Below are 922,746 nucleotides of genomic sequence, written 5' to 3'. Positions count from 1 at the left end.
GAATAAGAACATCTAGCGTGTTACTGTCATGGTATTTACCGTCAGTGATGAGTATAAAAGCCGGAATACTACCTCTTAAATCTAGTAATGTATGGACTTTAATTGCCCCTCTAGAGTATTTTCCAGGAGCCCAACTAAACAATTTTAAACTTAGAGATATAGTTGTAGAATCTAATGCAAATACCTCGTTATCGATATCAATGTTCAGAATTGATTCATCTGAGTATTTTGGCCTAACTTGATTGATTAAGAAAAATCCAAAATCCTCAAATATTCTGTAATCTCTTCTTTCATTAGCTCTTGATAAAGTAGATTGATTTACATATTGCTTAATTCCAAGGTGGTACAGTTTGTTTCGATGAGCTTTTAAACAGGTACAAATATCTCTTAAAGAATTCCTAGAGGTTAATTGACCAAAGAACAATTGTAAAAATTGATTCCAACAATTAAAATCTCTAGTTCTGTAATCGCCATTGTATTTTATAACGGACTTTTCAAATTCATAACGATTAATAAAATTTAGAATTTGTGCAAAAACATATTTCCCTGAATTCATAGCTTAACAATAAGATTGCAAAGCTAACTTTCAATTCAAATCAAAAAATCAAAGAACGTATGTAATACGTTGGTATTAGTGTAATTATGAAATATTTTTAAAAATTAACGCATCACTAGTAATCTAAAATATTTCCTATAATTCTATAAATATGATAAATGTCACTATTTGCGAGATTTCATGAGTCTAATTTTGTAACTTTAATAGCAAGAATGAGTTTGTGTGATAACGTTTAATACAACTAATTTTTGTCGTAATAAAGGAAATATCATGAAAAAAAAAGGACTACTTTTTTTGCTTTTTATAAGCATTTTGTCTGTTTATAATTATGGGGCAAGTGCCCAAAACGACAATTTGTCTTCACTTCAAAAACTGCAGGAGGGAAATAAAAGATTTGCTTCGGGAAAACCGGTGCACCCCGATGAAACCCTAAAAAGATTAAGAGAACTTAAAGGAGGACAGCATCCATTTGCCGTTGTTGTGAGCTGTTCGGACTCAAGAGTTCCGGCAGAATTAGTGTTTGATCAAGGCCTTGGGGATATTTTCTCTATTAGAACCGCCGGAAACGTAATGGGCGATTATGAATTGGGAAGCATTGAGTATGCTGTTGAACATTTGGACTGCAAATTGATTGTTGTCATGGGACATAAAAGTTGTGGTGCCGTAAAAGCATTTGTCGATACAAAGGGAAATTACGATCAAGAGGATCATATCAAAAAAATAGTTGAATACATTGGTAACGAAAAAGAAGAAAACGACCTTGTTAAAGCCAATAAATTGTCAATGGACAATGCTGTGAATGCTAATGTTTTGCATGGTGTTAATTTTCTAAAAAATGCTGAACCAATTTTAAAAGAAAATTATGAGCAAAAGAAAATTACTATTATTGGAGCAGTTTATGATATTGAAACTGGAAAAGTAACTTTTGAAAAAATAAAATAGGTACAAATAGTAGATACTTTTTTAATGAAAAAATATATTATTTATTGGATATTTTTATTGCCAATTTTATCTTTTGGGCAAATAAAAACGCTTGAAGAAAATGCCGGACAGCAGCCATTGATTCCTACTCCTAAGTTAACGTTGTTAAAAGATGTAGATATTATTTTTAATACCCGAATGGCTTTCGATAATTATTTTGTTAATGGAGATCATACAAATTCTGCTTTCTCCATGAACCAATTACGATTGGAAGTGAAAGGGAAAATTCACGACAAAGTTTTCTTTAGATTTAGAAACAGGTATACCAAAATTGCCGATAACGGAACTGTAGATAATATTAATCGTGCCGTTGATATGGCTTATTTGGTGTTTGATGTAACGCCGCAGGCAAAATTTAGTTTTGGAAAAATGATTGGTGATTGGGGAGGTTATGAGCTTTTGACAAATCCAATAGAGATTTTATCATACAATACTATTAACAATACGGCGGATAATTTTTTGGTCGGAGCGGCTTTTTCGTTTGCATTAGAGGATCATAAAAATATTTTTAATTTCCAATTATTGAATTCAAGAACCAAAACTTTCCAAGAACAATACGCTACAAATTTGCCTCCTGGAATTGAAATATCCGAAATGCCACTTGCTGCTGTAGGAAATTGGAAAGGTCATTTGTTTGACAATAAATTGGAAACAACATATAGTTACAGTTTTTTTAATGATGCTAAAAATGCTAAAGGAAATTATGTGTCTTTGGGAAATAAATTTAAAGCAGGTAAATTGACACTGTTTTATGATTTTCAATATAGTAATGAAGGTTTGGATCGCAAATCTGTAGTTACCAATATAATCAAAAGTAAATATGTATATGCGGCGGAAGATGTGAGTTATATGGAAAATTGGGTTAGAGCTGAATATCAGATTCGTCCAAGGTTAAATCTCCTGCTTACGGTGATGAATAGTAACGCATCTTGGAATGGGAATCCTGATCCAAACAAAGAAAACAATTTATTGAAATCTTACGGTATAATTCCAACAGTTGAATATTTGCCATTTAAAGATTTTAATTTGAAGTTTTACGCAGGTTACATTGCTAAGAAAAATAACTATTCGTCTTATGCACAAAATACTTTTGGCGCAGTGGATGGGACAACAGGGCAAGTGAGTTTTGGTATAATTGCTCCTTTGTTGGTTTTATAATTACAAAAACATAAAGTGTTTTTTGTTGAGGCAAAAACACAAAGATTTTCACAATGTATGCTGAGCATTGTGGCGTTATATTTTAGGTTTAAAAATAATATATCAGCAAAAAAAGCAACTCTGAATGGGTTGCTTTTTTGTATTTATATGCGCTTTATTTTGTAAATTGATTCTTTGTAATAATTGAATTGATTTTGGCTTTTAAATCTTCGCCTGTATCATACACCATTTGTTCGCTAGTGGGGAAAGGAACCACTTTTTTATCAAAATAGCCATAATAATTATTATCAGCCGCACGACGATCCCCTTTGAATGTGGAATAGATATTCTCAAAAACAAACTCGCTTGTTACAGGAAAGGATTCCAATTGTTGGTTGTTTTTGTTGTTGATATAATCTATTTTGGCAGTGATTTGGCATGATTTGAATTGGCGAACTTCATAAATCTTTACTGTGGCATTAACCATATTGTCAACCATAATTGGGTTTCCTTGTCTGTCGACAACCACTTTTCCGTTGGCATCAATTTGTTTTTTTTGACCGTCAACAACTTGACGTTCCTTTATGAATTCTCTTTCTTTTATTTGTTCTGGTGAAATAAAAATTGACTTAAAGTTGATGAACATTCCATAATCATAGCTTATGTCTTTTTGCTTAACGCTGTGGTAAACGGTCCATTTATCATTCAATTTATAGCTTTTAAAATCCAATAAATCATTCTGAAGCTGTGCCGGAATAATCATATTGGTTTCGTTTTGGGTATTTACGATTACAAAATCGGTTCCTTTAAACTGAGCTTCAGACATGATTTTGGCAACGTCTTTATAATTGGGATTTATTCTATCCAAATAAGCCAAATCATCATAAACCTTGCGGTAATTCATTTTGTTTTTGGTGAGCATCAATGTTTTTGAATTGGTGTACAAATAATTGGATAAATCATTTTTGCTGCTTATGATTCCGTCGTTATAATTATCAAATGGGAAAATTGCATTTCTCCCTTCGTTGATTAATTTCAGCGGAAGCAATGGTTTTATTTTTTCCTGACGATCATTCAGTGCCATATACGTATTGTATATTTTTTCAAAATTGGCTGGGTTGTTTTCTTTGGTTAAGAAATTAATTGTGTTCAGGTCGCGTTCTTTGGCTTTGGCGAAAGCTTCTTCCAATAAATAAATATAATCCTGTTTTCCTTTTTTGTCTTTGTTGGAGCGTAAATTGGAAAGTGCGATATCTATGGCAGCATCGTAATTTCCCGATGATAGATTGTTTTTGGTTTGTTTTACACCACAAGAAGTTAGCAGTGTGATAAAGGTAATCAGTAAAGTAATTTTTTTCATTATAATAGGGGCAATGAATTGTGATGGTTTGTTTTGCAAACTTACTATGCTTTGTTGTTTTTTGTTTAAAATATTTCAAAAAAAAACCGACAAATTTCTTGCCGGTTTTTATATAATTTGTCTGTTTATTGTCTTACAAAAGGGGGTAATAATTTACTGGAGCATTCTCCAAAACCAATACGAACCTGTCCGTTTTGACTGTATCCATTGATAATTACCGTGTCTCCATCGTTGATAAATTTGCGTTGGGAACCATCATTTAGCTGGATAGGGTTTTTTCCTCCCCATGTCAGTTCAAGCATCGATCCGTAACTGTCTGGTGTAGGACCGGAAATAGTTCCTGATCCCATCATATCACCAGAATTTACACGACATCCGTTTGATGTGTGATGTGCCAATTGTTGGTTCATTGTCCAATATATATATTTAAAATTGGTTTTGGAAACAACGGTGGGTTTTGCATTTTCTGGAACTATGGATACTTCGAGATTGATGTCAAATGAGTGTTTCCCTTTTTGTTGTAAATAAGGGAAAGGAGTTGGTTCCTGTTTAGGTCCTTTGGTTCTGAAAGGTTCCAATGCATCCATCGTGATAATCCATGGCGAAATTGAAGTGGCAAAATTCTTGGATAAGAAAGGTCCAAGCGGAACATATTCCCATTTTTGGATATCTCGGGCACTCCAATCATTCAATAAAACCATTCCGAAAATAAAATCTTCGACTTCACTGATGGGGACAGTTTCTCCCATAATATTGCAATCCGTTGTGATAAAAGCCGTTTCCAATTCGAAATCAACTGAACGAGATGGGCCAAAAACTGGTGTAGTTTCCCCATGTGGCAGGATTTGTCCCATTGGTCTGTGTACCGGAATTCCGGATGGAATAATAGACGAACTTCTACCGTGGTATCCTATCGGGATGTGGAGCCAGTTTGGCAATAAAGCGTTTTCCGGATCACGGAACATTTTCCCAACATTAGTGGCGTGTTCCTTACTAGAATAAAAATCGGTATAATCACCAATTAATACAGGAAGTTGCATTTCAACATCTTCCATTCTGAAAATTACTATACTTCTGTGTTTGGGGTTGTCTCTTAATTCAGGGTTTGTTGCGTCAAAAATTTCAGCAATTCTGTTTCTCACCAATCTCCATGTTTTTTGACCGTCTGATATAAAATCATTGAGGGTATCCTGCATGAACATATCGTCTGTCAATTCAATCCCTTCAAAGTAATTCAATTGTTGTAAAGCACCCAAATCGATTGCAAAATCACCAATTCTTGAGCCTACCGTGACGATATTTTCTTTGGTAAGAAAAACCCCAAAAGGAATATTTTGGATAGGAAAATCACTGTCTGGCAAGACTTCTAACCATGATCTTCTACTAGTGTCGTTAGCTGTTATCGGCATGATGATGTTAATTGTTTGTTGAAAATTACTTGTCAAATATATTATAATCTAACAGTTTAACAAACGTTTTTTTGTATTTTTGCGGGAAATTAACGAAAATCAGTAAAATGCAACGCGACGAACAAATTTTTGACCTAATTCTTGAAGAACAAGACAGACAAATACACGGATTAGAACTTATTGCTTCTGAAAACTTTGTAAGTGATGAAGTAATGGAAGCTGCCGGATCAGTTTTAACTAATAAATATGCCGAGGGATATCCAGGTAAAAGATACTACGGAGGATGCGAAGTAGTAGATGTAGTTGAGCAAATCGCTATTGATAGAGCCAAAGAATTATTTGGTGCCGAATACGCAAACGTACAACCTCACTCAGGTTCACAAGCAAATGCTTCTGTATTTCACGCTTGTTTGAAGCCAGGAGACAAAATTTTAGGTTTCGATTTATCTCACGGAGGACACTTGACTCACGGTTCACCGGTAAACTTTTCGGGACGTTTATATAACCCTGTTTTTTACGGAGTAGATAAAGAAACAGGACGTTTGGATTATGATAAAATTCAAGAAATTGCAACTAACGAGCAACCAAAATTAATCATCGCAGGAGCTTCGGCTTATTCACGTGATATGGATTTTGAGCGTTTCAGAGTAATTGCTGACAGCGTAGGAGCTATTTTGATGGCTGATATTTCCCACCCTGCTGGACTAATTGCCAAAGGATTATTGAATGACCCAATTCCACATTGTCATATCGTTACTACAACAACTCACAAAACATTGCGTGGGCCACGTGGAGGTTTGATTATGATGGGTAAAGATTTCCCAAATCCAATGGGATTGACTACTCCAAAAGGAGAAATCAGAATGATGTCTAATTTACTGGATTTGGCAGTTTTCCCTGGAAATCAAGGAGGACCTTTAATGCATATTATCGCTGCCAAAGCAGTAGCTTTTGGTGAAGCATTACAAGACGAATTCTTTACGTATGCTATGCAATTGCAAAAAAATGCAAAAGCTATGGCTGATGCTTTTGTAAAAAGAGGATACAATATTATTTCTGGAGGAACAGACAACCACATGATGTTGATTGACCTTAGAAACAAAGGAATTTCTGGAAAAGAAGCCGAAAATGCATTGGTAAAAGCAGAAATCACTGTAAATAAAAATATGGTTCCATTTGATGATAAATCACCATTTGTTACTTCGGGTATTCGTGTGGGAACTGCTGCAGTTACTACTCGTGGCCTTGTTGAAGAAGATATGGAAACTATCGTTGATATGATCGACAGAGTTTTGGTAGATCACACTAACGAAGATGTTATCGAAGAAGTAGCCAGCGAAGTAAACGAAATGATGAGCGAAAGAGCAATCTTTGTGTTCTAAATTTTAGTTTAAAAGTTTAAAGTTTAAAAGTTTAAAGTTTAGTGTTTGCTAAGGCATTCCAAAACTTTAAACTTTTTTTATTTGTAACAACTTAAACCTTAAACAATTTAAACATTTAAATAAAAAAAATGGGTGTACTACGATTACAATTACCAACAGATCCCAGATGGGTGAATATTGTCGAGAAAAACATCGAGGAGATTCTTACTGATCATGCCTGGTGTGAGCAAAAAGCGGCAACCAATGCAATTACCATTATAGCCAATAATCCAGAGCATCAAGATTTGGTAAAAGATTTATTGGCTTTGGCCAAAGAAGAAATAGACCATTTTGAGCAAGTACACAATATCATCATCCAACGCGGATTGAAATTAGGTCGCGAACGCAAAGACGAGTACGTAAATGAATTGTATTTGTACATGAAAAGGAGTAGTGACGGTAGTCGTGTTTCGGGATTGGTGGAGCGTTTGTTGTTTTCGGCGATGATTGAAGCCAGAAGTTGTGAGCGTTTCAAAGTGCTTTCAGAAAATATTAAGGACGAAGAATTGGCTATTTTTTACAGAGAGTTAATGGAAAGCGAGGCGGGACATTATACTACTTTTATCACTTACGCCCGAAAATACGGAGTTGGAATAGATGTAGAAAAACGCTGGAGAGAATGGCTTGCATTTGAAGAATCCATTATAACCAATTACGGAAAAAATGAGACTATACACGGGTAGTTTTTTGTATTCAGTGTTCAGTTTTAAGCACTCAGTGATTTTTTAGTTTAAAGTAGTCGCTATACTCTATTTTCTTTTCTCTAATATTCTATTTCAAAATGATCAAAATAATTTCTGCTACAGCAAAAAATTATCCAACAATTCGAGATATTGCACATGAAACTTGGCCTATTGCCTATGGAGAAATCCTTTCGAAAGCGCAATTAGACTATATGTTGGGAGCTTTTTATAATGATGAAGCCCTAAATGACAGTGTTGTAAATAAGGGACATCATTTTGTGTTAGCCAAAGAAAGAGAGGAAATATTGGGATTTGCTTCCTATGAGCATCATTATGACCAAAATAATCAAACCAAAATCCATAAAATTTATGTTTTACCACAAACCCAAGGCAAAGGAATTGGTAAAAAGCTGATTGATTACGTCGAAAATGTTGCCAAAGAAAACGATTCAACGGAGTTGGTACTGAATGTTAACCGATTCAATAAAGCGTTATTCTTTTATCAAAAAATGGGTTTTGAGATTGCATCCGAAATTGACATCGAATTGGAACACGGTTATTTAATGGAAGATTTTGTGATGATTAAAAAGCTCTAATTTATTGTTTTTTGTTTGATTCAAGACGGATTTTACCCAATTCAAGAAGTACAGATTTCTTTGTAATAGTGCATTTACATTTACTTTATAAAAAATGTAATAGTAACTTAAAAATCTAATCATGAAAAAAATAGTTTACTTATTGATGTTTGCTTCTTTGCTGAGTTTTGCTCAATCAAAAGAGATAATTGAGAAACCTGCAAATAATCTTTATTTTGTTTTAAACAAAACAACTGTTCGATTTGAAAACAATTTTATCCTTAATAAATATATTTTACCTAATGAAGGTAGAGGGATTTATAATAATTTAACATCTTTTACTAATTTATCACATAGAGAATTTTATTTTACGGTATTAGGAGAAAAAATTAATCTTAAAATAAATGATCCAAAAGAGTTCAATAATTTATTTATATGTGGATATATATATACTGACAACCTCAAAGTAAATAAAGATTTATATAAGATTGAAAATCTGGAAATTCAGGTTTTTAAAAATAATAAAATCGTACAAAATTGGACTTTAGTAACACAAACAAAAAGGTATAGTGAAAGTAATGTTTATTATTCGAAAAAATATTTTGAAAGGGGCTATATTCCTTATTCAGATTCATTAGTCAACGGTGATAAACTGGTAATTTTATTTAGAAAAAAAGGTCAGGGTAATTTTTTAAAATTAAATTTTGAAAAGAAAGAAAGCGCTAGAAAACCTTTTGTTATTGCCTCAATGTGGGAAGATTTTAAAAAACCGAAAAGGTTTGAAAATTTTATTCAAGAAACTATTGATAAATTATATAAATATGCTTTATTAGTTAAATTAGATAAATCAAATTTTCAAAATGATTGGCCTGAAGATTATGGTTCAAAAATTATAGGAAATTCAAACAGACATTTTAAAAACGAAAAGTATTGTTTGGTTTTTAGAAAACCTAATGGAAAAAAACGGACTTATGATAGCTTTGAATATCGTACCAGCATAAATTCTAAAACTGGTGAATGGATAAAATCGAATGGTATCATTTTCCTAAATCTAAATGAATCAGGAACTCATTATAAGTTAGAAGTTCGTTATAAAAATGATCTGAAAAATGTTGCTGTTTACTATTATTCTACTGAGCCCGATTGGTATCAAACATTGTGGTTTAAGATTGTTATTGGAATATCTTCTCTCTTGATTTTTTCTCTCATTTACATTTTTTGGAAGAGGAAAATAGATGAAAGAAAGCGATTGGAACAAAAATCAAAAATCAAAATGTTGTACGCGCAACTTAACCCACATTTTGTATTCAATGCTTTAGGTTCTATCCAAGGCTTGCTTAACGATAATCAAATAGAAAAAGCAAATCAATATTTGGTTGGTTTTGGTTCATTGCTTAGAAATACGCTTACTTCTGGTGAAAGTGAGACGCAAAGTATTGAAACAGAAGTAAAAAGCATCAATAATTACATTGAGTTAGAACAGTTGCGAAATCCTTTTTTGTTTCGTTTAAATATTGATGAAAATATAGATGTTCACGAAATACAAATGATTCCTCTTTTGGTTCAGCCTTTGATAGAAAATGCCATAAAACACGGAATTTCAAATATGGAAAAAGGGGAAATAACGCTTACTATTTCAAAAAAAGCAAATGATTTAATTTTTGGATTGGTCGATAATGGAAAAGGATTTGATATTTTTGCGGAGCAAAAAGGTTTTGGTTTAAAACTGGTAAAAGACAGAATAATGCTTTTTAATCAATCTTCAAGAAAGATGAAAATTGACATGAAAATAAAAAGTAATTCATCTGGAACACAAATCACTATTTTATTTAAAGACTGGCTTAAAAATGATTAGAGGAATCATCATAGACGACGAACCAAACAATATTACCAATCTTCAACGATTGTTGGAAAAATACTGTCCAGAGGTAATTATTGTTGGTTCGTCTTCAGATCCTAATAATGGAATAAAGCTCATTAAAGACAGTCAGCCTGATTTGGTTTTTTTGGATATTCATATGCCCGAAAAAGATGGGTTTCAGGTTCTGAAAGATCTTGACTCATATGATTTTGAAGTGATATTTGTGACTGCTTTTAGCCAATATGGAATTCAGGCTATTAAATTTTCTGCAATTGATTATCTTTTGAAGCCTATTGATATTGAAGAGTTAAAAAAAGCAGTTGCTAAAACAAGCAATAGATTGAAACATAAAAATCAAAATTTGCAATTGCAAAATTTGCTTCATCACTTAAAAGAAAGTAATAATAATTCCGATCATAGAATAGCCATTTCATCGCTCAAAGAGACCCGTTTTGTATATGTGAAAAATATAGTTCGTTGCGAAAGTGAAAATAGCTATACATTATTTTTTACAGATGAAGGAGAAACCATAATTTCTACGGTGCCCCTTTATGAATATGATGAAATGTTAAGCATTTATGGATTTATTCGTTGTCATCAATCACATCTAGTAAATAAAAAATATGTAAGAAGCTTACTTAAAGAAGATGGTTATACTTTGTTGCTTTATAATCAAAATAGAATTCCTGTTTCACGGAATAAAAAAGATTTGGTAAAGAAAGCCTTAGTTTGATTTTAAGGTGTTTTGTCTATAAACTACCTTTTTTGTTAAAAAATCATTTAGTTTGTCTGCTTCCATTTTTTTCTTCTATTTTCGCTATCAAATCATCCAATTACTCTTGTATTTTTTTTTTGTTAAAAAGCGTCAAAGGCATTAGTCAATTTGTGTTTACAAATCCAAAATCTAGCAATTAATATAATTATTTCAAGCCCTGAAAATTATTTATGAATAAAACTATTACATTTAAACAACTTGCTAATATCAATAAACTTAGCATTTTGGTTATTATGTTCTTTTTTACTCTTTTTGCTAATGCCCAAGCCAAAATAATCATAAAGGGAAAACTGATTGATAAAGAAAATTCAACCCCAATTGAAGAAGCAACCGTTTATATTACGAGTGTAAAAGATTCAACAGTTATCGATTATACTATTTCGGATAAAAATGGAATTTTTAAGTTTGAAACAAAAAAAATCACGGTTCCTTTTTTCTTGAAAACATCAACTGTCGGTTACGAAAATTACAAAATCAAGGAAAACTCCTGTACCGAAAATAAAGATTTTGGTGTTTTATCGCTTTTAAAAAAGAAAATAATGCTTAATGAAGTGGTGGTTAAAAGCGAAGCACCTCCTATCAAAATCAAGAAAGACACTTTGGAGTTTAACGCTTCTTCGTTTAAGGTGCGTCCCGATGCGAATGTTGAAACTTTATTAAGGCAATTACCAGGTGTGAAAATTGATGCCAACAAGAAAATAACCATCAATGGGAAAGTCGTTAATAAAATACTGGTTGACGGAAAACCTTTTTTTGGTGAAGATGGACAAATTGCGCTTCAGAATTTACCAGCCGATATGATTAAAAAAGTGCAGGTTTCGGATACCAAGACCAAAGAAGAAGAAATGACAGGACAGCATTCGTCTTCAAATAGCTCGACTATCAATCTGACTTTACAGGAAGATAAAAGTAAGGGCTTTTTTGGAAAAATAATGAGCGGTTACGGAACGAATAATCGCTATGAGAGTAGTGGAATAGCCGGTTATTTCAAAGACAAGCGCCGAATCACAGCTATCTTTTCTTCCAACAATATCAATGCAACAGGATTCTCAATGGATGAGGTTTTTGACAATATGGGTGGTGGTCGTAACGGAGGTCCTGAAGTAGCAATGGGAGCTGGGATAAACCGTACTAATATGGCTGGGGTAAACTATGACGATCAAATTGCCAAGAAAGTCGATTCTCATTTAAGCTACAAATACGACAATTCAGATCAGGAAAATAATAACAAAACGTCACAGGTTTCTTTTTTAACTACGGGAAATATCCATAGTGAGTCCGAAAGTGTAATTAATGTTTTGACGGAAAATAATACTGCCTATACACAGTTTGGGTACAAAAATGACAAGAAATTCCAAGTGTCGATGGTTCCATTTTTTTTCAAACAAGTCTCAACGACAACAAATGGTTTGCAGTCGTCCTCGCGTGATGACAATAATCAATTGTTGAATGAAAGCAGTTCAAAGTCAAAAACTAAAAATGAAACGGATAGTTTTGGAAACCGCTTGACTGCAATGAAATCCTTTGATAAAAAAAATCGATATTTTTCAGGTACTTTTTTTAATTCCAATGAAAGAAGAGATGGGAATTCATTGATTAATTCGACTACCCAGTTTTATCAGGATGCCACTCCTAATGATCTTAGAAATCAAAATACCTTGAAAAATAATTTGAAAGACAAGTATACATTAAATCTTAGGTATAGTGAACCAGTAACTGACTCTACATCCGTCTCACTTGCAATAGAAGGACAGTATATAAAAGATAATTGGGGAAAATCAACATTCGATTTTAATGAAATGCATGGCGGTTATACCGACAAAAACGAATTAATGTCGTCGAATATTCGATCACTTGAAAAGCATTTTGAACCCTATGTAAATTATGATGTTTCTAAAAATAAATTTTATATTTCTGCGAGATTAGGAGCTAATATTGTTAAAAGTAATAGTGGTTCTGATTATTTGAATGCCACTACCAGTTTGGATAGGAATTATGTGTCTCCTGATATGAGTTTCAATATGCGTTACAATTTTGGAAAAAACAGTTGGGTGTATATGCGTTATTATAATCAAGTAGTTACCCCAACTGCCGACCAGCTTTTACCCGTTGCAAATCTTTCCAACCCATTAAATACAATAATTGGCAATCCAAATTTAGATTTGGTAACATCACATTTAGGCACCTTGTCTTATAGTAAATTTGATAACGCAAGTCGTTCAGAGTATAGTATCTATTCTAATGTTACCTATAATGACAGTGAGATTGTTACGACTTCTTTTTATGACGAAAATGGTAAACAAACCACAACTTATACCAATGTTTTTGGAACCTATTATGTTTATAGCGGAGCTAATTGGAATAAAACAGTTAAGAAGAATTTGCACAGCTTTACGTATGGTTTGGAATGCAATTTTGTTTATAATTTCAAAAAAGGGTTTACTAACAGTGAAATGTATTCAGCAAGTAGCAAGTCGATTATTCCAGAAGTTAATCTTTCCTATAATTATTCCGATTTACTAACTATTAATCCTTCGTATTCATTTAAGTACTTCGATACGGATTATGATAATTACACCATAAATGAGACTTCTAATAGCATACATGTTGCAAAAGTGGAAATAACAAATTACATTCTGAAGAAATGGGTTTTCGGGAATGATTTTAGCTACAATTACAATTCTGATATTTCAGGCGGTTTTCAAAAAGATTTTTATTTGTGGAATACTAGTTTATCTTACAAAAGTAAAGGTGACCAATGGATTTTCAAATTGAAAGTATACGATATTCTGAACCAAAACCAAAGTGACATGAGAACGATAACGGAAACATCGGTAGTTGATTCTAAAAACACTGTTTTGAAACGTTATGGAATGCTTTCATTAACCTATAAGTTTCAAAAATTCGGAAAAAAACTTGAGGTAATTGAGAGTAAATAGTATTATTGATTTCTTGAGTTTATAGATAGCCTCTTTTTGGGGTAGTGGTAAAAAATTGTTGGTCTGATTTTAAAGACTAAAATTTGGTTTCGTAATTATTGAAATTACAAATGTCAAATGTAAATATTTAAAAGCAAAAACCGAAGCTTATGTTTCGGTTTTTTTGTACGCTTTAGTAGTTTAAAATCCTTATTGTTGAAAAAAAAATAAAGCTTCACTCATCAATAATATTTATGATTTGTTTTTGATGAAAAATAAACTAATCAACGGCTCCATTTTTGTCCAACCACAATATAATAACCAAAACTACCAGGGCCAACTGCTAAATCGAGTCCCATTCGCAATCCGTAAGTTCTTGCTATTAAATATCGGAAACCTGTACCGGCATTGTAAACCCATTTTGCATCCGAGAAATTCTGATTTTTTTGTAATGTCATGGCAGTGCCCGCAAAGCCCAACACACTCCATCTAAGGTTGAGGTCGTAACGTTGCTCTGTCTCAAAAAGGCCTATTGTTGTCCCTTGATATCGGTAAGCCGGAATTCCGCGCAATTTTACTGTAGGCAGTTGATGAAAAGGCACATCGCCAAAAACAGATTGTCCTTCGAGCCTGAAGCCGCTTATCCAATTGCTTTTTATCGGAGTAAAATAATGGAAAAATCCTTCCAATCTCTGAAAATCATAATCGCTGCCTGTCCAATTATCGTTTACACTGTAATTGAAATTCAATCGATAGCCGTTGTCTGGAGTAAAAACAGTGTTTCGTTGATCCCAATCAATGAAGGTTGTAAATGCGGCAATGTGTTTTTTGAATTCATTTTCGGGGATAATAGGAGGGTCCTGTCTTTCAAAATTTGGAGTCAAGGTTAAAGGATATCGCATGTATTCAAAACCAAAATAGGATTTCTGATTCGGAATACGTTTCGACAGCGAAACCAAAACAGGCACAACAACATTATTGAAGCTGTATTTTACTTCGCCCACGTTTTCAATTTCTTTGTAATAGTTTAGGTTTAAGTCGATGTAACCGGCAAACAATTTGTATTTCATTTGCAGTTTATCAAGAGTTCCCCTGCGGTAAATACCCGTAAACCATGATTTGTTAGCCGTATAGGCAAAAAATCCAGATGTAATTGTAGGCGCAATATAATCTTCGTCACCAATTGGTTTTTTTTGGGGGGAAATATACAAAGGCAATAAACCAACCCCAATTCCGCCCAGAGCCGCCTCAGTAACCAATATAGGAACAGGAATAAAGCCTTTGGCGTTGTCAATCATTGTACTGGCGTCAAACTTACCATCAAGAGTGTCTTTGTATGATATTTTTGTTTGAGCTTTCGCCAAAAAACCAACAAATAGAATAATGATAACGGCTAATTTATAGGTGATTTTTTTCATACGAAGTTTGATTTTATATAAAAAAGTAATCCGCTCTTAACTAAGATTTCTATTTGTTTTTTTTAAAAAGAAATGTTATTTCATTCACAATTTAAGAAATTTTTGATTGCACAACAAATAAATGAGTTTAAAGGCATGATTATTCAATCAAAGTGAATTTGCTTGTTCATTTTGATTAACTGTCTCAACGAAATGGGTTGCAGTATTTTTTTTGCTTCATATTTATTAATGTGTTGTTTTTCAGTGTGATAACTTGAATTATTTGTGTAATTTTAAATCAATTTTTATTTATTACAAAATCTTAAAAACTAAGAAATCATGCAAACATCACACATTTATCCCGGAGCCTATACACTGAATGCCTACATTACAATAGGTGGATGCAGTAATGCCATAGAATTTTACAAAAAAGCTTTTGGTGCAACAGAAAAATGCAGATTATTGATGCCTGATGGTAAAATTTGTCATGCCGAAATCGAGATTGAAGGTTCTTTGCTGATGATGGTCGATGAGAATATTGAATGGGGAAACAAAGGTCCTTTAACTATTGGCGGAAACCCAATGACTTTTGGATTATATGTAAAAGATGTCGATTCCGTATACCAAAAAGTCATTGATGCGGGAGGAACTTCTGTAATGCCCATCGAAGATATGTTTTATGGTGATCGCATGGGGCAGGTAATGGATCCGTTTGGATACAAGTGGATGATTGCAACTCATAAAGAAGATATGAGTTATGAGGAAATGCAAAAACGCTTTGATAAAATGCTTTGCGAATAGAATCTGTAATTACTAGAAATCGTTTAGTTAAAATTTTGCCCCGAAACCCATTTTTTTATGGTTTATTAATTAAAAAAAATATGTATTTGTAATGTTAAATTACTGTTTATTAATAAGTTAAATTTGTAACTTTACTAGGAATAGTATGATGTTGTATTATTGTTTTTAACTTTAAAATTTAATGTTATGGAATCACAAATTGCAATTTACGACACCCATGAAAAAGCGGTAAATGCTATCAAGTTGTTAAGTCATCATGATTTCCCCATGGATAATGTTTCGCTATTGGGCAGAGCAGAAGTGATTGAAGATCATATTCATATAAAATCACTTGATACTGTAAAAAAAGCCACAGCTTTAATTGGAATGGGAGCGGGTACATTGGTCGGTTTATTATCCGGAGTTGGTGTGTTTGCGATTCCCGGTTTTGGGTTTCTGTATGGGGCAGGCGCACTTATAGGACTACTTGCAGGACTTGATTTGGGCTTAATTGCAGGTGGTTTTATCTCGCTTTTGACTTATGCAGGTATAAAAGAAGAAGAAGTGGTCAAATGTGAAGAACATTTGAAAGAAGGTAAATTTATGGTTATCGTAAAAGGTGCCCAAGATGAAATTGAAAAAGCAAAACATATTTTGCACACAGATGGAAACCAACTTGAATTTATCAGCTAAGAATTTTACTCCGAACTATTTTTTAAAATAAATAAAAAATAATGCTCTTTTGACAGTCTAAAGTTGGACTGCTGAAGGAGTTTTTTTGTTGAATGAATCAATTCACGATTAGGTCGTGTTTGTAAAGTAATCCTTTTAGGCCTTCTAAAGAGAAAACAGCTTTCTTCAATTTGGTTGTTTTAGGATCGATGGTGTAATTGCGACTAGACTTAAAATTGGCTTTATTGGCAATGGCTTGTCCAAATTCGGCACGGTATAAATCACAATTTTCAAATAAGACTTCGGTCAAATCGGTGGCCATAAAATCGACAGCAATCATACTGCAGTTTATAAATGGCGTTTTCTTTATTTTTAAGGCATAAAATTTGGAAAAATCCAATACACAATCTTCAAAACGAACCTCAAAAATGAGTTTGCTACACATCGCAAAATTAACATCCTTGATTTCACAACGGTTGAATGTTACTGTTCGCAAAGCAACATGATTGATTTTTCCTTGACTAAAAATACAATCATTAAAAACACAATCAATAAAAGTAACATCCATAAAGTTACAGGCCGAAAACGTACAGTTATTGAAAGTACAACACTCAAATTCCTTAAAACTCATTTCATCAAGTCCATAAATCTGGTTATTGTATTCGATATCTAAGAAGTATTCGGGCATTGAATAATTTTTGTTTTTGGCAAAGAAACGAATTTAATATTATTTAATTTTCGTTCTTAATTAACAACAAAGAAATTCGGTTTTGAATTAATATTTGTTAGTAATTTCCTGTATTTTGTTTTTTGAATATTGTTTTCAAATCTTTTTTACAAATTCAGTAGAAAAGAATTTTGAAATACTAAAAATGTAATCTTTTTGTGTCTTTTTTGTAAGCCATTTAGCATAAGAAATGATTGAATTTGTTTGTTTTGTAACTTTTTTATTATTAATGCAATAAGAAATTATTGTTAATATAGCATAAATTTTCAACGCATTTAAACGAAAGAAAACGTTTTCGTGGGTTTTTATAACTTTTGTTTGTAGAAAAAATATTTTTTTAATTCATTCTTTTATTATTTTCGCAGTCAAATGAGAGCAATTATTAACACTATATGGATTTGCCTTTTTCTGCTAGTTGGTGGTCAAGAGCTACATGCAGATACATCTTCTGTGGCCATAAAAGATTTCTCTTCATTTACTTTAATAAAAAAAGAGCAGATAAAACATAAAAAAGTTGAACCTGGAAGTCTTCTAATAGAGGAAGTTGGTGTAGATTTAGACGAAGAATTTCACCGAAGTGATGATGTCAATGGCGGCATCAACAAATTAATTCCCGTTAGACACAGTTTGCTTGACAACTGGTATCTTACTTTTTCAGATAAGTTTCTTTTTAAGAATTCAACCAAAGAATTTGAATTTTTCACACCCAATTGTGGATATTTTAGTCCTATTTACCTAAGAATAGGGGTTTTACGAATTTGATTTCATGACGCATCGGTTTCCGAAGGTGTGATCATGTTTACCCAAGTACGCATTTATCATTTTTTTCATCTTGTATGACGGTTCATATCCTGCACCGGAACTGATGGTTTTTATACCTAAAAGGAATTTTTCATTCCATACTTTTTTTAACTACCATTTTTATTTACAATGAAAAAAACACTCGTGTTGACGGGCTTATTTGCCTTGTTGTGCCTTGCAAGCTGTACAACTAAAAAAGAAGAAAAAGAAGAAGCTGCAAAGTTTACTGTTACCAACCCAGTACAAATTGATACTTCGTTTACCAAACAGTATGTTTCTCAGATTCGTTCCGTTAGAAATATCGAAATCCGTGCTCAGGAAAAAGGATTCTTGCAAAATATTTATGTTGATGAAGGGCAGTTTGTAAAAGCAGGTCAGGTTTTGTTCCGAATTATGCCAAAAATGTATGAGGCCGAATTACTGAAAGCTAAAGCAGAAGAAAAAGCGGCAGAAATTGAACTTCAAAATGCTAAAACCTTGGCAGATAAAAATATTGTTTCAAAAAATGAACAGGCTGTTGCTCAGGCAAAATTGGATCAAGCAAGAGCTGAAGTTTCATTAGCAAAACTACATTTGTCATTTACCGAAATCAGAGCACCATTTGATGGCACTATAGACCGTATCCCTAAAAAATTAGGAAGCCTTATTGACGAAGGGGAACTATTGACTAGCCTTTCAGATAACAGTAATATGTTTGCTTATTTCAACGTTTCCGAGCCAGAATATTTGGAATACGAAACCAATAAAAATGATAGAGCCAGCAATACAGTTACTTTACTTTTGGCCAACGGAGAACCGCTGAAATACAAAGGAAATGTTGAAGTTATTGAAAGTGAATTTGATAACGAAACCGGTAATATCGCTTTCAGAGCAAAATTCCCAAATTCTGAAAAATTATTGAGAAACGGAGAAACAGGTTCTGTACTTATGACTGTTCCGCTAAGAAACGCATTGGTAATTCCTCAAAAGGCTACTTACGAAATACAGGATAAAAAATATGTATTTGTGGTTGACAAAAACAATGTAATTAAATCCAGAGAGATAACGATAAAAGGTGAAATGCCTGATTTATATGTTATCAAATCAGGTATAACTGCTAATGATAAAATAGTTTTTGATGGTATTCAAAAAGCTAATGATAACGATAAAATTCAATACGAATATTTAAAACCAAATGTGGTCTTGTCTAGCTTGAAATTGAAAGCAGAGTAGTCATTTTAACTATTTAAAAAAAAAATAAAAATGTTTAATAAATTTATACAGAGACCAGTATTATCGATAGTAATATCGTTAGTCATTGTCTTTTTAGGGATATTGGCAATGGTTAGTTTGCCGGTAACGCAATTTCCTTCCATTTCCCCTCCAAAAGTGAACATTACTGCAGATTATCCAGGAGCCAATGGTGAATTGATGATTAAAGCGGTGGTAATCCCTTTGGAAAGAGCTTTGAACGGAGTTCCGGGAATGAAATACATCACATCTGATGCTGGAAATGACGGGGAAGCTAATGTTCAGGTAATATTCAATTTGGGTACAGACCCTAATCAAGCGGCTATTAATGTGCAAAACCGTGTGTCTTCTGTACTTAATAAGCTTCCACCATTAGTAGTTAGGGAGGGTTTGAAAATCACGCGTGAAGAACCTAACATGCTTTTGTATATCAACTTATTCAGTACTGATCCAAAAACAAGTCAAAAATTTCTTTTCAATTACGCAGACATTAATCTTCTTTCGGATATAAAACGTGTAAATGGGGTAGGTGTTGCAGATATTTTAGGAAATCGTGAATATGCGATGCGTATTTGGTTGAAACCAGACCGAATGTTGGCATATAAAATTTCGGCTGACGAAGTGATGGAAGCGTTGAGCAACCAAAGTTTGGAAGCTTCTCCTGGTAAAACAGGGGAAAGTTCCGGTAAAAGATCTCAGGCTTTTGAATATGTTTTGAAATACAAAGGACGATATTCTGATCCAAAAGGATATGAAAACATAGTTGTGCGTTCCAATGCCGCTGGTGAGATACTTCGATTAAAAGATGTTGCCGATGTAGAGTTTGGAAGTTCGATGTATGATATTTATTCCAGTATCAACGGTAAGCCTTCAGCTGCGATTACTATCAAACAATCGTATGGAAGTAATGCGAGTCAGGTAATCGAAGATGTTAAGGCTAGGATGGAAGAATTGAAAAAATCGTTTCCAAAAGGAATGGATTATGAAATCAGTTATGATGTTTCTAAATTCCTAGATGCGTCTATCGAAAAAGTAATTCATACGCTTGTCGAAGCCTTTATTTTGGTAGGTATTGTGGTATTCCTTTTCCTTGGAGACTGGCGTTCAACACTTATTCCTGCAATTGCGGTACCAGTATCATTAGTGGGAACTTTTGCTTTCATGCAGATGTTCGGAATCACGATAAACTTGATTACTTTATTTGCACTTGTATTGGCAATTGGAGTCGTCGTCGATGATGCGATTGTTGTGATTGAAGCCGTCCATGCCAAGATGGAAGAAGAACATCTCTCGGCACGAAAGGCGACTAGACAAGCGATGACTGAGATAGGAGGAGCGATTATAGCGATTACTTTCTTGATGGCTGCGGTATTTATTCCTGTTGCATTTATGTCTGGACCAGTAGGTATTTTTTACCGCCAGTTTTCAATCACGATGGCTACATCAATTATCCTTTCGGGTATTGTTGCATTGACATTGACTCCGGCATTGTGTGCTTTGATGTTGAAAAATGAACACGGGAAACCACGTCCTAAAAGTTTAGTGAATCGATTCCTAGATGGTTTTAACAATCAGTTCAATCATTTGTCTGATCGTTACCAAAAAATATTGGGAATGATTATCAATAGAAGATCGGTAACATTAGGAATTTTGTTAGCATTTTGTATCGGTATATTTTTTATAAACAACAGTCTTCCTTCCGGATTTATTCCAAGTGAGGATCAGGGAATGTTTTATGCCATTATCCAAACACCTCCGGGATCATCATTGGAAAGAACCAATCAGATAGCCGAAAAACTTCAAAAAGTGGCTGAAAAAGTAGATGGGGTAAAATCAGTATCTGCTCTTGCGGGTTATGAAATTCTTTCAGAAGGAACCGGATCGAATACAGGAACCTGTTTGATTAATCTAAAAGACTGGCATGAACGAAAACATAATGTTGAAGAGATTATCAAAGAACTGGAGGAAGAAACCAAAGATATTTCTGGTGCTACCATAGAATATTTTCAGCCGCCAGCCGTTCCCGGTTATGGTGCTGCGGGTGGTTTCGAGTTGCGATTACTTGATAAAGCAGGTTCTGGAGATTATAAAAAGATGGAAACCGTTGCAAAAGAATTTGTTGAGGAATTAAAAAAACGTCCAGAATTAACTTCAGTATTTACGTTCTACAGTGCGAGTTTCCCACAGTATATGTTGGATATTGATAATGATTTGGCTCAACAAAAAGGAGTAAGTATCGATAATGCAATGAATACTTTGTCGACATTGGTTGGAAGTAATTATGAAACCAATTTCATTAAGTATGATCGCCAATACAAGGTAATCGTTCAGGCCTCTCCTGAGTACAGAGCGCTTCCGGAAGACATTTTGAAATTGTATGTGAAAAATAACAGAGATGAAATGGTGCCTTTTTCTGCTTTTATGAAAATGAGAAAAGTATATGGACTTTCTGAAATCACAAGGCATAATATGTACAATGCTGCTGAAATCAGTGGAGCTCCCGCTATTGGTTATAGTAGTGGAACTGCGATTGAAGTAGTAAAAGAAGTTGCTGCAAAAACACTTCCAAGAGGTTTTGGAATTGATTGGGCGGGAATTTCTGCCGATGAGGTTGCTAGAGGAAACGAGGCAATTTACATATTCTTAATCTGTCTTGGTTTCGTGTATTTGGTTCTTGCCGCACAATATGAGAGTTTTATTTTACCGCTCGTAGTTATTCTGTCGTTGCCGGCGGGTATTTTTGGGGCCTTTTTATTCTTGAAATTATTTGGCTTATCTAATAATATCTACGCTCAGGTAGCTTTTGTAATGCTCATTGGTTTGCTCGGGAAAAATGCGGTATTGATTGTAGAATTCGCAGCCCAAAAACACAGTCAGGGCGCGTCTGTACTCGATGCCGCTATGCAAGGTGCTGCTGTGCGTTTCAGACCTATTTTGATGACATCATTCGCTTTTATCGCTGGTTTGATTCCTTTGGCTATTGCTTCAGATCCTGGTAAAATTGGAAACAGAACATTAGGTTCTGCTGCAGCAGGAGGAATGCTCGTTGGTACTCTTTGCGGGGTATTGATAATTCCTGGTCTGTATTACATTTTTGCAAAAATTTCAGAAAGACATCAGTTCTCCAAGAAAGATGATGAAAATCCATTTACCGAATATTTGAATGATAATGAATAAGATAAAGTCCTATAAATACATTGTCCCGCTAGGTATTTGCCTAGCGGTGGCAAGTTGTACTCCAGCTCTTGCGCCTATGGCCGAGACGAAAACCGTACCTGCTTCTTTCGATAAGAGTACCGATACAACAAATACATCAACCACTCCTTGGCGAACTTACTTTAAGGATCCAAATCTGGTAGGCCTGATTGAAACTGCCTTGAAAAACAATCAGGAATTGCAGATAACTTTACAGGAAATCGAAATTGCTAAAAACGATATTCGTGTAAAAAAAGGTGCTCTTTTACCAATTGTTGGTGTTGGTGCCGGAGCCGGAATCGAAAAAGTAGGGAAATATACCAGTCAGGGAGCAGGTGATGCTTCTGCAGAAATTACTCCTGGGCGTATTGTGCCTGAAGATTTGCAAGACTATAAATTGGGAGTCTATGCTCATTGGGAAGTAGATGTATGGAAAAAACTGCGTAATTCCAAGAAAGCTGCCGTTAGCCGTTATTTGTCAACTGTTGAAGGTAAAAACTTTGTAATTACCAATCTTATTGCCGAGGTAGCCGATTCGTATTACGAATTACTGGCTTTGGACAGTCAGTTGGAAATTGTCAGAAAGACTATCGAGTTGCAATCAAATGCTCTTGAAGTTGTAAAAATCCAAAAACAAGCCGCGAGAGCAACCGAATTGGCGGTTCAAAAGTTTCAGGCTGAGGTTTTGGGTTCAAAAAGTATGGAGTTTGACATTCTTCAAAACATCAAGGAAACCGAAAACAAAATCAACTTTTTGTTAGGACAATACCCTCAAGAGATAAAGAGAGAAAAAAGCAATTTCACAGACTTGGTGCCTACAATGGTTCAGTCTGGGGTTCCTTCTCAACTGTTGGCAAATCGTCCAGACATCAAGCAAGCCGAATTGGAACTCGAAGCTGCAAAACTGGATGTAAAAGTGGCTCGAGCCGAGTTTTATCCTTCGCTTGATATTACCGCAGCAATAGGGGTAAATGCTTTTAAACCGTCTTATTTGTTTACGCTTCCGGAGTCGTTGTTGTATTCATTGGCCGGTGATATTGCCGCTCCGTTGATTAATAGAAATGCGATAAAAGCCGAGTACAGTTCTGCCAATGCAAGACAGTTACAGGCTTTGTATAACTATGAGCGTACGATTTTAAATGCTTATTTGGAGGTGTCAAGCCAACTTTCTAAAATCAATAATTTGGAAAAAAGTTATGATTTAAAATCACAGGAAGTAACCGCGATGAACCGTTCGATTGATGTAGCAGGCGATTTATTTAAGTCAGCCAAAGCCGATTATTTTGAGGTTTTGATGACTCAACGCGATGCTCTGGAATCCAAGCTTGAACTGATTGATACCAAAAAAGAACAACTAACCGCTTCTGTCCATGTATACAGAGATCTAGGTGGAGGTTGGAAATAGAACCATTTATTTTAGTTTGCCAAAGTCCTAAACATTTCAACGTGTTTAGGGCTTTTTTTTATGTAGATTGACGATGAGTTATCACGTAAGTTTGTCATTTCGACGAAGGAGAAATCTCAGCAAGTAGCTCCACAATCCTTGTAATTTTTTTTTATTAAGTTACTGATGAGTTTCTCGTGTTAGCATGCAGTAGATAAAAAAAATACTTTTGATAAATTGTAACCTTTTTTTGTTATTTTTGATGATAATACCATTTATGTATTCAATATAGTCTAATTGAAAACAGAACTATTTACATGCTATAACGGCATTATACAATATTTCTTTAGACTATTCATATTCATAAATGGTATAAATAAAAAGAAAATAAACCTTCGTGTATACACCCAAAAAGGGTAGATTGTCACTGTTTTTAGCAAGTTTATGTAAGTTACCAGCAATGCCTAACGACACAGTATTTCCAAAATGGAACGTATAGCTAGTATAATGATTTTCGCTCTGTTTTTTACACAATCTTTTGTATTTGGTCAAAGTAAAAAAGAGCAACTCTCTATTGTTAATTCTGCAAAATTGACTTCAAAAAATTTCTACGATGAAATTCCGTTTAGTGATAAATTAGGGTATTTTACTATTCAAGTAAAAATAGATACTAGCTCGTACGAATTTATTTTCGACACCGGTGGTTATAATACAGTAACTTCTAAAATTATGGAAAACTCAAAGCTTCTGTCATTGATGGAAGTAGAGGTTGGAAGTTCTAATAAAATAAAATCAAAAATAAAACTTTCAAAAGTTCCTTTAATGCAAGTTGGCAAAGCACAATTTGAAGATGTTGGTGTCTTTAATTATGATTTTTCATTTTCACCAGCTATTAATTGTTATACAAATGGAGGATTAATTGGTAAAAGTGTAATTCGTGAAGTTGTATGGCAAATTGATTATAGAAAATCCGTAATTAGAGTAACCGATAATTTGGCTAACATGCCTAATCTTGACAAAAGCGAAAAAATAAAAATAGAACTTGATAAAACTTTAAATCCTTTTTTGAAACTTATGATTGATGGGAAGCAAGAAAGGTTTATGTTAGACTTTGGTTATGGAGGACTAATATCATTAACTGAAAAAACTGCTTCTTCCATAAAGCCAACCAATATATTAACAATTGAAGGAGAGGGAAGTATAAGTGCAAATGGCATTGTAAAAGAAAAGACTTATGCTGCTTCATTAAAAAACATAAAGATTGGAAAATCTGAACTAAAAAATAAAGTTGCTTATTATGCTAAATCAAATAACTACAATTTACTTGGTTCAGAATTGACAAAATATTTTATTGTAACACTCAATTTCAAAGACAAAGAATTAATATTAACACCTTATTCTGATACGGAAAATGATTTTGAAACTTTTGGTTTTAATATAAACTTAGACAGTAATAAAATCTATGTTAGCAAACTTTTTAAAGGGCTAAATGCTCAAAAAGTCGGGTTGTTATTGAATGATGAAATTATAAAAATTAATGATAAGCATTTAAGTGAATTTTCTCTCTGTGACAGTTATTTCACTCTGAATAATATTTTAAGTACAGAAAAAGAAATCTTACTTCAAATTAAAAGAGGCGAAGAGCAAAAGGAATTTCGAATAGCGAAACAAAAACTATTTTAGTTGTAGAGAAAATGGAATAGCTAGCAACAGCTACAACGGATTTGAATACCCCCCTTAATTGGAAAATAGTTTTGTATTTGGGTTGTTTGATAAATCCGAAAATAAAGCTTAATTTAGTGTGAAACTGGCAGTAGAACAGATTGTTATGTATTGTGTTAAACGACTGCTAAGTATGACACAAAATAACAACTTTAAAGAAAAAGTAATACCATGAAAAAGTTACAATTCAAAGTAAACATCAATGCATTGGTAAGTAAAATTTATGATATTATGCTTGGCATTAGCAATAAATCAACTTATGAGCAATGGACTTCTTTGTTTAACCCGACATCGACCTATGAAGGAAGTTGGGATAAGGGAAATAAAATTCTGTTTATTGGGGTTGATGATAAAGGAGAGAAGGGAGGTATGGTTTCCAGGATAGTTGAAAATATTCCTAACCGGTTTGTTTCAATTCAACATTATGGTCTTTATCAGGCGGGTAAAGAAATTACTGAAGGTCCAGAAGTAGAAAAATGGGCAAACGGATTTGAAAACTACACCTTCGAAGAAAATAATGGAATTACAACCGTTACTGTTGATTTAGACACCGCTGAAGATTTTCTAGATTATATGAACGAAACCTACCCAAAAGCACTCGCCAAGCTAAAGGAGCTTTGTGAAAAATAATAATTTCTGGAAAATCTTTAGAATACTTTTGCTTTACTATAATCGTTTTTCTTTTTTTGTATTCTCAAAAAAAGAAAAACATGAAATTATCGACAACCATCAAAGTTGCCGTTGTGGCGCTTATTACCCAACAATCAATATTTTCTCAGGAAGCAAAAAAAGAAGCAAATTCGACTACTCCAAATTACACTATCGAAAATTGTGTCAATCATTTTGAATTGGATAAAGCTGTAAAAACCAAAGTGGGATATCAATATTGGTTTGCCGATAAAAATTTTACTCTGGAAAATACGCTAAAAATGAGCATCGTTGAGCCTGGAAAATCAACACATGCACCGCACCACCATGTCGAAGAAGAATTCTTTTACATTCTTGAAGGAACTGCCGAGTTTTTTTTGGATGGAAAAAGAGTAATAGTAGGACCTAATACCAGTTTGTATTGCCCTTCGAATTCAGAACACGGAATCAGTAATCCCGGTAAGACAGAATTACGTTATTTGGTTATAAAGAAAGATTTGAAATAGTTTTTTTTGAGTGATTAGTGAGTAGTAATTAGCGATTTGTTGTTTAATAATGACTATTTACTACTCATTAATTACTAAGTTGTTACAACGAATTACGTTCAATATATTTGAAAGGATTTTTGTGGAATTTCTTTTCGTTTTTCAATACTAGTTTAGCGGCATGTTCGCCCATTTCTTTAAAATCGGTACTTACAACAGTGATTCCCAGTAAAGCTTTTAGTGGGGTTTCGTTGTAAGATATTACTCCAACATCTTCTCCAATAACTAAATTTTTCTCTCTGATTTGCTGAACCAGATTAACCAAGTCTTCTTCCATAATGGTTACAAAGGCTTCTTTTGATTCAAATTCAAGTCCAACATAGATTTTCTCTAAAATTTCAAACTTAAATTGGTGTTTTTCGCAAAATTGTTTGAAGCCCGCCAGGATGCCGTTAGGGTAGGGGAAAATTGATTTTGTGGAAAATACCAAATTTAATTTGGCGTATTTTTTTAGTTTATCAAAAGCTTGTTCCAAAGCCATCATTATATCATTCATGTAATCTTGATAAATGGAAACAAATTCTCCTGAAATTTCGGTATGCGAGTTGTCTAATATTACAAGTTTGTCTTTCGGAATAGTTTCAATAGCCTTAATTACTTTTGGTGTATAATTGACATGACTGTTCGCTTTGGTTTTGAAATGAGGCATGATTACAAAATAGTTGCAACTGTCCATGTTTCTTTTTAAAGCTTTAATAAAAAGATTTTCGTCGCAATAATAGACATACATATTGACATGGGCTTTGGAACCTATGCAATTGACAAAAGCATTATAAACTTCCATTTTATAAGAACTAGGCTTGTTTATCAGGAAAAAAATCTCAACATCGGATTTTGATTTGTTGGGGTTTACAAAATTCCCAACACCCATAACCGAAAAAACCAATTCTTGGTCTCTCAGGATTTTGTATGCTTTTTCGATTGTGTCACGGGATAATGAATTCCATTCACTAAGCTCATTAATAGAAGGGAGCTTTTGATCTATTTTTATTTTTCCGCTTTTTATATCATTGGTGATACTGTCTGCTACTTGAATATATTTGGGTACGCTGGAATCTTTCTTTATATTTATTAAAATACGTTCAGTTTCATGTGCCATTTGCAATTGTAATTAATTATAAATAGGTTCAAAAAAGAGGTGTTTTGGGTATAAAAAAAGAGATATAATCATTTGATAAATTATAATCTTATTTTTGTTATAATTATGTAAAAGTAATATTAAATATTAGCTTGACTGTCATGTGCTGTCCTGTTCTGAAGGTTGTTTTTAAGAGCTTATAAATCATTCTAAAATAGATGGATATGATTTTTGTTGATTATTTATTTAAAAAAAAATATTCAGTTTTTTGTTTTATGATGCAATCGAAATTGTTAAAATAAAGTAATGCGTCAGATTACTTTGTTGAGCATTTTTTTAAATATTTTAATTCAAATCAGGGTAATTTAAAAACTAAAAACTGAAGTTTTTTAATTTTGGTTTTCAAAATATTTAAGACTTAAAAAAAAAAACTCGGAATTCATTTGAACTCCGAGTTTTTTATATTTATTGAAAATTAAACAGGTTTAATATTCCCATCTCACAAAAGCTTCCATTGCGGCATAAGTCGCAAGGCCGAGCTGTTTGTAGAACTGGGCAGTTTCCTTGTTTCTGTCTTCGGCTCTTTGCCAGAATTCCCTTGAATCAGTTCCTTGGAATACTACACCGTCTTTTTGGGATTGGTGTTTGAAGATTCCGTGACGTTTTGCCAGCACTTGATCCGGACTCATCGGAACGGCCATTTCAATCTCGTCAATTCCCCATTCCTGCCAAGCACCTCGGTAGAGCCACAACCAGCAGTCTTTCATAAAATCTTTTGGTTTAAGTCGTTTGGTTGCCTCAAAAATGGCGTCCAGACACACTTTGTGAGTTCCGTGTGGATCGGCCAAATCTCCTGCGGCATAAATCTGGTGCGGTTTAATCTTTTCAATCAAATCCATCGTAATGAGAATATCTTCCTCGCCAATAGGATTTTTCTCAATCGCCCCTGTTTCGTAGAAAGGAAGTTCCATAAAGTGAATCTGACTGTCTGGCAAACCTACGAAATGGCTCGTGGCACGGGCTTCTCCTTTTCGGATTAAACCTTTAATATATCTTACTTCAGGAATATCAATTTCACTGGTTTTTTTGTTTCTAAGGAAAGTTTCCGCTTTTTTGTAAATAGTGTCTGCCTCGGCACTTTTGATACCGAATTTTTCATTATAATCAATCACAAAATTCGCAAAACGAAGCGCTTCATCATCGGCCACTGCTATGTTTCCAGAGGTTTGATACGCCACATGCACTTCATGTCCCTGTTCCTGTAATCTCATGAAAGTTCCTCCCATACTGATGATATCGTCATCGGGATGTGGACTGAAAAGGAGCACTCTTTTTTTCGCAGGTTCGGCTCTTTCGGGTCTGTTGGCATCATCGGCGTTGGGTTTTCCTCCCGGCCATCCGGTGATGGTATTTTGCAGTTTGTTGAATATTTTAATGTTGATATCATAAGCTGGACCCGAATCAGCCAATAAATCGCTCATTCCGTTTTCGATATAATCGGCATCGGTAAGCATCAAGATTGGTTTTTTCAAATGAAGTGCCAATCCCAAAACCGCTTTTCGGATTAATTTGTCGGTCCAAACCACTTTTTCCACTAACCAAGGCGTGTTGATTCTCGTTAATTTGGAAGAAGCTTCTTTGTCTAAAACAAAAACCGCATTTTTATGTTCTTGCAAAAACGAAGCCGGAACTAAATTGGTTACCTGCCCTTCGGCGGAAGCCTTAATAATATTGGATTTTCCAACTCCCCAAGCCATCAAAATGACTTGTTTGGCTTCCATAATTTTTTTAACTCCCAGCGTGATGGCCGTTCTTGGAGTATTGTTTAGTCCAAGGAAATCTCCGCTGGCAGCCACTCTTGTGATGTGGTCCAAAGCCACCAATCTTGTTTTGGAATTCTGCAAAGACCCCGATTCGTTGAATCCGATATGCCCGTTTCCTCCAATTCCGAGAATCTGCAAATCGATTCCGCCCAAAGCCTCAATCTTTGCTTCATAATTGGCACAAAATTCCGCAATCTCTTCTTTGGATAAAGTTCCATCGGGAATATGCACATTTTCTGGAAGGATATCCACTTGGTCAAACAGCAATTCCTTCATGAATCGAACATAACTGTTAATTGAATCCGGTTCCATCGGGTAATATTCGTCCAAATTGAAAGAAATCACGTTTTTAAAACTCAATCCTTCTTCTTTGTGCAAACGAACCAATTCGGCATACAAACCTTTTGGCGAAGATCCTGTTGCCAGTCCCAAAATACAAGCTTCGTTATTTTCCTGCTTTGATTTTATAAGTGACGCTATTTCCTGAGCAACGGCAGCCGAAGCTACTGTCGAGTTCTCAAAAACTACGGTGTTAATGTTCTCAAATCGTTTCTCAAATCCGGTGGATTTGTCAATACTGCTCTTTAACATTTTTGTTTATTTAAAGTTCAAATTTATTGTTTTAGGCTTTTGACCAGCTTCTGTATTTATGTCCTTTGATGGCAAAATAAAGAATCATTAGGTAAGAAGGCAATAGGATTAAATAGGCGAGTTGATTCCCGCTTTTTGCTGTTTTTGCAATGGCTAGAGTTTCGTTTGCCAAGTTAATAGAATCGGCAAGTGCCCCATACAGTAATGGAAATAGAGCCCCCCCTATAATTGCCATGATCAATAGGGCACCGCCAATTTTTGTGTAACCTCCTAAATCTTGAAGCGCCATCGGCCAAATTGCTGGCCAGCATAATGCATTGGAAAGTCCCATTAGTGCAACCAAAATGATTACAAGTGGCATTTCTGGAATTCCTGGTAAAGCAATCATTATATTAGGAGAAATAAGTACAATTAGAATAACTAAAGCAATCCCTAATAGACCTGAAATTTTTAAGGCGGTCACTTGCGAAACATATTTAGGAATTAAAGTGATTCCCAAAATGTAGCCTATTACCATTGCTGTCATTGTGAAAGAAGTCAGTTTTAGGTAAAAATCCCCATTTTCGCCATATACGCCCAGTTTTTTTCCGAAACCGCCAATAGAATCTCCGGCCAATACTTCAGCAGCAACATAAAGCATCAAAGTGATCACACCTAAAACCAATTGTGGACGTTGCAAAACATTTCTAATTTGTTTGAAAAGACTAAGATGTTCTACATTTCCATCTTCATCCAAATTGATTTCCGGAAGCGGAGAAAATTTCACCAATACGGCCAGAACAAGTATAATCATTCCCATATAAATATAAGGAGCTTGTAATTGTAAAGCAAGAGCATCTAGTGCAGCTGTTTTGGCAGCGGGGTCTAGAGCAGCAATTTTATCGGCAGTATAATCGGCCATATTTGACAAAACTAAGCTTGTCAAGGCTAGTGGTGCTATAAATCCGGCCAATTTATTGGCAGTACCCAAAATACTGATACGGGCAGCGGCGCTTTCGCGAGGTCCAATCACCACAACATACGGATTGGAAGCAGTTTGCAAAACAGCCAAACCTGTACCCATAACAAACAAAGCTCCCAAAAACAATCCGAAGGTTCTTGTTTCGGCGGCGGGATAGAACATAAATGCTCCACAAGCAATGATTATCAGTCCTAATGACAATCCGTTTTTGTAACCCACTCTTTCTATAAGTCCAGAAGAAGGAATTGCCATAACAAAATAAGCTATGTAAAAAGCGAATGTTACAAAATAAGCTTGCGATTCGGATAGCTCACAGGCTAATTTGAAAAAGGGAATTAAAGGGCCGTTTAGCCAGGTTACGAATCCAAAAATAAAAAACATAAAGGTTAAAATAGCCATTGGCATCAATGTGCTATTTTGTTTGGTTGCAAGGGAATTATTCATTTTGGTCATAGTATTTTGGTTATATGGTTTTTAAAATTTTATTTTTTTTGAAAAGCTTTCAATTAATTTGAATTGGTTTTTTGCACGATCAAAATTATGTTCAGGATATTTGGTTTTATAATATATATCATCATTTAAATAATCGGTTAAAAAACGCAATGCCATTATAAATATCATTGTTTTTGCACCCAGCGGAAGGTATTCCAGTTCTATCGGCGTCAAGGAAGATTTCATTTTTTTCAGAAAACCTTCGGTATAGGCATTGTAATAATCGATATTAAACTCAACGGAATCCAAATTAGTTTCATCCTCGGCAGCCGTATTACAAATTGTTCTTATCGCATCACCAAAGTCATAATGCACAATTCCGGGCATGACCGTATCGGTGTCAATAACACAAAGGCCTTTGTTTTTTTTATTAAAAAGAATATTTGATATTTTGGTATCGTTGTGGGTTACTCGTGTTTTTATGGCTCCAGACTCTTTTAGGTGCTGAATAATATGCATTTCTTCTTTGAAATCGGCAACTAGTTTAATCTGTTCTTTTGCATTGTTTAACCGTTCTTTTGAGGCAGTTTTCAAAGCGTCTTCAAATTGACTGTAGCGAAAGGACATATCATGAAACTTTGGAATCACTTCTGTTAATTTTGAAGCGTCAAAATCACTGGTGAGCGTTAGAAATTTGCCTAACAATCGGCCTCCTTCATAGGCTATTTCTTTTTCTTTTACTATTTCAAAAGTTACACTATCATCAATGAAATACATTATATTCCAATAATTGCCTTCTTCGTCTTGATAGTACGATTTTCCAGAAAGTGTATTTGCAAAAGTTAATACCTGTCGCTTTTGTTTTTTCTCGGATAAATTTTTTAATTTTTCCTGAATATGCCTACTTATGGCAACCTTATTCTCAATAAGTCCGGGTACATTCTTAAAAACGCCATGATTGATACGTTGCAAAACAAAAAAGGGTTTCTCTTTTGTTTTTATCAAATAAGTATCATTAATATGTCCCGATGCCAATTCCTGAAAAGAATCAAACTCGCCGTTATGGTTGAACTTATTAAAAATGTATTTTAGTTTTTGTTCTAACATCTTACCAAAGATTAGTAGGATAAAAATTCTGTTTTTTTAACTCATTTATCGCCTTTTGCACAATTTCTTTATCCTCTTTATAAGTAACTCCAAACCATTTGGAATCTGATTGTAAAACTTCTACGGTGGCTTTTCCCGATTTTAATATTTCATTCACAATAGACGGTAAATAGAATTCTGCCTTTAAATCGTCATGATTTTTTTCTAAAAATTCTTCAAACAGTTTTTCACCAAAGTCAAAACATTTTGGTGTAAAACCCCAAAAATTCATAGATACAACGGCATTCTCATCAATTGGGACAAAATCTTCGTTATCATCTTTTCGCATTAATTTACCGTCAATCTTTTCAATGTGTGTTCGTTCCGTAACCCCTGTCAAATAGCCATCCTCATTTATATCACATTCACCTCTGGAAACAAAACCATGATCGGATATTGTGTTTTTTAATAAATAAGCCATTGTGTTAAAATCGTAAGACGCTGTATTTTTTTCAGCCAAAGATTTAGCCATCACTTCGAAAGCTTCAGCTCCATAAAAATCATCGGCATTAATAATTGCAAAATTTTCTTTGACAGTATCTTTGGCCATTAAGAGTGCGTGTCCCGTACCCCAAGGTTTTGTTCTCTGCGGATTAAGGTATTTTGGAGGAACTTTATCCAGTTCTTGAAATACATATTCTACTTCTGCTTTTCCTTCCAATTTTTTATTGATTTTTTCCTTAAACTCTGCTTCAAAGCTCTTTCGTATTATGAACACAAATTTTCCAAAGCCGGCCTGAAGCGCATCATAAAGTGAAAAATCAATAATCGTATCGCCTTCAGGAGTAAACGTATCCATTTGCTTGAGTCCTCCATAACGGCTACCCATGCCCGCAGCTAAAATCACAAGAGTTGGTTTGTTTTTGTACATGATATCTATTTTTTATTCCCTGTAAATTAATTATTTAGAATGGTAAATATTCTAATTTTTTTGAAATTGTATCTTAAAACGCAACGAAAATATAGATTAACTTTTAATAAAACAAGCAAAAATCAATAAAATGTGCTCGAACACACTTAATTTGTGTTTTCGAGCACATTTTGTTGAAATAATTTATAAATTGCGTAATGATATTTTGATTTATGGCGAATAATTTTAGAAGCAAATTTGATTTATTTCGACATTTGTAAAGCATTTTTTGCGACACTTGCTTATCAGCTTTTAGTCTACTTGAAAAAGAGTCTGTATTTATATTAAAATAGTCAATTTAGTAGTGTTTTTTTGGTAATTCAACAGTAAAACTTAATTAAAAACATATATATTTGTGCATATGGATAAAAAATACACAATAAAGGATATTGCCCAGATGGCTGGTGTTTCTAAAGGGACAGTGGATAGAGTTCTTCATAAAAGGGGAAAAGTTTCTGAAGAAGCATTAAAAAAAATTAATGAAGTTTTAGACGTTATCAATTACGAACCTAATCTTATTGCCAGAAATTTAAAGAATAATAAGGTTTACCGTATTTGTATATTGTTGCCTGATCCTGAATTAGACCCATATTGGCAGCCTTGTATAAAAGGTATTGAAGATGCTGTGCAGGAATTTAGAGCCTACAATTTTGCAATTGAAACTTTGTTTTTTAATCCTGAAAGCAAAAAATCTTTTTTGAAAGTCAATGAAAAAGTTTTGGAAATAGCTCCAGATGCTGTTTTGTTGCCACCTTTATTCCATAAAGAAACGATTGAAGCTGTCAATAAATATGAAGAAAAAAATATTATTGTAAATACTTTTAATAACCAAGTTCAGTCCGATTCTGTTAAGGGTTTTGTGGGGCAGGATTTGATTAAAAGCGGAAGAGTAGCGGCCAAATTATTGGATTTACTTTTGAAAAAAGGACAGATTGTTGTTATCCATATTGACGAATCCATAAAGAATGCAATACACATGCAGGAGAAGGAGAGGGGATTCCGTGAGTATTTTGATGAAAAAGAAAATCAAGATTATACCGTCACTACCTTAAAATTAAAAAGTCCAAATGTTGAAATCAGTTTAGTAAATTTCCTTACTGAAAATCCTGATTTGTCAGGAATCTTTATTTCTACTTCCAAGGCTTACCAAATTGCTAAAGTAATCAGTGGAACAAGCAATAAAAAAATTGCTGTCATTGGTTATGACTTGGTTGATAATAATGTAAATTATTTGAATCAAGGAGTAATTGATTTTTTAATACATCAAAATCAAAAAAGGCAAGCTTATCTTGGAGTTGCATCGATTATCGAATATTTCCTTTTTGATAAACCAATTCAAAGCAGAACTTTTCTACCAATTGATATCGTTAATTCTGAAAACGTCTCTAATTATATCGAATAGTTTTATTTTAGAATTAATCTGCCAAATGAAGAAGTAATATGAAAATTGGGTGTTTCAGTATTTGGGTTTACCCAAGTTATCCATGTAGGTTCAAAAGTTCCATCTTCGTTTTCTGAATATTTTGCCCTGAAAATTCCGGTTTCGATTTTGTTGTCTTTGATTAAATTAAAGTCCTTTAGTGACTGAATAGAAATTGAACCTTCGACGATAAAAGTATCTTTATTTATGGATGACTTAATTAGGATATCTTTTTTTGGCCAATTCCAATCAAAATTCAAATTCTTATTTGGATAAGCAATAAAATCCATCAATCGCGCTTCGGTGTCCATTTCCAGGCAGTAATATGGATTTAAAGAATCGTCCGGTCTGAAAAAAAGTTCAACTCTGTCCGAATTATTAATACTGTCAATGCTGTCGTCTTTTTTTTCGATGTGAATTGATGAATCTGCAACCGTAAAATTGAAAAATAATTTTTCGGAACTCCAAAGCGCTTTGAAAGTAATTTTGGATGGTTTCTCCCTATCCCAAGGCGAACAAAAATCAGTCAGTTCTATTGCATGATTCCATAAAACGTCTTCACCTTTTCCGGTGATATTTATCTGCTTTTTTTCAATTGAATTTACGATGTATTCTTTCATTGTATTTACGCTGTATTATTCTTGATTAATTCAGTGGGATAGGTTACTTGTAAGTTTTTCTTTTACAAGTCGATCAAAATTTATTAAAACAAAAATAAACATGTTTTTTTGTTTTACACAAGGGATTTTAATTTTTTGTGCTCGAGAACATAAAATAAGTGTGTTCGAGAACATTTTGTTGTTTTTTTCTTGCTTGGTAAAAATGTTATGTATAGTTTAGCAGTTGAAAGCACTTAGAATATTGCTTGACTTAAAGGAAAGGATTTAGTTTGAAATCAAATTTTAACTTTTACAGCTTTTAAATTTGTTGAATAGGAATACTTTCTTTCTTTGTTAGTATTGTATTTTGGATATTATAAAAACGCGTTATTTTGAAAAAGGCGCATAGATATAACTATATTATGAATAGGAGAGAACTTTTAAAAAATTTAGGGTTAACTGTAGGAACAGCGGCATTGTGCGGAACAACCTCTGTCGTTTCTGCGACAGAAAGAAGTGATAAGCGTAAAAAAGTTTTGCGCATCGCTCATATTACCGATGTGCACATTCGACCAGAAGAAAATGCACCCGAAAGATTTGTAAAATGTTTGGAGGAAATAAAGAAACACAAAGTTGATTTCTTTTTGAATGGGGGAGATACGATATTTGCGGCAGATTACGGGAATATTACTCGTGAGAGAGTAAATGAATTATGGAAGGTGTGGAATGAAACTACAAAAACGATAAGTAACTTTGAAATGCATAGTTGTTTGGGAAACCATGATATGTGGTGGGCGGCTCCAAATAAAGAGGATTCAATGTATGGTAAACAATATGTTGTAAACCAATTGAAAATTCCAAACCGTTATTACAGTTTTGACAAAAAAGGGTGGCATTTTATTATTTTGGACAGCAATAATAAAGACGCTACATTAGATGATGAGCAGCGCAGATGGTTGGAAAAAGATTTACAGAGCATCGCTGTAGGAACACCTGTTATTTGTTTAAGCCATTACCCTATCCTTGGAGTATGCACACATATTGAAGGCGGGAATCATAGTGATTCAAAATATATTAGTGATTTGTTTTACAAAAATAAAGACAAAAAAATCAGTTGTTTTAGTGGTCATATCCATTTATTGGACAGTGCTGAGTATAATGGGGTACATTATTATTGTAACGGAGCAGTAAGTGGTTATTGGTGGGAGCCAGGCGATAAGGATTCTGCAGGGAAATCATATTATAAGCAGACACCCCCAGGATATGCAATCATTGATTTGTTTGATGACGGAACTGTTCATAATCAATATTTCCCTCATACTTATTAAATAATTGGTGTAATCAGGGAATGTTTTTTGACTTAAAATTTGTCCTGTTCTGAATTTATTTCAGGATGGGATTTTTTATTTATAAAAGGATATCTTTCCATTTTGTGTTTGATATCATAAATTTTATGTGTTCGAGCACAATTTTTGATATTTTTCCTTTTTTTATTAAAAAATAATATATAGTTTCGTCAAAGAATTTAAATCGTATTGTTGACTTGTAAATAATTTGCCATAATTTAGAAAGGTAATTTGTCTTTGTCAGATGAACAAAAGTTTGAATATTTTTTTAATAATTAATTTTGATATAATAATGAAAACAACTTTTTTTAAATCCATTTTGACTATTTGTTGCATGTTGGGATGGATAGGGGTTTCGGCACAAATGATAAAGACACCAACTCCAAAACGCCCGAAAGGACAAACTGATGTTTTACGCATGGCTTGTGCTCCAATACCAACGGTTCGTGTCGCATTCATCGGGTTGGGGATGAGAGGGCCAGGTGCTGTTGAGCGTATGACGCATATCCCAGGAGTTGAGATTGTTGCTCTTTGCGATATGCGTGAAGAAAAAACAAAATCGGCAAATAAAATATTAGAAAAAGCTGGGTTTCCAAAAGCTTTAGAATTTTTTGGTGATGAAAATGCTTGGCGCAAAGTAACCGCACTGCCAAATGTAGATCTTGTTTATATTGCTACCGACTGGAAACACCACGCTCAAATTGGCGTGCAGGCAATGAAAGACGGAAAGCATGTTGCTATCGAAGTGCCTTCTGCTATGACACTCGACGAGATTTGGGATTTGATCAATACTTCCGAAAAAACGAGAAAACATTGTATGCAATTAGAAAACTGTGTTTATGACTTTTTTGAGTTGACTACCTTGAATATGGCGCAACAAGGATTATTTGGCGAAATTCTTCATGGAGAAGGAGCTTATATTCACAACTTGGAACCTTATTGGAAAGACTATTGGAACAACTGGCGTTTGGATTATAACAAAGCGCATCGTGGAGATATTTATGCTACACACGGTTTGGGACCTGTTTGTTTAGCAATGAATATTCACCGTGGGGACAAACTGAATTATTTGGTTTCCATGGATACCAAAGTTGTTGGAATTCCTGCTTTTATAAAAGAAACAACAGGTGAGGATCTAAAAGATTTCAAAAATGGAGATCACACCATGACTATGATTCGCACTGAAAACGGAAAGACAATTCAAATTCAGCATGATGTTGCCAATCCGCGTCCGTACAACCGTATGTACCAACTTACTGGAACTAAAGGTTTTGCCAATAAATATCCTGTAGAAGGATATGCATTGGATTCAAAAGCGATTAGCTCTGATATTAAGGCAAATCACGAAAACTTGACAGCTCACAGTTTTGTTTCTGAAGATGTCAAAAAGGCTTTAATGGAAAAATATAAGCATCCAATAGCGGTTGGAATAGAGGAGCAAGCTAAGAAAGTAGGAGGTCACGGCGGTATGGATTTTATAATGGATTACCGTTTGATTCATTGTCTTCAAAATGGACTTCCATTGGATATGGATGTTTATGATTTGGCAGAATGGTGTTGTTTGGCTCAATTAACAGAAACTTCCCTTAACAATAATTCTGCTCCAGTAGAAATTCCAGATTTTACTCGTGGCGGTTGGAATAAATTAAAAACTGTAGAATTTTCCAAATAAGAAGATAAGTGAAAATATTTGATAAATTGTTTTTTTAATTCACTTTGAAATTAGTATAAAAAAAATGCCCATCGTTTTGGGCATTTTTATTTTCATAAAATTTAAAGTTATTTTGAAATAGATATTCAAGAGCAATGGCACTTGTAATCTCAAAAATATTTATTGCTGTAATTGAGTTATCCTATTCTTTTTGAAGAATTTCTTTTTAAAAGGGCGGTTTTCAAAACTATGGTTTCAGCTTCCTTAGGTTCATTTTTATTTTTAATTCGGGAAAGAAGTAAATTCATTGCAATTTTTCCCATTTCGAATCCCGGCTGATCAATTGTGGTCAATGACGGATCTATAACCGATGAAATAGGTTCGTTACTAAATCCTACAATGGCTATTTCTTGCGGAATTTTTATTCCTTTTTCTTTCAAATATTGTAAGGCACTGATGGCAGCGGTATCATTTGAAGAGAAAATCCCGTCTATTGGAACATTCAGGGAAAGCAACTTTTTGGCGTTTTCTATACCATCAGCTTCCATCAATTTGGAAGAAATAATCAATTCATTTTTTAAGGGAATATTATGTTTCTTCAAAGCGGCTTCATAACCTAGGAACCTGTTTTTGTAAATTTCCAGCCCTTGTGGACCCGAAAAATGAGCAATGTTTTTGCATCCTTGCAAAATTAAATGTTCTGTAGCGTCAAATCCTCCCTGAAAATCGTCAATAACGACACTGCTATATCCGGGAATATTCAAATGTCTGTCGAAGAGAACATGCGGCGTGTCTGTTTTTTTTAAAAACTGTAAAGATTCGTCATCTTTGGTTTCCATTGAAATCGACATCAAAATGCCGTCAACTCGGTTTGCAGATAGTGATTGAACTATTTTTTTTTCTCTCTCAAAATAATCCAGAGACTGACATATAATAACGCTATACCCTTCATCATAGGCAGTTTCTTCAATTCCGGCGATTGCCGAAGAAAAGAAATAACGTGAGATTCTAGGGACGATAACTCCAATTGTATTTGTTTTTTTGCTGCGAAGATTTGAGGCCAATAAATTTCTTTGGTATCCAAGTTCAATCGCTTTGGCATTTACAATGTCTTTTGTTTCCTGTTTGACTCTGCTATTATCGCTTAATGCCCTTGAAACGGTAGAACTGTCAATATTCAATTCCTTTGCAATATGGTGGATTGTAACTTTACTGTTCTTCATTTTGATATTTGTATTGCTGCTTTATATTTTGTTCAATCTTAAACAAAGTTTTTATTTCTAAAATTAAATTTTATACAGTTTTTTTGCCGCTTTTGGAATTAATCTGTTTTATTGATAACAAAGATATTGAATTTTGTACAATCGATTGTATTTTTTTGTACAATCGATTGTATTAATAAAAATAAATAGTACTTTTGACAAAAAATTAATGCTATTATCTATTTAATTGATTTAAAAAAAAGAATATAATATAGTTATTTAATGATATAATTATGATAAAATATAGTTCAAGATATGCTTCAAGCCCACAGGCAGTAAAACAATATGATACGAAACAATTAAGAGAAGAATTCTTAATTGATGATTTGATGCAAGAAGGGGAGATTACGCTTGTTTACTCTCACTATGACCGATATATTGCAGGATCAGCTACACCTGTAACTCCTTTGACACTTGAAACTATTGACCCTTTGAAATCTTCTTATTTTTTAGAAAGAAGAGAAATGGGAATTATCAACGTTGGAGGAAACGGTTCTGTTGTAGTTGATGGAACAGAATACCAATTAGGTTTCAAAGACGCTTTATACATCGGAAGTGGAAATAAAGAAGTTATCTTTAAAAGTGACGACTCAAAAAATCCAGCCAAATTTTATATAAATTCTGCACCAGCTCACAAAAGTTTTCCAAACCAAAAAGTAAGTTTGGCTGAAGCCAATAAACTGCAATTGGGAACAATGGAAACAGCTAATCACCGTACCGTAAATCAAATGATTATTGGTGGAATTGTTACAACCTGTCAATTGCAAATGGGAATGACGGAGTTAAAGCCGGGAAGCGTTTGGAATACAATGCCAGCGCACGTTCATGATCGAAGAATGGAGGTATATTTCTATTTGGATATTCCTGAAAATCAAGCTGTTTGTCACTTTATGGGCGAACCACAGGAGACAAGACACATTTGGATGAATAATCATCAAGCGGTTATTTCTCCACCATGGTCTATTCACTCGGGGGCAGGAACCAGTAATTATACTTTTATTTGGGGAATGGCCGGAGAAAATTTAGATTATGCCGATATGGATGTTTGCAAAATAACTGATTTAAAATAATTCTTAAAAAAATAATTATGTCAATAAATTTATTTGATTTAACAGGTAAAACAGCCTTAGTTACAGGAGGTGTTCATGGTTTAGGAATGTCAATGGCCAAAGGTCTTGGTCACGCTGGAGCAAAAATTGTAGTAAACGACCGTTCTTCGAATGAAGCAGTAGATAATGCAGTTGCAGAATACAAATCGGTGGGGATTGATGCCTACGGATATATTTTTGATGTAACCGATGAAGCTGCCGTAATTGCAAATATCAAAAAAATTGAAGCTGAAGTTGGTCCAATTGATATTTTAATAAACAACGCAGGAATTATCAAAAGAACTCCCATTATTGACATGGAAGTAGAAGATTTTGCTGCTGTAATCAATGTAGATTTAATCAGTCCATTTATCGTTTCAAAAAATGTTGCCAAAGGAATGATTGAAAGAGGAGGAGGAAAAATCATCAACATTTGTTCGATGATGAGTGAATTGGGACGACAAGATGTAAGTGCTTACGCTGCCGCAAAAGGTGGTTTGAAAATGTTGACCAAAAATATGGCGACAGAATGGGCAAAATTTAATATTCAAACAAATGGTATTGGTCCTGGTTACTTTGCAACGAGTCAAACGGCTCCAATTCGAGTAGATGGACATCCATTCAATGAATTTATCATAAGTAGAACTCCAGCAAACCGTTGGGGAGATCCAGAAGATTTACAAGGAGCTGCCATCTTCTTGTCTTCAAAAGCAAGTGATTTTGTAAATGGACATATTTTATATGTTGATGGAGGAATTCTTGCTACTATTGGAAAACCTTCTAACGAAAGTTAAAAAGGTAAATCGATAAAAAAAATTACATACCGAAAAAGGATTATTAGCGTTTGCCTTATTTGTTTGAAAATACCGGTATGTGATTTTAAAAAGAAATGATGGATAGTTGTTTTTTGAATTAGTTAACTGATAGCTTTTATATTTGATTTTTGGTTTTTTCACGTGGGGCGTGGATGTTGGTTTGGTAATCAAATGTTGGGCTTTAGGACATTAAAGCTATCTGTTGTTTCTTTTTTTTAATTTTTTCTAATAATATCATTTTTATAGAAGAGAAATATAGATTAAACTCATTATTTTTTATTTTAAGAGACAAGTCAGTAATTTACTGACTTGTCTCTTTTTTATTTTAATCTAATTCAGCAAAACCTTCATTTTAGGGATATATTAATCCTTTCAAGTTAATGGGTAGCTGACTCTTTTTTTTTACATTTTTGTTGAAATTTTTCCTTTTTTTTGAATTTTTAACTTTATAAGATGTTAAGGCTTCTCTTGTGGAAAAAACGGTCAAATTGACCACCTCTTTCCAGTATAAATTGACCACCAGTTCCAGAGCAAACTGACCACCCCATTCCAGTTCAAATTGACCACCTAATTTTGGGGTAAATTAATTATTAAAAACTACAGACTTTTTCATGTCGTTAGAACCATACATTCGCAAAAAAAAAGCGGATTATGGCAAACAAAATAACAGACATGAGTAAAATTAGAAAAGTAATTAAATTCTATTGTGATGGAAAAAGTAAGTTATTTATAAGTAGCTACTTATCCCTTTCTAGGAATACGGTAAAGAAGTATATTTCTTTATTTGAAGTTCTCGGATTAAACTTTGAATTTATTGATAAAAAAACAGATGCTGAACTAGAACTTTTGTTTTCACAGACTACTGTGGAATCAATTAGTCCCAAATTACAAACACTCCATAATTATTTTCCTAAAATGGAGCGTGAGCTAAAAAAAGTTGGCGTTACCATACAACATATGTGGGAACAATATGCTGCCATAAACCCTGATGGTTACAGGAGTTCTCAATTTGCTCATTATTACAAAGTATGGAGTAAACAAGTCAATCCAGTGATGCATATGAATCATAAATCCGGTGATAAAATGTATGTTGATTATGCTGGAAAAACACTATCCATTATTGATAGCGACACTGGAGAAATCAAAGAAGTACAATTCTTTGTGGCTATATTAGGGGCTAGTCAATACACCTATGCTGAAGCTTCTATGAGCCAGCAAAAGGAAGATTTTGTTACTTCTGTAGAAAATGCCATGCGCTTTTTTGAAGGCACTCCTGCAGCAATTGTTCCAGATAATTTAAAATCTGCAGTAATAAAAAGCAGTCGTTTTGAGCCAACAATTAATGAAACTTTAGCCGACTTAGCGGAACATTACGAAACTACAATCTTGCCAACTAGAGCTTATAAACCTAGAGATAAGTCATTAGTTGAAGGGGCTGTAAAGATATTATACAGAAGAATTTATGTAACACTAAAAGAAACCAAATTCTTTTCTCTAGAAGAATTAAACCAACAGATATGGGATTTATTAGACATTCATAATAATCGAAAACTAACAGGTCGTCCTTACTCACGAAAAGAATTGTTTGTAGAAGATGAGAAACAAAAACTGCGTCCACTACCACAAGAACGCTTTGAAATCAAATATCAATCCTTTGCAACGGTAATGCAAAATGGTCATGTCCAATTAAGTCAAGACAAAAATTATTACAGCGTTCCGTATCAATATGTAAAGAAAAAAACGAAACTCTTGTACACAAGATCAACCGTAGAGATCTATTATAAATACAATCGAATAGCGGTTCATCAGCGAAATTACAAACCTTATGTCTATACCACAACTCCAGAACATTTAGCCAGTTCACATCAGTTTGTAGCTCAGTGGAGTGCTGCTCGATTCATTGATTGGGCAGGTAGTATTGATGAGTCAGTAGGAGAATATATTATGCAGATAATCGAAAGCAGAAACCATCCTGAACAGGCTTATAAAAGTTGTTTAGGAATACTAAACTTTGAAAAAAAGGTTGGTAAGCAGCGATTAATAAATGCCTGTAAACGAGCGCTTGACTTTAGAATTTACAATTTTAAGACCATCCAAAATATTTTAGAAAACAACTTAGATCGTATTGATTTAGAACAGGAACCTGAGCATGAACTTCCGAACCACGGAAACATAAGAGGCAAACAGTATTATAATTAAATTAAATCTTAAAAACATGAATGAATCCACAGTAACAAAAATGAGACAAATGAAACTTTACGGAATGTTTAATGCTTTTAAAACAGCGATTGAAAGCGGAAGAACAGACCACTACACACTCGATCAATTTGTATCGATGATTATTGATGCTGAATGGGACGAAAGGCACAATCGTCGTATAGAACGCAGTATAAAGAATGCTAAATTCCATTACAAATCAAATATTGAAAATGTCAATTTTGATGTATCCCGCAATCTTGACCGGAATACAGTTCTTCGTCTGGCAGAATGCGAATTTGTTGAAAAAAATGAAAACATCTTAATCACAGGAAGTACAGGTGTAGGCAAAAGTTATTTAGGTACCGCATTGGGTTACCAAGCCTGTATTCATGGCTATAAAGTAAGCTATTTTAATACTTCGAAGCTGTTTGCTAAATTAAAAATGGCCAAAGCAGATGGTTCTTACCTAAGAGAACTTGCCAAAATTGAAAGGCAAGACGTTATCATACTTGACGATTTTGGACTCCAGGCATTAGATAGTCAAAACCGAATTACACTTTTGGAGATTATTGAAGACAGGCATAATAACGGTTCTATAATTGTTACATCGCAAATTCCTGTACAAGGTTGGTATGATATAATTGGCGAAAAAACTATAGCTGACGCAATTTTGGATAGACTTATACATCAAGCCCACAGACTCGAATTGCATGGGGAATCTATGAGAAAGAAAAGAGGAATAAACAAGGAATAATATTTTAAGTATATTTGAGTACTAATTAGCGCATGAAAAAAAGTAGTTTTTTATGAAAACGGGGTGGTCACTTTGCTCCGGAATTAGGTGGTCATTTTGAATTGGAATCAGGTGGTCACTTTAAATTGGAATTGGGTGGTCAATATCACTGGAATTTACATTCTCTTGTATTAAAATATCTTCGTTTCAACAAAGAGAAATTGTGCTACATTTTTTAAGGAGATTGTACTACAAATAATTTCTTTGGGAAGTACTATATTTAAAGCTTTAAGGTGTTTTTTGTTATGATTAACTCAATAAAAGAAGCATTCAAATCCATAAAGGACAATAAAAACCGGAGTATTCTTGCTGGTTTGGGTGTGATATGAGGCATTTTTATTTTGATTCTTTTTTAGGTATCGGGAAAGGTTTTCAAACAGGGATATTTCAATTATTCAACACTTTTGCCAAAAACAGTATTTGGATTTATGGCGGACAGATATATGAAACTGATTTAAACAAATCTGCAGAAGGAAAACTAATCGTTTTTGATATTAATGACATCAAAATATTAAAAGACAGATTTCAAACGATTGAATCCATATCTCCAGAGTTAAATTATACCGGAAATACATTAATAAGTTACCAGCAAAATATCGCATATCCACAAATTAAGGGGGGTACCCGATTATTTCAATGTAAAAAACCAATATAGAATGTTAAAAACAGAGGTCATATTAATAAATTTTTCAAAGGTTGGTTTACTAGTATTATTAGTTATGCTTTTTTTGCTCTTACCCCAGATTAGTATATCAGGATATGTCCAAGGAACAATCACTAGTAAGTGTATTTATTTTCTTTACACTTGTTCTGCGCTGTTAGCCTTTTATATTCTCTATGTTGTCTGTGGAAAAATGGTATTCTTTTCTTTTTCAAAATTAGATGTTTCCCTTTTTCTATTGGTCGGTTATATTATTTTAAATAGATATGTCATTCAAACTTATTTTGGATTTTCTATTCGATATTTGGAATTGGTTGGGTTAAGTTTTTTGTATGTTATTTTGAGAAATATTTCTCTTGCAAACAGCCTTTGGTTGCTATTGACTATTGTTATTTCCGGAATTTTTCAAGCAGTCTATGGTAATCTCCAATTATTGGGTTATTGCATCTCCAATCATTCAGGATTCAAAATGACGGGAAGCTTCTTTAACCCCGGACCTTATGCGGGTTTTTTAGTCAGTGTTTGGTCTGTCGCTTTAGGAATGTATCTTTTTAAAATCAAAATAATATCACAATTACAATCACAAACAAAAAATGACTCCTTTTTGTTCAACGAGTTCATAAAAAAGGCTTTTGAATATATTCCCTTGCTAGGACTTATCAGTATTGCGATAGTACTTCCTGCCACCCAATCTAGGGCAGCATGGATTGCGGCTATAGCAAGTAGTGTAATTTTAATGGAGTTAAGATACCGTTTTCTAAGTAATTTGTTTAGGAAAGCAACTATAAAATTTCAAAAGACAGCTATAGTTTTATTCTCAGTCGGAATTTTAAGTACAGGACTTTTTAGCATCTATCATTATAAAAAATCATCCTCAGACGGGCGTATTTTTATTTGGAAAGTAACTACCGAAATGATAGCAGACACTCCTGTTTTTGGTGTTGGATTTGACAGATTCAAAACCCATTACATGAATTACCAAGCAAATTATTTTGAAAAGAATAGAGAAACCCGTGAAACCATGGTCGCTGATAATACCTACTATGCTTTTAATGAATTTTTACAGTTTATTGTAGAAAATGGACTGATAGGGTTCATGTTTCTTATGGTTACTGCCTTCATTTTGTTTAAAGTAAAAGCAAAAGAAGATTATAAATATCTCTCTCTTGTAGCAAAAACAGGGCTTTTTGGGATTGCTGTTTTTGCCTGTTTTTCCTATCCCATGCAAATTCTTCCCATAAAATTAGTACTGGTTTTTTTAGTATCAACGCTGTCAAATATTGATGGAGATACCTACCAACTTAAATACAATCAAAGCAAGGAGAGATCATGGGCATTTAAAACAGTTATTTTGGTGTTAGGTGCCATTTGTATTTATCAAACCAATTTGTATGCAAGTAATCTCAATAAGGGATTCATAGTATGGGAAAATGCACTAAATAGCCATCAATATGGAGATTATAATGAGGCAATTTCAGCTTACAAATCAGTATATACCGTTTTTAATAGAGATGGTGATTTTTTAATGAATTATGGCAAAACTCTTGCTATAGTAGGAGAATATCATAAAGCAATTGAAGTTTTAAAACAGGCTAAGTGCTTCTTAAATACTTCAGTTATAGAAACTTCATTAGGTGATAGTTATAAAGCCATAAAACAATATAACAAGGCAGAAGCTGCCTACCAAAATGCTATTAATATGATTCCTAGCCATTTTTATCCCAATTATTTATTGGCAAAATTTTACGATGATTCCGGACAAGAGCAGAAGGCTGTTGTATTAGCACAAAAAATATTGAGTAAAAAGATAAAAATTCCCTCTACAGCCATTGATGAAATACATGAAGAAATGAGGGAAATACTTGTAAAAAACAAAAAACCTCTGGGTTTTAAAAATTAAATAAATCTCACAATGTTTAACTTAAAAAAATATAGTCTATGAAATAAACCACAATCCCAGAGGAAGATTTTATAAAAGAAAGCACTATAGTGCTCAGATTCATAATCTCGTACAATTGCTTACATGTAAGCAATTGTAATGTTCAGCAAAAGTAGCATTCCTATAGAACTTTGCAAAAAAAAATAATAATTATAAGAGGGTATAGATACCCTATTAATCAATAAATTTTATAAAAATGAAAAAAATAAATTTAAGCAAAATACATTTTTCAATTTTAATCATTGCCTTTGCATTGATTGCAGGCATTGTTGTTCAATCTTGTCAAGTTAATGATGATTCTCCAAAGGATATTTTATCATTTAAGGGACAAAATTATACTTTGGATGAGGTAAAAGAAGAAGCTGAAAAATTAACAGAAAAGGATTATTCTTATGTTTATGATAAATTAGGAATTTCAAAAGTCAGTTATGTTTCAGGGAATTCTAAAACCATGAAAACTTTAAAACTAAAAGGAAAATATAAAATAGTAAAATATCAATTTAAAAAAACTGATGAAATTTTATATATAGCGCAAGATATTGAAAATTCAAATATGTATAAAGCGTTTAAAGTTTTCGAAAAAAATGGAGAAGAAACTATTTTAGGAGAAAAACAAATAGACAACAGAAAACTACTCTCTGATAAAAAATATGATAAAAAAAATCAAGACATAATAAGTTTGTCATCTTTATTTACTCTAAACACAGCAAATGCTGAGTTGTGTAAAAGAAAAGCAGGTGAAACCCAAAGCTCTTGCGAAAGTAGATCTTATGATGAATTTGTTAAAGATTGTTTTGCATGTTGGGTTGCTTACTGGGGAAGTCCCGGAGTTGCTATATTACTTTCTGCACTTTGTCTTTGTCAAGAATAAAAAAAATACTTAAACCATATATTATGAAAATAAAACCATTAAACTTACTGTTAACAGGAATGTTAATTGTTATAATCGGAGCCTTTTTAAGAATCCAAAAGATAGATTATTCTCATTTAATAATTTCGTTAGGATTGTTATTTGAAGTTGGAGCTATTGTAGTTTATTTAGTTAACCGTTCAAAAAAGAGGTAAAATAATATAAAAAATAGCAGAAAGAGGTTATACTTTTTCTGCTGTTTTTATTTCTATAAATGATAAAAAAATAACAAAAAAAATTAATGCCCATCCTACTAGCACTATTTTTAATAGTCCTAGGTTATTGGAATTGCTAAAAAAAAAATATTATGATAGGATTCGAATTAAATATTAATGACGAGAAAGTTTCTGCTGCATTGGAAAATGGAGTTGTATCAATAATTTTAACAAAATTATCTGACGAATTTTTAAATTCTATTGATTTGGATTTTACCGGGCTTAATACATCTGAAAAAGGAAACGGAGAAACATTGGACTGGTATAAGTCTCAATTAAAAGTAGGTGATGAACTTACAATCAAAATTAAAGATATATTAGAAAATTCAGTACCTAAAGAGATAAGAAGAAAAAATTTTGATTTAGAAAATGAACAAAAGTTAAAATCGTATTACGGTCTAAAAAAAGAACTTGAAGAGAAAGGATTGATTTAAAAAGACCATAGCACGGTATTAAAAAATAGTAGTTAAAAGCTAAATTAAAAGGTTGTACTTTTTTTTATTTTGATGAGTAATGCGAATCAAGAGAAATAGATGAATTTACGAAAGATTGGGTTGGTTTTGTTGCATTCTATTCAACTCCAACTCCAACTCTTCTTATATTAATAGCGGCCGAATGTCAGTGTTAACAATTAAATATTATATCATGAAAATAAAACCATTAAACTTACTGTTAACAGGACTGTTAATTGTTATAATTGGAGCTTTTTTAAGAATCCAAAAGATAGATTATTCTCATTTAATAATTTCGTTAGGATTGTTATTTGAAGTTGGAGCTATTATAGTTTATTTAGTAAACCGTTCAAAAAAGAGGTAAAATAATGTAAAAAATGGCAGAAAGAGGTTATACTTTTTCTGCTGTTTTTCTTTCTATAAAATGATAAAAAAACAACAAATAAAATTATTGGTCATCCTATTAGTAATATTTTTGCTAGTACTAGGTTTGGTTTGGCTAGGCATTGTCATTATGCTATTTGTGTTGATTTACAGTGTCACATTGTACTTTATGCCTTTAATTCGATATGACTTTTTAAGAAAAACTACAAAGGGAATTTTTTTATTTGTATTTCTTTTATCAATGGTCATCAGTATAAAACTCTTGGTTTTTGATATATATAGAATACCAAGTTCCTCTATGGAAAACATGTTGTACCCTGGGGATGTTATTGTCGTAAATAAATTAAAATATGGCCCCAAACTGCCTAGTTCCCCTTTTGAAATTCCTTGGGTAAACTTAGCTTTTTACATGAATAAAATAGCAAGATCAAGAATAAAAGAAACGTGGTGGGATTATAAGAGGCTGGAAGGTATTACAAAAGTTAAGCAAGGGGATGTTTTTGTGTTTTCGTTAGACCAGTCACGGGATTTTTTTGTGGTAAAACGCTGCGTTGGGCTTCCTGGAGATGTACTTAGTATAAGAGATGGCGAAATATACAACAACAATAAATTATTTACAGCACCGGGTACTGTTAAAAACAATTATCAATTTAGGATAAAGGATCGAAAAAAACTGTATAAACTGACAGATTCTTTGGCTATTAACGGTGGAATAACACAAGATTACAAATCAGGTAATTTAGGTATTGCCACTTTTTCAAAAGATGAATTTGGCTTGCTCGAGAAAGCAAACTGTATCGATTCGATAAAAAAAAACAGGGATAGTCTTGATATTCCTAACGAAGAATTAATAAAAACGGTGCACAGTAAGTGGACTCTGAGTAATATGGGACCTATTGTCATACCCAAAAAGGATATGCAGATAACATTAAATCCAGATACTTTTATGTTGTACGAAAAAGTAATGCGTTTATTTGAAAAAAGCATCATCGTAGAAAAAAACGGGACTTATTTTATAAATGGAAAAAGCGCCACTACTTACAGATTCAAACTGAATTATTATTTTATGATGGGGGATAACAGAAGAGGAACTATAGATTCTAGATTTTGGGGATTTCTTCCGGAAACCAATATTGTGGGTAAAGTGCAATGTATCTTATTTTCTAATATAAATGATGAATTTCAATGGAGTAGACTGTTTAAACTAATATAAGAATTAAGTCTATTCTAATTTTCAATAAGATAACAACGTTTTATATGATTTTAAAAAAAAAATTTTGGTTGGCTTGTTTCTCACTATTGTTTGTATGTTGTAATCAAAAGGCCAAAAAGATTGAAGAAGCTTTGAAGCTAGCTGGTAATAATCGTACCGAACTTGAAAAGGTGATCAATCATTATCAATTGCCTAAAGACAGTCTGAAACTGAAGGCTGCTTATTTTTTAATTGAAAATATGCCGGGACATTATTCATTGGATACTACTTCCCTTCATTATTATCGACCGATTTTGCATAGTTATGATTCGCTAATCCAGTGTCAGAAACGTGATCCATCTTTTCAATATAACGAGATTATGCAAAATAAATGGAATGAATTAAAAAAAATCCATGATTTTGGACAGACGATTTATGGCAAACCTATTTTACCCGATATTACTAATATAAAAGCTGATTATTTAATTAATCATATCGAATATGCTTTTTCTGCTTGGCGTAAGGGTCAAAAAATGATGGACATTAATTTTGAAACTTTTTGCGAATATATCTTACCCTACCGTAAAAAAGATGGAATAAGTATAGAAAATTGGCTGCCTTATTTTAAAAACGATTCGATAAAACGAAGCTATGTTTTGCCGTCGCAAACTGTTGAGAACATGGTCGACTCAATCATGTATCAATATAACGAATTTAAGTCCCGTGGTATTAAGCATACCGGTACGATTTTGTCAGATTTTCAATACTTGAAACTGGGAGACTTACTTGTTTCAAAAAGAGGTACTTGCGAAACTAGGTGTTGGTTCAATACACTACTATTGTCATCCGTAGGTATACCTTCAAGTATTGATTACGTACCTGTATGGGGCAACGCGAGCAACGGACATTCCTGGAATAGCATCATCCTAAATAATAATAAATCCCTTGCTTTTGAATCATTCTGGGATCGGGATCGGTGGAAATACAAACGGATATATAACAATGTGAGCATAGATAAATTGTGGGGGGCTTTTAGGTTACCCAAAGTTTTTCGTTACTCATACGCTTCCCAGCCAGCTGGCCCCTTTGGAGATGAACGAATGAACATCGAAGACATTCCAACTTTTTTTAGGACCAATAAGCAAAAAGATGTATCATCCTCATATTTCGTTACTACTGACATAGAAGTTTCTCTTGGTAAGTCAATACCTGAAAATACTTTTTATCTCTGGATTTGCGTGTTTAACAATGGACAATGGTGCCCTGTTCAGTGGGCTGAAATTCAAAAAAATAAGGCTATATTTAGAGGTATGGGGAGAGATATCGTTTATATGACGGGTTTTTATAAAAATGGAGAATTACTATCTGCGAACAATCCTTTTCTCCTTAATCCCGATGGCACTGTGCAACCTCTTGGAAATACGAATAAAAGAGAAACGATTCAGATAACAAGGAAGTTTCCTCCTAATCCTCAACATATTGCCTTTTCAAAGGCGTTGATTGGTAGTGAGATACAGGTTGCAAACAATAAAGACTTTATCAAACACAAAACAATTTACAAAGTTTCCGAAGTGGCGAAAGCCTATATGAATGTAATTTTCACATCGCTGAAGCATAAATACAGGTACATACGGTTTCTTTTCCCAAAGGCAGATTTAAACATAGAGGAAATTCCTAAAGAAGAAGATGGGTTTCCCGCAATAGAACCAAGAAGACTTGCTGAGATTGTTTGTTTTGAGAAAACTAAGAAAGAGGGCAGTATTTTGGTACAGGGAAAGGTTCTTTTTTCAAAAGGTCTAGATATTGTCGAAGCGAACAAATGTTTTGACCAAAACACACTAACCTATGCTCTGCCAAAATTCGCCTCGTACAAAAACTCAGATCAATCGGATTGTTGGTTGGGACTAGATTTTAAGTCCCCTAAGACCATTGATTCGATTGGCTTTTGTCCTCAAAATGATGGAAATAATGTTTTACCTGAGTTAACCTACGAACTATATTATTGGAAGACTAATGGATGGTCGTCATTGGGAAAACAAAAGGCAAAAACTTATTCCTTGACCTTTCATAATGTACCAAAAAATGCAATATTGCTTCTACACTGCATAGATGAAGGAAAAGAGGAAAGAATTTTTACTTATGAAAAAGGAAAGCAAGTTTGGTGGTGATAAATACTTATAAAAAACAAAATGCTTATTATATAAAACTTAAAACAAATATTTATGAAACAAATTATTAAAGTAGCCTTTGGGTTATTGTTGTTGATTCCAGCAACTTTTTTTGCGCAGGAAATTGATTATTCGAAAGCTATCCCTTTTGATCCTAGCATAAAAACGGGAAAACTTAAAAACGGTTTAACTTATTACATCAAGAAAAACAGCAAACCAGAAAACAAAGTCGATTTACGACTGGTTGTCAATGCGGGATCAATTCTGGAAAATGAAGACCAACGTGGACTGGCTCACTTTATGGAGCACATGAACTTTAACGGAACTAAGCATTTCCCAAAAAACAAATTGGTCGATTATCTCCAGGGCATTGGTGTTAAGTTCGGTCAACATTTAAATGCTTATACCAGTTTTGACGAAACGGTTTACTTTTTGCCAATCCCGTCTGATAGCCCTGAAAAACTTGAAAATGGATTCAACATTATAGAAGATTGGGCTTTTAACGCTAATTTGACATCTGATGAAATCGATAAGGAAAGGGGAGTAGTCTTAGAAGAATACCGTTTGGGTTTGGGTGCAGGGAAAAGAATGCTTGATCGTTATCTGCCAAAAATGATGTATAAGTCTCGTTATGCAGACCGCTTGCCAATTGGTAAAAAAGAAGTTATAGAAAATTTTAAATACGACAAATTAGTTAGTTTTTATAAAGATTGGTATCGCCCCAATTTGATGAGTATTATCATTGTAGGGGATATTAACGTTGACGAAATGGAGAAGAAAGTGATTGCTCATTTTTCAAGCTATAAAAATCCTAAAAATGAAAAATTAAGAGAAATATATGACGTCCCTAATCACAAAGAAACTTTTGTTGCCGTTGAGAGTGACAAAGAAGCATCCAATGCTCAGGTACAATTAATTTATAAAGATTATAGTTCGCCTAAATCTAAAGTAACGCTTAAAGATTTTAAAGATCAACTGACAGAAGGTTTGTTTACTACGATGCTAAATACTCGTTTAAATGAGTTAACAAATTCTCCAACGCCGCCTTTTACTTACGGATATTCATTTCATGGAAAAACTTTGGCTAGAACAAAAGAGGGCTACCAATCTTTTGCTATGTCACAGGAGGGAAAACAATTGGAAGCATTGAAAGTTCTTGTAACCGAAAATGAACGAGTAAAGAAATATGGTTTTTCAGAAAATGAATTAGAGCGTGCAAAACATCAATTTTTGTCATACTATGAATCGTATTACAATGAAAGGGACAAAACCAATTCTTCAAATTATGTAGAAGAATTGCAATCAATTTTTCTTGAAAACAAACCGGTACCAGGGATTGAATGGAGATATAGCAGAATAAAAGAAATATTGCCCAGCATTGATTTGAACGATGTAAACTTACTTATTAAGAATTATATAAAAGACGATAACAGAGTTGTTATTTTGACTGGACCGGAAAAAGACAGTCTTAAAAAACCTTCGGAGGAAGAGGTTCTTAATGCAATGAAAGTAAATATTGATGAGATTAAACAATACGAGGATGGAACTCTTGCCAAAAGTTTACTGAGAAACGAAGTAAAACCGGGGAGTATTGTTAAGCGTGAAAGTAATGAAAAATTGGGAACCAAAACGTTATTCTTGTCAAATGGGGCTAAAGTAACTTATAAAAAAACAGATTTCAAAAATGATGAGATACAGTTTGAAGCCATAAGTTTAGGAGGAAGTAATTTATATTCAAATGAAGAAATGAAAAAAGTCCAGTTCGCCAATGCAGCTTTGACTCAAGCTGGTTTCTCAGGTTTAAAGCTGAATGACATCAACAAATTTATGACAGGGAAAATCGCCAACGCTTATCCATATATAGGAGAAAGTACTGAAGGTGTGAGAGGTCGTGCTACGCCAAAAGATTTGGAGTATTTATTTCAAATGACGTATGCTTATTTTACAGATTTAAATTTGGATTTAGAGGCATTTGAAGGTTACAAACAAAAACAATCTGCCTTTTATAAAAACATGGAATCTCAGCCAAATTTTTATTTCCAAAAAGAGCTATTTGGCTATTTAAATAAGGAAAACCCAAGATTCAACGGACTTATTCCAACAGAAAAAACATGGGCTGAAACTGATTATACATTGGCATACAACAAATACAAAGAGCGTTTTGCAAATGCCAGTGATTTCGAATTTTATTTTGTTGGAAATATTGATGATAAAATAATGGAAGGTTATGCAACTAAATATATTGGGTCATTGCCTTCAACGGAAAAGAAAGAAAAAGCAATCGATTTAGGTTATAGAATGTTGAAGGGAGATCTAAAAAAAATAGTTAATAAAGGGGCAGATCCCAAAAGCACTGTTGTAATAATGTATTATGGAGATGCTGTTTACACACCAAAAGAAGCCTTAGCTTTGCAGGCACTTGGTGATATTCTTACTATCAAATTAACCGAGCAATTGCGAGAAAATGAAAGTGGTGTATATGGCGTTAATGCATCAGGAAGAATGAGTAAAATACCAAATGGATCTTATAATTTTTCCATTTCATTTCCTTGTGGTTCTGACAATGCAGAAAAACTAACTGCATCCGCCCTAAACGAACTACAAAAAATTATTACTAATGGTCCCGAAGCAAAAGATTTGACAAAATTTAAAGAAGCTGAATTGTTAGATTTCAAGAAACAAAGCAAAGAAAATGAATTTTGGATGACCAACTTTACAAAATCATTTATTAACGGAAATTCCTCTGAAGATGTTTTAAAATTTGAGGAAAAAATAAATGCTTTATCTGCAAAAGAAATTCAGGTAGTTGCCAAAAAGTATTTGACAAATGACAAAGTTGTTGGAATTTTGATGCCTGAAAAATTATAGGTTAAGTATGACTTATAGTGTAAATGAATTCAATAAATGATTTAGTAAAGAGGTTTATAAGGACCTCCAAAATCAAAAACCTCCAAAATCAGATGATTTTGGAGGTTTTTTATATCAAAAAATCGAATCGTTATATCAATTTCATTGCGGCTTTCATATATCCCAGAGCATAAGCCATTCCAGCATACCAAGATCCCTCGCAAGTCATTTGTGGAGTATGATCGGGGATAAGAATTCCTTCGAATTTTTTTTCTTTCAAAATGCGAAGAATCTTAATCATATCAATATCGCCCTCATCGACAAAGACTTCTTTATAAAATGGCACTTTACCTTTTACATTTCTGAAATGAATATACGCAATAGTATCAGCGTATGTTTCGGTTGCCTCATAGACATCTCCCTCAGTCATTTCGGCAATGGAACCAAGACAAAATTCTAATGCATTATTTTTGCTAGGATTAATATCCAATAATTTTTTGTACATACTCGGCTGATAAACCAATCGGGGAGTGTTTCTAACTACTGGCATAGGTGGATCATCTGGATGTGCTGCCAAAACTACGCCCGCTTCTTCTGCAACGGGGATTATTTCGTTAAGAAAATATTCTAAACGTTGCCATAATATTTCATGCGAGACATTTGGAATTACGCCGTTTGGAGCGTTTTCGTCATAAACCATATTCCAAACCATTCCATTGGGAATAGGGCGTTCATCTACGCCGTCCATCCCAACAGAGTTGGCACCACCTCTGGCAAAAGGGCCAGTGGTTCTACTGCATACACCCGCTAAACTAAAATTGTATCCAATAACGGGAATACCAGCCTTTCCTACATTACGGATCAGCCTTTTAATTTCCTCTATTTGTTGTTTCTTTTTTGGGCCGTCTAATAGGATGTCATGCCAATCGGCGGGATCAAAGTTTTCTATGGCTCCCCATTCCAGACCCGCATCATTTATTTCTTTTTTTATTCGAAGCAATTCATCTACTTCCCATAGATTTTTTGATTTTCCGGCAATGCCCCAACCACTTCCGTCACCTATTGGTTGGTCATTTTTATTCCCCTGGTTTCCTTTATTAAAATAATCGACAAGATGTATTACTACATGTGTACAACCACATTGCTTTGCAAAAGCATAATGCTCTTTATTGAGCATATGGTGATATAGTCCCAATCCTAGTTTCATAGTAATTCTATTTTTTGATAGGCATAACTCTTTTTAAAGAATGCCATATTTACAAAATGCATCGGTACTCGACATACCATTTTCTATTTCTTTTCTAACTAATTTTTCGCCTCTGACTTTTTCTAGTGCTTTTAATATCACTTCTTCTTCAACTTTTTTTGGAATAACCAAAACACCGTCCATGTCTGCAAAAATCAAATCTCCGGGAGTTATCCATACGTTTCCGATTTCGATATTACATCGATAGTCCACAACTTGTGTACGCACACCTGAATCTTGAGCAAATCGTCCTCTGCTGAATACCGGCCAATTTTGTTCCAAAACCATCGGTGTATCTCTATGGAAACCATCAATTACAGCACCTACAGCTCCTCTTTTTTTGGCGGTAGCCGTAAGAATTTCTCCCCAGTACGCACAGCGCATTGTCCCTCCAGTGGCTACATATATTTCGTTTGGCAAAAGTTGATCTAAGGCTTCGGTGAGCTTTCCAAAAGGTTTTTTTTGTGGACCAAATACATCAATCATAAGCACTGGCATAGCACGACCTACAAGTTTATCTTCAAAACGCATCGGCTGTATTGGTTGCGGTAAAAACTGATGATAATATCCTAAATCGTCCAAGATATCCCCAACCACCGGTGTGTATAATTCGTTTTTAAATAATTCAAATAATTCCGAATCGTTTTCCCATTTCATAGTTTACTATTTTTATTTTTTGTCTGAATTTGACTCTTATTAGTTTTTCTTTATTTTTTCTATTTATTTTTTACAGAAGTTCTCGAATGGCTTTGTTGAGTTTTTCCTGTTCTGCGAGTGAAAGATTTTTATAGGTAACATCTTCTAAATGAGTATTACTTTTCTCTACAATTATTATTTCAGCATCCGTATCCAAAGCAATAGCATGCCAAACTTTCAAAGGAATATTATAAGTGACCCCAACCTTCATTTTTGTTAATTCAAAACTCAGTTCATCTTCTTCCTTACACTCTAGAATAAGTATTGCTGTTCCCTTTATAAGAATAAAAATTTCGTCGGTAGCTGCATGCATTTCTAATTTATTAATTGCTTGCATTCCTAATTCCGGTAAATAATTCAGTTGGGCAACCTGCCAATGATTGGTTATAAAAAAAGGATTATATCCATCACCATCGTGATAATATGTTTCAATTGCTGATTTGTTCATTTCTACTATTTTTTGGGGCGGGGATCGTATTGAACAGTACTTTCCTTGTAACCACCGTCGATATAAAATTCAGTTGCGGTCATATATGCGGCTTTTTCACTGGCTAGAAAAGCACATGTCCAAGCAACATCCTCTACCATGCCTATTTTTCCAGCCGGAATCCAAGTATTAAACTTTTCTCGGCCAAATTCATTGATTTCTTCTCTGTTCATCTCCGTTTCTATTGCTCCTGGAGAAACGGTCATTACCCTAATATTGTATTCTGCCAATTCTAGCGCCAAACACTTTGTCATCATATTCATTGCTGCTTTTGATGAACAGTAATGCACTAATCCTTTTCTTGGTACTTTATCATGTATGGAAGAAATATTGATAATTACGCCACTATTTTTTTCCATCATTCGCTGTCCTGCGAGTTGGGCACAATGAAAAGCTCCCCTCAGGTTGACATTAAATATGCGATCCCATTCTTTTAAATCCAAAGAAACAGCATGATCAATAGTCTCACATCCTGCATTATTGACAAGAATATCTACGGATCCCATATTTTCATCAATAAATAAAAACATTTTCTCTACATCTTCCTCTACAGAAACATCTGCACGAAATGTTAATGCCTTAATTTTATAGTCATTTTGCAATGATGCCGCCAGAGCTTCGGCACTTTCTTTACTTTTTAAATAATTAATCACAATATTAGCTCCGCAAGCTGCCATTGCCGAACAAATTCCGGCTCCAATTCCTTGGCTGCTTCCTGTTACCAATACCGTTTTCCCTTTTAGGTCAATAGTATTTTTCATGCTTTTAGTTCATTTTTTTTTTTTTTTTTTTATAATACACTGGGTTCGTTGAAAATCCAATAACTCATGACAAAATCAATAGTCTGACAACAATTCATAACCATCTTTGGTTACCAAAAGATTATCTTCAATTCGAACGCCAGATTTTAATTCTTCACCGTAAATCCCCGGTTCAACGGTCAAAACCATACCTTCCTTTAAAATTCCAGCGCTAAAAGGCGAGAATCCTTGTCCCGCATCATGATATCTAAAACCAACATGATGCCCTAAAGCGTGATTGAAAAACTTTCCATAACCTGCATTTTCTATGTAAGTTCTCGCAATGGTATCGATAGCTGCCATGGATATTCCTGGTCGTATCGTTTTTATTGCCAATTGTTGTGCTTCCTGTACGGTTTTAAAAATTTCTTTTTGGGTGTCGTTAGTTTCACCAACTGCGATAGTTCTTGTGATATCAACCCAATATCCATTCACACACGCAGCTAATTCGAGCATTACATGATCACCATTGCTGATAGTTTTTGCTGTACTGCGATTGAATCGGCCACCATAAACAAGATTTGTCCCCGATTGGACTTGAGGCCATCCTTTGGACGAAAAAATGGCACTGTCTTCCATCGCTGTTGCAATTTCAAATTCAATTAATGCAGCAAGTCGAGCTTCTGTCATTCCTGGAACTGCATTTTTTTCAAAAACGGCCACAGCTTTACCTACAACCTTATGTGCAATCTTGATTCCTTTTAAATCATCCTCGGTCTTGAACTCAAACAGACTTAATAATGGTCCATCACATTCTTTAAAATTCCCGTTGTTTATTTTCAGTAAACTGTTGATTAAATTCTCTGGAAGTAGGGGAGTCTCCCCAGACATTCTGCAAGGAGTTGTACCGCCTCTTTCTTGTATAAAAGATATTTTTTTTCCTGTAATGTTTTTCGAATCCAGTACTTTTTGAATTTCTTCAAATAGAACATTCCAAGGATTTATTGGGGATAATTCTCCCCACGGAAATTTTTTTATTTCAATTCCTGGCGGTAAAACATCATCGGGTTCTGCCTGAGGCACAAATAAAACGGGCTTTTCATCATTTGTATAAACCAAAAAAGACAATCCCCACAACGGATAGTAACCAAGCATCATGACTAACTCTTCGGGTCTCCAAAAAATTAAAGCGCCGAGTTCTTGTTCTTGCATTAGTTCATCAACTAATTTTTTTCTAGTATGATTCATAATTTATAACAACTTTTATTTTATTCTAATTGTATCAATCAAATAAGGTTACAGATTCAGAAACCTTATGTATCAAAAAGGGACTTTTCAACTTTAAGAAATTATGGCTTTTGGCTTACTTTCTTCTTTTGCATCTTCAATACTTTCGTCTTTCCAATAATGTTCTATTTCTTCCAAAGTTTTCCCTTTAGTTTCTGGAATGAATCTTTTAACGAAATAGGCTGCCGGAAGCATCGCAATACCATAAAGGAAGAAAGTTGGTCCGATACCTAATGATTCCCTAAATATAGGATAGGTTTGTGTAACAACGGTTGAACCAAAAAACAAAGAAAGTGTTGCCAGAGACATTGCACGTCCTCTTATATTTGTTGGGTATATTTCTGAAATTACCACCCAAACTCCTGGTCCTAGAGTTGCTGCAAAAACAGCTATGTAAAATACAAACCCTCCCATGAGTAGTTCACTTGTATTATTAGTATAAAACAACCAACCTATAAAAATTAATGCAATACTTAATCCAATAAAACCCCAGATTAGTAAAGGTTTTCTACCCCAAACATCAATTCGCCAAATAGCAATTACTGTAAATATCATATTAAAAAATCCGATGAGTACGGCGCCTCCCATAGCAGAACCAGACTGAAAACCAGCTTTTTCGAAAATTGCCGGTGCATAATACATAACCGTCGTAATCCCCGAAAGCTGACTTATGAAAGGTAATGCCAGCCCAATGATAAGAGCAAGTCTCATTTTTTTTGCAAACAAAAGTTTAATGCCACCTTCTTCCTCGGTTACGGTTTCCTTAATTTCGTTCAATTCAAAACTTGCTTTTTTATCACCATCAATTCTTTTTAATATTTTGTAAGCCTCATCAATATTTCCTTTTTTTATCAGCCACCTTGGACTTTCGGGAATTAATAATAATAACATTAAAAAAAGTAGTGATGGTAGCATATTAGATCCAAGCATGGCTCTCCATACTTCCTCTACAAAATAAAAATGCAATGGCCCTGAAATCGAATTTGAAGTCGAAATTTGTAGTATCCAAGCATTAGACAAATATGAAACTAAAATACCTAGCGTAATAGACAATTGATACACCGAAACCAGTCTGCCCCTAAGTTCGGCAGGAGATATTTCTGAAATAAACATTGGCGCCACCATTGCTGCAAATCCTACTCCAATTCCACCCAGAATACGTGCAATTACCAGAACTGTTGCTGTATCTGCAATAGCGCACCAGAATGCTGATATTATAAATAATAATGCGGATAACATTAAGATTTTTTTACGGCCATATTTATCTGAAAGCCAGCCGGAAATAGCTGCCCCTCCAATACAACCAAAAAGTGCAGAACTCATTAACCAACCTTCCATAGCTGGACTTAACTCAAATTGAGTTCTCAGTAAATTGATTGCTCCTGAGATAACCGCAGTGTCAAAACCAAATAAAAATCCTCCCAATCCAGCCGTAAAACATATTAGCACCAGATATATTGAACCACTTAATTTCATTACGTTTCTTTTTTAAAATTAATTCATTAAACTAAATTCTAGAACATCGATTATACTCGAGCTTTTTTCAAAGATAATTTTAATAACAACTCTTAAATACAATTCCGTTAATTAAAACTTGTACTATTTTAATCAGTTTGTGTTTCTTTTTTTAAAATTCAAGAAATATTTAATAAATTAATGCTGATAATTTCGATTAAACTTGAATTCAAGTATTGCTTTTTTTGTATTACACAATTTTTAAAATTGTACTTTAATCGTCATCATTCCGTAAGGTAGAATTGAAACCGAATTACTAACAGAAGCTCCTGCATTTTCCTCAATTTCACAAACGTTTACCGATTTTGGCGATATAGAAGGAAAACTAATGTTTGCTGTTTCGGTTTTGTCAGATAACGAGCGTAATCGCACAATCATTTCTCCTTCTTTTTCTCCTTGTTTCAAAATTGTTACAATAACTTTTTCATTATCTATTATCAATAATGGTTTTGTTTTTGGATCTTTTTCAGTCAAAACGTGTACCAGTGGTTGTGATTGTTCAAGCCCAAATCGATTTGCCTCCAAAGGATTGAATTCACCATGTGGCATTAATCGGTAACGAAACGAAACGGGACCATCCTGCGTTAATGGGAAATTGGTATGCCAGTGATTGTTCATCACCCATGAATAAATAGTAGAACTCGGTTCTAGTTTTTTCAACCATGGTCCTTTTGCTCCCCAACTCAAAGCAATATTTGCTGTCATACCACCGTACTCAAATAAAGGAGTATCAAGAGAACACCACGTAATTCCTTTTTTATTGTTCGACACGTCCAACCATCTTTGCATGGCAATCCAGTTTCGGTTTGCTTGCTTCCATTGGTCTTTTTCTACTTCCATGATTCCCCAAGGAATATCTACACGAGTTTTAGATTGTGGCACGTCAAATCCGAATCCAAAATGGATTCCGTCTTTTTCCATCAATGGTAATTTATCGACAACATTATTTATTTCGACCCATTTTACATCATTTATTAATCTAACGGAACGAGAAATAGATCGACAACCCTCTCCTTTTGAAGTAACAGTCAGTTCAGCAACTAGCGGTCCATTTTCGGTGATTTTTATCGAAATATCTGTATCTGATTTTGGTGCATCAACATTAGCAGGCAACCAACGAAAAGCATTCAAACCTCCGTTTACTTTTGCATCGGCTAAATTTTGTCCACTAGATAGGTCTATTAGTTGGGTAATATTTCCTGTTTTTCCGTCAACAACAACTTTTATTTTATTGTTTTCTAAAGTAGTTCCACTGATAACACATCCTTTTGTGAAAGATGAATTGCCCTTTTCTATCCGGTAGTGTTTCGATCCTAAGGCTGGTACATCCGAAGCCATAAATAATAATTCTCCGGTTGACAAACGTTGAGAAGGTACTTCGTTTCCTTTATCATCTAAAACTTTGTTACCCAAATCACTTTCAGCTTTAGAAAGCGTTACTATTCCGCTATGATTCCACGAATGGGTATTGAAAACCGCAATCCCCGATGGAATTTTTCCATTTGCCTGCAGTGTCGCCGGTGCCAATGCCTCATCCATCAAATCAGTTGAACGTTCATGAGCATCAATGAAATAGCCTTTCTTTACTTTAAAAATTGCATCTTGAAAATAGGTATCCTTTGGGTCTTCAAAACACCAAGTGTGTTCTGATCCTAAAATGATTTTTCTCCAAGCTTCTTCAAATTCATTTCTTGGTGCTGATTTTGCAGGATGAAGCATCGACCAAAGTGTTTCCGATTGAGTAAGAATTTCCTTTGATTTCCTGTTCATAGCCGCATATTTAGCCTCAGTTCCTTGACCATCAGTCCAAAATTCGGTAAAGTCACCTTTTACTGCAGGCAATTTATCGCCATATTTTTTGTCGATCATTTCCATAATCTGATGTCCTCCAGAAATAATAATTTGTGGGTATGCATGGGTTTCATTCCATTTTTTTACGGCATCCGGAATATCTGCATCCAAGGGATTATTGTCCCAAAGTGACCATGAAAGCACCAAGAAATCGTATGGATATTTCTCAGTTTCCATATCGGTCAATTTTTTCGTAAAATCCACATTTGCATCTCCAGTTTGAATATACAGAGGTACTTTTTGAGGATCACGTTGTCCGAACCAAGGTCTGCCTGTGGCTCCTCCTTTGTCCATACTTCCACTATTGGCATACTGCCCAGGTTGAAAAAACAAAACTTTTGATTTTCCGTCAGGACCATACCACCAAACGGGTTTTCTGTCCAAACCTTCATGTACAAATCCGGCTCTATCGGTATTTGGCCATGACATTATGTATTTTATTCCCTGTTGATTCAAAACAGGAACCATTCCCCACGAAATACCAGGAATATCTACTTGCTGAAAAACATCTATCGGTTTTCCGGAAAGACGTTGAATTTTTCTGCTAAAATTAAAGATATGAAACAACTCTTCATCGGAACATACACTTGTATCAATATTCAAATAACTGGCATCTATACTAATAAAACCACTTTTGATGGCATTCAAAACATTTGTTCGTTCTTCAGGTTGCGTTTCCCATAAACGCTCCAATGGCCAGGTTACTTCCGGATTCCATACAAATTGAGAGCCTTTAGGATAGGTTTTTGTTTTTTCTGCCAATTTGATTCCCTCCAAAATATTGTTTTTGTGCAATAATTCAACATTTTTATGGGTATTAGTATAACCAATATCTACGTGTGCATGATTATAGAGGTATACATTCCAATAGCGCATGGCAGGAACATCAACTGTTTTTTTGATAGTGTTTTTTCCTTGATGAATGGCAATTGTTACCGTCTCATTCGAATTGACTCCGATAGTATTGGGAAGTAATATACTCAATTCTGAATAACCCTCTTTTTTATCCAAAAACTCGGTTGTTTCCTTAGTTTTTCCTGCTGTAATATCAACAGCTATTTTTCCTTCTAATTTACCCTCTTTTAGCTTTATTATGATTTCACGGCCAGGCGTTTTGTCTTTTCGGAATCGATAAACGGGTTGTACTATACATTCTACTGTTTCGGTTGGCAAAATTGTCGCAAACATACTTGTAGAAACAAGAATAAATACCAAATGAATTAGTGTTTTTTTATTTATTTTATAAAAATTTACCATGTTTTTTCTAAATATTAAATTATAAACCAAATTTTACAAGATTACTTTTACTCGAGGTTTTTTCAAAGATAATTTTAATAACAACTCTTAAATACAATTCCGTTAATTAAAACTTGTACTATTTTAATCAGTTTGTGTTTATTTTTTGAAAATACAAGAAATATTTAATAAATTAACGCTGATAATTTCGATTAAACTTGAATTCAAGTATTGCTTTTTTTGTATTACACAATTTTTAAAATTGTACTTTAATCGTCATCATTCCGTAAGGTAGAATTGAAACCGAATTACTAACAGAAGCTCCAGCATTTTCCTCAATTTCACAAACGTTTACCGATTTTGGTGATATAGAAGGAAAACCAATTTTTGCTGTTTCGGTTTTGTCCGATAAAGAGCGTAAGCGTACAATCATTTCTCCTTCTTTTTCACTTTGTTTCAAAATTGTTACTATAACTTTTTCATTATCTATTGTCAATAATTGTTTTGTTTTTGGATCTTTTTCAGTCAAAACGTGTACCAGCGGTTGTGATTGTTCAAGCCCAAATCGATTTGCCTCCAAAGGATTGAATTCGCCGTGAGGCATTAATCGGTAGCGAAACGAAACGGGACCATCTTGCGTTAATGGAAAATTGGTAAACCAGTGATTGTTCATCACCCATGAATAAATAGTCGAACTTGGTTCTAGTTTTTTCACCCATGGTGCTTTTGAGCCCCATCCCCAGCCCAAAGCAATATTCGCTGTCATGGAACCGTACTCAAATAAAGGAGCATCCAGAGAACACCAAGTAATTCCTTTTTTATCGTTCGACACGTCCAGCCATCTTTGCATGGCAATCCAGTTTCGGTTTCCTTGCGCCCATTGATCTTTTTCCACTTCCATAATCCCCCAAGGGATATCAACACGTGTTTTGGATTGTGGCACATCAAATCCGAATCCAAAATGAATTCCGTCTTTTTCCATCAATGGTAATTTATCGACAACATTATTTATTTCAACCCATTTAGCATTATTTATTAATCTGACGGAACGCGAAATAGATCGACAACCTTCACCTTTTGAACTAATGGTCAATTCTACAACCAATGGTCCATTTTCGGTAATTTTTATCGAAATGTCTGTATCTGCTTTGGGAGCATCGACATTACCAGGTAACCAGCGGAAAGCATTCAAACCTCCGTTTACTTTTGTGTCAGCAAAATTTTGTCCAGTAGATAGGTCTATTAGTTGGGTAATATTTCCTGTTTTTTCATCAACTACTACTTTTACTTTACTATTTTCCAAAGTAGTTCCGTTGATGGTACATCCTTTTGTAGAAAATGAGTTTCCTTTTTCTATACGGTAGTGTTTCGATCCTAAAGCTTGTACATCCGAAGCTATAAATAATAATTCTCCGGTTGACAAACGTTGGGAAGGTATTGGGTTTCCTTTGTCGTCAACTACTTTGTCTCCCAAACCACTTTCTTCTTTAGAAAGTGTCACTGTTCCGCTTTGATTCCAAGAATGAGTATTGAATACAGCAATACCTGAAGGCACTGTTTTATTTGCCTGTTCAGTTGCCGGGGCCAATGCTTCATCCATTAAATCAATTGAACGTTCGTGTGCATCAATGAAATACCCTTTCTTTACTTTGAAAATTGCATCTTGAAAATAAGAGTCGTTTGGGTCTTCAAAACACCAAGTGTGTTCTGATCCTAAAATGATTTTTCTCCAAGCTTCTTCAAATTCATTTCTTGGTGCTGATTTTGCAGGATGAAGCATCGACCAAAGTGTTTCCGATTGAGTAAGAATCTCCTTTGATTTTCTATTCATTGCTGCAAGTTTGGCTGCAGTTCCCAGACCGTCTGTCCAAAATTCGGTATAGTCACCTTTTACTACAGGCAATTTATCACCATATTTTTTATCGATCATTTCCATAATCTGATGCCCTCCTGAAATTATAATTTGAGGGTACGCATGGGTTTCATTCCATTTTTTTACTGCATCCGGAATATCAGCATCCAAAGGATTGTTGTCCCAAAGGGACCATGAAAGCACCAAGAAATCGTATGGATATTTCTCGGCTTCCATATCGACCAATTTCTTCGTAAAATCCACATTTGCATCTCCAGTTTGAATATACAAAGGTACTTTTTGAGGATCGCGTTGTCCAAACCAAGGTCTGCCTGTGGCTCCTCCTTTGTCCATACTTCCGCTATTAGCATACTGTCCTGGTTGAAGAAATAAAACTTTTGATTTTCCGTCAGGACCAACCCACCATAATGGTTTTTTGTCCAAGCCTTCGTGTGAAAATCCAGCTCTATCGGTGTTTGGCCATGCCATAATGTATTTTATTCCCTGTTGATTCAAGACAGGTATTATTCCCCATGAAATACCAGGAACATCCATTTGTTGAAAAACATCTATCGGCTTTCCTGAAAGGCGTTGGATTTTTCTGCTAAAATTAAAAAGATGAAACAGCTCTTCATCGGAACAGACACTCGTGTCAGTGTTCGAATAGCTTGCATCAACACTAATAAAGCCACTTTTGATGGCATTCAAAACATTTGTTCGTTCTTCAGGCTGAGTTTCCCACAAACGCTCCAGCGGCCAGGTTACTTCCGGATTCCATACAAATTGGGAGCCTTTAGGATAGGTTTTCGTTTTTTCTGCCAATTTGATTCCCTCCAAAATATTGTTTTTGTGCAATAACTCAACATTTTTATGGGTATTAGTATAACCAATATCCACGTGTGCATGATTATAGAGGTATACATTCCAATGGCGCATGGTAGGGACATTGACTGTTTTTTTAATTATGTTCTTCCCTTGGCGAATGACAATCGTCACAGTAGCATCCGATTTGACTCCAATAGTATTGGGCAGTAATATACTCAATTCTGAATAACCCTCTTTTTTATCCAAAAACTCGGTAGTTTCCTTAGTTTTTCCTGCTGTAATATCAACAGCTATTTTTCCTTCTAATTTTCCCTCTTTTAGTTTTATTATGATTTCACGGCCAGGCGTTTTGTCTTTTCGGAATCGATAAACAGGTTGTACTAAACATTCTACTGCTTCGGTTGGCAAAATTGTCGCAAACATACTTGTAGAGGCAAGAATAAATACCAAATGAATTAGTGTTTTTTTATTTATTTTATAAAAATTTACCATATTTTTTTTAAAATTAAATTATAAACCAAATTTTACAAGATTGCTTTTACTCGAGGTTTTTTCAAAGATAATTTTAATAACAACTCTTAAATACAATTTTGTTAATTAAAACTTGTACTATTTTAATTAATTTTAGGACATTTTTTTTAAATATGGAAAATATATCATAAATTTAGCCACTACTCATAATTTAAGTTGAATAAATATGAAGGCCGTATTAATAGAATTAGCTTCTCAAAATTCTTCTCTATTGACAATCAAAAAGATCAATGGGAGTCATTTTACAACACCATTTCATTTTCATGATTATTGCGAACTTAATTATGTTCGAAAAAGTTATGGAAAAAGAGTTGTCGGGGATAGTATTAAAAATTTCTTCGAAAGAGATTTGGTTCTAATGAGCCCTAATCTTCCACATATGTGGTATAATGACTTCGAAATTTTAAACAATAATTCAAATACTTCGGCAGAAGCTATTGTTACTTATTTTTCTTTTGATATTATCGACAAACTTTGTGACAATAATATTGTTTTATCAAAAAAAGGAAATCTATTTGAAAAAGCCAAAAGGGGACTTTCTTTTACGGGAAAAACAAAGGAAATAATACTGAATCATCTGGACAAAATGATAGATTTAGAGGGATTCACACAAGTTATAGAATTCCTAAAAATAATTGATGTTATGCTTAATTCTGAGGAATATGAGTTACTTGCCAGCATTGGCTATAGCCATTCATATAATGAAAAAGATACTGAAAGGATGAACGAAGTGTATAAATATACCATAACAAATTTTACCAAACCTATTGCTTTGAAAGATATTGCACAAGTTGCTCACATGACACCGCCTGCATTTTGTACCTTTTTTAAGAAAAGAACACAAAAATCTTTTACCCAATTCTTGAATGAATTAAGAACAGGACACGCCTGCAAACTTTTACAAAACAAAAAATTGTCAATATCAGATGTATGCTATGAAAGTGGTTTTCAAAATTTTGCCAATTTCAATAGAACCTTCAAAGAAATTATTGGGAAAACTCCTAGTACCTACCGGAAAGAATATATGTTTTCTTATAACATATATTAAGCAAGACTCATTATTCTTGCTTATTAAGGAATAGATATTAAAAACATTGTTTTTCTTTTAAATTTTAGTTGATTATATAGATTCTAAACAGCTAAAGCGGTTATGAATTTTTTGAATTTTGAGTAAAGCCTTTATTTTGTATATACTCCTTATTTGTAGAACAAAATGGACAAATTACTCAGGGATTTGTTCTACAAACCAGATAGGTCAATAACAATAACTTTGCATCTTGAAATTTATAAACTATTCAACAATCACTTTGAATAAAGAAGAAACCAGACCGGATTGTAATATCATTTGTACTATATAAAGAGTCTGATTTTTTCCTTATATCATTGACATCATTAACCTTGGGTTTAATTGAAAATTATTAGTGTAAGCATATTAAAATGAATATTCTTTCCAGACTAAACCTAAATATTTGAATTAAAATTTTTAAACAAAATGGAAAATAGATTAAACTGTGTATTATTGGTCGATGACGACTTCCCAACTAGCTTTATTAATAAAAAAATAATACAAAAGGCTGATATTGCAGAATCTATTCAAGTGGTTTTAAACGGAAAAGAAGCCATTGATTATCTATGTAGTCAAGGAAAATTCGAATCGAAAGGGGACAAGTATCCACAACCTCAATTAATTTTATTGGATATTAACATGCCTGTTATGGATGGTTGGGAATTCATGAAAACTTTTAAAAGTTTAGATATAAAAAATAAAGAGGAGATTGTTATTGTAATGTTAAGCAGCTCGGGTAATCCGGATGATAAAATTAAATGCGCATTGATAAATGAAATTTCAGATTTCAAGCAAAAGCCTCTGAGTAGAGAGATTCTATTAGATATAATAGCAAATTATTTTTAGAACCTGTTGATGACAATGTCTTTATAATTGCGTTTTAATATCGATTATTTGATTCATTTTCTGTGTTTACTTTTTTTTGATTTACAAAATCAAGTAAAAGGAATTTGGATTTTTTTTTTGCGATAGTTGCAGTTTCAATAATTAATTCAAATAGTTTTGTTTATAATTCAATTTTTTTTTTGAATTGTAAATAATGGATTAAAAGTAATTGCGACTCTGGCAAACTTCTTCACTTTTTAAAAGAAACCTATAACTTTTAAAAATTGAGTACGAAATCATTCCCCAAATGATATATATTACGTACAAAGAATTCAGTTTGCCGGGAATCGCATATTACTAAATTTTATATTTATAGTTCTTCTACAAATACATATTTTATTGCTCAATTACAGCTTTTTTAATAGCTATCCTATATTCAAAGTGGTTTTTATATTTCTTTAATTTAATATTGATTAAAGTGAATCAAAATTCATAATACGACCTTTTCAACTTTTACTAAATAAATCAGTTTTGTCAATTATTAAAAAAATGCCCGCTGGTTAAACAATTATTGGAAAATCACGTTTAATAACAAAACACACCAGCGGGCAACCAATAAAAAATTTAAAACAATACTTTTATTTAATTATTTAATTTTGAAAGAAACGTGTCTCTTTTTTGCGGCATTATGAGATTTTAAATCTACTCCTTTTCCGTGCGCAGATAATCTAGTTGCTTTTACACCAGATTTAACTAGTATTTTTTTCACGGTATCAGCTCTTTTTTGAGAAAGAATCTTATTTCCTTTACTATTTCCCCCCTTGTTATCTGAATAACCGTTTATTTCAACTTTTGCATGTTGATTAGCCTTTAAGTAATCAGTTACAATGTCAATGTTTGAACGGGATTTATTGGTAGGGTTGTAGGAATTTGTGTTGAAGTAAACATTAATATCACTCAAATTTTGTGATGATTCATTTGTATTTGCTACAGTTTCCTTTTTTGATTTGTCAAAATCAATAGTGCGACCTTTTGTGTCTACTACAGCTCCAGGTTTTGAGTTAGGTTCTACATCCAAATAATCTGCCACACCGTCGTTATCAGAATCTTTTAGTTTGTTAACTGCGTTATCTAGCTTAGTTTCGGTGTTTTTTAGTTTGCTTTCGGTCTCATTTAGTTTATTTTCTAATTGGCCGATTTGAGACAATAGCTCATCATTTGCATTTGTAGATGTGTTAGAATTTTGAGAATACCAATCAGCATGAACCTTTTGCTTTCCAATATAATAAGAAAGACCCAAAGTGGCATTATACAACACTCCATCAAATGTTCTATCTGTTTGAGCTGTAACTCCATTGAAGTTGATGTCTTGTCTAACGTTAGTAATTCTGCTAAAATCTGCATTTAAAGCAAATCGATTAGACAATTTTACTTGACCGGTTAATCCCACGATTAAATTTACCATGTTGTCACGACCTTCAAAGTTTTTATTTGTCATCCATGAATAGCCTACTCCAGCATGGCCTTGTAAACCAAATACTCTTGTCCATGTTTCAAAATTGCAGATTCGGCCTAAGTTTATAATTCCTTGTAAATCTGTTCTGTAATATTTTGTATTGAAATCTAGGCTGTTATGACCATCTTTCATGTTGTCTAACCCAAAATCAGCCTTCAATCCAAATTTTGTGTTAAGCATATATCTTACACCTAAATCTCCATGATTAAAATTGAAATCATCTGAGTAATAGCCCTCATTAAAGGGTTCTGCCGGTTTGCTTGATCCTCCATTCAAATCAATCGACCAACGATTAAAATTGGTAGTTGTATTTTTCTCTTGAGCCATCAATACGGTCATTGAGAATGCAATAGTAAAAACAGAAAGAAATTTTCTTTTCATAAAGTTATTATTAAATTAAAAATAGTTTTGCTTACATTTTGAATAGGTACTTAATATTTTAAACATTGAGTATCTTAATTAATGTAACTAAGGCAAAAGTATATCCGTTGGAAATGACGAGTTGTAGTACGTTGTTTTGAATTATTGTAGTACTAAATTTACAGCAATGTTAAAAAAGTGCAAAAATCTGTACTTCAGTATAATAAGTATTGTTAAGAATGAGCTAGGAACGAATTTGGAAGTAAAAAAAAAATAGTAAATTAATAATTTGCTTACTTTTTTGAAAAAATCTGGTATAGTTGTCTGTTTTATTCAGCCAAATTTTTAATGTGCTATTTTGAATATTCTACAATTCGATATGTCTTTTTGAGAAGTTTTCTCTTAAAAACTGTGTAAAGGTCTCTGGCTTTTGCGCAGTTTTTTTGTTTTTGTAAATGGATGAAATTAAAAAAATAAGAGGTAAATAGTGTAAAAAGTGTTTTATATGAGTGTTTTAATGGTAGCTGTTCAGGTAGATAAGGAGGATTTTGTCCTAAAAAAGGAAGAACATCCCCTTTTATAATTCTTTATTAAAAGAAATTTGAAATCAGTTTATTTATGAAAACGATTTCGTAATCGTAAACAAACTTAATCGCTTTTAATTATTAAATAATCCAAAAACAAAAACCACAAAAAAAAAATGAAAAAGAAAATTACTCAGCTATTATTCTATCTGTTTTTGATTTCTGGTGCTGCAAGAGCACAAATCACTATAGATACAGGCCATTTTAATTGGTCAAAAATTGAAGATGCTAGTCCGATAAGTGTTGTGAATACTGATGCCGACAATGGAGATGGTCTTAATGATGGCGCAATGGTTCTTAAAAGTGCTGCGACAACGCCATCATTACAAGGATTGCAATATCAACTGGCAGGGAGTCCTGTTAGTGGTGAACAAATTAATCTTGAAGTAAATTATTATCAGATTGGGACGGCATATGTAAAATTTAAAATGCAGGTTTATAATGTAACCGATAACCTTGTTTTGGCAGAATCGCCTGTGATTTTAACTGCAACGGGAGGTGTTGGTACAACTCCATTATCTTATACATTTACAGCTTCGAGTGTAGGTGACCAAATTATAGTGCGATTTGTCCGTGCCGATGACTTAAATATAACTCGTCAGGCAGGTATAGATTATTTAAAGGTTAATGGGCAATTCATCAGCATGCAGGCACCACCGATTAACTTTGACGTAAGTGATTTTGCCTGGTCAAAAATTGAAGATGCAACTCCAGTATCTGTAATTAAAACGGATGCCGATAATGGAGATGGTCTTAATGATGGGGCAATAGCTCTTAAAGAAGCTGCTAATACGCCTGCGTTGCAAGGGGTGCAATATTTGTTGACTGGAAGCCCTTTTGCTAATGGACAAATCAATATTGAAACAAAATATTGGCAATTAGGCTTATCATTTTGTAAATTTAAAATACAGGTTTATGATGTAACAGATAATGTTGTTTTGGTCGAAAGTCCTATAGCTACCACTGGTTCGGGAGTTGTAGGAACACTTACATTTTCTTATGTTTTTACCGCTTCGAGTAATGGAGATCAAATTATGCTACGATTTGTTCGAGCCGATGATTTAAATCCTGTTCGACAAGCCGGTTTGGATTATGTGAAAGTAAATGGACAATTCATTGATATGCTTCCGGTATGCAAACCTGTATTTAATTTTGATTTACCGCTTACAACAGCCACTCCTTCAGAGATAAGTGATTTAGCGGCTATCCGGGCTAGTTTATCGGACCAGCTTCTTGGGACAACACCTCCTACGTCAGCTCAATTAGACACAGCTATTAATGATTATAACGCTTTAAATATTACGGTTAATGGAAATACTATAACCGGAAATCCTTTAACAACTAGTGCTCAGGTTAATTTCTTGAAGACGTTTGCCAGATATTTAAAATTCAATCCTAATGATACCAACATAAGTGATAAGGCTGTTAAAGCGGTGTGGTATTTATCCGACCTGTTTTGTAATAAGGGGACGAGTCCTTATGCAGCAATTGATTTTTATAGTTATCCTGTGTTTTCTCGCGCTGCCGTTTTTCTAAATAATTATCTTCCGGATAATGTGAAAAATTTATTTGGTAATTCGCTTGCTATAGAGACAAATAATTTCCAAAATCTTTTTGATCCTAATTACGACTTCAATACTACTCAAACTAATGGTGCAATAATTACAGATCATATTTACTTGCATTCAGATGTGTATATGGCGTATTCGGATTGGTTTAAAACCAATGATGAAAAAATACGCTTTTTAAAAACAGCCAAAAGATTTGTAGAACGTTTTACAATCTATACTGCTGGTACTGCTGATGGTTTAAAAAAAGACGGTTTAGGAAATCATCACAACAATAGTTATGATGGTTATATGTACGCCTATGGTACTGCTACTACGGTTTTAAAATCTATGATTGATACCAGATTTCAAATAGACCAGCCCTCATACCTTAGGTTTAGAGATGCCATTTATGCCCAAGTAATGTATAGCAATGATGCAGGAGTAAAACCTTTTTCCATGGCTGGAAGAAATCCGCAAACTAAGACTACTACGTTATCGTCTGGTACTTTGGGTAATCTTGCTATAGTAGGTGGTAAAATTTTAGGATTACCTGGTGCCGATCCCATTTTGGCAGGTGCTTATAACAGAAAATATGGTGTTAATCCGCTATTCAACAACAGTACAGTCACTCCGTTTGAAGAGGGGTTTGTTCAATTCAACTATGCCAATTTAGGAATTTACAGAAAAAACAATTGGATTGCCTCTATGAGAGGACAATCGAATGTACTATGGGGGTCTGAAATTTATATAGGTAATAATAGATTTGGAAGATACCAAGGCTACGGCGCATTGGATATTATTTATCCTGGAAATAGCACAACAGGGAACGGATACAGTGATATCGGTTGGGATTGGAATTACAATCCCGGAGCTACAACTATTGTATTGCCTTGGAGTAAATTAAATGCTGAAAAAGAGCGAATTGATGAATTCAATACTTATGGTTTTGCGGGTTCTTTGACACTAGGTCAGGCAAACAAAAGTGTTTTGTCTAAAACAATTGGACAATCGGGATTGTTTGGTATGAAATTTAAAGAGAAAGATAACCCGGGATTTGGTGCTGTGTATGGCCCAAATACTCATAATGGTACTTTTGAGTTTACCAAAGCTTATTTTACTATCGATGATATGATTATCTGTTTGGGTAACGGAATTAAAAATAACGATGCTACCAATCCTACTGTTACCACATTGTCTCAGAGGCTGAATAATAATTCAAATGATGTTTTGGTAAATGGAGAAGCGAAAACAAACCAAGCGACCGATTCGTTTGAAGGTACTTCGGCTAACTGGATTATTGATAATTACAGCACAGGATTTTACATTTTACCGAATTCGGGAACTTTAAAAATTAAAAATTCGACCCAAATCACTCCTTATCAAAATCAGCTTAATCCATCGGATGCGACTATTGCTAGTAATAATGGGAACAATTACCGTCTTGCTTACTTAGACCACGGAACGGCTCCAACAAATAGTTCGTACGAATATGTTTGTATTCCTTCGGCAGATGCAGGAAGAATGACACAATTTGCACAACAAATGCAATCAGATAGACCTTATACCGTTTATCAAAACAATGCCAATCAACAAATAATTGAGCACAAAGCTTCTAAAACTTGGGCCTATGCATTGCCTGCAGTCAATACTGCGATTACTGATGGTTTGCTTAAAGCAAACGATACACCTTGTTTGGTAATGTATAAATCATTGAATACTAATTACTCTGAAATTGTACTTTCTGTAAGCAATCCAGATATGGGAACTACACCTTCTACACCGAAAATGATTACCTTAACATTGAACAGTGAGTGGGCTATTTCACAAGGAAATACTAATGCCAATTTAGGGACAGCTACTGCAGCGGGAACAACAATTACATTCACCCTTGCTGACGGATTCCCTGTTGAAATAAAATTAAAGGCTGTTAATCCTTGTACTTTGCCTAATGCAACTCCTGTGGCACCAACTTTGGAAATTACACAACCTAATTGTACTAAAGCTACTGGAAATATTAAAGTAACAAGCGCTGTTGAAAATTTGAGCTTTGGTTTGGACGGAACTACATTTGAAAACACCACAGGTCTTTTTGAAAATGTAGCTCCAGGAACTTTCAATGTATATGCTAAAAACACAAACGGATGTATTTCTACAGCTAGCAATGCAGTAATCAATGTACAACCTGCAAAACCAGATGCACCAACGTTAGAAGTTACTCAACCAACTTGTACAACTGCTACGGGAAGTATTCAAGTAACTGGTGCAGTTGAAAACTTGAGTTTTGGTTTGGATGGAACCACATTTGGAAATACCACAGGTCTTTTCGAAAATTTAGCCTCTGGTGATTATACCGTGTATGTTAAAAATGCAGATGGATGTATTTCTGTTGCGACTAATGCAACGATAAATGTTCAACCAGCAACACCTGCAGCACCAACATTGGAAATTACTCAGCCTACTTGTACAACTGCTACGGGAACTATTCAAGTAACAGGAACAATTGAAAACTTGAGTTTCAGTTTGGATGGAACAACGTTTGAAAACACAACAGGTCTTTTCGGAAATTTGACTTCAGGGGATTATATCGTTTATGCTAAAAATGCAGCTGGATGTATTTCTGTTGCTGCCAATGCAACAATCAATGTACAACCTGCAACTCCTGTAGCGCCAACATTGCAATCTACTCAGCCAACATGTACTACTTCAACAGGAAGTATTGCTGTAACAAGCGCTGTAGAAAACTTAAGTTTTAGTTTAGACGGAACAACGTTTGAAAATACAACTGGTCTTTTCGATAATTTGACTTCTAGAGATTATACAGTGTATGCTAAAAACGCAGCTGGATGTATTTCTCTTGCTGCCAATGCAACTATAAATGCACAACCTGCAACTCCTGTAGCGCCAACATTGCAATCTATTCAGCCAACATGTACTACTTCAACAGGAAGTATTGCTGTAACAAGTGCTGTAGAAAACTTAAGTTTTAGTTTAGACGGAACAACGTTTGAAAATACAACTGGTCTTTTCGATAATTTGACTTCTAGAGATTATACAGTGTATGCTAAAAACGCAGCTGGATGTATTTCTCTTGCTGCCAATGCAACTATAAATGCACAACCTGCAACTCCTGCAGCGCCAACAGTTGAAACTATTCAGCCAACTTACACTGTCGCTACAGGAAGTATCAGTGTAACTAGTTCAACTCTAAACTTAAGTTTTGGTTTAGACGGCGTAACATTTGATAACACATCAGGGTCATTTGAAAATTTGAATTCGGGAACTTATACAGTGTATGCTAAAAATGCAAATGGATGTATTTCCGGAGGAACCACCGCTGTAATTAAGCCACAACCATTGGCTCCAACAGTATCATTTTCATCACCGGCCAATAATGCGAGCTATGAATCACTAGCAACTATTACAATCAATGCCAATGCAGCAGATGCAGATGGTAGCGTGAGTAAAGTTGAATTTTTTAATGGAACAACCAAGTTAGGTGAGGATCTAACCGCTCCATATAGTTTTAATTGGAATAACGTTCCTTCGGGTTCTTATTCATTAACTGCAAAAGCTACCGATAACAATGGTGCAGTAACCACTTCTACAAATGTAAATGTAAATGTAGTTTGTCCAACTGTGGCATTATCTATTCCTGATGTATATGCAATGAATCCTGCAATAGATGATAAAAACACCATTTATCTAGGATATGGGCCTACATCGCTTACTCTTAATTCATTGGTACAAGGAAATCAAGATGTTACTTATACTTGGAACACTGGAGCACATACACCATCAATTTCAGTTACACAAGCGGGTGTATATACAGTTACGGCTTCGTATGCGGGAGGATGTCAATCAACAGCTTCAATTACTATCAATACACTTGATGTTAGATGTGGTAACAACAATGATAAAGTGATGATTTGCCACAATAATACTGTTATTTGCGTAGCACAATCTGCTGTTCAAAATCATTTGAATCATGGAGATAACCTTGGTTCTTGCAATGGTACGTCAAAAATGGCAACTAAAGAAGAAGTTACAACTTCACCGAATTTTACTGTTTACCCAAACCCTGTTCAGGACAACTTTAATGTTAGTATATCGTCAAAACTAGACCCGAATGCAACAATTGGTATCTATAATATACTTGGAAACAAGATTCGTCAGGTTCGTTTTACCACCATACCGCAAAATACTTTCGTTGGAGATTTGCCTTCAGGAAATTACATTGTAGTTATTCAAAATGGTGTCGAAACTTTTAGAAGTACGATTGTTAAACAATAATTAATACAATGAGGAGGCTGTCCAAAAATAAAGACAGCCTCTTTTTTTTGTTGTAATATTTTGGTAATCAGATGATTTTATTTGTTGAATTTTCAAACAATACTAATATCTTTGATAGATATCATACAAAATAGTGTTTTACTATTGTTTTAAATAAAAGAATTTTACCCCCTAATCAATTAAAACCTTATTATTATGATGAAAAATTTTTTTACAGTACTTATCGCTTTTGGCCTTTTTACCGCTTGTAGTGATGACAGAGGATCTGGTGCTCAACAAGAAACAGTAAGTCCAAAAATTGTTTCTTTTGATACCGATCAAAATTCTACATTAATGTTTCAGGATAATGAACCCGTAGCAGTGATGACTTCGGAAGCGAGAACTTACAGTATTGCACAGGTTATACGTGTAAAAACTGTTGATGAAAAAACTATAGAAGTTTCAAATTTTGCTCCTTTCGATATTGAAAATGCTACAATATTGGCTACTATTGATGGTAAACTGCAGGTGCAACTTTTTAAAATAAAAAAAATAAGGGCACATGCTACACAAACCATGAAGTATCCTTTTGTAGAAGGAACCGATCTTTTTTTGGATACAGATAATAAAAAAGTAGACCTGTCACAATATAAAACAACCGGTGTGGATCCAACTAAAATTTCTTTTGATTTTACAGGTGATAACGAAATTATACTCAGACTTAAAAAACTGCAAGCACTCAAATGGATAATCAACTATCATGATTACGACCCTAATAATAATACAACAGATAATTGGGAACCTATAAATGCCAAAGATATTCGCCGTTTTTCAGGACTTATGATTAATATGGGAATCGTTTTTGTGTCGGATAAATTTAAGCAGGCTTTTTTAAACGAGACAATTATAGGTAATGATGGAACAACAGTTTTAACGATGGCTGAAAAGGAGAAAGTTTATAGCGACATACTTAGCCATCCTCGCTTTAACTGTGGTAAAGTTACCAATGTATCTGGTTTAGGAGGCGGAGCCGTTTTAGGTTATGCCGAACATATTTTGCATGACTATATAAAAATTGATGCTGGTGATCTTATGGCTCACGAAGTAGGACATTGTGTAGGTTTCAATCATAATTCCAATATGACGTACCCAAAAACAATAAATAATGTTAGTACAGGCATAAGTCCTGTAATGTCAAGAATTAATAAAGAATTTTTTAGTGGAGGTTTGTTTATTGTTACTCTTCAAAATTATTACAAGCCTGCAGATTTTCAATAATTGCATAACTAAAATAGCAAGCGTGTAAGTGTTGATTATTTTTATTTGATAAAATAGTATTACTTTTTAGTAAAGAGGTTATCCATTTTTTTGGGTAGCCTCTTTTTTTGTAAAAAAAAGGAAGTCTATTTTAATTGTAAGTTTAAAATACTCACAAGAAAGAGAGGTTTTTTTGTAATAAACAAAATTGACTAGTTTCTATTTTTTTTGTGCTCGATAACATAAAATTTTGTGTTCGAGCACATTTTTTACTGTTTTACTTTTTTATTTAAAAAATAATATATAGTTTAGTCTCAGAATAGTAAATATTATTGTTTGATTTTAATTTTTATAATATTAAAACAAGTTTTTAATGTGATTCATTGGTTTTTTTCTAAGAAAGAGACATGGATTTTATAAAAGGAATGTTACTGCAAGACGCCGTCACGGTGGAGTAGTGCTAAAAACTAGAATTGAACACAATTGAAATTTGCTTTTAAGAAAAAAAATACAAAATCGAGATATTTATAAAAATGGCGTATGGAAGAATTAATTAAAGCGGTCTTTAAAGATTTTTATAAAGACAAGCCAATCCTTAGTTTTACTGCTATACATAGCGGTTTAATCAATAATACTTATAAAATTGTAACAGCCGACGAGGATTACATTTTGCAGAAAATTAACCAAGTTGTATTTCCAAATATAAGGGCATTATTGAATAATAAGATAAAAATTACAGGTTATTTGGAACGGAATGGTTTTTCTACTTTGACTTTTATTCCTAATTGCGAAGGGCAGTTTTATTCAGAACAAGGAGTAGCAATTTGGCAACTTTCGAGGTTCATTCCATCAGTGGTTTTTGATCGAATTGATTCTAGTAGAGTAGCCAGTCAAGTGGGAGAATATTTGGCAAAGTTTCATTCGGCACTGCTTAATTTTCCGGTTTCGGAATTGGAATACACTATTCCGGATTTTCATAATACTATAAAAAGGTTCATTGATTTTGAAGAAAGCATAAAAAAAGCTTCACCGGAAAGGATTTCAGAAGCAAAAGAATCGATTGATTTTTTACAGGCTAATTTTAAAAATATTGAAGCCGTTGCAAATGCTATCAATTCGGGGAGAATTCCCTTGAGGGTGGTGCATAACGATACTAAAATTGGAAACATGCTTTTCGATGAAAATGGCAATATACTTTGTATTATTGATTTTGATACGATAATGCCAGGAAGTATATTTCATGATGTGGGTGATGCCTTGAGAACAGGTGCAAATACAGCTACTGAAGAAGAAAAGGATTTGTCAAAAGTACGTTTTGATACCAAAATTTATGAGGCTTTTATGCAGGCCTATGTTAATGAAGCCTCAAGTTTCATGTCTGATGAAGAAGCTAAAAACATTCATTTAAGTTTGCCATTGATTCTTTTTGAACAAGCTTGTCGTTTCTTGGGGGATTACTTGAATAACGACTGCTATTACACTACAACATACGAGAATCAAAATCTTGTAAGAGCCAAAACGCAGATTAAGCTTATGGATAGCGTACAATTGTATTTGAAATCAAAAGAAATAGCTTATTTTTGAGTCTAAGTATTTTAAAGTTTCTCCTGATAAAAAAACTTATTTTTTATTTGTGAATAATAACTACATAAGCAAAAAATAGTATAATTAAATTAAATAGTTCCAAATGAAAAAAATCCTTTTTACTTTGTTTGTTTTCACGCTGTTAGTTGTAAACGCGACAGGACAAACTAAACACACTTTTGCCATAACAGACGGTAATTTTGTTTTGGATGGAAAAAACATCCAGATTCATAGCGGCGAGATGCACTACGCCCGAATTCCGAAAGAATATTGGCGTCACCGATTGCAAATGATGAAAGCCATGGGACTGAATGCCGTGGCGACTTATGTTTTTTGGAATTACCATGAAATTGCACCGGGAGTTTGGGATTTTAAAACCGGAAACCGAAACATTGCCGAATACATCAAAACAGCTCAGGAAGAAGGATTATATGTCATTTTGCGTCCAGGGCCTTATGTTTGCGCCGAATGGGAATTTGGCGGTTATCCGTGGTTTTTGCAAAAAGTGCCAGGGATGGTGATTCGTGGCAATAATCCACAATATTTGGCTGCGACCAAATCGTATTTTACTGCGCTTTATGGACAGGTAAAAAATTTATTGGTAACCAATGGCGGGCCAATTATCATGGTTCAGGGTGAAAATGAATTTGGTTCCTATGTTGCCCAACGCAAAGACATTCCGGTAGAAGAACACAAAAAATACAGCGCAGCGGTTTTCCAACAATTAAAAGATGTAGGTTTTAACGTGCCTTTCTTTACTTCGGACGGAAGCTGGTTGTTTGCCGAAGGCGCACTTCCGGGGGCTTTGCCAACTGCCAACGGAGAAGACAATGTGGACAAACTGAAAGAAGTAGTGAATAAATTTAACAACGGAAAAGGCCCTTATATGGTAGCCGAATTCTATCCGGGTTGGTTGGATCACTGGGCAGAACCTTTCCCGAAAGTCAGTGCCCAAAAAGTAGCAACACAAACCAAAAAATATCTTGATGCGGGCGTTTCTTTCAATTATTATATGGTACACGGAGGAACGAATTTTGGTTTTACGTCAGGGGCCAATTATGACAACAAACACGACATTCAGCCTGATTTGACAACTTATGACTATGATGCTCCTATCAGCGAAGCCGGCTGGGCAACCGAAAAATATAATGCCTTACGAGAATTGTTGAAAACTGCAAAAACACCTGCTGTTCCTGCAAAAATCAATGTAATTTCTATTCCCGAAATCAAGTTGACCAAAGCGGTAACTTTGGAATCTTTGAAAAACAAAATCAAAGCGGTAGAAAACGAAAAGCCACTCACTTTTGAAGAATTAAATCAAGGGCACGGCTATGTTTGGTACAGCAGAAAATTCAATCAGCCTATAAGCGGGAAATTAGAATTAAAAGGTCTTCGTGATTATGCGATTGTGTATGTAAACGGCGAAAAAGTAGCCGAATTAAACAGCTATTACAAAAAATATGAATGTCAGATTGATGTTCCTTTTAACTCGACTTTGGATATTATTGTCGAGAATATGGGACGTATCAACTATGGGGCAAAAATAATAGAAAGTACCAAAGGTATTATTTCGCCAGTAATCATTAACGGTGAATCCATCACGGGTGACTGGAATATGTATCCGTTGCCAATGAACAAAATGCCAAATCTTGCTGAGGTCAAAAGCAATGCAAAAGCGGGGCAGCCAACTGTTTACCAAGGAACTTTTAATCTAACCAAAAAAGGCGACACTTTCCTTGATATGCGCGATTGGGGCAAAGGAATTGTGTTTGTAAACGGAATCAATATTGGTCGTTATTGGAGTGTTGGACCACAACAAACCTTATATCTTCCGGGTTGCTGGCTGAAAGAAGGAGCAAATGAAATCGTAATTTTTGAACAAAAAAACGACAAGCTTCAAACAAGCGTAAAATCCATTGAAACACCTATTTTAGAAAGTTTACAACCTGAAAAAGGGGAAGCCAAATAAAAAAAGGAGTTATTAAAAAAGGCTATCAGAAAATTTTTTTCTGATAGCCTTTTTTTTTGTTTTTATTTGTCTCTAAAATAGTTTAAAACTATGTATTTAGTGCATATCGCTTTCAGCTTCTCAAAAGTTTTTATGCCACAAATTGAACAAATTATATTTTCCAACCTTGCAGACTTTAAGTCTGCCAACCAAACCTATGGACTTGAAGTCCATAGTGGTTTAGTGCTTGAGTATTTTAGGAATTGAATTAATACCAACGTTTTTTATTCTGTTTTGATGTTGCCGATTTTCTTGATTTATGGGCACCACCGCTTCGATTGGAATTTTTTTGCGGTTTTTCGCTTTCCTCTGGACTTCCCGAATGCCAAGGATAAGGATGGTCATTTACGGTTTTAACATCTACTTTTATTAGTTTCTGAATGTCTTTCCAATACCCGTGTTCGTCTTTGCCACAAAACGAAATAGCAATTCCTCCATTTCCGGCACGACCGGTTCTTCCGATTCGGTGTACATAGGTTTCCGGAATGTTGGGTAAATCAAAATTGACAACAAAAGGCAATTGGTCGATATCGATACCACGAGCCGCAATATCTGTAGCTACAAGTACACCAACTTCTTTGTTCTTGAAAGCATCAAGGACACGTTGTCTGGCATTTTGAGATTTGTCTCCATGAATGGCTTCAGCAGGAATGTCTTTTTTTCTTAATGCTTTTACCACATTATCTGCTCCGTGTTTTGTTCTAGAAAAAACAAGGACATCGGACAAATTTTCATTTTTAATCAAATGGTATAATAGGTTTCTTTTTTCGCCTTTTTCTACAAAATAAATACGCTGCTCTACAGTTTCAGCGGTAGATGAAACAGGAGATACTGTTACAGTTTCGGGATCAGTCAGAAACATTTCTGCCAACTCTCTAATAGCGATTGGCATAGTTGCCGAAAAGAAAAGTGTTTGTCTGTTTTTTGGCGTTAGCTTTACTATTTTTTTTACATCGTTTACAAAACCCATATCCAGCATCTGATCCGCCTCATCAAGTACTAGTGTATGTAAATGATTCAAATCGATGAAACCTTGTTTGTGAAGGTCTAGCAAACGACCAGGTGTTGCAATCAATATATCGACCCCATTTTTTAAAGCATCCACTTGTGGATTTTGAGAAACACCACCAAAGATTGTTAATTGTACTAGGTTCGTATATTTACCGTAAGTATCAAAACTTTGTCCAATTTGAACGGCTAGTTCTCTGGTAGGCGTAACTACAAGAGCTCTAATTACTTTGGCTTTTTTTGATGATCCAACTATTCGATGTAGTTGATGTATGATTGGTATTGCAAATGCTCCTGTTTTTCCTGTTCCGGTTTGTGCGCAACCAACTAAATCTTTGCCCGCCAAAACAACCGGAATAGCTTGTTCTTGAATAGGTGTTGGTTCTGTATAGCCTTCTTCAAATACGGCTCTTTGTATACTTTTTGAAAGTGATAAATCTTCGAATAACATGTTTTTTGATATTAAATATCTAGTATTAAGTACATAGATAAGTCCGCAAAGATAGTGTTATTATTTTTGATGCCGATTAATTCTGGAAATTGACAGGTTTTATTTCCTAATTCTAAGGTACAATTGAATTTTGCGCTTTCATAAAATCGGTTAGTAAATAACCAATTAGTTTACCAATCAAGTGGTTGTTTTTGTCTTCTCCCAGGTCTGGTGCTCCTTCGCAGATATGCAAATAGGCTGCATTTCTGTTTTTTGCAAAAAAATAAACAAACTGACGAAGCTCTTCAATCGAGAAACCACTCAAAGTCATTGCACTGCTGGCAATATTTGGAATGGCATCTAAATCGATTTCTATTCCGTAAGGATCGTTTTTGATAAAATCATGTGCATTTATCATTTCCTGAGTGAAGTCTTTCTCTTTTCGGATTTTGACACTATCATAAGTGTTGAATCGAACTCTGTCTTCAATTTTTTTTATGATATCCAAGACATTTTTGGACGTGTAATTTTCATGGAGACCAAAAATGAAATATTTTTTTAAAAATCCTTCTTCGAATGCATACGAAAATGCATTTCCGCTATGGCGTCCTTCCAGAATTCTAAAATCAGAATGGGCATCAAAATTGATAGCATTTATGGCTTTTCCTTTAGCAAGTGCCGTTCCTTTGATATTTCCGTATGCGTTATTGTGTCCACCGCCAATAATAATTGGGATTTTACCACATTCTATAATTTTGAAAATGATATGGGAAACTTCTTTGTCAATTTTTGCTACCAATTGACTCAATTTGGAACGGTCATCAATATCATTAAAGTCGAGATTTTCGACTTCTTTCATTTCTTGTTTTACGTTGAGTTTGCCTAAAACAATAATCTGACTTCCCTTTGAAAAGCGATTATGCTGGATATTGGCTATACTTTTGATAGCACTTTCCCATGCAGACGCAGCTCCGGGTCTGCCGTAATTTGCTCTTACACCTATGTCTTCGGGGATACCAAATAAGACAAATTTAGCATCGCTTGATTTCATAAAATCAACAGGATCAATGCCTTTTGGGATTGTAAGCATTTTTTCGCCAAATTTAATTTCACCGCTTCGGTGATTGGTTATTTTGGCGAGATCATTAATAGTAAGTGTAATAATTTTTTCCATAAAAAAATATTTCCCAAAAATAATATAAATGTATGAAGTTGCGTTATAGATATTATTAAATTTGAAAAAATAAATATATTTAACATGGAAAATCAAAAAAATAATCAAAGTCTTAAAGCTGTAATTGCAGTTTTGGCTATTTTATTAGTAGGAAGCTTAGTTTATATTTTCAAAATGTCTTCGGATGTTGAAACTGTACAGGCAGAAGTTGTTAAAGTTGGGTCCGAGAAAGAATCTGTTATGAAAGATTTACAAGACTTGAAAACTACTTATGATGCCGCAATTGCAGAGAATACATCTATGTCTGAAGAATTGATTCAGGAAAGAGACAAAGTGGTTAATTTGATGGATGAACTTAAAAAATCCAACGGTGATTTGTCGAAATACAAAAGCCAGGTTAAGACCATGCAAAAACACATGAATGAATTAATGAAAGAGAATGAAAGTCTGAAGACACAAAATGCAACTTTGACTACACAGCGTGATAGTACGGTTGTTGTTTTGGGTCAGGCACAAAAATTCAATGAGGTTTTAGTAGGTCAAAATGAAGAGTTATCTAAAACGGTTGAAAAAGGAGCAAAATTGTCAATTTTGAACTTGCAGACATCCGCCTATAAGTTGAAAAGTTCCGGAAAAGAAATCGCAACAGACAAAGCAAGCAGAGCTGATGTTCTTAAAATTAGTTTTACCATTGCTGAAAATTCAATTGCAAAATCAGGTGACAAAGATTATTATGTGCAGGTAATTGACAGTAAAAACAACGTTTTGGGTGAAGCTAAAACAGTTAATTTTGGTGCCAAAGAATTGTCTTACAGCTTTATTTCCAGTGTAAAATATGAAAATAAAACAGTTCAGGTTTCTCAAGATTTACCTGGTAAAAATTTCGAAAAAGGATTGTACACTGTAAATGTATTTGATAAAGATCAATTGGTTTCTGCAACTAACTTTACTTTGAAATAAAATAATTTAAAAGTCAAAAAGGGCGGTATTCATGTGAATTCCGCCCTTTTTTTATGTTTAATTTTAGTGTTCAGCATAAGTTTTTTCTAAGTATAATTCTCGCAAAGATACCAAGGCGAAAAGAATTCTGTGTAAAACTTTGTGTCTTGGCACCTTTGCGGTAAAACACCCCGCCCTTTGGGCACCCCTCTTAAAAAGAGGGGAAGTTGAAGTGTATATTTTTTTATAATTGGTATTAAATGTTTAATCCAAAAGTATTCCGTCCAGAATTACGCTGTCAATTAAATTACTCCCAAAAGCATAAGGCAATTGGTAATAGGAATGGATTGGTTTTGTAATGATTAAATTGGCTTTTTTGCCTTTGGTTATGCTTCCATGTGTTTGAGAAATTCCCATTGCGTAAGCTCCATTTATGGTAGCTGCATTTATGGCTTCTTCGGGAGTCATTTTCATTTTGATACAGGCTGTGGCAACCACAAAATTCATATTTCCTGATGGGGTAGTCCCCGGATTGAAATCGGTTGCGAGTGCCAATGGAAGTCCCGCCGAAATCATCTCGCGAGCAGGTGTGTAAGGAATGCTCAAAAAATAAGAACAGGAAGGCAAAGCAACGGGCATGGTTACTGTTTCTTTTAAAGCTTCAATATCATCCGGTTTCATTATTTCAAGATGATCTACAGAAAGTGCATTGTATTTTATACCGGCTTGGATTCCGCCAATCGAATTGAATTGGTTGACATGGATTTTAGGCTTTAAGCCAAATTGAATTCCCGCCTGCATAATTTGTTCGGTTTCTTCGACAGAAAAATAGCCTGTTTCACAAAAAACATCGATAAAATCAGCCAATTTGTTTTTAGCAATTTCAGGAAGCATTTCGTTTATGATCAAATCAATATAGCCTTTTTTATTGTCTTTAAAAGCAGTAGGGAAGGCATGGGCGCCAAGGAAAGTCGCTTTTATGGTTATTGGATAGTTTTGGGCTAATTGTTTAATAACGCGAAGCATTTTCAATTCTCCTTCAACTGTGAGTCCGTAACCCGATTTAATTTCGACTGCGCCAGTTCCCAGTTGCATTATTTCTTCAAGACGTTCCTTAGATTGGTTATAAATCTCGTCCTCGGAGGTTTCGTTCAGTTTTTTTGCCGAATTTAAGATTCCTCCGCCACGATTGGCAATTTCCTCATAGGTCAGACCATTAATTCGGTCAACAAATTCCTGCTCGCGATTTCCTGCATACACAATATGAGTATGACTGTCGCACCAAGAGGGAAGCACCATTTTACCGGAAGCATCAATGGTTTTATCAACTTCGATTTTGGGTAAATTATTCATTGTTCCAAAATCGGAAATCAAATCGTCTTTTATTAGCAAAAAAGCATTTTTGATGGTTGGTAAAGCAGCCATTTCAGCTCCTGAAACTTTCGAAATTGGAGTTTCGCGAATCTGAAGCAATTCTTTGATATTGACGATTAATGTTGTCATTGTAAGTTGATGTTTTATAAAACACAAATTTCACGATTTTTCACTAACGAATTGTGAAAAATAGTGACCCGACCGAAGGGAATAGGCGAAGCAAATTTGTTTAGAAATATTGGAATTTGGAATTTAAAAACTTGAATATTATTTTGTTATTCAGAAACGGTTATTTCAAACATTTTATCCCAATATTTTCCAGTTATAAAAATGGTTTTTGTTTTAGGATTATAAGCGATTCCGTTTAGAACATCTGCATTTTTGTTTTTTATAAATTTTTTTAATCCAGACATGTTTAATATCCCTTCAACATCTCCTGTGGATGGGTTTACAACAGCAATGGCGTCTTTTTGCCAAACGTTACTGTAAATTTTTCCGTCAATCCATTCCAATTCGTTAATAGCTTTAATTTTGGAATCCCCAGAATATACATTAATATGGTCAATCATTTTTTGGGTTTTCGGATCCATTTTCCAAATTTTTTCGGTTCCGTCAGTTTGATAGATGTAAGTTCCGTCATTGGTCATTCCCCAACCTTCGATGTCTTTCTCAAAAGTGAAAGTTTTTTCCAGTTTCAAAGTTTTAGCATCATAAATAAAACCTGTTTTTTCCTGCCAGGTTAATTGGTATAACTTACCGTTTATAAAAGTAATTCCTTCACCAAAATATTTGGCATCCAAATCAATTTGTTTGTAAATTTTACCTGTTTTGTAGTCGTATTTTCTAAAATAAGAAGTTCCTTTTTGCCCGGTGCTTTCACATAATGTATCATTGTGGAATTCAAAACCTTCTGTAAAAGAGGCGGTGTCGTGAGGGAACGTATTGATGATTTTATATTTTAATAGCTTAGGAGTAATACTTGAAACCAATTCTATTCTTTTGGTTGCATCAGATGAATCTCCACCAAAATATGCGGTTGCTTTTAAATATTGATAGCCTAATTTTTGATCTTTCAGTTCAAATTTAAACTTTTCAGTTCCTTTTGTGCTACCTACTTTTTTGTCATTTACAAAGTAAGCAACACTGTCAACTTCTTTTGAATTTGGATTTAAAATACCTATCGAAACCGACTCTGTTGATGTAAAATGTGCTGGAAAAGCAGAATCATCGATAGTAAAAATAGAATTTTCACCATTTTTTGTGTTTCCGCAATTCACTAAAGAGATTCCTAATAAAATGGCAATTAAGATGTTATGTTTTTTCATGATTTGAAATTTAGTAGCCACCAATATACAACGTTATTTTTTTAGAGCAAAGTCCTTGCAAAAATATAAAAAGGTTGTACATTTGCACCGGCAAGTCCTACACGACCAGCTCCTGCAGACTCCCCCAGGATGGGAACATAGCAAGGGTACGTGGTTGAGCGGTGCGATGTAGATCGCTTGCCATTTTTTCTTTTTTTATTCCAAGAATTATTTAAATATAGTCTTCCTTCGGGAGGATTTTTTTATTTTTACCCAATACAGTTTTTAGAAAATAGAAAAAAGAAGAAAGAGAATAGAGTATAGAAACTGATAATTGTCCCACAAGTAACTCATAATTCATAACTCATAATTTATAATTCAAAATAGTGAACAAAGTTGTATTAATTACAGGAGCATCGTCAGGAATAGGGAAGTCTATTGGCGAATTTTTGCATCATAAAGGATTTGTGGTGTATGGAACGAGCCGTAATCCGGAACGTGTCCTTAATTCGGTTTTTCCTTTGATTACATTGGATGTAAGAAACGCAGATTCTATTCATTCGGCTGTCGCCAAAATTATTGCGACTTCCGGAAAGTTGGATGTTGTGATTAATAATGCCGGTGTTGGAATTACAGGGCCTTTGGAAGAAATTCCGATGGAGGAAATTAAAAATAACTTTGAAACCAATTTTTTTGGGCCAATCGAAGTAATGAAAGCTGTTTTGCCGCAAATGCGTTCCCAACAATCGGGTTTGATTATAAATATCACTTCCATTGCGGGTTATATGGGTTTGCCGTATCGCAGTGTTTATTCGGCTTCAAAAGGAGCTTTGGAACTTATAACCGAAGCTTTAAGAATGGAGGTAAAGCCATTTGGAGTTCAAATTACCAATATTGCGCCGGGTGATTTTGCAACCAATATTGCCGCTGGGCGTTTTCATGCTCCGTTGATAAAGGGTTCTGCTTATGAAGAGTCTTATGGGAATAACCTGAAAACGATGAATGAACACGTGGACAGTGGAAGCAATCCGAATGAAATGGCTGAGGCTGTTTATGCTGTAATCCAAAATTCAAATCCAAAAATTCATTACAAAGTAGGTGCTTTTATGCAAAAGTTTTCTATTGTTCTAAAAAGGGTACTTCCGGATAAGGTTTATGAAAAAATGCTGATGAATCATTATAAACTTTAGGAATTCAAAATGAAATTGCGATTGGGATTTGAGTTTTAATTTTTGAAATTGAAATTGTCGTTAAAATTGCAATTGTTATTGATAATGATTTCGTAATTTTGCGCCTAATTTTTTAAACACACAATTAAATTTAAATATATTATGAAATTTTTTATTGATACAGCTAATTTAGCTCAAATTAAAGAAGCACAAGCATTAGGCGTTTTGGACGGAGTTACTACAAACCCGTCTTTGATGGCTAAAGAAGGAATTACAGGAAAAAACAACATTTTGAAACATTATGTTGATATCTGTAATTTGGTTGATGGAGATGTTAGTGCCGAAGTTAATGCTTTGGATTATGAAGGAATGGTTAAAGAGGGTGAAGAATTGGCCGATTTGCACGAGCAAATCGTTGTTAAACTTCCTATGACAAAAGAAGGAGTAATGGCTGCGAAATATTTCTCTGATAAAGGAATTAAAACCAATGTTACTTTAGTATTCTCAGCAGGTCAGGCGTTATTGGCTGCAAAAGCGGGTGCTACTTATGTTTCTCCATTCATTGGTCGTTTGGATGATATCTCTACAGATGGATTGGCCTTGATTGAAGAAATCAGAGAAATCTATGATAATTACGGTTACGAAACACAAATTTTGGCGGCTTCTGTGCGTCATACAATGCATATCGTAAACTGTGCCAAAATTGGTGCCGATGTTATGACAGGGCCATTATCAGCAATTACAGGATTATTAAAACACCCGTTGACAGATATTGGTTTGGCTCAATTTGTTGCTGATTTCGAAAAAGGAAACAAGTAATTAAGATTTCAGACTGCAGATTTCAAATTTCAGAATTAAGGATTCAAATTTGGACATATAAAAGTAAAGTCCCATTTCGTACGAAATGGGACTTTTTTATGGATTAGATTATTTTTTTGAATCAAAAAAAATCCCATTTTGTCACTATGAACAAAATGGGATTTTTTATAATCTGCAGTCTGAAATCTTAATTCTGCAATCTGCAGTCTAAAATCTGCAATCTACTAGTGTCCTCCTGCAATCTTTTTGTCAAAATCGATTCCGTGCGCTTTTAATATGGCACTTACTTTCCATGCATAAAATACAAGATAAGCGAAACAAATTACACCAACAATATAACTGGATTGAATTCCAATGAATTCGGCAACTTTACCCTGGAACACACTTACAAATCCACCTCCCATAATCATCATGATAAGGAAGCTACTTCCTTGGCTGGTATGTTTACCAAGTCCGCTTACCGCCAATGTAAAGATACAAGGCCAAAGTGTACTACAGAATAAACCAACACTAGTAAAGGCGTAAACACTCACTATTCCTGTAGTTGTCATACCTATGGTTGTTGCCAAAATACCACAAGCTGAGAAAATCAAAAGCATTCGCGCAGGATTTCCTTTACTCGCCATGTCGGCAGCAATCAACACCAAAATTACCAATCCATAAACGTAGAAAGGAGTTAAGTCGTGATTAGCAATTGCATTTACAGCCAAAAACACTCCAAAAGCTAGATAAGGTGCGATAAAACGTAATATTTTTAGCAAACTCATGTTTTCGGTAAAGGCTTCTACAGCTCCAGTCCAACGACCAATCATTAAACTCGCCCAGTATAAAGAGATATAAGGTGCCACGTCTTTGGTTAGGAAACCTAATTTACTTTCCATATAAGCAGGTAAGTTACTTGCTGTAGATACTTCAACACCAACATATAAGAAAATGGCAATCATCCCCATTACTAATTGTGGGTATTGTAAAGCTGATGTTTTTACAGCTATTTTGTCATGAGAATCATCTTCTTCAATCAATTCTGGTTTGTCTGGAAGTGATGAGAATTTTAATAAAATACCCACTACCAAAAATGCGAATCCAAGAATTAAATAAGGTATTTTAACGCTTTCGATACTTGCTGTGGTGTTTCCTTCTGCGCTTGAACCGAAAATAGCAAAACTTACAATCAATGGTCCAATTGTAGTCCCAAAATTGTTGATACCTCCAGCCAGTGTCAAACGTTGTGATCCCGTTTTAATTGGACCTAAGGCAATAGATAACGGATTTGCAACGGTTTGCTGTAATGAAAATCCAAGTCCTACTATAAAAAGTCCTGCCAACATTAAGGTGAATGAGCCTGTATTTGCCGCAGGATAAAATAAAAGCGTTCCAAGTGCCGAAATGAATAATCCTACCGATAATCCATTTTTGTAACCTATTCTGTTTACCAAATCTTCTTTTATTGCAACTGAGATTCCCATATAAATAAGTGAACCTACGGTGTAAGCGATGTAGAATGCAAAAGCCACCAATTGACTTTCTCCCTGTGTAAGATTAAATGCTGTCTTAAAAACAGGAATTAAGATGTCATTACTTGCAGCTACAAATCCCCAAAAGAAGAAAACGCTAGCTAAGGGGATGAACTGCCCCCAGTTGGTTTTTGAATTTTCTGTACTCATAATTTTCTAAAATTTAATTTTTTTTGTGGTTAATTAATTAATTTTTTGATGCTGCAAGACTGTAAATATATTTCTTACCGATTTTAAAAAAAAATTTTCCGATGTAAAGTTTTTTACTTTTATATGAACAACATTATTTTCTCAACAAATGACAGTTTGTTGTAAGTGAATACGTAAATAAAATAGGATGTTTAGTCCAAAATTTTACTTTTGACTTCTTTAATGTAGTTTCTGCCAATTGGAATATTATGGGTCAGAATCTGTATTCTGTTTCCTTCTATGGATTTTACTTTATTGAGCGCAATTGTGAAGGATTTATGCGTGCGCATGAATCTTTCGGCTGGCAATTCTTCGGTTAGTGAGCTTAATGATTTGTGGGTGATATACGTTTTTTCGGGTGTAACCACTTTTATGTATTCTTTCATTCCTTCTATAAAAAGAATTTCATCAATATTGATTTTTACCATTTTCTTATCCACCTTGATAAAAATGTGTGGTTCTACACGATGGTTTTCAATTTTAATATTGTTTTTCAAATTGTATTCGGCCTCGATTTTTTGAATACATTTTATGAATCGAGGAAGCGGAATAGGTTTTACCAAATAATCCAATACTTCCAAATCATAACTTTCGGCAGCAAACTCCCTAAAAGCAGTGGTAATAATAACCCGGGTTTTGGTTTCGAGCAAACGGATTAATTCAAATCCTGTCATCATCGGCATATTAATGTCCAAAAAAACAGCATCAACAGTATTTGAATTAATAAATTCCAGTCCCTCTAATGAATTATTGAAAGTAGCGACAACTTCAAACTCAGAAAAATTTTCAAAATAATTGAGCAATACTTTTATTGCCAGTGGTTCATCATCAATTAATACGCACTTAATTTTCATTATATAAAGGGATTTGTATTTTGATAATAAAAAAATTGAATTTAACCATTTGTTGTATGACGAAATTGTTTTTGAAAATTAGTTTTATCCTTTTTTTTGTGTTCGACAATCCGATTCCTTTTTTTGATTTTGGAGGGGGTGAAATTACAAAATTATTTATTATTTCAAATTCAAGCTTTGAATTTACTACTCTGAAATTAATTTTTATTTTAAGGTTTTTGTTGTTTGCACCTCCGTGTTTGAAAGCGTTTTCGATCAGAGAAATAAATAACAAAGGAGGAATTGTTATATTATCAAGATCCGATTCCAGATTTATGTTGACTTCTACATTTTCAAATCGGAGCTTTTCGATTTCGATATAATTTTGAATATAATCGATTTCTTTCATCAACGGCACAAACTTCGTTCCCTCAATATCGTACAATACATATTCCATTAAATTGGAAAGTTTAATGATAACATTGGGCACTTTGTTTGATGATTCCAGCGACAATGCATATAAGTTATTTAAGGTATTAAAAAAAAAGTGTGGCTGAATCTGGTTTTTTAAATACTTTAATTTGATTTTATTCTGATTCTCCAAAATAGCTTTATTACGATCTCTTTCCCGTATCCACGTTAGCATCAAGTAGAAAGAAGACGCAATTGCAAGTACATAAATTTCTCCAATAGTTACGGCTACAATATGATTTAGTTCAAACGGTCTGTAATCTCTATTGGCCTCGGGCCAGATGTTTTTTGTGATTATATAATAGGTTAGCCCAGTTTTTAGTAAATAAATGACGGCAAGAGTTGCAAATAGAGAAATAGTGTATTTAATGTATTTTGATTTTAATACATACATAGGTATAAGTACCAATATGTTGAAATAAACAAAAGGGATGTGGAGTGCGTATTCTAACAAATTTGATTTGAAGGAATACTTATAATCATTGAAATAAGCACCCCAACGTAAATAATTAAAAAGAAACCAGATTAGCCAGAACCAGACATGATTACTAAGTTTTATCTCGAAGTTTGTTTTTTTCATAATAGCATTTCAGGTGTATGGGAAATAAAGCCACCGTATTTATTTTGCAACAATAATCATTTTGTCATTAAAAAAAGCATTTTGATGAAAAAAATGTTGAAAAACATAAATATGGGTTTCAATAATATTACTGAAAACGTTTTCGAAAAACGGATTATTGATTAAAAAATGTCGTTGGTTTAAAAAACGATGTTGTTGGTTTAAATTTTTTTTTTCAGAAAAGCCTTTCTTATACTTTTATCCCATAACTAACAAAAAATATCAAAAAATGAAAAAAATTCTATTAATCGTTATGGTTGTTTTTGCCACGCAGGTTACGCTTGCGCAAGTAAAAACAATCAAGGGTTTGGTTACAGATTCAAAAGGCATGCCTTTGCCCGCAGCAAATGTTGTGGTAAAAGGGGAGTCCAATGGTACATCAACAAATTTTGATGGAGGTTTTAGCATTGAAGCCAAAACAGGTGCTACTTTGGTGATTTCCTATTTAGGATATGAAACCAAAAATATTACTGTAGGAGAATCTAATACTGTTAAAATTCAAATGACCGAATCGGGTTCTACATCATTATCCGAAGTAGTTGTAACTTCATTGGGTGTGAAAAAAACCAAAAAATCTTTGACCTATGCTGCTCAAGAACTAAAAGGTGAGGAGTTGACAAGGGTAAAAGACGCTAACTTAATAAACACTGTTGCCGGAAAAATTGCGGGTGTTGCCGTGACAAAATCGGCTGGTGGTGTTGGTGGTTCAACCAAGGTTGTAATACGTGGTAATTCGTCAGTATCAAATAATCAACCACTTTATGTTATTGATGGTATGCCTTTGTTTAACGGTTCTTCAACACAACCAACAGATATTTCTGGGGACAAAAATGGTGGTAATCGAGATGGTGGAGATGTCGTGTCCTTGATTAACCCAGATGATTATGAAGGAATGACCGTTCTTAAAGGAGCTGCAGCATCTGTTTTATATGGTAGCCAAGGTGCAAATGGTGTTATTTTATTGTCTTCGAAAAAAGCTAAAGAAGGAAAAGCCAATTTGACAGCATCTTCTACAACTCTTTTTGAAACAGCTGCATATTTGCCTAAGTTTCAAACAGAATATAATAGTTCTGGTGCAAAAGAAAATACTGAAGACCATGTTAAGGATTTCTTTGAAACAGGTATCACTCAAATCACTTCTCTTGGATTTTCTACAGGTTCATCTGTAGCTACTACAAGTTTGACGTATTCAAATACTTCTGCAAGCGGCATTTTGCCAGAGAATGATTTAAACAAAAACAATTTTGGAATTCGTCAGACAGGAAAGTTTTTTGATAATAAATTAACTATTTCTGCCGATGGAAAATATACTTCTCAAGTCATTAATAACAGACCTTTGAATGGTCTTAATTTTAACCCAATTGCGGGAACTTACTTGATGCCAAGAGGTAATGGAAATGTTTTTGAAAATTACAAAAACAATTATGAAGTTTTTGATCCAATAAGAAATATTTATGCTCAAAATTATCCTGCAATTGATGAAGTGGTGCAAAATCCATATTGGTTATTAAACAGAGCAAAATCTGTAGACACCAATCATTTCTTTACAGGAACATTGGCATTGGATTATAAAGTTAATAATTGGTTGAACCTTTCGGGAAGATACAGTTATAATCGTATTGAGAGTGGTTTTGATAAAAAAATACACGCAACGACTTCAACAGTTTTGGCCAATATAAATGGTACTTATATTAATTCAAATACAATAAGTACTCAAAATTATGCTGATTTTATGGCAAAAATCAATACTAATTTTGGTTCTGATTTCAGTTTCAATGCTATTATTGGGACAAGTTTGAATAATACCAATGCAAACCAAATGACTATGTTAAATTCAGGAACTTCAAATGGAGGTTTGGAATATACTAACTGGTTTACTTTAGGGAATTTTACAAATAATAAAGCAAATCAACAAACTGCAGGATCAAATAGAGAGGTTCAATCTATTTTTGCTTCTACAACACTTGGTTATAAAGAAATGTTGTTTTTAGATGTTGCAGCAAGAAATGACTGGTCATCTACATTGGTAAATACAAATAATTCATCATTCTTTTATCCATCAGTGGGTATGACAGGTATCATTAGCCAAATGACAACCCTGCCAGATTGGATTAGTTTTGGTAAAGTACGTGCCACTTACGCACAAGTAGGTAACGATATTCCTCCTGGAGTTACTTCGCCTACATCTACAATTATTGGTGGTATTGTCGTCAATCCTCCGGTAGGACCAAGACCGGGTGAATCATTAAAACCAGAATTAAAATCTGAATTTGAAATTGGTACAGAATGGAGAATGTTTAATAACAGACTTGGATTTGAGATTTCTTATTATAATTCAGAAACTAAGAACCAGTACATTCAGGTTCCTGCTCCTACAACGAATCCTTTTGGATATACTTTCTACGCTATCAATGCAGGAAAAATTGCCAATGAAGGTTTAGAAGTTGTTTTGACAGGAAAAGTTATGGCTACTGAAAAATTCTCTTGGGATGTAACTTTAAACTATTCTAAAAATAAAAATACAGTTAAAGAAATTCCAGCAGAACTTGGAGGACAAATCAATTTGACAAAAGGTGATAACCAAGGATATCAGTATTCATTAGTTGAAGGTGAGCCGTTTGGGGTTCTTCAGGCACACACGCTTGTAAAAGATGGTCAAGGAAGACTTCTTTTGGATACTAATGGAGATGTTCAAGTTACAAAAACCTACGAAAATGTTGGAAATGCAAATCCTGATTACATGTTAGGTTTGGCAAATACTTTCAAATTTGGATCATTCTTTGCCAATGTGCTTATTGACGGAAGATTTGGAGGAGATGTAATGAGTATGACACAATCAATGAATGATCAATATGGTGTTTCTAAAGCTTATGGTGATGCCAAAAATGCAGGTGGTGTTTCTGTAAATGCCGTTTCTAGTACAGGTACCCCGGTTTCAAGCATTGCAGCAGATAAATATTATGCAAAAGTGGGAGGAAAAAATGGAGCTCTGTCTGAGTATGTTTACGATGCTACCAATGTTAGTTTAAGAGAGTTGTCTGTAGGTTATAATTTTAATGTAAAATCATTACCATTTTTACAATCAGCGAGTTTATCATTAGTGGGTAGAAATTTATTCTTCTTCTACAAAGATGCTCCATTTGATCCGAATATTGCGTTAAGTACAGGAGAAGCTCTTCAAGGAGTTGATATTTTTGGACTTCCATCTACAAGAAGTTTAGGGCTTAATTTAAATGTAACTTTTTAAGAATTAGAATTATGAAATTAAATACTATAAAAAAGACAGTTTATTGTCTGTCTTTGTTAGCCGTTATTGCGAGTTGTACTAGTGATTTTGAATCAATTAACAAAAACCAGCAGGGAGCTACAGATGAATTATTAGCACAAGATTTTGGCAATATACGAGGACCTCTTAAAGTTGTTTTCAATGGTGTTTTCAAACAGGATCCTGTATGGATGTATCAAGTGCAACAAAACCTTCAGGGAGATATCTGGTCTGGTTATATGGCAACTCCTACAGGTTTTGCAGGAGGATCAAACAATACACAATACAATCTTATCAATGGTTGGAATGGATTTGCTTGGGATATTGCATACGTAGATATAATGGCTAATTTGTTAAAAGTAGAACATCAAACCAAAACTAAAGGTTTGTATCCTGAAATTTATGCAATGTCATTGGTTTTAAAAGTTGAAGCTATGCACAGAATAGCCGATATTTATGGACCAATAGTATATTCTCAATACAGTTCTGAAGCGGCTGTTAAAAAGTACGACTCTCAGGAAGATGTTTATAATCAAATGTTTGCTGAGCTGGATGAAGCAGTTACTCAATTATCCAAAAGTGCTGATGCGGGAGGGAAATCCATTATTGCTTCTTCAGATTTGTCTAATTACAAAGGAGATTATGCGAAATGGGCTCGATTTGCAAATTCATTACGTCTTAGATTGGCAATGCGTATCGTAAAGAAAAACCCAACTTTGGCTAAAACTCAGGCCGAAAAAGCGGTTTCTCAAAAATATGGAGTTATGCAAGGTCAAGGAGATACGTTTACATTCCTTAGCGGATTTAAAAATCCTGTAAATGAGGTTAGTAGTGTTTGGGCTGATATTTGTATGTCTGCCGATATGGAATCCAATTTGGTTGGTTATGGAGACCCAAGGATTGCGGTTTACTTTAATACTTCAACGCAATTTCCTGGAAAATATAAAGGAATTAGAACCGGTATCGAAATTGCCGATAAACCTGAAGCAAAAGCGTTACGTTCTGATTTTTCAAGAGTTGGAAAAGTGGTTAATACAACAGAAACAGTTTGGATGAGTACTGCCGAAGTGTATTTCCTTAGAGCAGAAGGTGCATTGAGAGGATGGAATATGGGAGACACAGCTGGTAATTTATACAATGCCGGTATCACAGCTTCATTCGTTCAGCAGAACCTTGCCGGAGAAGCCGCTGCATATATTGCAAACAATACAAAAATGCCTGTAGATTATGTTGATCCTGTAGATGCAGCCAATAATGGAGTTGCAGTAAATAAAGTGACAATAGCTTGGGATAATGCTGCTTCTAATGAAGTTAAATTGCAAAAGATTATTACTCAAAAATGGATTGCTGGTTTCCCAGACGGACAAGAAGCTTGGTCTGAATGGAGAAGAACAGGTTATCCTAAATTGTTCCCTGTGGTAGTGAACAAAAGTAACGGTGTCATAGGTACTGCGACTGGTGTAAGAAGAACTGGTTTTGCCCCATCTGAATTGGCAGGAAATCCAGAAGGACTTAAAACAGGGCAAGCGCTATTGGGAGGTCCAGACAATGGAGCAACCAGACTTTGGTGGGATACTACAGGACCAAATTTTTAGGAATAGTTATTCTTAGTTAGTTTTATTCCAGACAGGTGAAAGCCTGTCTGGACATAAAAAGAAATGAAGTTTTGAATGATGCTGCAAGATTTTATTTATTGATTTTTTCAAAAGCTTATATAGCCAATTGCTCTGATTTGAGAAGTGATTTTTACTTTGTTTTAAGAGCCTATTATCATTGAAATTTCTTTTTTTATTTTTTATAAAAAAAATAACATATAGACAGGACTTTAGGGGTTTTGTTTCAAATAATTAGAATTAAATTTGAAGAAAGACCAAAAGGCATGAATATTGTGATTGAGGATTTGATCTTACAGTTATTTTACTCTTTTGGATTTAAATATAAATTAAAAAAACATGAGGACTACATCTACGATTGCCAATGACATTAGCTTCAAAAAAGCAGGTCAGTTTGAAGATACTCGTTTTGAAAAAATTCATAACGTAATTTTCAAAAACTCAACTGATGCTTCAATTATTGTTGCCAGAGAAATTGCCGATTTAATTCGTACCAAACAAGAAAAAAATAAAAAGTGTGTATTGGGATTAGCAACTGGTTCTTCACCAATTAAAGTGTATCAGGAATTGGTTCGTATGCACAAAGAAGAAGGGTTGAGCTTTGATAACGTTGTGACCTTCAATCTGGATGAATATTACCCGATGCCGAAGGAAAGCAATCATAGCTATCATTATTTTATGCACCTGCATCTTTTTGACCATGTGGACATCAGACCAGAAAATATCCATATTCCAGACGGAACAGTTGCATTAGAAGGCTTGAATCAGTTTTGTGTTGATTATGAAATGAACATCAAAAATGCGGGTGGACTTGATTTTCAGTTACTTGGAATTGGGCGCACTGGGCACGTGGGATTCAATGAGCCAGGCTCGCATATTAATTCTGGAACCCGAATTATAACTTTGGATCATATCACCAAAGTTGATGCTTCTGGAGATTTTAACGGAATAGGGAATGTCCCCAAAAAAGCCGTAACAATGGGAGTTTCGACCATTCTTCGTTCCAAAAGAATTGTTCTGTTGGCTTGGGGACAAAACAAAGCTTCTATTGTAAAAAGAACAATTCAGGGGGAAATCAGCTCTGAAATTCCGGCTACTTTTTTGCAAAATCATAATAATACCACTTTTGTTTTAGACGAAGGTGCTGCTTCAGAATTGACTCGTTTGGAAACACCTTGGTTAGTAGGGGAGTGTATCTGGACTGAGCAACTGAAAAATAAAGCCATTGTTTGGCTTTGCCAGCAAACTAATCAGTCCATTCTTAAATTGACCGACAGAGATTATAATAACAACGGAATGTCCGATTTACTGGCTGCAGGGAGTTCTGCTTATGATTTGAATATAAATATGTTCAATGTCCTACAGCACACCATTACAGGATGGCCGGGCGGAAAACCAAATACAGATGATTCCAATAGACCCGAAAGAGCAAATCCTGCAAAGAAAAGGGTGATTCTTTTCAGTCCACATCCAGATGACGATGTTATTTCGATGGGTGGAACATTTGCCAAATTGATTAAACAAGGACATGAGGTACATGTTGTTTACCAAACTTCGGGAAATATTGCTGTAACCGATGATGAGGCGTTGAAGTTTGCCGAAGTCTGTAATGATTTTGTTGGCGGAGATAATTCGGGGATTAATTTCCAATCGGTAATTGATTCTATTAATTCTAAGTCAATAGATCAAACCGATACCGATGAGGTCAGAAAATTAAAAGGCTTAATCAGAAGACGTGAATCTTATGCCGCAACGAGATACATTGGGCTGAAAGACGAAAATACTCATTTTCTGGATATGCCATTTTATGAAACAGGTATGGTTCAAAAGAAGCCTTTGGGAAAAGAAGACATTGAAATTGTGAAGGAAATCATCGAGCGAATTCAACCGCATCAGATTTTCGCGGCTGGTGATTTGGCTGATCCTCACGGTACTCATGAAGTGTGTTTGAACGCAATTTTTGCCGCGCTGAAAGAATTAAAACCAAAAGATTTTATGAAAGATTGTTGGTTGTGGTTGTACAGAGGGGCTTGGCACGAGTGGGATATTCATGAAATCGATATGGCGGTTCCGTTGAGTCCAGATGAGGTTATGTTGAAAAGACAAGCCATTTTATACCATCAATCTCAAAAAGACAGGGTTATGTTCCAAGGAAATGATTCGAGAGAATTTTGGGTTAGAGCCGAGGACAGAAATAAAAATACCGCGCGCTTATATGACAAATTAGGTCTTGCCGAATATGAAGCAATTGAGGCTTTTAAACGATTTGAATATTAGTAATTGATTTCGTTTCATGTGTTTGTTTATCAAGGTGCTGGTCCCCAAGTTTTTTGAATAAACTACAAATTCTGGGGGTTAGCCCTTATTTTTTAAACAACATTTTTTAAATTTTTTCTATAAAATGAAATACATTGTAATTTTTTTATTCGCATCTATTGTTTCATCTGCTCAAATTACCAAAGAGCAATTGAATATCATGCCTTGGCCTCAAAATATAACACTTTCTGAAGGTAGTTTTCTTTTGACCAAAAATTTTAAAGTGAATATAACGGGAGCACCAAATGAAAGAATATTTCAGGGAGCAACTAATTTCTTGAGGAGATTGGACGGAAGAACAGGTCAGTTTATTCAGCAGGGATTTATTACGGCGCTCAATGAGGTTCCCAATGCTCAGTTGCAAATCAATTGTGTGCGAGCAGGTAAAATTGATTTATATGAAGATGAAAGTTATATGTTGGATATAACTGCCAATAAAATTACAATAAATGCCACAACCGATGTAGGAGCTTTACACGCATTGGAAACTTTGCTGCAATTGGTGCAAAACAATAATAATTCCTTTTATTTTCCGGTTTCCAAAATTTCTGATTTTCCAAGATTTACATGGAGAGGATTGATGATTGACGGAGCAAGACATTTTATGCCAATTGATGTGATAAAACGTAATCTGGACGGTATGGCAGCAGTCAAGATGAACGTTTTTCACTGGCATTTAGTAGATGATCAAGGTTGGAGAATTGAAATGAAAAAACATCCGAAACTGATTCAAATGGCATCTGATGGGAATTATTACACTCAGGAAGAAATAAAAAGTGTGGTAAAATACGCCTCAGACAGAGGTATTTTGGTAGTACCCGAATTGGATGTGCCGGGTCACGGATCTGCAATATTAACCGCTTATCCCGAAATAGGAAGTAAAGTGGTGAACTTAAACCTGAATACAGGTGAAAAAGGACAACAGTTTACACAAGTGCTGTCGTATAGCGTCGAAAGAAATGCAGGGATTTTTACTCCTACATTAGATCCTTCAAATCCAAAAACGTATCAATTATTAAATGAATTTTTGGATGAAATCTGTCCGCTTTTTCCAGGAAAATATTTTCACATAGGGGGTGATGAAAATGAAGGAAAAGATTGGGACTCCAATCCTAAAATTCAGGAATTCAAAAAGAAGCATCAATTGGCAAACAACCATGAATTGCAAACGTATTTTACCATGCAATTAATTCCGATGCTAAAAAAACACGGAAAAGTATTGATGGGTTGGGAAGAAATAATGACCAAGAATATGTCTAAAGACGCAATTATTCATTCATGGAAGGGAGCTAATGAAGGAAAACCTGCAGGCAAATCGCTGGTAGATGCCGCCAAAGGAGGTTACAAAACGGTGTTATCCAATGGATATTATATTGATTTGGTTTTAGGAGTTGAAGAACATTACACGGTAGACCCAATGCCGAAAAACAGTTCATTGACAGATGAAGAAAAAAGAAGAATTTTGGGAGGTGAAGCTACAATGTGGTCCGAGTTGGTTTCGCCAGAAACCATTGATTCTAGAATTTGGCCAAGAACAGCTGCAATTGCCGAACGTTTTTGGTCTAATGAAAATGTTACCGATATCAAAAGTATGCGAAAAAGGCTGAACGTAATTTCATTTCGATTGGAAGAGCTTGGCTTGACGCACTTAAAAAACAAAGAAAGATTGTTGAGAAATATCAGTAATAATCAAAAAAGTGATGCATTACTTGATTTGTCAAATGTTTGCGAACCACTTAAAGGATATACTCGAAATAAAGGCGGAACAGAATATCAAATGTATTCTCCTTTAACATTATTTGCCGATGTATGTACTCCAGACGCTTCTGATGCTGTAGGATTCAATGAAGCTGTAACCAATTATCTGAACAGTAAAACAAATGAAAATCAAATTGCTGTAGCCAATTATTTGAACAAATGGGTTCGCATGGACAAGGATTTATTGGTTCTGAGTAATAATGCGCCTTTGGTTCAGCCACTTTTGCCTTTGTCGAAAAGTTTGAGTGATTTATCCGAACAACTTTTACTCAAAATTAGCAACAAGCAAGGTTTGGATGATTCTTCTTTATACGGACTACTCGAAAAATGTAATTCTAAAGATTACGCCGATGTCGAACTAGCGGTGTATAATAGTTTAAGAAAGTTAGTTCAAGCTAAATTATAATTATGATTCAAAAATAAAAGTTATAATCGTTTAAAATTGATTTGGTTATTAGTGTTTTAAGTTGATTTTTTATTTTGAATTACAGATGCTTTCTACAGGGAGCATTCTATTGAACCTGGTGATTTTTTCACCAGGTTTTTTTTGTTATAACAGTGTGGTTTTCTGCATAGTGAGTTCTGCAATGTTAATTCTTTGCTCATTGCTGATAAAAATAAGTATTTTGTTATAAAAACAAATGAAAGACTATTGGAATATGTAAATGTTTTTCTTTAGTGTAAGTTTTTTTCTACTGACGAATACTTATGAAATTATGATTTGTAGTAGATTACTAATCATGATTAATAAGGAGATTTTCTGAATTAGTCAAATAATAATATTGTCCATCATAATAATAAAATTATCTATTTTATTTCAGTAATTGATGAGATACGTTTGTTTAAAAATTAAGATTTTATTAACAACAAAATTGTCAATGAAATTTTTTTAAAAGCTCTACTAAAACGATATAGCTGATATACAGTTCTTTGAATGTTTTTTTTATTAAAAGCTTTACTAACTAAATTGATTTAAAAAAAGGGTAAAGATTATAAATCTTACTATAACGATATAGCTTAATACATCTTTTTTCTTGTATTAAATGAATTATTAACTAACAAAATTGATTAAAATAGTTGCCTATGATTAAAAATTGAAATTGGGATAATGATTTATCCTCCAAAAATTAAAGATTTTTAAAATTTTATTTCCAAAAAACAAGAACTAATTATTATTTGTATGAAAAAAAATTACACTAACCATTGTTGCACAATTCAGGATTCATCAGTCGTGATGGGTGGATTTGCAAATCTGGGGAAAAGAATGTTTTTGACAGCAATAATGTTTTTATTTACATTGTTGTCTTTTGCTCAAAACAAAATTGTAGTGTCCGGAAAAGTTTCGGATGCTAAGGGGTTGCCCATTCCCGGCGTTACTGTACGTGTTCAGGGAACCAAAGGGGGAACCACAACCGACTTTGATGGTAAATACTCTTTGAAGGATGTAGATTCAAATTCAACTTTAGAATTTGTTTACTTAGGAATGGAAACTTCTTCTGCCAAAATTGATGGCAGAAAAGTTATAAATTCTACAATGAAAGAAACTACATCAAACCTTAATGAGGTGGTTGTAGTGGGATTTGGTACCCAAAAGAAAGCCAACTTAACAGGTTCTGTAAGTCAAGTTAAAATGAGTGAAGTTTTAGGAGATCGTCCTATTACTACTGTAGGAGCAGCACTTCAAGGTGCGGTACCGGGGCTTACTGTTACTAACCCTTCTACGCCGGGTGCTGCAGCAACCTTTAATATACGTGGTGTTACCTCAATTAGTGGTACAATTAACAGTGACGGTAGTGTTACACCACCATCAGCACTTGTTTTGATTGACAATGCTGAGGGGGATATTAATATGTTGAATCCAGAGGATGTTGAGTCGGTTTCGGTACTTAAAGATGCCGCTTCTACTGCTATTTATGGTGCGCGAGCGGCTTTTGGAGTAGTACTAGTTACTACTAAGAGAGCTAAGAAAAACTCCAAAACAGTTTTTAACTATAATAATAACTTTGCTTTCACTTCACCAATCAATCAAGTGGAGCAGGCTCCAATTGCAGACATAGTGCATACTCTTGCAAATTGGAGTAATACTCCTCTAGTAGGAGGACCTACTAGACAGAATTATGTAGTGTGGGAAAAATACATCAGAGATTATAATGCTGATCCAGCTAATTTCTTAACCAATAATCCTGGTAAATTTCAGGCTGAAGGCAGATTTATGCCAGCGAGTGATTCTAATAATTACTATTATTTGAAAGATACAAATATTCAAAATGGAATATTTGATAATCATGGATTTCAACAAACTCATGATTTTTCTGCTTCTGGAGGATCGGAAACAATTACGTATCGCATGTCTTTAGGTACTGTTAATAATGACGGTCCGCTGATTACAAACAAGGATATGTATAAAAGATACAATTTAGGTTCTTATGTAAGTGCAGATTTAGCCAAATGGTTGAACACCTCTTTGGATTTCAAATACAACACTTCAGAGAGATCATTGGTAACTTTGGGACCAATCTACCGTCAGTTGCCTAATTTCACGCCAGTTGACACAGATGTTCCAAAATCAACTGATTTGAATGGTCCTACATTTATTTTCTCGGCTCCTCAAAATTATATTAAATATGGATATCCTGATCAAAACATTAGAAAGGAAACCAGAATTTTTTCCCGTACCGTTTTAACACCTTTCAAGGGATTTGAAGGTGTGGCAGAGTACACTATGGATGATTTTTTCACCGATGCCAAAACATTTACGAAGAGTACAGACTATATAGAGACCAATATGGTTGTAACTCCATCAACTGCATTTACTAATCCTCCGGTGCAGTCCTATAGCAATAACAAGGGGAATAATGAGTACCGCTCTTTAAATGCTTATGCTTCGTATAGCTTTAACAGCCCTAGTGGTGACCACAGATTTAAAATAATGCAAGGTTTTTCTCAGGAAAGAAGTTATAGTGAAATTTTGAATGTTAATCGTAAAGAAATAATCAATTCAGACTTGCCATCTATTAGTACTGCTGTAGGTGAGACGATCGCAAGTGATGGATTTATTGATACCAGTATTAGAAGTAGTTTTTACAGAGTAAATTACAATTATAAGGACAAATATCTTTTGGAAACCAATGGTCGTTATGATGGTTCTTCGAAGTTTCCAAAAGAAACAAGATTTGGTTTCTTCCCTTCAGTATCTGCTGGTTGGCAAGTAGCTAAAGAAAGTTTTATGGATTGGAGTGATAAATGGTTGGATGAATTTAAAATACGTGGATCTTGGGGACAAATTGGGAACCAAAATATTCCAGCTTATGGGTACTCTCCAAAAATGGATCCGAGCAGAGCGCCTTGGATTGTAGGGACTACGCAACCAGCTACACTCGGGATGCCTCCTTTAGTACGTCAGGATTATACTTGGGAAATGGTTGCAACTTCTGAAGTAGGTCTTGATATCGCTTTGTTCAATAGACGTTTGAATGGATCAGGAGCTTATTATATTCGTCAAACAACAGGGATGTTGGCTCCAGGTATGGAATTGCCTGCTGTAGTGGGGGCAACGGCTCCACTTCAAAATGCAGCCGATTTGGAAACCAAAGGATGGGAAGCTTCTTTGAGCTGGAGAGACAAAATAGGCCAAGTAGGGTATTATGTAGGGGTGAATCTATATGATTCGCAAACTGAAATTACCAAATATGATAATGCATCTCGTCTGTTATCAGCAGAATATACAAATACTTCTACTTATTATGTGGGTCAGAAATTAGGTGAAATCTGGGGGTACAAAAATGACGGGTATTATACTATAGAAGATTTTAAAGACGGGTGGCAAACAAATAATTGGGTACTTAAAGATGGAGTAACTTCAATCAAAGGAACAGCTGTACGTCCAGGAGATGTAAAATATAAAAACTTATCTGACAAAGGAACTTCAAAAGCGAATGAAATTGACGCTGGTATGAACACAGTAGATGATCCAGGAGATAGACAAGTTATTGGGAATACTACTGCCCGCTATTCTTATGGTATAAATGGAGGGGTGAATTATGCTGGCTTTGATTTGTCTTTTGCAATGAACGGAGTAGGAAAACGTGATGCTTGGGTTTCAGATATGTTGCATTTCCCTCTTCTTGATAGAAACTTTGCAACTGTGTATTCACACCAGTTAGATTACTGGCAACCGATTGATCCTGCTAATGGTAATTGGCAACCAATTAATCCTAATCCGGCCTATCCGCGTCTTTATAACGAAAATGCGAACGTTGGTAGTAATACCAAAATTCAAGATCGTTATTTAGTGAATGCTTCATACTTGCGTTTGAAAAACGTAACGTTTGGATACAATGTACCGTCAAAATTTGTAAAAAAGGCAGGTCTGAATTCCTTTAAAGTATTCTGCTCTGTTGAAAATCCATACACTTGGTCGCATCTTGAAAAAGGAAGAGATCCAGAGAGCTTAAGTTGGGGGTATCCTTTTTATAAGACTACATCATTTGGTCTAAATATGACATTTTAATACTGAAAAAAATTATGAAAATGAAAAAATATATATTAGGAATCACTGCAATGCTTGCTTTGGCGAGTTGCAATGATGATTTTTTGGAGAAATATCCAAAAGATGCCCTTTCGGAAAAAACGGCTTTTGTAACAGCAGAGAATTTCAAGACTTTTGCTTGGGGTTATTATGGAGTATTTACTGACACGAACAATTTTTACCGAGGTATGGATGCTAACCAAAGTAATTATAATGGAGATATGCTTGGGGGGTGGCTTACTTCGAAAAATAAAACGGTTGATGGTAATCAGATGCGTACACAATTAAAAGTGACTGGAGCAACTGGAAACGGTTGGACTTTTAGCGCTATTAAGCGTGCTAATCTAATGCTTCAAAATATTGATGGGAGTAAAATGTCCCAAGCCGACAAAGATCATTACCGTTCAGTAGGGTTGTTTTGGAGAGCTTATTCGTATTATGAGTTGATTTCTCGTTTTGGGGATGTGCCTTGGATTGATCAAGTTGTTCAAGAAGATGATACAGATATTATTTACGGTCCTCGTACTCCTCGTAAAGAAGTCGCAGATCATGTATTAGCCGATTTACAATGGGCCGAAACGCATATTAGACCTGCTGGAGATGGTGTAAACACAATCAATACCGCTTGTGTACAAGCTTTGATGTCTCGTTTCTTCCTGTTCGAAGGAACATGGAGAAAATACCATGGACTAGGGGATTCTGATAAATATTTGGATGAGTGTATTCGTGTGTCTAAATTATTAGCTGCCAAATATCCTAGTGTTGCCGCTAGTTATGATCAGTTGTTAAACTCTAATGATTTATCAACTTATCCAGGGATTATCTTGTACAAGCAATTTGAGCCAGGTGTTTTCACACATTTCAGTAGCCGTTATGAAAAAACTACTGCTTTGGCTTATGATATGCCAAAATGTACTGTTGAGAATTATCTTTGTAAAGATGGTAGACCAATTTCGACTTCGCCTCTTTATCAAGGAGATAGAACAATGTTTAAGGAATTTCGTAACCGTGATTTGCGTTTGATAGGAACAGTTGTTCCTCCTTATAGTAGAAAGCTTAGTATTGTTGGAGGGTCACCAAATCCAAGTTATAGCGATGGTTCAACTTACAATTCTGTAGGGTATTATGCGGGAGATCCTGATGTTACTGATAATATGGAATTTATTAATGTTGTGAAAACTGCTTTCCCTGGTACATCTAAGAATCTTCCTGTGCTTTGGTTTGGTGGAGCATCGACTAGTTTTAACTCTCCGAATATTGCCGATGTTGGGGCTCCTCAATTTGGTTCATGGACTGGTTATACTTTATGGAGAAATTACCATACATGGGATGATGATGTTAACGGAAACGTTGCTGATAAACCTGTTTTTTGGATTGAAGAAACATTGTTGAACTTGGCTGAAGCCAGTTATGAAAGAGGGCAGTTTACTCAGTCAATTGCTGATATAACTATTAATAAATTGCGTCCAAGAGTGGGTGTTGCCAATATGATAGTTGCCAATATTGATGCCGGATGGGATACAGCACGTGACCAAACGGTTGCTCCAGTATTGTGGGAAATCCGTCGTGAACGTATGTCTGAGTTGATGGGTATGGGATTTGGATTCCAAGATGTACGTCGTTGGAAAAAAGCTCCATATTATGTAAATCAGCCTAATTTGGGGGTTTATGTTATAAGAGCTAATTGGAGAAATCTTGATGCCAATGGTAACGTTCTTGCAACTCCAAGTGCTAAATGGAATGCTTCAATCCTTCCGTTGGTAAACAGAGACTTCACTGCCAATGCGAATGAGGGTTACGTAAAACGTTTTGACGATCCTACCAAAATTGGTAAAGGATGGTTGGATAAATACTATTTGGAATGGATTCCAACCAATCAAATTGTACTTAATCCAAACATAAAACAAAATCCAGGATGGTAATCTGATTATTTGATTACAATCAAAAAAATAATCTCCTGTTTGAGTCATTCATAGTAATGTCTCGGACAGGAGATTTTTTATTTGTTTAAAGAAAGTTAAAAAAAAACTACAATCTCTTACGACGATTTTGAAGCAGGCGAAAAACGATATTGTAATGGGGACATATTCATGTATTTTTTGAATAGTCTCGAAAAATAATAAGGGTCATCATATCCCAAATCAGAAGCAATTTTTTTTACCTTAATCTCAGATGTCAGTAATTGCAAACAGGCCTGTTGTAATTTCAAATGGATAAAATAATCCAACGGAGCCATTCCAGTGCTTTTTTTGAATAGTAATGAAAAGTGCGAAGGTGAGAGGTCGTTCATGAGAGCTAGATCTTCCAATGTGAGTTTTTCGGCCAATTTAGTTCTCATATATGCAATCGTGTTGCTGATGGAGTCTTTTTCGTCCTGTTTCTTTTCATTAATATTTACATCAGGAAACAGAAACGACGCGATAAAATGATATAAGCATAAATTAGCTTTGGTAATGTTCTCTTTACCATAACCTTTTTCTAGATTTTGGTACATTGATTCCCATAAATTTATTCCTTTTTCGTTGTAGGCAATTTGGTGAGGGCCATCCAATAAGCCTATGTTGAAACTTGAATTGAATGTATCCATGTCGTAACCGCTGAAGTGAATCCAGTAGATAGTCCACGGATCATTTTCATCGGCTCCGTAACTTAGAGGTTCATTGGTTGCCGGAATTATAAAAAATTGATTAGGGTTGACATCAAAACGTCTGTCATTAATCGTGTACCAACCTTTGCCTCGCAAACAATAAATAAAAATGTTATCAGTGCATCCGCTTTTTCGTTTTCTAAAATGATAAGCTGCCTTTGGGAAATAACCAATATGAGTTATGTATAAGTGACTTAGCACTGGATTTTCTTTTATGGCTTTTTGCCAAATAGTATCGGGTAACGATATTAATTTTTCACCTTGAAATCCATCTCGCTGTTTAAAAATTTTCATATTCTTTGGAATGTTGTAAAAAAGCAATTTGTGCTAAAATACAATTTTATTTTGTTTGATTAATTATTTTAATGAGCATTTATAAATCATTTTCCAAATGGTTTTTTTCAGGTTTTGTCTTTAGTAAGATAATAATTTATAAGGATAATAATCAAAACGTCTTTCTATGTATAATTGATGTTGAAACGGAATTATAATTGTTAAATAGTTAGTGGTATTTGATAAAATAAAGAATTACAGGTTCTGTTTTTTTATTAAAAAAGTTATAAATATGAGTTTTAGATACTCTGAGTCGTTTTTTTAACAAATAATAATAAGATTGTCCATTATAATAATTGAATACACTATTTAATTTGAAATAAGTTACCGATAAATTTGCTTACAATAGCTCATTAAAAAAAAAAATTAAGTGAAAAAGATTTTGATATATATAAAGAGACAGCAATTGTATGTGTTGAATTGCATGAATGCAAGAAGATACTGGTTGGACAAATTGGTTTTTTATGTTTTTTTTGTTTTGATAGGTTGTATGTCTGCAAATGCTCAACTGCCAAGTACGACAAGTACTCAGCAGTTGGGTGCAGATATTAAAACTTCAAAAGCGGTGATGGATGATTTTATGGATAAGCGTTTTGGAATGTTTATTCATTGGGGACCAGTTACTCTTCGTGGTACCGAAATTGGCTGGAGCCGAGGAAATGAAGTCAAAACGGAAGATTATGATAATCTATACAAAGAATTTAATCCCATATTGTTTGATGCCGATGCTTGGGTAAAAACGGCGAAAGATGCGGGTATGAAGTATATAACAATTACGGCAAAACATCATGATGGTTTTTGCCTTTGGCCAACTGCTTTTTCGGATTATAATATTATGAATTCGCCATTTAAAAAGGATATCGTTGGGGAATTAGCCAAAGCTTGTAAAAAGTACGACATTAAATTTTGTATCTACTTCACGGTTTTAGATTGGCATGACAAGAATTATCCCCTGCATGATAGAGCAAAAAAAATTGATCCAAATGCAAATATGGATAAATTTAGACAGACGATGAAAAATGAGTTGAAAGAGTTGGTTGTCAATTACGATCCTTATATGCTTTGGTTTGATGGTATGTGGGAAGACGCATGGACTAATGAAATGGGAGTTGATATATATCAATATCTGAAAAGTATTAAGAAAGATTTAATTATTAATAATCGCTTGGGTAAAGAAATATCTGGAATTGGTGATAATACAGTAGATCACAGTAAGATGGTGGGTGATTTTGATACACCAGAACAAAGGATTGGAAATATTGAAATGAACTTCCCATGGGAAAGTTGTATCACGATTTGCAATCAATGGGCTTGGAAATCCAACGACAAGATGAAAACCTTAAAGGAATGTATTCAAACTTTGGCAAAAACGGCGGGTGGTAACGGAAATTTACTGTTCAATGTCGGCCCAATGGCAGATGGTCGAATAGAAGCCAGACAAATCGAGCGATTGAAAGAAATGGGAGTTTGGCTTGGTAAATATGGAACTTCTATTTATGGAACCAAAGGAGGACCTTATAAACCGAACAGTACTTATGCTACAACTCGAAAAGGAAATGTTATTTACTTGCATATTTTTGAAAGAAATGCAGATAAACTTATTCTGCCGGTTTTGGCTGATGCCAAAATAAAATCGGCGAAGTTCATGAATGGTGATGTTGTTTCATTTGCCCAAAATAAAGATTTTGGAGTATTGATCAATTTACCAAAAGTTTTGCCAGATGCTATAAATTCAGTGATTGTTTTGGAACTGGATAAAAATGCCGAAAAATTACCTATTATAAATAATTAATTTACTATCAAATGATTTTCAAGATATCAACAGCTGATGCTCGCTATCCTTTGGGGAGCGGAGCGGGAAGTGATGCCATTCACAGAAACCCAATCTATTCGTATGCCGTTACAAATTTGCATGACGACAGCGGACATACAGGAACCGGATTTGCCTTTACCTTGGGAGAAGGAAATGATTTGGTTTGTAAGGCGGCACAATTTTTTGCCGATCAATTAAAAGGAAGAGACATAGAAGAATTAATGGCTGATTTTGGAAAAGTTTTCAATGAGCTTTCCAATGAGCAACAGTTTCGCTGGTTGGGTCCCCATAAAGGTGTGGCGCATCTGGGATTGGCTTCGGTGACCAATGCCTGTTATGATTTATGGGCAAAGAAAAGGGGAGTGCCTCTCTGGAAATTATTGATTGATTTGAAACCAGAGGAAATTGTAAATACTTTGGATTTTTCTTATTTGGAAGATGAAATGACCAAGGAGCAGGCAATCGAATTGTTGCAATCGAATATAGGAGGGAAAGAAGAGCGTTCTAAAATTATAGAAAAAGGATATCCGGGATATGATACTTCTATTGGCTGGTTTAATTACAGCGATGAAAAAGTAAGGGAAAATGTCCACAAAGCAATGGCCGAGGGATTTACCGCCATGAAATTGAAAGTAGGTTCCAAAGAATTTGAACGCGATATTCGTCGTTCGCACCTTGTAAGAGAGGCCGCAGGTGATAGTGCCACAATTATGTTGGATGCCAACCAACAATGGACATTGCCGCAGGCATTGGAGATTTGTCCTCAATTCCTATCGATGAACCCGTATTGGATTGAAGAACCAACGCATCCAGACGATGTATTAGCGCATAAAGTTTTGGCAGAAGCCATAGCTCCAACAAAATTAGCATTGGGTGAACACGTTCCGAACCGTATTATTTTTAAGAATTACCTTCAAACAAAAAGTGCTGGATTTATGCAGGTAGACGCAGTGAGAGTTGGTGGGGTGAGTGAATTTATTTCGGTGAGTTTATTGTGCAAAAAATATGGAATTCCAGTAGTTCCTCACGTAGGTGATATGGGACAATTGCACCAGCATTTGGTGTTATTCAATCATATTTCGATGGGACACGAAGCTTTGTTTTTGGAACATATTCCACATCTTCAAAAACATTTCGTGCATCCGGTGAATATTAAAGGCGGAGTGTATAAAACGCCTATGGAACCCGGTAGTAGTTGTGATTTGAAAGAATTTTAAATTAGCAATTAGTTAATTAGTCAATGTGATAATTAGTCAATTTACTAATTGTCACATTATCAAATTATCACATTATCTAAATTATTAAATTAACTAACCAATGATAGAAACCACAGATCTTATAATCAGTATTTGTTACGTTATAGGAATCCTAATAATAGGGTTGTCCTACGGAATTCACCATAAAAGGAAGAACAGGGAGAATGCCGCCAGAGAATATTTTTTGGCAGGCAAATCGCTAAAATGGCCTTCGATTGGGTTGGCTCTTTTTGCCACCAATATTTCTACGGTGCATTTGGTGAGTTTGGCTCAAAGCGGTTTTGATTCCGGTTTGCTTAATGGAAATTTTGAATGGATGGCGGCTTTTACACTGATATTGCTGGCGTTGTTTTTCACACCTTTTTATATAAAATCAGGAGTTGCTACATTGCCCGATTTTTTGGAACGTAGATATGACCGTTCCAGCCGTGACTGGTTGGTGGTTATTTCGATAGTGTCTGCCATTATTATTCATATCGCTTTTTCGATGCTGGCTGGAGGTATTGTTTTAAAAACATTATTCAATGTGGATTTGTATACCAGTGTCATTGTGATTTCTGTAATAACGGCTATTTATACGATCGTTGGCGGACTAAAAGCGGTTGTAATTACTGAGTCCATTCAGACTGTGGTACTAATAACTGGTGCTGCCATTATAAGTTTTGCCGCTTATTTCAAAATGGGAGGTTGGCAGCCTATGGTCGATGTATTGCAATCTACAGGCGAAATGAACAAACTCTCAATGCTTCGGCCTCATGGTGACCCTAGCGGAATGCCTTGGTATGCCGTTATGTTGGGTTATCCTGTACTCGGAATTTGGTATTGGTGCGCCGATCAGACAATTGTTCAGCGTGTTTTGGGAGCAAAGGATGAAAATCACGCGAGAGTTGGGCCTTTGTTTTGCGGATTTATCAAAATATTACCTGTCTTTATTTTTATCCTTCCGGGTTTGTTCGCATATACCTTGGCACAATCAGGAAAATTGGATATCAGTGCCTTGCAATCTATTGATGAAACAGGAAAAACAATCGTGAACAGTAAAGGAATTTATACTTTGATGATAACACAATTGTTGCCAACAGGCTTGGTTGGTATTTTGGTAGCGGCATTATTATCGGGATTAATGAGTCAGGTTTCAGGAGCTTTAAATTCGATTTCTACAATGTTTGGGTATGATATATATAAACGTTATCGCCCTAATACAAGTGATGTAAAATTGGTGCGCGTGGGCAAAATAGCTGCCGGAGTAGCATTGGTTTTTTCGTTGATGTTATTGCCTTTGCTTAACAGATACGAAAGTATTTTTAACGGATTGAATGACATTATCGCTCACATAGCGCCTCCAATTACTTGTGTATTTCTTCTTGGTGTATTTTGGAAAAAAGCATCAGCCCAGTCGGCAAAATTAACATTGTGGATTGGCTCGGCATTGGGAGCAATTGTTTTTACGGTAAATAAATTATATGTAGATACATCATTAGCCCAGATTCCTTTTATGATGATGGCTTTCTATCTTTTTATGGCTTGTTTCGTGATGCAGGTTGTTTTCTCCTATGTGTATCCAGTTCAACATACAGAACAAAGCGAAAAATTATATTGGAAATCTTTTCTTGAACCCTTGCAAAGCAAAGGTTGGAGCGGAATTGGAAATTATAAAACACTGTCGGCCTTATTATTGCTTTTGATGGCAGGATTATTTTGGATTTTTAGATAAAAAAAAGAATAAGTATGAAAAAAATAAATTTTATAATACTGATTGCCTTTCTGACTTTGATTAGCTGTAATGATGTAAAAAAGACAGAACCGATCAAAGTAGGCAAACGAGTTGGAATGGTAACTGGAATTAAGCCGGATAAAATAGAATATTATAAAAAATTGCATGCCAAAGTTTGGCCTGGTGTTTTGAATAAATTGAAGGATTGTAATATTCATAATTATTCGATATACATTCAAAAAATAGGTGACCAATATTTTTTGTTCAGTTATTTTGATTATACAGGCAATGATTTTGATAAGGATATGAAAAAAATGGCTGCCGACAGTATTACACAACGTTGGTGGAAAGAAACAGATCCAACACAAATTCCGTTACCAGAAGCAGCAAGCAAAAAACAAGTATGGACCAATATGGAAGAAGTTTTCCACACTAATTAAAAACACGAAATAGTTATGCAGCTATTAGATAATAAGATTATATTTCTTACAGGAGGATCAATGGGCATTGGTTTGGAATGTGCAAAAAAATATGCCGAAGCAGGAGCCAAAGTTATGATTATGGCCAATGACGAAGCTTCATTGATTGAATCCATGAAAATATTAGGAGAAGGACATAGTACTTTTTTTGGTGATATTTCTATTTCATCCAATGTGGAAAATGCAATCAAGTTTACTTTAAAGCAATATGGCAAAATTGATGTGATTCACAACAACGCCGGTATTGCAAGCCCTTCAAAATCATTAGATCAAACCGATGAATATGAGTGGGATAAACTATTTAATATTAATCTAAAAGGAGTTTTCTACACTACTCGTTATGGTTTAGAAGCTTTAAAACAAACGAAAGGTTGTATTTTAAACACCAGTAGTGTTGTTGCGGAAATAGGTCAAGAAAATCACGCCGCTTATTCGGCGACAAAAGGAGCTTTAAATGCACTGACGAAATCTATGGCTCTGGATTATGCCAAATATAAAATAAGGGTTAATGCTGTGGCACCTGCCGGAGTATGGACTCCCATGTTGCGGGAATGGGCAAAACAACAAAAAGATCCTAGCAAAATTGAAAAATATCTGGACGACATTCATGTTTTGGGACATTGTCCAGATGGTGATGTTATTGCAGATGCCTGTGTTTTTCTTGTTTCGGATAAAGCACGGTTTATAACCGGGAATATAATGCCGGTAAGTGGAGGTGCGGAGTTAGGCTATAGACGATTTGAATAAATCGTTTAAATTTTTTAATCAAAAAAACTTAATTTATTCATGTTTTTAAAATACAATTGGGTAAATTTGACTTTTTCACTAAATCGATTTAACAATTTGATTAAAAAAAATAGAATAGTTTAAAATTTAAGTTGTTTTATAAAGGATAAATTAATTATGCAAAAGCTAAAATTGGTCGCAATATTCTGTTTGATTCATTTCATTGCATCAGCCCAAGATAATTTGGATTTTCAAAAAATAATTGGACAGGTTGATACTTCAGAATTCTTTTCTTCACCAGATTATTATACTTGGTGTAGCAGTGTAATTAAAGGAGAAGACGGTAAATATTATATGTTTTATTCTCGATGGTCGCACGGAAATAGAACCGATACCGATGATCCTATGAATTATATTTTTAATGGATTTAGCGGATGGAACAAATATTCAGAAATTGCCTGCGCAGTAGCCGATAAGATTGATGGTCCTTATAAATATGTGGCCACAATTTTGAAATCCAAAGGAAACAATGATTGGGATAAATTTACATTCCATAATCCGCAAATAAGAAAATTCAAGAAGACGTATTACTTGTATTACATTTCCAATTCGTACGATCCAACTTTGTTTGAAAATGACACCAAAAAAACAAAAGACTGGAAACATTGGTTGCAATACAATTGTACCCAAAAAATAGGTGTTGTCAAGGCTAATCATATAGCCGATTTTATTAACGGAAAATACATAAAGCCAAAAGAACCTTTAATGCAGCCTGATAACGTAAAAACTTTTGAAGTAACAACCAATCCAACAGTTACTCAGGGACATGACGGGAGATATTACATGATGTTTAAATCGCGTAAACCCAATGTTGGAAACATGACTTTTTGGATGGCGGTCAGTGATACTCCAGATGGGAAATTTACCATTGTAAGCGATGTGTTTACCAATGCCGATATGGCTTGCGAAGATCCGTGTATGTGGTACGACAAAAAACGAAAAAGATATTACGCCGCAGTAAAATATTATTCCAATAGCAAAAAATTAGTCCCTCAGTTTGGTGCATTGGCGCTTATCACTTCCGAAGATGGGGTAAACTGGAAAGGTGCCCAAAATCCTTTGATTTCGCTACGTGAGTTAAAAACCAAAGACGGAATTATTCAATTGGCTCATCTTGAACGCCCTTTTGTTTATATAGACGAAAAAGGACAACCAGCAGCATTATTTGCAGCAGCGTCAATCAAAGAACCATCACAAGGAGGGGAGCACCCAACAGCAGACTATAATTCGTTTGTGGTTTGTTTTAAATTAAATGAAAATAAAAAATAGAATGAAAAAAAGAATTCTTTTTATCGGGTTGTTGTTTACTACTCTTATTCAGGCACAACAATCAGTGAATATTATACCGCAGCCGCTAAGTTTAAATGTGAAAAAAGGGAGTTTTGTAGTTGATGACAAAACAGCTATTGAATCTTCAAAATCAGATAAAGAGGTTCAGAAAGTAGCTTTGTTTTTTGAAAATTATCTCAATAAAGTTTCTAAGGTTAAAATAAAAAATAGTGCTGCCAAAGGTTCTAAAAAGATTTGTTTCCTTATTGAAAAAAACAATGAATTGGGTGAAGAAGGTTATACAATAAATGTTTCTCCTGCAAATATTACTGTAAAAGCCAATACATCAAAAGGGTTGTTTTACGGAATGCAGACATTGGTACAAACATTGCCTTTGGAACAAGGAAAAAATTGGGTACAGATTCCTGCTATGGAAATAAAAGATTATCCCCGTTTTCAATGGAGAGGGGTTATGCTTGATGTATGCCGTTATTTTTTTACTGTCGACATGATGAAGCAATACATCGATTTGATGGCTTCTTACAAAATGAATGTACTTCATTGGCATTTGACCGAAGACCAAGGCTGGAGAATCGAAATCAAGAAATACCCTCGATTGACAGAGATTGGTTCGGTTCGTAATGGAACAATCATTAGCAGGTATCCCGGAAAAGGAAATACGAATGTTCCTGTTGCCGGTTTTTATACTCAAGAACAGGTAAAGGAATTGGTTAAATATGCTTCAGACAGGGCAATTACCATTATCCCCGAAATTGAGATGCCCGGACACTCTAGTGCTGCCATTGCGGCTTATCCCGAGTTGAGTTGTTTTCCGAAGGAGAGAACTAAATTCAGAGATACTGTTTTTTCGTTAAAATCAAGAAAAGAATTGGCTGAGGGAAGAGTAAAATTTGTTCAGGAAACTTGGGGTGTTTTTGAAGATGTTTATGCTCCTACAGAGTATACTTTTAAGTTTTTGGAAGATGTATTAGACGAAGTTATGCCTTTATTTCCATCAAAATATATTCACATAGGAGGTGATGAATGTCCGAAAGAAGCTTGGAAAAGAAGTGAATTTTGTCAAAATTTGATAAAAGAAAAAGGATTGAAGGATGAACACGGGCTGCAAAGTTATTTCATCTCCAGAATGGAGAAATACATCAATTCTAAAGGGAAATCTATAATTGGGTGGGATGAAATTTTAGAAGGTGGCTTGGCGCCAAATGCAACCGTAATGAGTTGGAGAGGCGAAAAAGGAGGAATTGACGCAGCAAAATTAAATCATGATGTAATCATGACGCCTGGTGATCCTTGTTACCTTAATCGTCCTCAGGGTGATCCAGAAGTGGAACCAGTAGGAGGATGGGGTGTTAGTACATTGAAGAATGTGTATGCCTATGAACCTATTCCGTCTGAGTTGAATGCCGAAGAAGCCAAACATGTTTTGGGATCACAAGCCAATTTTTGGACAGAATATATACCTACATTCGAGCATTTGCAATACATGACATTGCCTCGTTTATTGGCTATTTCCGAAGTAATGTGGTCTCCAAAAGAAAAACGGGATTGGAAAGAATTTAGACAGCGCTTAAATCCCTATTTCAAAAGTTTTGAGGTTAAAGGACTGAAATATTCGAAGGGAGATTTTAGAACTCTGATTTCGACTGCCACAAAAAACAATGTTTTATCGATAGTGCTTGATACTGAAAATCCAGATGCTGTAATTTATTATACAACCGATGGTAGTATTCCCACAACTTCAAGTCTTAAATATGAAAAACCGATTAGCATTGATAAGTCAATGACAATTAAAGCAATTACGGTTTTGGATAATAAAGTGATGACTCCAAAACCAGCCGAACAGTCTTTTGTTTACAATAAGGCATTTGGAAAAAAATTAACTTATGAAAAAAAATACAGCAGTTCTTACAAGGCCAGCGGAGATAATGCCTTGATTGATGGTATAAAAGGAACAAAGGAAATTACCAAAAACTGGCATGGATTTCAGGAAAACGACATCGTTGCGACAATCGATTTTGGTGACGGAATTGTTGGAAATAGTATTTCGTTAGGTTGTTTGCAAAATTGGGCAAAGTGGATTTTTTTACCAAAATGGGTTAAATTTGAGATTTCAGAAGATGGTGTTAATTTTAAAGAAATCAAAACATTAACAAATACAGTGTTACCTACAGAAAAAGGAGATATTTTCAAGGAATTTAAAGTTGAAATGCCACAGCAAAAAATGATGAAATTGCGTATAACGGCCAAAAATTTAGGAGATACTCCAACAGGGCATAACGAGGAAAAACAAAAACCTTGGTTATTTGCCGATGAAATATTGATAAATTAGAATTAAAATACCACAAGATGAGAATTATTAAGTTTAGAAAAAATGTTTTCTTTTTAATTGCTTTATTAGGGATTATTACAGTTAATGCTCAAAAAAAGCAGACCAATCAAGGAAAACCCAATGTCATAGTTATTTTGATGGATGATATGGGTTATGCAGATACAAAGCCATATGGGAGTGTTGGTTACGAAACGCCTAATTTTGATAAATTAGCCAATGAGGGAATGCGTTTTACCCATTTTTATGCGGCTCAGGCTGTGTGTACTGCTTCTAGGGCTGCTTTGCTAACGGGTTGTTATCCCACCAGACTTGGAGTAGGATTTGCTCTTGCACCTTGGGATACGACGGCATTGAATCCCAAAGAGGAAACGATTGCTACTTTGCTGAAAAATAAAGGGTATGTAACCGGAATGTTGGGAAAATGGCATTTGGGATCAAAAGCGCCATTTCTTCCTATTCATTATGGTTTTGATACTTTTTACGGAATTCCGTATTCACATGATTATTGGCCTGTGGATTATAAAGGAAATCCAGTTCCGCCAGATACTCCAAATGATTGGAGAGGTAAATGCCCGCAGCTTCCTATTTATGAAGGAGATACGCAAGTGGGAACTATACCAAATTTGGAAGAAGCTTCAAAACTTACAACCACACTCACAGAAAAAGCCGAAGCATTTATTGAAAAAAATAAAAATAAACCTTTCTTTCTGTATTTAGCGCATCCCTTACCACATGTGCCTTTGGCAGTTTCATCCAAGTTTAAAGGCAAATCGGGAGGAGGTTTGTATGGCGATGTAGTCAGTGAAATTGACTGGTCAGTCGGAAAAATAATGGAAACTCTTAAGAAAAATGGTCTTGACAAAAATACATTGCTAATCGTAACAAGTGACAATGGTCCTTGGCTTTCTTATGGGAATCATGGCGGATCTACCGGTGGTTTGCGTGAAGGCAAAGGAACCGCTTGGGACGGAGGAACCAGAGTGCCTTGCTACATTAGTTGGCCGGGAAAAATTGCATCGGGAACGGTATCCAATCAATTGATGACCAATATGGATATTTTGCCAACCATTGTCGCTGCAACGAATGCCAATTTACCCAAAGAAAAAATAGATGGACTTAACTTTTTACCCTTATTAACAGGTAAAACTAACAAGTCTCCTCGTGATTTATTTTATGTGTATTATGATCTTAATAGTTTGAAGGTTATTCGTTATAAAACTTGGGAATTGGTTTTGCCACACAGTTCACAGGCTTATAGTCAGGCAATACCTGGAAAAGATGGAACTCCCGGAAAAGTACCTTATGTAAAAGTTCCATTGGCATTATACGATCTTATTCATGATCCCGGAACAATACAAGATGTGCAAAGTCAGTATCCCGAAGTGGTTGAAGAAATTTTGAAATACGCTGAATTGGCAAGAGAAGATATGGGTGATGCCATTACTAAGCGTGAAGGGAAAAATAACAGAACACCAGCCAAAATGCAATAAATATTTTTGAAAATTTAAAAAATAACATTCGTAGGCTCCTATTAAATAATCTTAAAATTTATGAAAACAATTTTTTTTGATTCGATTTTGAAGAAAAATAAATGGTTGTTTTTTATTTTTCCAATGATGCTGCAAGCGCAATTTAAACCAGCTACCTATTGTAATCCGATGAATATTTCCTATCGGTTTTCAATAGACCCTTTGGCGTATAAAGATTATAGTTGGGGTGCCAAAATGCCTGGTAGGGATATGAAAAAAGGAGAATATGATTCTTTTAGAGAAGCTGCCGATCCGACTATGGTTGTTTTTAAAAACGAATATTATTTGTTCGCCTCAAAGTCAGGAGGGTATTGGGTTTCAAAAGATTTGTTGAAATGGGATTTTATAACAACAAATGATTTGCCATTAGAAGCCTATGCGCCAACTGCGGTTGTGATCGGAGATAGTTTGTATTTTGCGACTACGGATTGTAAATGGATTTACAAAACAGATGATCCAAAAAAAGGAAAATGGACAATTGCTAATGAATCGAATCCTTTTCCTCTTGATATTTGGCCCAAAGGATTTCAGGATTTATGCTTGTTTCTAGATGATGATCAGCGATTGTATTTGTATTATGGGTGTGTTCGTCCAACAATGGGAGTAGAATTGGATGTTAAAAACGGTTTCAAAACAATTGGTGAGCTTAAAGAAATACATGCCCCAAGTACAAAATATGCTTGGAATAATATTGGATTGAAGAGTACAAATATGTTGGTTGAAGGACCTTGGATGACAAAACATAATGGAAAGTATTATTTGCAATATGCAACATTTGCTGATAGTTATGTAGATGGGGTTTGCGTTTCAGACAATCCGCTATCTGGTTTTGAAGTAGCTCAAAGTAATCCTTTTTCGGAAAAAGCGAAGGGATTTGTAACTGGAATTGGACATGGCAGCACTTTTTCGGATAATTTTTCAAATTATTGGCATGTTACCTGTGTTCATTCACCAATCATCAAACATAATTTTGAGCGCCGTTTAGGGATGTTTCCTGCGGGTTTTGATAAAGATGGAGTACTGTTTTGTGATTCTTATTTTGGAGATTATCCGCACATCATTCCGAAAAAAGAAGTTAAAAATTCAAAATCACTTTTCACAGGTTGGGTATTATTATCGTATAAAAAACCAACAGAAACTTCGTCCTCGATGGGGGATTTTAAATCAGAAAAAGCCGTCGATGAAAATTTAAGAACGTATTGGAGTGCCGAAACCGCCAATAAAGGGGAATGGTTTAGTGTTGATTTGCTTCAGCCTTTGACAATAAGAGCAGTACAAATTAATTTTGCCGAACATTTGGGCAAAGCCAAAGGGAGGGCTGATTTGGGAGGTTTTCAATATGTTGTTGAATATTCCAATGATAAATTAAAATGGGATACTTTGATTGATAAATCAAATAATAAAGAAGATTTATCACATGATTATGTTGAAATCGAAAAAGCCGTAAAAGCCCGTTACGTTCGAATAACCAATATCCATGTTCCTGATGGAATGTTTGCATTGTATGATTTTAGGGTCTTTGGTAACGGTGGCAAAAAGCTGAATCAGCAAGCGAAAGATTTTTCCATAGTAAGAGATGCTGCAAATGGAAATAAAGTGAAATTGAATTGGTCAAAAATTCCAACTGCGATTGGTTATAATATCCGTTATGGAGTTGCAAAAGATAAAATGTATATGAATCGAATGGTTTATTCGAATACGTCATTGGATATTAATGATTTGAATAGCAAGTCAAAATACTACTTTTCGATTGATGTTTTTAATGAAGCAGGTGTGGAAAGAGGAAAAGAAATTTATGAGTTGAAATAACAATGCGTTTTGATTGACAGCTTTTCTTATAATTCATTCAAAATCTACTAAATAAAAAACGGAATGGTTTAATTTATCAACGAATTAAATATAAAATAATTACAAATTACTATGAAAAAAGTAACCTATTTTCTTTATATAATTTTCCCAATGTTCATTTCGTTTGTAAGTTATGGACAAGGGGCAAAAAAACAACCAAACATAATCGTAATCATTTCAGATGATCATGCATATCAATCGATTGGAGCCTACGGAGCCCCTTATAAGGTCACTCCAAACATCGATAAGTTGGCCAGTCAGGGAATGCTTTTTACTAATGCCTGCGTGACCAATTCGATTTGTGGTCCCAGCCGCGCAACATTTCTTACGGGGAAATTCAGTCATGTAAACGGTTTCAAGGACAATACGAGTACATTTGATTCTTCTCAGGATTCTTTTGTAAAACAGCTAAAAGCAAATGGTTATGAGACGGCGTGGATTGGAAAATGGCATTTGGAAAGCGAGCCTCAAGGGTTTGATTTTTGGCAAATTTTAGAAGGACAGGGGTATTATTACAATCCCGATTTCTTTGTAAAAGGACAAGGCAAAAAACGTGTTCAGGGATATGTAACCGATATCATTACTCAGGTTTCTGAAGATTGGCTTAACAAAAGAGACAAGTCAAAACCTTTTTGTTTGGTGGTAGGACATAAAGCTACACATCGTATTTGGTTGCCGGATACTCATGTTTTGGACGATTATAAATTTCCATTACCAAAGAATTTTTATGATAATTATGAAAACAGGTATGCTGCTGCACATCAGGATATGAATATTGCCAATACAATGCGATTGGGATATGACTTGAAAGTTCAGCCTGATAAGGATATGGGAAGCGAAAATTTTTCTCGTATGACACCAGAGCAAAGGGCCAAAGTAGATGCTTATTACAAACCAATTGAAGAGGATTTTTTTAAAAGAAATCTTAGCGGAAAGGAGCTTATAGAGTGGAAATACCAACGCTATATGCATGATTATATGAGTACAGCTGTTTCATTGGATAGAAATATTGGCGAATTAATGGATTACCTAAAAGCAAATGGTCTGGAAGAAAACACGCTTGTTGTTTATACATCAGATCAAGGATTTTATTTGGGTGAACACGGTTTTTTTGATAAGCGTTTCATGTACGAGGAATCGTTTAAAACGCCGTTGATAATCAAATATCCGCCTATGATTAAGCCGAATTCTAAAAACAATGATATTGTTCAAAATGTTGATTTTGCGCCAACTCTTTTGGATTTTGCTAATGTTACCATTCCTTCAGATGTTCAGGGAGATTCTTTTTTGTCATTATTAAAAAAAGATGTAACAAAAAAATGGAGGGATTATTCCTATTACCATTATTACGAATGGGGGGAACATTCGGTAGTGCCGCACTTTGGAGTCAAAACAAAGCAGTATAAACTCATTCGTTTTTACAAAATTCATGATGCATGGGAATTATATGATTTGTCAAAAGATCCAAGCGAAATGAATAATATTTATGGTAAAAAAGGCTTAGAGAAAACTACGGTAATGTTGAAACAAAAACTTATCGATGCAATTAAAAAGTATGGTGACAAAGAAGCCGAAAAAATAGTTTTGGAAAATAAATAGCCTGTATAAACCCAGATTAAGCAATAAGAATAATTTTCACGAAGATACTCAGAGGTAACACAAAGATTCGCAAAGAAAAAGTGTCTTCTTGAAAATGGCTTTAGAAATTTCGCGAAACTTTGCGAATTCTTTGTGTTTCTTTGCGAAATATAATCTAATGCAGATTTTGAGATAAAAATACTTTTGGTTGAATTGTTCAATTTTAACTAAAAGACAATTGATGATTAAATAAAGATAATATAGAGCTAATAAATTCGGTTGAACAATTTTAACTTTATGATTTTAAAATATTAGCTAAGTAAGAATACCATGTGGTAATCGTAATTGTGTTGAATTCAAGTTTCTTATGTTGCTAAAAATTCATTAATTTAACTCCAAAAAAATGAAGATTGCCTTATTCATTCCCTGTTATATAGACCAGTTTTATCCAAATGTGGGAATTGCCACATTGCAGTTATTGGAAAAATTGGGATGCGACGTTACTTTTCCTTTAGAACAAACTTGTTGCGGACAGCCAATGGCAAACAGTGGCTTTGCAAGTTTGGGTAAAGGTTGCGATACTAATTTTGTCAAAAATTTTGCTGGATTTGATTATATCGTTGCTCCTTCAGGAAGTTGCGTTTTACACGTAAAAGAACATTTGCACGATGACAAAAATCCAGATGAGGCAACAAAAATTAGAAATACAGTTTATGAACTAACAGAGTTTCTTACTGATATTTTGAAAGTAGAAAATCTTAACGCCAGTTTTCCTTATAAAGTAGGATTGCACAACAGTTGCCACGGACAGCGAGGGCTAAATCTTTCCTCTATGACCGAAAGAATGTTACCCGAATTTTCCAAAGCCGAAACATTGTTGAAAATGGTCAAAGGAATTGAACTCAAAAGACCAAAACGCAATGACGAATGTTGTGGTTTTGGAGGAACATTTTGCGTTTTTGAAGAAGCCGTAAGCGTAAAAATGGGTAAAGACAGAATAAGTCAGCATGAAGCCAATGACGTTGATTATATCACAGGTGGAGACACAAGTTGCCTGATGCATTTGGAAGGAATTCTAAAACGTGATGGAAGCAAAGTGAAAACCATTCATATCGCCGAGATATTGAATAGTGTGCTATAAATCAATTATAATTTTAGGTATCAAAAGAAATTTTCAGACAAAATGACAAGCGAATTGATTTGAGGTGCTAATTATGGATTGTCATTTTTATTAATATATTCATTCAAAATAATGAAAAAAATAAAGAGTTTTTTACTTTTAATAGTAATGTTATTTGTTGGTCATATTTCTTTGGCTCAAAAGAATGAACCTGTAAAAATATGGTATCAAAAACCAGCAGTAAAATGGTTTGCTGAAGCTTTGCCTATTGGTAACGGTCGGTTGGGTGCGATGTTTTTTGGTGGTGTAGAACACGAAGTTATTCAGTTTAATGAGCAAAGTCTTTGGTCAGGAGACAACAATTGGGACGGCAAGTACGAAACTGGAGATCATGGCTTTGGTTCGTATCGCAACTTTGGTGAGATAACGATTGATTTTACTAATAAAGGTAATTTTTCAGATTATTCCCGTTCACTTGATATTTCATCTGGGATTCATCAAACCAACTTTACCATGAATGGGGCTATAATTAGCCGTGAAGGTTTTGCTAGTTATCCGGATCAAGTAATGGTTTTTGAGTATAAAGCTAATAAGAAAAGTGTTTTTTCGGGAAGTATTGCATTGGGTTCTGCTCAAGGCGCCTCAAGTAAAGCATCAGGAAACAGCATTAGTTTCGAAGGAGAAATGCCTAATAATTTGAAGTATGCCGCTAAACTTTCGGTACAAAACAAAGGCGGAAAAGTGTGGGTGGAGGGAACAAAATTGATTTTTGAAAAATGTAATTCTTTGGTGTTGATTTTGGATGCTCGTACCAACTATAAACCCGATTATAAATCCAATTGGAGAGGATCAGATCCGATGCCGCTAATTGAAAAAGAATTATTGGCAGCGGAAGCAAAAGGATACAAAAAGTTGCGAGAAGCACACGTCAAGGATTTGAATGGATTGCTGTCGCGTGTCAATATTAATATAGGAAGTTCTGATGCTGCAACTTCTATTTTGCCAACTAACGAACGATTAAAAAAATATGCAGCTGGTGGAGTTGACCCCGATTTGGAAGAAACGATGTTTCAATATGGTCGTTATTTATTAGCAAGCAGTTCTCGTCCGGGTGGTTTGCCTGCTAATTTACAAGGTTTGTGGAATGATAGCAATAAACCGGCTTGGGCAAGTGATTATCATAATAATATTAATATACAAATGAATTACTGGGCGGCTGAATCGACTAATTTATCAGAATGTCAATTGCCCTTGATTGATTTTATTGTTGCAGCTCAAGAACCTTGTCGCATTGCAACCCGCAAAGCTTTTGGAGAAAAAACACGCGGTTGGACGGCTCGTACCAGCCAAAACATATTTGGCGGAAATGGATGGGAATGGAATATACCTGCTAGTGCTTGGTATGCTCAACATGTGTATGAACATTGGGCATTTATTAAAGATAATAATTACTTGAGACAAACGGCTTATCCCATTATCAAAGAGATTTGTGAATATTGGGAAGATAATTTAAAAACAATGCCCGATGGTCAATTGATGGTCCCTAATGGTTGGTCGCCAGAACATGGACCAAGAGAAGATGGTGTTATGATGGATCAGCAGTTGGTTTGGGATTTGTTCCAAAACTATCTCGATGCATCCAAAGCATTGGGTATTGATGTTGATTATCAAAAGAAAGTGGCAGATATGCAAGCCCGTTTAGCTTCGAATAAAATTGGAAAATGGGGACAATTGCAGGAATGGCAAACAGATCGAGACGATCCAAACGATGAACACCGTCATACATCACATCTTTTTGCAGTATATCCAGGTCGCCAAATTAGTATTTCCACTACGCCAGAATTTGCCAAAGCAGCTATTATTTCATTGCGTAGCCGAAGTGGAAATTTTGGAAAAAATGAAAACACCCCTTTTACCGTTGAATCTACTGTTGGTGATAGTCGTCGTTCATGGACTTGGCCTTGGCGTTGTGCCCTTTGGGCTCGCTTGGGCGAAGGTGATCGTGCCGAAATCATGTTGCGTGGATTGCTAAAGTATAATACACTGCCCAATTTATTTTGTAATCATCCTCCATTTCAGTTAGATGGTAATTTTGGAATTAGTGCTGCTATGACAGAGATGCTTATTCAAAGTCAAACAGATAAAATTCAGTTACTTCCTGCTCTTCCAAAGGCATGGAAAAATGGTGAAGCAAATGGTTTGTGTGCCAGAGGAGGCTTTGAGGTGGATATGAAATGGAAAGATGGAAAATTGGAAAGTGTAAAATTATTTTCAAAAGTTGGAGGTGTTTGTAAGTTGCAAAACGGAAATAATGTTATTGAAATCAAGACTCAGCCGGGAGGAAGATATTTGTTAAATGCTGAATTAAAAGAAACTTTTAAGAAGTAAAATGAAAACAACACATTCTGATTTAGCGGAAAAATTTATAGCAGACGAGCCAAGAACAAATTGGCACGACGAAACTTTATGGTTTGTTCGTGAGAAACGAGACAAAGCAGCTCATGGTATACCAGAGTGGGAACAGTTAAGAGAATGGGGTTCTCAAATAAAGAATCATACACTCTCCAATCTTTCCAATTATCTAAAAGAGTTTGAAGAAAAAGCCATCGCCAATGGAGTAAAAATACATTGGGCAGCCGATGGTGACGAGCATAATAAAATCATTCACGAAATCATTCGAAAACACAATATTAAAAAGATTGTGAAAAGCAAAAGTATGCTTACCGAAGAATGTCATTTGAATGAATATTTGCAACATAATGGGATTGAGGTTGTTGATACGGATTTGGGCGAACGAATTGTTCAATTCCGAAATGAACCTCCAAGTCATATCGTATTGCCTGCAATTCACTTAAAAAAAGAAGATGTAAGTGCTACTTTTCATGAGCATTTGCAAACCGAAAAAGGAAATAACGATCCGCAATATCTTACCGAAGCAGCAAGACAACACTTACGTAATAAGTTTGTAGAATCGGATTTGGCAATTACAGGAGTTAATTTTGCCATTGCCGAAACAGGCGGATTTGTGGTTTGTACCAATGAAGGAAACGCCGATATGGGTGCACATACTGCACCGGTACATATTGCCTGTATGGGATTTGAAAAATTAATTCCAAAAGCAGAACATCTGTCAGTTTTCTTACGATTATTAGCCAGAAGTGCCACGGGACAACCCATAACTACTTATTCGAGTCATTTCCATAGACCTAGACCGGGACAGGAAATGCATATTGTAATCGTTGATAATGGACGTAGTAGACAACTTGGGCGCGAGGATTTTCGGAATTCTTTAAAATGTATTCGTTGTGCGGCTTGTTTCAATACCTGTCCGGTGTACCGCCGTAGTGGTGGACATAGTTATCATACCGCGGTAGCAGGGCCTATTGGCTCAATTTTGAACCCAAATTTGGATATGAAAGCCAATGCCGATTTGCCATTTGCATCGACTTTATGCGGTAGTTGTACCAATGTTTGTCCGGTGAAAATTAATATTCACGAACAGTTGTGGAAATGGAGACAGGTAATAGCGGCTGAAGGCTATGTCGCCGCCAGTAAAAAAATAAGTATGGAAGGGATGAATATTGTACTTTCTAATCCCAAATTGTATCGTTTTTCGGGTAAAATGGGAAGATGGATTATGAAGTTGTTCCCTTTTATGGTTAACAATGAATTGAATGTTTGGTTTAAGCAAAGAGAAATGCCTGAACCTCCAAAAGAGTCGTTCCGTGATTGGTATTTGAAAAATGGGAAAACCAAAAAATAAAAAGAACTCCTTAGAAGATAAGAGATGAGTGCAAAAGAAAATATATTGAATACCATAGCGAAGAATCAACCAAAATTGGTTCCGCTTCCTGAGATAGATTTGAATTCTGTTATTGATTATGAGGATTTATATACTCAGTTTAAAACGGTGCTGGAAGGTATTGGTGGAAAAGTAGAAATGATTTCGGATGTTTCATTTTTGAAAGAGGAATTGAAAACCGATAAAGAAAGTGGAAATTTCGTTGTAAATACGATTGCCGCACTTGGAGAAGTAGATAGTCATGTTGTTTCTTTATCGGCTTCCGAATTGGAAAAACTTGAAAAAGCCTATGTAGAAGGAACGGTTGGAGTTGCCGAAAATGGAGCTGTATGGATTTATGAAAGTCAAATGATAAACAGACTTGTACCGTTTATTTGCCAACATTTGGTTCTGGTAATAGAAAAAAAGAACCTTGTGGCAACGTTGCATCATGCATATAAAAAAATCGAAGCAGCTCGTGAAGGTTTTGGAGCTTTCATAGCTGGACCTTCAAAAACTGCAGATATTGAACAGTCTTTGGTGATAGGCGCACACGGAGCAAGAAGTGCCAGGATTTATGTCATTGGATAAGTGAACATTAAATTGAAGACAAATAATTGTTAGAAAAAGGTAATATTGGATTAAAAAAAGTTTTTTTGACATTATATCTTTCGTCATCCAAATCATTATGCCTATTTTTAGAAAAATTTGGACAGACTAGTAAATCGTTTTAATAAAAATAACGATTTAGATTGAAATTGTTGAAAAAATGGAGAATTAATTAAATAACAAAAAAGATTTAAAAAATGAAATTAATACGTTTTGGAGAAGTTGGAAAAGAGAAACCAGGGGTTTTAATTGGAGAGAAAAGATTTGATGTTTCGTCATTGGTGAATGATTATAATGAAGCATTTTTTGAAAATGATGGATTGGAAAAATTAAAAAAGGCATTAGAAAACAACCCTGTTTTACCAGAGGTTGATGCTTCTGTTCGTTTGGGATCTCCTGTTGCAAGACCTTCAAAAATCATTTGCATAGGATTAAATTATGTGGATCATTGCCATGAAACCAATGCGCCAATTCCAACCGAACCGATTATCTTTTTTAAATCGACTACAGCTTTGTGTGGACCTAACGATGATGTTGTTATACCAAAAAACAGTCAAAAAACAGATTGGGAAATCGAGTTGGCATTTGTGGTAGGCAAAAAAGCAAGCTATGTGGAAGAAGCCGATGCTTTGGATTACGTAGCAGGATATTGCCTACACAACGATTATAGCGAAAGAGCTTTTCAGATTGAAATGGGAGGACAATGGGCCAAAGGAAAAGGGTGCGACACATTTGCGCCACTTGGACCATTCTTGGCGACTCAGGATGAAATCGCCGATGTCAACAATTTATCAATGTGGTTGACTGTAAACGGGAAAACATTCCAAAATAGTAATACTTCAAATTTGGTTTTCAAAATACCATTTTTGGTTCACTATCTGAGCCAGTTTATGACTTTGCTCCCAGGTGATGTAATCAGTACAGGAACACCTCCGGGAGTTGGATTGGGGATTAAACCAGAACCTATTTACATCAAAGCAGGAGATGTTGTAGAATTAGGAATGGAAGGTTTAGGAAGCAGCAAACAATTGGCAGTAGCCTACACAAAATAAAAAAATTAAAAATTAATCAATTTTGAATTAGACTTGATAGATGGCTCAATTCTCAAAATGATAACCAAGTAGGGGGGTATGTTATAGAGAGGTTGAGTCAGAAATCAAGAAAGACTTTGAAGAATTTAATAATAATAAATTTTTTTGAATGTTTTTCAGTAGTATGGTCTGATTTATGGTACATTAAAAAATTGCCACTTATGAAAATAGATAGTCATCAGCATTTTTGGAATTATCATCCGGTAAAAGATTCTTGGATAAATGAAGACATGAAGATTTTGCAACGGGATTTTCTTCCTGCAGATTTGTTTCCATTGCTCCAAAAAAATGAAATTGATGGTTGTGTGGCGGTTCAAGCAGACCAAAGTGAAGCAGAAACTCATTTTCTATTGGAATTGGCTGAAGCCAATGACTGGATTAAAGGAGTTGTAGGTTGGGTTGATTTAAGGGCAGAAAATTTAGAAGAACGTTTACAGTATTTTTTTAAATTTAAATCACTAAAAGGATTTAGGCATATTGTTCAGGCTGAACCAGAAGACGATTTTTTGTTAAGAGATGATTTTTGTGCTGGAATAGCAAAATTAGCAAAGTATAATTTTACTTATGATTTGTTGGTTTTTCCAAAGCATTTGCAGTATGCTGCAGAAATTGTGAAACGTTTCCCCGAGCAGCCTTTTGTGATTGACCACATAGCAAAACCAGATTTTAAGGAAGCTGATTTTGCTCTTTGGGAAAAAGGAATTCGTGAGATTGCAAAATACCCGAATGTGTATTGTAAAATTTCTGGTTTGGTTACCGAAGCTGATTGGGCCAATTGGAAAGAGTCAGATTTTAGTTATTGCCTCGATGTCGTTACAGATGCTTTTGGGGTAAATCGTTTAATGTTTGGGAGTGACTGGCCTGTAAGTTTACTTGCAGCATCCTATGATCAATGTTGTGGGATTGTGGCAAATTATTTTTCAAAATTCAAAAAAGAAGAATTAGATAGATTTTGGGGAGGTAATGCCGTTGAATTTTATGGTTTGTAAAAAATTAATTGTATCTGGTAAAATGTTTTTTTAATTTGTAAAAAACACAATTATTAACCAGTTGCGAATAGAATTGATAAATGTTTAAAAATAAAAATAATGGAATCAAAAATGTTAAAGAGCAGTATTGACAAATCCACCGGATTTGAGAAACGATTTGAGAACATTAACACCGTAGTTTTTGAGAACTCGACAGTAGCTTCGGCTGCCGTTGCTCAGGAAATAGCGTCACTTATAAAATCAAAGCAGGAAAATAACGAAGCTTGTATTTTGGGACTGGCAACAGGATCTTCGCCAAAAGGTTTGTATGCCGAATTGGTTCGTTTGCACAAAGAAGAAGGATTGAGTTTTAAAAACGTGATTTCTTTCAATTTGGACGAATATTACCCGATGGAACCGGATTCAATTAACAGTTATGTTCGATTCATGAAGGAATTGCTGTTTGACCAAGTGGATATCCTTCCAGAAAATGTGCATATTCCCGATGGAACTTTATCCAAAGAAGAGATTGCGGAATTTTGTGCCAATTATGAAGCAAAGATTGAGGCTTTGGGCGGAATCGATTTGCAGATTCTCGGAATTGGAGGAAACGGGCATATCGGATTCAACGAATCGGGGTCTTTGCAGAATTCCAAAACAAGATTGGTGGCTTTGGACCACATCACAAGAGTGGCTGCCAGCGGAGATTTCCTTGGACTAAACAATACTCCAAGAACGGCCATCACGCTGGGAGTTAAAAAAATTATGGAAGCCAAACAAGTCATTTTGATGGCTTGGGGAGTTGGAAAATCCAATATTATTAAGGCTTCCGCCGAAGGGCAGGTAACCAATTTAGTTCCGGCTTCGTTTTTGCAAGAACATAAAAATGCGGTTTTTGTTTTAGACAAAGAAGCTTCTTCCAAATTAACGAGAATCAACACGCCTTGGTTAGTGGAAAAAGTGGTTTGGACCGACAAATTAATCCGAAAAGCGGTTTTGGGATTGGCACTTCATTTGAAAAAACCAATCTTGATGCTTACCGATGCCGATTATATCGAAAACGGAATGAGCGATTTATTGGCTGATTCGGGTCCAGCTTATGATATCAACATTAAAATATTCAACAAACTGCAAAATACCATCACCGGATGGCCGGGAGGAAAACCCAACGCCGATGATGCCAACAGACCCGAAAGAGCCGAACCTGCGAAAAAAAGAGTGCTCCTTTTCAGTCCACATCCCGATGACGATATCATCAGTATGGGAGGAACTTTCATGAGATTACAGGAACAGGGACATGAAGTGCATGTGGCGTATCAAACCTCTGGAAACATAGCAGTGGCCGATGATGAAGCGCTTCGTTTTGCGAATTTTGTGATTGATTATAATGAAAAATTCGGTATCAAAAGTGCCGAGGCAGACACTATTTACAAAAAAGCGGAAACTTTCCTTAGAAACAAAAAAACCAGTGAAATTGATATTCCTGAAGTAAGATATATTAAAGGTTTAATCCGAAAAGGAGAAGCCCGTGCCACGAGCCATTTCGTAGGTTTGCCAGACAGTCAGATTCACTTTATGGAACTTCCTTTCTACGAAACAGGGGCGATTGAGAAAAATCCTATTGGCGAGGAAGATATTCTCATTACGATGGATTTGATTGAAAAGATTAAACCGCACCAGATTTATGCCGCAGGAGATTTGGCCGATCCACACGGAACTCACAAAGTGTGTCTGGACGCCATTTTTGAGGCAACCAAACGACTTAAACCAAAAGATTTTATGAAAGACTGCTGGTTGTGGCTCTACCGAGGTGCTTGGCAGGAATGGGGAATTGACGAGATTGAAATGGCCGTTCCGATGAGTCCGGATCAAGTGCTGGCAAAACGTCACGGAATCTTCAAACACCAATCCCAAAAAGACGGTGTAGTATTCCAAGGAACTGATTCAAGGGAATTCTGGCAAAGAGCCGAAGACAGAAACAAGGAAACTGCCCAGTTCTACAAACAGCTCGGCCTTGCGACTTATGCCGCAATGGAAGCTTTTGTGAGATGGGAATATTAAAAGAAAAAAATAATTAATTAAAAATATTAAATTATGGTTAGATCATTTTTCTTTGCGCTGCTTTTGTGTAGCACATTATCTTTCGCTCAGGAAGTAAACATTATTCCTCAGCCGGTACAGCTTACAAGAAATGAAGGTAGCTTTGTGATTAACTCACAAACGAGTTTGGTTGTTTCAAGTGATAAGGACAAACAAACAGCCGACTATCTGAATAAATATTTATCCGATCATTACGGTTTTAAATTACCGATTGTAAAAAAAGCAAATAAAAATTTTGTCACGTTAAAAAGCGGTAAAAGTACTGATGGTATAAAAGCAGAAGCATATACATTAAAATCAAACGGAAAAGGAGTTGAAATTAATGGTAATTCTGAAATTGGAACTTTCTACGGAATGCAAACATTGATTCAGTTGTTACCTGTTGAAAAAAGTACTAGTCTGAAAATAGCATCGGTAGATATTAAAGACGAACCTCGTTTTGCTTACAGAGGAGCTATGCTTGATGTAGGGCGTCATTTTTTTCCAGTTGCTTTCGTTAAGAAATACATCGATTATTTGGCTTTGCATAAAATGAATTATTTCCATTGGCACTTAACCGAAGATCAAGGGTGGAGAATCGAAATTAAAAAATATCCTAAATTGACTGAGATTGGTTCTAAGAGAAACGGAACCATTATAGGCCATGCACCAGGTACAGGAAGTGATAATACTCCCGAAGGTGGTTTTTATACACAGGAAGAAGTCAAAGATATTGTTAAGTATGCCTCGGATCGTTTTATAACGGTAATCCCCGAAATCGAAATGCCTGGACATAGTAGTGCTGCAATTGCGGCTTATCCGGAGTTGAGTTGTTTCCCTCAGGAGAAAACACAACTTTCTGATAAAATAATTTCAGACAAAAGTAAAGAAGAATTAGCAAACGGGAGAACCAAATTAGTTCAGGAAACTTGGGGTGTTTTTACGGATGTATATGCTCCAACCGAATATACATTCAAATTTTTGCAGGACGTTATCGACGAAGTGGTAACTTTGTTTCCTTCAAAATACATTCATGTAGGTGGCGATGAATCTCCAAAAGACGCTTGGAAAAGAAGTGAATTTTGTCAAAATATGATAAAAGAAAAAGGCTTGAAAGATGAACATGAATTGCAAAGTTATTTTATCCAGCGTATGGAGAAATACATCAATTCAAAAGGAAAAACATTGATAGGATGGGATGAAATTCTCGAAGGAGGTTTGGCACCAAATGCGATTGTAATGAGTTGGAGGGGAGAAAAGGGAGGAATTACTGCAGCCAAAGACAAACACCAGGTGATTATGACACCAGGAAGTCATGTTTATTTGGATCACTCTCAAACTAAAAATGACAAAGAACTTACCATTGGGGGCTTTACAAACTTGGAAAAAATTTACAGTTATGAACCAGTTCCAAAAGAATTAACTGCCGATGAAGCCAAATATGTTATGGGAGCTCAAGGAAACGTTTGGACAGAATACATGCAAACTCCTGCGAAAGTAGAATACATGATTTTCCCACGTTTAAGCGCTTTAAGCGAAGTATTATGGTCTCCAAAAGAAAATAGAGACTGGTCACAATTCCAAACAAAAATTGAGACACAGAAAAAAAGATATACTTTGTGGGGAGCTAACTTCTTTATCGAATATCAAACTGTTTTGACAAAACCTATGAATAATTAATGATTTTTCGATTTTAATTTACCTTGATGCTTTTCAAAAAAGCGATTAAGTTTGAAAATAAGGGTAGACTTTTTAATTAAGTTAACCCTTATTTTTTTATCATTATATCATTTGAAATTTTACCTAGATTAAACGAAAAGAGACTATCAGATGGTAGTCTCTTTGGTTTTTAGTAAACGAATTAATTATTATTGCTGTAGGATCAACAATAGTTATTAAGTATTAATATCAAATTTTATATGATATTTTTGCATGATAATATTTAGGAAGAAAAGATGATAGAAATAAATAAAGAACAGTCATTTAAAATAGAAGATGTATTATTTTCTTTTGCTCTGGAATCTGAAGCTGCGAATGTTTTTGAAAACTGTAGTACACTTATAACAGGAATCGGAAAGGTGAATGCAGCCTATGAATTGACAAAAAAAATACAACAAAAGAGACCTTCATTGATTGTTAATCTGGGGTCGGCAGGAAGTAACTTTTTTCAAAAAGGCGATGTGATTTGCTGTACTAAATTCATACAAAGAGATATGGATGTGCGTGGTTTAGGTTTTCAGCAATATGAAACACCACTTTCCGGACTGCCTACGGTTTTGGAACATGGCTTAAAAATGGATGTACTTAAAGAAGGAATCTGTGGAACTGGTGACAGTTTTGAAATGGCGCATTCAGAAGTCTTGTACAATGTTGTAGATATGGAAGCTTATGCATTGGCAATGATTGCAATGAAAGAGAATATTCCGTTTTTATGCTTAAAATATATTTCAGATGGTGCCGATGATAATGCTGCCGAAGATTGGGCGGTTCAAGTTCATAAAGCCGCCGAAGCCTACGGAAAAATTTTAAAAATAAATCAGAAAGAATGATTTCTGAACTACCCATTTATCTGAAAACTGCGTAAATGTACCTGACTTTGCGCAGTTTTTTTTTTTTTCTAAGGTTTAATAGTCAAAAATAGTTGGTAAAATACTGTAAAGCGTTATAAAATATAACACTCCTAAGGAGCTTAGTGAACGTGACTGTAATTGCTATAATAAAGGCTAAATATTACTGCTTAATAAGAATTCGTTTTTAGGTTAGTAAATCAATAATCGTTTTCTGGAAATCAGAATTTTATGTTTTAAATAAAGCTCGACTCCAATGTTTAATTTTTTTCTTCAGTAAAAAAAAGCATTAATTTTTTTTAAAGTTTAATCCTCTAAAAAATTGTAATTTTTGTTTAAGTGTAATGATTATTTAATTGTAAATTAAACACTTATTTTAAATTTTCAAGTAATTCATCTTACTGTCTGATTTTGAATTAAGATAAATTTACTACAAAAAATATTTTTTTTAAATTTTTTTGTGCTCGAGAACATTTTTTTACTGTGTTCGAACACAATTTTTACTTTTTTTCTTGTTTAATAAAAATATTATATATAGTTTAGCTATGTAATCATAAAATTAATTTAAAGAAATCAAAAATTAGGGTTAAAAAAAGCTACATTTCATTATTTGTATTTCAGTAATAAATCATTGTTTATTTTATTAATACTGGAATTTTCTCTATAGAATTGTGAAGATGAAAAAATTTTTTGAATGATTTTTGATGTGTTTTTTTTCTTAAAAAACTAAAACGATTTAATAAAAACTAAAACGATTGAATATTTAAAAATGAAAAAAAATTAGGAGAGTTGTTTTCATTTCATTCTTTTGATTTTTTATATGCTTAATTAGGTTGTCGACAAAGAATTACATAAATAGAAATAAATAAATAAAATTTGAACAAACAATTAACATGGTAATAAGTGGGTGATAACCTAAGTCCGCTCTAAAATAAATTTCAAAAACTATAATACTAACCAAAAATCTAAATAAAGATGAGAAAACAAAGCGATTAACCTGATGATGTATATTTGGATTATACAAAAAAATCGAGAGATGTAGGATATCTCCCGATTTACAAGTCTTCCAAATGATCTAGCAGTGCGATTTCAGAAAGATGGGCAAATATTGCAAAACATCTTCTGAGAGTGGATTTTACTAAAGTTTAAATTTCTAAAAACAATATTTATGCATTATAATAAGAAAATCATTTTTATGATGGTGGCATTGCTTGCTCTAAACTCAAACGCTTTTTCTAACGATATGGCGATGAATGTAAAAAGAGCTGCAATTAAGAAAACCATCGATGAGCAGAAATTAAAAAAAGTGACTGGAGTTATTACCGATGAAAAAGGTGTGCCAGTTGCAGGTGCTACAGTCGCTGTACAAGGGACTACAAATGCAGTACTTACTGATATGGATGGGGGCTTCACTATAGAAGCACCGGAAGACAGTGTGTTAGTAATTTCGTATATTGGTTTTACAACACAAACGGTACCGGTTAAAGGTAAGACTTCAATAAATGTTAAACTGGCTCAAGGTATTAAAAATCTAGACGAAGTAATTGTTACTGGGTATGCTTCTCAAGCCAAGAAAAACATCACGGGTTCTGTAGTAACAATGAAAGTATCAGACGATTTGAGAATGGCTGCTACTACTTCTGCAGGTAACCTTCTTCAGGGGCGTCTTGCTGGGGTTGTTGTTGGTTCTACAAGTGGTGTTCCTGGTTCACAGCCATCAATTTCGATAAGAAAAAATTCATCTTCTACTAGTCAACCTGTTCTATACGTAATTGACGGTATTGTCAAAGGTAGTGGTGATTTTAACAATTTATCGCCAAATGAGATTGAAACAATGACGGTGTTGAAGGATGCGGCTGCAGCTTCAATCTATGGTGCTCGTTCTGCTGGAGGTGTAATACTTGTTACAACAAAAAGAGGAGAAGCAGGTAAAATGAGAATTGACTATTCTTATAGTTATGGTCAAGATTCTCGTACCAAATCTGCAGACCGAACTTCGGCTGTTGAATTAGGTTTACTTTCAAATAGAATGGTTCCTGTTGGCGATTGGAGATATCACACTCCTGAGGATTTAGCTTATCTTCAAACTATTAACAATGGTTGGGGATACGATCAATTGGATGAAATATGGACAAATCCAACGTTGAAAACACAAAACTTTAGCGTAAGTGGCGGAAGTGACAAAGTGAAATATTTTGCAGGTTTGTCTAATGTGAAGCAAACAACATTTGTTAAGGCTTATGGGTATAATAAAACAAATGCACGTTTTAATACTACTGCCAATATCACAAAGGATTTACAGTTTTTTGCAGGTATCGGATTTCAAGAGCAAGATACAGACACAGATACATTTGAAGGACCAGAAGCTGCTTATAGAAAACTAAACGTTTGGCAACCATGGCAACCGGTATATACCAAAGGCGGTCAATATATTGATTATGGTTGGATTGCAAACGTAGGTGCCGAATCTAATAGAGAAGGTGGTTATACTAAAACAAACAACTTTAAACCAGATGTAAATATTAATTTGAGTTACAAAATTCCCGGTGTTGAGGGATTAAAAGTAAAAGCATCATATGCAAAAAGTTGGGTAAACAATCATTACAGAGCCTATAGAAAATTCTATTCAATGGCTGTAATGCCGATGAATGCAACGGGACGTATCATATCAACAGATGATTCTCAAATTTTAAGATATAAAAATAACACTTCGATCAGTTTTCCATCTCTTAGAAAAAATGCAAGTTGGGCAGATGACCATCAAATAAATTTCCAAGCCAATTATGACCACAATTTTGGTAAACATTCCGTTCAAGGAGTATTAGGGTATGAGGCTGCCGAAGCTGAAAATGATGGAGTAAATGGATACAGAGAAAAAGTTCCTTTGTATCTTACGGACCAATGGTGGGCATTTAGTGGTTCGAGAGCTGATACGGATGCTGGTGGACCTAATAGTGCTAAAACGGGTCGTAAGTCGGTTTACGGACAAGCGAATTATAGTTATGATGGTAAATATTTGGCTACTTTCGTATTCCGTGAAGATGGATCGATGAATTTTGCAAAAACAGAACGTTGGGGATTCTTCCCTTCAGTTTCTGTGGGTTGGGTACTTTCTGAAGAAAATTTCTTTAGTAATTTAAAAGACCATGTTCAAAGAGTAAAATTGCGGGCTTCAGGAGGACTTACAGGTAATGACAGAGTAGGAACTGGTTTAGAATATCAATGGCAACAAACTTTTGCATTAGGTAGTACTGCCTATTTTGGAGAAACACCTGCTCCATCTCCAGGGGTGAGATACGGAAGTATTGTAAATCCAAACCTTACATGGGAGAAAACTAAGGATTATAATGTTGGTATCGATATAGATTTCCTTAAACATTGGAATACAACCTTTGAGTATTACTGGCGTGATACTTATGATATTTTGGCTCCAAGAATAGCGAGTGTTCCTACTTCTTTTAGTAGAACTCTTCCGCAAGAAAATTATGGTGAAATTAAAGCCCAAGGTTTTGATTTCAGCCTTGGATATAGAAACAGTTGGAATAAATTGAACTATTATGCAACGTTAACAGTAAACCGTGGTTCAAATAAAGTTATAACTCAAGATTATGCTACAAATGCATTACCAATTAATATACCAGTAGGAAAATCTTTAGATAGAATTGTAGGATTTGAAACAGAACCAATTATTCGTACACAAGCAGATTTGAATGCATTTAATGCGGCACACCCTGGTTATAAAGTAGACGGATGGGTGCCATTCTTGGGGATGTTGCCAATCAAAGATATTAGTGGTCCAACTGGTAAGCCTGATAATATCATTGATGATTATGATAAAGTAGATTTAGTTAAAGATAATACGCCAACAAACTATGGCCTGAATTTTGGAGGAGATTTTAAAGGATTTTCTCTTGATGTAGTATTCTCAGGTAGTACAGGGTCGGTAAAATCTTGGCAGGAGATCAATGGTGGAGTAGAATGGAACCGTATGTACAAAGGTTGGTATGATGATAGCTGGACTCCAGAAAACCCGAATGCTACATTGCCTAAAATTTGGGCTCAAGAAGGTGCAAATTCTACGACTAACAAACTTTCTAATTACTGGTTGAAAAAGAATGATTATATAAGATTATCATACTTAAACTTTGGATATGACTTTGCAGAATTATCTCATATTAAAGGAATAAACAACTTAAAATTATACGCTACCGGTTCAAATTTATTTGTATTGGGTAATTTTACTAAGTATTGGGATCCTCAAGGAAGTGCTTTTAGTTATCCAATCATGAAATCATTCAGTATAGGTTTAAACGTTGGGTTTTAATTAATGTAAAATGAAAAGTAATAATAAAAATATTATGAAAAAGACTAAGATAAATTACTTAAAGTTTCTATTGGCAGGCTTGACATTAGCTTTGTCTGTAGGTTCTTGTCAATTGGATTATGAAAACACAGCTGCTATTAATCCAGACAACGTATGGAAAGATCCGGTAATGATTAAAGCGTATGTGTCTGATATCCATGGGGGAATGATGCCGGGCTGGCCAATTAGTGGAAACAGTTCTGATGAAGCTAGCAATGGTCAGGGGCAAATGGGTAATTATTTGCGTGGTATTATTGATGTAAATTCAACTGCTGCAGGTACATTTAATTATTCCAATATCGATAAGATTAATTATTTCTTGTCTCAAATAACAACTGTTCCAGAATCTGTAATGACACAATCCGATAAAGATAAGCTAGTTGGACAGATGTTGTTCTGGAGAGCTTGGGATTATTTTGGTAAAGTTACACAAGTTGGAGGAGTACCTTTGATTACTAAAGTGCAAAATATTGAAGACAAAGCCTCTCTGTTTGTTCCTAGAAACAAAACATCAGAATGTATGGCTCAAATCATTGCCGATTTAGATGAAGCTATTGCAAAATTGCCTTCAACATGGTCCGGTGCTGATTATGGAAGAATTGATAAGTGCGCCGCCGCTGCCATGAAAGGAAAAGTATTGATGTGGTGGGCGAGTCCATTGTTCAACCCAACCAATGATCAAACACGTTGGGCAAATGCTTATACAGCTACCAAAACAGCTGTCGATATTTGTGTAGCTGCCGGTAAAGGATTACGTCCAAAATTTGCAGACATCTGGAATGTGGAGAGAAACCAAGAGGTAATCATGGTGAATCAATTTTATAATTCTGATCACACTTTTAATAATAATTCAGTGCGTCCTGGGTGTATTTCTAAAGATGCTGCAGATAATAATATGCCTTATTTACCACTAATTACTGCATTTTCTAAAAAAGATGGTACGCCACTTGTATTCGATCCTGCACAGGCTGGTAATGATACCTATAACCAACAGTTTTTGACTGATATGTACACGAATCTTGATGATCGTTTCTATGCAACTGTTTTTGCTCCAGGTACAGTATATCCAGGTATTGAAAGTACAGCAGGATTGTTGAAAGGCGGACAGCGTTTATGGACTTCTTGGGAAGATAATGGTCCAAATTATACAGTTTCCATGATTAATAAACAATTTAGTGGAACTGCTGGGAATACTTCTCCTATTGGATTTTATGCCAAAAAGGGTATTGATCCAAATGTTGATAGAAATACCTATAATTTAGCGGGTATGGACTGGGTTGAAATCCGTTTTGCCGAAGTATTGATGAATTATGGAGAATGTGCCAATGAAACTGGTAAAACAGCTGAAGCCATCACTGTATTGAAACAAATTAGAGCTAGAGCGGGTGTAACTGGAGTAAACAATGGTATTACGGCTACTACTCAGGCAGAAGTTAGAGCTAATTATATTACTGAACGTTTTGCTGAGTTTGCTCTTGAAAACAAACGTTTTGGAGATTTGAGAAGATGGAAACGTTTTGATATTTTAAATGCTCGTGGAGCAAGACAAGGAATAAAAATTGTTATCAAAGACAATTCATTGCTTACCGGTTTCGATTGGACACAAGATATGGCTACTGCAACAACTCGTGCAAAATTCAAAGCGGTTTATATTCCTAGTATTGATTTAGATGCCAATACCTATAAATTCAATTTGGACTTGAATCACTGGTTCTATCCAATCAATAAAACGGATATAGACAGAAACTCTAAAATTGAACAAAATAACGAGTGGGGAGGTACATTCGACCCATTGAAATAATGAATTTTAAACATATTAATAATTTACTAGATAAATTTATGAATATGTTGATCAGTAACTAAATTGGTTAGTTTTTTTTGTTTTGGACACTGAATCTGCTAAGTCTGCACTCCTGTGATAGGGGGGCAGATCACGCAGATTCGGTGTATTTTTCAGATAGAGAAAGTTAAATTTTAATAAAAATCAAGGCATTGTTTCGAAATGTTTTTTAGCTTTCAACACTTGAATTATTTGGAGTTTCTACCAAAGAAGTATTCAAAAAAGATACAATTGCTTAAGAGTAGTCATTGTATGTTTTTTGAAAAATCAGATTTTGAAATTTCAAGAGATTTCTATGTTAAAAGGTTATAAAAAAAACAATTAAGAATTACAAATAAAAAATAAAAGATGAATATAAAGCTTAAATTAGGTTCATTGTCCTTACTGTTGTTTACTGTTGTTGGACAATTAACAGCCCAAAATCAAACCAATGAAGTCAACGATTTTTTAAAAGATTTGAAAGGTTCATTCAAACCAGTTTTAAATGAATACAAAGGAACTGATTTGCAATCGTCCCAATCTATTGAAAAGGGGATTTTGAAACTGAATGGTAACGATTGGAAATGTAGCGTAACGACTTCAAATGCGAAACCCGAAGTGATTGATTTGAAAGTTGCTTTTCAATTGCAAAGTGAATCAGCCAAAGAAACAGCAGTTGTGGCAAATTTTGATTTCAGTCAATGGGACACCAAAAATTATGTAATGATTCCGTCGATTATTTACAATGGGAATCGCTATAGAACAATTGGGAATGGCTATATGCCAGAATATCCAAAAGATATGTACTACAATCCTGATGCTCCTTTGACTTTTTCGAATGACCCTCAATTGTCGCCAGATCCATCAAAACCATCATTGATTGATTTGCAAACAGGAAACATGGCAACACCGGCCGTTTGTTTTTATTCACCCACCTTGAAAAAAGGATTCATTTTACTTACCGAACAACAAACTCGCTTTGGAAATTCGGGGATTTCGATTCGTGAAAATGCGGATCGTTCGGTTGCTTCGATTCAGGTAAGTGCTCCTTCGGTAAGAAAATTGCGTACCGGATTTGGTGATTTTGCGCCAAGCGGAGACAAAGCGGCCGATTGGAAAAAGGGGGACGAAGTGACTTTGAATTTTAAATTGTATTCTTTTCCAGCAAATTCGATTCCGGATTTGTTGAAAAAATTCATGGAAGTTAGAAAAGCTTTGACAGGAGCAAACAATCCGAGAAATCTGGTGCCTATGAGTAAACAATTCGAATTGGGAACCGGAATTACATCAACACGTTGGGTTGAAGTTCCCGTTGGGAAATATTATGCTCCTGAAAATGGAAACGATTTTCAGTTGGGTTGGGTGAGCGGTATGATGAATACGTTCCCGATGCTGATGTTGAATGACGCAAAAGAAAGAGAAAGAGTAGGAATCGAATTTGATTTCATAATTGATAAACTGCAAGGAAAGAGTGGATATTTCTATGGAGGAATCACGGCCGCCGGAAAAATACGCCCAGAAAGACAACATGCAGATTTTCCAAAAGTGCAGGCTATGGTGCGCAAAAACTGTGATGCTTTGCTTTGGATGACTAAACATTTGATGTTGTACAAAGAATTGGGTTATGGGAAGGAAATTAAACCAAAATGGGAAGAAGCGACCAAAAAATTAGCTCAGGCTTTTGTAAACACTTGGAAAAAAGACGGTCAATTTGGTCAATATATTGTTCCGGAAACAGGAGAAGTTGCAGTTTTTAACTCAACCGCAGGGGCGATTGCGCCAGCTGGTTTAGCTGTAGCCTCGGTCTATTTTGGGAATAAAGAATTTTTGGAAGCGGCCAAAGCATCGGCAGCGTATTATTATAAAAGAGATGTTGAAAAGCAAGGGTTGACAACGGGACATTGTGGCGATATTTCGCAAGATGCCGACTCAGAATCTTGTTTCGGATTTTTGGAATCTTTGATGGCTTTGTACAATGTAACCAAAGATGGGCAATGGTTGGAGAGAGCCAAAGTTCAGGCTGCTTTGTGTTCTTCTTGGGCATTTTCATACGACCCAATTTTTCCGGCTCAAAGTCAAATAGGGAAAAACAAATCAAATATGGCAGGAGCTATTTGGGCTAGTACACAAAATAAACATGCCGCACCGGGGATTTGTACTGCTTCAGGCGATTATCTCTTCAAATTGTATCGTGCAACAGGAGATTCAAAATATGCTGAATTAATCAGAGATATTCAACACGCCAATGTTGAAGCCATGGATATGCCAGACCATAGAACTACAAATCATGGCATTGGAACAGAAATGGAACGTATCCAACTTTCGGATGCCGAAGGCAAAGGAACAATTGGGAATTTTTATAATACGCGAAACTCTTGGTGCGAAACCAACGGGGTTTTTATGGCATTAGAACTTCCTGGTGTTTATGTACAAACAGATACAAATAAATTATTTGTATTTGACCATGTTGAAGCTCAATGGCTGAAAGATAATAAAGTCATTATATTGGAAAATAAAACAACCCACGATGCCAAAGTGGCTGTTTTTGCCGAAACTTCAAAACAAGCCCAAACACCTATGAGTTATGTTGCTTTTGCAAAATGGCCAAAAGTAGAAGTAAAAGCAGGTCAAAAAGTAATCGTTAACCTCAATAGTGACGGAACTGTGAAGTCTGTTCTCAAGGGGGACATGGGAGGAAAAAAATAATAAATAATGTGAATCAAGGGTTAAAATATAATACTGTCATTCTTCTGATTAGACCTAACAGGTTTTTAAAACCTGTTAGGTCTCCACTGGAAATCAAAAAGTTGTATACCCAACCCTTGATTTATATAAGCAATAATAATCTTACATAAATGAAACGAATTTTAATACTAATAGCTTTTGTTCTATGTCAAAGTGGATATTCAAATGATATCACTTTGAAGAACAAATTTTCATCGATTTCCGTAAATGAAAAGGGATTTGTCACGAGTATAAAAGACATTAAAACAAATAAAGAGTATTGTGCCAAAACACAGAAATCTCCCTTAATGAGTCTTTATATTTGGTCAAAAAGACAACAGTTGGATCCAATTGCGGCAAAATACAACACAACAGCTGGACAATTTGTCTTGACCTACGATAACGGAACCATTGCAACAGTAAAGGCAAATTCAAAAGGAAATTATTTTCGTTTTGAACTCATCGATATAAAAAATCGTGGTGAAGTTGATAATATCATTTGGGGGCCTTATCGCACTACCATTTCTAAAACAATAGGTGAAATCATCGGAGTAGTTCGTGATGGGACTTTTGCTTTTGGTGCTTTTAGTTTAAATGATAATACGACTGCGGGAATTCCAGTGGATAATGATTTGTATGATATGTATTATTATATACATACGCCAGATGCTAAAAAATATCCTGTGCCTGAAAATTTGAAAGAAGGACAACGACTTTCACTTGGTGGTGCGGGTCACAGTGATATTGATTTTTATTCGAAACCAGAAGAATATTATCGAATTAATTATGGTAACGCAGCTGTTTACAAACCGGAATTCGGTGCCGAAATTGCATATCATGCTAGAGACAGAAGAAAAGAGCATACGATTTTTTATTCGTTAATGCCTTTGTTTCCAATTAATAAGAGACATCATCAAGTGGTTGAAGGTTTGAAAGATGTCGATTTGTTACATTCAGCAGTAGCATTGTATGCTTGTCCAGATAATTTAGGATTAACTGTTTTGGAAGATATTGTAAAACAGGAAAATATGCCTTATATAACAAATACAAAAGGAAAATGGATTAAAGATTTTTCTGCTTACAGTCCTGATATTGCTTGGAGTGGTGTGCATGATAGTTTGGTGAGTTATGCAAAGCAGATTGGATTTAAAGGTATTCAAGATGAAGGACAAGGAGGAGGATATGCCGAATATTATTATAATCCAGGCGACCGTTTTGGTGGAATGAAAGGGAAGTTTAAAGACGGAAAAACGATGGAAATCCGAAAATTTGGAGCTTCATTAAAAAAAGAAGGTTTGCAATATGGAGTTCATACTTTGTGCGAATTTACTCAAGGGCATAGTTCGATGGTGACTCCAGTTCCAAATAAAAATTTAGCCAAATTATTCAGCGTAAAATTAGATAAAGATATCACAGCAAAAGACACTATTATCACGGTAAAAGATACCATGTATTTGAACGAAAAAGGCGGATGGCATCACGAAAAATTTAACGTATTGATGATTGGTGATGAATTGATTACTTACAAAGGAGTTACAAAAAGTCGTCCTTTTACATTAACAGGTGTAGAACGCGGTGCATACAAAACTTTTATGTTGCAGCATAAACAAGGGGATGATATTTCAAAAATGCAACCAACTTGTTACGGCACATTTATTCCAAATATGGAACTTCAGGATGAATACGGGAAAGGGTATGCTAATTTGTTAGCCGAAACCTCTATGGATTATGTTGATTTTGACGGATTGGAAAGCTGTATGTATCAAGGGCATGGCGAATATTCATTCAAACGATTTTTTAGAAGTTTATTCGAGCAATCAAAGAAAAATGGCGTTGATTACCTGCGTGTTATGGGCTCTTGTGTGTTTGAAGGGAATTGGTTATACATGAGTACTTGCAATATTGGAGGAGGAAACCACATGTTTAATCCCGAGACCGGAAAATGGGGGATAGAAGGAAAAGACATGCGATATGTTTTTCATGGCAATTATATGCCTGCGACTTTTGGTATACAAAGCTTTCCAAAAAATGAGGAAGTAGCGCATAATTTGCAATGTAAAGCAATTGGATGGGATTCGCAATACATGCTTGGAATGAGTCAGGATGCCGTTGAGAAAAATGCTGATAAATACAAAATTTTCAAAGCCATCAAATCGTGGCAAACTGCTCGCGAGGCTAATGTATTCACAAATAAACATAAAGAAAATTTTCAAAGCACTAGCGATAAATTCAAAATTGAACAAACAAGCCCAACAACTTGGACGCTTTATACTCAAAAAGAAGGGAAAGGACAATGGATTGCTGAGAAATTATCGGCTAAAAAATAATTTAGATAACTAAAAGTTAATCAGCTCTATCATTCATTAGAAATGGATTTTTTTAAAATAATAAAAATGAAAAAAGTTTTAATCCTGTTGGTCTTTGTGTTACTTCAGAATGCGTATTCGAAAGACATTACTATGAAATCAATGTATGCATCCATTTCTATTAACGAAAAAGGGAATATTACCAGCATAAAAGATTTAACCCATAAAAAGGAATACCTTGCCAAAGGGCAGAATTCACCTTTGTTGTCAGTTTATATTTGGGAAAAAAAACAAACTTTCGAACCAGCATCCTGCTTGTATAATAAAGCAACGAATGAATTTACATTCAAATACGAAAACGGTACTGAAGCTATTGTGAAAGTAACTCCCAAAAAAGAGTATTTTCGTTTTGAATTAATAGCTTTAAAGAATAGAAATGGTGTAGATAATGTCATTTGGGGACCAGTTAAAACCTCGATTTCAAAAACTATTGGAGAATTGATAGGCGTAGTTCGCGATGATAATTTTGCTATAGGAATGTTTGGTTTGAATGATAACACAACCACAGGATTGCCGGCAAATGGAGATTCCCTCGAAATGATGCATTACTACATTCACTCGCCGGATCCTGTAAAATATCCTTTGCCAGCAAATTTGAAAGAGGGACAAAAATTTAGAATTGGTGGTGATGGTGTGAATGATGTCGCTTTCTATTCACATCCTGAGGAGTATTACCGAATGACTTGTGGAAATGGCGCAATTTTGGAACCTTCTTATGGATCATACATTGTCTATCATTCAAGGGACCGTCGTAAAGCTCACACAATCTCTAAAACAATTGATCCAGATATTCTTTTTCAAACAGATCCTCAACATATGGTAGTTGATGGCTTGGAAGGTGTCGATTTGTTGAATTCGGCTATTGCTTTGTATGCTTGTCCAGATAAAAAGGGACTTTCGGTTATTGAAACCATCGTAAAAAATGAAGGGTTACCTTATATTACTGATAAAGGGAAATGGATTAAATCACCTAAAAACAATCGTCCTGATGTGGCTTGGAGTGGTGTTCACGATAGTTTAATAAGTTATACTAAACAAATTGGTTTCAAAGGCGTTCAAGACGAAGGACAAGGTGGTGGTTATGCTGAATATTATTACAATCCAGGTAATCGTTTAGGTGGAATGAAAGGGAAATATTCGAAAGGGAAAATTGAAGATATCCGCATTTTTGGCGAACGCTTAAAGAAAGAAGGAATCGCTTATGGGGTGCATACTTTATGCGAATTTATCCAGACAAACAGTTCGGATGTGACTCCGGTTCCAAATAAAAATCTGTTGACATTATTCACGGTTCAATTGGACAAAGATGTGGCTCCAAAAGATACTATTATCGTGGTAAAAGATACCTTGTATCTGAACGAAAGAGGAGAAGCTAATGTGAACGTTTTGAAATTGGGCAATGAAATTATTCATTACAAAGGAGTGACAAAAACACGTCCTTATACTTTGATAGGAGTAGAAAGAGGTTACTATAAAACTTTTGCTTTAGCACACAAAAAAGGAGATAATGTCTCGAAACTGAAACCCAGTGCTTATTCTGGTTTGATGCCAGATATGATACTTCAGGACACTTATGCAAGAGCGTATGCCGATTTATTGAATGAATGTTCGATGGATTTTATCGATTTTGACGGAATGGAAAGTTGTTTGTATCAAGGTCATGGTTATTATTCGTACAAACGATTTTTCAGAAGCCTGTTTGATCAAGCCGCAAAACACGGAAATACATACATCCGAGTAATGGGGGCAGGACCGTCAGAGGGAAATTGGTTGTATATGAATACAATTAATCTTGGAGGAGGAAATCACATGTTTAATCAGGAAGCAGGGACATGGGGAATCGAAGGCAAAGACATGCGTTATATTTTTGAAAGCAGTTATATGCCAGGAACTTTTGGAATACAAAGTTTTCCAAAAACAGAAGAAATAGCTCATAATTTACAGTGTAAATCGATTGGATGGGGTGCACAATATATGCTTGGAATGAGTCAGGAAGCAGTGGAGAAAAACCCTGAGAAATTCAAGATTTTTAAAGCTTTAAAAGCTTGGGAAACTGCGCGTGAGGCAGATGTGTTTACTGAAAAACAAAAAGAGAACTTCAAAAGCACTAGCGATAAATTCAAAATTGAACAAACAAGCCCAGCAACTTGGATACTTTACACCCAAAAAGGAGGAAAAGGACAGTGGATTGCTGAGAAATTATCATCTAAATAAGTAGGCGATTTAGATAAAAAGGTTAAAAAATATACAATGAAAAGTAAATTAGTTTGCGGTAGAAATCTTTCAATTATAGTTTTTCTACTTTCTTTATTTGGCTTTAATGCCCACGCACAATGGGATTTTAAAAGTAATTATTTCAAAATTCATGTCGATAATAAGGGATTTATTACCAGTATGAAAAACACGACTGTAACTCCCAATCGCGAGTTTAGTCCAACAGATAAACCATCACCGTTGATGTGTTTGTACAATAGTTCTAAAAAGAAATATTACGAACCACAACAAGCAAAGTTTGATAATAAAACGAACACTTTTACTCTTAATTATTCAAATGGTTCGGTGGCAAAAGTGGTGCTTTCGCCAAAAGCGAAATATTTAAAATTAACACTTCAATCACTTTCAAAAAGAGAGAACATCGATGATATTCAGTGGGGGTCTTATCATACAAATATCACGAATTTGTTTGGAGAAGTGATTGGTGTAGCCAGAGATACGACCAAAGTGGTCAATTACGCAATTGGAGCAATGGCATTGAACGATCAGACTACGGGCGGAATTTCCAATACGGAAGGAGAAGCAGCTCCGTTTCAATACATGATTCATAGCCCAGATCCAAAACTTTTTCCTTTGCCAGCTGATTTACACGAAGGGCAAATTTTTTCAATTGGGGGAGATGGGAAAAATGATGTTGCTTTTTACAGTCATCCTGAGGAATATTATAGAATTCTTTACGGAAATTCGGCCTTGATCGACGAAAAAGGACGCGTTTATATCACTTATCATTCCCTGGATAGAACAAAGAGAAGAGAAATCTTTTTTTCACTAATTCCAATGAAGGAAACCAATATTCCAAATCATATTGATGTTCCGGCAATTCCAAAAGTTGATTATATAGGTTCTTCAATTGCACTATGGGGTAGTCCAGACAATATAGCTCTTATGGATGTATTGCAAAATATAGTGTTATCGGAAAAATTGCCTCATCCTACCGTAAATGGAAAATGGATAAAAGATCCGTCAAGATATATACCGGATGTCACAACTTCTGGAAATCTGTTTGATAGCATTCCTTCTTATACGAAACAATTAGGGTTTAAGGCAATTCACGTAAATGATTTTCCTTATTACAGACCGAATCGTGGTGTTAAGGGATATATTGACGGAAAAGAATTCGAGAAAAAACCTTTTAAATTCACATCTGGAAATAAGTCGCACAAAGAATTTTCTGAATTGTGTATTCCTTTAGGAATAACTTTCGGACGGCATACTGTTTGTACAGCTTTGCCTCAGGGATCCAAAGATGCTAGTCCTATTCCAAGTGACAGTTTGTGTTACCAGCAAAGACGTCTTTTGGCAAAAAACATTAGTCCTACAGATACAATTATTCAGGTGAATGATCCAAAACATTTGGAAGAAATAGGAAGTTGGGAAGGACATAGCAAAAGTTTAAACATGATTAAGATAGGAAAGGAATTGATTCATTATTTGGGGGTTACCACTACTTATCCTTATACTTTGAAAAAAGTAAAAAGAGGGTATTGGGGAACAACTGCAACAGATCACAAGGTCAACGATACCATATACAAAATGCAGGTGACTATTAATGCGGGTTACGATGGATTGATTCCTAATATCGATTTACAGGATAAGATAGCCGAAGATTATGCTGATGTGGCAAAAATTAACGGAATGTATTTTATGGATTTGGATGGACAAGAATTTCTTTTCAATACAGGTCAGGGATATTATGGCGTGAAAAGATTTTTTAGTAAAATGTTTGACAGAGCTGCTTCTTATAAAATACCTGATTTGAGAATTACAGGTGCCACACTTTCTGAAGGATCTTGGCATTATCAAAGCGTTTGGAACGTAGGCGGTGGTAAAAACATGTATGATGTAGAGAAAAGAGTTTGGGGAAGCACTACAAGTGAAGGAAAAGATCTTAGAGATGTTGCTTTTGCTAATTTCTTTCCTGCAACTTTTGGGGGGAACTTTAGTATAAACAAAAATTCTAAAGTAGAGGATTATGAGCATGTTCAAGCAATTTCAGTCGGAGTTGGAGCAACTTATATGTTAGGACTCAATCAAAAATCAGTTGAAAGTAGTCCTCAAAAATATCAAATCTTTAAGGCCATTAGAACTTGGGAAGATGCCAGAGCAGCCAATGCTTTCCCTGATGATTTAAAAAGAAAATTAGCTGACCCGAAAAGAAGTTGGACTTTGGAGAAAGGAAAAGACAACAATACTTGGATTTTGTATGAAAAAATAAATGGAGCAAAAACCAATCCTACAACTTTAACAAGAGCAAAGGGATATTAATTTTATGATTATGCGAATAGTTCACAGATTACATACTTAGCTATTCAGCAAATGAGAAGGAATTGATGGGATTGTCTTTTCAGATGGTTTTATTTTGAACTGAGTGGGATAAAATGTTAAAAAAATATATAAAAATGAAAAATAAATTTATTTGCAGTAGGAGTCTTTCAATGATTGTTCTTCTACTTTCTTTATTTGGTTTCAAAGCACAAGCGCAATGGGATTTTAAAAGTAATTATTTCAAAATTCATGTCGATAACAAGGGATTTATTACGAGTATGAAAAATACGACTGTAACTCCCAATCGCGAATTTAGTCCAACAGACAAACCATCACCGCTGATGTGTTTATACGACAGTTCTGCAAAAAAATATTACGAACCGCAACAAGCAAAGTTTGATAATAAAACGAACACTTTTACTCTTAATTATTCAAATGGTTCGGTGGCAAAAGTGGTACTTTCTCCAAAAGCGAAATATTTAAAATTAACCCTTAAATCACTTTCAAAAAGAGAGAACATCGATGATATTCAGTGGGGTTCTTATCACACAAATATTACGAACTTGTTTGGAGAAGTGATTGGCGTAGCGAGAGATACGACCAAAGTGGTTAATTACGCAATTGGAGCGATGGCATTGAATGATCAAACTACTGGCGGAATTTCAGACACGGAAGGCGAAGCGGCTCCGTTTCAATACATTATTCATAGTCCAGACAAAAAACAATTTCCGTTGCCTGCAAATTTGCACGAAGGACAAATTTTTTCGATTGGTGGAGACGGAATCAGCGATGTGGCTTTTTACAGCCATCCTGAAGAATATTATAGAATTCTTTATGGAAATGCAGCTTTGATTGACAGCAAAGGTCAGATTTATGTAACTTATCATTCAAAAGACAGAACAAAAAAAAGAGACATATTGTTTTCTTTGATTCCAATGTTGCAGACTAATATTCCTAACCATCAAGAGGTAATGCCGGTACCAGGTGTTGATTATATAGGTTCTTCAATTGCTCTTTGGGGAAGTCCAGACAACACGGCTCTTAAAGATGTTATTCAAAACATTGTCCAGTCTGAAGGTTTGCCTTATCCTAAAGTTAATGGTAAATGGATAAAAGATCCTGCAAGATATATTCCTGATGTAACTACTGATGGAAATTTGTTTGACAGTATTGTTTCTTATACAAAACAATTAGGGTTTAAGGCAATTCACGCAAATGAATTACCGTATTACAAAGTAAACCGTGGATATAAAGGCTTTATCGATGGAAAAAATTTTGAAACCAAACCTTTCAAATTTACTTCTGGAAACAAATCCCACAAAGAATTTACCGATATTTCAAATGCACAGGGGGTTTTCATGGGAAGACACACAATCGCTACAGCATTGGCACAAGGAACTAAAGATGCCAGTCCAATCCCGAGTGATAGTTTGTGTTACCAACAAAAACGTATTTTGATGAACAATCTTAGTGCTACCGATACTATTATTCAGGTAAATGATCCAAAATATTTGGAGGAAATTGCAAGCTGGGAAGGCCATTGCAAAAACTTGAATATGATTAAAATTGGTAAAGAACTTATTCATTATTTAGGCGTTTCAAAAACAGCTCCTTATCGATTATTAAATGTAAAAAGAGGGTATTGGAATACAAAAGCAACAAGTCATAAAGTAAATGATGATATCTATAAATTACAAGTAACAATCAATTATGGATATGACGGATTGATTCCAAATTTGGATTTGCAAGATGCCATTGCCGATGATTATATGGATGTCGCCAAAATCAACGGAATTTATTTTATGGATCTTGACGGACAAGAATTTCTTTTTAACACAGGACAAGGTTATTATGGTGTAAAACGATTTTTCAAAAAAATGTATGACCGCGCTGCTTATCACAAAATTGATTATATCCGTATAACCGGAGCTACACTTTCCGAAGGTTCTTGGCACTATCAGAGCGTATGGAACGTAGGTGGTGGAAAAAACATGTATGATGTAGAAAAACGTGTTTGGGGAAGTACCACCAGCGAAGGAAAAGATATTCGTGATGTGGCATATTCTAATTATTTCCCAGCGACTTTTGGAGGAAACTTTAATATAAACAAAAACTCTAAAGTTGAAGATTACGAACATGTTCAAGCCATGTCTGTTGGTGCTGGGGCAACTTATATGTTGGGAATAAACCAAAAATCAGTTGAAAGCTGTCCTCAAAAATATCAGATTTTCAAAGCCATCAGAACTTGGGAAGATGCTAGAGCCGCCAATGCTTTTCCTGATGATTTAAAAAGAAAATTAGCAAATCCAAAAAGAAGTTGGACTTTGGAAAAAGGAAAAGACAACAATACTTGGATTTTGTATGAAAAAATAAATGGAGCAAAAACCAATCCTACAACTTTGAGAAGAGCAGAGGGATATTAATTTGTGGTAATGCGAACAGCCAAGTAGTGCAATCTATTGGCTGTTCTGCAAATAAAAGGATAAACTGCTGTTTTTAGTTGGTTTTATTTTGGAATGAGTTCAAAAAAAGTTGAATAAGAATAAAAATAATGAAAAAAAGAATCTCAATTGTTTTACTGTTGGTTCAAATTTTTACGCTTTCAGCACAACAAATAAGCCTGAAGAGTGAGGGATTGAATTTTAATTTGTCTCCAAAAGGACAAATAACAACATTATCAAATCCTGTTTTGGGTAAAAATTATTTAGCAATGGGAGAAAAATCCCCTTTGTTACAAATTCGTGTTGGCAACGATTGGTATGAACCAACTGGAGCCACTTTGAAATCGGGAATTATTTCTCTTGTTTATCAACCTGTAAACATTACCGCTCAGGTAAAAGTATTTCAAAAGAAAACGCATTTAACTTTTGAATTGATTAAAATTGATGCAAATGATAAAGTAAACGCCGTTATTTGGGGACCTTATCCAACGATTATCAACAAAACTATTGGTGAAGTTGTAGGAGTCGTTCGTGATGGGGAATACGCTATCGGAATTCAAGCGTTAAATCCAAAAACCGTTGGAGGTGTTTTAAACAATTCCGAAGGGTCAAATGAATCTCGTGGATCTACAGCTATTCCACAAGCTTACGGAAGTAGTTTGCAGGCCTTTAGTCTTGATCGTTCAAAAGATAGAAAAATAACGGTTTGGGGACGCCCGGAAATGCCTGTAAAAGCAATTCCAAACGAAACAACATTAGGATCTAAGATTGCAATTTTTGGTTGTGCTGAGCCACAAGTTTTGTCTCGTATTGGGGCAATCGAATTGGCAGAAGGTCTTCCGCATGCTATGATTAATGGAGTTTGGTTCAAACAATCTCCAGAAACGGGAAGAGCATATCTGATTTCGGATTTTGATGAAAAAACCGTTGATGCAATGTTGGATTATACGCAACAAGCGGGATTGGTTTCGCTTTATCATGAAGGACCGTTTAAATCATGGGGACATTTTATTTTGAACCCTGTTGCCTTTCCTAATGGAAATGCAAGCATGAAAGCCTGTGTGGATAAGGCCACAAAAAAAGGAATCCGAATTGGGGTACACACGTTAAGTACGTTCATAAATACTAATGATCCTTATGTAACGCCAATTCCAGATAAACGCCTTTCGATGACGGGTTCATCAGTTTTGACGGAAAATATAAGTGCAACGGCAAATGAAATACCAGTCGCTTCGGATCAGTATTTTAAAAATATTAAATCGAGTACGTTGCACGCAGTAAAAATTGGAGACGAAATCATTCGTTTTAGAGAAGTTTCTGCCGAAGCTCCTTATAAATTATTAGATTGTCAACGTGGAATGTATGGTACAAAAGCGTCAGATCATCCAAAAGATGAAATGGCCGGAATGTTGTTTGATTACCCGTACAATACCTTGTTTCCAAACTTCGAGTTGCAACAAGAAATAGCTGGAAATCTTGGCCGTTTCTTTAATGAAACTGGTGTTTCTCATATGGATTTTGATGGGCATGAAGGTTGTTTGTCTGCAGGTGAAGGCGATTATGGAATGCAAATTTTTGCAGATAAAGTTATAAAAGATACAAAACAAACTTTGGTAAATGGAACTAGTCGTTCCTATCATTATTACTGGCATTTGTGTCATTATTGGAATTGGGGAGAGCCTTGGTACGGTGGATTTCGTGAATCTCAAGGTGATTATCGCTTAGAAAACCAACCTTTTTTGGAACGCAATTATATGCCCAATATGTTGGGGTGGTTCTTGCTCTCGTCAACAACAGGTGCCGAAGATATTGAATGGATGATGGCACGAGCTGCAGGATACAATGCTGGTTTTGCTTTGGTGGCTCGTTACAAAAGTTTGCAAACCAATCCAAATACAGCTCAATTGTTAGCCCTTGTAAAACTTTGGCAAGAGGCATATCGTTCAAAAATTTTCTCAGCTGACCAAATAGCTCGTTTGAAAAATCCCGAAAATGATTTTCATCTTGAAAAAGCAAATGGGACTTGGAAATTATTCCCCTTCAAAAAATTTAAATTCGAGCATGAGAAAAAGAATCTTCAACCGGGAGAACCCACTTTTTCGCAATGGGAATTTATAAACAAAGAAGCCGAGCAGCCACTTAATTTTACTTTGACTTTTGTAGGGAAAGAAGGAAGCATAAGTAATCCGTGGATTGAAATTGATGGTTATTTTAAAATGGAATTGCCGGGAGAATATGGAGCAGGAAATTCAGTTGTGTGCGATGGAACCACTATTAAATTGTACAACAAGAAAGGTGGTTTTGTGAAAGATATTGTTCTAAAACAAGGAATTCCAAGTCTAAAATCAGGAAAACATAGTATCAAATTTGATTGTCAATTTCCAGAAGAAAAGGAATTAACCAACCGATTCATCATTAAAACAATAAGCAGTCCTGAGATCATTACAAAATAATTGATTTTCTATTACAGCTAGCCAAAAAAAAATATAAAATGAAAAGTTGTTACGTATCCCTGTTGGGTTTATTATTTGCATTTACAAGTACCGCCCAAGTCAACAAGAATGATGAGAAACTCCAGATTGCAAAAGCGCAAAACGAGATTTATTTTCCATTTGTAAAAAGCAAAGCGTTGGAGGTAATGAAGTCCGGTTTCAATGCCGGTGATGGCTATAGCGAAGTCTGGATTCGTGATTATAATACTTTTATTGAACTTGCGGCACAAGTAAACCCAAAAGAAGTTTTAAAGGAAAACTTATTAGTTTTTTGCAGAATGCAAGGCGGTGACGGAAACATCATAGACGGATTTACTCCCAAAGAAAAAGCGGGTGAAGTTGCTTATAATTTTTCGTATTCAAAATTGGAGACACGTTACGCAGCCCATAAAAACACGGTTGAAACAGATCAGGAAAGTTCGTTGGTTCAAGCGGTTTACAAATACATTCAATTAACAGGTGATAAAACTATTTTGCTTGAAAAAGTTGGAGATAAAACTGTTGGAGAACGATTGGAATGGGCAATGGATTTTTTGATGAAAAACCGTTTCAATTCAAAATACGGATTATTCACAGGAGCCACCACCGCCGACTGGGGAGACATTCAGCCAGAAAAATCAGAAATTGGCTGGGGTGTGAATTTGGATAAAAATTCTCATATAGCTATTGATATTTATGACAATGCAATGTTCGTAATTGCACTGAATAATTTAATGGATATGATTCCTGCAACCCAAAAAAAATGGGCACCAATAAAGAATCAGGTGGCTCAAAATTGTAGAAAACATTTGTGGGATAAAAAAGCACAAAAGTTTATTCCTCATATTTATCTTAAGGATTCACCATTCCCTGCGAATTTTGACGAAAATACAATCTACTATTTCGGAGGTACCGCCATCGCCATTGAAGCTGGATTATTGACCAAAAACGAGATCAAAGTGTCTCTAGACGAAATGGTGAAAAGGGTAAAAAAGGCAGGAGCGGGATCAATTGGATTGACACTGTATCCTCCTTATCCAGACGGATATTTTGCAAGTAAAGAAATGAATCCTGTCTATACATATCAAAACGGGGGTGATTGGACTTGGTTTGGAGGGCGTATGATACAGCAGTTAATAAAATATGGTTTTGTTCAAGAAGCCTATGAACAAATGCTTCCTATGGTAAAAAGAGTAAAGGATAATAATGGTTTTTACGAATGGTATTCGGTAGATAACAAGCCAAGAGGTTCTGGAACTTTTAGAGGTGAAGCTGGGGTTTTGTTTACTGCAATTGCGATGTTTGAAAGAAATAAATAATAGTTTTAAAATAATATAAAAGTTTGTTTTTAAATAATTTACATACGGTTATTTAATCTAATAAATAGATTAATATATTTCGTTAATACAAGGAAGAATTCAAAACCACTTTTTTGATTTTATCGAAAATATTCTAAGTGTCATATTGGTTTCAATTATAATACTCTGTCCAAAGGCAGAATTAATTTTTTTACAATGAATTTTAATAAAAATCTTTTTTTAGCGGGATTTTTTTTCACGTTCGGAAGTCTGTTTGCACAAAGTAAAATGAGCAAATCAGATTCTTTGTTTGTCCATGAAAAAACAATTTTTACGACTTCACTTCTGAAAGGGCAAACAAAATATCAGATGCCAAAAAATCCAGATGGATTCACCTTGGAATTGATAGGTTCAGATAATCTTTCGGTTATTTCCAAGTCTGGGACTGTGTTTGTGCCATTGAATGAGATGAAGGTCAATTTGCTTTTTAAAGCCACAAAAGTTGCCGATGGTTCACAAATGGAAATCCCTATTCCTGTAAAAGTTCAAGGCGAACATTCGACTTCGGGAATAAATGAAAAACCGTTTGTGATTCCTTCTTTGAGAGAATGGTTTGGGTATGAAGGAAAGTTTAAATTGACTAATCAGTCAAGAATTGTTGTTGATGAAAAAAGTGCTTCTTCATTGATGAAATCTGCAAAAATCTTTCAATCAGATATTGAAAAAATAGCTTTGATAAAACCCAAAGTTCTGATTGGGAAACCCAAAAAAGGTGATATTTTTTTAACATTGAATGGAAATCTTGACGAATTAGGAAATGAAGGTTATTTGTTGACCATTCAGGATTTTGTTATGATTAATGCGGCACAATACAAAGGTGCTTTCTGGGGAACCCGAACAATCTTGCAGCTTTTGGAAAATGATAAATCGCACTCATTTTTACCTAAAGGAATTACGAGAGATTACCCCAAATATGAAGTTCGTGGATTTGTGATAGATCTTGGGCGAAAATATTTTACACTCGATTTCATACGCGATTATGTCAAGTTGATGTCCTATTACAAAATGGGGGATTTTCAGTTGCATCTCAGTGATAATGCATTTGCAAGACATTTTGATAATGATTGGGATAAGACTTACAGTGGTTTCCGATTGGAAAATGAAACTTTCCCAAATTTACCAACTCCAGGGGAATATTATTCCAAGAAAGATTTTATCGATTTACAAATCCTAGCCGAAAATTACGGAATCACAATTATTCCTGAGATTGATGTTCCGGCTCATTCTTTGGCTTTTACCAAGGCATTTCCTCAAATTGCGAGTGCTGCATACGGAAAAGACCATTTGGATATCAATAACCCCGAAACCTACACAATTATCGAAAAGGTATTCAAAGAATATCTCGAAGGTGATAATCCGGTTTTTCGAGGTAAAGAAATCCATATCGGGACGGATGAGTATAACAAAAAAGAGGCAGAATCTTTTCGGAAATTTACGGATCATTTTATAAAATATGTGCAAACTTTTGGTAAAGAAGTACGTGTTTGGGGAGCATTGACACATGCTGACGGGGTTACTCCCGTTACCAACAAGGGTGTTACAATGAATGCATGGTACAATGGTTATGCCGATCCAATCAAGATGAAAGCTTTGGGATATCCGTTAATCAGCACGCCTGACGGTTGGCTTTATATCGTTCCAGCGGCAGGTTATTATTACGATTATCTGAATTTGAAAAAAATCTATGAAAATTGGGAGCCTGTTAATATTGGGAAAATTACGTTCAAGATGGGGGATCCGTTTATTAGAGGCGGAATGTTTGCGGTTTGGAATGATGTTGCCAAAAATGGTATTACGGCTCAGGATGTCACCGATAGGGTTTTTCCTGCTCTTCAGGTTTTGAGTGAAAAAATGTGGAGTGGAAAAGACGAATCGGTTCCGTTTACTGTTTTTTCGGCCAAAGCCAAAATGATAAACGAAGATCCAAGTATCAATTTGAGAGGAAAGATTGAAAGTGAGAACAAATTGGTTTTGAATTATAAATTGGATGGTAAGGACAAGAGTTTAAAAGTGAATAGTAATGCTTCATTCAAAAAACAGGAAAATAGAAAAGTCCTTAATTTTGAAAATAAACAAAGTATTACCAATCTTCCCGTTAACGAAATAGGTTATAATTATACGGTTTGTTTCAAAATTAATCCGTCGCAAAACAATACTGCCAATTCGGTACTTTTTAAATCAAATCATGCTGTCGTAAAATTGAAACAAGGAAGTACTTCAAATATCGGTTTTTCGCACGAAGGGAAGGATTATGATTTTGGTGTTTCAATTCCGGAAAATCAGTGGACAGCCGTTGCGATTTCGGGAGATAACAATTCGACTTCCTTGTATTTGAATGGAAAATTAGCAAAAAAACTATCCAGACAAAGAGTTGCTACCGGTAATAAAACCGATTCGATTTATGTCATGAAAACCTTGTTTTTTCCTCTAAAAAGTATTGGTGATGGCGAAAATTCTTTTGTGGGAAAAATGAAAGATTTGAAAGTATTCAACCATATTTTGTCAGAGACTCAAATTCTAGGCATAAAGGAAGAAGATTAAAAGAAAGGATTAGGTTAATGATTATTCCAAGTTGCTAGTTGGATAACATAATAAACATAGGAGAAGTTAATTGTTTTGGAGTTAATGATTTATAAATATTTTAATCAAAAAAAGACGATTTCTACCCAAAAAAAGACGATTGTATTCATTTTGGAGTCAATATCAAGGTAGTTTTGGAATCTATGCAGTTACACTTGAAACCTTTCTAATAAAACTGACCTTATTTGTATTTGGACTGCAATTGAACAAATCAATTAACTAGCAACTTGAATTAATTAATTCGAATAATTGAAATTATATAAGTTAAAATGAATTTTATTATAGTAACAAAATGAGGAAACTATTATTTATTGGAATTGCATTAATTGTTTCAGGATCTGTTTTCAGCGCAAAATTGCGATTTGAAAATAATGAAACAAAGAATAAGTATGACGCGGTTTATGAAACCCAAAATAAAATTGATAATAGCTTTCTTGTTGTAAGCTATAATCCAAAATCAAAAAATTTGGAAGTAGCCTACAAGTCTAACGGAAAAACATTTTTGAAAAATGTCATTCCTAACGGAACAATCAAGACGGTTACAAATAAGAAAATGGTTAGTCCCATTTTTGGTAATGGAAACGCATTAGTTGTTAGCGCTATCGATGGTGGTGAATTCTCATTTTCGCTTTATCCTTCAGTGCCTTTTTTGTTTGTGACTCAAACTGTAAAAAACAATGGAAAAGATATTTTGGACATTCAAAAATTGAATCCTGTAGTTTTTTCGGTCGATTTGCAAAAACAAGCAACTCAATTAAAAACATTAGGAACAGGCGGGTTGCTTGAAGCCGATAAAAATCCGGGAAGTTATGTTTTTCTTACCACAGTAGATCCCTCTACCAGAAACGGTGTGGTTGCAGGGTGGTTAACCAATGAAAAAGGAAGTGGTGTTTTGTTTTCTGGAATTGATAAGAATTTGGTTGAAATAAAAGCTCAGATTGATTACGGTCATCTTAGAATACCGACCGGAAAAAGCGAAGTTGCAGAAACATTAGTAATCGGTTATTTTGATGATGCCCGATTGGGAGAAGAACAATTTGCAAATTTATTGGCAAAACAAAACAAAATTAAACTCCGTGAACGCAGTGCGGTATATTGCAGTTGGTATTCCGAAAAAAATGGGGGAGCGGGAAGTGAAGCCTCTACTATTGAATTGGCAAAATTTGCATCTTCAAAATTGAAACCTTATGGACTTGGAGTAATCCAGCTAGATGATGAATGGCAGGATGGAGGGCATTATAATGGACCTCGTCGTGGTTTTGATCGTGTCAATCCAAAAGGAGGATATCCCAATGGAATGTCGGCTACAGCCAAAGCAATTAAAGATTCAGGTTTTTCAGCAGGGATTTGGTGGATGCCATTTTCCAGAAATCATCAGGATCCAGAATACAAAGACAGACAAAATTGGTTTGCTTATCGCACCAATGGAAAACCTTATGAAACCAAATGGGGAGGAACTTCATTGGATTTAACCAATCCAGAGGTGCAGAATCATGTGTCCTATGTTGCAAAAACACTACAAGGTTGGGGGTATGATTATTTCAAAATGGATGGTTTATATACGGGAACGGTTACGGAGCAGGTTTATATCAATGATGGTTATAAAAACGACAGTATAGGTAATTATAAACTCTTGTATGATCCTTCTATAAGCCAAATACAGGCATTTCGTAACGGGTTGAAGTTAATTAGAAAAGCCACTGACGGTAAGGTGTTTTTATCGGGTTGTTGTGTAAGTCAAAATATGAGATCCTTTGGTGCTTCCATCGGATTGGTAGATGCCATGCGAATAGGTCCAGATTACAACCACGATGGGCAGAGTATTAGAACAGGACCAATTCGTGCTTCTAGACTTTATTTCTTGAACGGAAGAATTTGGTGGAATGATCCAGATCCATCAGTTTTGAGAGAGAAAGGAGCTTCTACCGCAGACGGTGGTTGTACTGGGATAGGAGCGCTTAGCAGAGCGAGATTACTTCCTTCATTTGTTGCTGTTTCTGGTCAATTTTTCCTAAGCAGTGACTGGCTTCCGGATTTACCTAATGACCGACTTGAAATTATGAAACGTTGTATGGAATCGCATACAGGAATCGCTCGTCCAGTAGATGGCTTTGAGAAAGCATTGCCTTCTGTTTGGCTTGCTTCCGATTCAAAATCGGGAACTGAAAGAAATGTAATTGGTTTATATAATTGGGATTTAACTCCTCAAAAAATAGAATGTAAAACAGCTTGGATAGGATTAAAAGATAAAACGGATTATTATGCTTTTGATTTTTGGGAAAATAAGCCAATAAATGATATTTCAAGCGTTGTTTCTGAAGAATTGCCGGCAGAATCCTGTAAGGTTATTGCTGTTCGAGCCAAAACGAATCATCCTATCGTAGTTTCGACTTCTCAGCATGTAACCCAAGGAATGATTGATTTGGTTGAAGAAGAATGGAAAGGGAACAGTCTTTCGGGATCTAGCAAGATTATAGGTGGAGATACTTATGAGCTGCGTATTGCGGGATTGAATGATGGTGCGAATTGGAAAGTTGATACCGCAAAATTAATTGGTAATCCAAAAAATACAAGCATTGAAGTTTTGCCACAAACAGAAAAAGGATGGTTAAGGGTTGTCATTAAAAGCAGTGAAAGTCAAGTGGTAAAATGGGAATTGAGGTTTAAAAAATAGTTTTTTAAAAAATAATCAGATAAAAATGAGAAAAAAGTTAGTGCTATTGTCAGTATTGTTGATTTTTTCAAAGTCGATTGGTCAACCTGCTCCAAAGTCGCCAATACCTGTTCCTGCACCGGCTTCGAATTTATTACCGGGAAAAAAAGCGCCTGGGGTCAAAGATATTTGGGTGGTTTTTAAAACTCACTGTGATTTAGGATACACCATGTCAGCTGAGGAGGTTTTCAAAAAATATCGAGAAGATATGATGGATAATGCCTTCAAATTGATAGATGCAGATAAATTGAAGCCAAAAGAGGAACGTTTTAAATGGACTATAGCGGGCTGGCCCATGTATGGTGCAATTTTAGGGCCAATGCAAACGCCTGAAAGAAGGGCTAGAATTGGAGAAGCACTACATGAAGGAACATTTGCAGTTCATGCATTGCCTGCTTCAATGCATACAGACGCTTTCGAGTTGGAAGATTATGTCAGAAGTTTATGGTTTTCATCAAAAATCGCCAGAGACTATAAGCTTCCTTTGGCTATTTCAGCAAAAATGACAGATGTACCAGCGCACAGTTGGTTGTTACCAACTCTTTTGCATCATGCAGGAGTCAAATTTCTTCAAATTGGCTGCAATTACTCCGATCGTCCGGTGTTATTGCCTCAATTGTTTTGGTGGGAAGGTCCAGATGGATCTCGTATATTGTGTAATTATACACCTCATTACGGTTCAGAAATTGTGCCACCTACTGGATGGCCAGCAAAAAATTATCTAGCGGTGCTCATGACTCATGATAATGAAGGTCCACCTTCAGCCAAAGAAGTGGCTAGAGTTCGTGCAGAAGTGGCAAAAGTATCTGGAGTCAAATTACATCTTGGTACGATGGATGAATTTACAAAAGCAGTTTTGGCTGAGAATCTTGAAATCCCTGTAATTCGTGGCGATATGGTAGATCCTTGGATTCAAGGTGTCATGGCAATGCCTGTAGAGACCAAAACAGCGAGAAACATTCGTCCGCTGGAATCTGCGTTTGAAATTTTAAATACAAGTGTAAAATTATGGGGTGTTTCGGCTCCAGATATTTCAAAAGATTTGGCTGTGGCTTATGAAAACAGCACTTTGTTTGGAGAGCATACTTGGGGAGGCATGACTCCGGGTTGGGGATTTTTCTCGATGGATGGGATAAATAGAGGAACGGAACGCTATTTGTATGGTCAAGACTTTGAAAAAGCAAGAAAAGAAGGTTATTACAAAAAGTTTGAATCGAGTTTTGAAGATCACCGAAATTACATCCGAAAAACAGAAGCGATTGTCAATAAAGGAATCAAAGAAAATTTGGAATTATTGGCAAAATCTATTCCATCAGACGGAAAAAGCATCGTGGTTTTTAATCCACTTCCTTGGGCAAGATCTGGTTTTGTGGAGTTGAATGGCGAAAAGTATTTTGCTGAAAATGTCCCTGCGTGTGGTTATAAAACTATAGGAGACGTGAAATCAGTTATGAAAGAATCGGAAAGGAAAACCGATTTTGAAACGGCATTTTTCAAAGTGAAATTTGATTTAGTAAAAGGTGGAATAACATCATTAATCGACAAATCGACAGGAAAAGAATTGGTTGAACAAAAGGGAAACTATGTTTTTGGGCAATTTATACATGAAAATTTCTCTGAAAATGAAGTGATGGATTACTACAATCGTTTTTGCCTGATGAACAATGCGGCCAATGCAACAATTAAGCCTAATATGCCTAAAGATGCCAAATATGGAGTAATTGTGGCTTCAGATTGGAGAATCAAACAAGAAAGCTCTATTTTGGAAGACAAAATTATATTGACTTCAACAAATGTTTCCGGTGTAGCCGAGGCAGTTTCTTTGACTTTTGTTTTTCCAAAAAATAAAAATTACATTGATGTAAAATGGGATATATTGAATAAAAAAGCCAATACGATTCCGGAAGGTGGTTGGCTATGTTTTCCTTTTAAAATTGAAAACCCAAAATTTATTGTAGGACGAATTGGTGGGGCAATCGATTTGGCAAAAGACCAAATTGTGGGAGGAAATCGCCATTTGTACGGTGTTAATACAGCAACTGATATGGTTTCCCCAGACGGTACCGGAATGGGAATTTGCGCTATTGATTCGCCTCTTTTGAGTTTTGGTGAACCGGGTTTGTGGAAATATTCATATGATTATTTTCCAAAACAAGCATCGGCTTTTGTGAATTTGTACAACAATATGTGGAATACCAATTTTCCGTATTGGACGGAAGGTTCGTTTAGCAATAGTGTGAGAGTTTGGACTGTAAATAAAAATGAAAAAATTACAGAGAATATTGCTGTGAATTCCTTTGAAACCCGTTATCCTTTGTTGGCAGTGGCCTCCGAAAAAAACAACGGAAAACTTCCTGCCGAAAAATCTGGAATTTCACTTTCAAGAAAAGGAGTTTTGGTTACTGCTTTTGGAAAAGATGAAGACGGTAACCAAGGTACTTTGTTGAGAGTTTGGGAACAAGCTGGAAATTCGGGAAAATTAAAAGTCACTTTGCCAAAAGAAATGAAAGTAACAAAAGCAATTGCAGTGAATTTAAGGGGTGAAAGACAAGGGAAAGAAATTAAAATTTCGGAAAATCAATTTGTAATTGATTTGAATGCTTTTGCTCCAGCAAGTTTTATTTTACGATAAAATAGCTATTTATGAAATACATTATTTTATTATTTTTAGGGATGTTGGTCTCTTTTGGAAACATAAATGCACAAAATAAAAAAACAAACAAGTTACCTGCGGCTAGAATTTTAAACCCAATATGTCCACCAGGGGTTTATATTGCTGATCCTGAAGCAAGACAAATGCCTGACGGACGTGTGTATGTGTATGGTTCTCGTGATGAATTGGGAAATGATTGGTGTTCAAATTCTTATAATGTGTTGTCATCTTCTGATTTGATTAATTGGGAATTGGATCAAAATTCGTTTGCTACAAAAGGGATTGGAAAACAGACGGATTATACAGATAATATTCTATATGCACCCGATTGTATTTACAAAGACGGAAAATACTATTTGTATTATTGTTTAAATGGTGACAAAAAAGAAGAAGTAGAAGGAGTGGCTACTTCAGATTCTCCTTTTGGTCCTTTTGTTGGAGGAAAAAAAATAAAAGGTGCTTTTGGAATTGATCCTTCAATTTTTGTTGATGATGATGGACAGGCTTATTTATTTTGGGGGCAAGGGAATGCAAAAGGGGCTAAATTAAGCAAAGATATGATGACTATCGAAGGGGAAATCCATGAAAAAATAATTACTTACGATAAACATTTTTTTAACGAAGGAAGTTCTGTCCGAAAACGTAACGGCATTTATTATTTTGTTTATCCAAGTCATCAGCGACATGGCGTGAGTTCTTGCCCAACGCTCTCTTATGCTACAAGTAAAAGTCCGTTGGGGCCATATGTTTATAGAGGGGTGATTATTGACAATTTTGGAAGCGGTAAAAATCTTGAGAACAATCACGGTTGCATTACTGAAATCAATGGGGAATGGTACGTGTTTTATCACCGTCCGACCCATGCAAGTTCAACTATGAGAAAGGCTTGTGTTGAACCAATTACTTTTAATCCAGATGGAACTATTAATGAAGTAGAAATGACCACACAAGGAATCGGGGTAGTAATTGATCCAACTCTACGAATGGATGCTGCCCGTGCTTGTTTGATGTCTGGAAATGTTTATGTTACTGATCGTCGACCCTCAAATGATATTGTTGTGGAGTACCTTTCTGATATTCATAACGGCGATACGGCAACGTGGAGATATTTTGATTTTTCGAATAAAAAAATTACTTCTTTTACCTGTAAAACCTGGGGAAATAATGCAGAAGGAATAATAGAGATTCATCTTGATAAAGCTGAAGGCGAGTTGATTGGAACTTGCGAGATGAAGAAAATGAAAGACAGTGTTGCTTACTCAATCCATTCGACAAAAATTAAAGCCGTAAGCGGAAAACATGCTCTTGTTCTGGTTTTTAAAAATAATAAAGAAGAAGAAAAAAATATGACGCTTTGTAATTTAGAGTGGTTTGTATTTAATAAATAGGGATTAATAAATGAATAAATGAAAAAAACAGTTTTAAAAATCGTTTTTGCTTTTTGCATAACAATAGCGGCAACAGCTCAAACAGAGTACCACGTTTCGGCGACCAATGGGAGCGATGCTAATATAGGTTTGAAAGAGAAACCCTTTAAGACCATTATGGCTGCCGCTAAAGTTGCAAAACCAGGTGATGTCATTACTGTGCATGCTGGTATATATCGCGAACAGATTACGCCTCCACGAGGAGGTACGTCCAAGGAAAAATGCATTACTTATCAGGCTGCTTCTGGGGAACACGTTGTCATTACAGGTTCTGAACTTGTTAAGGGATGGGAAAAAGTACAAGATAATACTTGGAAACTTACATTGCCAAATTCATTCTTTGGAACGACAAATCCCTTTGATGAACAGATTTATGGCAGTTGGTATCATGGGAAAGGAAAACCAAATCATACTGGGAGTGTTTATCTTAACGGGAAAAGAATAAGAGAAGCATTTTCTTTTGATGATGTTCTAAAGACGACAAACAGTCAGCAATATTGGTACGCAGAAGCAGAAGGAAATGGAGGGCAAATTTTGATGAATTTTGAATGGATTCGTCCTGTGGGCGGTAAATTAATGTCTTCGATGAATGCTTCAGTTGAAGGCGGTGATCAAGCTCTTTGTATTAGTATTACGGATCGCTGGCCTTTTGGTTATTTAAAAAATGGTTCTATCCTGCATTTTGATGGGGTAGATTTTGGTGATGGAACAGATAGTTTGGATTTTCAGGCAGCAACTCTGGCTAAGGGAGGAACAGTAGAAATGCATCTCGATACGCCTTCGGGGGAGTTATTGGGGACTTCTGTTGTTACAAATACAGGTGACTGGGAAACTTTTTCTGTTTTCAATTTGAAAATGTCTCGTAAACTTTCCGGAAAGAAAAATGTCTGTTTTGTTATTAGGGCACCAAAATTAGACCCGTCTGGGAAAACAACAATATGGGCAAAGTTCCCTGATGGTGTAAATCCTAATACGGCAACAGTAGAAGTTTCTGTTCGGTCACAGGTGTTTTATCCGAATAAAACAGGTATTAATTATATTACTGTTAGAGGTTTTGTACTTGAAAATGCGGCTACCAATTGGGCGTCTCCATCAGCAGAACAGCCTGGACTCATCGGACCACGTTGGGCCAAAGGATGGGTAATTGAAAATAATATTATCCGAAATTCAAGATGTTCAGGAATTTCGCTAGGACGACCAACATTTGGACATTCTCATCATTATCAAAAATTACCGCCACGTGTATATCCTGAGCCCAATGGAGGTCAGACAGAGAAGCAACTGCTGGATTATTTTCAAAATGCATCATGGACGAAAGATGAGGCTGGATTTCACACTATTCGAAATAACCAAATTTATGATTGTGGTCAAACAGGAATTGTAGGCTGTAGCGGAGGGGCATTTAGTCTTATTGAAGGAAATGATATTCATGATATATGTCTAGAAGAAACATTTACTGGAGAGGAAACAGCTGGTATCAAGTTGCATTTTGCCGTTGACGCTGTTTTAAAAGACAATCATATTTATAACACAAATCGCGGACTTTGGTTGGATTGGGGGTCTCAGGGAGCGCAGGTCGTAGGTAATCTTTTTCATGATAATCTTGAAACCGAGGATGTATTTGTTGAAGTATGTCATGGGCCAATACTTTTTGCTAATAATATTATGCTTTCAAAAAATGCTATCAATTTGGGTTCGCAAGGTGTAGCCAATGTTCATAATCTTATTGGCGGAAAAATAACGGGAGGTAGAGATCGTTGTGCCGGCGGTCGTTTTACCTACTTTTTTGAGCCCCACGGAACTGTATCTGTAGGTAAACCACTCAATGAGGGAGGTGACTGGCAATGGTACAATAATCTTTTGACAAAGGGTGCTTCACTTGGAAAATGGGACGAACCCAAACTTCCTATAAAATACGATGGTAATGTTTTTACCAAAGGATCAAACGCTGCTTCAACTGACGGTAGTGCTTTAAATGATTCAGATTTTGATACAGATCTTAAGCTTGTTCGAAAATCAGACGGATGGTATCTTTCTATGAATGTATCTTCGGATTGGGTGAAAAAATCTAACAGAAAGCTTGTTACTACCGAAATTTTGGGAAAAGCCATAATACCAAATCAATCATTTACTAATCCTGATGGTTCTTCTTTGAAGATAGATTATGATTATTTAAATCATAAGCGAAATGTTGCGAACCCTTTTCCAGGTCCGATTGAATTTAGCAATAGCGGAAGACAGGAGGTAAAAGTTTGGCCTAAATAAAAACTCTAGATGATTATATATAAATTACTTTTAATGTGTGATTTATAAAATTAAAAAATAGTTTATTTTCAAAAATAATGCGAATTTAAAGAAGGGAATTCTTGAGAGGATTTTGGAAAGTTGATACGTTAAAATTAATTGGTAATCCAAAAAATGCGAGCATTGAAGTTTTGTCTCAAACAAAAAAAGGATGGTTAAGGGGTGTTATTAGAAGCAATGAAAGTCAAGTGGTAAAATGGGAATTGAGGTTTAAAAAATAGTTTTTTGGAGCTTAATTAATTCAGGACTAGTTAAAGGTTTTAAGAATAAATATTTTGGGGTATATAATGAAAAAAACAGTTTTAAAAATCGTATTTGCTTTTTGCGTAACATCAGCGGCAACAGCTCAAACAGTGTACCACGTTTCAGCAACCAGTGGAAGTGATGTCAATAAAGGTTTGAAAGTGAAACCTTTTAAGACCATTATGGCTGCCGCCAAAGTTGCAAAACCAGGAGATGTGATTACTGTGCATTCCGGTATTTATCGCGAACAGATTACGCCTCCTCGAGGAGGGACGTCCAAAGAAAAATGTATTACCTATCAGGCAGCTCCCGGCGAACATGTTGTCATTACAGGTTCTGAATCTGTAAAAGGATGGGAAAAAGTGCAAAATGATACTTGGAAACTAACATTGCCAAATTCATTCTTTGGAACCACAAATCCCTTTGATGAACAGCTTTACGGTAGTTGGTATTATGGAAATGGTAAACCCAATCATACTGGCAGTGTTTATTTGAATGGGAAAAGAATCAGAGAAACATTTTCTCTTTATGAAGTTCTTAAACCTACAGAGAATAAACCCTATTTTTATGCCGAAGCAGATGGAAACGGCGGTCCAGTACTAATGAATTTTGAATGGGTACATCCAGCTGGAGGCAAACAAATGACTTCGAAAGAAGCTTCGGTTGAAGGTGGTGATCAGTCCGTTGATGTAGACAATCACTGGGGTTTTGGTTATTTGAAGGACGGCTCAATACTTCATTTTGATGGAGTGGACTTTGGTGCCGGAACAGATATGTTGTTTTTTCAGGCTGCTACATTGGCCAAAGGGGGAACAGTGGAGATGCACCTAGGAAATCCTTCGGGGGAGTTGTTAGGATATACCGATGTTACAAATACAGGCGATTGGTTAAAATATTCTGTTTTTAATATCAAGCTATTACGCAAACTTTCTGGGAAGCAAAATATTTGTTTTGTTATTAAAGCCCCTAAATTAAAGTCAGACGGCAAAACAACAATCTGGGCACAGTTTCCCAATGGGATAAACCCCAATACAGAATCGGTTGAGATCTCCGTTCGACCACAAGTATTCTATCCAGATAAAACAGGCATCAATTATATTACCGTTAGAGGATTTATTCTTGAAAATGCGGCTACTAATTGGGCTCCACCATCGGCGGAGCAGCCTGGACTTATAGGGACTCGTTGGGGAAAAGGATGGGTTATAGAAAACAATATCATTCGTAATTCAAGATGTTCAGGTATTTCGCTTGGTCGTTCAACATTCGGACATGCACACCATTATCAAAAATTACCTCCAAGGGTATATCCTGAACCAAATGCTGGACAAACAGAGAAGCAACTAATAGATTATTTTGAAAATGCCTCATGGACCAAAGAAGAAGCCGGCTTTCATACTATTAGAAACAATCAAATTTATGAATGTGGTCAGGCTGGTATCGTAGGTTGTAGTGGTGGATCCTTTAGTCTCATTGAAGGAAACGATATTCATGACATTTGCATAGACGAAACATTTACAGGATGGGAACAGGCAGGCATCAAACTACATTTTGCTATAGATGCGGTGATAAGGAATAACCATATTTACCGTACCATTCGTGGAATTTGGCTAGACTGGGGAGCTCAGGGAGTACAGGTTATTGGGAATTTGTTTCATGACAATGGTTCTGCGAAAGGGGCGATTGAGAATGATGTATTTTTAGAAGTTAATCATGGTCCACTGCTTATGGCCAACAATATTTTACTTTCTGAACAGGGTATTTATCAAAAATCACAGGGTATTGCCAATGTGCATAATCTTATCAGTGGTACTATAGGCGGAGGTAAAGATGAACGTAAAACGTACTATTATAAACCACATGAAACTGTTTCTTTGGGAAAAATACTTAATGAGGGAGGAAATTGGAGTTGGTATAATAACCTATTATTAAACAAAGCTTCCTTAAAAAAATGGAATGACCCTAAACTCCCGATAAAATATGATGGGAATGTTTTCACAAAAGGAACCGAAGCCGCATTAGACGATACTGGCGCATTATTAGACACGCAATTCTCGCCCGATGTTAAACTTATTCAGAAATCGGATGGCTGGTACTTATCGATGAATGTTTCTTCTGATTGGGTAAATAAATACAAGAGAAAACTAGTTTCAACACAGGTTTTGGATAAAGCGACAATTCCTAATCAATCATTTACTAATCCTGATGGTTCTTCTTTGAAGATAGATTACGATTATTTAAATCATAAGCGAAATGTTGCGAACCCATTTCCAGGACCGATTGAATTTAGCAATAGCGGCAGACAGGAGGTAAAAGTTTGGCCTAAATAATAATTTTAAATAATTATATGTAAAATTCTTTTAATGAGTAATTTATTAAGTTGAAAAACAGTTTATTTTCAAAAATAATGCGAATTTAAAGAAGGGGATTCTTGAGAGGATTTTTGAATTAGAAGTACAAAATAAATGGGGCAGATGGGCTCAAAAAATAGGATTAATTTATTATGAATAAATCATTTTTTAAAATAAAAGCAAGAAGAAGAAAAATCATTTTATCGATACTTGTTTTCATATTCTATACAGCAACTTTTTATGCACAAACAACTTATTGCAACCCAATCAATATCAGTTACCGATTTTGTATCAAGAAGGACAATTGGGGATGGATTTCGGGTACACAATCCTATCGTGAAGGTGCCGACCCTACAATGCTTGTGTTTAAAAAAGAATATTATTTGTTTGTTTCAAAATCAGGAGGCTATTGGCATTCAAAAGATATGATCGCTTGGGATTTTATTACAACCAATGATTTGCCTTGGGAAGAATATGCGCCTACTGTTGTAGAAATGAATGGTGAGGTTTATTTCATGGCTGCTGGTCAAAAACTGTACAAAACATCAGATCCAAAATCTGGAAAATGGACGTACATCAGGAATTATAAATTCAGTAGTTTCACAGATCCTTGTTTGTTTTTAGACGATGATAAAAGGCTTTATTTGTATTATGGAAGTGCTGATAATTTGCCATTATACGGAATCGAATTGGATGTAAAAAACAATTTTGAACCTATTGGAAAAATTCAACCGATGGTAAGTCTGCATCTCGATAAATACGGCTGGGAAAACAAAGGTGAGGATCAATTATTGAATATTCCAAAATCCTGGCTGGAAGGGGCGTGGCTCAACAAATATAGAGGGAAATACTATTTTCAGTATGCTTCTCCTTTGCAGGGAAAAGAATATAATGACGCGGTTTACATTGGCGATAATCCGCTAGGACCTTACACGATTGCCAAACAGAATCCCTATGCTTACAAACCAACAGGATTTGCTTTTGGAGCTGGGCATGGAAATACATTTCAGGATAATTATGGAAATTATTGGCATACAGGAACGGTTGGCGTAAACATTTATCATTTGTTTGAACGTCGGATCAACTTAATTCCAGCTGCTTTTGATAAAGAAGATAATTTGTATTCCAATTCGTATTTGGCTGATTATCCGCATTATATTCCGAATAAAAATCTAAAAGGGAATACTGATTTATTTACAGGTTGGATGTTGCTTTCGTATAACAAAAAAGTTGAAACCTCATCTGTTTTAGAAAATTTCAATCCTGAAAATGCGGTGGACGAAAACATTCGAACTTTTTGGAGTGCCAAAACAGGCAACAAAGGGGAATGGTTGAGTTTGGATTTAGAAAAAGAATATACAGTTCGTGCTATCCAAATCAATTTTACCGATAAAGATACTGAGCTACTGGGAAGAGCTGACTATAAGCCTTATCAATATGTAATTGAATATTCGAATGACAAGAAAAATTGGGAGGTTTTGATTGATAAAAGTAATAATGCAAATGATTATCCACACGATTATTTTGAATTGTCAAAATCGGTCAAAGGGCGTTATTTTAGAATAACAAATCATAATGTGCCTGATGGAAAATTTGCGATAAGCGGTTTCCGAATTTTCGGAAGAGGAAATGATAAATTGCCAAAATCTGTTGTAAACGTTAAAATTGAAAGAAATGATTCCGACAAGAAAAAAGCAACTTTGACTTGGGATAAAGTTTCAAATGCCACGGGTTACATTGTGAGGTATGGATTGGCAAAAGACAAATTGTATTTGAATCATCAAGTTTATTCTGATACTTCGGCTACAATTTTGAGTTTAGACAAAGATGCTGAGTATTTTTATGTAGTTGATGCTTTCAACGAAAGTGGAATTACGAAAGGGAAATAATCCAAAAGGTTTAAATTAATTTACCATTAAGAGATTAAGTTTATTAAGCTTAATGTTGCTTAATTTCTTAGTTGTTAAATGAGGACAAACCTTTTAATGGTTTGTTTTTAATACTGTTTGTTATTTAAGAATAGTACAAAGGAATAAGTTTATAAACCAATTATAAAATAAATATTGAGATGAAATTTTTAAAAATTAGTTCTTTAGTCTTAATCGCTTTTTGCGGTCTGGCATTTGTTGGCAATCCGACAAAATATCTATTTACAGAAACAGCCTTGAAGAAATATGAAACAACACTGAGAAACAAGGCTTTTGTGGTTTTTCCAGAATTACGGGAACAACCCATAAAGTGGTTTGATTCTATTCCCGAAGGCAAAATAAAAGACGAGAATTATACCAAGATATTCTCAATGACTGCACGACCTGGAGAATTTTATGTTTATCAGTTGGGAGTATGGGCTTTGAAAACTGATATTAATGATGTTCAGATTGAATTTACGGATCTAAAGGATAAATCCGGAAAAGTTGTTTTGGCTAAAAAAATGACTTGTTTCAATAAAGGAGGGGTTGATTTTAAAGGAAAACCTTTTTCAAAAAAAGTTAACGTAGCTGCAGGAAGAGTACAGGCACTTTGGATTGGAATTGATTTGAAGGGAGTTAAAGAAGGGAGTTATACCGGTTCTGTATCGGTATCTGGAAATGGTAAAAAACAAATTATCCCTATTTTGCTAACTGTTTCGGGAGAAATTGTTACTGATTATGGATATAATGAAGGTCGTCGCTTATCTCGACTTAATTGGTTAAACTCAACGGTAGGAATAGATGAAAAAATCGCCAAAGGCTATAATCCTGTTACGGTTGAAGGAAATACAATCAGCATATTAGGGCGTAAACTTGCAATTGCCGATAACGGACTTCCAGCTTCGATAATCAGTTATTTTGGAGCTTCAAACCAGTCTTTTGTTGAAAAAGGGGAACCAATTGTCAATACTCCTTTTCGATTTGTTGTAGAAAAAGAAAATGGGGAGATTGTCAAACTTGTTCCAGGGAAATTATCATTTATTAAACAAACCGCTTCAAAAGTGGCTTGGAAAGTGGTCAACACTTCAAAAGAATGTGATCTTGAATGTACTGGACAAATGGAATTTGATGGTTTTGTAGATTATAGTCTAAAACTTGTTTCAAAGTCTCCTTTGAAAGTAAAAGACATCCGACTCGAGATTCCTGTTGCAAAAGAAAAATCCGAATATATGATGGGATTGGGTCAAGAAGGAGGATTCCGCACTCCAGATTGGAAATGGAAATGGGATGTAACCAAAAATCAAGATATGCTTTGGGTTGGAGCAGTAAACGGAGGTCTTCGTGTAAAATGGAAGGCAGAAAATTACACACGTCCGTTGGTCAATATTTATTACGAATTTGATCCGTTGCACATGCCTCCGTCATGGAATAATGCAGGTAAAGGAGGAGTTAATGTTGGGGAACAAAACCAAGATGTGGTTATAAATGCCTATTCAGGAAGCCGTGAAATGAAGGCAGGGGAGCAACTCAACTACGACTTCGAATTACTGATTACACCTTTCAAATTAATTAACAGAAAAAATAAATTTGAAGATAGATATTATCATGGAGGAGGAACAAATACTTCGGTGAAAATTGAGAACGCCAAAAAAGCCGGTGCCAATATCATCAACATACACCATGCCGAAGATATTTACCCATTTATCAATTATCCTTATTTGGATGATAATGTTAGTGCGCTTACAAAACTGGTTGGCGATGCACACAAAGAGAATATGAGGATGAAATTCTATTATACTACTCGTGAATTAACAAAAAACCTTCCCGAATTTTGGGCTTTCAACAGTCTTAATGGCGAAGTGATTTATCCGGGTCCCGGTAATGCAAGTCGTACAGAAGCTTTACATCCGAAAGGGCCGAATGAATGGCTTATCAAAAATATGAGGGAAAAGTATATCCCAGCATGGTATAACCCGGTAAAAGAAGGAAAGTTTAAGGGAGAGACCGATCTTTCGGTTATTACCACACCAGATAGCCGTCTCAACAATTTTTATATCGCAGGATTAGACTGGATGGTTCAGCATATTGGGATTGACGGTGTATATATTGACGATTCGGCACTAGATCGTTTTACATTGTTGCGCGCAAGAAAAATAATCGATCAATACCGTCCCGAGGGAAGAATGGATTTGCACAGTTGGAATCACTTCCATAGATGGGCAGGATATGCAAGTTGTTTAAACCTTTACATGGATTTGCTTCCTTATTTTGATTTGGTGTGGATTGGCGAATCACGTAACTATGACCGATTGCCAGATCATTGGCTTATAGAAGTATCAGGAATTCCATTTGGGTTGCCTGGGCAAATGCTAGAAGGCGGCGGTAATCCATGGCGCGGAATGGTTTATGGAATAACAAATAGAGCAGGATGGACCGATAATAATTCGCCATCCGAATTGTGGAAATTTTGGGACAAATACCACATAGAAAATAAAATAATGGTGGGATATTGGGAAAAAGAATTTCCAGTGTCAATTGCTAATCCATCGGTGAAAGCTTCGATATATAAAGGTGGAGACGAGACAATTATTTCAGTAGCCAATTGGACAGATAAAGATCAGGATGCTTCACTAGTTGTTGATTGGTCAAAATTGGGAATAGATCCAACAAAATGCGAAATAATTATCCCCGAAATAAAAGATTTTCAGAATGAACAAAAACTAACTTCCTTAGATAAAATTAGCATTTCTGGGAAAAAAGGATATTTGATTCTGTTAAAAAATAAAAAATAAAAATTAACCAAAATGAGAAGTAAATCAACCGTATTATTAGCTTTTAGCTTAGTTTCCTTTTTAATTTCAAATGCACAGAATTATGATGGAAAATCAACGCTTACAGATGTTAAACAGGCTACCGAAAAAGAAAAGAAAAAGAATTCAAAGAAGCCAAATGTCAAAAATGTAATCATTGTCTACAAAACCCATTTTGATATTGGGTATTCAGAATTGGTGCAACAGGTTGTTCATGATTATCGAACTTCGATGGCAGATAAGGTACTTGCTGCGATAGATGTAAACAGCAGTCAGCCAAAAGACAAACAGTTTGTCTGGACCGTTTCGGGCTGGCCTATGAAGCAGATACTTTGGGATGGACAGGCACCTGAGCGTAAAAGGAAAATTGAAAAGGCGATTGCTGATGGTAACTTAGCAGTTCATGCCTTACCGTTTTCAATGCATTTAGAAACTTCAGATCCGGAAGATTTGGTACGTGGGTTAAATTATTCATCAACACTGGCACGAAAGTTTGGACAACCGCTTTCTATCAGTGCCAAAATGAGTGATGCACCTTCGTATTCATGGTTTATCCCGACACTTTTGACTAATGCAGGTGTTAAGTTTTATCACATGGGTGGGCCACAGGTAAATATGGATTATGGAATTCCGCCATTTTTTTGGTGGGAAGGACCTGATGGTTCTCGACTCTTAACACTTTATAATAACGGTTATGGCAATGATGAACTACCTCCTGCCAACTGGCCTTATAAAACATGGCTTCATATCAGTATGACCGGAGATAACCAAGGGCCTCCAAGTCCAGAAACGATTGCAAAAGACTTAGCTTATTATAAAAGTTTGGGTATAAATGCCAAAGTTGGTAAAATGGATGATTTTGCTGATATGATTATGAAGGAAGATTTGAGTAAACTTCCGGTTGTTCGTAGCGATATGGGTGATGTTTGGATTCAGGGTGTAATGAGTATGCCTGAGGCAACAAAGCTGGCTCAAAACATCAGGCCTTCAATAGCGGGGATGGATGAGCTAACAACAATAGAAAAAATATGGGGTATTTATCGTCCAGACTTGCACAATATTACTGCAGAAGCTTATGAAAACAGCTTGCTATATAGCGAACATACATGGGGGCTTGCAAACCAGCATTATATTAAAACTCCATATGGAAAGGCTTGGGAAGAGATGTGGAATAAGGGATTGCCTCCTCAATTTAAATTATTGGAACAATCATGGAAAGATAAAGCAGATTATATCAACAATGTTGAAAAACTAGTGACCAATCCGTACCGTGATGGAGTGGCATCTCTTGCTGATAATGTTAAGGTTGATGGTAACCGCATTGTGGTTTATAACCCACTGCCATGGAAACGTGATGCCGAAGTTATTGTTGACACTCGTTTGATTTTTGGAAATGATTTTGTTTCTCTAAAACCTCTTGATGGTGGTCCTGCTGCTGCAGTTTCACACGAATATTCCGCCATTGAAGACAAAGCCCCAATGTCACGATTTGTTGCCAAGGATATTCCGCCAATGGGTTATCGTACCTATGTAGCTTCTATGGACAAGGTGGATGCACCGGAGTTGAAATCCGATAAGAATTCGGGTGTAATCGAAAGTCCATTTTTCAAAGCAACTATCGATGCCAAACGAGGCAGAATTGTAAGTCTTATTGATAAAAGGTCAGGAAAAGAATTGGTCGATGCTAATGCTCCTCAAGGTTTTGGACAATATTTTTATCAAAGATTTGATTATAAAGATGTTTCTGGATGGCTTGACAAATCGCTGTATCCTAAGTATATAGCTCATAGATTTTGTTTTGCATCTTATGATATGCCACAGGATGTTCCATACAGTTCTGCACTTCCACAGGATATGACACTGGATGTAGAAAAATCAGAAATTGATGTCAAGGCTGTGATGACAGGTACTATTCCTGGACCGGGTTTGCCACAAAAGGTTTCTATTTCATTAACACTTTCTGGTATGACACCTACAGCAGACCTCGAAGTTAGCTGGCAGAAACAACCCGACTCTTGGCCTGAAACAGCATGGATAAGTCTTCCGTTTAAGTGTGAGAATACTAAGTTCCGTCTTGGTCGTATTGGAGCTGATGTTGACCCTGTAAAAGATATGGTTATTGATAATTCAAACCATCATCTTTCATGGGTAAATAGTGGAGTTGCTGTTTATGATGGAACAACTGGAGCGGGTGTAGGTATCTGTTCTCCAGATGCACCAATGGTAAGTTTGGGAGAACCGGGAGAGTACAAATTTGATAAACGTTATGAACCCAAAAAACCTTATGTGTATATCAATCTGTATAATAACCAATGGCGTACTAATTTCCCTGCTTGGATTGGTAACGGACAACGTATGAGTGCCAAAGTACGTATTTGGGCTTTTGATAAATTCTCTTCAGAAAGTTCACTTTATACGCCTAGTATGGAGACACGTGTGCCGATGCAAGTTGCTAGTTCCAAAGTGTCAAACGGAAAGTTGCCTGTTACCCAGCAAGGAATTGCTCTTTCAAGAAAAGGGGTGGCAGTTACTGCATTTGGCCCAAATCCTGACGGTGATGGAACTGTACTTAGAGTATGGGAGCAAGGAGGAATTTCGGATAAATTCGAAATTACATTGCCACAAGGGGCTAAGTTTGTTACTGCTCAACCTGTGAACCTGAGAGGAGAAAACAGCGGAGAACCAATTAAAATAACAAACGGTAAATTGACATTTGACATACATGCGTATGCTCCTGTAAGTTTTATTTTGAAAGAGTAGATCAATATTGATTCAATTTATACACAGACAAAAAAATGTTTTTGTCTGTGTATAATATAATATCTTAAATTGCGCTGCATGATTATTTTGATAAAAAAATCTTAGCTAAGGCAAGTTATAATTTTATAAAAAGTAAATATAATAAATGAAGAAAACGCTTCTATTCCTATTCCTTTGTAGTTTAACCGCTTTTTCACAGAAGAAACAAAAAGATCAGGATTTTCCAAAACAGGAAAATAATTTAGCACTACCTGCACCTATAAATTCTTGGGACGAGGCAATTCCGCTAGGAAATGGATTAACAGGAGGATTATTGTGGGGAGAGAAAAACCTCATCCGTCTTTCGCTTGATCGAGGCGATTTGTGGGATGAACGTACAAATGGGCCGAAAGAATGGTGGAAAACCCAAACTTGGGCCAAGGGCGGAAATATGTGGGAAGGAGCCTATCACGGATCAACCCCAACAAAATTACCTGCCGGTGCAGTAGAATTTACTTTGGCAAACGGCACTTCAATAAAATCATTCGAACTTAATAAAAGAACTGCTGAAGGAATTGTGCATTTTGAAAACGGACAAGACGCAAGGGTTTTCTTCAGTGCAGTAAAACCTGTTGCATTGATGCGTATTCCTGTTGCAAAATACGATGCGATTCAAGTCATGAGTTCGATGCAAGTTTCTGAAAAATACCGAGGAAAATCTGCTGGACCCGACAGTCATACAGTAAAATCACTAGGATATCCTGCAGCAACAAATGGAGCTGTTGGAAACGCAAAATGGTATGTTCAAGAAGCTTCTGAAGGATTGGTTTATTGTGTTTATACAGAAACCCGTCAGGTGAAAAATGAAATGCTGACAGCCATTGCCGTTACTACAAGTCGCGACGGTGGAGACCTAATTGAATTGGCAAAAAAACGTTGTTCCGAAATTTTAGATCAAGGAATTAATAAAAGTTTGACAGAACACATTGCTTGGTGGAAAAATTTTTGGGACCAATCGCAAATCAATTTGCCAGAAAAAAGAATGCAGGATTATTACACTTTTGCTCGTTATTTGTATGGATCGGGTTCAAGAGCAAATACTCCTCCAATGCCTTTGCAGGGAGTATGGACCTCGGCCACAGGAAGTCTTCCGCCATGGAAGGGAGATTACCACAGTGATTTGAATACACAAATGACTTATATAGCGTATCAGGAAGCGGGAAATTTCAGCGAGGGGAGTAGCTATATCAATTTTCTTTGGAACAAAAGAGATCAATGGCGTGCTTTTGCAAAAGATTTTTACGAAACATCTGGTTTATCGGTTCCTGGGGTAATGTCTTATGGAGGACAGCCTTTGGGCGGTTGGGGAGCTTACAGCTTGTCACCAACGATGACTTCTTGGAATGCTCATCTTTTTTATCTTCACTGGTTGTACACGGCAGATGATGTTTTCCTAAAAGAAAGGGCTTATCCTTGGTGTAAAGAAGCGGCAGAATGTTTGCGTGATTTATTAAAACCGGATGCAAACGGAAAATTGAAATTATTGCGATCGTCTTCTCCCGAAATTTTTGGAAATCATTGGCTGGAGCCAAATACCAATTACGATTTAATGAGTATCAAAATGCATTTTTTGGCTGTAGCCGAAATGGCAGATGCTCAAGGTTTGACTGCCGAAGCAAAATCATGGAACGATTTGGCTGACAAATTAGGTGATTTTCATGTGGCAGAAGACGGTGAACTGATGCTTGATTCAAAACTTCTTTTGAGGGAAAATCACCGTCATCTTTCGAACATTATTGGGATTTATCCATTTAACCTGATTACGGTTGAAGGTACAAATGAAGACCAACGCAGAATTACCACTACTTTGAAACGTCCAGAATGGAATGCCGAGAAACACAACGAATGGTGCGGTTATTCCTGGGCTTGGATGTCGTGCTTACAAGCCCGTACCGGAAATTCAGAAAGTGCTTATCACCATTTGGATGTTTTTGAAAAAGCGTATATTTTGCGAAATGGTTTTCATGTAAATCAAGACCAGACTCCTGATACTCGTTACGGGTTTGGAGGAGGAAAACCTTTCACATTAGAAGGAAATTTTATTGCTATGCAAGCCGTTCAGGAAATGCTGCTGCAAAGTTGGAGTCCTACTCCCGGAAAAGCCAATTCGGGTGTGATTCGAATTTTTTCGGCTACGCCAAAAGAATGGGCAAATGTTTCGTTCAACGATTTAAGAGCAGAAGGTGGATACAAAGTTTCGGCCATACGAAAAGCTGGGAAAACAGTTTGGTTCAGTATTAAATCCAAAAAAGAAGGAACAGTCAGAATAAAAGACAATTTTGAGGGACAAAAGCCAAAATGGAACGTGAAGGATGTGAAAAATAATAATGGCATTTATGAAGTTGAATTGAAAGCTGGGCAACAATTAGAAGCTAAGTTTTAAAAATAAGAATCAGTATAATTTGTTATTAAACAAAGATTAGTAATATATAAACAAGATGAATAAATTAAAGAAACAAGCAAGTTCTAGTAGCAAATGGATTGGTATGATTTTGCTAATGAGTATCTTTTCTATGGGATACAGCCAGTCTCAAAACAAAGATTTTCCTTTCCGTAATCCGGATTTGGATATGGAAATTAGGATAAAAGATTTAATTTCCAGATTGACACTCACGGAAAAAGTGAGCATGATGAAGCATCAGTCTCCAGCGATTGAACGTTTGGGAGTTCCTGCTTACAATTGGTGGAACGAAGCGTTGCACGGAGTTGCACGAACCAAAGAAAAAGTGACGGTTTTTCCGCAAGCTATCGGGATGGCAGCTACTTTTGACACAGAGGCGCTGCAAAAGATGGGGGACATAGCTTCTTCTGAAGGGCGTGCACTTTTTAATGAAGATTTACGTAATGGAAAAACAGGTTCTATTTATCGTGGGTTGACCTATTGGACTCCGAATATCAATATCTTTCGTGATCCACGTTGGGGCAGAGGACAGGAAACCTACGGCGAAGACCCTTACTTGACAGGAAAAATGGGATCGGCCATCGTTAGGGGATTAGAAGGAAATGATCCAAAATACTTGAAGGCCGTTGCCTGCGCCAAACATTATGCGGTACACAGCGGTCCGGAATATAACCGTCATTCATTTGATGTTCATCCTTCAACCTATGATTTGTGGGATACTTATTTACCGGCTTTTCGTGAACTTATCACCAAGGCAAAAGTTCATGGAGTGATGTGCGCTTACAACCGTTTGGATGGACAGCCTTGTTGCGGAAACAGTAAGCTGTTATCCGATATTTTACATAATCAATGGGCTTTTGATGGTTATGTGACCTCGGACTGTTGGGCCGTTACTGATTTTGCAAAGTTTCATAAAACCAGTGCCAATGATACCGATGCGGTAACGGAAGCCTTGTTGAACGGAACCGATTTGGAATGTGGTAATTTATATCAATTATTGGAACAAGGAGTTAAAAAAGGATTGCTTTCAGAAAGAGATATAAACGTTTCGCTGACTCGCCTTTTCAAAATTCTGTTTAAAATTGGAATGTTCGATCCAGCAGACAGAGTACCTTATGCTTCCATCGGAAAAGAAGTAATAGAAAGTGATGCCCATAAAAAACATGCTTACGAGATGGCTCAAAAGTCGATGGTATTGTTGGAAAATAAAAAAAATGTGCTTCCGCTTAATGAGTCAAAAATTAAAAGAATCGCTTTAATAGGTCCAAACGCAGATAATGGACATACTCAATTGGCTAATTATTTCGGAACACCAAGCCAGATTGTTACGCCTTATATGAGCTTGCAAAAACGTTTTGGAGGAAAAATAAAGATAGATTATATCAAAGGAGTTGGTATTGTCGATAAGGTGAAAGACGGGCCTTCATTTGCCCAAGTGGCAGAACAAGCTAAGAAATCTGATGTAATAATTTTTGTAGGAGGTATAAGTGCCGATTATGAAGGTGAAGCGGGAGATGCCGGTGCAGGAGGTTATTCAGGATTTGCCAGTGGAGACAGAACCACTATTGCATTGCCGCCTATACAGACTGAATTAATGAAAGCTTTGAAAAAAACAGGCCGCCCACTGATTGTTGTGAATATGTCGGGTTCCATAATGGATTTTCAATGGGAAAGCCAAAATGCCGATGCTATTTTGCAGGCATGGTATGGAGGACAAGCTGCAGGAGATGCTATAATTGATGTTCTTTTTGGGAACTATAATCCTGCAGGACGTATGCCTTTGACAACTTACATGAGCGATAAAGATTTGCCAGCATTTGAAGATTATTCAATGGAAAACCGTACGTATCGCTATTTTAAAGGCGCGGTTAGATATCCATTTGGTTATGGTTTGAGTTATACAAATTTTAGTTATAGTCCGTTGGAAAATAATTCGGTAGTGAAAACGGGTAGTAGCATTCAAGTGAGTACAACCGTAAAAAACATCGGGAACAAGGATGGCGACGAAGTGGTACAATTATACGTGACTCATTCTCAGGATAAAAATAAGAGAACTCCAATTCATTCCTTAAAAGGATTTAAACGAATTCATTTGAAGAAAGGAGAGTCGGTAAAAGTAAGTTTTAACCTTAGTCCAGAAGACCTTGCCTTCACGGACAGTGAAGGGAATGGGATAGAAAGTGCCAAAAAGGTAGAAATATATATAGGAGGAGGTCAGCCTAATAAATCGGCTGGTAGCTCAAACTCTCTGACTATCGAAGGGGAGTCTTATAAAGTGTTTTAAATTATTTTATCCAACTAATGAAAAGGAAAATAGTAAAATTAGTTATTTATGGTTTTTGCATTAGCTTACTAATTGCCTGTGATAAGAAAGAGCGAGTAAATGAAAATGTCAATATGTTTATGGGATCAGGCCTTAATGGCCGTGTAGCTCCAGTAGCATCTGTTCCGTTTGGGATGATGCAAATTGGGGCAGACACACGCGCCTATGAATCTGGATACCATTATGATGATAAAACAATTCTCGGATTCAGTCATCTCCATAAAAGTGGAGGTGGTTGTAATGACTTTTTGGATGTATTGTTTATGCCTTTGCGGTTGAACCAAAAAGCAGATACTATCAAAAAACTTAATTCACAGGAGTATCAGTCGTCATTTTCTCATAAAGAAGAAAAGGCCGAACCTGGATATTATTCGGTTAAATTATATGAAAAACAATTATCTGTAGAGCTTACGGCCTCGGCACATTGTGGTATTCAGCGTTATAAGTACAGTAAAGGGGGAGGATTCCAGTTATTGTAGATTTAAAATACGGATCTAAGAATGGATGTACTATAGAGCCCGAACATGATATGGATACTGTTTATGCGTCGGGTTTTGAACAGGTAGACAAATATACCATCAGAGGATATAGACTTTCAAATGGTTGGGTTACGGGGCAGCAGGTGTACTTCTATACCAAATTCTCAACTCCCATTAAGGAATGCTCTTTATTCGTAGACGATAATAGAAAAGTAAAGGCAACATTTGCTCAAGGCAGAAATATAAAAGCTATTCTTTTTTTTGAAGAAGACAAAGGTGTTTTGGAGGTAAAAACAGCGATATCAGCTGTGGATATGGAAGGGGCACGTAAAAATTTGGAAGCCGAAGTTCAAAACAAGGATTTTGATGAGATTAAAAAAGAGGCTTCAGGACAGTGGAATGATGTTCTTGGGCAGATTGAAATAGAAACTTCCGATCTCAAAAAGAAAAAATTATTTTACACATCCATGCGTAATGTGATGATGTATCCAATGTTATTTTCCGATGTGGATTTTCGTTTCAGAGGACCAGATAACAAAGTACATCAAACAAACGGATTTCCATATTATGGAGGTGTAGTTGGATTATGGGATACTTTTCGGGCGGCTTGCCCTTTGATGGCAGTTTTACAACCGAATGTGATGAAAGACTATGTAAAAACTGCCTTGGAGCATTACAAATATGCTGGACAGTTACCAATATGGACTCTGTCGGGTATGGAAACGTATCAAATGATAGGACTGCACAGTATGCCGATGATAACCAATTGCTATTTGAATGGAATTAAGGGGTTTGATACAAAGTTTGCCATGAATGCCATGACCCAGTCAAGTATGAAAGACACCTGCGGTTTCTCAATGGGGTATTTTGTGGGTTTGAAAAATTATAAAAAATATGGATATGTACCTTGCGACTTAGAAATGGAATCTGTGGCGCGTACTTTGGAGTATGCTTATGATGACTGGGCTGTTGCTCGATTCGCTCAAATGACAAATCATAAAAAAGAATACGATTATTTCAGTAAAAGAGCTTCTAATTATAAGAATGTGATAGATCCCAAAACTCTTTTTGCAAGAGGAAAAACACAGGCCAGAACTTGGAGAACACCTTTTAATCCTTTAAGTTCGGAGCATAGAAAGGATGATTATTGCGAAGGAAATGCTTGGCAATGGACTTTTTTTGTGCCACATGATGTAGATGGACTAGCCTCTTTGATGGGAGGAAAAAAAGTATTGGATTCACGGCTTGATTCACTGTTTCTGATGAGATCCAAGTTGCATGGCGCAAATGTTTCGGGTGACATATCAGGGTTGATAGGTCAATATGCCCATGGCAATGAGCCGGGACACCATACTATTTATATGTATAACAAAGTTGGCAAGCCAAAAAAGACTCAGAAATATATTAATCAGGTTCTCAATACATTGTATGATAATACTCCTGAGGGAATATGCGGAAACGAAGATACTGGACAAATGAGCGCTTGGTATGTTTTTAGTTCACTTGGATTTTATCCCATGGATCCCGTTTCGGGGCAATATGAGTTAGGGGCTCCTTTGTTTGACAAGGCAACAATAAAACTGCCTTCGGGTAAAAAATTCATTATAAAAGCAAATAATTTGTCAGATAAAAATATTTATGTCAAAAAAGTTTCTCTGAATGGAATTGAACTAAAACGTTCCTATATCACCTTTGATGAAGTTTTAAAAGGAGGAGAATTGGTATTTGAAATGACAAAAAGTATAAGTAAGTCGAAAGTTTAAAAGTCGTAAAGTCAAAAGGATTAAAATCAATCTAAACAACTTAAAATCAAATAAATTAAATGTTTTTTCCAAATTTTAAATTACGACATTATTCTATGATTATAACTTAGATCTAAATTAAAACCAAAAACTGAACCTAAAAAATTATTATATGAAGAAAATAGTTATTACCATATTGTTTTTTACGTTTTCCATTCCACTATTTTCGGCTGATTTTGAGCGAACAAAATTGGGAATAAAAGCAAACATTCAATCCATGGATGTTGAGGTTCAATTTTATAATCCACATATTGTAAGGATCGTAAAATCGCAAGAAGGTTTTGTATTCAAAAAAGAAAGTCTTTCGGTTATCAAAACCCCGCAAGTAGTAAATTTAATTGTAAATCAACAAGGAGATATTGTTTCATTGAAAAGTGAGTTTATACAAGTCACTTTGGATTTAAAGACAGGTAAAGTTTCATTTTATGATTTAAGCGGAAAAGCTTTGTTTACCGAAAAAGATTATGGCACTCAATTTACCCCGATAAAAGATGTTGATAAAAAAACTTTTACCGTAAGACAAGCCTTTTTATTGGATAAAGACGAAGCTATTTATGGTTTAGGGCAACAACAGGAAGGGAAAATGAACCAAAGGGGACAAAAATTACTTTTGCGTAATGAAAATACAAAAATTTGTATTCCTTTTATTCAATCGACAAAAGGTTATGGTGTGTTTTGGGATAATTATTCGCCTACAAAATTTGTTGATAATCCACAGGAAATGTCTTTGGAATCGGAGGTAGGTGATGGTTTGGATTATTATTTCCTTTATGGAAAAAATGCTGATGGGGTCATTGCCAAGATGCGTGACTTAACAGGACAATCTCCATTATTACCCTTGTGGACACTTGGGTTTTGGCAATCACGTGAGCGTTATACCAGTCAGGAAGAGATTGTTGGAGTGGTAGAAAAATTTCGTAAACTAGGTGTTCCTCTTGACGGAATTATTCAGGATTGGCAATATTGGGGAGGGAATGGGAATTGGAATTCCATGAATTTTGATAATCCTAAATTCTCAGAGCCACAAAAAATGATAGACAGAATTCATCAGTTAAATGCACATTATATGATTTCTGTTTGGGCTTCATTTGGACGAGATACCAAACAATTTTCAGAATTGAAAGAAAAAAAATCATTACTTAATTTTGAAACCTATCCAAAGGAAGCCACGCCTTATGATCCTTATAACCCTGAAGCGCGAAATCTTTATTGGGAATACTTAAGCAAGGGATTGTTTGCAAAAGGAGTAGACGCTTGGTGGATGGATTCTACGGAGCCAGATCGTACTTTTACAAGAGATAGCGATCTTGATGTGCCTACTCATTTAGGAACCTTCCGTAGTGTTTACAATGCATTTCCCTTGCAAACTGTGGGTGGAGTATATGATCATCAACGAAAAGCAGCTTCAAATAAAAGGGTTTTTATCTTAACTCGTTCCGCTTTTGCCGGACAACAACGCTATGGAGCCAATAGCTGGTCTGGAGATATTCATGGTCGTTGGGATGTCCTTCGCAAACAAATTCCGGCAGGACTTAATTTTTCACTCTGCGGTATTCCATACTGGAATACAGATATTGGCGGTTTTTCTGTAGATTATAAAGGAGGGATAAAAAATGTGGCTTATAGAGAACTCTATGTCCGTTGGTTGCAATTTGGAACATTTATGCCCATGATGAGGTCGCATGGAACAAGTACGCCTCGTGAGATTTATATGTTTGGTCAAAAAGGGGATTGGGCCTATGATGCACAGGAAAAATTCATCAACCTGCGTTACCGTTTATTGCCTTATAATTATTCGACAGCTTGGGATGTGACCAATCAATCTGGTTCGATGATGCGTGCTTTGGTTATGGATTTTAGCCAAGATAAAAAAGTATATGATATCAATGATGAATATATGTTCGGAAAATCTTTATTGATTGCACCCGTTACCGAATCCATGTACGTTAAGAATGAAAATGATAAAAGTGAGGAAGATTTTAGCCAAATAAAATCAAAGCAAGTTTACTTACCAGAGGGGACAAGTTGGTATGATTTCTGGACTGGAGCACAATTTTCGGGAGGACAAACCATCAGCAAAGAAGTTCCTGTCGATATCATGCCTATTTATGTAAAAGCAGGTACAATTCTGCCAGTTGGTCCAAAAGTGCAATATGCTACTGAGAAAAAATGGGACAATCTAGAATTATATGTTTATCCCGGAGCAGATGGAGAATTTACACTTTACGAAGATGAAAATGATAATTACAATTATGAAAAAGGTGCTTTTTCGACCATAAAGATAAATTGGAATGACAAAGAACAAACGCTGACAATTGAAAATCGTAAAGGCAGTTTTCCAGGAATGTTGAAAACCCGAAATTTTAATATTTCTCTAATTACCAAAGGGAAATCTACAGCTGATTTTTCTGCAAAAACAGATAAGGCGGTTACCTATAAAGGCAAAGAAATTGTAATAAAACTGAAATAAAAGAAAAAATAATTATGAAAATGAAATTTTATAATCTTATCGTTATACTTATTTGCGCGACAAACTATACTATGTTTGGCCAAGAAGTTTCATCACACAATTCGGCTGATTTTGTTTACAAAAGTGAAGAAATGTCGAGTAAAATAAGTGAGTTTACTTGGCCTGAAAGCAGTAAACCAGATTTGCCTTTTGAACATTCTAAGAAGATAAAGGGAATTCAATTCACTGGGCGATTCGCCAACTATACCAAAGCGGACACTTGGTATCCTTCCTGGGCCTCGGACGGGAATCTTTATTCTCCGTGGACGGATGGTTCGGTGGCTGAAATGAATTCTTTTTCTGGAGGAGCAAACGCCAAAACTGGTCAGGCAAGGATTGAAGGCGAAGATCCAATGAATTTGAGAGTGATTCCTTTGGGTATTGAGCAAGCTTCACCTGCACCTTATGGAGGCCGCTATCCTTGCGGAAGTTTGGTGTACAACAATATTTGGTACTACGGAACTTATACTCTTGGCAATGGTAATTATGGATTAAACTGGCCAATTATGGGGCCATTTGCAGGTTTCCGAATTTCGTATGATATGGGTAAAACTTGGACGGCTTCTCCAGCTTCTTGTGAGCCGGGCAAAAGCTTATTTACAGAACCCATTGAAAAAAACGGACCAGTAAAAATGGGTTCGCCACACTTTGTGGATTTTGGGAAAAACATGGAGCATTCCCCGGATGGCAAAGCTTATCTAGTCGCACATGGGGCAACACAAAAGGATCAAGAAGACCGTAAAGCCAATCTGAGTTGGATTTCAGGCGATCAGATTTATCTCGCACGTGTTATTCCTTCGCCTGAAAACATAAATAATAAAGCTGCTTACGAATATTTTGCAGGCTACGACAAAAAAGGGAATGCCATTTGGTCTAATGATTTTCAACAAATCAAACCATTGATTGACTGGAACAACAATACAGGATGTGTCACAATGACCTACAATGCTCCCCTTAAAAAATACATTATGTGTGTAACAGATGGATGGCCAACTGTTGAAAATATGAATACTTATTTGTTGGAGTCCGATAAGATTACAGGTCCTTGGAAGATAATCACTTATTTGAAAAATTTCGGGCCACAAGCTTATTTCGTTAACATTCCGTCTAAGTTCATCAGTGCTGATGGGCGAAAAATGTGGCTTTGTTATTCGGCAAATTTCACAAATGGAGAGAATAGAAACAATCCAGAATATCTAAAAAAGACTAATCCTCCAGGAAGTGCCTATTCGTTAAGCCTTCATGAAATAATCTTAAAAAAATAAATTGAGTTTTTTTGTTTTAGGGAATAATAAGCCTTTTTTTATTTAAATATAAAATATTTATATTCAATAAGTTAAGAATGTATATGATAATTGGTTACTGTAGTAAATAAAAATAAGATCAATTTTTTTTAATAATTTCTTTTCAAAAAATAAACGATGAAAAAAATATTTGGAATAGTTGTAGTTTCTTTGTTTTTTCTTAGTTCACAAGTCAATGCACAGCATAAAATTAGAATAGCTTGTATCGGAAATAGTATTACTTATGGGGCAACACTTCCGAATCCAGAGAAAGATTCTTACCCTGGTCAATTACAAAATATGCTTGGTGACGGCTATGAAGTGATGAACTTTGGAGTGTCTGGTAAGACAGTGATTCGTAATGGAGATAATTCCTATGTATCAACCAAAAAATATGAAGAAGCACTGCAAAGCAATCCAGATATAGTGACAATCAAGTTGGGAACAAACGATAGTCGTTTGCCTTATCGTTTGAAATTAGATAGCAATTTTATTGATGATTACAAAGCTTTAATACATTCCTTTCAGCAGTTGCCATCAAAACCTAAAGTTATTTTATTACTACCTGTAAGTTCGTTTCTTAAAGATTCTGAAAGGCAAACTGACGAAGTGATTGTAAATCAAGTGATTCCTAAAATACGTCAAGTGGCTTATGAAGAAAAATTAGAAATGATTGATTTGCATTCTATTACTGCAGACAAAGAATCTCTTTTTCCTGATAAATTGCATCCTTCTGTTTTAGGAGAAACTATTTTGGCAAAACGCATTTATGAATCCGTAGTTAGCAAAAAGAAAATGGACTTTGATATTTTTTCAAAAATAAAAGAAGAGAAAAAAAACAGTTCTTTTTATGGTTATGACTGTGTTGATTTTATCTTTAAAGGAAGGAATTGTAAAGTGGTAAAACCACGATTTTCAGCTTCAGGATTACCTTGGGTTTGGCGAGCCCGTTTTTTTGGAATAGAACCACAAGCTGATATAGCATTACTGGATAGAGGATTTCATTTGGTTTATTGTGATGTTGCCGAGTTGTTTGGAAATCAAGAGGCAATAGATTGTTGGAATGCTTTTTATGAGAAAATGCATGGTGCGGGTTTGTCCAAAAAAGTCTGCCTTGAAGGATTTAGCAGGGGCGGAATATATGTTTATCGATGGGCTGTGACAAACCCCAAAAAGGTAGCTTGTATTTATGCCGATGCCCCGGTACTTGATCTTAAGAGCTGGCCAGGCGGAAAGGGTAAAAGCAAAGGGAGTCAAGAGGTTTGGGAAATATTCAAAAAGGATTTTGGACTTTCATCTGAAGAAGCCGCAATGGATTTTAAAGGCAATCCAATTGATTTAGTGCCACAGATTGTGAAAGCTGGTTTTCCAATGTTGCATGTAGTAGGAGATGCAGATGATGTGGTTCCAGTAGATGAAAACACAAAGATTTTTGAAGAAAGGGTAAAAGCGTTAGGCGGAAATATTATGGTTATCCACAAACAGGATGTAAAACACCACCCACATAGTCTTAAAAATCCGCAACCTATAGTAGATTTTATCTTGCACTCAGTCAAGTTCTGATAATCTTAATTATTATGATATAAGTGATAACTTTAACCATTTCAAAATAAATGATTTGGATTGTCTTGTGAGAGGCTCTGCCAATATTAGTCTGGGGATTTTTAGTAATCAATCTGAAAGTTATTTTGAAGCCTCTGTAGGTGAAAGAACTTTTACTTTGCGTTTATATGTAGATAAAAAGTTAATGAATTATTTTATAGGAAGCAGATAAAATAATGACTATGAGAAACTTAAAAGAGGTTTTTCTGAAAAATTATGGTGTCTTCTTGATAATATCGACAGTAATAGTTTAGTGTTATTGATGTCTATAAACGAAAAATCAGTTTTTGATATTTCTTTTGATCCTTTTATAAAATAGGTTTCGCTTAATTTATTAGGGACTTTGTTGGAGCGATATTCTAAGTCAAATACTGCTGCGTGGAGTAAAATAGAAGATTTTGAAAACCAGGGAATCAATAAAGCTAAAAACTATCTTCTCAATAATTTATCTAAAAAATTTCCATCAATATCATTTTTATCGAAATTGGCAGGAATGTCTGCTTCCAAATTTAAACTGCTGTTTAAACAAAGATTTGGTAATTCTCCAAATAAAATTTTCATTAAAGAGAAAATGATTCTCGCCAAGAAACTTTTGGAAAGTTGAGATTATAATACTTTGACAGAAATAATCCAGCAATTGGATTATGAAAAATTAGATTATTTTTCTGCAAAATATTATGATATTTTTAAAAGGAAACCTTCTGAAGATTTTATAAAAAAACAATAAGTGATTTAATTTACTAAAAAAAAACCTCGCTAAAATTATTTTCAGCGGGGTTTTGTGTAATTCGGGAGGCTTTAATTTTTTTTGATTCTTCCAAAGTTGATTTACGTGCTCTTGTTCCAGCCGTTTTATTTCCTTTCTCAATATAATTGTTTCTTTGAAAATTGATCTATCAATTCTAAATGTAAATATGACTGACTTTGTCTTTTGTATCATAGGTTCTTCCTTGCTTACCACCTTCTTTTCCTCCAACTGCAAACTCATCAACATAAGCTATTTCTGGTAAAGTATATTTCTGGCTACTTAAATGCTTTTCAAATAATTGAAATTTATAAGATAGAAATCTTAATTATTTTTTTATAAAAACACTTTCAAATACAATAGTAGTCTTAATATTCTTTTTTGGCCATATTTTAATGTTTTCCGGCTCAATTCAAATATGTTGAGGATTGGTCTTGACTTAATTTTTCTTAATAAATTAAAAAACAAATGTCTATTTGAAATGTAAATAGTCCGACACCAATAGGACTATTTTTTGGGAAGAACGAATCCTAAAATAGAATATTAGCTACTTCCGACTAATAAGCTTTCGGTTTGGGATATCGATTTAATTGTAAATTCCAGTGATATTGACCACCCAATTCCAATTTAAAGTGACCACCTGATTCCAATTCAAAATGACCACCTAATTCCGGAGCAAAGTGACCACCCCGTTTTCATAAAAAACTACTTTTTTTCATGCGCTAATTAGTACTCAAATATACTTAAAATATTATTCCTTGTTTATTCCTCTTTTCTTTCTCATAGATTCCCCATGCAATTCGAGTCTGTGGGCTTGATGTATAAGTCTATCCAAAATTGCGTCAGCTATAGTTTTTTCGCCAATTATATCATACCAACCTTGTACAGGAATTTGCGATGTAACAATTATAGAACCGTTATTATGCCTGTCTTCAATAATCTCCAAAAGTGTAATTCGGTTTTGACTATCTAATGCCTGGAGTCCAAAATCGTCAAGTATGATAACGTCTTGCCTTTCAATTTTGGCAAGTTCTCTTAGGTAAGAACCATCTGCTTTGGCCATTTTTAATTTAGCAAACAGCTTCGAAGTATTAAAATAGCTTACTTTATAGCCATGAATACAGGCTTGGTAACCCAATGCGGTACCTAAATAACTTTTGCCTACACCTGTACTTCCTGTGATTAAGATGTTTTCATTTTTTTCAACAAATTCGCATTCTGCCAGACGAAGAACTGTATTCCGGTCAAGATTGCGGGATACATCAAAATTGACATTTTCAATATTTGATTTGTAATGGAATTTAGCATTCTTTATACTGCGTTCTATACGACGATTGTGCCTTTCGTCCCATTCAGCATCAATAATCATCGATACAAATTGATCGAGTGTGTAGTGGTCTGTTCTTCCGCTTTCAATCGCTGTTTTAAAAGCATTAAACATTCCGTAAAGTTTCATTTGTCTCATTTTTGTTACTGTGGATTCATTCATGTTTTTAAGATTTAATTTAATTATAATACTGTTTGCCTCTTATGTTTCCGTGGTTCGGAAGTTCATGCTCAGGTTCCTGTTCTAAATCAATACGATCTAAGTTGTTTTCTAAAATATTTTGGATGGTCTTAAAATTGTAAATTCTAAAGTCAAGCGCTCGTTTACAGGCATTTATTAATCGCTGCTTACCAACCTTTTTTTCAAAGTTTAGTATTCCTAAACAACTTTTATAAGCCTGTTCAGGATGGTTTCTGCTTTCGATTATCTGCATAATATATTCTCCTACTGACTCATCAATACTACCTGCCCAATCAATGAATCGAGCAGCACTCCACTGAGCTACAAACTGATGTGAACTGGCTAAATGTTCTGGAGTTGTGGTATAGACATAAGGTTTGTAATTTCGCTGATGAACCGCTATTCGATTGTATTTATAATAGATCTCTACGGTTGATCTTGTGTACAAGAGTTTCGTTTTTTTCTTTACATATTGATACGGAACGCTGTAATAATTTTTGTCTTGACTTAATTGGACATGACCATTTTGCATTACCGTTGCAAAGGATTGATATTTGATTTCAAAGCGTTCTTGTGGTAGTGGACGCAGTTTTTGTTTCTCATCTTCTACAAACAATTCTTTTCGTGAGTAAGGACGACCTGTTAGTTTTCGATTATTATGAATGTCTAATAAATCCCATATCTGTTGGTTTAATTCTTCTAGAGAAAAGAATTTGGTTTCTTTTAGTGTTACATAAATTCTTCTGTATAATATCTTTACAGCCCCTTCAACTAATGACTTATCTCTAGGTTTATAAGCTCTAGTTGGCAAGATTGTAGTTTCGTAATGTTCCGCTAAGTCGGCTAAAGTTTCATTAATTGTTGGCTCAAAACGACTGCTTTTTATTACTGCAGATTTTAAATTATCTGGAACAATTGCTGCAGGAGTGCCTTCAAAAAAGCGCATGGCATTTTCTACAGAAGTAACAAAATCTTCCTTTTGCTGGCTCATAGAAGCTTCAGCATAGGTGTATTGACTAGCCCCTAATATAGCCACAAAGAATTGTACTTCTTTGATTTCTCCAGTGTCGCTATCAATAATGGATAGTGTTTTTCCAGCATAATCAACATACATTTTATCACCGGATTTATGATTCATATGCATCACTGGATTGACTTGTTTACTCCATACTTTGTAATAATGAGCAAATTGAGAACTCCTGTAACCATCAGGGTTTATGGCAGCATATTGTTCCCACATATGTTGTATGGTAACGCCAACTTTTTTTAGCTCACGCTCCATTTTAGGAAAATAATTATGGAGTGTTTGTAATTTGGGACTAATTGATTCCACAGTAGTCTGTGAAAACAAAAGTTCTAGTTCAGCATCTGTTTTTTTATCAATAAATTCAAAGTTTAATCCGAGAACTTCAAATAAAGAAATATACTTCTTTACCGTATTCCTAGAAAGGGATAAGTAGCTACTTATAAATAACTTACTTTTTCCATCACAATAGAATTTAATTACTTTTCTAATTTTACTCATGTCTGTTATTTTGTTTGCCATAATCCGCTTTTTTTTTGCGAATGTATGGTTCTAACGACATGAAAAAGTCTGTAGTTTTTAATAATTAATTTACCCCAAAATTAGGTGGTCAATTTGAACTGGAATGGGGTGGTCAGTTTGCTCTGGAACTGGTGGTCAATTTATACTGGAAAGAGGTGGTCAATTTGACCGTTTTTTCCAGTAATAAGGGTTTAACATTTAAGTTAATATTTATTCTCTCATTATGATGCTCTCAATTTACTGGTGAGAGAAGCTGGTAGAGCGACTACCAGCAACCAGTCCATACATTTTAAATGAGTTAATGGAATCTCATATTATAAATACTGCGATAAATTAAAAAAAACACATTTTTATAGAGTATTTTTTTTCTTTATAAAAGATACTCAATATTTTCCAAATAGTCAAGTGTGAAAAAGTTAAATATCATATTAGATTTGTTCTAAATTAGAAATTTACAAAGAAACTATGAGTTTAGAATTAGGAAGTTTTAAGTTGAGGTGGGATAAAAAGTTAACTGAAAGGGTATAGTGGATTAAAATTAAAAACCAAATTAATTGGTCATTATTAATTATAGTCCTCTCCCTGCCATACAGTACCCCCTCTTTCATACGTCCTTCCTTATGTCCCTCTATATGATAAAGATTATTGTCTCCGAAAATTCCCAGATAATTTTTGAAATCAAATTTTCAGATGGGATTTAAAAAAAAATTTTTTTGGATTTTTCCAGCTCAAATTTTTGACTTTAAATAGAAGACTATGCCATTTCAAAAAAAATATTTTTTTCAAATTTTCAGGTTAAATATTAGCGATAATAAGTGATAAAAAGGTACTTAATACAGATACACTAGCACGTATCCATTTTGATTCCAAACATGATTTAAAGCTTGAAAGCAGGGGTTTATATGATTGCTCACTTAAAATTTAGCACGCAATCGCTGAAGAGATTCAAATTCACCACTCATAGTATATAAGCAAGTCTTATTTGATAGAGCAAATTTAAGTTAATTTTTGATGCAAAAAACATGTCAGCCCATGAAATACAAGTAATTGTTTGGAAATATGGGAAAATACATGGGATATTTGTAGAAGTGTTATAATTTAAGATTTACCTTTTTGTATAAGATTAAATGAATTAAAAAAGAAGCTTTGAGACCTTTAAAAAAAATCAAAATCCACTAATCTGCATAGATTAAACCGTATACAATTAATATACTTACTTATTACTTATTGAACATGAATAATTCAGTAACTATTAATTAAATTACACAATTTTTAGTGAGGCTCAAAATAAATAGAAATTTAATAGACTCATCAAAAAAATTAGAATGCTCTATTAACATTTACCAAATCGATTAAAGTATTAGATTTTATTAAGTCCTTAAAATATTGATTCGTTTCTTTATCAACACAATAAATATAACAGCCTTTCATTCCACGAGTCATTAAAGTCCTATATGTATTCTTTATAATATTTCTCATTAATTCTTTCGTGTATTCCTGATTCGATTTCATCATAGATTTATAACCTCGAATTGTACTGTCATTAGAATCTCTTTTTGAAGGGTCAACCATAACAATCCCATTTCTAACTGTTAAATCTTCACCTACTATAATTCCGATATAATCAACTTCCAATCCTTGACATGTGTGTATACAACCTATTTCGTTAACCGATTCGGGTTGAATAACCCATTTCATTCCATCTTCCGTTAGATTCCATTTCATTGCAAAATCAAACTCAGGAAAAATAATATCTTTAGCATTAAAATCCTTTTTACTTAACCATGGCCAACAATAACCTGCAACTAATCTAGCTTTATTATTGATAAGATTTTTTTCAAAAATTGAATCTCTTAATTCTGAAGGATTATCAAAAACTTTAAAATCATATTCTTCACTATCAAGTGAAGTATTTGCAGTTTCTCTAATTTGTAAAATATAATCTAGCCAAGCTAAATATCCATCAGAACCATTACATCTAAATTGAGAATTAAGTTCCAATTTTGTTACTTCTGCATTTTGTTCTTTTGCTAGTTTTATTATTTCATCTATTTCTCCAATATCGTGAATGGCTACTTTTTGGTTTTCATCAATAAAGAAAATAGAAAATTTAGACGAATGAATTATCTCTTTAATTTGGTTTTCGCCAAGATTCTTAAACATTCCAGATTTAGCATTTAATCTATGTGCTTCATCAACAATTAAAGCATCAAAAATATTGGGCATAGTATTAATAAAAGAACCCGAACTTGTAAAGAAATTAGTTATTTCAGACTTTCTAAAAGAACCTTTTAATTTAGTCTCATATACAGCTCTAGGAGCTGCGTTTTTAGTAACATACTGAGCTAAAAGCTTCTGACTAGTTAATTTTACAAGCAAGTTTATTGCAACAACTGATTTCCCAGTTCCAGGACCTCCTTGAACAATCAGTACCTGTTTATTATTAAAAGTAGCTTTTTTTGCCAATGCTAACGCATTTTCATAAACAACTTTTTGGTCGTCAATCATTAGAAATTCATTATTACCTTTGAGCATTGAGGATAGATTATCAGCTAAATTCTTCGATGGTCGTATTCTACCACCATCAATTTCAAACATAATGTTTTTCTTGTCACCAAATTTAACAAACTGCTTAATAAAATCCCTCAACTTATAAGTATCGTTTTTAAAAAACAAAGGGGCTTTATCTATGTATTCTTTATAAATTATATTGTCGATTTTATTATCAGATGTATAATTATGAAGATATGCACATGGTTTTAGGATTATATCTGAAGTATATACAGCTTCATTAAAACCTTCCAATAAAGAAGCATATGACCATACTTGGTATGATGGATGAGTGGCCTCACGATATCTTTTACCCACAAAAGTAGTAACTATAGCCTCTTTGTCCGTTATTTCAGCCTCAGACCATTGTTTTAACTCAATAAGAATAGCATAGGTTTTTTCATATTCATCTTGTCCTGTTAAAATAAAATCTATTCTTTTTGAAGTTTGAGGTATTTGATACTCTATTATCACACCTGCATCATTTGGTATTTCTGCATCATTTAAAACATTATTCATATATTGCATGGAATTTTTCCATGAACTGATTTCACCACTTGTAGTTTTTTGACCAAGTTTTTGTTGAAAAAAATCATGAATTACATTTTCTATATTATTTGAAATTACATCTTCAATAAATGATTTTTTTGAGTTCTGATAAACAATCATAATTCATTGTATTTTTTGGCTGTCCCTTTTGATTTGGCTACAGGATATTTGAGAGCATTTTGATTAATTTTATTTAGTACAATATCCTTAATATCCAAATTATATTTATCAGCTAATAGAAATGCAAATGAAAAAACATCTGCTAATTCGTCTTTGATTTTTTCAATATTTGCGTCTTCTGCTTTTTTCCATAAAAATAACTCAAGTAATTCAGAGGCTTCAATAGAAATTGCTAATGATAAATCTTTTGGATTATGAAATTGTTCCCAATCTCTTTCATCTCTAAACTTTTTTAAGGAATCGATTATTTCTTTAAAATCACTCATATTACTTAGTATTATACATGGTCGATGCTAATTTATACTCTTTGTCAAATGGAAGTTGTAACTGGGATAACATTTCTGGAATTGCAATAGCCCAACTAACATAGTAATATGCCAATATCTGATAGCCTGAAAACGATTTATTAGCTATAGAACTTAATTTATAATCCTTTATATTAGGGTCATATCCTTGTGTACCTTGCATAGCTATTTCGAAAGCAATTTTTTTAATTTCTTCATTAGATTTACCTTCAAAAAACTCAAAAGCACCGACCATAAACATAACAACAGCCATATTAAGTCCAATTTCTTCTTGATTTTCCAGAAAAGTTTTCATTTTCAGGTCTTTGACAGGGTCTTTTTCATCCTGCCCAAAAGGGTCTTTTTCTAATGAATCAATAAAATCATCAACATTGCTCCTTTTTCTATATTGGTCTTCACCAATAAGTTCAAAGTATTCGTTTAGTTTTAAATCTTCAGCCCAGTGCTGAACTAATTCATACTCTTCCGCAGGTTTTTTATCATCCCTATACTCAAGGTATTCATTGTAAAATTTATTTGCAATATCTAACTCTAATTTACTTGCATTATATTCGCTAATAAAATCTATAGCATATAAATCTCTTAATTGAAAAGCACCAACTAAATTGTATATTTTAGTTTTCGATACCACTTCCTTGGGTGTCAATTCTAGGACTTGTTTATCTATAACAGCTTTTAATCCATTTTGCACAAGATTTAATAACGAAACAAATTGAAAAGGTCTTAAATCTAGATATTCATTAAATAAATAGTTCTCAATAAAAAGGTCAATTGGTGCATTAAATATTTGAGAGTTAACTCCATCAAAAAGACTTGACCCATAAGTATTAATACCTTGGTCAGAAATCCCTCTTTGCTTTAATTTTTTAAGAGAAGGTTCTATGCTTTTTAAAAAAATATTTTTATGTTGTAATGTTGTGGTGTATAATAGATTTTTCTCTTCTTTCTTTGCATCTAAAACAAAATCTAAATGAACTAATTCATGCATTATTAAATGGTCATAAGCAGGAACGGATTCTTTAAACTTTATTATGTGTTTATCCCTGTTATAATTTTCGGCAAATTCAATTTTAGCTGGAGTTGAAATTGATTCATCTTTTTCAATTTCAATTTCAATACCTCCTTTTTGCTCAAGGAATACACGATAATTTCTGAAAATATTTTTGTCATTATTTTCTTCAAAAATTTTGTTTGAAATTAGGAGAGCTTCCTCTATTCCTTTTTTATAAAAAAAATCATTTTTCTTTGAATACTTAGCCGTTTGAATAAAATAATTGAAAGAGGAATTTAAATCACCTTCTTCATTTGAAATCAATGCTAGAGCATAATAAGTATTTGGATACTTATCATTTATACCCAAAGCCTTTTGGAAATATTTTTTTGCCTTTTCAAATTTATTTAGCTGTAGTAAATTTGCTCCGATATTATTTAAGGTAATATTATCATCGGGTTTTACAATTAATGCTTGGTCATAGTATTTTAATGCAGTATCAATATCGTTCTTGTATTTTGCAAATATATTTCCCATCATTACTAAAGCATAGGCATTTTTAGAATCCCATCTTAAAGAATCGATAAGAAAATTAATTGCTTCATCTTGGTCACCTTCATCTGAATAAATTTGACCAAGAATTCTATGATATTCGGAATTGGATGGGTTTTGCTCAATCAAATTTTGTAATAATGGTTTTGCTTCAACAAAATTTCCATTCTCACAATAAGATATAACTTTTCTAAAATCGTTTTCCTGAGTAGTAATTAAAATTATATCTATGTCAATAATAACAAATTCATTATCAATAACGACTTTTGGTTTAATCGTTCCATAGGAATAAAACTTCTCTAAAACATTAATAATATTGTTGTTATGTTGAATTTCTGGAAATATGGTATTTAAAAAATCGTCAATTCTATGGATTATTCTCATTATCAATTATTTTAACCTTTAAAGCTCATTATTGTATTTTCTACAAGTAACAAATGTAACCAAAAATAACCTTTACTTTAATCAAAAAGGACTCAATTTGACAAAAGTCGAAATTTACGAAAAAGATGTTTCTCCTAATAAATTATTGATTCTAATAAATGATATAAAAGTATCTCTTTGATTATTGCATTATTATTAACAGCCTTTACATTTTATGTTAACACTTATTTGCCCATTTTTCCTTTTACCTTTTGAATAGTACCAAGGCTAACATTAGCAATACTTGCTATTTTTCTTAAACTCAAATCAGGGTGCTGTCGTATCGCTTTAACAACACCCTTATATTTGGTCAACACTTCATCATCACTTGCACCAGAACCTTTAACACGCCCTTTGTATTTTCCCTGTGCAACAGCAATTGCAATACCTTGTGCTTGCCTTTCTTTTGAAGCTTCCCTTTCCATTTGTGAAAGATTGGCTAATACATCAGTAATCATTTTAAAGATTGAATTTTGCTTGCCATCAACGAATGATTCAATACCTAAGTTGTCAACCTTTAGTGTAACATCCATCGAGTTTAACCAATTGATTGTACTTTGTATATCAAACGCATTGCGCCCCACACGGTCTATTGCTTCAACTGATAAATAGGTGATTGTTCCAGCTTCAATTGCTTTTATTAATTCAATTGCTTGTGGTCTATTATCAAATGGTATAGCACCACTAATTACATCAATGAATACAAGTTCATCTTGATGTTGTTTAATTGTTTGTCTTATGGTATTTTGTGTTGATGATGAAACACGTATGTATCTTGCTTTCATTTCTTGATTTATTTTGATAATGCAAATGTGCAACATATAATTATTGTATGCAAATAAAGTACACTCTATTTGTATACGTAGTATGTTAAATTTTCCAATAGATTAATTGACTTACAAGTGTATATTTAAACACACTCTAAATACATACACTTTTTTATCTGGATGGGTTGACAAGGTGAACCTGCAGGTGAAAAATCAAAGAATATAGGAAAAAGGAGGATTTTCCAGATTTCAACTTTTTTACGTGGATTGACTATGTTTTTGAAGGAAAATTCAATTCTTTTTAATTAAGACAAAATAATAGAAATACGGAAATCCTTAATTAAATAAATCAAAAAAAATAATTAAAATAGTTTTTTTGACTAAATTTGTACTAGATTTGTACTATATTTGAAATGCAAAAAACCCACCATCACCAGCAATTGGTTCAAGTGGGTGTTAGATTTAAAGATTAGCGTTTGGTTCTAATCTCTGTGATTAGTTTCCTAATCTGTTTTAATATTGGTGCTAAGTGAGGCGAATCACATATGCACCAAATAATAAATAGAATTTTCATACACCTGAAAGTTATATTAATGTTAGTACTCTAAGAACGTTCTGGCATTCTAAACCGAATCTTGCAGGATTCGGTTTTTTGTTTTTAATGTCTTAGCTCTCATTAAAAACTACTCAACAAATTTACTTTATTCTTAGGAAATATCCCCAATGATTTACAAACATCGAAATATTAACAACTAATCTCCAAAATATGACAAATGTCATGGTTTGTGTCAAGAATATTCCGTATGTTGTACCTAAGTAAATTATTTAATCATTCTTCACTTGCAATCACAAAAAAATATTTGGGTATTAGACAAGAAGATTTGGATGATATTTATTTGATTTTGAAATTTATATAAAAGCTAGCTAAAATCATTAATGCTAGTTATATGACTATTTAAAATCATTTTTTATCTACTTTAGCTAAATCAAAAGGGATAACATTTATTAGCCCCATATATAAGTTATCCAATATTTTTAGACTCAAACAAAAAAATGAAATATTATTTATCAGACATCATTCCAAAATTACAAAGTTTCAGCCGACAACTTGACGAGTTGACATTGATACAGAATCACCATTGGGTTGCATTTGACAGTTCGACAGATACTAAAACAACCTATATATTTAGAGACAATAAAGATTTGTTGATTTCTCAAAGTGGAAACGTCAAAAAAAGCAATTGGGATTATTTAGGTAATCAGACAATCTTAATTGAAAACTCAGAAGAATCATTATTATTCAGAAACTCCTTTTTTGACGAAACTATTTTGGTTTTAAACCTTCACAACACTGACACTTATGCTTTTTTTCTCAACGAGACCAAAATAGGTAATTCTTTCAAGACAATTGAAAAGCTCAATGAATATCTAAATAAAAAGTATTCCGTAGATAGTAGAACAAATAAAGTGTTTAATAGCTTTACAAACCTTGAGTATAAGGAAGGCTTACCCGAAAACAAATTTGACATCTTCTTTGGTTCATACACCCAGATATTGATTACATTTTCAAATGACCAATATGGTTACATAATGCAAGGCAAATCAACTGGAAAATATTTTTACCTCCATAGTTTAAAAGGCAGGACTTACGCAAAAAGTAAAGAAGATTGTATATATCAGTTATATCTCCATCAAAATGGACAAGTATAAAAATTTACCCCAGTACTTCTGAACGAATTTTGGTAATAGGCTTAATAGGAAGTAGTTTTTTAATTTGGATGAATTGGAAAATCCCTAAATAAAACAGAAATATGGAGAACATTGAGAATGCATCTATCAAAACTAGAATAAATGCCCCTAAAATTGAGTTCAATAAGACTGAATTGGAAAATTGGTTTTCGAGAGTTGAAAATCATTTGCTTGACAAATCTCAAATCCATTTTATAAATTACGAGGACAAAAATTGTGAAACCAACTTTGACAATCTCAACAAAACATTCCTTAGTGATATTGATAAAAAATCAGTTGTATATTGTATTTGGATTGGAGAATCAAAAGATAATTTAAACCCATATTATGTTGGTCATGCCAAAGAAACAATTTCAAAATATAGAATGATAGCTCATTTTTCGAGAAAAAATAAAGCAACAGGTTCTCAGTTAGAAAAAATAAAAAAGGCTATTGAAGATGATTTTATTGTAGGAGCAACTTTTATTCAAATCGAACCAGCATATATGAGAACCTCCATTGAAGAATGGATGATTATTAAACATTCCGATAAATTATTTTGGAATAAGAATGGTAAAACAAAATAAAAATAAATCTTCAAGAGCTACAATAACGGATTTAGAAAATTAGTTTATTTTGAAGTTGAGGTTGTATTTGGTATGATTTGGCAAATCCGAAGAATGGGCTTAATTTAGTCCCAAACCCGCTGTAGTAGACGGGACGTTGGCGGTAAGCTAAAAACGTGAAAAGAGGATAAAAACTAAAATTGTAAAATGAATCTTGAACTAATTCAAAAATCTATTCAAAGACAAGAAATACAATTAGATTTTATTGAAAAGATATTACATTATAGACTTTCAATTATACTTTTTGTTATAGCTATGTTTAGCTTATTAATTTGTAATGAAAGTGCTTTAAATTTCGAAATTGATTTCGGAAATACTACCTTCAAAATTGGCACAACATTATTGCTTTTAAGTATGATTAGTTTTTTATATCAAAAGTCTAATCTAAAATTGAAATCAGTTACAGTTAAAGACACAAAAGAAAAAGTCTTTGAAAAAATCTTTGAAATTGCAGAAAATAATGATTGGAAAATTGAAAGTCAAAGTGATAACTCCATAATTTTTAAAACAAAACGCCCATTTTCTCCATCTCGCTATTTTATTTCAAAAAGTTATGGTGAGAAAATATTCATTTTTTTCAAACCAACGGAAATATTGCTACGAAGTATCTATGATTTTGACATAAGCTACAGTTTTGTTGTTTCAAGAGGAGAAAATACTAACAACGAAAATTATATAAGAAAGATAATATAGCCTACCGCTAACAGCTACAACGGATTTGGGCAATTGGCTTATTGGAAAGATGGTTTTGTAGTTAAATGATTTGGCAAATCCGAAAATAGGGTTTAATTTAATCCCAAATCCGATTTAGTACCAGACTTTATGTGGTATTTTAAATGACCAACGAAAAATCAATTAAAAAAAACATGAGAGCAATTTTAATATTTACACCTTACATTTTTAATGTCAAGTGACCATAAGTTAAAATGTTATATGGATTAAATCTAAATAATATTTTAACAAATCTAAATGAAATAGGGAAGTAAGGTGTTTGATAAGTAATTAATTAAAGGTAATTACTTACAATAATGTTAAAATTAAAAATAAGGTATCTAGTGTTGATTTTTAGGCACGATAAAGTAATTATGGTGCAGATTGTTTTCAAAAGAAGACAGGTTCTTAAATATGCCTTAAAATCGTTTGATAAAATATATTGAAAATTCACCACGGAATCTTTTTTTTATTCGTGGGAATGTTGTACTTATGCAAGTGTATAAGTATGCACGGGACAAAAGTAAATAATATAATTTGAAATAGTACTATAGAAATGAAGTTTTTTTTTAAAATATATATATGAAATTAAATAGTAAAATATTTATATGCATTGAAACCCTAGTATTTACTAGGGTTTCGTGATTTTTATGGTTATGTGATTTCAAATAATATTATTTAAAAATAGAGTATAACAGTAAATAAATAAAAAAATGAAACAAAATTCAAAAGAGAAAGTAGGAAAAATTTTAAAATCAAACAAAGGATTAAGAATCCAAAATGTTGATAAAAAGAATGGAAGCGCAACAACACTATTAATTAATCAACCAAAAGATGATATTGTTAAAAATAGATTCTTTCACTATACACGTGAAGATTTAATTCCAACAATCATAAATTCACAAGTTATTAAATTCGAAAAGTACCAATATGATGAATCAGAAAAACCAATAGCTTGGGCATCATCAAACCCCAATTGGGAAAACACAGCAACCAAAAGCATTTGTTTATCCGATGGAATACTTGAATCATTAACATTTGCTGAACAGGTTGATTGTTGCGGATGCGCAAGAATCCAAATAAAGCCAACTTTTAAATTGCATAATTGGAAAATTATAGCAAGACTGGCAAATATGCAAAAAGAATATATTAAACCATTTGAAAATGCTGGCAAAAAAATGGGTGGCAATCCAAATGAATGGTTTGGCTCACTTGTGCCGATTCCAATTGATGAATGGATGAGAATTGAAATATATCAAAACGGCAAATGGATTATAATAATCAATTTTGAAAATGGAATCCACGTAAACGATTTTAAAAGCAGATTTTTTATAATCCCAAACAATAATGTAGTTAACCAAAACTAAGTATTATGAAAGAAATAGTTGAAATTCTCACCCAAGCTGAGATATTAGTTGAACAAAAACCTGAAATTGAATTGTGTATTAAATACAGGGAAATTATTAGAAATGGAAGTTTTAAGTGTGATGAAGCTACTTTGAAACTTGCATCGGAAATAATTGAAACGTTTAAAAGAATTAAAAATTAAATATTTAACAATTATGAAAAAAAACACTTTAGAAGCTTACAAAGAAGCTTGTGATGCAAGAATAGCTATCGTTAATAAAATGGATGATGCATTATTTGGTAAGAATAAATATATGCGTATTGAATGGAATTATGATGATGATTATGATGATGAAAATGTTTCAAAAGATGATTCAATATACCGTGCTTGGACTACAAAATTTTCTGACAAGGAACAAACCTTATATTTGAATGCAGAATCAAAAGAAATCTATATTCAAAAACTTAAAGAAACATTTTTTAGATATGTTCAAGAATATATTAAAAGGGAAATTGAAATGTTGCAAAATCAAGTTCAATTTTATCTAAGATATTCGAGGGCTATAGATGACGATTATGATTCATTTGTAACTGATGATGAATATTCGGAAATTTTATCTGACATTGAAGATACCTTTTAATTTGAAACTGAAAGGTGATTGTGTTAAAGCAGTCACCTTTTTTGATTAAAAAAATCCATAGAGGTAAGAGGTAAGTCGCTTGGGTAGGAACTTATTAGATATTTTGGAAACATTACAATTTATCCACGATAACGGTGTAACTATCTATGTGCATAACATCGGTATGTATAGCCTTATTGATGGTAAAGAGAATCCAGCATTTAAGATGGTGGTGACCATCCTTGCAAATATCGCAGAGCAGGAGCTTTGCACCCTACGTGAAAGGCAAGCTGAGGGGATTAGGATTGGTCAATTGGTTGGAAAGTACAAGGGGCGTTTGAAAGGTACTACAATGTCCAATGAAGAGATATGCACCCAACAATTGATATATGCAAGATGTTCAATAAGAACAAACGTAAGGGCAATACCAATCCAATTAGCTACCGAGACATAGCAAAGATAACTGGTAAGAATCTAAGTACTGTTCAAAGGGTTGCCAATGCTATAAAAGAACTTGGTGGCAGACCAAGATATTCACCTGTTAGGGATATGTTTGCAGCCTCGAATAAAGCCATCGGTTAAACGATAATATAAAAGCAATATCAAGGTGTTGTATAAATATAATAAGCCCTGTATGGGGCTTATTTTGTTTGGGTCAATTTTCCGTGTTTTTGGTTTTTTTGAATCGAGATATATTAGAATCCCGCCAAAGGGGTAAAAACAATATTTGCATTATGAATTAAATCTTTTGTTTGAATTAAATGAACTTTAGAAACTTGTTTTTGTTGCTTGAAGTTGTCCTCCTATTATGGAAGTTGTATTGCTATAGTTTAAGTAAATCCAAAAAAACACCGCCCCGTTTTAATTGCTACTATTTGTTCATCAGTAAGGGTAAAAGTTTTTGTTGTTGTCTTGTCTCCAAGTGTGTCAAGAAAATATAACAATGATTCTCCGCCTCGTTCTTGACCTGCATTTCCAGGTCCAGCTAAAGTAATACTTGTAGGTGTAAAAGGCAGGGAACTACTGTAGTTTATAATAAATAGAATTGTTTTGTCAGTTTTGTTTAATTTGGCTACTGCTAATCCTCCCTGTCCTTGGACATCAAAACTGAGGTCTTGTAAGGTTGCTAAACCAGCCTGATAATAAGAAATTGTGGGTGATGGGGGTGGAGTCGGGTCATCATTATTGGAACAGGAATTTCCAGTAATGAACAATGTTAAAATCGATAATAATTTAAGTATATTTTTCATCATAATTTATTTTAAATGTTCATAATTGGTTTAAATTATTTTAAATAAATAATTTGATAAATTTACAGCTTAATTTTTTGTGATAATCAGTAATTTAATTGCTACAATAAGATGTAATATCTGTTTTTATGTAATTTATTTAACCTGTTAAAATAACTAGCTTTTGGGTTTTTTGCACAATGGTACACTAGAATCCCACCAAGCACCCAAAAAACATTTTGTACCCCAATAGTATAAAAACAAAAACCTAATTGATGATTTGTAATAAAAATATTATCTCTATATTTGACACAAAACCGCTACTCAATAGCGAGTATGTATAACGTTGTATGCAATAATAAAAAGATGAGTAGAGAACATATACCTGCAGAATTAAAAAGAACAATACTAGTAGAAGCTGGACACCGATGTGCAATTCCAACTTGTAGATTTCCTACGACTGAATTGGCTCATATTGTGCCCTATTCAACTGTGAAAAGTCACGATTATCATAATCTTATTGCACTTTGTCCTAACTGTCACACACGCTTTGATAAAGGCGAAATAGATAAGAAATCAATAGAAATTTATAAAAACAAGTTGGTATTCCTTTCCGACAGATATTCAAAATATGAGCTTGATGTCCTAGAATATTTGAGAAAAGAAAATAAGGTAATTGTGTATGGACATTTATCAATCAAAAATCTAATTGACAATGACTTGGTTAAAAATGAACATACAATATGCAATTTTACATACAATGACGGAACGGTTGAATTACAAGAATTTGTTGTAGTCCTTACACCAAAAGGAAAAGAATTTATTGATAAATGGATTGACCCTGCAAATACTGAATTGACGTACGAATAAATAATACTGCAAACAAATCGAAGTTTTTCAAAGACTGACGCTGTGCGCAATTTTGAAAAAAAAAGTAAATTCACAAGCCATAATAAACAAGTAAACTTTATTAAAATCAATGATTATTAAAACATTTATATTACTTATGGTTTTAAACAATATCTGGATTAATCCAATTCAAGAGTTTAGTTACTTCCTGTTTTCTGTGAAGGATAATCAAGTTCACCAAGGAACAGGTTTTTTTATTGAAAAAGACAACCAAACATATCTGGTTACGGCTTCACACAATTTTTTTCAAGATAAGTTTGCAACTCAAAAAACAGCAGATTTTTTTTATATTAGACTACATAATAATGTAACGAATAAATTAGAATTTTTGCAAATAAATAATAACCCAATTTCTAAATCCGAAAAATCCAAAAATCTTGATATTAACTTTTATAAAGTAGATATAGCTAAACAATATGATTTGAAAATTGTAAAAATTAAACCTAATTGTTTACCCACCAAAATTATATGTTATGGATTTGGTGTTGTAGACGGAAATGAAGATAACCCTGACTTGTATTTAGAAAGTTTAAAACCTACTGAATTTAAAGGTAACTTAAAATTCGAGTATAACAAACCGCTTAGATACTTTGAAACAAATGAATTAGATTTTGACAATTATGTAGTATCATATGAAAGCGGAACATTGACAAAAGGTACTTCTGGTTCTCCAGTTTTTACCAACTATTCCGAGAATGGTGTAATAAAATCAGAATTTGCAGGACTAATTCATCTTAGAAATGAACAAACAAAATTAGCTACAATTCTAAGACCTGAAATAATTGCGGAACTAATTGATGAGTTATAAAAACTGCACACAACTTTTGAGAGGGTTATATGTCGGTTATTTTTCGAGTATAGAATCCCACCAAGCACCCAAAAACCATTTTGTGGTAAGTGAAATAAAAGTTAACACTGTCTAATATGTTTTTCTAAGCAATTGCTTTTATTACCTTTGGTTTTTACTTTAAATTTCAAAGAAAATGAATGAGGGTCAAGCAAATGATATAATTGATTTGTTAGTGGAAATTAGCAGCCAATTAAAGTTTATTTCAAATAAATTAGCTTCTAAAGATGAGGTAAGCTCTGTTACTGATAAGTTAGATATTGTAGTAACGCAATTAGGATATATAGAAGCTAATACTTCCAATCTTTAATATTGAATCCAATGCATTAATGTTGTTATTGATTCTTTAAGAGGCTGTCCTTTATAGAACAGCCTTTTTTATATTACTTGTTTCAAAATGGTTATTAAAATTATTTTGGTTGAATAGGATAGGTATTTTCAATAAGTATTAAATTTTCCTGCTCAATTGTTTTCATATCAAATTCAATCTGATGCATATTATGAAATATCACTTCACTTGCATCAGTCATTAGAATATTGTTTTCATAGGCTGGTAAATGCGATTTTTGAAATACTGGAACATATTGGTATTTCATAGGTCTTCCAATTAATCCCCTGATGTTTAAGAATAGATTCATTGGTCGTTTTTGTTCCTGTCCTTTGATTTGAATAAATACGCTTGCAAGCACCGTTTTAGCATCCAATTTATTAATGATAACCCTTGTGATGAATTGATTGAATATTGTTTTTAATTCAGTTCTATTATCCCTTGCTTGAAGTATCATTTCACGTGTAGCTTGATTATCGTTTTGTCTTTCAATTGTTTTTTGAATCTGAAATATTTCTGATTTAATCAATTCAATCTTAGATAATAATTCACTTTCACTTTTATCAATTTCAGCTTTTTGTACAGTATATTCATTCTCGTTGATTGTTTCAGCCAAATATACTCTTAGCAGCCGCTTCTTTTCATTTTCTTTTTTATCAAAAGATGCTTGATTAATATCTAGGTCAATTTTAAGTGATTTTAGCTTAACATCTAAGTCTTCTTTGATATTGTTTTCTTGTAAGAATTTCAAGAGGCTATCCGTTAATAAGAACTCATTATAAATTGCTGATTCCAATAATGATATATTAATACCAATGTTACCACAATTACCACCTTTAATAAGTCTTGATGAACATATATAAACCTTGTCACCACCCTCAACTGGTTTGAATTTTGCAAAATAATTTCTACCACAACAACCACAATACAATAAGTCTTTAAGTAGGTAAGTATAAGTTGTTAGATAGTTTCTATGTGTTTTGGTGGTTCTGATTTCATTACATTCATTGAATAATTGTTCATCAATAATAGCTGGTGCATCTAGGTATATTGTTTTATATCTTACCCCTTTTTCTTTAGATTTTGTAATTTCACCATCATATACTTCATCATCTTTCAATTTTTCCCCTTTATATCTTCTTTTACCATAATAAATTGGATTCTTAATAATACAATCAATAGCAACATCAGTCCATTTAACACTTTCACCAAGCTTTTGGGTTTTATACTTAATTACTTGACCAGCAAATGCTTTATTTGTTCTTGTTGGTATTTCTCTATGATTCAATAATGTTGCAATTGATTTGAATCCATTACCTTGTTTATACAAGTTGAATATTTCATTTATGATAACAGCTTCTTCATCATCAACGATTAGCTTTTTGGTTTCATTTTTTGTATAACCATATGGTAGATTACGTGAACCACCAGCAATACCATTTCTAACAGAATCAAGCAAACCTGACTTTGACCTTTTTTTGAATGTTTTGGATTCAGAATCCGAAAATTCAATTAAAACTTGAATTATGATGTTCATTATGCTGTCACGTTCACCAGTATCTTCATCAATTGTTTGTCGATTGATTGAAGTAATGAAGATTGGGATTTTATAATCTGTTAAGTCATCTATTAGTTTTCTTGTAGCTTTAGGGTCTCTTCCAAGTCTCGAAATCTCTGTTACATATATTTTATCAAAGTATTTGTTATCCTTTTCAATTATATCAAGCATTTTGGTTAATTGAGGTCTAACCTCATTAGGTTTGTATCCTGATATTTGTTCAGCAAATATCTCAATGTTATTTTCTGTATATTTATCACCAATAGCGGTTTTACAATCATTTATTTGTCTATTATAGTCTTGTTTGTCAACCGTTGAAACCCTCGCATATATCGCAACTTTTCCCATAACCATTTGATTTTAATATACAAATATATTCCACACAATCTATATATGCAACAAATGTTGCTTTGGTGGGCGGAGGAAGTTATCCGCAACCGGGAGAAATTTCTATGGCGCACAATGGTGTTTTGTTTTTGGACGAATTGCCAGAATTCAAACGAGATGTTCTCGAAGTTATGCGTCAACCGCTTGAAGACAGGGAAGTAACCATTTCGAGGGCAAAATTTACGGTGACATATCCTTCGTCATTTATGTTGGTGGCGAGTATGAACCCGAGTCCGGGAGGTTTTTTTAATGATCCTGATGCTCCGCAAACATCTTCGCCACATGAAATGCAACGGTATTTGAGCAAGATTTCGGGACCTTTACTGGATAGAATCGATATTCATATTGAAGTGACTCCCGTTCCTTTTGAAAAATTGTCTGATGACCGCAAAGCCGAAAGCAGTGTTGATATTCGGAAAAGAGTTACCACAGCTCGTGAATTACAATCCAAACGATTCGAAGAAATGGAACATATTCATTACAATGCACAAATGAACACCAAACACATTCGGGAATATTGTATTCTTGACGATGTTTCCAAAAACTTACTGAAAACCGCTATGGAACGACTGAATCTTTCGGCTCGTGCCTACGACAGAATCCTGAAAGTGGCGCGAACAATTGCCGATTTGGATAATTCACCTCAAGTGGCTTCTGGACATATCGCCGAAGCAATTCAGTACAGAAGCTTGGATCGTGATGGGTGGCTGGGCTAAAGATTGCAGATTTAAGATTGCAGATTTCAGAAAATAGAATATAGAGAATAGATTTTGCTGTTGCAGTGAAATTATTTAATTTTGAAGCATTAAAATCTCTTTATAAAATAGCACCCCAGTTTACAAAAGTCAGAAAGCTTTTGTGATTTGATTTTTCGAAAGTAAAAATCGAACAATATGTTTATGTCTAAATATTTTATAAAGAATAAAATGAAACAAAAAATAAAAATCGCTGTAATAGGCGGTACCGGAAAATCAGGGAAATATCTTGTCAAACAATTAATAGAACAAGGTTTTCAAATCAAAATTCTTCTGAGGAATCCCGATAATTTTTCAATAGAAAGCAATTTAGTCGAAACCGTAGTTGGGAACGTAACCGATTATGATTCGGTTTATACGTTGCTCAAAGACTGTCAGGCAGTTGTAAGTACTTTGGGTTTAGGAATTACTGCAAGTGAACCTACAATTTTCAGTCAAGCCAGCACTAATGTTTTGCAAGCGATGAATGTGTTGCATATTACTCGCTATATCGTAACAACAGGTCTTAATGTTGATGCACCTTTGGATAAAAAAAGTCCTAAAGTTGTTTTTGCGACCAATTGGATGAAAGAAAACTATCCTCTTTCCACGGCAAATAAACAATCTGAGTACGAGTTGTTGGAAGCAAGCACGATTGATTGGACATTGGTTCGGCTGCCATTGATTGAGCAAACTGATGAAAGTTTTGAAACAAATGTAAGTCTGGAAGATTGTTTGGGAGATAAAATTAGTGCAACTGATTTGGCGCATTTCATTATAGCACAATTGTCTGACCGAACATTTGTTGGGAAGTCACCGTTTATTTCTAATATTTAAAATAAAAAAGTAATGGGTCTGAAAAGACCCATTGTTATTTTTGTTAGTGATATTACTGACGGAACTATTTTAATGTACTTCCGAGAAAGTATCTCCTTTTTTAATATCACCCGATTTAAAACCTCGGTTAAACCAATACATTCTTTGTTCGGAAGTACCGTGTGTAAAGGAATCTGGAACAACTTGGCCTTGCATTTTTTTCTGAATGGCATCATCTCCTACAGCATTTGCGGCACTCAAAGCTTCTTCAATATCACCATCTTCAAGCATGGCATTTTTATTTTCGTTATAATGCGTCCAAAGACCTGCATAAAAATCGGCTTGTAATTCTAATGCAACAGAAAGTTTATTAGCTTCAGCTTCGTTTCGATTAGCCTGCAATTGTCTTACTTTGGTAGAAGTTCCCAATAAAGTTTGAATGTGATGGCCAAATTCGTGAGCCATAACGTATGCTACAGCAAAATCACCTCCTTTGGCTCCAAATTTGGTTCTGAGCTCTTCAAAAAAAGACATATCCATATAAATGGTTTTGTCTCCCGGACAATAAAAAGGCCCTGATGCAGAGCTGGCACCACCGCAAGCTGTTTCAACTTGACCACTGAAAAGGACAAGTTTTGGTGCTTCAAAGGTTAGGTTATTTTCTTCAAATATTTGTGTCCACACATCTTCATTGAATGCCAGCAGGGTTCTTACAAATGCACCTTCTGTTTTTTCTTCTTCGGTCAAAGGTCTGCTTTCGGTTTGTGTGGTTTTTTGTTGGTTGAATTGTTCTAGGACAGGGGTAATCATTTGTGCATTTTCGCCCCCAAAAACATTTAAAAGTAAAATGATAATACCAATTATTCCCCCGCCTACAAGAGTTTTCCCACCAGATGACATTCCTCTGCGATCTTCTACATTATCGCTTTGTCTTTTTCCTATCCATTTCATGGTTGATGCTTTTTATTTGTTAATTAGTAAATTCAAATCTTTGTATAATATAAATTTACATTCTTTTGCCAAAATAAAAACACATTACATTACTTTTTGTTTCTGCCAAATTGCAGAATTTATTAGAATGTTTTTTTAATGATAGCCTTGTTATTGAATATCTTCGGGGACATCGATACCAACAATGCCAGAATAAATCGCATAATTCGTGGAAAACACAAAAGGGATGGTAAAAAAAAGTCCAATACAACACCCCATAATACCTACCAATCCACCAATTACAGAAACTACCACCAATCCAAGAATAACGACAGGTTGTTTGGAAACGACCACTATGCTGTATTTTATAGCATCGGAGATATTTAAATCTCCAAAAATGATGAGAGGAACGGTAAGTATCGTGATGAACGAGATTAAATAACTGATAACAGTTCCTAGAAATTCAAAATGGATGAAAGTAAATAATACTGCCTGTGCCAAACTTATTAACGAAATCAATAATGTTGAAATAATGATTTTTGAGGCGTAGGGAAGTTTGTAATAGGTGAATAAATCCGAAACATGAAAAGCTTCGTCACGGTCTCCGCAAAGCGCCATTTTAAAAAAAGAAGCTTGAAAGGGACTGAGTAAACTGGATGTTATGATTGATATAATGCTAATGATTAAAAATTTAGAATCGGATAGGTTTTCTAATTTCAATTTTTCTGGGGATAACTCACCAGTCAAAGTTTCAGCACCTACTGAGGTTATTAAGATTCCGGTAACAAGAACTATAAATAAAATGATAAAAATAATGAGAACTAATCCCGCATAGAAAGCAATTTTTTTATAATTCTCGAATGCATTATTAAATATATTTCCAAAATCTATTTGGTATCCATTTTTTTCAATTTCCTGAAGTCTTTGTAATGTTTTGTTCATTTTGATTTGGTTGGTTTGATTTTGTTTTAATTTTTTTTCCCTGCAAATGTTATTTTTCTTTTTATAGAAAAGCCCAAAAAAACATTTAGGATATTTAAACCAATTAGCAAATTTACTGTTTTTTTTATTCTTTGAGGAGTCAAATACTTGTAAAGGATAAAGTTGAGTTTTGAGTTGTTGTTTCTCTCGAAGTAGCAGGAGTTGTAAAGCTTTGAATTGTTTTTTTTGGGTCTTTGTGACTTTACGAAATCTATTATTTAGAAAAAAAAGATTATCAAGAATCATTTAATAATCAGAAGGATGTGATTTATTAAAACCATTTTAATATATGCTTCAAAGTTTCTATTTTTTTTGCATAGGGTGCATATCGAAAATGTAAATCCAACCAATTACCTTTTTTGACGATTCCTTTTTTGTGAGAAAAAGTATCAAAACTCAGTTGGCCATGGTAGGCGCCCATACCGCTGTGACCCACTCCCCCAAAAGGAAGTCTTTTGTTGGCAAAATGAATGACGGTATCATTGACGCAACCGCCACCAAATGAGAAAGTGGTAACTGTTTTTCGGGCAAATTTCCTGTCGTCTGTGAATACGTATAGCGCGAGTGGTTTCTCGTATTTGGAAAGAGTTTGAGCAATTTCTTTTTCGTCTTTATAAGTTATTATCGGTAAGATTGGCCCAAATATTTCTTCAGACATAAGCGAACTGTCCAAGGAGTCTTCTTCAATTAGGGTAGGAGCGATGTAACAATTGTCCATATCAGCCTCGCCACCAAAAATTACTTTTCGGGGTTCAATCAGGCTCATAAGTCGGTAGCAATGTTTTTCGTTTATAATTCGGGCAAAATCAGGAGATTCTTTTGGGTTTTTGCCATAAGCTTTTGTGATTTCTTTTTTCAAATAATCAACAAAATGGCTTTTCATTCTTTCCTGAATCAAAATGTAATCAGGCGCAATGCAGGTTTGTCCAGCATTCAAAAATTTTCCCCAGACAATTCTTCTGGCTGCCAATTTTAAATTGGCTGTTTCGTCAATAATACAGGGGTTTTTTCCGCCCAATTCTAGGGTTACAGGAGTGAGATGTTCCGCAGCGGCTTTGGCAACAATTTTTCCAACAGCTACACTTCCCGTAAAAAAGATATAATCCCAGCGATGTTTCAGTAATTTTTGAGCAATACCAGCATCTCCTTCAATTACTCTTACGTGCTGGTGATGGAATGTTTTTTCGACTATTTTGAGTACTATCGCCGAAGTTTTCGGAGCCAATTCCGAGGGTTTTAAAACAATCTGATTACCCGCCGCAACAGCCGAAATCATTGGGCAAACCGCTAATTGGAACGGATAATTCCAGGGAGAAATTATCAAAACTTTGCCGTAAGGCTCTTTCACTACATAATCTGTTGATGGGAAGTTAAGCAAGGAAGGGAATACCTGTCTTATTTTAGCCCATTTGTTTATGTTTTTTATAGTGTATTTTAACTCGGATACCACATAGCTTATTTCTGTGGCAATCGTCTCAAAAGGTGGTTTTTTGAAATCGTATTGTAAGGCCTCAATTATTTCGTCTTCGTGCTTTATGATTACATCCAATAATTTAACTAAAGCTTCTTTTCTTTCATTAATATTTAATTTGTAATTCATTGCAAAACAGATTGATTATGGTTACTGCAAGTTAAAATTTAAAATTAATATATATAGTTTTCTGTATTAAAAAAAATAGAATAAAGGCATATTTCTTTTAAACATATAAGTCATTTAAGTTTTTATATGAATAAACAAAGCTTTTAAATTTTTTAGCCTATATAAAAGGGCATAAAAGATCAAAAATGAGTAAGAGAAACATATTTGTGTTTAACATATAAGTCATTTAAGTTTTTATATGAATAAAAAAAAGCTTTAAAATTTTTTAGCCTATATAAAAGGGCATAAAAGATCAAAAATGAGTAAAAGAAACATATTTGTGTTTAACAGATAAGTCATTTAAGTTTTTTATACTGATAAACAAAAACTTTGAAGCACCGAAAAAAATATTTAGTCTTAAATGAACTTAAATGACTTATATGTTTAAAAAAAATCAAATGGCATTCCAAATTACCTCGTCAGGTGTTGGAGCAACGATAATGATTTTTTCTTTCGAAACAGGATGGATAAATTCCAGTTTTCGGGCGTGTAGATGTATGCCTCCATCGGGATTACTTCTGTCAAAACCGTATTTTAAATCGCCCTTAATTGGTGAACCGATTGCAGATAATTGCGCTCGAATCTGATGGTGTCTTCCAGTATGCAATAGAATTTCGAGTCCGAAATAATTATCCAGTTCTTTGATGATTTTGTACTCCAAACTAGCCATTTTGCTATCGGGAACTTCTTTTGTATGCGCCTTGGAAGTGTTGTTTTTTTCGTTTCTTTTTATGTAGTGAACAAGGGTGTCTTCGTTTTTGGATGGTCTGTTTTTTACCACAGCCCAATACGTTTTTTGAGTATCTCTATTACTGAATAATTCATTCATACGTACCAAAGCTTTGCTAGTACGTGCAAAAACGACAATCCCTGTGGTTGGTCTGTCTAATCGATGAACAACTCCAAGAAATACCTCGCCAGGCTTGTTGTATTTTTCTTTAATGTATTCTTTTACAACTTCGCTTAATGGTTTGTCTCCTGTTTTGTCTCCTTGCACAATATCGCCTACGCGTTTATTTACGACAATTAGATGATTGTCTTCGTGCAGAATTTGGAGATTGGATTTATTGGAAATTACTTTCATTGGTTTTTAAAGTTACAAAGATGCTAATACGCTAAGGTTCTAAGATTAGAAAATGAATTGCTAAGATACAAAGATGCTAAGTTTCTAAGAGAAAAAACTTAGAAACTTAGCATCTTAGAAACCTAGTATCTTAAATTAATACTGCTCTTTTTCGTTTGGAAAATCCTGTGACTTCACATCAGTTACGTATTTACTAATTGCCGAAGTCATTCCTTCATACAGATTCATATAACGTCTCAAGAAGCGTGGGCTGAACTCATTATTCATTCCCAACATATCGTGAATAACCAAAACCTGTCCGTCAACTCCGCCACCGGCTCCAATTCCAATTACGGGAATTGAAATACTTTCGGCTACTTGTTTTGCTAATTGAGCAGGAATTTTTTCGAGAACCAAAGCAAAACAACCCAATTGCTCCAGTAATTTGGCGTCTTCGATTAATTTTTCGGCTTCTTGTTCTTCTTTGGCACGAACAGTATAAGTCCCGAATTTATAAATAGATTGTGGTGTCAATCCCAAATGTCCCATAACAGGGATTCCGGCATTTAGGATTTTTTTGATAGATTCTTTTATTTCGCTTCCGCCTTCCAGTTTTACGGCATGGCCACCACTTTCCTTCATGATTCTGATAGAGGAACGCAATGCAGCTTTAGGATCAGATTGGTAACTACCAAAAGGTAAGTCGATAACAACCAAAGCTCTGTCAACCGCCCTTACTACCGATGAGGCATGATATATCATTTGATCCAAAGTAATAGGAAGTGTAGTCTCGTGACCGGCCATAACGTTTGAAGCCGAGTCACCAACCAGTATTACATCAACTCCGGCGGTATCCACAATTTTGGCCATTGTATAGTCATAAGCCGTAAGCATGGAGATTTTTTCGCCATTGGATTTCATATCGATTAAAGACTTGGTGGTAACTTTTTTGTAATCTTTTTTTATTGCTGACATCTTGTTTTTATTTTAATTCCGAAACCTCGGGATTGATTCTGTTTAGAGAGTGCAAAAATAATAAATAGAATTCTTCTAAATTGAATTTTCGTGAAGAATATGAAATCTAGGACAGGTCAAATTGTGATATTGGTAATTTGATGTATTGTTTTGAAGTATTTTTATAATGAAGCACAGAATTGAATTTGGTTTCCTACTTTGGGTTTGTGTGAGTTCAACATAATTGTAATCTTTATAAAATCTTTATATCCTGCTTGGTTATATTATAAAATACTTACATGATATGCTTTAACTTTGTCTTATCAAATAAATGCAAGGATTATGAATAGTATTTTGAATCAAATAAAGATTAAAAATCAATATTTAATTAGCGTTTTATCAGTCGGTACAGTTGCTTCACTGTGTTTGTTTATCCGAGACTATTTAGATTATAAAATTGTTGGCTATCTGCTATTAGTGGTCGTTTCGGTTTTATCTATGTTTTTAAATATTTTGCCATTATTGCTCAGTGCCGTTTTGAGCGCGTTAATATTGAATTTTTTGTTTATAAAGCCTTATTACACACTGCATATCAGTAGTGCCGAAGATTCATTGTTATTGTTTTTGTTTTTCATTATTGCACTGGTAAATGCTGTTCTGACACACAAAATCCGTAGAGCCGAAAAGGTATTGCAAGTAAAAGAAGTGAGAATAAATACCATGAAGCTGTATAATGCTTTGCTCGATTCCTTGTCCCATGAATTGAGAACGCCAATTTCGACAATTATGGGGGCTATCGATACGATTCAAAGCAAAACGATTTCTATTTCTGAAAAAAATAAAGAAAATCTATATGCCGAAATAGAAAAAGCTTCGTTGCGATTGAACCATCAAGTCGAGAATTTACTGAATATGTCCCGACTCGAATCGGGTGTTATTGAACCAAAAATGGATTGGTGTGATTTAGAAGAATTGGTTTATAATGTTTTGGATCACTTAAAAGACGATTTGCAGTTTCACAAAATAGTCGTGAAGACTGATGAAAATTTACCGCTTTTTAAATTAGACTACGGCTTGATGCAGCAGATAATTTATAATTTGGTTTTTAATGCATCTCAATACACGCCAAAAGGTGCTAAAATTGAAATTAAGGTTTCTTATAATGCTGATGTCGATTTTGAATACAATCCCGATAAATTATGTCCCTGCGTGATTACAATTACCGATGATGGTATTGGTTTTCCGGAAGATGAAATTGATAAAGTTTTTGATAAATTTTACCGTCTTCAAAATTCTAAAACTGGTGGAACAGGATTAGGATTGTCTATTGTAAAAGGATTTGTAGAAGCGCAACACGGAAAAGTAACACTAGAAAACAGGGAAGAAGGAGGTTCGGTTTTTACACTAAGTTTTCAAACCTTAACAATGAATACTAAAGAAATTTCAAATGAATAATAGTGCCCAAATTTTAGTTATTGATGATGAAATTCAAATTAGGAAACTACTTGAAATCACATTGGACTCTAATAATTACAGAACCATTTTTGCTGCAAATGCAAAAGAAGGTTTGTCGATGGTGGCCAATCATCAGCCCGATTTGGTTATTCTTGATTTGGGTTTGCCCGATGAGGATGGACAAGTTGTTTTGAAACGACTACGAGAATGGTATAAAAACCCAATTATTATTTTGACGGTAAAAAATACCGAAGATGAAATTGTAAAAGCACTCGATAACGGAGCAAATGATTATTTGACTAAACCTTTCCGCACGCAGGAATTACTTGCTAGGATTCGAACTGCTTTGCGAAATTTGGTAGCAATAGAAAAAGAACCAATAATTGAATTTGGCTCGGTTTCAATAGATTTGGCTTCCAGAATTGTAAGATTGAATAAAGAGATTTTAAAACTCACAACGACAGAATACAATTTGCTTTCAATATTTGTAAAAAACGAAGGACGAGTATTAACCCATCAATATTTACTGAAACAAGTTTGGGGAAACAGTTATGCTGACCAAACGCAATATTTAAGAGTTTTTGTGGCACAACTTCGAAAAAAAATAGAAGAAGATCCCAATCGCCCTAAATTCATCATCACAGAATCGGGTGTGGGATACCGGTTTAATACCAGTTAAAACTCAATAAAAGTTTAAATAAAAAGAATGTATATGGAGTGTTCTATACACCTCATATAGGACTTGCTATGTCCAAAAATTATTGAATTTAAGAATATAAATTAGAATACAATGAATAAATCAACGGTTCAAAAAGTAACAGCTGCATCGCTTTTGGTTGCACTCGGAATTATTTACGGAGATATAGGAACCAGTCCGTTATATGTTATGAAAGCCATTATTGGGCAAAGAGAAATATCAAAACTACTGGTTTATGGAGGGATTTCGTGTATTTTTTGGACACTTACTTTTCAAACAACTTTCAAATATGTTTTAATGACGCTTTCGGCAGACAATCATGGTGAAGGTGGCGTGTTTTCTCTTTATGCATTGGTCAAACGTTTTGGAAAAGGAAAACTGGTAATTCCAACTATTTTGGGAGCTACGACTCTTTTGGCAGACGGAATTATCACGCCGCCTATTTCTGTGGCTTCGGCGGTTGAGGGATTGGGAGATGTAGTTCCCAATATTCCAATTTTGCCAATTGTAATAGTGATTTTGTCTGGACTTTTCTTTTTTCAGCGTTTTGGAACTCAAAAAGTGGGATTCTTTTTTGGTCCTGCCATGGTGGTTTGGTTTTCAATGCTTTTAATATTGGGATTTGTCCAAATCTTGGAGCATCCTGCAATATTGACAGCTTTGAATCCCATTTATGCTTATGAGTTGTTAGTCGAATATCCTCACGGATTTTGGTTGTTGGGAGCTGTTTTCCTTTGTACCACTGGTGCCGAAGCTTTGTATTCGGATTTGGGACATTGCGGAAAAAGCAATATCAGAATGACATGGATTTTTGTGAAAATTGCGTTGGTTGTTAATTATCTAGGACAGGCAGCTTGGTTGATGAATCAAAGCAATCATTTTCTGGAAGGTAAAAATCCTTTTTATACCATTATGCCACAATGGTTTTTATTTTCGGGAGTTGTTATTTCGACTTTTGCGGCAATTATTGCTTCTCAGGCATTGATAAGTGGTTCGTTTACATTGATTAACGAAGCAGTTTCGCTTAATTTTTGGCCTCGTGTGACCATGAAAAATCCAACAAATTTGAAAGGCCAAATTTATATTCCATCGGTGAATACTATTTTATGGGCTGGGTGTATTTTGATGGTTTTGTACTTTAGAACTTCTTCCAATATGGAGGCGGCTTATGGTTTTTCGATAACTATAGCGATGTTGATGACCACCGTTCTTTTAAATTATTATTTGATTTATATCAAAAAAATGAACAGGGTCCTTATCACACTGATTATAACTGTTTTTGTAATTATCGAAATTGCATTTTTTGTTGCCAATATTGTAAAAATCAAAGAACGTTGGATGTTCTTGTTTTTCGAGCTATTTATATTTATGACCATGTATGTTTGGTATTTTTCCCGAAAAATCAATAATAAGTTTGTGAAATTTACCAATTTGACTGAACATACAGCTAAGTTTCTGGAATTGAGTAATGATGTTACTATTCCGAAGTATGCTACTCATTTGATTTATTTGTCAAAAGCGGACAGAAATTACGAAATTGAAGAGAAAATACTGAGCTCTATTTTTTCCAAAAAGCCAAAAAGAGCTGATGTGTACTGGTTTTTTCATATCAATAGAACCAATTCTCCTTTTGATTTGAATTATGAAGTTATTGAGTTATTGGATGATAAAGTGATTAAGATTGTTTTGAATATTGGTTTTAGAATCCAACCAAAAGTAGAATTGTATTTTAAAAAAATTGTTCAAAATCTTATTGATAATAAAGAACTGAATTTGCACATCCGCTCTGATGGTTCGACAAAATACAATCCAGAACCCGATTTTAAATTCGTTATAATCGAAAAGTTTTTGTCTGTCGAAAATGAATTTTCCGTAAAGGATGGCATTTTACTGAATTCTTATTATATGTTGAAAAACATATCATTATCGGATACAAAAGCTTTTGGACTTGACAAAAGTGATGTAATTATTGAAGAAATACCTATCGTCTATAATCCTATCACAAAATTAGAATTGGACAGGAAAGTTGTAAATTAGATAATTAGATAATTAGATAATTGGATAATTGGATAATTGGATAATTGGATAATTGGATTTTAAGACTAAACTTCATTTTTTTGAAGAAACTTAAGGGACATAAATAATAATTAAACGCAGGTTTAAAAAAAAGATTTCAGATTAGAATTGATAAACTTCTAATTTGAAATCTTTTTTTTTTTTAAGATATCGGAATTAAATTATCTAATTATCTAATTTTCAAATTATCTAATTAACAATCCGCCATATTCACGGCAATTGCAAGTCCGCCTTCGGAGGTTTCTTTGTATTTTGAGTTCATGTCTTTGGCGGTTTGCCACATCGTGTCGATTACTTTATCCAGAGAAACTTTGGCATTTTTGGCATCGGTTTCTAGTGCGAGTTCTGCGGCATTAATAGCTTTTATGGCACCCATGGTATTCCTTTCAATGCAAGGGATTTGAACCAAACCGCCAATAGGATCGCAGGTTAAACCTAAGTGATGTTCCATGGCAATTTCGGCTGCCATTAAAACCTGTTCCGGACTTCCTCCCATCAATTCACACAAAGCACCAGCAGCCATAGCACTCGAAACACCTATCTCGGCTTGACAGCCTCCCATTGCGGCAGAGATTGTTGATCCTTTTTTGAAAATGCTTCCTATTTCGCCGGCAACCATCAGGAATTTTTTGATTTCGGTTTCGCCGCCCTGGTGATTTTCAATAACCAGATAATACATTAAAACTGCAGGAATTACGCCGGCGCTTCCGTTGGTAGGAGCGGTGACTACTCGTCCCAAAGCCGCATTTACTTCGTTTACGGCTAATGCAAAACAGCTAACCCATTTTAGGATTTGTCTGAATTTAACTTCGGTTTTTCTAATTTCTTCCAGCCATTCTTGGGGATTGGAATAATTGGACAGACCAATCAAATTTTGGTGCATGTCAAAAGCCCGTCTCCGAACATGCAATCCGCCGGGAAGAATACCTTCGGAATGACAGCCGATATACATACATTCCAGCATGGTATTCCAAATGCGCATTAATTCATGATGAATGGATGCTTCGGGGCGCATCGATTTTTCGTTGTCATAAACGATTTCCGAAATGGTTTTGTTTTCTTTTGTGCAATAGGCCAAAAGTTCACTGGCTTTGTCAATCGGGTGGGGGAAAGCGCATTTTATAGCTTCTTTTGCTTGCGCATTTTGGCTACCTTCTTTGACTACAAAACCGCCTCCTATGGAGTAAAATGTTGAACTGTATTGGGTTTCGTTATTGAAGTAAGCAGTAAATGTCAATCCATTGGCATGAAAAGGAAGAAAATTTTTGTTGAAAATAATATCCTGAAGAATGAAAAACGGAATAGGAATTTGGTTCCCCAAATAAATTTCGTTTTTGGTTTCAATCGATTTGATGATTTTGTCAATATTTTGAATCGGAATGTATTCGGGATCTTGTCCGCTTAATCCCAGCATAACAGCTAAATCGGTTGCGTGTCCTTTTCCTGTTAAGGAGAGAGAACCATATAGATTGACTTTTACTCTCTCAACAGAATTGATGTCATACTCATCTCTCAGTTCTTTTAAAAATCGTTCTGCAGCACGCCACGGGCCAAGAGTGTGGGAACTGGATGGTCCGACACCAATTTTTAGCATATCAAAAACGGAGATGCATTCTTCCATAAATTTATAGTATTTGATGAACAAATATAAATACAAATTAAATTATAATGAAAGTTTTTGTGTTTTAAAATGATAATTTGATAATATAGTCTTGAAAAAACTTTGTTTGATTGAGATATTAATAATCAGGTGTGAAGCTGTTTGGTTTTGATTTTCGGTGTTGATAAATCTTTTAACAAATAATTGATAGTTTTTAATGATTTTATTGGCTTGAAAAGATTTTAATCATACATTTGTCGCTACATTCAAAAATTCCGGAAAACATGTTTGAATTTCACCAGTATTTAGGCTTTTTACTTTTCTTAACCATCCTTACAATGGGATTTTGGTTAATGTTTTTCTTGGTTGGTTTCGTATCTTATTGGGTAGGAGGAGCAACTTGGGAGGCTTACAAAGAAAAGAAAGCAAAACAAAGAGAAGAAGAAGAAGCATAGTTTCTTTTTCCTTACAAAATAAAAAAGGACTCGTGTTGCGAGTCCTTTTTTTATTGGCTAGATTTCCCGCATTAGAATTGGAGAAATCTAATGCAGGTGTTATATTTATTTATCCTGGAAAATCACCATCGTTACCGCTGTCATTTTTAGGAGCTTGATTCTTTTCTTTTTCGTTTTTAGCCTTGTTGAAACGGTAGGTAAATGACAAATTGAATTGACGTTTACGGAATTGCATTTCGCTATATGATGTCTGGTTGTCAAGATAAGTATAAGATCTCATAATTCTTGAGTTTAAAATATCACTGATATTGAATGCAAGTGTTGCTTTATCCTTGAACAAATCTTTGCTGAAAGCCGTGTTCATACTAAACTGATCTAAGTTTTTGCCTTGAGCTGTTTTTTGTTCACCATTGTACATTGCGCTCAGTTGCCAGTCAATTTTGTACGGTAAAGTTAGTTTTGAATTAATTCTCGCAAACCAAGTGTTGGCTTGGTTGTCTAGATTTTGTACAATAAGATTGCCTTTTGTGTCTGTGTAGCTGTGTTCTCCAGTTGTTTTTACATTGTAGAGATTGAAGTTACTGTTTACTCTCCATATTTTGAATGGGGTGTAATTTAAAGTAAACTCAAAACCGTATTTCTGTTCTTTTCCTAAGTTAATTGGTTGGCTTTTAATTACCGGAACTCCGTTTACTTCATCACCCGTAGGAGATCGTACAAAGCTGAAAACGTCTTTGGTGTCTTCAAAATAAGCAGAAGTATTAAATGTTACTTTGTCCCAACGTTTGATATATCCAACGTCAAATTTATTTGTTAATGACGGATCTAAGTCTGGATTTCCCTGAAAAATATTAACGTTACTGGAATAGTTTACAGCAGGGTTCATAAAACGGCCTCTAGGTCTTGTTAGACGCTTGCTGTAGCTTGTTGTAATGTTGCTTTGATCAGACAGTTCATAACTGATAAAAGCACTTGGGAAAAAGTTGTTGTACTTTTTGGTATTAAAATCGTTATTGTCCAACAAGTTTACATGTATGTTGGTGTCTTCCCAACGTAGTCCAAATAAATAGGAGAATTTATTTTTCTTGAAACCGTACTGAGAATAAAGTGCATTGATGTTTTCTTTGTATTCCAAAGTGTTTGATAAATTAGGAATTCGTGTTCCTTGTTCGTCAAGAACATAATATTGGTTGTTTAAGTCGCCAAAACTTCCTTTATATCCAGCTTCAAATTGGCTTCCTTCTCCTATTGGAAGCACGTAATCGGCTTGAATTTGTGCTTGTTTTTGAACTTGATTATTCAACGTGTTGTTGTAATTCTGAGAACCTGTAATAATACTTTGACTATCATCATTATCTCTTGAAAGAGTAGCGTCAACGGTAAGTTTATGCCCTTTGTCGTTGAAGTTTTTAATTAAATTTGAAGTATACGAGATGTTCTCACTGTTTGTATCTCCATTGTTTAAACGGTAAGTTGTACCAGTAAAATTATGGGTAGCATCATAGTTTTGATAGTTGATTACATCATTCGTATTTCCTGTATTGTTTTCGTAATTTAGGGCATTTGTCCAATAAGTATTTGGTGCTACGGTCCATTCAACACCGGCTCTTCCGTTGAAACCATCTCTTGTTCTTTGGGTTTCACGATCTTCATCTAGAAAATTTTTGGTTGATTTGTCTGGGTTGAAATACTCAGAATTTGTTTTACCACCGCCTTCATTTGTTCTTGAATTGTATCCTACGGTAGAAAAGTAGTTTAGTTTTTCTGTTTTGTAATTTACATTAGCACTTAAACCATACGTTTCGGGAATACCGCCAGAAGCGATTAATGTTCCGTTAAAACCTTTGTTTTTTCCTTTTTTAAGGATAATGTTGAGTATTCCAGAACCACCTTCGGCATCATATCGGGCAGATGGATTGGTGATAACTTCAACTTTATCAATTGCATCTGCAGGAAGTTGTCTTAATGCTTCGGCGATATTTACCGCATAAGAAGGTCTTCCGTCAATTAAAATTCGGATATTGTCGCTTCCTCTTAAACTTACATTTCCTTCGGTATCAACAGAGACTGAAGGAATGTTGTCTAAAACATCACTTACCGTTCCGCCTTTTACCATCATGTCCTGACCAACGTTATAAACTTTTTTGTCCAGTTTGATTTCAACAGTTGATTTTTCTGAACGAATAACGACTTCGTTCAACTGAGAAGCATCATCTTCGAGAGCAATTGTACCAAGTGAAGTCTTTTCGGTTATGTTTTTTCCTGTGATGTTGATTGATTTGAACGAAATAAAATCGATAGTTATATCATAAACACCAGGAATTACATCTGCATCAAATTCTCCTTTGCTATTGGTTATTCCACCAGAAATAGCTTTGGGGTTTTTTTGATTTTTTAAAGTGATTGTAGCGTCTTCAAGGGGTTGATTGTTTTTCTTTGCTATAATTTTACCCGTAACTTTTATTTTGGTAAAAGTTGGAGGTCCATTTTGGGCAAAATTTGATAGTCCTAAAAATAAAAATAACAGAACTATAATGCGGTTTAGATTTTTCATTAAATTGTATATATGTTTTCCTTTTGGATAGTTTAAGGCAGATAAGGTTTAAAGTTGATTTATTAAAATAATGTTAATGTCTATATAAAAGGAATTACTTTTTCGAGATCACGGCCAATAATCGCTTTATTTCCGTTGACTACAATGGGGCGTTCGATGAGAATTGGATTCTCGGCCATTGCCTGAATAATTTCATTTTCTGTCAATGTTTTTCCTTTGAAATTATCAATCCAGATTTGTTCTTTTTGCCGAACAAGTTCAATTGGAGATAAATTCAGTTTTTGGAGTAATGCGGTCAATTCATCAACAGTTGGTGGGGTGTTGAGGTAATTGATAATTTCGATTTTTTTGTTGGATTCCTGCAAAACGAGTAAACAATTTCTTGATTTTCCGCATCTTTGATTATGGTATATTTGTATCATTTTGTTTGTGTTACTTATAATGTTAAATTTTTTTTGGGCAAAAGTAAGATTTGGAATAGTATTTGAAGTATAATTTTTTAGAAAAATGATAAATGTTTATAGAGCAAGGAATCAATACCGGTAATAAATTTTGGAAGTACATATTAGGCTCCATTTTTGTAATTGGAGCTTCTTTTTTGGGGCAAATGCCTATGTTGGTGTTGATGCTTTTTGAAACAGCACTAAAGGGAAAAAAATATCCAACAACAGATGCTGAATTATTGCATTTTTTTGAACCCAACTTAAATTTATTTTTATTGCTGATTCCATTTGTGTTTGCATTGGGAGGAATCTATTTTGCTGTTCGCTTTCTGCATAGGCAAAAGTTTATTTCCATAATCACATCCAGAGAAAAAATGGATTGGAAAAGAGTGTTTTTTTCTTTTGGTATATGGTCTGTATTTACAATAATTTCGACATTATTGATGTGTTATGTGAGTCCAGATGATTTTAAATTTAATTTTCAGCTCGTTCCTTTTTCGATTTTGGTAGTGATAGCCTCGCTTTTGGTGCCAATTCAAACGAGTGTCGAAGAATTGGTTTTTCGTGGTTATCTGATGCAGGGATTTGCTAATTTATTCAAGAATAAATGGTTTCCCTTACTTATGACTTCCTGTGTTTTTGGTCTGATGCATTTTTCCAATCCAGAAGTTGCCAAGATGGGGAATATAATTATGATATATTACATAGGAACAGGACTCTTGTTGGGGATAATGACTCTGATGGACGAAGGGATGGAATTGGCTTTGGGTTTCCATGCCGCAAACAACCTGATTGGGGCTTTATTGGTAACTTCAGATTGGTCTGCTTTTCAAACATATTCTATTTTCAAAGATGTGTCAGAACCCGTAGCAGGGCTTGATATTATCTTGCCGGTTATTGTGGTTTATCCCTTGCTTTTGACTATATTTGGTATGAAATACAAGTGGTCTGGCTGGAGGGATAAACTAACAGGGGCTGTTGTGTAAATAGGCTTTCAGTTAATACTTTAAAAAATAAAATTTATAATATATGGATACAGTTACACACAAGAATGTACACAACCGTTTTAGGTTAAATGGCTATCATTTGACAAAAGAAGATTTGTGTAGAATAGCTTACAGTTTTGTTAAAGAAGGAGAAGATTTTGAGCAGACGGTAGGTGATTTTTTATTGGATTGGTTTGATGATAAACCCTACATTGATATGAATACTTCTGGCACGACAGGAACTCCAAAATCAATCAGAATTGAGAAAAGTGCCATGGTTAAATCTGCTTTGGCAACAGGAGACTTTTTCGGGCTTCAGCCAGGAGATAGAGTTCTTCATTGTTTGCCGGCCAATTATGTTGCCGGAAAAATGATGTTTGTGCGCTCTTTTATTTTAGGATTAGACATGGATTTTGTTCCGCCAAGTTCTCATCCTTTGGATCACAATGACGAGAAATATGACTTTTCGGCAATGGTTCCGTTACAGGCTAAGAATTCAATCGATAAATTATCAAATATTAAAAAGGTAATTATAGGAGGTGTTAAAGTTCATAAATCATTGGAAGATGAATTGGTAAAACTGCCAATTGATATTTATGAAACTTACGGTATGACCGAAACAATTACTCATATTGCTGCTAAGAAAGTTGGTGTTGAAGTTTTTACTACTTTGCCAAATGTTACGGTTTCTGTGAATGAAGATCAATGTCTTGAGATTGTTGCAAAAAATATTGGAAACGAAAAAATCGTTACCAATGATATTGTGAAATTAGTTTCAGATACTCAATTTGTTTGGTTAGGACGTCACGATAATGTAATTAACAGCGGAGGTGTAAAAATTATGCCAGAGCTAGTAGAAAATAAATTATCGGCACTAATTCCGAGACGTTATTTTGTAATCGGTGTGCCAGATGATATTTTGGGAGAAAAAGTGGCTCTTTATGTAGAAGGTTCTCCATTGGATATTAACCATTCTTTATTTGATGTTTTGGACAAATATGAAAAACCAAAAGAGATAGTGTTTATCCCTAAATTTAAGGAAACCGCTACCGGTAAAATAATGAGGGAAGAAAGTAAAGAATTGGTAGCAGTTAAGTAAGACTGCCTGAGATAACAAAAAAGAGAGAAGTTTATGTTTCTCTCTTTTTTGTTTCTGGTATTTTGTATTTCGGAGTTGTGTTATGTTATACCTGCATTTTGAAAAAATAATCTGCTGAATTTTTTCCGCTTCCATAGAATAGAAAAAAGAAACATACAGTAAGACAAATTAATGCCAATAATAAGTTCTGGTGGTGCATTTGTCCCATAAAATTGATTATAATGGCACTAATAAGGATAGGTAATTGTGATATAATGGCCCAACGGGTTAATAAACCACAAAAAATTAAAATTCCTCCAATTAAATGCGCCGGGGCTATATAGTGAATCGCAAACATCTCAAGACTTCCAAATCTGTCCAATCCTTCAATAGGCGATAACAGATCAACTAAATTCTGCGAGTTTGAAAAAAAATAAACCCCCTTCATAAATAAAAAAACACCAAGAGCCATTCTGAGTAAATCTATTGGTAAATAAGTGTGTGCATTGGCCCACTTATTCAAGGTTTTTACATTGTTCATATCTTTTCCGGTTTAAATTAGTAACACTAAGTTATTAATAATTAATGAGATATTGATAATTTTCAGGAATAATAATTGAGAATTGTGTTTTTTTTAAGCATCGTTTTTTATTGATTTTATTTTTGTTTTTTGATGAAAGAAAAAAGTTGCAATATTTAAGGTATCGTTACATTTCAAAATCTTCATGCAGTATCAATGTGTTGTACTGCATTTTGGCGGAGTCATACTTTTGGTGTTTCTGTAACACTGAGATTATGAGGTTTTTAAAATTATTTTCACTAAAGTTTTGTAGATTCAAATTATCATTATAATTTTGCGTACCGAATGGTCGGTTTTTGTATTCTGATAAAAGACGAAAAGACAATTATTATTAAAAGAAGAAAATTAATACCCAAATTTACTATCTGCTATGAAAGACACAAAACAATACATACTTGACACTAGTTTTAAATTGTTCTTGAATAAAACTTTCAAGGAAGTTTCAATGAAAGAACTGGTTGATGCTACTGGTTTGTCTAAAGGAGCATTTTATCACTATTTTTCTAGTAAAGAACAATTGTTCAGGGAGGTTATTGAAAAATTTCTTCTTGATAAAATGATGTTTTATTATGATGGTCTGGATAAAAGTTCGCTAAAGAATTTTTACAGTGCTTTTTTAGATTTTATAAAGAGAGAACGAACAGATAATGATTCGGCTTCTAAGGATGTAAATTTTGTGACACTTATTCTCGAGGCTATCAAATTATTTCCGGAATTGAGGCAGAATTTTTCTCAGGTCAATGAACTTGAATTGAACATTTGGGTAGCTGTTATTGCTAATGCCAAACTCAGCGGAGAAATCAATTCGAAGATGAGTAATGAGAATATAGCCCAAATTTTCATCTTTACAAAAGTTGCTGTAGGAATCCGCAAGAATTTTGGAATCGAAATCACCAGCGATAAAATGATGGCTGAAAAATTGAATACGCTATGGAGTGATTTTTATAATGAATTAAAATGCGATTCTTTTTCTAAAAATAGAGACAATCAATCGGCAGTTACTTCACTTTAAAAGTTTTCAAAGTCAAATCAATATATTAAAAATTTAAACATATTTCAGCATACCAACTGGTCGGAATAAAATTAGTAATGATTAAATAATAAACAGAAATAAAACAGAAATGGAAAAGAAATCAAAGTCAAAAAAAGCTGCAAAAAAAATAAAGATTATTGGAGGAGTTATTGCGTTAATCCTTCTTGTCTCTGTTATAATTCATTTTACAGGCGCTCAATATGAGAGTACAGACAATGCACAATTGGATGGTAATCTTTACTCAATACGTTCTGGTGTTACTGGATTTGTAAAAGAATTGCGTTTTCAGGATAACCAAAATGTAAAAAAAGGAGACACTCTTGTAATTTTTGACATCGATGAATTGGAGGCAAAAGTGCAACAGGCTCAAGCTGCTCTACAAAACTCAAAGGCAAATTTATCTGTGTCCAGAAGTACTGCTTCTGCCGGAACTGACAATGCAACCGCATCGCTGAAAACTGCAGAATCAAATCGACAAGCTTCTGGTGCTGCCAAAGCAAAACTAAATAAAGCTCAGTTGGATCTTGACAGAGTAAATAAATTATTAGCTGTTAAAGGAGCCACACAAGCCCAACTTGATGATGCCAAAGCCAACTTGCAGATAGCACAGTCTGAATACAAAAAATCACTAGATCAGGAACAATCTTCATTGGCTTCTTCTCAAGGGGCAAAATCGCAAGCCAAAGCTTATGTTGGGCAAATTGGACTTTCGAATGCAACGATAAGTCAACGTGAAGCAGAATTAAAATTGGCTTTGAAACAATTGTCCTATGCGTATGTAATTGCGCCGTGCGACGGAATCGTGACCAAACGTGCCTTCAACCAAGGGCAATACGTATCAGTGGGACAATCTTTATGTGTGGTAGTCGATGTCGAAAAACATTGGATTAGCGCCAATTTCAAAGAAACTCAAATTGAGAAAATGAAAATCGGAGACAAAGTGAAAATTCATTTGGATTCTCACTCAGACATCGAATTAAGTGGAAAAGTAGAATCTTTTGGTGGAGCAACAGGTGCAAAATTTTCGTTGCTTCCTCCAGATAACGCAACTGGTAATTTTATAAAAATCACGCAACGTGTTCCGGTTCGAATAGCCATCGATAATTTTCCTGCTGATAAAAAGTATGAGCTGTTTCCTGGTTTAAGTGCTTTTGTTAAAGTTAAAGTGAACTAATCATGGAAGACAATTTTTCTGAAAAGAATGAAATAAGTCCTCACGAATCCCCAAAAAAGATACCGGAGATTAAATATCCGCAGGGAATTGAAAAATGGTTGCTTGTAATTACAGCTATTTCTTGTGCCATGCTGGAACTTATTGATACGACTATCGTGAATGTCGCTTTACGCGAAATTAGCGGTAATATTGGAGCCACAACAACAGAAATTGCTTGGGTGGTTACCTCTTATGGTATTGCAAATGTTATTATTATTCCGCTATCGAGTATGTTGTCCAACTTGTTTGGGCGCAAGATTTACTTTACGAGTTCTGTAATCATATTTACCTTTGCTTCGCTAATGTGTGGTTTGTCCGATAGTTTGTGGGTGTTGGTGTTTTGGCGATTTATACAAGGTATTGGTGGTGGTGGATTGTTATCTACAGCACAGTCAATTATTCTAGGTGCCTTTCCTCCAAAAGAACAAGCAACAGGACAAGCTATCTTTGGATTGGGAGTAATTCTTGGTCCTACTTTTGGTCCTGTGATGGGCGGTTTTATTACCGATAATTTTTCGTGGCACTGGATATTTTTTGTAAATGTACCCATTGGCGCAATTGCTGCAATCCTTGCCTCAAGATACGTAACGGATCTTCCGGGAGTACAAAAACTAAAAAAAATCGATTGGTGGGGAATTATATTTCTGGTTATTGGTATTGGATCGCTTCAGTTTATTTTGGAAGAAGGTTCGTCTGAGGACTGGTTTGAAAGTGCCGAAATCGTATTTTTCTTTACCACCGCAGTTTTGGGTATTGTCGCTTTTATTGTTCGCGAATTGTCTATTGATTACCCGGCAGTGAATCTCCGTTTGTACAAGAGTTTCAACTTGGCAATGGGGAATATTATGAATTTTGTCATCGGAATGGTAATCAATGGTTCGGTTTTCATTTTTCCATTATTTACGCAGGTTGCTCTGGGATGGACAGCGACCAAACAAGGGGCTTTTATGATCCCCGGAGCCATTGCAACTTCTGTAGGTATGATCGTTGTGAGCCGTTTCCTTAACAAAGGATACAATCCAAAAAACATAATGATTATAGGTCTTTTAATGAATTCATGTTTTTTGTTTATGCTTTCGTTTTCGGGTCCAGATTCCAATGAAACCCATTTCTTCTGGCCGTTTATTCTGAGAGGATTCGGAACCGCCTTGATGATGATGCCAATTCTTGGATTGGCTGTGGCAGGATTACATGGTAAAGACTTGGCACAGGCAACAGGACTTTCAAATATGTTAAGACAAATGGGAGGAGCTGTTGGAATCGCCATTATCAACATTTACCTTAATCGTTCAACTGCCGATATCCGCGGAAATCTGATTGGTAATGTTTCGAATTATAATGATGCAACCAGCGAACGTCTCGGTGCTTTTACACAAATGTTTTCACAGGCAGGTTACTCCAGTGATCAAGCTACACAAGCAGCCTACAGTATGTTGGACGGAATTGTGACCAAACAACAAATGCTCGTGAGTTACAATCAGGGATTTGGTATGCTGGGATTTGCAGTTCTATTTTGTATTCCTATAATATTGTTAATCAGGTATAATAAGAAAGATAAGATACAGGTTGTGAATGAACATTAGGATAGTTTTAGTAAATTTATCTAACAAAAATAATTAACCATGATAAAAAGAATTTTATTAGCCGTATTAATCCTGAATTCGTTTTTAGGATTTTCCCAGGAACCCACCCAGGGATCAGTAGAATTAGGTCTGCAACAGGCAGTGGATTTAGGATTGAAAAACAGGTACGATGTACAATCTCATAAATACAATGTGGATTTAAGTCAAAGCGAAATTGCGAAATCCAAAAAAGAATGGATTCCTGAAGTTTCATCCACCGGAAGTGTAATCTACAATACCCAAATTCAGCAAGCATATATACCGCCGGGATTTTCACCAACTGGTCAACCGGCATTGTTTCCTTTTTCGCCAGACAATCACACTTCTTTTAGTTTGGAATTGAACCAACCTATTTTTAAACCCGGAATTGGCACTGATGTAAAAATTGCAAAGAACAATGCGGCTATTTCACAGGAAAAAATCAGAGCCGACGAAGACATTATAAAAGAACAAATTACGCTCGCTTATTTTAATGTTACCCTAAAAGAACTACAACATAAGATTGCGACCAATGAGGAAATGCGTTTCAAGGAATATGCTGATTTGGCTGAAGGAAAATTTAAAGCCGGTTCTTTAATCGAAACGGATAATATGAAAGCCAAATTGGATTATGAAAATGCAAAAGTAGAAACCCAAAAGGCAAAACAAAATTATGGTTTGGCTCTGGCCAAATTGAAATACCAAATGAACGTTTCGGATAATACTGAGGTTAAGTTGTCAGAATCATTGGATTCGTCAAGTTTTGGAAAACTTAATGAAAAAGCTTTGGCAGATGCCAATATCGAAAAACGTACCGAAATCAAGCAATTGATGTTAAAACAAGAAGGGATAAAACTTGAATTAGATAAAACCAAACAAGCGGCAATTCCTACTGTTTCATTGGTTGCCAATTTTACGGAGCATTTCCAATATTCAAATTTTGATTATAGTTTAGGCCAATGGTGGACTCCTTATAGCTTTGTGGGTATGCAGTTTAAAATTCCGATTACTTCCAATTTCAAAAATCAAGACAATATTCACGAGAAAAATATACAACTCACCCAGAACGAATTGGATTTAAAACAAAAAAAGGCTGATGTGAGTTATGAGATTCTGAAATCAAGCACAGAGGTTTCCAATGCACAGCAAAATATGCAGGTAACCAAAAACAATTATGAACTTTCTCAGAAAATTTATGGTTATCAAAAACAACAATTCGGTCTAGGAGGTCGTCAGTACGGTGATGTTCTTGAAACTGAGAGATCACTCAGACAATCAGAACAAAGTTATCTTCAGGCAGTTTATGATTACTTGGTTGCCAGTGTGAATTATCAAAAAGCGATAGGAAATTTTTAGTTTCCAAGATTTTGTCTTTATGAATAAAAAAGCCTGATACGTTTCTGAAACGTATCAGGCTTTTGTCATAAATTATGTAGCAAGATTTTGTGCAATTTTTTTAAAAAATAATTTGAGTCTTACTATACCTGAATTACCCCCAAATTAAATTTCTTTTCAATAGGTGAGTGGTTAGCGGCTTCAATACCCATAGAAATCCAAGTTCTGGTTTCCAGCGGGTCGATAATGGCATCTGTCCATAAATGTGCCGCAGCATAATAGGGAGAAACCTGGTCGTCATAGCGGGCCTTAATTTTGGCAAATAATTCGGCTTCTTTGGCTTCATCGATAATTTCTCCTTTTCCTTTTAGGGATGAAGCTTCAATTTGTGCCAATACTTTTGCGGCTTGAGTTCCTCCCATAACGGCCAATTCGGCACTTGGCCATGCAACTATCAATCTAGGGTCGAATGCTTTTCCGCACATGGCGTAGTTTCCTGCTCCGTAAGAATTACCGACTACGACAGTGAATTTTGGCACCACCGAATTTGAAACGGCGTTTACCATTTTGGCTCCGTCTTTAATTATTCCTCCATGTTCGGATTTGGAACCCACCATAAATCCGGTAACGTCTTGTATAAAAACCAACGGAATTTTCTTTTGGTTGCAATTGGCAATAAAACGGGTCGCTTTGTCTGCCGAATCGGAGTAGATTACGCCACCAAATTGCATTTCGCCTTTTGTTGTTTTAGCTACTTTTCTTTGGTTGGCAACAATTCCCACAGCCCAGCCGTCAATTCTTGCATATCCCGTAATCAGTGATTGTCCGTAGCCTTCTTTGTAAGCTTCAAATTCAGAATTGTCTACCAATCGCTTGATGATTTCCATCATATCATATTGTTCTGTTCGGGCTGTTGGCAAAATACCGTAGATTTCGTTTTCGTCAAGAGCAGGTTTTATCGTTTTGATTCGACTGAATCCCGCTTTGTCAAAATCACCTATTTTATCGACAATGTTTTTTATTTTCTCTAAGGCATCTTTGTCGTCTTTGGCTTTATAATCCGTCACACCCGATATTTCACAATGGGTTGTCGCTCCGCCTAGGGTTTCGTTGTCTATGTTTTCTCCAATTGCGGCTTTGACTAAATAACTTCCGGCAAGGAAAATACTTCCTGTTTTGTCCACAATCAACGCTTCGTCACTCATGATGGGAAGATACGCACCTCCCGCAACGCAACTGCCCATTACGGCTGCAATTTGGGTAATTCCCATACTACTCATGATGGCGTTGTTTCTAAAGATGCGTCCAAAATGTTCTTTATCAGGGAAAATTTCGTCTTGCAATGGCAAATAAACACCGGCGCTATCAACCAAGTAGATAATGGGCAAACGATTTTCCATTGCAATTTCCTGTGCTCTTAGGTTTTTCTTTGCTGTAATCGGAAACCAGGCACCTGCTTTTACGGTGGCGTCATTGGCAACCACTATGCATTGTTTTCCTTTGATATAACCAATTTTGACAATCACACCACCAGATGGACATCCTCCATGTTCCTTATACATTTTATCACCTGCAAAAGCACCAATTTCTATCGGTTTTGGACTTTCATCCAAAAGATAATTAATTCGTTCCCGGGCGGTCATTTTGCCTTCGGCATGAAGTTTTTCAATTCTTTTTTCGCCACCTCCAAGTTTTATTTTGGCTAATTTTTGTCGGAGTTCGGAGAGCAAAAGTTTATTGTGGTCTTCGTTTTTATTGAAGTTTAAATCCATAAGTGAAAAGTCTGTTTTTTGTGACGAATGCTAATTTACAAAAATGCCCGAAATAATGTTTTTTATGGGTGATGTTTTAAATTTTCAGCAATTTAATGTTCTTTAAAATTATATAAAAATAAAAACCTCGTCATTTTTCAGATAACGAGGTTTTGTTGTGTATAATAAAATAAACAGCATGAAATTTTTAAACATATAAGTAATTTAAGCTAAGAAAGAAAGTTGTCTTGTCACATGATTAAAAGTGAATATAAGTTAATAATTTTTTCTCTGTAACTCGTTTCTTTGCTTAAATGAACTATTATTTTACTTCATTTTATTCAAATTTAAAACATACATGACTTATATGTTTTACATTGAAATTTAATTGTACATTTTTGAATAATATTCGTCTGCCATTCGAGAAGAATCAAAGAAAGGAACGATTTGTTTCATGCTTGTTTCTACCAAATCCCACCATTTTTTTGGTTTGTCATAATAAAGGGGCAATATTTCTTTCTCAAGCGTTTCATGTATGTTTTCTAAATCCATTCGATCTTGCTCATGAGTTGGTATAGTATGATCGACTATAGGAAGAACAAATGAGTTTTGGGTTTTATTTAATTCTTTGAATTCACGAACCCATCCGTCATTGGTAGAGAAATTAAGAGCTCCGTTCATGGCAGCTGTCACTCCAGATGTTCCCGAAGCTTCACGGGTTACTCGTGGATTATTTAACCAAATATCGGCACCTTTTTTTAATTGTCGCGATAATTTTAATTCGTGTCCAATAAGAACTGCCATGTTTTTGAAATCCTTACTGATGTGCATAAGATTGTCAAAGTTTTGAATGGCTCCGTAATCAGTAGGGTATGGCTTACCAGCAAATATAATTTGGATTGGCCTTTCACTATTATTCATTAAACTTTTAAATTTTTCAAAATCACGCGTGATTAAGTCGGGTCTTTTGTATTCGGCAAAACGTCTTGCCCATACTATGGTTAGAATGTTTGGGTCAAATAATTTCCCTGTTTGATCGGCGACCACTTCGAATAATTTTTCTTTTAATCTCTTTTTTCTAGCGATTAATTTCTCTCGGTCTTTGGCAGTATGAGCCTCATCGAGCCAAGGATCTACCCAGTATTTTTTGTTTTGAGCATTGGTGATATGCGTTATCGGACAAATTCCTGAAAAGGCTTTCCACATATCTCTCGAAACTTCTCCGTGTAATTTGGACACACCATTGGCTTTGTGGCTCAATCGTAATGCAACAAGGGAATGGTTGAATGTGTTGTCTTGAATGCCTGTTATTTCTCTAACCGTCTCTAACGGAATGCCATCAAAAAAACTTAGGTTTTCTAGAAAATGAATATCATGTTTTTCGTTTCCGGCTTCTTCGGGAGTATGGGTTGTAAAAACCATTTTTTCTTTGATTTTTTCCACACTTTTGTATTTATTGTACAAATGAAATACAGATGAAACCGCATGAGCTTCGTTTAAATGATAAATATCCGGTTCATAATCCAGAGCGTCCAGCAATTTGGCTCCGCCCAATCCCAAAACCATTGTTTGTGCGACTTTGGCACTTGGATTGGAATCATATAATCTGAATGTAGTTGATTTTGCCAAATAATCATTTTCGGGTAAATCAGTTGATAGGAAAAACATCGGGACAGTTCCAAAGGTTTCTGGTTTCAGGAAATAGGCTTTGACCCAAACGTCGTGATTGTCTATTTTTATGGTGAATCGTATGTTGGTGTCTTCAAGGAAACTGTAATTTTTCTCTCTAAAAAGCGCACCCATCGAATGGTCTTCTCTCAGAAATTGATCATAATATCCTTTTTTCCATAAAATTCCGATTCCGATTAAATTCTGCTTTAAATCATATGCGCTTCGCATGTGCGATCCCGCCAAAAAGCCCAATCCTCCAGAATAAATTTTTAGAGATTGATCAATCGCAAATTCCATTGAAAAATAAACGGCTGATTTTTTATATTTTTTATCAAATGTGTAGGGATGTCTGTATTGTTCAGGTAAATTCTTGCCCATTTTTTTTATTTTTTATAATGATACAAAAACAAATGTAAAAAAAAGGCTTTAGAATTGTTTTCGAAAGACGTTAATTGTTTCTTTTTAAAATGTTATTTATCAGATTTTTAAGCTACAACGTTGTAGCGATTAAGACTCAGTAGGTTTTATTTTTTTTATTAAAAAATATCATAATGAAAATTGCTTTTAGGACTATTTTTTCAAAACTAAATACTTGTAAAATGTAAAAACGAAATAGGAGGAAAAAGTCTTTTATTTTGAGTAAATTTGATGAATTTCGAACCAAAAATAAAGTATGAGAAATGTCATGTTCTGTTAGTCTGGATAGTTATAGTTTTGTATGTTTTTTAATAGTTAATTGTATTGATTTTCAATAATATAAGGTTTTTATGGAGAAGATGAGCGTTGAGCTAAATGAATCGAATAGACTTGCAAAAGAAGTTTTGGATTATAAGTATGCTCTAGATCAGTCTGCTATCGTTGCGATTACTGATCAAAAAGGAATTATTACTCACGTGAATGATAATTTCTGTAAAATTTCAAAATATTCAAAAGAAGAGCTGATTGGGCAGGATCATCGAATAGTAAATTCGGGTTATCATACCAAAGATTTTATGAAAGATCTTTGGAGAACCATCGCTAATGGGAAGGTTTGGAATGGAGAAGTTAAAAATAGGGCAAAAGACGGTACTTGCTATTGGGTTGATACAACAATTGTTCCTTTTTTGAACGAACAAGGTAAACCATATCAATATGTGTCTATTCGTTGCGATATTTCTGATCGAAAAAAAGGGGAGGAAGAATTTCAGGAAATCATGAGGCAAATTGAGGATTACAAATATGCTTTGGATGAATCGTCAATCGTTGCAGTTACAAATCAAAAAGGAATTATTACTCATGTGAACGACAATTTTTGTAAAATTTCTCAATATTCAAGAGAGGAACTAATAGGCCAGGATCATAGAATTGTAAATTCCGGTCATCATTCCAAAGAATTTATTCGTGCTTTATGGGTTGCTATTGCCAATGGAAAAGTCTGGAAAGGCGAGCTGAAAAACAAGGCAAAAGATGGAAGCTTTTATTGGGTTGACACTATAATTGTTCCTTTTTTGAATGCTGATGGAAAGCCTTATCAGTACGTTGTTATTCGTTTGGATGTTACTGATCGCAAAAACAGAGAACTAGAACGACTGAAGACTGCACAGGCACTGGAGATGAAAAACAGACAATTGGTTGATTTCTGTAATATTGTTTCCCATAACCTGAGAGCACCAATGAGTAATATTACAATGTTGATTGATTTGATCAAAAATACCGAGAATGATGATGAAAAAGCGGAGTATTTTAACGTTGTAGAAAAGGTTTCAGAACATCTGAATGAGATTTTTGAAGAATTAATTGAGACCGTTCAGGTGAAACAAGATGCTGAAATAGCATTGGATGAGATTAATCTGCAGGAAATTGTAAACAAAACGGTTTTGGGATTTGAAGCGCAAATTAAACTATATGATGCTGTAATTGAGACCGATTTTGAAGAGGTTCCTATCGTATATTTTCCGCAAACGTATATGGATAGTATGATTCAGAATTTTATCAGTAATGCCTTTAAATATAAATCGGAGGACAGAAAACCAATCATTAAAATTAAATCCGAAATTAAAGAAGACCGTGTTATTTTATCTGTTTCTGATAATGGTCAGGGAATTGACATGGAAAAACATGGTGAAAATATGTTTAAAATTCGTAAGACTTTCCATAATCATCCCGATGCCAAAGGTTTTGGGTTGTTTATGACAAAAACTCAAATTGAAACTATGGGTGGCGAAATTTGGGTTGAAAGTTTACCAAATGAAGGAACGACATTTTTTGTTTCGATTCAAAAATAATTATTGGTTTGATCAGAATCAAAAAAAAGGAGGAAAATAAGTTTTCCTCCTTTTTTATTTATCTATGAAAATGATAAGCTATTGCTCTTCTCTTTGTCCTCTACTACAACCACACGAAATGATTCGTGCGGGAGCGGAGGTACTTAAAAAAAAGTATATCAAGGACAAAAATAATACTTGAGTTTAGACTAAACTCAAAAACCTTTAACAAGTTGTGGCTTTTTATTTATATATTCGTAAATATATCTTGAACCTACCACAATGAAAAGAGCTACAATTATCATCATTTTAGTATTACTAAATTCAATAGCATTTGCTCAGCGGATCATAGAAAATCCAGAATTTGAAGTTACCAATAGCGGGATAACCCATATATCAAAAATTGAACTAAGCAAAGAAGCAACAAGAATACATATCCATAATAAATTTATACCTAAATGGTGGATGTCGTTTGAAAAAGATATTTTTATTCAATTGGACAACAATGTAAAACTAAATGTTCTAGATATTGAAGGTGCGAAGTTCGATGAAAAGATAACGATGCCAGAATCTGGAGAAAAAACTATCGTACTGATATTTCCTCCTATAAATGAAGGTGTAAAAAAGATTGACTACAATAACGTTGTCTTTGGAATATCATTGGTAGAAGGAGCCAAAAAGTCTAAAAAATCTTCTGAAATACCGGGGTATGTTTCAAAATGGATTGATAATGAACTCAAAAAAGAAGCTAACAAACCATTGGCAAATTTGAGTTCTAAAGAATTCTTTAATGAATCAACAGGTAGACTTATTGGATATATAAAAGGTTACGATGTTCGATTGGGTTTTAAAACGGGAATAATGTACACCCACAATGACATTACAAGAGAAGATTATCCTGTAGTTGTTGAAATCCATCCTGATGGACGTTTCGAAGCTAATATTCCGTTGACAAATCCCTCTTATTCTTATATGGTTTTTAAAAAAAGCCCCGTTAAGTTTTACTTAGAACCAAAACAAACCTTGGCCATGGTTTTAGATTGGGATGAATTTTTGTATGTGGATAGAATGCGCAACACATACAATTATTTAAAGAACATAACGTTTATAGGGCCTTTGGCAAAAACAAATGAAGACTTGAATAAGTTTGATGATAAACCATTTGATTACAAAATATTTAGTAAAAAAATGAAAACAATATCTCCTCAAGCTTTTAAAGAAGAGGAAACTGTAGAATATAAAAAGAACTTGAAAAATTTAGAAATCTATCTAAAAAACAATTCTATATCCGATAAAGCAAAGATTTTATTAAAAAACAAGATTGATTTAGAACATGCCAATCATTTGTTCGATTTTGTTAGTGCTCGTGATTATTATGCCAAAGAAGATCCTGCTAATCCAATTTTAAAAATACCCGTTGAAAACGATTATTTTAATTTTTTGCAAAATTTGGATTTAAACGACCAAAGCCTTTTAGCCTTAAATGAATTTTCGACTTTTGTCAATCGGTTTGAGTTTGCTAAACCTATTTTGGTTTATCCAAAACCAAATGAAAAAAATACATCCAGATTTATACCTGAGAAAACTTTTGAGCAGTATTTGGAACTTGAGAAAATTGAAATTACGGAGAATGACAAAGCATTAAGAGAAAGTAATAAAAATAAGGCTTTTAAATCAGCTGCCGAGGTTATGGAGTTTCAAAAACAATTTAGCGAGACCTACAAAAATGCATCGAAAGCCTATTCCAAAAAATATGTTGAACCATTTATTAGTATTCCAAAACCTGAAAAAGTGACTATGGAAAAGTGGCAATTAAGAGATTCTATTGTTAAAAATGTATTTCATTTAGAAAAAAATCTTGTTTACGAAGTAATAAAGATAAGGGCTCTTGATTTTGATATAAAAAGAACCAATACAGAAAATGCACATGCTTATTGGAACGAATTAAAAAAGGATATTACACATCCATTTTTAAAAAAAGAAGGTGAAAGAATGGTAAATAAACAGTTTCCAATTAACACCTTTCAAAATAATTCTTTGGCTGACAATTTAAATAGTAAAGTAAATATTAGTGCCACTACCTTACAGAATAAATTGCCAGAGGGTAAAGCAACAGACATTTTTAAAAATATTATAGCAACACATAAAGGAAAAATATTATTTATTGACTTTTGGGCAACGACCTGTGGACCTTGTGTAGCTAATATAAAACAAATGAAAGAAAAAAGAAAGGAACACAAAGACAATAAAGATTTTGAGTTTGTATTCATTACCGATGAAAGCTTGTCTCCACTTGAACCGTATGATAAATTTGTAAAAGAACAGGAATTAGAAAATATTTACCGATTGGCTTCAGATGATTATAATTATTTACGTCAACTTTTTAAATTCAATGGCATACCACGTTATGTAGTCATTGACAAAAAAGGAGAAGTCATAAATGATAATTTTCCGATGCATAATTTTAGTTATTTATTGAATGGAATTCTTGAAAAATACAATTAGTCAATAAAAAAGATCTTCACGGAAGATATTTAGATTAAAAAAATAATGATTTATAAAAACAAACCCGACAAGTTTTTTGAAACTTGTCGGGTTTACTATTTAAGCTTAGACTGTAAACTGTCTGCAAACTGAAAATTATTCTTCCTCGCGTTGTCCCATCATCATCAGGTACGCTTTTAGGAAGCCGTCAATATTTCCGTTCATTACGCTGTCTACATCGCTGGTTTCTTGTCCGGTTCTTACATCTTTTACCAGTTTATAAGGCTGCATTACGTAATTACGTATTTGAGATCCCCATTCGATTTTCATCTTATTGGCTTCAATATCACTGCGTTGCTCTTGTTGTTTTTTGAGCTCAATTTCATATAATTGAGAACGCAACATTTGCATGGCTCGGGTTCTGTTGTCGTGCTGCGAACGAGTTTCTGAACATTGAATCTGAATTCCGGTAGGTTTGTGAACCAATTGTACTTTGGTTTCTACCTTGTTCACATTCTGACCTCCCGCACCACTGGAACGAGCCGTTGTGATTTCGATATCAGCAGGATTGATTTCAATTTCGATGGTGTCGTCAACCAAAGGATATACGTAAACCGAGGCAAATGAAGTATGTCTTTTGGCATTACTGTCAAAAGGGGAAATACGCACCAATCGGTGAACGCCATTTTCGCCTTTTAGATATCCAAAAGAATAATCGCCTTCAATTTCAAGAGTTACCGTTTTGATTCCTGCAACATCGCCTTCCTGATAATTCAGTTCCCGAATTTTGTAGCCTTCTTTTTCGGCCCACATCATGTACATTCGCATAAGCATCGAAGCCCAATCACAACTTTCGGTACCACCGGCACCAGCTGTAATTTGAAGCACAGCACTCAAACTATCGCCTTCTTCTGAAAGCATATTTTTGAATTCAATTGCTTCAATGTGAGCTTGAGTTAAGTTGTACTGATCGTCTAGTTCTTCGACGGTTAGCTCTCCTTCTTTGTAAAAATCATAGGCAAGTTGCAACTCGTCTGTCATTTCGACAGCTTTGTTGTAGTCTTCAATCCATTTCTTTTTTCCTCGAAGGTTCTTTACAACAATTTCGGCTTCTTTTGCGTTATTCCAAAAGTTGGGAGCAAAGGTTTTTTCTTCTTCGTTGGCAATTTCGATAAGCTTGGCATCAACGTCAAAGATACCTCCTCAACGCACCAAGGCGTTCTACAATACCTTTTATTTGTTCGGTAGTTGTCATAAATTTATAGTAATTTTGCGTTTGAAATTATTGAATTGGCTGTTTTAGCCCTGATAGCAGTGGAAATCCTTTTTTTGAAAAGGGCTGTTTTTTGTTAAAGAAAAAAAGCGACCAGCGGAAGCTCTTTTTTCTTTTTTACAAAAAAAGACGTTTTGAAAAAAGATTATAACGAATAGCAGGATTAGCTTCTAATAATTTTCTAGTTTTAAGTGCAAAAATAGGATTTAGTTTTTAGATTATGGAAATAAATTTGATTAGCGATACGATTACCAAACCATCGGTGGAGATGTTGCAATACATGTTTAATGCCCAAGTGGGGGACGATGTGTATAAACAGGATCCGACTGTTATTGCGCTTGAGACGAGATTGGCATCGATGTTTGGTATGGGAGCGGGACTTTTTTTTCCGTCGGGGACTATGGCCAATCAAACGGCGATTAAACTGCATACACAGCCCGGAGAGCAACTGATTGCCGACAAATATGCCCATGTTTATAATTATGAAGGAGGGGGTGTTTCGTTCAACAGCGGAGTTTCTTGTTGTTTGCTCGATGGTGACCGCGGAATGATTACGGCTGAGCAGGTCGCCGGAGCTATAAATGACCCGGAGTTTTACCACAGTCCGTTAACGAGTTTGGTTTGTGTCGAAAACACTACAAATAAGGGTGGCGGGGCTTGTTATGATGTGGAAGAATTGAAGAAAATAAAGGCTGTTTGTGATGCCAATAATTTAAAATTCCATTTGGATGGTGCTAGAATTTGGAATGCTGTTGTGGCCAAAAAACAGCACCCGAGAGAATTTGGAGTTTTGTTTGATACAATTTCGGTTTGTTTGTCCAAAGGGTTGGGAGCGCCAATCGGGTCGGTACTTTTGGGGAATAAGGAAACTATTCACAGGGCATTGCGCGTTCGTAAAATATTGGGTGGCGGTATGCGTCAGGTGGGATATCTTGCGGCTGCGGGGAATTTTGCCTTAGATCATAATATTGCCAAATTAATTGATGACCACAGGAGAGCCAAAGAAATTGCCAGTTTATTGTCAAAATTGCCTTGGATTGGTAAAATAGAACCTGTTGAAACCAATATTTTGATTTTTTCGGTTCGAGAAGGTTTGAGTGAAAAATTGCTTATCGAAAAACTGAAAGAAAAAAATATTTTAATAAGCTCTTTGGGACACGGAAAACTAAGAATTGTAACGCATCTGGATTACAAAGAAGTAATGCATACTTATGTTCTTGAAACCTTGCAAAAAATAGTTATTTAGAGGATTTGTAAGTTTAAGGTTGTTTAAAGGTTTAAATTGTTTAAGAGTTTAAAGTGGTTTAAAAGTTTGAAATTTGTTTAAATGATCTAAGGTTTAGCTTTTAGATTTTTCAATTTTTTCAATTTTTCGCATAAAATACGAAAATTCATTTTCATCATATATTTCAAAGCCCAGATTCTGATACAGTGTTTGGGCTTTGTTTACTTTTAGGACATTCAGTTTTACTGGGATTTTCTTTTTTGAAGCTTCTTTGAGAATGGATTGTATGATTTGGGTTCCAATTCCTTTGTTTTGATGGCTCGGTGCTATTTGTATTTGAAAGACTTCAATTTCGTTGTCTTGTTCGGCAACTTTTAAGAGTCCGATTTTTTCGTTTTCTAGCAGAATTATTTTGGCGTGTTCAAAATGGTAATTTATTCGGCTTAAAAGATTTTCTTCATTTACTTCTCTTCCGGCATTTATATAATGTTCAACCATTGTCTCTTTGCGAAGCCAAAGTAGGAATTCAATATCTTCTTCGGTTGCTTTTTTGAAAGTTAACACTAGTTGGTTCATAAAAAGAAAAAGTTTCAAGTTTAAGGTTTCAAGTTGGTTACTATTAAAACTTTAAACCTGAAACAAAAATTATTTAAACAAATTATCCATTCCCGGAATCATTGGCATATCCATTTTGGCAACAGCGTCTAATTCGGCTTGGTTTATTTTTGAGGCTTTTTCTATAGCTTTGTTTAATACCAAAATCAAATAATCTTCAAGTTGTTCCTTGTCTTCCAGCAATGAATCATCGATTGCAATTGACTTGATTTTGGAATTGGCGGTCAAAGTAACTTTCAATAAATTGTCGTTGCTTTGTTCGTCTACAAGTACGGTGTCTAAACGTTTTTTAGTATCTTCGATTTTTTGTTGGGTTTCTCTAAGTTTACCCATCATTCCCATTAAATCCATTTTGGTGATTTTTAAATTATTGAAAAACAAAATTACTGAATTTGATTTTTAATTAAGTTAAATAAGATAAAAAAGGAATTCGATTTGAAATTGCTTTGTGTTATTTTTGCATTTTAAATTTAAAAAAGACCTACTCACGATGCCAGAAAAAAATACTGCCCCGGTAGCCAAAATAATTCCTAAAAAATTAAAGAAATTTGGCGAAGTCAGAATCGATAATTATTTTTGGTTAAATGACAGAGAAAACCCCGAGGTTATTGATTATCTGAATCAGGAAAACACCTATTACCAAGAAAAAACGGCACATACCAAAGATTTTCAAATTGCACTTTTTGAAGAAATGAAAGCTCGTATTAAGGAAGATGATCAATCAGTTCCTTATTTGTACAATGGCTATTATTATATTACCCGTTACGAAAAAGGGCAGGATTACCCAATTTATTCCCGAAAAAAAGAAAGTCTCTCGGCTCCCGAAGAAATCTTGTTTGACTGCAACGAGATGGCCAAGGGGAAACCTTATTTTCAATTGGGAGCTTTGAGTGTGAGTCCTGATAATAAATTGGCACTTTTCAGCTATGATATCGTTGGAAGAAGAATTTATACCATTCAGATAAAAAATCTGGAAACCAAAGAAGTTTTAGAAGATAAAATTGAAAACGTTACCGGAAGCGCTGTTTGGGCCAATGACAATAAAACCATTTTTTATTCGGATCAGGACGATGTTACCTTGCGTTCGCATAAAATTTTTAAGCATAAATTGGGGTCAAAACAAACTGATGACGTATTAGTTTATTTTGAAGAAGACGAAACTTTTAATGTCGAAATTGCAAAATCCAAGTCACAAAAATATTTGGCTATCGAATCAGACAGTACTTTGACTACAGAATACCAAATTCTGGATGCCGATAATCCAGATGGAGAATTTAAGATTTTCCAGAAAAGAGTTCGGGGCATGGAATATAGCATCAGTCATTATGGGGATAGTTTTTATATTATTACCAATAAAGACAAGGCTGAGAATTTTAAACTGATGAAAACGCCTGTAAATGCTACTTCTAAAAGTAATTGGACAGAGGTTATTGCGCACAGAAAGGATGTTTTGTTGGAGGATGTTGAGATTTTTAAAGACTTTTTGGTTGTTGAAGAACGCGAAAATGGCTTGAATAAAATCCGAATCATGCCGTGGAGTGGAGAAGGGGAGTATTATCTTCCTTTTGAAAGCGAGACCTACACTGCTTATACAACTTCAAATGTTGATTTTGATACCGAAATTTTGCGTTTTGCTTATCAATCCATGAGGACACCTTCATCGGTTGTAGACTTCAATATGAGAACCAAGACTAAGGAAGTTAAAAAAGAACAAGAGGTTTTGGGTGGAAAATTTGATAAAGATAATTACATCGAAGAAAGGGTTTGGGCTACCGCAGATGATGGTGTGAAAATCCCAATTTCTATGGTGTATAAAAAAGGTTTGAAAAAAAATGGAAAGAATCCTTTGCTTCAATATGCTTATGGTTCCTACGGTCATTCTATGGATGCGACTTTCTCGACTACAAGACTGACATTGTTGGATCGTGGGTTTATCTTTGCCATTGCCCACATACGAGGTGGAGAGGATTTGGGAAGACAATGGTATGAAGATGGCAAGCTTTTGAAAAAGAAAAACACATTTACCGATTTTATTGATTGTTCCAAATTTTTAATTTCCGAAAAATATACTTCGGCACAACATTTGTATGCAGAAGGAGGTTCTGCAGGCGGTTTGTTGATGGGAGTTGTTGTTAACACTGCACCAGAATTATACAATGGAGTCATCGCTCAAGTAGCTTTTGTAGATGTTATTACAACAATGCTAGACGATAGTATTCCGCTTACGACAGGTGAATATGATGAATGGGGCAATCCAAATGTGAGAAAATACTATGACTATATGTTGTCTTATTCTCCATACGATAATGTAGTTGCTCAGAAATATCCTAATATGTATGTTTCGACAGGACTGCATGATTCTCAGGTACAGTATTGGGAACCAGCTAAATGGGTGGCGAAATTAAGGGCTTTGAAAACAGATGACAATCTCTTGTTTCTCGATACCAATATGGATGCCGGTCATGGAGGAGCGTCTGGTCGCTTTGAAGCAGTTAAGGAATTGGCAAAAGAGTATAGTTTTTTGTTAGATTTGGAGAAAATTAAAATCTAATTAGATTTTTTTTGTTAGATTTGCATCATATCGGGGTGAATTAAAAAAATGCTCTCAGATAAACTATTTTTTTATGAAAGAAGAAATAAATGCTTATAATAATGTTTTAGAGTTGATAGGTAATACTCCACTTATTAAACTAAACAATATAACCGAGAATTTAAAAGGTAATTTTTACGCTAAAGTAGAGTCCTTTAATCCGGGTCATTCTTCGAAAGATAGAATTGCTTTATACATTATTGAAGAAGCAGAAAAGAAAGGAATTTTGTCGCCAGGAGACACCATAATCGAAACTACATCAGGAAATACCGGTTTTAGTTTGGCAATGGTTAGTATCATAAAAGGATATAATTGTATTCTGGCTGTAAGTTCAAAATCTTCAAAAGATAAGATTGATATGTTAAGAAGTTTGGGGGCAAAGGTTTATGTTTGTCCTGCTCACGTTTCTGCAGATGACGATCGATCTTATTATAATGTGGCAAAACGCCTTCATGAAGAAACAAAAGGATCGGTTTATATTAATCAGTATTTTAATCAGTTGAATATTGATGCTCATTATATGTCGACAGGACCCGAAATTTGGAAACAAACCAGTGGGAAAATTACTCATCTTGTCGCTTGTAGCGGAACCGGAGGGACTATTTCTGGGACAGCAAAATACTTAAAAGAGCAAAATCCTAACGTTAAAATTCTTGGAGTAGACGCTTTTGGTTCGGTTTTGAAAAAATATCATGAAACCAAAGAGTTTGATACTGATGAAATTTATCCATATAGAATTGAAGGTTTAGGGAAAAATCTGATTCCTTCGGCAACTGATTTTGATATTATTGACAAGTTCATGAAAGTTTCTGACGAAGAAAGTGCTCATTCTGCAAGAGAAGTAACCCGAAAAGAAGGTTTGTTTGTAGGATATACTTCTGGAGCTGTAATGCAGGCAATTAAACAATATGCAGAAGAAGGAGAATTTGACGAAAATAGTAATGTTGTTGCTATTTTCCCGGATCATGGTTCTCGATATATGAGTAAAGTGTTTAGTGATGATTGGATGAATGATCAAGGTTTCTTTGATAGTATTAATGAAGAAGAGGCTCAAAAGATTGAATTTATAAAATAAAAATACTTTTTGTCGAATACAAGTAAGGCTGTCTTTTTTAGACAGCTTTTTTATTTAGGTCTCAGTTTGTAAGTTGTTTGCTTTGAGTTGATTAAACGACTATTTGTGCGCTTCAACGAAATATGTTGGTTCTTATAATTAAGTAGTTGTAACTTTAATATAGCAATAAGATTTGTTGTTTTATTCTTTATTACGAAAAATTTAAAACCTACAGCTTATGAAAAAAATTTTCCTCTCTACATTGTTGTTTGCGTTTTTAATTTCTGCAAATGCCCAAACACCAATACAAGAATTTAATTTTAACGGTTCACTTAATAATGTAAAAAAAGACGTTGCCTTTTCGGGTACGGTTTATTATGTTAAAGATAGAGCAGGAGTTGCCAATGGTGCAATACACGTTTGTAGCACTGTTTTAGAGACAACTATTCCTAATCTCCCAGTTTCTAATGCTGCTAGGACAGTTTCTGTTTGGGTTAAATATAAAGATGTTACGAAGGCTAATTATATTTGGGGGTATGGGAATACACTTAACGCGCAATATTTTGGTTTGTTGCAACAAAGTACGACCAACTCAAAATCAGATTTGAATCTTGCTGGTTGGGGGCCTACAAACGACGTTATTGTGACGACAGCTATAGCCTCTGATGTTTGGTATAACTATATTGTTACTTATGACGGACTTGTCTCCAAAATTTACAAAAATGGGGAACTGATAAAATCATCATTAGGCCCTAAAAAAAATACTTTTTCGTCAGCATTTTGGATGGGTAAAATAGGTTCAAATGTTAGTATTGATGCAGATATAGATGATTTAAAAATATTTGATATTGCTCTGACTACTGATGAAGTTGCAAGATTATATGCAAATAGTTTAATGCAGAATAGTAACTATGATAGTATTGCTGTCGCAAATGCAACTGAAAAAAAGGTGGTTTTGACAACTACTGCCAAAACGACTAAAACAGGCATCGAAAAATCAGATGTTGTTTTGTCTGTTCCTGAGGAAACATTGCCGGTTAAAACATCTGAAATCTATTCAGAAAAAGGATTGAAGGTTTATAGAACTGACAAGAATAAAATTGATATTAGTAATTTGCCTGAAGGGACTTATATGCTGAAAGTTACCAATTCACAGAATGGTAGTATGAATCAAAAGCTAACAGCAAATTAGTAGATTAAATTGTAAAGAAAAAGGGATGAAAAATCATCCCTTTTTTGTGTTGTATATGTTTTTTAATCAATAGAATTACTCTTCCATTGTGTGATAAACGTTCATAACGTCATCATCTTCTTCAAGTTTTTCAATCAATTTTTCTACATCGGCCACTTCGGCTTCGGATAATTTTTTTGTGATTTGTGGGATTCTTTCAAAACCAGAAGATAATATCTCAATTTTTCTGCTTTCCAGTTCTTTTTGAATTGTTCCAAAACTACCAAAAGGAGCATAAATTAAAATTCCGTCTTCGTCTTCAAAAACTTCCTCGGCACCAAAATCAATTAGTTCCAATTCTAATTCTTCCGGGTCAATACCGCCTTTTGGAATTCTGAAATTGCAAGTGTGGTCAAACATGAATTCTACAGAACCCTGAGTTCCCATCGTTCCATTGCATTTGTTGAAATAACTTCTAACGTTTGCAACCGTTCTGTTGTTATTGTCTGTAGCAGTCTCAATCAAAAGGGCAATTCCGTGAGGAGCATAACCTTCAAATAATACTTCTTTATAGTTTGCGGTGTCTTTTTCTGTTGCTTTTTTTATGGCGCGTTCAACATTTTCTTTAGGCATATTGGCAGCCTTGGCATTCTGAATTACAGCTCTTAATCTTGAATTGGCATCAGGATTTGGCCCACCTTCTTTTACCGCCATAACAATATCTTTACCAATTCTGGTAAATGCTTTGGCCATTGCCGACCAACGTTTCATTTTTCTACCTTTTCGAAACTCAAATGCTCTTCCCATTTCTTATTGTTTTTAGTGCTGCAAAAATACAGCTATTCCTTATTTTTCCAAAAGTCTATGGAAAAAATCTTTTGCAAAAAATAGTTCGTAATTAATTTATTTTATTTTTGTTTCAATACTTTGTAATCTGCTATTATGGATATAGCTTCATTTAGATAATGATTAGATTTTAAGTTGTCAAGTTGTATTTTGTTGTACTCGATAAGCGAAGGAAACATTGTTAGCAAAGTTTTGTTGTACTCTGAATTGGAAACGTTTAAGTTTAAATCATCTTCTTTGAAATTATTGATTTCTTCTGATAAATCATTGATTTTGGTTTGATTCGCAAAAACGTCATCCAATGTCATTGGGATTTCGAATTTTGATTTCTTTAAGATGGTGTCAATTTTTGTATTGAGTGCAATAATGGAATTAAAAAAAGGACTTTGCGCCACTCTTTCTCTACTTTTTTGAGCAAGAGATTCAATAAATTCATTGCTTACATATGGTGTGAATCGAATTTGGGTATTTAGACTTTCATTTTTTAAAGCTGTAGGGAAATCACTTTCTTTTTGATTCACATCCTGATAAATGGTAGGAATCTGAACATCGGGAATAACCCCTGTCGATTGATGGCTTTTTCCTGTGATTCTGTAAAATTTACTTATTGTCAGTTTTACAAAATGCTCTTCATCATCTTTTTCAAGAGGTACAATAGTTTGCATTGTCGCTTTTCCCAGAGAAGTGCTACCTATCAAAAGTGCTCTATTGTAATCCTGCATGATTGAAGCGCAAAATTCACTTGCTGAGGCAGAATTTCCGTTGATTATAATGACAATTGGCCCTTTGTAAATAACGCCTCTGTACGGGTCGTTTATTACTGATAATTGTCTTTTATTATCGGCAACTATAGATATTGGGCCGCTATCAATAAATAAACCAGCCAATTTTACAGCTTCTTCCATAGAACCGCCACCGTTGTCTGTCAAATCCAAAACCAGTCCTTTTATGTTGTCTTTCATTAATTTGATGGTTTCTTTGGCAACATCCTGAGCACAGCCTTTGTTGTTTCCGTCTTCAAAATTGGAATAGAAACTGGGTATTTTGATATACCCAACTTTGATTTCTTTGTCAACTATAAAGCTATATACTGTGTTTTCTTCATCTTTTAAAACCTGCTTTTCGATACTAACATTGAAACTTTTTCCTGAGTTTCGTTTGATTGTCAGGGTTATGTTTGTATTTAATTCAGAAGACATTAAAATTGCTATCGATTCAAGTGAGGAACAGGAAACTTCCAAAGTCTCCTTTTGGTTGGATACCGCAATGATTTGATCTCCTTTTTTGATTTTTCCTGTTTTGAAAGCAGGACCGTTGGGGTCGATTTCTTCTACGATAATTTCGTTTTTTTCATTAAGACTTACGTCTAATCCCAATGATAGTTTTTCTTTGGATAAAGTCGAAACAAAACTCGATTTGGTATCGTTGCTGAAATAATTGGTATGTGGGTCAAAATACCCGCAAAAAATATTGAAAATATTATCCTCAAATGATTTTTCATCTGAAAGCAGAAAATTGATTTTACAGAGTTCATTATTGATAATGTTCTTTTTGGATTCCAGACTCATTGAATCAAAATTGAGTTTTAAAGAGTCTAAATTTTTACTTCTTTCAGCTATCTCACTCAATATTTCAAATCGCACTTTTTTATTCATTGCTTTCTCGACATTGTTTTCTTTCAGCGTGAATTCAGTGTCGTTTTGCTTGAATCGAATAGTGTCTTTTATCTTGAAATTGATTGTTTCGTGATTGAGTTTTTCAAATATAGATTTGTTTCTCAATAATGATTTTCGGTATTCACTTTTTATATCTGTGATAAAAAAACAATTTTTTCTTAAAATGAGATCGTCTAGGTTAAGACGGTATTTTTTAGAAAGCGTATCCACTTGTGATTTTAGGAAAATAATTCTAGAGGGATCTAGTTTATTCATTAGTTCATCGAAAAGATAAACCGATAAACTGTCGTTTATCGGTTTTGGACTAAAATGCTCTCTTTGAAGTAAATTGTTTATTTTGAGTAAAACATCACAGCTTGCATCGCTATTTTGTGCAAATAGTGGTAATGCTGAAAACAGAAACACAAGTGTAATTTTTTTCATATAAACTTCTTATTTTCTTAATTAGTTACTAAGACTCTGTTACTCTAAGTTAAAAAATATATTTCTTTCTAGGTTATTATTTCCTTAGAAAAATTAGTAGGTTTTATTCTTAGGGTTTTGGGAACTTTAATCTTAGAAACTTTTTTTGTAAAAAGGAAGTTTTACCACTTTGGCAGGAACATCATTTTTTCTGATTCGGATATAAATATCGCTATCTATTGTGCTGTTTGCAGTTGTTACATAGCCCAGCCCAATTCCTTTATTCATAGAAGGCGACATAGTTCCAGAGGTCACAATTCCAATTACTGCCCCCGAACCGTCAACAATTTCGTAGTCGTGTCTTGGTACAGCTCTTTCCTGCATTTCAAAAGCCACTAATTTTTTGCTTACTCCTTCTTCTTTTTGCTTTTTCAGGCTAGTCGAATTGGTAAATTCCTTGTTGAATTTGGTAATCCACCCTAATCCTGCTTCAAGAGGAGAAGTTGTATCATTAATGTCATTGCCGTATAAGCAGAATCCCATTTCGAGACGCAAAGTGTCTCTTGCTGCCAAACCTATAGGTTTTATTCCAAAAGAAGCTCCAGCTTCAAATACTTTATTCCAAATAGCTTCTGCGTCAGAATTTTTGCAGTAAATTTCAAATCCTCCAGAACCTGTGTAACCTGTTGCAGAGATTATTACATTAGGAAAACCGGCAAAATCTGCAACTTCAAAATGATAATATGCAATCGCTGATAAATCTATAGATGATAATGACTGCATTGCTTCAACAGCTTTTGGTCCTTGAATGGCAAGTAAAGAATAGTCATCAGACAGGTTTTTCATTTCAACACCTAAATCATTGTGTGCCGAAATCCAATTCCAGTCTTTTTCGATATTTGAAGCATTTACAACCAGTAAATATTCTTCTTCTTTCATTTTATAAATGATTAAATCATCTACAATTCCGCCTTCATTATTTGGTAAACAAGAATATTGGGCTCTCCCGATTGTCAAAGTTGAAGCATCGTTCGAAGTTATTTTTTGAATCAAAGCCAAAGCATTTGGACCAGAAAGAAAAAATTCACCCATGTGAGACACATCAAAAACACCTACTGCATTCCGAACCGTTTCGTGTTCTGCATTTACGCCTTCGTAAGTAATAGGCATATTGTATCCAGCAAACGGTAGCATTTTTGCTCCCAAACCCTCATGTAAGTGCGTTAAAGCAGTATTTTTCATTTGTTCTTAATTATAAATATTTAAGGTGCTAATTTATAGCTTTTATTTGGCTTGACAAACCTTATAAACGCTGAAATTCATTTCAAAAGAATACTTCTCTGCAAAGCATTATTATTAATCGATAATAGGTAAACTTGGCACTTTAGTTATATCATTCATAAGGTCTGTATCAATTAGTTTTTGATTAAAAAATGATAAAAATTTTATTTTATATTGTTTAAAACAAAATATTTAAATTATTTTATATAAAGTATTTATTTAATATTTGATTGTTAAGGAGTTATATTTGGGTTGTATTTGGGTTTTTATTTAAATTTATACTTTCGGTAAAGTATTTTAAAATAGTATAATAATGAATATTATATTCTATAATTTATTTTTTTATAACAACGATTATAGATAAATTTGATAAAACTTCAGAAAAATGTAACTGTTTAATAATCTGTTTTGTCTGAGTTGAATTTATTATAAAAAACAAAGACGCAAAAAAATCAATTTTTTGCGTCTTTACTTTTTTACAGATAGAATCTAGAAATGTTTGCTAAGTTTTACCCGAAAAGTTGAATTTGGTCTATAAGGTTTATTTGTTGAGATTTTAGAAACTTTTTTTAAGTAACAATTTTGGTATTGCTTTTATTCAATCGGAATTCGGGAGGCATTGGCAGAAAGCCACATATCAAAATTTTGTAGTTCGGGGTTTAATTCTTTTGCAAAAATTTCATTTCTCGCATTGTTAAAATCATCATTGAAATCCCTTTTAAACTGAAACATGTTGCCTAAATCATCGGCACCCGGGAAACCAAAATTTCGATACGCTTCTGGGGTTACGCGATTAAAAAGTACTTTTTTGTTTAAGGCTTTAGATAGTTTTTCGGCCATTTCATCTCCACTGAGTTTTTCTCCGGCGATACCCACAGTTTTTCCAATAAGTTCGTTGCCTTTTTTGAAAACACCATAAGCACATTTACCAATGTCTTCGGCTGCTATTGCTGGCAATTTTTTATCATCCATCGGGAATGCAATATAATAGTTGCCGTCTTCTCCTTTTTGAGGCCCCATACCAAAATGTATAAAATTGTCCCAGTAAAAAGAAGTTCTTAAAAATGTGGTAGGCAACTCTGCTTCTCTAAAGTAGTGATCGGCTTCTCCCTTACCGTCAAAGTGAGGAACTTTGTATTTGCCGTGTAAGGTGGGCATTCTGTCATCGTCCAATCGCATCCAGTTTCTGGTGTCCTCAAGTGTTGACCAAATAATGTGTTTCAAATGGGATTCTCTTGCAGCTTCAATAAAGTTGTTTACTTCCTGCAATTCTTTGTCAACTGAGAAATGATCCCAAAAAAAAGTAACAAAATAAGCACCATAGGCACCTGTAATTGCATTTTTGATACTCTTAATATCGTCAATATTTGCTTCGACAACTTCGGCACCCAATTGCAAGAATGCTTTGGATTTATCAGAATTGGCATCTCGGGTTACAACTCTTACTGTAAATTCACTGTTTTTGTCAGTTAAAATTGCTCTGGCAAGTCCTCCGCCTTGTGCTCCTGTTGCACCAAAAACGGTGATTATCTTTTTGTTTTCCATTTTATATTTCAAGTTAAATTAATATTAATTACAAAATAAAAGGACTCATAAAGATAATGAAAAAATATGTAATTTATTGGTTTTTAGAATGTTGAATTTTGTGATTGTATTTATTTTTTTGAAAATATATTATGAACAACCCATGCAGGACCAATCAGTAAGAATTGAATGTCTTTTAGGAAAGAAGGTTTTTTGCCCTCAATTTTATGTCCGTAAAATTGTCCAATCCAAGCTATAACAAAGACGCTAAGGGAAAAAAACCAAAGTGTCAGCAATTGCCCGATGTAATAATTGATTGTTAAACATAAAATTGAAAAAACAGTTATTTTGGCAGCCATTGCAACAGAGAGCCGGAGGTAAAACAGCAACACGAAAATTAAAATTACGGCCGCCCAATTTTCTATTATTGGTTGGTTAAACCCTAGTAAATTATTCAAAAATCCACTTGGAATGCTCATTAACAACCCTACAATCGAAAAGAAAATTGCAGGTACACAGATATAATGTATGGCTTTGTTTTGTGGATTTTGATGACTTACAGCATATTCGTCAAACCATTGATTTAGTGTTTTCATATTTTTTTTAATCTAAAATATGAAATTTTTGTAGAACTCATTGTTTTAAAACATATAAGTTATATAGGATCTATGCATAAATTATGCTTAATCCCCAACTTTTGCTCCTGATCCCAGAAAAATTGATTTCTTCTTATTTAGATTATCCAATATTTTTGCTTAATCCCCAACTTTTGCTCTTGATCCACAAAAAAGCAACTAAACTGGCAACCATAAACAAAAAAGCCTCATAATCAATAGATTACAAGGCTTTTGTGAACGCAGAAGTATTAAGGCTAGTTATCATTCATTTACTTGTTAATAAACAACTTATGATAACTTTACGTCTTCCCGTTGGGAATGTTTATATTTGTTTATATAATGATTTTATAACGAATTATAACAAAAATGGCACCTAAAATGGCACCCGTTTTTTGCAGTTAAATTCCACATCTATGAAGTACACCTTTAAACTAAAAGAACCCAATTCCCAAAAAGAAACATTAATCTACTTTACTTGTTTCTTCAAAGACGAAGATAAAAAATTTATCTATTCAACTGGCGAAAAAATCCACCCTAAAAACTGGGATGCACAAAACAAATTCCCTTTTCTGAATGGAAAGAACAAAGCCGAATTTGTGGAATCAATCAAAATCCAATTAAATAGGTATTCCGATTTGATGCAAAAAACGGAAACCGAACGCAAAAAGATAAATGAGCCTTTCACAGCAGACACCCTCAAAAAGGTATTTGATGAAGAATTTAAAAGAACCCCGAAAGGAAAGAACGTATTTTTTGAGGCCTATGATACTTTTTTCAATGAGAAAGCAGGCAAACTTGAATGGACTGCTGGAACCAAAACAAGGTACCAGAATATAAAAAATATTCTCGAAAGGTTTGAGATTGCTAAAAATTACCCTCTTACATTCAATCGCATTGACGAGAAGTTTCATGCTGAATTTACAGATTATTCCCTAAATACCTTAAAGCACGTAAATAACACCTATTTGAGAAATGTTGTTTTCTTCAAAACCTTCATGAATTGGGCTATTGATAGGAAATATACCTATAACGAAAAGTTTAAGAAATTCAATAAAAATGAAAGTGGAAAAGACATAATTAAGGAAACCGCTACCAGTCAAATTGCTTTGACTATTGATGACTTAAACAAAATAATGAACCACACTTTCAAGTCAAAAAGTTTGGAGCGTGTGCGGGATGTTTTTGTGTTTGCTTGCGTTACCGGAATGAGATTTGGCGAACTCTCACTTATTTCAAAAAGCAATGTGACTGATACGCATATTGTATTGAAAGAAGAAAAAGGCGTTTTCAAAGAGCCCCGTAATATCCCATTAACCACACTATCAAAATATATTTTAACCAAGTACGATTACGAATTACCGTTAATTGCCAATCAAAAACAAAATCAATATTTGAAAAAAGCATTTGAGGAAATGGAATTTTCAAACAAAATAGAAAAAACAACCAATCGAGGTCGAGAAATAGAACGTTCTGAGGACTTTATCTATAACAGAATCACAACGCACACCGCCAGGAGAACCTTCATCACAATGATGAAAAGGAAAGGAGTTTCTGACAAATTAATTGCAAGAGCCACAGGACATAAGGACATGGCCACCTTAAATAAATATTACCAAGTGGATGATGAACAAACCAAAGAGGCAATGGATGATGTTTTTAGTATCGAAATTCCTTTAAAGAAAATAAATTAAAATAAATAAATAATTGTCCACAAGAAAGGCAAGAATGATTTGGCGCGTAAACGGTTATCATCAAAACATAATTTAAGTATTATATAAAAAATATTTATGGAAAACAACCAACCAAAAACCAAAGATTTTGAATTAATTGATATTGACAATAGAGATGAAAATTATTCTAATGAAGATATTTTTTATGGTCTAGTATGGTGTCTTGGGGGGTTCAATGGTGGGATAAATTTTAAAGATGAAAAAAATTTTTATGATGGAGAGGAAGTTACTGTACTCCAAAGAATTCAATGTTTATGCTACATTATAAGTTATATAACGGATATAGATTTTTTGAAACAAGCTCTTAGTTTTTTAAAAATGATTGGTTTGATTCATGAAAAGGATATAGACTTAGAAAAATATTTAATTAGTGCATATTCTCAGGGTTTCTATTCTGAAACTGATACAGTAAAAATAATGGCAATTTTTTACTCTTTGACTTCAAGGCACAATTTAAATAGCAAAACTCTAAGATTTCCAAAATCTGAAGCTCCAAAAGCATTAGAAATAAAGATAAAAAATAGAGTAATTGAGCATAATTTAACTGAAGTAGAAAGCTCTATACGAAGAAATAACTTGCTACAATTTGAAGATGTTATTTCAAAAGAGTCGATAATTGAGCAGAAAAAATCAATTGATAAATGGCTTAGGGCTTTGTTAAAATTTACTTTATTTAAAAATACAAATTTTTTAGATCTTGAAATAAATTATTTAGAAAAAATTAGTAATCATTTGATAGAGCCTGAAAAACTTAATAATGATTCGGATCAAACGTTTAGCATAATGGAGTGGGCAACTATCTTTTATTATGCAGACGAAACAGAATCACTTTCGGATGGAAAAACAAAAAAGGAAAGAATGAATTCATTTTTAGAGGATAATAACATTAATACGACTGTTAAAAGCTTTAAAAATAAATACCATATTGCAACGAAGAGAATAAATAATGTAAATGATTACCCTATAAAAAAACTTAAATTAATTATTCCATTTATGAAATCCAAATATTCTAAATCAATTACTAAAATTGAAAATGATATAGATTTTTTAACAAACGAACTATCTGATTAAGCGCCTCTTATTAAATATTTATGAGGCGCAACCATTACGCAACCAGTTACTGTTTGATTTAATAAGTCCATTGTTTAACCAAAAAAGAAACTATGGACTTTCAAGAACAATCGTTATTTAATACGTTACTATCCAAATTTGAGCCTATTGCTAAAAGATGGATGAAAGAGGTACTAATAGAACTAACCCATGAAACAAAACCCGAAAACATAAGGCATTCCGTAAAGGTAACGGCCAAGAGGAATAGCCTTTCAGAAGGAACTATTAGGAATTACATAAAAAGGGGAATTATTGATGCCGAAAAAATTGGGCGGAGAATCCTTATTGACGAATCCCAATTCGAAAAAGGACTTTCAGAAGTGAAATCTTTAAAATATAAAAGATAAAAGGCCATGGAAATTATTACCCCCCACGGCCTTGAAATTAATTTGTCAATTCAAGAGGACAAAAATACAAAAAGTAAAGTCCAAAAGAAAACAATATTTCACTATTTAAAGGTTCACAGTGTCACTACTTCAATGGTGACTGATGCTACTGCAGTATCTATATGCAGATACAAAAAAGATTTAGTAAAGCAAGGTTTGCTTTTTGAAGTCGAAAAGAAGATTTGCAAGTTAACAGGCTTCAAAGCTTGGTATTTAACCACAAACTCCGATTTGTTTCCACAGTTTAATCATAAAAAATTAGGCAATGGATAAGAAAATCGAAAAAGGGAGTTCCGATGTAATGAGTGCCTGGCAATTGGAGTTTACAAATAGAATCCAATTAGAGAGCAAAAGCCGAAAAGAACAATTTACTTTTCGCGATGCGTGTAATAGACCATCATTTCACACCAAGCGGGATAAAACATTTTTATCTGCTGTTGATTTTTTGGATAGCAATCCGTTACGAAATAATGACTACGTAAAATATGTTTCTTACTACAATATCACTGGCAAAAAATTAAATGCAAAATATTTTCGAAACGACCTTATCAAATTAGAAAATTATTATATAAAGGTTGATGAGGCAAAAGCAAAAGGAGAAACTTATTGTCCATTTAGTGTGAAAGCGTACGAAAGATATGTTTTGTATATGGTTTTGAAGTTTAACGGGGAATATACCAGCGATTTAGACGAAGCGTTTGGTGTAAATATAGTGGGTCATAGAGAATATAACCCGCTAACAAATATACCGTCTGTATTACGTGGGGAATTGCCTTTTGAAATAAAGGAGTATGATATTTATCGGGCATTCTATACATTTCTTTGTTTAGAATTAAGAATTGAACCGGACTCAGACATTTACGCCATTATTTCTAAAAAAACTTTAGCTTATTTACTTAATGCAAACCATACAGGAACAGAAAGTAGGGAATCTATATTGAAAAAATTAAAGCCTATTTTTGGAGAAAACGCTGAAAAGGTTTGTACACTGGAACGATTTAATGAAAAAGGAAAGCTTTTTAATGACCTTATAAAGTACGAAAAGGAATATATTGAAAGATGTGCAATCGAAAATAAATTAGTTGATTACGTGCGCTTACATGATGCTATTGTAGTTCGTAAAGATGCCGTGTTTCATAATACAGAGTTTGATATTGTAAAATTTTCGATAAAAGAATGTGTTAAGCCAGCGATTGAAAATGAAATCAAAAAATTTTACACCATTGACCAAAACGGTAAGGTTTATACTTCTCCTTCGTTGTATGCCAATTTTTTTATTCAAGAAAAGTTTTTGAGAATTTCGACACCAGATGACATACCACTTTTGTTGAGAGATACTAATAATGTTGTTATTTTTTTCCATCATAATACCAATACGGTTTCGTTTTTGAAAGAAAATATCAACGAGTTTGGGGTTTTATATGATACAGTTGCAGACACTATAGCACGGGATTTTTTGTACAAGATTAAACAAGGTTTTTTATTAATTCCACCTGTAGAATTGATTTACTATCAAGATACGAAAAATTCTTTCGGACTACCTTTTAAAAATGGTTTTTTCTATTTTGATAGCTTCCTCGATATTGAACCGAAAAGAAAAAATTACACTGAAGTAAAAGGTTTTTTTTCGCCTCACGACATCCAGAGCCGCGAATTTCAGTATACCAATGAGGTCGGAATGTTTGAGCATTTTGTAACAAGGGTAGCGATAGGACAAAAAGAAGCGGTTATACAAGACCAAAAAAACATTGTGGAGAGTTTTTGTACCATGATTGGCTTTATGTGCCACAACTATAAGAATATGACCAAAAATCCTTGTCCCGTCCTTTCTGATATGTTTGCAGATGATGAAGCAAGAAATGGACGACGAGGAAAAACTTTGCTCTTAAAAGGCATACAAGAGGTTCAAATGGCTCTGATTAAGGGTGGCAAAGAGTTTGATAGCGGATATACTTTTGTATTTAATGACCTTGATAAAAAACACAATGTTTATATCATAGATGACGTACCACCCGGATTTAAGTATGATGATTTATACACCGCTATTTCAGGCGATATTTCAGCGCAAAAAAAAGGATTGAAAGCCGAATCAATCAAGTTTAAAGATACACCAAAATTTGCGGTTACAACAAATTGGATTGTATCTTATGATGAGAAAAACGCTTCCACCAATTGGAGATTTATTGAATATAAGTTTACGAATTACTATAACATTGATCACACACCGAACATAGAATTTAATTGTACTTTTTTTGAAGAATGGGATTCCGAAGAATGGAACCGGTTTTATTCTTTCGTGTTCCGATGCGTTAGACTTTATTTGCAAAAGGGGATTATAAAAACAGATTACAACAAGACAAATGATAATTACAAAGCAAAATTTAGTAGTGATGCTATATTAGAGGAATTTGAAAGAATTATGTCAATTTTAATAGAAAATGACAGTTTTAAAGTTTCTGATTTTTTAAAGCTGTATAACGATCCTTCAAATTCTATGCGACATGAAAAAATATTTACAATTAAGAACACCAAAAAATTTATTGATGTGTGGATGGATAAATTTAATAGCGAAAGACATGAATTTGGTTTTGAATACATTCAAAGGTCAAGAAACTGGATTAAAAAACAGTAATCGCTACAGTTGTTACGAATTCGTTACACTTTTCGTTACGGTTTAAACTCTAATGATTATTGGGTTGTTACGGTTGTTACACTTTTTTATAATTAGTACGCGGGAGCATTAAAGAAATGTACCTAAAAAAAATCAAATTATATTACTGCTTGGTTTTATCCGTAACAACCGTAACATCATTTTAATTCAATAGTTTATGTGTAACAACAAGCGTAACACATTTGTAACCGTTACACGTAGAATCAGCCAATTATTGAAAATATAGATTACTCAGGCAAAACATGATTTGACAGAAATCTATTAGCAGCAATTAACAAGATGTGATAACCAAAATTGTTAACATATAAGGATCAAGCTAGAGAAATAAAATGATAACTAATTAAGAACAACTAAGTTATCTATTATTTGTATTCTATTTTTACTAAATATTATAAATCATGAAAAAAGAAACTATTCAAGAAGCTATCGGTAAATTCATTTACAACGAGCGTAAAAAACAAAAGTTAAGCTTAACTGCATTATCTATAAAAGTGTATAAAAACAAATGCTCGGCAACACGTATAGGAAATATAGAAAAAGGAAAAACAAAAAATTATTCCATAAATACTGTATTCGAAATATTTTATGCATTAAATTATGACTTGAGAGAAATTTTCAAGGAATAATCTAATAAACATCCTAAATGAATTTAATCGTATTGAATTTAAGCTGGTTATTTTTAACACAATGAAAATTAAACAAAAGTTGTTGGATTTTAAATTGAACTGTATTCCTATTTGAGTGTAGTTTAATTTTGATACAGTACCGCTTGAAATTCGGAAAACTTTTTTAGAGGTGTAAAGATGTTTTCTTATTGCTAGTTCAGGATCTCAAAGGCTTTTGTTAAAAATAACATCAAAATTAAGCAGTCAAAGATATTCTGTAAGGCAAAATTGAAATATTTTTCCATTAGAAACCCTTATAAAAAATAGTAAACATAACAAGTAAATAACTTTACACCTCTAAACTTTTTTTATATTAACGAAAAAGCTTATCGTAATAATTGTAAACCAGATCAGAATGATATCTATAGAAAACACATTAAATCCCGTCCACTACAGCGGGTCTTCGACTATTTTGGATTAGCATAATTTTCCAAATACAAAACCAACTTTCCATTAAGCCTATTACCCAAATCCGTTCTAATATCTATGTTACAATCTGTGTTTCTTCAGTTTACAAGTTTGTTGTGTCAAAATATTTTTTAGCAAAGTCAGAAATTCGTTGATGTCTGTCAGCTATTTCTATTTCAGTCCAAACAGTTTTTTCTCTAATTTCTGTATAGCTCGATAGAGCAGTATCTTGGAAAAGTTCGCTTTTCTTTTCAAAAGATTTATTACCAAATTTACTGTTTTGACTTTGTGTTAATAAAGCTAAATTACCTGCAAGCTGTAGAAAATTCTTTTTAAAATCTTCACTATATACTTCGTCAGTTGGATTTTGCGGTTTAATGTGTTCAATTGTGTATTTGTTGTAAAGTTCTTTGTCTAACAACGCACCTGAACGGTTTATTTGTCTTAAATGATTTTCATATTGCCATAATACAAAGCGAATTGTATTACGATCATAATGCCATTTTTCATTGTCAAAATAATTGATAATTATATTTTTGAATCTGTCTCCATCATTCCAATACCACTTAAAACCTGTTTCTGTTACGTTCTTGATGTCTTGATATAAGCTGTCAAGATTGTAAATGTCAGTTGGGTTAAAATAACGATTAGCATAATGTGGTAAATAATCTGTTCGATAGTCGCCCAATTTTAATTTGAAACAAAGAATTTCAAGTAGTTTTAAAATTCGCTTGAACGTATCGCCTGAAACTTCTCCTTTGTTGAATAATGTAAGTAAAACCAATTTCCAATTTGCTTCGTTGCCAACAAAAAACAAGTTTGTAATTTCAGAAATGTTTTTATTACTAACAATGCTTTTCGCACTATGTGTTAATTCTACAAAATTTTCAAAGAATGATTTTATCCATTTGATTTTATTTCCTTCTTGGTTTAGTTTATCTTTAATTGCTTCAATGTTACCGTTCATGTTAAAGAACAAATTGCAATAGTTGTCTAAAAGTTCGCTTTCTGTGAAATAACTTTCAACAGCTTCAATGTGACGATACGTTTGAGAAATTTCTCTTTGAATGTCGGCAATATCATTATTTGCTTGTACGTCATTTGTACTATGTATATGAATTTGGTGCATCAAATAAGCTTTGATAACCTCAAATCTTGATAATTCTTTTCCTCGGTTGTTTTGGTATTCAAAAACTTGTATAGCTTCTATTTTGTTTGTTATGTAGAAAGTACTTATGACTGCATTTTCTAAAGTCTGTTGAACTAAATACAAGCTGTCGCTGTCAAGTTTTGTTAATTCGGTTTCAAAAAAATTAAAGGCATCAATAATTCTTTTTTGAGAAATTGTTTCAGTATCGTCAATTGCAGAAACTAAATGCTTTTGGCTTACTTTTTTGAAAATGATTTGGTCGTCTTCAATTGTTCTGAAAATATCAGTTAAATATGTTTCTTTTATTCCGTCAATATTTATTCCGTGTTTTTCTTGATTTTTTGCAATTGCAGAAAGAAATAAAATTGTTGTTGTTAAGCGTTGTTGCCCATCAATAATGAAAAGTGTTTCGCCATCTTTTTCAAATAGAAAATTACCTAAATAATATCGTTTACTTTTTTGTTCTAAAAGGTCTTCAAGAAATTGCGAACATTGTTTGCTTTCCCAACTATATGCTCTTTGATAAGCCGGAATTCTAATATTTTCAGACGCTTCAAAAAGTGATTTTATATTTTCTGCAGTTTTGTATTCAATTTGTGATTCGATTTCCATTCAATTTTGTTTTTAGTAATATTATGTTTTTTTACAATACAGTTGATCATTTTTTTGTTGGACTTTTTGAATAAGAATTTGAAGTTAAACTTGAAAACACTTGAATGTTTTATTCCACATCATTTGCAATAAAAATTAGCCGTATCTTTTTTGTTTATGCATACTGTTTTCGGTTTTCCCGTTTCTGCAAAGTTAAAATGTCAACAAGCCAAACTGTGTCGTTGTTTTTAACAGTTACGTCCTTTTAACATAGCAGGTAACGTCCCGCCTTTACAGCGGGTTTGGAACTAAATTAAGTCCTTTCTTTGGATTTACCAAATCATCTCAAACACAAACTAATTTTACATAAAGCCAATTCCAAAAATCCGTTGTAGTAGCTAAGTCCTGTTGTTATTTTGTTTTACAAAACTTCAAAACTATTCTGGTAAATAAGCAATGTTTCCTTTTTTCTAAATCGGAAATTTTTATTTTGATAACTTGGTTGTTGCAATAATAGTTTATCGTTGAATTGCAACAAATTGAATTGCAAATGCTCAATATCAAAGCTGTCCAATTTTATTTCATAGCTGGAAATAAATCCAATTGCTTTTTGTTCTACATATATTCCAGGACTGCAATCTTTAATAATCTCAGTTTTATGGATATTGTACAATGGAAAAAGCAAAAGTTCTTGTTGTAAATCTTTAATATATAGCTTTTTGATTTTTTTGCCATCTATTAATATTTCGATTTGGTTTTTTGGAGAGTTTAATAAGCCCGTAATTTTACTGCCCGGTAAATGCTCAACTGATGGAATGGAATTTATTTTAAGATTATAATAGAAAAATGGATCCAATAAGGCTTCTGCTAATGGAACTTTCATTCTAGTTGCTACTTTTAAGCACTCGTTTAAATCTGCCTCACTGCACTCAAATTTTTTCAGTGTCCAACTTTCCCCATGATGATTAATTTTAAGGTTATGCATAAAACTATAGGTTGAAATAAAAAAAGCTTCATAAAAATTAAATACAATAGTACTGCTGTTTTAATGATGGACAAATTCCACAATGTGTCTAAGATTTTTTTAATTATTTTATTTTTCTAAAAAACTGATAATCCACTTTGATCTCCATCCAAACTTCGTCGATATTATAAATATCAAACCAAGTTAATTCATGACAATGATCATATAAATTATGAAAAGAATAACAATGATTGATTTCTGGAAAAGGAGCTTTATCATGATGTTCATTATGAGGTTCTTGATTGTATTCTATCTCACCTCTTTGCATATCCATAAAGTTGTTTACAGTTTCAAAAAAAGGATTTCCTTCAATTGAAGGTTCATATTTTTTGTAATGTTTCTCGTTCCAATAACTCAAAACAACAGTAATATTAAAATCATCAATCTCTTTATTAACAACCATCAAATTACTTTGCTTTTCAATTAATCTATATTGATAAAAAACTCGCTTTTCTTCTTGTTTAAGCTTTTCATTTAGTAGTACTATTTTCTCATTTACTTTTGGAGTAAATCTAAACTGACTTTCTATATTTTTGCATCTTTTATGGATTCTTCCTCCTTCTCTATATGTCCTTTCACTATTTGATTTTTGAATGGCTCTAATAAAATCTATCTCAAGTTCTTTATCTATTTTCATGTTGTTATTGTTATTATTTTAATAAAAACAAAGATATTTTTTGATAACGCCAAAGGATGACGTGAATGAAATTTGTTTTATTATCGTTTTGGAAAATAAAAAAACCACAATCTTATTAGGGATTGCTGTTTGACTTTTCAATTTTCAATCTCACTTCGACATAGATTATTAGCCTCTTTTGTGCCAACTCATTCCATCGGTAGTAGAATAAAAAAGCCCTTTTGAAGTGTTTGCCAATAATTCCTTTCCATTATCTGTTAAATCATAAAAGTCCCCACAAGAAGAACTGGAATATCGGGTATGCCAAGATCTTCCTGCTGTTGTTGAGTATTCAATTTGGGTACTTTTTTTTAGGGTTAATTCGAATTAATTCATCCCCAGTGTTAATCATTTGTGACATAAATGTAAATTTAAATAATGCTTACTCTAGTTTGGTTTTCAGCTTCGCCAGATAACAAAATTACTCGACTGCTAAGACAAAATATGACAGACAAATATTTTATTAAAACAGATTTTTATTTGAATTTTCGCAATCCCAAATTAATTAGCCCAAAATAGAATACTCGATTTGTACTTCGGTATTGTTAACTGAATTATCAAATTGAATGTTTTTATTCTTTCTATTTGAAATTTTCAAAAGTTTTAGTTTTTTATTTATAACTATTTTTTCTATTTTATTATCAGATACATTTAGTTCTTCTAGTTTCTCATTTAAGGTTATTGTTTTTAAGTCATTAAATGCTACATCAAGGATTTTTAAATTTTCAGTTAATTCCATTTTACTTAAATTATTGCCAAAACAGATAAGTTTTTTTAAATTTTTATTGAGTTTTAAACTTGAAATATTATTATCAAAACAATTTAATTCCTCTAAATTCTCGTTGAGTTCTAGCTCTCTTAAATTGTTAACTCCACAATGGAGTCTTTTCAGATTTTTACTGAGTTTTAAATTTGAAATCGCATTAACAGAACAATCTAATTCCTTTAAATTTTCGTTCATATCAAGATCTCTTATTTTATTAAATCCACAATCAAGCTTTTTTAAATTATTATTGAGTCTTAAATTTGAAATATTATTATCAAAACAATTTAATTCCTCTAAATTCTCGTTGAGTTCTAGCTCTTTTATTTTGTTAATTTCACAATTGAGCTTTTTTAAATTATTATTGAGTTTTAAACTTGAAATCATATTATGAGAACAATCCAATTCCTCTAAATTTTCGTTTAACTCCAGTTTTCTTAATTTACTATCATGACATTTGAGTTTTTTTAGGTTTGTGTTGAGTTTTAAACTTGAAATTTTAGTAAAATCACATTCTAATTCTTCTAATTTTTCGTTTAACTCTAGTTTACGTAAATTGGTATCACTACAATTAAGTTTTTTAAGATTTTTATTAAGCTTTAAACCTGAAATTTTAGTATTATTAATTTTCAATTCTTCTAAATTTTCATTTAACTCCAGCTTGCTAAAATGACAACTAATACAGTTGAATTTCTTGATGTTTTCATTCAATTTCAAAGTAGAACCCTCAATAATATAACATTCTAATTCTTCTAATTTTTCGTTGAGATTTAAAGACTGAATATCAATTCTTAACAATGATAAAGACTTCAAATTTTCATTCAATTCAATATCAATATTACTTAATTGGTTCAAATGTCCATTACTCAGTTTTAATTTTTTTAAATTGCTATTGCATTTTATGGCCGTTATAATATTTGATTGGTCAATACTTAGATCTAATTTTTCTAAATTCGGAGCCAATATAATTTTCTTATTATTCGAAATAAAATATCCTTCTTCCATAATTATTAATCAAAGACATTTTGTATGACTCTTGAAATTGGGTTTATTTCTTGCTGAATGTATTTAATTATATATTCCGCTTCCGTTTTGATGGTTCCGTGTTCGCCATGGGTAACAATTCCATTTCCTGTAATTTTTAACTGAATGATTCCATTGTTCAATTTTTTCATTTCAATTTTTTCGGCTTCCAAAACATGCGTGTTTGTAGATGGTTCTAGAATTAATGTTTCTTTTTTCATGATTATTAAGTTTTAAGATTAAGTTTCAATGGTTAAAAGTCTAAAATACTGTTCTGCGGTTAATGGAATGATTTTTCCTTTGGGAATAATTTCTTGATTCAGTTCAACCAACATTATATCTCCTTGTCTTTTCAATTCTTTTATATGTGGAATCACATTTTCATGGAAACGAAAAGTACTGGCAATTGCCTCCAGAGGTTGATCTTTATAAGAGTCTTCAATCCAAATCCAATGTTCTTTATTGGTAGAAGTACACCAACATTTTACAGCGTATGCAAAGTTTTCTTGGTTATCAAACTCTGATCCTATAACTAGTCTTGAACAGTCAATTTGATAGGTCTCATAAACAGCATGGTAGTTTTTGTTAGGAAGTGTATTTCCTTGCTTGTCAAAACATTTTCGGTTTACTTCTATGCCATCTGTTTTGATTCTTGTGGCTCCCAAATTTTGAATCAAATCTGAAATATCAATAGCATTAAAGACCATTCTTCTGAAATTTTCATCTTCAATTTCAAAAGCTTCTTTATAAGTAAAAGGAACTGTTTTTTCATAATTTTCCAGAAAGTAATTGTAAATCGGTTTCAGTAATTCTATGTTATCATAAATGGAAAGATAGCGGTCTATAAATCTAGGTTTGTTGGTATAAATCCCTTTCAAAAGGCGCAAGGCATTTTTATTTCCAATGGATTTTATTTTATCTGAAGACACTTGATACGTTAGGTCATGTAAGATGCTAATTTCTATTTTCATTGTTTAATTTTTTATTTATCGCTAGATAAAACTATGGTAAGAGCAAGTGCTTCGCTAAGATTTTCATCTTCGGCTACATGTAAAATTATGTTAGTATTTCCCATTTTTTTCTGAATATAATCAACTATAATCGCAATTTCATCTATTGTGATTTCGTTAGTATGGGATGAAATAATTACCAAAATAGATTTGGTGTTTTGAATGAATTGAGAATTTTGTAAAAGAAGTGGCAAAAGTGTGAGTTTCGTAGCTTTTTTAGCTCTGTTATTACCAGATGCAATTGCAAAACCAACTAACAAAGGTTTGACTTTGTCTAAATCTGTTTTTGGTTCATTTTTTGCTAAAAGTTCTTTGTTTTTTACATATTCTTGAATGAAAGAAGAATTAATGTTTTTTAAATTTTCTTCATTGTCAGCTTCCATAATACTATTTATAGCCATTGAAGAAGTAAAATTTTCTTTGATCTTATTACTGGACAAATCTTTCTTTTGCTTGTGAAAGATTAAAGAAAATAAGTCATGGTTCCAAACTACTTTTTTAAGAATATACTCTTTTCTTAAATGAAGCACCGTTTGATGTGCATATAGATTTTTAAGATGTAAAAAATCTTTTATTGTCTCATCATTTGTTCTGCCTAAGGACATAAAGAACAAAGCCATATAATCGAGGTATTTTATGGGTATCGATTCAAATTCGTGCATTGTTTGCAGTATTTTATGAAAAGAAACGATATGATAATGCCTTTTGGTTTTTAAAACTTCATATTCTTCCCCTACAAAACCAACAAAAAAGATAACAGCGATACAAATGTCAGGATTGGAGATTTCGATTGAATATGGTTTCTGAACAGTTACAAGATTTTCGTGTTCTTTAAAATCAACCATATAAGCAAGTGTTTTTCTTATGACTTCATTTTTTAGATTTTCAAGCAAAATTTGATTTTCCTTTTGTAAATATTCAAATTCCATATATTCAGTTTTTTATGTTTCTGCCAAAATTAAAACGACACACTGCCAGAGTGTGTCGTTTTCAGAATTATAACCTATATTTTTCATAATGATTCACAGAATATAATCGATGTTTTTTGATTGTTGGATTTTAATTTCTAACAATTCTCTTTTTATTTCCATTATTTCATCATTAATGTTTTTGCCTAATTCATAGCTAAATGGTTTATAATTTCCACATGCTGGTTTTCTTCCTTTTAGTGCTTTTTCAAGCAGTTCTAAGCGAATTTCTAATTCAAGTCGTCTTTTATCCAAAACTTTTTTCTTTTCAACAAAGCCCCAATGATGCAACAATGCATTGAATTGCTGTTTCGTTTCTTTGTCGATGCTAGTAGGAAATTTATTATTTTTTTCAAAAAATTCGTAAAGTAAATCTTGGGATTGCATTTCGATCATTTGCAATTCATTTTCACATATTATGGATTCTCGATCTTTACCTATTCTTGAAAAGAAAGTCTTATCCTTTTTTATGATACTATGCTTTTCTTTAAGGATATTTAAACAAAATAAGTTTGCGTTCATAATTCTAGGCTGTAATTCAAATTTTTTCTCTAACACAATTAATATGTTAGCATATAACCGTGCTTCCAAATAATTGTTTTTTATTTTTTCTTTAAACTCTTGAATATGACATTCAATTTGTTTTTTAAGTACATTTTTCTTCTCCTCCAATCTTTTCAGCTCATCATAATTCTGATGAAAACAATCTTGTTTTATTTCATATTGCTTGATTTTTATTTCGCAATCATTAATCACATAAATTAATTCTACAATAGTATGGATCATAACATTAGTTTATACCAAAAATAAAACGACACACTGCCGGAGTGTGTCGTTTGAAATAAAATTTTGCTTTTTCAATATTATTATAAGATAATTAACTGCCCAATCTCATATTTGCAAAACAATTGGAGCATTGACCAATTGATAATTACTATTGACCGAAGAAGCATTAACAAAAATGGTTTTGTCTTTTTCAAGCATTCCATAAGCTTCATGAATATGACCAAAAACATGAACTTTAGGTTTGATTTGCTTTACTTTTTTCAATAACATTTCACAACCCGCATTGTAATTTCTATTGGTTTGGTCTAAAATACAAAATGGCGGACCATGTGTAATTAAAATATCGGTATTTTTAGGGATTAATTTCCAATGTTTGTTGATTTCAGCACCTTTTTTTCGGTTAAAAGCCCAATCACAAAATTCGGGCTGTATAGGAGAACCCCAAATTTTGAATCCATCAATTTCTATTCCTGAATCATTTAAGTAATAGATCGAAGGAGGTAGTATCTTATCAATATAAGTTTTGTCATATATCTCAAAAAACCAATCGTGATTGCCCGCAATAAATATTTTGTGAGTGTATGCCTGCTTTTCAAACCATTCTAAAAAAACAACAACCTCGTCTTCTGTGCCATATTTGCATAAATCACCGCTATGAATAAGCATATCACCACCTGGTAAATATAGTTTTTCGTGTTGAAAATGGGTATCGGAAATGAGGGTGAGATTCATTATTTTGAATTAAATGGAGTAAAATAAAACGACACTCGGCTGGAGTGTCGTTTTAAAATACACATATGATTATATTAGCTTTATGACAGAAATATGTTTTTTTTTGATTTTTATTTTACACAAAGCTATTTCAATTTTGTAAATAGATGGGAATGGCTATTGATGTACCAATTCTAAAGGGGGATCCAGTTTCATTTTTAAAGACACTAAATCACTTAAGTTTTCTATTGTAACAGAAGCTTCTCCATAGCGAACTTCATTTTCTTCACCCCTCCAATTCCAAATGTATTCTTTTTTCTTGTATGTAAAATATATATCCCACCCCCAGAAAATATCTATATCTCCTAATTTTTGTTCGCTACTACATTCATTGTTTTTATCGTTAATCATTTGAGATAAAACTTTATTCCTTTTAGAATCAAGGATATATACTTTATGAGCAGCACTAGCACCTTTTGGCGCCAAAATATGCCTGTTATATGCCCACCTTAATGAACATTTTTTAAATGCAACATTTAGTAATTTTGATTTGTATAAATTTTCATGAACTACTTTTTGGACTTCATTAATGTTTGTGATTTTGGAATCTTCTATGATCCATTTTTCATATTGCTGAGTATCTTCTTTTATGATTTTTGTTAACAAAGGTCTTAAATATTCATTTTTAAGTATTTTACTCCAAGTTTCTTTTTCTGAATCATAGGTAATTTTCCAAAGCTGCCCCCATTCATCCATTTGACTAATAAAAGCTCTCAGAAAAATCGAATTCTCTTTGTATTTCTTTGATATACCATCAATGGCAAAAATTTCCTTAGATCTTTCAAATAGACATTTAAAGTTTTCTAATTGATTATCGTTAATCTGGTCATTTAATAAAAAACCAACATTGCCTCTAAATAGGAGATGATTCTCAGCTTCTTTGAATTTAGTTTCCCATGCAAAATTCTCATCAATCAATCTAGCCTTAATTTGTTCTTCTTTGACTTGATTCCCGTTAAATCCAATTAATGAATTATCATTCACCATAAATGTCAAAATATCTGATGCCTCTGTCATTTTAGCAATAGATGTTAAAATATTTTTCAGAGTAGATGCATTAACCTCTGAATTCTCAATAAGATTTCTCAAAATCCTGAAAAATCTTTCAGCTTCAGTTCTATCCTCTGTTAAATCAGAATGTTTTAACACGTATTTAAATAATCCGAAAAACAAAGCTCTGTCTGAATACGTTGGATTTTGAATGAATTTACGAAATAGATTTTGGTTGTCATCACCCCAAAAATTAACTTCTTTCAAAAGCCCTAAAATTGTTTCTTCCTTTTGCGAGTAAGTATCCAAAAATTTACTTATATCTGAAAAAATATCCGTTTGTATTCCTACATTAAATAAAATATCCCCATACTCATTATTTGATAAATATACTTTGTCAATATCATTTAATTCTCCTATTCTTTTTTCAAAAATATTTTTATTTTCATCTGAAACTTCTATCTTTTGCACATAGTTACTCATCGCAATTCCTCTGAAGAAATTCATCATTTCATTATCTATAGAATAATCATCATTGTCGTTATTCCAAAATAAATCTGTCCAAGTCGTATCTAATTTAAGCGACCAATCAGAATTATCAAAACCGTTTAATTGAGTTAATTTTTCATCCAACCATGATTTAAAATTTTCGAAATCAGACAAAGGTTTCCCTCTCGAATTCATTTTGACGTACAATTCATCGGTTAATTTGAATTTGTCCAATGGGAGAAAATAGAATGTTATTTTTTGCTCTCCAATCAATTTTATCCATAATTCTTTTTCTCCTTTAAATTTATCATGGATTGCATTTAGCATCACTAACATTCCTTTTACTGTGGGGTCTTTCTTCCAAGAATTAAAGAACCAAGGCTGATTTTCAATGTCCGTAGCAAATTCATTTTCAATCAATGCATTGATGAATTTTTGGGTACTGGAACGAATCTCATATTTGAATTTTTTAAAGATGTCCTTATTTTTTTGATCATAATTTCCAGATATCTTTACCAAGTAGATATGTAGTAAAAATAGTGTTGTCAAACGCTGTTGCCCATCAAGTGGGATTATCGTATCATTCTCATTAGAGCCATACACAAAATCTAAATTCAATTGCTCTTTTTCACCTAGAAGTATTTTTTCAAAATCATCTAAAATGTTATTTCTAATAATTTCTACTTTTTTATCGTCACGACCTTGAGCATAGTCGCGCTGAATTTTAGGAATAATAATTTCATATTCTTCCAATAAACTCCAAAACGTATATAATTTATTTTCTTCTGACATAGTAGTTTTATGCTTTAATTTGAGATTCTTTAATATCCAATATTTTTTTAATGGCTTCAAGGTAATTTTCCCTATCATTTTTACTCCAAAAATAAAATTGCTTAGGGTCTTTGGTATAATATTTCAAAAACACATTTTTAGTACAAACTGGTATAAAGGTTTTATTTTTTTCTGCATCTAGAATCATTTGTCGCTTTGAAGCAAAAATTCCGTTGCTGATAGAACTGTTTGTACTGCCATCCAATAATGCTAGATTGCCAATGTCGTGGATTTCGTTTTCATGATCTTCGGAAGTATTTTTTATAACCTCGTCAAACAATTTTTGAAATTCTTCACGTTTTAAATCGTCTCTACTGTTGATTGTTTCGTTAATTTTTAGAATTAGATTTTCAATAGTACCATTAGCTTCAAATTTCTTCATTCCCAGAACAGCATCATTTAACCATGTTATCCATTGTTCTTTTGAAATCAATCCTTCTGAATTTTGGGCATGAATATGCTCAATCGACCATTTATTGATTTTATAAGACTTAAATGGGAATCGATTAAAATTATTTTCTGAGGAAGTTTTGATATGAGTTTTTATATTGAACAACAATAAAGCATTTGTAACCAAACCCGAACCATACCCATATTCACCAAATTTAGCTATGGTTTCAGATTCTTGTATTGTATTTTTTAGCCATTCTTTAAATGTAGTTTTTGATTTTTCTTTTTGTTCGTTGCATAAATCTTTTAATTTATTTTTCCCAGAAACTGAAATAAGATAACCTACTAAATGATATAATTCTAAATCATGATACCAATCTTGTAGAGTGTAAAACAATTCAGCTATCCTACTCCATTCCTGCTTTAAATCACTCTTTTTCGTAAAGTAATGAAATGAATAAAGTGAGTCTTGTTTTTTATTTTCAAAATCTCTATTTGAAACAATATCCAGTAACAAATCGATTCGGGTAAATCTGTTTTCCCTTTCATCTGAAATAAAATACCAAAATTCATCGTTCTGCAACTCTTTTTCGATAAAGTCCCATTCTAGAGCAATTTCATTTTTTAGATCGTTATTTAGCTTATTGATCTTATCAAATCCTGAAATACTTACCGCTGAACTTCCTGAATCCCATTTTACTTCAATTTGATTCTTTATTGTTTCTTCATTTTTATTGCTTGATAAAAACAATGCTTTAATCAATTCAGAATTGGTCAATGGAATTTTACCAATATTAATCCTTCCAAAAATCTCTTGTGATTTTACATTTTCATTAACCTGATACCAAATTATTTTTGTATCATTAACTAATTTATTATAAAATTTATCCGTGTCGATTTTCGAAGAGAACCATTTCTTTATTATATGATAAGCATTGAAAAAATGATAATTATCGATATTGTTAACCGTTCTCTCATTTTCAAAATCTATTTTTTTAAAATCATCCCATGAATCGGTTCTAATTTCATTTTTAGCTACAATACTTGACAAAAACCAAGCACTATCGTTTCTTGTTTGATAATCAATATTGTACTTTTCCTTTTTTAAAAATGATAAAATAATAAAGATGGTCGTCATACGCTGTTGTCCATCAATTAATTCTACTTTATCCTTTTCTTTTACTACGACGGGTTGTAAACAATAGAAATCCCCGTTTTTCCCCGGTTCAAATTCATTAATGTCATTCAATAAATCTTCTACTTGCTGTTTATCCCATTTATATCCTCTCTGGTAGGAATCAACAAAAAAAAATGTCCGTTCATTAATAATAGTTCCAATACTTTTTAATTCAATACTATTGCTCATATTATATTATTTTTAATTTCTTTAAATATCTAAAAAACAACTCTCCACATGCCCTAGCATCACTCAACGCATTGTGATGATTGAGAGAAATGTTATGTTCCCGACACAAGTTAGCTAAATTAGATCTGTAAATCTTATAGGTGCAAAACTTATTGTAATCAGGAATTGGTAAGTTATAATGGTTCAATGTTTTATCTAAAACAGGAAAATCAAAACCAAAACCATTGTGGGCGACTACATTCTGATTTTCGATATAAGGAACGATTTGATACCAAACTTGATCGAAAGCGGGAGCATTGGCAGTGTTGTTCGAAGAAATTCCGTGTATGTCCGTAAAACGGCTCCAATAATAATTATCGGGTGGCTGAACTAATATATTTGCTTCTTTGACAATGATTCCGTTTTCAATTCTTACCAATCCAATCTGACAAATGCTATTTCGATAACCTGTTGCCGTTTCGAAATCTATTGCCGTAAATGTATTTGTCATTAGCTGTATATTTTTTTTGTATTTTTTTTCAGTCAATGTCAGTATCTCTTACGACAGCTAAATGATTCTAAATTTTGAGGCTAAAATTCCTATTTACAGAATTAGCAAGGCACTACCTGTTAAACAGTTGATTATTCTCTTTTAATTCAATATCAAACATTGTAATATTTTTATCTTTAAGCATATCATCCATATCAGAGGTTCTATAGAAAATTTTACCATCTTCCTCTTCTCTGAATAATACTATTGTAATTTTAGTAAAATGCAATCGTTTCCCTTCACTTATAATTCGATTGACATCTTGATAGCTTAAACCCTCAATTTCTAACATTTTTAATATCGTATTCAATTCCAGAAAAACTCTAATCTCTTCATTATCCCATCTTATGAGGTACATCCCATCATAAACTAAATTAAAATTGGTTATTTCAAATTCTTTCATAATTGTTCTTATAAATTGTTCATACTCTTTTCAGTTTTCGACCACACTATTATTTTTATTTATTCAAATCCTATTGGATAGCTTTTCTAGATGTAAGGAGCGATTTGATAACTATTTGATCGAAAGTCGGAGCATTGGCAGTGTTGTTCGAAGAAATTCCGTGTATGTCCGTAAAACGGCTCCAATAATAATTATCGGGTGGCTGAATTAATATATTTGTTTCTTTGACAATGATTCCGTTTTAAATTCTTACCAATCCAATCTGACAAATACTATTTCGATAACCTGTTGCCGTTTCGAAATCTATTGCTGTAAAGGTATTTGTCATTAGCTGTATATTTTCATCATTTGGGATATTCGATTTTTTATTTCTTTTTTTAATTTTTGAGGTTCGATTACTTCAACCTCTGAACCGTATTTCAATAATTCCATAACTATATCGTTAGTGGTATGGATAAATAATTCAATCACAAGAGCATCTTCAGAATCTGATATTACTTTTTGCGAAGAATGTAATGGAAATGATTTGATATAATTACCTTGTTGCCACGAAAATTCCAATACTACTTTCTGTGCCGGATGATAGGTTTCTACACCAAAAGCATGTTGGTAGTTTTTTTGAACATTAAAAATAATTGGCTTGAATTTGAGGTCTGAAATTTTTAAATTGGTAATTCGGTCAAAGCCAAAATTTTTAATTTGACCATCTTTGTTATCCTCAGCTATAAGATACCAACGATGTTGGGACTCTTTTATAGCAATGGGCTTTACTGTTCTTTGAGTAATTTCCATCTCCCAAAATTTGGTGTGGGTAAATGATATCTGCCAATTGTTTTGAATAGCATACAATAAGCCATTAAGATGATGGATTCCAGTTGCTTTTCTGTTTTCTAAATAAATGCTAGGTGATATCTTGTTGCTTTCTTTGATTGCCTGATGGATAGAAAAAGCCTCGACCATGCGCGAAACTGATGTATCCTCTATCTCTTCGTCAATATAATACACCTTATCTTTGCGATTATACTGAATAAGTATGCCGAATAAATCGAAAATATCTTTTTTATCTCTGTCGAAAGTTCGCGCAGAGTAGTCGAAATTGTCGCCTAAATCATCGTTTTCAAGTTTTACCATGACATATTTTCGTAAGTCCTGAAAATTGCTTGGAACTGACTTCAATCTGTCAACGATGTATAAATAGCGTTTGTAAAATCCTACTTTAGCCATAATGAGTCATATATTTTTTGACTAAAGTAGCGGTTTATCCCGACAAAGTATGTCAGTTTGTTTTGTTTTTTTGTCAAATTTGAAAAAAAGCAAGAAGCAAAAAAAGAAATTCAGTAAAATTGATTTCTTCTTATTTCGATAGTCTAATCTTGATGTACTATCGTCAAAATTTTAAATTTGAATTGAAAATTATACCAATAAAACAAGAATAAAACTACATACAAGGAATATATAGGCATGGCAAGCCTCCTGTTTTGTGTTAAAAAAAACAGAAAACTCTTGAATATTGAGGAAGGAGGACTCTCTAATAAGTTTAATATTTTTACGTTTTTTTAATTTCCAATTTAAATTTACAAGAAGTAGATTGCATATGTCGGAATACAATTTTACTTTTTAATATCAAAATTTACTAACTCACTCATTGAAATTTCCAAAGCTTCACTTAATCTATAAAGGCTATAAACTGTTGGATTTGTCCTGCCTGCTTCAATGCGTGAAATGTTTGTAGTATCTATATTTCCTTGCATTTTTGCAACTAAATCAACTTGAGACATTCCTCTTTCTAATCGTAGTTCCTTTATCCTTTTTCCTAATAATTCCAATAAATCTGATTTTTCCATTCTTGACATATTTGACAAGCCAAGGAATTGTTTATATTCGCTTCTTGTAATGTCATATATGGCAACATTTGAAAATTTTTAAATAATTGAAATGAAATATTTTGAAATATACATTGACGAAGATTTAGATATTAAATCAAAAACAATACTTAATGATTACTGGATAATTGATGAGGGTAATTTCCTGAATAAACCCGCAAAAATTGTCCAAACATATGATATTACATTGGGAGAACTTACTAAACTTGTTAAAAAACATTCCTGTTGTGAAATTACCCATGGTAATTGTCGGGAATGCAAAGAAGTAATGATGGAAAAAGTCGCAGCACAAACTGTGTACATGTCCTCTATGAGAAATAAAATCCATACATGTTCAAAATGTCAAATTGAATTACGTAAAAAAGCTGAAAAGCAGTATCAAGATAGACTGGAAGAAATAAGAAAAATGCAGCGCCTGAATTTCGAAATTGCCTTAATTGACAAAAAATGGACTGAATTGCCGGCAAATGAATTATCTATGCTTTACAGTTTGATTCAAAATAAAACAAAAAAGAATATTTATGCGAATGTTTTTAAAGGGAATTGTTTTGATAAAACAATGTGGAACTATGTTAAAAAATTTGAAAATCTAGGTTTTTTAAATGTAATCAGAGATGGTAATTCAGTTGTTGAATTTGAATTTGACGAAAGAATAAATGAAGTGATTAAAAATTTATTCCTTAAAAAAACAGATGCAGATTTGTATAGTGATTCATCTGTATCGAATATATTAAGGTTTTCACTTACTAAAAAGGAATATAAAAAAACTGATAGAGATCCAGATTATGGAGGAATATTTACATTGCCGGGGGATATAATATTAAAAGCCAATACAAGGTATATTTTTGGTGGCTGGACTCTAACAGATGGTTCAATAAATTTAAGCTTTACACCATTAGCCGATTTGCAAAAAAGTAATGTAACTCAAGAAAATATAGAAAATGAGCCTCAATTAATCGGTGATATTGTGAAAAATATGTTTAATGAAATTCGTGATGATACTCGTGAACTTCCGACCTATGATCAAGCTTTTGGGTCATTGGACTCGAATTTTTATGAAAATGAAGATGAAGATGAGGATGACGATTGGGATGTTCCGTTCTAATTACCAAATGCTACCTCGCTTAATGATTTTTAAGCGAGTTTTTTTTATTTTTATAAAACATATTTGTTTATTAAGGAGGCTTCAAAAAACTTTTTCTACTCAATTAATAACTATTGCTGTTTTTTCATTGGTAATAAAAAAAGGGCCAACATTAATTAAAAAGTCACCCCCTGTTTTTTTACTACCACGTATTTTTTAAATTCTGTTAAAACCAAAATTTAAGAACAGTAAAATTATATAGTAGATACGCCTTACTTTCGCATAATATATTTTGTTTTCTTATACCCATTAGTAGTTTTAACTATCTGGTGAACCTCTGTAAGACTTATGTATCTAAAAATCGTTGAATTATCTTTATTGTGGCAAATTATGTCCCCATTTTTGACTGAATCCACGTCAAATTGTTCGGATAATACCAACACACTATCTCCATTAAGTGTGCTAACCAATACCTTTTTTTCAGCTCCTTTGTATTCAATAACATATACCGCATGCCAATCTTGTTGTTGAGCAGGTTCAATAAAATTTTCTATACCATCATCTGTGTTATCATATTCGAATCTTAAAACATTGCTTGAGTTCTTAAAATTTGCTAATTGATTAGTGTTTTCTGAGTCTTCGCTTTTAGAGCAAGAAATAAAAAACATACCGATTAATAATGCCAATAACAATTCTTTTTTCATAAGTGCTGATTTTTTTTTTAGATTATGTTTTAATAAATCAAATAAGTAGGTTACAAACACCATGCCATATATGACAACCTAATCATTTTAGAAGATTAAATGGTAATTATGTACTATTGAAAGTTTTAATCTTTAATTAAAGAGTAAAATTTTTTTTTTAGAATAGCACACTTGCAATAAAGTATAACTGACTTGCCAAATTGTATGCAATGTCATCGACCCATTTATAGTGAGAAATATTTAGATACAGTATTATACCCCCGCATGGGTAGCAAAAAACAAAAAAGAAAAGTTGATTTTATTTAGGGAGGGGGGCTTTTTAATGAGATTGTTTTTTCAAAACTTTTGACTTTTTTTGCTGGCCTGTTTTAACTGGAAAAAGACAACAAGATCACTACGTACTCTAGGCAGGAGTACGTTTTTAAAAACTAACTAATTGATAACATGGCCAATACCATTCTATCTATAGAATTTACCCGACTATTACCCGACTAGCCATAATGTCAGTTATTATGTGTAGCATTTTACTTATAAGTGTATTCATAGTAAGTTGTACTATTAGAAGCAAAAATACATTCAAAAGTGTTAACTCAACTTAAACGAATTGCAGTAGCTGATATGTAGCCCAATACTTCACAGCAGATAAAAAAAACAGATAGAAGTTTGGACTTAACATAACCCCATACAGCCCTTTTTTAAAGGTTTTTATATTTTGGACTTTATTGTATTTATTTAATTTACTTAAAGCATAACTTTAAGTGAATAACTATAAAACTATATTAATCAATAATTATCACACGTTTAAATTGTTTTAATTTATTTTTTTATTTATGAATTAACATTAAGATCATTATTTTGAATAATTTATTATCGTCTGTGTTGGAATTTAAATTTTGAGTTCCTCAAACGCTCTTTATTAAAACATAGTTTTTCTTGGGCATGCAATTCAAAATAAATTAAAGGAAAAATAAATTTTAATATAGGTATTATTATCTATTCTAACTTTCGGTTGTTTATATGACTTTTCATGTTTTTTTTGCTTAGATAGGCAATGATTGAATTAGTCTTTTATATAAAAAACACAAAAGCCAACAATTATAATGGACTATATTTTTTAAAAGCCTGTGCAATCAAAGCTAAAAAATGGTTTTTATCTTTAAAAAAAATTAAGTCAATTTTTCCCAATACAGCATTATGTCTGATGAAATGAAATCGGTGGTAAATATTACTGTATTTTGTTCTTAGTATATTTTTTTTTCAAACACAGATTGCCTTCTAATATACACTACAGCGCTATAAATAGAGCCTGTTTTATTTGTTGATAAAAAAGATATCAACAGTAAAAAAAAGCACCTAAAATGATACCTAAAAACAAAAAAGCCTCATAATCAGCTGATTACAAGGCTTTTTGTGAACGCAGAAGGATTCGAACCTTCGACCGCCTGCTTAGAAGGCAGGTGCTCTATCCAGCTGAGCTATGCGTCCATTATTTCAATTTGTCGGGGTGGCAGGATTCGAACCTGCGGCCTCCTGCTCCCAAAGCAGGCGCGATAACCGGGCTACGCTACACCCCGAAAAACATTCTTTTAATTTATTTGCTAAAATAATAAATAAATTGCGGAGAGACAGGGACTCGAACCCTGGCGACGATTGCTCGTCGACAGATTAGCAATCTGCTCCATTACCACTCTGGCACCTCTCCAAAACCAAGGAAACGTGTCCTGTTTTGCGGTTGCAAACTTAAGACATGTTTAAGTTTCTCACAACTATTTCAGCACTTTTTTTTCATATTTCTCAACTAAACTTTTAAATCACTTCACTATCAAATAAATAGCCATCACTCAAAAAAGCATTTTACAGCAATAAAAAAGGAAGATTTCTTTATCATCAACAAAAAGTCAAAATTAAACAGCAATTTCTAGATTAACATTCCTCTGACACCCAAAATAACTTCACGCTTTTCATTAACAATACAAACAAAAAACAAAGCCAAAACAAAGATTCGTTAAATATATCCCAATTCAAAACAATGAAAAATTTGAATTTTACAAAATAAGCTTAAATTTGCTATACAAACCAACATACATTAAACATGAGTAAAAGAGTTGTTATCGTTTCTGCCGTTAGAACCCCAATAGGTAGTTTTATGGGAGGATTATCTACAGTTAGTGCACCAAAATTAGGCGCAATAGCCATAAAAGGCGCTTTAGAAAAAATACAATTGGACCCAAACTTAGTCGACGAAGTTTTCATGGGAAATGTTGTTCAGGCCGGAATAGGACAGGCTCCTGCACGCCAAGCTGCAATTTATGCAGGTCTTTCAAACAATGTTGCCTGTACGACTGTTAATAAAGTTTGTGCTTCAGGAATGAAAGCGTTAATGTTGGGATCGCAAGCGATTCAATGTGGTGATGCCGAAATTGTAGTTGCCGGAGGAATGGAAAACATGAGTTTGATTCCGCATTATATGCATTTGAGAGCCGGAACAAAATTTGGCCCAAACACAATGGTTGACGGATTGCAAAAAGATGGATTGACAGACGCTTATGACAACAATGCCATGGGAGTTGCTGCCGATTTATGCGCTTCCGAATACAAGATATCAAGAGAAGAACAAGATAATTTTGCGATACAGTCGTATGAGCGTTCTGCCAAGGCTTGGAGCGAAGGAAAATTTGACAACGAAGTAGTGCCTGTAGCTGTTCCTCAAAGAAAAGGCGACCCAATTGTTATTTCTAAAGACGAAGAATACACCAATGTATCATTAGAAAAAATCCCTTCCTTAAACGCTGTTTTCACCAAAGACGGAACCGTTACCGCAGCAAACGCATCAACCATAAACGATGGTGCTGCAGCTGTTGTATTGATGAGCGAAGAAAAAGCAATTTCATTAGGAATAAAACCATTGGCTTACATAAAAGGATATGCCGATGCCGCGCAAGAACCAAAATGGTTTACAACAAGTCCCGCAAAAGCACTTCCGAAAGCATTGGCAAAAGCCAACTTAACATTGGACGAAATCGATTATTTCGAATTCAACGAAGCTTTTTCGGTGGTGGGACTAGCCAATTCTAAAATACTTGGATTGGATAATCAAAAAGTAAACGTCAATGGTGGAGCTGTTTCTTTAGGACACCCTCTTGGCTGTTCCGGTACTAGAATAATAGTTACCTTGCTAAATGTTTTGGAACAAAATAATGCAAAATACGGCGCAGCAGCAATCTGCAATGGTGGTGGTGGCGCATCAGCTTTTGTTATAGAAAGATATATTTCATAATTTCCCTACCAAATAAAAACATCTTTATTAAATAATACGAATCGAAAATTACTATTTTTACAGCTATTTTTTATTCGTATTATTTTTTTCTAATTTCTAATTGATATAAATGTTTGGAATTTGTAATCTAGCCATGATTCCACTTCGTGCTGAAGCCAGCGATAAAAGTGAAATTGTTTCCCAAGTATTATTTGGAGAACATTTTAAAGTTTTGGAACAACACAAACAATGGTCTCATATAAAATTGCAATATGATGACTATGAAGGCTGGATAGACACTAAACAATTTCAACCTATCACCGAATCATGCTACAACCAACTATCATCAGACGCCATTATTCTTAATGCCGATTTGATTGAATACATTGTAGCTCCTGCCAATTTATTAATTCCGATTCCGCTTGGATCTTCTTTGTCTTTTTTAAATAACCCCGAAATTAACACGGCAAATTTTAATTTTGAAGGAACAAAAACAAGTGGTGTAAAACCTCGAAAAAACATAATAAATTCGGCTTTCATGTATCTAAACGCTCCTTATTTGTGGGGCGGAAAAACACCTTTTGGAATCGACTGTTCCGGTTTCACACAAATGGTTTATAAACTTAACGGTTACAAATTATTGCGAGACGCCTCACAACAGGCAACGCAGGGTGAGGCATTAAGTTTTATTGAAGAAAGCGAGCCTGGCGATTTGGCTTTTTTTGACAATGATGAAGGAAATATAATCCACGTGGGAATTATAATGGAAAACAACTATATCATCCATGCCAGCGGAAAAGTACGAATTGACCGTCTGGACCATCTTGGAATTTATAACGCCGAAACCAATAAACATACCCACAAATTAAGGGTTATTAAAAAAATAATATCTTAATCAATTGTTTTTTTAGGAGCAGAAACATTTGTAATTTCTATCAACATTGTTCCTGCTATCCGTTTCAATCTTGTTTGCCGAACCCCGGCAAACAAGGATTTCCACTGCTATCAGGGCTAAAGAGAAAGATTTGCTACGCCTGTTCGCTATCGCTCGGGTTGCTTTTTTATAATCATTCTAAAAAAAAAAAAAAAACAGCAATAATCGAACTCCGGTTTTAAAATACTCTTTATTTACAATCTCTCCACCAATTCTCCGGCATTAATTTCACTGTGCGAGGCATCATAAACCGATTGTCCATTTTTAATCAGCAATAATTGTGGAGATTGGTGCATTACCTGAAAACGATTGGCAATTTCATTAGAAATATCTCTGTATTCCAATAAATCCAGAAAATATGCTGAGACGTTGCAATTCAACGTCTCTACGTCAAACTCGTTTTCAAACTGTTTCAAAGCAAATCGGCTTATACTGCAACGGGTACTATGCTTAAAAATCAGAGCCGGTTTTTGCTCCGAAAAAGCTATCATTTCATCCAGCTGTCCTAAATGTTGAAGCGGAATCCAATTGATTTTACTTTGCGTCTCTTTCTTTTCTTCTGAACTACCGAATAAGGAATTAAATAGGCTCATTTTGTCTTATTTTATGTCTTTTTGTCTTTATAAATTGACTAAAATCATCGGAAAAACGCCAAATTGTCCGTAAATTTAGGCTGGAATATCATTTGATGATTATTTTGCAAAGCTAGTGAATTTTAGTGATTAGTCCTTAGTGATTAGTCCTTAGTGATTAGTCGTTTATGATTATTACATTTTGATCATAACAAATCAAAAGTGAAGTAGATTCTCGGTTTTTTATAGAGACTGATTTCGAAACAGTAAAAACTAAAGTCTTTGGACTAAGGACTAATGATTAACCACTAACAACTAATCACCAAACCATAAACTAAAAACAACAAACGTAAAAACAATTAAGCCATGAACATAAACAAATTTACGATCAAATCGCAGGAAGCCATACAGCTTTCACAACAATTGGTTCAGAGTTTAGGGCAGCAGCAAATAGAAAACGAACATATTTTCAAAGCAATTTTTGAAGTCGATGAAAATGTGGCTCCGTTTATTTTGAAAAAACTAAACGTCAATGTTCCATTGTTTAAACAAATTTTAGACAGTACCATTCAGAGTTTTCCAAAAGTTTCTGGAGGCGAAATACAGCTTTCCAGAAGCGCCAACACAACCCTGAATGAAGCCGAAATCATCGCACAAAAAATGAATGACGAATACGTTTCCGTCGAGCATTTGATTCTGGCAATATTTGATTCCAAAAGCAAAGTTTCTCAAATCCTAAAAGATCAAGGCGTAACCGGAAAAGGACTCAAAGCCGCTATTGAAGAATTGCGCAAAGGTGAACGTGTAACTTCAGCCTCTGCCGAAGAGAATTACAATTCATTGAACAAATACGCCAAAAATCTCAACGAAATGGCAAGAACCGGAAAACTAGACCCCGTAATTGGCCGCGATGAGGAAATACGACGCGTACTGCAAATCCTTACCCGAAGAACCAAAAACAACCCAATGCTGGTTGGGGAACCCGGAGTAGGTAAAACCGCCATTGCTGAAGGTCTAGCACACCGTATTGTAGCCGGCGACGTCCCCGAAAACCTGAAAGAAAAAATCGTATTCTCACTCGATATGGGAGCCTTGATTGCTGGTGCCAAATACAAAGGGGAATTTGAGGAACGATTAAAATCGGTTGTCAAAGAAGTGATCGCTGCCGAAGGAGATATTGTTCTTTTTATTGACGAAATCCACACGCTTGTTGGTGCTGGTGGTGGCGAAGGCGCTATGGATGCCGCCAATATCCTGAAACCAGCTTTGGCTCGTGGTGAATTGCGCGCCATCGGTGCTACGACTTTGGACGAATACCAAAAATATTTTGAAAAAGACAAAGCTCTCGAACGCCGTTTCCAAAAAATCACAATTGAGGAACCGGATACCGAAAGCGCCATTTCGATCTTGAGAGGTATCAAAGAAAAATACGAAACACATCATAAAGTACAAATTAAGGACGATGCAATTATTGCGGCCGTAACGCTTTCGCAACGCTATATCACCAATCGTTTCCTTCCAGACAAAGCCATCGACTTAATGGACGAAGCGGCTTCGAAACTGCGTATGGAAATCAACTCCAAACCAGAGGAACTCGATGTTTTGGATCGAAAAATCATGCAGTTGGAAATCGAGATTGAAGCTATCAAACGTGAAAAAGACGAAGCTAAACTCAAAACCTTAGGATTGGAATTGGGTAATCTCAAAGAAGAACGAAACGTGATTTTTGCCAAATGGAAATCCGAGAAAGAAGTCGCTGACAACATTCAGGAAGTAAAAACCGAAATCGAAAATTTCAAATACGAAGCCGAACGTGCCGAACGTGATGGCGATTATGGTAAAGTAGCCGAAATTCGTTACGGAAAAATCAAGGAAGCTCAAGACCGATTGGCTGATTTTCAGAAACAATTGATCGAAAATAAATCAGGAAGTTCTTTAATAAAAGAAGAAGTAACGAGAGAAGACATAGCTGAAGTAGTAGCCAAATGGACTGGGATTCCTGTAATGAAAATGCTTCAGGGAGATCGAGAAAAACTATTGCATCTAGAAGAAGAACTACACCATCGTGTTGTGGGCCAGGAAGAAGCTATACTAGCCGTGAGTGATGCCGTAAGACGAAGCCGTGCGGGACTTCAGGACGTAAAAAAACCGGTGGGAACTTTCCTTTTCCTTGGAACAACAGGAGTTGGGAAAACCGAATTGGCAAAAGCGCTGGCCGAATATCTTTTTGACGACGAAAGCGCCATGACCCGAATCGACATGAGCGAGTATCAGGAACGCCACAGTGTGAGCCGATTGGTAGGTGCGCCTCCCGGTTACGTGGGTTATGACGAGGGCGGACAATTGACCGAAGCCGTGCGTAGAAAACCGTATTCGGTGATTCTATTGGACGAAATCGAAAAAGCCCATCCAGACACTTTCAACATCTTGTTGCAGGTACTCGACGAAGGACGCTTAACCGACAACAAAGGGCGTTTGGCCGATTTTAAAAATACCATTATCATCATGACTTCCAATATGGGAAGCGAAATTATACAGGAAAAATTCGAGAATCTGAAAGGAAGTGTTGAAGCGGCAACTGAAATTGCCAAAATCGAAGTCCTCGGATTATTGAAACAAACCGTGCGCCCCGAGTTCATCAATCGTATTGACGAAATTATAATGTTTACACCGCTAACCGCCAAAAACATTGCAAAAATCGTAGGATTACAGTTAAAAAATGTTACCGAAATGCTTGCACAACAAGGGATCACAATGAACGCAACCCCTGAAGCAGTTGAGTATTTGTCGGAGAAAGGTTTTGATCCACAATTTGGTGCCCGCCCCGTAAAACGTGTTATCCAAAAAGAAGTTCTCAATAAACTTTCCAGAGAAATTCTTGCTGGCAAAATACATCCGGACAGCATCATTCTGCTTGATGCTTTCGACAACGAACTCGTTTTTAGAAATCAAACAGAATTAGTACACGAATAAAAAAATAGAATTATATTTTAAACTGCATTGTGGTGACACTTTGCAGTTTTTTTGTTTTTAGGAGCAGAAATTTTGTGCTTTTCATCAACTTTACTCCCGCTGTCCACAATATCTTTTATGCCGAACCCCGGCATAAAAGGATATTTGCTACCATCGGGGCTAGGCGACATATTTTGTTTTTCAGTACATGTGATATCTTTAGGCTTTATTTTAAACAGATTTGCAATAGCTCAGGCTTGCAAATCATAAGTGTACCCCAACTTTGTTACTGTTGCTTTGCCTCCAGCTTTAGCTGGAGGATTAGGATATTGGTAAAATAATTGGCTTTAGCCAAATAAAATTGTTGATTTTTTTTGGCTAAAGCCAATTTGTTTTTGAACTTAACTTAACTAACTCCAGCTAAAGCTGGAGGCAATTGAATTTTATGTTTCAAACACTTATGATTATAAATCCACCCTACCTAGTCATAATCGAATCACTGGATATTTTTGAATCTTGATTAACAAAACACCTATTCAAAACCCATTCTTTTTAAATATTTTTCATAACTTTATAAAGCATTTACAAACAACGCATTACTCTTGTAAATCAGTGCTTTTCCTCCCCAATTTCCACCAATAATATACTAACTAATTTTGGTTGATTTTATTTTTTTGACTTCATTTAATTGACTAATTAGACAGAATAAATACAAAACAGAAGAGTACATTTTACTCTCTTAAAATCCTTTAGTTGTGTCCAGTTAAAAACTAATTATAATTTTAAAACTTAATCAAAATGGAAAACGATGCAAAACAAACAAGTCTTTATGAACGTCTTGGCGGTACAGATGGAATAACTACCATTGCTGAAGAAGTTATAGATGCACATATGGTGAACCCCTCCATTAAAGCAAGATTTCTTCCTTTGAAAGACAACCCTGAACACTTAGCGGAAGTTAGGAAGCATGTGATTGAATTTTTTATCATGGGCAGTGGAGGTCCTCAACAATATTCGGGTAAAGATATGCATTCAGCTCATATTGGAATGAATATCAACCAAGGAGAATACATGAGTGTGATAGACGATGTCATGTCTGTTCTTGATAAAAATAACATTGATGAGCAATCCAAAAAAGATGTACTTGCTATTCTATATTCATTAAAAGACCAAATGATAGGAGTATAAGTCTTCACTCTACTAGATCACTTGATTTTTTATCGCAAACAGTATCAAATCTAACGTTTCAGCAGAATCTTTTATGCCACTTTTATAATGAGGTGGCATGAAGGAATATTGCTATGATTGCGGCACATTTACACCTTTTTAGTCATAATATAGATTTATTTTCATTACCTCATTTGCAAGTCCTCCAAAAAATTTCTAAATTGTAGAAATTTTATTGCCTATGAAAATCTCCAGAATAAATTTTGTGTGTATCTTCCTAATTTTTGGATTTGCTTATCTTTTAGGAAGCATTTTGATTTTGGATCAAATGCCCGAAGCTTTATTTGCTTCTGAACTACAAGAAAGCTGGCAGGCAACAGTTTCTACAATTTTGTGCCCTATCAAAATAATTTTGATTGGTCCATTGATACCTGTCATCAATTTTTTGCACAAAGATCCAGATACACCACCTCTTTTTTTTATTGTCTGTTTTATTGTTTACTGGACAATTCTTGCCTTAGCGATTTATTATTTTTTCAATAAAGAAAAACGCACAAAACAAACTTGATTGTTACGATAAAGCAGGAAAACTTTCGGCTATGAACAAACAGAAACTCAATTGTATTAATCTAATATTGATTTACCTTTGTATCTTCAATAAAGACAATTAAAAAATTAAATCATGAATATTTTAGAGTTAATACAAAAAAGATATACAGCAAAAAAATACAATCCACACAAAGAAATTCCACAGGAAAAAGTTGAGGCTCTTAAAGAGATTCTACGACTCACACCATCCTCAATAAATATTCAACCTTGGAAATTTACATTTGTCCAAAATCCAGAAATTAAGGAAAAATTGGCTGCTGTTTCCATGCACAATAAGGAAAAAATAAATCAAGCAAAATTATTGGTTATCTTTAGTGCTGCAGATGATTTGGATGCTTTTCAAAAAGTTGTCGATACCGAATTACCACAAGCAAGAAGAGATTGGTACAATCAAATCAAAGCCAGTATGCCAGAAGCTGATTTAAAAATATGGCTTTCCAAGCAAGTCTATATTGCCCTGGGAGTAGGTTTGACAGCCAGTGCATCGATGGGGCTGGATTCGACCGCAATGGAGGGTATCGAATCAGATAAGTATATGGAAATTCTTGACATGTCTGCCTACAGGCCTTTATTTGCAATGGCTGTTGGTTACGGCTCCGAAGATGATGTTAATCAAATTCATTTTACACCAAAATCAAGAAGGTCAATCGAAAATATAATTGAAACTATATAACCATCTCATTTTTAAAACTAAAAAAAAAGCAACTCTTACGAAGCTATCGTGTGGACACCAATATACTACACAATAAAATGGGACACAGATGACACAGATTTAACGGATCAATCCTAAAACCCGTGGAGGAGTAAAATTTATGCATAGATATTGGTTAGTCTGAAAAATAAGAATCCAATGTTTCTAACCCCTCTAAATTGTATTCTAAACGCTTTTATTTTTGCAATAAAAGATTCAGTAGAAGCATTATCCTCATAGACATCCGCAAAATTCTTTCCGAAAAGATCAGAATTTTGCGGATTTTTAAAGTATATTATTTGAAAGAGTACGCTTCCTTTTTCTGTTATTTTCTCATTTAATTTCGAGAAGTATTCCCTTTTAAAAGACATTATAGAAGATTCTCTAAGCTTATTCTAAATTTAAATTCTCCCAGCAAAGGAAAAAAAATCAGCTAAGGTATTGGATATCGGCAACTACATGCATATAATACTAGACTAGTTCTCAGTCTAAATGGTAATAAATTTTGCTGAAATTATGACTGTTCCTATTGGTTAAACTATTAGTTAATTCTGAAAAAATCGTATTCTTAAGTTGTTGAGATTTTTAGGGGCTGTTTCATAATTATCTTGAAAATCAATTTGTATTAAGAATTTTGAATTCGTTGTTAGTTTGTAGCTGAGCTTAGATTTTATTTGAATATCCAAGCAATAAATTCTAGTACTACTTTTTTTGAGGATATTGTACTACATTTTGTAAAATGTAAAAAACTTACTTTTGATTGTGATTTTCCTAAATTAATGAATTTCGAGTTCACACTTCCGAAAAAGTTAATTGTAATTTTAATGATGGAAGAGGCCTTGTAATGGTGTTGAAAGGTTTATGGTAAGATTTTTATCAAAAAAGTTTGTCAACAATTAACCGAGTATAAGATAGATGAAATTGGTATCAATAAATTTCCAAGCATAATAATAAAACTAGCAAATATCAATATCACAACTGTTAGTTTGGGTTCGAATAGATTTCAGGCAATTGAAGTTTAGGAGTTGCAATGCCTCTAAATAAAGGCAAAAAATAAATATTTTTTATGAAGCAAATTGTTTTATCAATACTAATTGTGATGTCATGTATAGGATGTAGTAGCAAGAAGTATATTTCTCAGATTCCTTTTAAATATGACTTTTCTTTAGCTCTATTAAAAAAGCAATCTGAAATGGAAGAAAAAGCATTAAAGAACAAAACAGTTGTAAATGATAATTCAGAAAATTTAAGTGATGCCATTTTGTCTTTAAAGGAAAAATATTCGATTGTACTGGCTGTTATGCCCAATAAAATTACGAATTACAAATTGTATTCTTATATAGATCCTTGGATTAATACACCCTATAAAGAAAAAAGTTTTTCTAAAAATGGAATTGATTGCTCCTATTTTTTGCAGTCTTTGTATAGCGATGTGTATAAGGTGACCCTTCCTAAAGACCCTGCGGGGATGTGGAAATCGAAATCGATCCAGGTTTTCACGGGACGAAGTTTTTTGGCAGAAGGCGATTTGGTTTTTTTTAGATACGATAAAGATCATCCTATCTCCGATGTTGGCTTATATCTGCATAATGACAGAATACTTGCTTGTACGGATAAAGGATTGGCAATTTATAATTTCAATGACGAATATTTTCAGTTACGATACATAGGAGCAGGACGAATTAATGAAGATGCAAAGAAAAAATAAGAAGAACCTTGAAGACTTGGTAAAAGAAATAGAAAATATTTCATATGATATCAGAGCTGAGATTATTGCCAATGAACTCATTGAGAGCAATTCTATTATTTCGGATGAAATCGTAATTTCTAACCAAGGACAATTCACAAGAGCGTATAGGAGTGATGTTTTAGGAGCCTCAATTGAGGATAATAATTATGATAATCGGGAATATCTTAAAATATTGTTGTCCAGAGACAGTATCTATGATGCGTTACCTGAAGGGGTTGTTCATAGCCTAAATGAGAATAATGCTGATAAGTCAGTTCATCAGATGATTAAAGAGCATAAGCATCAGAAAAGGCAAGAGACAGAGTCACGTAAATTTTTTATGCCGTTCGAGAATGAGATTTTTCATTATCGGACAAAAATAGAAAGTGTTGAGAGGGATTTTTTATATAAACTAAATGGACATAAGCCATTAGATTTTTTTTATGATTTCTGGGGTTTATCACAAGATTATCCGGCAGTTTTGGTATCAAAGTTTATTCAACTTTTGCCTTATGCGTATAAAATTGTTGGAGATATAGATTTGGCATGTCGTTGTTTATCAAGTATTATAGAGGAAAAAATAGACTATAAAACAACTACTTATAAAGAATGCAGTGATGAAAGTGAGCAAATTAATTTAGGAGAAAACAGATTGGGAGTCGATTTTATCTGCGGAAATAATTATATGGACTATTCCATGAATGTAACTTTAGAGATAGGCCCAATAATCAATAACCCTTTTGAAAATTATATTCATAAAGGAAGAATAAAAAAGTTTATAGATTGTTTTTACGAGCATTTTTTCCCGATGGAAGTCGAGCTCAAAACAGTCTTATTAATGAATAGAGAAATTGAAGAGTTTAATTTCAGCAAACAGCCTGTATTGGGTTATACAACAAGAATTTAGTAATGGCAAAAAAGTATTTAGGAGCACTTATAGATATCAAGTTAATTGTGCTTCTGGTGATAATTATAGCAGTTAGTGCTATACTTACTATGGTATTTAGCGACAAGGTAAAAGAATTTTCGGTGATACATAAAAAGAAATTTTTTATTTATCTTTTTTCCTTTGTCGTTATTTATGCCTTGGTCGCTTTCTTGGGATACAATAAATTATTTACTGAGCTGTCAAATGAGTTTCTTTTTTATCAGATAGCTTCTTTGTTATTCGGAATTCTGAACGTTTATTTGGAAAAAACGGTCAAATTGACCACCTCTTTCCAGTATAAATTGACCACCAGTTCCAGAGCAAACTGACCACCCCATTCCAGTTCAAATTGACCACCTAATTTTGGGGTAAATTAATTATTAAAAACTACAGACTTTTTCATGTCGTTAGAACCATACATTCGCAAAAAAAAAGCGGATTATGGCAAACAAAATAACAGACATGAGTAAAATTAGAAAAGTAATTAAATTCTATTGTGATGGAAAAAGTAAGTTATTTATAAGTAGCTACTTATCCCTTTCTAGGAATACGGTAAAGAAGTATATTTCTTTATTTGAAGTTCTCGGATTAAACTTTGAATTTATTGATAAAAAAACAGATGCTGAACTAGAACTTTTGTTTTCACAGACTACTGTGGAATCAATTAGTCCCAAATTACAAACACTCCATAATTATTTTCCTAAAATGGAGCGTGAGCTAAAAAAAGTTGGCGTTACCATACAACATATGTGGGAACAATATGCTGCCATAAACCCTGATGGTTACAGGAGTTCTCAATTTGCTCATTATTACAAAGTATGGAGTAAACAAGTCAATCCAGTGATGCATATGAATCATAAATCCGGTGATAAAATGTATGTTGATTATGCTGGAAAAACACTATCCATTATTGATAGCGACACTGGAGAAATCAAAGAAGTACAATTCTTTGTGGCTATATTAGGGGCTAGTCAATACACCTATGCTGAAGCTTCTATGAGCCAGCAAAAGGAAGATTTTGTTACTTCTGTAGAAAATGCCATGCGCTTTTTTGAAGGCACTCCTGCAGCAATTGTTCCAGATAATTTAAAATCTGCAGTAATAAAAAGCAGTCGTTTTGAGCCAACAATTAATGAAACTTTAGCCGACTTAGCGGAACATTACGAAACTACAATCTTGCCAACTAGAGCTTATAAACCTAGAGATAAGTCATTAGTTGAAGGGGCTGTAAAGATATTATACAGAAGAATTTATGTAACACTAAAAGAAACCAAATTCTTTTCTCTAGAAGAATTAAACCAACAGATATGGGATTTATTAGACATTCATAATAATCGAAAACTAACAGGTCGTCCTTACTCACGAAAAGAATTGTTTGTAGAAGATGAGAAACAAAAACTGCGTCCACTACCACAAGAACGCTTTGAAATCAAATATCAATCCTTTGCAACGGTAATGCAAAATGGTCATGTCCAATTAAGTCAAGACAAAAATTATTACAGCGTTCCGTATCAATATGTAAAGAAAAAAACGAAACTCTTGTACACAAGATCAACCGTAGAGATCTATTATAAATACAATCGAATAGCGGTTCATCAGCGAAATTACAAACCTTATGTCTATACCACAACTCCAGAACATTTAGCCAGTTCACATCAGTTTGTAGCTCAGTGGAGTGCTGCTCGATTCATTGATTGGGCAGGTAGTATTGATGAGTCAGTAGGAGAATATATTATGCAGATAATCGAAAGCAGAAACCATCCTGAACAGGCTTATAAAAGTTGTTTAGGAATACTAAACTTTGAAAAAAAGGTTGGTAAGCAGCGATTAATAAATGCCTGTAAACGAGCGCTTGACTTTAGAATTTACAATTTTAAGACCATCCAAAATATTTTAGAAAACAACTTAGATCGTATTGATTTAGAACAGGAACCTGAGCATGAACTTCCGAACCACGGAAACATAAGAGGCAAACAGTATTATAATTAAATTAAATCTTAAAAACATGAATGAATCCACAGTAACAAAAATGAGACAAATGAAACTTTACGGAATGTTTAATGCTTTTAAAACAGCGATTGAAAGCGGAAGAACAGGCCACTACACACTCGATCAATTTGTATCGATGATTATTGATGCTGAATGGGACGAAAGGCACAATCGTCGTATAGAACGCAGTATAAAGAATGCTAAATTCCATTACAAATCAAATATTGAAAATGTCAATTTTGATGTATCCCGCAATCTTGACCGGAATACAGTTCTTCGTCTGGCAGAATGCGAATTTGTTGAAAAAAATGAAAACATCTTAATCACAGGAAGTACAGGTGTAGGCAAAAGTTATTTAGGTACCGCATTGGGTTACCAAGCCTGTATTCATGGCTATAAAGTAAGCTATTTTAATACTTCGAAGCTGTTTGCTAAATTAAAAATGGCCAAAGCAGATGGTTCTTACCTAAGAGAACTTGCCAAAATTGAAAGGCAAGACGTTATCATACTTGACGATTTTGGACTCCAGGCATTAGATAGTCAAAACCGAATTACACTTTTGGAGATTATTGAAGACAGGCATAATAACGGTTCTATAATTGTTACATCGCAAATTCCTGTACAAGGTTGGTATGATATAATTGGCGAAAAAACTATAGCTGACGCAATTTTGGATAGACTTATACATCAAGCCCACAGACTCGAATTGCATGGGGAATCTATGAGAAAGAAAAGAGGAATAAACAAGGAATAATATTTTAAGTATATTTGAGTACTAATTAGCGCATGAAAAAAAGTAGTTTTTTATGAAAACGGGGTGGTCACTTTGCTCCGGAATTAGGTGGTCATTTTGAATTGGAATCAGGTGGTCACTTTAAATTGGAATTGGGTGGTCAATATCACTGGAATTTACAGTTATGCAGGAAGTTAACGAATTTTATTTTGATAACTTTTACACACTAAATGGGGTATTGAAACATAAACCTATTAAGGAATACAATGCCGAGTATAAATATTTTGAAGAAATAACCGAAAATAGCGGGAAGAGTATTATTTGGGTAAAATTGGTTTTTCCGGAATCACTTATTCCTCAAATAATTGACAATGTTTCTTTTACTGCTAACTGTTTTCCAGTAATCAATAAAAAAAAGCATGTCCTAAATAAAACAATCGGAAACTTTTTGTCATATGTAGCACTTGAAACTGACAATGATATTTATCTAGATTTAGATTCTGTTGTTGATGGATTCAATAATCATTATGAAATAAAGGAATTTAAGGATGGTGTTGTAGAAGAAGGAAATGCGGTTTTAAGGACGGGAGGGGTTTCTAGATTTGATTCAAGAAGTGCTTCTGAATTGCTCCAAAACGTATTGGATTTATTAAAAGATGAAAGTTCTTCATTTGCCGGTTTAGGAAAAGATTTTATGAGTAGTTCTCTAATCGAAATCAACCAGTTATTGGCTTCTGTAGAACAACAGGCTAAAGAGAGTAGTTTTTCTAAAAATAACGCCCCTTATCTTATGATTAAACCTAAAATCGATGAATCGACGGGAAAATCATTTTCCATAAAATACTGGTCTACATGTGCCGAGGAAGGAAATGATATTAAAGCAGGTACAGCTTTGGAGTCTAAAGATGATTTATATTTTGTGAGTCAGGAAGCAATATTAGTTACAAATACAGTTGGAGGTACCAATAAACAAAATAACAAAGACCGCATTTTGGCTTATCGAAATGCTTTATTAACACGTGGTCGAATTGTGACTTTTGCGGACATTAAAGCTTTTGCATGTAATCATTTTAAGAATTGCATTACAGACGTTAAAATTGAAAAAGGGACGCGAAAAGAAATTTCTGCAAAAGCAGGATTTAGCCGAACAGTAGATATTTATTTAAAAATTAATGCAATCGAAAAAGAATATTTATCAGCAACAGAATGGGATTATCTGTGCGAGAGTTTTATGAAACATTTAAAAAGCAGGTCGTCAAACGTTTTTCCTTACAGATTATTTATTGAGAATTAGGTCATAAATGAAATTTCCGATTGACCTGAAACTGCAACAGCTATTGCGCTAAGACTATGCCTTACTTAATACTTTAATAATTAAAAATGAATAAAAAAAATATCGATATCAGGGTTGTATTCTTCTTTGCAATCTTATTATTAATTGGAATTATTGCATCTATAGTTCAGTTTTTCAACCATGTTGATTGCGAAGATGTGAAGTTCTATATTTTCTCGGATCACTCGCAAAGCGATGAATCTATTGAGTTTTATGACCGAACACAAAATGCAAAATCATGGAAGTGGGATTTTGGAGATGGATCGGTACCTGATGTAAGAAGACATACATTTCATGTGTATAAAAAACCTGGAAAATTTATGGTAACACTAACTATAAATGGAGACTGCACCCATACACAAGAACTTATTCTTAATGATAAATATGCCGCTGATAAATTGGGAACTCCTAAAATTATTGCTCCAAAAGTTATTACAGTAGGACAGCCCGCTTACTTTAAATCGATATCCAATAAGGCCAAAACATGGGAATGGGCATTTGGAGAAAACAGAGGTATCGATGAAACTTCTGCTAATCCGGTGTACACTTTTTCAACACCGGGAGAAAAAACAATCACACTGGTTATAAATGGGGATTTTAGCACTGTTGCAAAAAAAATCATCTACGTTCATCCAAAAGTTATAAAAAAAACAAACCCACTGGATGTTACTTCTTATGAATATGAAAAAAAGGCAGAAGCGTTTTCATTGCCAAGAGGTTCTGTAAAAAAAGACCCTTTAGAAGATATGCTACAATATGTACCTGTTGCTCCAAAAACTAAAACCGTAAAGGATAGTATAAACATAGCTAAAAAAGCTCCAAAAATATCTGAAGATCAATTTGAAATCCTATTAAATAAAGTTGCCGAAGGCAGTAAAATCAAAGACGATTTCTCCGAGTATTTGTGCGATGATTTGGATATTCCGGTTGTGAAAAATGATACAGATTTATTGACTTTTTCTCAATTGTGTGCAGCTATTAAAGGGAAAAAAATAAAAATTGAATCAATACGATTAAACAAAGACAAGCAAAATAACTATGTTAAAGGGTTGAATATTAGCTATAAAGTAAAAAAATACCTGATCTGGTCTAAAGATTAAAATAGTATTATGGAAGAAGAAAAAAATATTTTCAGCTCAGAATTGATCAGTGCATTAGAAATAGCTAAAAAAATTGCAAAAACCAATTTTAATAAACATTATTCTGCGTCACATTTATTAAAGGCTATCTTAAACAGGGATTTATCACTTTTGAAACGTCTTGAAACAATGGGTAAGGACGTTTATTATCTTGATGAGTGGGCAGAGGTTCGTATGGAAGATGAACCCAAAACAACTCAGGTTCTTGACGCAGAACCTAGTGATATAATTGATGAAATTATCAAAGAAGCTGAATCAGTACGCATAGCTTTAAATGAAGATGAAATTAGCCTTTACGCCATTATAGTAGCCATTAGTTCACCTGGTGTAGGTTTTAATTTCGACCAAATGAAAACTTACCCAATTTCAAGAAATGAATTACTGGAAAATCAAACTATTATCGAACAACCGATTAATGGTGCGAAGCAAGAGGTTAAAAAAGGGTTTTTATCGAAATATGCTATTCACAAAAATCTTGAAAAAAAGAATAAAAATATTGCTGCAGTTGGTCGTGAGATTGAATTGAATACTATAAAAGAAATTCTTTGCCGATTCTCCAAACCTAATGTTTTACTTATTGGCGATCGTGGAATTGGTAAGTCAATATTAATTGATACGCTTGTTCAGAATGTAATCGCTAATCAGGTTCCGGATGTTTTAAACAAAGTACAACTTTTCGAACTGGATTTATCATCGTTAATTGCCGGCGCATCATACAAAGGAGAAATTGAAGATCGATTAAAAAACTGTATTCAGGAATTAAAACAATATCCAAAAGCAATTCTTATTATTGAAGAAATACATACATTATTGGATAAAAATGGTGGAGATTCTGGTGTTTCTAATGTTTTAAAAGGCGAATTAGCTAAAGGATTAAACATTATTGCCACTTCTACAATCGACGAATACACCAAAAGGATTGAAAAAGAACAGGGCCTATCAGGTATGTTTGAAATCATAAAATTAAAAGAGTCTGATGATGATACTTTGTTTCGAATGATTAGGGAATCAATTAAAAAGTATCAGGAACATCATAAAATACAAATCGATGATCAAACAATTACAGAGTCTATCCGATTATCCAGAAGATACTTAAAAGAAAAAAGCTTACCGGAGTCTGCCATTAATCTTATAGATCACACGATGTCGGTTTTAAAGACATCCGGGGAAACCTTTCTAAAAGAGAAACATGTCATTCTTGATAAATTGGCACTTTTAAAACAGAATGAAAGCAACTTATCTGAAGAGCAATTAATAAAAGAATGTAACTGGTTTTTGACTGATTTAATCAATAAGACAACATTTTTAATGCTTGTTGAAGAACAAAATGACCGCAAAACATTTGAAACTTCGGAAGCTATTATTAAATATATTGAAAACCTTGTAAGCACACTTGAAGAAAGGGCACTAGACAAACGTGTTCATATTGAAGCTTTTGATCTTTCGCTTATAATTGCTCAAAAAACAGGTATTCCCGCCGGAAAATTAAAAGAGGAAGAAAAACAAAAACTAAACAATATCGAAGAGGTTTTAGGCCGAAGAGTAATTGGTCAGGATCATTGTATTGGAACAGTTGCAGGTTCTATTCTGGAATCAAGATCGGGATTAAGTAAAGCGGGACAGCCTATTGCTTCATTCTTTTTTTTAGGACCAACCGGAACTGGAAAAACAGAATTGGCAAAGAGTTTGGCCGAATTTCTTTTTCAGGATGAAAACGCTATAATCCGATTTGATATGTCCGAATTTAAAGAAGAGCATTCGGCAGCATTACTTTATGGAGCACCTCCAGGATATGTTGGTTATGAAGAAGGTGGATTATTGGTTAACAAAATAAGACAAAAACCGTATTCAATCGTATTATTTGATGAAATTGAAAAAGCACATGCTTCGGTTTATGATGTATTCCTCCAAATTATGGACGAAGGAAAATTACACGATCGATTAGGTAAAGAAGGAGATTTTTCGAATGCAATCATCCTTTTTACCTCGAATATTGGAGCAGACCATATTGTAGAAACATTCAATAAAAATCAAATTCCTACTTCTTCATCTTTAATGGAAATTATGGGGAATCATTTTAGACCTGAATTCTTAGGAAGATTAACGGAAATTGTTCCTTTTGCTCCGATTAGTAAAGAAAATGCATTAAAAATATTTGAAATACATCTTAAAAAAGAGTTCATGGATTTGCTAAAAAATAGTAATATAACGGTTGACATTCCGATGGAAGCCAAACTCTATCTTGCCGAAAATGGATATAATGCCAAATATGGTGCAAGACCTATAAAAAGTATTATCCGAAGTCATTTAAGAAGACCATTGGCTAAGAAAATAATTTCCGGTGAAGTAAAAGATGGTGATAAAATGATTGTTGTTATTGAAAATGAAGAAGTAAAATGGATAAAGGAAGAGACTAGTCGATATTTAGTTTAAAATGAATACTGAGGGAAAAGAGTATTTATCAGTAGCCGAATGGGATTATTTGTGAGATAGTTTTTTGAAGCATTAAAAAAAAGCAGATCATCGAATGTGTTTCCCTATAGGCTTTTTCAAGAGAAATAATTAAAAAAGATAAAAAAAATAAATACAAAAAACAGTTTATTCAGTTTCAATCTTAATGAGTATTTATCCTTATACTCTTTCTTCGTCCATGGATGGTAAATTAATTGCACTTGAAGGATTTTATTCTGATAAAAAGGTAAAATTTATAAAGACTGTAACTATGATGAAATTAGGTTAAATCCTATTTCTTCAAACTCAAATATGCTTTTCCAATATTGGCAATAATATCCGAAGCGATGAAAGACTGATAACCCGTTTCAGGCAAAGCAATGTCTGCTGTCAAACCATGAAGATAAACGCCCAATATTGCCGCATCAATCGTTTTGTAGGACTGCGCCAAAAGACTAGTAATCATGCCTGTAAGAACATCTCCGCTTCCGGCTGTTGCCAAGGCTGCGTTTCCTGTTGTATTTACATAAATTGTTTGCCCGTCGACAATGTAAGTTGGCGCTCCTTTCATAACTACAACAACCTGATTAACAAGAGAGAAAACTATGGTTTTACCCAATTTATCCTCATCAGAATGCCATTTTCCTATTAAGCGCTCCAATTCTTTGTAGTGTGGTGTCAAAATTGTTTTTGGAGGAAGTAAGGCAATCCAGGAAGGATTATGCGAGAGGATATTCAATGCATCGGCATCGATAACTAAAGGCAAACTATTATTCGATAAGAAATCATGAAGTGCTTTTTGAGTTGCCATTTTCTGTCCCATTCCGGGGCCAATTCCTATTGCATCTACATCTAGATTCAACGCAATCTCCGAGATGTATTTTTCATGGTCATCTGTCACAACCATCACTTCGGGAACCGATATTTGGAGAATTTCATACCCGCATTGGGGAACAAAAACGGTTGTCAATCCACAACCTGTTCTTAATGCTGCTTTGGCCGAAAGACTAACAGCTCCAACCTTACCATAGCTCCCGCCTATAATTAACGCATGCCCTTGTATGCCTTTGTGGGTATATTTATCAATCGTTTTGTAACGTTTTAAAATCTCATTTCTATCAATAGCAATAGGACTATTCATGAGTTTAAATTTTCTGTTAAATGTACGAAATTCTGAAAAGAAAATTCTCAAATAAAAATCAAATTCAGATAACACAACAGAGTCGGAAAACTCAAATAATAATTTTACTCTTTTATGATTATTATACTCGCTTTATATCCCGTTCCCACATTCCACTGATCATTCATAACAGCGACACCTTTATCATCATAAACCTCAAACTGAGCAGTATTTGGCGAAGCAAAACCTTCATTCAAAGCCTCAATATCAACCCTGTTTATGCCTTTCTCCAATTTAATTTCAAATCCTTTGAAATCTCCTTCTAGGACAACTTCTGGTACAATTACTTTATCATTTAGATAAACCTTTACTTTATCACCATCCAAAAAAGCTGCATCGCGATAACGTATTTTGGCAGTCAAAGCCTGTGTTTTAAAACTGCCTAAAAACTGATTTTGTCTATAATAAATTCCTTCCGTATTTGCAGGTTTCTTATACAAATATGGATTGTCAAAAAGTTTCTTAGGATCAAATGGTAAAGAATCTTTCTTTTTAATGACATCGGGCGGAGTAACTTTTGGAGAAATTTCTTTTGGCGGAATATCTTTTTCTTCTTCAGGATGCTTCGGCGGAATTGGCTTGAATGTATTATTAAACTCATCCTGGGCGTAACCACTCAATGACACTCCAAGCAAAAAAACAAAAAACAATATCCTTTTCATATCAATTACTTTTTTTAAAATATATCTTTTTAAAAATCAAACTCGTAAAAACAAAAAACGTCCTATTACATAACATTCGATAATTAAATTTATTGTATTTTTTTGTAAAAAAGCACTCCTAAAAAAATAAATTCAGTTTTCAAAACCTTACTTTTCAGGCTCTAATTCAAAAAAAATCATTTTGAGTTAGAAATCTCGGATTATTTATAAGAACTTTGCACGTTTTTTGCGCAAGCAAACAGCTTTTTAGAAATTATAAATCGATCATCCCCTGATGAAAAAGAAAATAGAAATTTTAGCGCCAGCAAAAGATTTAATTGGAGGTATTGCCGCAATAAATAGTGGTGCAGATGCCGTATACGTTGGAGCTCCACAATTTGGTGCCCGTTCCAACGCCACCAACTCTATCGAAGATGTTGCTGCCTTGGTACAATATGCACATTTATACAACGTTCCCGTTTTTGTGGTTATCAATACCATTCTTTACGATAACGAATTGGAAACTTGTCGCCAGATGATTTGGCAATTGTATGATATTGGTGTTGATGCGTTAATCATTCAGGATATGGCGATTATGGAAATGGATTTGCCGCCTATCGTATTGCATGCTAGTACACAAGCTAACAATAGAGATGCTGATAAAATAAAGTTTTTGGCCGATGCAGGAATCAAACGTGTCGTTTTGGCTCGTGAATTGAATTTACATCAAATAAAAGAAATTAGTACAACTACCGATGTTGAGTTGGAATTCTTTGTTACCGGAGCTTTGTGCGTTTCTTTCAGTGGGAATTGTTATATGAGCGTTGCCAATGGAGAACGCTCTGCCAATCGTGGTTCGTGTGCCCAAAACTGCCGCTTGCCTTACAATCTGATTGACGGTCACGGAGAAACATTAATTAAAAGCACGCACTTACTTTCTATCAAGGATTTTGATGTTTCCAATGAAATACCAAATTTGGTCGAAGCCGGTGTTTGTTCTTTCAAAATCGAAGGTCGTTTAAAAGACATTGTTTATGTAAAAAACAACGTTTCTTACCTTAGAAAAAAACTGGATTCGTTCCTTGAAAACAACGATAAATATACCAAAGCTTCTTCCGGAAAATGCACCTACACATTTGATTCAGAATTGAGTCGTACTTTCAACCGAGGTTATACCGATTATTTTGTAAATGAACGCCACGCCACAATTGGTTCCTGGGAAAGTCCAAAATCAAAAGGACAATACATTGGTAAATTAATCAAAACTGTTGGAAATGCTTATGAAATTGAAAACGGTCATTTACTGAACAACGGCGACGGTTTGTGCTACATCAATGAAAACAATGAAGCCGACGGTATTTATGTGAATAAAGTCGAAAATGGACTGGCGTATCCAAATGTACTGAAAGAACTGAAAGATGGTACTTTCATTTACAGAAACAATGATGCCGCTTTTATCAAAATTGTAGAACGTGAAGACAGTGCGGTTCGTAAAATAAGCACTTCATTATTATTATTCGAAAACGAAACTGGTTTTGAATTGCTTGCCACAGATGAAGATGGGAACACAAGTTCTGTTCAATTGGCACATCCAAAAGAACAAACCAAAAACAATCAATCCATCGAGGAAAACATCAAAACGCAATTGGCTAAAACTGGATTTACGCCTTACACGGCCGATGAAATAACGATTCAGTTTACCGATAATTGGTTTTTGCCTATTTCAAAAATCAACGAAATGCGAAGAACTGTTTATGAGCAATTGACAAAAATTCGTTTGAAAAATTACAAACGCATAGAACGCAAAATAGAAAAAACAAGTCATCCTTATCCGGAAACCAAATTGGATTTTATGTATAATGTTTCCAATAAAATGGCTCGAAAATTCTATGAGCGACACGGAGTAACCGAAATCGAAAAAGCATTTGAATTGCAATGGGATCCAGGAAAATCACGCGTGATGACCACCAAATATTGCATTAAATATGAGTTGGCCAAATGTCCAAAATACCATAAAGACACAATGGAAGGCAAACTTAAAGAGCCTTTGGTACTAAAACAGGGTGAATTGGAATACAAACTGAAATTCAATTGCAAGCCTTGCGAAATGGAAATTTGGGAAAAAGACGCCGAATTTGAAATTGAAGAAGATTAAATAATGCTTGTCCGCTATGTCGCATAAAAGCTGAAGATGGACCACGGATTGAACAGATAAAAACTGATTGGCACAGATTTCTTTGACTGTTTAAATTTCACCATATAAGTCATTTAAGGTCATATAAGCTGATATTATGTATGTAAAAATTTGTGAGAATTTGTGTAGTTTGTGGCTAAAAACTCAATTAGGTTAAATTACGGATAAGCATAGATTAAATAAAATCAAACACGAATTTCAAAAATTTTCGCAATTTTTTTTAACAATTATATAAATTCAAAAAACACAAAGTGATGTATTTTTTACTTTGTGTTTTTTTTATCTTTGAAAAAAAGTACCAAATTTCCATTTCATGATTACAACTGCAGTGCTGGACGATGTTTCGGCTTTAGAAAAACTAGTCAATTCTGCTTACCGGGGCGAAACGTCAAAACAAGGATGGACTACAGAGGCCAACTTATTACAAGGCAAAAGAATAGATACACACGAACTGTCTGCACTTTTTCAAAATAAAGAAAATACCATCCTGAAATTCACAAAAGACAATACAATTGTTGGCTGTGTTTTGCTTGTCAATAAAGGAGATAAAATCTATTTGGGAATGCTTACTGTTTCTCCAAATTTACAAAACAGCGGCATTGGCAAACAACTTTTGAAAGCAGCTGAAACTCATGCCTTGGAACTGAATATCAACAAAATAGTTATGACTGTGATTTCTATTCGGGAAGAACTGATTGCTTGGTACAATCGCCACGGTTTTGCTGACACCGGAGATAGAGAACCTTTCCCCTTGAATGACACAGATGCTATTATTGCTGAAAAACCATTGGAATTTGTCGTTTTAGAAAAAATAGTTTAGAACCTGTTTTTTAAATATAAAAGTCATTTAAGTTTATTACTTTACACAATAACATAAAGCAAAAAGAATCCAAAAAAAGTTTTCTTCGAAAATGTTGAGATTTTGCTCAAATGAACTTTTGCTTTTTAAACCTAATTAATTAGTCTAATTTCAATAAAAAAGAACCTGAACTAAATCAGTCTGTTTTATAAGATCAAATGGTATTATTAATTTTTTAAGCTTTTTATTAAAAACATTTTTTTCTTACATATAAATAAATTTTATGTGTTTTGTCGATTTTTTAATGAAATTCAGCTATTTTTATAACAGATTTAAAATCTTAAATCTTGCTAAGAAGGAATAAAAATTAACCCCCATTACCATGAAACTGAAAACCAACACATTAGCTACAATCAACTTCTTAATTGATTTTTTTGCAACTGTTTATGACTTGGCAGATGATTTTATTAAATTTTTAATTGCCTTTTTTGCTTATCAGTATGACTTGGCTTACAATTTCATAATTTTTTTAGGAGAATATTTAAAATGGATTACCGATATCCGATCAATCGAACCTACAAATTTTAGCAAACCCGCTGAGGAACCAATCAAAATAAACAACCAGAATCCTTTCGATTTGAGGTAATTACTCTATAAATAAAATCACATAATTCTATTATTGAAAAAGCCAAAATCAGTAAAAAACACCCGAATGAAGTGAACGGAGCGTAGCTAATATCCTTATCTTTGCAGACATTCTAAAACAACAATTGAAAAAAATATATTCTTTCAATTGATTTAAAAAACAGAAAATGAAGTTCAAAGGTGTTATTTTTGATTTAGACGGAACATTGGTTAATTCACTCGAAGATATTTCAGATGCGATGAATATCGTACTAAAAAATCTCGACTATCCTATTCACAGTTACGAAACCTATCAATATTTTATTGGCAGTGGTCTGCGAAATTTGGTAAGTAAAGCATTGCCGTCAACTCATAATGACGACGAACATATCGATTATTGTTACCAATTGATGATTGAAGAATATAGCGGTAATTGCACCCGTAAAACAAAAGCATACAACGGGATTGCCGAATTATTGGAATTCTTAGTTTCACAAAACATTAAAATGAGTGTATTCTCCAATAAATCAGATGCTTTGACCAAAAAAATCGCAGCCGATTTATTTCCCGGATATTTTGAACCTGTCGTTGGTTTGACTACCGAAGCATTAAAAAAACCAAATCCATCCGAAGCCATTGAAATAAGTAAAAAACTTGGATTAAAAACAAATGAAATCATTTTTGTAGGAGATTCTGGTATCGATATGCAAACAGCTACCAATGCCGAAATGTTTGCTGTAGGTGTAACATGGGGATACCGTCCGGAAGAAGAATTAATTGTAAACGGAGCCAAAAAAACACTGAATACTCCTTTGGATTTAATCCCTCTTTTTCAATCTGATGAAGTAAATGTTTTGATATAAACACAATCAGAACAGCTGTTTATAAACCAAATTCTGCCCAAAATTAGTTTTTAAAACGAAAAATTTCCTATCTAATTTTCGTAAATTTGATATAGTAATCCAAAAACTATAATCATGACTGGAAATATTTTCAAAAACGGAATTTTGGGAGGGCTGATTGCTGCAACTGTAATGTCTTCGATGGTTTTCTACATGAAAGCCAATCCGGGAGTGCAGCTCAATGCGGCTATTGGTTTTATCAGTATGCTTTTGGCATTCACTTTTCTAGTATTTGGTATCAAACAAAACCGTGAAAATAATAATGATAAAATCTCATTTGGAAAGGCATTCCTGATTGGATTGGGAATTTCTTTTATCATTTCGACCATTTACGTTTTGGCTTGGCTAGTTATTTTCTATAATTTTTTCCCTGATTTCATAGAAAAATACAGCGATATGGTCTTAAAAAATACCAATCCCGAAGACCTTGCCGCCAAAACCACCGAAATGAACCAAATGAAAGAATGGTACAAAAGTCCGCTGATGGTAATATTGCTCACTTTTATGGAAATTTTTCCTTTAGGAATTCTAGTTTCCTTGATTGCGGGATTCTTTTTAAAGAAAAAATAATCGATTAGTTCTTCTCAAAATTTAGGTAATCGATTTGTGTATCACCCTTACTATCGTCTTTTAGTTTTAAGGAAGTTCCGGTATTTTCAATCACTTTCCAATCACCTGTCAACTGCGCAAAAATATCAGGAGAAGCAAATGTAATTTTAAAAATAGTACTGTAAATATCAGCATCATTGGTGCTTTTTGCTACAGACCAAATTCCCGTATTAATAATAATTCCTTTTATAGCTGTCAATGTTGTATTTTCGCCAAAAGTAAAATTATATCCTTCATAACTTTTAGTTTTCTCCACACCGGAATCGTAAAAATAACCAACCCGCCATGTTCCGTCTTTAACAGTATCTGCCACATCTTTGGCTCCAGTTTTGTAATCATCAGAACCACAGGAAACAAAGGTTGTGATTACAATCATTATCAAAAAGACTAATCGGGAAAAATTTCTTAATTTCATACTATCATTTTTTGTAAAAATAGGAATTAAAAATCCTACTCCAAATAAATTAATAAAAGTTTAATTGTTTAAAATCTTTAATCGTTCAAATAGTTTTCAATACTAAATCATATTTCATAAATATCAAAAGGCAAACTCATAATTTATAATTCATTAACTCATAACTCATTTTTTAACTCCATTTTAAATATTGCTTAGTTTTTAAAACCATAAATTTGCAGGTAACCACATTTTAAGCATCATGAGAATAGAAACAGAACTTAAATTAGGATTTAAGGATGTAATGATTAGACCCAAACGCTCCACATTGAAGAGCCGGTCGCAAGTTTCGTTAGAACGAGAATACAAGTTTTTACACAGTACCGCCACTTGGTCGGGAATACCAATAATGGGTGCCAATATGGATACCGTAGGAACTTTTGAAATGGCATTAGAATTGTCCAAAGAAAAACTTTTTACCGCCATACACAAACATTATTCCTTGGAAGAATGGGCAGAATTCATGAAAACAGCTCCCGAAAATATTCAGGATTATATCGCTGTGAGTTCTGGAACAGGAAAAGAAGATTTCAAGAAAATAGGCGAGATATTTGAACAAAGTCCTCAATTAAAATTCATCTGCATCGATGTCGCCAATGGCTATTCGGAGCATTTTGTGAGTTTTGTAAAAAAAGCGCGCAATCAATATCCTGACAAAGTAATTATGGCAGGTAACGTGGTGACTGGGGAAATGGTCGAAGAATTACTTCTCGCAGGTGCCGATATCATCAAAGTAGGAATCGGTCCCGGATCTGTTTGTACAACGAGGGTAAAAACAGGCGTGGGGTATCCTCAACTTTCGGCCATAATAGAATGTGCCGATGCCGCACACGGTTTGGGCGGACATATCATTAGCGACGGCGGTTGTGCCATTCCTGGTGATGTAGCCAAAGCCTTTGGTGCAGGTGCCGACTTTGTAATGCTCGGCGGAATGCTTGCTGGACACAACGAAAGCGGTGGCGAAATGGTCGAAATAGGCGGCGAAAAATACAAGAAATTCTACGGAATGAGTTCAGAAACTGCCATGAATAAACACGTTGGCGGTGTTGCAGAATACAGAGCAAGCGAGGGAAAAACCGTTCAGGTTCCTTTCAAAGGCGCCGTAGCTGATACCTTAAAGGATATTCTCGGCGGAATACGGAGCACTTGTACCTATGTAGGTGCTTCCAAATTAAAAGAACTCACCAAAAGAACCACCTTTATTAGGGTTCTGGAACAGGAAAATGTTATTTTCAACAAATAATCAATGAAAGATACCGGTTGTAAAGCCGGTATTTTTTTTTAGGAGCACAGCAAAAGTTTTTCAGTTCAAGTGTACTCCCGCTGTCCGCTACAATCTTTTTATTTACCCTGACGGGATAAATAAAAAGGATTTTCACTTCCATCGGGGCTAGCTTAGAAATTCAGTTTTTCAGAAAAAAATCATCCAAAAAAGTAGTAGCTTAGCCTAAAGAAACAATCAAAACAAATCGATTGATTTTTTCCTGATAATACCAAAATCAAAACAACTTTAAAAGCAAAAAAACAATGACATCAGGCTTCTTCGCACTATTGGATGATATCGCAGCCATCATGGACGATGTTGCTGCAATGAGTAAAATAGCAACAAAAAAAACGGCCGGTATTCTAGGCGACGATTTAGCCGTAAATGCCGAAAAAGCTTCTGGTTTTGCTTCTTCGAGAGAACTTCCTGTTTTGTGGGCAATCAGCAAAGGTTCCTTTGTCAATAAATTAATCATTTTGCCTATTGCTTTCGTACTGAGTGCATTTTTTCCTTTGGCAATAATTATTATCCTAGTTCTTGGCGGACTATATCTGGCCTACGAAGGCGCCGAAAAAATATACGAATACTTTTTTCCGCATCATCATCCCAAAAAAGTAGATATACACCAAACGGTGTCCGAAGCCGAAATTTTATCCCTCGAAAAAGAAAAAATAAAATCAGCCATATTCACCGATTTTATTTTGTCTGTCGAAATTGTAATAATAGCACTCGGAACCGTAATAGGTAAACCCATTCAAAGTCAAATCATAGTTGTTTCATTAGTCGCAATAATTGCAACAATAGGCGTTTATGGCATCGTGGCTCTTATTGTAAGGATGGACGAAATGGGGCTCAAACTTATCGAACTGAGTAAAAACGAAAAGAGTTTTTCAAGAACAATCGGAAACATTCTCGTTCAGGCCTTACCAAAAGTCATCAAAAGTTTGGCTGTAATCGGAACAATCGCTTTACTCTTGGTTGCTGGTGGAATATTTGTTCATAATATTGATTTTTTACATCATCTTTTTCCTCAATTACCTTCCTTTCTGAAAGATTTTCTCATCGGACTTACAATTGGATTTATTGTTTTGGGAATTGTAACTTTTATCAAAAAAATGATAAAAAAATAGATTTAAATCGAGATGAAAACCAATAAAGATTGGCATTTAGAAAACAGAATGCCCAAAAATCCAACTTTCGAACAAAGAGTCAAATGGCATTTGGAACACCAAAAAAATTGCCAATGCAGACCCATTCCGGAGAAACTCTTGGAGGAAATGGCGAAAAGGAAAAATTCGTGATTTTTTATCATTCCGAGGCATGCGGAATCACATAAACTTAAGCTATCTCGAACGCAATATCTTTGAAATAAAATTTTTAATAAGTTTTTCAATAATTTACTTCTATTAGCGTTCTCGCAGTATGTGATTCCTCCTCCGTCGGAATGGCAAAAAGCGAGAATTAATTAAGTATGCGTGTCATTCCGACGGAGGAGGAATCACATAAAGTTTATCCCATAATATGTGATTATAAGTACTAGAACACCTTTCAAGAAAAACCCTAAATTATGATTGAATTTACTGAAGGCTATCACAGCTATTATGTTTATATCATCACGAATAAATATAGAACAAGCTATTACATTGGTATGACAAATAATTTAGGAATAAGGTTGCAACAGCATAAAGAAAACATCGAAAAAGGGATTAAAACTTTTGCTTCAAAATATAATATCGAGTTTTTGGTTTATTACGAAAAGTATACTTGGGTACAGCAGGCCATAGCTAGAGAAAAAGAAATTAAAGGTTGGAGAAGAGACAAAAAAAAAGAATTAATTCGTTCATTTAATGATAATTTTGAATTTTTAAACCATCATTTTGTCAATAGCAATGTGATTCCTCCTCCGTCGGAATGACAAAACTGGACGATTTATATCACCTAAATTTGTCATTCCGACGGAGGAGGAATCACATAAAGTTGTTTCTATCTATTCTTGAACGAATAATCTACACCAACTTCCGTTCCCCAATCTGCTGTCTCCACATGGCGTAATACAACCCTTTTTCATCAAGTAAATCATGATGTCTTCCTTGCTCGATAATAGCACCTTGCTCCAAAACATAGATTCGGTCAGCATGCATAATAGTAGACAAACGATGTGCGATTAACACAGTGATCTGGTCTTGCTTGGAAGAAATACTCTTGATTGTTTTGGTAATTTCCTCTTCGGTAATAGAATCCAAAGCAGATGTTGCTTCATCAAACAATAATAATCTTGGATTTCTCAACAAAGCTCTTGCTATGGATAATCGCTGTTTTTCACCTCCAGATACTTTGATACCGCCTTCACCAATAGTGGTATCCAAACCTTTTTCGGCGCGAGCCAATAAATTTTGACAGGCTGATTTTTGCAAAACATCATTTATTTCTTCATCAGTCGCATTGGGTTTTACAAACAACAAATTGTCTTTTATCGTTCCAGAAAACAGTTGTGCATCCTGAGTCACAAAACCCAATTGTTGTCGAAGTTCGGTCAAATCGATGTCTTTGGCATTTTTGCCATTATAAAAAATATCACCTTCTTCGGGCGTGTACAGACCCACCAACATTTTGACCAAAGTAGTTTTGCCACTTCCCGAAGGCCCAACAAAAGCAATGGTTTCCCCAGCTTTTGCTTCAAATGAAATATCTTTGACGGCATGCGAAGTGGCTGTTTGATGCTTGAACGAAATATTCGAAAATTTTAAATTATCAATAAAACCGATTGTTTTTGGGTGCAGCGGTTTTTCTTCACTTTTGGCATTCATCAAATTACCAAAATTATCCATCGAAGCTTTCGTTTCATTATAAGTGGCAATCACGTTTCCAAGCTCCTGCAACGGATTAAACAAGAAGAAAGAGAAAAACATTAGCGTTATCATATCTCCCGGCTTAATAATTCCTTGGAAAATGAACATATATAATGCAAAAACCAAAGTCGTTCTCATGAAATGAACCGTTGTCCCCTGAATAAAACTCAACGAACGGATAAAGCGCACTTTTTTTAACTCCAATCCTAATATTTTTATCGTGGTACTATTGAGACGATTCACTTCCTGATCTGTTAATCCCAAACTTTTTACCAATTCAATATTGCGTAAAGACTCGGTTGTAGCTCCAGCCAATGCTGTGGTTTCGCCTAGAATTTCTCTTGAAACTTTTTTTATTTTTTTGCCCAAAAAGGAACTGACAAATGCAACTACCGGAACTGTTGCCAAAAAAATAGGTCCGAGCATCCAATGGATGTTTATCGCATAAGCCATCACAAACACAATCCCGATAAGTGTTTGAAAAACCAATGAAATAGCCAAAGTGATAAACTTTTCGCAATCAATTTTTACCTTTTGAAGTTTACCCAATGTTTCACCGCTTCGCTGATCCTCAAAATCCTGAAAGGGTAGTTCCAATGCCTTTTGAATTCCATCGGTGTACATTTTGGCACCGGTCCGCTGAATAATAATATTGGTGAAATAATCCTGAAAATTCTTGGCGATTCTAGACATCATTGCAGCACCCAGAGAAAGTGCCAACCAGCCCAAAACTGCTTTTGTGAAAAGTCCAAAATTATGATTGAAACCGGCAACACCAACACCACATTGATTGAGTAGTTTACCAATAATAATTGAATCGCATAATGAAAAACACTGATTAATAGCAGCCAAAAATAATGCTAAAAACAATAATGGCTTATGTTCTTTGATGTAGGTATATAATATTTTCATTTTTTTTCTATAGTTGAAATGCAAAACTACAACTATTGAATGCAGTTTTGTAGAATTTTATACCGTTTCCGGCTCATTTATGGCATCAATAACCGACTTGGTTATCTGTAAACTCTTTAATTTATCATGATGATTAAAAATTGGACAGGCAATCATTAGTTCATCCACACGGGAATATTCTATGAACTCTTTTAGATCGTTAATCAGTTTTTCTTTGCTTCCCGCAAAAGTGCAGGCGGTCATTTGATTCACATGATAACGCTCAGCCTCATTCATAATTACATTCAAAGATTCTATAGGCGGTTGCAAAGGCTTACGGTCATTCCGAACCAAATTCAGAAACATTAGGTACAAACTGGTGGATAAAACCCGGGCTTCATTGTCTGTATCGGCAGCAATTACATTTACGCAAGCCAGCGTTTTTGGCTTATCCAAATATGCCGAAGGTTTAAAGTTTTCCCGATAATATTCAAAAGCCTGAATCATTTGCCTTGGCGCAAAATGTCCAGCAAAAGCATACGGGAGTCCATAAGCCGCTGCCAATGTTGCGCTGTCCATGCTCGAACCTAAAATCCAAACGGGGACATTTACTCCTTCTGCTGGAAAAGCCCGCACTTTGGACACGGCATTTTCTTCCGAAAAATAATCTTGTAAGGTCTTTACATTCATAGGAAACCGCTGAGATTCTTCTAAAAAATCGGGTCTGATGGCTTGTGCGGTCAGCGAATCGGTTCCGGGAGCTCTTCCTAAACCAAGATCGATTCTTTCTGGATACAGAATTCCTAATGTTCCAAATTGTTCGGCAATAATCAAAGGCGAATGATTGGGCAGCATGATTCCGCCCGAACCAACTCTTATTTTTTTGGTTTGACTCGCAACATAGCCAATTAAAACAACTGTTGCCGTACTCGCAACATGAGCCATATTGTGGTGTTCAGCTAACCAAATTCGTTTATAGCCCAAATCATCGGCCAATTGCGCCAGTTCTTTGGTTTTTTGCATTGTTTCTGCAGCATCACTTTCCTGTGTGATTATGGCTAACTCTAATAAGGATATCGGGATTGGGGGTTTTTGCATCATGATACTTTTGCACAAAATTAATCATTAACCCTCAGTTATTTATTCTGATATGTTAATTCAATTATAAAATTTAAACCGAATTCTTTTATATTTATAAAAAGAATAATCAAAAGTTAACTTAAAAAATATTAAATTAACTTGGAAAATATTAATTTTAACTATCTAAAAAACAACAATATGGCAAATAATAAGGTTACCCTTCATAGAGTTTTTTCGGCACCTCCCGAAAAAGTCTACAGAGCATTTACAGATGCAGACGCAATGGCTTCCTGGTTACCTCCTTATGGTTTTGTTTGTAAAGTTCATAGTATGGACGTACAAATTGGCGGAAAATACAAAATGTCGTTTACCAATTTTACCACGGGTAATAGTCATTCATTTGGTGGTGAATATTTGGAAATTATACCAAATGAAAGATTAAAATACACCGACCATTTTGATGACCCAAATTTACCGGGACAAATGATTACGACCATAGAATTACGAAAAGTACTATGTGGTACCGAACTTTTTGCTACACAGGAAGGAATCCCCGATGCCATACCAACAGAAATGTGTTATCTGGGTTGGCAGGAATCATTAGACAAATTAAAACGTTTGGTAGAACCAAATATCCCAGATGCTTAATTTGGTATTAAAACAAACATAGAAATAAATCACCCTATGTTTGTCATTCCGACGTAGGAGGAATCCCAACAGTTGCTCAAGCTATGTGATTTCTCCTTCGTCGAAATGACAAAACCACTGAACTTTGTTCATAAAACATAGCTTACTACAAATAACAAACAGTCTTTTTAAAAAACTAAAAAATGGCGAAACAAATTTTTATCAATTTAGCAGTAACCGATTTGCAAAAATCGTTGGACTTTTATACTGCATTGGGCTTTACAAACAATCCTCAATTTTCGGATGACAGCGGAAAGTGTATGGTTTGGAGTGATAGTATTTTTGTAATGTTGCTGACACACGAAAAATTTTCTGGCTTTGCAACCAAACCTATCGCAGACACCAAATCAAAAGTAGCGGGTCTTTTTTCGTTATCGACAGAAAGCGTTGATGAAGTAAACAGCATTGTGGCAAATGGACTAAAAGCTGGCGGAATAGAACCGAGCGAAATGAAAGATTATGGTTTTATGCAGCAACGTACTATTGAAGATTTTGACGGACATACGTGGGAAATTTTCTATATGGATATGTCTAAATTCCCAGCAACGTAGTAGGGCAGAAAAAAATGAGCCCGATGCAATATCGAGCTCATTATTATTTATAGACCTTTCTTATAAGCCTGTGTTAATTTGTACATCCTTGTAAGGAATAGGCAACCAATATTTAATTGGGCCTACTGGTTTTAGATCATCTGGTGCTTTATTAGCATTAGCCTGTTCTACCTTTTGTAGGCGTTGTAAATCGAACCAACGGGTATATTCACCAGCCAATTCCCAAGCTCTTTCCTGAACAACAGCATCGGCAAATGCAGCCGAAGACAATCCTGCCGCTAAATTTGGCAATCCTGCACGTGTTCTTATACGGTTAACAGCGGCATAGGCATCTGTAGATGGCGCTGCACTAGATCTTGCCTGAGCCTCGGCGTAAGTAAGCAATACTTGAGCATAACGCAATAATTTAACCGATTGATCGGTACTGGATGTAGCAAAGTTAGGAGTTGGAGTATTCACTCTAAATTTTTTAAAGAACGGGTGTCTGATAGTACTATTCTGCCAAGTAACAGTCGTACCATTAGGCTTGGTGAATACAGATTGAAAAGTCAAGTCTTTACGTATGCCATCCGGGAAATTATTATAGAACGTTACTTCTGCACAATAATCGGCCCAACCTGATTCTTCTGGATCAGCCATAGATGATTTTCCGTTTAAAGTACTTGGATTACCACAGCTTGAACAAAATTGCAACGTAAATACATCTTCAACCGTGTTGTTGCTGGTAGTAGTGCCCGACCAGAGCGTAGCCAAATTTGGAACAAGGTCAAAACCGTACTTTGCACTATTATCAATCACCTCTTTTGCTTTAGCAGCAGCCAATTGATATTTGGATGCATCTTTAAGAGGCCATCCCGCTTCAGTTAAATAAACTTCGGCAAGCACTGCTTTTGCTGCTCCAGCATTTACTCTCCCTGCAGCAGGTTTAGTGTTCCCCATCAAGGTTTCAGCATTTTTTAAATCAGATTCAATTAATTTATATATCGTTGCAGGGTCGGATTTCGAAACGCTTAACAAACTGCTTGTATAAGTTGAACTTGAAATAATAGGAACGTTACCCCAAAGTCTGGTAAGCCAAAAATAAGAATACGCTCTTATGAAATAAGCTTCGCCTCCAATTTGCTTAATTTCGGCAGTATTACCTACCTTTTCATAATTATCAATAATCGCATTGGCGTTTTGTATGGCTTTATAGCAACCGAGCCAGATAACATAAATTCTACTATTGGTTGAATTTACAGCAAATTGATCCATTTCTCTCAGTTCTTGTTTATTACTGGAAGGATGGGTGGTAAGATCATCAGACCCCATTACTACTGCATCTAATGCTGCACTACCAAAACCAGAATTATAACCATCTTTTAAAGGTTTATAGGCTCCAACAATAGCGGTTTGCAAGCCAGGCAATGTATTAAGTGCTGTATTACTTGCTAACAACCCTTTAGGGTCTTCGGTAAGCTCTTTAGTGCAGCTCACTGCAGCGAAACCGAGCAAAAGTGAATAAATAAGTTTTTTCATTTCGATTTATTTTAAACCAGTATTGCTATTGGTTGTAATGAATAATATTTTTATTGATTTTAATTAAATCCCTATTAGTTAAAGTTCCAACTTAACACCAAGTGTAACTAATTTTGCGTTTGGATATGAAGCATTATCAAGACTTTGGTTCACATCACTTCCTGCACCTGTTGTTAAGCTATTGGTTTCTGGATCAAATCCTTTATACTTTGTTATGGTAATTAAATTGGTTCCACGCAAGAATACCGTTGCACCAAAACCTTTAAAGTATTCTTTAGGAATTTGGTAGCTAAGGCTTATATTTTTTAATCTGATATAAGTTGCATCTTCCAAAAATCTTGTTGATGGTGAGTAATTTTTATCGGTTAAGCTAAAAGCTGGAATATCAGATGTCTCGTTTACCCCTGGAATGTATCGGTCTGCAATACCGGCTGCAGTTGCCTGACGAAGCCCCGCGTAAATTGTTCCAATTGAACCATCCAGTTTATCAAATCCACCAGCACTTTGTATAAATACATTCAATGTTAATCCTTTCCATACAAAATCGTTGTTCCAACCCCAAGTGTATTTTGGCAAGCCGTGACCAATTGCGTGGTAATCACTTCCGTCTATGATATGATCACCATTTAAATCTAAATATTTAGAATCACCTGGTTTATTGTTATAGGCTGCAGCTGCAGCTGCTTCGCTCGGTTTCCATGTTCCTAGATAAGTCAATCCCCAAAAAGTACCCATAGGTTGGCCGGGTATTAACATAAATTCTGCTGTACTACTTGGAATATTGCTTGGAGAATACAATGATTCAATTTTGTTTCTCAAGAAAGAAAGATTAGCACTACTTGACCAATGAACCTGTGCATCTTTTGAATTACGATACGTTAATGAAAATTCGAGTCCTTTGTTACTAACCGCTCCCACATTAGATAACACACTTCCACCACCCATGTATGCTGGCACTGGAACATTAAGCAATAGATTATCCGTAAGTTTGTCATAATAATCAGCAGTAAAAGAAACTCTGTTGTCGAACATATCGGCATCAAGACCCAAATCCCACTGTCTTGTAGTTTCCCATTTAAGATCAGGATTTCCTGGATTACCTAGAACAATACCTGGATTTGCTTTACCTGGATCAATCGTAGTTGTTGCTGTATTATAAAGACTTAAGGTTTGGTATGGATTGATAGCTTGATTACCTGTAAGGCCATAACCACCTCTAAATTTTAACGAATTGAAAAAGGTTTTGTTTTTCATAAAATCCATTTCCGAAATTTTCCATGCTGCACCAGCAGAAGGGAAAGTACTGTATTGGTTGTCCTTTTGGAATTTCGATGAACCATCACGTCTCACAGAAGCACTTACATAATAAATACCTTTGTAGTCATAAGTAGCTCTTCCTAAGTAGGATAATAATGTAGATTCAGTATAACCTGAGCCTATACCATACGTCCCCGATAAGCCAATATTGTAATACTTTGTCTCTGGATACGTTAAGTTGTTTCCGCTTGCATTAAAGTAATTAGATGTATAGGATTGATATTCAATAACTCCAGTAAGTACTAAATTATGTGCATTGTTAAAAGTATGTGCATAAGTTAAATTGTTAGTACTCTGTACACCTATATTCTCAGTAGAAGATCGTCCAGCATTCGCCTGAAACAAAGAATTGATTGTTGCATCAGAGAAGTTTAAGTTTTGAATATTATTATAATTCAAACCACCCGTTGCATCAAAAGTAAGACCAGGAATGAATTCATATTTCAAACCGACAACAGAGGTAAACAAAGAATTATTAGAAACATTGCTTTGATCAGTTGCATAGGCTACTGGATTAAAATCGATTGAATTGTAAGGGTCAACTCGGGTATATTTGCCATTAGCATCTCTTACAGGTTCTGTTGGAGACCATGTGATAGCCTGATTAATAGATGAAAAGCGACCACCTGACCCAGCAGCACCATTGAGAACTTCATTTCTTGTTGCAGAAGAATTTAAATGAAGCGACAATTTATCGGTTAGTTTTGAATTTAAACCAATTCTTAGTGCATACCTTTTCAGACCAGTATTAAGAAGAATACCTGATTGATTTAAATAGTTTCCGCTGGTGAAATAATTGGTTTTTTCATTACCTCCCGAAATATTTAATTGATATTCCTGAGACAACATTGATCTAAAAATTTCATTCTGCCAGTCGGTACCACCGTTAGCCGCATAATTATTAATTTGCTGCTGCGTAAATACTGGAGGAAGACCTGTAGCAGCTGCACGTTCGTTTAGTGTTCTTGCATAATCAGCTGCACCTAAAAGATCTAATTTTTTAACTACATTTCCTCCGCCTAACTGAGTCATAAAGCTAATATTGCTTTTCCCAGCCTTTCCTTTTTTTGTAGTAATAACAATTACACCATTTGCTCCCCTGCTTCCGTAAATAGCAGTTGATGGAGCGTCTTTCAATATGTCCATGGTCTCAATGTCATTCGGGTTTATAGACGAGGGGTCTGTACCCACAAAGCCATCAACAACATATAATGGGCTATTATCTCCTACAATGGAATTGTTTCCACGAATACGTACCGAAACGGCTCCTCCTGGCGCCCCAGAATTTGATATAACTTGCACACCCGAAGCACGTCCCTGCAATATTTGTGATATATTGGTAACCGCTTGCTCTTTGAAATCTTTTGATGAAACAGATGCTACCGATCCAACTAAATCCTTTTTCTTTTGAGTACCATAACCTACCACAACTACTTCATCCAGTTTTTGGCCTGTTTCTTTCAAAACAATGGTAAGTGTAGAGTTTCCGATAGCAACTTCTTGAGAATCAAACCCAATGAAAGAGACTATAAGTTTTGCTCCGTTTTCAGGAACACTGATAGAGAATTTACCATCGGCATCTGCCTGAGTACCAATATTGGTACCTTTAACCGTTATATTGGCTCCAGGGATGGGAATTCCTTTTTCATCAACAACTTTTCCTTTAATTTGCTTTTGGACTGATGTCAAATTAATAGACTCCTTCTTTCGTGATAAAGTAACTGTTTTTGAAGATACTGCTGCCGATACTTGTAATGTAAGAGCAATAACCAATGTGGATGCTAATTTCATGGTTTTCCATGGTTTTAACGTAAGCCTGTGTGTTTTTGGCTTCATTTTTGGTAATAGTTTCATAGATTCGTAATGGTTTTGTTAATTGCAGCAAATATTAATATTAACTCATGGGGGAAGGGATAAAAATTTCCTTATTAAGGTGAAAAATCTCCTTTTGTAAGTGCCAAATATTTGTTATTCTCAAAATAGTAAAGGGAAAAAGGGAATATGATTATTTTTAGATTAATAAAATTGCTATTATTCTTGGGTCATATTGATTAGGAAAACGGTTTTGAATTAAGTGGAGATTTGTAAAAGTGATGATTTTGATCGAAAATCGTCATTTTATTTTTTTGTTCCAAATGATTTAAGAGGCTAATTTTCAGTCTTTTTTAAACCATCAAAAAAGATTCTTGTGTTTACCTGTAAGCCTTATGATTTTATGGGTTTTGTGTTTTATACTTTTCGTATTTTTTATTTTTCTACATTTACTTCAATAAAAAATGATTTTTCACACATGGCTTTTCCTATCAAATCTTTGTTGGTTTTTCTTTTTCTTCTTAATCAGTTGAATTGTTTTTCACAAATAAATCAAAATGATTTGACCCAGAATGTAAATGATACCACTTTTGTAAACTTAAAAGAGTACAGTCAGGATTTTGTTTATGATATGAAATATGCCACTGCTGACAATTTTTTGAAATCCAAAGTATATGATTGTGCCGAATGTTATTTGCGCTATAAAACCGTAAAAGCACTTATTTTGGCCAATGAAAGATTTATGAAAAAAGGGCTCAAAATAAAGATTTTTGATTGTTACCGGCCTTTGGATATTCAGAAAAAAATGTGGGCAATTGTTCCAAATCCAGAATATGTTGCCAATCCGAGTAAAGGTTCAATCCATAATAGAGGAGGGGCGGTCGATATTACGTTGGTAGATTTTGATGGAAAAGAATTGGATATGGGCACTTCTTTTGATTTTTTTGGAAAAGAAGCCAGCCACGATTTTCCAGATTTTTCTAAAGAAATTAAAAATAATCGAAATTTATTGAGAAAGATTATGGCGAAGGAGCATTTTAATTCCTTTGATTCCGAGTGGTGGCATTATAATTTGAAAGCCGGTTTGAAAGATACTGTTTCCAATTTTAAATGGGAATGTAAATAGCTTAAAAATAGAAAACCATTTTCAATTAAGTTAAAGTCTAATTGAAAATGGCTTTTTTTTTATTCTGAAAACAAAAAGAATTACTCCACGCAACGTAAGTTTTCAATGAAATAAGTCTCTGGATAATACATTTTTCCGTCCAGTTCGGCTGTAAATTCTTTTCTGATTATTACGTCTTCAACATCAGTCAGGTATTTGATTCGCATTAAGGAGACTGGAGATTTTTTCAGGTCTTCGTAGTTTTCTTTTAAAAATACAAAAACTCCAGATTTTACTCTATTATCAAATCCTTTGTCGTCTCGTACCATACTGCCACAATTTTCTTGATCAATATGGTTAAGCGTAACAATTTTTCCGTTTTGCAGCTGTAAATAAATTTTGGAATCTTTATCAAAGCAGTTGGCTTTCATGAAATCTTTGCTTTTTTGAATTAATTGCACTGTCAGTGTAGGTATTCCGTCTGTTAAAGCCAAAGAATAAAAAATGTAACTGGAATTTCCCCCAAAGACCTTTTCGCTTACCAGATATTCTTTGGTGATTTTATAGGTTCCAAGAGAATCTGTGACATTGGTCGCGTATTCACAAGGTTTTTGGGCAAAAAGAGAAAAATTAATAAGGCACAAAGCCGTAACAAGTAAGTATTTCATTTATGTAAAAATTATTTTTTATTTCATTTTGGTGCAAATTAAAACAATTTTGGTGTTATTTTCATCAGTTGTAAAAAAACAATACAAATCGCCCCCTTCTTTGATTTTCCATTTTTTTCGGATGCTTTCGACCGAATCAGGAAAATTTCTTGTAGTGACGTTGGCTTTCATGTTTTCTAGATAGCTTTTCATCTCACTTTTGTTATAAGCAAAACTGTTTTTTATTTCAAAAACTCTTCCCGGAAAATTTTTATTTTCGTTTGATGTATACAAATGCGAGTGTTTGTGAAGCTTGTTTAATCCGTAACATAAACCAACTTGATCAAAGCCTCCAGATTTCATTATAGAACTATTGGGCTCATACAAATATTTTTGTGGTAAACTAAAGATGGGCTGACCATTAATTTTATTGAATGTAAAATCAAATATTTCTGTTTTCTCTTTTAAAAGATTTACGGTTTTGATACTAATATCACCTTGATAATTTTTGCTTAATTCCCACAACAGCTCTTTTACTTCATTATCGACGGCAACGATATGGATGGATTTGATATTATTTAATTCACTGATTCCAGCTGTGATATCCAATATTGGAGCTGTTTTTATTAAGATTGAATTGGATTTTTCAAAATAAAAATCAAGATTTTCCGGGACATTGGGTAAGCAGTCTTTTAGCATGAAGACTTTGCCTTTACTGTCGTTTCTTCTGGAAGGATCAATGTAGATCCAATCCCATTGTGTTTTTAATTTTGATAAAGTTTCAAAGCTATCTTCTGCATAACAAGTAATGTTGTCTTGACCCAATTGTTTGCAATTGTGTTGTACAATTTGAGACAATTCGGAATTGATTTCGCAATGGGTTACGTTTTTTATTTTTTTTGAAAAATAATAATCATCGATGCCAAATCCACCCGTTAAGTCGATTAAATTTTCACCCGAAATAAGTGTGCTTTTGTATAAAGCCGTTTTTTCCGAAGATGTTTGTTCTACTGAAATTTTGCTTGGATAAATGATGTTTTTGGTCGAAAACCATGTCGGCAGTTTTTCTTTTGCTTTAGATTTTGCCGCAATTTGATTTAAAACAGAAATCCATTCTACAATAGGAAACGGATTTTTTTGAAGTGCCAATTTTGAAACGGAGACTCCAATATTTGAATCAATAAAATCTTGTATTTTGGAATCTAAGATGTCTAGGTTCAATTTAATTTTTTTTTATTACGTATTGACTAATTTTTAGACCACGAAAACCCGTGGTTGTATTTTGATATAAATATAAAAAAACTCGCTAACAAGAGCGAGTTTTAAAAATATAAATTTTAGAAGCACTATTGACTAAAGCCTGCTCTCACACCCCCGGAAACAAATAATGCCAACATTCTCGATTTCTGACCAGTGGTAAACATAAACATTCCTCTGTCATCTGTGTAATCCATATAGTTCATCGTCATTTCGTTGTGAGTGGGCAAACATAAACTTACATGAGGATAAGTTGGAACACCAAAATTGGCAGTTTTTGCAACAGGAGTGTCTGTTACCAAATCATTTCCGCAAGAAGTATCACCCCAAATATGTCTTAGGTTCATCCAGTGTCCAATTTCATGTGTTGCTGTTCGTCCAAGGTTGTAGGGATAATTGGCATTACCTGAAAGTCCAAAATATTTAGAATCTATAACTACACCATCGGTCGCAGATGAACCACCTGGAAATTGGGCATAACCTAAAATTCCTCCACCAATAGTACAAACCCACAGGTTTAAGTTTGTTGCGGGTGATGTTGGATCCAATCCGCCTTGTTTTGTTTTTTTCATGGCATCTTTGGTGCCCCATGAAGTTTTTGTTGTTGCTTTTCTATTGGTTTTGACCAATTCAAAAGTGATTCCAACATTTCCTGCTACAGTTGCAAATTCAGACGGAGTTGTTTTAAAATCAGGATTTGAAGCAGTAAAATCTTTGTTTAGTACATCTATTTGGGTTTGTATTTGACTATCAGAGATATTTTCTGCGGCAGTCCTATAGAGTAGATTGACAACCACAGGAATCACGATTTTACTGTCTGCGATGCGTTTGGATAGTACCGCGTTTTGGGTAAAAGCTTCAATTTGATTCATTCTAATGGCCAAAGTGGGATCAGCTTTTAATTGTTCTTCTAGAACTTCCTGTGTTGCACACTTGCGTTGAATAACCGATTCTGTCGATGAAATTGCTGAATTTTGATCATCATTTTGACATGAAAAAAGCATTATCAGTGCTGCGAAGGGTAAAAATATTTTTTTCATAATGTATTTGATTATCAGTTAATTGTATGCAATTTACGATTTATTACTATTGAAAATCTAAATATGTAATTGTTTTTTATCTGATTGCCCACGGATATGCTTAGCTTGTTCACTATTGTCTTAAGAATTTCTTGAAAATTTTTTCAAAATATAGCTCTCGCAAAGTCGCAAAGAATTCGCTGACGAACTTTGTGTCTTCTCATCTTTCCGAGAAAACACAAAGCTTAACTTAATGACATTTCTATCGCTGGAGTCATAGATAAACGGATTAATACGGATTTTTAATTGTTTTTAAAGTATAGAATCTGCGATAGTCCGCGTAGTTCGCGTGAAAAAAGATAATAGAATAGTAGATTTTAGCTTATAAATAAACACTAAAGCTTAGTGACCATTGTGGAATGTGCACAAAGAAATGAAAATATTTGCGCTCTCTTGCGGTAAATTTATGAGTTCAGATACAAATTAATTGGTGAAGATGTAAGTCATAATATTAGCACCCATTTTTAATGCTTTTTCGCGAATTTCCCAAGGGTCATTGTGAACTTCGGCATCTTCCCATCCGTCGCCAAGGTCGCATTCGTAGGTGTAGAGCAAAACCAATTTATTGTCGATAAATATTCCGAAAGCTTGAGGTCTTTTTCCGTCGTGTTCATGGATTTTTGGCAATCCATTTGGAAAAGCGAATGGTTTTTGAAATATAGGATGGCTTGAAGGAATTTCGACTAAATCATTATTTGGAAATAATTTTTTGATTTCTTTACGAATGTATTGATCCATACCATAATTATCATCAATATGCAGAAAACCGCCTCCCAAAAGATATTTCCTTAAGTTTATGGCATCGCTTTCGCTAAAAACCACATTTCCGTGACCGGTCATATGGACAAACGGATAGGAAAAAAGATCTGGACTGCTGGGTTCAACAGTTCTGGTTTTTGTTTTTATTCTTGTGTTTGTATTGGCATTGCAGTATTTTATCAAATTGGGCAGCGAAGTTGGATTTGCATACCAATCACCACCTCCGTTGTACTTTAACAAAGCTATTTCTTGAGAAAAACCCTCTGTAGAAATGGAAAGTAAAAACAAAAAGAGGAAAACTACTTTTTTCATTGATCGGAAATTAAACTTTAATCTAGTTTTCATTGGTAAAAACAACGCTATGACAGGCAACAATGGCAGCAGTTTCTGTACGTAATCTTGTTTCGCCCAATGAAACAGGGATATAATTGTTCTCTAATGCCAATTCTATTTCTTTGTTCGAAAAATCACCTTCGGGACCTATTAATATAGTGTAATCGGTATTGGGTTTAAGTATTGATTTTAAGGATTTTTTGTTTGTTTCTTCGCAATGGGCGATGATTTTCTGACCCGATTTTTCTTTTTTTATAAATGCTGTAAGCGAAATGGCAGCATTCAATTTTGGAAGATACATCTGATTGCATTGCTTCATGGCCGAAAGAATAATTTTTTCAAATCGTTCTGGATTTATTACTTTTCTTTCGGAACGATCACATATAACAGGGGTTATTTCGTGTATTCCAATTTCTGTAGCTTTTTCAAGAAACCATTCGTAGCGGTCATTCATCTTTGTTGGGGCAACCGCCAAGTGCAATTTGTATTTTGAGGCTTTAGCTTTCTCTATTTCCAAAACCTGAACCGTACATTTATTGTCAGACGCTAATGTGATTTCAGTTTTAAATAAAAGACCAGAACCGTTGGTTACATATAATATATCGGTATCTTTTTTGCGTAAAACCTTAATGATGTGCTTACTTTCTTCCTTGTCAAAAGAAAAAGTTTCTGTTGTTTCGTCTATTGCGGGGTTGTAAAATAACTGCATAATTAAAACGCTATTCGGGCTTTAGAAACAACATCTGCTGTTTCAAATTTTTGAAATAAAAACTTTTGGTACCCTACAATTCCTATCATTGCGGCATTGTCTGTTGTATATTCAAATTTTGGGATGTAGGTTTTCCATCCGTATTTTGTTTCGGTTTCTTTCAACGTATTTCGGATTCCGGAATTGGCCGAAACCCCACCGCCAATTGCAATCTGCTTGATTCCGGTTTCTTTTACGGCCAGTTTAATTTTATCCATTAATATTTCGATAATTGTGTGTTGGATCGAAGCGCAGATATCGTTAATGTTTTCTTCTACGAAAGCAGGATTTTCTGCTTTTTTCTTTTGAATAAAATATAAAATGGCTGTTTTCAATCCCGAGAAACTGAAATCTAGCCCAGGAACTTTTGGCTTTGTAAATGGGAATGCTTTTGGATTACCCAATTGTGCATTTTTGTCAACCAATGGTCCTCCCGGATAAGGAAGTCCAAGGATTTTGGCACTTTTGTCAAAGGCTTCACCCACAGCGTCATCTGTAGTTTCTCCAATTATTGTTAAATCAAAAAAATCATCAACACGAACAATTTGTGTATGGCCGCCACTTATTGTTAAGGCCAAAAAAGGAAAAGTGGGTTTGTCATAACCTTCTTCGTCTATAAAATGTGCCAAAATATGGGCGTGCATGTGATTTACTGCGATAAGCGGAATTCCAAGTGCCAAAGCCATTGATTTTGCAAAGGAACTTCCCACCAAAAGAGATCCCATAAGACCGGGACCTTGCGTAAAAGCAATCGCAGAAAGCTGTTCCTTTTGGATATTGGCTTTTTTTAATGCGGCTTCAATCACCGGAACTATATTTTGCTGATGGGCACGAGATGCAAGTTCTGGGACAACGCCCCCGTATTGGTTATGAATTAACTGGTTTGCCACAACATTTGACAGTACTTTATCGTTACATAATACGGCTGCTGCGGTATCATCGCAGGAACTTTCTATTGCAAGTATATAAACGTTTGGAATTTGCATATAAACGGGTGAATTTTGAAGTATATTTGATGGTTAACTATAAAAATAGTAATTTTACAGCTGTGCCAAAATTAAATATTTTTTAGTTAAGGCGCTGATATTTCTAAAGGCAAATTATTTATTTGTACTAAAAACAATAAATCTATTCTCATCAAAAAGGTTAAAAAAATAGTATTCCGTACACTCCTTGGACTAATATTATTATTGTTGGTACTTTTTATTGCCCTTACTTTACCTTCGGTTCAGACCAGAATTGCTCAATATTTTGTAAAAAGCATCAATCAGGATTATGGACTTAATATGAATATCGATGAGGTTCAGCTTACTCTTTTTGGCGGGGTGAAACTTAAAAAAGTTTTGATTATTGACCATCACAAAGATACTCTGATTTATGTAAAAAGGTTGAATACTTCTTTTCTTGGTGCTAAAAAGATTCTGGATGGGGATTTGATTTTTGGAGATATCGCTCTTGATGGTGTTCTTTTTAATATGAAAACCTATAAAAAAGAAAATAAATCCAATCTGGATTATTTTGTAGACGCTTTTGGCACGAGCAAAACACCTTCGAAAAAACATTTCTTATTGACCGCGACTAAAATAGATTTGACAAACGGAAGGTATGTTTTGATTAATGAAAATAATGAAACCAAAAAACCTGTCGATTTTACCAAATTAAATTTATCGGTAACCAATTTTAAAGTTTACGGTCCCGAAATTTATGCTAATATCCAAAAATTGTCTTTTTTGGATCACAGAGGTTTGTTTGTCAAAAAGCTGAAGGGAAATTACAGTTTTACCCAGCAGCACATGATTTTGGATAAAATGGAAATTGAAACCAAAGAGTCCAGTATTAAAGGGTATGCTTCGCTGAATTATGAGATTGATGATTTCTCCGATTTTGTAAATAAAGTAGAGTTTGACTTTAAATTAAAAACCTCAAATATTGCTTCTAATGATATTCGTCATTTTTATAATGAATTGGGTAAATATCAATATTTCAAAATTAGATCACATATTATTGGTCCTTTGAATAATTTAAAATTTCTAGATTTATATCTAAAAGATAATAGGGGTACAAAAATTGTAGGTTTTATAAATTTCAAAAACCTTTTGGGCGAAAAGAATCAAAAATTCTATATGAATGGAAAATTTGATCAATTAAACTCAAATTATGACGATTTAGTTAGCATACTGCCAAATGTTTTAGGAAAAAGTCTTCCGGTTGTTTTAAAGAAATTTGGCGATGTATCTTTGGTAGGAAATACACAGGTAACAACCACTTCTATTCATGCAAACTTGGCTGCAAATACAGCGTTGGGTGCTGTCAAATCAAAATTCATTATAAACAATATGAGTCAAAGCGACAAAGCGGATTATAAAGGTTATGTTGTTTTGAATGATTTTAACATTGGTAATTTGCTTGACAATAAAGAACTATCCAAAATAAGTTTAAATGTTGATGTTGACGGTCACGGTTTTTCCGAAAAATATTTGGATACTTCAGTAAAAGGAATGGTTTCGAATGTTGCCTATAATGGATATAATTATAAAAATGTAGCTGTAAACGGGAATTTTAAATTACCTATATATAAAGGATCGATTGTTGTAAATGACCCTAATTTGAAAATGAATTTTGACGGATTGGTCGATTTAAGTAAAAAAGAAAATCAATACGATTTTCAGATTCAGATTGATAAGGCCGAATTGAATAAATTGAATTTTGTAAAAGATAGTGTTGCCAAGTTTAATGGAGATATTCTTGTCAATTGTCAGGGAAATACACTGGATGATATTCATGGGAATATTTATGTGGCTTCAGCGACTTATACCAATCCTAAGAATACTTATCAGTTCAATGATTTTAGCCTAAATTCTAGTTTTGATGATAAACGGGTCCGAACCATAAATATTTCGGCTCCGGATATTACTAATGGGACTGTTGTAGGGAAATATAAATTTTCTCAATTAAAGAGTTTGGTTTCTAATTCATTGGGAAGTCTTTATACTAATTACAAGCCTGTACCGGTTAAAAAAGGTCAGTTTCTTAAATTCAATTTTGAAGTTTATAATAAGATTGTCGAATTGTTTTTTCCTGAAATAACGGTAAGTGAAAACACTGTTGTAAAAGGGAATATTAATTCGGATAACAATGAATTCAAATTCAATTTTAATTCCCCAAATATAAAAGCGGCCAATAATTCTTTTGACAATATCAGAATTTCCATTGATAATAAAAATCCGCTGTACAATGCTTATGTTGAGTTGGATAGCATTAAAACCAAAATGTATAAAATACGTGATTTTAGTTTGATTAATGTGACTTCAAAAGATACTTTGTTTTTTAGAACTGAGTTTAAAGGCGGTTCAAAAGGTGATGATTATTTCAATTTGGATTTATACCATACTATAAACAAAGAGAATAAAAACGTAATAGGCTTCAGTAAATCTGAAATTAAATTAAAAAACAGTTTGTGGTTTTTGAATGAGGCAAACAAATCCAATAACCGTTTGATTTTTGATAAAAATTTGAAAGAATTTAAACTCGATGATTTTATACTGTCCAATAAAGAGCAGGAAGTAAAACTTGATGGCGAGTTCAAAGGAGATTATTACAAAGATATTAATGTCGTATTTAATAATTTTGATATCAATGCTTTGACTTCGGCTCAGCAGAGTTTTGATGTTCATGGAAATTTAAGTGGCAAAGTTAATTTCAATCAAAATAAACAGGTTTATAAGCCTACAGCTTCTTTGAAAATAGATGGATTGAAGGTTAATAATTATGATTTAGGAGTCCTTAATTTTGATATTACGGGTGATGAAAGCTTTAAAAAATTCACACTTTATTCTACTATCGAGAATAAAGATTTTGAATCGTTTAATGCCGATGGAAGTTTTGAGGTTGTAAATAAAGAAACACTGTTCGATTTGAATTTAAAATTTGACCGATTTAATTTGGCAACCTTAAGTTCGTTGGGTGGTGATGTTATCTCGAATATAAGAGGTCTGGTGTCTGGAAATGCTACAATTGGAGGGACTTTGAAAAAACCGGATATTAATGGACGTCTCTACATCAATGGTGGAGGATTGACAATACCATATCTTAATGTTGATTATGCTCTGAAAGATAAAACTATTGTAGATCTCACCGACGAAAAATTTCTTTTCAGGAATAATACTTTAATTGATACAAAATTCAACACTACTGGGATTTTGAACGGAGTAGTGGAGCATAAAAACTTTTCAGATTGGAAGCTGGATTTGGGTATTAGTTCAAAGAGACTTCTTGTGTTGGATACAAAAGATAGTGAAGATGCCGCTTATTTTGGAACAGCATTTATCAACGGAAATGCTTCTATAAAAGGGCCTGCAGATGGTTTGTTTATAAAAGTTGATGCAAAATCCGAAAAAGGTTCAGCTCTTAAAATACCTATTAATAGTGCCGAAAGTGTAGGCGAAAATAGTTTTATTCATTTTATAACTCCAAAAGAAAAATTCAATTTAGAAAAAGGAATTGTAGACAACAGTAAAAAGTACAATGGACTCGAATTGGAGTTTGATCTCGAAATTAATCCGAATGCCGAAGTAGAAGTTATTTTGGACAGGAATTCCGGACACGGAATGAAAGGTCGCGGAAACGGAACACTTTTGTTTAAAATAAATACCCTTGGTGCTTTTAATATGTGGGGAGATTTCTTGCCTTATGACGGAACCTACAATTTCAAATATGGAGGATTAATTGATAAAAAATTTAAAGTCAAAAAAGGAGGTTCCATTATTTGGGAAGGCGATCCAATGAAAGCGCAATTAAATCTGGAGGCCGTATATAAAACATCTGCAAATCCGGCAGTATTATTGGATAATTCAAATGTCAATAAAAAAGTAGATGTTGAGGTAGTTATTGGTATTCGAGGAGATTTGGCACATCCAGAGCCCGATTTCATGATTAATTTCCCAACCATTACAAGTGTTTTGGAATCAGAACTACAATCCGAATTGGCAGATAAAGATGTAAGACAAACCCAAGCTTTGTACTTGTTATCAACAGGTAGTTTCCTGAGCAGGGACGGATCCAGTCAGGCAGTTGCTTCGAGTATGTATGAAACAGCTTCGAGTATGCTGGGAAGTATCGTTCAATCTAATAATGAGAAATTTGAAATGAATTTTAATGTTGTTTCTCCAGATAATAGACCAAGTACGCAAACAGACGGTAGGGTAGAGGCGATAGTTTCTTCCAAAGTGAATGAAAGAATTACGATAAACGGAAAAATAGGTGTTCCGTTTGGCGGAGTAAACGAGTCTGCTATTGTAGGAGCGGTTGATATTAAATACAGGGTAAATGAAGATGGATCATTTAATTTTCATGTTTTCAATAAAGAAAATGATATAAATTATATAGGTCAGGATATCGGATATACCCAAGGAGCCGGTATTATGTATGAGGTCGATTTTGATACTTTTAAGGAGTTGGTGGATAAAATGTTTAAAGGCAATAATAAGCTACCTAAAGTGAAGAATACCAAAGTGAAAGTTGATGAATCGGACTCTAATTTGAATCCCAATATTATAAATTTCACAAAGCCCAAAGAACCTAATAAAGAAAAACCTAAAGTAAATCAGGACGCAGCACTTCCTGAAGATGATTAATTGTAAATAACTGTAAAACTGTTGTTTATCTTTTTGTTGTTTTTGAATAAATTTGTGTTTCCCAATCTTTTTTTTAGTACCTTCAATTGTTAATTTTTTTTATAAATTTTATTTGTTTTTTATTTTTTGGGATAAGTGGCCTAATATTTGTTAAAAAGAATAAGTCAAATGATACTGATTTTTATAAAAACGGAATGTTTTTTGTAATTTGTGAAAACTTATCAACGAAAACGTTTGAATTTCAGTTATTTTATTAAAATGTTAGAAAGGTGCCCTAAAATATATTCGATATTTGCTAAATTTACACTTTAATACTTAAAAAAATGTCAAAAACAATAAAAAAGATAGGTGTGCTTACCTCCGGAGGAGACTCTCCGGGAATGAATGCTGCTATTCGTTCTGTTGTACGAACATGTGCTTTTCATAACATTGGATGTGTTGGTATTTATAGAGGATATCAAGGAATGATAGAAGGGGATTTTGAGGAAATGGGGCCCCGTAGTGTTAATAATATTGTGAACAAAGGTGGGACTATTTTGAAATCAGCCCGCTCAATGGAATTTAAAACCCCAGAAGGGCGTAAAAAAGCCCACGAAAATTTAGTGAAAGCAGGAGTTGATGCTCTTGTAGTTATAGGTGGAGACGGTTCTTTTACCGGAGCATTATTATTCAATACAGAATTTAATTTTCCAGTAATGGGGATTCCAGGTACTATTGATAATGATATATTTGGTACCAGTCATACACTAGGATATGATACTGCTTTGAATACTGTTGTAGAGGTAATTGACAAAATTCGTGATACGGCAAGTTCCCATAACAGGTTATTTCTTGTTGAGGTAATGGGACGTGACGCCGGTCATATCGCTTTGAATGCAGGAATTGGTGCAGGAGCAGAGGAAATTCTTATTCCGGAAGAAGATTTAGGTTTGGACCGTTTATTGGATTCTTTGAGAAAAAGTAAAGCTGCAGGAAAAACTTCAAGTATTGTGGTAATTGCCGAAGGTGACAAAATAGGTAAAACTGTTTTTGAACTAAAAGATTATATAGAATCAAATTTTCCAGAATATGATGTTCGTGTATCCGTTCTAGGACACATGCAACGTGGTGGAGCTCCATCTTGTTTTGATAGAGTTTTGGCAAGTCGTTTGGGAGTAAAAGCTGTTGAAAGTATATTGGAAGGACAGTCCAATTTTATGGTTGGTTTATTGTCGGACAAAATTGTGTTGACACCATTAGAACTGGCAATAAAAGGACACAGCGAAATTGATTTGGAATTACTGAGGGTATCAGATATCATGACAATTTAATATAAAAGAGAAAAAAAATAATAGTAACAAGAACAAATAATTTAAATTTAATACAATGTCAAAAGTAAAATTAGGAATTAACGGATTTGGTAGAATTGGAAGAATTGTTTTCAGAGAAACTTTCAATAGAGATAATGTAGAAGTTGTTGCAATCAACGACTTATTAGATGTAGATCACTTAGCTTACTTATTAAAATATGATTCAGTTCATGGTCGTTTTGACGGAACAGTTGAAGTAAAAGAAGGAAAATTATACGTAAACGGAAGAAATATTCGTATCACTGCTGAAAGAAATCCAGCTGATTTGAAATGGAATGAAGTTGACGTTGATGTAGTTGCTGAATGTACAGGTATCTTTACTACAATTGAAACAGCTAACGAACACATCAAAGGTGGTGCAAAAAAAGTAATTATTTCTGCTCCTTCTGCTGATGCTCCAATGTTTGTAATGGGAGTAAACCACGAAACTGCAAAAGCTTCTGATGTAGTTGTTTCTAACGCTTCTTGTACTACAAACTGTTTGGCTCCATTGGCTAAAGTTATCAATGATAATTTCGGAATCGTTGAAGGTTTGATGACAACTGTTCACGCTACAACTTCAACTCAAATGACTGCTGACGGTCCTTCTAGAAAAGACTGGAGAGGTGGACGTGCTGCTGCAATCAACATCATTCCATCATCAACAGGAGCTGCTAAAGCTGTTGGAAAAGTTATCCCTTCTTTGAATGGAAAATTAACTGGTATGGCTTTCCGTGTTCCTACTGCAGACGTTTCTACAGTAGATTTAACTGTGAAATTAGCCAAAGAAACTTCTTATGAAGAAATTATGGCTGTTTTGAAAAATGCTTCTGAAACAAACATGAAAGGTATCTTAGGTTATACTGAAGATGCAGTTGTTTCTCAAGATTTCATTTCAGATAAGAGAACTTCAATCGTTGATGCTACTGCAGGAATCGGTTTGAATTCAACTTTCTTCAAACTAGTTTCTTGGTATGATAATGAGTATGGATATTCAAGTAAATTAATTGACTTGGCCGTACATATTTCTTCTTTGAAATAATAAATTTATAAATATAAATCCCATTAATTTAATTTAATGGGATTTGTTTTTTGTTCAATTTAATATTCCCTGCAGATTGGATTGTATTTAAAATGAGGAACAAATTCACCAATTAAACAAATAATATGAAATGAGCATGAGAGTAAATTGGCAATTAGAACCAATGAAGATATGCGAATTACATATGACCGATAAAAAATAATAAATATCTACATATGAAATTAATAGTTGATAGTGGTTCTACTAAAGCAGATTGGATTGCGATAGATGATAATGGAAAAGTTATGTTTACAACACAAACATTAGGCTTAAATCCAGAAATTCTTGATAAGCATGAAATTATCGATCGCCTCAATGATCGATTTGATATATTACAAAATAAAAAAAATGCAACCCATTTGTTTTTCTATGGTGCAGGTTGCGGAACTGATAGAATGAAGCTTTTTCTTTCTCAGGTTTTTAAGGAATATTTTCCAAATGCCATTGTGGTTGTTGAAGAAGATACCTATGCAGCAGTTTTTGCTACTACTCCAAAAGGAGAAAAAGCAATTGTGAGCATATTAGGAACTGGGTCAAACTGTAGTTATTTTGATGGTAAAATTTTGGAACAAAGGGTACAGTCATTGGGTTATATTATAATGGATGATTGTAGCGGAAATGTTTTCGGAAAAAGATTAATCAGAAAATATTATTTTAATAAAATGCCAAAAGAATTGGCTAGCGTTCTTGAGAAGGAATATGATGTAGATCCTGATTATATCAAGAATAAATTGTACAAAGAGCCTAATCCAAACGCATATCTTGCGACTTTTGCCAAATTTTTAATTCAGAATAAGGATCATGAATTTTGTAAAAAGATAATTTTTAAGGAAATGAAATCTTTCATTAAAAATTATATCTTGCAATTTGAAAACTGCAGAGAAGTTCCAGTTCATTTTGTTGGGTCTATCGCGTTTTATTTGAAAGATGAGTTGGCTGAAATTTTTGAAAAATACGAGCTTAAATTGGGTACAGTGTTAAGAAGGCCAATTGATGGTTTAATTGCTTACCACGTAGCTAATAATAACTAATATTCATATATGGAAATAGCAATTATTGCGCATGACGGTAAAAAGGAAGATATTGTAAAATTCCTGATTAAAAACCGAGAGCTGTTTCAGCAGAAAGATATACAACTCATTGCTACAGGAACAACTGGAGGAAGAGCAGAAGCTGTTGGGTTCAAAGCCAAACGAATGCTTTCTGGTCCGCTGGGAGGTGATGCACAAATAGCTGGAAGAGTTGCCGAAGGAAAAACTCAAATGGTTTTGTTTTTCAAAGATCCTCTTTCAAGTCATCCACACGAATCCGATGTAAATATGCTTATACGAGTTTGTGATGTGCATAATGTGCCGTTGGCTACAAATGAAGCAACAGCTCAATTATTGATTGACGCTATAGCGAAGCAATCATAGATATTTCTACATTTACATTTTTTGGCAAACAAGCCACTTGAACCGTTTCACGAGCTGGAGCGGTTTTTTCATTAAAATAAGATCCGTAAACCGTGTTGATTTTTCCAAAATCATTCATATCCATAATGAAAATGGAAGTTTTTAATACGTTTTCAAAGGTCATTCCGGCTGCTTCGAGTACTGCTTTTAAATTCTCCATAACTTGTTTTGTTTCAGATTCAATATTTTCTGTAACCAATTCCATAGTGGCAGGATTTAGTGCTATCTGTCCGGAAATGTATAAAGTGTCCCCTTTTAAAACAGCTTGATTATAAGGGCCAATAGGTGCTGGAGCTTTTTCGGTATAAATAATTGTTTTCATAATTTATTGAGTATCTAGTGGTTAGTAAGATTTCTTTTTTCCCATTTGATATCGCTGAGTATTCCGGATTTGATTCCAATATAAAAATTCCAACTGGCATTGTCTCCAAATGGAGTCCAGTTAAAATCCATTCTCCAGCTCAACAAATCTCTTTCAAAACGAAATTGTGTGAAAGTTACGCCTTTTTGTACAAAATCATATCCTGTAGAAACCCCTGCTTTCCATTTTGGAGTCAAATCAGTATTCATGGAAACCATGACTGAATTTCCGGTGATTTTTTTCTCGCGGTTATTGTTTCCATAAGTTAGGGAATAGGCGAAGGTCATGTCCCACGGTAATTTTGCTCTAAAGAATTCGGAAACGACGTCTTTCCCTTCATCCTCATCCGTGAACTGGCTTTTTCTTTGGCTTCCTACATTGATATCCGAACCAAATAAATCATCTTCACGGCCACCATTTCTTTTTCCTTGGGAATCTTTATCTTTTTTATTTTCTTTGGAGCTTGACAATGAATAATTCATGGTTAAATTGGCACTTGTCATTCTGAAAAGACTTCCTCCATTGTCGATATTGAAAGTGTTAATTCTGTTTCCAGAGTTGTCAATTGCGTATGGATCTAAGGTCATACCAAAATTGGCACTTAATTTATTGTCAAAAAACTGGGTTCCGCCACTAACCCTAACAGGTGCCCAATTCAGTTCTGTGGCATCAAAATTATAACTTGTGGAGAGGTTTAAGTTGTTAAGAAGCATAATCTTCTTTGGCTCTGTTTTGGTGCTGTCTTTGTCTGTAACTTTTGCTTCAAATGTATTACTAAGGTTGAAACCGACAAAATTGGAGCTGTTCTTTCCGGGGGCGCCGTACATACCACCTTCAAATCGGGTGTAATCATTTTGCATTCGCCCGCTGGCGTCAGTAGCGTAAGTGTTGTAATATTTTTCAAAACTTGGTGTGTAACTGTGTGAAATCGATGGCCTCATCACATGTCGAATGGATTTTATTTTTTTGTCATCTCCAAAATTAAATGTTCCATAAATGGTGGTTCCTACGCTGGTAGAAGAAGAATAGGTTCTAAAAGCATCAAAACCGGGAACTTCGGTAGTGACTACGGTGCTTAAATTGTTGTCGTACTCTTTATGTATGGTTTTAAAATACCAAACTTCCTCGTAATTCATCGAAGTGGAAACACTGAAATGTTTGAAAACTTTGAAGTTGGTGCTTAACGGAATTGAATGCTGGAATCCGATTTCGGAATCTTTAAACATTTCGGGTTTAAAAAACAAAGAATCCGTTGTAACAAAACTATTTCTTCCGTTTAGATTGTATTGTAAATTGATGTTCTTAAAAAAACCTTTTTTTGCAGCATCATTTGAAGCAAAAGGATAAATACGATCCAAACTAAATTGCAGTGTTGGTAGCGTCATATTGATCTCTTTGGTATTCGTATTTTGGGAATGTGTTGCTGTTAGCGATAATCGGCCTTCTGGAATGGTGTGAAATACCGTGCTATATGAAACGGAAGAACTTAACGAGTTGTTTAGTGAGGAACCGACATTAACCTGATTAATGGTTTGTTTGAAATATTCACTACTTCCTAAATTCACCGATGCCGAAAAGGTGGAATTCGGACTGGACTTTGAATCCTGTGAATGTGACCATTGAATGTTGTAAATTTTTGTTTTGGAATAATCGGGGTATCCTCTTTCACTAATAATATTGTTCTCAAATCGAAGATTAAAACTTCCCTGGTAATGATATCGATTGGCGTAGGACGATTGTGCACTTATACCATAACTTCCGTTGGTGTAGTAATCTCCAAGGAGTGTTAAATTATAATGGTCGCTCAGAGCAAAATAATATCCACCATTTTGAAGGGAAAATCCTTTGTCATTAGAATCGTTATAAGATGGCAATATAACTCCCGATGTGCTTGTTTCTTTTGAAAGCGGAAAATAGGCAAAAGGAAGAAATAAAGGAGTTGGTACATCGGCGATTACCATATTGGTGAAACCTGTAACAATTTTTTTTCCGGGAATAAATTTTATTTTATTGGTTTGGAAATAATATTCGGGATTGTCTACATCTTTTGAAGTGGTGAATCGTGCACCCTTTAGAAAATAAACCGAGTCATTTTCTTTTTTTGTGATGGCAGCCTTTACGTTAAATTCTCCCTGAGTAGATCTCGAATTCCAGATTAATGCCTTTTTTGTTTTAAAATTAAAGCGTATTGAGTCGGGTTCTACCGTATTGTCGCCTTGTTTGAAACTGGGAAATTGAGTGTAATTACCAAGAGAATCTTTTATTCTTCCTGCATAAACCTCATTTTTTTCGTAATCAAGAACAATGATTCCAGATTTTAGTTCTACATCCTGATAATATAATTCGGCCTTATCATACAAAGTGATGAGTTTCTTTTTTTGCTCAATCTTGGCATATTTTTGTGCAGAGTACTTCACCTTTCCATTAAGGAAGTTTTTTTTAACGTTGATCGTATCTAATTTGATAGTATCAGCAGGTGTTTCTGCCACAGTTTGTTTTGTAGTATCTTCCTTAATAGGTTTTTTAACTTCCTGAGTTTTAGCAGGAATATTGCTTTGTTTCTTTTTTATATCTTGCGAGTATAGATTACTGTAACCTAATGAAAGGAAAAATGATAGTAAAACGATATTAAATAAGTTTGTATGCAAAGGTTTAAATGCTATTTTTGTATATTGAAGAACTGAGTATTTATGTGTCAAAATTACTATAATTTTTTGGCAAAAATAATCAAAACATAAATTTATAACGGAAGACTTAGTAATTAAATTAACGATTAGATGTTTATATCAAAAATAAAAATAGCTTTCACATTATTAATAACGATATTGGCTATAGATTCGTATGGTCAGTCAAATGATTTCAAGGTTACATTGGATGCGGGGCACGGAGACCATGATTTTGGTGCCGTTTACAGCGGAAGAATCGAAAAAAATATTGCTTTGGCAATTGTATTGAAAGTGGGTAAAATATTGGAGGCTCAACCCAAATTTGATGTTATTTATACTAGAAAAACGGATGTTTTTGTTGATTTGGTAGAACGTGCTAATATTGCAAATAGAGCCAACTCCCATATTTTTGTGTCAATTCACTGCAACGCAAATAGAAATACTGCTGCAGATGGTACCGAAACCTATGTGATGGGTATGAATAAAATTGCTTCCAATCTGGAAGCTGCAAAAAAAGAGAACTCCGTAATTACTCTTGAGAAAGATTATAAACGCAAATACGAAGGTTTTGATCCCAATTCTCCCGAAACCATGATTGGTATGACTTTAATGCAAGAAGAATATCTGGAAAACAGTATTTCCTTGGCTAGTAAAGTCGAAGAGAAGTTTGCTCTTTTGGGTAAAAAACTGAGACACGGTGGAGTGAAACAAGCTCCTTTTATGGTTCTTCATAAAGCATATATGCCAAGAGTATTGATAGAAACAGGATTCGTTTCTAATCCTACAGAAGGTGATTTGTTAAACTCTGAAGAGGGACAAAATGATATAGCCAAGGCAATTGCTGATGCTATTATTAGTTATAAATTAGAATTTTTTGGAGATGGTGAAGTAGAAAACGTTGGCGAAAAACCTTCTCAGATCCTCAAAGAAAATACTGAAAAAGTCAATGATGCTCCTGTAAATGATAATAAAGTTGGTGTCAAAGATGCTGCTGCCGAATCGATTTTTAAAATTCAGTTTTTGGCAAGCCAAAAAAAAATAGCATTGGAGCCTAGAAATTTTAAAGGTTTGCAAAACGTTTCAATCGTTTATGAAGATAATATCTATAAATATCTATATGGCGAAACCTCTGATTATGAAAAAGCAAAGAACCAATTGAGCGAAGTTAAATCAAAAGGTTATGATTCTGCATTTATGATTGCTTTCAAAAACGGAAAAAAAATAAGTATTCAGGAAGCAACCAAATAATAAGTTAGGATATTTTATATTAAATTTGCCCAATTAAAAAACGAAAATTTTGAAAATTACAAGAGAAATAAAGACCGCTATTTTAGTTATTACGTCAATTTTATTATTCATTTGGGGATATAGTTTTTTAAAAGGGAAAGACCTTTTTAACAAATACAAAACTTTTTACGTTGAATACGCGAATGTAGAAGGGCTTGCTCCTTCGGCTCCGGTTACAATCAACGGGCTTAATATAGGTATTGTAAAAACTATTTCGATTAAAGAAAATGGAACCTTATTGGCCGAATTGCAGATAAATACTGAATTTCCAATATCAAAATCAAGTGTAGCCACTATTTATGATGCCAGTCTTATAGGTGGAAAACAAGTAGCTATTCATCCCAATTTTGAGGACAAAAATGTAGCAGAAAGTGGTGATTACCTAAAAGGGGACATTGATGCCGGTCTTATGGCTTCATTGGGAGATAAAATGTCTCCGGTAATGGTAAAGGTGGAAAAATTAATGGCTAGTGCTGATAAATTGATTACCAGTTTCAATAATGTTATGGACGAAAAAGGACAGGCAGATTTAAAAAAGACTTTGTCTGAACTTAGTGCAACAATGGAACAATTTCACAAAGTTGCAGCCAACGCCAATGGGATTTTGGATGAAAACAAAGGACAATTGAAAAATGTGGTTTCTAATTTTAATAAAGTTTCGGATAATTTTGTTAAGATTTCAGATTCGTTGAATAAAGCTGATTTAGGCAAAACGGTTAAGAACTTAAATTCGACATTAAGTAAGGTAGATGGTTTAATGAAAGATATGGAAGCCGGAAAAGGAACTATGGGCAAACTGATGAAAGACGAAGCTTTGTATAAAAACTTGTCTCAAACTTCCAAAGAACTGGAATTGCTTCTTGAAGATGTACGATTGAATCCAACACGTTATGTGAATGTATCTTTGTTTGGAAAGAAAAACAAACCGTATGTTGCCCCAAAAGACTCAATAACAAAATAAAACCTGCTATCTATGAGTTACCTTAGTAATGTGTTATTTGCCATAATTTTGATTATTGGATTTGGATATTTTTATTCGAATGTAAAAAAAATTATCAGAAATATTAAGCTTGGAGTTGCCATAGATCGTAACGATAATCCATCGGCTCGCTGGAAAAACATGGTGATGATTGCTTTGGGACAATCCAAAATGGTAAAAAGACCCGTTGCGGGAATACTGCATATCATAGTTTATGTTGGTTTTGTCATCATCAATATTGAACTTTTAGAAATTATTATTGATGGTTTGTTTGGAACGCATCGTGTTTTTGCTCCAATAGGAGTGGCTTATGACATTTTAATAGCTTCTTTTGAAATTTTAGCATTATTGGTGCTGGTTTCTGTTAGTGTTTTTTTGATAAGAAGAAATTTTATCAGGTTAAGAAGATTTATTCACTCTGATTTAAAAGGATGGCCAAAAAGTGATGCCAACTACATTTTGTATTTCGAAATTACTTTAATGACTTTGTTTTTCTTAATGAACGCCACCGATTTGCATTTGCAAAATGTACCCGGAGGATTTTCTCATTTTATAAAAGCAGGTTCTTTTCCGATAAGTCAGTTTATTGCTCCGATTTTCAACGGAATGTCCAATGAGTTGGTAATGTTGTTAAACGAAGCTTTTTGGTGGTTGCACATCGTGGGGATTTTGGTCTTTATGAACTACTTATATTTTTCAAAACACCTTCATATTTTATTGGCTTTTCCAAATACTTATTTTGCCAACTTAAAACCGCAAGGGCAATTTGATAATTTGGCTTCGGTAACTGCAGAAGTGAAATTAATGATGGATCCTAACGCCGACCCATTTGCGGCAGTACCAGTTTCAGAAAATGAAGTTCCTGCCAAATTTGGTGCGAGCGATGTTCAGGATTTGAATTGGGTTCAGTTAATGAACGCTTATACTTGTACAGAATGTGGACGTTGTACTTCTTCGTGTCCGGCAAATCAAACCGGAAAAAAATTGTCTCCACGTAAAATTATGATGGATACCAGGGACAGGCTGGAAGAAGTTGGGAAAAACATCGATGCCAATAAAGGTGTCTTTATACCAGACAACAAATCCTTATTAAATGATTATATAACTCCAGAAGAATTGTGGGCTTGTACTTCCTGCAACGCTTGTGTTGAAGAATGTCCTGTAAATATCAGTCCGCTTTCTATTATTATGGAGATGAGACGTTATCTTGTGATGGAACAAAGTGCAGCGCCAATGCCGTTAAATTCCATGATGACAAATATTGAGAATAATGGTGCTCCATGGCAGTACAGCCAGCAGGATCGATTAAACTGGAAGAATGACTAATTAGGTTATGGTTTGTTGTTTATAGTTTATAGTTTCACTAAGTGAAAAAGATATAAATTATTGATTAACAACAAACAATAAACAACAAACAACAAACAAAATAGTATGTCAGAAAATTTAGTAGTGCCAACAATGGCCGAAATGCTAGCCCAGGGAAAACAGCCAGAAGTTTTATTTTGGGTAGGTTGTGCAGGAAGTTTTGACGATAGAGCAAAGAAAATAACCAAAGCCTTTGTGCGAATTCTAAATCGTGCCAATGTTTCTTTTGCCGTTTTGGGCACCGAAGAAAGTTGTACGGGCGATCCGGCAAAAAGAGCTGGTAATGAGTTTTTGTTTCAAATGCAGGCCATGATGAACATCGAAGTCCTGAATGCTTATGAAATAAAAAAAATTGTAACAGCTTGTCCGCATTGTTTTAACACTTTAAAAAATGAGTATCCAGAATTAGGTGGTGTTTACGAAGTGGTTCATCATACAGAATTTCTTAAATCATTGCTTGATACCGGACGATTGACGATAGAAGGAGGACAATTTAGAGGAAAACGGATAACTTTTCACGATCCTTGTTATTTGGGCAGAGCCAATAATGTTTATGAAGCACCAAGGGATTTAATTCAAAAATTGGATGCCGAATTAGTCGAAATGAAGCGTTCCAAAGCCAATGGATTGTGTTGCGGTGCGGGTGGTGCCCAAATGTTTAAAGACGCCGAGCCCGGAAATAAAGAAATCAATGTAGAAAGAACAGAAGATGCTCTTGAGACCAAACCAGATATCATAGCTGCAGGTTGTCCTTTCTGCAACACTATGATGACCGATGGGGTAAAACACAAAGACAGAGAAGGGAATGTCAAAGTGATGGATGTGGCGGAATTGATTGCTAATGCTCAAGATTTATAAACCATGGCTAAGCGAAAATTTATTTTAGTATTGTTAATGCCAATTTGGAGTTCTTTATTAGCTCAAAATATAACTAAAGTAAATTTTCAAGATTCAATACCTCATGATTCAAGTACTGTTAAGCAATTAAAGTTTAACGTTAAACAATTAATTATTCCTGCTGCCTTTATCGGATTTGGTGTAATTGGGATTAATAGTGACCAATTAAAAGATCTTAATTCCGATATCAGCGAAGAAGTAGTTGAACACATTGACAAGCAAATCTCTATTGATGATTTTTTGCAATATGCTCCGGCTGCCTCTGTCTATGCTTTGGGAGCTTTGGGAGTAAAAGGAAAGAATAATATGAAGGATAAATCAATTATTTTGGGGACTTCTTTTTTATTAATGACCGCAACAGTTACAGGATTGAAATCAATTACCAAAGTCGAAAGACCAGACCATACAGGAAATAATTCTTTCCCTTCTGGGCATACGGCAACAGCTTTTATGGGAGCCGAATTTTTATATCAGGAATATAAGGATGTTTCTATTTGGTACGGCATTTCAGGATATGCTGTAGCTACTTTTACAGGAGCATTTAGAATGTATAATAACCGTCATTGGCTTACCGATGTAGTGGCAGGTGCAGGAATTGGAATATTAAGTACGAAAGCAGGATATTGGTTGTTTCCAACAGTAAATAAATTATTTGCATCAAAAAGTAATCCAAACAAGAAATCTGCGTTTATTCCTTATTACGATGGGAAACAAGCAGGATTTGGTTATATTTCCTCTTTTTAAATTGTTCAAAGTTTAAAGTTTAAGGTTTGTTGAAAGTTTCAATTCATAATTTATAATTAAAAAATAATAATACCATGTACGTTCCTTTTGAAAATTTACCCGGAGAATCTCGAATTTGGATTTACCAATCGAACAGAAAATTTTCGGATGCAGAGATGTCTGAAATTGAAACTGATTTGCAATCATTTCTTAGCGAATGGGCAGCACACGGAACCAGTCTTGAATCATCCTATTTGTTGAAATACAATCGTTTCATAATAATTGCCATAAATCAGGAAGTTCAGGCGGCAACGGGCTGTTCTATTGATTCCTCAGTTGAATTTATTCAAGGGTTGGAAAAAAAATACGATGTAGATTTGTTGGACAAAATGAATGTGACGTTCAAGCAAGGTGACCACATCGCACATAAAACATTGATGGATTTTAAAAAAATGGTGAAAGACAAATCAGTTAACGAAAACACAATTGTCTTTAATAATTTGGTTAACAATATCGAAGAGTTCAATGAATCATGGGAAGTTCCTGCTATAGACAGTTGGCACAGCCGATTTTTTTAAACAAATTTTACAGCCAATATGTCCAAAATCTTTTCCCTTTTTCTGTGTTTTTTCTGTTTTTCTATTTCTAATGCTCAAAATTTGGATATAGACATCTTAAAAGACATAAATATTAATAGGAATACCAATTTAGATCCTTTTATGAAAGGAGTTTCAAGTAGCGTTGTTCCTATTAGTGTTGGAGCTCCAATTGTTATGTACGCCGTTGGATTAATCGAAAAAGACAGTGTGACTAAACAAAAAGCGATTTTTCTAGGGGAAACTTTGGGCGCTTCAGTATTTATTTCTTTGGCCTTGAAAAGTATTGTCAAAAGAGATAGGCCCTATGAAACCTATCCAGAAATTGATAATGTAACTGAGGAATCCAGTTATTCTTTTCCTTCTGCACATACTTCATCGGCTTTTGCGACAGCGACATCATTGAGCATGGAGTACCCAAAATGGTATGTTATTGCTCCTTCATTTTTATGGGCAGGAACGGTTGGTTATTCCCGCATGCATCTTGGGGTTCATTACCCGTCTGATGTTTTGGCTGGGGCAATTGTCGGTAGTGGATCTGCTTATTTGTGCTACAAACTGAATCAGTGGATTAACAAAAAGAAAATCCGTAAAGTTCCTGTGCTTTGGGAATAATTAATTTTGTTTTTAGGGTTTAATTATTATTATTAACCGGAGTCTGATTATTAAATAATTTATTTGTTTATTTGATACCCGGCAAGGTTTTTTTAAACGCTTGTAGGTATTGGTAATGATGAGATGCATACAAGTTCTTAAAAAAGACTTTGAAAGAACATCAAGTAACATAATTTTGCTTTAGCAGAACATCTTTGGGCGATAATTTAGATAGATTAGATAACTTCGATTTTATTTACAATCATGTAAAAAATCTGCGAAAAAAGTTATTGAAAAACAAGTGCGAAGATTATCTTCAAACGATATATGGAATCGGTTATATTTCTGGGTTTCAAAAACATAGAGGAAACCGTTTTACAGTACTGTTGAAAATCTGAAAAAATTTAGAGCAAGCAATGATTAAGTTCTTGATTTTGAATAAACAAGCATCAATGGATTCGGATTATTGAACAACTCACTGAATCAAATGATGAATTAAATGATTGTAGATTTTAACAGTCAAAAAAAAATCACTGAGAATGCTTCGCATGAAATCCTAACGCCATTGGGAGTAATTGAAATAAAACAAAGTGTGAACTTCCCGTTGCCGTCTTAGAGTATTTGAAAAAAAAATACTCTTCGAATAAAATTACTGAAGTCACAAAAATCATAGATAAAAAAAAACGGTAACCTATGAGACTGAAATAAGCCAAAAATCTAAAAAACAGGATGTTATTTTTGATGCGTTGGGAAAATTTATTAAAATTAATGATGCCGAATAATGCTTTTTGGATTAATTTTTGTAATAAGCAAAATTCAATTTTTAAAATTAGATTGTTTAATCAACTATCTAAATTTTATTCTTTAGAAAACTAATAGATTAGATAGGTTAAAATAATGTTTTTTTGACAGAGAAAGCATTAGTAATAAATTTAAAAAAATGAATTTCTCTAAAAAAATTAATGTGTTCAGAAGGTATTTGATGAATCAAATAACCAAAAATATTGGTAATTCTTATTCTGTTACTAAAAATGAAAAAATTGAAATACAAAGAGTTTTAATTTGTAGACCCAATAAACGGTTAGGAAATCTTTTATTGATTACTCCATTATTGGAAGATGTAAGTACAAGATTTCCTGACTGTAAAATTGATTTATTTGTAAAAGGATTTTTGGCTCCAATATTGTTTGAAAATTATAAAAATGTAGATTTGATTTTCAAATTGCCTAAAAAGCCTTTTAGTAATTTGATACAATATTTTATGGTCTGGTTTTCCATAAGAAAGCATAAATATGATATTGTTATTAATGTTGATGTCGATTCTTCATCAGGAAGACTTGCAACAAAATTTTCCAGGTCTAAATTCAGATTTTTTGGAGAAACTGCTGAACTTTCTGAAAAACATGATGATGATGCACATATAGCAAAATATCCGGTGTATAATTTTCGTAATTATTTGAATCAATTTGGATTCGAACCAAACAACAATCCTGTAGCGTCATTGAATCTAAAATTGGATCAAAATGAAATTGAGGAGGGCAAGAAAACGGTAAGAAATCTTGTTAGAAATGAGAATAAGACTATTTGTTTGTTTACTCATGCAACGGGAAGTAAATGCTATTCTGAAGAGTGGTGGGATAATTTTTATCAGAGATTAAAAAAAGAATATTCAGGTTATAATTTTATTGAAATTCTGCCTGTTGAAAACATATCAAAAATATCATTCAAAGAACCAACTTTTTATAGCAAAAATGTTCGAGAAATCGGAGCTGTTATTGCCAATACCGAATTGTTTATTGGAGCTGACAGTGGTATTATGCATTTGGCGAGTTCAACCCAAATTCCAATATTCGGATTGTTTTCAGTTACAAATTTAGATAAATATAGACCTTATGACAATAGGAGTGTAGGGGTAAATACTAATGTAACTAATATTGACGAGTGCATTAAGTTAATAAACAATATTCTTCTGAAAAAAGTGGAGTGTTAATGTGAATTCTATTTGTTTTTAGTTGTTTTTCAGTTAATTGTGTTTAGGCGAGTTTGATTCGGCTTTAAGTTTTTTTTAAGATATTTACTTACTTTTTAATTTTAAACCTTAAATTTGCTTTTGTGAAATGGACTAGCACTATATTATCAATTCTTTTTCTGATACTTTCCTGTTTGCCTTGTGCGGATAAGGAAGGAAATAGTTCGTCACAAACTTTAATCGAAAAAAGCAGTTCCGATCATAATCAGGATATTGATTTTTGTTCTCCTTTTTGTATTTGTAACTGTTGCAGTTCTCAGGTTTTTGCTTTCGATAGTTCTATTTGTACTCTTGATTTTGTTGTTGTCAAAAAAATGGTTGAAAACAAAATTCCAGAATACAAATCAATTTTTTCTTCCAATTTCTACGGAAGTATTTGGCAACCGCCTCAAATAGTATAATGAAACCTGATTCCAATAATTTTGGATATCAGGATGAAGGGTTGTGTCTTTTCCACAAATTTAATAGGCCTTAGTGTCTAAAGTTTTTCATTCATTATATAAAAAAAAATGATACACAGAATCATTAATTTTTCAGTAAATAACAAGCTGATTACGGGTGTTTTATTGGCGTTTTTTATTGTGTTTGGCATCTATTCGTTTACACAATTAAGTGTCGATGCATTGCCGGATGTAACCAATAATCAGGTTCAGGTAATAACCACGGCACCCAATTTGGCTACTCAGGAAGTAGAGCAATTTATCACTTATCCATTAGAAACCGAATTCAAATCATTGACAGATATGGTAGAATTGCGCAGTACGAGCCGTTCCGGTTTGTCTGTAATTACTATTGTTTTCAAGGACGATGTGCCGGTTAGTATTGCCAGACAGCGTGTTGATGAAAAGATAAAAATGGCAACGGATAATATTCCAAAGCAATATGGGATGCCCGAATTACTGCCACCGACTACCGGACTTGGAGAAATTTTTCAATACGTTTTGGTTCCCGAAAAAGGATACGAAGCCAAATACGATTTAACAGAATTGAGAACGATTCAGGATTGGATTGTAAGACGTCAATTGTTGGGGACTATTGGTGTTGTCGATGTAAGCAGCTTTGGAGGGAAATTAAAACAATACGAGGTTTCGGTAAAGCCCGATAGACTGGCGGCCAATAATCTTACGCTCATAGATGTTTTTGATGCGTTGCAGAATAACAACGAAAACACCGGAGGGAGTTATATAGACAAAGGACCCAATATTTATTTTATTCGGGGCGAAGGAATAATTCAAAATATTGATGACATTAATAACATTGTAGTCAAGAATAATTCTGGTGTTCCAATTTTGATAAAAGACATAGCCGAAGTTAAATTCGGGTTTGCTCCCCGTTACGGAGCAATGACCCGAAACGGAAGCGGTGAAACAGTAGGAGGTGTTGTCTTGATGCAAAAAGGAGAAAATGCCGTAAGGGTAATCGAACGCGTAAAAGAAAGGATGCAATCCATTGGAAAATCCTTGCCGAAAGGGGTAAAGATTGATTATTTTGTTGATAGAACCAAGCTTATTGAGAAAACAGTCAGCACCGTTTCGACTAACTTATTGGAAGGAGCGTTAATCGTAATATTAGTTTTGGTTTTGTTTTTGGGCAGTTTGCGTGCAGGTCTCATTGTGGCTTCTGTTATTCCCTTGGCGATGCTTTTTGCCATAATCATAATGAATCTTTTTGGACTGAGTGCCAATTTGATGAGTATGGGAGCATTGGATTTTGGGCTAATAGTCGATGGAGCTGTGATTGTCGTCGAGGCCACTTTGCATATTTTTTCCAAACATTATAAGAACAATGTGCTTTCTCAAAATAAGATGGACCATGAGGTAATAAAAAGTTCATCAAAAATTATGAGCAGTGCTATTTTTGGACAAATAATAATCCTGATTGTTTACATTCCCTTGTTTGTATTAAGTGGAGTTGAGGGAAAAATGTTTATGCCAATGGCTCAAACGGTAAGTTTTGCAATCTTTGGAGCATTATTACTTTCAATAACCTATGTTCCTTGGGCGAGCAGTATTTTTTTAAGCAAAAAAGTTAGTGATGCGCCAAATTTTACAGATCGGTTTATCAATAAATTAAACAATTTGTACCAACCGATTTTGGTTATTGCGCTAAAAAGAAAATTTGAAGTTATAGGTATTGCAGTTTTTTTATTCATTGCCTCATTATTTATTTTTAATTCATTGGGAGGTGAATTCATACCAGAATTGGACGAAGGTGATTTTGCGATGAATTACTCCATCAGGCAAGGAAGCAGTTTGTCGCAAAGTATCGAGGTTGGTACTCAATTGGAGAAATTGGCACTCACATTTCCAGAGGTGAAAGAAGTCGTGAGTAAAATAGGCACCAGCGAAATTCCCACCGATCCAATGCCGATAGAAAGCGCCGACATTATTATGGTTTTGAAAGATAAAAAGGATTGGACAACTGCCGATAATAAAGAAGAATTGGCCGAAAAAATGAATGAAAAATTAAGTCAGATTCCTGGTTGTAATTTGTCGTTTGAACAACCTATTCAGATGCGTTTCAATGAATTGATTGCAGGTGTAAAGTCAGACATTGCGATAAAAATTTATGGAGATGATTTGGATAAATTATTTTCCGAAGCCAATAAAGCGGTTCCAATTATTAGAGGAATTGAAGGTTTGGCAGATATCAAAGTAGAACAGGTTACCGGAATGCCTCAATTGGTCGTAAAATACAACCGTAACAAGATTGCTCAATACGGTTTGAACATTGCCGAAGTTAACCGGATTTTGAATACCGCATACGCCGGCGGAACGACAGGAGTAGTGTATGAAGGTGAGCGTAAATTTGATTTGGTTGTTCGTATTCCTAAAAACAGTGATACCGACATTGATGCTTTAAAATCATTATTGATTCCGATACCAAGTGGAAATCAAATTCCGCTGAACGAAGTGGCCGAAATTACTTTTAAAACGGCGCCTTCGCAAATAAGCCGAGAAGACGCGCAACGAAGAATTGTTATTGAGGCAAATGTGCGAGGGAGAGATGTTGAAAGTGTGGTTTTGGAAGTTCAAAAGAAACTCGAAGCCAAATTAAAATTACCAGAGGGTTATTTTATAAAATATGGTGGACAATTTCAAAACCTTCAGGAAGCCAAAGGAAGATTACAATTGGCTGTTCCTGTGGCGCTTTTGCTCATATTCTTTTTGCTCTTTGTGTCGTTTGGTTCGCTCAAGGAAGCCACGATAATTTTCTCGGCAATTCCTTTGGCTTCAATAGGGGGAGTTTTTGCTTTATGGACTCGGGGAATGAATTTCAGTATTTCGGCAGGAGTTGGTTTTATTGCACTTTTTGGTGTTGCAGTTCTTAACGGAATCGTGCTTATCAGTTATTATAATCAATTAAGAGACGAAGGCGAAGATAATTTACTGGAACGTATTTACAAAGGAAGCAGTGCTCGATTAAGACCTATTTTGGCGACTGCCACCGTAGCTTCATTGGGTTTCCTGCCCATGGCTTTGAGTACAAGTGCAGGTTCTGAGGTTCAAAAACCTTTGGCAACTGTAGTAATTGGCGGTTTGCTGACTTCAACCTTGCTAACTTTATTTGTATTACCCATTTTATATTATTTAGTGATGTCCTCGGGAAAAATAAAAATAAACCCGAAAATCACATCGATTGCTGTGTTGTTATTTAGTTGTTATTCTTTTAATGCAAAAGCCCAAAACAGCCCTTTGCAATTAAACGATGCTTTGCAATTTGCTCTGAAAAATTACCCAACAATGCAACAGGCGACTTTGCAAACAGAGCAACAACAAGTATTAACCAAAACAGCAACTATTCTCGATCCATTCAATATCAACAGTAATTTGGGGCAAATGAACAGTAAATTGTTTGATTATAATGTTGGAGTTGCTCAGGGCTTTAAATTGTCAAATAAAGCCGATCGGAATCTTTTGAATCAAAATGTAAATGTGGCCAAATCTTATGAAGCGGTTACCAAAAACGGATTGATTAAAAACGTTTCGAGTGCCTATTTTCTTTGGATTTACAATGTGCAGCAGTATAATTTGTTGCTTGAAATGGATACAGTTTTTTTAGAATATGAAAAATATGCCGATAAAAAATTTCAGGTTGGCGAAAGCAATAAACTTGAAAAAATAAACGCCACATTGCAACATAAAGATTTAAAAATGCAATTGACAGAGGTCAATACCCAAGTGTCTTTTTATTTGGCAGAATTGCAAAAATGGACAAAAAACAACTCCGATTATGTTGCTCCTGCAAAATACGAATTGTTGTCGGAAGTTAATTTGAAAGACAGTACATTGGTAAAGAGTCATCCTGTTTTACAGCTTTTGCAACAGCAAATAATTGCGAAAGAATTAGTAATAAAATCAGAAAAGGCGAAGAGAAATCCTTCATTTAATTTGGGGGTAAATGCACAAAGTTTAGACAAAGAAAGCCCTTTTTACTTTGGAAGTGTCGGCATTAATATTCCGTTGTTCCGAAACGGAATTGAAGCCAAAACGCAAGTAGCCAAATTAGAAACCGAAATAGCCAAAAAAGAATTAGAGAAGTCGCAACAAGAATTGTTAACCATTTATTTGCAACAATACCAATTGCAAAAGCAGTATGAAGAACAACTCAATTATTATAAAACGGAAGGACTTCCTATGGCAGAAACAATTATCAATTCGGCTCAGCGGCTTTATAAATCAGGGGATATTGGTTATATTGAATATACTCAAAACCTGAAAGACGCCAACAAAATCAAGAACGATTATTTGACTGCAATGAACAATTTCAATCAAACGATAATCAATATTCAATATTTATTAAATAAATAAAATACATCAATGAAAAATAACATAGTAATCATAATTTTTTCATTTCTAGGTTTAGTCTCTTGCAAAAAAAATGCGATTGAAGATACGGTTAAAAAGGACTCAAAGGAAGCAGTATCAGAAAAATCAGTTGTGACTTTTACGAACGAACAGATAAAAGCAATCGATTTGCAGTTAGGAAATTTTGAAAACAAAAACCTGACTACAACATTAAAAATTAACGGAAAATTATCATTGCCGCCACAGTACCAGGCACAGGTGAGTATTTTGACGGGAGGTGTTGTGAAGAATATTTTTGTACAGGAAGGTGAATTTGTAACGGCAGGGAAAACCTTGGCAACTATTGTAAACACAGAGGTTATACAACTACAACAGGATTATTTGGAAAATAATGCCAATCTTGTTTATTTGGAAAAAGAGTATCAGCGCCAAAAGGAATTGAGAGATGATAATATCAATGCGGGCAAAACCTACCAACAGGCGCAAAGAGAACTGCAAATCGCTCAGGCAAAGAAAGTGACATTGGGTTCAAAATTGAATCAGTTAGGAGTTAATGTCAGTAAGTTGTCATCAAAAAATATTGCGTCGAGTATTGCTATTTCAGCACCAATAAGTGGTTATATTCAACACATAAATTTGAGTATGGGTAAATATGCCGATGCTAATGCTGACTTGTTTGAAATTATTGACAATCGTTTCTTGCACTTGGATTTAAAAGTATTTGAGAAAGACATTCACAAAATAAAAATAGGGCAATCTATTACATTTAGCGATGCAAATGATGTGTCACATACTCATCCAGCCAAAATTTATGCGATAAACAAAGCATTCGAACCAAATGAACAAGCGGTCTTGGTTCATGCCAAGATAAACGAAATCACCGAAACCCTTTTGCCAGGAATGTATGTGGAGGCACGTGTCAAAATTGATAATACTAACACCATTGCATTGCCATCGGACGCTATTGTCAACAACGGCAGCGAACATTTTATTTTTATAACGATTGGAAAAAATAGGTTTCAGCAGATAAAGGTAAGAACAGGTGCCAGTGATTTAGGTTTTACTGAAGTTAAAACAATTGATCAGGTACCGGCTGATGCCAAAGTGGTTGTCAAAGGAGCTTATTATTTGTTATCAGAATTAACAAAAGGAAGCGGAGAAGAATAAAATATAACGCCAAGTTCACAAGGCTACCAAAAGGGCTTAGAGCTTTACGAACTTAGCGTAATTCTTTGTGAACTTTGTGGTAAAACAACTTTCTCTAAGTCAGGTGTGAGCTCTGAATAGTTAAATTTTAACTTTTATTTTATAATAATCCTTAGCATTCTCCTTAATTTCGTTTCACTTAAAAATTATACATGAAAATTGCAATTGTTTGTTATCCAACATTCGGAGGAAGTGGCGTTGTTGCTACAGAATTAGGTCTTGAATTGGCAAGAAGAGGACACGAAATCCATTTTATAACTTATAGCCAGCCAGTACGTTTAGCTTTGTTAAATCCCAATGTGCATTACCACGAAGTAATCGTTCCGGAGTATCCTTTGTTTCATTTTCAACCTTATGAATTGGCGCTTTCCAGCAAATTAGTTGATATGGTTAAGTTGCATAAAATTGAGGTTTTACACGTGCATTACGCAATTCCTCACGCTTATGCAGGTTATATGGCCAAGCAAATGCTCAAAGATGAAGGAATCGATATCCCGATGGTGACTACGCTTCACGGGACCGATATTACTTTGGTAGGTAGTCATCCTTTTTATAAACCGGCGGTAACTTTCAGTATCAATAAATCAGATTATGTGACTTCTGTTTCCCAAAGTTTGAAAGATGACACTCTGAAATTATTCAATATAAAAAATGAAATTCAGGTGATTCCGAATTTCATTGAATTAGACAAAAGTCAATATGACCCTAAAATTCCCTGTCAGCGCTCAGTTATGGCAAATGATAATGAAAGGATAATTACACACATCAGTAATTTCAGAAAAGTAAAGCGAATTCCAGATATTGTTAAAATATTTTATAAAATTCAGAAAGAAATTCCGGCGAAGTTAATGATGGTAGGTGATGGTCCCGAAAAGGAAAAAGCGGAGAAAATGTGTCGCAAATATGGTATACAGGACAAAGTGATATTTTTTGGGAACAGTAATGAAATTGACCGTATTTTATGCCTGACAGATTTGTTTCTTTTACCATCAGAGACCGAAAGTTTTGGATTGGCAGCATTAGAAGCTATGGCTTGTGGAGTTCCTGTAATATCAAGTAATTCTGGTGGTTTACCTGAAGTAAATATTGATGGTGTTTCGGGCTATTTGAGTGACGTTGGTGAAGTGGAGGAAATGGCACAAAACGCCTTGAAAATAATAAGGGAAGATAAAGTTCTTGCCGAGTTTAAAAAGAACGCTTTCCATGTTGCCGAAAGTTTCGACATAAAAAATATATTACCAATTTATGAGGATTTGTATCGAAAGGCGATTAATAAATACAAATAAGGGAGCAGTATTCGGCTGATTTTTTACACAATATTGTCATTTCGAGGAACGAGGAATCACAGTAAGTAACTCCGCAATCAAAATCACCAATCTTTGTCGAGCTTCTGTTGGAGATTCCTGCTCCGTCGGAATGACAAAACAGGTTGATATAACAAAAAAATCCATTCGTGCGAATGGATTTTTTGTTTGTTTTTAAATCGGAATAATGGGTACTATTATATTTTAGGCATTTGTATCCTTTCCATCCAAAAGATTTCTGATACCTGATAGCGCGGATTTTCAATCCGTGCCCGTAACGATTGGACACAAAAAAACTTTACCTGCTATACTTTGCGGGCACGGATTGCAAATCCGCGCTATCGGGTGTTCGTGCTACTTTACTCTCAAGGATATTCTTTTTCTAATAAGGATGTAAGGTTAACTGCTTCTTTTTTAAGGTGTTCCATGTTTTGTTCACAGTACATTTTATAAGAGAGTTCCAAATTATATAGATTATTGCTATATTCTTTAAGTAGAGCAACATCATTAGTTATTAACGGAACTGTTGTATTGGCTTTATTATCAAAAGCATACTGGTCAAAAATTTTATATGAAATATTATAAGTAAGTTGAAGATTACTCTGTATTTCAGTGGCGAATGCTTTTGCCATTGAAATGTGCTGATAGTATTTTGCGATGCTGTTCCGTACCTGCTCATTTTTTATGAAACGATAATCACCAGAACTATTAAGCTGGTCAAAAGTTTTAGAATCGTTAATTTGGGGATAAAAATTTTTCGAATTCTCATTTAATTGAAAAAGCTTATGCAGTGTTTGAGAATCTTTAGTCGGGGCATTCAAAAGAGTCAAAAGCAATGAATCTGCTCTACAAATACCTTTATTAAATTTTATTGATTGGGTCATCAAAGCCGTATCAGCTTTTAAATCCTGTATCAGTGAATGCATATACTCCACCTCTTTTTTATTTTCAACTAAATGCTCTCGATAGCTTTCTGCAAAAAAGCCAAGCGTTACAGCAAGAAAAATCATTACGAATTCAAGAAAATATTCTTTCCACTTTTTTGGTTTATGATGAAGGTCGGGATGATGATGTACTTCCATGTTTTCAGTTTCTTGGTTTGTATTGATGGCTACTGTTTCTAATGTTGCAATGGTTTCACCAGTACTATTTTCTGGTTGTGCATTCATGGAATTGTCTAAATGTTCTTCGTCTGTATTGTCTGGCATTTATTTTTGTTTGATTAAGTTATTAAACTGTTCGTTTTGCATGACCTGATAGCGCGGATTTGCAATCCGTGCCCGCAAAGTATAGCAGGTAAAGTTTTTTTTGTGTCCAATCGTTGTGGGCACGGATTGCAAATCCGCGCTATCGGGTTTGGTGGCTGGCAAATTATTTAGTTTTGATTATTCATTGTTTCTCTAATTTTGTCAATATATATAGATCTCACAATTACTGTTCCTGCTATAAAATCATGAATGGCTCTTTTTCTTTTGTTTGTTAAAAGAACTATGAATTCACTATAAATCCAAATATTAGAAACCCAAGTATAAATTAAAAAAAACGTTGGAGATAATGACATTAGATATTGTGAGCGTTTTAGCCAGCCTAAATTGTTAAATATAGTTTCATCGGCAGATAAAAGACATGAAGTCATCATTATAACACTTAATAAAGTTAGAACTAACAATACAGAATGTCTTAAAATTGCTTCTTTCCAATCAATAGATTCTCCGTTCAATTTAATTATTTTTATACCAGCTATTAATTTTCCGGGTGTACCTCCATACTTTTTAGTTAAATAAATATAATACCAAAGTCCAAAAACAAAATTTGGTATAAGCGTGTAGAAATAGATATCTTTTCCTAGTCCATTTAGATATAATATCAGCAGTATTACTGGCATCATAATGATTGTGTCTAAAAGAAGTGAGGCTAATCTAGCCCAAAATCCTGCATATAAGCTTCCGCTTATTCCGTCAATTTCTATTGGAGTTTGGTTTTCATTCATTTTAATTCTGTTTTTTTAGGTTTGTTTTAGGTTTAGTTTTTTCGAATGCTTGCCACCAACTTGTGAGTAATTTTGATAAAATAAGACTTATCTAATCAAAATTAAGGGCTTTGTCTGATAATTATCACGTTTTTACTTTATCAAATATAGAAAATAATAATCGCACTCAAATAAGATTTAAACTATACATTTTCAGTTTCAATAAAAGTTACTTTACATCGTCAAACCCAAATCAAAAAATAGTAATAATTTTAAGACTTAATCATTTATTTAGACAAATAATAATCGCATTTCCATTGATTTTGAACTCAATTATTGTGAAATATTAGTTGTTTATAATTTTTAGTTTAATTCATAAAACTTACATTTGCGTAAAATTTTATAAAATGGCAGGAAATAGTTACGGAACACTATATAGAATAACTACTTTTGGAGAATCACACGGAGAAGCATTGGGCGGAATCATAGACGGTTGCCCTTCCGGAATTCAATTAGATTTTGATGCTATTCAACTGGAAATGACCAGAAGAAAGCCAGGTCAATCCGCAATAGTTACCCAAAGAAAAGAACCGGACGAGGTTCAGTTTCTATCAGGAATTTTTGAAGGAAAAACTACGGGAACGCCTATCGGTTTCATTATCCCGAATACCAATCAAAAATCTGACGATTACTCCCATATCAAAGATAATTACAGACCTAGTCACGCCGATTATGTATATGAAAAGAAATATGGTGTGAGGGATTATAGAGGTGGAGGACGCAGTTCTGCACGCGAAACGGCCAGTAGAGTAGTGGCAGGTGCGATTGCAAAACAAATGCTTCCCGAAATCAAAATAAATGCATACGTTTCTTCGGTTGGACCAATATTTCTTGAAAAGCCTTATCAGGAATTGGATTTTTCGAAAATCGAAAGCAATCCTGTTCGTTGCCCTGACGAAAATTCAGCTGCTGAAATGGAAGAATACATTCGTCAAATTCGTAAAGATGGAGATACTGTCGGTGGAACCGTTACCTGCGTAATTCAAAACGTGCCTATCGGATTGGGAGAACCTGTATTTGACAAGCTACACGCCGAATTGGGAAAAGCGATGTTGTCTATCAATGCCGTAAAGGGTTTTGAATTCGGAAGTGGATTTGAAGGTGTAAAAATGAAAGGAAGCGAGCATAACGATTTATACAATCCTGACGGAACTACCCGAACCAATCGTTCTGGCGGAATACAAGGAGGTATAAGCAACGGAATGGATATTTATTTTCGTGTAGCTTTCAAACCGGTGGCTACTTTGATGCAAAAACAAGAGTCTTTGGATAATCAGGGAAATATTACAGAAATGACTGGAAAAGGACGTCATGATCCTTGTGTTGTTCCTCGTGCAGTGCCTATCGTTGAAGCGATGGCTGCAATTGTTTTGGCTGATTTTTATCTTTTGAATAAAACCTATTTATAACAACAAAACAGAATATTCCCTCGTATTTTGATAATTTAAAATTCAAATTAATTAAATGAATACAACTACAACCAAAAAGCCATCATTTTTGAGTGGCCTTACAGGTCAGATTCTTATAGCAATGGTTTTAGGCGCCATTTTGGGCGTGATCATTCATAATTCTGTTGCTGCCGAAAGTGCTCAGGGATTCAGCACTAAAATAAAAATGCTAGCCACTATTTTTATTAGGTTGGTTCAAATGATTATTGCACCATTGGTTTTTACAACTTTGGTGGTTGGAATAGCCAAATTGGGAGACATAAAAGCAGTAGGAAGAATTGGAGGGAGAGCTTTGATTTGGTTTTTTACAGCTTCTTTCATTTCATTGTTGATAGGAATGTTTTATGTGAATATTTTGGAGCCTGGAGTTGGCTTGAATCTATCGCATGTAGATATGGCATCCGTTTCGGATGTAACGGGAAAAACCCAAAGTTTGTCTTTCGAGAATTTTGTTGAACACATTGTACCCAAAAGTCTTTTTGAAGCAATGGCAACCAATGAGATTTTACAGATTGTTATATTTTCCATATTCTTTGGATTGGCCGCTGCATCATTGGGGGATCATTCAAAACCTATAATTGATTTTTTAGACAGAACTTCACATGTTGTTCTAAAAATGGTGAATTTTGTTATGAAATTTGCGCCAATAGGAGTTTTTGGGGCAATTGCAGGTGTGTTTTCTGTTCGTGATTTTCAGGATTTGGCTCTTACTTATTTCAAATATTTTGGTTCATTTTTAGTTGGTATTACTTCGCTATGGGGGATATTAATTCTGATTGGTTATATTTTTCTTGGCAAAAGAATAAAAACATTACTGAATCATATTATGAGCCCGCTGATTATTGCTTTTGGTACCACTAGTTCTGAGGCTGTTTTTCCAAAACTTACCGAAGAATTGGAGAAATTTGGTGTAAAAGACAAAATCGTTTCTTTTATGTTGCCGTTGGGTTATTCTTTTAATTTGGATGGGAGCATGATGTACATGACTTTTGCTGCAATTTTTATCGCACAAGCCTATGGAGTACATTTGGATTATCTTACACAATTTACAATGCTTTTCGTATTAATGCTTACCAGCAAAGGAATAGCTGGAGTTCCAAGAGCCAGTTTGGTGGTTGTGGCGGCTACTTGCGGTATGTTTAAGATCCCTGTAGAAGGAATTGCATTAATATTGCCAATAGACCATTTTTGTGATATGTTTAGAACCGCAACAAATGTTTTGGGTAATGCCTTGGCCACTTCAGTAGTTGGTCAATGGGAAGACAATAAAGAAATAGAAAATGAGTAAAAAAGAAGGGTAAAATTCTTTTTTTTAAATTTTTAAATATAATAAAAGCAGTTACAGGTCTAATGTAGCTGCTTTTTTAATTTATTGATACCAATGTTGTATTTATCTAAAATATTCTTAGTTTTTTGTGATATGTCTGTGGATTATAATGTATATTTGGTAAATATAATTACTATTTATGCCCCCAATGAGAGTAGTGTTATTTGTTCTTTTATGGTTTAATTTTTTTGGCTTTGCCTTGATTGGTCAGACACAATTGCCCAAAAAAAATGAAATTAATAAATTAACTTCACAAGCAGCCAAACTAAGGCAATCTGGTGATTTCGAGAAATCATTGTTGATTTCTAGATTGGCCTTGCAGAAATCTATCACCATTCATGACAATGTCCTTATTGCCAAAAATTACAATAATGTTGCGGCTAATTACAATGATTTAGTCGAATTTGACAAGGCTATTTTTTACTACAATAAAGGCTTAAATTATGCCAACTTCACCCAAAACGATTCGATAAAACAAAAAATCAACAACAATCTTGGAAATGTTTTTTGTTTTGAAAAAAAGAAATACGAAAAAGGAATCTATTATTTTAAAAAAGCACTTGAATACAGTGAGAAAATAAAGGATTCAGCTCAAATGGCATTTACTAATCTGAATATGACCTGGGCTTTTTTTGACATTGGTAAATTCAGAGAAGGTGAAAATAATTTAAAATTTATTAATTCCTATTATCAAAAATATCATAATGATGTGACAATTGTGGTGCTCAATATGCTAAATGGGATGTACTACAATTATAAAAATGAGAATGAAAAAGCTGAATTGTATTTTGAGGAAGCAATTCGTTTAGGCAAAAAAATGAATGAGAAATCAGATCTTTCTTTTTGTCATTTAGAGTTTTCTAAATTTTTATTAAAGCAAAAGGATTACAAAAGGGCTTATGAAAACCTGGAATTGTACACAAAACTCAATGAAGAAATTTATGCTGAAGAAAAGTTAGAAAAAGCCAATATTGAAGGTGTTAATCTTGAACTAGACGAATACAAACGTACTATTGATAAAATTGAAAACGAAAGGAATTTGCAATATCAAAGTCTGAAAAAATCAAGAATTATTGTGCTGCTTTTCATTCTTGCCATTTTTGTTCTGTTGCTTTTTCTGAATTCTTTGATTAAAAATAATAAGTTTAGGGTAAAATCGAATGCCGATTTGATGCTTGCCAATAAGAAATTAATCAAAGCCAATAAAAAAGCAGAAGAGTCGTCTAAATTGAAAACCCAGTTTGTTTCTACAATTAGCCATGAATTACGAACGCCATTGTACGGAGTTGTGGGGATTACTGATTTGCTATTGGAAGAACACAAAGAGCTCGCTTCTAGTCCGCATTTGAATTCCCTGAAATTTTCTGCTCGCTATTTGTTGTCTCTGGTTAATGATATTTTGCAGATAAATAAAATTGAAGAAAACAAAATTGTCTTAGAAGAATTTACTTTTAATCTGACAGATGAATTTTATATGATAAAAAATTCATTGTCTTTTATCGCCCAAAACAATAACAATAAGGTTTATATTGATGTTGATCCATCTATTCCCGAAAGTTTAATTGGAGATAAACTTCGATTTGCCCAAATCCTTATGAATTTGGTAAGTAATGCTCTGAAATTCACCAAAAATGGTGAAGTTAGATTAATAGCCAGACTTATTGAAATAAACAAAAATATGCATTGCATAGAGGTTAAAATTGCCGATACCGGAATAGGAATTGCTCCTCTGGATCAGGAAATAATATTCGATAAATTTGTTCAGGTAGGAAGAAAAGAAGTCGATTATCAAGGAACAGGATTGGGATTGCCGATAGTAAAAAGGCTATTGGAACTTTTTGGAAGCAAGATAACTGTTGAAAGTGAATTGGGCAGGGGAACAACCTTTACTTTTTGCATTAGCTTTGAGTGTAATCCTGTCAAGACTATTGAAATCATAAATAATATTCAGGTCGATTTGACTTCCAGTCAAGTCTTTAAAGTACTCGTTGTCGAGGATAACAGAATCAATCAGTTAATAACCAGAAAAATTATTGAAAAAAATAATTATTCCTGTATAGTGGTCGATGATGGATTTAAGGCCTTGGAAATTTTGGATAATGAGGAATTTGATGTCATTTTGATGGATATTAACATGCCTTTGATGAATGGTTTTGAAACCTCTAGAAGAATACGACAAAAGGGAATCGAAACTCCAATAATTGCATTGACAGCTTTTGATAAAAACGAAATAACTGAAGAGGCAATAGGGGTAGGAATAAATGATATTATAGTCAAACCTTTTGAAGCGATTCAGCTTTTTAAAATTATTAATTGTCTGATTTTGAAAACAAAAAAACTTGTTTAAATAATGCTTTTGTTTTTTTACCAATATAAATAAAGTAGTTTAAAATTGAAGTCCTAAGGAATATTTTGACCTTAAACAGAAAAAATCTGCTTATTATCTTTCATTTAATTATATTTGGAATTGATTTACATAAACGATTTAGTAAATCAAGCTGCCTCAAAATAGTAACCAATAACCAACAAACCATGAAAATTAAAAACACCTCATTTCTGTGTTGCTGATTATTTCAGTTTCTTTCCCAAAGTTTTCTCAGTTGATTATTAAACCGCTGTGGCAACAACTCATTTTCATTCATTATATTGATTTTAATAAAAGTTATGAAACGAATACTAAGACACATTTTTATTTTCTTACTGATCTGTTCCAGCCAGTTTGTACAAGCTGGGCCGGGCAGTATCGCCAATAAAGCAACTGTAACAGCCTCCTCCGAAAACTTTGGGGAGGGAAAAGCCGTCAACGTAATTGACGGAATTATTCGCACCGATGGTAAAGGAGAATGGATATCAAAAAGTACGGTTACTTTTTGGGGACAGATTGATTATCCTTGGATACAGTTGACCTGGCAACAGCCTCAATCCATCAATAAAATTATTTTGTATGATAGGGTTGCGACAGCTTCACACAATGCCGGAGGTACACTTATATTTAGTAATGGTACACGAGTTCCTGTTTTTGCTATACCCAATAATGGAGCGCCCAAAGTGGTTGATTTTCCAGAACAGACCATAACTTGGGTGAAATTTGAAACAACGGATGGAGATGGTTCGGCAATTGGTTTGTCTGAAATGGAAGTATTTCCGTCACCAACACAAATATCTGAACCAGTTTCGTGGGTAGATCCTTATATTGAGTCAAACCGAGGTCGTTATTTCTTTTTTGTTACTGGTAGTCAGCCTTTTGGAATGATTAGCGCTGCGCCATTAACCCGTAACAAAAATCAATATGGAGGAGGATACAATTACAATTCGACTGAAATATTGGGATTTCCTCAAATACATTGCTGGATGCTGTCAGGTATAACTCTGATGCCAACCACTGGTACCATTAATCCAAACAAAGGGGAACAGGAATGGAAATCTAATTTTTCGCATGATGGTGAAATTGTGCAACCGGGTTATCATCGACTTTATCTTGAAAAATACAATACTTGGGTAGAACAAACTGCGGCAGATCGCATCAGTTTTTATCGCTTTACATATACCAAAGATGCTTTGACTAATGTATTGATTAATTTGGGAGGCTATGTTGGTGAAGCGACAATGAATGATGCCCGAATCAAAAAAGTAAGTAATACTCGCATTGAAGGTTCTGTAAATACAACCGGACGTTTATGGGGCGGGCCCGAAAATGTACGTATTTATTTTGCGATTGATTTTGAAAAACCATTTGAAAAACTAAATGGCTGGGATGGAAAACAGGAATTGAACGACATAACAACCTTGAATGGAACCCCTGAGAAAACAGCTAAGAACACGGGGAGAATGAGTTATTATGATGCAGCGACTACTGGAGTTGCGGCTCAGTATCATGTAAAAGCCGGTGAAACAGTTCAAATGAAAGTGGCGGTTTCTTTTACCAGTGTTGACAACGCAAGACGTAATTTGGAATCGGAAAACAGAGGCTGGAATTTTGATAGTCAACGAACCGAATCGCAAAACGAATGGAATGAAATGCTGGGACGTATTGCTGTAAAAGGCGGTAGCAACAACCAAAAAATTAAATTTTATACGGATTTATGGCATGCGTTGCTGGGGCGTCATAAGTTAGATGATGTGTCCGGAGATTATCCTGATAACACCGAAGGGGAGCGACGAGGAAATGCTACCGTTAACACCAAATTTAAAATAAGAACATTACCGAAAGATCAAAACGGTAAAGCAAAATTCCACATGTATAATTCAGATGCATTTTGGTTAACGCAATGGAATTTGAATATTCTATGGGGATTAGCCTGGCCCGAAGTCTTGGATGATTTTGCAGGGTCATTGATTCAATATGCCGAAAATGGAAAGCTATTGCCACGTGGGCCTTGTGCTGGTGGTTATTCGTATATCATGACGGGTTGTCCTGCCACTAACCTTATTACCAGTGCTTATCAAAAGGGCATTCTTACAAAGAAACCTGCTGCTTTGGCTTACGAAGTAATGAAACAAAATCATGCACCTGGGGGAATGATGGGGGAAAAAGAAGAAATGGAATTTTATATAAAAAATGGTTATTATCCGTCGAATGCAGGTATTACTACAGAAATTACTTTTCAAGACTGGGCATTGGGACAAATGGCTAAAAAATTAGGGAAGAAGAAAGATTACGAGAATTTTAATAATCGCTCGCAAGGATGGACTAAATTATTTGACTCAGATCAAAAATTAATTTTTCCAAAAACCAAAGAGGGAGATTGGTTGCATAAAGAAGCATTAAGCGGAAATGGCTGGGTAGAAGCCAATGCATGGCAGGCAACATGGTCTGTTTCGCATGGTATTCATCAATTGGCTAATATGATGGGAGGAAATGACACCCTTTGCAAAAAGTTGAATTACGCCTTTGAACAATCCAAAGATCAGGATTTTGTTTTTGGCTACAATGATGGATATGTCAGTTATGCCAATCAACCAGGCTGCTCTAATGCACATGTTTTTAATTATGCAGGACGACCTGATTTAACTCAATATTGGGTACGCAGGGTAAATGAGCAGGCTTATGGTGCTGTTACTCCAGACAAAGGTTATGGTGGTCACGATGAGGATCAAGGTCAGATGAGTGGTGTAAGCGCTTTGACGTCTATCGGATTGTTTAGTTTAACGGGTACCAGCGCCATCAATCCAGAGTATGATATTACAAGCCCAGTATTTGATGAAGTCGTAATTAAACTTAACAGTAAGTATTATAAAGGAAAAGAGTTTGTTATTAAAACCTATAATAATTCTAAAACCAATTGTTACATTCAAAAAGCGGCTTTGAATGGAAAAGAACATAATCACTTTTCATTTTCGCATGCTGATTTCAGTAAAGGAGGGACTTTAGAATTATGGTTGGGTGCAAATCCAAATTTGACGTGGGGTAAGTAGTAATAAAATATTTTAATCATCACTGTGTGCTCGAATACATTTTATTGTTATATTTAAAAAAATCTTTAATATGTCAGACAATAATTATTCAAGAGGAAAGTTTTTAACACAAGCCTTATTGGCTTCTGCAGCTGTTGCAACCCCCAGTTTTTTATTTTCCAAAGAGCTAAACCTGTCTGGTTTTGGGTCTGCTGATAAGGTAAACCTTGCCTGTGTAGGAATAGGTAACCGCGGGGGCGAAATTATTCGTGAACTTTACAATACAGGATTGGCTAATATTGTGGCACTCTGTGATGTAGATATGGAAGCGCCTCATACATTGGATATATTAAAACAGTTTCCAAATGTACCCCGATTTAAAGATTTTAGAGAAATGTTTGATAAAATGGGCAATCAGATAGAAGCTGTTTCTATTGGAACCCCTGATTTTTCTCATTTTCCGATTACAATGATGGCGATTGGTCTTGGTAAACACGTGTATGTGGAAAAACCGATGGCACGTACATTTAATGAAGTAGAATTGATGATGAAGGCCGCAAGGAGGCATCCGAAAGTAGTAACTCAGATGGGAAACCAAGGACATTCTGAAGCCAATTATTTTCAGTTTAAATCATGGGTGGATGCCGGTATTATTAAAGACGTAACAGCTATCACTGCTCACATGAACGCCCCAAGGCGTTGGCATGGTTGGAACCCAAATATTACTTCATTTCCGCCTGCTGAGCCTATCCCGAGTACACTCGACTGGGATATTTGGCAAATGCAAACCCAAGGGCATCAGTTCAACAAAGATTTTGTAAATGGTCAATGGCGTTGTTGGTTCGATTTTGGAATGGGAGCTTTGGGTGATTGGGGAGCACACCTTCTCGATACGGCTCATCAGTTTTTGGATCTTGGACTTCCTTATGAAGTTGATCCTATTAAATTGGAAGGACATAATAAGTTTTTCTATCCAATGTCAACAACGCTTTCATTTAAGTTTCCGAAACGTGGTAGTATGCCACCAGTTGAAGTAAAATGGTACGATGGAATTAATAATCTTCCTCCAATTCCTGCAGGATATGGGGTACAGGGACTTGATCCCAATATTCCGCCACCAAGCAATGGAGCTATTGCACCAGCAAAACTGAATCCTGGAAAAATTATTTACAGTAAAGATTTAACATTCAAAGGTGCTTCCCATGGCAGTACTTTATCGATCATTCCAGAGGAAAAAGCAAAAGAGATGGCTTCTCGTTTACCAATTGTACCAGCAAGCACATCAAATCACTTTGCTAATTTTTTAAAAGCTTGCAAAGGCGAGGAGAAAACACGTTCCCCTTTTGAAATTGCAGGCCCGTTAAGTCAGGTATTTTGTCTTGGCGTATTGGCGCAATGGACTGGTGAAAAAATTGTGTTTGATAGAACCAAAAAAATAATTACCAGCAGCAAAAATGCCAATGAGTTATTGGTAGGCCCACCACCTAGAAAAGGATGGGAGCAATATTACAAAGTATAATTTTTAATATAAAAAGAAAAGCATTCGCCAAAAACGAATGCTTTTTTTATGGATAAGGAAGTTTCAGATTTATTTCAACACTCTAATTTTAATATTCTTATAATCCACTTCGTTGCCGTGGTCTTGAAGTAAGATATGTCCTTTTAGAGCTTCGCCAAAGTTTGGCCACTCTTTGTATTTACTAATGGCAACCAAATCACGGAAAGCTTGTGAGCCACGATCATATTCCAGTACTTTTAGACCATTAAGATAATGTTCGACATGATTATTAGGATAAACAATAATGCGCCCTGTATTCCAGTTGCCAGGTTGAGCAAATTTCCCTTCCGTTTTTTTGGCAGTGATTAGGTCATATAGAGAGGCAAGTGTACGGTTGCCGTCTCTTCCCAATTTTGCATCAGGATGTAATGTGTCATCTAGCAATTGGTATTCGAGACCAATGGCAGATTTACCTTGTACCTGTTCTTTTAATGTTACAAAATATTTTACGCCACTATTTGCTCCTTTTGTCAGTTTAAAATCCCACGAAAGTTCAAATGCACCATATTCATCTTTGGTTACAATATCACCACCATTTGTTGATTCTCCTCCGTTTGATGATAATACTGTTAAAATACCATCTTTTATCGTCCATCCTTTTTGCGGGAAAGCATCTTTGTGCGCACCAATCCATCCACTATTGGTTTTGCCATCAAATAGCAACTTCCATCCGCTTTCTTTTTCGTAATCTGTCAGGTTGTTCGGGGTTTTGTTAACAACATAAATTCCTTTAGGAAAAGCAAGTGGTTTTATGTTTTTTGTTTGAATGCGAATGTTTTTCCAAGATATTTTATACCCTTCTTCTTCCTTTTTGCCAATGCCGTGTACTTGTAATCCTATAAGTCCTTCATTGGTAATTTGTTCGTCAACTAAGTAGGAAGCAGGTAATCCGTCTAACCAAGTTTTTACCGTGTTGCCGATACATTCGATACGTACTTTATGAAATTTATTTATTGTTAAAAGTTGTTGTTGTTTAGGGTTGTATGAACCTGGATATAGCCAGCCTCTTCGGGATTCGTCATAAATGCCAGCAGTCCATTTGCGATCAGTGGGGTCTAATTCATATTGATAACCATTGATTACGCCTTTGCCCTTATTTCCTTTTGAATCAAAATTACTTTTGAATTGTATCCCAGAATTGATGTTTGCATTATTCAGCATTACTTCCATTTCTAATACAAAATCACCAGTAAATTTTTGGTCACATACTAAAAATGAGTTTGGGGAATTTACGATAGATGTGCCTACTATACAACCATTTTCTACTGTATAAGGCGCAGAACCGGTCATTTGTTTCCATCCATTAAGTGTTTTTCCGTCAAATAATGATTGCCAGTTGTTTGATTGTGCACCCGAATTAAGTGCAATAAATAAAAAAAAGATTGTTGAAATTTGTTTCATTGGTTGTTTGGGTTAAGTTATGTTAATATTAAATTCTGGTTTCCATGTTTCCAAGGAATGGTTATAAATGGATTTATTCATGAGGTGTACACAAAAAGCTGTAGTAGCTCCTGTGATAACGTTAGACACGGGTTTCTTTTGTTCGATAATCGTTTTGTAAAATTCCTGAAGCGCATACCAACTACCATCTTTAGATTTTTCATTCAGGATTGGAATTCCGCCATCTTTTGTCCACTCAATTTTTGTGGCTCCCGTAACACCATCAACGGTTTCCATATCTTTTTTTGTTTCTTTTTCTGGAAAAAAAATACCATCGTTCATCAATAATTGCACGGTACCTTTTGTTCCTTTTAATTTAAAGAGATAACCATCTTTTTCGTTACTGCAGGTTGCTCCAAAATTCCCAATCATTCCCTCTTTATTATATCGCAAAATAGTTTGTACGTTGTCAAAAGTTTCTCTTCCATCTTTATAATAGTCAATACCGCCGGTTCCAATTATTTCATCGGGATGCGTGTTGAAAGCCCAGTTAATAAAATCTACTTGGTGAGATAATAACTCAGCAGGTAAACCACCAGAATATTCTTTGTACATACGCCAGTTTATCTGTCTGTCTGTGTAGCCTGCAGGAACAGGTCTGCGCCAGTTCCAGTTGCGATCCCAGCGGCAGTCAATTTGAGTTACTTTACCCAGATAGCCTTTGTCAATCATTTCTTTTACTTTAAAATAAAGCGGCGTATAACGGTATTGGTGACCAACCTGTAATACTTGTTTGGGATATTGTTTTACTAATTTTACCAATGCAAGAGCCTGTTCAGCATTATAAGTCATTGTTTTTTCGAGATAGACATGTTTTCCAGCACGAATCGCCTCGGCCGCAATTTCATAATGCATATTTAGTGGCGTAGCAACAATCACGGCATCAATTGTTTTATCGTCTAGAATTTTTCGATAATCATTTTCGTAACGAAGCGAATTAAGTTTATCGAGTTGTTTTGCTCGTTCCAGACGGAAGGGTAATACATCACAAACCGTAGTCAGTTTGAATTGAACGGGCATATTATTTAAAACACTTCCCAACCCGCTACCTCTGTCACCACAGCCGATAATACCAACCGAAATGATTCTGTCATCTTCATTTACAGTTGCGGCCTGTAACATTTGCTGATGAAATAAAACCCCTGCGGTAAACAATCCTGTTTGACGGATAAAATCTCTACGTTTCATTGTTAACTAATATATTATTGATTTTTTAATTTTAAAAAAGCAGTGCTTGATGTATCGGCAATAGTTCCGTCTTTTTTTCTGTAAATAAAATAGGCAGCCAGATTTTTTTTGTTTTCAACAAATGCCAAAGCCTGTTTAAGTCCCATCAACATTAGTGCATTGTCGTATGCATCGGCGGTTATGGCATCGTTTGCAAAAACAGTTACACTGATGAGTTCATTATTGTGCGGATAACCTGTTTTTGGATTGATAAGATGCGTTATTTTTTTGCCTTTACTTTCATAAAATTTCCGGTAGCTGCCAGATGTTGTGATAGCTCCTTTGTCTAATGTAATTATTTTTTGCAAGGGATTTTGTCCAAATGTATCTTCTGCAGGTGATTCAATGCCTATCTTGAATTTTTCTCCGTCGGGCTGTTTTCTTCCTTGAACTCTTATTTCGCCACCTAGTTCCACGACATAATTCTCAACACCATGTTTTTCAAGTAAATCTGCAAGTTCATCAACCGAATAACCTTGGGCAATTCCATCGAGATCAATTTTTACGCAGGGTTTTTTCTTATACAAATAATTTCCTTTGAGTTCAATCAAATTGTTGCCAATACAATCTTGCAATAAACTGATAGTTGAGGAATCAGGTTCAGATGCTGTTTTCTTTACACCAAAACCCCATGCTTCTACCAATGGATAAACGGTAATATCAAACAGCCCATTAGTTTCTTTAAAAGTCTCAATTGATTTTTTGATAACAGGAAATAAGGAATTATCCAGAATAATACCTTTTTCCGAATTATTGAATTGATTTATGTGTGAATACGTTTTGTATAAAGAAAGGGAACTATCAAGTTTTATTAACTTCTGAGCTATCATTTCTTTGGTAATCACACTGTCTTTTTCATAATAAACAATAGAATAGGTTGTGCCTTGTGCTTTGCTAGCAATACTGTATCGCTTCCATTCTTTCGGGCGATGTGATGTTAAACCAATAAGAATCAAAATGATGATAAATGGTACGAATAAAAAAGTCCTAAATATGTTATTTTTCAACAAGCGTCGAAAGCTATTTGAAAAGAAAACAATGGACTTCAATTTTTTATTCATTAGTGTTAGGTTATTTTATTCTTTTGAGAACTTTTTCATTCTAGGTTTGGCTCTCTCCTTATTTTGTTGTCAAATATTTTTTTGCAAAACAGCAAGTTAAGAATATAAAATAGATAATGACAATTTTCAATCAGAAATAGTGTTCGAACACAGTTTGCAGCTAATCCTCATCGCAAATAACTTACTTTTATTCGTGTAGAATTGTGAGAGAGATACTTTGATGCAAATCAGTAAAAAAAGATTTGGTTTGCCACATCAAAAAAGCCTGATAAGGTAATTTAAGGAAGATTTTTATCCATTTACGGAAAATCATACCCTTTATTATCAGTAAGATGAAATAATTTTGGTCTACCAAATCTCTTAACCCCCATTAAGTAGTTGTATGAAATATTTTTCTTCAATCTTATTCTTTTACTTGAATCCAAGACTTAATTATAGCCTGTGTAAATGCAATGCGTTTTATATTTTAGGTATTTGTTCAATATTGTTTTGTGTTTTTTCTTATGATGCAGTTGCTCAGAATAGTTCTGATATTATTCATCAAAATGATATTGAGAGAGCACATGAATTAAAAGCCTTGGTTTTGTCACATAATGCAGATTATGGGGTTGATAAAAAGGACGTTCAAAACGCTGTGGGAGAAACGAATACTCAAGATTCATTTTTTTTGGAACAACAAGTATCTTTTATTTCTGTATCTATAATTATTTTCGTACTGGCAATTGTTCTGAAATTTTTATTGCTCCCCGAAATGAATTTTGTAGAAGATCAAAGTAAGATTAATCTAAGTTTTTTTCAGAAGATTAAAAATATGTTGATGCAGCCTCAGTTTGTTTTGGCTTTGATTGTTTTGATATTATATTTCTATACTGCTTCCGAAATTTTGGCTGGGAATTCTCTTGGCGATTTTCTAAAAAGATTAGAGGTTTATGTAGTACAGCTTGATTTTTATCAAAAATTAATCTTGTTTACAATGACTTCTATAGTTATAGGCTGTGTTTTGGGAATAGCGTTAATTCCAAAATATGTTTCTCTAACTTCTTTTTTAAAATTATCTTGTACCCTCGGAGTTCTTTTGGCTGTTACTATTTTATTCATTTCACCTTGCACAATGATTACATTATTACCAGGAATTCCGGAATTACCGGTTGTCATTGTATTGGTAGCGGTTTTGGGATTTGTTAATGCGTTGTTTTGGCCTGTAATTTGGTCAATAGTATTTAGAGACTTTAAGGATTTATTATAAAAATTGGCGGTGCCCTGTTAATTATGGCGATTAGCGTGGGGCTATAATTCCATTACCATACTTGGGCACTGACCAATTTTTTTTTGAAAATATTTACACGATTCGAGTCAAGAGATCTGAAAAAATAGGTGAATGATACTCATTTCAATGTTTTTCTAGATCTAAATCTACACTTTTGAAAACCTAAACATCTGCCTGTCCTTTGTTTTTAATATAATCGTTTGGGGTAATGCCGTACATTTTCTTGAATTCACGGCTAAAGTACTTGGCATCATTAAACCCAACCTGTAAAGCAACTGATAGGATGTTGGTTTCCCCTTTTTGAAAAAATGTAACGGCGTGTTTTAAACGTTGCGTTTTAATAAATTCATTTAAGGACAAGTTGGTAAGAGCACTAAATTTTTTGTACAAAACAGATTTACTCATGCCAATTTCAGCAGTGATAAAGCCGAGATCCAGATTGGTATTGGCAATATTTTCTTCGATAATTTGCTGTAGTTTTTGGAGGAATACCTCTTCCTGAGATGATTCTTCGGTTGTTATAATCGGTAATTGTAATAGCTGTTCACTATATTTCTTTTGCAAAGAACCTTTTAAAGATAGAAGATTACGGATGTTAAGCTGTAAAATCTGATCGCTGAAAGGTTTGGTAATATAAGCATCGGCGCCGTGTTGCAAACCATGAATTTGGTGTATGGAAGCAGATTTTGCCGTTAACATAATTACAGGAATATGCGAAGTACGTACATCAGTTTTAAGTTTTTTGCAAAGTTCCAATCCATCCATAATAGGCATCATGACATCGCTAATGATTAAATCAGGAAGTGTCTGAATCGCATTTTTCCAACCTTCCAATCCGTTTTCACTTTCATAAACATGGTATTGATTTTCCAAAGATTGTCTGATGAACTCTCTTACTTCATCATTGTCTTCCACAATTAGAATATTAGCAGTTTTGGTTTTATCCTCTATTACGGCATCATCAATAATGTCTTCGGGTGTGTACTCGTTAATTTCTTTATAATCATGGTTTTCAATGATTGGAGTAGGGGCAATATCAATCTCGCTTAAATGATTTTTGCCTAGCTGTAACACTACCGTAAAAGTAGTTTTGCCTGTTTCGGTTTCTGTAGACGGTTTACTAGCCACCGTTATTTTTCCTTTATGGAGTTCTACCAGACTTTTTGATAATGTCAAGCCAATACCCGTTCCTATATTTTGCCCTGCCTGATAAAAACTTTTGAAAATATCGTCGATATTATCAATATCGATACCTTTACCATTATCAGTTACCATAATTTCAACCTGTTGGTCGTTTAAGGAAATTTCTAGGCTTATACTGCCTTCATTTTGTGTGAACTTGAAAGCGTTTGCTAATAAATTAAAAAACACTTTTTCCATTTGGTCTCTATCAAAATAAACCAAAATGGAGTCATGACTACTTTTGAAGGTATACTGAATGTTTTTTGCCTCGGCAAGCGTTTGAAAATGGTTGAAAATTTCTTTTGCGGCGCTTACAATGTCTTCTTCAAAAAAGTACAGGCGCAGGTTACCGGAATCTGCTTTTCTGAAATCCAATAATTCGTTTACTAGACGATACAGTCGTTCTGTGTTGTTTTTAATGCTAAGAGCATATTTATTGGCTTGTGTGTTTTCGGCAGTTAATTGCTCTAATTTTTCTATAGGTCCCAAAATAAGAGTCAATGGTGTTCGGATTTCATGCGAAACATTGGTAAAGAAATCCAGCTTCATCTGATAGTCCTGCTTTTGATGCTCTGCTCTTAAATTTTCAAAATAAAGCTCTCGTTTCAGGTCGGCTCTTGCTTTTAAAAATTTTAAGACATAATAGGCTATTGAAGAAATTATGATAAAATAAATAAGATAGGCCCACCAGGTTTTCCATATTGGAGGAAGTACAACTATGTTTATTTTTTTGACATTTTTGTTCCAAATACCATCATTATTGGCTGATTTTACTAAAAAATCATAGTTTCCAGCAGGCAAATTAGTATAAGTAGCCGATGGTATATCTACATAGTTCCATTCTTTTTCAAAACTATCAAGTTTGTATGCATACTTGTTTTTATTTGATTTTATAAAATTTAATGACGAAAACTCGATTGTAAAATTGTTTTGATCATGATCAAAAGTCAAAGAGTTGCTGTAATTTATGTCTTTATTCAGAAGTTCGTTTTCATCGTTGACTTTTACACCTTTATTAAACAATTTGAGGTTCGAGAGTACAACATCAGGCGGTATCGTATTTCTTTGAATATTGTGGGGAATAAAGCTTACCAATCCGTTGTAAGTGCCGAAAAACATTCGCCCCTGACTATCATGAAAAACAGAATTGGTATTAAATTGATTATCAGGAAGACCATCCTGAATATTAAAACTTCTAAATATATTTAATTGGCGGTTGTATTTTACCAAACCATTATCGGTTCCCATCCATAAATTGGTATCATTATCTTCTGTGATAGACAATATATTATCACTTGGTAAACCAAAATCGGTATTAAAAATTTTGTAAGTATTATTTTTTAAGTTCAATAATGCCAGTCCGTTATGATAGGTTCCTACCCACATATTTCCATGGCTGTCTTCAATAAAACAGTTGATATTGTATTTGAATGGCTTGTTCGATTTATCTTTAAAACTTTTATGCTGCAGTTTTGAATCTTGGTAAACGTAAATTCCGAGAGGTGTACCCACCCAAATACGACCTTTTTTATCTTCAAAGAGCGTATTTATCCACTTTTCTATATATGTTTTCCCGCCGGTGGCAATATGGCTGAATTTTTGGTGAGCAATGTCATAAATACTAAGACCGTTATCTGTTCCTACAAATAATTTATTTTCTTTGCTAACAACGAGGCAATTAACGTTATCCGAAGCAATGCAATTGCTGTTACTGGCATTTCGTTTGAAAACTGTAAAACTTGAAGTCTTGGGGTTAAAAAGATTTACACCTCCCAAACCTGTTCCTATCCAAATATTTTGATTTTTATCAATAGCAATGGCTTTAACCAGATTGGAACTCAAGCTGTTTTTATCATTAATATTATTTTTGTAATTAATGAACTGTTGATTGATTTTATTAAAATAATTAAGACCTCCGGCTTCGGTACCAATCCATAAATTGTGTTTGTTGTCTTCAACTATTGCGCTGATAATATTGCTACTAATACTATTTTTATTGATGTTGTTTTGATAAAAGGTAAAAGGCGTATTTACAGAATATACAATATTGACTCCTCCAAAATAAGTTCCTATCCAAACAGATCCACTTTTGTCCTGAAAAATGTCATAAATAGAGTTTTGACTTAAACTGTTTGGATTTGTAGGATCGTGTTGATAATTAATAAACTGGTGAGTGTAGGGGTTCAAAATCGATAATCCGTCTTGTGTTCCAATCCAAAGCGAACCATTTTTATGAACTAAAATTTTTCGGATATTATTGTTTACCAATGAGTTTTTATCATTGTTGTTTTTTACAAAATGAGTTAGTTGCAATGTTTTTTTATCAAAAAGATAAAGACCGCTTTTTTTTGTTCCTATCCAATATCTTAAATTTTGATCTTGTATAATGCTTGTGATTAAATCAACATTCTCACTGTTTTTGAATTCGGAACTGAAATGTCTTCTTGTAATTAGTTTTTTATTTGCAAAAAACAATTCATATAATCCCGCCGATGTTCCTACCCAGATATGATGGTTGTTGTCTTCAAAAATTTCTGAAACCTGCAGATTTTCTTTTGCTATTTTAATGGGGATAATTTTATTGCTTTTGGCAGCTTTAAATTTTAGTTGTGTCAAAGAACCAATCCATAAATTACCATTAGAATCCTGCAAAACTTTCAAAAGACTTTCAGTTTGCGGTAGAACAGTGACAAAAGAATTGTCTTCAGAATGGTATAAATCCAATCCGTCAGTGACAATCCACATTTTTTTATTTGAAGCAAATGCGAGTTTTTTTATAAAATCGTTGGAAGAAATACTGTTTTTGTTTTCAGGATCATTTTTAAAAACTTTAAATGTACGGCCGTCAAAACGATTTAAGCCATACTTTGTCCCAAACCACATGAAACCGGTAGAGTCTTGGCTGATTGATAAAACAGAGTTGTTTGAAAGACCATTAGTAACATTTAAATGGTTGAATGATAATGAACTATTTTGGGAAAAGCTTTTTGAAGGAGAAAAAAGTAAGCTCCAGAAGCAAATTCCCCAAAAAAGAATTCTCAAATTGTGATTTTTAAAAATCATTAAATAGGTTTAAGTTTTACAAAATTAAGCAGTTTTTGAAACTGTTAAAAATAGTTAATTTTATATTAATAAAATGTAAAGGTGGGGAAAAATATATCATCAATCACGATTGTAGATATGGGTCAAAATTAATAGAAATTTTATTAGTCTGAAAATAATAATCCTTTAAAATAAGATAAATTTAGTTATTTTATCTTGTTACTCTCCAAATATGTAATGTTAAGAACGCTACTAAAAAGGAAGTTTTTACTCTTATTAAGGATAAATTTACCCCTTTTATTTTGTTATAAATAGCAATTTTGGAGTAATAACTTAGCATGGAATACAGCTAAGGAAAATTAACCTATTAATCTAAAAGTATAGCCCTAAAAAAATTAAAAAAAATGTTATGAAAAAAAAAGTATTGAGATTTTTTGTTTTATGTTTTTTGACAGTTATGTCTGCGAATGCTCAAAGTGAAAAAATTATAGCAACTGAATGCGCTTTTATACAAGGAGGCGAAACATCCCTTGAAGCATTAGGAGTAACAAAACCAGATGCGTTATTGGTTTTTAATTCTAAAGGAAATACCAAATACTCAAGAATTACTTTTATGAAATTTAAACTTCCTCAAGGTTTTGAGAGTGCAAAATCAGTTGAGTTTGATATTAGAATAAAAGTTTTTAAAGATAAAGTGTTTCCGGATTCAAAATTTGATTTGGATATACAAGGTGTTCCCAATAGTAAATGGAGTTCTCAAAGTATTACATTTAATAATGCTCCAAAATTGGGTAATGTTTTAGGTTCTGCTCAACTCAATCAATCAATAGATGATAAAACATTTGAATGGGTAAAAATAAAATTAGATGTCGATGGTATAAATGAATTGATAAAAGATTCGAAAAAGAGAACTATTTCACTTGCTTTGGCCAATAATATTTCGGTTTCAACCGGTGCTTCTATTGGAAAAGATTGCTTTTTAATTATAGAATAGATAAGTCAATTAATTTTTAGTTTTAGTTTAGTCAATTAAATCTGAAATCGCCTGTAAAATGAAAAAGTATTTTGCAGGCTTTTTTTTGTTTTTTTTCAACGGTAACCTTACAATATTGTTTTTTTTTAATGGAATATAAAATAGTGTAGTGATATTTTTTTTGCAAAAATAAAACAGATGTAGAAGCTAAGTTTTTCTTGTTTAATACTTTGAATGATGTATGGAAAATCAAAAAAATAAATAAAAGGAAAAATTTACACTTATTAAGGAAAAATTTAATCTGTTTAAAATAATAATAACCGCAATTTTGAAAACAGTAACAGCAGGGTTTTGAGTGTTGGCTGTTTTTTAAATACAGTTTTTACCCACGTAAAAAAAAGATTTTCCTGTGGTAAAAATAAAATAGTTCTATCAGTAAAAGATTTACAATATAAATAATAAAAAAATATGAGTGTTTTAAGAAAGATCATACCCTGTGCTTTTTTACTTCTGGCTTTTACTAGTACAGATAATTCGGCCGATTTATTAATCAAAGAAAGTTTCAAACGTGCCGAAATCATGTACACTGATATGATTAATGATCAATCAAATTATGACCTTTATCCACGCACATCGGCCAATGACGGAAGCTTAAAAAGCACCGATTTGAAAGATTGGACTTGTGGTTTTTGGGCAGGTGATTTATGGTATGTTTATGAATATACCAAAGATCCAAAATGGAAAGATGTTGCGACTAAATGGACAGAATCTTTAAAGGATAACCAATTTAATAAAGGTACTCATGATTTGGGTTTTATGATGTATTGCAGTTATGGTAATGGATACCGTTTGACAGGTAATAAAGCTTACCGTGATATCTTGATACAATCTGCAAAATCATTGGCAAGCAGATATAGTCCTGTTACAAAATGTATAGAATCATGGGATCAACGCATGTCCTGGGATGGAAAGACGCTTTGGAAATACCCTGTAATTATTGATAATATGATGAATCTGGAATTGCTTTTCTGGGCTTCCAAAGAAACAGGTGATCCTACTTATTATAATATAGCGGTATCGCATGCGAATGCTACTATGAAAAATCACATAAGACCTGATTATAGCACTTATCACGTTGTGAATTATGATGAAAAAACTGGAGCAGTTTTAAATAGAGAAACTTGTCAGGGGTTTTCTAATAATTCTACTTGGGCAAGAGGACAGGCTTGGGCAATTTATGGTTTTACCATAATGTACAGAGAAACAAAAGACAAAAAATATCTGGATACGGCTACCAAATTGGCTGATTTCTTTTTGAATAACAAAAGACTGCCAAATGACAAAATTCCGTTGTGGGATTTTAATGTTAATCAGGAAGGTTACACACCGCTGTGGAATTACAATAAAGAAAAATACAGTAATCCTATTCCGCGAGATGCTTCGGCAGCAGCAGTTGTTGCATCGGCACTTTTAGAAATAAGTACTTATTTGCCAAAAGAAACAGGAAAAAAATATAAAGCAGATGCGATTGAAATAATTGAGTCATTGAGCAGTAGTGCTTATTTGGCGATTCCAAAAACAAATAATAATTTTCTAATAAAGCACTCAGTAGGCAGTTTGCCTCATAATAACGAGATTGACGTACCATTGAACTATGCCGATTATTATTATTTGGAAGCATTGTTGCGATATAAAAAAATAGAAAATGAAATTTCCTTATGAAAGTGAAAAAAGAAAATATAAATAAGATGTTGGTTTGTATGTTTCTTGTTGTGATAAGCTTTCAATGCTTTTCGCAACAAGAAGCTGCCATTTATACAGCCTTTAAAAAAGACAGTAAGAAATGTGATTTACCTGATTTTTCGTATGCAGGATATCGGTATGGGGAACAACCAGTTCCTAATATTACTAAAAACGTAATAGACGTAACCAAGTTTGGTATTAAAACAAATACCATGAAAGACCAAACCAAAGAAGTGCAACAACTTATAGATAAAGTTGGCGCTGATGGTGGAGGTGTTTTGTATTTTCCAAAAGGGGTTTATTATTTTAATATGAACCCAAGAGAAAAGCAATTTTTGCAAATAAATCATAGTAACGTAGTGTTGCGAGGTGAGGAAAACAGTAGCAATGGAACTGTTTTTTTTGATGGTTATCCATTAACACAAGATGATGTAAGCCCTTGGTTATCTCCGGCTTTAATTCAAACTGCCACCAAATTGCAGCGTACAGAAAGTTTTTGGGGTATAGATTATCCTAAAAATGCAACGAACAATTCAGAAGTTATTTCGACCAATGCTGGGGTAGTAAATGGAGAAATTCAAGAAGCAAAGATTTTGACTCAATTCATTAAAAACGCCAAAAAAGGAGATAGAACGTTGTGGTTAAAAAGTTCAGAACATTTATCTGCTAATGATTATGTTTTGTTGGGCTTATACAATAGCGACGAAACAGGAACATTGATTAAAAGTATCATCAGTCCTATTACAGCATTTTATGATTTTGAAGCATCTGCAAAAAGTGCAGGTCCAAGTAGCGCGCCTTCTTACCAATGGCTGGTTCAAATTGAGAGCATAAATAAAAATAAAATTACATTAAAACAGCCTCTGAGAAGAGATTTTGATCTAAAATATAAACCTGTCGTGGCAAAGGCTGAAATGCTTAGCGAAATTGGTATCGAAAATATTTACTTAAAATCGGGTTGGGCTGGTTATTATTGCCATCACGGTTGTGAAGGAGGAGGAAAATACCAAGGCCAAGAGATGGATTACGGCTGGAATGCCATAAATTTTTGCAGAGTGGCAAATGGTTGGATTAAGAATGTGACTTTGGAAAATTTTACTAGTCCGATTTATTTGTTAGACAGCAGGAATGTTACTGTTGATGGAGCGGAATTTTTAGGTTTTGATGGTCATAGTGGAGTTAAAATTTACAGCCATGCCTGCGACAATTTAATTCAAAACCTGAATTTCAAAAACAATTTTACACATGTATTAAGCGGAGAGGGAAATGCTTATGGCAATGTTTTTAGGAATGTTGATTATAAGGCTGTCAGCGGAAAACCAGGTTTGTTTGATTTTCATGGCTTCAGTGACAGAAGATTTTCGCCACCCGCAGAAAATTTATTTGAAAATATCAAAGGACTAAATAAAATCAGTGGAGGCGGGGCGCCAAATAATTTGCCTCATACTGCAAATTTTAATACTTGGTGGAATGTAGAGCTAGCCGATTTTAATGATAAAGATTCGGAGATGTTTTATAGCTGGCAGTCTCCAGTAAAAGGTTTGGTTAAAGATAATTTAAGCCATCAAATGTATCCCAAAAGTATTTTGGCAGGAGTTTACCAACCTCAATTTGAGGTAACCATTAATGGAAACCAAGCAGATACTAATGACGAGTGGATTTATACTGAAAATTTTAATAAAGGAAAAGTTTATCCACTGTCTTTATATGATGCCCAATTGAAAATGAGGCTGAATAAAGTAACTAAATAACTTTTGGTTTATTACCTGAATATGAGTTAGGCTTTATTTCGCAAAGAAACCCGAAGTATTCACAAGGATTCACGAAGTATTTTTTCTTTGGGAATCTTTGTGTTTACTCTGAACATCTTCGTGAAATTTTTTCCTGTTTACGGAATCTCGGTTTAAGCATTAAAATTTAATTTTTATAGGCAAATGGAAGCCTTTTTTATAACAAAATACCAACTATCATGAAGACAACATCGTTTTTTTATTATTCATTTTTCATACTTCTGTTGGTGTCTTGTTCTCCAAAAAAAGTAAATGAAGCTGCAAAAAAGCCCAATGTAATATTTATTTATGTTGATGATTTGGGTTACGGAGATTTAAGTTGTTACGGAGCCACAGCTGTTAAGACACCAAATGTTGATTCATTGGCCACCGCGGGAATTCAATTTACAGATGCACATTGTACAGCAGCAACCTGTACACCATCAAGGTATTCTTTGCTTACGGGTAATTATGCCTTTAGAAATAATGCGGCCATTTTGCCTGGAGACGCTCTTTTAATTATCAATCCAAAACAAGAAACCATTGCCGATATGTTTAAAAAAGGGGGGTATGCTACAGCTGTAGTGGGTAAGTGGCATTTGGGGTTAGGGGATGGTAGTCCAAATTGGAACGGAATTATTAAGCCAGGCCCATTAGAGATAGGATTTGATTACAGTTACCTAATACCCGCAACACCAGACAGGGTTCCTACAGTATTTGTTGAAAATCACAATGTAGTCAATCTAGATCCAAATGATCCGATAAAAGTGAGTTATAATGAGCGAATAGGAACAGATCCTATTGGCTTGGAAGATGGAGAGATTTTAAAAATGACTGCCGATGCCCAGCACAGCGGAACAATAGTGGATGGAATAAGCCGAATAGGGTTTATGAGTGGTGGTCATAAGGCTTACTGGAAAGATGAAGAATTTCCTAATATATTGACTAAAAAGGCCACTGATTTTATTACAATCCACAAAGACAAACCGTTTTTCCTGTATTTTGCTTTGCCAGATATTCATGTTCCCAGAGCGCCAAACCAAAAATTTGTAGGCGCTACAAAGATGGGACCACGTGGCGATGCTATTGTTCAAATGGATTGGGTTACAGGTCAGATTGTCAAAAAACTGAAGGAACTTAACCTGACGGATAATACTATAATCGTTTTTAGTAGTGACAATGGACCTATTTTGGATGATGGGTATGCTGATAAGTCGATTGCAAATGCTGGTTCACACCATCCTGGAGGAAGTTTCAAAGGCGGAAAGTATAGCGCTTATGAAGCAGGAACCCGCGTACCGACAATTGTTTATTGGCCAGGTAAAATAAAGCCAGCCAAAAGTCAGGCATTACTTAGTCAGGTAGATTTTTTTGCTTCATTTGCTAAATTAATTGGTGTAAAAATCAAAAATAAGGAAACCGCCGTCGATAGTTTTGATATGCTTGACGTTCTATTGGGTAAAAATAAAAAAGGCCGTACAAATATGCTTGAGGAAGCTTTTACGATGGCTATCAGAGATGGGAATTGGAAATACATTGCACCTCAAACCAGACCAACTCCCGATTGGTTGGTCAATAAAGATGTAAAATCTGGATTACAGCAAACTCCACAACTTTACGATTTAAGTAAAGACCCAAAAGAAGAAAATAATTTGGCAGAAAAAAATCCTGAAAAAGTTAAAGCTATGGCTGCCCAATTGGCACAAATAATAGAAACTCCTACAAATAAATAAACATTCGGCTGATTTATTGTAATCCTATGTCGAAAAGACAAATAGGAATAGCAAATTATTACTTCAAAAATAATTTGGGCGTGCCACCATTAGGAAAAGGGGGCATCACATAGTAACGTATACTCGCCCCCTTTCCCTAATGCTGTCGTGCTGTACGCGTTACTTTGGTAACTTGCTCCCATCACTCACGCGCAATGTCATTAAGTTAAGCTTTTTTTATGTCATTTCGACGGAGGAGACTCGAGCGACAGCGAACAGGCGAAGCAAATCACATAACGTGAGTCTCTAGTGAGATTCCTCGTGCCTCGGAATGACAAAACGATGGTTTTTATCCTTAACTTAATGACATTGCACTCACGCGTATGCAATACTTAAGAAAACAGCAATAAAAATTTCATCTAATACCTTTTGGGCACAATTCTTTTTACATGATCCTCACTTATAACCTGAGTTCGATTATTTAATAGTTTATTATTTAGTGGATACCTTGCAGGAACATCAAGTGACATGATTTATTTGTAAATAAGTTTTATGGCGTATTAATCGAACTTAGGTTTATACACATATTTGGTTAAAGAAAGACAAAATCCCTATTGTATTTTCCGAACACCTACGATTGGAAAATATGAATTGTATATTCTTTTGGTTTTCAATTTAAGAAAAGACCCAAAAGAGAAGAAAAAATTAGCAGAAATAAAAATATGGAAAAATAAATTCATGACTACTCAATTATTAAAAACATTGAAAGTTCCTACTAGAAAACAGATCATAGTAAATTAATCTTACTAAATGGTTACGGCTAGATTAAAAAAAAGCTCGATACATTGTAGAATAAGAGAAAAAGGAATATTTTCCCCTTCAAAAGGAAGAATTTAACCTTTTAACCAGATACTCCAAAGTACATTTGAAATTATCTTTTGAAGAAAACGTTTTCGGTTGAAATAAATTATTAATAACATAAAAAAAGAGGTTTAAAAAAACATCTTATTCAAAAAAAGGTTTTCTCAATTAGAAAAAATAAAAAATAAAAAATGAATCAAAAATTAATTTATGTAAAAACAACCAACTATTTTCCAAAAACAGATTTAAAGCATTAACTAAGAACTAAAATAAATGATTATGAAAAATTTGAACTCGAAATACCAACTTTTTACTAAGGTCTTCAGACTTTTCCTTGTTGGTATTTTTATGACAATTGTACCAACTTTTGCGCAGGCACAGGGCAAAATGATTTCTGGTACTGTACATGATGAAAAGAAAGAGCCATTACCGGGTGTTACAGTATCGGTAAAAGGAACGAAGGAAGCAACAATGACTGATTTTACAGGTCAATATAAAATTAAAGCCACTTCAAAAGATCAGTTGGTTTTTTCTTATATTAGTTATGAAACAGCTACAATTACAGTAGGAGACAGAAGTAGCATTGATGTAGGGTTACATTCTACAACAAGTAACTTGGAAGAGATTGTTGTAATTGGATACGGAACAGTTAAAAGAAAAGATTTGACAGGTTCTGTTGGAAGTGTATCAATGGCAGATATCAACAAAGCTCCGATTCGTTCTTTTGACGATGCTTTGGCTGGTCGTGTTGCCGGGGTTCAGGTAACTTCGTCAGACGGTAGACCAGGATCTGGTGTTGATATCGTAATTCGTGGTAATAACTCGCTTACACAAGCTAACAGTCCATTATATGTTATTGATGGTTTCTTGATTGAAGACCCTAACAATAACGTAATCAACCCTGCGGATATTGAGTCTATCGATATCTTGAAAGATGCTTCGGCTACGGCCATTTACGGAGCTCGTGGAGCCAATGGGGTTATCGTAATCCAGACTAAAAGAGGTAAAAAGGGTAAACCAGTATTTACTTTTAACTCTACTACAGGAGTTCAAAATTCAATATCCAGAGTAGAGGTGATGGATCCTTACAACTATGTGAAATATCAAATAGAAGTTGATCCTACACTTGCTGCTCCAGTTGGATCGCCAAAAACACCGACTGAGCTTTATCTTACTGGACCAGGAAGAACATTAGACTATTACAAGACAGTTAAGCCAGTTGATTGGCAGGATTTAATTACTCGTACTGCAATGTATAAAAACAATGATTTTGCAGTGAGAGGTGGAACAGATAAGTTTAAATATGCTGTTTCTCTTTCTATGGTAGATCAGGATGGTGTTGTGTTGAATTCCAATTATAAAAGATATCAAGGGCGCTTAAATCTTGATTATAGTATTACTGATAAGTTAAAAGTAGGTATTAATACCAATTATAGCTTCTTGAAACAAACCGGATTAGATCCAACAAAAGGAGATTTTGCCGGAGCGACAACTTCCAATGTTTTTGCATCTGTTTGGGGAACACGACCAGTGCCTTCTGAAACTTATAATATTGAAGAAGAATTTGTTGATCCTAGTATAACCAACGCTTCTGATTACAGAGTTAATCCGATTGCTGCTCTTGAAAATACTTACGACGTAACCGAAGTAAAAAACTTTGGATTTAATGGTTATGTAGAGTATTTATTGGCTAAAAATCTGAAATTGAGATCTACTTTTGGAATCAATGAAAATAGATCTGAAAGAGATGAATTCTATAATTCCCAAACGTCTAGAGGACGTAAAGGAAGTGTTAATGGGGTTCAGGGAATCATTGGTAATACCAATTACAGTAACTGGTTGAATGAAAACACTATTACTTGGGATAAAACCTATGGTAAATCAAAAATTGTTGCTTTAGGAGGGTTTACTGCCCAACAAAGAAAAGACTGGTTCAATGGTTATTCTGAGTATCAATTGAAAGATGAGAGTTTGATGTTTGACGGTATGGGAATTGGACTAGGGGTACCTCAAAGAGTAATTCCTACCAATACTGAGTGGACAATGGCTTCATTTCTGGCTAGGGTTAATTATAACTATGGTTCAAAGTACATGATTACAGCTTCGATGAGAGCGGATGGATCTTCTAAATTTCCTACTGAAAATCATTGGGGATATTTCCCATCGGGAGCGATTGCCTGGAAATTCAAAGAAGAAAATTTCTTGAAAAACAATAAAGTTTTATCTGATGGTAAATTGCGTGCGAGTTACGGACAAACCGGTAACAACCGTGTAGGACCTTATGATTATCTTACTACTTACTTCAATCCAATATCAAATTCCTATGCTTTCAATGGTGTATATATGGATGGAGTTATTCCTAATACACTTGGAAATTCTGAGTTGAAATGGGAAACTACAGAGGCAATGGATATTGGACTTGATTTAGGTTTCTTTGACCAAAGAATTTCTTTTGCTGCAGATGTTTATAAAAAAACGACGAACGATTTGTTATTGAAAACACAAATTCCAAATTCTTCTGGATTTACTACAGCATTTAAAAACGTTGGTAGTATAGAAAATAAAGGATTGGAATTGACATTGAACACTAGAAACATTGTTACCAAGGATTTTACATGGAGTACCAGCGCCAATATTGCGTTCAATAAAAATAAATTATTGGCTTTAAATGAGGGACAGGATTATATGGAAAGTACTATTAATAACTTTGATGTAAATACCTCTGGTTATATTGCAAGAGTAGGAGAGCCTATAGGACTAATGTATGGTTTACAGTCTTTAGGGACTTACAAAAATGAAGATTTTACAGGTAGTGGTACTACAGCTGATCCTTACGTGTTAAAAACTGGTATCGCTGGTAATGGAAATACAAGGGCAAGTATCAGACCTGGGGATGTTAAATATCAAGATCAAAACGGGGATTTAACTATAGACAAATTAGATTATACCGTAATTGGAAATGGTCAGCCAAAACATACTGGAGGTTTCAGTAACAATTTCACTTACAAAAACTTTGATTTGAACGTTTTCTTCCAATGGTCTTATGGTAATGACATTCTAAATGGTAACCGTGTAATCTTTGATGCTGCAGGAGCTGGAATAAATAAAAACCTTTTCGCCAATTTCGCAGACCGTTGGAGTCCTGAAAATCCAAATTCAGATATTCCACGTGTTAGAGGTTATATTGGATCTGCTGGTGGATATTCAAGTTACACTGTGGAGGATGGTTCTTATTTAAGATTCAAAACGCTTGCTTTAGGATACAATGTAGATCAAAAATTGGTTACCAAATGGCACCTAAAATCAATGAGATTCTTTGTTTCGGGACAAAATTTATATACCTGGACAAAATATACTGGGCCTGATCCAGAGGTTAATACTAACAGAACAGCTCTAACACCGGGATTTGATTATTCGCCTTATCCTCGTGCACGTACAATTGCTTTTGGAACGAATATTACATTTTAATAACCTTAAATTACATTCATAATGAAAAAGATATATATAATATTGGGCTTGATTGCTATGAGCACAAGTTCATGTGAGAGTTTTTTGGATGAAAAGCCGATTGATAAAGTTGGATTGGAGCAGTATTATACAGATGAAGCCGGTTTGACTCAGGTTTTAGCAGGGGTTTATGATATACTGGGTTCAAGTAATGTTTATGGTAACTTAATAAACACTACCTATGAAGTACAATCAGATGAGAGTTTTTACGGTCGTAATACTGCAACAGGTTTAGTTGTAAATCTTTATAATTTCACGGATCCAAATATTGCCAATTATTGGACCGACCTTTACAAAGGAATTGAAAGAGCCAATGATTTGATTGCCAATATTAATGTGGCAACAATTGATGAAACAAAACGCCAACAAATATTGGGAGAAGCTAAGTTCTTAAGAGGTTATTATTATTTCCTTTTGGTAACTCATTTTGGTGATGTGCCTTTGAGATTGACTCCAACGACAAGTCCTGTTGGAATTAGCATGGCTAGAACTCCAAAAGCTCAGGTTTACGAGCAAATATTGAATGACATGAAGGAGGCCGAAGGCAAAGTGGCTACTTCATCGGCTATTGGATTTCCGGGCCGTGTTTCAAAAACGGTAGTTGATGGGATTTTGGCAAGAGTATGTTTGTACATGGCGGGTTATCCTCTAAATGATACTTCAAAATATGCTGAATCTTTAGTTTGGTCTAAAAAAGTAATCGATTCTGGTGAGCATGCTTTGAATGTAACTTTCGATACTAATCCTGCTTTTAACAGTTTTAATCAGACTATTCCAACTGTTCCTGCAAATTCTAATAATGCTTACCGTCAAATATTTATTAATCCAGCACTAGATAAATATGACACAAAAGAGTGTATGTGGGAAGTTGAATTTAAAGGGAATCGTGCTGATGGGTACTTTGAACTTGGAGGCTTAGGAAGTCAGATTGGAATTACTTTTACGCCTGCAAATGGTTCGCCTCTTATGAATACTATTGGATATTGTTATGGATTCGTAAAAGCAACACATAGATTATTCAATAGCTATGATGCTGCTGGTAGAGATTTGCGTCGTGATTGGAATTTGGCCACTTACACATGGGCTATCAACAATACTACTAATGTCGCAACCAAAACTGCCATTGGCAAGAATGTTCAATATGGTAGAGATGCTGCGAAATGGAAAAGAGAATACGAAGCCATTAATCCTAAAGATAAAAACCAAAGCGGTATTAATTTCCCTGTATTGAGATATGCTGATGTACTCTTGATGTATGCTGAAGCACAAAATCAGGTGAATAATGGTCCAACTGCAACTGCTCTTGAATATGTGAACCAAGTACGAAGAAGAGGATATGGCTTGCCAATTGGTACACCAAGTTTGGTTGCTGATTTGCCATCAGGTTTAAGTAAAGCTGCTTTTCAGCAACAAGCTATTGAAGACGAGCGTATGCGTGAATTGTGTTTTGAAGGATTAAGAAGATTGGATTTGATTCGTTGGAAAGGTTTAGGTTATGTTACTGTTATGAATGCTGTAGGGAATGAAATAGCAGCAAGTCCTGCAGCTAACCCACCTGCACCTGCGCCACCTGTGATAGTTTCTGATACCCGATACGGTAGAGTCGGAGGGCAAAGTACTACCCAAAAGAACTTATTGTTCCCTATTCCTTCAGTAGAAATGTTGTCTAATAAGTTGATAACTCCAGCTGACCAAAACCCGGGTTGGTAAAATCTAGTTTAATACTAAAAAAGTTGGTAAAATGGTACAAAGTATTTTTACCAACTTTTTTATCACATTTTAATATTCATGAAAACAATTCAGTACTATTTGGTACTATTGTCCTTTTGCAGCTTAACTGTTTCTGCCCAAAAAGACAATAGCAAGGATCATTTTGCTATGCAAAAACTGATTCATGACAATTTCGCATTTGCCGAAAAGCAATACCAATATCTAGAAAAAGCAACACCGGCAAATGAAATGCCAAAAACATTCGAGCATAACAAAAATGTTAGTTCCGATGTTTGGTGGTGGTGCAGCGGTTTTTATCCCGGAACACTTTTGTATATTTATGAATATACCAAAAAACCTTTAATCCTTGATGAAGCCAAAAAGAGACTTGCTATATTGGATACGGTAAAGTATTACACCAAAAACCATGATTTGGGTTTTATGATGTATTGCAGTTTTGGGAATGCTTATCGATTAACGAAAAACGAAGAATACAAAAAAGTGATTCTTCAGTCTTCAAAATCATTAGCAACCCGATACCGCCCCGATGCCAAAGTGATTCAGTCATGGGAGGTTAGCGATGATGGATTGCGAAACGGAAAAGGTTTTGTAGGCCCGGTTATCATTGACAATATGATGAATCTCGAAATGCTGGAATGGGCGAGTCATAATAGTAATGATCCAACTTTTGCAGACATTGCAGAAAATCATGCCAATACAACGATCAAAAATCATTTCAGACCGGATTACAGCAGTTATCACGTACTGGATTATGATTTGAAAACAGGACAAGTTCTTAAAAAAGTTACGGCTCAGGGATATGCAGATTCCAGCGCATGGAGTAGAGGACAGGGATGGGCATTGTATGGTTACACCATGATGTACCGATTTACAAAAAATCCTGATTACTTAAAACAAGCACAAGGAATTGCCAAATTCATTTTGAACAATCCTAAATTACCTGCAGATAAGGTTCCGTATTGGGATTTTGATGCTCCAATAACTCCTAGTACTTTACGCGATGTTTCGGCGGCAACCATTTATGCATCTGCATTATTGGAATTGGGTCAATACACTTCAGGGAAAGAGAAACAGAATTATGTTGATGTTGCCAAAACCATTTTGAAGTCATTATCAACTCCAAAATACAGAGCAAAATTAGGTTCAAATGGAGGTTATCTGTTAATGCATAGTGTGGGCTCGATCCCGCATAATGGGGAAATTGATGTACCGCTTACCTATGCCGACTATTATTTCCTGGAAGCATTATTGCGTTATAAAAAATGGTATTTATAATCTGTGGAGGATTATAAATCCAGCACATAGCAACACAGTTTTTTAATTAATCAGCAATCATATTAAACTGTGATAGGATTAATTAAAAAATTGTGTTCTATGTGTTTTATATTTTTATTCACATTTGAAAAAAGTTTATACAAAAGTCTTTATGATGACTATTTGAAATCAATTTTCAGAACAAACAATTAAAAGATTAGCTACGAAAAGTTTATTTTGCATAAAGTGGAATATTGGAACATAAAATTGGACGATTTTCCGCCTAAAAATGAATACAACTAGGTAAATTTGAAAATATTTATAGCTATTTTTTTAGGTCATTAATGAAACAAGGAATTTGATTAATGCATTTGAAACCAAAATAGCTAAAACTAATTACATAATTTTTTTTAAAGCATTGTTTATTATCATGTTTGAATCTATTAGGGAATACAACGACAGTAGCAAAAAGATTCAAAAGGGAATAATTTTCCTTTTGAATCTTTTTGTTATTACTACGGTTGCTGCTCAGCAGAACGCCAAGATATTTGAAGATTATAAGAAAGATAAAAATGTGTTGCCTGATTTCTCTTATGTGGGTTACCATCAGGGTGAAAAAAATATTCCGAATATCACTAATTATAAAGTTTTTGATGTGACTGAATTTGGCGCAAAGCCAAATGATGACATTTCAGATAAACAAGCGATTCAACTAGCTATTGATGCCGCCAATAAAAACGGTTCCGGAATTGTTTTTTTTCCAAAAGGACGATTTTTGGTCAATGAAGATGGTGATGCGAACAATTCCATTATTTCCAAAAATGGACATATCATTTTCAGAGGAAGTGGCTCGGGTTCTGGAGGAACGGAGTTGTTTATGAAAAATAACCTTCCGCCGGCAAATCCTTCTCAAATGTGGACTGTGCCGCCATTATTCATTTTTACAAGTTCCGGTTCTGATAAAAAAATTGGACAAGTTACTGCAGCAGCTTCTGTTGGTGATTTGACCATCCAAGTAAACACGACTGAAGGTTTGGAATCAGGAGATTGGATTGCGCTAAAATTATTAGATAATAATAAAGATTTAATTGCATCAGAATTAAAAAACAATAAAGTAGAACCAGAGTGGACTAGTCTTATAAATAAAGGAATTAGTGTCAACGTTTTTTATCAGATAAAAAAAATTAAGAATGGAAAGCTGACCTTGATGGCTCCCATTTCCTATGCAATTGATCCAAAATACCAATGGGGTGTTTATAAATTTGCCCATAATGAGGAGATTGGGATAGAAGATATTGCCTTTGTGGGTAATTGGAAAGAAAAATTTGTGCACCATCGCTCATGGAAAGACGATAGTGGTTATACTATGCTTCGAATTCAGAAAACGACGAATTCATGGATAAAAAATTGCCGTTTTACAGATTGCAGTGTAGCAGCTACAATTTCTCAAAGTGCCAATGTCACCGTTTTGAATTGTTTAGTAAATGGAAATGCGGGACATGAAGCGATTAGTGCCGGAGGTTCTACCAATGTATTGATTGCCAAATGTGTTGATGAAGCTTCACAATGGCATTCTTTTGGGACTACAGGGGGAACCATGAATACCGTGATTTGGAAATGTACTTATCCTGCTACTACTTGTTTTGAATCGCATTCGAGTCAACCCAGAAACACATTGCTTGATGGTGTAGAAGGCGGTTTGATGAATGGTCGTGCAGGCGGTGCAAAGGAAAATATGCCTAACCACATGCAGGGTTTGGTTTTATGGAATTATAAACAAACCAATGAACCGGTAAAAGATTTTGAATTTTGGCCGCCTACAGTGGTCTCTGAATGGTGGAGAATTCCTAATCCTGTAATTGTAGGTTTTACAAGCAAGGGATCTACTTTTAAAAAGGAACAATTAGGACAATCAGAATCCATTGGTACAGCTGTTGAACCCGCTTCTTTGTATGAAGCCCAATTAAAATTGAGATTGGGAAAATTACCCGAATGGATTAAAGAGACAAATAAAGCAAGTACATTTTAAAAGACTCTGAATTAGCTTTTAGAACGCTTTTAAAATTTTTAAATTAACTAAACAAAACCCAAATAACCAAAATGATGAAATTTCAGAAACAAGTTATTATTTATTTAATTTGCTTTACTTTCTTTGGAAGTACAGCTTTTAGTGCAATCAAACTTCCGTATTTATTTTCGGATAATATGGTATTGCAGCAACAATCAAATCCCTTGATTTGGGGCTGGAGTACGGCAGGAGCCCAAGTTAGTCTTGTTACATCCTGGAATAAAAAGAAGATTATTGTTACTGCTGATTCAAAAGGTAAATGGAAAGCAAATGTTGCAACTCCAACAGCAGGCGGTCCTTTTGAAATAAAAATAAGTGAAGCAAACAATAGCATTACTATTAAAAATGTTTTGATAGGCGAAGTTTGGCTTTGCAGTGGGCAAAGTAATATGGAAATGCCAATGAAAGGCTTCAAAGATCAGCCTATTCTTGGTGCTAGCGATGCCATTTTTAATTCGGACAATGACAAAATCAGGTTGTACACCGTACCAAAAGCGGTTCAGAGAGAGGCTCAGGATGACTCTGGTAAGGCAACGTGGAATGAAGCTGAACCCGAATCGGTTACCAACTTCAGCGCGACAGCTTATTTCTTCGGAAGATTATTGTATGCGAAGTTAAAAGTGCCAATTGGACTAGTGTGCAATAGCTATGGAGGCACTCCCGTGGAAGGCTTTATGGATGAAGAAGCATTGAAACCATTTCCGGAGATTACCTCCTTTCCATCAAAAACGGACACTTCACAAAAAATAAATAATAAAAATGCTTCTGCGGTTTATAATGCCATGTTGTATCCTTTTTTGGGTTATACCATCAAAGGTTGTATTTGGTATCAGGGAGAAAGTAATTATGACCGTCCGAAACAATACGAAACCTTGTTTCCTGCTTTTGTAAAAATGCTGAGAACAAAATCGAATAATGAGAATCTTCCGTTTTACTATGTGCAGATTGCACCTTATAAAAATAAACCTATTGAATCAGATCCTAAGTTGCATTCGGCTTATTTGCGAGATGCCCAAAGAAAAGCATTGGCAGTAATTCCCAACAGCGGTATGGCTGTTACATTGGATATTGGTGATGAAATTTTCATTCATCCCCGGGATAAGGAAACTGTGGGTAAACGTTTAGCGTATATGGCACTGGCCAAAACCTACGGCTTAAAAGGATTTCCATATGCTTCTCCAATGTATGAATCCGTAAGTTTTGCCGGTAATGTAGCTACAGTTCAATTCAGCAATACGGCAAACGGTTTGACTTCTTACGGTAAGCCTTTGAGTAATTTTGAAATTGCCGGCGCCGATAAAGTTTTTTATCCGGCAAAAGCAGTAGTTTCTCAAGGAAAATTGCAGGTATCGGCTCCAGAGGTTGCTAACCCGGTAGCTGTGAGGTATGCTTTTAAAGATTTTGTTGCGGGCGACTTGTTTAACACTGAAGGATTTCCTGCGAGCAGTTTTAGAACAGATGATTGGTAGGAATATGGGAGCCCTTAACCTGAGATAAAAGGTAGGAGATAATTCGTTTTGGAGTGTCCTACTTTTTTATTTTATATTTTGAAAGCCACATTTATTAGCTAGATAGTTAAAATTAGAATTATGAAAAAGAAATTTTTGTTGCTGTTGATGGCATGCATTTCATTTTTGGAAATAAATGCACAGAATCGTTTGCAATATGACATAAAAATCAAAAGCACTAATGCAACAGTAGTAACACCGGATATTAAAAGAGGAACTAGTGTTGGGCCAAACGGTGCAAGTTTTGGCTATACAGGAAATTATTTGTTGCGTAATGGAAAACCTTGGTTTCCCGTTATGGGAGAATTTCATTATGAAAGGTACAATGCCAATCAATGGGAACAGGAAATTATTGCCATGAAGGCAGGTGGTGTTGCCATAATCAGTACCTATGTTATTTGGATTTTACATGAAATGAGGGAAGGTGTTTTTGATTGGAGTGGAGATAATAACCTTAACCGATTTCTAGCACTTTGTAAAAAACACGGAATGTTTGTGTGGGTAAGGCCTGGTCCTTGGGCGCACGCTGAAATCAAAAATGGTGGTTTTCCTGACTGGTTGATGGCTAAAAAGATAAAATTGCGTACAGATGACCCTGTATACCTGCGTTATGCTGATTTGTTTTTTAAACAAGTTGCTGAACAATGTGAGGGATATTATTTCAAAGAAGGTGGACCGATTATTGGGGTTCAAGTGGAAAATGAATTGAATTTTAAGAATGCTCCGGACTATGAACACATGAAGACCTTGAAAAAAATAGCTATTCAGAATGGAATGGATGTTCCTTATTACAGTGCTTTTGCTCCAGGACCGGATAATCAGGATGAGTTTTTCTTTACTCTAGGCAGTTATCCCGATAGTCCATGGAATACTTCCACTAAAAAGTTAATTAAACCCGTGTTCTTTATTAAACCCTTGAAAGCAGATGATGACATAGGAAGTGATTTGTTGGGCAAAGTTGATAATAAGGTTCGAAGCAATTACCCATTGATTTCTGCCGAATTGGGTGGAGGGATGCAAAATACGTATCACAGGCGTGTTGACGTTTCTGCTTCAGATGTGGCAGCCAATATTTTTGTGAAATTAGCAGCAGGCTTAAATGGATTCGGATATTATATGTATCACGGATGTATGAATCCTCTGGATTGGACAAACGACTACGGGTTTCATGAGACAAGAATTTCTAATTATCCGAACGATTTGTCCATGGTTAATTACGATTTTCAGGCTCCATTAGGTGCTATGGGAATACCAGCACAATCTTTTTCTGAATTAAAATTGATGAACCTTTTTGCGCAGGATTATGGTGATAGATTAGTAGAAACACGCCCTTATTTTCCATCAAAATTTAAAGTATCGATGGTTTCAAAAGATACGGTGCAGTCTTCTATTCGTACCAAAAATGGTGCGGGCTTTATTTTCCTTTCGAATTACCAAAGATTGGTTTCATTACCCGAAATTAAGGATTTTCAACTTAGTTTAAACAATGGTTCAACAACGGAAGCGGTTCCGGCAAAGCCTATTACTTTTCCTGCTAATCATTATGTAATCTGGCCTTATAAATTAGAAATGCAAAGCGTATTATTGAAATATGCTACCGTACAACCACTTTCTATTCTAAATAATGGAGGTACAAAAACGTTTGTTTTCTTCAGAGATGCCATTGCTCCGGAAATGGTTTTCGACAATTCTACCATTAAAAAAGTAAGCGCTTTAAAAGGTTGCCTGTGGAATGAAAAAGAAGGAACTATAACCAGCGATAAGCAAGAAGGTAGTTTTTATTTTGAAATAACAAGTAAAAATGGCGAACAGGTAAAAGTACTTGTTGTTACCAGAGAGCTGGCGCTACAGACCTATAAAATTAATTACGGTGATAAACAGGAAGCGTTGGTTTTTACTGATGCCTTGTTAAGACAGGAAACAACGAACCAATACAGTTTGGAAATTGCCAACAAAGATGGTAAGATTGCCGTGAAAACCTATCCAAGTTCTGATTTGGTGGTCAAATCAGTTTCAAATGGCATAAACTGTAAGCCGGTTACTACAGATAATTTTTTGGGCTCATTTGTGCTGAATCCTTCTGTTGTAAATAAACCTTCGGTAAATTTTACACCAATCGTTGATAACGATGTTGAAGCGGCTCAAAAATTTAAAGACTCAATGTTAACTGAATTTAAGAAATCTACAGCATTCAAACCGTTGCAGCCAGGACCTTTATACAAAGCAACATTTCACTCTTTGCCAAATCAGCAATTGTATCAATCGACTTATAATTGCAAGCCATCAACAGGCGTAGTTGACTGGGAAGTATCAGTAAATTATGATGGCGATTATATGACAATGTATCAAAAGAATAAGTTAGTTTACGACCAGTTTAACTATAATAATATTTGTAAGTTTAGATTGAATTATGTATCCAAGAATACAGCCGATCCTATAGTAATTCAGGTATTGCCTGTAGAGAAGCAGTATGAAATTTACTGGGAAAGTTTGGAAAAAACATTGGACGATCAGTTAAAGGCGAAAGTGAAGAAAATCGACATCGTTCCGGTTTACCGATACAAAGTATCGATTGAAAAGCAGATGAAAAAATAAAGGATATTTTAAGAACGATAATGTTTAAGGGGTCAACTAACTTAATAGTAGATCATAGTTTTATGAAGAGAATAAGAAATTTGACACTAATTTTATTGTTGGCATCAGTATTTATGTTTTATGGGCAGAATGCTGGTATAAAATCTAATGTCGGTGAGAAAATCGATAGAAATCGATAGCAAATCTATAGGTAGATTTTTAAGAATCAACTTTTTTGACTCCGCCAAAGAAATTTCTATGAGCGAAGTAGAAGTTTTCGGAAAAACATCAAATTAAGGGATGAGTATTGATAGATTAAAAGGGGTATTTTTTACGACTTTATATAAAAAAGTGAATTACGAAATTATTTGTATTTAATATCCTTATTAAATAAATGAACTAACTTATAAAATAAATGAAATCACTATTAAAGATAATTTTTCTTTTTGGAGCGGTGACAGCTGTTGCTTCGCTTTCCGCACAAGTAAAGAAAACAGCTGATAAGTCAGGCCATCCTCCTCGACAATGGATTGTTTGGTCCGATAAACCAGCACTTAAATGGGAAGATGCATTTGTAACAGGTAATGGTCGTCACGGAACGATGTTTACAGGTAATGTGGGTGAGGAGCGGATTATTTGTGTACATGAAAAACTTTTTGTTCGCGCTTGGGATCGACACAAAGTAGCGGTGGCCAACCTTGCCAACCTGCTTCCAGAGATGAGAAAGTTGAGTGATTCAGCTAAGTTTGGCGAGGCCGCACGTCTTAGCACAGGTGAGGCTCGTAAACAGCTCGATGCTATGGGAGCTACAAATATGTGGCCGCTATTCCCGCATCCTGCGTTTGATGTGCAAATGAATGTAAAAAAGGTTGGAGTTGTTTCTGCTTATAGACGTGAGCTGAATTTGGAAACCGGGGAAGCAAAAGCCCAATGGAAAGATGAACAGGGTACCGTAGAGGAAAGTGTATTTTCATCTAGGATTGATAATGTTAATGTAATCAGGATTAAATCATCAGCAGGAAAAAAACTGGAATTAACACTCAATCTTGCCGAAACTCCCGGCCGCACAGGAAAGGCTAATGGTTTTGAATTGGACAAGGTTTTTCTTAACACAAGCAGTAAGGCCGATGCATCAGGGTGGTTGAGCTATCATGCACAATATTCATCAGATCCAGGTGGTTATGATGGTTTGGCTAAGGTAGTTGCAAATGGTGGACAAATGCGAGTGGAGAATAATCAACTTAAGATAGAAAACACCAATGAAGTTACTATATTAGTACGTATAACACCATTGGAATTTGGTTGCACTTCACAGGAAGTAGCCGTTCGTAATGAACTTTCTTTGCTTCCGACTGATTATGATAAGCTGTTGCTGCCACATGCTGCTCAACATGGCGAGATGTTTCGTCGTGTAGTGCTTGATCTGGGTTGTGCAGACCTTTGGAAAAGCACGCCAACAGAGAAAATGTTGGATGAAGCTCACGAAAAAGGAGTAACACCTCTATTTCTTGAACAGATTCATGCCATGGGACGATATTTACTTATATCTTCATCTGGAGATTTTCCGCCACCACTGCAAGGCATTTGGGGAGGTGGATGGACACCTTCATGGATTGGTGGCTTTGTGATGGATACTAATGTGAATCTTGCTATTTCTGGGATTTCTACAGGTGATTTGGCCGAATGTGCAGAATCGTATTTTGGTTATGTAGAAAGATTATTGCCCGCCTGGAGACTTAATGCCAGTAGTTATTTGGGCTGTCGTGGCTTCTTGGTACCTCATTACAGCGATCCGGAAAAAGGATATCTCAATCATTTTACTCCTGGTCTTCCATGGATGTATTGGCCAGGTGGTGCTGGATGGAATTTGATGCCTTTTTATGAGCACGGAATGCTTTATGGAGATACAGCTTTTCTTCGCAAACGTGTTTTACCTTTATATCAGGAAATGGCACAGTTTTATGAAGACTATCTTACCAAAGATAAAGATGGGTACTATCATATTTCCCCAGGGATTTCCCCCGAAAATGGTGTCAAAGGACAAGGTAGTACACTTTCAAAAGATGCTACTTTCGAAATAGCAGTGGCTCGTGAAGTATTTGACCATTTATTGAAATTGGGAAAAATGTTTAATCTTAATCAGTCAGATATGGCAAAGTGGAAACAGTACCACGATAAGTTGGTTCCTTATCGTATTAATGCTGATGGCGCTTTGGCCGAATGGATAACTTTACCTTTTGAAGACAATTACAAACACCGACACAATTCGCATCTCTATCCGGTTTTCCCAGGTAGAGAGTTTTTTGAACCCGGTGCTGATCCAGCTCTAGTAGAGGCTGCAAGAGTGGCTTTGGGTAAGCGTTTTGAATCAGATACTGAATCGGCTCATGGTCTGATTCATTTAGCATTGATGGCTACTAGGTTGCACGAAAAGGAAAAAGTGTTGGCTAATCTTAATCGTTTTGCCCAACGTAATTATGTATACAACGGTCTTGTTACTTCTCATAATCCAGAGCATGCTATTTACAATCTTGATTCGGTGTTGAGTTTGCAGCGATTGCTGGCCGATATGATGGTGTTTTCACAACCTGGTCGTGTTGAATTTTTGCCAGCCTGTGCAGCAACTTTCCCGCAAGGGCAGTTATTGGGGACACGTATTCACGGCGGCCATAAGCTAGATATACAATGGAAAGACGGAAAATTGGTGTCAGCTACTATTCATGCCGGCAAAACAAATCGATGTGCATTTGTATATAATGGAAAGCAAAAAGAGGTGGACTTAATTGCCGGAAAGAAATACAAGTTTGACAGCCAATTTAATTTGATTAGAGGGAAATAAAGAAAAAAAATGAAAAAACATTTCGCAATTGTTTTGATTGTACTATTACAATTGATAAACGTTCAAGAATGTGAGGCACAAAAAGCAGAAACAGCCAATCAAATTTATTCTCAGTTAGGTGAAGCCTATAGAACGCCAGCCTTTTCAATGAAAGGATATTGGGTATGGTGTAGTTCTGTTGTAAAAGGTGATGATAAAAAATATCACATGTTTGCTTCCCGCTGGCCAGACAGTATATTGTTTCATCCGGGTTGGATGGTGGCATCAGAAGTGGTACATGCGATATCAGATAAACCAGAAGGCCCATACACATTTTCGGATGTAGCCTTGCCTGCCCGTGGCGCACAATATTGGGATGGTCGTTCTACTCACAATCCTCGTATATTGCGATACAAAAACAAGTATATATTGTATTATATGGGATCTACGCATCCCTTTGAAGAGCCTAATAAACAAGATTTCAACCTAGCCAGCAAATGGTGTATTGTAGGCCGTAGTAACAAGCGAGTTGGTGTTGCCATTGCCGATTCGCCTTACGGCCCTTGGAAACGTTTTGATAGACCGGTATTGGAAACAAAACCAGATAGTTTTTACAGTTTTCTGACTTCCAATCCAAGTCCGATTATCGAAGAGGACGGTTCTGTTTTACTGATGTTTAAAGCCCGTAGTTATGTGGGAAATGATAAGTATTCGGGTATGTGTTTTGGAATGGCTCGTGCCAAAAGTATCTACGATAAGTTTGAAGTACTGAATAACGGACAACCCGTACTAGGAGGTCCGGGGCAACCGGAAATTGAAGATCCTTTCTTTTGGAAGGACGAAAAAGGGTATCATGTGGTTTTTAAAGATCATGTTGCGAAATATACTGGAGAGAATGGCGCAGGAGTATTAGCCAATTCAAAAGATGCTATTCAATGGACTGTTGCAGATTCACCTAAAGCCTATTCCCGAACACTTCGTTACAATGATGGGAAAACAGAAACGATGGGACAACTGGAAAGACCTTTTATCTATTTTGAAAATGGTAAACCGGTTTATTTCTTTTTTGCCACGATGGATGGCCCGGGTGGTTTTGAATATGGTACGCACTCATGGAATGTTGTGGTGCCTTTTAAGAAATAGACAATTGTCACAAGAGCTAATGAATAAATAAAAAATAAAAGTCATATAAAATAATAACTATAAAATGAAAAAGGCTAATTTAAGAAATTTTATTTCCATTTTAACTTGTATTCTGTGTACTAGTTTATTTGCACAGAATGGTTTTAAGAATGATATAAAAACTAAAAGCAATAATACAGAGGCTCTTGGTAAAGAATTTCATGTGTCTGTAAATGGTAACGATGGGGGTGATGGCTCTTCGTCTAAACCCTTTAAAACCATTATGGCTGCGGCCAACAAAGCAATGCCTGGGGATATTATTACGGTACATGGAGGAACTTATCGGGAGAGAGTAACTCCTCCTAGAGGTGGAGAATCGAATACAAAACGTATTGTGTATAGAGCTGCATCGGGCGAAAAGGTGATCATTACAGGTTCTGAAATCGTAAAAGGATGGACGCTTGTAAGCAACAACGTTTGGAAAGTAACCCTGCCTAATTCCTTCTTTGATAAATTCAATCCTTATGAAGATTTGATTCATGGCGACTGGTTTACACCAGATGGTCGAGATAGCAAGAACAAAGCCATTGTGCTTCCTGCAACGATGACCCGGAAACACCATACAGGTGCAGTTTATCTAAATGGGCATTGGTTAAATGAGGCAGCACATTGGTCTGATTTGTTTTCGGATACAAACAGTAAGCCAGTATGGAGCTGCAATGTAACGCTAGATAATACCACCATTTGGGCACAATTTCCGGGCATAAATCCAAATGAACAAAATGTAGAAATCAATGTGCGTCAAACTGTGTTTACACCCGAAAAAACTGGAATGAATTATATTACCGTTAGTGGCTTTGATATGCGTAACGCAGCCACACCTTGGGCACCACCTAGTGCTGGACAGATTGGAATAATCTCAGCGTATTGGAACAAAGGTTGGATTATTGAGAATAATGAAGTTAGTTATTCGAAATGCGCAGGAATTGCACTTGGAAAGTATGGTGATAAGTTTGATAATACCAACGATGGTGGCGCTGCAGATCCTTATACAGATTGTGTGCTTAGGGCTATAAAAGATGGCTGGAGCAAAGATAAGGTGGGTAGTCATATTGTTCGTAACAATCATATCCATCATTGTGAGCAGGTTGGTATTGTTGGTAGTCTTGGTTGTGCATTCAGCACCATAACAGGTAATGAGATTCATGATATACATGTGGAGAGGTTGTATTCTGGTTGGGAACAGGCCGGTATTAAGTTTCATGGTGCAGTAGATGTAACCATCAGCAACAATCACATTTATCGATGCGGATTTCTTGGTCTTTGGTTGGACTGGATGTGTCAGGGGGTACAGGTAACAGGAAACCTGCTACATGATAATAGAGGGGATGGTTCTCTAGAAATGCAACACGGGCCTATGCTTTTGGCAAATAATTTATTCTTGTCAGCAAAAGGGTTCGATGTAGCTTCACAAGGAATCGCATTTGTCCACAACATTATTGCTGGTAATATTTCGTACTATGTTAATGATGGACGACGTGTAACACCTGTTCTGGTACCGCATTCTACAGCAATAGCCAGCTTTTATCCTTCGGATAGTGACGATAATGGAGATAGTGGTGACGGCCGATTTTACAATAATTTATTTATAGGTGGAGGCAATCTTAATCGAGTAGATAAAATGGGTGCGGTTTCATTTTTAGGAGGGAATGTATATACCAAGGGCACATTAGCTTGTAAATTAGAAGTGAACCCCTTGTTGGATACTGGTTTTGATACCAATATGAAAATAGTAGAGAAAAAAGACGGTTGGTATCTTTCTTTATCAGAAAAAGAAAACTGGAAAAATAAAGAGAACCGAAAAGTAATTACCACAGCATTTCTTGGGAAAGCAAAAGTTTCAGGTTGTGCTTACGAAAATGCTGATGGCTCGCCTTTAATAGTAAATAAAGATTATCTTGGCAAAAAGAGAAATGAGAAAGATCCATTTCCAGGACCTTTTGAAACGCCAGTTAATGGAGAGATTAAAGTATGGTCAAAATAAAGAAAAAGATTTCCTTTCAGTGCACAGCTTCAGTGTGACGACTGCAAAGAAGGGGAGGTAAAATAATTAGAAGTAAAAACTATTAATAATTAATTCAATACTAAAAAACAATAAAATGAAATTTTCATCACCAATTGCATTGTCAGCAGTTATTGTTTCTTTGCTTTTTAGCGGAGTGGTTACTGCACAAACAAAGTCTGAAGGTAAAATTTTACCTTATAAGAACCCTGCTCTTCCAGTTGAGAAGCGAGTAAACGATCTAATTGCCCGAATGACTCTCGAAGAAAAAGTATACCAAATGTGTGCTTTGCGTTTGGGAGATGGAGACGAAATATTCAAAAGCAGTGGGGTATACTCCATCGATTATATCCGTCAGCAAATGAAATCCCACGGTACGGGTCATATTAGTTGTCCTACAACCGATATGGATGCTGCGAAAGGAGTTAAAACGGTCAATGAAATTCAAAAAGTTGCCGTTGAAGAAACAAGATTAGGTATTCCTACTCTTATAAATGATGAGGCTTTGCATGGAGTAAAAGGTTTTGGTGCTACTACTTACCCTCAGTCTATTGCACTTTCTTGTACATGGGACTTACCACTCATGAAAAAAATAACAGATGCCATCGGAAAAGAAGCTTATAGTCGAGGTATAAGACAGGCATTGAGCCCGGTACTTGATTTGGCAAGGGATCCACGTCATGGGAGAATGGAAGAAACGTATGGGGAAGATCCTTATTTGGCTTCCCGTTTTGCTGTTGAATTTATCAAGAATGTACAACAAAATGGAGTTATCTGCACGCCAAAACACTTTGCTGCAAATTTTGTGCCTTCCAATGGGTTGGATGCAGCTAATGTTTCATTGAGCGAAAGAGAACTAAGAGAAATTCATTTGGTTCCTTATAAAGCTGCTGTAACCGAAGCCCATGCAAAATCGTTAATGGCTGCCTACAACGCTATAGATGGAGTACCCTGCCATGCCAATAAATGGCTGCTTACCGATATATTGAGGAAAGAATGGGGGTTTACAGGCTATACAGTGTCGGATTGGAGTGGAGTAGTTCATACCATGGGCATGCACAAAATAGCGGAATCAAAGGGAGAGGCAGCTGTGATATGTGCCAAGGCAGGTTTGGATGTTGATTTACCTAGATACAAAGCTTATGTAGAATTAGTAGATGAGGTTAAAAAAGGAAATATTGACCAATCGGTAATTGATGAAAGCGTAAAACGAATTCTGCGTGTAAAATTTGAGATGGGACTGTTCGAACATCCGTATATTGAGGATACCACTCAGGCTACCAAATTATGTAATGCTCCTGAGTTTAGAGCATTGGCAAAAAAAGCAGCAGAAGAAAGTATTGTATTGTTGAAAAATAAAAACAATGTATTGCCAATCGCAGCGACAGCTAAGAGTATAGCTGTTATCGGACCCAATGCCAATGTGGCTCAATTAGGAGGATATTCATCAGCCGGAGTGCCTAGTGTAAGTCCTGTAGATGGAATAAAAAATATTTTTGGTTCAACAGCCACTATTCGTTATGCGAAAGGTTGTACACTTACCGGTACTGATAAAACTGGTTTTGATGAGGCTGTCAATATTGCAAAACAATCAGATATAACCGTATTGGTGATGGGAGGACAATATAGTGTGACTGGTGGTGAATCGCAAGACCGAATCGATTTAAACTTGATGGGTGTTCAAGAAGAACTTATAAAAACAATCAGCAGTTTGGGCAAACCTGTTATTGTTGTGTTGGATGATAGCCGACCTGTAACTATGTTAAACTGGATTGATAAAGTGGATGCCGTTTTGCAAATGTTTCCTGCTGGAGAAGAAGGAGGTAATGCTCTTGCCGAAATATTGGCGGGGAAAGTGAACCCATCGGGTAAGACTACCGTAACTATACCAAGACATACAGGGCAGATTCCATTGACACAAATTACTCGTCCTTATGGAAGGGAAGGAAGTGTTGCGGAGTATCCAGAAACTAAAGTCAATGGAATTGTTTCTAAAGATAGATATTACTGTTTATATCCTTTCGGTTTCGGATTGTCTTATACCACGTTTCAATATGGAGGAATCAAATTTGCAAAAGATAAATTTTCAATAGATGAAAAGATAGAATTGTCTGTAAATATTACCAATACAGGCAGTAGAGATGGAGACGAAATAGTACAATTATATTTTACGAATTTGCATACTAAGCATATTACCCAAGCACCTAGACAGTTGAGGGCGTTTCAACGTGTAAGTATTCCAGCTGGAGGGACACAAACTGTAACTTTTACATTAAATTCATCTGATTTGAGCTATTTGGATGAAAATCTAAAACCAAAAGTAGATGCCGGTGATTTTGAAATATTTGTTGGAGGAAATAGTGTGGATGGTGTTACCAATAAATTTACATTGGTATCAAAAAAATAGATTAAAAGAATTGTAACCCATTAAATATAATTCATGATTTTTTTTTAAACACATAGAAACATAGATTTCATTAAAAAAAGGAATCCTAAAAAAGAAAAACATTTCTTTCACATAGTGAGCTATGTGTATTTTAAATAAGTGAAACGCCTACTTTTGAGCGTACCGAATCTATGTTTTTATGTGTTGAAATAATTACACCCAATGGGTTAGATTAAAAGAATTGTAATAAGTAAATTAATATGAAAAAACTGTTTTTTGTTTTATGCGCAATGAATGTTGTCCTTAGTGGCCAAGCACAAGAAGCAGAGCGTAAAGTGGCTTATGACAATTATGTAAAATATTCGACGCTAGCCACGACGGTTAAGGATGCGGAAAAAGAAGTCTCTATAAAAAAGTATCGAGAGGGTTTCAATAAGTCTCCTTATCGTTATGCTCAACTGGCGAATGAAATGAAAAAAAGCAGTCAGGAATGTCTTGCCTTGCTTGGCGAAGATGGTCAATTTACCGATTTGGCATCGCAGGAAAAGAGGATTGTAGATGAAAAAATATTGCTTAACAAAGGGGAACTGCAAAGGGAAGTGATTGCTCCTGTGGTATCAGAAGCAATTGACCGCCTTTGGAAAATTGCTGATGCATATCGTCTTGGTCAAATGAAAGAAAAAGAGGCGTTGGCTGATAAATTTTACAAAGCCATTATTCGCTATGGTAATCTGGAAACAGGCCGTAATAATACAGCTCCGAGGTTTCACGCCTCTTGTTTTCTTATTCCTACGGCGGCAGTGAATATTTATTTTTCGTTGCTGAAGCAAATGGATGAGGTAGAAGCTGGTAAGAGCAAGAATCCATTACAGAAAGATGCCTGTGTATTATTGAAAGAACTGGCCTTGCAGAGCTGGACACAGCCTTTCCGCAACGATGCAACTGATAACAACGTGGCGCAGATTGAGCGTTTCCGCAACCATGTTTGGTGGGTAGGAGGGAATGCGCTGGCATATCGTTCATTATTGCCTACAGCATTTATGTACAAGTCAATTCCCATGATTGATTTGTTGTCCGAAGTCTGTCAAAGAGGTATCAGTCAGACTTCCCAAGCAACTTATAATGAATCGTTTTGGATAGAAGGATTTACTGCCGATGGCGCCGGATGGGGACATGGTAAGCAGAGTTTGGTCTGGGGTTATCCCATCGATGGGGGAAACAATGCTTTGAAGATGTTGGTGATGTTGAAAGGTTCTCCTTGGGAAAAGAAATTAATACCCGAAAATAAAGAAACCTTAATCAATTTTTTCAGGGGAGGTAGTTGGTATCACTACAAAGGGTATGAATTGCCTTGTTTGGGCAGGGGTTCGTTCTATATGAAAGGAGGAAGTGGTACTATTCCTTCTTTGGGCTTGGCAGAAAGTTTGATGAATGACTGGAAAACTTCCTTTACAGATTCCGAACAAAAAGAAATAGAACAATTCATACAGGAAGCTAAAACAAAAGTTATTAATATGCCACAATTTGAAGGTGGTGCTTATAGCGGTACTCGATGGTTTTTTAATAACGACGACCTGATGAAGAAGAACCCCGATTATCACATTATGGTAAACATGGCTTCTAGCAGGTGCGATGGAATTGAAAGTGCCCCGGATTTTGCAGATGCTTACAATTTCTTCGACTGCGACGGGATGACTTTTTTCCAGCGCAATGGTTCAGAATATAAAAGTGTTTATGGAGGTTGGGATATTACTGCTTCTCCCGGCGTTACCGCCCGTGAAGGAATGGACAAAATCAAACCGGTTACCAACTGGAGAGGGTATAACAGCAAATTTAATTTTGCTGGAGCTGCTACTTCTGGAGGAGAAAATGCGGTGGCTGGTTTTGTTTTTGAAAAAGAGAACGCTTCAGACAAAGAGGGTGTGAACGATAAAGGGAATAATAAAAATGCAAACGAATGTATTTATGGAGTACAGGCGCATAAAGCCTATTTTATGCAGGGCGATTATCTGATTGCTTTGGGAGCTGGCGTCAATAATCTTCGTCCTGAAATGGAAGGAACAATTCGCACCACCATTGATCAAACGGCCAGAGAGAATGATGTACTAGTATTCGAAAATGATTCATGGCAAAAAGTGAAACCAGGTGTTCAATCCTTTTTTGATAAAGGTCAGCCTGTTTGGGTAAAGCAACAGGATAAATTTGCTTATACTGTTTTGCCACAATATAGCAAGAGTGCCTATTATACTTGCGAAACAAAAAAAGCTGATTGGATAAAAATGAATGTTACTAATAAATCAGTAAAAGATTTACCCTCCAGTGTAGATATTTTTAGACTTTGGATAGATCATGGTCGTGAGGTTAAAAATGATACTTACGGTTATGTAGTATATTGCGGAAAAGAGAACCCGACTGCAACATTGCCATTTGTTGTATTGCAAAACGATACGTCAATACAGGCAGTAAAATCATTGGATAACAAATTGTATCAGGCTGTTTTTTATGATGGGAACGCTGTGTTTAATCAACAAGGGGTTAATGTTTCTGTTTCCAATCCCTGTATTGTACAAATAGAATTGAAAGGCAATGAATATGTAGCTACGGTTCAGGATCCGCAAATGAACAAAGACCTGAAACAAATTACGGTTACCATCAACAATAAATCACTTGTGTTCGAATTGCCACAGGGAAAATTGTCGGGAAAACCGGTGGTGCAAAAACTAAGTTTCTAATGTAATTAGATTCTTCTTTGATGGTGAATTCGGAAATGCTTTAAATTGTTGTAAAATATTAATTTAACAATATCAAAATGAACAAACAAATAATCGCTTTCTTATTCTCCTTCCTTTTTTTAGGTGGGATATTTAATTATAATGCAAATGCCCAAAAGAGCAAAGTGTCTAAAACGGCGGTAATAACTGGACAGCAGGATCGAGAATATTGGAGTAATTTGTTGTATAAAATGGCTTCGCCAGTAATACTCAATTTGGCGAATAGTACGTTAAAGAAAAATATGCCAATAGAAAAGAATTCTGATTATGGATTGAATGCTGAAAAAGTAACATACCTAGAAGCCGTTGGCCGTACTATGGCCGGAGTGGCTCCATGGTTGGCTTTGCCAGATGATAATACTAAGGAAGGAAAGATGCGTAAAGAGTTGCGTACCGCTTTGTTGAAAGGTATTGCTAATGGAGTAGATCCTTCTAATCCCGATTATTTGAATTTTAGAACAGAAAATCAACCCATTGTTGATGCTGCTTATATGGCTCAAGCATTTTTAAGAGCACCAAAAGCATTATGGGAACCTTTGGATTCTGTAACCAAGAAAAGAGTGGCCGAAGAGTTTAAAGCGCTTCGTACCAGAACAGGTGCTTACAATAATTGGCTGCTGTTTGCAGGTATCAACGAAGCTTTTTTAATGAGTATTGGCGAACAAGCTGATCCAGTACGTCTTCAATACGCACAAAAGAAAATTACGGAATGGTATGTAGGAGATGGATGGTATAGTGATGGGCCTAGCTTTAGCCTCGATTATTACAATAGTTATGTTATTCACCCAATGCTTGTTGATTTTTATAAAGTATTGGCAACAAAAGACAAGGTTAAAGAGGAGGATTATGCGCTCGCTTTGAAACGCATGATTCGTTATTCTGAATTTACAGAGCGTTTTATTAGTCCCGAAGGAACTTATCCGGCATTTGGTCGTTCCAGCACCTACCGTACTGCTGCATTTCAGGCGTTGGGACAAGTGGCATTAATGGAAAAACTGCCTGAATACATTAAGCCCGCACAGGTTCGTTGCGCTATAAGCGCAGTGATGCATCGTATGTATGATCAATGCAATAATTTTGACAGCAATGGTTGGTTGGTATTAGGTTTTTGTGGTTCGCAACCTTTGATTGCAGATGTATATACTTCAACCGGAAGTTTATACATGGCTACATTAGGATTTTTACCGCTGGGCTTGCCGGCCGATAATCAATTCTGGACGGATCCAGCTTCTGACTGGACTTCAAAAAAAGCATGGAGCAGCCAACCGTTTAAGAAGGATTATCACGTTGAATATTAAAAACTATTGATACTAATTTTTGTGTTTTTTGGATCAAAAAGTAGATGCTCTCCGTCTAATTTATTCATAATAAAAAAACTAAACTTCTAATAATATGAAACGTTTCTTTTTAATGATAATTCTTTTTTTAGGAATTCAAAATCAATGTTTGGCTCAGCCTTATGCTATTCCGGCCAATGTAAAGAAAATCGTTGTTTTAGGAAATAGTATTACTTATGCAGGTTATTATGTATCCTGTATAGACGCTTACCTTCGTCTACAATATCCCGAAAGGCATTTCGAAATAATTAATGTGGGTTTGCCTAGTGAAACAGTTTCTGGTTTATCTGAACCTGATCATGCTGGAGGGAAATTTCCTCGCCCTGATTTACACGAACGTCTGGATCGTGTTTTAAATAAATTAAAACCCGATTTAGTATTTGCATGTTATGGAATGAATGATGGTATTTATCTCCCTTTTGACAATGAGAGATTTCAAAAATACCAAGAAGGAATAAATTGGTTACATGAACAGGTAGTACAATCTGGTGCTGCCATAATACACGTTACACCTCCTGTCTATGATGAGCGAAAAGGGAAAGCCTATGCCAATGTGTTGGATATTTATTCAGATTGGGTAATTAGTAATCGCTATACCAATAATTGGAACGTGATTGATATTCATTGGCCAATGAAAAAATATTTAGAAGATCAACGTATTAAGGATGCAACGTTTAAGTTTGCTGCAGATGGTATACATCCAGACAATCTTGGACATTTTATTATAGCAAAACAGATTCTTTTAAATTTGGGTGAAACAAAGGTTGCAACTGCTTCAGATATGAAAGAGGTTTTATCAGGATATAAAAACGGGGATTCCATTTTTCAATTAATAGAGAAAGAACAGGCCATCAGGAAAGATGCTTATTTAACATTTACGGGACACAAACGACCAGGCATGAATGTCGGTCTTCCATTACCTGAAGCTGAAAAACAAGTTACGGATATTGAAAAACAAATACAAAATCTTGTCAAAAATTAAATTAGGAGATTATTGAGCAAACCGTATATTTGTCTTTCCCGGATGGTATTATAAAGTATCAAAGTGAAAATTTCTGGGAATTATCGCTAAAAGATTATATTATGAAGTTAAATGTTTTTACAGTTTTTTTCTTTTTGTTTGTTGTAAAAGGTTATTCGCAAAATGTGCTTTGGCAAATTGGTAAACAAGACAATAGTGCTACAGAATTTGCATTGGCTCCAGCCGGAAAAGACAATTATTTGGCAAGTTTCGGTGGAGAGAAAAGTATTTACTCAGTAGGATATTCAACTCCCGAAAAGAATTGGGCTTATGTTCTGCCAGGACCTTTGGATGGTTGGGCAGGAGGTGGTTATTGGGCTGGATTTTACCCACGTCATTTCCCTAGAATTACTTTTAATGCCAAACAATTGGATACGAAATCAGTTTATAAATTGGTTTTGGATTTTGTCGATGTAAACAAAAATAATTCGCCAACTCTGAGAGTTGAGGTAAACGGTCACCGTCAGGAAATTAAGTTGCCTTCCGGAAATGGAAAAGCCCTGACAGAAAAGGAATCAGATGGAAAAAGAGCAAGTGTTACTTTTGAAATAAAAGGGGAATGGCTGAAAAAAGGCTTGAACATAATCCAAATGGGAATTGTCGAAGGTAATTGGGCTGTTTTTGATGACATCCGAATGGAAGGAAAAAAAATCGATTTGGAAACAGCAACTTCGTCATTAATTCTTTCGGCAAAAGCGGCTCCTTTTGAAATAAATAAAGAAAAAAAGCGTATCCAGCCACTTTTGGTTGATATTGTCCAAATGGATAAAGATGCCACAATTGAAGTGTCAATAAATGGACTGCCTTCGGTTTCGAAAAAAATTGAAACAGGAAACAGCATCATCGAAATTCCGATGCCGGCAATTGTTGGGAACCAAAAAGTTCCAGCTTCTGTTGTGATAAAATCTGAAAACAAAACAGTTTATTCGGGTACTATTATTCGTTCTAAACAGCCATTGCAAACTGTATCCGACTATGTTGACGGATTAATAGGAACCGGAAATTCACGCTGGATGTTTAAACCCGGCCCCTCTCTGCCTTTGTCAATGGTGCAAATAGCTCCCGACAATCAGGATGAAACATGGAAATCAGGTTACGAATATACGGTTGAAAATATCATGGGTTTCAGTCATTTTTCGGATTGGACAATGTGCGGATTACTGACCATGCCAACAACGGGAAAATTACAGGTGAATACTGGAACGGAGAAAAATCCCGATTCGGGTTACCGTTCTCGTATTGATAAAAAATTGGAATCGGCGAAAATTGGAAAATACAGCGTTTTTATGACCGATACGAAAATTAAAGCCGAAATTACGGCTACCCGTCGCGCTTCTTTGCAGCGCTATACTTTTCCACAGTCTGATTCGGCACGAATTATAGTGGACATGTTTACGCCAAATGAATATCCTCATAATTTGAAAGAAGCAAAAATTACTAAAGTTTCCAATAATCAAATCGAAGGTTATGCTACTTATTTTAACGCTTTCACAGGTTATTCATTGGAACAACTTTATACAATTCATTTTGTGATGCAATTTAGCAAACCATTCGATTCTATGGGAAGCTGGACCAATAACGAAATCCCTCCCGTGACAGGATACATAGGTGAATGGAAAAGAACTCATGAATTTGCAACTGAGCCCAAAATTCAAATGAATACCGCTTCGGTGGAAGGGAAAGGAGATTTGGGTGTTTTTCTGAATTTCAAAACAAAAAAAGGAGAGACAATTGAAGTGCGTACTGGAGTTTCTTTGGTTGATTTGGCTGGCGCCAAAAACAATCTTCAAAAAGAAATTACTGAACCTTTTGGTTGGGATTTTGAAAAAGTAGTTCAAAATGCAAGAACAATTTGGAATGATTATTTGGGACGTGTTCAGATTGAAACGGACGATTATTTGCAAAAAGTAAAATTCTATACCAATATGTACAGAGCCTTGTCTGCAAAAGCAATTTGGTCTGATATTGATGGGCGATTTGTAGATGAAAATGAAAAAATTTGTCAGCTCAAAAACCCAGATGATTGTATAGTGAGTGGCGAATATTGGAATACCTTTTGGAACAATCAACAGTTGTTTAATTTGGTTACTCCCGAAATTTCTTCAAAATGGGCGCGCTCCGCAATCGAATTGTATAAAAACAGTGGTTGGATGAATACCGATCCAGCAGGTGTAGAACACACAGGAGTGATGGTGGCAACTCATGGCGTTTCGCAGGTGATGGGTGCTTGGCAAAGCGGTATTCGTGATTTTGATTTAAATATTGCTTTTGAAGGATTTAAAAAAATGCTTACCACCAAACCGCAAAAATACGAAGGAGGCGGAACAGTTGGCGTCGAAGATATCGAAGCCTATATGAAGTATGGGTATGTCCCTTTGAAGATAGGTTCGGCATCCAATACAATGGAATATGCGTATGATGATTATTGCTTGTCGCAAATGGCATTGGCATTGAACAAAAAAGAGGACTGTGATTATTTTTTGAAACGCTCCGAAAATTGGAAAAATATATTTGACGCAGCAACGGGGTTTGCAAGGCCAAAAGACAAAGATGGAAATTGGTTAACGCCATTTGACCCCTATCATACTCCGGGCTTTGTCGAAGGAAATTCGTTTAATTACACTTGGTTTGTTCCGCATAATCCAACAGAATTGGTAAACGAAATGGGGAAAGATCGTTTTGTTTCCCGATTGAATGAGGCAATGGAAAAATCGGCATTGGCTAATTTTAATGCTTCCGGTGACAACTTCTCGGCCTTCCCAATCAATCATGGAAATGAACCTGCTATGGAAGTTTCGTATTTATTTAATTGGGCAGGTCAACCTTGGCTAACTCAAAAATGGGCACGTGCCATTCAGGAGCAATATTATGGAACAACTCCTTATGATGCCTATCCCGGAGACGAAGATTTAGGGCAAATGAGCAGTTGGTATGTAATGAGTGCCATTGGACTGTTTCAAATGGATGGTGGTTGTTCTGCAACACCAATTTATGAAATAGGAAGCCCAAGATTCGAAAACACAACTGTTTATTTTGGAGGGAAATACAACCGCGGAGATAAATTAATTATTGAAGCCAAAAATGCTTCCAAAGAAAATAAATACATTCAATGGGCAAAATGGAACGGACAATCAATATCTGATTTCAGGATTTTGCAATCAGATATTCTAAAAGGTGGAAAATTAGAGTTGGAAATGGGAAGGGAACCCAATAAAAGTTGGGGAACAAAACCGTAATATTTTTGTAGTATAAGTGCAAAAGAGATTGTAAACAACCCGATTTTGTCATTCCGAGGCACGAGGAATCACACTTGCTGAATCACTTTATGCGATTCCTCGTGCCTCGGAATGACAAGAAAACAGTAAGTTAAAAGATTTAAGGTCAAAAAAAAGGAGATTATGAAAAATAGTAAGTATAATGTTTACACTAAGTTTATTTTTTTGCTTTCCATACTATTTGGAGTTTCATGTCTTGCCCAAAATAATACTAAATCCAAAACACCTACCAACTTACTGATTATTTTGGCCGATCAATGGAGAGGACAGGCTCTGGGCTTTGAAGGAAAAGAGCCAGTTATGACTCCAAGTTTAGACAAATTTGCCAAAGAAAGTTTGGTGCTTACGCAAATGGTAAGTAACTATCCGGTTTGTTCTCCAGCAAGAGCAATGCTTATGACGGGGCAATATCCGATAAAAAACCATGTTTACAGTAATGTCAATTCCAATTCGGCTCCTTTTGGAGTTGAATTATCAAAAGATGCTGTTTGTTGGTCGGATATCTTGAAGCAAAACGGATATTTTAATGGGTATATAGGAAAATGGCATTTGGATTCTCCGTACAAACCGTACGTACCTACTTCCAATAATACCGAAAAAGTGGCTTGGAACGAATGGACTTCTCCAGATAGAAGACACGGTTTTGATTATTGGTATGCGTATGGAACCTATGATGAACATGATAAACCAATGTATTGGGATACCAACGATAAAAGAGATGATTTTAAATATGTGAATCAATGGGGACCAATTCATGAAGCCGATAAAGCTTTGGCTTTCTTCAAAAATGAAAATGGTAAAATCCGTAAAAGCGGCGTCCCTTTTTCATTAGTAGTTTCCATGAATCCGCCACATTCGGAATACAAAACTGTTCCCGAAAAATATTATAATTTATACAAAAATATTCCTTTGAAAGATTTGGTAAAAGACCCGAATATTCCTGCCGAAGGAACGGAACAGGGTGATCAATATAGAAAAGATATTCGTTATTATTATGCCAACATTACTGGAGTTGATGAGCAAATTGGAAGAATATTGCAAGGTATGAAAGATCAAAAACTGGATGAAAACACGATTGTAATAGTAATGGCTGATCATGGAAACTGTTTAGGAAAACATTCAGAAGTTTCAAAAAATAATATCTTTGAGGAGTCGTTGCGTATTCCGTTTATCGTTTATTGGAAAGGTTATATTCAGCCAAGAATAGACAATACTTTCTTAGGAAGTCTCCCAGATATTTATCCTACACTATTGGAATTAATGGGAATGAAAGACAAAGCACCAAAAGATTTAGACGGAAAGAGTTATGCCCAATATTACCTTAATGGTAAAGGTGAAAAACCAACAGAGCAATATATTTTAGGAGCTATTATCAGTAACAATGTTAATATGAATACAGGTTTTAGAGGTATCCGTACTACCGATTACAAATTGGCTTATGTCAAGAAAAAAGGGCAAGGCGAATATGTATTATATGATTTAAAAGCAGACCCTTTTGAGCTTACCAATATTTACAATCCCGATTTGCCGATTGTAAAAAAATTACGACCTTCTTTAATGCAATGGATTGATAAAACCAAAGATGGTTTTGTTTTAGATAAATAATAAATAATTACTAACTATAAAATTTAAAAAATGTCAATTAACTTATTTGATTTAACAGGGAAAACAGCTCTTATTACAGGTGGTGTACATGGTTTGGGAATGTCTATGGCTAAAGGACTTGGTCACGCTGGAGCAAAAATTGTAGTAAATGATCTTTCACAAGAAAACATAGATAAAGCTGTAGCAGAGTACAAATCTGTTGGAATAGAAGCTTACGGATATGTATTTAATGTATGCGATGAAAAAGCAGTAATCGCCAACATAAAACAGATAGAAGCTGAAGTTGGCCCTATCGATATTTTAGTGAACAATGCTGGAATCATCAAAAGAACTCCAATCATCGATATGGAAGTTGAAGATTTTACAGCGGTGATCAATGTAGATTTAATCAGTCCTTTTATCGTTTCCAAAAATGTTGCCAAAGGAATGATTCAACGCGGTGGGGGAAAAATCATCAACATTTGTTCAATGATGAGCGAATTGGGAAGACAAGATGTAAGTGCTTACGCTGCCGCAAAAGGAGGTTTGAAAATGTTAACCAAAAACATGGCAACAGAATGGGCTAAATTTAACATCCAGACAAATGGTATTGGACCAGGTTATTTTGCTACTAGCCAAACTGCTCCAATTAGAGTTGACGGACACCCATTTAACGAGTTTATCATCAGCAGAACACCGGCAAATCGTTGGGGAGATCCTGAAGATTTACAAGGTGCTGCCATCTTCTTGTCATCAAAAGCGAGTGATTTTGTGAATGGTCACATTCTTTATGTTGATGGTGGAATACTTGCAACTATTGGAAAACCATCAAACGAATAATAAATAATTAAAATTTCTGCTGATATTGTTTTGAAAACAGTGTCGGCAGATTTTTTTTTAGAATTAAACCTAACTATTATATTATGAAATACACCAAATACCTTTGTTTATCTTTTCTTTTTTTGCCATTGTTGCTTTTGTCTCAGACAAAAAAAAATATTGAAATAAAAAATAATTCTAATTTAGAAAGAAAAGAAGCCGTTGTGGCTATCAAATGGGAAACAATCCTTTCTCAATATCCACAAATTGATACTACAAATTTTGTTGTGATCAATTCATCGACCAATAAACAAATTCCTTATCAGTTGGAGCATAAAGGACTTCCTGCTATTCAAAATTTATTAGTACAGGTAAGTGTCAAAGCCAAAGGGACACTTCTTTTATCCATACAAAAAGGGAAACCAATGGCATTCCAAACTAAAACTTACGGACGTTACGTGCCTGAAAGATTTGAAGATTTCGCTTGGGAAAATGACAAAATCGCATTTAGAGCTTACGGCAAAGCATTAGAAAAACAAAAAGATAACGCTTACGGTATTGACGTTTGGGTAAAACGTACTGATAGAATGGTAATAAATGAGCGTTACAAGCGAAATGAATATCATACGGATCACGGAGACGGTATGGACTATTATAAAGTTGGATTTACCATGGGAGCAGGGGATATGGCACCTTATGTGAATGATAATATTGTCTATTTAGGAAACTATCACCATTGGAAAGTATTGGATAACGGCCCGTTACGTTCTACTTTTAGATTGGAATATGATGATGCAGATGCAGCCGGAATTAAAGTTTCGCATACCAAAATCATTTCTTTGGATGCCGGTTCACAGCTTAATCGAATCGAAAATGTTTACTCGTTTTCAGACAACAAAGCATTGCCTGTTGCGGTTGGAATTGCTAAAAGACCTGAACAAGGTACTTTGTTATTAAACGAGCAACAAGGAATTATGGGTTATTGGGAGCCTACTGTTGCAGAAGATGGTACAACTGGTGTAGGAAGTATTTTGAACATTCCTGTTAAAAATATTTTAGTTGGAAAAGATCAGATTTTAGCGATTACTGAGGTGAAAAATAATGAACCAATCGTTTATTATACTGGTGCCGCTTGGGACAGAGCCGGAAAAATTACGAATGCATCGCAATGGTTTGACTATTTGAATAATTTCTCCCAAGAATTAAAACAGCCGTTGTTGGTAAATGTGAAATAAAAGTAAATCTAGATTTTCAGCTTTTTAGCGATTGTAAAAATTGACTAATTTGCAGAAATTGTATAAAGAGACAAGTCGGTATATTCTGGCTTGTCTCTTTTTTATTTAAAAATAGTATAGTGTTTTGATCAAATTTCTATAAAAAACGCAACGAAACACATCTATTATGCCATGGTAAGGACAAAAAATATTTTTTCAATTTAGATTTGAAAGAGTATGACTTAAGACTTTTACCTAAAAGTTAGACGAATTTTTAAATCTATTTTTTTCTTCTCATTGCAAATTCTTCTTCTGCGATATTTTTTAGAATAAAATATTGTAGGAGTTATTTTGTTTATAACGAGGATAAAATTAACAAATATATTCTTCAAAAGTATTAGGTAAACCTTGATTTTAATTAAATAAAATGTTAAAATAACAGCTAATATGTTTTTGTAAGTTGCTGTTTGTTAGGTATTTTTTGTGGTGTATATCTGATGTTTTTACTTTTATTTCACAACACTCAGGTAGAATTTGTACTACAACAATTGAGGATTTGCAACTACACTTCATTGTTTATTAGCGCTCTAAATTTGCAAAAAGAATTACAGAACATTTTTAAGTATTTATGATTTAAAAAATGCGTTGGTTCTTATTATGGTTTTTTTATCAATCATTTTTTTAAAAAGTTTGATTATAAAAAAGGAGTATTAGATATTTTATTTTTTAGAAAGCTAATTTTTATTGTAAAAGTCGATATATGATTCATTGTTTTTGAAATATAAAAATAATCATATCGTTTTGAAGAATTTTAAAATTATAAATAAATGATTTCAATGAAAGTTTTTAGGATTTTTAAATGTATTTGTTTATTGAGTTTGCTTTTTCCTATGACAATGCATGCACAAGTAAAAATAGGCAGTAATCCTACAATGATAGGTACTAATGCCAATTTGGAAGTAGAGGGGGCTAATGGAAGTAAAATTTCTGTTAGTAAGGATTCAGGTAAATTGACAATAAAGGATGGTTCAGAAGGAGTTGGTAAAGTGCTTACTTCTGATGCTAATGGAGTAGCCACTTGGGTTGTACCAGGTGCGACAATAGAAAGTTTGCCTGGAACAACGGGGGTTCCAGGAGTTCCAGGTTCAGATACACCAGGAGCACCAGCCACGGGTATAACTATAGTAGTTAATGATTCGGGTACATGGATCTATAATCCAACCACAGCTTCATGGACGAGTATAAACAGTCAGACTGGTCGTGTAAATATAGATGCTTCTAATGGTGTGATGCTTGATGGTCAAACGATTAAGTTGGGTGGGAATCTTACAGAGCCCACAGCCATAAAATCCTCGGCTGTTAATACTTTGGCAATTAGTGGATTGCAAGATGGAAAAGTTACTGACGATTTGCTAACTATGGATCCAACAACTGGAGTACTAAGAAAAATTAGTGCCGTAGAATTTAGTATGGGCACTAATATGGCGAAGCAAAAAATGGTTGCTACGGCCGGAGAGAAAGTGTTTCCTACGGTATGGCCTATTGATTCTTTGGATAAAATACAGGTTTATAGAAATGGTGCCGAAATAGATTTTTCTGCAACCGAGGGAACTTCTCAAATAACACTTCAATTGCTTGCTGATACTAATGGAGGTTGTTTGGATGGTGACGAAATAAAAATTTATCAATGGAAGTAAAGTACATTGAAAAACAAGTGAATAATAATAACAATAGTAATTTTAAATTAAGAACAATGAAAAAAAATGTTACATTCAAAAATGGAGGTTATAAAGCGGTTTTAATCTTGTCATTAGCTTTGGCGGGACTTAGTACTCAGGCACAGGAAAAAACGGCTACAATAGCCAAGCAAGCTCCTACAACGATGGGGCAAATAGGAGATGGTACAGCTGCTACTCAAGGATCCGTAAGGGTAATTGACAATAAGGGAACCATTAAATATTTGCAAGTAAAAAATGGAATTACCCAAATAACAAATACTACAGCAGATAAAGGTATTGTTACCACTTGGCAATTGGGAGGTACATTAACAGATGACACCTATATCGATGCAACAGGAAAAGTATTTGGTTTAGATGGAATTAAATTGGTTGATCCTGCAGCACCTGGTATGGCGGCTTCTGCTGATGCAACAGATAAATCTAAACATGGTACAGGAACAGGTTTAACACTTTTGGTACGTAATGAAGCCACAGGTGAAACTATGAAAATGAAATTTGCAGATTTGGTAAATGGAGGTCAGACATTACAAACTGCTACCGCTGCAGCCGATGTCACTTTTACCGATGCTACTCTTCCAGCAAATGTGCAAAAAGTATGGGTATATCGTAATGGTGCAAAATTAGTGGCAGGTGTAGATTATACTTTGACAGGGACTACTGTAAAGGTTAATAAAGCAGGTGGAACTGATCCTGACGATTATGCTTTTGTGGACGGTGATAAGATAGAAATCCAGTGGGTTAAATAATTTAAGAACAAGGAATAGAATTTCTAAACTAAGATTGGATGGTTTGCAGATTTTTCTCTGTAAATCATTCGATCTTACTAATAAGTCCTCAAATTTTAATTATTTAAGACAAGCCGTTTCGTTTTTTTTGGATTATTTACGGATAATCAAATTCAACAATAATTAAATTACTTTACTAATGATGAACAAAATTATAATCATTTTATTATTATTCTCACTTTCTTTTAGCTCTTTTGCCCAAAAGAAAGTGAGAGTGATTAATAATAAGGGAACTGTAACATATGTAGATCCGAGTAAATGGTTTGAAGTTGCAGGGAATTTATATAATAAAAATGGAAACGTAGCTATAGGCTTGGATACATTAACAACTCCCACTGCCCGTTTGGTTATCAGTAATGGTGGAAGTACAACATTGCCTCCATTGAAATTGCAAAATCCTTTTGCAGGGAGTTTTACTGATAGTTTGCTTACCTGGAATGCTGCAGATGGAGAAGTGAGGAGGATGCATATAAATAAGCTGTTGAATAATACTTGGAAAGTTACAGGTAATGCAGGAACCAATCCAGGAAATAATTTTTTAGGCACTACAGACGCTAATGATTTGGTAATAAAAACCAATAATACTGAGAAAATGCGTGTCACCTCAGTTGGAAACATAGGTGTTGGAACTGCTACACCTTCTACAAAACTGGAAGTTAATAGTGGAACTACTGATGTATCGGGGTTAAGGTTTTCACAACTTAAAAGCACAAGCCCTGCCCCTGTTACTTATAACAGCAAAGTACTTACTGTGAATGCAACGGGAGATGTAGGGTTAACAACTGTTCCAGGGACGGAATCTATTGTTGATTTCTCGGTTAATGTAGATCCTAATGTTGCTGGAACTACTTTTTCTCCCGATATTCAAAAGGATAGAGACATTGTATATCTATCAACTATCGACTATAGTTCATGGACATGGAATGGGGTAGCTTACGTTGCATATTCACCAACTTCTACAGCATGGCTGCAGGGTGGAAACATTGTGTCATTTATGAAACCATTGGGAACAAAAAATGACTACGATTTACCAATTGTGACTAATAGCATGGAGCGTATGCGTATCACTTCCACAGGTAAGGTAGGTATAGGCAACACATATCCTTATGCGGCATTAGATGTCAACGGAAATATATACACCTCATTACATCTCAGTCTGAATGAGCACGATGCAGCCGAAAAAGGCAGCCGCTTTATTGGGCATAAATCTGGTAATTCAGGAGATGGTTTTGCAGGCATGGAGATGCAGGTATTAGGCACAGCAGAAGGGGCATCAGGTAATAACGTATCAAGGATACATTTTAATACATGGGGAAATTCAATATCTGCCAGCCGTAGGGTAATGACAATAAACGAATATGGTAATGTAGGTATGGGAACAACAACTCCGGCTGCTAAACTAGAAGTTAATAGTGGTACTACTGATGTATCGGGGTTAAGAATCACCAATTTGAAGAATACAACTGTAGTTACCGCTGACGCAAAAGCTATTGGTGTTAATGCCAATGGAGATGTTGTAACTGTTGATGCTGCTGCTAATGCCTGGAGCCTTACAGGTAATGCCGGTACTACAACTGGTACTAATTTTATTGGCACTACCGATGCAAATGAATTAATGGTAAAAACCAATAATGTTGAGCGTATGAAGGTTTTATCGGGAACCACAGTAAACACAACACAGATAGGTGTAGCAACAGCCAATCCCGCTTTTACAACGCCAGCTAATACAGGTGCAACAATACCCACTTTGGGAGTTGATGGTACAGTAAATGCCACCAATTATACCTCTCCGGTGCAAATCGTAATAGGAGGAGCGTGGGACTTAAGCAAGGGAGGAAATGCTAAATGGACATTGGCTGCCGGAGCAAATACTCTTACTCTGACCAATATGAAACCGGGTATGTACGGTACCATCATAGTTACAAACACAGGAACCAGTACTATAGCTTTTGGCGGAGGAACTAATAAAGTAATCAATGGTGGAAGTGGCGTTGTTACTCTTACCCCTTTAGCCGGTGCGGTTGATCTTCTTTCCTTTTTTTACGATGGGACAACTTTTTGGTGGACAATAGGAAATAATTATAACTAATGGTAACTTACCAATGAAAAAGTTATTGCAAAATTGTAAGCAGTTTATAATCTTTTGCACATTATTAATGTGTAGAAATTATACTTATGGTCAAGTTCCTGTGCAACAATTCTGGATGTTGAATAGGTCAACTGTTTCGGATACATTAGTTTGGGATGTTGGACCATGGAACAGGCAGATTAATAATGGCTCCGGAACTTTATTGGTTACTAATCCTGTTTGGACAGCGAATAAAGGAAATACTAATACCAAATGGAACGTTTGTAAAAATGCAGTATTCGGAGGCAATTTGGGAACAGGTGCAGCTGGTACGGTAACATTGGGAGCAGCTGTAAATAGTGTTAAGTCTATTTCTTTTTTTCCTGCAGCAAGTGGAAATTTTACTATAAATAGTCAATCAATTACGACTACCTGTGCTACAGATTTGCCTGTTTTTGTATCTGCCGGACTTCAGCCAACAATAGCTTCAATCCTTACAGGAACAAATTCACTTATTAAAAATGGTGCAGGAGCCTTGGTTTTAACAGGCACAAATACTTACTCTGGAATTACCAATATCAATGGTGGTATTTTGCAAATAGGAGCTGGTGGGAGTGCAGGAAGTATTCCTTCCGCTTCACAAGTAAATATTGCAAATAATGCCATTTTGTTTTGGGATATAATAAACGGGTCACAGGTATTGCCAAATCCTATATCCGGTGCAGGAAGTGTACAAGTGAAAGTAGCAGGTAATATGTCTAATACAGGTGGCGGAGATGGTACGCTGTCGCAGATTACAAACACAACAAATAATTATACTGGAGGAACGAATATTTTAGGAGGTTTTGTACGTGCAAACAATGCTTATTTGGGTACAGGAACTGTTAGTTTGCAAGGAGGTGGTTTGTGTGGTACCGGGACTTCAATGACATGGAGTAGTAATCCTATAAATGTGCCGACAGGCTCTACCGGTTATCTTCGCTCTTTTTCAAACGTAACGACTACTTTCGCAACACCAATATCAGGAATCGGAACACTCCAATTGGCAGATTCGGGGGCAATAATTTTAACAGGCAACAATCCGTTTAATGGAAATATTATAATGAGTGGCAACGGCGATTTTAGTATTAATGGTACTGGTACATTGGGTTCGGGAAATTTTTACGGTAATATTGATAATCCGAGCGGACGCACATTAAGTTGGAATGGAACCGTTTCACAAACTTTTAATGGGATTATTAGCAGTACTAATGGAAATTTTTGGTTTAATTCAGGGAATACAACGCTTGCTGGGGGGGCAAATGTACCGGGAAGCAATTGGTATTTAAATACGCCTACTACTGGAGGTATTGTTACTCAAAACATCACTGGCGGGACTTATCTTTTTAATAGTTATCAAATTTTCCAAAATAACGTAAATAACAATAATTTAACCTTAAATATTTCTGGTGGCAATCTTACATTTACCACTCTTGGAATGGGAGGCTCTACTGCGGGTGGTGCTAGTAATAATAAAAACACTCTAAATCTAACAGGAGGGACTGTGAATGTTACAGGAACTTTTTTTCCGTATAAATGGGCAACTAATTATGTTAATATAGCTAACGCCACAATGATAGCTAATACTTATCATGTAGGTTGGGTAGATACTGGACCCATCTGCTACATTACTATCAATAGTGGGGGGCTTTTTGGTTTCAACAATTTGCAGGTTGAAGGATGGCGAAACAATTACATTTATTTAAATGGAGGTACATTAAGACCATGTAATATCCCTGCGACAACTTTTGTCTCATTTACTGTACAGTCCAATGGCGGAACTATTGATAACAATGGTTCAAATATTTCCATAGCTCAAGTGGTGACGGGCTCAGGCGGATTGACATTTGTGGGGTCAGGAACCACAACTATTTCTGGTAGCAATGCTTATAGCGGAGGGACTACCATCAGCGGGGGTACGCTTACTGCAAGCAATGTGAATGCCTTTGGAACAGGAGTCATAATCGTAAAAGCTGGGGCTACATTAAATAAAAATGGATTTGCAATTTCCAATACTGTTATTAATAACGGAGGAACAATAAATCCGTAATCTGTATGATGGTTCCTCTTTTTGGTGGACGGTAGTGAATGACTTTGGAACGAGAGCCACAACTGTAAATGGCATGGCATTTTTTTGATTTTAAACATAAATATCTCTGGCTTAAAAAACCATTATGTTAGGTATTAGTTGCAATACTTTTTGAAACGAATTATTATAAAATTCTTTTCAAATGTTATTTAAATCAGCAGAATTTTACTATTAAAAACATATCTATTTATATTTTTTTGTTACTAATTTATTGAAGATATAATTAGTTTCTTTTAAAAAAAATATTTAATTTAGTATTGTAATGTGTTGATTATCTTTGGTAATTGAGAATAAATTAACTCAGTTCCTTTTTTTATATTATTGTTTTTTATGCCATTCAAATGGAAAAAACGGTCAAATTGACCACCTCTTTCCAGTATAAATTGACCACCAGTTCCAGAGCAAACTGACCACCCCATTCCAGTTCAAATTGACCACCTAATTTTGGGGTAAATTAATTATTAAAAACTACAGACTTTTTCATGTCGTTAGAACCATACATTCGCAAAAAAAAAGCGGATTATGGCAAACAAAATAACAGACATGAGTAAAATTAGAAAAGTAATTAAATTCTATTGTGATGGAAAAAGTAAGTTATTTATAAGTAGCTACTTATCCCTTTCTAGGAATACGGTAAAGAAGTATATTTCTTTATTTGAAGTTCTCGGATTAAACTTTGAATTTATTGATAAAAAAACAGATGCTGAACTAGAACTTTTGTTTTCACAGACTACTGTGGAATCAATTAGTCCCAAATTACAAACACTCCATAATTATTTTCCTAAAATGGAGCGTGAGCTAAAAAAAGTTGGCGTTACCATACAACATATGTGGGAACAATATGCTGCCATAAACCCTGATGGTTACAGGAGTTCTCAATTTGCTCATTATTACAAAGTATGGAGTAAACAAGTCAATCCAGTGATGCATATGAATCATAAATCCGGTGATAAAATGTATGTTGATTATGCTGGAAAAACACTATCCATTATTGATAGCGACACTGGAGAAATCAAAGAAGTACAATTCTTTGTGGCTATATTAGGGGCTAGTCAATACACCTATGCTGAAGCTTCTATGAGCCAGCAAAAGGAAGATTTTGTTACTTCTGTAGAAAATGCCATGCGCTTTTTTGAAGGCACTCCTGCAGCAATTGTTCCAGATAATTTAAAATCTGCAGTAATAAAAAGCAGTCGTTTTGAGCCAACAATTAATGAAACTTTAGCCGACTTAGCGGAACATTACGAAACTACAATCTTGCCAACTAGAGCTTATAAACCTAGAGATAAGTCATTAGTTGAAGGGGCTGTAAAGATATTATACAGAAGAATTTATGTAACACTAAAAGAAACCAAATTCTTTTCTCTAGAAGAATTAAACCAACAGATATGGGATTTATTAGACATTCATAATAATCGAAAACTAACAGGTCGTCCTTACTCACGAAAAGAATTGTTTGTAGAAGATGAGAAACAAAAACTGCGTCCACTACCACAAGAACGCTTTGAAATCAAATATCAATCCTTTGCAACGGTAATGCAAAATGGTCATGTCCAATTAAGTCAAGACAAAAATTATTACAGCGTTCCGTATCAATATGTAAAGAAAAAAACGAAACTCTTGTACACAAGATCAACCGTAGAGATCTATTATAAATACAATCGAATAGCGGTTCATCAGCGAAATTACAAACCTTATGTCTATACCACAACTCCAGAACATTTAGCCAGTTCACATCAGTTTGTAGCTCAGTGGAGTGCTGCTCGATTCATTGATTGGGCAGGTAGTATTGATGAGTCAGTAGGAGAATATATTATGCAGATAATCGAAAGCAGAAACCATCCTGAACAGGCTTATAAAAGTTGTTTAGGAATACTAAACTTTGAAAAAAAGGTTGGTAAGCAGCGATTAATAAATGCCTGTAAACGAGCGCTTGACTTTAGAATTTACAATTTTAAGACCATCCAAAATATTTTAGAAAACAACTTAGATCGTATTGATTTAGAACAGGAACCTGAGCATGAACTTCCGAACCACGGAAACATAAGAGGCAAACAGTATTATAATTAAATTAAATCTTAAAAACATGAATGAATCCACAGTAACAAAAATGAGACAAATGAAACTTTACGGAATGTTTAATGCTTTTAAAACAGCGATTGAAAGCGGAAGAACAGACCACTACACACTCGATCAATTTGTATCGATGATTATTGATGCTGAATGGGACGAAAGGCACAATCGTCGTATAGAACGCAGTATAAAGAATGCTAAATTCCATTACAAATCAAATATTGAAAATGTCAATTTTGATGTATCCCGCAATCTTGACCGGAATACAGTTCTTCGTCTGGCAGAATGCGAATTTGTTGAAAAAAATGAAAACATCTTAATCACAGGAAGTACAGGTGTAGGCAAAAGTTATTTAGGTACCGCATTGGGTTACCAAGCCTGTATTCATGGCTATAAAGTAAGCTATTTTAATACTTCGAAGCTGTTTGCTAAATTAAAAATGGCCAAAGCAGATGGTTCTTACCTAAGAGAACTTGCCAAAATTGAAAGGCAAGACGTTATCATACTTGACGATTTTGGACTCCAGGCATTAGATAGTCAAAACCGAATTACACTTTTGGAGATTATTGAAGACAGGCATAATAACGGTTCTATAATTGTTACATCGCAAATTCCTGTACAAGGTTGGTATGATATAATTGGCGAAAAAACTATAGCTGACGCAATTTTGGATAGACTTATACATCAAGCCCACAGACTCGAATTGCATGGGGAATCTATGAGAAAGAAAAGAGGAATAAACAAGGAATAATATTTTAAGTATATTTGAGTACTAATTAGCGCATGAAAAAAAGTAGTTTTTTATGAAAACGGGGTGGTCACTTTGCTCCGGAATTAGGTGGTCATTTTGAATTGGAATCAGGTGGTCACTTTAAATTGGAATTGGGTGGTCAATATCACTGGAATTTACAGTAGTTAACAACAAATATAAATTTAAAGGTGATTTTGGATATTTTGAAACAAACGAGAATTGGAAGGAATGGCTTTTACTGGGAGATAAATCGTATAATGAGTTTTTGGAAAGGATTAAAAGAGAAACTATCGACCCTCTAGAATTTATTAAGAATCTAAATGGAGAGCCAAGTTGGATAGGTAATGATCAGACACCTTTGAATTCAAAAGGAATAAAAATGAAATTTATTTGTCAAATGAATTCGGAAACAATTATTGATGATTTTTGTGGAAGGGAAATATATTTGTTTTATGATGTGGTGGATAAAGTAGCTGTTCAAATTCATCAGTTTAATTAGTCGGAATAGAATTTTTACTTTTATACTAATTAATAGCAAGAAAAATTATAAAAAGGTTGTCTCATTTTTTTTTTTGAGACAGCCTTTTTCTTTTTGTGATATCAGCGTTACAAATTTCAAACTATTTAAAGCAAATGTCATGCTTTAACGTTAATTACGTATGATGAATCTTAGGGGAGTTAGGGACTTTTATCACCTCCACGACTTTTAAGTTCTTTTATAAAAGCAGAGTCATGAGACTTTGAATAGTTGTTTTTTTTAATTTTTGACTTGTTTTACTTGATCATCTTTGTGGACACAGATTGTAAATCTGTGCTAGCCGTTCACAAAATACTTACTTCATTTCCGAGTGATTGGGGATTCATTACGATTTTAGCAAAGCTATATTATATTTTAATAAGCAAGAAGTTATCTTTTTTCGAGGGAGTAATAGTTGTACTGTTAAAAAAATAAAAGTTTTTTATTGGTGTTTAAAATACATTTTATGTAAAAAATAGAAATAGTGTAATAAGTTTGTTAAATTTTATGTAATTTTAAATTTTGTAATTGATTGACATAGTTTTAGTTAAGTTTTTTATTTGTTTTACCCCAATCTACCTAATTAAGTTTTCGGTTTCCAAATGCCTTGTGTTATTTAAAAGATATAGGCATTTAAAAGTAGATATTTAAGAAGATTTAGTAAGTGAGGTAGTCCTCAAACAGATTAATAAAATTAGCTGAAATATGAAAAAGTGCCTTTTTATAATCTTATTATTCAGTTTTCAGGTATTTTATTCCTCAGTTTTCGCACAAATTAATTCTAAAAATTTTACGACATATCCTGAATTGGGTGGCACTACCATAAATGATATTATTACTGATAGACAGGGTGTAGTTTGGATTGCTACCAGTAATGGACTCGTGCAATATGATGGATATGAATACAAGCATTATGACGTAGATCCCAAAGATCCCAAAAAAATGGGTAGTATATTAACCCAAAAACTTTATGAAGCCCATGATGGCCATATTTGGATTGGCTGTACAGATTTACTCAGTGAATACGATCCCGTAACTCAAACATTCAAAAACTATAATTTTTTAAAGCTAACAGATTTTAAATTGGGTTCCCAAGTTGTCATATCCACTATAAATGAGGATTCTAGGGGAAGAATTTATTTTGGAACCTATTCTGTATATGGTTTTATAGCCACTCACGCTCTTTTTTTTAAAGATGAAAAAAGTAATGAATTCAGGCGTTTTGATTCTTCCATTAAAGAAGGAATAAAAAACGTTTTTAGCTCTGCAATAGACCACTCGGACAATATATGGATTGTTGCTGTTAATGGTTTTTTTAGGATTGATAAAAATAGAAATATCCATAAAGAGAAACGGTTAATAGCTGAATTTCCTATTGAAAAGTACATAAGCACTATTAAATGCGATGCCAAAGGCAATCTATGGATTGCTTCCAGTAGCAGAACGCATGCAGTTCTAAGTGTTTGGAATCCAAATACCGGAAAATTAAAATCCTATCCTATTAGAGAATCAAGCAGTAAAATCAATACTGTTTTTTTGATTTATGAAATGGAGTTGGATTCAAGAGGTAATATCTGGCTTGCTACTTCATATGGTTTAATGTATTTTGATTTGAAAAAAGAGCAATTTGAGATGTTGAATGAAAATCCAAATGAAAGATTGATGAGAAATATTCTTTTTTGTCTTCATTTGGATTCTTTCGATAATCTTTGGATAGGAACTGAATCAAAAGGATTGCTTAGATACAGTAATCGGGTTGTTTTGAAATCCTACGTTTATAATAAAGAAGATAAAAATTCCATTACTTCGGGCTGGATCAATAGATTTTTAGAAAGTGCTGATGGTAAAATTTGGATGGCTAATGAAACAGGTCTTAATGTGTTTGATCCGGTTAAGAATACGCTAACACCTTATCCGATTTCAAAATCACTGCCTAATCTATCACAGTTCTTTGGAATTGGTTTGTATTCCCCCGATGAAATTCTTATTGAAACGAATATTGGTTTTTTTCTTTTTGATATTAATAACAAGACTTATTCAAAAATCCAGCTTGGTCCTCCACTTGATAAACTTTTTATTTACAGCCTAATTACAGATAGTAATGGAAATCAATGGTATTGTACAGTTAAAGGTGCTTTTTTAAAAACCAAAAATAAAGGAATATTACGTCATTTTGATTTGAAGAAGATTTTCGGTTCAGATGCTAGTAGTAATGAAGTAGTTAGTGTTTGCGAGGATGCTAAACACGGAATATGGTTGCTTACCAATAACGGTTTGTTTCTCTATAATTATAAAACTGATAAAGTTGAACGATATTGGTTTGATAAGAAAAAAGGAGATGTTTTAGAATCACAAGACATTAATTCCTTATATGTTGACAAAGAAGGAATGGTCTGGGTTGGGACTTGGGGTGGAGGTCTTAGCAAATGCAATGTCGAAACAGGAAAAATTATTAGCTATTCAACTAAAGACGGTTTACTTTCTATGGGAATTCAAGGTATTTTGCCAGACGAAAAAAACAAAGCGCTTTGGCTTAGCACTTTTGATGGGCTCAGCAGATTTAGTATTGAAGATGGGCAATTTAATAATTTTTCGATGGAAGAAGGTATCCAAGGACGTCTGTTTGCAGATGGAGGCTACCTTAAATCATCGGGAGGTCTTCTTTTTTTTGGAGGAAGCAACGGTATCACTGTCTTTAATCCGAATTATATATCTAAAAATTCAAAACCACCAAAAGTCTATATCACCGATTTTAAAATTGGTGATATCTCAATGTATTATGGCAACAATTCTTTTCAAAAAAATAAAAAAACAATACCGAAAGATTTTATATTAAAATACAATCAAAATAGTATTTCCATCAATTACACGGGAATACATTATTCGAATCCCTCAAAAAATGAATTTACCTATAAGCTTGAAAATTATGATAATAAATGGCGTGAGGTAGGGAATATCAGGACTGCTTATTATTACGATCTGCCTCCAGGGGATTATACGTTTAGAGTAAAAGCGGCTAATAGCAATGGCGTTTGGAACGAGAAAGGGGCATCGGTTGCTTTCAGTATAACTCCTCCTTGGTGGCGTACTTGGTGGGCTTATACACTATATGGTATTTTATTTCTAGTACTTTTGATTTTGTTTGATCGCTTCCAACGAAAAAGGCTTCTTGAAAAAGAATATGCATTGGCTAAGGAAAAAGAACTTGCCCATGCCCGTGAAATTGAGAAAGCTTTTAATGAACTTAAAACTACCCAACTTCAACTTATCCAATCCGAAAAAATGGCTTCACTCGGGGAACTTACAGCCGGGATTGCTCATGAAATACAGAATCCATTGAACTTTGTCAATAATTTTTCGGAAGTCAGTTTAGAACTGATTGATGAGATGAATGATGAAATGGATAAAGGCGAAACAGAAGAAGCGAAAATAATAGCAGTCGACATCAAACAAAATTTAGAAAAAATAATCTTTCATGGCAAACGCGCCGATGGAATTGTAAAAGGCATGTTACAGCATTCCCGAATTAGTTCTGGTCAAAAGGAACTAACGGATATTAACGCATTGGCCGATGAATATTTAAGGCTAGCTTATCATGGTTTACGGGCCAAAGACAAAAGCTTTAATGCAGTACTGGAAACACATTTTGACGAAAAACTTCCAAAGATTGATGTAGTTTCCCAAGATATTGGTCGTGTTTTACTCAATTTGTTTACCAATGCTTTTTATGCGATACAAAAACAACAACAAATAGCGACTCAAGGGTATAAACCCGTTTTAAGTGTGACAACGCTCCAAAAAGAAAATTGTATTGAAATTACGGTAAAAGATAATGGTACCGGAATTCCATCTGCAATTAGAGACAAAATAATGCAGCCTTTTTTTACTACGAAACCCGCCGGAGAAGGAACCGGTTTGGGATTGTCATTGAGTTATGACATTGTGGTCAAAGGGCATGGAGGAACTATTAATGTTGAGACCGAAGAAGACAATGGCGCCACGTTTATTATAACACTGCCCATATAATTTATTTACCATATAATTTTTGAAATATGAACTTTGACTATATTCTTTTACTAATCGTTTTTAGTCATTTGCGAAGAACTTTGCAAAGCAAAATTCTATTGCCTCAAATTGATAAATATTTGCGTATTGGGTTTTGGATCTCGATTGGGCTTTTAATCGCTGGACTTTTTCTAGATTCAAGCAGAGCAATAATTGCTTGGATAGCGCACGGAATATTATTTACCCTAATCTACTTTTGCCTTACTCAAAAGGAATTTAAATCAGTTAAAACTTTTATTTATTCGATATTGCCCTTTGTGGCAGTAAACTTTTTAGAAGATTTTACAAAACTCATCAATTCTTCTTTTCATAAAGAGTGGAATAATTATTTTCACGCTGCAATTTCTTTTTCAATCATTTGGATTTTTGCCATGTTTTTCATTACTAGAAAACAACGAAAAGACATGGAAAGAGAACAATTAAAAGCCATAGAGCTGGAAAAAGAGTTTCAACAGTCCGAAATTTTAAAGGCAAAATTAGAAGAGCAGGTAGCTGAACGAACAGCTGAAATTCAAGGTCAAAAAGAAGAGCTGCAAAAAGCCTTTGAAGAACTAAAAACTACTCAGGCACAGCTTATTCAATCTGAAAAAATGGCTTCACTCGGGGAACTTACAGCCGGAATTGCACATGAAATTCAAAATCCATTAAACTTTGTCAATAATTTCAGTGAAGTCAGCAATGAACTATTGGACGAAATGAATGAGGAAATAGCAAAAGGAGATTTTGAAGAGGTAAAAAACATTGCAAACGACATCAAAAAAAACCTGGAAAAAATAAATCTTCATGGTAAACGTGCTGACAGTATTGTTAAGGGGATGCTTCAACATTCCCGTATCAGTTCCGGACAAAAAGAACCTACAGATATAAACAAACTTGCCGATGAATATTTGCGATTGGCTTACCATGGATTTCGAGCCAAAGACAAATCATTTAATGCAACTATAGTGACCGATTTTGATGAGACTATCGGTACTACTAATCTTATTCCCCAAGATATGGGAAGAGTGATTTTAAATTTGATTACCAATGCGTTTTATGCGGTCACCGAAAAAAAGAAATCTAGCATGGAAAATTTTGAACCAACAGTTACGATTAAAACCCAAAAAAGTGAAAATCATTTAGAGATTATTGTAAAGGATAATGGCAATGGAATTCCGAAAAATGTAGTTGACAAAATTTTTCAACCCTTTTTTACCACCAAACCTACTGGGCAAGGAACTGGATTGGGATTGTCATTGAGCTATGACATCGTAAAAGCACATCATGGAGATTTGAAAGTAAAAACGAAAGAAAAGGAAGGATCAGAATTTATTATTTGTTTAACCGATAATAAGCTATAAAGTGAAAAAATATCCTCTAATACTTCTTGTAATTGTCATTTCGGCTGGATCACTGCATGGGCAGGAAAGCATCAATAGATATAACTTCCAAGCAGATAGTGTGCAACGACTTCTTGTGAAACATAGAGGAAATGATGAACAAAAAATAATTTGGTTAAATGAATTTGCCAGGTTCTCTTTTCATGCATTGGAATTTAAACAGGGTCTCATTGCAACTAAACAGGCGAGAGAGCTTTCCAAAAAAGCACATTACAAAAATGGAGAAGTTCAGTATTTGCGTACAATGAGCGACTTGTATAGAAATGATATTTTTTCATTTTACTATCAGAAACAAGCAGATTGGCTTTCGACAGAGGAGGAAAAGAAGGAAAGTGCAGGAATTTTGAATTCCAAAAAGTTGATATGGCTGAAGAATCTGAATCATGAAAAAATTCTGGCTCAGTTGAAGACTGCACTTCCTTATTTTGAAAAAGAAAATGATAAGGAAATGCAAGCAAATATTGTTTTTTTAATTGCTGGGAGTTATTTTGAACAGGGTAAAGTAGAAGAAGGAAAAAAGACAGCAGCTAAGGCGCTTTCCCTTTTTAAAGAACAGAATCAGACTTTTTTTATTTTTCAAATATCAAGTTATATGATATCTGATTTAATAAATGAAGGAAAACGGGAAGAAGCCCAAAAGATAGAAATTGAATTGGTAAAGATGATTTCTACTATTAAGGATAAAAAGTTAATGGCACTTTTATCTATTCCTATGGGGGATTATTACGCTGCCACTGGTCGATTTAGTTTGGCAATTGAATATTATTTAAAAAGTACTTCTGTATTGGAGGAGGATTTAAATATAAATGATAAAGATATGCTTGTACAGGTATATCGTGAGATAGCATTTAGTTATGGAAGTATGAACAATCAATCTAAAACTTTGGAGTATTTTATCAAATCCGAAAACCTACTAAAAAAAATGAATGATACTGTTCAGATTTATGACGTTTACGGTAATATGGTATTTGCGTTAATTGGACTAAAAAGGTATGATGAAGCCAAGAAATTTTTGGCACTTACTTTACAAGACCCAAGAAAGGATCGCGCACCTTTGTTATTGGCCAGAAATTATGACGCAAAAGGCCAGATTGAAATGATGCAGAGTAATTATGCAGCTGCTATTCCCTTTTTTATTAAATCACTTGGTCTGTTTTTAAAACACTCTAAGAATAACTCACAATTTATCTATTGTCATTTGACGGAGTGCTATGAAAAATTGAACAATTTGCCAAAAGCTATTGAATATGGTCTTCTTGCCTATAGTGCGTCCAAAACGTATAACAGTATAGGTATTTCGTTAAATTCGAGTTTAATGCTGTCCCGTATTTATGAACAAATGGGACAGAAAGAAGAAGCTTTCAAATACCTTAAGATCTATCAGCAATTAAAAGATGGATCTGATGACTTAGATGCCATAAATCACCTTGCTAATTTTGAAACGCAATCAATTATTGAAAAAAGCAACAAGCAAATAGAAAAACTCGAAAAGCGAAGATTAGAAAAAGAAGCCGAAAACAAGAATCAGCGTTTATGGATTTTTAGTATAACGGGAGCTTTGATATCTGCTTTAGTAGTGATGCTGTTGCTCTACCGAAACAATCAGCATAAACAGAAAGCAAATGCTCTTTTGCTGAAACAAAAAAATGAGATTAACAAACAACGAAAAATAGCCGAAAAAGCACTCAATGAATTAAAAACGACACAAAACCAGCTTATTCAATCTGAAAAAATGGCTTCTCTTGGAGAGCTTACCGCCGGGATTGCTCATGAAATTCAGAACCCATTAAATTTTGTCAATAATTTTAGTGAAGTGAGCAACGAACTCATTAAAGAAATCCAAGAAGAAAGATCCAAGCGTAATGAGGAAAGAGATGAAGAATTGGTTGGTGAAATTTTAGAAGATATTAGCAAAAATTTAGATAAAATAAATCATCATGGCAAACGCGCTGACAGTATTGTAAAAGGGATGCTTCAACATTCTCGTATCAGTTCCAGACAAAAAGAACCTACAGATATAAACAAACTTGCCGATGAATACATGAGGCTTGCCTATTATGGACTTCGGGCAAAAGATAAAAGTTTTAATGCGGAACTAATTACCGATTTTGATGAGAATTTGCCAAAAGCAAATGTATTGACACAAGAAATTGGTCGTGTGTTATTGAATTTGTTCACTAATGCTTTCTATGCGACACATCAAATGCAGAAAAAATTAGGGGAAACATACAAACCAATGGTCAGCGTGAAGACTTTGTCAAAAGATAAAGCAATTGAAATAGCTGTAAAAGACAACGGTATAGGAATCCCAACAGCCATCAAGGATAAAATCATGCAGCCGTTTTTTACCACCAAACCAAGTGGTGAGGGAACTGGCTTAGGGTTATCGCTGAGTTATGACATTGTGGTCAAAGGTCATGGAGGTGATATTAAAATAGAAACAAAAGAAGGTGAAGGAAGTACATTTTTTATTTCGATACCACTAAATCAATCTATTAAACCGTAAATAAAACACTATGAAAATACTATCGATTTCTTTTTTCTTTTTGTTCGGATGTTTAGGTATTCCCGAAATTGGAAAGGCACAGCAACAACAAATGTATTTTGAAAAGTATGATGTGAAATCCGGTTTGCCCGAAAGTTTTGTAAGAGACATAGTTGAAGATCCAAAAGGTTACATTTGGATGGCAACCCAAAATGGATTGGTGCGTTATGATGGCTACCGATATAAAGTGTACCAATTGGGATCCAAAAAAAGAAATCTGGACCCTAGTACTAATGTGTCGGATCTTTACAAAGACCGGAACAATGATGTTTGGGTAAGTACTTATTCAAATGGACTATTCAAATATAATCGCAATAAAGATACTTTTATACAATTTGACTATCCTGAAAAAGATGAGGCAATTAGTTATCACATTTTTGCTGATGATAATGAAGGAAATTTGTGGGGAGCGATCGAAAAAGATGATGAGGAAAATTATATCTGGAAATTGGATAAAAATAATCGTTTTGAATTTTTTGGTAAAAAGTTTAAAAATGTGAATTATATCAATGCCTCTCGTATATATAGTGGTTTTATTTCTAAATCTGGAAAACTTTGGTTTGGAACCAATAATGGATTTTACAGTTATGAAGGAAAGAATATTCCTCTCAAAGGGTATAGTACTTCAACCCATCCTGAGCAATCCAGGGAAGTAGTCTATCTTTATGAAACGCCTTCTGAACCTAGTGTTTTTTGGATGGTAACTTTTCATGGGAAACTTAATGATTGTAAGATTGTTCGTTTTAATTCTAAATTAAATACATATAAAGAATTAAAAACAAACCCTGAATGTTTCGATTATTCAAGAACGAAAGTCTATACTATTGGCTCCTATAAACGTAAATTATATAATAGTATTTATGAAGACAAGAAAAAGCAATTATGGTTTGCTTGTTTTGATGGATTAGTTCGATTAAACAGGACAACAGATAAATTTGATTACTTTAAAACTGGTTTTAAATACGCTAAGCCTTCAGAAATCGAATGGATTGGTGATATTAAAGCAACCAAAGAGGATTCTTTTTGGTTGTCTTCTCCAAGCGGATTAGTAAAATTTGATCCCCAAAAGGCTCAATTTGAAAGATACCAACATGATCCTGAACGAGCAGGATCTGTAAGTGGGAAGTATTGGGTGGCCTCAAAAATGATTGACCATACCGATGCATTTTGGGTAGGTTTTGGTTGGGCTGGTGCAAACAAAAGTAATCGCCTAAAAAGTGCTTTTACGATCTATAAACACACCTCAGAACAATTAGATAGTTATCCTAAAGGAGAAGTTATTTGCGCTTTAGGCGAAAAAGGTTATCAATGGTTTGCCGACGAACATGCTATTTATAAATGGAAAGAGGGTACAAATAGTTTTGTCAAAATTTATAGTTCGGATCTTGATGATTCATTTATTTATCAAGGATGTTCAACCAAGGATGGTAATTTTTGTATAGCCACTACGAAAAGTTTAGTTTTTTACAATGTAAAAACAGGAAAGAAAGATAAATATGCAATAGATAAAATAATTCCTGGAGGTTTTTTGGCAAACCCTTTTGAAGATGGCAATGGAATAATATGGTTGTATACTTCTGACAAAGGAATATGTTCATTTAATCCGAAAACAAAAAAAATTAAAGCTTATCCTTATCGAAAAAATAAAGAAAAATTGACAGCTAAAAATGTTGGGGCATTAGATGATGGTATGGTAACATCCACTTATGTTGATCGCAAGGGGGATTTTTGGGTGGGGACTAACTATGGCAGTTTAAATCGCTATGATTCCAAAAAGGATTGCTTCATTTCGTATAGCAACATACAGAATAAAGGTATGACTTGTATAACGAGTATATATGAGGATGTATCAGGAAGGTTTTGGGTGGGTACGTATCAAAATGGTATTTTTGAATTTGATCGTAAAGAAGGAAGATGGATACGACAGCTAAATGAGACAAATGGGTTATTATTTAATGGGGTGTCAGGAATAAATGAAGATGCTTTAGGACAGCTATGGATAGCAACTGAAAGAGGGCTGTCGCGTATAAATCCAAAAAATATGTCGGTTAAAAATTTTCCGTTTAATACTATTTTGACCGGTTACACTCTAGGAACTAATAATCAAAATTTGTATAAATTAGATGATGGCCGTTTGATGACTCAGCTTTCAAATGCTGTCGCAGTTTTTAATCCAAAAAACCTAGACGCCAATCCGTTTCCACCAAAAGTAGTTTTGGAAGAAATAGCTATTAGTAATCCCAAAGTAACAAAAGAGGAATATACCAATATTTTGACTGAAGGCAAGAAAGAAATACAACTCTCTTACCTGCAAAATCGTATTCGTTTCAATTATATTGGTTTGCAATACGATGATCCGGCTGCAAATACTTATGCCTACAAACTAGATGGCTATGATAAGGATTGGGTGCAGGCCGGAACCCAAAGATCGGTAACCTATACGAATCTTTCTCCTGGTAGTTATACTTTTCATGTAAAAGCGGCCAACAGCGATGGTGTTTGGAGTACAAAAAATGATTCGATAGACCTTGTGATTTCACCACCCTGGTGGAAAACCTGGTGGGCTTATACACTTTACTTTCTTGTTTTTATTGTTTCAATACCTTCGTATGTCACTTATCGGGCCAGAACCCTGAAACGGGAGAATAGTATTCTTGAAGAAAAAGTTACTATTAGAACCAATCAGTTGACCAAATCGATTGAAGATTTGAAAATCACTCAGAACCAGTTAATTCAATCTGAAAAAATGGCTTCATTGGGTGAACTCACAGCAGGAATTGCGCATGAAATACAGAATCCACTGAATTTTGTCAATAATTTTTCGGAAGTCAGTATAGAACTCATTGAGGAAATGCAAGAGGAAATGACTAAAGGGGATACTTCTGAAGCAAGTGTAATAGCAAACGACATCAAAAAAAACTTAGAAAAAATAAATCATCATGGTAGACGCGCCGACAGTATCGTAAAAGGAATGTTGCAACACAGCCGAACTGGAAGCACTATTAAAGAATCTACCGATATAAACAAACTGGCCGATGAATACCTGCGTCTTGCTTATCATGGTCTTCGTGCCAAAGACAAAAGTTTTAATGCCGATTTAGTTACTGATTTTGATTCAACTCTACCAAAAATAAATGTGTTAACACAAGAAATTGGTCGTGTGTTACTGAATTTATTCACAAATGCTTTTTATGCCACACATCAAAGACAAAAAGAATCTGACAAAGGATATAAATCAATAGTCAGCGTGAAGACTGCAGTAAAAGATAAAGGAGTTGAAATAACTGTAAAGGACAATGGTTCTGGAATCCCGGATATCATTAAAGACAAAATTATGCAGCCTTTTTTTACCACCAAACCAAGTGGTGAGGGCACAGGTTTGGGATTGTCTTTAAGTTATGATATAGTGGTAAAAGGGCATGGTGGTACAATTGCTATTGATAGCAGGGAAAATGACTATACTATTTTTACAATTTTACTTCCAATAGGATAAAAAAGTAAATTATTCGAGTAATAAAATTCGTAAATTTAATATTTTGTAAGTAATTGTAAATTAATTGTTTGTGTGTGATTGTCTAAAATAAATAATTAAAAATGAAGATACTAGTAGTAGATGATGAACCCGATGTGCAACCGCTTTTTTTGCAACATTTTCGTAAAGAATTACGACATCATGATTTTGAATTTGACTTTTCCCTTTCTGGTGAAGAAGCTCTAGATTACCTTAAAGAGAAAGCTTCGGAAGTGGTGTTAATACTTTCTGATATCAATATGCCGGGAATGAGCGGTATTGAACTTTTGTCCAAAATCCGACAAGATTATCCAGAACCGCCACCAGTGGTCATGATGATTACTGCTTATGGAGACGAGGAAAATCATAGACAAGCCATACAAAATGGAGCCAATGATTTTTTGACAAAGCCATTGGATTTTAATGTGTTAAAAGAGAAACTAAAAAAAGTAGTGAACAATGGCTAAGATACTTGTAGTTGATGACGAAGCAGATTTAGAAATTTTGGTTAAGCAAAAGTTTAGAAAAAAGATTCGGGAAAATGTTTACCAATTCATTTTTGCCCAGAATGGGGAAGAGGCTTTGCAGAAGGTTTCGGAACATCCAGATTTGGATATTATTCTAAGTGATATTAATATGCCAATAATGGATGGGTTGACTTTGTTGAGTAGATTGCCCGAAGCCAATCCGATGTTGAAAGCCGTTATGGTTTCGGCGTATGGAGACATGCAAAATATACGGACTGCAATGAATCGGGGTGCCTTTGATTTTGTATGTAAGCCCGTAGATTTTGATGATCTGGATCTAACTATGGAGAAAACCATACAGCATGTTAAACAATTACAGGAAACCATAAAAGCAATAAAAGAGAATAATATTCTCAAAATGTACGTAGATGAAAATGTAATTAATTTTATGACTAACAAGGAGTTTGAGAGCAGTCTTCTTAAAAATGAAATGCTCGAAGCAACAGTGCTTTTTATAGATGTGTGCGGTTTTACGACAATTACAGAACAATTTCCGGCAAATACTGTTGTGAATCTGCTTAATGGATTATTTGATACAATCGTAAAAGAAATTATAGCTCAAGAAGGTCATGTCGATAAATTCATGGGCGATGCCGTTATGGCTGTTTTTAGGGGAGATTACCATCTGGACAGGGCTATTGATGCAGGACTTGCTCTAAAAAATCAAATCAAGAACATTGAAGAAATAACAGTTGGGGACAAAAAGTACAAACCAGAAATTTCGATTGGTATTAATTCCGGTGAGATGGTATCCGGGAACATTGGTTCGGCATCTTTAAAACGATTTGATTACACCGTTATCGGCGATGCCGTAAATACAGCTCAAAGACTGCAAAGTGTTGCCAAACCGGGTCAGATTCTTATTTCAGAAGCGGTTTTTAATATTGCAAAAGAATCTTTTAAGTGTGAACGGAATGGTGAATATGTTTTGAAAAATAAATCAGTGCCGGTAAACACCTATGAAGTAATTGAATGATAAGAAATCTTACTTTCTTATATTGCTTTCTTCATAAGTAATTCTAGATTTCTTTTTTTCATAGGTTCTCTGTATTGAATGCAATACGGAGTGTGGTAATGATGATTTTGGAGGAACTTAATTTGAATCTCGTTCCATTCAATTATGGTTAGGTTTGGGTTTGTATGTTTTATTTCAAGGTAGAGATTTGTTCCTATGCGTTCAAAATTATCGGTACCAAGATATTCTAAGTCGGCATCGGCAATTACACATTCTAATTTGGTTTTAGGTATTTGCGGAATAGCCGTTGCTTGTATCATTCCAATGATGATTTTAATTTCGTTTTTAGTGTAACCAAATTGGGGTAATTTTTCTTCCGCGAGTAGTATACTTTTTTCTTCATGCCCATCGGAAGTAGCGTTTATAAATCCGGCGTCATGAAACAACGAGGCTGTTTTTATTAATAAAATATCCTCTTCAGACATATTTTCTTTATGCCCAATATATTCAGCCATTTTAATGACGTGTTCAGTATGTTCCCAATCATGATAGGTTAAAAAAGGGGCAAGGTTCTCTTTTAATAAGTTTATGATGGTGTGGTACAATAAATCCCAGTTTTTTTTCATATCCTAATGCTTAGTCCTGTTTCTTAAAATACCACCTCTTGCTTCTTTAATGTATTGAATGTACATAAAGGCATGTGGATCCAACTGACTAACTTCATCTTTTATCCTTAGTAATTCCAAGCGGGTTACAACAGTTACAATGATATCACAATCTGTTTTTTCATGAAATGTATCTGGAAGATATCCTCGTTCACCTTTGATAACTGTAATTCCTTTTCCAAATTGCTGTACGATTAATGATTTGATTTCCTCACTTTTGGACGAAATGATATGCAAAGAGGTGTATTGTTCTATTCCTTGAGCAATATAATCCAGTGATTTTATAGCCGAAAAATAAGTAACTATTGAGTATAAAGCGGTACTTATGCCAAATGACCAAGCCGCACAAAGAAACAGTGTTGAGTTGATTCCAAAAATAACTTCAGATACATTTAGGCCAATTTTTCGGGTTGTAAATAAGGCAAGTATTTCAATTCCGTCAGCCGCTGCACCACTACGAATTACAAATCCCATTCCCATACCGATTAAGCATCCTCCAAATAGAGCAATTAGCAAATGATCGGATGTTACAGGTTGAATATCTACAAATGTCATACTACCTGCTATCATTAAAAAGGTAATTAAGCTTTGAATGGAAAAAGTTTTACCCAACACAGCTTTTCCGATAAATAAAAAAGGAATATTTAATACAAGCACTAAAATACCGAAGGAGATGTGTGTGATTTCATGGATTAATATCGAAGCTCCTATAACCCCACCATCCAAAAATTTATTTGGAATCATAAATCCTTTTAAGGCTAATGTGATCAAAGCCACTCCAACCAAATTAAGAATGATATTTTTTGGTTCAAATATTTCTTTCCAGTCAATAGGTTCTTGGTTGAATTTCATATTTTCTTCGGTTTAAAGAATAAAGGTAGTATAAAAATATTCTTATTTTACTAAATAACAATTAGTTATTATTGTAAATTTAAGAAAATCCTTCTTTTTAAACCTTGCTTTTTATTTGTTTTTTTAAATCATTAGTATGCAAAAGTGTTTATTGATGATTGTTTAATCGTTTGAATCCTGTTGAGGTAATATGTGATAACACTCAAAATGTATTCAAAAATGTTTATCGTCCTGTTGGGATTAAAGTTTTTAAAATCTATTGTTTAGTTGTTGGGTTCTTTTAATTTTTTTCTTTGATTGAAGGCTCCTTTTTTTAAAATAAAGATGAGTTAATATATCAATATAGAAATACGTGAAATCATTATAGGATTATTTTAAATGTTTTGTGCAGTATATCTGTGTTAAATTGCCTTTTGTATTTGTGGAAATATATCATTTTCTTGAAAATAATAGTGAATCCTTTTAAAAATTGGAAAAAAAATCATGATAATTAATAAAAAACACATGTTTTCGTGTTTTTATTAATTAGTTATTGATTTGTTGATTAATTAACAAAATGCTCTTCTTTATTCTTTAAACTAAGCTATTTTATCTTATTTGTTTGTAATGAATATATTTATTTATTGAAAGTAAAAACTTTATTTATTTATTTAAATATGCATTTTAACGATGAAATTTGCTTTTTATCTATTTTTTTAAATGTTTTTTATGTTAATTTTGGAAATAATTAACATGGGTAAATTTGAAATTTCAATCACATCTAGAAAATGAATTTGACTTTTGAAATTTATGAATATTAAAAATCCCTGTTTTCCAAAATCTAATATTATTTAGGAAGTAATTGCAAGCTTAGATTAAAATGTTGAGAAAATAATGAAAATACCAAGCGTGATATTGATTATCTAAAAAGTAAGTGTTTGATACTTGTCTGCACTATTTTTTTGAAGAAAAAATGAAGAAACACATACTTAGAATTGGCATTAATGTAAGAATCGATGAAACCCAACATTAAAGTCAATATTCACCGATGTTACTAAGATATTAAGGAATCGATATTTTAGAAATATAGTTGATTTTGTATTAAATAGAAGAAGACAGATGATGTAGTTAGCGTCTTTTATAACTAGGATAAATAACAATAGTTTAAATCAGAAATTAAGCAATCCAAATACCTTAACAATATTGTTGAACTGAACAATCATTTTATCAATTGTATGATTTTAATGCCTTTGAACTGATAGGTCAATGTTAAGTAGAATTGAATTCGTGAATATAGTAAAATTGGCAATTTTAATTAAGTTTTATTTGGTTAGATGTCTGATAATGAATACAGTATTGTATTTGTAAAAAAAATGTTTAAATCCTTTCGCATAATGAATAATAATTCCAAAAGAAGTATAATTAATGTTGCCAATGATAACTTCATTGTATCATCAAAGTACAAGGTTGTTAAAAAAGAACTATTTATTGTCTTATTGTGTATTAGTTTGCTTGTAAATTGTTTTAAAATCCGAGCACAAACAAGTCAGAATATTGAAATTCCTTCAGGTTCATTTATTATTAATATGGGTATTGTCCCTCAAACTCTCAATAATGGGTTAAAACCTTATGGCTTGGTTTATGCTTTATTGAATATAGAGTGTCCTGTATATTGGGTTATTAATAGTTCAAAAGCTAAAGATGGTACTGATTTTACTTACTACGCGATACAGGTTTAAGTAATCTTTGAAGCATCAGAATATGGTAAAACAAATTAGACTAAATATTTATTGTCACTCTAACCTTTGTATGTTTTACTGACAAACTCAAAATCATAATAATCCTTGGTCGGATTTCTTTGGTATGAATGCGATTGATACCCGCGTGAATGATGGAGACAATGTCTTCGATCAGTTTTTATAGTAAGTCAAATCTGGAACGTGAGGCCTTTGGATCCTTATTTTAGGATCGACAAGGGAATAACTTTCTAAAATAATTTTTATGAATCAAGTCTTTTTTTCCAAAATCAAATTTTTCTTGGGCAGTTATCAAATCTTCTTTGTACTGTTTTTTGTTTTCTCATTTGTAAAAATAGATGCTCAGGTTACGCCTGGATTGATTTATGAACCAGCTACTGGGGCAGGTAGAGCCGTACTTGATCCCGATGGAGATGGATATTCCTCCAAGAAAACAACTGGTTTTGTAGCAGATGATAGTGCAGAAAGCGAAATAGCTTATAAACCGCTTGTTTTTGTTTCGGTTGAGCCTAATAGCGATTTAGAATCGGGACCCAATTGTGGATTCACTGATTTTGTGGATAAAGGTGATAGGGATCCTGTTCAGTCGTATCTTGATGGTAATGGAAACTGGCTTTTTCGGATGAGGATGGGTAAAACTGCACCGAATGCTAAAAGTTATAGTATATTGATTGATACCGATGGATTGTTTGGAGGAACGGGACCTAATAAAGATCCACAGTATTCCAGTACAAATCCAGGTTTTGAAATTGAAATTGTATTAGCGACAAAATTCGGAGTATTCGTTTACGATGTGAACAATATGAATTGTACTCCGGTAATTTCATATTTAGGAACAACCAATTATCAAAAATCGGTTGCTTTGACAACTTCTTGTGGGGACCCGGATTATTTTTATGACTTTTTTGTAAAGTTCAGTGATTTAGCTTCAAAATTTAGCATTACGACATCTACACCAATGCGTATGGTAATTATAGATAATATGGCAGCCAAGGCATCTACGCTTTGTCATACAAGTTCAGCTTCAGATTTGGCGGGTATTGATGATGCTGCCTATGGAAGCCTTGAAAGAGCAATGACTGCTATTGTAAATAATTATACACCTTGTACTCCCGGATCAGTGTGTACAGCTCGATCATTTTGTCCAGGGATTAACAACATAAATAAGGGAGCGACTTCGGTTTCTGGAATTTCATCGGAAGCTAGCGGAACGCTAATAACTGTTTATAAAGACGGTACATCTATTGGTAGTACTGTGGTAATTTCTGGTGTTTGGGAACTTACAAATATAAGCCCGGCGCTTGATTCAGGTAATGTGATAACAGCAACGGCCACTGCTCCCGGCAAATCGGTATCCATAGACAATTGTAATCCGGTTACTGTTGTGAGTTGTGCGACGGTGACATCAAAACCAGCGACGAGTGACATTGTTAAGGTCTCAGGAAGTAAAGGATATGCGTTAACCGTGAACGGTCATCCGGCAGGAACAATTGTAAGATGGTACGATGCTAGTGGAAATCTTGTGCCTACAACAAATTTAATTGCTCCGTACAATCAGAATCCTGCAACTTCATCGGGAAGTCCCGTAACCGCTTCATTTCAATGCAAGACAGGACAGTGTTTTACTTCTGCAGCATATTCATTTACTTATCAGGAACCGGGCAAGTGTGAATCGGCTAAAACGTATGATTGCCAATATGCTTCTTCACAAACAGCGACCGGTACTCCAACAATTACGGTACCTGTATTGACCACTTCTACTTCTGTGTCTGGAACAGTTGCTTCTCCTGATAATGTATCTGGAGTTATAGTAAATTTATATGTCAATGGAGTACCGTTGGGAACGACAAAAACAGGTTCAGGAGGTGCCTGGACAGTCAATGATGTATCACTTTCAGGAAATCAATGTCAAACATTGTCAGTGGAAGCAATTGCTTCCACTAAGTGTGTTTCACCAACGGCAACAACGACCGTAACCAGAACAGCACTTGCTCCTATAGTAAATGTTCCGCTTTGTTCATCATCTGCAATTACAACTGTCTCAGGAACTTCAGCAGAAGCAGCCGGAACGGTAATTCAAGTATATGATAATGGAACTGTAGCAGGTTCTACCACTACTGTTTCAGCAACAGGCACTTGGAAGGCCACGGGTCTTAGTATAGCTTTAGGACATACGATAACAGCTAAAGTACTGAACAGTTTATGTCTTAATACCAGTGTGACTTCAAATGCGGTTGTAGTAGGGACAAAATCGTCTAATGTACCGGTCATCAATGCGGATGACATTTTGGAATGTTCGGATGTTGTAAGTGGAACAGGGACTAACGGTGATGTTATCAGACTGTATATAGATGGTTTTCAAATAGGTTCAACAGCTACAGTTACAGGAGGAACCTGGGCGATTTCAGGACTTTCGTCCACTTGCGATTTGTATTGTGGAGGTGTTGTGACTGCAACAGCTTCTACCGGAACTAATTGCGAAGGAAATGCATCGGTAGGGAAAACAGTTGTTTGCGTAAACCCTTCAAATAGTCCAACTTATACAGTTTCGTCAAATGCAGTTCCTTCGGGATCAAACATTATTATGACAGTAAATAATTCCGAAAATGGCGTAATTTATCAAATTTATAACGGAGCTTCCACTAGTGGCTCATCCAAATTAGGAACAGGTGGTACAATAACGTTGACTTCATCTCCATTAACTTCCACAGCGACACTTTCTGTTAGAGCAATAAGATTGGGAACCAATTGTATTGATACCTTGGAACAAACAGCCGACATTACTGTAACTTCAGGCCCGACGGCTTCGGTTTTATCAGGTGAAGCTACGATTTGTAGCGGAGTTGGAGCCAATCTTTCTATAGCCATAACGGGGGGTGTTTCTCCTTATACAGTTACAATTGATAATGGAGTAGGAACGATTTCGAATTATATATCAGGGACTAATATTTTAGTTAATCCAAGTGCAACAACAACATATGCTATTGTGTCTGTTAAAGATGCTAATTCTGATTTGTCTACAGGAATAAGTGGTGCTCCAACAGTTACTGTGGTGACTTCGTCTACATCTCCTGTAATTGCAAGTGCCAATAGAGAAAATCTTTGTTCTGGAGATTCTGGAAATATTGATTTAAGTGTAACGGGTGGGTCTGGTACAGACGTAAAATGGTATACAACAAGTTGTGGAGAAACCCTCGTAGGAACTGGAAATCCATTGAATATTACGGCACCTGAGGCAACAACAACATATTATGCAAGATGGGAAAACGGTTCTTGTTATTCATCTTGTGAAAGTGTGATGGTGACAGTAAATTCTATTCCTTCTGCTCCTGTGGTATCGGCAGTTGATAATTGCAATGGGACATCGACTTTGTCAACAAATGCAACAGGTAGTTTGCTTTGGAGTACCAGCGAGACGACATCAAGCGTTACGGTTAATACTTCTGGAACCTATACGGTAACACAAACGGTGAATGGTTGTACCAGTGCCTTTTCAACAACTTTTGCTCAACCAAATTGTATTGCTCCGGTTGCTATTGCCCCAGTTGCTATAGACGATAATTTCATTTCTCGCTCAGCTGCAGTGGTATCCGGATCAGTTGCGACTAATGATTCGGATGGTAATAACACATTATCTGAGCTCGAATTTTTACCGTTGGAAGAACCAACTATTGATCAAGGTACTATCGAATGGGATCCTACCTATAATGGTTCATTTATTTTTACTCCTACACCTGGCTATAACGGTACTGTAACTATAAGATATCGAGTTGAAGACCCTACTGGTCTTAGCGATGAAGGAGTATTGACTATTTATGTATCCAAGAATGATTCACCATCGGCAGTAAATGATACAGCTACCACGGCAGAAGATACTCCGCTCAGCGGAAGCGTTTCGGGCAACGACAGCGCGAGCAATGACGGCGGAAACGTATGGTCATTGGTCGGAGTAAACGGTGGCGCCTTACACGGCACCGTGAGTATGCAAAGCGACGGCTCTTATACCTACACTCCCGATGCCAATTGGTACGGCACGGAAACAATTTACTACCAAGTCTGTGATGTGGATGGCGATTGCTCAAATGCCACCATCACCATCACGGTGAATTCGGTGAATGAATTACCATCGGCGGTAAACGATACAGCCACCACCGCAGAAGATACTCCGCTCAACGGAAGCGTTTCGGGCAACGACAGTTTGAGTAATGACGGCGGGAACGTATGGTCATTGGTTGGAGAAAACGGTGGAGCCTCGCACGGCACGATAATCATGACTCCTGACGGCTCTTATACCTACACACCCGATGCGAATTGGCACGGGATAGAAACAATTGACTACCAGGTTTGTGCTGCGGATGGTGATTGCTCAAATGCCACCATCACCATCACGGTAAGTTCGGTGAATGAATTCCCATCGGCGGTAAACGATACGGCCACTACAAATGAAGACAGTCCTATAAGTGGAAACCTGGCAACTAACGACAGCCCAAGCAAGGACGGAGGCAACGTATGGTCATTGGTTGGAGACAACGGCGGCGCTTTGCACGGCACGATAGCTATGACTCCTGACGGTTCTTATACCTACACGCCAGATGCCAACTGGTACGGCACGGAAACCATTAACTACCAAGTCTGTGATGCGGATGGCGATTGCTCAAAAGCTACGCTCACCATCACGGTAAACCCTGTAGATGAGTTCCCATCGGCGGTCAACGATACCGCCACTACAAATGAAGACAGTCCTATAAGTGGAAACGTGTCAACTAACGACAGCCCGAGCAATGACGCAGGCAATATATGGTCATTGGTTGGAGACAACGGCGGCGCTTTAAATGGCACGATAACCATGACTTCTGACGGCTCTTATACCTACACGCCAGATGCAAACTGGTACGGCACGGAAACCATTAACTACCAAATCTGTGATGTTGATGGTGATTGCTCAAAAGCAACGCTTACCATCACGGTGAATTCGGTGAATGAATTACCATCGGCAGTAAACGATACCGCTACCACGGAAGAAGATACTCCGTTTAGTGGAAAAGTTTCAGACAACGACAGCCCAAGCAATGACGGAGAAAACGTATGGTCATTGGTTGGAGAAAACGGCGGCGCTTTACACGGCACGATAACCATGACTGCTGATGGCATTTATACCTACACGCCCGATGCCAACTGGTACGGCACGGAAACCATTAATTACCAAGTCTGTGATGGGGATGGTGATTGCTCAAAAGCTACCCTTACCATCACAGTAAACCCTGTAGATGAGTTCCCATCGGCGGTCAACGATACCGCCACTACAAATGAAGACAGTCCTATAAGTGGAAACGTGTCAACTAACGACAGTCCGAGCAATGACGCAGGCAACATATGGTCATTGGTCGGAGAAAATGGAGGAGCCACGCACGGTACGATAACTATGACTGCTGACGGTTCTTATACCTACACGCCCGATGCGAACTGGAACGGCACGGAAACAATTGACTACCAAGTCTGTGCTGCGGATGGCGATTGCTCAAAAGCCACGCTCATCATCACGATAAACACTGTAGATGAATTCCCATCGGCAGTAAACGATACGGCCACTACGGAAGAAGATACTCCGTTTAGTGGAAAAGTTTCGGGCAACGACAGCCCGAGCAATGACAGCGGAAACATATGGTCATTGATCGGAGAAAACGGCGGCGCTTTGCAAGGCACGATAACCATGACTTCTGATGGCTCTTATACCTACACACCCGATGCGAATTGGTACGGTACGGAAACCATCAACTACCAAGTCTGTGATGTGGATGGAGATTGCTCAAAAGCTACCATCACCATCACGGTGAGTTCTGTGAATGAATTCCCAACAGCGGTCAACGATACAGCTACTACAAATGAAGACAGTCCTATAAGCGGAACCGTTTCGAGCAACGACAGCCCGAGCAATGACGGGGAAAACGTATGGTCATTGGTTGGAGACAACGGCGGTGCTTTGCACGGTACAATAACCATGACCCCTGACGGCACTTATACCTACACTCCCGATACGAATTGGTACGGCACGGAAACAATTAACTACCAAATCTGTGATGCGGATGGTGATTGCGCAAAAGCAACGCTTACCATCACGGTGAATTCGGTGAATGAATTCCCAACAGCGGTCAGCGATACGGCCACTACAAATGAAGACAGTCCTATAAGTGGAAACGTGGCAACTAACGACAGCCCGAGCAATGACTCAGGCAATGTATGGTCATTGGTTGGAGACAACGGCGGTGCTTTACACGGCACGGTAACCATGACTCCTGACGGCTCTTATACCTACACGGCCGATGCGAATTGGTACGGCACGGAAACCATTAACTACCAAGTTTGTGCTGCGGATGGCGATTGCTCAAATGCCACCATCACCATCACGGTGAATTCGGTGAATGAATTACCATCGGCGGTAAACGATACGGCCAGCACGGCAGAAGATACTCCGTTAAGCGGAAACGTAACAACTAACGACAGTTCGAGTAATGACGGCGGGAACGAATGGTCATTGGTTGGAGACAACGGCGGCGCTTTGCACGGTACAATAACCATGACTCCTGACGGCTCTTATACCTACACGCCAGATGCCAATTGGTACGGCACGGAAACCATTAATTACCAAGTCTGTGATGGGGATGGCGATTGCGCAAAAGCTACGCTTACCATCACGGTAAGTTCGGTGAATGAATTCCCAACAGCGGTCAATGATACGGCTACTACAAATGAAGACAGTCAGTTAAGCGGAAAAGTTTCGGACAACGATAGCCCGAGCAATGACGGCGGAAACGTATGGTCATTGGTTGGAAACAACGGCGGCGCTTTACACGGTACGATAACCATGACTCCTGACGGTTCTTATACCTATACGCCCGATGCAAACTGGTACGGCACTGAAACCATTAATTACCAAGTCTGTGATGCGGATGGTGATTGCGCAAAAGCCACTATCACCATCACGATAAACCCTGTAGATGAGTTCCCATCGGCAGTAAACGATACGGCAACTACAAATGAAGACAGTCCTATAAGAGGAAGCGTTTCGGGCAACGACAGTCCGAGCAATGACGCAGGCAACATATGGTCATTGGTCGGAGAAAATGGAGGTGCCTCGCACGGTACGATAACTATGACTCCTGATGGTTCTTATATCTACACGCCCGATGCGAACTGGTACGGCACGGAAGCCATTAACTACCAAGTCTGTGATGTGGATGGTGATTGCGCAAAAGCCACCATCACCATCACCGTAAACCCTGTAGATGAATTCCCATTGGCAGTAAACGATACAGCCACCACCGCAGAAGATACTCCGCTCAGCGGAAGCGTTTCGGGCAACGACAGCGCGAGCAATGCCGCAGGCAACATATGGTCATTGGTTGGAGACAACGGCGGCGCTTTAAATGGCACGATAACCATGACTCCTGACGGCTCTTATACCTACACGCCAGATGCAAACTGGTACGGCACGGAAACCATTAACTACCAAGTCTGTGATGCGGATGGTGATTGCACAAAAGCCATGCTTACCATCACGGTGAGTTCGGTGAATGAATTCCCATCGGCAGTAAACGATACGGCCACTACAAATGAAGACAGTCCTATAAGCGGAAAAGTTTCGGGCAACGACAGCCCGAGCAATGACGGCGGAAACGTATGGTCATTGGTTGGAAACAACGGCGGCGCTTTGCACGGTACAGTAACCATGACTCCTGACGGATCTTATACCTACACATCCGATGCAAATTGGTACGGCACGGAAACCATTAACTACCAAGTTTGTGATGTGGATGGTGATTGCGCAAAAGCTACGCTGACCATCACAGTAAACCCTGTGAATGAATTCCCATCGGCAGTAAACGATACGGCCACTACGGAAGAAGATGCTCCGTTTAGTGGAAAAGTTTCAGACAACGACAGCCCGAGCAATGACGCAGGCAATGTATGGTCATTGGTTGGAGAAAATGGAGGAGCCTCGTACGGCACGATAGCTATGACTGCTGACGGTTCTTATACCTACACACCCGATGCTAACTGGTACGGCACGGAAACCATTAACTACCAAGTCTGTGATGGGGATGGTGATTGCTCAAAAGCTACCCTTACCATCACAGTAAGCCCTGTAGATGAGTTCCCATCGGCGGTCAACGATACCGCCACTACAAATGAAGACAGTCCTATAAGTGGAAACGTGTCAACTAACGACAGCCCGAGCAATGACGCAGGCAACGTATGGTCATTGGTCGGGGGCAATGGTGGTGCTTTACACGGCATGATAGCCATGACCGCTGACGGCTCTTATACCTACACGCCGGATGCGAATTGGCACGGCACGGAAACCATTAACTACCAAGTCTGTGATGCGGATGGTGATTGCTCAAAAGCCATGCTTACTATCACAGTGAATTCGGTGGAGAAATTTGTCGAGAATCCATCAATTGCATTGATAAAAACAATTGCATCTTCAGATGAAAATGGAGATGGATTGATTGAATCTGGGGAGAAGGTTAAATATGCGTTTGTAATAACAAATACAGGAAATGTAACTCTGACTAATATAACAATATCTGATTTTTTGCCTGGAGTTGTTATAACAGGTGGTCCAATTTCACTTAAGCCAGGTGCAGTTGACAAAACTTCATTTGAAGGAACTTATACAATAACAGCTAATGATTTATTAGCAGGAAGAGTAATAAATACAGCAGAAGTTTATGGTACAACACCTAACGGTGAAATTGTTAAGGATTTATCGGATAATAATTCAAATAATGGTGATGAAAGTACTGTTCTAGACATTCAAAAATGTAAAATCGAAGTGTTTAATTCACTATCTCCAAATGGTGATGGATTAAATGATTTGTTTAGAGTAGATGGTTTAGAATGTTATCCAGAGAATTCGGTTGAAATTTATAATCGCTGGGGAGTTCTGGTATTTGAGAGAGACAATTATAATAACAACGACAGGGCATTCAAAGGAATTTCTGAAGGAAGAGTAACTGTTAAACAATCTGAAGAATTACCCGTTGGAGTTTATTTTTATGTTGTTAAATATAAAGAAGTTGACTCTAAAATTTATAAAAAATCGGGTTACCTATATCTAAATAGGAAATAAAAAAATATAAAATATTTCGGAATTTTTAAATACAGACAAGTGAAAAAGAAAATAATAATATTGATTCTAATTGTTGTAACAGGTGTAAGTAATGCCCAACAAGACGCACAGTATACTCAATATATGTATAATACAATTGTTGTTAATCCTGCTTATGCGGGATCACGAGAAACGTTGAGTTTATTTGCTTTACATCGTAACCAATGGGTGGGACTTGATGGAGCGCCTGTAACAAATAATTTTTCCGTTCATAGTCCAATCAATAATACTAATGTTGGTTTGGGATTATCTATTGTTAATGATAAAATAGGTCCATCAGATGAAAATAATATTTCTGCAGATTTTTCGTATTCAATTAATACTTCGTATAGATATAAAATATCTTTTGGAGTTAAGGCATCTGCCAATTTGTTGAATGTTGATTTTACGAAGTTAAATTATTATGATCAGAATGATTATGTTTTTGATACCAACATCGATAATAAATTTTCACCAAATATCGGAGCTGGAGTTTATTTTCATTCGGACAATACTTACATAGGATTATCAGCACCTTATTTATTAGAAACAATTCATTTTGATCGCTATGCAGATACTGGAGGAAATAGTCATGTTGCTAAAGAAAAAATCCACTATTACCTTATCTCGGGTCATGTTTTTGATCTAAGCAGCAGTGTTAAATTTAAACCATCATTACTGACTAAGATGGTTGAAGGAGCTCCACTTCAAGTAGATTTATCAGGAAATTTTATGATAAATGAAAAATTTGTAGCAGGATTAGCATATAGATGGAGTGCTGCATTTAGTGGTATGGTAGGTTTTCAAGTAAATAATTCTTGGTTCATAGGGTATGGATATGATTTGGAAAACACAACATTAGCTAATTATAATTATGGTTCCCATGAGATTTTTTTACGATATGAATTGTTTAAAAAAATCGACAGAATTATATCACCAAGATTCTTTTAATACTTTCATCATGAAATCAAAGCTAAAATTTATTCTGGTATTTTTAAGTCTAAACGTAATAAGCAATGTTTACTCTCAAAAAGTTAAACAAGCAGATGAACTGTATAATCGTTTTGCATATATCGACGCAATTAAAATATATGAAGGTGTTGCAGAAAAAGGGTATGAAGACGAGAAAATATTTCAGAAACTAGGAAATGCTTATTATTTTAATGCTGAATTTGAAAAAGCAGCAAAATGGTATGACAAACTTTTTTTACTGAATCCGGAACAGGAATCTGAGTATTATTATCGTTATTCTCAATGTTTGAAATCTGTTGGGGACTATGCCAAAGCAGATAAACTGTTATTAGTATTTTATGAAAAATCAGGATTTGACCAAAGAGCAAAATTATTTGAAAAAAATAAAAATTACTTAGAAACAATAAAATCTAATTCAGGTAGATTCATTATTTGGGATGCCGGAATAAATTCTGAATATTCTGATTATGGCAGTACTTTGTTTGATAACAAACTAATTTTTACTTCGACAAGAGATACAGGAGGTATATCTAAAAAAGTATTTAGATGGGATAATCAATACTTTTCAAATTTATATGCATCCGAAGTGAAATCGGATGGAACTATGGGGGAATCAATTAAGTTTCAGCGAAATAAGATTAACTCTAAGTTTCATGAATCGACACCTGTTTTTACCAAGGATGGAAAAACAATGTATTTTACAAGAAATAATTATTTGGATGGAAAAATCGGAAAGGATGGAAACAGAATTATTTTATTAAAGATATATAAAGCCACTTTGGTGAATAATAATTGGAGTAATGTACACGAATTGCCTTTTGACAGTAATAACTATAGTGTTGCTCACCCAATGCTAAGTAATGATGATAAAACATTATTTTTTGTTTCAGATATGCCCGGCACAATCGGACAATCTGATATTTTTAAAGTTGCAATAAATTCAGATGGGACTTTTGGAATTCCTGAAAATCTAGGAACCACCATAAACACACAAGGAAGAGAAACTTTTCCTTTTATTACAGAGGATAATGAACTGTATTATGCTTCAGATGGTCATCCCGGATTGGGAGGATTAGATGTTTTTGTTTCTAAAATTGAAAAAGATGGTTCTATATCAGAATCTCAGAATATTGGAGAACCTATAAATAGTGGTTTTGATGATTTTGCTTTTATCATAGATAACAAAACTAGGAGAGGTTTTTTTACTTCAAATAGAGTAGGAGGTCATGGATTTGATGACATTTATAAATTTACTGAAATAAAAAAACTTAATTGTGAACAAATCTTGGCAGGTATAATCACAGACAAGGAATCGGGAGAAATTATTGCAGGTGCAAAAGTTATTCTTTTTGATGAAAATCACCAACAACTTAAGGAGGGCGTCTCAGATCAGTTTGGAAATTATCATTTTGATGTGATTTGTGGTAAAAAATATTACGTAAGAGTTTCAAAAGAAAATTATGAATCAAATGAAGGAAACAGTGTCATTGGCAATACGTCAGGAAAGACCGACTTACCTTTAAAAATAGAAAAGCGTATTAAAGCAATCGGGGTAGATTCAGATTTAGCAAAAGTATTAAGCATTCCGATGATATTTTTTGATTTAGACAAATCTTTTATCAGAAAAGATGCAGCTATTGAACTAGAGAAAATAATAGTAACTATGACCCAATATCCATCAATGAAAATTGATGTACGTTCCCATACCGATTGCAGACAATCAGCAAAATATAATCAGGAACTTTCAGATAGAAGAGTTAAATCAACTATCGCTTGGTTAATTAAAAACGGTATTAATCCTAGTAGATTAGCAGGAAGGGGATATGGAGAATCACGATTGCTTAATAATTGTGGGTGCGAACCTTCAAATAAATCTAACTGTACAGAAGAAGAACATCAACTCAATAGGAGAAGTGAATTTATTATTGTTTCTATGTAGGTTTAAGTTTATCTGTTATTTGTAAATATAAGAGCAGTTAATTTCCTCCTCAATATTGAAATAATATGGTCAGTTTGATATGCTTTTGATTTGGTTTGAATCCAGTCGAGCTAACTCTAAAGGATATTCAAATCGAATTATATTTGAGTGTATATGCTGGTTCAATTCTTAAAAAAAACCATGAAAAAAGCCCATTTCGTTAGAAATGGGCTTTTACGTTTTGTAACTGTCTAGTCCTGAAATAGCGATACACAATAAAAGTATTCTATGGAGGCATTTCAAAAAACGCGCTATGTAAAGCGTATACAAAAAGACTACACTCTGTCTTTTAGTAACCGTTTAATTTAAAAATGACATGATTATCCGTAATTAAATTAAGATTATTTCTTAACCTTCAGTGATGAACAAGTTAGCGGTTTAATGTTTTGCAGTAATTTTTTAAAATAATTTACACTAAAATAATATTTTAACATAAATTTAAGTAAATTAGTAGACAAATCATTTTTTTTATGAATGAATTCCCAGTTGTTCCCGGAAGAGGTCTTGTTACCAAAGTTTCTACACAGTTGAGGCACGAATTTATGGAGAAGAATAATTTTAATGTTAATAAAATTGCTAAAACAGATCTTGAATTTGACGATATTAACAACAATATTGAGTCTTTTGTTGGAAGTACCGAAATTCCTTTAGGCATCGTAGGGCCGATTTTGTTTAATGAAAACGAAGAATTGGTTTATTGTCTTGCAGGAACTTTGGAAGGTGCTTTAGTTGCAAGCATGAACAGAGGCGCAAAGGCTATAACCAATAGCGGAGGATTTTCGGCGAATGTTGTTTGGCAAAAAATGTGCAGAGTTCCAATGTTTATTTTTAACCAAGTAAATGAAGCTTTGGAATTTAAAAAATATGCAATTGCCAATTTTCAAGATATCAAGAAAGTTGCTGAGCAATATTCTAACCACGCCAAACTGAATGAAATTGAAGTAATTCAGATGGATTCGGTAGTCCATGTCAAATTCGTTTACACTACTGGCGATGCCTCGGGTCAGAACATGACGACTTCCTGCACTTGGCACGCCATGCTTTACATTGTTGACAAATTCAAATTGGATACCCAAATAAATCCAATCGATTTTATCATTGAAGGTAACGGATCTTCTGATAAGAAAGTTTCAAAATCCAATATCGAAAATGGCAGGGGAATAAATGTTACTGCTGAATGTAAGCTAACCGAAAAAGTAATTAATCAGATTTTAAGAACCACCAGCGAAAAACTGTACCAATGTTTTTTGCCTTCAAAAAAAATGACCGCTTCCAACGGAATGGTTGGTTACAATATCAATGTGGCCAATACGATTGCTGCAATTTTTGTGGCAACGGGTCAGGATTTGGCTTCCATACACGAGTCGAGTGTCGGTTTTTTAAACTTAAAAAAAACAGATGACGGATTAATGTTACAATTAAATCTTACAAATCTTGTGATTGGAACTGTCGGTGGAGGAACACAATTGCCCAAACAATCTGAAGCGTTGGAATTAATGGGTTGTTTGGGAAACGGGAAAGTGGAGCGTTTGGCCAAATTAATCTGCGGTTTTGCATTGGGATTGGAAATCTCGACTTATTCTGCAATTGTAAGTGGTGAATTTGCGAAAGCGCACGAAAAAATGGGAAGAAACAAACCTAAAAATTGGCTGACCCGTTCTGAATTAACTTCCGATTTTTTAGTTTCTACTTTAAACGAAAACCATCAAAAGGACATTTTTGAAATCAATATTGCAGACGATTATTTGATCGAAAACGGAATTATTACAAATATTGCTTCGCGAATCAATAAGAAATTGATTGGTTTTGTTCCTTTAAATAGCAAACATCAAAACAATGGTGAAAATATTTCAAAGACCAAATTATTGCTGAAATCCAAAGCTTTAGATGAGGAAGTTATTAAAGGATTACACTTGATTTCGGCTTCTATTGACCCAAAACTTTCCGATTTATTCAAATCTTCAAAGGAAAATCTGGAATTTATCAATTCACACATTAAGGAAATAGAAATTTATAAATATCTGGTTTCCGTAAAATTTCATTTCATTCCTAAATATTACGGTTCTAAAATAGATGCCAAAAGAGAAATTTACTTTTTTATTCAAGAGTTTTTGGATTATTCCAAATTTAGAATCGTTAACTCCGAAAATCATCCCGAAAAATGGAAAAAAGACGATATTTTTAGAGTAATCAGCGTTATAAATAAATTTCACAATACTGCTGAAATAAGCAAACTTGAAATCGTTCAGGAATTTACGCCTTGGAAATCGAAGGATTTGTACAAAAAACTTCTTAACCTTTTGATTAACGAAAATGAGGAACATCCGAATCACGAACAATTGAAAAATTTGCTTGGAAATATTGATTTATTTGAGGAAGAAGCCGAAGCGATTAATCTTAAAAAATCAATTATTCACAACGATTTTAATTCCAGAAATATTTTTATGGACTACTCAGGAAATCCCGTGTTTTATGACTGGGAATTGGCGGTTATAGACTTTAAGCACCGTGATATCGTTGAGTTTTTGAGTTTTGTATTGAATGACAATTTTACAAACGAAGACCTTTTTCATTATTTGAAATTTCATCACAACTTAAACGAAAATGAATGTTGGCTTGAATATTTAAAGGCTTATAAATATTCATTAAAAGTGTATCTGGCTTGTCGGGTTTCGTTTTACGAAGTTTCGGGAATTTTGGTAAAATATGATTTTTCCAAAAGAGTCATGAATAATGCGTTCAAAATGCTTGAAATGCTTGAAACTTATGAATGATTTTTCGAGACATATTTTGATAATTCTGCCATCGTTGATTTTGGCAAATGTAATTCACATGCTGATTGTGAAATACAATTTTGTTCCAGTTTTGAATAAATGCATATCTGTGAAATATTTCGGAGAAAACAAAAAATGGCGCGGATTTATAATTGTTCCCTTTTTGAATTCCATTTTTTTGGTCGGTTTAAATTCCTTTTTAAACTTGGAAAATCCAATATTCTTAGGATTCATTTTGGGTTTGGCTTACATGGCATTTGAACTTCCAAACTCTTTCTTTAAGAGGAAATTAGGAATAAAACCCGGAGAATCGGCATTAAATAAAAAATATTTTTTCGTGATGCTCGATAAGATAGATTCAGCTTTTGGAGTAGCACTTGTCTATTATTTACTCGGTTGCGTAAATTTTTCAACAGCAATTTTACTGCTTTTTGTAAATAGTCTAACACATATTTTAATGTCTCTGGTTTTAGTTTCTTTAAAAATAAAATCTTCTTTCTGATGTATATTCTTAATTTAAACCATAAAATTTCTGAAAATCTGTCGGGAGCAAAGGCTTTTCATCTTTCCAAAATGATGCGAGCCGGATATCCCGTTCCGAAAGGATTTGTGATTTTGGCAAATGCTTTTAAAGATTTTTCGGGAGATAAAACGACTTTGTCTCCTGAATTTAAGGATAAATTAAAGGGCGAATTAAACGCAATTGGAGCTGATAAATACATGGTTCGGAGTTCTGCCATAGGCGAAGATTCCGTTGATAATTCCTTTGCGGGGCAGTTGTCTTCGTTTATCAGTTCGTTTGAACAAGACGAAATAATTGAAAATATTTATAAATGTTGGAATTCATATTCCAATGAAAATGTAAAAACCTATCAGGACAAAACTGGAAAAAAATTAAACGGGATGGCCGTGATAGTTCAAACTTTGATTGAACCCGATTATGCCGGAGTGACTTTTACTAGAAATCCGTCCAACGAAGCTGAAATGCTGATTGAATTTGTTGAAGGTCATGCTGAAAAACTTGTTTCTGGAGAAGTAATTCCAGAGAGTTTTACGATTTTGGCAGATTTTAAAAACACTTCTTCAAAAACAAAAATTCCGTTTGAAGACGGGTTAAAACATGCCAAAACGCTCGAAAATTTCTATGGATTTCCGCTAGATATTGAATGGGCGATTAAAGATGAAACGTTTCATATTGTTCAGGCACGACCGATTACCACGAATGCCAAAAGCAAAAAAATGTATTGGTCGAACACCAATGTCAACGAGAATTATCCGGATGCTTTGACTCCGTTATTGTATTCGATTGCAAGGGATTCATACTATAATTATTTTAAAAATTTATCTAAACTTTTTTTAATTCCCGAAGTTAAAATTTCGGAATTGGAATCGTCTTATGCCAATGTTATTGGAGCTTTTGGATGCAAAATGTACTATAATATGAGTAGCATTCACGAAATTATTTCGGCATCGCCTTTTTCGGAAACTTTATCAAAATCGTTCAACAATTTTGTGGGTTATGCTGAATCGAATAAAAATGAAAATAATGTCGGAATCGTTAACAAATTAAAATTCATCAGAGAAGTTTACAGGTTTAATTCGCAACTCGAAAAAACAGTTTCCGAATTTGAAACTCTAGTTTTGAATTATTCCAAAAAGGCTGATTTTGCCATTTCATTCAACGATTTGAGATTGTGTTTTCACGGTTTTATCGAAATCAGAATGCACAGTTGGTACAAGGCTTCGTTGGCTGATTTTTTTGCAATGCTTTATCACGGCGTTTTGGGAAAATATTGCAGGAAATTTTACGGTGATGAAGCCGATGGAATTCACAATAAATTAATCCAGGCAATTCCGGAATTAATCAGCAGTATTCCGATTGTTTTGATTTATAAAATTAAAATTTCCTTGAGAAATAATCCGGTTGTTTACGAAAAATTCAAAAATTTAAATCCGCTTGATTTTCTTGATTGGTTGAACGAATCTTCCAATGAATCCGAAATTAAATATTTAATCAATGATTATATTCAAAATTGGGGTTACCGTTGCTCGGGAGAGTTGATGCTTACGACCAAAAATTACAGCGAAGAACCAGAAAAATTCATAGAACTTCTAAAACAATACGACACGCTTCCAGACAGCGATCCCGAAAAATTGATTGCGTCAAAACTGGAGGAACGGAATTCGATTATAAAAGATTTCAAAAATAAAATTTATTCCAAAAACGGAATCTTTTTTCTATTGTCATTTGTTCAAATAGGGGTTTTAAATTTACTGATAAAATTGGCTTCTAAAGGGATTTCTGCAAGAGAAAGAGTTCGTTTGAAACAGGCTTTGGTTTATTTTAAATTCAAACAAATAATCAACAAAACCGGAGTTGAATTCCAGAAAAGAAATTTTCTGAATATGGCAGACGATATTTTGTATTTGCGCTATCAGGAAATCGCCGAACTTTTTAGTTCCTCGGATATGCTTTCTGGAAATATTGATGAACGAATTAAAAATGTGAAATTAGAATTTGAAAAAAACAGAAGTGTTGTATTTCCGGACGATTTTTCTAGCAATCTTGGCGAATATCCTGATGCTGAAAAATTACGAAAACAGAACAAAACAGCTACAGATTCAGGAAATTCGATACAAGGATTATCAGTTTGTGGCGGAATAATCAAAGGGCGAGCTAAAGTTTTGGCCTCTGTTATGGAAGCTTCCAAATTGCAAATGGGCGATATTCTCGTTACGCGACAAACCGACCCAGGCTGGGTTGTTGTTTTTCCGTTAATCTCTGGATTGATTGTGGAACGTGGCGGAATGCTGTCGCACGGCGCAATTGTTTCCAGAGAATTTGGAATTCCTGCAATTGTGGGAGTTGAAAACGCCACAGTAAAAATTAAAGATAACGATTTGATTCTTTTGAATGCCGATACCGGTGAAATTACTTTTATAAATGAGTGAATTTGTTCTATATATAAGACAACGATTTAGCCTCAGTATTTTTTTATCACTGACAGTCTTTCTCCTTCTTTTTTCTAAAACCAAACTCGTTTTTGGAATTGAAGATGCTTATAATTTTGGCTTAATTATGTTTTTTCTGTTAATTATGCGATTGTATGATGATTTACAAAACTCAGTTATCGACAGCAAAAAAATTGACAGAATTTATACAAACGCTGAAGCAAAAAAAAGGCTGACTTTTGTTTTAATGATTCTGATTTTTGGTTTTCTCTGGGTATTATTTTTTTACAAAACCGTATTAATTAAGGGAATAATTTTGTTTTTCTGTCTGAATCATATTCTTTATTTGTTGTTATTCAAAAGCAGAAATTTCAAAAGTTATTTGCCTTTGCTAAAATATCCTTTGGCTTTTATTGCGCTTCAAGGTCAATTTAGTTTAGTTTCAATTTCATTGTTTCTTTCTATGATTGTGTTTGAAATTTTGGATGATTTTCAATTTCCAATTCAAAAAAAATACTGTATTATTTTTGCTGTTTTGTCAATGCTAATTTTGATTCCGAATTTAAAAATTATCAATTTAGTAACTTTGTTAATCGTTTTTCCAATTGTTGTTTTTATAGTTTTAAAAAACATTAAAACAGCACCTTACCTGTTTTTGTTGTTGTTTTTATTAACCCGATTAATTTTTATATCCAATGAAATTTAACCCCGAAGAAGAAATTTTAAAGCTAGGAAATCCTTCAAGATTTAATTTTGAAGTTATTAGCTGTTATCATTGTGGTTCGGATGAATCTGAAAAGTTTCTTGTAGGAGAAGATGATTTAACCGGAAAAGAGGGTAAATTTTTATACGTTCAATGCAAAAAATGCGAATTGGTTTATCAAAAACCGCGTTTGCCAATTACCGAAATTAAAGAGTTTTATGACTCGGAATATATTGCGCATCGCAAGAAAAAAGACTGGGGATTTTTGACTCCGCTTTATGAAAGGGCGATGAACAAGCACGATAGGGAGAAGGATAAATTGGTTTCAAAATATGTTGAAATAAATTCCCAAACCGAAATTTTAGACGTGGGTTGCGCCGTTGGTACTTTTTTGCTCCATCTTAATAAAAAATACGATTGCAAAATAAGTGGTGTCGATTTCAAGGAAGATTTGTCTTATCCTGATTTTGACAAGATAAATTTTTACGAAGGCCTTTTTTACGAACAGCCTATTGAAGAAAATAAATACGATTTGGTAACGATGTGGCATTTTTTTGAACACGATTACGACCCAAATAAATCGCTCGAAATGGCAAAAAAAGTCTTGAAACCGGGAGGAAAATTGATAATCGAAGTTCCGCGACTGGATTCATTGACATTTAAACTTTTCAAAAACAAATGGCCGGGAGTTCAAGCACCACAACACACGGCTTTATATACAAAAAAGGCGATTTTGAATATGTTGAAAAAACATAATTTGATGGTTGAAGAATACCTGCCTTACGGAGCATTTCCGCCCTATTTTTACATTTTTACAGGAACATATTTTAAAATGTTTGGAAAAGGTTTGAAACTGGATAAAATCATTTTTCCTTACTTTTTATTCCAGCTTTTGTTGAGTCCGGTTTTATTATTTCAGAGAAAGTTGAACCTATCCATGCAAACCATTATATGCAAAATAGAATAAAAACTAAATTAAGAATTACGATAGCATCTGTTTTGCTAATCATTTCCGGTTCAATGGGTATAATTTTACGAATTATATCCGTTGATTATTTGTTGAATTTCAATAGGAAATACTTGGTTTCGTTTTCTTCAAAATTAGTATTGAAAATAATCGGAATTAAAATTCAGTTGCCAAACGAAATCCCATTTAATTCCGAAAACCAATACTTTATAACTTTCAATCACAATTCCGATTTAGACATTTTTGCATTGACTGCTTTGGGATATACCAATACAGTTTTTCTTTTGTCGGATAGAACTTTAAAGATTGTTCCGCTCACTTTGTCGGCAATAAGCATTGGTGTTTTATACATTCCGGAGCAACATAAAACGGAAAAGCGTTTGGATTTTTTTAAAAAACTGGAAAAAATTGCAAAAACTAAAAAAATAAATATCGCAGGTTCGTCGGAGGGCGTTCACGACCAACTTCACGGAATTGGGAATTTCAACAAGGGAGTTTATCATTTAACGACTGTTTGCAAGCTTGATATTATTCCTGTTTTTATTGGAATTCCGGAAGAAATAAATTTGATAAAAGGGCATGAGCACCTTAAAAGCGGAAATATTAAAGTTGAAATATTAGAAACCATCGATACCCAAAACTGGATTCTTAATGATTTAGAAAAAAACAAAGACGAGGTGCGAAATATTTATGTCAAAAAATTTAATGAAGTTCATAAAACTGCAATAGTATGAAATCACCCAAAACGGATTTTAAACCCAATGATTCAAAAGCAATTTTATTCCTGATTACTCCAGTAATTTTAATGAGTTTCGGAATTTATTTGTCGTATTTTCCCGTTTGGTCTTTTGGTTATATTTCGGGACAAATACTTTTGGGGTTTTTCTTTTTTCAGTGTTTTATTTTGCTGCATGAAACCGGACATTTTAGTTATTTTAGAAGTAGGTTTGTAAATAAATTCTTTGGGAATATTTTTGCTTTTATCTCTTTCATTCCATTTATAAGTTGGATAAATATTCACAACCTGCATCACAAATGGACGGGTTTTCGCGACAAAGATCCAACCACAGAAGGGACGGTTGCTCCAAAGTTCAATCTTTTGACTAAAACATTAGTAAATATTTCATGGCTTATTTGGTTTCCGCTGTTTACAATTGGTTACAGGATTGGGAATTATTGGAATATCGGAAAATTGAGAAGACACGTTTTAAAAGTTCATTTGAAGGGAATTTATCGTAATATATTTTTGCAAATTACTTTATATATTCCGCTATTTTATTTTGAAGGGAATTGGATAATTTCTCATTTAGGGATTGGCTATTTCATCAGTCTTGTGATTAGTGATGTTTTTATTCTGAGCCAACATTCTCACATAAAAATTCCAATTGCTGGGGAACATGAAGTAAAACCAATTCGATATTCAGAACAGATACAATACACCCGAAGTGTTGGTTTTTCAAATTTAGTGGCACGATTTCTTTATCTTAATTTCAATTTACACGAATCACACCATTCCTTTCCTGGTTTACCGGCGTATCATTTAGATAAAATAGGAACAGAAACACCGAATAAAGTGCGGTTTTTCAATTATCTTTTTGATGCAAAGTCGATGTCTGGAATGAACTTTATTTTTAATACTTCGGATAAAAATATTGGAGCTAAAGATGAATCTCAAAAAGGCAGTAATTTAGATTAAAAGGGCCTTGTTTAATGCTAGGGCACTGAAAAAGTCCGATCAATCCCAAAACCTGAGGAGGAAATGTCAAAATAAAATAAGAAATCCTTAAACTTCTGATTTACAGTATGTTTAAGGATTTGTTTTGTGACCTCGACTGGGTCGAAACTTAATTAATTTACCCCTTTATTTACTTGGGTTTATAGCTATCTTATTTTGTTAGGGGTAATGAGAGGGGTAATCTATAAATAAATTTATGATTTAGTAAATGCTCGTTCTGGGTTAGCAGGATTGTAATAAGCAACCTCTTCGGATTTACTAAATCTACCCAAATATAAAACCATTTTCAAATTAAGCCAAATACTCAAATTAGTTGTAGCTGTTAGTTAACGTTTTTTAATTCATTAAGTTTTTCTACTAAATCTATCGGAAACATATTTATTTTTTTTAATGCCTTAAATAAAGTGTTAAAATTGATATTTGTACTTTTGAATTTTTCATTGTACACTTCGTGTAATATTGTTTTTCCTCTTCTATTTAATAACCATTTCGGATATAATAGCTTTGTTCCATTAACGAAATTAACTTCAATTCTTTCATTTTCAATTTCAGAATTAAAATCCGTAAAATATTTTGGTAATTCAGTTTCTATTAAATTTATTATTGAATCAGCAATTTTTTGTAATTCAATATTTGACATCAGTTTGAGTTTGTATTCTTCTCCTAATTCTAATTTTATTCCATCTATTTTTTCATTTTTTTCTTTATCTAATAATGCACCATAAACAATTATTGGGTCAATTAAATAATTTTCAATACTGTATCTATTTATTTTATAAACACCATTAGAAATTTCATTTCCATAATCTGCATCTATCAATCCTTGGACTATATTTTCCAATCCTGAACTTTGTAATTTTTTAACCCAATTCTGAACTGCATCTTTACCGCCAGATTTGTCTTTTGTTGATGCAGGAATGAAAACCAAAGGAACATCTGCATCAATATGTTTTTCTGTTGTCAATTGATTGTAAATAAAAGAATAGAATATTACATCATCATTATCTTCAACTAAAAAATATTTTGTTCCTTCTCCTACATAAATTAATCCAGAAGTTAAGAGGGAGACTGAATTGTTTTTTGATGTAGATTTTTTTATTCTTGGTTGCGTTCTTGACATTTCGAAAATTGATTCAATTGGAGCAAGAATAACAGTTGATGGAGAATGAGTTGTCATTATTACTTGAACTCCAAATCTATCTACTAGAACATTTTTAATTACATTCAGAAATTGTTGAGACATTGAAGGATGTAAATGCGCATCTGGTTCATCTAATAGTAATATTTTTGGGAAAATGTTTTTTTCTTGAGAATTGTATAAATAGAAAACTAAAGATAATAAAACTTTTTCTCCAGAAGACAAATCATTAAAATCAACGTTTTCATTAGTGAAATTGTGTGATAACTTTAATTGAAAACCGTCTCTAAAGCCATTTTCTGATGGATCATTTATATCAAAAGGAAGTTTCGCTTCTTTTATAATATCTCTTAATACACACCAAGGTTTGATTCCAATTTCAGAAATTATTTCTTCATTACTTTTTTGCTTTGCTAAAAGTTCTATTTCTGACAGTCTATAATTATAGAAAATTTCACTTATTTTTTGACTTATTTGACTTTCACGTTCAATCAATATTTCAGGAAAATGTTCAAAAAACTCTTCTTTTGTTACTTGACTAGAATTATGTTTTCCAACTTTTTGAAGGATTTCCTTAAACGTTGAAAATAATTTTAAGTTATGTTCTGAATTTTGATTACCGTTATATTGATAATGATTTTGTTGAAACTGTTGAAAATGATTAGAAAATTGAGATTGTATAGTTGATAAATCTGTATAAGCAGTGTTTTCTAATTGCCATTCTCCTTTTAAAAAGACTACTTCATTTGGTTTTATATCTTTATTAATTATATGTAGTCGTTCTGTCGTTCCTTGCTTATCGATTATGGTATTAAAAATTAATTCTAACAATTGAGATTTTCCAGTTCCATTTGGTCCAGTAATAACTACAAATTTCGGTATGTTAGACCAATCAAAAGATGTTATTGATTTATACTTACCAGTAAATTTTATTTCCATAATTGCAAATATTTTTTATTTTATATTAGGATTGTTTTATTAAGTTTTAAAAATTTATTTTCGTTGATATGTTTGTAAAATGAGGATATTTCTCCTTGTTTTCCAGTAATGAATAATAAACATGAGTTGTCATAAGTTATAATCTTTACAATGTAATCTGAAAATTTTCTATATGGTGTTTCTAAATTATTAAAGTAATCAGTAACGTCATAGCTATCGCTTAAAACACTTATGTCAAGCATTATGTTTTTAAGCTCTTTGTTAAATTCCTTAGTTCCATTATAATAAATTGGTTTTCTATTTATTTCTGGAAATTTGAGTAACAATGCTTTATTAATTGATGTCGCAAATTGAGATAATTTTTCTAATGCGAATAACAAGTATTCATGAGTAAGTTTTAGTTGCTGAGAAGCTTTTAAATTATACTCTGGATATTTGTTTACATAATCATTGTCAATGATTCCGTTTCTATGGACAAAAAGGTGTCTTCGGGTGTGTATTTCTTCTATTTCATTAAAATTAATTCCTAAATTCTTTATGTCAATGTCAAAGTTTTTCAGATAATATTTAACTATTTGTGCTAAACCTCCACTTGTCAAGTTTCTGAAATCTTTTACAATAATTTCCTCTTTTAAATTATCAATTGAACTTAAGCTTAAAAGATAATTTCTTTGAAAGGTAATCGGTTCATTTATTTTGAAAGGTCTAATATCTCTTTTAAAAATTTCAAGAATTACATCAGTCAAGAAAACTTCTAAAGCAGTTATAGTATTGATTAATATCAATTGTCTAAGCTTAAAAGGGTATAGAGAAATTAATCTATCGTGTAAAGCTTTATGGCTATGTTCAATTAGCCCTACAGAAGTTTTAAATGATATATTTCTATTGCCGAGTTCTTCTAATTCAGGCTTTAAACGTAACTCTTCAGCTTGATAAAGATGAAAAGTAATGTCGTATATCTGTTTAGAATCTCTAATATTATTTTTTAGTACTGTGTATGACTCAAAACCTCTCATCTTAATTTATTGCAGATTGTTAAAAAATGTTTGCTACTTGAATATAAGCACGACAATTATTCTATTAGATATACTAATTCAGGTAGATTGAAGATTGCTTATTTGTACTCTTTGTTTCTCAAATATAAGAATTTTAAAGTAAGAAATCTGCTTGGAATAAATTTGCTTATTCCAGACTTTTTTTCTGTAAAAGGTAAATAGGGGTGAAAAAAACAAACGAGTTTCAGTCAGAACATTATCTATTTGTTTCATTAAAAATGGCTCATTTATCTGTTTTTCCTGTCCTAATAATTAAACCATAAAAACAAGGTGCTTTTTAAGCATCGAATTTTTATTTGGATATATTCGGGTTCAATTGTATTAATAAGCCAATACAGAGCAGATTTAGTACTTAATTTTTTATTTAAAGGAATGATTTGGATTCTATATTTACTTTTTTCTTTTTTTAGATTATGTTGTGCGAAGTAGTTCTACTAGTTCTACTTTGGTTTATAATTTTTTGCAAAATGTTCTTTCCCTTTTATCCATAAATATTTGTCAATCTTTTTTAAATCATAATCATCCAAACCATAATAGTTACTGAATTTTTGGATAATATATTTATAGGTTTCATAATCTTTCAAATCATATTTTTTGAAATTATGGAATTTGTCAATTTTTTGAAAATAGCAAAGCATTTTCTCCGCAAAAGAATCATAAATTGGATAAATATTTGGTTTATGATGACTACAATATTTTGATGCGAAGGAATAAAAATTTCTTTTTTTATCTCCAGGCATTTTTACATTAGCAATCTTATTAACGATTGTTAAATCTTCCATTTTAAGTTTGTCATCTATCCTTAATTCGACAATATGTTTAGCAACAGAGAAAGGCGAGAAAATATTTGTGCTATAAAAATCATTAAGAGAGCAAACTTTTATTAACACATCATCTATGTCGATATTTTCAGGATATGTTTGAGTAAATAATTTTTTTAAACTACTTTCCTGTAAAACATAATTTTCTAAATTATCCCATTTTTTTAAACTAGCTTCTATTTCAAATGGACACGGTTTTACAATTGTCATATTTTAGATTTTGGTGGTTGGGCATTATTTGTCATATTTTTCTTTGAGTTGTAGTTTTTCAATTCTTGCGTTAATACCGCCTAAATTTCGTCCGAATATTGCTGAAAGCTCATTTGGATTCTTCCCTTGACAAAAAAGAAATTCAAGCTTTTCGTCATCTTCCTTTGTCCAAGGTTGATATGCTTGTGTATGGGTTTTTCTGATTTCGTCAACAGAGTATGCTTTCTCATTTTTAATATTTTCTTCTATGTTGTCCATTACTTTTTGTCCGCAATATGGGCAATAAACGTGAAGTTTTTCTAATTGACTGAAACAACTGTCACACATAATTACTTTGTCAACTACCTGTTTAATTGCATTTGTTGTCCTAACAGTAAATGCTGATGGAATTTCTTTTAAGAAACTTGATTCGTTCCCTTTTTGAGTGATTAAAAAAAGTTTGTCTTTTGCTCTAGTGATAGCAACGTAAAACAAGCGTCTTTCTTCTTCCATTAGCAAGTCGTGATTTGCTTTTTTAATTATCTGAAAAATCCTGTCCTCAAGCCAAATATCAGGAAAGCCACCATTTCCTTCTGTCAAACCAATTATAAAAACAACTTTTGCTTCAAGTCCTTTTGAAGCGTGTATTGTCTTGCCTTGAACACGAATGTTTTCATTTTTGAATTTGTAGAAATATGGACTAAACATTTTACTTCTCCTATACAAAAACAAAATTTCGTCATTACTTATTCCATCTTCCAAAAGTTCTTTTACTTTGTCAAAACAGAATTGTAAATTTTCATCTTCGGTGTTACCTGAATAAACAACAATTTTATGTTCAGATTTTTTTGATGCCTGAACATCTTTATCAACTTTGAATTTGTTGTGTTTAATAACTTCGTTGCTTGCACCAACTATGTTTTGAGTACTACGGTAATTTAGGTTGAGTTTTATCGTTTTTGCATTTGTAAAGTGTTTTTCAAATTCAACAATATAGCTGACGTTTGAACCTCTGAATCCATAAATACTTTGCCAATCATCACCAACGCAAAAAAGCTGTGTGTTGTTGGTTAGCAATAGTTTAATGAGTTCAACCTGTAAGTTGTTTACGTCTTGAAACTCGTCAACTAGGATATATTGGAATTTTCCTTTGTATTTGTTTGCAATATCTTCGTGATTTTGAAATAAAGAAGTACTTCTTGAAATCAAATCGTTAAAATCAAGATAGGATTTATCAGTGCAATAGTGAATATATTTTTTTACAATTGGAATTGCCAAATCGTAAAAATTACGAACTCGTTCGTGTTGGTCTTGTCTTGCATTTTGTAAAACGATGTCAAGGCTGATATTTTCAACTTTAATCATATCCGTAATACGCATGATTTGTTGAACAAAATCTTTCACGTCCTCGTGATAGCCGTTAAACTCTTCTTTGAAGTTGATAGAAATTGTTTTGTGATAGTCTGCTGGTAGCCTATTTTTTACAATTTTATCAAGCGTGTGATTGAACAAGGCAGAGTCTTTTGTCATACTCTCAAAAGTTTTCACTAACAAAAGATTTCCTTTTTTAAACTGTTCTTCTTTGTCTTTAGTTGGAAAACTTATATCGCTTATGTGTTCAATGTAAAGATTTGCTTCAGGAATATAAAAATCAGGACTAAACGAAAAATCTTTTACGTTTAGCAAAGGCTCATACTCAAATTTGATACTATGACGATAAAACCAATCTGCAATAAATTGTTCCGATTTGGAACGAACTTTTGTTCCGTTAAGCGTTGTGAAATACTTGCCATCTTTTGGTAAATATTTTGGGTCAATTTGTTTTAAATGAATTTTGTCAATGATATAATCGAGTATGTATCGTTTGAGATGTAAAAGGTATTCTGTGTTATCGCATTCTTCTATCAAAAGTTTGTGCATTACTTCAAACGCAGTTACAGGGGCAATGTGCTTTGATAGTTCATCATCTTCACTTCGTTTTTCGTCTCCAATAATCTTAAATTTATTATCAAATTCGTTTACGCCATAATTACGCAAAACGCTGTAACAGAAGCTGTGAAATGTTTTAACTGTAAGCCCGTCAATCCAAGTGTGTTTTTTTTGTTGAAAAAATCTTTCCTTGTCTTTGTCTGCTAAACTTTTACGTTTATCAAAAAGTTGTTTTTCATATTCGCCACTTACATCTGCCGAAATGATAAGTCGGTCAAGCATTTCATTTGTTGCATTTTTGGTAAATGTAATAGCAAGGATGCTTGAAGGACTTACACCTTTTTCTTCAATGAGGTAAATAAGTTTTTGCAAAAGAGTTTTTGTTTTGCCCGAGCCTGCACCTGCAAGAACCAAAAGGCGTTTGTCTTCGCTGATAACAGCATCTAGTTGTTTATCGTTTAATGCGCTTAAATCTATTTTTGTGTTCGTTTCCAAAATTCAATTAGTATTTTATAGCAAAAAAATCTTTTATTTTCTTCCAAAGTCAGCTGGATTTTCACCCCACGCCCGTGTTTCCCATTTCAGAATTTCATTGTCATATTCGTTTTCAATTAGCCATTTAATTGCTCTGTCTATAAGTTCAAACAGTTTTTTGTTTTTATCGCTCTTGTCGTGGTTGGTTCGTGCTTGTTTATCTCTTACCCAACTAATAGCAGTTTTACTATCAGAATAAATTGGTAATTTCAAATTATGCTGTTTGCAATAAGCCAATGCGTGAACAATTGCTAGGAACTCAACAATGTTATTTGTTCCGTCCTCATGCGGACCAACTTTAAAAATGTTTTTGCCTGTTTTCGTATAAACGCCTTGATATTCCACAATGCCTGTGGTGGTATTCCAAGCTCCGTCAACAGAAATACTATCTTTAATTGGTTCGCCAATTAATGCAATTTGTTCGGGTGTCAATTCCGTTTCAAAAATATCTTTTCCTATAAAGTCCTTGCTTGAACTCTTAAAAGCTTGTTCAGCTAATTCTTTTGTCATGAAAGATTTGAAGACAGCTTTAGGAAAACCAAATATTTGTTCATTACATTCGTCCCAAGTTTCAAAGATACCTGTTTGTCGTCCAACCCAAACTACATAATATTTTTTCTTTGCCATTTCTGTTCTGTCTTTGTTTGTGTGCTTTTGTCTTTGCATGTAAGTCAATTGCTCAAATCCGTTCTAGCTGTTACCAACCGTATTTTTATTCGATTTTAAATTTTGTAATTATATTTTCCAAAGCCATTTTTTGTTTTTCAGATAGCTTCCCATTCCTTTCGCAATTTTTTTTCAAAGACAATATGAAATCTTTGTCAAACGAAGAATTATTTTCTGCCCATTTCAGAACAAGATTTATTCGGTTAAAATGTGAGTTAGTTTCATAACTTGTAAATGCTAGAAATTTATCATTTATACTTACTTTTATTGCAAGTTGTTTCGGTGTTAAATTTCTTTTTCGATATATATCTACGTAGAACTTATACTCAAAATCTGAAATTCCATTTTTATTATAAATGTAATCAATTACTTCAGCGCTCATACTTTTAGAATTATCATCTTTAAGTTTCTTTATCGAAGTAAATATTTTATTTCCATCCTCAATTCCTAAAAATTTATTTATGCAACAATTTCCAACTTCGGTTTGGTTTGAATTTTTCTTATTTCGTATTACACAAATATTTCTAATTGGGTAATGACCACATAAGCACGTCTGTAAATCCTCAGAATAGTATGCAAAATTAAAATCCCATTCCAGTTTGGCAAAATTCCACGCTTGGGAATCGCTAAGGGCAATAATTTCTTCTGTTAATTTGTAATGCATATTTCTGGTTTTAAGAATATGGATGATACGAAATAAACATTCTGATATATGTCTAATTGGGTTTGTTGACGAATGTTTGTTTCGTGTTCTTCATTTCTCAAATATATGAATTTAATGCAATAAATCTGCTTCGAATAAATTGTGTATTCCAACTGTTTTTGTGCTACACAGTAAATAGGGGTAAGAAAAAATATTAAATGAGTTTCAGTCAGACCATTGTCTTTTTTTTCATTAAAAATGCCTCGTTTAACTGTTTTTCCAGTTGTATAATTAATCCAGAAAAATAAGGTGCTTTTTAAGCATTTAATTTTGATCTAGGTATATTCGTGGCTCAATTGTATTAATAAGTCAATACAGGGCAGATTTAGTCCTCTATTTTTGATTAAAGAAATGATTTGATTTCGATAATTACTTTATCTCGTTTTTTAGGATTAAAACTTAGTTTGTTCTCAAATACTTCATGATTTTTTTTGTTTTGGATTTTTTTTTACTCTTGTTTGATTATCCTTTGGAAAAAGTTGATTAATTGTTTGTATTCTGAAAGCATCGTTTTATTTCTCTTTTTGTCTTTTATCAATTTTTGCCCGAACGATGATTTTGCTTTTACAGCTTTTCATACTCTCATACTCTCATACTCTCATACTCTCATACTCTCATACTCTCATACTCTCATACTTTCATACTTTCATACTTTCATACTTTCATACTTTCATACTCTCATACTTTCATAGAAATATTAGATAATACACTATCGAATCTTACTGTTGTTATATAATCTATCCAATTTCTTCCTTAATTCCTTTTTTAATTCGCCAATTAAATCTATCTCATTCGTTATATTCGATTTATACCTATTTAATAAATCTTTAAAATTTTTACTTTTATTGTTTGGGTGTACTAATTTGTCAAATAAATTTATAGTGTTAAGAAGTCCTTTATTTTCGATTTCATCAAAAATCAAACGATTTATAAAATCTGTATAATTTAGAAGACCTGTATGAGTATTTTTTTTATTGTTTTTTTCTTTAGAAATTACATCTACAAAAGTTATATCGTTCAAATATTTTTCAAGCATTGTAGGTAATGAATTCCAATTGTCTCTTAATAATTCAAGGGTGTCATATTTATCTTTAAACTTAGTGCCAGATACCGTAGTGGCGCTTATTTCGAATCTTAAAAAATGAAATTTATTAAATACGTTTTGTTGATTTTTAGTCCATGTCTTTTTTTCATCCACTTTTAAATCATACATTTCTAAAAATTTATCATAGAAAAGAATTTCATAATTCTGAAACTTAAAATAAACTGTACTTTCGTATTGGTTATCTCTTATGGAATTTCTATATCTTACAAAACAATTTATTACATTATGGAAATATGATTTTAGTAACAATGTAATCCCAATTTCTAATTGTGTTATTTCGAATAATTTCCAGATTTTTCCTTTTTTTAGACCTAATTTGTACTCAATCTTTTCTATACAATCAATAAATTCGTCATAAGTTAAATCACTTCTTGAATTTTCCTTGAAATACCATTTTCTAATGCTTCCTGTTATAGACAACGAATATAAACCCGTAATAATGTTTTCTGAAAGCAAGAGTTTTAATCCGAATTTTTTTTTATTATCTGTAAAATCGTTAAATAATGTTGTTTTCTTTAAAATTTTATTGGGTACATCGTCATCACTTACGTCTTTCCAACACATATTTTTTAATTCTGACGTAAGAGTTATATTTTTAGCATTGTAAATTGCGTTATCGACCATATCTATCTTTTTTTATAAAATTTTCCAAATCTTTTCTAATAATCCATACAGTACCTCTGGGTGAGGACTGAGAGGTTTTTAAACCTCTCTCTCTCATTCTATCAATAGTTTTTCTACTTAAACCATATTCTCTAATAATATCATCAATTTTAAGTAAGTCTGTTTCTAATTTAGGCTTGATGGTATTTTTTTTGTATTCTAGGCTCTTATTTTTTTCAGCTTCTAATTCTCTTTTGGTGTAAACTAATTCAAGAATTTTTCTTTTAAATAGTTTGGGATTTATTGTATTACTTATTTCTTTATTCATGATTAATTGAAGTTTACGGTTTTTATAGCATTGGTTAAAATTTCTTCATCTGAGTTTACATATCGCTGAGTCATCCTGATATCTGTATGTCCCATTAGTTTCATCATTAAGTAGGGTTGTATTCCGTTTTTAGCTAACATTGAGCCGAAAGAGTGTCTGGCAACATGAAAAGTCAATCTTTTTTTTATTTTCGCAATTCTTGCAATAAGCTTTAAGTCTCTGTTGACTGATACATTTTCTCTTCCTTCGAATATCAGTTCTTTTGGTTTTTTTGATTTTATATTTAAACTGATTAAAAGTTTAATTGCCCATGAATTTAAAGGAACATCTAATACTCGTTTTGTTTTTTTCATCACTAGAACCAACTTTTTGTTGTCAACAATGTTTTCTTTTTTTAAATTCATTACATCAGAAAATCTTAACCCTGTATAGCAACTGAATAGGAATAATTTGCGAGTTAGATTTAAACCATTGGTTAGGTTCCCCATTTTTAAATCTGCATTCTTAATATTTTCAATTTCTTTTGAAGTTAAAAAGTCATTTCGTTCCTTTTCTTTTTGTAATTTGATATGCTTACATGGATTCTCTTTTATCAGTTTGTCAATTACGAATTTGTTTAAAACAGCAGAAAAGGTTTTTCTTCGAGTTGCAATTCCACTTACACCTACTTTTTTTTCAGTAGCCAAGTAGTATAGAAAATCTTCAATAAACTTTAAGTCTATTTCTTCAAGGTCAATATTTGTTCTGTATTCCTTCAATTGTTTTCTGAATAACTCATAGTGATATTGGGTTCCTTCTTCAATCATTCTAAATTTCTTTTTACAATATTCATCAAAGTGATAAAAGAAATCTTTTTTGGTATTACCGCCTGAGTATTTTTCTTTAATCAATTCTTTTGTAAGGGGCTTTCCAGAAAGTTCCAATTCCAATAGATGGTTATAAATTGTTTTTTCTTCATTTTGGAGTTTCTTCTTTAGTATAGAATTACCAATACCTTTTGGGGAGTTCTTTTCAAAATCCCATTCATTAAGGGGTAAATAATGTTTAGCGGACAATTTCAAATTCTGAGAATTAAAAATTATCAAATAATTCAAAGGATAAGTTCCATCATTTCTTTTTTTATCCTTTCTCATAATGGTTTTAACAGAGTAATAATTTTTCATTTATTTTATGTTTAATATTTCATACTTATATAAACTCTCGGGAGATTTTTTTTTAGTCGGTTTTCAGGGTGTTTTTGAAATATTTAACAAAAACTTAATGTTTAGGTAACATTAAATTAACATTGGAAAAAAATTTAATTAACACAATAGTAAAATAAAGTGAAATTTCTTACATATTAAAATTTAGCAATAAAAAAAACGACCCTTTTGAGGTCGTTTCTGTACAAAATAAATTAATTTTTAATTCGGGTTATAGACAAATTTGATTTCGTAGTACCATTTAGAACTATCGTCTTCTATATTTTTGATTTCAGATGTTATTAAAAATTTTTCTTCAAGAGAACCAGCAAACAATTTTCCTTTGGTAAGAGGTTTGAATTTATAACCTAATTTTTCAAGACCGTCTATAAGTTTGTCAAAATGACTACCATTATAAATAATTAATGTTGTCCATAATAGTATTACGCTTTTATTATCAGGATAGATTTTTTTTTCAATCAATAATCGAGATTCGTTTTTATTATCATAGTTTTTTGAATACATCGATTTAGATATTATTACCCCTCTATTATCTTCAATGTTGTTGTCTGATTTGATTAAACTCCATTTATTCTCGATTAGATTTTTATTCTTAATGTCATATTTATATTTAGCAAAATTTGAAAGTTCAGTAGCGTTGCTAATTTGTGAATGCCCTTTTACAAGAGGAAAAAGAATAATTGAGATTATAAAGATTATTCTATTCATGGTTGTTTTGTAATTTTTAGATTTGCGTGGAACATATAGTGTAAAAAATTATTTTGGAATTTTATTTGTAGCCTTTTGAGGTTTGTATTTTTCCTTAGTAATATAATCTGTAAGATATTTTGAGCTAGTAGCTGAAATACCAATTGATACAAGATTTTTGTATAAGTATTCTGGTTCGTTGCCTAGTCTATCATGGAATGCTTCTAAAAGCAAATTTCTATTTTTTTGGTTATACCCAATGGATTGTATTATGCCACCAATTTTATTCATTTCAATTCCTTTTTCACTCAGGATATTAATAATAAATATTTGTGTGTTCATATCTCCGTGTTTATAATTTTCTACTATCCAATAAGCAAACTCATCGTTTATTTTTTGCGGTATTTTAACTTGAGCATTTCCTTTTGCTGTTAAAATTAGGATAGTTATTAAGATAAGTGCTATCTGTTTCATAATCATGATTTTTCGGCTAAATTAGTAAAATACATAATATATGCAGTATAATTTATGCGGTAAATTTTATGCGGTTATTTTCCAAATTTCGTTTAATGGAAAATTTAGAAAAAGAAATAGAGCAAAAGATATTTCAGATTGCTGATAAGATTAAGAATCTACGCAAAGAAAAAGGTTATACAAGTCATGAAACATTTGCTTTCGAATACGATATTAATAGAGTTCAGTATTGGAGAATAGAAAACGGAAGAAATATTACATTGAAGACCCTTATGAAGGTCTTAGAAATTCATAAGATTACATTAGGGGAATTTTTCAAAGATTTATAAGAAATCGCCAATTTAATGATGAGGGGTAGTCTGAGGGGGAATAGATATGGCGAATATTGACCAACATTGACTAATAAAGTCCATAAAAAAACCCGCAAATAGCGGGTTTTGTTGGTGTTTAAGAATATTCATTCTTTAAGTTTGTGACCTCGACTGGATTCAAACCAGTAACCTTCTGAGCCGTAATCAGATGCGCTATTCAGTTGCGCCACGAGGCCTTTTTGAAACTTGTTTAACGTTCGCTAAACCTGTTTGCGGGTGCAAATATAGGAATAAATATGTATCTTGCAAGCCGAAATTTACATAAAAATTAAAAAAAATGGACTTAAAAAAATATATACGTGATATTCAGGGGTTTCCGAAAGAGGGAATCGTATTTAAAGATATTACTCCGTTGCTAATTGATGCCAATGCAAGAAAAGAATGTTTGGAAATCCTGGTTTCAGAATTGAAAAATAAAAAAATTGATAAAGTAATTGGAGTAGAAAGTCGTGGTTTTTTCTTTGGAATGCTTTTAGCCGAGGAATTGAATGCAGGTTTTGTTCCTGTTCGAAAACCCAATAAACTACCTTTTGATACCATTTCTGCTTCGTATGATTTGGAATATGGTACTGATACGCTTGAAATTCATACGGATGCCATTCAAAAAGGAGATAGGATATTGATTCACGATGATGTTTTGGCCACTGGCGGAACTGCAAAAGCGGTATGCGAATTGGTCGAAAAACTTGGTGGTGTAATTGTACAATGCAATTTCCTAATGGAAATCACTTTCTTGAACGGAAGAGAAAAAATTGCCGGTAATGAGATTTTTGCGGCAATAACCTATTAGTGTTCAGATAGCAGAATTAAGTTTGCAAATTACTGATTGCTGCCAACTGAGATCTTCAGACTGTATTTACTCAAGTGCTCTGGAAGTCACATAATAGCGATACCCAATAATTGCCAATTGCCACTTTTTGGCTTTTGAAATATCTAATCTTTGTTTGGTAAAGCTTGGTAAAATGAGCTTGTTGATTTTTGCTACTATTTTAAACATATTGTTTTTATTTTTAAAAATACAAAAAAGACGGTCTTGAACCGTCTTTTTTAATTTAGTGTTTTATCAATCCTTTTTAGGAGATTCTTTTAAAATAACAGCATTTTCTTTTGTTGTAATTTCAATTACCCCATTTTTCCCATCTTTTCCATATTTATCTTCAGCAGTTTTGCCTTTTAAAATATTCATGCTTTTTATGGCATCAGGATTAATTTCATTCACACTGGAAATACTGTTGATTTTGACTCCATTCATTATGATAACTGGAGGTAAGGTTACTGGTCCATTAATTTGAAAATATGTTTTGTTATTTTCTTCTTTATTTAAGCTATTGACTGTTGTTTTTGAATCTGCTTTTACTCCATCAATAATAATCATTGGTTCGTTGATTGAAACAGTTTTGTTGTTGCTATTTGAAGCTATTATTTGATTTTTTTCAGTAGGGTATGTGAATTTTATTGTCGAAACCTTTGGTGGGAGAGCAGGCGGAGTAGTGCTTTTTACAGTTGGTGGTAGTGCTGGTGGAGTAGCAGTACTTTCCGCTGGTGAAACTGATGGGGCAATTTTTATCGTTTTAACTTTTGGTGGAAGTGCTGGTGATGAAATAGTATTAGAAGTAGATTGTCTTCCTTTGTTGTTTTTTGAATTAGATATATCCATGTCAAAGCCCATTTCTTTATTAGTTGGATTATAATAGAATCTAAACGGTTTAATTGGGTTTTCAGATTGATTACAACTAGCACTGCCTGTTTGGTCTTCAAATTTTCCGTCAATATTTATAATTTCCCCTTTCGAATTTCTCTTGATATTAAAAAAAGTCAAATTAACATTAAATGTTTTATTCAGTTTTTCGCATTGCTCTTTGATTTCTTGGTTGCTGGTGTTTTTGGTAATAATAAAATCTATTATTGCTAACTTTTTTTCAATTGTCTGTTTTGGTTTTGTTTTCTCTTGTGCAATTACTTCTATTTGAAATAGGACCATAAAGGCAACTAATACTGGAAGCACTAAAGCATACTTCCATAAATTCCATTTTTTTGATTGATTTTTGTTTAACATAACGATTCGTTTTTTGATTAATGATTGATAAAAATGATTGGTAAGCACAACACAATTCTCTTGTGTTGTTATTTTTAAAAGCGTGAGTTGATATGCTTTTTTGTCGGATAAATTTTTGGTTGCTTCGCTATCGGCGATGAATTCCAAATTTTGCAAAATGGCATTTTTGTACAGCCAAATAAAGGGATTGAACCAAAAAAAGATACAGAAGAAACGTGTGATTAAGACGTCTACTGTGTGGTATTGCTCGCTGTGCACTTTTTCGTGTTCAAGTATGCTTTCCATTTCCGACTCGCTGTACAGTGATGAATTGTAAACGATGGTGTTGAAATAGGAGAAAGGCGCAATGTTTTCTGTCGTGTCTATGAATTTATAATCGGCTTGGTGCTGAATGGACTTTCCTTTAATGACACGGTTTAGATTATAAAAGTCGTAGATAAATTGTGTTATTAAAAGTACGCTTCCAATTGTGTAAGCAATTGCTAAAATGTAATACCAATTAATCTCAAAGCTTTCTTCCTGCACGGGTGTCATTGGGATTTTTGACCAATCTATGTTGGTTGGTGTGGGTTCTACCCAAACGATTGTAGTGAAAACTATCCATGGTAAAATCACGGAGGTCATCAAACCTGCCAAAAGAAACCAACGATTTGCTGTAAAAAATGTTTCTTTTCGCAAAAGCAAATAATAAGCAATATAGAACATTGCAATCAATCCGCTGGATTTTATGATATTTATGAATAGTGTTTCCATAGTAGGTTATTTTTTTTGTTCAATCATGGCTAGAATTTCCCTGAGTTCCTCGGCGGTTATTTCTTCTTCTTTGGCAAAGAAGGAAACCATATTTTTATAGGAACTATTGAAATAATTGTCAATTGCCCTGCTCATGAATTTTTTTCGGTATTCTTCGATACTTACCAGCGGGTAGTATTGGTGCGTGTTGCCAAAGGCATTATACGAAACATATCCTTTTTCCTCCAAATTCCGGATAATTGTGGATAGGGTGTTGTAATGTGGTTGGTCTTCGGTGATTTCGGCCATTACTTCTTTTACGAATGCTTTTTTGAGCTTCCATAAAATCTGCATGATTTCTTCTTCCTTGTTTGTTAACTTTTGCATTTTGTTTGTTTTTAAAATTTAGAATAAAATTTCAAATCAAACTTACAACTATATTTTTAGTTCACAAACTATTTTTATAGTTTATTAACTAATTTTTTAGTTTTGTAGCTATTTTACTCGTCTCAAGTATGTTAATGTTTTTAAAAGTAGTTATGTTTTTTGCGTGAGGGATAGGAGCAAGCTACCGAAGTAGCGCGGATAGCCCGACGCCGTTGAGGAAAGGGGCTGTATAAGCGCATTGCTGAGTAAGCCCCTTTTCTCAACGGGGGCACGCCCAAATAATTTTTAATGGTTCTGTGAAAAACATAAACTTTGAGGCTTTGGAACTTTAAACTATTTTTGCCTAAAATTTTATTTCGAAATAAAAACAGACATAAGGAACTTCACGATTAATGGAATATTTTAATTTACATACTCACAAATTCACCAATCAGGAAACAGTTTTGGAACTCGTTAATCAGTATCCTCGTGAGTTTGACGTCTCGATTCCGCATTATTCTATTGGGATTCATCCGTGGCGTATTGCCGAAAATTCACTTGAAGAAGAATTGCAGATAATAAATGATAAAATACTGGAAATAAATTGTTTGTCTATTGGTGAGTGTGGATTTGATAAGCGCATTGAAATTCCTTTTACTTTGCAGGAAATCGTTTTTGAAAGGCAATTGCTTTTGGCACAAAAACATAATAAACCTGTTGTGATTCATTGTGTGGCTGCTTTTCAGGAAGTAATTGCCATAAAGAAAAAATTAAAAATTACGGTTCCGATGATTATTCATGGTTTTTCGAAAAATAAGCAAATGGCAAAAGGACTCATTGATAACGGATTTTATCTTTCGTTTGGAAAATATTTATTGCAAAATCCAGAATTGAAAACTGTTTTTGAGAGTATTCCGAATGATCGTTTTTTTCTGGAAACGGATACAGCAGAAGTAGGAATCGAAGAAGTGTATGCCTTGGCAGCACAATATAAAAATTGGAGTTTGGATGAGCTGAAACAACAAATAAAGAGTAATTTTGCAACCGTTTTTAAAAATAGGTTGTAATTCACAGCAAACAATAAACAATAAACAAAAAACAAAAAAGAGGTATGGCAGAATGGACGGAAAGAGCCGAACTATTATTTAGAAAAGAAGGATTACAAAGATTAAAAGATTCCCATATAATGGTCGTTGGGCTTGGTGGAGTAGGGTCGTTTGCAGCCGAGTTTCTGGCAAGAGCTGGAGTGGGAACCATGACTATTGTAGATGGAGATGTGGTGGATATTACCAATATTAACAGACAGTTGCCTGCCTTACATTCTACTGTTGGAGAACCAAAAGTAGATATTGTGGGTGATAGATTGATGGATATTAATCCAGAATTGAATTTGATAAGAGTAAAAGAATTTCTTTCGCCAGAGCGTGCTTTTGAAATTGTGAGTACCGATTTTGATTACGTTTTAGATTGCATCGACAGTATTACTCCAAAATTGAATTTGATTGTTGGAGCTAAGAAAAAAGGTGTGAAAATCATTTCGAATATGGGTGCTGGCGGAAAAATGATTGCCAGTAAAGTGGTTGTAAAAGATATTTCTAAAACAACAGTGTGTCCGCTTGCAAAAGTGGTTCGAAAACGCCTTAAAAAAATGGGCGTTAGCAGAGGTGTAAAAGCCGTATTTTCTTTAGAAAAACCAGACGAAGGAAGTGTCAAAACGACTGATGGTTCTAATTATAAAAAATCATTCTACGGAACCAATAGTTATATGCCTGGATTGTTTGGTCTTCATGCCGCCGAAACAGTGATTAGATATTTGCTTAAAAAAGAATAGAAAGTTTAATCGTTTAAAGGTTTAATCGTTTTAAAAGTTTAAACAACATTAAACTTAATTAAACCAAAATATAATTAAGTTGTCTAAATAGCTTAGAAACTTAGCATCTCAGAATCTTAGAATCTCAAAGAAAAAAAAATGATAAAAACCGTAATTTTCGACATGGATGGTGTAATTGTAGATACAGAACTCGTACACCGTTATGCTTATTACAAACAATTTGGGGAACTGGCTATTGAGGTTCCTGAGGAAATGTACACTTCTTTTACAGGATTGTCAACCCGAAATACGTTTCAGAAATTGAAAGATCATTTTCAGTTACAACACGAAGTTGAAGATTTGATTTTGAGAAAAAGATCAATTTTTAATGAAGCATTCGACAGCAAAGAAGATTTGGCTTTGCTAGAAGGAGTAGAAAATTTAATAAAAGATTTTCATCAGAACGGAATGCAGCTAATTGTGGCTTCATCGGCTTCTAAAGAAACAATAAACCGTGTTTTCGGTCGTTTTGATTTACACCAGTATTTTTCACACATAGTGAGTGGTGAAGATTTTCCGCAATCAAAACCAAATCCTGCTATTTTTGAGCATGCAGCATCTTTGTCTGTTGCTCCAAAAAATAATTGTATCGTAATTGAAGACAGTACCAATGGGGTGAAAGCAGCGAAAGCCGCGAGTATATTTTGTGTTGGTTACAACAGTTTACATTCTAAAGATCAGGATTTGTCTTTGGCTGATCTGGTAATCAATCATTTTGATGAATTAAATTACGAGAAAGTATCACGTTTTTAATTTTGAATTATATAAAAATTAACATTTTAAGTTTTTTGAATTTGTAAATTTGAAGAAACCCTCGAAATCAATATAATAGTATGAAAAAGATTTTTTTAATTTTAACTTTAATAATTGCTCCTTTCATTGCAGAGGCGCAAGTAAAAGTTCCTTTAGCCAGCCCTAAGTCTACTGTGTTTCAAACCGTAGGATTGACAGATATAGAAATTGTTTATTGCAGACCGGCAGCGAGAGGAAGAGCTGTTTTTGGAAATTTGGTTCCTTTTGGGAAAGTATGGAGAACGGGAGCCAATGAAAATACAACTATTTCTTTTAGTGATGATGTAACAATTGACGGTAAAGTTTTGCCTAAGGGAAAATATGCATTGTACACAATTCCTAAAATAGAAAGTTGGGAAGTGATTTTTTACTCAACGACCAACAATTGGGGAACTCCAGAAGTATGGAATGAGGCAAATGTCGTATTGAGAACGACAGTAAAAGAGGAGGCCCTCGTAAAACCGGTTGAATCACTTACGATAGGAATCAGTAGTTTGGATGCTAATTTTGCTTATTTGGATATCGCTTGGGAAAATTCTTCTGTTTCGATGAAATTTGAAGTGCCTACTCAAAAGAATACAATGGAAAGTATAGAAAAAGTTCTGGCGGGTCCTACATCGGCGGATTACTTTACGGCAGCACAATATGTTTTTCAATCAAATGGAGATAACGCAAAAGCTTTGAACTACATTGACAAAGCAATGGATATGAGTACAGAAAAACCGTATTGGTACACTCGTTTGAAATCACAGATTCAGGCAAGATCAAGCGATTATAAAAATGCTATCGAAACAGCAAAAATTTCTCTTGCAGCGGCTGAAGCTGCCAAAAACCAGGATTACGTAAAAATGAATAAAGAAAGTATTGCTGAATGGAGTAAAAAAGAACAATAAATCTATAGCCATCTTTACGACAGAATTAAAAAAAAATCCCGATTCATGAAAAAATTTGAATCGGGATTTTTTTTATGTAATACTATTGTCTACTAATGTTGTTAGTTCTTCCTCGCTTTTGAAGACTGATATTTGGAGTAAATAGGATAAAATTATTGTGAGCAATGCCCCAATAAAATTAAGCCATAAATACCCCAATTTTTCGGCTCCGCTAGGGTAAATGAAATTCGTGAAATAATAAATGATAAAAATTGCAATTTGGCTGATGATGGCACTGTAGTAAATTGATTTTCCCTGTATTTTTTTGGTATAAAAACCAACAAGGAAAATACCAAGAACGGTTCCGTAAAATATAGATCCGATGATGTTTACCAATTGAATTAAATTTTCAAAAAGTGTTGCAATACAAGCAAAAGCAATAGCGATAATTCCCCACATAAGAGTGAAAAGTTTGGAAGCATTCAGATAATGTTTTTCGTCTTTTTCTTCTTTTATGTTACGTTTATAAATATCAATTGCTGTTGTCGATGCCAAAGCCGTTAGCCCCGAAGCCGTAGAAGACATCGCCGCAGAAATGATTACAGCAAGTAATAAACCGATTAAACCTTTGGGTAGGTAATGAAGTATGAAATAGAAAAACACATAATCTTTATCGTTTGTTTCTGCTTTGCTGTCTGCTTTGGTTATTATTTCTTTGGCCTTGGCTCTTAATTCTTTTTCTTTGATAGCCAAATCTACTAATCCTTTTCGAAGGGTAGGATTGTCGTAATCCTGATTGAGTTGGTCAATGTACAGTAGATTAATGACTTTTTCGTTTTCGGATAACTGATCCAGTTCTTTCTGTAGATTCTGGTATTCGGTTTTGTATTTAGAATTTTCTACGATTATTTTATTATTTGGGTTAAAATTCAAAGGTGTTACATTGAATTGAAAAAAGACAAAAACCATCACTCCGGTCAGTAAAATAAGGAATTGCATGGGAACTTTTAAAAATCCGTTCATAATTAATCCCATCTGACTTTCCTTTACTGATTTACCTGATAAATAACGTCCTACCTGCGATTGGTCTGTTCCAAAATAGGCTAAGGCAAGGAAGAACCCGCCCGTGATACCGCTCCAGAAAGTATATTTTTCATCTAAATCAAAAGAAAAATTTACGATGTTCATTTTTTGATTGGCTCCGGCGATATGCAGGGCGTTATCAAAGGTCATGTCATTGGGTAAATAATCAAAAATCAGAAAAAAAGTGATCATCATACCGGTCAATATGACAAACATTTGTTGTTTTTGCGTCACATTCACCGCTTTGGTTCCACCGGAAAAAGTGTAAATAATTACCAAAATACCAATAATAATATTCGTGTAGGTAAGATTCCATCCCAATAAAGCTGATAAAATAATGGAAGGTGCATAAATAGTAATTCCTGTTCCTAAACCTCTTTGTACCAAAAACAAAATAGCTGCGAGAGAACGGGTTTTTAAATCAAATCTTTTTTCCAGATACTCATAAGCGGTGTAAACTTTGTATTTGTGGTAAATAGGAATAAAGGTAAGGCAGATGACAACCATGGCTATTGGTAAACCAAAATAGAATTGCACAAACCCCATTCCGTCATGAAAAGCCTGACCCGGTGTCGACAAAAAGGTAATGGCACTGGCTTGCGTAGCCATTACAGAAAGTCCTACCGTAAACCAAGGAGTAGTGTTATTGTCAAGTATATAATCATCAACATTCTTGCTACCTCTAGTTTTCCAGGCACCGTAAATTACAATGAATAGTAGTGTTGCAATGAGTACAATCCAGTCAAATAATTGCATAGGTTAAGAATATAATTTCATAATTAAATAAAAAACAATTATAAAAAAGGCATTAGCAAGCAAAACCAAGGTATAGTTTTTTGACCACATTTTTTGATTTTTTTGATCCATGTTTATTTTTGTTTTATGGTTTCATTTTTTGATTCGGAATGGTTTCCGAAGATTTAATCGAAATCAGGTTCGACAATAATTTGTAAGCTCCCGGAACACCTTCAGGCAATTCCCTGAAAAGACTAAGTCCTGTGTAAATATAATTTCCTTTTCCGTAAGGAGCAATTAAGAGCGCACCTTCTTTGGCATTTTCTCCTTTATCATTTGAAGATAAAATAGGGGTAAAGGCTTTGTCAAAATCTTTTGGGTAATACAAACCTTGTTCCTGTTTCCATCCTTTAAAATCATTTTGGGAAATTGTGTTTGGGTAATTCAAAGCAGGATGATTCGGAGCTAGAAAGCGTACTTCAGCATCTTCTTCGGTTACTCTATCATTGGAAATTTTTAAAGGATAAGGCGCTATTTTTGAGGTGACCAAATCACTATTTGTATTATACTGAACAATCATTGTTTTTCCGTTTTTTACAAAATCAAACAAAATATTTTGTTTATTTGCCAATGCTTTAACGGTATTGTAAGCACGAATTCCAGTCATGACCACATCAAAAGAATCGAGTTTCTCAGGCGTTATTTCTTCGGGTTTTACAAGTGTTACTTTGTAGCCCATTTGTGCCAAACATTTTGGGACTTCATCGCCGGCTCCCATAATATAGGCGATTTTTTCTTCGTTGGTTTTCAAATCAAATCGGATGCATTTTACTTCAGATGTTATAAGAACTTGTTGTTTGGTGATATGATCGTAATTAATGTTTATTTGTTCCTTATCATAGTCGATACCATCTACAGTTGCAATGCTTTTCCCTGTTGTTTCACTGAGTTGAGCAGGTGGCGTAACTTCAAAATAGAAAGTTTGTTCTGCTCCTTTTTTTTCCAACTGAAACGGAATAGCTGATGGAGAAATTTTCCAGTTATTAGGCAAGTCCAGTTTTAGGTTTCCTTTAATGTTGTTTTTTCCTGCTTTTACGGTTACTCCCACGTATTTGGATTTTGTATTGGTGAAAAGCAAAACTTTGTCCTGAATAGTAGTGGTCACAACTGGAACAATATCAAGAAAATTATACATTTCTCCTTTTACATCATCATTATATTTGTAAACTACTGTTTTTTCAAATGGAATTTCGACACCATTTATTTTTATATTAAAAATTACTTTGGCTTCACGGATAATATCAGGAATACCAATGTTTTGTTGTTCTTTTACGGTGTACAATCCAATGGTTCCTTTTTCTTTAAGCCAATAAGGCTCTGTGTAATCGATTGATTGGGGTAATTGTAAATCAAGAGCGTTGTTTTGTGTAATATTATTTTTTAAGTTGATGTTGAACGTTGTTGTTTTTTGATCGGGAAGTGTTGTAACGCTAACCAATTCCATAGCTGTTGCACTTCGGTTTATAGTTTCCAAATTAAGTTTTACCACACTTCCAGGAGTTGCTTCTTGTGTGTTGGAAACTGCTTCGAGGTACAAACCGGAACAGGCTGCAATGATTTTTTTTATTTCCTCTGATTTTATTGTTTTCCAATGATTTTCATCCAATGCTTGAATCATCGTGTAAGCTTTAACCAAATTCGGAATACTCGCCGATGGTTTTTTAAAATCATAATCATTGGTAATATCAGTGATCAGTTCTCCTATTGGTTTGCCACCTTTTACACGGTTCCAGCTAGTGTCGATTCCTTCAAAAACAGATGATTTATCTTTAAATGGAACTCCTTTCAAAAATTCCAGATATTCCGTTTCTTCTCCTCGGGATCCTGTACTGCCAAACCCTTGCGATTTATGACTACTTCGGCTCAATGCAGCAATTTCCTGATTTGATTTCCCTAAAGTTGGGTAATACACTCCAGTTTGAATGGACAGCATATTGGTTTTATCGGCAGCGTCAAATTTTTCTTTGCTTCCGTAATACCACCACGAAGGATTAAAAAATATACGTTTGGGCTGCCAAGTCTGTACAAATGGTAATTGCTCTGGAAAAGAAGCAGGATTGTTAGCCAATTCAAATCCTTCTACACTCAGCATTGCAGAGGAAGTGTGATGCCCGTGTGTTGTCCCGGGTGAACGATGGTCAAAACGGTTGATAATGACATCGGGTTGGAATTTTCGGATAGTCCAGACCAAGTCTGCAAGCACTTTTTCTTTGTCCCAGATATGCAATGTTTCTTCCGGATTTTTGGAAAAACCAAAGTCATTTGCTCTAGAAAAAAATTGTTCACCACCATCAATTTTTCGGGCTTCAAGGAGTTCTTGGGTTCTTATAACTCCGAGTAATTCTCTTAATTGTGGGCCAATTAAATTTTGTCCGCCATCTCCTCGGGTCAGCGATAAATAACCAGTTTCGGCATGAACTTCATTAGCCATATAAGATATTAATCGGGTGTTTTCATCATCGGGATGTGCAGCAATATAAAGTACAGTTCCAAGAAAATTTAGTTTCTGGATTTGATTGTAGATTTCGGCAGAACTAGGTTTTAGAGGCTTTTGGGCATTTACGGTATGTGCCGAAATAAATAAGAGAAGAAAGAGTTTAAAAAAAAGCTTTCGCATAAATTGGGGGTTTTTATTCTTGAAAAAGGATTTTAGAGACTAATCCTGGTTCAAAAATACTAATTAAAAGCAGGTATATTTATGAATATCTCAAAAAAAATATGTTAATGTTTAGATGCTCATCGGATTTTTTTTGAAGATAAATTCTCCAAAAATTTGCAGGAGTGATAAAATAACAGAATTCAATGTCAATTATTTAAAATTAGAATGTTAAATTTGAGAAAGGCATGAATCGTAGTTTTATATTATTTGGATAAAATAAATAGCCTGACTATTTCAGAATTAGCTTTGTTTATAATTTTATTTTTTAACTAACCTAACCAAAATCGATATGCAATATGTTGAAGATATTTTGAAGAATGGTTTTGAACAAACTACCATTTTTCAGCCAGATGATTATGAGGGTAAAGTTACATCTACATTGATTCGGAAAAGAAATACAGTTTCTTCTGCAAAGGCTGTTTTATGTATTCATGGTTTTAATGATTATTTTTTTCAGGAAATTATTGCCGATGAGTTTCTCAAGAAAGGATTCCATTTTTATGCCTTGGATTTACGAAAATATGGCCGTTCAATTTTGAAAAACCATAAACAGAACAATGTCCGCGATTTGACTGAATACTACGAAGATATTGACAGTGCATTGGCAATAATCAATGAGGAAGAATGTCGAGAAATAGTTTTGTTCGGACATTCTACAGGTGGTCTTCTGATTACTTTATATGCTTCAGAAAGAAAAGGAAATGAATATTTTGACGCCTTGGTTTGCAACAGTCCTTTTTTTGATTTTAATGTGTCTTGGATTCAAAAGAAAGTGGGTATTTCTTTGCTTTCTTTTTTAGGCAGTATTAATCCAAATATCAGTTTACCGGTAAGTTTTTCAAAATTTTACGGAAAAAGTCTCCACAAGAGTGGTTTTGGTGAATGGGATTATAATTTGCAGTGGAAACCCCATGTAGCTCCTTCAATTAATGCGGGCTGGATACATGCTATTCATAAAGGACATTCAAAGATTTCACATGGTGTTTCAATCAATAAACCGATATTAATATTACACTCTTCTATTTCGGTTTATCCTTCAAAATGGAGTGAAGAAATGTTTGAAGGCGATGCTATTTTGAATGTAAATGATATTGTCGAAAAAGCTAAATGCATTAATTCTCCGAACCAAAAGATTATTGGCTTTAAGGGCGGAATGCACGATTTGGTTTTGTCCAGAAAACCGGTGAGGGACATGGTATTTGAATCCATTTTTGAATGGTTGGACAAAATTGAGAATAATTTTTTCGAAAAAAAAGAAACAAAAAAAGCTGTAACACTTTGATTTACTGAAGCTTGTTTTGATTTTATATTACAAAAAAAGAGCATTCATTTGAATGCTCTTTTTGTAATTGAAAAGAAATAGGTCATTAGTCGTTATCTCCACCTTTATGTCCTTTTTTTCCGTGGCCATTATGATTACCATTGTCATGGTGTTCTTTGCCATGATTTCCTTTGTCGTAGTGGTCGTTGTCGCGATCTTCGTAACGTACTTGGTACGGTCCTCTCATTCTTTGAGGCTCACCTTTATATCCTTTATAGTATTTTACTTTATGCTTGTCGTAATATGCATAAGGTGTATGACCATGATAATCAGCCAATACTACTTTGTATCCATGATATAAGTCATAGTCTCTGCAACGAGAAGGTAAATATCTGGAACGAATCCATCTGCCGTTTCCAAAATAGATGTATTGTGAAGCTCTAATGTCATAATAGACTTGGATATCTGGTAAATAGTAATAATCAACATCGTCATAGCCTACAGGTCCCCAAACTGGTGGAGTTCCCACATGTATATTTACATTTGGAGTTCCAATGTTTACATCTACTGCAACTTGTGCTTGAGTTGTGCTCGCTGTAAAAAACAGGAGTCCGATAATAATTGAATTAATAGTTTTCATGGTGTTTAAATTTAGGTTTTTTAAAAAAAATTAGGGTTTAAAGTGTTAGAGTTAATTGATTTATCGTTAGTGATAATTAATTTTACCTTCAGTCGGTAAATTCATTATTGTTGTTAGTCAGTTTTTTTATAATTGAAATTCCTTTTTGGAAAAACAAATTATTGGGATAAATAACCAGTTCACCTGTTTTAGATTTTAAGGTTACGTGCAAAGCGCCTATATCTTCAATTTCACCTTCTACGGGAAAATCTTTGTCATGTATCTGTATGCAATCTCCGATTTTAAACGGAAACGAAAAAAACAAAAGAATACCTGATGTGATATTGCTTAAAATTGACCATTGAGCAAACATTGCAACTCCAATGACCGTAGCAATTGATGAAAGTGTTACGAAAATATCTTTTGTTTGTACTCCCCAAATCAAGATTATGGTAATCGAGGCCAAAATCGTAATCAGAATATTGATGTATTTGATAACCAAATTGGTTCTTTTTTCTATAATATGACTGGCAGTGGCGTATCGCTTTACTAATTTTGAAACTACTCTCCGAACCAAAAAGACAATCAACAACAGCATTACTGTACTGATTTCCTGTAGGAGGTAGTATTCCAAAATTTCCATATTTTTTTATAAATTATTTAAATAGTTATACACTTTGTCTGTCGGCATTCCCATGACATTGGCATAAGAACCTTCTATTTTTGAAACTCCTATAAAACCAATCCATTCTTGGATTCCGTAGGCTCCAGCTTTATCATATGGCTTGTATTTTTCCAGATAATAAAGAATAGCTTCATCACTTAACGCAGTAAAGGTAACTTTTGTTGTCTCATGTATTAAATTTGAGGACAAATTTGTCTTAAAACAAACTGAAGTTATGACTTCATGCGTTGCATTTGACAATGATTTCAATATTTCAAAAGCATTTTGATGATCTCTTGGTTTACCTAAAGCACAATTATTGTGCCAAACTATAGTGTCGCTGGTGATTAATATATCGTTTTCGTTCAACTCTCCATCAAAAGCATCGGCTTTCAATTGAGCAAGGTAGTTGGTAATTTCTTCAGCTTTCAATTCTGGAGGAAAAATTTCTTCAATTTCTTTCAGTCGTATTTCAAATTCAAGATCTAGATCTTTGAAAAATTGATGTCTCCTGGGAGAACCCGAAGCCAATATGAGCTTGTAGTTTTTTAGTTTTTCTTTAAGCATGATGAAGAATATTATAGGTAACAACCGAAATGGATAATAATCCAAATAAAATTATAAGTTTTAAAACAGTACTCAGATGATTGAAATCTTTGCTTTTTTTGGCATCGGCCATTTTTACTGCAAAATAAATTAAAGGAGCAACGATGCAAATTAATGCATAAAGGGTTGCTATATATAAATTGAATTCAAAGAAATAATTTTTGATATATAATATTACCATAACGAGCGGAATCAAACTCAAAATCAGTACTAATTTTGATGTTCTGCTTATTCCAAAAGCAATAGGTAAAGTGTTCATTCCTTGATTATAATCGCCATTTACATCTTCTAAATCTTTAACTATTTCTCTAATGAAATTAATCACAAAAGCGAATAGAGCGTAATCCAAAAGAATCGAAAACAATTCGGCCATAACGACTTTATTTCCGGGATTGATAACCGGCAAAAGGTCAAAGATTCCAATAATAAGTACGCTGAAGCCCAATAAGAATGCCACAACAATATTTCCGATAAGCAACATTTGTTTCAGGCTTGTGGCGTAAAGATACAAAGTCGCCGAAATGATTATAAAAATCGAAGCAAAACCAGGCTTTTCAATCAGATTAGATAAATAAAATCCTGTACCAACCCCCAAAACAGTACAGGCGAAATATAAATTATAGGCATTGGTTTCGGAAATGCCTTTGCCTACAACTACTTTATTGGGTTTGTTGTCATTATCGGTAGCCTGATCCATTATATTATTAATGATGTATCCACCGGCGGCTATCATTATTGTTGCAAAAACCAATAAAAAATATTGCCAGTCTTTTAGAGCCAGAGGAATATTTTGATAATTCAAAAAACCATATCTGAAAATCAATTGCATCAAAGCGAGCATCAACAGATTTTGGTATCGAATTAATTTGAGGTATTTCATATTAAGTAATCAGTGTTCAGTTTTTTAGTGTTCAGAATGTTGAATTTAATATTCAGTGTTTAGTGGTCTGTTTTTTTAGTATTCAAATTAACTGATCACTAAAAAAAACTGAACACTGGATACTATTTAATCTAGTTTCCCGTCAAAATAAGTCATCCATTTTCCTTGTACTTTCATTACTTGTTCGATTACATCACGTGCAGCGCCTTTACCGCCGTTTATATGCGAAATGTATTTTGAAATCCCTTTGATTTCGGGACTTGCGTCTTGTGGACAAGTTGGTAATCCCACTAATTGCATCACGTGATAATCGGGAATATCGTCGCCCATATACAAAACCTGTTCTGGCTTAATGTTGTAAACATCGATGTATTCTTTGAAGGTTTTAACTTTATCAGGAGTGCCCAAATGAATATCGGTTATTCCAAGATTGCGCAATCTCACTCGCACGCCTTCGTTGCTCCCGCCCGAAATGATGCATACTTTGTAGCCGCTTTCCACGGCTGCTTTCATTGCATAACCATCGCGGATACTCATGGTTCTAAGCATTTCCCCTTCATTGGTAACAAAAACAGACCCGTCAGTAAGTACGCCGTCTACGTCAAAAACAAACGTAGTAATATCATTCATTATTTCTTTATAGCTTTTTGCCATGATTTTGTATAGATTGGGTTAATATTTTATAAATAGTGGATTGATTTTCATTCGACAAAAAAGATTCATGCGCTTGAATGGTTGTTATATCATTGCGTTTTGCAGGGCCGGTCTGTGCATCTTTTGGCGAAAGCATCAATAATTTCTCGGCAGTTTCCAGAATCAAAGGTTTTAAAATATCGAAGGAAACGTTGTTTTCCTGACAAATATCGTTCCCTAATTGATACAGATAATTGGTGAAATTATTCACAAAAACGGCGGCAACATGCAGTGCTTTTCTTTGATGGGAATCTATTGGCTGAACATTGTCGGAAATGGAACGGGCTACTTTTTCCAAAATTGTGTAATCACTTTCAAATTGTGTTTCCAAACAGAATGGAATGGTTTTGAAATCTATTGCTTTGCCTTTTGTAAAAGTCTGCAAAGGATAGAAAACGCCTTTTCGGTTTTTGTCGCTCAAAAAAGACAAAGGAGCACTTCCTGATGTGTGAACTACCAATCGATTTTCAAAAGGAAATTGAGACGAAACGCTTGCAATAGCGTCGTCGGAAACGGCGATGATATATAAATCCGATTCCACCAAATCTTTCAAATCGTGGATAATTTTGCTAGAATCGAGTAGGGGAGAAATCTCTTTTTTGGTTCTCGAAAAGACCTGAATGATTTCTGTCGCATTGCTTTTTGCGAAAGCGTCAATCAGATGTTGTGCTACATTTCCAGAACCTATAATCGTTATTTTAATCATTTGACAAAATTAGAAAAAAAAATGAAGAGTTAGTTTTCAATTTTTTCTACCAACCTCTTTTTGTAATTAACCGCAAATTACTTCGCCTATTCACTATCGTTCGTGTCGCAAATTTTTTTTAATAATTTAGTGTTTTTCGAGTAACAAATTTGCATTAATTTCATTGGAAGTAGTTTTTTAAAAGCTTGAAGGGTCATAAAAATAATTTGCGAATTTGCGGTTGTTTTTAAAAAATAATATCGTAATATTGCAATATAGAAATATTACTTATGGGAGCAACTAAAACAGATTTTTACACAGACAATCAAAACGAATTGGCGGTTTTGATAAAAGCATTGGGGCATCCTGCCCGGATTGCCATAATCGAATATCTCATAAAAGTTGATTCTTGTATTTGTGGTGATATTGTAAATGAATTGTCTTTGGCACAGCCTACAATTTCGCAACATTTAAAAGAGCTTAAAAATGCAGGATTAATCAAAGGAAGTATCGAGGGAAATGCAATTTGCTATTGTATTGACGAAAAAGGATTTGAAAAAATAAAAAGTTTTTTTCAAAATGTAAATGAGCACGTTGAAAAAAAGAAAACGAATTGTTGTTGAATATAAAGGAATTAAACTATGAAACTATCACAAATTAAAAAGTTGTTGGGCACAGTTGAAACTGTAGATTTTCAATTGCCTGACGGGACATTTGTTCCTGAGCATTTTCATGTCACAGAGGTTGGTTTGGTAACCAAAAATTTTATCGATTGTGGCGGAACTGTTCGCGAGGAAACGGTTGTGAATTTCCAACTTTGGGATGCAAACGATTTTGAACACCGACTAAAGCCCAAAAAGCTTTTGGATATCATTCAATTATCTGAAAAAGTTTTAGGTATTGGAGATTTCGAAATAGAAGTCGAATATCAAAATACGACTATTGGCAAATATGAATTAGAATTCAATGGAGAAAATTTTGAGTTAGTGAATAAACATACAGCCTGTTTGGCAAAAGAACAATGCGGAATTCCAGCCGAAAAACAGAAAGTGAGAATGTCGGATATTAATAATGAAGCTTGTTGTTCTCCCGAATCAAAATGTTGCTAATAAGCCAAAAGTAGAGCATAAACCGTGAAGTTGACCTAACAGGTTTTCAAAACCTGTTAGGTCTTACTTGTAAAATTTATTTCAACTCTTATTTTTGTTAATCATAATCAATTCAAAAAATAAATGACTACAAACCAATCAATTCTATTTCCAGAAATAGTAGCAGTAATTAAGAATTTAAACATTGAAAACATCACAGCGGAACGCAAAGAAATTCTGCAATCTCTGATTGATTTTATTCAAGTCAAAGTTACAAATCAGCAAGAAATCAGGCTCAATATGATTTGCACGCACAATTCGAGAAGAAGTCATTTGACACAAGTTTGGGCGCAAACGGCAGCGGCTTATTTTGATATTAAAAATGTTTTTTGTTATTCTGGTGGAACCGAAGCTACAGCAATGTTTCCGATGGTTGCAAAAACTTTGATAGAGCAGGGGTTCAAAATCAAAGCGATTTCCGAGGGGAATAATCCTATTTACAGCATTAAATATTCATCAATTGAGCATCCAATTATAGGTTTCTCCAAAACCTATGACGATGATTTTAATCCTGAAAGCGGTTTTGCAGCTATAATGACTTGTTCACATGCCGATGAAGGTTGTCCTTTTATTGCCGGAGCAGCAAAGCGTATTCCAATCACTTTTGAAGATCCAAAAGCATATGACAACACACCGCAACAGGCAGAGAAGTACACAGAACGAAGCCTGCAAATTGCAACCGAAATGTTTTATGTTTTTTCTCAAATTAAAAAATAATTATGTCGGCAAATAATTGCGTACCAATCGTAGAAAGAAAAAAGTTAAGTTTTCTCGATAGCTATTTAACAGTTTGGATATTCCTGGCGATGGCAATAGGGGTTTTAATTGGTTATTTTATACCGTCGAGCAGCAATTTTATCAACTCATTTTCGAGCGGAACGACCAATGTTCCGTTGGCAATTGGATTGATTTTAATGATGTATCCGCCTTTGGCAAAAGTGAAATACGAACAAATGGGAAAAGTGTTCCAAAATGTAAAAGTTCTAGGCGCATCATTGTTCTTGAATTGGATTGTTGGGCCAATACTAATGTTTTTATTGGCATTACTATTTCTAAAAGGCTATCCCGAATACATGATTGGGCTAATCCTAATCGGTTTGGCACGTTGCATTGCGATGGTCGTGGTTTGGAACGATTTAGCCGAAGGAAACAGAGAATACGGAGCCGGATTAATCGCCTTAAATAGTATTTTTCAAGTATTGCTTTACAGTGTTTATGCTTATTTTTTTATAACGATTTTACCGCCTTACTTTGGTTATGAAGGTTTTGAGGTAAATATCAGCATCGGGCAAATTGCTGAAAGCGTGGGTATTTATCTAGGGATTCCGTTCGCATTAGGAATAATCAGTCGGTATACTTTAATCAAAATGAAAGGCGAAGAATGGTTTCAAACAAAATATGTTCCAATAATTTCGCCAATAACGTTAGTAGCATTATTGTTTACGATTCTGATAATGTTTAGCCTAAAAGGTGAGCTGATTGTGCAAATCCCTTTGGATGTGATTCGTATTGGGATTCCTTTGGTCATATATTTTGTGGTTATGTTTGTTCTTAGTTTTTTTGTCGGAAAATATTTTGGAGCAGATTATTCGAAATCTACTGCAATCGCATTTACGGCAACCGGTAATAATTTTGAATTAGCAATAGCTGTAGCAATAGGTGTTTTTGGTGTTAATAGCGGACAGGCATTTGCCGGTGTAATTGGTCCTTTGGTCGAAGTACCTGCGCTAATTGCATTGGTAAACGTTGCTTTTTGGTTCCGAAAGAAATATTTTGAAAAAGAAATTTAAAGTAAATCAAATGAGACTTTCCCTTTTTTAGGAGGTCTCATTTTATTTTTTTGCAGTTAGAATTTTTTTGTAAAAAGGGATTTTTGGTTTTTGTTTTAATCAAAAAAAAGGCTCTTTTTTTGATTAAATTAACAATTAAGGTCTTAAAAAAGTGTGCAATTTTGAGTACTTTTGCGACACTTTATAAAAACGAAATCTACTTCCAAATGGATAAAAAATTATTCTCTGTCCTATTTTCTACCCGTTTAATGGCCTTATTATTCCTGACTTTTGCAATAGCAATGGGAACAGGAACTTTTATCGAAAGTAAATACAATACTGATACAGCACGAATTTTAGTGTATAATACTTGGTGGTTTGAAGCTATCATGGGATTTTTTATGATTAATTTCATAGGGAATATCAAGCGTTATCATTTACTTCGAAAAGAAAAATGGGCTTCGTTGATGCTACATTTGGCTTTTATTTTTATCATAGGTGGTGCATTCATTACCCGTTACATTAGTTTTGAGGGAATGATGCCCATTCGCGAAGGCGCAACCGAAAATCAATTTTATTCGGATAAAACATTCCTGACCCTTTTTGTTGATGGAGAATATAAAGGGGAAATGAAACGCAGGGTTTTTGAGAAACCGCTTTTGATGTCACCTGTCACTGACAATGATTTTAAGATGACTGGCGATTTTGCCGGAAATCCGTTTGAGGTACACTATAAAAACTTTATTATGGGTGCCAAAGAATATGTAAAACCTAATTCGAAAGGGAGTTTGTACTTGAAATTGGTTGAGGCTGGTGCCGGTGGTCGTGAAGAACATTTTTTGAAATCTGGCGAGGTGCAAAATATTCATAATGTTCTTTTTGCATTGAATAAATTTACCGAAGGTGCCATTAATATCAACACAACAGGAAGTAGTTATACGGTTCAAATGCCATTTGAAGGAAACTTTATGCGAATGGCCGATAAACTGCAGGGAAAAGTGGTGAAAGATATTGTGCAGCCGTTGATGATGCGCTCTTTGTACAGCATTGGCGATATTCGTTTTGTTTTTCCGGAGCCTGCTGTTACTGGTGTAATCGATTATGAAAGTAGTAATAATTTCAAAGAAAAGAATCATGAAGACGCTTTGACGGTTACGCTTTCAGCAAATGGAAAAGAGGAATCTGTAACATTAATAGGTTCCAAAGGGAAAGTTGGGGATTCTAAAACCGTTAAAATTGGAGAACATGAATATACTTTTTTCTTCGGAAGCAAAGCTTATATCTTGCCATTTAAGATTAAGCTGAATGATTTTATTGCCCAAAAATATCCCGGTACAGAGAAAAGTTATTCTTCATTTGAAAGCCAAGTAACCGTTCAGGATTCTGTAAAACCATTTGATGCCCGAATTTATATGAATCACGTTTTGGATCACGGAGGCTACCGTTTTTTCCAATCTTCATTTGACCCAGACGAAAAAGGAACTGTATTGTCTGTAAATCATGATTATTGGGGAACGAATATTACTTATTTGGGATATTTTTTACTGTTTTTTAGTATGATTTCTATTCTATTTACCAAACATTCCCGTTTTGCTGATTTGAAAAGAAAATTGGATGTGGTGAAAGAAAAGAAAGCAAAACTGCTGACGATTTTAATTTTATTATTCAGTTTGACTGGTTTTGCGCAGGAACATAATCACGACCATTCGGCTGAAAAAGCTGGAGAATCACATACTGAAAGTACAGGTCATGTAAGGGTAAAACCTACTCAGGCACAATTAGATTCGGTGTTGACGGCTTATACAGTTACGCCAGAACACGCAGCCAAATTTGGACGATTGATTATTCAGGATGCGGGAGGAAGGATGAAACCAATCAATACTTTTTCATCTGAATTGTTGCGAAAAGTAAGCCATTCGGATACGTATAACGGAATGAATTCGGATCAGGTATTTTTGTCCATGACGCAAAGCGCACAATTGTGGATTGAAATTCCGATTATCTATATCAAACCTGGAAATGACAGTATTCGTAAGATTATCGGAATTGACCCAAAAGATAAATTTGCTCCTTTTATTGCTTTTTTTGACGAAAAGGGGAATTATAAATTATCTCCATATCTTGATGATGCTTATAAAGCCGGAAATCCAAATCAGTTTGAGAAAGATTTTGTCGAAACCGATAAAAAGGTAAACTTGATGGAATCTGCTTTAAGCGGAAGTATTTTGCGAATTTTTCCAATTCCAAATGAACCAAATAATAAATGGATTTCCTATTTAGAACTGGAACACGCTGGCTTAAAAGGAATGGATTCTACTTATACCAAAAGCATTTTGCCGCTTTATTTTGGAACATTAGGACATGCTATTGAATCGAAAAATTATAAAACTGCCAATGAGTTATTGGAAAGCATTAACGGTTTTCAGAAGAAGTTTGGTAGCAGAGTGAGACCAAGCGAAGAAAAAATCAATCTTGAAATAGCTTACAATAAGTATGATTTACTGCAAAAACTGCCTTATGCCTATTTATTAGCAGCAATATTAATGTTGATATTTACTATTGTTAAAATATTCAAAGAGTCCAAAGTTTTAAATGTTTTGGTTAATTCAATGCATATTCTCATAGCCATTCTTTTTGTGTTGCATACTATTACTTTATGTGCCCGTTGGTATATTTCTGGTCATGCACCTTGGAGTAATGCTTATGAAGCTATTGTATATGTGGCGTGGGCGACCATGTTTTTTGGTTTGGTGTTTGATATTAAATCAAAATTGACGGTTGCTTCGGCCGCTTTTGTGACGGCAATGATATTAACGGCTGCATATGCCAATTGGATTGATCCGGAAATAGCCAATTTGCAACCTGTTCTTAATTCCTATTGGTTAATGATTCACGTGGCAGTAATTGTGGCTAGTTATGGACCTTTTGCTTTGGGAATGATATTAGGTTTTGTGTCGCTTGTTTTAATCTTTTTTACCAACGAAAAGAATAAAACTAAAATGGATTTGAACATCAAAGAAATCACTTATATCAACGAAATGGCATTGACCATTGGTTTGATTATGTTAACCATCGGGAACTTTCTTGGAGGACAATGGGCAAATGAAAGTTGGGGGCGTTACTGGGGATGGGATCCAAAAGAAACTTGGGCATTGATCAGTATTATGGTATATGCATTTGTTATTCACGCTAGATTTGTGCCTTCATTAAGAGGTAAATGGGTGTTTAACCTGATGAGTATGTTTGCTTTTATCTCCATTTTATTTACCTATTATGGAGTAAATTTCCACTTGGTAGGATTACATTCATACGCCAGCGGTGAGGCACATTCGTTAAGCTGGATTTGGTATTCTTTGGGTACAATCTCGTTAATCGGAGCTATAACGTATCCTAAGTACAGAAAGTTTTATAAGAAATAAATTTTTATAATAATACTATTTGAGTGAGTTTTGACAGTAAAGTTGAAGCTCACTTTTTAGTTTGAAATATTTTGATTTTTTTTAATAAAAAGCTGATTTTTAGTTAAATAAAATGTAATTTTGTCTTGTAGTATGCTTGTGATCAACTATTGGCATGGTGTTTGGAAAGTTGATAATAGATAATTTTATTACTCCAAATATATTGTAGATTAGGTTGGTAGGTTGGTTTATACACATATTCATAAAATTATCGATTACAGTTAGTTAGGAAGATGCTCCCTTATCGGAGCATCTTTTTTTATTTCATTTTCTAATGAATAATTTTGAAGTATTTGAAGCTTCTCTTGGTTTTACCACTTTACTGTTTTATCAATAAAGCGAATTAATTCATCAGCCATCATTTGTTGTTCTTTTCTGTTTGGATGATTAGGTCTTCCTTTGTAAGGAAAGAAAACAGTATGAATTTTTCCGTCTTTCAAACCTGCTACAGCTTGTTCTATATATCCCGGCCATTTTGAGCCCGCTTCTGTAGCGTCCATGTTTCCTAATGCGCAAATGATATACGCTTTTGGGTATTTAGCCCGAATGCTGGTAACGAAATCGCGATACGATTTTATTATAAAATCTTCTGAAGGCTTTGTTGTGCCAAACCGGTGTTTAAATTCCTGATGTTCGGGTCTGTTAATTAGCCAGGAATCATTTTGAAACAGATTTATCACAACCACATCAGGAGTATATTTCGCGAAATCCCATTTTTTTGAAGAATCAAAAGGATCCAGACGATCATAAACTTCAGGCATAATCTCAGGAAACCAACTTAACATGATTCCGATACCACTTCTGGCAATGATAGATGATTGTGCATTAAAGTGTCTAGCCGTTATGGCTGTATAGCTGTAATAGTTGTTGAAAAGTTCGGGTTGTCCAGCATCCTTCATTCCCGGCTGAACATCAACGCCATGACCTGCAGTAATAGAGTTTCCGTAAAATTCTATTTTTCGTTTAGGCAGCTGAGATGGTTTTTGCAGTTTTGCTTTTCCACCAATTTCGAAACCATATAAAACGTTGGCAGAGGTGTTGTTAGAAAGTTTATACAATTGTAATGTGTGTTTGCCTTCAGAAAGGTTTTCTACCAGGTTGATTTCTTTTTTTACGCTGTCTGTTTCAAATTTAAAAGCCTTTGCTGCATCGTTATCTACAATAGCATAAAAATATCCTTTTTCTCGGAACGATTTCATCGTAACTTTTACGTTTTTTCCTGTAAAATTAATTGTTGCAGAAGTTCCTGGCCAGTAAAAAGTCGCAGAGTTTTCGTTTATTGCTACCCTTCCCATATAGGAGATTTTTTTATTGTTGGGTTTAATTTGTAGCTGACAGAAACTGGTTAAGCTGCTTAATGATAAAACTAGAATAAGACCGTACTTGAAAAAAAAATGCATAGTTAGGAGGGGATATTTTTTATTAAAAATCAAAAATACACTTTTCAAATTAATATAAGTCTTCGTTGTTTAATGTTTTTGACACGTTTTCACGATGACTGATTCAAAATTATTGTCTCAAACTCGTGGTTTTTTCAAGATTTTTTTCAAAAAAAATATATGGAAGGTTATTGTTTGAAAAAAAAACAAAATATTTTTAAAATGTAATTAGTTGTAAATAAGAGTATTGGTTGTGTAGGTATGTAGGGAGTATTTATTTTTACTAAACCTAGATGCGTTTTGGCATCGTCTTTGCTAATATGTATTAGGTTTTATTAGGTTATGCAAGCATCATAAATAGTTATAGTAGGTTTGGTTTATAAAATTTGTTTGCATAGGGGGGCCTAATAATTATCAGTTATTATTTAGTTAAGAAGATGTCTCAAATGAGGCATCTTTTTTTTGTAAAAATGTAGTTCAGAATTTTGGCACAGTGTTTGTAAATACGGTACCAGATAATTTAATTGGGTTGTTTTTAATCTAAGTTTTGTAGGTTAGACTATTAAGTTAGTAAAAGCGGCGTATCTACAAGAGATTATCGATTTAAAGATGCTCCTTTTGGTGCATCTTTTTTTTGTAATTGAAGTGGGGTAATTGAATTTTTTTAAATCCCCTTAGGTTTTGTTTTTTAGTTGTTTTGTAATTAAATTGATTTTTTTAATGCTAAATAGGGTTATTATTTTGTTTATTAAGTATAATTTAACGTCATATTTTACATTCGGACGTTTTTTGGCATGGAGTTTGAAAAGTATATAAATAGATAATTTGGCTAGGTTTGGTTACTCTAAGGTTTTAAAGTTAGGTTAATAATAGGTTTGCATATACAGAGTGCCAAAAAAAATTATCGATTACAGTTAGTTATTGGGATGTCCCTTTTTAGGGGCATCTTTTTTTTGTCCAAAACCAAGTTTAAGTTTCAATTTATTGGTTTCAAAAATAGTTTAAAACTATGTACTTTAGTGCATTCCGCTTTCAGCTTCTAAAAAGTTTTTATGTCACAAATTGCACAAATTTTTACGGATTATTTTGTGGAAATTTGTGGTTTAAATTATGTCTTCCATCCTTGCGTACTTTAAGTCTGCCAACCAAACCTATGGACTTGAAGTGCATAGTGGTTTAGTTAAGATTGAATTGTGTAATACTATGGTTTATTTGTAGATTAAAACCTGTTTATATTGTTAAATAATGTATTTTATCTATGTAATTTACTTTTAATCTGTTTTTGGCATGGTGTTTGGTTGCTTTTATATGATTGGTTTATTTAGATTTTGTAAATTTTAATAGATTTATAAAATAGTTTACAAGGGGGGAATCTAAATTGAGTTAATTATTATTTAGTTAGTAAGTGGAAAGCCTCTTTTTGAGGCTTTTTTTGTTCTTTACCTTTTGCACTTTGGTTTGAATTCTTTCTTTTGTATTAGAATCTCTTTTTTCTCAAATATATTTTAAAGCGAACACTATTTGTTTTAATTTTATAAAAAAATTAAACCTATGAAAAAACTAGTTGTAGCGATATTCGCTATGTTCCTTTTTAGTATCCAAATTCAAGCACAAGTGAAACAGACAATATATCAATTTAAGGTTGAAGATTTATACGGTAAGACTTTTGACTTTGCAACGCTTAAAGGCAAAAAAGTTATGATTGTAAATACCGCTTCAAAATGCGGATTAACTCCTCAGTATAAGGATTTGGAAGCTTTGTATAAAGAATATTCATCCAAAGGGTTTGTGATTGTTGGTTTTCCTGCCAATAATTTTGCTTCGCAAGAACCGGGAACCAAAGAAGAAATTGCAACTTTTTGTCAGTTGAATTATGGTGTTACCTTCCCGATGATGGACAAGGTTTCGGTAAAAGGTGATGATATGTGCGCTGTTTATCAGTTTTTGACACAAAAATCTAAAAATGGATTAGAAGATTCTGAAGTTAAATGGAATTTTCAAAAATACCTTATTAATGAAAAAGGAGAATTGGTAAAAGTAATTGCCCCAAAAACATTACCAACAGACCCTGAAGTAGTGAATTGGATTAAGGGATAATTTTACAGTATACAGTAGTCCGATTTTTTGTAATCAGTCATTAGAAAAGAGTTTGTTAGTCAAGCTCTTTTTTTATGCGTTGTATTTTTAGGCAAAAGGTAAGAGTCAAAAGTCGTAAAGAGAGAAAAAACTCAAAACCTTATGTATCTCAATTCATAATTCATAACTCATAATTCTTTAGCTATTACTTCCTTAACGGTTGCTTCGTAATTTCGAATACTTTTGGATTTTTTAATGTTTTTATAGACTTTGTGCGGATTTGAGAAAATAACCGAAAAGTATTCCCATAAATGATGCATTTTTAAAAGAATATGAGCTTGTCCGGATAATGATTCGGTATAACCCGCGTAAAGTGTATCATGAAAAGCACTGAACAATTCCATTTTGTTTTTAGGATATTCCAAAGAATTGTTTTTTATCATGCTCGGCAAAAAAGGATCGGCAATCAATCCCCGGCCAATCATCCAATGGTCAATAGAGGGAAATCGCTCCTGCATTTCCTTGAATTTTGCAACCGAAGTAATGTCGCCATTGTAATATAATTTGTGTTTTGTATTATCAATGCATTGCTGAAAAGCATCGAGATGAACGCCACCTTTGTAAAGTTGTTTTCCAATACGGGCATGAATTGCTATGTTTTTTATGGGATAAGTGTCCAAAATAGGCAGTACATCAAGAATTTCTTCGGTAGTGTCGTATCCCAAACGCATTTTCATGGACACAATAATATCAGTTTCCGAGTGTGCTCGGTCAAGAATATGATTGATTTTTTCTGTATTACTGATAAGTCCTGAGCCCATGCCAGATTTCGTAACCATAGGATAGGGACAGCCCAAATTCCAGTTCAGTTCTTTGTAACCCAGTTCACGGACATATTTTGCTACAAATAAAAACTCATCGGCATCATTGGTGATAACTTGCGGAATTACTTCTAAAGTGTTATTGTTCTCAGGCAACAAATCCCTCTCGTAAGATGATTTTATAACTAATTTTCCGTTCAAACGAATATAAGGAGAATAGAAAGTGTCGATTCCTCCGAAAATTCTATTTTGAGCATTTCGAAAACGAAAATCGGTAAATCCTTGTAAAGGAGATGAGAGCAATGTAAAATCCATAATAATTATAAAGACGCAAAGATACTATTCTTTATTCGGTTGTGCTTTCAGTCTAAGTTTTATTATAGGATAAACATTTTTAGGGATTCCTTTTTTATTACTTTGCTTGCCAGTAGCAACGTTTTGGCGAAAAAATAGATTCTTCCTTTTTTAATTGATCCATTGCTTTGTCTACCACTTTGCGTTCAAGACCTGTTAATTCTACAATTTTACCGGCATTCAAAGGAGTACCGTCCTTTTTCATAGCATCCAAAACTTGTTCTTTAGCATCCATAATTATTTAAATTTTAGTTTATATTTTTTTTAATAAAAGACCAAATAGGTTTCTAAGAAATCTGTAGCAAATTTTATTCCAAAATTAATTGCATAAAAACCGAATGCAGCCAACGGTCAAATTTATAGGCTGAATCCTTGATGATTCCAACGGTTTTGAATCCAAATTTTTCATGAAAATCAATACTGCTTTGATTTTCTTGATCGATTACAGCAATCATGGTGTGGAGATTTTGTTTTTTTGCTAGTTGAATTAATTCTTCCAGCAACAATTTCCCGATTCCATTTCCGTGGTATTCATTAGCTACATATACGGAATGTTCTACAGTATATTTATAGGCTTCCCTAAACCGGAATTCGCCATACATCCCAAAACCAACAACTTTGCCATTTGTTTCGGCAACTATTACAGGAAAATTCTTTTTGATTTTATCTTCCAATAAAGCTTTTTGCTGTTCGTAACTCCGAATGTTGTAATCGTATATGGCTGTGGAATTTAGAATGTTATAATTAATAATATTCAATATCGCTTGCGTATCCTGAGTTTGGTATGGTCTTAAACTAATTTCCATGTTTGATTTATTTGTAGTCCAAAAGTATGAAAAATAGACTAAAATAGGCGAAAATGGATTGCCAACTTCGTACATTTGCATAACTGCTTTTAGGAGTTTTTTTGGCATAAAATTTGCCTCTCTTTTTTCAACTATTTAAATATTCTAAATGATTTATCCAAAAATACCTTTAGCACAAAGCCTGCTTCAGATTTTTTTAGCCAAAGGAATAACAAACATTATTATATCACCTGGTTCAAGAAACGCTCCACTTACAATTGGTTTTGCCAGTAATCCCGCTTTCCAGTGTTACAGTATTGCAGATGAACGTTCCGCTGCTTTTTTTGCTTTGGGAATTGCTCAGCAAACTCGTAAACCGACAGTTGTGGTTTGTACTTCGGGTTCAGCTTTATTGAATTATTATCCTGCTTTTTCCGAAGCTTTTTATAGTCAGATTCCGCTGATTGTGGTTTCTGCAGACAGACCGCAAAACAAGATTGATATTGGAGACGGACAAACCATTCGTCAGGTAAATGTGTTTGCCAATCACTCCTTGTACAATGCCAATTTACTAGAAGCTGCCTCCGAAGAAAATGACCGTAAAATAAACGAGGCCATCAACACAGCAATTGCCAAAAAAGGTCCAGTGCATATCAACGCTCCATTTGAAGAGCCTTTGTATGAAACGGTCTCAGAGTTGAGTGTTAATAGTACTATTATCGCTTCCGCAAAAGTAAACCGAACGGTAGATAACAAAGATTTACAGGATTCAGCGTCTATTTGGAACAAAGCTGACCGAAAGCTGATATTAATTGGAGTAAACGAACCTAATTCGATTACAGAAGAAGTTATTAAGGCTTTCGCCAAAGACGAATCGGTTGTGGTGATGACCGAAAACACTTCGAATGTGTGTCACGAAAGTTTTATCAGCAATATTGACACCATTATTACACCTTTTACGGATGAAGATTTTAAGAAATTTCGTCCCGAAATTCTCGTTACTTTTGGCGGAATGGTAGTTTCCAAACGTATTAAAGCTTATTTCAGAAAATACAAACCGGATCATCATTGGCATATCGATACCATAAGAGCCTATGATACTTTTGGTTGTTTGTCAGAACATTTTGAAGTTGAACCAAATACTTTTTTTGAGGAATTTTTGCCACTTACTTCAAAAGTAGAAAGTGATTATTTTTCTCAACTGAACGCTATTAAAGAATTACGTAAAGAAAAGCACAATAACTATTTGGCTAAAATACCTTTTACAGATTTTAAAGTTTTTGAAAAAGTGATTGGAAGCATTCCAAAAAATAGTCAATTGCAGATAAGCAACAGTTCGGCTATTCGTTATGCGCAATTAATTCCAATAGATTCATCTATTGAAGTGTATTGTAACAGAGGAACCAGCGGGATTGATGGCAGTACATCAACAGCTATTGGTGCGGCTGTTGCCAATTTTAAACCGACAGTTTTTATAACCGGAGATATAGGTTTTTTGTATGACAGTAATGCGCTTTGGAATAATTATATCCCGAAAAATTTCAAAATTATTTTGATTAATAACGGTGGAGGTGGGATATTTAGAATTTTGCCAGGACATTCGGAAACTCCAGTTTTTAATACTTTTTTTGAAACATCTCATAAATTGACAGCAGAACATTTGTCAAAAATGTTTGGATTGGATTATTTTACAGCCAATGATGAATTGAGTTTGTCCAAAGGATTGGATTTGTTGTATTCTCAAAACACAAAACCTGCTATTCTGGAAATTTTTACTCCAACAGAAGAAAATAATACGGTCTTGCTACAATATTTCAAGGAATTAATCTGATTTAATTCTTAAAAAAACTAGGTTTTTGTTATATTTCTAAAACAAAAATCTAGTTTTTTTTTGTAAGTATTTGGTAGTAAGAAAGTTACTTGTTTAAAAGTTTAGAAAAGAAACCTTTTGACTTTGTTTTTTCATTATTATCAGATATTACTACTTCTTTTTGAATATTTGAGATTCTAAGCTTTCTAAAGTCTTCTAATTTTTTATTTAATGTAGATTTTAACAGTTTCGTCTTCCTTGTGTCTTTCATATGTATAAATTTTTTAAAAAAAGTTTTTATTTTAAGACAAAAATACTTTTTTTTGTAAATGATAGATGTATTTTTGCTGGAAAAAAATAGTTAAATGAATTTAGGAAAATTAGAAAAAACAGGTTTAGAAACTGCTTTGCTTTTTGATAAAAATGGAGAAGTTATTGATTCTCTAAAAATAGAATACCCAATAAATATTGCCGCAATGTCCAATGTTATTTTTACCATGTGTAAAGAAATGTTGGAGGATATGAAATTTAACGATTTAAAACAATTAATATTAAAAACAGATACTGGATTAGTAATCGGAAATAAATTTGAAGATAATTTGTTTTTGATTACAACCACAAATGATATTTCTAAATTAGGCTTACTTCTTAAAGTAATAGATAATTTGGCCCCCAAATCTTAACCAATAATTATATATACTATGTCAGATTTTTTAAAAGAGTTCGGAGAGAACTTAAAAACTAACCTACCAGGTTTCATTGCAGTTGCCGTTGCAGAAATTAAAAGCGGAATTTCTTATTATTCGTTATCAGTTGTGGATTCTTTTGATCCCGAATTGGCTTCTGCGTTTAATTTAGAAGTAGTTAAACAAAAAATGAACGTTATTGCCTCTTTGGGATTAAAAGAGAAAATAGATGACGTTATTTTTACGCTTACTAATCAAATTCACATTGTTGATGTTTCTGATAACGGAGAATACTTGATTTATCTAGCTGTAGATTCTACAAAAGGAAATATTGGTATGACTAAAGCTATGCTTAGCCGTTACAAAAAAGACATCGAGTCTAAAATTTAATTTTTTTTTATGTAGCACAATTACATTTGTAAAAGAATTTTATTAAAAACAAATTACCCCATTTTCTTTTTATCATTATTTGGTAATTAGATGTTTTAATTCAGAGAATTTTAAATTCTCTATTAAGAAAAGGCCTTAAGCATTTATGTTTTAAGGCTTTTTTTGTGCTTTTTTGTCAAATAATTTGCGGTATGGGAAAGTAAGCTATTTTAAAAATTGTGATCTGGAAAAGCCATTTTTGAATTAAGATAACGAGTTGGGTGTAATTTTTTTTTTTTTTTTTTTTACCTCATAGAGACATATATAGTAGTCTATGAGAAATATAGAGCTATTTCTATTTGTTTTTTTGCAGATTAGCTATAAAATATATGTGTGGTTCATTTTTTATTTAAATAGAATTACAAAGGAGTTAAGATAATTTATTTGAAAAAATGAACTTCTCATTAGGATAATTGATTGCTTTTCGAAATGGTAATATTTTGATAAAATTGGACAATTTATATGATTCAGAATTGGTTTAATTAGGACAATAAAAAAAGGATAGTTTTTGCTATCCTTTATAATATTTATCATCAAATTTATTTATTATGAAGTAATTTGATTGGGTATGGAATCTTTTTTATGAAAAAAGTGACTCTTTAATTTTGAGTTCAATGTTTTGTCTTTCTTTCTTTAGGATTATTGATAAGCAATAACATAGTATTAATGCTATTGTACCGAGTGTTCCCATAAACAACCAGTTTGCTCGATAAGAGAAAGTTTCGATAATTGCCATACTTGTTTTTGCACTTAGAATATGGGCAAAACTGTAGCTCATTGTGAATATAGCTATGTATCTCCCTTTGAGATTCATGTGTACTCTGCTCATGGCAAACGAATTTGCAAAAGGTAAAGTAAGCATAATTCCAATTGACATGAAACATATCATAAGGATTATAACACCACTCCAATTGTCAATAAGTAATAATAATAGGCTTATTGACATAGAAAGGATTCCCAAAGAAATTACTTTGATCCTGTCTATATTTCTTTCTTCTACAAATCTCACGATTGGAAGTTCAAAAAGTATTGTTATCAAACCGCTAAAACTCAGTATTAAACCTGTTTCAAATTCTGTGAAATTAAATTGTTGCTTGTAGTATAAAGGCAATGTTGTGAACATTTGAAAAAACAGTATTCCTGTTATCATTGTAATGATTAAATGCAGTATAAAAGGCCTGTCTCCAAAAATGACTTTATTTGCTTTGGTTTCGCTTTTTACTTTTTTGACTTTAAAAGGTAATTTCTTTTCTTTTATTAGTAGAATAAAAATTAAAATAGCAAGAATACAGGTTGAGCCATCAATCCAAAATAAGCCGTTATAGCCAATGTTCATAATAATCAATCCCCCCAAAACAGGGCCAATTAAAAATCCCATGTTTATAGCCATTCTGGTTAATGTTAATGCTCGGGTTCTTGTTTCTTTGTTTCCATAGGTGTCTAATGCTAATAACATCGCTGGTCGATACATATCAGCAACCGATGTCAAAATTAAGATTCCGACACATAGGCTTTCGAATGAAGTTAAATATTGTAGGATGATAAAAATTACTCCACTTGTAAATAAACTGAAAACCATTACTTTATAAAATCCTATTTTGTCTGAAAGTTTGCCGCTTAGCCAGGATCCTATTATGGAGCCAACTCCAAAGAAAAACATTATCCATCCGATTTGATTATATGAAAAAGATAAATTTTCTTTCATGTATTTGGAAAGGAATGGAATTACCATTGTTCCGGCGCGGTTTAGAAAAGTAATAAAAGTTATAATCCATATTTCTTTGCTAAAGCCTTTAAAGTTGTCTGAGTAGTTTTTTATCATTTTTGTAGGTTGAGGGGGTTAATAATGCTTGTATTATTTAATACATTTTAATCAATGGTAAATTAAGAGTGTTTTTTAAAAGTTAATAATTGTTGATTTTCAGTGTTTTATGGGGCTTTTGTCAAATTGATTTTTTTGGTAAAATTTTAGAACAATAAAATAAAATTTCATCTAAAAAAAAAGTTTTTTGGGACAAATGATTTAACAATGTCATTCGGGCAAAAATTCTTTATCCAACTATCTAAAAAAATGGACTATTTTATTATTATGATGGATTATATTATTATTCGTAATGCATTTTTTAGTTTTTAGATGTTTTTTTGTGTAAACTATTATTGGAAACTTATAAAATTTAATTTTTCTAGAAAAGATTTTCCAATGTTATTTTAGACTCCAAGAAGCAAAATTTTGAACCATTTACTTGGAGTCTTAGTAACGAAAACAGAATTTAACTTAATGGCATGATGTTAATATGACTTCGAGGTAAAGGCTATTACAAGTTTTTATAAATAAAAAAAGGTCAATTTGTATTAAAAAAAAATCATTAAAAATTAATGTATAAAAATCGCACATGTTGATAATAAATTACTAAATTTGAAGTAGTTACGAAATTAAATATGTAAACTTAAAATATATTTTTATGAGTGCAAAAGATGTATTAATAGTGAAATACGCAGCCGATTTGAAAGAAAAATGCGGTATTACTGCTGATATGGATTTATTGACAAAAGTGACCATTGGATGCGGGCCATCAATATATAATCCGGATTCTTCGATCATAGCAGGAACTCAGCAGTCTGAAATAGCAACGGTGAAAAATAATTTTTTGATAAAAAAATTAGGTTTAAAAGACGGACCAGAGCTGTTAAAAGGAATCGAAGCTGTTTTGGAAAAATACGGACAATCAAATAAAAACAAGTACAGAGCGGTGGTTTATTATTTACTGGCGCTACATTTTGGAAGGGAAAGTGTTTTCGGTTAAGTTAATTTTAAGTCATTTTGGAAGCGCCTTTTTCAGGCGCTTTTTTTATTGGAAATGTTTTATAAATCCCATTTTCAAAGTTTGTACCTTTGCGCCTTAAACTTAGTTGGAATTTCAACTTAGAATCTGAATTAAAATGATTGAAATAGGAAAATACAATACGCTGACTATATTGCGTGATACCAAAGTGGGTTTGTTTTTGGGAGACCCAGAAAATGACCCAGAAGGAAAACACGATATATTGTTGCCAAATAAATATGTACCAAATGAATTTGAAATAGGAGAGGAGTTGGTGGTTTTTGTGTATCTGGATCACGAAGAACGCCCGATAGCAACAACTTTGGAACCATATATTTTATTGAATGAATTCGCTCTGTTGCGAGTGAATTATATTAATCAAATTGGCGCTTTCATGGACTGGGGCATGGAGAAGGATATTTTGGTTCCGTTCAAAGAGCAGGCGCGCCCAATGGAAAAAGGCAAACGTTATTTGGTTTATCTTTATATGGATAATAAAACCAATAGATTGGTTGCCTCCAGTAAATTGAATCAATTTTTGAAAAATGACCATCTTACCATAGAAAATGGAGAAGAAGTTGATCTTATAGTTTCCCATATTACTGAATTGGGTATTAATGTAATCATTAATGAACAACATAAAGGATTGCTGTATAAAGATGAAGTTTATGATGATTCGATTCGTACAGGTGACCGTTTGAGAGGGTATATCAAAAACATTAGGCCTGATAATAAGATTGATGTTGCGTTGCAGGTTCAGGGATATCAAAGTATTGAACCAAATGCTGAGAAAATTTTGGACGAATTAAGAGCCAGCAGAGGGTTTTTGCGCCTAAATGATAATTCACATCCCGAAGACATTAAAACGGTTTTGAAAATGAGCAAGAAAACCTTCAAGAAAGCCATCGGAGCTTTGTATAAGGAAAAATTGATTGAGATTAAGGAAGACGGAATTTATTTGGTTAAGGAATAAAAAAAAAAGGCTAGTCATTTTGATTAGCCTTTTTCTTTTATTTTTGTTTGTACCCTATAGATATAAACAAAAATAAAATTTTGTCTAGCATTTTCAAAAGTATATTTAAGCTCTTTATTATACTGTTAATTTTCAAGCGTAAAACTTACTTCCTTCAATGGATTGTCTATAAATCAAAACCTTTACTTCTAATACCAAAATCTAAATTTCGCAATAAAACCACTGGTTGACTATACATTTAAAGTTTATTTTCCTTACTCTTCTATAACAATTCGTCTTGTTATCTATTGAAGTTATTCGGATTGTAAATCTTTTACTTAACCTTTAGGTGCTACAATTTATTAATTAATATCTTGGCAAATGTTTCATTTATTTGCTTCTGTTTCGATATGGTTTTTGAAAAAATTATACAATTTAAAACCATGAAAACAGAAACGACAATAATTTCAAATTCACTCAAAAAAATCATTTTTTAAGTTTGTAAATCAGTGAACAACTCTATGCTAATCTGAATTAATAACTAACGTTGATTTTTACTATAGATTAACGATTAGCATGAGATAAAATTAATAATTATTTTTTCTCATGAATGTTAAAATTACTTTTTTTTTTCAAATTTTAACGCTTTTATCAGATTAAAATTTTTATTGAAAGTAATTGTGTAATAAAATGATTGTCAGTGTGTTGAAAATCTTATTTCTTAAAACTGAATATTAAGGTTGACTCCCCAAATAGCCTTGTTAGCCACTTTGTCAAAGCCCACAGGAGCCAGTCCTAATTGTGTTTGAGTTCTGTCTTTGTACCCAAAACTATCCAACAGCGTATTAAAAGGATCCATTAAAAATAATGAGGTGTATCCCAGGAATCGAGATTTTAATACTCTCTTGTCGTGTTTTAGAATGCTTTTTTTAGCATAAAAAAATCCTTCGCCCACAACAGATCCAAGAACAGGAGTTATAATAAGATCTTGTTTGGATGGAATTTCGGCAAAAGCTTCGATTCCGTATTCCCAAAAACAAGTTGACATTAATGCTGAATATAAAAAAGATTCGTACCAAGTAAAACCACTACTACGGGCTGTCATATAATAAACTCCTCCAGAATATGGATGTGTAATCCAGTTTAAAACCCAATCATCATTATCCCAAACGGGTCCCGCTTTTACATTCTGTTTCCATTTATATGCAATTCCGTTTTCTTTCATTGCTTCTTTGTCCCAATTGGTTACGCTTTCGGGCATGGCATAAAGTATTCCAAATGAAATAACAGCAGCTCCCAAATACATTGCTGAATCGTAGCCTAATCTTCTGAAATCTCTTTTGCTTGGAGGATAGGTTATTGTGTTTTGCTGTACCGTTGTGCTATCTGTTAACGAAAGCAAGTTATAAGGATTGCTGCTTTCTGGAGTATCAGAATAGGCAAGTGTGTTTTCTGAAAAAGAGGGTTGATGTAAACTTTGATAATTTATTGTCGGCTCTGTATATTGTGCAAAAACGCTGCTGCAGGACAATGAAATTAAAATGGTGTATAAAATAGTTTTGAGAGGGTTCATTTTTAGATTTAATACAGTTAGAAGATTTTCGGATAGATAGGACTTAAAATATGAATAGTATTTTGTTTTAAACGGTTATTTTTTTTCGGGGATAAGTCTCATTTTTAAACGGCGCAAATATAATTAATTAAATAAGAAGTAGGTAGTGTATTTTTATATCTTATGAGAAATTAAATAGATAAGGGGAAATCATAAAAAAAAACTCAAACAATCCCAAAAGACTGTTTGAGTTTAATATCTAACTCGTAAATGGTATTTTTATTGTTTGAACTCCAATTAAAAATATTTTCTAGTTGTTTAATTTTATAAATCCACCATCAATTGGATAATCACAACCGGTAATAAATCCGGCTTCATCACTGCACAGGAATAATGCCAAAGCTGCTACTTCTTCAGGTTTAGCCATACGTCCGATAGGTTGAGATTTTGAAAGTTTTTCAAACATTTCTGCTTGATTGTCAGGATAGTTTTTTGAAATAAAACCGTCTACGAAAGGAGTGTGTACCCTTGCTGGAGAAATAGAATTGCAACGAATGTTTTCGTTTATATAGTCCTTGGCTACAGACAATGTCATAGACATTACGGCACCTTTCGCAGTAGAATAAGCAAAACGGTCTGGAATTCCTACCCATGAAGCTATCGAAGCCATGTTTAGGATAACTCCACTACCAGCATTTCTAAGTTGTGGCACTGCAGCAAACAGACAATTGTAAACACCTTTAACATTTACACTCATAATACGGTCAAAATCAGCTTCGGGAGTGGTGTCTACTTTGCCCACGTGTGCAATACCGGCATTATTAACCAAAATATTAAAGGCACCAATCTTCTCGAATGTAGCGGTTACTTCTTGCTGATTGGATACATTGCAGGCGTGCGACACTACTTTTCCGCCCAAAGCATTTATTTCATCCACAGCAGATTGTGCGCTTTCCTGCGTTAGTTCAACAATATGTACTTCGGCTCCTTGCTTGGCGAATAAAAGAGAAATAGCTTTTCCTATTCCGCTACCACCTCCAGTAATTACAGCTTTTTTATTTTTTAATGAAAACATGATTTTATTTTTTAAATATTTAAAGGGATTTCTGCTTGATTGGTTTTATGCCCATTGAAAGCAAATAACAGTATAACCGAAAAGCAAACCAATGGTACAACATAACCATTTTGAATGTTTCCAGTGGCATCAGAAATTAATCCTAAAACCGGTGGCAACAATGCACCTCCTACAATTGACATTACAATTAATGATGAACCAATTTTGGTATTGTGACCAAGTCCGTCTATTCCCATCGAGAAAATTGTAGGGAACATAATACTCATGAAAAAGGCTATTGCAATAAGCGTGTAAACCACAACCATTCCCGTTCCTACGATTGCTAAAATTGATAATAAAATGCTGATTATTGCGTATATAATCAATAATTTTCGTGGTTGAATGTATTGCATGAAGAAGGTTCCTGCAAATCTTCCCAACATGAATGTCAAACCAAAAGCACCTAAGAATTTGGCAGCAGTATCTTCATCAAGACCAGCTGAAGTAGTAGCCATTTTTATAAAAAAACTAGCCACACAAACTTGTGCTCCCACATAAAAGAATTGTGCCAAAATTCCCCATCTTAATCGCATAGATTTTAAAGCACCAGCAAAACTTCCACCAGCATTTCCTTCTGCATCTTCATGATCTTCGTCTTTTACATCAGGCATATTAGTGAAATAAAATATCACTGCAACAGCCAAAATTATTAGCCCCAAAATCAAATAAGGCATTTTTACACTGGCAGCTTCTTCCAGAATATGGGCATGCATTTCTGTAGGATTCATGGCGTCCAATTGTTCTTTACTTATGCTTTTCCCTGATAAAATCATTGGACCGATATAAGCAGGAGCAACATAAGCAGCCAATCCGTTGAAGGATTGTGAAAAGTTTAATCTTTTGGTTGCTGTTTCTGAAGGTCCTAATATTGTAACGTAAGGATTGGCGGCTGTTTCCAAAAAGGTAAGTCCGCAAGCAATTACAAACAAAGCTCCCAGGAAGAAAATATATTGTAATGAATTAGCTGCCGGAACAAAAAGTAGACAACCTATTCCAAAAAGTAATAATCCTAAAATAATTCCCGACTTGTATCCGTATTTTCTCATGATGTAACCCGCCGGAAGTGCCATAACAAAATAGGCAATAAAGACCGAAGAATCAATTAAAGAAGATTGTAGATCGCTAAGATTAAATGCTTTTCTTAAATGCGGAATAAGTATTGGATCTAGATTGTGTACAAATCCCCAGAAAAAAAACAAACTGGTTACTAATATAAAAGGGAATAACCATTTTTTATTATCGTTTGATCCATTGCTGTTCTGCTTAACTGATTGTGGTGCTATTGCCATGCAAAAATTGTTAAAATTAATATTATTTTAGATTTCGAAAGATATAATACCTCAGGCAGGTATGCTAATCAAAAATTATCCTAGTTTAGTCGTTAATTATCCTTTCAAAGGGCAAACCAAAAATTAGTGAATAATCGTTATTTTTTTTAACAGTTATTTAGCTGCCAAAAGAATCTATCAATTAAATGTCGAAAATTAATTTTCGGTTTTTTTTCGGTATTCTTTTGGTGTGGTTCCCGTTAGTTTTTTGAAAAGTTTATTGAAATTCGATGCTGTTTTATAACCACATTCATAAGCTATTTCAGACATTCCCATGTCAGTTTCAATAAGGAATTTACAGGCGTTAGAAACCCTTATTTCGTTGAGATATTCAACAAAATGTTTTTGGGTTTTTGCTTTGAACATTCGACAAAATGATGTTGGGGTCAAATTTGCAATTTTAGCAATTTCATCAAGTGAGATATCTTGTTTGAAATTGACTTTTACATATTCGAAAACATCCGAAAGACGATCGTTTTTAGTTTGGTTATTGGCTGGAATATAGGCTTCATTATTTACAAATGAAATATCGTCACTCTCTGAGAGAATTGATAAAATTTCGAAAAGGCCAATAATGATTTCGAAGTTTTTTTTATGAACAAGCTTTTCTAATTTTTTTGCAATTATTTCGTTGGTTTTTCCTGTAATGGAAAGACCTCTCGTGGCTTGATTAAAAAGACTGCTTATTTTTTGTGTCTCTTTTAATTCATAAAAAATAGGGCCAAAAATATCTTTGTTAAAATAAACAACTATCGCCTCGGCTTTTAATGTATTAATGCCTTTATAATATATTTCATCGTTCAACCATACGTGGGGAATATCAGAACCAAGAAATACCATATCTCCCGATACAAATGGTTCTACAGAATTTCCCACAATTCTCTTTCCGTAGCTTTCTTTTATATAAACTAATTCTAGTTCTGGATGCGAATGAAATGGGGATTGAAAAAAAGGCTCTTCACGCGAAATAACAGAAATATAGCTATTTAGGTAAGATGTGATTTTTGTTTTTTCAATTTTCATTATTTTTTTTTTACAAATATAACTAATAATTAAAACGAGTTGTACTGTACAATTTTGATTTTAATGTAGTAATTCCTGCTTGTTTTTACTTTATGTTTAGAAAGATTATGTAATTTTTATACAATTGGTAATTACTGATTAATCTTTGATAAAATAAAGGTAATAAATGTTGTTTTGTCATTCTATCTTTCGAAAGAAATAAACTTTTTTAGAAAAATTTATTTGTTGCCGTAAATAATAGAAAAGATATTATAAAACGATTTAGATATAACTTATGAAAAGATTTGCCATTTGTATAAAAAAAGGATTATGTTTTGTTTTTTTATCAGGGATTACATTAATGAATAGTGCCTTGTTTGCCCAGTCGAAATCGGCAAAAGAAATTGTTGGTAAATATCAAAACGTATTTACAAAACCACCTTCAAGAATACCAAGTAATGTTTCTGTTGACGCTCCTTTGCTTGGAAATGGTTTTACTACTGTGGCTATTGCAGGCACACCCGAATTGCAAAATTATTATTTGGCAAGAAATGATTTTTGGCGATTGAAATCGGGTTACGATAACGCTTTCCCGACAGTATTGGGTAATCTCAAAATTAATATTCCAAAATTAGAAGGTGCAGCTTATAAAGTAACACAAAATCTATACAATGCAACTACAATTACTCAATTAAGTAAAGATGATTTATTTGTTGAAATTCAGTCAATTGTTGCTGAAAAGAATGATTGTATGATTATTGATATTATAAATAAAGGGAAATCAAATATAGAGGGAAAGGTATTGTTGGAAGTTTGTAAAACAAAAACGCATCAATTTCCAGATACTTTGGCTGAAGGTTCCCGTGATGGCTTGCAATGGATACAAAGAGGTTTTGTAAAAGATGTCGATATCAAAACCATAGCTGTTGCCGCTGTTAAAATATTGGGAAATCCTACCGGAACTTTTACTGTTTTGCCGGGACAAAAAGTAACTTTGGTATGTGCTTTTTCAAGCAATTTTAAATCTAACGATGGTTTAAAAACGGTTCAACAAGAAGTGAAAAAGATTTCAGAAAAAGTCATTTCAAAAATTCGTCAGGAACACGAAGCATGGTGGGATCATTTTTGGAATGAAAGTTATGTGACAATTGGGGATTCGATTATCGAAAGTCAGTATTATAAATCGCAATACAATATCGCTTCCTGCAGTCGAGACCCGAAATTTCCACCGGGAATTTTTGGTTGGGTGACCAAAGATATACCAGCGTGGAATGGAGACTATCACCTTAATTACAATTACAGTGCGCCGTTTTATGCGTTGTATTCCTCGAATCATCTTTTGCAGGCAAAGCCTTATGAAGCTCCTTTGCTTGATTTTATCCCAAGGGGAAAAGTATATTCCGAAAAGCTTACTTCGATACCCAACGGAATACTATATCCTGTTGGTATTGGACCTCTCGGAATAGAAACCGTTCGAACCAAACCTGATGATGCGCTGTTTCTTGGACAAAAAAGCAATACGGCTTATTGTGCAACAAATTTGGCGGCTATGTTTTATAGAACTTATGATAAAGAATATGCCAAAAGAGTGTATCCATTTGTAAAGGCAACGGCCATTTTTTGGCAGCATTATTTAAAGAAAGACGGGAATCGTTATATTATCGAAAACGATGCCATACATGAAGGAACTTATGGTACAGTAAATCCTATTCTTTCTTTGGGATTGGTGCCAATGGTGTTGAAAACTGCGATTGATATGAGTGTCTTGCTTGGAGTTGATGGAGATTTGCGAAGCGATTGGAAGGACAAAGCAGATCATATTTCAAAATACACTACACAAGTTCGTAACGGTAAAACCGTATTTAGATATAGTGAGAAAGGAACGGATTGGTGGAATGATAATACGCTTGGTATTCAGCAAATTTATCCGGCAGGTCAAATAGGGTTGGATAGTGATCCAAAACTCTTAGAAATTGCTCATAATACTATTGACGAAATGCATCGTTGGAAAGATTTTAACGGATCGAATAGCTTTTTTCCTGCGGCTGTCCGCATAGGTTACGATTCCGAAACTATTTTGAAAAACTTGCGCGAATACAGTTTGCATACTTATAGCAACGGTTTCCAATTGAATAATCCACATGGAATAGAAAACTGCAGCACGGTTCCTAATACAATTAATGAAATGTTGTGTATGTCTAACCAAAATGTGTTGCGAGTTTTCCCAGTTTGGCCAAAGGAAAAAGAGGCACTTTTTGCCAACATTAGAAGTGAAGGCGCTTTTTTGGTTTCTTCAGAGTTGAAAAATAAAGTAGTTGTTTATATCAAAATTCATAGTGATAAAGGTCGTGAATGTGTTTTACAAAACCCTTGGCCAGGACAAGAATTATTGATAAAAAGTAATAAAAAAGCTGATGTTACTAAAAAAGGAGATAGAGTAACCATCCCGACGGTAGAAGGTGAAGAATTGGTCATTACACCTTTAAATTAAAAGTTAAATATAAATTATGAAAAGAAATGTAGTACTGTTATTATGCTTAATCGTTTCTGGGTTATCAGGTGCACAAACTTCTGTGCATATTATTCCGCAACCGGTTAATTTAGAAATGAAATCGGGAAATTTTATCGTCGATGATAAAACGTCTATAAAAATTTCCAAAAAAGACAAAGAAACAGAAAGAGTTGTGCACTTTTTTACTGAATATGTAAAAAAAGTAACAGGCTTTGATTTGAAAGCGAATAGCAAAGGAAATAAAATCGTTTTTGGTATCGAAAAAATCGAAGGAATAGGAGAGGAAGGCTATCTGATTTCTGTGAATCCAAATGAAATTTTGGTAAAAGCCAATACTTCCAAAGGATTGTTTTACGGAATGCAGTCATTATTGCAGACTTTACCTTTTTCAAGAACCAACGATTTGGTTCAGATTCCAAGTATGGAAATAAAAGATTATCCGCGTTTTCAATGGAGAGGAATGATGCTCGATGTAAGCCGTCATTTTTTCGCCCCCGAATTGGTGAAAGAATTCATTGATTTGCTTGCAGCTTACAAAATGAATGTTTTTCATTGGCATTTGGTTGATGGAGCTGGATGGCGTCTAGAAATCAAAAAATATCCAAAACTGACTCAGCAAGCTGCTTGGCGTATTGATGATACTGCAAAACCTTGGAATTGGGCGGGGATAGAGTTTAATTCAGACAGAAGTAAATCTACTTACGGAGGCTATTACACTCAGGAACAGGCCAAAGATATTGTGGCTTACGCAAAAGAAAGAAACATTACAGTTGTTCCCGAAATTGAAATGCCGGGTCATTCAGAAGCGGCGATGGCAGCCTATCCCGAACTTTCTTGTAATTCTAAAGTTAATTTTGGGGTATCTGGAAATTTCTTTGCCAGTAAAGGCGAAAGTAATTACTGCGCGGGAAATGATCAGGCTTTTGCCTTTTTGGAGGATATACTTACTGAGGTCATGGCTATTTTTCCTTCTAAATATATTCATATTGGAGGTGATGAAGTAGATAAAACAAGTTGGAAAAATTGTGCCAAATGTCAGGCTAGAATGAAAGCAGAGCAATTGAAAGATGAAAAGGAATTGCAGAGTTATTTCATTCGCAGAATTGAAAAATTTGTTGTTTCTAAAAACCGAAAAATGATTGGTTGGGACGAAATTCTGGAAGGGGGTCTAGCTCCCGAAGCCACAGTTATGAGCTGGCAAGGTGAAGCCGGCGGAATTGAAGCCGCCAAGATGGGACACGATGTGATCATGACACCGGGTTCTCCTTGTTATTTTGACCATTATCAGGGTGATCCGGAAACAGAACCTGCTGCAATTGGCGGTTTTAATACATTGAAAAAAGTTTACAATTATGAACCTATTCCAACAGAATTAACTCAAGAAGAAGGCAAGAGAGTAATGGGCTCGCAGGCCAATTTGTGGACAGAATATATTCCAACTGCAGAACAAGCTGAATATATGATTCTTCCTCGTATGCCCGCTTTGGCTGAAGTATTATGGTCTACTAAAGAACAACGCAATTGGGAAGATTTCAACAAACGATTACAGCCTCATTTGGTTGGTTTTGATCAAAAAGGGCTTCACTATTCTAAGGGAAATTTCAAAGTAGATATTAAACCGATTGTAGAAAATGGCAAACTTTCTATTGCTTTGGAAACAGAAAATAGCGATGGTGTTATTTATTATACAACTGATGGAAGTACACCCACAACCGGAAGCATCAAATATGAAAAACCTTTTGATGTTAATTCGTTTATGACGGTAAAAGCAATTATGGTATTGAATAACAAGGTGATGAATACAAAACCGGCAGAACAATCTTTTACTTTCAATAAAGCTACAGGAAAAACGGTTGCCTATACAAATCCTAATAGTAAATATTATCCAGCCAATGGTGCCAACACATTAACAGATGGTATTAAAGGAACAAAAAACATCGGTAAACAATGGCACGCATTTAATGGAAAGGATTTGGTGGCTACAATCGATTTGGGTGCTACGACCAATGTTAGCAGTATTACGTTGGGCTGTATCCAAAATTGGGGACAATGGGTGTTCTTGCCACAATGGGTAAAGTTTGAAGTGTCAAATGACGGAATTAATTTTAAGGAAATAAAAACCGTAAACAATTCGGTTTCGGCTTCAGAAAAAGAAATGGTTATCAAAGATTTTGCCGTAAAATTTACTGAAGAAAAAGCAAAAGTTGTTCGTGTTACTGCCAAAAATTTAGGACTTTGTCCTCAAGGTCATCCTGGAGAAAATCAATCGGCTTGGTTGTTTGTGGATGAAATTACGGTGGAATAGTAAATTTTTTTTTATCAAAAGTTAATAGCTGTGATTTTAGTTTAAATCACAGCTATTTTTTTTCCTAAAATTTATTGAAAATTCTAAATGATAACATTTAGAAATATAAAATAATCCAATCTTTACTCACTCTCCTTTGGAGAGGGTTGGGGTGAGGTTAAACAAAAAAGACTATTTTATATTTCTAATTGGTATGACTTTACAGTTAATCAATTTTCACAGAAACATAATGAATGTTTTTTCTGTTGTCGGTATAGGAAATATGAATGTTTCCATCCTCGCTTTGAATTACCGCTGGATAACTATATTCTCCTTTTTCGTGGTTTTCCAAAGAGTAAATATCAGTCCAGTTTTTTCCGTCTTTAGAAATGGCTAATCTCAGTTCTGAGCGTCCCAACCACCAGTCTTTTCCAGAAACCATTGGGTTGTATGCCAAAATTTGACTGCCGCTTTTTAGCATAGCAGCATCAATTCCAGAATTGGGATTTGGGAGCGAAATAGCCGAAGGTTTCGACCAAGTCAATCCTTCATCTTTTGACCAAGTTTCTACGATTACATTTTGTCTGCTTCGGCACAGCATTTGGAGACTTCCATCAGGGTATTTCATAATTGTGGGCTGAATTAGTCCAAACTCACCATTGTCAATAGTTATTTTGTTCCATTTGGAAGCATTATTGTCACTAATTTCGAGATGAATTTTCCAAATATCATCCTTTACACTTTCAGTACTGGAAGGATGAATAATTTTGCCTGATTGGAGTTGAATTGGTTTGTTTTTAATTGGCCCCAAAATTCCATTTGGCAACTTTTTGGCTTTTCCCCACGTTTTTCCGTCGTTGTTGGAAACTTTCATTTCTCCCCACCATTCGCGAGGATTTGGTCCTACTTTATAAAATAAAAACAATTTTCCTTTTTTGTTTTTGAATAAAACTGGATTCCAACACGCAAAACGAAGCGAATCATTCTGAATTCCGTTTCCAATAGATTTAGGTTGACTCCATTTTCCATTTTCTAAAATTGAAGTCCAAATTGCAACGTCTTTTGCCCCTTCATGATCGCCTGCAAACCAAGACGCCATAATCCGATGATTGCTTAATTCGACCAAAGTCGAGGCATGACAGCTTTTGAAAGTGTTTTCGGGAAAAATAGTTGATTGAGTAATTAGTTTTACTTTTGATAAATTTTGTGCATTCACAACTGCTATTGATAAAATGAACAGTAGCATGAAACTATTTTGTTTTACAATATTCATGTTATAATTTTAGATTTTTTATGAAATCAATATGTTATAAATTTAAACTTTTGGAAGAAAAAAACAGCTTAAAAGCACTCCGATTATTTGGAATAACTTTTAAGCTGCTTTATTATAGAAAACCAAAAATTAATTTACTGTTTTCACTCCCAATTCAGCAACGCTAATATAATTTCCATCCACACTACTTTTTCCTATGAATTTAAAATATCGGGCTTTTACAGCTGTTTTTAAAACTATATTTTGTTCTACAGGATTACTTTTGATATTTGAAAATTCACCTTCGGAAACAGTTGTCCAAGTTACATTGTCTGTGCTTGTTTGCCATTCGTAGTTTTTAACAATTCCACCAGTTCCATTTTGTCGAGGTAAATACGAAAAGGAATTAATCGTGATTTCTTTGCCCATATCAATAGTGATTGATTGAGGTAAAGTCGTATTATCATTAGTATTCCAAAGTGTTCCGATGTTTTCATCAATGGCGTTTTGTGATTTTCCTCTTTCTTGATTTTCAAAAATAGCCGAAACCACTTTCCAGTCTTTTTTACTCACATTAAAAGATTGAATTACTGTTTCGCCGGATTTCATATTTGTATTAAATGATTTGGCTTTAATTATGCCCGAATTCGTAAACGAAAAACCATTTTGATAAAGCAGCGATTGAGATGTTGGTTCCTTGCCGTCAACAGTATAGCGGATTTCTTTTACTGGCATTTCGGTAGTTATTGAAACGATTCCAGTCTTGTCTCTTTTAATTTTTGGTAAAGGCAATTGCTCCGGTTCTTTAAAAACGCCAACATCACTTAGTGCGATACAAACAGGAGACTCCTCGATGCGAATTCTCAATTTTGAGGTCGTAACATAATTTTGCAAGCGTATTAATCGGTTTGCACCAATGCTTGTAGCTTCGGCAATTTTTTTCCAATTTCCATTAACAAAAGCATCAACTTCAACTTTCTCGATGCGTTGTCCAAGTTTAATGTTTTCTCTTAAACGAATAATATTAAATGTTTGTTCGTTTTTCCAATCCAGTGTCAAAGATGGTTTTTTAACATCGTCATTAGTAGCCCAATAAGAGTAACGGTCTTCATCGACTAAATTTTTTGTTCCAAATGATTTAGAATCACCTCCTCTAACATCAGAAGCCTTAATTACAGCCGATTTTGCAAGATTGTTTGCAAACAGTTGTTTTAAGTAATCACCAAAATCTTTTAATGCTTTTACGTCATTTTGATGCAGCAAACCGTCAGTATCTGGAGATATTCCTAAATCCAAACAACCACCTCTGCCAACTGATTTAGAATAAATCTCAAATAATTCTGAAACCGATTTTACGTGATTGTCGTCGGTGGTGTGATAAAACCAACCATTTCTAAGAGGTACATCACATTCAGCGGGTTTCCAGTATTTACCGTTTCGTGTTCCTTCAGGAGCTTTCTCAGATTTGGTTTCTCCTGGTGCAGCTACCTTTTTACCGTCTGTTGGTTCAGGAGTAAATGTTGCCCAAGAAGTCTCGGCGGCAAAACCGTGTTCATTTCCTACCCAACGAACATCACCGTTATCAGCAAAAATAACCGCTCCGGGCTGCAGATTTCGGGAAATTCCCCAAGTAGTATCCCAGCCATAATAGGTGGAACGATCAATATTTCTTTTTTCATTTTTCCCTCCATAATAACCATCGCCACCATTGGCACCATCAAACCAGGTAATGAATAATTTTCCGTAATTCGAATACAATTCTTTTAACTGTTCACGGTAAATGTCTACATATTGTGGTTTACCATAATTTTCATTATTTCTGTCCCAAGGCGAACAGTAAAGTCCAAATTTTATTCCCGCATTGCGCGCTGCAACTTCAAATTCTTTGACCATATCACCTTTACCATTACGGAAAGGGCTTTTGCTGATATTATAATCGGTTGTTTTGGTTGGCCACAAACAGAATCCGTCGTGATGTTTCGCTACGAGAATTACTCCTTTGAAACCTCCCGCTTTGGCAGCGTTTACAATTTGGCTTGCGTCAAATTTTGCCGGATTGAAAATTTTTGGGTCGGCGTCTCCATATCCCCATTCTTTATTTTGAAAAGTTGTTGGTGTAAAATGTACCAAAACATATTGTTCCATTTCATGCCATTGCAAATGTGGTTCTGTTGGCAAAACGCCATAAGGGGCAGGAGCATTGGCTTTTTGAGCAGCCATAGACAAAAATGCCAAACATCCAAAAATGGTTAGTAACTGTTTTTTCATTTTTTGTATTTAAATAGTTATAAAAAATAATCAGCCAATAAAGAAAATTATTGGCTGATTGTTTGTTTTTTCAAAAAATTATTTACTCACTTTAATGGCAACAGCTTCTTGACCAGCCAATGAATTTCTGAGTTCTTGAGGAATTGTGATTTGAATTCCACCATCCACTTTCTTAGAAGTCAATTTTTGTTTGTTGCTCAATAAAGTAGCTTTCAAACTGCCTTTCATGTCTGTTTTGATGGTTATTTGAGCAGGCAATTCCTTTTCGTCTTTTGCTGGCATATAAATAGCGTAAATTGCATTTCCTTTTTGCGTATAACCCACTTTTCCGTCCAAGTAGGGTGCTACAGGTTTTGTATCGTAAATAGCTTCACCATTTGCCGACAGCCATTTTCCAACGCTAGCCAAAGTTTTTTCGATTTTTGGATCAAATTCCCCTTTTGCATCAGGTCCAACTCCAAGTAAAAGATTTCCACCTTTTACTACGATATTCGTTAGTAATTGAATTACTTCTTTAGAAGATTTATAATGGTCATTTGGTACCCATCCCCAAGCTCCACCCAGAGTAATACAACTTTCCCATGGCACAGACAAAGGTTTTTCAGGTGTTTTTTGTTCGGGTGTTAAGTAGTTTTCATATTCGCTAGGAACCCAACGATCTACTACCAACATTCCTGGTTGTTTTTTACGGGCTGTTTCTGCAATCAGTTTCATGTTAATGTCCATATCATACGGATATTTGCAGAATTCTTCCACCTTTTTGTTAATGGTTGATAAAGGTCGAACCCAGCATCCGTCAAGCCAAAGAATATCAACTTTTCCGTAGTTTGTTGTCAACTCGTTCAACTGGTTTTGGGTGTATTTTACATAACTATCCCATCTTTCAGGAAATTTCTTGATGTCATAAGTGGGGTTTCTGTCTTTTGGCGGATAATAGGACCACCAAAAGTTTTCAGTTGTCCAGTCGGGTTTTGAAAAATATACTCCAACAGCCAATCCTTCTTTTCTTGATGCATCCAAAACGTCTTTTAACACATCAGCTTTTGGATTTTTAGCATAAGGTAATTCTGGGTTTGTGATTTTAAAATCAGTGTATTTTGAATCATACATACAAAACCCGTCGTGGTGTTTGGAAGTGAAAATCATATATTTTGCTCCCGCACCTTTGAACATTTTTGCCCATTTCTCTGAATTTAGATTAGTGGGGTTTAATTTGTATTTGGTATTTCGGTAGTCGGTTGCGTATTTGTAATAACTGTCATAGCCGTCTCTGGTTACCCAATCTTCTGGTGCCAATCCCCAAGATTCTACAGTTCCCAACTGGGTGTAAAGTCCCATGTGGATTAATACTCCAAATTTATAACCCTGCCATTTGTCAAGGTTCGCTTTTACCAATGGATCTTTTGTCCAAACGTAGCCTTCCTCTTCTGATTTGTCAGCTTTCATACTGAATTCGCCTTGTGCATGAAGGGAAATCGTATTAGAAAATACAAATGCCGCAAATAATAATTTAAATCTGTTTTTCATTTTTTGTCTTTTTTATTAAGTACTTGAAAACGATGGAAACCACACAAATAAAATGCTTGTTATTTTTTATTTTAAATTAGCCACTAAGTTTTCTACTTCTTTGCCATCAGCAGTTTCTGTTCCATCAGTAATGGCTGATGAATGATAGAAAGTCGTGTTCATTTTTTCTTTCAGCATGGCTACATTCGAAGAGCGAACACCTCCGCCAGGCATGATTACAATTCGGTCTCCAGCTTTTTTTGCCAATTGTTCTAAAACAGAAATTCCTTTGACCACATTGGGTTCTTGTCCCGAAGTCAAAATGGTTTTGAAGCCACATTCTATTACTGTTTCTAGGGAATTGTACACATCAGAAACAACATCAAAAGCACGGTGGAAAGTACAAGGCAAAGGCTTTGCGAGAGTAACTAACTCTTTATTTTGTCTTACGTTTATACTATTGTCTTTATTCAAAATTCCGAATACAAATCCGTCAACTTTCAACTCTTTGTATGCTTTTATTTCTTGCTTCATTTGTTCGAACTCGGCATCACTGTAAACGAAATTTCCGCCACGTGGACGAATCATCACATTCATGTCGATGGTCAATTTTTCTCGTGTAGCAATTACATCTTCATAAGATGGAGTTGTTCCTCCTTCGTTCATTTCAGCGCAAAGTTCTACTCGATTTGCACCGTTTTCTTGTGCTATAACTGCCGATTCCGGATTGAAACAGGCAATTTCAAGATTGTATTTTTTCATTGTTCTGAGTTAATGCTTTTTATGGTTTCAAATAAAAATCTGGGTCGATCAATCGGTTTCCGGTTTCGTCATAAACCGCATAATTGAAACCGCTTTGTACACAATAGGAACCATAATCACCTTTTTTGTTCAAGGCAATAAAACCAACCTGAATGTCTTTTAAATTCTTATTTCTTATTTTCATTAGTTTTACAACTCTCAAAACGGCTTCTTCACATGCTTTTTGAGGCGATTTTCCCTGACGCATCAATTCGACAACCAAGTGGCATCCAGAAATTCGGATTACTTCTTCACCGTGGCCAGTTGCAGTTGCAGCACCAATTTCGTTATCAACATATAATCCCGCACCAATAATTGGGGAGTCGCCCAAACGTCCATGCATTTTGAATGCCATTCCGCTGGTAGTACAAGCTCCCGAAAGATTACCAGCAGCATCAAGGGCAATCATCCCGATAGTATCATGATTTTCGATATTGGCAATGGGTTTGTATTCTGAGGTTTTCAGCCATTCTTTCCATTCTCTTTCAGAGTCGGGAACCAATAAATTTTCTTTTGGAAAACCTTGTGATAAAGCAAATTGAAGTGCTCCATCTCCAACCAACATAACGTGTGGTGTTTTTTCCATTACGGCACGAGCTACAGATATGGGGTGTTTGATGTATTCTAAGCAACCCACAGAACCGATATTGGACATTTCATCCATGATACAAGCATCCAACGTTACGCGTCCGTCTCTATCTGGACGCCCGCCATAACCCACACTTCTTTCTTTTGGGTCTGCTTCAGGTACTCTTACACCAGCTTCTACAGCGTCTAAGGCTCGTCCTCCTTTTTTCAAAACTTCCCAAGCGGCTTCATTGGCACCTAATCCAAATCGCCAAGTTGAAAGAACAATTGGTTTTCTTACTTTAGAAGAATCCAAAATGGTTTCTTCACTTTCTTCAACTGCACCTCTGAAGGAACTTAATGCAACGGCAGCCGATGCAATGGCTGTTGTTTTTAGAAAATTTCTACGATTAGTCATATCTTTTATTTTTAAATCCGATTGGCAACAATCAGCGTATTTTATTATATTAACTTAATAAAGTTGCTACTCCCAATAAAGCGGAAGTTTCATTGTCGGTAGAGATTGCTACTTCTATTTCAACACCAGCATTTTTGATTTTTTCCTTAAATGAATTTAAGAATAAATCCCCAGCATTGGCTAATTTCCCGCCAATAACAAACATATCGGCATTAAAATTTTTCAAACATGGAAGCACGACCTCGGCAAGATCTTCCCCAAATTTACTAAAAGCTTCGTTAGCTTTTTCATCTCCGCTATTGGCTAAATGATATAAATCTAAACCTTCATTAAGTTGTTTTCCAGTAAACTTTTTGTAATTGTCAAGTAATCCTCTCAATGACACAGCATCTTCGGCAATTCCGTTTTTGTATGGTAGATTCCATATTTCACCATTTTCAGGAACATCTTTTCTATTTTGGACTATTTTTCCGTTTTCGATAAAGCAACCGCCAAGTCCTGTGCCCAAAGTAACTGCCATCACTCTTTTGGTAAGGTTTTTTGTGTTTTTATATACTTCTCCTTTTCCAAAACTATTGGCATCATTATCAGAAACGATTGGGAAATTGTTATCAAAATTAAAACGTTCTCTTAATAGGTCTTTGATATTCAGGCCATAGAAATTTTCGTATTTGTTTTGATCTTTTATCCAAAAAGTTCCTTTTTCATAATCAAATGGCCCAGGAATAGCCATTGCAATTCCAGATAAATTTTCCAAATTTATCTTTTCACATAAAGAGCGAATCCCTTTTTCCCAATAATCCATTACTATTTGTACAGGTAAATTAGAATCGAAGGAAAGTTTCGAAACAGATCCTTCCACAATTTTCATCTCATTTACATCAATAATCGCGGCTGTAATATGCGAGCCGCCAACATCCATTCCTATTGCAAATCTTTTTTCCATTTTAAAGTAATTCTTCTTTATATGACTATGTTTTAAAATTATTCTACTATTATTTCATCGACGAAAAGCCAGGCCGGTTTTCCCGCACCAGGAGAACCTTCGGGACAAAGTCCAATATTTTTGGCTGTTACCCGGATTGATTTTGCTTTTTGCTTTGCAAAATTTGTTTTTAGATCATTCAGCATCACTTCAGTTACATTGGTTGGAACTGGATTTTGAACGGTTTCTATTTCTTTGAAATTTGTACCGTCAGCCGAAATTTCAAATTTGACCCATTTTGGCATGAACATCCAGTTATTAAAATACTGAATAGTTCCTATCGAAATGCTGCTGATTTCTGTTGGTGTTCCCAAATCGATGGTAGCGACAACATCATCTCCTTCAAAACCATGCCAATTTTGATAGTGATTTTTAGTGCCTTTGAATCCGTCGGTTAACGAGTTGTTGCCGTTTCCAGGATAATTCTTGCTGTATTGTTTTTCGTATTTTACTTCTTTTCCAGTAGCTTTATTGAAAGTGAAACGCTGTTCTGAAGGTCTTGAAACCATTGTTTTATTATCGATAACAAGAACAGCTCTTACGGTTGCTGTTGTAGTAATTTCAAATGGCCTCGTATATTTTTTAGAACCAACATTGGGCATACTTCCGTCAGTGCTGTAATAGATTGTCCCGTCCTCATTTTCGGATGAAAGGAATACGGTTATTACACCATTAATCCGTTCCGCTTTGATATCTACTTTAAAGTTTCCTTTGGAATATCGAAAACCTTTTTGATCAAAAGCCGTCAAATGTGGTTTTAATCTCAAGTTAAAACCATTCCAATCACGCTTTTCTTTAGGAGACCAAACCACTTCTGATAGCGCAAGCATGCGTGGTAAAATCATATATTCGACTTCTTCTCTTGATGTAATGTATTCCGTCCATAAGTTACCTTGTGAGCCTAAAATATGTTTTGCCTGTTCGGTAGTCAATTCTTTGGGAATTGGTTCGTAATTGTAAATACGTTTTAGCGTGTTAAATCCGCCGAAAGCCTGAGGTTCATTTTCGCTATCGCCTTGATAATAGTCTAAATAAAGAGGGGAGGCAGGACTCATGATTACATCGTGTCCCATTTTTGCGGCTTCGATTCCACCGGCTTCACTTCGCCAACTCATTACGGTAGCTTCGGGAGCCAATCCACCTTCCAGAATTTCGTCCCAACCAATCATTTTTCGGTTTTTAGAAACAACGATTTTTTCAATTCTTCTGATAAAATAGCTTTGCAATTCTTCTTCATTTTTCAAGCCTTCACTTTTCATTCTTGCCTGACATTTTGGACAAACTTTCCAGTTGTCTTTATTGACTTCATCACCACCAATGTGAATGTATTTTGAAGGGAATAGCGCCATTACTTCGCTCAATACGTCTTGCAAAAAATCAAAAGCTTTGTCATTTCCAGCGCAGAAACTGCCATCAACTTTACTCGCCAGAAAAACATCCTGATTCCCAAAATGTACTTTTCCGTTGCAAGAAAGTTCTGGATAAGCGGCCAATAAAGCTTCGGTATGTCCCGGCATTTCAATTTCGGGAACAACTGTAATATTTCGGGCTTTTGCGTAAGCCACAATATCTTTGACTTCTTCTTGGGTATAATAGCCTCCGTAAATCGATTTAGTATTGTCTGCAGAAAATTCTATACCTGACCAATTCCAAGGTTTGCCAGTATCGTCTATACGCCAAGCTGCCTGCTCAGTCAATTTAGGATATTTTTTGATTTCTAGACGCCAACCAGCTCCGTCAACCAAATGCCAATGAAAAACATTCATTTTGTACAATGAAAGTAAGTCGATAAATTCCTTGACCATATCAGCAGCGAAGAAATGACGACTTGTATCCAGCATCAATCCTCTCCATTGAAAACGAGGATAATCTTTAATTTGCATACAAGGAATTTCGGCCACGCTGTTGGTGCGGGATAGGGGAAGTGTCTGGATTAATGATTGTACACCATAGAAAAGCCCTTTTGGAGTATTCGCAGTTATAAGGATTTCGTTTGGATTGACATTCAGTAGATAACCTTCATCACCAATTTCGCTTAATTTTTTTATTTCAAAACGAATAATTTTATTTTTTTTAGTATTGATTTCCAATGTAGTTCCTGTAATTCTCTTAATATATTCCTTTAAGAAAAGAACTGTAGGCTCTACATCTTTGTTTTTGGTGTTGTAGGCGATGACAGTTGATGGATCAATGCGGAAACTTCCTTTTTGCAATTCGAGGCTCACTGGTTCTGGAATGATATGTAATGTCTGCTGAGCTTGCAAAGCAAAGGAGAGCAAGATTGACGCTAAAAAGACAAATTTTTTCATTTAAAAACCGGTGTTATTTATTTCTTAATTGTAATGATTTTTTGCTAAAGTAATTATTTTTTATTAAAATACTAAATCGTATTAGTAAATTGGTTTATTAGAATTAAATTTTAACATATTACTAAAAATTTTCTATTATTTAATTTTAATGATTTGGTTTGTTTAGTAAAAATAATCTTTCTTTTTTAAAAGTTAAAACGTTTCTAGTTAATAATTTGAAACTGGAGTGTTTTTTTAAAAATAAAAGTTTATTTTCATTATTCGACAACGTACCAAGTGTAACTTTCGGGTTCAATTGTGAATGTCAGATTGACTTCATAATTGCGGTTGATTTTGTAATTTTTGGCAACGGCTTCTTTCTCCCGAATTTTAGCATTTTCAGTCAAACCCGAATAGTATAACGGTACTTTGATGGTTTTAGTCATTTTTTCTTTGGTCGGATTGTACAACATAATAAATGCTTTTTGTTTTAAAGCGGGATTCACGTGTACAAAACCATCCCAGTCCCTTCCATCGGCACGACGTAATTGTATCATATCGGAATTTAGAATGTCACGGTATTTTTTGTACCAATTGATTGTTGTTTTGACTAATTCTTTTGTGACATCGGTGTCATACAAACGGGGGCCTCTATAGCAGGCTTGAACTCCCGCTCCATAATATTGTACCATTAATTGTTGGTAATCTTTTAAGTGTTCGCTCAAGGGTTCCAAAACCGCTGAAGCATCACCGCCTTGATATGCTGTCAAGGGAACAAAACCCCAGGACATTGAAGCTGTTTTTTCAATCGTGCCGTCATGAATATTCTGGCGATTCAAAATGCGTTGTTGTTCTCTTGATAGGGAAAAATTTCTTTCTCTATATCCCAAAGCGATTTTATGTGTTCCATCTAAAAAATACCAGTCTGGTGCATTGATATATACACCTTTTTCATTCAACCAGCGATACAATTCTTTCTGGATTTCCATTTGTTTCCATTGTGAGTCATCTAGGCCTTTGTGTCCTGGATGTGTTGTTGATGCACAAACATCACCAGGATATGGCCCGTCATTTTCCCAAATATCAAAACCAGTTTCTGTGTAAAATTTCTTGATTCGGTCTCTATATGACAATCCCCATTTGCTTCCAAAGCAAGGAGCGTGACCACCAAAAAAAGCACCGCCAGGTTTTCCTGTTTTGGGATCAACAACATCATCTTCGTCACTTATTCGTCGGCTGCTGAATAGCGAATAACCTCCAATTTTCACACCTTTGCTATGAGCGTAATCGGCTAATGCTTTCCATTTTTGATGATTTTCCGGCGTATCCAATTCCATATTTAAATGGCTTCCAAAACTTAATATCAATGCTTCGTAACCTGTAGCGGCACACTGGTCTATAGCTGTTCGAACCTGTTCGTCATTTTTGCTAACCAAGTGCATGAAAATTGGATTTTCGGTAATCCAAGGTGCTATTGTGCGGTACATTTTTTTGATCATCAATCCGCGACGTTGTCGATCATAAGTATCTATTAATAATTCATTGCTGCGAACAGAATTGTAAACATCATTTGGATTTAGGTCTATTCCCGGTGCTTTTTCGGGATAAACTTCAAGCAGGCAAGGCGTTTTGTAGTTATAATGCACCTGAGATGTATAAACGGAATCCATTTTCCAATGTGTCGTTTGATCGCTCAATTCATAACTCATTGAGTTATTGAAAGCATAATTGGTTTCGATATAAAAACCGTGTTGGCCTCTCATCTTTTCGGGATCGCCTTCTACAGCACTTTGTTCCTCAACCATGGCGATAGTTTCGCTTACGACTCTGTCTAGTTTGAATACTTTTTGGGTGGCATTTTCAATAGAAATCGACTTTGTAATCAAAGGTAATCCATCATACAATTCGTAATTAACCTTAACTTTCAACCCTTTCAATTCGGGTAGGGAAGAAGCATATTCAAAAGTCAATAATTTTCCGGTGGCTTGTTTTTTGTTCATTGCCCAATTGGTCGGTTTCCAATTGATGTATGGTTTAATATCTGAAATTGTATAATTCACAAAAGTAAAATCTTCTTTTCCAACTTCCATTTTATCCAACCATTCTGGCAACAAATAAGCATTCTCTTTTTGGCCTTTCAATCCGCCAATGGCGTATTCTTTTCCGTCAAGTGTAATTTTTGCTTCTGGTTTTACTGCTCTGATTAATTGCTGATTTGTAGTAAGATTGGTAAAATCGGTACAGGCGACATTGGGAGAAATTTGAAAAGTTCTCCTTACCAATCCGTTGTACAAAACAATCGATTTTTTGTCTTTACTCGCATACACATTTGCCTTGGCATCTATAGGAGTGACCAACCAATCTTTGGATACAGCAACTTCGTTTTTAATATCCAAAATAGGAAGTTTCGACAAGTCCTGAGCATTAATTGTAAAAGCAGGAACAGAAATAAGAAATGCCAGAATTATTTTTTTTACCATTTTTTTGAACTTTTTTTCGCCAAGGGTTAAAATTTTTAGTAAAAATTAGGATTAAAACAATGTTGTTAAATATTTTTATCGGCTAATATACTCGGATGATTTTTGCTGGTATTGACAATTAATTCGCCAAATAACGTATTAGCCCAAGCAAACCATTTTCGGGTGAATTTTTTTGCATCGTCTTTATGGAACGATTCGTGCATAAATCCAGTATCGGCGTGGGTTTTCTTTAGGATGCTGATGCAATATTTTATTTCGTTTTCATCAACACTTGTAATAGCTCTAAGGATGATACTCATAGGCCAAATCGTGTCGGCTCCTGTGTGTGGTCCGCCAATTCCTTCACCTGCTTTTCCTTTGTAAAAAAACGGATTATTATCTGAAAGAACCACTTTTCGGGTATTTAGATATAAAGGGCTGTCAGGTTTTACAGCACCCAAATAAGGCAATGATAATAGTGAAGGCACATTGGCATCATCCATAAAATGAAAACTGCCATAACCATTTACTTCAAAAGCAATAATTTCCCCGAATTTTGGGTGTGTTATGATTCCGTTTTCTTTTAGTCCTTGTTGTACTTGCGCTCTCAGTTCGCTTGCTTTTTTCACAATTTCATCATCTTTTAAAGCAGGAGTAGAACACATTTCGATCATGTATCCCAATATTTCGATGGCAAACATATTGCTCGGTATTAGATATCCAAACAAAGTACTGTCATCACTCGGACGGAAAGTAGAAACAATCAATCCGCAAGGTTTTACCGGATAACCGTAGCCAGATAAAGGAACACCGTCTGTTGCCCAAGCAGTTGTTCTTTGGAAAGTATAAGGACCTTTGCTTGTCCAACGTTGTTGCTCTTTGAAAGTTTGTAAAACCAAATGCATGGCTTTTTTCCAATTTTCGTCAAACATGGAAACATCTCCGGTTTCTTTCCAGTAACCATGTGCCAATCGAACGGGATAACAAAGGCTGTCTATTTCCCATTTGCGTTCGTGGATTCCGGGTTGCATTTTGGTGATATCACTTTTCCATTCACTCACCTGATTGAAATCTTTGTAAAAAGCATTGGCGTATGGATCGAGCAAAATACATTTTGTCTGGCGGTTGATAACCCCTTTTACCAATTCCTTCAATTTTTTGTCTTCTTTTACAAAAGGGATATAAGGCCAAATTTGTGCTGTAGAATCGCGAAGCCACATTGCATCGATATCGCCAGTAATGACATAAGTATCTGGTTTTCCGTCGATGATTTCAAAATCGACTGTGGTGTCCAAAGTGTTTGGGAAACAGTTCTCAAACAACCAAGCCAATTCTGGATTGGCAATTTGTTTTTTGATACGAACAATGGCATCTTCAACGGCTTTACTGGTGAATTTACGCTGTGCCAATGGCGGACGCTGGCTCACAAAATCGGGCGCAAAATTTAAAAATAAATTAGAGCTTGAAGCAAAAACTTCAGTGTTTAGGGCGAGCATTCCTGCAGATAAAATCCCTGTGTTTTTTATAAATTTTCTACGTGATTGCATATTTTTTTATTTTTTGACTCGAATTATGCCAATCTTCAGATATTTTATTGGTGAAAATTGGAGAAATTTGAGTGAGTTTATTTTTTCTGTGTTGAATACGAATATGGATAACTTGTTTTTGAAGTCCCACGTTTTTCGTTTGGAATGTTAACCATATTAAAGTCAAGTTCGGCTCCTTTTTGTAATTCGAAATGATTGATATAGTTTTTGTCATAGACTTTTTGATTCCATTTCAATTCCTGAACGTATTTGTTTTCGGCAGAATTTTTATCTGCATTAATGACTATTTGTTTACCGTTCTCTAAAGTAACGGTTATTTTTTTGAATAAAGGTGCACCCAAAACATATTCATCCGAAGCCGGGCAAACAGGGTAGAAGCCCATGGAAGAGAAAATATACCAAGCCGATGTTTGTCCGTTATCTTCGTCTCCGCAATAACCGTCTGGGGTTGGTTTGTACAAACGGTTCATGACTTCTCTTGACCAATATTGCGTTTTCCAAGGTTGTCCTGCATAATTGTACAGATAAATCATGTGTTGTATTGGTTGGTTTCCGTGTGCATATTGTCCCATATTCATAATCTGCATTTCGCGGATTTCATGAATCACGCCACCATAATAAGAGTCGTCAAATGTTGGTGGTAGCGAAAATACCTCGTCTAATTTTGCGGTAAAGGCTTTTTCGCCTCCCATCAGATTAATTAATCCCTGAATGTCGTGGAAAACACTCCAACTGTAATGCCAGCTGTTGCCTTCTGTAAAAGCATCGCCCCATTTAAACGGATTGAAATTTTTAGTAAAACTGCCGTCTTTGTCTCTTCCGCTCATTAAATTGAATTCCGGATTGAACAGGTTTTTATAATTCATCATTCGTTTTTCGTACTGCGCAATTTCAGATGCCGGACGGTTTAAGGCTTTCGCCAATTTCCAAATAGCAAAATCATCATAAGCATATTCCAACGTTCTGGCTGCATTCTCGTTGATTTTTACATCATAAGGAACATAACCCAAGGTGTTGTAATATTCAACTCCTTTACGTCCCGTTGCGTTTGGTCCTTCGTTGTTTGCACCATGCTGCAAAGCTTCGTACAAAGTGTTGATGTCATAACCTCTCAAACCTTTTAAATAAGCCTCTGCAACTACCGAAGCCGAGTTGTTGCCCACCATGCAATCCCTTAGACCGGGACTTGACCACTCTGGCAAAAAGCCGCCTTCTTTGTAATCATTAATCAAGGCTTCCTGCATTTCCTTGTTGATGGATGGATAAACTAAGTTCAACAAAGGGTACAATGCCCGAAAAGTGTCCCAAAATCCAGTTCCACCATACATATAACCGTCTTGAATTTTTCCGTTGTACGGACTGTAGTGCACAATTTTTCCGTTGGAATCGACTTCATATAATTTTTGCGGAAAACAAACCGTGCGATATAAACAAGAGTAAAAAGTGTTAATCTGTTCTTCGGTTCCGCCTTCAGCTTTTACTTTTCCAAGTGTTTTGTTCCAAACCGTTTTTGATTCGGCTAGTACATTTTCGAAAGGCCTATTTTTCAATTCGGCATTTAAGTTTTGTTCTGCTTGTTCAAAACTAATAAATGACGAAGCAACGCGAACGTTTATTTTCTCTCCCTTATTGGTTTTAAAGCCTACAACTGCACCGGAATGATTGGCTTTCATTTCGAGTTGGTCTTTTGCTAATCCATTCTCGTTCCATGTGTATTTGGTTTCAAAAGCTTTGTCGAAAACCAAAACAAAATAATTTTTGAAATTATCAGGAACACCACCACTGTTTCTTGTGGTGTAACCAATGATTTTATTTTCGGAAGGAATGATTTTGATGTACGAACCTTTGTCAAATGCATCAACCACGATTGAAGATTGATCGTTTTTTGGAAAAGTAATTTGAAAATGAGCCGCTCTTTCAGTCGCAGTCATTTCGGTAGTAATGTCAAAATCGGCAAGATATACACTGTAATAATGTGGTTTTGTAATTTCCGATTTATGACTGAACCAGCTTGCTCTATCGTCTTCTTTATAAACTAATTTTCCTGTAACGGGCATAATCGAAAATTGTCCGTAATCATTGATCCAAGGTGAAGGCTGATGCGTTTGTTTGAATCCACGTATTTTTTCGGCGGTGTAAGTGTACATCCATCCGTCACCCATTTTGCCTGTTTGTGGTGACCAAAAATTCATTCCCCAAGGACGCGCAATAGCTGGATACGTATTTCCGTTTGACAAGCTGTGAACTGATTGGGTTCCCATTAGAGTATTGACATAATCTACAGGATTATCGGTTTTGTTTTGAGCATTTGTAATGAATCCCCAAAAAAGAAGTGCCAAAAAGAAGTTACAGTTTTTCATTATAGAATTTTTTTGTTTGATAGGAGGGGAGATTTTAAAATGAAATATTGATGAAGACAGGAGCATGATCAGAAAGACAAAGTTCATTTAATGTTTCGGCAAAAACAGCATATTTTTTGATTGAAATTCCTTTGGTTACCAAAATATAATCGATAAGAGGGCGGTCATTGAAAGGTATTTTTCCAAAATCATAAAAAGACCAATTTGGACCGTAAACAATTGGTGCCAGTTTTTTGGAATCCAAAAGACTTAACGATTTATCCGGTGTCAATAATGCAGTCATCACCGATGAGTCTGGAGTAGCATTCAAATCTCCCATCATTATTTGAGGCATTCCTTCGCTGAGTTGAGCGATTTTTAATTTTATCAAAGTCACACTTTCACGTCTGGCAATTTCGCCGATGTGATCAAAATGAGTATTTATTACAAAAAGTTTTTTCCCGTTGGCTTTGTCTTTCAGTTGCACCCAAGTTGCAATGCGTTCGCAAGCGGCATCCCAACCTTTGGATGGTTTTTCCGGAGTTTGGCTCAGCCAGAAATAACCTGATTTTATTAGTGTAAATTTATTTTTATTGTAAAGAATTGGGCTGTATTCTCCTTTTGTTTTTCCATCTTCACGACCAACTCCAATAGCTTCGTATCCAGAAAGACCTGTAGTGAAATCTTTCAGTTGGTGCTCAAGAACTTCCTGCATTCCTAGAATATCCACTTCGTTGAAACGAATCATTTTCAAGACATTTTCTTTGCGATGCTGCCAACTGTTTAAGCCGTCTCCCGGATTGTCATAACGAATATTAAACGTCATTATATTCAGACTTGATAATGCTTTGGTTTGTGCATTTGTATTTGCGAAAGCAAAAAATATTTCTAAAACCAATATGAATTTTCTCATAATATTAGTTGTTATTCGGTGATTTTATTTTTTATAAAACTTTAAGGCATTAATATAATTTTAGTCATGCCAAATCTGAAATCGACAATCGTTAATCAAAAATCTCTTAACCTAACAGTATTAGGCTACAAAGGTCTGTCAGCTTTTGCAACACCAAAAGTCATAGAAGGCTGACTGCCCATATATAATTTAAGTTCACCACCTTTTACAATCATGTCATGGGTAATGTATGATTTTGTATAGGGTTTTCCGTTGTATTCCACTTTTTGAATATAAATATTTGTTTTACTGTTGTTTACAGCAGTTATTTTGAATGAAATATTTTCTTTGTAATGAATAACAGCTTCGTCAACAGCTGGGCTTCCAAAAACATAGATCCCTTTTGCAGGATTTACGGCATAAAAACCCATAGATGATAACACGTACCAAGCCGACATTTGACCAACATCCTCGTTTCCACAAATTCCGTCAATTTTGGTGGTATAAAATTGGTCAAAAACCTGACGAACTATTTTGGCTGTTTTCCAAGGTTGTCCCACATAAGCATACAAATACGGAATGTGGTGACTCGGTTCATTTCCTTGCGCATATTGGCCAATCAACCCACTGATATCTGGTGAAGCTTCTTCGCCGGCTACTTTTTCTGTCAGTGTAAACAGTTGATCAAATTTCTCGATAAATTTTTGGTCTCCGCCAAATAAATCAATCAAACCATAAGGATCTTGAGGTACCAACCAAGTGTATTGCCAAGCATTTCCTTCTACATAATCGTCTTTTCGGTGGGATGAAGCCAACGGATTGAAAGGTTCTCTCCATTGTCCATTTGCTAATTTTCCGCGCATGAAACCGGTATTTTTATCAAAATATTGTTTGTATAATTCGGCTCTTTTGGTGAAATAAGCATAATCGTCCATTTTGTTTAAATCCTTTGCCATTCGGGCAATACACCAATCATCGATGGCGTATTCCAAAGCATTGGCAACGGTTTCCAACTGACTGTCTGCCGGGATGTATTGTATTTTTTGTACATAATCCATACCCGCACGGTTTTGCATCGCTGTCTTTTTGATGGCTTCGTAAGCCAAATTCACATCGTAATTGCGATATCCTTTAAAATAAGCATCGACAATTACGGCAATGGAGTGGTTTCCGTTCATACAATCAGTTTCATTTCCCATCAAATGCCAAACGGGTAATCTCCCTTGTTGTTGGTAAATCGCCAAAAATGTTTTTACAATATCATTGATTTTATCCTCTTGGATAATTGTGTAAAGCGGGTGTAATGCACGATAGGTGTCCCATAAAGAGAAGGTGGTGTAGTTGGTAAAACCACTGTTTTTATAAACTTTTTTATCCGTTCCTCTATAATCTCCATTTGCATCATTAAAAATTGATGGGGCAAACATCGTATGATATAAGGAAGTGTAGAAAATTGTTTTAGTATCAGGATTGGCTTTAATGTCAATTTTGGCCAAAGCTTTGTTCCATTTTGCATCTGCGTTTTGAACAGCTTTTGAGAAATCCCAATTCGGAATTTCGACTTTGATATTGGCTAAAGCGTTTTCGGTACTTACTGGCGAAATTCCCACTTTAACCATGATGACATTTCCTTTTTTGTTTTTAAAATCCAAAATAGCTTTCATTTTTTTGCCCTCGCCTTGAAGTCCGCTTTTTATAGCGATACTGTCATACAAAGCAATATTTGAAATATCTTCCGAAAATTCCATTGCAAAAAACAAACGTTGGTCATCAGCCCAGCCTTTGGAGTGTCGATAACCAATAATGGTTTTGCTCCCTGTTTTTTGAATCATTGTTTGTTTTGGACTGTCCCAACCCAAACCATCAGTGAGGTCAAGTAAGACGTGCGCTTCTTCTTTTGAATTGAAAGTGTATTTATGAAAACCAACTCTTTCTGATGTAGTCAATTCTGCTTTTACGTTGTATTTGTCCAAAAGAACGCTGTAATAACCAGGTTTTACGACTTCATTTTGATGGGAGAAAGTAGAACCGTAACCATTCGGATCTTTTTTATCTGCTTTGTTTAGAGCTACTTTTCCAGTTGCCGGCAACAGAAGAATATCGTTCAAATCGCCAATTCCAGTTCCGCTCAAATGGGTGTGCGTGAACCCGAGAATAGTATTACTCGAATAATTATAACCACTGCACCAATCCCAACCTTCAAAAATAGTCGACGGCCCCAATTGAACAGCCCCAAAAGGAACATTGGCACCCAAAAAAACGTGTCCGTGACCACCAGAACCAATGTACGGATTTACATATTGGGTGTAATTGCTTTTCGATTCGTTTTTTGTTTTTTCCTGTGCAATAACGGGATTCGTCAAAAAGAAACTTGCCATTGCAAGGATGGTAATTTTAAATTTGTAAGATTGCATTATTCTTATTTTATTTATTTAAATATCTTCTGTTTCAATTGATTAAAACCTGTTAGGCCTTTGTTGAAAAGATTAATTTTTTTATTTATTTCTACTCAAAACATCAAATAACGAAGTAATTGTGATTTGTGGTTTTGATATTGGTGATTGAATGGCAATAGTTTTTTCTTCACCCGCTTTCAAATCAAAATAATTATCACTCAATCTTCCAGTGTAACCTTTGATGTCAATCCAAACAAATTTTGCTGCTTTTGTTGCTTTTAAAATAATATTGTTGCCATCCACTTTGAAAGTAACTTGTGGATTTTCCAATTTCATGTTTATTGGTCTCATCAAGTCTACTACTGGTTTTACATCATCTCTGTAGGCTTCTTTTACTGCATACCAAGCGGCTTTTGGCTGACGGTTGTAGTAATCGGTGATACTCCAGCTCGCTACTGGCCAACAATCGTTCAACTGCCACAACAATGTTCCCATATTGTATGGCTCTTTTGATCGGTGAATTCCGATGATGTTTTTAAAAGAATAATACTGTAAACACTGCGTTATATAGGTGTAATCTTTCACCGACCAGGTTTTTACATTCGTAGTGTCTTTGAAATATCGATGAATGTATGAATTCAGTTTATTAAATCCTTTGCCTGCTTTTTGGTGCGCTTTCAATACATCAGAGTACAAATGTCTGTCCTCTTCAGTAGTTATTCTTTCGGTGGTGGAATAATTTGGCATTGCTTGCATACCGTATTCACTAACAAAACGCCCCGTTTTTTTCAAAGTAACTTCAACATCCTCAAGTCCCCACCAAGTTCCCCAATAGTGACTGTCGCCTTGCTTGATGCTTTCTTTTTTGCCCCAGCCAAAAAGAGGTGAACTGCTTACATAAGGGCGACTTGGGTCAACTTCTTTTACCCATTTTGGGATACTGTCCTGAAAGAGCCTTTTGTAATCACTCCAAAGTCTGATAGAATCTTTCTTATTCATTTTGAATTGTTTTTGCCAACCCCAATTTTTGAAAGCTTCGTCTATTTCGTTATTTCCACACCAAACCACAATCGACGGATGATGGCGTAAACGTTTTACTTGGTATTTTACTTCTTCTTTCACATTGTCGAAAAAGTCTTTGTCACCAGGAACCATCGTTCCGGCAAACATGAAATCTTGCCAAACATAAATTCCATTTTTGTCGCATAAATCATAGAAATAATCACTTTCATAGATACCGCCACCCCAAATTCGGAGCATATTCATGTTTGCATCTTTGGCTGTGGCAATCACTTTGTCATATTCGGCATTTGTCATTCTGGATAAAAAAGCATCTGAGGGAATGTAATTTGCACCCTTCATGTACACGGCTTTGTCATCTATTTTGAAATAAAAAGAAGCTCCGGCAGTATCTTTTTCCTGAACCAATTCGTATTTATGAGGCGCTACATATTCTTTTTCTTCTTCTTTTTCGTCAAAAGCTTCCAAACGTACCGCTTTCCAAATTCCACAAGTGGTGAATTTTGGTCCCCAATCCCAACCAAAATGATATTGTGCTTTACGTACATAACATCTTGGATTATCTGGAATCACGTAAGGCAAATCTTTTTTGGCGAGTGAGTCCACTACATTTTGAGCCGACTGAAAAACAATTCTCAATTCGTTATTATCTGGTTTCAGATTTTGTTTTACATCGGCAGTCCATTGACGGAACATATTGTTGGTTTTCAATACTTCAATTCCGTTGATATATACTGTGGCGTAAGTGTCTAATCCGTCAAAAACCAACAGATTATTTTTCTTTTTGAAAAATTCGGGAGCGACATTAAAAGTAGTTTTGTATTCCCAGTCTTTTTTTTCAATCCAAACTAATTTTTTTTCGTTATCGCGGTAGAATGGATCCGGAATCATTTTGTTTTTCAACAAATCAGTATGTACTTCACCGGGTATGGTTGCCGGATGCCAATCATTTTTGGTCACTTCGCTGAATTGCCATCCTTTGTTGATTTCCATCGAAATTTTTTCTGTATTGCTAGAACAACTTGTACTTAAAAAAGTTATTCCTGCTAAGAGCAGTAATGCATACCAATTGTTTTTTCTGATTCTATTCATCTTTTTTGTTTTTTATTTAAACAAGATTTTCTCTTTATTTTTTTTTCCCTTTTTCAGGTTATAAACTTTCTAAAATAGTTGTTTCAATGGATTTTACGCTTGTTTGAAACATGTCGTTTTATAATGGTTATCAGCAAAAAATGTTCTTATGCCCACCGTAATCCGCTAATATCTTTCTTGCAGCATCAATTAGCGAATTAGTGGTGTAACATAATTTTATTTAATTAAAAAAATCCAAGATTTTAGTTGACCAGTTATTATCAAAGAAACCGCTTACTTTCATATCTGGCAAACCGTTCAAGAGCAAATCAGCCTTGAAAATCATCACATCAGGAAAACCTGTAATTCCAGAAATATAGTTGTTTGCCCATGTTGCTTTCATTCCCGCTTCCGAAGTTCCTGCCACAACGCCCACCAAGGCTGTTTTACTGTCTTTTCTTGGATACACGAAATAACTGGCTAAATCATCTCCTTTTAAGATTTTGTCACCCACTTTTATTTGATGATTATCAATTTGAATCGGTGCGTTTTTCAGTAACAAATACCATGCCTTGTTGTTTGATGCATTTCCGTAGATTACGACATTTCGGTCTTTGTATTTTTCCAATGAAAATTCGTTGTCCGGAATCACGTCGATACTTCCGTTTCCTCTGTAATAGAATGTTTCAGCATCAAAGCGGGCTCTGTTTTGATACCATTCTTTTTCGGAGTTTGAACCTCCTGTTGCATAAACAAAAACAACATTATTATTGAAGGCAAATTTGAATCCGCCTTGTCGATCGGCATATTTATCAGCAGTATTGATTTCGTTTATGAAAGTCCATTTACCATCTTTTAAAGCCAAAATAGCCTTTTTATCCGGTGTAGTTTTCAGAGATTGTTCGTTGATGTTTATTGTGATTTCTCCTTTTAATTCCAACGAAGCCAAGTCCAGTTCAAATATGGAAACATTTTCTGTTTTGATGTTAATTTCCTGTTTTACAATTTTGGCATTAATATTTGAAAAATCAAATGGACGAATTTGTTGTTGCAGTTTTATCCAGTAATCGGTTGATGAAACAGCAGGAGTAGCGGTGTGAAAATCAATTTCTTTGACATCCTTATTATTTGGAATCGATTGGCGTTTGAAAAATTCAAAAATAGGGAACCAATCCACAGAATGGTCTCCGTACCAATGTTCACCGCCTGGATATTCGTAATAACAAAAATTTGGGTGGAAAGTACTCAAAATCTGGCGCATTTCCCTAACTTGAGAAATAGGCACAGTAGAATCTGCATCGCCATGAAGAATATAAACACCCGTTTGTTTCAGGTTTTTTACAATGCTTTTCACACGACCAGAATTGGCTGAACGTTTAATGGGTTCAAATGCCTTAAATTGATCGTTCATTTCATCGCCTTTGTCAAATCCATAGGTTGCAATGTCAGGGTAGGAGGCACAAGGGGCAATAGCAGCAAATTTATCGGGATAGGTTGTTCCTAGAAACCAGGTTCCGTGACCGCCCATAGAATGTCCTGTCAAATAAGTTTGAGAAGGTATGGTGTTAAATACTTTTTTGGCTTCCGCCAAGACTTCCAAAGCATCGATTCGCCCCCAATCTTCCCAGTTGAAACCAAAAGGGCGGCGGTTCGTGGCCGCTACGATTTGTGCCCAATCTTTTTGTTTGTATGCACGTGCCTGATTGCGAGCTTCAACTGATGCCCCGTGAACAGAAAGCACCAAAGCTTTTGGTCCGCTTCCAAGTGCTGGTGCTACACTGTAATATTGCACGCTATTATCTACTTTGCTTACAAAAGTTCGTTCGTGGTGAATGGTTGCAGGACGTTGCTGAATTGGGATTTCGGTTTCGTCTATCACTTTTCCGCTTTTGTCAGAAAGGATAAGTTTCATTTTTAATTCACCCGTAAAATCAGCTTTGGCGGCAGGAACTTTGAATTTTACTTTTCTGACAAACAAAGGCATAATCGCATCGGTTGCATAAGTTGCAGTTTCTCCACTGGATAGTTTTGCAGTAATAACAAGGTTTTTAAGGTCTTTTTCGGTAGCATTGATTACACGTATGGCAGCCCACTTTTCGTCTTTTTCACCATTAATTACATCTGGAAGTGTCAAATCTCGTTTGGTAAATAGTATACTTTTTGAAGGAATAACAACATTTGATTTCACACGTCCGAAACGGCCTTTGGTGTACACAAATTCATTTACTCCTTTGCGTAATTTAAAAGGAATCAGCGTGTATCCAAAATCATAATGATCGCCTTCGTGTGGCATACCATTTATATAAGTTCGAGTTCCGCCTGTAGTTTCCAAAATGGCAATTTGCTCTTTTGGTGAATTATATTCGGTAAAAAGAAAAGCCGATTTCATATCTTTTTGACTGAAAACCCCAACAGAATCTTGTTTTATAGCCTGCCAATCTCCTTTTTGTTTATTAGGATTCGTGAACTTTCCCACAGCATATTGCCAAGCAACTGGGTCTTGTCCGTTAAAAAGGGTTCCGTTTTTTTTATCTGTTGGAAGAAAAAAACCTTCACCAAAATGATACAAGACATTTCCTTCGGCTGTTGTCACAATTTTTTCCTTGCCGAAATATTCGACCACATTTCCGGTAACTTTTGTTTGTGAAAACAAATTTGATCCCAAAAAGCATAAAGAGAGTAAAAGTCCTGTCTTCATTTTGTATCAGCTTTAGTTATTTTTTATTTGATAAAAATCTATTTTTTTTAAATAAGATTAAGTTCTAAATCGGTTTAGTAATAAGGGTGAAAAAAAAGGAAAGTATTTCATTTCCATTTTTTTTTAAACATCTGACAAAAAAAGCGATGCTATTATGACAAATATAATAATAAAAGGGTTATAAACTTATTTTATTTTTTAAAAAAAATAAGGATTAATTAAATTCAAAATCCTTGCAATAACTTTTTGTTTTCGAATAATTTATTTTACAAAGCACCTTTAATTTCAAAAACGGCAGCGTATTTTGAAGGACGATTTACAGGAACTTTTAAAGTCAGTTTTTCGTCTGTTTGTTCGAAAGTAACTTTTTTACCATTCAACATTTTTATCGATTTAATTTTCTTTGGTGCTTGTTTTGATTTCAATCCCAATGTTGGAAGTGCAATTTCGCCTTCGGTTGGATTCAGAACGAAAACATATAAAATATCGCCTTTGGTAGTAAATCGCACTTCGTCATTACCATAAGGTAAACTTTTGATGGTTCTTTGATTAAACTGCTCAGATTCGGCTTGTTTTTTTAGAGCATCCAAGTCGGCATTGGCGATATTACTGGCACGTTTTAAGGACGAATTTAGGTTGTCTCCATAGACTTTCCAGGGTTTACTAGCGTAAATGGCCGCACTATTTTGATTGACCCAAGCACCCACTTCGTCAAAAATCGCTTTTTCATCGGGAGAAATACTTCCATCCGGCAAAAGCTCCATATTGAGTAACAAATTCCCATTTTTGCTATTTATATCGGCAAGCATTTCTATAATAGTTCGAGCGTTGTGAACCATTTCTCTGTCTTTTTTGTAAAACCATCCACTGCTGGTTGTTATGATTCCCTGCCATGGTTTTAGGTTGATTCCGTTTGAAGTTCCACATTCAATATCTTTCACGATTGCATCATCTTCCGAAATTTTTCCGGCAGCAACAGCCATTATTTTTCCGTTTTTCTTTAAACTATTTTCAAACAATGTGCGACAAACTTCTTTACCTGGTTCTCCATACGGGAAACCGTAACCGTCAAACCAAATCATATCTACATCGTATTTGGTTACCAATTCTTTGTGACGCAACACCCATGTTTTTTTCATGTCGGCAATCCATTCTGGAGTTCTTTTGGCTGGAGGGAGTCCGTATAAATCGGCTGGATCCAGACCATCCCACCATAAACCTTTCCCATCTTCTTTGGTAAGATTTCCATCATAAGGAACGCCTTTTAATGGACCAGAACTATCCGAACCAAAAGCGGGAAGCCACCAATTCAAGTATCGATCATCGTGTGAACTCACCGCAAAAGGCATTTTGTATTTTCGTGCCGATTCTCTAAAATCGCCCACAATATCTCTTTTTGGACCTATATTTACCGAATTCCATTTTTGATAAGTCGAATTGAAATCATCAAAATGATCGTGATGAACAGCTAAAATCATAAAATATTTAGCTCCAATTTCTTTGAAATATTTCATCAAAGCATCTGTATTCAATTTTTCGGCTTTCCAAGATTGAAGAACTTCTTTGTAGCCCACTTTTGAAGGATGTCCGTATTGTTTAAGGTGGTTGGGATAAGCATTTTTCCCAAATGTTTGCGAACCTACATCCTGCATATACATATGACGGGCATACCAGCCACCACCCTCATCAGGCTGAGATTGTGCTCCCCAGTGCAGCCAGATTCCAAAACGGGCTTCGGTGTACCATGCGGGAAATTCATAGTTTTGTTTTAATTCTGCCCATGTTTTTTCCTTTTCCTGAGAATAAGAATGGCGAGGAAATAGAATGATAGAAATCAAAAGAAAAATAAATTTGATTTTGAGACTAACAATTGAGGAATTTCTTTTTTTCATATTATTAAGTATTTAAAAGATACGAAATCGATTTTTTTTGGTATTTAAAATAAAGGGTCAACTAAGAAAGTCAACCCTTTTGATATTTTTATTTTAATATTTTTTTTGAATTATTCCTTATAAAGTTTAAATAACTCCTCTTTGTCATTTACAGCAATTTCGGTTTGTTTTGCAATTCCTTTAGTGTCGGTAAAAATAACTTGGTATTTATTGTTTTTCTTTAACCTAAATTTTAAAAATTTATTTAAATCATCTGTGGGAGAGGGTGAAAAACCAAAATTAATTTCCTTGTCTTGTTGCTTGATAGTTATTCTCTCTGCAACACGCTGTGCGTTATTTCCGGAGTTTTTAGAATACAAAGTAAAATTTATATAAACTTCATCTGGTTGTAATGCTTCTGCGGCTTGTTGTTTTTCGTAAAGAGTTATATATCTTTTGGTGACATTTTCGGCATGAACATCTTTTGAAACTTTATCCCAAACCAATGGGAAATTAGTATTGGTTGGTTTATAGGAAGAAGCATAAATCCAAAACTTAGGGTTATTCACATCTGCCTTGCCAGCATCTGCCAAAAACCAGCTTTTGTTTAAAGCATCGGGATAATATTCTGTAAAAAACCATTCTCCGTCTATCCAAACTTCAACCCAATTGTGATTTCCCCTTAAATTTGTCCACATTGGTGTACCAGCTGCTCTCGCCGGAATTCCAACAGATCTAAAAGCATCAACCAACAATATGGAAAGTCCTGTACAGGTAGCCATTTTTTCTTTTATTGCCTGTAAAGGACTGATATTCGTTTTACTGCGCTTAACATTGTAATCAACCAATAAAATGTCTCTTATGTTCTTGTTTACGATATCAATAGCTTGACGAATGTCTTTACAATCTTTTACCAATGGCGAAAATTTGATGTAAAAATCATTTCTCCAATTGTCGCGGTTTTCGTCAAATGAATAATAGGGTAGGACTTCATTAAAAAATATGGAATCAGGTAATTTGGCACACCATGAATATTGATCTCTAACTTTGTACGCTCCGTCAATTTGATGCTTGATGAATTTTACCGAAAGGGATTTTAAATCCCGTTCCGGCATATAGGCTATAAGAAAAGAAGCTCCTTCCAATTGGTTTTTTGGTACAGAATTCAAAACATATCGAATAGAATCTTTTCTGTCTCCTGATTTTTCAAGAGCTTTTGTTAGCAAAGTTTCATATTTTGGTAAAAAAGGCCTGTTCTTCTTTTGGGAAATAACATTATGGCAACCTGCCACAAACATAAAAAAAGCAATAATAGCTATTCTGTTTGCAAAAAATTTCATAATTCTAGTGTTTGTTTTGGGTTAATATGTTTAATGCTAATGACAAAGGAAAAACATTCGTTTTCAAATTGTTTTATAATTTATAACGAAACTCCTCTTTTCCAAGGAATAAAGTCATCTTGGTTCAGTTGTACCGATTTAGGAAGTATTTCACCACTTGCCACTTTGATACAAAATTCCAAAATATCTTCACCCATTTCAGGAATTGTTTTTTCACCTCTAATTACTGAACCGCAATCAATATCGATAATATCTTTCATTTTGGTTGCCAAAACCGTGTTGGTAGCCACTTTAATAACTGGACAGATAGGGTTTCCGGTAGGAGTTCCCAAACCTGTGGTGAATAAAATTAAATTGGCTCCAGATGATGCCTGGCCCGTTGTAGCTTCTACGTCATTTCCAGGAGTACAAACCAAATTCAATCCCGGTTTTGTTGCCAATTCGGTGTAGTCCAAAACATCAACGACTGGTGATGTTCCACCTTTTTTTGCAGCACCAGCGCTTTTTATCGCATCGGTAATTAATCCGTCCTTGATATTTCCCGGAGAAGGATTCATGAAGAAACCAGAACCCACTCGGTGCGCCTGTTCATCGTATTCCTCCATCAAGCGGATGAATTTGTTCGCGGATTCCTCAGATTGGCAACGGTCGATCATATTTTGCTCGACTCCACACAGTTCTGGGAATTCAGCCAATAATACTTTTCCACCCAATGCCACCACTAAATCAGCGGTGTAGCCTACAGCAGGATTGGCAGATACACCGCTAAATCCGTCACTGCCGCCACATTTTACACCAACATTTAGGTAATGTAAAGGCTGTGGTGTTCTTTCTATATTATTCGCTTCAGATAAACCGATAAAAGTAGATTTGATTGCTTGAGCAATTAATTCTTCCTCGCTTACCATTTGCTGTTGCTCAAAAACATAAAGAGGTTTATCAAAATTCGGATTTTGAACCTTTAAATCGGCAACAAAATTCTTAATCTGTAAATGTTGACATCCTAAACTCAACAAGGTCACACCCACAACATTTGGGTGATTGGCGTATGAGGCCAATAATTTGCTCAACGTCTCAGAATCCTGACGATTTCCGCCACAGCCACCTTGATGGTTTAAGAATTTGATTCCGTCAATATTTTTGAAAACACGATTGCTTTTCGGATTTGGGTTCAAATGAATATTTGCAGAAGCTAAATCTTCTCCGTTTTTAAAAGCAGTCAACAAATCATGTGCAAATTGATTGTATTTACCCGAAACTGCATATCCCAGTTGGTTGTGTAAGGCTTCTTTTATTACATCTAGATTTCTGTTTTCACAAAAAACAGTTGGAATAAAAATCCAATAATTGGCAGTTCCAACACTTCCATCCTTACGTTTATACCCCATGAAAGTTCGATTTTCAAATTTTGAAACATCAGGTGATTTCCATTGATAATCTACTTTTCGATAGGCGTATGGATCGGCAGCATGTTTCAGATTGTCGGTCGTCATTAGGCTCCCTTGTGGAATATCATATTGAGCTTTTCCAACCAAGACTCCGTACATCATCACTTCATCACCTGTTTTTAGGTCGGTGGTGTAAAATTTATGCTTTGCTTTTACATTATCTTTAAGGATATAGTTTTGTCCTTCAAAAGTTACCTCTTTTCCTTTCTCCAAATCTACCAATGCCACAAGAGCATTGTCACTTGGATGCATTTTTACTACTAAACTTTTTGTTTCGTTTATTGACATCGTATCTATATTATACTTTTATAAATTTTAATTTGATTGATTTCGAAAATTTTAATTATTAAAAAACAACAATCCTTAGTTGATTTTGTTTGTTCAGAAATGTTTTGATTTTAATAATGTATTCACCTGACTTTCTTTCGAGTATCAAAAATACATCTAAATCAATTTAGCAATTGACTCAATTTTATCAATAATTAAGTGTTATTTATCTTTATTATTTTGGTCTGAATAGCTTTTAAAAAATAAAGAAAAATAGCTCAATATCATAGGTGTGCGATTTTATGGTTTTGCATTTTTTTTGGATTAATTTTTTTTTAACAATAAAAAAGAAGGTAAATGGCAAGGAATTTGCTATTTTTTTGGTCAAAAAATGTTAAGATAATAATTATCTATTTATTGATAATTTTGAGTTAGTTTATATCTTTTTATTACAATAATTTTATTTTTTGGAGATTTTTTGAAATCTTATCTTAGAGAATATAAAACGTTTTAGTTATTATTGTTGATTTCTCTAAAAAATATAACGTTTTCATGAATTACAAATAGGGAAATTTTAAAAAAAATCAAAAATAAAGCTAAGAGTACCTTCAAAACGAGTTTGTTTCGTCACTAAAAAAAAAAGAGGTTACCTAGTATATAGGTCTATTTATAAATAAATTTTATCGTATGAATAATAAATTAAAATTGGCTTTGGCTGTCTGTTGTTTTGTAACTGTTACTTTATCGCATGCACAAGGGGACATCATGGCCGAAAACGAGAAAACAACTTATGGTTCTTATGTTGGGCCAAAAGATAAACCTGCAAAAGAAAATCTTGTAAAATGGCAGGATTATAAATTTGGGGTTTTGATTCATATGGGATTGTACAGCCAATTGGGAATTTGCGAGTCGTGGGGTTTGGCTCCCGAAGACTGGGTGACGCGTAACGGTTATGAAGACTACGATTCTTTTGCTTCAGACTACCGCGGAGCTCGTTTTAGTTTGAATCCTACTCATTTGGATTCAGAAAAATGGGCAAAGATGTTCAAAAGTGCTGGAGTTAAATATTTAATTTTTACTTCAAAACATCATGATGGGTTTTGTATGTATGATTCGAAATTTACCGATTTCAAAATTACCAACCCGAATTTACCTTACGCCAAAAATCCAAAGGCTGACGTATTAAAAGACGTATTGGACGCTTCTAGAAAAGAAGGATTATCGGTTGGAATTTATTTCTCGAAACCAGACTGGACATCTCAGGATTTTTGGTGGAAGTATTATCCACCAAAAGACAGAAATCCAAATTACAGCATCAAGGATCATCCAGAAAGATGGCAAAGTTTTGTAAAATATACTCAAAATCAGTTGGATGAATTGACTAGTAATTATGGAAAAGTTGATATCCTATGGCTAGATGGTGGCTGGGTTCGTCCGTTGTCTAATGTGAAAGAAAATGAAGGGAAAAAAGGGCGTCAGAACTTAGACATTAACATGAAACTGATTGCCGAAACCGCACGCAAAAAACAACCGGGATTGATTGTGGTAGATCGTTGGGTTCCTGGTGATTACGAAGATTACTTAACCCCGGAACGAAAAGTACTTGAAAAACCTATTCCTGTGCCTTGGGAAAGTTGTGTAACCCTAGGGAATGACTGGGGATGGGTGCCGAATGATAAATACAAATCAGGTACAGAAGTGATTCAATTATTGACGGGGATTGTTGCCAAAGGAGGTAATTTACTGCTCGGCGTGGGGCCAGACGGAAAAGGGGAATTTGAACCAAAAATCAAACAAACATTGGCTGAAGTTGGAAAATGGCTTGATGTGAATGGAGAAGCCATTTATGCCACAAAACCAATAATTCCTTATTCTGAAGGCAATTTGTATTACACTTCAAAAGGTGAAAAAACTATTTTTGGAATTTACCTTCCTACTGCAACCGAAAAAGAAATTCCTTCGCAGATTATAATCAAAAACAGTTTGAAGGGAAAATTGAATGTTACGCTTTTGGCAAACAAACAAAAACTGAATTATAAAAACGTGAATGGAGGAATTAGCGTTACAATTCCAAATTCACTGCGAGCAGAATTGGCAAAACAATCTGGTGTAGTCATAAAAGTAAGTGCATCATAATCAACTCTTTTTTTGAATTGATTATTAATTATCTTTGAAAAATTGACAGAAAACAATTTACTATTAACAATAAAAAGAAATAAATGGTGACCCAAAAATATTGTCTTGCGTTAGACTTGATTGAAGACTCGACGCTTATGGAAGAATACAAAAAATATCATGAAAAAATTTGGCCAGAAATTACAAAAAGTATCACTGGTTCGGGGATTGAAAATCTTGATATTTATTGTGTTGGCAACAGAATGTTTATGATTATTGAGGCCAATGAGACTTTTTCATTTGAAAGAAAAGGAGAAATGGATGCTAATAATCCTAAAGTTCAGGAATGGGAAGAATTGATGTGGAAATATCAAAAAGCATTGCCTTGGGCAAAAGAAGGAGAAAAATGGATGATGATGGATAAAATATTTGATTTACATCAAAATGGGTAAATCATATTTGTAATTCATACCTAACCGAATTTTAAACCAAAAAAATAAAACAAAATGAATCTTAATTTAAAAGATAAAATAATAATTGTAACCGGTGGTGCAAAGGGAATTGGACTTGGAATCTGTAAAGTTCTGGCTTCGGAAGGAGCTGTTCCAGTAATTGTAGGAAGAGTAGATGCCGACAATCAAATTGCTATTAAAGAAATAGAGGCTGAAGGTGGAAAAGCATTGTCTGTCGTGGCCGAATTAACTAATCCAGACGATTGCAAAAGTGCCGTTGACCAAGTTATCGCTATGTGCGGCCGTATTGACGGCTTAGTAAATAATGCAGGGGTAAATGACGGTGTAGGTTTGGAAAGTGGCGATTACGAAAAATTTGTTGCTTCGGTTCACAAAAATCTTGTACATTATTATTTGATGGCACAACACGCTTTACCTGAGCTGAAAAAAACAAAAGGATCAATCGTGAACATTGGTTCAAAAACTGCCGATACCGGACAAGGAAACACATCGGCGTATGCGGCTTCAAATGGTGGGCGTAATGCTTTGACAAGAGAATGGGCTGTTGAATTATTGAAATACGGAATCCGCGTAAACGCAGTTATCGTAGCCGAATGCTACACGCCATTATATGAAAAATGGATAAAAACCCTTGAGAATCCAGAAGAAAAATTAAAAGAAATTACATCCAAAATTCCGTTCGAGCACAGAATGACGACTGCTGAGGAAATAGCGAATATGACTGTATTTTTATTGTCTGAAAAATCGAGCCATACCACTGGTCAGTTGATTTATGTAGATGGTGGTTATACGCATTTGGATCGCTCGCTGTAATTTATAACATCAAGGGTTAATTATATAACTTTTGGTTTCCGGCAGAAACCTAACAGGTTTTTAAAAGCTGTTAGGTCAAATCTTAAGAATATCAGTATTTGTTTTGAATCATACTTAAACATAATTTTTAATCAAAAATGAATTTATCCCAAACAAAAATTTTTCTGTTTTTATTTTGTCTAATAACATTCGGCGTTTTTGGACAGGTTGCCGACACCATCAAAGTGACGCAATTTGGTGTGAAATCCAATAGTTACAAGAATGCCAGCAAAGGGGTAAAACAAGCACTCGAAAAATGCAAAGGCAAACAAAATATTGTCATTCAGTTGCCTGGTGGCAGAATTGATTTATGGCCAGAAGATGCTGTTAAAAAGGAAATCTTTATTTCAAATACTACGGAAAGCGATACGCTGTCCAAAGTGAAAAACATTGGTTTTTACTTTGATCATCTGAAAAATGTCACTTTGGACGGAAATAATACTTTGGTGGTTCTGCACGGTAAAATGGTTTCGTTTGCTTTGTTCAATTGCGAAAACATTAAAATAAAAAACATCCGATTTGATTATGAACGTCCAACTATGTCGGAAGTGACAATCACTTCGGTTTCACCAACGGCCATTAGAATGAAAATCCATCCTGATTCTAGATATTTTATAGAAAAAGGAAAAATAGGTTTTTATGGTGAAGGATGGAAGAGCAATTCGTTTCATACCATTTCATTGGATAAAGAAAAAAATCTGATGCGTTACTCCTCATTCGGGCCATTTTTGAATTCAAAGGCGACTCAGGAAGAAAATCGAACTGTTTTGTTTGAAGGTAATTTTGCAAAGGCAAATTATAAAGTAGGCGATGTGCTTTCTATTCGTGATACCTACAGAGATAATTGTGGCGGATTTATTACTTTGAGCAAAGATATTGTTCTTTCGGATGTCAAAATGCATTTTATGCACGGATTGGGAATTGTTTCTCAATTTGCCGAAAACATTACACTTTCAAAAGTTGTTGTTGCGCCTCGTGAAGATTCCGGCCGAGTGATTGCGTCATTTGCAGATTGTTTTCATTTTTCGGGATGCAAAGGAAAAATTTTGGTTGACGGATGTAGTACATCGGGTGCGCATGACGACCCAATGAATGTACACGGAACACATTTGAAAATAACTGAAATTACTGCCGATAAAAAAATAAAAGTACAATTCATGCACCACCAAACGTATGGATTTGAAGCTTTTTTTGCAGGTGACAGTATCAGTTTTGTAAGTCCACAAACGCTGAAACCAATCGTTTTAGGGAAACTTAAATCGGCAAAATTGATTAGTAAAAAAGAAATGGAATTGGTATTGGATGGAGAAGTTTCGGATAAAGTTAGTGTTGGAAATGTTATTGAAAACTTAACTTGGACTCCAGAAGTAACTGTTCGAAATTCGAGATTCGAGCGCACCAATACAAGAGGATTGTTGTTGACCACACGAAGAAAAGTTTTGATAGAAAACAATGTTTTTTATCGCACAGGTATGCATGCCATCTTGATAGCAAACGATGCTTCGAGCTGGTTCGAGTCAGGAGCTGTAAATGATGTAACGATTCGCAACAATACTTTTGAGGAATGTGCTTACAATTCGGGTACTATCATCAATATTGCTCCCGAAAATCATGAGTTGGTTGAAGGTTATTATGTACACCGTAACATCCGTATTGAAAACAATACATTCAAGATTTTTGACAAACCCATTTTGTCTGCACGTTCGACTGATGGTTTATTTTTTAATAACAATACAATTAATCCATCTGATTTGCTGACTTCGGGTTCCAATGAAAATTCTTTTGCGCTTACTGCCTGCAAAAATGTAGTAATAAAGAAGAACCGATTTAACACAACTTGGAAACCGAAAATTATCACTTTCAAAATGACGAATAAACAGATTAAAACTGACATAAAAGATTTAAATACCAAATAAAATGGCTGATTGTAAAAGGTCTACCATTTTAGAAATAATACCAGAAAATAAAAAATAATTACAATGAATAGGAACAAAAAGATGTTTTCGCTGCACAATTGCCTTTCACTAGTTGTCTGTCTGATGATGGGGATTTCAATGTTTTCTCAAAACCCTGCTATAAAAAGAATGGGTTCGACAGAAACACAATCATTTGATGATAATTGGCTTTTTTCACGATTTGGGCTACAAGCTAATGGATTGATTAAAGAAGAACCAAAAGACTTGGAAGCTGTTACTACCAATGAATCTGATTGGGAAAAATTGAATTTGCCTCACGATTGGGCTATAAAAGGACCTTTTAGAATTGAATTGAGAGGAGAAACCGGAAAATTGCCTTGGAAAGGGATAGGCTGGTACCGCAAACATTTTACTGTTCCAGCTTCTGACTCGGGAAAAGAAATTTTTGTTGATTTTGACGGAGCTATGGCAAATGCAAAAATCTATTTGAACGGAAATTATGTTGGAACTTGGCCTTATGGTTATAATTCTTTCCGAATGAATTTGACGCCATTTTTGAAATTCGGTCAAGAGAATATTTTAGCGGTTCGTTTGGATACCGAAAATTGGGATTCGCGTTGGTATCCTGGAGCAGGAATTTATCGTCATGTTTGGTTGGTTAAAACTAATCCGGTGCATGTAGGTCATTGGGGAACTTACCTAACGACTCCGAATATTACCAAAGAAGCCGCCGATATTCGAATGATTGTAAAGGTTGATAATGTTACAGACAAAACTGTAAAAGCTCTCGTTACTACTGATTTATATGAAATAGACATTAATGATGTGCCTAAGATAAAAGTAGGTTCATTATTTCCTTCAACAATTGAAATTAAACCAAATGGTACAGCAAAATCTGATACTCATTCAGTTTTGAACAATCCAAAACTGTGGGATTTAAAAACGCCAAATCGTTACGTTGCACAAACAAAAGTAATTGTTGACGGAAAAGTAGTGGATACCTACAATACACCTTTTGGTATTCGTACTATCGAATTCACACCAAGGAACGGATTCCTTTTGAACGGAAAAAGAGTAGAAATTTTTGGTACCTGTAACCACCACGATTTAGGTGCTTTGGGCGCAGCAATTAATACATCGGCATTAAAAAGACAATTGAAGATGTTGAAAGAAATGGGATGTAATTCACTTCGTACTTCCCACAATCCACCTGCTCCAGAGTTGTTGGAATTAGCAGATAAAATGGGTTTCCTTGTTTGGGATGAAGCTTTTGATGCCTGGAAAAAAGGAAAGAAAAAGAAAGATTATAACGTGATTTTTGATGAATGGCACGAAAAAGATTTAGTGGCATTAGTTCACAGAGATAGAAACCATCCTTCGGTATTTATCTGGTCAATTGGGAATGAAGTACCAGACCAACAAAACGTTGCATTGACAAAACGTTTGGCAGATATAATGCGCAGAGAAGATCCTACACGTCCTGTTTCAAACGGTTATAACGATCCTGATGGAGGACGTAGTTCGGGCGCAGTAGTCGCATTGGATATTATGGGGGTAAATTATTTCTTCAGCCAACAACCAAAATGGGATGTCGATCCAAGATATGAGAAAAAACCAACCATTGGCAGTGAAACATCTTCAACGGTGAGTTCTCGTGGCGAATATTTCTTTGATGATAAATACAATAAAACTTCTTGGCAAATTTCATCTTATGATGATGCTTTCCCGGGATGGGGTTGTTCGCCAGACACTCAATTCCGTACCAATGCTCAATTCCCTCATTTATTGGGAGAATATGTTTGGACTGGATTTGACTATTTGGGAGAACCAACTCCTTATAATTCTGATGAAACCAATTTATTAAACTTTAGAACAGACCCTTCAAAACAAGCGGAATTGGAAGCGAAATTAGCAGAATTACAAAAAAGCAATCCACCTTCCAGAAGCAGTTATTTTGGAATAATCGATTTGGCTGGTTTCCCAAAAGATCGTTATTACATCTATAAATCACACTGGAGACCAGATGTTCCTACAGCACATATACTTCCGCACTGGAATTGGAGCGAACGTGTTGGTAAGGTAGTTCCTGTGCATGTTTATACTTCTGGGGATGAGGGTGAATTATTCCTTAACGGAAAAAGCCTTGGAAGAAAGAAAATGGAAGCCGGAAAAGATTTTCGTTTGATTTGGGAAAATGTGGTTTACGCTCCGGGAGAACTAAAAGTGGTATGTTACAAAAAAGGAAAAGTATGGGCTACCGATGTGGTAAAAACTACAGGTGAAGCCACAAAACTTAAAATGACAGCCGACAGAAACGAAGTACTTGCAGATGATGTTGATTTAGTTTTCGTTACTGTTGATGTCGCTGATAAAAATGGTTTGGTTGTACCGCGTTCCAATCAAATGGTTAAGTTTTCAGTAGAAGGAGCTGGAGAAATAGTAGCAACAGACAATGGAGACGCTACAAGTTTTGTTCCTTTTCAAAGTCATGAACGCCCAGCCTATAATGGAAAAGTTTTGGTTATTGTAAAAGCCAAAAAAGATCAGAAAGGACAATTTACTGTAAAAGCCGAAAGCAATGGATTACAATTGGCTTCAACAGTTATCAGAATAAAATAAACAGAATTTAAAAACACAAATAATGATAAAGAGATTAATATTGGCGGTTCTTTTAGCAGGAACTTCTATAGTGGGAAATGCCCAGAATAAAATTTCAGCAAAGGATATTGCTGATAAAATGAAATGGTTTGAAGATGCTAAATTAGGTATCTTCATTCATGCCGGAATTTATTCGGTGGCCGATGTTTCGGAATCTTGGAGTTTTCATAACGGAAACATTTCGGTTGAAGATTATATGAAACAACAAAAAGGTTATACTTTGAGTAAGTATGATCCGGCTGCCTGGGCAGAAATGATCAAAGATTGTGGTGCCAGATATTGTGTAATTACAACAAAACATCACGACGGTGTGGCGATGTATGACACGAAATTAGGGAAGTTGAGTTCCGTAAAAACTTGTGCTGCCAAAAAAGATATGATTAAACCTTTATTTGCAGAATTGCGTAAAAGAGATGTAAAATGTGGGGCTTATTTTTCTTTAATTGATTGGACTCATGATGATTATCCAGGTTTTTTGAAAGAAAAAGCACGTTATGATATCAAGAAAGAACCAGCTCGTTGGGAGCGTTTCCAAAAATTCTTCCAAGGACAAATCAAAGAAATCTCAGATTGGTATAATCCTGATTTGTGGTGGTTTGATGGTGACTGGGAGCACAGCGCCGAAGAATGGCAAGCCGAAAAAACGCGTAAAATGATGTTAGACAGAAACCCAAATACTATCATCAATGGTCGTTTGCAAGGATATGGTGATTATGATACACCAGAACAAAATTTCCCTGTGGTGCGCCCTGCATTCAAATGGTGGGAATTGTGTATGACGATGAACGAAAACTGGGGTTACCGTGTGAGCGATAACAACTGGAAAACACCTTACGAGATTATTACCATTTTTGTGGATGCCGTTTCAAATGGAGGGAATTTATTATTAGACATTGGACCAAAACCTGATGGAACTTATCCTGATACAGTTGTTTCTACTTTGAAAGAATTAGGTGATTGGAACAAAAGAAACGGAGAAGGAATTTTCGGAACTATTCCTGGAATTCCTCAAGGTCATTTCTATGGACCAACAACATTGTCCAAAGATTCAAAAACACTTTATTTATTTGTTCACGGAAAAACTTCTGGACAAGTAATGTTGAAAGGATTAGATAACAAAATTAAGGACATTACTGTTTTAGGTTCCAACGTAAAATTGACTCATAAAGTAGTTGGTAAAATTTCTTGGAGTGCCGTTCCTGGATTGGTTTACATAGATTTACCAGAAACTGCTGTCGATAAATATGTGACTTGTATCAAGGTGACATTAGATGCGCCAATTAAATTATACAGAGGCCAAGGTGGTTTCTTGACGAATTAATAATAAAAAAAAGGAAAATGTCATCTTCATGTTTGAGGATGGCATTTTTTTTTATCAAATTTATTTAAACGATTTAGTGAGAAATCTGAGGATTTTTTGAATAACAAATTTTATTGATGTTATCATGAAAAAAACGATTCTATTTTTAACGCTTTCACTTTTACCTTTCTTAGGGAATAGTCAGAAAAAAAGCAAATCCGATACTCCAAAAGTCAACGAAGTAATTGTGGTTTTCAAAACCCATTTTGATATTGGTTATACTGATTGGTCAGATAATGTGAGGTATAATTATGCCAATTCAATGGTAACCAGTGCGCTGAATACTATTGAACAGTCAAAAAACTTACCGAAAGACCAACAATTCAAATGGACGGTTTCTGGCTGGCCAATGAAAGAAATGCTTTTGAAGTCAAAGCCTGAAGTCAAAATTAGAATTGAAAAAGCGATAACTGATGGTAATCTTTTTGTTCATGCGTTGCCTTTTTCGATGGAGACAGAAGCTGCCGATTTGGAGCCTCTGGTACAATCGCTAGGTTATGCTTCAAAAATTCATAGAGATTTAGGATTGCCATTAGCCATTGATGCAAAAATGTCTGATGTGCCAAGTCATTCTTGGATTATGCCCACATTGTTGAGTAATGCAGGTGTGAAATTTTTGCACATTGGTTGTAATCCTGCTTCTATGTCGCCAAAAGTTCCTTTACTGTTTTGGTGGGAAGGCCCAGATAAATCAAAGCTGATGACTTTTTATTTTGGAGAATATTACGGAACAAGTCCTGCGCCACCAAAAGATTGGCCACACAAAACTTGGTTGGCAATTATTCAAACCAATGACAATTCTGGAGCTCAATCGTATGAAGAATTCCAGAAAGAAGTAAAAAATATAGAAAAACTTAATCCCGGTGCCAAAGTTAGGGTAGGAAGTCTTGCTGATTTTTACAATACTATTATAAAGGAAAATCCAAAATTGGAAACCATAAAAGGAGATATGCCAGACACTTGGATTCATGGCTATATGTCAATGCCGCGCGAAATGAAATCGAGTCGTGCTTTGAGTAAATCGTCTTTGAATTTGGAAGCATTTAGCACTTTGGCGTCTATTTGGGGACAAAAAGAAGAAGAGCCAATAAACAAAATCGTGAACGAATCTTTGGAAGGTATTCATTTATTTGATGAGCATACTTTTGGTTTGGCGATGAGTCACGGTCATTCTGGTTATTGGGCGTATGGCAATGAATTTGAAAAATTACGCGCCAAAGGAGATTATGACGCAATAGAATATTCTTGGAAAGAAAAAGGAAATCACATCAATGGTTCTGAAAAATTGATTTTACCAACATTCAGCAGGGAATTAAAACGTTTGGCAGCTTCGGTAAAAGCAGATGGAAACCGTATCGTAGTTTACAATCCGCTGCCATGGGAACGTAGCGATATGGTAACTGTGCAAACTGCTTCTGATTTTAAAAAATCATTAAAAAACGTTGTAACGGGAGAAATTATTCCAATTATCAAAAACAAAAATATCCTTCAGTTTCAGGCAAATGCCATTCCAGCAATGGGTTACAGCACTTTTATTGCTACAGATGAAGAGGCGCCTTTACAAAAATCTAGTTTATCATTTGATTCAGAAAAAGGAATAATGGAAAATTCATTTTTCAAAATTACTTTCGATAAACAAAACGGAACGATTAAATCTTTGATTGACAAAAAATCAAATAAAGAAATGGTAAACGCCAATTCGGAGTACAAATTTGGACAATATAGTAACGAACGTTTTGCCAAAACGCAAACCGATAAATACGCCAAGGATTATATCAAAGCGGGTTGGAATTGGGCGTATTCAGAATTGGGCAGAATCAATCTTGATGATGCTTCATACAAAAAAGCTTCTGGAAAAAATGCTGAAATTGAATTTTCTAAAGATGGATTATCGGTTTCAGCCATGATGCATTTCAAAGGTGATGCCGATTTGAATCACAATTATACAATGGTTTTTACTTTGTTTGAAAACAAACCCGTTGTTGAAGTGATTTGGAGCATTAACGGAAAACCTGCCGAAGCTTGGCCAGAAGGAGGCTGGATAAGTTTTCCTTTCAATATCGAAAACGCACAGTTTAAGTTGGGACGTTTAGGTGGAGTAATCGATCCTGCGAAAGATATTGTAAAAGGTTCCAATCTGGATTATGGCTTTATCAATACAGGTATTGGCGTTTTGGACAAAAATAATCAAGGATTTGGAGTTACCTCTCCAGATGTTCCGGGAGTAAGTTTGGATCGTCCGGGCTTGTGGAAATATTCTACTGATTTTGTTCCTCAAAAAGGAAATGTATTTTTCAATTTATACAATAACCAATGGAGTACCAATTTTACAGAATGGGTAGAAGGTTCATGGACGGCGAAATTTTATTTGTGGAGTATAGACAGTTATACCGACGGAAATTCGATTGTTGTTCCTTCAGAGGAAATCAGAAATCCGTTGATGGTATCGTATGCAGGTGGTGCAGCTGGTAAACTTGAGGCTTCCGCAAAAGGAATTTCTGTGTCCGAAAAAGGTGTTTTGGTAACTTTCTTTGGAAAAAACAGAGATGGGGAAGGAGATTTAATCCGACTTTGGGAACAAAACGGAAAAGACACAGATTGCTTAGTGACTTTGCCAGAAGGTAGTCCATATAAAACTGCTCAATTCTGTGATTTGAGAGGTGAAGAAAAAGGAGAAATCTTGACAATTTCGAATAATTCAGTTAAAGTAAAATTAAAAGTAAATAAGCCTATTTCTTTGATTTTAAAATAAATAAAATAAAAAAATATTTCGATTAGCGTCTAAATATTCAATATCAAAAAAATGAAAAAAAGAACACTTTTGCTTTGCTTGTTTTTGGGAACTCAATTGTTGTTTTCCCAAAAAACACCAAAATATAAAAACCCAAAATTACCCGTGGAAGAACGTGTTCAGGATTTATTGTCCCGAATGACGCCGGAAGAAAAGTTTTGGCAAATGTTTATGATTCCTGGCGATTTGTCTGATGGAGTTGATAATTACAAAAACGGAATTTTTGGCTTTCAGGTAAGTGCCAAAGGAAGCTCTGATGCCGCTAACCAAATCCTTGATTACAGTGCTGCGAGTAATGCGCAGGAAACGATAAAATTGGTTAATAAAATACAAAAACATTTTGTTGAAAATACACGTTTAGGTATTCCAATTATTGCTTTTGACGAAGCTTTGCACGGACTGGTAAGAGACGGCGCAACTGCTTTTCCTCAATCTATTTCCTTGGCAGCGACATTTGATACGGGCTTGATGAAACGGGTTTCGACCGCTATTGCATTGGAATCTAAAAGCCGTGGAATTCGTCAGATTTTATCGCCGGTGGTAAACCTTGCTTCGGATGTTCGCTGGGGGCGTGTAGAAGAAACCTACGGAGAAGACCCTTTCCTTTCTGCCAGAATGGGAGTTGCTTTTGTGTCTTCATTTGAGGAACGAGGAGTGATTACAACACCGAAACATTTCTTGGCAAACAGTGGAGATGGCGGACGCGACAGTTACCCGATAGATTATAATGAACGTTATTTGGAAGAATACCAGTTTCCGCCTTTTCGAGCCTGTTTTACCGAAGGCGGAAGTCGCAGTGTTATGACTTCGTATAATACTTTGAATGGAAGTCCTTGTACTGCCAATGATTGGTTATTGAATAAAAAATTGAAAGGAGAAATGAATTTTAAAGGATTCATTATTTCGGATGCAAATGCTGTGGGGGGTGGAAATGTTTTGCATTATACAGCAAAAGATTATGCAGAATCTGGTGCAAATGCTATCAATAACGGTTTGGATGTGATTTTTCAAACGGCTTATGATCATTACAAATTGTTTCAGCCACCTTTCCTTGACGGAAGAATCAATCAGAAAAATATTGATGAAGCGGTGGCAAGAGTGTTACGATTGAAATTTGAATTGGGATTGTTTGAAAATCCGTATGCCGATGAAAAGGAAACCAATAAATGGAACGGAAATCCTGCCCACAAATTATTGTCCAGAGAAGCTGCCGAAAAAGGGATGGTTTTGTTGAAAAATGACAATAAAATTTTGCCTTTGAAAAAAAATATAAACTCAATTGCATTAATCGGAAATGATATTACCGAAGCTCGATTGGGAGGTTACAGCGGACCCGGAAACGGAAAAGTGAGTATGCTTGACGGAATTAAAGCCAAATTGGGAAAATCGGTAGTGATTAATCTGGCTGAAGGTTGTGCTAGAAAAAGCACGGATTATGTTGTCGTTCCAACAGCAAATTTATTCGAAATAGCCAATGGTAAAAAAAGAAATGGTTTGACTGCCGAATATTTTAATAATGTGCAGTTGAGTGGAACTCCAATGGTTACAAGAATTGACAACTCAATCAATTTTGATTGGACTTTATATTCACCAGATCCGGCCAAAATTAACTATGATTTTTTCTCTGCAAAATGGACAGGAAAAATTAAATCGCCGGTGACAGGAACTCACAAAATTGGTTTTGAAGGCAACGACGGTTATCGTTTGTATCTCAATGGAAAATTGATTATCGACAATTGGAAAAGCCAATCGTATTCAACAAAACTAGTTGATTTCAATTTTGAAAAAGACAAAGAATACGATATCAAAGTGGAATTTTTTGAGTCACAAGGATATGCTAAATTCAAATTGGTTTGGAATATTGGTGTAAATAACGATTGGCAAAATAAAATTAATGACGCGGTGGCTGCTGCCAAAAAATCGAATGTGGCGGTTATTGCTGCCGGAATTGAAGAAGGTGAGTTCAACGATAGAGCTTATCTTGGTTTGTTAGGACATCAGGAAGAATTGATTAATGCCGTTGCGGCAACAGGAAAACCAGTCGTTGTGATTTTGGTCGGAGGAAGTGCCATCACGATGGACAAATGGATTAATAATGTGCCAGCTATTTTGGATGTTTGGTACCCGGGTGAAGACGGGGGGAATGCTGTGGCAAATATCCTTTTTGGAGACAAAAATCCTTCTGGACGTTTACCAATTACTTTTCCTGTTTTTGAGGGGCAATTGCCTTTGGTTTACAACCATAAACCAACAGGACGTTCGGATGATTATACCAATTTGAACGGCACACCTTTGTTTCCTTTTGGTTACGGATTGAGTTATTCGACTTTTGAGTACAGTAATATGCGATTTGACAAAAAACAAATTGGAAAGTCCGAAACAACTAAAGTGTATTGTACCATAAAAAACACCAGCAATGTTGATGGAGACGAAGTGGTTCAGTTGTATGTAAGAGATGTATTGGCGTCTATTGCACAACCAATCAAGCAATTGAAAGGCTTTCAGAGAATTTCGCTGAAAGCGGGAGAATCAAAAGAAGTTTCATTTGAGATCAACAAAGAAACCCTGCAAATGCTTAACGGTGATATGAAATGGGTGGTAGAACCGGGAGATTTCAGAATCATGATTGGAGCTTCTTCAAGAGACATTAAGTTGAGGGATATACTCATTGTTACGGAGTAAAAATAGAATTGGTTTCAAATAAATTGCTTGTTTAATTTTTAAAAATATAAAATGAATTTAAAGACTTTCCCTATTTTTCTGTTTTTGTTTACCAATTTGCTTATTGGACAAACCTCTAAAATTAAACCATTAGAATGGAATGTTTCTCAATATGATGTCACTTGGGATTCTCCGAGTAAAAACGCATTGGGTTCTATGCCCCTAGGTAACGGCGATATCGGTGTCAATGTTTGGGTAGAAAACAATGGTGATTTGATTTTATTATTAGGGAAATCAGATTCATTTGATGAATTTAACCGCTTATTAAAAATTGGACGCATTCGCATTAAAACCAATCCTTCTGTTTTTACCGAAGGACAGTCTTTTTCACAACGTTTAAATCTCTCTGATGGTTCTATCGAAATAAAAACAGCGACTTCGAAAATACGTATTTGGGTCGATGTAAATAATCCGTTAGTTCAAGTTAATTTTGAAAGTAATACTGCGATTGATGCTAAAGTTATAGTTGAAAATTGGAGAAATGAATCTCGTGAATTTAAGACAGTTGGGAATTTAAAAGAATCATTTTCTGCTTGGGGAAATTGGCCAGACAAAATGCGTGTAAATGCAGATACTTTTCTTCCTTCAAAAGAGGGACAATTGGCTTGGTGTCACCACAATATAGAATCGCAATGGAAAAGAAATCTCGAATTGACGGGATTGGGAAATGAAATTGTAAAAGGCAAAGATCCAGTTCTGAATCGAACTTTTGGTGCGCTTGTGAGAGGAACAAACTTCAAAGCTATTTCCGATACCGAAATCCAAACCAAAACCGGTTCTAAGGCTTTTTCTGTTCAAATTTTTTCATTGACGAATCAATCAGAAAATGCTCAAGATTGGTTGAAAGCGACTGAAAAATTGGCAAAAAATGTAAAATCATCTTCGGAGACGCGTTTTCTTGCACATAAAAACTGGTGGCATCAATTTTGGAACCGAAGCAAGATTGAAATAACATCTTCAAATGCTGGTGATTCGAATCCATTTATGGTTTCGAGAGCCTACAATTTACAGCGTTTTGTAACGGCTTGCGCAGGTCGTGGTAATCTACCAATAAAATTTAATGGTTCACTTTTTACGGTTGACGGAATTGACCCGGATTATCGTTCTTGGGGCGGGGGGTATTGGTGGCAAAATACCCGATTGCCTTATTGGTCGATGTTGGCTTGTGGCGATTATGATATGATGCTTCCAATATTTGACATGTATATGAAAGCACTTCCTTTGCGTAAAGCGGCAACTATAAAATACTATGGACATGAAGGCGCTTTTTTTCCTGAGACAATTTATTTCTGGGGAAATTACATGGATAATGAAAATTATGGAATTGACAGAAAAGATAAACCCGATGGATTGACAGATAATACTTATATCCGTTATTATTGGCAAAGCGGAATAGAAATGGTGGCGCTGATGCTTGATTATTATGATGCTACGCAAAGTCAAGAATTTCTTTCTAAAACATTGGTGCCTTTTGCAACCGAGATTATTAAATTCTATGATCAGCATTGGAAAAGAGGAACAGACGGTAAAATTCTGTTCGATCCTTCCCAGTCACTTGAAACTTGGCACACAGCTATAAACCCAACTCCAGAAATTGTTGGAATACGTTTTATAGGGAATCGTTTGATACATTTAACAAAAGATTCATCGTTGAAAGAACAATGGCAAAAAACAATAAATGATTTACCTAAAGTGCCAATGATAACCGAAAATGGAGCAACGCGATTGCTGCCCGCCGAAAAATTTTCAAATAAAATGAATATTGAGAATCCAGAACTCTATGCCGTTTTTCCTTATCGTGCTTACACCAGTCTTTCGGATGAGAAAACATTGGAAATTGGTCGTAATACATGGCAAAAACGTTTGCATCCCGAAGATTATGGTTGGCAACAAAATTGCATTCAGGCAGCTTTGCTCGGTTTGAAAGAGGAAGCTCAAAAAATGGTTGTATCAAGAGCAAACAAAACAGCAAAAGAATATCGTTTTCCAGGTTTTTTTGGTCCAAATTACGATTGGACTCCAGAGCAATGCCACGCTACAAATATGATGACCGCGTTACAATATATGATTATGCAGTGCGAAGGTGATAAAATTGTGTTGTTGCCGGCTTGGAGTAATAACTGGAATGTTAATTTTAAATTGAATGCCCCAAAAAATACAATTATCGAAGGCCGTGTCGAAAACGGAAAGATTAAAGAATTAAAAGTGTTCCCAGGATCCCGTAGAAAAGACATCGTGATTAAGGGATTATAACTAATTTATTCTATGTTTTAACTGTTTTTCAAAAAAAATAATCAATTAAATTTAAGATGAAAAAAATACTATTCATTTTCGTTTTTCAAACTGTTTTTACGCTTTCAGCACAAAAGAAACAATTTGTAGATTATGTGAATCCGTTGGTTGGTGCCAGTACTAATACTGATAAAGCTGGTGTTTTGCATGGATTGGGTAAGACTTTTCCGGGAGCAACCACACCTTTTGGTTTGACACAATTGAACCCAAATACAATTACGGGAGGAGATAACGGCCCGGGTTATAGTTACGAACACAAAACGATTGAAGGTTTTGCATTTACGCAAATGAGCGGAATTGGCTGGTATGGTGATTTGGGGAATTTCTTAGTGATGCCAACCACTGGAGCTATGAAAACCAATTCGGGAAAAGAAAAAACAGGAGTAAAAGGGTATCGTTCCGCTTATGACAAAAAATCAGAAGTTGCCAAAGCAGGTTATTATTCGGTGCAATTGACAGATTACAATGTAAAAGCAGAGATGACCGCAGCGCCTCATAGCGGAATAATGCGTTTTACTTTTCCTGAAAACAAACAATCGAGAATACAGATTGATTTGGCACGACGTGTTGGTGGTACATCAACTGAGCAATATGTGAGAGTTGTGAATGAAAATACTATCGAAGGCTGGATGAAATGCCCGCCAGAAGGTGGCGGTTGGGGAAATGGAGACGGTAAAGGTGATTATACCGTTTATTTCTATGCACAATTCAGTAAACCGTTGAAAAATTTCGGAGTTTGGAGTGTGGATATTCCAAATGGCATTAGCAGAAAAAGACAATTTGTAGAAAGTGGAGATTTTCAAAAATTGACAGCAAATGCTGAAATATTGAAAGGTTGTCGTGAAAAACAAGGCAAACATCTTGGGTTTTACACTGAATTTGAAACCAAACCAAATGAACAAGTTTTGCTTAAAGCGGGAATTTCATTTGTAAACTTGGAAGGTGCCAAACAGAATTTGGAAGCCGATATGAAGAATTGGGATTTTGATTCGGTCTTAAAAAATACGACAAACCTTTGGAACAATGCTTTAAGCAAAATAAAAACAGAAGGCGGTTCTGAAGAACAAAAAGCTGTTTTCTACACGGCACTTTATCACACTATGATAGATCCCCGTTCATTTGCAGATGTAAATGGGAATTATCCTGGAGGTGACGGTAAAATTCATCAATCAAAAAACTTTACAAAGCGAACTATTTTTAGCGGTTGGGATGTTTTTCGAAGCCAAATGCCTTTGCAAAATATCATAAATCCTGAAGTTGTAAATGATATGATTAATTCATTGGTTGAATTGGCTGATGAAAATGGCACCAAATACTTAGAACGTTGGGAATTTTTGAATGCTTATAGCGGCTGTATGATAGGAAATCCGGCTGTGAGCATGATAACAGATGCTTACAAAAAAGGCATCCGAAATTTTGATGTAAAAAAGGCATATACATTTTCTAAAAATAGTGTTGATAATGTTAAAACTGGATATATTGGCTTTTCCGATGATGTTTCTAGCACATTGGAAAATGCTTACTTTGATTGGTGTTTATCAGAATTTGCAAAAGAATTAGGGAATCCAGCAGATGCCAAAATATATGCTAAAAGAGGGCAGAATTATAAAAACAGATTTGACCCAACAGTTGGCTGGTTTCGACCAAAAGACAAAGACGGGACTTGGAGAGCATGGCCAAAAGATGGACGATTGGCTCAGGATTACGGTTGTGTCGAAAGCAATTTGTATCAGCAAGGCTGGTTTGTACCGCATGATACGGATGGTTTGGTTGGATTGTTGGGCGGAAAGGAAAAAACAATTGCAGAATTGGATACATTTTTCGAGAATGTTCCCGCAGATATGTCGTGGAATAATTATTACAATCATGCTAATGAGCCAGTTCATACTATTCCGTTTTTGTATAATAGATTGGGACAACCTTGGAAAACACAGTATTGGGTAAGAGAAATTTGTGCGAGAGCTTACCACAATTTACCCGAAGAAGGTCTTGTTGGAAATGAAGATGTAGGACAAATGTCGGCTTGGTATGTATTAGCAGCTTCTGGATTTCATCCGCTTTGTCCGGGGGATACGAGATATGAATTGTGCAGCCCGATTTTTGATAAAGTGACACTTCAATTGGATAAAAAATACGCCAAAGGAAATTCATTTACCATTACAACAAAAAACAATTCAGCAAAAAATAAATATATCCAATCAGCAAAACTCAATGGTAAAAACTATAATAAATGCTGGATTGATCACCGTGATATAGCCAATGGTGGAAGCCTCGAATTGACTATGGGCGAAAAGCCAAATAAAAACTGGGGGATTTAAAAAAGCGACAGTATGATTTTTCGTTTTTTGCTAAAAGAGAGGTAGTCAGGGCAAACACATGAGTTTTTAAAATAACCGCAAATTCGCAGATTTATTCCTTTCAAACTTGAATTTTGTAATTTTTGAAAAACTAAATCGCTTAAATTCCGCTGAAAGCGTTTAATTTATAATAAGATTTTTTATGAAAATTTGCGAATCTGCGGTAAAAACATCTCATGAGTTTGTCCTATAGAGGTATTATTTTATTTCTAAGAATTAAAAAAAAACTATAATGAAAAATAAATTTGTCAAGGTGATTTTGTTGGTCTTGGCTTTTGCCAATAATGTCACCGCTCAGAAAATAGAAATTTTTGATCAGGTACGAGTAAACTTTGAAGAAAGTCGTAAAGATTTTTCATCCGATAATAATGGATATATTTATTTTGGAGGAGGACAGTATGTGTTTAAAAAAGTGACTTTTCCAAAACAGAAATTGAACACCAAAGCAGAATTAAGTGTTACGGTAATTTCTGGAGGTGACCGTTACGATCGCGCCGGTTCGATTTATGTATTGCCTGTGGACAAAAATAATTCATTGGAAGATGTGGTGAAAAACAAAAAGTTTGCCTCTAATGAATTTACAAAAATTAAAACTGTTGTACCCGAAGGAAATTTTGGACCTACAGTAGAGTTAATGCGCTTTATGACAACTTTTGGTGTTGGATTTTTCAGCAATGATTCCTTGAAACGTAAACCGGTTTATATTCCATATTGGGAAAAAGAAGTGAAATGGAAAGAGGATATTTCGCAATTCTCGACTTTATTGCAAGGCGAAGTTTGGATTGGTGTTCACATCGGGAATTATACCAAAGGAGGTCATATCGTAAGTGCATCCGTAAATCTCACGCCAAGCGAGTTGAGTTGTGATGTTGCTAAAAATAAAGTGGTTGTGCCGATTTTAAACACAGATCCTTTTGGAACAAATCAAGGTAACGACGAACTTTTTGCCTACAAAGATTTTCAAGTAGAATTTAATTTGCCGAAAGGAGCAAAAAATGCAAAACTATATTATATAACGACTGGCCACGGAGGTCATAGTGAAGGTGATGAATTTGTCAAAAAACAAAATATTGCAAAAATTGATGATAAAAAAGTAATTGATTTTATACCATGGAGAGATGATTGCGCCAGTTTTCGCCGATTCAATCCAGGTACGGGTGTTTGGTTGAAAAAACGAGTAGCACCTTATATACAGGAAGAAACAGGAACTTATACCACCAAAGAAATCGAAGAACCTATTGCCAGTAGTGATCTCAGTCGTTCCAATTGGTGTCCGGGAAGTAATGTACAGCCAATGGTTGTTCCTTTAGATTTAAAAGCTGGAAAACACACAGCAGTTTTTAGTATTCCCGAAGCCCAAAAAAATGCAAACGGAACTTCAAATCATTGGATGGTGAGTTCGTATATTGTTTATGAACTTTAATTTTTTTTGAATACTCATACATAATTAAATAATTTTTAGATGAAAAAAGCATTCTTACTTTTATTGTTGCCATTTTTTTGTTTGGCACAAGCTCCATATCGAGTTTCTATTATTCCCAAACCGCAAAATATAACCTTTAATGAAGGTGGTTTTGTTTTGAAAAACGGTTCGACTGTTGGTGTTACCGATCCAAGTCTTGCGCCTTTGGCAAATTATCTTGTAGCAACAATTGCTAAAGAAAATGGTCTGGATTTGAAAGTTGAAAAAAGTGGCAAAACAGATATCACTCTTTCGTTGGGTTACAAAAGCGAAAAATCGGAAGCTTATAAAATGGATGTTTCCAGTAACGGAATCGCCATCAGTGGAGCTTCACCAGCCGGTATCCTGATGTCAGTTGCAACTTTACAACAACTGATTCCCGTTGGCGTAAGCCAAACAAAAATACAATTCCTGAAAATAGAAGATTATCCAAGATACAATTATCGAGGAGCTCATTTGGATGTAAGTCGTCATTTTTATAGTGAAGAGGAAGTCAAACATTTTTTGGATTTGATGGCAAGATATAAGCTGAATAAATTTCACTGGCATTTGACAGATGATCAAGGTTGGAGAATAGAAATCAAAAAATATCCTTTGTTGACTGAAAAAGGAGCTTGGCGTAAATTGAACAGTCAGGACAGAGATTGTATAAAATTGAGCAAAGAACAAGATAACAGCGATTTTAAATTACCAAAAGAGCATTTGAAAATTGTTGATAATGATACACTTTATGGTGGATTTTATACTCAAGAGCAAATTAAAAATGTGGTAAAATATGCCAAAGAAAGAGGAATTGATGTTTTGCCAGAAATTGATATGCCAGGGCATTTTATGGCAGCAATTATTGGTTATCCTTATCTTTCCTGCAAAGGGGCGGCGCACATGGGAACCATTTTTTCGGATCCATTGTGTGTAGGAAACAATGAATCTTTGAAATTGGCAAAAGGAATTTATACCGAAGTTGCCGGATTATTTCCTTATGAATACATGCATTTGGGAGCTGATGAAGTGGAGAGAACCAACTGGACAGCATGTCCAAAATGCCAGGCCAAAGTTAAGAAGGAACATTTAAAAGGGGTAGAGGAGCTGCAAGCTTGGTTTGTTCACGATATGGAAAAACATTTCAATAAATTAGGGAAGAAACTGATAGGCTGGGACGAAATTTTAGACGGTGGATTATCACCAACAGCGACAATTATGTGGTGGAGAAATTGGGCGCCAAAAGCAATTCCAACCGCAACAGAACAAGGAAATAAGGTTATCGCTAGTCCATGTTTCGAAATGTATTTTGATTTGCTGGAAGGACCAACTTCTTTAGAATCTGCTTATAAATATGATCCGCTGAAAGGGCTTACGCCAAAACAAGCCAAAAACGTGATTGGACTTCAGGGGAATCTTTGGGCAGAAACGGTTCCGACAGTTCGTCGTGCCGAACATCAATATTTTCCAAGGTATTTTGCACTTTCAGAAGGCGCCTGGAATGGTGGAAAAAACGGTTGGGAAGAATTCAGAAGCAGAGTGGCGAATGAAATCGAATATCTTGATGCCAAGAAAATAAATTATCGAGTTCCAAATCTGACAGGTTTCAACGATTTGAATGTTTTTACGGATAATGAAACCGTAACTGTAAACAATATTTTGCCAAATATTATCGTAAGATATACAACAGATGGTTCTATTCCGCAAGCTACTTCAACACGATATATTGCTCCTTTTACAGTGAATGAAACAACAAAGTTTAACTTTAGGTCATTTAGATCAGATGGTAGTGGGTCAGAAGTTTATAAAGCTGAATTCCGTAAGGAAAGTTATTCAAAAGCCTACGAAGGAGTTTTTGCAGGAGAGGGAATTATTGTAAAAGAATACGACTCTAAATCAAAAAAATGCGCTGACATCAAAAACAGCAAATTGGTAAAAGAATACAAATCAGAAAGCATGGAAATGCCAAAAGATTTTAAAGGATATGCTGGATTGATTTTTGAAGGTTATTTTGAAGTGAAATCAGATGGCGTTTACACTTTTGAATTAGCTTCTAATGATGGTTCGATGTTGTATGTGGATGGTGCAATGGTTATTGACAACGATGGGCCACATGGTAATAAAGCCAAAACAGGTCAAAAAGCTTTAGCAAAAGGTTGGCATAAAATGACAGCAGAGTATTTTGATTTGGATTCTGGAGGTAATTTCTCTGTCAAAATTAAATCAGTTGATGATAAGGGATTTATGATGATGAATCATTTTAAAAATTAATAAAAATTAGCATTTCAGTTTCAGCAAATGCTAATCAAAAAGTCTATTCTGTTTCAAATCACTAAAAAAATCAAAATGAAAAAAGTCATTATTACAGTCTTCTCGCTTTTACTTGTGGGCTATTTGCATGGACAAAAAAAAGTATCAAATCCTTCTTATGAAAAAGCAGTAAATGAATTGCTCGCCAAAATGACTTTGGCAGAAAAAGTTCATATTCTTCATGGGGATCATTTGTATAGTTTTCCGGGTGTAGAACGATTAGGGATTCCACCATTTTTCCCTTCAGATGGACCATGCTCTGTTCGTCCTGAATTATCGGATGGGGGAGATTATGTAAACACGAATAATAAGAAAGATTGTGCAACAGCATTTCCAACACTTTCGGCACTTGCAGCCACATGGGATGTTAATATGTGTTATCTCTTTGGAAATGCGCTATCGAGTGAGAATCGTGCACGTGGTAAAGATATGGTTCTCGGACCAGGAGTAAATATTATGCGTACGCCTCTTAATGGCCGTACTTTTGAATACATGGGCGAAGATCCTTTTTTGACTTCAAAACTTTGTGTACCCGTGATTAAAGGGATACAAAGTAACGATATAGGTGCTTGCGTGAAGCATTTTGCAATGAACAATCAGGAATTAAACCGTCAAAGTGTAAATGCCAAAGTAGATGAACGTACTATGCGCGAAATTTATTTGCCAAGTTTTGAAGCGGCAGTAAAGCAAGGTGATTCCTGGAGTATAATGGGAGCCTACAACAAGGTAAATGGTGATTGGAGCTGTGAAAATCCGTTTTTATTGCAGACGATCCTTAGAGATGAATGGGGTTTTAAAGGGCTTGTTGTTAGTGATTGGGGAGCAATTCACGACATGAAACGAGCTGCACTTGCTGGTTGTGATATAGAAACCGATAGAGGGCCTTATTATAAAAATTTAGAAAAGGCTGTAATAAATAAGGAACTTTCGGAAGAAGTGGTTGATGTGAAAGTAAGAAGATTGTTAACATATTTCTTCAAAACTAAAAAATTAGGACCTGATGCAGGAAATAGAAAATCCGGTTCAATCAATACAGAAGAACATAAAATGGTAGCAAAAAAAATAGCTGCAGAGTCTATTGTATTGTTGAAAAATTCAGAAAATATCCTTCCTCTAGATAAAAACAGTTTAAAAAAGATTTTGGTTATCGGTAGAAATGCCGATTTGAAATTGTGTGTTGGAATTCAAACCAGTGGTTACTGTAATTTGGATTTAGCCGGAGGAAGTGGGGAAGCAAAACCGCTTTATGAAATAACAGCTCTCGATGGATTGAAAAATGTATTGGGAACAAATACTGAAATTAAATATATTAATTCAAAAGAATATTCATTTGAAAAGGCATTATCATCTGCATCAAAGAATTTTTACAATCCAGGGTTTGTGAAAATGGTACAATCGATGGATGCTGTTTTGATTTTTACTGGGAATTCTCATGCTGAGGAGCAAGAAGGAGCAGATAGATTGACACTTAATCTTCCGGCTGGACAAGACGAAATGGTGAATGCTCTAGCAGGAATTAACCCCAAGACAATTGTAATTAATCAAAGTGGTGCTCCGGTGGCAATGCCTTGGATAGAAAAAACAAATACTGTGGTTCAATATTGGTTCTCTGGTCAGGAAGGTGGTAATGCACTTGCAGAGGTTCTTTTTGGGACAGTAAACCCTTCAGGAAAATTGCCGTGTACTTTCCCTCAAAAACTAGAAGATGTAGCTTGTCATGCCAACAAAAGTTATGTGGATAATGAAGAAAATTACAGTGAAGGTGTTTTAGTAGGATATCGCTGGTTTGATACCAAAAACATTCAACCATTATTTCCTTTTGGGCACGGATTGTCTTATACACAATTTGAATATGGTAAGTTGGAAATGAAAAAGGAAATGAAAAGCAATGAGGTTTTTGTTGTGAAAATACCTGTGACCAATGTAGGGAAACGTGAAGGGGCTGAAGTTGTGCAATTGTATATTCATGAAAAAAATCCTGTATTGCTAAGACCAGAACAAGAATTAAAAGGATTCTCTAAAGTAACATTAAAACCGGGAGAAACCAAAATGGTAGAAATTCAACTTTCAGCACGTGATTTTTCCTATTGGTCTGTTGAGCAAAAAGGCTGGAAGGCTTCTGAAGGTAATTTCGAATTGCGTGTAGGTTCTTCATCGCGTGATATACGTGCCAAAGGAGAGGTAAGGTTCATTTCTTCTAAAAAATAATAAGAATATTTAGTACTGAGATTTTTGAATTTTGGGAAGAAGAAAAACGACTTTCCTATTGATTCAGTCATCTATTATTTGATAATAACCTAAGTTCGATTATTAATATAGTGCCAATTGATTAGAATCTGGTACTTCAAACCTGAGTGAGATATTCAATAATATATTTATTGGATATCGCACTCAGGTTTTTTTATTGATGAAATTAGCATTATCAAGCTCCGTTAGGAGCCTACCCTCTGGACACAAATATATTACACTTAAAATGGGACACAGATTTAATAGATTAGACAGATTGTCGCTGATTTTTTTTTCATAATACTAAAAAAAGAGAAGTAAAAAATAAATAATTCTTATTGTTGAAAATAGATTATCAAATTTCATCTGTTTAAATCCGTTAAATCTGGGTCATCTGTATTCTATTTTTAGATGTGTCCACACGGTAGGTTAGGAGCGTCATGTTTGTAGAAAATAGGATTATCACCAATATAAAGCTCCATAGGAGCGACTCAGATTCATAATAAAACTCAAGAAAATTTATTTTTTTTAAATTTTAAATCGCTAATAAAAAGTTAAATATTTTAAAAAATCCTAAAAAATTATAAACTAATAAAATATTTTAAAAAATAAGAAAAATAAGCCAAAAAATATTTTTATTCAAATAAATCCTATGTTTTGTTGATTATAATTATGTTATAGTTTTAAGATTTAATTATTGATAATATATTAATACTATTAATTATTTGTTTTATTTTAAAATTATTAAGATTGTTATAGGAAAATGTTGTTGTATTGGTAAAAATGAGATTTGACTTCAAAAACAATGCTAAAACGTTTTTCTAAAACGTTTTATTGTATATATTTGTCAACGTAGTTTTAACATAATTTAAAGATATAATTAACTTTTATGGGTAAAATAATTACTATTAAGGATATCGCCAAAGTGGCTAACGTATCGGTTACAACAGTCTCTTTTGTTTTGAATGATAAAGGAGAGAAGATGGGGATAAGCAATGAGGTAATTAAAAAAGTTCTAAAACTTGCAGAAGAAATGAGCTACAGACCCAATATGATTGCCAGTAGTTTGAGAACGGGCAAAACCAGATCTATTGGACTTATTGTTGAGGATATTTCAAATCAGTTTTTCTCTGAATTTGCCAGAGTGATAGAAAGAGAGGCTGTGCAATTGAACTATAGAGTGTTTTACTGTAGTACAGGAGGAGACGATGCTCGTGCGATTGAATTGGTTGATAGTTTATTACAAGCAAATGTTGATGGTTTTATTATCACGCCTACAGTGGGTATGAAATCTACAATAGATAGATTGATTGATTTGCAGCGCCCGGTTGTATTAATTGACCGATATTTTGAAGATCAAAATGTTAGTCATGTAGTACTTGATAATTTAGATGGTGGTTATACTGCCACACGCCATTTTTTGGAAAAAGGATTTAAAAAAATTGGATTTGTAACTAATTTAAGAGAATTGGTTCAGATGCAATTGAGAAAACAAGGCTATATCAATGCGCTGAATGAAGTTGGATTGTATGATGAGTCAAGAACACTTTCCTTAGAATATCATATTACAGAAGAAGAACGAATCGAAAAAATTAGTGAATTTTTGAATACAGTAACCGATATTGATGCTGTTTTGTTTAGTACCAATTATTTGCTGTTGGCAGGTTTGCAGTCATTTAAAAAATTGGGATTAAAAATTCCAAAAGACAAAGCGGTAATCAGTTTTGATGATCATGATAGTTTTAGATTACATTCTCCTTCGATAACGGTATTGTCACAGCCAATTGAGGAAATGGGAAAAAAAACAGTTCGTTTATTGATGTTGCAAATGGAGGACAAAGCTAAGTTTAAGGAGCAGAAAGAAAAGGAAAAGGGGAGTTTAATTATAAGAGAATCAGTTTAAAAGTAAGGGAGTTTTTTTTGAAAATTGTTTAAACGATTTAGTAAGGGTTTTATTTATGAGTATATGATGAAATCCTTTTTTTTAAACAGAGATACTATAACGATATAGTTCGGTTTTGATAATTGGTAGATTGTTAAATAATGTGATGATTTTTCGTGAAAAGATATATGAAGTCTAAAAACAGTAAAATTAAATGTGAAACAAAAAACAATTGCTTATGATATAAAAATGGAAAAATGTTAATCTAGAAAAAATATTGCCAAATAGCTTATGAAGAAGATAGGCAATAGAAAATTAAAAGGCTACTAACCAAAAGTAAAATCCAAATCCTTTTAATATTAAAAAATCAAAAAAACTATAACCAAAAAATTATGAAAAAACTGTTACATAAGTTGCTGCTAGTTTGTCTGGTAGTGGTGTACTGCCAAGGCGTTAGTGCTCAAGAAAATAAAATGATTACTGGTACTGTCGTAGATTCTGATGGCGTTCCGGTAGCAATGGCCACCGTTAAAGAAAAAGGTACTTCTAATGGTGTTATTGCTGATGAAAAAGGAAAGTTTCAAATAAAAGTAAACGATAATGCTGTATTGGTCTTTACTTCTATTGGATTACAAGCTACCGAAGTTAAAATCAGCAAAAGTACTGTTCTAAATGTAGAGATGAAGTCTTCTGCAAATGATCTTAGTAATGTTGTAGTTACGGCTCTCGGTGTGAAACGAGATAAGAAATCTGTGGGTTATGCCGTGCAACAAATTAAGGGTGATGATGTGATCAAAGCGGCTCCTGCTGATCTTGCACAAGGTATGGCCGGAAAAATTGCCGGATTGAATGTTTCTACAGGTAACGGTTTGGGTAATGCTTCATCAAGAATAGTGATAAGAGGAAATAACAGTATTAAAGGAAATAACCAGCCTTTAATTGTTATTGATGGAGCTATTTTAGATAATAATCCTATTGAACAATCGACTACAAATGGTACAGATGGTATTCGTGATTGGGGGAATTACATGAGTTATGTAAATATGGAAAATGTTGAGTCAGTTTCTGTATTGAAAGGGCCGGGAGCTGCGGCTTTGTATGGTGCTAGAGGGGCAAATGGAGTAATTTTAATTACATCAAAAAAAGGTACTGCCCAAAAGGGGATTGGTGTTGAATACAATACTATTACGAATTTCACAGATGTTTATAGATTTGCAGATGTTCAGAATGAGTATGGAGGAGGTTTTGCCGCTGCTTTTTATACAGCAAACCCAAAATTACCAAAAACAAGTTCGGGAGAGCAATATTTGCCTACTTTATATGGTGGTAGTTCGTATGGAACAGGAGGATCAGGTATAGGTTATTATCACGGTGCTTTGCCAGGAGGAACTCCTACGTGGAATCTTTTTAGCTGGTTTGGAGCTGGTGCTTCTTGGGGACCAAAATTAGACGGATCTCCGGTAAGATGGTGGGATGGACAGGTTAGATCTTACTCTCCTCAACCAGATAATAGAGAGTCCTATTATAGAACAGGTCTTGAAACTACACACAACGTATCGTTTTCTGCTGCAAATGATTTTGGAAGTATTCGCCTTTCTATAAACAACAAAAAAGGTGATGCGGTAGTAGATAATACTAATTACAAAACCAGTAATTATGCTTTGGGGGCTAATGTGAAAATTTCAAAAGTATTAAGTGCAGAGGTTAATGCCTCTTATAATGAAAATTATAGACTGAATGCTCCAGAAATTGGAACTAATAATTCATGGTCTAAATTCTCTGTTTACGGAATGTCAAGAGAGTATCAACCTTTGGAAAAAGGTGTATATAAAAATCCTGATGGTTCAAAATATGCTTTCCCAAGTTCCTACCCTTATGCGGAATACGGACAAGATTTATATTGGTATTTTTATGAAAAAAATTCACATTTAGATAGAGACGAGTTTATTTCTACCATTAAATTAAATGCTGAAATTACTCCTTGGCTTAATGCATTTGTAAGAACATCAGCCAATTTAATAGCAACCGAGTTTGTTACTCAAAACAATACTACATCTATTGATCGCTTGTCTGGAGGAAGTTTTTATAAATCAGTTGGTAAAGACAATCTTTATAATACCGATTTTATGGTTACTGTTCATAAAGACAATTTGTTTACACCAGGGTTTAATGCTAAACTTTCTGGAATGTATAATGATGCTTCTTCCAAAAAAACCAGTGTGAATGGTAGCAATAACAGTAAATTTATCGTTCCAGGAGTGTATTCTTTATTGAATTTCACAGATAGAACTCAGGTGTCATTAGGAGAAACAAGATATGATGTACAATCTTACTCAGGAGTTGGAATATTAGATTTGAGTTATAAAGACTATTTGTTTTTCGAAGCAACAGGTAGAAAAGACGTGAATTCAACTTTGCCAAAAGATAGTAATTCAACTTTTTATCCATCAGCTAATGCCTCTTTTGTATTTACAGAAGCTTTTGATATGGGTAAAGTAGAAAATGTACTTTCTTATGGTAAAGTAAGATTTCTTTATGGAGAAGCGGCAAATGCTACAGATCCATATCAACTAGATGCAACGTACAATACAGGAACTTTTGGAAATCAGCCAACACATTCATTGCCGTCAACTGTTCCACCATTTACTTTAGGTTTTCAAACTTCGAAAACGGTTGAATTTGGTACTGCTTTAGGATTTTTCAAAGATAAATTAAATATCGATTTGTCAGTTTATGATATTTATTCAGACAATCAAATCATGAATTCGTCTATCTCAACAGCTTCAGGAGCTTCCGAAGTTAAATTTAATACAGGAGCTTTGAGAAATAGAGGATTTGATTTAACCATTAATGCGACAGCCGTACAAACAAATGATTTTTCTTGGAACATTACTTTTAATGGTGCAAAAAACACAAACAGAGTTGAGGAATTAGGACCAGGAGTAAAAGAAGAAGAGATAGGTTCTGTTTTTGGAAACTTAGGAGCCTTTATGAAAGTTTCGCCAGGAGAAAACTACGGAACTATTTATGGTACTGATTTTGAGTATGATGCTCAAGGAAGAAAACAAATTGAAAATATTTTAGACGGTACTGGAAAAGTAATTGGAACAAAATATAAAATTACGAGTACTCCAGTTGCAATTGGTAATGCTGCTCCAAAATTAACAGGAGGTTTATCTAATACATTTAGATATAAAAACTTAAGTTTAAATCTTTTGGTTGATTACAAATATGGAGGAGATATTTACTCTGTTGACCACGCTACAGCAATGGGTAATGGTTTGTTACCAGAAACATTGGTTGAAAGAAATGGGGGAGGATTACCTTATACTTACCCTGATGGAACAACATCAAATTCAGGTGTAATTTTAGATGGATTCAACGTTTCTGATAATAGACCAAATGATAGAGTTGTAAGTTATATGTACAAATATGCAGGTCAATATGCAGGATGGAGTGATTTGAATAAACCAAGAAGTTTATCTGTTTTCGAAAATTCTTGGGTAAAAATGAGAGAGGTTGTGTTAACTTATAGATTCAATCCTAGTTTATTGCATAAATCAAAAGTATTCCAAGATTTATCAATATCGGCAATTGGTAGAAATCTTTTCTATTTCTATACCACTTTACCTGATCACTTAAATCCAGAAGCTATAAACGGTACTGGAAACGGGCAAGGTTTGCAATGGTCTGCTTTTCCAAGCACACGTACATTGGGTGTAAGTTTGAAAGCTAAATTCTAACATTTAACATTTAAGAACATGAAATTTAATAATATAAAAATAAAAACGGTTCAATTATTCCTTTTAGGAGCAATAACTGTGGCTACAACATCTTCTTGTGAACAGGACTTTGGTGACATGAATAAGGCTTGGGAAAATAAAGTGTATGCTCCAACAATTCCCGCTTTGTTTAATAGTATATCAGCAAGTATGACAGATATTTCTGGTAATGGTAGAATGAAGGGGTCTTTTATTTATCAAGCGACTCAACTGGCTGCTCCTTATGCTTCTTCGGGGTATCGTATGGATGATCTTGCTATAGGTCATTGGACTAATTATTATACTGCCTTGGCAAATGCAAGAAAATTAGAATCGGTAATAGATGCTGATCCAAATGCCGCCAAAATGGTTAATTTGAAAGCGATGCTGAAAACAATGTTGGCATATAAGACAATTCATGCAACTTTGATGTTTGGTGATATGCCTTATAAAAATGCTGGGAAAGCTTACGATGGAGCAGATTATTACAGACCTTCTTATGATTCTCAATCAGAAATAATGACTTCAGCCTTGAATGATTTGAAATGGGCTGTTGATAACTTGGCTTCCAATGCAGGTCAAAATCCTGTTGGAGCTAGTGACGTGATTTTCGGCGGAGATATTGCAAAATGGCAAAAACTGGCAAATTCGTTACGTCTAAGATATGCATTGGTTATTAGAGGTAAAAACCAAACAGTTGCCGATGCTATTATTGCTGATGCTTTGACAAAACCATTGTTGGGAACAGGTGATAATTATGGTTTGTATCCTGGAACTATTGCTAGTTTTACAAATAAACGTATTACAGATTTTACTGGAAACTCCTATATCCGAATGGGATCTACCATGTTTAACGCTATGGCAAGTAATACAAATGATGATGGTTCTGGAATTTATGACTTAAGATGTAAAATTTTATTCGAACCTAACCGTGCGGGTAAATGGGTTGCCTATCCACAAGTACCTACTTCATCAACTCCTAATGAAGTAGATGGGAATTATTGCTACCAAGAGTCTAGGTTAACTGCTTGGGCTACACCTCTTCCTGCTCAAAATTATAATTATTCGCCGGTAAATTTCTATTATGCTGATGATGAAACTATGCCAGTATTGTTTATTACTAGTGCTGAAGTTAATTTTTTGAAAGCAGAAATATATGCTAGAGGTATTGGTGGTGTAGCTGTAAATCCTGTTGCAGCAAAACAATTTTATGAGGCTGGAATTACAGAATCTGTGAATTTCTGGTATAAAAGAGCAAATAGTGCAGCTATTTGGGTAGTAAATAAACCAGCGGCGGCTCCAACACCATTAGAAATGACAACAATGTTAAGCAATCCAGCAATTGCTTACAATGCTTCACCGGCTATTGCATTGGATCAAATTTATAAACAAAGTTGGATTGCTCTTTTTCACCAACCGTATGAGGCTTGGACATTGAAACGAAGAACAGCTGATGGCACACCGCATGTAACTATACTAAATGTACCTGTTCTAAATAAATTTACTTATCCAAACACAGAAAAAGCAACCAATTTTGAGAATTGGAATGCCGCTTCAAATGGAAATGATAACATATCAAATAAACCATGGTTTATGATGTAATTGAAAAGTCATAGTTTTTAGTTAGTTGTTTGAATTGCCCCTAAATAGTTTTAACTATTAGGGGCTTTTTTTATGTAAAAAAAGTGTTAGTTATTCTATTGAGTCGTGCTAAGAAATACTATACTATGAAAGATTTTAAGCGAAAAGAGATACCGGAAAGTTGAATAAGAGAAGGAAAAAAAAATTCAATTAATAGATTTCATGTTAAAAAAATATATTTCTTTTCTCTATTGCTATATAAGTTTTTTTGTTTCACTGAAAATAATTCCAGAATTAACATAAAATATTTGAGTTATTCTTAGAAATTTTAAATATTATTTTGAGACATTTCAGTTTATTGTTAAAGATTGATTTGTACTAAAAAAAAAATTACTAAATCGTTTTTGTAAAATGTTTTATTCAATATATTTGTTAATATAAAATTAACAGACTTTAAAGATTGAATTAACTTTTATGGGCAAAATGATTACTATTAAGGATATCGCCAAAGTAGCAAACGTATCGGTTACAACGGTCTCTTTTGTTTTAAATAACAAAGGAGAGAAGATGGGGATAAGTAGTGAGGTAATTAAAAAAGTTCTAAAAATAGCTGAAGAAATGAACTACAGACCCAATATGATTGCCAGTAGTTTAAGAACAGGCAAAACCAGATCTATTGGACTTATTGTCGAAGATATTTCAAATCAGTTTTTTTCTGATTTCGCTAAGGTTATTGAAAGAGAAGCAATTCGGTCAAATTATAGAGTGTTTTATTGCAGTACAAGTGGTGATGATGCCCGTGCAGTTGAATTAGTAGATAGTTTGTTGCAGGCAAATGTTGATGGCTATATTATCACGCCTACAGTGGGGATGAAATCTACCATTGATCGATTGATTGATTTGCAGCGTCCGGTTGTATTGATTGACCGCTATTTTGAAGATCAAAATGTTAGTCATGTAGTGCTTGATAATTTGGATGGAGCCTATACTGCCACACGTTATTTTTTGGAAAAAGGATTTAAAAAAATTGGATTTGTAACTAATTTAAGAGAATTGGTTCAGATGCAATTGAGAAAGCAGGGTTATATCGATGCGTTGAACGAGGTGGAATTGTATGATAAATCTAGAATTTTGGAATTAGATTATCATATTACAGAAGAAGAACGAATTGAAAAGATATGTGATTTTTTGAATACAGTAACCGATATTGATGCTGTTTTGTTTAGTACCAATTATTTGCTGTTGGCAGGTTTGCAGTCATTTAAAAAATTAGGATTAAAAATTCCAAAAGACAAAGCGGTAATCAGTTTTGATGATCATGATAGTTTTAGATTACATTCTCCTGCAATAACGGTTTTGTCACAACCAATTGAGGAAATGGGTAAAAAAACTGTTGAGCTATTGATGATGCAAATGGAGGACAAAGCTAAGTTTAAGGTGCAGAAAGAAAAGAATAAAGGAAACCTAATTATCAGAGAATCTGTTTGAAAATAAGGTTCAGTTTTAGGCAAGATATTGTTTTAAAACACAAATAGGATTTTTATTAGACCAATTAAAATCCTTTTTTTTAATAAAAAATACTATAACGATTTAGTAAATTTTTAGCAAAATGATTGTATTAAATGCAATTTTTTATCAAAGACACTAAAACGATGTAGTAAAATTCACAAAATTGAAATAGAATATTAAATAAAAACGATTGCTTATGATATAAATTTTAAAAAAAGAATTAAATGGTTAATAAATTATCGTTAAGTCCCGAAAGAGAAAAAGCGATAAAGATTAAAAGGCGCTGTATGAAAAAAATAGTATAGCCTCTTAATTTTAAGAATCAAAACAAAACAAACAAAACCAATAATAATATGAGAAAACTGTTATATGAATCACTGTTAGTTTTTCTAGTAGTGATGTGTTTTCAGAATGTGAATGCACAAAACAAAACGATTTCCGGAGTAATTACGGATAATGCAAACATGCCGGTTCCAGGTGTTACTGTTAAGGAAAAAGGCTCAAAAGAGGGCGCAATTACAGATGAGAGTGGAGCGTTTAAAATTTCTGCAAAAGAAGGAGCAACTCTAGTTGTAAGTTCGATAGGTTTTAAAACTGTAGAAGTAAAAGCAGCTGATGGTGTAAAAGTAAAAATGCAGGGAGCTACAAACGAATTGGAAGGAGTTACTGTAACTGCTTTGGGACAATCCAAAAAGAACAAAGCAATTGGTTATGCTACCAGTATTATTAAGTCGGATGCAATTGTGAAGACTGGTTCGCCTACAGTTGCCAACGCTTTGTACGGTAAAGCTCCGGGTGTTCGTATTAGTTCAACTCCAGGAGGTACTGGTGTAATCAATATTCAAATTCGTGGGGTGAACTCTATTACAGGGAAAAACCAACCGCTTATTGTGGTTGATGGGGTGCCAATCCGTGATGGCGAAGTAAATAATAATGATTACTGGGCTCAACAACGTGTAAAAAGTAATGGTTTTGCAGATCTAAACCCTGAGGATATTGAGAATATCTCTATTCTTAAAGGGGCGTCTGCAGCTGCATTATATGGTTCTGAGGCTGTAAATGGGGTTGTATTGGTAACTACAAAATCTGGTACAAGCAAAAAAGGCTTAGGAGTTGATTTTAATACCAGTTTTGCAAGTAACCCAATTGCTTATACTCCAAAATATCAAAACGTAAGAGGAGCAGGAGATACGGATTCTTACAGTGGTAATGATACTAGAAGTACAAACGGTTTCGTAATGTATGATACCAATGGTGACGGGATTAAAGATATGAGAGGGATTCAAAATGTTACTCGTAACTTTGGACCTAAATTTGACGGTCAGCCTATTATGAGCTGGGATGGAATAGTTAGACCTTATTCTTTCCAAAAAGATGGTTTCAAAAATCTTTTCCAAAACAGTTGGGATGCGACTACAAATATTTCTATCTCAAGCAAAGGTGAAAACAGCAACACTCGTTTTTCTTATACACACTATGATTCACAAGGCTTGAGTTTGGGACACAAAATTGCGAAAAACACTTTTAACTTGAATACATCATTTAAAGTGGGAACAAGATCAAAAACGGATATCGTTGTAAATTACATTAATCAGAATGTTAACAACCGTGCTAGAATCGTACACGAATTAGTAAATGGTTTTGGAGGTATGATTGGAACTTTTGATAATGGAGATTGGTACAAAGGAAAATACCAAACTAGTTTAGGTTACAAATATGTTGAGGGAGCAGGTACGCAAAGTTTGACTCCAAGTGAAAATATCATTTATAATGGTTTTAAAGGAGATATCGGAAACTTCATGTGGAATGTTAACGCAAATCAAGAATTGGAGAAAACAAACCGTTTGATGGCTTCTATTACTGAAACTTTTGATATTACGAAAGAGTTGAAAGTAAAAGGAAGAATTTCTACTGATTTAACATCTATTAATACAGAGGATGAGAATAGAGTTGATAAACCACTAGTTTATGGATTTGGCCCTGGAAGTTTTAGCATGAGATCGGACGATTATAATTTGACTTATGCTGATGTAATGTTGACTTATAACAAACAAATCAATGATGATTTTAATGTTAATGCTCTTGTTGGTTATTCAGGATCTCAAGAAACAGTTTCTTGGTTGTCAAGATCTACTAGCGGCGGTTTAAGTGTTGAAGGATGGTATGATATGAATGCTTCTGTAAATACGCCTTCAAGCGATTCTTATAGAAAAGAAGTAGTAAAAGATGCTCTTTTCGGAACTTTAAGTGGTAGTTTTAAAAATTATTTGTTCGTTGAAGCCACTTTGAGAAGAGACCGTACTTCTACAATGAACCCAAATAACAATTCGTTTATTTATCCTTCAATTAACACCTCTTTCATATTATCAGATGCTGTTAAATTGCCGGAAGTAATCAATTATGCAAAAATTCGTGGTTCTTGGGGTAAAGTGGGTAATTACCCTGATCCATACCGTGCTAACGTTGCTTTTAATCAATCTACACTTGGTACTCAAGGAACTACTAGCCCTATATTGATTACAAATTCATCGTCTAGTTATGGAAATGAGGGAATCAAACCAGAGATGAAAAATGAAATTGAGGTAGGTTTCGAAACTAAATTCTTAGACAGAAGATTAGGATTGGATTTCTCTTACTATAATGCAAAAATTAAAGATCAAATTTTAGATATGTCTTTGGCGCCAACTACAGGGGCAACATCTATCTTGGCCAACGTAGGGGAGTTGAGTAATCAAGGTTTTGAGATTGCTTTAACAGGTTCTCCTATTAGAACTCAGGATTTTTCTTGGGACGTTACTTTGAACTGGGCTAAAAACATTAACAAAATTGTGAAATTAGCCAATGGTGCCACTGAGTTATTGCATGCAGACTACGAGGATGGTGCACAGTTAAAATCTGTTGTAGGTGAATCAATGGGAGGTCTTTATGCTCACCCAATCAGAGTAGATGCTAACGGAAAACAAATCGTTGGTGATGACGGTACTTACCAATTGGATGGTGACAAATGGGAAAAATATGGTACTGCAATGCCTAGTGGAATTGGAGGGTTAATAAATTCATTTACTTATAAAGCTTTTACTTTAGACGTAAATATTGATTATTCTTATGGAGGTTATGTTATGCCATCTGGAATCAGTTGGTTAACAAGCCGTGGTTTGACTGAAAAGAGTTTAGGAGCTATGGATACTGAGCATGGAGGTCTGTCTTATTACCAAGATAAAAACCAAGTGGGGTATCAAGTACCTGTTGGAACTACTGCTGGTCCAAATGGAGAAAGAGTATTTAATGATGGTATGTTAATGGATGGAGTACTTGCTGATGGTTCAGTAAACAAAAATGTAATTCCACAAGAAAGATACTATAACTACTCTTACAACTGGGGAGGCCCTAAATACGGAAGTAACTCAATTTACAAAGATTATATCCAAAGAAATGATTACATCAAATTAAGAGAGTTGTCATTAGCGTATGCTTTACCTACTTCAATAGCTAATAGAATTGGAGCCTCTAAAATAAGTTTTTCAGTTTTCGGACGTAACTTGTTTTATTTCTACAGAACAGTTAAAGATATGGATGCTGAGGCAACTACGGCTGGATCAAGATGGTCTCAAAACGTAAACAATGCAGGATTGACTCCATCTACAAGAACTTTTGGAGGTATGTTGAGAGTTTCTTTCTAATTTAATAAAGCATAATTTAAAAAATTGAACATGAGAAAATTAATTTATATATCAATAGCGACTGTTGCAAGTTTATTTGCTTCTTGTTCGCAATCTGATTTTGAGGATGCCTACAAAAATCCGGCTACAGTTGAAACAACCACTGTTCCCAAACAGTTTGCTGGTTTTATGAAAAGAAACTGGGAAGATGTGATTCCGGCGTATTGGAACTATTTTACCGTAATTAGACAAACTTCCCTAAGCTATACTCAGGCGCACGGATTTACTAATATATCAGGTAGATATGTTGTAGGGGCTGCTTCTCTTGACAGATGGGGTAGATTTTATGGGTTCCTTGCACAATATAGAGAATTAGAAAGAGTGATGGCTGCTTTACCTGCTTCAGAGCAAACGGCAAACAGAATCTATACTATTGCTTCAACTATTTATTTGTATGAGCATGCTGAAAAAATGGTTGATAATTTTGGAGATATTCCTTTCTCTGAAGCTGGAAAAATTAGTATGACCGGTGGAAATTACGCTAGTGCAAATGCAAAATATGACAGCCAAGAGGCAATTTATACCAAAATGTTGGATGATTTGAAAGCGTTTTCAACTGAGTTGAACACTATTACGCTTACTCCTAAAGTTGATTTGGAATTTAAAAACCAAGATTTGATCAACAAAGGGAATTTAACAAAATGGAAAAAATACTGTAATTCTTTACGTTTAAGAATGTTGAACAGAGTTTCTGCAGTTCCAGCTTTCCAAGCAAGAGCAACCACTGAAATGGCTGAGATTATCTCTGGTGGAAATTATGTTGCCACTAATGCAGATAATATCGAATTCAAAGTTTACAATCAAGATACTAAGGATAGTGGTGGTGGAACAATATTGAGTTCTGAAGGGTTTAAAGATGGTTTAGAATCTTGGAACAATAATGCAGCTCCAAAATTGATGATTGACCACATGAATACTAACAACGACCCACGTAAACCTTGGTTGTTTGAACCAGGAACAAAAGCAAATGGAGTTTATATCGGTCTTGATCAAATGGATAATTCTGTTAACCAAGATAAATTGATGAATCAAGATGCTGTAATTGCAATATACAACCGTTCAGCTTTAAGCCGTAATAAATGGTTCCCTGGTACATTAATCAATGCTCCTGAAATGAACTTAATTGTTGCTGAATATTATGTGAGAACTGGTAATATAGCTGCTGCAAAAACAGCTTATGAAACAGCTATCAGACAATCGGTTGATTTTTATGTAGAAATTGCTAAACGATCAAATGATACAGGTTTCTTGCCTGCTACTGTTCCTACAGCTGCTGAAGTCGATGCTTATATTGCTATGCCTGCAGTAAACTTTGCGTTGGCTACAACACCTGCAGCGAGAATGGCTTTGATTGGTTTCCAAAGATATATTCACTTCAACGTTGTTCAACCTGAAGATAGCTGGACAGAACAAAGAAGAACAAACTTGCCAGTTATGAATTTCTTACCTGATAATGGTAATGCTCAAACAACTCCACCGGTAAGATGGACATATCCAGGTTCTGAAAAAACTTACAATGGCGACAACTATGCTAAAGTAAGTGCTAAAGATAATTTGAATACAAAAATCTTCTGGGATTTAAATTAATTGATTTTTTAGTTAATATTTTTAGTTAGTAATGGCAAACCCTGGCTCAAGAATTTTCTTGAAGTCGGGGTTTTCTTTATATTTACAGTTTATAAAAATATAAAATAAATCAGATGAGAAAAATTATATTAGGATTATTACTGATTCCTTTATTTGGATTGGCTCAATCCAAAAGTCAAAAGATAGAGACTCAAGTCATATTGAAAGATTCGGTGCTTGAGCTCGGAAACAACAAACTTTCGGTGTCTATTAATCTTAAAAAAGGTAATTACACTTTAACAGATAAAATTTCGAATCTTGTCATTTTTCAAAACGCACGTTTCTCCGTAGATAATTGGAATTCTCCTTTTGTTTATGGAAATAACCGCATTGGTAAACTAAAGATTCGTTATGAACAAAAAGAAGTTCAATTAGATAATAAGAAAGGAAAACGCCTGGAATTGTTTTTTACAGGTGGGACAAAAGTGCTTCCCGAATATCGTTTTGCGCTCACACTTTTGGATAACCAATCCGTTTTGGAATATCAGGTTGGAATGAAAAACACGATGACTTATGATTGTCGTTTGATGAAAGCAGAATTATTTTCGGATGCCAAAATATTCCCTAACTCGGAGATTACATCGTTACAAACATTAAATGGTGCTGCCGGTGTAACAATGCCAGAGGTGTTGGAAAATGTTGATAGAGAATCTACAAATAGTATGATGCTTACAGCCGTTGTAAACGGAAAGCGTCAAACATTGGTTTGGGGCGGCCTGAAATACCAAAACTTTTATGCTAATACCATTTATAAAAAAGAGAAATCAACAATTAACCTATTGATGAATGATCCAGTTGGGCGTTTGGTAAAAGTAAATGAAGAATATTGGGCACCAGATACTTATTGTTTGGAGGTAGGAGAGAGTAATCCTTTTATTGCATTGGAAAATTACGGATTGGCTTTACGCAAAGCGAATAATGCAAAACCCAATGTTTATGATTTCCCAACTTTATGTGGTTGGGCTGTTGGAAATTTGAGCGGGGGAAAAGATATTAATAATACAACGGCATTGATTGAAGAATTAGACAATGCCAACAAATGTGGTCTGGGCAAATATACCAAAGTTGCCGTTCGTGTGGAGCCCGATTCGTATTGTTATACTGATGGGAACACAGAACAAGGATGGTGGGATGATGAGCACTGGAGTAAATTTGGGCATTTGACAGCACCTTATGATACATTTGCAAAATGGTGCGCAGCGGTGAAAGAGCGCAACGGAGTTCCTTTAACTTATTTTCAATCGAGCATGCCATCAGATGATTTTGCTTTGGCTCATCCGGATTGGATGTTGAATAATGACATTAGCCAATTGCATTTGTATCATCGTCATCATCAACCAAATGTGCGTTATGATTATACTGATAAAGGTTTTCAGGATTATGTATTGACAATGTGGAAGCGCCTGAGAAAAGACGGCATGGTGGGAATCAAATTCGACTATCCAGAAACTGCTTGGAATCCACAAGGGGGATTTGAAGACAAACAGGCTACAACAACATCGGCTTACCGTCAATTGTTTCAATTGGCTCGTGAAGGCTTGGGTCCGGAAGGGCGTTTGCACGAACGCGCATTGGGTGAAAGTGAGCGTCCTACACTTGATGTAACAGCTGGGATTGTCGATATTCAACGTACCGCTTGGGATACCAATGCTTTTGAACCGCAGTATGTTACAACAGGAGGATTGAGATGGTATAAATTACGTTCTGTTTTTTATTATTATCCAGATAGTAAAGCTATTCATACACACAGTGAAGGGGTTAGGCAATCTTTGGTAACGATGTTGGCATTGACCAGCGGAAGACTTGAATTGGCTACACCTTTCAGTATGTTGACACCCGAAATGGTTCATGATATTTCAAGAATTTATCCAATGTATGATGGAATCAAGAGTCCAAGACCTGTTGATGCTTTTTTAGGGCAAAAACATCCAAGAGTCTATGATTTGGAATTAACACCGAATTGGCATGCCGTTACATTGTTCAACAGCGGAAACAATAAAGAAGTGATTTCTGTATCATTAAATAAATCAATGGTTGAAGGAGGGTTGCAATTAAATCCTGACACTGATTTTTACGTTTATGATTTCTGGAAAAATAAATTTATTGGAAAAGTAGAAGGAAATGCAACTTTGAGTTCAGAATTGAATAGTTTGGAATGTACCATGTATGCTATCAAAAAAGTGGAATCGGATCCGCAATTACTTTCGACCAATCGTCATATTTTACAAGGATGGATGGATGTAAAAGAATTGAATTGGAACAAAAACAACAAAATACTTTCTGGAAAAGTTACAGTTGTTGAGGGTGAGCCTTTCAAAATTGTTATTGCAACCAACAATTGGAAAAATGTAAAAATCGACACTGATGCTGCTTCATATAAATGGGAAAATCACCCTGATAGTGATGCTTTGAAAGTTTTGGTATTAAATAATCCAACAACCAAAGAAGTAAAATGGTCTGTTTTGTTTAAAAAATAAACTCATTTCTTGTTAAAAAAATCTGCGAATCTACGGTTATATTCACCGCTGATTCGCAGATTTTTTTTATAACAAGTCAACGATTAAACAGCAAAATTAAAGTACAGATTCCTCAATCTGGGATGCAATTATTAAATATTCGGTAGATTGTTCTGTTCCGTAATAAGTAGGTTTAAAAGCACATTAATTTTAAAAAAAGAAAAAAAAGAAGCTATTTTGTTTTTTTTAATAGTAAAATATGATTATTTTTGATGTAAGTAGCTTTATATTAATAATTTATTTCTTAAATCGTTGTTTTATTAATAGGCGGTTTAACTTAAATTTTGTAAAAAATATAATTGTTATTATTGTTTTTTTTAACAATTTAATTTGGTTCTAAGCTAGAAATTGGAGTTCGTTTTTAAGGAATGCCAATTGAGTAGATAGAAAATCAATAGGTGAGTTTATTGATTCTTTAGGCTAATAATAGTTGTGATTATTCAAATAAAGAGGAGCCTAATTATTAGGCAATCAGTTTAAGGATTATTCCCTTTTTTTAATAAAAATGACTATATCGATATAGTAATATTTATAAATAACTCAGGGATTTAAAAAAATAATCGCTTATGGTAAAAGAAATATAGAAATATTAATTTGGGAAATTAGTCACTACTAAAATTATGAAGAAAATCCCTAATGAAGTTGTTAATATAAATTAACTGACTTTGTGTTAATGTAATTTAAAATAACGCAATATGTAATTTAAAAACATAACAATAATAATTATGAGAAAACTTATGAATGAATTCCTGTTAGTTTTTCTAATAGTATTGTGCTTTCATGGTGCGAATGCACAAAATAAGACAATTTCCGGAGTGGTTTCGGATGAGAAAGGACGGCCTGTTTTGGGGGCAACCGTAAAAGTAAAGGGAGGGACATCGGGTTCAATTACAGATGAGAACGGAATGTTTAGATTATCTGTCAAACCTGGTGATACTGTTGTCTTCACTTCAGTAGGTTATAAATCGACAGAAGCAGCTGCAGCGGATAATTTACAAGTTCAAATGCAGACTTTAACTCAGGAATTGACAGAAGTGGTAGTAACATCTTTAGGCGTTAAAAAACAAAAAAGAAGTTTAGGTTACGCCGTTGGAGGTTTGAAAAATGAAGATATTAATAAGGATAAAGTGGTCAATCTAGGGAGTGCTCTTTCTGGCCGCGTTGCCGGTGTGAACGTTACTACTCCAGCAACAGGTGTTGGGGGATCTACCAGAGTGGTAATTAGAGGAAACACTTCGGCTTCTGGAAATAACCAACCTTTGTACGTAATCGACGGTATCCCCGTTGATAATAGCGGATTCAAAAGTCCAGGTAGTTCTACAGATATGGGTGATGGGATGAGTTCTTTGAATCCTGACGATATAGCCACTATGTCTGTGATGAAAGGTAGTTCTGCATCGGCATTATATGGATACAGAGGATCTAATGGGGTAATTTTGATTACAACCAAAAAAGGTACTGCTTCAAAAGGGCTTGGTGTTGAATTTAGTTCTGGTGTTTCTTTAGATATGGTTCAGAATGATTTAGAATGGCAATATCAATACGGGCAAGGTTCCAGAGGTCAAAAGTTTACTGATCTTGCAACATTGCGTGGTGATTATGTTTTGGCTTGGGGACCAAAATTTGATGGGCTTCCAACGCTTTCTATAGACGGTGAAATGCACGATTACGTAGCAAGACCAAATCAAATTCAAAAATTTTATCAAACTGGATTTACAAATTCGAACACAATTGCATTCAGTGGCGGAAGTGAGAAAGCTAATTTCCGTTTCTCAATCGGTAATGTTTATAATGATGGTATTACCCCTGAAAATACTTATAAGAGAAACAACTATGCATTGTCGCTGAGCGCAAAACCAAACGATAAAATTTCTATTGAGGCAAGTGGACAATACATTAGAGAAGATGGTAATAACAGACCACTTATTGGGGGAGGTTTTGGAAATGTCAATAAGGCTATGAACTTCTTATCAAATAGTATTGATATTTTATGGATGTCTGATCCTGTCGTTGATGAAAATGGAAATGAATATCCTTATACTCAAGGTTGGGGAGGCATTAACAATCCTTATTTTGTCACACAGTATTTTAAAAACTTTGATTCTAAAAATAGATTCATTTTGTCGGCTGCAACAACTTATAATATATCAGAAGATTTTTATGCTAAAGTAAAAATTGGTGAAGATTATACAGGATTTGATGCCACACGAATTGAACCAACTGGAGCAGTTGATGGCCCTAACGGAAGATTCGATAACCTTATTAATACAAGATCTGAATATAACTTGGAAGGTATTTTAGGATATAAAAAGACTTTTGGGGATTTTGACGTTAATGCATTTGTCGGAGCCAACCGTCAACACAATTACTATAAAGAAACAAGTTCTGGTGGATCTAATTTTATAATTCCTTACCAATATTTTTATGCTAATACTAAAGATAACCAGAAAACGACAATTTTTGAATCGAATACTGAAGTTAATTCTGTTTATTTTTCTGGTGACGTGGGATATAAAAACTTTCTTTTCTTATCGCTTACAGGGCGTAATGATTGGTTTTCTACTTTGAGTACTTCAAATAACCATATTTTTTACCCTTCCGTTAGTTCCAGTTTTGTAGTGTCTGAAGTAGTAAAGTTACCTGAATTTTGGAGCTATAGCAAATTAAGAGCTGCGATTGGTAATGTTGGTGGAGCTGCACCAGAACCATATGCATTGAGTTTAACGTATCGACCTATAGGGGATGGTTTTAATGGTTTGCCTATTACAGAGGTTGAGCAAGGTACAATTCCAAATCCGGCCTTAAAACCGTATAATGTGCAAACGATTGAGTTTGGTACCGAAAATACTTTCTTTAACAATAGATTAAATTTGGACTTTACTTGGTATAGTAAAACTACCACAAATGATATTGCCAATGCGAGTTTATCAACTACGTCTGGTTATGCAAACACTAAAATTAATGTTGGAGAAATTAGTAATAAAGGTATTGAATTACAAATAGGGGGTATTCCAATTAAAAAAGAAAATTTCAAATGGGATGTAAATTACAATTTGTCTTATAATATAAGTAAGGTAGTTAAAGTTTCTGATGAACTAAATTCTCAAATTTTGACAAATTTGGGAGGAGTAGGAGGTATTTATCTTGAAGAAGGTCAGCCTTTTGGAATTATTAAAGCTTACGAACCTTTAAAAGATGCAAAAGGAAACTTAGTATTGACTAATGATGGATATATGCAGAAAGGGGAATTAGTTCACGCAGGAGATGGAGTTGCACCATACAGAATGGGATTAACTAATGATTTTACATATAAAAATTGGAGACTTTCAACTCTAATTGATGCTCAGCTAGGAGGAGATATTTTTTCGGATACAAACTTTTTATCTGTGCGATATGGATTGCAAGCAATGACTTTGCAAGGAAGAGAAGGAGGTATCAATGTTAGTGGTGTTGATAATGCTGGGAATCCAATAAATAAAAACATTAGTGCATTTGATTATTGGAGATCTTCTTTCAAAGATGCAAATTCAAATGTATTTGTTTATTCTTCCGATTTTGTAAAATTGAGATCTGTTTCTTTAGAATATAAATTTGATAAAGAAAAATTAAGCAAATTTGGTATAGAAGGGCTGTCATTGGCACTTGTAGCACATAATTTATGGGTGATTTACAAAGACACACCCAATATTGATCCTGAATCAAACTCAAATAGTGGTAATGCTCAGGGATATGAGCAATCTACTTTGCCGAGAACGAAGAGCGTTGGGATAAATCTTAATATTAAGTTTTAATTAAAGAAAAGCAAAGATGAAAAACAAATTCAAAAAATATATTGGCATTGGTATAGGATGTGTTTTTTCACTGACTTCCTGTGATAGAGGATTTGAAGAAATGAATCAGAACCCAAATGCTTATACACAGGCAGATATCAATTCGATGTTTACTAACAATGAAGTGTTGATGAGAGGATTTCAGTATTCACATTATCAGGCAGATATTCAGTTTGTTAGTTTGGCTATGCAACATTTGGCATCACTTAGAACAAATCAATTTCATGGAGATAAATATCTGTATGAAGATAATACATCAGGTGGTTTTTTTCAGGAATATGAGAACGGAATTAAAGAAATTACACATTTACTATCAGTAATACCTAATACTCCTGAGAATGTTAATAAAATTAGTGCCGCTAGAGTAATTAAAGTGTATATGTTTCATCAAATCACCGATTTATATGGCGATATTCCTTATTCTCAGGCAGGAAAAGGATATCTTGATGGGATTTGGAGTCCGAAGTACGACAGACAGCAAGATATCTATATGGATATGTTGAAAGAGCTTGATGAATCGGCACTTGCTTTTAATGAAAGTAAACCTTTCTATGGTAATGCTGATGTGCTTTATGGCGGTAATGTTACAAATTGGAGGAAATTTACATATTCTTTAATGTTACGTTTAGGAATGCGTATTTCAAAAGCTGATGCTGTAAATGCAGAAAAATATGTTAAAAAAGCAATTGCTGGAGGTGTATTTGCATCAAATAGTGATAACATGGTTTGCTTGCATAAAAGCGGTTCTCAATTTACAGTTAATCCAGTTATTTATAATTTCCTAACGGATGGTACTGTTGATGATCCTCAAAAAGGAGAAAAAATCAGTAAAACATTTATAGATTTGTTAAAAAGCACCCAAGATCCAAGAATGAGAGTGCTTTCGAATATCGTAATTTCAAATAATAATTATGATGTCGATCCGACTCATCAAAAAGGAATGCCAAATGGATATACCGATGAAACAATCAAAACCTATCCAAATTTCACAGGCAAACAAGATTATTCTTTTCCAAATCGTTTGACTATCGCTCGTGAGGATGCTCCGGATATTAGAATAAGTTATGCAGAAACACAATTATTAAAAGCCGAAGCAGCTGTAAGAGGATGGGATTCAGGTAATGCTAAGACTTATTATGACAGTGGAGTTACGGCTGCAATGCAAATGTTAGCTGTATACGGGACTGGAAATGGTAAAGTGCCAATTATTACAAATGCTGAAATTTCAACATATCTATTGGCAAATCCATTCTCAATAGGAACAACAGCTCAAAAGATTCAGCAAATTATTACTCAAAAATGGATTGCGTTTTTCCTATTCAACGGACTTGAAGCTTATGCAGATTATAGAAGAACTGGTTATCCAAATTTAGTACCGGTTAATTATCCGGGAAATGTTTCAAATGGTCAAATTCCGAGACGTTTGATATATAAAGATTCTGAACGTACATTGAACACAGCCAATTATAACGCTGCAGTTGCACAACAGGGACCAGACCTTTTTGTAACTAGAATATGGTGGGATAAATAAAAAATTATATTCTTCATTTTACAAAAAATCGGCGAATCTGAGGTTAATTATACCGCAGATTTGCCGATTTCTTTATTAAATAAATATGGGCTAAAATTTAATTTTGATTGATAAAAATTAACGGTTGTTCATAGTTAGCAATAGCAGTCAAAGCATTGTAAATATATTGGCAAACCAAAACTGCTCCTTGGCTGTTTATCAAATCAGAATCGTCTTCGGGTGTGTGGTATTGCGGATGTCCGCCAGTGTGTAATCCAACAGCCGATATGTTATTTTTATAAAATGTAACGTGGTCAGAACCTCCCACATCTCCAGCAAACACAATCGGATTCAATCCGCTGCCTTCACCTAATTTTTTCATCAACTCAACACCGTTAGGAAAAGTTCCTGCACCTCCCATATAGAGTTCTTTTTTATCATTCAATCGCCCAACCATATCCATGTTAATCATTACTTTTACAGCGTTTTTATCAACTGGTAGGTGATGTACAAAATATTTTGAACCCAATAATCCTTCTTCTTCACCACTGAAAGAGATGAAAATAATGCTTCTCTTGGTTTTAATCTTTTTGCTCTGAAATTCTTCTAAAATAGACAACAATGCCGAAACCCCCGAAGCGTTATCATCGGCTCCGTTATGGATTGCCAACGTGTCTTTTTTCTTGCTTCCGGATCCTTTTCCTCCCCATCCCCAGTGATCGTAATGCGCACCAATCACGATGAATTCCTTTTTCAGGTTTTCATCAGAACCTTCGATATAGCCAACAACATTTTGCGTATTTACGCTATCCGATTTCATTTTGTTGATATTGGGTTTTATAAAAATTTTGAACGGCTGATAATAATCGTTGTTGAATTTTTTTAAACCGAATTTCTTGAAATGTTTTTTGATATAAGCTGCAGCTTCGTTGTTACCTTTTGTTCCGGCAAGACGACCTTCCAATTTATCTGAAGCCAAATAACGGTCGTGTTTCATGAATTTTTCGGAAGAAAATGTTGATTGTGCATTGCTATTTTCAGTAACTACCAAAGCTAAGGCACAGAGAAAAAAGATTTTTTTGAACATCTATTTTGAGAATTAATTTTAAAAAAAAAGTCCCATAAGTTTCTAAATCCTTATGGGACATCAAATTTATTGTATTTCCATTTGAATTATCGTATCGATAGGATCTATTTGTACGCCATCCAAATACACAAAAGTTCCTTCTGGCAGTTGTTTGAATTTCAGTTCCTTTTTATTTTCCATCAAATAACATTTTTTGATTTTTTGTTTCATTTCAGGAATAAAAATATAACCTGGCTGTTTTGGAGTGTTGATAATATGTGCAAACCAAGTTTTGTCTTTGGCAGTAAATACTCCCCAATCTTGGGTTTTCATTACGCCACCTCTGGTTCCGTAAATACTACTTCCGTTTTTATCCATCCAAGTTCCCATTTCTTTCAAAGTTTGTACAAACTCTGGTTGAATTGTTCCGTCAGCCATTGGGCCAACATTCAAAAGGAAATTGGCATTCAAACTCGCCGCATTGATTAAATAATGTAATAAATCTTTGGTCGATTTGTATTTTCTGTCATTGATGTTGAAACCCCATGAATTGTTCATTGTTTCGCAGGTTTCCAAAGGCAGTTGAGAAACGGATTGTCCACCAAAACCAGATGTGTTTCCGCCTGGTAAATCCTTTTCAAATGCTTGAAAATCTTCTCCTGGAAGTGGTGTAAGGTGGTGATTGTTTGAAATTAAACAATTGGGTTGAAGTGAGTGAATCAATTTGTAGATTTCATCATAATGCCAGTTTACTTTTGACTGTAATTTTTTGTCGGTGTCATTGTCCAATTGATCCCAATGTCCATCAAACCAGATTCCGCCAATTTCTCCATAATTGGTTAACAATTCGGTCAACTGACCTTTCATAAAACGGATGTAGCTTTCCCAATCGCTTTTTTGAGTTCTGCCTGTTCCTTTTCCTGTTTTACCGGTTTCGTATTGATAATCGGTTCTTGTCCAGTCCAAAAGTGAATAATAGCAGAATAATTTGATGCCTTGTTTATGACATTCGTCAGCCAATTCTTTTAATAAATCTCTTTTAAAATGGGTGTTTGTAATTTTCCAATCAGATAATTTGGTGTCAAAATTGCTAAATCCATCGTGGTGGCGTGTTGTGAAAGTGATGTATTTCATTCCTGCAGATTTGGCGATTCCAACCCATTTTTTGGCATCAAAATCCTGTGGGTTGAACACATTTATCAATCTCCCGTACTCGGTTACTTTGATGTTTTGATTGGTCATAATCCATTCGCCGTTACCCAAAACACTATATGGGCCAAAGTGAATAAACATACCAAATTTATCATTCTGGAATTCTGTTCTGTTTTTCAGGTTTCCCTCAGTTGGCGTATATGTTTGTGCCTGTATGCCTGTCGAAAGCATGGAACATAATAGTAGACTAAGTGCAATTTTTTTCATTTAAGTTAAAGTTTTATTTGTTATGAGTTTATATTAATTACTGATATTTAAGTTTTTATATCCTATTTTTCTCCAATCAAAAATCCAGAAACATTCCATGCACTGCTGCTGTTTCCTTCTTGTTTTCCTAGCGGAATAGAAATGCGAATGGTATGTTTTCCGGGTGAAAGATTACCAAGGTCAATCAGGTTGGGATTTGTTGTTGTTCCCGGACACCAGTTTGATCTGCTTTCGTCTGAGGAAGATAATCCGTTGCCAAAATTTCCCGAAGCAGGATTACTCAATCTATACGAACCACAATCGGTACGCCATGGCGTGAATCCAAAAATTTCTTTGTTGTCTATCAAAATGGTATTTTTTTTCTGCAAAAATTCATCACCATTTTCCCAACCGCCGTGTCCGGTTGTCGTGTAGCTTAATTTGAAATTCTTATATCCTTGCGGTACTTCAAATGTCATTTCGAGTCCTTTCTCGTTGTCAAACATCGTAGAGTATTCCTGTCCCGCCATCTCCATTACATTTAAAGTGTTGAAAAGTGGCAGAATAAAATCTGCTTTTGGATTATTGTCTTCACCTTGATGTATGGTTATGTTTAAACTCGCTTTGTGTCCGCCTGCATCATAATTACCTATAAACATTCCGATATAAACTTCCTGATTGCTTAATTTGGGTTGCAACAGCGAAATATCCTGACGATAGATTACACTATCTTGCCACACTTTATTTTTTAGTTGTAAATAATTGAATTGCTTTACTCCAAAAGGGGTAAAAAAGCGCATCATTTCCAGCAATGGAGTATATTCATCGGTTGAAACTACACCTTGGTATTTCTTGCCGTTCCCATTTTCGTAAGCAGGTAATGTTTTAACACCGTTTTTTAATCCGTCTAGAAATGACATTTTTTTATCTGTTGGGATCATAAAAACGGTACCGGTTCTGTCGTACGCATCACCGTTTGATTGTTCGGTTACATCGGCATAAATAGAACTTCCTCTTTTTATTTCGGGGAATTTTATTTTTCTAACAATTACAGTTCCGCTTGCAAATCGAAGAATACTGTCATTTGATTTGGCATCAGAAACAAAATGAATTTGTTCTTTACTGAAAACAGGAATATTAACAAAACGGCTTTTCCAGAGCAGGTCTTTATAAGTCAATTGGTCAACAGTTTGTATTGAAGGAATGGACAAAAGGGAAGGAGTAGCTTTTAAATTCTCAATTTTGGTGGCTGTGACAGTAGCGTTTCCGTTGCGGATGGTTTCGAGAACCAAACCTAAATTTTGTCCCAAAACGCTTGGACCACCTTTTAATCCTAATTCGGTGGTGTACCAAATTTCAATTTTATTGGAATTTACAGATGTGACTGCTTTTTTGCAGTTGTAATTCAGAATTTTTTTGGTCTCATTACTGAATTCAAATTTTTGTTTTCGCAAAGCTTCATTGTCATTGCTTAGAATTGATTTCCCATTTTTCATTTGTGCCCATTGGGAAATGGTTTGTGTATTAAAGTTTACAAAAGTTTGTTCGAATGGGAAATTTGCTTTTTGCTGCAGGATTTTATTGGTTGTTATCAAACTCAAATCCGAAGAAGCAAATAAAAACATGGGATCTTGATTTTCGGCAATTTTTCCGTTAGATGTCCTTTGGTAGGTTACTTTAATGGCTTTTGGCATTTTTTGGGCAAAGATCAAAGTGACCGTGCAAAATGTTAATAAGGTGATTAAATGTTTTTTCATTATAAAGTTTTATTAAAGTGGTTTTGGAAGGGGAATTGGTTAAAATTTGGATTTATTTGCTAAATCGTTTTATCGAAAAAACAAATATAATTATTTTTCAAATCTAAGTATGAACATATTAGTTTTATTTCATCAAAAAGATGTCTTTTATTTCTTATTTGCTGAAAATCAATTGATAATGCTATAACGTTTTAGTTTAAATTGAAATTTGTTAAATACTGTTAAAAATCAATTGGTTGTATTTTTGTTAAATATTTTTTTTCATTAGATAAAAAAACTATTTTTGTGATATGTATGAACATTTGAACAAATTACCGCTACTGGATCATGACAGCAAGATTCCATTGCATAAGCAAGTGGAAGAATTATTGCGTGAATTGATTAAACATCCCGACTTTAAAGATGGCGAATTGTTTCCAAAAGAAGTTGATTTGGCTAAGCGCTGGGGTATTTCCAGAAACACACTTCGTCAGGCAATTGCTATTTTGGTAAACGAAAATCTTTTGGTGCGAAAGAAAGGTTCTGGAACCCGTGTTTCTCAAAACAGGATTACAACCAATTTAAACAATTGGATGAGTTTTACTCATGAAATGGAAGATATGGGATTGGAATTCAAAAATCTTTCGTTGAAAGCCGAAATGGTTTTGGCGTCCGCCAAAGTAGCCAAACATTTGCAACTTAAAGAAGGTGATGAAGTGTTGCTCTTGCAAAGAACCCGAAGCATTGACGATAGCCCGATGGTGTATTTCGAATCGTATTTTCATCCTAGAATTGGTATCTCGGCTGATGAAAATTTTGAAATCCCTCTATACGAAATATTAGGTAACAAATTTAATGTGGTTCCCGTGTATTCTCAGGAAGAACTCAAAGCGATTGCAGCCAGTAAACGAATTGCGGGGCATTTGAAAATCGAAAAAGACCAACCCGTACTCGAAAGAAGGCGTGTGGTTCTCGACACAGCTAGAAAACCAATTGAATATAATATTTGTTATTACCGCAATGATTGGTTTACCTATACGATAGAAATTAAACGTACAATTTGAAGCGAAAAATAAAGACTTAAATTTTTATGATACGATATTTATTATTATTTGCTGTTTCGATAGGCTGTTTTGCACAAAAACCAGTCGTCAAACACGTAGTGACACACGACAAAACAACCATTATTTGTGATGTGACAACGGGCACAAAAACGTATAGTAAGATGGGTGTTTTTCCATCCGAAAAAGAGTCTATCCGAAAGGTTATGATGAATGTGACATTAGGACGTCCAGATAGTTTGTTTGCCGCACATTGGGATTATTTGGATCACATTAAATTACGAAAAAAAGATGCAAAAGGGAAATGGGTAGAATATGAGTTGGGTCGAATGCTTACTCCTTATGGAAGCATTTACAACAATGGCTGGAACTGGACTTGGAAAGTAGATGTTACGGATTTTTCTCCTTTTCTTAGAGACAGTGTTCAAGTCGATTATATCCATACAGGATATGAGAACAAAACAGTTGGTTGGGCATTGACTATTGATTTTGAAATTGTTTCTGGTCCACCAGTACAGAAATCTCTAGGCATTGTACCTCTCTGGAATGCAGCATATAAATACGGTGATCCTAAAGAAAAAATTGAGGATAATTTACTTCCCATCTCTTATGAATCTGTACCTGAAGCCAAGTATAATCGTATTCGAATTCAACATACGGGACACGGTGCTGATAGACCAAAAGGCTGCAGCGAATTTTGTTCACGTTGGCGAGAATTGAAATTTGACGGAAAAACGATTGATCATCGCAATATGTGGAAAGATTGTGGCGGAAATCCACTCTATCCACAGGGTGGAACTTGGGTTACTGATCGCGCTTATTGGTGTCCTGGAGAGTTGCAACTTCCTGATATTATTGATTTGAAAACTACTGCAGGAAAACATAGCATTTCGCTGGAAATGGAGCCTTATACAGCAACGGCAAATATTCAGGCAGTCGAAAATATTGCATCTTATTTGTTTCAATATTCTGCTCCTGTGCAAAAAAATGATGTTGCCATCGACAGGGTTATTGTCCCTAATAATGAGCAACAGTATAGTCGACTTAATCCGGCTAGCTTTAATCCTCATTTTGTTATTCGAAATTTGGGTTCCGAAAATCTTCGCTCTGTTGTTGTGACTTATGGTACTGATGGATTTCCAAAAGAAACTTATCGTTGGAAAGGAAATTTAGAATTTAATCAAACTGCAGAAATTATAATTCCGGGAGAAATAAAATCCAAAGAAGGAAAAAATAGTTATACGGTTTCACTCTCTAATCCAAATGGTACAAAAGACGGCTGGATGGGAGATAATGAAATTACGACGTCATTCGAATCTCCAAATGTATTGCCAACCCGTTTCATCCTTCAATATCTAACTAATAATAACCCTAAAGATAATACTGTCTTTTTAATTGATAAAAAAGGAGATACTATATTCCGCAAACTACCTTCTAATGTCGAAGCCAATAAGGTTTACAAAGATACCATTAACTTGAAAGAAGGAAAATATGAATTGGGTATTACTGATAAAGCTGGTGACGGATTGGAATTTTGGTCCAATAGAAGACAAGGTGATGGATATTTGAGATTGTTTGATTTAAAAGGCAACATAATCCATGCATTCGAAAGTGATTTTGGAAATAGCGAAAGATTGTGTTTCACTGCTTCTTCAAATTTTAAAGAAGATGGACTACCAGGAAAATATGCCTTTTCGGTTTTCCCTAGAGTCGTTTCAGATAAAACAGAATTGAGTGTTGTATCCAATAAAACCAGTAAAATGACAGTTTTGATTACTATTGATGGTGTAATTTATGAACAGCATGATTATTCCTCGGTTAAGAACGGTTTATTCCCTTTTTCTATGGACAGTATGCCTAGTGGTCGCATTATTTTTGAAGTTTTAATGGATGGTGTCAGTAAGTTTAAAGTCCGTTTAAATAAGGTTGCTAAACAATAATTTATTTGTAGAAAATAAAGCACAACTTAAAATATGAAAAAAATAGGTATTGATGTAGGTGGGAGTCATGTAACTGTTAGCGTTATCGACCATAATAACCTTAATGGAAAACCTCAAGCCGTATTGAGAAAAGAAATTAATGCGAATGCTAATCCAGTTGCAATTATTTCTTCGATTGGCAACTGCATAAAAGAAGTTTTAGACGAAAAAGATACTGTTGACGCTGTTGGAATAGCTTTTCCGGGACCTTTTAATTATGATAAAGGTGTGAGTGAAATTATTGGTGTGGGAGGAAAATTTGAACCGACTTTTGGTGTTCATATTCAACAGGCACTGAAAAATTTCACAGGTTTGAATGCGGTTCCATTTGTATTTGCAAATGATGCGCATTGCTTTGCCGAAGGGGCTTATTTTCGTCATCAACTGAAAAGTAAAAGAACTGTTTTTCTAACTCTTGGTACAGGTTTTGGTTCAGCTTTAATGGCTGATGGGGATTTGGTAGACAACCATCCTGATGCGCCTAAAAACGGAATGTTTTATGATCAACCTTTCTTGGGATCAATTGCCGATGATTGGTTTTCTACCCGATGGCTATTGGGTGAATATAAACGCCTTTCTGGAGAAAGCATAGAATCTGTAAAAGCCATTGCAGATTTAAATACTGATGTTTCCAATGCTGTTTTCAGAAATTTTGGAGCCAATATGGGAGATTTTCTTTTCCCTTGGTTTGAAAAGTTCGGTTGCGAAGAACTTGTCATAGGTGGCAATATCTCAAAAGCCAAAGATTTGTTCTTGCCAGCTTTGGAACAAAAATTAAATACATTAAAAATAAAAGTTAACATCGTTTTTTGTGAGGATGCTGAGCAAAGTATTCTGATAGGAGCGACAATTATTGCAGATAAGAAAAATAAATTACAAATGGAAAACACAATTCTGTCCAAAAGAAAAACGAGTCAAGCTTTATTGCCGGTAAATGCGGTTGTAAAAAACAATTCTGATTATAATATATTCCCATCTTTCCACACCAATTCTGATGTTTTTGTGGGATTTGATTCTCTGGCAAATGAAATTGCTAAACAAAAAACTGTTGTCATCGACGGTTTTGGTGGTGTGATTTGGGAAAACTTCAGAAATCATTTGAATTTGGCTTTAAGCCAAAAAAATATTAATGTGCTTTGGTACGATATTGATTCTTGTTTGAAACCGTCTAGTGAAATTGACGAAATGATCAAACCGAATATGAACGGTGATGATTTGGTTTTTGGAAAAAGATATTCGGGTGAACTTTCGGATTTCTTTGATAGTCAAAAATTGAATATGCTTCAGCCAGATACAGCCGCCGATGTCTGCATTGTTTACGGTACTGGAGCTTCTTTGGCCAATTGGGAAGGTCAATTGATTTATGTCGATGTTCCAAAAAACGAGATTCAATACCGAATGAGAGCCTGTGCTGTCAAAAATATTGGGTCTAAAGAAACTTTGGCGTATTCACAAATTTATAAACGACTTTTCTTTATCGATTGGTTGGTTTTGAATGCACACAAAGAGAATTTGCTGTCAAAAATTGATTTGATTGTAGATGAGCAGCGTATTGATGAGATTACCTGGATGCAGGGAAGTGATTTTAGAAAAGCATTGGATTTAATGTTGGAAAGTCCGTTACGTGCTCGTCCTTGGTTTGAGGCCGGTGTTTGGGGAGGAAATTGGATGAAAGAGCATTTCGAAGATTTGAATCAAGAAGAAGTGAATTATGCTTGGTCTTTTGAATTAATAACTCCAGAAAACGGAATTATTTTTGAAGGAAATAATAATTTATTGGAGGTGTCTTTTGACTTTTTGATGTTCCGTGATAACAAAAAAGTATTAGGAAAAGCGGCTGCACGTTTCGGGAATGATTTCCCAATTCGTTTTGACTATCTTGACACTTTTGATGGAGGAAATCTTTCGGTGCAATGTCATCCTCGTCCAGAATATATCAAAGAGAATTTTGGTGAACCATTTACACAGGACGAAACCTATTATATTTTGGATTGTGCAGATGATGCTAATGTGTATTTAGGTTTTCAAGAGGATATCAATCCAAAAGAATTTGAAAATGTTTTAAGAGAATCACAAGCGACTGGCGAGCCGATTGAAATTGAAAATTACGTACAAAAAATTGGAGCCAAAAAACACGATTTGTTTTTGATTCCAAATGGGACCATTCACGCTTCGGGAATCAATAATATGGTTTTGGAAATCAGTAGTACACCATATATTTTTACTTTCAAAATGTACGACTGGGTTCGTCCGGGATTGGATGGAAAACCACGTCCTATAAATGTTGAGCATGGATTGAACAATGTTTATTTTGATAGAAAAGGAGATAGAGTTCAAGATGAATTTATTTCTAAACAAACAGTAGCTCAAGAATTTTCAAACGGAAGAAAAATGAGTTTATCAACTCATGCAGAACATTTTTATGCCGTTGATCGTTATGAATTTACAGGAGAAATCGAAATCGAAACTCTTGGACAATGCCATATTTGTATGCTTGTTGAAGGTGAAATAGCCGATGTAACTGCAGGGGAAAACTCGCAAACATTCAAATATGCTGAAACTTTTGTGATTCCGGCAAACGTTCCAAAATACAAAATCAATCATAAAGGAGACAAAAAAGCCTTTGTTGTGGTTTCGTATGTCAAAGACAGCTGGTGTTAAACTTAAACCTAATTAATCTATTAAATAACTACCACATTTAACCAAAAAATTATTTTATGAAAACAAAAGAAAACAATTATTTTATTTCTCTCATAACGCTTATCGCAGCTTTGGGAGGCTTTTTATTCGGTTTTGATATGGCCGTAGTGAGCGGGATTATCGAACCATTGAAATTACAATATGCTTTATCATCTGCTCAGGAAGGATTATTTGTATCCTGCGCTTTATTGGGTTGTATTGTTGGTGTTGGTTTTTCTGGCTACCTTAGTGACAAAATAGGTCGAAGAAAAGTATTATTTATTTCAGCAATATTGTTTTTAATCAGTGCTGTTGGATTCTCATTTTCAGAGGTTTATTCGATGTTGATTTTTTACCGTGTGCTCGCAGGTATAGCTATAGGTGTGGCTTCAAATGTTTCGCCACTTTATATTTCTGAGATTGCGCCTTCAAATAGAAGAGGCCAATTGGTCGTTTTTTATCAACTTGCCATTACCGTAGGAATTTTGGTGGCTTATATCAGTAATTTATTTTTACAGAGATATGCTAGCGCAAATGCAGGAGAAGGTCAAGGTTTAGTACATTGGTTGTTTGTTGAAAATGTTTGGAGAGGAATGTTTATTGTGGGGGTTATTCCGGCAATGGCATTTTGTTTGTTATTGTTAATAGTTCCTGAAAGCCCACGCTGGTTAGTACAATATGGCAGAAATGAGGAAGCCTTAGATATTCTTACAAAAGTAAGTGGAGCAGAAACTGCTCGTTTGGAACTGAATTCTATTAAAGAAATGTCAGGCCAAAAATCGGGTGGTATTGGAGAACTTTTGCGTTTGCCTTTGCGTAAATTATTGACTTTGGCAGTGGTACTTACTGCATTGTCTCAATTCAGCGGAATTAACGGAGTGATTTATTACGGACCTACCATTTTAAAACAAGCTGGAATTGTTACAAGCGACGCCTTATTTTATCAGGTAATATTAGGGGGAGCAAATGTTCTCTTTACCTTTATTGCCATTTCAAAAGTAGATACTTGGGGTCGCAGACCATTGTATATTTATGGGTCAATATGTGCAGCATTTGCATTAGCCTTAACAGGTTATTGTTTTGTAGTAGGTATAACAGGTTATTTCATGCTATTTAGTATCATTTTGTTCCTTTTGTTCTTCGCTTTTTCTTTAGGACCATTAAAATTTGTGATTTCAACAGAAATATTTCCTACGCATATTAGAGGAACAGCGTTGTCAATGTGTATCATGACCATGTGGATTTCAGATTGGATTGTGGGTATGTTGTTTCCCTTAATGCGAGATGGATTGGGGATTGCAGCCACATTCTTCATTTTCGCTTTCTTTTGTATTCTTTCTTTTTTATATGCCAAAAAGAATTTATTTGAAACCAAAGGAAAAAGTTTGGAAGAAATTGAAAAAGAATGGAATACTGATTCGAATTCAGGAAAAGAATTGGCAGTTAAAATGGAAGTTTCAGAAGAAATTGAATAATCAAAAATTATGAAAATTCAATTTTATTATCCGAGATGGGGATCAGAAAATGTAGATTGGAATAATTTTTGCCAAAAAGTGCAGGAGGCGGGTTATGACGGTGTTGAAGCTCCGGTTCCAGAATCAAAAGAGGAACAAAAAGTGATTTTGGATGCGCTGCAAAATAATGGATTAAAGTTGATTGGTCAATACTATCAATCTTTTGAAAAAGATTTTGAAACGCATAAAGCCAATTACATTAAGGAGTTGAATATCCTCGCCTCAGCAAAGCCGGTAAAAATTAACGCGCAAACTGGGAAGGATTATTTCAGTTTTGAACAGAATGCCGAATTGTTTGCTGTTGCAAATGGAATTTCCCAAGAAACAGGTATTCCCATTTGTCATGAAACGCATCGCAATAAAGCGTTGTTTGCAGCACATATCGGTTATGACTTTTTGAAAAAGTTACCCGATTTAAAAATTACGGCCGATTTTTCACATTGGTGCAATGTATCCGAAAGTTTGCTAGAGGATCAAGAGGATGCGCTTGCTTTGGCTTGCAAAAAAGTCGGACATCTGCACTCAAGGGTTGGACATTCGCAAAGCGCACAGGTAATTGATCCGCGACTGCCAGAATTCAAAAACGAATTGGAAGCGCACTTGAAATGGTGGGATACGATTGTTAAAGATTATCAGGATAATAATAAAGAGGTATTGACGATCACTACAGAATTTGGACCAGCTCCATATATGATTCATCTGCCCTTTACAAATATGCCGATTGCCAGTCAATGGGACATCAACATATATATGTTACATTTACTGAAAGAAAGGTATTGTAAATAATGCCTACAAATAAATAAAATAATTCAATCTTTACTCCCTCTCCATTGGAGAGGGGTGAGGATGAATAAGAATGCTAGTTTATATATCTATTTGATATGAAAAATGTTTTAGTTCAAAAAATTAAATAATGGTAAATCGATTTAGTATATTGGCTTTTATCTCTCTGTTTTGCTCTTTTGGTTTATTGGCGCAAAGCCATTCACAAAAAGAGACAAAGACGGTGTTATTGCCTAATGGATGGTCAATTACAAATGTGGGAAGATCATTGCCATTAGGTGATTTACCTTTGAATATTGCTGTTAGTACATCCAAAAAGAGAATTGCCGTAACCAACAACGGATTAGGAAAACATTATATTCAACTTATAGACACAAAATCGGAACGACAAATCGACAGCATCATTATTCCGTCCAGTTGGTATGGACTGAAATTTAGTTCAAATGATAAAAAACTTTATGCTTCGGGAGGAAACGACAATGTTATTTTGCGCTACGATTTAATTGGGAACAAACTCAAACTTAACGATACGATTACTTTAGGCAAAAAATGGCCGAATAGAATTTCGCCTGCTGGCTTTGATATCGACGAGAAGAATCAGTTACTTTATGTGGTGACCAAGGATAATAACTCACTTTATGTGGTTGATCTCAAAACCAAAAAAATAAAAAAGCAACTTCCTTTGGGAGGAGAAGGTTTTACCTGCGTTTTGTCTCCTGATTTGAAAGAATTGTATGTGAGTTGTTGGGGATGCGAAAAATTATTGATTTATGATACCGCCAAAGAAGAATTTGCAGCTTCGATAGGAGTAGGTAGTCATCCAAATGAAATACTGCTTACAAAAAAAGGTGATTTTATTTTTGTAGCCAATTCCAATGATAATTCCGTTTCTGTCATCGAAAGAAAAACACGCAAGGTTGTTGAGACTCTTAATGCAGCTTTGTATCCCGATGCACCAGCCGGTTCAACCACAAATTCGCTTGCTTTTAGTGGTAACGAGAAACAACTTTACATCGCTAATGCCGACAATAATTGTCTCGCCGTTTTTGATGTTAGCCAACCCGGGAAAAGTAAATCACTAGGGTTTGTTCCCACGGGGTGGTATCCAACTAATGTGAAGATTGTAAACAAAAAGATATTTGTAACCAATGCAAAAGGGTTTGTTCCGTTGACAAACTTTCAGGCACCAACGCCTTATACACAAGGATATGACTTAAAATATAGACAAGAAGACGCATCAAAACCAAAATCAGTACATTCAATTGGAGAATTATTTAAAGGTGCATTAAGCATTATCGACCAGCCTTCAAAAGATTTATTGGCAGCTTATACAAAAATGGTCTACCAAAATTCTCCTTATTCTAAAGAAAAAGAATTAAAAGCACATAATGATGTAGGAAACCCTGTCCCAATGAAAGTTGGCGATGTAAGTCCTATTAAATATGTGTTTTATGTCATCAAAGAAAACCGCACTTATGACCAAGTTATGGGTGATGTAAAAGAAGGAAACGGCGATCCTTCCCTGGTAATGTTTGGAGAAAAAGTAACTCCAAATCAGCATAAATTGGCAAAAGATTTTGTGCTTTTGGATAATTTTTATGTTGATGCCGAAGTTAGTGCCGATGGTCATGCGTGGACACTTGGCGCTTATGCTACCGATTATCTGGAAAAAATGTGGCCTACCTGTTACGGCCGAGCTTGGGATTATCCAGGTGAAGGACGAAGAGCGATTGCAAACAACAAAGCAGGATATATCTGGGATGCTTGCAAACGAGCAAACATTTCGTATAGAAGTTATGGAGAATTTATAATTGCCAAAAAACCTACTATTTCAGTTTTGCAGAATAACTATTGCAAAACTTTTAATTCTTGGGATGAATTGGCCGAAAAAGATGTAAACCGATTCGAGCAATGGAAAAAAGATTTTGATTCGTTGGTAGCTATTAAAAAAGTTCCACAATTTAATACTGTTCGTTTTCCAAATGATCATACCGAAGGTTTACGAAAAGGGCGTCCGACTCCAAATGCGCATGTTGCCGACAATGATTTGGCAACCGGTCTTCTTGTTGAATATTTGAGCAAAAGTCCTATTTGGAACGAATGTCTGGTTTTGATTGTTGAAGATGATGCCCAAAGCGGAACCGACCACGTAGATGCTCATAGAAGCACTGCTTTTTTGGCTGGGCCGTATGTAAAACGAAATTTTGTAGATCATACCATGTATTCTTCGACTTCATTTTTGCGTACGATTGAGTTGATTCTAGGATTAGCTCCTTTGTCACAGCACGATGCAGGTTCGACTCCGTTGTGGAATAGCTTTACGCACGTTCCGGATTTTTCACCATTCAAATCGGTGCCTTCCAATATAGATTTAAAAGAAGTAAATGTTGCCATGAATAAATGGCAGCAAAAATCGGAAACTTTTGATTTTTCCAAAGTCGATGCTGTTCCCGATTTAGAATTTACAGAACTGCTTTGGCATGCAATAAAAGGAGATGCGGTTGCATTTCCCGGACCAAGACGTGCCGCTTTTGTTAGACTGAGTGAGAGAAAGGATGATGATGACTAATACCAAATAGTTAATACCATTTTTTTAATAATTAATTAGAATAAAAATAAAGATCATGAATTTAAAAAAACGAAGCACAAGCCAATTATCAATTGTCCTTTTGATTTTTTTGACAGCACAATCGGTTTTGGGGCAAAATGAAGTTCCTTTTTTTGGAAAAATTAATTGGATTAATGGCTTCTCCAAAGAAATCAGCGGAGAAAATATTACCTATAATTCGGCGTTTCAGGATTATGCGACAGTTGCTCTTTTGACAAGAAATACCGATGGAAATAAAACTATCGAATGGGAAACAGCGCCAGTGCCAAAAGATAGCAAAGGAGAATATGTTTATTTCGGATGGGTAGCAGGTCACTCTTCGGCAACAAGCGGTGGAGACAGAAATTATGATTTGTATGTTAATGACAAAAAGATTCTGACTTTTACAACTTTACCAAAAAATCAAAAACCAAACTGGATTTTTAAAGCAGATGATGGATCGGCTTTGGTGTTTGAACAAACTAAATTGGATGGGGCAAATGATTCACAGGGATATGCTTTCTTGCGTATTCCTTCCAGCAAAGTAAAAGCCGGGCAAACGGTACGTGTGAAAATTATTGGACAAAAACAAAACAGCAATGACTGGTTTATGACTTTCAAATTCCCATTCGTGGAAAATGTAAAAGTGCTTCCAATGCCTTTCCTTCTAAAAAATGGTACACAATCTATTGCTCTGACAGTTTTACATTTTGGAAAAGATGAAAACGTAAAAGTAAAAATCAATGACAAAGAAAATTATAGTTACAACATTAAAAACGGAATAAATTATTTTGATGTTCCAATTACCGCTGTTGCAAAAGAGGAAAAAGTAAAAGTACAAGCTTCGATTGCAAATAAAACTTATATCAACGATTATTTTGTTGTTAAGCCAGTTGTTTACAGAGAACTTCACTTAATTCATCATGCTCATACAGACATCGGTTATTCTCATATTCAGCCTGATGTTATAAAAATCCATAACAAAAATATTGTCGATGCACTCGAAATGATTGAGAAAACAAAATCATATCCAGCAGAAGCAAAATTTAAGTGGAATGTAGAATCACTCTGGGCTGTTGAAAATTTTCTGAAAGTTGCCACACCTGCCCAAAAAGAGAAGTTTGTTGCAGCTGTAAAAAACGGGGATATTTTCCTTTCGGCTTTGTATGCAAATTTGCTTACTGGTATGAGCGAGCCTGAGGAAATGTTTCATTATACAGAATATGCAAACAAATTGCGTAAAGAATTTGGTTTCAAAATAAATGGTGCAATGATTTCGGATATTCCTGGATTTGCATGGTCAACCGTAACGGCGCTTTCAAAAGGAGGTGTGAAATATTTCTCAATTGGCTCGAATTTCATGGGGTTAGATCATCCATATTTGGGTGATAGAGCAGGGCATTTTCTTAAAAATTGGGGAGATAAACCAGTTTGGTGGACATCACCTTCGGGGCAGGAAAAAGTGTTGTTTTGGGCTGGAGCCAAAGGGTATTCTTCTTGGCATGGTATGAAACCAGGTGATATATATGAAAGAGGTGCTAAAAAAATTGCAGATTATCTAAATGAACTCACTGCAAATAATTATCCTTATGATATGGTGCAGTGGCGTTTTAATATCGTTGCCGATAATGGACCGATTGAACCCAATATTTCTGATTTTGTCAAAAACTGGAATGAGAAATATGCTTCTCCAAAACTGGTTTTGAATACTACAGAAAACTTATTTGAAGCGTTCGAGAAAAAATACGGGGATAAAATTCCAACTGTAAAAGGTGATATGACACCTTATTGGGAAGACGGAGCCATTTCGTCTGCTGAAGAAGAAGGTATAACCAGAAAAAACAGTTTGAGACTTCAACAATTGACTACGCTTTATACAATGTTGGATTCTAAAAAATACGACCAACATAATTTTTACGAGGCATGGAGAAATATCCTATTGTTTCATGAGCATACTTGGGGAGCACACAATAGTACTACAGAGCCGGATGTTCCCTTTGTAACAGAACAATGGAGAATTAAAAGACAGTACATGCTCGATGGTGACGCACAGATAAATGCTCTGGAGAAAAATTTATTTGAAAGTCTAAGTAATTCACAATCTAAGAAAATTGCAGTATTCAATACTTGTTCGTGGAATAGAACTGGCTTGGTTATTGTAGAATCGGCAATTGAGGGGAAATCGGTGAAAGATGAAAAAGGAAATATTTTGCCGTTGCAAAAATTAAGTAACGGAAAATATGCATTTATTGCCAAAGATGTACCCGCTTTTGGAACTGCTACTTTTGAAATTACAAATAAAACAGCACCAGCTTTGACTAGTAAATTTGTTTTGGGAGAAAATTCATTGTCAAACGGGCAAATTGAATTCAGTTGGGACAAAAACAACGGAAGTATAACAAATCTTAAAACCGTTTCGGATTTTAACTATGCCGGTGATTTCAAAAAACAAGGATTGAACAGTTATTGGTATGTGGCCGGACTGAATCCAGAAGATGCACAAAGTAATGGAAATGTTCAAGTGAAATTTATTGAGAAAGGACCTGTAATGACGACAGTTTCTATCACTTCAGATGCTCCGGGTGCCAATAAATTGGAACGTATTATTTCGCTCTACAGTGGAAGCGATGAAGTGTTGATTCATAATGTTTTGGACAAAAAAGCTATTCGCGAAAAAGAAGGAGTTCATTTTGGGTATCCTTTTAATGGACAATTTACCAAAACCACTCTTGATGCCGGATACGGTTCTATTGAATTTTTGAAAGACCAATTGCCGGGATCTAATATGGATTATCTCTACGGAAAAAGATGGATGGATGTATCTGATGGGACTAAAGGTGTGCAATGGATGTTGTTAGAATCTCCTCTGGTAGAGCCAAATAGCATGATTGATGAAAGAAAAGTGGTTGCGCCAGGTCATAAAGAATGGAAACAAACATCAAATCCAACTTCGACTTGGTTCAGTTATGTGATGAATAATTATTGGCATACCAATTATAAAGCAGATCAAGAGGGTGTTGCAAACTTCAAATATGCGCTACGTCCATATTCAGCCGTAAATGATGCTTATAGAGAAAAAGAAGCTGCAGAATTCACTCAGCCTTTGATTGGGATTGTAATCAAGGAAGATGTAAAATTGCCATCAAATCTATTTGAACTGACCAATTCAAAAATTGTGGTAACAAGTTTGACACCAAACGAAGATGGCTCAATATTAATGCGTTTGTTCAATCCTGAAAAATCGGAACAACAAACCAAATTCATATGGAAATCTTTGCAACCAAAATCAATAATTGACGTGACGAGCGGAGCCGAAAAATCAAATTCATCCGAAATTAAAATGGTTGGAAGCGGAGTTTCGGAGTTTTTGTTGAAAAAATAATTAAAGTTATCTTTTAAATAGGAAAAACAAATATGAAACAAATATCAAAAAAACTGTTCCTGATGGCTATGGCCATTTCAATTTTATCCTGTTCAAAGAAAAAGGATGATTTCAATCCTGCTTCATGGGTCGATCCACAAATTGGTTCGGTACATGGACGTTGGTTTTTTTACACACCGGCCTCTGTTCCTTTTGGAATGGCAAAATTAGCTCCGCACACCAATGCTTACGGAAGCGTAGGGAGTTGGGAACCTTGCGGTTATGATGACCGTCATCTTTCTATTGAGGGTTTTGGACATTTTCATGAATTTCAAATTGGCGGTTTGGTGGCAATGCCGGTAACAGGAAAATTGCAGACTACGCCAGGAACTTTAGAAAAACCAGAAACCGGTTACCGTTCTACTTTTGATAAAAAAGACGAACATGCCGAACCAGGTTATTATTCTGTTTTTTTAAAAGAATATGGAATCAAAGCCGAGTTGACAGCTACCGAAAGAGTAGGTTTTCATCGTTACACTTTTCCAGAATCGAAGGAATCTCGTATTATTTTCGATATTGGGCACCGTCAAGGGGAAAGTAGTGGCGTGACTGAAGCTACGATGAAACTTTCGGGCAAAAATACTTTGGAAGGAACCATAGAAACTTATCCGGAATATCTAAAATTTTGTGATCCAGACAAACGCGTGAAAATGTATTTTGTTATTCAAATGAACAAAACACCAGAATCTTACGGTTCATTCGTTGAAGATAAAACATTTGATAATCAATCGGAAACCAAAGGAATCGGGAACGGAATGTACGTGAATTTTGCTACCAAAAAAGGAGAAGTTATCGAAATGCAGGTTGGGCTTTCTTATACAAGTATCGAAAACGCAAAACTGAATTTGAAAACCGAAGCAGAAGGTCAGAGTTTTGATGCTGTAAAAGTAGCAGCTCACGAACAATGGAACGAAAAATTAGGTCGAATCAAAGTTGAAACCAAAGACAGTATCAACAAAGTAAAATTCTATACCGGTTTGTATCACGCACTTTTGGGGCGCGGATTAGCGAGTGATGTCGATGGAAGTTATCCTAGACACGATGGGAAAATAGGTCACATTCCATTGGACGAAAATGGAAAACCGAAGTACAACCATTATAATACCGACGGAATTTGGGGAGGATTTTGGAATCTCGGACAACTTTGGGCATTGGCTTACCCAGATTATTTGAGCCAATACATTCAATCAAATCTTGATTTTGCAAAAGAAACAGGTTGGTTACATGATGGCGTGGCCGCAGGAGCACATTCTAACGGAGTTCAGACAAACTGTTTTGGTTTAATGATTGCGGCGACTTATAACTGCGGTATTCGTGATTTTAATGTAGAAGAGGCTTATAATATTGCTTATAAGAATGAAACCGGATACAGCAATCGTCCTTATGGTTCAGGAAAATATGATTTGTCTTACTTTGTAAAAGACGGATATATTCCATCAAGAGATACTATTATATCCAATGGTTGGAAGTTTAATTTTGGGTCATCACATACAGTTGAATTTGCCTATACTTCTTATGGAGTTTCTCAATTTGCAAAAGCTTTGGGCAAAAAAGCAGATTATGAAAAATTAATGAAACAGGCTGGAAATTGGAAAAATATTTTTGATCCAGAAACCAAATTCATCCGACCACGTTACCAAGATGGCAAATTTGTTGAGAATTTTAACCCAATGCAGGCTTGGAGAGGATTTCAGGAAGGTAATGCTTATCAATACACATGGTATGTGCCGCAAGATCCTGCTGGTTTGATTAAAGTTTTAGGTATAGATTTGTTTAATAAACGTTTAGAAAATACTTTTAACGAAAGTCAAAAATCAACTTTTGGCGGCGGAAAAAATATAGATAGTTTCTCTGGATTGGAAATGTTGTACAACCACGGGAATCAACCTTGTTTGCATCATTCTTTCTTGTTTAATTATTCTGGAAAACCTTGGCTGACGCAAAAATGGTCTCGCACGATTTGTGATGAATTCTATGGTACAGAACCACTTCACGGTTACGGTTTTGGACAAGACGAAGATCAAGGGCAATTGGGAGCCTGGTTTGTAATGGTTTCCATGGGATTGTTTGATGTACAAGGACATGCAGCCATGAATCCGACGTTTCAATTTGGAAGTCCATTATTTGATAAAGTAACCATTAAATTGGATAAAAAATATTATAAAGGCGATGAATTAGTAATAGAAACCAAAAACAATTCGAAGCAAAACATGTATATCCAATCGGCTTCTTTTAATGGAGAAAAAATAGAAAATGCTTGGATTGATCGTAAAAAATTAACCGACGGCGGAACTCTAATTTTTGATATGGGAGCAAATCCTAATACAAATTGGGGTGTAAAAACACCTCCACCATCAATGAGTACTAGCAAATAATTTAAATTAAATAAAATGAAAAAAATAGCATTGTCAATAGTAGCACTTACATTTGCCCTGACCGCTTCGGCTCAGCAAAAAGCTACTATTGATAAAAATTTAGCTGACAAAATTAAAAACGATTCCTATATGCCTTTTGTCAAAAACAAGGCTTTGGCGGTAATGAAAACAGGTGTAAATGCAGGTGACGGTTACCGTGAAGTTTGGATTCGAGATTATAATACCTTTATCGAATTGGCTGCACAAGTCACCAAAAAAGAAGAAATAAAAGAAAATCTTTTGGTGTTTTTCAGAATGCAGGGTGAGGATGGAAATATCATTGATGGCTATACGCCAAAAGAAAAAATTGGAAAAGGAGAAAAGGATTTTTCATATTCTAAATTAGAACCAAGATACGCTGCTCATAAAAATACGGTAGAAACCGATCAAGAAACTTCATTGGTTCAAGCGGTTTATAAATACATAAAACTGACAGGCGATAAATCAATTTTGAATGAAAAAGTTGGTGATAAAACTGTTTCACAAAGATTGGAATGGGCAATGGATTTCCTGATGGCTCATCGATTTACCAAAAAATACGGCTTGATAACCGGTGCAACTACCGCCGACTGGGGCGATGTGCAACCAGAACCTGGTTACGGAGTAGATGTTGATGGAAACACGCACATTGCCTGCGATATTTATGACAATGCAATGTTTATTATTGCGTTAGATAATATGATTGAAATGATTCCTTCAACTAAAAATAAATGGGGAAAAATCAGAAATGATGTTGCCAAAAATTGTCGAACCTATCTTTGGGATGCAAAGAAGCAAAAGTTTATTCCGCACTTGTATTTGAATGGTTCCCCTTTTCCATCTGATTTTGACGAAAATAATATTTTCTATTTCGGAGGAACAACCGTTGCTATGGAAGCTGGATTGTTGAGCAAAAAAGAGGTGAAAGCCTCATTGGACGAAATGGTAAAAAGGGTTAAAGAAGCTGGAGCGTCTTCTATTGGTTTAACTCTTTATCCTCCTTATCCAAACGGTTATTTCGTAAACAAAATTATGAATCCGGTCTATAGTTATCAAAACGGTGGAGATTGGACATGGTTTGGTGGAAGAACTATCCAACAGTTAATAAAATATGGTTATGTAGAAGAAGCCTACAGAGAAATACAGCCGATGCTGAAACGTGTAAAAGACAATAATGGTTTCTACGAATGGTATTCCATAAAAAATGAGCCTAGAGGTTCCGGAACTTTCAGAGGCGAAGCTGGCGTTTTGTACACAGCAATTGTAATGTTCGAAAATTTGAATAAATAGAATAAAATTAAGATGAAGCTAATTTATGTTGTAATTGGCTTCATCTTTATGTTTTTTTGCTAACCTAAACCAAATGAAAAATAGTAGTAACCAATTTAAGTCAGTAAATAGTTTGAAAGTATTATTCTGTTTGCTGTTGTTTCCTTTTCAGTTTAATTCTTATAGTAAAACTATTCCTCTTGTAACCAATGGGAAAAGCGATTATGTAATTGTAATTTCGTCAAAGGAAACCGAATCGGAAAAGAAAGCAGCTTTGCTTTTGCAAAAATACGTTTCTCAAATTTCGGGTTTTGGACTTCCGATTTCAAATCAATTGGTAAAAAGGAAAAAGGCAATTTATATCAATATTTCCAATGCCATACAAAATCCAGATGGATTTTCGATAAAGACAAAAAATGAATCGCTTTTTATTGAAGGCGGTTCCAAAAAAGGATGTATTTATGGTGTGGTAACTTTGCTGGAAAAGTACATGGGATGCCGTAATTACAGTGCAACTTACAAGGATATTCCTTTTAATAAAAACATTAATTTACCCGAAATTAATCTGACAGACGCACCCAAAAACGATTGCCGAATTGTTTACATCGTTGACAAAGTGGGGCAGGAATTTTATGATTGGAATCGACTTAATAGTGTTGACGAAATTTTTGCCGAAGGCTATTATGTGCATACTTTTGGGAAATTGGTTCCGTGGCAGGAATATTTCAAAACGCATCCAGAATATTTCTCAGAAATGAATGGCAAAAGAAATATCGATCAGTTGTGTTTGTCAAATCCCGATGTCTTGAAATTGACAATTGAAAAACTGAAAAAAGAAATGGCTCTTCAGTCAAATGAGAACTATTGGTCGGTAAGTCAGAATGATAATTTTTCGTATTGCCAATGCGAAAAATGCAGTAAAATTATCGCTGAAGAAGGAAGTCCGTCTGGGCCAATTATTCGTTTTGTAAATGAAGTAGCCAAACAATTTCCGGATAAAATTATCTCGACTTTGGCTTACGAATATTCGAGAAAAGCGCCTCTTATTACGAAACCTGCCAAAAATGTTCAGGTAATGCTTTGTACTATCGAATTGAATCGAAGCAAAGCTATTGAAGACGACAAAGGGAGCGAATCATTTAAGAATGATATAATTGAGTGGGGAAAAATCTGCAATCATATTTATTTGTGGGATTACGATATTGATTTTGCCAATTCTGTGAGTCCTTTTCCAAATTTACACGTGTTGCAGCCAAATATTCAATTTTTTGTAAAAAATAATGTTTCAGCTCATTTTCAACAGGCCAATGCTTCGGTGGGATCTGAATTCTCGGAACTGAAGGTGTATTTGCTTTCCCGTTTATTGTGGAATCCAAATGCCGATGTGAGTCAGATTACAAATGAATTTTTGGAGGGTTATTATGGTAAAGCATCTCCTTGGATAAAAAAATATATTGAAAAATTGGAAAGTGAATTAAAGAAAAGTGGGGATGGACTGGATATTTACGAACATCCAACAAGTCATCAGAATACGTTTCTTTCACAGAACAATATCAATGAATACAATACTTTTTTTGATAATGCCGAAAAAGCTGCCCAAAACGACGCAACGCAGTTACTACATGTAAAAGTGGCTCGATTACCATTGCAGTTTGCTATTATGGAAATAGGTAAAAATGATATGTTTGGTCCACGGGGTTGGTATACCGAAAAAAATGGTGATTACACAGTAATTCCCGAAAAAGTACAAATGATAGAAGATTTCTATTCGGTTTGTAATCAAGCTAATATTGATCATTTAAATGAATCGGGATTGACACCGAAGTCGTACTACGAAAGCACCAAAAGATTTATTGATGTTCAGGTAAAAGGAAATCTTTCATTTAAGAAAAAAGTAACTTCAAGTCAAACACCTTCTCCACAATACAGTAAAGGAGATTTGGCTTATTTGACAAATGGTGTAAGAGGTGACAGTAATTATAAAGTGCATTGGTTGGGCTGGGATGGAATTGATTTTGATTTAACTCTCGATTTAGAGAAAACTGTCAAAGCAAAAACAATAGAAATCAGCTCGCTTTGGGATGCCAAAAGTTGGATACTTCATCCGGCTGGTGTTCGTTGTCTGGTTTCGGAAAATGGTAAAGATTTTACCGAAGTTGGAAATATTCAGACCGAAGGTAATCAGGAAAAAGCAGATGTCAATAAAGTTTTTTTATTTAATGCTCCGCAAAAAAACATTCGTTATGTCAAATTTGAAGTAAAAGGAACAAAGCAATTACCGCAATGGCATCCTTCAGCAGGTTCAAAATCCTGGGTTTTTATCGATGAAATTGTAGTGAAATAAAAGATTAAGTAATCATTAGTAATTAATTGTAAATCAACTAAAATGATAAAAAAAATAGTAATGTTTTTTGCTTTAGCGACAGTAAGCCTTTCGGCAAAAGAAATACATGTGTCTGTTAAAGGGAATGATACAAATGAAGGAACAATATTAAAACCATTCAAGACAATTAACCATGCAGCTCAAATTGCTGTTGCGGGTGATATTGTGATTGTACATGCAGGGACGTATCGTGAAAGAATCAATCCAAAAAATGGAGGAGAGAGTGATTCTAAACGAATTATTTACAAAGCCGCTGATGGAGAAAAAGTCGAAATCAAAGGCTCTGAAGTTTTGACCGGCTGGAAAAAAGTGGATGATGAAGTTTGGACAATTGTGATTCCTAATTCTTTTTTCGGGGATTACAATCCTTTCAAAGATTATGTAGCCGGAGATTGGTGTAATAATAATGCTAAAATTCATACCTGCGATATCTTTATCGGGGGAAAATCACTTTTTGAAAGAAATAAAATAGAATTGGTAAAGTATCCCGTGGAAGACGAAAAGGTAAAAGACAAAGTTAGTACTCTTTATGGTTGGTATGCCGAAAGCAACGAACAAACAACAACGATTTGGGCCAATTTCCAGACACGCAACCCTAATAAAGAATTGACAGAAGTAAGCATCCGTAAAACCTGTTTTTACCCTGAAAGCGAAGGACTCAATTACATCACCATCAGCGGATTTGATTTTAGTCAGGCGGCAACTCAATGGGGAGCTCCAACGGCAGAGCAAGTAGGTATGGTGGCCACACATTGGAACAAAGGATGGATAATTGAAAACAATATTATTCACGATTCAAAATGCGTGGGGATTACACTTGGAAAAGAGCGAAAAACGGGTCATAACGTTTGGACTCAAGATTTGGGAAATGTTTTTAATGATGGTAATATTCATTATATAGAAGTTATTTTTAAAGTATTGAAAAATGGCTGGAACAAAGAAAATATTGGTTCACATATTGTAAGAAACAATAAAATTTATAACTGCGAACAGGCAGGAATTTGTGGGAGCATGGGAGCTGTTTTTAGCACAATTGAAAACAATCATGTTTTTAATATTCATCAAAAAAAGCAATTTGGTGGTGCCGAATTAGGCGGAATAAAACTCCATGCGCCAATCGATACGCAAATTATTCATAATCGTGTTAACTCGGTTGATGGTCCTGGAATTTGGTTGGATTGGATGACTCAAGGAACAAGAATTTCAAGAAACCTAATGTATGACAACACTTGGCAAGATATTTATGCCGAAGTTGATCATGGTCCATATTTGATTGATAATAATCTTTTACTTTCTGAAAATGCAATTAATCTTCAGTCTACTGGAGGCGCAGTTGTTCATAATTTGATTGCCGGAACATTTGAATTGGGGCTGAATCAAACGAGATCCACGCCTTATCATTTGGAACATTCTACGGAAATTAAAGGTTTATCGGAGATTGTTCCCGGAGACGACCGTTTTTACAATAATATTTTTTTAACTAAAAAAGAATTGAAGGGAGAAAGCTATCCGGCAGATCAAAAATTTGGATTGGACGATTACAAAAAAGCTAAATTACCGGCTTCGGTGGACGGGAATATTTATTATGGAGGAGCAATTCCTTATTTTAAAGAAGTTAATTTTATCGAAAACAAAACTCTGAATCCTAAGTTTTCTTTGACAGAGGAAGGAGATAAAGTTTTTATTTCTTATAATGTTGCTAGTGATTCGGGTTTGAATACAAAGATGGTTACTACTGATTTGTTAGGAAAAACAACTGTTTCCAAAGGGAAATTTGAAAACCCAGATGGTACGCCATTAAAAATTGATACAGATTATTTGGGAAATAAGCGTTCTGATTCCAATCCTTCCGCGGGAGCTTTTGAAAAGAAAGGAAATAGGATTGAGAAATTGCAAGTTTGGTAAAAGTTGTTTATTGATTTTCAAATTAAATTGTTATCAAGTAAAACGATTTAGTATTTTTGAAAAAAATAGAGTGAAGAATTCTTTGTGATTATAAATAATTCCAAAAAGAAAAATGAAAATAAATTTGAAAAAGATTTCAATTGTACTGTCAATTTGCTTTTATACAGTTATAACTGTTGCGCAACAGAAAGTACCAGCATACAAAAATCAGGATTTACCTGTTGACAAAAGAGTTGAAGATTTGTTGAAACAACTTACTGTTCAGGAAAAAATTTCGTTGATAGGTTTTCAAAGTCGACCTGTGGAGCGATTGGGAATTCCGGCCTATAATTGGTGGAATGAGGCTTTGCATGGTGTTGCCAGAGCTGGACGGGCAACTGTTTTCCCGCAGGCTATAGGAATGGCGGCTACTTTCAATGACGAATTGTTCCATGAAGTTGCAACGGTTATTTCGACCGAAGCTAGAGCCAAAAATAATATGGCTGTTGCCAAAGACCGTCGTTTGCAATATATGGGATTAAATTTTTGGTCACCAAATATCAATATTTTTCGGGATCCTCGCTGGGGAAGAGGTCAGGAAACCTATGGTGAAGATCCTTTCCTGACTGGGAAGATGGGAACTGCTTTTGTAAAGGGAATGCAAGGTGATAACTCAAAATACATGAAAACGGCTGCTTGTGCAAAACATTTTGCCGTACATAGTGGCCCCGAAAGCAGTCGTCACTCTTTTAATGCAATCGTCGATGAAAAGGACTTGAGAGAAACTTACTTGTATGCTTTCAAAAAACTGGTTGATGCCAATGTTGAATCTGTGATGTGTGCTTATAACCGCGTGAATTCGGAGCCTTGTTGTACAGGAAAAACGTTGCTGACAGATATTTTACACAAAGAATGGGGTTTCAAAGGTCATGTCGTAACCGATTGTTGGGCATTACAGGATATTTACGAAAGTCACAAAGCTTTACCAAACAGTGTAGCTGTTGCGGCGGCGGCAATCAAAGGCGGTGTGAATATGGATTGCAGTGATTTGTTGCAAAAAGACGCAATCAAAGCATTGGAACAAAAATTAATAACCACAAAAGATATTGACAACGCACTGGCGCCTTCTTTACGCACGCAATTCAAATTAGGATTCTATGATAAACCCGAAGACAATCCTTATAGAAAATATGGAGTGGACAGTATTGCCAATTCTTACCACATTGGACTAAGTAGAAAAATGGCGGAACAAAGTATGGTTTTGCTAAAAAATGGTCTTGTGAATGGCTCAAACATTTTGCCAGTAAACAAAGAAAAATGCAAATCGATTATGGTGGTTGGTCCTAATGCCGCATCAATTGATGCTTTGGTGGGAAATTATCACGGGATTAGTGATAAAGCAGTGAATTTTGTAGAGGGAATTGTTGGGGCAGTTTCACCAGATACACGAGTGGAATATGATATGGGCTGCGACTTTAACGATACGCAACGTTTCAATGGTATGTGGGGTTCATTAATGTCTGATTTAACCGTTGCCGTGATAGGATTCAATCCTGTTTATGAAGGTGAGGAAGGTGATGCTTTCTTGGCCGATGGAAAAGGTGATAGAAAAAACATGGAATTACCGGCTTCGCATATTGCCTACATGAAAGCACTGCGAAAAGGTTCGAAATCTCCAATAGTTGCAGTGATTACTGGCGGAGGAGCAGTAGATGTTTCTTCAATTGAACCGTATGTGGATGCGATAATTTTTGCTTGGTATCCAGGTGAACAAGGAGGAACTGCATTGGCCAATCTTATTTTTGGTAAAGTTTCTCCGTCTGGACACTTACCAATTACGTTCTACAAATCCTTCAGTGATTTGCCAGATTATAACAACTATGCGATGGGAGGCAGAACTTATCGTTATTTTAATAAAGAGGTGCAGTATCCTTTTGGTTTTGGGTTGAGTTACACTACTTTTGACTATAATTGGCTTCAAAAACCCGACAATGTAAAAAAGACTTCCAACAAAATTTCGATGCAAATAAAAATTCAAAACACAGGACAATATGATGCCGATGAAGTGGCACAGGTGTACATTGAATATCCAAAAATGGACAGAATGCCATTGAAAGAACTAAAAGCATTTAAACGAGTGTCTATTACCAAAAGGAATTCTCAAAATATTACTTTGGAAATTCCGTTGGAAGAGCTTCAAAAATGGGATGAAGTTCAAAAAAAGTTCCAAATTTATGAGGGAAAATATACTGTAAAAATAGGTTCGAATTCGAGAGATACACAATTGGAAGCGAGTTTCGAGATTGTGAAGTAGAGAAAAGAATAAAGAGAAAAGAATATAAAAATGAATAAAAATTTAAAATCCGCATTTATTACAATGGCAGCTTTTTGTTGTTTGCAAATGCACAGTCAGTCGGCCAAACAAAATTTAACACAATATGTAGATCCTTTCATTGGAACCGGATTCCACGGTCACGTTTTCATGGGGGCAAATGTGCCTTTTGGTGCCGTTCAGCTGGGTCCTGTGAATATTTCACAGGGTTGGGATTGGTGTTCTGGATATCATTATTCAGATCCTACAATTATTGGGTTTTCGCACACACATTTGAGCGGAACAGGAATTGGAGAGCTTGGAGATGTTCTATTTATGTCTGCTGTTGGTAAAATCAATTTGAAAAAAGGAACTGCCAAAGACATGGAGAATGGTTATATTTCTTCATTTGACCATAAGGACGAAGTTGCAAAACCAGGCTATTATTCGGTTATTTTGAAAAAGAACGGAATAAAAGCCGAAATGACGGCTTCTGAAAGAGTAGGATTCCAAAAATATACATTTCCGGCTTCGGATCAATCCCATATTATTTTGGATTTGGTTGAGGGAATCGGTTGGGACAGAGCTGCCAATACGTATATCCGTGTAAAAAATGACACTTTGATCGAAGGGTATCGTTTTTCAAAAGGCTGGGCTGTGGACCAACGTATTTATTTTACAGCAATTTTGTCAAAACCCGCAAAGAAAATCCAATTGTACAATAATACAAAAGAGATGATTAATAAAGTGGTTATGGGAGACAGCGCCAAAGCGGTAATTCAATTTTCTACTTCAAAAGACGAAGTCATCAAAATCAAAGTGGGGATTTCTGCGGTGAGTGCCGAAAATGCATTAATGAACATCAAGAAAGAAATTCCTGGCTGGAATTTTGAAAAAGTTGCCGCCACAGCAGATGAAAAATGGAACAAAGAATTGAACAAAATTGCGGTAAAAACAAATGATAATGCTAAAATGAAAACGTTCTATACCGCTTTCTATCATACGATGATTGCGCCCTCCATTTATAACGACAGCAATGGTGATTATTATGGAACGGACAAACAAGTACATAGATCGGCTGGTTTTACAAATTTGACGACTTTTTCTTTGTGGGATACTTATCGTGGTGCAAATCCATTGTTTACAATAACACAAGAGGAAAGAGTTTCGGATATTGTTAATTCGATGTTGGCGATTTACAAGGAATCTGGGCATCTTCCGGTTTGGCATTTGATGGGGAATGAAACCTATTGTATGCCGGGAAATAGTGCTATTCAAATTGTAGTCGATGCCTATTTGAAAGGAATAAAAGGAATTGACGGAGAATTAGCTTTTGAAGCGGTAAAAGCAACAGCAATGCAGGATGATCGCGGATTGAATTATGTAAAAACACTAGGGTATATTCCTGCAGATAAATTGAAGGAATCAGTAGCTATCGGAATGGAATATGCCATTGCAGACGGCGCAATTGCTATGATGGCTAAGAAGATGGGGAAAACCGAAGATTATAATTATTTCTTCAAACGTTCAAAAGCGTATCAAAAATATTATGATGCTTCAACAACTTTTGTCCGTGGGAAAGTGAGCGATACAGAATGGAGAACACCATTTGATCCGTTCAAATCGGCACATATGAAAGATGATTTTACCGAAGGAAATGCTTGGCAGTACACTTGGTTGGTACCTCATGATGTGGAAGGATTGATTGCTATGTTGGGAGGAGAAAAAAAGTTTACCAATAAACTGGATAATTTATTTACTGCAAAAGGAGATATGGGAGCCGAAGCTTCCAACGATATTACAGGGTTAATTGGTCAATACGCACACGGAAACGAGCCAAGCCACCACATCACGTATATGTACAATTTTGTGGGTCAGCCTTGGAAAACTGCTGAGAAAGTACGCTACATTATTGACAATTTATACAGTGATAAACCAGATGGACTTTGCGGAAATGAAGATGTTGGACAAATGTCGGCTTGGTATGTTTGGAGCGCGATGGGAATGTATTCTGTGAATCCTTTCAACGGGGTTTATGTCTTTGGAAGTCCATCAATGGATGAATCGGTGTTGAATTTGGCCAATGGCAAAAGTTTTTCTGTAAAAGCAGTAAACAATAGTCCGAAAAATATTTATATACAAAAAGCAACTTTGAACGGAAAAGACTATACTAAAAGTTATATCCTTCATTCGGATATTATGAAAGGTGGTGAATTGATTTTTACAATGGGTGCGACTCCTTCTAAAAGTTGGGGAACAAGTATAAAAGATAGACCTTATTCTATTGAAGTGAAAAAATAGTAAGTTATTATAAAGGTTAAAATTTTAAACCATTAAGAAATTAAGTTTCATTAAGTCTAAATGTTTCCTAATTTCTTAATGGTTACTTTTTTTGAGATACTTCTAAAAAAGCAAAATATTCGTTTTTTAGCCCCGATCGAAGTGAAAATCCTTGTAAACCGTCTCGTCCCTAAAGACGAGAGGTTTACAAGATTGCAACGGAGAGCGGGAGGAATGTTGATAAAAATGTCTAATGCTTCTGCTCCAAAAAAATAATAATGGAACTCGTTTTTTCAGTAAAAAAGAATTGACATTTTTTTGTACTTTTGCACAAAATTTTAATAAAGAAACATTCATGTTAACAGTCAATAATTTATCAGTTCAGTTTGGCAAAAGAATTTTGTTTGACGAAGTAAATACAACCTTCACTCACGGAAATGTTTATGGAGTTATTGGAGCCAACGGGGCTGGAAAATCTACTTTTCTAAAAATAATTTCAGGCGATATCGACCCAACTTCAGGTCATATTCATTTGGAACCAGGAAAACGTATGTCGGTTTTAAACCAAAACCACAATATGTTTGATGAACATACAGTGCTGGAAACCGTGCTGATGGGGAACAAAGTTTTGTATGCTGTAAAAACGGAAATGGATGCTCTTTATTTGGATTATAATGATGCAAATGCGGACAGAATAGGGGAGTTGCAGGTTCAATTTGAAGAAATGAACGGTTGGAATGCCGACTCGGATGCGGCTGCCATGTTGTCTAACTTAGGAATCACAGAAGAGAATCATTATACATTAATGGCGGATTTGGAAGGAAAAATGAAAGTGAGAGTACTTTTGGCTCAAGCCTTGTTTGGAAATCCTGATTTGTTAATTATGGATGAGCCTACCAACGATTTGGATTTTGAAACTATCGGTTGGTTGGAAAATTTCTTGGCAAACTATGAAAATACAGTAATTGTGGTTTCCCATGACCGTCACTTTTTGGATGCAGTTTGTACACATATTTCGGATATTGATTTTGGAAAAATAAACCACTATTCAGGAAATTACACTTTTTGGTACGAGTCAAGCCAATTAGCGGCAAAACAACGTGCGCAACAAAACAAAAAAGCTGAAGAAAAGAAACAGGAATTGGAAGAATTTATTCGTCGTTTTTCTGCGAATGTGGCCAAATCGAAACAAGCTACTTCTCGTAAAAAAATGATTTCCAAATTAAACATTTCCGAAATTAAACCTTCAAGCCGTCGTTATCCTGCCATTATTTTTGATCAGGATCGTGAAGCTGGGGACCAAATTTTGAATGTACAAAACTTAAGTGCTTCGATTGACGGTGAAACTTTGTTTAAAGGAGTAGATTTGAATATGGCCAAAGGCGATAAAATTGTTCTTTTCTCAAAAGATTCCCGTGCTACAACAGCATTTTATGAAATACTAAACGGAAACCAAAAACCAGATTCTGGTGAATTTGATTGGGGTATCACTACAAATCAAGCCTATTTGCCAGCAGAAAACCATTCGTATTTTGAAAATGATTTAACATTGGTTGATTGGTTACGTCAATGGGCGAAAACGGAAGAAGAGCGTGACGAAGTTTACATTAGAGGTTTCCTTGGAAAAATGATTTTCTCTGGAGAAGAAGCTTTAAAAACAAGCCGAGTTTTGTCAGGAGGAGAAAAAGTTCGTTGTATGTTGTCCCGAATGATGATGGAACGCGCCAATATCTTGATGCTGGACGAACCTACGAATCACTTGGATTTGGAATCGATTACGGCTTTTAACAACTCATTGAAAAATTATAAAGGTTCGGTTATTTTTACAACACATGACCACGAATTTGCTCAAACTGTTGGTAACCGCGTGGTTGAATTGACTCCAAATGGCGTTATCGACCGCTACATGACTTTTGATGAATACCTTGATGATGAAAAAATCCAAGAACAAAGAAAGAAAATGTATTCTTAATTGTTGATAAAGAAGATTATATAATAGAAACTCCCGTCGAAAAGCGGGAGTTTTTTTTGGTTTTAATAAGGGCGTTGTGTTAGGTTTTATTTCAAAAACCTGCGGCTAAAACTATTGATTATGGTATAATTTTTGTTTTGAAATAAAATCTGACATATAGTAATTAAAGTAAAACAATAAACTACTTTGGTTGTTTTTTAGGTATGTTGTTAATAGGTGTATTAAAAAGATATGAGTAAGATTGAAGTAATTAAAGGCGAGATTTTTAATGATTATCGTGGTAGAATTTGCTCCATGAACCATTTTAGGTTTGGTGAAGTGGAACGGTATTATTTTATCCATCATCTAGATACTGATGTGATTAGAGGCTGGCATGGACACCAATTCGAAAAGAAATGGTTTCAGTGTGTAAAAGGGGCTTTTACATTGGCTTTTGTTGAAATTGATGATTGGGATAATCCTTCGAAGGATTTGAAAGCTGAAATTTTTCATCTTTCCGAATCCGAAAGTCAAATTATTTGCTTACCAATGGGGTATGCCAATTGTATTAAAGCAACTCAAAAAGACAGTGTATTAATGGTGTTTTCCGGAAAAAGAGTTCCAGAGGCTTATGAGGATTCTTGGCGTTATGAGGCAGATAATTGGGTAGATTGGTCGAAATATTAAAAAGTTTTAGGCTATATTTTACCCAAAAAACATTTTTTTTGAAATATGAATTTATCTTTCAATTCAAAAAAAATATTTCCAACTTCAATTACCCAACAAATAAATTCATAATTCCTATATTTGTATTTCAAATACACAACACTTCATTATGAGTCAAAAAGTATTGCTCACTTCAAAAGAAGTCAATATCATTCTGCATCGTTTGGCCTGTCAGTTAATCGAGAAACACCTTGATTTTTCGGATACTGTTTTGATTGGGATTCAACCTAGAGGGACATTTTTGGCGGAGCGTTTAAAAGAGTTATTAGAAAAAGAATATCATATTTCGGATGTTTCTTTGGGGTATTTGGATATCACTTTTTTTAGAGATGATTTCCGCAGAACCAATAAACCTTTGGAAGCCAATAAAACCCAAATCGATTTTTTGGTAGAAGATAAAAAAGTAATTTTTATCGATGATGTACTGTACACCGGTCGTAGTATTCGTGCGGCTTTGACAGCTATTCAGTCTTTTGGGAGACCTTCGGGAATCGAATTACTGGCATTGATTGATCGCCGTTTTAGCAGAGATTTACCAATTCAGCCCGATTATCGTGGGCGTCAGGTTGATGCAATCAATGGCGAAAAAGTGAAAGTGTGCTGGGTTGAGCAAGATGGAGAAGATGGAGTTTACATGGTTACTAACTAAGTTATAAATGTTTATAGTTAATTGTTTATAGTTTGTTGTTCTCTCCCTTAACGATAAACAGCAAGCCATAAACCACAAACAAAAAAATAAAAAACAATGAGCGAATTAAGTGTAAATCATTTATTGGGGATTAAATATATTAATGAAAATGATATTAACCTGATTTTTGAAACCGCCGATCATTTTAAAGAAGTAATCAACCGCCCAATAAAGAAAGTTCCTTCGTTGCGGGATATTACGATTGCCAATATTTTCTTTGAAAACAGTACGCGTACAAAATTATCATTTGAACTTGCTCAAAAACGTTTATCTGCAGATGTTATCAGTTTTTCGGCTGCACAGTCTTCTGTGAAGAAGGGAGAAACTTTGATAGATACAGTCAATAATATACTTTCGATGAAAGTAGATATGGTGGTCATGCGACATTCAAATCCGGGTGCTGCTTATTTTTTATCAAAAAATGTAAAGGCAAGTATCGTAAATGCTGGAGATGGAGCTCATGAACATCCTACACAAGCTTTATTGGACAGTTATTCGATTAGAGAAAAACTAGGAGATGTTGCCGGAAAAAAAGTGGTTATTGTCGGTGATATTTTGCATTCAAGAGTAGCACTTTCCAATATTTATGCTTTGCAAATGCAAGGTGCCCAAGTTAAGGTTTGCGGACCAAAAACCTTGATTCCAAGATATATTGAATCACTTGGAGTAACAGTTGAATCGGATTTGCGTAAAGCGCTAGAATGGTGTGATGTAGCAAATATGTTGAGAGTACAAAATGAACGTATGGATGTGAATTTTTTTCCTTCAACAAGAGAATACGCTCAGCAATATGGAGTAGATAAAACTTTGTTGGATTCGCTCAATAAAGAGATTGTAATTATGCATCCCGGACCTATAAATCGTGGTGTAGAAATTACAAGTGATGTGGCCGATTCGCAGCAATCGGTGATTTTAAATCAGGTAGAAAATGGGGTTGCCATCAGAATGGCAGTTATCTATCTTTTGGCTTCAAAAATTCAGTAAATATTTGCATATGAAAGTTACGACAAAAGGACATACTACTATAATCAAAGATACTGAAGGGAATATTGTTGAATTTTTGGACAAAATTAATAGTCAGTATAACAGCTTCAAAGAGCATAATCTTATATTGGATATTTCACACGATAAATCGGTGGACGTAAAATCAATTAAAATTTTTTCGGATTTGGTAAAAAAACATAAAAAAGAAAAAAAGTCTTTGGTTTTTGTAGCACCGGATATTGATTATAATAAAGTTCCTGTTTCGATTACAGTTGTACCAACACAATTGGAAGCTCAGGATTTGATTGAAATGGACGAAATTGAAAGGGATTTGGGTTTTTAAAAGTTTAAAATTGTTTAATCGTTTAAAGATTTAATCTTTAATTTCTTTAATCGCCAAAATGGGTTAAACAACATTAAACCAACTTAAACAATTTAAACTTTAAACAAATATACAGATTGAAACTCACCATATTAGGCTGTTATGCCGCTACTCCGCGTACATTAACCAATCCCACTTCTCAGGTTTTAGAAATAAAAAACAGACTTTTTTTGATTGACTGTGGGGAAGGGACACAAGTGCAATTGCGAAAAATTAAACTGAAATTTTCAAAAATCAATAATGTCTTCATTTCTCATTTACATGGTGACCACTTTTTTGGATTGATTGGTTTGATTTCTACATTTGCCCTTTTGGGGCGCACTACCGATTTACATATTTATGCACCAAAAGGTGTGAAAGAAATAATTGATTTGCAATTGCGTTTGTCTAATTCGTGGACAAATTATCAATTGGTTTTTCATGAATTGGAATCAAAAGAGAGCGAAGTTATTTTTGAAGATGATAAAGTAATAGTAAAAACGATTCCGTTAAAACATCGCATTTACACCAATGGCTTTTTATTTCAGGAAAAAGTTGGTGAACGAAGACTTGATTTTAATGCGGTAAAGGATTATGAAATTGAGACTTGTTATTTTCAGAACATAAAAAACGGAAAAGATATAACTCTGGACGATGGTCGTATTATTGCAAACGATAAGTTGTCCTTAGACCCTGTTCCTGCTTTGAGTTATGCATTTTGTTCAGATACAAAATATCATGAAGGTATTATTCCTTTGATTGAAAATGTGAGCGTTTTGTATCACGAATCTACGTTTTTGCAATCTGAAGAAACATTGGCACAAAAAACAATGCATTCTACAGCCAAAGAAGCTGCCAGAATTGCCTTGAAAGCCAATGCAAAACAATTAATTTTGGGGCATTATTCAACTCGTTACGATAGTATTGATTTGTTTAAAAGTGAAGCCGAAACAATTTTTAAAGAAGTTTATTTGGCGGATGATGGTAAAAATTTTGAATTTAATTTTTAAAGTTACTTAGAATCTTAGTAACCAAATAATAAGTAATCAGAATAAAATGAGTGATTTAAGTAATTATAGAAAATCGTATGAAAAGAGTGAATTATTGGAATCTTCAATTCCTGATGATCCAATAAACCTTTTTAATAGATGGTTTCATGAAGTAGAAAATTTTGATGGAGCAGGTGAGGTGAATGCCATGACTGTTTCTACAATAGGTATTGATGGTTTTCCAAAGTCACGTGTTGTATTACTGAAAAAGTTTAACGAAGAAGGTTTTATTTTTTATACCAATTATAATTCTGAAAAGGGTAGGGCTATAGCCAATAACCCAAATGTATGTCTTTCTTTTTTTTGGGAAAGTTTGGAGCGCCAAGTGATTATTAAAGGAATTGCCCAAAAAACTTCTGAAAATATATCTGATGGTTATTTTGAGTCAAGACCGGACGGCAGCAAACTTGGAGCGGTTGTTTCTAACCAGAGTGAAGTTATTCCTTCTCGAAATTATCTTGAAGAAAATTTAAATCAATTGGAAAAAGATTTTGAAGGAAAAGAGATTCCGCGTCCAAAACATTGGGGAGGATTTTTGGTAACTCCCTTAGAAGTAGAGTTTTGGCAAGGAAGACCTAATCGTTTACATGATAGAATACGTTATAAACTTCAGGAAGATTATTCTTGGAGCATTTCTCGTCTTGCGCCATAATGTAAGAATATATCTTTTTATTTTGTAAAATACATGTAGTTCATCGATTTTTTTTGGTAGTTTATGGTTTAGTGAGTTTATTTGATATCAGATTAATAACCTAATCCATTAACATTAAAGCAGTTTGCCCCACATTCTACTTTAAACTTAAACTACTAATAGTATGAAATCGAATATACTTCGTTTGTCTTTCTTTGTGGCAATTTTGAGTTTTATGGTTTCGTGTACAGCTGATGATAGTTCATCTACAGATAACTCTCCTAGCTCAGCACTTGTTACGAACTATGAATATAGTCCCGTTGAATTGGAAACAATGGCTTTGATAAATGATTACCGAGCAAGTAAAGGCTTAAATCGTTTAGAAAAAATTAACTATATTTCTTATAAATCTGAAGAGCATGATAATTATATGATAGCCAATAACGTTGTAAACCATGACGATTTTGACGCTCGTTCCACAAATATCATAAAAGTTTTGAAAGCAAAACAGGTGAGTGAAAACATAGCTTATAATTACAATAGTGCGAAAGGTGCTTTTGATGCTTGGCTACTTAGCGAAAGCCACAGAAAAAACATTGAAGGCGATTATACTAATTTTGGTATCTCAGTTAGAGAGAATCCTACTACTGGTAAAAAATATTATACAAATATCTTCGTGAAGATATAAACTTTTGAAATAGCATTAAAAACAGAAAAACTACCATTTTACGGTAGTTTTTCTGTTTTTAATGCTGTTTCTAATTATAGAGCCATGATAATAAATTCGCTACGTCTATTTTGCTGGTGTTCATCTTCTGTACATTGTACTCCATCAGAACAGCGGTTAACTAATTTAGTTTCTCCATAACCTTTGCTGCTCAATCTATTTGGAGCAATACCATTTTTAATTAACCAATCTTTGGTAGATTTTGCTCTTCTCTCTGATAAAGCTTCATTGTATTTGTCTGAACCTCGACTATCGGTATGGGAACGGATGTCGATTTTCATATTTGGATATTGAGCCATTACATCTAATATTTTTGCTAAATCTAATTCTGCTACTTTTGTAATAATGGCTTTGTCAAAGTCAAAATAAATCCACTTAATACCGAAACATTTACCCAAATCATCACCAACAGCAACTTTACACAATGCTTTTTCGAAAGCAATATTCAATTCGTTTTTACATTCTTCTGTTGAAAGTGTTACTGTTTTTTCTGCTGTGCTATAATCTTCTTTTTCAGCTCTTACGCTATATGTTTTTTTGAATTCCAGATTTGTAAATGAGTAAAATCCTTTGTCGTCTGTATCCATATTTGCGATTGCTTTGTGCATTTCGTCAAAGAGAGTAACTTTAGAATTTGGCATAACCTGTCCGGTAGTCAATTCAGTTACAACTCCATATAATTCAGGTTTACATTTTGGTTTTAACCTTCTGGTTTCTAAAAATTGATAAATATCATCGAAACCTTTTCCGCCGCTTCTATTGGATGAGAAAAATCCAATTCTACTTTTTGTGTCAATCAGGTAGGCAAAATCATCTTTTGAAGAATTGACACCATCTCCCACATTTTCGACTTCATCAAAAGTTCCATCAGGATTTATTCTGGCAAGAAAAACGTCGAGACCCCCAAGTCCGGGATGTGTATCTGAAGAAAAATAAAGTTCATTTTCATTGGTTACAAATGGGAATGTTTCTTTTCCGGAAGTATTGATTACGTTTCCTAAATTTTGCGGGGTTCCAAAAGAGCCATCATCGTTGATAGCAACCTTGTAAAGGTCTGATTGGCCAATAGTCCCAGGCATATCTGATGCAAAATACAATGTTTTTTCATCTGAACTCAGCGCAGGGTGGGCACAGCTGTAATTGTTGCTATTAAAAGGCAATTCTGTAATATGATCCCAGGAATCATTCACTAGTTCAGCTTTGTAAATTTTTACCAAAGTAACTTTATTGCCGTCTTTGCCTTTTTTTCCTTCCAAATAATTATTTCTTGTGAAATACATTTTTTTGCCATCTTTTGAAAATATTGCGCTGGCTTCATGAAATCTTGATTTTACGCTTTTATCAAATTTGACTGGACTGGCAGGAATTAATGAATCTCCGGTTAAGTTTGATTCATACAGATTCGTAAAATATTGGTCGGTCCAACTGTGTCTTCTTTGTCCTAAGCTTCCGGTATCTCTTGCCGAAGTAAAAACTAATTTGTTTCCGTTGCGGAACGAACTTCCATAATCAGAATAAGGGGAATTAATTCCTGCATCTTTTACTTTATATCGACCAGAATTTGCTTTAATCTGATCCATATAATTTACTGTTTTGCCGGATTGTGGCTTAGCTGTATTTCCTGTTTTCTCATTATAAATTTTAAGCATTTCATCTGCTTTTTTGGTATCGCCAGCAGATCTAAGGCAGTAAGCATATCTATAATAGTACACAGGATCAACATCTGTTTTTAAAGCAAATAACTGATCATACCATTTTGCCGCCTGATCATATTCAGCGTTGAAGAAATATGCATTACCTAATTTTTGAAACATATCTGGTGACTGATATCCTTTTTCAGCCATTCTTTCATACGTTTTTATAGCGTCAATATAGGCGTAATTATCATATTTTTTGTCTGCTCTCGATACTTTTGCCTGTTGTGCATAAAAGCAAAACGAAAAAAGATTGAGTATCGTTAGGGATAGTACTGTAATGTTTTTCATAATAATTATTTTTAGATATCCTTAATTTCTTTTTTGATCATATTGGCTTCTATTTACCAGTTTGATTACTGGATAATTCATTGAATTTTTTAAAATATTCATCAGCCAGTTCTTTTTTACCTATTGCTCTTAATGAAATAGAGTAGCGATAGTAATATTCAGGGCCTAATTCTTTGGTCAAATTAAATAGTTTAGTATAAACACTTTCAGCTTTTTCAAATTCGTCATTAAAAAAATAAGAATCGCCTACTTTCTTCAACATGTCAACAGATTCAAATCCTTTGTCTGAAACTCTTTCATAAGTCTTAATAATATCAATATAAGCGTATGCATCTTTTCTTTTTGCCTTATCTGAAACTGTTATTGCTGCAGAAGGCACAATTTTTTTCAGCGTATCTGCTTTTAATGGTTGCACTTGTTCGGGTTGTACTTCATCTTCATATACCGGTGTTATAGTTCTTTTATTATTGGGTCCTAAATCATAAGTCCTGATTAACTTAGGATCTCGGACGTCATAAGTTGTCTTGAAACCGCCAAATTTTAAAGGAGTAATTTCTTCCACATGATAATATTTTATTTTTTTTCCGGCATTAGGATTATTTCCATTTGCAATAGACGATTGCATTTTTATTTCTGCTGGTTTCTTTTCATTAGTGGTACTGTTTTTTTTTTGTGCCCAACTACTGAAAGAAATGAAACTTAATATTATGGTATAAAGGAGGATTTTATTTGTCATGATATTTATTTTAAAAAAAGTGGCAACAATTTTTTGTTATAAATATAGATTTTATCCCTCAATATTCTTTAGAAAGAGTAGTATCCTTTTTGACGCATTAGAAAAATCTAGGTGTTGTCATTTTACTGTTTTTCTTGAATAGTTCATAGCGTAAGAATATCTCATGCGAACCAGAGTTATAATTTGCAAGCTCGGTAGTTTCAAAATCATAACCATAACCTACATAGAATGCATCAGATATTTGAAAACCTGCCATCGCACTCGCAGATGCGCTCCATCTATAAGCGAGACCAAGCACTAATTTGTCGCTAATCAAAAAATTTGTCGAAACATCTACCTGCAATGGAGATCCCTGAACAAGTTTGGTCATAAATGCGGGTTTGAATTTTACTGATTGACTTAAATCAAATACATAACCTCCAATTGCGTAAAAATTCATTTTTTCTTTATAAATAGCGACATCATTGTCGTTGTACTTATCAACTTCTAAAATATTTGGGACCGAAAATCCAAGATAAGCTTTATCAGAATGTAAATAGATACCGGCACCTATATTTGGAGAAAATTCGTTACTAAAATTCTGAAACTGAGGGTCTGTCTGATCACCCGGATTCAATTTAGTTATATCAATGTTGAGAATATTTGCTGTTCCTTTTACCCCAAAAGAGAGTTTGAAAGTTTCGGAAACCGGCAGGCTGTATGATAAATCAGCAGATATCGAATTGGAAGTTGATGGACCAATTTCATCATTTACTATGGAAACACCAAGTCCTAATCGACTATTGTTAAAAGGTGTGTTTACAGAAAATGTATTTGTAATTGGTGCACCGTCTAGGCCTACCCATTGCGTACGATGTAAAGCAAAGAAACTTAAAGCACCTCTGGAACCGGCATAAGCAGGGTTCACATTTATCGTGTTGTACATATATTGAGTATATTGAGCATCTTGTTGCGCATAACCTACAATGACTGTAAACATCATAACGATTGAAAATAATTTTGTTTTCATAGTTAGCTATTTGTGTTGGTTTAAATTGGCCATCTTTTAGATAGCGTAGTTTTGAGGATTTTTTTTATTGGCATTAATTATTATTAGATAGTTAGAAATACTCTGAGAAATAAACTTCAGAGTATTTCTAAATTTTATTTATTTTACTAAATAGAGGTAACCATCTTTTTTAACTTTAACACCATCTGTATCATAGCTTAATATATAGAAATAAGTTCCTGTTGGTAATCCTTCGTTTTTACTAATAGTAGTTCTTCCTTCAGATTTTCCTCTGAATCCATTTCCTTCATTATTATAATTGTCTCTCTCAAAAACTAATACTCCCCAACGATTATACACTTCGACTCTCACATTTTTGTAACAGGCGTTATCCTCTATATTGTCGATTTGGAAATAATCATTTTTACCATCTTCATTGGCAGATATAGCATTGTGTACAACAAGAGCCTTACAAGGAAGTACTTTACAATCATCGTTTACTGATATTTCTAAAAATATGCTTTTTGGACAATCACCGACTATTTTATATTCATATTTGTATTTGCCAATTGGTATTCCTATAGCATTTAGCATATTACCATTTAAACCTCCTGTGCTATTAGAGTCAATCCAAGTACCTGTTGGTGTTCCTTGTGGCAATGAAGTATTCAAATCAATAAGCGTAGTATCGGCATTACAGTAGGATGTGCCAGTCACTGTAACTGCGGCTAATGGCGTAACATTAATTGTAATAGTTGATGTAGTACAATTTGTTGGATTTGCTTTTTCACACACTTGATAGTTGAATATGTATTGTCCTGCTGGTATTCCGTTTTCAAATACTATGTTTCCAGTAGCATCGATATTAATATGTGACACTACAGGAGATAATAATTTGAAATTAAAATTAGTGATACTGGATGGTGAGCCATTTAATAAATCATTGCTTAATGCATTACGAACTTGAGTGTCGAGTGTACAATTTGTTATATTAAATACATCTGGAGTCGCTACGATGTCTGCATACATTTTACAGCTAATACCAAAATCCATAGTTAATTCAGTTGGATCACTAACTGTCAAAGTGGTCGCTAATGGATTACCGGATGTAGGTCCGCAAACTTCAAAACTTGTTGCTTTGCCAGTTTTGGCAGAATTTGCAATTTTGGTTGTACCAGGTAAAACCTTAACCAAACCTGTTGCACCCAATGCAGAAGATTGTGCTTCTAAGTTTGCATCCATTTTTAGTTCGACTTTATAGTCTCCAAATAATCCAGTATCAGGTCGATCTCTCCAAACACCTTCTAAACCAATAATAACTTGCTTGTTATATCCGTTTGGACCAGTTACAAATATATTTGGAGATTTAGCATTTCCAAAACCTACCTTATTTAATTCTCCAACGTTTAATGTTCCTTTATAGCTTCCATCTCCATTGAGGTCAATCCATTCCCATTTGCTATAATCTATATTTCCATTTGCATCAGGAATGTTTTGAGTAACCAATCCATCGTTATTGGCATCATACCATTCATCTTCAATACCATTGTTGTTTACATCATACCAAACATAACCTTGTAATACAGGTCTTTCTGATTTGCTATATGGATAATCATGTACTTGATATTTACAGTTTTCTAATTTGGTAAAGAATAAACTGGATGTATCAGGAAACAATCCAAAAACAATATTTAATTGAGCACCTTGCACTTGAACTAGGTAATCACCAGGAACCACTCCTGTAAAGTTGTACTGTCCTTGTGCATTGGTAATTTGCAAGAGAACTGGCCCAGGTGTTGTACCTTGAGGGATTAAATTTACTGGTACATTTGCCAAAGGAGTATTTGTATCAGAATTATAAACTACACCAGAGATTTTTGTTTTATCATTACAAATAACATTTATGGTTACGGTGGCTGTATCACAATTTCCAGTATCGGCGTTTTCACAAATTTGATATACTAAAGTATAAACACCTGCTGGAGTACCATCTTTTAAATTAATGGAACCATTTGGAGCCATTGTTATGTGTCCTGTTGGATCTGGTGTTACTAAGGTCAAAGTAATATCGGCAGGATTTACAGGATCTGTGTTCAAAGTATCGTTTTTGAGTACATTAAGCACATTTGTAGCTCCATTGATACCATCTATTGGTCCGGCAGTATCATCAACCGCATCAATTTTGAATGTTGGTCTTGAGGTACATAAAGGATCAGATGGTGGATAATTTACTATAACAGTTGTATCTGGATTTAATGTCATTGTTACAGATGCAGTTGGTCTTAGGTTTTCAAAACCATCAGCACCTTGAATCCATTTTCCATTTACCAATAACCAACCTGGCCAATCAATTCCGTTTCCGTTTTGGTCAACAACTGCTCCTGGCCACAATACTTTTCCATTCAATGGTAAATTAGTCATGGTGGCAACAACATTACCATTATTGTCTTTCCATGTTAATGTTAATCCGTTTAGCGGAGTGAAATTATTGGCAGTAGATGTATAACTGAAGTAAGGAACATCATTGATACAAATACTTTGTCCGGTTACAGTCATAGTAGGAGTCTCTATATTTACTGTTACAGTAGCAGTGTCACAGTTACCAGTATCAGCTTTTTCACAAATTTGATAAACCATTGTCTGAATACCCGCTGGAGCGTTAGGCAATACATCGACTGTACCATCTGCGTTCAATTGCAAGAACGGATTTGCTGTAACTGTTGTCAAGGTTACATCAGCTGGATTTACAGGGTCTGTGTTTAATGTATCATTTTTGAAAACATTAATAACATTTGGAGTAGTAACATTAACACCTACAATAGTTCCTGCATTATCATCAACAGCATCAATTCTAAATGTTGGTCTTGATGTACATAAAGGATCAGATGGAGGGTAATTTACCACTATAGTTTCACTTGGATTCATTGTTAAGGTTAATGAAGCAGTTGGTCTAAGATTTTCAAAACCATCAGCACCTTGAATCCATTTTCCATTCACAAGTAACCATCCTGGCCAATCTATTCCGTTACCTTTTTCGTCAACAACTGCACCAGGCCACAATACTTTTCCATTTAATGGTAAATTAGTCATAGTAGCAACAACATTACCATTATTGTCTTTCCATGTTATTGTCAATCCATTTAACGGAGTGAAGTTATTGGCTGAAGTTGTATAGCTGAAATAAGGTACATCATTGATACAGATACTTTCTCCGTTTACAGTCATACTTGGAGCTTCAATATTTACAGTTACTGTAGCAGAATCACAATTGGTGTTATTTAATTTTTCACAAATTTTATAAACCATTGTTTGTACACCTGCAGGAGCGTTTGGCAATACGTCGATAGAGCCATCATCATTCATTTTTAAGAACGGATTTGGTGTAACAGTTGTTAAATTTACATCGGCTGGATTTACAGCCAATCCATTTAGCGTGTCATTAGTAAATACGTTGATTACGTTTGGCGTAGTTACATTCACACCTACAACAGTTCCTGCATTGTCGTTAACAGCATCGATAGGATTTGCCTTTTCATTAACAATCTCATCATCTGTAGCGCTTATTGGAGTTTCATTTGGTTTAAATCCATCCGCTTTGGCAACATTGGTAACAGAACCTTTATTCAAATCATCCTGAGTTATAGTATAACTTTGAGTGTAATCTGAAGTTGCACCAGGAATCAAAATAGCAATAAGTGTATCTAATCCTGTAAGTGGGTCTTTTACTGTTATGTTATTTAATGTTACGTTACCTGAGTTTTTAACTGTTATAGTATAATTAATTATATCTCCAACTTTGCTAAAACTAGTTGTCGTTGCTGTTTTAATAACAGTTAATCCAGGTGTTTGATTAAGTTGGGTAATAGTACAATCTGGACATTCTGAATCTTTTGGACAAGAAGTACAAGGTGTAGGATCTGAAGAAGTGTCGGTTACAGTTTTTTCTTCGGGATCTTTGGCTGTAACATTAGCTAAATTATAAATTAGTCCGGCATTAATTTCTGCCTGAGTGATTACATGAGATCCTGTAAATGTGGTAGAATCAGTTGCTCCAACAGCAAGTGAAGCAATTGGCCCACCTGAGATTGTTGCATTGTTATCACTAATAGTTACGTTGGTAAGATCTACAGTTCCTGTATTTTTAACAACAAAATTGTAAGTTACTACATCTCCAAGATTGGTTATGCCATCTTGGTTGCTATCTACATAAGTACCGTCTTTAGTAACATTAATACTTGATTCGCTAATTACAAAAGGATAGCTTACTTTACAGCCTCTACTATCAGTAATTTCAACAGAATAAGAACCATTTGAAAGGTTAGAAATATCTTCTGTTATTGAGCCGTTAGACCATAAATAAGTGTATGGAGCTGTTCCTCCCATAACTGTTATATTAATGGTGCCATTATTACATGCTGTACAGTTATTGTTGTTAATTATTACTGCTGTTGCACTTAAAACGGCTTCAGGTTGTTCGATTGTTATGTTACAAGTTGTTTTATATCCTAATTGATCTGTAACCGTTACTGTATGTGAACCTACATTTAAAGCAATTGCTTTTGCAGTAGTTTCTCCATTGTCCCATAAATAAGTATAACCAAAATTACCTCCTTTAGGAGTAACAGTCGCTGTACCATTGCTGTCTCCAAAACATTTAACAGGAGAATCTTGTTTGACTTCACAGGATAACACTTCAGGTTGAGTGATAGTTTCACTACAAGTTGTGGTACATCCTTTGGAATCTGTTATAGTTACAGTGTGAAGCCCTTCATTAAGTTTTGTTGCTTTTGCTGTTGTTTCACCGTTATCCCATAAGTAAATATACCCCCCATTTCCACCAACAGGTGTAACAGTAGCTTCTCCATCACTTAAGCCATTAGATGATACCGCTTTGTTTTTTTCAATTGAGCAAGTTAAAGTAGCAGGTTCAGAAATTGTTTGGCTACCTAATGTTATTTCACAGGCTGTATTAGCAGCATCTCTAATTTGAACACTGTAGATTGCAGGAGCTAAGCCTGTAAAGTTTCCACTTTCTTGCCAATTTCCAGAATTAAGACGATATTCATAAGTTCCGTAGCCTCCAGTAGGGCTTGTTATTGTTATAGTTCCGTTGTTTTGACCATTACAAATAACATCTGTTTTTACAACAGTAGCTAATAAAACATTTGGCTCAACAATTGTAAAAGTCCCTGTCGCAGCCGCACAATTATTAGCATCTGTTACACTATAAGCCAAAGAAGTCCCCGCTTTATGGGGAAATATTCCTGTAGAGTTGGTCACACCGTCAAAAGTATAAGACAAAGCACCAGTTCCACCAGTGGCCGTAATTGTTACTGTGGCATCACCTCCTTTACAACCAATAGTAGATTGTGAAACGTTGCTTACCACTATAGCATTTGGCTCAACAATTGTAAAAGTCCCTGTTGCAGCCGCACAGTTATTAGCATCTGTTACGCTATAAGCTAAAGAAGTCCCCGCTTTATGGGTAAATATTCCTGTAGAGTTGGTCACGCCGTCAAAAGTATAAGACAAAGCACCAGTTCCACCAGTGGCAATAATTGTTACTGTGGCATCACCTCCTTTACAATCAATAGTTGATTGTGAAACGTTGCTTACTACTATAACATTTGGCTCAACAATTGTAAAAGTCCCTGTCGCAGCCGCACAATTATTAGCATCTGTTACACTATAAGCCAAAGAAGTCCCCGCTTTATGGGTAAATATTCCTGTAGAGTTGGTCACGCCGTCAAAAGTATAAGACAAAGCACCAGTTCCACCAGTGGCAGTAATTGTTACTGTGGCATCACCTCCTTTACAACCAATAGTAGATTGTGATACGTTGCTTACCACTATAGCATTTGGCTCAACAATTGTAAAAGTCCCTGTTGCAGCCGCACAGTTATTAGCATCTGTTACGCTATAAGCTAAAGAAGTCCCCGCTTTATGGGTAAATATTCCTGTAGAGTTGGTCACGCCGTCAAAAGTATAAGACAAAGCACCAGTTCCACCAGTGGCAGTAATTGTTACTGTGGCATCACCTCCTTTACAATCAATAGTTGATTGTGAAACGTTGCTTACTACTATAGCATTTGGTTCAACAATTGTAAAAGTCCCTGTTGCTGCCGCACAGTTATTAGCATCTGTTACGCTATAAGCTAAAGAAGTACCCGCTTTATGGGTAAATATTCCTGTAGAGTTGGTCACACCGTCAAAAGTATAAGACAAAGCACCAGTTCCACCAGTGGCCGTAATTGTTACTGTGGCATTACCTCCTTTACAACCAATAGTAGATTGTGAAACGTTGCTTACCACTATAGCATTTGGCTCAACAATTGTAAAATTCCCTGTCGCAGCCGCACAGTTATTAGCATCTGTTACGCTATAAGCTAAAGAAGTACCCGCTTTATGGGTAAATATTCCTGTAGAGTTGGTCACACCGTCAAAAGTATAAGACAAAGCACCAGTTCCACCAGTGGCCGTAATTGTTACTGTGGCATCACCTCCTTTACAACCAATAGTAGATTGTGAAACGTTGCTTACCACTATAGCATTTGGTTCAACAATTGTAAAAGTCCCTGTCGCAGCCGCACAGTTATTAGCATCTGTTACGCTATAAGTTAAAGAAGTACCCGCATTATGGGTAAATATTCCTGTAGAGTTGGTCACGCCGTCAAAAGTATAAGACAAAGCACCAGTTCCACCAGTGGCAGTAATTGTTACTGTGGCATTACCTCCTTTACAACCAATAGTAGATTGTGATACGTTGCTTACCACTATAGCATTTGGCTCAACAATTGTAAAAGTCCCTGTTGCTGCCGCACAGTTATTAGCATCTGTTACGCTATAAGTTAAAGAAGTACCCGCTTTATGGGTAAATATTCCTGTAGAGTTGGTCACACCATCAAAAGTATAAGACAAAGCACCAGTTCCACCAGTGGCCGTAATTGTTACTGTGGCATTACCTCCTTTACAACCAATAGCTGATTGTGATACGTTGCTTACTACTATAGCATTTGGCTCAACAATTGTAAAAGTCCCTGTCGCAGCCGCACAGTTATTAGCATCTGTTACGCTATAAGCTAAAGAAGTCCCCGCTTTATGGGTAAATATTCCTGTAGAGTTGGTCACACCGTCAAAAGTATAAGACAAAGCACCAGTTCCACCAGCGGCAGTAATTGTTACTGTGGCATTACCTCCTTTACAACCAATAGTAGATTGTGAAACGTTGCTTACCACTATAGCATTTGGTTCAACAATTGTAAAATTCCCTGTCGCAGCCGCACAGTTATTAGCATCTGTTACGCTATAAGCTAAAGAAGTACCCGCTTTATGGGTAAATATTCCTGTAGAGTTGGTCACGCCGTCAAAAGTATAAGACAAAGCACCAGTTCCACCAGCGGCAGTAATTGTTACTGTGGCATTACCTCCTTTACAACCAATAGTAGATTGTGAAACGTTGCTTACCACTATAGCATTTGGTTCAACAATAGTAAAAGTCCCTGTCGCAGCCGCACAGCTATTAGCATCTGTTACGCTATAAGCTAAAGAAGTACCCGCTTTATGGGTAAATATTCCTGTAGAGTTGGTCACACCGTCAAAAGTATAAGACAAAGCACCAGTTCCACCAGCGGCAGTAATTGTTACTGTGGCATTACCTCCTTTACAACCAATAGTAGATTGTGAAACGTTGCTTACCACTATAGCATTTGGCTCAACAATTGTAAAAGTCCCTGTCGCAGCCGCACAGCTATTAGCATCTGTTACGCTATAAGTTAAAGAAGTACCCGCTTTATGGGTAAATATTCCTGTAGAGTTGGTCACACCGTCAAAAGTATAAGACAAAGCACCAGTTCCACCAGTGGCAGTAATTGTTACTGTAGCATTACCTCCTTTACAACCAATAGTAGATTGTGATACGTTGCTTACCACTATAGCATTTGGCTGAGTAATTTGAACTTCACTACTTGTTTGATTACATCCGTTAGCTTCAGATACAATTACTTTATAAAATCCTACACCTAGACCCGTGTAAATTCCGGTTGAATCACCATTTGTTGGTAAACCGGTTGCAGAAAAAGTTCCTCCTGAAGTTGGTGAAAACAATAAATCATAAGAAAAAGTTCCAATTCCTCCCGTTTTAGTTGCTGTAACAGTACCATCGGAATTTCCATTACATGTTATATTGGTTTTTGATATAGAATTAATAGCGATTGTACAACAGGTTCCAACTGAGACGGTTCCTGATTGCATAGCTGTATCGCCATCTGCATCAGTAATTGTCAAAGTGATGTTTTTTGTCCCACCTGTTAAATAAGTTACTATAATTGGTGTTGATGAATTTCCACTTGCTGTCGAAGTTGATGGATTTGCTCCATCACCAAAATTCCATAAATAAGTTAAGGTGCCATCTCCACCAGTGGAAGTATTAGTGAATGTTACTTGTTGATAAGCACCACTTGTACATTCATTTACTGTTGAAAAACTAACAGCCAAAGGAGTATTAACAATTATCGTGTTGGGTAAATTTTCTGCGGAACATTTACTTGTAGTAGCACATTCTGGAGTTACAGTTGTAGCTTGACCACCCGGAGGGGTTTGCCATGACAAATAAATATTTTTTAATGTTAAAAAATCACCACAAGTATATGATGGTAATGGCATCATTCTGTAATTTCCAGCTATTATTTGGCGATTATCTCCAACTGTAATTTTATTTATATTTCCATCAGAAATTTGATTTCCATTTTGGTCAATCTCTTGAGTTCCTCTATACATATTGAATTGCATATAGAGACCATATTTTGAACTTGCATCTGTTATTCGTACCCATAAATATTGTCCCGAAATGGGATTTCCAGAAGTACAGGTAGTTAGTCTGTTGCCAGAAGCGTCCGCAATATAGACTTCCCCAATTTTTACATCGTTAGCTGTACAACCGGCAGGTGGACAAGCAGGAGAATTTGATGGGGTAAGATTTGCCATAATTGGTGACTGTGAATGGCCAATCGTTGTAGAAAACAGCAGTATTAAAAAAACTATAATTCGAATAGAAGTAATTTTTTTCATGATATTTATTATTAAATAAACTTGTAATGAACTCTTTAAAATGTGGGGTTTCACTTAATTTTCTCTTAAAGTTATTAGTGATTATATAGGTCTTTTTTACACAGTTACACAATCTAAAAATGTAAAAGTATTATTGACAATAATTCAATATTTAATTGCATGTTAAGGCACTTTACTTATAGTCTAGCTTTAGTTCTTTACAATAAAAAGTATTGAAGAATATTTACGGATTATGCTTTATACATTAGCTATGTGTAATGCATAATAATATTTCATCTCTGGAGGTGCACTTTTGATTTCTTCGAGCTGAATTGTTTTTGTGGTATTTATTTTAAAAACAGCTTTAGCAAAAATCATTGAAGGATTGGTTACTACTGGTAATAGACGAGAAGAGTTAGAAGTATCCAACCATGCTTTTTTTTCAAAAGAAGAAAGTAAGAACTGAATTGTCTTTTGAATATTATTTGAAAAAAAATATTTTAATAGGTTTAAAGTAGTTTTAGGCTCCATATTCTTATTGTTTTAATTTAACGATTTCTTATTGGAAGTGTTCCGCATATTATATTATTTTATTAAATGAATAATTAAAATAAAGGTTCATAAAATGTTATTTTACTTAATCTTAATGTATTTTTTAGTTTGATTCAGATTTTGGAATGAGATCAAAATAAAATTCTCTTTGTCTAAAATTATTTACTGAAATTAGGCTCAGTTAATAACTTATCTGAAGTAGGTTTTAATTTTAATTTGATTCAGATTTGGGAGTGAACTCAAATTAAAATTTTGTTTTGTCAAAATTGAAACTGCAATCAGTCAATAATAATCTTTGTAGTAGGTTTATTTTGATTATCATTTGGGAAATAATCAAAAAAATATTATAAAAACTTAAATTATGTAACTTAAGTGATAATTCGCTTTAGTATTTTGTCTAGGAAATAAAAAAGTTTGAATTATCTGTAAACCAAAATTATAAAGAATGTTTATAAATCAATCTGATTGTCTTTGAATAGCCTAAATACTCGTTGAAGAGCCAAAAACATAAGTAAAATACCTTGGAAAATTTATTTTTTGTGAAATGTGCTGTGTTTTTTTGGAATAAAAGGATTTATAAAATGAGCTACCAAATTTAATTGTCTTTAAGAAAAGACTCTTTATTGTATGAATAGTTCATTTTTTATTTTTTTTGATTTAAAAAAATGTGATACTGCTAAATATTAATAAAAAACAAGGTTGTTAAATATTTGTAAAACACTATTTGCAGACAAATTTTGAAGTTTAATGTCAATTATAAGATCTGTCAACACTATATTATCATGAACTGAATCCTGTATTATTTGAATTTTGGAATCGAAATTGAAAATATATTATCGCATCAATTTTAAAAAAGCAAAAAGTTCTAAACTTTTTTTGTAAATTGTATGTTCTTAAAAAGATTTTTTTATTCAATTATATAATACCTCCTAATCCTGTTTGAATAACTAATTAATTGGTTTTTAATTTGTTATTGTTTGTTATGGGATTTTTTTTGTTTTTTAAACTAAATAATTCTTATGTATGAAAAATTTAATTTTAATTCGACATGCAAAGTCTAGTTGGGAAGCGCCTTTGCATGATAAAGACAGACCATTGACTTCACAAGGCATGCAAAGTGCTCATCTTATTTCTTCTCATGCTATTAAATACTTGCCAAAAACGTTTTGCATTTGGAGTAGTACAGCCGAAAGAGCTATTGAAACTGCGATGATTTTTGCCCAAAATATTAATTTCCCTTTGGAAAGCATAATATATAAGGATGAGTTGTACACATTTGATGAAAGAAAGTTGGAAAAAGTTATTAAATCATATAGTAATGGTTATGATAGTATAATTATATTCGGACATAACGAGGCTATTACAAATTTTGTTAATAAATTTGGGGATGTTTACATAGATAATGTTCCAACGGCCGGGTTCGTTCACATAGAATTTGAAACTGAAAGTTGGGACGATATTAACAAAGGAAAAACAAAAAAAACACTATTCCCCAAAGACTTAAAATAAATAAACGTGTTTGAACAGAAATATATTGATAGAGAAAAAAGCTGGTTGGCTTTCAATGCTCGGGTATTGCAAGAGGCAGGCGATGATTCAGTGCCATTGTTAGACAGATTAAGGTTTTTAGGGATTTTTTCAAATAATTTAGACGAGTTTTTCAGAGTACGTTTTGCTGCTATCAGAAGGTTAAGTTTAAGCGGTATTTCGGGAGAAAAATATTTTGGTGGAGTTACAACTCAACAATTAATAAAGGATATTACGGAAATTGTTATTCAGCAACAGTCTGAAAGTTTACGAATTCTAAGTAATATTGAGAAAAAATTAAAGACAGAAAATATCTTTATTATTAATGAAAATAATGTAAGCAAAGAACAGGAGGCATTTTTAAAAGAATTTTTTATTCAAAAATTGAGTCCTGAATTGGTTACCATTATATTAAATGATTTAGCAGAATTTCCTGTTCTGAAAGATTCATTGGGATATTTGGCTGTAAAGCTAGTAATGAAGAAAAATAGCGAAGTTCGTTATGCCATCATTGAAATCCCAAAAACAGTCAATCGTTTTGTGGTTTTGCCATCCAATAATGAAAAACAATATGTGATGCTGATTGACGATGTAATCCGGATGAACTTGGGTAACATTTTCAATATTTTCAATTACGAAAGTGTTTCGGCACACATGATAAAAATAACTCGTGACGCACAGTTGGATATTGATAGCGACTTGAGTAAAAGTATGCTCGAAAAAATATCATCCAGTGTTAAGGATAGAAGAATAGGGGAGCCTGTTCGTTTTATTTATGATCAGGAATTGGGCAAGGATACATTGAAATTCTTTTTGGATAAAATGCATATCGATGCAACAGATAGTATAATTCCCGGAGGTAGATACCACAATAGGAGAGATTATATGGATTTCCCGAATCTAGGCAGATTTGATTTATTGTATAAAAAAAACGATCCTCTGCCAATACCCGGATTAAGCCTTGAAGGAAGTATTCTGGAAAAGATTTCAGATAGAGACTATTTGCTAAATGCCCCTTATCAGTCTTTTTCTTATTTAATAAAATTTTTGCGAGAAGCGGCTTTGGATCCAAAAGTGACTACTATAAAAATCACTTTATATCGATTGGCTAAAAATTCCCAAATCATAAGTTCGCTGATTAATGCAGCCAAAAACGGAAAAAAAGTAATTGTTCAGATTGAATTGCAGGCACGTTTTGATGAAGTGTCCAATATCTTATATTCTGAACAAATGAAAACAGAAGGAATTCAACTGATATTTGGAATAAAGGGATTGAAAGTTCACAGCAAAGTTTGTGTAATTGAAAGAATGGAGAAAAATAAAATAAAAAGATATGGTTTTATTTCGACCGGAAATTTCAATGAAGCAACTGCAAAAATTTATACAGACGTAACACTTTTTACGTGTCATCCTCAAATTTTAAAAGACATTACAAAGGTTTTTGAATTTTTTGACATTAATTATAAAGTTCAGCGATACAAACATCTTATTGTTTCGCCACAACATACAAGACAACGTTTTGTAAAAATGATTGACAGGGAAATTGCTCATGCTTTGGCTGGTCGAAAAACCTATATGAAGCTGAAAATGAATAGTTTGTCTGACTTTACAATGATTGATAAATTATATGAAGCAAGTTGTGCAGGTGTAAAAATTCAATTACAAATTAGAGGAATATGTTCGTTGATACCTGGAGTAAAAGGATTGAGCGAAAATATCCAAGCCATAAGTATCGTTGATAATTATTTGGAACATTCAAGGGTTTATATTTTTGGAAATGCTGGATTTACTGATGTTTATATTTCTTCGGCAGATTTTATGACTCGTAACTTAGACGCAAGGGTAGAAGTAACTTGTCCTATTTACGATCAGGATATTAAAAATGAATTGATAGAAAATTTTGATATAGCATGGAAAGGGAATGTAAAAGTCAGATTCCATTCCTATAAACTAGACAATAAATACAGAGTTCGTGGGGAAACCCCAGTTTTTAGAGCTCAAATGGAAACATATAAATATTACCTGAGTAAAGTAGAACCGGTAGGAGAACTGAAAGAAGATTAAATAATACTTAGAATAAATTATTCTAAACCATAAATCGTATCCTAGAGAAAATGATAAGAATTAAAAAATATGCTGCTATTGATATTGGATCGAATGCTATGCGTTTATTAATTGCCAATATTGTAGAAGAAGAAGGACAAGAAACACAATTCAATAAAAGTTCATTAGTGCGTGTGCCTATTCGTTTGGGACAAGACGCTTTCACAGTTGGGGAAATTTCTCCTGAAAATACCGAACGAATGGTTGATGCAATGAAAGCATTCAATTTATTGATGAAAGTACACAAAGTCGAAAGATATATGGCATTTGCGACATCGGCAATGCGTGAAGCTTATAATGCAAAAGAGGTCGTAGCATTAATTAAAAAGAAAGCCGATATAAAAATTGAAATCATTGATGGTAAAAAAGAGGCGGCAATAATTGCTTCTACCGATTTACATCATTTATTAAAAACAGACGAAACGTATTTATTTGTTGATGTAGGTGGTGGTAGTACTGAGTTTACCTTATTTTCAAATGGAAAAATGGTTAATTCCAGATCTTTCAAAGCAGGTACAGTTCGATTGTTGAACGACATGGTTCCAGACGTTGTTTGGAATGAAATTGAAAAATGGATTAAAACGAATACCGCCGATTATGATGAAGTTGCTTTAATAGGTTCTGGTGGAAACATTAATAAAATATTCAAAATGTCCGGAAAAATTCAAGAAAAACCACTTTCCTATATTTATTTGAATTCGCAATATACTTATTTTAATTCGCTGTCTTATGAACAAAGAATTTCGCAATTAGGTTTGAATCCCGACCGTGCCGACGTAATTGTCCCTGCAACTCGAATTTATCTTAATGCTATGAAATGGAGCGGAGCCCGACAAATTTTTGTTCCAAAAATTGGACTTTCAGATGGAATTGTAAAAGCAATGTACTACGGAAAAATTTAGTAACACATTCGCCCAAACTTGTCATTCCGTAAGAATCTCCGAGATGTGAGATTCCTGCAGAATGACAAGTTTTCGAATATATAAAAGAAAAAGCAGTCACAAATGGACTGCTTTTTCTTTTATAAAATATAATTTTTTAAGCAACTTTCAATAGTAAACTTTTTAGCCATAACCCGACAAGTAGGGCTAAGACAAGTAATATTGCAAACAGGTAAAAAATTGTAATTTCTGTGCTCAAGCCTAGTAACAATGGGCCAACAAATCCTGCTGCAGACCATGCTGTCAATGTGTAACCAAGAACCTGACCATATTTTTCGGCACCAAAGATACTTTTTACAAAAGATGGCATTGTAGCAAATCCGGCTCCATAACCCGCTATAATTATAAAGGTTAATGTTTGAAACGAAATTTGATTGGTTGAAAATGTTGGAATCATGGCAAAACAAGCCGCATTGATTCCGATGAAAATCATAAATGTACTCCAGCAACCAATTTTATCTGAAATACTAGACCAAAATAAACGCCCCAAACCATTAAATAAACCAATAATTGCAACAAACATTGTTGCTTCTCCGGCACTCATTCCTACCACTTCTTGACCCAAAACGGCAGCTTTTGAAATTATAGCAATACCGCCGCATACATTCAAAAACAATAGTAACCACAACGCAATGAAACGTTTGTCGGATAAGATTTCTTTTGGAGTTAAATCAACGTGCGCATGTTGAGCTACAGAAGCATCTGTTGGGTTTGCCAAATATGAAGCACTTAGTAACATACAAATTCCGTAGCAAATAGCGAGAGTTAAAAAGGCTCCGGAAAGTCCTAAAGAGGTATAAAGAGGACCAATTAAAAACGATGCCAATAACGATCCTAAAGCAAATGACATAATAATTATTCCCGAAGCCAATCCTGGTTTATCGGGAAACCATTTTACGACAGTATAAACAGGAACGATATATCCAAAACCTAAACCGATGCCCTGCAAAACTCCAAATGTTAGGTAAAATAAATAAATAGAATCTATTTTGACAGCCAGCGAACTGCCTAATAAACCTATAGTTAAAAATAAAGCGGCTATTATTCCTCCTTTTGTAGGGCCAACTTTTTGAGCAAATTTTCCCATGAACGCGGCAGTTAAGCCCAAAAAGCAAATGGCGAGACTGAAACCTGTTTTGGTATCATGAGCATCCCAGCTTAATTCTTTCGTTAACGGTTCAATCCATTTGCTGTATGCATAAATAGATCCAATTGACAGTTGCATAACCATTCCTGCCAATACAATCAGATATTTATTTTTTGACATAATTATTTTTTTCTGAGTAATTAGCTGTTAGTAATCAGTGATTAGCTATCAAAAATGCTAATTACTAATTACTAATCACTATTTACTAATTCAACTATTTAATTTTTACATTGTCGAAGTAAAGCCTGAAAATTTCAGCTGCTTTATTTACTTCTTCTTTTGTGTGTGGCACCGTATCTGCCAGTTGATATTCTAAACCTAACATTTCCCATTTGTGTTTTCCTAATTGGTGAAAAGGAATAATTTCGACTTTTTCCACAGTTTTATACGAAGTAAAATGTTGTCCCCATTCGTGCAAATATTCCTCCTGATCGCTCCAACCGGGTACTAATACATAGCGAAGCCACATTGGTTTTCCTGTACTTTCTCTGTATTCTGCAACTCGTAACGTTGTTTTGTTTTTAAGACCTGTTAATTTTTTATGCCATTCTTTGTTGATGTGCTTGACATCCAAAAGCAACAAATCTGTTCTGTCCAACAATTGTTCGGTTTTAGAATCCAATACTCTTCCATTGGAATCGAGACAGGTATTTATGCCATTTTCGTGTAAAAGATCAAAAAAGTGAATCAGTTTTTCGCGTTGTAGTAGAGGTTCTCCTCCCGAAACGGTTACACCACCTTTTTTACCGAAATAAGATTTTTGATGTAATGCTTTTTCGACTAATTCTTCAATTGGCACAAAATTTCCTCCATGAATATCCAAAGTATCCGGATTTTGACAATACAAGCATCTAAACTGACAACCCTGTGCAAAAACAACCATTCTTATTCCAGGTCCGTCATGTGTTCCTAGTGTTTCAATGGAGTGGATTCGCAATAAATCGGGATTATTTGAATCAATTGAGTCGTCAATATATTCTTGCTGTGGAAAATACATAGATTGTTAGGATTTAAAAAAAACCTGTCTAAAACAAAATTCTGAGAAATTTTTTAGACAGGTTATTAATTCAATTTAAAATTTATATTTTATTCCAAATTTACATTGTTTCATGGAAAGTTCTTGTAATAACTTCCAATTGATGCGCTTTGGACAATCTAACAAAGTTTACTGCATATCCAGAAACTCTGATAGTCAATTGAGGATAATTCTCTGGGTGTTCGTAAGCATCCATTAAAGTCTCTTTATCCAAAACATTAACGTTTAAGTGGTGTGCATTTCTTTCGAAATAACCATCCATGATACCAACTAAATTCGTGATTTGCTCTTCTTTGTCAGATCCTAAAGATTTTGGTACCATACTGAAAGTATTAGAAATACCATCCTGAGCATCTTCATAACTTAATTTACTTACAGAGTTCAATGAAGCAATAGCACCATTTACATCTCTACCGTGCATTGGGTTTGCACCCGGAGCAAAAGCTTCACCGGCTTTACGTCCGTCAGGAGTAGAACCAGTATTTGTTCCATACATCACATTTGAAGTAATAGTCAATAGAGATAATGTTGGAGTAGCATCTTTGTAGGCTCTGTGTTTTCTTAATTCGGCAATAAAGATTTTTGTTATTTCCTGAGCAATGCTGTCAACTCTGTCATCGTCATTACCATATTTAGGGAAATCACCTTCGATATTGAAATCTACAGTTAACCCAATATCGTTTCTTACCGGAGTTACTTTAGCATATTTAATTGCAGATAATGAATCAGCAATAATTGAAATACCAGCAGCACCATAAGCAATATCAATACCTGGATCACTATCAATCAAAGCCATTTGAGCTCTTTCATAATAGTATTTGTCATGCATATAATGAATAATGTACATTGATTTAGCATAAACTCTTGCTACTTCGGCCAAAGTTGTTTTGAAAATTTCCATTACAGAATCGTAGTCCAATACTCCATCTTTCATTTGAGGAATATTTTTAATAACTACTGATCCTTTATCTTCTTCACGACCTCCATTCAAAGCCATCAGTAAGGCTTTTGGCAAGTTGGCACGAGCTCCAAAATGTTGAATTCTTTTACCAATTTTTTGGTACGATACACAACAAGCAATTCCGTAATCATCAGAACCTCTGTTTGGACGCATCAAATCATCATTTTCATATTGAAGAGATGAAGTGTCAATAGATACTTGTGCACAGAAATCTTTAAATCCTTGTGGTAATTTTTTAGACCAAAGAATAGTCAAGTTTGGTTCTGGAGAAGCTCCTAAGTTATAAAGTGTCTGCAAGAAACGGAATGAAGTTCTAGTTACTTTAGTTCTTCCGTCATTGAATTGTCCTCCGATAGCTTCAGTTACCCAAGTTGGGTCTCCACCAAAAATTTCATCATAACTACCAGGACGCAAGTGACGTACCAAACGTAGTTTCATTACAAATTGGTCAATGAATTCCTGAGCTTCTTCTTCAGTAATAACACCTGCTTTTAAATCATTTTCGATATAAATATCTAAGAAAGAAGATACATTACCAAGTGACATAGCAGCACCATCTTGCTCTTTTACAGCACTTAAATAAGCTAAGTAAGTAAATTGAACTGCTTCATGAGCGTTGATTGCAGGAACAGAAATATCAATACCATAAGTATGAGCCATTAATTTCATATCCTCCAATGCACTTATTTGAGAAGTGATTTCTTCTCTAAGACGCACTTTGTGGTCTGTCATTTCAGCTCCAACAGCAGCAAAATCAGCTTTTTTTGCTTCAATCAAACGATCTACTCCATAAAGAGCAATTCTTCTGAAATCACCAATGATTCTTCCTCTTGCATAATTGTCAGGCAAACCTGTCAATAAGTGTTTTGAACGGAAAGCTCTAATTTCGCTATCGTAAGCACTGAATACAGCTTGGTTGTGATCTTTTGCATAATTAAAGATTTTAACAACTTCATCAGAAACTTTCAATCCTCTTTCTGCCAAAGCAGATTGAACCAATTTAATTCCTCCAAAAGGCTTCATCGCTCTTTTTAGAAGTTGGTCTGTCTGAAGACCTACAATTGTTTCATTTTCTTTATTAATGTATCCTGGTCCAAATGAAGTCAAATTTGAAATTACATTGGTGTCAATTGCTAAACAACCATTGTTTTTTCTTTCTTCAAGTAAATTTTCTTTACAAATATTCCAAAGTGTTTTTGTTCTCTCAGATGGTCCTGCTAAAAATTTGGAATCTCCTTCATAGGGGGTAACATTTTGTATTACAAAATCATAAACATCAATTGCATTGTTCCAATTTCCTGTTTTAAAATATAATGTTTCACTCGTACTTTTCATTTTGATAAATGTTTGTAGTTAATTTTTATGTGATTATAACAATCTGATTTACAATAGTAAAATTAACGATTTTACGAATTGATTAAACATCAATATTGATTTTTAAATAAATATTAAGGTATTGTAACAACTAGAGACTTTTGTACAAGTAATAGATTATTTTGATGATTATTTTTAAAAGCTATTACGTTATCGAGAAAATTTATTGTCAGTTTAAAATAGACGTTTTTTTGTGTTAAAATGATTAATATGTCCATTTTTCTTCTGAAAACAGGCTTTTGTCGATAAAAATTGATGCAAAAAACTCAAGTATATCAACTGTTGATTTAATTATTTTATCATTTCAATGAAAATATTTTGTTCAAATAATAGGCTAGGAGTGCTGTGTGGTGAATTAATGAAAAATCATTAGAAGTTTTAAATTCAAAGACAAAAAAGAACGCCAGTTTAAAATGAGTTCTTAGTAAATTTTCAATAGTAAGTTAGGATTAGGGCAATTCTCCAAGTAATACTTCAAATTGGTTTTACTGCAAACACCCGGATAATCTCCAAAAGAATCACCGATATTTTTGATGATTTGAAAATGCAAATGAGGAGCATAATCGCCATTCACGTTTGAATTTCCAAGAGTTGCCAGCTGCTGTCCTTTTTCAAAAAAATCACCAATTTTGATACAAGCAATACTTTCTAAAGACAAATGTCCATACAAAGTATAAAAAACATTTTCTTCTAGTTTGTGTTCCAAAATTATGGTTGGGCCATAATCTCCCAAATTATTATTGTATTGAAAGCTATGAACTTTTCCATCGAAAGCCGCCAAAACAGAAGTTCCTGCATCGATCCATAAATCCAAACCTATATGAATATTTCGTTCTTCGGTGTTTAAATTATTAAAAACGGTACTTCTTTTGTACAAACTACGTATTTCGCAATAACCACCATAGGCAACACAGGCTTTATTTTTGAACAAATAGTTTTTGAGGTAGATTTTAAATTGCGAAGAATCGGAGATGTTAAGTTGACTTAATTCCTGATTTGAAACCGATAAATCCAACGGAAAGTAATCTGAATAGGGGATTGAGCTGTCAATTACTTTTATCTCATTTAAATCTAAAAATAAAGTTTCTAAAGATTTCATTAAAAAATAGTTCTGATTTGTTTTTTGCTAAAGATAAAAAAAACCCATTTGCAGAAGCGAATGGGATTTGAATATTGTTTTTTAATTTTAATACAAACTCGGATATTTTGAAGGATTTACTTCATTCATCATTTCATAAACTTTCTCGAAAATATCTTCGGTAGAGGGTTTTGAAAAATAATCACCGTCTGTTCCATAAGCAGGTCTGTGTGCTTGCGCAGTAAGTGTTTGTGGTTGACTATCCAAGTAATTATAAGCTTTTTGCTGCTCAATAATTTGTTGTAAAATAAATGCTGAAGCACCACCGGGAACATCTTCGTCAATTATTAATAATCGGTTGGTTTTGGCAATACTTTTTGCAATATCATGATTTATATCAAAAGGCAGTAATGACTGAATGTCAATTATTTCACAATCGATACCAATTTCAAATAATTCTTTGGTAGCCTGTTCTACCAATCTCAAGGTAGATCCGTATGAAATAAGTGTAATATCTTTTCCATTTCTTAATGTTTCTACAACCCCGATTTGCGTTTTGAATTCACCGTAATTCAAAGGAGCTTTTTCTTTTAATCGGTAACCGTTCAAACATTCAATAACTAGTGCAGGTTCGTCACTTTCTAATAAGGTGTTGTAAAAACCTGCTGCTTTTGTCATATTTCTTGGAACCAAAACATGAATTCCGCGAACTGCATTGATTATCATTCCCATCGGAGAACCAGAATGCCAAATGCCTTCCAGACGATGTCCGCGGGTACGAATAATTAACGGTGCTTTTTGTCGTCCGACTGTTCTATATTGTAATGTTGCCAAATCATCACTCATTATCTGAATGGCGTATAAAAGGTAATCCAGATACTGAATTTCTGCAATTGGACGCAATCCTCTCAAAGCCATCCCGATTCCCTGACCAATAATGGTTGCTTCACGAATTCCGGTATCAGCAACACGCAATTCGCCGTATTTCTCCTGCATTCCTTCGAGTCCCTGGTTTACGTCACCAATATTTCCGGCATCTTCACCAAAAATAAGAGCTTCTGGATATTTGGAGAAAAGGGCATCAAAGTTATCTCTAAGGATCATTCTGCCGTCAGTATCTGCTGTGGCATGATTTGGATACTCGGGAGAAACTTCTTTAATAGAAAACACATTTTTATTAGATTCAGAGTGCAAATGACTACTGAATTTTACTTGTGTTCTCTTTATATAATCAGTAATCCAATTGGATAATTCGATCTTGTCTTCCTCATTAACGATTAGTCGCAACGTTTTTCGGGCGATTATCATTATTTCCTTTTTCAAAGGCGATTTGATGTTTTTTAATGTCGTAACATTTTTCAGAATTTCGTCTTTTTTTGGACTAGTGGTTGCTATTCTTTCTAAAATAGAAATTACCTGATTTTGTTCTTCAACAATTTCACCTATAAAAGAATTCCATGCGGTTTTTTTTCCTTCAAAAACTTCTTTTTTTGCTTCTAAATCTATCGCTTCAATTTCTTCTGGAGATGCAATATTGATGGCAATCATCCAAAGTTTCATTTGGCGAATACAATCAAAATCTTTTTCCCACGCCAATCGGGCTGCATTTTTATATCGCTCATGCGAACCGGAACTTGAATGTCCTTGTGGCTGCGTAAGTTGTTCTACATGAATGAGAACCGGAACATGTTTTTCTCGGGCTATTTCGGACGCTTTTTCATAAGTAGCAATCAAATCTACATAATCCCATCCTTTTACTTTAAGTATTTCAAAGCCATTCGAATTTTCATCTTTTTGATATCCTTTTAGAATTTCAGAAATACATTCTTTAGTTGTTTGATGTTTTGCATGAACCGAAATTCCATATTCATCATCCCAAATACTCATAACCATCGGAACTTGTAATACTCCGGCAGCATTGATGGTCTCAAAAAACAAACCTTCAGATGTACTCGCATTTCCTATAGTTCCCCAAGCTATTTCATTTCCATCAATAGAAAATTGTTCTGCATTGGGAATTCCTGGTACGTTTCGGTATATTTTAGAAGCTTGTGCTAATCCAAGTAGTCTGGGCATTTGCCCGGCTGTTGGAGAAATATCGGCACTTGAATTTTTTTGTTGTGTTAAGTTTTTCCAAGATCCGTCTTCGTTTAGACTATGGGTGACAAAATGCCCTCCCATTTGTCTTCCTGCAGACATTGGCTCCTGTTCAATATCGGTATGACCATATAAACCGGCAAAAAATTGTTCAATAGTCAATTCGCCTATAGCCATCATAAAGGTTTGGTCCCGATAATAGCCAGAACGGAAATCTCCGTTTCTAAAGCATTTGGCCATAGCAAGTTGTGGGACTTCTTTGCCATCTCCAAAAATACCGAATTTGGCTTTCCCAGTTAATACCTCTTTACGACCCAATAAACTGCATTCTCGGCTTATTACGGCAATTCTGTAATCATTTAAGACTTCGGTTTTAAAATCTTCAAATGTTAAACCAGTATCGACTTTCTCCTTTATCATAATTTAAAAGTATAGCTTTCACGGTGCAAAGCTAATCAAAAACTATATATATATCGTTATGTAATTATGTAATTATGTATTTTTTTACGGAATAATTTTCATTAAAATAAATATATTTTTGATTTATATATAATTTTAACTTAAAAAAACAAACTATAATTCAATAAATTAAAGTTTTTATTTTGAATTAAAACCATTTTCGGGTAAAAAGATTAATTAACGATTTTGGGTTGAAAACAAAAATAAATCTTATTTTTTCGTTGTAATTTTTTTGGGTAATTTCAAATCCATTTGAAGAATATACGGGAAAGAATAATTCAAAATAATCCTGAACCAAATTGAGTCTTATTCCGCTATCATATATAAAGGTGTTATGCATTGCTTTATTTTTTACCAAACCAAAATCGGCATAAGCATCTACCCAATTCCACAATAAACTGTAGCTCAAATTGGTTGTAGCCAGCCATTGATTGGATTGCGGTGGATTTACAAATGATTTGAATCCTCCTTGCGCAAAGAAATACTGCTGACTCAAAATTCCTTCGGTATCAGAGCGTGCATAAACCGCATAATCAAACAAATAATCGTTGACTCTTGAAACCCCAAAATTATAATTTTGAGTATTATTTGTATTGTATAAAAATGTTCCCAAAAACACCCTGGCGTTAAAATAGCGATTATCGTTGAATAATTTACGATATTCCATTTCTGCAGATACTTTTCCAAAATAGCCCGAAAACTGAACATCCGTTAAGAATTTTACGTGGCTTGTAACTTCCGTTTTTATATTGGAATATTTAAGGTTCAAAATAGAATAATTATCGGTACTGTCAATTACGGTAGCAGATGGTTGCTTGAAAATAATATTGTATTTGACAAAAATTGCTTGTTTTCGATTGTCTCTATAACTTGGTTCACGAAAGAAAAGCGATAAACTTGGATATAATTTAAAATAAGCCGCATCCGAGGCATAATGATAATAGGAACCATTCAAAGAATAGCGCATATTGTACAATCTTCTTTCTCTTAAATATCTATTGACAACCAATGCATAACTTCCGATTATAGATTTTGTATTGATAGAGTACATCGGATTCAAGGTAAACATAAACGGTTTGTCAAAAAAACTATAATTGTAAAAGCTGATTCCGGGTGCAAATCCGTCATATTTATTGTAAAATAATGTTGGGACATAAAATAACTGGGAACGATGAGGATCTTCTAAATCCTCAAAAAAAGTGAGTTTCAATGGGCGATTCAATGAAAAAGAATTCAGTGATTTCCAATTGTTTCTTAAATTGAATTCTGGCACTTCATTGTTATAATTTAATACCAGTTTGTCAACATTTTTTCTGTCAAAAGTAAGCGTAGTGTCTATTTCATTGGTTTCAAGCCATTTTTTAAAAATGATTTGCTTGTCTTTGATTCCATACACAGGGATAGGAACCAACGGTACTCCTTTGTTTTTTACGATAAAAGTAAGACTGTCTTTTGTTTTGGAAAAATCTCCAAATTTATAATCAATAGGTTCCCGGCTATCGATAATATATTTAAAAAACCAATCAATGTCTTTTGAAGCTTTGGTTTTTAATATCGATTCAAAATCTCCTCTCTCAGTTTGGCTCTCATTATTCAGTTTATAGAATTGTTGAATTCCAGACGAAACCAAATCATTGCCCAAATAATCATCCAAATATTTCAGGCTTAGCCCAGCTTTGTATTTGTTGGCAATTTGTACATTATATTTTATCAATGAATTTTTGGGAGCATTTAGCGACTGATCCAGATTTTTGCGCGCCATAAGCATATAATAATAACTGTATTGCTCATTAAAGTCGGTTTGAGCCATTTTGAATCCCTTTAGCAAAAAAGATTTAGAGGCCGATCCCATCATTTTACTCTCTGGATGGTATTTGTCAATATAATTCATCATCGTAAACACTTGGATGCCATCATAAATCCAATTGTCTTTTCTAGAATCCAAAGTCAAACTATTTTTGAGAAAATTATTCAAATACGTTTTCAAAAATTTTATTTCAAAAATAAAATCAGAATGAAACGGGCGCATGAATTTTGGCAATTGGTTCAGTCCATAAAATGGATTTTTCTCGTAATCTTCCTGCGAAATAATAATTTTATCATAAGGATATCGTCCTATTTGGGTATTGGCAAAATCAGCCACGCGATTAATAATTGTAGTCTTCAATGAGTCTTCAAACCTACTGGAGCCAATATTAGACATAATTTCCAAATCGCCAATTTTGTAGCTTCTGTAACTTGATTCTTTTTCTATAATAAGATCAAAATCAGTTCTGTTTTTACCCGAAAGTTTGACTGTTGTTCCTTTTTCAGTTTGTATTAAATCATCAACAACCAAATCGGTTGTTATTGCATTCTGATTCGGGATTTTCAAACCAATTTCAAAATCCGAAATTCCATTGGCACTATCGTCAAGGTTTTCATTACTGTATTTTATAAATTGATGATTTTCATAGCGGGCAGGAGTAAGAAACCAGTTTTTTAAATGCATTCCATATCTTCCCTCAAAATAGCCATATTTGGTAAATTTTTCGCTTGGAATCTTAGAAATATAAGTAAGATGTAACTTTAGCTTTTGTCCAGGAAGCAACACCCGATTGAGTAAAACTTTAATATAATCGGGATTTTTAGTAGTTCTTTCCCATGTAAAAACATTTTTATCCTGATCCTCGATATATAAATTGATAGTTCCTCCGCGCTCATGAGGTTGCGCCATATGGAATTTAGTATAAAATTCGTCTGAAAAACGTTTTCCTAAAGGACTGTTACGATCCGAGAAAGCATTATTCCAGTCATTAAGCACAATAGAGGTTAAAATATCCCCGGTTTGGTTGTAAAAAGTAATTTCCTGATCTACAGATAGGTATTTTGCACCCATATCCACAGTCGCAGTCATCTTGGAATGATGCTGTGCATATTGTTTGTTGAAAAACAACAATATCAGAAAAAAAATAATTTTACTGTGAGTTCTCAATTTGGGGAAATTATTAGGTTTCTAAAAATAGTATTCTAATACAATTTACAAAAAATTAAGAAAAGTACAGTATTAATTGGTCAAAATGCAACTATAAACGTTAAATGAAAAAAGCCGTCTATTCTTGTGGGATGAGACGGCTTTTTTTTATTAAAAGTTTGGACTTAAATCGTACTTTTTATAGAATTTATCAAGGACTTCAACTACTTCATCCTCTGTGTCTACAACTTTAAATAAATTCAAATCGTCCGGACTTATAGTGTGTTCCCTTTCTACCAACACAGTTTTAATCCATTCAATCAAACCGGACCAAAATGCAGTTCCGACTAATATTATTGGGAATTTGCCAATTTTTTTGGTCTGAATCAGGGTAATCGCCTCAAACAATTCATCCATTGTTCCAAATCCACCTGGCATCACAACAAAACCTTGTGAATATTTAACAAACATTACTTTTCGAACAAAGAAATAATCAAAATTCAGGTTTTTATCGTTGTCAATATAAGGGTTAAAGTGTTGCTCAAAAGGTAGCTCAATGTTCAACCCCACCGAAGGACCTCCTCCCAAATGTGCCCCTTTGTTACCGGCTTCCATGATTCCGGGGCCACCGCCTGTAATCACGCCATAACCGGCTTTACTTATTTTGTACGCAATTTTTTCAGCCAACATATAATATTTATTATCTGGCTTCAGCCTCGCCGAACCAAAAATAGTTACGCAAGGCCCAATTCGGCTCATAGTATCATATCCATTTACAAATTCGGACATGATTTTAAAAATCGCCCAACTGTCATTAGTTTTTATTTCATTCCAAGTTTTGCGTTTAAATTTATCTTGGATTACTCTTTCTTCGTCGTTGTCAAAATCTTCTAATCTCATTTTTTATTATTTTTTGAAGCTTTTTCCCGCTATACGCTACAATCTTTTTATTTTTAAAGAAAAAATAAAAAGGATTTCCACTTCTATCGGGGCTAGGGCATCTGTTTTCAGTTTAAACTCAATCTTTAATAAGATGTTTTACTAAGATAACTCTTTTTTCAAAAATTGTGCTGTATAGCTTTTTTTATTTTTCCATTTTTTTTACAAAAACTCTCCAGTTTCATTTCCCCTCCTCTGGAGGGGTGCCCATAGGGCGGGGTGGTTTTTTAGTCTGTTCAAATGATTTCACCCAAACTCCTCAATAATATATTTCTCCAATTCCATCATTACATTATTCAAATCGTGCTTTACTCTCAAATCTGAAATTTTGAAAATTTTCAAGCCTAAGGAAATAAAATAATTTTCTCTTTTGCTGTCGTATTCCTCTTTGTCATTATGGCTAGCTCCGTCAATTTCGATTATCAATCCTAAAGATTTTATATAAAAGTCAACTATATAATTACCTATGATTCTTTGTCTGTCAAAATCTATTTTCCAAAACATCCCTTTATGAACCTGTAACCAAAAAATAACTTCTGATAATACTCCTGCCTTACGCAAAGCTCTGGCTCTTGATTTTAGTTTTATATTATAAGGTAGGTTTTCGACAAAATTTCTATAAACGGGGAAGTTATTTATGTATGCAGTTATATCATTATTACTTTTCATGTATTTATTTTTAAGAATAAATTTACAAAAAAAATAACAATACTGCTTATTGAAAATACGATTTAGTTTACAGAAAAAACACCCCGCCCTATGGGCATCCCTCTAGGAGAGGGGAATTAAAGTAACTGAACCTTTTTTGAAAATGTGATGAATAATTATTTATATTTTATAAAATTTCTCTTAAATCACGTTTTAAAATTTTTTCTGATTCTTTTAGATGTTTTGATTCTGATACCCGGTCTCATTTCCCAACCTCTGGAGGGGTGTCCATAGGGCGGGGTGGTTTTTTAATTTATATCAATCATTTTCCTAATTCCCTAATTATATTATTTTGGAAATAAATTCACGAAAAAAAATTAATCAACAGACTAAACACCCCGCCCTACGGGCACCCCTCTAGGAGAGGGGAATTAAGATAACTCTTTTTTCAAAAATTGTGCTGTATAGCTTTTTTTATTTTTCACGATTTCTTCAGGAGTTCCTTTGGCGACAAGCTGTCCGCCGCCTTTTCCACCTTCAGGGCCAATATCGATGATATAATCGGCAAGTTTGATAACATCCATATTGTGTTCGATAATCAAAATGGTATTCCCTTTGTCTACCAATTTGTTAATCACGTCCATCAATACCCGAATATCTTCAAAATGCAAACCTGTTGTGGGTTCATCAAGAATATAAAAAGTGTTTCCGGTATCTTTTTTAGACAATTCTCCCGCCAGTTTAATACGTTGCGCTTCACCTCCCGAAAGAGTTGTACTTTGTTGTCCCAGCGTGATGTAACCCAAACCAACATCCTGAATCGTTTTTATTTTTCGGTATATTTTTGGAATGTTTTCAAAGAATGGAACGGCTTCGTCTACCGTCATATTCAACACATCCGAAATGGATTTTCCTTTATATCGAATTTCTAGCGTTTCTCTGTTAAAACGCTTCCCCTGACAGGTTTCGCATTCTACATAAACATCAGGCAAAAAGTTCATTTCGATCGTGCGCACTCCAGAGCCTTCGCAGGTTTCGCATCGACCACCTTTTACATTAAAACTAAAACGTCCCGCTTTGTATCCTCGAATCATACTTTCAGAAGTCATCGTAAACAAGTTTCTTATTTCGGTAAAAACTTCGGTGTATGTGGCAGGATTCGAACGAGGTGTTCTTCCAATCGGACTTTGATCGATATCAATCACTTTATCGATATGTTCCAAACCTTCTATTTTTTTATAAGGCATCGGAATTTTAACACCATTAAAATAATGCGCGTTCAAAATAGGGTATAGGGTCTCGTTAATCAATGTCGATTTACCGCTGCCGGAAACACCTGTAACGCACAACATTTTACCCAAAGGTAATTCAATCGAAACATTTTTCAGATTATTTCCTGTAGCACCGGTTAGTTTTAGGAATTTGCCATTTCCTTCACGACGTGTTGATGGAATTTCCAATTTCATTTTTCCATTCAAATATTGAGCAGTAATCGTATCGGATTCCAAAGTTTCTTTCGGAGTTCCAATACTTATGATTTCGCCTCCATATTTACCGGCTTTTGGACCGATGTCTATTACATAATCGGCACGTTCAATCATGTCTTTGTCGTGTTCAACCACAATAACCGAATTGCCTATATCCCGCAATTGCTCCAAAGAATGAATCAATTTTTCGTTATCCCTTTGGTGCAGACCAATACTCGGCTCGTCCAAAATATATAAAACACCCACTAGCTGCGAACCGATTTGTGTCGCCAATCGAATGCGTTGAGCTTCTCCACCCGAAAGCGATTTGGAACTTCGGCTCAAAGCCAAATAATCCAAACCTACATTCATTAGGAAAGCTAAACGATCTTTGATTTCCTTGATAACTTCAGTCGCTATTCTTTTTTGTTTATCAGATAAATGATGGTCTAAATCCAAAAACCAAGCTGTCAAATCCGAAATATCCATATCACACAACTCGGATATGCTTTTTTTATTTATTCTAAAATAATTTGCTTCTTTTTTTAATCTTGAACCTTCGCAGGTAGGACATTTTACTTCGTCCATAAATTCCTTGGCCCAACGCTTGATTGTGGTTGAGCCACTTTCATCATGCTGGGTTTTTATAAAATGAGCTATACCCTCGAAGTCGATTTTGTATTCTTTGGTAACACCTAAAACTTTAGATTCAATTGCAAATTTTTCTTTTCCTCCATTCAAAATCATTTCCATTGCTTCTGCAGAAATAGTTTCGATAGGGTCGGTTATTTTAAAGCCAAATTTCTCACCAATAATTTCCAACTGCTTAAAAATCCACGATGATCTGTATTCGCCCAAAGGCGCAAATCCACCATTTTTTATTGATAATTTAGGATTCGGAATGATTTTATCTAGATTGATTTGATTTATCGTTCCCAATCCGTTGCAACTATCACAGGCTCCTTTTGGGGAGTTGAAAGAAAACAAATTGGGTTCCGGATTTTGATAGGATATTCCGGTACTTGGACACATCAAATTTCTACTAAAATAACGTACTTCATTCGTATCCTGATCAAGAACCATCAATACATTTTCTCCGTGATGCATCGCCGTATTGATACTTTCGGATAAACGTTTTTCATTGTCAGGAGTGTTCTCAATGACCATTCTATCAACAACGATTTCAATATCATGAGTCTTGTAACGATCTAATTTCATACCCGAAACCAAGTCCAAAATATCGCTATTAACACGAACCTTCAGGAATCCTTGTTTGGTAATTTGCTGAAAAAGTTCGGCATAATGTCCTTTTCTGGCTCTGATAACCGGAGCAAGAATATTAATTCGCTTTCCAATGAAATCCTGAATAATTAGTTCTTTGATTTGGTCATCCGAGTAGGAAACCATTTTTTCGCCCGTATTATAACTGTAGGCATCTGCACCACGAGCATAAAGCAATCGCAGAAAATCATAAATTTCTGTAATGGTGCCTACTGTAGAACGAGGACTTTTGCTGGTCGTTTTTTGTTCGATTGCGATAACAGGGGAGAGTCCGTCAATTTTATCGACTTCCGGACGTTCCAATCCGCCAAGAAATTGTCTCGCGTAAGCCGAAAATGTTTCTACATATCGACGTTGTCCCTCGGCATAAATAGTATCAAATGCCAATGATGATTTGCCCGAACCCGAAAGCCCTGTAATAACTACCAGTTTTTCGCGAGGAATAGAAATATCTATATTTTTTAGATTGTGAACGCGTGCGCCCTGAACTTCAATCGTATTGTCTGTATCTAACATAATTTTTGCAAAAAAGCAAAGTTACCATTTTGATTGCTACTTTTGATAGAAGAGGATGGAAGATTGTGCCAAAAAAGAAATATATTTTACTCAATAATCATCGATTTCAGTTTGGCTCTGTAGGCATCGAGCGCAACGGCTTTGGAAATAAAACCATAATATTTATCATCACTAATTACGGGAAGGAAACTTTTTTGAGAAGATTCAAATTTGTCCATTACAATTTCCATACTGTTCGAAGGATGAACAATGGCTACAGGCTGAACCATTATTTCTTTGACTAAAGTATATTTAACTCGATACGAATTAAAAATAATTTCCCGAATATCATTAAAATGAACTATCCCCAAAAGACTATTATCAGGAGAAACCACAGGAAAAATAACCTGATTGGAATGCGAAATTAAATCCACTAATTTTTCAAGATTTTCATCAGGTGTAATCGTCAAATAATCTGTCTGAATAATCGAGTTTGTATCCAATGTAGAAAGCACATTCGAATCTTTGTTACTGGTAAAAGCATGACCTTTCTTCGCTAGATTTTTGACATCCAAGGAATGTTTTTCAAATCGTTTGGAAATAGCAAAGCTAATGGAAGCCACTATCATAAGCGGAACCATTAAGCCGTAACCTCCAGTAATCTCGGCAATTAAGAAAATTGCAGTTAATGGCGCGTGGAATAATCCGCTCAAAATACCTGCCATTCCCACCAGCGTAAAATTACCAACCGGTAAATTCGTTAAACCTATCAGATTAAGGAATTTTGAAAAGAAAAAACCAACATAAGACCCCAAAAAAAGTGAAGGGGCAAAATTTCCACCGTTACCGCCACTTCCTAAAGTTATTCCGGTCGCAAAAGCTTTGAGTAGTAAAGAACAACCAACAAAAGCCAATAATGCCCAATTGTTGTTCCTTAATCCTTTAAAAAAAGTATTTTCCATCAATTGCCCCGGATCACTTCCAGAGAGTGTTCGGATGCTTTCATAGCCTTCTCCAAAAAGTGTTGGAAAAATAAATATTAAAAAAGCTAAAATTGATGCCCCAAAAAAAGCTTTTTTGTAATCAGATGTTCGTAAACGACTGAAAAAATGTTCTGTTTTTTGAAATTTTCGCGCATAAAATACAGCTACAAATCCCGTAAAAACACCCAATAAGACATAATAGGGCGTGTTATGAAAATTAAACGTTTGCTTAGTTGTAAAATTTAATAAAATAGTTTCATCCAAAGCTATTGTCGACACTATTGCACCTGTAGCTGCAGCAATCATTATGGGCGTAAAAGCCGAGATACTTACATCTACCAACAGTACTTCAACAGCAAATAAAACTCCTGCTATCGGCGCATTAAAGGCCGCTCCAATTCCAGCTGCAACTCCGCAACCAATTAGTAATGTTCTATCTTTATAATGCAATTTATACCTTTGTGCATAATTAGAACCAAATGCAGCTCCTGTAACTACAATAGGACTTTCAAGACCTGCGGAACCTCCCAAACCTACAGTAAGCGAGCTGGTCATAATTTGTGCATACATCTGTTTTCTCGGGATGATACCAGCTTTTTTTGCAACTAAATATAAAATTTGAGAAGTTCCCTTTTCTATAGTTCCTCCCAAAAAACGTTTTACAACAAATACGGTTAACACGATACCTATAACCGGTAGCATTATTTTAAAAAGACCAATATTGAAAATATCAATACGAATCGTTAAATAAGTAGCAAATCTAAAAACCCAGTGAGCAAATGTTTTTAATATGATTACAGCAATTGCAACAGAAATTCCAACCAAAACACTCGATAAAAAGATAAATTGTTTTGGAGAGAAAAGAGATTGACATAATTCCAGAAGAAACTCTATTTTGGATAAAAACTTTTTAAACATTTCCTTAAATTAGTTTATCACAAAAATACTCTTTTTAATGTAAAAAGAGACAATTCCATCAAATAGAAATATCTTTCATAACCGTTTTAAATAATACTATTTGGTTTGAAAATTTTTATAGATTTTTCAAAGCTTCTTTCGTGCTCAAATTCTTCAAATTGGCAACTGATACATAACTTTTTACTGTTTCTGGATCTGTTTTTGTATATTCCCGTAACGACCAACCAATGGCTTTTTGAATAAAAAACTCTGTTGATGTTTTATGTTTTTCACAGATTAATTTCAACAAATCAAAGTTTGTTTTTTCTTTATAACCCAACTGAAAAAGAATGGCGCTTCGATTGAGCCACATATTATCTGAGTTTGAAAAACGATTTATGACAGTATCGGTTTCCGCAGAAAATTGCAACAGATATTCTCCCAGAATGAATTTAGCTATAACATCGACACTATCCCACCAAGAATTGGTAATTATGAGATTTTCTATTAACTGAATATCTTCTTTTAAATATTTTTTCTTTAGTTTTTTTATTAAAATTTCCAGGGCGCAATAATGAAATTCTCTTTCTTTTTTTGAAAATAAAATCAAAGCAATTTCTCTAGGATTGTCAGTTACTTCTTTTTGATTATCTGCCCAAATATTTTTAAAAATTTGTCTTCTTTGATCTGTTTTTATTCCAAAAAACAGAAACTTGTTTTTCATGTATTTTGACATAATATCAGCATTTTCAGAGTTATTGTTTTCTGCAAATGCTTTTTCTAGAGCGTTTATGAAATTCATAATTTAAAATTAGTTGTAATTCATTGTAAAATGGTCAATTTGAATCGATAAGTCAAAAATCTAACTGTTTAAAAAATCAAGTTTTTGTTTGGATTGAATTCTTATATCTTCAAAAAAAGTTGAGAATTCTAATTCAAAATCATCATAATATTCCAAAAGTTCATTGGATGCAAATCGCATATTTGATGCATTTTTTGTCCGACTATCCATTTGAGTCAAAATTCTGTTGATTCCTTCAACGGTTTGATAACTAATAAGCCAATTTCGTTCAATCATATAAGGCATTATCTCTTTGGCTCTTTCGGATAAAAAATCATAGTTATCCTTCAAAGATTCATAAAAACGATTGGTAAAATCCACTAAAGTTTCATCAGAATAATTACTCCAGTTTTTTGCCAAAAAATGATCGTAAAACACATCTATAATTACACCAGAATAATGATGATATTTTTCATGCAATCGTTTGGTGCTTTTTCTAAAAATAGAGTGAGAATCGGTATAACTATCAATAAAGCGATGCAGAATAATCCCTTTTTGAATTTCTGAGGAATAATTTTCAAACTGTTTTCCTTTGATTCCATCAGCCATAAAATTTCCGATTTTTATCAAATCATTTTCTCCGGATAAATAAATGTGAGCCAGAAAGTTCATTGAGGTTTTAGATTGAGGATTAGCGATTTCTGATTTTTGATTTTTAAACGATGTCTCACGCTAGCGGTCTAATTACAGTCTATAAAGATACAAAAAACAAAACTCTTTGTTAAAAGATATAGCACACCAAAATACAATTCCTTTTGTAATTCACTTCACAAACACATAAACTTTTTTATATTTGCCCTAATAAAAAAAACCAAAAATTAGATTGCAAAATAAAAATCTGCAATCAGAAATCGCTAATCAAAAATCATAATTCACAATGACTTTAATAAAATCAATATCCGGAATTCGAGGAACGATAGGAGGAAAAGTAGGGGATAATCTGACTCCGGTAGATGCCGTAAAATTTGCTTCAGCCTATGGAACTTGGCTTAAAACGTATTCAAAAAAAGAAAACCTAACAGTTGTTGTAGGTCGTGATGCCCGCATTTCTGGGCCCATGATTCACAATTTAGTAATTAACACCCTTATCGGATTAGGAATTGATGTGATCGATTTAGGATTATCTACAACGCCAACTGTCGAAGTAGCCGTACCGTTGGAAAAAGCTGACGGCGGAATCATTTTGACAGCTTCGCATAATCCAAAACAATGGAATGCTTTAAAATTACTTAATGAAAAAGGTGAGTTTTTAAGCGGTGCTGCAGGCGAAAAAATTCTTGAAATTGCCGAAGCCGAAGCTTTTGATTTTGCAGACGTAGACAGTTTAGGTCAAATCACTGTAAATGACGCTTATATGGATATTCATATCGACGAAGTCTTGAACTTGCCTTTGGTAGATATTGAAGCTGTAAAAGCCGCAAAATTCAAAGTTGTTGTAGATGGCGTGAACTCGTCAGGAGGAATTATTATTCCAAAATTATTAGAATTAATGGGCGTTGAAGTAGTAAAATTATACTGCGAACCCAACGGACATTTTCCTCACAATCCAGAGCCTTTAAAAGAGCACTTGACAGATATTTCAGAATTGGTGGTTAAAGAAAAAGCACATTTTGGAATCGTGGTTGACCCAGACGTGGATCGCTTGGCTTTCATTAGTGAAGACGGAGAAATGTTTGGCGAAGAATATACTTTAGTAGCTGTTGCCGATTATGTTTTGAGCAAGACTCCAGGAAATACAGTGTCAAATATGTCGTCTTCCCGTGCTTTGCGTGACGTGACAAACAAACACAACGGAAGCTACGAAGCCAGCGCAGTAGGCGAGGTAAACGTGGTGGAATTGATGAAAAAGAACAATGCAATCATCGGTGGAGAAGGTAATGGTGGAATCATTTATCCAGAGTCTCATTATGGCCGTGACAGTATGGTGGGCGTGGCTTTGTTCCTAACTCATTTGGCAAACAAAAAAATGTCAGTTTCGGCTTTACGTGCTTCCTATCCGGAATATTATATGAGCAAAAACAAAATTGAATTGACACCGCAAATCGATGTTGATGCAATTCTCGTAGCGATGACTGAGAAATATAAAAACGAGGATATTACCACAATTGATGGAGTAAAAATCGATTTTGCCGAAAACTGGGTACATTTAAGAAAATCAAATACAGAACCAATTATCCGTATCTATACCGAAGCAGCAACACAACAATTGGCAGATGATTTGGCTCTTCGAATTATTGATGAAATAAAAGCAGTAGCTGGAATTTAATTTTCAGGAGCGAAAGAATAGGCTTTATCAGTAAACAAAGTTCCTGCTCTCGCCTTTATCTCTTCTCTCGTCCCAAAAGACGAGATTCGAGGATATCGGCTCCATCAGGGCTAAAAAGTAAGCAAAGTCTATTTTTGGATTTATAATATAGAAAAAAAGAAAACCCGTTTTGTTTTAATAAACAAACGGGTTTTTCTATATTTAGTCGGGATGACTGGATTCGAACCAGCGACCCCTAGCACCCCATGCTAGTACGCTACCAGGCTGCGCTACATCCCGAATTTTCGATTGCAAATATATTTTTTTATAAATAATAAAGAAAATTATAAGAATCTTTTTTTTGAAATTTTAAAAACAATTTGTCGCAGACTCAACGAGGTTTTATTGAGAAGAAATGTAGCTAAGCAAAACTCGGTTGCTTAAAGTTTTAATAAAAATCACATTACAAATAGTGCAAAAAATAGCAATAGACATGTTTTTGTATTGATATATTGTCAAAAACGAAATCAACAGGATATGTTAGTTTGTCAAAAAGCAATATATTTGGCGACAAATTAAAATATAATGGCAGTTACAGAAGTTACAACAAAATTAGAAAACTATTTTCAGCAGTTCAGAAAAGATATTATCGGAATAGATCAAAGTTTTGAATCACCATTTGGCCTTCAAAAAATCACCTATACTGATTGGACAGCAAGCGGGCGTTTGTATCGCCCAATTGAAGAAAAACTGATGAATGAATTCGGACCGTTTGTTGCTAATACTCATACAGAAACTACCGTTTCCGGGACTGCCATGACCAAATCCTATCATCATGCGCGAGATATTATTAAAAAGCACGTAAATGCAAGTCCAGAAGATGTTTTGATAACAGATGGAACCGGTATGACTGGAGTTGTGAATAAATTTCAGCGAATTTTGGGATTGAAAGTTCCTGAAAATCTTACCAAATATTTTGATATTCCTGCCGAAAAAAAGCCAATTGTTTTTATTTCGCACATGGAACACCATTCCAATCAAACTTCCTGGTTGGAAACAATAGCCGATGTAGAAGTTATTCCTTCCTGTGAAGAAGGACTTTTTAGTTTGGATAACCTAGCTGTTTTATTAGAGAAATACAAAAACAGACCGTATAAAATTGCTTCCATAACTTCGTGTTCCAATGTAACGGGAATCAAGACGCCTTATCACCAGGTTGCCAAGTTGATGCATCAGAGCAATGGGGTTTGTTTTGTTGATTTTGCCTGTTCGGGACCTTACGTGAAAATTGATATGCATCCCGAAGATTCAGAATCCTATTTGGATGCCATTTTCTTTTCTCCTCATAAATTTTTGGGTGGCCCTGGAACTTCAGGTGTTTTAGTTTTCAATAAAAAACTATACCACAATATGGTGCCAGACTGTCCGGGCGGAGGAACCGTTTCCTGGACAAATCCTTGGGGTGAACACAAATATATTGATAATATCGAAGATAGGGAAGATGGTGGAACTCCAGGATTTCTTCAGGTAATTAAAACAGCTTTGGCCATTCAGCTGAAAGAACAAATGGGGATTGAAAACATTCTCAATCGAGAACATGAAATTGTAGACTATGTTTTTGATTCTCTGGAAAATATTCCAAATATTAAAATCCTTGCTGGACAACATCGCAATCGATTAGGGGTTATTTCCTTTTTTATTGAAGATTTGCACTTCAATTTGGGGGTAAAATTATTAAACGATAAATTCGGAATCCAAACGCGTGGTGGTTGCAGTTGTGCGGGAACGTATGGCCATTTTTTACTGCATGTGGATCAAGAAGCATCAAATAAACTGATTGACGAAATCACTTTGGGCGATTTAATCAAAAAACCGGGTTGGATTAGAATGTCTATTCATCCCACGACTACTACAGACGAAATTGAATTCGTTTGTAACAGCATTAAATCTTTGGCCGAAAATCATAAAAATTGGGCTTTGGGTTATAATTACGATAAAAACACAAATGAGTTTTTGCACAAAGAAGCAAGTTCAGTTGAAGACAAATTAGTTCATGATTGGTTTTCTTTATAAAATAAAAACTAAAATCTGAGTTACTTGGCAAAAGCAAAAAACACCTTTGAAATTCAATTCTCAAAGGTGTTTTTTTTGTTTTGAATAATTTTGAAATCTCAATTCATAAATCTGTAATCTTAATTCTAAAATCTGCATTCTAAAATCCCTATCTTCTATACTTCCATCTTTTGTGAGTCCACAAATAATATTCGGGAGCTTCATAAATTTGATTTTCCAAAAGTTTCAGATATTGGTCGGTAAGTTGGTAATTTGGAACTTCTTTTGGATTTTCAGAAAGGATTTCGAGTGTCGCTTCATAATGTCCTCGCTTGACTTTTTTGGTATTCAAATAGACCAAATTCATATCGTATCTTTTGGACAACATTTCAGCACCTATGTGAACAGGAACTTCAATTCCCATGAATTTTGCCCAATGAACGGCTGCTTTTGCTTTAGGGGATTGGTCACTGGCAAAACCATATAATGACAAAACCTTATTTTTATTATTGCTAATGATTGTTGGCACTGTTTGTCTGGTGGTAATCAATTTTGCATTGAATCTGGAACGTATTTTGTGAGCTAATTTGTCAAAATATGGATTCTTTATTTGTTTGTAAATTCCGTATCCTGCAAAATCTGAATAATAATTCATTGAAAAAATCCACTCATAACTTGCATAATGCGAACAGATAACGGCAACACTTTTCCCCTGTTTTTCAAGTTCTTTATAGATTTCAATGTTTTTAAAAACAAATCGTTTGCAAATTTCTTCTTTAGAAATGTTCATTGTTTTTATCATTTCAATAAACATATCACACATGTGGTGATAAAACTTTTTTTCGATTACTAAAAGTTCTTTTTGGGACAAATGGGGCAGAGCCAAATTTAGATTTTCGCGAACAGTTCTTTTTCGGTATCCAATAATTCGATAAACGATAATATAAACAAAATCAGAAAACAGATATAATATTCGAAAAGGAAGCATCGAAATTGCCCAAATTATCGGATATGCAAGTAAATATACGAGGTATTGCATTTATTAAAAATTTATGCAAATATATAATACTTTTTATGCGGTTCGTAATTTGTACCTAAATGATTTTTGATAAATAACATTTTCCCGGTAGACTCATCCCAAATCTATCAATTTATTTAAAATTAGATTTTCTTCTGTTTTTTTTTTGAAATTAAACAATAAATGAATTATCGGATAGTTTATGATTTCTTTATTAGTAGAAAATAGATTATTAATTTAGTTTTACACTAAAATTATAAACCTACTGTTTTATGAATATTCTTTTGATTTTAATAATTGCTGCTAATGTCATTGTAAGTTACAAAGGATTTAATGACTTTTCGTTCTTTAGAAAATATGAATTCCATGTGGGCAGCATTCGTGCCGGAGAACAAATCCGAATGATTTCGTCAGGATTTCTCCATGCCGATATGGGGCATTTATTATTTAATATGCTTACTCTTTATTTCTTTGCTCCGGTTGTTGCCAGCTATCTTGGGAATTTTTCATTTGTTTTGGTGTATTTTGGCAGTTTGATTTTTGGCAGTTTATTGACAATGTCATTTCATAAAAACGACTACAATTACAGAGCTGTTGGAGCATCTGGAGCTGTAACCGGAGTTTTATATTCGGCTATTTTATTACAACCCGATATGATGCTTGGGATATTTTTTGTTTTGCCTATTCCTGCATACTTATTCGGAATTCTGTATTTGTTGTATTCAATTTATGGAATGAAGGCCAAAAATGATAATATAGGTCACACAGCACATTTTGGAGGAGCTATGGGAGGCTATTTGATAACTCTTATCAAAAATCCCGCATTAATACAGGAACATACTTTAATGACTGTTTTATTAGCTATACCAATTATTATTCTATTTGGAATGGCAAAAACAGGAAAACTTTAAAATCAATTTTAATCTATAAACATCAATGTCATGAAAAAATCAATTTTCTTCCTTATCTGCCTTTTTACAGTTATGGCGCATAGCCAAGAAATCAAACCAATTCCTCAAATAAGCGTTACCGGAGAAGGGAAAGTAAAAATAGCTCCCGATCAGGTACTTATTTTGGCAACTGTTGAAACCAAAGGAACTAACGCCAAAGACGTAAAAAAACAAAATGACCAACAGATGGAAGCGGTTTTGAAATTAGTTAAAAGCATGGATTTAGCCCCAACGGATTACAAGACAAAAAGGGTTTCACTAAATCCTCAATATGATTATGAAAAAAAGAAAAGTAGTTATAATGCAACGCAAACCGTAGAAATCTTATTGAAGGATTTGTCAAAGTACGATGAGCTTATGGAGGGGTTGGTTGATAAAGGAATCAACAGAATTGATAATGTTACTTTCCAATCTTCTAAATTGGCACAATTTCAATCCGAAGCTCGTAAATTGGCGATGAAAGAAGCCAAAATAAAAGCGGAGGATTATGTATCTGTTCTTGGACAAAAAGTAGGAGCAGCGATAACAATAGCCGATAATTCGCAAACCTATTATCCCCAGCCTGTATATGCCATGAGGGCAATGAAAACTGAATCTATGAATGATGCTGCTCCTAGAGAAACGATGGCAGCAGGAGAAATTGAAATCACAGCCAACGTAAGTGTGAGCTTCAAGCTGGATTAAGCCTATATTTAACGTCAATATGTTACGATAGGGCAAAATATATAAATGGATCAAGACGAAAAGTTGTGGAGAAATTTAAAAATCTAGACATTTGTCATTTCATATTATATGCAATGCAAGATTCCTTTATCGACTTACTTAAATTGTTATTACCTGAAATAATTGTAGATTATTTTGAACTTACTTCTTATGAAAAAGGAGATGAGATACTTCATCTGTACCTTAGAGAGATTAATTCAGTTCCTAAAGAATACAGGGCGTCTAAATTAAGTTCAAAAGGATTCTTTGATGAGATAACGGTGCAGGATTTTCCTATCCGAGGACACCAAGTGTATTTGCATATCACTCGCAGAAGATGGCTTAACCAAGACACTGGAAAAGTGGCGTTTAGAGATTGGAGTTTAGTAGCGGACGGCACTCGAGTAACACAAGAGTTTGCGTCTTTTTTTTAAAAGAGATCAATAGATTCCAAACCAAATGATTGTAATGCCATTGCCTCTTTCTATGGAGTTTCAGGTAGAAATTTACAATATCAATACAAAGAGTTTTTAAGTAATTTCAAAGCTTGGGATCAACTCAAACATGCGGAAAAATGGCTTCTCTTTCCCCAAAATATAGGCAAACGCTTGTCAATAGATGAAACTTCCCTCTCCAATGGCGAACTATATACCGTTGTAACCAACAAAGCGGCTAAAGGAAGAAAAGGAACCATAGTTGCTATGATTGCTGGAACTAAAGCGGAAACGGTAATATCTTTCATTGAACAAATCCCAATCAAACAGCGCAAGCAAGTCAAAGAAATTACTTTGGATATGGCAGCAAATATGGGATTAATAGCCAAGAAATGTTTTCCAAATGCAATTCAAGTCACCGACCGTTTCCATGTTCAAAAACTAGCACTAGACGCTTTACAAGAAATCAGAATAAAATACCGTTGGCAAGCGATAGACCTAGAAAACGAAGCTATTGAGAAGGCTAAAAGCAGTAAAATTAAGTACGAATCTCAAATGTTATCAAATGGAGATACCAATAAGCAATTATTAGCCAGAAGCCGGCACTTTCTCAACAAAAACAAGTCTAAATGGTCAAAAAGCCAAATAATTAGAGCTATATTATTGTTCGATTTATATCCTGAAATCCAAAAAGCATATGAATTAGCTCAAGACTTAAGAAACATCTTCGAGAATACACAGAATAAAATTATTGGACTCTCAAGATTGGCTAAATGGCACGAGAAAGTAAATCAATCCGGATTTAAATCCTTTAACACAATCTCACGATCAATAGAGAATCACTATCAAACAATCTTGAATTATTTTGATAACAGAAGTACCAATGCTTCAGCTGAATCTTTTAATGCAAAAATAAAAGCGTTTAGATCTCAATTTAGAGGGGTTAGAAACATTGGATTCTTCCTTTTCAGGCTAACCAATATCTATGCATAAATTTTACTTCCCCACAGGTTTTAGGGGATCAAGACGAAAAGTTGTGGAGAAATTTAAAAATCTAGACATTTGTCATTTCATATTATATGCCAATGCAAGATTCCTTTATCGACTTACTTAAATTGTTATTACCTGAAATAATTGTAGATTATTTTGAACTTACTTCTTATGAAAAAGGAGATGAGATACTTCATCTGTACCTTAGAGAGATTAATTCAGTTCCTAAAGAATACAGGGCGTCTAAATTAAGTTCAAAAGGATTCTTTGATGAGATAACGGTGCAGGATTTTCCTATCCGAGGACACCAAGTGTATTTGCATATCACTCGCAGAAGATGGCTTAACCAAGACACTGGAAAAGTGGCGTTTAGAGATTGGAGTTTAGTAGCGGACGGCACTCGAGTAACACAAGAGTTTGCGTCTTTTTTAAAAGAGATCAATAGATTCCAAACCAAATGATTGTAATGCCATTGCCTCTTTCTATGGAGTTTCAGGTAGAAATTTACAATATCAATACAAAGAGTTTTTAAGTAATTTCAAAGCTTGGGATCAACTCAAACATGCGGAAAAATGGCTTCTCTTTCCCCAAAACATAGGCAAACGCTTGTCAATAGATGAAACTTCCCTTTCCAATGGCGAACTATATACCGTTGTAACCAACAAAGCGGCTAAAGGAAGAAAAGGAACCATAGTTGCTATGATTGCTGGAACTAAAGCGGAAACGGTAATATCTTTCATTGAACAAATCCCAATCAAACAGCGCAAGCAAGTCAAAGAAATTACTTTGGATATGGCAGCAAATATGGGATTAATAGCCAAGAAATGTTTTCCAAATGCAATTCAAGTCACCGACCGTTTCCATGTTCAAAAACTAGCACTAGACGCTTTACAAGAAATCAGAATAAAATACCGTTGGCAAGCGATAGACCTAGAAAACGAAGCTATTGAGAAGGCTAAAAGCAGTAAAATTAAGTACGAATCTCAAATGTTATCAAATGGAGATACCAATAAGTAATTATTAGCCAGAAGCCGGCACTTTCTCAACAAAAACAAGTCTAAATGGTCAAAAAGCCAAATAATTAGAGCTATATTATTGTTCGATTTATATCCTGAAATCCAAAAAGCATATGAATTAGCTCAAGACTTAAGAAACATCTTCGAGAATACACAGAATAAAATTATTGGACTCTCAAGATTGGCTAAATGGCACGAGAAAGTAAATCAATCCGGATTTAAATCCTTTAACACAATCTCACGATCAATAGAGAATCACTATCAAACAATCTTGAATTATTTTGATAACAGAAGTACCAATGCTTCAGCTGAATCTTTTAATGCAAAAATAAAAGCGTTTAGATCTCAATTTAGAGGGGTTAGAAACATTGGATTCTTCCTTTTCAGGCTAACCAATATCTATGCATAAATTTTACTTCCCCACAGGTTTTAGGATTGATCCGTTTTAGGATTGATCCCATATAAATCCCATCTTATTTGAAAAAATGAGATGGGATTTTTTTTAAACTAAAAGTAAAAAAAAACGCTCCAATTTCTTGAAGCGTTTTTGTGGGAAGAGCAGGATTCGAACCTGCGAAGTTTTCACAACGGATTTACAGTCCGTCCTCGTTGGCCGCTTGAGTATCTTCCCAAGCCTTGTATTTGGTAGCGCTTATTGCGTTAACCGGGTGCAAATATAGAGACTGTTTTTAGTTATACAAACTTTTTTTGCACTTTATTTTAATATAATTTTTAATACATTGGAATTGAATAAAATAAAAACTCTCCACGAGGGAGAGTTTTTTATTTTAAATACTAAAAAGGGTTATTTTCCTAGTAATTCAATGATTTTTGCTTTTAATTCATCGCCTCTCAATCCTTGTGCTACTACATTTCCTGACTGATCAAGAACAAAAGTGGCAGGAATTGATTCAACCATGTATTGCTTTGCAATTGGATCTTCCCAACCTTTTAGATTGGAAACCTGAGTCCAAATCAATTTATCTTTTGCAATAGCTTCTTTCCATTTTACAGGATCATCGTCAAGAGAAACACCTACTATGTTAAGGCCTTTTGAATGTAATTCATTATAAATAGCAACTACATTCGGATTTTCTCTTCGGCAAGGACCACACCAAGAAGCCCAAAAATCTACTATTGTAACTTTTCCCAGACTTTCCTTAAGAGAAACTGTTTTCCCTTGTGGATTAGGAGCCGAGAAATCTGTTCTTCATTTAGTAGCAGGGGCACCTGGAGCTGCTGAAGCACCTACAGTTGGGATTTTAAGCTGAGCAATTTTTAATTTGATTGCTTTACCTGGTTTAGAATTTTTCAAAGATTCGTCAAGTCCATTGTACATAGTTTCAATTTTTTTAGAATCTACAGATGGATCATTAGTCATTGATTGGATAATTAACGCACTGATTAACGCTTTTGGATGTGTATTTGCGTAATCTACATATTTTGTTTTTGAAGCGTTTCCAATTTCACTTTGGATTTTAGTGTACTCTTTCATCAAACCGTTGATAGTAGCTGTATCTTTTGCTTGTTGAGCCATTTGCATTTTTTGCATATTAGCAGTTTGAAAATCCATTAAAGGTTTTTGGATTTTGATCATCTCTTCGTTGAATTTTACATACTCATCATTATTGTATGAACCAGAAACTTTAGATTTTTGAATTGTATCTTTGTTTACAACGATTGTAATGTCTCCATTTTCTAAGATGAAAGGAATTTTTCCCTGAACACCTTCAATTTGCAAAGTATGGAAAGCAGGCTCTACGGCTTTTCCTTTAATTTCAAATTTACCATTTTCTATTTTTACAGTGTCCACAGCAATCAATCCGAAACCTTTCTCGTCTTGAGTTTCCATAATCACAGTTTTTCCGTTTTCAAATCCTGTGGCAACACCAGATACAGTGTACTTGTCTTTGCTACAAGAAGTAAGTAATGCTGTAGCAGTAAGAAATAAAATAATTTTTTTCATTTTTATTAGTTAATTGTTTTTAAGGTTACAAAAGTATTTAAATTTATAAATTAACAATAACTTTAGTGCCTAAATTTATGTTATAATTTATAGTTATTACAAGTAGTTTAAAAAACAGCTTTTAAATTTTTGTATTTTTTTAAAGCTTAGTTATTTAACACTTGTGGTATATTGAAAAAGTATTCATGAAATAAATTTATAGATGATTACTTTTCTGGGAAGTCGATTTGAAGATATGGGATTCAATATGTTCAATCTCATTTAAGGTGATTGTAATATCTAAATTTACGTCTCTTAAATCTTTGTGGAGATGGGAACAAACAGGATTTGATTCCAATTTAAGATCAATTTCTTCTTTTGTAGTTTTTAGCTTTTCGTAGGTTTTAAGGGCGTTTTTGTATTGCCTCTTGTACCAATTAATTTGGTCGTTCATTTTTATAGGGGTTAGGTTTGATTAATTTGGGCAAAACAAATTTAATAAAAAACTTATTAAATAAATAGCAATTACCTGTAATTTTGATATTTGGTCTTTTGAGCAAATTATTATTTTTTCGACCCCAAAAAAAAAGCACCCTTAGGAAAGAGTGCTTTTTGAAGAAAATATTTTTAATCTATTCTTGGTTTGTTGTTTTTCTCCAAGGATAAGAATTAAGGATATGTCTTTTTGCAAATCTGTTAGGAGAATCTGCATTTACCATTTTTACATAAGTAGCTTTTGGTACGCTAATATATTCGTAAACACTTCCGTTTGAGAAATTAACAATCAACCTTCCGTCTACAAATTTGTAATCTGTAATAGTTTGAGTTGAAGTTGTTTCAGTATATTCAGGCAAAAGTTGTTTGATTGTTTCTGGATTGATGCTAACCAAAAAGTGGTAGGCTTCAATTATTTTTTTACTGTTTTCTTCTGCTGCTTTTAAACCAGCATCATCACCTTGAAATTTATCAGGATGCGCATCTTTCATCGCGTTGCGATAGATGGTTTTCAATTCTTTAAGCTCTACTGTTTTCTCTACATTAAGTAGTTTTCGGTATTCAACTATTTTTTTCATAAATAAGGTTAACTGCTTGTCTTTTACAATAAAACCAAATTAATTTTGGTTGGATTTTGACAATTTTTTGCAAAGGTACACTTTTTTTTAACTTTTTAGTTTTGGGCTAAAAAAAAATCAAAAAAAGAGCTTTTTTGATTTTTGAATTATTTCAACTCTCTAAGAATCTGTTATTCAGGCTTATTATTTGCTTTGTCGAAGTTTTTGGATTTTTTTGGATATTTGTTATAACTGATATCACTTGGATTTTCGATGACACTTTTTATGGTAATCCAATCGCCAAGGTTGAATTTCTGAGCCATTTTGAAATCTAATAAATATTCACCACAAAAGAAGTTTTTGTTTTCATCCTGCTCCATTACTCCTGTAAAAACGCCTTTTTGTAACATTTTTGTTTCTGATGCTTTGGTCATAATCTGTTTATTTTAAATGTATTTCTGGGGACAAAGTTAGCTAATTTATTGGGATTTGGAGTTGAAATGTTTTTCGGGAAATGGAAATTTTCTTTTTAAACTAAAACACGATTGCGAGCTGGGTGAGGGATAGGAGCTAGCTACCGAAGTAGCGCGGATAGCCCGACCCCGTTGCAAGAATGGGCTGTATAAGCGGCACTGTCAGTAAGCCCATTTTTGCAACGGGGGCACCCCATAATAATTGGATAAGTATATATATTTGGTGGAAACTGTTGTTTGTGGTTACCTTTGCACTATGGAAAAAATATTTCGACCGAGTCCAAAATCATTCAAAAATACATTTTGTGTTTTTCATGAAGTGCTTCCAGAACGGATTGCGGGAATGCCGGTTCAATATGATAGTCAGTCTGGGAGTAAATATTATTATACAACCGAAGGAATGTATCGATTATCCAATCATTGGGGGCGTTTGGCCAATAGTAAATGGCGATTGGAGCCAATGGAGCAGGAAACAGAGTCGAAATTTAAAATTGGTTTTGCTCGCTGGAATGAGTTTTATCCCGATAATGCGGAAGAAGAATTATATTATTTGGAAGCCAATTATGAGAAGAAAACGGTTAATTATCAGCATCGAAACAACCCAAAGTACGATTCGAAAGCTATTTTGAGAACGAGTTTTGCCACCACTAAACGGATAAAACAGATTCGGAATTTATTTGAATTAACGTCGTGGGCCAAATATTTTGAGTATGAGGATATTGATGAATTACGCAGGAAAATCATAGAGGAACTAATTTTTACCAATAAGACATTGGAAGAAATAAAAAGAGAAATATAATGGGCAGAAACAACGAAAAAAACATAAAGAAACACAACGATAAATTGCATAAAGCCCAGGCAAAAGCAAAGCAAGCCGAAGTGGAACGCAAAGAAAAACTCAAGCAAATAACAAAGAAGTTCAACGAGAGTAAATCTTCTGATGATACTGAAAACCAATAGAATTATGGACAAAAATAAATTTAGCGCTCTAAGAGACGGCGTTCAGGAAATAATTGATCTTATCGCTTGCAAAAATGGAAAAGAAGCCAATAATAAATTGGTAGAAGTAAGCGAAGAACTGGACGAATTATTGGATCATGCAGAAGAGGATGAGGAACTTATCGAAATCAGTAAATATCAGGTATTGCTAAATCAATTGCATCAAAGAATTGTTCAGCTTGACGGACAGGTTTAATTCTGAATATTAATTTTTATAGAATTATGAGTTCACAAAAATGTTATTGTGGTTCTTCCAACTCTTTTGATTCTTGCTGTGGTCTTTATATCAGCGGAGCTCAGCAAGCACCAACGGCTTTGGCTTTGATGAAATCGAGATATTCGGCTTATGCTACACATCAGGCTGATTATCTATTGGCTACAACTCATCGCTCTGAAAGAAAATATTATTCTCGAGAAGAAATTTTGCATTGGGGAAAAGCCAACAAATGGCAAAAACTGGAAATTGTCTCTGCAACCGAAAATACAGTCGAATTTAAAGCTTATTTTATTGACGAAAACAATGCAAACCAAGTGCATCATGAGTTTTCTACTTTTAAGCAGGAAAACGGAAGTTGGTTTTATGTTGATGGAAAGTTTAAATGATTTTGAAGCTCAAAATTCAAATTGAAAATAATGAAGAAATTGATTCCGCTTTTACCTATTATTTTGCTAATTATTGGATGCAAAAGCACACTAACAACTTCAACAGATACTGGGAAATCCGAACCTACTTTTGCCTACAAACAGCAAATGGAAAACTTGGAGAAAGGAATTTATTTTAGAGGAAATGGCAATGAACCCGATTGGAATTTGAAAATATCGGAGAAAGCCATTGAATTCACTTCTTTGATTAAAGGTTTCGACACATTGACAACTAATCATGTTGAGCCCATTCACGCCATGGATGCAAATGTAAAAATGTATCGGGTTAATACTAATGTCGTTACACTGATTATCCAAATTATGCAACAGAAATGTAGTAATACAATGTCTGGCGATAAATCTGGATATTCTGTTCGAATAGAACTCATTAAAGACAATAAATCTACTTTTTTGAGCGGTTGCGGAAACTATGTAACCGATTCCCACTTGCACGATATTTGGGTTTTGGAACAAATAAATGGACAAAAAGTAAGTTTGACCGATTTTGCCAAAGAATTACCTAATCTTGAAATAAACACTTCAACCAATAAATTCTTGGGTTTTGCAGGCTGTAACCGAATGAACGGAACTATTTTCTTTGAGAGAGGATTACTCCGTTTTACTAACGTTATTACAACAAGAATGACTTGCGGTGCAAATAATAAAGAAAACGATTTTATAAAAATACTTCAAAGTACAACTAAATATAACGTAGAAAACAGGCGTTTGATTCTTATTAATAATTCAGATGAAGAATTAGTTTTCAAAAAGCTAGATTAATTATTTAAAGCTTTACTTTAGTATTTGTGAAAAATTATGAATTATTTCTCCTGCAGAATTATTAGAATTTTTAAAGGAGTAATTAATGAATCAATAATGCTATCATGATTTCCAGAAAAATCAATATTATAACAATCCATTCCAATCGGGAACTTTCGCGAACATTCAAAACATCTGTAAAAAGTTTTAGATTATCCTCAACAATGTCCAACCGATAATCAAGATCCCTAAAACGCGGATTGATGTCAAAATTTGTTTTCAAGTGGCGGTTTAACAGATTGAGTTCTTCATTGTCCCAAACCAAATTAGGATCATCAAGTATGTAGAGATTGTCTACAATACTATTTTTGACATTCAATACTTTACCAATATACTTGAGCAGATTTTTTTTGGAAATGCTCAATTTTCCTCGCTGTTCCAATTCTATTATGTATTCTTTGGAAGAAGTTATAAGTTCATCTGTAAGGACTTCATAATAATCAAGAGCTACAGATTGAGCGATATTTAGCATTACGATTTTCATAACAGAAGGATCAACGAAAGGAACAGAAACGTAGTCATTTTTGATAATCACTTTTGAAACATTCTCATCAATTTCAATTCGGTATTCTTCAAGCAAGTCCAAATTAACCATTGTTGAAGCATAATTTTTGACAAAATCAATGATTTTATTTTTCTCAGTTACAGTATAATTTGCAAATACAATCACACCATAATCGAATATATAGAGATACCTTTTTTTGTTTTTGATCGTATAAAAAATTTCCGAAGGTGAACTTGAATGAGGTTCAATACCAAATTCTGCCCTCAATTTTTTTATATTAAAAACTTCGGCTATCTGAATTGCTTCAATCTTAATGAAATCATCTTTTTCCATAGTAAAAGTTTTATTTTATCCTGAAAAGATAGATTAAAGTTAGCTATTTCTATTTTATTAAAATAAGAAGCCCATCAAAAAAACAAATTAATTGATTTATAGATTTAGTTAAAATTCGTAAATTAGTGTATTGAAAATCAGAAAAATGGAGATGAGATGAAAGCGATAGAAAAACAATTAAGAACAAATGGCATAAGTCTAGATAAAAAAGATAAAAACAAATTGCCAGATTCCCTTTTGTACCCTCCGGAAGAAGATATTTATAGAAAATTCCATAAGGAAAGTGACATCGACCCTGAAGATATTTCGAAAAAGAAAGCTCCGGTAGAAATCAACAACATTAGTGAATTAAATCAAAAGGAATTTGACGAGGCTATGTCTGGGTCTGATTTAGATATTCCAGGTTCGGAGTTTGATGATGAACTTGAAATTGCAGGAAACGAAGACGAGGAAAATGGCCTTTACAGCATTGGCGGAGACAGTCACACTAATTTAGAAGAAAACTCATAAAGAATAGTTGTTTTCCTTAGTACAAATACCAATACTATCTGCTATTTTCTATGTATAATTTTTCTAAAATCTGAGATGCTTCAGCATCAGAATTTGCCGAAAAACCAGCAACAAAAACTCCTTTTTTCCCTGTAATAGAAATTATGCCATAAACCACTGATTCCTCGTCGGGATCCGAATCGCCTTCATAACGATATATGTGCTCGACAGCATAATCATTTGGATTTGCCGTAATGGCTTCATGATTTAGATTGAAATCATAGTGAAAACCTTTTTCTTTCAAATCATTCAAGGCTTCCAAAACGGTGGTATAATGATAGGTTGGTTTCATAATTCAAAATTTTATTGGTCGTTTATTAAAGGTAACTATTTTATTTACAAAACATTGCAAACGACTTGTTAAAGTAAAAAAACTATCCTTGATAAACCTTTATTAATGTTGTAGATTTGCACCGCAGACCGCCTTATCGCTGTCAGGTCCTTTGGGACAAGAGAGAGGAAAGTCCGGACACCATAGAGAAGCATAGCGGGTAACACCCGTCATCTCGTCTTTTGGGACGAGATAGGACAAGTGCAACAGAAAGTATGTACAGGTAATGCTGTAGTGAAACCAGGTAAACTCTATGCGGTGAAATATCAAGTATATCAGCATTTAAGGGTTTCTCGTCCGTTGCTGAAGGGTAGATAGCTCGAGTCTTGGAGTAATTCAAGATCTAGATAAATGATAAGGTATTGTCTCGTTGCAAAACGAGACAAGAACAGAATCCGGCTTACAGGTCTGCATTTTTTATTTCAATTTCATTTTGGAGCAGAAAGATTTGTGATTTTAGCAAGCATGGTTCCCGCTATCCGTTACAATCTTTTCTTTTTTAAAGAAAAAAAGAAAAGGATTTTCACTTCTATCGGGGCTAAAGAGAAAGATTTGGCTTTTTTAGGATCATTCAAAAAATAAAATTATCGAACTCATATCTATTAAACACAAAGCCCCTGCAATTGCAAGGGCTTTGTGCTATTTATGTTTTAATCAATTAACCTTCGTCTTCTTCTGTTTCTTTTCGGTTAGACTCATCTTCAATTTCTTCCTCTTCGGTTGAATCCAATTCGAAGAAACTAAAAATAGAACCACCATAACTTTTTTGAAAAGAAAAATTAATCAAATGATTCAATTTAGTGTACTTGGAATGCTCAATAATCATCATGCCTTCGTCATTGAGTATTTCTTTTTCAAAAACCAACAAAACAATCCTTTCAAATGTTTTTTGATCCAAACCATAAGGAGGATCGGCAAAAATAATATCGTAAGTTGCTTTGTTTTTTTCCAAAAAAGAAAAAACATCACTCTTGATAGCCGCAATATCAAAATCATATTCTGATGCCACTTGTTTGATGAATTTTACACAACCAAAATCAGCATCAACAGAGGTAATAGGCTTACTTCCGCGTGAAGCAAACTCGTAGCTTATATTGCCAGTTCCCGCAAATAAATCCAAAACTTTTAAACCATCAAAATCAAAAGTATTATTCAAAACATTGAATAATGCCTCTTTGGACATATCGGTAGTAGGTCGAACGGGGAGTCCTTTTGGCGGAGAAATGCGTCTTCCTTTGTATTTTCCGGATATGATTCTCATGAGTTGAATAGTATAAAATGTTGTTGGTTTTGTGCTCTGGAAAAGGCATTGTTTTTTTGTAAATCAGATACATCAAAGAAAGAAATATTTCGAATGTATTTGAAAGCGATTTTATAAAAATCATCCTCTTCAGTTATAGCTCCCAATAATTCCAATTGGAAACTTTCTGGATTCATATTCAATTGTTCGGCTGTAAAAAGCAGGTAGTAAATAAAATCCTCAGGAGTTCTATATTCGAAGGAATTGAATAAAAGCAATTTTTGATTTTGAATCACAATAACTTCAAAATGTCCGGGATTAAAATGAACAATCATTTTTTTATTGTCATTGTTTTTGGATGCATCCAAAAGCTTTGTAACCAATATACTATTGGCGTGTCTGTAATCAAAAGATCCAAATTGGTCGATAAAAAAATTATTGATGTTTACATACGGAATGTAAACTGCATTCATATGATAATTGATGATTTCATCAAATGCAAAAAAGTCGGTTTCAAAAACTTTAGTGTTGTATTGCAAATAACTCCCCATAAAATTTTCGTCAAATAGGGCAGTGGGTACAAACGTTGAAAGATTGTTATTGTGAATAACCTGAATTTCATCATAACTTTCACTCAGTTCTGGATAATTGCGAAACGCATCCGAAAACAATTCCTCAATCTTGGTAGATTTATGAAAAGTGTTAAAATGAATTTCGTTAATGGATGTGATTTTGTTGTGAAGCGTGTCAAAACAACAAAAAGACAATCCGGTCAGTGAAACCTGAATGGAGAGTTTTTTGTATTTTTTATCGGTTATATTGATGTTCATAGTCTTTTTGCAATATTGCAAACTTACAAATTTAAATGGCAAAAATCAATTTCAATATCAATGATAATAACAATGGCAATGACAAAGGCAATGGCAATGGCAAAAATCAATATCAATTGCAAATATCAACATCAACAGGATTGCTAAAAATCAAGATTAAATAGAAATATCATTTTATGAATTTAGTTTTTAATTTTTTATTGTCATTAAAATTGATTTTTGCCATTGTCATTTCCATTGATATTTGCAATTGATTTTTGATATTGATATTGAAATAACCTTACTTTGCAAACAAAATCGACCCAATGAATTCCTCAGCATTTTACAGTTATTTACAGAAAAAATTTCCTTTCCAGCCGACATACAATCAGGATATTTTTTTTCAAAAAATAGCTATATTTCTGACCGATACTCATAACGAGACCATTTTTGTACTGAAAGGATATGCGGGAACGGGGAAAACAACGGTGATTTCGACTATCGTAAATAGTTTATTAGAAATTAATAAAAAGTATGTTTTGCTCGCACCAACGGGTCGTGCGGCCAAAGTAATTGCCAATTATTCGAATAAACCAGCTTTTACAATTCATAAAAAAATCTATTTTCCAAAAAAGAATTCAGGTGGTGGTGTTTCATTTACAATGCAACAGAACAAACACAAAAATACGATTTTCATAGTCGATGAAGCTTCCATGATTTCAGACATGAATTCGGATTCCAAAATGTATGAAAACGGATCTTTGCTCGATGATTTGATTTCGTATGTGTATTCGGGAACCAATTGCAAAATGATCCTGCTAGGGGACACGGCTCAATTACCACCTGTAAACCTTGACATAAGTCCGGCGCTCGACATTCATACTTTAGGAATTCATTATAATAAAGAAGTTGAGCATATCGAACTTGACGAAGTAATGCGTCAGGAAGAAAACTCTGGAATTTTGCATAATGCAACCGAATTACGTGAACTATTGAAAGACACTTTTATAACCGAATTCAAATTTAATGTTCGAAAATTCAAAGATATTGTTCGTTTGATTGACGGATATGATATTCAGGATGCAATTCACTCGGCTTACAGCAATTACAGCATCGAAGACACCGCTTTTATTGTTCGTTCCAATAAAAGGGCAAACCAATATAATGAGCAAATTCGTTCGAAAATCCTCGATAAAGAAAGCGAACTATCGACAGGTGATTTCTTGATGGTGGTCAAGAATAATTATTTTTGGCTAAAAGATTCGGATGAAGCCGGATTTATTGCCAATGGTGATATTATTGAAGTTTTGGAAATGTTTGGAATAAAGGAATTGTATGGTTTTAAATTCGCAAAAGTAAAAATCCGAATGATTGATTATCCCGACCAAAAACCCTTCGAAACTGTACTTTTGATGGACACCATAAAAAGTGAATCCCCTTCGTTAACTTTTGAAGAATCAAATCGTTTGTATCAGGAAGTGATGAAAGATTATGAAAGTGAAACGACCAAATACAAAAAGTTTCAGAAAGTAAAAGAAAACGAATATTTCAATGCGCTGCAAGTCAAATTCTCGTATGCAATTACCTGTCATAAATCACAAGGAGGGCAGTGGAATACGGTTTTTATCGAGCAACCCTATTTGCTAAATGGTATCGACAGAGATTATATTCGATGGTTATACACCGCTATGACCAGAGCAAAAAACAAGCTATATTTGATAGGATTTAAGGATGAAAATTTTGTGGAATGATTTTAAAATTGACCGCAAATTCGCAAATTATATCATTTAATGTTAAATTAAAAAATTTGCGAATTTGCGGTAAAAAAAAATAATTATGAACACTCTAAACGATTTACATAAAATTTCCGGTTCATTTTCAAATACCGAAAAAATGCCCGTTTTATTTTTGGGACATGGAAGTCCGATGAATGCTATTGAAGAAAACCAATTTGTGACGGGTTTTAGAAATTTAGCCAAAACATTACCCAAACCCGATGCTATTTTGTGTATTTCGGCGCATTGGTTTACCAATGGAACAAAAGTAACTGCAATGAAAATGCCAAGAACAATTCATGATTTTGGAGGTTTTCCGCAGGAATTATTCGAAGTACAATATCCTGCAAAAGGTAGCCCTGAATTAGCTATCGCCACAAAAGAATTATTGCTTCCGACTGATGTAGAATTGGACCATTATTGGGGATTGGATCACGGCGCCTGGAGTGTAATTAAACATTTATATCCCGATGCCGATATTCCTGTAATTCAGATGAGTATCGATTATACAAAATCAGGGCAATATCATTTTGAATTGGCACAAAAATTAAGCGAATTACGCACCAAAGGAATCCTGATAGTAGGCAGCGGAAACATTATTCATAATTTAAGATTGGTCGATTTCAGAAACATCAATACGGATAATTATGGCTATGATTGGGCTTTTGAAGCCAGAGAAAAAATCAATAATTATTTGATTGATAGCGACTTTCAACCGCTTATTGATTTTGAAAAACAGAGTAAAGCTTTTCAACTTTCGATACCAACTCCAGATCATTATTTGCCTTTGATTTACACTTTGGGGCTAAAAGGAAAATCAGAAGAATTGAGTTTGTTTAATGACAAATTAATTGGAGGATCATTGAGTATGACTTCGGTGAAGATTTCAAATTAGATTTAGATTATAAACCATATATTTGAAAAAAAAAAACCAGAAGATTTAATCAAAAATGAAAATAATAGCAGTCATTCCCGCGCGTTACGCCTCAACAAGATTTCACGCCAAACTGATGGAAGATTTGGGAGGGAAAACAGTGATTTTGAGAACGTATGAAGCCGCCAAAAAGTCGAATCTTTTTGATGATGTTTTTGTGGTCACCGATTCGGATTTGATTTTTAATGAAATCGCTTCGAATGGAGGCAAAGCCATTATGAGCATCAAAGAACATGAATCAGGAAGTGACCGAATTGCCGAAGCTGTTGAAAATATGGATGTGGATATTGTTGTGAATGTTCAAGGTGACGAACCTTTTATTGATACAACTGCCATGGAAAAACTAATCGAAGTGTACAAAAATGACACTGAAAAGAAAGTAGATTTGGCTTCCTTAATGTGTGAAATAAAAGAAGAAACTGAGATCAATAATCCGAATAACGTGAAAGTAGTGGTGAATCAAAATGGTTTTGCTTTATACTTTTCGCGCTCGGTGATTCCTTATCCTAGAGAAATGAATGTAGGCGTTTGTTATATGAAACACATTGGAATTTATGCTTTCAGAAAACAAGCTTTGATGGATTTCTACAATCTACCGATGAAATCATTGGAAGCTTCTGAAAAACTAGAACAATTACGTTACTTGGAATTCGGGAAAAGTATTAAAATGGTGGAAACAACACATATAGGAATCGGAATTGATACTGTGGAGGATTTAGAAAAAGCGAGAAAAATGCTTCTTTAAATTTGAATTAAGAAGCATTTTTTTAGACTTTATTTGGTCAAATAAATCAAATTTGAAAAAAAAATCAATCTAATTTTTCGATGATAATCAATTCATTGTGAACTTCAACCCTAGGAATGGATTGTATTTTGTAGCTATCATCATTGATTTCCTCAATTAAATTTTGGTTTCTTAAATTGTCTTTAGAACTTAAACACATTGTATTAAAAAGAACAACACCTTTGCTTTGAAGCAAAAAACAAATTCTATTGATGAAAAATTTTTCAAACAAAAAATTTGGCATAGTTGTGTCCTGAAATATATCGATAACAATCAAATCGTAACGTTCTTTCGTTTTTAGTACAAATTCAAATGCATCATCAATTACAATATTCAGATTTTTAATTTCATCGAGTTTAAAATAGTCATTTGCAATTTTTATAATATTTGGGTCAATATCGACACCTGTAATTTGGCCTTTAAAATTAATTTCGTCAACCAAAGTTTTAATCACGCTTCCGCCAGCAACTCCTAATATTAAAGCATTATTCATTTTTGAAATTTTTTCAAATCCTAAATGATTTAATCCTTTTCTTAATATACGTTGCAAACTCCCATACGAATAATTGGTGTTTTCGGAATCCATAACTAACTCGCCATTGACCCAAGTAATTTCGATAGTCTTGCTCAATTTAGACTTGGCTTGAAAAATTTTTACAGGAAGTATATAACTCAATAATTTGTACAGCATTAATTTCGGTTTTTATCAAAAATAAGATAATTATTATTTTATTTGTAAAAAATAATCATAAATGAAGAAACAAATCTATAAATGGATTTTTGAAAATCTAATGGGCTGGAAAATAGAGGGAAACTTCGACGAAGAAATAAAAAAATGTATCCTAATCGTAATGCCTCACACTAGCTGGCATGATTTTTACATAGCTATTATTTGCAGAGGAGCGCTGGGGGTCGACATCAATTGGGTTGGGAAGAAAGAATTATTTCGTTTTCCTTTTGGTTATTTTTTTAAATATTTTGGAGGGACACCTTTGGATCGTGCAGGAGGTTTAAACAAAGTAGAATCCATTGTAAATATATTTAATTCCAAAGAAATTTTTAGATTGGGAATCTCACCGGAAGGAACCCGAAAAAAAGTCGAACAATTAAAAACAGGTTTTTATTATATAGCTCTTCACGCAAATGTTCCAGTTATTCCTGTTTCCTTAAATTTTGAAAAAAAAATAGTTGAATTTGGAAAGCCTTTTTACACTACAGGCAATTTAGATTCCGATTTGCTTTCTTTAAATAAACATTTTGTAAATGCAAAAGGAAAAATTCCAGAAAACGACTATAAATTTCCTTGAACTTAACTCGCTGAGAATCGCGTAGATTTTTTTTTCCGAATCCTTGTGAGGAATATTCAATTCTCGCGCGTTACAAATCCTGTTAAATTATAATGGCAAACAATTGAGTTTTTGTTAAAAAAAACTGCTTACAAAATTAATTTTTTAAATTGATATTCCATTTACTAATGTAAAAATAAAGATGTTTACTTTTGTCATTCAAATATTATAAGATGAATTTAGAAGAACTATTTAGCCAAAATAAAGAAGAAACAATTAAAGGTCGTTATATTACTCTAGAGGATATTGAACCTTTATTAAAAAAAGAATCAATAAAGAATGATGTAAAGATAATTGGAGAATCCGTTTTGGGAAAACCCATTTATAGTTATCAAAAAGGGAATGGCAATTTTAAAATTTATCTTTGGTCACAAATGCACGGAAACGAAAGCACCACTACCAAAGCTTTGTTTGACTTTATAAACTTATTAAATAGTGGATCTGATTTGGCCAAGCAACTTTTGGATACATTTACATTTTATTGTATTCCGATGTTAAATCCTGATGGAGCCAAATTATACACCAGAGCCAATGCCAATGATATAGATTTGAATAGGGATTCTCAAAACTTAACTCAGCCTGAAAGCAAGGTGTTAAGAGCGGTTTTTGAAGAATTCAAACCAGATTTCTGTTTTAATCTTCACGATCAACGTACTATTTTTGGAGTTGCTGATACGGGAAAACCTGCAACTGTTTCTTTTTTGGCACCTTCGTATAACGAAGAAAGGGAAGTAAATGAATCCCGTCTGAAAGCAATTAATCTGATTGCTGGAATAAATGACGTTTTACAGGAATACATTCCGGGACAAATAGGGCGATTTGACGATTCATTTAATATTAATTGTATAGGAGATACATTTCAATACTTAGGAGTTCCTACTATTTTGTTTGAAGCCGGACATTTTCCAGACGACTACGACAGAGAAATAACGCGAAAATTTATATTCTTTGCCTTGGTGTCAAGTTTTACCATCCTTTGCGAAAACGATATAGTCGGCAATAGAAATGATAAATATTTAAATATTCCGCAGAATAATGTTGCTTTTTTTGATTTTATGTTCAAAAATGTCAAAATAAATTATGATGGTATTGAAATAATCACGAATTTTGTAGCTCAATATAAAGAAGAGTTAATTGATAATAAAATAATTTTTAATGCTTACATAGTTGAAGTAGGGGATTTGGAAGGGTATTTTGGTCATAGAGTTTATGATGCTAAAAAAGCTTTATACAAAGATGATTATAATAATTACCCAAATCAAAACCAAAAAGCTGACTTTAATTTGAACGGGGAAACTTTTTTTGTTAACGGAATGATAATAAAATAAATGTTTTACTGTTTATTTGATTTTTATTTATAATTTTAACTTTTCAGTATCAAATAACCATATAATAAGAGAATTATGAGTAAGTTTCGTTTAGATGAAGTAGATCACCAGATATTAGATATGTTGATAGACAACACAAGAGTACCGTTTACAGACATTGCAAAAAAATTATTGATTTCAGCTGGAACAGTTCATGTGAGAGTAAAAAAGATGGAAGATGCAGGTATCATAATGGGTTCCTCTTTGGTGCTTGATTATGACAAACTTGGCTATTCATTTATTGCTTATGTTGGTGTTTTTCTTAACAATACTTCACAAACAAAATTTGTTTTAGAGCGCATCAATGAAATTCCGTTTGTAACTGTTGCATCTGTTACTACCGGAAAGTTTAATATTTTTTGCAAAATCAGAGCAAAAGATACTAAACATGCAAAAGATGTTATTTTCATGATAGATGATATCGAAGGAGTTTACAGAACAGAAACAATGATTTCATTAGAAGAAAGTATAAACGATAAAAAGCGTTTGATGCATACTATTTTCAAGGAAATGTAAGAATATCTTGAATGCTATATTATTATAAATATAACCTCAAGCGAAATCTTGAGGTTTTTTTATGATGAATTAACTAACCCAATAATTAGTAATAATATATGTACACGTTGCCGAAAATAGAACGTTTTAATCAAAATGTTCTGTCTAAATACCATATTTATAACAGTGTTTTCATCACATTACCTTTTGATTCTGTAGATAATACGGGGGTTTTACTTCCTATTTTCACAGAGCTTTGCGATAGTGGTTTCAAAAAACAGGAGACCCCGAAGGAAATTTTTGATTTTTTCTCGGACAAGTATCTGCATAGCGCTACAGAAAAAGATAAAATTAATCTGATGTTTCATTTTATACAATATATTGAACGTCAAATTGTTTTGTTTGATGCTATCGAAGATGCAGCATTCCCGGTTGTAAACAATATGGAGGGAAGAGGTTCGCTGCGTGATATAAAAGAAAAATCAGATGTAAGAGGTAATCGAGAAGAACTTATTGATTTTCTTGAAAACTTCAATGTGAGAACTGTTTTGACAGCTCACCCAACTCAATTTTATCCTGGACCTGTATTAGGAATTATCAATGATCTTACCGAAGCCATCAGAAATAATGACCTTCTTGAAATCAAGCAATTACTTGCTCAATTAGGTAAAACTCCATTTATCCAAAATGAAAAACCTAACCCTTATGACGAAGCCGTAAGTTTGATTTGGTACCTTGAAAATGTTTTTTACAACACTTCGGGTGAGATGGTTCATTATTTGCAAAAAAATGTTTTTGAAGGTGATGCTATCAAAAATCCATTAATCAAATTAGGTTTTTGGCCTGGTGGTGACCGCGATGGAAATCCATTTGTTACAACAGAAATTACCCTGAAAGTTGCTGATCGTTTGAGAAGTTCTATTTTGAAATGTTATTATATCGAAATACGAAATCTAAAGCGAAAACTTACTTTCCCAGTTGTTGATGCTTTGGTAATGGAATTGGAGCAAAAATTATATCGTTCTGTTTTTTATTCAAAAGGAGAAATTTTCATTACTTATGAAGAACTAAAAACGCAATTAAATAAGATTAAAACGATAATAATTGAACAACATCAATCGCTTTATCTTGATCAAATTGATGCTTTGATTATTCGATTAAATTTATTTGGTTTCCATTTTGCAACTTTGGATATCAGACAAAACAGTAAAATTCACCAAAATGTTTTTTACGATATTGTTGATTATTATTCAAAATCCAAAACAAACATTTTTCCTGAGAATTATTTCCATTTAACGGAAGAGGAAAAAATAAATGTTCTTTCAACTTTGAAGGGAAATTTAGATTCAGCCGATTTTGAAAATGAAATGACAAGATCTACAATTGAATCTATTCAGGCAATCAAGACAATTCAAGAAAATAATGGAGAATTTGGTGCCAACCGTTATATTATTAGTAATAACGAGAGCGCGCTGAATGTAATGGAAACTTTTGCATTGTTCAAATTATGTAATTGGGAAAACCCAACGGTTGATATTATTCCACTTTTTGAATCTGTGGATGATTTACATAATGCGCACTTGGTGATGGAAAAATTATATACCAACCCTGAGTATGCACAACATTTAAAAAATAGAAACAACAAACAGACCATCATGCTTGGTTTCTCTGACGGAACAAAAGATGGTGGTTATTTGATGGCCAACTGGAGTATTTATAAAGCAAAAGAATCTTTGACAGAAATGTCAAGAAAATATGGAATTCACGCTATATTTTTTGACGGACGTGGTGGACCTCCAGCTCGTGGTGGTGGAAAAACCCATAAATTTTATGCCTCATTAGGTCCGAATATTGAAAACAATGAAATTCAAGTTACGATACAAGGACAAACAATTAGTTCTAATTTTGGAACTTTGGATTCTTGTCGCTATAATTTGGAAAATCTATTGAGTGCAGGTGTTGCAAACCAGGTTTTCAATCAAGGACAAAATGAATTATCTGCTGAAGAAAAAGAAATTTTGGATCAAATGGCCAATTTGGGATACAATAAATATTTGGATTTCAAAAACCATCCGAAATTCATTCCTTATTTGGAACAAATGAGTACTTTGAAATATTATGCAAAAACCAATATCGGAAGTAGACCTTCTAAAAGAAGCAAGTCCGAAACGCTTGATTTTGCTGATTTAAGAGCGATTCCATTTGTAGGATCTTGGAGTCAGTTGAAACAAAATGTTCCTGGATTTTTTGGTGTAGGAGCAGCTTTGAAACATTTTGAAGACACAAACCAATGGGAAAAAGCCCAAAATCTTTACAACAACTCGTTGTTTTTTAGAACATTGCTTGAAAACAGTATGATGTCATTGGCCAAATCATTCTTCCCTTTGACCGCCTATATGAGTAAGGATCCTGAATTTGGAGAATTCTGGAAAATCATTTACAATGAATTTTTGGAAACCAAACGATTATTGTTAAAAATTGCAGGCTTTACCGAATTGATGGAAAATTACCCTGACGGAATTGCATCTATTTTAATGAGAGAGCGAATTGTTCTGCCATTATTGACAATTCAACAGTATGCTTTGTTGAGAATCAATGAATTGAATAAAGAAGCGAATCCGGATACGAATTTGATAAATGTATACGAGAAAATTGTAACTCGTTCACTTTTCGGAAACACTAATGCGAGTAGAAACTCTGCTTAATTTGAAAAATTTAGTTTTTTAATTCTAAAAAATAAAATATGAATTCAAATCAATTGCCAGTAAATGAATACTCAAAATTCAACGCTACTTATATACAAGCTCTTGAAAATGTTGAATTGTTTGAAGAATTAGAAATAAGTTTACATGACTTCATCAGATTTGTCCAAAATATTCCGATGGACAAATTTGATTATAGTTATGCCGAAGGAAAATGGACCATAAAACAAATTATTCAGCATATCATTGATGCTGAAAGAATCTTTGCTTATCGGGCACTTCGAATTTCCAGAAATGACAAAACACCATTACCTGGGTTTGAGGAAGATGATTATGTAAACAACACCGATGCCAAAAGCAGAAGTATTCAGGATTTATTATCTGAGTTTTCAGCCGTAAGACACTCCAACTTATTGATGTTCAAAAGTTTTTCGGATGAACAATTAAGAAGAATTGGAATCGCCTCTGGGCATGAAATTTCTGCAAGAGCTTTAGGATTTTTAATAATAGGTCATCTTAAACACCACCAAAAAGTTTTTGCAGAAAGATATCTGTAATTTCTTTAAAATAATTTTATAAAAAACTTCTCGATTTCAAGAGAAGTTTTTTTTTGGCTATTGTTTTACATTAAAAAAAACTTAATTTGCAATAAGATTTTTGAAGGAAATAAAATGGATATAGTAAAATTTAAAATCACTCCCAAAACAATAAAAATAGAAGTACGAAACTCAAATAATTATATTTTTGATTTCAACACAGCTGTAGATATTGACAAAGAAGACAAGGATGTATTATTGAAACTGCATAATGCATTAATGCTGTTATTTAAAAAAGAAGAAACTCACGAAACAAAAAATTATATTTCACCAAATCAAACGAATATTCTTGACCAGATTAATGCGGCTGAAGATTTAATGCAGAATGGGAATTAACAATTGTCCTTAATGTAAGGATGGCTGCCTTAACTATATTTTGAGAAAACTACACCAAATTTTAAGTATATTTGTTGACCTAAAAATTACTTAATTGTGTCTCAAATTAATAAACTAAAAATATTTAATGATCCCATATATGGATTTATTACAATACCAAATCCATTAATTTACGACTTAATACAGCATCCCTATTTCCAGCGGCTAAGACGTATTACTCAAATGGGATTGTCGTATTTGGTCTATCCAGGAGCCAATCACACTCGTTTTCATCATGCATTAGGATGTATGCATTTGATGCAAAAAGCTGTTGAAGTACTACGATTTAAAGATGTTACCATCAGTCCCGAGGAAGAAAATGCACTATACATAGCCATTTTATTGCACGATGTTGGACATGGCCCTTTTTCGCATGCCATGGAAAGTAGCATTGTAGAAGATGTACATCACGAAGAAATCTCTTTATTGCTGATGAATCAGCTTAACGATGAATTTAATGGCCAATTGGAACTTGCGATCAAAGTTTTCAAAGGAGAGTACCACCGTAAATTCATGCTTCAGTTAATTTCCAGCCAACTCGATATGGACAGAATGGATTATTTAAAAAGAGATAGTTTTTATTCGGGGGTTTCAGAAGGAAATATCAATTCGGAAAGATTGATTCAGATGATGAATGTTGTTGATGATGTATTAGTAATCGAAGAAAAAGGAATCTATTCTGTTGAAAAATTCCTCATGTCTAGGCGCTTAATGTATTGGCAGGTGTATTTACACAAAACCAGTCTCACTGCCGAATTAATTTTGACCAAAGTTTTAAAACGAGCCAAAGAACTCACAGAAAAAGGTGTCATTCTAGCTTGTAGTGAACCCTTGCTTTTTTTTATGCAAAACAAAGTTACACTGGATACTTTTGACACTAAAACATTAAAATTATTTACCAAACTAGATGATTTTGACATTATAAGTGCGCTAAAAGCTTGGGAAAGTCATGAAGATTTCATACTTGCCTCATTGAGCAAAATGATTATCAATAGAGATCTTTTGAAAATAAAACTAACGAATGAAAAGGTTCAGTTGGAAGAATTACAGATTCAAAAAGAGCGTTTTTCAATTCAAAATAAAATATCTTTATACGAATCGGGTTATTTTATTTTCAAAGGAAAAATAAAAAGCCAGGCCTATAGTAAAGCAGCTGAACCGATACGGATTTTGAACAAAGACAAGACAATCGAAGATGTAGTAGATGTCTCTGACCAACTGAGTTTGAAATCATTATCCAAATTGGTGACTAAGTATTATATTTGTTTTCCAAAACAACTGCTTTAAAATTAACATTTAAAACCTATTTTTTATATTTTTGTCGCAAAAAACTAGCCAATCTATTTTTATTAAATATTGTGAGAACTTACATTAGCATGTTCCATCTTATACTTTCTAAAAATACAAATCAATAAGATGAAATTTAAAGCTGAACAAATAGCAGGAATATTAGAAGGAGAAATTGTTGGTGATCCAAACATCGAGGTTTCTCGCTTATCTAAAATTGAGGAGGGGGCAGAAGGCTCACTTACTTTTTTATCCAATCCAAAATATAACAACTACATATACACTACAAAAGCCTCGATAACTATTGTTAACAATACTTTTGTTCCTGAAGCACCAATAACCACAACTCTTATCAAAGTTGCCGATGCTTATAAGTCATTTTCAAAATTATTGGAATTTTATAACCAGGTTAAACTAAATAAGAATGGTATTGAAGCTCCTTCTTTCATTTCGGATAGCGCAAAGTATGGTGCAAATCTCTATTTAGGAAGCTTTGGTTATGTTGGTGATAATGTTGTTCTTGGTGATAATGTCAAAATATATCCCGGTAGTTTCATAGGTGATAATGTTACTATTGGAAATAATGTAATTATTTTTGCTGGTGCAAAAATTTACTCAGAAACTATTATTGGTAATAATTGTACAATTCATTCTGGTGCGATTATTGGTGCAGACGGTTTTGGTTATGCTCCAAATGAAGATGGTACTTATAATAAAATACCACAAATTGGGAATGTTGTAATAGAAGATAATGTTGATATCGGAGCCAATTCGACTATTGATAGAGCTACATTAGGTTCAACCGTTATCAGAGCTGGAGTAAAATTGGATAATCAAATCCAAGTTGCTCATAATGTTGAAATTGGAAAAAATACTGTTATTGCAGCACAAACCGGAATTGCAGGCTCGACAAAAATTGGAGAAAATTGTATGATTGGCGGTCAAGTTGGTATTGTTGGCCATTTAACAATAGGAAATAATGTACGTATTCAAGCCCAATCTGGTGTTGCAAGCAATATTAAAGACAATGAAGTATTGCAGGGTAGTCCAACTTTTGGATATTCTGATTACAGCAAATCATACGTGCACTTTAAGAATTTACCAAAACTGGTAAAAGAAATAGAAGAGTTAAAAAAAGAAATATTAAACCAAAAAAATGGAAACAATGGTTAAACAGAAGACCATCAAAACAGAAATTTCGCTAACTGGAGTTGGATTACATACTGGAAACGAAGTCAAAATGACTTTTAAACCTGCTCCGGTAAATAACGGTTTTACGTTTGTTCGTGCAGATCTTGAAGGTCAACCCGTTATTGAAGCTGACGCAAATTATGTAGTTAATACACAGCGCGGAACTAATTTGGAAAAATTAGGAGTTAAAATTCAGACTCCTGAACATGTTTTGGCTGCTTTAATGGGGTGTGATCTGGATAACATTATTATAGAGTTAAATGCATCCGAACTTCCTATTATGGATGGTTCTTCTAAGTTTTTCATGGAAGCCATTGAAGAAGCAGGTATAATCGAGCAGGAATTAAACAGAGAAGTATATGTTGTAAAAGAAGTTATTTCCTTTACAGATGAAGCTTCTGGAAGTGAAATCATGGTTATGCCAAGTGATCATTATAGTGTTACTACAATGGTTGATTTTGGAACAAAAATATTAGGCACTCAAAATGCCACTCTAAAATCTATCGGAGATTTCAAAACCGAAATTGCCAATGCTAGAACTTTTAGCTTTTTACACGAGTTGGAAGAATTATTGGAAAATGGTTTGATAAAAGGTGGCGATTTAAACAATGCTATTGTTTATGTTGACAAAGATATTTCGGACAGCACAATGGAAAGCTTGAAAATAGCTTTTGGAAAAGATGAAATTACAGTAAAACCAAATGGAATTCTGGATAATCTGACTTTGCATTATCCAAACGAAGCTGCAAGACATAAATTACTTGATGTTATTGGAGATTTAGCTCTAATTGGTTCAAAAATTCAAGGAAAGATTATTGCTAATAAACCAGGACATTATGTAAACACTCAGTTTGCAAAAAAAATGGCCAAAATCATCAAAAACGAACAAAGAAACTATGTTCCTACTTATGATTTGAACCAAGAGCCTTTGATGGACATAAATAAAATTATGTCAATGTTGCCTCACAGACCTCCATTCTTGTTGATTGACAGAATTATAGAAATGTCTGACAGTCATGTTGTTGGTATGAAAAATGTGACAATGAATGAAAACTTCTTTGTTGGACATTTCCCAAATGCACCAGTAATGCCAGGAGTTTTAATTGTTGAAGCAATGGCACAAACAGGAGGTATATTGGTATTGAGCACCGTTCCAGATCCAGAAAATTATTTGACATTTTTCATGAAAATTGATAATGTAAAATTCAAGCAGAAAGTGCTTCCTGGAGATACGTTAATCTTCAAATGTGATTTGATTACACCTATCCGAAGAGGTATATGTCATATGCAAGCCAATGCTTATGCCAACGGAAGATTGGTTGCGCAAGCAGAATTAATGGCTCAAATAGCAAGAAAACAATAATTTTTTTGTTGATTAATCGTTTAAGCGATGAATCAATTGAATTGTTAAACAATTAAACAAAAAAAAATGAATCAACCGTTAGCATACGTTCACCCAGGTGCAAAAATTGCCAAAAACGTTGTAATAGAACCTTTTACAACTATTCATAACAATGTGGTTATTGGCGATGGAACTTGGATAGGTTCTAATGTAACAATAATGGAGGGAGCAAGAATTGGTAAAAATTGCAATATTTTTCCAGGAGCTGTAATCGCAGCTGTACCTCAGGATTTAAAGTTTGGCGGAGAAGATTCTTTGGCAATCATTGGAGATAATTGCACAATTAGAGAATGTGTAACCATAAACAGAGGAACTATCGCTTCAGGACAGACAGTAATTGGCAATAATTGTCTAATTATGGCTGCCGCTCACATTGCACACGATTGTCATGTTGGTGACAATGCCATTATCGTTAATGGTGTACTTTTGGGAGGACACGTAACTGTTGGAAATTATGCCGTAATTGGAGGATTATCTGCTGTACATCAATTCATCAGTATTGGTGATCACGCAATGATTTCGGGTGGGTCATTACTAAGAAAAGATGTGCCACCTTATACAAAAGCCGCTAAAGAACCTTTATCTTACGTAGGCATCAATTCTGTTGGATTAAGAAGAAGAGGTTTTACTCTTGAAAAAATAAGAGAAATTCAAAATATCTACAGAATTCTGTACCAAAAAAATTACAATACAACACAAGCAATTGGAATAATTGAAGCCGAAATGGAGGCTACTCCTGAACGAGATGAAATTATTGATTTTATCAGAAACTCGTCTAGAGGGGTAATGAAAGGATATACCGGAAACTATTAATCCCCTCCCCAGCCCTCCCCGAAGGGGAGGGGTCAAAAAAGATAGATATAAAATAAATACAATTAATAAATAACAATTATCCGCTTCGTCTCCCTCTCTTTCGGGGAGGGTCGGGGTGGGGAAATAAAAACAAATACAATGGCATCTACATCAGATATTAGAAACGGATTATGTATTAAATACAACCACGATATTTATAAAATTATCGAATTTCTTCACGTAAAACCTGGAAAAGGACCAGCTTTCGTTAGAACAAAATTAAAAAGCTTAACAACAGGAAAAGTATTAGATAATACATTTTCTGCAGGACACAAAATCGAAGATGTTCGTGTTGAAACACATACTTTTCAATTTTTATACGCAGAGGGAGACCAATTTCATTTTATGAATGCGGAATCTTTTGAGCAAATTACTTTAGACAAAAATATCCTTGACGCTCCAGATTTATTAAAAGAAGGAACAAACGTAATGGTTCAGATTAATACAGAAACAGATTTACCTTTATCTGTAGATATGCCAGCATCTATAATACTCGAAGTTACTTATGCTGAACCAGGTGTAAAAGGAAATACCGCTACAAACGCTACAAAATCAGCTACTGTTGAAACTGGAGCTACAGTAAACGTTCCTTTATTTATTAATGAAGGAGACAAAATCAAAATCGATACTGCTTCAGGTTCCTATATGGAGCGTGTAAAAGAGTAGTTTATTAATTAGATAATTAGTCAATTTGATAATTGGATAATTATTCAGTGTGATAATAAGCGAATTAGAAAAATATTATTAAATCTAAATTGTATTTATTTGTCACATTGTCAAATTATAAAATTATCAAATTACACAATTATCAAATTGAATAATTATCTAATTCTCTAATTAAAAATATGAAATTTCCAAAAGACTATTCTCTACAAGAAATAGCAGATTTGCTTCAGTGCGAATTTGTTGGTGATGCTTTATTTCCGGTTTCCGGCATGAATGAAATTCACGTTGTCGAATCTGGAGATATTGTCTTTGTTGATCATCCAAAATATTACGATAAGGCTCTGCAATCTGCAGCAACAATTGTTTTAATCAATAAAAAAGTAGATTGTCCGGAAGGAAAAGCGTTGTTGATTTCAGATGACCCTTTTAGAGATTTTAATGTATTGACAAAACATTTCAAACCTTTTGTACAGTCAAATGTAGCTATTTCCGCTTCCGCAAAAATTGGAAATGGAACAACAATTCAGCCCAATACTTTCATTGGTAACAATGTCGTTATTGGTGAAAATTGCTTAATACATGCCAATGTTACTATTTATGACCACACAGTAATTGGCGATAATGTTATTATTCACTCTGGAACAATTCTTGGAGCCGATGCTTTTTATTATAAAAAAAGACCAGATGGTTTTGATCAATTAATTTCAGGAGGTAGAGTTGTTATAAAAGATAATGTCGGAATTGGTGCTCTTTGCACAATTGACAAGGGGGTAACTGGAGATACAACTATTGGAGAAGGAACCAAAATAGACAATCAGGTACACGTGGGACATGATACTGTAATTGGTAAAAAATGTCTAATCGCTTCGCAAACAGGTATTGCAGGATGTGTAATTATCGAAGACGAAGTTACAATTTGGGGACAAGTAGGAACTACAAGTGGTATTACGATAGGTGCAAATGCGGTAATTCTTGGACAAACCGGTGTTACAAAATCAGTGGAAGGTGGCAAAAGTTATTTTGGAACTCCAATTGAAGAATCAAGAGAAAAATTGAAGCAGTTAGCTAATATTAAAAAGATCCCCGAAATTTTAAAAAAATTAGAATAATATGTCTGCTAAAGAAATTGTAAAAAGTTTTTATAAATCAGATGCCTTCATTAATCCAACGATAATGAAAGAGTATTTGCACCCTGAATGCATTCTGGATTGGAATAGCAGTGAGGGTTATATACAAATGGACTATAAATCATTAATCAATTTGACTGCTGATATCAGTAGAGCGTATGTTCGTAGCAAAGCCAGAATCAGCCATATTGTTGAAGAAAATAATACGGTATCTGTTCGTTTTTCACATTATGTAAAAACGATTGAAAATCCGAGAGAAGAAATGTTTTTGGCTCATATTATGATTATTTGGGAATTAAAAGACAATAAATTATACCGAGGATATCAAATGAGTCAAGTGATGTAATTTTTTTATTCTAAAAAAGAATTAAAAATAACAACAAATGCCTTACTTTTGCTTCACAATTTTAAAAACTACATAAAAAATATATCATGAGTGTTTTAGTTAATAAAGATTCAAAAATAATTGTTCAGGGATTTACAGGTAGCGAAGGAACTTTCCATGCTTCACAAATGATTGAATACGGTACAAATGTTGTAGGTGGTGTTACTCCAGGAAAAGGAGGGACTACACATTTGGATCTTCCGGTTTTTAATACTGTTAAAGATGCAGTAGAGCAAGCGGGAGCCGATACAAGTATTATTTTTGTACCACCTGCTTTTGCTGCTGATGCAATTATGGAAGCTGCAGATGCTGGAATAAAAGTTATCATTGCTATTACAGAAGGTATTCCTGTTGCCGATATGATTAAAGCAAACAATTATGTTAAAACAAGAAATGCACGCTTAATAGGTCCAAACTGTCCAGGAGTTATTACTCCAGGTGAAGCCAAAGTTGGAATTATGCCAGGTTTCGTTTTCAAAAAAGGAACTGTAGGAATTGTTTCAAAATCAGGGACTTTAACTTATGAAGCTGCAGACCAAGTTGTTAAACAAGGATTAGGAATTACTACTGCCATTGGTATCGGAGGAGATCCAATTATTGGAACAACTACCAAAGAAGCTGTAGAATTATTGATGAACGATCCAGAAACTGAATGTATCATCATGATTGGTGAAATCGGTGGTCAATTAGAGGCTGATGCTGCAAGATGGGTTAAAGCTGATGGTAACCGTAAGCCAGTTGTAGGTTTCATTGCTGGAGAAACTGCTCCTGCCGGTAGAACAATGGGTCACGCTGGTGCAATTGTTGGAGGTTCTGACGATACTGCTGCTGCCAAAAAACAAATTATGAGAGATAACGGAATTCACGTTGTTGATTCTCCTGCAGAAATTGGTAAAAAAGTTAAAGAAATATTGGGATAATTTCCAATATCATAAATAATAAATTCCAAAATGCCTCACGATTTTGTGGGGCATTTTGATTAATAAATAGGATATGTACAAAGAATTAGAACAGTTTACAGTAAAAGGAAATTTTACGTTTTCACAAGAAGATAATTTAGAAGCAGTTTGTGACGCCTCACAAACAGGAAGTGGAGTTTTTGTTGTTTACGCTGTTGCAAATGATACTAAAGAATTAATAATGGTTGGTTCTACAGGAACGGTTCAAAATGACGGAACTCTAAAAAGTAAAAATGGAGGCCTATATGACAAAATTGTAAATGGTCATCAATTTGCAAAAACAGGCCGAAAATATTCATGGCCAACACAAATGAAAAAGGGAAATATTGATGCTTTGGAAGTGTTTTGGTTTGAAACTTTCAATGATACAATAAAAGCAATTCCAACAAGTGTTGAAGGGCAAATTTTGCAGAATTTTCTAAATGAAAATGGCAGATTACCAAGGTGGAATGTGGCTTTTTAAAACTTTTTCCTAAACAAAAAAGCTTTACAATTTAATATGTAAAGCTTTTTTGTTTAACGAAATTCAATTATTTTTCTTTAAAATCTACTGACAACGAATTTACGCAATAACGCTGTCCGGTTTTTGTAGGACCATCTTCAAAAACGTGTCCTAAATGACCTCCACAATTAGCACAAACAATTTCAGTTCGTTGCATTCCATGTGAATTATCGACAATATATTCTACTTTTCCTGGGATCGATTTATCAAAAGACGGCCATCCACAATGGGCATCAAACTTAGAATCACTTTCAAATAGGGAAGTGCCGCAGCCGCCACAGCAATATACTCCATTTTCAAAATGCAAATTATATTTACCGGTATGTGGGTATTCGGTTCCTTTTTGCCGAAGAATTCTGTAACGCTCGGCTCCTAATTCTTCTTCCCATTCTTTTTCTGATTTTAAAAAAGGATAGTTCATGATTATTATTTTTTAATAAAATTAGTTATTTTTTCAATCACCAGAAAATCAGCAAGAATCTTTCTATGACCTAATCTTTTGGTCAACATCAATTCTCCGTTTTTAAGATGATCATAAATATGTATTCCTGCTTTAACAGGAACTTCGGGATCATTTTCGTCATGAATTACCAAAGTTGGAATTAATGTTTTTTCTGCAGCTTTATACGCATCAAAATTTTCCATTCTTTCACCATATTTTTTTTCAAAATACTGACACAGTAGTTTACTGATTTTGGGTTTCAATCCTAACTTCGAAATAAAATCATCTGTAATATCCTGAACAATATCGCCGCTTCCTATAATGATTGCCTTATCTACACGGAAATCTTTTTTAATGGCATTTAGCACAGACATGCCTCCCAGAGAATGTCCAATAGCAATTTCAAAAGGCCCAAATAGTCTGTCTATTTCCAAAATTGAAGCAATAAAATCCACCATAATAGTTGAGTTTCCTGGCGATTTACCATGTGCTGGAGCATCAAAACTAACAGTTGCATATCCTAGTTTCAGCATTTCATCTGCAATTTTGCACAATTGTGTTCCTCTTCCTGACCATCCATGAACCAGCAACACTTTTTTCTCGCTTTTCCCGTATTGATAGATATTTACCTTTCTATTTATCTCGGGAATTACAATCATTTGTTGGATACTCTTTTGATCCATATCAATTTCTCGTTTCGGAACTTTATGTTTTATGGGAGTTGTAAATAATTTTGAAGCGTAAACAGTTACCCATTTGTCTGACAAAAACGCAATAACCTTACTAGAGAGTACTAAAATCTTAGGAATTTTCAAAGGCTTTATATGATTCGAAGTATTTTTTGTCATATCAATAAAATTGAACAATTGATTGAGTATTTAGTTTTTTTTAATTATATTTAAAAAAACATAAAAGTACTAATAAATTTAATGGTAAAATAACTTGAATAAACCCCACAAAAAAAGTTATTTTTTAATTTTTGTATTCAAATGATGGAGATTATTAAAGCCCTGTCATTAAAAATAAAGTAAAATTCATGGAGATATTTCACATTGGAGCAGAATGTTACCCAGTAGCAAAAGTGGGTGGCTTGGCCGATGTAATTGGAGCGTTGCCAAAATATCAAAGTAGCTTCAAAAATCAGGTTCGTGTAGTTATTCCGTCTTATGAAACAACGTTTAGAAAAGAAAATAATTTTGAGTGCGTTCATTGGGGAAAATTAAAACTTGGCACTTTTAATTTCCCTTTTACTGTACAAAAGGAAACATCCAATAAATTGGGTTTTGAATTGTATCTGATAGAAATACCAGAACTTTTTGACCGCCCTAACGTTTATAATTATAAAGACGATATAGAACGGTTTGTATCTTTTCAGATTGCAACATTAGACTGGATAATTGGAAGAAATTCAATGCCTGATATCATTCATTGCCATGATCATCATACAGGATTGATTCCTTTTATGAAAAAATTTTGTCCAAAATATGAGAAAATAAAAGACATAACAACCCTGATTACGATTCATAACAGTTTGTACCAAGGGATATTTACATTTAATAAATTATATTATTTGCCCGAATTTGATTTGGTTCATATAAAAGAGTTGGAATGGGAAAATTATATTAATTCTTTGGCCTCAGGAATAAAATGCGCCGATGCAATTACAACTGTTTCTCCAAGTTATCTCAACGAAATAAATTATACGGGTAGTGGATTGGAAACATTGTATCAGCGGGTTCGAGACAAATCAAAAGGTATTCTCAACGGAATTGACCTTACTATTTGGAATCCCGAAAAGGATTTTATGATTAATACAAATTATTCGAATTCTGATTTTTACGAAGGAAAACAACGAAATAAAGAAGAATTGTGTTTGCATTTTGGAATGAATCCAGCAAAACCACTTTTTAGCTTTATTGGAAGATTATATAATGAAAAAGGTGCTGATTTACTGTCAAAAGTAGTTCAATCAGCTATGGCAACTTTAAAAGAAGAAATTAATATACTGATTCTGGGATATGGAGATACGGAAATAGAAAATCAACTGACACAGTTGCTTCCCGTTTATAAAGGAAATTATTCCGTATATATAGGTTACAATGAAGAACTGGCGCATAAAACCTATGCAGGTTCAGATTTTATTATGATTCCGTCACGCGTTGAGCCTTGCGGATTGAATCAGATGTATGCTTTGCGATATGGAACAATACCAATTGTACGAAGAACTGGTGGCTTGAGAGATACAATTAGTGATTTTGAAGACAATGGAAATGGAATTTGCCATGAACAGCCTTCGGCAGAAGATGTTTGTGACGCCATAGATAGAGCGGTCAATTTATATAAAGATAAAGACCGCACCAATGCATTAAGAATAAAAGGAATGAATACAGATCATTCTTGGGAAAATGTTAGCCAAGAATATTTAGAATTATATAATTTAATTATTGCAAAGAAATATGAAAGCTAAAAAGAAAAATGTTATCGCAATTATTTTGGGAGGCGGCCAGGGTTCAAGATTATATCCATTAACAGCCAAAAGATCAAAACCTGCTGTCCCTATCGCAGGAAAATACAGGTTGGTTGATATTCCGATTTCTAATTGTATAAATTCTGATGTACGAAGAATGTTTGTGCTAACGCAATTCAATTCTGCATCTTTGAATGCGCACATTAAAAACACCTATAATTTCAGCATTTTCAGCCAGTCTTTTGTTGATATCCTGGCAGCAGAGCAAACACCAGACAACCCAACCTGGTTTCAGGGTACTGCAGATGCAGTTAGACAATGTATGTCTCATTTTTTAAACCATGAATTTGATTATGCCTTAATTCTATCTGGTGATCAATTGTATCAAATGGATTTTAATGAAATGATTGAAGCTCATATCGAGGCCGATGCTGATATTTCTATTGCAACTTTGCCTGTAAATGACAAAGATGCTCCTGAATTCGGTATATTAAAAACCAATTCAGAGAATGAGATTGTTTCTTTTATAGAAAAACCTGCCAAAGAATTATTGCCCGAATGGACATCAGAGGTAAGCGAAGAAATGAAAATCCTTGGAAAAAACTATTTGGCTTCTATGGGAATCTATATTTTCAACAGAAAATTATTGATTGATTTAATGTCTGATCCAAACACAAAAGATTTTGGAAAAGAAATTATTCCGCAAGCTGTTGGGAACAAAAAATTACTAAGCTATCAATACGAAGGATACTGGACTGATATTGGAAATATTGACTCCTTTTTTGAAGCGAATATTGGATTAACAGATGATCTGCCAAAATTCAATTTATTTGATAACAAAAATAAAATCTTCACAAGACCACGTTTGCTGTCTCCATCAAAATTTCATAAAACGATGGTTGAAAAGTCCGTAATCTCCGAAGGCTGTATTATTCGAGCCAAAGAAATTACCAAATCGATAATTGGAAACAGATCCCGAATAGGTGAAGAAACGGTGGTTAAAAACACTTATGTGATGGGTAATGATTTTTATCAGAATATCGATGACATCAAAGACGATATCGAAAAAGGAAAACCGGTAATTGGAATTGGAGAAAGATGTTATATTGATTATGCTATTGTGGATAAAAATTGCAGAATTGGTGACGATGTATATATTAAAGGCGGAAAACATTTACCCGATTCAAACAATGAATTATACTGTGTAAAAGATGGAATTATTGTTATTCGAAAAGAAGCCATAATTCCAAATAATTATAAAATCGAATAATAATTAACTTTAAAGAACTTTTGAAAAACAATACACCAAATATAAAAACCCATTTAATGTGGTTTTAATTTGGTGTAATTTTTATCTTTTTTGGATACTTATTTTTTAATAATTTAATTCCTTAAAAGAGTAATATTTACTAAATTACATGTTCTATTTAACTCATGCTATGCAGAATCAAACCCGTATTATTATAGAAAATGTTTTGCCCCAGCTTAATGGAGGCAACTTTGCCATTAAAAGAATTGTTGGCCAAAAAGTAGTTGTTACCGCTGAAGTTTTTTCAGATGGACATGATGTTGTGGAATCTTGTGTCAAATTTAAGCACGAATCCGAAAATGAATGGAGGGAAGTTCGAATGACTCCCACTCACAATGATGAATGGTTTGCCGAATTCCAAGTTGACAAACAAGGGAAATACACCTATTTTGTTGAAGGATGGGTCGATTATGCTTTGAACTGGCAACATGGTACCGAACGAAAAATCAATGACAATCAATACGTTAAATCCGAATTATTGGAAGGTGCAGAATATGTTCGAGCTATTTTGAATTTGGTCGACGGAGCTGATAATGAATATCTGAATCAGTTAATTTATTATTTTACGACTGAGCATGAATATGATAATGCCGTTAGAGAAACAAAATCAGAAAGACTATTTCATATTTTCAAAAAATACCCAATTCGCTTTTTAGAAAATAAATCAATTGAATTGGAAATATATGTTGATAGAAAAAAAGCCTTATTCAGTACCTGGTATGAATTTTTTCCACGTTCTGCATCTGCCGAAGATGGAAAACATGGTACTTTCAAAGACTGTGAACGATTACTTTCCAGAGTTGCCGATATGGGATTTGATACACTTTATTTTCCTCCTATTCATCCGATTGGTGAAGTAAACCGAAAAGGGAAAAATAACGCTACAAACGCAGAATGGGGTGATGTAGGTTCGCCTTGGGGAATTGGTTCTCAATATGGAGGACACAAATCTACACATCCCGAATTGGGAACTATTGAGGATTTTAAAGAATTGGTACAAAAAGCAAAAAATCTGGGAATCGAAGTCGCAATGGATTACGCATTGCAGGCGGCGCCAGATCATCCGTATGTGAAGGATTTTCCGCAGTGGTTTAAATGGAGACCAGACGGAACCGTTCAATACGCCGAAAATCCTCCAAAAAAATACCAAGACATTCAGCCAATCTATTTTGAGACCTCAGATTGGAAAAATCTTTGGAAGGAATTACTGGATGTTGCCTTATTTTGGATTGAAGAATGTGATATTCAAATTTTCAGAGTAGACAATCCTCATACCAAACCATTTTATTTTTGGGGTTGGCTTATCGCCGAAGTCAAAAAGAAACATCCAAATGTTTTGTTTTTGGCAGAAGCATTTACGCGTCCAAAAATAATGAATGAGTTGGCAAAACAAGGTTTTAGTCAATCTTACACTTATTTTACATGGAGAAATACCAAGAAAGAATTGACCGAATATGTGGAGGAATTGACTCAAACAGAACAAAAAGAATTTTACAGACCTAATTTTTGGCCCAATACACCAGACATAAATCCTTTTGCATTGCAAAATGGAAACGAGTCTATTCATTTGCAAAAATATTTTCTGGCAGCAACTTTAAGTTCCAATGTTGGGATTTATGGCCCTGTTTTCGAATACATGATTAGTACTCCAATGGCACAGGGAAAAGAAGAATATCTGCACTCTGAAAAGTATCAATGTTACAAATGGGACTGGAACATTCAAAATAAATTAATTGCTCTTATCAAAAAAATCAACATACTCCGTAAGGAACATTCTTCATTACAGCAAACTAATAATATTGCTTTTTGTGAGACAAACAATGAACAGATAATTGCCTATTATAAATTTGATGACGAAAAACAAGATGAGACTTTAATGGTTGTTAGTTTGGATGCACATCATACCGGAAGGGCAATGGTGAAACTTCCAATTGAAAAAATTGGTACTCAAAACATTCAAATTACCGATTTGATAACCGGAAACACCTATGCATGGGATAACGAATGGAATTATGTAGAACTTTCTCCTGAATTGCCTTTTCACTTATTTAAAATTCATAAATAATGGCTGAAAAAATTAACGAAGCCGAGTATAAAGACCCTCTTGTATTTCACACAAGTTGGGATAATGCGCTTGAAGACGAAAATTTTATTAAAATTTTTGCCACTGATATTTTAGAAAATTACATTATCAATAAAAGATGGTATGGAGGAAAAGCCAGCACCCTGAAATATATTGAAATTGTACATTCTTTTAAAATAAGTTCAAACGACAATACATATTACGGAGTTTTGTTAGAAGTAAATTTTAAAGAAGCTTTTTATCAGCATTATTTTATGCCATTGGCATTTATGTCTGAAGAAGATTTGGATACCAATACCGTTATTGCTCCGGTCATCATGGACGAAAAAGAGGGATACCTTGTGGATGCATTGCATCAGGAAGATTTTAGGAAATTACTTTTTGAGAAAATCATTCATTCCAAAAAACATGAAGAATCAAATGTGAAATTCCATAAAGGAAAAGTATTGCATGACAAAGAGTATATTTCTTCCCGTTTTATGGGCGTAGAACAAAGCAATACTTCGATTATTTACAATGAAAAATTGGTTCTGAAAATTTTCAGAAGGATTTACATCAACATGAATCCCGATTATGAAATAAGCCGTTTTTTAACAGAACGAATGAATTTTAAACATTCGCCGGCTTATACAGGAAGCATGAGCATTGAGTCTTCGGATGGGAATATTACACTAGGGTTAATGCAGGAATTAGTTCCAAATCAAGGTGATGCATGGAAGTATATGCTCGAAGAAGTGGATCGAATTTTTGACAATTTAAAAACAAAAAAAATCGCTATTAATAAACTTCCGGACATAGCACTTTTCCACAGATTACAATTAAACAATGTACCCCATGAAATTATTGATTGGGCAGGATTAAGCATTTTTTTAAGAATTCAAAAACTGGCAACCCGAACTGCCGAAATGCACATCGCATTGGGCAGCGACATCCATGAAACGGCTTTTACGCCGCTTACCTACAATGGTGATTATTCAGTTTGGCTAAAAAACAGATTAACGTATCAGTTTCAGAACCGTCTCAATATTCTGGAAAATAATTTACACAAGCTGGATGGATTAGAACTGGAGCTCGCCAATCAGTTTTTGGATCATAAAAAAGAAATTCGAAAAGCGTTTATTCAATTTGATTGGACACAGATGAAATCGGAGCGAATTCGTATTCATGGAGATTATCATTTGGGACAGGTTTTAGTCAATGGAGACGATTTTTGGATTCTTGATTTCGAAGGAGAACCAGAAAGTACCATTAGGGACAGAAAAGTAAAACAGCCTCCGCTAAAAGATGTAGCCGGAATGTTTCGTTCTTTTCATTATGCGATTTACGCAACAATCTTCAACAGCAACGATAAATATCCGTATTCACAAAATGAACTTTTTCACGCTGGAGAAATTTTATATAAATATTTCGTGGGTGTCTTTTTGAACACCTATACCGAAGTGGCACAATCTGGCAATCTGAATATTGGTTATCAAAAAGAAATTGACTTTTTATTAAAATATTGCCTTTTAGAAAAAGCTATTTACGAATTGGGTTATGAATTGAATTCCAGACCAAGGTGGTCCGTAATTCCCTTGACTGGAATTGCCAGTATAATGGGGTTTAACAAAGCTAACTAATTACATTTTAGAAGAAAATAAAAAACAAAAAATGAACAAAGTACAAACCTATTCGCTTTTTACGGATTTTGACATCGATTTATTCAAAGCAGGAAAACATTTTAGACTATACGAAAAACTAGGTGCACATCCCATAGAAGTTGATGGTGTAAAAGGAGTATATTTTGCCGTATGGGCACCATCAGCAAGAACGGTTTCTGTAGTTGGAGATTTTAATTACTGGATTCAGGGAGAACATCAATTGCAAGTAAGATGGGATTCATCTGGTATTTGGGAAGGATTTATTCCCGGAATCGAACAAGGAACAACTTATAAATACAAAATTCAATCCAACAACGGGGGAGTAATCACAGAAAAAGCTGATCCATTTGCCTTTTACTGCGAAAAGCCTCCACATACCGCTTCGGTTATTTGGGATCTGGATTACAATTGGAAAGACGAAAAATGGATGCAAAACCGAAAAGAACACAACGATTTGGACAAACCATATTCCGTTTATGAAGTTCATTTGGGTTCTTGGAAAAGACATGGAGAAGAAAATCGCTTTTTAACTTATCAAGAGTATGCCGAAGATCTTGTAAAATATGTAAAAGAAACAGGCTTTACACATGTCGAATTCATGCCAATTATGGAATATCCTTATGATCCTTCATGGGGTTATCAATTGGTAGGCTATTTTGCTCCAACTTCCCGTTTTGGAAATCCTCAGGATTTTATGCTGCTTGTCGATAAATTGCACCAAGCCGGCATCGGAGTTATTTTGGATTGGGTTCCTTCACATTTTCCTGAAGATGCACATGGTTTAGGATTTTTTGATGGTTCCAATTTATTTGAGCACCCAGATCGCCGCAAGGGATATCACCCAGATTGGAAAAGTTTGGTTTTCAATTATGGACGAAATGAAGTTCGCTCCTTTTTGATCAGTAATGCGCTTTTTTGGCTACATCATTATCACATTGATGGTCTTAGAGTAGATGCTGTTGCTTCAATGCTTTATCTAGATTATTCAAGAAATGATGGTGAGTGGGAACCAAATTTTTATGGAGGAAGAGAAAACCTGGATACGATAAGTTTTTTGAAAGATTTTAACGAAGCAGTATATTCAAATTATGAAGGTGTGCAAACAATCGCCGAAGAAAGCACTTCTTTTCCGATGGTATCCAGACCTACGTTTGCCGGTGGATTAGGTTTTGGAATGAAGTGGATGATGGGTTGGATGCACGATACATTAGAATATTTTCAAAAAGAGCCAGTCTATCGAAAATACCATCAAAATGACTTGACATTTTCAATGACATATACCTATACAGAGAACTTCATGCTTCCGCTTTCACATGATGAAGTGGTGTATGGCAAAAGATCGATTGCGGGAAGAATGCCTGGAGATGAGTGGCAAAAATTTGCAAATTTAAGATTGCTTTACAGCTATATGTTTGCCCATCCCGGAACAAAATTATTGTTTATGGGTTCTGAATTTGGTCAAAGTGGAGAATGGGATTTCCAAAACAGTTTGGATTGGCATTTATTGCAATATCCTTTTCACAATGGAATAAAATCAACAATTACCAAACTTAATTCATTATACAAAACAGAACCGGCTTTGTATGAAAAACAATTCAGCCCAGAAGGATTTGAATGGATTAACTACTCCGATCACGAACAGGCTGTGTTATCTTTCATCCGAAAAGGAAACGATTCCAAAGACGATTTGATAGTTGTTCTCAATTTTACTCCAGTAGTACGTGAAAATTATAGAATAGGATTGCCTAAATCAGGAAAACTTACAGAAATATTCAATAGTGACAGTACAGATTTTGGAGGTAGTGGAGTGAAAAACAATAAAAAAATTGTGATAGAAATTGATCCTTATGACGGAAAGGAATATTCTGCTCCTATAAAGCTTCCGCCTTTGAGTGCTGTAATTTTTAAAATATCTTAAAATTAATAAGGCAATGTTTATTGTTGAATATCAGAACAATAGAGTAGATTTGAATCTCTTTTTTAGAATAATAAACAGAAAAAATCGTAATTTTATGTCAAACAATTAAACCTAAAGATTATGAAAAAGTTTTTTTTCATTGGAATAGCAATAACATATTTAGTTTACTCTTGTGCATCCAATCCCATCACAGGTAAAAAAGAACTTAATTTTGTATCCAACGATAATTTATTTGCTACTTCTTTTCAGGAGTACGGTACTTTTTTGAAAGACAATAAAGTCATTACAGGAACACCAGATGCCAAAAGAGTAGAAAGTGTTGGATTAAGAATTAAAGCTGCAGCAGAAAAGTACGCGAATTACAAAGGAAAACCAGAATATTTGAAAGGGTATCAATGGGAATATAATTTGGTCGATAGCAAAGATGTAAATGCATGGTGTATGCCAGGAGGGAAAATCGTTGTGTATTCGGGGATTTTACCAATAACCAAAGACGACAATGGATTAGCAACAGTTATGGGGCATGAAGTTTCTCACGCTATAGCAAATCACGGTGCACAAAGGATGAGTGCAGCACAACTACAGCAAATTGGTGCCGTAGGTCTTGCAGTAGCTACAGGAGGCCAAAGTGCCGAAAAACAGCAAATGTGGCAACAATATTATGGTTTAGGAACCGAAGTAGGAGCAATGCTTCCTTTTAGCAGAAGCCATGAAAGCGAAGCCGACAGATTGGGGCTAATTTTGATGACTATTGCCGGATTTAATCCAGATGAGACTATTGCTTTTTGGCAAAGGATGGCTGCACAATCCGGTGGAGCTGCACAATCAGAATTCTTTAGCACACACCCTTCTGATGCTACTCGTATAGCCAATTTGCAAAAATTAATACCTGAAGCAAAAGAGATTGCTGCCAAGGTCAATGCTACTAAATAATTATCAGATTCAGAAAAATTACATTTTAAAATTCTTCAAGCTATTCTCAAAAGGAGTAGCTTTTTTAATATCTAATTTCAAGAATGGATTCAGTAATTTAAAATAAAAAATTAATCTGTGAAAAAACGTCATTTGTTATTGTTCCAATCAAAAAATAAATAAATTCGCAAATAAAAAACTAACATGGCAGATTTAGCAAAAGGAAGCAAAAAGTTATTGAACGCATGGGCATTTTACGATTGGGCCAATTCGGTATATCCGTTGGTTATTTCGTCAGCCATTTTCCCAATATTTTATGAGGCTTTATTTTCTGGAAGAGATCATTATATTGAGGTATTCGGAATGAATTTAAAAAACTCGGCATTGATAAGCTTTGTTACTGCAGCGGCATTCCTAATGGTTGCTTTTTTTTCGCCATTATTATCTGGAATTGCCGATTATGTTGGAAATAAAAAATCCTTCATGAAATTTTTCTGTTATATGGGAGCACTTTCATGCATTGGTCTCAATTGGTTTAGCCTAGAAAATATCTACGTTGGATTGTTTTTTTACTTTTTTGGTTTAATCGGTTTTTGGGGAAGTTTGGTTTTTTATAACTCTTACTTACCTGATATTGCTTTTACCGAACAACAGGATGCCGTAAGTGCCAAAGGGTATTCCCTTGGATACATTGGAAGTGTGATTCTACTAATTGTAAATCTAGCTATGGTAATGATGCCTGATACTTTTGGAATAACTGGAAGTACTAAAGGAGAAGCTGCAATGAAAGCCATGAAATATTCCTTTGTAATGGTAGGAATCTGGTGGATGTTATTCAGTCAATATACTTATTATTTTTTGCCAAAAGGAAACAAAAATGAAGCTAGAAAAGTGACAAAAGCTGTTGTATTCAATGGTTTTAAGGAATTGAAAAAAGTATGGGGATTATTAGAAAGCAACATACCGTTAAAAAGATATTTGGCTAGCTTTTTTGTCTACAGTATGGCTGTTCAAACCGTAATGCTCATTGCAACCTATTTTGGTTCTCAAGAAATCGCTTGGGAATCTCCGAGCCAAAGCCAAACCGGACTGATAATCTGTATTTTATTAATTCAGATTATCGCTATTTGTGGAGCTATTTTAACTTCAAAAGCATCTGCCAAATTCGGAAACATACCGACACTTATTGTCATCAATTGTTTTTGGGCAATACTTTGTTCGGCTGCTTTTTTTATAAAAACTCCTAATCAGTTTTATATAATGGCTGCATTGGTAGGACTTGTTATGGGAGGAATTCAGGCTTTGTCTCGTTCAACATATTCCAAACTTTTACCTGAGACGGAAGATACAGCATCTTTTTTCAGTTTTTATGATGTAACCGAAAAAATTGGAATTGTAATTGGAATGTGTGTTTATGGTGCCATTGACCAAATTACCGGAAGCCCAAGATTGGCAATTGTGTTCCTGACTGCATTTTTTATAATTGGAATCTTTCTTTTGAAAAGAGTTCCGAAGAAGGAAATTGGTGAATAGTGAATAGTCCTTAGTTTGTGTTATAATTTTCTAATTACTAAGGACTATTCACTAATTACTCTATTTATATTTTTGTAATATCACCGGAGCCACTCACTTTTGTGTCTTTTTGTTGAGGGTTTCCTTTGTATTCAATATCGCCTGAACCCGAAACTCTTGCATATAGGCTTTCACTGCAATTCAATTTCATATCTCCAGAACCAGAAACGGTTACATTTGCTTTTTTAGTTAATAAATTAACTGCATCTATATCCCCAGAACCTGATACTTTTGAAGTAAAATTATCCGAACTTCCTTTTAAAACAATATCTCCTGAACCGCTCAAATTAATTTCAAAATCGGTGTTTTTAACATCTAACGTCAAATCACCAGAACCAGATAATTTAGCCTTAAATACAGGGGAAACAATTGAAGTTTTCGTTGTAATATCACCAGATCCAGATAAACTTAGAGCATTTATTTGCTCAATAGGTACAGTCACAGTAACATCTTTTTTGGTATCGAAGCTTACTTTATCATTATAAATTTTCAATACATTACCGCTGACTTCTATTTTTACATGAGGAAGAATATTTTCCTCACCTTCAATTGTTATTGCTCCTTCGGTTCCAGAGACCAAAACCACATCGTAAAAACCAGAAACACTTATTTCATCATACCCCGCAGTTGTTCTTTTCTCGGTAATTACCTTTCCGTTTCCTTTTATTTTGGTTTGCGCAATTCCAGTTACTGAAAGAAACAGTACGCTTAAAAAAATTAATAGAGTTGATTTTTTCATTTTTTTTCTAAATTAAATTAATGTTTTATTAAATTCCTCATTGTCATTGATTATTGAAATTGCAATTGTTATTGATTTTCTTTTTTATTCAATTTCACGTTACCATAACTTGCCGAAATAGTAACCTTGTTTTCTCCTTTTTTCTTGTAAAAACCACCTATTTTCTTAGAAGTATTGGTTTCTTCTCTAGAATTAACAGTCATTTCATTATCCGACTTAAAATCTCCATATCGCAATGAAACATCAAAATCAAAAGCATAATTAGGATTAAAACCTACATTCACACCGGTATAAGCTGCTTCAATACTAACATTTCCAGCTTTGGACTGAATTGCATCAACTGAAATATTACTGTATCGGGCGCTCATTTTTAATTGATTAAATAAAGAGCCTACATAAATGGTCAAATAATTTCCGTTACCGTCCAAGGTATTTACTTTTTTGATTTTCACGCTACCATATCTGCTGGTATATTTTAGGTCATTTCCTTGTTCAATTTCAATTTCAGAATAGTCAGAAAGCAAATCGAGTTTGTTTACTTCATCCATTTTCAGACCCGAATATTTTGATGTAACAGCACCGCTTTTTATGAATTCCATCGTCGAATTAGAACAATAACTAATTTGTATTGTATTACTGTTTCCGTTCAGTTTTCCCAAATTAATTTTTCCATAACTGCAGTTAATATCAGTAGCAGCAAACAAATCCGAAGTTCCTATATTTCCGTACTTGTTATTCAGTTTTACGGATCCGTTTTTAGGAATTTTTACAGTATAATTAATTTCAAAATTATTGTTTTTACCATTGTTTTTTGAGCTGATATTATCAAAAACAGTTTTGGCCGTAACCAAACTCTTTAAAGCCGTAAAATCAACATTGATACCATCCAACTTTTGGTTAACCCATTTTTCATCATTACCGCTTACTTTAATAAGGACTTCAATTTCTATTTTATCCTCATTCCATGTGGCAACAAAAATATTTCCATAAGAATTATCAATATTCAACCCGGCATCGCTATTCACAACATAAGCTTTACTTATTGTTTTTTGTTTGGTATAATTAAAACCATCATTCGAAAATCCCAAAAAAGGAATTAACAAAAGGAATAATTGCAGTATGTTAAATTGTTTTTTCATCTTTCAATTTTTTTAATTTTTCGGTTTGTTCAATATTTTGCAAAACACTTTGCAAAAACGAAATTCGGGTTTGTAGGTTGCTTATCATCGCATAAATAATAGGTTTACATTCACCATTTACTTCCAATTCATGCTTAATTTTTTCATAATCACTATCAAGCGATTTCATTTGCTGCAAAGCATCACTTATAATTTTTTCATTTTCAGGTGATTTTTTTGCTTCAATTTGTTCCAATTGACGTTCAATCAAAACAGTAAAAATAGAATCTGTTTGTTTGGTTTCTTTCGAAGCAAATTTCAGTTCCTGACGATTATCCGCTTTCGGATAAAACATAGTAATTCCAAGCAGCACAACAACAGAAGCGGCTATAGCATAAATAAGCCCAAAATTCCTTTTTCTCTTTTTCAGATTCAATTTTTCCGAAAACCGATTAAAGTGTTGAGAATCCAACTCTTGGACATCCCATTGATTTTCAAAATTTTCAAATAATTGGTCTAATTTTTCATTTTCATTTTTCATGACTCACTCAATTTTTTTCTTAAACTTTCTTTGGCTCTGCTCAATGTCGTTCTGCAATTGGCGTAGCTTATTTTAAGAATTTCACTTATTTCTTCCTGGTCATAACCTTCTATATAAAATAGTGTCAAAACCATGCTGTAATTGTATTTTAAGGACTGAATCGCATCCAGAACTTGTTTAACTTTTAAATCATTAAAATTTAATTTTTCTTCCCAGTCAGTATCTGTTTCTTCTAATTTGTAAAGTGTTTTTTCAAAATCTTCTGTTTTAAATGGATTATTCTTTTTGTAAAAATCAATACTGTAATTCACAATTATCCGTTTGAGCCAGGCGCCAAAAGCCACTTCTTGTTTAAAATCATGTATTTTGGTAAAGGCTTTCAAAAAACCTTCCTGCATAACATCTTCGGCAAAATGCTCGTCTTTCACAATTCGATAGGCCACATTATACATCGCCTTGCAATAGCGATTATAAATCTCGAATTGTGCTTTCTGATTGTTCGCTTTGCATAACGAAACTAATTCCTCGATATTTTGACTGTTCAGACTCAATTAAATAATTATGATTTATACCAAAGACAGAAGATTTTTTGGTTTGTTACACTTTGATAAAAATAATTTATTTTAAACAGAAATTTGTTTCCATTAAATTTTTTATTTGGGCGTGCCCCAAGGGTCGGGCTATCCGTTCCCGCTTTTTTTCTTGATAAAAAAATCAAGGAAAAAGAGCTCCACTTCTATCCCTCACGCGAAATGTCATTAAGTTAAGGATATAAAACCATCGTTTTGTCATTCCGCGGTACGAGGAATCTCACTAGTGACTCACGTTATGTGATTTCTCCTTCGTCGAAATGACATAAAAAACGCTTAACTTAATGACATTGCCTTCACGCGGCATTCTGCGACTCAACATCATTTTTATTAAATAAAATAATTTCGTTTTCATAATTTCTTTCGATAGCGCGAGCGTCCCGCTCGCGCCCATTCCAATTTATACAACCATTAAACACTTTTTTCCAACCTTTATATGCAGGTACGAGCGGGACGCTCGCGCTAGCTTTGGAATTAACCAAGCGTGAGATTCCTTCGGATGACAAAACTGAACGTAATAACACTAAATATTCTAAAAAGAGCAATAATTATTTATTAAGAAAAATTATTATATAAAATTTTCTTTGGCACAATGATTGCCTTATTTTAAAGTTCAATATTTATGCACGCATATTAGGGTAAAATATTGTTGTGATACCTTATATTTGCGCTCCGATTTGTAACATTAATGACAAAAAGACTTAAATAACGTTATGTCAAACCATAAAACACTAACTATTGACAATCTGTCACTTCAGGAATTTGATTCTGAAGCCGAATTAATTCCATTATTGACTCCAGAAGACGAGGAAGAAATGAATAATGAAGAACTACCAGATTCTTTGCCAATTCTGCCTTTACGCAATACAGTTTTATTTCCGGGTGTAGTTATTCCTATTTCGGCAGGAAGAGATAAATCCATAAAATTAATCAATGATGCCAATGCAGGCGGTAAAATCATTGGTGTTGTGGCACAACTCAATGAGGAAGACGAAGATCCAACTATTGATGATATCAACAAAATTGGTACTGTTGCCCGTATTTTGCGCGTTTTAAAAATGCCCGATGGTAACGTAACTGTTATTCTGCAAGGAAAAAAACGTTTCGAAATATCCGAAATCAAATCAGAACAACCTTATCTTAAGGCAACTATAAAAGAAGTTCCTGAAAAAAGACCAACTAAAAAAGATTCTGAATTCAATGCCATAATTGAATCTGTAAAAGAATTGGCTGTTAAAATAATCAGCGAAAGCCCAAATATTCCAACAGAAGCCACATTTGCAATAAAAAATATTGGCAGTCCATCATTTTTAATCAATTTTGTTTCTTCTAACATGAATTTGTTGGTTAAGGAAAAACAAGAATTATTATCTATAAACGGATTGAAAGAGCGTGCTTTGGAAACATTGCGCTATATGAATGTCGAGTTGCAAAAACTGGAATTGAAAAATGATATTCAATCCAAAGTTCGTTTTGACCTTGACCAACAGCAAAGAGAATATTTCTTGCACCAGCAAATGAAAACCATCCAAGAGGAATTGGGGGGCGTTTCGCAGGAGGAAGAAATGGACGAAATGAGTCTGAAAGCCAAAACAAAGAAATGGGATGAAAAAACGCAAAACCATTTCGATAAGGAATTATCGAAAATGCGTAGAATGAATCCGCAAGCTCCTGATTTTGGTATTCAAAGAAATTACCTGGAATTATTTTTGGAATTGCCTTGGAACGAATTTTCAAAAGATAATTTCGATTTAAAACACGCTCAAAAAGTATTAGACAAAGATCATTTTGGTTTAGAAGATGTCAAGAAAAGAATGATTGAGCATTTAGCCGTGCTTAAACTAAGAAATGATATGAAATCCCCAATTATCTGTTTAGCAGGGCCTCCAGGAGTTGGTAAAACATCTATTGGTAGATCTGTAGCCGAGGCATTGGGGAGAGAATATGTTCGCATTTCTCTAGGTGGATTGCGTGACGAAGCCGAAATTCGTGGACACAGAAAAACATATATCGGTGCTATGCCTGGACGAATTATCCAAAGTTTGAAAAAAGCTGGAACATCCAACCCGGTGTTCGTTTTGGACGAAATTGACAAATTATCCTCCAGTCATAACGGAGATCCGTCTTCGGCATTATTGGAAGTTTTGGATCCAGAGCAAAACAACGCTTTTTATGATAATTTCCTAGAAATGGGTTATGATTTGTCCAAAGTGATGTTCATTGCTACTTCAAACAATATGGCCGCTATTCAGCCTGCTTTGGTGGATAGAATGGAAGTTATAAAAATGTCGGGGTATACAACTGAAGAAAAGATAGAAATAGCCAGAAAACATTTATTCCCTAAGCAATTGACAGCGCACGGGTTAACCGCCAAACATTTGAGTATTGGTAAAAAACAATTAGAAAAAATTGTCGAAGGTTATACACGTGAATCTGGTGTTCGTGGATTGGAAAATAAAATTGCGCAAATCGTTCGTAATGCTGCCAAATCAGTTGCGATGGAGGAGGAGTACAATAAAAAAATTACCGACGAAGATATTATAAAAGTCTTGGGAGTTCCTAGATTGGAAAGAGATAAATACGAGAATAATGAAGTAGCCGGTGTTGTTACCGGTTTGGCATGGACAAGTGTTGGTGGCGATATTCTTTTCATAGAATCATTACTTTCTCCTGGAAAAGGTTCAATGACCATTACCGGAAATTTAGGAAATGTCATGAAAGAATCGGCAACAATTGCTTTGGAATACATCAAAGCCAACGCCGAATTATTGGGATTAAATCCTGAAATACTTACCAAATACAATATTCACTTGCATGTTCCGGAAGGAGCAACTCCAAAAGATGGCCCAAGTGCCGGTATTGCTATGCTGACGTCATTGGTTTCTTTACTTACTCAAAAACGAGTGAAGAAAAATCTAGCCATGACAGGAGAAATAACCTTGAGAGGAAAAGTATTGCCTGTTGGTGGTATTAAAGAAAAAATATTGGCCGCCAAAAGAGCCAATATTAAAGAAATAATCCTGTGTCATGAAAACAAAAGCGATATTGACGAAATCAAAGCGGAGTACTTAGAAGGACTTACATTTCATTATGTAAAAGAGATGAGCGAAGTTTTGAATTTGGCTATAACAAAAGACAAGGTGAAAAACGCAAAAGACTTGAAATAAAATCGGTTACCGAATATTTCATTCCTAATAAAAGTCCAAAATCCACTCCTGAAGTAAACAGGAAGACGGAATTTGGACTTTGTTTTTTAAGGCTTTTCTCTTTAATTTTTGTATGTTTGATGCCGATAACTTCGGGGTGAATTTTTGACATTCCCTTTTCAAATATCGTATGTCCCAAAAACTTTCATTTTACTTTTTATCCTTAATTTGTTTTGCGACATACGGACAAATAGGAGGGAAGCATACTTATGAGTTTTTAAATCTTGTTACTTCGCCAAGACAGGCGGCTTTGGGCGGGAAGGTTATTACTATTTATGATGAAGATGTGAATCAGGCACTTTTCAATCCCGCAGCCATCAATCAGGAAATGGACAACCACTTATCCTTAAATTATGGCAATTATTACCAGGAAGTAACTTATGGTACTGCATCATACGCTTATACTTACGACCAACACATACAAACCTTTCAGGCCGGAATAAATTATATTAATTACGGAAAATTTGATGGTTATGATGAAAATGGTTTGCCAACTTCATCATTTACCGGTAGCGAAATAGCGCTTTCTTTGGGTTATGCTTACAATATTCCTTATACCGACATTCACTTGGGCGCCAACGCCAAATTAATCGAATCTACCCTGGAAACTTATAATTCTTTTGGTGCAGCCATAGATTTAGGAATGGTTTATATCGATGAAAAAAATGATGTAAACTGGGCGCTGACTTTGAAGAATATCGGAACCCAATTTACTACTTATGACGGCAATAGGGAAAGTTTGCCATTTGAAATAATCGCCGGAGTTTCACAGGAATTGGAACACGTTCCGATACGCTGGCATTTTACCCTCGAAAACTTGCAACAATGGAATCTGGCTTTTTCAAATCCTGTTCGCTCACAAACTTCAATTGATGGTACTGTTGAAGAAGAAAAAATCTCATTTTTCAATAATGCTTTGCGACATATGATTTTTGGAGCTGAATTTTTTCCAAAAAAAGCTTTTAATCTTAGATTGGGGTATAATTTTAGGAGAGCTGAAGAACTACGAATAGAAGAACAACGCAATTTCTCGGGACTTGCCGTTGGTTTTGGTCTCAAACTGAATAAATTAAAATTTAATTACTCTTATTCGAAATATACTTTGGCAGGAAATACCAGTTTATTTGGATTGATTGTTAATTTTGGGGAATGATTTTGATGACAGAAGAAAGAGTAAAGAATAAAGAGTAAAGAACTAAAAAATACTTAAAAATAAATAATGAAAAAAATAACCATAGCAATAGACGGATTTTCATCCACTGGGAAAAGTACTTTGGCGAAGCAACTTGCCAAACATTTGGGATATGTATATGTAGATACTGGTGCGATGTACCGAGCTGTGGCATTGTATGCAATGCAGAACAATTACATTGGAACTGATTTTTTTGATAAAGAAAAATTAATAAGCAGCTTGCCTTCGATAAAATTACATTTCAAATTCAATTCCGAATTGGGTTTTGCCGAAATGTACCTGAACGATATCAATGTTGAAACTGAAATTCGTACTTTGGAAGTTTCCAACTTTGTAAGTTCTGTAGCCGCAATTTCTGAAGTTCGCACCAAATTAGTAGAACAACAACAGGAAATGGGTAAGGAAAAAGGAATTGTTATGGATGGCCGAGATATAGGAACCGTCGTTTTTCCAAATGCCGAACTCAAAATATTCATGACCGCAGGGGCAGATACCCGTGCGCAAAGACGTTACGATGAATTAAAGGCAAAAGGTGATTCTGTTTCCTACGAAGAAGTATTAAAGAATGTGGTTGAACGTGACTATATTGATACTCATAGAGTTGACTCTCCTCTTGTAATGGCTGACGACGCAATTGAAGTGGATAATTCTTATCTGGATCGTAAAGAACAATTTGACGCCGTTTTAGAGTTGGTAAACGATGTTATTAATGCTGTATAATTTTTTGGAAATATCAATTTTAATGGTAGATTTACGCGCCACAAAATTCTACAAATAAAAAATACAGATCGTCTTATGGGAATTAAAAACAGGTTGATATTAATGAGTTTTCTCCAATTTTTTGTTTGGGGAGCTTGGTTAATTACAATTGCAAATTATTGGTTTGGAACCAAAAACTGGGAAGGTACTCAATTTGGTTTGGTCTTTGGAACAATGGGAATCGCTTCTCTTTTTATGCCAACTATATCCGGTATTATTGCTGACAGGTGGATTAATGCCGAAAAATTATATGGGATACTTCATATTTCCTATGGAGCAGTTTTATTTTATATTCCAAAAGTTACTACACCAGACACCTTTATATATATTATGCTTTTGGCGATGTGTTGTTACATGCCAACTATTGCTTTGAGTAATTCCATATCTTATAATGCACTGAAAACAAACAACAAAGATGTCGTTAAGGATTTTCCGCCTATTCGTGTTTTTGGAACTATCGGTTTTATTGTCGCGATGTGGATTACCAATCTGACCGGAAATAAAGCAACTGCCTATCAATTTTATATTGCTGGAATCGCCGCCGTTGCATTAGGATTGTATTCATTTACTTTGCCAAAATGCAAACCGCAACGATTACTAAAAGAGGATGCCTCACTGATGGAAACATTGGGATTGGGTTCTTTCAAGTTATTTGCCGATTACAAAATGGCTTTGTTTTTTATTTTTTCGATGTTTTTGGGAGGAGCTTTACAATTGACTAACGCTTATGGCGATGTCTTTTTAGATGAATTCAAACATTTCCCAATATACGCCGATTCATTTGTGGTGAAATATTCAACTATTATTATGTCTATTTCCCAAATTTCTGAGACTTTATTCATTCTTGCTATTCCATTTTTCTTGAAACGTTTTGGAATTAAACAAGTAATGCTTATCAGTATGCTAGCATGGGTATTGCGTTTTGGCCTATTTGCGTTTGGAGATCCTGTTCAAGGATTGTGGATGATTATATTGTCCTGTATCGTTTATGGAATGGCATTTGATTTCTTTAATATATCCGGGTCATTGTTTGTGGAAACTCATACCGATGCCAAAAATCGTTCTTCAGCACAAGGTTTATTTATGATGATGACCAATGGAGTTGGGGCAATTTTGGGAAGCTTTACCTCTGGCTGGGCAATTGATCGCTTTTTTACAAAATCTTTTAACACAACTTCAGAGTTAGCTTCTTTTTTACATACAGATAGCGCAAATCCAAAAATGCTTGAGTTTGTAAAAAGTCAAGGAAACGCTGTTTCTGCAGATGGATTATTTCAAAATGTTATTATGATGAAAGACTGGCATATGATTTGGCTGGCTTTTGCAGCTTATTCGCTAATCATTGCGATAGCATTTGCTGTTTTGTTCAAACACGAGCATAAACCGATTCCTTTGGAAAACTTAAGTCATTAATATAAACAAACCCGACAGAAAATTGAATTTGTCGGGTTTGTTGTTTTTTAACTAAATCAAAACAATATTATTGTCATTAATCTTATAAGTTTGGATTTAAGATTTTCGTCAAGTATGTATAAACTTGTAACCAAAAGCTATTTGCAAAGTTTGTCATTGCGAGGAAAAACTATGGGTTTGTTACTTCTTATGAAATACTAGACTTCTAACCTAACCCCGATTGAAGCGAAAATCCTTATAAGCCGGGGTTCGGCTTATAAGATTGTAGTGAAAAGCGGGACTACACTTCCTGAAAAAAACGAAATCCTGTGCTCCTTCAATAATAGATTGATAATCACTCGCATTTTGTTTTGCAGTTTCAGAAAAATGAATTAATTTTGCACACCTTTTGACGGATAAGAGTTTCCTTTAGGTATCAAATAATTAAAGTAAAACAACTTCTGTATTTTTCTTTCGCATGGAGAAACTCGAGAAAAAACAGAATACAAATTTTTTATCAGCATGTCTGAACAATTAAAATCACAAGAAGAGTTTTTAGCAAATTTCAACTGGCATAACTTCGAAGAAGGTATCGATGCTGTGGATGAGAAAAACTTGTTGGAATTCGAAGAACTAGTATCAAAAACTTTTATCGCTACTGACCAAGAAGAAGTAGTAGAAGGAGTAGTTGTGAGAATTACAGATAGAGACGTTATCGTTGATATCAACGCAAAATCGGAAGGTGTTATTTCATTAAATGAATTCCGTTACAATCCAAATTTAAAAGTAGGTGACAAAGTAGAGGTATTAATTGACATCCGTGAGGACAAAACTGGTCAACTAGTATTATCACACAGAAAAGCACGTACTATCAAATCATGGGATAGAGTTATTGCTGCAAACGAAACAGGTGAAATCGTTAATGGTTTTGTAAAATGCAGAACTAAAGGTGGTATGATCGTTGATGTTTTCGGAATTGAAGCATTCTTACCAGGATCTCAAATTGATGTTAAGCCAATTAGAGATTACGATGTATATGTAAACAAAATGATGGAATTCAAAGTGGTAAAAATCAACCACGAATTCAAAAACGTTGTTGTATCTCATAAAGCGCTTATTGAAGCTGATATCGAAGTACAGAAAAAAGAAATTATCGGTCAATTACAAAAAGGACAAGTATTGGAAGGTGTTGTTAAAAACATCACTTCATACGGTGTGTTTATTGACTTAGGTGGTGTTGATGGATTAATCCACATTACTGACCTTTCTTGGTCAAGAATCAACCACCCAAGTGAAGTTCTTGAATTAGACCAAAAATTGAACGTTGTAATCCTTGATTTCGATGATGAGAAAACAAGAATTCAATTAGGATTGAAACAATTGAACGCTCACCCTTGGGATGCTTTGAACGCTGATTTGAAAATTGGTGACAAAGTTTCTGGTAAAGTAGTTGTAATCGCTGATTACGGTGCATTTATCGAAGTTGCTGAAGGTGTTGAAGGTTTAATCCACGTTTCTGAAATGTCTTGGTCTACACACTTACGTTCTGCTCAAGATTTCGTAAAAGTAGGGGATGTTGTTGAAGCTGTTGTATTGACTCTTGACAGAGATGATCGTAAGATGTCTTTGGGTATCAAACAATTGACTCAAGATCCTTGGACTGATATCACTTCTAAATACCCAGTAGGTTCTAAACATACAGGTATCGTTAGAAACTTTACAAACTTTGGAATTTTCGTAGAATTAGAAGAAGGAATCGATGGATTAATTTACATCTCTGACCTTTCTTGGACTAAGAAAATCAAACACCCATCTGAATTTGTAAATGTTGGTGAAAAACTTGATGTAGTTGTATTAGAATTAGATGTTGATGGACGTAAATTATCTTTAGGTCACAAACAAACTACTGCTAATCCTTGGGATCAATACGAAGATTCTTTTGCTGTAGGAACTATCCACAATGGTGAAATTTCTGAAATCGTTGACAAAGGAGCTACTGTAGAATTCGGAGATGATATCGTTGCTTTCATTCCAACTCGTCACCTTGAAAAAGAAGACGGAAAAAAATTGAAAAAAGGTGATACTGCTGATTTCAAAGTAATCGAGTTCAATAAAGAATTCAAAAGAGTAGTTGCTTCTCACACTGCTATCTTCCGTGAAGAAGAAGAGAAAAATGTGAAAGCTGCAACTGAAAATACTTCATCTAACTCTACAACAAATGCACCAGCTGCAACTCTTGGAGATAACAATGATGTATTAGCTGCATTGAAAGCTAAAATGGAAAAATCAGAGAAAAAATAATTCTTAGATTTTTTGAATATAGAGAATCCCGACATAGTCGGGATTTTTTTTATATACTAATTAGCCATAACTCAACATATCTGTTTTCTATAAAATTAAATCTCGACTACTACTTTTAACACCGAATTAAATTAAAATCAAAAAGACTTTATTTTGTATGAAAATGTCTATTTTTGAATAAATAATATAATTTATGGTTAAAAAACTACACTTACCCGTTCCCTTTTTTGCCCTATTCATTCTCTTTTTTTGTCCAAAAAGTGTTCTTGCCCAATGTGCTGGAAATGATAACGTAATGCTTACCGTTTGTGATATCGCAAATACGTCTAGTAAAACAATTGATTTGTTCTCACAATTGGGAGGAAATCCAACTCTAGGCGGAACTTGGAGAGATGATGACAAATCTGGCGGATTAAACAAGATTACAGGAGTTTTAAATGCTCAACAAATTTTAAAAAGCGGCATCTATCATTATACCTATACAGTTACCAATGTTTCTGGCTGTGTTGACAATACCGCCACCGTGACTGTAACAATAGGTGGATATACTGGGGTTCCCGCGCCCAATTCCTCTATTTGTAGTTCTGAAACAAGCTATAATTTATTTCAGGTTTTTAATGGTAATTTTCCAGATCCACAAATTAGTGGAACATGGACAGACAATGATGGGTCGGGAGGATTGAGCCCTACAACAGGCGTTTTGAATGCTTCGGTTGCCATTCCAGATGACACTTATTCTTATACGTATACAATACCCGCAATAGGGTCATGTGTTGCACCGCCTCCTTCAACAATCTATGTGTCGATTTACCGTTCTCCAAAACCTGGGATTCCAACTAATTTACAATTGTGTTCCAATCAATTAGCTTCTTACACAAATCTTGATTTAAATAGCCAATTGGCAGATGAAGACGCTGATGGAATCTGGACTGAATTTGGAACTTCTGAAATAAATAATGATACAGATTCTTTTATCAACATTCAAAATATATACAATACTAGAGGTCCTGGAATATATGCTTTTACTTATACCGTAAAATCAAATAATACTGTTTGTAAAGATCTTTCATCAACTGTTAGTATCACTATTGAAAAACAACTTGATTTCACAGGGGCGACATTAACTGTAAACTCTGATAAATGTGAGAATGAAATTCCAACCGCCACTTACAATGCTATCTTAACACAAGGTACTCAAACCATTCCAAATGGCTCTTATGAAGTTACTTATAGTATATCTGGAATTGCTGCACCAATAAAAACTACACAGTTTTTTTCAGGAGGTGTGTTGAACTTCCCAATTCCTTCAGTAAATTTTCAGCAAGTTCAAGATTACACCATTAGTATCATAAACATAAAAGATGTAAACAGTCTAGGACTTTGCAATAATATTATTGGTACAATAGAAGACGTATTGCATATATATCCAATTCCTAAAATCAATAGCGCCACACTTACTATAGCTCCGATTTGTCAAACTTTTGACGCACAAGTAGATTTTTCAGGGACATCAAATCTTACTGATGGAAGTTATAATATCATTTATAATATAAGCGGAGGGAATACTGCCACCGCTATAAATGCAGTACTTAATATCAGCAGTGGATTAGGCACTTTTACAATTCCAAAGAATTTGATTCCAAATGCTGGTACAAGCACTGTAACAATTACCAAAATTACGAATGCAATCACTGGTTGTACCAATACAGCTGCACTTAGCAAATCCTTTACAATAAATCCGCTACCGGATGCTACCAATCTTACAGCAACAATCAAAAATATTTGCCAAGGACAAACTGCAAACGTAAAACTTTCTGGTTTGGGAACTTTAACGTCAATTTCGATTGATTATATACTTTCTGGCGCAAATGTTTCAGGTTTACAAACTATTCTTTTGACAGTAACGGGTGGAGAGGCTAATTTCATAATTCCAATAAATAATCTGCAAAATGTTGGACTAACTTCTTTTACGATAACTAACTTGGCTAATACAATAACAGGATGTTCATCGGCAATTAATAACAAGACTGATTTTACTGTAAACCCTATCCCTAGTATTCCTGTTGCTAATGATCAAAAGTTTTGTACTTCAGACAATGCAAAAGTTTCTAATTTAATTCCGCAAGGAAGTCAATACCAGTGGTTTGATTCTGCAACAAGTACAGTTCCTCTGAGTAATACAACTCCATTAATTTCTGGAAATTATTTTGTCAAAGAAGTAAATACAACAACAGGATGTGAATCGCCTTTGAAAACAATTACTGTCATTATCAATTCAACTCCACAAATTAACAATGCAACATTGGCTATTGCTTCCATTTGCCAAGGATATTCAGCAAATGTAAATTTCTCCGGCACTTCCAATCTTACCGATGGAAATTATAATATTCTTTATAATTTATCAGGAAACAATATAGCGACTGCAATTCCTGCAACTTTGAATATTACTGCAGGTCAAGCAACTTTTGCTATTGCTCCAAATTTAATTCCAAATTCAGGAAATACAACGATTACCATAACCAACATAACCAACAATTTGACCCTTTGCACTAACACATCAACATTATCAAAAAGTTTTGCTGTAAACGCTATTCCTGATACAAGTAATATGGCTGTTACTGTAAATAACGTTTGTTTGGGACAAGCTGCAAGTGTAACTATTACAGGATTAAGGACTTTGACAAATGTTTCTTTGACTTATGCAGTATCTGGAGCAAATACTATTGCTTCACAAACAATTCCTTTGGTAGTAAGTAATGGAAATACAAATTTTTCAATTCCAGCAACCAACCTTCAGAATACAGGAATCAATACTTTGGTTTTAACCAATATAATGAATGTCGGAAATGGCTGTTCATCTGTAATAAATTCTCTTTCTAAAAATTTTACTGTAAATGCCATACCTAATAGTCCAACAGCTAGTAATCAAAAATTTTGCGAAACTGATTTGGCAACTGTCGCTAATTTAGTTCCAAACGGAAATCAATACAAATGGTATGATACTGCGACAAGTACAACACCTTTGCCTGCAAATAAACCATTGACAACAAAAAATTATTTTGTCAAAGAATCTAATGCCTCCGGTTGCGAATCGTTGGCAACCACCATTAGTGTTCAGATAAACACTGTTCCAATACCAGTTTTAAAGTCGAATGGAAACCAATTCTGCGGAATAAACAAGCCTACCATTTTTAATTTGTCAAACAATACAACTGCTTCGTCAAATTTAACTTGGTTTGATACTCAGTCAAATGGAACAGCACTTCCAAATACACATTTACTCGAAGAAGGAGTTACTTATTATGGATTTGATTATGATACAACAACTAAATGTTATTCCAGTCCGCTATCAACAATCGTTACATTAACCAATTGCTCAGTAACTCCTGAAGGCTTAAAAATCCCTGATGGCTTTTCGCCAAATGGAGATGGAGTAAATGATACTTTTCAAATCACAGATATCGAATTTTCATTTCCAAATTATACATTAGAAATTTTCAACAGATACGGAAATGTGATGTTCAAGGGAGACAATAACAAACCAGCTTGGGATGGTAAAAATTCCAATTCAAGTTTCATTAGCGGTGATGCCCCAACAGGAGTTTACTTTTATATTATCAATTATAATAAAGATAATTTACCTCCAAAACAAGGTCAACTTTATTTAAACCGATAATTCATTTTTACCAATAAATTTATTCTGATGAAAAAAATAGTACTTCTTGTGTTTATATTCCTTTCCGCACTAAAGGCAACAGCACAGCAAGACCCACATTTTACACAATATATGAATAATATGAGTGTAATAAATCCTGCATATACGACAGCAACTCCTGCAATTCTTAATTTAGGAAGTTTGTACCGTTACCAATGGGCAGGAATAGAGGGAGCACCCAAAACCCTGACCTTATTTGCACATACACCTATAAACAAAAAAATAGAAACAGGCTTATCGCTAGTGTCTGACAATATTGGAAATGGAGCCAAAAAAGAAACTAATTTCTATGCCGATTTTGCCTATGTTCTTCAATTGAATGAAAAGCAAAAACTTTCATTTGGGCTAAAAGCTGGATTTTCGTCGATAAGTACCAATTTTAATGGTTTTCAATTGAATAGTGGTGATATTTCTACAGATAAAGCATTTGCAGAAAACATAAACGAAACAGTGCCCAATATTGGAGTAGGAGCTTACTATTTTGGAGATAATTATTATATAGGTGTTTCAGCTCCAAACCTGCTTTCGTCTGAACATATCAAATCAAGATCAACTTCAAATTCCTTTGGACCGCAGGAAATCCATACTTATTTGACAGGAGGATATGTTTTTGACATCAACCAAGCTTTTAAATTCAAACCGGCTGCAATGGCAATATTTGTAAAAGGAGCACCAGTTTCTGTCGATTTAACGGCTAATGTATTGTATAATGAAAAATTCGAATTTGGAGCTGCCTACCGTTTTGATGATTCTGTAAGTTTATTGATGAATGTGAATGTTACTCCAAGTTTGAGAATAGGCTATTCTTATGATTATATCACTTCCAATCTGAGTCAATTCAGTTCTGGTTCACATGAAATTGTCCTGCTGTATAACTTGGATTTATTAGGCAAAGGATACGATAAATCACCCAGATTTTTCTAAAAAAGAATAAAATATGAAACATATATATATACTCCTCATCGTATTTTCAATCCAATTCATACAAGCGCAACAGCAAGATTTGGAAAGAGCTAACCGTTTTTTTAATAAAACATATTATAGCGAAGCCATTCCTTTGTACGAAAAAATCAGTAACAAAATCCAAACACAGGAAGTGATTCAAAACTTAGGAGATTGTTATTTCTTTACAAATGATTTCGATAATGCTCAAAAACAATATGCAATTTTGGTTCATAGCAATAACAAAAACCTTTCCGAAGATGTTTATTTTCGATACACCCAAACATTGAAAGCCAAAGGAAAATACAACGAAGCCAATGATGTTATGCGAAAGTTTTATTCGGCTTCAAATAATAGTAGAGCAATCGAAAAGTTGGAAAGTGATATCAAAACCTTAAAAAATGTTAGTGCTATTGGCAACAGATATACTATTCAAAATTTGCCATTAAATACCGAGAATTCGGAGTTTGGAGCGGTTGTATTTGGTGATAAATTGGTTTTTGCAGCAGTCAAAAAGAAACCTAATTTATTCGACAAAACCTACAAATGGAATAATGAATTATATCTCAATTTGGTCAGTATTCCATTAAAAAATATAAATGTTAGTGATTCTTCGATTACTTATTTTTCAAAAGATTTAAAATCACCAATGCACGAATCAAATGCTATTTTTACTAAAGATGGGAAATTCATGTATTTTACCCGAAACAATTCTAACAATGGAAGTAGAGCGAAAAATGCTGACAAAATTTCAAACATTCAAATTTTCAGAGCTGAATTTGTAAAAGATAAATGGACGAATATTACGGCGTTACCTTTTAATAGTCCTAATTATTCTGTTGAGCATCCTGCTTTGAGTCCAGATGAAAAAACACTTTATTTTGCATCAGACATGCCGGGAACATTGGGTTCTTTTGATATTTATAAAGTTTCTATAGAAGGAACAACGTACGGAACTCCAATTAATTTGGGAGAGAACATTAATACTTCCAAAAGAGAACAATTTCCATTTGTTTCGAAAGACAATAAATTATATTTTTCTTCAAATGGTCGTGAAAGTTACGGAGCTTTGGATGTTTTTGTTTCTGATATTCAAAACAATTCGTATTCTAAAGCTTCAAATGTTGGACTTCCGTTGAATTCAGGTTATGATGATTTTGCCTTTACCATCAATTCTGATACCAAAGAAGGATATTTTTCGTCGGATAGACCGGGAGGAAAAGGAAAAGATGATATTTATTCTTTAAAAGAAACCAAAGAACTTATTATAGAAGACTGCAAACAATATATCGCAGGAATCATCACCGACACTGATTCGCATCTTGCGCTGAAAAATGCTACGGTAGTTTTAAAAAACAGTTCCAATCAAGAGCTTGAAAAAGGAATAACTGATGCCGATGGAAAATTTAATTTTACAATTGAATGTGAATCAAATTACTCAATAGTAGCAACCAAAGAAAATTATACCGAAAATTCAAAATCGTTCCATTCTTCGGCTGAAAGAAAAAAATCAAACGATGGTTCTATGGATATTCGATCTTTGGAAATTATCAAAAAAGAAGAGCAAATTGCATTTGAGAAAAAAAAGGCAGACGATTTACTCAAAGCACAGCAATTGAAAGCGGCTGAATTAGTGTCAATTCAACAAAAAAAGAAAGCAGATGCGATAGCACTTCAAGAAAAGAAAACTGCTGAAGCCAACGCTCTCAAACAAAAGAAAAAAGAAGATGCTATTGCTCTTGAGGAAAAAAGATTGGCAAACTTAGCTACTGCTGAACAATTAAAAAAAGAAAAATTAGAAGCCGATAAAAAGACAAAAGAAATAGCGGCAGCTAAGAAAAAAGAAAAAACAGAAGCGATTGTAGCCACCGAAAAAGATGTGGTAAAAGACAAAGACCGTTTAATCATCAAAACCGATCCTATTTATTTTGATTACAATATGTGGTACATTCGAAAAGAATCAAAAAAAATATTGAATCGGGTCGCTGAATTAATGAATAAATATCCTGAAATGGTTGTAGAAATTGGTTCACATACAGACAATCGTGGTAACGCAAAATTCAATGAAGACCTTTCTCAAAAAAGAGCTGATGCAACTCGAAATTACATTATAGAACAAGGGATTCCTAAAAACAGAATTTATGCCAAAGGTTATGGGGAATCTGTTCCAATTGTAAAATGTGTTCCCGAAGATTCTTGCGATGAAGAACAACACGAATTGAACAGAAGAAGTGAATTTGTGATTAAAAATTTATAAAAAATAGGCCACGGATTACACGGATTGTCACGGATTTTTTTTTAATCTGTGTGAAATCCGTTCAATCCGTGTAATCTGTGACCCATTTCGCAAAGATGTTTTGCAAAAAAAATCCCAATTCATTTCTGAACTAGGATTAAAAAATATTTTGGTTTGAAATTACCTCAAACTTGCTCCAAGCTCTGCTTCAAAATTCTTGATTAGTTTGCTCATAATTTTATCAATTTGAACATCTTCAAGAGTTTTCGCAGTATCCTGAATAGTAAAACTCAACGCATAGGATTTTTTCCCTTCGGGTAAATTTTTACCTTCGTAAACATCAAACAAATTAATGTCTTTTAACAACAATTTTTCTGTTTGTCTAGCTACAGAATAAATTGCATCGTAAGTCACATTTTGATTTACCATCAAAGCTAAATCCCTGCGAACTTCTGGATATTTTGGAATTTCAGTATATTTAATTTTATTTGACATTAATTTCAAAATCGTTGCCCAATTAAAATCAGCGAAGAACACTTCTTGTTTAATTCCAAAATGTTTTAAAATTGATTTTTTAACCACTCCAAACTCAACAATTGTTTCATTTCCTATACCGAAAGCAATTCCTTCTGAAAAGACATCAGTATTTACCGGAACACTTTTTGAATTTGAAATTCCTAGCCTTGACAATATTGCTTCAACATAACCTTTGAACAAAAAGAAATCCGATGGTTTTTGTGCATTTGTCCAAGTTTCCTGATTTCTGTTTCCTGTTTGGAATAAAGTCAAATGCTTGATTTCCTCATAACCGGATAAAAATTTATGGTAGGATTTACCAAACTCAAATAATTTTAAATCCGAATTTTTACGATTTATATTATAAGATATCGCTTCCAAACCAGAAAACAACAACGACTGACGCATAGCTGCTAAATCACTGCTCAATGGGTTAAGCATCGTTACGTTGTATTCTTCTTTTAACGCATCCGAAAGCTGAACATAAGAAGCTGTCGTCAATGAATTAGCCATCATTTCATGAAACCCTTGAGAATTCAATTGTGTAGCAATGATGTTTTGCACCTTATAATCCTCGTTTCTTGGAGAATTAGAAACGGTAGCATTTAATTTTTTAGAGAATACAATATTGTTATAGCCATACACTCTTAAAATTTCTTCGATAACATCAATTTCTCTTTGAACATCAACACGATAGGGAGGAATGGTCAATCCCAAACCGGCGTCTGAAACACTATTTACTTTTATCTCCAATGAAGCCAAAATCTGTTTAATAGTATCTTTTGGCAATTCCTGACCAATAATTCTCGCTACATTTTTGAAATTCAAAAAGACGCTGAAGCCTTCTATTTTCTTTGGGTAAATATCAATGATATCTGCCGTAATTTCACCACCAGAAACTTCCTGTATCAATAATGCGGCTCTTTTCAAAGCATATTCTGTGATACTTGGATCAATTCCTCTTTCAAATCGGAAAGAAGCATCAGTATTTAATTGATGTCTTTTTGCAGATTTTCGAATACTTACCGGGTTAAAATAAGCACTTTCAAGGAAAATAGAAGTAGTTGTCTCCGTCACACCTGATTTTTTTCCTCCAAAAACACCTGCAATACACATAGGCCCTTTTTCATCACAAATCATTAAATCCTCTTCATGCAACGTTCTTTCAATATCATCCAAAGTAGTGAATTTGGTCCCTGCCGGAAGTGTTTTCACGATAACTTTTCCGTTGATTTTTGAAGCATCAAAAGCATGTAGCGGCTGCCCCAAATCATGCAATACATAATTGGTTACATCCACTATATTATTTTTTGGATTGATTCCAATTGCTTTCAGTCTGTTTTTTAACCATTCTGGAGAATCTTTCACGGTAATCCCAGAAATTGTAACCCCGCAATATCTTGGCGCAAGGTGCGTATCTTTTACATCAACATCAATTTTCAGGATTCTTTTATCAACTCTAAAATTGCTTACTGATGGAGTAATTAATTCTACATGAGTACCTTTTTGAATTAAACCTGCTCTCAAGTCACGGGCAGTCCCAAAATGACTCATTGCATCGGCACGATTTGGTGTCAAACCTATCTCAAAAACTTCGTCATTTTCAATTTTAAAAACTGCCGAAGCCAATGTTCCCGCTGCAATTGAATTATCTAGAACCATAATTCCGTCGTGACTTTCACCAAGACCCAATTCATCTTCGGCACAAATCATTCCGTGACTTTCCTGTCCTCTGATTTTTCCTTTTTTAATGGTAAAAGAATTCCCCTCTTTATCATACAAAACGGTACCAATAGTTGCTACTGGAACTTTTTGTCCTGCATCGACATTACTGGCTCCACATACAATTTGAACAGGAACGCCATCGCCCAAATCTACAGTGGTCACTTTCAAACGATCAGCATCAGGATGAGGCACACAAGTAAGTACGTGACCTACAACGATACCTTCCAATCCGCCTTTTACCGATTGGTATTTCTCTACTACTTCTACTTCCAGACCTAAATCAGTCAATAATGCAGCCGTTTCTTCTGATTTCCAATCAATTTTTATGAATTGTTTTAACCAGTTATAAGATATTTTCATGTTTATTTTTTTTCAAGAATGCAAATATAATCAATGTTAAGCTAGGCACAAAGTTAGTCAATGCCAAAAATCGATTCAATTCCAACAAATTTTGAAACTCTTACTATAATATTTCCTCAATGTGCTTTTTGATATTTGTGGAAATTTTTGTAGTTGGCAAATCATTATCATCATAACCAAAAGGTTCTTCGATTTCTTCAGAAATTAATTCGATACTGGCCAATACATAAAAAATCAAACAAGCAAATGGTATTATGTAATATCCCAAAGTAAAAACATAAGCATAGGGCAGTGTCAATACAAAAATAAAAATGAATTTTTTGATAAAAGTACTGTACGAATAGGGGATAGGCGTGTTTTTTATTCTTTCACAAGAGCCACAAATATCTGTAAAAGATTGAATTTCACCATTCAAAATAATCAATTGATCTCCTGTTATTTTGTGGGAAACATACAAATCATTAATCTTTTGATACAACATTTTTGCAATTTGATTGGGCCTGTGTTTATGATGATCCAAATCCAAATCTACATGATCAAATAATTGCATACTGGTTTCCTCGTCTTTTAAATGCTTGTTTAACATGGAAGCATAACTCGGAATTAGTCTTCTAAAGTAAGCCAAATCCTTTTCGTCCTTTAGCATAACGGAAAGTTTCATAGCCAGATTCCGGCTATTATTGACCAAAGATCCCCATAATTTTCGACCTTCCCACCAGCGATCATAAGCTGAATTGATTCGGTAAGCCAACAACAAAGAGATTACAAAGCCCAAAGAAGTATGAATTACTGTCAGATTTTTGACATTACTGGACTCTTCGAGCTTAAAACATTCAATTTCTAAATAAGCGATAGCACCAGAATACAACCCAATTAAAATCATATACGGCAAAAGCTCTCTTAACGTATCTGATTTTTGAAAACGAAAAATATAAGCAATCCAAACTTTGGGATTATACGATATCATAAAATCTTTTTGATATCAAAAATAACTAAAAATTAAGATTTCCAGCTAATTCCCTCAAAGTAATTTCTGATAGTTTGGCTTGAAATTGAGCGCTACTCAAACGAATTTTTGAATTAATATGATTCAACTGAGCCGCTCTAAATTCGACAGAAGTAATCGTTCCAATTTTAAACTTTTCGGCCGTAATTTCTAAGTTCTGTTTTGCAATGGCTGTATTATTTTCTTCCAAGTCAATCAAGTCCAAATTGGTTAAATACACTTGGTAAGCAACCGTTAGATTACTTCTCAACTGAGTCAATTGCTGATCGATTGCCAGTTTAGAATTATCAATTTGCATTTTGGCAATTTTTTCATTTCTGTTTTGCGAATTTCCATCAAACAAATTCAAAGCCGCAGTAAATCCGTAATTTAAACCGTGAGCAGAGGATTGAGAAGTAAATCCCAAACTCGATTGTGTATCATTGAAATTATACCCAGTATTCAATCTGACTGTAGGATAACGCTCTCCTTTTATTTGTTTCAAATCCAGTTCAGATATCTTTTTATTGATAATTTGCATTTCTAATTCGGGGTTTTGCTTTTCGGCAAGAGCCAACAATTCATCAAGTTTTAATTGTCTGTCTACCTGGATACCTTCTGAAACTCTAAAATCAGTATTCAAATCTCTTGCTAAAATCTGATTCAAAAGTGTTTTTGCATTGGCGTAAGTTTGCTTTTCTTTTACCAAATTCCCAAGATCGGTATTCAAATCCACTTGTGCATTTAAGACATCAAGTTTTGAATTTTTACCAATAGTATAACGGTTTTTAGTAAACTCAAGTCTCTTTTTCGAAATAACAATAGTCGAATCCAAATCAGACAATTTTTGTTGTTCCTGAATTAAATCATGATAAACCGAATTGACACTGCTCACTTTGCTAATTATCGTCAATTTCATCTGAGCGTCGCTCATGTTTTTGAATTCTTTTAATTGATCATATTTGGCAAACATTTTCATTCCGTCAAAAATAGTCCAGCCAAGATTTACGCCATAATTCAGACTGTTATTTTTGGCATTATCCAATGAAGTAGTCGTTCCATCCTGACGCGTTTGTGATGAGTTTTTAACGCTATTGTCATCCGTCACCGAAGCTGTAATGCTTGGCAACATACCGGCATTTCCGTAAGCAACATTGGTTTCATTTATTTTTAAATTATTTTGTGCAATCTTTATTTCAAAATTATTTTCCAATGCTATTTTAATTGCATTTTCAAGAGTTAACACTTCCTGTGCATTTCCTGTCGAAAAGCAAAGGAAAAACAGAAGAAAGCTTTTAATAAACAATTTGGTATTCATTTTTTTAAGTATTTTTTATTTAAAGATGCTAAGATTCTAAGTTTTTTTCAGATTTGTAATTCCCTAAGAATCTCAGAAAAAAACTTAGCTTCTTAGTTTCTTAGCATCTCAGAATCTTAGAAACTATTTTTTCACCTCACGTTCATATTCATCAATATGGTCAAATTCCGGATAATGTTTACGGGCTTTGGACCACATTGAATACAAGGCAGGAATTACAAATAAAGTAAGAACCAATGAGAAAATTGTTCCTCCCACAATTACAACTCCCATACCAATTCTACTTGTGGCCGCAGCTCCCAGCGACAATGCAATTGGCAAAGCTCCCAACGAAATAGCCAAACTGGTCATCAAAATAGGACGCAACCTTGCTTCTGAAGCTTCAATAATTGCTTCCATTTTTGGTTTTCCTTGTTCCCTCAGCTGATTGGCAAATTCGACAATCAGGATTCCGTTCTTGGTTACCAATCCAATTAACATAATGGTTCCAATCTGACTAAAAATATTCCAGGTCTGATTGAACAACCAAAGTGAAAATAACGCTCCAGCAACCGCCATGGGTACTGTCAGGATAATAATGAAAGGATCTACAAAACTTTCAAATTGTGCTGCCAATATCAAGAAAATCAACAGTAAAGCCAATCCAAAGGCAAAAGAAGTATTCGAACTACTCTCCACAAAATCCCTAGATTCTCCCCCTAAATCGGTGGTAAATGAGTCATCAAGAACTTTGGCCTTAATTTCATTCATTGCGTCGATTCCATCGCTAAGACTTTTGCCTGGAGCTAGACTTGCCGAAACAGTTGCTGACATATATCGATTGTTGTGATACAACTGGGGTGGATTACTTTGTTCAACAATTTTTACAACATTATCCATTTGGATCAATTCGCCCTTATTGTTTTTGACATACATCGATGTTAAATCCAATGGCTTTGAACGATCTTCTTTTTCAAACTGACCAATTACCTGGTATTGTTTTCCGTTTCTGATAAAATAACCAAAACGCTGACCGCTCAATGAAAGTTGCAAAGTTTGCGCAACATCTTTTACAGAAATTCCCAAACTCTCTGCTTTTTCCCTGTCAATCGAAACATTAATTTCAGGCTTATTGAATTTTAAATTCACATCTGTCGTAGAGAAAACATCGCTTTTTGCCGCTTCGTCCATAAACAAAGGAATTTTTTCTCTTAGTTTTTCAAAATTTGGGGCCTGAATAATGTATTGAACCGGCATACCACCACGCCTGTTTACAGCAATTGTTGGCTGTTCCATCACTGAGGTTTTTGCTTCTGAATAATTATTAGTCCATTTAGTAAGCTTTTCAGCAATTTCTTTTTGTTTTAATTTTCTTTTATCAGAATCAACCAAAGCGATACGAACCCTTCCTGTATTAACTGCCGTTGAAATAAATCCTGGCGAGGTAATCACCAATGCAACTTTTTTCTCCGGAATAGAATCATCAATCAACCTTGAAATTTCCTGCATAAAACGATCCGTATATTCATAGGATGCTCCTTCAGGCATTGTTATAGTCATCCCTAAAGAACTACGGTCATCATAAGGTGCCGTTTCTTTTTTCAGAATATTAAAAAACAGATAAATCAATCCAAAACAAACAATAAGAATCGGGAAACTCAACCATCTTTTTTTCATAAAACGGGTTAGAGCATTGGCATAACCTGTATTTAGTTTCACAAAATAAGGTTCAGTAAGCTCATAAAATTTTGATTTTTTTTGATGGCCTCCTTTCATCAAGTAAGCATTCAACATTGGAGTAAGTGTCAGAGACACAAAAGCCGAAATCAATACTGCGGCTCCAATAACGACCCCAAATTCACGGAACAAGCGTCCCACAAATCCTTCGAGAAAAATTACCGGCAAAAATACCGCCGCCAAAGTAATGGATATCGATATTACAGCAAAGAAAATCTCGTTTGATCCTTTTATAGCAGCTTCAATAGGAGACATTCCTTCTTCCACTTTCTTGAAAATATTCTCGGTAACCACAATACCGTCATCTACAACCAATCCTGTGGCGAGAACAATTGCCAACAAGGTTAATACGTTTATCGAAAAGCCAAAAAGCCACATAATAAAAAACGTCGCTATCAACGATACAGGAATATCTATCAAAGGTCTAAAAGCAATTGCCCAATCCCTGAAAAACAAAAAGATAATTAAAATCACCAGTATAATTGAAATCCCAAGCGTTTCGGCAACTTCAATCACTGATTTTTTTACAAAAACAGTATTGTCAATTGCAATGTTTAATTTAATATCACTTGGCAAATCTTTTTTTAGGCGTTCGTATTGTTTATAAAATTCTTTTGCAATATCCAGATAATTAGCTCCCGGCTGGGGAACAATGGCCACACCAACAAGGGGAGTACCAGATTGTGTCATTTTGGTCTCTACATTTTCCGGTCCCAATTCGGCGATACCAATATCACTGAAACGTACTATTTTTTCTCCTTCTGAACGAATAATAATATTATTGAATTCATCTGGTTTTGAAAGATTTCCTATCGTTTTTACAGTTAGTTCTGTGTTATTTCCTGTGATTTTCCCCGAAGGCAATTCCACATTCTGACTGTTCAGAGCATCGCGAACTTCGGCGACAGTGCAACCGTAGGAAGCCAATTTTTCGGGATTAATCCACAATCGCATGGCATATCTTTTTTGTCCCCAAATTTGAACACCACTAACTCCAGGAATTGTTTCCAATCGCTGTCCAATTACATTTTCGGCGTAATCACTCAGGTCCAATGCGCTTCGAGTATCACTCTGTACGGTCATCGAGATAATGGCATCACTATTTGCATCTGCTTTGGAAACAACTGGTGGTGCATCAATATCCTGGGGCAGATTACGCATTGCCTGCGAAACTTTGTCACGAACATCATTGGCAGCTTCCTCGAGATTTTTGTCCAAATTAAATTCAACTGTAATATTACTGCTTCCTTGTGAACTCGACGAAGTAATGTTACGGATTCCGTCAATTGAATTGATTGCTTTTTCAAGAGGCTCAGTAATTTGGGATTCGATAATATCTGAATTGGCTCCTGTATAACTGGTACGGATGGAAACCTGGGCGGGATCTATCGAAGGAAATTCCCTAACGCCCAAATAAGTGTAACCGATAATACCAAATAATATAATCGCTAAGTTCATAACGATTGTCATTACAGGTCTTTTTATGCTTAAAGTGGATAAACTCATAGAGATTTATGATTTAAGAATGCTGATTTCAGATTTTAGATTTGTTCTAAAGTCAGCTATGTTTATTATCTAATAATATACTCGTTATTTATTCATGATTTCATCTTAAAATTTTTAAAGTTCAGTCTATAAAAATCTGAAATCAAAAATCGTTAATCATCAATCAAAAATCTATTTTTTAAGATTTAAAACCACCTTAACCTTAGTAGAATCCTTTAAAGCCATTACGCCACTGGTCAATATAGTGTCACCTGATTTTAAACCAGAAAGAATCAAAACAGATGCATCTGTTCTTGTAGCGGTTTCTACCTTAACTTCTTTGGCCATTCCATTTTTGGCAATAAATACTTTTTTTCCATCCTGTATTGGAATAATCGCTTCTGTAGGCACAACTATCGCGTCTTTGATAATACTTAGAGGCAATGCAACATTGGCAAAAGTTCCCGGCAATAATTTTCCTTTGCTGTTTTCTGTTATTGCTCTTACTTGTAAAGTACGGGTTGTAACTGACACTTCTGGTTCTATTGCATAAACTTTGGCAGTAAATTGCTCTGTTGAACCTTCGACCGTAAAAGTTAAAGTGGTATTTGTTTTTACTTGTGAAGCATATTTTTCTGGAATCGAAAAAGTGATTTTCAATTGACTTATGTTAACCAATTTGGCAACCAAAACAGTTGGTGTGATATAAGTTCCGGGAGAAATGGCTCTAAGTCCAATTTTTCCTGAAAAAGGAGCTCGAACCGATGTTTTAGAGATTTGGGCTTTGATTAACTGTGTTTGAGCCTGAGCCGATTTATAATCACTTCTTGCTATATCATATTCTTCTTGGCTGATGGCTTCTTTTTGCAAAAGCAATTTGGCTCTTCTTTCATTTTCGGCTGCCAATCCTTCTTTGGTGCTTGCTTGAGCCAACTGAGCCTTTAATTCAATATCATTTACTTTGAACAAAAGTTGCCCTTTGGTTACATTGCTGCCTTCCTGAAAATAAATGCCTTCGACAATTCCGGAAACCTCTGAATGAATTTCAATTTGCTCATTGGCCTCAAGAGAACCCGAAAGCGATAAATTATTGTCAAATGTTTTAGGATTAACAATAACACCTGTTACTGTAGTAGGTTTATTTTTGTCGTCTTTGTCTTTTCCTCCTTTGCCTTTTGAATTATTTGAAGAAATTCTGTAGGCTATAAATCCACCAAACCCTATTATTAATATGGCATATACAAGATTTTTTATTTTCATTTTTTTAATATAAAAGAAGTTTAACGTATCCTTTTGCAAGGTTTAAACAAAATTAGGTTTTAGAATTGTTAAAAATAGAATTGTTAATTTTTATTTAACGTTTGTACATACAAATATTAAAATTAAGCAAAATTCCATTTTCAAGTTATTTTGACATTTAAAAAAAGAAAAGGTTTAATTGAAAAGTTTCTAAGTTTCTAAGAAACTAAGATTCTAAGTTACTTTTTTTAGTTAGAAAGATTCTGAGTTGCTAAGATTCTAAGTTTATTCATCAGATTATTGAAAATTTAGCTCTTAAAAAAAAGCTTAGAATCTTAGCAACTCAGAATCTTAGAATCTTCAAAAAAAAAAAAAAAACTCAACTAATATAATTCCAGATATTTTTCTTTTTAGTTAATTCAATAAAAACCGCTTTCAGAATTGCATTCTCCGGTTTTTCGAGAGGTCCGTCATCTTTCAAAATCTTGATAGCATAGTTTCGTGCTAACATCAAAATATCTCGATCCCGAACAATATCAGCAATTTGAAGATTCAGCACACCGCTTTGTTGCGTTCCCATCAAGTCACCTGGGCCACGTAGTTTTAGGTCAACTTCTGCAATTTCAAAACCGTCATTGGTACTCACCATCGTTTCCATTCGGGTTTTGCTGTCGCTCGACAGTTTGAACGAAGTCAACAAAATACAATAGCTTTGTTCGGCTCCACGTCCCACGCGACCCCGCAATTGATGAAGCTGAGAGAGACCGAAACGTTCGGCACTTTCGATAATCATTACACTTGCATTGGGAACATTTACACCAACTTCGATAACCGTTGTGGCAACCATGATATTGGTTTTTCCTTCGGCGAAACGTTTCATTTCAGAATCTTTTTCGTCAGGTTTCATTTTTCCGTGAAGGATTGAAACAGAATATTGGGGCAATGGAAAATCACGAGAAATACTTTCGTAACCATCCATCAAATCTTTGTAATCCATTTTTTCCGACTCCTGAATGAGCGGATAAACGATGTAAATTTGACGTCCCAATGCAATTTCGTCTCGAATAAATTTCCAGACTTTCAGTCGGTTGGAATCATACCGATGCACTGTTTGTATCGGTTTTCTGCCCGGAGGCAACTCATCAATAACCGAAATATCCAAATCACCGTAGAGGCTCATCGCCAGAGTTCGTGGAATAGGAGTGGCCGTCATGACTAAAATATGTGGCGGAACCGGTTCGCCTTGATTGGTGGAATTAGGATTGGATTTCTTCCATAATTTGGAACGTTGTTCGACACCAAAGCGATGTTGCTCATCGATAACCGCCAAACCTAAATTTTGGAATTTTACTTTGTCTTCCAATAAAGCATGCGTACCAATAAGTATTTGCAAAGTACCGTTTTCTAGTTCTTCGTATATAATTCTTCGGGCGGCAATTTTGGTAGAACCGGTCAGGATTTTTATGTTGATATTCATCGAAGCTGCCAATTTTGACAATCCAATAAAATGCTGATTAGCCAAAATCTCTGTAGGCGCCATCAAACAGGCCTGATAGCCATTATCCAAAGCCAAAAGCATACTCATAAAAGCCACAATGGTTTTCCCAGAACCCACATCACCCTGCAATAATCGGTTCATTTGGGCATTGCTTCCCATGTCAATTCTTATTTCCTTGATTACTCTTTTTTGGGCATTTGTCAAATCAAATGGCAAATGATTTTGATAAAATTCATTGAAAAACTCACCCACTTTCGTAAACGGAAAACCTTTTATTTTGTGTTTCCGAATCAAATTTTTCGTAATCAATTGCAATTGAATGAAGAACAATTCTTCAAATTTTAATCTGAATTGGGCTTTCGCCAAAATATCGGCACTTTTGGGAAAATGTATATTGAATAAAGCCGCATTTTTTGGAATCAGCTTGAGTTCATTTATCAAATACACCGGCAACGTTTCGCTGAATAAAGCTTGTGTTTCCAGAAACAATTGCTGCATCATTTTGTTCACCACGCGATTCGTTATTCCTCGATTTGCCAAGGTTTCAGTCGAAGGATAAACAGGTTGCATCGCTGAACGCAGACTTTTTTCATGTTCGCTCAACAACTCAATTTCGGGATGCGCCATACTGTAATTATTCCCATATTGGGCGCATTTTCCAAAAATAACACAAACCACATTGAGTTTCAAACTCTCCTTTATCCATTTGAGCCCCTGAAACCAGTTAAGTTCCATTTGTCCTGTATCATCTACAAATGTGGCTACCAAACGCTTTTGGTTTCGACCAAATTCCACTGTTTTGATATTAATGATTTTGCCAATAATCTGCACTTCGGCAATATTATTCTGCAACTCATTAATCTTATAATACCGAGTGCGGTCAATATAGCGATTCGGGAAAAAATTGACCAAATCCCCGTATTTAAAAATCCCCAATTCCTTACGCAACAACGCTCCCCGAGTGGGGCCAACGCCTTTGAGATATTCTATGGGAGTTTCCAGGAGATTATTGGACATTTGATTTAGGATTGCAAATTTTAGATTTATGAATTTAGATTTATAAAGTCGATACGCTTTATTCTATGTTTCTTTATTCTTTTAAAAAGGCGAAGATAGTTTTTTGTTGGGAAATTTGGAAATCGAAACTTTTGTAATAGTATAGGAAAATTTTTATATTTGTAGAAATATATTATCATATAATTATATACTAACATTTAAAACTGAAACTAAATACACTCTCACAATGAAAAAAAGAATACTTTATTTGATAGCATTCCTTGCAATGTTTGGAATCAATTCAAAACTATTTGCGCAAAGGCAAATCATTGACATCACTTCAAAAGTAAATGACGATAAAAGCATAGATTTGTCTTACACAAAAGAAAAGCCTGGAACTTATACCGTAATCTTAGAATTTTCTAATGTCGAAAATTGTGATGTAACGAATTACAAAACAGAAATCTATGGAAATTCAGGTTATTTATACAAGTTAAAACCGACAAATACTGGAAGAGGAATTAGATATTCAATGAAATATTACACTATGATGGGAAAGCAAAATCCTAAGGTTGACAGTTTATTTCAATATACGCTCCCTTTCAAAAACGGAAAAAAAGTAAAAATTTATGAAGCAGGAAATATTGGCGAAAAATATTTAGGACAAGAAAAAAAATTTAATTGGAAGTCTTATGTGGTAAAACCAAAAGATCAAGATACCATTTGTAATATGAGAAAAGGGATTGTCGTAGACATAATAAATGATTATGCTGATAACTCAACATCAGATGACCCTTATTATACCAGTAAAAGAAACTCTGTAGTTGTCGAACATGCAGATGGTACTTTTGCCGTTTATAAAGGATTCAAAAAGAACGCAATTTTTGTAAAGTTAGGAGAAACAGTTTATCCACAAACAGAATTGGGTTTAATCGAAAAATATGATTTGAATGGGTATAGACTTGACTTTTCGGTTTACTTTTCAACAGATAAAAATATTGATGAAAATAAGAATCAAACCTTAAAAAGCTTCAAGAGTAGGTACAAATACATTACACCACATTTTGTTACACCAGAAGGAACTATTACAATTGAAAGTGGAAAAGAGTATACAGCATTATTGAATGAATCAGTTATTACACAAGAATTTTCACGTTCTGAAAAGAAAAAATATGCCAAAACACATTCATTGTCAAATTAAATTCATCTTTTAAATTTTTAAAATTTGATTTAAAATTTAGAAAAGATATTTTTGACCAATAAAATTTAAAAAAAATGACAACTCATCTCGCACTTCTCAGAGGAATAAATGTTTCCGGTCATAATATGATAAAAATGGATGCATTGAAAACAACTTTGGAAGCCATTGGTTTTCAAAATGTGCAAACGTACATTCAATCTGGAAATGTTTTTGTGGATTGCGAAGAAGAAAATGCAGCGGCAGTTGGCTTCAAAATAAAACAGGAAATTTTTAAGGTTTTCGGTCACGAAGTTCCAACGGTTGTTATTGGCAAAAAAGATTTGGAAAACTGTTTCAAAAACAATCCTTTTTTAAAAGAAAAAGAAGCTGATACCAAAAAATTGTATGTTGCTTTTCTTTCGATTCCACAGCGAAGCGAAAGCCTTAACGATTTAAAAATGAGTCAGGTAAAACCAGATGAAGCCAGTATTGACGAAAACCGAATTTACATTAAATATGCTGTTGGAGCCGGAAAAACACGATTTGACCAAAAATACATCGAGAAAAAACTCAACGTAATAGCCACCATCCGAAACTGGAATACCGTTACGCAATTGCTAAAAATGTATGAGGAGAGGTAAATTAAAAGTTATTTTTCATTAATAAATCACAATACCAAAACCCATAATCAAAAGCGTCAGAAGTTGAAGTATCACAAGCGGTATCGGATGAATCTTCTTCTTTTGGCTTTTCGTATTTGCGATAGACAACTTCGCCTATTTCATATTCAATCGGTTTAGAAAAAATTGGTCCATCAAAAGTAAAGGTGTGAAATTCTCCGTTTTCTCCGCATATATCAACATTTTCGGGTAAATCATTTATAAAATCCTGATCAATAATTCGTCCCACAAAACTTTTATCTAAAAATCGTTCGTTGACACAAACCACAATAGTTTTGAATCCTAATGTGATGAATTCCTGAATCAAATCACGGGTAGGAATTTTCCAAAGCGGAAAAATGCCTTCAAAACCCATTTCTGCTAATTTATCTTCTCTGTATTTTCGCAAATCTTCCAGAAAAATATCTCCAAAAACAGAATGGGTAATGCCTTGATCTTTTAATTTAGACAACGTGTTATTCATAACGGCTTCGTACACTTCCATGGTTGGCATTTCGGGAATTTGCATAATTTCAAGCGGTAATCCAATACTTTTAGCTTGTTGTTCTAATAATTCCACCCGAACGCCATGCATCGAAATACGCTGGAATTGTTGGTTTACACTCGTTAACAAACAACTGATTTCGTAATCCTTATTTTGTAGAATTTTGTACAATGCTAAAGCAGAATCTTTTCCGCTGCTCCAATTAAATAGGGCTTTCTTTTTCAATGGGTTTATTTTGAATTATTTGTTGCAGTAGAGACGTTGCACTGCAACGTCTCTACAACAGATACGAAAACAAATTTACCACGATTTGTTGATTAAACCTTTGTAACTTTGAATAACTTAGCTACAAATTCAATTTATAATGAAATTCCTTTTCCTATTTCTATCCACATTTGTATTTGCACAACAAACAAAATACGTTGATTTTAAAACTGTTAATGGATATATTACCATTAATCCCGTGAATAAAAGCGTTAACGGAAATGTTACATACAAATTTGAAGTTCTGAAACCTATTGATACTATCAAAATTGATGCACAAAATATGACTTTTTCGGAGGTTAAATTAAAAGGAAATACTATCCCATTTACAACAAACGGAAAAGAATTGCTATTGATTTATCCGTTCCAAAAAGGAAAAAATTCCATAGAGTTTTCGTACGCAGCTACTCCAAAACAAACCATGTATTTTGTAGGTTCCGAAGAAACAGATAATCTGGAAATTTGGACACAGGGACAAGGAAAATACACTAGTCATTGGTTTCCGAGTTTTGATGATGTCAACGAGAAAGTAATTTTTAATATGAATATTGCATTTGATTCCAAATATCAGGTTTTGGCTAATGGCATTTTAAAAAAGAAAATGGCTGATAAAAATAAAATCATTTGGAGTTATCAAATGAAAAAACCAATGAGTTCTTATTTACTGGCACTAGCTATCGGAAAATTTGATAAAAACACTCAAAAATCAAAATCAGACATCCAGATAGAAATGTATCTAAATTCAAAAAATATTGAAAAACAAGAACCTACCTATCGTTACTCAAAGGAAATATTTAATTTCCTGGAAAAAGAAATAGGAGTGAAGTACCCATGGAAAATCTATCGGCAGATTCCGGTTTCAGAGTTTTTGTATGCAGGCATGGAAAACACGAGTTCGACACTATTTTCTACTCGTTATGTCGTTGATTCTATTGGTTTTGAAGACAGAAGCTATACCAATGTCAATGCGCATGAGCTAGCACATCAGTGGTTTGGGGATTTGGTTACGGCACAAAGCGGAAAAGATCATTGGCTTCAGGAAGGATTTGCAACTTATTATGCTTTATTGGCCGAAAAGGAAATTTACGGCGAAGATTATTTTTATTCTAAATTATATGAATCGTCAATGCAACTTAAACAAGCCTCTAAAACAGATACCATTCCGGTACTGAATGCCAAAGCCAGTTCGTTGTCGTTTTATCAAAAAGGGGCGTGGGCATTACATGTTTTACGGGTAGGAATAGGGGAGGAAGCATTCAGAAAAGCAGTGAAAAATTATTTAAAAAAATATGCTTATCAAAATGTGACAACACAAAATTTCTTTGATGAAATCAAAAAAGTATCCAATTATGATTTGGATTCTTTTAGTAAAGTATGGCTTGAATCATCAGGTTTCAATAGTGAAATAGCCAATCAGTTACTATCCAAAAACAAATCAATGCAAATACAACTTGAAGTTAACAAACTTAGGAGTAAACCATTGGCTGAGAAATATGATTTTTTTGAAAAAACCCTTCAATCAGATGTCTATTTTACAGTAAAAGCTTCTATCGTCGGTCAATTGATGAAGGAGAAATTTGAAGACAAAAAACAATTATTACGATTAGCATTGCAAACTCAAAATCTTCAAGTTCGCCAAGCTGTTGCGAGCACTCTGCAGAAAATTCCAGAAGAATTCAGAACTGATTATGAAAATTTCCTTAATGACAAATCCTATCAAACACAAGAGTTGGCATTGTTTTATTTATGGAATAACTTTGAAAACAAAAGAGCTGGGTATATGGAAAGAACTAAAAATTGGGTAGGATTTAATGACTTTAATTTACGTATTTTGTGGTTATCGTTGGCCATTTCGACACCTGAATATTCTGCCAATAAAGAAACTTATCTTAACGAATTACTGAATTATTCTTCACCAAATTATGAAGCCACAACAAGACAAAACGCTTTGGAATACTTAATCAATTTTGACATTATCAACGAGACTGTTTTAAAGAATTTAGTTAATTCAACGACACATCATATGTGGCAATTTTCTAAATTTGGAAGAGATAACATTCGAATATTATTGAAGAATAAAGACATAAGAACTGTTTTTCAGTCAATATTACCTAGTTTAAATGAAAAAGAACAATTTCAATTGAATAGATTACTTAAAGAAGATTCTAAGTAGCTAAGTTTCTAAGAATCTAAGATTTCAACTTAGAGTAAGAAAACTCAGAATTAGTATCTTAGAAGCTAAAAAAAAAACTTAGAGTCTTAGAAACTTAGCCTCTTAGAAACTTAAAAAAAAATCATGCGAGCATTAGTCATTTCAGGAGGTGGAAGTAAAGGCGCTTTTGCGGGTGGTGTCGCCCAATATCTGTTGCAAAACAAAGGACATCACTATGACTTATTTTTGGGAACTTCAACAGGAAGCCTGCTGATTCCTCATTTGGCTTTGGGAAATATAGACAAACTCCACTCGATTTATACTAATGTCAATATGGATAAGATATTTGACATCAATCCATTTATAATCAAAAAGAAACAAAGACAGAATTACATAACAATCAATCACATCAATGTCCTCCGACAATTTTTGAGAGGAAAGCGAACCTTTGGCGAAAGCCGAAATCTTCAAAAATTAATCAGAGCCGATTTCTCTATTTCCGAATTTGAACACCTTAAATCATTACCTGTTGATGTAATCGTTACAGTTACTAATATTTCCAGAAACAAACCCGAATATAAATCGATAAAAGACTGTAGTTATGATGAATTTTGCGATTGGATTTGGATTTCAAGCAACTATCTTCCTTTCATGAGTCTCGTCAAAAAGAACGGTTGCGAGTACGGAGATGGTGGTTTCTCGAGTTTGATTCCAATTGGCGAAGCTATAAACAGAGGAGCTACAGAAATTGATGTTATTATTCTGGAAACCGAAATTAAAATTACCAAAACCATCTTGGGGAAAAATCCTTTTTCGCTGCTCATCAATTTGTTTTTATTCACGCTGGACCAAGTAGGAAAACTCGATTTGTCAAACGGAAAACTCGCAGCAAAAAATAAAAACGTAAAACTCAATTTATACTACACACCAACCAAACTAACCAACAACGCCTTAATTTTTGATCAGAAGAAAATGAAAAAATGGTGGAGTCTCGGTTACAGATATGCCCAAAATAAAAGCGAAATTATGAGTGATAATAAATAGTTGCTAAAATAGATTCTAAGATTCTAAGTTTCTGAGATACTAAGATTTTTACATTAGAAATTTTAAAAAAAACTTAGAATCTTAGCCTCTTAGAATCTTAGAAACTCAAACTACCACATCTGGCTCACTTCTTTTTTAATATAAGCCAATGCTGCATTGCTTGGTGCTTGTTTTTCGAGCAAATCATTTAATAAAACTTCTCTCAATTTATCGGCGCCATTTACATCAGGACTCAAAGCAACTTTTCGAATCATCTGAATGGTGGAATTCTTAGCTGTGGAAATGATTGTCCAGCACTCATCAGTCATATAGATTTGTTGTGCCAAATTGTGCTCGAATTCTTGATCGATTTGGGCAATAATAAAATTGGCATAATCATTTTTATCTGTCGAAATTGGAGAAATTCTAATCAATAAATTAGAAAGACTAATACGTTCCAAAAACAAAGCCATACGCTCATAAGCCTGCAAGCGCAAAGGCATAGCGTTTTTCTGTCCTTCTTTCATTAATAAATAACGACGTCTTCCTTCTTCATTTTTGGTGTGTAAATTAAAAAAGTAATAAGCAACCATCCCTGTGATAATGGCAGGCAGAGTATAACTCAGTAATTCAATCATTTTTGATAATTCCATTTGTTTTCAATTTTAAAAAAAAGCAAAAATAATGTTTTGGGACTAAATCTACGGCTATTTTACACATTAATAAAAAGCAGAATAGTATTTTTGTGGGCGCTCGCAAAGTCAATAAAAAAAAGAATTAATTAACTAATCTGACAGTATCCTTTTTTGGGAAAACATACTAGCCAAAATCAAAATATATGGAAACTTACATTATTATATTACTTTGTTTAGCAGCCTTTTTTGCGGGATTTATCGATGCTATAGTTGGCGGTGGCGGGCTTATTCAAACTCCAGTAGGATTAATACTTATGCCCAACCTTCCTGTATCGACAGTTATTGGATCCCTTAAAATACCAGCTTTCAGTGGCACCTCTTTTGCCGCTTATCAATATGTAAAAAAAGTAACTATTAATTGGAGAATCCTGATTATCATGATGCTATTAGCTTGTCCATCTGCATTTTTAGGATCAACAATATTGACCTATGTAAGCAACGATTTTATGAAACCTTTATTACTTGTAGTTTTATCATTATTAGCAATTTATACTTACGCCAAGAAAAATTTCGGGCAGCACCAAGAGAGAGATATTTCTGTTAGAACCCAAATTCTGAATGCTGTAGGAATCAGTTTTGTGGTTGGTTTCTACGATGGATTCATAGGTCCTGGAACGGGAAGCTTTCTTGTCGTTGCCTTTATCGCCATAATGGGATTTGATTTTCTGCACGCCTCTGCCAATGCCAAGATGGTCAATCTAGCGACCAATTTTGGTTCCATCTGCCTCTTTATGCTTAAAGGAAAAATCATTTGGACTATCGCCTTACCGATGGCTGCCAGCAATGCAATAGGAGGGTGGACAGGCGCGAAACTCGCTATCAACCGGGGAAATAAATTCATCCGAATCTTTTTCCTTGTTGTTGTAATAGGAACCTTGATTCGCTTTGCTTACGATGTGTTTTTTAAATAAAACCGCAATAAAAGTCCTTTATTCCTTCGAAATATTTTTTATCACAATATTTTTGAAATCAATTGGTGAACTCTCATAATTCAAAGAAATTTTACCTTCGATAGAAGTTGCTTCCACACATTCGTTTATCAATTTTCCGTTCAAATATTGGGTAATTTTACCATTGAATGATTTAATTACGCAAGTATTCCATTCTCCATAAGGTTGTTCATTTGCAAGAAATTTGGGAGAAACAACACTTGCTCCGGCTTCAATCAATTTTCCATTTACTTTTGCAGTTACGTTATCCAAAAAAATGAAATCACCAGTAGAATTTTCTTTTATCTGAAATTGAATTCCTTTTGGCCAAATCCTGTCTGATGCATCCAGCGGAATATTATACATCACGCCACTATTTTTAAGGCTTTTTCTTTTATTAAACTTTTCTTCAATATTCCATCGGTATTCTAATGTGAGTTCAAAATTTTTATAACTTTTTTTCGTCATCAAACAACTATTTTCATCACCATACATGCGTATCATGCCGTCAGAAAACTCATAGACTTTTGAAGGTTCCTGTCTTTCAGAATTTGATTTGGTAAAAGCATACCAATCATTCATTGTCAGGCTCGTTTGCTTTACAGCACATGAATTTAAAATAAAAAGAAGAGCAGTTACAATAGTTGTCTTTTTGAACATAAGTATAATTTTAAAACGAATTTTGTTCGTGTATTTGTAAATCTATTAAAAATCAGAAATCTTTTCTTGATAAAAAATTGGTTTCAAAAATAGCCTTTTTGCAAAGACAAAAACATTATTTATGAAGAAAAAATTTTAACTTTCTTCATTAAAAAAATTACATTTAAATTGCGAGACACAAAAAAAGGAGAACAACTTTCTCCTTTTTTTATCTTTATTTTTCTTCACATTTCACTTTAGAAAATTTAAACTTTACCTTTTCAAAATCTATTGGAGTGTCTTTGGAAAAAAACGAACGTCCCAAATACGTTTCAATTTTTCCGCTACCCAGTATGAGTTCTTCCCCTTTTTTTAGCATCGCCATTGGGTTCTTAAAAGTTGTTGCTTTATTCGTAACCATGGAAAATGTATAGTCGACAAACAATGTATCTCCATGGTATTTCCCCGAAATTTCACCAACTTTTGCAGGGTGACCAAAAAATTTCATCACCATATTCCCGCTAACGTTGCCGTTTTTTAAATTATTAATTTTCAAGTCTATTGTATCTTGTTCATACAAAGCCTTGTAACACTCAACACTTATTGGCTTTTCGGCCAGCTTTTTTTCAGTTTCAGCTTCTTTTGGGGCTTGATCTTTTTTACAACTCACAAATCCAATACAAGCAATCAATAAACAAAACATCCTCAGATTTTTCATAGAAATAAATATTTTAGTTAGAATTATAGTAATAGTACTGCTAATTTACGAATAAATTGTGCTTATTGATTCAGCTAAACCATTATATATTTAACAAAGAACAATTCAGAAACAAGCTTTGTATCCAAAATAGGAATCCATTTTTTATCAAAAATATCAAAATAATCAATGTTAATTTTAAACTAAATGTTCTATTGCCAGCAGTCAATATCCCAATATTGGCATCATACTTGCTTATAACAATCGTGTAGATTCAAATATATTGGCGAAATGTCTAGATAAATTTGAGACATCAGGCAAAAATATATTTAATAAATTAATGCAATCATGAAAAGCAAAACAGAATTTTTGAAGGAAGATATTATTCCGGAAAATCAATTTATAGACCAAAATAAAACTAGGTCAATGGCTCAGCAAAATAACTATTATAAAGTAAAACAAAAAGGAAATACTTTATCTTCCCTTAAAGTCTTTAAAGGAAAAGTTGAAGTGTTTTATCAAATTAAGGATAACAAACATCTTGACAATAAATCAGAATTACTTTTAGTTTCTCAAAGGATGCTGTCGTTTTTAAAATTTACTACCGTTTTTTTTATTTTAATTTTGATATTATTTGTTCTCAAAAATAAAGGTGTAGAAGTATAAAAACCAATCTAATTTAAGGTTTAAAAAACTTTTAGAATAAAAATTACTATTTAAGTACCACTTCAAAGAATAGGAGTTTTTTGTCTCCGGAAGCAATTCTGTTTTCTCAAAATTCACACTTCAAAATGAATATTTAACAAAATAACAGTGTTAAAATTCAGAATGTGATCAAAAAATTAAGTTTAATTATCAAAAATTCATCTCTGATTATTGTTTAAAAAAATACGTTTGTAAAAGTTAATTCTGAAACTGAAGAAAAAAACAGTGATTCACAATTATCATTCAACTTTTGTTTCTTACTCATATAAAATCAGATGAAAAATAAATCTTTTTTAGCATTTGACCTTGGAGCAACAAGCGGTCGCACAATTTTGGGAACAATTGAGCAAGGACGTCTTCAAATGAAAGAACTAACGCGTTTTTCTAACCAAACACTTCAAATTGGAAACCACAGTCATTGGAACATTTATTCCCTGTTTGAGCATTTAAAAACAGGACTGGCAGCCGCAAAACGAGAAGGGGTTCCTATCACCTCAATAGGTATCGATACTTGGGGAGTCGATTTTGCTTTGATTGCCGAAGACGGTTCTATCCTCGGAATTCCATATGCATACCGTGACCCACATACTATAGGAATGCCTGAAAAATATTTCCAATTAATATCACACGAAAAAGTATATGGCCTTACCGGAATTCAAATAATGAATTTCAATAGCTTGTATCAACTTTTTGCGTTAAGCCAAGCAAAAAATTCATTACTAAAGAGTGCAAAAGAAATATTATTCATACCCGATGCACTGGCCTATATGCTTACTGGCAACAAGGTTGTGGAGTATACCATAGCATCAACTTCGCAAATACTAAATCCAAAAACCAAAGAAATTGAGCCCGAATTACTAGTAAAAGCAGGTGTTTCTCCCTCAATTCTTGGTGATATTGTCATGCCCGGCCATTTAATAGGTCGTCTAAGAGATGATTTGGCTACAGAAAGTGAATTAGGTAAAGTCAAAGTGCTTGCTGTGGCGGGACACGATACCGCATCAGCAGTAGCTGCAGTGCCGGCATTAAACGAAAACTTCGCCTATTTAAGCTCAGGAACATGGTCATTGATGGGGATTGAAGTGAAAGATCCGATTATTAACGCAACTACTCTTGCATTAAACTTCACCAACGAAGGCGGGGTTGAAGGAACTACCCGTTTTTTGAAAAATATTACAGGTATGTGGTTATTAGAACAATGCCTTAAAGATTGGAAAAAAGAAGGTATCACATACGCCTACGAAAAATTAGTTCAAATGACGACTTCGGTTCCTGCTTTTCAATCAATCATTGATCCGGATTATGAGTCATTTGCAAACCCTTCTTGCATGCCTACAGCCATTGCTGAATATTGCTGGCAAACCAATCAAATAGTGCCTTCAACACATGCCGAATTTGTTCGCTGCATTTTTGAAAGCCTTTCGTTAAAATACAATTACGTATTAGAAAAACTAAAAGATTTGGCACCTTTCCCGATTGAAAAATTACATGTAATAGGGGGTGGGTCAAAAAATCCGTTGTTAAATCAATGGACAGCCAATGCAACAGGAATAACGGTATTGGCAGGACCTTCTGAAGCCACAGCTATCGGAAACATAATGATTCAGGCCAAAGCTGCTGGTTGTGTGAACTCGCTTCAGGAAATGCGTCAAATTATTTGTAACTCAATACAATTGGATGAATTTATTCCTGAAAATCAGACTATTTGGAACGAAGCTTACCAAAAATTCCTGACTATTACCAAATTAAATCAGGAAACTTCTGTGCAACATATTTAGAAAGAAAAAATAAACATTAAGAAAACAAATTATATACAAATGAAAAAGTTAGATATTAAGCTAATGCATCCGGTTGAACAGATTGATATGGTAATCGGGAGAATTTATCAAAAAGGAATGACCACTACATCGGGTGGAAACATTTCTATTCGAGATAAAAATGGGGATATTTGGATAACACCATCAGCTGTTGACAAAGGAGATTTGACTCCAAAAGATATCGTTTGTGTCAAACAAGACGGAAGCATTGTAGGTTTACACAAGCCATCATCAGAATTTCCTTTTCATAAAGCCATATATGCCGCACGTCCCGATATAAATGCCATCATTCATGCACATCCTCCGGGATTGGTAGCTTTTAGTATTACTCGTCAAGTTCCTAATACCAATATTACTCCCCATTTTCGCTCGGTTTGTGGCAAAATAGGTTATGCACCTTATGGTTGCCCTGGTAGTGAAGATTTGGGTGAAAAAATTGCCAATCAGTTTATTAATACTGATAGCAAAGCTGTTATTATGGAAAATCATGGCGTGGTTTTAGGAGGTTCGGATATGTTGGATGCTTACCAAAGATTTGAAACGCTGGAACTATGCTGTTGTATCATCGTAAATGCTGGAAAACTAGGAAAAGTGACCGCATTGACAGATGAGCAAATACAACAATACAGAGCACAAATTCCACAAAAAGCGACCCGTTTTTCAGATCCTGGATATCCTTCTGATGAACTTGCTATTCGTAGAGATATGGTAAAGATTATCCATCGTGCTTGCGAACAGGGATTAATGATTTCGACTTTTGGAACGGTTTCTGCCCGTTGGAACAAAAATGACTTTTTGATTACTCCACACAATGTTTCTCGCTGGAACATCACGGCCGATAATATTATTCAGGTAAAAGACGGAATGACCGAGGATAATAAAAACCCAAGTTATCAAGTGGCGTTGCACAAACGTATTTATGAGCAAAATCCACACATTAATTCTATTATCACCACTCAGGCTCCCAATTTGATGGCGCATGCGGTGAGCGGAACCAAATTTGATGTTCGCACCATTCCAGAAAGCTGGATTTTCCTTCAAGATGTACCTACAGTTCCTTTTGGTTCTTTGTTTGAAGACATTGATGAAATGGCTAATATGTTTGACAAAAACCGAGTTGTTTTAATCGAAAATGACTGTGTTGTGGTTACCGGAGATCAATTATTAAACACTTTTGATTATTTGGAAGTAGCTGAGTTTAGTGCCAATTCATTAGTCATGGCAGCTTCAGTTGGACCTTTGTGCCCAATGGGAGATGAAGAAATAGATGAATTGAGAGTTGCATTCAAAGCACTGATAAGAGAATAAATGAGTGAATAGTGAGTAGCTTAAATACTCGACTTTAATTGTTGGTTTTTGTCTCTAGTCTAGAATGCTTTGTTGACTATTTACTATTCACTAATCACTAAATCGCAAATAATAAAACAATAATATATAAAAAATTATGAGCAACATTAAGCGAGTCATTTTAAATAAAATGTCCTATTATGGGGCGGGAAGCCGTTCTGTTCTTGCAAGTGAAATCAAAAAAAGAGGTCTGAGAAAAATTTTTATTGTTACCGATAAAGATTTAATCAAATTTGGAGTGGTAGAAAAAGTTACCGCAATTTTGGATTCTGCAAAAATAAAATACTGCATTTTTTCAAATGTAAAACAAAATCCAACTGTCGCCCAAGTAAAAGAAGGTTTAGCTAGTTTTGGCTCTTGTGGAGCCGATACTATTGTAGCCATCGGAGGTGGATCGCCAATCGATACTGCCAAAGCGATTGCTATTATCTCAAATAACCCTGAATTTTCTGATGTGGTTTCTTTGGAAGGCGTGGCTGATACCAAAAACAAATGTGTGCCAATTATTGCATTACCAACAACCGCTGGGACTGCTGCCGAAGTGACTATCAATTACGTAATCACTGACGAACAAAATGTGAAGAAAATGGTTTGTGTAGATCCAAATGCGATACCGATTCTTTCTATTGTTGATGCAGAATTGATGCTGACTTTGCCTGCAAGCGTAACTGCTGCAACGGGGATGGACGCTTTGACTCACGCTATCGAAGGATATATTACCAAAGGCGCTTGGGAAATGTCGGATATGTTCGAATTGAAAGCGATTGAAATGATTACTAAACATTTGCCTACGGCAGTAAAAAATCCTTCTGATGTAACGGCTCGAGACGGTATGGCTGTTGCTCAATACATTGCCGGAATGGGATTCTCGAACGTTGGATTAGGTTTGGTTCACGGAATGGCGCACCCACTTGGCGCTTATTATGACATTCCTCACGGTGTTGCCAATGCGTTATTGTTGCCAATTGTTATGGAATTCAACACCAAATCGTCTATTGGGAAATATGCCGAAATTGCTCGTGCTATGGGAGTTTCTGTTGTAGGTTTATCAACTGAAGAAGCAGCTCAAGCAGCCGTAAAAGCTGTAAAAGATCTTGCCATAGAAGTAGGAATTCCCGAAAAATTGCGTCTGTTGAATGTAAAAGAAGAAGATTTGAAAAGTCTTTCCAAATCGGCTTTCGAAGACGTTTGTACCCCTGGAAACCCAACCGATGTTACGATTGAAGACATCTTGGAACTTTATAAAAAAGCATTTTAACTGAAATACTAACGAGTGTTATTATAAATATCTGATTTACACCTTTTTTAGAATAACAAAATTATCTATTTCGTAAAAAAACCGAAAATGAAAAAAGAACAAATTAACCAAGCATTTGAATATGCTAAAACTCGATACGCCAATTTTGGTATCGATGTTGAAAAAGCAATTGCCGATATGGATAAACTATCCATTTCGCTACATTGCTGGCAAGCCGATGATGTAACGGGATTTGAAACCGGCAACGATGAATTGACCGGTGGAATCCAAGTTACAGGTAATTATCCTGGAAAAGCAAGAACAATAGCCGAACTTCGTGCCGATATTGACAAAGCAATGTCTCTGATTCCGGGTGAACACCGTGTGAACATTCACGCTTTATATGGCGATTTTGGTGGTGAAGTGGTAGATCGTAACCAAATTGAGATTAAACATTTTCAAAGCTGGATTGACTGGGCCAAAGAAAAAGGATACAAACTCGACTTTAATGCGACTTGTTTCTCTCATGAAAAATCGGCTGACGGATTTACTTTGTCACATCCAGATCCAGCTATTCGTGAATTTTGGATTGAACACGTTATTCGTTGTCGTAAGATTGCCGAAGAAATGGGGCATCAGTTAGGTTCAAAATGTATTCACAACATTTGGGTTCCGGACGGTTCAAAAGATTTGGTGGCCAATCGTTTGCAATACCGTCAAAATTTAAAAGATTCATTGGATAAAATTTTTGAATATAAAACCAATGATGACTATATGCTGGACAGCGTCGAATGTAAATTGTTCGGAATTGGCAGCGAAAGTTTTGTTGTTGGTTCTCATGAATTTTACATGGGTTATGGAATTGCAAATAATAAATTAATCACACTTGATGCCGGACATTTCCACCCGACAGAAGTAATTTCGGATAAAATTTCGTCTTTATTATTATTTTCAAAAGAAGTTTTACTGCACGTAAGCCGAGGAGTTCGTTGGGATAGTGACCACGTGGTGATTTTAAACGATGAACTACAAGCCATTGCTCAGGAAATTATCCGTGCCAAAGCATTGGAACGCGTTCACGTAGGACTTGATTTCTTTGATGGTTCTATCAACAGAATTGGTGCCTATGTAATTGGAGTTCGTGCCACACAAAAAGCATTTTTACAAGCATTACTCGAACCAATTGAACAATTGCGTGACTATGAGAAAAAAGGTCAAAATTTCGAACGCCTAGCACTTTTGGAAGAAGCCAAATCGTTACCTTGGGCTGCCGTTTTTGATTATTATTGCGCCTCAAAAGGAATTCCTGCTGCCGAAGATTATATCGCCGACATTCAGGAATACGAGAAAAACGTAACATCAAAAAGATAAAACCTAGCTCCCTAGGGCAAACGCATGAGTTTTTTAAATAACCGCAAATTCGCAAATTTATTCCTTGCAAACTTGAATTTTGTAGTTTTAGAAAAACTAATTTGTGTAAATTCCACTGAAGGTGGCTAATTTATAATAAGAATTTTTATAAAAATTTGCGAATCTGCGGTAAAAATAACTCATACATTTACCCTGATCACTCCCCAACTTCTGACAAAATGAAGTTGGGGAGTTTTTTTTTAAAACATGATTAAAATCAGAATTCAGGGAGTACCTATTATTTAATTTTGTAAAAGGTTTGAAATTTTACTCTCATTATAATCGATACCCCCATGTTTTACAGTGACTTGAACAATAGTGTTAATTATCCGATAACATCACATGAAGATGAATTATGGGGACTAACCATCACAACTGTTGGTCATCAGAACATTAACGAAAAACAACAATATCCACCCGAAAAACATCCTCTAGATTACTATTTTAATGTTGGAAAAGGAAGAATTCTGAACGAATATCAATTACTGTATATCACAAATGGCAATGGTGTTTTTACGTATGGAAATTCCAAAGAATCCTATTTTATTACTGAAGGAAAAATGTTTTTCCTAATGCCTGGAGTTTGGCATACGTACAAACCCATGGAAAACACCGGATGGAATGAATATTGGATTGGTTTCAAAGGAAAAATGATTGAAAAGATTGTGAAAGAAGGTTTCTTTTTGAACAAACCACCAGTTTTTCATATCGGCATGAATGAAGAAATCATTGATTTGTATTACAAAGCCATTGAAATCGCACACGAGGAGCGAGCCGGATTTCAGCAAGCATTGTGCGGTATTGTCATGAATATTTTGGGTTTAATGTATTACCGTGATAGAACTAGGGATTTTGAAGACGAAGAACTCATCAACAAAATCAACAAAGCCAAAGTGATAATGCGCGAAGAGGTTTATAAAAACATTACGGCAGAGGATATTGCAAAAAACTTAGGAATCAGTTACTCTGGATTTCGTAGAGCTTTTAAAGAGTTAACAGGAACTTCTCCTTCAAAATATATGCTCGAATTAAAATTAAACGAAGCCAAACTTTTATTGTACAGCACCAATCAGCCAATAAAAGAAATATCCTATAGCTTAAACTTCGAAAACCCTGATTATTTCCCAATTTTCTTTAAAAAAAGAACTGGAAAAACGCCAAGCGAATATCGGAATTTGGTATGCGCAAATGGTGTTTAGTTTCGGATGATAGGAAATAGAGAAAAGAGTATAGATAGCAGAAAGCAGAAAGCTGAAAACAGAAAGCAGAAAGCTGAAAACAGAAAGCAGAAGGCAGAAGATAGGAAGCAGGAAATCTGTAATCTTTAATCTGCAATCTTTAATCTGCAATCTTTAATCTGCAATCTTTAATCTGCAATCTAAAATCTATACTCTATTTTCTATATTCTCCTTTTAAAAAAAACCAACTTATCAACTAAATATCTGACAATCAATTATTTTATGTAACTTTATTATGCCAAAAACATAAAAAAGATGCATCCAATAAAAATAATACTCGTTTTTTTGATTGTTCTCTTGAGTAGTGTATCCTGCAAACAGGAGAAAGATAAATCCGTTTTAATATCCAAAAAAGATACAACATGGTATAATTTTAATTCTGAGAACGAATTTCTTGGATTAGGGAAACAACAGTTTGGTGATCTTGACAGCATGGTTGCACGCCGAAGAATTCGCGCTTTGGTTCCCTATACTCATCTTTACTATTCCATTAATTTAGACAAAAGAAGCGGAATCGCCTTTGAAGCTTTGACACTTTTTGAAAATAAAATAAATGAACATTTACATCTAAAACCCCATCAAGTACGAATTATTTTCATACCGGTAAACCGCAGTCAGGTGATACCACTTTTAGAACAAGGCTACGGCGATATAGGTTATGCAGGCTTAGCCATTACAGAAGAACGAAAAAAAAAGGTCGATTTTTCAATTCCTTCAATTACAGGACTCAAAGAAATTATTGTTGGTGGAACAAAATCACCAAAACTTAACTCACTCGCAGACCTCTCGGGTAAAGAAGTTTATCTCCGTGAAGGCAGTAGTTATGAATCTGCAGTCGTGAAATTAAATGATTCACTAAAAAACAAAGGAATAAAACCAATCATTATCAAAAGTATTGATCCTTATTTGGAATCTGAAGATATTCTAGAAATGATTAATTCGGGTGTAATTCCTTTTTCGGCGATGGTCGATGATGTTGCACAACTTTGGGCTAAGGTGATGCCAAATTTAGTTTTATATGAGAAAATTCCATTAGCACGAAATATTTCTTATGGAATGGTTTTTAGAAAAAACTCACCAAAATTGAAAAAAGCTACCGATATTTTTTTAGAAAAAAATGCAAAGGGGACATTGATAGGAAATACTCTTTATAACAAATATGTAAAAAACACCGATCTTCTGCCCGAAATTTATACAAAAAAAACATTCTCACAAGTAAATGTTCTCAAAGCTCCATTCCTGAAATATGCAGACCGATACCAACTCGACTGGCTACTTTTGGTTGCACAAGGTTATCAGGAATCAGGTTTAAATCAGGCGTTGGTAAGTCACAAAGGAGCGGTAGGAATAATGCAAGTATTACCTAAAACAGCAGCAGGTAAGCCTTTCTATATAAGAAACATAAACAAAATTGACAATAATGTACACGCAGGCGTCAAATACATGAGATTCTTAATTGACCGGTATTTCAGTGATCCTAAAATCGATAAATTAAACCGTCATTTGCTCGCATTGGCAGCTTATAATGCTGGTCCTGCACGTGTAATACAATTACGAGCAATAGCTAAAACCAAAGGACTAAACCCGGACCTCTGGTTTGACAATGTTGAACTTATCGCCGCCAATGAAATAGGACAGGAAACCGTACAGTATGTAAGCAATATTTATAAATTTTATGCCTCGTATAGAGCGTTGAGTTATTACGCCGAACAACGTGGTAAAAAACTGAGACCTTAACAGTTTTGGATTTATTAATACTGTATAAATCCTGATTTTATTTTTAATTGTATTTAATAATTGATATTGTTGTTTGACATTGTCATTGATATTGAATTATTGATTCTAAAATTCTTATTTTTGCCTCAAACAGAATTTTTCTATGCAAAAATATATAGAACAGCTCAACGAGGCTCAACGTCAACCCGTACTGCAAAAAGATGGTCCTATGATTATTATTGCGGGTGCCGGATCGGGGAAAACTCGTGTACTTACCATCAGAATCGCTTATTTAATGCATCAAGGTGTTGATCCATTCAATATATTGGCGCTTACTTTTACCAACAAAGCAGCCCGGGAAATGAAAAAACGTATCTCGGATATTGTTGGCGCAAGCGAGGCCAAAAACCTATGGATGGGAACTTTTCACTCTGTTTTTGCCCGAATTTTACGTTCCGAAGCCGAACATTTGGGCTATCCATCAAACTTTACAATCTATGATTCGCAAGATTCTTTACGTGCCATTTCGGGTATTATCAAAGAAATGCAATTGGATAAAGATATTTACAAACCCAAACAGGTTTTGAGCAGAATTTCTAGTTTTAAGAATAGTTTGATTACCGTAAAAGCCTATTTCAACGACCCCGATTTACAAGAAGCTGATGCGATGAGCAAAAAACCTAGAATGGGAGAAATCTACAAAAACTATGTGGATCGATGCTTTAAGTCGGGTGCTATGGATTTTGATGATTTATTATTAAAAACCAATGAATTACTGACTCGTTTCCCCGAAGTTCTGGCAAAATATCAAAACCGTTTTCGATACCTTTTGGTAGATGAGTACCAAGATACCAATCATTCTCAGTACCTTATTGTTCGCGCTTTATCTGATAAATTTCAGAATATTTGCGTAGTAGGGGATGATGCTCAGAGTATTTACGCCTTCCGCGGAGCGAATATCAATAACATTCTGAACTTCCAAAAAGATTATGAAGGCGTAAAAACCTTTAGATTGGAACAAAATTACCGTTCGACCAAAAATATTGTGGAAGCTGCCAATACTATTATTGACAAAAACAAAGTAAAACTAGACAAGGTGGTTTGGACCGCCAATGAATTTGGTCCAAAAATAAAAGTACACCGCAGTATTACTGATAATGAAGAAGGCCGTTTTGTGGCGAGTACGATTTGGGAACAAAAAATGAATCACCAAATGAACAATGGTGAATTTGCTGTTTTATATCGTACCAATGCACAATCCCGAGCCATTGAAGACGCTTTGCGAAAAAGAGATATTCCGTACAGAATTTATGGTGGATTGTCTTTTTACCAAAGAAAAGAGGTCAAAGATGTGTTGTGCTACCTTAGATTGGTTGTAAACCCAAAAGATGAAGAAGCGTTGATTCGTGTTATAAACTATCCTGCGCGCGGTATCGGAAACACAACAATTGAAAAACTGACAATTGCTGCAAATCACTACAAACGTTCAATTTTTGAAGTGATGCAAAATATTGAACGAATTGACTTGAAACTAAATTCGTCGACCAAAAATAAATTGCTTGATTTTGTAACAATGGTTCAAAGTTTTCAGGTGATTAACGAAAATCAGGATGCGTTTTACCTTACTGATCATGTAGCCAAAAAAACAGGTTTGATTCAGGAACTAAAGAAAGATGCGACTCCCGAAGGAATGGCTCGTATTCAGAATATTGAAGAATTATTGAACGGGATAAAGGATTTTACTGAAGGTCAAAAAGAGGTTGACGGTGCTCGTGGTTCATTGGCAGAATTTCTGGAAGACGTAGCACTAGCCACCGATTTGGATAAAGATACGAGTGATGAAGATCGTGTTGCTTTGATGACTATCCATTTGGCCAAAGGACTTGAATTTCCTCATGTGTTCATTGTAGGAATGGAAGAAGATTTGTTCCCAAGCGCCATGAGTATGAGTACCCGAAGTGAGCTTGAAGAAGAGCGACGTTTATTCTATGTAGCCTTAACCCGTGCGGAGCATCAGGCGTATTTAACGTATGCGCAATCCCGTTACCGCTGGGGAAAACTGACTGATAGCGACCCCTCCCGTTTTATTGAGGAAATAAACGGACAGTATCTGGAATACCTTACGGCTCCCGAAAACAATTACCGCTACAAGCCAATGATTGACAGTGATATTTTTGGTGATGTGGATAAATCCAAATTGCGCTTGGCAAAACCGGTTGGAAGTACTCCTCCAAAACACATTACAGATAACGAACCAAAATCGGATATTAATTTACGTAAACTGAAACCTGTTTCGAGCGGTCCTGCAATTAATTCTGCAACTGGAAACGCTAATTTATTTGATAATAAACTGGTTGCTGGAAATGTAGTAATGCACGAACGATTTGGGAAGGGACAAGTCATCAATCTCGAGGGAATTGGAGCCGACAAAAAAGCCGAAATCAAATTTGAAGTTGGTGGCTTAAAAAAATTATTGTTACGCTTTGCAAAATTAGAAATCATAGGTTAGAAAAAATGTTTCAAGTTTAAGGTTTCAAGTTATGCATAACGTAAACTTGAAACCTTAAACTTGAAAGATTAAACTTTTAAAAACAAAACAAAAAAAATGGCACAGCTAGTAAAAATTTACCCCGACAAACCAAGTGAAGCAGCCGTTGCTAAAGTGGTAAAAGTACTTCGCGATGGAGGTTTGGTAATTTATCCAACCGATACTGTTTATGGATTGGGTTGCGATATTACCAATTCACGTGCTCTTGAAAAAATTGCCAAAATAAAAGGAGTAAAGCTGGAAAAAGCCAATTTCTCGTTTATTTGCCACGATTTAAGCAACTTATCAGATTATGTTAAGCAAATAGACACTTCAACATTCAAACTACTAAAAAGAGCTCTACCAGGACCTTATACTTTTATTCTTCCCGGCAACAATAGTCTTCCAAAAGAATTCAAAAAGAAAACAACTGTTGGTATTCGTATTCCTGATAATTCCATTGCTTTAGAAATAGTCCGTCAACTTGGAAATCCAATTGTTTCGACCTCCATTCGTGACGAAGACGAAGTTATTGAATATACCACCGACCCAGAATTAATTTTCGAAAAATGGCAAAATCTTGTCGATATTGTTATAGATGGCGGTTACGGAGACAACGTTGGTTCAACTATTATTGATGTCTCTGGACACGAACCTATAGTAGTGAGAGAAGGAAAAGGGAGTATTGATATTATTTAAAATTATTTACCATTCACTAGCCAATAAATGCATTTCACTATCTTTATTTTTTTATAAAATTCAAATCATACGACTTTTGATTTGAATTTTAAAAAACAATGATATGAAAGCATTTAAAAAGTTTTGTTTATTGACGATTATACCTTTACTAATAATCTCAATTGTTTCCATAATTCTTAGTGGATCGTTTGCTAATCTGAAGGTATGGAGAATTAATGCTGCTATTTTTGAAATTTTTGTTTCTATTTCTTTTGGATACGTTTATGTTTTTGAAAAGCGACAACAGAAAAAAGAAGATACTATTAGAAATTTATTAATTTCAGCTTTATTTATTTTTACTTCGGTATTTTGCTTTATTTCATTTTCTAACAAGCTATTTCTTAGCCAAAATAATTTTCAAGTTGTATTTCTCCAAACATTATTCGCTGTTTCTATTTTTTTTCTGGAATTCCTAATTTTCTTTATTTATTTATCAAAAACAAATGAATTAGTTCTTGATGAAAAACCAATGTTTTATTTAAAATTAGTTTTAGGAATAAGTTTGTTGGAATTTGTTGTGGTATTTATATTAACAGCGCTTCCAATACATCAAAATTTCAATGTTCATTTATTTTTTTTATCATTAAAAACACTTTCAACCTGTTTAATTCTTACCACAATAGCATTTCTAGTAATTTTCGGAATATGCAATTTTCCTTTTTTTAGACAACACTATTTAATAACAACCCTTACAGCATCGCTAATATCTTGTTATTTTAAGGGTATGATTATTAATTTTTATCCTATTTCATTATTTTCGTCATCGGCGATAGTCGTTGTAATGCTTTATAGTAACAAGTTGAAAAACGATTACTTCAAAATAAAAAGTTTAACCAATTCTTTTTCAAAAAAAGAAGCCGAATACCAGCAATTAAAAAATCAGGTGAATCCTCATTTTTTATTCAATAATTTGAACACTCTGATTTCTTTTATTGAAATAAACCCTAAAAAAGCTGTTGAATTTGGACATCATTTATCGAATACTTACCGTCATTATCTAAAGAATCAAAATGATGATTTTGTCTTGCTAAAAGAAGAATTGGAATTCATAAAAGAATATCTCGAAATTTATAAAGCAAAATTTGAAAATGCATTTACGTTTGAAATCAATGTCCTGCCAAAAGAAAACGAGTACATTTTATCTTTATCATTACAGGAAATTATCGACAATATTTTTAAGCATAATTCAATGGAAGAAGATAGTCCTTTGAAAATTAAAATATTAACATCATCTAACGGATTACTATTAGAGAATTCGGTCTCAAATAAGGTTACTGACCAATCGAATCAAGTTGGGTTGCAAAATATCAATAAGAGATATAAAATTTTGACAAATAAGGAAATTCAGATTGTGAGCGACCAAAGTATGTTTCAGGTAAATATTCCAATTTTAATACTAGAAGCCTAATGACAGCAGTAATTATAGAAGATGAAATTCCGGGAGGAAAACGATTGGAAAAACTATTAATTGATAAAAAATTCACCGTTTTAATCATTCTGACTTCGGTTGCAAATGCTTTAAAATGGCTTGAAGAAAACAATCATCCTGATTTAGTTTTTATGGACATCAAATTAAGAGATGGAAATTGCTTTCGAATATTGGACAAGATTCAGATAAAATCTAAAATTGTTTTCACAACAGCTTATGATGAATTTGCCTTAAAGGCATTCAATTATAACGCTATTGATTATCTGCTAAAACCAATTGACGAGTCTAAGCTAGACAAAATGATTCTAAAATACGAATCTTTTAAAATAGATTTCCAAAATGATTTGGACTGGACAACTTTGGAAAAAAATATCGAAAATAAATTTAAGTCCTCTTTTTTAGTTTCATCAGGTAATTATATCAAAAAAATAGAGACATTTGAAGTAATTTGTTTTTTTAGTGACGCCAACTCTACATTCATTTTAACCAATCAAAATAGACAATTTACAATCAATAATTCTTTGGACAACATTGAACAACAACTTCATTCTTATTCTTTTTTCAGAATCAGCCGAAAGTTCATTATCAATAAAAAGTATATCTCAGGCTTAGAAAATACTTCACAAATTAAACTTCTAATTCCCGAAGCAAATGATTTTGAATTTAAAGTCAGCCGTTTAAAATCAAAGTCTTTTTTAGAATGGTATAAAAAATAAAAAAAAACGCCCGGAAAAAATCCGAGGCGTTTTTCAGTGAATATATATAGAATAATTATTTTTGAACTGGCGCAGATGTCGTAGATCCTGGCTTTTTCATTTCTTTTTCTACCATATCATAGAACTGATCGATTTTTGGCATTACGTAGATACGAGTTCTTCTGTTTTTAGCTTTGTTCTCTGGAGAATCATTTGGCACCAAAGGAACGTATGAACTTCTACCAGCAGCGATTAACTGTTCTGGTTTCACACCTAAATCTTTAGACAAAATACGGATAATTGCAGTAGAACGTTTAACACTCAAATCCCAGTTATCAATTAAACAAGAGTTTCCTTTTAACACATCAGTATCAGTGTGTCCTTCAACCATACATTCAAAGTCTGGTTTATCATTAACAACTTTTGCAACTTTAGCCAAAACTCCTTTTGCTTTGTCATTTACTTCATAGCTACCGCTTTTGAATAACATTTTATCAGAGATAGAGATGAAAACAACTCCTTTATCAACGTTGATTTCGATATCTTTATCATCCATACCAACAACTGATTTTAAGCTGGTAACAACTGCAAGAGTAACGCTGTCTTTTTTGGTAAGAGCGTCTTGCATTCTGCTGATTTTTAAATCTTTTTCTTTGATAGATTCTAGGGCTTTTTCGATATTTTCTGCTCCTTTAGTAGACAAAACTGTCATATCTTTTGATGTACTTATCAAATGTTGATTCGTTTCTCTCAAACCAGCTACAGTAGCAGAAAGACCTGCTTTTTCTTCTAAACAAGAGTTAAGTTTTACAGTGGCAGTATTAAGCAAATCTTGTGTTTCTTTTTGTTTAGCCTCCAAAGCGGCATATTCTTTTTTGGACACACAAGATGTTAAAAGTGCCAAAACTGATAATGTAAGCATTATTTTTTTCATAATGTAAAATTTAATTAAACGTGAATTACAAAGTTAGTTTTTAATATTAATTTTTAAATGTAAATATTTGTTAAATATAGTCAGCAAAAACTGTGCCATTCTTGATATAATAACCATAAACAACACTTTTTATCTTAAAGTATGTTTCGATCTGATTTTTTTCTCTTTTTCTGTAATTTTTCAAAAACAAGCCATAAAAAGAAAAATGTCCACGAATAATTGCCAAGCAATGAACGAATTGACCTCCTGCAATAAATTTAACTCCTGCGACACCATCCAAAAACAATCTGGCGACAAGGATTTGAAACAGTTCATTTTTAGGTAAATTCTTAGTCAACATCAATAATGAATTTCTAAAATTAAGAAATGTTTTTTTAGGATTCGCCTGTTGCAAAGTGGCTCCGCCCACATGATAAACGATTGATTCTGGACAATATTTTATTTTATATCCTTTATTAATAGTTCGCCAGCATAAATCAATTTCTTCCTGGTGGGCAAAAAAGTCCTCATCAAACCCTTTCATTTCCCTATAAACATTCTTTCTGATGAAAAAACAAGCTCCAGAAGCCCAAAAAATTTCCATTGCATCGTTGTACTGCCCGTTATCTTTTTCCAAAGTATCAAAAATACGTCCGCGACAAAAAGGATAACCAAACTTATCTATAAAACCGCCGGCTGCACCAGCATATTCAAAATAGTTTTTCTTTTTAAAATCTAATATTTTGGGTTGAATTATTGCTGTTTCGATTTCATCCGAAAAAGTTTTTAATATTGGATTCAACCAATTTTCAGTAACTTCAATATCCGAATTCACCAGGGCATAAATTTCTTCTTCTACCTGTTGCAAGGCTTCATTATAACCACCCGCAAATCCTTTATTGCTATTGTTTTGAATAATTTTAATATCGGGAAAATTATTTTTTACAAATTGAATAGATTCATCAGTTGATGCGTTATCAGCAACATAAATCGTTGCTTCGGGCGAAAATTGGCTAACAGAAGGCAGAAACTGCTCCAAAAGTTTTACACCATTCCAATTCAATATTACTACTGCTATTTTTTTCAAACAAGGTTTTATTTAACCGCAAAGTTCGCAAAGTTCTTTATTTGCAAATTTCACAAAATTTATATTTTTAAGTTCGCAAAAACAGAATTAAAAAAGGATACAATAAAGCCTTATTTAGAACTGTGTAAAAGTCTTAACTCTTTACTCTTTTTTCTTTATTCTATTTTCTTTATTCTATTTTCTTTCCTCTATTTTATTCTCTCCATAAGTAGGCAACTCTCTCAAAAACTCATATTTTTCATTTTCGAAATCCATCTGGCAAAAATAATGATTTAGACCATTGGTGACCATTAAAAATTCTGCATCCAAAGTCATATTATATCGTGCGATTTGATCAAAAACAGCTTGTGAGATTTTAACTTCGGGCGCTTTACATTCTATTAAGACAAAAATAGTTCCGTTGGGATTAAAAACTACTACATCATAACGCTTTCTCAAACCATTGACCATTAAAACTTTCTCAACATTAATCAATGATTTTGGGTATTTTTTTTCTTCCAATAAAAAACTCACTACATGCTGACGAACCCATTCTTCGGGTGTCAGAATGATAAATTTTTTCCTGATAACATCAAAAATGGACAGTTTATTTTCGCTATTTTTGAAACGAAAACTATAGGAAGGAAAGTTGAGATTTTGCATGAAGCAAAAATAATAAATAGTTTAAAAGTTTAAGGTTTAAAGTTGTTTAAATAAAACCCAAAAGGGAATTTTACGTCAAAAACATTAAACTTTTTAAACCTTTAAACATTAAACAAAAATCAAATGGACGAAGTTATTAAGATTGTAAATGATATAAAAGGAGGCAATATCAAACCTATCTATTTTTTGATGGGGGAAGAGCCTTATTATATCGACAAATTATCAGAATATATAGAAACAAATGTTTTATCTGAAGAGGAAAAAGGCTTTAACCAAACCGTTTTATACGGAAGAGATGTCAGCATAGAAGATATTGTTTCTACAGCCAAACGCTACCCCATGATGGCTGATCGTCAGGTCGTAATTATAAAAGAAGCTCAGGAATTATCAAGAACAATAGACAAAATTGAAAGTTATGTCGAAAACCCAATGCCATCAACGGTTTTGGTTTTTTGCTATAAATATAAAACGCTAGACAAACGAAAGAAAGTCACTAAACTTTTGGCTAAAAACGGAATTGTATATGAAAGTAAAAAGCTGTACGAAAATCAAGTAGGAGACTGGATTAAGCGTGTATTGGCCGGAAAGAAATACACTATTGAACCCAAAGCATCTGCCATGTTGGTTGAATTTTTGGGAACTGATTTGAGTACCATCAACAAAGAGCTTGAAAAACTTCAAATCATACTACCCGCCGGAAGTACAATTTCGGCGAAAGACATCGAAGAAAATATTGGATTCAGTAAAGATTACAACGTTTTTGAATTACGAAAAGCCATTGGCGAACGCGACCAACTGAAGGCCTACAAAATTGCTGAGAATTTTGCCCAAAATCCAAAAGACAATCCAATTGTAATGACAGTCGGTTTGGTTTTTAGTTTTTTTGTACAATTATTGAAATACCATGGATTGAAGGACAAAAATCCAAAGAATGTAGCTTCAGTACTAGGAGTTAATCCTTTTTTCCTGAAAGATTATGATGTGGCCATCAAAAACTACCCAATGAAAAAAGTAAGCCAAATAGTGGCTTCATTGCGTGACACTGATGTAAAAAGCAAGGGTGTGGGTGCCAATAGCTTATCACAGGCCGATTTATTAAGAGAAATGCTCTACAAAATATTCAATTAAACATTTGCAAAATGTCTAGCTTCAAAATAAAAATCCATTTACTAATTGTTTTTCTTCTCACTATAAATTTTGCCATGAGCCAAAATTCAAAAATAAACACGATTCAATATGCTTCTTTTGAAGAGTATCCGGTTTATTTAAAAGACGATTTAGGCGTTGTTTATACCACAGATAAGACCACAATTAAGTTGTGGAGTCCTAATGTCTCTGAAGCAAAAATCAATCTCTATAAAGAAGGCAATGGAGGAGAAGCAATCGCAGTAAAAAACCTTGATTACGACACCAAAACAGGAGTTTGGCAAGTTGTTCTAAACGGCAATTATCACAATACCTATTATACATTACAGGCAAAATACAATAACGGAAATTGGTCCAAAGAAATGCCAGATCCGTATGCAAAAGGAGTTGGTGTAAACGGGAATCGCGGGTTAATTTTCGACCCAAAACTAACCAATCCGTCTAATTGGAATACAGACAAACAACCTCCTTTAAAATCGGTTTCAGACATTATATTGTATGAGGCTCATGTTCGGGATTTTTCAATCGACCCTTCATCAGGAATAAAAAACAAAGGAAAATTTCTTGGAATTGCAGAAAAAAATACCAGAAATTCTTTTGGTGAAACAACAGGATTAGATCATTTACAAGAAATGGGAATTACACATTTGCATTTACTTCCGGTGTTTGATTTCAAATCTGTTGATGAAACTGCATTGGAAAAAAACCAATATAATTGGGGATATGACCCACAGAATTACAATTCATTAGAAGGTTCTTATTCAACTAACCCTTTTGATGGTTTGGTGCGAATGAAAGAATACAAACAAATGATTTTGGCTTTGCATAAGGCGAATATCCGTTTAATAATGGATGTTGTTTATAATCATACGAGTTCGACCGATATTTTTGATCAATTGGTTCCCGGATATTACTATAGAAACTGGCCTGATGGAAAGCGTTCCGATGCATCGGCTTGCGGAAATGAATTTGCCTCAGACCGCATTATGGCTCGACAATTCATGTTGGAATCACTTAAATATTGGGTTAAAGAATATCATGTTGATGGCTTTCGATTTGATTTGATGGGGATTTATGACATCGAAACGATGAATAGTATTTCTGCCGAATTAAAGAAAATTGATCCGACTATTTTTCTGTATGGAGAAGGATGGACCGCCGGTGATTCACCTTTATCCATAGAAAAAAGAGCTATAAAAAACAATGTAAAAAAACTAAATGACATTGCCATTTTCTCAGATGACTTAAGGGATGCAGTAAAGGGACATTGGTCGAATGTCATCGAAAAAGGTTTTGTGAGCGGTAATCCAAACTACAAAGAAGTTATTCAATTTGGCATTGTAGCTTCTACCAATCATCCGCAGATAAAATATGATTCCAAAAGGGGATATGCCCAATTTTCTTATGCTGACAAACCTACAAAAGTAATTGGCTACGTGTCTTGTCACGACAACAACACGCTGTACGACAAACTAAAAATCGCTAATCCAAAAGCCTCTGAAAAAGAATTGGTTCAAATGGACAAACTAGCAAATACCATTGTTTTGACTTCACAAAGTATTCCGTTCCTACACATGGGAGCCGAAATGAAACGCACCAAAATGGGAGTGGAGAACTCCTATAAATCACCCGATAGCATCAACAAAATAGATTGGAACTGGAAGCACGAAAACAAAGACCTAGTTCAATATTATGAAAATCTGATAACGCTTAGAAAAAATCATCCTGCATTCAAAATGACTTCAGAAAAAATGATTCAGGAAAATTTAGAATTTTTGACGCTCGATTCTCCTTTATTGGTTGGATATACATTAAAAAACAATGCCAATGGGGATAACTGGAAAAATATCAGAGTGTATTTTAACGGTGATGAAGAAGAAACTAAACAGTATATTGACGGTACTTGGAAACTCATTTGCAATGGCGAGATAATCAACCAAAACGGAATAGAAACTATTAACGACCAATCGGTAACAATTCCCGGCAGAAGTGCAGTAATTTTGTATCAGGATTAACATTTAAAAATTTAAATATCCTAAAAAATACCGATATTTGCACCATTCAAAAACAAATACTACAATCATGGGAATGAATAAAAATACTATTTTAGGATGGGCTACTCTTATAATGATACTCATGGGAATATTACTTATAGCATTAGGCTTTTTTAAATACAGAGATGTTTCTGGTTGGGGGTTTGCTGCCGTTGGAATAGGGTTTTTCTCCATTGCCTGGGTATTTAGTTCATTAAAAGGCAGGTTGTAATTTTTATTCAAAAAACCCATGCTTATTCAAACATAATTATCGAAAAATTCAACAGAAGCCATTACAAAATTGTATTGGCTTTTCTTTTGCTTTTTACAATCGGATATTATACTCCTTTTTTTGTAAATCGAAATCATTTTAAAACATAACAAATGAAAACAATCAATACCCAAACAAAATTAATTTTAGGACTGCAACACGTTTTGGCGATGTTTGGAGCAACTGTATTAGTTCCTTTTTTGACAGGCCTTAATCCGTCGATAGCTTTACTTACCGCAGGTATTGGAACACTTTTATTCCACCTATGCACGAAGCGAATTGTTCCTGTATTCCTTGGATCATCATTTGCATTTATTGGTGCTTTAACATTAGTACTGAAAGAAGATGGAATTGCTCACGTAAAAGGCGGCGTAATTGCGGCAGGATTTGTGTACATCTTCATGGCAGGAATGGTCAAAGCTTTTGGCGTGGAGAAAATAAAATCTTATTTCCCTCCAGTGGTTGTAGGTCCCATAATTATGGTAATTGGTTTGCGGCTTAGCCCAGTTGCTTTATCTATGGCGGGTTATAAAAATGGGACTTTTGACATGAACAGTCTTATTATTGCCTCAGTTGTAATTGTTTCAATGATAAGCATTTCGATATTAGAAAAATCTTTTTTCCGGTTGGTTCCCATATTAATTTCTGTCGTTTTGGGATACATTACCGCTATAATGTTAGGAATGGTTGATTTTTCAGGTTTCGGTAAGGCAAGTTGGATTGGCTTTTCAGATGCTGCCATGAAAGATTTATTGACACTTCCTGTTTTTTCAACGGCTTCCATTATTGCTATTGCCCCCATAGCCTTGGTTGTTTTTATCGAACATATTGGTGATATTTCAACAAATGGAGCCGTTGTAGGAAAAGATTTCTTTGAAAACCCCGGAATTCCAAGAACATTATTAGGTGATGGAGTGGCAACTATCGTTGCCGGATTTTTGGGTGGTCCGGCAAACACCACGTATGGTGAAAACACAGGAGTTTTGGCCGTCACAAAAGTTTACGATCCAGCCATTCTGAGAATTGCGGCAGTCTATGCCATATTACTTGGTATAATTGGCAAATTCGGAATGGTCTTGCAGAGTATCCCAACCCCAGTCATGGGAGGAATCTCAATTATTTTGTTTGGAATGATTGCTTCAGTAGGCGTGAGAACTGTCGTAAATGCAGATATTGATTTTTCACACTCCAGAAATCTAATTATTGCATCATTGATTTTTGTATTGGGAATTGCAATTGACAATATAGTTGTTTCAGGTAGCTTTTCACTTTCGGGACTTACCATTGCGGCGATTATCGGAGTTGTGCTAAACAGAATCTTACCAAAAGATAAGTTAGATTCTGATTCAGATATAGAAACTGTGAGTGAGTAGTTTATAAGGATAACCAAAAGTTGATTTTTTTCTTACAAAACTTTTTTCAACATTTCAATAATCCATAAACTTGTCATTAAACAAATTACATGTCAGACGATAAAAAAATAATTTTTTCAATGCAATTAGTACTGCAGTGGGAATTGTCAGAAATGATTTCTTCTTAATTTTTTAGTTAAAATTTAATTTTTCTATTAGATTTTTCTCTATCATCCACTTCTACGCAAATATTAAAAACATAAATTTTTCTTTTTCTATAAAACAACATAACCACGTCATATAAATTAAAAACATAACACTCTTATGCATTACTGGAAAAAACGGTCAAATTGACCACCTCTTTCCAGTATAAATTGACCACCAGTTCCAGAGCAAACTGACCACCCCATTCCAGTTCAAATTGACCACCTAATTTTGGGGTAAATTAATTATTAAAAACTACAGACTTTTTCATGTCGTTAGAACCATACATTCGCAAAAAAAAAGCGGATTATGGCAAACAAAATAACAGACATGAGTAAAATTAGAAAAGTAATTAAATTCTATTGTGATGGAAAAAGTAAGTTATTTATAAGTAGCTACTTATCCCTTTCTAGGAATACGGTAAAGAAGTATATTTCTTTATTTGAAGTTCTCGGATTAAACTTTGAATTTATTGATAAAAAAACAGATGCTGAACTAGAACTTTTGTTTTCACAGACTACTGTGGAATCAATTAGTCCCAAATTACAAACACTCCATAATTATTTTCCTAAAATGGAGCGTGAGCTAAAAAAAGTTGGCGTTACCATACAACATATGTGGGAACAATATGCTGCCATAAACCCTGATGGTTACAGGAGTTCTCAATTTGCTCATTATTACAAAGTATGGAGTAAACAAGTCAATCCAGTGATGCATATGAATCATAAATCCGGTGATAAAATGTATGTTGATTATGCTGGAAAAACACTATCCATTATTGATAGCGACACTGGAGAAATCAAAGAAGTACAATTCTTTGTGGCTATATTAGGGGCTAGTCAATACACCTATGCTGAAGCTTCTATGAGCCAGCAAAAGGAAGATTTTGTTACTTCTGTAGAAAATGCCATGCGCTTTTTTGAAGGCACTCCTGCAGCAATTGTTCCAGATAATTTAAAATCTGCAGTAATAAAAAGCAGTCGTTTTGAGCCAACAATTAATGAAACTTTAGCCGACTTAGCGGAACATTACGAAACTACAATCTTGCCAACTAGAGCTTATAAACCTAGAGATAAGTCATTAGTTGAAGGGGCTGTAAAGATATTATACAGAAGAATTTATGTAACACTAAAAGAAACCAAATTCTTTTCTCTAGAAGAATTAAACCAACAGATATGGGATTTATTAGACATTCATAATAATCGAAAACTAACAGGTCGTCCTTACTCACGAAAAGAATTGTTTGTAGAAGATGAGAAACAAAAACTGCGTCCACTACCACAAGAACGCTTTGAAATCAAATATCAATCCTTTGCAACGGTAATGCAAAATGGTCATGTCCAATTAAGTCAAGACAAAAATTATTACAGCGTTCCGTATCAATATGTAAAGAAAAAAACGAAACTCTTGTACACAAGATCAACCGTAGAGATCTATTATAAATACAATCGAATAGCGGTTCATCAGCGAAATTACAAACCTTATGTCTATACCACAACTCCAGAACATTTAGCCAGTTCACATCAGTTTGTAGCTCAGTGGAGTGCTGCTCGATTCATTGATTGGGCAGGTAGTATTGATGAGTCAGTAGGAGAATATATTATGCAGATAATCGAAAGCAGAAACCATCCTGAACAGGCTTATAAAAGTTGTTTAGGAATACTAAACTTTGAAAAAAAGGTTGGTAAGCAGCGATTAATAAATGCCTGTAAACGAGCGCTTGACTTTAGAATTTACAATTTTAAGACCATCCAAAATATTTTAGAAAACAACTTAGATCGTATTGATTTAGAACAGGAACCTGAGCATGAACTTCCGAACCACGGAAACATAAGAGGCAAACAGTATTATAATTAAATTAAATCTTAAAAACATGAATGAATCCACAGTAACAAAAATGAGACAAATGAAACTTTACGGAATGTTTAATGCTTTTAAAACAGCGATTGAAAGCGGAAGAACAGACCACTACACACTCGATCAATTTGTATCGATGATTATTGATGCTGAATGGGACGAAAGGCACAATCGTCGTATAGAACGCAGTATAAAGAATGCTAAATTCCATTACAAATCAAATATTGAAAATGTCAATTTTGATGTATCCCGCAATCTTGACCGGAATACAGTTCTTCGTCTGGCAGAATGCGAATTTGTTGAAAAAAATGAAAACATCTTAATCACAGGAAGTACAGGTGTAGGCAAAAGTTATTTAGGTACCGCATTGGGTTACCAAGCCTGTATTCATGGCTATAAAGTAAGCTATTTTAATACTTCGAAGCTGTTTGCTAAATTAAAAATGGCCAAAGCAGATGGTTCTTACCTAAGAGAACTTGCCAAAATTGAAAGGCAAGACGTTATCATACTTGACGATTTTGGACTCCAGGCATTAGATAGTCAAAACCGAATTACACTTTTGGAGATTATTGAAGACAGGCATAATAACGGTTCTATAATTGTTACATCGCAAATTCCTGTACAAGGTTGGTATGATATAATTGGCGAAAAAACTATAGCTGACGCAATTTTGGATAGACTTATACATCAAGCCCACAGACTCGAATTGCATGGGGAATCTATGAGAAAGAAAAGAGGAATAAACAAGGAATAATATTTTAAGTATATTTGAGTACTAATTAGCGCATGAAAAAAAGTAGTTTTTTATGAAAACGGGGTGGTCACTTTGCTCCGGAATTAGGTGGTCATTTTGAATTGGAATCAGGTGGTCACTTTAAATTGGAATTGGGTGGTCAATATCACTGGAATTTACAGTATAGCCCATCATCGTTTATTAATAAACCATATCTATTTATTAACGCCACCACTACTTAAAGATTAAGATATTAACCTGCTGACTTACTACTCTGGTGATTAAATGTCATAGTTGCTTTTATATTCAGCGTGCCTCCCGTTAAAGCGATATAATGTAGTGCCCGGTGCAGATGTAAGGCGTCCTCACTACAAGAATTCTATTTTTATTTAATGCCGGTTATTTTTATTTAATTTTTCTTAATTGCTTTCTATTGGAAGAGCGAGAGTTTAACTCGCTCGTTCTAAACTTGTATATAAGTTTTTTATCTTCTTAAATTATATATAAAGAAATGAGTTGTTCCTTTTCGTTTTTTTTAATTTAATTTTTCAACTTTTATTTTCAATGTATCAATCTGAATTTTCAACCTCAACTTTTCTTTCTTTTTAATATCAGTTTCCTTGTTCAATCTTTCTTGATTTTTGGAAATAGCATCATTCCACTTTTTAATCTTTTCAAAGTCAATCATCTATTCTGTCTAATTTTTCTATTAGAATTAATTCCATCAAGTTGAATAAAGTTCTTTCAGGATAAAGATGTAAGTTTTTATATTTTACTATTTCAGCATCTTGCTTATTCAATAATCTTTGAACCTTTGATTTAGGAACCTTCAAAACATTTTTAATTGTTTGAATGTCATAGAGTTTTCTATTTCCTTTTATTACGAATATTACCATTTGTTTTTATTTTATATTTTTTTTGAAGTGAACGATATTCTTTGATTAAATCATCAATAGTTTCATCATTCTCCGTTGGTTCTTCATCGTCTTGAACTTCATCATTTTCTTCTTCGCCATAGCCCATAATTTTATCAAATTCTGCAATGACTTCTTTGTCGGATACATTCGTTTCTTCTTCAGGGAGTTCTTGAATTTTAGCATTATATTTCTCCTTGAGAAATTTTAAAAAGTTGGTATGAAGATGTTTGTATTTCATTTTTCTGTATTTATATTTTTTGAGTTGGTTGATTTGGTTTAGTTCAACAATAAATTATATATAAAACAGAAAATCCATTCTTTTAGAGAGAATGGATTTTTTATAGTTGATTAGAAAGTTCTATTATTGAAACCGCCAATTTTGTTTCTACAGGTTATGTCAAATAATCAGTTATAAATATTGATTTGTTAAATAACTTTTTGAATTACCAAACCAGCTTCATCGCTAGCATCCGTATCAACACCACTTTTAATGTAATTTTGAGTGGTTTTTAGCTCGGTATGGGCAAGCGCGTTGCTTATTTTATAGACATCAACATTTTCTTTCAGAAGAATAGAAACAAAAGTGTTTCTAGCAACGTGAGAACTTAATTTAATAACATATTTCCATCTGTCTTTTATTTTGATTGGAATATGATTATTATAAATTTCTGTTATTTTATAAAGACTTAGATTATAAGCATTTCTAATCGCCCTATATTTTTGAAATTGGGTATATGTCAAAACATCACCTTTTTTATAATCTTCAAAAAGAGGAACAGATTTATTATTCAACAGATTTAAAAACACAAATTCATTGTCATCTTTATTATTTATGACTTCCTGCATATGTTCTATAAAAATATTATTAATATCTTCAATCGTTTCAATCCTTAAGTCAATGATTTGTTTTATGTTAGAATCTGCAGTTTTAATAGTATAGCCTTTGTAACCTTCATATATGGAACTGTTTGAAGGAAAACCGATTTGAGGACAACTTTCAATTATTTTTTCTTCTAATTGTTTTACTGTAAATTGACCTTGTCCTAAAATACTTTTATCTGAAACTTTTATAGTCTCAATCATTTCCTTGTATTTACCAATCTCACCTAATGTTTCAGCTAGTATCAACATTATTTTTAAGCCTATAGCAATCTTTAATTGAGTATTAGTCTTCATCATTTTATAAGATAATCTCCCGTTTTTAAAATCACCATATCTAATAAAAACAACATCAGAGCATCGCATTCCATTACTCAAAATTTGAAAATAGAATATATTTCTTGCTATTTTCAATTTGTTATCTAATTCTAATTCCATTAATGCTTGAACTTGATTTATTGTTAATGGATTTTTTTCAGTTTTATTACCGGATTCATTTTTGATTAATGCAAAAGGATTTCTAGTAAAAGCATAATGTCCAGTATTATAGGCATCGTGATAAACTGATTTGATAACTTTAAAATAATTTCTCACTCCATTTTCTGTAAGTTTTCTGGGGTCAGAAACAGACAAACAGTAATTTTTAAACTTTACAAAAAACTCAGGTGTTAATTCATCAAAATATAAATCATCCTTTCCTAGTTTGGTGAGATATTTTTTTAATTTTCTCAATACATTTAATACTGAATATCTGTGTCCTTCTGTCTTTTTTAGAGCCATTCTTTCTTCAAAATATTCAATGAATGAAAGTCTATCGTTAATTATTTTTTCAGTTTTTAATATTTCGGGAATAGAAATAACAGGTTTGTCTTTTTGTTTAGGTTTCTCAATAGGAATATTGTTTTCAAACTTATAAACTCCTTCTTTGATTTGAGAATTTATAGTATCAACCTCAAATTCTTTATTTGGTTCAAAAAGTTGAAATTTTTTATTAAAATGATCTTCATAATATTTAGCTTTTACTTTAATTCCTAAACTCTTTTTTTTCTTCCCACCATCAAAAGATTGTATGCCAATTATTCCAAATTCGTCATTTGGATTCTTTTTATTTAAAACTATCTTTGTTGCCATATATTTAAATTTTTATTGGGTATAAACATACAACTATTTTATTGTTTTATTTATAAAAGTGGGAACAAAAAGTGGGAAGTTTTAACTTTAAAAGTTGAATATTTGAGTAGTGAATAATTTTTAAATCATTGAAAATTAATTAATTAACAAAAATAAAAAAATATTATGTCAGACGATAAGAAAGTAATTTTCTCAATGCAAAAATTGAGTAAAACCTATCAGGGAGCAGATAAACCTGTTCTTAAAAATATCTATTTGAGTTTCTTTTACGGAGCAAAAATTGGGATTTTAGGTTTAAATGGTTCCGGTAAATCTTCCCTTTTGAAGATTATTGCAGGTGTTGATAAAAACTATCAGGGAGATGTTGTTTTTCAACCTGGTTATAAAGTAGGTTATTTAGAGCAAGAACCAATTTTGGATGATTCTAAAACGGTTATCGAAATCGTTCGTGAAGGAGCTGCCGAAACAATGGCTGTTTTGGATGAATACAACAAAATCAATGATTTATTTGGTCTTGAAGAAAACTATTCTGATCCGGATAAAATGGACAAATTGATGGAGCGTCAGGCAGCTTTGCAGGACAAAATTGATGCTCTTGGTGCATGGGAAATAGATACAAAATTGGAAATTGCCATGGACGCTTTACGTACTCCGGATGGTGATACACCAATCAAAAACCTTTCGGGAGGTGAGCGTCGTCGTGTGGCCTTGTGTCGTTTATTATTGCAACAACCGGATGTTTTGCTTCTTGATGAGCCTACCAACCACCTAGATGCAGAGTCTGTACTTTGGTTAGAACAACACTTGGCACAATATGCAGGAACTGTAATCGCAGTTACTCACGACCGTTATTTCCTTGATAATGTTGCCGGTTGGATTTTGGAATTGGATAGAGGAGAAGGTATTCCTTGGAAAGGAAATTATTCTTCTTGGCTAGACCAAAAATCAAAACGTTTGGAGCAAGAAGAAAAAGTAGCTTCAAAACGCAGAAAAACTCTTGAACGCGAGTTGGAATGGGTTCGTCAGGGAGCCAAAGGTCGTCAGACGAAACAAAAAGCTCGTTTGCAGAACTACGATAAACTTTTGAATGAAGACCAAAAACAATTGGATGAAAAATTGGAAATCTATATTCCAAATGGTCCACGTTTGGGTACCAATGTTATCGAAGCCAAGAATGTAGCCAAAGCTTTTGGAGATAAATTATTATATGATAATTTGAATTTTACTTTGCCGCAAGCAGGAATTGTTGGAATTATTGGACCAAATGGTGCCGGTAAATCAACTATTTTCAAAATGATTATGGGTGAACAACAAACAGATAGCGGAGCGTTTTCGGTTGGTGATACAGTGAAAATTGCTTACGTAGATCAAGCGCATTCTAATATTGATCCAAATAAATCCATTTGGGAAAACTTTGCCGATGGTCAGGAATTGATTATGATGGGCGGAAAACAAGTAAATTCAAGAGCTTATTTATCTCGTTTTAACTTTGGAGGTGGAGAACAAAACAAAAAAGTTTCTATGCTTTCTGGTGGAGAAAGAAACCGTCTGCATTTGGCTATGACTTTAAAAGAAGAAGGAAACGTACTTTTACTGGATGAGCCTACGAATGATTTGGACGTAAATACACTTCGTGCACTCGAAGAAGGTTTAGAGAATTTTGCAGGTTGTGCTGTTGTGATTTCGCACGACAGATGGTTCCTAGACAGAATTTGTACGCACATTCTAGCTTTTGAAGGTGATTCTGAAGTATATTTCTTCGAAGGAAGTTTCACCGAATACGAAGAAAACAAAAAGAAACGTTTGGGCGGTGATTTAACTCCAAAACGTTTGAAATACAGAAAATTAATTAGATAATAATTAATTTAAAATAAATTAGAAAGCCTCAAATTTTTTATTGAATTTAGACTGCACCCAAAAGTTTGGACAAATTTATAATTAATTTTTATAATAGTGAGCTCGATATTTTATCGGGCTCATTTTGTTTAAATTTGATTTGATTCTATCGTTATTGTAATAGTTAATATACTGTTTAATTTCAGTTTTTAATTCTTCTATTGTTCTAAACTTTGTTATATAAAAAAGTTCAGATTTTAATGTTCCAAAGAAGTTTTCAATAATGGCATTATCTAAACAATTTCCTTTTCTTGACATGCTCTGTATAATTCCTTTTTCTTTTAATAAGTGTTGATATTGTTTCATTTGATATTGCCAACCTTGATCAGAATGAAGAGTTAAATTAGCGTTATTTGGTATTTTCTTAAATGCTTTTTTAAGCATAGTTACCACTTGATTAAACACTGGTCGTTCTGTTAGTTCATAACTAATTATTTCTTGATTAAATAAATCTATAATCGGTGATAAATACAATTTTTTTCCAAAGACATTGAACTCTGTTATATCGGTTGCCCATTTTTGATTGGGAGCTGTAGCTTTAAAATTACGATTTAACAGATTCGGTGCAATTTTACCATTTTCTCCTTTATAGGATTTGTATTTCTTTACCCTGATAATACTTTTTAACCCTAACAAATTCATTAATCGTAAAACGGTTTTGTGATTAATAACGATTCCTTTGTTTTGAAGTTCATCTGTTATTCGTCTATACCCATAACGCCCTTTATGTCTGTGATAAATAGATTTTATTAACTCTTTAATTACTTTGTATTTATCTGGTATTTCAGGTTGTTTTTGATGATAATAAAAAGTACTTCGTGCCATATTAGCATGATTTAAAAGTGGTTTTAAATCATATTTATGCCTTAATTCCATTATGACTTGCGCTTTTTGGCTTTCTCTTCTGCTTGAATTAAGGCTTGTAACTTTTTTAAATAATCAAGTTCACAACGTAATGCTTCGTTTTCTAAAAGTAGTTCTTCTTCTCTAGTTAATGGTTTATCTGATGTATGCTTTTTAGGTTTATTATTGCTCATAGATTTTGGTCTGCCTCTGGGTTTAGTATATAATCCTTTCAATCCAAAATTACTAAAATCTTTTTGCCATTTGATTATTATAGATGAATCGGAAATATTAAATCTTAAAGCAGTTTCTTTCAATGAAAGTGATTCTTTATAAATAGATTGCAATACTTTTAACTTAATATCTAAAGCGTATTTTTTGTTCTTATAACTAATCAACCCAGATTCACCATAGATCTTATAAAAACTAACCCATTTACGAATATTAGATTCATCTGGACCTTTCAATTTAGAAACATGTCTACTTGAATAGCCATTATTTAAAACTAACTCAACACATTCTTTCTTAAATGCATAATCATATTTTGATTTTCTTTCCATAAAAATACCCCCAAATAGTGTCTAACTTTTTGGGGGCAGTGCACTTTGAGGCTTTTTTTATATTTTACTCTTTTTAACTGGAAACGATATTTCTAAAAAACAAAAGAGGATGTTCACAGAAAAAACATCCTCTTTTTTTAGACAAAAAAAACTAATCATTTCATTTTACAGGTTTTCATCCTCATAGTGTCTTTTTTTAAACCAATAATTACTAATACGAAACAACTACCATATAAACGTATTAACTTCACTATGATTTGAACGATGAACTCCTTATAAAAACATAAATATTAAGATGTGTCAAAATTACACCATCAATACCTTGCAGCACATGACATTTATCATGTTATGAAAATTATTTCAAAAATTTTATTTCTAACTTTGGAGAAGGTATCATACAACTCTCTTTTTTACCGTACCACTTGTAGCGATTCCGGGCGATATAATCATATACTCTGTTTCTGATTCCGATTGGAATAATTCTAAAAACTGCTCCAAAACACCAAAGACCACCCAAATTTTTGGCAATTTCAATCACTGCCGCTGATTTGTAATAATATGCAATTCCTGGTTCGTACAAAACAATGCTGTCAATATCCTTAGAATTGATTCCTATGTCATTCAGGATTTTCTGCCCTAATTCTGATTGTAATGACACAAAACGAAAAATATCTTTCGAGTCGTGCCGAATCACAAATTGCACCGCAGAATTACAGAGATTACAAACGCCATCGAAGAGAATTATTTTTTTATTTTTAGGAAGATTGAGCATATTTAGTTATCAGAATTGATTATTTCTTAGCCGCTTCCACCAATTCCAATTCGTCCAAACTTACTTTCGAAGTAAAGATGCCATAATTGACAATCGCTTTGTTTTTCTCAATAGAATCAATACTTCCAACCGATTTTCCGTCTAGCATTCGCACGCGATCTCCTACTTTCAAAATAGGTTTTGGTTTTTCAATAACGGGTTTTAATTTCTTTTCTTTCTTTTCCTTTCGAATTTCTTCGACAACAACAGTAACTTCTTTTATGACCTCCTTTTTCTTTTCGATAATCGCTTTAGCCTCTTTCGGTGTGGCTTTTTTGCGTTTGGAATTCTCTATTTCAACAATTTTCAAAAATTCGCCAATAAGGTCTTTTTTATTTTTGTTATTGAAATATTTTTCGGCAATATCTTCTATTTTTTGGCCAATATAAATTGTCTTTTGGTTGCTATCATATAATTCTTGGTAGCTTTCAAGTTTTTGCTTGATTTTCACATTGATGTCTTCCATCTTTTTGCTTTCTTCACGTGCTTTGGTTTCTTCCTCCTTTAGATTTATGGAGGTTTTTTCAAGCTTAGAACGCTCTTTTTGCAAATTGGCGATCGTTTTATCGAATCGGACTTTTCCGATTTCAATTTTCTTTTTCGCCCGATTGATTAATCCAAAAGGAATTCCGTTTTTCTGAGCCACTTCAAAAGTAAAAGAACTACCGGCTTGTCCTAAAACCAATTTATACATCGGTTCTAATGATTTTTCATCAAATAACATATTGGCGTTGGTTGCATAAGGCAATTCATTAGCCAAAATTTTAAGGTTCGAATAATGCGTAGTGATTAATCCGAAAGCCTCTCTATGATAAAATTCTTCAAGGAAAATTTCGGCGAGAGCACCTCCTAATTCAGGATCAGAACCGGTACCAAATTCATCAATTAAGAACATGGTTTTCTTGTTGCATTTTTTCAAAAAATAGTTCATGTTCTTCAATCGGTAACTGTATGTACTTAAGTGATTTTCAATAGATTGATTATCACCAATATCCGTAAGTATTCGGTCAAAAAGAAAAGTTTCACTACGCTCATGAACAGGTATCAACATACCCGATTGCAACATCAATTGAAGCAAACCAACTGTTTTCATCGATATGGTTTTACCACCCGCATTGGGACCCGAAATAACAATTATTCGTTTTTCCTGACTCAATTCGATTGTTTGCGGATGCGTAATTTCCTTCTTTTGTTTATTGGTCAGATACAAAATAGGGTGATAGGCTTCCCTGAAATACAGACGCCGATTCTCTGTAATTGTTGGCAAAATTCCGTTGATTCTATTGGCGTATTTTGCCTTGGCTGCTATCACGTCAATATCGCTCAGGAAATCCTGATACTGAATCAGCAACGGTAAAAACGGGCGAATAGCATTTGTTAATTGTTTTAATATTTTTGTGATTTCTTCTTTTTCCTCATATTCCAAGTTGCTTAGTTCACGGGAATATTTAAGAGTATTTTCGGGTTCGATGTAGGCAATACTTCCTGTTTTGGAACTCCCCAAAATAGAACCTTTTACTTTTCGGCGGTACATCGCCAAAACAGCCAAAACACGCCTGTTTTGAACAAAACTTTCTTTGATATCGTCCAAATACCCCAAACTGTTGTATTGAGTAAGTGCTGAACCAAAACTCTGATTCACTTTTCCCCGAACTAAATTCATTTCCCTTCTTATTTCCAAAAGTCGGGGAGAAGCATTGTCTTTTATCTCACCGTATTTATCGACAACCACATCGACAGCAGTAACAATCTCTTTGGTAAGTTGTATCCCAGAACTTTTTGCGCAAAGGCTTGGGTAATAATCGTTGAATTTATTTAAAAAAGCCAAAAGAACATTAGTCGTTTCGGATATGGTGGCGATTTTTCTAAAACTTCCCACTTCAAGAAAACTGTCCTCTATCGCAAGAAATTTGATTTCGTAAGTAATCGCGTCAAAACCGTGATTGGGAATGGCATTGTTATTTTGAAAAGAGGAAACATACTCCGATGTCTGCAATAAGGCACTCATCAAAGTTTCTTTTTCTCTAAAAGGGGTAATTTCCAAAGCTTTTTGTTTTCCAATATCGGTGTTGCACATTTCGGAAATCGTTTCGAGAACCGTAGGAAATTGTAAGTCTTGTAATGTTTTTTCGGTAATGGAGATCATTTATTAAATTGGTTTTACTGTACAAAAATAAGCTTATTTAAGAAAGAAACATAGCCTTATTTTGCTTTGGCTTTTAATAACATCTTACCGCGAAGAGCGCAAAGATTTTTGTTACTTTGACCATATTACGTAATGTTCGCAAAGCTTTGCGAACATTACGTTTTCAAAAACACTAATATTACTTTGCGCTCTTTGCGGCTAAACTATAATAAATATCAAAATCATCTTGCTTAAAAATTAATCAATCTACTTTCAAATCATCCTGTATCTTTGTCAAATAACTTTTGAACATGAATCTCAATTTAAATCCTTCCTGGCAAACTATTTTATCTGATGAAATAGCAAAACCTTATTTTACCGAATTGATGAATATTGTTGATCAGGAATATCAAAATTCCGTTTGTTTTCCTCCAAAAGAATTGATTTTTTCGGCTTTTAATAATTGTCTTTTTGAAAATATAAAAGTCGTTATTATTGGTCAGGATCCGTATCACGGAGACGGAGAAGCCAATGGCTTGTCGTTCTCGGTAAATGATTCGGTTAAAATTCCGCCTTCGTTGCGCAATATTTTCAGGGAAATCACAACCGATTTGGATTCGATTTTTATGCCTGCTACGGGAAACTTGGAGTTTTGGGCAAAACAAGGCGTTTTGTTGCTCAATGCATCGCTGACCGTGCGAAAAGACAATCCGAACAGTCATAAACACCTCAATTGGAATATTTTTACAGATGCTGTTATTCAAAAAATATCAGAAGAAAAAGAGAATGTGGTTTTTATGTTATGGGGCGGTTTTGCCCAAAAAAAGGGTTCTAAAATAGACAGAAGCAAACACTTAGTTTTAGAATCGGGACATCCATCGCCTATGAGTGCTAATCAAGGGAAATGGTTCGGGAATAAACATTTTAGTAAGGCGAATGATTATTTGCTAAAGAATAATTTGAAGAAGATTGAATGGTTGTGATTTACAACAACAATTACTCTTTTTCAAACAGTTTGTCATCTCGACGAAGGAGAGATCGCATCACATTGTTCCAATATTCTTTTAAATTTCTTTGACGAATATCTTGATGAGATCTCTCCTTCGTCGAGATGACAAAAAAACGTAAAAACATCTTGATTTCACTAAACAACTTTATTTCGAGTGAGGGATAGGAGCAAGCTACCGAAGTAGCGCGGATAGCCCGACCGCGTTGAGGAAAGGGGCGTATGAGCGTTCCTATGATTTAGCCCCTTTTCTCAACGTGGGCACTCCCAAATTAACCTTAAATAGCATTAAGTAAACTTTATGATTTTCTCGCAGAGACGCAAAGTTTGGAACTTATTTCTTTGCGCCTCAGCATCTTTGCGAGAGTTATATTTCGAAAATTTTATTGAGAACTTACGAAGAATATTATCTTTAATTTACTCCAAAGTCAAAGCTCCCAATATTTCTTCGGAGAGAAAGGGTCCTCCTGGATATTTTGCCGTGTAATCGAGATTTAACCAAATTTGTCCATGCTCATCGATATGGTAGTTAAGTTGTTTGTCTCGGCTTTCTTCAGGAAACAAAACATTTTTTATCAAGTAATTTACATTTTCGAGATCATTCTTGCTTCCAATTAAAATTTCGGGGTAGATATGACCTTTTGTATGGATAAGTCTTGGTGTTCCGCCGATAGAACGTACGCAGGCTGCCATCAATATGGAATGATCGTCGCAATCGCCCGAAAAATATAGCAATGATTCGCGAGCTGAGGCAATATAATCACCGTTTTTCGGGTCGTTTACATAATTCCAACGACTGTTAATTTCTTTGAAAACAGCAAAACACTGAATTAAATTTCGATATTCCGAATAGCCCCGAATATGTTTAAAATGTCTTGTCGTAGCCATTATGGCAAAGTTTCGCACCTTCGGATTCTTGTACTCGATTGCTCGCAATATTTCATTTTTATTTGGAAAAGGCAATAATTTGGCTATAATTATATCCTCCGGAAAAGGATTATTATTCATTGAGTAAATCATTGAATTGTAATCATCGAAAACAGAATTGAAGTTAAAAGTACCAAATAAACTTCCGTAAATGAGCATCAATATATACAACCCCAAACAAATGATACTTATGGTTCTCAACGCATATATAACGCCATAAACTATTGCAAAAACGAAAATAAAAAGCAGTATTCTGTCTAAACCAAAAAGCCACTGAGGGTCAACTAAATTTTGGTGGAATACTATAAATAGAGGGATTGTAATGATAATACTTAAAAAAAAGACAACAAAGCTATCCCAAGGTTTTTTCAACCGAAACTTTTCCCTTATCAGATAAAAATTCTCTTTGTTAAACTGTATCATTTTTTAAAGTCACTGAGATGCTAAGATACTAAGTTTCTTAGACTCTTAGCATCTTAGAAACTCAGAATCTTAGCAACTTCTTATACATTGATATCCTTAAAATCATTGGATATGGCATAGCGAATCATATTGGTAAATGCTTCACTGTCCAATTTTGGAATTTCAAGAATTGAATTCAGCAAAGTAGTATCATATTCGTTGGGATTGGTAATGAAATACGGTTTTAAATGCTTGCCGATACTTTCATAATACAGCTTTTCGATGGTGTTTTTGTATTTGAAATCCAATGGGTTTTTGATTAAAGTAAAATTAGTATAACCTACTTCTTTCATAATCAGTTGCAAACCTTTTACTATATTAAAACTTTTGTCATTTACGATATTCAGTTGTTCGATATCGTCACGCTCGAAAGTATTGACAATCACTTTAGACACATAATCTACAGGAATGATGTTCAAACCCGTTTCTTCGTTAATGATAAAACGAACGTTTTCCTGTTCGCCTTTTCGTTGGGAAGTGAAATGAAAAAACTTAGCCAAAAGATAAAAAACCATGTATTTTGGAATAAAATAAGGACTTTCAGTTCCCAACATTTTGCCACCAATAACGCTTGGTCTCAGAATTTGGAATGGTAATCCCAATCTTTTACATTCTTTTGCGATGAAATTCTCCGAATGAAATTTGGCGTCTTCATACGCATTGCGGTGTTTTGGCTTGAAACCAAGATTATGAAAATCATTTTCAATCAGTCCGGCGCGAATTCCTGAAGAAAAAGCCGTCCCTATATAAACGAATTTCTTGATAAAAGGATGAAAAGTATTGAAAAGCGATTGGGTTATTTTGGCATTTTCGTCAAAAATTTTCTTCTTCAGTTTCTCGTCTGTAGATAAATTCACGTATCCGGCAGAATGGATAAAGTAAGCTCCTTTTATTTTTTCGGAAAAAGTATCTTGAAGATTTGCCAAATCCGAATCGATGATTTCGATATAGCGATGAAGATTTTCTAAACCACATTTTTTCAAAATCTCGGGAGTATAATCACTGGTTAAAAGTTCGTTAACACGTTCTATGGCGCTAACTTTTCCTTTATTTCTGGCAATAATAAAAAGCTTTCCGTTTTTATTTTGTTTTATAAAAAGCTCCAGTATGTCGTACATAATGTGAGATCCCAAAACCCCAGTTGCTCCAGTAAGAATTATTTTCATTGCTTGATTTTTCAAAAAAACAAAGATAGTTTTAAAAAGAGAATTTTGACATAATAAAAATCTGCAGAAATCTGCGTGCATTTTTATTCACGCAGATTTCCGCAGATTAAGTTATAATCTTTTAATTTTCTGCTAGTTTTTCCAACGCATAAATAATCAATTCGTCAACCGCTTTGTAAGGATCGCTACTAAAAGTTCCGTTGGCACGGTTGGCCACAATGGCATTCAAAGACAACGCTTGATGCCCCAAAAGAGTGGAAAGCCCATAAATTGCAGATGTTTCCATTTCGAAATTGGTAATTCGGGTATCGCCAAAATAGAAATTATCCATTTTGGAATTCAGTTCCCTGTCCTGAATATCCAAACGCAAAATACGTCCTTGAGGACCATAAAAACCTCCTGCAGTTGCTGTAATTCCTTTGTGGACAATATCACTGTCCATTTTTTTCTTCAAATCCGGAGAACAAGGAATAATAGCAGGTCTGCCTTTTCGTAAATCCCAATTGGTATGTTCTATAAATGCATTTTCCATTTCAGCATTTGATATGCTGTCAATCAAATAGGAGCGGAGCATATTGTCAAGTCCCAAGCCAAATTGCCCCATCACAAAACTATCCACGGGAATATCGGCGTGCAATGACCCCGAAGTTCCTATACGGATGATGTTTAACGATGTAAGCTTTTCTTTTGGCTTTCTGGTTTCCAAATCAATATTTACCAACGCATCCAATTCGTTGATTACAATATCAATATTATCTGGCCCAATTCCGGTAGACATCACCGTTAGGCGCTTACCTTTATAAGTTCCTGTTTGAGTTTTGAATTCCCTTTTTTGGATTGAAAATTCAATAGAATCAAAATGTTTCGTGATTTTTGCCACACGATCCTGATCGCCCACAAAAATAATATCATGGGCAATTTGTTCAGGTTTTAAGCTAAGATGATACACACTCCCGTCGGGATTGAGTATTAATTCGGATTGTTGTATAGCCATGTTTTTTTTGTTTAAGGTTTTATTTGTTTAAAGTTTAAAGATGTATAAGGCTTAAACAACTTTAAACCTTAAACTCCAAACTTTTTTTACCCTCCAACTCGTTTCACCTTAAATCCTTTTTCTTTTAAGATAACCATTATTTTATCACGGTAATCACCTTGAATGATAATAGAATCGTCTTTGAAACTTCCGCCAACACTCAGTTTAGTTTTTATTTCTTTTGCTAAGATTTTAAAATCTTCGTCAGTTCCTTCGTAGCCTTCTATGATAGTGGTCGCTTTTCCTTTTCTTTTTTCGAATTTGCAAATCATGGGTTCTTTCTGAACATACAATTCATGCGGTTCCTGTTCTATTGCTTCTTCGGGAGCCATTTCATGGTCTGGAAAAAGATTTTTCAGTTGGTCTTTTAAATCCATTTTTTTATTATTCTAAAAAATAAAACTCAAATTATAAATTCCAAATTCCAAAAGTGTATCATTGAAATTTGGGATTTAAAACTTGGCATTTTTAATTTGTTATTTATTTTTTAATTAACCCTAAATCAACAAGTCGTTCGTATAAAAACTCCCCGGCCGTGATATCCTCATACTTTTTAGGATTTTCGGTATCAATGCAGTTTTCCAAACAATTTAATTTCATGTCACTCACAGGGTGCATAAAAAACGGAATGGAATAACGAGAAGTACCCCATAATTCTCTTGGCGGATTAACCACTTGATGAATTGTAGATTTCAACTTGTTATTAGTATGACGCGATAACATATCGCCCACATTAATCACCAATTCATCTGGCTCTGCAACAGCATCAATCCAATCACCATTATGGTTTTGCACTTGTAAACCTTTGCCTTGAGCTCCCATCAACAAAGTGATCAAGTTGATATCACCGTGAGCCGCAGCTCTAATAGCATTTTCAGGTTCAGATGTAATAGGAGGGTAGTGAATAGGTCTTAGGATTGAGTTTCCGTCTTTAGCATATTGGTCAAAATAAAATTCATCCAATCCAAGGTGCAGTGCCAAAGCTCGCAATACATAAACACCTGTTTTTTCAAGCATTTGGTAAGCTTCTTTACCGACAGCATTAAAACGAGGTAATTCTTTTACTTCTACATTCTCAGGATATTCCGATCCGTATTTGGAATCTTTGTCAACATATTGTCCAAAATGCCAAAACTCTTTTAAATCTCCTTCTTTGCGGCCTTTGGCATGCTCTTTTCCAAAAGAGACATAACCTCTTTGTCCACCAATTTCAGGGATTTCATAGCTGTGTTTTGTTTCTAATGGCAACGAAAAGAAATTTCGAATTTCGCCATACAATTCATCAACCAATTGATCGTTTAAAAAATGTCCTTTGAGCGCTACGAAGCCTATATCTTCGAATGCACTTCCGATTTCATTTACAAATTTTTGTTTACGTTTCGGGTCGTCCGAAAGGAAATCACGCAAGTCAACACTAGGAATGTTTTGCATATTATGTCTGTATTTAATACTTTGAAGTTTAGAACTTCGCAAATGCAAATGTAAAAAATAAAACAAATAAGTTATTTTAAAAACATATTACATTTTAAAATAATATAACAAACCAAACCTAAACTGTTGTATTTTTATATCTTTGAAATATTCAATAAAGAGCCTAAAAATGAATTTTGACAAAAAAAAATTATCAAACGATACTTTATTAGATTTATATAAAAAAATTCTGAAACCGAGATTAGTAGAAGAAAAAATGCTAATTCTTATTCGTCAGGGAAAAGTTTCTAAATGGTTTTCAGGAATAGGACAGGAGGCTATTTCGGTAGGAATCACAGCGGCATTGGATTCAGATGAATACATTCTGCCCATGCATCGCAACTTGGGCGTTTTTACAGGAAGAAACATTCCGTTGTACAGATTGTTTTCTCAATGGCAGGGCAAAGCCAATGGTTTTACCAAAGGGAGAGACCGGAGTTTTCACTTTGGAACACAACAATATAAAATCATTGGAATGATTTCGCATCTTGGCCCACAAATGGGTGTGGCCGATGGAATAGCATTGGCCAACAAATTAGAGAAAAACGGAAAAGTAACCGCCGTTTTCACAGGCGAAGGCGCAACAAGTGAAGGCGATTTTCACGAAGCACTAAATATTGCCGCCGTTTGGGATTTGCCTGTTTTTTTCATTATTGAAAATAACGGATACGGTTTATCGACACCAACCAATGAACAATACCGCTGTAAAAATCTCGCCGACAAAGGAATTGGTTACGGAATCGAAAGCCATATCGTAGACGGAAACAATATATTGGAAGTTTTTAATTTATTGACCGAATTAAAAGCATCAATGATTGAAAATCCACGACCTATTTTATTAGAATTTAAAACATTCCGAATGCGCGGGCATGAAGAGGCGAGTGGTACAAAATATGTTCCTCAGGAATTAATGGATATGTGGGCAGAAAAAGATCCTGTCGACAATTATAGAAAATTTTTATACCAAAATAATATTCTTACCAAAGAGTATGATGACGAAATTCAGTTTGAAATAAAAAAAGAAATTGAAGAAAGTTGGACTATTGTTAATGCCGAAGTCGAAATAGTTCCCACCTACGAAGGAGAATTAAATGACGTTTACAAACCTTTTGATTTTGAATACTTTCCTCCAAATAAAGAAACTGAGAATATCCGCTTTATAGACGCTATTTCCAACGGTTTGAAACAATCAATGGAACGCCACGAAAAGTTGGTTATTATGGGACAAGATATAGCTGAGTACGGTGGCGCTTTCAAAATCACAGATGGTTTTGTGAGTCAATTTGGCAAAGAACGTGTTCGGAACACGCCTATTTGCGAAAGCGTCGTAATTTCTGCCGCTATGGGTTTATCCATTAACGGTTACAAATCTATTGTCGAAATGCAATTTGCCGACTTTGTTTCTACCGGTTTCAATCCAATCGTTAATTTACTGGCTAAATCACATTACCGCTGGATGGAAAAAGCCGATGTTGTGATCCGAATGCCTTGTGGAGCCGGAACTCAAGCCGGACCTTTTCATTCCCAAACAAATGAAGCTTGGTTTACAAAAACTCCAGGCTTAAAAGTGGTTTATCCTGCTTTTCCGCTTGACGCAAAAGGTTTACTGAACGCTTCAATCAACGACCCAAACCCTGTGCTATTCTTCGAACACAAACAATTGTATCGAAGCCTGTCACAAGAAGTACCTGTCGATTATTACACCATTCCGTTGGGGAAAGCCGCTTTACTAAGAGAAGGAAATGATATTACGATTATTTCTTTTGGCGCAGCTGTACATTGGGCTTTGGAAACATTGGATAAAAACCCCGAAATAAAAGCTGATGTACTGGATTTAAGAACATTACAGCCTTTGGATACAGAAGCGATTTATTCTTCGGTTAAAAAAACCGGAAAAGTGATTATTTATCAGGAAGATTCTATGTTTGGCGGAGTTGCTAGCGATATTTCGGCATTGATTATGGAAAATTGTTTTAAATACCTCGATGCGCCTGTAAAACGTGTGGCAAGTCTTGATTCTCCAATTCCTTTTACAAAAGCACTCGAAGATCAATATTTGCCGAAAGGCCGATTCGAAAAAGAATTAAAATCACTATTGGAGTATTAATAACTTACTTATTTTTAGGAGCAGAACCATTAGCTTTTCAGAGAAACAGTTGTCCCGCTCTCCGTTACAATCTTGCAAACCGAACCCCGGTTTACAAGGATTTTCACTGCGATCGGGGCTAAAGATGAACCTTTTTTGCTTTTCACAAGCATCCAAAAATATCTGCGAAAATCTGCGTGAAAAAATTAGCACACAGATTTTCACAGAATGTTTTTAATAATTAACTGGGAAGTTTCAATTATCTAATTACCACATTATCTAATTACCACATTATCTAATTATCTAATTACCACATTATCTAATTACCACATTATCTAATTATCTAATTATCTAATTATCTAATTATCTAATTATCTAATTATCTAATTATCTAATTATCAAACTCAACTCGCAAAAAGCAAAATAAGGAGCTGTGCCACCAATATTCTGCTAATGGTCACCAAAGGATAAACCGTTGCATAGGATTGATTAGGAATATCAGAATCTAGGTATTTGGTACTAAAAGCCAATGCTGCTGGATCAGTATAAGAACCGCTCATAATTCCCACCATTTGGTAAAAATTAAGTTTAAAGACAAAACGGCTGATAATTACTAATAGGGCTAACGGAATAAAAGTTATGTAACAGCCATAATAAATCCACATCCAACCATCGTTTGCCACAAAATTATCGTAGAAACCATGTCCCGCTTTTATTCCGACTGCGGCAAAGAATAAACAAATCCCGAAATCCTTCATAAAATGAATTGCCCCATTGTTGATATACGAATGAATAACCCCGACGCCACCGTACCTGCTGATAAATATTGCAGCCATCAGCGGTCCGGCAGCCAATCCTAATTTCAGAGGAACCGGGAGAGACGGAATCATTATGGGAATGGAACCGATAATAACCCCAAAAATCAATCCTCCGAAAAGTGATAAAAAATCTGGTTCCAAAAGTATTTTCTTAGAATTACCAATGATTTTTTCGGCTTCGGAGATGGCTTCTTTATTTCCTACCACCAGTAAAGTGTCTCCATAAAAAAGTTCCAATGTTGGCTGTGCCAAAATTTCTAAACCGGAGCGAACAACACGAGTCACTTTCAACCCAAATTGATTATATAAGTCCAATTGTGCCAATGTTTTATGTGTGGCTGTTTTCTTGGTTACACTAATAATTTTGGTTGTAATATCGTCTTCCGATTCGATAAACAAATCAGTTGAAATTTTTCCAATAATTTCAACAAACTTGGTGCTATTTTTTTGCTTGGCAACCACCATCAAAACATCCCTATCTTTTAAAATTGAATCTAATGAAGGTGAAAAGACCACTTTGGTTCCGCTTTGTTTTTGTCTTGAAACAATCACACCCTCAATATGATATTCTTTAAATAGCTGGCGGATTGTTTTTCCAACTACTTCGCTGTTTGTAACCCTGCATTTTTGTCGGACAATCTTATTTTCAGAATCTTTATTTTTTTCCTGAAGCAAGGTTACTTCTTTGGGTAAATCAATTTTCAAAAAGTTTTTGGCCAAAATTATAATGAGTATGATTCCAAAAACTCCAATAGGATAAGTAATCGCATAAGCAATGGTTGGGTCAGAAAAGTAATCCGAAGGGAGTTTTAATTGCTTTTGAATTTCAATCAAAGTAGATTTTGCAGCGCCCAAACCAGGTGTGTTTGTAACCGATCCCGACATTAAACCGACAGCATTTTCAATTTTTACATTAGCAATCAAATGAATTAAATAAGCAATAATTCCACCAAGAAGAACTGTTCCGACTCCCAAAGCATTAAAAATCAACCCTTCTCTTTTGAAAGAGGAAAAAAAGCTGGGGCCAACTTGGATTCCAATACCATAAACAAACAGGATTAAACCAAATTCCCGTACAAATTGGATTAATTCTGCATCCATACTAAAACCCAAATGACCCAAATACAATCCCACAAACATTACTGCGGATACTCCTAATGAAACATTGCCGATTTTGATTTTTCCTGCAAAAAAACCAACACTAATAGCTAAAAACAATACAAGCAAAGACTGATTCATTTCTGGTGTATCAGTCGGTGTAAACAATATTCTAAACCATTCAAACATAATACTACATTTTAGCGTGAATAATGATGTAAATGAATCATTATTTTTAGTAATTTTATATGACAAAAATCAGATTTCTGTGGTTTTACTTCATACAATTACAACGTTCCTAATAGTAATCAATTAAAAGACAAAAAAATCCTGTAAAGCCTTGAAAAACAAAGAAAAAGCACGAAATCGTTTGCGTAATTTTTCTTACAAACATGACAAAAATCATCTTATTTTTTTATCTGTTAAAGTATATTTGAAGAGAGATCAATACAAAAAACTTCTAAATAAAAAAATATGAAAAACATCAAAATTATTCAGGAATTGCACAATTTAGGAATCACTGGTTATCATGAAGTTGTATACAACCCTTCTTACGAAGAATTATACCAGGCAGAGGTTTCCCATAAAAGAAAAGGATACGAAAAAGGAGCTTTGACCGATACAGGTGCAGTAGCAGTAAAAACGGGAGTTTTTACAGGACGCTCCCCAAAAGACCGATACATTGTAAAAGATTCTGTTACCAGGGACACTATTTACTGGGATGATAAAGTAAACTTTCCAACAACGCAGGCCGTTTATGATGATTTGAAAGCTTTGGTCTTAAAACAACTTTCAACATCGCCAAAATTGTACGTAGTCGATGCTTTCTGTGGTACAAATCCCGACACAAGACTTAAAGTTCGTTTTGTAATGGAAGTAGCTTGGCAGGCACATTTTGTAACCAATATGTTCATCAGACCTTCAAACTACGAGCTGGAAAACTTTGGACAACCTGATTTCATTGTAATGAACGGTTCCAAAATAGTAAACCCGAATTGGAGAGAACAAGGATTGAACTCCGAAAATTTCGTCGTTTTCAACCTAACGGAAAGAATCCAGCTTATTGGCGGAACTTGGTATGGTGGCGAAATGAAAAAAGGAATGTTTTCCATGATGAATTACTACCTGCCTCTAAAAGGAATGGCATCTATGCACTGTTCTGCCAACGTGGGCGAAAAAGGAGATGTTGCCGTTTTCTTTGGGCTTTCGGGAACTGGAAAAACCACTCTTTCTGCCGATCCAAAAAGATACCTTATCGGGGATGATGAACACGGATGGGACGACCACGGAGTATTTAACTACGAAGGTGGCTGTTATGCAAAAGTTATTGATCTTTCCGAAGAAAACGAACCAGACATTTGGAGAGCTATCAAAAGAGATGCTTTGCTGGAAAATGTAATCGTAGACGAATACGGAGAAATCGATTATTATGACCACTCAATTACTGAAAATTCAAGAGTTTCTTACCCAATTTATCATATTAACAAAATTGTATTACCTTCTAAAGCTGGACACGCCAGCAAAATTATCTATCTTTCTGCTGATGCCTTTGGAGTATTGCCTCCGGTATCTATCTTAGACGATGATCAGGCTCAGTATCACTTTTTATGCGGATACACCTCAAAACTGGCAGGAACCGAAAGAGGAATTACAGAGCCCGTACCTTCTTTCTCACCGGCATTTGGGGAAGCATTCTTAACATTGCATCCAACCATGTATTCTAAAACATTGATTGGAAAAATGAAAGAACACGGAGCTAAAGCTTATTTGGTAAACACAGGTTGGAACGGAACCGGAAAAAGAATTTCACTAAAAAACACAAGAGCCATCATTGACGCCATCATCAGCGGTGAAATCGATTTGGCTGAAACAAAAACAATTCCATTCTTGAATTTGACAATCCCAACGGCATTACCACAAGTAAGTCCAGGAATTTTGGATCCAAGAGATACTTATAAAAATGACGACGAATGGGAACGTAAAGCAAAAGATTTGTCTGCACGTTACATTCAGAATTTTGAACAATATACAGATACAGAAGAAGGAAAACGTTTGGTTGCTGCCGGCCCCTCACTTGAAGCTGTATTAAATTAGTTAATTCATTATTAATTCCTTTTATGTTAATTAAACACCTGTTATTACAAAAAATCTGTAATGAACAGGTGTTTTAATTTTTATTTTAAATCAAAATCAAATTGACAGTACATTTTTTAATTTAACCCGTTGGGTGCAAATATTTTTTAACACATAGAAACATAGAATTTATAGTTTTTAAAAAAAGTTGCATAACCGTTTCACTTCTCACATAGATTGGCTATGTGGAAAATAGTGCTATTTCTATTCGGTGATTTATAAAATCTATGCTTCTATGTGTTTCATTTTTTATTTAAACATAATTACCACCAACAGATTTAATTTAACAAATAATTAGTGAAACGTTAAAATAAAAATTGGATTGTAATTGATTTATCTTCTATATTTGCACAAGAAACAAAGAGTTATCTATTTTATTAAAGTTATGTTATCAATCCAGTTACATCATCATCATTCTCATAATTGCTCTCAAGCGATGTGTTAATGGTATGCGTGTAATTCACAATAATCTAAACCCGTTTGAGTACATCAAGCGGGTTTTTTATTTCAAATCTGTAGTGCTCAAACAAAATAGCAAACAAACATTAAACAACTAACAACAAACTTAAAAATGAGTACACTTAAAATTGCAATTCAGAAATCTGGACGTTTAAACGAAGAAAGCATCCAAATCCTAAAAGATTGCGGAATTTCCATAGATAATGGAAACGACCAATTAAAAGCCGATGCAACCAATTTTCCTCTGGAAGTTTTGTATTTAAGAAATTCGGATATTCCTCAATATTTAATTGATGGAGTGGTTGATATTGCCATTGTTGGTGATAATCTTTTGATAGAAAAAGGGAAACATATCAAGGTAATTCAAAAATTAGGTTTTTCAAAATGCAAAGTTTCTGTAGCTGTTCCAAAGACTTTTGAATACAACTCAATAAAAGATTTAGAAGGAATGCGCATCGCAACTTCTTATCCTAATACGGTTATTGAATATTTTTCATCATTTGGAATGAATGTAGATATTCACCAAATCTCGGGTTCAGTCGAAATTGCTCCCAATATTGGTCTTGCAGATGCTATTGTCGATATTGTATCAAGTGGAAGTACTTTATTCAAAAATAATTTAAAAGAAGTTGAGGTAATTTTGAAAAGTGAAGCTGTTTTGGCGGTTTCTCCAAAAGTTACTCCCGAAGTTCAATCTATAATCGATACTTTAAAATTTAGAATCGAATCGGTTTTAAGAGCAAGAAAATCAAGATACATTTTGATGAATGTTCCCAATGAAAAAATTGAAGAAGTTGGAAAAATTCTGCCTGTATTACGAAGTTTAACTGTATTGCCTTTGGCACAAGAAGGATGGAGCAGCGTACACTCGGTGATTGACAAAGACACTTTCTGGGAAGTTATTGACAAATTGAAAGAAGTTGGAGCCGAAGGGATTTTGGTTTGTCCAATCGAGAAAATGGTACTATAATCCCCCTAACCCCCGAAGGGGGAACTCATAAGTAAAACAATAAAAATACAGGCTACCTCTCCTGTAACAATTCCCCCATTGGGGGCTAGGGGGATAAAATGAAAAAAATATACAATCCAAAACCGGAAACTTGGTCAGCCATTTTGGAAAGACCAACCAAAACAGTTGACGATATCGAAGCAACTGTAAAAGGAATTTTCAAGGAAGTACAAACCAAAGGAGATTTTGCTGTGGCAAAATATACATCTCTTTTTGATGGAGTTTCAGTTCCTGAATTGGAAGTTTCACAAACCGAAATAGCAACTGCAATTGCGACTATTTCCAATGAATTAAAAGAAGCGATTCAATTAGCCAAATCGAATATTAAGAAATTCCACGCTGCGCAAAAAACAAATCGCATTACCGTTGAAACCACCGAAGGCGTAAACTGCTGGCAGGAAAAAAGACCTATTCAAAAAATTGGTTTATACATTCCCGGCGGAACCGCTCCTTTGTTTTCGACTGTATTAATGCTTGCAGTTCCTGCTAATATTGCAGGCTGTAGCGAAATAGTTTTGTGTTCGCCTCCGGATAAAAACGGAAACATCAATCCCGCTATTTTGTATGCCGCTTATTTATGTGGTGTTACAAAAATCCTTAAAGTAGGAGGGATTCAAGCCATTGCCGGAATGACTTTCGGAACGGTTAGCATTCCAAAAGTGTATAAAATTTTCGGCCCAGGAAATCAATTTGTTACTGTTGCCAAGCAATTAGCTACGCAATTTGGTGTTGCAATCGATATGCCGGCAGGCCCATCAGAATTGTTAATTGTTGCCGACGATACTGCCAATGCTGCTTTTGTTGCTTCCGATTTACTTTCTCAAGCTGAACACGGAACAGACAGTCAGGTAATTTTAGTTTCGACTTCCAAGCAATTGATTGATGAAGTAGAAAAAGAAGTACAATCACAAATAGAAGTCCTCCCTAGAAAAGCAATTGCCGAAAAAGCCATTGCAAATTCAAAATTGATTTATGTTGAAAATGATAAAATTGCATTGGAATTAATCGACGAATACGGACCGGAACACTTTATTATTTGTACCAAAGACGAAGATTTTTATGTAAATAATATTGGTAACGCTGGTTCTGTTTTCATAGGAAACTATACTCCCGAAAGTGCAGGAGATTACGCATCTGGAACCAATCATACTTTACCGACGAATGGTTACGCCAAAAATTACAGTGGTGTAAACCTTGATAGTTTTACCAAATCGATGACTTTTCAAAAAATATCAGAAAAAGGAATCCAAAACATTGGTCCGGCCATCGAAATTATGGCTGAAGCTGAAGGATTACAAGCACATAAGAATGCAGTTACTTTGAGGTTAGAATCCTGCAAAGTTTCATAAAACTTGTAGGTATTTATAATAATATATTGCCCACAAAGTTTGTCATTCCGACGGAGGAGGAATCTCCGTTAGATACTCGACAAAGATTGAAGATTGTGATTGCAGAATTACTTACGGAGATTCCTCCTCCGTCGGAATGACAATGTTGTGTTAAAAATTAGTTGAATAATATCTTACTCAACTCTTCCAAACACTAATATTTATAAAATCTAAAGGAGTAAAAAATAAATAATAATGAAATTCGACATAAATACAATAACACGTGATAATGTAAAAGTTTTAAAGCCTTATTCGTCTGCAAGAGATGAATTTGAGGATTTTGACACCGCCGATATGGTTTTTTTGGATGCTAATGAAAATCCTTATAACAGCGGTGTAAATCGTTATCCTGACCCGCAACAGGCTTCGGTAAAAAGTATATTAGCAAAGCAACATAACAGGAGTCAAAACCAAATGCTCCTTGGAAACGGAAGTGATGAAGTTTTGGATTTGATTTTCAGGGCATTTTGTGAACCAAAAAAAGACAATGTAATCACATTGCCGCCAACTTACGGAATGTATGGCGTTTTGGCTAATATTAATGCGATAGAAAACAGAGAAGTATTGCTTTCAACGGATTTTCAGCCTCAAATTGATAAAATCTTCAAAGCGATTGATGACAATACCAAAATGATTTTTCTTTGTTCGCCAAATAACCCAACCGGAAATTCCTTTTCGGAAGAAAGCGTAGTTACTTTATTGGAAAAATTCAAAGGTTTAATTGTGATTGATGAAGCCTATATTGACTTTTCAGAAAAAGAAAGTTGGTTGAAAAAAATAGATCAATATCCAAATTTAATTATCACTCAGACGTTGTCAAAAGCCTATGGTTTGGCCGGAATTAGATTGGGAATTTGTTATGCATCGGCAGAAATAATTTCGGTTTTAAACAAAATAAAACCACCGTATAATGTAAACGAATTAACTCAAAAAAGAGCTTTGGAAAGGTTAAACGACACTAAAGCTATAAAACATGAAATAGAATCAATTATTGAGCAAAGAGAAAAGTTACTTAAAGTATTACTTGAGGTGTCTTTTGTGAAAAAAATCTATCCAACTGAGGCTAATTTTGTTTTAATAAAAGTGGATGATGCCAATAAGAGATACGATGATTTAATTGCCAAAGGAATTGTAATCCGAAACAGAACTACACAGCCGCTTTGTGAAAATACTTTGCGTTTGACTATCGGGACAGAAGAAGAAAATAAAAAATTAATTGAAGCATTAAAAGCTTAAAAAATGAAGAAAGTACTTTTTATAGATCGTGACGGAACGATAGTTTTAGAACCGGAAGGATATCAATTAGACAGTTTAGAAAAACTGGAATTTTACCCAAAAGCGTTTCAGTATTTGGCAAAAATCGCCAAAGAAATGGATTACGAATTGGTTATGGTAACCAATCAGGATGGGTTGGGAACTAATAGTTTTCCGGAAGATACATTTTGGCCAACGCAAAACTTTATTTTAAGAGCTTTTGAAAATGAAGGCGTTCTTTTTGATGATATTTTTATCGACCGTTCTTTTCCCGAAGACAATGCACCAACCCGCAAGCCAAGAACCGGAATGCTGACGAAATATATTGATAATCCTAATTACGATTTGACGAATTCTTTTGTTCTTGGTGATAGAATTACCGATGTAGAATTGGCTAAAAACTTGGGTGCAAAAGCCATTTTCCTAAAAGCTGAAGAAGATTTGGGAGTAGCCGAAATCTCAAGTAAAAAAGAAGAACTAGACGAAGTAATTGTATTGCAATCAACCGATTGGAAAACTATTTATGAGTTTTTAAAACTCGAAGCGCGTTCGGCATCGATTTCAAGAAAAACCAATGAAACCGATATTTACATCAACCTAAACCTTGACGGAACTGGAAAAAGTAAAATCGAAACCGGAATTGCATTTTTCGATCACATGCTTGACCAAATCGCGCGCCACGGACAAATGGATTTGGAAATTTTGGTAAAAGGTGATTTAGAAGTAGATGAACACCACACGATTGAAGATACAGCAATTGCTTTGGGAGAAGTTTTTGCCAAAGCATTAGGAAATAAATTAGGCATTGAGCGTTATGGTTTCTGTTTGCCAATGGACGATTGTTTGTCGCAAGTAGCCATTGATTTTGGAGGCAGAAACTGGTTGGTTTGGGAAACCGAATTCAAACGCGAAATGGTGGGCAAAATGCCAACGGAAATGTTCTATCATTTCTTTAAATCGTTCTCTGACGGAGCCAAAGCCAACATCAATATCAAAGCAGAAGGAACCAACGAACATCACAAAATCGAAGCTATCTTTAAAGCTTTTGCAAAAGCGATAAAAGTAGCCGTAAAACGTGACACAGAGAAGATGATTTTACCAAGTACGAAAGGGATGCTATAAAAATTTTGTTTCAGGTTTAAAGTTTCAAGTTCTATAGAGCAACTTGAAACTTTAAACCTGAAACCTGAAACAAACAAAAATGAAAATAGTAATCATAAATTACGGAGCAGGAAATATTCAAAGCATAATGTTTGCCATCGAAAGATTGGGATTTAAAGCAGTTTTGAGCAATAATCCTGAAGAAATTAAAGCGGCAGACAAAGTGATTTTTCCGGGAGTGGGAGAGGCAAGTTATGCGATGATGATGCTCAAAAAAAGTGGATTGGATACGTTGATTCCCACGTTGAAACAACCCGTTTTGGGAATCTGCTTGGGAATGCAGTTGATGTGCAACAAGTCGGAAGAAGGAAACACGGAAGGTTTGGGTATTTTTGATGTGAATGTTATCAAATTTTCTCCCAAAGTAAAAGTGCCTCAAATGGGTTGGAACACCATTTACAACTTAAAATCGGATTTATTCAAAGGAATTGCCGAAAACGAATACATGTATTTGGTACATAGTTTTTATGCACCAATTTGCAAAGAAACCATCGCTACAACTGATTATGAAAATGAATATTCATCAGCTTTAGAAAACGATAATTTCTACGGAACCCAATTTCACCCCGAGAAAAGCGGTGATGTGGGAGAAAAAATCCTTGGGAATTTTTTGAAGTTGTAAATATTTTAAATGGCAATGGCAATATCAAAAATCAATTTCAATGTCAAATCTGAAATAAGAAATCGTTAATCAAAAATCTAAAATCTCGATGAGAATAATACCCGCAATAGACATTATAGAAGGAAAATGTGTTCGTTTATCTAAAGGCGATTACAATACCAAAATCATATACAATAAAAATCCGCTTGAAGTGGCCAAATCATTCGAAGCACACGGAATTGAGTATTTGCATTTGGTTGATTTGGATGGCGCAAAATCGAGCAAAATTGTCAATTATAAAATATTGGAACAAATCGCCACACAAACCAAATTGAAAATTGATTTTGGTGGTGGTTTAAAAGCGGATTCCGACTTAAAAATTGCTTTTGAATCTGGTGCAAACCAAATCACAGGTGGAAGTATTGCCGTAAAAAACCGAGACATTTTTGAAAAATGGATTGCAGAATATGGTTCTGATAAAATTATTTTGGGTGCCGATGCCAACAATGAAAAAGTTGCTGTTTCGGGTTGGTTAGAAGACTCAAATGAAGATTTGGTTCCGTTTATTCAAGATTATCAAAATAAAGGTATTCAGTATGTAATTTGTACGGATATTGCCAAAGACGGAATGCTTGAAGGACCAAGTTTTGATTTGTATGCGAAGATTTTGACCGAAGCCGAAGAAATAAAATTAATAGCCTCTGGCGGAATTTCAACATTTGATGAATTACCTAAATTAGCTGAATTGGGTTGTGAAGGAACAATCATCGGAAAGGCCATTTACGAAGGCAGAATTTCGTTGAAACAATTAGAAGGATTTATAATTAGATAATGAGATAATTTGAAAATTAGATAATTTTTGTTTTGTTTTAAATAATTATCTAATTGACTAATTCTCAAATTGACACATTAAAAAGAATGTTAACAAAAAGAATAATCCCCTGTTTGGATATCAAAAACGGAAGAACGGTAAAAGGCGTTAATTTTGTAGATTTGCGTGATGCCGGCGATCCTGTGGAATTGGCCAAAATCTATTCGGATGAAGGAGCTGACGAATTGGTTTTTCTAGACATTTCGGCAACTGAGGAAAGAAGACGAACATTAGTCGATTTGGTTCGAAAAGTAGCCGCAACGATTAATATTCCGTTTACGGTAGGTGGCGGAATTTCTGCTGTGAGCGATGTCGAAGTGTTATTGCAAAATGGCGCCGACAAAGTTTCCATCAATTCATCGGCGGTAAAAAATCCGCAGTTGATTAATGATTTGGCACAAAAATTTGGAAGTCAATGCGTGGTAGTCGCAATCGATGCCAAACAAATAGACGGCGAATGGATTGTGCATTTGGTAGGTGGAAAAGTACCAACCGATATCAAATTGTTTGATTGGGCAAAAGAAGTCGAAGAAAGAGGCGCAGGAGAAATCCTTTTTACCTCGATGGATCACGACGGAACCAAAAATGGTTTTGCTAATGAAGCTTTGGCAAAATTATCCCAAATTGTCAATATTCCGATAATTGCTTCGGGAGGTGCCGGAAACATTCAGCATTTTACTGATACTTTTATTGATGGAAAAGCGGATGCCGCATTGGCAGCAAGTGTTTTTCATTTTAAGGAAATCGAAATTAAAACATTAAAAAAAGAATTAAAAAATAACAACATAGAAGTAAGAATATAGAGTATAGAACAAAGAGTCAAGAAAGTTTTAAACGATAATTTTCAATTATTAAATCTTTCAATCTTTTAATTTTTCCATCATTAAATTATAAAAATGAACATAGATATCAAAAGTGCACACGGATTAATTCCCACAATTATTCAGGATTCAGAGACCAAAAATGTCCTGATGTTGGGATATATGAATGAAGAATCGCTTCAAAAAACTTTAGAAACAAAAAAAGTGACTTTCTTCAGTCGTTCCAAACAAAGACTTTGGACAAAAGGCGAGGAGAGTGGTAACTTTTTACATTTGGTTTCTATCAAAAACGACTGCGACGGAGATACACTTTTAATTCAGGCAAAACCAGAAGGGCCTACTTGTCATACAGGCGCAGATACTTGTTGGCAAGAACCTAATATTCAGGAATTTGGTTTTATTTCAAACTTAGAAAAAACGATCAAAACCCGTAGAGAAAACGCCGATTCTGAGAAGAGTTATGTAGCTTCTTTATTTGAAAAAGGAATCAATAAAATTGCTCAAAAAGTAGGAGAAGAAGCGGTAGAAGTGGTAATTGAAGCCAAAGATAACAACGACCATTTATTCCTTGACGAAAGTGCCGATTTGCTTTTTCATTACCTCATTTTATTGCAGGCAAAAGGATTTCAATTGAATGATGTTGTGAATGTTTTGAAAGCGAGACAGAAATAAAAAACATATTTTTTATGTAAAAGAAACCCATTAGTAAAACACTTTACTTTTGGGTTTCTTTTTATTTATGACAGTTCGGCGCTACTAGCAAACGCATAAAATTTGCCACAGATTAAAAAGATTCACACAGATTTATTGAATACCCAAGTTTTAATCTGTGAAAATCTTTTTAATCTGTGGCTAAAACAACCTTGGTACACTTTATCTTTTACCATATTATTATTAGCAAAAACTAAAAAAAAGTATGTAGTTTTGATAAAAAATTACCAAATCCATGAAAAAACAGCTCAATCTTTTATTGTTTTCATTCCTAACTTTCAATGGAATTCAGGCACAAGGACTTCTGAATAAATCGGATGCTCATTTTACAAGACAAGATTCTCTAAGAGGAAGTATAACCAAAGAGCGTTCTTGGTGGGATCTAAAACAATATGACCTTAGCATAAAAGTTAATCCTGCAGACAGCACCATTACCGGATCAAACACTATTCAATATAAAGTCTTGCAACCCTATAAAACAATGCAGATAGACTTGCAAAAACCGATGGAAATAATCAAGGTTACACAAGATGGAGTTGCATTGAAATTCAATAGGGAAGGCAATGTTTTTTATATAACATTGGATTCTGAACAGAAAACAGGCACAACAAAAGAGATTAAAATATTTTATCACGGTAAACCAAAAATTGCAGTAAGACCACCATGGGACGGAGGAATTACCTGGAAAAAAGACAAAAACGGAAATGATTTCATAGCTTCATCTTGCCAAGGTTTGGGGGCAAGTGTTTGGTGGCCCAACAAAGACCATATGTATGATGAAGTTGACGGAATGAAAATCAGCGTGAATGTTCCTAGAAAATTAATTGATGTTTCCAATGGTCGTCTTCAAAATGTAAAAGAGCTGAAAGACGGAACCAAAACCTATACCTGGGCAGTAAAAAATCCAATCAACAATTATGGCGTGAATATCAACATTGGTGATTACGTTACCTTTTCGGAGAAATACAAAGGCGAAAAAGGCGATTTGGATTGCAAGTATTATGTTTTGAAAGACAATTTGGCAAAAGCCAAAGAACAATTCAAACAGGTTCCAAAAATGTTAAAAGCGTTCGAACATTGGTTTGGACCTTATCCTTTTTATGAAGACAGTTATAAATTAGTCGAAACTCCTTATTTGGGTATGGAACACCAAAGTTGCGTAACCTATGGAAACGGTTATCAAAACGGTTACCTCGGTCGCGATTTGAGCGGAACAGGATGGGGACTGAAATTTGACTTTATTATCATACATGAGTCTGGACACGAATGGTTTGCCAACAATATTACCTACAAAGACATTGCCGACATGTGGATTCACGAAAGTTTTACTTGTTATTCTGAAAGCTTATTTTTAGAATATTATTATGGAAAAGAAGCTGGTCTTGAATATGTTCGCGGAATTCGAAAAAACATTCAGAATGACAAACCTATCATTGGCTATTATGATGTAAACAATGAAGGCTCTGGCGATATGTATTACAAAGGCGCAAACATGCTCAACACATTGCGACAATTGGTTAACGACGATGAAAAATGGAGGAATATCCTGCGCGGACTAAACAGCACTTTTTATCATCAAACGGTAACGACGAAACAAATTGAAGATTATTTGAGTCAACAAGTTGGTATGGATTTGAATCCGTTTTTTAATCAATATTTAAGGGACATTCGAATTCCGATATTAGAATACACAATTCTAGACAACACTTTGAAATACCGTTGGACAAATACCGTTTCTGGTTTTGAGATGCCTATAAAAGTTGCGCTAAACGGAAAAGTAACTACCTTGAAACCAAAAGCGGATTGGACTGAGTTTACCAACGACTCAAAAATTGAAAAAGTTGAAGTGAACAAGGATTTTTATGTTATAAGCAAGAAAATTTAAATTTTAATCTTTCACTGCAAAAAAGCCTCTCAAAAATTTAAATTTGAGAGGCTTTTTTGTAGTTAATCTGAATCAAGGTGCATCAAACAATTGAACCTGATTTTTGAGTCTTTCAATAAGCAAATTCATCATTCTTTTGTTCAGGTTGGAGGAATTTTGGATATAAATCGAGTATTCATCTGTAGTAAATAAGGCAATAATCATCCCTTTTAAAGCATTTCGGAACTTGATGTCTTTTTGGATTGCATTCTCGATAATAGCCAATTTATTTTCCACCGATTTTGTATAAAAATCCCTTTTGTATTTACTGATGTAATTTTGGAAAGAAGCAATAAACAAATCGTTTTGCAACTTTAAAATTGGCCTAATGACCTCATTTTGAAACAACTCATCAGATAATGACTGAATATTTGATTCGCCCAATGATTCTCCGCGAAGTTCCTTGATTAATTTGTCTCTCTGTTCCATCTTTTTTTCTTTAAAAATATAAAAATTACTGTTAATAATGTATTATTTTAGCAATATTAAATCAAAAATAGCATGCGATTTCATACCAGAAAATGGGTAAAACCCGAAGACTTAAATCCAAATGGGTCATTGTTTGGAGGTAAATTATTAGCTTGGCTAGACGAAGAATTGGCCCTGTATTCCATTGTACAATTAGAAAACCCAAGGATTGTAACCAAACATATGTCGGAAATCAATTTCAGAAGTTCAGCCAGACAAGGTGATATCGTTGAAATAGGAATCGATGTTGTCAAATTTGGACATACTTCATTGACCTTAAAATGCGAAGCGCGAAATATGATGACCCGCGAAACAATTATCACAATTGACGAAACTGTCATGGTAAATTTGGGAGAAAACGGAAAACCAAAAGCCCATGGAAAAACCGAAATTGAGTTTGTGAAAGATAGGTTGGGGTGAAAAAAAGTTGTTAAGAGGTTAAGATTCTGAGATGCTAAGATTCTAAGAATATTAGCTACAATCAAATTTTATTGTTTTTTTCAAAATAATTTGCTTTTAAATCTAGAAACTAAAATCTAAATTCAATGCAGTTTGAACGCTTAAAGAAAAATTCAAAAATCATCATTGTCTCATTCATCGTTTCATTGCTGTTCTTATTTGTAGGAACAGGTTCAATTTTTTTTTCTTATTTAGGAATTCTGATTGAATTAATCTTGATTTCTTTTTCAATTGCAAATTTGTTTTTTCTCATTGTAACCAAAATTGAATGGAAAGTCAAAATTGGGTATTTGATATTAAGTGCGATTCCCGTTTTTACTTTATTATTCTTTCTCTTAAAAAGTTTTTCAATCGAGTGCTAAGAAATATTGTTCAATCAATCTACTGATAACTAAAGACTAATCGCTCTAACCCTTCACTACATTTTCCGAAGGCATTGCAAAAATTTCCAAATCAAAATATGGGACAGAAGCAATAATATGGTCAAAAATATCGGCCATAATGTACTCGTAATTCTCAAAACGTTTGTCTTTTGAAAAAGTATAAATTTCAAGAGGAACACCATAAGGTGTGGACTGTAGTTGCCTGCAAACCATCGTCATGTCTCTGTTCAGCCCAGGATATTGATGAAGGTATTGGATAATGTATTTTCGAAACAAACCCAAATTAGTTAAATTTCTACCGTTTATTGGCAGGCTTTTATCGATTTTATGACTGCGGTTATAATTATCAATTTCAGTTTTTCTTGTATCGATATAGGCGCTTATAAGTTCAATCTTCTTCAAATCAGCGAGTTCATCATCTTTCAAAAACCGGATACTATCCGCTTTAATGATAATATGACGTTTTATTCGTCTTCCATCAGAATTAAGCATTCCTCTCCAGTTCTGAAAAGAATCAGAACTTAAACTATAGGTTGGAATCGTAGTGGTCGTATTATCAAAATTCCGAACTTTTACCGTAGCCAAATTAATTTCGATAACATCACCATCGGCACCGTAACGATCCATAGTAATCCAGTCGCCAATACGTACCATATCGTTAATCGCAACCTGTACACTCGCCACAAAACCCAAAATAGTATCCCTAAAAACTAAGATGATCACTGCCGAAACAGCTCCCAAAATAGTCAATAATTCTGTTTTGTCAATATCAAACAGCTTTGAAATAATCACCGTAATCCCAAACATCCATAGGACAATCATGATAACCTGTATGAAACTATCGATAGGTTTGTCACTATACCTCGGAATCAATTTTAAATAATCGCGAAGCGAATTAAAAACGGTTCTGATAATCCATAAAATGAGCAAAACAATATAAGTCGCAACAGTTTTTCCAAAAAGGCTTTCCCAATATTCGAACTTATCCAAAATTACAGGAACCGCCTTATATACAAAAAACAACGGAACCAGATAAGAGATATACTTTGCGGTTTTATTACTCACCAGCAAATCATCAAATTTAGTTTTTGTCCGTTGGGCAACAAGAGCCATGATTGTTACCAGAATAAATCGGGAAACTGTGTAAAGCACATAAACCAAAAAGCAGAGCAAAATGGTATTGAAAAACAAACTCACATAAGTCGATAACGATCTGCTCATTCCCCAATCCCTAAAAATAGGATAGAGAAAGCTAAAAATAGTATGAATGAGTTTGTCCATTTTAATATATCTGATGAAATTAACTGCAAAGATGCAAAGTAAGCGCAAGGCAGACAAAGCTTTGCGAACTTAGCGCAATTCTTTGTGAACCTTGCGGTTAGAAATTTAAAAAACTACAAATTAAACCGCTTCTTTCAAATATTTTTTTTCTATATAAAAAGTTCCGAACGGCACCAAAGAAGCTCCCAAAATAATTCCAAAAACTTTAAAATTCCAATTTTGAGCATTCTTCAGAAAAATAGCCAATAAAACATATCCAATAAATAATACACCATGTCCAATTCCAAACGGACGTACTATTGTATGATAAAGTTCTGGGTTATTCGTTTTTATAACCAACATATTAATCATTAAAACCAAAAAAGAGATCCCCTCCAAAATGGCAGTAATTTTAAAAATTTTAAGCATTTGTAGTTGTTTTTCAATTATTGAGCCGCAAAATTAAGTAATATCATCCATTATTGCTGTATGCAATCACAAAGTAAATTACTTTTGTAGTCTTAAACTTTGAGTATGAGCAAGCGTGATTTAAAAAAATATTTGAACGAACTCACAAAAGAACAATTAGAAGAACAGGTTCTTGAATTGTATGAAAAATTCAGTCCGGTAAAAGTCTATTATAATTTTGTATTCAACCCAAAAGAGGAAACCTTATTACAGGAATGTAAACTCAAAATTTCACAAGAATATTTTCCAGTACAAACCAAAGGCAAGCGAAAAAAACCAAAAATGAGACGATCGGTTGCCCAAAAATACATCAAGCATTTTATTCTTTTGGGTGTAGATCCGTTCGTAATTTCCGATGTGATGCTGTATAATATCGAAATAGCCCAGACTTTTTCGTCCGAGAATCTCGTAAAACAGGAATTATTCTATAAAAGTATGTTTAATTCTTTTGAACAAGCTATGAATTTCATCATTTCAAACGGAATTATAAGCGAATTCAAAAATCGATTACTTAACATTTATAAAGAAGCTTCTGACCAAAAATGGATGAATATCAGTGATTTCAGTGCAACTATTGAGCTTTTGGAAGACTAAAAACAGATTTGCTCTTAATGTATTTAATCTTTTTTGAAAAAAATTACCCGAATAACTCTTTTTTAGGTGTATTTTTGCAAAAATCCAAAAATCAGCATGCATCAAGAAAGTTTAGAAATTGAAACCGAAGTCAGGAAAGAACTTTACGCCTATCAACAAGGAGATATTGACGCCATTTTTGAGCGTATTGACAATGCTTCAGCACAACATCATTTATTGTACCAATTGCCTACTGGAGGGGGAAAAACAGTAATTTTTTCCGAAATTGTTCGTCGCTATTTGTCAAAACACGACAAAAAAGTAGTGGTGCTTACACATCGTATCGAGTTGTGCAAACAAACTTCGAAAATGCTAAAAGGGTTTGATGTAAAAAACAAAATCATCAACAGCAAGGTAAAAGAACTCCCAGACCAAAACGATTATTCGTGCTTTGTGGCCATGGTTGAGACTTTGAAAAACCGTATCAATGACGAAAAACTGCATTTGGACAATATCGGTTTGGTAATCATCGATGAAGCGCATTACAATTCATTTCGAAAATTATTAAAATCATTCAAAAATGCCTTTATACTTGGGGTAACGGCAACTCCTTTGAGTTCAAACATAAAATTGCCAATGCACCAAAGCTATGATGAGCTAATCGTGGGTGACACTATTGCCTCATTGATAGACAACGGTTTCTTGGCTAGAGCAATTACCTATAGTTATGATGTTGGACTGACTTCTCTAAAAGTTGGTATCAACGGAGATTACACCGTAAAATCTTCAGACGATTTATATACAAATATGGCCATGCAGGAAAAATTATTGCATGCCTACACCGAAAAATCATTGGGCAAAAAAACCTTGATTTTTAATAACGGAATCAACACATCGCTGTATGTCTACGAAACGTTCAGGGAAGCCGGCTACGGTATTCGCCACTTAGACAACACCAGCAGCAACGAAGAACGCAAAGAAATCTTGCATTGGTTCAAGCACACACCAGATGCTATCTTGACCTCCGTTGGAATCCTAACAACCGGTTTTGATGAACCAACAGTAGAAACCATTATTTTGAACAGGGCAACAAAATCCCTGACATTATATTTCCAAATGATTGGTCGTGGTTCCAGAAAATTGCCTGGAAAAGATGAATTTGCGGTTATCGATTTAGGAAACAATGCCGCTCGTTTTGGATTGTGGAGCGATCCCGTAAACTGGCAGCACATCTTCAAATCACCCGAGTTTTATCTGGAAAACCTGCGTGATGACAGCGAAATAGAAATGCATTTCAAATACACAATGCCAGCAGAATTGCGTGCCAAATTCAGCAAAACTGCCGATGTTACTTTTGATGTCGATGAAGAACACAAACTGGCTATTAAGCAAAACTTAAGATCCAAAGTTGTTTTGGATAAATCCATCGATCAACATGCTGCCATGTGTGTGGACAATACCGAAGAATTGCAGGAAGCCAAAGCCCTTTCAAAAGAACTGGAAGCCGATATCGAAGACCGCGTAAAACGTTTTTCAAAATGCCTAAGCCAATGCAGTAAAAACTACAGGGAATGGCTATTGGACGATTATAAACTAAAATTGACTTTATTAATCGGAAAAAAATATCGGGAAAAAATAATGAACGAAGCCGATTAAAAGTACAGACGCGATTTATCGCGTCTCTATTTATCGCGTCACTATTTATCGCAACTTTTGCCGTATATTTTTAGAAAAATAATAATAATTTTTAGGAGCTATTTCCCGCTATACGTTACAATCTTTTATGTTTTTAAAGGAAAAACATAAAAGGATTTCCACTTCTATCGGGGCTAAAACAACATTCTGCAATCAACAGCATTTTACAATTTAAAGACCAAAAATCATGTCAAAACAATTCTCAGATTTAGGAGTTTCAAAAGAAATACTCAAAGCGATTACCGAAATGGGAATTGTAACTCCAACCGAAATTCAGCAAAAAACAATTCCATTATTGTTATCAAACAACACCGATATTGTTGGACTTGCCAAAACTGGAACTGGAAAGACCGCTGCTTTTGGATTACCATTATTACAATTAACAGACACTAAAATTGACGCTGTGCAAGCCGTAATTTTGGTGCCTACAAGAGAATTGGGACAACAAATTTTTAATAATCTGGAAAGTTTTGCCAAATATCTTCCCGAAGTTTCGATTGCTTCAGTTTGCGGCGGAACCCCAATTAAACCACAAATCGATCGATTAAAATCCCCCGCGCATATTGTTGTTGCAACACCGGGGCGTTTAATCGATTTATTACAACGTAAAGCTATCAGCCTAAAAGAAACCAAATTCCTCGTGCTCGACGAAGCCGATGAAATGGTGGCTATCCTAAAAGAAGCTTTAGATGAAATCATAACCGAATTGCCCAAAATATACAGAACCTTTTTGTTTTCGGCTACTTTGCCCGGAACGATTAAACAATTGGTTCAAAATTACTTGAACAAAAATGCTGTTCAAGTAAGCGCAAGCATGGAAACAGTAGGAAATCAAGGTATTGATCACAATTATATCGTGGTCGAACCGATAGAAAAACTGGATGTTTTGATGCATTTCTTGAATACTAAAGAAGGTGAACGCGGAATTATCTTTTGCAAAACAAAAGCCGCCGTAAATAAACTGGCAAAAAATCTCGCGATTAACCGATTTTCGTCTGGAGCTTTACACGGAAGCTTGACACAAGGAATTCGTGACCGAATTATGGAGCAATTTCGTGAAGGACATATTAATATTTTGGTCGCAACCGATTTGGCGGCGAGGGGAATTGATGTAAAAGAAATTTCTTACGTTGTGAATTATCATCTACCAGATGTTTATGAAGTTTATGTACATCGTAGCGGAAGAACCGCAAGGGCAGGGGCAAATGGACTTTCATTAACCGTTTTACAACCCGAGGAAGAAGTTGAAATTGCTGATTTTGAACGAGAATTAGGAATTCAATTTACCAAATACAAAAAACCATCAGCCCTGAGTATTGAGGAAAACAATATGCTTTTATGGGCAAAACAAATCTTTAAAACAAAACCCAATCACGAATTGGATTCCGAATTAAAAACAAAAATTAAAACCGTTTTTCATCATCTCACAAAAGACGAATTGATTGAAAAATTAATGGCCAATTATTTGTTGCAAAACAAAACTGAAATTACCGAAAAGGCTGTAAAAAAATTCAAGAAGTAATATATAAATTGTATTTTTGAGAGAAGTCTTAAGTCCTTAGTCCCTAGTTATTAGTCTCTAGTTTTAAATGGAATTTAATTCTGACTAGAATTACTAAGAATTAAAGACTAACTACTAAGTACTAATAAAAAACTCTCAAATCATGCATATCGTAATCATAGGCGGAGGTTTTGCCGGAATTAATTTAGCCAAAGATCTCGCCAACCAAAAAGGAATTGAAGTAACTCTTGTAGATAAAAACAATTACAATTTCTTTCCACCGCTTATTTATCAGGTCGCCACTGCTTTTTTGGAACCCTCAAGTATTAGTTACCCTTTTCGGAAGTTTTTTGCCGGAAAAAAAAATCTGAAGTTTCGTTTGGGCGAATTACTAAAAGTAATCCCAACCGAAAATAAAATCATACTCAACAACGGCGAATTACATTACGACTACTTAGTTTTTGCTACGGGTGCCGAAACGAGTTATTTTGGAATGGAAAATGTCAAGAAAAAGGCCATTCCGATGAAAACGCTCAACGATGCTATCGAAATGCGCAATGCCTTATTGAAAAATCTTGAAAAAGCAGCCATTTGCAAAGATATTCATGAACGAAGAAAATATTTAACCATCGTAGTCGTTGGTGGCGGGCCCACGGGAGTAGAAGTTTCCGGAATGTTTGCCGAAATGAGAAAAAATATTCTGCTCAAAGAATATCCTGAATTACAGACCTCCGCCAGCAATATTTATTTGATCGATGGAGGAGATGCCTTATTGTCACCTATGAGCGAGGATTCTCAAAAAGATACACTGAAAGCGGTAACACAACTTGGAGTAATCGTAAAACTACACACCCGAGTGGTCGATTTCAAAGACGATACTGTTTTTTTAGGTGACGGAAAAACCATTCAAACCAAAAATTTGATTTGGGCTGCAGGTGTTTCGGCGAAAGAATTTGAAGGAATTCCGGCAGAAAGTTATGGTCGTGGCAAACGAATGGCAACTAATGAATTCAACAAAGTAAACGCTACCGAAAACATCTACGCAATTGGTGATACAAGCATCCAACTCAACGATTCCAATTTCCCGGGTGGTCATCCGCAAGTCGCTCAGGTTGCCATTCAGCAAGGAGTGAATCTGGCAGAAAATTTCAAACGAATGGTTCAAAACAAACCATTGAAACCCTTCAAATACAAAAACAAAGGATCAATGGCCATCATTGGAAAAAACAAAGCCGTTGTCGATTTACCAACCCCAAAAATGCATTTCAGAGGCTTTATGGCTTGGATGATTTGGTTATTCGTTCACCTAATGTCATTGATAACCTACCGCAACCGAATCAATACTTTTTACCATTGGATGATTGCCTATTTCTCCAAAGATCAATCGTTACGCATGATTATAAGACCGGAGAAAAGAACGAAAGGGGATTTGTAAATAAGATAATACATTCCGCATACCAACCTACACCCAATTTTGTCATTTCGACGAAGGAGAAATCTCATTTACTCAATCGATAAAGATTGGAACTTATGATTGCGGAGCTACTTGTTTAGATTTCTCCTTCGTCGAAATAATAATTTTGAGCATAAAGCAATATTGAATTCTTAGATTAATTAGAATCAAACAAAATATAAATACTTAAAAATGAATTAATTAAAACTCATTTCATAAAAAATATCCGTAAATTGCTTAAGAAATAAAGTATTTCTTTTACTAATTTAAAAATCAACGTTATGAAAAAGTTCATTTTAATACTAGCACTTATGTTTTCGATTGTTGCATTTTCACAAAATATCACTTCTAAGATTGAGACTGCAAGTCCGGCACAATACGAATTGCTGAAAAAAGTTAATGAATATTATCCTGACATTAGCTTAAGCGAAAAAGTTGTCAATTTTTATGTGGATGAAAATATTATTGATACAAAACAAGAATTTGCCATAAAAGGCACGGAATTTTCCAAATATGAAGTAAGCATAAGCCCAGACAATAAAAGACTGATATTTAGTTTTGAATCAACTAAAAATGGAAAAGTTTACGGTGCAGTTGTTCTTTTTAAAGGAAAATATGTCAGAACGACTTTTAATGAAAATTCAGGACAAGTTGATATGATGGTAAATGGCAAATCCGTTTTTATAAAAAAGCCATGATTCTTTGTTGAAAATTAATATTTGAGGAAATTTCGATCAGTCAAACTTAAACTGTTATCAAAATGATTTTGATACTGCTGGAGAATGCAATAAATTAAAAATATTTGTTGTCAATAAAAACAACGAGAATTTTGATCACCTTAAAGTTGAAATACGTTTTGAATCATTTGCAATTTTTGCCAAGTACAAGAAAATATAATGATTTGGAATGTGGAATATTTTTTTTACCAGAATACGGATATTCAGCAAATCATGCTCTTTTTTGAGCAAAACACAAATATTTTAATTTGAACTATAATTTATATTATGTAAAATATAATTATTTAAAACCCTCTATTCATAATAATTTATTGCAATTCTTCTCAGGATTTGTCTAGATTTATTTTTTCAAAAAAAAATGAACACTACCCTTCTTTTTATTTAGTTAAAAAAAATCATCGCCAGTATGACGATGATTTTTATAGAATATCATTTAAAAATTATTTTACTTTAAAACCAATATCCCAATTGTCCCAACTTAAAACAACGTCTTTGGCATTTATTACGTAAACAAGTTGTTCAGCACTCGTTTTGGCAACTTTTGGTTTTACAGTTACACGCAACTGATCTTCTTTTTCATTGTATTTATAAGCGCCCCATTGTTTGGCTTCTTTATTAAATACAAGAATACATTGCTTTTCATTCGGAATTACAAAAAATGAATATTTTCCGGCGGGCAATTTAGAACCTTCAATTGTGAGATCTTTATCGGTTTCAAATGTAGTAGCTTCGTTGGCTCCAGCTCTCCAAACTTTGTCAAATGGCACTAATTCACCCCAAATTTTGCGTCCTTTTACAGAAGGACTGCAATAATTAATCTGAATTGTGGCACCATTAATTGTCCCTGTGGCTTTTTCTGGCGGGCTTTTAGGTTTTTCTTGAGCATTTACAAATGAAATTGCAAAAAACGAGAATAATACTAGTAAAGAGATTTTTAAAATTTTCATAGTTTGTTTGTTTATATAGCAATAAAATTAAATAATTACGTTTAATACTCTCCTAGGAACTAGTATTTTATGAAAATTTTAACTATCTTGTAATTAGTTAAAATTAGTTTTCGGAGAACTACTTTTAAAATCTATTTTTATTATTTTTACAAGCCTTACCTTACTAACAATCTATGAATACAATTGCTGAAAATATAGCAGATTTTTTGAAAGAATACCCGCCATTTGATAACTTGACTTTTCAGGAACTATCGGCTATTGCAACAAATATTCGAGTTTTGAATCTCGAAAAACACGAAATTTTATTTCAAATAGACGACAAACTACATGATTGTTTTTATGTGGTTGCATCTGGTATAATTCATTTATCGGTTATTGCAGATGCCGAAGAAACGCTCTTAAACAAATGTCATGCAGGTGATATATTGGGATTAAGACCTTTTTTTGCCAAAAACAATTACATGATGACGGCAAAAGCCCGTGAAGAAAGTATTGTTTATGCGATTCCTATTGCTACTTTCAGACCATTTGTTGCCAATAATCCGAATGTTTTAAATTTTCTTTTGGAAAGTTTTGCAACCAATACATGGAATCCAAAAGACAAAGAAAATCTAAAAGGTAAATTGGTTAGTGATAATATGGTTTATATTGATCAAAAGTCTGAAATGCAGTATTTTCAGTCGCTTTCCTACAATAGACAACCACTTATAGCAACAATTAATGACACTGCCAAAGATATCGCCCTGCGAATGACTGAAAATCTTAGTACAAGCGCAGTGATTTGTGATAATCAATTGCCTATCGGAATACTTACCCATACCGATTTGTGTTCTAAAATAGCCACTGGTTTGTTTCCGTTAACGGTTGCTGTTAAATCCATTATGTCGTCGCCTGTAGTAACCGTAATTGAAAATGTTTCTTTGGCCGAAGCACAGCTTTTGATGCTAAGAAACAGTGTAACTCATCTATGCGTAACTTCAGACGGGACGGATAAATCTCCTGTAAAAGGAATAATTTCAGAACATGACCTAATTATTGCCCAAGCAAATAATCCAGGCGTTTTAATCAAGGAAATCAAAAGATCATCGACTCCCAAAGACTTAAAACTTCTTAGAGATCGATTGACTGAATTAATCCAAAATTCTATTTACAAAAATATTCCGCTATCTAATATTAACAATATCGCAAGCGAAATAAATTCGGCTATTTTAAAACGTGCCGTTGAATTGTCTATTCTGGATTTGGGCTCTCCTCCTGTACGGTTTGCATGGTTAAGCATAGGAAGCCAAGGCAGAAAAGAACAACTATTATTGACCGATCAAGACAGCATATTAATATTTGAAGATGTATCTCCCGACAAATACAGGGACGTAAGGGATTATTTTCTAAAGTTGGGAAAAAGAACAACTGCAACATTAGAAAAAGTAGGTTATGAATTATGTCCAAACGGGCATATGGCCAGTAATATGCTTTGGTGTAAATCACTGACCGACTGGGTAAAACAATACGATAGTTGGATGAATACTCCAGGAGAAAACAGCAATGACCTTAGCAGTATTTTCTTTGATTTGGATCTCGTTTTTGGAGAAAAAAAGATATTTGAAGCTATTGAAAATGTCATTCAAAAAGACTTAGAAAACAACTCCTTATTTTTTGATTTTTTAGGTAATGATGCTTTAAGAAAAAATTCGCCACTTACCTTTTTCAAAAAATTTGCGTTAGAAGAAGAAGGTCCAAACAAGAATAAATTTGATATAAAAACGAGAGCTTTAATGCCTTTAATAGACGGGGCCAGATTGTTTGCTTTGCATTTCAAAATAAAAGGATTAAACAATACCTACCTACGTTTCAAACAATTAGCTATAATTGATTCCAAAAATTCTGACGTATATATAAATTGCGCTGAAGCATTTTTGGTCATTTCAAAATTCAGAGTAAACGAAGGCCTTAAAAATGAAAATTCAGGTCAGTACATAAATATGAGTGAACTAACCAAACTGGATAAAGAAAAGTTAAAAAATGCCTTGGCTCCAATGAAAGAACTGGAAGAATTGATTAAAACTAATTTTAAACTAACACAATTTTCATAATAATGCTGGATTGGCTCAAAAATATCAACAAAGAATATCCTGATTTCTGGAAAACTTACCTTTCTAAGTTTGAACAAAAATCAAACAGATATGTCGTGTTCACTACAGAAACCTCAGGACTAAATCCTGATCATGACATTATTTTATCTATTGGCTCTTTCGCCATAGTTGACAACAAAATACTTATTGGTGATAGCTTTGAATCTGTTTTATTGCAGTATAAATATTTTCATGACAACGGACTTTCAAATGAATTTATTTTGGAAAGCAAAATGAAAAAATTAAGTGAACCAGAAGCTATTCGTTTGTTTATAGAATATATCGGAAATGCTGTTTTAATTGGTCACCATGTAGATTTTGACGTTGACATGATCAACAGTGCTCTCGCCCGATTGGATTGCGGTCGATTGAAAAATGAAGCACTAGATATTGATGTAATGTACCGAAAACTTGTAGACATCAATGACAAGCAATTTTCTCTTGATGAATTATCTGATATTTTTAAACTACCCAAAACCTATAGAAATTCACCTTCTGAAGATGCTTACACTATCGCTTTATTATTTTTAAAATTAAAAAAACGACTAGGAATCAAATAAAAAATCATTATTCACAGGTTATCACTCTAAGAAAACGGCCGTGATGCGTAATAGAAACGGGATTAATTGTATTTGAAAAATTATTCAAAATATAAGGGATTCCGTTTTCTTTTTTTATACTTTCCAAAGAATTCAAAACTTTTATTTTATTCCAAATTGAAACTTCGGAAACCGCTATTGTATAAACGTAGTCTTTTTCAATTTGCGTTTTTGTATAAAAAACAAATCCTTCGATAGAAACAGTTCCCGATTGATTATTCTCATAATTACAACACAATCCCAACGGAAAATATTCCCTTATTCCTGTAATCCGATTGTAAATTTTATAAGCAGCCTCCTTCCTGCTCCATAAATTCCAAACCATGAGTTCAGGATTGGAATTAGTAAGAATGAGCCGTTTTTCATCTTGAGAAAAAATTTTATCTAGAAAACCTTTCCTTTGCCAATTACTCTCACTCTGAGCCAAATCAAGATCAACTATATCATTTCCTATCACAACTATATCATTTCCTATCATCTTTTTACCAATTCATCCTCAATGATTCCAATTGTTGATTTTACTGTAACCATTTTTTTCATTGCTTCATTATCAATTAAAATATCAAATTTTTCTTCTATATCCAATACAACATCAACCAAATTTGCCGAGTTTATCTTCAAATCATTCACGAGATCCGTCTCTTCAGAAATAGCATCAAAAGCCTCTTGATCTTGAATATAGGGCTTAACAATACTCTTTAGTAGTTCTAATGTATCCTCTCTGTCCATAAAACTTTTTTTTTAAATTAATAAAAATGCTCAATTACTATGCTTCCATTTTTTTAAAAACCACACAACCATTTACATCCCCAAATCCAAAACTGGCTTTCAAAATAATTTTCAAATCTTTTTCAATCATTTTAAGCGGAATTCTTGACACATCCACAATATCAGCAATTTCCGGATGAAGATCCTCGCAATTTCGATTCGGAAAAACAAATCCGTGATACAATTGCAAAACACTCGCCACACTTTCTACACTCCCGGCTGCCGACAAACAATGCCCGACAGTTGATTTTAACGAATTTATATAAGGAAAATCTTTTCCATTTCTATTTAATGCCAAACTCCAATTCAGAACCTCAAGACTATCCTTGGAAGTTGCTGTAAGATGCCCATTAATAGCATCAACATCTTCAGGAAGGATTCCAGCGTTTTTTATCGCATTTTGAATGCATTTTTGAACAGCCACAGGGTTTGGCGCAGTTAATGTACCTAACCCTCTTTGTCCTCCGGAGTTTAAATTACCTCCCAAAACTTCGGCATATATCTTTGCTCCTCTTGCCAATGCCGTTTCCAAATCTTCCAAAACCATAGCGCCGGCTCCACTCGCTGGCACAAAGCCAGAAGCCGTTGCAGACATTGGTCTTGACCCTAATTCTGGCGAAGCATTATAACTTGAAGTACAAACTCTCATAGCATCAAATCCTCCCCAAATATACGGCCCGGAATCACTGGTGCTTCCCGCCAAAACCCTCTTCGCCTGACCAGATTGTATTCGATCATAAGCCATAAGAATGCTTTCTGTTCCAGTTGTACAGGCTGAGGAATTGGTACTTACCTGATTTCCTAAACCTAATTTTCCCGCCAGATAAGCACTTACTCCGCTATTCATTGTTTGAATTACTGTGGAGCTACTTAAACTTCTGACTTTCATTTCGTCAATTTTATAAATGCTCTCCCGAAATTTATCAATCCCCGAAGTTCCTGAACCAAAAATAGTTCCGCTTTCCCAATCGGGTTCACCAGATTTTTCGATTGACAAACCAGCATCTTTCCACGCATCAATTCCCGCAATTACACCGTATAAAATACCTGTTGAATTAAAATTTTTAAGCTCTAATTCCGAAAAATAATTCAAAGCCAATTCCGATGAAACCTCAGACTTTCCGGCAATCTGACAGGAAAATTTCAATTTTTCCAATTCCTCAAAATGCCTAATTCCCGAAATTCCGTTTTTTACCGAATGTAAAAATGCATCAAGTCCAACCCCATTTGGAGCAACTATACCCATGCCAGTTATTACAACGCGGTTCTTCATTTATAATTACATTATTAAGCAATCATCCCAGAAATTGTTCCGCTACAAACAATTTCATTCTTTTGGTTTTTCATACTAACTTCACATTTTAGTTTTCCAAATCTGAAATATATTTTTTTAGAAACAACAACTACTTTTTCATTCGGGAATACGGGTTTTAAAAACTCAATATTAGTTGATGTTAAAGCAATTGAAATATTTGAATTAAAGTTTTCATTTAGTAAAAAAATCCCCAAACAAACTACTCCAATCTGAGCCATAACTTCTGTTAAAATCACACCTGGGGTAATCGGTTTTTCTTTAAAATGCCCTTTATAAAAATCCAGATTTTCATCAAAAGTGTACTCCCCTTCTACTCCATCTTCATCGATTTTAATGATTTCATCGACAAACAAAAAAGGTTTGCAATACGGTAATTTTGAAATTATTTCTTTTTTTTCCATTCAATTATTGTTCATATTCTAGTTCGCCACAAATTACACTAATTGTCACAAATTATATTTCGTTTTAATTACACGAATCACAAAAACTGATAAAATTCGCGTAATTCAATTTTTATTTATAAAAAAAATTAGTGACAATTAGTGTAATTTGTGGCTAACTTTTTAAAATCCTAAAACTGCAACAACACCCTTTGAGCCGAAAACCCAGGTCCAAAACTCAGCATTAACCCTTTAGTTCCTTTTTTTGGATTTTTATCCATAAAACGTTCCAAGACATACAGCACAGTTGCGCTTGACATATTTCCGTACAATTTCAAAACTTCCTTCGTATCGTTTATATCTTTTCCATAATCTGAAAAAAGATCTTCTACGATTTGAACAATTTTTTTCCCTCCAGGATGAAAAATTAAATGGTCAATATCCCCTATTTTTAAATTATTTTTTTTTAGAAATGGATGAATAATATCGCCAAAATGAGAAGCAATCGTTTCGGGCACATCAACATCCAAAATCATCTGTAAGCCAGAATTCGTAAGATTGAATCCCATCATGTGAATATTATCATAAAAATGATACATTTCTTCAGCTATTATTTCCGGTCCTTCCTCCTCTTCAACAGAAGAAAGCAAAACACAGGCCGCACCATCTCCAAAAATCGCCGCACTCACAATATTTGCCATCGAAAAATCATCTAATTGAAATGTTGCTGTAGGGCTTTCAACAGCAATAACGGCCGCCCTTTTACCCGGATTTGCTTGAAGAAATTTTTTAGCATAAATAATCCCTGAAATCCCGGCAGCACAACCCATTTCAGTAACCGGCAACCGAACAATATCCGGTCTCAATTTCAAACTGTTTATCAGATAAGCATCAAGCGAGGGAATCATTATCCCTGTACAGCTCACAGTGATGATATAATCCAAATCTTCAGGAAGCCATTGCGCTTTTTTCAAAGCTTTACTAAGGACTTTTTCTCCCAAATTGACAACCTCTTTACAATAAATGTTGTTTTTTTCTTCAAAAGAAGTTTTTTCAAAAACATCTATTGGACTCATTATAGAATACCGTTTATCGACTCCGGCTCCTTCAAATATTTTTTTTACTTTTCGAATAAAACGCTCTTCCTGACCTTTCAGCCAAATATCCAAAAAAGGAATAATTTCCTCTGTAGTTTTTGAAAACGAGGGTAATTCTTTGGCAACACATTTTATTTTTACGCTCATTAATTTAGATTTTGGGGTTTTATTCTAAAACTAAAAAACATTTTATTTTTGCACAATCCATTGGTAACGGAAAGCCCATTTCCAATGAATACTGTATTTCTTAAAATTAAGCCGTTCCGAAAAAGCAATCAATTCTTCCTTTTTGAATCCTCTCAATATCGAAATCAAACCATCTTTTCGCGACATTTCATTTAGCCTAAAAACAAAACAAAGCAACTGAAACAATCGATAAGCAACCGCATTTCGATGCAAATCATTTATCACAAAACCAAGTTTGGAATTCTTATCAAATAACGTCAATAATTTAATAATTTCTTGATTTTTAAAATGATGTAAAGTCAACGTACAAAGGATAATATCAAACTTTAATTCACAAAAAGATTGACTTAAAACATCTTCACAACGATAACTAATATTGGTATATTTTTTTGACAAATCAACAGCGTAATTTACAGTAAACGCATTGGCATCAATTCCGGTCAATTCTAGATTTAATTTATTTTGAAAACCAAAATCTGCCAATCTCCGCAACATATCTCCATTGCCACAGCCTACGTCCAAAATTGTAATTCGATTTGAAACAGGTTCCTTTTCGAGTAACTTTTCAACTCCTCTCCTAGTCAATCTATTTCCACCCAAAAACTGATTAATCTTCGCGATTTTATCCAATGCCTGTAACAGGACAACGCCTTTTAATTCAAAATCATCCATTATTTCAGGACTATCTATCCTATGTTTGGTATCTACAAGCACTTTTTGATTATTAAAAATTCAATTCTTTTTTTTTGAATAAAATCAAAATAACTATCCCTCTCTTAGGTTATTTCACAGAAATAGGCTTTCCATGTGTCTGCTTTATTATAATTGGTATTAAAAAGGGTAATTTAATCAAAATTTTTATAAAAAACACAGAAAACGTGTTTTTTTGCATTAAAAAAGCCAAAACACGACCAATTCTTATCCTTTTATCAAAATTAACTCTCCATTCTTCAATATACTTTTGTTCTAATTCTTCCAGGGACTTTATTTTTCCGACATAAAAATCACTTATCAATTCCGAAACAATTTTAGCACTGTGAATAGCCATCGCCATTCCGTTGCCACATAAAGGATGAATTAAACCTGCCGAATCACCAATCATCAGAATATGGTTTTCTACTGTTTCTTTTTTATCAAATGAAACCTGACTGATCGTCAACGGGGAATCAAAGACCATTTTTGCTTTCTCAAAAATTAATTTCAAATGTGGATTTTTGATTAAAACTTGATCTTGATATTCTTCAATGTTTTTATATTTTTTAAAAGTTTCATAATTCGCCAAATAACAAATATTCACACTGTTATTCTCAACTTTTGAGACTCCACAATATCCTCCTTCAAAATTATGCAAACCCACCACTTCATTAGAAAAATCGACCAAATAGTGTGCTTTTACAGCAAGCCAATGCGATTTTTTTCTGCTAAATCTCCTATTTAATTTTAAATCAATATTGGATCGTTTACCAAAAGCACCAATAACAATTTCGGAAGTAAAAATCCTGTTATTAGATGTTGAAACAGTAAAAATATTGTTTTCAAAAACAACATTATCGACTTGATCCTGAACGATTTCACAACCATTTTCGACAACTTTTTCAAACAAAAAAGCATCCAGAGCAAACCTACTCAAACCGAATCCGCCAAGTGGCAAATCACAACTTATCAATTCACCATCTGCATTCGAAAATTCTAATTTTGTAATCTGTGTGGGATTTAATTGAGACAAATCAACCGAAAGCCAATTGAGATATGGTAGTATTTCATTGGAGATATATTCACCACAAACCTTATGCTTTGGGTACTCATTTTTTTCAATTAAAACAACTTTCAACCCAATTTTAGACAAATGTATCGCCGAAGTTAAGCCGGCCAATCCTCCTCCAATAATGACAATCGCTTTAGTAGAATTCATTGAAGAAACTATTTTAAAGTATTGAATTTCAAATTCAAAGTGAAAATACACAAATATTCTCTTAAAATCGAATTCAAATCAATTTTTAAAGAAAACAAAACCTTGAAAAAATTAATTGCTTTTTGATTTTTCAAGTTCTATATTTGCTTTCGAATAAATAAATACATGGAACAATTTGTAGTATCGGCACGTAAATATCGTCCGCAAACATTTAAAGATGTTGTGGGACAAAAAGCGATTACCAACACGCTGCTCAACGCTATAGAAAACAACCACTTAGCTTCGGCACTTTTGTTTACAGGGCCACGTGGTGTAGGCAAAACAACCTGTGCCCGTATTTTGGCACGAAAAATAAATCAGCCAGGATATGATGATCCCAACGAAGATTTTGCATTCAATGTATTTGAACTAGATGCCGCTTCCAACAATTCTGTTGATGACATCCGAAATTTGATTGACCAAGTTCGTATTCCACCACAAACCGGGCAATATAAAGTATATATCATTGACGAGGTGCACATGTTGTCATCAGCCGCTTTCAATGCTTTTTTGAAAACATTGGAAGAACCGCCAAAACACGCCATTTTCATTTTGGCTACCACTGAAAAACACAAAATCATCCCAACGATTTTATCACGTTGTCAGATTTTTGATTTCAAAAGAATTACCGTAAAAGATGCAAAAGAACATCTTGCCGATGTAGCCTCAAGCCAGGGCGTTTCTTTTGAAGATGATGCTTTGCATATTATCGCTCAAAAAGCGGATGGTGCAATGCGTGATGCTTTATCTATTTTTGACCGAGTAGTTTCTTTCTGCGGAAACAACTTAACCCGTCAGGCCGTAACCGAAAATTTGAATGTTTTGGATTACGAAACCTATATTTCCGTTACGGATTTAATTTTGGAAAATAAAATCCCAGATTTATTATTGGCTTTCAATGATATTTTATCCAAAGGCTTTGATAGTCATCATTTTGTTTCGGGACTAGCCACTCATTTCAGAGATTTATTGGTTTGCAAAACTCCTGCGACACTCGTATTATTGGAAGTTGGTGAACAAGCACAAAAAATGTATGGCATTCAGGCGCAAAAATGCAATCAGGATTTTTTATTAAAAGGAATCGACATCACAAATGATTGTGATTTGAAATACAAATCCAGCCAAAACCAAAGATTACTTATCGAACTTTGCCTGATGCAACTTGCCTCTATCACTTTTGATGGAGAAAAAAAAAAGTTGACCAATTTATAATTCCTCCTACTTATTTCCGAAGAAACGATTATTCTATTGTTGAAGTAGCCAAAAAAGAAAACAACAATATTAATGTCAATGGCAATAGCAATGACAATGACAATGTAAATATTCAAAAGCCAGAAGTTTCCCAAACAAATGTAGTTCCTGAGGAAAAACCGCAAATCCAAAATTCTGTCCCTCCAAGTACTCCAAGCAACGAACCTAAATTTTCGGCTTTGTCACTTTCCAGTATTCGAGCCAAAAAATCTTTAGAAGAAAATATAAAAGGGTTCGTAAAAGAAGACAACAGCGTTTTGCCTACCGAAGCCTTTACGGAAACCGAAATGCTTTTGCAATGGACAAAATACGCCCAACGCCTGGGAAGCAAAGGATACAAAATAATGGAATCCTTACTCTTAATTAACGATCCAAAACTAAACGGTACAAAAATCTCTTTTGAATTACCCAATGAAGGATCCAAATTAGATTTTGAAAGTGAAATGATTGGTCTTTTGGGACATTTACGTGGACATTTGCACAATCACGATATCACCATTGAGGTAACCGTAAACGAAAGTATCGAAATCCGAAGAACTTTTACCGACCAAGATCGCTACAACCGTCTTTTGGAACTAAATCCAAATATTGAATTATTACGAACAACTTTTGGCTTGGATTTGAATGCCTAAAAAATCAATTATTCATGATAGTTATCATGTCAGAATAAATGTTATTTTTACAACTTTACCGCTTTAACCATGGTAAACTAAAAACATTTACTAACACTAACAAAAAAAGAAAAAAAATGGAAAACAAAACAGCAAATCCGGCACCTTTAGGGCTTTTGGGCTTTGGGATGACAACAATTTTATTAAACATTCACAATTTGGGATTTTTCCCCGTTAGCGGCGTTATTATATCAATGGGGATATTTTACGGAGGGATCGCACAAATTATAGCCGGAATATTATCATACAAAAACGGAAAAACTTTTGCTGGAACAGCTTTTACCTCTTATGGTTTCTTTTGGCTTACTTTAGTTGGAATCTGGCTTTTTCCAAATACCGGATTTGAAATGGCGGGAACTACTCCAGCTCCATTTTTCGGCTGTTACTTAATACTTTGGGGGATTTTTACCGCATTTATGTGGTGGGGAACCTGGGGTGGTAGCAAAGTACAGCAATTTGTATTTTTATCATTGACTGTTTTATTTTTCGTTCTTGCAATTGAAAAAATTTCTGGAATTGAAGCCTTAGCTCCAGTTGCAGGTGCAATTGGTGTTGTTTGCGGAAGTAGCGCATTTTACCTAGCTGTAGCAGAACTATTAGAAGAAGTGAAAAACGAAAAAGTTTTACCTTATTAATTCATATAATTATTTCCAAAAAAAGGCTCGAAACGATTGATGCGTTTCGAGCCTTTTTCATATTAGGTCAGAAAATCAAAAATTATCAATATCAAAATCCCATTTCAGCTCCTTGCTGTACCACAACTGCCCTTTTGAAACAAGCAAAGGGCAATCAAAATTATTGGTATATAAAGCACCAGTTCCTAATCCTTGAGGCATTGGATTATTGAGTGTAAAAGTCCACTGCGAAATCGCATTCAACCCGATATTACTTTCTAAGGCCGAAGTAATCCACCAACCAATATTGTGTTTTTCAGCTAAGGAAATCCACTCTTGAGTACCTCGAAATCCACCCACAAAACTTGGCTTCAAAATGACGTATTGTGGCTTGATTTTAAGCAACAATTCTTCTTTCTCTTTGAGTGTAAACACCCCTATCAATTCTTCATCCAAGGCAATAGGAAAAGGAGTCGTTTTACATAACTCTGACATACTGTCAGGTTGATTTTTTTTAATAGGCTGCTCAATGCTATGTAATTTAAATTCAGATAGTTGATGTAATTTATATAAAGCTTCATTTAAATCAAAAGCACCGTTTGCATCGACTCTTATTTCGACTTGTTCGGGAGTAAAATGTTGCCTAATAAAGCGCAATAATTGCAGTTCTTTATCAAAATCTATAGCGCCAATTTTGAGTTTTACGCATCGGAAACCACCCGCTAATTTCTCCTCAATTTGTTGCTTCATAAAAGCCTCATTTCCCATCCAAACCAATCCATTTATTTCGATTGATTTTGTTCCGTTTGTGAACTCGGAAGGAAAAAGCAAAAAAGGAGTTTTGCTAGCCAAAGACAAAAAAGCCATTTCGATTCCAAACTGAATTGAAGGAAATTCCAATAATTTTTCCCAAAGTTGATCTTTCCCAAGACGAATATTTGCGCAAACCCATTGTAATTTTTCTTCATAATCGAGACGGTCATCAATACTTAAACCTCTTAGGATTCCGCATTCGCCTATTCCCTTTTTACCGTTTTGTTCCAAAACGATAAACCAGGTTTCTTTTTCGGTCATAACACCACGGGAAGTACCGGATGGGCGTTTGAAGTTTAGGATATATTTGTGATAGGTTGCTTGCATACTATTTAGATTTAAAAAAGTCATCTAGTTTGTCATTCCGAGGAACGAGGAATCACATAATGAGAACAACTTGTGTGATTCCTCGTTCCTCGGAATGACAAAAATCACCAAATTGAAAACAATCAACTATTCTTTTAATAACTTCAAAACTCGCTGAAAATCTTCATTTTGAATTCCAACTTTTTGGAAATCTTTAAAATCCTGTTCGGTTTTTTGAACCCAACTTAAAGAATCCGTTACGTTTTGATTTTGATATTTTTTATAGATTTTTTTGGCTTCTTTATAATTATCGCTCAGTAAATAAGCGTGTGCTAAATTCAGTTGAACCAACAACTCCGTATTATCTAGTTTTTCGCCATCTTTCAAATACCTTAAGGCTTTACCATATTGTTTGGTCAATAAATAACTGCTCCCAATTGAGTTATAATCCGAAATAGTGGCTTTGCCGTCATTTATAATTACAGCCAATTTGCTAATTGCCTCACCGTATTTACCCTTTTTCATCAAAAGTGAGGCTTCTTTACGCAGGTCACTATAAACTGAGCTCGGAACGCTTGTTTCACCAAAACAACTATCACCAGCATCTTTAAAAACCTTGGAACGCTCTATCGCCAACAGCTTTTGAAATTCCTGGAATTTATATTTGGCTTGAATTTTTTCCAACACACATACACAAAAAATATCTGAGTTAGTCATTTTTTGAGCCATCGTAGATGTTTTGCATTGGTCAATAATCGCTTTTCTATTTTCGATGCTCCATCCACGACTTAATTTATTATCAACCCAGGGAACGACTTCCAAAACGATTTTTTGCTTCATAATCCAGTTTTTGCTTTCAAAACCAAACCATAAAGCAGACGAATTTCCATTAAGACAACTTGATTTGTCTACAGAAAGACGCTTGGCATCTTTACTAACAGGCTCATCCTGAACCACACAAGATCCTTTTGTTTCGCCAGAATCCTTGTACTCTGAAGCTAAATTTTCAGTTGAAAAAATTGCGTATTTACATTTGTCGTCACCGGATATTTTTGACAAAACAAAAACTGCTCCTGCAGACCCCTGACTGATTCCAGTTGGATCCGGAATTGATTTTAGAACCGAAACCAAACTGCTTGCAAGTTGTTGGTTTTCATCCAGCAGCGTAATTCTATATACTACTTCAGTAGTTCCTATTGGCAAATCTTCTGTTTTTACAACAATTCGATCTCTTGCTGAAACTATAATTTCTTTTGTTGTAGACCTGTTTTTGTCCCAATAACCATCTTGTTGTGAGAAAACGAGCGAAGTAAAAAGAAATGTAATAAATAAAAAAAGCCTTTTGGTCATTATTGAAAAATTAATATGATTTTAAAACAAATTGTCTTGAAACATGGAAAGCCCTAGCCCAGATGGAAACGGCATCCTGTTGTCCTGGGGTTCAGGACAACAGATATAGTGGACAGCTGGATTAAGCTCCAAATTATTATCGTTATAATTCGATGAAACTACCTATTTCAAGTAACATTAAATCTTTTCCTTTATCAAAAAATTTCTTTATGGCTTGTTCGTGATTGATTTCGATGTAACCAAATGTGTCGTAGTGACATCCTAAAATCTTATCGCATTCAACAAAATCAGAAGCGATTATAGCATCATCCACATCCATAGTAAAATTACCCCCGATTGGAAAAATAGCTAAATCCAACTTGGTTCGCATCGGGATGAGTTTCATATCCATTGTAAGAGCGGTATCTCCAGCAATGTAAATGTTTTTGTGTTCGCCTTCTATCACAAAACCACCGGGATTTCCTCCGTAAGTGCCGTCTGGAAAAGAACTCGAGTGAATGGAGCTTACATATTTCAATTTCCCAAAGTCAAAATCCCAACTACCTCCATGATTCATAGGATGCGATTGAAATCCTTTGTTTCCATAGTAAGTTGCAATTTCATAATTGGAAACAATTAAGGCTCCGGTACTTTTGGCAATGGTTTCAACATCGACAACATGATCGCCGTGAGCATGCGTCAACAGAATAAAATCGGCTTTAAGCGTATTAATATCAATGTGAGACGCTTTTGGATTGGCCGAAATATAGGGATCGACCAATATGCTTTTACCACTGACTTCTATTCCCAAAGAAGAATGGCCGTAGAATGTTATTTTCATTTTAGCTTAAGTTTTAAAAGTTATAAAAAAACAAAAAAAAATATTTCTATAGAACTTTGATATTTCAATTACGTTTGACTTTACCTTCCCCCAAGGAAAACATTCACAAAAATGTCTGAAATCAATGAAATCATGCATATAGACAATAATATCGAAAGTAAAAATGTGCTCAATGCCACTTTCTTTAATTCGGGATCAAGCAATTTGGGATCTTGATTTTTAGAAACCGTTACTAAATGTTTTGTCAACGGAATATATGCCAATAAAAACAAATATTGATCAAAACGAAAATCACTCAATATGGCAAAAACAATCACAGCAACCATAGCTGAAATAATTAGGAAATAATGATATTTTTTGGCTGCATCGGCGCCAATTTTTACCACGACTGTATTCTTCCCTGATTTGGCATCCGAAGCCTGATCACGCATGTTGTTCAAATTCAAAACTCCAACACTCAATAATCCAATGGCGATTGCTGGCAAAACAAGCACAAAATCCAATTGTTTTGAATACAAAAAATTAACTCCCAAAGTACTTACCAATCCGAAAAATCCGAAAACAAAAATATCGCCATATCCACGATACCCGTATGCAGAAGTTCCAACTGTATACCGAATTGCCGAAGCGATTGCCATAATTCCCAACGCCAAATAGAACAAGGAATACACAAGATTGCTTTCTCCAAAAGCTACATAAATAAGGAATATTGCAGAAGCCAGAGTTAATATTGAAGTAATTACCAGAGCTTTTTTCATGGCTTGTGGCGTAATTACTCCACTTTGAATGGCCCGTTTTGGTCCTACTCTATCTTCGTTATCCGTTCCTTTGATCCCATCGCCGTAATCATTTGCGAAATTTGAAAGTACCTGCAAGCCCAAAGTCGTTAATAACGCAAAAGCAAATATTTCCCAATTAAAAACGTCTGTTGGTGTCAATATTTCGTTGGTAGGGTTTGCCAATGCATACATACTTCCTACTATAATTCCCGAAACGGATAATGGTAATGTTCTTAATCTTGCTGCTTCAATCCAGTGTTTCATGTTTTTTTGTTTAAAGTTTAAAGTTTCATGTTTCAGGCTTTAAACTTGAAACCTGAGACTTGAAACAATTATTTACATCCAATTACTATCGGAAGTTTCCATTTCGTACAACCAAAGGTTGACATATTGTTTTATTGCTGTAAAATTACCCAATTGAAAGCTAATATCCCCACCTGCGGTATGCAAAGTTAAGGAGCCAATATTGATATTTTTGTGCCAAAACAATTGTGAAGTTGTAATCGCCTGAATTTTATTGGGTAAAATAATTTTGTTGGTTATGTCCCACGCGCCACTTTGCAGGATTATAAAGTCATTATTGATGTAAAGGCGGTTGTTTTTGAATATGAAAAATTGAATAATTCCTGCAAAAACAACATACAATAAAACCAAATAATCAATTGTAGGGAATTGTTCCAATATAAAATCCCTGACAAAATAAAATCCCAACAAAGGTAATCCAATGGTTAAAAAAACGGAAAATCCGAGTTTTCTGAAATTAGGTTTTAACATCACTCCTTTTTCGGGAATTTTTTGAAATAAAAGTTTCAGAATTGTGTCTTTTTCACATTTATTGCAACCCGGAATTTCAATATGCTGTTTTTGGTTTTCTTTTTCACCTCCGGTAGCCTGCTTTATTTTTAAATGCAAAACATCCATTTTCTTTTGAAAAAAATTCTGTGTGACACTTGTAATTTGGACTTTCTCTGGTTTTATAATAGTACTTTTAGTATTCAACAAACCATAAGACATTAATAAAGAACCCTTTTGCCTCGAAATTTTATAATCAAAATAAGTAAAAATTGTTTTGACCAAATTAATAATGATTACAGTCAAAAAGAAAACGATGAACAAAATCAATAATGCTATTGTAATTTGGCTTCCATCAACATAATCCTCAATTTTTTGATCATCTAAAACGTCTTTTCCTGTTATTTGTTTGATATGATCATAAACCGAAATAAAAAAAGCCAATAAGACAAAAAAGCTTTTTACATAATTGGACGTAATACCAATTTTGAGCAAGCTCAAAAAACTGATTTTCATAAACGGAACTTCTACATCGCTTTTTTCAATTGAAATAGCATTGGAAACATTGCTATCTTCATTAAAACCCAAAGCCATTTTATTTTCATTTTCCAATAAACGGGCTTTTAAATCCAAAGCCAAATCATGGGAAATCGCCTTGATGTTCCCCTCATTTTTATTGGAGCCAGCGGTATCTACAGCCAATTCGTAAACACCAACCAATTTTTGAATAAATGACTGATTGATATTTACCTGCTGAATTTTAAATAACTGAATAGCTGTTTTTGTTTTGTTAAAAACGCCTTCAGTTATAATAAACTCATTATTTTCTTTATCGATATAAAATGTAAAATTGAGATATTTCAAATAGGAAACTATTCCAATTATTAAAAAAACAACCAGAGTTCCCAGCAGTAAATAAACTTTATTAATCTCATTGAATTTAAAAATCCAAACAACCAAAATAGGCCATAAAGCCTTGGCATATACTTGAAGGGAATAAAAAAACATTACCAAAATCCCCACAATAGATTGTCGCTGTGGCTGATTAAAATCGGCACTCATTATAATTGTTTTTGAATTTTCCCCATCAACAATTGTTTGATTTTTTCAGCCTGTTCTTTTTCGATTCCAGGAATCATAATATCACTGGAACTCCCCCCGGCTGTAAAGATTTCAATTTTTGCCAACCCAAAAAAACGAGAAAGCAATCCTTCATGTAAAGACACATGCTGTACTCTGTTATAAGGAATTACGAGTGTATTTGTGGCGATAATTCCGTATCTAAATAATACATCATGATTGCGAAATGCAAATCCTTTTTTCTTAAAACTTAATCTCGAAAAGAAAATTACGAGTAACAATAAAACCACATAAAGAATACTGAGTTCCAAAATAAACGGATTTAGCTCTTTATTAAAATACAGTAAAGTGCACCCTCCTATTCCAATTATCAAAAAAAACACGGCAAGACTTATCAGAATCACTTTCCAATAATCAGGATGCAAAACAGAGAATTCAACTTCCTCGTATTTTGGCAGTTGATTAGTATCGATAGTCTCGTTTGTAAAATCTTCCATCATTTTTTTGTTTCAAGTTTCAGGTTTCAAGTTTAAAACTTAGAACCTGAAACTTTTAAACTGTTTTTATGGCAACCATTTTTTTTCAAAATTAGGCTTGCGTTTTTCTAGGAATGCATTTCTGCCTTCTTTGGCTTCTTCGGTCATATAAGCAAGTCTAGTTGCTTCGCCGGCAAACACTTGTTGTCCCACCATGCCGTCATCAGTAAGATTCATTGCAAATTTCAACATTTTGATAGATGTTGGCGATTTAGCCAAAATTTCCTGAGCCCATTGATAGGCCGTTTCTTCCAATTCTGCATGTGGAATAACCGCATTAACCATTCCCATCTCGTAAGCCTCCTGAGCCGAATAATTTCGCCCTAAAAAGAAAATTTCACGCGCTTTTTTCTGTCCAACCATTTTGGCTAAATATGCAGAACCGTATCCTCCATCAAAACTTGTTACATCGGCATCGGTTTGTTTAAAAATGGCGTGTTCTTTACTCGCCAAAGTCATATCACAAACAACATGTAAACTATGTCCTCCGCCAACGGCCCAACCCGGAACTACAGCAATAACAACTTTGGGCATGAAACGGATTAATCGTTGAACCTCAAGGATATTCAAACGATGTTGACCATCTTCACCAACATAACCTTGGTGTCCACGGGCATTTTGATCTCCGCCACTACAAAAAGAATACACTCCATCCTTAGAAGAAGGTCCTTCGGCAGAAAGCAAAACCACACCTATAGAAGTATCTTCTTGGGCATCATAGAAAGCCTGGTACAATTCGGAAGTCGTTTTTGGTCTAAAAGCGTTGCGAACATTAGGTCTGTTAAATGCAATTCGAGCAACACCATTGCATTTTTTATAGGTTATATCTTCAAATTCTTTGGCAACAATCCAATCCATTCTTTATACGTTTTAATTATTTTAGTGTAAAATTAAGCCATTTTTTTTACATTTCTAAAGCTTAATACAAGAGCCCACAAAAGAAACAAGCATATCCTGAATCAGCATTGGACTTTGGTAGATTTTTTTTCACGCAGACTACGCAGATTATCGCAGATTTTTTTAATTTAAAAAAAAAATCGTGCAATTTGTAGCAAATGCGTAATTTTTGAGTTTAATCAAAAAGTTATTGAAGAAATTATTAAAAAAATTATAAGTTCGATTATTTTTTTCTTTTGGGAATGATGAAAAAAATGCTAAATCTCTCTCTTTAGCCCCGATTGTAGTGGAAATCCTTGTTTGCCGGGGTTCGGCAAACAAGATTGCAACGTAAAGCGGGACCCATCTTCCTGAAAACACCTAATCTTTCTGCTCCAAAAAATTAATAATCGAGCTCCTTGCTTATAGTTTTATTCCCCATTCATTGGACATAGGTCGTCCCAATAAGGCATTGGCTTCTGAATCATTATCGAATTTTTCTTTTTCTGGGCTCCATTTTAATGGTCGTTTCAACTGATACGCAATATTACCAATATTACAAACAGTAGCTGTACGATGACCGGTTTCTACATCACAAATTGGTTTAACACGGGTGCGCATGGCATTCAAAAAATCTTTATAATGATTTTCACTTTTGTAAACATGCTTCTGATTATCACCAATTATTTGCGACTTTAACGATGCAGGAGTTGTTTCGAGTTTACCTCGACCTATGCGTATTTCACCTTCGGTACCTGTAAACAATACAGCATTGTTCCATTCCCATTTTTCATGAGTCATGATAACATTATTTTTATACTTATACGTAAGGAACGCATGATTCGCATCTGGTGCAAAAACTTCAGTCGGGCCACTGTTATCCATATCTAAAGCCCATTGGGCGATATCAAACATGTGAGCACCCCAATCTGTAACCATTCCGCCTCCAAATTCTTTGTAAAGTCTCCAATTTGGATAAACATCTTTTGTAATAGGTGGAGCTAGTTCAGAATTAAAAGGTTTAAATTCATTTGGTCCAAGCCACTTCTTCCAATCTAAACCGGCAGGCGTAACTTCCTCCGCTAAATTATATGCAATCGGTGGAGCACCAATATTTACTTTAATACTTTTTATTTCTCCGATATAACCATTACGCACTAATTCTACAGCCTGTCTGAATTCAGGCCACGAACGCTGCATGCTTCCTGTTTGAAAAATACGATTGTTTTTGCGAGTGGCATTGACCATTGCTCTTCCTTCTTTTACTGTAAGCGATAATGGTTTTTCGCAATAGATATCTTTTCCGGCTTCGGCTGCTCTCACCGCCATTGCTGCATGCCAATGATCGGGTGTTGCAATTACAACAGCATCAATATCTTTTCTGGAAAGTAATTCTCTGAAATCTGTATAAACACCAATATCATTCAAGTTACCACCTTGCTGGTACTTTTCCTGATTCTTTTTTATGATGTTAAGCATCTGTTCTGTTTTGTCTTTATAAACTTCACTCACCGCCCGAATCTTAATTTCGTTTGTCGATAAGAAAAAATTACTGAGTATTCCTCCCTGTTTACCACACCCAATAAATCCAAGCGAAATGATATCACTTGGAGCAATGTATCTAGAACCATCGGGACGGTTTCCTCCCAAAACATAGCGGGGTACAATAATAACCCCTGCGAGAGCTGTTGCTGATTGTTTTAAAAAATCTCTGCGGCTAGCGCCTAAATGGTTTTCCTTTTTATCGTTGCTCATTAATATTTGGTTTTTATTGGTAAGACTTTAATAGCCCGCCTAAAATACAAATATTATGTTAATTACAATAAATATAATTAAAAACCATGTTAAAATTCAAAACTATAATAAAACAATAATCCTCATTAAAAACCTATAGCTATTTTGAATATCAAAATTATCTTATCAAAAAATCAATCCATTAGCAATCATCCATTTTTCGCATGCATCTGCCCAATTTGTATTGGTTCCAGACGTGCCCAAACCATAACCATGCCCTCCATTTTCATAAAGGTGCATTTCGACCGGAATTTTATTTTGTTTTAACGCCAAATAATAATTTATACTATTCTCAACAGGAACATCTTTATCATCGGTTGAATGTACTAAAAAAGTTTTTGGAGTGATTTCATTGACCTGTTTTTCATTCGAATATTTCTCAATCAGTTCAACACTAGCATTCACTCCCAAAAGATTTTCTTTAGATCCTCTATGTGTAATCCCATCTTTCATTGAAATTACAGGATAAATTAGTATTGAAAAATCGGGACGAGCACTAATGTTATCTTTGGATTCATATACTTTGTCATCGTAATGTGTAGATAATGTAGCTGCTAAATGTCCCCCAGCGGAAAAACCAAAAATACCAATTCTTGATGTGTCAAGATTCCAATCTTCAGCGTTTCTTCTTAGAGTTCTTATCGCTTCTTGAGCATCTTGCAAAGGACCAATCGTTTTATCTTTCATAATAGCATCACTTGGCAATCTGTATTTTAAAACAAAAGCCGAGATGCCAATAGATTGGAGCCATTTGGCTACTTTATCACCCTCTTCTTCATGGGACAAATGAGAATAGGCTCCACCTGGGCAAATGATTACTCCAGCATTTTTAACTCCTTTATTATTTGTCAAAAAACATTTTAAGGTTGGTTCCTTCACTTTTTGAATTATCGAGACATTGTAATCCTCGTCAATTATTGTTCGTTCTATATATCCTTCGGCTTCAATAGAATTAGGAATTTTGCTCCATAATTTTAGTTCATTGTTCTCTAAAACACTAGAAATATTCTTTTCGATTTTGTTTGACACAGCTGTTCTTTCCATTTTGCGGAATAATAAAATAATTACTAAGAAAAAGTTTTAGTTAAAAATATAATTTCAAATATACTTTGAAATATTCTTTCTTTAGTTGATAATCTTCCCTTTGGAGAGTACAAATTTCCTTGATTTTGTTATTTAACAAATTCTGATGCAAATTCTGGTGTTTTCTTGTTAATTATCCTTCCGAAGTTTCAGTCTAATAATTCAATGGTTATACTAACAACGAGTGATATTTCGTTATATTTGAATGCTAATTGACGAATGAAAAAAAGTAGTTTTTTTTAAATAAAAAATCAAAATAATATCTTCATTCTAGAATTGAGTGGTCAATATCACCGGAATTTACAATTAGAATTCAAAACTGCTGATTTAAAATAAAAATAATTAAAATGTCTTACACTATGAAAAGAATTCTTATTTCAACTTTATTGATATTTTCATTTTGTGTATACGGACAAAGACTTAATGTTCTCCCAAAAGACGAGAATGGAAAAGTTCATTTTACCAAAACCATAGAGTCAAATAATTTGAGCCAAGAGCAAGCTTATAATAAATCAAAATCATTTTTCAGCAATAATTTTAATTCCGCCAAAGACGTAATTGAACTTGATGATAAGGAAAAAAGCACAATTATTGGTAAAGCACATACGATTCTTAATATTCAAAATGGCAAAATCACCACTCCGGTACCATTATCATTTTCAATAAAAATTGAATCTAAAAATAATAAATGCAACGTTGATATATACAATTTGATATATAATAACGGAACTTTTGCAGAAACATTCTTTAGCGAATACAACGAAGCCCGATATATTAAAGCAAATGTCAAAAATAAATTAATAATGGAAAGCTATCGAGACCAAACACTTGAAAAAATAGCATTTATTGAATCCAAAATTAAAGAGGAGCTTAATAAGAATTAACAATTCTAGTAAGGGACTTACAATAAATAAACAAACAAACGAAACAGATATAAAAATTTTTATTTGTGTACCCATGTTTCACTTTACTTGTAATCTAAAAGAGCTACATACCGTTTCACTTTTCACATAGATTGGGATCAAGACGAAAAGTTGTGGAGAAATTTAAAAATATAGACATTTGTCATTTCATATTATATGCCAATGCAAGATTCCTTTATCGACTTACTTAAATTGTTATTACCTGAAATAATTGTAGATTATTTTGAACTTACTTCTTATGAAAAAGGAGATGAGATACTTCATCTGTACCTTAGAGAGATTAATTCAGTTCCTAAAGAATACAGGGCGTCTAAATTAAGTTCAAAAGGATTCTTTGATGAGATAACGGTGCAGGATTTTCCTATCCGAGGACACCAAGTGTATTTGCATATCACTCGCAGAAGATGGCTTAACCAAGACACTGGAAAAGTGGTGTTTAGAGATTGGAATTTAGTAGCGGACGGCACTCGAGTAACACAAGAGTTTGCGTCTTTTTTAAAAGAGATCAATAGATTCCAAACCAAATGATTGTAATGCCATTGCCTCTTTCTATGGAGTTTCAGGTAGAAATTTACAATATCAATACAAAGAGTTTTTAAGTAATTTCAAAGCTTGGGATCAACTCAAACATGCGGAAAAATGGCTTCTCTTTCCCCAAAACATAGGCAAACGCTTGTCAATAGATGAAACTTCCCTTTCCAATGGCGAACTATATACCGTTGTAACCAACAAAGCGGCTAAAGGAAGAAAAGGAACCATAGTTGCTATGATTGCTGGAACTAAAGCGGAAACGGTAATATCTTTCATTGAACAAATCCCAATCAAACAGCGCAAGCAAGTCAAAGAAATTACTTTGGATATGGCAGCAAATATGGGATTAATAGCCAAGAAATGTTTTCCAAATGCAATTCAAGTCACCGACCGTTTCCATGTTCAAAAACTAGCACTAGACGCTTTACAAGAAATCAGAATAAAATACCGTTGGCAAGCGATAGACCTAGAAAACGAAGCTATTGAGAAGGCTAAAAGCAGTAAAATTAAGTACGAATCTCAAATGTTATCAAATGGAGATACCAATAAGTAATTATTAGCCAGAAGCCGGCACTTTCTCAACAAAAACAAGTCTAAATGGTCAAAAAGCCAAATAATTAGAGCTATATTATTGTTCGATTTATATCCTGAAATCCAAAAAGCATATGAATTAGCTCAAGACTTAAGAAACATCTTCGAGAATACACAGAATAAAATTATTGGACTCTCAAGATTGGCTAAATGGCACGAGAAAGTAAATCAATCCGGATATAAATCCTTTAACACAATCTCACGATCAATAGAGAATCACTATCAAACAATCTTGAATTATTTTGATAACAGAAGTACCAATGCTTCAGCTGAATCTTTTAATGCAAAAATAAAAGCGTTTAGATCTCAATTTAGAGGGGTTAGAAACATTGGATTCTTCCTTTTCAGGCTAACCAATATCTATGCATAAATTTTACTTCCCCACAGGTTTTAGGATTGATCCATAGATTGGCTATGTGGAAAATATGACACGCAATTTTCGAACAAAAAAAACCTCCAAAATCAAGTAATTTTGGAGGTTTGTGAATTTTGGTGGGCGATGAGGGGTTCGAACCCCCGACCCCCTCGGTGTAAACGAGGTGCTCTGAACCAGCTGAGCTAATCGCCCTATTGCGTGTGCAAATATACAACTAGAACTCGTAATTGCAAGCAAAATTACAGAAAAATAGAATAAATTTTATCCAGTTTTTATTTAATTACTCATAAACAGTGCTTTATTCGTAGTTGAAACTCTATCTTTTTTTTGGTTATCATCTTCTTATAGCCTTACATTTGTATTATAAAACAACTGTAATGGCACGATTCCAAGAAAATGATTTACCAAAATCGAAAATTACCGCAAGCTCCTTGCAAAAAGCAATCCTTATTTTCAAATATGCCGACAATCATAAATGGAAATTTTATCTCGGATTGATATTTCTACTCTTAACTAGTGTTACTGCCCTGGCCTTCCCAAAATTTATGGGAATGTTGGTTGACTGTGTTCACAAAAAAGATGGACACTTGGCAAATCAAATAGCACTTGGCTTAGGATTGGTCTTATTACTGCAATCATTATTCTCTTTTTTCAGACTTTCTTTATTTGTTAATTTTACCGAAAACACATTAGCAAATGTTCGTTTGGCCTTATATACCAATTTAGTCAAATTACCTATGTCGTTTTTCTCCCAAAAACGTGTTGGTGAATTGAACAGCCGAATAAGTAACGACATCACCCAGATTCAGGATACATTAACCACAACAATAGCCGAATTTTTAAGACAGTTTATACTAATTATCGGAAGTTTTGCAATGCTCGCCAGTATCAATATCAAATTGACTATTATGATGGTTTCGGTAGTGCCATTGGTTGGTGTTGCAGCTGTTATTTTTGGAAGATTTATTCGAAAATATTCCAAAAAGGTACAAGACCAGGTAGCCGAAAGTCAGGTGGTTGTAGAAGAAACAATGCAAGGAATTAGTATTGTTAAGGCTTTCGCCAATGAATGGTACGAAATTGCCCGTTACAAGGCAAAGATTAAAGAAGTCGTGAAAATGGGAATCAAAGGAGGCCAATTTAGAGGTTTCTTCGCTTCCTTTATTATTATTTGTTTGTTTGGAACCATTGTGGCCGTAGTTTGGTACGGAGTACAATTGAGTATCGCTGGAGAAATTACAGTTGGACAATTATTTACCTTTATATTATACTCAAGCTATGTTGGTGCATCATCAGGTGGAATTGCCGAGTTATATGCACAAATGCAAAAAGCAATTGGCGCTACCGAAAGAGTTTTTGAATTATTAGATGAAACACCAGAAGCAATCAATGCAAATTTGCATATTCCTTCGATAAATAAAATCAAAGGAGATGTAACTTTCAACAATGTTGCTTTTAGTTACCCAAGTCGAAAAGAAGTAAAAGTCCTGAAAGACATCAATTTTTCTGCAAGTTTTGGTCAAAAAATTGCTCTTGTAGGACCAAGCGGAATGGGAAAATCCACTATTGCTTCATTATTATTACGTTTCTACGATATTGATGGAGGTAAAATATTGATTGACGGAAAAAATATTTACGATTATGACCTAGAAAATCTTCGAGGAAATATGAGCATTGTTCCTCAGGATGTAATACTTTTTGGTGGAACCATAAAGGAAAACATAGCTTACGGAAAACCCAATGCCACCGATGAAGAAATTATTACGGCTGCCAAACAGGCCAATGCTTATCTATTTATAGAAAGTTTCCCTGAAAAATTTGATACAGTAGTTGGCGAGAGAGGGATCAAACTTTCGGGAGGACAAAGACAACGAATTGCCATTGCACGTGCTTTATTGAAAAACCCATCTATATTAATTTTGGACGAAGCAACTTCGTCTTTGGACAGCGAAAGCGAAAAACTGGTTCAGGAAGCACTAGAAGTCTTGATGGAAGGAAGAACAAGTATTATTATTGCCCATCGTCTTTCCACAATTCGTTCTGCCGACCAAATTTTGGTGCTTGATAACGGAAGAATCAGTGAACAAGGAACACACAATGAGTTGATTAATCTAGAAAACGGGTTGTACAAAAACCTAAGCAATTTACAGTTTAGCAATTCATAGGTTAAAAACATACTTTCAAAAAAAAAAAAAAAAAACCATCTGGAATTCGTTCCAAATGGTTTTTTTGCATTTAAATAAAACTTTAACTATTATAATTTTCTTCTGCTGCGTTCTGCTTTAATCATCGAAAGTTCACGACTGGTTTGTCCTGCTACTGATGTGTTTTCTTCGGCACGTCGAATCAAATACGGCATAACATCCTTTACTGGACCAAAAGGAAGGTATTTGGCAATATTGTATCCGCTGTTAGCCAAATTATAACTGATGTTATCACTCATTCCATACAATTGTCCAAACCAAATTCTATTATCGTTATTTGAAATTCCTTTGGCTTTCATCAATTCCATTAATTTGTAAGAACTCAATTCGTTATGAGTTCCTGCAAAAACAGTCATCGTGTCCAAATGCTCTGTCATATATTCAACGGCAGCATCAAAATTGATATCCGAAGCTTCTTTTGAAGAACATATTGGTGTCGGATACCCTTTTTCTATAGCACGCTCATTCTCTTTTTCCATGTAAGCCCCTCGAACCAATTTCATCCCGATGAAGAATCCTTCGGTTTTGGCCAATTCATGTATTTTTTTCAAATAATCCAGACGATCCCAACGGTACATCTGAAGTGTATTAAACACGATAGCTTTTTCCTTGTTGTATTTGCGCATCATTTCTGTAACTAAATCATCGGCGGCATTCTGCATCCAACTTTCTTCGGCATCAATTAACAACGCAACATCTTTTTTATAAGCTTCGTTACAAACCAAATCAAATCGGGTCACTACCCTATTCCACTCCGCTTGTTCATCTGGAGTCAAAATTTGTTTTTCTCCCACTTTTACATAAAGATCCAAACGACCTAAACCTGTTGGTTTAAAAACTGCAAAAGGAATGGCATTGCGTTCTTTGGCAAATTCAATAGTTTTAAGGGTCATCTGAAGAGCAGCGTCAAATTGGTCATCTTCTTCTTTACCTTCAACAGAATAATCCAAAACCGATGAAACTCCTTTGGTATACATTTTATCAACAACCGATAAACAATCATCTTCATTTACTCCACCACAAAAATGATCAAAAACGGTAGCACGAATAAGGTTTTCAACTGGTAAATTAGCCTTTATGGCAAAATTGGTCACAGCTGTTCCAATGCGCACAAGTGGTTGGCTGTTTATTAATTTAAATAAAAAATAGGCTCTTTCGAGTTCAGTGTCACTTTTTAATGCAAACGCAATTTGTGTGTTATTGAAAATATTATCCATATTTTGTTATATTTTTTATGCAAATATAAAGAGACTAAGCCATTAATATTATCAAAATTTGCCTTATTTTCGCCTAAAAATAAATTAAAATCATGCAATCGATTCAAGCCAATAATTATCCTGTTCATTTCAACGAAATAGGTTACGAAAAACTAAACCAACATCTGAAAGAGAATAAATATTCAAATCTGTTTATTATCACGGACACAAATACAAATGAACATTGCCTGCCTAAATTTCTTCCTTTACTGGAAACAGATTTAACCATTGAAATTATTGAGTTTGAAGCGGGAGAAATAAATAAGAATATCGAAACCTGCATCGAAATTTGGAATGTTTTGACTGAACTGGGTGCCGACAGAAAAACACTTATTATTAATGTAGGCGGCGGTGTTGTAACCGATTTAGGAGGTTTTGTAGCTTCTACTTTCAAAAGAGGTGTCGATTTTATTCACGTTCCCACAACCTTATTATCTATGGTGGATGCTTCTGTAGGTGGCAAAAATGGAGTGGATTTAGGAAATTTAAAAAATCAAATTGGAGTTATCAATACTCCAAAAATGCTATTAATTGACACTCAATACCTTCAAACTGTTCCTCAGAATGAAATGCGATCTGGTCTCGCCGAAATGCTAAAACACGGATTGATTTTTGACAAACCTTATTGGGAAGCTTTTTTAGATATAAAATCAATTGATTTTAGTGGTCTTGACGAACTGATTCATCGCTCTGTCGAAATCAAGAATATCATTGTGATGCAGGATCCAACCGAAAAAAACATTAGAAAATCATTGAATTTCGGACATACATTAGGACATGCTATTGAAAGCTATTTTTTGGAAAATGAAGAAAAAACGACTTTACTTCACGGTGAAGCCATAGCCGTTGGAATGATTTTGGAAAGTTATATTTCGTTGCAAAAAAACCTAATTTCATCTGAAGAATATCAACAAATAAAAACAACCCTAAAATCAATATATGATGATGTGGTTTTTGAGGAAAATGATATCGATCCTATTCTTGAATTGTTGATTCACGACAAAAAAAACGAGTACGGCATGATCCAATTTGCATTGATTGAAGGCATCGGAAAAATAAAAATCAATCAATCTGTTGAAAACGAGTTGATTTTAAAGGCTTTCGAGGATTACAAATCTTAGTTTTTTTTTAATAAAAGGATTGCTTTGCTTTTATTTTATTTTTTACATTTGCGCCAATGAACAAAAAACAAAATACTAAAAGATTTTCTACCAAAAAGAACAGTAACAATAGGTCTTTCCTAAGATTATTGAAACGCTTTTATGGCATAAAAGGTAATTTTAGTTTTGATGTTTTTCAATATTTCAGGGCCGACTACGAAAAGTTGCAAATTATTTATGCAAATATTAGAGTTTGAATTTATACTAATTCTGTTTTTTTTTAAATTTAATTATTATAAAACTCTATAGGACTAATGAATACAAAATATTCTGACTTAATAAATCAAACATATTACTTCCCTCAGGAAGAATTCAAATTAAACAAAGACAATCTTCAATTTCACAATATCGATTTGATGAAATTGGTAGAAACTTATGGTACTCCTTTAAAGTTTACCTATTTACCTCAAATTTCCAACAACATCAACAAAGCCAAAAGCTGGTTTCGTAAATCGATGGAAAAAAACAAATATGAGGCGAAATACTACTACTGTTATTGCACAAAAAGCTCTCATTTTGAATATATTATGAATGAAGCTTTCAAGAATAATATTCATATTGAAACATCTTCCGCTTTCGATATTAATATCGTTGAAAATTTGTTAGAAAACGGAAAAATAAACAAAAGCACATTTATCATTTGTAATGGTTTCAAAAGAGATCAATACATTGAAAATATTGCAAGATTGGTCAACAACGGCCATAAAAACACCATTCCAATTATTGATAATTACGAAGAATTGGATTTATTACAGGGAGAAATAAACGGAAAATTCAAAATTGGAATCCGTATTGCTGCCGAAGAGGAACCAAAATTTGAATTTTATACGTCGAGATTAGGTATTGGATACAAAAACATAGTTCCTTTTTATAAAAAAGAAATAAAAGAGAATAAAAATTTGGAACTGAAAATGTTGCACTTTTTTATCAATACAGGGATCAATGACAATGCTTATTACTGGAATGAACTTGTAAAATGTATCAAAGTTTATGTTGCTTTGAAAAAAGAATGCCCTACCCTTGATAGTTTAAATATTGGTGGTGGTTTCCCAATCAAAAATTCATTGGCTTTCGAATACGATTACCAATATATGATTGATGAAATTATCAATCAAATCAAAATTGCCTGTGACGAAGCAGAAGTAGACGTACCTCATATTTTTACTGAATTTGGTTCATTTACCGTTGGCGAAAGTGGAGGTGCAATTTATCAGGTTTTGTATCAAAAACAACAAAACGACAGAGAAAAGTGGAATATGATTGATTCTTCTTTTATCACCACTTTACCGGATACCTGGGCAATTAACAAACGTTTTATCATGCTGGCAATCAATAGATGGAATGACACTTATGAAAGAGTTTTATTGGGAGGAATGACCTGTGATAGTGATGATTACTACAATTCTGAACAAAACATGAATGCCATTTATTTGCCAAAATACAACAAAGAAAAACCATTGTATTTAGGGTTTTTTAATACAGGAGCTTATCAGGAAACTATCGGTGGTTTTGGAGGATTACAACACTGTTTAATTCCACAGCCAAGACACATTTTGATTGATCGTGATGAAAATGGAATATTAGCAACAGAAGTATTTTCGGAGCAACAAACCGCTGAAGACGTATTAAAAATATTAGGTTATAATAAATGATATTTTTTTTGGTTATAATAAATAATCATTAAAATTTGAGATTCTGAAAATTGATATTTATAAATTTCTTTTATTTGTATCACCAAATCTCTGATAACCTCTTTAAAATTTAAACAAAAAAAGAAAAGAAAAAGAAAATGAGTAAAGGACCAATAAGTCAATTTATCGAGAAACATTATTTACATTTTAATTCTGCCTCTTTAGTTGACGCTGCAAAAGCATACGAGCAGCAATTAGCCAATGGTGCAAAAATGATGGTAACTATGGCTGGTGCTATGAGTACTGCCGAAATTGGAAAAATTTTTTCCGAAATAATTCGTCAGGATAAAGTTCAGATTATTTCCTGTACAGGTGCCAACCTTGAAGAAGATATTATGAATTTGGTAGCACATTCACACTACGAAAGAGTACCACATTATCGTGATTTGACTCCGCAGGACGAATGGGATTTATTGGAAAGAGGATTGAATAGAGTTACAGATACTTGTATTCCTGAGCATGAAGCGTTTCGCCGTCTTCAAAAACACATTTACAAAATCTGGAAAGATGCTGATGACAAGGGAGAAAGATACTTTCCTCATGAATTTATGTACAAAATGTTACTTTCCGGAGTTTTGGAAGAATATTACGAAATTGACTTAAAAGACAGTTGGATGTATGCTGCTGCCGAGAAAAATTTACCTATTATTGTTCCTGGATGGGAAGACAGCACAATGGGGAATATTTTTGCATCTTATGTAATAAAAGGAGAATTGAAAGCTTCTACAATGAAATCAGGTATAGAATACATGACTTTCCTATCTGATTGGTACACAAAAAACAGTTCAAATGGAGTTGGATTTTTCCAAATTGGTGGCGGTATCGCTGGTGATTTCCCGATATGTGTAGTTCCTATGCTATATCAGGATATGGAAATGCATGATGTTCCGTTTTGGAGTTATTTTTGTCAAATTTCAGATTCAACGACTAGCTACGGTTCCTACTCCGGAGCAGTTCCTAATGAAAAAATTACTTGGGGTAAATTAGATATTAATACTCCTAAATTCATTATTGAGTCTGATGCTACTATTGTGGCTCCATTAATTTTTGCATATTTGTTAGATCTATAATAATTATTTATGAAAAGAATAATAGTTGATTACGCCAAATTGACCAACGAAATATTGAATCTTTTGGTCGAAAAATTCCCTGATGGTTATGATGATTCTGACATCATTAGATTCAGAAATGCCAAAAATGAATTAATTGAAGCAGTAGAAGTTAGAACTGAAGACACTATTTATTTGGTAAAAGTAAGTACTAAATTAGCAGACAGAATTGGGAATTTTGATGACGATGATGAAATTGATGATGTTGTAGAACCAATCAGCGGAATAGAATTGGATGTTGAAGATGCTGATGATGATGACGAAGATGAGAATCTAGACAAACCGGAAGTTGATGGTGATGATGAAGACGAAGACACCGATGAAGACAAAGATATTACTGATGATGATGACGAAGATGACGAAGATTAATTCGTTCAATTTCATAAAATTTAAAAGGAACTCAATATTGGGTTCCTTTTTTTATTAAATTTATGTTTTTAATATATACGCCAAAATGACATCAGAAACTTTACACGCCAAACTAAAAGAAAATTTTGGGTTTGAAAAATTTAGACCCAATCAGGAAAATGTTATCAATTCCATTTTATGTGGAAAAGATACGCTGGCAATTATGCCTACCGGAGGCGGAAAATCGATATGTTTTCAACTTCCTGCCTTACTCTTTCCGGGAATCACGATCGTTATTTCGCCATTAATCGCCTTGATGAAAGATCAGGTTGACAGTTTGAAAACCAATGGAATAGCCGCTTGTTACATCAACAGCAGTCAAACTTCAGATGAACAACAACTTCTCATCGAAAATTTAATCAACCAAAAACTCAAACTGGTTTATCTTGCTCCAGAAAGTTTACAATTTTTAGAAAATGTCATTAATCAGATAACTGTGAGCTTGATTGCTATTGACGAGGCACACTGTATTTCGGCTTGGGGTCACGACTTCCGACCGGCATATACCAATTTGGGATACCTGAAAAACCGCTACCCTTCTACTCCTATCCTCGCATTGACTGCGACTGCCGACAAAGCGACACGTACTGATATCTGTGAACAACTACAACTAAAAGATCCAAATATTTTTGTATCGTCATTTGACAGAAAAAATTTGAGTTTGGAAGTCAGACCTGCTTTGGATCGTGTCAAACAAATTATAGATTTTATAGAAAACAAACCAAATGAAGCGGGTATTGTTTATTGTTTAAGCAGAAAGACAACCGAAGAACTCTCAGAAAAATTACAAAAAAAGGGAATTAATGCCAAAGCATATCATGCGGGATTAGATAATAAAATTCGTTCCAAAACTCAGGATGGTTTTATCAATGATGATTTTCAAGTGGTTTGTGCCACAATTGCTTTCGGAATGGGAATCGACAAATCCAATGTTCGTTGGGTTATTCATTACAATTTACCAAAAAACATTGAAGGTTATTATCAAGAGATTGGCAGAGCAGGTCGTGATGGATTACCATCTGAGACAGTTTTGTTTGAAAGTTATGGTGATATGATACAGTTACAAAATTTTGCTTCGCAAGGTTTGAACTCCGAAGTACAACTAGCAAAGTTGGAAAGAATGAAACAATATGCTGATGCGTTGAGTTGTCGTAGAAAAATTTTACTTTCCTACTTTGGCGAACTGGTTTCCGATAATTGCGGAAACTGTGATATTTGCAAAAATCCGCCAGCATTTTTTGACGGAACCATTATTGCCCAAAAAGGACTTTCTGCGATAAGCCGTCTAAAAGAAACAGAGACATTACCAGTAATAATTGATTTTTTGAGAGGTTCTAAAAATGCTTCTATTTACGACAAAGCTTATCAAAATTTAAAAACTTACGGAGTTGGTGTGGATATTTCATGGTACGATTGGAATCAATATCTTATCCAACTAATAAACTTAGGATATTGCGAAATTGCTTTCCATCAGCAGAATAAAATAAAGTTAACCCCTTTTGCTAAAAAAGTACTATTTGATGGCGAAAAAGTTAAGCTAACTAGCATTCAAAAAATTAATAATCAACCAATTGAATCCAAAACTACTAAAACTAAATCATCTACAAACTCCCTTTTTGAATTTCTACGAAAATTACGAGCAGAAATTGCAAAAGAAGAAGAAGTTCCTGCTTATGTAATTTTTAATGACGCAACATTAAAACAGTTTGAAATTCACAGACCAATGAGTGATAACGAATTTCTAGCAATAGATGGAGTTGGAAAAGCTAAATTGGAAAAATATGGCGATGTTTTTATAAAAGCTATTATTGAATTTCAAAAAATTAAAAAAATAAGGGCAAAAAAAGAAAATACTACTTATAAAGAAACTCTGGAATTATTTAAACTTGGAATGTCCGTTGAAGAAATTGCTACCAAAAGAAAATTGGGTATTCCTACAATAATTTCACATTTAGCTAAATTATACGGTGATGGTCATCCTATAAATTTGAGAAATTTTATAAATGAAGAAGAAATATCAAAAATTGCAGAAGCAAAAATTAAACTAAAATCTCCAAATGCTTTAAAACCGTATTTTGATTTTTTTGAAGAACAAATTTCATATGACAAAATCAGAGTCGGTTTAACCATCCTCGAAAAAGAAAATCAAATATCTTAATTTTAGAACCAAAAAACTTCTGACTTATTCTATAAATTCAATAAAAACAGTTCTAATATTTTTTGGATCTATTCCTTAGAAACACCTTTTGTCAATAGGAAATATAATAATATTTATTTTCAAAAAATAATCACTTAAATCGGGATCATTTTCATCAAAAGTATTTGGGCGTGCCACCATTAGTAAAAGGGGGCAACATATTGTAACGCATATTCGCCCCCTTTCCCTAATGCTGTCGTGCTGTACGCGTTACTTCGGTAACTTGCTTCCATCACTCACGCGAGCACGGTCACTAAAAAAAGTATTCATTTCTGATCATCCCCAAACATCAATCTCTTCCCATTGAAAGTAAACCGGATTTCTATGCATAAATTTTACTTCCCCACAGGGTTTTAGGGGATTAAGACGAAAAGTTGTGGAGAAATTTAAAAATCTAGACATTTGTCATTTCATATTATATGCCAATGCAAGATTCCTTTATCGACTTACTTAAATTGTTATTACCTGAAATAATTGTAGATTATTTTGAACTTACTTCTTATGAAAAAGGAGATGAGATACTTCATCTGTACCTTAGAGAGATTAATTCAGTTCCTAAAGAATACAGGGCGTCTAAATTAAGTTCAAAAGGATTCTTTGATGAGATAACGGTGCAGGATTTTCCTATCCGAGGACACCAAGTGTATTTGCATATCACTCGCAGAAGATGGCTTAACCAAGACACTGGAAAAGTGGTGTTTAGAGATTGGAATTTAGTAGCGGACGGCACTCGAGTAACACAAGAGTTTGCGTCTTTTTTAAAAGAGATCAATAGATTCCAAACCAAATGATTGTAATGCCATTGCCTCTTTCTATGGAGTTTCAGGTAGAAATTTACAATATCAATACAAAGAGTTTTTAAGTAATTTCAAAGCTTGGGATCAACTCAAACATGCGGAAAAATGGCTTCTCTTTCCCCAAAACATAGGCAAACGCTTGTCAATAGATGAAACTTCCCTTTCCAATGGCGAACTATATACCGTTGTAACCAACAAAGCGGCTAAAGGAAGAAAAGGAACCATAGTTGCTATGATTGCTGGAACTAAAGCGGAAACGGTAATATCTTTCATTGAACAAATCCCAATCAAACAGCGCAAGCAAGTCAAAGAAATTACTTTGGATATGGCAGCAAATATGGGATTAATAGCCAAGAAATGTTTTCCAAATGCAATTCAAGTCACCGACCGTTTCCATGTTCAAAAACTAGCACTAGACGCTTTACAAGAAATCAGAGTAAAATACCGTTGGCAAGCGATAGACCTAGAAAACGAAGCTATTGAGAAGGCTAAAAGCAGTAAAATTAAGTACGAATCTCAAATGTTATCAAATGGAGATACCAATAAGCAATTATTAGCCAGAAGCCGGCACTTTCTCAACAAAAACAAGTCTAAATGGTCAAAAAGCCAAATAATTAGAGCTATATTATTGTTCGATTTATATCCTGAAATCCAAAAAGCATATGAATTAGCTCAAGACTTAAGAAACATCTTCGAGAATACACAGAATAAAATTATTGGACTCTCAAGATTGGCTAAATGGCACGAGAAAGTAAATCAATCCGGATTTAAATCCTTTAACACAATCTCACGATCAATAGAGAATCACTATCAAACAATCTTGAATTATTTTGATAACAGAAGTACCAATGCTTCAGCTGAATCTTTTAATGCAAAAATAAAAGCGTTTAGATCTCAATTTAGAGGGGTTAGAAACATTGGATTCTTCCTTTTCAGGCTAACCAATATCTATGCATAAATTTTACTTCCCCACAGGTTTTGGGATTGATCCATTTTCAGTCCATTGCTCTACCATCTGAGCTAAGGTACCAATATTATTTAACTATTTTATAAAAAATCCCGTCTCGAAATAAAAACGAGACGGGTTTTTTAAAAGAAAGGCAGCGACATACTCTCCCACAAAATTGCAGTACCATCTGCGCAGGCGGGCTTAACTACTCTGTTCGGGATGGGAAGAGGTGAGCCCCGCCGCAATAACCACCTTAAGGTTTTGCTTGAGGGTTTAAGGTTTAATTTTGTTTAAAGTTGTTTAACCAACAACCTCAAACTTTAAACGTTAAACTTTCAATACAGCTACGCTGTAAATATTTTAACATACTGAGATAAAGAACATAAAAAGTGTTTTAGAAAGTTTCTTCTCTCTCTCGTCTCGTTTAGAACGAGACCAGAGAGAGAAAAGGGTGTACATAAGCTTACGGGTTATTAGTACTACTCGGCTATGACATTACTGCCTTTACACCTATAGCCTATCAACGTGGTCATCTTCCACGACCCTTAAAAGAAATCTCATCTTGTGGTGGGTTTCGCGCTTATATGCTTTCAGCGCTTATCCCTTCCAAACGTAGCTACTCTGCGGTGCCCCTGGCGGGACAACAGATACACTAGAGGTTTGTCCAATTCGGTCCTCTCGTACTAGAATCAGATCCACTCAAATTTCTAACGCCCACAGTAGATAGAGACCGAACTGTCTCACGACGTTCTGAACCCAGCTCGCGTGCCACTTTAATGGGCGAACAGCCCAACCCTTGGGACCTTCTCCAGCCCCAGGATGTGACGAGCCGACATCGAGGTGCCAAACCCCCCCGTCGATATGAGCTCTTGGGGGAGATCAGCCTGTTATCCCCGGCGTACCTTTTATCCTTTGAGCGATGGCCCTTCCATGCGGAACCACCGGATCACTATGCTCTACTTTCGTACCTGATCGACCTGTATGTCTCTCAGTCAAGCTCCCTTATGCCATTGCACTCTTCGCACGGTTACCAAGCGTACTGAGGGAACCTTTAGAAGCCTCCGTTACTCTTTTGGAGGCGACCACCCCAGTCAAACTACCCACCAAGCAATGTCCCCCACAATATGGGGTTAGGCCTCAGATAAACAAAGGGTTGTATTTCAACAATGACTCCACAACGCCTGGCGACGCCACTTCACAGTCTCCAACCTATCCTACACATCATTTATCCAAGGTCAATACTAAGCTATAGTAAAGGTGCACAGGGTCTTTTCGTCCCACTGCGGGTAAACGGCATCTTCACCGTTACTACAATTTCACCGAGCTCATGGCTGAGACAGTGTCCAGATCGTTACACCATTCGTGCAGGTCGGAACTTACCCGACAAGGAATTTCGCTACCTTAGGACCGTTATAGTTACGGCCGCCGTTTACTGGGGCTTCAATTCAATGCTTCTCCGAAGATAACATCTCCTCTTAACCTTCCAGCACCGGGCAGGTGTCAGGCCCTATACTTCATCTTACGATTTTGCAGAGCCCTGTGTTTTTGATAAACAGTCGCCTGGACCTCTTCACTGCGGCCTCGTCTTACGACGAGGCGACCCTTCTCCCGAAGTTACGGGTCTATTTTGCCTAATTCCTTAGCCATGAATCTCTCGAGCACCTTAGGATTCTCTCCTCGACTACCTGTGTCGGTTTGCGGTACGGGTACTAATTACCTGAAGTTTAGAGGTTTTTCTTGGAAGCCCTTAGGCGCACTATCTCTTTGTCCGAAGACTCCGAGTACTATCGTATTTCACCAAAATCTACGGATTTGCCTATAGATCTTATAGCTAGGTACTTCAACGAACTATTCCGTCAGTTCGCGGCGCTTTCATCACTCCGTCACCCCATCACAGTAATCAGTAGTACGGGAATATTAACCCGTTGGCCATCGACTGTCCCTTTCGGGTTCGCCTTAGGTCCCGACTAACCCACAGCTGATTAGCATAGCTGTGGAAACCTTAGTCTTTCGGTGTGCGGGTTTCTCGCCCGCATTATCGTTACTTATGCCTACATTTTCTTTTCTGTCCAGTCCAGCTCTCCTTACGAAAAACCTTCAACCCTGACAGAATGCTCCCCTACCACTTGCAGTTGCCTGCAAATCCATAGCTTCGGTAATATGTTTATGCCCGATTATTATCCATGCTCGTCCGCTCGACTAGTGAGCTGTTACGCACTCTTTAAATGAATGGCTGCTTCCAAGCCAACATCCTAGCTGTCTGGGCAGACAAACCGCGTTCTTTCAACTTAACATATATTTGGGGACCTTAGCTGATGGTCTGGGTTCTTTCCCTCTCGGACTTGGACCTTAGCACCCAAGCCCTCACTGCATAAAAACATTATATAGCATTCGGAGTTTGTCAGGAATTGGTAGGCGGTGAAGCCCCCGCATCCAATCAGTAGCTCTACCTCTATATAACTTATAATATGCGCTGCACCTAAATGCATTTCGGGGAGTACGAGCTATTTCCGAGTTTGATTGGCCTTTCACCCCTACCCACAGGTCATCCGAAGACTTTTCAACGTCAACCGGTTCGGACCTCCACACTGTGTTACCAGCGCTTCATCCTGCCCATGGGTAGATCACACGGTTTCGCGTCTAACACTACTGACTAAAGCGCCCTATTCAGACTCGCTTTCGCTACGGATCCATGGCTTAACCACTTATCCTTGCCAGCAACGTTAACTCGTAGGCTCATTATGCAAAAGGCACGCCGTCACCCAACTAATGGGCTCCGACCGCTTGTAAGCGTATGGTTTCAGGATCTATTTCACTCCGTTATTCACGGTTCTTTTCACCTTTCCCTCACGGTACTGGTTCACTATCGGTCTCTCAGGAGTATTTAGCCTTAGCGGATGGTCCCGCCAAATTCAGACAGGGTTTCACGTGCCCCGCCCTACTCAGGATACCACTATCTATTACATTCATTACCCATACGGGGCTATCACCCTCTATGGCGTCACTTTCCAGTAACTTCCGGTTCTGTTTGCATAAAATATCGTGGTCCTACAACCCCAACATTGCCGTAACAACATTGGTTTGGGCTAATCCGCGTTCGCTCGCCACTACTTACGGAATCACTTTTGTTTTCTTCTCCTCCGCCTACTTAGATGTTTCAGTTCAGCGGGTTTGCCCACCTATCGGTGTACTATGTCTTCAACATAGTGGGTTGCCCCATTCGGATACCTGCGGATCAATCGGTGTGTGCCCGTCCCCGCAGCTTTTCGCAGCTTATCACGTCCTTCTTCGCCTCTGAGAGCCTAGGCATCCCCCATACGCCCTTATTTTGCTTATTGTACTTACGGTTTATTGTTTTTTGTTTATCGCTTATCGTTTTGTAACTACAAACTAAAAACTATCAACAACAAACGCATTTGTTCTTTCTACTTTTTATTATTTCTTATCTCAATATGTCAATGAACTTTAATATGTATTAAGATTCTTGTATTAAGTATTAAGATTTTGTCTTAATTCTTGATACTATCATCTTGATACTATCTGTGGAGAATAACGGAGTCGAACCGTTGACCTCCTGCGTGCAAGGCAGGCGCTCTAGCCAGCTGAGCTAATCCCCCAATCTAATTATGAATTGTGAATTATGAATTATGAATGATTATTCACAACCTCTCAACTCTAGAATTTCCTTTTTTTAAGCTTTCTACAGTCTTTTTTAATTTATAACTTATAATTCATAACTTATAACTCTAAAAAAGTAGTCCCGGGCAGACTCGAACTGCCGACCCCTACATTATCAGTGTAGTACTCTAACCAGCTGAGCTACGAGACTCTGTTTTTTACTTATTTTTAATTCTTTTTTTTAAATTAACAGCAAGAGTAATATAATCTTCGGTCTTGAAACCAATTGTCTCTTCGTCTTCTCTCTTTAGCGTGCCTTGCAGCTAACACTAAAGCTCTAGAAAGGAGGTGTTCCAGCCGCACCTTCCGGTACGGCTACCTTGTTACGACTTAGCCCTAGTTACCAGTTTTACCCTAGGCAGCTCCTTGCGGTCACCGACTTCAGGCACCCCCAGCTTCCATGGCTTGACGGGCGGTGTGTACAAGGCCCGGGAACGTATTCACCGGATCATGGCTGATATCCGATTACTAGCGATTCCAGCTTCACGGAGTCGAGTTGCAGACTCCGATCCGAACTGTGACCGGTTTTATAGATTCGCTCCTCCTCACGAAGTGGCTGCTCTCTGTACCGGCCATTGTAGCACGTGTGTAGCCCAAGGCGTAAGGGCCGTGATGATTTGACGTCATCCCCACCTTCCTCACAGTTTGCACTGGCAGTCTCGTTAGAGTTCCCGACATGACTCGCTGGCAACTAACAACAGGGGTTGCGCTCGTTATAGGACTTAACCTGACACCTCACGGCACGAGCTGACGACAACCATGCAGCACCTTGTAAATTGTCTTGCGAAAGATCTGTTTCCAAATCGGTCAATCTACATTTAAGCCTTGGTAAGGTTCCTCGCGTATCATCGAATTAAACCACATGCTCCACCGCTTGTGCGGGCCCCCGTCAATTCCTTTGAGTTTCAGGCTTGCGCCCGTACTCCCCAGGTGGGATACTTATCACTTTCGCTTAGCCACTGAAATTGCTCCCAACAGCTAGTATCCATCGTTTACGGCGTGGACTACCAGGGTATCTAATCCTGTTCGCTACCCACGCTTTCGTCCATCAGCGTCAATCCACTGGTAGTAACCTGCCTTCGCAATTGGTATTCCATGTAATCTCTAAGCATTTCACCGCTACACTACATATTCTAGTTACTTCCCAGTAATTCAAGTTCAGCAGTATCAATGGCCGTTCCACCGTTGAGCGATGGGCTTTCACCACTGACTTACTAAACCGCCTACGGACCCTTTAAACCCAATGATTCCGGATAACGCTTGGATCCTCCGTATTACCGCGGCTGCTGGCACGGAGTTAGCCGATCCTTATTCTTACGATACCGTCAAGCTCCTTCACGAAGGAGTGTTTCTTCTCGTACAAAAGCAGTTTACAATCCATAGGACCGTCATCCTGCACGCGGCATGGCTGGTTCAGGCTTGCGCCCATTGACCAATATTCCTCACTGCTGCCTCCCGTAGGAGTCTGGTCCGTGTCTCAGTACCAGTGTGGGGGATCTCCCTCTCAGGACCCCTACCCATCGTCGCCATGGTAAGCCGTTACCTTACCATCTAGCTAATGGGACGCATGCTCATCTTTTACCGTTGGAACTTTAATATAAACTTCATGCGAAGTCCATATACCATGGGGTATTAATCCAAATTTCTCTGGGCTATCCCCCTGTAAAAGGTAGATTGCATACGCGTTACGCACCCGTGCGCCGGTCTCTAGTTCCGAAAAACTATACCCCTCGACTTGCATGTGTTAAGCCTGCCGCTAGCGTTCATCCTGAGCCAGGATCAAACTCTTCATCGTATATTGTTAAGCATTACTGCTTGTCTTATTTTCGACTCCGATTCTAGTGGTTATTCTCAAATCTTCCGATTCTATTACTCTTATTTTATTTGTCTCGTCTTTCGGACGAGACGGCTGTCAATTCAATATGTCTAGGAACGTGTTCTTCTTTTGTTTTGCCCGAGACGCGATAAATCGCCGTCTCTACCAAAGCGGGTGCAAAAGTAACAATTCTTTTTTAACCAACAAGAAAATTTTGAAGTTTTTTTTGAAAATTTTATTTCCGTGTACTTCTCACTTTTCTTATTCAGTTTTTCAAGGAACGTTACGCATTTTGCGGGGTGCAAAAATAAGCTCTGTTTTCGAATCTCACAAGCTTTTTTGAATTTTTTTTGAAAAAAAATTTTTCTTTCTAATTCTATCAGCATGTCAGGATTTCTATGAACGTCTGCGTTGTTGCGGGTGCAAAAGTAGTGCGTTTATTCGTTTTGACAATGACTTTTTTAATCTTTTTTATATTTATTTTTTAAGTGGTTGATATGTTGATATTTATAAATACAAATGTTACAAGACTGCGAACTTATCAGCGCCGATGTCCGTGGTTGGGATACTTTTAACCTCTAAACAGAGTCGTTTTTTCTCGCAAAGACGCAAAGGCGCAAAGGCAAAACCGATTTCTTGGAGATCAGGAGACGCAAAACAAGAAAACGGGAGACGTATAACAAGGAGACATATTGTTATATATCTCTACGGCAGAATCCCTTCTATTGTATCATTGGAGATACACGCAAAAACGGATTTCATTTTGGATAATTCCCTCCTATATATATTATGGTGTCGATTATCTGCCTTCCCTCTTATGAAAACCCATCCCCTAGCCCTGATGGGAATGGAAAGCCTCGAGGAAATAAACCTATTTTTCCTGGACCGACAGAGCGACCAACGTAAGCTCCTGACGGGACGATAGGAAAAATGGTTTATGACCGAGAGCTTGTAATGAACAGCAGGAAATAGCTCCTTATTATTTGTCGTATATTAAAAACAAAAAAAAGAGGTAACTACCTAAATATATTACCTCTTCTTTTTTGAAATCTTATTTACTACTTGCCTTATTTAGCCAAGATTCTTCCAACTTATCATAATCTACAGGATGTGCCGCTTCCTGTTTTCGCAACCTCCCTGACTCAAATCCCCTGACTAATATAGTCTCTATCAAAAAATCCTCGTTGACTTCATAAGGCTGATACTTTAATTTCAAGTCTATATCAAACAAACTAGCTGTGGTGTTGGACCAAAATGCTTTCCACCCGCTTTTTAGACTCTTTATTAATTCATATGTACTTGACCCTGTTTGCCTGTCAATTAATTTAACCAATATCTGACCTTGTTTTCTTGAGAGTTTTTTTAATCTTGCTTCAAATTCATTACTCAAATAATCTTCCACGATTTTAAAATATCTCTTTTTATCCTTGTTATTGGTAAATTTTGACATCCCTCTATTCAACGAAGTAAGCCTTTCGGAGGCAACTCTTGCATAAGGATATGTTGCATAAACTCTTTTTTGAAGCAATAAAAATTGTTTTTTATCTTCATCACTCATCTTGTGCCTATCTATTACTAATTCCGGCAACACAATCGTATCGCCAAATATGGTATCTGATTCTGTCAAAACATAACCCATCGGGGCATTGCTATCCTTAATGTCTTGAGCGTAACCCGACAGCGATAATAAAAAGAAAAAAGCTATGATTTTATAAAGCTTCATAAAGAAATATTTTTAGCACAAAAATATACATTAAATACAGAACTGTGAATACAAATTTCTAATTTAGCGAAAAAATTATAATAATAAATTATGAGTACTGAATCTATACTAAAAGCATCGTCTATAACATTTTTGGAAAACTATTTGAATAATGCTTCACCTACCGGATTTGAAAGTGAAGGACAAAAAATATGGATGGAATACCTAAAACCATACGTTGACACCTTTATTACAGATACTTACGGAACAGCAGTTGGCGTTATAAATCCTGAATCTCCATACAAAGTAGTTATAGAAGGACATGCTGATGAAATTTCGTGGTATGTGAACTACATAACTGATGACGGAATGATTTATGTTATACGCAATGGGGGTTCTGACCACCAAATTGCACCATCGAAACGCGTTAACATTCATACCAAAAAAGGAATTATAAAAGGTGTTTTTGGGTGGCCAGCCATTCATACAAGAAACAGGGATAAAGAAGAAAATCCAAAAATCAGCAATATTTTTATCGATTTGGGTTGTGAAACCAAAGAAGAAGTTGAAAGATTAGGAGTTCATGTTGGTTGCGTGGTTACTTATCCTGATGAATTTATGATTATGAACGAAAATAAATTCATATGTCGCGCCATTGATAATCGTATGGGAGGATTTATGATTGCAGAAGTTGCCCGTTTGTTGCATGAAAACAATATAAAACTACCTTTTGGGTTATATATCACCAACGCGGTTCAGGAAGAAGTAGGTTTGCGCGGTGCTGAGATGATTACCCAAACCATCAAGCCGAATGTTGCTATCATTACAGACGTATGTCATGATTCTACCACCCCAATGATTGATAAGAAAATAGAAGGTGATACTAAAATTGGCAAAGGCCCTGTGATAACTTATGCTCCCGCGGTTCAAAACAATTTAAGAGAATTAATTCTTGATACGGCTGCAGAAAAAAATATTCCGTTCCAACGCCTGGCTTCTTCAAGAGTTACAGGAACAGATACCGATGCTTTTGCTTACAGCAATGGTGGTGTTGCTTCTGCATTGATTTCTTTACCGCTTCGATACATGCACACAACAGTTGAAATGGTTCATCGTGAAGATGTGGAAAATGTTATTAAATTGATTTATGAAACATTATTGAAGATTGAAAATAACGAAACTTTTTCTTATTTTAAATAATAAAAAAAAGCACCATTATGAGGACTATAATGGTGCTTTTTTTATACTACAGGAAATCCTTTTTAATCCATTCCGACAAATCGTTTTGGTAGCTCTTTAAACACAGAGTTGTTATTGATTTTTTTAAAATCCAATGGTCTTAGGTCGTTATTTTCCTTACTCTCGATAATCATTTCAAGCTCACATATTTCATCCTCCGGAGTTCTTTCATTAAACAAAGGATAAGTCTCATTTGAAACAGTGTTCTCGATAATCAAATCCGATTGTGCAATTATTTCCTTCATAGATTCTTCAAAAGCTATAAATTCAAAATCATCAGAAACTGAATTTTCAGTTATCTTATCGCCTTCAATGATAATTTCTTTGACTGTTTTACTTTTATAAGGGATAATTATTTCAGGATTAACCACATCTGTATCCTCATTTAAAGAAATATTTTCTACAATAACTTCTTCAGTTGGAAATTTTCCACCATTAGCGTCCGCAAAAAGATCATTTTGAAATGGACTTTTTGACTCACCAGCAAAACTTTTTGCATTACAAACATTAGCAAAAGACACTAATGCAATTCCTAAAATTAAAAATGAATTTTTCATGATTATTTTGTTTTGATTGATTGTTTTTAACTGAATTTTCTTTTTATCTAAGACAACCTTTCTGTCTCTTTAAAATTACATCTTAACTATTTTTCAAAAGCCCAATGGCTTCTTTTGCATTGGATAATTGAGCATATTTCAAAGCTGTAAATCCATGTTCGTCTTTTTCATTTAAGCGAGCTCCCTTTGACAGCAAGAATTTAATTATTTCCGTTTTATTATAACGGGCTGCAATCATTAATGGACTTAAACCTTCGGAAGTTTCGTTTACATCCACACCATATTCAACAAATTTCTTTACTGTTTCCAAATCGCCTTTTCTAATAGCAACATTCAAAGGTGTTACTGTTTGACTAAAGACTATTCTGTTTTTTATATCAGAAACTGGTCTTTCTTTTGAAGCAAATGAAACATTTGCAAAAGCTATTAAAGCTACTCCTAAATAAACAACTGATTTTTTCATAATGATTTGTTTTTTGATTAATGATTGATTTTAAACTTATTAAAAACTGATTTTTCTAATAATATCTTATACAAATTTATATCTTTTAAAAGGTATTATGTATCACATAGTACTATTTTTTAACTACATTTTAACTTTTGACTCGCATTTATTGGCAAAAATGTATTTTGATTTTTTAACAAGGCGATTATAAACTATATTTCAATAACAACCTGATAATCAATAGACTTGATTTTATGGATAATGTTACTTTATTTAGTAAAAAATTAACACAGCGACTACAACAACTGTCGAATTTGCTTTTACAGCAAAAAAAAACTGCTCCAAAATTTGAAGCAGTTTATTATGTAATTTAAATTTTAAAGAAGCTTATTCGACTTTACCTTTTATAATTTCTTCTACAATTTCAGGATTAAGTAATGTAGTAATATCACCAAAATTCGAATAATCACCTTCAGCAATTTTACGCAAAATTCGACGCATGATTTTTCCAGATCTTGTTTTTGGTAATCCTGTCACGTATTGAATTTTGTCCAATTTTGCAATTGGCCCAATGTGATCAGCAATCTGTTGATTTATCTCTTTGGTCAAATTATCTCTATCTCTGTACTCACCAGATTCTTTAAGTATAACATATCCGTACAATGCATTTCCTTTAATATCATGAGGGAAACCTACAATTGCTGATTCTGCAACAGCAGGGTGCTCATTTATAGCATCCTCAATCGGAGCAGTTCCTAAATTATGTCCAGAAACAATAACTACGTCATCAACACGTCCCGTAATTCTATAATACCCTACTTCGTCACGCAAAGCTCCGTCACCTGTAAAATATTTACCTGGAAAAGTTGAAAAATATGTGTCTTTATATCTTTGATGATCTCCCCAAATAGTACGAGCAATACCTGGCCAAGGGAATTTTATACAAAGACTTCCAACTACCTGATTTCCTTCAATTTCATTACGCTTATCATCCATCAAAACAGGTTGGATTCCCGGCAATGGCAATGTAGCATATGTTGGTTTTGTAGGTGTAATAAATGATAATGGTGCAATCATAATACCACCTGTTTCTGTTTGCCACCAAGTATCTACAACCGGACAGCGCTTCCCTCCTACGTGGTCATTGTACCAGTGCCAAGCTTCTTCATTAATAGGCTCTCCTACTGAACCAATTACTTTCAATGATTTTAGTGGAAATCTTTGAACATAAGACAAATTCTCTTTTGCTAAAGCTCGGATTGCAGTCGGAGCGGTATAAAATTGAGTTACTTTATGTTTTTCGATTGTTTCCCAAAAACGACTGAAATCAGGATAAGAAGGAATTCCTTCGTAAATTACAGTTGTAGCTCCATTTAACAACGGACCATACAAAATATAAGAATGACCAGTTATCCAACCGATATCGGCAGTACACCAAAAAATATCATTCTCTTCGTAATTGAAAACATTTTTGAAAGTATAAGCTGTATAAACCATATAACCGGCAGTGGTATGAACCATTCCTTTTGGTTTTCCTGTAGAACCAGAAGTATATAATATAAACAATGGATCTTCGGCATCCATAATTTCGGCAACACTATTGTTTACAGCGTTATCAAGAAGTGGTTGCAACCATTGATCACGACCAGGTTTCATCTTGATGTCTGCATTTGTTCTTTTTGCTACCAAAACAGTTTCTACTGACGGACAGGTTTCTAAAGCATCATCAATTATTCCTTTCAAATCAATAACTTTATTCCCTCTATATCCTCCGTCAGAAGTAATAACCATTTTACATTCACAATCATTTATTCTTGAAGCAACTGCAGAAGCAGAAAAACCAGCAAAAACAACGGAATGTATTGCACCAATTCTAGCACAAGCCAAAACAGCTACAGCTAATTCAGGAATCATTGGCAAATAAATACAAACACGGTCTCCCTTATTTATGCCTTGCTCTTTTAAAACATTGGCCATTTTGGAAACGCGTTCATATAATTCGTTATAACTTATGTGTAAAGCTTCTTCTGAAGGGTCGTTTGGTTCAAAAATGATAGCTGTTTTATCACCTTTTTTTGCCAAATGTCTATCAATACAGTTTTTTGTAATATTAACTTTTGCATCAACAAACCATTTAACTTCGGCATCTGCCATATTAAAATCCACAACTTTGTCCCAGTATTGATACCAAGTAAAATTTTCTTCGGCGATTTTACCCCAAAATTTTCGAGGTTCACGTATTGATTTATTATAATGTTTAAAGTATTGTTCTAAACTATCAATCTTAAAATAACTCATGTTTCTTAATTTTTTTATAAAAGTATTAAATCTGTTCGGTTTTCAAAACTATTAATTTATAAAATGCTATAAAAAAACAATAAAAAATAGTGCTTCTTCCAAAATCTTATGGGCTTTTCACAACGTTTTAGAATAAACTACTTATTTAAAACAAAAAAAAGAACATATTAGAAAACTAAAATGTTCTTTAATTAACAATTACTATTCTTTTTAAACCAAATGAATTTCAATATTAAATAATTTGGGATTACTTCACTTAACTTACAACACTACCGAAGTTAAGTGAAAGTAATAATGCAAAATATCATTATTTGTCTAATAAGTGCTTACTAATTCAAAATATTTAAACATAAACTGATACTATGCAAATCCCAGCACACTTTCATATGAAAATGCTTATTATATTTTTATCCAACAATTTTTTTCATTGCTGTCATCGATTCTCTCAACCAGGCTCCAACTTCTTCAACTGGGTGGTTTCTAATGATTGAATTAACTTCTATTAATTCTTTGTTATCAACTCCGTTATTTCCGTTATTGAATGGACGACCTACTAAGTTACTTGGTGCATTTTTTACGTAATCAGCGATTAATGGCTTACAAGCATGATCAAATAAATAACATCCGTACTCGGCAGTATCAGAAATTACACGGTTCATTTCGAATAATTTTTTTCTTGCAATTGTATTAGCAATAAGCGGAGTTTCGTGTAATGATTCGTAATAAGCAGATTCTTCAATAATTCCTGAATCAGTCATTGCTTCAAAAGCCAATTCTACACCAGCTCTTACCATTGCAACCATTAATACTCCATTGTCAAAATACTCTTGTTCAGAAATTTCAACATTACCTGCTGGAGTTTTTTCAAAATTAGTTTCTCCTGTTGCAGCTCTCCAAGACAACAAATTAACATCATCATTTGCCCAATCTTCCATCATTGTTTTAGAAAAGTGACCAGAAATAATATCATCCATGTGTTTTCTGAATAACGGACGCATAATGTCTTTTAATTCTTCAGAAGCATTAAATGCAGCTATTTTAGCTGGATTAGATAATCTATCCATCATGTTTGTGATACCACCATATTTCAATGCTTCTGTGATAGTTTCCCATCCGTATTGAATTAATTTAGATGCATATCCTGGTTCTACACCTTCGGCAACCATTTTGTCAAAACACAAGATAGAACCTGTTTGCAACAATCCACACAAGATTGTTTGCTCACCCATTAAATCTGATTTTACTTCGGCAACAAAAGAAGATCTCAAAACTCCCGCTCTGTGACCTCCAGTAGCAGCAGCATAAGCTTTTGCTTGATCCAATCCTACTCCATTAGGATCGTTTTCTGGGTGAACAGCGATAAGAGTTGGAACTCCAAAACCTCTTTTATATTCTTCACGCACTTCAGATCCTGGACACTTAGGTGCACACATAATAACAGTAATGTCTTTACGGATTTGCATTCCTTCTTCAACAATATTGAAACCGTGTGAATATGCCAATGTAGCTCCTTGTTTCATCAAAGGCATAATTGCAGTAACCACAGCAGTGTGTTGTTTATCTGGTGTAAGGTTACAAACTAAATCAGCTGTTGGGATTAGTTCTTCATAAGTTCCCACTTTGAAACCATTATCATTAGCATTTTTAAAAGAAGCTCTTTTTTCTGCAATAGCTTCAGCACGAAGTGCATAAGAAATATCCAAACCTGAATCTCTCATGTTCAAACCTTGGTTCAAACCTTGGGCTCCACAACCTACAATGACTACTTTTTTTCCTGCTAATGCATCTATTCCATTTGCAAATTCTGATTGATCCATGAATTCGCAAACTCCTAATTGTTCTAATTGTAATCTAAGTGGTAATGAATTGAAATAATTTGCCATTTTTTTAATATTTAATGAATGTAAAATTTATAATTGAATTGTAATCTGCTTTATTTTTGCAATGCTTTTGCAGATTGTATTTATTTAAATGCTTCTAATATTGCTGAAATTTCCATTTTTTGTTTTGAAATCGAAATTCTTCCTGAACGCGCAAACTGCATGATTCCAAAAGGTTTCAATTTCTCATATAAATCTTCAATTTCAGATCTTTTTCCAGATTTTGAAATCACAAAAAATTCTCTTGATACAGTAACAATCTCCGATTTACTGTCTTTTATAATATTTTGAATTTGTCTTTCATCAAAAAGTAAATTAGAAGCTATTTTGAAAATTGCACTTTCCAAAAAAATTGTCTCTTCATCTACATGATAAAAAGCCTTGATAACCTCAATTTGTTTTTCGATCTGACCAACAATATTCTGTACCCATTTTTCGGTTGTATTTACAACAATAATAAACCTTGAAACAGCTTCTATTTCAGATTCGGATACATTTAGACTCAATATATTAATGTGGCGCTTCAAGAATATACCAGATATCCTGTTGAGTAAGCCAACGTTGTTTTCTGAATAAACAGAAATAGTGAATGTTTTATTTTCCATTTTTTTAGTTTTTTTTGTTTCAAGTGCAAGGTTTCATATATCTGAAACTTAAGCCTTGAAACGAGAAACTTTTTTAACTTAATCGCATTTCCGAAACCGATGCTCCTGTCGGAATCATTGGGAATACGTTATTTTCTTTTTCAATCATAACTTCCAAGAAATAAGAATCTTTTGAAGCCAACATCTCGGCAACAGCACCTTCTAGTTCTTCTCTTTTGGTTACTTTTTTAGCTTGAATGTGATACCCCTCAGCAATTGCTATAAAGTTTGGGTTCGTCATTATAGTTGAAGCGTATCTGCTATCAAAGAATAATTCTTGCCATTGGCGTACCATTCCTAAAAATTCATTATTCAAAACGACTATTTTCACAGGAACTTTGGTTTGAAAAATAGTTCCTAATTCCTGAATATTCATTTGGAAACCACCATCACCAATAATTGCTACAACCTCACGATCTGGTTTTCCCATTTTGGCACCTATCGCAGCCGGCAAAGCAAATCCCATTGTTCCTAAACCTCCAGAAGTAACGTTACTTTTCGTTGAATTAAATTTAGCATAACGACAAGCAAACATTTGGTGTTGTCCTACATCCGAAACAATTATTGCATCTCCGTTAGAATATTTATTAATCATTTCAATAGTTTCACCCATTGAAATTCCATTTTTTGCAGGGTTTAATTCCTCTTTAATTACCGCGTCAAATTCAATTTTGTATTTTTCTTTGAATTCATTGTGCCAAGCATCATGTTTTTTGCTTTCGATAAGCGGAAGCAAAGCCGTCAATGATTCCTTAACATCTGCCCAAACAGCAACTTCTGTTTTTACATTTTTGTCAATTTCGGCATGATCAATTTCAAAATGAATTACTTTGGCTTGTTTGGCATAAGTAGCCAAATTTCCTGTAACACGATCATCAAAACGCATTCCCAGCGCAATTAACACATCACACTCGTTGGTCAACAAATTAGGTCCATAATTTCCGTGCATCCCAACCATTCCTACGTTCAAAGGATGATCTGTTGGCAATGCCGAAAGACCTAGAATTGTCCAAGCGGCAGGAATTCCTGATTTTTCAACAAAAGCTTTTAGTTCTGCTTCAGCCTGACCAAGAATAATTCCCTGACCAAAAACTATATAAGGTTTTTTGGCCTGATTGATTAAAGCTGCAGCTTCCTTAACTTTCTCTAAATTTAAAGTTGGTTTAGGAGTATAACTTCTAATGCTGTTACATTTTTTGTAACTAAAATCCATTAAGTCAAATTGTGCATTTTTCGTGATATCTATTAATACCGGTCCCGGTCTTCCAGATTTAGCAATGAAAAAAGCTTTTGCAATTACTTCCGGAATTTGAGACGCTTCGGTAATTTGAAAATTCCACTTAGTGATAGGAGTAGAAATTCCGATAATATCTGTTTCTTGAAATGCATCCGATCCCAACAAATGTCTTCCAACTTGCCCTGTAATACATACAATAGGAGTTGAATCAATTTGAGCATCGGCAATACCTGTAACCAAATTTGTTGCTCCGGGTCCAGAAGTTGCTATCGCAACACCTACTTTTCCTGTGGCTCTTGCAAAACCTTGGGCTGCATGTATTGCACCTTGTTCATGACGTACCAGAACATGATGTAATTCATCTTGAAATTTATACAATTCGTCATAAACAGGCATTATCGCCCCGCCAGGATAACCATAAACTAGGTCAACTCCTTCAGCCAATAAACATCTTATAACGGCTTCTGCTCCTGAAATTCTGTTATTTTCCATTTTATTTTTTTTTAGCATTTAGCAAATATTTATTTTGCTTTAGCTTTTTTTGTCTATTTAGTTCTTCCCTTTTGAGGTAGTATTAAGATTATTTATCGGTAACGCAACCTGTTGAAGCGCTTGAAACCGATTTTGCATATTTAAGCAAAACTCCTTTTGTAACTTTTAAAGGAGGCTGAACCCAACTCGCTTTTCGAGTCGCAAATTCCTCGTCGGATATTTTCAGGTTTATAGTATTTTTTACAGCATCGATAGCAATTAAATCACCATCTTTTACTAATGCAATACCACCACCATCATAAGCTTCAGGTGTAATGTGTCCAACCACAAATCCATGTGAACCACCAGAGAATCGACCATCAGTTATAAGAGCACAGCTACTTCCTAATCCTGCACCAATAATGGCAGAGGTAGGTTTTAACATTTCTGGCATTCCCGGGCCACCTTTTGGTCCACAATACCTGATGACGACTACATCTCCAGGTTTTACTTTTCCCGCCTGAACCCCAGGAATCACATCAAATTCACCTTCAAAAACCACAGCCGGTCCCTCAAAATATTCTCCTTCTTTACCGCTGATTTTTGCAACACAACCTTCGGAGGCAAGATTCCCATAAAGAATCTGAATATTCCCTGTTGGTTTCAACGCTTTTTGAATGTCATGAACTACTTGTTGTCCATCTTGCAAATCAGGAATTGAAGCCAAATTTTCAGCAACCGTTTTTCCGGTTACTGTCAAACAGTCTCCATGAATAAATCCTTCTTTCAATAGATATTTCATTACGGCAGGAACACCTCCAACAGCATGAATATCTTCCATCATATATTTACCGCTCGGTTTCAAATCTGCAAGAACTGGAGTTTTATCACTGATTCTTTGAAAATCGTCAATTGTGATTTCAACATCTACAGAATGTGCCATTGCGATTAAGTGCATAACTGCATTTGTAGAACCACCAAGAACAGCCACAAGAGTAATTGCATTTTCAAAAGCCTTACGAGTCATTATATCTCTAGGCTTTATATCTTTTTCCAATAATACTCTAATTGCTTTACCAGCGTTTAAACATTCATCTCTTTTTTCCTGACTTAATGCAGGATTTGAAGAACTGTATGGCAAACTCATTCCTAATGCTTCAATCGCAGAAGACATAGTGTTGGCAGTGTACATTCCCCCACAGGCACCAGGTCCCGGGCAAGAATTCTGAATTACACCTTTATAATCCTCATCACTTATTTCATTTTTGAACTTTTTACCTAAAGCTTCAAATGCAGAAACAATATTTAATGATTCTCCTTTCCATTTTCCGGAGTGAATTGAGCCACCGTAAACCATAAGAGCAGGACGATTTAATCTTCCCATTGCAATTAAAGCGCCAGGCATATTTTTGTCACAACCCGGAATTGCAATTAAACTGTCGTACCATTGTGCACCTACAACTGTTTCTATAGAATCAGCAATTACATCACGAGAAACCAACGAATAACGCATTCCTTCGGTTCCATTTGAAATTCCATCACTTACTCCAATAGTATTAAAAATAAGTCCGACTAAATCCGCATCCCAAACACCTTTTTTTACATCTTTGGCCAAATCATTTAAGTGCATGTTACAAGTATTACCTTCGTAACCCATACTCACTATTCCGACTTGTGCTTTTTTTAGATCATCCTCCGTTAAACCTATTCCGTACAACATTGCTTGTGCGGCTGGCTGAGTAACATCTTGCGTAATCGTCTTACTGTATTTGTTCAACTCCATTGTATTTTACAATTTGTCTGTTTTAACTTTTATCTATAAAAAAACCTCCCAAAATTATGGGAGGCTTTAAATATTTTTCTAATTATATTTATACCAATCCCTTCTCATATGTGATAACCACAATGACACTTAAAACTAAAAGGACGTTGGTAATGTGTTTCATTTTCTTTATTTTTTTAACACTGCAAAAGTATAAAAAACAAACCCAATAAAAAAATATTTTACCAACAATCTAAGAGTTTTTAGTGAAATAATGCAACGTTTTATGATTTTTACTAACTAAACGATAGTCGATTGCCCAATTTGAACATTATCGTTTTTAAAATATAAATCATCTTTACTCAATATAACATTCGAAATAAAATCCCCCACATCATTTGTACCAAATCTCGAATCTGGATTTAAATCCAATGTAACCACTTTATATTCAATCGCTTTTTCAACAGCTTCATACACCTTTCTAGCTTCTTTTTCCAATCCAAAATGCTGTAACAACATTGCTGCAGACAAAATAGAAGCAATGGGATTTGCTATATTTTTCCCTTTTGCCTGTGGATAAGAACCATGAATAGGTTCAAAAAGAGCCTTAGTATCACCTACCGAAGCCGAAGGCAATAAACCAATTGACCCCATAATCGCGCAAGCTTCATCTGAAAGTATATCTCCAAATAAATTTTCAGTCAAAATTACGTCGTACTGCTTAGGATCAGTGATTATCTGCATGGCAACATTATCAATATATTGACATTCCAATTTCACATCTGGATATTGAAGCGCAATTTTCTTAACTAATTTTCGCCACAATCTGGAAGTTTCAAGAACATTTGCTTTATCTACCAATGTTACTTTTTTCCTTCTTTTTTGAGCTTCTTTAAATGCTAAATGTGTAATTCTGGTAATTTCATTTTCGGAGTATTCGCAAATATCTGAAGCAAATGTACCCTCTTCGTTCAAAACCTTTTCTCCGTAATAGGATCCACCTGTAAGTTCTCTGAAAACAACAAAATCAACATTTTCAATAACCTCTTTTTTGATTGGAGATGCATCTAGCAAATTCTTAAACGGTTTTATTGGTCTAATGTTTGCATAAAGCCCTAATTCTTTTCTTAGCTTTAATAATCCTTGTTCTGGTCGAACTTTTGATTCAGGATTGTTATCAAATTTAGGATTACCAATAGCTCCAAACAAAACAGCATCGGTATTAAGACAAAGATTCAATGTTTGTTCTGGCAAAGGATTTCTCGTTTTTTCGATAGCTACTGCACCAATCAAAGCGTCTTCAAAAATAAACTCATGATCATAGGCAACGCTAATGGCATACAAAGCTTTTTTAGCCTGTAAAATAACCTCAGGTCCTACTCCATCTCCCGAAAGCACTGCTATTTTTAAGTTCATTTTATTTATTTTTTAAGTTATTACCAATAAATTAGCTAACACTTATTTTGGACGCTTCAACAATCTGATGAATATCCTCGTCCAAAACTTCTTTTTTGATATCTGCGAATTTCAAAAATTCTACATAAACGATATCCAATTGCGTTTTGGTAAGTTCGTAACCCACTTTTTTTGCTCTGTAAGCCAAAGCCGCTCTTCCGCTTCTTGCTGTCAAAATAATAGAAGACTCATTGACACCAACATCCAAAGGATCCATGATTTCATAAGTAGCTCTATTTTTAATCACACCATCTTGATGAATTCCTGAACTATGTGCAAAAGCATTTGCCCCAACAATAGCTTTATTTGGCTGTACCATCATTCCCATACTTTCAGAAACCAATCGACTCATTTCGTTCAATTGTTTACTGTCAATGTCAGTATACAAATTAAGATATGGATGTTGTTTAAAAATCATAACCACTTCTTCAAGCGCTGTATTTCCTGCTCTTTCCCCTATGCCATTAATAGTACATTCTATCTGACGAGCACCATTTATAGCTCCAGAAATTGAATTGGCAGTAGCCATACCCAAATCATTATGACAATGACAGGAAAGAATAACATTTTCAATTCCTTTTACATTTTCTCTAAGGTATTTTATTTTTGCACCATACTCTTCCGGCAAACAATAACCGGTAGTATCAGGTATATTAAGAACTGTCGCTCCAGATTTGATTACTTCTTCACAAACTTTAGCCAGGAATGCATTCTCGGTTCTACCAGCATCTTCAGCATAAAATTCTACATCTTCTACATAGGTTTTAGCATGAGCAACAGCGTGTTTCGCACGTGCAATAACATCTTCGGGGGTGGTTTGCAATTTGTGATAAATATGTGAGTCGGAAGTTCCGATACCTGTATGTATTCTGGGTCTTACCGCATTTTTCAAAGCGGCTGCTGCGACATCAATATCATTTTCTACAGCTCTTGTAAGCCCGCATACAGTTGCATTTTTAACAATTTTACATATTTCGGAAACAGATAAAAAATCACCAGGGCTAGAAACAGGGAAACCAGCTTCGATGATATCAACTCCCATTTCATCTAGTCGATTGGCTATCACGAGTTTTTGCTTGGTGTCTAATTTACATCCTGGGACTTGTTCTCCGTCTCTTAAAGTGGTGTCAAAAATTTGGACTTTGTCTCTATTCATTTTAATTTATTTAATGTAATTTCACATCTTAAAACAAAAATAGTTTTCATTTACTTAGAACTAAACCTGCTTTTAACTAAATATACTATTTATAAAGTAAAAAATAACAATCTAACAACCTGTAAATCAACACATTAAATACTTTTATAATACAATGGCTAACTATCAAAAAGATTTTTTATTTGTATTAATAAAATCCCTTTCCAAATCTGAAAAAAGACAATTCAAAATATTTGCAAGCCGATTGGAAACTAGTTCCAATACCAAGTTTATAGAGCTTTTTAATATTTTGGATAAATCCGAAGTGTATGATGAGAAACTGATTCTAAAAAGCGGTTTGATTAAAAAAGCTCAATTATCAAACCTAAAATCCTATTTGTACAAACAAATTTTGGTGAGTATTCGTTTGAATATTCCCAGTCAAAACATTCGATACCAACTAAGAGAACAAATTGATTTTGCTGCAATTCTCTACAACAAAGGGCTTTACAGGCAAAGCTTGAAAATATTGGATAAAACCAAACAACAAGCCATCGAAAATGATGAAAAATACATGGCTTTTGAAATTGTTGAATTTGAAAAATTAATCGAATCCCAATACATCACTAGAAGTATTCAAGGGCGCGCAGACGAATTGGTTATTCAAGCCAAAGAATTGAATTATCGCAACACGATTTCGAGTAAATTATCCAATTTGTCACTTCAATTGTACAGCATAATGCTCAAAACAGGTTATGTAAAAAGCGATGAAGAATACAAATATATAGATGATTATTTTAATAAACATATTTCCCACTTGGATCAATCCAAATTTGAGTTTAGGGAAAAATATTGGTTTTACAATGCCAATTTATGGAGAAGCTTCTTGGTTCAAGATTTTCTTTCCTGCTATAAGTACGCCTACAAATGGGTGACCTTATTTTATGATAATCCAAATATGATTTTTCTAAATCCTGTTTTTTTTCTTAAGGGAAATCATTACTTGCTAGAGTCATTATTTATGCTCAAATACAAAACCAATTTCAAAAAATATCTGGAATTGTTGGAAGAAACCATAAACGACCCTCGTTTTCCGGTAAATGACAATATTGCTTCGTTGTCATTCCTTTATTTGTATAACAACAAACTAAACTATCATATCCTGGAAGGTACTTTTGCGGAAAGCGAATACTTAATTCCTGAGATTTTAAACAAAATAAAAGTTCACAGCGAACATCTGGATGAGCACCACGAAATGATGTTTTATTACAAAATAGCTTGTATTTATTTTGGAAATGAAAAATATCAGGAATGTATCCTTTATTTGGAGAAAATCATCAACAACAAAAACCTCACAATGAGGGAAGATTTAATGTGTTTTTCCAGAATTTTATGTCTAATTGCGCATTATGAACTTGGCAAAGATTATTATTTGGAAAGTCAGCTCAAAAACACTTATAAGTTTTTGATAAAAATGAATGATTTACACGAAGTGCAAAAAGAAATTATTCGTTTTCTTAAGAATTTGAGCAATTTGTATCCAAGTGACATCAAAAAAGAATTCATAAAAATGAGAGCGCGTTTTATTGAATTGGAAGAAAAAACATATGAAAAAAGAGCTTTTCTTTATCTCGATATAATTTCATGGCTTGAAAGCAAAATCGAAAACAAAAAAATAAGTGACATTATTAAGGAAAAAGCTAAGTTGAGTAACCGATAATTTTCTATTCACATTACTAAAAGAAAAGCGATTCGTTTGGAATTGCTTTTCTTTTGGAATTCAATTCGACGATTAATTCCCCTACTCTTGGGATTGCTTTACAGAGCCATTAACCATTGCATTGGCATTTTCTCTAATTTCGGTATGACGAATTTCTCCTCCTGAAGTTCCCACTTTTTGCGCAAAAAACAACCCAATGACAGCAACAACCAATGCCAAAAAAGAAAACAATATTGCTTTGCCATTATTTTTAAAGTTCAAATACAATCCGACAAGAGAAATTACTCCCAAAACATACAGTAAAACACTAAATTTTTCGGCCAATTCTTCATGTTCGTGGATGATTTGTTTTCCAATGTCTGGCATATCTTCTACCAACTCCTCAGCACCTTCTCCCGTTCCCAAACTTATTGCTCCAAAAACAGCTGCAACCACAAACAAAGCATAAGCCGTATTAATAACAGTTTTATTTTTCAAAAACAGGCCAACAGTCAAAATTCCAAATCCAAAAAAAAGCCCTATAATTGGAAAATGGTTTACCACTAAATGTAAATGTGCTTCATTCATAATTTTATTAAATTATTAAAGGTTATAATTCTTTTACTATAAAGATAACTCAAAAAAAATAATCTTTTATACCACCATTTTAAGATAATTACAGATTCAATAAATCAGAACCCAAAACACATAACAAACTGATTTACAACACAAAAAAAAGAATAATTTTACATTTTCACAATAAGAATATACGCGATAATATTTTGAAAACTTAAAATGATGCTTTTTATCTTTTTCAATATTTACTGTGAATTATTTAATTTTATAATCAAAACAACTGAATTTTTCTACATTTGCCTTCTGTTTACTCAAAATAGTACAAAAATTATTCTAACATTTTTTTTAAAACAGGTAAAAATTAAAAGCTTTACTTTTGCCAAAAATTAATCTTTATGTCATTATTCAAAAAGTTCTCCCCTTTTTACAATCTTGCTCTTTTTTATATTGTTGTAAGTTTCGTTCTAAGAATCGTTTTAGCCTTACACCCTATTACACAAACCTCATTTTCTTTTATCGACAGTTTAAAAATCTTTTCACTGGGATTAATTTCAGATGCATTTGTGTTTGTAATAGCTTCAGGATTTTTATGGCTATACCTGATTTTCATATCCAATTCAAAATACTACAAACCCTACGGTAACATTATATTAGGATTGTTCGCAGCATTATTTATTTATGTTGCTTCAGGAAAAAGTGTCCTTTCTGAATACGGAGGAGCCCTGCCAAAAATCGGAATGATTTTTATAGGTATCAAAACCTTGCTTTTTGGACTTTTACTTTTTTTACCAAAATACAGAAGCAAAATCAGATTTTGGTTGTTCACTTTTGTGATGTTTCTATACGTTGTCCTCATCCTTCAAAACGGAATAAGTGAATATTTCTTTTGGAATGAATTTGGTGTTAAATACAATTTTATAGCCGTAAATTATTTGGTTTACACCAATGAGGTAATCGGGAACATCATGGAATCTTATCCTGTAATTCCGCTATTTTCAGCATTATTTCTAATAGCTGGAATTGTCACTTATTTTATTGTCAAAAGAACAAGAAACTACATTGACGCCATTCCAACTTTTGCTGAGAAATTAAAAATTTCCGGAATTTATCTTGCTTTATTTGCCATTTCTTTGGTAGCTGTTCCTTATTTAGCCAAAAAAGAAAACTCTCAAAATGTATTTACAAATGAGTTACAAGCCAACGGAATGTACCGTTTCTATCTGGCTTTTATGAACAGCGAATTGGATTATTTTAAATTTTATAAAACCATGCCCGAAAATGAAGCTTTTGCTTTGCTTGACAAACAAATCCCTTCGATTTCGGGAATATCGACTGTGAGAGAAATCAAAAGCGATTCGGCCGAAATCCCTAAAAACGTTGTTTTAATCACCATTGAAAGCTACAGTGCTGATTTTATGAAAATGTACGGAAACGAACAAAATATCACTCCGTTTCTAGACAATCTGGCTCAAAAAAGTTTGTTATTTACCAATTTATACGCAGTTGGAAACAGAACCGTTCGTGGTCTTGAAGCCGTAACGCTTTGTTTTCCTCCAACAGCCGGTGAAAGTGTGGTAAAAAGAGAAGACAATAAAAACAAATTTTCGACCGGAGCTCTTTTTAAACAAAAAGGATATAACGTAAAATTCCTATACGGAGGAGATGCTTTTTTTGATAATATGGAAGATTTCTTTGGTGGAAATGGTTATGACATAGTTGACAAAAAAACATTCACACCCGAAGAAATTACGTTTGCCAATATTTGGGGAGTTTGCGACGAAGATATGGCCAACAAAGCCATAAAAGTGATGAATGCAGAAGCAAAAGCCGGCAAACCTTTCTTTAATCACTGGATGACCGTGAGTAATCACCGTCCGTTTACGTATCCTAATGATAAAATTGATATTCCGGGCGATATAAAATCTCGTGAAGGTGGTGTAAAATACACTGATTATGCTATTAAAAAATTCTTTGAGATGGCAAGTAAACAACCTTGGTTCAAAAATACGGTATTCGTTATTCTTGCTGATCATTGTGCTTCGAGTGCAGGAAAAACAGAACTTCCTGTAGACAAATACAGAATCCCTGCCATGATTTACAGCCCCGGTTTCGTTCAGCCTCAAAAATATACAAACGTAATGTCTCAAATAGATGTTATGCCAACACTCTTTGGTTTATTGCATTTTAATTACCAAAGTAAATTTTACGGACAAGATGTTTTACAACCGGATTACAAACCAAGAGCTTTGATTGCTACATATCAAGATTTGGGATTGATAAAGGACAATGTTTTGACGATTCTTTCTCCAAAACAAACCGTAAAACAATTTCAGCTGACTTTAAAACCGGATCAAAAATTGCCGACGGATTTTCAAATCTATTACAATCAGGTGCCTTTAGCCAATGAAAGAACCGACTTAATAAACGAAACCATTTCGTATTACCAAACAGCTTCGGATATATTAAAGAAAAAGAAATACCAAATGATTGAATAAAGTTGCTGAGTTTCTAAGTCACTAAGACTCTAAGTTTTTTATTTAAACTTTAAAACAATTGCAAAGAAAAAGCCTGTAAAACTAAATTTTTACAGGCTTTTGTTTTTATTTATATCTAATGGAATTAAAATTCACTTTCGCTTTCCAAACCAAAAACTTTTCCGGTTTTCCAAAGCTTTAAATCATTTTGCAGATTCTTTTTATTGCGATTCGTCAACTCCTTTGAATCCAAATTATCAAGATTAGGTTTTCCTGCATTTACCCAAGCTGTGTACCAAAAATTAGCTGTGGCAACAATCGCTTTTCGCATTTGTTTTTCCACCATTCCATTCAGTGCTGAATGAAATTGAGTCACATACTCTTTGGAATATATCATTTCATTATATTTATTTTTGGCGATATTTCCTTTTTCATCCTTTTCATACATAGTTTCTGTTGTAAAGGTTGAACGCAGTTTTTTGTCAATAGCCAAAAGAGGCTCTACCTGACTGTGTGAATCTTTCAACATATCCCAAGTCGCTTTTTCAACATTATCAATATACTTGGCTTCACCGGTATAAAAATTGTAGTTTTTGCCAAACAATTCCGGAATACGGGATTCCCACATAGAATGTATCCCTTTTTGATTGCTAAGCTGTCCATCGTGATTTGCCGAAGTATGCAAAGGCATATTCGCATCGCCTATATAATGTGCCAAATCACCCGCCAAAAACAAAATTTCGTTCTTTCTTTTGTCCTTCATAGCCTTTGTTAATTTTGCCATCGTTTCCTGAATGTACCAAGGCAAAATACCATTATCTGCTAAGAATTTATCATCATACTTTTTCTTTACATCCTCAAATGCTAATGGAACAGCATCTATATCACCAAAATTCTCCATATCCATATAATGACGTGGATTTTCGGCTTTGTCATGCAAAACATATTTGCGCAAATCAGGAATAGATGACTCCTGGGTTATAAAATCAATATGATTGTAAAAAAAGGTTTGTATTGGCTTTGGCAAAGCCATAACTGCCGCATTATTAATATGCTCGTGGCCGAAAACTCCCCAAGACAACGTAATAAAAGCAATACTGATTGCGGAAAAAACAAGTACTGTTTGTTTGAATTTAAAATTTTTCATTATTTTTATTTTATTGAAATGCAAATGTATTTTTTTTAAAGATAATTTAAGCAATGAACTTTAAATTTATGTAAATCCAAAAAAAATAAATTCAAAATGTTTAGACATAAAGGCAAAAACAGAACTTCAAAACACAATTTACGACTTGCTGTATTATTGTCTTATGTTGCTGGAATAGTAAATATAACGGGAGTTTTATCAGTAAAAACGTTAACGACCAATGTGACCGGCCATTTTGCTTTTTTTGCTGAAGAAGTTACCAAACACAATTATCAGGCAGCTATCATCTTTTTAATATATACCTTGTTCTTTTTAGCTGGATCTTTTACTTCTAATTTTTTGGCTGAATTGATTTCAATAAAAAACTCAAATCTTTTTCATGTAGCACCAATTACAATCGAAATTGCGATTTTAATCTCCTTGGGACTCTTTGGGATGCGCCCTGATTTTAATTTATTTGATGAAAAATGGACTGCTTTTGGTTTACTTTTTGCCATGGGAATTCAAAATTCATTAGTAACCAAAATTTCACAATCTACCGTAAGAACAACACACTTAACAGGACTCTTTACCGATTTGGGCATCGAGTTATCTCAATTGTTTTTCTACAAAAAACCAGAAGAGAGGAACATTTTAAAAACGAGTATTTATCTGCGATTATCAATTATTTTTTTCTTCTTTTTGGGCTGTTTTTCAGGTGGTTTTATTTATGGTTTTCTAGTTCTAAAAACATTATTTGTAGCCGTGTTTTTTCTTTTTGCAGCCCTTTATTATGATTATATCAGATTTAATTTGATTGCTATAAAAAGAAAGAAAATCAATTTTAACTAAAAAACATTATTGCCAACAAAGTTCCAACCGCAATACTCACCCATAACAACACACCTTGTAACAAAGGAAATACCCCAACTGATTTTAAAACGCAACTATTCAAGCCTGCTCCTATCAAAAATAAAGTTACAGTAAGTCCAATTTTTGCAATTGAAACCAAATAAGGAGTTACACTTGCAAAAGGAGAAAAATACGTATTGCAAATCATTGCCAAAATAAACAATCCTATAAAATAAGGAATCTTCACTTTGCTCGCATTATTTTTAAAAACAACAGCAGTAACCAAAGCCACCGGAATAATCCACAAAGCTCTTGCTAATTTTACTGTCGTGGCTACCTGTAGTGCTTCCGGTCCGTATTTACTAGCCGCTCCAACAACAGAACTCGTATCGTGAATGGCAATCGCACACCACAAACCAAATTCATTTTGAGACATTTGTAACCAATGTCCAACAACAGGAAACACAAACAAAGCGATTGTATTCAGGATAAAAATTACTCCCAACGCCACCGAAGTCTGTTTTTCATCCGATTTTATCACAGGAGCAATGGCGGCGATGGCACTTCCTCCACAAATAGCAGTTCCGCAAGAAATCAAATGTGAGGTTTTCTTCTGAATTTTGAGCCATTTTCCCAACAAACTTCCCAAAGTTATTGTCACTGCGATAGAACCGACTGTAAAAAGAAAACCTTCTTTTCCAGCAGCAACAGCACTGTTAACATTCATTCCGAATCCCAATCCAATTACAGAAGCCTGCAGCAATATATTTGTTGCCTTGTGATTCAAATGCAAAAAAGGATGTCCTGAAAGATTAGCCACTATTAATCCCAACAACAATGCGATTGGTGGAGAAATTACAGGAAATAAGCAAACAAGTAACAATAAAACAAAAATAATCTGTTGTAACGTTACATTGATTCTGATAAAATTGGGTTTGGTAATACTATCGGTTTTCATTTCTATGGAGCATTTTAGTATGACAAAGGTCTCCATAAACCTAAAAGAAAGCCAATCGTTATAAATAATCCACTATAACTTCAGATTATAATAACTCGAGATGTTTTTTATAAATAACTCCGAAAGGGAATCTGATTTCCCTTGAAGAGTAATAATATAAAAGAAGCGTTCAATAATTAAATCGTCAACGTCAATAATTTGCAATTCTTTATTTTTCAATTCTTTAGAAACCGCATGTATCGACATAAAAGCAACACAATCTGAATTCATCAAATAGGATTTTATGCTTTCGGTACTTCCCAATTGCATTTCAATCTGTAATTGATCGATTTTGATATTGAAAGGTTTCAAAGCATATTCAATAACTTCAAGTGTTCCAGAACCTTGCTCTCGCACCAAAAACTTTAATAATTTAAGATCTTCCGGTGCAACTTCTCTTTTCTTAACCAATGGATTATTAGAATTGCACACCAAAACCAGTTCATCCCTAATGAATTGCGTGTACTTAATAGATTGATTTTTGGATTGTCCTTCCACAATGCCAATTTCGATTTCTTTCTTTATTAGGGCATTTTCAATTTGCTCCGTATTACCGTTGAGCAAATTCACCTTGACAGATTCCAGTTTTTGATGAAAACGAGCCAGAAGCGGCGGAATAATATATTGGGAAATTGTTGTACTCGCCCCCAATCGCAACAACCCTTTACGCTCGTTGCTAAATGTGCTCATATCAAAATCAATTTCTCTGTAAATTTCGAAGATATTTTTTGTGTGTTTCAATAGTACTTCTCCGGCATTGGTGAGCGCTATTTTAGAGCCGTTTCTTTCAAAAAGTTTTATTTTATATTCTTCTTCCAGCTCCTGAATATGCTTTGAAATAGCCGGTTGTGTAATAAACAATTCGGAAGCGGCCTTCGTAAAGCTCAATCGGGAAGCGACAGTAAAAAATACTTTTAGTCTGAAATCCATATTTTATTAGTCCAAAGTGATTCGTAAATAGTTATTAGCTTAAACCTCAAAACCCATAACTCAAAAACCTACAACATTCCATTGTATTTTCTAAAAAACCATTCTGTAGAAAGAAAAACTGCAATCAAAACCAACAGCCATTTCCAGTCAATCAAAGGCGATTTGGTTACAACATCTTTTTGAACGGCTTTATATTCATCGTTTTCCAACAAAGTTTTTATCAAAGTTTCGATTTGATTTGGATGAAAAGCCGTTCCTTTCGTTTGTGCCGCCAATTGCTTTAATTTTTGAACATCAGGATTCACAAATTGCTTTTCGATGTCAAAATCAAGAATCTCAAAATGTCCGGAATACGATGTTTTGGAGTTCAGTTCTTTTACAGAAAAATCATAACTTCCTGCTAAAAGTCCGTCAAGATTTACTTTGTAAGCATTATTCCCTTTCAAAAGATCATAATTCCTCGTTTGTCTGGTTTTAACATTGGTTACAGCAATTGTCAAACGCGCTTTCTCATCAAAATCATAATTTTTGTTGAAATATTGAGCTGTAATTTCGATTGCTTCACCAGTGTTGTAAAAACTTTCGTGATTTACAACCAATGATTTTTTGGCATTATTGGAAGCTAAATATTGTATAATTTTATTTATAAAAATATCATATTTTTCAAAAGACTGATTGTCTATATGGCTTTGCAAACGCCATTTCCAACTGTTTTCCCCAAATAAATAAGCGGATCTTTTCCCTTGATTTTCTGTAAAAGAAAGCAAAGGCGCCTTTGTCTCAATATTTCTGATTTTGGCAGAAAGCAACACATTTACTTCTCCGTTTGAAGTAATGGAACCATAATTATTCTGCAAAGGCGGTAAACTTTCAAAACCTAAATTATCCACAGCAAAAAGATTAAACTGCGAATCAAAGTCTGCCTGATAATCCTCTTCCTGACCGCTCATTTTGAAAACAAAATTGTTTTGTTCCTGGTTCAAAAATGAAAAATCCGTAGCGGTTCCCGTTATAGTAAATGTATTGAGATTGGCTTTTTTATTTGCTTCAAAAACCGACTTAAAAGCCGAAGTTGGCTGATACAAAACAAGAACATTAAAATCCTGTAATGAATTAATTTCGTTTGGCTTAACCAAAGTTACTTTATGTTGTAAATTAGATTCAATTGCTCTTTTTAAAGCACCAATATCCGGGTGATTTATTGCCGAAACTATTGCTATAGAAGTTTTCTGATCTATAACTTCAACGGCAAAATTCTTGATATTATTGAAGGTATTTTTTTCTTTTTCCCCCGATTCAATTTTTGCTTTATAAACTTGCAAACCAACTTTATTTGCAGGTAGCAGCACATTTACAACCGCTGTTTTCTTTGATGGAGAAAACGAAACATTTTGTTTATACAATACTTCGTTTCCTTGTGCAACACTAAAACTAGCTGTCACACTTTTATCTCCTGAGTATTGCAAAAACACTTCAACTGGAAATTTATTTTTCAAAAAAGCATATCTATTAACATTTAGTTGATTGATTTTTAAATCAAAAACCTTTGTGGTATCACCTAAAATTAAAGGATAAACTTTATTGTTTTCGGCAAAGCTATAAACATAATCATTTCCGGTAGTCTGGTTACCGTCTGTGATGATAACCGATGGATAAAATGCGTTTTTATAGATACTCTTGAGATTTTTAGCCACCAAATCCAAATTGGTTTGATTCCCCTTAAAAGTCAAACTATCCGATTGTTTAAAATCATTATCAAAAAGATAGGATTGCACGTCAAATTTTTCCTGAATCGCGCTGTTTGACGCCAATTTCCGTGCTAATTCAACTGCCTTTTCTTTGGCATTCAAAAAAGAAACAGAACTTGAATTATCGACAATAATTGGCAAAGGAGTTTTGATAATTTCCAATTTACTGGTCGTGACGATAGGATTTATCAAGAGCAACAAAATAGAAAAAATACTCAGAAAACGCAAAAAAGTCAAAAACAAATGCGCATTCGATTTGTTTTTGACTTTGTATAAATATTGAAAAAATGACAAGCAACCTGCTATTAATAATGAAAGTAGTAATAATAGAATAGTGCCTGTTGTCATGTTTAGTGATTAAAAGATTGAAAAATTAAAAGATTGAAAAATTGCAAATCTTTAAATCTTTTAATTATTAAATCATTAAATTATTAAGTAAGCATTCCTCCGCAAACGTTCAACACTTGTCCCGTAACATAAGAACTCATATCTGAAGCTAAGAATAAACAAGCATTGGCAACATCTTCGGCAGAACCTCCGCGTTTCAATGGAATTCCTTCTCTCCATCCTTTTACAACATCTTCACTCAATTTTGCTGTCATTTCAGTTTCGATAAAACCTGGAGCAATTGCGTTGCAACGAATATTACGAGAACCTAACTCCAATGCCACTGATTTTGTAAAACCAATTGCACCCGCTTTTGAAGCGGCATAATTCGTTTGTCCTGCATTTCCAGACACACCAACAACAGAACTAATATTAATAATTGAACCCGCACGTTGTTTCAAGAAAGTCTTTTGAATCGCTTTAGTCATATTAAAAACTGACTTTAAGTTAACATCGATAACTTGGTCAAAATCAGCTTCAGACATACGCATCAATAAATTATCTTTGGTAATTCCTGCATTGTTTATCAAGATGTCAACCGTTCCAAAATCGGCCAAAACAGCATCAACAAATTTTTGCGCTTCATTAAAATCAGCAGCATTTGATTGATATCCTTTGGCTTTTATACCCAAAGCATTTAGTTCGTTTTCCAAAGCCTGAGCAGATTCTACTGATGAACTATAAGTAAAGGCAACATTTGCACCGTTTTTTGCAAAAACTTCAGCAATTCCTTTTCCAATTCCACGACTTGCGCCAGTAATAATGGCTACTTTTCCTTCTAGTAATTTCATGTGTTAATTATATTATTTTTTTTATTGGTCACATGTAATTCGCATATAAACATTGGTGTAACAACCAATTTATGTTAATGCTCATTTCATATTCTGTTAAAATTATTTTTAGATATTCTTTGTAATTATGCCTATTATTTTTTTGTTTAAACAATAAAACCGAGAAAGAACAGGGATTAATTACATTCGTCAAATATATAATAAAAATGCGGAATGAAAAAAATTACATTTTCGCCACAAATTCACGAATTTTTATTTACAATCTTTACGTAATTCTCATACCGGTTTTTAATTTAAAACCAAACCCTACCAAATGTTTTGTTCCAAAAAACCAAACTAATTCAGCTGTGAAGCCACAATAAAAACGACTGCTAACAAAGCCAGCAAAAGACCAATTATATTCAGTTTTGTCACTTTCTCCTTGAAAACAAAAACCCCAACAAGACTTCCAATCATGATAACTCCCATATTCATTCCCGCAAAAACGGTAGATGGATTTTGGGCAAATACCTGATGCGCCTTGAGGTAAAACAATATATTGCCGAAATTAAAAATCCCAACCAATCCTCCGAAAATGATACTTTTGAAACCCATTTTGACTTTTCGGGAAAGCATTTCATAGCCATTGAAAAATATCATTATAAAAAATGAAATTAAAAAAAGAACAAATAATGAAGTTGTAAAAGGAAGCACCGAAGTCAAGGCAATTTGCTTAAAAAGAATATCAATCACTCCAAAACCAACCAACACAAGAGCCGGATAAATCCATTTATTTTCTTTATTACCAACAGGTTTGTCCAAAATGAGTATTATTGCCGGAAATCCAAACAAAAGCGCGGTTAATTTTAGACCGCTAAATTGCTCTCCAAAAAACAACCATGCGCCCAAAATGGAAATAATAAGCGATAATCGTTGAGCAACATCGGTTTTTGCAATTCCCATATGTTTAATGGAAGCAGCCAGAAGAAGAAACACTACAGGTAGCAAAATACCTAAAGGAATTAGCACTTCCCACGGTGAAGAAACATCTAAAGCCTTTAAATCCGGACTAAAGAATAGATAACACAACATCAAGGCAAACAAATAATTATACCCAACAATTTGCATCGAAGACGTTCCATAAATTCGGGCAATTTTAAAAATAACTCCCACCGTCACACTGCAAATCACACTCAGTAAAAGAAATAACATAGTACTTTTTTTTTGTTTTGGCAAAAATACTATTTAAAGACAAATCGAACATTAATTTCAACCGACAATAATAGCAATTAAGACCGGATACAATTTTTTTTTAATGAATTTTATACTATTTTTAATATTATTTGAGTTCTATAAAAGTAAATTGCACAAAAAACAAACTGAAATGGATAAAATAAAAATACTTTGGGTTGATGACGAAATCGATTTACTCAAACCACACATTTTATTTCTGGAGAAAAAAAATTACAGCGTTACTACTTGCAATAACGGTCGTGATGCTATTGATATTTTTGATGAAAACAATTTTGATATTGTTTTTCTTGATGAAAATATGCCTGGAATGAGCGGTTTGGATACTTTATCTGAAATGAAAGAGAAAAAATCTTCGGTTCCTATGATTATGATTACAAAAAGCGAAGAAGAATATATCATGGAAGAAGCCATTGGTTCTAAAATAGCCGATTATCTTATCAAACCTGTAAATCCAAATCAAATTTTGTTGAGTTTGAAAAAAAACCTAGATAATTCACGATTGATTTCCCAAAAAACAACTTTGGATTATCAAAAAGAATTTCGAAAAATAACTATGGAACTAGCAATGGTCAACTCTTATGAAGACTGGGTAGAACTGTATAAAAAACTATTATTTTGGGAACTTGAACTCGAAGATATTGATGACCAGGGAATGATTGAAATTCTGGAATCTCAAAAAGTAGAAGCCAATTCACAATTCGGGAAATACATTGAACGCAATTACGCCGATTGGTTTGAACCAAAAGCAGACAAACCGATTCAATCCCACAATTTATTCAAAGAATTGGTCGTTCCTGAAATTCTGAAAAAAGACAAACCTGTGCTTTTTATCGTAATTGACAATTTGCGCTACGATCAATGGAAAGCTTTTGAAAACGTTGTGGGTAACTATTACAAACTCGAAAAAGAAGTTCCTTATTTTTCGATACTACCTACTGCTACTCAATATGCAAGAAATGCCATTTTCTCTGGATTAACGCCTTTGGAAATGGAAAAACAATTCCCACAATATTGGAAAAATGACCCGGAAGAAGGTGGAAAAAACCTGTATGAAGCCGAATTTTTAACAGCGCAAATTAAGCGACTGAGATTGGACATCAAGGAGGATTATTTCAAAATCACCAATTTAGCAGGCGGAAAAAAACTAGTCGAAAGTTTTAAATCACTTAAGGACAATGACCTCATAACCGTTGTTTACAATTTTGTAGATATGCTTTCGCATGCTAAAACCGAAATGGATGTAGTTAAAGAACTAGCATCAGACGACAAAGCGTATCGCTCTCTTACATTGAGTTGGTTTAAAAATTCACCTTTACTGGAACTCATTCAACAAGCCCAAAAATTAGGATTCAAATTGATTTTGACTACAGACCATGGCACCATTAATGTAAAAAACCCATCAAAAGTGGTAGGTGATAAAAATACCAGTTTGAATTTACGTTATAAAACCGGTCGTAGTTTGACATACGAACAAAAAGATGTTTATTCGGTAAAAGAACCTAAAAACATCGGTTTGCCTGCCATAAACATGAGTAGTTCTTATATTTTTGCAAAAAATGATTTATTTTTGGCTTACGTAAACAACTACAATCATTATGTGAGTTATTATAAAAATACCTATCAGCACGGCGGAATCTCTTTGGAAGAAATGATTATTCCGTTCCTGGTTTTTAATCCGAAATAAAAAAGTTATCAGTTGTCAGTTTTGAGTTATCAGTAAGAAAGCAGATGAATAAACAAAAAAGCCATTTATTGATTACTGACAATTCAAAACTCATAACACAATACTAATAAAAACAAATGACTACTACATTTTCAATAGCACAACTAGAAGACGTTTCAAAACAAATTTTAAGTCAAAGCCCGAACAAAGTAATTCTTTTTAATGGAGAAATGGGAGTTGGCAAAACTACTTTAATCAAACAACTTTGTAAAACATTGGGAGTTAAAGAAACTACAAGCAGCCCCACTTTTTCATTGGTCAATGAATATCATACAGATAATAACCAAACGGTATATCATTTTGATTTTTATAGGCTAAACAAAGAAACCGAGGCTTTGGATATGGGTGTAGATGATTATTTTTATTCTGGAAACTGGTGTTTTGTAGAATGGCCCGAAAAAATTGAGAGTCTAATTCCTCATCAGCATACCTCTATTACAATTGAATTACTACCCAATGGAGAGCGTTCATTGGTTTTAAAGTAAAATAATGCAGCCAAAAAAGTTTATCAAGACTTTTTTTCTACAGATTATGCTAGATTTCAAACTCAATACTTAAAGAAATCTGTGTAACTCTTTTTAATTTATGGCAAATTTTAGCCATTTAGACACAGGCAAAGCTTAATATTTTCAATCTTTTTCGTAAATTGTACCACTAATTACTTGAAATCAATGTCTCTAAGTCCATTTACAAAAGAACAATTACTGCCTCAGGAAGAAAAATTGGAAATAGCCAAGCAAAAAAGTCAACTTTTTATAGGAATTCCCAAAGAGAACAGTTACCAAGAAAGACGCATTTGCCTTACCCCCGATGCCGTAAATTCGCTTACCTATCAAGGACACAGAGTAATGATTGAGTCCGGAGCCGGAGTAAGTTCCAGCTACAGCGACAAAGAATACAGTGATGCCGGTGCCGAAATCACACAAGACACAAAAAAAGTGTTTGGGTGTCCCATGATTTTAAAAGTAGAACCGCCCACAATTGCCGAAATTGAAATGATGAATCCAAAAGCCATTTTGATATCAGCCATTCAATTAAAAACCAGAAAAAAAACATACTTCGAAGCTTTATCCCGAAAAAAAATTACCTCTTTAGCTTTTGAATACCTTAAAGACACTGATGGCTCCTACCCTGCCGTGAGATCATTGAGCGAAATTGCAGGAACCGCATCCATTCTGATTGCCGCCGAGTTAATGACAACAAATAAATTTGGAAAAGGGTTATTGTTCGGTAATATTACAGGTGTTGCCCCTACAGATGTGGTGATACTTGGAGCCGGAACCGCAGGGGAATTTGCAGCCAGGACTGCCCTTGGACTTGGAGCAAGCGTAAAAGTTTTTGACAATTCAATTACAAAATTACGTCGTTTGCAAAACAATTTAAACCAACGCATTTTCACTTCGACCATTCAACAAAAATCGCTGTTAAAAGCACTAAGACGCTGTGATGTAGCCATTGGAGCAATGCGAGGATTGGAGCGATGTCCTATTATTGTGACCGAAACAATGGTCGAACACATGAAAAAAGGAGCTGTAATTGTCGATATTAGTATTGACACCGGAGGTTGTTTTGAAACATCTGAAGTGACAACCCACGAAAAACCTACTTACATCAAACACAATGTATTGCATTATTGTGTTCCCAATATTCCTTCCCGTTATTCCAAAACGGCCTCACTTTCTATAAGCAACATTATCACTCCTTATTTATTACAAATTGCTGAAGACGGTGGCATCGAAAGTTCTATTCGCTGCAATGCCGGACTTAAAAACGGCATTTATCTCTATCACGGAATCCTTACCAACAAAGCAATTGGCGACTGGTTTGATTTACCCGATAACGATATCAATTTAATTGTTTTTTAATTAAACTTTCCCATACCTTTGCCAAAAATTAAAAAATGAAATGAGCATAAATTTCTATTGTTTATAAACACTAGAAATGGCAATGTGAATTACATATTACCAATAAAAAACAATAAATATTAAATATGAATTTTATACAACGTTTTGCTTACTATTTGGTCGGTTTAGTTATGGGATTATTTGTAGTGGCAGCCATATTCAGCGGAAAAGACACCCGCTGCAATTATTTTCCAAACGCAAGAGTTTTGAATGACTTGAGCACCAAACCTTTTCACTATTCCGATAAAGCAACACTTATTTTATCACAAAAATGGATTGACACTACCGATATAAGAAACACGCTTAAATTTGGAGATGTCGATTTTGACAAAAGTAATGTCCCGTACAAAAAAGGAAAACTATATGTGATTGAAGGCAAAACTAGGAAAAATCAGGAAATAATTATCAAAGTGATTAATTATTCAAACAAAGCAGTTCTCGAAGACATCAACAAAAAATAATTTACTCAAACTCTTCCATTGCGAAGAGTTTTTTTTTCTTTTTAGGAGCAAGACAAAAGGAATTGTCAGGAAACATAATACCCGCTATCCGTTTCAAACGAAGTTCACTGAACTCCGCTTAAAATAAAAGTTAAGTGAAGTAATCTTTTTATTTTTAAAGAAAAAATAAAAAGGATTTCCACTTCTATCGGGGCTAAAATTAAACATAGTGCCTCTTTGTTATCATTTATAACCACAAAAAAAAAAGCCACAACTCAAAAACTGAGTTATGGCTGTATATAAACGCCAAATAGCGATTTAATATTAATTATCGTTTTGCTAAATAATCCAAAACGTTTTTCTCGATTCTTTCGTTGATATTCGAAATATCAGCTTTCACAAATTTTTCGCCGATAATATTTTCATACAATTCGATATAACGTTCAGAAACAGATTCGATATACTCATCGGTCATATCCGGAATTTGTTGTCCATCTTTTCCCTGGAATCCGTTTTGGATTAACCAACGACGAACAAATTCTTTGGACAATTGCTTTTGTTCCTCACCATTTGCTTGTCTTTCCTCATATCCTTCAGAATAAAAATAACGAGAAGAATCTGGAGTATGAATTTCGTCAATCAAAACAATTTTACCCTCTTTTGTTTTCCCGAATTCATATTTGGTGTCAACCAAAATCAAACCACGACTTGCGGCAATTTCAGTTCCTCTTTGAAACAAAGCACGAGTATATTTTTCTAAAACCAAATAATCTTCTTCGCTTACAATTCCTTTTGACAAAATAGCTTCGCGAGAAATATCTTCATCATGTTCACCGTTATCCGCTTTTGTGGTTGGCGTGATAATTGGTTCTGGAAATTTATCATTTTCTTTCAAACCTTCAGCCATTGTTACACCGCAAAGTTGTCTTTTTCCCGCAGCATATTCTCGGGCAGCATGACCCGAAAGATAGCCCCGAATAACCATTTCTACTTTGAAAGGATCACACAAATGACCTACAGCAACACTTGGATCTGGAGTAGCAACCAACCAATTTGGCACAATATCCTGAGTCAATTCCATGAATTTTGTAGCAATTTGATTCAAAATTTGTCCTTTGTACGGAATCCCTTTTGGCAGAACCACATCAAAAGCCGAAAGCCTGTCGGTGGCAATCATCACCAGTAAATCATCATTGATGTTGTAAACTTCCCTTACTTTTCCGCGATACACTGACTTTTGATTCGGAAAATTAAAATTGGTTGTGGTAATTGTGTTGCTCATTAGTTAAGTGTTGTGTTTTATTTTTATGATTGCAAATTTAAAACTATTTCACAGAGTTACACAATGAAAAAGAAGAGATTCACCAATAAAAACAAAAAATTTGTTTTTTAGAGAAATCTTTAAAACGGCAAGCTTCAATTTTAAAATTTAATTATTTAATATGACTGTCAAATAAGCAGACAAAAAAGTATTGTTTTTTTTTACCATTAAGGAATTAAGAAAATTAAGTTTTCAGGCTTAATGAACCTTAATTCCTTAATGGCAATATTAATGAATAGTCATTTTATCTCAGATTAAGCAATAAGAATAAATTTCACGAAGATACCCAGAGGATACACGAAGATTCGCAAAGAAAAAGTGTCTTCTTGAAAATGGCTTTAAAAATTTCGTGGAACTTTGCGAATTCTTTGCGTTTCTTTGCGAAATGAAATCTAATGCGGATTTTGGGTCTATTTAAAATCCAAAATTCCTTTACCTAAATCTTTTATAGCAGTATCAAAAGAATGAATTTTAGTTTCCTTTAATTTCTTGATTTCTTTGGTTGTAGCAACATATATTTGTCCGTTCTCTTTGGCCGGCGGAATAGGAACAAACACCACTACCCTTCCATCTTGATTTTCTTCGATTAAATAGGCGGGTTGCCAATATTCGCCAACTTTAAACAGGATTGGCATTGGTTCTTCAAGTGAATCTTTTTTTGCTTGCCCAATCAGTTTTTCTTCGGCAAGTTTTTTTTGCTGTTCGTAGCCAGGGACAAAAATCATCAGTTTTTCATCAATCCAATTACTGAAATTTCTAAAAAAAGATAAACTAACCAGGTAACCACTCAAATAAACAAGCAACAATAAAAAAATACCTCCCAAAAGATCTTTTGCAATATCTCCCAAAAGATCATCAAGACTCAACAACTTTGCAAATTTGTTACCATAATTTTCAAAAAAGCCCCAAAATTTTTTAAAAAGAACTAAAAAAACCAATATTGGCAATAACAATACAAGTCCTGAAACAATTTTTTTCTTGATTTGGTCTACTGTCTTTTCCATACGATTGAAATAATTAAAAATAAATAACGCTCTGTTCTTTATAAAGTTATAATTTATTTTCAAATCATCCAATTCAAAAAATCAACATTTAACCTTGCTATTCAATATATGGGTAGAAAGATACTTTGCCACTCCATCTTCAACATTATTGCTAATAACTTCCAAATGAGGCAATTTATTTTTTAAATTTTCGGGAGCATTCCCCATAATTAATCCAATTCCGGCAGCATCCAGCATTTTCTCATCATTAAAGCCATCTCCAAAAGAAATAGCTTCTGCAAAAGAATACCCTTCTTTTTCGAGAATCTTAGCAATGGCGACACTTTTATCGACCGATTTATCCATAAATTCCAAACAAATAGGCAAGCTAAACGCATGATGAAAAACATCGGAATTATTTTCGAGAATACGATTTTTAAGTTCTACCAATTTTTGATGGTCATCATGGGTGAAGAATATTTTTATTGCACTATAATCATCCAATTCTGCAAAATCGACCACTTCGGGAGGATAAGCCAAATCTTTCTGAAAGGCATTCAATTTTTTATTCGTTTTGGAAGTTTGCCAAACATTTTCCTTGAATATAACGGTGGTAATTTCTGGATCGATATCCAATGACAACATTGATTTGACGGCATCTGCTTCTAAATTAAAAGCATACAAAAGCTCTTTTTGAGGCGAATGAATCCTTGCCCCGTTTGAAGTCACTAAATAAATTGGGAGTTCCAAACTACTGATTATTGCCATCGCATCCATGTGATGGCGCCCGGTTGCTACGATAATAAGATAATCCTGGCGGTGTAATTCCTGAAAAACAGATTTAGTATAGGCTGATATGGTATGATCTGAATTGAGTAATGTACCGTCCAAATCACTTATTATTACTTTTATTTTTTTCTTCTTCGACATTTTATATTCCAATTTCATTTTTATAATATCCCCAAATTTATTGTTTTCAAAGAAGATACCCAAGAATTTATCCATATATACAACGTTTTTAACTTAATCGTATTGTTCCGCTAACTTTAACAATGAGTAAAACAAAAAACACAAACCCAGAATCCGAATTAGGATTTTTTTCACGCAGACTACGAAGATTATCGCAGATTTTTTAATTCTTTAAAGAAAAAATTTGTACCAATTAGTGTAATTCGAGTCTGATGCGTAATTTGGATAAACCAACAGTAATAACCATTTTTTATAAAAAAAAAGGAAAAGCTCTACAACTGAACTTTTCCTTTTTTTACTTGATTATATGACTAATCATTTATGCTAATTTCAATTTAATAATCATTGTTTTCAATTTGCTTGTAAGCATCGATTACTTTTTTCACTAATCGGTGGCGTACAATATCTTTATCATCCAAATAAATAATTCCAATTCCGTCAACATCCTTCAAGACCAGTATGGCCTCTTTTAATCCAGAAATTGTGCGTCGCGGCAAATCCACTTGTCCCGGATCTCCGGTAATCATAAACTTGGCGCTTTTTCCCATACGGGTCAAAAACATTTTCATTTGCGAATGCGTCGTATTTTGGGCTTCATCCAAAATCACAAAAGCATGATCCAATGTTCGTCCACGCATAAAAGCCAAAGGGGCGATTTGAATAATTCCTTTTGATATATAATCTTCCAATTTTTCATTGGGAAGCATATCTCGCAAAGCATCGTATAAAGGCTGCAAATATGGATCCAGCTTTTCTTTCATGTCCCCGGGAAGAAAACCAAGATTTTCACCGGCTTCAACTGCGGGACGGGTTAGAATAATACGCTTGACTTGTTTTTCTTTTAAAGCTTTTACAGCCATGGCAACACCTGTATAGGTTTTTCCGGTTCCAGCTGGACCAACGGCAAAAACCATATCGTTTTTATCCATTGTGTCAACCAGCAATTGCTGATTAGGCGTCATTGGTTTAATGATTTTCCCACCTACACCATGAACCAGAATTTTGTCATGTCCATATGCTTTTTTATCATCCTGATCGTCGCTCTGAATCACTCTTTCGATTACATTGTCGTCTATGGTGTTGTATCTTGTAAAATGCAACATCAAACGCTGAAATCGTTTTTCGAATTCGTCCAGGACTTCTTTGTCTCCAAAAGCTTTTAGAGTAGTTCCCCTCGCGACAATTTTAAGTTTAGGATAATATTTCTTGATGGACTCCAAATGTGAGTCCTGTGTGCCCCAAAAGTCTTTTGGAGCAATGTCGATGAGCTCGATGATTCTTTCGTTCAAAATAAGAAGTTTTTAAGTTAATTAATTGAGTCTAAATCAATTTTAATATTTACGGCTGCAAACTTCCATGCAGTTTTTAATTTATAATACAGTAAATAACACTAAAAAACATCTTTCTAGAATTTCATTTATTCTAGTTCTAAGTTAAACATTGGCTTTAAACTTTTTCAACAAAGATTCATTTAATAATTCAGAAGCTTTAATAGATAATATTTCACAAAGATTGTCCTTAAAAAGTAATTCAACCCTTGTTTCATTCAAATCTTTAATAGTTAAAACTTCTATTTTTTCTTTTTTAATTTTTACTGATTCACCCAAAAAATTCGATTTATCTGTTGTGGTATTTGACAAACCGCTTTGACTAAAAGAATGCAGACTGCTTAAGAAAAGAAATAAAATAAAAATAAACTTAGGCATAATTTTTGTTTTTAATTCTTACCAATTTCTGTCCAAATAAAGAACAAAATATTTTAAATTTGCTTTTTATCAAATTTACTAAAATTTTAGTTTCAGTCGCCACAAAAACCAATAGTTATAAACAAATTTATGTCAATAATTACCCTTACAACTGATTACGGACTGAAAGACCACTTTGTTGGCGCGCTTAAGGGAAAAATATTATCTGAGTATTCTGATGCTACAATTGTTGACATTTCACACTACATCGACCCATTTAATACCGCTGAGGCCAGCTACATTATTTCGGCCTGTTATGACAGTTTTCCTAAAGGAACCGTTCATATTATAGGCGTCGATTCTGAGTTCAACAAAGAAAATCAACATGTCGCCATGCAATGGAACGATCATTTCTTTATTGCAGCCGATAACGGAATATTGAGTATGCTTTCGCAAAAAATTATTCCTCAAAAAATAGTCGCTATTACCATTCATGACCGACTGCACAGCGATGCAACTGACTTGGATGTTTTTGTAAAAGTAGCCTGCCATATCGCAAGGGGTGGCGTTCTGAATGTCATCGGAAAGGAAATCAACAGCCTGAAACAAGTTACAGATATGCAGGTTATTCTTTCGGATGACGGAAATCAATTAAAAGGAAACGTAATTTATATTGATCATTTTGGAAATGTGGTTACCAATATTTCCAAAAAACAATTCATGGAATGTTCCAAAGGAAGAGATTATGAAGTTGTTTACAGAAATCAATCCATTAAGACTATCTTACCATTTTACTCTGCTATCGCAAGTTCAGATAAATATCCTGTAAAATATTACGAAGGACAAAAATTGGCTATTTTCAACGAAGCCGGTTTTCTCGAAATTGCAATATTCAGAAGCAATCCACTTACCGTAGGCTCTGCAAGTACTTTGCTCGGGCTTAATTACCGTGATGTGGTTTCTATTCAGTTTAAGAATTAAGGATTTATGATTTTAGATTGAAGATTAACGATTTTTGATTTTGAAAAAGAAATAAGAAAGTCGAGATTTTTGATTTAAAATTTTTAAAAATATCAGCAAAGCTTAGCGATCCTTGCGGAATATATGAACCAATAAAACTCTTTGCGATCCTTGCGGTTAAAATTATTATATAAAAAAGAAAATCTTTCGCTCCAAAAAAATCATCAAATAAAAATCAAGTTCTGAGATCAATCTAAAATCAAAAATCGTTAATCAAAAATCAGCAATCAAAATGTTTGTACGAATTGTAAAACTGAGTTTCCATGAGGAAAATATTCCTGCTTTTTTGGAAAACTTTGACGTAATGAAAAATCAAATTCGGAATGCTCCCGGAAATCGTTTCCTGGAATTGTATCAGGACAAAAACAATAAAAACATTTTCTTCACCTACAGTTATTGGGAAACCGAATCGGATTTGGAAAATTATCGAAATTCTGAACTTTTCGATACAGTATGGACATTTACCAAACAATTATTCAATGCCAAACCCGAGGCTTGGAGTGTCGATAAATTAGTTAGTCTACCGTAAATAAAATTATCCCAAGACAGATTAAAAAACTTACTATATTTGCACACTTCAGACGAAAAATAACCATAAATAGTAACGCCATAACGGCAACAAAACAAACATGAAGTCAATAGTATTTCGCGAAATAAAATCCTTTTTTGGTTCGCCAATCGGATATTTGGTAATTGCTCTTTTCCTGATTGGAAATGGTTTATTCCTTTGGGTTTTTGAAGGGGATTATAACATCCTGAACACCGGTTTTGCCGACTTAACACCTTTTTTTACTCTAGCTCCATGGATTTTGATTTTTCTGATTCCTGCCGTAACCATGCGTAGTTTCTCGGACGAAAAAAAACAGGGAACACTCGAGTTATTACTCACAAAACCCATCAGTATCTGGGAAATTGTAAACGGAAAATTTTTGGGTGCCTTTTTATTGATACTAATGGCAATCATCCCAACATTCATTTATGTTGAAGCAATTTGGAATTTAGGTGCACCCGAAGGAAACATCGATATGGGAAGTACACTAGGCTCCTATTTTGGATTACTTTTCTTAATGGCAGCATATTCTGCCATCGGGATATTTACTTCATCAATTTCTGAAAATCAAATAGTTTCGTTTATTATTGCGGTTTTTCTGTGCTTCTTATTTTATTTTGGTTTTCAGGGATTAGCTTCCGTTTCACCAAGTTTTTCTTCGATTATTGCCTATTTTGGAATGCAAGACCATTACAAAAGCATGAGCCGAGGAGTTATAGATACGAGAGATGTAATCTATTTTGCCAGTATAACTGTACTGTTTCTTTCCTTCACTGTTTATAATTTAAAATCTATCAAGTCGTAATGAATGCATTCAATACAAAAAAAACCAAATCGATATTGATTACTGTTGCGGTAGTTTTACTTTTAAACATTATTAGCAATTTCTTTTTTCATCGTTTTGATTTAACTCAAGATCATCGCTATACCCTATCTCCTACTACTTTAAAAATCCTTAAAGACGTAAAAAATCCATTGTCAATAAAGGTTTATTTACAAGGAGAATTGCCTGCCAAATTCAAGCGATTGCAATTGGAATCCAAACAGCTTTTGGAAGAATTTCAGGCCTACAATTCTAATATCATCATCGAATTTGTTGATCCTTTGGAAAACAAAGATGAAAGTATGGAAAACATCAAGGAATTGTATAGAAAAGGCTTAACACCAGTAAACATCACCGTTGACGACAAAGGAAAACAGTCACAATCGATGGTTTTTCCGTGGGCAATTGCAGTTTACAACAATAAGGAAGTCAATATTCCGCTGTTGAAAAACATCATGGGAGCATCAACAACCCAAAAAGTGATCGGCTCTGTTCAGCATCTTGAATATTCTATTTCGGATGGAATCAATAAAATTTCCAAAAACAAGCAAAAGAAAGTTGCCTTCATAAAAGGAAACGGAGAACTTCAGGAGCGTTACATTGCTAAATTTCTATTGCAAGTTCGCGAAAGTTATTTCATTGCCCCATTTACTTTGGATTCTGTAGCAAAAAATCCGGAAGGAACTTTAAAATCACTGCAAAACTATGATTTGGCAGTCATTGCCAAGCCAACCGAAGCTTTTACTGATGAAGAAAAACTGGTTTTGGACCAATACATTATTCATGGAGGAAAAACCCTTTGGCTTATCGACCAAGTAAATGCCGAAATGGACAGCCTTTACAACCCTTCGGGAGCAACTTTGGCTTTCCCAAAAGATTTGAATCTAAACGATATGTTCTTCAAATACGGAGTTCGAATTAATCCCGATTTAATAAAAGATGAACGAGGAAGCCCAATAAAACTGGCAAGCGGCGAACAAGGAAGTGCTACACAATACCAAGATTTTATCTGGAAATTTGCTCCTCAGGTATATCCTATCAGCAAACATCCTATTGTGAAAAACCTTGGCGGAATCAAATTTGATTTTGCTAATGCGATAGACACTTTGAAAAACGGAATCAAAAAAACGGTTTTACTGCAATCTTCCCCTTATTCCAAAAAAATAGGGACTCCGGTACCAATCAGCTTGAATATGGTCGCCGAACAAACCAATCCTGCGGAATATCTTAACAAAGGAAATATTCCGATGGCCGTTTTGCTCGAAGGCTCTTTTCACTCAGTTTTTGAAAATCGAATTTTGCCTTTTGAAGAAAAATCATTCGAAGCCAAAGGAAAAGAAAGCAAAATGATTGTGATTTCGGATGGAGATATTGTAAAAAATCAATTGGATAAAACCGGACAACCTGTAGAATTGGGTTACGACCAACGTTCTGGAAACTTATACGACAATAAAGATTTCATGATGAATTGTGTCAATTATCTGCTGGACGATACCGGACTTATTAACATTCGTAGCAAAGATGTTGATTTGCCTTTATTAGATAAAGAAAAAGTATATGAAAACTACACCTATACGCAATTCATAACTATCGGGCTTCCAATCTTAATTTTGCTCTTATTTGGACTCGGATTTACATTTTTGAGAAAAAGAATCTACAGCAAATAGATGTTAATAAAAAATTTGCAATACTCAAATAGTTTACAATATATTTGTAAAGTGTATTAAAAATTCTGATTCAGAAAAAGCACACCATTAAAAACAAAACCATACAGATGAAATTTATAGTATCGAGTTCGTACTTATTAAAACAATTACAAGTTTTAGGTAGCGTTATCAACAATAACAATACTTTGCCAATTCTGGATAACTTCTTATTTGAATTAAATAATAACGAATTAACTGTTTCGGCATCCGATTTGGAGACTACCATGTCTGCAACGTTGAATATCGACTCAACCAGTAAAGGAAGTGTTGCAGTACCTGCTAAATTATTATTGGAAATCCTTAAAACTTTTCCGGAACAGCCCTTAACTTTTACCGTTGAAGAAAACAGCACTATCGAAATAAGTTCCAACTCAGGAAAATATGCCTTGGCGTATGCACCAGGTGAAGAATTTCCAAAATCTGTAAACTTAGACGAACCATCCGTAACATTAGTACCTGCAGATGTTTTGGCGACAGCCGTAAGCAAAACTATTTTTGCAGCAGGAAACGATGATTTACGTCCAGTAATGTCTGGGGTTTTCTTCCAGTTTTCTCCAGAAGGTTTAATTTTTGTAGCAACAGATGCACACAAATTGGTAAAATATGCCCGCACAGATGTGAAAGCATCGCAAGTGGCTGAGTTTATTATGCCAAAGAAACCTTTGAATATTTTAAAAAGTATCCTTAGCAGCTCAGATGCTGAAGTAAAAATAGAATACAACGATTCGAACGCTACTTTCTCTTTTGATAATTACATTTTATTATGTCGTTTAATCGATGGAAAATACCCAAATTACGAAGCGGTTATCCCAAAAGAAAATCCAAACAAATTATTGATGGATCGTTCTCAATTTTTGAGTTCTGTACGTCGTGTTGCCATTTTCTCTAACAAAACAACTCACCAAATTCGTTTGAAAGTTGCCGGAGCCGAATTAAACATTTCTGCTGAAGATATTGATTACTCCAACAAAGCCGAAGAAAGATTGACTTGTGACTACCAAGGAGACGATATGCAAATAGGTTTCAACTCTCGTTTCTTGACCGAAATGCTGAACAACCTACAATCAGACATGATTATGCTTGAAATGTCATTACCAAACAGAGCCGGAATCCTTACTCCTGTTGACGGATTGGAAGATGGAGAAACCGTAACAATGCTTGTTATGCCGGTAATGCTAAACAGCTAGATTTTACAAAATACGAAACTAACCAAAACCATTTTTATACTTTGAAAAACCGAAACTCACTAACCAGAGTTTTGGTTTTTTTTATTTTAGAATTAAATTTAAAAAAGGGTTTAACTTAAATTTCAAGCTAAACCCTTTTTTTTTATTACAAATCAAATCCGACATAAAAGTGCCAAACCCTATTGTATGCTTTACTGCTATCATATAAATCACCCAAACCTAAATGATAACGCACCCCAAAACTCACTGCTGAATTTGTTTTGAATCCTGCTCCAAAATTCATTCCCCAATCAAAACTATTAGGATCATACTTTTGAGAACTGCTAATAAATCCATCATACTCTTCTTTATGACTAATTGCTAATCCAATTTGTGGACCGGCTTCCAAAAAGAAATTATTTGACGGATAAACTTTTAACATTACTGGAAAATTAATATAATCTAATTTTTGTTTAAATGTTCCTCCTGAATCTTTTATCTCATATCCTTGTTGTGAATACAATAATTCTGGTTGGATAGATATATTTTGGCTAACAAAAGATTCTCCATAAACCCCGATATGGAATCCATGACGCTGATCTGTTTCTGCATCGCCATCAAAACTAACAGCGGCTAAATTATACCCGCCTTTTATTCCTCCACTTGTTTTACGTCCTTGATTTTGTGAATGTGACACTGATAATACTCCAAAAAATAATGCTAATGCTAAGTAGGTTTTTTTCATTTTTCTAAATTCTATTTTCTATTTCAATTAATCTTTTGTCTTTTTTCTAATATCTATATAATCTTAAATAATTTCTATTTCCCTCCATTGGCTCTAAGATCGGCGATACATTGGGCATCTAATTTTGGAACTGTTCCTCCTGAAACCATATTACCAAAACTATTTCCAGATTCCGATAACCAATACATCAGACAGCTTTCTACATTGCAATGTTTCGGATGTGCGGTATCTTCATGGTTACTTTGCATCTTTGCACCTAAATTAGTCAGTCCGAGGATATGTCCGAATTCATGTTCGATAACCGTCGTTTCCAATAAACTTCTATTGGGCTCAAATGGACTGTTACTCAATCCCTGTATCGTTTTTTCAAAAATAACAAAAGACGTATTTCTGTAAGATACTCCTAAAACATAGGAATTACCCGAATTGCTAGACGAATCTCCATCAACAAAAAAAGCCCATACTGCAATTTGGTCGGAAGTATTGTATTTTGTCCTGTTAGCATTTTCAATCGCAACAATATCCTCATTGGTAAAGGTAGTTTTCCCCGGCGAAGCAATAGGCCTTTTTACAACATCTATTCCTAGAGGTTTATTGACTCTCTCATTCAAAAAAGCAACAAAATGATTGATTGCGGCAGCAGATGGTTCATACCCTTGAACATAAGCCACCTCAATAACTATACTTTTAAAAGTATCATCGGAAAGTAAATCATGAGAAGAAGTTCCTAGTGCTTTTTGATTATTCGCAACCGGATTCCCTCCTATAGTCATTCCGTCTTCATCATCTTTTGAACAGGAAATGATTAAGGCAAAAAATAGTATCAGAATTACAATTCTTCCTTTCATATTTTCACTATTAATTAAAAACTGTTGTTACAAAATCAATACTAATTACTCAAAAGTATTTAATAAGTACAAAAGCATCATAATACTTATCAATTGCTTAAAACTCAAATTATGCGCTAAAATTGTAATTGAAAAATAAAATTTAACAAATAAAAAAATCAAAAAACAGGTTTTATCTACATAAAATACTGTTTTTCAAAAATCTACATTAATTTTTTGAAAAGAATTTTGTTATAAAATAAAAGGCTCATGAAAGTTTATTTTTTTAAATAACTCCCATTTTTTTCATCAAGAAAGTAGCACTTTTGTTTTTGCAAATACCGTCTCGAAGTTGGTAGTCAAAATGCAGTTCGTTGTTGCTGATTTCAACTTCAAAACATTTATTTGTAAGAATATCGGGATATTCATTTGTAGTCAGACAAACTTCTATATCGTGTGTGGCGATGGCTCCAATTGCTTTTTTGACAATTACTTTCTTAATTACTTCAATAGTTCCGTTACGCTTGTCATCAGAATTGGTACCTCGCAAAATTTCGTCCAAAAGAACAAAAGCAGGATTCGTTTCCAATTCATCCATGATTTGTTTCAAACGTTTTATTTCGGCAAAGAAATAAGACTCACTGTCGGATAGCGAATCAGAAAGTCGCATAGATACCAAAACAGGCAACGGATGCACATTTGCCTTAGTGGCACAAACTGGAGCACCAGTTCCTGTAAGCACCATGTTGATCCCCAAACTCCTGAGAAAAGTACTTTTGCCAGACATATTAGAACCGGTCAAAATCATAAAGGACTGTGGGTAAAACTGTACCTCATTCCCTACTCTTGTTTTCGGATTTAACAGTGGGTGACTTAAATTGGAAAAATCTATTTTATAATCGGAATTTAACACTGGATATACAAAATCAGGGTTATTATACGAAAAATTGGCCAAACTGTTTAGCATTTCAAATTCACCTATCACTTCCAGCCATTCTTCTAATACGGTTGCATGTTCTTTTTTCCAATCCAATAATGCTTTCAACACATGCAGATTGAACAGAAACGTTCCGTTAAACAATATAGCAGTCACAAAATTCCCAATGGTATCCATTCTGGAAAACAACTCTGCCAACTGCGCTAAATGAATGCTCGCTTTTCGGTTTTGAAAGTTCAATTTTTGCTGTAAAGCAATTAATTTCTCCGATTGAAACGCTTCATTTTCAATTTTTTGAACCAATAAACTATATTGACTGATAATCACATTAATATTATCGGCCTGGGCAATTTCCATTTTGATTCGTTTCGTAAAAAAACCCAAAATCATCAAATTGCAAACAAACAAAAATGATAAATAGGAAAGAAAGACAATGTTTGAGGTCAATAAATACCCTAAAAAAACTCCTAAAAACAAAACCGGAAACAAATACGAAATAAATACAGCCCCTTTGGACAACGGTTTGCTATTGAAGACTCTCCATTGCAATAAGGTTTTATAAAGAGATTCATTGTCTTGTCCCACTTTGGCGAAAGCCAAAAATTCCTGACGCCAATCCAACTTTTCTTTTAATTCCTTTACCGCCAGCTGGTTCGAAATTATTTCATCATTTGATAAAAGTGTCAATAATTGCTTGGCCAATGTTTTTTTTCCAATAAAAGTGGCAGTTCTATTTAGGTTTTGAAACAAGGAATGTTCACCAAAAATATCCAAATCGTAGGCATAAGGATGGTGAAAATCAATGAATTCGGCACCATTTTCAAAAGGAATTGATTTGCGTTCCAAATAAGCAATTTCGTTATCATTGATTTTCACCAAAGCATTTTTAATCTTTTTTTGAAAAGACAATTTGGAATGGATTCGCATCAAAATAAGAAAACCGGAAAAAAGCACTGCTGCCAGGGTAACAAACACTAAATCTCCGGTTTTTATGTAATAAAATAAGCTTGCTAAAAAAAGTAAAATACTTAATAGCCTAAGCAAACTGATAGTATTGTATTTGGCGTTGATTTTTTTTAATTCCTCAGAATGACCTTGGCTATTGCTTTTGTATATTTCCATTTTTTCCTATAATGATACACAAATGTAGGCAATCAAAATTTTAATGGCAACGGCAAACAATATCAATATCAATGTCAATGTCAATGTCAATGTTAATGTCAATATCAATACGAAATGGCAATGGCAATGGTAATAGCAATAATGATGACAATTAAAAATCTAAAATCTGAATTCCAAAATCAAAATCTAAAATCTGAAATCTGCAATCTACCCTTCTTCATGCATTGCCAAAACAGGCACAATCGAAATATTAGCTATTTTTTGAGTAAGGCTTGGGCTGAATAATTCAGAAAAAAAGTTACGTTTATGGGTTATCATTGCCAAAATATCAATGTTTTTATGGGAAATGAAATCCAAAATAGTTTCTTTGACCAAATCACTGTTTACGATTGAAAAATTAACCGGTTCGTTTTCGAATTCTGTTTTCCATTCATTAATGGTTTCCTCCGAAACATCAGACTTACTGGTTTTTACATATAAACATTTCACCACTGCCGACGTTTTTTTGGCAATTTTAATAACATTTTTCAATGGCTTTTTATCTATATCTCTAAACCGGGTTGTAAAACCAATTGTTTTTACCTTATCATATTGAGCTTCAAAGGGTACACTAAGTACAGGAACACCAACTGCAGAAACCACGGAACCCGTATTGGAACCTACAAAAAATGATTCCCAACCTGTTGCCCCAGAAGTTCCCATTACAATAAAATCAATATTTTCGTCTTTGACAACTTGTTTTATCGCATAAATTAAATCGCCATCCATCAATTTGTGGGTCAATTTAATGTCTTCCAAGTTTCTTTTCCTGGCTAGTTCTCGAAGTTTGGGAATTTCTTCTTTGAACATGTCAAATTGTGCCAGTTGCAGGGAATCAAAAACATTGTAATAATTATCTGGAATAAATTGATTATCGACAATAGGCAGCTCAAAAGTATGCAACAACAACAGCTCTCCTTTTACAATTTTTGCAAATTCCAAAGCATGAACAAAAGCATTATTGGCAACTTCAGAAAAATCGGTGGGGAATAAAATCTTTTTCATTTTTATATGAATTATGGGTTGAACTTTGATTTAAGAAGTAAGATTTTAGATTTTTGATTAACGATTGTCGATTTCAGATTTGGTGTGACTAAATAGTAGATTCTCTTTTTTCTAGATCTTTTACTTCTTAAATCAAAAATCGTTAATCAAAAATCTAAAATTTCTTAACTCACTGGCGCTTTGCGTGAGGGATAGAAGCTAGCTACCGAAGTAGCGCGGATAGCCCGACCCAGTAAAGTAAAGGGGCGTATAAGCGGTACTCTACATAGGCCCCCTTTACTTTACTGGGGCACGCCCAAATTTATAAAATCAATAAATCTAATGAACGGATAAAATTGGGATATTGATATGAAATGACAACTTTTTGGAGAGGCTTACTTGAAAGAGTTTTTCAAAAAACCCTCTGTGTCGCTCATGAATCGCTACCATATTTATTTTATTTTTTTCGATAAAATCCAAAATAACGCCTTCTATATCGCTTGCCAAAACGGAATGAAACGCAATATCGGTATCTTTGAAAACATTCTGAAAATCGACCACAAAATCGTCATTATAAACAGTATGAGGCGGTTTTATATTTAAACAATCAACATGCGAATGAAACACATTGGCCAGATTTGTCACTTTTTTTAAAGGTTCGATATCACTCATGTTATATCTTGTGCTGAACAAAATTCTTTCGATAGGCATATAACTGCATTTTTCTGGGATTGCCAAAACGGTGACGTTGCATTCATTCATTATTTTTGCCGCCACTGTCCCCAAAAAAACTTCCCGCAAGTGGGTCACTCCTTTGGTTCCTATAACTATGAAATCTATGTTTTCCTTTTGGGAAAGTTTGACTACCTCTTTCACCAAATAGCCTTGTATGAGAACATTACTTATTTTTATATGCCCGAGATTATTGTCTTCGGCAATTTTTCGCAAAACTGGAACCTCATCTTTATAATTTTCAAAATCACTAAGCTCTTCATATTGATAAATATCTTCCAAATAGATTGAAACATCCAAATAGGCTGGTGAATCCAATTCATAAACGTGCAATGTAATAATTTCGGCTCCAATGGCATCCGCTAGTTTTAAAGCATAAATAAAAGCGTTTTTTGAAACTGCTGAAAAATCCGTTGGAAACAATATCTTTTTCATAATACATTTAATTTATTGAATATCAATCACCTATATAAAGTTACAAAACTTATAAAAACAAAGCATGATAATTGTCATTTAACTAAGTTTATTGTTTGTTGTTAATAGTTAATAGTTTGTCACTAAGGCATCTCAAATAATTACCCAGGACTAATTTCTAATCACTAAAGACTATTGAGTAATTTGCTTACTTTTGCATAAATTTCTTGTTATGATTCAAAACGACTCCATAGTTGCCTTAGCCACTCCTTCGGGAGCGGGCGCCATTGCTGTAATCCGAATTTCTGGCGAAGATGCCATCGCTATAGGACAGTCTGTTTTTCGATCTAAAAAAAACAAAGATTTAAGGGAACAAAAATCGCATACGCTTCATTTGGGGAATATTGTAGATAATCAAAAAACACTGGACGAGGTTTTGGTTTCTGTTTTCAAAGGACCAAACTCGTATACGGGAGAAAACACTATCGAAATTTCCTGTCACGGTTCTACTTATATTCAACAACAAATTATTCAGTTATTGTTGCGAAAAGGCTGTCGAATGGCCAATGCCGGTGAATTTACCCTTAGAGCTTTCCTG

General features: G+C 34.4%; 653 protein-coding genes, 9 tRNA genes, 3 rRNA genes, 2 other RNA genes and 5 pseudogenes (2 of these 672 only partly in view). 405 read left to right on the top strand and 267 right to left on the bottom strand.

From position 1 onward, the window contains the following. On the bottom strand, positions 1–556 hold the 5' portion of the coding sequence (locus EM308_RS14680; RefSeq protein ID WP_035633802.1) for an IS4 family transposase. 611 nt of this gene lie to the left of the window's left edge; the window shows 556 of its 1,167 coding nt (coding positions 1–556); its start codon is at positions 554–556; its stop codon lies beyond the left edge, outside the window. Between the two features lie 270 nt (positions 557–826). Between EM308_RS14680 and EM308_RS14675 the strand changes: the two genes are divergently transcribed. Together EM308_RS14675 and EM308_RS14670 are read left to right on the top strand one after the other, a co-directional pair. Next, entirely contained in the window at positions 827–1,498 is a 672-nt protein-coding gene (locus EM308_RS14675) for a carbonic anhydrase (RefSeq protein WP_051877803.1), read from the top strand. A gap of 24 nt (positions 1,499–1,522) precedes the next feature. Beyond that, a complete protein-coding gene (locus EM308_RS14670) occupies positions 1,523–2,695 on the top strand; it encodes a porin (RefSeq protein WP_035637802.1) in 1,173 nt (390 codons plus the stop codon). 154 nt (positions 2,696–2,849) lie between these two features. On the opposite strand, the gene EM308_RS14665 is transcribed toward EM308_RS14670, so the two are convergent. Both EM308_RS14665 and fahA read right to left on the bottom strand, forming a co-directional pair. Continuing rightward, on the bottom strand, positions 2,850–4,034 hold the full coding sequence (locus EM308_RS14665; RefSeq protein ID WP_035637800.1) for a hypothetical protein: 1,185 nt from the start codon (positions 4,032–4,034) through the stop codon (positions 2,850–2,852). A gap of 125 nt (positions 4,035–4,159) precedes the next feature. Further along, positions 4,160–5,443, bottom strand: coding sequence for a fumarylacetoacetase (gene fahA, locus EM308_RS14660; protein WP_035637798.1), 1,284 nt, complete (start codon positions 5,441–5,443; stop codon positions 4,160–4,162). Between the two features lie 107 nt (positions 5,444–5,550). Between fahA and glyA the strand changes: the two genes are divergently transcribed. From glyA to EM308_RS14630, 6 genes are all read left to right on the top strand, one after another. Further along, positions 5,551–6,825: a serine hydroxymethyltransferase gene (glyA, locus tag EM308_RS14655; protein ID WP_035637796.1), complete on the top strand. Its 1,275-nt coding sequence runs from the start codon at positions 5,551–5,553 to the stop codon at positions 6,823–6,825. Positions 6,826–6,953: 128 nt separating this feature from the next. After that, complete coding sequence (gene miaE / locus EM308_RS14650) at positions 6,954–7,547, top strand: tRNA-(ms[2]io[6]A)-hydroxylase (protein ID WP_035637794.1); 594 nt, start codon at positions 6,954–6,956, stop codon at positions 7,545–7,547. 98 nt (positions 7,548–7,645) lie between these two features. Further along, a complete protein-coding gene (locus EM308_RS14645) occupies positions 7,646–8,143 on the top strand; it encodes a GNAT family N-acetyltransferase (protein WP_035637793.1) in 498 nt (165 codons plus the stop codon). Positions 8,144–8,264: 121 nt separating this feature from the next. Next, positions 8,265–9,977 (top strand): sensor histidine kinase, encoded by a 1,713-nt coding sequence (locus EM308_RS14640; protein ID WP_035637791.1) that lies wholly within the window; start codon positions 8,265–8,267, stop codon positions 9,975–9,977. Further along, positions 9,970–10,716 carry a LytR/AlgR family response regulator transcription factor gene (locus EM308_RS14635; protein WP_035637789.1) on the top strand — a complete coding sequence of 249 codons (747 nt, stop codon included), beginning with the start codon at positions 9,970–9,972 and terminating at the stop codon, positions 10,714–10,716. The genes EM308_RS14640 and EM308_RS14635 overlap by 8 nt, the downstream gene beginning before the upstream one ends. A 212-nt stretch (positions 10,717–10,928) precedes the next feature. Then, complete coding sequence (locus EM308_RS14630; protein ID WP_051877802.1) at positions 10,929–13,697, top strand: TonB-dependent receptor; 2,769 nt, start codon at positions 10,929–10,931, stop codon at positions 13,695–13,697. Positions 13,698–13,960: 263 nt separating this feature from the next. Here EM308_RS14630 and EM308_RS14625 read toward each other — a convergent pair whose 3' ends face one another. Continuing rightward, positions 13,961–15,094, bottom strand: a complete 1,134-nt coding sequence (locus tag EM308_RS14625; RefSeq protein ID WP_051877801.1) for a BamA/TamA family outer membrane protein — start codon at positions 15,092–15,094, stop codon at positions 13,961–13,963. A 318-nt stretch (positions 15,095–15,412) separates the two neighbouring features. Here EM308_RS14625 and EM308_RS14620 point away from each other — a divergent pair, with 318 nt between their 5' ends. Both EM308_RS14620 and EM308_RS14615 read left to right on the top strand, forming a co-directional pair. After that, on the top strand, positions 15,413–15,874 hold the full coding sequence (locus EM308_RS14620) for a VOC family protein (protein WP_035637787.1): 462 nt from the start codon (positions 15,413–15,415) through the stop codon (positions 15,872–15,874). Positions 15,875–16,060: 186 nt separating this feature from the next. Continuing rightward, entirely contained in the window at positions 16,061–16,546 is a 486-nt protein-coding gene (locus EM308_RS14615) for a hypothetical protein (RefSeq protein WP_035637785.1), read from the top strand. 97 nt (positions 16,547–16,643) lie between these two features. Here the strand turns inward: EM308_RS14615 and EM308_RS14610 are convergent, their stop codons facing one another. Beyond that, entirely contained in the window at positions 16,644–17,213 is a 570-nt protein-coding gene (locus tag EM308_RS14610; RefSeq protein ID WP_035637783.1) for a pentapeptide repeat-containing protein, read from the bottom strand. Positions 17,214–17,621: 408 nt separating this feature from the next. Between EM308_RS14610 and EM308_RS14605 the strand changes: the two genes are divergently transcribed. The 7 genes from EM308_RS14605 (at position 17,622) to EM308_RS14575 (ending at position 26,738) form a co-directional block, all read left to right on the top strand. After that, the gene (locus EM308_RS14605; protein WP_051877800.1) at positions 17,622–18,014 is read left to right on the top strand and encodes a hypothetical protein; all 393 of its coding nucleotides are present in this window, start codon (positions 17,622–17,624) and stop codon (positions 18,012–18,014) included. A gap of 168 nt (positions 18,015–18,182) precedes the next feature. Then, positions 18,183–19,265 carry an efflux RND transporter periplasmic adaptor subunit gene (locus EM308_RS14600; RefSeq protein ID WP_035637781.1) on the top strand — a complete coding sequence of 361 codons (1,083 nt, stop codon included), beginning with the start codon at positions 18,183–18,185 and terminating at the stop codon, positions 19,263–19,265. 30 nt (positions 19,266–19,295) lie between these two features. Next, the gene (locus tag EM308_RS14595; RefSeq protein WP_035637780.1) at positions 19,296–22,460 is read left to right on the top strand and encodes an efflux RND transporter permease subunit; all 3,165 of its coding nucleotides are present in this window, start codon (positions 19,296–19,298) and stop codon (positions 22,458–22,460) included. Then, on the top strand, positions 22,453–23,883 hold the full coding sequence (locus tag EM308_RS14590; protein WP_035637778.1) for a TolC family protein: 1,431 nt from the start codon (positions 22,453–22,455) through the stop codon (positions 23,881–23,883). Before EM308_RS14595 ends, EM308_RS14590 begins: the two co-directional genes overlap by 8 nt. A gap of 465 nt (positions 23,884–24,348) precedes the next feature. Beyond that, positions 24,349–25,545, top strand: a complete 1,197-nt coding sequence (locus tag EM308_RS14585) for a site-2 protease family protein (RefSeq protein WP_156101352.1) — start codon at positions 24,349–24,351, stop codon at positions 25,543–25,545. A 210-nt stretch (positions 25,546–25,755) separates the two neighbouring features. Next, complete coding sequence (locus EM308_RS14580; RefSeq protein ID WP_035637774.1) at positions 25,756–26,214, top strand: SRPBCC family protein; 459 nt, start codon at positions 25,756–25,758, stop codon at positions 26,212–26,214. A gap of 80 nt (positions 26,215–26,294) precedes the next feature. Beyond that, positions 26,295–26,738, top strand: a complete 444-nt coding sequence (locus EM308_RS14575; RefSeq protein ID WP_035637772.1) for a cupin domain-containing protein — start codon at positions 26,295–26,297, stop codon at positions 26,736–26,738. Positions 26,739–26,820: 82 nt separating this feature from the next. Here the strand turns inward: EM308_RS14575 and EM308_RS14570 are convergent, their stop codons facing one another. The 5 genes from EM308_RS14570 to EM308_RS14550 all read right to left on the bottom strand — a co-directional run bounded on the left by EM308_RS14570 (position 26,821) and on the right by EM308_RS14550 (position 33,679). Beyond that, positions 26,821–27,876: a GntR family transcriptional regulator gene (locus EM308_RS14570; protein ID WP_035637770.1), complete on the bottom strand. Its 1,056-nt coding sequence runs from the start codon at positions 27,874–27,876 to the stop codon at positions 26,821–26,823. A gap of 464 nt (positions 27,877–28,340) precedes the next feature. Further along, positions 28,341–30,269 carry a glucosamine-6-phosphate deaminase gene (gene nagB, locus EM308_RS14565; protein ID WP_035639606.1) on the bottom strand — a complete coding sequence of 643 codons (1,929 nt, stop codon included), beginning with the start codon at positions 30,267–30,269 and terminating at the stop codon, positions 28,341–28,343. A gap of 31 nt (positions 30,270–30,300) precedes the next feature. Beyond that, positions 30,301–31,674 carry a sugar MFS transporter gene (locus EM308_RS14560; RefSeq protein ID WP_231560039.1) on the bottom strand — a complete coding sequence of 458 codons (1,374 nt, stop codon included), beginning with the start codon at positions 31,672–31,674 and terminating at the stop codon, positions 30,301–30,303. Positions 31,675–31,704: 30 nt separating this feature from the next. Continuing rightward, positions 31,705–32,769 (bottom strand): phosphotransferase enzyme family protein, encoded by a 1,065-nt coding sequence (locus tag EM308_RS14555; protein WP_035639977.1) that lies wholly within the window; start codon positions 32,767–32,769, stop codon positions 31,705–31,707. Position 32,770: 1 nt separating this feature from the next. After that, on the bottom strand, positions 32,771–33,679 hold the full coding sequence (locus EM308_RS14550) for a nucleotidyltransferase family protein (RefSeq protein ID WP_035639979.1): 909 nt from the start codon (positions 33,677–33,679) through the stop codon (positions 32,771–32,773). A 400-nt stretch (positions 33,680–34,079) separates the two neighbouring features. Between EM308_RS14550 and EM308_RS14545 the strand changes: the two genes are divergently transcribed. Then, positions 34,080–35,120 (top strand): substrate-binding domain-containing protein, encoded by a 1,041-nt coding sequence (locus EM308_RS14545; RefSeq protein ID WP_035639982.1) that lies wholly within the window; start codon positions 34,080–34,082, stop codon positions 35,118–35,120. Between the two features lie 2 nt (positions 35,121–35,122). Here the strand turns inward: EM308_RS14545 and EM308_RS14540 are convergent, their stop codons facing one another. Next, entirely contained in the window at positions 35,123–35,758 is a 636-nt protein-coding gene (locus tag EM308_RS14540; protein WP_035639984.1) for a sugar-binding protein, read from the bottom strand. Between the two features lie 401 nt (positions 35,759–36,159). On the opposite strand from EM308_RS14540, the gene EM308_RS14535 reads away from it, so the two are divergent. Both EM308_RS14535 and EM308_RS14530 read left to right on the top strand, forming a co-directional pair. Next, positions 36,160–37,065: a metallophosphoesterase family protein gene (locus EM308_RS14535; RefSeq protein WP_035639986.1), complete on the top strand. Its 906-nt coding sequence runs from the start codon at positions 36,160–36,162 to the stop codon at positions 37,063–37,065. A 352-nt stretch (positions 37,066–37,417) separates the two neighbouring features. Further along, positions 37,418–38,755: a Gfo/Idh/MocA family protein gene (locus tag EM308_RS14530; protein ID WP_051877932.1), complete on the top strand. Its 1,338-nt coding sequence runs from the start codon at positions 37,418–37,420 to the stop codon at positions 38,753–38,755. Positions 38,756–38,931: 176 nt separating this feature from the next. On the opposite strand, the gene EM308_RS14525 is transcribed toward EM308_RS14530, so the two are convergent. Then, entirely contained in the window at positions 38,932–39,957 is a 1,026-nt protein-coding gene (locus EM308_RS14525) for a LacI family DNA-binding transcriptional regulator (RefSeq protein WP_035641301.1), read from the bottom strand. 272 nt (positions 39,958–40,229) lie between these two features. Between EM308_RS14525 and kduI the strand changes: the two genes are divergently transcribed. From kduI to EM308_RS14470, 11 genes are all read left to right on the top strand, one after another. Beyond that, positions 40,230–41,066 carry a 5-dehydro-4-deoxy-D-glucuronate isomerase gene (gene kduI / locus EM308_RS14520; RefSeq protein WP_035641304.1) on the top strand — a complete coding sequence of 279 codons (837 nt, stop codon included), beginning with the start codon at positions 40,230–40,232 and terminating at the stop codon, positions 41,064–41,066. A 17-nt stretch (positions 41,067–41,083) separates the two neighbouring features. After that, positions 41,084–41,878, top strand: coding sequence for a gluconate 5-dehydrogenase (locus EM308_RS14515; RefSeq protein ID WP_070261871.1), 795 nt, complete (start codon positions 41,084–41,086; stop codon positions 41,876–41,878). Between the two features lie 672 nt (positions 41,879–42,550). Then, positions 42,551–44,098 carry an IS21 family transposase gene (gene istA / locus EM308_RS14510; protein ID WP_035634844.1) on the top strand — a complete coding sequence of 516 codons (1,548 nt, stop codon included), beginning with the start codon at positions 42,551–42,553 and terminating at the stop codon, positions 44,096–44,098. A 16-nt stretch (positions 44,099–44,114) separates the two neighbouring features. Beyond that, the gene (gene istB, locus EM308_RS14505) at positions 44,115–44,852 is read left to right on the top strand and encodes an IS21-like element helper ATPase IstB (RefSeq protein ID WP_035634847.1); all 738 of its coding nucleotides are present in this window, start codon (positions 44,115–44,117) and stop codon (positions 44,850–44,852) included. 364 nt (positions 44,853–45,216) lie between these two features. Beyond that, positions 45,217–45,546 carry a hypothetical protein gene (locus EM308_RS14500; RefSeq protein WP_035640642.1) on the top strand — a complete coding sequence of 110 codons (330 nt, stop codon included), beginning with the start codon at positions 45,217–45,219 and terminating at the stop codon, positions 45,544–45,546. A 1-nt stretch (position 45,547) separates the two neighbouring features. Then, entirely contained in the window at positions 45,548–47,452 is a 1,905-nt protein-coding gene (locus tag EM308_RS14495; RefSeq protein ID WP_081907376.1) for an O-antigen ligase family protein, read from the top strand. 235 nt (positions 47,453–47,687) lie between these two features. Further along, positions 47,688–48,362 carry a hypothetical protein gene (locus tag EM308_RS14490; RefSeq protein ID WP_035640647.1) on the top strand — a complete coding sequence of 225 codons (675 nt, stop codon included), beginning with the start codon at positions 47,688–47,690 and terminating at the stop codon, positions 48,360–48,362. 346 nt (positions 48,363–48,708) lie between these two features. Continuing rightward, on the top strand, positions 48,709–49,050 hold the full coding sequence (locus EM308_RS14485) for a hypothetical protein (RefSeq protein ID WP_035640650.1): 342 nt from the start codon (positions 48,709–48,711) through the stop codon (positions 49,048–49,050). A 442-nt stretch (positions 49,051–49,492) separates the two neighbouring features. Beyond that, positions 49,493–50,665 (top strand): signal peptidase I, encoded by a 1,173-nt coding sequence (lepB, locus tag EM308_RS14480; protein WP_035640653.1) that lies wholly within the window; start codon positions 49,493–49,495, stop codon positions 50,663–50,665. A gap of 44 nt (positions 50,666–50,709) precedes the next feature. Then, positions 50,710–52,812, top strand: coding sequence for a hypothetical protein (locus EM308_RS14475; RefSeq protein ID WP_035640656.1), 2,103 nt, complete (start codon positions 50,710–50,712; stop codon positions 52,810–52,812). Positions 52,813–52,866: 54 nt separating this feature from the next. Next, positions 52,867–55,680, top strand: a complete 2,814-nt coding sequence (locus EM308_RS14470; RefSeq protein WP_035640659.1) for a M16 family metallopeptidase — start codon at positions 52,867–52,869, stop codon at positions 55,678–55,680. A gap of 130 nt (positions 55,681–55,810) precedes the next feature. Here EM308_RS14470 and EM308_RS14465 read toward each other — a convergent pair whose 3' ends face one another. From EM308_RS14465 to EM308_RS14430, 8 genes are all read right to left on the bottom strand, one after another. Further along, positions 55,811–56,866, bottom strand: coding sequence for a mannonate dehydratase (locus EM308_RS14465; protein ID WP_035640661.1), 1,056 nt, complete (start codon positions 56,864–56,866; stop codon positions 55,811–55,813). Positions 56,867–56,899: 33 nt separating this feature from the next. After that, positions 56,900–57,562 carry an RraA family protein gene (locus EM308_RS14460; protein ID WP_035640663.1) on the bottom strand — a complete coding sequence of 221 codons (663 nt, stop codon included), beginning with the start codon at positions 57,560–57,562 and terminating at the stop codon, positions 56,900–56,902. Positions 57,563–57,632: 70 nt separating this feature from the next. Then, a complete protein-coding gene (locus EM308_RS14455; RefSeq protein ID WP_035640665.1) occupies positions 57,633–58,049 on the bottom strand; it encodes a cupin domain-containing protein in 417 nt (138 codons plus the stop codon). 5 nt (positions 58,050–58,054) lie between these two features. Next, entirely contained in the window at positions 58,055–58,849 is a 795-nt protein-coding gene (locus tag EM308_RS14450) for an SDR family NAD(P)-dependent oxidoreductase (protein ID WP_035640668.1), read from the bottom strand. 75 nt (positions 58,850–58,924) lie between these two features. Next, complete coding sequence (locus EM308_RS14445; protein WP_051877910.1) at positions 58,925–60,076, bottom strand: M24 family metallopeptidase; 1,152 nt, start codon at positions 60,074–60,076, stop codon at positions 58,925–58,927. A gap of 93 nt (positions 60,077–60,169) precedes the next feature. After that, the gene (locus tag EM308_RS14440) at positions 60,170–61,591 is read right to left on the bottom strand and encodes a sugar porter family MFS transporter (RefSeq protein WP_035640671.1); all 1,422 of its coding nucleotides are present in this window, start codon (positions 61,589–61,591) and stop codon (positions 60,170–60,172) included. 240 nt (positions 61,592–61,831) lie between these two features. After that, a complete protein-coding gene (locus tag EM308_RS14435; RefSeq protein ID WP_070261870.1) occupies positions 61,832–64,738 on the bottom strand; it encodes a glycoside hydrolase family 38 C-terminal domain-containing protein in 2,907 nt (968 codons plus the stop codon). A gap of 235 nt (positions 64,739–64,973) precedes the next feature. Then, positions 64,974–67,886 (bottom strand): glycoside hydrolase family 38 N-terminal domain-containing protein, encoded by a 2,913-nt coding sequence (locus EM308_RS14430; RefSeq protein ID WP_070261869.1) that lies wholly within the window; start codon positions 67,884–67,886, stop codon positions 64,974–64,976. Between the two features lie 205 nt (positions 67,887–68,091). Here EM308_RS14430 and EM308_RS14425 point away from each other — a divergent pair, with 205 nt between their 5' ends. Further along, the gene (locus EM308_RS14425) at positions 68,092–68,973 is read left to right on the top strand and encodes an AraC family transcriptional regulator (protein ID WP_035641393.1); all 882 of its coding nucleotides are present in this window, start codon (positions 68,092–68,094) and stop codon (positions 68,971–68,973) included. A gap of 444 nt (positions 68,974–69,417) precedes the next feature. After that, positions 69,418–69,837 (top strand): response regulator, encoded by a 420-nt coding sequence (locus tag EM308_RS14420; RefSeq protein ID WP_035641392.1) that lies wholly within the window; start codon positions 69,418–69,420, stop codon positions 69,835–69,837. Positions 69,838–70,462: 625 nt separating this feature from the next. Here the strand turns inward: EM308_RS14420 and EM308_RS14415 are convergent. After that, positions 70,463–71,713, bottom strand: a complete 1,251-nt coding sequence (locus EM308_RS14415) for an OmpA family protein (protein WP_035639291.1) — start codon at positions 71,711–71,713, stop codon at positions 70,463–70,465. Between the two features lie 679 nt (positions 71,714–72,392). Here EM308_RS14415 and EM308_RS14410 point away from each other — a divergent pair. From EM308_RS14410 to EM308_RS14395, 4 genes are all read left to right on the top strand, one after another. Continuing rightward, positions 72,393–78,116 carry a polysaccharide lyase family 8 super-sandwich domain-containing protein gene (locus EM308_RS14410; protein ID WP_035639288.1) on the top strand — a complete coding sequence of 1,908 codons (5,724 nt, stop codon included), beginning with the start codon at positions 72,393–72,395 and terminating at the stop codon, positions 78,114–78,116. Positions 78,117–78,311: 195 nt separating this feature from the next. Beyond that, positions 78,312–79,373, top strand: a complete 1,062-nt coding sequence (locus tag EM308_RS14405; protein WP_035639285.1) for a hypothetical protein — start codon at positions 78,312–78,314, stop codon at positions 79,371–79,373. A 519-nt stretch (positions 79,374–79,892) separates the two neighbouring features. Further along, positions 79,893–80,936 (top strand): phosphotransferase enzyme family protein, encoded by a 1,044-nt coding sequence (locus EM308_RS14400; RefSeq protein WP_035633361.1) that lies wholly within the window; start codon positions 79,893–79,895, stop codon positions 80,934–80,936. 103 nt (positions 80,937–81,039) lie between these two features. Beyond that, positions 81,040–82,905, top strand: a complete 1,866-nt coding sequence (locus tag EM308_RS14395; protein WP_035633359.1) for a glycoside hydrolase family 35 protein — start codon at positions 81,040–81,042, stop codon at positions 82,903–82,905. 247 nt (positions 82,906–83,152) lie between these two features. Here the strand turns inward: EM308_RS14395 and EM308_RS14390 are convergent, their stop codons facing one another. Next, entirely contained in the window at positions 83,153–84,403 is a 1,251-nt protein-coding gene (locus EM308_RS14390) for a DEAD/DEAH box helicase (RefSeq protein WP_035633356.1), read from the bottom strand. A 112-nt stretch (positions 84,404–84,515) separates the two neighbouring features. Beyond that, the gene (locus tag EM308_RS14385; protein ID WP_035633376.1) at positions 84,516–85,556 is read right to left on the bottom strand and encodes a formimidoylglutamase; all 1,041 of its coding nucleotides are present in this window, start codon (positions 85,554–85,556) and stop codon (positions 84,516–84,518) included. A gap of 84 nt (positions 85,557–85,640) precedes the next feature. On the opposite strand from EM308_RS14385, the gene EM308_RS14380 reads away from it, so the two are divergent. Further along, the gene (locus tag EM308_RS14380) at positions 85,641–86,516 is read left to right on the top strand and encodes a hypothetical protein (protein ID WP_035633354.1); all 876 of its coding nucleotides are present in this window, start codon (positions 85,641–85,643) and stop codon (positions 86,514–86,516) included. 243 nt (positions 86,517–86,759) lie between these two features. On the opposite strand, the gene hutI is transcribed toward EM308_RS14380, so the two are convergent. Beyond that, complete coding sequence (gene hutI / locus EM308_RS14375; RefSeq protein ID WP_035633352.1) at positions 86,760–87,998, bottom strand: imidazolonepropionase; 1,239 nt, start codon at positions 87,996–87,998, stop codon at positions 86,760–86,762. A 146-nt stretch (positions 87,999–88,144) separates the two neighbouring features. After that, the gene (locus EM308_RS14370) at positions 88,145–89,194 is read right to left on the bottom strand and encodes a glutaminyl-peptide cyclotransferase (protein WP_035633373.1); all 1,050 of its coding nucleotides are present in this window, start codon (positions 89,192–89,194) and stop codon (positions 88,145–88,147) included. An 88-nt stretch (positions 89,195–89,282) separates the two neighbouring features. On the opposite strand from EM308_RS14370, the gene ffs reads away from it, so the two are divergent. From ffs to fsa, 3 genes are all read left to right on the top strand, one after another. Beyond that, positions 89,283–89,380: signal recognition particle sRNA small type (gene ffs / locus EM308_RS14365), an RNA gene on the top strand. A 179-nt stretch (positions 89,381–89,559) separates the two neighbouring features. Then, the gene (locus tag EM308_RS14360; RefSeq protein ID WP_035633349.1) at positions 89,560–90,363 is read left to right on the top strand and encodes an SDR family oxidoreductase; all 804 of its coding nucleotides are present in this window, start codon (positions 89,560–89,562) and stop codon (positions 90,361–90,363) included. Positions 90,364–90,504: 141 nt separating this feature from the next. Continuing rightward, positions 90,505–91,161, top strand: coding sequence for a fructose-6-phosphate aldolase (gene fsa, locus EM308_RS14355; RefSeq protein ID WP_035633347.1), 657 nt, complete (start codon positions 90,505–90,507; stop codon positions 91,159–91,161). A gap of 224 nt (positions 91,162–91,385) precedes the next feature. Here fsa and EM308_RS14350 read toward each other — a convergent pair whose 3' ends face one another. From EM308_RS14350 to EM308_RS14340, 3 genes are all read right to left on the bottom strand, one after another. Next, entirely contained in the window at positions 91,386–92,825 is a 1,440-nt protein-coding gene (locus EM308_RS14350; RefSeq protein ID WP_035633345.1) for an MFS transporter, read from the bottom strand. A gap of 191 nt (positions 92,826–93,016) precedes the next feature. Beyond that, positions 93,017–93,718 (bottom strand): LytR/AlgR family response regulator transcription factor, encoded by a 702-nt coding sequence (locus EM308_RS14345; RefSeq protein ID WP_035633343.1) that lies wholly within the window; start codon positions 93,716–93,718, stop codon positions 93,017–93,019. Beyond that, the gene (locus EM308_RS14340; RefSeq protein WP_035633340.1) at positions 93,708–94,748 is read right to left on the bottom strand and encodes a sensor histidine kinase; all 1,041 of its coding nucleotides are present in this window, start codon (positions 94,746–94,748) and stop codon (positions 93,708–93,710) included. The genes EM308_RS14345 and EM308_RS14340 overlap by 11 nt, the downstream gene beginning before the upstream one ends. 268 nt (positions 94,749–95,016) lie before the next feature. Here EM308_RS14340 and EM308_RS14335 point away from each other — a divergent pair, with 268 nt between their 5' ends. From EM308_RS14335 to EM308_RS14310, 6 genes are all read left to right on the top strand, one after another. Continuing rightward, complete coding sequence (locus EM308_RS14335; protein WP_035633371.1) at positions 95,017–98,034, top strand: SusC/RagA family TonB-linked outer membrane protein; 3,018 nt, start codon at positions 95,017–95,019, stop codon at positions 98,032–98,034. A gap of 11 nt (positions 98,035–98,045) precedes the next feature. Then, positions 98,046–99,647, top strand: a complete 1,602-nt coding sequence (locus tag EM308_RS14330) for a RagB/SusD family nutrient uptake outer membrane protein (RefSeq protein WP_035633338.1) — start codon at positions 98,046–98,048, stop codon at positions 99,645–99,647. A gap of 357 nt (positions 99,648–100,004) precedes the next feature. After that, a complete protein-coding gene (gene nagB, locus EM308_RS14325; protein ID WP_035633336.1) occupies positions 100,005–101,942 on the top strand; it encodes a glucosamine-6-phosphate deaminase in 1,938 nt (645 codons plus the stop codon). 124 nt (positions 101,943–102,066) lie between these two features. After that, positions 102,067–104,145: a beta-N-acetylhexosaminidase gene (locus EM308_RS14320; protein WP_035633334.1), complete on the top strand. Its 2,079-nt coding sequence runs from the start codon at positions 102,067–102,069 to the stop codon at positions 104,143–104,145. A 774-nt stretch (positions 104,146–104,919) separates the two neighbouring features. Continuing rightward, positions 104,920–108,249, top strand: coding sequence for a SusC/RagA family TonB-linked outer membrane protein (locus tag EM308_RS14315; RefSeq protein WP_081907214.1), 3,330 nt, complete (start codon positions 104,920–104,922; stop codon positions 108,247–108,249). Between the two features lie 20 nt (positions 108,250–108,269). Further along, the gene (locus EM308_RS14310; protein WP_156101290.1) at positions 108,270–110,189 is read left to right on the top strand and encodes a RagB/SusD family nutrient uptake outer membrane protein; all 1,920 of its coding nucleotides are present in this window, start codon (positions 108,270–108,272) and stop codon (positions 110,187–110,189) included. A 116-nt stretch (positions 110,190–110,305) separates the two neighbouring features. Here EM308_RS14310 and EM308_RS14305 read toward each other — a convergent pair whose 3' ends face one another. After that, the gene (locus EM308_RS14305) at positions 110,306–111,208 is read right to left on the bottom strand and encodes an AraC family transcriptional regulator (protein ID WP_035633329.1); all 903 of its coding nucleotides are present in this window, start codon (positions 111,206–111,208) and stop codon (positions 110,306–110,308) included. Between the two features lie 409 nt (positions 111,209–111,617). On the opposite strand from EM308_RS14305, the gene EM308_RS14300 reads away from it, so the two are divergent. The 44 genes from EM308_RS14300 (at position 111,618) to EM308_RS14090 (ending at position 194,312) form a co-directional block, all read left to right on the top strand. Next, positions 111,618–113,039 carry an alpha-L-fucosidase gene (locus tag EM308_RS14300; protein ID WP_157503417.1) on the top strand — a complete coding sequence of 474 codons (1,422 nt, stop codon included), beginning with the start codon at positions 111,618–111,620 and terminating at the stop codon, positions 113,037–113,039. Between the two features lie 11 nt (positions 113,040–113,050). Further along, positions 113,051–114,277 carry an enolase C-terminal domain-like protein gene (locus tag EM308_RS14295; protein ID WP_035635240.1) on the top strand — a complete coding sequence of 409 codons (1,227 nt, stop codon included), beginning with the start codon at positions 113,051–113,053 and terminating at the stop codon, positions 114,275–114,277. 100 nt (positions 114,278–114,377) lie between these two features. After that, on the top strand, positions 114,378–116,030 hold the full coding sequence (locus EM308_RS14290) for a sodium:solute symporter (RefSeq protein ID WP_035635242.1): 1,653 nt from the start codon (positions 114,378–114,380) through the stop codon (positions 116,028–116,030). 14 nt (positions 116,031–116,044) lie between these two features. Beyond that, positions 116,045–116,470 (top strand): L-rhamnose mutarotase, encoded by a 426-nt coding sequence (locus tag EM308_RS14285; RefSeq protein WP_081907235.1) that lies wholly within the window; start codon positions 116,045–116,047, stop codon positions 116,468–116,470. Between the two features lie 15 nt (positions 116,471–116,485). Beyond that, entirely contained in the window at positions 116,486–117,256 is a 771-nt protein-coding gene (locus EM308_RS14280; protein WP_035635244.1) for an SDR family NAD(P)-dependent oxidoreductase, read from the top strand. A 156-nt stretch (positions 117,257–117,412) separates the two neighbouring features. After that, complete coding sequence (locus tag EM308_RS14275; RefSeq protein WP_035635246.1) at positions 117,413–118,564, top strand: glycoside hydrolase family protein; 1,152 nt, start codon at positions 117,413–117,415, stop codon at positions 118,562–118,564. 1 nt (position 118,565) lies between these two features. Continuing rightward, positions 118,566–120,914: a beta-N-acetylhexosaminidase gene (locus EM308_RS14270; RefSeq protein ID WP_051877680.1), complete on the top strand. Its 2,349-nt coding sequence runs from the start codon at positions 118,566–118,568 to the stop codon at positions 120,912–120,914. Positions 120,915–120,931: 17 nt separating this feature from the next. Beyond that, positions 120,932–122,404, top strand: a complete 1,473-nt coding sequence (locus tag EM308_RS14265) for a sulfatase family protein (protein WP_035635248.1) — start codon at positions 120,932–120,934, stop codon at positions 122,402–122,404. A gap of 60 nt (positions 122,405–122,464) precedes the next feature. After that, positions 122,465–124,252: a discoidin domain-containing protein gene (locus EM308_RS14260; RefSeq protein WP_051877678.1), complete on the top strand. Its 1,788-nt coding sequence runs from the start codon at positions 122,465–122,467 to the stop codon at positions 124,250–124,252. A gap of 111 nt (positions 124,253–124,363) precedes the next feature. After that, on the top strand, positions 124,364–125,890 hold the full coding sequence (locus tag EM308_RS14255; RefSeq protein ID WP_035635250.1) for a sulfatase family protein: 1,527 nt from the start codon (positions 124,364–124,366) through the stop codon (positions 125,888–125,890). Positions 125,891–126,272: 382 nt separating this feature from the next. After that, positions 126,273–127,010 (top strand): (Fe-S)-binding protein, encoded by a 738-nt coding sequence (locus EM308_RS14250; protein WP_035635252.1) that lies wholly within the window; start codon positions 126,273–126,275, stop codon positions 127,008–127,010. A gap of 111 nt (positions 127,011–127,121) precedes the next feature. Then, positions 127,122–129,377 carry a glycoside hydrolase family 95 protein gene (locus EM308_RS14245; RefSeq protein ID WP_051877679.1) on the top strand — a complete coding sequence of 752 codons (2,256 nt, stop codon included), beginning with the start codon at positions 127,122–127,124 and terminating at the stop codon, positions 129,375–129,377. 1 nt (position 129,378) lies between these two features. Then, on the top strand, positions 129,379–130,752 hold the full coding sequence (locus EM308_RS14240) for a lactate utilization protein B (protein ID WP_035635254.1): 1,374 nt from the start codon (positions 129,379–129,381) through the stop codon (positions 130,750–130,752). Positions 130,753–130,776: 24 nt separating this feature from the next. Next, on the top strand, positions 130,777–131,361 hold the full coding sequence (locus EM308_RS14235; RefSeq protein ID WP_035635256.1) for a LutC/YkgG family protein: 585 nt from the start codon (positions 130,777–130,779) through the stop codon (positions 131,359–131,361). A gap of 215 nt (positions 131,362–131,576) precedes the next feature. Next, positions 131,577–132,431: a fumarylacetoacetate hydrolase family protein gene (locus tag EM308_RS14230; RefSeq protein ID WP_035635257.1), complete on the top strand. Its 855-nt coding sequence runs from the start codon at positions 131,577–131,579 to the stop codon at positions 132,429–132,431. Positions 132,432–132,631: 200 nt separating this feature from the next. Further along, positions 132,632–133,459, top strand: a complete 828-nt coding sequence (locus tag EM308_RS14225; protein WP_035635259.1) for an amidohydrolase family protein — start codon at positions 132,632–132,634, stop codon at positions 133,457–133,459. Between the two features lie 111 nt (positions 133,460–133,570). Next, positions 133,571–135,499, top strand: coding sequence for a glucosamine-6-phosphate deaminase (gene nagB / locus EM308_RS14220; protein ID WP_035639606.1), 1,929 nt, complete (start codon positions 133,571–133,573; stop codon positions 135,497–135,499). Positions 135,500–135,532: 33 nt separating this feature from the next. Next, positions 135,533–137,197 carry a beta-N-acetylhexosaminidase gene (locus tag EM308_RS14215; protein WP_051877870.1) on the top strand — a complete coding sequence of 555 codons (1,665 nt, stop codon included), beginning with the start codon at positions 135,533–135,535 and terminating at the stop codon, positions 137,195–137,197. A gap of 275 nt (positions 137,198–137,472) precedes the next feature. Next, entirely contained in the window at positions 137,473–138,066 is a 594-nt protein-coding gene (locus EM308_RS14210) for a 5'-methylthioadenosine/S-adenosylhomocysteine nucleosidase family protein (RefSeq protein WP_156101377.1), read from the top strand. A gap of 1,186 nt (positions 138,067–139,252) precedes the next feature. Further along, positions 139,253–142,408 (top strand): SusC/RagA family TonB-linked outer membrane protein, encoded by a 3,156-nt coding sequence (locus EM308_RS14205; RefSeq protein WP_035636657.1) that lies wholly within the window; start codon positions 139,253–139,255, stop codon positions 142,406–142,408. Between the two features lie 34 nt (positions 142,409–142,442). Further along, entirely contained in the window at positions 142,443–144,248 is a 1,806-nt protein-coding gene (locus EM308_RS14200; RefSeq protein WP_035636695.1) for a RagB/SusD family nutrient uptake outer membrane protein, read from the top strand. Positions 144,249–144,635: 387 nt separating this feature from the next. Continuing rightward, positions 144,636–146,972 carry a hypothetical protein gene (locus EM308_RS14195; RefSeq protein WP_051877752.1) on the top strand — a complete coding sequence of 779 codons (2,337 nt, stop codon included), beginning with the start codon at positions 144,636–144,638 and terminating at the stop codon, positions 146,970–146,972. A 149-nt stretch (positions 146,973–147,121) separates the two neighbouring features. After that, a complete protein-coding gene (locus tag EM308_RS14190; protein ID WP_035636660.1) occupies positions 147,122–149,317 on the top strand; it encodes a hypothetical protein in 2,196 nt (731 codons plus the stop codon). A gap of 66 nt (positions 149,318–149,383) precedes the next feature. Then, a complete protein-coding gene (locus EM308_RS14185; protein ID WP_035636663.1) occupies positions 149,384–151,570 on the top strand; it encodes a hypothetical protein in 2,187 nt (728 codons plus the stop codon). A 36-nt stretch (positions 151,571–151,606) separates the two neighbouring features. Continuing rightward, positions 151,607–153,895 carry a hypothetical protein gene (locus EM308_RS14180; RefSeq protein WP_035636666.1) on the top strand — a complete coding sequence of 763 codons (2,289 nt, stop codon included), beginning with the start codon at positions 151,607–151,609 and terminating at the stop codon, positions 153,893–153,895. Positions 153,896–154,029: 134 nt separating this feature from the next. Further along, positions 154,030–156,318, top strand: a complete 2,289-nt coding sequence (locus tag EM308_RS14175; RefSeq protein ID WP_035636699.1) for a hypothetical protein — start codon at positions 154,030–154,032, stop codon at positions 156,316–156,318. A 128-nt stretch (positions 156,319–156,446) separates the two neighbouring features. Further along, positions 156,447–158,789, top strand: a complete 2,343-nt coding sequence (locus tag EM308_RS14170) for a hypothetical protein (protein WP_035636669.1) — start codon at positions 156,447–156,449, stop codon at positions 158,787–158,789. Positions 158,790–158,827: 38 nt separating this feature from the next. Further along, positions 158,828–160,126, top strand: coding sequence for a glucosidase family protein (locus EM308_RS14165; protein WP_035636672.1), 1,299 nt, complete (start codon positions 158,828–158,830; stop codon positions 160,124–160,126). Between the two features lie 267 nt (positions 160,127–160,393). Then, positions 160,394–162,706, top strand: coding sequence for a family 20 glycosylhydrolase (locus EM308_RS14160; protein ID WP_197056126.1), 2,313 nt, complete (start codon positions 160,394–160,396; stop codon positions 162,704–162,706). 331 nt (positions 162,707–163,037) lie between these two features. After that, positions 163,038–165,419 carry a glycoside hydrolase family 36 protein gene (locus EM308_RS14155; RefSeq protein ID WP_035636675.1) on the top strand — a complete coding sequence of 794 codons (2,382 nt, stop codon included), beginning with the start codon at positions 163,038–163,040 and terminating at the stop codon, positions 165,417–165,419. Positions 165,420–165,444: 25 nt separating this feature from the next. Beyond that, the gene (locus EM308_RS14150) at positions 165,445–168,090 is read left to right on the top strand and encodes a glycoside hydrolase family 38 N-terminal domain-containing protein (protein WP_035636678.1); all 2,646 of its coding nucleotides are present in this window, start codon (positions 165,445–165,447) and stop codon (positions 168,088–168,090) included. A gap of 11 nt (positions 168,091–168,101) precedes the next feature. Further along, a complete protein-coding gene (locus tag EM308_RS14145) occupies positions 168,102–169,499 on the top strand; it encodes a family 43 glycosylhydrolase (RefSeq protein ID WP_081907254.1) in 1,398 nt (465 codons plus the stop codon). An 18-nt stretch (positions 169,500–169,517) separates the two neighbouring features. After that, the gene (locus EM308_RS14140; protein ID WP_051877754.1) at positions 169,518–171,803 is read left to right on the top strand and encodes a carbohydrate-binding protein; all 2,286 of its coding nucleotides are present in this window, start codon (positions 169,518–169,520) and stop codon (positions 171,801–171,803) included. Between the two features lie 326 nt (positions 171,804–172,129). After that, positions 172,130–174,412, top strand: coding sequence for a carbohydrate-binding protein (locus EM308_RS14135; protein ID WP_051877755.1), 2,283 nt, complete (start codon positions 172,130–172,132; stop codon positions 174,410–174,412). 173 nt (positions 174,413–174,585) lie between these two features. Continuing rightward, positions 174,586–176,322 carry a discoidin domain-containing protein gene (locus tag EM308_RS14130; RefSeq protein ID WP_081907255.1) on the top strand — a complete coding sequence of 579 codons (1,737 nt, stop codon included), beginning with the start codon at positions 174,586–174,588 and terminating at the stop codon, positions 176,320–176,322. Positions 176,323–176,501: 179 nt separating this feature from the next. Beyond that, positions 176,502–179,135, top strand: a complete 2,634-nt coding sequence (locus tag EM308_RS14125; protein WP_051877756.1) for a glycoside hydrolase domain-containing protein — start codon at positions 176,502–176,504, stop codon at positions 179,133–179,135. Positions 179,136–179,147: 12 nt separating this feature from the next. Beyond that, positions 179,148–181,913, top strand: coding sequence for a glycoside hydrolase family 38 N-terminal domain-containing protein (locus tag EM308_RS14120; RefSeq protein ID WP_035636681.1), 2,766 nt, complete (start codon positions 179,148–179,150; stop codon positions 181,911–181,913). 145 nt (positions 181,914–182,058) lie between these two features. Next, positions 182,059–184,335, top strand: coding sequence for a glycosyl hydrolase family 95 catalytic domain-containing protein (locus tag EM308_RS14115; protein WP_035636684.1), 2,277 nt, complete (start codon positions 182,059–182,061; stop codon positions 184,333–184,335). Positions 184,336–184,390: 55 nt separating this feature from the next. Continuing rightward, on the top strand, positions 184,391–186,637 hold the full coding sequence (locus EM308_RS14110; RefSeq protein WP_051877757.1) for a glycoside hydrolase family 3 C-terminal domain-containing protein: 2,247 nt from the start codon (positions 184,391–184,393) through the stop codon (positions 186,635–186,637). A 17-nt stretch (positions 186,638–186,654) separates the two neighbouring features. Continuing rightward, entirely contained in the window at positions 186,655–187,155 is a 501-nt protein-coding gene (locus EM308_RS18340) for a hypothetical protein (protein ID WP_197516503.1), read from the top strand. After that, complete coding sequence (locus tag EM308_RS14105) at positions 187,140–188,918, top strand: GH92 family glycosyl hydrolase (RefSeq protein ID WP_317039280.1); 1,779 nt, start codon at positions 187,140–187,142, stop codon at positions 188,916–188,918. The genes EM308_RS18340 and EM308_RS14105 overlap by 16 nt, the downstream gene beginning before the upstream one ends. Positions 188,919–189,069: 151 nt before the next feature. Then, positions 189,070–191,427, top strand: a complete 2,358-nt coding sequence (locus EM308_RS14100) for a glycoside hydrolase family 31 protein (RefSeq protein WP_081907256.1) — start codon at positions 189,070–189,072, stop codon at positions 191,425–191,427. A gap of 20 nt (positions 191,428–191,447) precedes the next feature. Further along, the gene (locus EM308_RS14095) at positions 191,448–192,731 is read left to right on the top strand and encodes a hypothetical protein (protein ID WP_156101341.1); all 1,284 of its coding nucleotides are present in this window, start codon (positions 191,448–191,450) and stop codon (positions 192,729–192,731) included. Between the two features lie 156 nt (positions 192,732–192,887). Further along, a complete protein-coding gene (locus tag EM308_RS14090) occupies positions 192,888–194,312 on the top strand; it encodes a GDSL-type esterase/lipase family protein (RefSeq protein ID WP_035636693.1) in 1,425 nt (474 codons plus the stop codon). A gap of 779 nt (positions 194,313–195,091) precedes the next feature. On the opposite strand, the gene EM308_RS18420 is transcribed toward EM308_RS14090, so the two are convergent. From EM308_RS18420 to EM308_RS14055, 8 genes and pseudogenes are all read right to left on the bottom strand, one after another. Continuing rightward, on the bottom strand, positions 195,092–195,220 hold the full coding sequence (locus tag EM308_RS18420; RefSeq protein ID WP_394332834.1) for a hypothetical protein: 129 nt from the start codon (positions 195,218–195,220) through the stop codon (positions 195,092–195,094). A 36-nt stretch (positions 195,221–195,256) separates the two neighbouring features. Continuing rightward, positions 195,257–195,379 (bottom strand): annotated as a pseudogene (locus tag EM308_RS18415) (IS1595 family transposase); the annotation flags it as partial. Positions 195,380–195,847: 468 nt separating this feature from the next. After that, entirely contained in the window at positions 195,848–196,585 is a 738-nt protein-coding gene (gene istB / locus EM308_RS14080; protein WP_035634847.1) for an IS21-like element helper ATPase IstB, read from the bottom strand. 16 nt (positions 196,586–196,601) lie between these two features. Beyond that, positions 196,602–198,149, bottom strand: coding sequence for an IS21 family transposase (gene istA / locus EM308_RS14075; RefSeq protein WP_035634844.1), 1,548 nt, complete (start codon positions 198,147–198,149; stop codon positions 196,602–196,604). A 1,320-nt stretch (positions 198,150–199,469) separates the two neighbouring features. Beyond that, positions 199,470–201,368 (bottom strand): DUF2075 domain-containing protein, encoded by a 1,899-nt coding sequence (locus EM308_RS14070; RefSeq protein ID WP_051877837.1) that lies wholly within the window; start codon positions 201,366–201,368, stop codon positions 199,470–199,472. After that, the gene (locus tag EM308_RS14065) at positions 201,365–201,694 is read right to left on the bottom strand and encodes a nucleotide pyrophosphohydrolase (RefSeq protein ID WP_035638543.1); all 330 of its coding nucleotides are present in this window, start codon (positions 201,692–201,694) and stop codon (positions 201,365–201,367) included. Before EM308_RS14065 ends, EM308_RS14070 begins: the two co-directional genes overlap by 4 nt. 1 nt (position 201,695) lies before the next feature. Next, complete coding sequence (locus tag EM308_RS17920; RefSeq protein ID WP_081907319.1) at positions 201,696–203,660, bottom strand: tetratricopeptide repeat protein; 1,965 nt, start codon at positions 203,658–203,660, stop codon at positions 201,696–201,698. A gap of 224 nt (positions 203,661–203,884) precedes the next feature. Next, entirely contained in the window at positions 203,885–204,484 is a 600-nt protein-coding gene (locus EM308_RS14055) for a recombinase family protein (RefSeq protein ID WP_035638565.1), read from the bottom strand. Between the two features lie 1,035 nt (positions 204,485–205,519). Between EM308_RS14055 and EM308_RS14050 the strand changes: the two genes are divergently transcribed. The 7 genes from EM308_RS14050 (at position 205,520) to EM308_RS14025 (ending at position 209,952) form a co-directional block, all read left to right on the top strand. Further along, positions 205,520–206,176: a hypothetical protein gene (locus tag EM308_RS14050; RefSeq protein WP_035638539.1), complete on the top strand. Its 657-nt coding sequence runs from the start codon at positions 205,520–205,522 to the stop codon at positions 206,174–206,176. A gap of 101 nt (positions 206,177–206,277) precedes the next feature. Further along, positions 206,278–206,781: a hypothetical protein gene (locus tag EM308_RS14045; protein WP_035638536.1), complete on the top strand. Its 504-nt coding sequence runs from the start codon at positions 206,278–206,280 to the stop codon at positions 206,779–206,781. A gap of 186 nt (positions 206,782–206,967) precedes the next feature. Next, complete coding sequence (locus EM308_RS14040) at positions 206,968–207,513, top strand: hypothetical protein (protein ID WP_035638534.1); 546 nt, start codon at positions 206,968–206,970, stop codon at positions 207,511–207,513. Between the two features lie 731 nt (positions 207,514–208,244). Further along, positions 208,245–208,898: a hypothetical protein gene (locus tag EM308_RS14035; RefSeq protein WP_035640679.1), complete on the top strand. Its 654-nt coding sequence runs from the start codon at positions 208,245–208,247 to the stop codon at positions 208,896–208,898. 5 nt (positions 208,899–208,903) lie between these two features. Further along, positions 208,904–209,080: a hypothetical protein gene (locus EM308_RS18120; protein WP_156101385.1), complete on the top strand. Its 177-nt coding sequence runs from the start codon at positions 208,904–208,906 to the stop codon at positions 209,078–209,080. A gap of 13 nt (positions 209,081–209,093) precedes the next feature. Next, positions 209,094–209,519: a hypothetical protein gene (locus EM308_RS14030; RefSeq protein ID WP_156101386.1), complete on the top strand. Its 426-nt coding sequence runs from the start codon at positions 209,094–209,096 to the stop codon at positions 209,517–209,519. A gap of 79 nt (positions 209,520–209,598) precedes the next feature. Next, positions 209,599–209,952, top strand: a complete 354-nt coding sequence (locus tag EM308_RS14025; RefSeq protein WP_051877912.1) for a recombinase family protein — start codon at positions 209,599–209,601, stop codon at positions 209,950–209,952. 376 nt (positions 209,953–210,328) lie between these two features. Here EM308_RS14025 and EM308_RS14020 read toward each other — a convergent pair whose 3' ends face one another. Beyond that, positions 210,329–210,748, bottom strand: a complete 420-nt coding sequence (locus EM308_RS14020) for a hypothetical protein (protein WP_156101388.1) — start codon at positions 210,746–210,748, stop codon at positions 210,329–210,331. A 345-nt stretch (positions 210,749–211,093) separates the two neighbouring features. Between EM308_RS14020 and EM308_RS14015 the strand changes: the two genes are divergently transcribed. The 3 genes from EM308_RS14015 (at position 211,094) to EM308_RS18115 (ending at position 212,793) form a co-directional block, all read left to right on the top strand. After that, positions 211,094–211,597 (top strand): HNH endonuclease signature motif containing protein, encoded by a 504-nt coding sequence (locus tag EM308_RS14015; RefSeq protein ID WP_156101389.1) that lies wholly within the window; start codon positions 211,094–211,096, stop codon positions 211,595–211,597. A gap of 109 nt (positions 211,598–211,706) precedes the next feature. Next, complete coding sequence (locus EM308_RS14010) at positions 211,707–212,444, top strand: trypsin-like peptidase domain-containing protein (protein ID WP_156101390.1); 738 nt, start codon at positions 211,707–211,709, stop codon at positions 212,442–212,444. 175 nt (positions 212,445–212,619) lie between these two features. Further along, positions 212,620–212,793 (top strand): hypothetical protein, encoded by a 174-nt coding sequence (locus EM308_RS18115; protein WP_156101391.1) that lies wholly within the window; start codon positions 212,620–212,622, stop codon positions 212,791–212,793. Between the two features lie 100 nt (positions 212,794–212,893). Here the strand turns inward: EM308_RS18115 and EM308_RS14005 are convergent, their stop codons facing one another. Next, on the bottom strand, positions 212,894–214,717 hold the full coding sequence (locus EM308_RS14005) for a recombinase family protein (protein WP_197056153.1): 1,824 nt from the start codon (positions 214,715–214,717) through the stop codon (positions 212,894–212,896). A 50-nt stretch (positions 214,718–214,767) separates the two neighbouring features. Between EM308_RS14005 and EM308_RS14000 the strand changes: the two are divergent. Both EM308_RS14000 and EM308_RS13995 read left to right on the top strand, forming a co-directional pair. Beyond that, a pseudogene (locus EM308_RS14000) lies at positions 214,768–215,472 on the top strand (YifB family Mg chelatase-like AAA ATPase); the annotation flags it as partial. A 210-nt stretch (positions 215,473–215,682) separates the two neighbouring features. Then, entirely contained in the window at positions 215,683–216,327 is a 645-nt protein-coding gene (locus EM308_RS13995; protein ID WP_035640714.1) for an NAD(P)-dependent oxidoreductase, read from the top strand. Between the two features lie 69 nt (positions 216,328–216,396). Here EM308_RS13995 and ypfJ read toward each other — a convergent pair whose 3' ends face one another. The 5 genes from ypfJ to panB all read right to left on the bottom strand — a co-directional run bounded on the left by ypfJ (position 216,397) and on the right by panB (position 221,894). Continuing rightward, positions 216,397–217,257 carry a KPN_02809 family neutral zinc metallopeptidase gene (gene ypfJ, locus EM308_RS13990; RefSeq protein WP_035640692.1) on the bottom strand — a complete coding sequence of 287 codons (861 nt, stop codon included), beginning with the start codon at positions 217,255–217,257 and terminating at the stop codon, positions 216,397–216,399. Between the two features lie 150 nt (positions 217,258–217,407). Then, positions 217,408–218,178 (bottom strand): DUF2189 domain-containing protein, encoded by a 771-nt coding sequence (locus tag EM308_RS13985; protein WP_035640717.1) that lies wholly within the window; start codon positions 218,176–218,178, stop codon positions 217,408–217,410. A gap of 310 nt (positions 218,179–218,488) precedes the next feature. After that, entirely contained in the window at positions 218,489–219,817 is a 1,329-nt protein-coding gene (locus tag EM308_RS13980) for an aldehyde dehydrogenase (RefSeq protein WP_035640694.1), read from the bottom strand. Positions 219,818–220,250: 433 nt separating this feature from the next. Beyond that, positions 220,251–220,940 carry an RluA family pseudouridine synthase gene (locus EM308_RS13975; RefSeq protein ID WP_035640697.1) on the bottom strand — a complete coding sequence of 230 codons (690 nt, stop codon included), beginning with the start codon at positions 220,938–220,940 and terminating at the stop codon, positions 220,251–220,253. A gap of 135 nt (positions 220,941–221,075) precedes the next feature. Beyond that, a complete protein-coding gene (gene panB, locus EM308_RS13970; protein WP_035640701.1) occupies positions 221,076–221,894 on the bottom strand; it encodes a 3-methyl-2-oxobutanoate hydroxymethyltransferase in 819 nt (272 codons plus the stop codon). A gap of 321 nt (positions 221,895–222,215) precedes the next feature. Here panB and EM308_RS13965 point away from each other — a divergent pair, with 321 nt between their 5' ends. The 3 genes from EM308_RS13965 (at position 222,216) to EM308_RS13955 (ending at position 226,062) form a co-directional block, all read left to right on the top strand. Then, positions 222,216–223,328 carry a sensor histidine kinase gene (locus EM308_RS13965; RefSeq protein WP_051877915.1) on the top strand — a complete coding sequence of 371 codons (1,113 nt, stop codon included), beginning with the start codon at positions 222,216–222,218 and terminating at the stop codon, positions 223,326–223,328. After that, a complete protein-coding gene (locus EM308_RS13960) occupies positions 223,321–224,007 on the top strand; it encodes a response regulator (protein WP_035640704.1) in 687 nt (228 codons plus the stop codon). Before EM308_RS13965 ends, EM308_RS13960 begins: the two co-directional genes overlap by 8 nt. A gap of 111 nt (positions 224,008–224,118) precedes the next feature. Continuing rightward, the gene (locus EM308_RS13955; protein WP_035640707.1) at positions 224,119–226,062 is read left to right on the top strand and encodes a KUP/HAK/KT family potassium transporter; all 1,944 of its coding nucleotides are present in this window, start codon (positions 224,119–224,121) and stop codon (positions 226,060–226,062) included. Positions 226,063–226,294: 232 nt separating this feature from the next. Here EM308_RS13955 and EM308_RS13950 read toward each other — a convergent pair whose 3' ends face one another. After that, a complete protein-coding gene (locus tag EM308_RS13950) occupies positions 226,295–227,722 on the bottom strand; it encodes an L-serine ammonia-lyase (protein WP_035635707.1) in 1,428 nt (475 codons plus the stop codon). A gap of 263 nt (positions 227,723–227,985) precedes the next feature. Here EM308_RS13950 and EM308_RS18110 point away from each other — a divergent pair, with 263 nt between their 5' ends. After that, a complete protein-coding gene (locus EM308_RS18110) occupies positions 227,986–228,156 on the top strand; it encodes a hypothetical protein (RefSeq protein ID WP_035635705.1) in 171 nt (56 codons plus the stop codon). Between the two features lie 109 nt (positions 228,157–228,265). Here the strand turns inward: EM308_RS18110 and EM308_RS13945 are convergent, their stop codons facing one another. Both EM308_RS13945 and EM308_RS13940 read right to left on the bottom strand, forming a co-directional pair. Continuing rightward, complete coding sequence (locus EM308_RS13945) at positions 228,266–230,710, bottom strand: outer membrane beta-barrel family protein (protein ID WP_035635703.1); 2,445 nt, start codon at positions 230,708–230,710, stop codon at positions 228,266–228,268. Positions 230,711–230,790: 80 nt separating this feature from the next. After that, the gene (locus tag EM308_RS13940; protein ID WP_035635700.1) at positions 230,791–231,132 is read right to left on the bottom strand and encodes an arsenate reductase family protein; all 342 of its coding nucleotides are present in this window, start codon (positions 231,130–231,132) and stop codon (positions 230,791–230,793) included. A gap of 92 nt (positions 231,133–231,224) precedes the next feature. On the opposite strand from EM308_RS13940, the gene EM308_RS13935 reads away from it, so the two are divergent. Both EM308_RS13935 and EM308_RS13930 read left to right on the top strand, forming a co-directional pair. Further along, a complete protein-coding gene (locus EM308_RS13935) occupies positions 231,225–232,139 on the top strand; it encodes a CPBP family intramembrane glutamic endopeptidase (protein ID WP_035635697.1) in 915 nt (304 codons plus the stop codon). A 43-nt stretch (positions 232,140–232,182) separates the two neighbouring features. Beyond that, positions 232,183–233,238 (top strand): AMP-binding protein, encoded by a 1,056-nt coding sequence (locus EM308_RS13930; RefSeq protein ID WP_035635693.1) that lies wholly within the window; start codon positions 232,183–232,185, stop codon positions 233,236–233,238. Positions 233,239–233,323: 85 nt separating this feature from the next. On the opposite strand, the gene EM308_RS13925 is transcribed toward EM308_RS13930, so the two are convergent. Further along, positions 233,324–233,758, bottom strand: coding sequence for a DoxX family protein (locus EM308_RS13925; RefSeq protein ID WP_035635692.1), 435 nt, complete (start codon positions 233,756–233,758; stop codon positions 233,324–233,326). 409 nt (positions 233,759–234,167) lie between these two features. Between EM308_RS13925 and EM308_RS13920 the strand changes: the two genes are divergently transcribed. From EM308_RS13920 to EM308_RS13905, 4 genes are all read left to right on the top strand, one after another. Next, positions 234,168–234,809: a TetR/AcrR family transcriptional regulator gene (locus EM308_RS13920; RefSeq protein WP_051877698.1), complete on the top strand. Its 642-nt coding sequence runs from the start codon at positions 234,168–234,170 to the stop codon at positions 234,807–234,809. Positions 234,810–234,918: 109 nt separating this feature from the next. Then, positions 234,919–236,004 (top strand): HlyD family secretion protein, encoded by a 1,086-nt coding sequence (locus EM308_RS13915; protein ID WP_035635690.1) that lies wholly within the window; start codon positions 234,919–234,921, stop codon positions 236,002–236,004. A gap of 2 nt (positions 236,005–236,006) precedes the next feature. Next, positions 236,007–237,626, top strand: a complete 1,620-nt coding sequence (locus tag EM308_RS13910) for a DHA2 family efflux MFS transporter permease subunit (protein WP_051877697.1) — start codon at positions 236,007–236,009, stop codon at positions 237,624–237,626. Positions 237,627–237,665: 39 nt separating this feature from the next. Beyond that, a complete protein-coding gene (locus EM308_RS13905; RefSeq protein WP_035635688.1) occupies positions 237,666–239,000 on the top strand; it encodes a TolC family protein in 1,335 nt (444 codons plus the stop codon). A 122-nt stretch (positions 239,001–239,122) separates the two neighbouring features. Here the strand turns inward: EM308_RS13905 and EM308_RS13900 are convergent, their stop codons facing one another. Beyond that, positions 239,123–240,751, bottom strand: a complete 1,629-nt coding sequence (locus tag EM308_RS13900; protein WP_035635686.1) for an acyl-CoA carboxylase subunit beta — start codon at positions 240,749–240,751, stop codon at positions 239,123–239,125. 363 nt (positions 240,752–241,114) lie between these two features. Further along, the gene (gene glgP / locus EM308_RS13895; protein WP_035636516.1) at positions 241,115–242,779 is read right to left on the bottom strand and encodes an alpha-glucan family phosphorylase; all 1,665 of its coding nucleotides are present in this window, start codon (positions 242,777–242,779) and stop codon (positions 241,115–241,117) included. Between the two features lie 389 nt (positions 242,780–243,168). Between glgP and EM308_RS13890 the strand changes: the two genes are divergently transcribed. Continuing rightward, complete coding sequence (locus EM308_RS13890) at positions 243,169–244,665, top strand: PAS domain-containing sensor histidine kinase (protein ID WP_083273912.1); 1,497 nt, start codon at positions 243,169–243,171, stop codon at positions 244,663–244,665. Positions 244,666–244,926: 261 nt separating this feature from the next. Then, entirely contained in the window at positions 244,927–247,149 is a 2,223-nt protein-coding gene (locus tag EM308_RS13885) for a TlpA family protein disulfide reductase (protein ID WP_035636518.1), read from the top strand. Positions 247,150–247,284: 135 nt separating this feature from the next. Here the strand turns inward: EM308_RS13885 and prfB are convergent. Further along, a protein-coding gene (prfB, locus tag EM308_RS13880) for a peptide chain release factor 2 (protein ID WP_156101339.1) occupies positions 247,285–248,383 on the bottom strand; the annotation gives its coding sequence in 2 pieces (ribosomal slippage) (positions 247,285–248,319 and positions 248,321–248,383; 1,098 coding nt in all). 238 nt (positions 248,384–248,621) lie between these two features. Here prfB and EM308_RS13875 point away from each other — a divergent pair. Next, positions 248,622–249,647: a threonine aldolase family protein gene (locus tag EM308_RS13875; protein WP_035636522.1), complete on the top strand. Its 1,026-nt coding sequence runs from the start codon at positions 248,622–248,624 to the stop codon at positions 249,645–249,647. A 93-nt stretch (positions 249,648–249,740) separates the two neighbouring features. On the opposite strand, the gene EM308_RS13870 is transcribed toward EM308_RS13875, so the two are convergent. Together EM308_RS13870 and EM308_RS13865 are read right to left on the bottom strand one after the other, a co-directional pair. Next, positions 249,741–250,202, bottom strand: a complete 462-nt coding sequence (locus tag EM308_RS13870; protein ID WP_035636524.1) for a GNAT family N-acetyltransferase — start codon at positions 250,200–250,202, stop codon at positions 249,741–249,743. Positions 250,203–250,271: 69 nt separating this feature from the next. Then, a complete protein-coding gene (locus EM308_RS13865) occupies positions 250,272–250,592 on the bottom strand; it encodes a YbaB/EbfC family nucleoid-associated protein (protein ID WP_035636526.1) in 321 nt (106 codons plus the stop codon). 139 nt (positions 250,593–250,731) lie between these two features. Here EM308_RS13865 and EM308_RS13860 point away from each other — a divergent pair, with 139 nt between their 5' ends. From EM308_RS13860 to EM308_RS13850, 3 genes are all read left to right on the top strand, one after another. Then, positions 250,732–252,792 (top strand): S9 family peptidase, encoded by a 2,061-nt coding sequence (locus EM308_RS13860; RefSeq protein WP_035636528.1) that lies wholly within the window; start codon positions 250,732–250,734, stop codon positions 252,790–252,792. 73 nt (positions 252,793–252,865) lie between these two features. Continuing rightward, a complete protein-coding gene (locus EM308_RS13855) occupies positions 252,866–253,906 on the top strand; it encodes a PLP-dependent cysteine synthase family protein (protein ID WP_035636532.1) in 1,041 nt (346 codons plus the stop codon). Positions 253,907–254,123: 217 nt separating this feature from the next. Next, the gene (locus tag EM308_RS13850; RefSeq protein ID WP_035636534.1) at positions 254,124–255,077 is read left to right on the top strand and encodes a LamG domain-containing protein; all 954 of its coding nucleotides are present in this window, start codon (positions 254,124–254,126) and stop codon (positions 255,075–255,077) included. Between the two features lie 75 nt (positions 255,078–255,152). Here the strand turns inward: EM308_RS13850 and EM308_RS13845 are convergent, their stop codons facing one another. From EM308_RS13845 to EM308_RS13825, 5 genes are all read right to left on the bottom strand, one after another. Beyond that, on the bottom strand, positions 255,153–255,863 hold the full coding sequence (locus EM308_RS13845) for a YebC/PmpR family DNA-binding transcriptional regulator (RefSeq protein WP_035636535.1): 711 nt from the start codon (positions 255,861–255,863) through the stop codon (positions 255,153–255,155). A 101-nt stretch (positions 255,864–255,964) separates the two neighbouring features. Next, positions 255,965–258,001 (bottom strand): S41 family peptidase, encoded by a 2,037-nt coding sequence (locus EM308_RS13840; RefSeq protein ID WP_035636538.1) that lies wholly within the window; start codon positions 257,999–258,001, stop codon positions 255,965–255,967. 132 nt (positions 258,002–258,133) lie between these two features. Continuing rightward, positions 258,134–259,222 carry a glycine cleavage system aminomethyltransferase GcvT gene (gene gcvT, locus EM308_RS13835; protein ID WP_035636541.1) on the bottom strand — a complete coding sequence of 363 codons (1,089 nt, stop codon included), beginning with the start codon at positions 259,220–259,222 and terminating at the stop codon, positions 258,134–258,136. A gap of 633 nt (positions 259,223–259,855) precedes the next feature. Continuing rightward, positions 259,856–260,806, bottom strand: coding sequence for an NmrA/HSCARG family protein (locus tag EM308_RS13830; protein WP_035632907.1), 951 nt, complete (start codon positions 260,804–260,806; stop codon positions 259,856–259,858). A 110-nt stretch (positions 260,807–260,916) separates the two neighbouring features. Beyond that, the gene (locus EM308_RS13825; protein ID WP_035632910.1) at positions 260,917–261,381 is read right to left on the bottom strand and encodes an Mpo1 family 2-hydroxy fatty acid dioxygenase; all 465 of its coding nucleotides are present in this window, start codon (positions 261,379–261,381) and stop codon (positions 260,917–260,919) included. Between the two features lie 434 nt (positions 261,382–261,815). On the opposite strand from EM308_RS13825, the gene EM308_RS13820 reads away from it, so the two are divergent. The 6 genes from EM308_RS13820 to EM308_RS13795 all read left to right on the top strand — a co-directional run bounded on the left by EM308_RS13820 (position 261,816) and on the right by EM308_RS13795 (position 267,925). After that, positions 261,816–263,093 carry a tyrosine-type recombinase/integrase gene (locus tag EM308_RS13820; protein WP_035632913.1) on the top strand — a complete coding sequence of 426 codons (1,278 nt, stop codon included), beginning with the start codon at positions 261,816–261,818 and terminating at the stop codon, positions 263,091–263,093. Between the two features lie 96 nt (positions 263,094–263,189). Beyond that, positions 263,190–264,203: a hypothetical protein gene (locus EM308_RS13815; RefSeq protein WP_035632915.1), complete on the top strand. Its 1,014-nt coding sequence runs from the start codon at positions 263,190–263,192 to the stop codon at positions 264,201–264,203. A gap of 92 nt (positions 264,204–264,295) precedes the next feature. After that, positions 264,296–264,589 carry a helix-turn-helix domain-containing protein gene (locus tag EM308_RS13810; RefSeq protein ID WP_035632917.1) on the top strand — a complete coding sequence of 98 codons (294 nt, stop codon included), beginning with the start codon at positions 264,296–264,298 and terminating at the stop codon, positions 264,587–264,589. A 6-nt stretch (positions 264,590–264,595) separates the two neighbouring features. Further along, positions 264,596–264,901, top strand: coding sequence for a hypothetical protein (locus EM308_RS13805; protein ID WP_070261866.1), 306 nt, complete (start codon positions 264,596–264,598; stop codon positions 264,899–264,901). Next, positions 264,894–267,260, top strand: a complete 2,367-nt coding sequence (locus EM308_RS13800) for a hypothetical protein (protein ID WP_035632919.1) — start codon at positions 264,894–264,896, stop codon at positions 267,258–267,260. Before EM308_RS13805 ends, EM308_RS13800 begins: the two co-directional genes overlap by 8 nt. 437 nt (positions 267,261–267,697) lie before the next feature. Continuing rightward, entirely contained in the window at positions 267,698–267,925 is a 228-nt protein-coding gene (locus tag EM308_RS13795; RefSeq protein WP_035632920.1) for a helix-turn-helix domain-containing protein, read from the top strand. Between the two features lie 550 nt (positions 267,926–268,475). Here the strand turns inward: EM308_RS13795 and EM308_RS13790 are convergent. From EM308_RS13790 to EM308_RS13720, 15 genes are all read right to left on the bottom strand, one after another. Continuing rightward, positions 268,476–270,134, bottom strand: coding sequence for a DUF262 domain-containing protein (locus EM308_RS13790; RefSeq protein ID WP_051877598.1), 1,659 nt, complete (start codon positions 270,132–270,134; stop codon positions 268,476–268,478). Between the two features lie 400 nt (positions 270,135–270,534). Next, the gene (locus EM308_RS13785; RefSeq protein WP_156101284.1) at positions 270,535–270,996 is read right to left on the bottom strand and encodes a hypothetical protein; all 462 of its coding nucleotides are present in this window, start codon (positions 270,994–270,996) and stop codon (positions 270,535–270,537) included. A gap of 205 nt (positions 270,997–271,201) precedes the next feature. Further along, positions 271,202–271,774, bottom strand: a complete 573-nt coding sequence (locus tag EM308_RS13780) for a hypothetical protein (RefSeq protein WP_035632923.1) — start codon at positions 271,772–271,774, stop codon at positions 271,202–271,204. A gap of 544 nt (positions 271,775–272,318) precedes the next feature. Continuing rightward, positions 272,319–273,581: a hypothetical protein gene (locus EM308_RS13775; protein WP_035632927.1), complete on the bottom strand. Its 1,263-nt coding sequence runs from the start codon at positions 273,579–273,581 to the stop codon at positions 272,319–272,321. 5 nt (positions 273,582–273,586) lie between these two features. Then, entirely contained in the window at positions 273,587–273,820 is a 234-nt protein-coding gene (locus EM308_RS13770; RefSeq protein WP_035632930.1) for a hypothetical protein, read from the bottom strand. A gap of 18 nt (positions 273,821–273,838) precedes the next feature. Next, on the bottom strand, positions 273,839–274,570 hold the full coding sequence (locus EM308_RS13765) for a hypothetical protein (protein ID WP_035632932.1): 732 nt from the start codon (positions 274,568–274,570) through the stop codon (positions 273,839–273,841). Positions 274,571–274,581: 11 nt separating this feature from the next. After that, a complete protein-coding gene (locus tag EM308_RS13760; protein ID WP_035632934.1) occupies positions 274,582–275,538 on the bottom strand; it encodes an FtsZ/tubulin family protein in 957 nt (318 codons plus the stop codon). 93 nt (positions 275,539–275,631) lie between these two features. Then, on the bottom strand, positions 275,632–276,363 hold the full coding sequence (locus EM308_RS13755) for a hypothetical protein (RefSeq protein ID WP_035632936.1): 732 nt from the start codon (positions 276,361–276,363) through the stop codon (positions 275,632–275,634). A 105-nt stretch (positions 276,364–276,468) separates the two neighbouring features. Then, a complete protein-coding gene (locus tag EM308_RS13750; RefSeq protein ID WP_035632938.1) occupies positions 276,469–277,095 on the bottom strand; it encodes a metallophosphatase domain-containing protein in 627 nt (208 codons plus the stop codon). Positions 277,096–277,251: 156 nt separating this feature from the next. Continuing rightward, entirely contained in the window at positions 277,252–279,483 is a 2,232-nt protein-coding gene (locus tag EM308_RS13745) for a DUF262 domain-containing protein (RefSeq protein ID WP_051877599.1), read from the bottom strand. Then, complete coding sequence (locus tag EM308_RS13740; RefSeq protein ID WP_035632941.1) at positions 279,413–281,200, bottom strand: DUF262 domain-containing protein; 1,788 nt, start codon at positions 281,198–281,200, stop codon at positions 279,413–279,415. Before EM308_RS13740 ends, EM308_RS13745 begins: the two co-directional genes overlap by 71 nt. Position 281,201: 1 nt before the next feature. Further along, positions 281,202–281,690: a 3'-5' exonuclease gene (locus EM308_RS13735; RefSeq protein WP_035632985.1), complete on the bottom strand. Its 489-nt coding sequence runs from the start codon at positions 281,688–281,690 to the stop codon at positions 281,202–281,204. Positions 281,691–281,802: 112 nt separating this feature from the next. Next, positions 281,803–282,132 carry a hypothetical protein gene (locus EM308_RS13730; protein ID WP_035632942.1) on the bottom strand — a complete coding sequence of 110 codons (330 nt, stop codon included), beginning with the start codon at positions 282,130–282,132 and terminating at the stop codon, positions 281,803–281,805. Positions 282,133–282,459: 327 nt separating this feature from the next. Continuing rightward, a complete protein-coding gene (locus EM308_RS13725; protein WP_035632945.1) occupies positions 282,460–283,356 on the bottom strand; it encodes a helix-turn-helix transcriptional regulator in 897 nt (298 codons plus the stop codon). Between the two features lie 386 nt (positions 283,357–283,742). Beyond that, positions 283,743–283,976, bottom strand: a complete 234-nt coding sequence (locus EM308_RS13720) for a helix-turn-helix domain-containing protein (protein WP_035632988.1) — start codon at positions 283,974–283,976, stop codon at positions 283,743–283,745. Positions 283,977–284,067: 91 nt separating this feature from the next. Between EM308_RS13720 and EM308_RS13715 the strand changes: the two genes are divergently transcribed. Continuing rightward, positions 284,068–285,120, top strand: coding sequence for a hypothetical protein (locus tag EM308_RS13715; RefSeq protein ID WP_035632948.1), 1,053 nt, complete (start codon positions 284,068–284,070; stop codon positions 285,118–285,120). Between the two features lie 251 nt (positions 285,121–285,371). On the opposite strand, the gene EM308_RS13710 is transcribed toward EM308_RS13715, so the two are convergent. The 4 genes from EM308_RS13710 to EM308_RS13695 all read right to left on the bottom strand — a co-directional run bounded on the left by EM308_RS13710 (position 285,372) and on the right by EM308_RS13695 (position 287,505). After that, on the bottom strand, positions 285,372–285,803 hold the full coding sequence (locus EM308_RS13710; RefSeq protein ID WP_156101285.1) for a hypothetical protein: 432 nt from the start codon (positions 285,801–285,803) through the stop codon (positions 285,372–285,374). Between the two features lie 1,411 nt (positions 285,804–287,214). Continuing rightward, positions 287,215–287,288 (bottom strand) — tRNA-Arg (locus EM308_RS13705). 14 nt (positions 287,289–287,302) lie between these two features. Next, positions 287,303–287,377, bottom strand: a tRNA-Pro gene (locus EM308_RS13700). Positions 287,378–287,421: 44 nt separating this feature from the next. Beyond that, a tRNA-Ser gene (locus EM308_RS13695) sits at positions 287,422–287,505 on the bottom strand. Positions 287,506–287,895: 390 nt separating this feature from the next. Between EM308_RS13695 and EM308_RS13690 the strand changes: the two genes are divergently transcribed. Together EM308_RS13690 and EM308_RS13685 are read left to right on the top strand one after the other, a co-directional pair. Further along, positions 287,896–289,080, top strand: a complete 1,185-nt coding sequence (locus EM308_RS13690; protein ID WP_035632954.1) for an acetyl-CoA C-acyltransferase — start codon at positions 287,896–287,898, stop codon at positions 289,078–289,080. A gap of 109 nt (positions 289,081–289,189) precedes the next feature. Continuing rightward, positions 289,190–289,954, top strand: coding sequence for a C40 family peptidase (locus EM308_RS13685; protein ID WP_035632957.1), 765 nt, complete (start codon positions 289,190–289,192; stop codon positions 289,952–289,954). 233 nt (positions 289,955–290,187) lie between these two features. Here the strand turns inward: EM308_RS13685 and ytxJ are convergent, their stop codons facing one another. Continuing rightward, positions 290,188–290,586 carry a bacillithiol system redox-active protein YtxJ gene (gene ytxJ / locus EM308_RS13680; protein WP_035632959.1) on the bottom strand — a complete coding sequence of 133 codons (399 nt, stop codon included), beginning with the start codon at positions 290,584–290,586 and terminating at the stop codon, positions 290,188–290,190. A gap of 345 nt (positions 290,587–290,931) precedes the next feature. Here ytxJ and clpB point away from each other — a divergent pair, with 345 nt between their 5' ends. The 12 genes from clpB to EM308_RS13615 all read left to right on the top strand — a co-directional run bounded on the left by clpB (position 290,932) and on the right by EM308_RS13615 (position 306,268). Beyond that, positions 290,932–293,538, top strand: coding sequence for an ATP-dependent chaperone ClpB (gene clpB, locus EM308_RS13675; protein WP_035632961.1), 2,607 nt, complete (start codon positions 290,932–290,934; stop codon positions 293,536–293,538). 777 nt (positions 293,539–294,315) lie between these two features. Beyond that, positions 294,316–294,705, top strand: coding sequence for a group I truncated hemoglobin (locus EM308_RS13670; protein WP_035632963.1), 390 nt, complete (start codon positions 294,316–294,318; stop codon positions 294,703–294,705). Positions 294,706–294,925: 220 nt separating this feature from the next. Beyond that, on the top strand, positions 294,926–295,252 hold the full coding sequence (locus tag EM308_RS13665; protein WP_035632966.1) for a hypothetical protein: 327 nt from the start codon (positions 294,926–294,928) through the stop codon (positions 295,250–295,252). Positions 295,253–295,366: 114 nt separating this feature from the next. Continuing rightward, entirely contained in the window at positions 295,367–295,966 is a 600-nt protein-coding gene (locus tag EM308_RS13660; protein WP_035632968.1) for a nitroreductase family protein, read from the top strand. Between the two features lie 1,210 nt (positions 295,967–297,176). After that, entirely contained in the window at positions 297,177–297,692 is a 516-nt protein-coding gene (locus EM308_RS13650) for a C40 family peptidase (RefSeq protein WP_231559967.1), read from the top strand. Further along, a complete protein-coding gene (locus EM308_RS13645; RefSeq protein WP_231559968.1) occupies positions 297,676–298,620 on the top strand; it encodes a hypothetical protein in 945 nt (314 codons plus the stop codon). Before EM308_RS13650 ends, EM308_RS13645 begins: the two co-directional genes overlap by 17 nt. Before the next feature lie 2 nt (positions 298,621–298,622). Then, positions 298,623–298,970 (top strand): TssN family type VI secretion system protein, encoded by a 348-nt coding sequence (locus EM308_RS13640; protein ID WP_070261865.1) that lies wholly within the window; start codon positions 298,623–298,625, stop codon positions 298,968–298,970. 112 nt (positions 298,971–299,082) lie between these two features. Then, positions 299,083–300,630 carry an IS21 family transposase gene (gene istA, locus EM308_RS13635; RefSeq protein ID WP_035634844.1) on the top strand — a complete coding sequence of 516 codons (1,548 nt, stop codon included), beginning with the start codon at positions 299,083–299,085 and terminating at the stop codon, positions 300,628–300,630. A gap of 16 nt (positions 300,631–300,646) precedes the next feature. Further along, on the top strand, positions 300,647–301,384 hold the full coding sequence (gene istB, locus EM308_RS13630) for an IS21-like element helper ATPase IstB (protein ID WP_070261864.1): 738 nt from the start codon (positions 300,647–300,649) through the stop codon (positions 301,382–301,384). Between the two features lie 163 nt (positions 301,385–301,547). After that, a complete protein-coding gene (locus EM308_RS13625) occupies positions 301,548–302,657 on the top strand; it encodes a hypothetical protein (RefSeq protein ID WP_231926272.1) in 1,110 nt (369 codons plus the stop codon). An 86-nt stretch (positions 302,658–302,743) separates the two neighbouring features. Next, positions 302,744–303,796, top strand: a complete 1,053-nt coding sequence (locus EM308_RS13620; protein ID WP_035638117.1) for a PKD domain-containing protein — start codon at positions 302,744–302,746, stop codon at positions 303,794–303,796. A 9-nt stretch (positions 303,797–303,805) separates the two neighbouring features. Then, positions 303,806–306,268, top strand: a complete 2,463-nt coding sequence (locus EM308_RS13615) for an AAA family ATPase (RefSeq protein ID WP_035638119.1) — start codon at positions 303,806–303,808, stop codon at positions 306,266–306,268. Positions 306,269–306,578: 310 nt separating this feature from the next. Here the strand turns inward: EM308_RS13615 and EM308_RS13610 are convergent, their stop codons facing one another. Then, positions 306,579–307,427, bottom strand: coding sequence for an NAD(P)H-hydrate dehydratase (locus EM308_RS13610; protein WP_035638122.1), 849 nt, complete (start codon positions 307,425–307,427; stop codon positions 306,579–306,581). A 104-nt stretch (positions 307,428–307,531) separates the two neighbouring features. Then, positions 307,532–308,128: a hypothetical protein gene (locus EM308_RS13605; RefSeq protein WP_035638126.1), complete on the bottom strand. Its 597-nt coding sequence runs from the start codon at positions 308,126–308,128 to the stop codon at positions 307,532–307,534. A gap of 274 nt (positions 308,129–308,402) precedes the next feature. Between EM308_RS13605 and EM308_RS13600 the strand changes: the two genes are divergently transcribed. The 5 genes from EM308_RS13600 (at position 308,403) to EM308_RS13580 (ending at position 313,196) form a co-directional block, all read left to right on the top strand. Then, entirely contained in the window at positions 308,403–310,262 is a 1,860-nt protein-coding gene (locus EM308_RS13600) for a peptidase U32 family protein (RefSeq protein WP_035638129.1), read from the top strand. 352 nt (positions 310,263–310,614) lie between these two features. After that, positions 310,615–311,121 (top strand): GNAT family N-acetyltransferase, encoded by a 507-nt coding sequence (locus EM308_RS13595; RefSeq protein WP_035641209.1) that lies wholly within the window; start codon positions 310,615–310,617, stop codon positions 311,119–311,121. Between the two features lie 361 nt (positions 311,122–311,482). Further along, positions 311,483–311,746, top strand: a complete 264-nt coding sequence (locus EM308_RS13590; RefSeq protein WP_035640995.1) for a hypothetical protein — start codon at positions 311,483–311,485, stop codon at positions 311,744–311,746. Positions 311,747–311,912: 166 nt separating this feature from the next. Then, on the top strand, positions 311,913–312,587 hold the full coding sequence (locus EM308_RS13585) for an HAD family hydrolase (protein WP_035640993.1): 675 nt from the start codon (positions 311,913–311,915) through the stop codon (positions 312,585–312,587). A gap of 114 nt (positions 312,588–312,701) precedes the next feature. Further along, positions 312,702–313,196 (top strand): DUF4199 domain-containing protein, encoded by a 495-nt coding sequence (locus EM308_RS13580; protein ID WP_035640991.1) that lies wholly within the window; start codon positions 312,702–312,704, stop codon positions 313,194–313,196. A gap of 4 nt (positions 313,197–313,200) precedes the next feature. Here the strand turns inward: EM308_RS13580 and EM308_RS13575 are convergent, their stop codons facing one another. After that, the gene (locus tag EM308_RS13575; RefSeq protein WP_051877922.1) at positions 313,201–313,650 is read right to left on the bottom strand and encodes a hypothetical protein; all 450 of its coding nucleotides are present in this window, start codon (positions 313,648–313,650) and stop codon (positions 313,201–313,203) included. Positions 313,651–313,891: 241 nt separating this feature from the next. On the opposite strand from EM308_RS13575, the gene EM308_RS13570 reads away from it, so the two are divergent. The 4 genes from EM308_RS13570 to EM308_RS13560 all read left to right on the top strand — a co-directional run bounded on the left by EM308_RS13570 (position 313,892) and on the right by EM308_RS13560 (position 316,868). Continuing rightward, a complete protein-coding gene (locus tag EM308_RS13570) occupies positions 313,892–314,932 on the top strand; it encodes a GMP reductase (protein ID WP_035640988.1) in 1,041 nt (346 codons plus the stop codon). A gap of 284 nt (positions 314,933–315,216) precedes the next feature. Beyond that, on the top strand, positions 315,217–316,083 hold the full coding sequence (locus EM308_RS13565) for a DUF808 domain-containing protein (protein ID WP_035640986.1): 867 nt from the start codon (positions 315,217–315,219) through the stop codon (positions 316,081–316,083). Between the two features lie 83 nt (positions 316,084–316,166). Next, positions 316,167–316,289: a hypothetical protein gene (locus EM308_RS18330; protein ID WP_262488075.1), complete on the top strand. Its 123-nt coding sequence runs from the start codon at positions 316,167–316,169 to the stop codon at positions 316,287–316,289. Positions 316,290–316,520: 231 nt separating this feature from the next. Then, complete coding sequence (locus tag EM308_RS13560) at positions 316,521–316,868, top strand: GIY-YIG nuclease family protein (protein WP_035640983.1); 348 nt, start codon at positions 316,521–316,523, stop codon at positions 316,866–316,868. A 91-nt stretch (positions 316,869–316,959) separates the two neighbouring features. Here the strand turns inward: EM308_RS13560 and EM308_RS13555 are convergent, their stop codons facing one another. After that, positions 316,960–318,714 carry an ABC transporter ATP-binding protein gene (locus EM308_RS13555; protein ID WP_035640981.1) on the bottom strand — a complete coding sequence of 585 codons (1,755 nt, stop codon included), beginning with the start codon at positions 318,712–318,714 and terminating at the stop codon, positions 316,960–316,962. A gap of 57 nt (positions 318,715–318,771) precedes the next feature. Further along, entirely contained in the window at positions 318,772–319,791 is a 1,020-nt protein-coding gene (locus EM308_RS13550; RefSeq protein ID WP_035641007.1) for an LLM class flavin-dependent oxidoreductase, read from the bottom strand. A gap of 180 nt (positions 319,792–319,971) precedes the next feature. On the opposite strand from EM308_RS13550, the gene EM308_RS13545 reads away from it, so the two are divergent. After that, positions 319,972–320,421: an SRPBCC family protein gene (locus EM308_RS13545; RefSeq protein ID WP_035640978.1), complete on the top strand. Its 450-nt coding sequence runs from the start codon at positions 319,972–319,974 to the stop codon at positions 320,419–320,421. Positions 320,422–320,603: 182 nt separating this feature from the next. Then, positions 320,604–321,011 (top strand): VOC family protein, encoded by a 408-nt coding sequence (locus EM308_RS13540; RefSeq protein WP_035640975.1) that lies wholly within the window; start codon positions 320,604–320,606, stop codon positions 321,009–321,011. A gap of 60 nt (positions 321,012–321,071) precedes the next feature. Here EM308_RS13540 and EM308_RS13535 read toward each other — a convergent pair whose 3' ends face one another. Together EM308_RS13535 and EM308_RS13530 are read right to left on the bottom strand one after the other, a co-directional pair. After that, positions 321,072–322,529, bottom strand: a complete 1,458-nt coding sequence (locus tag EM308_RS13535) for a RagB/SusD family nutrient uptake outer membrane protein (RefSeq protein ID WP_035640973.1) — start codon at positions 322,527–322,529, stop codon at positions 321,072–321,074. A gap of 78 nt (positions 322,530–322,607) precedes the next feature. Further along, positions 322,608–325,682, bottom strand: a complete 3,075-nt coding sequence (locus EM308_RS13530; RefSeq protein WP_197056156.1) for a SusC/RagA family TonB-linked outer membrane protein — start codon at positions 325,680–325,682, stop codon at positions 322,608–322,610. A gap of 454 nt (positions 325,683–326,136) precedes the next feature. Between EM308_RS13530 and EM308_RS13525 the strand changes: the two genes are divergently transcribed. Further along, positions 326,137–326,784: a M15 family metallopeptidase gene (locus tag EM308_RS13525; RefSeq protein WP_035641000.1), complete on the top strand. Its 648-nt coding sequence runs from the start codon at positions 326,137–326,139 to the stop codon at positions 326,782–326,784. Positions 326,785–326,864: 80 nt separating this feature from the next. Here the strand turns inward: EM308_RS13525 and EM308_RS13520 are convergent, their stop codons facing one another. From EM308_RS13520 to tsaD, 6 genes are all read right to left on the bottom strand, one after another. Continuing rightward, positions 326,865–327,431: a hypothetical protein gene (locus tag EM308_RS13520; RefSeq protein WP_035640970.1), complete on the bottom strand. Its 567-nt coding sequence runs from the start codon at positions 327,429–327,431 to the stop codon at positions 326,865–326,867. A gap of 18 nt (positions 327,432–327,449) precedes the next feature. After that, on the bottom strand, positions 327,450–328,631 hold the full coding sequence (locus tag EM308_RS13515) for a THUMP-like domain-containing protein (protein WP_035640967.1): 1,182 nt from the start codon (positions 328,629–328,631) through the stop codon (positions 327,450–327,452). A 125-nt stretch (positions 328,632–328,756) separates the two neighbouring features. After that, positions 328,757–329,707, bottom strand: coding sequence for a zinc metalloprotease (locus EM308_RS13510; protein ID WP_035640964.1), 951 nt, complete (start codon positions 329,705–329,707; stop codon positions 328,757–328,759). 462 nt (positions 329,708–330,169) lie between these two features. Further along, on the bottom strand, positions 330,170–330,817 hold the full coding sequence (locus EM308_RS13505; RefSeq protein WP_035640998.1) for a DUF4159 domain-containing protein: 648 nt from the start codon (positions 330,815–330,817) through the stop codon (positions 330,170–330,172). Positions 330,818–330,839: 22 nt separating this feature from the next. Further along, on the bottom strand, positions 330,840–331,547 hold the full coding sequence (locus tag EM308_RS13500) for a 16S rRNA (uracil(1498)-N(3))-methyltransferase (protein ID WP_035640961.1): 708 nt from the start codon (positions 331,545–331,547) through the stop codon (positions 330,840–330,842). A 2-nt stretch (positions 331,548–331,549) separates the two neighbouring features. After that, positions 331,550–332,572 (bottom strand): tRNA (adenosine(37)-N6)-threonylcarbamoyltransferase complex transferase subunit TsaD, encoded by a 1,023-nt coding sequence (tsaD, locus tag EM308_RS13495; RefSeq protein WP_035640958.1) that lies wholly within the window; start codon positions 332,570–332,572, stop codon positions 331,550–331,552. 207 nt (positions 332,573–332,779) lie between these two features. On the opposite strand from tsaD, the gene EM308_RS13490 reads away from it, so the two are divergent. From EM308_RS13490 to EM308_RS13470, 5 genes are all read left to right on the top strand, one after another. Then, positions 332,780–337,219 (top strand): translocation/assembly module TamB domain-containing protein, encoded by a 4,440-nt coding sequence (locus EM308_RS13490; protein ID WP_231560051.1) that lies wholly within the window; start codon positions 332,780–332,782, stop codon positions 337,217–337,219. Between the two features lie 323 nt (positions 337,220–337,542). Beyond that, complete coding sequence (pfkA, locus tag EM308_RS13485) at positions 337,543–338,529, top strand: 6-phosphofructokinase (RefSeq protein ID WP_035637872.1); 987 nt, start codon at positions 337,543–337,545, stop codon at positions 338,527–338,529. Between the two features lie 55 nt (positions 338,530–338,584). Then, on the top strand, positions 338,585–339,589 hold the full coding sequence (gap, locus tag EM308_RS13480; RefSeq protein ID WP_035637870.1) for a type I glyceraldehyde-3-phosphate dehydrogenase: 1,005 nt from the start codon (positions 338,585–338,587) through the stop codon (positions 339,587–339,589). Between the two features lie 215 nt (positions 339,590–339,804). Beyond that, a complete protein-coding gene (locus tag EM308_RS13475) occupies positions 339,805–340,659 on the top strand; it encodes an N-acetylglucosamine kinase (protein WP_035637868.1) in 855 nt (284 codons plus the stop codon). A gap of 9 nt (positions 340,660–340,668) precedes the next feature. Then, positions 340,669–341,043 carry a methylglyoxal synthase gene (locus EM308_RS13470; protein WP_035637866.1) on the top strand — a complete coding sequence of 125 codons (375 nt, stop codon included), beginning with the start codon at positions 340,669–340,671 and terminating at the stop codon, positions 341,041–341,043. Here EM308_RS13470 and EM308_RS13465 read toward each other — a convergent pair. Both EM308_RS13465 and EM308_RS13460 read right to left on the bottom strand, forming a co-directional pair. Further along, positions 341,024–341,404, bottom strand: coding sequence for a RidA family protein (locus EM308_RS13465; RefSeq protein WP_035637863.1), 381 nt, complete (start codon positions 341,402–341,404; stop codon positions 341,024–341,026). The genes EM308_RS13470 and EM308_RS13465 overlap by 20 nt on opposite strands. Before the next feature lie 14 nt (positions 341,405–341,418). Next, on the bottom strand, positions 341,419–344,142 hold the full coding sequence (locus EM308_RS13460; protein WP_035637862.1) for a putative LPS assembly protein LptD: 2,724 nt from the start codon (positions 344,140–344,142) through the stop codon (positions 341,419–341,421). Between the two features lie 78 nt (positions 344,143–344,220). Here EM308_RS13460 and EM308_RS13455 point away from each other — a divergent pair, with 78 nt between their 5' ends. The 12 genes from EM308_RS13455 to bshA all read left to right on the top strand — a co-directional run bounded on the left by EM308_RS13455 (position 344,221) and on the right by bshA (position 359,879). Next, positions 344,221–345,357 (top strand): N-acetylmuramoyl-L-alanine amidase family protein, encoded by a 1,137-nt coding sequence (locus EM308_RS13455; protein ID WP_035637860.1) that lies wholly within the window; start codon positions 344,221–344,223, stop codon positions 345,355–345,357. A 49-nt stretch (positions 345,358–345,406) separates the two neighbouring features. After that, complete coding sequence (locus tag EM308_RS13450; protein ID WP_035637858.1) at positions 345,407–346,357, top strand: MlaD family protein; 951 nt, start codon at positions 345,407–345,409, stop codon at positions 346,355–346,357. A 12-nt stretch (positions 346,358–346,369) separates the two neighbouring features. Continuing rightward, positions 346,370–347,701, top strand: a complete 1,332-nt coding sequence (locus EM308_RS13445; RefSeq protein WP_035637856.1) for a (Fe-S)-binding protein — start codon at positions 346,370–346,372, stop codon at positions 347,699–347,701. Between the two features lie 105 nt (positions 347,702–347,806). Beyond that, entirely contained in the window at positions 347,807–348,598 is a 792-nt protein-coding gene (locus EM308_RS13440) for a (Fe-S)-binding protein (protein ID WP_035637854.1), read from the top strand. Between the two features lie 3 nt (positions 348,599–348,601). Beyond that, positions 348,602–349,381: a phosphatase PAP2 family protein gene (locus tag EM308_RS13435; RefSeq protein WP_035637852.1), complete on the top strand. Its 780-nt coding sequence runs from the start codon at positions 348,602–348,604 to the stop codon at positions 349,379–349,381. 74 nt (positions 349,382–349,455) lie between these two features. After that, positions 349,456–349,938, top strand: a complete 483-nt coding sequence (locus tag EM308_RS13430; protein WP_035637850.1) for a hypothetical protein — start codon at positions 349,456–349,458, stop codon at positions 349,936–349,938. Positions 349,939–350,019: 81 nt separating this feature from the next. Beyond that, positions 350,020–350,571 carry a phosphatase PAP2 family protein gene (locus tag EM308_RS13425; protein ID WP_197056133.1) on the top strand — a complete coding sequence of 184 codons (552 nt, stop codon included), beginning with the start codon at positions 350,020–350,022 and terminating at the stop codon, positions 350,569–350,571. Positions 350,572–351,490: 919 nt separating this feature from the next. Continuing rightward, complete coding sequence (locus EM308_RS13415; RefSeq protein WP_035637844.1) at positions 351,491–352,540, top strand: glycosyltransferase family 9 protein; 1,050 nt, start codon at positions 351,491–351,493, stop codon at positions 352,538–352,540. 122 nt (positions 352,541–352,662) lie between these two features. Next, on the top strand, positions 352,663–352,980 hold the full coding sequence (locus EM308_RS13410) for a DUF6660 family protein (protein WP_156101354.1): 318 nt from the start codon (positions 352,663–352,665) through the stop codon (positions 352,978–352,980). 108 nt (positions 352,981–353,088) lie between these two features. Then, positions 353,089–357,390, top strand: coding sequence for a CusA/CzcA family heavy metal efflux RND transporter (locus EM308_RS13405; RefSeq protein WP_035637840.1), 4,302 nt, complete (start codon positions 353,089–353,091; stop codon positions 357,388–357,390). Between the two features lie 9 nt (positions 357,391–357,399). Further along, positions 357,400–358,554, top strand: coding sequence for an efflux RND transporter periplasmic adaptor subunit (locus tag EM308_RS13400; protein ID WP_035637838.1), 1,155 nt, complete (start codon positions 357,400–357,402; stop codon positions 358,552–358,554). Positions 358,555–358,745: 191 nt separating this feature from the next. Next, a complete protein-coding gene (gene bshA / locus EM308_RS13395) occupies positions 358,746–359,879 on the top strand; it encodes an N-acetyl-alpha-D-glucosaminyl L-malate synthase BshA (RefSeq protein ID WP_035637836.1) in 1,134 nt (377 codons plus the stop codon). A gap of 383 nt (positions 359,880–360,262) precedes the next feature. Here bshA and EM308_RS13385 read toward each other — a convergent pair whose 3' ends face one another. Beyond that, positions 360,263–361,105 (bottom strand): hypothetical protein, encoded by an 843-nt coding sequence (locus tag EM308_RS13385; protein WP_035637833.1) that lies wholly within the window; start codon positions 361,103–361,105, stop codon positions 360,263–360,265. A gap of 167 nt (positions 361,106–361,272) precedes the next feature. After that, positions 361,273–361,887 (bottom strand): RDD family protein, encoded by a 615-nt coding sequence (locus EM308_RS13380; protein WP_051877804.1) that lies wholly within the window; start codon positions 361,885–361,887, stop codon positions 361,273–361,275. 386 nt (positions 361,888–362,273) lie between these two features. Between EM308_RS13380 and aroC the strand changes: the two genes are divergently transcribed. From aroC to EM308_RS13355, 5 genes are all read left to right on the top strand, one after another. Beyond that, positions 362,274–363,335 carry a chorismate synthase gene (aroC, locus tag EM308_RS13375; protein WP_035637831.1) on the top strand — a complete coding sequence of 354 codons (1,062 nt, stop codon included), beginning with the start codon at positions 362,274–362,276 and terminating at the stop codon, positions 363,333–363,335. A 55-nt stretch (positions 363,336–363,390) separates the two neighbouring features. Then, positions 363,391–364,662: a dicarboxylate/amino acid:cation symporter gene (locus EM308_RS13370; RefSeq protein WP_035637828.1), complete on the top strand. Its 1,272-nt coding sequence runs from the start codon at positions 363,391–363,393 to the stop codon at positions 364,660–364,662. 187 nt (positions 364,663–364,849) lie between these two features. Next, the gene (locus EM308_RS13365; protein WP_231560019.1) at positions 364,850–367,048 is read left to right on the top strand and encodes a response regulator; all 2,199 of its coding nucleotides are present in this window, start codon (positions 364,850–364,852) and stop codon (positions 367,046–367,048) included. Positions 367,049–367,365: 317 nt separating this feature from the next. Continuing rightward, a complete protein-coding gene (locus EM308_RS13360; RefSeq protein ID WP_035637824.1) occupies positions 367,366–370,116 on the top strand; it encodes a GH92 family glycosyl hydrolase in 2,751 nt (916 codons plus the stop codon). A gap of 70 nt (positions 370,117–370,186) precedes the next feature. Beyond that, positions 370,187–371,614: a Gfo/Idh/MocA family protein gene (locus EM308_RS13355; protein ID WP_035637822.1), complete on the top strand. Its 1,428-nt coding sequence runs from the start codon at positions 370,187–370,189 to the stop codon at positions 371,612–371,614. 69 nt (positions 371,615–371,683) lie between these two features. Here the strand turns inward: EM308_RS13355 and EM308_RS13350 are convergent, their stop codons facing one another. The 3 genes from EM308_RS13350 to EM308_RS13340 are packed head-to-tail and all read right to left on the bottom strand — an operon-like array spanning position 371,684 to position 375,381. Beyond that, a complete protein-coding gene (locus tag EM308_RS13350; RefSeq protein WP_035637821.1) occupies positions 371,684–373,054 on the bottom strand; it encodes a 3-keto-disaccharide hydrolase in 1,371 nt (456 codons plus the stop codon). 12 nt (positions 373,055–373,066) lie between these two features. Next, the gene (locus EM308_RS13345; RefSeq protein ID WP_035637819.1) at positions 373,067–374,281 is read right to left on the bottom strand and encodes a Gfo/Idh/MocA family protein; all 1,215 of its coding nucleotides are present in this window, start codon (positions 374,279–374,281) and stop codon (positions 373,067–373,069) included. Between the two features lie 14 nt (positions 374,282–374,295). Continuing rightward, positions 374,296–375,381 (bottom strand): FAD:protein FMN transferase, encoded by a 1,086-nt coding sequence (locus tag EM308_RS13340; RefSeq protein ID WP_081907300.1) that lies wholly within the window; start codon positions 375,379–375,381, stop codon positions 374,296–374,298. Positions 375,382–375,763: 382 nt separating this feature from the next. On the opposite strand from EM308_RS13340, the gene EM308_RS13335 reads away from it, so the two are divergent. Beyond that, a complete protein-coding gene (locus tag EM308_RS13335; protein ID WP_157503413.1) occupies positions 375,764–376,627 on the top strand; it encodes an MFS transporter in 864 nt (287 codons plus the stop codon). Positions 376,628–376,810: 183 nt separating this feature from the next. Here EM308_RS13335 and EM308_RS13330 read toward each other — a convergent pair whose 3' ends face one another. Next, positions 376,811–380,872, bottom strand: coding sequence for a hybrid sensor histidine kinase/response regulator transcription factor (locus EM308_RS13330; RefSeq protein ID WP_231926271.1), 4,062 nt, complete (start codon positions 380,870–380,872; stop codon positions 376,811–376,813). A gap of 409 nt (positions 380,873–381,281) precedes the next feature. Between EM308_RS13330 and EM308_RS13325 the strand changes: the two genes are divergently transcribed. From EM308_RS13325 to EM308_RS13150, 34 genes are all read left to right on the top strand, one after another. Beyond that, positions 381,282–381,866 carry a CBM96 family carbohydrate-binding protein gene (locus EM308_RS13325; RefSeq protein ID WP_157503411.1) on the top strand — a complete coding sequence of 195 codons (585 nt, stop codon included), beginning with the start codon at positions 381,282–381,284 and terminating at the stop codon, positions 381,864–381,866. A 447-nt stretch (positions 381,867–382,313) separates the two neighbouring features. Next, positions 382,314–383,567, top strand: coding sequence for a glycoside hydrolase family 88 protein (locus EM308_RS13315; RefSeq protein WP_070261859.1), 1,254 nt, complete (start codon positions 382,314–382,316; stop codon positions 383,565–383,567). After that, a complete protein-coding gene (locus EM308_RS13310) occupies positions 383,564–385,339 on the top strand; it encodes a DUF4955 domain-containing protein (RefSeq protein ID WP_035635054.1) in 1,776 nt (591 codons plus the stop codon). Before EM308_RS13315 ends, EM308_RS13310 begins: the two co-directional genes overlap by 4 nt. 218 nt (positions 385,340–385,557) lie before the next feature. Further along, complete coding sequence (locus tag EM308_RS13305; protein ID WP_035635051.1) at positions 385,558–387,090, top strand: sulfatase family protein; 1,533 nt, start codon at positions 385,558–385,560, stop codon at positions 387,088–387,090. A 1,119-nt stretch (positions 387,091–388,209) separates the two neighbouring features. After that, positions 388,210–391,398, top strand: a complete 3,189-nt coding sequence (locus EM308_RS13295; RefSeq protein WP_051877676.1) for a SusC/RagA family TonB-linked outer membrane protein — start codon at positions 388,210–388,212, stop codon at positions 391,396–391,398. 21 nt (positions 391,399–391,419) lie between these two features. Beyond that, on the top strand, positions 391,420–393,147 hold the full coding sequence (locus tag EM308_RS13290; RefSeq protein ID WP_035635049.1) for a RagB/SusD family nutrient uptake outer membrane protein: 1,728 nt from the start codon (positions 391,420–391,422) through the stop codon (positions 393,145–393,147). A 78-nt stretch (positions 393,148–393,225) separates the two neighbouring features. Beyond that, on the top strand, positions 393,226–394,443 hold the full coding sequence (locus EM308_RS13285) for a glycoside hydrolase family 88 protein (RefSeq protein ID WP_035635048.1): 1,218 nt from the start codon (positions 393,226–393,228) through the stop codon (positions 394,441–394,443). A gap of 409 nt (positions 394,444–394,852) precedes the next feature. Further along, on the top strand, positions 394,853–396,451 hold the full coding sequence (locus tag EM308_RS13280; RefSeq protein ID WP_156101311.1) for a DUF4955 domain-containing protein: 1,599 nt from the start codon (positions 394,853–394,855) through the stop codon (positions 396,449–396,451). 71 nt (positions 396,452–396,522) lie between these two features. Beyond that, complete coding sequence (locus EM308_RS13275; RefSeq protein WP_231559990.1) at positions 396,523–397,959, top strand: sialate O-acetylesterase; 1,437 nt, start codon at positions 396,523–396,525, stop codon at positions 397,957–397,959. 120 nt (positions 397,960–398,079) lie between these two features. Next, positions 398,080–400,593 (top strand): beta-galactosidase, encoded by a 2,514-nt coding sequence (locus EM308_RS13270; RefSeq protein ID WP_051877671.1) that lies wholly within the window; start codon positions 398,080–398,082, stop codon positions 400,591–400,593. A gap of 394 nt (positions 400,594–400,987) precedes the next feature. After that, entirely contained in the window at positions 400,988–403,411 is a 2,424-nt protein-coding gene (locus tag EM308_RS13265) for a glycosyl hydrolase family 95 catalytic domain-containing protein (protein WP_051877670.1), read from the top strand. A gap of 9 nt (positions 403,412–403,420) precedes the next feature. Further along, on the top strand, positions 403,421–404,533 hold the full coding sequence (locus EM308_RS13260; protein ID WP_070261858.1) for a glycoside hydrolase family protein: 1,113 nt from the start codon (positions 403,421–403,423) through the stop codon (positions 404,531–404,533). A 64-nt stretch (positions 404,534–404,597) separates the two neighbouring features. Beyond that, the gene (locus EM308_RS13255) at positions 404,598–406,556 is read left to right on the top strand and encodes a right-handed parallel beta-helix repeat-containing protein (protein WP_051877668.1); all 1,959 of its coding nucleotides are present in this window, start codon (positions 404,598–404,600) and stop codon (positions 406,554–406,556) included. Between the two features lie 115 nt (positions 406,557–406,671). Further along, positions 406,672–408,981: a glycoside hydrolase family 3 N-terminal domain-containing protein gene (locus tag EM308_RS13250; RefSeq protein WP_081907233.1), complete on the top strand. Its 2,310-nt coding sequence runs from the start codon at positions 406,672–406,674 to the stop codon at positions 408,979–408,981. Positions 408,982–409,220: 239 nt separating this feature from the next. Further along, positions 409,221–411,692 (top strand): polysaccharide lyase family 8 super-sandwich domain-containing protein, encoded by a 2,472-nt coding sequence (locus EM308_RS13245; protein WP_051877667.1) that lies wholly within the window; start codon positions 409,221–409,223, stop codon positions 411,690–411,692. Between the two features lie 77 nt (positions 411,693–411,769). Continuing rightward, the gene (locus EM308_RS13240) at positions 411,770–413,029 is read left to right on the top strand and encodes a DUF2264 domain-containing protein (RefSeq protein WP_035635044.1); all 1,260 of its coding nucleotides are present in this window, start codon (positions 411,770–411,772) and stop codon (positions 413,027–413,029) included. A gap of 94 nt (positions 413,030–413,123) precedes the next feature. After that, positions 413,124–414,050, top strand: a complete 927-nt coding sequence (locus EM308_RS13235) for an SGNH/GDSL hydrolase family protein (protein WP_035635041.1) — start codon at positions 413,124–413,126, stop codon at positions 414,048–414,050. 101 nt (positions 414,051–414,151) lie between these two features. Next, positions 414,152–417,325: a GH92 family glycosyl hydrolase gene (locus EM308_RS13230; protein ID WP_035635059.1), complete on the top strand. Its 3,174-nt coding sequence runs from the start codon at positions 414,152–414,154 to the stop codon at positions 417,323–417,325. Between the two features lie 162 nt (positions 417,326–417,487). Continuing rightward, on the top strand, positions 417,488–418,969 hold the full coding sequence (locus tag EM308_RS13225; protein ID WP_035635038.1) for a sulfatase family protein: 1,482 nt from the start codon (positions 417,488–417,490) through the stop codon (positions 418,967–418,969). 30 nt (positions 418,970–418,999) lie between these two features. Continuing rightward, the gene (locus EM308_RS13220) at positions 419,000–419,788 is read left to right on the top strand and encodes a gluconate 5-dehydrogenase (protein ID WP_035634778.1); all 789 of its coding nucleotides are present in this window, start codon (positions 419,000–419,002) and stop codon (positions 419,786–419,788) included. A gap of 83 nt (positions 419,789–419,871) precedes the next feature. Further along, entirely contained in the window at positions 419,872–421,002 is a 1,131-nt protein-coding gene (locus EM308_RS13215; protein ID WP_051877666.1) for a DUF4861 family protein, read from the top strand. A gap of 806 nt (positions 421,003–421,808) precedes the next feature. Next, positions 421,809–422,678, top strand: coding sequence for a hypothetical protein (locus EM308_RS13210; RefSeq protein WP_051877665.1), 870 nt, complete (start codon positions 421,809–421,811; stop codon positions 422,676–422,678). Then, positions 422,669–423,466, top strand: coding sequence for a hypothetical protein (locus EM308_RS13205; protein WP_035635035.1), 798 nt, complete (start codon positions 422,669–422,671; stop codon positions 423,464–423,466). Before EM308_RS13210 ends, EM308_RS13205 begins: the two co-directional genes overlap by 10 nt. 178 nt (positions 423,467–423,644) lie before the next feature. Continuing rightward, entirely contained in the window at positions 423,645–425,594 is a 1,950-nt protein-coding gene (locus EM308_RS13200; protein WP_070261857.1) for an autotransporter outer membrane beta-barrel domain-containing protein, read from the top strand. 13 nt (positions 425,595–425,607) lie between these two features. Further along, a complete protein-coding gene (locus tag EM308_RS13195; RefSeq protein WP_081907232.1) occupies positions 425,608–427,662 on the top strand; it encodes an autotransporter-associated beta strand repeat-containing protein in 2,055 nt (684 codons plus the stop codon). Between the two features lie 561 nt (positions 427,663–428,223). Continuing rightward, the gene (gene istA, locus EM308_RS13190) at positions 428,224–429,771 is read left to right on the top strand and encodes an IS21 family transposase (protein ID WP_035634844.1); all 1,548 of its coding nucleotides are present in this window, start codon (positions 428,224–428,226) and stop codon (positions 429,769–429,771) included. Positions 429,772–429,787: 16 nt separating this feature from the next. Continuing rightward, positions 429,788–430,525 (top strand): IS21-like element helper ATPase IstB, encoded by a 738-nt coding sequence (istB, locus tag EM308_RS13185; RefSeq protein WP_035634847.1) that lies wholly within the window; start codon positions 429,788–429,790, stop codon positions 430,523–430,525. A gap of 265 nt (positions 430,526–430,790) precedes the next feature. Then, positions 430,791–431,024, top strand: a complete 234-nt coding sequence (locus EM308_RS13180) for a hypothetical protein (protein ID WP_070261856.1) — start codon at positions 430,791–430,793, stop codon at positions 431,022–431,024. A gap of 723 nt (positions 431,025–431,747) precedes the next feature. Continuing rightward, the gene (locus EM308_RS18105; RefSeq protein ID WP_051877635.1) at positions 431,748–435,068 is read left to right on the top strand and encodes a sensor histidine kinase; all 3,321 of its coding nucleotides are present in this window, start codon (positions 431,748–431,750) and stop codon (positions 435,066–435,068) included. Between the two features lie 26 nt (positions 435,069–435,094). Then, positions 435,095–436,447 carry a sensor histidine kinase gene (locus tag EM308_RS13170; protein ID WP_035633970.1) on the top strand — a complete coding sequence of 451 codons (1,353 nt, stop codon included), beginning with the start codon at positions 435,095–435,097 and terminating at the stop codon, positions 436,445–436,447. A gap of 1 nt (position 436,448) precedes the next feature. Then, on the top strand, positions 436,449–438,992 hold the full coding sequence (locus EM308_RS18280; RefSeq protein ID WP_051877636.1) for an ATP-binding protein: 2,544 nt from the start codon (positions 436,449–436,451) through the stop codon (positions 438,990–438,992). Positions 438,993–439,002: 10 nt separating this feature from the next. Further along, entirely contained in the window at positions 439,003–442,524 is a 3,522-nt protein-coding gene (locus EM308_RS18095; RefSeq protein WP_051877637.1) for a sensor histidine kinase, read from the top strand. A 101-nt stretch (positions 442,525–442,625) separates the two neighbouring features. Further along, entirely contained in the window at positions 442,626–443,009 is a 384-nt protein-coding gene (locus EM308_RS13155; protein ID WP_035633972.1) for a response regulator, read from the top strand. Next, positions 443,002–444,045 carry an adenylate/guanylate cyclase domain-containing protein gene (locus tag EM308_RS13150; protein WP_035633975.1) on the top strand — a complete coding sequence of 348 codons (1,044 nt, stop codon included), beginning with the start codon at positions 443,002–443,004 and terminating at the stop codon, positions 444,043–444,045. Before EM308_RS13155 ends, EM308_RS13150 begins: the two co-directional genes overlap by 8 nt. Positions 444,046–444,062: 17 nt before the next feature. Here EM308_RS13150 and EM308_RS13145 read toward each other — a convergent pair whose 3' ends face one another. Next, on the bottom strand, positions 444,063–444,650 hold the full coding sequence (locus EM308_RS13145; RefSeq protein WP_035633978.1) for an HD domain-containing protein: 588 nt from the start codon (positions 444,648–444,650) through the stop codon (positions 444,063–444,065). Positions 444,651–444,653: 3 nt separating this feature from the next. Further along, positions 444,654–445,541 carry a YitT family protein gene (locus EM308_RS13140; RefSeq protein WP_035633979.1) on the bottom strand — a complete coding sequence of 296 codons (888 nt, stop codon included), beginning with the start codon at positions 445,539–445,541 and terminating at the stop codon, positions 444,654–444,656. A 1,373-nt stretch (positions 445,542–446,914) separates the two neighbouring features. On the opposite strand from EM308_RS13140, the gene EM308_RS13135 reads away from it, so the two are divergent. The 10 genes from EM308_RS13135 to EM308_RS13085 all read left to right on the top strand — a co-directional run bounded on the left by EM308_RS13135 (position 446,915) and on the right by EM308_RS13085 (position 468,470). Beyond that, complete coding sequence (locus tag EM308_RS13135) at positions 446,915–447,259, top strand: hypothetical protein (protein WP_156101295.1); 345 nt, start codon at positions 446,915–446,917, stop codon at positions 447,257–447,259. A 262-nt stretch (positions 447,260–447,521) separates the two neighbouring features. Then, complete coding sequence (locus tag EM308_RS13130; protein ID WP_035633985.1) at positions 447,522–456,410, top strand: Ig-like domain-containing protein; 8,889 nt, start codon at positions 447,522–447,524, stop codon at positions 456,408–456,410. A 39-nt stretch (positions 456,411–456,449) separates the two neighbouring features. Further along, positions 456,450–457,379 carry a PorP/SprF family type IX secretion system membrane protein gene (locus tag EM308_RS13125; protein WP_035633988.1) on the top strand — a complete coding sequence of 310 codons (930 nt, stop codon included), beginning with the start codon at positions 456,450–456,452 and terminating at the stop codon, positions 457,377–457,379. 10 nt (positions 457,380–457,389) lie between these two features. Then, complete coding sequence (locus EM308_RS13120) at positions 457,390–459,339, top strand: OmpA family protein (protein WP_035634023.1); 1,950 nt, start codon at positions 457,390–457,392, stop codon at positions 459,337–459,339. A 509-nt stretch (positions 459,340–459,848) separates the two neighbouring features. Beyond that, complete coding sequence (locus EM308_RS13115; RefSeq protein WP_051877638.1) at positions 459,849–462,152, top strand: phosphotransferase; 2,304 nt, start codon at positions 459,849–459,851, stop codon at positions 462,150–462,152. Positions 462,153–462,357: 205 nt separating this feature from the next. After that, positions 462,358–462,654, top strand: coding sequence for a CDP-archaeol synthase (locus EM308_RS18090; protein WP_156101296.1), 297 nt, complete (start codon positions 462,358–462,360; stop codon positions 462,652–462,654). Next, positions 462,654–465,104, top strand: a complete 2,451-nt coding sequence (locus EM308_RS13105; protein WP_035633990.1) for a PEP/pyruvate-binding domain-containing protein — start codon at positions 462,654–462,656, stop codon at positions 465,102–465,104. The genes EM308_RS18090 and EM308_RS13105 overlap by 1 nt, the downstream gene beginning before the upstream one ends. Positions 465,105–465,799: 695 nt before the next feature. Then, on the top strand, positions 465,800–466,774 hold the full coding sequence (locus EM308_RS13095) for a class I SAM-dependent methyltransferase (protein ID WP_035633997.1): 975 nt from the start codon (positions 465,800–465,802) through the stop codon (positions 466,772–466,774). Further along, positions 466,759–467,508, top strand: coding sequence for a 1-acyl-sn-glycerol-3-phosphate acyltransferase (locus EM308_RS13090; RefSeq protein ID WP_035633999.1), 750 nt, complete (start codon positions 466,759–466,761; stop codon positions 467,506–467,508). The genes EM308_RS13095 and EM308_RS13090 overlap by 16 nt, the downstream gene beginning before the upstream one ends. Next, entirely contained in the window at positions 467,505–468,470 is a 966-nt protein-coding gene (locus tag EM308_RS13085; protein WP_035634000.1) for a fatty acid desaturase family protein, read from the top strand. The genes EM308_RS13090 and EM308_RS13085 overlap by 4 nt, the downstream gene beginning before the upstream one ends. 361 nt (positions 468,471–468,831) lie before the next feature. On the opposite strand, the gene EM308_RS13080 is transcribed toward EM308_RS13085, so the two are convergent. From EM308_RS13080 to EM308_RS13030, 11 genes are all read right to left on the bottom strand, one after another. Then, positions 468,832–470,586: an ATP-dependent nuclease gene (locus EM308_RS13080; protein WP_035634002.1), complete on the bottom strand. Its 1,755-nt coding sequence runs from the start codon at positions 470,584–470,586 to the stop codon at positions 468,832–468,834. A 20-nt stretch (positions 470,587–470,606) separates the two neighbouring features. Then, the gene (locus EM308_RS13075; RefSeq protein ID WP_035634004.1) at positions 470,607–471,602 is read right to left on the bottom strand and encodes a hypothetical protein; all 996 of its coding nucleotides are present in this window, start codon (positions 471,600–471,602) and stop codon (positions 470,607–470,609) included. Positions 471,603–472,081: 479 nt separating this feature from the next. Further along, positions 472,082–472,672, bottom strand: a complete 591-nt coding sequence (locus EM308_RS13070) for a hypothetical protein (protein WP_035634006.1) — start codon at positions 472,670–472,672, stop codon at positions 472,082–472,084. Between the two features lie 24 nt (positions 472,673–472,696). Further along, positions 472,697–475,075, bottom strand: coding sequence for an ATP-dependent helicase (locus EM308_RS13065; protein WP_070261855.1), 2,379 nt, complete (start codon positions 475,073–475,075; stop codon positions 472,697–472,699). A gap of 33 nt (positions 475,076–475,108) precedes the next feature. Next, positions 475,109–475,741: a ribonuclease H1 domain-containing protein gene (locus EM308_RS13060; RefSeq protein ID WP_035634032.1), complete on the bottom strand. Its 633-nt coding sequence runs from the start codon at positions 475,739–475,741 to the stop codon at positions 475,109–475,111. 85 nt (positions 475,742–475,826) lie between these two features. Beyond that, complete coding sequence (locus EM308_RS13055) at positions 475,827–476,444, bottom strand: hypothetical protein (protein ID WP_070261854.1); 618 nt, start codon at positions 476,442–476,444, stop codon at positions 475,827–475,829. Between the two features lie 748 nt (positions 476,445–477,192). Next, positions 477,193–478,212: a hypothetical protein gene (locus tag EM308_RS13050; RefSeq protein ID WP_035634009.1), complete on the bottom strand. Its 1,020-nt coding sequence runs from the start codon at positions 478,210–478,212 to the stop codon at positions 477,193–477,195. After that, complete coding sequence (locus EM308_RS13045) at positions 478,202–478,519, bottom strand: hypothetical protein (RefSeq protein WP_035634011.1); 318 nt, start codon at positions 478,517–478,519, stop codon at positions 478,202–478,204. Before EM308_RS13045 ends, EM308_RS13050 begins: the two co-directional genes overlap by 11 nt. Before the next feature lie 2 nt (positions 478,520–478,521). Continuing rightward, complete coding sequence (locus tag EM308_RS13040) at positions 478,522–479,682, bottom strand: site-specific integrase (RefSeq protein ID WP_035634013.1); 1,161 nt, start codon at positions 479,680–479,682, stop codon at positions 478,522–478,524. Positions 479,683–479,922: 240 nt separating this feature from the next. Further along, on the bottom strand, positions 479,923–480,429 hold the full coding sequence (locus tag EM308_RS13035; RefSeq protein WP_035636137.1) for a hypothetical protein: 507 nt from the start codon (positions 480,427–480,429) through the stop codon (positions 479,923–479,925). Positions 480,430–480,477: 48 nt separating this feature from the next. Further along, complete coding sequence (locus EM308_RS13030) at positions 480,478–480,882, bottom strand: hypothetical protein (RefSeq protein WP_156101334.1); 405 nt, start codon at positions 480,880–480,882, stop codon at positions 480,478–480,480. 95 nt (positions 480,883–480,977) lie between these two features. On the opposite strand from EM308_RS13030, the gene EM308_RS13025 reads away from it, so the two are divergent. Continuing rightward, the gene (locus EM308_RS13025) at positions 480,978–481,211 is read left to right on the top strand and encodes a helix-turn-helix domain-containing protein (RefSeq protein ID WP_035636142.1); all 234 of its coding nucleotides are present in this window, start codon (positions 480,978–480,980) and stop codon (positions 481,209–481,211) included. 144 nt (positions 481,212–481,355) lie between these two features. Here EM308_RS13025 and EM308_RS13020 read toward each other — a convergent pair. Next, positions 481,356–481,429 (bottom strand) — tRNA-Arg (locus EM308_RS13020). A gap of 101 nt (positions 481,430–481,530) precedes the next feature. On the opposite strand from EM308_RS13020, the gene EM308_RS13015 reads away from it, so the two are divergent. Continuing rightward, on the top strand, positions 481,531–482,043 hold the full coding sequence (locus tag EM308_RS13015; RefSeq protein ID WP_035636144.1) for an adenine phosphoribosyltransferase: 513 nt from the start codon (positions 481,531–481,533) through the stop codon (positions 482,041–482,043). A gap of 66 nt (positions 482,044–482,109) precedes the next feature. On the opposite strand, the gene EM308_RS13010 is transcribed toward EM308_RS13015, so the two are convergent. The 3 genes from EM308_RS13010 to EM308_RS13000 form a co-directional block, all read right to left on the bottom strand. Further along, positions 482,110–482,250, bottom strand: coding sequence for a hypothetical protein (locus EM308_RS13010; RefSeq protein WP_035636147.1), 141 nt, complete (start codon positions 482,248–482,250; stop codon positions 482,110–482,112). Between the two features lie 66 nt (positions 482,251–482,316). Further along, complete coding sequence (locus EM308_RS13005) at positions 482,317–484,062, bottom strand: M56 family metallopeptidase (protein ID WP_051877732.1); 1,746 nt, start codon at positions 484,060–484,062, stop codon at positions 482,317–482,319. Positions 484,063–484,068: 6 nt separating this feature from the next. Further along, entirely contained in the window at positions 484,069–484,428 is a 360-nt protein-coding gene (locus EM308_RS13000) for a BlaI/MecI/CopY family transcriptional regulator (RefSeq protein ID WP_035636149.1), read from the bottom strand. A 392-nt stretch (positions 484,429–484,820) separates the two neighbouring features. Here EM308_RS13000 and EM308_RS12995 point away from each other — a divergent pair, with 392 nt between their 5' ends. The 4 genes from EM308_RS12995 (at position 484,821) to EM308_RS12980 (ending at position 487,962) form a co-directional block, all read left to right on the top strand. Next, the gene (locus EM308_RS12995) at positions 484,821–485,474 is read left to right on the top strand and encodes a TatD family hydrolase (RefSeq protein ID WP_035636152.1); all 654 of its coding nucleotides are present in this window, start codon (positions 484,821–484,823) and stop codon (positions 485,472–485,474) included. A gap of 44 nt (positions 485,475–485,518) precedes the next feature. Continuing rightward, on the top strand, positions 485,519–486,238 hold the full coding sequence (locus EM308_RS12990; protein WP_035636154.1) for a tRNA threonylcarbamoyladenosine dehydratase: 720 nt from the start codon (positions 485,519–485,521) through the stop codon (positions 486,236–486,238). 138 nt (positions 486,239–486,376) lie between these two features. Beyond that, positions 486,377–487,030: an HAD family hydrolase gene (locus tag EM308_RS12985; RefSeq protein WP_035636157.1), complete on the top strand. Its 654-nt coding sequence runs from the start codon at positions 486,377–486,379 to the stop codon at positions 487,028–487,030. A gap of 80 nt (positions 487,031–487,110) precedes the next feature. Then, complete coding sequence (locus EM308_RS12980) at positions 487,111–487,962, top strand: DUF2911 domain-containing protein (protein WP_035636160.1); 852 nt, start codon at positions 487,111–487,113, stop codon at positions 487,960–487,962. Between the two features lie 72 nt (positions 487,963–488,034). Here the strand turns inward: EM308_RS12980 and EM308_RS12975 are convergent, their stop codons facing one another. Further along, entirely contained in the window at positions 488,035–489,780 is a 1,746-nt protein-coding gene (locus EM308_RS12975) for a sodium:solute symporter (protein WP_035636162.1), read from the bottom strand. A 124-nt stretch (positions 489,781–489,904) separates the two neighbouring features. Further along, entirely contained in the window at positions 489,905–492,436 is a 2,532-nt protein-coding gene (locus EM308_RS12970) for a PIG-L family deacetylase (protein WP_035636164.1), read from the bottom strand. Positions 492,437–492,767: 331 nt separating this feature from the next. Between EM308_RS12970 and EM308_RS12965 the strand changes: the two genes are divergently transcribed. Beyond that, the gene (locus EM308_RS12965) at positions 492,768–493,760 is read left to right on the top strand and encodes an alpha/beta hydrolase (protein ID WP_051877733.1); all 993 of its coding nucleotides are present in this window, start codon (positions 492,768–492,770) and stop codon (positions 493,758–493,760) included. Between the two features lie 85 nt (positions 493,761–493,845). Here EM308_RS12965 and EM308_RS12960 read toward each other — a convergent pair whose 3' ends face one another. The 6 genes from EM308_RS12960 to EM308_RS12935 form a co-directional block, all read right to left on the bottom strand. Then, positions 493,846–494,379 carry a hypothetical protein gene (locus tag EM308_RS12960; protein ID WP_035636167.1) on the bottom strand — a complete coding sequence of 178 codons (534 nt, stop codon included), beginning with the start codon at positions 494,377–494,379 and terminating at the stop codon, positions 493,846–493,848. An 88-nt stretch (positions 494,380–494,467) separates the two neighbouring features. Beyond that, positions 494,468–495,001, bottom strand: a complete 534-nt coding sequence (locus tag EM308_RS12955) for a mechanosensitive ion channel family protein (protein WP_035636170.1) — start codon at positions 494,999–495,001, stop codon at positions 494,468–494,470. Between the two features lie 6 nt (positions 495,002–495,007). Next, complete coding sequence (locus tag EM308_RS12950) at positions 495,008–495,589, bottom strand: Maf-like protein (RefSeq protein ID WP_035636173.1); 582 nt, start codon at positions 495,587–495,589, stop codon at positions 495,008–495,010. After that, positions 495,582–496,508: a geranylgeranylglycerol-phosphate geranylgeranyltransferase gene (locus tag EM308_RS12945; RefSeq protein WP_081907244.1), complete on the bottom strand. Its 927-nt coding sequence runs from the start codon at positions 496,506–496,508 to the stop codon at positions 495,582–495,584. Before EM308_RS12945 ends, EM308_RS12950 begins: the two co-directional genes overlap by 8 nt. A 126-nt stretch (positions 496,509–496,634) precedes the next feature. After that, positions 496,635–497,162, bottom strand: a complete 528-nt coding sequence (locus EM308_RS12940) for a KdsC family phosphatase (RefSeq protein WP_035636175.1) — start codon at positions 497,160–497,162, stop codon at positions 496,635–496,637. Further along, complete coding sequence (locus tag EM308_RS12935; RefSeq protein WP_035636177.1) at positions 497,146–497,907, bottom strand: Rossmann-like and DUF2520 domain-containing protein; 762 nt, start codon at positions 497,905–497,907, stop codon at positions 497,146–497,148. The genes EM308_RS12940 and EM308_RS12935 overlap by 17 nt, the downstream gene beginning before the upstream one ends. A gap of 269 nt (positions 497,908–498,176) precedes the next feature. Here EM308_RS12935 and EM308_RS12930 point away from each other — a divergent pair, with 269 nt between their 5' ends. The 5 genes from EM308_RS12930 (at position 498,177) to ccsA (ending at position 504,222) form a co-directional block, all read left to right on the top strand. Next, entirely contained in the window at positions 498,177–498,509 is a 333-nt protein-coding gene (locus EM308_RS12930) for an ArsR/SmtB family transcription factor (RefSeq protein WP_035636180.1), read from the top strand. 18 nt (positions 498,510–498,527) lie between these two features. After that, the gene (locus EM308_RS12925) at positions 498,528–498,995 is read left to right on the top strand and encodes a DUF6428 family protein (protein ID WP_035636183.1); all 468 of its coding nucleotides are present in this window, start codon (positions 498,528–498,530) and stop codon (positions 498,993–498,995) included. A 123-nt stretch (positions 498,996–499,118) separates the two neighbouring features. After that, a complete protein-coding gene (locus tag EM308_RS12920) occupies positions 499,119–499,751 on the top strand; it encodes an arsenate-mycothiol transferase ArsC (RefSeq protein WP_197056123.1) in 633 nt (210 codons plus the stop codon). Between the two features lie 2 nt (positions 499,752–499,753). Next, on the top strand, positions 499,754–500,824 hold the full coding sequence (gene arsB / locus EM308_RS12915; RefSeq protein ID WP_035636186.1) for an ACR3 family arsenite efflux transporter: 1,071 nt from the start codon (positions 499,754–499,756) through the stop codon (positions 500,822–500,824). A gap of 206 nt (positions 500,825–501,030) precedes the next feature. After that, complete coding sequence (ccsA, locus tag EM308_RS12910) at positions 501,031–504,222, top strand: cytochrome c biogenesis protein CcsA (protein WP_035636262.1); 3,192 nt, start codon at positions 501,031–501,033, stop codon at positions 504,220–504,222. A gap of 350 nt (positions 504,223–504,572) precedes the next feature. On the opposite strand, the gene EM308_RS12905 is transcribed toward ccsA, so the two are convergent. Beyond that, positions 504,573–505,556 (bottom strand): SGNH/GDSL hydrolase family protein, encoded by a 984-nt coding sequence (locus EM308_RS12905; RefSeq protein ID WP_197056124.1) that lies wholly within the window; start codon positions 505,554–505,556, stop codon positions 504,573–504,575. 1,635 nt (positions 505,557–507,191) lie between these two features. On the opposite strand from EM308_RS12905, the gene EM308_RS12900 reads away from it, so the two are divergent. Further along, on the top strand, positions 507,192–507,737 hold the full coding sequence (locus EM308_RS12900) for a glutathione peroxidase (protein ID WP_035636192.1): 546 nt from the start codon (positions 507,192–507,194) through the stop codon (positions 507,735–507,737). Positions 507,738–507,904: 167 nt separating this feature from the next. Here the strand turns inward: EM308_RS12900 and EM308_RS12895 are convergent, their stop codons facing one another. The 3 genes from EM308_RS12895 to EM308_RS12885 all read right to left on the bottom strand — a co-directional run bounded on the left by EM308_RS12895 (position 507,905) and on the right by EM308_RS12885 (position 509,697). Continuing rightward, the gene (locus EM308_RS12895) at positions 507,905–508,852 is read right to left on the bottom strand and encodes a tRNA dihydrouridine synthase (RefSeq protein WP_035636195.1); all 948 of its coding nucleotides are present in this window, start codon (positions 508,850–508,852) and stop codon (positions 507,905–507,907) included. A 97-nt stretch (positions 508,853–508,949) separates the two neighbouring features. After that, positions 508,950–509,126, bottom strand: a complete 177-nt coding sequence (locus EM308_RS12890; protein WP_035636198.1) for a hypothetical protein — start codon at positions 509,124–509,126, stop codon at positions 508,950–508,952. A gap of 73 nt (positions 509,127–509,199) precedes the next feature. After that, positions 509,200–509,697, bottom strand: coding sequence for a GNAT family N-acetyltransferase (locus EM308_RS12885; protein ID WP_035636264.1), 498 nt, complete (start codon positions 509,695–509,697; stop codon positions 509,200–509,202). A gap of 148 nt (positions 509,698–509,845) precedes the next feature. Here EM308_RS12885 and menD point away from each other — a divergent pair, with 148 nt between their 5' ends. The 3 genes from menD to EM308_RS12870 all read left to right on the top strand — a co-directional run bounded on the left by menD (position 509,846) and on the right by EM308_RS12870 (position 512,562). Beyond that, a complete protein-coding gene (menD, locus tag EM308_RS12880; protein ID WP_035636201.1) occupies positions 509,846–511,507 on the top strand; it encodes a 2-succinyl-5-enolpyruvyl-6-hydroxy-3-cyclohexene-1-carboxylic-acid synthase in 1,662 nt (553 codons plus the stop codon). Between the two features lie 344 nt (positions 511,508–511,851). After that, positions 511,852–512,169, top strand: coding sequence for a roadblock/LC7 domain-containing protein (locus EM308_RS12875; protein ID WP_035636204.1), 318 nt, complete (start codon positions 511,852–511,854; stop codon positions 512,167–512,169). Between the two features lie 18 nt (positions 512,170–512,187). Further along, positions 512,188–512,562, top strand: a complete 375-nt coding sequence (locus EM308_RS12870) for a hypothetical protein (RefSeq protein WP_035636207.1) — start codon at positions 512,188–512,190, stop codon at positions 512,560–512,562. 619 nt (positions 512,563–513,181) lie between these two features. Here the strand turns inward: EM308_RS12870 and EM308_RS12865 are convergent. Next, on the bottom strand, positions 513,182–514,423 hold the full coding sequence (locus EM308_RS12865; protein ID WP_035636211.1) for an MFS transporter: 1,242 nt from the start codon (positions 514,421–514,423) through the stop codon (positions 513,182–513,184). 640 nt (positions 514,424–515,063) lie between these two features. On the opposite strand from EM308_RS12865, the gene EM308_RS12860 reads away from it, so the two are divergent. After that, the gene (locus EM308_RS12860) at positions 515,064–515,405 is read left to right on the top strand and encodes a DUF2853 family protein (RefSeq protein ID WP_035636214.1); all 342 of its coding nucleotides are present in this window, start codon (positions 515,064–515,066) and stop codon (positions 515,403–515,405) included. Positions 515,406–515,541: 136 nt separating this feature from the next. Continuing rightward, positions 515,542–516,396, top strand: coding sequence for a CvfB family protein (locus tag EM308_RS12855; RefSeq protein WP_035636218.1), 855 nt, complete (start codon positions 515,542–515,544; stop codon positions 516,394–516,396). Between the two features lie 700 nt (positions 516,397–517,096). Here EM308_RS12855 and EM308_RS12850 read toward each other — a convergent pair. The 4 genes from EM308_RS12850 to EM308_RS12835 all read right to left on the bottom strand — a co-directional run bounded on the left by EM308_RS12850 (position 517,097) and on the right by EM308_RS12835 (position 521,392). Then, positions 517,097–517,948, bottom strand: coding sequence for a DUF3943 domain-containing protein (locus tag EM308_RS12850; RefSeq protein ID WP_051877734.1), 852 nt, complete (start codon positions 517,946–517,948; stop codon positions 517,097–517,099). Positions 517,949–518,237: 289 nt separating this feature from the next. Beyond that, entirely contained in the window at positions 518,238–519,002 is a 765-nt protein-coding gene (locus EM308_RS12845; protein ID WP_035636221.1) for an SDR family NAD(P)-dependent oxidoreductase, read from the bottom strand. Positions 519,003–519,013: 11 nt separating this feature from the next. Beyond that, positions 519,014–520,330: an L-fucose:H+ symporter permease gene (gene fucP / locus EM308_RS12840; protein WP_081907245.1), complete on the bottom strand. Its 1,317-nt coding sequence runs from the start codon at positions 520,328–520,330 to the stop codon at positions 519,014–519,016. A 195-nt stretch (positions 520,331–520,525) separates the two neighbouring features. Next, the gene (locus EM308_RS12835; protein ID WP_035636224.1) at positions 520,526–521,392 is read right to left on the bottom strand and encodes an AraC family transcriptional regulator; all 867 of its coding nucleotides are present in this window, start codon (positions 521,390–521,392) and stop codon (positions 520,526–520,528) included. A gap of 274 nt (positions 521,393–521,666) precedes the next feature. Between EM308_RS12835 and EM308_RS12830 the strand changes: the two genes are divergently transcribed. Continuing rightward, a complete protein-coding gene (locus EM308_RS12830) occupies positions 521,667–523,862 on the top strand; it encodes a glycosyl hydrolase family 95 catalytic domain-containing protein (RefSeq protein ID WP_070261853.1) in 2,196 nt (731 codons plus the stop codon). A 16-nt stretch (positions 523,863–523,878) separates the two neighbouring features. After that, on the top strand, positions 523,879–526,188 hold the full coding sequence (locus EM308_RS12825) for a glycoside hydrolase family 20 protein (protein ID WP_035636227.1): 2,310 nt from the start codon (positions 523,879–523,881) through the stop codon (positions 526,186–526,188). Between the two features lie 205 nt (positions 526,189–526,393). Here EM308_RS12825 and EM308_RS12820 read toward each other — a convergent pair whose 3' ends face one another. From EM308_RS12820 to EM308_RS12740, 17 genes are all read right to left on the bottom strand, one after another. After that, complete coding sequence (locus EM308_RS12820) at positions 526,394–527,440, bottom strand: sialidase family protein (RefSeq protein ID WP_035636232.1); 1,047 nt, start codon at positions 527,438–527,440, stop codon at positions 526,394–526,396. Positions 527,441–527,569: 129 nt separating this feature from the next. Beyond that, complete coding sequence (locus EM308_RS12815) at positions 527,570–529,687, bottom strand: alpha-L-fucosidase (RefSeq protein ID WP_035636235.1); 2,118 nt, start codon at positions 529,685–529,687, stop codon at positions 527,570–527,572. Positions 529,688–529,765: 78 nt separating this feature from the next. Continuing rightward, a complete protein-coding gene (locus EM308_RS12810) occupies positions 529,766–531,214 on the bottom strand; it encodes an alpha-L-fucosidase (protein ID WP_035636239.1) in 1,449 nt (482 codons plus the stop codon). Positions 531,215–531,280: 66 nt separating this feature from the next. Further along, the gene (locus tag EM308_RS12805; protein ID WP_035636242.1) at positions 531,281–531,955 is read right to left on the bottom strand and encodes a copper homeostasis protein CutC; all 675 of its coding nucleotides are present in this window, start codon (positions 531,953–531,955) and stop codon (positions 531,281–531,283) included. A 19-nt stretch (positions 531,956–531,974) separates the two neighbouring features. Continuing rightward, the gene (locus tag EM308_RS12800) at positions 531,975–532,979 is read right to left on the bottom strand and encodes an isoaspartyl peptidase/L-asparaginase (RefSeq protein WP_035636245.1); all 1,005 of its coding nucleotides are present in this window, start codon (positions 532,977–532,979) and stop codon (positions 531,975–531,977) included. 49 nt (positions 532,980–533,028) lie between these two features. Continuing rightward, positions 533,029–533,925 carry an ROK family protein gene (locus tag EM308_RS12795; protein WP_035636248.1) on the bottom strand — a complete coding sequence of 299 codons (897 nt, stop codon included), beginning with the start codon at positions 533,923–533,925 and terminating at the stop codon, positions 533,029–533,031. 38 nt (positions 533,926–533,963) lie between these two features. Then, positions 533,964–536,273, bottom strand: coding sequence for a glycoside hydrolase family 20 protein (locus EM308_RS12790; RefSeq protein ID WP_070261852.1), 2,310 nt, complete (start codon positions 536,271–536,273; stop codon positions 533,964–533,966). 257 nt (positions 536,274–536,530) lie between these two features. Then, positions 536,531–538,732, bottom strand: coding sequence for an alpha-galactosidase (locus EM308_RS12785; RefSeq protein WP_197056115.1), 2,202 nt, complete (start codon positions 538,730–538,732; stop codon positions 536,531–536,533). A gap of 65 nt (positions 538,733–538,797) precedes the next feature. Next, entirely contained in the window at positions 538,798–540,258 is a 1,461-nt protein-coding gene (locus EM308_RS12780) for a glycoside hydrolase family 125 protein (RefSeq protein ID WP_035635274.1), read from the bottom strand. A gap of 77 nt (positions 540,259–540,335) precedes the next feature. Then, on the bottom strand, positions 540,336–542,618 hold the full coding sequence (locus tag EM308_RS12775) for a GH92 family glycosyl hydrolase (RefSeq protein ID WP_035635289.1): 2,283 nt from the start codon (positions 542,616–542,618) through the stop codon (positions 540,336–540,338). A 34-nt stretch (positions 542,619–542,652) separates the two neighbouring features. Further along, positions 542,653–543,510, bottom strand: a complete 858-nt coding sequence (locus tag EM308_RS12770) for an endonuclease/exonuclease/phosphatase family protein (RefSeq protein WP_035635276.1) — start codon at positions 543,508–543,510, stop codon at positions 542,653–542,655. A gap of 125 nt (positions 543,511–543,635) precedes the next feature. Continuing rightward, positions 543,636–545,903, bottom strand: a complete 2,268-nt coding sequence (locus EM308_RS12765; RefSeq protein WP_035635279.1) for a GH92 family glycosyl hydrolase — start codon at positions 545,901–545,903, stop codon at positions 543,636–543,638. A gap of 81 nt (positions 545,904–545,984) precedes the next feature. Next, complete coding sequence (locus tag EM308_RS12760) at positions 545,985–547,997, bottom strand: beta-mannosidase (RefSeq protein WP_035635282.1); 2,013 nt, start codon at positions 547,995–547,997, stop codon at positions 545,985–545,987. Between the two features lie 220 nt (positions 547,998–548,217). After that, positions 548,218–550,674: a carboxylesterase family protein gene (locus EM308_RS12755; RefSeq protein WP_035635284.1), complete on the bottom strand. Its 2,457-nt coding sequence runs from the start codon at positions 550,672–550,674 to the stop codon at positions 548,218–548,220. A 266-nt stretch (positions 550,675–550,940) separates the two neighbouring features. Further along, positions 550,941–552,566: an alpha-L-fucosidase gene (locus tag EM308_RS12750; RefSeq protein ID WP_070261851.1), complete on the bottom strand. Its 1,626-nt coding sequence runs from the start codon at positions 552,564–552,566 to the stop codon at positions 550,941–550,943. A 110-nt stretch (positions 552,567–552,676) separates the two neighbouring features. Then, positions 552,677–553,885 (bottom strand): transglutaminase-like domain-containing protein, encoded by a 1,209-nt coding sequence (locus tag EM308_RS12745; RefSeq protein WP_051877876.1) that lies wholly within the window; start codon positions 553,883–553,885, stop codon positions 552,677–552,679. A gap of 80 nt (positions 553,886–553,965) precedes the next feature. Further along, entirely contained in the window at positions 553,966–555,621 is a 1,656-nt protein-coding gene (locus EM308_RS12740) for a UxaA family hydrolase (RefSeq protein WP_035639942.1), read from the bottom strand. 666 nt (positions 555,622–556,287) lie between these two features. On the opposite strand from EM308_RS12740, the gene EM308_RS12735 reads away from it, so the two are divergent. From EM308_RS12735 to EM308_RS12630, 22 genes are all read left to right on the top strand, one after another. Further along, positions 556,288–557,736 (top strand): alpha-L-fucosidase, encoded by a 1,449-nt coding sequence (locus EM308_RS12735; protein ID WP_035639945.1) that lies wholly within the window; start codon positions 556,288–556,290, stop codon positions 557,734–557,736. 83 nt (positions 557,737–557,819) lie between these two features. After that, complete coding sequence (locus EM308_RS12730; protein ID WP_035639948.1) at positions 557,820–558,167, top strand: L-rhamnose mutarotase; 348 nt, start codon at positions 557,820–557,822, stop codon at positions 558,165–558,167. 54 nt (positions 558,168–558,221) lie between these two features. Next, positions 558,222–559,001, top strand: a complete 780-nt coding sequence (locus tag EM308_RS12725) for an L-fucose dehydrogenase (RefSeq protein ID WP_035639950.1) — start codon at positions 558,222–558,224, stop codon at positions 558,999–559,001. Between the two features lie 137 nt (positions 559,002–559,138). Beyond that, complete coding sequence (locus tag EM308_RS12720) at positions 559,139–560,956, top strand: right-handed parallel beta-helix repeat-containing protein (protein ID WP_035639951.1); 1,818 nt, start codon at positions 559,139–559,141, stop codon at positions 560,954–560,956. Between the two features lie 63 nt (positions 560,957–561,019). Then, positions 561,020–563,575 carry a beta-galactosidase GalB gene (gene galB / locus EM308_RS12715; protein WP_197056150.1) on the top strand — a complete coding sequence of 852 codons (2,556 nt, stop codon included), beginning with the start codon at positions 561,020–561,022 and terminating at the stop codon, positions 563,573–563,575. A 22-nt stretch (positions 563,576–563,597) separates the two neighbouring features. Then, positions 563,598–564,935: an alpha-L-fucosidase gene (locus EM308_RS12710; protein ID WP_035639953.1), complete on the top strand. Its 1,338-nt coding sequence runs from the start codon at positions 563,598–563,600 to the stop codon at positions 564,933–564,935. 124 nt (positions 564,936–565,059) lie between these two features. After that, entirely contained in the window at positions 565,060–567,726 is a 2,667-nt protein-coding gene (locus tag EM308_RS12705; protein ID WP_051877877.1) for a glycoside hydrolase family 38 N-terminal domain-containing protein, read from the top strand. A 51-nt stretch (positions 567,727–567,777) separates the two neighbouring features. Beyond that, positions 567,778–570,447 carry a glycoside hydrolase family 3 protein gene (locus EM308_RS12700; protein WP_035639955.1) on the top strand — a complete coding sequence of 890 codons (2,670 nt, stop codon included), beginning with the start codon at positions 567,778–567,780 and terminating at the stop codon, positions 570,445–570,447. A gap of 51 nt (positions 570,448–570,498) precedes the next feature. Then, on the top strand, positions 570,499–572,739 hold the full coding sequence (locus EM308_RS12695) for a DUF5703 domain-containing protein (protein ID WP_035639957.1): 2,241 nt from the start codon (positions 570,499–570,501) through the stop codon (positions 572,737–572,739). Positions 572,740–572,795: 56 nt separating this feature from the next. After that, positions 572,796–575,096: a GH92 family glycosyl hydrolase gene (locus tag EM308_RS12690; RefSeq protein WP_051877878.1), complete on the top strand. Its 2,301-nt coding sequence runs from the start codon at positions 572,796–572,798 to the stop codon at positions 575,094–575,096. A 271-nt stretch (positions 575,097–575,367) separates the two neighbouring features. Further along, on the top strand, positions 575,368–576,558 hold the full coding sequence (locus tag EM308_RS12685; protein WP_035639959.1) for a peptide-N-glycosidase F-related protein: 1,191 nt from the start codon (positions 575,368–575,370) through the stop codon (positions 576,556–576,558). 39 nt (positions 576,559–576,597) lie between these two features. Further along, the gene (locus EM308_RS12680) at positions 576,598–578,847 is read left to right on the top strand and encodes a family 20 glycosylhydrolase (RefSeq protein ID WP_051877879.1); all 2,250 of its coding nucleotides are present in this window, start codon (positions 576,598–576,600) and stop codon (positions 578,845–578,847) included. 75 nt (positions 578,848–578,922) lie between these two features. Then, the gene (locus EM308_RS12675; protein ID WP_035639969.1) at positions 578,923–581,094 is read left to right on the top strand and encodes a glycoside hydrolase family 3 C-terminal domain-containing protein; all 2,172 of its coding nucleotides are present in this window, start codon (positions 578,923–578,925) and stop codon (positions 581,092–581,094) included. A 907-nt stretch (positions 581,095–582,001) separates the two neighbouring features. Then, on the top strand, positions 582,002–583,015 hold the full coding sequence (locus EM308_RS12670) for a LacI family DNA-binding transcriptional regulator (RefSeq protein WP_070261850.1): 1,014 nt from the start codon (positions 582,002–582,004) through the stop codon (positions 583,013–583,015). Between the two features lie 371 nt (positions 583,016–583,386). Further along, the gene (locus tag EM308_RS12665) at positions 583,387–586,737 is read left to right on the top strand and encodes a SusC/RagA family TonB-linked outer membrane protein (protein ID WP_070261849.1); all 3,351 of its coding nucleotides are present in this window, start codon (positions 583,387–583,389) and stop codon (positions 586,735–586,737) included. Positions 586,738–586,755: 18 nt separating this feature from the next. After that, on the top strand, positions 586,756–588,357 hold the full coding sequence (locus EM308_RS12660; protein WP_051877825.1) for a SusD/RagB family nutrient-binding outer membrane lipoprotein: 1,602 nt from the start codon (positions 586,756–586,758) through the stop codon (positions 588,355–588,357). 462 nt (positions 588,358–588,819) lie between these two features. After that, positions 588,820–589,824: a LacI family DNA-binding transcriptional regulator gene (locus tag EM308_RS12655; RefSeq protein ID WP_231926270.1), complete on the top strand. Its 1,005-nt coding sequence runs from the start codon at positions 588,820–588,822 to the stop codon at positions 589,822–589,824. A 374-nt stretch (positions 589,825–590,198) separates the two neighbouring features. Next, complete coding sequence (locus EM308_RS12650) at positions 590,199–593,525, top strand: SusC/RagA family TonB-linked outer membrane protein (RefSeq protein WP_035638282.1); 3,327 nt, start codon at positions 590,199–590,201, stop codon at positions 593,523–593,525. A 30-nt stretch (positions 593,526–593,555) separates the two neighbouring features. After that, the gene (locus EM308_RS12645; RefSeq protein ID WP_035638281.1) at positions 593,556–595,151 is read left to right on the top strand and encodes a SusD/RagB family nutrient-binding outer membrane lipoprotein; all 1,596 of its coding nucleotides are present in this window, start codon (positions 593,556–593,558) and stop codon (positions 595,149–595,151) included. 113 nt (positions 595,152–595,264) lie between these two features. Further along, positions 595,265–597,667: an alpha-amylase family protein gene (locus EM308_RS12640; protein WP_070261847.1), complete on the top strand. Its 2,403-nt coding sequence runs from the start codon at positions 595,265–595,267 to the stop codon at positions 597,665–597,667. Positions 597,668–598,431: 764 nt separating this feature from the next. Then, entirely contained in the window at positions 598,432–601,497 is a 3,066-nt protein-coding gene (locus EM308_RS12635) for a SusC/RagA family TonB-linked outer membrane protein (protein WP_035637095.1), read from the top strand. A gap of 16 nt (positions 601,498–601,513) precedes the next feature. Continuing rightward, positions 601,514–603,067 (top strand): SusD/RagB family nutrient-binding outer membrane lipoprotein, encoded by a 1,554-nt coding sequence (locus EM308_RS12630; protein WP_035637097.1) that lies wholly within the window; start codon positions 601,514–601,516, stop codon positions 603,065–603,067. Between the two features lie 97 nt (positions 603,068–603,164). Here the strand turns inward: EM308_RS12630 and EM308_RS12625 are convergent, their stop codons facing one another. From EM308_RS12625 to EM308_RS12615, 3 genes are all read right to left on the bottom strand, one after another. Then, complete coding sequence (locus EM308_RS12625; protein WP_051877774.1) at positions 603,165–604,133, bottom strand: M20/M25/M40 family metallo-hydrolase; 969 nt, start codon at positions 604,131–604,133, stop codon at positions 603,165–603,167. Between the two features lie 66 nt (positions 604,134–604,199). Next, positions 604,200–605,531 (bottom strand): alpha-L-fucosidase, encoded by a 1,332-nt coding sequence (locus EM308_RS12620; protein ID WP_035637099.1) that lies wholly within the window; start codon positions 605,529–605,531, stop codon positions 604,200–604,202. A gap of 62 nt (positions 605,532–605,593) precedes the next feature. Continuing rightward, on the bottom strand, positions 605,594–607,204 hold the full coding sequence (locus tag EM308_RS12615) for a GLPGLI family protein (RefSeq protein WP_231560009.1): 1,611 nt from the start codon (positions 607,202–607,204) through the stop codon (positions 605,594–605,596). Between the two features lie 353 nt (positions 607,205–607,557). Between EM308_RS12615 and EM308_RS12610 the strand changes: the two genes are divergently transcribed. From EM308_RS12610 to EM308_RS12505, 21 genes are all read left to right on the top strand, one after another. After that, positions 607,558–608,310 (top strand): GntR family transcriptional regulator, encoded by a 753-nt coding sequence (locus EM308_RS12610; RefSeq protein WP_035636883.1) that lies wholly within the window; start codon positions 607,558–607,560, stop codon positions 608,308–608,310. A 26-nt stretch (positions 608,311–608,336) separates the two neighbouring features. Next, positions 608,337–610,247, top strand: coding sequence for a peptide-N-glycosidase F-related protein (locus EM308_RS12605; RefSeq protein ID WP_081907259.1), 1,911 nt, complete (start codon positions 608,337–608,339; stop codon positions 610,245–610,247). 33 nt (positions 610,248–610,280) lie between these two features. Then, complete coding sequence (locus EM308_RS12600; protein WP_035636885.1) at positions 610,281–612,947, top strand: ROK family protein; 2,667 nt, start codon at positions 610,281–610,283, stop codon at positions 612,945–612,947. 56 nt (positions 612,948–613,003) lie between these two features. Then, the gene (locus tag EM308_RS12595) at positions 613,004–614,440 is read left to right on the top strand and encodes a sugar porter family MFS transporter (protein WP_051877765.1); all 1,437 of its coding nucleotides are present in this window, start codon (positions 613,004–613,006) and stop codon (positions 614,438–614,440) included. Between the two features lie 9 nt (positions 614,441–614,449). Then, positions 614,450–615,265 carry a xylose isomerase gene (locus EM308_RS12590; protein ID WP_035636896.1) on the top strand — a complete coding sequence of 272 codons (816 nt, stop codon included), beginning with the start codon at positions 614,450–614,452 and terminating at the stop codon, positions 615,263–615,265. Between the two features lie 127 nt (positions 615,266–615,392). After that, positions 615,393–617,831, top strand: coding sequence for a bifunctional YncE family protein/alkaline phosphatase family protein (locus EM308_RS12585; protein ID WP_035636899.1), 2,439 nt, complete (start codon positions 615,393–615,395; stop codon positions 617,829–617,831). A gap of 55 nt (positions 617,832–617,886) precedes the next feature. Next, positions 617,887–621,231 (top strand): glycoside hydrolase family 38 N-terminal domain-containing protein, encoded by a 3,345-nt coding sequence (locus tag EM308_RS12580; protein ID WP_051877766.1) that lies wholly within the window; start codon positions 617,887–617,889, stop codon positions 621,229–621,231. 32 nt (positions 621,232–621,263) lie between these two features. Further along, positions 621,264–623,645: a GH92 family glycosyl hydrolase gene (locus EM308_RS12575; RefSeq protein WP_081907261.1), complete on the top strand. Its 2,382-nt coding sequence runs from the start codon at positions 621,264–621,266 to the stop codon at positions 623,643–623,645. 15 nt (positions 623,646–623,660) lie between these two features. Next, on the top strand, positions 623,661–624,953 hold the full coding sequence (locus EM308_RS12570; protein ID WP_035636902.1) for a GH36-type glycosyl hydrolase domain-containing protein: 1,293 nt from the start codon (positions 623,661–623,663) through the stop codon (positions 624,951–624,953). Between the two features lie 73 nt (positions 624,954–625,026). After that, positions 625,027–627,276 (top strand): DUF4838 domain-containing protein, encoded by a 2,250-nt coding sequence (locus EM308_RS12565; RefSeq protein WP_035636905.1) that lies wholly within the window; start codon positions 625,027–625,029, stop codon positions 627,274–627,276. A gap of 42 nt (positions 627,277–627,318) precedes the next feature. Continuing rightward, positions 627,319–629,220 (top strand): DUF1565 domain-containing protein, encoded by a 1,902-nt coding sequence (locus EM308_RS12560; RefSeq protein WP_197056128.1) that lies wholly within the window; start codon positions 627,319–627,321, stop codon positions 629,218–629,220. A gap of 112 nt (positions 629,221–629,332) precedes the next feature. Beyond that, the gene (locus EM308_RS12555) at positions 629,333–631,513 is read left to right on the top strand and encodes a glycoside hydrolase family 3 N-terminal domain-containing protein (RefSeq protein ID WP_035636907.1); all 2,181 of its coding nucleotides are present in this window, start codon (positions 629,333–629,335) and stop codon (positions 631,511–631,513) included. Between the two features lie 30 nt (positions 631,514–631,543). Then, positions 631,544–633,811 (top strand): GH92 family glycosyl hydrolase, encoded by a 2,268-nt coding sequence (locus EM308_RS12550; RefSeq protein WP_035636908.1) that lies wholly within the window; start codon positions 631,544–631,546, stop codon positions 633,809–633,811. A 334-nt stretch (positions 633,812–634,145) separates the two neighbouring features. Next, the gene (locus EM308_RS12540) at positions 634,146–635,762 is read left to right on the top strand and encodes an ABC-F family ATP-binding cassette domain-containing protein (protein ID WP_035636957.1); all 1,617 of its coding nucleotides are present in this window, start codon (positions 634,146–634,148) and stop codon (positions 635,760–635,762) included. A gap of 231 nt (positions 635,763–635,993) precedes the next feature. Beyond that, entirely contained in the window at positions 635,994–636,428 is a 435-nt protein-coding gene (locus EM308_RS12535) for a WxcM-like domain-containing protein (protein ID WP_035636911.1), read from the top strand. A gap of 148 nt (positions 636,429–636,576) precedes the next feature. Next, complete coding sequence (pyrR, locus tag EM308_RS12530; RefSeq protein ID WP_035636917.1) at positions 636,577–637,116, top strand: bifunctional pyr operon transcriptional regulator/uracil phosphoribosyltransferase PyrR; 540 nt, start codon at positions 636,577–636,579, stop codon at positions 637,114–637,116. A gap of 96 nt (positions 637,117–637,212) precedes the next feature. Continuing rightward, positions 637,213–638,139, top strand: coding sequence for an aspartate carbamoyltransferase catalytic subunit (locus EM308_RS12525; RefSeq protein ID WP_035636924.1), 927 nt, complete (start codon positions 637,213–637,215; stop codon positions 638,137–638,139). A 10-nt stretch (positions 638,140–638,149) separates the two neighbouring features. After that, positions 638,150–638,482, top strand: coding sequence for a hypothetical protein (locus EM308_RS12520; protein ID WP_035636926.1), 333 nt, complete (start codon positions 638,150–638,152; stop codon positions 638,480–638,482). A 116-nt stretch (positions 638,483–638,598) separates the two neighbouring features. Beyond that, positions 638,599–639,510 (top strand): ribonuclease Z, encoded by a 912-nt coding sequence (locus EM308_RS12515; protein ID WP_035636928.1) that lies wholly within the window; start codon positions 638,599–638,601, stop codon positions 639,508–639,510. A 46-nt stretch (positions 639,511–639,556) separates the two neighbouring features. Further along, the gene (gene pdxH / locus EM308_RS12510) at positions 639,557–640,201 is read left to right on the top strand and encodes a pyridoxamine 5'-phosphate oxidase (protein WP_035636929.1); all 645 of its coding nucleotides are present in this window, start codon (positions 639,557–639,559) and stop codon (positions 640,199–640,201) included. A gap of 163 nt (positions 640,202–640,364) precedes the next feature. Next, complete coding sequence (locus EM308_RS12505; RefSeq protein WP_035636930.1) at positions 640,365–640,868, top strand: CAP domain-containing protein; 504 nt, start codon at positions 640,365–640,367, stop codon at positions 640,866–640,868. Positions 640,869–640,942: 74 nt separating this feature from the next. On the opposite strand, the gene EM308_RS12500 is transcribed toward EM308_RS12505, so the two are convergent. The 5 genes from EM308_RS12500 to EM308_RS12480 form a co-directional block, all read right to left on the bottom strand. Then, positions 640,943–642,892 carry an OmpA family protein gene (locus EM308_RS12500; protein ID WP_035636931.1) on the bottom strand — a complete coding sequence of 650 codons (1,950 nt, stop codon included), beginning with the start codon at positions 642,890–642,892 and terminating at the stop codon, positions 640,943–640,945. Positions 642,893–642,941: 49 nt separating this feature from the next. Continuing rightward, the gene (locus EM308_RS12495; RefSeq protein ID WP_035636933.1) at positions 642,942–643,628 is read right to left on the bottom strand and encodes a tetratricopeptide repeat protein; all 687 of its coding nucleotides are present in this window, start codon (positions 643,626–643,628) and stop codon (positions 642,942–642,944) included. A 97-nt stretch (positions 643,629–643,725) separates the two neighbouring features. Beyond that, positions 643,726–644,637, bottom strand: coding sequence for a PorP/SprF family type IX secretion system membrane protein (locus tag EM308_RS12490; protein ID WP_035636936.1), 912 nt, complete (start codon positions 644,635–644,637; stop codon positions 643,726–643,728). Positions 644,638–644,775: 138 nt separating this feature from the next. Continuing rightward, complete coding sequence (locus EM308_RS12485) at positions 644,776–653,682, bottom strand: DUF7507 domain-containing protein (protein WP_083273910.1); 8,907 nt, start codon at positions 653,680–653,682, stop codon at positions 644,776–644,778. Positions 653,683–653,919: 237 nt separating this feature from the next. Continuing rightward, positions 653,920–654,192: a hypothetical protein gene (locus tag EM308_RS12480; RefSeq protein WP_035641014.1), complete on the bottom strand. Its 273-nt coding sequence runs from the start codon at positions 654,190–654,192 to the stop codon at positions 653,920–653,922. Positions 654,193–655,236: 1,044 nt separating this feature from the next. Here EM308_RS12480 and EM308_RS12475 point away from each other — a divergent pair. Genes EM308_RS12475 through EM308_RS12465 form a run of 3 tightly spaced genes read left to right on the top strand, consistent with a single transcriptional unit; the run spans position 655,237 to position 658,745 of the window. After that, the gene (locus EM308_RS12475) at positions 655,237–655,722 is read left to right on the top strand and encodes a SixA phosphatase family protein (RefSeq protein ID WP_035641272.1); all 486 of its coding nucleotides are present in this window, start codon (positions 655,237–655,239) and stop codon (positions 655,720–655,722) included. A gap of 6 nt (positions 655,723–655,728) precedes the next feature. Then, a complete protein-coding gene (gene ppk1 / locus EM308_RS12470; RefSeq protein ID WP_035641274.1) occupies positions 655,729–657,804 on the top strand; it encodes a polyphosphate kinase 1 in 2,076 nt (691 codons plus the stop codon). A 50-nt stretch (positions 657,805–657,854) separates the two neighbouring features. Beyond that, complete coding sequence (locus tag EM308_RS12465; protein WP_035641276.1) at positions 657,855–658,745, top strand: Ppx/GppA phosphatase family protein; 891 nt, start codon at positions 657,855–657,857, stop codon at positions 658,743–658,745. A gap of 136 nt (positions 658,746–658,881) precedes the next feature. Here the strand turns inward: EM308_RS12465 and EM308_RS12460 are convergent, their stop codons facing one another. From EM308_RS12460 to EM308_RS12405, 12 genes are all read right to left on the bottom strand, one after another. Further along, the gene (locus EM308_RS12460) at positions 658,882–660,051 is read right to left on the bottom strand and encodes an L-lactate MFS transporter (protein WP_035641278.1); all 1,170 of its coding nucleotides are present in this window, start codon (positions 660,049–660,051) and stop codon (positions 658,882–658,884) included. 94 nt (positions 660,052–660,145) lie between these two features. Further along, complete coding sequence (pflA, locus tag EM308_RS12455; RefSeq protein ID WP_051877930.1) at positions 660,146–660,928, bottom strand: pyruvate formate-lyase-activating protein; 783 nt, start codon at positions 660,926–660,928, stop codon at positions 660,146–660,148. 100 nt (positions 660,929–661,028) lie between these two features. Beyond that, on the bottom strand, positions 661,029–663,263 hold the full coding sequence (gene pflB / locus EM308_RS12450; RefSeq protein ID WP_035641280.1) for a formate C-acetyltransferase: 2,235 nt from the start codon (positions 663,261–663,263) through the stop codon (positions 661,029–661,031). Between the two features lie 460 nt (positions 663,264–663,723). Beyond that, entirely contained in the window at positions 663,724–664,401 is a 678-nt protein-coding gene (locus EM308_RS12445) for a peptidoglycan DD-metalloendopeptidase family protein (RefSeq protein WP_035641283.1), read from the bottom strand. An 87-nt stretch (positions 664,402–664,488) separates the two neighbouring features. After that, positions 664,489–666,897 carry an alpha-ketoacid dehydrogenase subunit alpha/beta gene (locus EM308_RS12440; protein WP_035641284.1) on the bottom strand — a complete coding sequence of 803 codons (2,409 nt, stop codon included), beginning with the start codon at positions 666,895–666,897 and terminating at the stop codon, positions 664,489–664,491. A gap of 187 nt (positions 666,898–667,084) precedes the next feature. Beyond that, positions 667,085–669,910, bottom strand: coding sequence for a gluzincin family metallopeptidase (locus EM308_RS12435; RefSeq protein ID WP_316930231.1), 2,826 nt, complete (start codon positions 669,908–669,910; stop codon positions 667,085–667,087). A 150-nt stretch (positions 669,911–670,060) separates the two neighbouring features. Continuing rightward, on the bottom strand, positions 670,061–670,789 hold the full coding sequence (locus EM308_RS12430) for an LOG family protein (RefSeq protein WP_035639447.1): 729 nt from the start codon (positions 670,787–670,789) through the stop codon (positions 670,061–670,063). 285 nt (positions 670,790–671,074) lie between these two features. Next, a complete protein-coding gene (locus EM308_RS12425) occupies positions 671,075–671,497 on the bottom strand; it encodes an endonuclease domain-containing protein (RefSeq protein WP_081907383.1) in 423 nt (140 codons plus the stop codon). Positions 671,498–671,907: 410 nt separating this feature from the next. After that, positions 671,908–674,739, bottom strand: coding sequence for an excinuclease ABC subunit UvrA (uvrA, locus tag EM308_RS12420; RefSeq protein ID WP_035639445.1), 2,832 nt, complete (start codon positions 674,737–674,739; stop codon positions 671,908–671,910). Between the two features lie 86 nt (positions 674,740–674,825). Continuing rightward, positions 674,826–676,619: a chloride channel protein gene (locus EM308_RS12415; protein ID WP_035639443.1), complete on the bottom strand. Its 1,794-nt coding sequence runs from the start codon at positions 676,617–676,619 to the stop codon at positions 674,826–674,828. Positions 676,620–676,734: 115 nt separating this feature from the next. After that, positions 676,735–677,400 carry a DNA alkylation repair protein gene (locus EM308_RS12410; protein WP_035639441.1) on the bottom strand — a complete coding sequence of 222 codons (666 nt, stop codon included), beginning with the start codon at positions 677,398–677,400 and terminating at the stop codon, positions 676,735–676,737. A gap of 60 nt (positions 677,401–677,460) precedes the next feature. Further along, complete coding sequence (locus EM308_RS12405; protein ID WP_035641499.1) at positions 677,461–678,051, bottom strand: acyl carrier protein phosphodiesterase; 591 nt, start codon at positions 678,049–678,051, stop codon at positions 677,461–677,463. Positions 678,052–678,316: 265 nt separating this feature from the next. Here EM308_RS12405 and glmM point away from each other — a divergent pair, with 265 nt between their 5' ends. Further along, positions 678,317–679,705: a phosphoglucosamine mutase gene (gene glmM / locus EM308_RS12400; protein WP_035641297.1), complete on the top strand. Its 1,389-nt coding sequence runs from the start codon at positions 678,317–678,319 to the stop codon at positions 679,703–679,705. Between the two features lie 205 nt (positions 679,706–679,910). Here glmM and EM308_RS12395 read toward each other — a convergent pair. Further along, positions 679,911–679,984: transfer RNA gene (locus tag EM308_RS12395), tRNA-Pro, on the bottom strand. A 285-nt stretch (positions 679,985–680,269) separates the two neighbouring features. On the opposite strand from EM308_RS12395, the gene EM308_RS12390 reads away from it, so the two are divergent. Further along, the gene (locus EM308_RS12390) at positions 680,270–681,757 is read left to right on the top strand and encodes an aminotransferase class V-fold PLP-dependent enzyme (RefSeq protein ID WP_035640728.1); all 1,488 of its coding nucleotides are present in this window, start codon (positions 680,270–680,272) and stop codon (positions 681,755–681,757) included. A 148-nt stretch (positions 681,758–681,905) separates the two neighbouring features. Here the strand turns inward: EM308_RS12390 and EM308_RS12385 are convergent, their stop codons facing one another. Further along, on the bottom strand, positions 681,906–682,775 hold the full coding sequence (locus EM308_RS12385; RefSeq protein ID WP_035640734.1) for a lysophospholipid acyltransferase family protein: 870 nt from the start codon (positions 682,773–682,775) through the stop codon (positions 681,906–681,908). A gap of 251 nt (positions 682,776–683,026) precedes the next feature. Here EM308_RS12385 and EM308_RS12380 point away from each other — a divergent pair, with 251 nt between their 5' ends. From EM308_RS12380 to EM308_RS12355, 6 genes and pseudogenes are all read left to right on the top strand, one after another. Next, positions 683,027–683,665 (top strand): rhomboid family intramembrane serine protease, encoded by a 639-nt coding sequence (locus tag EM308_RS12380; RefSeq protein ID WP_035640737.1) that lies wholly within the window; start codon positions 683,027–683,029, stop codon positions 683,663–683,665. A gap of 30 nt (positions 683,666–683,695) precedes the next feature. Next, entirely contained in the window at positions 683,696–684,388 is a 693-nt protein-coding gene (locus EM308_RS12375) for an SIMPL domain-containing protein (RefSeq protein WP_035640739.1), read from the top strand. A gap of 113 nt (positions 684,389–684,501) precedes the next feature. Further along, on the top strand, positions 684,502–684,840 hold the full coding sequence (locus EM308_RS12370) for an ISAon1 family transposase N-terminal region protein (RefSeq protein WP_070261845.1): 339 nt from the start codon (positions 684,502–684,504) through the stop codon (positions 684,838–684,840). A gap of 9 nt (positions 684,841–684,849) precedes the next feature. Further along, entirely contained in the window at positions 684,850–685,833 is a 984-nt protein-coding gene (locus EM308_RS12365) for an ISAon1 family transposase (protein WP_070261758.1), read from the top strand. 92 nt (positions 685,834–685,925) lie between these two features. Continuing rightward, complete coding sequence (locus EM308_RS12360) at positions 685,926–686,291, top strand: ISAon1 family transposase N-terminal region protein (protein ID WP_070261923.1); 366 nt, start codon at positions 685,926–685,928, stop codon at positions 686,289–686,291. Continuing rightward, positions 686,272–687,255, top strand: a pseudogene (locus tag EM308_RS12355) (ISAon1 family transposase). Before EM308_RS12360 ends, EM308_RS12355 begins: the two are co-directional and overlap by 20 nt. A 141-nt stretch (positions 687,256–687,396) precedes the next feature. Here the strand turns inward: EM308_RS12355 and EM308_RS12350 are convergent. From EM308_RS12350 to EM308_RS12325, 6 genes and pseudogenes are all read right to left on the bottom strand, one after another. Next, positions 687,397–687,477 (bottom strand) — tRNA-Tyr (locus tag EM308_RS12350). A 174-nt stretch (positions 687,478–687,651) separates the two neighbouring features. Further along, positions 687,652–688,038, bottom strand: a pseudogene (locus EM308_RS18185) (TlpA family protein disulfide reductase); the annotation flags it as partial. Positions 688,039–688,056: 18 nt separating this feature from the next. Next, complete coding sequence (locus tag EM308_RS12340) at positions 688,057–688,812, bottom strand: DUF4369 domain-containing protein (protein WP_035640448.1); 756 nt, start codon at positions 688,810–688,812, stop codon at positions 688,057–688,059. 196 nt (positions 688,813–689,008) lie between these two features. Next, a complete protein-coding gene (locus EM308_RS12335) occupies positions 689,009–689,245 on the bottom strand; it encodes a hypothetical protein (RefSeq protein ID WP_035640453.1) in 237 nt (78 codons plus the stop codon). 178 nt (positions 689,246–689,423) lie between these two features. Next, on the bottom strand, positions 689,424–689,864 hold the full coding sequence (locus EM308_RS12330; RefSeq protein WP_035638826.1) for a KTSC domain-containing protein: 441 nt from the start codon (positions 689,862–689,864) through the stop codon (positions 689,424–689,426). 170 nt (positions 689,865–690,034) lie between these two features. Then, a complete protein-coding gene (locus EM308_RS12325; protein WP_035638824.1) occupies positions 690,035–690,277 on the bottom strand; it encodes a hypothetical protein in 243 nt (80 codons plus the stop codon). Between the two features lie 295 nt (positions 690,278–690,572). On the opposite strand from EM308_RS12325, the gene EM308_RS12320 reads away from it, so the two are divergent. Genes EM308_RS12320 through EM308_RS12305 form a run of 5 tightly spaced genes read left to right on the top strand, consistent with a single transcriptional unit; the run spans position 690,573 to position 692,737 of the window. Next, positions 690,573–691,115: a hypothetical protein gene (locus EM308_RS12320; protein ID WP_035638822.1), complete on the top strand. Its 543-nt coding sequence runs from the start codon at positions 690,573–690,575 to the stop codon at positions 691,113–691,115. After that, positions 691,115–691,276 carry a hypothetical protein gene (locus tag EM308_RS18180; protein WP_197056141.1) on the top strand — a complete coding sequence of 54 codons (162 nt, stop codon included), beginning with the start codon at positions 691,115–691,117 and terminating at the stop codon, positions 691,274–691,276. The genes EM308_RS12320 and EM308_RS18180 overlap by 1 nt, the downstream gene beginning before the upstream one ends. Before the next feature lie 4 nt (positions 691,277–691,280). Then, positions 691,281–691,511 carry a hypothetical protein gene (locus tag EM308_RS12315; RefSeq protein WP_035638819.1) on the top strand — a complete coding sequence of 77 codons (231 nt, stop codon included), beginning with the start codon at positions 691,281–691,283 and terminating at the stop codon, positions 691,509–691,511. A 26-nt stretch (positions 691,512–691,537) separates the two neighbouring features. Beyond that, positions 691,538–691,918 (top strand): YchJ family protein, encoded by a 381-nt coding sequence (locus EM308_RS12310; RefSeq protein ID WP_035638816.1) that lies wholly within the window; start codon positions 691,538–691,540, stop codon positions 691,916–691,918. A gap of 30 nt (positions 691,919–691,948) precedes the next feature. Continuing rightward, positions 691,949–692,737: an META domain-containing protein gene (locus tag EM308_RS12305; RefSeq protein ID WP_035638813.1), complete on the top strand. Its 789-nt coding sequence runs from the start codon at positions 691,949–691,951 to the stop codon at positions 692,735–692,737. 82 nt (positions 692,738–692,819) lie between these two features. On the opposite strand, the gene EM308_RS17895 is transcribed toward EM308_RS12305, so the two are convergent. Continuing rightward, complete coding sequence (locus tag EM308_RS17895; protein ID WP_081907323.1) at positions 692,820–693,614, bottom strand: RMD1 family protein; 795 nt, start codon at positions 693,612–693,614, stop codon at positions 692,820–692,822. A 156-nt stretch (positions 693,615–693,770) separates the two neighbouring features. On the opposite strand from EM308_RS17895, the gene EM308_RS12295 reads away from it, so the two are divergent. After that, complete coding sequence (locus EM308_RS12295; protein ID WP_035638810.1) at positions 693,771–694,124, top strand: hypothetical protein; 354 nt, start codon at positions 693,771–693,773, stop codon at positions 694,122–694,124. 34 nt (positions 694,125–694,158) lie between these two features. On the opposite strand, the gene EM308_RS12290 is transcribed toward EM308_RS12295, so the two are convergent. Then, positions 694,159–694,455, bottom strand: coding sequence for a hypothetical protein (locus tag EM308_RS12290; protein ID WP_035638808.1), 297 nt, complete (start codon positions 694,453–694,455; stop codon positions 694,159–694,161). Positions 694,456–694,575: 120 nt separating this feature from the next. Between EM308_RS12290 and rnpB the strand changes: the two genes are divergently transcribed. Further along, positions 694,576–694,913, top strand: an RNA gene (rnpB, locus tag EM308_RS12285) — RNase P RNA component class A. A gap of 239 nt (positions 694,914–695,152) precedes the next feature. Here the strand turns inward: rnpB and EM308_RS12280 are convergent. Continuing rightward, complete coding sequence (locus tag EM308_RS12280; protein WP_035638804.1) at positions 695,153–695,755, bottom strand: RsmD family RNA methyltransferase; 603 nt, start codon at positions 695,753–695,755, stop codon at positions 695,153–695,155. Continuing rightward, positions 695,752–696,564 (bottom strand): DUF3822 family protein, encoded by an 813-nt coding sequence (locus tag EM308_RS12275; protein ID WP_035638801.1) that lies wholly within the window; start codon positions 696,562–696,564, stop codon positions 695,752–695,754. Before EM308_RS12275 ends, EM308_RS12280 begins: the two co-directional genes overlap by 4 nt. A gap of 35 nt (positions 696,565–696,599) precedes the next feature. Between EM308_RS12275 and EM308_RS18325 the strand changes: the two genes are divergently transcribed. The 4 genes from EM308_RS18325 (at position 696,600) to kdsB (ending at position 699,997) form a co-directional block, all read left to right on the top strand. After that, positions 696,600–696,728: a hypothetical protein gene (locus EM308_RS18325; protein WP_262488068.1), complete on the top strand. Its 129-nt coding sequence runs from the start codon at positions 696,600–696,602 to the stop codon at positions 696,726–696,728. Between the two features lie 141 nt (positions 696,729–696,869). Then, on the top strand, positions 696,870–698,294 hold the full coding sequence (locus tag EM308_RS12270) for an ATP-dependent DNA helicase (RefSeq protein WP_035638799.1): 1,425 nt from the start codon (positions 696,870–696,872) through the stop codon (positions 698,292–698,294). An 85-nt stretch (positions 698,295–698,379) separates the two neighbouring features. Beyond that, on the top strand, positions 698,380–699,213 hold the full coding sequence (ygiD, locus tag EM308_RS12265) for a 4,5-DOPA-extradiol-dioxygenase (protein ID WP_035638797.1): 834 nt from the start codon (positions 698,380–698,382) through the stop codon (positions 699,211–699,213). 55 nt (positions 699,214–699,268) lie between these two features. Then, entirely contained in the window at positions 699,269–699,997 is a 729-nt protein-coding gene (gene kdsB / locus EM308_RS12260) for a 3-deoxy-manno-octulosonate cytidylyltransferase (RefSeq protein ID WP_035638794.1), read from the top strand. 64 nt (positions 699,998–700,061) lie between these two features. Here kdsB and EM308_RS12255 read toward each other — a convergent pair whose 3' ends face one another. Next, entirely contained in the window at positions 700,062–700,727 is a 666-nt protein-coding gene (locus tag EM308_RS12255) for a spermidine synthase (protein ID WP_035638790.1), read from the bottom strand. A gap of 61 nt (positions 700,728–700,788) precedes the next feature. Between EM308_RS12255 and EM308_RS12250 the strand changes: the two genes are divergently transcribed. From EM308_RS12250 to EM308_RS12180, 15 genes are all read left to right on the top strand, one after another. Further along, a complete protein-coding gene (locus tag EM308_RS12250) occupies positions 700,789–701,343 on the top strand; it encodes a 1-acyl-sn-glycerol-3-phosphate acyltransferase (RefSeq protein ID WP_035638788.1) in 555 nt (184 codons plus the stop codon). A 212-nt stretch (positions 701,344–701,555) separates the two neighbouring features. Then, positions 701,556–702,710, top strand: coding sequence for a M14 family metallopeptidase (locus tag EM308_RS12245; RefSeq protein ID WP_035638786.1), 1,155 nt, complete (start codon positions 701,556–701,558; stop codon positions 702,708–702,710). 75 nt (positions 702,711–702,785) lie between these two features. Next, positions 702,786–703,265: an Lrp/AsnC family transcriptional regulator gene (locus EM308_RS12240; protein WP_024981770.1), complete on the top strand. Its 480-nt coding sequence runs from the start codon at positions 702,786–702,788 to the stop codon at positions 703,263–703,265. A 98-nt stretch (positions 703,266–703,363) separates the two neighbouring features. Continuing rightward, complete coding sequence (locus EM308_RS12235; protein ID WP_035638782.1) at positions 703,364–705,949, top strand: phosphoenolpyruvate carboxylase; 2,586 nt, start codon at positions 703,364–703,366, stop codon at positions 705,947–705,949. Between the two features lie 38 nt (positions 705,950–705,987). Further along, positions 705,988–706,503, top strand: a complete 516-nt coding sequence (locus EM308_RS12230) for a DinB family protein (protein WP_035638779.1) — start codon at positions 705,988–705,990, stop codon at positions 706,501–706,503. A gap of 114 nt (positions 706,504–706,617) precedes the next feature. Next, positions 706,618–706,878 (top strand): hypothetical protein, encoded by a 261-nt coding sequence (locus EM308_RS12225; RefSeq protein WP_035638776.1) that lies wholly within the window; start codon positions 706,618–706,620, stop codon positions 706,876–706,878. Positions 706,879–706,974: 96 nt separating this feature from the next. Next, positions 706,975–708,204, top strand: a complete 1,230-nt coding sequence (locus tag EM308_RS12220) for an HD domain-containing protein (protein ID WP_035638774.1) — start codon at positions 706,975–706,977, stop codon at positions 708,202–708,204. A 129-nt stretch (positions 708,205–708,333) separates the two neighbouring features. Beyond that, positions 708,334–709,377 (top strand): UDP-3-O-(3-hydroxymyristoyl)glucosamine N-acyltransferase, encoded by a 1,044-nt coding sequence (gene lpxD / locus EM308_RS12215; RefSeq protein WP_035638772.1) that lies wholly within the window; start codon positions 708,334–708,336, stop codon positions 709,375–709,377. Further along, positions 709,370–710,758 carry a bifunctional UDP-3-O-[3-hydroxymyristoyl] N-acetylglucosamine deacetylase/3-hydroxyacyl-ACP dehydratase gene (locus EM308_RS12210; RefSeq protein WP_035638831.1) on the top strand — a complete coding sequence of 463 codons (1,389 nt, stop codon included), beginning with the start codon at positions 709,370–709,372 and terminating at the stop codon, positions 710,756–710,758. The genes lpxD and EM308_RS12210 overlap by 8 nt, the downstream gene beginning before the upstream one ends. 66 nt (positions 710,759–710,824) lie before the next feature. Then, the gene (gene lpxA / locus EM308_RS12205) at positions 710,825–711,610 is read left to right on the top strand and encodes an acyl-ACP--UDP-N-acetylglucosamine O-acyltransferase (protein WP_035638770.1); all 786 of its coding nucleotides are present in this window, start codon (positions 710,825–710,827) and stop codon (positions 711,608–711,610) included. A gap of 138 nt (positions 711,611–711,748) precedes the next feature. Further along, positions 711,749–712,315 carry an elongation factor P gene (gene efp, locus EM308_RS12200; RefSeq protein ID WP_035638768.1) on the top strand — a complete coding sequence of 189 codons (567 nt, stop codon included), beginning with the start codon at positions 711,749–711,751 and terminating at the stop codon, positions 712,313–712,315. 179 nt (positions 712,316–712,494) lie between these two features. Next, positions 712,495–713,424: a UDP-3-O-(3-hydroxymyristoyl)glucosamine N-acyltransferase gene (locus EM308_RS12195; protein WP_035638767.1), complete on the top strand. Its 930-nt coding sequence runs from the start codon at positions 712,495–712,497 to the stop codon at positions 713,422–713,424. 1 nt (position 713,425) lies between these two features. Then, positions 713,426–713,788, top strand: coding sequence for a hypothetical protein (locus tag EM308_RS12190; RefSeq protein ID WP_035638764.1), 363 nt, complete (start codon positions 713,426–713,428; stop codon positions 713,786–713,788). 86 nt (positions 713,789–713,874) lie between these two features. Beyond that, positions 713,875–714,747, top strand: a complete 873-nt coding sequence (sucD, locus tag EM308_RS12185) for a succinate--CoA ligase subunit alpha (protein WP_035638762.1) — start codon at positions 713,875–713,877, stop codon at positions 714,745–714,747. A 73-nt stretch (positions 714,748–714,820) separates the two neighbouring features. After that, positions 714,821–715,249 carry a hypothetical protein gene (locus EM308_RS12180; RefSeq protein WP_035638759.1) on the top strand — a complete coding sequence of 143 codons (429 nt, stop codon included), beginning with the start codon at positions 714,821–714,823 and terminating at the stop codon, positions 715,247–715,249. 67 nt (positions 715,250–715,316) lie between these two features. Here EM308_RS12180 and msrB read toward each other — a convergent pair whose 3' ends face one another. Together msrB and EM308_RS12170 are read right to left on the bottom strand one after the other, a co-directional pair. Then, positions 715,317–715,709, bottom strand: a complete 393-nt coding sequence (gene msrB / locus EM308_RS12175) for a peptide-methionine (R)-S-oxide reductase MsrB (protein WP_035638757.1) — start codon at positions 715,707–715,709, stop codon at positions 715,317–715,319. Positions 715,710–715,714: 5 nt separating this feature from the next. After that, entirely contained in the window at positions 715,715–716,578 is an 864-nt protein-coding gene (locus tag EM308_RS12170) for an alpha/beta hydrolase family protein (RefSeq protein ID WP_035638828.1), read from the bottom strand. Between the two features lie 188 nt (positions 716,579–716,766). Between EM308_RS12170 and EM308_RS12165 the strand changes: the two genes are divergently transcribed. The 7 genes from EM308_RS12165 (at position 716,767) to EM308_RS12135 (ending at position 727,592) form a co-directional block, all read left to right on the top strand. Then, positions 716,767–718,197, top strand: coding sequence for a glycogen synthase (locus EM308_RS12165; RefSeq protein ID WP_035638755.1), 1,431 nt, complete (start codon positions 716,767–716,769; stop codon positions 718,195–718,197). After that, on the top strand, positions 718,187–719,467 hold the full coding sequence (locus EM308_RS12160; RefSeq protein WP_035638752.1) for a glucose-1-phosphate adenylyltransferase: 1,281 nt from the start codon (positions 718,187–718,189) through the stop codon (positions 719,465–719,467). The genes EM308_RS12165 and EM308_RS12160 overlap by 11 nt, the downstream gene beginning before the upstream one ends. Before the next feature lie 169 nt (positions 719,468–719,636). Further along, the gene (locus EM308_RS12155; RefSeq protein WP_035638749.1) at positions 719,637–721,571 is read left to right on the top strand and encodes an alpha-1,4-glucan--maltose-1-phosphate maltosyltransferase; all 1,935 of its coding nucleotides are present in this window, start codon (positions 719,637–719,639) and stop codon (positions 721,569–721,571) included. Continuing rightward, positions 721,571–723,208 carry a maltokinase N-terminal cap-like domain-containing protein gene (locus EM308_RS12150; protein ID WP_035638746.1) on the top strand — a complete coding sequence of 546 codons (1,638 nt, stop codon included), beginning with the start codon at positions 721,571–721,573 and terminating at the stop codon, positions 723,206–723,208. The genes EM308_RS12155 and EM308_RS12150 overlap by 1 nt, the downstream gene beginning before the upstream one ends. Before the next feature lie 31 nt (positions 723,209–723,239). After that, the gene (gene glgB, locus EM308_RS12145) at positions 723,240–725,147 is read left to right on the top strand and encodes a 1,4-alpha-glucan branching protein GlgB (RefSeq protein ID WP_035638742.1); all 1,908 of its coding nucleotides are present in this window, start codon (positions 723,240–723,242) and stop codon (positions 725,145–725,147) included. A 120-nt stretch (positions 725,148–725,267) separates the two neighbouring features. Further along, complete coding sequence (locus EM308_RS12140) at positions 725,268–726,080, top strand: M48 family metallopeptidase (protein ID WP_035638738.1); 813 nt, start codon at positions 725,268–725,270, stop codon at positions 726,078–726,080. Between the two features lie 183 nt (positions 726,081–726,263). Then, on the top strand, positions 726,264–727,592 hold the full coding sequence (locus EM308_RS12135) for an MFS transporter (protein ID WP_035638735.1): 1,329 nt from the start codon (positions 726,264–726,266) through the stop codon (positions 727,590–727,592). Between the two features lie 64 nt (positions 727,593–727,656). Here EM308_RS12135 and EM308_RS12130 read toward each other — a convergent pair whose 3' ends face one another. From EM308_RS12130 to EM308_RS12115, 4 genes are all read right to left on the bottom strand, one after another. Further along, positions 727,657–728,370, bottom strand: coding sequence for a head GIN domain-containing protein (locus EM308_RS12130; RefSeq protein ID WP_035638732.1), 714 nt, complete (start codon positions 728,368–728,370; stop codon positions 727,657–727,659). A gap of 68 nt (positions 728,371–728,438) precedes the next feature. Beyond that, positions 728,439–729,509 carry a DUF4097 family beta strand repeat-containing protein gene (locus EM308_RS12125; RefSeq protein WP_035638730.1) on the bottom strand — a complete coding sequence of 357 codons (1,071 nt, stop codon included), beginning with the start codon at positions 729,507–729,509 and terminating at the stop codon, positions 728,439–728,441. Beyond that, positions 729,493–730,029, bottom strand: a complete 537-nt coding sequence (locus tag EM308_RS12120) for a hypothetical protein (protein WP_035638726.1) — start codon at positions 730,027–730,029, stop codon at positions 729,493–729,495. Before EM308_RS12120 ends, EM308_RS12125 begins: the two co-directional genes overlap by 17 nt. Beyond that, the gene (locus tag EM308_RS12115) at positions 730,026–730,580 is read right to left on the bottom strand and encodes an RNA polymerase sigma factor (RefSeq protein WP_035638722.1); all 555 of its coding nucleotides are present in this window, start codon (positions 730,578–730,580) and stop codon (positions 730,026–730,028) included. The genes EM308_RS12120 and EM308_RS12115 overlap by 4 nt, the downstream gene beginning before the upstream one ends. Positions 730,581–731,332: 752 nt before the next feature. On the opposite strand from EM308_RS12115, the gene lon reads away from it, so the two are divergent. The 8 genes from lon to EM308_RS12065 all read left to right on the top strand — a co-directional run bounded on the left by lon (position 731,333) and on the right by EM308_RS12065 (position 746,383). Continuing rightward, positions 731,333–733,786, top strand: coding sequence for an endopeptidase La (gene lon, locus EM308_RS12105; RefSeq protein ID WP_035638949.1), 2,454 nt, complete (start codon positions 731,333–731,335; stop codon positions 733,784–733,786). 169 nt (positions 733,787–733,955) lie between these two features. Continuing rightward, the gene (gene porQ / locus EM308_RS12095; RefSeq protein WP_035638951.1) at positions 733,956–734,978 is read left to right on the top strand and encodes a type IX secretion system protein PorQ; all 1,023 of its coding nucleotides are present in this window, start codon (positions 733,956–733,958) and stop codon (positions 734,976–734,978) included. A 66-nt stretch (positions 734,979–735,044) separates the two neighbouring features. After that, on the top strand, positions 735,045–735,737 hold the full coding sequence (gene cmk / locus EM308_RS12090) for a (d)CMP kinase (protein WP_035638953.1): 693 nt from the start codon (positions 735,045–735,047) through the stop codon (positions 735,735–735,737). Positions 735,738–735,812: 75 nt separating this feature from the next. Continuing rightward, entirely contained in the window at positions 735,813–737,189 is a 1,377-nt protein-coding gene (locus EM308_RS12085) for a nucleoside permease (protein WP_035638955.1), read from the top strand. A gap of 501 nt (positions 737,190–737,690) precedes the next feature. Then, a complete protein-coding gene (rpsA, locus tag EM308_RS12080; RefSeq protein WP_035638957.1) occupies positions 737,691–739,469 on the top strand; it encodes a 30S ribosomal protein S1 in 1,779 nt (592 codons plus the stop codon). A 193-nt stretch (positions 739,470–739,662) separates the two neighbouring features. Beyond that, complete coding sequence (locus EM308_RS12075; RefSeq protein ID WP_051877848.1) at positions 739,663–743,145, top strand: gliding motility-associated C-terminal domain-containing protein; 3,483 nt, start codon at positions 739,663–739,665, stop codon at positions 743,143–743,145. A gap of 27 nt (positions 743,146–743,172) precedes the next feature. After that, positions 743,173–744,108 carry a PorP/SprF family type IX secretion system membrane protein gene (locus EM308_RS12070; protein WP_035638959.1) on the top strand — a complete coding sequence of 312 codons (936 nt, stop codon included), beginning with the start codon at positions 743,173–743,175 and terminating at the stop codon, positions 744,106–744,108. A gap of 13 nt (positions 744,109–744,121) precedes the next feature. Beyond that, complete coding sequence (locus EM308_RS12065; RefSeq protein ID WP_035638961.1) at positions 744,122–746,383, top strand: OmpA family protein; 2,262 nt, start codon at positions 744,122–744,124, stop codon at positions 746,381–746,383. Positions 746,384–746,542: 159 nt separating this feature from the next. On the opposite strand, the gene pheT is transcribed toward EM308_RS12065, so the two are convergent. The 6 genes from pheT to recG all read right to left on the bottom strand — a co-directional run bounded on the left by pheT (position 746,543) and on the right by recG (position 758,221). Next, positions 746,543–748,963: a phenylalanine--tRNA ligase subunit beta gene (gene pheT / locus EM308_RS12060; RefSeq protein ID WP_035638962.1), complete on the bottom strand. Its 2,421-nt coding sequence runs from the start codon at positions 748,961–748,963 to the stop codon at positions 746,543–746,545. 103 nt (positions 748,964–749,066) lie between these two features. Then, the gene (locus EM308_RS12055; protein WP_035638965.1) at positions 749,067–749,930 is read right to left on the bottom strand and encodes a bestrophin family protein; all 864 of its coding nucleotides are present in this window, start codon (positions 749,928–749,930) and stop codon (positions 749,067–749,069) included. Positions 749,931–749,955: 25 nt separating this feature from the next. Beyond that, the gene (locus EM308_RS12050) at positions 749,956–751,266 is read right to left on the bottom strand and encodes a TolC family protein (RefSeq protein WP_035638968.1); all 1,311 of its coding nucleotides are present in this window, start codon (positions 751,264–751,266) and stop codon (positions 749,956–749,958) included. A 123-nt stretch (positions 751,267–751,389) separates the two neighbouring features. Continuing rightward, entirely contained in the window at positions 751,390–754,488 is a 3,099-nt protein-coding gene (locus tag EM308_RS12045; protein ID WP_035638970.1) for an efflux RND transporter permease subunit, read from the bottom strand. A gap of 171 nt (positions 754,489–754,659) precedes the next feature. Further along, positions 754,660–755,727 (bottom strand): efflux RND transporter periplasmic adaptor subunit, encoded by a 1,068-nt coding sequence (locus tag EM308_RS12040; protein WP_035638972.1) that lies wholly within the window; start codon positions 755,725–755,727, stop codon positions 754,660–754,662. Positions 755,728–756,085: 358 nt separating this feature from the next. After that, positions 756,086–758,221, bottom strand: a complete 2,136-nt coding sequence (gene recG / locus EM308_RS12035) for an ATP-dependent DNA helicase RecG (protein ID WP_035641152.1) — start codon at positions 758,219–758,221, stop codon at positions 756,086–756,088. Between the two features lie 226 nt (positions 758,222–758,447). Here recG and EM308_RS12030 point away from each other — a divergent pair, with 226 nt between their 5' ends. Beyond that, complete coding sequence (locus tag EM308_RS12030; RefSeq protein WP_035641155.1) at positions 758,448–759,401, top strand: hypothetical protein; 954 nt, start codon at positions 758,448–758,450, stop codon at positions 759,399–759,401. Between the two features lie 74 nt (positions 759,402–759,475). After that, positions 759,476–760,021, top strand: a complete 546-nt coding sequence (locus EM308_RS12025; protein WP_035641157.1) for a DUF1697 domain-containing protein — start codon at positions 759,476–759,478, stop codon at positions 760,019–760,021. Between the two features lies 1 nt (position 760,022). Here the strand turns inward: EM308_RS12025 and EM308_RS12020 are convergent, their stop codons facing one another. Then, positions 760,023–760,769: a Dph6-related ATP pyrophosphatase gene (locus EM308_RS12020; RefSeq protein WP_035641160.1), complete on the bottom strand. Its 747-nt coding sequence runs from the start codon at positions 760,767–760,769 to the stop codon at positions 760,023–760,025. Between the two features lie 139 nt (positions 760,770–760,908). Here EM308_RS12020 and EM308_RS12015 point away from each other — a divergent pair, with 139 nt between their 5' ends. After that, a complete protein-coding gene (locus tag EM308_RS12015) occupies positions 760,909–762,981 on the top strand; it encodes a M1 family metallopeptidase (RefSeq protein WP_035641162.1) in 2,073 nt (690 codons plus the stop codon). Between the two features lie 123 nt (positions 762,982–763,104). Beyond that, positions 763,105–764,004 carry a patatin-like phospholipase family protein gene (locus tag EM308_RS12010; RefSeq protein WP_035641165.1) on the top strand — a complete coding sequence of 300 codons (900 nt, stop codon included), beginning with the start codon at positions 763,105–763,107 and terminating at the stop codon, positions 764,002–764,004. 110 nt (positions 764,005–764,114) lie between these two features. Here the strand turns inward: EM308_RS12010 and EM308_RS12005 are convergent, their stop codons facing one another. Next, positions 764,115–764,636, bottom strand: a complete 522-nt coding sequence (locus EM308_RS12005; RefSeq protein ID WP_035641168.1) for a DUF7935 family protein — start codon at positions 764,634–764,636, stop codon at positions 764,115–764,117. Positions 764,637–764,821: 185 nt separating this feature from the next. On the opposite strand from EM308_RS12005, the gene EM308_RS12000 reads away from it, so the two are divergent. Further along, positions 764,822–765,589 carry a sulfite exporter TauE/SafE family protein gene (locus tag EM308_RS12000; protein ID WP_035641170.1) on the top strand — a complete coding sequence of 256 codons (768 nt, stop codon included), beginning with the start codon at positions 764,822–764,824 and terminating at the stop codon, positions 765,587–765,589. Between the two features lie 18 nt (positions 765,590–765,607). On the opposite strand, the gene EM308_RS11995 is transcribed toward EM308_RS12000, so the two are convergent. Then, positions 765,608–766,267 carry a 3-keto-disaccharide hydrolase gene (locus tag EM308_RS11995; RefSeq protein ID WP_035641173.1) on the bottom strand — a complete coding sequence of 220 codons (660 nt, stop codon included), beginning with the start codon at positions 766,265–766,267 and terminating at the stop codon, positions 765,608–765,610. A 214-nt stretch (positions 766,268–766,481) separates the two neighbouring features. Continuing rightward, the gene (locus tag EM308_RS11990) at positions 766,482–766,964 is read right to left on the bottom strand and encodes a hypothetical protein (RefSeq protein ID WP_035641176.1); all 483 of its coding nucleotides are present in this window, start codon (positions 766,962–766,964) and stop codon (positions 766,482–766,484) included. A gap of 327 nt (positions 766,965–767,291) precedes the next feature. Here EM308_RS11990 and EM308_RS11985 point away from each other — a divergent pair, with 327 nt between their 5' ends. The 11 genes from EM308_RS11985 to EM308_RS11935 all read left to right on the top strand — a co-directional run bounded on the left by EM308_RS11985 (position 767,292) and on the right by EM308_RS11935 (position 781,823). Next, on the top strand, positions 767,292–767,609 hold the full coding sequence (locus tag EM308_RS11985; RefSeq protein WP_035641179.1) for a hypothetical protein: 318 nt from the start codon (positions 767,292–767,294) through the stop codon (positions 767,607–767,609). Positions 767,610–767,923: 314 nt separating this feature from the next. After that, on the top strand, positions 767,924–769,426 hold the full coding sequence (locus tag EM308_RS11980) for a rhamnulokinase (protein ID WP_035637024.1): 1,503 nt from the start codon (positions 767,924–767,926) through the stop codon (positions 769,424–769,426). Positions 769,427–769,465: 39 nt separating this feature from the next. Continuing rightward, positions 769,466–770,773 carry a class II aldolase/adducin family protein gene (locus tag EM308_RS11975; protein ID WP_035637022.1) on the top strand — a complete coding sequence of 436 codons (1,308 nt, stop codon included), beginning with the start codon at positions 769,466–769,468 and terminating at the stop codon, positions 770,771–770,773. Between the two features lie 136 nt (positions 770,774–770,909). Next, positions 770,910–772,070, top strand: a complete 1,161-nt coding sequence (gene fucO / locus EM308_RS11970) for a lactaldehyde reductase (RefSeq protein ID WP_081907267.1) — start codon at positions 770,910–770,912, stop codon at positions 772,068–772,070. Positions 772,071–772,157: 87 nt separating this feature from the next. Continuing rightward, positions 772,158–773,420, top strand: coding sequence for an L-rhamnose isomerase (locus EM308_RS11965; protein WP_035637021.1), 1,263 nt, complete (start codon positions 772,158–772,160; stop codon positions 773,418–773,420). A gap of 332 nt (positions 773,421–773,752) precedes the next feature. Beyond that, complete coding sequence (locus tag EM308_RS11960; protein WP_035637020.1) at positions 773,753–774,658, top strand: AraC family transcriptional regulator; 906 nt, start codon at positions 773,753–773,755, stop codon at positions 774,656–774,658. A 294-nt stretch (positions 774,659–774,952) separates the two neighbouring features. Then, complete coding sequence (locus tag EM308_RS11955) at positions 774,953–776,434, top strand: MltF family protein (protein WP_051877773.1); 1,482 nt, start codon at positions 774,953–774,955, stop codon at positions 776,432–776,434. Positions 776,435–776,576: 142 nt separating this feature from the next. Continuing rightward, positions 776,577–778,922, top strand: coding sequence for an ATP-dependent helicase (locus EM308_RS11950; RefSeq protein ID WP_035637019.1), 2,346 nt, complete (start codon positions 776,577–776,579; stop codon positions 778,920–778,922). Between the two features lie 96 nt (positions 778,923–779,018). Beyond that, positions 779,019–779,639, top strand: coding sequence for an L-threonylcarbamoyladenylate synthase (locus tag EM308_RS11945; RefSeq protein ID WP_035637018.1), 621 nt, complete (start codon positions 779,019–779,021; stop codon positions 779,637–779,639). A 763-nt stretch (positions 779,640–780,402) separates the two neighbouring features. Continuing rightward, a complete protein-coding gene (locus EM308_RS18175) occupies positions 780,403–781,086 on the top strand; it encodes a sensor histidine kinase (RefSeq protein ID WP_197056129.1) in 684 nt (227 codons plus the stop codon). Next, positions 781,086–781,823: a LytR/AlgR family response regulator transcription factor gene (locus EM308_RS11935; RefSeq protein WP_035637015.1), complete on the top strand. Its 738-nt coding sequence runs from the start codon at positions 781,086–781,088 to the stop codon at positions 781,821–781,823. The genes EM308_RS18175 and EM308_RS11935 overlap by 1 nt, the downstream gene beginning before the upstream one ends. Positions 781,824–781,878: 55 nt before the next feature. Here EM308_RS11935 and EM308_RS11930 read toward each other — a convergent pair whose 3' ends face one another. The 3 genes from EM308_RS11930 to EM308_RS11920 form a co-directional block, all read right to left on the bottom strand. Then, positions 781,879–782,736, bottom strand: a complete 858-nt coding sequence (locus EM308_RS11930; protein WP_051877772.1) for an OmpA/MotB family protein — start codon at positions 782,734–782,736, stop codon at positions 781,879–781,881. Positions 782,737–782,806: 70 nt separating this feature from the next. Continuing rightward, positions 782,807–783,802, bottom strand: a complete 996-nt coding sequence (locus EM308_RS11925) for a glycosyltransferase family 2 protein (protein ID WP_035637013.1) — start codon at positions 783,800–783,802, stop codon at positions 782,807–782,809. Positions 783,803–783,976: 174 nt separating this feature from the next. Beyond that, positions 783,977–784,444, bottom strand: coding sequence for a type I restriction enzyme HsdR N-terminal domain-containing protein (locus EM308_RS11920; RefSeq protein WP_035637010.1), 468 nt, complete (start codon positions 784,442–784,444; stop codon positions 783,977–783,979). 123 nt (positions 784,445–784,567) lie between these two features. Between EM308_RS11920 and holA the strand changes: the two genes are divergently transcribed. The 6 genes from holA (at position 784,568) to istB (EM308_RS11890) (ending at position 792,061) form a co-directional block, all read left to right on the top strand. Further along, on the top strand, positions 784,568–785,572 hold the full coding sequence (holA, locus tag EM308_RS11915; RefSeq protein WP_035637009.1) for a DNA polymerase III subunit delta: 1,005 nt from the start codon (positions 784,568–784,570) through the stop codon (positions 785,570–785,572). Positions 785,573–785,646: 74 nt separating this feature from the next. After that, the gene (gene pulA / locus EM308_RS11910) at positions 785,647–787,605 is read left to right on the top strand and encodes a type I pullulanase (protein WP_156101344.1); all 1,959 of its coding nucleotides are present in this window, start codon (positions 785,647–785,649) and stop codon (positions 787,603–787,605) included. 67 nt (positions 787,606–787,672) lie between these two features. Next, on the top strand, positions 787,673–787,855 hold the full coding sequence (locus EM308_RS11905) for a CAL67264 family membrane protein (protein WP_035637005.1): 183 nt from the start codon (positions 787,673–787,675) through the stop codon (positions 787,853–787,855). Positions 787,856–788,007: 152 nt separating this feature from the next. After that, positions 788,008–789,267 carry a uracil-xanthine permease family protein gene (locus EM308_RS11900; RefSeq protein WP_035637003.1) on the top strand — a complete coding sequence of 420 codons (1,260 nt, stop codon included), beginning with the start codon at positions 788,008–788,010 and terminating at the stop codon, positions 789,265–789,267. Between the two features lie 492 nt (positions 789,268–789,759). Then, a complete protein-coding gene (istA, locus tag EM308_RS11895; RefSeq protein ID WP_035634844.1) occupies positions 789,760–791,307 on the top strand; it encodes an IS21 family transposase in 1,548 nt (515 codons plus the stop codon). Between the two features lie 16 nt (positions 791,308–791,323). Further along, positions 791,324–792,061, top strand: coding sequence for an IS21-like element helper ATPase IstB (gene istB, locus EM308_RS11890; protein WP_035634847.1), 738 nt, complete (start codon positions 791,324–791,326; stop codon positions 792,059–792,061). Positions 792,062–792,907: 846 nt separating this feature from the next. Here the strand turns inward: istB (EM308_RS11890) and EM308_RS11880 are convergent. Both EM308_RS11880 and EM308_RS11875 read right to left on the bottom strand, forming a co-directional pair. Next, positions 792,908–793,195 carry a hypothetical protein gene (locus EM308_RS11880; RefSeq protein WP_035638843.1) on the bottom strand — a complete coding sequence of 96 codons (288 nt, stop codon included), beginning with the start codon at positions 793,193–793,195 and terminating at the stop codon, positions 792,908–792,910. A gap of 188 nt (positions 793,196–793,383) precedes the next feature. After that, a complete protein-coding gene (locus EM308_RS11875) occupies positions 793,384–794,967 on the bottom strand; it encodes a tyrosine-type recombinase/integrase (RefSeq protein WP_035638846.1) in 1,584 nt (527 codons plus the stop codon). Positions 794,968–795,132: 165 nt separating this feature from the next. Between EM308_RS11875 and ettA the strand changes: the two genes are divergently transcribed. Next, positions 795,133–796,824 (top strand): energy-dependent translational throttle protein EttA, encoded by a 1,692-nt coding sequence (ettA, locus tag EM308_RS11870; protein WP_035641361.1) that lies wholly within the window; start codon positions 795,133–795,135, stop codon positions 796,822–796,824. Between the two features lie 81 nt (positions 796,825–796,905). Here ettA and EM308_RS18410 read toward each other — a convergent pair. The 3 genes from EM308_RS18410 to EM308_RS11850 all read right to left on the bottom strand — a co-directional run bounded on the left by EM308_RS18410 (position 796,906) and on the right by EM308_RS11850 (position 801,223). Next, a protein-coding gene (locus EM308_RS18410) for an IS3 family transposase (RefSeq protein ID WP_394332816.1) occupies positions 796,906–798,266 on the bottom strand; the annotation gives its coding sequence in 2 pieces (ribosomal slippage) (positions 796,906–797,789 and positions 797,789–798,266; 1,362 coding nt in all). Positions 798,267–798,621: 355 nt separating this feature from the next. Next, the gene (locus EM308_RS11855) at positions 798,622–799,038 is read right to left on the bottom strand and encodes a thiol-disulfide oxidoreductase DCC family protein (protein WP_035635225.1); all 417 of its coding nucleotides are present in this window, start codon (positions 799,036–799,038) and stop codon (positions 798,622–798,624) included. Between the two features lie 19 nt (positions 799,039–799,057). Further along, positions 799,058–801,223 (bottom strand): endonuclease MutS2, encoded by a 2,166-nt coding sequence (locus EM308_RS11850; protein WP_035635222.1) that lies wholly within the window; start codon positions 801,221–801,223, stop codon positions 799,058–799,060. A 290-nt stretch (positions 801,224–801,513) separates the two neighbouring features. Here EM308_RS11850 and ung point away from each other — a divergent pair, with 290 nt between their 5' ends. After that, positions 801,514–802,185 carry a uracil-DNA glycosylase gene (ung, locus tag EM308_RS11845; protein WP_035635219.1) on the top strand — a complete coding sequence of 224 codons (672 nt, stop codon included), beginning with the start codon at positions 801,514–801,516 and terminating at the stop codon, positions 802,183–802,185. Between the two features lie 440 nt (positions 802,186–802,625). On the opposite strand, the gene EM308_RS11840 is transcribed toward ung, so the two are convergent. From EM308_RS11840 to EM308_RS11820, 5 genes are all read right to left on the bottom strand, one after another. Then, the gene (locus EM308_RS11840; RefSeq protein WP_035635216.1) at positions 802,626–803,558 is read right to left on the bottom strand and encodes a hypothetical protein; all 933 of its coding nucleotides are present in this window, start codon (positions 803,556–803,558) and stop codon (positions 802,626–802,628) included. Positions 803,559–803,638: 80 nt separating this feature from the next. Beyond that, on the bottom strand, positions 803,639–804,763 hold the full coding sequence (locus EM308_RS11835) for an SDR family oxidoreductase (protein WP_035635234.1): 1,125 nt from the start codon (positions 804,761–804,763) through the stop codon (positions 803,639–803,641). Positions 804,764–804,884: 121 nt separating this feature from the next. After that, positions 804,885–805,757, bottom strand: a complete 873-nt coding sequence (locus EM308_RS11830) for a nucleoside phosphorylase (RefSeq protein WP_035635214.1) — start codon at positions 805,755–805,757, stop codon at positions 804,885–804,887. Positions 805,758–805,843: 86 nt separating this feature from the next. Further along, positions 805,844–806,173 carry a translation initiation factor gene (locus EM308_RS11825; RefSeq protein WP_035635210.1) on the bottom strand — a complete coding sequence of 110 codons (330 nt, stop codon included), beginning with the start codon at positions 806,171–806,173 and terminating at the stop codon, positions 805,844–805,846. A gap of 103 nt (positions 806,174–806,276) precedes the next feature. Further along, a complete protein-coding gene (locus EM308_RS11820; RefSeq protein ID WP_035635208.1) occupies positions 806,277–807,227 on the bottom strand; it encodes an isopenicillin N synthase family dioxygenase in 951 nt (316 codons plus the stop codon). A gap of 169 nt (positions 807,228–807,396) precedes the next feature. On the opposite strand from EM308_RS11820, the gene EM308_RS11815 reads away from it, so the two are divergent. Beyond that, positions 807,397–809,373: an alpha-ketoacid dehydrogenase subunit alpha/beta gene (locus EM308_RS11815; RefSeq protein WP_035635207.1), complete on the top strand. Its 1,977-nt coding sequence runs from the start codon at positions 807,397–807,399 to the stop codon at positions 809,371–809,373. Positions 809,374–809,756: 383 nt separating this feature from the next. Here EM308_RS11815 and EM308_RS11810 read toward each other — a convergent pair whose 3' ends face one another. Beyond that, positions 809,757–811,457, bottom strand: coding sequence for a putative transporter (locus EM308_RS11810; protein ID WP_051877677.1), 1,701 nt, complete (start codon positions 811,455–811,457; stop codon positions 809,757–809,759). Between the two features lie 285 nt (positions 811,458–811,742). Between EM308_RS11810 and pckA the strand changes: the two genes are divergently transcribed. The 10 genes from pckA (at position 811,743) to EM308_RS11760 (ending at position 823,561) form a co-directional block, all read left to right on the top strand. Next, complete coding sequence (gene pckA, locus EM308_RS11805) at positions 811,743–813,362, top strand: phosphoenolpyruvate carboxykinase (ATP) (protein ID WP_035635205.1); 1,620 nt, start codon at positions 811,743–811,745, stop codon at positions 813,360–813,362. Positions 813,363–813,972: 610 nt separating this feature from the next. Further along, entirely contained in the window at positions 813,973–814,830 is an 858-nt protein-coding gene (hisG, locus tag EM308_RS11800; RefSeq protein ID WP_035635203.1) for an ATP phosphoribosyltransferase, read from the top strand. Positions 814,831–814,928: 98 nt separating this feature from the next. After that, a complete protein-coding gene (hisD, locus tag EM308_RS11795; RefSeq protein WP_035635201.1) occupies positions 814,929–816,218 on the top strand; it encodes a histidinol dehydrogenase in 1,290 nt (429 codons plus the stop codon). Between the two features lie 234 nt (positions 816,219–816,452). Continuing rightward, positions 816,453–817,493 (top strand): histidinol-phosphate transaminase, encoded by a 1,041-nt coding sequence (gene hisC / locus EM308_RS11790; protein WP_035635199.1) that lies wholly within the window; start codon positions 816,453–816,455, stop codon positions 817,491–817,493. Between the two features lie 3 nt (positions 817,494–817,496). Continuing rightward, complete coding sequence (hisB, locus tag EM308_RS11785; RefSeq protein ID WP_035635197.1) at positions 817,497–818,633, top strand: bifunctional histidinol-phosphatase/imidazoleglycerol-phosphate dehydratase HisB; 1,137 nt, start codon at positions 817,497–817,499, stop codon at positions 818,631–818,633. Positions 818,634–818,712: 79 nt separating this feature from the next. Next, complete coding sequence (hisH, locus tag EM308_RS11780; protein ID WP_035635196.1) at positions 818,713–819,294, top strand: imidazole glycerol phosphate synthase subunit HisH; 582 nt, start codon at positions 818,713–818,715, stop codon at positions 819,292–819,294. An 88-nt stretch (positions 819,295–819,382) separates the two neighbouring features. Beyond that, positions 819,383–820,105 carry a 1-(5-phosphoribosyl)-5-[(5-phosphoribosylamino)methylideneamino]imidazole-4-carboxamide isomerase gene (hisA, locus tag EM308_RS11775; protein ID WP_035635193.1) on the top strand — a complete coding sequence of 241 codons (723 nt, stop codon included), beginning with the start codon at positions 819,383–819,385 and terminating at the stop codon, positions 820,103–820,105. 86 nt (positions 820,106–820,191) lie between these two features. After that, positions 820,192–820,947, top strand: coding sequence for an imidazole glycerol phosphate synthase subunit HisF (gene hisF / locus EM308_RS11770; protein WP_035635231.1), 756 nt, complete (start codon positions 820,192–820,194; stop codon positions 820,945–820,947). 93 nt (positions 820,948–821,040) lie between these two features. Continuing rightward, entirely contained in the window at positions 821,041–821,637 is a 597-nt protein-coding gene (gene hisIE, locus EM308_RS11765; RefSeq protein ID WP_035635191.1) for a bifunctional phosphoribosyl-AMP cyclohydrolase/phosphoribosyl-ATP diphosphatase HisIE, read from the top strand. A gap of 274 nt (positions 821,638–821,911) precedes the next feature. Beyond that, positions 821,912–823,561, top strand: a complete 1,650-nt coding sequence (locus EM308_RS11760) for a M1 family metallopeptidase (protein WP_035635188.1) — start codon at positions 821,912–821,914, stop codon at positions 823,559–823,561. Between the two features lie 72 nt (positions 823,562–823,633). On the opposite strand, the gene EM308_RS11755 is transcribed toward EM308_RS11760, so the two are convergent. Next, the gene (locus EM308_RS11755; RefSeq protein WP_035635186.1) at positions 823,634–824,029 is read right to left on the bottom strand and encodes a hypothetical protein; all 396 of its coding nucleotides are present in this window, start codon (positions 824,027–824,029) and stop codon (positions 823,634–823,636) included. 72 nt (positions 824,030–824,101) lie between these two features. On the opposite strand from EM308_RS11755, the gene EM308_RS11750 reads away from it, so the two are divergent. Beyond that, on the top strand, positions 824,102–824,488 hold the full coding sequence (locus tag EM308_RS11750; protein ID WP_035635183.1) for an acyl-CoA thioesterase: 387 nt from the start codon (positions 824,102–824,104) through the stop codon (positions 824,486–824,488). Between the two features lie 446 nt (positions 824,489–824,934). Here EM308_RS11750 and EM308_RS11740 read toward each other — a convergent pair whose 3' ends face one another. Both EM308_RS11740 and EM308_RS11735 read right to left on the bottom strand, forming a co-directional pair. Beyond that, on the bottom strand, positions 824,935–826,191 hold the full coding sequence (locus EM308_RS11740) for a mechanosensitive ion channel family protein (RefSeq protein WP_035635179.1): 1,257 nt from the start codon (positions 826,189–826,191) through the stop codon (positions 824,935–824,937). Between the two features lie 120 nt (positions 826,192–826,311). Beyond that, a complete protein-coding gene (locus EM308_RS11735) occupies positions 826,312–826,599 on the bottom strand; it encodes a DUF3817 domain-containing protein (protein WP_035635176.1) in 288 nt (95 codons plus the stop codon). A 105-nt stretch (positions 826,600–826,704) separates the two neighbouring features. Between EM308_RS11735 and EM308_RS11730 the strand changes: the two genes are divergently transcribed. The 5 genes from EM308_RS11730 to EM308_RS11710 all read left to right on the top strand — a co-directional run bounded on the left by EM308_RS11730 (position 826,705) and on the right by EM308_RS11710 (position 832,558). Next, positions 826,705–827,232 (top strand): DUF6155 family protein, encoded by a 528-nt coding sequence (locus EM308_RS11730; protein WP_035635174.1) that lies wholly within the window; start codon positions 826,705–826,707, stop codon positions 827,230–827,232. A gap of 96 nt (positions 827,233–827,328) precedes the next feature. Beyond that, complete coding sequence (locus tag EM308_RS11725; RefSeq protein WP_035635173.1) at positions 827,329–828,867, top strand: DEAD/DEAH box helicase; 1,539 nt, start codon at positions 827,329–827,331, stop codon at positions 828,865–828,867. A 226-nt stretch (positions 828,868–829,093) separates the two neighbouring features. Continuing rightward, entirely contained in the window at positions 829,094–830,428 is a 1,335-nt protein-coding gene (locus tag EM308_RS11720; protein WP_035635171.1) for a DEAD/DEAH box helicase, read from the top strand. Positions 830,429–830,570: 142 nt separating this feature from the next. Then, positions 830,571–831,842, top strand: coding sequence for an NAD(P)/FAD-dependent oxidoreductase (locus EM308_RS11715; RefSeq protein ID WP_035635170.1), 1,272 nt, complete (start codon positions 830,571–830,573; stop codon positions 831,840–831,842). Positions 831,843–832,141: 299 nt separating this feature from the next. After that, positions 832,142–832,558: a hypothetical protein gene (locus EM308_RS11710; protein ID WP_035635167.1), complete on the top strand. Its 417-nt coding sequence runs from the start codon at positions 832,142–832,144 to the stop codon at positions 832,556–832,558. 479 nt (positions 832,559–833,037) lie between these two features. On the opposite strand, the gene EM308_RS11705 is transcribed toward EM308_RS11710, so the two are convergent. Then, positions 833,038–833,544: a DUF2911 domain-containing protein gene (locus tag EM308_RS11705; protein WP_035635165.1), complete on the bottom strand. Its 507-nt coding sequence runs from the start codon at positions 833,542–833,544 to the stop codon at positions 833,038–833,040. 173 nt (positions 833,545–833,717) lie between these two features. On the opposite strand from EM308_RS11705, the gene EM308_RS11700 reads away from it, so the two are divergent. Both EM308_RS11700 and EM308_RS11695 read left to right on the top strand, forming a co-directional pair. Continuing rightward, positions 833,718–835,634, top strand: a complete 1,917-nt coding sequence (locus tag EM308_RS11700; protein WP_035635163.1) for a DUF294 nucleotidyltransferase-like domain-containing protein — start codon at positions 833,718–833,720, stop codon at positions 835,632–835,634. 2 nt (positions 835,635–835,636) lie between these two features. Then, positions 835,637–836,233 carry a 3'-5' exonuclease gene (locus EM308_RS11695; RefSeq protein WP_070261843.1) on the top strand — a complete coding sequence of 199 codons (597 nt, stop codon included), beginning with the start codon at positions 835,637–835,639 and terminating at the stop codon, positions 836,231–836,233. Positions 836,234–836,240: 7 nt separating this feature from the next. On the opposite strand, the gene EM308_RS11690 is transcribed toward EM308_RS11695, so the two are convergent. The 7 genes from EM308_RS11690 to EM308_RS11660 all read right to left on the bottom strand — a co-directional run bounded on the left by EM308_RS11690 (position 836,241) and on the right by EM308_RS11660 (position 841,930). Further along, positions 836,241–836,750 carry a 4'-phosphopantetheinyl transferase family protein gene (locus EM308_RS11690; protein ID WP_231926269.1) on the bottom strand — a complete coding sequence of 170 codons (510 nt, stop codon included), beginning with the start codon at positions 836,748–836,750 and terminating at the stop codon, positions 836,241–836,243. Further along, positions 836,747–837,001, bottom strand: coding sequence for an acyl carrier protein (locus EM308_RS11685; RefSeq protein WP_035639450.1), 255 nt, complete (start codon positions 836,999–837,001; stop codon positions 836,747–836,749). The genes EM308_RS11690 and EM308_RS11685 overlap by 4 nt, the downstream gene beginning before the upstream one ends. Before the next feature lie 37 nt (positions 837,002–837,038). Beyond that, positions 837,039–838,313, bottom strand: coding sequence for a beta-ketoacyl-[acyl-carrier-protein] synthase family protein (locus tag EM308_RS11680; RefSeq protein ID WP_035639453.1), 1,275 nt, complete (start codon positions 838,311–838,313; stop codon positions 837,039–837,041). A gap of 14 nt (positions 838,314–838,327) precedes the next feature. Next, positions 838,328–838,756, bottom strand: a complete 429-nt coding sequence (locus EM308_RS11675; RefSeq protein ID WP_035639455.1) for a 3-hydroxyacyl-ACP dehydratase FabZ family protein — start codon at positions 838,754–838,756, stop codon at positions 838,328–838,330. 170 nt (positions 838,757–838,926) lie between these two features. After that, positions 838,927–839,979 carry a type III polyketide synthase gene (locus EM308_RS11670; protein WP_035639460.1) on the bottom strand — a complete coding sequence of 351 codons (1,053 nt, stop codon included), beginning with the start codon at positions 839,977–839,979 and terminating at the stop codon, positions 838,927–838,929. 42 nt (positions 839,980–840,021) lie between these two features. Next, positions 840,022–840,732, bottom strand: coding sequence for a methyltransferase domain-containing protein (locus EM308_RS11665; RefSeq protein WP_035639462.1), 711 nt, complete (start codon positions 840,730–840,732; stop codon positions 840,022–840,024). Between the two features lie 67 nt (positions 840,733–840,799). After that, positions 840,800–841,930 (bottom strand): NAD(P)/FAD-dependent oxidoreductase, encoded by a 1,131-nt coding sequence (locus EM308_RS11660; RefSeq protein ID WP_051877865.1) that lies wholly within the window; start codon positions 841,928–841,930, stop codon positions 840,800–840,802. A gap of 165 nt (positions 841,931–842,095) precedes the next feature. Between EM308_RS11660 and dnaX the strand changes: the two genes are divergently transcribed. The 3 genes from dnaX (at position 842,096) to EM308_RS11645 (ending at position 844,526) form a co-directional block, all read left to right on the top strand. After that, positions 842,096–843,181: a DNA polymerase III subunit gamma/tau gene (dnaX, locus tag EM308_RS11655; protein ID WP_035639465.1), complete on the top strand. Its 1,086-nt coding sequence runs from the start codon at positions 842,096–842,098 to the stop codon at positions 843,179–843,181. Between the two features lie 218 nt (positions 843,182–843,399). After that, a complete protein-coding gene (locus tag EM308_RS11650; protein ID WP_035639466.1) occupies positions 843,400–843,852 on the top strand; it encodes a hypothetical protein in 453 nt (150 codons plus the stop codon). 116 nt (positions 843,853–843,968) lie between these two features. Beyond that, positions 843,969–844,526: an acetate uptake transporter gene (locus EM308_RS11645; RefSeq protein WP_035639491.1), complete on the top strand. Its 558-nt coding sequence runs from the start codon at positions 843,969–843,971 to the stop codon at positions 844,524–844,526. Positions 844,527–844,601: 75 nt separating this feature from the next. On the opposite strand, the gene EM308_RS11640 is transcribed toward EM308_RS11645, so the two are convergent. From EM308_RS11640 to EM308_RS11595, 9 genes are all read right to left on the bottom strand, one after another. Next, on the bottom strand, positions 844,602–845,645 hold the full coding sequence (locus tag EM308_RS11640; protein WP_035639467.1) for an o-succinylbenzoate synthase: 1,044 nt from the start codon (positions 845,643–845,645) through the stop codon (positions 844,602–844,604). Between the two features lie 126 nt (positions 845,646–845,771). After that, a complete protein-coding gene (locus EM308_RS11635) occupies positions 845,772–846,974 on the bottom strand; it encodes a tetratricopeptide repeat protein (protein WP_035639470.1) in 1,203 nt (400 codons plus the stop codon). Between the two features lie 142 nt (positions 846,975–847,116). Continuing rightward, entirely contained in the window at positions 847,117–847,794 is a 678-nt protein-coding gene (locus EM308_RS11630; protein ID WP_035639473.1) for a metal-dependent hydrolase, read from the bottom strand. Between the two features lie 80 nt (positions 847,795–847,874). Beyond that, entirely contained in the window at positions 847,875–848,837 is a 963-nt protein-coding gene (gene menA / locus EM308_RS11625; RefSeq protein WP_035639476.1) for a 1,4-dihydroxy-2-naphthoate octaprenyltransferase, read from the bottom strand. A gap of 72 nt (positions 848,838–848,909) precedes the next feature. Then, a complete protein-coding gene (locus tag EM308_RS11620; RefSeq protein WP_035639477.1) occupies positions 848,910–850,427 on the bottom strand; it encodes a PH domain-containing protein in 1,518 nt (505 codons plus the stop codon). Next, a complete protein-coding gene (locus tag EM308_RS11615; RefSeq protein WP_231560035.1) occupies positions 850,427–850,945 on the bottom strand; it encodes a PH domain-containing protein in 519 nt (172 codons plus the stop codon). Before EM308_RS11615 ends, EM308_RS11620 begins: the two co-directional genes overlap by 1 nt. A gap of 63 nt (positions 850,946–851,008) precedes the next feature. Continuing rightward, on the bottom strand, positions 851,009–851,839 hold the full coding sequence (locus EM308_RS11610; RefSeq protein ID WP_035639480.1) for a 1,4-dihydroxy-2-naphthoyl-CoA synthase: 831 nt from the start codon (positions 851,837–851,839) through the stop codon (positions 851,009–851,011). A gap of 441 nt (positions 851,840–852,280) precedes the next feature. After that, positions 852,281–853,612, bottom strand: a complete 1,332-nt coding sequence (locus EM308_RS11600) for a Gfo/Idh/MocA family protein (RefSeq protein WP_035639483.1) — start codon at positions 853,610–853,612, stop codon at positions 852,281–852,283. Between the two features lie 165 nt (positions 853,613–853,777). After that, positions 853,778–854,695: an alpha/beta hydrolase gene (locus tag EM308_RS11595; protein WP_035639485.1), complete on the bottom strand. Its 918-nt coding sequence runs from the start codon at positions 854,693–854,695 to the stop codon at positions 853,778–853,780. Between the two features lie 398 nt (positions 854,696–855,093). Between EM308_RS11595 and EM308_RS11590 the strand changes: the two genes are divergently transcribed. The 3 genes and pseudogenes from EM308_RS11590 to EM308_RS11580 all read left to right on the top strand — a co-directional run bounded on the left by EM308_RS11590 (position 855,094) and on the right by EM308_RS11580 (position 857,149). Continuing rightward, a complete protein-coding gene (locus EM308_RS11590) occupies positions 855,094–855,618 on the top strand; it encodes a DUF4468 domain-containing protein (protein WP_035639486.1) in 525 nt (174 codons plus the stop codon). Positions 855,619–855,819: 201 nt separating this feature from the next. Further along, positions 855,820–856,185 (top strand): ISAon1 family transposase N-terminal region protein, encoded by a 366-nt coding sequence (locus EM308_RS11585; protein WP_035640510.1) that lies wholly within the window; start codon positions 855,820–855,822, stop codon positions 856,183–856,185. Beyond that, a pseudogene (locus EM308_RS11580) lies at positions 856,166–857,149 on the top strand (ISAon1 family transposase). The gene EM308_RS11585 and the pseudogene EM308_RS11580 overlap by 20 nt, the downstream one beginning before the upstream one ends. Before the next feature lie 120 nt (positions 857,150–857,269). Here EM308_RS11580 and EM308_RS11575 read toward each other — a convergent pair. Continuing rightward, a tRNA-Val gene (locus tag EM308_RS11575) sits at positions 857,270–857,347 on the bottom strand. Positions 857,348–857,532: 185 nt separating this feature from the next. Here EM308_RS11575 and EM308_RS11570 point away from each other — a divergent pair. Beyond that, positions 857,533–859,320, top strand: coding sequence for an ABC transporter ATP-binding protein (locus EM308_RS11570; RefSeq protein ID WP_035637753.1), 1,788 nt, complete (start codon positions 857,533–857,535; stop codon positions 859,318–859,320). 89 nt (positions 859,321–859,409) lie between these two features. Here the strand turns inward: EM308_RS11570 and EM308_RS11565 are convergent, their stop codons facing one another. Further along, positions 859,410–860,576 (bottom strand): proline dehydrogenase family protein, encoded by a 1,167-nt coding sequence (locus EM308_RS11565; protein ID WP_035637755.1) that lies wholly within the window; start codon positions 860,574–860,576, stop codon positions 859,410–859,412. Between the two features lie 92 nt (positions 860,577–860,668). Between EM308_RS11565 and aroB the strand changes: the two genes are divergently transcribed. The 7 genes from aroB to EM308_RS11525 all read left to right on the top strand — a co-directional run bounded on the left by aroB (position 860,669) and on the right by EM308_RS11525 (position 868,935). Further along, positions 860,669–861,736, top strand: a complete 1,068-nt coding sequence (gene aroB / locus EM308_RS11560) for a 3-dehydroquinate synthase (protein ID WP_035637757.1) — start codon at positions 860,669–860,671, stop codon at positions 861,734–861,736. Between the two features lie 293 nt (positions 861,737–862,029). After that, complete coding sequence (locus EM308_RS11550; RefSeq protein WP_035637761.1) at positions 862,030–863,427, top strand: type III PLP-dependent enzyme domain-containing protein; 1,398 nt, start codon at positions 862,030–862,032, stop codon at positions 863,425–863,427. Between the two features lie 137 nt (positions 863,428–863,564). Next, a complete protein-coding gene (locus tag EM308_RS11545; RefSeq protein WP_035637763.1) occupies positions 863,565–864,536 on the top strand; it encodes a deoxyhypusine synthase family protein in 972 nt (323 codons plus the stop codon). Between the two features lie 9 nt (positions 864,537–864,545). Further along, positions 864,546–864,944 (top strand): hypothetical protein, encoded by a 399-nt coding sequence (locus EM308_RS11540; RefSeq protein WP_035637764.1) that lies wholly within the window; start codon positions 864,546–864,548, stop codon positions 864,942–864,944. An 85-nt stretch (positions 864,945–865,029) separates the two neighbouring features. Continuing rightward, positions 865,030–867,141 carry a DNA helicase RecQ gene (gene recQ, locus EM308_RS11535; RefSeq protein WP_035637765.1) on the top strand — a complete coding sequence of 704 codons (2,112 nt, stop codon included), beginning with the start codon at positions 865,030–865,032 and terminating at the stop codon, positions 867,139–867,141. Between the two features lie 464 nt (positions 867,142–867,605). Continuing rightward, positions 867,606–867,971 carry an ISAon1 family transposase N-terminal region protein gene (locus EM308_RS11530; RefSeq protein ID WP_035640510.1) on the top strand — a complete coding sequence of 122 codons (366 nt, stop codon included), beginning with the start codon at positions 867,606–867,608 and terminating at the stop codon, positions 867,969–867,971. Next, a complete protein-coding gene (locus EM308_RS11525; protein ID WP_051877907.1) occupies positions 867,952–868,935 on the top strand; it encodes an ISAon1 family transposase in 984 nt (327 codons plus the stop codon). Before EM308_RS11530 ends, EM308_RS11525 begins: the two co-directional genes overlap by 20 nt. A 137-nt stretch (positions 868,936–869,072) precedes the next feature. Here EM308_RS11525 and rrf read toward each other — a convergent pair. From rrf to EM308_RS11485, 6 genes are all read right to left on the bottom strand, one after another. Continuing rightward, positions 869,073–869,182: ribosomal RNA gene (rrf, locus tag EM308_RS11520) — 5S ribosomal RNA — on the bottom strand. 197 nt (positions 869,183–869,379) lie between these two features. Continuing rightward, positions 869,380–872,264 (bottom strand): 23S ribosomal RNA (locus EM308_RS11515). A gap of 205 nt (positions 872,265–872,469) precedes the next feature. Then, positions 872,470–872,543 (bottom strand) — tRNA-Ala (locus EM308_RS11510). Positions 872,544–872,681: 138 nt separating this feature from the next. Further along, positions 872,682–872,755 (bottom strand) — tRNA-Ile (locus EM308_RS11505). Between the two features lie 130 nt (positions 872,756–872,885). Beyond that, positions 872,886–874,399: ribosomal RNA gene (locus EM308_RS11500) — 16S ribosomal RNA — on the bottom strand. Together the 16S, 23S and 5S rRNA genes with 2 tRNA genes alongside form the textbook arrangement of a ribosomal RNA operon. A gap of 1,072 nt (positions 874,400–875,471) precedes the next feature. Continuing rightward, positions 875,472–876,143: a DUF4294 domain-containing protein gene (locus EM308_RS11485; RefSeq protein ID WP_035641186.1), complete on the bottom strand. Its 672-nt coding sequence runs from the start codon at positions 876,141–876,143 to the stop codon at positions 875,472–875,474. Positions 876,144–876,233: 90 nt separating this feature from the next. On the opposite strand from EM308_RS11485, the gene EM308_RS11480 reads away from it, so the two are divergent. Then, positions 876,234–877,322, top strand: coding sequence for a M42 family metallopeptidase (locus EM308_RS11480; protein WP_035641189.1), 1,089 nt, complete (start codon positions 876,234–876,236; stop codon positions 877,320–877,322). A 62-nt stretch (positions 877,323–877,384) separates the two neighbouring features. Here EM308_RS11480 and EM308_RS11475 read toward each other — a convergent pair whose 3' ends face one another. The 9 genes from EM308_RS11475 to EM308_RS11435 form a co-directional block, all read right to left on the bottom strand. Beyond that, positions 877,385–877,918, bottom strand: a complete 534-nt coding sequence (locus tag EM308_RS11475) for a hypothetical protein (RefSeq protein WP_035641191.1) — start codon at positions 877,916–877,918, stop codon at positions 877,385–877,387. 82 nt (positions 877,919–878,000) lie between these two features. Further along, the gene (locus EM308_RS11470) at positions 878,001–878,381 is read right to left on the bottom strand and encodes an ankyrin repeat domain-containing protein (protein WP_035641193.1); all 381 of its coding nucleotides are present in this window, start codon (positions 878,379–878,381) and stop codon (positions 878,001–878,003) included. A 369-nt stretch (positions 878,382–878,750) separates the two neighbouring features. After that, positions 878,751–880,661: an acetate--CoA ligase gene (gene acs, locus EM308_RS11465; RefSeq protein WP_035641196.1), complete on the bottom strand. Its 1,911-nt coding sequence runs from the start codon at positions 880,659–880,661 to the stop codon at positions 878,751–878,753. Between the two features lie 407 nt (positions 880,662–881,068). Next, positions 881,069–882,544, bottom strand: a complete 1,476-nt coding sequence (ilvC, locus tag EM308_RS11460) for a ketol-acid reductoisomerase (RefSeq protein WP_035638707.1) — start codon at positions 882,542–882,544, stop codon at positions 881,069–881,071. Positions 882,545–882,624: 80 nt separating this feature from the next. Then, on the bottom strand, positions 882,625–883,146 hold the full coding sequence (ilvN, locus tag EM308_RS11455; RefSeq protein ID WP_035638704.1) for an acetolactate synthase small subunit: 522 nt from the start codon (positions 883,144–883,146) through the stop codon (positions 882,625–882,627). Between the two features lie 73 nt (positions 883,147–883,219). Beyond that, positions 883,220–884,914, bottom strand: a complete 1,695-nt coding sequence (ilvB, locus tag EM308_RS11450; protein ID WP_051877844.1) for a biosynthetic-type acetolactate synthase large subunit — start codon at positions 884,912–884,914, stop codon at positions 883,220–883,222. A gap of 88 nt (positions 884,915–885,002) precedes the next feature. Next, on the bottom strand, positions 885,003–886,676 hold the full coding sequence (gene ilvD, locus EM308_RS11445; protein WP_035638700.1) for a dihydroxy-acid dehydratase: 1,674 nt from the start codon (positions 886,674–886,676) through the stop codon (positions 885,003–885,005). A 279-nt stretch (positions 886,677–886,955) separates the two neighbouring features. Further along, entirely contained in the window at positions 886,956–888,071 is a 1,116-nt protein-coding gene (gene leuB, locus EM308_RS11440; RefSeq protein ID WP_035638697.1) for a 3-isopropylmalate dehydrogenase, read from the bottom strand. Positions 888,072–888,102: 31 nt separating this feature from the next. Then, positions 888,103–889,266, bottom strand: coding sequence for a 2-isopropylmalate synthase (locus EM308_RS11435; RefSeq protein ID WP_051877843.1), 1,164 nt, complete (start codon positions 889,264–889,266; stop codon positions 888,103–888,105). A gap of 154 nt (positions 889,267–889,420) precedes the next feature. On the opposite strand from EM308_RS11435, the gene EM308_RS11430 reads away from it, so the two are divergent. Next, positions 889,421–890,965, top strand: coding sequence for a hypothetical protein (locus EM308_RS11430; protein ID WP_035638694.1), 1,545 nt, complete (start codon positions 889,421–889,423; stop codon positions 890,963–890,965). Positions 890,966–891,046: 81 nt separating this feature from the next. Here EM308_RS11430 and EM308_RS11425 read toward each other — a convergent pair whose 3' ends face one another. Next, on the bottom strand, positions 891,047–891,532 hold the full coding sequence (locus EM308_RS11425; protein WP_035638692.1) for a hypothetical protein: 486 nt from the start codon (positions 891,530–891,532) through the stop codon (positions 891,047–891,049). 383 nt (positions 891,533–891,915) lie between these two features. On the opposite strand from EM308_RS11425, the gene EM308_RS11420 reads away from it, so the two are divergent. Then, the gene (locus EM308_RS11420) at positions 891,916–894,015 is read left to right on the top strand and encodes an LTA synthase family protein (RefSeq protein WP_035638690.1); all 2,100 of its coding nucleotides are present in this window, start codon (positions 891,916–891,918) and stop codon (positions 894,013–894,015) included. A 124-nt stretch (positions 894,016–894,139) separates the two neighbouring features. On the opposite strand, the gene EM308_RS11415 is transcribed toward EM308_RS11420, so the two are convergent. Then, positions 894,140–895,141 (bottom strand): zinc dependent phospholipase C family protein, encoded by a 1,002-nt coding sequence (locus EM308_RS11415; RefSeq protein WP_035638687.1) that lies wholly within the window; start codon positions 895,139–895,141, stop codon positions 894,140–894,142. A gap of 96 nt (positions 895,142–895,237) precedes the next feature. On the opposite strand from EM308_RS11415, the gene EM308_RS11410 reads away from it, so the two are divergent. Further along, entirely contained in the window at positions 895,238–895,972 is a 735-nt protein-coding gene (locus EM308_RS11410) for a YoaK family protein (RefSeq protein ID WP_035638684.1), read from the top strand. On the opposite strand, the gene EM308_RS11405 is transcribed toward EM308_RS11410, so the two are convergent. The 5 genes from EM308_RS11405 to EM308_RS11385 all read right to left on the bottom strand — a co-directional run bounded on the left by EM308_RS11405 (position 895,965) and on the right by EM308_RS11385 (position 902,016). Next, a complete protein-coding gene (locus EM308_RS11405; protein WP_035638681.1) occupies positions 895,965–896,930 on the bottom strand; it encodes a YeiH family protein in 966 nt (321 codons plus the stop codon). The two genes, EM308_RS11410 and EM308_RS11405, sit on opposite strands and share 8 nt — an antisense overlap. Positions 896,931–897,002: 72 nt before the next feature. Beyond that, positions 897,003–897,899 (bottom strand): LysR family transcriptional regulator, encoded by an 897-nt coding sequence (locus EM308_RS11400; RefSeq protein WP_035638679.1) that lies wholly within the window; start codon positions 897,897–897,899, stop codon positions 897,003–897,005. A gap of 68 nt (positions 897,900–897,967) precedes the next feature. Continuing rightward, entirely contained in the window at positions 897,968–899,995 is a 2,028-nt protein-coding gene (locus EM308_RS11395) for a hypothetical protein (RefSeq protein WP_035638677.1), read from the bottom strand. 83 nt (positions 899,996–900,078) lie between these two features. Next, the gene (fabG, locus tag EM308_RS11390) at positions 900,079–900,825 is read right to left on the bottom strand and encodes a 3-oxoacyl-[acyl-carrier-protein] reductase (protein ID WP_035638674.1); all 747 of its coding nucleotides are present in this window, start codon (positions 900,823–900,825) and stop codon (positions 900,079–900,081) included. 336 nt (positions 900,826–901,161) lie between these two features. Beyond that, entirely contained in the window at positions 901,162–902,016 is an 855-nt protein-coding gene (locus tag EM308_RS11385) for an EamA family transporter (protein WP_035638671.1), read from the bottom strand. A gap of 172 nt (positions 902,017–902,188) precedes the next feature. Between EM308_RS11385 and porX the strand changes: the two genes are divergently transcribed. From porX to EM308_RS11365, 4 genes are all read left to right on the top strand, one after another. Further along, positions 902,189–903,742: a T9SS response regulator signal transducer PorX gene (porX, locus tag EM308_RS11380; protein WP_035638712.1), complete on the top strand. Its 1,554-nt coding sequence runs from the start codon at positions 902,189–902,191 to the stop codon at positions 903,740–903,742. Between the two features lie 116 nt (positions 903,743–903,858). After that, on the top strand, positions 903,859–904,266 hold the full coding sequence (gene tsaE, locus EM308_RS11375) for a tRNA (adenosine(37)-N6)-threonylcarbamoyltransferase complex ATPase subunit type 1 TsaE (RefSeq protein WP_035638669.1): 408 nt from the start codon (positions 903,859–903,861) through the stop codon (positions 904,264–904,266). A gap of 186 nt (positions 904,267–904,452) precedes the next feature. Then, positions 904,453–905,646 carry an alanine dehydrogenase gene (locus tag EM308_RS11370; protein WP_035638667.1) on the top strand — a complete coding sequence of 398 codons (1,194 nt, stop codon included), beginning with the start codon at positions 904,453–904,455 and terminating at the stop codon, positions 905,644–905,646. A gap of 125 nt (positions 905,647–905,771) precedes the next feature. Next, entirely contained in the window at positions 905,772–906,146 is a 375-nt protein-coding gene (locus tag EM308_RS11365) for a DUF4258 domain-containing protein (protein WP_035638664.1), read from the top strand. A 307-nt stretch (positions 906,147–906,453) separates the two neighbouring features. Here the strand turns inward: EM308_RS11365 and EM308_RS11360 are convergent, their stop codons facing one another. From EM308_RS11360 to EM308_RS11340, 5 genes are all read right to left on the bottom strand, one after another. Next, positions 906,454–907,407 (bottom strand): phosphoribosylaminoimidazolesuccinocarboxamide synthase, encoded by a 954-nt coding sequence (locus EM308_RS11360; RefSeq protein ID WP_035638661.1) that lies wholly within the window; start codon positions 907,405–907,407, stop codon positions 906,454–906,456. A 449-nt stretch (positions 907,408–907,856) separates the two neighbouring features. Then, positions 907,857–908,450, bottom strand: a complete 594-nt coding sequence (locus EM308_RS11355; RefSeq protein WP_035638658.1) for a DUF502 domain-containing protein — start codon at positions 908,448–908,450, stop codon at positions 907,857–907,859. A gap of 81 nt (positions 908,451–908,531) precedes the next feature. Next, positions 908,532–909,434 carry a Cof-type HAD-IIB family hydrolase gene (locus EM308_RS11350; protein ID WP_316930229.1) on the bottom strand — a complete coding sequence of 301 codons (903 nt, stop codon included), beginning with the start codon at positions 909,432–909,434 and terminating at the stop codon, positions 908,532–908,534. A 299-nt stretch (positions 909,435–909,733) separates the two neighbouring features. Further along, a complete protein-coding gene (locus tag EM308_RS11345) occupies positions 909,734–910,687 on the bottom strand; it encodes a PhoH family protein (RefSeq protein ID WP_035638655.1) in 954 nt (317 codons plus the stop codon). Between the two features lie 144 nt (positions 910,688–910,831). Further along, complete coding sequence (locus EM308_RS11340; RefSeq protein WP_035638653.1) at positions 910,832–911,104, bottom strand: hypothetical protein; 273 nt, start codon at positions 911,102–911,104, stop codon at positions 910,832–910,834. Positions 911,105–911,233: 129 nt separating this feature from the next. Here EM308_RS11340 and EM308_RS11335 point away from each other — a divergent pair, with 129 nt between their 5' ends. The 5 genes from EM308_RS11335 to dnaN all read left to right on the top strand — a co-directional run bounded on the left by EM308_RS11335 (position 911,234) and on the right by dnaN (position 916,369). Then, entirely contained in the window at positions 911,234–912,064 is an 831-nt protein-coding gene (locus EM308_RS11335; RefSeq protein ID WP_035638652.1) for an SAM hydrolase/SAM-dependent halogenase family protein, read from the top strand. Between the two features lie 271 nt (positions 912,065–912,335). Then, entirely contained in the window at positions 912,336–912,632 is a 297-nt protein-coding gene (locus EM308_RS11330; protein ID WP_035638649.1) for a putative quinol monooxygenase, read from the top strand. A 100-nt stretch (positions 912,633–912,732) separates the two neighbouring features. Next, positions 912,733–913,458: a gliding motility-associated ABC transporter permease subunit GldF gene (gldF, locus tag EM308_RS11325; protein WP_035638646.1), complete on the top strand. Its 726-nt coding sequence runs from the start codon at positions 912,733–912,735 to the stop codon at positions 913,456–913,458. Then, on the top strand, positions 913,458–915,143 hold the full coding sequence (gene gldG, locus EM308_RS11320) for a gliding motility-associated ABC transporter substrate-binding protein GldG (RefSeq protein WP_035638643.1): 1,686 nt from the start codon (positions 913,458–913,460) through the stop codon (positions 915,141–915,143). The genes gldF and gldG overlap by 1 nt, the downstream gene beginning before the upstream one ends. 107 nt (positions 915,144–915,250) lie before the next feature. After that, entirely contained in the window at positions 915,251–916,369 is a 1,119-nt protein-coding gene (dnaN, locus tag EM308_RS11315) for a DNA polymerase III subunit beta (RefSeq protein WP_035638639.1), read from the top strand. Between the two features lie 145 nt (positions 916,370–916,514). On the opposite strand, the gene EM308_RS11310 is transcribed toward dnaN, so the two are convergent. From EM308_RS11310 to EM308_RS11290, 5 genes are all read right to left on the bottom strand, one after another. After that, positions 916,515–917,093 (bottom strand): porin family protein, encoded by a 579-nt coding sequence (locus EM308_RS11310; RefSeq protein ID WP_035638636.1) that lies wholly within the window; start codon positions 917,091–917,093, stop codon positions 916,515–916,517. 74 nt (positions 917,094–917,167) lie between these two features. Then, positions 917,168–917,941, bottom strand: a complete 774-nt coding sequence (locus tag EM308_RS11305; RefSeq protein ID WP_035638634.1) for a zinc metalloprotease — start codon at positions 917,939–917,941, stop codon at positions 917,168–917,170. 265 nt (positions 917,942–918,206) lie between these two features. Next, positions 918,207–919,979, bottom strand: a complete 1,773-nt coding sequence (locus EM308_RS11300) for a MutS-related protein (protein ID WP_035638153.1) — start codon at positions 919,977–919,979, stop codon at positions 918,207–918,209. A gap of 207 nt (positions 919,980–920,186) precedes the next feature. Next, complete coding sequence (locus EM308_RS11295; RefSeq protein WP_035638149.1) at positions 920,187–921,023, bottom strand: universal stress protein; 837 nt, start codon at positions 921,021–921,023, stop codon at positions 920,187–920,189. A gap of 318 nt (positions 921,024–921,341) precedes the next feature. Continuing rightward, positions 921,342–922,169 carry a universal stress protein gene (locus tag EM308_RS11290; protein ID WP_035638148.1) on the bottom strand — a complete coding sequence of 276 codons (828 nt, stop codon included), beginning with the start codon at positions 922,167–922,169 and terminating at the stop codon, positions 921,342–921,344. 211 nt (positions 922,170–922,380) lie between these two features. On the opposite strand from EM308_RS11290, the gene mnmE reads away from it, so the two are divergent. Then, positions 922,381–922,746: the 5' end (the start) of a tRNA uridine-5-carboxymethylaminomethyl(34) synthesis GTPase MnmE gene (gene mnmE, locus EM308_RS11285; RefSeq protein ID WP_035638145.1), read on the top strand. It continues 1,035 nt past the right edge of the window; 366 of the gene's 1,401 nt are visible here — the first part of the coding sequence; the start codon lies at positions 922,381–922,383; the stop codon falls past the right edge of the window.

The organism is Flavobacterium gilvum (genome assembly GCF_001761465.1).
Classification (GTDB): domain Bacteria; phylum Bacteroidota; class Bacteroidia; order Flavobacteriales; family Flavobacteriaceae; genus Flavobacterium; species Flavobacterium gilvum.
This window is presented reverse-complemented; position numbering and strand designations above follow the sequence as displayed.

Coding starts and splice junctions, on each gene's coding strand:
- EM308_RS14675 (WP_051877803.1), top strand. CDS start 827: ATGAAAAAAAAAGGACTACTTTTTTTGCTTTTTATAAGCATTTTGTCT.
- EM308_RS14670 (WP_035637802.1), top strand. CDS start 1,523: ATGAAAAAATATATTATTTATTGGATATTTTTATTGCCAATTTTATCT.
- EM308_RS14665 (WP_035637800.1), bottom strand. CDS start 4,034: ATGAAAAAAATTACTTTACTGATTACCTTTATCACACTGCTAACTTCT.
- fahA (WP_035637798.1), bottom strand. CDS start 5,443: ATGCCGATAACAGCTAACGACACTAGTAGAAGATCATGGTTAGAAGTC.
- glyA (WP_035637796.1), top strand. CDS start 5,551: ATGCAACGCGACGAACAAATTTTTGACCTAATTCTTGAAGAACAAGAC.
- miaE (WP_035637794.1), top strand. CDS start 6,954: ATGGGTGTACTACGATTACAATTACCAACAGATCCCAGATGGGTGAAT.
- EM308_RS14645 (WP_035637793.1), top strand. CDS start 7,646: ATGATCAAAATAATTTCTGCTACAGCAAAAAATTATCCAACAATTCGA.
- EM308_RS14640 (WP_035637791.1), top strand. CDS start 8,265: ATGAAAAAAATAGTTTACTTATTGATGTTTGCTTCTTTGCTGAGTTTT.
- EM308_RS14635 (WP_035637789.1), top strand. CDS start 9,970: ATGATTAGAGGAATCATCATAGACGACGAACCAAACAATATTACCAAT.
- EM308_RS14630 (WP_051877802.1), top strand. CDS start 10,929: ATGAATAAAACTATTACATTTAAACAACTTGCTAATATCAATAAACTT.
- EM308_RS14625 (WP_051877801.1), bottom strand. CDS start 15,094: ATGAAAAAAATCACCTATAAATTAGCCGTTATCATTATTCTATTTGTT.
- EM308_RS14620 (WP_035637787.1), top strand. CDS start 15,413: ATGCAAACATCACACATTTATCCCGGAGCCTATACACTGAATGCCTAC.
- EM308_RS14615 (WP_035637785.1), top strand. CDS start 16,061: ATGGAATCACAAATTGCAATTTACGACACCCATGAAAAAGCGGTAAAT.
- EM308_RS14610 (WP_035637783.1), bottom strand. CDS start 17,213: ATGCCCGAATACTTCTTAGATATCGAATACAATAACCAGATTTATGGA.
- EM308_RS14605 (WP_051877800.1), top strand. CDS start 17,622: ATGAGAGCAATTATTAACACTATATGGATTTGCCTTTTTCTGCTAGTT.
- EM308_RS14600 (WP_035637781.1), top strand. CDS start 18,183: ATGAAAAAAACACTCGTGTTGACGGGCTTATTTGCCTTGTTGTGCCTT.
- EM308_RS14595 (WP_035637780.1), top strand. CDS start 19,296: ATGTTTAATAAATTTATACAGAGACCAGTATTATCGATAGTAATATCG.
- EM308_RS14590 (WP_035637778.1), top strand. CDS start 22,453: ATGAATAAGATAAAGTCCTATAAATACATTGTCCCGCTAGGTATTTGC.
- EM308_RS14585 (WP_156101352.1), top strand. CDS start 24,349: ATGGAACGTATAGCTAGTATAATGATTTTCGCTCTGTTTTTTACACAA.
- EM308_RS14580 (WP_035637774.1), top strand. CDS start 25,756: ATGAAAAAGTTACAATTCAAAGTAAACATCAATGCATTGGTAAGTAAA.
- EM308_RS14575 (WP_035637772.1), top strand. CDS start 26,295: ATGAAATTATCGACAACCATCAAAGTTGCCGTTGTGGCGCTTATTACC.
- EM308_RS14570 (WP_035637770.1), bottom strand. CDS start 27,876: ATGGCACATGAAACTGAACGTATTTTAATAAATATAAAGAAAGATTCC.
- nagB (WP_035639606.1), bottom strand. CDS start 30,269: ATGTTAAAGAGCAGTATTGACAAATCCACCGGATTTGAGAAACGATTT.
- EM308_RS14560 (WP_231560039.1), bottom strand. CDS start 31,674: ATGAATAATTCCCTTGCAACCAAACAAAATAGCACATTGATGCCAATG.
- EM308_RS14555 (WP_035639977.1), bottom strand. CDS start 32,769: ATGTTAGAACAAAAACTAAAATACATTTTTAATAAGTTCAACCATAAC.
- EM308_RS14550 (WP_035639979.1), bottom strand. CDS start 33,679: ATGTACAAAAACAAACCAACTCTTGTGATTTTAGCTGCGGGCATGGGT.
- EM308_RS14545 (WP_035639982.1), top strand. CDS start 34,080: ATGGATAAAAAATACACAATAAAGGATATTGCCCAGATGGCTGGTGTT.
- EM308_RS14540 (WP_035639984.1), bottom strand. CDS start 35,758: ATGAAAGAATACATCGTAAATTCAATTGAAAAAAAGCAGATAAATATC.
- EM308_RS14535 (WP_035639986.1), top strand. CDS start 36,160: ATGAATAGGAGAGAACTTTTAAAAAATTTAGGGTTAACTGTAGGAACA.
- EM308_RS14530 (WP_051877932.1), top strand. CDS start 37,418: ATGTTGGGATGGATAGGGGTTTCGGCACAAATGATAAAGACACCAACT.
- EM308_RS14525 (WP_035641301.1), bottom strand. CDS start 39,957: ATGAAGAACAGTAAAGTTACAATCCACCATATTGCAAAGGAATTGAAT.
- kduI (WP_035641304.1), top strand. CDS start 40,230: ATGATAAAATATAGTTCAAGATATGCTTCAAGCCCACAGGCAGTAAAA.
- EM308_RS14515 (WP_070261871.1), top strand. CDS start 41,084: ATGTCAATAAATTTATTTGATTTAACAGGTAAAACAGCCTTAGTTACA.
- istA (WP_035634844.1), top strand. CDS start 42,551: ATGGCAAACAAAATAACAGACATGAGTAAAATTAGAAAAGTAATTAAA.
- istB (WP_035634847.1), top strand. CDS start 44,115: ATGAATGAATCCACAGTAACAAAAATGAGACAAATGAAACTTTACGGA.
- EM308_RS14500 (WP_035640642.1), top strand. CDS start 45,217: ATGAGGCATTTTTATTTTGATTCTTTTTTAGGTATCGGGAAAGGTTTT.
- EM308_RS14495 (WP_081907376.1), top strand. CDS start 45,548: ATGTTAAAAACAGAGGTCATATTAATAAATTTTTCAAAGGTTGGTTTA.
- EM308_RS14490 (WP_035640647.1), top strand. CDS start 47,688: ATGAAAAAAATAAATTTAAGCAAAATACATTTTTCAATTTTAATCATT.
- EM308_RS14485 (WP_035640650.1), top strand. CDS start 48,709: ATGATAGGATTCGAATTAAATATTAATGACGAGAAAGTTTCTGCTGCA.
- lepB (WP_035640653.1), top strand. CDS start 49,493: ATGATAAAAAAACAACAAATAAAATTATTGGTCATCCTATTAGTAATA.
- EM308_RS14475 (WP_035640656.1), top strand. CDS start 50,710: ATGATTTTAAAAAAAAAATTTTGGTTGGCTTGTTTCTCACTATTGTTT.
- EM308_RS14470 (WP_035640659.1), top strand. CDS start 52,867: ATGAAACAAATTATTAAAGTAGCCTTTGGGTTATTGTTGTTGATTCCA.
- EM308_RS14465 (WP_035640661.1), bottom strand. CDS start 56,866: ATGAAACTAGGATTGGGACTATATCACCATATGCTCAATAAAGAGCAT.
- EM308_RS14460 (WP_035640663.1), bottom strand. CDS start 57,562: ATGAAATGGGAAAACGATTCGGAATTATTTGAATTATTTAAAAACGAA.
- EM308_RS14455 (WP_035640665.1), bottom strand. CDS start 58,049: ATGAACAAATCAGCAATTGAAACATATTATCACGATGGTGATGGATAT.
- EM308_RS14450 (WP_035640668.1), bottom strand. CDS start 58,849: ATGAAAAATACTATTGACCTAAAAGGGAAAACGGTATTGGTAACAGGA.
- EM308_RS14445 (WP_051877910.1), bottom strand. CDS start 60,076: ATGAATCATACTAGAAAAAAATTAGTTGATGAACTAATGCAAGAACAA.
- EM308_RS14440 (WP_035640671.1), bottom strand. CDS start 61,591: ATGAAATTAAGTGGTTCAATATATCTGGTGCTAATATGTTTTACGGCT.
- EM308_RS14435 (WP_070261870.1), bottom strand. CDS start 64,738: ATGGTAAATTTTTATAAAATAAATAAAAAAACACTAATTCATTTGGTA.
- EM308_RS14430 (WP_070261869.1), bottom strand. CDS start 67,886: ATGGTAAATTTTTATAAAATAAATAAAAAAACACTAATTCATTTGGTA.
- EM308_RS14425 (WP_035641393.1), top strand. CDS start 68,092: ATGAAGGCCGTATTAATAGAATTAGCTTCTCAAAATTCTTCTCTATTG.
- EM308_RS14420 (WP_035641392.1), top strand. CDS start 69,418: ATGGAAAATAGATTAAACTGTGTATTATTGGTCGATGACGACTTCCCA.
- EM308_RS14415 (WP_035639291.1), bottom strand. CDS start 71,713: ATGAAAAGAAAATTTCTTTCTGTTTTTACTATTGCATTCTCAATGACC.
- EM308_RS14410 (WP_035639288.1), top strand. CDS start 72,393: ATGAAAAAGAAAATTACTCAGCTATTATTCTATCTGTTTTTGATTTCT.
- EM308_RS14405 (WP_035639285.1), top strand. CDS start 78,312: ATGATGAAAAATTTTTTTACAGTACTTATCGCTTTTGGCCTTTTTACC.
- EM308_RS14400 (WP_035633361.1), top strand. CDS start 79,893: ATGGAAGAATTAATTAAAGCGGTCTTTAAAGATTTTTATAAAGACAAG.
- EM308_RS14395 (WP_035633359.1), top strand. CDS start 81,040: ATGAAAAAAATCCTTTTTACTTTGTTTGTTTTCACGCTGTTAGTTGTA.
- EM308_RS14390 (WP_035633356.1), bottom strand. CDS start 84,403: ATGTTATTCGAAGATTTATCACTTTCAAAAAGTATACAAAGAGCCGTA.
- EM308_RS14385 (WP_035633376.1), bottom strand. CDS start 85,556: ATGGAAAAAATTATTACACTTACTATTAATGATCTCGCCAAAATAACC.
- EM308_RS14380 (WP_035633354.1), top strand. CDS start 85,641: ATGGAAAATCAAAAAAATAATCAAAGTCTTAAAGCTGTAATTGCAGTT.
- hutI (WP_035633352.1), bottom strand. CDS start 87,998: ATGACAACATTAATCGTCAATATCAAAGAATTGCTTCAGATTCGCGAA.
- EM308_RS14370 (WP_035633373.1), bottom strand. CDS start 89,194: ATGAAAAAACATAACATCTTAATTGCCATTTTATTAGGAATCTCTTTA.
- fsa (WP_035633347.1), top strand. CDS start 90,505: ATGAAATTTTTTATTGATACAGCTAATTTAGCTCAAATTAAAGAAGCA.
- EM308_RS14350 (WP_035633345.1), bottom strand. CDS start 92,825: ATGAGTACAGAAAATTCAAAAACCAACTGGGGGCAGTTCATCCCCTTA.
- EM308_RS14345 (WP_035633343.1), bottom strand. CDS start 93,718: ATGAAAATTAAGTGCGTATTAATTGATGATGAACCACTGGCAATAAAA.
- EM308_RS14340 (WP_035633340.1), bottom strand. CDS start 94,748: ATGAAAAAAACAAACTTCGAGATAAAACTTAGTAATCATGTCTGGTTC.
- EM308_RS14335 (WP_035633371.1), top strand. CDS start 95,017: ATGAAAAAAATTCTATTAATCGTTATGGTTGTTTTTGCCACGCAGGTT.
- EM308_RS14330 (WP_035633338.1), top strand. CDS start 98,046: ATGAAATTAAATACTATAAAAAAGACAGTTTATTGTCTGTCTTTGTTA.
- nagB (WP_035633336.1), top strand. CDS start 100,005: ATGAGGACTACATCTACGATTGCCAATGACATTAGCTTCAAAAAAGCA.
- EM308_RS14320 (WP_035633334.1), top strand. CDS start 102,067: ATGAAATACATTGTAATTTTTTTATTCGCATCTATTGTTTCATCTGCT.
- EM308_RS14315 (WP_081907214.1), top strand. CDS start 104,920: ATGAAAAAAAATTACACTAACCATTGTTGCACAATTCAGGATTCATCA.
- EM308_RS14310 (WP_156101290.1), top strand. CDS start 108,270: ATGAAAAAATATATATTAGGAATCACTGCAATGCTTGCTTTGGCGAGT.
- EM308_RS14305 (WP_035633329.1), bottom strand. CDS start 111,208: ATGAAAATTTTTAAACAGCGAGATGGATTTCAAGGTGAAAAATTAATA.
- EM308_RS14295 (WP_035635240.1), top strand. CDS start 113,051: ATGATTTTCAAGATATCAACAGCTGATGCTCGCTATCCTTTGGGGAGC.
- EM308_RS14290 (WP_035635242.1), top strand. CDS start 114,378: ATGATAGAAACCACAGATCTTATAATCAGTATTTGTTACGTTATAGGA.
- EM308_RS14285 (WP_081907235.1), top strand. CDS start 116,045: ATGAAAAAAATAAATTTTATAATACTGATTGCCTTTCTGACTTTGATT.
- EM308_RS14280 (WP_035635244.1), top strand. CDS start 116,486: ATGCAGCTATTAGATAATAAGATTATATTTCTTACAGGAGGATCAATG.
- EM308_RS14275 (WP_035635246.1), top strand. CDS start 117,413: ATGCAAAAGCTAAAATTGGTCGCAATATTCTGTTTGATTCATTTCATT.
- EM308_RS14270 (WP_051877680.1), top strand. CDS start 118,566: ATGAAAAAAAGAATTCTTTTTATCGGGTTGTTGTTTACTACTCTTATT.
- EM308_RS14265 (WP_035635248.1), top strand. CDS start 120,932: ATGAGAATTATTAAGTTTAGAAAAAATGTTTTCTTTTTAATTGCTTTA.
- EM308_RS14260 (WP_051877678.1), top strand. CDS start 122,465: ATGAAAACAATTTTTTTTGATTCGATTTTGAAGAAAAATAAATGGTTG.
- EM308_RS14255 (WP_035635250.1), top strand. CDS start 124,364: ATGAAAAAAGTAACCTATTTTCTTTATATAATTTTCCCAATGTTCATT.
- EM308_RS14250 (WP_035635252.1), top strand. CDS start 126,273: ATGAAGATTGCCTTATTCATTCCCTGTTATATAGACCAGTTTTATCCA.
- EM308_RS14245 (WP_051877679.1), top strand. CDS start 127,122: ATGAAAAAAATAAAGAGTTTTTTACTTTTAATAGTAATGTTATTTGTT.
- EM308_RS14240 (WP_035635254.1), top strand. CDS start 129,379: ATGAAAACAACACATTCTGATTTAGCGGAAAAATTTATAGCAGACGAG.
- EM308_RS14235 (WP_035635256.1), top strand. CDS start 130,777: ATGAGTGCAAAAGAAAATATATTGAATACCATAGCGAAGAATCAACCA.
- EM308_RS14230 (WP_035635257.1), top strand. CDS start 131,577: ATGAAATTAATACGTTTTGGAGAAGTTGGAAAAGAGAAACCAGGGGTT.
- EM308_RS14225 (WP_035635259.1), top strand. CDS start 132,632: ATGAAAATAGATAGTCATCAGCATTTTTGGAATTATCATCCGGTAAAA.
- nagB (WP_035639606.1), top strand. CDS start 133,571: ATGTTAAAGAGCAGTATTGACAAATCCACCGGATTTGAGAAACGATTT.
- EM308_RS14215 (WP_051877870.1), top strand. CDS start 135,533: ATGGTTAGATCATTTTTCTTTGCGCTGCTTTTGTGTAGCACATTATCT.
- EM308_RS14210 (WP_156101377.1), top strand. CDS start 137,473: ATGATAGAAATAAATAAAGAACAGTCATTTAAAATAGAAGATGTATTA.
- EM308_RS14205 (WP_035636657.1), top strand. CDS start 139,253: ATGCATTATAATAAGAAAATCATTTTTATGATGGTGGCATTGCTTGCT.
- EM308_RS14200 (WP_035636695.1), top strand. CDS start 142,443: ATGAAAAAGACTAAGATAAATTACTTAAAGTTTCTATTGGCAGGCTTG.
- EM308_RS14195 (WP_051877752.1), top strand. CDS start 144,636: ATGAATATAAAGCTTAAATTAGGTTCATTGTCCTTACTGTTGTTTACT.
- EM308_RS14190 (WP_035636660.1), top strand. CDS start 147,122: ATGAAACGAATTTTAATACTAATAGCTTTTGTTCTATGTCAAAGTGGA.
- EM308_RS14185 (WP_035636663.1), top strand. CDS start 149,384: ATGAAAAAAGTTTTAATCCTGTTGGTCTTTGTGTTACTTCAGAATGCG.
- EM308_RS14180 (WP_035636666.1), top strand. CDS start 151,607: ATGAAAAGTAAATTAGTTTGCGGTAGAAATCTTTCAATTATAGTTTTT.
- EM308_RS14175 (WP_035636699.1), top strand. CDS start 154,030: ATGAAAAATAAATTTATTTGCAGTAGGAGTCTTTCAATGATTGTTCTT.
- EM308_RS14170 (WP_035636669.1), top strand. CDS start 156,447: ATGAAAAAAAGAATCTCAATTGTTTTACTGTTGGTTCAAATTTTTACG.
- EM308_RS14165 (WP_035636672.1), top strand. CDS start 158,828: ATGAAAAGTTGTTACGTATCCCTGTTGGGTTTATTATTTGCATTTACA.
- EM308_RS14160 (WP_197056126.1), top strand. CDS start 160,394: ATGAGCAAATCAGATTCTTTGTTTGTCCATGAAAAAACAATTTTTACG.
- EM308_RS14155 (WP_035636675.1), top strand. CDS start 163,038: ATGAGGAAACTATTATTTATTGGAATTGCATTAATTGTTTCAGGATCT.
- EM308_RS14150 (WP_035636678.1), top strand. CDS start 165,445: ATGAGAAAAAAGTTAGTGCTATTGTCAGTATTGTTGATTTTTTCAAAG.
- EM308_RS14145 (WP_081907254.1), top strand. CDS start 168,102: ATGAAATACATTATTTTATTATTTTTAGGGATGTTGGTCTCTTTTGGA.
- EM308_RS14140 (WP_051877754.1), top strand. CDS start 169,518: ATGAAAAAAACAGTTTTAAAAATCGTTTTTGCTTTTTGCATAACAATA.
- EM308_RS14135 (WP_051877755.1), top strand. CDS start 172,130: ATGAAAAAAACAGTTTTAAAAATCGTATTTGCTTTTTGCGTAACATCA.
- EM308_RS14130 (WP_081907255.1), top strand. CDS start 174,586: ATGAATAAATCATTTTTTAAAATAAAAGCAAGAAGAAGAAAAATCATT.
- EM308_RS14125 (WP_051877756.1), top strand. CDS start 176,502: ATGAAATTTTTAAAAATTAGTTCTTTAGTCTTAATCGCTTTTTGCGGT.
- EM308_RS14120 (WP_035636681.1), top strand. CDS start 179,148: ATGAGAAGTAAATCAACCGTATTATTAGCTTTTAGCTTAGTTTCCTTT.
- EM308_RS14115 (WP_035636684.1), top strand. CDS start 182,059: ATGAAGAAAACGCTTCTATTCCTATTCCTTTGTAGTTTAACCGCTTTT.
- EM308_RS14110 (WP_051877757.1), top strand. CDS start 184,391: ATGAATAAATTAAAGAAACAAGCAAGTTCTAGTAGCAAATGGATTGGT.
- EM308_RS18340 (WP_197516503.1), top strand. CDS start 186,655: ATGAAAAGGAAAATAGTAAAATTAGTTATTTATGGTTTTTGCATTAGC.
- EM308_RS14100 (WP_081907256.1), top strand. CDS start 189,070: ATGAAGAAAATAGTTATTACCATATTGTTTTTTACGTTTTCCATTCCA.
- EM308_RS14095 (WP_156101341.1), top strand. CDS start 191,448: ATGAAATTTTATAATCTTATCGTTATACTTATTTGCGCGACAAACTAT.
- EM308_RS14090 (WP_035636693.1), top strand. CDS start 192,888: ATGAAAAAAATATTTGGAATAGTTGTAGTTTCTTTGTTTTTTCTTAGT.
- istB (WP_035634847.1), bottom strand. CDS start 196,585: ATGAATGAATCCACAGTAACAAAAATGAGACAAATGAAACTTTACGGA.
- istA (WP_035634844.1), bottom strand. CDS start 198,149: ATGGCAAACAAAATAACAGACATGAGTAAAATTAGAAAAGTAATTAAA.
- EM308_RS14070 (WP_051877837.1), bottom strand. CDS start 201,368: ATGATTGTTTATCAGAACTCAAAAAAATCATTTATTGAAGATGTAATT.
- EM308_RS14065 (WP_035638543.1), bottom strand. CDS start 201,694: ATGAGTGATTTTAAAGAAATAATCGATTCCTTAAAAAAGTTTAGAGAT.
- EM308_RS17920 (WP_081907319.1), bottom strand. CDS start 203,660: ATGAGAATAATCCATAGAATTGACGATTTTTTAAATACCATATTTCCA.
- EM308_RS14055 (WP_035638565.1), bottom strand. CDS start 204,484: ATGAAAGCAAGATACATACGTGTTTCATCATCAACACAAAATACCATA.
- EM308_RS14050 (WP_035638539.1), top strand. CDS start 205,520: ATGAAATATTATTTATCAGACATCATTCCAAAATTACAAAGTTTCAGC.
- EM308_RS14045 (WP_035638536.1), top strand. CDS start 206,278: ATGGAGAACATTGAGAATGCATCTATCAAAACTAGAATAAATGCCCCT.
- EM308_RS14040 (WP_035638534.1), top strand. CDS start 206,968: ATGAATCTTGAACTAATTCAAAAATCTATTCAAAGACAAGAAATACAA.
- EM308_RS14035 (WP_035640679.1), top strand. CDS start 208,245: ATGAAACAAAATTCAAAAGAGAAAGTAGGAAAAATTTTAAAATCAAAC.
- EM308_RS18120 (WP_156101385.1), top strand. CDS start 208,904: ATGAAAGAAATAGTTGAAATTCTCACCCAAGCTGAGATATTAGTTGAA.
- EM308_RS14030 (WP_156101386.1), top strand. CDS start 209,094: ATGAAAAAAAACACTTTAGAAGCTTACAAAGAAGCTTGTGATGCAAGA.
- EM308_RS14020 (WP_156101388.1), bottom strand. CDS start 210,748: ATGAAAAATATACTTAAATTATTATCGATTTTAACATTGTTCATTACT.
- EM308_RS14015 (WP_156101389.1), top strand. CDS start 211,094: ATGAGTAGAGAACATATACCTGCAGAATTAAAAAGAACAATACTAGTA.
- EM308_RS14010 (WP_156101390.1), top strand. CDS start 211,707: ATGATTATTAAAACATTTATATTACTTATGGTTTTAAACAATATCTGG.
- EM308_RS18115 (WP_156101391.1), top strand. CDS start 212,620: ATGAATGAGGGTCAAGCAAATGATATAATTGATTTGTTAGTGGAAATT.
- EM308_RS14005 (WP_197056153.1), bottom strand. CDS start 214,717: ATGGGAAAAGTTGCGATATATGCGAGGGTTTCAACGGTTGACAAACAA.
- EM308_RS13995 (WP_035640714.1), top strand. CDS start 215,683: ATGAAACAAAAAATAAAAATCGCTGTAATAGGCGGTACCGGAAAATCA.
- ypfJ (WP_035640692.1), bottom strand. CDS start 217,257: ATGAAATGGATAGGAAAAAGACAAAGCGATAATGTAGAAGATCGCAGA.
- EM308_RS13985 (WP_035640717.1), bottom strand. CDS start 218,178: ATGAACAAAACATTACAAAGACTTCAGGAAATTGAAAAAAATGGATAC.
- EM308_RS13980 (WP_035640694.1), bottom strand. CDS start 219,817: ATGAATTACAAATTAAATATTAATGAAAGAAAAGAAGCTTTAGTTAAA.
- EM308_RS13975 (WP_035640697.1), bottom strand. CDS start 220,940: ATGAAAGTAATTTCCAATAAATCCAATCTCCAAATTCTGCACGAAGAC.
- panB (WP_035640701.1), bottom strand. CDS start 221,894: ATGTCAGCAATAAAAAAAGATTACAAAAAAGTTACCACCAAGTCTTTA.
- EM308_RS13965 (WP_051877915.1), top strand. CDS start 222,216: ATGAATAGTATTTTGAATCAAATAAAGATTAAAAATCAATATTTAATT.
- EM308_RS13960 (WP_035640704.1), top strand. CDS start 223,321: ATGAATAATAGTGCCCAAATTTTAGTTATTGATGATGAAATTCAAATT.
- EM308_RS13955 (WP_035640707.1), top strand. CDS start 224,119: ATGAATAAATCAACGGTTCAAAAAGTAACAGCTGCATCGCTTTTGGTT.
- EM308_RS13950 (WP_035635707.1), bottom strand. CDS start 227,722: ATGGAAGAATGCATCTCCGTTTTTGATATGCTAAAAATTGGTGTCGGA.
- EM308_RS18110 (WP_035635705.1), top strand. CDS start 227,986: ATGTTTGAATTTCACCAGTATTTAGGCTTTTTACTTTTCTTAACCATC.
- EM308_RS13945 (WP_035635703.1), bottom strand. CDS start 230,710: ATGAAAAATCTAAACCGCATTATAGTTCTGTTATTTTTATTTTTAGGA.
- EM308_RS13940 (WP_035635700.1), bottom strand. CDS start 231,132: ATGATACAAATATACCATAATCAAAGATGCGGAAAATCAAGAAATTGT.
- EM308_RS13935 (WP_035635697.1), top strand. CDS start 231,225: ATGTTTATAGAGCAAGGAATCAATACCGGTAATAAATTTTGGAAGTAC.
- EM308_RS13930 (WP_035635693.1), top strand. CDS start 232,183: ATGGATACAGTTACACACAAGAATGTACACAACCGTTTTAGGTTAAAT.
- EM308_RS13925 (WP_035635692.1), bottom strand. CDS start 233,758: ATGAACAATGTAAAAACCTTGAATAAGTGGGCCAATGCACACACTTAT.
- EM308_RS13920 (WP_051877698.1), top strand. CDS start 234,168: ATGAAAGACACAAAACAATACATACTTGACACTAGTTTTAAATTGTTC.
- EM308_RS13915 (WP_035635690.1), top strand. CDS start 234,919: ATGGAAAAGAAATCAAAGTCAAAAAAAGCTGCAAAAAAAATAAAGATT.
- EM308_RS13910 (WP_051877697.1), top strand. CDS start 236,007: ATGGAAGACAATTTTTCTGAAAAGAATGAAATAAGTCCTCACGAATCC.
- EM308_RS13905 (WP_035635688.1), top strand. CDS start 237,666: ATGATAAAAAGAATTTTATTAGCCGTATTAATCCTGAATTCGTTTTTA.
- EM308_RS13900 (WP_035635686.1), bottom strand. CDS start 240,751: ATGGATTTAAACTTCAATAAAAACGAAGACCACAATAAACTTTTGCTC.
- glgP (WP_035636516.1), bottom strand. CDS start 242,779: ATGGGCAAGAATTTACCTGAACAATACAGACATCCCTACACATTTGAT.
- EM308_RS13890 (WP_083273912.1), top strand. CDS start 243,169: ATGGAGAAGATGAGCGTTGAGCTAAATGAATCGAATAGACTTGCAAAA.
- EM308_RS13885 (WP_035636518.1), top strand. CDS start 244,927: ATGAAAAGAGCTACAATTATCATCATTTTAGTATTACTAAATTCAATA.
- EM308_RS13875 (WP_035636522.1), top strand. CDS start 248,622: ATGGAAATAAATTTGATTAGCGATACGATTACCAAACCATCGGTGGAG.
- EM308_RS13870 (WP_035636524.1), bottom strand. CDS start 250,202: ATGAACCAACTAGTGTTAACTTTCAAAAAAGCAACCGAAGAAGATATT.
- EM308_RS13865 (WP_035636526.1), bottom strand. CDS start 250,592: ATGGATTTAATGGGAATGATGGGTAAACTTAGAGAAACCCAACAAAAA.
- EM308_RS13860 (WP_035636528.1), top strand. CDS start 250,732: ATGCCAGAAAAAAATACTGCCCCGGTAGCCAAAATAATTCCTAAAAAA.
- EM308_RS13855 (WP_035636532.1), top strand. CDS start 252,866: ATGAAAGAAGAAATAAATGCTTATAATAATGTTTTAGAGTTGATAGGT.
- EM308_RS13850 (WP_035636534.1), top strand. CDS start 254,124: ATGAAAAAAATTTTCCTCTCTACATTGTTGTTTGCGTTTTTAATTTCT.
- EM308_RS13845 (WP_035636535.1), bottom strand. CDS start 255,863: ATGGGAAGAGCATTTGAGTTTCGAAAAGGTAGAAAAATGAAACGTTGG.
- EM308_RS13840 (WP_035636538.1), bottom strand. CDS start 258,001: ATGAAAAAAATTACACTTGTGTTTCTGTTTTCAGCATTACCACTATTT.
- gcvT (WP_035636541.1), bottom strand. CDS start 259,222: ATGAAAAATACTGCTTTAACGCACTTACATGAGGGTTTGGGAGCAAAA.
- EM308_RS13830 (WP_035632907.1), bottom strand. CDS start 260,806: ATGGAAAACAAAAAGATAATCACCGTTTTTGGTGCAACAGGAGCACAA.
- EM308_RS13825 (WP_035632910.1), bottom strand. CDS start 261,381: ATGAAAACACTAAATCAATGGTTTGACGAATATGCTGTAAGTCATCAA.
- EM308_RS13820 (WP_035632913.1), top strand. CDS start 261,816: ATGAAGTACACCTTTAAACTAAAAGAACCCAATTCCCAAAAAGAAACA.
- EM308_RS13815 (WP_035632915.1), top strand. CDS start 263,190: ATGGAAAACAACCAACCAAAAACCAAAGATTTTGAATTAATTGATATT.
- EM308_RS13810 (WP_035632917.1), top strand. CDS start 264,296: ATGGACTTTCAAGAACAATCGTTATTTAATACGTTACTATCCAAATTT.
- EM308_RS13805 (WP_070261866.1), top strand. CDS start 264,596: ATGGAAATTATTACCCCCCACGGCCTTGAAATTAATTTGTCAATTCAA.
- EM308_RS13800 (WP_035632919.1), top strand. CDS start 264,894: ATGGATAAGAAAATCGAAAAAGGGAGTTCCGATGTAATGAGTGCCTGG.
- EM308_RS13795 (WP_035632920.1), top strand. CDS start 267,698: ATGAAAAAAGAAACTATTCAAGAAGCTATCGGTAAATTCATTTACAAC.
- EM308_RS13790 (WP_051877598.1), bottom strand. CDS start 270,134: ATGGAAATCGAATCACAAATTGAATACAAAACTGCAGAAAATATAAAA.
- EM308_RS13785 (WP_156101284.1), bottom strand. CDS start 270,996: ATGAAAGTTCCATTAGCAGAAGCCTTATTGGATCCATTTTTCTATTAT.
- EM308_RS13780 (WP_035632923.1), bottom strand. CDS start 271,774: ATGAAAATAGATAAAGAACTTGAGATAGATTTTATTAGAGCCATTCAA.
- EM308_RS13775 (WP_035632927.1), bottom strand. CDS start 273,581: ATGGAAGAAGGATATTTTATTTCGAATAATAAGAAAATTATATTGGCT.
- EM308_RS13770 (WP_035632930.1), bottom strand. CDS start 273,820: ATGAAAAAAGAAACATTAATTCTAGAACCATCTACAAACACGCATGTT.
- EM308_RS13765 (WP_035632932.1), bottom strand. CDS start 274,570: ATGAAAATAGAAATTAGCATCTTACATGACCTAACGTATCAAGTGTCT.
- EM308_RS13760 (WP_035632934.1), bottom strand. CDS start 275,538: ATGGAATTTGAATATTTACAAAAGGAAAATCAAATTTTGCTTGAAAAT.
- EM308_RS13755 (WP_035632936.1), bottom strand. CDS start 276,363: ATGATCCATACTATTGTAGAATTAATTTATGTGATTAATGATTGCGAA.
- EM308_RS13750 (WP_035632938.1), bottom strand. CDS start 277,095: ATGAATCTCACCCTCATTTCCGATACCCATTTTCAACACGAAAAACTA.
- EM308_RS13745 (WP_051877599.1), bottom strand. CDS start 279,483: ATGATAGGGAAAATTACCTTGAAGCCATTAAAAAAATATTGGATATTA.
- EM308_RS13740 (WP_035632941.1), bottom strand. CDS start 281,200: ATGAGCAATAGTATTGAATTAAAAAGTATTGGAACTATTATTAATGAA.
- EM308_RS13735 (WP_035632985.1), bottom strand. CDS start 281,690: ATGACAAATACATTTACGGCAATAGATTTCGAAACGGCAACAGGTTAT.
- EM308_RS13730 (WP_035632942.1), bottom strand. CDS start 282,132: ATGAAAGAATTTGAAATAACCAATTTTAATTTAGTTTATGATGGGATG.
- EM308_RS13725 (WP_035632945.1), bottom strand. CDS start 283,356: ATGGCTAAAGTAGGATTTTACAAACGCTATTTATACATCGTTGACAGA.
- EM308_RS13720 (WP_035632988.1), bottom strand. CDS start 283,976: ATGGAAAAATCAGATTTATTGGAATTATTAGGAAAAAGGATAAAGGAA.
- EM308_RS13715 (WP_035632948.1), top strand. CDS start 284,068: ATGAAATATTTTGAAATATACATTGACGAAGATTTAGATATTAAATCA.
- EM308_RS13710 (WP_156101285.1), bottom strand. CDS start 285,803: ATGAAAAAAGAATTGTTATTGGCATTATTAATCGGTATGTTTTTTATT.
- EM308_RS13690 (WP_035632954.1), top strand. CDS start 287,896: ATGAGTAAAAGAGTTGTTATCGTTTCTGCCGTTAGAACCCCAATAGGT.
- EM308_RS13685 (WP_035632957.1), top strand. CDS start 289,190: ATGTTTGGAATTTGTAATCTAGCCATGATTCCACTTCGTGCTGAAGCC.
- ytxJ (WP_035632959.1), bottom strand. CDS start 290,586: ATGAGCCTATTTAATTCCTTATTCGGTAGTTCAGAAGAAAAGAAAGAG.
- clpB (WP_035632961.1), top strand. CDS start 290,932: ATGAACATAAACAAATTTACGATCAAATCGCAGGAAGCCATACAGCTT.
- EM308_RS13670 (WP_035632963.1), top strand. CDS start 294,316: ATGGAAAACGATGCAAAACAAACAAGTCTTTATGAACGTCTTGGCGGT.
- EM308_RS13665 (WP_035632966.1), top strand. CDS start 294,926: ATGAAAATCTCCAGAATAAATTTTGTGTGTATCTTCCTAATTTTTGGA.
- EM308_RS13660 (WP_035632968.1), top strand. CDS start 295,367: ATGAATATTTTAGAGTTAATACAAAAAAGATATACAGCAAAAAAATAC.
- EM308_RS13650 (WP_231559967.1), top strand. CDS start 297,177: ATGGAAGAAAAAGCATTAAAGAACAAAACAGTTGTAAATGATAATTCA.
- EM308_RS13645 (WP_231559968.1), top strand. CDS start 297,676: ATGCAAAGAAAAAATAAGAAGAACCTTGAAGACTTGGTAAAAGAAATA.
- EM308_RS13640 (WP_070261865.1), top strand. CDS start 298,623: ATGGCAAAAAAGTATTTAGGAGCACTTATAGATATCAAGTTAATTGTG.
- istA (WP_035634844.1), top strand. CDS start 299,083: ATGGCAAACAAAATAACAGACATGAGTAAAATTAGAAAAGTAATTAAA.
- istB (WP_070261864.1), top strand. CDS start 300,647: ATGAATGAATCCACAGTAACAAAAATGAGACAAATGAAACTTTACGGA.
- EM308_RS13625 (WP_231926272.1), top strand. CDS start 301,548: ATGCAGGAAGTTAACGAATTTTATTTTGATAACTTTTACACACTAAAT.
- EM308_RS13620 (WP_035638117.1), top strand. CDS start 302,744: ATGAATAAAAAAAATATCGATATCAGGGTTGTATTCTTCTTTGCAATC.
- EM308_RS13615 (WP_035638119.1), top strand. CDS start 303,806: ATGGAAGAAGAAAAAAATATTTTCAGCTCAGAATTGATCAGTGCATTA.
- EM308_RS13610 (WP_035638122.1), bottom strand. CDS start 307,427: ATGAATAGTCCTATTGCTATTGATAGAAATGAGATTTTAAAACGTTAC.
- EM308_RS13605 (WP_035638126.1), bottom strand. CDS start 308,128: ATGAAAAGGATATTGTTTTTTGTTTTTTTGCTTGGAGTGTCATTGAGT.
- EM308_RS13600 (WP_035638129.1), top strand. CDS start 308,403: ATGAAAAAGAAAATAGAAATTTTAGCGCCAGCAAAAGATTTAATTGGA.
- EM308_RS13595 (WP_035641209.1), top strand. CDS start 310,615: ATGATTACAACTGCAGTGCTGGACGATGTTTCGGCTTTAGAAAAACTA.
- EM308_RS13590 (WP_035640995.1), top strand. CDS start 311,483: ATGAAACTGAAAACCAACACATTAGCTACAATCAACTTCTTAATTGAT.
- EM308_RS13585 (WP_035640993.1), top strand. CDS start 311,913: ATGAAGTTCAAAGGTGTTATTTTTGATTTAGACGGAACATTGGTTAAT.
- EM308_RS13580 (WP_035640991.1), top strand. CDS start 312,702: ATGACTGGAAATATTTTCAAAAACGGAATTTTGGGAGGGCTGATTGCT.
- EM308_RS13575 (WP_051877922.1), bottom strand. CDS start 313,650: ATGAAATTAAGAAATTTTTCCCGATTAGTCTTTTTGATAATGATTGTA.
- EM308_RS13570 (WP_035640988.1), top strand. CDS start 313,892: ATGAGAATAGAAACAGAACTTAAATTAGGATTTAAGGATGTAATGATT.
- EM308_RS13565 (WP_035640986.1), top strand. CDS start 315,217: ATGACATCAGGCTTCTTCGCACTATTGGATGATATCGCAGCCATCATG.
- EM308_RS18330 (WP_262488075.1), top strand. CDS start 316,167: ATGGCATTTGGAACACCAAAAAAATTGCCAATGCAGACCCATTCCGGA.
- EM308_RS13560 (WP_035640983.1), top strand. CDS start 316,521: ATGATTGAATTTACTGAAGGCTATCACAGCTATTATGTTTATATCATC.
- EM308_RS13555 (WP_035640981.1), bottom strand. CDS start 318,714: ATGAAAATATTATATACCTACATCAAAGAACATAAGCCATTATTGTTT.
- EM308_RS13550 (WP_035641007.1), bottom strand. CDS start 319,791: ATGCAAAAACCCCCAATCCCGATATCCTTATTAGAGTTAGCCATAATC.
- EM308_RS13545 (WP_035640978.1), top strand. CDS start 319,972: ATGGCAAATAATAAGGTTACCCTTCATAGAGTTTTTTCGGCACCTCCC.
- EM308_RS13540 (WP_035640975.1), top strand. CDS start 320,604: ATGGCGAAACAAATTTTTATCAATTTAGCAGTAACCGATTTGCAAAAA.
- EM308_RS13535 (WP_035640973.1), bottom strand. CDS start 322,529: ATGAAAAAACTTATTTATTCACTTTTGCTCGGTTTCGCTGCAGTGAGC.
- EM308_RS13530 (WP_197056156.1), bottom strand. CDS start 325,682: ATGAAGCCAAAAACACACAGGCTTACGTTAAAACCATGGAAAACCATG.
- EM308_RS13525 (WP_035641000.1), top strand. CDS start 326,137: ATGGCTTTTCCTATCAAATCTTTGTTGGTTTTTCTTTTTCTTCTTAAT.
- EM308_RS13520 (WP_035640970.1), bottom strand. CDS start 327,431: ATGAAATACTTACTTGTTACGGCTTTGTGCCTTATTAATTTTTCTCTT.
- EM308_RS13510 (WP_035640964.1), bottom strand. CDS start 329,707: ATGAAAAAAATATTTTTACCCTTCGCAGCACTGATAATGCTTTTTTCA.
- EM308_RS13505 (WP_035640998.1), bottom strand. CDS start 330,817: ATGAAAAAAGTAGTTTTCCTCTTTTTGTTTTTACTTTCCATTTCTACA.
- EM308_RS13500 (WP_035640961.1), bottom strand. CDS start 331,547: ATGCAGTTATTTTACAACCCCGCAATAGACGAAACAACAGAAACTTTT.
- tsaD (WP_035640958.1), bottom strand. CDS start 332,572: ATGCAAATTCCAAACGTTTATATACTTGCAATAGAAAGTTCCTGCGAT.
- pfkA (WP_035637872.1), top strand. CDS start 337,543: ATGTCAAAAACAATAAAAAAGATAGGTGTGCTTACCTCCGGAGGAGAC.
- gap (WP_035637870.1), top strand. CDS start 338,585: ATGTCAAAAGTAAAATTAGGAATTAACGGATTTGGTAGAATTGGAAGA.
- EM308_RS13475 (WP_035637868.1), top strand. CDS start 339,805: ATGAAATTAATAGTTGATAGTGGTTCTACTAAAGCAGATTGGATTGCG.
- EM308_RS13470 (WP_035637866.1), top strand. CDS start 340,669: ATGGAAATAGCAATTATTGCGCATGACGGTAAAAAGGAAGATATTGTA.
- EM308_RS13465 (WP_035637863.1), bottom strand. CDS start 341,404: ATGAAAACAATTATTTATACCGAAAAAGCTCCAGCACCTATTGGCCCT.
- EM308_RS13455 (WP_035637860.1), top strand. CDS start 344,221: ATGTTTATATCAAAAATAAAAATAGCTTTCACATTATTAATAACGATA.
- EM308_RS13445 (WP_035637856.1), top strand. CDS start 346,370: ATGAGTTACCTTAGTAATGTGTTATTTGCCATAATTTTGATTATTGGA.
- EM308_RS13440 (WP_035637854.1), top strand. CDS start 347,807: ATGTCAGAAAATTTAGTAGTGCCAACAATGGCCGAAATGCTAGCCCAG.
- EM308_RS13435 (WP_035637852.1), top strand. CDS start 348,602: ATGGCTAAGCGAAAATTTATTTTAGTATTGTTAATGCCAATTTGGAGT.
- EM308_RS13430 (WP_035637850.1), top strand. CDS start 349,456: ATGTACGTTCCTTTTGAAAATTTACCCGGAGAATCTCGAATTTGGATT.
- EM308_RS13415 (WP_035637844.1), top strand. CDS start 351,491: ATGAATTTCTCTAAAAAAATTAATGTGTTCAGAAGGTATTTGATGAAT.
- EM308_RS13405 (WP_035637840.1), top strand. CDS start 353,089: ATGATACACAGAATCATTAATTTTTCAGTAAATAACAAGCTGATTACG.
- EM308_RS13400 (WP_035637838.1), top strand. CDS start 357,400: ATGAAAAATAACATAGTAATCATAATTTTTTCATTTCTAGGTTTAGTC.
- bshA (WP_035637836.1), top strand. CDS start 358,746: ATGAAAATTGCAATTGTTTGTTATCCAACATTCGGAGGAAGTGGCGTT.
- EM308_RS13385 (WP_035637833.1), bottom strand. CDS start 361,105: ATGCCAGACAATACAGACGAAGAACATTTAGACAATTCCATGAATGCA.
- EM308_RS13380 (WP_051877804.1), bottom strand. CDS start 361,887: ATGAATGAAAACCAAACTCCAATAGAAATTGACGGAATAAGCGGAAGC.
- aroC (WP_035637831.1), top strand. CDS start 362,274: ATGGCAGGAAATAGTTACGGAACACTATATAGAATAACTACTTTTGGA.
- EM308_RS13370 (WP_035637828.1), top strand. CDS start 363,391: ATGAATACAACTACAACCAAAAAGCCATCATTTTTGAGTGGCCTTACA.
- EM308_RS13365 (WP_231560019.1), top strand. CDS start 364,850: ATGAGAGTAGTGTTATTTGTTCTTTTATGGTTTAATTTTTTTGGCTTT.
- EM308_RS13360 (WP_035637824.1), top strand. CDS start 367,366: ATGAAACGAATACTAAGACACATTTTTATTTTCTTACTGATCTGTTCC.
- EM308_RS13355 (WP_035637822.1), top strand. CDS start 370,187: ATGTCAGACAATAATTATTCAAGAGGAAAGTTTTTAACACAAGCCTTA.
- EM308_RS13350 (WP_035637821.1), bottom strand. CDS start 373,054: ATGAAACAAATTTCAACAATCTTTTTTTTATTTATTGCACTTAATTCG.
- EM308_RS13345 (WP_035637819.1), bottom strand. CDS start 374,281: ATGAAACGTAGAGATTTTATCCGTCAAACAGGATTGTTTACCGCAGGG.
- EM308_RS13340 (WP_081907300.1), bottom strand. CDS start 375,381: ATGAATAAAAAATTGAAGTCCATTGTTTTCTTTTCAAATAGCTTTCGA.
- EM308_RS13335 (WP_157503413.1), top strand. CDS start 375,764: ATGAAATATTTTTCTTCAATCTTATTCTTTTACTTGAATCCAAGACTT.
- EM308_RS13325 (WP_157503411.1), top strand. CDS start 381,282: ATGAAAAAAAAAGTATTGAGATTTTTTGTTTTATGTTTTTTGACAGTT.
- EM308_RS13315 (WP_070261859.1), top strand. CDS start 382,314: ATGAGTGTTTTAAGAAAGATCATACCCTGTGCTTTTTTACTTCTGGCT.
- EM308_RS13310 (WP_035635054.1), top strand. CDS start 383,564: ATGAAAGTGAAAAAAGAAAATATAAATAAGATGTTGGTTTGTATGTTT.
- EM308_RS13305 (WP_035635051.1), top strand. CDS start 385,558: ATGAAGACAACATCGTTTTTTTATTATTCATTTTTCATACTTCTGTTG.
- EM308_RS13295 (WP_051877676.1), top strand. CDS start 388,210: ATGAAAAATTTGAACTCGAAATACCAACTTTTTACTAAGGTCTTCAGA.
- EM308_RS13290 (WP_035635049.1), top strand. CDS start 391,420: ATGAAAAAGATATATATAATATTGGGCTTGATTGCTATGAGCACAAGT.
- EM308_RS13285 (WP_035635048.1), top strand. CDS start 393,226: ATGAAAACAATTCAGTACTATTTGGTACTATTGTCCTTTTGCAGCTTA.
- EM308_RS13280 (WP_156101311.1), top strand. CDS start 394,853: ATGTTTGAATCTATTAGGGAATACAACGACAGTAGCAAAAAGATTCAA.
- EM308_RS13275 (WP_231559990.1), top strand. CDS start 396,523: ATGATGAAATTTCAGAAACAAGTTATTATTTATTTAATTTGCTTTACT.
- EM308_RS13270 (WP_051877671.1), top strand. CDS start 398,080: ATGAAAAAGAAATTTTTGTTGCTGTTGATGGCATGCATTTCATTTTTG.
- EM308_RS13265 (WP_051877670.1), top strand. CDS start 400,988: ATGAAATCACTATTAAAGATAATTTTTCTTTTTGGAGCGGTGACAGCT.
- EM308_RS13260 (WP_070261858.1), top strand. CDS start 403,421: ATGAAAAAACATTTCGCAATTGTTTTGATTGTACTATTACAATTGATA.
- EM308_RS13255 (WP_051877668.1), top strand. CDS start 404,598: ATGAAAAAGGCTAATTTAAGAAATTTTATTTCCATTTTAACTTGTATT.
- EM308_RS13250 (WP_081907233.1), top strand. CDS start 406,672: ATGAAATTTTCATCACCAATTGCATTGTCAGCAGTTATTGTTTCTTTG.
- EM308_RS13245 (WP_051877667.1), top strand. CDS start 409,221: ATGAAAAAACTGTTTTTTGTTTTATGCGCAATGAATGTTGTCCTTAGT.
- EM308_RS13240 (WP_035635044.1), top strand. CDS start 411,770: ATGAACAAACAAATAATCGCTTTCTTATTCTCCTTCCTTTTTTTAGGT.
- EM308_RS13235 (WP_035635041.1), top strand. CDS start 413,124: ATGAAACGTTTCTTTTTAATGATAATTCTTTTTTTAGGAATTCAAAAT.
- EM308_RS13230 (WP_035635059.1), top strand. CDS start 414,152: ATGAAGTTAAATGTTTTTACAGTTTTTTTCTTTTTGTTTGTTGTAAAA.
- EM308_RS13225 (WP_035635038.1), top strand. CDS start 417,488: ATGAAAAATAGTAAGTATAATGTTTACACTAAGTTTATTTTTTTGCTT.
- EM308_RS13220 (WP_035634778.1), top strand. CDS start 419,000: ATGTCAATTAACTTATTTGATTTAACAGGGAAAACAGCTCTTATTACA.
- EM308_RS13215 (WP_051877666.1), top strand. CDS start 419,872: ATGAAATACACCAAATACCTTTGTTTATCTTTTCTTTTTTTGCCATTG.
- EM308_RS13210 (WP_051877665.1), top strand. CDS start 421,809: ATGATTTCAATGAAAGTTTTTAGGATTTTTAAATGTATTTGTTTATTG.
- EM308_RS13205 (WP_035635035.1), top strand. CDS start 422,669: ATGGAAGTAAAGTACATTGAAAAACAAGTGAATAATAATAACAATAGT.
- EM308_RS13200 (WP_070261857.1), top strand. CDS start 423,645: ATGATGAACAAAATTATAATCATTTTATTATTATTCTCACTTTCTTTT.
- EM308_RS13195 (WP_081907232.1), top strand. CDS start 425,608: ATGAAAAAGTTATTGCAAAATTGTAAGCAGTTTATAATCTTTTGCACA.
- istA (WP_035634844.1), top strand. CDS start 428,224: ATGGCAAACAAAATAACAGACATGAGTAAAATTAGAAAAGTAATTAAA.
- istB (WP_035634847.1), top strand. CDS start 429,788: ATGAATGAATCCACAGTAACAAAAATGAGACAAATGAAACTTTACGGA.
- EM308_RS18105 (WP_051877635.1), top strand. CDS start 431,748: ATGAAAAAGTGCCTTTTTATAATCTTATTATTCAGTTTTCAGGTATTT.
- EM308_RS13170 (WP_035633970.1), top strand. CDS start 435,095: ATGAACTTTGACTATATTCTTTTACTAATCGTTTTTAGTCATTTGCGA.
- EM308_RS18095 (WP_051877637.1), top strand. CDS start 439,003: ATGAAAATACTATCGATTTCTTTTTTCTTTTTGTTCGGATGTTTAGGT.
- EM308_RS13155 (WP_035633972.1), top strand. CDS start 442,626: ATGAAGATACTAGTAGTAGATGATGAACCCGATGTGCAACCGCTTTTT.
- EM308_RS13150 (WP_035633975.1), top strand. CDS start 443,002: ATGGCTAAGATACTTGTAGTTGATGACGAAGCAGATTTAGAAATTTTG.
- EM308_RS13145 (WP_035633978.1), bottom strand. CDS start 444,650: ATGAAAAAAAACTGGGATTTATTGTACCACACCATCATAAACTTATTA.
- EM308_RS13140 (WP_035633979.1), bottom strand. CDS start 445,541: ATGAAATTCAACCAAGAACCTATTGACTGGAAAGAAATATTTGAACCA.
- EM308_RS13135 (WP_156101295.1), top strand. CDS start 446,915: ATGAATAATAATTCCAAAAGAAGTATAATTAATGTTGCCAATGATAAC.
- EM308_RS13130 (WP_035633985.1), top strand. CDS start 447,522: ATGAATCAAGTCTTTTTTTCCAAAATCAAATTTTTCTTGGGCAGTTAT.
- EM308_RS13120 (WP_035634023.1), top strand. CDS start 457,390: ATGAAATCAAAGCTAAAATTTATTCTGGTATTTTTAAGTCTAAACGTA.
- EM308_RS13115 (WP_051877638.1), top strand. CDS start 459,849: ATGAATGAATTCCCAGTTGTTCCCGGAAGAGGTCTTGTTACCAAAGTT.
- EM308_RS13105 (WP_035633990.1), top strand. CDS start 462,654: ATGTATATTCTTAATTTAAACCATAAAATTTCTGAAAATCTGTCGGGA.
- EM308_RS13095 (WP_035633997.1), top strand. CDS start 465,800: ATGAAATTTAACCCCGAAGAAGAAATTTTAAAGCTAGGAAATCCTTCA.
- EM308_RS13090 (WP_035633999.1), top strand. CDS start 466,759: ATGCAAAATAGAATAAAAACTAAATTAAGAATTACGATAGCATCTGTT.
- EM308_RS13085 (WP_035634000.1), top strand. CDS start 467,505: ATGAAATCACCCAAAACGGATTTTAAACCCAATGATTCAAAAGCAATT.
- EM308_RS13080 (WP_035634002.1), bottom strand. CDS start 470,586: ATGGAAATAAAATTTACTGGTAAGTATAAATCAATAACATCTTTTGAT.
- EM308_RS13075 (WP_035634004.1), bottom strand. CDS start 471,602: ATGAGAGGTTTTGAGTCATACACAGTACTAAAAAATAATATTAGAGAT.
- EM308_RS13070 (WP_035634006.1), bottom strand. CDS start 472,672: ATGACAATTGTAAAACCGTGTCCATTTGAAATAGAAGCTAGTTTAAAA.
- EM308_RS13060 (WP_035634032.1), bottom strand. CDS start 475,741: ATGGCAAAGAAAAAATATTATGTAGTTTGGGTTGGACGACAAACAGGT.
- EM308_RS13055 (WP_070261854.1), bottom strand. CDS start 476,444: ATGCATTACAAATTAACAGAAGAAATTATTGCCCTTAGCGATTCCCAA.
- EM308_RS13050 (WP_035634009.1), bottom strand. CDS start 478,212: ATGGTCGATAACGCAATTTACAATGCTAAAAATATAACTCTTACGTCA.
- EM308_RS13045 (WP_035634011.1), bottom strand. CDS start 478,519: ATGAATAAAGAAATAAGTAATACAATAAATCCCAAACTATTTAAAAGA.
- EM308_RS13040 (WP_035634013.1), bottom strand. CDS start 479,682: ATGAAAAATTATTACTCTGTTAAAACCATTATGAGAAAGGATAAAAAA.
- EM308_RS13035 (WP_035636137.1), bottom strand. CDS start 480,429: ATGAATAGAATAATCTTTATAATCTCAATTATTCTTTTTCCTCTTGTA.
- EM308_RS13030 (WP_156101334.1), bottom strand. CDS start 480,882: ATGAAACAGATAGCACTTATCTTAATAACTATCCTAATTTTAACAGCA.
- EM308_RS13025 (WP_035636142.1), top strand. CDS start 480,978: ATGGAAAATTTAGAAAAAGAAATAGAGCAAAAGATATTTCAGATTGCT.
- EM308_RS13015 (WP_035636144.1), top strand. CDS start 481,531: ATGGACTTAAAAAAATATATACGTGATATTCAGGGGTTTCCGAAAGAG.
- EM308_RS13010 (WP_035636147.1), bottom strand. CDS start 482,250: ATGTTTAAAATAGTAGCAAAAATCAACAAGCTCATTTTACCAAGCTTT.
- EM308_RS13005 (WP_051877732.1), bottom strand. CDS start 484,062: ATGGAAACACTATTCATAAATATCATAAAATCCAGCGGATTGATTGCA.
- EM308_RS13000 (WP_035636149.1), bottom strand. CDS start 484,428: ATGCAAAAGTTAACAAACAAGGAAGAAGAAATCATGCAGATTTTATGG.
- EM308_RS12995 (WP_035636152.1), top strand. CDS start 484,821: ATGGAATATTTTAATTTACATACTCACAAATTCACCAATCAGGAAACA.
- EM308_RS12990 (WP_035636154.1), top strand. CDS start 485,519: ATGGCAGAATGGACGGAAAGAGCCGAACTATTATTTAGAAAAGAAGGA.
- EM308_RS12985 (WP_035636157.1), top strand. CDS start 486,377: ATGATAAAAACCGTAATTTTCGACATGGATGGTGTAATTGTAGATACA.
- EM308_RS12980 (WP_035636160.1), top strand. CDS start 487,111: ATGAAAAAGATTTTTTTAATTTTAACTTTAATAATTGCTCCTTTCATT.
- EM308_RS12975 (WP_035636162.1), bottom strand. CDS start 489,780: ATGCAATTATTTGACTGGATTGTACTCATTGCAACACTACTATTCATT.
- EM308_RS12970 (WP_035636164.1), bottom strand. CDS start 492,436: ATGCGAAAGCTTTTTTTTAAACTCTTTCTTCTCTTATTTATTTCGGCA.
- EM308_RS12965 (WP_051877733.1), top strand. CDS start 492,768: ATGCAATATGTTGAAGATATTTTGAAGAATGGTTTTGAACAAACTACC.
- EM308_RS12960 (WP_035636167.1), bottom strand. CDS start 494,379: ATGAAAACTATTAATTCAATTATTATCGGACTCCTGTTTTTTACAGCG.
- EM308_RS12955 (WP_035636170.1), bottom strand. CDS start 495,001: ATGGAAATTTTGGAATACTACCTCCTACAGGAAATCAGTACAGTAATG.
- EM308_RS12950 (WP_035636173.1), bottom strand. CDS start 495,589: ATGCTTAAAGAAAAACTAAAAAACTACAAGCTCATATTGGCTTCGGGT.
- EM308_RS12945 (WP_081907244.1), bottom strand. CDS start 496,508: ATGAAATACCTCAAATTAATTCGATACCAAAATCTGTTGATGCTCGCT.
- EM308_RS12940 (WP_035636175.1), bottom strand. CDS start 497,162: ATGGCAAAAAGCTATAAAGAAATAATGAATGATATTACTACGTTTGTT.
- EM308_RS12935 (WP_035636177.1), bottom strand. CDS start 497,907: ATGATTAAAATAACGATTATAGGTTCTGGAAATGTAGCACAACATCTG.
- EM308_RS12930 (WP_035636180.1), top strand. CDS start 498,177: ATGGGAGCAACTAAAACAGATTTTTACACAGACAATCAAAACGAATTG.
- EM308_RS12925 (WP_035636183.1), top strand. CDS start 498,528: ATGAAACTATCACAAATTAAAAAGTTGTTGGGCACAGTTGAAACTGTA.
- EM308_RS12920 (WP_197056123.1), top strand. CDS start 499,119: ATGACTACAAACCAATCAATTCTATTTCCAGAAATAGTAGCAGTAATT.
- arsB (WP_035636186.1), top strand. CDS start 499,754: ATGTCGGCAAATAATTGCGTACCAATCGTAGAAAGAAAAAAGTTAAGT.
- ccsA (WP_035636262.1), top strand. CDS start 501,031: ATGGATAAAAAATTATTCTCTGTCCTATTTTCTACCCGTTTAATGGCC.
- EM308_RS12905 (WP_197056124.1), bottom strand. CDS start 505,556: ATGGGAAGGGTAGCAATAAACGAAAACTCTGCGACTTTTTACTGGCCA.
- EM308_RS12900 (WP_035636192.1), top strand. CDS start 507,192: ATGAAAAAACTAGTTGTAGCGATATTCGCTATGTTCCTTTTTAGTATC.
- EM308_RS12895 (WP_035636195.1), bottom strand. CDS start 508,852: ATGGATTTTACATTGCTCTCATCTCCTTTACAAGGATTTACCGATTTT.
- EM308_RS12890 (WP_035636198.1), bottom strand. CDS start 509,126: ATGGATGCTAAAGAACAAGTTTTGGATGCTATGAAAAAGGACGGTACT.
- EM308_RS12885 (WP_035636264.1), bottom strand. CDS start 509,697: ATGGAAATTAGTTTAAGACCATACCAAACTCAGGATACGCAAGCGATA.
- menD (WP_035636201.1), top strand. CDS start 509,846: ATGATTTATCCAAAAATACCTTTAGCACAAAGCCTGCTTCAGATTTTT.
- EM308_RS12875 (WP_035636204.1), top strand. CDS start 511,852: ATGAATTTAGGAAAATTAGAAAAAACAGGTTTAGAAACTGCTTTGCTT.
- EM308_RS12870 (WP_035636207.1), top strand. CDS start 512,188: ATGTCAGATTTTTTAAAAGAGTTCGGAGAGAACTTAAAAACTAACCTA.
- EM308_RS12865 (WP_035636211.1), bottom strand. CDS start 514,423: ATGATAAAAAACTACTCAGACAACTTTAAAGGCTTTAGCAAAGAAATA.
- EM308_RS12860 (WP_035636214.1), top strand. CDS start 515,064: ATGAGTGCAAAAGATGTATTAATAGTGAAATACGCAGCCGATTTGAAA.
- EM308_RS12855 (WP_035636218.1), top strand. CDS start 515,542: ATGATTGAAATAGGAAAATACAATACGCTGACTATATTGCGTGATACC.
- EM308_RS12850 (WP_051877734.1), bottom strand. CDS start 517,948: ATGAACCCTCTCAAAACTATTTTATACACCATTTTAATTTCATTGTCC.
- EM308_RS12845 (WP_035636221.1), bottom strand. CDS start 519,002: ATGTTTTCATTAAAAAATAAAAAAGCTGTAATTACTGGAGGTGGTAGC.
- fucP (WP_081907245.1), bottom strand. CDS start 520,330: ATGGCAATAGCACCACAATCAGTTAAGCAGAACAGCAATGGATCAAAC.
- EM308_RS12835 (WP_035636224.1), bottom strand. CDS start 521,392: ATGAAAATTGAAAAAACAAAAATCACATCTTACCTAAATAGCTATATT.
- EM308_RS12830 (WP_070261853.1), top strand. CDS start 521,667: ATGAAAAGATTTGCCATTTGTATAAAAAAAGGATTATGTTTTGTTTTT.
- EM308_RS12825 (WP_035636227.1), top strand. CDS start 523,879: ATGAAAAGAAATGTAGTACTGTTATTATGCTTAATCGTTTCTGGGTTA.
- EM308_RS12820 (WP_035636232.1), bottom strand. CDS start 527,440: ATGAATATTGTAAAACAAAATAGTTTCATGCTACTGTTCATTTTATCA.
- EM308_RS12815 (WP_035636235.1), bottom strand. CDS start 529,687: ATGAAAAAACAGTTACTAACCATTTTTGGATGTTTGGCATTTTTGTCT.
- EM308_RS12810 (WP_035636239.1), bottom strand. CDS start 531,214: ATGAAAAACAGATTTAAATTATTATTTGCGGCATTTGTATTTTCTAAT.
- EM308_RS12805 (WP_035636242.1), bottom strand. CDS start 531,955: ATGAAAAAATACAATCTTGAAATTGCCTGTTTCAATCCGGAATCGGCA.
- EM308_RS12800 (WP_035636245.1), bottom strand. CDS start 532,979: ATGACTAATCGTAGAAATTTTCTAAAAACAACAGCCATTGCATCGGCT.
- EM308_RS12795 (WP_035636248.1), bottom strand. CDS start 533,925: ATGGAAAAAAGATTTGCAATAGGAATGGATGTTGGCGGCTCGCATATT.
- EM308_RS12790 (WP_070261852.1), bottom strand. CDS start 536,273: ATGAAAAAATTTGTCTTTTTAGCGTCAATCTTGCTCTCCTTTGCTTTG.
- EM308_RS12785 (WP_197056115.1), bottom strand. CDS start 538,732: ATGGTAAAAAAAATAATTCTGGCATTTCTTATTTCTGTTCCTGCTTTT.
- EM308_RS12780 (WP_035635274.1), bottom strand. CDS start 540,258: ATGCAATCACGTAGAAAATTTATAAAAAACACAGGGATTTTATCTGCA.
- EM308_RS12775 (WP_035635289.1), bottom strand. CDS start 542,618: ATGAAAAACTGTAACTTCTTTTTGGCACTTCTTTTTTGGGGATTCATT.
- EM308_RS12770 (WP_035635276.1), bottom strand. CDS start 543,510: ATGAGAAAATTCATATTGGTTTTAGAAATATTTTTTGCTTTCGCAAAT.
- EM308_RS12765 (WP_035635279.1), bottom strand. CDS start 545,903: ATGCAATCTTACAAATTTAAAATTACCATCCTTGCAATGGCAAGTTTC.
- EM308_RS12760 (WP_035635282.1), bottom strand. CDS start 547,997: ATGAATAGAATCAGAAAAAACAATTGGTATGCATTACTGCTCTTAGCA.
- EM308_RS12755 (WP_035635284.1), bottom strand. CDS start 550,674: ATGAAGACAGGACTTTTACTCTCTTTATGCTTTTTGGGATCAAATTTG.
- EM308_RS12750 (WP_070261851.1), bottom strand. CDS start 552,566: ATGAAAAAAAGAAATTCCTCAATTGTTAGTCTCAAAATCAAATTTATT.
- EM308_RS12745 (WP_051877876.1), bottom strand. CDS start 553,885: ATGAAATTTTTTGCAAACAGAATAGCTATTATTGCTTTTTTTATGTTT.
- EM308_RS12740 (WP_035639942.1), bottom strand. CDS start 555,621: ATGTCAATAAACGAAACAAAAAGTTTAGTAGTAAAAATGCATCCAAGT.
- EM308_RS12735 (WP_035639945.1), top strand. CDS start 556,288: ATGAATAATAAATTAAAATTGGCTTTGGCTGTCTGTTGTTTTGTAACT.
- EM308_RS12730 (WP_035639948.1), top strand. CDS start 557,820: ATGGTGACCCAAAAATATTGTCTTGCGTTAGACTTGATTGAAGACTCG.
- EM308_RS12725 (WP_035639950.1), top strand. CDS start 558,222: ATGAATCTTAATTTAAAAGATAAAATAATAATTGTAACCGGTGGTGCA.
- EM308_RS12720 (WP_035639951.1), top strand. CDS start 559,139: ATGAATTTATCCCAAACAAAAATTTTTCTGTTTTTATTTTGTCTAATA.
- galB (WP_197056150.1), top strand. CDS start 561,020: ATGAATAGGAACAAAAAGATGTTTTCGCTGCACAATTGCCTTTCACTA.
- EM308_RS12710 (WP_035639953.1), top strand. CDS start 563,598: ATGATAAAGAGATTAATATTGGCGGTTCTTTTAGCAGGAACTTCTATA.
- EM308_RS12705 (WP_051877877.1), top strand. CDS start 565,060: ATGAAAAAAACGATTCTATTTTTAACGCTTTCACTTTTACCTTTCTTA.
- EM308_RS12700 (WP_035639955.1), top strand. CDS start 567,778: ATGAAAAAAAGAACACTTTTGCTTTGCTTGTTTTTGGGAACTCAATTG.
- EM308_RS12695 (WP_035639957.1), top strand. CDS start 570,499: ATGAATTTAAAGACTTTCCCTATTTTTCTGTTTTTGTTTACCAATTTG.
- EM308_RS12690 (WP_051877878.1), top strand. CDS start 572,796: ATGAAAAAAATACTATTCATTTTCGTTTTTCAAACTGTTTTTACGCTT.
- EM308_RS12685 (WP_035639959.1), top strand. CDS start 575,368: ATGAAAAATAAATTTGTCAAGGTGATTTTGTTGGTCTTGGCTTTTGCC.
- EM308_RS12680 (WP_051877879.1), top strand. CDS start 576,598: ATGAAAAAAGCATTCTTACTTTTATTGTTGCCATTTTTTTGTTTGGCA.
- EM308_RS12675 (WP_035639969.1), top strand. CDS start 578,923: ATGAAAAAAGTCATTATTACAGTCTTCTCGCTTTTACTTGTGGGCTAT.
- EM308_RS12670 (WP_070261850.1), top strand. CDS start 582,002: ATGGGTAAAATAATTACTATTAAGGATATCGCCAAAGTGGCTAACGTA.
- EM308_RS12665 (WP_070261849.1), top strand. CDS start 583,387: ATGAAAAAACTGTTACATAAGTTGCTGCTAGTTTGTCTGGTAGTGGTG.
- EM308_RS12660 (WP_051877825.1), top strand. CDS start 586,756: ATGAAATTTAATAATATAAAAATAAAAACGGTTCAATTATTCCTTTTA.
- EM308_RS12655 (WP_231926270.1), top strand. CDS start 588,820: ATGATTACTATTAAGGATATCGCCAAAGTAGCAAACGTATCGGTTACA.
- EM308_RS12650 (WP_035638282.1), top strand. CDS start 590,199: ATGAGAAAACTGTTATATGAATCACTGTTAGTTTTTCTAGTAGTGATG.
- EM308_RS12645 (WP_035638281.1), top strand. CDS start 593,556: ATGAGAAAATTAATTTATATATCAATAGCGACTGTTGCAAGTTTATTT.
- EM308_RS12640 (WP_070261847.1), top strand. CDS start 595,265: ATGAGAAAAATTATATTAGGATTATTACTGATTCCTTTATTTGGATTG.
- EM308_RS12635 (WP_035637095.1), top strand. CDS start 598,432: ATGAGAAAACTTATGAATGAATTCCTGTTAGTTTTTCTAATAGTATTG.
- EM308_RS12630 (WP_035637097.1), top strand. CDS start 601,514: ATGAAAAACAAATTCAAAAAATATATTGGCATTGGTATAGGATGTGTT.
- EM308_RS12625 (WP_051877774.1), bottom strand. CDS start 604,133: ATGTTCAAAAAAATCTTTTTTCTCTGTGCCTTAGCTTTGGTAGTTACT.
- EM308_RS12620 (WP_035637099.1), bottom strand. CDS start 605,531: ATGAAAAAAATTGCACTTAGTCTACTATTATGTTCCATGCTTTCGACA.
- EM308_RS12615 (WP_231560009.1), bottom strand. CDS start 607,204: ATGCCAAAAGCCATTAAAGTAACCTACCAAAGGACATCTAACGGAAAA.
- EM308_RS12610 (WP_035636883.1), top strand. CDS start 607,558: ATGTATGAACATTTGAACAAATTACCGCTACTGGATCATGACAGCAAG.
- EM308_RS12605 (WP_081907259.1), top strand. CDS start 608,337: ATGATACGATATTTATTATTATTTGCTGTTTCGATAGGCTGTTTTGCA.
- EM308_RS12600 (WP_035636885.1), top strand. CDS start 610,281: ATGAAAAAAATAGGTATTGATGTAGGTGGGAGTCATGTAACTGTTAGC.
- EM308_RS12595 (WP_051877765.1), top strand. CDS start 613,004: ATGAAAACAAAAGAAAACAATTATTTTATTTCTCTCATAACGCTTATC.
- EM308_RS12590 (WP_035636896.1), top strand. CDS start 614,450: ATGAAAATTCAATTTTATTATCCGAGATGGGGATCAGAAAATGTAGAT.
- EM308_RS12585 (WP_035636899.1), top strand. CDS start 615,393: ATGGTAAATCGATTTAGTATATTGGCTTTTATCTCTCTGTTTTGCTCT.
- EM308_RS12580 (WP_051877766.1), top strand. CDS start 617,887: ATGAATTTAAAAAAACGAAGCACAAGCCAATTATCAATTGTCCTTTTG.
- EM308_RS12575 (WP_081907261.1), top strand. CDS start 621,264: ATGAAACAAATATCAAAAAAACTGTTCCTGATGGCTATGGCCATTTCA.
- EM308_RS12570 (WP_035636902.1), top strand. CDS start 623,661: ATGAAAAAAATAGCATTGTCAATAGTAGCACTTACATTTGCCCTGACC.
- EM308_RS12565 (WP_035636905.1), top strand. CDS start 625,027: ATGAAAAATAGTAGTAACCAATTTAAGTCAGTAAATAGTTTGAAAGTA.
- EM308_RS12560 (WP_197056128.1), top strand. CDS start 627,319: ATGATAAAAAAAATAGTAATGTTTTTTGCTTTAGCGACAGTAAGCCTT.
- EM308_RS12555 (WP_035636907.1), top strand. CDS start 629,333: ATGAAAATAAATTTGAAAAAGATTTCAATTGTACTGTCAATTTGCTTT.
- EM308_RS12550 (WP_035636908.1), top strand. CDS start 631,544: ATGAATAAAAATTTAAAATCCGCATTTATTACAATGGCAGCTTTTTGT.
- EM308_RS12540 (WP_035636957.1), top strand. CDS start 634,146: ATGTTAACAGTCAATAATTTATCAGTTCAGTTTGGCAAAAGAATTTTG.
- EM308_RS12535 (WP_035636911.1), top strand. CDS start 635,994: ATGAGTAAGATTGAAGTAATTAAAGGCGAGATTTTTAATGATTATCGT.
- pyrR (WP_035636917.1), top strand. CDS start 636,577: ATGAGTCAAAAAGTATTGCTCACTTCAAAAGAAGTCAATATCATTCTG.
- EM308_RS12525 (WP_035636924.1), top strand. CDS start 637,213: ATGAGCGAATTAAGTGTAAATCATTTATTGGGGATTAAATATATTAAT.
- EM308_RS12520 (WP_035636926.1), top strand. CDS start 638,150: ATGAAAGTTACGACAAAAGGACATACTACTATAATCAAAGATACTGAA.
- pdxH (WP_035636929.1), top strand. CDS start 639,557: ATGAGTGATTTAAGTAATTATAGAAAATCGTATGAAAAGAGTGAATTA.
- EM308_RS12505 (WP_035636930.1), top strand. CDS start 640,365: ATGAAATCGAATATACTTCGTTTGTCTTTCTTTGTGGCAATTTTGAGT.
- EM308_RS12500 (WP_035636931.1), bottom strand. CDS start 642,892: ATGAAAAACATTACAGTACTATCCCTAACGATACTCAATCTTTTTTCG.
- EM308_RS12495 (WP_035636933.1), bottom strand. CDS start 643,628: ATGACAAATAAAATCCTCCTTTATACCATAATATTAAGTTTCATTTCT.
- EM308_RS12490 (WP_035636936.1), bottom strand. CDS start 644,637: ATGAAAACAAAATTATTTTCAATCGTTATGATGTTTACAGTCATTGTA.
- EM308_RS12485 (WP_083273910.1), bottom strand. CDS start 653,682: ATGAAAAAAATTACTTCTATTCGAATTATAGTTTTTTTAATACTGCTG.
- EM308_RS12480 (WP_035641014.1), bottom strand. CDS start 654,192: ATGGAGCCTAAAACTACTTTAAACCTATTAAAATATTTTTTTTCAAAT.
- EM308_RS12475 (WP_035641272.1), top strand. CDS start 655,237: ATGAAAAATTTAATTTTAATTCGACATGCAAAGTCTAGTTGGGAAGCG.
- EM308_RS12465 (WP_035641276.1), top strand. CDS start 657,855: ATGATAAGAATTAAAAAATATGCTGCTATTGATATTGGATCGAATGCT.
- EM308_RS12460 (WP_035641278.1), bottom strand. CDS start 660,051: ATGTCAAAAAATAAATATCTGATTGTATTGGCAGGAATGGTTATGCAA.
- pflA (WP_051877930.1), bottom strand. CDS start 660,928: ATGTATTTTCCACAGCAAGAATATATTGACGACTCAATTGATTCAAAT.
- pflB (WP_035641280.1), bottom strand. CDS start 663,263: ATGAAAAGTACGAGTGAAACATTATATTTTAAAACAGGAAATTGGAAC.
- EM308_RS12445 (WP_035641283.1), bottom strand. CDS start 664,401: ATGAAATCTTTAGAAACTTTATTTTTAGATTTAAATGAGATAAAAGTA.
- EM308_RS12440 (WP_035641284.1), bottom strand. CDS start 666,897: ATGATAAAGGAGAAAGTCGATACTGGTTTAACATTTGAAGATTTTAAA.
- EM308_RS12430 (WP_035639447.1), bottom strand. CDS start 670,789: ATGAGATTAGAAGATTTTGACAACGACGAAGAAAGAGTAATCCAAGAT.
- EM308_RS12425 (WP_081907383.1), bottom strand. CDS start 671,497: ATGAAAAGTAATAATGATATAACTGCATACATAAATAACTTCCCCGTT.
- uvrA (WP_035639445.1), bottom strand. CDS start 674,739: ATGTTAGATACAGACAATACGATTGAAGTTCAGGGCGCACGCGTTCAC.
- EM308_RS12415 (WP_035639443.1), bottom strand. CDS start 676,619: ATGTTTAAAAAGTTTTTATCCAAAATAGAGTTTCTTCTGGAATTATGT.
- EM308_RS12410 (WP_035639441.1), bottom strand. CDS start 677,400: ATGAATTTCATAAACGCTCTAGAAAAAGCATTTGCAGAAAACAATAAC.
- EM308_RS12405 (WP_035641499.1), bottom strand. CDS start 678,051: ATGAACTTTCTGGCTCACATTTATTTATCCGGAGAAAATGATTTGATA.
- glmM (WP_035641297.1), top strand. CDS start 678,317: ATGACTTTAATAAAATCAATATCCGGAATTCGAGGAACGATAGGAGGA.
- EM308_RS12390 (WP_035640728.1), top strand. CDS start 680,270: ATGGCAGTTACAGAAGTTACAACAAAATTAGAAAACTATTTTCAGCAG.
- EM308_RS12385 (WP_035640734.1), bottom strand. CDS start 682,775: ATGCAATACCTCGTATATTTACTTGCATATCCGATAATTTGGGCAATT.
- EM308_RS12380 (WP_035640737.1), top strand. CDS start 683,027: ATGAATATTCTTTTGATTTTAATAATTGCTGCTAATGTCATTGTAAGT.
- EM308_RS12375 (WP_035640739.1), top strand. CDS start 683,696: ATGAAAAAATCAATTTTCTTCCTTATCTGCCTTTTTACAGTTATGGCG.
- EM308_RS12370 (WP_070261845.1), top strand. CDS start 684,502: ATGCAAGATTCCTTTATCGACTTACTTAAATTGTTATTACCTGAAATA.
- EM308_RS12360 (WP_070261923.1), top strand. CDS start 685,926: ATGCAAGATTCCTTTATCGACTTACTTAAATTGTTATTACCTGAAATA.
- EM308_RS12340 (WP_035640448.1), bottom strand. CDS start 688,812: ATGAAAAAAATTATTTTATTTCTTACTGCTACAGCATTACTTACTTCT.
- EM308_RS12335 (WP_035640453.1), bottom strand. CDS start 689,245: ATGAACGACCAAATTAATTGGTACAAGAGGCAATACAAAAACGCCCTT.
- EM308_RS12330 (WP_035638826.1), bottom strand. CDS start 689,864: ATGAAAAAAATAGTTGAATACCGAAAACTACTTAATGTAGAGAAAACA.
- EM308_RS12325 (WP_035638824.1), bottom strand. CDS start 690,277: ATGACCAAAGCATCAGAAACAAAAATGTTACAAAAAGGCGTTTTTACA.
- EM308_RS12320 (WP_035638822.1), top strand. CDS start 690,573: ATGGAAAAAATATTTCGACCGAGTCCAAAATCATTCAAAAATACATTT.
- EM308_RS18180 (WP_197056141.1), top strand. CDS start 691,115: ATGGGCAGAAACAACGAAAAAAACATAAAGAAACACAACGATAAATTG.
- EM308_RS12315 (WP_035638819.1), top strand. CDS start 691,281: ATGGACAAAAATAAATTTAGCGCTCTAAGAGACGGCGTTCAGGAAATA.
- EM308_RS12310 (WP_035638816.1), top strand. CDS start 691,538: ATGAGTTCACAAAAATGTTATTGTGGTTCTTCCAACTCTTTTGATTCT.
- EM308_RS12305 (WP_035638813.1), top strand. CDS start 691,949: ATGAAGAAATTGATTCCGCTTTTACCTATTATTTTGCTAATTATTGGA.
- EM308_RS17895 (WP_081907323.1), bottom strand. CDS start 693,614: ATGGAAAAAGATGATTTCATTAAGATTGAAGCAATTCAGATAGCCGAA.
- EM308_RS12295 (WP_035638810.1), top strand. CDS start 693,771: ATGAAAGCGATAGAAAAACAATTAAGAACAAATGGCATAAGTCTAGAT.
- EM308_RS12290 (WP_035638808.1), bottom strand. CDS start 694,455: ATGAAACCAACCTATCATTATACCACCGTTTTGGAAGCCTTGAATGAT.
- EM308_RS12280 (WP_035638804.1), bottom strand. CDS start 695,755: ATGAGAATCATATCCGGAAAATACAAAGGAAGACGCATTTCTCCGCCA.
- EM308_RS12275 (WP_035638801.1), bottom strand. CDS start 696,564: ATGAACATCAATATAACCGATAAAAAATACAAAAAACTCTCCATTCAG.
- EM308_RS18325 (WP_262488068.1), top strand. CDS start 696,600: ATGGCAAAAATCAATTTCAATATCAATGATAATAACAATGGCAATGAC.
- EM308_RS12270 (WP_035638799.1), top strand. CDS start 696,870: ATGAATTCCTCAGCATTTTACAGTTATTTACAGAAAAAATTTCCTTTC.
- ygiD (WP_035638797.1), top strand. CDS start 698,380: ATGAACACTCTAAACGATTTACATAAAATTTCCGGTTCATTTTCAAAT.
- kdsB (WP_035638794.1), top strand. CDS start 699,269: ATGAAAATAATAGCAGTCATTCCCGCGCGTTACGCCTCAACAAGATTT.
- EM308_RS12255 (WP_035638790.1), bottom strand. CDS start 700,727: ATGCTGTACAAATTATTGAGTTATATACTTCCTGTAAAAATTTTTCAA.
- EM308_RS12250 (WP_035638788.1), top strand. CDS start 700,789: ATGAAGAAACAAATCTATAAATGGATTTTTGAAAATCTAATGGGCTGG.
- EM308_RS12245 (WP_035638786.1), top strand. CDS start 701,556: ATGAATTTAGAAGAACTATTTAGCCAAAATAAAGAAGAAACAATTAAA.
- EM308_RS12240 (WP_024981770.1), top strand. CDS start 702,786: ATGAGTAAGTTTCGTTTAGATGAAGTAGATCACCAGATATTAGATATG.
- EM308_RS12235 (WP_035638782.1), top strand. CDS start 703,364: ATGTACACGTTGCCGAAAATAGAACGTTTTAATCAAAATGTTCTGTCT.
- EM308_RS12230 (WP_035638779.1), top strand. CDS start 705,988: ATGAATTCAAATCAATTGCCAGTAAATGAATACTCAAAATTCAACGCT.
- EM308_RS12225 (WP_035638776.1), top strand. CDS start 706,618: ATGGATATAGTAAAATTTAAAATCACTCCCAAAACAATAAAAATAGAA.
- lpxD (WP_035638772.1), top strand. CDS start 708,334: ATGAAATTTAAAGCTGAACAAATAGCAGGAATATTAGAAGGAGAAATT.
- EM308_RS12210 (WP_035638831.1), top strand. CDS start 709,370: ATGGTTAAACAGAAGACCATCAAAACAGAAATTTCGCTAACTGGAGTT.
- lpxA (WP_035638770.1), top strand. CDS start 710,825: ATGAATCAACCGTTAGCATACGTTCACCCAGGTGCAAAAATTGCCAAA.
- efp (WP_035638768.1), top strand. CDS start 711,749: ATGGCATCTACATCAGATATTAGAAACGGATTATGTATTAAATACAAC.
- EM308_RS12195 (WP_035638767.1), top strand. CDS start 712,495: ATGAAATTTCCAAAAGACTATTCTCTACAAGAAATAGCAGATTTGCTT.
- EM308_RS12190 (WP_035638764.1), top strand. CDS start 713,426: ATGTCTGCTAAAGAAATTGTAAAAAGTTTTTATAAATCAGATGCCTTC.
- sucD (WP_035638762.1), top strand. CDS start 713,875: ATGAGTGTTTTAGTTAATAAAGATTCAAAAATAATTGTTCAGGGATTT.
- EM308_RS12180 (WP_035638759.1), top strand. CDS start 714,821: ATGTACAAAGAATTAGAACAGTTTACAGTAAAAGGAAATTTTACGTTT.
- msrB (WP_035638757.1), bottom strand. CDS start 715,709: ATGAACTATCCTTTTTTAAAATCAGAAAAAGAATGGGAAGAAGAATTA.
- EM308_RS12170 (WP_035638828.1), bottom strand. CDS start 716,578: ATGACAAAAAATACTTCGAATCATATAAAGCCTTTGAAAATTCCTAAG.
- EM308_RS12165 (WP_035638755.1), top strand. CDS start 716,767: ATGGAGATATTTCACATTGGAGCAGAATGTTACCCAGTAGCAAAAGTG.
- EM308_RS12160 (WP_035638752.1), top strand. CDS start 718,187: ATGAAAGCTAAAAAGAAAAATGTTATCGCAATTATTTTGGGAGGCGGC.
- EM308_RS12155 (WP_035638749.1), top strand. CDS start 719,637: ATGCAGAATCAAACCCGTATTATTATAGAAAATGTTTTGCCCCAGCTT.
- EM308_RS12150 (WP_035638746.1), top strand. CDS start 721,571: ATGGCTGAAAAAATTAACGAAGCCGAGTATAAAGACCCTCTTGTATTT.
- glgB (WP_035638742.1), top strand. CDS start 723,240: ATGAACAAAGTACAAACCTATTCGCTTTTTACGGATTTTGACATCGAT.
- EM308_RS12140 (WP_035638738.1), top strand. CDS start 725,268: ATGAAAAAGTTTTTTTTCATTGGAATAGCAATAACATATTTAGTTTAC.
- EM308_RS12135 (WP_035638735.1), top strand. CDS start 726,264: ATGGCAGATTTAGCAAAAGGAAGCAAAAAGTTATTGAACGCATGGGCA.
- EM308_RS12130 (WP_035638732.1), bottom strand. CDS start 728,370: ATGAAAAAATCAACTCTATTAATTTTTTTAAGCGTACTGTTTCTTTCA.
- EM308_RS12125 (WP_035638730.1), bottom strand. CDS start 729,509: ATGAAAAAACAATTTAACATACTGCAATTATTCCTTTTGTTAATTCCT.
- EM308_RS12120 (WP_035638726.1), bottom strand. CDS start 730,029: ATGAAAAATGAAAATGAAAAATTAGACCAATTATTTGAAAATTTTGAA.
- lon (WP_035638949.1), top strand. CDS start 731,333: ATGTCAAACCATAAAACACTAACTATTGACAATCTGTCACTTCAGGAA.
- porQ (WP_035638951.1), top strand. CDS start 733,956: ATGTCCCAAAAACTTTCATTTTACTTTTTATCCTTAATTTGTTTTGCG.
- cmk (WP_035638953.1), top strand. CDS start 735,045: ATGAAAAAAATAACCATAGCAATAGACGGATTTTCATCCACTGGGAAA.
- EM308_RS12085 (WP_035638955.1), top strand. CDS start 735,813: ATGGGAATTAAAAACAGGTTGATATTAATGAGTTTTCTCCAATTTTTT.
- rpsA (WP_035638957.1), top strand. CDS start 737,691: ATGTCTGAACAATTAAAATCACAAGAAGAGTTTTTAGCAAATTTCAAC.
- EM308_RS12075 (WP_051877848.1), top strand. CDS start 739,663: ATGGTTAAAAAACTACACTTACCCGTTCCCTTTTTTGCCCTATTCATT.
- EM308_RS12070 (WP_035638959.1), top strand. CDS start 743,173: ATGAAAAAAATAGTACTTCTTGTGTTTATATTCCTTTCCGCACTAAAG.
- EM308_RS12065 (WP_035638961.1), top strand. CDS start 744,122: ATGAAACATATATATATACTCCTCATCGTATTTTCAATCCAATTCATA.
- pheT (WP_035638962.1), bottom strand. CDS start 748,963: ATGAAAATATCTTATAACTGGTTAAAACAATTCATAAAAATTGATTGG.
- EM308_RS12055 (WP_035638965.1), bottom strand. CDS start 749,930: ATGATATCGTATAATCCCAAAGTTTGGATTGCTTATATTTTTCGTTTT.
- EM308_RS12050 (WP_035638968.1), bottom strand. CDS start 751,266: ATGAATACCAAATTGTTTATTAAAAGCTTTCTTCTGTTTTTCCTTTGC.
- EM308_RS12045 (WP_035638970.1), bottom strand. CDS start 754,488: ATGAGTTTATCCACTTTAAGCATAAAAAGACCTGTAATGACAATCGTT.
- EM308_RS12040 (WP_035638972.1), bottom strand. CDS start 755,727: ATGAAAATAAAAAATCTTGTATATGCCATATTAATAATAGGGTTTGGT.
- recG (WP_035641152.1), bottom strand. CDS start 758,221: ATGTCCAATAATCTCCTGGAAACTCCCATAGAATATCTCAAAGGCGTT.
- EM308_RS12030 (WP_035641155.1), top strand. CDS start 758,448: ATGAAAAAAAGAATACTTTATTTGATAGCATTCCTTGCAATGTTTGGA.
- EM308_RS12025 (WP_035641157.1), top strand. CDS start 759,476: ATGACAACTCATCTCGCACTTCTCAGAGGAATAAATGTTTCCGGTCAT.
- EM308_RS12015 (WP_035641162.1), top strand. CDS start 760,909: ATGAAATTCCTTTTCCTATTTCTATCCACATTTGTATTTGCACAACAA.
- EM308_RS12010 (WP_035641165.1), top strand. CDS start 763,105: ATGCGAGCATTAGTCATTTCAGGAGGTGGAAGTAAAGGCGCTTTTGCG.
- EM308_RS12005 (WP_035641168.1), bottom strand. CDS start 764,636: ATGGAATTATCAAAAATGATTGAATTACTGAGTTATACTCTGCCTGCC.
- EM308_RS12000 (WP_035641170.1), top strand. CDS start 764,822: ATGGAAACTTACATTATTATATTACTTTGTTTAGCAGCCTTTTTTGCG.
- EM308_RS11995 (WP_035641173.1), bottom strand. CDS start 766,267: ATGTTCAAAAAGACAACTATTGTAACTGCTCTTCTTTTTATTTTAAAT.
- EM308_RS11990 (WP_035641176.1), bottom strand. CDS start 766,964: ATGAAAAATCTGAGGATGTTTTGTTTATTGATTGCTTGTATTGGATTT.
- EM308_RS11985 (WP_035641179.1), top strand. CDS start 767,292: ATGAAAAGCAAAACAGAATTTTTGAAGGAAGATATTATTCCGGAAAAT.
- EM308_RS11980 (WP_035637024.1), top strand. CDS start 767,924: ATGAAAAATAAATCTTTTTTAGCATTTGACCTTGGAGCAACAAGCGGT.
- EM308_RS11975 (WP_035637022.1), top strand. CDS start 769,466: ATGAAAAAGTTAGATATTAAGCTAATGCATCCGGTTGAACAGATTGAT.
- fucO (WP_081907267.1), top strand. CDS start 770,910: ATGAGCAACATTAAGCGAGTCATTTTAAATAAAATGTCCTATTATGGG.
- EM308_RS11965 (WP_035637021.1), top strand. CDS start 772,158: ATGAAAAAAGAACAAATTAACCAAGCATTTGAATATGCTAAAACTCGA.
- EM308_RS11960 (WP_035637020.1), top strand. CDS start 773,753: ATGTTTTACAGTGACTTGAACAATAGTGTTAATTATCCGATAACATCA.
- EM308_RS11955 (WP_051877773.1), top strand. CDS start 774,953: ATGCATCCAATAAAAATAATACTCGTTTTTTTGATTGTTCTCTTGAGT.
- EM308_RS11950 (WP_035637019.1), top strand. CDS start 776,577: ATGCAAAAATATATAGAACAGCTCAACGAGGCTCAACGTCAACCCGTA.
- EM308_RS11945 (WP_035637018.1), top strand. CDS start 779,019: ATGGCACAGCTAGTAAAAATTTACCCCGACAAACCAAGTGAAGCAGCC.
- EM308_RS18175 (WP_197056129.1), top strand. CDS start 780,403: ATGATTATTAATTTTTATCCTATTTCATTATTTTCGTCATCGGCGATA.
- EM308_RS11935 (WP_035637015.1), top strand. CDS start 781,086: ATGACAGCAGTAATTATAGAAGATGAAATTCCGGGAGGAAAACGATTG.
- EM308_RS11930 (WP_051877772.1), bottom strand. CDS start 782,736: ATGAAAAAAATAATGCTTACATTATCAGTTTTGGCACTTTTAACATCT.
- EM308_RS11920 (WP_035637010.1), bottom strand. CDS start 784,444: ATGCAAAATCTCAACTTTCCTTCCTATAGTTTTCGTTTCAAAAATAGC.
- holA (WP_035637009.1), top strand. CDS start 784,568: ATGGACGAAGTTATTAAGATTGTAAATGATATAAAAGGAGGCAATATC.
- pulA (WP_156101344.1), top strand. CDS start 785,647: ATGAGCCAAAATTCAAAAATAAACACGATTCAATATGCTTCTTTTGAA.
- EM308_RS11905 (WP_035637005.1), top strand. CDS start 787,673: ATGGGAATGAATAAAAATACTATTTTAGGATGGGCTACTCTTATAATG.
- EM308_RS11900 (WP_035637003.1), top strand. CDS start 788,008: ATGAAAACAATCAATACCCAAACAAAATTAATTTTAGGACTGCAACAC.
- istA (WP_035634844.1), top strand. CDS start 789,760: ATGGCAAACAAAATAACAGACATGAGTAAAATTAGAAAAGTAATTAAA.
- istB (WP_035634847.1), top strand. CDS start 791,324: ATGAATGAATCCACAGTAACAAAAATGAGACAAATGAAACTTTACGGA.
- EM308_RS11880 (WP_035638843.1), bottom strand. CDS start 793,195: ATGAAATACAAACATCTTCATACCAACTTTTTAAAATTTCTCAAGGAG.
- EM308_RS11875 (WP_035638846.1), bottom strand. CDS start 794,967: ATGGCAACAAAGATAGTTTTAAATAAAAAGAATCCAAATGACGAATTT.
- ettA (WP_035641361.1), top strand. CDS start 795,133: ATGTCAGACGATAAGAAAGTAATTTTCTCAATGCAAAAATTGAGTAAA.
- EM308_RS11855 (WP_035635225.1), bottom strand. CDS start 799,038: ATGCTCAATCTTCCTAAAAATAAAAAAATAATTCTCTTCGATGGCGTT.
- EM308_RS11850 (WP_035635222.1), bottom strand. CDS start 801,223: ATGATCTCCATTACCGAAAAAACATTACAAGACTTACAATTTCCTACG.
- ung (WP_035635219.1), top strand. CDS start 801,514: ATGAATCTCAATTTAAATCCTTCCTGGCAAACTATTTTATCTGATGAA.
- EM308_RS11840 (WP_035635216.1), bottom strand. CDS start 803,558: ATGATACAGTTTAACAAAGAGAATTTTTATCTGATAAGGGAAAAGTTT.
- EM308_RS11835 (WP_035635234.1), bottom strand. CDS start 804,763: ATGAAAATAATTCTTACTGGAGCAACTGGGGTTTTGGGATCTCACATT.
- EM308_RS11830 (WP_035635214.1), bottom strand. CDS start 805,757: ATGGCTATACAACAATCCGAATTAATACTCAATCCCGACGGGAGTGTG.
- EM308_RS11825 (WP_035635210.1), bottom strand. CDS start 806,173: ATGGATTTAAAAGACCAACTGAAAAATCTTTTTCCAGACCATGAAATG.
- EM308_RS11820 (WP_035635208.1), bottom strand. CDS start 807,227: ATGCAAAACATTCCTAGTGTTGACTTGCGTGATTTCCTTTCGGACGAC.
- EM308_RS11815 (WP_035635207.1), top strand. CDS start 807,397: ATGAATTTTGACAAAAAAAAATTATCAAACGATACTTTATTAGATTTA.
- EM308_RS11810 (WP_051877677.1), bottom strand. CDS start 811,457: ATGTTTGAATGGTTTAGAATATTGTTTACACCGACTGATACACCAGAA.
- pckA (WP_035635205.1), top strand. CDS start 811,743: ATGAAAAACATCAAAATTATTCAGGAATTGCACAATTTAGGAATCACT.
- hisG (WP_035635203.1), top strand. CDS start 813,973: ATGAGTACACTTAAAATTGCAATTCAGAAATCTGGACGTTTAAACGAA.
- hisD (WP_035635201.1), top strand. CDS start 814,929: ATGAAAAAAATATACAATCCAAAACCGGAAACTTGGTCAGCCATTTTG.
- hisC (WP_035635199.1), top strand. CDS start 816,453: ATGAAATTCGACATAAATACAATAACACGTGATAATGTAAAAGTTTTA.
- hisB (WP_035635197.1), top strand. CDS start 817,497: ATGAAGAAAGTACTTTTTATAGATCGTGACGGAACGATAGTTTTAGAA.
- hisH (WP_035635196.1), top strand. CDS start 818,713: ATGAAAATAGTAATCATAAATTACGGAGCAGGAAATATTCAAAGCATA.
- hisA (WP_035635193.1), top strand. CDS start 819,383: ATGAGAATAATACCCGCAATAGACATTATAGAAGGAAAATGTGTTCGT.
- hisF (WP_035635231.1), top strand. CDS start 820,192: ATGTTAACAAAAAGAATAATCCCCTGTTTGGATATCAAAAACGGAAGA.
- hisIE (WP_035635191.1), top strand. CDS start 821,041: ATGAACATAGATATCAAAAGTGCACACGGATTAATTCCCACAATTATT.
- EM308_RS11760 (WP_035635188.1), top strand. CDS start 821,912: ATGAAAAAACAGCTCAATCTTTTATTGTTTTCATTCCTAACTTTCAAT.
- EM308_RS11755 (WP_035635186.1), bottom strand. CDS start 824,029: ATGGAACAGAGAGACAAATTAATCAAGGAACTTCGCGGAGAATCATTG.
- EM308_RS11750 (WP_035635183.1), top strand. CDS start 824,102: ATGCGATTTCATACCAGAAAATGGGTAAAACCCGAAGACTTAAATCCA.
- EM308_RS11740 (WP_035635179.1), bottom strand. CDS start 826,191: ATGGACAAACTCATTCATACTATTTTTAGCTTTCTCTATCCTATTTTT.
- EM308_RS11735 (WP_035635176.1), bottom strand. CDS start 826,599: ATGCTTAAAATTTTTAAAATTACTGCCATTTTGGAGGGGATCTCTTTT.
- EM308_RS11730 (WP_035635174.1), top strand. CDS start 826,705: ATGAGCAAGCGTGATTTAAAAAAATATTTGAACGAACTCACAAAAGAA.
- EM308_RS11725 (WP_035635173.1), top strand. CDS start 827,329: ATGCATCAAGAAAGTTTAGAAATTGAAACCGAAGTCAGGAAAGAACTT.
- EM308_RS11720 (WP_035635171.1), top strand. CDS start 829,094: ATGTCAAAACAATTCTCAGATTTAGGAGTTTCAAAAGAAATACTCAAA.
- EM308_RS11715 (WP_035635170.1), top strand. CDS start 830,571: ATGCATATCGTAATCATAGGCGGAGGTTTTGCCGGAATTAATTTAGCC.
- EM308_RS11710 (WP_035635167.1), top strand. CDS start 832,142: ATGAAAAAGTTCATTTTAATACTAGCACTTATGTTTTCGATTGTTGCA.
- EM308_RS11705 (WP_035635165.1), bottom strand. CDS start 833,544: ATGAAAATTTTAAAAATCTCTTTACTAGTATTATTCTCGTTTTTTGCA.
- EM308_RS11700 (WP_035635163.1), top strand. CDS start 833,718: ATGAATACAATTGCTGAAAATATAGCAGATTTTTTGAAAGAATACCCG.
- EM308_RS11695 (WP_070261843.1), top strand. CDS start 835,637: ATGCTGGATTGGCTCAAAAATATCAACAAAGAATATCCTGATTTCTGG.
- EM308_RS11690 (WP_231926269.1), bottom strand. CDS start 836,750: ATGATAGGAAATGATATAGTTGTGATAGGAAATGATATAGTTGATCTT.
- EM308_RS11685 (WP_035639450.1), bottom strand. CDS start 837,001: ATGGACAGAGAGGATACATTAGAACTACTAAAGAGTATTGTTAAGCCC.
- EM308_RS11680 (WP_035639453.1), bottom strand. CDS start 838,313: ATGAAGAACCGCGTTGTAATAACTGGCATGGGTATAGTTGCTCCAAAT.
- EM308_RS11675 (WP_035639455.1), bottom strand. CDS start 838,756: ATGGAAAAAAAAGAAATAATTTCAAAATTACCGTATTGCAAACCTTTT.
- EM308_RS11670 (WP_035639460.1), bottom strand. CDS start 839,979: ATGAGCGTAAAAATAAAATGTGTTGCCAAAGAATTACCCTCGTTTTCA.
- EM308_RS11660 (WP_051877865.1), bottom strand. CDS start 841,930: ATGAATTCTACTAAAGCGATTGTCATTATTGGAGGAGGATTGGCCGGC.
- dnaX (WP_035639465.1), top strand. CDS start 842,096: ATGGAACAATTTGTAGTATCGGCACGTAAATATCGTCCGCAAACATTT.
- EM308_RS11645 (WP_035639491.1), top strand. CDS start 843,969: ATGGAAAACAAAACAGCAAATCCGGCACCTTTAGGGCTTTTGGGCTTT.
- EM308_RS11640 (WP_035639467.1), bottom strand. CDS start 845,645: ATGCAAGCAACCTATCACAAATATATCCTAAACTTCAAACGCCCATCC.
- EM308_RS11635 (WP_035639470.1), bottom strand. CDS start 846,974: ATGACCAAAAGGCTTTTTTTATTTATTACATTTCTTTTTACTTCGCTC.
- EM308_RS11630 (WP_035639473.1), bottom strand. CDS start 847,794: ATGAAAATAACATTCTACGGCCATTCTTCTTTGGGAATAGAAGTCAGT.
- menA (WP_035639476.1), bottom strand. CDS start 848,837: ATGAAACACTGGATTGAAGCAGCAAGATTAAGAACATTACCATTATCC.
- EM308_RS11620 (WP_035639477.1), bottom strand. CDS start 850,427: ATGAGTGCCGATTTTAATCAGCCACAGCGACAATCTATTGTGGGGATT.
- EM308_RS11615 (WP_231560035.1), bottom strand. CDS start 850,945: ATGATGGAAGATTTTACAAACGAGACTATCGATACTAATCAACTGCCA.
- EM308_RS11610 (WP_035639480.1), bottom strand. CDS start 851,839: ATGGATTGGATTGTTGCCAAAGAATTTGAAGATATAACCTATAAAAAA.
- EM308_RS11600 (WP_035639483.1), bottom strand. CDS start 853,612: ATGAGCAACGATAAAAAGGAAAACCATTTAGGCGCTAGCCGCAGAGAT.
- EM308_RS11595 (WP_035639485.1), bottom strand. CDS start 854,695: ATGGAAAGAACAGCTGTGTCAAACAAAATCGAAAAGAATATTTCTAGT.
- EM308_RS11590 (WP_035639486.1), top strand. CDS start 855,094: ATGAAAAGAATTCTTATTTCAACTTTATTGATATTTTCATTTTGTGTA.
- EM308_RS11585 (WP_035640510.1), top strand. CDS start 855,820: ATGCAAGATTCCTTTATCGACTTACTTAAATTGTTATTACCTGAAATA.
- EM308_RS11570 (WP_035637753.1), top strand. CDS start 857,533: ATGGCACGATTCCAAGAAAATGATTTACCAAAATCGAAAATTACCGCA.
- EM308_RS11565 (WP_035637755.1), bottom strand. CDS start 860,576: ATGGATAATATTTTCAATAACACACAAATTGCGTTTGCATTAAAAAGT.
- aroB (WP_035637757.1), top strand. CDS start 860,669: ATGCAATCGATTCAAGCCAATAATTATCCTGTTCATTTCAACGAAATA.
- EM308_RS11550 (WP_035637761.1), top strand. CDS start 862,030: ATGAATACAAAATATTCTGACTTAATAAATCAAACATATTACTTCCCT.
- EM308_RS11545 (WP_035637763.1), top strand. CDS start 863,565: ATGAGTAAAGGACCAATAAGTCAATTTATCGAGAAACATTATTTACAT.
- EM308_RS11540 (WP_035637764.1), top strand. CDS start 864,546: ATGAAAAGAATAATAGTTGATTACGCCAAATTGACCAACGAAATATTG.
- recQ (WP_035637765.1), top strand. CDS start 865,030: ATGACATCAGAAACTTTACACGCCAAACTAAAAGAAAATTTTGGGTTT.
- EM308_RS11530 (WP_035640510.1), top strand. CDS start 867,606: ATGCAAGATTCCTTTATCGACTTACTTAAATTGTTATTACCTGAAATA.
- EM308_RS11485 (WP_035641186.1), bottom strand. CDS start 876,143: ATGAAGCTTTATAAAATCATAGCTTTTTTCTTTTTATTATCGCTGTCG.
- EM308_RS11480 (WP_035641189.1), top strand. CDS start 876,234: ATGAGTACTGAATCTATACTAAAAGCATCGTCTATAACATTTTTGGAA.
- EM308_RS11475 (WP_035641191.1), bottom strand. CDS start 877,918: ATGAAAAATTCATTTTTAATTTTAGGAATTGCATTAGTGTCTTTTGCT.
- EM308_RS11470 (WP_035641193.1), bottom strand. CDS start 878,381: ATGAAAAAATCAGTTGTTTATTTAGGAGTAGCTTTAATAGCTTTTGCA.
- acs (WP_035641196.1), bottom strand. CDS start 880,661: ATGAGTTATTTTAAGATTGATAGTTTAGAACAATACTTTAAACATTAT.
- ilvC (WP_035638707.1), bottom strand. CDS start 882,544: ATGGCAAATTATTTCAATTCATTACCACTTAGATTACAATTAGAACAA.
- ilvN (WP_035638704.1), bottom strand. CDS start 883,146: ATGGAAAATAAAACATTCACTATTTCTGTTTATTCAGAAAACAACGTT.
- ilvB (WP_051877844.1), bottom strand. CDS start 884,914: ATGGAAAATAACAGAATTTCAGGAGCAGAAGCCGTTATAAGATGTTTA.
- ilvD (WP_035638700.1), bottom strand. CDS start 886,676: ATGGAGTTGAACAAATACAGTAAGACGATTACGCAAGATGTTACTCAG.
- leuB (WP_035638697.1), bottom strand. CDS start 888,071: ATGAACTTAAAAATAGCAGTGCTTTCGGGAGATGGAGTAGGACCTGAG.
- EM308_RS11435 (WP_051877843.1), bottom strand. CDS start 889,266: ATGAATAGAGACAAAGTCCAAATTTTTGACACCACTTTAAGAGACGGA.
- EM308_RS11430 (WP_035638694.1), top strand. CDS start 889,421: ATGGCTAACTATCAAAAAGATTTTTTATTTGTATTAATAAAATCCCTT.
- EM308_RS11425 (WP_035638692.1), bottom strand. CDS start 891,532: ATGAATGAAGCACATTTACATTTAGTGGTAAACCATTTTCCAATTATA.
- EM308_RS11420 (WP_035638690.1), top strand. CDS start 891,916: ATGTCATTATTCAAAAAGTTCTCCCCTTTTTACAATCTTGCTCTTTTT.
- EM308_RS11415 (WP_035638687.1), bottom strand. CDS start 895,141: ATGAAAAATTTTAAATTCAAACAAACAGTACTTGTTTTTTCCGCAATC.
- EM308_RS11410 (WP_035638684.1), top strand. CDS start 895,238: ATGTTTAGACATAAAGGCAAAAACAGAACTTCAAAACACAATTTACGA.
- EM308_RS11405 (WP_035638681.1), bottom strand. CDS start 896,930: ATGAAAACCGATAGTATTACCAAACCCAATTTTATCAGAATCAATGTA.
- EM308_RS11400 (WP_035638679.1), bottom strand. CDS start 897,899: ATGGATTTCAGACTAAAAGTATTTTTTACTGTCGCTTCCCGATTGAGC.
- EM308_RS11395 (WP_035638677.1), bottom strand. CDS start 899,995: ATGACAACAGGCACTATTCTATTATTACTACTTTCATTATTAATAGCA.
- fabG (WP_035638674.1), bottom strand. CDS start 900,825: ATGAAATTACTAGAAGGAAAAGTAGCCATTATTACTGGCGCAAGTCGT.
- EM308_RS11385 (WP_035638671.1), bottom strand. CDS start 902,016: ATGTTATTTCTTTTACTGAGTGTGATTTGCAGTGTGACGGTGGGAGTT.
- porX (WP_035638712.1), top strand. CDS start 902,189: ATGGATAAAATAAAAATACTTTGGGTTGATGACGAAATCGATTTACTC.
- tsaE (WP_035638669.1), top strand. CDS start 903,859: ATGACTACTACATTTTCAATAGCACAACTAGAAGACGTTTCAAAACAA.
- EM308_RS11370 (WP_035638667.1), top strand. CDS start 904,453: ATGTCTCTAAGTCCATTTACAAAAGAACAATTACTGCCTCAGGAAGAA.
- EM308_RS11365 (WP_035638664.1), top strand. CDS start 905,772: ATGAATTTTATACAACGTTTTGCTTACTATTTGGTCGGTTTAGTTATG.
- EM308_RS11360 (WP_035638661.1), bottom strand. CDS start 907,407: ATGAGCAACACAATTACCACAACCAATTTTAATTTTCCGAATCAAAAG.
- EM308_RS11355 (WP_035638658.1), bottom strand. CDS start 908,450: ATGGAAAAGACAGTAGACCAAATCAAGAAAAAAATTGTTTCAGGACTT.
- EM308_RS11350 (WP_316930229.1), bottom strand. CDS start 909,434: ATGGATAAATTCTTGGGTATCTTCTTTGAAAACAATAAATTTGGGGAT.
- EM308_RS11340 (WP_035638653.1), bottom strand. CDS start 911,104: ATGCCTAAGTTTATTTTTATTTTATTTCTTTTCTTAAGCAGTCTGCAT.
- EM308_RS11335 (WP_035638652.1), top strand. CDS start 911,234: ATGTCAATAATTACCCTTACAACTGATTACGGACTGAAAGACCACTTT.
- EM308_RS11330 (WP_035638649.1), top strand. CDS start 912,336: ATGTTTGTACGAATTGTAAAACTGAGTTTCCATGAGGAAAATATTCCT.
- gldF (WP_035638646.1), top strand. CDS start 912,733: ATGAAGTCAATAGTATTTCGCGAAATAAAATCCTTTTTTGGTTCGCCA.
- gldG (WP_035638643.1), top strand. CDS start 913,458: ATGAATGCATTCAATACAAAAAAAACCAAATCGATATTGATTACTGTT.
- dnaN (WP_035638639.1), top strand. CDS start 915,251: ATGAAATTTATAGTATCGAGTTCGTACTTATTAAAACAATTACAAGTT.
- EM308_RS11310 (WP_035638636.1), bottom strand. CDS start 917,093: ATGAAAAAAACCTACTTAGCATTAGCATTATTTTTTGGAGTATTATCA.
- EM308_RS11305 (WP_035638634.1), bottom strand. CDS start 917,941: ATGAAAGGAAGAATTGTAATTCTGATACTATTTTTTGCCTTAATCATT.
- EM308_RS11300 (WP_035638153.1), bottom strand. CDS start 919,979: ATGGAAATATACAAAAGCAATAGCCAAGGTCATTCTGAGGAATTAAAA.
- EM308_RS11295 (WP_035638149.1), bottom strand. CDS start 921,023: ATGAAAAAGATTTTATTCCCCACCGATTTTTCTGAAGTTGCCAATAAT.
- EM308_RS11290 (WP_035638148.1), bottom strand. CDS start 922,169: ATGAAAAAGATATTGTTTCCAACGGATTTTTCAGCAGTTTCAAAAAAC.